The sequence below is a fragment of the Sorangium sp. So ce836 genome, from assembly GCF_028553905.1.
Classification (GTDB): Bacteria; Myxococcota_A; Polyangia; order Polyangiales; family Polyangiaceae; genus Sorangium; species Sorangium cellulosum_D.
In genome coordinates this window covers 519,043-1,441,788 of sequence record NZ_CP102233.1, presented here as the reverse complement: position 1 = coordinate 1,441,788, position 922,746 = coordinate 519,043, and the positions used below count along the sequence as shown (strand labels likewise).

Genomic DNA, 922,746 nt, shown 5'->3' with positions numbered 1-922,746 from the left:
CGTGGAAGCGGACGGTGAAGGTCCGATCGAGCTTCTCGAGGTCGAGCGCCCGCTCCGGCGCGAACACCGCATGCGCCCGCTGGACGAGGGCGTGGACCTCCTGCCGTAAGGCCAGCGCGCGGGGCGTCAGCGTCATCGTTCGCCCGGTGCGCACGAGGATCGGGTCCCCCGTGGCGTCCCGGATGCGCCCCAGCGTTCGGCTCATCGCGGGCTGCGAGAGGTGCAATCGGGCCGCGGCGGCGCTGACGCTCCGCTCCTCGAGGAGCGCGTCCAGCGCCGTCAACAGGTTCATGTCCACATGCATCTGGGTAATCCTTCGTATAGCAAGGATGCATTGGACGACATACCACGTCCAGGGTTTACTCCTCCGCGCTGGAGCTCGCGAGGACGCGCGGGCCGCACGCCCAGGAGGATTCATGTCGACCCATTCGGAGCCGATCACCGGCCATGCCACGCGACGGGACCGGAGCGCGGCCCGCGCGGACGACGAGGCCCTGCTGCCCGCGGTCGTCGCGGCGCTCTCCGCGGCAGGAGAGCGGCTCGTCGCTCGCTTCTCGACAGCGCCGCGCCTCGCGAGCCGCGAGGAGATCTTCGCCGCCCTCCGCGACAACGACGCTGTGTCGCTCGACGCGCTCCGCGAGCCGCTCGCGCGCGCTCGCCCGGGCGCCGGGTGGGTCGAGGACGAGCTCGAGCGCGGGCCGCTTCCGCCAGGCGAGTGGTGGGTCACCGACGCGGTCGAGGGGAACATCAACCACGTTCACGGGATGACGGACTGGTGCGTCACGGCGACGCTCGTCCGCGACGACGAGCCGGTCCTGACGGCGGTGCACCTGCCCCTCCGCGGCGAGACGTACACCGCCCGGAAGGGCGCCGGCGCAACTCTCGGGGCGAGGAGGCTCCGGGCCTCGGCGAAGACGGCGCTCGATGCCGCCTTCGTCGGGACCGGCCAGGCCATGCCGGGCGAGGACCAGGAGACGTACCGGCGGATCGGCCAGTCGGTCGCCGCGATGCTCGGACGCGCGCTGGTGCTGCGCGTCTCGGTCCCGGCCACCCTCCAGCTCGTGGAGGTCGCGGCCGGCCGGATGGACGTCTTCTGGCAATACAGCCGGATCCTCTCCGGGCTCGTCGCGGGCGCGCTGCTCGTCGCGGAGGCCGGGGGCGCGGTCACGGACACCCGAGGGAACCCCTGGCGCCTGTCCAGCGAGGACTTCCTGGCCGCAGCGCCAGGGCTTCACGCCGGTGCGGTCGCCGTCCTGTCCACCGTTCGCTGAGGAGAGAGGTCTTGAACATGGAACGCGTCTCGGAAACCATTGGAATCCTCGGATCGGGCCGGGTCGGAAGGGTCCTGGCAGGCAAGCTCGCGGGCGCTGGGCACGCCGTCACCGTCGGCACCAGGGACCCCGCGCGCGCGGCAGCGAGCTTGTCGGGGGCGGGCGTCGCGCTCGGCGATCCCGCGGAGACCGCGCGAAGGGCCGCGATCGTCGTCAACGCCACCCCCGGAGAGACGAGCGTCGAGCGGCTCGGTGCCCTCCGCGACGAGCTGAAGGGGAAGATCTTGATCGACGTGTCCAATGCGACGCTGCGCGCTCAGGACGGCCTGCCCGGCAGCCTGCTTTACCCGAACGGCAGCGTCGCCGAGCGCCTCCAGGCGGCGCTGCCGGAGACGGCGGTGGTCAAGACGCTGAACACGATGCTGTTCACCGTCATGGCGGATCCCACGAGCCTCGGCGTCCGCCCGACCGCGTTCCTCTCCGGCAACGACGAGAGCGCGAAGGCGGTGGTCGCGAGGCTGCTCGGCGATCTCGGGTGGCCGGCGGACTGGATCGAGGATCTCGGGGACATCGCGACCGCGCGCGGGCCCGAGGCGGTCGCCCTGCTCGTCCCCTCGGTGCTGCGGAGGCGAGGGCTCGCGCCGTTCGCCCTCGCGCTCGCCCGGTGACGTCGCGACGCGGCGAGGCCTGCCGGAGCTCGCGACGACTGCGCCCGCTCCGCGGGGCCGGGCGCGAGAAATCGTCAGGCATGTCTAAAGGGTCCTGGGTGTGACGCGGAATAGGCTCATCGATGAGGCCGCGCTACCCGGGGACACATCGGCTGCAGATCGAGGATCGCGCGTCGGTCGCGACACAAGGGCGCGCTCCTGGGCTGCGGGCGCGGTTCGGCCCTCCCCTCCCCTCGCGAGCGAGGCGCGGGGCGAGCTCCCTGCTGCCATGGCTCGTCGGCACGGCGGGGTGGCTCCTGCCGGCGCTCGCCGGAGCTCAGCCGGCCGCCGGACCCCAGGTGTCGCGCGAGGCCGCGGCGACGCCCTCCGAGGCGCCGAGCTCGGTGGTCCCCCCGCGCCTCCTGTCCGCCCCGGAAGCGCCGTATCCGCCGGGGGCCACGGGCGACGCCCCCGTCGTCCTCCCCGTGACCATCGACGCCAAGGGGTCGGTGCTCGAGGCGGCGCCGATCGAGGTCGTCGTTCGCGGCGAGCAGCTCCCGCCCGCCACCCAGTCCATCGCGCGCGGCGAGGTCCGGCAGCTGCCCGGCGCGTTCGGGGACGCCTTCCGCGCCGTCGAGATCCTCCCCGGGGTGATCCCCGCCATCTCCGGGCTTCCGTACTTCTATGTCCGCGGCGCGCCCCCGGCGAACGTCGGCTATACCCTCGACGGCATCCGCGTCCCGCTCCTGTATCACTTCGCCGCCGGACCGTCGGTCGTCCATCCGGCGCTCGTCGAGCGCGTCGACCTCTACCCCGGAGGCTACCCCGCCCGGTACGGGCGCTACGTCGGCGGCATCGTGGCGGCCGAGACCGCGGAGCCGTGGCCCGAGCTCCACGGCGAGGGGAACATCCGCCTGTTCGACGCAGGCGCGATGGTGGAGGCGCCGTTCGCGGACGGGCGCGGGACCGTCCTGCTCGGGGGCCGGTACTCGTACACGGCGGCGATCGCGTCGCTGATCGCGCCGGACGCCGCGATCGACTACCGCGACTACCAGGCTCGCCTGACCTACGATGTCACGCCGGACGATCGCCTCACCGTCTTCAGCTTCGGATCGTACGATCTGCTCGGGGAGGAGCGGGACGACGGGCTCGCTATCCTGTTCGGCGTCGAGTTCTACCGCCTCGACCTCAGGTACCGACATCGGTTCCAGAACGGCGAGCTGCGGCTCGGCGCGCTCCTCGGGCTGGATCGGACCGCGCTGGCGGACAATCGCACCGCGCGAGACCACATGCTCGCGATCCGGGCGGATTACATCGCTCGCATCCACCCCGACGCCGAGGTCCGCCTGGGGGTGGACGGGTCCATGGATGCGTACGCCACCGACATCGTCGGTTATACCGTGAGCCGTGGAGGCTCCAAGCGGCTCGAGCAGGAGTTCGGCTCGCGCGACGACGCGGCGCTGGGCGCCCACGCCGACGTGGTCCTCACGCTCTCGCCCCGGTTCGAGCTGACCGCCGGCGTGCGCGCGGACCTGTTCGCCTCCGGCGGCGCGACGGCCGTCGGCGTGGATGGCCGGCTCGCGTCCCGGCTCGACGTGACGAAGGGCCTGCGCCTCGTGAACGCGTTCGGCGTCGCGCACCAGCCGCCGTCGACCGTGGCCCCGCTCCCCGGGGTTCAGGTGGCGGGCCTGCGCGGCGGGCTCCAGAAGAGCGCTCAGGGGAGCGCCGGCGTCGAGGCGGATCTCCCCGAGCGGGTCACCGCCGGCGCGACCGCGTTCTACAACGCGTTCTTCGACATGACGGACGCGCTGGGCGCCGTGGCGCACCGGTGGACGGATGACGTCGACGACCTCGCGGACGTGCCCCGGACCCTCGGGGCGAGCTACGGGATCGAGCTCTACGCGCGGCGCCGCCTCACCCGGCAGCTCGGCGGGTTCGCCTCGTACACGCTGTCGCGCTCGACCCAGGCCGCCGGGCGCTCGCGGTCCCCGGCCCCGTTCGACCGGACCCACGTCGCCAGCCTCGCGCTGACCTACCAGCTCGACCGGCACTGGCGCGCCGGCGCGAGGTTCCTGTTCTACACGGGCAGCCCGGGCGCCTCGCTCGGCGCCGAGGAGAGCGACGGCTCGGACGGAGCGCCGAGGATCCATCGCGATCCTCCCTTCTATCGGCTCGACGCGCGCATCGAGAGGCGCTGGGCCATCGGCGAGCGCGGCTGGATCTCGGCCGTCCTCGAAGGGATGAACGTGACCGCGAACAAGGAGGTGATCGGTGGGAAGGCGATTGGCCCTGTCACGATTCCGAGCATCGGTGTGGAGGGTGGGCTCTGAGCCCAGGAGGGACCGATGACGATCCGCGCTTCGCACCTCTCGACCGCCGCGCTCCTCGCCCTGGGCGCTTGCCTGCCGAGCGAGACAAGGCCCGAGCCCGGCGAGCTCGTCTACACGCTCTCGGGCGCGGCCGACGTCCTCGGCGGCGTGCAGAGCTCGGACGGCTGGAGCATCGAGTTTTCGAGGTTCCTGCTCGCGGCGTCGTTCGTGTCCACCCACGAGTCCTCCGCGTGCGCCGTCGCGGCCCTCGCGGACACGCCCACCCTCGTCGACGTGCGGGTGCCGGGGAACCACGAGGTCGGCAGGGTCCTCGCCACCGGGGAGTGCGGCTTCACCTACCATGTCGGGCCCCTCCCGCCGCGCGAGCACTACGACGTCGAGGAGTGGCTGGGGCCCGGGGTGACCGAAGAGGACCTGGCCCTCGTCGAGTCGCTGACGACCGGCGCGTACGTGGAAGGCGAGGCGACGAAGGGGGCGGTGACCAAGGTGTTCCGGTGGCCCTTTTTCATCCACGATTTCTGCAGCGGTGGATCGCTCTGGGGCGCCGGCGACGGCGCGGGTCCGACGATCCGCGTGCGCTCCGGCGCGACCGAGCGGGTCGATCTCGCGATCCGCGGCGATCACCTCTTCTTCGATCGCATGGACGAGGCGGCGGCCCAGGTGCGATTCGACCCGATCGCCGGAGCGGACACCGATCCTGCCTATGGAAACGCCGACGGCGAGGTGACCCGGGAAGAGCTGATGAACGTACCGCTCTCGGCCGTCGCGCGGGCTGACGGCGCTTATTCGAGCGAATGGCCGCTCGACCTCGCCACGTGGATGGACATGCGCATGGCCAACGTGGGCCACCTCAACGGTACGGAAGCTTGCTCGTCCCTGGACCTGGAGTAGGCCGATGAAGCGCCCCTCGCGGCGGGCCGGACGAGCCCGTCGCTCGGTCTCGGGGCGCAGCGACGCGGAGACGATGCCGGCCATGTGAGCGGACCGGGTTGTGTCCGGCAACGTCCCGATGAGGCAGCCGCGCCGTGTCACCCAGGCACGACTCGGCGCGACACCTCCGGCGGTGCGTCCGCCGCGCCCCTCCAGGCGCCCCCGACCTCCCGGGAAGGCGGCGACTGCCGCCGGAGTTGGACGGATCTACGCTATGGCGCTGGACAGCATTTGGGCCTTGCGGCGCAGAGCCGATCCGTGAGACTTTCCGTGGGGGGAGGTCACAAAAGGCGACGGACTAGATAGACCTGTCCGGCGGCTTCGGCTGACCAATCGACGGATAGTTGGGCAGACTCACATGTTCTCAGTGCCTTCTGTGTCCCGATAGCCGATCGGTGTTTGTACGTAGTACTCGATGGATCCATAGCTGATGGACAAGCAAGTCGATGTCGTGGTCGTAGGCGCCGGCCCGGTCGGGCTCCTGCTCGCGATCGAGCTCAAGCTGGGCGGCGCCGGTGTGCTGGTGCTGGAGCGGCTCACTGCGCCAAGCGTCGCCCTGAAGGGGACTGCAGTCGGACCGCTCGGCGTGGAGGCGCTCCAGCGCCGGAGCATGGGCCCAGCGCTCGCCGCGGCGGAGGATCGCCACTTCGCGGCCATGGGACCGGTGGGCGTAGAGAGGCGGGCGCAGGCACACAGGTCCAGGGGGCATTTCGCCCTTCTCCCTCTCCGATCAGAAGCAGTGGGCGAGCCCGAACGGCGCATGCTCTGGGTGAACCAGCAGGGCGTGGAGGCGATCCTGGGCGCGCGGGCGGCCGCGCTCGACATAGAGGTACGGCGCGGGTGCGAGGTCACCGGCTTGGACCAGCATGACGATGGCGTCGCGCTCCACTGGGCTTCCCCGGACGGGCCGGAGCATGCGCGCTGCGCCTGGCTGGTCGGATGTGACGGAGGGCGCAGTTCGATCCGCAAGATGGCCGGTTTTGCCTTCCCCGGTACGCCGCCGAGCCAATTCATGTACCAGGCCGTGCTCGACCTCGACCACCCCGAGCGCCTGCCGCGCGGATCGACCCGCACGCCGGAGGGCGTCGTCATGAACGGACCTCGGCCTCGCTGGCTTGCGATGCACGACTTCAGCGGTCCGCCGGCTGATCGAAATGCGCCCGTCACGCGCGAGGAGATCGAAGGCGTGCTGCGCCGAATCAGCGGAGCGGATGTCCGCGTGACGGCGATGGAGCAGGCGAATCGCTTCACGGACAGCGCACGTCTGGTCGACACGTACCGCCGGGATCGCGTCCTGCTCGCGGGCGATGCGGCGCACATCCATTCGCCCTTGGGCGGCCAGGGGCTGAGCCTTGGGCTGGTCGATGCGGCCAACCTCGGCTGGAAGCTCGCCGCCGTCATTCGCGGCGACAAGCCGGACAGCCTGCTCGACAGCTACACGTCCGAGCGGCGGCCCGTGGCCGAGGCCGTGCTGGCCAACACGCTCGCCCAGGTCGCGCTCACGCGGCCCGACCCGCAGTCGAGCGCAATGCGGCAGATCTTCGCGAAGCTGATGGAGATCGACGCCGTGAATGGCCATCTCGACGGACTGACGAGCGGTCTGGCCACGCGCTACGACCTCGGCGCGGGGCGAGACCTGGTCGGACGCCTCACCGGCGATCGCCCGGTCGGCCGCGCCGACGCTCGAACATCGCTGTTCGCGGAGATGGCGGAAGGCGAAGGCATATTGCTCGACGCGTCTCCCGACGGGCACGCGGCCGGTCTCGCCGCCGGGTTCACGCGGGTGCGCTGCTTACCGGCCGACGCAGGCCCGTCGATGCTGATCCGCCCCGACGGGTGCATTGCTTGGGCCGGCGACGTGGGAGACGTCGAGGGGTTAGTGGACGCGCTTGAGCGCTGGTTCGCGTCCGCCGCTCCCCGGCCAGGCGGCCTCCAGGAACGGTCGTGCTCGGCCGGGCCATCGTCCTCCGCGCCGTTGCGATCGGAGCAGCGAACGTAGCCGACGACGTCACCACTGGCGGTAAGGACGCGGTTTCTGCCCGTCGTGTCTGGGCCGACGCATGTGTGCCACGGCGGCGAACCTGATCGAGGACGTCCTGCCCGAGGTGGCGCACCGTCCGTGGGTGTTGACGTCTCCATTTCCGTGGCGGCGCAGGCTCGCCCAGGACGGGGCGTTGTTCGGCGTGCTGACCCGCATCTTCGTCGAGAGCGTGGAGCGGTTCTACGAAGAGCGCGCCGCGCGCCGAGGCGCGTGCGGCGCGGTCAAGGGCGGCGCGGTGACCGTCGTGCAACTCACGTCCGGCGACATGCGGCTCAATCCGCATCTGCACGTGGTCTTCCTCGACGGGGCTCATCGCGAAGACGGCACCGAGCTCGTGTGGAACGAACTCGGTCACCTGCGAACGGACGAGGTCGGTCAGGTCCTAGAGCACGCCGTCGGGCGGATGCTCCGTTACCTCCGGCGGCACGGGCATCTCGAGATCGAGCACGACGTCGAGGAGGACGACGAGCCCGAGGCCGTGCTCTGTGCCTCCGCCGTCTCGGGACGAGAGCCGCCCGCCGGCCCGCAATGGCTCCGCGGACTCTCGTCGTATTGTCCGAGCGCGCTCGCGTACGACAAGAACATCGTCCGCTTCCTCTCCGCGCTCGGCGAGCCGACCGATGTTTCAGCACGCTCTCCCAACCGGGGACCACCGTACTGGAAAAGCACCGTTGTGCGCCGCAAGGCGCTCGGTGACGCCGTATAGCGTCTCGCGACGCGCCTCCCGGGCCAGACCAACGCCCGGACGGACACGTGTGCCCACGGCACGCCGATGCGCCCCTTAGCGCGCGCGGCGCCGCCCGGACCACGCTCTTTCGACCCAAAACCGAGCCATCACGACGCTCGCGGTCCCACCCTTTCGCTCTGCCGCGCTACACTTCCTCGCGCTGCGATCCGGCTTGATTTGCCTACGCGCCGAACGCGCTGCCGCCCGCCGCGCCGCCGCCGGCGCCCGCGCCGCGAACCGCCACGGCGCGCCCCGCCCGCACGCCCCACCGCGCTCGTCACCTGCCGGAGCCTGAACTGCGGCAGCCTGTGCCTCGCGAACGGCCGCTGCGTCCCCGACTGCGGGGGCCTGTGTCTCTTGAATGCGCCGCGCCCGTAGGGCGACCCTCGCGTCGAACAACCGAGAGATGAACCGCCCAGGTGGTTTGGGCTCCACGCGGGTGTCCTCTTCTCGACGCGACGTCCTCGGCGTCGTGGGGGTCCGGGACGCTGTTCTTTCCGGCGGTTTCAACCCGTTTGCCGTTCCAGGAAGTCCCCATTTGTCGGGCTCCTCGAAAGGGGGCCGTTCAACGCGCGGACACCTCACTGCGTGATCGCGCAAGCGTTTGCCTGATCAGGAAGAGGCGAGCTCCCGTCACCCCCACGACACGACACGCCGGGCGCCGCGCAACCTGATGATCCTGCGCGTGGCACGGCGCCTGCACACCTGCGGATGCATGCAGGTGCATGCAAATGCAAGAGCGGCCTTGCCCAGCCGGCGAGTCGCTGGCCCCTGACGGAGAGGGACGGGGCCTTCGTGCATGCCGGCTTCCGTGCCGTCGGCCGCGGGATGTCCCGCGCCTCCGGTGCCGCGCCCGCCGCGGGCCGCGAGGACCTCGGTCGTCGTCCGGCCGGGCGCGCCCTGGTCGCTTTCCAACCGAGGTGATCCATGAGCGCAAAGCAGAAAATGAAGCTGAACATCGTGAATGGCGGCCCGGCCGAGCTCGACGCCCCGCTGTCCCTGCTGGAGGTCCTCGCGCGGCCCGAGCAGGCCCCGGCCTTCGATCGCCGGTTGCTCCGCGCCGAGGGGCGAGCGCTCCGCGCGAGCAGCTACGGCTTCGAGACCGAGATCCAGGGCCTGAACATGGATGAGCTGGACGTGGAGGCCTACGAGGGCACGTTCGTCATGGATCACAAGCTCCTGTCCCCCGCTGTTCTCCCTCACCCACGACGAGCTGAACACCAAGTGCGCCGGCAGGGCGCTCTCGCTCCTCACGGGAGAGCGACTGTCCAACTGAAAGGCAACCGAGCGGGCCCGCGACACGCGGCCCTCTTCGATCCTCAGGTGCCCCCTTGAACACGCAGACGGTCCGCGATGAATACAGGCCCAGGCAGCGGAGGTGGTCGGCGGCGGAGCTGCTCGATCGCTTGACGCTCCGGGAGATCGAGCTCTCCAGCGAACAGCGCGAGGAGTTCGAGCCGTCCTTCTGGAACTTCCTTTGCTCGGAGGACGACTCCCGTCACTTCTACCGGCAGGCGCAGGCGCGGCGCGGACGTTACAGCGACGCGCTCTTCTCGTTCCTCGAGGTCTGGCGCGAGGACGAGGCCAACCACGCGGCCGGCTTCAAGAAGATCTACCAGGCGCTCTACGGCCAGAGCAGCGAGGCGATCGACGCCCGCCTCGCCGCGAGGAGGGTCGATTTCTCGCGCATCGAGGAGTTCCTCGGCGACGAGTTCACGCTCTGCCTGGTCCTCGCGTACGACGAGCTGGCGACGACGCACGCCTACCACCGCGATTTCGCCTTCTACGAGTCGCTCGGGCCGGACGAGCTCAAGACCTGGATCCGGCTCGTGACCAGCGACGAGGCCCTCCACCACGCCAACCTCCTCCGGCTGATCGGCCACCAGCACCGGCACCGCATCCCGGAGGCGCGGCGCGCGCTGGACCGGATCCTCGAGATCGATCTGCGCGGCGGCGACTACGAAGCCACCTTCGTCCTGGATCACAGCGGCGCCGGCTTCAACCTATCGCCCGAGGAGCTCTCGAGCCTCTGCGCCCAGGCCATCGTGAAGAAGCTCGAGCGGATCCACGGCGGTGTTCCCACCGCCCAGGAGCTCATGTAAACCGGCTCCACCCTGCGTGTCCCGGCCCGGGGCAGCCACCACCTCTCAGGAATCAACGTGAATCGTCGTCTCTGGATCTTGCTGCTGCTCGCGGTCACCGCGTGTTGGGGCGCCTCGTTCGCCATCATCCACCAGGCCGTCAAGCACGTCGATCCCTACCTCTTCGTGACGCTCGGGTTCACCGTGGCCGCGGCGCTCATCCTCGCGCTCGGCCGGGGGCGCATGCTGGCGGCGATCACCCGGTCGACGCTCCGCGACGGCGCCTGGCTCGGCCTCCTGCTGGCCGCCGGATACCTGCTCCAGACCGCGGGCCTCGCGAGGACCTCCCCGAGCAACGCGGCCTTCCTGACCGCGATCTCGGTGGTCCTCGTCCCCGTGCTGCTCGCGTTCGGCGGCTGGCGCCTCCCGAGGGCGGGCTGGCTGGCCGTCGTCCTCGCCGCCGTCGGGCTCGGCATCCTCACGCTCGATCCCGAGACCCTCTCGCTGAACCTTGGAGACGTGCTGAGCATCGGGTGCGCCTGCGCGTACGCGGGTCAGATCGTCCTGACCGGCCGGTGCTCGAGCCGCCACGACCTCCTGGCGCTCACGTTCGTGGAGTTCGTGGCGACAGCGCTCCTCAGCGCGGCGGTCTGGGCGATCAGCGGGGCGCCCACGGCGGGGCTCGACGTGCCGGGGGTGTGGGGCGCGCTCGGCTTCGCCGCGATCCTCTGCACCGTCGTCGCCTACCTCGTGATGAACGCCGCGCAGCGGGTGGTCTCCTCCTGGGAGGCCGGGCTGGTCTTCACCACGGAGCCGATCGTCGCCGCGGTGGTCGCGCTCGCCATGGGCGTGGAGCCGTGGCGCCTGAGGACGACCGTCGGCGGGCTGTTGATCCTCGCCGCCATGGTCACCGCGGAGGCCGCGCAGCGCTCCGCGGGCGGGGAAGAGGGCGATGGCCACCCTCAATACGCCCGATAGCGGATAGCGGATCGACGAGGGAGGGTACACCTCGAGGCCTGCCGCGGACCCGGGCGTCCCGGAGCAGTGGGAGTAGTCGCCGGGGTTCGAGCGGAGGAGCTCGATGAGCGCGAGGGAGTCGTACTCGGAGGTGAGGTCATTCCAGATGACCGGCTCGTACTCCTCGACGGCGCGCTGCCGGCGCCGGCGCGCCTCGGTGGTCGACTCGTGGCTGACCCCTGCGAGCAGCTGCGACGGGTACCAGAGCCTCTGTCGCGGCGCGTACGCCGCCTCGTCACGCGAAACCATCCTGGTCTCCTGGTCCAAGCGGGGCGCCGCCGGCCGCGGCCGCGCCCTACCTCGACTGCGGGCTGCTCTGCCGCGGGTTCGCGCGGCTCCGGTGCGAGCGCTGCGAAGAGAGTCGGCTGGTGGCCTTCAGCTGTAAAGGACGCGGTTTCTGCCCGTCGTGTCTGGGCCGACGCATCTGTGCCACGGCGGCGAACCTGATCGAGGACGTCCTGCCCGAGGTGGCGCACCGTCCGTGGGTGTTGACGTTTCCGCTTCCGTGGCGGCGCAGGCTCGCCCAGGACGGGGCGTTGTTCGGCGTGCTGACCCGCATCTTCGTCGAGAGCGTGGAGCGGTTCTACGAAGAGCGCGCCGCACGCCGAGCTCTTGCGCCGCACATTTGCGATCGATGTCCTCGAGTGCCCAACTTGCAAGGGGCGGATGAAGCTCGTCGCCATGATCACTGAGCCCCGGAACATCGTCCGCTTCCTCTCCGCGCTCGGCGAGCCGACCGATGTTCCAGCACGCTCTCCACAACCGGGGACCACCGTACTGGAAAAGCACCGTTGTGCGCCGCAAGGCGCTCGGTGACGCCGTATAGCGTCTCGCGACGCGCCTCCCGGGCCAGACCAACGCCCGGACGGACACGTGTGCCCACGGCACGCCGATGCGCCCCTTAGCGCGCGCGGCGCCGCCCGGACCACGCTCTTTCGACCCAGGACCGAGCCATCACGACGCTCGCGGTCCCACCCCTTCGCTCTGCCGCGCTACACTTCCTCGCGCTGCGATCCGGCTTGAGTTGCCTACGCGCAGCGGGAGCTCTCGCAGGCCGAGCTCAAGGGCGTGCTCCGCAAGGAGCTGAACGGCTACCCCGGCCTGCGCGCCGTGGTGCAGGATCTCTCCCAGTCCGGCTTCACGGCACAGCGCGGGTTCCCGGTCGAGTCCTCGGTCCGCGGCCCCGACTGGGGGGAGCTCACGAAGCACAGCGAGCGCATCCGGGGCGAGCTCGCCCAGAGCGGCCTCGTCGTGGATCTCGACACGGACTACCAGCTCGGCATGCCCGAGCTCCGCATCGTGCCCGACCGCGCGCGCGGCGGACCTCGGCGTGAGCGTCGAGGCGATCGCGACGACGCTGAACACGCTGATCGGCGGCGGGCGCATCGCCAGGTACAACGACAACGGGCGCCGCATCGACGCCGCGCGGCGATGCTCCGCGCCGGCCCGGTGCGGCTGCGCCCGATCCTGATGACCTCGATCGCGACGTTGATGGCCGCGGTCCCGTCGGCGCTGGCGCTCGGCCCCGGCGCCGAGATCCGGGCCCCGATGGCCGCCGCGATCATCCGGAGGACTGCTCGTCTCGACGGCGCTCAGCCTCCTCGTCGTGCCGGCGTTCTACGTGCTCGCCGACGACGTGCAGGGCCGCGTCGCGCGGCTCCGGACGCGGCGCGCAGGGCGAAGCGCGCCCGCCAGCACGGCGCACCCGGCCACGCCGCAGCAATAGCGGCGCCCTCCCTCCACCGGCGGCGTTACCGGCGTGGCGGCCCCATGGAGATCGTCTAGCCCATCGCGGGCAGCGGCGGACCGGTGATGATCGCCTCGCTGCCGGAGCGCCCGATGGACAGGTGCCTTGCCGATCCGAGCCTCTTGGCCCACCTGTTCGTCCACGAGCTCGACTACCACACGCCCTGCTACCGACAAGACGTGGAGTCGGACCGGCACGGTTTCCGCATCGGCCGCGGCAACATGACACGCTGGCAGTAGGATTGTGGTCGGGCAGTCCGGCGATGGCCGCGGTCCGGCGCCCACCCCTCTTAACGCGGCGCTCCGAAGGAGCCCTGCCAGCCATGTCCTCCCTCGGGCCCGAAGATACCCGCGGGCCGGTCGATTGGAATTGACACCAGAAATGTGAGCGTTCACAATCCAGTCGACGGCCATCCTTTTGTTTCGGTCTGCTCGGGTCCTCCTGAGTACCGAGCTCTTCGTCAATATGATCCATTCAGTCGATTTTTACACCGATCCTGTTCGCTCGGTCGTCGTGGAGGCGATTGCTGATCGATGGCGATCGGCGTTTTGCCAAGATCGATCCAATAGAGGACGCGACGACCCTCGCTTGTTCGACGGCTGTCGTGAAATCCTGGGTGCTGTCCACCGGAGATGATTTCGTCAAGAATCCGGCGATGCTGGCGAAGCGACCGGATGGCAAGCTCGGAAACGAGGGAACCTATGTTGCGGCGGGCCGTGCCAAGGCGCTCCTCTGGCGCACCGGTGTCGTCACATCGGCCCCGTCCGGGAGTTCGTCTGAGCCGGGTGGGTGGCACTTTGCCAGGGAGGCGGATCCCGTAAGGAACGTTCTGTCACCTGAGGGGAGTGTGGCGAGTCGCCCTTGACACGCTCGAATCGTTTAGTTTCCGTTTCACCTGATTCCGGTACGTAGGAGACCTGTGATGCAAGATCAAACGTTCAGCCGACTCGCCTTTTGTGTCACCCTTGCGAGTTGGGTCGCGATTTCGTGCGCCCCCGCCGAGTCCGACTCGAACAACGACGGAGGGGGCGGAGGCGGCGGAGGCGGCGGAGGGGGCGGAGGCGGCGGAGCGACGGCGACCGGTTCCGTTAGTAGCACGAGCGGCAGCGGCGTTGCGACCTCTAGCGGCACCACCGCGGCTGGGACCGGCGGTGACAACAGCGGCGGGAGTGGCGGGGCTGAGCCGACCGGCGGCGGCGGTGCTGGCATGGGTGGCTGGCCCGAAGGAGCCATTCCCATGGGGAACGCGCCTGTGCCGAGCGCGGGGTGCGGCAAGGCAACCACGTTGACGACCAAGGAGTATACGATCTCAAGTTCGGGCCAAAATCGCGTGTACTACGTCGATATGCCCCGCAACTACGACATGAACAAGCCCTACCGGCTGTTCTACACCTCACATTGGATCGGCAGCCGCTGGCAAGACGTCAAGGGGCAAGACTTCTACTTTCTCAAACCGCAGCTGGAGGCCGACGGAGAGCAAGCCATTTTCGTGGCCCCCTCCTCGGACGGTGCGACGTGGCAAGAGAAGGATCACGCGCTGTTCGACGACATCATGGCGTTCATGAATGAAAATGTCTGCTACGACACGACCCGCGTGTTCGCGACCGGCTTCAGCTTCGGAGGGATGATCACCTATTCGCTGTCGACGAACCATCAAGCGGAAATCCGTGCGGCCGTGGGCATCGCCCCGGCCAACTACAACATCTGGTTGCCTGAAAAGACACATAAGCCCATTGCTTGGATGCACACGACGGGCATGAGCGACGGGACTTGCCCCTGGGTGAACAACGAAGGTCTAAAGAGAGGGGCCAAGTTCATCGCCCTCGAAAAAGCCGAAGACAACGGCTGCACGATCCCGGACAATATCCCGACTTCAAACGGCGCGTACAGCTGCTACGATTTCAAGGATTGCGATCCGGAACATCCGACGCGGGTGTGCACCTTCGGCGGCGGGCACACGAACATCGACGGCAATCCGAATTGGATTCCCATCGAGTCGTGGAAATTCTTCAAGCAGTTCTGACCGACGCCCTCGCCGCGGACGGGACCCTCGCCCGCGCGTAGCGCCGCGCTCGGGGCGCCTCGCCTGCAGAGGAATAGGGGCCGCCTCCAAACGCCCGAGCTGGGAACTGATTCAGCCCTTCGACTTTACGGGTCGGAACGGGTGAAGGCCGCCAGGCTCTGCGCGTTGCGCGTCTGCAGGGAGACCTGCCCGGTGCCGTCGAAGTCCGCCACCAAGCCTTCCGATGCCGACACCGCGATCGATGACGAAGTGGGTGATGCCGCAGCGCATAGGCTCTCTTACCACGTCGCCGTAGCGCGCAGCGCAGGAAGAGGACGCGGCGCTCCTACGGCGCTCGCCGAGGCGCTCCGCTTCAATCCTTCAGGGCGCTCTAAGCCCCAGGCATCTTGAGGCCACGCTCGTCCATCACGGCTTTGTTGCGCGCCTCGCTCTTCGCGTACGCCGGGCGGGCTTTGACCCGGGCGGCGTATCCGGTGAAGCTCGGGCGCGGCTCGAGCATCTTGAAGTCGAGCATGTACGCGATGGTGCCGCCGAAGATGACGTCAGCCATCGAGAACTCCTTGCCGAGGACGAAGTCACGGCCAGAGATGGCCGATTCCATCGTCGCGATCATGTCGTCGTAGTTGCCCCAACCGGCGGAGCCGGCGCGGAACTCCCAGTTGCCGGCCTTGGCCATCGAGCCGGGCTCGATGACCGAGGGGGCGAAGAGCGACCAGCGAAAATAAGTGCCGCGCGCCGCGTCGTCGAGCTTCGGCGCGAGGCGGCCCGGGGCATAACGATCCGCGAGATAGAGGCCGATCGCCGCGGATTCGGTGACGACGGTGTCGCCGTCGACGAGCAAGGGCAGCTTGCCCATCGGATTGAGCTTCGTGACGCCCTCCTTCTTCTGGTCGCCGGCCATGATGTCGACGAACTTGAGCTCGTACTCGACGCCGACTTCCTCGAGCATCCACACAGTGTTGGCGGCGCGCGAAAACGGGTGGTGGTAAAGAACGATGGCCATGGTGGTGTCTCTTTCTCCGTTCGTTTCCGCCGGTCGGTCGGCGGCGCGGCGGAGGTTACCAGAGGTCGGCCCCGTTGGGCGCGGCGCCAGGCGCGGCAGATTTGAATTTCTCTGCCCGCCGCGTTCATGGGATCATCGCGCCATGGGCGACGGATCGCCCCCTACCATGAACGGGCGCCGGCTCGCCTCGCCCCGTCCGTGGTGATCGTTGACATGCCGCTCGCGCCCCGCGAGCATCGAGCGTCCAACCATGCGTCGACCTTCCCTCGCCTTGTGTCTCGTGGTGGTGTCGGCGCTCGCGTACGGCGGCCCCGGCTGCGGCGATGACCAGCTCTGCGCGCCGGGCGCGCTCTCCGCGTGCTTCCTCCCCGACGGGTCGCTCGGCGCGCAGCGATGCAACGACGACGGCACCGCGCTCGGCGCCTGCGGCAGCGCGCCGGGGGCGCTCGGCAGCGGGTGCGGCCCCCTGGGCGAGGCCTGCTGTCCGTCGCTCCCGGCCGAGCTCCGGGCGGGCTGCGACGCGGTCGCGGCGCAGGCGAACGACGCCGCGTGCGACGACTACGCCGGCAGCGCCAGCGCGGCCGGGTTCTGCAGCGGCGGCGCCGCGCCGGACGGCGTCCCCTACGGCCCGGGCTGCGCCGGCCTGCTGAACGACTGCTGCGCGTCGTTGCCCGCGCGGCTCGCGTCCGCCTGCCACGGCACGGGATTCCGCGGCAACGAGGCGCTCTGCCGCAGCTTCCTCGAGCGGGAAGCCCAGGCGAACGGCCTCTGCGAAGGGGCCGATCCCGCGGCCGAGAGCTGCGACTACCTCGCCGAGCAGTGCTGTCCCTCGCTGCCCGGAGGGCCGCGCGAGCGCTGCGAGGACCTCGCCGCCGAGGCGGACGCGGACACCTGCCTGGACTACCTGAGCGGCGCCGCGGACGCGGGCCGGTGCCCCACGCTCGGCGGCGGCGAGCCGCTCGCCTCGGCGGCCTGCGACGCGCTGCTCGAGACCTGCTGCGGCACGCTCGATCCCGCGCTCGCTTACGAGTGCGACTTGAGCGCGCTCTCCGGCAGCCGCACGCGCTGCGAGGCGTTCGAGAGCGCCGCCCGGGCCGCCGGCCTGTGCCTCGGCGACGGCGGCGGCGGCGCGGGCGGGGGCTGCGGCGACACGTCGAGCGACGTGGACAACTGCGGCTTCTGCGGGAACGTGTGCGGCGACCAGCACGCCGTCCCCTCCTGCGCGGTCGGGGCCTGCTCGCTCGCCTGCGACCTCGGCTACGGCGACTGCGATCGCGACGCCGCGACCGGCTGCGAGGTCGATTTCGAGCGCGACGTGGACAACTGCGGCGCCTGCGGCAAGGGCTGCAGCGACAGGAACGCCGCGGCCGCCTGCGAGGCCGGCGCGTGCGTGCTCGAGTGCGACGCGGGCTTCGCCGACTGCGACGGCGAGGGCTCGACGGGCTGCGAGGTCGAGCTCGACGCCGACCCGCTCCACTGCGGCGCCTGCGGCAACGACTGCTCCGGCGGCGCCTGCGAGGGCGGGACGTGCGGCCCTGGCGCGCTCCAGCTCGCCTCGGGCCTCGCGGTCCCCTCCGCGATCGCGGTCGACGCCGCCGCCGTCTACGTCGTCGGCTTCCGGCCCGCCGGTGGCGTCGCCGTCCGCGTCGACAAGGCGTCCGGCGCGACGACCTGCCTCGCCACCGGGGCCGCGCCGGGCGCCGCGGCCTGCGGGGCGAGCGAGCGCTTCGAGGGCATCGCCCTGACGGACGCCGGCGCGTTCGTCACCGGCGCCGCCGGCGTGCTCCGGTTCCCGACGTCCGGCGCCGCGACCACGGTCACCGCGAGCGTCCCCGACCCGTGGGCCGTCGTCAGCGACGGCGCCGCGGTCTGGTTCACGTCGCTCTCCCACGGCGGCCTGTACCGCGCCGACGCGCTCTTCGCCGGACAGCTCGCCGCCGAGATCACCGGCGCCGCCGCCCAGGTGGGCGGCGCGCTCGCCGCCGACGCCGATCACCTCTACTGGACCTGGGCGGACGGCACCGTCATGAGGCTCCGCAAGGACGGCTCCGAGCCGCGTCAGATCGCGTCGGCGCAGGATTTCGAGCGCACCAACCTGACGCCGCAATACCTCGCTGCCGACGCCGCCCACCTCTTCTGGAGCACGCCGAGCGGCTATCTCTTCCGCCTCGACAAGGACGGCTCCGGCCTCGTGGCGCTCGCCGACGGACAGCCCGGTCCCGCGGGGATCGCGGTGGATCCCCGGGACGGCGGGGCGCTCTACTGGGTCAACCGCCTCGGCTCGGTGCGCCGGGTGCCCAAGGCCGGCGGCACCGTGGACACGCTCGCCGTGGGGCAGGCCAGCGCGATCGCGATCGCCGTGGACGAGGCGTACGTCTACTGGGCGACGCAGGCGGGCGACCTGCGGAGGATCGCCAAGTGAGCCGCTCCCGGGGGACCGGCCGCCGCGCGCTCTCGCGGCTGTGCGGCGCGGCCGCCGTCCTGCTCGGCGGCGGAGGGCTGCTCGTCGTGGGCTGCGGCCAGGAGCCGCCGGCGGGCGACGTCGCGCCGCCGCCGCTCGGGCCGCAGGACGACACCGACGCGTGCGAGTGCGCCTCGGGCTTCTATTATAACAACCAGCCGATCCCGGTCGCGCAGACGCGCTGCGACGCGTTCGTGTGCGGGCGCGACCTCATCTCGTATCAGTGCCTCGACGGCGACACCGCCGCCGACACGTGGCGGAGCTATCCAGAGAACCGGTGCGGCGATCTCGCGTGTCCGGCCGAGGGGACGTTCTGCGGCGAGGACGTGGTGAACGGCGAGCCGGCCGCGCTCTACCAGTGTCCGGGCGCGGGGCAGATCCCGCTCGAATGGCGCATCTGCCCGGGCGGCTGCGAGGACGGCGCGTGCACGGGCAAGGCGAGCGGCGAGTGCCCGTGCGAGATCCCGCCCATCCCGGGGGGCGAGCGCATCCCGGTGCGCTGCGGGCTGACCCTCTGCATGCCGACGGGCGTCGGCGGCGCCGGCGTGAAGCAGGTGTGCACGGCCGAGGGCTGGCGCAACCTCGGGCTCGCGTGCAATCAGCCGCAGGGCGATTGCACGGCGTGCCGCGGCGTGCAGGACAGCTCCGGCCGCGAGGTCACGACCACGGCCTGCGGCGCGGAGGTGTGCGGCCTCGGCGTCGGGAACCAGAGCCGCTGGATGTGCGGGGAGGAAGGCTGGCTCGACCTCAACCTCCCCTGCGATCCCGGCGCTTCGAACGGAGAGGCCGGCGCGGCGCTCGGCCGGTGTCCGGTGGAGTTCCGCGACAACGACGGCCAGTGGAAGCCCGTCGAGCCGGGACAGACCTTCTGCGGAGATCAGGTGTTCGGCGGCCGCGCCAACAAGGACCTCGCGATCAACCTGGGCGAGCTGGACCTCCGCATCCACGGCAGGGCGGATCGGCTCTACGCCTGCCCGGGCCCCGGCGCGCGCCCCGTGCCCTACCGCGACTGCGGCGGTCGGCACGGGAGCGGCGCGTGCATGCGCGTGCGGGAGATCCCGCCCGTGCGCTGGCACGAGGTGACCGGCGCGCAGCCCGGCGCGAGCGAGCCGAAGATCCGCGACTGGGACCGCTGCGACGAGTCGTGCCCGCCCGTGGGCGCCATCCACTACTTCCCGATCTCGGTCGGGAACGAGCTCAAGGATTGCCGGCACCTCTTCTGCGGCCAGCACCAGATCACCGGTCGCGTCGGAACCCTGTATCACTGCGCCTACGACCTCGCCTCCTCGAACTACACGTGCCCGCCCGTGAGCGACGCGGCGGTCGTGGGGCGTCCCGTGCCGTACGAGGAGTGCTCGAGCGGCTGCGGGCTCATGGACCTCGCGACGAAGAGCGACACGTGCGACGCCCGGTCGGAGCAGCAGCCGTTCGGCATGCCGGATCCCACGCCCGCGCCGAGCATCACGTCGACGTGCGATCCGATCGACGACTACCAGGGGCGCCCGGTGCCGGTGAGATCGCTCCGCCTCGGCGCGCAGGTCTGCGGCCCGGGCGGGCAGGTGCTCGCGTGCGAGGAGCGCCAGCTGAGCCGCCCCGACGGCTGGCGCGCCACGGGGATCCCCTGCGGCACCTCCTGCGGCGTCTGCGGCCCCGACCCGTACGGCGACCAGACCCCCGTGTGCGCGTATTTCGCCGACGCGGAGGGCCTCACGTGCGACCACGCGAGCTCCACGTGGGGCTGGTCGCCGTGCTCGAACGACGAGGCCGTCCTGCTCAACACCCCGGCGTATTGCGGTCACAGCCTCCCCGGTGTCGCTCAGGGCGACCCGAACATGCTGTATGTCTGCAAGGCCTATTGCCCGCGCAAGCAGGGTGAGAAGACGGTCTGGGCTCCCTGCGAGGGCACGGAGGGGGATGGCCGCGGCAATCGGCCCCGGACGCGCCTCTACATCCCCGACCACACGGTGTATTGCGCCCTCGGGTGCCAGGGCAACGGGGCGAAGAACGACGAGTGCAAGCGGCCCGGGGGCGGGAAGCGGGCGGCTCCCATCGCTGACAGCTACGTGATCCGGCGGTTCGGCGTGGTGGCCCCGGACTACGGCGGCCGCCACCTCGGCGAGGATCTCGTCCGCAGCGCGGGCACCACGGCGGGCGCGGAGGTGCACCCCGTGGCCGACGGCCGGCTCCTCTGGAAGGGCATCAACGGCTCGCAGTACCTCGGCGTGGCGCTTGTCGAGCACCCGCCCAAGGACGGGACGGGAGAGCGCTACTGCTCCTTCTACGGCCACCTCGACGTCGACGGGCTGGCGCCCGGCCTGACGCCGGGACAGGAGGTGACGACCGACGACGTGCTCGGGAAGGTCGTGCGCTGGAACGACATCCCCCGCCTGCACAACCTCTACTTCGATTCGAAATGGGAGGAGTGCCCCACCTCATCGGCCAAGTTCTATTGCGATACCGGCGGCTCGGCGGAGAACTCGCACCTGCATTATACGGTGCTCTCCGACGCGCAGTGCAGGAGCTTCGCCGGCAGCTGGAGCGCTCCCTACGGGTACGACGAGTGCATGACGCCCGATGAGGACGCCGTGGCCCTCACCGCGATGAAGGCGGAGGACGCGTGCACGACGCCGATGGCGGGAGCGACGACGGAGGGGTACGTCTCGCCGACGTGGTTCATCGAAGCGCCGCCGCGGTGAGCGGCGGCCTCCGCGGCGATGACGGCCGCCCGCTCAGGGCTTGCCGAGGTAGTCCATCTTGCCGATGTCGAGCCCGTTGTGGCGCAAGATCGCGTAGGCGGTCGTCACGTGGAAGAAGAAGTTGGGCAGCGCGAAGCCGAGCAGGAACGGCAGGCCCTTGAACTTCATCGGCTGATCGCGCGTGGGGATCGTGACCTCGCGGTCCTCGGAGCCGTCGATCTGCTCGGCCTTCAGGGTGTTCAGGAACGCGATCGTCTTGGCGATGCGGGCCTGCAGCTCGTCGAAGCTGGCCTCGTTGTCCTCGTACTTCGGCACGTCGACGGCTGCCAGCCGCGCCCCACAGCCCTTCGCGCTGTCGCTCGCGATCTGGATCTGGCGGGTGAGCGGCAGCATGTCCGGGGCGAGGCGCGCGTCGAGCAGGACGCGCGGCTCGATCTTCTTCGCCTCGGCGTAAGCGGCGGCCTTCTTGAGGATCGCCGAGAGGTTGCCGAGCCCCCTCACGAGCACGGGGACCGACGCCTGATACATCGAGATCGCCATCTTCATCTCCTTGCTATCACACGGTGCGGAAAGCGCGGCCCCCGGTACGTCACGCGCGGCGCGGTGCGGGAGCACCGCCCGTGGGGACACGCGCGGGCGCGAACATAGTGGTCGCCCCGCGCCCCGGGCAAGCGTGCCGGCGCACAGAAATCGCCTGTGGCCTCCGGATCGCTCCCGGCGCCGCGCGGGCCCGCCGGCCGCCGCGCGCTCCGCGCGCTCGGCGGCCGAGCGCGCCGCGGAGGCGGCCCGCCTCGTGGGAGCCCCGTGAAGTAATGTAAAGCCTCTTGACGTACCGGGCTTCCGACCTTCCTAGAGGCCCAGGATCGGGCGAGCGTTGCCGCGTCCGCCGGTTCCACCGTTCTTGAAAGGATCCTTGTCGATGAACACCAAGCTACGCCGATCGCCCTCTCGCCTGCTCGCGCTCTCCGCCCTTGCCCTGGCGTCCTGCGGAGTCGAGCCGCTCGAGGAGCAGCCGCCGCTGGGCAGCGCCGAGGCGCCGTTGAACGGCGCTGTCGCGATCGCGGGGCACGTCGGCAACGACGCCTCGAACGCGGGGATGAGCGGCGTCATCGTGCAGCTCGGCGGCGCCGCGAGCGCGCAGGCCGTCACCGACAGCCACGGCAACTTCCTCTTCGCCGGCCTGCCCGCGGGCACGTACACGCTCGCCGCGTCCAAGCCGGGCGCGACGCTCACGCCGAGCACGGTCAACCTCGGCAGCGTCACGGCCGATCGGCTCCAGAGCTTCACCTGCGCCGGCGCGTGCGGCGCGGGCCCGGCGGTCGATCCTTACAAGGAGATCGCGATCGTCGACCCGTCCGTCACGCAGGACGCGCGCGCCTCGAACGCGACCGGCGGGCCCTGGAGCTTCCGGTACCTGATCGAGCAGATGACCCCGAGCGGCGTCGATCCCGCGGATTTCGTGGCGGAGTGGCTGGAGGGCTTCCAGCCGCTGACGATCAACGGCTACCCCACGACGAACCGGGGGATGTCCTCGCTCTTGAACCTCTGGCCGACGCGGCCGGACGGCAAGCTCGACCTCGCGCAGGCGCCGTTCCGGCTCCTCGGCATCTTCAACCGGACCGACCTGCACGCGAGCGGCAGCGGCGAGGCTCGCTTCGTGTTCGGCATCGTCCCCCCGAACCACTTCATCGGCGGGATGACGGTGATCTTCGAGTACCGCCTGCCGGCCAGCTCGATCGCGCCGGACCGGCACAGCTGGATCGCCCGCTTCCACGCGCTCGGCCAGCACGCCTTCGGCGCCCAGTACAACCAGGAGCTCCAGGCGATCACGGATCTCTTCACGCAGCGCGGCGCCGAGCGCAGCACGATGGGCAACCCCAACGCGAGCGCGCTCGCCCAGCTCCGCACGAGCGAGGATCTGATGGGCGCCCCCTGGTCGTGGCGGGAGTTCCACCTCGTCCCGGAGCCGACCGGCTATCAGGCCTTTTTGCGGCTCGTGGAGGCCGCCCAGACGCCGGATCAGCAGCTCAACGGCGACGCCGGCCTCGAGGCCTTCCTGCTCGCGAACCGCACCGGGATCATCGCCGGCGCGACGCCGCTCGATCCCTCGTTCCTCGGCGGAGAGGCGGAGGGCAACATCGTCCCTTCCGCCACGAAATGGGTCTTCCCCGGCGTGGACGAGCCGCTGCGCCACGCGTTCGCCGGGCAGACCTGCAACGGGTGTCATAACGCCGAGACCGAGCAGCTCGCCACCTTCTATCACGTGGCGCCGTTCGCGACCCCCGGCCCCGACGGCACCGGGGTCCTCTCGAATTTCGTCAAAGAGGTCGAGATCCCGCGGCGGGTGAGCTTCATGCAGAACCGGCTCACCTGCGCCCCGCTCGCGGGCGACTGCTCGCCAGGGTCCGAGTCGGTCGCCCCCTGATCGTCCTCTTGGCGCCTGAACGCGGGCGCGCCGATCCGGTCGATGGCGGTGGCGCGCCCCGGAGGAGCGCGGCGGTTGTGCTCGACGGCCGCGCCGCCTGCGCGCTATAGGGGGAGGTCATGCGAAATCGTCTTGTCCTCTGCTTGGTCGCCGCAGCGCTCGCGGCCGCGTGCGGCTCCACGACCACCGACCCGGACCCGACCGGGAGCGGCGGGTCGGCCGCCAGCTCGACGAGCGAGAGCTCGGCTACCGGGACGTCGTGCGTGCCCGGCTCGACCATGTCGTGCACCTGTCACGCCATCAACCCGCCCGGCATCGCGACGTGCCTCCCCGACGGCAGCGCCTACGGCGCTTGCATGGGCGAGGACGGCAGCGACTGCGCCTGTCCCCTGGGACGCGGCGACGGGTGCTGTGCGGGCGACGGCATCTGCTGCGCCTGCGTGCAAGGCTGCGATCCGGGCACGGACATGCAGCAAGACGCCGAGACGGACGCGCTCATCGCCTGCGTCTGCGCGGCGGGCGTGTGCGCGGACGAGTGCGCGGTGGAGTGCGCCGGCGGGGGCATCACGGCGGACTGCGCGCCGTGCGTGCAGCAGGCGCGCACGGACGCGTGCAAGGCGGAGTACGAGGCTTGCGGCGGAACGTGAGCGCTCTCGACACGCGCGGATCGCGCCGGACGGCCACGCTTGCGCGACGGACCCCGGAGGTTGCGCCAACTCACGACACACGCTAGTTATCGGCCAGCCAGGGATACGCGAAGCAGGCGGAGCTCCCGCGAGCTCTCTTGTTGCCGTGAAGGCAGAGATCGTGACGTCGGTCGCTCGGGGGGCTGGCAGAGCTCGCCGTGGAGGCCTCGACAGACCTGCGCCGCACCGGTGAGCTGACCCGGGCGCCTCGCGGGCGCCCCGGCCATCCGGCGCGTCGCATGGCGGGCGGGGCTGCCGACGAGGCAGGCTGCGCTCGTGGGGGCGCGCCTGTCCGTGATTCGAAGCTTCATCAGGGGAGGGATTGCATGAGACTGTCCTCAGCTTGCTATATCGTCGCAGCTTGCGCGTCCGTCGGTTGCGAACCCATGACGGACACGACAGAAGAAGCGGACACGATAGGAGATGCGGTCACGTGCGAGGCGCCCTTTCCGATCGTGACCCACCGCGGCACCACGTCGCTGGCCGGGCGCCCGCCTGGTACCACGGTCGATGACAACCTGCTCGTGCGCGGCAGCTCCGGGCTCCTGGAACCAGGGGGCTCCGGCTCGGAGCCCCCTTCCCCGGACAGCCTCCCGAGGCCCGCGCCCACCCCCCTCACGAGAGACAACCCGTTCGCGTCCGGGTTCAACGGCCTCACGCACCGCGACCAGCTGCTCGCCGGCACCGGGGAATACGAGGGTACGCAGCTCAGCGTCGAACCCCCCGACGTGCCGCTCTGCGTCGGCAACGGCTTCGTCCTCCAGGCGGTGAACAGGGCCGTCACCGCTTACGACACGCGCGGCGACCGGCTCGTCGACCCGATCCCGCTGAACCAGTTCTTCCGCCTGGCGCCGTTCGCTGACCCGGAGACGGGCACGATCAACGACTTCACCGCTGACCCCAAGTGCTATTTCGACCCGGAGGTCCGGCGCTGGTTCCTCACGGTCCTGCAGACGGACGAGCCTCCGGAGAACGCCAGCGCGAACACGCGGTCTCACGTCGAGCTGGCGGTCAGCAAGACGGACGACCCTACCGGAGGATGGAACCTCTACGAGATCGACACCACCAGCGATGGCGAGAACGGCACGCCTGAGGTCGCCGGGTGTCCCTGCATCGCAGATCAGCCGCTCATCGGCACCGACAAGTTCGGCTTCTACGCCAGCGTGAACCTCTTCTCCTTCGAGTCCTTGCAATTTCAGCGCGCGCAGGTCTATGCGCTCCAGAAATCCGCGCTGCTCCGGGGCGATGTGCCCAACGTCGACGTCCTGGACGTCCCGCTCCTCGAGGGGGCGGGCTTCTCGCTCCAGCCGGCGCTCATCCCGCCCCGCGGCAAGTTCGAGGAGAAGAGGCGCGGCACCGAATACTTCCTGAGCTCCGTCATCTCGGGGCTCCCGGAGGAGCAGATATCGCTCTGGGCGGCCAGCAACACGAGATCTCTCGAGCGTTGCGCGCCGGACCTCGAGCTCGATCAGGTCTTCGTGCCCAGCCAGCTCTACGCGCAGCCGCCTCCCGCGCTCCAGAAGCCCGGACGGACGCCGCTCCGGCGGTTCCTGAAGCGCCTCGGCTTCGATGAGCCGCTCGAGCGGCTCAACACCAACGATGTTCGCATGCAGCAGGTCTACTTCGCCGACGGCAAGCTGTGGTCCGGCCTCAACACCGCCGTCGGCGACCCCGAGCGCGCGGGCATCGCGTGGTTCATCGTCGAGCCGAGCGTGCGCCGCGGGCTCGACGCCTGGGTGGTGAACCAGGGATACATCGCGCTCGACGACACGAACAGCGTTCTTTTCCCCGCCGTCGCGGTCAACGCCCGCGGGCAGGGCGCGATCGGCTACTCGCTCAGCGGGCCCGACTTCTTCCCGAGCGTCGCCTACTCCCTGCTCGACGAGCGCGGCGCCGGGCTCGTTCACCTCATCGCCGAGGGAGCCGCGCCGGAGGACGGCTTCACCGGGTATACCGCCTTCGGCGGCAACGGCGTCTCGCGCTGGGGCGACTACTCGGGCGCAGCGGTGGACGACGACGGCTCGATCTGGCTGGCCGCGGAGTACATCCCCGATCTGCCGCGTTCCATGCTCGCGAACTGGGGCACGTTCATCGCCCATGTGAGCCGGGACGCGAGGGACCCCGAGCCGCCGTGCAGATGAAGGCTCGTCTCCCGCGCTGAGCGGCGGTTCTCCGGCCAATCCAGCGCTATGGCGCCGGCTCCGCCGCCTTCGCCGGCAGCAGCGCCTCGACCCGGCGGATCAGCTCCGCCGGATCGATCGGCTTCGGCAGCACGCGCCCCCCGTACGCCGCCAGGAACCGCCGGCTCACGTCGCTCGTCCCGCCTCCGGTCATGAACAGCACCCGGTCCGCGAGCGCCGGCAGCTCCGCCTCGATCCACTCGTGGAGCTCTATCCCCGAGACTTCCTGCATCACGAGATCGCAGAGCACGACGTCGAAGCCCGCGTCCCGCCGGAGCGTCCTTTGCGCCTGCGCGCCCGAGCCCACGCACACGACCTCGTGCGATGACCCGAGCAGCCCCCCGAGCGCCCGCAGGATGAGCGGCTCGTCGTCCACGACGAGGATCCGGGCGCGCCGCGCCGGCCCCTCGTCGCGCGCCGGCGCCGGCGGCGCGGCGGGCTCCGCGCTCGTCCAGACGGGCAACCGGACGCGGACGCAGGTGCCCACGCCGGCCTTGCTGCTGATCCCGATGCTCCCGCCGCACGACTCGACGATGCTCCGGCAGATCGCGAGCCCGAGCCCGGTCCCCTCGCCCGCGCGCTTCGTGGTGAAGAACGGCTCGAACAGCCGGGGCATGTGCTCCTCGGCCACGCCGCAGCCCGAGTCCACGATCTCCGCGACGACGTCGCGGCCCTGCTGGCGGGTGCGCACCTCGACGAGGTTGTCGGCGACGCGCCCCTCCCGGATCGACTGCGCCGCGTTGATCAGCAGGTTCACGAACACCTGCGTGAGGCGCCCCTCGGCCCCGCCCACGCGCGAGACCGGGGCGAGCTCGCGCACCACGCGCGCGCGGTGCTTGATCTGGGCGTGCACGATGTTGAGCGCGCCCTCGATCACCGCGTTGACGTCCGTCGGCCCGATCGCCTCGTTCGCCTCGCTGCGCGCGAACACCCCGAGATCCCGGACGATGTGCATCACCCGCGCCGCGCCGTGGCGGGCGTCGTCGAGCGGCTGGGCGAGGTGCTCCGTGGCCGCGCCCTGGCTGGCCAGGCGCCGGATCTCGCGGGCGAGCAGCTCGAGGTTCGCCACCACGTACGCGAGCGGGTTGTTGATCTCGTGGGCCACGCCCGCCGCCAGCTGGCCGACCGCGGCGAGCCGCTCGGTGCGCTCGAGCCGCAGCCGCAGCTCCTCGGCCCGGCGCCGCCCGGTCACGTCGCGCAGGAGCGCCATGCGCGAGGGCCGCCCCTGCCAGTCCACGTCGACCCATCGAACATCGATGAAGACCGTGTGCCCGCCGAGCTCCAGGCTCGTCTCGCCGGCGGGCAGCGCCACCGGGCAGCCCCGCCCGGCGACGAGGCGCCCCTCGCCGAGCAGCGCCTCCGCGGCGGGGTTCGCGAACAGCACCGCCCCGCCGGGGTCCAGCACGATCACCCCGTCGGCGCTCCGGGCGATGAGCTGGTGCAGATTGGCCTCGTTCTCCCGCGCCTCCGCCATGGTCCGCGCGAGCTGCGTCACGAGCTGCTGGCGGCTGACCGCATAGCGGATGGCGCGCCACAGCGTGTCGGCGTCGAGGCTGCGCTTCACGAGGTAATCCTGCACCGAGGCGCCGAGCACGCGCTCCGCGAGGCGCACGTCGTCATGGCCGGTCAGCACCACGATGGGCACGTGCGCGTCCACGTCCCGAACGCGCTCGACCACCTCGAGGCCCTCCCCGTCGGGCAAGGAGAGATCGAGGAGGACGACGTCCCACCCCTCCTTCACGCGCGCGAGCCCCGCCGCGAGCGTGTCCGCGTGCGCGAGCTGGGCGCGCTGCCACGGCACGGTGTCGAGGTGGCTCTGGACGATCGAGGCCGCGATGGCGCTGTCCTCGATCAAAAGAAGGCGAAAGCGCGGCGCCGGCGGAGCCTGGCTGGATTCGGCGGACATAGGTGACCCCCCTTCGACCAAAGAGCTCGAAGGCTTTCCCGGAAGTCAAGCACCTCGCGAGGGCGCCGGCATCCGCGTTATCGTCGCGCAATGGAGTTCGTGGCGTTTCCCAAGATGCCGTGCCTCGGCGCAAGCGATGCTCCGACGTGGGTCGCGCTCGAGAAGATCCACGGCGCGCAGCTCGTGATCGGCGTCGACGCGGCCGGCGTCCGCTTCGGCAAGCGCAAGGAGTGGCTCCGGGACGAGGACCCCTTCTTCGGCTGGCAGCTCCTCCGCGCGTCGCTCCGGGACGCCGCCCGCGCGGCGTTCGCGGCGGTCGGGGCGGAGCGGCTCGTCCTCTATGGCGAGCTCTTCGGCGGCGGCTATCCCCACCCGGACGTCCCCGCTGGCGGCGTGATCCCGGTGCAGACCGGCGTCTGGTACGCGCCCGATCTGCGGTGGGCGCTCTTCGAGCTTCGCGCCCTCGGCGGCGGCGAGGACGCGTTCCTCGCCTTCTGCGAGGCGGCGCAGGTCGCCGCCGCGGCGGGGCTGATGATGCCGCCGCTCCTCGCCCGCGGGCGCAAGGCGGAGATCGCCGCGTTGCCCGAGCGCTTCCCGTCGCGCGTCGCGTCCGCCCTGGGCTTGCCGCCGCTCGGCGCGGCCAACCTCGCGGAGGGGCTGGTCGCCAAGCCCGATGTCCGCATGCCGGCGGGCGCGTACATGGCATTGAAGCGCAAGATCGCCGAGATGCGCGAGGACCGCTTCGACGAGAGCGCGCCGTGGGATCCGGAGCGCCCGGTGGATCTGCCTGCGCTGATCCGCTGGGGCGAGCGGCTCGCGAACGGCCCGCGGCTGGCCTCCGCCGCCTCGAAGGTCGGGCGCCACGATCGCGCGGCCGTCGACGAGGAGGCGGCGCTCGACGTGCTCGTCGATCTCGAAGCGGCGTTCCCGGGCGCGATGCGCGCCCTCTCGCGCGAGGACGGCGAGGCGCTCGAGCGCGCCGTCAGGGCGGCCGTCGCGGGGCATCCGCTCTAGCGGCTCATCCGCTCTAGACGAGAGCAGCGCTCGGACGAGCATCGGAGTCGTCTCTCCGCGCGGGAGCGCCGCCGTTCGTCACGGATCCGAGCTCTCGACCAGCGCTGGCCCTCGGCTATCATCCGCCCCGTGCAGATCGAGCCGCCGCGCATCGTTCGACTCGTCCTCGTCACCAGGGCGGGAGAGCTCCTGGGCGCGCTGCCGCCGTATCGCGTCGCGACGCCGTGGTGGCAGGAGACCGGAGCGGTCATCCAGGGGGCCCGCGAGCGCTTCGGCATCGAGGTGACGGTCCTCCGCATCCTCGCCACCGAGCTCCCGGCGCCCCACGGCGGGGGTGTCACCTACGTCGTCGAGGCCGAGGCGCCGCCGCCGCCCTGTGTCGAGCCCTGGCGCGGGGCGCTCGACGATCACCCGCTGCGGCAGCCGTGGGCGCGGCCGGGCGGGCCTTCCGACGACCTCGCCTGGGCCGACTCGGTGCTGCGCGCTCGGGGCCTCTCGCGCACGGCGCCCGCGGAGCAGATCCGGTCCTGGAACCTGTCGAGCGTGTGGCGGCTCCGCGCCGGGGGCCAGACGTTCTGGCTGAAGCACGTTCCGCCGTTCTTCGGGCATGAGGGGGCCCTCATCGCGCGGCTCGCGGGCGGGCCCGTACCGGCGCGCCTCGGCCACGACGGCCGGCGGATCCTCATGCCCGAGCTCCCGGGCGAGGATCTCTATCACGCCGAGCTGCCGACCCTGGAGCGGCTCGTCTCGCTGCTGGTCGGCCTGCAGCGCGACGCGAGCCGGCGGGTCGACGAGCTCCTGGCGCTGGGGCTGCCGGACTTCCGCGGGCCGGCCCTGACGCGGCTCATCGCCGACGCGGTGGCGCGCACGCCCGAGCTGTCCGCCGGCGATCGGGCGACCCTCGACGGGTTCGTCGACGGCCTGCCCGAGCGCTTCCGTCGCCTGGCCGAGACCGGTTTGCCCGACACGCTCGTCCACGGCGACTTCCACCCTGGCAACGCCCGCGGCGACGCCACGTCGGTCGCGCTGCTGGACTGGGGCGACAGCGGCGTCGGGCACCCGCTGCTCGATCAGCCGGCCTTCCTCGACCGGATCCCGCCCGGCGCCGTCGGCCCGATCCGGAGCCTCTGGGGCCGCGCGTGGCGCGCTGCGATCCAGGGCTCCGACCCCGAGCGCGCCGCCGAGCTGCTCGCCCCCGTCGCCGCTGCCCGCCAGGCGGTCATCTACCGCAAGTTCCTCGACGGCATCGAGCCGTCGGAGCACCCCTACCATGCCAGGGATGTGCCGGAGTGGCTCGAGCGAACCGCCGAGATGGTGCGCTCGCGCCCTTGACGCGGTTGTCGCTCGGGGTTGATGCAGCCGTTTTCTGTCTCTCGTGCTCGTCTCTCGTGCTCGTGCGCGTGCGCGAGTTCACGGAGTCAGCGCGCACGCGGTCAGCGCGCACGCGCACGAGCACGAGAGACGAGCACGGAAGACGGAAGACGGGGACGAAAGACGGAGGACAGTGTGCCAGTCGCCCGCGCGGCGCGGGCGGGGACGCGGCAGGCGGGAACGTGACCGGCCAGGCCGACTTAGCCGTTGGTGGCGAGGAGCTCCCGGGCGTCGGTGACGCGCCACGTCCTGCGGCCCCGCTCCAGCTCTCAACAGCCCATCTGCTCCGCGGCGCCTGGCCCTCGGCGGGACCGGGCCGTACTTTTCTTCGCGCGCGGGGCTCGACGGCGCGAACCCACGGCGACAGGAACAGAAGAGAGATCATGCAAAGCGCGCAGGGCATCGCCCGTCCGAGCCCCGCACGCAGCAGATCGACCGCTGAACGCCGCGAGCAAACCCAGTCACGAGGACCATCGAACCATGTACACCACGAAGGCCTGCTCCGCCGCCAGCGCGACATCGCCGCTGGCCCCCACCCAGATCCCGCGGCGCGACCCGACCGCGCACGACGTGCAGATCGAGATCCTCGTCTTCACCACGTCGCAAGGCAAGACCGAGGACGCCCTCCGTCTGGGCGCCGACGAGGTCGTCGTCTCCCGCGATGCGAACGAGATGCAGAAGCACGCCGGCAGCTTCGACTACATCCTCGACACCGTCTCCGCGGACCATGACGTCAACGCCTTCCTCAACCTGCTCCGCCGCGACGGCAACATGACCCTCGTCGGGGCGCCCGCGAAGCCCCTGAGCGTCGCCGCGTTCGGGCTCATCATGGGGCGCCGCAGCCTCTCCGGCTCGAACATCGGCGGCATCGCCGAGACCCAGGAGATGATCGATTTTTGCGGGGCGAACGACATCACCGCCGACGTCGAGATCATCCCCATCCAGAAGATCAACGAAGCCTACGAGAGGCTGCTCAAGTCCGATGTGAAGTACCGCTTCTCCATCGACATGGCGTCTCTCGGATCCGAGTGAACGGCGCGACGCGCCCATGAAGACCTATCCCAAGAAGGACTTCCCGGTCGCCGAGATCCGTCGGTTCCTCGAGCCCGGCCCGATCGTGCTCGTCAGCTCGGCGTGGCGGCGCGAGACAAACATCATGACCATGGGCTGGCACACGGTCATGGAGTTCGCGCCGTCGCTGGTCGGGTGCGTCATCAGCAGCGCGAACCACAGCTTCGAGCTGATCCGCCGGAGCAAGGAGTGCGCGATCAACCTCCCCACCGCGGAGCTCGCCGAGGCGGTGGTCGGCATCGGCAACTGCTCGGGCCGCGACACGGACAAGTTCTCCGCCTTCGGGCTCACGCCGGTCCCGGGCGCGGCGGTCGGGGCGCCGCTCATCGCCGAGTGCTACGCGAGCCTCGAGTGCCGGCTCGCGGACGCGCGGCTCGTGAAGACGTACAACTTCTTCATCTTCGAGGTGGTCAAGGCGCACGCCGCGACCACGCCGCGCTACCCGCGCACGATCCATTATCGCGGCGACGGCATCTTCATGCTCTCGGGGGAGAACACGCGCCGGTATCGCCGGCTCTTTCGTCCCGACATGCTCTGACGCGCCGCCCGCGAGCAGCGCCGGGGGAGCGCGCTCCGCCCGGGCCGCGGCTCAGCGCGCCGGCGCGTTGACGAGCCGGGCCGCGCACCGGCCCTCGTGGCAAAGACAGCCGCCGCCGCAATCCATCGTTCCCGGACGGCACTCCTGCGTGCAGATCCGCCCCTCCTCGCACGCGGGCGCCGTGGCCTTCGCGACGCAGGCGGCCGGGTGGCACCCGCAGACGGGCACGCAGTCCGCGTCGCTCTGGCACGGGTCGCTGCCCACGGCGATCGAGTCGTCCGTCGGCGCGGCCGTGGGCGTCGTGGCCGGCTCGGGCGCCGGCGGCGCGTTCGAGCCGGGAGGCTCGTTCCGCGACGCCCCGCACGCAGCGCAGCAGAGCACGGTGGCCAGGAGGAGCCCCATCGAGCGATCGAGGATGTGTCTCATGCGCGTGCTCTCTCACGGATCACCACGAGGTTCCATCACGACCTGCGAGCTCACGCGGCGCGGCGCCGGCTGCCCCGCCGCCGCGCGCGCCGGAGGCCGCCCTGTAGAGCCCCCGGCGGCGCCGGGCCGCCGCTCATCGCCCGCGGAAGCTCTCCACCAGATGGTCCACGAGGGCGCGGACGCGGCGCGGGAGATGGCGGCCCGCCGGGTAGACGACCGACAGATCCGCCGCGCGGACGAACCGGTTCAGCACGGACTCGAGCCGGCCCGCCTCGAGGTCGCCCTCGACGTCCCAGAACGACTTCTGCGCGACCCCGAGGCCGGCGAGCGCCCACGCGCGGACCAGCTCGCCGTCGCTCGAGCTGCGCCGCCCGCGCACGCGGACCGCCTGCGTCCCCTCGCCCTCCGCCGCGAATGTCCACGTCGCCTCGTTCCGGCCCTCCGGGTTCCAGAGCAGGCAATCGTGATCGGCGAGATCGCCCGGCGCGCTCGGCCGCGGGTGCCGGGACCAGTAGCCGGGCGCCGCGCACACGACCCGGTGCCCGGTGGCGAGCCTGCGCGCGGTCAAGCTGCTCCCCTGCAGCGGCCCCACGCGCAACGCCACGTCGAAGCCCCCGCGCACGAGGTCGACGACCTCGTCCGAGAGGTGGAGGTACACGCTGATGCGCGGGTGCGCCTCCAGGAACGCGTCGAGGACGGCGCGCAGGCGGCCGCGCCCGAGATCCGAGGGCGCGGTGATGCGCAGGCTGCCCCGCAGCGAGCTCTGCCCGCGCCGGATGCACGCCTCGCTGCGCTCGATCTCGTCGAGGATGCGGCGGCAGTCGACGAGGTAGCGCTCGCCCTCCTCGGTGAGGCGGAGCCGCCGCGTGCTGCGGATCACGAGCTGCACGCCCAGCCGCTCCTCCAGGGCCGCGAGCCGCGCGCTGACGGTCGACGGCACGGTCGCGAGCGAGCGCGCGGCCGCGCTGAGGCTGCCGCGGTCGACGATCTCCAGAAACGTCTGCATCTCGAGGAGCGCGCTCATCTTTCGATTTTATCGAAAGGTGTTGCGCGGCTCGAGCCCGTACTCGCCCTGGCCGCCGCGCTCCACCCTTCCCCTGCGCTCGCGAGCACGGACCGGGCGCGGACAGACCTCGAAGCAGGAGCAAACCATGAGCATCCAGAACAAGGTCGCCCTGGTCGTCGGCGCGCAGGGGATCATCGGCCGCAACCTCATCGATCACCTCGAGGCGCTCGGCGAATGGGACGTGATCGGCCTGTCCCGGCGCGGCGGCGCGTCCGCGGGCCGCGTCCGCCACGTGGTGGTCGATCTGCTCGACCGGGAGGACTGCAAGAAGAAGCTCGGCGGCCTGGCCGAGGTCACGCACATCTTCTACGCCGCCTATCAGGACCGACCCACGTGGGCCGAGCTCGTGCCGCCCAACCTCGCCATGCTCGTCAACGTGATCGATGCGGTCGAGCCGGTCGCGCCGGGCCTCCAGCACATCAGCTTGATGCAGGGCTACAAGGTCTACGGCGCGCACCTCGGCCCGTTCAAGACGCCGGCCCGCGAGACCGACGCGCACCACATGCCGCCCGAGTTCAACATCGATCAACAGGCGTTCCTCGAGGCCCGGCAGGAGGGCAAGGCCTGGTCCTGGTCGGCCCTCCGGCCGTCGGTGGTGTGCGGCTTCGCGCTCGGCGTCCCGATGAACCTCGCCATGGTCATCGCGGTCTACGCGGCGATGTCGAAGGAGCTCGGGCTGCCCCTGCGGTTCCCCGGCAAGCCGGCCGCCTACGACACGCTGATCGAGATGACCGACGCGCGCCTGCTCGGCAGGGCCACGGTCTGGGCGGCGACAAGCGCGCCGTGCCGCAACCAGGCATTCAACATCAACAACGGCGACATGTTCCGCTGGAGCGAGATGTGGCCGAAGATCGCCCGCATGTTCGACATGGAGGCGGCGCCCCCGCTGCCGATGCCGCTCGCGGACGTCATGGCCGACAAGGAGCCGCTCTGGAACGCCATGATCGAGAAACACGGCCTGGCGCCGCACCCCTACCGGGACGTGTCGTCGTGGCGCTTCGGAGATGCGGTGTTCTCGTGGGACTACGACGTGATCGCCGACGGCTCGAAGGCGCGCCGGCTCGGCTTCCACGAGCACGTCGAGACGGAGGCGATGTTCCGGGGGATCTTCGAGGATCTCCGGCGGCGGAGGATCATCCCGTGATGCTCCCGCGCTCCCTCACGCGAGCGCCCGGATCTCCCGCAGCACCGCCTCCACGTTCGCCTCGGTGTTGAGCAGGCTCGGCGCGACGCGGGCATACGAGATCCCGTACGGCGACGTCGACGCGATGATCTTCCTCTCGCGGAGCCTCCGCACCACGGCGGCCGGCGTCATCCCCGCCACCTCGAAGCACACGAGCCCCGCGGAGAGCGCGTCGTCGAGCGGCGTGTGCAGCGTGACGTGGCGCATGCCCTTGAGCCCCTCCTTGCACTGCCGGTTCAGCGCGTGGATGCGGTCCGCGACCTTTGCCTTGCCGATGCGCCGGTGGAACGCGAACGCCGCGGGCAGCGCCCAGCGGTGCTCGAAGGAGTGGAACCCTCCCGGAGACATCATGTTGGCGGTCGTGGTCGGCGCCGGCTGACCCCGCATCCAGGCGCCGTATCCCTCCTTGCCGAAGTGCGGGATGCTCGGCCGGAGCATCGGCCAGAGCTCGGCCCTGCCCCAGAGCACGCCCGTGCCCCGCGGCCCGAAGATCCACTTGTGACAGCCGGCCGCGAAGAAATCGCAGCCGAGGTCGGCCATCGTGGCGTCCTCGACCCCGAAGCCGTGCACGCCGTCCACGCAGCAGACGACGCGATCCCCCGGCGCCCGCCCCTGGTTCGCCCTGGCGACGACCTCCGCGATCGCGCGCACCGGCGTCTTCACCCCCGTGCTCGAGTGGACCCACGTGATCGCCACGACCCGCGTGGCCGGCGTGATCCCCCGCGCGATCGCGCCCGCCATCTCCGCCTCCGTCGCGGCGCTGCCCCGCTCGTAGAGCGCGACCTTCCGCACCGCGGCGCCCGACCGCTCCGCCGCGAGCCGGAGCGACTCGTGCGTGGAGTAGTGATCGTGCACCGTCGTGAGCGCCTCGTCCCCGGCCTTGAGCGGCAGGCCGAGGTAGAGCGAGGCGAGCCCCATCGTGGTGCTGTCCGTCAGCGCGATCTCGTCGGCCCGGGCGCCCATGTACGCCGCGGCGGCCTCCCGCACCGGCGCCGCGCCCTCGTGCTCGCCGAGCGCGTCCACCGGGTTCTCGTCGAGCTCCCGCCGCAGCGCCTCGATCGCCTCGCGCACGGGCCGCGGGTGCGACGCGAGCAGGAAGCTCGTCATGTGGATCCACGTCGGCGACACCTCGAACTCGTCCCGGACGCGCTGCCACGCGTCGGCCGGCGCCTGGGCCCGATCGGCCGCGGCCGTCACCGCCTCCGGGGCCGCGCAGCCCGCGGCCCCGATCGCCAAGAGGCCTTCGAGCAGGCTGCGCCTGGGTAGCTTCGTCGTCATCTGCAGCTTCCTCCTCCGTGCTGGGCGCGGTCCCTCTTGGAGCCGCAGGCTCGCGCGCCCAGGGGCGCTTCGATGCCGCGGGCAGGGAAGTCCCCTCTCGCCGCGCCGGCCGGGGAGGTTGCACGGGGGCGGCTGAGAAGCAGTAACTATCTGGAACCAATCAGCTTTTCACCGAGCGGGGAGCGGGGCGGCCCGCAGCGTTCCGCGCTCTCGGCCGAGTCCCGTCACGCCGCTCGATCGCGACATTCCCGGGTTGGCGTGGATGGCGGGTGTCGTCGGCGCGGGGTCCGCGCTCCGGTGCCGGGATCTCAGCGGATGAGGTAGCCGTCGATGAACGAGGCGACGTCTTCGGCGAGGGTACCGACCTCGACGGGGACGCCGGCGGCGCGCAGCAGCGCGATCCCGCGGCCGAGGTTCCGCGGATGGCTGTCGATCACGGCCACGAACACCGCGCCGATGCGCCGGGCGATCAGGGCCTTCGCGCAGGAGGGGGTGCGGCCGAAGAACGAGCAGGGCTCCAGCGTCACGAACGCCGCGCAGTCCGAGAGATCGCCGGGGAGCGTCGCGAGCGCCATGGCCTCGGCGTGGTGGCAGCCGGGCGCCTGCGTGAAGCCCTCCGCGACGATGCTCCCGCCGCGCACCACCACGCAGCCCACGGGCGGGTTCGGGCGGCAGCGGGGGAGCGCGCCGCGCGACACCTCCAGCGCCCGCGCCATGAAGCGCCGCTTCTCCGCCTCGGTGGTCGAGGGCCGAGCCCGCCGGGCGATCCGTGCCTCCGCGGCCGGCGCGCTCACGGCGCCGGGCTCGGGTAGCGGGCGTGGATCTGCTCGATCTCGGCGAGCACCTCCTTGCCGAGCACCACCCCCGCGCTCTTCACGTTCTCCTCGAGCTGCTCGAGGGTGGTCGCCCCGATGATGGTGCTCGCCACGAACCAGCGGCTGCGCACGAAGGCGAGCGCGAGCGACGCCGGGGTGAGGCCGTGCGCGCGCGCGAGCTTCACGTAGGCCTGCACCGCCTCGTCCACGTTGGGCTTCCGGTAGCGCTGGCCGAACGCCTCGAACCGGGCGAGGCGCGAGCCCGGCGGGGGTCCGCCGACGTACTTGCCCGTCAGGAGGCCGAAGGCGAGCGGGCTGTAGGCGAGCAGCGGCACGTCCTCGCGGCGCGAGGCCTCCGCGAGCGCCACGTCGAACGTGCGGTTGACGAGGCTGTACGCGTTCTGGATCGACACCGGCCTCGGGAGCCCCAGGTGCTCCGCGATGCGGCTGAACTGCGTCACCCCCCACGCGGTCTCGTTGCTGAGCCCGAGATAGCGGACCTTGCCGTCGCGGATGACCTCCGCGAACGCCGCGAGCTGCTCGGGGATCGGCGTGCTCGAGCGCTCGTTCGCCGGATCGTAGGCGGTGGCGCCGAACTGCGGCACGTACCGATCCGGCCAGTGGATCTGGTAGAGATCGATGTAGTCCGTCTTGAGGCGCCGCAGGCTGTCCTCGACCGCGCGCCGGACGTTCGCGCGGTTGACCGCGAGAGAGCCGCCCCGGATCCACGGGAAAGGGCGGCCCGACGCGGCGATCTTCGTCGCGAGGATCACCTTGTCGCGCGGCCTCTGGCTCAGCCACTCGCCCACGTAGCTCTCGGTGCGGCCCTGCGTCTCGGCGCGGGTCGGCACGGGGTACATCTCGGCCGCATCGACGAAGTTGATGCCCGCGTCGAAGGCGTAATCGAGCTGCGCTTTCGCGTCGTCGAGCGTGTTCTGCTCGCCGAACGTCATCGTCCCAAGGCAGAGCTCCGAGACCCGGAGCTCGCTGTCACCCAGCTGTCGGTAATGCATCGCTTTTCCGTCCGTGGGCCTCCAGTACCACGGGGCGGCGGCCACGTCCACCATGACGGACGTATGCTCTCCTATAACGGACGCGCCACGGCGGCGCGGCGAGCGTCACGGTACCGTCGATGCTCGAAAAGACGTACTCGGAACGTGTAGCGTTGCGCCGACAGCGGAAGCGCATCGCAGGGGACCACGGTCGATCCTCGCCTTCCCCGCTCCCCGGCGGCGCCAGCGCCGAGCGACCCACAGCGATCTCCGATTCCGCCAAGCATGCTGCGCGGACAGCGTGGGTGGAGCGACGCTCCAGGCAGAGCGGATAAGCGAACGGGGCAGTGAGGCCGCGCAAAATAATCTGAAGGGTCGCTCCCCCTGGCGGCACTAAGGGCAGTGAGCTGGCCGAACGGGGCGGCGGGGAGCACGCCACCGGCGAGATCAGACGCAACTCTGCTCGAATTCAAGTCGACGGCTCGTCGACGCCGTCGACGCCGTCGACACGAGGCGACGAGCTCGAGTTTGCGCTGCGCTCGCATCCCGCACGTTCCTTCGGAACGCCTCTCAGCGCATTTACGCATCCTGATCATAACATGATTTGGATCCGGGATCGATCTGCGGTGCGCGATCGGGCATGGGCTCGGATCGCGCCGGTCGGTCCGACGCTCCGGGGTAGGACGAACCAAGGCGGAGGACGAGGTGAAGATCATACAACGACAGTGCGTCGCGGCCCTCACGGCAGCCTCGCTGGGCTGGGTGTCTGGCTGCGCCGGCGAGGCGCGGTCCGACGTCGACGCGCCGATCACGGGCACGGCCGCGGCGGAGATCATCGGGCCGAACGTGACCGAGGTCGTCGTCTACGACAATCCGGATCTCGCAGACGACCTGCCGCGCGAAGTGCCGGTCGTCGTGAGCTTCAAAGACAACAAGCCCGACGTTGTGTTCCAGATCGGCTGCGGGTCGAACTACGGGCCGCTCCTGGAGGGCTTCGGGTACCCGCGGACCCTCGACCTCAACCAGGCTGCGTTCTACGACTCGTTCGACGCCATGAGGGCGCAAATCGAACGCGACGCGGGCGGGCAAGTCCCCATCCATACGCTCCGCTGCGACGCGAATCCCAACGTCACGCGCCAGCAAATTTTCCAGGTCTACCGGCGCGTCGACGCCGATATGGGCAAGGGCGAGGCCGAGTACTACCTCCGGCTCCGCGACGACCCCGGGACGATCTACAGCGTGGGCTGCAGCAACGTGCTCTCGGCGCTCTCGTGGACGGCGGCGGACGGCAGCAACATCGAGCAGGTGAGCATCCCCATCAACCGCGCCGTCCTCGATGTCTGGAAGGCGCAGGAGATCGCGACGCGGGAGATCAACTGCCACTCGAGCACCGGCCGAGCGCTCCCGCGGGCCCGGCGCGAGCTCCCGCAGCTGGCGAGCGAGAGGAACTACACCGCCGAGGCGGAGCTCTACCTGGTCCGCTACCCGTTCACCGGGATCAGGACGCGCGTGACGCCCTACCTGATCGCCGGCGGGAAGGGCTACGCGATCGATTGCGGTTCGAACGCCGACATGATGAAGCAGGCCTTCGGCTTCGACCCCGCCGCGACGCTCGAGGAGCTCTCGACGAGCGACCCGCGCTTCACCGCCTCGGATCCCGGCCGGCAGCCGCACCTCGCGTGCGACAGGAACGTCAAGATCTTCCAGACCGCCGACCAGTCGCCCTCGGCGCGCTATTTTCAGCTCGACGGCGGCAAATCGCTGGTTCGCTTCACGTGCCCGAGGGCCGCGAGCTTCTTCGCCGAAGGGGCGCCGTCGGCGCAGTCGGTCCCGAGGGCGGCCGTGCCGTACCTCTTCGTCGATCCGAACGCTCCGGCCAGCCAGACGCGGCTCTTGGAGGTCGGTTGCTGGGGCCCCGGTCGCGCCAGGATGGCGCAGCTGTTCTTCTGGGTGTCCGGGCGGGAGCCGAACGACGATGAGCTCCAGTACACGGCGACCCTCTACGAGCTGAACAACAGCGGGGGCTCCCCGAGAGAAGAGGTCGAGGCAAAGACGATGGCGGGGCTCGCCAGCCTCGTCTTCGCCGGGAGCATCGACCCGCTCGACCGCATCCTCGATCGCGCGGTCGGCGACGGGAAGAGGAGCAACCCGCGCCGCACGCACCTGGACGGCGGGCGTGTCTTCGGCGAGGAGCGGACGTACTTCACGAACGACATCAACGCGAGCCGCGAGCGGGCGTTCCGGTACGGCCTCTACAGGTGGGTGAACGACCGCGTGGCGAACGCGACGCCCGCGTCGCGCGACGAGCTCCTGGCGAGCTACGATTGGGCCTACGGATGCTGGCAGACGCCCGTGGAGGTCGGCCCGTGCCCCGCGCCTGAAGGGATCGCGTGGTGGACAGGCGAGTTCTACAACCCCGCGAACAAGGACAAGAGCTACACACGAAGCTCGCTGGAGGCGGAGCACGCGAGCTATCTCAAGAGGTGCTCTGACCGCGCCAACGGCTGTTTCTACGAGATCGAGAACGTGACCGACCGCGCCTGCCACAGGAGCGGCAGGCCGTGCGTCGGGGACGCGGCCTGGGCGGACTACATCGGGGCGTTGCTCCGTGGCAACCATATCCCCGGGAACTACCTCTCCATCATCTGCGTCGTGGAGACCTGGGGCAATGCTTCGCCGAATATCGCGGCCTGCCGCAAAGAGCGCTGAGCGGCCGCGCCCACGGGAGTGACACCATGAAGATCAGGGTTCTGAGCATCGTCGCCGGCGCGGCGTGCGTCGCCGGCGCGGCCGGCGTCGCGCGCGCCGACGTCGCTCCGCCTCCCGCGTGCAGGGCGGCGGCCTCCGACGGGCCTGTGTTCACGCAGAACAAGCGCCTCTGTTACGAGACGCTCGCGGCGCGCGGGAGCTACCAGGAGATCGTCGATCTCATCGAGGTGGAGAGCCTCGGGCTCACGCCGCAGGAGCGGTACTTCCTCGGGATGGCCTATTTCGGGCTGTCGAACCGGACGGGCGCCGACAGCCTCCGGTGCCACGCCGCGCTCCGCGCCAGCGGGCTGCTCGAGGCGTTCCTGAACGAGCAGCAGGCGCTCTACCGCGAGCAGCACTCGTTCGGCACGTCCGACGACATGAAGTACACGTACCACGCGACAAAGATGATGGCGGCCCTCAAGGTCGTGAAAGGGTGCGAGGAGTCGTCGCACACGCCGGCCAGCCTGGAGCGCTACGGCCGGCGGTACGCGGTCGAGCGCCTGCGGGGGCTCTTCTACAAGACGTCGGGGCCGGACGCGCTCCGCGACGGCTTCGACGAGAAGATGACGCAGCTCGGCGACCAGATGAAGGCGTTCGTGGCGACGGCGTCCAGCGTGGAGACGTGCTACGGCCTCAACCTGACCGAGATCGACCTGGGGCGGCGATACCTCTTCGGGATCCGCGATCGTATCAACGGCCTCTTCGGCGCCGATGCGGTCAAGGTCGCAGCGCAGCCCGTCGGGGGTGACGAGTCGTTCCCCAGCTTCGTTTACGACGCGACGTGGAGATCGCAGATCCTCGGGACGATCGGCGCCAAGACGACCCGCTTCACGGATCTCCTGTTGCCGGAGAAGCGCGGAGAGATCGCGGTCATCGAGGCGGAGATCATCGCCGCGATCGGCGGCATGTCGATGGAGGATTACGTGAGTCGCAAGGAGCGAACGGTGATCGAGCTCAGGGATCTCTCGACATCGCTGATCCTGGGGACGAACTTCTGGACGGCGATGGAGGCGCCCGAGCGAGCTGGCAGGGCCGCGCTGAACGACGCCCTCGCGAAGCCCAACCGGAACGAGCTCGCGCGGACGGCCGCGCACGTCGAGACGCTCTGGCAGGAAGGGATGGCGAGGTACTGCAATCCCTCGAGGCCGGCCTGGTACTGCAGGAGGATGCCGTGAAGAGACGCACCTTTCGCGTCGCCCTGGCGGTCGTGCCGCTCTCGGCGCTCGCGTCGCTCGCCTCGCACGCGGCCTCGCTCCCGACCCCGAGCGGCCCCGCGATCGAGGTGCCGTCGTTCGTCGATGTCGACGAGGCGTTTCGCAGGGCGACCGCAGGGCGGCCGCTCGATACGGCGCTCCTCTCCTTCGCGTCGAACGAGCTGCGCCCGCGTGCGTCGGGCGGCGGCAGCTCGGGCGGCGAGATCATCGAGGACGATGTCATGCCCATCGAGGAGGTCACCGGATCCGTAACGACCGTGCGTCTCCTGCCCATCGCCGGCGTCGAGCCGGCCACGGCGCGCGAGCTCCACCGCCGCGTCGCGCTCCTCGAGCTCCTCGTCGGGGCGCTCCGGAGCTACCGCGAGCCCGAAGGCGCGCCGGCGGGCCGGAGCGACGAGGTCCTGCAGATGGCGAACACCGCGCACCTCGAGCTCTTCGTGGCCCATAGCCTCGCATACCTCGAAGGGCAGACGCGCGAGGAGAAGTGCCTGTCGTATCAGCGGGCGGCCGAGCACGCGCGGTATGTCGGGTTCGACGCCGACTTCGGCCTCCCCGTGCCGGTCCGCGCCGGCTGGGAGACCCTCCTCGAGGAGGCCCGGACGTTCCACGCCGGGCCGTTCGCCGAGCAGATCCCGGCGAACCTCTGCGCGATGCGCAAGGCGGTGCGCAAAGCCGAGGTCGAGTCGATGCTCCGCGCCGGCATCGACCAGCGGATACGCCTGCGCGTGGAGGCGGAGATCGACGCGACGTCGGGGAGCCTTGCCGAGAAAGAGCGGCAGTACGCGGCGGCGCTCCAGGGCTCGGCCGTGGAGCTCCCGACGCGCGAGATCTTCCTGCTGAAGAAGACCGTCGAGGACACGGCTTCGCTCTACGAGCTCGTGGAGCGCGACACGCTCGGCCTCGAGCGGGCGCCGGCCACGACGCCGCCGGGGCAGCCGCTCATCTCGCGCCTCCGCGCGAAGCGCGGCGAGATCGACCGCATCCGGAGCAACGCCAGCGCCGCCGGGGTCGACGCCGACGTGGCGGCGGCGCGCGCCACGCTCGAGCGCCACGCGGCGCTCCTCGGCGCCGTGGTGGCGGCCCTCCGCGAGATCGCGCGGACGCCAGGGCTCGACTGGTCGACCGAGGAGAAGCTCGGCGTCTGCGCGACGATCCCCGACGCGCTCACGCCGGAGAACTTCGCGGATTACGCCGCACGCGTCGACGCCTGTCTGACCGAGGCGGCGCGAGCGTACAGCGCGCTCAAGGACGCGGCGGGCGCGAGCGACCCGACCCGGACGGCCTTCGTCGAGAAGGTCTCGGGGCTCTCGAAGGCTTATATCGGGTACATCAATAGTCTTTAGCCCACGGCAAAGCTTGCTGGAGCGATCCATGAAACGACTGCTGTCTTCATTCGCCCTCGGTCTCCTGCTGCTGCCTTCGCCTGCGCGCGCCCAGGAGATCGAGTGCGTCCCTTCGAACGAGACCGCGATCCGCGCGGAGGTGGGGCGCCTCGTCTCGGAGCTCAAGATCGCGCAGTACCGCGCGAACATGGCGCTCCTCGAGGACAGCTTCGGCGATCTCGAGGCGCTCGTCGGCGCGAGGGGGAGGTGCCCCGAGTCCATGACGACGCGCGTCTGCGACGCTGATTGCTATTACCAGCGCGCGAACGTCTATCGGTTTCGCGCCACGGGGCTGCCGCTCCTCAACGCGAAAGGGGCCGGGGCGCCCAGCGATACGCTGACGAGCCCCGCGGAGCTCCTCGCGCAGGCCACGGCGGGGCTCGAGATCGTCGAGCAGGGGATCGCGCGCCTCCCGCGGCAGGCGAGCTCGGGCACGGGCGAGGAGCAGAAGAACATCGCCTGGAGCCGGTATCTCAAGGCGATGGCGCAGCTCCAGGGGCTCAAGGCGAAGCTGCTCGTGGCGGCGGGCGACGTCTGGTACCGAGAGGCGTCCGTCGCGCGGCTCGACCACATGAGCTACCTGGTCGGCGAGGCGCTCGGCGACGCGCCCGCGGCGGACGGGGACAAAGGGAGCGAGTACTACAAGGCGGCCACGTATTACGACCAAGCGTTCTGGCTCGTCCTCGAGGCCAAGGGCTCGCTCCCCGATCGGGACCTCTTCACCGCCGAGCTCGCGACGCTCGCCACGATCGAGAAAGACGTGACGCTCCGCCTCGACTCGGTGCGCAAAGGCTACCTGTACATCAACATCGACCCCGAGGATTTCCCGCTCGTCAGCATCGAGCGGCTCGGCCAGCAGCTGCGGATGCAGGAGGCCGCGATCGAGCAGCAGGATCTGAACATCCAGAACATGCTCGAGACGTGGGCACGGAAATACACCGATCTTCAGAACCAGAAGTTCGACATGGCCAACATGAAGCACTCTCGGGCCATCGAGCTCGAGGTGTACAAGATGGCGCAGCTCCAGGACATGGCCGAGCAGCTCAAGAACGACGTGCAGCAGAAGCTGAACGCGATCCAGAGCGACATCTCGACGTTCGAGCTCGAGCAGAGGATCCGCGTGCTCGAGCTGGCCTTGAAGCGCGAGACGAAGGAGCTCGAGAACCAGATCGTGCTCCTCCGGGGCCAGCGCGAGCAGGATCTCCTCGCGCTCGACCAGGACGCGGCGCGCGAGCAGATCGCCGAGATCCAGTTCAACATCGACATGACGCTCGCCGCCTTCAACTTCGAGATGCAGCGCGACGGCCTCGAGCTGCAGATCGACGAGCTCTTGAACCGCATCGCGTCCGACGACAAGGAGCTCGAGCTCGTCGACAACCGTAAGGCGCAGATCGAGCGGCAGATCGCGCTCGAGCAGAAGCGTATCGAGGGCTCCGAGATCGTCACGAGCCGGCTGCGGACCTCGCAGGAGACGGTGTTCCAATCGATGCGCGTCCCCGTCGTGCACCAGATCTGCTCGGTCGACGCCGAGCTCGCCTTCTACACCGGGGCGGCGCAGGGGTTCACCGATCCGATCTCCGGCGCCTCGTGCACGAGCCCGCCGTCCATCGAGACGCCGAAGCCGGCGCTCCTCGATGAGATCTGCGTGGCGCGGAAGGAGCTCTCCACCAAGAGCAAGGAGGAGATCGACAAGATCAGGGCCTGCATCGACGGCTCTGGCACGAGCTGCTCCACGAAGGACGAGAACCTGAAGCGGGTCGCGGAGGAGCTCTACACTCAGAACCTGAAGATCTTCGACCACCAGCGCGACATGTGGCAAACGACGATCAACCAGATCAAGGATCGCATGCGGGCGCTCGACGCCGCGATGGCCGAACAGAACGGCCTCGACGCGCTGAAGGGGGCCGCGCTCGCGCTCTCGGCCACTGCGGGCGTCCTCGCGGCCATCCCGGACGGCGACACCGGCATCATGGGCATATTCCCCGTCAAGACGTTCCGCTTCGTCGAGGCGGCGGCGGCGGCGGCGAAGGTCGCGGCCGACACGGCCGCGCAGGTCTACGAGTGGCAGTTCGGAGAGCTGCAGTTCGAGCAGATGATCGCGCAGGAGAGGCACGAGCTCAACGTTCGGGTCGAGGAGCTGAGGAGGGAGATCAACGCCCTCGACGTCCACAGGCTCATCGAGGAGTGGACGAAGAAGCGGGCGCTCGCCGAGATCTCGGTCCAGCTGGCGGAGCTCGACAAGGAGGTCGTCGAGATCACCGGCGAGGAGAAGCTGCACGCGATCCAGTGCAGGCTGGACCGGGGGGAGATCGCGGCGACGGTCGCGAAGCTGCGGGCCGACCGCGCGGCGCTCGTGGCCGATCTCCAGACCAAGTCGGACGAGTCGGCGCTCGTCGATTTCGACATCGACGAGCAGGAGAACGTGCGCGAGCAGGCCCAGATCGAGATCCAGCGGCTCACCCTCGCGCTCGGGGAGCTCGACATCGAGGCGAGCAGGATCCAGCAGGACAAGCGGAACCTCCTCGCCATGAAGTCGTCGATCGAGGCGCAGATCAGCCGGATCAGCCACTACCAGGGGAAGGTGCACGATCTCGAGGGGCACTACGACGCGACGCGCCAGGTGCTGAACGACATCCGGGAGAAGATCCGGCAGAACACCATCAACATCTCGGAGGGGCAGATGGCGTTCCTCGCGTCGGTCATCGAGGACGAGAGGGCGGCGACCTTCGTCCAGATCGAAGACCTCCGCCGGCAGATCCGGATGGTGGAAGAGGCGAGGGATCTCGAGCAAGAGCTCCTGGCCATCGAGCGGGAGATGCGCGAGGCGGCGCTGGAGAGCCGCACGCGCATCATGGGGCTCGTCGAGATGGCGCCCGTGAACCACGCCGCCGAGGTCCTCTTCTGGGACTTCGAGGACATGCAGGCGGAGCTCACGCGCGGAGCGAACGAGTTCCTCGAGGCCAAGCGCCGCGTCGTCGAGAACGTCAACTACACGTACAATCTGTACCGGAACCGCTACAACGTGCTGAGCGACTTCGCCGGCGACGTCGGGCACCTGTCTGCGGATAAGACGTTCATCGGGACGGCGGCCGAGCTGGATTCGTTCCTCAGCGACTGCGGGACGGTCGGTACGAGCGAGGTCTGCCGGCCCTCTTCGCTCGCCTGGAGCACCGAGACGATGGCGGGCAGCGTGGCCGAGTTCACGCTGGAGAAGACGAGCGGGCTCGTGTCCGAGCTCCTCGAGAACGGGCGCGTGCGCTTCGAGATCTCGCCCTTCGCCGGCTCGCAGGCGGATAGCCGGAACCTCGGCAACTTCGTCCTCTGGGACGAGATGACGATGAACGAGAGCGAGCCGATGCGCCTCGTGCACGTGCTGGCCGGGGTCTCGAGCTCGTCATGCCGCTCGCAGCAGATGCAGATGACCCACCTCGGGTTCGGGACCGTCTTCTCGCGCCTGTCGAAGGACAGCGGCGAGATCGTGCCGAGCCTCTTGGTGAAGCGGCCGGTCACGGCGCTCCTCCCGGTGTACGGCGGCTCGGACATGGATCTCATGAACGACGAGTACCTCCGCTTCCGTCGCGGCCCGTACACCGCAGAGGGGCTCGAGCGGCGCCTGACCGACGGCTTGATCCAGAACGCGTATCCGTTCGTGGGCCACCCGCTGGTGGGGACGTACGAGATCACCGCCGACGAGAACCTGGTTCGCTGCCTGAGCCAGGGTGCTCCGTCGTTGAAGCTCGGGTTCATCTTCGTGCGCAAGCCGGTGCGCTGACGTTCGTGCGCGGGCCGGCGAGCTGAAGCGTCGTATCTGAAGATAGAAGGAGTTTGGCCGATGGTTCGACAGGATTTGGCGTCCCACATCCCGCTGGTCGTCGCGGCGGTGTTCGCGACGCTGCCGGGGATGAGGATGGCGGCGGCCCAGGTGGACGACGAGTGCTCGCGCAACCTCGCGTCGTGCGACCTGCAGGAGCGGAAGACGCACCTCCGGGCGCAGCTCTGGTCCGGTGCCTGCGACCCGTCGCAGTGGGACGCGCTCCCGCGGCAGGGCTATCCCATCGAGAGGGTCGATGGGGACCTGAAGATCAAGGTGGGTCCGCGCGCGCCGGTGCACTTCCTGAACGGGGTGTGCGAGGCGCATCGTCGGGACGGCGACGTCGACCACGGCCTCCACGAGCTCGAGAAGGCCGCGACCGTCGGCCTGCTCCCAGCGCAGAGGAGCGCGGCGGCGCTGTTCGAGGGGCTCCTCCACTGCCGCAAGCTCGCGGAGCTCGAAGATCGGTATCAGGGCGAGCTCACCACGAGGCTGGCGCCCCGCGAGGCGTTCTGCATGCACCGGGGCATGGCCAAGGCGAGCTTCACGCGCGTGCGGTGGGAGGGGCTCGAGATGAGCTACGACACCTCGGACTTCAGCCTGACGGGGCACGCGGAGCGCATGGCACAATGCTATGAGGAGTACCTGCACGGTGGGTACGACGCCACGTGCGGTGTCGTGTCGTCGCCCTCGCCGGCGGCCATCGACGCTGCGGCGGAGACCGTCTCCCGCGACATCCTCGCGGATTATTTCGGCACCGCGACGGAGGACGCCCCGCCCGGCGACAGGGCGATCCCGCCGCTCAAGGCGATGCTGGCGCGCAAGATCGAGATGGCCGACAGCTCGCTCCGCGACTCGGCGGCGCTCCTCGACGGCCTCGTGCGGAAGAAGGATCTCCTCGTCGGCTCCTACGAGGGGATCGCGTCGATGTTCTGCCTCCCGGGGAGCGAGACCGCCGGGCTCTGCTCGGGGCCGCTCCCCTCGGCCGTGGCGCGCCTCCACGAAGGGTACGAGCGCGCGGTGCTGCGGAGCCAGACGATCCTCGATTTCGTCGATCGCTGGGTCGGCGGCCTCTACGAGGTTCAGGGCAGGGACGTCCGCGGAGAGCTGCAGAAGAGCCACGAGGGGCTCCGCGACATGCTCGCGCGCGCCGAGCTGCCGGCGGTCCCGAACGAGATGACCCTCCTGGAGAAGCTCGATCTCATGAAGCGCGACATGGCGCTCCTCGCCGACCGGAGCGCCGTGGAGAACGACACCTTGAAGCGGCAATGCAGCATCTACTTCTGCGAGATCCGGAATCGAAACCGGACGTTCTTCACGAACGCCTGCAACCAGGTCGACGCGACCGCCGGCCGCCCGGTGAAGGACGTGAACGCGCTCTGCGCGGCGGACGTCGCCGGGACGGTCGTCTCCGGCGCGCAGACGGCCGCCGCGCTGTGCGCGGGCGTGGGCCTCCCGGCGTCGTACGTCTCCAACACCGCGATGACCGCGAGGGCGGTCGACACCTGCATGAGCGAGTTCCACCCGTGACCGTACGCAGCGAGGCGAGCAAGATGGTAACGCGAAGATGGTTGTGGGCGCTCGTCCCGGTCGTTGCGAGCGCGTGCGGAGATGCGGGCGAGCGCGAGATGCGGGGGATGGCGAGCGCGCACGCCCTGCTCGCCGCCAAGCCGACGCTGTTTCGCTACCGCGCGATCGGCGCGGCGGGCTCGGAGGTGCGGTACGCCGCCGAGCTGCCGCAGGAGGACGGGACGACGACCCTGCTCCGCCTGGAGGGGTGCCTCGAGGAGCGCGTCGTGCGCGAGCTCTTCGGCGTGAGGCGGAGCGCGATCGCCGAGCGGACCGGCGTCGTCATCGACGCGACGGCGCCGATGATCGCGTGTCCGGATCGGATCGCCGCGGACGCGAACGTCTATGCGGAGCCGAGGACGCAGGGCCTGTCGCGCCTCGAGTACCGGCTGGACGGCGAGCCCTCCCAGGCAGGGCCCGGGCGCTATTTCGTCATTCCCAACCGGTGCGGAGGGCTGATGAAGCACCTCGGGATCGCCGAGCGCGCGCGGCGCGCGCCGGCGCCTCCCCTGGGGAGCCCCGGCTGGACACCCGAGCCGGGCGCCACGCCGATCCAGCTCTCGTGCGCGAACGAGCGCGCGACGGAGCCCTACGATGGCTGGGAGGTCCACGCGGCCTGGTTGCCGAGCGTGGAGTTCCGGTGGATGGTGCTCGTCAAGAAGGGGAATACGTCGTTCTTCGTCGAGTCGATCGACGGGCGGCCCTACAACGACGTCTCCGACGTCGAGCGCGAAAGGGGGCTCGCCGGCCTGAGGGCGCTCCTCGCGGTGCCGAGTTCGTCGGAGTCGACCGTCGTCGTCCCGGAAGACGAAGAGATCCAGCCCGACCTGCCGTTCTTCGACGTGTGCCTGGATCGGTGTGGCGCGGCCAATTGGGTCCCGGCGCACAAGGTCCTGAGGGACGGCTACCTCGAGTGCGAGAGCGGCTCGCTCGATCCGAGCACCGGCGGGTGCCTGGACGGGGAGCGGAGGGGCTATACGGACCGCCTCGAGCTGAGCGGGGCGACGAGCCGGCGGGCGCCGCTCGGCGGCGTCGTCCTGGATCTGCCCATCTGCACCGCGAGCGAGACCTGGGAGCGCCGCTTCGGCCTCTCGGGCCGCGACGGCGGCGGCACGTGGCTCACGCGGCTCATCGCGGCTTACAACGCTGGCAAGAGCGAGGGCGCGGCGCCTCGTTCGGTCTCGCTTCCGTGCCTCGTGCCGGACCGCACGTGCTCGGTCGCGCTCCGCGAGGGCGCGGACCTGTCGACCACGACCGTCGCCACCCTGACGCGGAGCTGCGCGGTGGACGCCGAGGCCCTGGAGGTCCGCGTGGGCAAGCGCGCCACGGTGAGCCGGCCGCCGTTCACGCTCGACGCGGCGGCGCTCCCCGCGAAAATGCGCAAGGTGCGCATGGTCGGTGAGCCGGAGGGCTCGATCATCAGCGTGGCGCAACCGACCTGCGGCTTCGGCTCGAGCGCCGCGTGCACCGACGCGCAGCCGTCCATCCTGGTGCAGGGGGATATGACGGTCGATCTCGAGCATCTCCGGCTCGTGTCGCGCGCCCCCACGGAGAGCACCGCGGGCCCGCCGGCGCCGCTCGCGCGCGTGGGCGTGCAGGCGGCGGGCAGCGCCGCGCGAGGGCTCGTCCTGCGGGTCCGCGACGTGGTCATCGGCGGCGACACCGCGCCTGTGTTTTACAAAGGCATCGTGTTCTCGGGAGGCACGCTCGCGCTCCACAGCTCGAGCGTGCGCGCCTTCACCGAGGGGGTGTCGGCCGACCGGGCGCGCGTGTCCATCGTCTCGTGGCCGGTCGCCGGGGGCCATAGCATCGAGTCGCTCGCCCAGCCCGGGCTCACGGCGGACGACCTCGTGGATCTCCGGGGGGAGTGGCTCGGGGGCTCGGTCGCGAACTTCCGCGCGCTGACGCTCAGCGCCGACGTGCAGGCGTTCGTCGTCGGGATGCGCGTGTCAGGCCCCATGGCGCTGGCGTGGAGCGACGACCGCGCGACGTGGACCGAGGACGGGCTCCTCGCGGTCGACAGCACGTTCACGAGCGCCCCCGGCTACTTCGATCGCGAGTCGGTCATGCTCTCGGTGGCGGGCAGAGGCCAGCTCAACTTCGTGAATTCGAAGGTCGTCAACTTTGGACACGTGCTCCGCTGCCCATCGCGGCTGTCGGGAGGGACGGCGAAGATCATCTTCGATCGGCCGGAGTTCGACGAGATCACGTATGGCCTGAGGCAGGGAGCCTGCACGGTCGAATCGGCGACGCTGTGGGATCCCACCGGCGAATAAGGCGAGAAGGACCATGACGAAGAGAAAGAGGATCGTCGCCGCGGCCGCGGCGGTGGGGATCGTGTCGCTTGCGCTGTCGCTCGCGTACGTCGTGTTGCGCCGCGCCGAGGTCGACCGGGGCGTCGATCTCGAGCTCGCGCAGTCGGTGAGCGCCGACTTCGGGGCCCGCGTCGAGGAGCTCTTGAAACCTTACCTGAAGGCGCAGCCGGGCGTGCGCGTGCGCGTGACCTACAGGCCCCTCGCGGCCGAGGAGGGCTTCGCGGGGGCCCGTGGCGCGCACCTCGTCCTGCGTCCCTTCGAGCCCGCGGAGGCGGACGAGGTCGCGCCGCTCTTCGCCGCGGACTACGCGGTGCTCGCCTACGACCGCAGCCGCGTCGCCGAGCCGCCGGCGAGCTTTCCGGATCTCGTGACGCAGGCGCTCGCGCTGAAGGCGAAGGGGGACGTGGCGTATGGCCTCGCGCTCCCCGAGGAGACCCATCCCCTCCTCCCGTTCTTCTCGGACGTCTTCTGGCCTGCCGCGCCGCCGCGAGAGGCGGAGTCGACCGCGAAGGAGGTCTTCACGCTCCTCGGCGATCTGCGCTTCACGTACGGCCTCTCGCCTCACGCGTGCACGTCCGACTGCGCGGCGCGCCTGCTCGCGGAGGGTCAGGTCCCGTTCGCGGTCCTCGGCGAGTGGCGGATCCCCGAGCTCCGGCGCGCGCTCGGCGAGCGCCTCGGCGTGGCGCCGCTGCCGTCGCTCTCGCGTGGGGGGCCGCCGCTGCGGAGCGTGCGGCGCACGTACGGCGTGCAGCGCGCGCCGGCGCTGAAGGATGGCGAGGCGAGCGCTGCAGACGGGGTGATCGCCTACCTGCGTGGCGAGGGGCAGAGGCGCGTCTTCGCGGCGCTCGGGAAGCTGCCGCTGTCGGAGCCGCCGGGCGCGCAGGGCGGCGTCGCGGAGGCGCAGGCGCCCGCGCGGGTGGAGCAGGAGGGCGCGCTGCGCGCGCCGCCGGTCTCGGTGGGCTGGGCGAGCGTGCGCGCCATGGAGGCGGCCCTCGCTCCGCTCTGGGTGGAGTTTGCCGACGGGCGCATCGGCGCGGAAGGCGCCGCGCGTGCGCTCGTCGAGAAGGTCGTGGGGATTCCCTCATCAGAAGGAGTGAACTAGCAATGAAGCGGAGAAGCTTATGGTCTGGCGGTCTAGCGTTCGTGCTGATCGCGTGCGGAGGTAACAACCCAGAGGACGACGTGGCGAGCTCCGGGGAGGAGCTCTCGAGCCAGGCGTCGGCGGCGGCCACGTCGCCCAGCGATCTGTCGGCGCTGGGGGCGCGACCGGCGCTCGGCGTCACGGTCTCGCCGGAGCGCGGTGAGCTCTCGGCGAGCCTCCCGTTTCCCACCTTGCCGTCACGCGCATCCTCCAAGGTGGAGGTAGCGCTGTCGTATCGGGCAGTGTCCGCCGACCTTTCGGAAGGGTTCGGCGTGGGGTTCGGCTTGAGCGTGCCGTCGATTCAGATGACGACCGACTGGGGCGTGCCCTACCGTGCTCGCCTGAGCAGCTCGCAGGATGTGACGGCGCGCCTGTCGCTCGGCGCCGAGCGGCTGATCTGGGTCAAGACGGAGACGGTGAGCGGCAAGACGAGGATCGAATACCGGCTCGACGCCTCGGAGACGACCGTTCGGCTCTACCGGTATCCGCAAGGCGGGACCGTGGCGATGCGCGACGCGTCGGGCGCGCTGAAGAGCGTGGCGTTCACCGGGTTCGAGGTCGTGTATCCGGACGGCCGGCGGGAGATCTACAGCGAGGAGGCGAACGTCGCCGAGGGGGTGGCCGGCTCATCGGCGTTCTCCCCGACGCGGTGGCCGCTCGTGCACGCCATCTCGCCCACGGGCGACGCGGTGTCGTACGAGTACACGAAGGCCGGCGAGCGCTCGTACCTCAAGGGCGTGCGGTTCGCCGGGGGACGCTCGGTGTACACGCTGGAGTCGGTGCCGCGGACCGAAGGGCGGGTGAGCCACTTGATGGGCTACCCGCAGGGGCCGGGGCAGCTGACCACCAAGCTCGTGGCGACCTTCGACGGCGAGCCGATGTACACCTGGTGCTTCGTGCACGCGGTGCACGGCGACAGCGGCCCGGAGATCGTGACGCACCCGGATTGTCAGGCGCTGGCAAGCGACGACTTCGCGTCGGACCGGCAGCGCGTGGCCGCCGCGCTCAGCAGCGAGAGCAAGCTCTTGGGGGTCTATCGGTTCGGGCGCAGCCAAGCGCCGTTCGACCGGTCGACGCCGGCCGAGCCGCCGATCCGGTTCCGCTACACGGCGTGGGGAGCCGACGACCTGTCCGGCCACGAGCTGGTCTATGACATGGACGTGCCGGACGTCTTCGGCTTCGGTCCGAGCGGCGGCTCGGAGCTTCTGGACATCAACTCGGACGGCCTCGCCGACATCGTGCGGTACTCGGCGCGCGAGGGGACGAGCGTGCCGTCGTACAACAGCGGAGATCTCGCCGAGGCGAGCCTGTTCACGCCGAGCGGCGCGCCGCTCGCCGTGGAGCGGACCACCTCCGGGGTGTCGCGGAGCGAGGTGCCCCGGTTCGACGCGGCAGCGCAGGCCACGAGCGTGTTTCTCTCCGGCGACTTCGACGGCGACGGTCGAACGGACCTCGTGCAGGCGACGGCGTCGGGGACGCAGACGGAGCTCGCGCATTATGCGGGCCGCGCCGACCGGACGCGACCGTTCGCCACGGCGTCGAGCGCGGCGGCGGTCGATGTCGAGCTCTCGCGGTTCGCGCGCGGCCGGACGCAGGCCGTGGACCTGAACGCCGACGGCAAGGCGGACCTGCTCACGACGGTGGCCGGGTCGACGGACAGCACGTGGACGGCGTTCATCAACGTGACGGAGCCGGGCGCCAGCGCGCTGTCGTTCAAGCCGCTGGTGGGGTTGACCTTCCCGTACCGGCAGGGCGCGGGGACGGAGCTCGACAACCCGGCCTATCGCTTCCTGGACGCGAACGGCGACGGGCTGACCGACTTTGCGGTCATCCGGTCGAGCGGAGCCGGAGAGAAGGGCATCTGCATCTACGAGAACCAGGGCAAGGTGACCGCGTACCCGGCAGGCTCGTCCTCGGTGGCGAAGCTCGCGACCGGATCGCTCTTGTTCGGGGACCCGAGCGCGAACGACCCGGTGTGCGCGCAGGGCCGCTTCGTGTCGGTGCCCGGGCTCTCCGCGAGCCAGAACATCAACGCGATGTGGCTGATCGACGTCAACGGCGACGGCGACATGGACCTGGTCAACGTGACGGCGGCGGCCAACGAGCTCGGCGTCTGGCTCGGACAACGGGATAGGGGCTTCGCCGCCGAGCGGCGGGTGCCGCTGGATGAAGGGGTGTCGGTCGATCCGGAGAACAAGTGGAACACCCGCGTCCTGGACATCGACGCCGACGGCGCGGAGGAGATCCTCGTCTACGAGCCGAACGCGGGCGGAGGCCGGATCAAGGTCATCGATTTCAACCGAGACGGGGTGAAGAACCTGATCGGCCCTGACCTCTTGTCGGAGGTGGAGGAGGGCCCGGGGCTCAGGCACGCCGTGCAGTACGCGACGAGCACGGATGAGTTGATCCGCGACGCGCGCCGCTTCGGCCGGGACGACGCGCGGGTGCGGGCGCTGCCGTATCCGACGACGGTGGTGAAGCGGCAGCTGACGGCGGTGGGGGCGGAGCCGCCGCGGGTGCGGGAGTTTCAGTACCATGCGCCGTATTTCAACGAGCGGGAGCGCAACTTCGCAGGCTTCGGGCAGAGCGAGGAGCTCGATGCGGGAGACGACAGCGCGGCGAGCATCGTCCGCCGGCGCGTCTACCAGGTGTCCTCGGCGGCCGCGCCGGTGAGGCGCTTCTTCGCCGGCAAGCTGCGCACCGAGGAGTCGTTCCACCCGCGGCTCTCGGGCGCGCAGGCCGCGCGGATCGCGGCGGGCGCGGGCCTCGGGCCGAGCGGCATCGATGGGGTGTCGCAGACGGCGGAGACCTGGGTCGAGGAGCCCTACGCGGTCGAGTCGCTGCTCGCGGTGCACGAGGAGCGGTGGGCCTTGGTGCCGGCGGCGCCCGGGCCGAAGACGCCGGCGTTCCTGCAGCAGGCGAGCATTCGGGACGCGCAGTGCGGCGACGCGGGCTGCCCGCCCGCGTGCGTCGCGGGGCCGTGCGCGGAGGCGGCGACCGTGACGCAGACCTTCACGTACGACACGACCTACAACCGGCTCGTCCGCCAGGAGGAGTCGGCGTCCGCGGTCGCCGGGCCGAACGGGACGCAGGTGCCGGCGCGGCGCTACGTGAACACCTTCACGTACGACGCCGGCTGGGAGGCGCGCGGCGTGCTGACGGCGCGACGGGAGATATCGCGGCTCTCGGGGCCGTCGGGGCGGGTGCTGGACAAGACGTCGTACGACTACGGGGGCGACCTTCCGCTGCCGCTCCGCGCGACCCGGCCCCTCCTCATCGAGCCGGAGGCGCTCGCCGCATTGCCCTCCGCGGTGCGGGCTCCGCTGGAGGCGCCGCGCACGGAGGTGAAGGCGTTCCGCTACGACGTGTTCGGCAACGTGGTGGAGAGCTCGGATGCGCAGGGGCTCCTGAGCACGAGCGTCTATGACCCGACCGGCGTCTTCGTGGTCGAGACGCGGAACGCGCTCGGTCACGCGACGCAGTACTGCTACGGCACGACGGGCTGCGCGCTGACGGCGCTCGCCCCGGCGGCCGAGGGCGTCGTCCCGGCGCGGAGCCCCTGGCCCACGCACCTCCGGACGCCGCAGGGCGACGTGGTGCTCAACGAGGTTGACGCCCGCCATCGTCTCGTGCGCGTGGCGCACTCCAGCGGTGCAGAGAGCCACTACGCTTACCGCGACGCTGGCGCGCAATCCCCCGCGCTGGTTCACATCGCGGTGAAAGGCGCGGCGGCGGGGCGCACCGGCATCGAGCGCCTGGCCGCCTTCCGCGCTGACGGCCTCGCCCTCGGCGAGGCGGTGGCGCACGAGGCGGGGGGCGCACGCATCGTGTCGTTCGCCCGCTACGGGCGCCGCGGCGATCAGACCTTCGACGCGCTCCCGTACTCCAGCGAAATATCCGTCGGCGAGGCGTTCGATGCGGGTCGCTTCCCTTCGCCGCAGGGCGCGGCGCGCGGGGAGATCTCGGTCTATGACGGGCTCGGGCGCCGAGCGATCCGCACGGACGCGACGGGTCTGGTCACGCGCGTCACCGTTGAACCCTGGGGCCGGCTGATCGAGCGGGACCTCGGCGCAGGGCAGGGAGCGGGCCGCGAGACGCGGCGCGAGGTCGCGCGCGACAACGAGATCTACGCGATCGTCGACGAGGTCGGGCAGGTGCATCGTTACGAGCGGGACGAGAGCGGGCGTCTGCGCGCGATCGTGCTGGCGGGCTCCGAGGCGCCGCGCCGCGTGGCCCACGACTCGACGGGTACCGTCGTGATGACATCGCTCCCCGGTGGCCTCACGCGGCTGTGGATCCGTGACGCGCGCGGGCGCGTGACCGATCAGCGCACCTGGGACCGGGCGTTCCGGGTCTCGGAGAGCGTCGAGACGACCTATGACGCGCTCGACCGCCCGATCTCCATCTCCACGTCGTCGTCGTTGCGCCCGGACGGCTGGGACGAGATCGAGCTCACCTACGACGGTCGCGAGGGGGAAGAGGGGCGCCCCGAGCTCATCGGGCGCCTCGGCGAGGCGACGATTGTGGACCGCGTGGGCGGGCACCGCGTGCATGAGGCCTTCGCGTACGACCGCGATGGTCAGGTCACGGGCCGGCGGGTAACGTTCGAAGCCGAGGACGCGCGCCGCGAGTATGACGAGCGGTTCACGTACGACCTCGACGGGACGCTTTCCTCATACCGCGATCCGTTTGGCAGTGTGTTCACCTTCGCGCGCACTCCATCGGGGGCTCCTTCGTCGATCGCGTGGTCCGCTGGCGGGCGCGCGGCCGTTCCGCTCCTCGCGGACATCACGTACAACGCGCGCGGCGATCTCGCGAGCTACCGTATCCCGCAAACGCGGCTTCACCGGCAGCTCACCTATGACGCGAGCACGGGGGAGCTCGTGCAGCTCAAGGCGTGCGCGGGCGACGCGTCGTGCGCGGGCGGAGCCTTCCAGGATATCGCCTACGACCGTCGCGCGGACGGGCGCATCGTCGCCGCGCGAGAGGCATCGGATGTCGCGTCGTATGAGTACAGCGCCCGAGGCGAGCTTACCAGGGCTGTCGTGGCAGGCGTGACCCACGCCTACAAGTACACGCCGTCCGGCCAGGTCGACGCGCTGGGCGAGGGGGCGGAGGCGCGCCAGTTCGGCGTCGAAGCGGCGGGCGGCGGGCTGCCGCTCCCGGAGGGAAGCTCTGGCGAAGTGGATGAATTCGGGCGCCTCGTCGCGTTCGGGTCGTTCCGCCACGCCGAGTACGACCCCTGGGGGCGCCTCCGGCGCGTCGAGGTCGACGGCAGGGCCATCGTGTACGGCTATGAGGTCGCCGGCGATCGGGTCTCGAAGCGCTCGCTCCGCCGCGAGGGAGAGCGCGAGGTCCCGGAGTCGCTCGTCGTCTATCCCACGCAGACGACGAGCGACGACGGCGTGGAGCGCCAGAGCCTCGTGCGCCTCGGCGATCGGCGCGTCGCGCTCGTCGTCGACGAGGCGCGCGTCCTCGCGCTCGTCGACGATCAGCTCGGGGCCGTGCGGCGCGTGGTCGACGAGCGTGGCGAGGTGGTCTTCTCGGTCGACCCGACGCCGTTCGGGACGCTCGCGGGGGGCACCGGGGACGCGTCCTCGGGCCTCGCCAGCACGGAGATCGTCCTTGGCTTCACCGGCCAGCTGCGTGACCCTGACACGGGGCTCGTGCACATGGGCGCACGCGAGTATGTCTCGACGCTGGCGAGCTTCGCGACGCCGGATCCGTATGCGCTGATGCGGCCGGAGTTCTGCGTGGACCGCCTGATGGAGTGCCACCCGCACACGTACGTGGGGCACGATCCGGTCAACTTCACCGACGAGGCGGGCCTCATGGGCAACAACAGCAGCAAGAAGAGCTCGTCACCGTCGGGTCACCACGGCTCGAGCTCGTCGCGTTCCAACCACCATTCGGGCGGCTCGAAGAAGGGCTCGGGGGGTCATGGCTCGAACAGCCGGCGCTCGCAAGACTCGTCGTCCGGGTGGAGCTCCCACGAACGAGAGAGGCTCGATGCGGAGCTGGCACCTCTCGCGGAGGACGGAAACTATGCCCAGGCCGTGAGACAGGTGAATCAATTGCTCGACGGGCTTACGGGCTTCGGGCTCAGCGATCGGCCGGCCACGCTGCTGAGGCGTGAAATTCGTGATAACAGGGATTTCAGGAGTCGCCTGTCCAACACGTTCACGCTGGGCGAGCACGTTCAAGCGCAGCACGCAGAAGTTGAGATCTTCCAGCGTGAGGTAAATCAATTCGATGCGCTGTCTCGAACCATAGCGGGCATCGATCCCAACATCCGAGGTTGGATGTCTTACGCGTTCGCGCAGCGTCTCCGCGAGCCGGACGTCGACTCGACCAATCCGTTCGAGTGAGCGCGTCGCGCGCCGGGGTCGTATCGCCGGGGAGCCGAGAGGCTCCCGACCGCCGGCTGGGCGCGACCGCCACGACGAAGATCCGCCGCAGCGACTTCTGGATGAGCTTCATCGCCGTCCTCGATACCGGCGGCGTCCTCGTGGGGGATGAGGTCTCGATCACCCTCGATATTCAGCTGATCAAGCAGGCGACGTGACCGGGATGCGCGCGGCGCCCCCTGCGTCGAGCCAGGCCGCGAGCGTCTTCAGCCCCGGGTGAAGCGCGCGGAGCGAGGGGATGTCGACGTCGACGCGGAGCTTCGTCGCGACCTCGACGACGCGCGCGATCAGGGGGTTCTGGCGCAGCGCCTCGGCCGGAACGGTCACATACGCGAGCGGCCGCCCCGTCGCGCGCCCGAGCGCGGCCGCCACCTCCTCGCCGGTGAGCACGTCGCCCGCGAGCTCGAGCGTCCGGCCCGCGAAGGCGCCGGGCGCCGCGAAGACCGCGGCCGCGATCGCGCCGATGTCGTCGGCCGCGATGAAGGGGATACGATGCCCCGGCGGGTAGAGGAACGTGAACGTTCCCGGCGTCGCGTAGAAGCTCGGCGGCCCGCGGCGCCCCGGCGCCGGCCGCCCGCGCACGTCACGATAAGGGCTCGATGACGGACGAACAGCGTTGTAGCGTCCATAGAAATGGTTCGATCGTCCAAAAGAGAAGACGCATGGACATCCTGACGGAGACGCTGCGCAGCGTGCAGCTGCGGAGCCAGATCTACGGAAGGCTCGAGCTGAAGGCGCCCTGGGGCATGCGGGTCGACGGGCACGACGTGACGACCTTTTACGCGCTCTCGCGGGGCGGATGCGTGCTCGACGTGGGCGGGCGCCGGCTGACGCTGGCGCCCGGGGATGTCGTCTTCCTGCGCGCCAGGCTCGCGCACGCGCTGCGCGATCGCCCGGGCTCGCGCGCCGTCTCGCCCGAGGAGGTGTACGCCCAGCGCGGGGGCCGCTGCGGCGGCATCGTGCGCTACGGCGGCGAGGGGGCGCCGACGACGATCGTCGCGGGCGGGCTCCACTTCACCGACGCGCGCCTGAACCCGCTCGTCGCGAGCCTGCCCGAGCTCATCCACGTGAAGGGCGACGGCGGCGTGGCGACCCGATGGCTCGAGTCGACGCTCCAGTTCGTCGCCGCCGAGATGGACGCGGAGCTGCCCGGCCACGAGCTTGTCGCGGGCCGCCTGGCCGACGTGCTGTTCGTGCAGGCGCTGCGCACCCACGTCGCGGGCATCACGTGCGAGGAATCGGGGTGGCTGCGGGCCCTCTGGGACCCGACCCTCGGCGTCGCCTTGCAGCGGATGCACGAGCGGCCCGCCGACCCGTGGACGGTCGAGGCGCTCGCGCGCGCCGCGGGCGTGTCGCGCTCGGCCTTCGCCGCCCGCTTCAAGGGGACGCTCGGCCTCGCGCCCCTCGAGTACCTGACGCGCTGGCGCATGCACCGCGCCGCCGAGATGCTCGCCGACGAGGCCGCGAGCACGGCGGAGGTGGCGGGCGCGGTCGGCTACGACACCGACGGCGCGTTCGTGAAGGCCTTCAAGCGCCACATGGGCGAGACCCCGGGCGCCTACCGGCGCAAGGCGCGCGCCCGGGAGAGCCGCTAGCTCTGCCCGCCAGGAGCCCGGCCAGGGATCCGGGGAGAGAGGAGCCGTTGCAGGGGCGCACCGCGATCAGGCCCCGCTGCTCTCGGCCAGCCGCGGCCGTGCGAGAATGTGCGGCGTGACCACATCGCCGCAGAAGCCGCGCAAGGATCCGCGCCAGGAGCGCTCGCGCAGCACGGTCGACGCCATCCTCGAGGCCGCCGGTCAGCTGATCGAGCGCGAGGAGGAGGCGAAGCAGAGCCGCGTATCGACCACGCACATCGCCGAGCGCGCCGGCGTCAGCGTGGGCTCGCTGTATCAGTACTTCCCCAACCGCGAGGCGCTTGTCGCGGCGCTCTTGCGCCGCTTCGTGCAAAAACGCTTCGCCGAGATCCGCCGGGTGCTCGACGAGGTCGAGCCGCTCCCGCTGGACGCGGCGTTGCACCGGCTGGCCGGCCGGCTGATCGAGCTCGAGCTGGCCCACGCGCGCGTGACGAAGGCGCTCATGAAGTGGTTCGTGCGGGTGGGCGACTTCGATCTGATCGCCGACGCCGATCGCGAGGCCGAGGCCGCGCTGGCCGAGCTCCTGGTGCGCATCCGGCCCAAGACCCGCGCGGTGGATCCGCAGCTCGGCGGCTTCTTCCTGCTCCACGCAATGCGAAACACCTTGGGCATGGCGGCCTTCCGCGAGGGCGACATGCTGCGCGCGCCGGGCGCGCAGGCCGAGCTCACCCGGCTTTTGTACGGCTATTTGCGGCCCGACTGACCGCCGCCGGCGCGCGCGGGCGCGGCGCCGGAAATGCGAATGGGCGGCGCCGGTCGCGCTGCCTAGATCGAGGCGCATGCGTTCCTTCGAATGGGTCACGCGCGCCGAGCCGCACCGCGAGCGCCGGCGCCGTATCGTGCGCGAGCACCCCGAGATCCGCGCGCTGTTCGGCTACGACCGGCGCACCATCGCGGTCACGCTGGCGGTGGTGCTCGCGCAGTTCGCCGTCGCCTGGTTGCTCGGCGCGTTCGGCGCGCGCTGCTGGGTGGTCACGCTGGCGGCGGCGACGTTCGGCGCGGTGCTCTCGCACTGGTGCGCGATGGCCATCCACGAAGCGGCGCACGATCTGGCCGCGCGCCGCGCGCGCTCGAACAAGCTGCTGGCGCTGATCGCCAACCTGCCCATGGTGCTGCCGGTGGCGATGAGCTTCCGCCGCTACCACCTCGCGCACCACGCGCTGCTCGGTGTGGCCGGCGAGGACACCGATCTGCCGCGTTCGCTCGAGGTGCGGCTGATCGGCGCCGGCCGCGCGCGCAAGCTCCTGTGGCTGTTCTTCTACTTCGTGGCCTACCTGGGCCGCGCCGCGCGCTTCGCCAAGCCGCCGAGCCGCGACGAGTGGATCAACCTGGCCATCCAGCTGCCCGCCGCGTGGCTCTCGTGGCGCCTGCTCGGCGCGCCCGGCTTCGCCTACTTGCTGCTGTCGACCTTGATCGGCCACAGCCTGCACCCGGTGGCCGGCCACTTCGTGCACGAGCACTACGTGTACGCGCCCGGGCAGGAGACCTACAGCTACTACGGGCCGCTCAACCACGTGACGTTCAACGTGGGGTACCACGTCGAGCACCACGACTTCATGAACGTGCCCGGCTGGCGCCTGCCCGCGCTGCACCGCATCGCCAGGCGCCACTACGACACGCTGGTCTCGCACCGCTCGTGGACCTGGGTGCTGTGGCACTTCATCACGGACCCAGCCATGGGCCCGCACGCACGCATCGTGCGCTCCCGCGCCGTCCATGATGGCGCCCGATCTTCGAGGATTCCTTCCCCGAGGGGCGCCAGACCGTCGATGAGGACCGAGCTGAGCTGAGCAAGCGAAGCGGCACGCCTCGACGATGGCGGTGAGGGGGCGAGGTGCGGGCGGGCGCGTCAGAACGCCGGCACCACCGCGCCGCCGTAGGTCGACTCGATGAAGCGCCGCACGTCCTCGGAGTGCAGCGCCTTGATCAGCGCCTGCACCTCGGGCCGGGCCTCGTCGCCCTTCCGCACGGCCAGCACGTTCGCGTACGGGTTGCCCTTGGCGGGCTCGCTGGCGAGCACCTTCGCGTCGAGCTTCAGGTTCTTCTGCGCCTCGAGGAAGTAGTTGCCGTTGATGACGGCGGCGTCCACGTCCTCCAGCGTGCGCGGCTGCTGCTCGGCGTCGATCTCCCGGAGGGCGAGCTTGCGCGGGCTGTCGAGCACGTCCTTCACCGTCGCGGCGACCCCCACCCCCTCGCGGAGGCGCAGGAGCCCGCGCTGCGCCAGGAGCTGGAGGGCTCGGCTCCCGTTGGTCGGGTCGGCCGGGATCGTCACCTGCGCTCCCTCGGGCAGGTCCTCGAGGCGAGCGTGCTTGGTGGAGTACAGGGCCAGCGGCTCGAGGTGCACCGCCGCCGCGCTGCTCAACGAGAGCTTCCGGTCGGCGCAGAAGCGCTCGAGGTACGGCACGTGCTGGAAGTAATTGGCGCCGAGCTGGCCGTCCGAGAGCGCGATGTTCGGCTGGATGTAATCGGTGAACTCGACAACCTCGATCTTCGCCCCCTCGCGCTCGGCCAGCGGGGCGGCCACCCGGAGGATCTCGGCGTGCGGCACGGGGGTGGCGCCGACCTTCAAGGTGCGGCTGCCGCCGGCGCCGGCCGGCTCGTCCGGCTTGTTGCAGCCGGAGAGCAGCGCCATCAGGGAGAGCAGGAGAGCGGTGAGAACGATCGCAGGGGTTCGCTTCATGGTTGGTCCTCCGGAGGGCTCACGTGGCGAGGCGGCGCGGGCCACGGCCCTGGAACGGGTCAATCGCGAGCGCCGGCGCCCCGGGTGCTCGTGCGGTCGAAGCGGGAGGCGAGCCGGTCGCCGAGCAGCTGGACGCCTTGCACGAGGACGAGGAGCACGACGAGACAGCCCAGCATCACGTCGGTGCGAAAGCGCATGTATCCGTATTTGACGGCCAGGTCGCCGAGGCCGCCGCCGCCCACGGCGCCCGCCATGGCGCTGGTTCCGAGCAGGCTGATCACCATGAGCGCCGCGCCGCGCACGAGGGACGGCAGCGCCTCGGGCAGGAGCACCCGGAGGATCACCTGCCGGTGGGTGGAGCCCATCGCCACCGCCGCCTCCACGAGCCCGGGGTCCACCTCCCGCAGGCTCTGCTCCACGACGCGCCCCAGGAAGGGGATCGCCGCGACGACCAGGGGCACGATGGCGGCCGTGGTGCCGATGGTGGTGCCCACGAGGAGCCGCGTCAGCGGCACGATCGCCACCATGAGGATGATGAACGGCACCGAGCGCCCCACGTTCACGAGCGTGCCGAGCGCGCGGTGGAGCAGCGGCCGCTCCCAGAGCCCGCCCCGGTCGGTGATCACCAGCAGCACGCCCAGCGGGAGCCCCGCGACGAGGACCAGGATCGCGGAGACCGACGTCATGTAGAGCGTCTCCACGGTGGCCGTCCACAGCGACGCCGCGAGCTCGCTAGTCATGCGCCACGGGCTCCGGCCGATACCGCTGCTCGCGCAGGTGGTCGAGCGCCTGCTCCAGCGCCTCGGGGGCGCCGGTGAGCTCGACCAAGAGTCTGCCTACCGGGACGCCCCCCACCCGCTCCAGCGTGCCTTCGAGCAGGGTGGCGTCCACGCCGAAGCGGCGCGCCAGCACGGCGAGCACCGGCTGAGCGGCGGCGTCGCCGACGAGCGACAGGCGGACCAGGCGGCCTCCGGGGCGGGCGGGCCAGCCGCCCGCGGCGAGCGGCGCATAGCACAGCGCGCTCAGGCGGGTGCCGGGTTGCGCGAGCAGGTCGACGACCTTGCCCTGCTCGACCACCCGGCCCCGCTCCAGCACGGCGACCGAGCGGCAGATCTCCTTGAGCACGTCCATCTGGTGGGTGATGAGCAGGATGGTGAGCCCCAGCTGACGGTTGATGTCCCGCAAGAGGCCGAGCACCGAGCGCGTCGTCTCCGGATCGAGGGCGGAGGTGGCCTCGTCGGACAGAAGCACGCGCGGCCGCGGCGCGAGCGCCCGGGCGATCCCCACCCGCTGCTTCTGGCCGCCGGAGAGCTGGGCCGGGTAGGCCTGCGCCTTGTCCGTGAGGTCGACGAGCGCGAGCAGCTCCTCCACCCGCGCGCGGATGCGGCCCGGCGGCCACCCCGCGATCGCCAGCGGATAGGCGATGTTCCCCGCCACGGTCTGCGAGGAGAAGAGGTTGAAGTGCTGGAAGATCATGCCGATGCCCTGGCGGGCCTGCCGGAGCTCCCGCGGGCCGAGCGCCAGCATGTCCCGCCCGTCGACCTGCACCTCGCCCGCGGTGGGCCGCTCGAGCAGGTTGACGCAGCGGATGAGGGTGGATTTGCCCGCGCCGCTATGCCCCAGCACCCCGAACACCTCGCCAGGGGCCACGCGCAAGGAGACGCCGTCCAGCGCGATCACCTCGCGCTTGCCCTGCCGGTACACCTTGCTGACGTCCCGCAGCTCGATCACGGCCGACGACCACCTCCACACCCGCCCCGCGACGGGCGCCGGGAGTGGGCCGCCGGCGGGGAGCGACACCCGTGCCGCTCGCGCGGAAGCTGCGGGCCAGCTTATAGCGGCCACGTCGCGCCGGAGCAACACGAAGGTCCGCGATTGCTGCCCACGCAGCAGCGCGCTCCCCGCCTTCAGCGGATCGATGAGATGTCGAGTCGCTCGATGCCTGGTTCCCGGGCGGCCCTACGGCGTGCAGTAAGCGACGGTGCGCCCACCCTGCGCGGCCGTGGCGCAGCCGGTGTAGCCCGCGGCGCGGCAGTCGAGCGCCGCCGGCTCGCCCCAGCCGCAGTACCGGAGGACGGCGCCGTCGCACGCCTCGTCGTCGCCGAGGTCGCACGCGCCGCCGACCAGCCCGCAGGAGGCCGCGCCGGCGAGCTGCCCGCTCTGGAGGAAGCCGCACCCCTGGCCGGCCGGCTCCAGCGCGGCGCAGTCGCGGCGGCCCAGCTTGCCGCCCGCGCAGGTCTCGAGCACCGCGCCGTCGCACCGCTGCGAAAAGAAGGGGCACGCCTCGCCCGTGCCCACGCAGCCGAGCGCGCCGCGCTGCTCGTCGAACCCGCAGGTCTCCCCCGCGATCGAGAAGACCTGCTCCCCGTCACGGCCGTTCACGTGGACCAGGTTGTACTGGCTCGGACAGTGGACCCGCGTCAGGAAGCCGGCGGGGCTGCACTCGACGAGCACGTCCGCGTCGTCGGGATCGCACGCCGCCGGCGTGGTGGCGTAATCGCACGGCTCGGCGCCGCACCCGGCGACGAAATCGGACATGCAGGAGAGCCCGGCGGCCGCGCAGTCCATCGCGGCGAGCGGCGCGCCAAGGTCGTCGCAGATCACCCAGGTGTCGCCCTCGCACAGATCGGCGCCGGCCCTCTCGCTGCACGCCGCGCCGAGCTCCTCGACGGCCGGCGTGCACGCGCGGACGCCGGCGCAGTCGGCCGCAGCGAGCTTGCAGTCCATGGCCGCCAGGCCGAGCCGCCTCGCCCCGACGGTCGCCCAGGCCCACCGCTGATCGAGCTCGTGGCCGAGGCAGGCCTGGAGCCCCACCGGCGTGCCGCCGTCCGCGTCACATGCGTTGATCCGCAGGCACGCCTCGACGCGCGGGTCGAGCTCCGCCGGGCCGCCGCCGCCGCCGCCTTCACCCCCGCTGCCCCCTCCCCCGCCGGCGCTGTTGCTCGTGCCGCCGGGGTCGCCGCCGCCCTTGCCGTCGTCGTCGCCGCAGGCCAGGAGCGAGAGGCCCAGCAACATCATGATCACGCATCGTGGGATGCAGATTACAGTCATGGCGTATCTTATCACGGTGGCGGGCACGGGGGACGAGACACCGCGCGAGGCGCTCCGCGCGCTGTCCACCTACGCCCATGCGCTCGCAAGCCGGCGGGCACGCGCGATCTCCGGCACACACGCCGTGTACCGCGCGCGCCAGGCGGCGTCGGGGATCGCCTCGGCCCGCGCCGCGATCCCGCGAATGGCTTCGTCGAGCGCCGCCCGCGCCTCGTCGGCCCTGCCGCCGATCCAATGGGCCTCCGCCAGCGCCACCCGCGCGTCGATCTCGACGTAGCCGCCTCCGCCCAGACACGCGAGCCCGGGCTCGATGCGGCTGGCCACACGTGCCGCCTCATCGCGGTCACCCAGCTGGATCAGCCCGCGGACGAGCAACGCCGTCACCCAGAGCCGCCGCAGCGGGATGCGAGCGCACAGCGCGTCCGCCTCGCGCGCCTGCTGCACGGCGTCGTCGAACGAGCCGCGCTGGAGAAGCACCTCTGCGCAGATCCCGTGGGCCCAGCCTCGGTACCCCACGCTCACCCCTGCAGCGCCGAGCAGCGATCCGGCCATATCGCTCGCTTCTGCCCATTTCGACGGATCCGAGCCGTGCGAGAGCAGCGCCGCCAGATGCAATGCGGATTGACGTTGCGCAAACGGGATCGCAATGCGCTGCGCCAGCGCGACGGCCCGCCGCAGCGTGGCCTCGCCCGCCGCGGGATCGCCGAGCTCGGCCTCCGCCTGACCGAGCCTGTTCAAGGCCGTGATCTGGTTCCGGAGATCCTCGATCGCCTGGAACGCCTCGACCGCTTGTCGCGTCAGCTGGAGCTGCCTCCAGGGGTCCCGCTCGAAGGCGCGCACGTAATCGCTGCGCCCGATGGCGATCGCCCCCCGGAGGTCGAGATCCAGGGCGGGCATCGCAGCGGCCAGCGCGTCGGCGCGGTCCAGCAAGGCTTTGCAGAGCTCGCGTCGCCCGTAGGTCTGGAGCAGCGATGCGGCGAGCGGCGCCCAGAGCATGTACTCCCGGCCCGCCTCCGTGTCCGGCTGGAACCGGACGAAACGGTCCGCCGTCTCCATGAAATCGTCCTCTGCGCCCAGGACGAGGGACGCCCACGCACGATGGAACAGGGCAATGCAGGCCCACCGGCTCCCGCGCCCCGTGAGCGGCAGCGCCGCGGCGCTCGCCTGCTGCGCTGCATCGAGCTCCGATCGCCAGCAATGCGCCATCGCCTTGAGCGCCAGCAGGTTGCCGAGGATCTCCCCCCGCACGCCGCAGCCGATGCCGCGCTGCGCGCGAGCAAGGGCGCTCCCGAAGTCGCCGCGATCGCACGACTGCCGGCCCGCGCGCAGGTAATGGAACGCGGCCTGATCGAGCGCTCGCCCGCGCTGGAGATGCTCGGCCAGCACCACGGGATCCGGCTCCCCCGCCCGCTCCAGCCATTCCCCCGCCAGCCGGTGGCCGAGCACCCGATCGCCCTCGGTCAGCATGGCATACGCGCCCTCGCGCAGGAGCGCGTGCCGGAACGCCAGCTCCTCCTCCGCGGGAAAGCGGCTCTCGCGGCGGCGCACCAGGATCTCCAGCGCCACCAGCGCCTCGAGCCTGGCGGTGACCTGGCCCCGTCGCGCCTCGCCGCCGACGAGCGCCGCCACCCCTCCGGCCCAGCAGACCTCTCCGAAGACGCTCGCCGCGCGCAAGAGCCGCCGGGCCTCGTCGTCCAGCGCCCCGAGGCGCGACTCCACCATGGCGACCACCGTCCCCGGCACATCCGGGCCTCTGCCCTCCGCGGTCCAGCGGATCAGCTCTTCCAGGTAAAATGCGTTTCCCTCCGACAGGCGCACGATCCGCGCGATCGCCTCGGCGTCGGCGCGCTCGCCCAGCACGTGCCGCGCGAGCCGCTCGCCCGCGCGCCGGCTCAGCTCGTTGAGCCGCAGCTCGTGCAGCCGCCGCCCCTCCCAGAGCCTCGGGAACAGCTCGCGCACCTCCGGCCGCGCCAGGGCGAGCACGAACAGCGGCCGATCCGAGAGGTCGCGCAGCGCCGCGTCGAGGAGCGACACCGTGGGTCGGTCTCCCCAGTGCAGATCCTCCAGCACGACGATCAGCGGGCCGCCGGCGACGATGGCGGCGAGGTAATCGAGGAAGGCGGCGCGCACCTGGTCCGCCATGCGCTGCGCGTCGCGGCGCGCGGCCCGGAGCGGCAGGCTGTCCTCGTCCGGGAAGGCAGCGCCCACGATCTCGCCGAGGAACTCCTCGACGCGCCGCCGGTGGCCAGGCGACACCCGCGCCTCGATCTCTGCCGAGAGCTTCCGGCGCCGCACCTCGATCGGCTCGCCCTCTTGGATTCCGCACGCGCTCCGCAGCGCCTGGCCCAGCATTCCGAGGGGCGAGCCGGCCCGCAGCGCGTCGCCGCGCACGGCCCACACCGACACCTGCTCGCGCTGCCCCCGGATCTCCTGCAGGAACTCCTGCGCCAGGCGCGACTTGCCCACGCCGGGCGGCGCCGTCACCAGCGCCGCCTGCGCCGTGCTCTCCTCGATGCTCTCGAGCACGAGCGCCCGGAGCATGCCGAGCTCGAGCTCTCGCCCCACGCACGGCGTGGCCCTGCCGAGGAGCAGGCGCGTCCCCTCCGCCAGCGGGCATTCGCCGTGCAGCGTGAAGAACCCCTCGCCTTCCCGCACCTCGAAGCGCGCGTCGAGCAGGCCCGCGACGACCTCGTCGATGATCACCGTGGCCTCCGGGGCGACGTGGCGCGCCGTGGCGCTCGCCAGCAGCGCCGCCCGGTCGATCGCCGGCCCCATCGACCGCGCCGTCCGCTCCCCCCACCCCATGGCCAGCGCGACGCGCCGGCCTGCGGCGCACCGGCGCAGCGCGAGCGCGCACCGCGCCGCCTGCGCGCACAGATCCGTCGCCGTCTCGGTGCCCGCCAGCATCACCACGACCGACCCGTCGAGCAAACGCTCGCTCCGGCCGCCATGCGCCTCGCCCTCGCGCAGGACGGCCTCGTCGCCAGGCGAGAGGGCCAGGGTCGTCTCCCCGTCGAACGCCATCACCTGGGCGTCCGCCGCCGCGCTCACCACGATCACCGCCACGGCGCGCTGCTCGCTGCTCGTGAGCGAGGGCGAGCGGACCTCGCTCACGGCCGGCGACGGCGACGCATCCCCGAGCGCGCGCAGCGCCACCGCCGCCGCCTGCCCGCCCAGAGGCCGCTCCTCCCGGCGCTTCGACAGCATCCTCCGCAGCAGATCGTCGAGCGCCTCGGGCACCCCGGTCCGCAGGGTTTGCAGGCTCGGCGTCTCCTCGAACAGCACCTTGGTCAGGATCGCCGCCACATGTTGGCCGCCGAACGCAGGCCTGCCTGTCAGGCACTCGAAGAGCACGCAGCCGAGGGAGAACACGTCCGCGCGAGCGTCGATGCTCGCCTCGCCCCGCACCTGCTCGGGCGCCATGTAACCCGGCGTCCCCATCAGCACGCCCGAGCGCGTCATCCGCGCCGCCTGCCCGAGCCGCGCGATGCCGAAATCGAGCACCTTCACGCCGTCGAGGCGCCCACCTGGCAAGAACAGATTGCTCGGCTTCAGGTCGCGGTGCACGACGCCGCGCTCGTGCGCAAAGCCGAGGATGTCCGCCACCGCGGTCGCCAGCGCCACGCTCTCGTCGATCTCGAGCGGACCACGCGCGAGCCGCGCCGCGAGGTCCTCGCCTTCGAGCCACTCCATGACCAAGTAGGGAGCGCCCTCGGCGCTCGCCCCGTGCGCCACGTACCGGACCACGTGGGGGTGAGACATGCCCGCGAGGATCTGCGCCTCTCGCTCGAACCTCGCCGCATCCTCCGCGTCGCGCTGGGGCGAGAGCTTCACCGCCACCGTCTCGCGCGTCTCCTGGTCGTGCGCCTTCCACACCTCGCCCATGCCCCCCGCTCCCGCGCGGTGCTCAAGGCGGTAGCGTCCGGCCAAGACCGCTCCTTGCTCCACGATGGCAATTATCCGTCGATACGGCGAGGGATGTAAAGAGGCTCGCCTCGGCGCTCTCCGCGCGGCCGCGGCGGCACCGGCCGGCCTCGGCTGGATGCCGGACGTCGTGGGCGCGGTGGGGGATTCGAGCCGTGCACCGCCGCTCGTCCGACAAGGTTGCGAGAGCCGGTGTCGATCGTGCGCCCCACGACGCGCGGGCGCCTCCCTGTTCAGACATGCACCCTCTCGAATGCCCCCATCAGGTCGACTGCAGCCCTCAGCGCCTGGGTTGCATCCCATGCTTTTTGTGGTTTAGTTCCGCCTCCTGAAGAAATTCGCTTACCCGAAGGGATATAACATTGATGTCGACGAACCTCAGCGCCAGAGCTCTTCTCGTCGCCTCGATTTCGCTGCTCGGCTGGGCTGGCTGCATCTCCGTCGATCACCAGGACACAGACTTCGACGGTGACGACGCCGATGAAACGGGCGCGGCCGTTCAGCCGCTCTCGACGATAAACTTCCGCTCCAGCTCGACGGCGACCGGGAAGAACCTGACCGCGTTGACCCTCGCGAAGCCGGCGGGCGTCGTGCAAGGCGACGTCCTGCTCGCGCGCATCGCCAACCGGAACCAGGTGGGCGCGGTGATCGCTCCACCGGCGGGGTGGACGCTCCTCCGCTCGGATCAGAGCGCGTCCGCCCTCAAGTCATGGGTCCTCTGGAAGGTGGCGACCGGCGCGGAGCCCGCGAGCTACTCCTTCGGCTTCGACGTCTCGGCCTACCTGGCGGGGAGCATCGTGGCGTTCAGCGGCGCCGATCCCGCGAGCCCGATCGACGCGGCGAGCGGCCAGAAGAACGGCAACTCCGCGACCCTGGCCGCGCCCGCGGTCACCACCACGGCGGCGAACGGCGTCGCGGTCTGGTTCGGCACGCAGGTCTGGACGGGCTCGTCCTGCCCGGCGAGCCCGATCGTGCCGCCGTCGGGCTTCACCGAGCCGTTCGACACGTGCCTGCTCTCGTCGTCGACGGGCCTCCTGTTCGACGCGGCGTACAGGCAGCTCGGCGCCGCGGGCTCGCAGCCGGCGTGGAGCGGCGCCTCTCCCTTCGCCAACACGAACACAGCGCAGGTCGTCGCGCTGAGGCCCGCCGGCGCCCCGAGCTGCTCCGCGGGCGACACGTTCGCGAGCACCTACACGACGGTCGGGAGCCTGACCTCGACGGACATCGTGGAGATCTCCGGGCTCGCCGCGAGCCGCGTCAACCCCGGCATCCTGTACGCGCACAGCGAGAACAACGCGAGCTTCGTCGCCATCCAGAAGACGAACGCGGCGGTCGTCGGGAGCTACGTCGCCGGCGTGCTCCCCTGGGACTGGGAGGACATCGCGACCGGTCCGTGCCCCGCGGGGAGCTGCATCTTCATGGGGGACATCGGCCGCTTCAGCGGACGCCCGCCGCCCTACCCGACGACCTTCGCCGTGGTCCGCATGAGGGAGCCGAACCTCGCCGCGGGGGAGACGAGCGGCACGGTGTCCGGCGATCGGTTCCCCTTCCAGTACCCGGACACGCCGCAGAACGCCGAGGCGCTGATGGTGCACCCGACGACGGGGGACATCTACGTCGTCACGAAGGAGGGCACGACCGGGCTCAGCAAGGTGTACAAGTTCCCGAGCCCGCTGCCGGCGCCTGGCACCCTGTCCACGCTGATTCACGTGGCCGACCTCCAGATGCCCCTCGGCCCGGACGAGAACTTCCGGTCCGTCACCGCCGGGACGATCCACCCGTGCGCCAACCGGTTTCTGCTGCGCACCTACCGAGCGGTCTACGAGTACCGGGCGCCGGCCGGCGCGGGCTTCGAGGCGGCCTTCGCGGCGTCGCCCGTCGCGCTCACGGACACGGTCGAGGGTCAGGGCGAGTCGATCGAGTACGAGGCGGACGGCTCTGGGTATTTCACGATGACCGAACGGGAAGCCGCGCCATACCCGCTCAAGCGCGTGGCGCGCCAGTAGGCTCCGCGTCGAAGCGCCCGTTCGCGAGCCGCGGTCAAAGGGCCTGCGGATGGCGCGAAGCCGCGGGGCGGCTCTACGTTCGTCCGAACGAGTCCTCGTGGGACATCTTCACGTCGTCCAGGGTCAGGGAAGACATGACGCTCTCGTAGCTCTGGAGCAGCATGCGGCACGAGACGGCATCCGCAGGATCTCCCACCAGGAGATCCTTGTTGGCGTCGTCCCAGATGTCCGGACCGCGATCCGACGTCACGGGGATGGTCCTGTCGCGGCGGTCGTACTTGACCCGTTCCAGCTTCGTGTTCGGCACCCGGACCCGCTCCAGATCGGCCTTCAGGTGCGATATCGCCCTGGCGAAGCGCTCCGAGAAGCACCGGTTCGCCTGACACATGGTCCTGACCACCTCGTAGGCCCCCAGCGTCCACAGCCACATCAGATCCGAGGCGCGGGTCCGCGCCTCGTGGGGGAAGGCACCTTCGCTCGAGGCGCACGCGTCGAGGCCCGCGAGGATCTCCCTCGATATCGACAGCAGGACCTGGTGCCGGCCGGACAGGTAGAACGAGAACGCCGCCAACGGAGGCTGGGTGGACATCTCTTCTCTTCTTCGCGCGAGCAGGAGGGGTGTCGTCACCGCTCCGGCGGAGACGCGAGCAGCTCCTCGCCGAGCTCCCGGAGCGCGCCCTCCAGCGCCGCCGGGTCGCTCGCGTCGATCTCCCATTCCTTGCGGCTGTAGTACTTCGCCGCGCCCCGCGGGGCGCCGCTCAGGTCGAGGCAGTAGTCGAAGCCCTTCACGTCGCACGGCCGCGCGTCGAAGGCGACCTCGTGCTTCGACTTGTCCTGCGGGAAGAGCAGCTGCAGCTTATCGTTGCCGCGCAGCTCGTAACGGAACAGCGCATACGAGCCCTCGAACTGGGACGTGCGCCGGAACATGCCGATCGGCTCGTCGGCGAGCATCACCATGAGCTCGATCTGGTCCGTGTCGTCCCTCGGGAGCCGCTCGATCCAGAGGCGCCCGACCAGCGTCTTCGCGTCGGACCCGCGCGAGCTCAGGAGCCCGTAGCCGCCTGCGGCCGCCGCGAGGGCGATCGCCGCCGCCGTCATCATCTTGGAAACGCGGTTCATGGACGGCATCCTACGCCTTTCCAGCGCCGGGCGGGGCCCGGAGGCGCACGGAGCACCGCCGCGGGCGCCCCCAGCTCGGCGCCGAGGTCCCAGAGGCGCCGCGCCGCTCACCGCGCGGGCGTCTGCCCGGTGACGAGGCGGCCGCACACGAGCTGGCGCGCGACCTCGGCGACGCGGCGGCCGAGGTGCTCGGCCGTGCGCAGGTCGGCCTCCGGCGGGGCGACGTCGGGGCCCTGGTCGACGTTCGACTGCGCGCCGGCGCCGAGCCAGAAGCCGAGTCGATTCAGGTCCTCCTCCGATCCCTTCGTGGAGTTGTTCGCGGGCGGGAGGCCGAGATTGACCCAGTGCATGCCGTGCTGGGCGGCGAAGAGGGCGATCTGGATCAGCGTCGCCAGCTTGTCGCCGGAGCGGGAGCCCGAGTTGGTGAAGCCGGCGGCGACTTTGTCTTTCCAGGCGAAGCCCTTGGCCATGACGGCGCGGGAGCTCGCTTCCTGGAAGGCCTTGAACGCCGCCGAGGCGCTCGCCATGTAGGTCGGCGCGCCGAAGATGATCGCGTCGGCGGAGGCCAGATCGCCCCAGCGCGCCTGCGCCTCCTCGACGGTCAGCAGCAGGGCCTCGGCGCCCTCCACCTGCTGCACGCCTGCTCGGACGGCCTCGGCCTGCCGCCCGGTGTGGCCGTGGCCGCTGTGGTAGACGACGGCGACGCGGACGCCCGGCAGGGGCGCTTCTCCCCTCGTCGCCGGCCGCGCGCCCTGCTGCGCCGTGAGCTGGACCGTGTGCACACTCAACGTACTTCCTCCTTGGCTGTCGCCGCCGGTCGCGGGCGCGTCCGGCGCGTCACTGCTCTGACGACGCGCGGCGAGGAAAGGTGACCGGCACGCGCGCACGACCGTTCGGCGCTGCCCGGCCTGCCCGGCGCATCACGGCGGCGCGACGTCGACGACCGCGAGCCGGAGCTGGCGGAGGCGGGCCGGGTCGCCGATCACGTCGATCGCGGCGATCCGACCGCCCTCGATGGCGACCTCGAGGACGAGCTGCAGCCGCCCGCGCGGGGCGACGACGACGCCGACGGCGCCGTTCACGAGGGCGGGCCGGGCGAAGCGCGCCCGACCGGCGTTGGTGGCCGTCTCCTCGGCGACGCGCCGGGCGCCGCGCACCTCGGTCTCCGCGCCTCCCCGCAGCGCGGCGCGATCGGCGCGCCGGACGACGTCCGGGGCCAGCACCGCGAGCAGCGCGCCCAGATCGCCGGCGCGCGAGGCGGCGAGGAAGGCCTCCACGACCTCCCGATGCCCGGCGAGCTCGGCGGCGGGCGCGGCGGCCCCGCCGCGCACGCGATGGCGGGCGCGGCTCGCCAGCTTCTTCGCGGCGGCCGGCGACCGGTCGACGATCGCGGCGATCTCGTCGAACGGCACGGCGAACAGGTCATGGAGCACGAAGGCGACGCGCTCGGCGGGCCCGAGCGCGTCGAGGACCACGAGCAGCGCGAGCCCGACGGCGTCGGCCAGCGCCGCCTCGTCTTCGGGGCCGGGCGACCCGCCGTGGTCCACCACCTGATCGAGCTCGCCGCTCTCGGTGAGCTCCTCGCCCCGGCGCCGGCGCGCGCGCAGCATGTCGAGGCAGACGCGGCCGAGGATCGTGGTCAGCCATCCCGTCACGTTGGCGACGGCGCTGGCGTCGGCGCGGCTGGCGCGCAGCCAGACCTCCTGCACGGCGTCCTCCGCCTCGTCCACCGAGCCGAGCATGCGGAACGCGACCGCCCGCAGGTGGCTGCGGGCCCGGTCGAGCTGCTCGGCCAGCTCGGCCTGACTGATCATCGGTCACCTTTCGTCGTCGCGGCTCGTCATACACCTCGTGAGAGGACGGCGCAACGTCGAGAGCCGTCGTCGGCAGGTGATGTCGGGAGCCGATCGCGCAGCGACGAGCCGTGGAGAGCTCGGCCGTCTTTCGCGCGCCCCCCCGCCGCGCGGAGGCGCTCGGAGCGTCCGAGTGCACATCGTTCCGTCGAGAGCCCGTCAGTGCAACATGGCTGGACGGCAAAATCAGCTGCAGTTGGCGATTGGCGCTCCTTTCTCCCAAAGACCCGTGACTGCAACATGGCTGTACGGCAAATCGTCGAACAAGGCGCTTGACTTCGGCTCGCGCTTGCGTGTTTTAATCTCATGACATGCTCGGGCCCATCTCGCACCGGGCATGTTCGCGCAAGACTCGCCTCGACAGCCACGGTGTGACCGGGCATACGACCTGTGCAAATGGGTGCACGCGGTCGTGGTGAACAAGCTCTGGCCGGGAATCATGCTGCCCCGGTCCATGGGCGGTGGGGCTCGCAGGCGCTTCTGGTTTACTTATCCATCTTGAACAGAAGCCTGAGGCCCGTCCGTCCGGATCATGGAGAACCTTGATGCGTATCGATCGCTTGCTTGGCGCTGTGTCCCTCTCCTTCGCGTGCGGCCTGCTGGCCTGCGCCATCGAGCCTGCTGACCTGGAGGACAGCGAGGCGTCCGAGTCCGCGGCGAGCAGCGCGGACAACACGATGAAGGCGGATCTCGCGCTCCAGTCGGAGTGGGGCAGCGGCTACTGCGCGAACGTGACGGTGACGAACACGAGCACCGGCCGGTCCACCTCCTGGGGCCTTGTCGTCGGGCTCAACGGCTCGACGGTGGCCAACGTGTGGAACGCGCGCTCCTCGGGCTCGGGCGGGCAGCTGACCGTCACCAACGAGAGCTACAACGGGACGCTGAACGCGGGCCAGTCGACGTCGTTCGGGTTCTGCGCGAACGGCACCGGGAAGCCGACGATCGTCTCGGTCAACGGCAACGGAGGCACGGGCACCGGCACGACCACCTCGTCGTCGAGCAGCTCGTCGAGCAGCAGCTCGAGCTCGTCGTCGAGCAGCGGCGCGGGCGGCTCCGGCGGCGCCGGCGGCGCCGGCGGCGGCGGCGGCGCGGGCGGCTCGGGTGGCTCCGGCGGCGGCGGCGGCTCCGGCGGCGGCGGCGGCGCGAAGTTCGTGGGCAACATCACGACGAACGGCAGCGTGCGCGACGGCTTCGCGAGGTACTGGAACCAGATCACGCCCGAGAACGAGGGCAAGTGGGGCTCCGTCGAGCGGAGCCGCGGCGTGCGAGACTGGAGCGCGCTCGACCGGATCTACAACTACGCGAAGTCGAACAACATCGTGTTCAAGCAGCACACCTTCGTGTGGGGTGCCCAGCAACCCAGCTGGCTCGGAGGGCTCTCCGGCTCGGATCAGCAGGCGGCCGTGAGGGACTGGATGCGGGCGTTCTGCGCGCGTTACCCCGACACGAAGTACATCGACGTCGTGAACGAGCCGCCGCCCCACACCACGCCTTCCTACAAGAACGGCATCGGCGGCGACGGCGCCAGCGGCTACGACTGGATCGTCAACTCCTTCAAGTGGGCCCGCGAGTTCTGCCCGAACGCGGTCCTGATCCTCAACGACTACAACAACATCGAGTACGAGAACGATCACCAGAACTTTATGCGGATCGCGCGGGCGGTGATCAACGCGGGCGCCCCGGTCGACGCGCTCGGCGCGCAGGCCCACGACGCCTACAAGCTCAACACGAACACCGTGAAGGGGTACATCGACAAGCTCGCGTCGCTGGGCAAGCCCGTGTACATCACCGAGTACGACATCGGCATCGCGGACGACAACCAGCAGAAGAGGGTGATGGAGGAGCAGTTCACGATGTTCTGGAACCACCCCTCCGTGAAGGGCATCACGCTGTGGGGTTACATCGTCGGCGCCACCTGGCGGGACAACACGGGCATCCAGCATTCGAACGGCACCATGCGGCCGGCCATGAGCTGGCTCATGGGCTTCCTCGGCCGCTGATCAGCCGCGGGCCGGCCGCCGCGTGCCCCGACCTCGCGGGCCGTCCGGGCGAGCATGGGGACTCCTCATTCCCGCCCTGATGGCCCGCCGCTGGTCGCCAGCTCCGCCGTGAGCTCGTGGTTGAGCATCGCCGCGGCCTGCACCCCGGACGCCGCCGCGAGGGTCGCCCCTTGCATTCGTGACACGAGATCCCCGCCCGCATAAACGCCGGGGATGGACGTCTCGCGGCTCACCGGGTCGACCTGCACGAAGCCGTCGTCGTCGAGGGCTACGCCCAGCGCCCGGACCAGGCCCACCTGGCGTTGCGGTGGATGGGCGAACAGCACCTCGCACGGGATCACCGCGCCGTCCGAGAGCTCGACGCTCTCCAGCCGATCCTCGCGCGCGACGAGGCGCGCGACAGGCCGCGCCTCGACGCGGATCCCCGCGGCGCTGAAGCGGGCGCGGACGTCCGCCGGGACGTCGAACGCTCCGCTCGTGAAGACCACGACGTCTCGCGTCCATCCACGCAAGAGGAGCGGGAAATGGAGCGACTGCGCCCCTCGCGCCAGGTAGCCCCACCTCCGGTCCTGGACCTCCCATCCGTGGCAGTAGGGGCATTGAAGGATCGAACGACCCCACAGCTCGCGGAACCCCTCGATGGCCAGCGGCTCGTCGATCAGCCCGGTGCAGAGGAGGACCCGGCGGGCCTCGACCGTGCCCGCCGCCAAGGTGACCTGGAATGCGCCACGTCTTCCGGCGATGGCCTCTATCCGGAGGTCGCGCGCCTCCACGCTCGGGTACGTCGCGAGCTCTCGGCGGCCGATCGCCCGGAACTCGTCCGGCGGCGTCCCGTCGCGCGTGACGAAGTTGTGGATGTGCTCGGCAGCCGCGTTCCTGCGAGCCCCCGCATCGCAGAGCAGGACACGCTTGCGCGCGCGGCCGAGGGCCAGAGCGGCGGAGAGCCCGGCGGGACCGCCTCCCACGATGACGACGTCGTATGACATGTTGGCTTTCCTCGCAGAGGATGGTGGTCGCGAAGCTCCGCAACCCGATGCGCAGCCCGGGACGGCCAGGGCGGTGCCGAGCGCCGCGCTCGCCTGAAGCCACGCGCGTCGCGTGAGCAGCGGGTCGTCGGTCTCGTTCGCCATGTCCCCGTCGTAGCTCCCCGCGCCGAGCCCCTGAAGGGCGGGGTTTTCGGTCCGATCGACGAGGTTTTCGATGGGAGTCGGCTGGAGCGGGAGGAGGAGGGGCTCCTCCTCCCGCTGACGAGATATCTTACGTTTCGCGAGCGCGCGCCGGATCCGGCGAGACGGCGGTCGCCGGGGACCGCTCCACCCGCCGGACGAGGCCCAGCACGACCACGGCCATGAGCGTGCAATAGGCCGAGAGCGGCCATGCCGTGTCCCCGGGCAGCAGGACGACCAGCGTCGTTCCGACGATCCCCACGATGAGGCTCTCGATGCAGTAGTAGAGCGCGGTCGCGGTGCCGGCGACGTGACCGAAGCGCTGGAGCGCGCCGTTGGCCGCCACCGAATTCGCGAAGACGATGCCGATCGCGATGAGCCACATGGGCGGGACGAACGTCCAGAACGACGGGGCGGCGATCACCTGCCCGACGACCAGCAGCGCGGCTCCGAGGAGCAGCATTCCCATCCCGCGGACGAGGCTCCCGGCCCTCCCCCACCGCGCCACGAACCGCTTCGCGAAGCGGGTCGTCGCGATCATGACGAGCGCGACCGTGGCAAACAGGAGGCTGAAGGTGAGCTGCGAGAAGCCCGCTCGATCGATCAGGACGCGCGACGCCGTCGAGAAGAAGACGAAGAACGCGCCCATGGCCGCGCTGAAGCCGAGCGTGTAGGTCCAGAACGAGGCGTCCGCCAGGATCTCGCCAAACGCCGCTCGCGGCTTCGACGCGTGCAGGGGCCGCGTCTCGTGCCACCGCGGCGCCGCGTTCAGCGCGGCCGCGGTGGCGGCGGCGCCGAGCGCGACGAAGATCGCGCGCCAGCCGAAATGGTCCGCGAGCAGCGCGCCGATCACGGGACCGAGCGCGGGCACGAACGCCAGCATCGAGCCGAACAGGCTGTAGATCACCGCCCCCTCGGCGCGCTCCGCGTAGACGTCGCGCACCGTCGCGAACGTCGCGACGAGCGCCGCGGCCGCGCCCAGCGCCTGGAGGACGCGGAGGGCGACGAACACCGCGGCGGACTCGGTGCCCGCGAGCAGGTACGACGCGGCGGCAAACAAGGCAGCACCGCCGAGCAGGACCGGCCGTCGACCCACCCTGTCCGAGATCGGCCCGAACACGAGCTGTCCCGCGCCCAGGACGACCATGTAGAGGCTCAACGTCAGCTGAACGACCGACGGCGACGTGCCGAGGATGCCTGGCATGCTCGGCACCACCGGCAGATAGACATCCATGGCCAGCGAGGCCAAGAGGTCGAACGGGGCCATCAGCAGCAGCGCTGCGGACAGCGAGAGATTCCAATGTGTTGGCAGATTTCGAGGCACGACGATACACCCGCGCAAATGGTGGACATTCGGCGGCGATCTGCCTCCAGGACGGCACGCGTCGGACGATCGAGAGCAGATGGCCGCAGCAACGATTTCAGGGGTTGCTGCGGCTCAATCGTCTGACTGGGCTGTATCCATCCTTACACCTTGGCCTGCGTTCGTTGCAGGCGGCGAGAGAATAGCGGTGATCGAGAGGCTCGTCGAGGGATCACGAGGGCTCGACCCCGGCGGCCATGCGGCGATGACCCGCGCTTCGCCTCACGAGGGCGGCCAGCGGACGCCGAGCCCCTGGTGCGGCGAGTCGGCGCTCAGGCGAACGTCGTCCGCGGGGGGCGGGAGCGCGCGCCACGCGTCGGGGTGCTGGTCGGGCTGCTTGCCCTGGCTCTCCTCGAGCGCCTCGTAGAGCGCGCCCTGGTGGAGGACATAGGCGCCCTTCGGGTACACCACGGCGCGCTCGTCCGGGCTGAGCGTCGCGCGGTCGGTCCACCACTCCAGGCGGCGGTAGTTCTCGTCGATGGCGCCCGCCATGAAGTCGCGGAAGCGCGCCCGGGGCACCGCGACCGTGGGGTTGTCTTCGGCCGTCACGCTGTCGAAGAGCCACTTGATGAACGGGTAGGGCCCGTCCACCCGGTTGTCCCGGAGGATGTGCGGATTGGGCGCGTTGCTCCCCACGCCGAAGACCTGCACCGGCTCCTCCGTGTCGGGGTACACCTCGCCGTAGTTGAAGTGGAACCCCAGGAACACGTTGCGCTCGAACCGTATCGTGGCCCCGGTGTCCACCGCGTGCGTGTACACGCCGCTGAGCGAGGTGTCGGCGAAGTAGTTGTCCGTGAACGAGATCGTGTCCCCGGGCGAGCGCGGGTCCTGGTCCACGCGCGTCGGGAACACCTCGACGAAGAGGTCACCCGTCCCGATCACGATGTTGTGGTGGAAGGTCGAGCTGCCGTAGCGCTGGCCGAACTGCACGTTGCCGTCCTGGTAATGGTCGAACGCCGACCGCCACCGGACCGCCCCGGGCCCGAGGACGTTGTGGTGGATCTCGCAATCGGACCCGAGCTGGCCGACCTGCAGCGCCTCGGTGCCGGTGCGGAGAAACCGGTTGTCGTACACCTCGAGGCGCTCGAACGCGTGCTGCGGCTGCGCCTGCGTGCTGCCGAAATAGATGCCCTCGGACCCGACGTCGTGCACGTACAGGTCGTGGACCTTCACGTTGCGCATCGTGGCCTGCCCGTCGTCGTCGGTCTTGGCGATGACCCCGGCGAACTCGACGCGCGCGACCTCGATGACCTCCAGCTCGAAATCCGTCGCACCGCCGCCGATGGCCAGCCCGGACAGGCCCTCCTTGCTGAACGCGTCGTCGATGAAGATGCCGTACCTCCCCTGGCTGTGGGCGAAACCGCCCTCGGCGTGCCCGCGGAACCCCTCGTCGCCGGTCTTCGAGACGGGATCGTGGCGGCCGGTCAGGATCCAGCCCTTGCCGCCCTTCAGCACGAACAGGTGATTGGCGGCGTCGCCGCCGACCTTGACCTGGCCTCCGAGGTTCGTGATGACGAGCGGGCGCTCGGCGCCGCGCTCGGGCAGGCCGCCGAGCAGGATGCTCCGGTACTCGCCGGCCGGGATGTAGAGCCGATCGAGCGCGCTCCAGTCGACCTCCGGGAACGCCTCGGCCAGATCGGGGACCGCGATCGCGGGGCGCTCGCCCTCCTTCGGGGCCGGCGCCGGCAACGTGAAGGTGGTCGTGGGCTCGCCGAAGCGGCCGTAAGACGGGACGCCCGGCGCCTCCCCGCCGGCCCCGGCGCCGCTCGCCCCGCCGGGCCCGGTGGCCCCGCCGGCGCTGCCCGCGCCCGCCGAGGCGCCTCCGGCGCCGGCCGCGGACATCGCCTCCTCGCCGCCGCACGCCGCCATCGCGACGAGCAGGGCCCCTATCCTCGCGCTTTGCCTCATGCAATGGAGAATACGCTCGAGGCCGCGCCGTGGAACGCGGTCCCTCCGAGGCAGGCTTGAGATTCCGGGTGTCCGTCGCCCTACGATGAGGGCGCGGGCCCACGCTCGATCCGGAGGTCATGCGGGAGTGAGGGTATCAGGTGCGACCAGCACATCCTCAGATGTGCCCTCGTCTCCCACGAGCGCCTGCCGGTGCTCCCTGGGGAAACTTCGAGGGACGAGCGGGTTGAAACCGCTCGGAAGAGCAGCAATTCGAGCCGCCGAGGCGCCAAGATCTTGTTTTCTTCTTGGCGTTCTTGGCGTCCTTGGCGGTTCATATCTCGGTCGATCAACGTGGTCGGTGTTCTAGGTCGTCTTCAGCGCGATCAGGACCGCACGACGTGCAGCCGCGCTCGTCTTCTGCCTCGCGTGGGGGCGGCGTCACGGACAGCTCGAGAAGAGGCGCGTCCCACGCGCCGTGAGCTCGGCGATGTTGCTCGCCTGAGCGGCGCAGTCGATCGGGTTGCCTTCCACGATCATGGAGACTCCTGCGCCGAAGCTCGGGTTTTCGGCGAGGGGCGACAGGTCGGATACCCAGTTGCTCGAGAGCGTGACGTAGAACAGGTGAGGAAGGCTCGCGAGCGGAGACAGATCGGAGATGTGGTTGTTCGCGAGCATCGCCTGGCGCAGGTTCGTCATCGTCGACAGGGCCGAGATGTCGCTGATCTCCGCCTCGTTCGCCACGAGGACGTGGAGCGCCTCCAGGCCACCCAGCGGCGCCAGCGTCGGGAGCGGGGAGCCGCCGAGATACAGCTGGGTGAGCTTCGCCAGCGAGCCGAGCGGTCCGAGATCGCTGATCGGATTCGAGATGAGCCGCAAGGTGAGCAGCTCGGTCATCGCGCCGACGACTGTTACGTCCGAGATCTCGTTGCTCGACAGATTCAGGTGCTCCAGCTGGAGGAGCGAGGACAGCGGCGCGAGGTCCGAGATCAGGTTGGCGTCGACGTTGAGGTAGCGCAGCTCCGTGAGCGAGGACAGCGGCGTGAGGTCGGTCACGAGGTTCGAGGTGAGGTCCAGCGCCGTGAGCGAGCGGATGCATTCGAGGCCAGAGAGCGACTGGACGCCGCGGTACCTGGCGTCGATGTAGTCGAGCGACGCGACGTCGGCCGGGAGGAGGAGGCCGTCCGGCATCCCCACGGACTCGCGCACGGCTGCCTCGAGCGCCGGATCGGCGAATGCGAGCGGTCCGGCGCACGCCTCGCCGCCTCCGGCTCCGCCGCCGCCCGCGCCGCCGCCGCCGCCCACGCCCTCGCCGCCAACGCCACCCGTGCCGCCGGCGCCGCCACCGCCGCCAATGCCACTCGTGCCGCCGGCACCGCCACCGCCGCTGCCGCCCGGCCCTGGCTCCTCCACAGCGTCCGTTGACCCGCCCGCGCCCTCACCGGTCGTGACGCCCTCCCCGGTGGTGACGCCAGCAGGATCACCCGAACTGGTTGCGCCAGGCACCGGATCAACGGCGGTCCACCCGCACCCGGTACCCGCCGCTCCTGCCAGGAGCGCAATACCCAACCATCGGCCGACGCTGTCTACGTTGTACATATCTCCTCGTCCTGTAAAAAGCCAGACGGAGCGCCGCCCCGTCGAGCACGGGGCATCGGCAGGCAAGCTGCATAAAAAGGAAGTGCACCTCTCGAAGCATGAGAGATGCCATCCATGCCTGCGCGTCGCTCCGGCCTTGAGGAGCGACGAGCCCCGGGACCCGCGGAGCGCCCGGGCCCGCGAGCGCTCGCGCGCTACCGCGCGGACGCATGTGCCAGCGTGCCAGCGTGCCAGCGTGCCAGCGTGCCAGCGTGCCGCCGCGCCGCCGCGCCGCCGCGCCGCTGCCGGCGCGTGCTCGGGGTCCGGAGCCGCGCCGGCGCGAGGCCCGCCGCGCCGCGCTCCGGCGCTCCCGCGCCCGTCACCCCGCGCGACGGACCTCGGGCGCGCCGTCCTCTCGCCGCCTCGCCTGCCGGTACCCGACGGGGCTCACGCCGTGGGCCCGCGCGAAGGCCCGCGCGAAGGCGGGCTCGCTGTCGTAGCCGACGCGCGCGGCGACGAGCTTCACGGGGAGCGTCGTCTCGCCGAGCAGCACCGCGGCGCGCTGGAGGCGCAGCCGGCGCACGTGGTGGCCGAGCGGCTCGCCGAGGAGCGCCGTCGCGCGCGCCGCGAACGCCGAGCGCGAGAGCCCGGCCTGCCGCGCGAGCTCCGCGAGCTCCCACGCGCGCTCGGGCGAGGCGCGCACCCGCGCGAGCGCGGCCACGACCGGCTCATCCCGGAGCGCCTCGGCCCGCGGCAGCGACGCCCCGGGGTCGCGCAGCGCGCTCGCGAACAGCGCGTGAGCCCACGTCTCGCCGATCGAGCGGCGCAGCGCAGGCGACAGGTCCGGCGCGCCCGCGAGCAGCGCGAGCGTCTCGGTCAGCCAGCGCGCGAGCCCCGGCGTCGCGCCGGTGACGTGCACCGCCGGCGGCAGCAGCGCGAGCCACGGGGCGCCCGCGGCGTCGAGGTGCAGGTCGACGATGACGAGGTGCGTGTCCGCCGGGGCCTCCGTCGCCAGGGCGCCTTCGGCCACGGCGTGAATCCCGCGGCAGAGGGCGTCCGGGGGCGCGAGCGACGTCGTCGGCCGATCGCGGATGGTGTGCTCGTCGGCCCGCGGCAGGAACACGAGCTCTCCCGCGCCGAACGCGAGACGCCGCCGCGCCACATCGATGCACCCGCCGCCGCGCCTGGCCGCGTACACCCGGGCGGACGCGCGCCGCGCCGGTTGCCGCTTGCCCCAGCGCTCGCCGAGCGCGAAGCGCATCACCTCGGTCTCGCGGAGCGCGACGCTCCGGGCCAGCTCGTCGAGCGCGGCAGACATGGTGAGCACGACTCTACCGCACGCGCCGGGCCCCGCCACCGCCGAAGTGGACGCGCGGATCCGAGAGCCGGACGCGCGGAGATCGCCGCCTGGCTACGCTGCCCCCCGTCGACACCACGAAAGAAAGGGGCCTTGAATGACTCACCCTCTGCAGCACCCCCGCCCGCTCGACGCCGCGCAGGCGCTCGACGCCCACCTCGACCTCATCGGCCGAGACACCGAGCGATGGCTCGACCTCTTCGCCGACGACGCCATCGTGGAGTTCCCGTATGCGACCGGGCTCGGCGTGCCGGGCCGATTCGAGGGCAAACCGGCCATCCGGCGCTATTTCGAGGGCATCCTGGAGCGCTTCCGCGACCTGTCGCTCCTGGACGCGCGGCGGTATCCGACGACCGACCCTGACGTCGCGATCGCCGAGGTGCACGGCTCGGCGACCATCCTGCCCGCGGGCAAGCGCTACGAGCAGAATTACGTGATGATCGTCGCCACGCGGGACGGCAAGATCGTGCGGTACCGCGAGTACTGGAACCCGACGCCCGTCCTCGAGGCCTTCGGCGAGGTCGCCGCGCGTGGGGAGGTGGCGCCGTGAGCGCGCGCGCAGGGAGCGGCGCGCCGCGCGTCCTCGTCATCGGCGGGACGGGCACCACCGGGCGGGCGATCGCCGCGCGGCTCGAGGCCGCCGGCGCGCGCGTCCGCGTCGCGAGCCGGACGGCGCCCGCCGGCCGCGACGGCGTGGAGCACGCGCGCTTCGACTGGGCCGACCCGGCGACGCACGAGGAGGCGCTCCGCGGCGTCGATCGCGCGTACCTCCTGGCGCCCGCGCTGGTCGAGGACCCCTCGACGCTCATGGTGCCCTTCGTCGAGCGCGCGCTCGCGGGCGGCGTGCGCCGCCTCGTGCTGCTCAGCGCGTCGGTCGTGCCGGAGGGGAGCGCCGGCCTCGGCGTCGTCCACCGCGCGCTCCGCGAGCGCGCGCCGGAGTGGACCGTGCTCCAGCCGTCGTGGTTCATGCAGAACTTCGTGGATCCGCGCCACGCGCGCTGGGCGGGGATCGTCGGGCCCGGTGAGATCACGACCGCGGCCGGCGGCGGCCGCGTCGGCTTCGTCGACGCCGAGGACATCGCGGAGGTCGCCGCGCGCGCGCTGCTCGACGAGGCGCCCCACGACACCGCGCACGTCATCACCGGTCCGGAGGCGCTCAGCCACGACGACGTGGCGGCCATCCTGTCCGAGGTCGCCGGCCGGCCGATACGCCACGTCCGCGCCGACGAGGACGCCGCCCTCGCGTACCTCGTGAGCTCGGGGATGCCCGCGCCCTACGCCGCGTTCCTCGTGCGGCTCGACCTCGCCATCCGCGACGGCGCCGAGGACCGCGTCACCGACACCGTGCAGCGCGTGACCGGCCGCGCGCCGCGCGCCTTCCGCGACCTCGCGCGCGCCCACGCGCACGTCTTCCGCGGCGCGCCCGCCGCGCGCCGCGACGGCCCGGCCGCGTAGGCGCCCGCCGGCCGGACCGGGCCGAGCCGCGGAAGCGCGCGCCGGCTCGGCCGGCCGCCGCCCTCGCGGCGCGGACTCCACCGCTCGCCCACCTGCCGATCCCCTTGTCTGCCGTGCTGGGACTGGCAGACTGCGCCGCTGGATCATGCAGGCACAGCGTCGTTTCGAGGACTGGCAGGATTTCTTGGACAACGCCTCTTTGGGCGTCCACCTGGTCGACGCGCGCGGGAAGATCCTGTGGGCGAACAAGCTCGAGCTCGAGCTCCTCGGCTACGCGCCTCACGAGTACATCGATCGGCATGTCGCGGAGTTCTATATCGACAGGGACGCGATCGACCACATCCTGGCCGCCCTCGCGGGGGCCGGTCAGCTGCTCTCCTATCCGGCCCGCCTGCTCGCCAAGGACGGCAGCGTGAGGCACGTGCTGATCAACTCGAACGTCTTCCGGCGCGACGGCCGGTTCGTCCACACGCGCTGCTTCACGACCTGCATCTCGGAGGCCGTCTATGCGCAGCGGAGGTGTGAGCTGCTCCGGGGCCCCCGCTCCACGGGGGAGCCCTCGACGTGATCCGCGGCGCTGCGCCGCGCGGCCGTCACCCGCGCCAGAGCTCCTTCACGCCGTCGGCCATGAACTGCACGGCGATGGCGGCCAGGATGAGGCCCATGACGCGCTCGAGCACGGCCACGCCGGACGCCTTGAGCGCCCGCTGCACGAGCCCGGCGCCGCGCAGCACGAGGTAGGAGGCCGCGAAGGTGATGGCCACGCTGGCGAGCACCAGCGCCATGGACACGGGGTCGTCGCCACCGCGCGCCATCAGCACCATCACCGTGGCGATGGCGCCCGGCCCGGCCAGCAGCGGCATGGCGAGCGGCACGAGCGCCACGTCCTCCTTCTCGATGCCTTCCTGCTGCTCGGACGGGGTGGTGCGCGTCGCCGAGGAGCGGGCGCGCAGCATGTCGAGCGCCGTGACGAGCAAGAGGAGGCCGCCCGCGACGCGGAACGCGCCCAGCGAGACGCCGAAGACCTTGAAGATGACGCCGCCGAAGAGCGCGAAGAAGAGCATGAGCCCGCCGGCGACGGCGCACGCCCGCCGCGCCGTGCGCCGCACCTTCTCCGGGGGATCGCCGGCGGTCATCGTCAGGAACAGCGGCACGATGCCGATGGGATCCACGACGAAGAAGATCGCCGACAGCGACACGAGGAAGACCGAGACGTAATTGGCCATGCTCACCGGAAGCGTCGCGGATCCCGCGGGCCTGACGCTCTCCCACATCGTCGACGGCCGCGCTAGCGGCGCGGACGCGCGGCCAGGGAGCTCATGGCCGCCCGAGAGGGGGCTGGGCGTGAGGCGCCGGGCCGGATGGCCGCAAGGCGGCCAGCGCGGCCTGGTAGACGATCTGGAAGCGCGCCTGCTCGGGCGCGAGCTCGGCGGCGCGTTTCAGCGGCTCGAGCGCGTTGTCTCGGTGGCCTTGCCGGACCAGGGCGAGGCCCAGCGCGTGGAGCAGCTCGGCCTGCTCGGGGAGGCGGGCGACGCCGCGCCGGAGCAGCGCGACGCCGTCCGCGTCGCGCCCGAGCACGCGATAGAGGTCGGCGAGGTTCACGTAGGTGGGGACGTAGCCGGGCTCGATGCGGAGCGCGGCGAGGTAGGCCTGCTCGGCGTCGCGCGGCTTGCCGGTGCGGGAGAAGACGAGCCCCAGGTTGTTCTGGGCTTCGGCGCGATCGGCGTGGAGGGTTTGCGTGGCGATGTACTCGCGCAACGCCCCGTCCAGGTGCCGCGCGGCGCGCTCGGGCAAGGCGCCGAGGTCGACGCCCGCGAGCAGGCGCGCGGCTTCGACGCGCACGCCGCGCACCGGATCGGCGAGGAGCGGCGCGGCGACGGCCGCGATGCGGCGAGGGTCGTAGCCCTCCAGCGCGCTGAGCGCAGCGCGCCGGAGCAGCGGGTCGGGATCGGCGAGCGCGGCGCGGAGGACGGCGAGCGACGCGGCCGTCGGGGCGGCGCGCAGCGAGGCGAGCGCGGTGGCGCGCGCGATGGCGGGGAGGGCGCGGTCCTCCGCGATCCGCTGGAGCTCGGCGGCGGCGGCCGGGTCGCCGGGCGCGGCGCGCGCGCGCGCGAAGGCCTCGGCGTACCCCTGGTAGCCGTGCGCCGGGCGGCCGAGCCAGGCTCGCACCGCGTCGGCGGACCAGCTCGCGGGCTTCTGCGCGTGGCAGTCGGCGCATGGGCTCGGGATCCCGAGGCGGACCGAGAGATCCGGCCGAGGCACGCGGAAGCCGTGATCGTGACGGACGTCGACGCCCATGTACGTGCGCGCCGGCATGTGGCAATCGACGCAGCGCGGAGCGCCGGGCGCGCCGGGCGCGGCGGCGGCGTTCGCGGCGTGGTGGTGATGCTCGGGGACATCGAAGCGCGCCGGTTCGTGGCAGGACGCGCACACGCCGTTGCCCTCGGCGCGCAGGCGGCCGGAGTGCGGCTCGTGGCAATCGCTGCACGTCACGCCGGCGCTCGCCATCTTGCTCTGCTGGAACGAGCCGTAGGTGAAGACTTCGTCGCTCATCACGCCGTCGGGCGTGTAGAAGGGCGCGGTCAGCAGCTCGAGCGCGACGCTGTCGAGCAGCGGGGCGCCGTGCCGGAACGGCTGCGAGAGGCTCTCGCGGCGGCTGTGGCAGAGCGCGCACGTGGCGCTCTCGGTGCCGCTCGAGGGGCCCTTGTCGCGCCGCGCGGTGCCGCTGGGCAGCCGCGTCCACGTGGCGTTCTGACGCTCGTCGAAGCGCACGTCGAGGTCCTTCGAGGGGTCCGGCGGCCGCGCCTCGGCCCAGTCGAGGTGGCGCGCGCCGCCGCCGTGGCAGCCCTCGCACCCGACGCTGATCTCGGACCAGGTGGTGGTGAAGCGGTCCTCGGCCGCGTCGTATCCTTTCGTGACGTGCGTCGAGTGGCACTCGGCGCACATGTGATTCCAGTTCTGGCTGGCGGCGGTCCAGTGCAGCACGTCGCCCGCGCGCACGCTGTCGCGCTCGTGCAGGTGGTACCAGCGCTGCCCGCCGCGCGCCCGGGGGCGCGCGTCCCACGCGAACGGCAGCGCCTGCAAGCGTCCGCCCGGGCCGGCGACGAGGTACTGCTGGAGCGGCTCGACGCCGAAGGTGTACAGCACCTCGTAGCGGTGCAGCTGGCCATCGGGGCCGTCCGTGGTGACCCAGTATTTGCCGTCCTGGCGATCGAAGCGGTGGACCTGCCCGGCGTAACGCAGGCGCGCCCCCTCGAAGTCCCCGAGCACGGTGGCGGCGCTCGCGTGCTGCATGGCCCGCGCGTGCTGCGAGCCCCGCCACGCGGCGTGCTCCTCGGCGTGGCAGGGCGCGCAGCGGTCGCTGCCGACGAAGTCGGCCGCTGCGCGCTCCGGCGAGCGCTCCGCCGGGCCTGCCGGCCGTGCGGAAACCGACGAGGCTTTCGCGGCGTCGCCGTGCGCCGCGCCCGGAGCGCTCGCCGTGGAGGCGTCGGCCGGCGTGAGGGACGATGCGCCGGTGGGCGCGCGCCAGACCGCGAGCCCGGCGAGCGCCAGGATCAGGGCGGCGATGGGCCACCAGCGAACGGGTCGGGAGTCAGCCATGGGCGGAGCGGAGGCGAGCGCCGCCGCGAGGCCCGGGTCGTGCAGTGACGCCCGGGTCTCGCGCGCGGCGCGATGCGCGTTTACTCGGAGATCTACTCGGTGAGGATGACGCGGCGGCCTTTGGCGTACTGCGTCCACGCGGCGGCGAGCTCGGCCGCCACCTCCGGATGCGCCGCGGACACGTCGTTGATCTCGCCGCGGTCGGTGGCCAGATCGTACAGCGTCCAGGCGCGCGGCGTCGGGCCGTAGGGCGCGCCGAGCCACAAGAGCTTCCAGTTGTCGCGGATCACGTAGCGGTGGTTTCCGTGCTCCCAAATCAACGCCTCACCGGGCGCGCGCACGGCGGTCGCCCGATCGTCGAGCACCGGCAGGATCGAGCGCCCGCTGATCGGCACGACTTCCCTGCCCTTGTAGGTGTTCCCCGGATTGGGCACTCCGGCCAGCTCGAGCACGGTCGGCAGGAAGTCGACCACGTGCGTGGTCCCGTCGAACTGCGGCTTGGCGTGGTGCTGTCCCGGCAGGCGTGCGATGGCCGGAACGGCGACGCCGCCTTCGGTCGTGTAGCTCTTCCACAGCCGGAACGGCGTGGCGCTCACCTCGGCCCAGCGGGGCCCGACGCCGATGTACGAACCCGGTCGACCCAGGTTCTCGAGCGTGTTCACCACCGGCCCGGAGCGGCTCGGGTCGCTCGCGGCGAAGCCCTCGCGATTGCCACCTTCCGCGCCGTTGTCGGACTGGAAGAAGATGAAGGTGTTCTCGTACTCGCCCACCCGCTTGAGGTACTGGATCAACCTGCCGATGTTGGCGTCGAGGTTCTCGACCATGGCGGCGTAGATCTCCATGCGCCGCGCTTCGTAGATCCGCTCCTCCGGGGTCAGCTGCTCCCAGGTTTTCGGATTGGTGCCGTCGCTCGGCAAGCGCGGGTTCGGCGTGAACGATTCGGGGATGATGCCGCGGCTCTTGAGCCGCGCGAGGCGCTGCTCGCGGATGGCGTCGTAGCCCGCGTCGTAGCGGCCGCTGTACCTGTCGATGTACTCGGGCGGCGCCTGGAGCGGCCAGTGCGGCGCGGTGTACGTCGCGAACGCGAAGAACGGCTTGCCGTCGGCGCGGTTGCTCTCGATGTACTGGATGAGCTTGTCCGTGTAGAGCTCGGTCGCATAGAAGCCGCGCGGCGGCTGCGTGTGCACGCCGTCCTCGCGATAGAGCCGCGTCTGCGCGGTCGTCGGCGGGTCGGCGTACTCGTTGAAGAACGCCGCCACGCCGCCGAGCAGGACGTACGATCTCTCGAAGCCGCGCGCCGGCGGGCTCTGATCCTCGTCGTCGCCGAGGTGCCACTTGCCGGCGATGTACGTGTGGTAACCGGCGTCTTTCAGGATCTCGGCGACGGACAGCGCGTTGTCGGTCAGGTGGCCCTCGTAGCCGGGCTGCCCTGCTTGCGGTCCAGTGCCGCCGCCCATGCGACCCAGCCCGACGGAGTGGCTGTCGGTGCCGGAGACCAGCATCGCGCGGGTGGGCGCGCACAGCGATCCGGAGCGATGCCCGGTGAGGATGCGGCCTTCGGCGGCGAGCGTATCGAGGTTCGGGGTGCTGATCTCGCCGCCGAACGCGCCGAGGTCCGAGAAGCCCAGATCGTCGGCCACGATGGTGACGATGTTGGGCAGCTCGGCGCCCGTGCCGCCTCCGCCCGCGCCGCCTCCGCCCGCGGCACCGCCTTCCCCGCCAGCGCCGCCCGAGCCCACTGCACCGCCTTGCCCGCCGGCGCCGCCCGAGCCCGCTGCACCGCCTTCCCCGCCAGCGCCGCCTCCGCCCGCGGCACCGCCTTGCCCGCCGGCGCCGCCTCCGCCTGCGGCACCGCCTTCCCCGCCGGCGCCGCCCGAGCCCACTGCACCGCCTTGCCCGCCGGCGCCGCCCGAGCCCGCTGCACCGCCGCCGCCTTCGCCCGCCGCGCCAGCTTCACCCGAGCCGCCACCGCCGCCGGCGCCGCCCGTCCCGCCGCCGGCGCCGCCCGTCCCGCCGCCGGCGCCGCCCGTCCCGCCGCCGGCGCCGCCCGTCCCGCCGCCGGCGCCGCCCGTCCCGCTGCTCGAGCTGCCGGCGTGACCGACGCTGCCGCCGCTGCCCGAGTCGTCGTCGCTCCCGCAGCCGATCGGGCCGAGCAGCACGGCAAACAACCAGGGCCCGCTCGCGAGCGCCGAACCAATCCATCGATGACGTCCGAAAAGCCGCTTCATACCTGTCTCCTCAGGAGTGCTGAAAGCGCCGCATGCCGGAGTCGAACGTCGTCGGAAGCGAGCTCCCGCCCTTATCCCGAAGGGACGCCTCGTTCGCGCGCTGGCCAAAGCTCAGCCGGCGCGCCACGAGAAGGGCGGACTCCGACGGTGACGAGCCGCGTGGCTCGGCCGTCACGACGCTCGACAGCGTGACGCGTCGCCGTGAACACGGGCGCGCTGCCTCGCTGTTCTCCTCGCCGCAGCTCGCGCCACGGCGCATGCGGCTAACTACAGCGACAAGGGCAAGCGCTCGTTCGACGCCACGCGCCTGGGGCCCCTAGGCGAGAACCGAACGTCCGCGCGGCAACGAGGGAAAGAGACATGCGTCCGCTATAACGGAAACCATGGCGTTATACAAGACGATTTTCGCGCCCCGAGCCGATCGGCCAGCTGCCCGGGTTGCCGGTGGCGCCGTCGGGCCCTCATCGCGCCCCCGCCGCGACGCGCGCGAACGCGTCGGGAAAGAGGCCCACCTCGGCCTCGCTGCGCGTCTCCAGCGTCTCGGGATCGAGCCGGAGCACCTTGCCCGGCGTCACGGTCTTGTCGCCCTCGCAGACGATGAAGAGCCCGTGCTCCTCGTCGAGCTCCGCGAGGTGCGGCCTCACGCATTCCTCGCTGATGTTCCGGGAGACGGCGCTGCGGTCGTCCGGGGTCATGCCGATCCGCGCGATCGTGTCGGGGACCTGCGTCGGTACGTAGATGGCGCTCCCGTCAGGGGTCCACGCGGCGAAATAGGGCGCGCCGATCGTGAGGATCGTCTTGGACTCGTCGAACGTCCCCGACGCGACATCGAAGAAGCGCACATCCCTGCTATCCGTGTTGCTCACGGCGATGGTCTTCTGATCGGGCGACATGACGGCGGCGTAGGGCCCGTAGGACGACGCGTGGGCGTCGGCCGGGAGGGGCGGCCCGACGGGGACGAGCTTCACCTCGGCGTCCGGGTCCGTCAGGTCGACGATCGCGAGGGCGTCGTCGCCATAACAGGCGACGTAGGCCCGGGCGCCGTCCGGCCGCGAGAGGGCGATCCCGTTCGCGGCCTTGCAGACCGGGATGCGCGTCGGCTCGGCCGAGCCATGGGGCAAGACCGCGTCCGGATCCACGATCGCGAGCGACGAGCGGGCCGCCTCGATGTCCTCCGGGTTGTCGAGCGCGCGCTTGAGATCGAAATGAGAGACCACCACGCGCCCGCCGTCCTCCGAGATCGCGAGGTCGCCCGGGTTGGCCTCGACGCGCACCTGCCCGAGGATGCGCAGGTCGTCGAGCGCGAGCTTCTGGACATAGCCGGCCACCGCGCTCCCGCCGTGCACCGCGTGGGGGCCGGTCGAGCCGGCGGTGTCGGGGTACGACAGCGCGACGTAGAGCGCGCCGCCCGCGGCGTCCACGGCCACGCGGTGAGGCCCATCGATCGTCACGGGCTCGCGGCCCACGGGGCGGACGCCGAACCGCTCGCCGGTCTCGAGCGCGATGAGGGAGATGGTATCGGAGAGGCTATCGGTCACCACGCCCATTCCGCCGTCCGGGATCACGATCTCCGGACGCCGGTTCGGATAGGGGTCGCCCTCGTAAGCACCGTAGCGAACTTCGATGATGGGATCGGGGTCGCTGCAGCTCGCCAGCGTCGCCGCCGCGAGCGCGCAACCCAGGAATCGCGCGATGACCATGGATGACCTCGAGACGAGCGCCGCCAGCCCGGCCCCTCCGCATCCTAGCAGCCGCCCGCGCTGGACGCGGCTCGCCGTATCACGGATCCGCCCGCCCGCGCGCCCCGTGGCGCCGAGCGGCCGGCAGCCGCGAGGCGCTGCACCCGGGGAGCGAAATTGCGCTGCCACGGGCGCACTCGGCCGCCCAGGCCGGCGCCGCGCCGCGCCCCGGTGCTAGGCTCACGCCTCGTGACTTCACCCGCTCGCACGGCTCCCAACGACTCGACGCTCGCCGTGATGGGGCGCGCGCTCCGGCACCGCAACTACCGCCTCTTCTTCTTCGGTCAGGGCGCGTCGCTCATCGGCACATGGCTGACGCGCGTCGCCACGAGCTGGCTCGTCTACCGCCTCACGAACTCCGCGCTGCTCCTCGGCATCGTCGGGTTCGCCGGCCAGATACCCACGTTCCTCATCGCCCCGATCGCCGGCGTCCTCGTCGATCGCTGGGACCGCCACCGCGTCCTCGTGATCACGCAGGTGATGGCGATGGTGCAATCGGCGCTGCTCGCCGTCTTCGCGCTCACGGGCACCATCACCGTATGGCACGTCCTCGCCCTGGCCGCGTTCCAGGGGGTGATCAACGCCTTCGACACCCCGGCGCGGCAGGCGTTCGTCGTCCAGATGGTGGAGGCGCGCGAGGACCTCTCCAACGCCATCGCGCTGAACTCCTCGATGGTCAACGGCGCTCGGCTGCTCGGCCCCTCGATCGCCGGCGTGCTCATCGCCGCCGTGGGCGAAGGCTGGTGCTTCGCCATCGACTCCATCAGCTACCTCGCCGTCATCGCCTCGCTCCTCGCGATGCGCATCACCCGCCCGGAGAGGCGCGAGGCCAAGCGCGGCCACGTCCTCGCCGACCTGCGCGAGGGGTTTCGTTACGTGTCCTCGTTCCCGCCCATCCGCGCGATCCTGCTGCTCCTCGCCCTGGTGAGCCTGACCGGCATGCCCTACACGATCCTGATGCCCGTGTTCGCGGGCGAGGTGCTGCACGGGGGCGCGAACACGCTCGGGCTGCTCATGGCGGCGTCGGGGGTCGGCGCGGTCACCGGGGCGCTCTGGCTCGCCTCGCGGCGCAGCGTCCTCGGGCTCGGGCGCGCGCTGTCGATCGCCGGCGCGCTGTTCGGCCTGGGCCTCGTGGGGTTCTCGTTCTCGCGCTCGGTGTGGCTGTCGGCGCCGCTGCTGGCGATCATCGGCGGCGGCATGATGGTGCAGATGGCGGCCAGCAACACGCTCCTCCAGACGATCGTCGAGGAGGACAAGCGCGGCCGCGTGATGAGCTTCTACACGATGGCCTTCTTCGGCATGGCCCCGTTCGGCAGCCTGATCGCCGGCTGGCTGGGCGGCCGCATCGGCGCGCCGGCGACCGTGCTGTGGGGCGGCGTCGCGACGCTCGCCGCGGTCGGCGTGTTCGTGCGCAAGCTGCCGGAGCTGCGGCGGCTCACCCGGCCGATCTACGTGCGGCTCGGCATCCTGCCCGAGATCGCCGAGGCCCTGGGCCAGACCACCGAGATGACGTCGTCGGCCAAGGAGTAGGAGACGCGCGCTCCGTGATCCAGGCGCCAGGGCTCGACAGCATCTCGGATCGCCCGGATGACCCATACCGCCGCGCCGCCTCGGCCGAGGCGGGCTGTGGCCGCTCGGGTCACAGGCGCGCTGCGCCGCCCGCGCCGCTCAGTCGAGCGGCACCGGCCAGGACGCCGCGTCCACCACGTAATCGCGCGCGTCGACGCCCCGCTCGCGCGCGAGGGTGAGCGGGACGGGGCGGTAGAGCAGCGTGGCCGTGACGTTCGCCGTCCCCGAGCAGCCCGCGGGGACCGCGAAGCCGTGCGAGGTCACCGCGACGTGCCCCGGCGGGATGCGGTTGTCGCTGGCGATGTCGACGGCGCGGTGCTGCGGCGCGTGCCGCGCGCCCGCCGGATCCACGAGCACCTTGGCGAAGGTGTAGCCCGCGGCGCCGGCGAACGCGGCCGCCGGTCGCTCGACATCGGCCGGGGCCGCGGGCAGCGGCGCGCCGAGGTAGACGATGTCCCCGGCCTGCGCCGGGATCGCGCCGCTCAGCGCGATCGCGCCGCCGCCCGCCTCGACCACCCGCGCCTCGCCGACCGGCGCGCGGATCTCGAGCCCCTTGGCGGCCGCGTCGAGCGACGGATCCGCGAAGCGGCCGACGCCGGTGTAATCGTCGTACGCGCCGGTCGGGCGGACGACCCGCACCACGTCCCCTGCCCTCGCGCGCGCCGCGCCCTCCGGCCAGGCGAGCGCCGCGCCGGTCAGCTGCGCCCCCTGGCCCACGCGCGCCTCCGCGAGCGCGCCGCCCGTGTCGTGCACGGTCATGCCGCTCGACGGCGCCATGGGCGCGCCGCAGGCCTCCGCGGCGACGAGGAGCACGAGCGCGCGCATCGGCTCCCCGGTCGGGACCGCGTGGCCCGCGAGCTCGCTCGTCAGGGCGACCGTGACCTCGATCTCGCCCGACGCGACCGAGGCGGCGGCGACGCGGACCTCGACCGAGTCCCGGACGAGCGGCGGCTCGCCCTGCAGCGGGCCGAGGAAGGCGTGCGAGAGGACCGACCCCGGCGGGCGGACGAAGCCGAGCGAGACGCTCGCGTTCGCCTCGGTCGTCACGTCGACGCTGCTCTTCAGCGAGGGGGTCTCCGGCATGTGGCAGGCCTGGCACTGCGACGTGGGGCGGTTCCACGCGCTCCCGGCCCACTCGGAGAACGTCTCGTGGATCGGCAGCCCGTCGGGCCAGCGCGCCGGGTCGAGCGCCGCGCCCGGCAGGAGCGCCGCCTGCTTCTGCTCGTGGCAGCCGCCGCAGTACTCCGAGGTCGAGTACTTCGGCTGGTAGCTCCCGCCCATGAACCTGTTCGGCACGTCGGGCCGCGGGCCGTACATCACGTCGAGCAGCTTCGAGGAAGGATCGGCGGAGCTCCGGTCCCACGGGCGCTGGATCATCAGGGCGCCGGCGACCCCGGGCGGCTTGCTCAGATCGACGTCGCGGACCTTGTGGCACGCGTCGCAGTGGTCGCCCTTCTCGAACGCGATGCCGGTGGCCTCGAGCAGATCGCGCCCGCCCGCGGGGCCGTCGATCCCCGCCGCGTGGCAGTCGGCGCACGCGCCGAACGCCGCCGGCCGCTCCGCCGCGGGCAGCGCGGGGTCGTCGCACGACGGCCGCCCCGCGCCGCCGCAGGACGGGTTGAGATCCGGCAGCACGCCGCTCCCGAGGTAACACCGCATCGCGACGCCGGCCTCGGTCCCCGGGACGCGGCCGGCCTTCCAGCGCCCGCCCGCGGCCGCGCACGAGGCCTCGTCGCCGTGGGCCAGCGAGACCCCGGCGTAGACGGCCTGGAGGAGCGGGCTCTTCGCCGACCGCGCGTGCCCCGACTCGAGGAACTGGGCCACGAGCGTCGTGTGGCAGTGATCGCAGAAGCGCGTCGAGTTGTGGGGATCGCCCTCGCCCGGGTCTCCGTAGGTGTAGCCGAGCGCGTTGTCCGGCGGCGACACGCGGCGCAGGGCGATCTCCACCGGCTCATCGGGGAGGACCTCGAATTCGATGCCGTCGGTCCGATACCCGATCTTCGCGGCGACCACGGTCGGCTGACCCGGGATGTCGCGCGTGATCTCGACGGAGAACGCGCCGTCCGGGCCGGTGACCAGGGCCGGCGCGCCGCCGGCCTGCATCACGATGGCGCCCTCGAGCGGCGCCGCGCCGTCCGTGACCACGCCGGTCACGAGGAACGTGTGCGGCAGCTCCTCCGGCGCGCCCCCGAAGCCGGCGCCGACGCTCACGTAGGTGGTCGTCACGGACGTCGCGCCGGCGCCGCCCGGCCCGCCGCCGCCCTGGCCGGCCGGGGGCGGCGGCGCCTCCGAGCACGCGCCGGCGAGCAGGCACGCGGCGAGCGCCGCCGGGAGCGCGGGCGCTCGTCGCCGGATCAGGGGTCGCGCCGCCGTTCGCATCGCGGGAGATCGGTACGGTAAACCCGGCCAGGCGGCCTGTCGACCCGGTAGCGCGTGCGGGTCGAACCGCGGTCAGTAGGGCGCGTCGCCGATGATCGCCGTGCGCTCCATCCTGCGCACCGCAGGCCAGTAATCCTGGACGGCATAATGCTGGGTGCAGCGGTTGTCCCAGATCGCGACGCTGTTCTTCCTCCAACGAAAGCGGACCTGATACTCGGGGATCGCCGCCTGGCTGATCAGGTAGCTCAGGAGGTGGCTCGCCCCGGGCGTGAAATCCTGACCGACGCGCACGTTGTCCGGCGTGTGGAAGTTGACGAAGTGCGTGGTGAAGGCGTTGACGAACAGGACCTTCTCGCCGGTCTCCGGATGGGTGCGCACGACGGGGTGCTCCGCGTCGGGATAGCTGGCCCTGAGCGCGCGGCGCTTCTCCATCGACATCGTGCCGCCGAAGGTGGCCTCGAGGCTGTGCCTCGCGCGGAGCCCGGCGATCCGCTGCTTGATGCGCTCGGGCAGGCGGTCGTACGCCTCGACCATGTTGACCCAGACGGTGTCGCCGCCGACCTCCGGCGTCGCGACGCAGCGCAGGACGCAGGCCATCGGCGGCGCCTCGCGCCAGGTCGCGTCGCAGTGATACGAGTTCTCGTAATGCTCCGGTGGGCTGTCCAGATCCTTGTAGATGCGCACCAGCCCCGGATGATCGGGATCGCTGCCGGCGACGGGGTGGTCCTCGAGCTCGCCCCAGCGCCTCGCGAAGGCGACATGATCCGCGCGCGTGATGTCCTGGTCGCGCAGGAACAGGACCCGGTGCTTCAACAAGAGCGCCCTGATCTCCGCGAAGAGCGCGTCGTCGCGCGCGGCGTCGGCCAGGGTGACGCCGCCGAGCTCGGCGCCGATGGTGCAGGTGAGCGGCTCGACCTGGATGGATCCGCGCGCCGGTGCGCGGGCGGCGGCCGATCCGGTGGATGCAGAGCTGGTCATTGGGTCCTCCGAGTTCCGCTTGCGTCAGCGCGGTGATCGACAGGCGATCTCATGCCTCAAACGACGAAGATCGAGGATCCGGTCGTCCTGCGCGACTCCAGATCACGGTGCGCCTGGGCCGCGTCCTCCAGCCTGTAGCGCTGGTTGATGTCGATCCGGATCCGCCCCGCGGCGACGTGGCCGAACAGCTCGCCCGCGAGCTCGTCCTTCTCCGCGGGATCGGCGATGTAGTCTGCGAGCGCTGGGCGCGTGACGAACACCGACCCCTTGGCCGCGAGCTGCGCCACGTCGAGCGGCGGGACCGGGCCCGAGGCCGTGCCCATGCACACGAGCAGCCCGCGCCGCCTCAGCGAGGCGAGCGAGCCGGCGAACGTGTCCTTGCCGATGCCGTCGTAGACGACCGACACGCCGGCCCCGCCGGTCAGCTCGCGCACGCGCCTCGCCACGTCCTCGCGGCCGGAATGAATGACGTGATCGCAGCCGTGGGCGCGCGCGATCTCCCCCTTGGCGTCGGTCGACACCGTGCCGATCACCACGAGGTCGAGGAGCTTCGCCCACTGCGAGACGATCAGGCCCACGCCGCCCGCCGCCGCGTGCAGCAAGATGCTGTCGCCGGCCTTGAGGGGCCAGATGCGGCGCATCAGGTAAGCCGACGTGAGGCCCCGCATGGTCATCGCCGCGGCCGTCTCGCAGCCGATGCCGTCCGGCAGCCGGATCAGCGGCGCCGCCGGCAGGATCCGCTCGGTGCAGTATGCGCCGAGCGTATCGAGGAAGCCGGTGTACGTCACCCGGTCGCCCGGCGCGACGTTCGTGACGCCCTCGCCGACCGCCTCCACCACGCCGGCGGCCTCCACCCCGATGCCGCTGGGGAGCGGTACGGGATAGAGCCCGCTGCGAAAATACGAGTCGGCGAAGTTGAGCCCGACGGCGACGTGCCGGACCCGGGCCTGGCCGGGACCCGGGCTGCCGACGGCGGCCTCCTCCCAGCAGAGGACCTCCGGCCCGCCGGTCTTGTGGAAGCGGACTGCGTGTTCCATCGAGCTCCCCCCGGATCTCGCCCCGGCGCTAGGCCGCCACGCGCAGCGGCACCCCTCGCTCGCCCGCCTTGCGGCTCGGCGCATAGCCGAGCTTCGCGAGCGTCTCGTCGGCGCTCCGGTACGTCTCGCCGATCTTGTAGATGCGGCGGGCCTCCTTGCCGTCGGCGAGCTCGCGGCCGAGCTCGCGCGCGATGCGGACGGTCTGCTCGATCTGCTGCACGGAGGTCATGCGCTGGCCCTTGCGTCCCCAGAGCGTGTCCTCGATGCCGCAGCGGGCGTGCAGCCCCATCGCGATCGCCATCGAGTTGATCGGCAACACGTTCCGCATGAGGGTCTCCAGCGTCAGGCAGGCGCCGTCGGGCACGCGTCGGATGAACTCCATCATGTTGTAAGGGTTCGGCCCGTCGAACCCGCCGCCGATGGCGACCCACGTGACGTTGAGCGGCCCGGCGTAGGCACCGCGGCGGATCAGGCGCTCCACGGTCTCGAGCTGGGGGATGTTGGCGAGCTGGAAGTGAGGCTGGATCCCCGCCGCCGAGAGCCGCCTCAGGTGCTCCTCGACCCAGGCCGGGCCGGCCGGCACGGTCATCTCGCGGTATGCCTCGTGGACGTCCGGCCGCGCGAACGAGCTGCCGGCGACGTCGTCCTCGCTCATCAGCTCGACGACGTTCATCTGCGTGGTGTTGATCGCGATCGTGACCTGGTCGGGCTTCGGCGAGAGCTCGGCCAGCCTGTGGCGCGTGTCATCGCTCAGCCATTTGGCCTGCTCCCCTCCGCTCTCCGGGGAGAAGGAGATCGATCCGCCGACCTGCAGGATCATGTCGGGCACCGCGTCGCGCAGGCGCGCCAGCAGCTCGTTGAACGTGGACAGCCGCTTGGAGCCCTTGCCGTCCGGCTCGCGCGCGTGCACGTGCAGCACGGTGGCGCCCGCGTTGTAGCAATCCACCGCCTTCTGGACCTGTCCCGCCATCGTCACCGCGATGTCTTCCGGGAAATCGGCCGGCTCCCACTCCGGCCCGTACGGCGCCACCGTGATGACGAGCTTCTCTTGATTCTCGGGGAAGAGAGAATCGTCCAGAAAATTCATGTGGACTCCTCGCTTCAGGTCGCCGTCGAGCCGGGCGGTGCGGAGGTCGTGCGCGTCGGCGCGCCCGAGCACGCCAGTGAAGTCCTCCCTGGTCTCTGGCCTCTGCGAACGCAAGGGCGCCGCTGTCAGGGGCGGCTCGGCCGCCACGCGTCGTCGGCGGAGTACCTGGCGATGAGATCGTGAAGCGGGCGATCGTGCTCGCGCAGCTCCGCGCGGGTGTCGATCTCGTCGTGGATCCCGTTCCCCGGGATCGACTCGATGCAGCCAGGCTACAGGCGATCACCGCGACCAACGCGCATCGTCCACGCATGCTCGCGATGGTACACGAGCCCAGGAGACGCCCGCAGAGCCGCTGATCTCGCTGCTCCCACAGGTTCCGGCCAAGACGGACGCGCGCGAGAGCGCAGGGACACGACCGACGGGACATCGTTATGCCTCGGCCCGGCGAGGGCGACTGAGGTAGTGTGGATGGCCGCCCGTGACGGGCTCCAAGCCCATCGCTGCCGCGGAGAGGGATCATGGAACGTTCCGTCTACATCACCAGCACTGGCGCCTTCTTGCCTGGCAAGCCGGTCCCCAACGACGAGATGGAGCAGTACATCGGCAAGATCGACGACAGGCGCTCCCGGCTCGGGCGCCTCGTCCTCCGGCAAAACGGCATCAAGACACGTCATTATGCGGTGACGCCGGACGGGGTGCACCTCCATACCGGCGCAGACATGGCGGCTCGCGCGATCCGGGACGCGCTCTCCCGCAGCGAGATCGCCGCGGAGCGGCTCTCTTTCCTGGCGGCGGCCACCACGCAGGGCGACCTCCTCGTCCCCGGCTTTGCCAGCGCGGTCCACGGCGAGCTCGGCCTGCGGCCCATGGAGATCGCCAGCTTCCAGAGCGTCTGTGCCAGCAGCATGATGGCGTTCAAGTCCGCCTACCTCCAGCTCAAGGCGGGCGAGCACGACTGCGGCGTGGCCTGCGCCGCCGAGCTCTCCAGCCGCTTCTTCCGGCCCGGCTTCTATGCCGGTCGGGAGCACGAAGACGAGGGCTCCTCCGCCTTGATGGAGACCGAGTTCCTCCGCTGGACCCTCTCCGACGGGGCCGGCGCCTGGCTCCTGGAGACCCGGCCGAACGAGGGGCGCCGCTCGCTGCGGGTGGACTGGATCGATCTCTGCTCGTACGCCGATCGCTTCGACCCCTGCATGTACGCGGGCACCGCCAAAAACCGGGCGGGCGAGAGGAAGCCCTGGAGTCACTACGACAGCCCTGCGCTCGCAGCGCAGCAGGGCGCCGTCGTCCTCAAGCAGGACTTCGATCTGCTGTACCGCATGTTCCCCGTCTGGGCGAAGCACTACCTCGAGCTCGTGGATCGGCGACGGCTGAGGCCCGGCGCCATCGACCACTTCCTCGCGCACTACTCGTCCCACTCGCTCCGCGGGGAGATGGTCAAGCTGCTCGCGAAGACCGGCGCGATGGTGCCCGAAGCTCGCTGGTTCACGAACCTCTATTCCGAGGGGAACACGGGGGCCGCGTCCATTCTCCTCATGCTGCACCGGCTGATCGAGGAGCGGGATCTGCAGCCGGGCCAGCAGGTCCTCGGCTTCATCCCGGAGAGCGGCCGCTGCGTCATCGCCTTCATGCTGCTCACCGTCGTCTGACCCGCCGTCATCCCCAGGGAGGTTCCGCATGCTTCCGGAGCGCACATCGCCTCGAGACGAAGATTCACCGCAAGCCGTCCTGCGCGGGCTGTCGTCCATCTGGCTGGATTTCGAGTCGCAGGTGCATCATATCCCGATCGTGCGGCGCGTGCTCGAGCGTCGGATTCGCCTCGCCGATTACCACGAGCTCCTGCTGAACCACCGGGCGCAGGTCATGAACGGCGCGCTCTGGATCGCGCGCGCCGCCTCCAGCGTCGGCCACGAGTTCGCCGAGCTGCGCTCGCGCTTCATCCGCCACGCGGCCGCGGAGCACCGCGATTACCTGATGCTGGAGCAGGACTACCTGAAGAGCGGCGGCGACCCGGCCGGGCTCGCGCGGCACGAGCTGAACATCGGCAGCGAGGCCCTGTCTGCCTGGATCTTCCACCGCGCCGATCAGCCGAACCCCTTCGACCTCCTCGGCGCCATGTACATCATCGAAGGCCTCGGCAAGCGGGTGGCGGCCCAGTGGGCCGAGCATGTGCGGTCCGCGCTCCGCCTGGAGGCGCAGGCCGTCACTTTCTATCTCTATCACGCGAAGGCCGACGAAGATCACCTGGGCGAGCTGGAAGAGGCGCTCCGCTGCGGCATCTTGAACCTCCCGGGGATGGCGCCGAGGATCCTCAAGACCGCCCGGGTCACCGCGCGGCTCTACCGCCTCCAGCTCGAGGAGATCGGGAGCTATTGACATGGATTTTCAAGACTTTTTCAGGAAGATGAAGCACGACCCCAAAGATCCCGATCCGTGGCTGGCCTTGTACCTGGACCGGTCCTTGCCGATCGACGACAACGCCAAGGCCGCCCTCCTGAAGAGCCAGCGCAGCTTCACGCGCAGGGTCGTGATGCCGATCGTCAAGCCGTTCGCCCGCCTGTCGATCTCCGGGATCAAGCTCATGAAGATCCTCGTCCCGGCGAGCTGGCAATCTCCGTGGTTGTTGCATCGGTCCATTTACTGGGGCCTGCGGCTCTTCGTCGCCCCGGAGGCCAATTACCTCATCCTGCGCCACTTCACGATCGGCACGGAGATCTTGAAGTTCATCGAGGACAACGTCCCGGGCGTCGACATCGAGACGACCACGCCGCTGAGGACCAGGAGGCTGGAGGACCTGCTGGACAACACGTTCACGGTCCACGATCTGACGTTCTACAACTTCATCATCGAGCTGAACGCGAAGCTCCGCGCAGAGGGGCGTGAGATCGAGCCCCGGCGAGAGATCGACTACTCCGCCATCACCGATGACGACGCGAGCCTGGACGACCTCCCGGACACCTGGCTGAACGTCGTCGACCTGCAGACCGCCATCGAGATCTACACGCCGCTCTATGCGCTGTTCCTGTCCGACCACCATTTCTGGCGGGCGAGCAACTCGCTGCAGCTCGACGAGATCATCGCGCTCTACGTCGGCAAGATCCTGAATGACCCGCTGCCCGTCGCCCTGGTGCACAACCATCATCCGATGGTGCCCAGCTCGACGCTCGAGGCCGGCTTCCGGTTGATGCTGCATGGCCTCGACTCCGAGACCCTGCACGGACACCTGAGGAAGCTGAAGGCAGCAGCGAAGAGCGGGGCCGCGCGGGGAGCCCTCGCGCCGTGACGCTCTCCTGAACCCTCCTCCTGGAACCGATCCGCCCTGCTGGCGGGCCAGGATACATCCAGCGCAGTCCGGCCGGCGGCAGCCGCCCGCCGCCGCTGCGACCCGCGTCGCCGCCGCCCCGCAGCCGCCGCACGATGCGCTTGCCAGCGCAGCGGCTGGGAGGCTGGGAGTCTGGACGGCTCCTCCTTCATGCGTAAGAGAAGGATCGCACGCAGGCCATGAGAGACGTTTATACATAAAATGCACCCTCGCCATCCAATTCGCTCTGGCGCCTCGGAGACGCATCGCCGAGAAGGTTTTCTCCCGCGTCTGCGGCCCTGCGAGCGAGGTGATCCGCGAGATGCTGAAAATGCTGAAACCGCCAACCGAGCAACAGCCGGCCCGCACGCCCCGCGCACCGCGCGGCGGAAGGCGGAAGGCGGTACGTCGTGAAAGCAGGCGGAAACGCTGACGGGTCACGTCCCCTTGGCCCTGCCGCCGCGTTGTTTACGAGCTACTTCCTCCTGGCTGTGTTGGGTCTCCAGTGGGGGACGGTCCGCGGCGCCGCCTCCCCGGTGTTTCCCGCCGCGGGGGTCGCGCTCGCCGGGCTCCTCCTCGGGGGCCTGCGGCTGTGGCCGGCGGTGTTCGCCGGAACGATGGCCGCGTTCCTCCTGGAAGCGCCGCCCCTCCCGCTGTGGGTAAAGGCCGCCCTTGCGTCCGGGAACACGCTGGCAGCCCTGGGCGGCGCATGGGCGCTGCGCCGCGCTCGCCTGCGGCCGGCGCTCACGCGCCTGGCCGACGTGCTCGTCGTCTGCGCCGCCGCCCTGGGCAGCTCGGCCATCGCCGCCACTGCAGGGACGTTCGCGCTGGCCGGCGCGTTCGACCAGGGCTTCAGGCAGGCGCTCGTAACATGGCTCAACTGGTGGGTCGGCGACGTGACGGGGGTGATCGTGATGACGCCCCTCGTGCTGAGCTGGGCGCGTGGCGAGCCGGTCGGCCGGGACCGGGGGCGGTGGCTGCACCTCGCGCTGTGCACGGCGGCTGCCTGGGCCCTGGCCCGGCTGAGCTTCGGGCCTGAATCCTCCCGCATCGTCCGTCCATGGCTGATCTTTCCCGCCCTGACCTGGGCGGCATTGACGTGGGGCGTTCGTGGCGCGACGGCGGCAATGCTCCCGGTCGCGGTCGTCGCGATCCAGGCCACGACCGAGGGGCACGGGCCGTTCGGCACCCCCGCGGGGCTTCAGTTCGCGCTGCTCCAGGAGTTCATCGGCGCTACCACCGTGACCACGCTGGTGCTGGCCGTCGTCGCCGACGAGCGACGCAACAGCGAGGCGTTGCGCAGGAACGAGGAGCGGCTGCGGCGAGCTAGCCGCGCCGGGCGGATCGGCCTGTGGGAGTTCAACATCGACAGCGGAGCGGCAGCCTGGACGCCCGAGGCCTGGGCGCTCTTCGAGGGGTGCTGTCCGGGGAGCGGCCGGGTGGACTACGCGCGCTGGCTTGAGACCATCCATCCCGAGGACCGCGCGGCCGTCGTCCGCACGGTCGACCAGGCGATAGAGCAGGCTCGATCCAGGCTGTCCGAAGCCCATTACAAGGATGAGTACCGCGTCCTGCACGCCGACGGCACCGTCCTGTGGGTGGCGTCGACCGGCGCCTTCGAGCGCGCGGGGAACGAGCTCGTGATGCTCGGGGTCGTCCGGGATATCACCGAGCGCAAGCACGCCGAGGAGGCGCTGCGGGAGAACGAGGCGCGGCTGCGCCTGGCGCTGCGCGCCGGGCAGACCGGCGTGTGGGATTGGGATGTCGTCACCGGCCGCGTCGTCTGGTCCGACGAGGTGTGCGGCATCTTCGGGATCCCGCCTGGCACGTTCGAGGGGACGCTCGAGGCGTTCGAGCGGCGGATTTACCCCGACGACCGGATGCGGGTCCGGGCGGAGGCGCAAACGGCCATCAAGGGGCGGACGAGCTATGCGATCGAGTTCCGCGTCGTCCGCCCCGACGGGCAGATCCGCTGGGTCACGGACTTCGGCACCGTCGAGCGCGACGAGGCCGGACAGCCTCGTTCCATGATCGGCATGGTCACCGACATCACGGAGAAGCGAGCGGCCGCGGACGCGATACGCGAGAGCGAGGAGCGATTCCGCAACATCGCCGACAACTCCCCCGTGATGATATGGGTGACCGGGCCCGACGCCTGCTGCGCCTACCTCAACAAGGTCTGGTCCGACTTCACGGGGCAGGCTCAGGCCGCCGGCCTCGGGTTCGGTTGGCTCGACACGCTTCATCCGGAGGACGCCGAGCGCTCGGCGAGCGTCTTCCGCGCCGCCACCGCCAGGCGGGAGCCGTTCCGCCTCGACTACCGCCTCCGCCGCCATGACGGGCAGTACCGGTGGTGCATCGACGCGGCGGTCCCCCGGTTCAGCCCGAGCGGCGAGTTTCTCGGTTATGTCGGCTCGGTGATCGATATCACCGACCGCAAGCAGGCCGAGGAGGAGCGGGCGCGCCTGCTCGAGGTCGAGCAGGCCGCGCGCAGCGAGGCCGAGCGGGCGAACCGGCTGAAGGACGAGTTCCTCTCGACGGTCAGCCACGAGCTGCGCACCCCGCTCACCGCCATCCTCGGCTGGTCGCACCTCCTGCGCCGTCGGTCGAGCTGCGAGGACGAGGACCTCCGCAAGGGACTCGCGGTCATCGACCGCAACGCCCGCGCGCAGGCGCAGCTCATCGAGGACCTGCTCGACATGGGCCGCATCACGTCTGGCAAGCTCCGTCTGGACGTGCAGCCTCTGGACCTGCACGACGTGGTCGGCGCGGCCGTTTCGTCCATCGCGCCCTCGGCGGAGGCGAAAGCGATCCAGCTCGAAAAAATCTCGAGTCCCGCCGTGGGCGTGACGCGCGGCGATCCGAGCCGGCTGCAACAGGTGGTGTGGAACCTCCTGAGCAATTCCATCAAGTTCACCCCGGAGGGCGGGAGTGTGCAGGTGAAGGTCTCCCGCGCCGGCAATCACGTCGAAATCACCGTCTCGGACACCGGGGAAGGCATCGAGCCCGAGTTCCTCCCCTACGTCTTCGAGCGTTTCCGCCAGGCCGACGCCTCGACGACTCGGCGGCACGGCGGGCTGGGCCTGGGGCTCGCCATCGTGAAGCACTTGGTCGAGCTCCACGGCGGCACCGTGCGGGCGACGAGCGCCGGCGTGGGAAAGGGCACGACCTTCACCGTGGAGCTCCCGCTCGGCGTCGCCCACGCCCCGGCGGAGGGCGGCACGGACGGGCGCGAGGTCGATGCCCGGGCGAGCGTCGATGACATCTGCGAGCTCTCCGACCTGAGCGGCATCTCGGTGCTCTTCGTGGACGATGCCCTGGATACCCGCGACATGGTCAGGACCTTCGTCGAAGAACGCAAGGCGCGCGTCAGGCTCGCAGGATCAGGGGAAGAGGCGCTGAGACTGATCGAGCTGGAGAGGCCGGACGTGCTCGTGAGCGATATCGGGATGCGCGGGATGGATGGCTACGAGCTCATCCGCCGGGTGCGGGCGCTGCCGCGGGAGCGCGGCGGGGACGTGCCGGCCGTGGCGCTCACCGCGTACGCCGGAAACGAGGACCGCACCAGAGCGCTGCTCGCCGGGTTCCAGACGCACCTTGCGAAGCCGATCCAGCCGACGGAGCTCCTGATGGCCATCGGGGTACTGGCAGCGCGCGGAGAGAGAAAGGGGCGGCCGCAGGCGGTCGACGGGGGGCCGCGCTTGCCCTAGAAGCGCACGGCGAGGCTCAGGCCTCCGCGGGCATGGGGAACCAGAACACCGAGCCCACGAGCAGACCGCGCCGCCTCAGCTCCTCACGCTGCGGCCTGTGACAAGTCACGGTGCAACCCGTGACTTGTCACGCCGCGACCCGTGACAGGTAACGGCGAATCCGCCCGCATTTCCGCCTCGGCAGTGCCTTTTCCGCACGGAGCGTGATGGCCGGACGACCAGGCCATTGCTGAACCTGGCACGAGGCGTGCGACGACCTCCGGGCAGCGGTCGAGGAGGGCCGTCGTTCACGACGACCGCGAGGCATCGGGCCTCCGCGCATTGGGCCTCCGGACGATGAGCGCCCCGGCAGAGCTGGCAGCCAACGCGCAGGCGACACGGCTGCCACGAGCCCGAGCCGCGTCGATCGTTCGTCCACGTTCTCGCGGATCTTTGAAGCCGAGCTCGAACCGATTCCAGGAGCTCGCCAGCTCCGGCCATGGGGGCCCGAGCGGCACGGTCCAGGCTGCAGAAGTAAGGATGGAAGTGACGGGATGATTCAGCTGGTCAAGCATGACACTGGGACAGGGACGGGACAGCCTTCGAACCCACAGGATTCGAGCTCTCCGGGGCTGCCGGCGGCGCGCGCCAAGGACCGCTTGCTAGGGAGGTTGCTCGCTGGCTGCGCGGTGATTGGGTCGCTGTTCTTCGCCTATGAGCTCGGCGCCCGGGCGACGCTCCCAGGGCGCGAGCGGCAGCACGACGACAGCCCGTCGCGGCAAGGCTCGATCGCTCCGAACGCCGCCCCGGGAGCGGAGGACCTCGCGCAGCACGCCCGCGCTGATGAGCACGCCGCCGGGGCTGCCTCGCCGCCCGTCCGGCTCGTCGAGCCGGGGCCGCCTTCGAGCGAGCCCGCCGCGCCGCCCAGGGAGCCGTCGCCGCGCGAGCACCGAGATCGTGTCTTGCGTGAGCTGCGGGCTTCGGGCCCGGACCACCGCTTGTTCGCGCCCGCGTCGGCCGTCGTCGGCGCGTGGACGAGCAAGCTCGCGCAGCTGGGGGCCCCGGGGGCGTTCGAGCCGCTGGAGTGCTACGCGAAGGGCTGCTCCGTGACGGTCGTCCACGCGTCCGCGGTGAAAGCGGAGGAGGCCACCGAGGTCATCACCCGGACCCGCGAGTTCAGCGGCTGGCAGGCCGGCAAGATGCGCAGCGGCTTGATCGAGCACGACGGCGATCGGGTGGAGGTCACCTGGATCCTCGACGCGCCACCGCCGGACAGCCCCGTGCTTCCGGAGGAGCTGCCTCGGGACAACCTCGACGAGCTTGTGGAGCGCGGCTCTGGTCGATGAGGGCTGCGCTGCCGCGGCGCGGCGTGGAGCCTTGATCGGCTCGACGTCGACGTGAACGGAGAAGAGAGGAGGACGGTATGAAACACAAGGTACGAATAGGGGCGCTGGCATTCTGCGCGATCGGCCTGGTCACGGTCGGGGCGCACGCGCAATACGTTTACACTCGAGGTCCGAACCACGTCAACATGAGCGGCAGCCGCTGCCGCGCCGCGTTCGCTTACGATCAAGAACACCTATCGCAGAGGGACGGGGACGCGGACCGTGAGCTGCTACGCCGCGATGCGCGCCTCCGATAACTCGGTTTACTACAGCGCCGCGGTCTCGGATACCGGCGGCTCCGGCGTCGCTCGGATCGACCTGGCGGGGTCGACGAGCGGCGGTGGCCAGTGGGCGGGCGGTACGGGCGACGGCACCACGCTGGAGGCCCATGAGGATACCGTCGTGAAGGGCCTGGAGTTCGTGTGCTCGGTGCCCGGACAAACGGCGATCCTCGGTTACAAGGCCAAGCTCTGCCAGCTCACGGGTGACTGCACTCACGGAGTGGGCGATCCAGAGGATGACACCACCATATCGACCACCGCCGGGAACTACGTTCAGACGAGCGGCATCGAATGTTCGCCGGCGGGCACGGAAGGTACGATCGCAAGCGTCTATCGGCACGGGTACGGGGCCACGAACCTCGGGAGCTCTCCCGTCGACATCTTCTGCCCGATCGCTCCACCCTCGGACGACAGTCGGGAGCATAATCGCAGCGTCAGAGACACGACGGTCTACTACTCGGATCTCTACAACACAAGTGGCTCGAACTCGAACTCCTGCGTGGGCGGCGCGACTTGCCCGAGCTGCCGGCTCATGTGGTACGATAGGGATGGGATCATGCAAGATACCGGCGCACTTTCGAAGATTGCCGGCGTTCGTAAGTTGTACCAGGGAGCCGCCGCGGAGCTTATCGGTAAAGAGCTACAGTTCGGGGTGATGTGCCGGGTGCCGCCGGGGTTGACGATCGAAGGGATCACCTCTCTCGTGACCGTGAGTGATATCTCAGGCGGAATTTGATCGTCGTGGATCCTGCTGTCGAAGAGGAAGCCGGTGACGAGCCCCGAGCCTACGGTTCGCTCGAAAGGAGAGGTCGTATCTTCATCGTCAGGAGGGGGATGATCTCCCGGACCTTGGGGAGCTGGGTTCGATGCGCCGGGAAGACGAGGTGCACCGGGATGGGGCCGCTCGACCACTCCGGGAGGACCTGAGCGACCTCTCCGCGGCCGAGGGATCCCCGGATGAAGCTCTCGGGGACGAAGCCGATCCCCTCGTGGGCCTTCATCAGCTCTTCGATCGCCGCGAACGAGTTCGCGCTCGTGGTGATCCTTGCTTTTATTTTTGCCTTCAGGCCCGAAGCCGTCTGCAGGCTCCAGGCGGCTTCGGAGCCGGCCTTGTCCGGGCCGAGGAAGCCCAGGCACGAGTGCGCGCGCAGATCCGCTGGACCGGTGATCCGGGCGGACCGCCGCAGGTATTTCGGGCTCGCCGCCAGGATCAAACGGCCGAGGCCCAGCCTCTTCGCCTTGAGGCTCGAGTCCCTCAGGTGGCCTCCGCGGATCGCGACGTCGATCCGGTCGCGATGAAAATGCGCGAGCTCGTTCGAGAACATGATCTCGACGCTCATCTGCGGAAACCTCTTCCGGTACTCGGCCACGGCCTCGGCGATCTCCAGCGGCGCGAACTCCGCGGGACAAGCGAGGCGCAACGTCCCGCTCGGCTGCGCCTGCGCCCCGGAGGTCTCATCGAACGCGTCGACGAGCTGACGGACCGCCGGCGCGCTCTTGTTGAAGTACTCCTCGCCCGCGTCGGTCAGCCGCAGGCTCCGCGTCGTCCGCGTGAGCAAGCTCACGCCCAGGACCTTCTCCAGGGCGGCGACCCGGTCGCTCACCGTCGAGGAGGGCATCTCCAGGCGCCTCGCGGCCTCCGTGAAGGACCCCGCGGTGACGACCTCGACGAAGATCCTCGTGGCATTCAGGTCCCAGCTCATTATCCGTAGCCCCGGATAGACTATCCGGATTATCCGGCATAGTCAAACCACCCGTCGCGACGGACAATGAGGCCAACGGGAGACGACACATGAAGAAGATCTTGGCGCCCGAGGCCCTGAAGCAGCTCTTCACCGAGGCGCGCTCGCATCACGACTGGACCGAGCAGGACGTGACCGAGGACGACCTGAAGGCCATTTACGAATTGTTCAAATGGGGCCCCACGTCGGTGAACTCGATGCCGGCCCGCTTCCTCAACATCCGCTCGAAAGAGGCGAAGGAGAAGCTCTACCCCGCGCTGATGGAGTCGAACCGGCGTCAGGTCGAGCGCGCCCCCGCGACGATCGTCATCGCCTACGACGAGAGGTTCTACGAGCGGCTCGACGAGCTGTGGCCCGCGTACGACGTCAAGCCGTACTTCACGTCGAACCTCCAGCTGAGCTACGAGACGGCTTTCCGGAACAGCTCGCTGCAAGGGGCTTACCTCATGCTTGCCGCGCGAGCGCTCGGGTTCGACGTCGGTCCGCTCTCCGGATTCGACAACGCGCTCGTCGACGAGGCCTTCTTCAAGGGCACCTCGCTGCGATCGAACTTCATCTGCATGGTCGGCTATGGGAAGCCGGAAGGGCTCTTCCCGCGCGGCCCCCGGCTCGGCTACGAGACGTCCGTGAAGACGGTTTGAAATGGCTCCCAGGCCGTTCGGACGCCCCGGGTCGTCGCCACGCGGCGCCGGCGGTCGCGCGGCTCCCGCGCCGCGCGCCAGGCCCGCCGGCAGAGGCTACCGCGACGGCGCGAGATCCGGCGGCGGGGGCGGCGGCGCCGCGCCCTTCGCGGGCCGCGGGGCCGGCGCGGGCGGTGGAGCCATCCACCACTGCGACTCCCGCGGCGACGGGGTCGGCGGCGGCGCGTCCAAGAGCTGCAGCTCGCGCAGCTCGGGCGCGGTGAGCTGCCGCGTGCTGCCGTGCCCGGACAGCGTGGTCGCCGTGGCGGCCGCGTAGGCCTCGGCCTGCTCGAGGACCCGCACGAAGTTCCCGCCCAGCAGGCTGAGGATGTCCCCCTCCGAGTAGCCGCGGCGGAGGAGCTCCAGCGTGATGCCCGTGAGCCCGTCGGCGCCGGCGCTCCCCGCCTGGAGCGCCTCGCCCCCGCCGAAGACCGAGCCGACGGCGACGTGATCGATCCCCGCGATCTTCACCAGGTAATCGATATGGTCCGCGATCCGCGAGGGCGGCGGCGGCGTCATCGGCGCTTCCTGAGCCCTGAGCTTCTCGATCTCCTCGCGGAGCGCCGTCGCGTCGCCCTGGAGCCGCTCGCCGAGCTCCTTGAGGTGCGCCCCGTGCTTCTGCACGAAGCGCTCGGACTGCTCCGCATAGGTCGCGTCGAGGAAGAGCGCCCAGGCGTTCACCAGCACGACGCCGCCGTTCTCCGCGACGGCGCGCAGCATGTAGTCGTCGAGGTTGCGCCGGAGGTGGCCGGCGGCAGGCATCGTGGACGACGTGATGACCGGCGCCTTGGCCACCTTCATGACGTCCTGGAACGTGTCGTCCGACGCGTGCGAGAGGTCGACGAGCATGCCGATCCGCTGCATCTCGCGCACCACGGTCTCGCCGAAGGAGGAGAGGCCGCGGTGGCGGGCGAGCCCGGGCTCGAGGGGTCCTCCCGCGGAGTCCGCCCAGCTGTTCGTGGTGGTGTGCGTGAGCGCCATGGTGCGGACGCCGAGGCGGTAGAACGAGCGCAGCGCCGGCAGCGAGTTCTCGATGGCGTGCCCGCCGTCGATGCCGAGGAGCGCGGCGATCCGGCCCTCACGCTTGGCGCGGCGCACGTCCCGCGCGCTCCGCGCGAGCAGCAGCGCCTCGCGGTGGCGCTCGATCTGCCGGTGGGTCGCGTCGATGAGATCGAGCGCGCGGCGCGCGGCGCCGCCGCCGAACGAGGCCTGCGCCGAGGGCGCGCCGACGTGGATCGAGAAGAACGCGCCGGCGGCGCCCGACGCCTTCATCCCGGCGAGCTCCTCGGCCGTCGCCTCGTGGTCCGGGCTCGCCCGGCGAAGCGCGCCGCCGAGGAGCGGCGACGGCACGCTGCTGTGGCCGTCGAGGAGGGTCGCCTTGGCGAGCAGCCGTGTGGCCCGCTGCTCCGGCGTCTCGGGCCCCACCGGGCTCTCCACGACCTCGGGCGCGGGCTCGGTCCACGGCCCGACCTCGTTCCCGGCCATCGCGAAGGGATCGGGCGACTCCGCGGGTGCTCGAGGAGGAACGCAGGCCGCGAGCGACGCGGCGGCGAGGAGCGCGAGGGAAAGGCGTGTGCGCATGATCGGAGCGTATCACGCGATCTCAGCGGTAGGGCAGACCGCGCGGCGGCCGGATCGTGCCCCTGGTCCCCGATTCAGCGGCGCCCGACGGCGTCGTAGGCGCGGCGTCCGAGTGGGTTCGGATGCCCCTTCGACCCACGAAGAAGCACCTGACAGGAGAGTATTGCGTCCCTGCCGGCCCGCGCCGCGGGCCTCGCTTGACGTCCTCGAATCGCTCTGCTCTTTCCCGCGCTGGCATCCCAGCCAGCCCTCGAGCAAGAAGCCGGGATGCTCCGACCGATCACGGGCTACCACAAGGACGACGCGGACGACTGGGTGGCCGAGCTGAGCTGCGGTCACGGCCAGCACGTCCGGCACAAGCCCCCCTTCGTCGTGCGCCCGTGGGTGCTCACCGCCGAGGGCCGCGCCTCGATGCTCGGCACCGAGCTCGATTGCGTGCGCTGCGATCGGCTCGACATGCCGGGCGGGCTGGTCGCCTACAAGCGGACCGCGGAGTTCGACGAGGGCACGATCCCCGGCGGGCTCCGGAAGAACCACGCGACAAAGCCCGGGGTGTGGGGGGTGATCCACGTGGTCTCGGGGCAGCTCCGCTACCGCGTCGAGTGGCCCACGCGGCGAGAGCTCCTGCTCACCCCGGAGACCCCCGGGATCGTCGCGCCGGAGGTGCTGCACCACGTCGAGCCCGAAGGTCCGGTCAGGTTCTTCGTGGAGTTTCACGCGAAGGGCGCGTGACCAGGATCGATCAGGAGACCTCATGTCGCTCAGGCAGCGCGATTACCTCCTCCGCATGATCGAGCAGCTCGCCGAGGCCATCGGCCGGATCGCCGGGCTCCGGCGCGCCGGCCAGCTCGACGAGGCGGAGCTGCTCGTCCGCGCCACCGCGGACGGGCTCTTCGGCCCGATGCGGGACATGCTCGACCGGGTCGACGCCGCGGGCGCGGCCACCCTGCTCGGCGATCCCGAGAAGATCGGCGCGTACGCGGCGCTCTGCGCGGAGCAGGCGGAGATCCTCGAGCTCCGGGGCCGGGCCGCGCAGGCGCTCGCGGAGCAGAGGCGCGCGCTCGAGCTCCACCTCGAGGCGATGAGCCGCGCGCCCGAGGGCAGCCCCCGCGCCGAGGAGGCCGCTCGCGCGCTCCTCGGCCGGGTGGACGCCGCGCGCCTGTCCGAGCGGTACCGCGCCCTCGCCGCGAGGCTCGGCTGACCGGGACGCGGGCGCGCGCGCCGCGCCGCCTGCCGGCTTGCCATGACGCCGGCGTGAGCCCATGAGACGCGGAGCCGCCGTGGAACCGATCACCTCGTCCGCCAGCTTCGCCGCGCTCGGCATCGGGCCTGCCCTCCTCGGCGTGCTCGCCGAGCTCGGCTACGAAGAGCCCACCCCGATCCAGCGCGAGGCGATCCCGCACCTCCTCGGCGGGCGCGACCTGCTCGGGCAGGCCGCCACCGGCACCGGGAAGACGGCCGCGTTCGCGCTGCCGCTGCTCCAGCGGCTGGAGATCGGCAGCGCGCCGCCCGGCCGCCCCGTGGCCCTCGTGCTCGTGCCGACCCGCGAGCTCGCCATGCAGGTGGCCGAGGCGATGCACCGCTACGGCCGCCGGCTGGGCGTGCAGGTGCTGTCGGTCTACGGCGGCCAGCCGTTCGGGCAGCAGCTGCGCGCGCTCCGGCGCGGGGTCCACGTCGTCGTGGCGACGCCGGGCCGCGCGCTCGACCACATCGGCCGCGGCACGCTCGCCCTCGACGGCATCCGCACCGTCGTGCTCGACGAGGCGGACGAGATGCTCGACATGGGCTTCGCCGAGGCGCTGGAGGAGATCCTCGCGGCCACGCCGGGCGAGCGGCAGACGGTGCTCTTCTCGGCGACGCTGCCGGCGCGGATCGCCGCGATCGCCGGCCGGCACCTGCGCGACCCGGTGCGGGTCAAGATCGCGGTCGAGAAGGCGGCCCCGGGCGAGCTCCCGCGCGTGCGCCAGACGGCGTATATCGTGCCGCGGGCGCACAAGCCCGCGGCCCTGACGCGGGTGCTCGACATGGAGGACCCGTCGTCGGCGATCCTCTTCTGCCGCACGCGCAACGAGGTGGACGAGCTGACCGAGGCGCTGCGCGCCCGCGGCTACGAGGCCCAGGCGCTCCACGGCGGCTTCTCGCAGGAGCACCGGGATCGCGTGATGGCGCGCTTCCGCGCCGGCGCGGCCGACCTGCTCGTCGCGACCGACGTGGCGGCGCGGGGGCTCGACATCGAGCACGTCTCGCACGTCATCAACTACGACGTCCCCTGCGCCGCCGAGGTGTACGTCCACCGCATCGGCCGCACGGGCCGCGCCGGCCGGGAGGGGGCGGCGATCACGCTGATCGAGCCGCGCGAGCACTACCTGCTCCGCAACGTCGAGCGGCTCACGGGCCAGCGCATCGAGGCCGCCACCCTCCCGACGGTGGCCGATCTGCGCGCCCGGCGCCTCGAGCTGACGCGGGCGTCGCTCCGGGAGGCGCTCCTCCAGGGCGGCGCCGAGCGGTTCCGGGTCGTGGTCGAGGGGCTCGCCGACGAGTTCGACGTGATGGACATCGCCGCGGCGGCGGTGCAGCTCGCGCACCGCGCGACGGAGGGGGATCGGGAGGAGGACAAGGCGGAGATCCCGTCGTTCCGGCCGCCGCCGCCCGCGCCGGAGCGCGCGCGCGACGACCGCGCGCGGCGCGCCCCGCCGGGGGCGCGCGGGCGGCCGGGAGAGGCCCCTGGGCGGCCGCGGCGCGGGGAGCGCGAGGAGCGGGAGGCCGACGGCAGCGTCGTGCGGGTCTACATCGGCGCGGGGCGCGCCGCGGGCATCCGGCCGGCGGATCTGGTCGGCGCGATCGCGAACGAGGCGTCGCTGAGCTCGCGCGACATCGGGGCCATCCAGATCGCGGACGGCTTCTCCGTGGTCGAGGTGCCGGCCGACGCGGCGGACAGCGTCATCGAGGCGCTGCGCGCCACCCGGCTCAAGGGGCGCAAGGTTCAGGTCCGCCGCGACCACCACGCCCCTCCGGCCCGGGCTGGAGGTCCGACGCGAGCCCCAGCGCCGCGAGCGCGCGGATGAACAGGAACGCGAGGTCGTGCTGCCCTGGCGCCATCCCGTAGCGGGCGGCGCGCGGGAAGGCGTGGTGGTTGTTGTGCCAGCCCTCGCCGAAGGTCAGGACCGCCACCCAGCCCACGTTGCGGCTCCCGTCGCGGGTCTCGAACGCGCGGCGGCCGAAGCGGGGCGCGTGGCAGACCGAGTTCACCAGGTAGGTCGCGTGCATCCAGCACACGAGCGGCAGGAAGAACACGAACGGCACCGCGCCCCAGCCCAGCGCGAGCCCCGCGAGCAGCACCGCCGCCGCCTGCGGCGCGAACCGCCACCGGAGGAGCCACCGGTAGTAGGGATCGCCGGCCAGATCGCGGCAGTACCGCTCCGGATCGCGGGGATCGGTCGAGCCGTCGTCGACGATCCACCCGAGGTGCGCGTACCAGAGGCCTCGCCGCGGCGAGTGGACGTCGCCCTCGCGATCGGTGTGCGCGTGGTGCCGCCGGTGCGTCGCCACCCACGCGATCGGGCTGCCCTGGCCGCTGATCATCGCCACCGACACGAGCGCGTACTCGACCCACCTCGGGCAGCGGAACGCGCGGTGCGAGAGCAGCCGGTGCAGGCCGACGATGGTGGACAGGTGGAGCGCCGTGTACAGCCCGGCCGCGAGGGCGACGAAGCTCGCGCGGATCGGCAGGAGCAGCCCGAGGACGGCCAGCGCGTGGACCAGGGCGAAGTAGGCGATCGCCGCGCCGCTCGCGCGGCCCCTCATGACGGCTCCCCTCCCCGCACGACCGCCGCCGGGCCGCTCCCCCGCCGCGGCCGGATCCGGGCGAGGCCGCGCGGATCCGCCCGGCAGGACGAGGCGTCGATGCGCTGCGGCTCGAGGCCGAGCTCCCGCATCCTCGCCGCGTCCCACGCCTCGATCGGGTCGCGCCCGGCGATGTAGCTGCGCGCGCGGTTGGCGAGCGGCGCGCGCAGGCTCATCACCTCGGGCGCCGACATCACGACGCACGCCTTGTAGCGGGGCAGGTCGCTCGTCATCAGCCGGCTCCACAGGTGGCGGCCCACGCTGCGCAGGCCGCCCAGGGCGCGGCTCAGGCGCTGGAAGTGCTCGATCGCCTCGGAGGCGTCCAGCCGGGTCGGCCGGTGACAGAGGGTGTACCCGTCGAGGTCCCGGCTGGTCACCCCGGGCAGGAGCCGCCCCTCGGCCGCCACCTGCGCGAAGAACGGCGTCTCCGGGTACGGACAGACGATCCCCAGGAACGTCGGGCACTGATCCCCGAGGTCGTGGAGGTATTCGGGCAGCCGCTCGAGGTACTCGTTGGTGTCCCCGTCCGCGCCCACGAGGAGCCCGAACGAGAGCACGATCCCGCTCGCCGAGGCCCGGTGCATCACCTCGCGGACCTCGCTCAGCTTGTTCTGGCCCTTGTTCATCGCGCTGATCGACTCGGGGTTCAGCGACTCCAGCCCGGTGTAGACGTAGCGGCACCCCGCGCGCCCCATGAGGCGCACCAGCTCCGGGTCGCGCAGCACGTTGAAGGTGAGCGCGCAGCCCCAGATCTTCTTGAGAGGGATCAGCGCCTCGCAGAGCTCCCGCAGGTAGCGGGGAGAGCCGCCCAGGTTGTTGTCGAGGAAGCTGAACGCGTCGCCGGTCACCCCCGGAATGCGCCGGTTGAAGATCATCCTGTCGCGGATGTCCCGGATCACGTGGTCGATCGGGCGGTATCGGTACTGCTCGTGCCCGGTCAGCACGCAGAAATTGCAGGAGAAGGGGCAGCCGCGCGACGCCTCGATGCCCGGCAGGCGAACGAGGTTGTTCCGGTAATCGATCAGATCGTAGCGGTAGGTGGGGATCCGGTCCGGGGGCACCGGAGGGAGCGCGTAGACGGGCTGGAGCTCGTTCCGCTGGAAGTCGGCGATGAGGGCCGGGACGTTCGACTCCGGGTCGCCCGCGATCACCGCGTCGAAGTGCTGGAGCGCGTCCGCGCGGAAATGGCTCGCGTGCCGGCCGCCGGCCACGGTGGTGACGCCGCGCCGCCGGAGCAGCGCGGAGAGCACCTTTGTGTGCTCGTAATAGGCGTGCAGGTACGAAAAGAACACGAGGTCCCAGGGACGATCGAGGGGGATGTCCGTCTCCTTCTCGTTGTAGAGCTCGATCTCGGCGTCCGGCGGGCACAGGGCCGCGATGAGCTCGGGCACGGAGGACTGCATGATCGAGCGCTCCTTGCGGTGCAGGCGGCTCGGGTGGGTGTAGGTCGAGAGGATCGCGATGCGCATCGAGGGGGGCTCCTGAAGAAGCCGCCAAGAATAGGCCATGCGCCGCGCCGCGAGCAGCCCCGGGATCGCTGTCCGCTGGACCACCCAAGTCGCCCTCGATCTTCCCCGCGTCCCTGGCGGCCCTCTCCGTGGGTCGTTATAGTGGCGCCCTTCGACGGGGGGGCGTGACGATCCGTCGCAGCGAACGAGCTGCCGACGCCCTGATGGAGGTGAACGGATGCGGACCTATGTGCTCGGTCTCCAGGAGGTCGATCGAACGAAGGCCAAGGTGGTCGGGGGGAAGGGCGCGAACCTGGGGGAGGTCTCCAGGATCGAGGGGATCCGCGTGCCCGCTGGCTTTTGCGTCACGACCGAAGCCTTCCAGCGGATCATGGGAGAAGCGCCGTCGATCGGCGGGTTGCTCGATCGGTTGTCGTCGCTCGAGGTGGAGGACCGGGGCGGGATCCGGGAGCTCAGCGGCGAGCTGCGCCGGATCATCGAAGGGACGGCCATGCCCGAGGACCTGCGGGATGCGCTCACCCAGGCTCTCTCCAGGCTCGGCGCGGGCGACGCTTACGCCGTACGGTCCAGCGCGACGGCGGAGGATTTGCCGGGGGCCTCCTTCGCGGGCCAGCAGGATACGTACCTGAACGTCATCGGGACGCAGACGGTCCTGCAGCACGTCCGCCGGTGCTGGGCATCGCTCTTCACCGAGCGGGCGGTGACCTACCGGATCCAGCACGGCTTCGACCACCGCAAGGTCCACATGGCGGTGGTGGTGCAGAAGATGGTCCTCGCGCAGGCGGCCGGGATCTTGTTCACGGCCGATCCCGTCACGTCGAACCGGAAGGTGTCGTCGATCGAGGCTGGCTTCGGCCTGGGGGAGGCCCTGGTCTCCGGCCTGGCGAGCGCCGATCGCTACAAGGTGCGGGGCGGCCAGATCATCGAGAAGGCGATCGCCAAGAAGACGCTGGCCACGCGCGCCTTGAAGGAGGGCGGCACCGAAGAGCGGGCGATCGAGCCCGAGCGGCAGGGCGGCCAGGTGCTGACGGACGCGCAGATCCTGCGGCTCGAGCGCCTGGGCCGGCAGATCGAAGGGCATTTCGGCCACCCCCAGGACATCGAGTGGTGCCTGGTCGAGGAGGAGCTCCACGTCGTCCAGAGCCGGCCGATCACGACGCTGTATCCCATCCCCCGAGCAGGGGATCCAGGCAACCACGTCTACATCTCCGTCGGCCATCAACAGATGATGACCGACCCCATGAAGCCCCTCGGGCTGTCCTTGTTCCAGCTGTCCGCTACTGGCCATATGTACGCAGCGGGTGGCAGGCTGTTCGTCGATCCCACGAAGCAGCTGGCCTCACCGGCCAGCCGGGACGTCCTCATGAATGTCATAGGGCGCTCCGATCCGCTCATCAAGGACGCCCTCTCGACCCTCCTCGAGCGGGGAGACTTCATCGAGCCCTTGCCCGCCGATCCGACGGCCTCGCGCCCCGGCCAGGGCGAGCAAGGCACGTCGCCCTCGCGCTTCGACGCGCAGGTCGAGGACGACCCGGCGATCGTCACGGCGCTGATCGAGCGTGCCCAGGCCGCGCTCGAGGAGCTGAAGCGCGACATCCGGACCAAGACCGGAACGGCGTTGCTCGACTTCATCCTGGAGGACATCCAGCGAATGAAGAAGTCCTTGTTCGGTCCACCGAACATGGGCGCGATCATGGCGGCCATGAACGCTTCATGGTGGCTCAACGACAAGATGATGGAGTGGCTCGGCGAGAGGAACGCCGCGGACACGCTCTCCCAGTCCGTGTCGAACAACATCACGTCGGAGATGGGCCTGGAGCTCATGGACGTCGCCGACGTGATCCGCCCTTATCCGGACGTGGTCGCGTATCTGCAGAACGTGAAGCACGATGGCTTCCTGGATGAGCTGGTCGAGCTCGACGGTGGGCGGCGGGCCCGGGACGCCATCCTGGCGTACCTTCAGAAATACGGCATGCGATGCGCCGGGGAAATCGACATCACGAGGGCCCGCTGGAGCGAGGAGCCGACGACCCTGGTCCCCTTGATCGTGAGCAACATCAAGAACTTCGAGCCTCACGCCGGCAAGCGGAGGTTCGAGCAGGGGCGGCAGGAGGCCTTGCAGCGAGCGCAAGAGCTGCTCGACCGGTTGAGGCAGCTGCCGGATGGGGAGCAGAAGGCCAGCGAAGCCCAGCGGATGATCGGCCGGCTCCGGAGCTTCCTCGGTTATCGCGAGTATCCGAAGTACGCCATCGTCAATCGCTACTTCGTTTACAAGCAGGCCTTGCTGCGAGAAGCCGAGCGGCTCGTGCAGGCCAACGTGATCCACGACCTCGAAGACATCTACTATCTCACGTTCGACGAGCTCCGCGAGGTCGTGCGCACGCATCGGCTGGACGACCAGATCGTCAGCCAACGGAGAGCCGAACACGAGCTCCACAAGAAGATGACGCCGCCGCGCGTCATGACGTCCGACGGGGAAATCGTGTCAGGTGCGTACAAGCGAGCCGATCTCCCCGCCGGAGCCCTCGTCGGCCTACCGGTCTCCTCCGGCGTCGTCGAGGGGCGAGCCCGCGTCCTCATGGACATGGCCAATGCGGATCTGGAGGCGGGGGACATCCTGGTCACCGCCTTCACCGACCCGAGCTGGACGCCCGTGTTCGTGTCCATCAAGGGCCTGGTGACCGAGGTGGGGGGCATGATGACCCATGGCGCGGTGATCGCCCGGGAATACGGCTTGCCGGCCGTCGTCAGCGTGGAAAATGCGACCAAGTTGATCCGGGATGGGCAACGCATCCGCGTGAATGGATCGGACGGGGTTGTCGAGATCCTGACCTGAGGAAGGTGCGGCCTTCCGCTTGCTGGACGGGACCCCGGCCGGGCCAGCCCGACATGTAGGCGGGCCGCACGTGGTCGGCCAGACGCCCCCCACCGCACGCCCACCTGGGTCGCGGTCTCCGGGGTCGGACATCCAAACGCGATCCGAAGTCAAGCTCCTCGTTGCGGCCGTCCCGCCCACCGTACAGCCACGATGCACGCGCTGGTGTACATAGAGCCCTCTATGGGATCCAGTCCTCCTGGAAAAACAACGCTGTATCTACAAGCGAGCCATGCACCGGACGAGGCCGCCTTCACTCCACGGCCTGCGGAAGCGGCAGCTGCCCACCTGCGAAGCGTTGCCGCCGGCTGCCGGTGAATGTAAGAAGGGGGTGGGGTATTGGTGCGACAGCCGCAACCTGCCTCCGCCGTGTTTCTTGCCGCTAGGCTCTTGCTTGGTTTCGCCGCACACTCGTACAGTCAGGGGCCGTAGTTAACCTTCCGAGTAGCGTGAATACTGCGCCGAATATCTTACCCAGCGCCTCGGCCGAGCTCGGGCCCGGGTCCGTGTTGGGTCGTTACGAGCTGCTGCTGCCGATCGCAGCAGGCGGCATGGCCATGGTGTGGGCGGCGCGGCTGAAGGGGACGCGCGGCTTCCAGAAGATCGTCGCCGTAAAGACGATGCTGCCGAAGCTGTCCGAGGACGACCAGTTCGAGCGCATGTTCCTCCTGGAGGCGTCGCTCGCGTCCCAGATCCGCCACCCGCACGCCGTCGAGATCCTCGACCTCGGCGAGCAGGACGGCGTGCTGTTCCTGGCGATGGAGTGGATCGACGGCGTCCCGCTCAGCCAGGTGATGAAGGTCGCGAAGCGGCGGAGCGGCGTGCCGATCCCGATCGCCATGCGCATCGTGGCGCAGGCCTGCGCCGGCCTGCACGCCGCGCACGAGCTCAAGGACAACAGCGGCAAGCTCGTCGGCCTGGTGCACCGCGACATCTCCCCGCAGAACATCCTGGTCACGTACAACGGCATGGCCAAGGTGGTGGACTTCGGCGTGGCCAAGGCCACCGCGTTCAACGACAGCACCACGAAGGCCGGCCAGCTCAAGGGCAAGGTGAGCTACACGGCGCCCGAGCAGGTGCGCGGCGACGCGATCGACCGGCGCGTCGACGTGTTCGCGATGGGCATCGTGCTCTACGCGCTCACCACCGGCAAACACCCGTTCCGCAGGGAATCCGAGGGCGCGACGCTGTTCGCCATCTCGTCGCCGGACCCGGTGGTGGCGCCGCACACGTTCCAGCCCGACTACCCGCCGTTGCTCGAGGCCGTGCTGATGCGCGCGCTCGAAAAAGAGCGCGACCAGCGCTACGCCACGGCCAACGAGCTGCTGCGAGCGCTCGACAGGGCGCTGCCGCCGAACCAGCGAGCCACCGAGGACGACGTCGCCCATTTCATCCGCGAGCTGTTCGAGGAGGAGCACCAGCAAACGCGCGCGGCCCTCGCCGAAGCGCTGGAGCGCGCCGACCGCAATCCGCCGAGCGGCAACCTCGGCATCTCCGACGTGACCGGCACGAGCCACTCGGTGGTGAGCGCCTTCAACCCCGTCGACCCCCGCCGCGCAGCCCCGGGCGCGGCGGGAAGGGGCGCGCTCGACGACGAGCTCCCTCCGTTCGCGCGCTCCAGGAGCCGCGCGCCGCTCGCCGTCGTGATCCTCTGTCTCTTCGCCGCCGGCCTGCTCACCGTGCTGCTGCTCCGGAGCGCCGACGCACCAGCCCCTCTTCCTTCCGTCGCCGCGACCGCCGCCCCGGCGCCGGCGCTCCCCAAGACGGAGGCGCCGGCGCCTCCCCAGGCGGAGGCGCCCCCTGCGACCGAGGTCGGCGCGCCCCCGGGCGAGCCCTCTGCCTCCGCCTCGGCCAGCGCAGCGCCGGCGCCGCGCCCGGCATCACCCGCGAGCCCAGCGCCCCGCCGTCGGGACAAGCCCGCCGAGCAGGTCAAGTCGCCGAGCCCGGCGCCGACGTCCGCGCCGCCCAAGTCGTGGAAGCACGATCCGGGGTTCTGACGCTCAGAACGCGCCTGAGAGACTCGCGCCTATCTCGGATGCGCCCGCGACGGGCGCGAGCTCGAGCGAGGTCTTCGCGGGCTCTTTGGGCTTCTTCTGGAGGAGCAAGATCGCGGTCGCCGTGCCGACCGCGGCGACGCCGACGCCGAGCGCCACCTGCGCGCCGTAGTGATAGAACTTGAGGTCGTCGTAGCGCGACGCCATGGAGCGCGGGCACGACTTGCCGCCCGGACCGCAGGCGTCTTCGAGATCCTTGAGCGCCCCCTGGCGGAGCAAGAACAGCACCCCGGAGCCGACCAGGCTCGCGGCGCCGACGCCCCCGACGACGACCGGCACCACCTTGGACGGCGGCTTCTCCTGCAAGGCGCCCGCCCGGATCAGCAACTCTTGCGGCAACGCTTCGAGCGTCACCTCGACGCGCGTCACCCCTCCCTCTTTCAGCTCCACCGTCTTTTGAAACGGCTTGTGATTGGGCGCCTTGGCGGTGAGCGCGTGAGGCCCGGGATCGAGCGGCACCTCGACGCCGATCGACGCACCGCCGAGGGCGACGCCGTCGAGCGCCATGGCCGCGGAGGCCGCCCCCTTGCCGCGCGCGATGACGAGCTTCGGGATCCGGGCGCGCAGCCGGCCGATCGACTGCTCGACCTCGCCCCGAAAATCGGGCCCCACGGCGTCGGCCTCGGCGAGCGCCAGCTCGTAGCCGCCGAGCGCGGCCACGAGCCGCCCCAGGTTCTCCTCGCACACGGCGATGTGGAACCGGACTTGCGGCGTCATCCGCACCTGGCCGACCTCGCGGAACTGCTGCAGGGCCGCGGCCCAGTTGCCCGCCTGCTCGAGCTCGGTCGCTTGCTGGAACTGCGCGCGAGCTCGCTTGAGCGCGTCGTCGTCCTGGGCGAGCGCGGGCGCCTCGAGCAGCAGCAGCACCGCTGCGACGCGGAACATCCGTGGAAAATTCCTCACCGCTGCGACGCGGAACATTCGTAGAAAATTCCTCACCGCTGCGACGCGGAACATTCGTAGAAGACTCCTCATGCGAGGCTTACCATAGTCGCTTGCCGTCTCCGCTCCTGTCAACGTGGCGGCGCGGCCTTCGCGGCGCGACGCCGCGCCGCGTCGTCGTCGGAGGTGCGAGCGTGCCGGCAGAGCTCGGCGCTGTTCCCGGCGCTGCTCCTGCCGCCGTCTCGATTTGTGGCCGCGAGATCCGCCGGAGGATGATACTTTTGCCGTTGGATGTCGACCCCGAGCTTTCTGCGTTGCTTCGCGCTGCTCCGCGCGTTCTCGGCCGCCGCGCTGACGGCGGGGATCTCCGCCGCCTCGTGCAGCGTGCCGGACTTCGAGTTCCCGTCGGAATACGACCCCGGCCCGCCGGCGCACTGTACCGATGACGCGCAGTCCGACGGCGAGACGGGCCTGAACTGCGGCGGCGAGTGCGATCCGTGCCCGCTCGGCGCCGGCTGCGCCGCGAGCCGCGACTGCGCCGAGGGCGAGTGCATCGACGGCATCTGCCAGGAAGCGGGTTGCATGAACCACGCCCGCGACGGCTCGGAGTCGGACATCGATTGCGGCGGCAGCTGCGACAAGAAGTGCGCGACCGGCCAAGACTGCAACCTGGCCAGCGACTGCGAGAGCCGCGTGTGCCAGGAGGGCCTGTGCGTCGCGCCGACCTGCACCGATGGCGTGCACAACGGCACCGAGAGCGACGTGGACTGCGGCGCCGACTGCGGGGGCTGCGAGGACCGAAAAAATTGCCGCTCGAGCAAGGACTGCCTCAGCAGCGATTGCATCGACGGCGTGTGCGGCCCCACCTGCCCGGATGGCTACGCCAACTGCGATCGCCAGGTCGAGGGTGAGTGCGAGGTGAACCTGCGCGGCGACGTGGACAACTGCGGCGCCTGCGGCCAGAAGTGCGCGCTGCCGCGCGCGACGGCCGAGTGCCAGGGCGGCGCCTGCAAGGTCAAGGAGTGCGAAGCACCTTACGCCGACTGCGACGGCGACCCCGAGAACGGCTGCGAGGTGAACACCGCGACCGACTCGAGCCATTGCGGCGGGTGCGACGAGCTGTGCCCGGCCGTGAACGGCGACGCGTATTGCGAGGCGTCGGAGTGCAAGATCGCGTGCGACGAGGGCTTCACCGACTGCAACGGCCTGGTCGGCGACGGCTGCGAGAGGGCGGTCACCCGCGACGTGTTGAACTGCGGCGGGTGCGGAATCGAGTGCAAGCCCACGGCGGGCGGCAGGCCCTGGTGCCGCGACGGCGAGTGCGGAGAGACGGTTTGCCCGGCCGGCAGGGGCGATTGCAACGGCGACCCCGACGACAGCTGCGAGGTGAACCTGGCCGCCGATCCGGAGAACTGCGGCACGTGCGGCAGCCTGTGCACGGTCGCCAACGGCACCGGCAAGTGCACGGCCACCGGCTGCGCCATCGGCACCTGCGAGCCGGGCTTCGCCGACTGCGACGGCAGCTACGAGAACGGCTGCGAGACAAACACGGCGACGAGCCTCAGCCACTGCGGCGGCTGCGGCGAGGTCTGCACCATCGCCGGCGGCGCCCCCAAGTGCGAGGGCGGCGAGTGCAAGGTGAGGACCTGCAACAGCGGGATGGGCGACTGCGACGGCGACCCGGACAACGGCTGCGAGACGAACGTCAACGCCAACCAGACCCACTGCGGCGCCTGCGCGGCCGCCGGCGGCGTCAACTGCAACACGATCTACGCAAACGCCACCGCGACCTGCCAGAGCGGCGCCTGCTCCTTCGTCAGCTGCAAGGCGGACTATGCCAACTGCAACAGCTCGCTGACCGACGGCTGCGAGGCCAACATCAGGACCGATGAGGCGCACTGCGGCGGCTGCGGCACCCAGTGCAACACCATCCACACCACCAGCAACCTGTGCATCGACGGCACCTGCAACCCGGTGTGCACGAGCGCGCAGTACGACGACTGCGGGGTACCGAGGAACGGCTGCAACATCGACCTGTGGAGCGACGCGAGCAACTGCCTCGGCTGCAACCTCGTGTGCGAGAGCGGGGCCAGCGCCCACGTCACCAGCAACCAGTGCAGCCGGTCGGGCTGCAACCCGGTGTGCAGCGGCCTGTGGCGCAACTGCGACGGCGACGGCATGAACGGCTGCGAGAAGGACGTCTCCAGCGACATCAACGCCTGCGGCGCTTGCAACACCCGGTGCCTCCAGGCGAACGCGAGCACCACCGCCTGCAGGAGCGGCACCTGCGTGCCCACCTGCAACCCGGGCTGGAAGGCGTGCGGCGACCCGAGCGACGGCTGCACCACCCAGCTCGGCACCTCCAGCAACTGCGGCGACTGCGGCCACGTGTGCTCGGGAGCGAGGCCCATCTGCTCGAACGGCAGCTGCGTCGTCACGCCGGACATCGTCGTCGTCAACTCGGGCACCGGCAGCGTGAGCGCCAGCGGGTCGACGACGCCCATCATCACCGTGAACCACGCGCTGCAGTCGCCGTCGGGCAACGATCGCATGGTCCTGGTCGGGGTTGTCGCCTCCGAGAACGCGCTCGTGCCGGTGAGCGTCACCTACGACGGCACGCCGATGACGCTCTTCAACGGGGTGACAACCGAGAACAACGCCACGGCGCGCATCTACTACCTCCTGGACAGCCAGCTGCCGGCCACCACCGGCACCAGGCCCGTGGTGGTGCAGATGGCGAACTCGGCCAGCTGGGGCATGTACTTCGCCAACGTGGTGGAGCTGAAGGGCGTGCATCAGTCGAACCCGTTCGCGAGCGCCACCTCGACTGGCCTCCTCAACAACGCGATGGACTGCAACGGCACGGCCCGAGGGGTCACCACCAACTTCAGCGCGACCAACTCGTTCGTGTACACGGTGATGGCGGCGCGCAACGCCAACGCCAGCCCCGCCATCAGCCCCACCTCGGCCACCTCGACGATGAACCTGCGCCTGACCTCGCCGGCGACCATGGTCGCGCTCGCCGGCTACCTCGTGGCCAACTCCAACACCACCATCTCCTGGAATGTGAGCAACTGCTGGAGCACCGCCGGCGTCGGCGTCGCCGTGCGGCGCGCCGGCGGGGGCTGAACCGAGGCAACGCGGCCGTCGTCGTGAGGGGACAGCGCCGGCGCCGAGGGCGGCGGCGTGGCGCCGCAGCGGCGGCCGCGCCGGGCCGCGGGTGGGTCCGGGCTCACGCGGGGCCCTCGCCGCCGGAGGCGCCGGTCCGACCTGAACGACGCTTGGCCTTCTGCCCGCGAGCGCTCGTGACGCTCTCGATCAGCGCGCGGAGCTTCGGCTGCTCCTGGGTGCGCGCCGGAAAGTACAGGTAGAAGCCAGGTCCCTTCGTGATGAACGCCTCGAGCACGCGCTCCAGCCGTCCCTCGGCGAGGTCGCGCTCGATGGCCTGGTCGGGGACGTACGCGAGGCCCGACCCCGCGCACGCGAGCGCGACCATGAGCGCGATATCGTCGACGACGACGCCGCCGGGAACATCGACCGTGATCGTCTTGCCCCGGCGTTCGAGCTCCCAGCGATAGACGGTGCCGCTCGCGATGAGGCGCTGGCGGATGGCGCGATGGTGGACGAGGTCCTCCGGCGCGCGCGGTCGCCCCGCCTCCGCGAGGTAGGCCGGCGAGCCGACGATCGACCACGACGAGTCGCTCGTGATCGGGACGCGCACCATGTCCTTCTCGACCGCGTCGCCGAGCCGGATGCCCGCGTCGAAGCCGGCTGCCACGAGGTCGACGAAGGCGTCGTCGAGCGAGACCTCGATGGACAGCTCCGGGTACGCCTCCCGCATCTGCGCCACGAGCGGAGCGAGGAGCCATGCGCCGCTCATGCGCGGCGCGGTGATGCGGAGGTTCCCGGAGGGACGCCCGCGGTAGTCGCCGAGCGCGGCGAGCGCGCCCTCGACGTCGGCGATCGCGGGCTGGAGGCGCTGAAAGAGGCTCGCGCCCGGCTCCGTGAGCGCGACGCGCCTCGTGGTCCGCTGAAACAGCACCACGCCGTACCGTCGCTCGAGGAGCTTGATCTTCTGGCTCACGGCGGTGGGGGTGACGCCGAGCGCCGCGGCCGCGGCGGTGAAGCTCTTGCAGCGGCCCACGGCGAGGAACGTCGTGAGCCCGTCGAGCGCGTCGATCATGCCCGATTATGAAACGTACGTTCATAGAGCTTCAAGCGTTCTGCGCATTTTCTTCACGATCGGGATGCTGCATGTTCACTCCTGCGAGGGGGCGCACCCCCGGACCAGAAGAGGAGATCCCCATGGAAACGAGCGAGAACGAGCGTGTGTGGTTCATCACGGGAGCATCGCGCGGAATCGGCGCGGAGATCGCGAACGCGGCGCTCGCCGCCGGCGATCGGGTGGTCGCCACCGCGCGCGATCCGAGGAGCATCACGGAACGCTTCGGGCAACATGAGGCGCTCCTCCCCGTCGCGCTCGACGTGACGGACGAGGCGTCCATCGCCGCCGCGGTCGAGGCCGCCGTCGCTCGGTTCGGCCGGATCGATGTGCTGGTGAACAACGCCGGCTACGGCGTCGTCGGCGCGATCGAGGAGACCCAGGGCGACGAGGTGCGGCGCGTCTACGAGACGAACGTGTTCGGCCTGCTCGCGGTGACGCGCGCCGTGCTTCCGCAGCTCCGGAAGCAGCGCGCCGGCAGGATCATGAACCTCTCGTCGGTGGGCGGCTATCGGTCGGGGCCTGGGTTCGGCATCTACTGCTCGACGAAGTTCGCCGTCGAGGGGATCTCGGAGGCGCTGCACGCAGAGCTCGCGCCGCTCGGCATCGCGGTGACGGTCATCGAGCCGGGCTACTTCCGAACGGAGTTCCTGGAGGCGAAGTCCGCCGTGGCGACGGGAAAGGTCATCGACGATTATGCGGAGACCGCGGGCAAGGTCCGGAGCTACGCGAAGGAGGTCAGCCTCCAGCAGCCTGGCGACCCGGTGCGGCTCGCCCGCGTGGTCGTCGAGCTCGCCCGCGCGGAGAACCCGCCGCTCCGTCTTCCGCTCGGCACCGACGCCATCGCCGCGATCGAGGCGAAGAACGCGTTCGTGGCGCAGGAGCTCGCCGCGTGGCGCGCGGTCTCGGCGTCGACGGACTTTCCGGCCTGAAGCTCGCGCGCCCGAGCGGCGCTGGCGGTGCGCGACGGAAGACGTGGTGGCCGGCGAGGTCGACGCGCTCGCCGCCTCGTTCGCGAAGGCGGATCGCGAGCGCTCCAGCGACCTGCTCGCGCGGCTCCTCGATCAGGCTCCGGACCGTTGAACCAGCTGCGCGACGGCGCGCGCGCTCGCCTCGTTCGCGGGGGATAACACGAGCACCGAGAGGCCGTCGCTGCCTTCGACGTGGAACACCGACGACTCGAGCACGATCTCGCCGACATCGGGACGGACGAGCCGCTTCTGAAACCCGCCCTGCGACCGGATCTCACCTTCGTCCCACAGGCGGCGAAAGTCGGGGCTCGTCTCCATCAATTCGTCGATCAGCGCCGTCGCCTGGTCAGATTGGCCAGCACGCGCGATGTCGACGCGAAAGGACGCTAGACAGGTACGGCGAACGTCTTCGACGTGGTGCACCTTGTTTTCTGACCCCGGTTGGAAGACCCGGCGCAGCAAGTTGCGGTCGCGCTCCGGGACCGCCGCGTAATCGCCGAGCACCGCGACCGCCGCGCGATTCCAGGCGACGATCTGGAACGTCGGCGTCTTCACGAACGCGGGGATGGAGAGGTTGTCGAGCACGAGCTGGAGCGACGGCGTGACCGCTGCGGGCGGCGCGGGCTTGCGCGGCGGCGGACGGCCGTGCGCGAGCAGAAACAGCATCTCGCGATTCGCGTCGTCGAGCTCGAGGGCGCGGGCGAGGCGCTCGAGCACGTCGCCCGACGGCACGCCGCCGCGACCTTGTTCGAGCCATGTGTACCAGGTCACGCTCACACCGGCCCGGGCGGCGACCTCCTCGCGGCGCAATCCGGGCGTGCGTCGGCGCGCGGTGGTTGCGGGGCGGACGCGCTCGCGGCGGTCGCGCAGGAACCTGGGGAGGGTGGTAGCCGCCATACCAGTATAGCTGCTCATCTTTTCGGACGAGCTACCCGAGGCTACGGTCCTCACATGACCAAGTCAATTCGAGTGTTCGTCACCGGCGCGACCGGCTGGATCGGTACGGCGGTGCTGAAGGAGCTGCGCGGCGCCGGCCACAGCGTACTCGGCATGGCGCACAGCGATGCGGGCGCCGACAAGCTGAAGGCGCAGGGCGTGGAGGTTTATCGCGGCGACGTCAGGGACCCGAGGAGCCTCGTCGAGGGCGTCCGCGCGACCGATGCGACGATCCACCTGGCGTTTCACATGGACTTCTCGGACTTCCCGCGGATGAACCAGATCGATCGCGGCGCGATCAGCGCGATGCTCGATGCGATGGCGGGCACGAACAAGGCGTTCATCGGCACGAACGGCACGCTGGTGGTTTCGAAGCCTGGCAAGGTCGCGCTCGAGACGGACGAGTCGCCGGCGAGCTCGCCGCTCACGGTCCGGTTGCAGGCCGAACGTCTGGTGGTCGATGCCGCGAAGCGCGGAGTGCGTGCCAGTGTCATCCGGCTGGCTCCGACGGTGCACGGCGCTGGTGACAAGGGCTTCATCCCAATGCTGATCAATATGGCGCGCGAGAAAAAGGCCGCTGGTTACGTCGACGATGGCAACCATCACTGGCCCGCGGTGCATCGCGACGATGCGGCGCGGCTGTACCGGCTCGCCGTCGAGAGCGCGCCGCCGGGGTCCGTGCTGCACGGCACCGCTGAGGAAGGCATCACGATGCGCGCGATCGCGGAGACGATTGGCAAAGGCACCGGTGTGCCGACGAAGAGCGTGCCGGCCGCGGAGGCAGGCGCTCACTTCGGGTGGATGTCGATGGTCGTCGGGCTCGATAACCGGGCCTCGAGCGAGGCGACGCGTGAGCTCCTCGGCTGGAAGCCGGAGCAGCCGGGCCTGCTCGACGACATGCGCGCTCACTACTTCTGATCTACCGTGGAGCCATATTATGACAAGCGCTGATGTCTCCGGCGGCCGCTCGTCATCGACCGGCTTTTCTGGCGGGATTTCTGACCCGCGGTGCTAGTCCGCGGTCGTCTTCCGCCGCTGGAACTGCGCGAACAGCGCGGCGCGGACCTCGTCGTGCAGCGGCTCGCCCGGGATCCCCCGGAGCGTATCGATCGTCAGATCCATCTGCCGCAGGTAGGTCCGGCACCGATCGCACCACGCGAGGTGCCGCGCGCAGCCCTCTTCCTGCTCCGAGGACAGCTTCCCCTCTCTCCGGTCGGTGATCATCTCCGTCAGCTGACAGCACGTGACGACCATGCGCGCTCACCCCCTCGTCAGGTATCGCTCCAGCGCGGCCCGGAGCTTCGATCTGCCGCGGTGCAAAAGGACCCGCTGGTTCGCCTCGCTGATGCCCAGGATCTCGCAGACCTCGTCGGAGGGACACCCCTCCACGTCGCGCAGCAGGACCACCGCGCGCTGGCCAGGCACCAGCGCCTCGATCTCCCGCTGGAGCACGACGCCGATCTCCTTGCGCAGCAAGAGCCCCTCCGGGCTCTGCTCCGTCCAGGGGACAGGCGGGCTCACCCAGTCGCCCGTGCTGTCGAATCGGGCCGGGTCGACCGCGGGCTCGCCGCCGTGCTCCCCGTCCTCCAGCCAGGAGACGGGGACCGTGCGCTTCTCCCGCGCGCCCCACGTCCTGGCGCGGTTCGTGAGGATCCGGAACACCCAGGTCTTCAGCGCGGAGCGCCCCTCGAAGCGGACGAGCCCGTCGAAGACCGCCGCCCAGGTCTCCTGGACGACCTCCTGCGCGCACGCGGGGCCGGCGATGGTCCGGGCGAGCCGGAGCATGGGCGTGTAGAGCTGGGTCACGAGCTGCTCGAAGGCCTGCTCGTCGCCCGCGAGGAGCCGGCGGACGAGCGCGAGGTCGTCCGCCGGCGCCGCGGAGCAGGCCGCGCCGTCCGCCGCGGAGAGCGGGCCTACCTCGGCCGATGCGCGCTGCGCCGGCGCGGCCGCAGTGCCGCCGGCGCCGGCGTCGGCCAAAGCGTCGTGGGACACGCGGAGCACGGTACCACGCCGGCGAGCCCCCCATCAATCGACGCAGATCCCTGGCGGCTCGCCCCGCGGAGGACGGCGGCCGCCGCCCGGGTCACAGCGAGGTCAGCGCGTCCGCGACCTCCTTCGGCTTCGTCAGGAAGGGGGCGTGGCCCGCGTCGATCGAGATCACCTTCTCGCAGGGCAAGGCCGTGTACTGCTGTCTCTGCTCCGCAGGGCTGATGGCGAGATCCTGGAGCGCCTCGATGTAGACCCGCGGGACCCTCCCCCACCGCTCCTCGGTGACGTGGATGGGCTCGTCGAACGGCTTGGCGGGCTCCTCGCGCAGGTGGCTCTCGAGCGCCTCGATGTCCTCCGGAGAGCAATCCTGGCAGAAGGCTTCCTCGGCCCACCCCTCCTTGAAGCTCAGCGAGGTGCCGTCGCTCGACGGGACCGCGTACGCCTTGATCTCCGCCCCCGCGTCGTCGGCCCACTCCTGGTTCAGCGACTGGCCGTCCTTCATCAGGAACGCGGTCAGGTAGACCAGCGTCTTCACCTTGTCGGGCCGCTGCTCGGCCGCCTGGCTCACCACGATGCCGCCCATGCTGTGGCCCACGAGGATCACGGGGCGCGAGGCGCTGTCGATGGCCTCCACCACGGCGTCGGTATAGGCTTGCAGGTCGGCGTTCGCGAGGGGCGTCCGGTCCTCGCCGTGCCCGGGGAGATCGAGGGCGATCACCTCGTTGCCGCCGGCCTCGAGGAGCGGCACCACCTTGTCCCACGCCCAGCCGCCCACGAAGGCGCCGTGGACCAGGACATACGTGTTCTTGTTCGACCCCTGAGGGCCGCCGGCTCCGGTCGCGCCGTCGCCGTCCCCGCCGCCGCAGGCAGGGAGCGCGGACGACATGAGCGCAGCGGCCGAGATCATGGTCCCAAACCGCAGGACCTTGCGAAGCAAACCGTTCATGGATGTCTCCTCATCGTCGCCTGGCTCTCCTCGAGCGCGACGTCATCAGGTGTCTCGACGTGCGATGAATGCGCGCGCCCCTGCGCCCGGGCCTGTCCCCGGCGCCACGGCGGCTCATCCCGCTACCAGCACAGTCTCGGAGGGGGCCCGAACGTTACAGCCCGATCGAGGAATCGTACGGAGGGGTGCCGGGGCGGCGCGCCCGGCGGCCCCTGGTGGCGCCGCGCGTTCTGGGCTAGACGCGCCGCGATGCCCTGGCGAACGGTCGAGCCCCGAGGAACCCGCGCGCCCGCGCGCCGCAGCCCGCTCGAACGCGAAGAGGACCGCGAGCCGTCGGATCGGCAGGCCCGAGGAGGGCGCCGTGGCTAGCGAAGACGATCTCGTCGCGCGCGACCGCCGCTGCGTGATGCACCCCTACGCCGCGCCCATCTCGAGCGCGCCGCTCTTCGCCGTCGAGCGCGCGGAGGGCGTCCGCCTCACCCTCACCGACGGCCGCGAGCTCGTCGACGGCATGTCCTCCTGGTGGGCCGCCATCCACGGCTACGGGCACCCGGCCCTGACGGCGGCCATCAGCGCCCAGCTCGGGCGGATGAGCCACGTCATGTTCGGGGGCCTCACCCACGCGCCCGCGGTCGAGCTGTGCGAGGCGCTCGTGGCGCTCACGCCCGAGCCGCTGACGCGCGTCTTCCTCGCCGACTCCGGCTCCGTGTCGGTCGAGGTGGCCATCAAGCTCGCCTTGCAGTTCTTCATCGCGCGGGGGCGGCCGGAGAAGCGCCGCCTGGTCAGCGTGCTCGGCGGCTACCACGGCGACACGTTCGGCGCGATGGCGGTCACCGACCCCGTGAACGGCATGCACCACCTGTTTCGCGGCGCGCTCGCCCAGCACCTGTTCGCCCCGGCGCCCGGCCCGGCCTTCGGCGCGCCCTGGTCGCCGGAAGCGCTGGGCAGCATGGCCGCCCTGCTCGAGCGGCACGCGCACGAGGTGGCGGCCGTCATCCTCGAGCCCGTCGTGCAGGGCGCCGGCGGGATGCGCTTCTACCACCCGGGCTACCTGCGCGAGCTGCGCGCCCTCTGCGACCGCCACGACGTGCTGCTCGTCCTCGACGAGATCGCGACCGGCTTCGGCCGCAGCGGGGAGATGTTCGGCTGCGAGCACGCGGGCATCGCGCCGGACATCCTGTGCCTGGGCAAGGCCCTCACCGGCGGCACCATGACCCTGGCCGCCACGCTCTTCACGGAGCGGGTGGCCGAGACCATCGCCGGGAGCGAGCCGCGCGTGTTCATGCACGGTCCGACGTTCATGGGCAATCCGCTCGCGTGCAGCGCCGCGCTGGCCAGCGTCCGGCTGCTGCTCGATTCGCCCTGGCGCGCGCGGGTCTCGGCCATCGAGGCGCAGCTCCAGCGCGAGCTCGCCCCCTGCCGCGCCCTCGACGCGGTGGCCGACGTGCGCGTGCTCGGCGCCATCGGCGTGGTCGAGCTCAAGCGGCCCGTCGACATGGCGCGCGTGCAGCCGGCGTTCGTGGAGCGCGGCGTCTGGTTACGGCCGTTCGGGAAGCTGGTCTATACCATGCCTCCTTACGTCATCGAGCCGAGAGACCTGTCGCGCATCAGCGAGGCGATCGTGGGCGTGCTGTCCGGGATCTGAGGCGCGGCGCGCTCCGCCGCACCCCGCCGTGCTAACGTGCGCGCCCCGGTCATCGCTCCGGTGCACACGGATGACGCACGACCACGAAAGGGTACGACCATGACCAAGGGCGCGTGTCTATGCGGAACGGTCCGCTTCGAGATCGACGGTCCGTTCCAGACCATGCTGAACTGTCATTGCTCGATGTGCCGCAAGTTCCACGGCTCGGCGTTCGCCACGGCCGCGGTCGCGCCGCTGCCAGGCTTTCGCTGGCTCGCCGGCGAGCACACCGTCCGCGCGTCGAGCGCGAGCCCTCATCGCTCCTTCTGCGGCACCTGCGGCGCGGCCGCGCCGCTGCTCGCCCCGGACAGGCAGCTCGCCCTGGTCCATGCCGGCAACCTCGAGGGCGATCCCGGCATCGAGCCGCAGTTTCACCAGTTCGTCGGCTCCAAGGCGCCCTGGTACACGATCACGGACTCCCTGCCGCAGTTCGAGCAGTGGCCGCCCCAGATCCAGGCGCCGGTCGTCGAGCGCCCCTCGGCAGCGTCCAGAGAGGGAGTCACTCAGGGCAGCTGCCTGTGCGGCGACGTGGCCTTCGAGTTCGAGGGCGCGCCCCTGCGCATGATGTACTGCCACTGCACGCGCTGCCGCCGCGGGCGCAGCGCCGCGCACGCGGCCAACGTGTTCGTGGCCCTGGACAGGTTCCGCTGGGTCCGCGGCGACGCGCAGGTCGCGAGCTACAAGGTGCCCGAGGCGCGGTTCTTCAGCGTGGCCTTCTGCGTGGGCTGCGGCGGCGCGGCGCCGCGCCTGTCGCCCGAGCGCGGCTTCGCCGTGGTGCCCGCGGGCGCGCTCGACACCGATCCCGGCATCCGGCCGGCAGCCCACATCTTCGCCGGCTCCAAGGCGAGCTGGTTCCGGATCACGGGCGACGTGCCGCAGTTCGCCGAGCTGCCGCCCCAGGCCTGACAAAGGCGCCACGGCGCAAAAGCGCAAAACGACCGCGGGCGATGAACGAGGATGCGATGGTCAGGGGGCCGGGCGCCGCCCGGCCCGGAGGGCGTCCCGCTGAGCGAGCAGCCATGCGCGCCCCTCTTCCTCCGTGGCAAAGAACTGCTGCGGGTAGGGCCGTCCCGTGACCATCTGGATGCCTTTCGCGAGGAGCGCCACGATGACGCGCACGGAGAAGCTCGCCCCGACGAGCGCGATCGCGTCGAGGCGCGCGCTCCGCACCTCTTCCGTGAGCGCCTTGCGCGCCGGCGGCGGGACGGGGCCCATGTGACGCGCGTCGACGAGCACCAGGACGTCGCCGCCGCTCTCCGCCACGCGCCTGAGCGCGCCGATGATCGCGCGCGCTCGGTCTTCCGTGAGCTCGCCCTGGACCGCCACGCGCAGGATGCCGTCGGGCTCTTCATGAACTCCGGGCCTCGCGTCCTTCAAACCGAGATCGCTCATGCCGAGCATGCTAGCGCCTCTGCGGCGCGTTGTGCGCCGGTGCTGGCGTCAAGCGACCGGACGCCGCCTGGCCCGGAGCGCGTCTCGCTGGGCGAGCAGCCACGCGCGCGCCTCGCCCTCGGTGTCGAAGAACTGCTGCGGGTAGAGCTGTCCTGTGAGGATGTGCACGCCCTTCGCGAGGAGCGTCACGACGACGCGCAGGGGGAAGCTCGCTCCTACGATGGCGACGGCATCGATGCGCGCGGTGCGCATCTCTTCTGCCGATATCCGGCGCGCCGACGCCGGGATGGATCCCGTGTGACGCACGTCGGCGAGCACCAGGACGTCGCGGCCGTCGTGCGCCGCCCGCCGCAGCACGCCGATCACAGCGCGCGCCCGGTCGTCCGTGAGGTCACCGTGGACCGCCACACGCAGGATGCCGTCGGGCTCGTCACGAACATCGAGGCACGCGTCCTTGAGGCCGAGATCGCTCACGCCGAGCATGCTAGCGCCTCGTGCTGCGCGACGACATGCGTTTCGTAGGGTCAAGCCGCCGACGCCGCGAGCGAGCGCGCCGCTCGCGTTGCGCAGCGAGGGGCGCGACACCCATCACGGCGGCTCGCTCTACCGCGTTCGCTGCCCCGTCGCTCGCGGCGCTCGCAGCACGGCGCTCCGTCCCTCGGACCGAGCCGGCGCGACGCCGGTTCAGTCCATCACTTCGCGCCCGTGAGCCGCAGCACCTCGGCCCGTTCGGCGTCGGTCGGCTCGCGCTGGCAGTCCTTGCCGGCGCTCTGCAAGGCGTCGAGCTGGCGGACGAGATCGCCGGGATCGACGCTCAGACAGCCCTCCTCGAACTGCGAGCACTCGGCGACCGAGAGCGCGGTCCCCGCGACGTAGCGGCAATCGGGATCCCCGGGCGGGTATCTCAGGAACGTGGAGGCCTGGGTGAGCAGACATGCGGGGTCCGACGGCGTGCTCGCCTCCTTGCAGCGCGCGGCGGCGATGCGCGCCATCCGTTCCAGATCGGCCGCCGGGTACATCTGGACCCGAGGGCGCGCAGGCGGCGCGCTCGCGGCGCCGGCGATCCGCGGGCCCGCCGCCGGCCGCGGCGTCTCGGAGCACGCGCACGCAAAGCCGACGCACGCGCCGACGAGGGCGAGAAAGGATCCCCCAGGCCTCATGGTTGCGACAAGTACCACGCCAGCTTCATCGCCCGCAACCAACGCAACCAACGCAACCAACGCAACCGACGCAACCGACGCAACCAAGCGCGCCTCGCCCGGCTCTCCCCGCGCCTCCCCCTTACCTCCATCGAGCCAGCCCCGGCGCGCAGGTCCCCGCTGGCCGTACCTCGGCGGCCCGCCAGGCCGGGCCGCGCCGCCGCGCCGGCCCTCGAGCGGCGGCTCGCGCTCTCCCATTACCTGGCAGGTAATCGACCCCCGCCCGCGGCGTGGTTCAACTCCTCCTCACAACGCGCGACGAGGAAGGAGACCCGCAATGACTGAACAGCGCATCGACACGCCAGCCACCCCCGTGGATCCCGGATCCGGTCCGGCGGCGAGCCCCGGAGAGCCGCAGGGGGCGCGGAGCAGGCCGCGGCACGCCGCCGGCCCGTTCATCGAGGCGCGGGACGGCGCGCGCCTGTTCCACCGCGACTGGGGCGCGGGCAAGCCCGCGCTGTTCCTCTCCGGATGGGCGCTGAGCAGCGAGATGTGGGGCTACCAGATGGTCGACCTCGTCGATCGCGGCCTGCGCTGCGTCGCCTACGACCGGCGCGGGCACGGCCGCTCCAGCGATCCGGGGCGGGGCTACGATTACGACACGCTCGCCGACGACCTCGCCGCGGTGCTGGAGCAGCTCGATCTGCGGGACGTCACGCTGGTGGGCCATTCGATGAGCGGCGGCGAGATCGCGCGCTACCTCTCGCGCCACGGCGACGGCCGGATCGCCCGCGCCGTGTTCCTGGCGCCGACCACGCCGATGCTCCTCAGGGCGGCGGACAACCCGGACGGGCTCGACCGGCGCCTCGTCGAGCAGGCGCGCGCGGCGATGCGCGCCGACTACCCGAGATGGCTGACGGACAACGCGCCGCCGTTCTTCGTGCCCGACACGTCGCAGGCCATGAGGGAGTGGGTGCAGCACCTCATGCTCCAGTGCTCGATGAAGGCGCTCCTCGACTGCAACCGCGCGTCGGTCGAGGCCGACTTCCGCGACGAGCTGCGCCGGATCGCGGTGCCGACCCTCGTCATCCACGGCGACCGCGACGCGTCGGCGCCGCTCGCGCTCACCGGCGAGAAGACGGCGGCGCTCATCCCGGGCAGCCGCCTGCTCGTGCTCGAGGGCGCGCCGCACGGGCTGTTCGTCACCCACCGCGAGCCCGTCAACCGCGCCCTGCTCGCCTTCGCGCGCGCCTGACTACATCACCCGCGTCGGCGAGCTCACGCGGCTCGGATGAGCGCCTGCGCTCAGATGGCCTGGCAGTAATAGAATGCCATGTTGTCGCAGTGATCTCCGCTGCACTTCGCGCCTGCGATGTAGTAGCCCGGCGGGAAATAGATCGACCCACCGTTCTCCTCGGAGATGAAGCCGCTCCAGTAGCAGCTGCCCCAGGTCTTCCCGTTGAGATGGGAGCACTGGAGCGACACGTTGTCGCAGTAGCTGCCCGTGCACGCGAGCCCCGTGACGAAATCCCCGTAGTTGCACCTCCGGTAGTTGGTGTTCTCCTCGGAGAAGTAGGAGGTCCAGTACGTGGACGTGTTGTAGGTCCCGAGGGAAGAGCAATAGCCCTTGATGTTGTCACAGTCGGAACCGCTGCAATGGAACGCGCTCATGGCGTTGCCGCTGTCGCATGCGACGGGCGCCCAGCCGTCGGACGTCTCGGCCGTCCATCCATTCGTGATGGCGTCGGCCGCAGTTCCGACCTCCTCGTCCGTCTCGATGTCGACGTCGCTCGCGCTGTCGACCGACTCAGCCATGCAGCCGGCGACCATCAACAGGGTCGACCCGAGCAGCGAAACGAGCGACAGCGTCGATGAGATCTTCATGATGAACCTCGTGGCGCGACCGCGCGCGAGCCGGCTTCGCGTCGGCGGCGCGGTCGCAAGTATTGGAATTGGAGTTCTTCGACCTGGCGCGGGCATCGAGGCTTCGAGGCCCGCGCCGCCGGAATGAGCAAGGCACATACCATCGCCCTCGGGCCCGGTTCCGCCCCAACATCGCGTCGGAAAGGCTCGGATCCGGGCGGGCGCCACGCGCGTCGCCCTGGCGGGCGGGCGGCGTTGCGCAGAGGCTCGCTCAACGGTTGAGCGAAACCTCGTCCAGTTGCGCAGAACGTTGTGTCGGGAGGAGCGTCACGGCGTGCCCCCGGTACGACCGGCTCGCGTGGCCGCCCGCGTGCGGGGCGCGCGAAGGGCTCGGGACCGGCGCGAACCCCTGAAAGCGGGCCGCGACATCGCCCTCGGAGCGCTCGACAAGGGTGAGCGCTGCCCGCCAAGGTGTCGTATCGTCCGCGCGAGGCACCGAACACCATGCGAAAAGAGCGGCTGGCCCTCTCTCTCCTGCAGATCGCCCTGCTCGCGGCGTGCGCGCAGCGCCCTGACGCGGACGGCCCTGACGCGGACGACGGCGCAGGGGCGGGCGCCGGGCCCACGTTCCCGTGCCCGCCGGGCGCGGTGGAGACCGACGCGGGCTGCGAGCCGGCGGGGGTCCCGCCCGAGCGGTGCGGGAGCGGCTTTGCGCCCGACGGCGCGCAGGGCTGCGTGCCCGTCCTGCCGAAGGAGGCGGGCCCGCCCGGGCAGATGGCCGTCCCCGGCGAGGCGGCGTGGCGTGAGGTCGCGCCGTGCGGGGCGGGCCCGTGGGGCAGCGCGCCGATCGACGAGGCGACCGCGTTCGTCGACGCGGCCTACACCGGGGCGGACAGCGACGGCACGGAGGCCAGGCCGTGGACGACGATCCAGGACGCGGTGGAGCACGCGCGCGCGGGCGCCCTGATCGCGATCGCGGAGGGCAGCTACGTCGAAGAGCTGCTCATCTGGAGGCGGCCCGTGCGGCTCTGGGGCCGGTGCCCCGCGCTTGTCGAGATCGTCGGGCCGCCCGGCGCGGCGATCGCCGTCCAGGTCGACAGGGGCGCGAGGGGCGCGGAGATCCACGACCTCGCTGTCCGCGGAGAGGGCATCGGCCTCGGTGTGAGGAACGTGCTCGATATCGTGGTCGAGCGGGTCTGGATCCACGACACGAGCGACGTCGGCCTGCTCGCCGCAGGCCCGGATACCGGGACGAGCCTGACCGTGCGCGGGGCGCTCGTGGAGCACACCACGGGCGCGGGCATGGTCGTGGCGGACGCCGCCGTGACGCTGGAGGGCACGGTCCTGCGCGACATCGATCTCGCCGCCGGGGATCCGGAGCACCCGTTCGACGGCCATGCGATGGCGATGCAGGTCGAGTCGGTCGAGCGCCGCGCGAGCGTGACGGCGCGATCCGTCGTCATCGAGCGCGTCGGGGGGCTCGGGATCAGGCTCTCCGGGGCGGACGGCGTCGTCGAGGACAGCGTCGTCCGCGACGTCGCCTGGCTCGCGGCGGACATGCCGGGCACTGGGCTCGCGGCGACCCACGTCCCGAGCTTCGAGCCGGGGACCCTCACGGTCCGGGGCAGCGCGCTGGAGCGGAACCACACCGCCGCCATCGCGATGATCGGCGCTGAGGCGACCATCGAGGCGACGGTCGTGCGCGACACGGGCGCGGGGTCGGCCGAGGGCGATCCGGGCGGCGCGGGCGTCTACGCCGAGCCGAGCCGCATCGACGGGCGCCCCGCCCGCGTGGCGCTCCGGCACGCCCTCGTCGAGCGGAGCCGCGAGAGGGGGGTCGTCGTCAACGGCTCCGACGTCGAGATCGATGGACTCCTCGTGCGGGAGCTCGTGCCTGGCGCGTCGGACTACGGCGCGGGGATCGAGATCGCGCACGATCGGCGACGCGCGGATGTCCGGGTGCGCGGCAGCGCGGTGGAAGGCAGCTACGGGACCGGGATCGCCGTCTTCGGGGCCGACGCGGCCCTGGACTCGACCGTGGTGCGCGACACGAGGCCGCTGCCGTCGAGCCAGGATCTCGGCAGGGGGGTCAATGTCCAGTCGCTGCCCGACCTCGGCGAGCGCGGGAGCGCGCGCCTGCACAACGTCCTGATCGAGCGGAACAGGGACGTCGGCCTCTTCCTCAGCGACTCGGACGCGACCGTCGAGTCGACCACGATTGCGGACACCCTGGGGCGCGCGCTCGACGGCAGGAACGGCTACGGCATTATCGCCTACAACGACGAGACCGGTCTGGCGAACGTCCTCGTCCGGGACAGCGTGATGGCGCGGAGCGCCGGGGCCGGTATCTACAACCGCGGCGCGACGGTGCAGATCGCGTCGACGACCTTCACGTGCGAGCCGCTCGACATCGTGAGAGACGTCGATGAGCTCTCCCCGGCGGTCTACGAGGATCTGGGCGGGAACGTCTGTGGCTGCGAGGGCCGCACCATCGACTGCAAGGCGGAGCCGACGCGCCTCGAGCCCCCCCGTGCGCTGCCGCCGCCCCCGCCTCTGCCCGAGAGCGAGGGCTGAGACTCCCGCTCGTCCGCCGCCCTCGTGTCGTCGCGCCTCTCGTGGCTCAACCCGGGTCGGGGTGCTCAACCCGGGTCGGGGTGCTCAACCCGGGTCGGGGTGCTCAACCCGGACCGACCCGCCCGCCGGGGCCGGATCCGGGCGAGGCCGCGCGGATCCGCCCGGCAGGACGAGGCGTCGATGCGCTGCGGCTCGAGGCCGAGCTCCCGCATCCTCGCCGCGTCCCACGCCTCGATCGGGTCGCGCCCGGCGATGTAGCTGCGCGCGCGGTTGGCGAGCGGCGCGCGCAGGCTCATCACCTCGGGCGCCGACATCAGAACGCACGTCTTGTAGCGGGGCAGATCGCTCATCGCCAGCCGGCTCCAGACGTGGCGCCCCACGTTGCGCACGCTGCCCAGGGCGCGGCTCAGGCGCTGGAAGTGCTCGATCGCCTCGGAGGCGTCCAGCCGGGCCGGCCGGTGACAGAGGGTGTACCCGTCGAGGTCCCGGCTGGTCACGCCGGGCAGGAGCCGCCCCTCGGCCGCCACCTGCGCGAAGAACGGCGTCTCCGGATACGGGCAGACGATCCCCAGGAACGTCGGGCACTGATCCCCGAGGTCGTGGAGGTATTCGGGCAGCCGCTCGAGGTACTCGTTGGTGTCCCCGTCCGCGCCCACGAGGAGCCCGAACGAGAGCACGATCCCGCTCGCCGAGGCTCGATTCAGGACCTCACGGACCTCGCTCAGCTTGTTCTGGCCCTTGTTCATCGCGCTGATCGACTCGGGGTTCAGCGACTCCAGCCCGGTGTAGACGTAGCGGCACCCCGCGCGCCCCATGAGGCGCACCAGCTCCGGGTCGCGCAGCACGTTGAAGGTGAGCGCGCAGCCCCAGATCTTCTTGAGCGGCATCAGCGCCTCGCAGAGCTCCCGCAGGTAGCGGGGAGAGCCGCCCAGGTTGTTGTCGAGGAAGCCGAACACATCGCCGGTCACCCCCGGAATGCGCCGGTTGAAGATCATCCTGTCGCGGATGTCCCGGATCACGTGGTCGATCGGGCGATATCGGTATTGCTCATGCCCGGTCAGCACGCAGAAATTGCAGGAGAAGGGGCAGCCGCGCGACGCCTCGATGCCCGGCATCCGGACGAGGTTGTTGCGGTAATCGATCAGGTCGTAACGGTAGGTGGGGATCCGCTCCGGGGGCACCGGGGGGAGCGCGTAGACGGGCTGGAGCTCGTTCCGCTGGAAGTCGGCGATGAGGGCCGGGACGTTCGACTCCGGATCGCCCGTCACCACCGCGTCGAAATGCTGGAGCGCGTCCGCCTGGAAATGGCTCGCGTGCCGACCGCCGGCCACCGTGGTGATGCCGCGCCGCCGGAGCAGCGCGGAGAGCACCTTGGTGTGCTCGTAATAGGCGTGCAGGTACGAGAAGAACACGAGGTCCCAGGGGCGATCGAGGGGGATGTCCGTCTCCTTCTCGTTGTAGAGCTCGATCTCCGCGTCCGGCGGGCACAGGGCCGCGATGAGCTCGGGCACGGAGGATTGCATGACCGAGCGCTCCTTGCGGTGCAGGCGGCTCGGGTGCGTGTAGGTCGAGAGGATCGCGATGCGCATCGAGGGGGGCTCCTGGTTCAGTTCAGGCCGACGGCGACGCTCGCGAGGCCCAGGGCGGCGTGCGCGAGGGTCACCCCGGCGAGGGTGCGGTGCCGCGCGTAGAGCGCGCCGAAGAGCAGGCCGATGGCGAAGGTGAGGAGGGCGAATCCAAGCGAGACGTGGAGGTGGTAGACGCCGAAGAACGCCGAGGTGAGCGCGAGCGGGACGGCCCGGCCCGACCGGGGCAGGAAGCGCTCCAAGGAGGTCTGGATCACGCCGCGCGCGACGAACTCCTGGAGCAGGCAGTGGGGCGCATAGAGGACGAAGAAGAGCGCCCGCGAGGTCGCGTCGTAATCGGCGATCGATCCCCACGTGACGAAGGGCTCGCCGCGCGTCCACGCGCCGAGCCGCAGCGCGAAGCAGGCGGCCGCGAGGGCGAGCGCGACGGCCAGCGACTCCGCCAGGCTGCTGCGCAGGCCGGCCGTGGTCACGCCCATCCGCGAGAGCGGCAGCGACTGGCGGCGCACGTACCACGCGACGGGGACGAGGAGGGCGAGCAGAAGCCCCCAAGAATAGGCCATGTGCTGGGCGGGGGGCAGCCCAGGGGTCACCGTTCGCTGGACCACCCGCGCCATGAGGAGGAGCGCCGCGGCGAGGGCGATGAAGGAGGTGATCTCGCGGCGGAGCTTTCGCGCAGGGGCCCCACACACGGGTTCGAGGCTGCGTTCGCGCAGCCCGGGAGCGATGGTTGCCGGAGCGTCGATGGCCATGCCGGCTCGCTGAGCAGCGGATGTGCCACGCTGCGATCGGCGGCGAAGGACGCTGTCGGCCGGCGGACGAGGTGCGTGAAGGCGGCGCGAATTGAGCCGATACGGCACAATCCGATGGCGCATTCGCCTTGGTGGTCCCGGCCGGCGCCCGGTGCGCGGCGCGCGGGCGTGTGTCCGAGATCACCGGAACCGCGCGTGGCGCGCACCGGGACCGCTCTCGGCGCGGCCCTCGCCGGGTGCCTGGCGGCGAGCGCGCGGCGCCGGCGCGCCTCGCTGGCTCAGCCCTTCACGGCCTGCAAGGTGTAGCTCGCGGCCAGCCGCTCCGGCCTTTCGCGGAGCCGCCATTCGCCGCGCTCGTCTTTCACCATGCCGTCTCCGAGCGGGTTCCAGGGGACCGAATCGTGCTCGGTGAGCGCGGTCAACCGCAGGTTCGCCCCGAGGAGCGCGGTGACGATCTCGCCGAGGCCGTGGTTGAAGCAGATGCTGTCCGGCGCGGCGAGCTCTCCCTCGTGGGACACGTACGTCTGCTTCTCGTGGAACAGCGTCCCGCCCTTGACCTCGAAGTAGGGATATTCCACGACCAGGAGGCCGTCCGGGCGCGGATCGGCGAGCGACCAGAGCATCGGATGGCCCTCGCGCAGGAACAGGCGGCCGCCGGGCTTCAGCAGCGCCGCGACCGTGGCGGCCCAGCGCTGGATGTCGTCCAGCCAGCACAGCGCGCCGACGCCCGTGTACACGACGTCGAAGCGCTCGGGGCCCAGCGCCGCCACCGCGTCGTAGACGGTGCTGCACACGTACTCGATGTCGGCGCCGCACTCCGCGGCGAGCCGCCGCGCCACGGCCAGCGCGGGCTCGGAGAAATCGAGCCCGGTCATGCGCGCCCCCAGCCGGGCGAGCGACAGCGTATCCGTGCCGATGTGGCACTGCAGATGGACGACGTCGAGGCCGCGCACGTCGCCGAGGCGCGCGCGATCGAACTCGACGACGCCCGAGAGCCACCGCGGGTCTTCGCGAAACCTGTGGAGCTCATAGCCTTGCTCGTGGTGCGGCACGCGGCTGTTCCAGTTCGCGAGGTTGATCGCCACGTAATCGCGTCCGTGAGAGCTCATGGCGAGAGGATACACCGCGCTTCGTCTCTCGTCCCCGTCTCTCGTGCTCGTGCGCGTGCGCGTTGACTCCGGGAAATCGCGCACGCGCACGCGCACGAAGGACGAGCACGGAGGACGGGAGACGAAGCACGGAGGACGAGAGACGAAGCACGGAGGACGGGAGACGAAGCACGGAAGCGGTCTGCATTGAACCCGAGCGAAAACCGCTCTGGGCCCCGTCCGGCAACCCCGTCGAGCTCCGGCAGCCCGCTCATTGAGGTCTGCTCCGCCAGGCACGTCGTCTGGCGGCCATCGGGTTCCTGGGGAGACCGCCTCAGGCCAGCAAGCATCCCCCGGCCTCATGTAGTGACAGGTATCACCCCCGCTGGCTCGCCCCCCTCCAGCGCGCCCTTCCGGCTCCCGCGGTCCAGCGAGACGCGCTGCGTTCGGCTATCCTGGCGTCCGATGCGCGCACGCCCATCGCCGCCCTTGGTCCTGCCCGCCCCCGCCGCGACCGCGCGCGAGGCGCGCTCTTCCGGCGCCGTGGCCGCCTTCGATCGCGCCTCGAGGCGACGCCCGCGAGCTCCGGGCCCTGGCCGAGCGCGGCCGCGAGGCGCTGCGGCTCGCCCCACGGGCGGCGCGGCGCGGTAGAACGTGCGGAAGTGAGCAAGGAGAGAGACGTGGCCGGCGCGATGTCCCCCCGGAAGGATGCGCAGAACGACGCGCAGCATGCCCTGGAGCTCGCGGTGTTCGCCGGGGGCCGCGTGACCCGGCACCCGCTGCCGGCCGAAGGCCGGGTGTCGCTCGGCCGATCGAAGGAGAACGACGTCCAGATCGACGAGAGCTCTGTCTCGCGCCGCCACGCGATCATCCACCTCGGCGCCCGGCTCGCCATCGAGGACCTCGGCAGCGCGAACGGGACCCGCCTCCGGCGCGAGCGCAGCGCCGGGCCGACGACAAAGCTGCTCGAGCTCCAGCTCGAGCCAGGCAAGACGACGGAGCTCGCGGTCGGGGACGCGGTCAACCTGGGCTCGACCCTGATCGTGATCCTGCCGCGCGAGGGCGCCGCGAGCGCCGCCGCCGGCCAGGCGCCGGGCGCGCCCATCGTGCGCGACCCGGCCATGCAGCGGCTCTACGCGCTCGCCGAGCGCGTGGCCGCGTCGCCCCTCAGCGTGCTCCTGCTCGGCGAGACCGGCGCCGGCAAGGAGGTGCTCGCCGAGCACATCCACCGGCGATCGCCGCGCGCGCACGGGCCGTTCCTGCGCCTCAACTGCGCGGCGCTCGCCGAGTCGCTCCTCGAGAGCGAGCTCTTCGGCCACGAGAAAGGCGCCTTCACGAGCGCCGGCCAGGCGAAGCCGGGGCTGCTCGAGACCGCCGAGAAGGGCACCGTGATGCTCGACGAGGTCGGCGAGCTCCCCCCCGGCATCCAGGTGAAGCTGCTGCGCGTGCTCGAGGACCGGAAGGTGATGCGCGTCGGGGGGCTGAGCCCGCGGCCCATCGACGTCCGCTTCATCTCGGCCACGAACCGGGACCTGACCGCCGAGGTGAAGCGCGGCGCCTTCCGCGAAGATCTCTTCTTCCGGCTCAACGGCATCGCCCTGACGATCCCGCCGCTCCGCGCGCGCGTCTCCGAGATCGCGCCGCTCGCGCGCGCGATCGCCGAGCGGACCGCCGGCGCGCTCGGGCGCCGGGCGCCGGCGCTCGCCCCCGAGACGCTCGCCGCGCTGGAGGCGCACCGCTGGCCCGGCAACATCCGCGAGCTGCGCAACGTCATCGAGCGCGCCGTCGTGCTCGCCGGCGGGGACACGCTGCTGCCGGAGCACCTCCTGCTCGACGTCTCCGCGCCGCCGCCGCTCGTCGATACGCGCACCCCGACGTCCCTCGAGGCGCACCCGGCCGAGGTCGCCGCGCCCGCCGGTTTCCTCCCCGGCGGTCCCCCCCTCTCCCCCGGTCCCCTCCCCCCGGACGCTCCCCGATCGGCCGAGGCCGCGGGCGGCCTGCGCGGCGAGCTCGACGCGATCGAGCGGCGCCGCATCGTCGACGCGCTGGAGCAGTGCGCCGGCAACCAGACGCAGGCCGCGGCGCTCCTCGGCATGCCCCGCCGCACCTTCGTCGCCCGGCTGAGCGCCTACGGCATCCCGCGGCCGCGCAAGGGCAAAGCCAAGGGCTGAGGCGGCCGGCGCCGCCCGCCGGCGAGGGCCCGCGTCGAGCCGCGCAGGCGCCGCGCCAGGGGGCGCTTCATCCCGCCGGTCAATGCCTCACTGCGAGCCAGCGAGCTTCAGCACCTCGGCCCGCTCGACCTCGGTCGGCTCGCGATGGCAATCCTTGCCGGCGTTCTGCAGGGCGGCGAGCTGGTGGTCGAGATCCTTTGGATCCACGCTCTGGCAGCCCTCCGAGAAATCGGAGCACTCGGCCACCGACAGCGCCGTCCCGGACACGAAACGGCAATCCGGATCCTCGGGCCGGTATTTCAGGAACGGCGTGGCCTCCGCGAGGAGGCACGCCGAATCCGACGGCACATTCGCCTTCTTGCAGCGCGCGGACGCGACGCGGGCCACCCGGCGCAGCTCCTCTGCGGGATAGACGCGGCCCCGGGGCCCCGCAGAGCGCGCCATCGCGTCGCTCTGCGCCGGCGCCGGCGCGCCCGCCGCCGGCACGCCGTCCGCCGGCGCGCGCGCGCCGTCCGCGCCGTCCGGCAGCGACGGAGATAGCGGCGACGAGGAAGCGCACCCGCAGGCGAGGAGCACGGCAATGGTATTGAAAAGAATTCCCCCAACCTTCATGGGCATCTCATATCACACCTTGTCGCTCGCTCGCAATGCAGAGTTCTTGCCCATCCCACCGACGCCGAGGCGTCGTCCGGCGTCGTCCGGCGTCGTCCGGCGTCGGTTCCCGGTTCCGCCGGCAATGCGTCTCCGATTGAAGAATTGCAGCGCAAGCGCCCCCGCGCGGGGCGCAGCGCTGTCGCGATGTTCAGCGATTGCGCCGCTCGCCCTCGCCGTCACGCGCGCTCGGGCGCGTCGCCGAGCCGCTCCCGCGCGAGCGCGAGCGTCGTCCGGTTCTCCGGGACCTCCTCGAGGAAGCTCTTCCGGTAGGCCGGGTCCGGGATCGTCCCGGCAATGCGGAGCAGGCGATCCCGCGCCGCGGCGAGCGCCGCCTCGGCCGCGCCGCGGCGCCCCACCGCGTCGAGGCACGCGACGTGCGCGAGCCGGATCCGGGCGCCCTGGAAGAGCCCGCAGGCGCCGCCCATCGCCTGGACCGGCGCGAGCGTCTCCTCGATCGCCGCGAGCGCCTCGGCGGCGCGGCCCTGCCGCAGGCGCAGCTCCGCGCGCGCCGCGATCACGCCCGGGCGATCGGTGCGGTCCGCCCCCGGGAGCAGCCCGAGCGCGGCGTCGAGCTCGCGGTCGGCGCGATCGAGCTCCCCCGCGCGGCCGAGGACCTCGGCGAGCAGCCAGCGGCCGCGCCCCTCGTGCGGGGAATGGGACCGCGCGCGCCCGGACACGATCAGCGCCTCGGCCAGGCGGCGCGCGCCGTCGAGATCCCCCCGCACGAGCGCGACATGGACGCGGACGAAGGGCCGGTACGACGACCAGGCCCCGTACTCCTCGTCCGGGCCCGGAACGCAGCCCAGCACCTCCTCCGCGCGCGCCGTCGCGCCCAGCGTCCACAGCACCGTCCCGAGCAGGATCCGGATCGCGCCGGCGCCGCGCGCGTCGTCGACCCGGAGGGCCGCGTCGAGCGCCGCCTGGACGCGCTGGAGCGCGCCCCACGGGTCCTCCACGGCGAGCTCGCAGCGCAGCCCGAGCTCGACGTCGGCCGGCGCCTCGCCCGCGAGCCCCCGGTCGAGCCGCGAGAGCGCCGCCTCGACGTCGCCGCTGCGGTGGGCGATCTCGGCGGCGCGCAGCCAGTAGCGCGACGCCCGCGCGCGCTCGCCGCCCTTGTCGAGGTGCTCGGCCAGGACCAGCGGGTCCGCCTCGCCGCGCTCCTCCAGCCAGCGCCCGGCCAGCCGGTGCCCGAGGGCGCGATCCTCGTCGCCGAGCATGGCGTACGCCCCCTGCCGCAGGAGCGCGTGCCGGAACCCGAACTCCTCCTCGCCGGGGAACCGGCTCGCCGGCCGCCGCACGAGCAGCTCCGCGCCGGCGAGGATCGCGAGCCCGTCCCGCGCCGGCGCGCCCACGAGCGCCTCGACGCCCGAGGCCCAGCACGCCTCGCCGAACACGCTCGCCGCCCGGAGGAGCAGCCGCGCCTCGGGCCCCAGCGCGTCGAGCCGCGACTGCACCATCGCCACCACGGTCTCGGGCAGCGCCTCGCCGCGGCCCTCCGCCGCCGCGCGGATGAGCTCCTCGAGGTAGAACCCGTTGCCGTCGGCGAGCGCCACGATCCGGTCGAGGGTCTCCTGGGGCACGCCCTCGCCGAGCGCGAGCCGCGCGAGCCGCTCGCACGCCTTCTTGCCGAGGTCCTTTAGCCGCAGCTCGTGCACGCTCCGCTCCGCCCAGAGCCGGGGGAACAGGACCGTGACCTCCGGCCGCGCGAGCGCGAGGACGAACAGCGGCTCGTCGGCGAGGTGCCGCAGCGCCGCGTCGACGAGGCGCATGGTCTCGGGGTCGCCCCAGTGCAGGTCCTCGAGCACCAGCACGACCGGCCCCTCCGCGCACGCGGCCCGGACGAGCGCGAGGAAGGCGCGCTGCACCTGCTCGGCCATGATCCGCGCGTCGCGCCGCGCGGCCCGGAGCAGGGAGCTCTCGCCGTCCGGGAACGGCGCGCCGATGAGCTCCCCGACGAACGCCGCGGTCCGGGGCCGCTCCGCCTCCGGCACCCGCCGCGCGACCCGCGCGAGCACCTTGTCCCGCCGCGCCGCGAGCGCGTCGCCCTCCACGATGCCGCACGCCCCCTGGATCGCGCCGGCGAGCAGCCCGTACGGCGAGCCCGCCCGCAGCGGGTCGCCGCGGCCGGTCCAGGTCGACGCCCGCGGGGCGCGCTCGGCCACCCGCCGCAGGAACTCCTGCGCGAGGCGCGACTTGCCCACGCCGGGCGGCGCGATCACCAGGACCGCCCGCGCCGAGGGCTCGTCGACGCACGCCTCGAACGCCGCCTCGAGCATGCGGAGCTCGCCGTCGCGCCCGACGCACGGCGTGGGCTTGCCGAGCAGCGTCCGCCCGCCGCCGGCGCTCGAGCGCTCGCCGACGAGGAAGAAGCGCTCCTCGTGCTCGCGCACGTCGAACCGCGCGTCGATGAGCCCCACGAGGCCCTCGTCGATCGCGATCGGCCGCGCGTCGCCCGGGCCGGCCGGGCCGCGCGCCGAGATGAGCCGCGCCGCCCGGTCGATCGCGTCGCGCAGGAGGCGCATCCGCCCCGCGGCGGCGCTCCACCCGAGCGCGAGCGCCATGGGCCGGTCGGGGGTCTGCCGGCGCAGCGCGAGCGCCACCCGCGCGGCCTGCCACGCCAGGTCCGTCGCCGCGCCCTGCCCGGCCATGGTCAGCACCGCCGCCCCGCCCGGCAGCGGCTCGACGCGCGCGCCCCACGCCGACGCCTCCTCGACGAGCTGGCTCGGCACGGTCGCGATCTCGGTCGCGACGTCCGCGAAGGCGGCCGCGTCGATGGCGCCGATGAGGAGCACCGCGACGGACCGGCGCTCCGTCGCGGTCAGCGCCCCGGGCCGGGACGGCGCCGGGCCGTGCGCGCTCGCGGGGGCGTGCTCGCCGCGCTGGATCGCGAGGAGCGCCTCCGCCGCCTCCCGGCCGTCGCGCGGCCGGGCGTCCGGTCGCTTCGAGAGCATCCGCGCGCACAGCGCCGCGATCGGCTCCGGCACGTCGCTCCGCACGTCCCGCAGCCGCGGCGGGTCGGCGAAGAGGACCTTGGCCAGGATCGACATGAAGTGATCCCCGCCGAACGCGGGCTCGCCGGTGAGGCACTCGAAGAGGAGGCAGCCGAGCGCGAACACGTCCGCGCGCGCGTCCACCACGTCCTCGCTGCGCGCCTGCTCCGGCGCCATGTACGCGGGCGTCCCGATCACGACCCCGCTCTGGGTCATGCGCGTCCCGCCCGCCCAGGCGACGCCGAAGTCGAGCAGCCGCACGTCGCGGGAGCCCTCCCCGACAAGGAACACGTTGCTCGGCTTGAGGTCGCGGTGGACGACCCCGCGGGCGTGCGCCGCGCCGAGCGCCTCCGCCACGCAGCGCGCGACCTCCACGCCCTCGTCCACGCCGAGCGGCCCGCGCCCGAGCCGGCGCGAGAGGTCCTCGCCCTCGAGCCACTCCATCGCGAGGTACAGGGCGCCCGACGGGAGCGAGCCGTGCGCCACGTGCCGCACGATCCCGGGGTGCTCGAGGCCCTCGAGCAGCCGCGCCTCGCGCAGGAACCGCGGCGCGTCGGCGCCGCTCGCGGCGCGCAGGAGCTTGACGGCGACGGGGGCCCCGCGCTGGAGATCCGTGGCGCGGTAGACCTCTCCCATCCCGCCGGTGCCCGCCTGGGCTTCGAGCACGAAACGCCCTGCCACGAGGTCGCCAGGCCGCATCGGGCGACGAGGGTACGTCCGCGCTCCGGGGCTGTCGAGCGCGCGCGGCGCCGGGCGGGGCTCGCGCCGGCGCCGCTTGCGCAAGGCCTGCTCAAGTCGAGCGGGGGTGACGCGACCTGCCGCGCCGGGGCGCGAGGGCTCCCCGGGTATGGCCCGGATCGCCGCGTCCTCGCCGTGGCACGACGCATGCTCATGCTCGGAGGAGAATCGCCGCGCGCGGAGCCGACGTCCCGGCAGAGGGGCGCGCAGGCGACCCCCAACAAGGAGCTTCATCATGATGCGTGCATTGTTTGCTTCGCTGGCCGTCGTGTCGTTCTCCGGTTGCGCCGCGGCGCCCGCAGAGGATGCGGCCGAGCAGGATCTCTCTACGATGGATGCGGCGGCTGCGGAGGGCGAGGTGGACGTCGCCGTGGCCGCCCTCTCCTCGTCCGTCACGTTTCATTCGGAGACGCCGTTCTACATCCCCCCGCACGTCGGCGGCGACGCCGACTTCGACGGGCACGGGCCGCGCGTCAACCTCGACGTGGAGCTCCACGTCTTCAATGGCAACGAGGTCTGGGCCTCCGTCCACATCGACGCCGTCGAGACCAAGAGCGACTGGACGCGCGCCGAGGGGACCGGCTGGTTCCACCTCTACACCGCGCCCAGCACCATCGCCGAGATCCTCAGCCCCACGTACTTCGAGCACGAGTACACCGACACCGACCACGCCCGCGATCTCTACGCCTTCTCGCCCGGGAGCCTCGTGTCCCTGCTCGACTACGTCGGCGACACGAAGGGCAAGGAGGCCGGCTCCAGGACCGGCGTCCAGGTCTTCTTCCAGCCCATCACCGTGGGCCTCCTGTGACGCCCCCGGGCGCGCGCGGGCCCGGCAGGGCCCGCCGCGCCGGGGGCGCGCCGGACGAGCGAAGCGGATAGGATTCGGACGTTCCACCCACGAGACGAGGAGATCATCGAACCATGAGCACTGGATCGGGCACGGGCGAGCTGGATGTCAAGAGGGGAGACCTCTTGTCGAAGGAGCCGGACGAGCCGGAGCAGCCGGACCAAACGCAGATCCCCATCGACTCGAAGCTCCGCTTCATCGAGGCGCTGACCGAGAGCCCGCTCCTCCAGGTGGCCGTCACGGGCTCGAACCCTCCCCCCGGATACGCGGCGAAGGCCGAGTACTGGTCGAGGCGCGGCCCCCTGAAGACGAGCGCGATCATCCTGGAGTCGATCGGGTTCACGAACCGCTCGGGATCGGCCGGGTACCCGAAGGAGTTCCATGACTGGCTCGCCGGGGGCAGCGTCCTCGCGACGGCTCAGGAGGTGTCGGCGCAGCAGTGGGTCCAGGGCGTCCACCAGCCGACGTCTCCGAACAGCGCGCTCTACTGGGCCGTCGATCCGGACGCGCCAAGCACGCGGCGGATCGGCCTCCTCGTGGAGCTCGGGAGCGCCGGCGAGCTGCTCAACGTGATCTGGTACAAGACGAGGCAGCCCACGGGCGGCCTGATCTTCCAGAAGGCCCCGAGCAGGCTGACCTTCACGCAGGTGGTCGTGGGAGAGATGAAGAAGCCGTCGACCGATCCGTACGACATCGACGCTCAGAGCACCTGGTACCACTACCGTGGCGAGATGAGATCCGCGTGAGCGGCCCGGGCGAGGCGGGAGGCGCGCGGGCCGCTCACCGCGGCGCCGAGCGCGCCAGCCTGAACCCGATCCCCCCGAAGCGATCCCCGGGCTTGCCCGCGAAGCGCCCGGCCGCGCGGCAGAGGTTCGGCGACGTCGACCACGCGCCGCCCCGCGCCGCGCGGAAATCCGGGTCGCCGTCGTCGGCCGGATCGAGCAGCACGACGCCCGCCTCGGTCCGCGTCCCCTCGCGCTTCCACGCGTTGATGCACCAGTCCCGCACGTTGCCCGCCGCGCCGCGCAGCCCATAAGGGCTCTCGTCCAGCGGGAAGTCGTCGACCGGGCGGCGGCCGGCGACGCCCTCGTGGCTGCCCAGCATGCACCCCCAGGTCGGCTCCAGGAAATCCCCCCAGGGCATGCAGCGGCCGTCGACGCCCCGCGCCGCCTTCTCCCATTCGAGCTCGTTCAGGAGGCGCCACGGCGCGCCGGTCTCGGCGGCGTACCAGGCGGCGTAGCGCATCGCCGCCCGCCAGTGGACGAAGGCGACCGGCATCCGCGGCTCCTCCTGGACGTCGGTCGGGATGAGCCCGAGCCGGAAGCGGCCGTCGTCGCCCCGCTCGAACCGGAGCGAGTCCGGGCCCGCGTCCGAGGCGGCGCGGCCCAGCGAGAGGCGCGGGCAGCACTCGAGCGCCTCGGCCTCGCGCCCGCTCGCCACGAGCGCGTTGAGGAAGGCGAGGTACTCGGCGTTGGTGACCGGGTGCCTCCGGACGATGAAGCCGTCGCACCAGAGCCGGCGCCGAGGGAGGCTGTCGCCCGCGTCGGGATCGCCGCCGGAGACGAACCAGCCGGCCGGCACGTAGAGGTCGTCCTCGACGAGCTCGCCGAGCCGGAGGAGGCGGACCGGGTGCGGCCCTCCCCCGCCGGGCCGGACGCCGTCCCAGGGGCGCCCGCGCTCGATGAGCACGGGATAGCAGGCCTCGTGGTGCCCCGGCGCGCGCAGCTTCAGGAGGTAGCTCCCGCGCGGGAGCGCGACCCCGCGGAGCGGCGTGGGGCCGAGCTCGCGCGCGCGCTCGGGCACGAGCCGGCGGTCGCGCTCGACATAGCGATGGAGCGAGACCTCCGCTCCCTCGGGCTCGGTCGACAGCGAGAGCGCCCCGTCGCCGGCGAGCAGCACCGCGTGGCGGCCGCGATCGTGCTGCCGGAGGAGCGCCTCGGCGCGCGCCGCGCCCCGGGCGTCCCGCGCCTGCTCGGCCTCGATGAGCTCCTCGGCGTGGTGGTCGGCCAGCGCCTCGTGCGCCTCGCGGAGCTCCGGCGCCTCGTTCAGCGCCGCGCGGAGGAGCTGCATCCACTCGACCTGGCCGAGCGACGCCTCCCGCTCGAGGTGCTCCGCCTCGTCCTCGAGCCGCCACCCGCGCGCCTTCTGCTCGGCGGGATCGAACGAGCGCAGGCCGTCGAGGAGGGCCCGCGCCTCGGCGCGCAGCGCCCGCGCGCGCGCCCGGATGGCCTCGATCTCCGGCTGGATCGCGCGCGCCTTGTCCACGATCGCGAGCGCGCGCTCGCGGCGCCGGGCGCCGTCGAGCCAGCTCCGGACGTCGGCGGCGAGCGCGCCCGCGTCGGGGTAGCGAGCCTCCGGAGCGAGCGCCATCGCGCGGGCGCAGATGGCCGCGAGCTCCGCGGGCACCTCGTGGGGGGCGCGCTCTTCGACCGGCGTGAGCCCGCCGCTGAGGAGCGCGCTCCAGACCGCGGCGAGCTGGCCGCCGTAGGGGTGGCGCCCGGCGAGGATCTCGTAGAGCACGACGCCGAGCGCGTAGACGTCGCTCGCCGCGCCGAGGCGATCGCCCTCGCCGCGCGCCTGCTCCGGGGCCATGTAGAGGAGCGTGCCCAGCACCTCGCCGGGCTGCGTGAGCGGGGCCGCTTCGAGGACGTCCGCCGCGCCGGCGGCCCCGGGCGAGGCGTGGAGCGGCGCGGCGGGCCGCGCGAGCCCCCAGTCCATCACGAGGACCTCGCCGAACTCGCCGATCATCACGTTGGCCGGCTTGAGATCGCGGTGCATCACGCCGCGGCTGTGCGCGTAGGCCACGGCCTCGCAGACGCGGAGGAACGTGTCGACCGCCCGCCGCAGCGCCACCGGCGACAGGCTCCCGCCGCCGGTCGCGTACAGGTCGGCGAGCACGTCGCCCAGGGTGCGCCCGCGCACCTCCTTCATCGTGAACCACAGCCGCCCGTCGGCGAGCGCGCCGCAGTCGTGCACGGGCACGATCCCCGGGTGCTGGAGCGCCGCGGTCAGCCGCGCCTCGGCGAGGAAGCGGGCGCGATCGAGCGTCGCGTCGCGCGCCTCGGACGACTGGATCTTCATCGCGAGCACGCGCCCCATGATCTGGTCGCGCACGCGGCGCACCTCGCCCATGCCCCCGCGCCCGATGCAGCCGAGGTCCTCGTAGCGCTCCTCCGCGGCGAGGGGCTCGGGCGCCGCGACGGAGACGGGCGGCGGCTCGGGCGCCGAGGCCGGGGACACGCGCAGCCTGAACGTGACGTCCGACGCGGCGCCGGCCGGCGGCGCGTCGCCCGACTCGTCCGGGCTCGCCGCTCCGCGCGCGGGCAGCGTCAGCTCCATCTGCTCGCGCTCGCTGCGGTTCATGATCCGTCCACTCCGCGGCCCCCGCCCGGGAAGCGCTCCGGGCCGAGGTCCGCGCCGACCCTATCGTCGAGGCGCGCAGGCCTCAAGCCGAGAGGGGCTGTCGGCGCGGCGGGCGGCGGGCCCTGGTCAGCCCGGATCCTGCAGATCCTGGTACGGGCTCGAGTCGAGGGGCAGCTCCAGGGTGAACGTGGTCCCGCGCTCGGCGTCGCTCTCCAGCCTCACCCTCCCGCCGTGCGCCTCGGCGCACCCGCGCAGGAACGCGAGGCCGAGCCCCCACCCGCGCGGCACCGCCTCGGACGCGCCCGCCCGGAAGAACGGCACGAACACGCGGGCCTGATCGTCGGACGGGATCGCCGGGCCCTCGTTGCGCACCGCCACGACGGCGAGCTCCGGCGCCGCCTCGACCGTGATGGCGACCGGCGCCCCCTGCGCCCCGTGCTGGAGCGCGTTGCTCACCAGCATCCCGATCGCGCGGCGCAGCGCCTCTTCGCCCCAGATCCCCCGGACGCACGCCTCCCCCTCGACCACGAGGCGCTGGTCGTGGAAGGCCGAGAGGTCGTCGGCGACCTCGCGGGCGATCGCGGCGAGATCGCACGCGCCGAGCGAGAGCGGCAGCCTGTGGCCAGCCTGGAGCCGCTGCACGTCCCGGAGGACGCGGATCATCTCGTCCATGCGCCTCAGGCTGCGGACGATCCGGCCGGCGAGCCGCTTCGTGTCGTGCTCCGCCCGGGCCAGCTCGAGGCTCTCCGCGTAGAACATCGCCGCGGTCAGCGGGCTCCGCAGGTCGTGGGTGATGCGCGACAGGACCTGCTCGCGGCGCCGCTCGATCTCGGCCCCCTGGGCGCGCGCCGCGGCCTGCTCGGTGGTGTCGAGGATCTGCACGAGCAGCCCCCGCGGGCGCGCCTGCTCGTCGAGGAGCGGCGCCGCGATCGCGGTGCCGTGGAACGCCCTCCCCCCGGGGGGCGCGAACGCGATGTCCGCCGCGACGTCGGTGACGCCGTCCCGGATCACGCGATCGAGCAGCGCCGCCAGGCCTTCCGCCTGCCGAAACAGACGGGCGAGGGGAACCCCCGAGAGCTCGCCGAGCGACAGGGCGGAGAGCCCGCAGAACGCCGGGTTTGCGTAGAGGACGAGGTGCTGTTCCCTCGCGGTCAAGACCGTGGGGAGCCGAGACCGCTCGACCGCAGGCCGGTGCTGGCGTGCGAGGTCCACGTCGGCGGCGTCAGCCATCGGCGTCTCCTCCCGCCGCGCAGCGCGCGCCGGGCGCATCGTCCGCGCGGGGGATGGCCGCGTCGAGGGCTGGCGTCGCGTGGCTCGTCATCTCCACGCCAGCACATCTACTACGGAAGTGCGCGACGGGAAGCGTGGCTGGAGACCGGACGAACGCTCGTCCGGACTCGAGGATGGCAGCCTCGACAATCGTGGTCTGCCGAGCTCGCCAGAGGGCGCCAGGCGAGCGGGTCAGCGTGCGTTGGCGTCGGAGACGGGCAGAATCAGCTGCGCATCGCGGCGGTCGCCTGGGGCCGCAGCGCCGGGCGCGGCCGCTTGGCGACCTCGGCCTTCCGGGGCACCGAGGGCCGGGCGTCGGCCCTCCAGGGCTGGAAGCGCTCGTCTTTCCACATCAGGAGGCCGCCCGACAGGGGCGCGTCGGGGGCCGCGCCGTCCTCGGAGCGCAGCCAGACGAGCGGGCGCGCCTCGAAGACCGGCGTCGTGCACGCGATGTCCTCGAACGCCGCCGACCAGGAGCCGGTGTTCCCGAAGAACACCCCACCTTCCCAGCTGCCCTCCGGGTTGTGGGTGTGCCCGAAGACCACGGCCTTCGCGCGGTGCGCCCGGGCCACGAGCCGCGCCGCCCGGTTCACGCCCTGCCAGACCGCGTCGAGCGTGGGCTTCGGGACCGCGCACTCGTAGGCGACGAGGAGCGTCGGGGCGAGCAGGGCCGCCGGCGCGAGCCCCTCCGGCATCCACCACAGGCACGCGAGCGTCGCGATGAGCCCGACGAGCACGAGGCCGAGCCGATCGAGCCAGAGCTCGCGGGCCACCCGGCCGAGGCAGTCCTCGGCGGGCCGCGCGAACAGCCGCGCGTGCTTCACCACCGCGGGGAACGGCGCGCCCGTCTCGCGGGCCGCGGCGGCCAGATCCGCGCGCCGGAGCGCGCGGCGGCACGGGTCGCGGCGGCGCACGAGCTCGAGCATCGTGCGCAGCGCGCCCACGGCGAACGCGAGCACGAGCGACCGGCCCGAGAACAGGTAGTACCGCGCCCAGTGGGAGAGGTACCCGAAGCCGGAGAGCATGAACGACGAGTCGACGTGCGGGTTGAAGTACCCCATGCGCGACACGAGCAGGCGGCTCACGAGCGAGCCCATGGTCGGCTGGATCTCCCCCCGCCTGCGGCCGAACGGCGCCATCGGGTAGCGGTAAGAGCAGTACGAGTCGTACTGATTGCCGTGCTCGACGATGACGCCGTCGCGCGTGCGGTGGAACCAGGCGCGGAACACCACCCGCGCCTCGAGCGCCGCGCGGAGCTCCCGGGCGGCGCTCGCCGCGGGGGCGCCGTCGCGGGCGGCGAGCGCGTGCAGGGCGGCGTCGGCGATGCGCCGCCTCACCGCGTCGCGCACCTCGGGGAGCGTGAGCTGGATATCGTGGTTGCCCGCCACGAACACCACCGTGTGCCCGTCCGCGACGACCCGGCCGACGGCCGCGACGAACACGGGGTGGTCGCGCAGGATGGCCTCCATCGCCGGCACGGCGTGCTCGGCGGTGCGCGGCAGGTCGTGGACCACGCTCTCGTTGTCGATCACGCGCGGCGCATCCAGGTCGAAGATGTCGCCGTTCAGGACCAGCGTGAGCTCGTCGCGCTGCGTGTGGAGCCCCCCGGAGCCGCCCGTCCCCTTCCGGATCTCTCCTCGGAGGGCGTCGAGCATCGCCGCGATCTCCCCGTCCGGGGAGTACGGCGCCTGCCGATAGCGCATCCAGAGACCGGCGGTCGGCTCGAGCTCACATAGATGGATGTCTGAGATAGCCACCGTGTGATGCATCGGCGGGGAAACTGACATATCCACATTTCCACGCCAGCCACGGGACCGTCAAGACTTGGTGTCATGGGCCGTGAGGGGCGCCCCGGCGGAGTTTGCCCGGAGCGTGAATCCACGGCCGATCGCGCGCTGCACACCTGTTCGCCACGGTGCATTCCTGTGAATGTCGCGAGCTCGCCACATGCGCTGTCGGGGCGCGGGGGCGCAACGTGCATTGAGAGCCACCTTCAGGAATTCTCATCAGGCGAGCGGATACCATCGGTCGTGGGTCCATCGAGCCGGCCCCCACTCCGTTGGGGTCGCCCCCCCGGGACGCGCGCGGATGCGGCGCGAGCGGCGGGCGGCCACGGCCTTGGCGGCGGGGCGGGCGGGCAGATCGGCGGCGGCGCTGGCGAGCCGGTCCGCTGGGGTGGGCGGGCTCGCTGCGCGGGCGGCTGGTACGGTGCACACTGGCGGGGCAAGGTGGACGCTCGCTAGCCTGGCTGGACGGACGGCTGAGCTCGCGGGGCGTTCCGCGTGGAGAGGTGACCATGTCGACCCATTTCATCGACGGCTGCTGGGTGTCCGGCACGGGGGAGCCGTTCGCGAGCCGGAACCCCGTGACGCAGGCGCTCGTCTTCGAGGGGCGCGCCGCGGCCGAAGGGCAGGTGGACGCGGCCGTGCAGGCGGCGCGCGGCGCGTTCAGGGCGTGGCGCGACGGCGGCGCGGAGGCGCGGGTGTCGCTGGTGAAGCGGTTCGCCGGGCTGCTGGGCGAGCACAAGGCCCGGCTCGCCGACGTGATCGGGCTCGAGACCGGCAAGCCGCGCTGGGAGGCGCTCACCGAGGTCCAGACGATGATCGGCAAGGTCGACGTGTCGCTCATGGCCTTCCGGGAGCGGACGGGCGAGCGGCAGGCCGAGGCGGGCGACGCGACGGCCGTGGTGCGGCACCGGCCGCACGGGGTGGTCGCGGTGTTCGGGCCCTACAACTTCCCGGGCCACCTGCCGAACGGCCACATCGTGCCGGCCCTGATCGCGGGCAACTGCGTGGTCTACAAGCCGTCGGAGCTCACGCCCAAGGTCGCGGAGGAGACCGCTCGGCTGTGGCAGGAGGCGGGCGTTCCGGCCGGGGTGCTCAACCTGGTTCAGGGAGGGAAGAGCACCGGGATCGCGCTCGCGGGTCACCCGGGCATCGACGGCCTCTTCTTCACGGGGAGCTCCGCGACGGGCAGCGCGCTGCACCGGCAGCTGGCGGGGCAGCCGGAGAAGATCCTCGCCCTGGAGATGGGGGGCAACAACCCGCTGATCGTTCAGGACGTCGCCAACACCGAGGCGGCGATTCACCATATCCTTCAATCGTCCTTCATCTCGGCGGGCCAGCGGTGCACCTGCGCGCGGCGGCTGCTCGTGCCGGCGACGCCGGAGGGCGACGCGCTCGTGGAGCGCCTGGTCGAGGCGGCAGGGCGGCTCAAGGTGGGCAGGTACGACGACGCGGAGCAGCCGTTCATGGGCGCGGTGATCTCGCTCGCGGCCGCGGATCAGCTGCTCGAGGCGCAGGCGCGGCTGGTCTCGCTCGGGGGCGAGGCGCTGCTCGAGATGCGCCGGATCGAGGAGGGGACAGCGCTGCTCTCGCCCGGGATCATCGACGTGACCGCGATCGAGGAGCTGCCGGACGAGGAATATTTCGGACCGCTCTTGCAGGTGCAGCGCTACGAGCGCTTCGACGAGGCGCTCTCGCTGGCGAACCGCACGCGCTACGGGCTCGCCGCGGGGCTGATCTCGGATCGCAGGGAGCTCTACGAGCAATTCTGGCGGGAAGCCCGGGCGGGGATCGTCAACTGGAACAAGCCGCTCACGGGGGCGTCGAGCGCGGCGCCGTTCGGCGGGATCGGCAGCAGCGGGAACCACCGGCCGAGCGCGTATTACGCGGCGGACTACTGCGCTTATCCGGTCGCGGGGCTGGAGGCGGCGAGCGTGGCGCTGCCGGCACAGCTGGCGCCGGGGATGCGGGGGAAATAACTAGAGGGCAACGGCCGCCGGCGGGAGGGGAGGGTGCGCGCGGGGGGCGAGGGGGGCCCTTCCCGCGGACTCGCGCCTTGTGGTGGCGATGGCCATGAGGACGGGAGATGGAGATCTGGGAGGGGGTCGCTGCGATGCGGGCCGGCGCTCGGATCCGCGGGGCCCTTCCCCCTCGCCCCCCGCGCGCACCCTCCCCTCCCGCCGGCGGCTCGAGGCGCTCCGTTGGAGGGGGGAGAGGGGCGGTGAGCACCAGGGGGAGAGAGGCGCTCTGTCGAAGAATGGGTGAGGTCAGGAGGCGGAGCTCTGCGCGCCAAGCTCGACCGGCATGGCGGTGAGGCTGCGGATGCCGGGGTTCTGGCGGTAGGTCAGCGGGGCGGAGGAGAGCGCGGCGTTCGGGAAACGGCGAAGGAACGTGGAGATCGCGGCCTGGGCCTCCACCCGGGCAAGCGCGGCGCCGGCGCAGTAATGCACGCCGAGACCGAACGAGATGTGACGGATGTCCGTGCGGCGGAAGTCGAGCCGGTCAGGATCGGGGAACTGCGAGGGATCGCGGTTCGCCGCGCCGAGCACCAGGAAAGCGCGATCGCCCTTCGCGATGCGCGCGCCGTCGAGCTCGATGTCGTCGAGGGCGACGCGGCTCATCCACTGGACCGGAGAGTCGTAACGGAGCAGCTCCTCCACCGCCGGGCCGATCAGCGCGGGAGTCTCGCGGAGCGCGTCGCGCTCGGCCGGGTGGAGGAGCAGCGCGAGCAGGCCATTGCCGATCAGGTTCTTCGTGGTCTCGTGGCCGCCGAAGAGCAACATGCAGCACGTCGACAGCAGCTCCTGCTCGCCGAGGATCATCCCCTGCTCCTCCGCGACGAGGAGCTGGCTGAGCAGGTCGCTCCCGGGGCTCTGCCGCCGGGCCGCGATCACGCCGCGGAAATAGTCCTCCATCTCGGCGACGGCGCTCAGCGCGCCGCCCGCGATCTCGAGCGTCGGCCGGCCCGAGCCGAGGAACCCGCCGAGCGCGTTCGACCAACCCTTCAGCCGGTGCCGATCCTGGGTGGGCACGCCGAGCACCTCGCCGATCACGAGCAGCGGCAGGACGTCGCCGAGGTCGCGGAGGACGTCGATCCGGCCCGTGGGCGCGACCGCGTCGAGCAGCTCGTTGACCAGCGCCTCCACCCGGGAGCGCAGCCCCTCGACGAGCCGCGGCACGAACGCCTTGTTGATGAGCGACCGGATGCGCGTGTGCTCCGGGGGATCGAGCAGCAAGGCCCACGACGCCAGGTTGCGGCGCAACGGCTCGAGCCGCTGGCGCACGTCCTCCGGCAGCTTCGTCACGAAGGCGCTGGAGCGCTTCGCCGAGAGGCGCGGGTCGCGGAAGCCCGCGGCGACCTGATCGTAGCGGGTGATGAGCCAGCCGTTGTAGGCCGCGCTGAAGTACACCGGCGCTTGCTCGCGGAGCTTTGCGTACACGGGATACGGGTTCGCGAAGGTCTCCGGCGATTGAAGGCGAAACGGATCGAGATCAGCGTCCGCCGCTGGAGTGGCCGCAGGCGTCGCGTCGGGCTTCGGTGCGTCGGGCGAGTTCATTCGCCCAGGGTACGACGGCCGCGCCCGCTTGGGAACCGGCGCGGCCCGCGCCCGGCCGGGAGCCGGCGCCGCCCGCGCGGGGGCCGGCGCGGCCCGCGCGCGCCGAGCGCCCGCCCGGCCGGCGCACCGCGGGAGAGGCGGCCAGAGCCTGCCCGCGGCGCGGGAGGCGCTTCGCTAGGCCCAGAGCTTGATTCCGCCGAGCAGGCCGGCGACGTTGTCGACCACGACGACATTCTCGGGCAGCCGCGAGACGTCGAGCAGGCGCGCGTTGCCGCCGCCGAGGTAGAGCTTGCGGTAATTGAAGATCGGCTCGAGCTGCGCGATCATCTGGCGCACGCGCTTGTTCCAGCGCTTCGGTCCGATGCGCTTGCACTCGGCGTCGAACACGCGATCCTCGTACTTCAGGTCCCGCTTTCCATAGGGGTGGTGCCCGAGCTCGAGGTTCGGCACGTAGTGGCCGTCGATGTACAGGGCGCACCCGAGCCCCGTGCCGAAGGTGAGCACCATCTCGAGCCCCCTGCCCTCGACGACGGCGAGCCCCTGGATGCCCGCGTCGTTGGCCACGCGCACGGGCTTCGCGAGGCGGCGCTCGACCGCCTCGGCGAGCGGGTAGCCTCTCCACTTCTCATTGTCGAGGTGCGGCGCCGTCTTGGTCACGTTGTCCATCACCACGCCGGGGAAGCCGATCGAGACGCGATCGAACTCCCCCAGCGCGCGGGCCATCCCGTCGATGACGTCGAGGATGGGGTCCGGCGAGGCCGGCTGCGGCGTCGGCACGCGCATGGGATCCGCCATCGGAGTCCCCTGCTCGTCGAGGATGGTGCCCTTGATCCCCGTTCCGCCGATATCGATGCAAAGCGTGCGCATGGATTCCTCTGTCTCCTCCCGGAGCTCTTCCTCCGAGGCTGCCGCGGGCACGTCGGCGCGCCCGCGATCGCGGCGGACATCATCTGGAGCGCCGGCCGTGTGTCAACTGGAGCCGCAACATGACAGCCCGAGCGTCGCGAGCGCGCGCCCTCGCGACGCGTTGTTAACGATAACAATGGCTGGCGCCCGCCCCTGGAGAGGGAGCGGAGCGCGCCGGGCGCCCCTGGGCCGCTGCCACGAGCACGGCCGAGACGCGCTGCGAGCGCAGGTACCGGCTCCAGCGCACGGCTTTTTGACGCGACGCTCCGGCGGAGCCCCCGCCCGCCTCGTCCCGCCCCGGGGCTCGCGGAGCCCCGAGGGCCGGCCGATTTGTGGTTGACATGGGCCATGTGATCGTTAACATTTGATCCGAGCCGCATCCTTTTGCTTCGCCTTGGAGGGGTCCGCCAAGGCCTTCGCCCGCGATCGGCCTCGGCACCGATTCCGCTCGCTCGGCGTCGGGGGCGCGGTTGCGGATCGATGATGGATAGCGTTTCACCAAGGGTGTTCCGCCAGAGAACACGATCCACCTCGCTCGTTCGGCGAAGGTCCTGAGATCCTTGGCGCTCCCCACGGGAGATGTTGTTTCGAAGATCCGGCGGAGCGGCCGCGTGGCGAGCGTGGGGACGGCGTGACCTGCGTTGCGACGGATCGTGACGAGATCGTCCTCGGGGACACCGGTGCGTTCGATGAGGCCCGTCTGGTAATTTTACGGAGCCACGCGAGAGGCGATGAATTCACCGTCTCATTGCACTTCTTCGTTATGGCTGTCGACCGCTCCTCGAGAGCTCCAGCGTGCCCCTCTGGGGGCTACGCCCATGATACTCTGACGACGTCGTCAGGGAAGCCAGCTGTTCGACAATTACCTTCAGCGTGCCCACAGCGGGCGAAGAGGGACATTCATGTCTAGGCCCTCCCATCATGACCAGGCGCTCCCGCTCAGAGGCGCTCGGTCGGCGATCCTGGCCGCGTTGCTCCTGGCCAGCGGCTGCATCGGAAACCTGGGCGATTCTTCCGGCGCGGAGCCCGGCGACAAGCCCGGCGCCGAGCCCGGCGTCGAGGATCCCACCCCCGGGGCCCCGCTCGCGTGCAAGGACGGCGTGGTGTACCCCGGGCGAGCGCCGCTGCGGCGGCTCACGCGCGTCGAGTACAACAACACCGTTCGCGATCTCCTGGGCGACACGACCGATCCCGCCTTTTCGCTGCCGAGCGAGGATGTCGGGAACGGCTTCGGCAACGACGCGGACACGCTGTCGGTCTCGAGCCTGCTGGCCGAGCAGCTGGGCACCGTCGCGGAGGGCGTCGCCCAGCGCGCGACCGCCACCCCGGAGGCGCTCGCGAAGCTCGCCCCTTGCGCGCGCAACGTGGCGGCGGCGGACGAGGCGGCGTGCGCGCGCACGATCATCGAGAGCCTCGCCCCGGTCGCGTACCGCAGGCCGCTCGCCGGCGGCGAAGCGGAGGAGCTCCTCGCGCTGTACAGCGTCGGCCGGACCGACGCGACGTTCGCCACCGGCGTCGCGACGATGATCGAGGCGCTGCTCCAATCGCCAGATTTCCTCTACCGCATCGAATGGGGAACGCCCGACCCGGAGCGCCCCCAGCTCCGCCGACCCACGGGCGACGAGATGGCGACGCGGCTCTCGTACCTGCTCTGGGGCACGATGCCCGACGAGGAGCTGCGCATGGCCGCGCAGGCGGGTGAGCTCTCGACGAAGGAGGGCGTGCGCAAGCACGCCGAGCGCATGCTCGACGATGACCGGTCTCGGCCCACCATCCGGTTCTTCTTCGACAACCTCCTCCCCATCAGCAGCCTCGCGGATCTCGAGCGGAACGCGGAGGCGTTCCCGACCTTCTCTCGCACCATCGGCTCGCTGATGCGCGAGGAGACACAGCGGTTCCTCGAGCACGAGATCTTCGAGGGGACCGGCTCCTGGGCGTCCATCCTGACGGCCCCGTACACCTTCATGAACGAGCGGCTCGCGGCGTTCTACGGCGTCTCCGGGGTGAAGGGCGACGAGTTCCAAAAAGTAGAGCTCGACACGACCCAGCGCCTCGGGCTCCTCACCCAGGCGGGCGTGATGGCCGGGACGACGCACTCGAACAACACGAACCCCGTGGTCCGCGGCTCGTTCGTGCTGCAGAAGCTCATGTGCATCCCGATCCCGCTCCCCACCGGCGATATTCTGGAGAAGGTGAAGCCGCCGGATCCGTACTCCGGCGCGACGGCGCGGGACCGCTTCAGCCAGCACAGCAAGGACAAGGCGTGCGCGGGGTGCCACCAGTTCATGGACCCGGTCGGCTTCGCGTTCGAGAACTACGACGCGGTCGGGCTGTACCGCACCACCGAGAACGACGTCGTCATCGACCCGAGCGGCACGGTCCCGGGCACGCTGGGGGACGTGAGCGGGCCGATCGAGCTGGTGCAGAAGCTCGCCGCCTCCGAGGAGGTGCAGCACTGCTTCGCCAAGCGCTGGAGCGAGTTCGCGTACGGCCTCACCCTGCGCAAAGAGGACCAGTGCACCGAACAGGCTGTCACGACCGCCTTCGAGGCGTCCGGGTACAACGTGAAACAGCTCCTGATCGATCTCACGCAGACGGACGCTTTCCACTACTTGGCTTCAGGACAGGAGTGACGGTCATGTCGAATTTTCGTTTGAGCCGACGTGCCATGCTGCGAGGGGCCGGCGCCATCGCGGTCTCGCTCCCCTGGCTGGAGATCATGGGCCCCGAACGCCAGGCGCACGCGGCCCCCGCCCCCGCCAAGCGTTTCCTCGCCGTCTACACGCCCGGCGGGACCGTGATGAACCGCTGGAGGCCGACCGGCTCGGAGACGAGCTTCACCCTGAGCCCCATCCTGGCGCCGCTCGCGCCCGTGCAAAACCGGCTGCTCGTCGTCGACGGCCTCGACATGAAGAGCGCGCGCGGCGAGCAGCATCAGGCCGGGATCATCGCCTGGCTCACGGGCACGGCGCAGGAGGGCGCCAACAACGGCGGCTACGGGAAGGGGCCGTCCATCGATCAGGTGATCGCCGCCCGGATCTCCGCCGGTCAAAAGGCGAAGGCCAGCATCCAGATCGCGTTGCGCTGGGCGACGGGCAAGTCTCACGGCCTGCTGTCGCCGATGAACGCCGTGAATTTCGAGAACGACGCGCCGCACAAGCCGATCCCGCCGCGCCTCGATCCGGTGGAGATCTTCACCGAGCTCTTCGGCACGCTGAACCCGAACGACGGCAACGACGCCGCCCGTCGCCTCGCGCGGAAGCAATCGATCCTCGACTTCCTCGACCGGCGCTACGCGACCCTGTCCGGGAAGCTCGGCGCCGCCGACAAGCAGAAGGTCGACCAGCACCTGACGAAGATCCGCGAGATCGAGCAGAGCCTCAGCAACACCCCGGTCGCGACGAGCGCGTGCAAGGTGCCGACGAGGGTCGACACGTCCGACTACAACCCGCGCACGGGGCTCAACTCGTCCGACAACGGCTCGATCAAGGACACCTCGACCGACGCGGCGATCCCCAAGGTCGGCAAGCTGTTGACGGACATGATGGTGATGGCGCTCGCCTGCGACATCACCGCGGTCGGCACCCTGCAGTGGAGCGACACCGAGGCGAAGCACACCTTCCCCTGGCTCAACCTGACCGAGCACCACCATTTCTACCAGCACGACGGCGGCTTCAAGCCGAACGAGTGCGAGGCCATCTGCAACTGGTACTCGAAGCAGCACCTCTACCTGCTGCAGGAGATGGAGAAGGTCGACATGGGCGGGCACTCGCTGCTCGACGAGAGCGTCGTCTTCTTCGGCTCCGAGCTCTCGGATCCGCCGACGCACAAGAAGAACGACATGCCGTTCCTGCTGGCCGGCGGCGGCGGCGGCCTGCGCACCGGACGCTGGGTCCGGTACCCGAACCTCCCGCACAACAACCTGCTCGTCTCGATCTTGAACCTGTTCGGCGACACCCGGACCACGTTCGGCGACCCGCGGGACTGCACCGGGCCGCTCACCAACCTGACGTAGCCGCTCCGGAGGCGGGGCGCCGGCTCGCTCGACCGCGGCGGGGGCGGCGCTCGCCCCTCGCCCGCGCGCCCGCTACGGTGAGCCGCAGTCGTCGCAGGCGACGCTGGGCGGCAGCTCGCCGTTCACGAGCGCGTCGAGCCATCGGACGAGGGGCGTCCCGCCCGACTCGACGGTGTAGAACTCCGGCCGCCAGAGGATGCAATGAGCGCTGCCGGCGGCGAGGTACGATCGGAAGTTCGGCGTCGACGCCTCGATGTGGTCGACGGACGCTCTCATGGCCTCCGACCACGCCTCCGCGCCGCCGCCGCCGCCCATGGCGGTGTAGAAGAAGATCTGGTCCTCGTCGTGGACCGTGTTGTACTGCGACAGGCGCATGTCGGGGTAGTGCGCGCCGATCTTCTCGTAGAGCACGTACAGGTTCACGAGCTCGGCCGGCTCGAGCCCGGGGATCCACGTCGGATAGGCGCCCTCGGGCTTCCAGGAGGGGAGGCTGTCGTTGAAGAAAGCGTCGGTGATGACCCCCGCGCCGCTGTCGGCGAACTGGACCACGGACGCGCTCTTGTAGTGCTCCCGCAGGTGGGCGGACCACAGGATCGAGCCATACGCGCCCGCGCTGCAGCCGGTCACGAAGACCTTCTCGGGCGCGGGGACGTTCGCGTAGATCCAGTCGAGCGCGGCGCGGACGTTGACGGCGCCCTTGTGCCGGACGGTGACGGCGCTGCTCCCCTGGCCGTACGTGGCTACGTTGTCGCCCCAGTGGATATCCCCGGTGCAGTAGGGAATGTAGACATGGTGCCAGTACCTGAACGGGTTGTCCGGGTTGTCATGATCGTAGATCCCGGTCGTCAGGGGATCGTCGCCGACGATGTCCTGGAAGATGTCGGCGCCGGGGGAGCAGGTGGCGGCGCTCCAGCACGCGCCGCCGCCGCGGAACTCGACGATGAGCCGATTGACGGTGCCCGGGCGCACGAGGTACTTGAACGGATCGCCGCGCGCGCACGTGGTCTCGCCGCCCGGCTCGATGGTGTTCCATCCGGACGGCAAGCTCAGGATCCCTGCCCGTGGCGGGCTGTTCGGGCCTTCGTCCTTGGCGGACGAGCCGCCACAGCCGACGATGGCGAGCAGACACAGCGGTATGTGAAATGGAGGGAATGCGGGGTTGAAGCGCATGATGGGAGTGAGGATAGCATTCCGCGACTCCCAGGCTTGTCCGCCGGCGACGGCCGCGGTGACGAGCGCTACGGCGCCGGGGCGTGCTCTGCCCAGAGCTGCGCGGCGGCGGCGCTGACCGCGCTTCGAATCGAGCCCTCGTCGAGGCGCGCTCGGTCGCGCGGCGCCAGGGCGGCGCAGATGGCGAGCGCGACGAGGTAGAGGGCGCCGATGAGCCCGATCCACCGCAGACCGGACGCGCCCAGCCGGGAGATGATCTCGATGGGCACGATCTGCGCGCGGATCTGGACCACGCCGATCACGAGGACGGCGCGGTCTCCTTCCTGGAGCTCGATGTCGGCGGGGCCGGTCAGCAAGCGCCCGAGCCCGTCGGCGCCGTGGACGCGCGCCCTCGTCCGCCGCGGGACGTGCAGCACGTAGCGCGCGCCGGTCACCTCCGCGATGACGGGGGCCGCCCTGTCCAGCTCTCCCGACGGCACGCGCGCGATGGATGCGGGCGTGTCGCCGATGTGCGCCCGGCCCTCGGCGAGCAGGTGGCGGACGCCGATCACGTCCTTGCCTCGGACGGCCACGAGCTCCAGCGCGCGCCGCGCGGAGGCGCTCGCCGCGGGCGGCCGTGATCTCCGGTCGCTGACGGGTTCGGCCCTCGATGCCTCATTAGGACCTTTCGCCATACTCTACAGCCCCCTTCGTCGTCCGCGGGCAGGGGTGGACTCTGCATGTCCCCTGGTCACCTGCCCTCGGCGCGCCGCCCCGCTCGCCGCCACATCACTCCCCTTCCCCGGCTCCTCTGGCATGGATCGTTCCGCCGCCGAGCGCGCAGGGACGTGGCGCCCCGGCGGCCCCTGCCAGCGCGCCTCATGGCGGAGAAGGAGGGAGAACGCGACGGAGAGGACGACCGCGGCGGCGCCCGAGGCGCGGCGGTGGGCGGCCGTCGTCGCTGACGGACCGGAGCGCGGGCTCGACCTCGACGTCCGGCGCGTGGTCAGGAAATGAGGTCACACGGAGGCGGTCTACGGCGGAGGGGGCCACCGCGGAGGGGGCCACCGCGGAGGGGGCCACGGCGGAGGGGGCGGCGAGCGCCCCTCGGCCGTGGTTGGCGGCGATGCGGGCTGGTCTGTCAGGGCGTCACGTAGCAGAGGTCGAGGCGCGGCCGCTCGGCGGCGCTCCACTCCTCGCTCGACCGGAGGGTCCGCTTGCCCGTACCGAGCTCGCGCAGGAGCACGCCGTGGTTGGCGAGCGCGCCCGAGACCCAGTCCTGGACGAGCGCGGTCACGTCGCACGACACGGTGGTCGTCAGGTTGGCCGGCACGGCGAGCGACGCCTCGACGGCGGGGTCGAAGGCGCCGTTCAGCGTGTTGTACGTGACGGTGGCCTCGGTCCACGGCGCGGTGATCGCGTGGACCTCCAGCGTCGCGGCCGTCGGGGCGTAGAGCGCTCTCACCGAGAACGTCGCGCCCTCGATGGTGGCGTCCCCGGGGATCCCCGAGAGATCGAAGGCGACGAGGCTCATCTTCTCTCCGGAGCCGGAGACGCCGGTGAAGAGGCCAGGATACGAGCCCGAGGTCGTGTTCGGCTCGGAGCTGGAGATGAATGCGTCGGCGGCCCCGCCGGCGCCGCCGCGGCGGACGGCGACGCAGATCGGATCGCAGGCGTTGCCCACGCCGTCGGCGTCGTCGTCGCCCTGCCCCGGGTTGGCGTCGCCGGGGCAGTTGTCGCACGCGTCGCCCACGCCGTCGGCGTCCGCGTCGGCCTGGCTCGCGTTCGCCGCGAGCGGGCAGCTGTCGCACGCGTCGCCCACGCCGTCGGCGTCCGCGTCGGCCTGGTCCGGGTTCGCGGCGAGCGGGCAGTTGTCGAAGGTGTCGCTCACGGCGTCAGCGTCGGAGTCGACCCACTCGGGGACGCTCACGTCGAAGGAGGCGCTCGCCGCGTTGCCCGCCGCGTCGGTCGCGCTGCAGGAGACGGTGGAGACGCCGACCGGCATGACGGTGCCCGGCGCGGGCGAGCAGGTCACCGGGACCGCGCCGTCGACAACGTCGATCGCGACGGCGACGAAGGCGAGCTCGGCGCCCCAGGGCCCCGTCGGCTCCAGGGTCATCGAGCCGGGGACGGTGAGGACCGGAGCGCTCGTGTCCTCGACGATGACGGCGAAGGTGCCGTAATCGAGGTTGCCGGTGGCGTCGAGCGCGTAGCAGTGGACGACGGTGACGCCGATCGGGACGGTGGTGCCCGGGGGCGTCGTGCAGATCACGGGGACGGCGCCGTCGACGTCGTCGATCGCGGAGACCGTGAACGTGGCCGGGGCGCCGCTCGCGCCGGTCGCCTCGAGCACGAGGTCGTCGGGCACGGAGAGCGTCGGCGCGGTCGTGTCGCCGACCGCGCCGGTGCCGCAGTCGAGCCGCAGATCCAGGTCGAAGACCGGCGGCGGGATGCGCATGATGTGGCTCTCGACATACGGCTGCGCGGCGTCGTCGGGCGCGTGACAGCCCGGCTTCTCGGCGCGGACCTTGTAATAGCCGGTGACGACATCCCAGCCGAAGTGCCCCTCCCCGTCGGAGATGCTCGGGTTGGCGCGGTTCATGGGCGACATGATGGCGCTGCCGTCGGGCACCACGGTGAAGGAGCCCGGCGCCCCGCTGTCGGAGCGGAAGAGGGTGACTGTGGCGCCGTCGATGGGAGCGCCGCCCACGGTCCGGACCCACCCGCTCGGGTCGATGTAGATCGGGAACGCGATGCTCGTGACCGTCGAGCCGCACTGCGTCTGGATGAGGATCGTGGCTGCGCCGTGGTTCGGGTAAAACGGAGGAATGACGGCGGTGAACTGGCCGTTGCCGTCGAGCTGCATCCAGCCTGACGCGAACGTGACGGAGCCGAACTTCACGTCGTAGGTCGCCGTGCCGCCGGCGCAGCCGGGCGTGGTCAGGGTGGTGGGGTCGTGCCAGTAGACGACGGGCACGTCGCCGCCGCCCTGGAACGAGGGCTCGAGGCCGGTCCCTGGGGGCGGCGCGACCGGCGTGCCGAGGGTGATCGTCGCCGACGCCTGATCCGCGACGCCGACGGACACCTCGCTCTGGATCAAGACGCTCCCCGCCGGCGGGAACGCCGTGATCGTGTACTGGCCCTCGACGAGGGCGTTCGCCGTGAACCCACCGCTCGCGTTGGTCGTCCCGAACCACGGGCAATCCGGCGCCGCCGCGGACACCGCCCGGCAGATCTGCACCGGCGCGCCGGCCACCCCCGCCATCTGGCCCTGAGCGTTGAGGGCCTGGACGGTGCCCGTGATGACGCTCGAGCCCAGCCCCCCCGTATTCTCATCTATCTTGATTTTGTAGCGCCCTTTTTGACTGCTCCCCATCTCGTTGTCGATGAGCCTGTAAGATACATCGTAGTCCGTGAAAATGTCCCTGGGCTCTGGATCCGTTTGAAGCTGCGGCTTCGGCAGCTCGAAGGCTCCTGCCCCCGTCCCAGAGGCGAAGCCGACGCGGGCCGTCTCGCCGCCGATGCCGCCGAGGCCGCCGCTCGCAGACCCGGAGTTCCACAGGATCTGATCATAGTTGAACCAGATGTCGAAGTCCCCTGCCGGCCGGTAATCCTGGCTCGACGGATCGCAGTTCGCGTCGGGGTCTCCCGCGACGCACGTCCGCGCGTCGACGAGGAGGACCTGAAAGATGTTCAGCTTGTCGGTGCTCTGAGGGTAATAGCCGACCCCTGCGAACCCGTTCGGCGGAGCGACGGGGTCCGCCCACAGCACGCAGAAGGCCTTCCGGGGCCGTTGATAGCCCGGGAGTATCCCCTGGAGCTCGCCCCAGTGCACGACGCCCGAGCCGGCGCCCGTGGTGTCGACGTCCGCGAAGAAAGGAGCGATGATGGCGCGGTTCGTGGTCTCGAGCGGGAACGGCGTGTAGACGTTGAGGGGGCCGTCGAAGGTGATGTTGCCGTTGTTGTTGATGTAGACCGTGTTGTAGTGCCGGTCGTAGAAGTTGACCTCGAAGGGGAGCGGCACGACGCCGCTCGATCCGTCGTCGTTCGGCGGCAGCGAACCTCCCGCAAGGCAACCTGGGTCGTAGATCACGGCGTCCGGCCCGGCCGCGAGCACCTCGCTCGAGACCCCCCCCGTGAGCGCCACGATGCCGGCGGTCAACACCCGATGAACATTGCGTCTCATCCTGTCCTCGCTTCGCCTCCACACAAAGAGGCGCCATGATAATGCATCTGCCCGCGGCGCCATGGAAGCTTTTTGTTACGATCAATCGCGTTTGCTCGTGGCGCCTTCAGCGCGTGCGGGGCGCGCCTCGCCGCGGGTCATCTCAGGACGCCTCGCGCTACTCCATGAATAAGACAGAGAAAACCTGCGTACCCGGGCCGGAGCGCGCGGATCCCGTCGCAGACAACGGCAGCGCATCATTCAGCCACAACAGAAATGCTCTCACGTAGTTCCGGCTTGACGACGTTCCTGGCGCCTGGTTCTCATGGCCGCAATGTTGCGGGGCTCCATATCGCTCGGGGAATGCTCGGCGGTCCGCCATCCCCTGCGGGCAGCGTGGCTGCTCGCGGCGATCACGGCCTGTGGAGGCTGCGGCGAGGCGACGGCGGCCGACGCGCTCTCGGAGCGGTTCCCAACGGTGGCGGCGCGCGTGCTCGACGGGGGCGAGGCGCTCGTCGAGAGGGGCGCTGTCTTCGCGATCCCGGGAGGCCCCGCCCCGGGGCTCCTCACGGTGGAGCTCCCCGGCGACGCGGGACAGGCGATCCGCTTCCGCCTCCCTGGGGCCGGAGGGTGCGACGGCCCCGAGGCCGTGTGCCCCGGCGCCATGGACATCCGGGTGCGCGAGGCGGGCGCTCAAGGCAAGGGGACGCGGGCAGGCCGCGCGATCGCCTATCGGCGGCCCGGGGGCACATCCTTCTGGACCGCCGCGTCCGGCGTCGCCGAGGAGTGGCTGCTGCTCGAGCCCGAGGTGGTCCAGCGCGGCGCCCCCGTGGCCTCATGGCACATCGAAGGCGCCTCGCTGCGCAAGGCGGGCGAGGTGGTGCTCGTCGTGGACGAGACGGGCGCTCCGCGGCTGCGCGTGACGGCGCCGGAGGCCTTCGCCGACGGCGGCAAGCGCCCTGTCGAGGCGCGACTCTCGGTGGAGGGCGCGACGCTCGCGCTGCACGTGGACGCCGAGGGGGAGGCGGTGCTCGTCGATCCGGTCTGGGAAGGGGTGCCCACCGGGATGAGCGCGGCGCGCCGGGAGCACACCGCGACCCTGATCACGAGCGGCTCGCGCGCCGGCCAGGTCCTCGTCACGGGCGGGTACAACGGGGCCATCGCCCTCAGCAGCGCGGAGCTGTACGACCCCGCGACGAACGCGTGGTCGCCCGCGGCCGCCATGAGCACGGCGCGATACCAGCACACCGCGACCTTGCTGAACGATGGCCGCCGCGTGCTCGTGGTGGGCGGCCGCGTCGACGCAACGTATCTGGGAACGGCGCAGATCTACGATCCCGACACGAATACCTGGACGAACGCCGAGAACATCCCCAATCGAGCGCTCCATACGGCGACGCTGCTCGCGGACGGCGACGTGCTCGTGGCGGGCGGCTATGATGGCACCTACGCGCTCGGCGAGGCCCGCCGCTACGACCCGGAGACGGGCAGATGGTCGACCGCGGGGACGATGAGCACTCGTTACGCGCACAGCGCCGTGCTGCTGAGCAACGGCGCCGTGCTCGTCGCGGGCGGCTACGGCACCGCCTACCTCGCCACGGCGGAGACCTACGACCCCGCCGCCAACGCGTGGTCGGCGGCCGGCAGCCTGGGCACGGCGCGGCGGCTGCACAGCGCGACGCTCCTCCCGAACGGCGATGTCCTGGTCGCCGGCGGCACGAACGGGACGCACCTGGCGAGCGCCGAGCGATACAGCCCGACGGCGAGGACCTGGTCGCCGGCCGGCACCATGCCGGGCGCGCGCAGCAGCCACGCCGCGGTGCTTCTCCCCTCGAGCGGCCAGGTCCTCGTCGCCGGCGGCTTCGACGGCAGCGCCTATCTCCAGACGACCGCGCGGTACGATCCGGCCGCGGCGCCGTCCGCGGCCTGGACCGCGGACGACGTCATGGCCACCGCCCGCGGGTCTCACACGCTCGTGGCGCTCGCCAATGGCCAGCTCCTCGCGGCGGGCGGGCGGAACACCGCGCTCGCCCTGTCGAGCGCCGAGCTCTATACCATCGAGGCTCCCAACGGCGCGTCCTGCCTCGCCGATGGCGAGTGTCTGAGCGGCCACTGCGTCGACGGGGTCTGCTGCAACACCGCGTGTGGCGGCGGCGCTCCCGGCGACTGTCAGGCTTGCAGCACCGCGGCCGGCGCGTCCGCGAACGGCGTGTGCGGGCCGCGCGCCTCGGGCGGCCTCTGCCGCGGCTCGGCCGGCCTCTGCGACGTCGAGGAGCGCTGCAACGGCAGCTCCCTCGACTGCCCTGCCAACACCTTCGCCTCCGCCACCACCGTGTGCAGGCCGGCGGCGGACCTGTGCGATGTGGCCGAGACCTGCACCGGTCGATCCGCCGACTGCCCTGCCAACGCTTTCGCCTCCGCCACCACGGTCTGCCGGCCGGCGGCGGACGTGTGCGACGTGGCCGAGACCTGCACCGGCTCCGCCGCCGCATGCCCCGCCAACGCCCTCGCGCCGGCCACCACGGTGTGCAGGCCCGCTGCGGACGTGTGCGACGTGGCCGAGACCTGCACCGGCGCCGCCGCCGCATGCCCCGCCAACGCCTTCGCCCCTGCCACCACGGTTTGCCGCGCGGCGGCGGACGTGTGCGACGTGGCCGAGACCTGCACCGGCTCCGCCGCCGCCTGCCCCGCCAACGCCTTCGCCCCTGCCACCACGGTCTGCCGGCCGGCGGCGGACGTGTGCGACGTGGCCGAGACCTGCACCGGCGCCGCCGCCGCATGCCCCCTCGACGCCTTCGCGCCCGCCACCGCGGTCTGCCGGACGGCCGCCGGCCCCTGCGACGTGGCCGAGACCTGCACCGGCGCCGCCGCCGCATGCCCCGCCGACGCCCTCGCGGCGCCGGACACGGTGTGCGCCCCCGGCGCCTGCGTCGACGCGACCTCCAGCGTCCCGCCGAGCCGCTGCACTGCCGACGGCGCCTGCGTCGAGCGCGCCGCCGTGGCGTGCGGCCTCTACGTCTGCGCGGACGACGCGTGCCTGACCCGCTGCTCCGCGCACGAGGACTGCGCCGGAGGCGCCTACTGCGCCCGGCCGACCTGCTCGACGAAGAAGCCCCTCGACGCGCCCTGCGAGGCGACGGTCGAGTGCGCCGAGGGCGCCTGCATCGGCGGCCTCTGCTCGCGCGACCGTGACGGCGACGGCATCGTCGACGCGGACGACAGGTGCCCCGACACGCCGAGCACCGCGAACATCGACACCGACGGCGACGGCAAGGGAGACGCGTGCGACGAGGACGACGACGGCGACGGCAAGCCGGACGTCGAGGACGCTTGCCCCACGGTCGCGGACCCGGGCACCACCTCCGATCGGGCATGCAGCTGCGAGCCACCCAAGCAGGACGGCGACCCCTGCGACGACGGCGATCCCTGCACCCTTGCCGACACCTGCCAGGCGGGGCGATGCGCCGGCACCGAGCGCTACGTGTGCCCCCAGCCCGATCCGGGCCCGTGCAAAAGCTTCGTCTGCGTGGCGCCGAACGGCGCCTGCGTCGAGCGCAGCAAGCTCGAGGGGACCCCATGCCCCGGGGGCGAGTGCCGCGCCGGCGGCTGCCTGCTCGACGACCCGCCCGGCAGCGGGAGCTCTGGCGGCGGCGGGCCGAGCGGGACCGGCGGCGGCAGCGGCGGCAGCGGCGGCAGCGGCGGCGGGACGGGCGGGGCCGAGCCGGGAGCGGGCGGGTCCGCCGGCGGCTCCGGCGGGGCGGGCGCGGCGGCGGGCGGCGATGCCGGCGGCGACGTCGCCGGCGGCGAGGAGCCCCCCGGCGGCGCCCCTCGAGGGGAGCTCCGGCTCCACGGCAACGGCTGCGCGGCGGGCGCTTCCCCCGGCGGCGCCCCGGGTGATGCCGGCCACGGTCCGCTCTGGCTCCTCGCGGCGCTGCTCCTCGGGCGTCTGCCTATTTCGTGGCGCGCTCCCCGCGCTGGTGTAGATCGCCGCACGTGAGGAAACGCCCCCTCGGCAAGACCACCCTCCAGGTCTCGGAGCTCGCCCTAGGCACCTGGGGTCTCTCAGGCGACGGCTACGGCCCGGTCTCCGAGGCCGAAGCCGATCGCGTCATCGATCGCGCGCTCGCGGTCGGCATCGACCTCTTCGACACGGCCGACGTCTACGGCCGCGGCGAGATGGAGCGCCGCCTCGGCAAGCGGCTCAAGGGCGCCGGCGCCACGTTCGTGGTCACCAAGATCGGCACCGATCTCGAGGGCCCGCCGAAGAAGCGCTTCGACCCCGCCTACCTCCGCACCGCGTTCGAGCGCTCCCAGGAGCGGCTCGCCCGCGACGTGGTCGACGTCGTCCTGCTCCACAACCCCACCGTGGCCGCGATGCAGACGAAGGAGCCCCTCGCCTACCTGAAGGAGCTCAAGCAGGCCGGGAAGATCCGCGCCTTCGGCGTGAGCGCCGGCTCCGCGGACGTCGCCCGCTCCGCGCTGCGCGACGAGGTCGATCTCGTCGAGCTCGCCTACAACGCCTTCCTCCCCGGCGACCTCCACGAGGTCGCCGGCGACGTCTCCGAGAGCGGGGCCGGCGTCCTCGCCCGCTCGGTGCTCGCGCACGGGCTGCTCGCCGGCCAGTGGAGCCCCGACCGCGAGTTCTTCCCCGACGATCACCGCATGCACCGGTGGAACCGCGACGAGCTCCGGACCCGCCTCCGCCAGCTCGACGCCCTCCGGCCGCTGGTCGCGGGCGCCGTCGTCTCGCTCCGCTCCGTGGCGCTGCGCTTCGTCCTCGCGAACAACCTCGTCTCGTCCGCCGTGCTCGGCCCCCGCTCGGTCGCCCAGCTCGACCAGCTCGTCCGCGAGGCCGGCATGCCCCCCTACCTCCGCGACACGGCGCTCGCGGAGCTCGCAGGTCGCCTGAATCAGGCCGGGATCGAGGGGTGAGCAGGATGAGCCAGAGCGACAGGGAGCTCGACGAGATCGTCCGCATCGCGCGCGCGGCGGCGGCGATCGTGATGGACGTGTACGCGACGCCGTTCGCCGTCGAGATGAAGGGCCCGGGCGATCCGGTGACGCGCGCCGATCGCGAGGCGAACGCGCTCATCTGCGGCGCCCTCGAGGCCGCGTTCCCCGGCGAGGCGATCCTCGCCGAGGAGAGCGTCCCGGCCGGCGACGAGCTCGCCGCGCGCTTCGGCCGGGAGCGGGTGTTCTTCGTCGATCCGCTCGACGGCACGCGCGAGTTCGCCGACCGGAACGGCGAGTTCGCCGTGATGATCGGCCTCGCGGTCCGCGGCAGCGCGGCGCTCGGCGTCGTGGTGATGCCCACGACCGGCGAGGCGCTGGCCGGCCGCGCCGGCGACGTCGACGACGGGTGCTTCGCCTTCCTCGAGGCGCGGGACGGCAGCCGCCGCCCGCTCGAGGTCTCCCGGGTCGCCTCGCCGGCCGACGCCACGCTCATCGTCTCGCGGTCGCACCGGCCGAAGGAGATCGAGCCGCTCATCTCGCGGCTCGGCATCGCGAAGGTCGTCCCGTGCGGCTCGGTCGGCGTGAAGATCGCCCGGATCGCGACGGGCGAGGTCGACCTCTACGTGCACGGCGGCGGCGGCGCCAAGCTCTGGGACAGCTGCGCGCCCGAGGCCGTGCTCCGCGGCGCCGGCGGGCGCTTCACCGACCTCGCCGGCGCGCCCATCGACTACACCGGCCCCGGGCTCAAGCTCGCCCGCGGCATCATCGCCTCGAACGGCGCGCTCCAGGACGCCGTCGTCGCCGCGGCGAGGTCGGAGCTCGGCTGAGGCGCGATGCGGGCGCGGGCGGAGATCGTCGTCATCGGCGCGGGGATCATGGGCCTCGCGATCGCCTACAACCTCGCGCGGCACCACGGCGTCACGGACGTCGTCGTCGTCGACCGGAGCTACCTCTGCGGCGGCGCCAGCGGCCGCAACGGCGGCGGGGTGCGGGCGCAGTTCTCGAGCGAGGGCAACATCCGGCTCATGCAGGAGAGCATCCGCATCTGCCGGGATTTCGCCCGCGAGATGAAGATCAACATCTGGTTCCGGCAGGGCGGCTACCTCTTCCTCGTGCGCAGCGAGGCCGGCCGTCGGACGCTCGAGAAGAGCGTCGCCGTGCAGAACGAGTGCGGCCTCGGGACGCGGATGCTCACGGCGAACGAGGCGCGCGCGCTCGTGCCGGAGCTCTCCACCGAGGGCGTCGTCGCGGCGAGCTACAACCCCGACGACGGCGTCGTGTTCCCCTGGCCGTTCGTCTGGGGCTACGCCGAGCGCGCCGAGAAGCTCGGCGTCGACATCGCCACCTTCACGAACGTCCTCGGCTTCCGCACGCAGGGCGCGCGGATCGACGCCGTGGTCACGGATCGCGGCGAGATCCGGACGCACCGGGTGGTCAACGCCGCCGGCGCGTGGAGCCCGGAGATCGCGCGCATGCTCGGCGTGGAGCTGCCGAACCGCCCGCACCGGCACGAGATCTGCTCGACCGAGCCGCTCAAGCCGTGGCTCGGCCCGCTCGTCGCCGACCTGTCGAACGGCCTCTATTTCTCCCAGTCGATGCGCGGCGAGATCGTGGGCGGCATCTCCAACGAGGATGTCCCCGAGGGCCTCGACATGGGCTCGAGCCACAAGTTCCTCGCGCTGTACGCGCGGGCGCTCGTCACGGCGTGTCCGGTCCTCGGCAGCGTGAAGGTGCTGCGGCAGTGGGCTGGCTGTTACGACCTCACCCCCGACCAGAACCCCATCGTGGGCGGGGTCGACGAGGTGGAGCACTTCTACCAGGCCTCCGGGTTCATGGGGCACGGCTTCATGATCGCGCCTGTGATGGGCAAGCTCATCGCGCAGCACATCGCCGAGGGCACGTCCCTGCCGCTGTTCGATCGCTGGAACCTGCGCCGCTTCAAGGAGGGCAGGCTCCTCAGCGAGGCGATGATCATCGGCTGATCCCGGCAGCAGCGGTGTGCCGCGGCATCCGTGTATCCATTCGGTATTCTTCTAGCCATACGCTACCCGGACAGGGGTGCCGGCTACCCGGACAGGGGTGCCGGCTACCCGGACAGGGGAACCGGCCGCCCGGACAGGGGTGCCGGCTACCCGGACAGGGGAACCGGCCGCCCGGACAGGGGTGCCGGCCGCCCGGACAGGGGTGCCGGCTACCCGGACAGGGGTGCCGGCCGCCCGGACAGAATAGCGCGGTGCCCCGTACGCTGGGGGGCGATGAGCACCCCCATGTCCAGCACATACGCCCGCCCCTCTAGGGCGGTTTCAGCTGGGATTGGTACACCGACTCTCGTCTTCGTCCTCCGTCCTCCCTCTCCCCTCTCCCGTCTTGCCTCTCTCGTGCGCGTGCGCGTGCGCGCTGATTCTGGGGAATCGCACACGCGCACGAAGGACGCGCACGGAAGACGGGAGACGAGCACGGGAGACGACTGACGGAAAACGTCTGCCTCAAACCAGATTGAACCCCCCTCTAGCGCGGTTTTCGCCCGTCTCTGCTACATGCGTTACAGAGCGGCGGTCACCCGCACAGGAGACGGGCCCAGCTCGGCGTTTTCGGCGCGGAAGCGCACTCCAGTGCGCTGAGCACCGAAAACGCCGAGATGGGCCCGTATCCGAAGCGGGTGACCGCCGCTCTAGTGAATCCTCGCGCCTCGTCTATACTCGCCCCCCTCCCCCATGGGTCACCTCATCCTCATCACCGGATCCTCGAGCGGCATCGGCCTCGCGACCGCGGTCGCCTGCGCGGCCGCGGGCCACCGGGTCGTCGCCACGATGCGACGCCCCGACAAGGCCGGCGCGCTCCTCGCCGCGGCCGCGGCGGCGGGCGCCTCGCTCGAGGTCGAACAGCTCGACGTCGCCGCGGCGAGCGCCCCCGACCGGGTCCGGGAAATCCTCCAGAAGCACGGCCCCGCCTACGCCCTCGTCAACAACGCCGGCATCGCCGTCGGCGGCGCCTTCGAGGAGCAGGCGGACGATGACGTCCGCGCGCAGTTCGAGACCAACGTCTTCGGGCTCATGGCCGTGACGCGCGCCGTGCTCCCGGCCATGCGCGACGCCGGGCGCGGACGCATCGTCAACGTCTCGAGCGTCTCCGGGCTCGTCGGCCTCCCCGGCGTGAGCGCCTACGCGGCCACGAAGCACGCCGTCGAGGGCTTCAGCGAGGCGCTGCGCTGGGAGGTCGCCCCCTTCGGCGTCCACGTCTGCCTCGTCGAGCCCGGCACCTTCAAGACCGAAATTTTCTTCGAGAACCAGCGCCGCGGCGCCCACATCTCGCCCGATGGGCCCTACGCCGCCATGACCCGGACGATCGAGCAGCTCGTCCTCCAGGACGCCGCCAAGGCCCCGCCGCCCGCCCCGGTCGCGGCGGCGATCCTCCGCCTCATCGAGGCGCCCTCGCCGCCGTTCCGCACGCTCATCGGCCGGGACGCTCGGGCGCTCGTCGCGCTGCGCCGTGTCATCCCCGACCGGCTCTTCGCCACGGGGATCCGCCGGCTCGTGTCCGTGCCGCGCTCGCGTTGACACGTCCCCGGGCGCCGAATAGTTTCGGCTCCGCCGTTTCCATGGCGGAGCGGCGCCACGTCGTGGCCGAAGGGGGGCCGCGCCCCCTGCCGCGCGCTGTTTTTGTCCACTTTCGTCCCCTCAGGCTAACGAAGGCTAGCCGCTGACCGCCTCTCCTTCTCGCGCGCCTCGCGACGGCGAGGTCAGGCCGGCAGCATCACCGAGGTCCCGGAGGAAACACCATGTCCCGCTCAGCACGCAGCATCCTGCCGCTCCTTCGCTCGCTCCTCCTGGGGGCCGCCACCGCGTCGTCGATGGCGCTCTCCGCAGGGATCGTCGCCGGGTGCGCCGACGAGAACGACCCCGAGACGCACGTCAAGCGGCTCGACGACCCGGCGACGGTTACCCCCTCGGTCAACCGGCTCGTCCAGTTCTTCGAAGACGCGATGACGCGCGACAACAAGGACCGGAACGGCCCGACCGTGAAGCCGCTCCTCGACAAGATCATCGAGCCGATGACGCAGCGGTGCGTGGCCGGCGACCTCGACGAGCGCACGAACTCGAAGCTCATCAAGTTCATCTCCGACACGCGCGACCCGCGCGGCGACGCCTGCCTCATCAAGGCGCTCAAGGACTACAAGCCCGAGTCGACCGAGGAGGACGTCCGCTGGGCCGTGCGCGGCCTCGGGGCGATGAAGTCGGAGAAGGCCGCCGAGCCGCTCATGGCCGTCTTCACCAAGCTCCAGCACGGCAAGCCGAAGGGCTCCACGATCTCGCGCGACGTGCACGACGCGATGATCGACATCAACAGCAAGTCGTGGGAGGACGGGCTCATCACGATGCTCGGGCGTCCGATCAACGATCCGAAGGACGTCGCCACGATGCGGAACGAGCTGTTCTGGCAGATCACCGCGGCCGAGCTGCTCGGCTGGCAGCGCAGCGAGAAGGCGGTCGTGCCGCTGCTCAAGGTGGTGCTGTCGCCGCTCAAGGCGGACGCCGCCGCGACCGCGATCCTCGCGCTCACGAAGATCGGCAAGCCCGCGATCCAGCCGGCGATCCAGCTGCTCCAGGGCGAGCACAAGGAGCTCGTCGAGTACTCGAAGGTCGAGAACCTGAAGGCCGCCGGCGACAAGCCGAGCGCGGAGCAGAAGAAGGCGGCCGAGACCGCCCACGTGGCGGCCGCCGCGCTCGTCCTGGCGACGATCGGCCGGCAGGAGTCGGTGCAGCCGCTGCTCGCCGCGCTCGAGAAGGCCGAGGACGTGCCGCGCGCCATCATCGCGCGCGAGCTCACCAAGGTGCCCAAGACGCCGGAGACCCTCGCCGCCTTCCAGGCGGCCTACGAGAAGACGCCCGCGGGCCTCGAGATGCCGCCGGCCGGCATCAACGCGCGGGTCATGCTCGCCGAGGCGGCGGGCAACTTCTTCGACGCGAGCCTCGTGCCGTGGCTCGTGAAGACGGGGCTCGAGGCGCGCGGCGAGGAGGACGACGTCGCGCAGATCCGCGACATCTCGCTCCAGACGGCGCTCAAGCTGATGAAGCCCGACCAGGTCGCCGACGTCGACCGGCTCGCGAACACCCGCACGAGCGGCGGCGGCACGGTCGGCAAGTCGATGGAGAAGGAGATCAAGCTCGCGAAGGACCTGCTGAACGGCTGCGCGACAAAGGTCGACTGCTACGTCGGCAAGCTCGGGGACCCGGCGTCGCAGACCAAGGAGACGCAGTTCCAGGGGATCAAGGCCGCCTACATGACGGGCGTCCTCGGCTCCCCGGACGTCCGGCAGCAGATCATCGACGCGCTGCCGAAGGTCTCGAACGCGGCCGTGCGCTTCGTGTCGGTCTCGGTCATCGACGCGCTGTCGCCGAAGGGCGACGCCGAGGTCGCGGACAAGCTGCAGAAGATCGTCGACGAGGGCGAGGCCTCGAAGGATCCGGAGAAGATCTCCGGCAACGCGCCCTTCAAGACGGTCATCTACCGCCTGTCCGCCCGCGCGCAGTGAGCGCCGCCGTCGCGCGCGCCACCCCGCGGTCGACCCCGGGGTGGCCGCGCGGCGACGGCGACCACGCGATTCCAGATGTTCTTTTCCGAGCGGCTTCCGGGTGCGATGTCGTGCCGGAGCGCGGGGCTGCCCGATTTTTCCTGGCATCTCCTCCGTCTTGACGGTTTACTCCGGGCCTTCCCCACGGGGCCTTCCTGGCTGAACGAACCATGATCGTGCTCGAGGTAACCCAGGGTCTCGCTGCCGGGCGCGCCTTCGAGCTCCAGGGCGAGCTCATCACGCTCGGGCGCTCTCCGGACAACCGCGTCGTGCTCGACGATCGCCACGTCTCCGGGGCGCACGCGCGCATCGTGAACGGCGCCGACGGGGTGATCCTCGAGGACCTGCGCTCCACGAACGGGACGAGCGTGGTGCGGCGGGGCGAGCGGCTCGAGCTCGGGCCCGGGCGCAGCGCGGTCGCCCTCCAGACGGGGGACGTCATCGAGCTCGGCTCGGGCGACGCGGTCACCCGGATGGTGGTGAAGATCCCGGAGGAGGCCGACGACGCGCGGGTCGTCTCGATCCGGCGCCTCGACGAGATCGAGCCCGCCGCGGCGAAGATCGAGCGCGATCCGAGCGCGCTCTCGGCCATGTACGCGGCGCAGAAGCGCATCGGCGCCGCGGACGATCTCGACGAGGTGCTCGCCGAGATCGCCGACGCGGTGCTCGCGCTCGTGCCGAGCTCGACGCACGTCACGGTGGTGCTGCGCGACGACGACCAGGAGCCGGGCGCGGCGCGGGCGGCGTTCGTCCCGGTGCTGACGCGCGTCCGCTCCCCGTCGGGCCGCGGGGCGCCGCCGGCGGGGCCGGTGCCGATCACGCGCAGCGTGTACCGGAAGGTGATCAAGGAGCGGGCGGCGGTGCTCGCGGCCGACGCGCCGATCGAGGTGGGGCAGACCGAGTCGCTGATGGGCGCCTCGATCCGCAGCACGCTGGCCGTGCCGCTCTGGAAGGGCGAGGAGATCATCGGCGTGCTCCAGGCCGACAACCGGAGCGCGCCCGGGATGCTGAACGCGGGCGATCTGGAGACGCTCCTCGTGCTGGCGGCGAACGCGTCGCTGGCGGTGGCGAACGCCCGGCTGATCAAGCGGCTCGTGCTCGCCGAGGAGCGGCTCCAGAAGGAGAACAGCTTCCTCAAGGGGCGCGAGGAGAAGCGCCGGGGCGGGGGCGCGGTCGACATCATCGGCAACAGCGACGCGATGCGCCGGGTCATCGGCCAGCTCGACAAGGTGGTCGACACGCGCGTCACGGTGCTGATCGAGGGCGAGACGGGCACGGGCAAGGAGCTCATCGCCGCCGCCGTGCATTACCGCTCCCGCCGCCGCGACAAGCTCTTCGTCGCGCAGAACTGCGCGGCGCTGGCCGAGAGCCTGCTGGAGAGCGAGCTCTTCGGCCACAAGAAGGGGTCGTTCACGGGCGCCACCGAGGAGAAGAAGGGCCTGTTCGAGATCGCCGACGGCGGCACGCTCTTCCTCGACGAGATCACCGAGACCCCGCTGTCGCTCCAGTCGAAGCTGCTCCGGGCGCTCCAGGAGGGCGAGATCCGCCCCGTGGGGGCGACGAGCCCGAAGCACGTCAACGTGCGCATCGTCGCGGCGACGAACCGGAACCTCGAGGACGAGGTGGCCAAGGGGCGGTTCCGCGAGGACCTCTACTACCGGCTCAAGGTGTTCCCGATCCGGCTGCCGCCGCTGCGCGAGCGGCGGGACGACATCCCGCTGCTCGCGGCGCACTTCCTGGAGCGCTACGCGGACGAGATCGGCAAGCCGTGCGGCGGGTTCAGCCAGCAGGCGATGGAGCTCATGGTCGCCTACGACTGGCCGGGCAACGTCCGGGAGCTCCAGAACGAGGTGCAGCGGCTCGTCATCCAGCTGGATCCGGGGGCGTTCGCGACGCCGGAGCTGCTGTCGCCGCGGATCCGGCAGGTCGAGGGGCTCGTGGCGCGGGCGGGGACGCCGAAGGGGTCGCTCAAGGAGATGATGGACGCGGTCGAGAAGTTCTTCCTCCTGGAAGCGCTGCGCGGGCACAACAACAACAAGACCAACGCGGCGAAATCGCTCGGGATCACGCGCGAGGGGCTCCACAAGAAGCTGCGGCAGTACGGGATCTGACGAGGCGCGGGGGCAGGGGCGGGGGGAGAGAGCCGGGTCGCGGGGGAGCCATCGGGAGGGGGTGGCGCGCGCGGGGGTGGCGGGGGGCCCTTCCCACGAACTCGCGCCTTGTGGTGGCTATGGCCCGCTGAACGGGTGAGGCAAGATCAGAAGCGACTCGCTTCGATGCTGGCCGGCGCTCGGATTCGTGGGGCCCTTCCCCCGCCACCCCCGCGCGCGCCACCCCCTCCCGATGGCTCTTCCCGTGGCGCGGCGGGTAGAGAGAGTGAGGGCGAGACGCTGGTCGTGAGAGCGAGGCTCGATATCGGCGTCGGCCGCGCGAAGCGCAAGACACCTGTCCACGATGCTCCGAGGTATGGCCCGTTGCGCCTCCTCGGAGCATCGCCCCTACCCCGGCGCACGCGGGACCTCTCCTCGTTGTACGCGAGCTATCTCTGCGCCACGTCGCGTTCGATGAGGCCCCGGTCTGCGCAGGCTTTGTAAAGAGCTTTGGACATTTCGAGCAGGTCGGTGTTACAACCGAATCTCAGGGGGGTGCGACGAGCGCAGGTCGGCGGCAGGGGTGGACCGGCGATCGACGCGGGTGGGGCGCGGCTACCGGCCTGCGCGCCGCCTCCGGCCCGCCCGGCGAGAGGGGGGGACGTGAGCGAGCTGGGAGACGAGCGTCTGAGGACGCGGACCGGAGAGTTCTCCTTCGACAGGGAGAACAGGATCATCCGCTTCGATGTCGACGAGGGCGTGGTCCAGACGCTCGCCGACGCGAAGGAGAACATCGCCGCGAACAAGCGATTCAGCAGGGGCACGCCGTACCCGATCCTGTGCGATCTCACGCGGTGCAAGGCCACGGACCTGGACGCGCGCAACTACTACGCATCCGAGGAGGCGACGCAGGCGCACCGCGCGATGGCGCTCCTCGGCCAGCGCCCGGTCGCGCGGATGATCGGCAACATCTTCCTCACCGTCTACGGGAACCGCGCCAAGCCCGTTCGGCTCTTCACCGAGGAGAGGGAGGCGATTCAATGGCTGAAAGGCTTCACTGACTGATGGGCACAGGCCCACTGGACGATCCGCGCGTCGCCGAGCTCTGCGAGCTCGTGCTGCGCCTGCTCCCGGCCGAGCGGCGCGGCGCCCTGCCGCCGGCCTTCGGGGCGGATCCGCTCGACCAGGCCCTCTCCGCCCTGAGGCCGCTCGCGGCGCCGCTGGCGGCGGCGCCCTCGGCCCCGGACGAGCTGAGCCAGCGACTGGAAGAGCTCATGGAGGTCATCGTGGCGCTCGTCGGGTTCAACTACGCCAGGAAGGCGCCCGTCAGCGACAGGAACGATGTGATCGACGGCATGGCGGCCGGGCTGAACATGCTCGGCGAGGAGCTCGCGAGCTCGACGGTCTCCAAGACGTACGTGACGAGCATCATCGAATCGATGCTCGACCTCCTCGTCGTGGCCGACCGCGCGAGCGGGATCCGGAGCGTCAACCAGGCCGCCTGCGACCTCTCGGGGTACACCCGGGAAGAGCTCGTCGGCAGGCCGCTCGACGCCGTGTTCCCCGGGCTCTCGGCCGGCGCGCTCATCGACGCGGGCGGCGCGCGCGACGAGAGGGTCTGTCTGCGCAAGGACGGGCGCGCCGTCGCCGTCTCGTTCCTCGCCTCGGTCATGCGGACCGACGGCGGGCAGATCCACGGGCTCGTCTGCGTGGCGCGGGACCTCACCGAGAGCCAGCGGGCCGACGAGGAGCGCTGGCGGCTCCGCGAGGCGGTCCACCGGCAGACGATCCTCGTCGAGGAGCTCTCGACGCCGATCATCCCCATCACCGGCGGGATCATGGTGGTCCCGCTCGTCGGCTCGCTCGACGAGCAGCGGCTGTCGCGGATGACCGAGTCGCTGCTGCAGGCGCTCTCCGAGAGGGCCGCCAGCGTGGTCATCCTCGACATCACCGGGGTGCGCACCGTGGATCGGCAGGCCGTGCACGGGCTCATCCGCTCGATCGGCGCGGCGCGGCTCCTCGGGGCGCGGGTGCTGCTCAGCGGCATCCGCCCGGACGTGGCGAGGGCGCTGGTCGAGATCGGGGCCGACCTCGATGGGGTCGCGACGTTCGGGTCGCTGCAGGACGGGATCGTCCACGCGCTGCGGGGGGCCGCGAAGGGCCGGCCTGCCGCGGGCGCGCGCTCCGCGTAGCGCCGTGCGGGCGGCATCGCGCGCGGTGAAGACGCGGGCGGCACGCTGAAGAGGACGGGCCGCGCTGTCTGGCCGATTCACGTGTAACGGGCGGAGATCTCCGCCACACGCTCGCCCGCATCGACGAGCAGCGCGTCACCGCCGATCCGCTGGAGCAGCGGGGCGACCTGTCGCAGGTCGTTGCCGTCCCCGGTCCAGAGCATCTCGGACCGCAGCGGAGCGCCGGTGACGACATCCAGCACCCCTCCGAGCACCTGCGCCGCTCTTTCGAGCGAGAGCACACCTCCGAGCTGCGCGAGCAGGAAGTAGCCCCAGCTGTCCCCGGGTGGATGCTCCTCGGCCGCGACCACGGCGAGCTCCGCGAGCGCCGCGGCGCGCTCCGGCGGGAGCGCGAGCGCCGCCTGGGCGAGGGCCGCCATGCGATCCGACCCCTGGACGGCGAGCGCGTCCGCCTCCTGCGCCGCGAGGGCCTCCGCCGTCCTCGCTGCCCCCTTGCTGCCCGCGGCCCCCGCGGCGAGCTCGGGCGCCGCGCCTTGCGAGGAGCTCGCACGCGCTGCCCGAGCGCCTTTCCTGGCCTGTGCTCCCTGGCGCGCGTCGCTCGCTGCCGCGGCGTCCACGGGGGCCCCGAGCGACCGGAGCCGCTCGAGCAGCGCGGGCATCACGCGCCGCGACCCCGGCGCGTCCATGAGCCCCCGCTGCGCGTTCGCTTCGAGCGCGACCTCGAGGGAGACGAACGGCGCCACGCGCCGCAGGTCCTCGTAGACCGACGCGTCCCACGCGTTGCCGGACGCGAGCGCCGCGAGGGCGTCGCGCGCGACCCAGTCCGCCGCTGCCGAGCGGACCTGCTCATCCAACCTGGGCGAGAGCAGCGCGAGCACCGCGCGCCGCGACGGGTGCTCCGGGCCGGTCGCGTCGACCGCGCGGGCGCAGAGCGCCGCCGGCCAGGACGCCGTGGCGCGCTGGAAAGACCCGAGGAGCTCCCTCGAGACGAGCGCGAGCGCCTGCGCGAGGACGTCGTCGAGCGCGGCGCCTGCGGCCGGGTCCGCCGCTGCGAGCCCGTCGCTCGCCTCGGAGCGCGCCTCGGTCGAGCGCGTTCCACCGGACGACCGCTCGGCGGCATGCTCCGTCGCTCCCGGCGCCTCGCCTCCGAGCACGCTCGCCGCGGCGCAGAGCACCTCCAGCCGCTCCGTGCGGTCCTCGGGCAGGCGGCGCAGCGCCTCATCGAGCAGCGCTGCCCGCTCCCCGCTCGGGCTCACCGTCGCCGCGGCGAGCAGCGCTCGAGCCGAGCAGGGCTCTCGCCGCGCCACCTCGCGCGAGCGCGCTGCCAGGCGCTCGCGTGCGGCGCCGCGAACGCGCTCGGCCCAGCTGGCGAGGAGCTGCGCCGCGGCCGCGCTGTCCGCGAGGGGCCCTCCGTCCACCCAGAGCCGCGATCGCAGGGACGATTCGACCAGCGCCGCATGGACCGCGAACGCTGCAGCGCGCGCCCTCTCGCCCGGTTCGACGTCCTCGCGCCTCGCGGCGACGCTTCCCGCATGCGTCGCGGGCTGCTCGACGATCCCGGCGGCCGCACGCTGCGCCGCTCGCCGCGCCAGGCGCGCGTCCTCGATGCGGCCGCGCGGAGAGGCCTGAACCGCCGCGCAAGAGGCCTCCCACGCCGGCTCGACGAGCTCGGTGAACGCGGTCCACGGCGCTCCCGAGAGCACCAGATGGCCCGCGCGGCACCTCGCCCAGTAAGCCCTCTCGTCGCTGCCCGGACCCTCGCCGCGCGCGGCGCGACGCGCCGCTTCCGCGAACCTCGCATGCGCTCGCGCGAGCTCCGCCGGCGCGAGCGATGCCTCCACGCCGGCCCGCCATCCGCTGTCGCGGTAGGTCACTCCCCCGCCCTCGACGAGCAGCCGCCCGCCCGGTCCCACCGCCTCGGCGAGCCCCGCGGCGACCGTCTCCGGATCGACGCCCGCCACCGCGGCGAGCACCGGGATCGGCGCGGGGGCGAGGGCGAGGGCGACTGCCGCGGCGAGCCCCTCCACGCCGCCGGTTCCAGGGAGCTGCTTCGCGGCGCCTCGCACCGGCAACCGGATTTCTTCCGTACCGCCGGCTCCCTCGCGGACGCTGCGCAGCACCCGGACGCCGTTCTCCGGCCCCTCGTCCAGGATCGCGCCCGGCGAGAACCCCACCGCGTCCTCGGGCGCGTCCACGATGAGCACCGTCCCGAGGGCCTGGAGCGCCTCGCTCGAGAGCCGGAGGCGCGCCTCGTGGGCGACGTCCTCGCTCGTGGCCGGCCGCTGGCCGCTGTCGAACGCTGGATCCACGGCTGCGAGCGCGGCGACCAGCGCCTCGGCGCTCGCGAGCGGCAGCGCCGTGCCCCACCTTCGCCCGATCGGCCACAGCACCGCGGTCGCGCCTCGATCACGCAGCGCCTCGACCACCCCGCCGAGCACGGCCCATCGATCCGTGTCGTCGTCCGCGACGAGGGTGGCCGTCGTCCCGCAGGAGAGGCGCTCGAGCGCGACGGCGGTCGCAACGCGAACCTCCGGATCTCCACCGCGCTCTGCCGCGGCCTCCTCGAGCGCAGTCCGGAACGTGTCCTCCACCGTTCGTCCAGCGGTCCCGCTCATACTAGCTCCGCCATCTCGGGCTCCGCTCAGGTCCCGGTGAAAGGAGGCGTCCTCGACGGCTGGGTTGCCCCGATCAACCCGTTCGCAGCGTCGTTCTCCTGGCGCGAGGTGTTGTCGTTCCGGTTGTTGCGCCAGATCGACTGCCCGTCCCACAGCCCCCGGTTGTTGCCCCTCCCCGGGTTCGGCGCGGCGACCCCGCCCGTCGCGTTGGCCGCGGCGCCCTGGTTGATGTTGCCCGGGTGAAGTCCGAGCTCCCGGAAAGTCTGCGCGCACATGTGGCAAGGGCACATCGCGGGCCCGCCCCCGTTCATCCCGTTGTTCGTCGAGATGCGGGCGCCGTTCCGGAAGCGCCGTTGCATCTCCCGCCGCACCTCGGCCCGGCTCATCCGGCGGTTCGGGTTATCCGTTCGGATCTGCTGCGCCATCTGGTGCAAGGCGGCGATCTCGGCGCACCCCTCGTTGCCCGCCTGGCGCCCGGGCCCGCCCCCGAGCGCGACGCGGGCGTTGTAGTGCGCATAGCCTACCGCAGGATCGAAGCCGGGATCGCCCCGCTGGGGCACCTGGCCGCTCCGCCCGACGATGTCCTGGCGGCCCGGCTGCGTGATGACCGCCATCGGGAGCAGGCCGTCGGGGTCGACGTGTGTCGACGGGTCGTTGTCGGCGTAGGAGAAGACGTTCAGGCCGCCATGGACGCCGAGCGGATCAGGGCTCAAATAGCGCCCGATCCTCGGGTCGTAGTAGCGATAGCGATTGTAGAAGAGCCCCGTCTCGTCATCTGCAATCTGCCCCAGGAAGCCCAGCGGCGCCTCCGCGCCCCCCTCGCGCCGCTCCACGCCGCCCCACGGGTCGCGCAGCGTGGATCCAGCCAGCTGCCCGTCACCCCGCACCAGGTGGTGGACCGCGCCGAGCTCGTCGGCCACGCAGAAGAACCATTCCTTCCCCTCGGCCTGAGCCAGCGGAGCCCCGCTGTCGTCATCGGTCAGGAAGACGCGGATCCGCTCCCCCTCCGCCGTCCGTCGGCGCTCCTCGAGCACGCGCGCGCCATCCCAAACGTAACGCGTGGAGGAGAGCGTGCGCCCGGCCGGATCGATCACCCGCTTGGCGAGCCGGCGAGCGAAGGTGTCATAGGCGAACTCCACCCGGGTGCCGTCGGGCCGCTCGACGGCCTCGAGGAGGCCGGTCGCATCCCACACGAAGCGCGTGGTGAGGCGATGGTCTGTCTCGCCCTCGGTGATCGCGATCACCCGACCGGCCGCGTCCGTCGCGACCTCCCGACCCCCGACCCGCTTGAGCCGGTTGCCCGGGCCGAACTCCGCCGGCTCACCCGCCGGTCCACGCAGCAGATTGCCGGTTGGATCGAAGAGGTAGTGTCTCGTCCTGGTCCCGTCGCCCTCGCGGTCGCCGACCAGCGCGGCAAGCCGGCCGAGCGCATCCCGGTCGAGCCGAAATGCGCCGAGCAAGCTGTCATCGACACGGAGCAGCTCGCCGTCAGCGTCTCGGTCGTACCGCCGAGCCACCGTGAGCCCCGCGTCGATCTTGCCGACCCACGCCGGCTCGCCCGGCCTCACGGACGCGGTCGTCATGTTGCGGCGCACGCGCTGCGCGCGGAGGAGCCCCTCAGGGCCGAGCTCCACCTCGATGCGCCCGCCGCCCGGGAGCACCCGCGCGCGCTCGCGCCCGCCCTCATCCTGCTCGAAGGTGATGCGCTGCCCCGCGCCGAGGATCACGGCGCTCGCGCCGCCCATGAGGTCGCGCTCCCAGGCGACCCCGCGCCCTCGCTCCGTCCAACGTCGCACGGGTCTACCCATCGCGTCGTAGTCGACGTGCACCGTCATCGTCTCGGCGCCCACGGTCTGACGTTCCTCGACGAGCCAGCCCACCGCATTGTAGCGCAGCTCCACCCGCACCGACCCCCGGGTCGCCTCGACGAGGCGACCGGCCTCGTCGTGCGTGAGCTCGTCCTTCGAGCCGTCGTCGTAGAGGCGGGCGACGAGCTGGCCGGCGAGGTCGTAAAGAAGCTCCGTGCGCTCGCCGCGCTCGTCCACCAGCGAGGTGAGCCGACCCGCGAGATCGTAGCCGTAGCGGCGCTGAGCGCCGTCGAAGCTACGCTCGGAGAGCACGAGTCCCCGCGCGTCGTGCTCGAAGGTGTGCCGCGCACCCGCGGCGTCGACGATCGCGACCAGGCGCCCCTCGCGGTCGTAGAGCTGGGTCGCGATCACCGCGCCGCCGATCTCCACCTGATGCAGCCAGCCGAGACCTCCCCAGCGATAGCGCTCTGTCCGTCCGTTCGCGTACGTCACGGAGGTGACGTTCCCGAGCCCATCGTACGTCATCTGGACGGCGCGCCCCTCGGCGTCCGTAATCGCGAGCAGATCGCCGCACGCGGAATACGAGTACCAGGTCACCGCGCCCGCCGGATCGATCGCGGAGCGCCGCCTGCCCCAGAAATCATACGAAAATCGCCATGTTCGGCCGAGCGCGTCGGTGCGCTCGGTCAGGTTGCCTGGCCGGTCGTAGCGATAGCGCGTTCGCCCTCCGTTCGGCGCCACCGTCTCGGTCGTGAGGCCCCGCTCGTCGACCTCCACCTCGAAGGCCGCCCCGATCGGATCTCTCCAGACGAGCCGCCGGCCGATGCGCTCCACCGTCGTCGTGGCGCCTGAAGGGTCCGTGAAGCTCCGGATGTGACCGTCCGTGTCCCGCTCGACCGTCAACGTCCGGCCGATCGGATCGGTGATCTTCAAGGGCCGCCCGCACTCGTCGCGCTCCCAGCGGATCGTGGCCCCCAGCGGATCGGTGTAGGACGCCACGTGGCCGCGCTCGTCGTAGGTGCGCGTCACGACGCTCGCGTTGTGGACCATCCTGTCGAGCCGACCGTCGCCGTCGGGGCTGTAGCGCTGTACCAGCGCGGAGTCGACGACCTCGCAGTAGCCGTCGGGGCCATACTCGAAGACGCAATGGAGAATGCCCTTCGCGGGCGTCCTCCTGTCCGCCAGCGTCGCAGGCAGATCGGGATCCAGGCACGGATCCACGCCCGTCTCCGGTGCTCCCCAGGTCTCGACGCAGCGGCCCTGGGCGTCATAGCGATAGTGGAACACCATCCCGCCCGGATAGCGGTGCTTCGTGATCCTGTGTTCTTCGTAGTCGAACGAGGTGACGAATCCGTCGGGATCGACGACCTCGGCGAGATCGCCCGCGGTCGTGTAGGTGTAACGCACGACCAGCGACCCGGACGAGAAGCCGTCCCGGCTGGGCACCTCGAGGGCTGCGATGCGGCCTCTCCCATCCCGGCGCACGAGGATCGCTCGCCCGGCGCTGTCCTCGAAGGCGACGAGGATGCCGCGCTCGTAGATCAGCGAGATCCGGTTATTGTAACGGTCGAGCACCGCGGAGAGCCCGAGCTTTCCGTCGCCCAGCGGGGCGTCGAGGACGAGCCGAAGCCCGTCGTCCCGGACCAGCTCCAGCCGCTCTGCGGCTGCGCGCCGCACGACCCACCCCTCCGCGCCCAGCAGCGCCTCGCCGATGCCGGGCAGAGGCAGCAGCAGCTGCGCCCCCTCGGCGTCGGTCACCTCGACGGCCCTGCGCCCGACGCGCGCCGACCATGCAAAGGAGTGCGACCAGCCGTGACCGAAGCCGACATCGACCGTCGTGCGATCGCTGGAGTACGAGCGCGCGAGCACGAACGGCAACGGACCCGGGAGCGCGAGGTCCGGCTCGGCATCGACGAACGACCGGCCGCCCAGAACGTCGACCGGATCGCCGCGCGAGGCCGGCCCTCGGTGGCCGGGATGGGTCGGCACGCAGCTCCCGCGCCGGCTGCATGCGTTGCGGCCCCCGCCTTCCGCGCCGCGCCCGCCGTTGCGACCGCGTCCGCCCTGTCGACCGCCGCTGCCATTGCCCCTCCGGCCGCCAGGGCCACCGCCCCCGGCGCCTCCGCCCATGACGAAGACGCCGGGGTTCATGCCGGGAATGGCCGGGATGTTGGGGACCGGTGCCGTGCGCGCCATGACTTCGTGACTAACGGCGCGGTCTCCGAGCGTCAATCGAACGCCCGGCGGGCTATTGCTTCGGATTCGCGCGCATCCGCTTCGATATCTGCTTCCAGCGCCGCTTCTCCTCGAGCTTCGCGCGCACGTCCTGCTGCCGGGCGAGGTAGCGCCGCTCCGCCCCGAGCTTCAGGTACGCGCCGAGGCGCTCCGGATCGAGCTCGCCCTCCTCGATGGCGCGCAGCACCGCGCACCCGGGCTCGCCGTCATGGCTGCAGTCCCGGAAGCGGCAGGCCGCGGCGCGGGCCTCGACGTCGTCGAAGCCCGCGGGCGCGGCGCCGTCGTCGGACCAGAGGCCGAGCTCCCGCACGCCCGGCGTGTCGATGAGGAGGCCGCCGCCGGGCATCACGAAGAGCTCCCGGTGGGCGGTCGTGTGGCGGCCGCGCTCGTCCGACGCCCGGATCGCCCCCTCGCGCTGCACCTCCACGCCGAGCAGGCGGTTGCTGAGCGCCGACTTCCCCACCCCGGACGAGCCGACCAGGGCGATGGTCTCGCCGGCCCCGATCTCGGCGCGGAGCGCGTCGAGGCCGGCGCCGGACAGGGCGCTGACCAGCGCGATCGGCGCGGCGGGCGCGACCTCCCGCGCGGCGTCGATGAGCCGCCCCGGATCGGGGCAGACATCCGCCTTGTTGAGCACGAGCACCGGGCGGGCGCCGCTGTCGATGACCGCCTCGATGTACCGCTCCAGGCGGCGCACGTTGAAATCGGCGTTCAGCGACGTGACGATGAACACCTTGTCGACGTTGGCCGCGAGCACCTGCGCCTCCATCGCGGGCCCCGCGGCCTTGCGCCGCAGGCACGTGCTCCGCGCGAACGTGTGCACGATGTAGGCGGGCCCGGCGCCGTCGCCGGGCCTGAGCCCCACCCAGTCGCCGACGGTGGGCAGCGCGGCGCGGCCCGCGGCCTCGTGCGCGAGGCGCCCGCTGACGACCGCGAGGCGCGGGCCGTCCGCGGTCTGCACGTGGTGCCGCGAGGCGGAGGCGAGGAGGACGCGCGCCGGCTGCACGGCCTCCTCCAGGGACGCGAGCTGGCTCGCGAAGAAGGGAGTCCATCCGAGCCCGATCAGATCGGGTCGCGGTTCGTTCTGCGAAGACGGATCAACGGAAAAATCGGAGTCGATATGCATGACGGACGAGCGCTCCATGGCGTTCGGCCGCGCGGCGCGAGCTGCGGCGCGCGGCGATCGACGGACAAGGGCGCGGCGGCGCGCGAACGCGCCCGCGCCGGCCATTCCACGCGCGGGGCCGCCGCGGCGCGGAGCTCGTCGACCGTCAGGACGTCACGCCGGAGGGCACGCCCGGCCAGGGCGGATACCCTGCAAGGCGCGCACAGCGCAGGACGAACGCGCGCCGATCAGGGCGCACGCACGCCTTCACGACGGCGTGGAGACGAGCTCAGCTGGCCGCGGCGGAGACGACGGCGGCGGCGCAATGGGTGTGCTGTGTATTCCCACTCATGACCTGACCTCCGTGTTCGGCTCACGTCACAACGACGCGGCAGCGCCTAGAATCCGCCACCGTCGCGCCGCCGTCAAGCGCCTCCTGCTCTGTTCGGCCGCATCGCGCCGCTCACGCACGCACGCACGCACGCACTCACTCACCCCGCCCCGCGCGCGTTGCACGCCGCGCGAGCGGCCGTGGTCGGTGTTCGACCACGGCCGACAGCTCGCCGACAATTTTCGGTCGGCCGGTGGTTGGTGCACCGACGAGGCCGGACCTCCGGGGCGGGCGGGGCCGTGACCGCGCCGGAGGTTGCGAGGAGGCCCTCGCCGCACTAGGGTCCTCCGCTCCATGCCCACAAACTTCGAGCTCGTCTCCGATTTCAAGCCGTGCGGTGACCAGCCTCGCGCGCTCCAGGAGATCTGCTCCGCTTTCGAGCAGGGCGAGACCTTCCAGGTCCTCCTCGGCGTCACGGGCAGCGGCAAGACGTTCACCGCCGCCAAGGTGATCGAGAAGCTGCAGAAGCCGACCCTCATCATGGCGCCGAACAAGACGCTGGCGGCCCAGCTCTACGGTGAGATGAGGGAGCTCTTCCCCAACAACGCCGTCCACTATTTCGTCAGCTATTACGACTACTACCAGCCCGAGGCCTACGTCCCGACGAGCGACACGTACATCGAGAAGGACGCGATCATCAACGACGCGATCGACCGCATGCGCCACGCGGCGACGCACGCGCTGCTCTCGCGCCCGGACGTGATCATCGTCGCCTCGGTGAGCTGCATCTACGGCATCGGCTCGGCCGAGAGCTACCACGGGCTCCTGATCAAGCTCGAGCGCGGCACCGAGATCCGCCGCGACGAGCTCCTGCGGCGGCTCGTCGACATCCAGTACACGCGCAACGACGTCGACTTCCACCGCGGCACGTTCCGCGTCCGCGGGGACGTCGTCGAGATCTTCCCCGCCTACGAGGAGTCGCTCGCGATCCGGGTCGAGTTCTTCGGCGACGAGATCGAGGCGATCAAGGAGGTCGACCCCGTCCGCGGCAAGGTGGTGGGCCAGCTCGATCGCTACGCGGTCTTCCCCGGCTCCCACTACGTCACCGAGCAGCAGCAGCTCCGGCTCGCGATCCAGGCGATCCGGGAGGAGCTGCGCGAGCGCATCGACTTCTACGACAAGGCCGTGCGCTTCCTCGAGAAGCAGCGGATCGAGCAGCGCACGATGTACGACCTCGAGATGCTGGAGCAGATGGGGTTCTGCAACGGCATCGAGAACTACTCGCGCCACCTCTCGGGCCGGAAGCCCGGCGAGCCCCCGCCCACGCTGATCGACTATTTCCCGAAGGATTTCCTCCTCATCATCGACGAGTCGCACCAGACCGTCCCGCAGGTCGGGGCGATGTTCCGGGGGGACCGGGCGCGGAAGGAGACGCTGGTCGAGTACGGGTTCCGGCTCCCGAGCGCGCTCGACAACCGGCCGCTCAAGTTCGAGGAGTTCGAGCAGCACTACGCCCAGGTGCTCTTCGTGAGCGCGACGCCCGGCGACTACGAGCTGCAGAAGTCGGCCGGCGCGGTCGTCGAGCAGATCATCCGGCCGACCGGGCTCATCGATCCGCAGATCCACATCCGGCCGGTGGCCGGGCAGGTCGACGACCTGCTCGCGCGCATCCGGGAGCGGGTGAGCCGCGGCGACCGCGTCCTCGTCACGACGCTGACCAAGCGGATGGCCGAGGATCTGACCGAGTACTACACCGAGCTCGGCATCCGGGTCCGGTACCTCCACTCGGACGTCGACACGCTCCAGCGCGTGGAGATCCTCCGCGATCTCCGGCGCGGCGAGTTCGACGTGCTGGTCGGCATCAACCTCCTGCGCGAGGGGCTCGATCTGCCGGAGGTGTCGCTGGTCGCGATCCTCGACGCCGACAAGGAGGGCTTCCTCCGGAGCCCGCGCTCGCTCATCCAGACGATCGGCCGCGCCGCCCGCAACGTGCACGGCGAGGTCGTGATGTACGCCGATCGCATCACCGACGCGATGAAGCGCGCGATGGACGAGACGAACCGCCGGCGCGCGATCCAGGAGGCGTACAACAAGGAGCACGGCATCACGCCGGCCACGGTGAAGAAGGCGATCCTCGACCTGTCGCCCACGTCGGGCACGCGCGACTACTACGCCGTGCCGAAGGGCCCGGCGAAGCCCGCGGCCGAGGCGGCGCGCGCCGCGGTGGACCTGGTCGACCAGATCGACGCGCTCCGGCAGGAGATGTTCGCGGCGGCGGAGAACCTCGAGTTCGAGAAGGCGGCGCGGCTGCGCGATCAGCTCCGCCAGCTCAAGGCCCAGCAGGGCGACGGGGAGGCCGGCATCGCGCGCGAGGTGGCCGAGGAGAAGCCGGCGCGCTCCGGGCGAACGGCGAGCCGGCGGGGCGCGGCCGCGGGCGCGGGCGCCAAGGCGAACGGCGGGCGCGCGGGCGCAGGGGCGAGCGGCGGCGGGCGCGCGGCGGCGGCGCGCGGGCGCGGGCGGTACCGGTAACGGCGACGGAGCCCACGGGGGAGGGGCCGGCCAGGGTGGAAGACGCCGGCAGTCTGCCTGTCGCCCTGCGCCGCTGTGCGACAGGCGCTCTTCCGGGCTTTCGAACGTCGCGAGGGATCGGCGTCGACCCTGCGGCGCGGCCCTGATAAGGGGCGCGCGATGGCCGCCTCCGATCCGATCCTCGTCACCGTCACCGGCAGGGACCTGCCGGGCATCACCGCGCGGCTCACCGGCATCCTCAGCGACATCGGCGCCACGCTGCTCGACATCGAGCAGGTGGTGGTGCACGGCAACCTGAACCTCGCGCTGCTCGCGCTCTTCCCGGAGACGCGCAGCGGGCTCAAGGAGCTCCTGTTCGCGGCGAAGGAGCTCGGCGTGGCGCTCGACTTCAAGCCGCTCGACGGCGGCGCGCCGCCGCGCGCCCCAGGCAGCCGCTACGTGGTGACGGCCATCGGGCGGGAGCTCGGCGCGAAGCAGCTGCACGACGTGGCCTCCACGCTCGCGAGCCACGGCGCGAACATCGAGAAGATCGCGCGACTGTCGGTCGAGCGCCTGTCGTCGGTGGAGATCCAGGTGCTGCTCCAGCGCGAGGAGGAGGCCGACACGCTCAAGCGGGCCCTCCTGGCGCTCGCCATGCAGAACAGCTTCGACCTCGCCCTGCAGCGCGAGGGCCTCTTCCGCCGGAGCAAGCGGCTCGTCGTGATGGACATGGACTCGACGCTCATCCGCATCGAGGTGATCGACGAGCTCGCGCGCGAAAAGGGCGTGGCGGAGCAGGTCGCGAAGATCACCGAGCGGGCGATGCAGGGGGAGATGGATTACGACGAGTCGCTCCGCCAGCGGCTCTCGCTGCTCCGCGGCCTCGACGTCGGCGTGCTCCGGAAGCTCGCCGCCGAGCTCCCCATCACCGAGGGCGCCGAGACGCTCGTCCGCGTGCTGAGGCGGCTCGGCTACCGGACCGCGGTGATCTCCGGCGGCTTCTCGATCGCGGCGGAGGCGCTCAAGGCCCGGCTCGGGATCGACTACGCCTACTCGAACTCGCTGGAGGTCGAGGGCGGGAAGCTCACCGGCCGGGTGACCGGGCCCATCGTCAACGCGCAGCGCAAGGCGGAGCTGCTCGAGACCATCGCCCAGGCCGAAGGCGTGCTGCTCGATCAGACCATCGCCGTGGGCGACGGCGCCAACGACCTCCTGATGCTCCAGCGCGCCGGCCTCGGCGTCGCGTTCCGCGCAAAGCCCAAGCTGCGAGAGGCCGCGGACACGTCGCTGTCCGCGAGCGGCCTCGACGCCATCCTCTTCCTGCTCGGCATCACCGAGCGCGAGCTCCTGGAAGTGGCGTGAGCGGCGCCGCCCGCAACAGACGAACCGGCCCACCGGGCTGAACCGATTCAGTGAACACGGCGTCCGCCGGGGGCGGAGGCGGCTCCCCATCCCACGGCGCGGCGCGGAGGGTCTCGGCGCGCTGGCCGGGGCGCCGCGCGGGGCAGCGCGGCCCCTCGCCCACGGCGGCTGCGCTGGGAGGGGGTGTGGGAGCGGCTGCGCAGGCCCCGGGCGGCGCGCGGCCCTGCGCGGCGCGAGGCTCGCCCGCGGGCCGTCGTGCTATCCAACCGGGGCCATGCGGAGGAGCAGGTCCACACGAGAGGCGCGCTCCACCGGCTGGAGCGGAGGTGAGGCGTGAAGCGTCCGACGATCACGGACATCGCGTGGCGTGCAGGGGTGTCCAAGGGAGCGGTCTCCTATGCGCTGAACGGCAGGCCCGGCGTGTCGGAGCCGACGCGCGAGCGGATCCTCGCCATCGCGGCGGAGCTCGGCTGGCAGCCGAGCAACGCGGCGCGCGCGCTCTCCGACGGCCGGGCCAGCGCCGTCGGCCTGGTCATCGATCGGCCCGCGCACACGCTCGGCATCGAGCCGTTCTTCATGCAGCTCATCTCGGGCATCGAGGCGGAGCTGTCCGAGAAGGCGGAGGCGCTGCTGCTCAAGGTGACCGAGGATCGCGCGGCCGAGCTGGAGACGTACCGACGCTGGTGGGCGGAGCGGCGCGTGGACGGGGTGATCCTGGTCGATCTCTGCGAGAGCGATCCGCGCGTGAAGCTCGTGGAGGAGCTGAAGCTCCCGGCGGTGGTGGTCGGCGGGCCGATGGGCAAGGGGCGGCTCTCGGGCGTGTGGAGCGACGACGCGAGCGCGATGCGCGCGGTGGTCGACTACCTGGCCGCGCTGGGCCATCGGTCGATCGCGCGGGTCGCCGGCCCCGCGGAGTTCATGCACACCGCGCTCCGCACCAAGGCGTTCAACGCGGCCGCCCGCCAGCGGCGGATCGAGCGCGTGCAGACGGTCCACGCGGACTACACGGGCGAGGCCGGGGGCCAGGCCACGAGGCGGCTGCTCGCGGGGGCCACGCCGCCCACGGCCATCGTCTTCGACAACGACGTGATGGCCGTGGCCGCGCTCGCCGTCGCCCAGGAAATGCGCGTGCCCGTGCCCGAGCGCCTCTCGATCGTGGCGTGGGACGACTCGGCGCTGTGCCAGCTCGTGCACCCCGCCCTGACCGCGGTGCGCCGCAACATCGCCGAGCACGGCTCCCGCGCCGCCGCGCTGCTCCTCCGCCTGGTGGCCGGCGAGCCGATCGACGACGTCGAGTGCAGCGCGCCGACGCTCGCGACGCGGGGCAGCACCGCGCCGCCCCCCCGCGCCTGATCCGGCCCCGCGCCGCCGCGGGTGCGTTCCTCCCTTGCAGAGCGCACGCTGAACCGATTAAGTAGCCTGATCGGGACGTGAGGTATATGCATCGCAATTTCGCCAAAGTCGCTGTTCGTCAACAGGCCGTCGCCTGGCTCGGGGCCAATTTCTGGTCGAGGCGCGGCGGCCCGCTCATGTGGCAGAGCTACGATCCGGCCCTGGTCCGCGAGGAGCTCCGGGTGCTCGCCGAGCACGGCCTCACGATGACGCGGTCGTTCTTTTACTGGCCCCACTTCATGCCAGAGCCCGACCGGATCGACGAGGGCTGCGCGGAGCGTTACGGCGATTTCCTCGAGGCGCACGTGGAGGCGGGGATGACCACCATTCCGACCCTCCTCGTCGGCCACATGTCCGGCGAGAACTGGGACCCGGTCTGGCGGCGCGGGCGCGATCTCTACGGGGACGTGTGGATGGTCGCCCGGCAAGCGTGGTTCGCCGAGCAGATGGCGCGGCGCTTCGCGGGCCACCCGGCGGTGACCGGCTGGCTCGTCTCCAACGAGATGCCGATCTACGGCGAGCGCGAGCGCTCGGTCCGCGAGACGGTCACGAGCTGGGCGAGCCTTGTCGTGCAGGGGCTGCGGGCCGGCGGGGCGAGCCAGCCGATCTCGATCGGCGACGGCGCGTGGGGCATCGAGGTCACCGGCAACGACAACGGGTTCTCGGTGCGCGACCTCGGGGCGCTCGTCGATTTCCTCGGCCCGCACGTGTACCGGATGGAGAACGACCTGGTCCGCCAGCACTACGGGGCGGCGTTCATCTGCGAGCTCACGGGCTTCCTCGGCAAGCCGGTCGTGCTGGAGGAGTTCGGGGTGTCCTCGGGTTTCGTCTCCGACGAGAACGCCGCGCACTACTACCGGCAGGTCCTCCACAACACCCTGCTCGCCGGCGCCACCGGCTGGATCGGCTGGAACAACACCGATTTCGACCTCATCGACCAGGACCCCTACCGGCATCACCCGTTCGAGCTCCATTTCGGGCTGACGACGACCGACGGTCGCCCCAAGCCGCAGCTCGAGGAGATGGCGCGCTTCTCCCGGGTGCTCGCCGACATCGACGTCCTCGGCTGCGAGCGCGAGCCGGCCGACGCGGCGCTCATCGTGCCGTCGTACCTGGAGGGCGCGTTTCCGTTCACCGAGGCCGAGGATCGCAGCTACCTGTTCACGACGCTGCGGCAGGCCTACATCGCGGCGAAGGAGGCGGACCTGCCGGTCGGGCTGACCCGCGAGCGGGACGGGATCGCCGAGGACTGCCGGCTGTATCTCCTGCCGTCGGCCAAGCAGCTGACCGCGCCCAGCTGGCATCTCCTGGAGCGGCTGGCCTCGGGCGGCGCGGTGGTCTACGCGTCGTACTCCCACGGCACGCACGGGTCGCAGCGCGGCCCGTGGTACGCGCACCTCAACGCGATGTTCGGCGTCGAGCATCAGCTGCGCTACGGGATGGTCGACCCGATCGAGGACGATCGCGTGCAGCTCACCTTCGAGCGCGGTTTCGGCCCGATCGCGGAGGGCACCACGCTCGCGTTCCCGGTCGCCGGCACCGAGCACAGCCGCGCTTACCTGCCGGTGCGGCCCAAGGGCGCGGAGGTCGTCGCGGTCGACCAGCGCGGCCGGCCGGCGCTGCTGCGGCGCCGGGTCGGCAGCGGCAGCGTCGTGCTCTGCACCTACCCGATCGAGCACTTCGCCGCGGCGACCCCGCGGGTCAACCCGGAGCCGACCTACCGCCTTTACGATGCGCTCGCCGCGCTCGCCGGCGTGCGTCGGCCGGTGACCGTGGACGACCCGCGCGTCGCGGCCGACACCCTGCGCCACCGGGACGGCCGCCGCTTCGTGTTCCTGGTCAGCCAGGCCGACGCGCCGATCTCGGTCGAGCCCGTCGCGGCCTCGGGCCACCTGACCGAGCTGGGCGGCAAGTCCAAGGTCCACGCCGTGGAGCTCGCGCCGTACGACGTGCGGATCCTCGAGCTGCGAGCCTGATCAGGGTGAGCGCGGGGCCGCCGTCCCTCGTTTCGCGCTGACCTGAGGCGCGCCCCCGCGGCTCAGTACCAGCGCGGCGTGCCGCAATCGATGTGCAGGTGGTCCCGGTGGCTCGCGTCGAAGTCCGGCCCGAGGACGCGCGCGGCCGCCCCCTCGGCGCGGAGGCGGCGGGCCACGCCCCGGAGAAAGCGCCCCTCGCGGGTGGTCGGGTCGCTCCCGTGGAGCACGTAATCGCGGAGCACGCTGACGGCGCGGCCGCGCTTCGGCGAGAAGCGCGCGATATCGAAGGCATTGCCGAACGAGTGCTCGCTCAGCCCCTCGCTCCACCTTCGCATCCTGCCGACCACTTCCCTGCAGGCGTAGCTCCCCAGGGTGCTGATGCGGGCGATCGGCGAGCCCAGGTGCGTCTCCGCCTCTTCCTGGACCACGCGCTCGATATCGGCCAGCCGGAGGGCGAGCGAGCAATCCACCTGCAGCGGCGGCGAGTAAACGATGCCGGTCGGGCCGCGCGTCAGCAGCACGCCGTGCGGGATGCCGCACCCCTTCTTGTTGGGCTTCGCGACGTCCGGCAGCGCCTGGAACCGCGCGCCGGATTGCTTGAGCGCGTCGCGGCAATCCGCGCCTGCGGCCGCGGCGATGTGGCTCCACTGGCGCTGCGCCCGCGGCGGCCGCTCGCGCAGGCCTGCGGCGTCGGCGAGGTCCTCGACCCAGGGGCCGGCCCATCCCGGCGACGCCGCCGGCGGCGCCGCGGGAGCTCCGCCGGCGAGGGCGGGCGCTGGCTCCGCCAGGGTCGGCGCTCCGCCGTCGTCTAGCGGCGCTGCTCCCGCGAGGGCTGGCGCCGCTCCCGCGAGGGCCGGCGCCGGGGGCGCCATCAGCGCGGTTCCACCGAGCTCCGCGAGCGTGGAGCCGCCGGGGGAGCAGGACAGCGCCGAGGTCATCGCCGCCGCAACGAGCCCCGCAAGGAAGCGCGCGTGCACATCGATGTCCGTACCCCAGCGGGCGACCGGCGCAAGACGCGCGATTCATCCATCTCTCCGCGAAGGCCCACACCACCGCCGCCCCCGCCAGGTTCGCTCCTCTCCCGCGCCGGTCGTGATCGCGCTCGCCGAGAGAGTCCCCACGAAGGCAGCAAGCTATTGTTTTAGTTCAGATTTCTCCATGCTTCCCGCCGTCGGGGTCCGCTCGGCCCCCCTCCCCGCGGTGCTCGCCCTCCTCCGGCGCTCCCGGCGATGCCGACCGGAGCAGGAGCAGCCCAGCCAGCGAGACGACCGCCGCTGCGGCCGTCACGCTCCACGGCAGCAGCTCTCCCTCGACGATCCCTTGCACCGACGGCGGCTTGAAATAGAGCAGCGACACCGCGAGCCCGTTGTTCAAGGCGTGCAGCAGGGCCCCGGGCAGCACCGAGCCGGTGCGGTGGCGCGCGTAGCCGAGCACGAGCCCGAGCGAGAGCGTCGGCAGGAGCCGGTACACCGAGCCGTGCGCGAGCCCGAAGAGGAGCGCCGACACGCCGATCGCCACGGCGGGCCCGGCGCGGCGCAGCCCGGCGTAGACGAGGCCGCGGAACAAGAGCTCCTCGCAGACGGCCGGCGTCACCGCGACGAGCAGCAGCACGACCAGGTACGGCTGCCCGCCGAGCAGCACGAGCTCGCCGAGCTCGCGGACGAACGGCTCGGGCGGGGGGAACCACCGGAGGACGGTGCCGCCGATCGCGGCCCACGCCGACGCCCCGAGGAGCAGCGCCCCGGCGAGGCCGCGGACCGAGGGCCGCCGGAGGCCGAGCGTCGCCAGCGGCGAGTAGCCGAAGCCGGCGACCAGCGCGAGCGTCGGGGCGAGGAAGAAGCCGACCTGCGAGACCGCGAGCTGGACCGCCACGCTGGCGCGAGCGATGAGCAGGCTGCCGTAGAAGAAGAGCACCTGGACGCCCGCGAACGCCGCGAGCGAGAACCCGGCCGACGGCGCCCCGCCGGCCCGGCGCCGGAGGCCCAGCACCGCGCGCGCCGACTCCTGGCCGCCGAGCAGCACGTTCTCGCGCTCGAAGACGCGCGCCGCGAAGAGGAGCGCGAGGCAGGCGTAGAGCGCCGAGGAGAGGAGCGCCGTGAACAGGAGATCGACCGGCGCCTCCCCGACGAACAGCGCCTTGATCAGCACCGCGATGTTGAGGACCGGGGCGTAAGCCGTCCACGGGTTGAGCTCGACCACCGGCAGGGCCGTGATGCCGGCGAGCAGCGAGAGCGGCAGGTACGCCGGCATGAGCGCGTTCTGGCCGTCCTTGAAGTCCTTCGCGAACACGGCGAGGGCAAGGAACAGCGCCGAGAACAGGAGCGTGACCGGCACGAGCAGCGCGAACGTCAGCGCGAAGATCCAGGGATCGACGACCATCACGTCCGGGAGCATCCGGCTCACCGTGAGCGACAGGCTCACCACGTTGCCGAGCGCCGTGAGCAGCGAGATGATCCACACGGCCAGGAACTTCCCCGAGATGATCTCGATGGATCGCACCGGCGCGCACAGCAGCGTCTGCATCGTGCCGCGCTCCTTCTCGCCCGCCGTGAGGTCGATGGCCGGAAGGAAGCTGCCGAGGAGCGACATCAAGATCAGCATCATCGGCATCATCGAGCCCAGGATCTGGCCGACCTTGCGGCTGTCCGCCGCGACGTCGCGCGGCACGACGTCGTAGGCGATCGAGAACCCCTCGGGCAGGCCGCGCGCGGCCTCGCGCTCGGCGACGATGGCGCCGCGGGCGCGCCGCAGCGCGCCCGTGAGGCGCGCCTCCGCCGTGGCGGAGTCGGCGCGCACCGAGTCGAAGTAGATCGCGACGGCGCCCTTTCCGCCGCGCCCGAGCTCGGCCCCCAGCGACGGCCACGGGACGAGCACCGCGTCGACCTCGCGCTCGCTCACCGCGGCGCGCGCCGCGGCGAGCACGGGGTTGTCCGGCTCGATCCACCTCGGCCGCGGGCCCTCGGCCCCCGGCGCCTCCTCCTCGGCTCGGGGTGGAGGGCCCGCCGGCGGCGCGAGCGCCCCGGAGAGGAGCCCCTCGCGCACCTCCGGCGGCGCGCCGGCCCACGGCACGAGCTCGAGCTTCGCCGCCGACGAGAGCCGCGTCGAGAGGCCCTCGGCCAGCTCGCCCCACACCGCGATCCGCGACGAGCGCGCCTCGCGCGCCGCCACCTCCGAGCCGACGAGCTTGCTCATCGCGAGCGCGAAGAGCGGATAGAGGAGGATCGGCACGAGGACGAGGCGCACGAGGGTGCGCCGGTCCCGGAGCGACTCGACGAGCTCCTTGCGCAGGATGGTCCAGACGATGGCGAGCCTCACCGCGCCGGCCCTCCCGGAGCAGGCGCGCCGGCGCTCCCTGAAGCGTCGCGCGCCTCGCGCGGGCGGCTCCGCTCCACGTGGTAGAGGAAGGCGTCGGTCAGGTTCGCGGTGGCGGTGCGCTCGAGGAGCTCCGGCAGCGCGCCGCTGTCCGCGATGCGCCCCTCGTACAGCAGGGCGATCCGGTCGCAGAGGTACTCGGCCTCGCCCATGATGTGCGTCGAGAAGAGGACCGCCCTCCCCGCGGCGCGCTCGCGCCGGATCGACTCGACGATGAAGCGGCCGCTGATCACGTCGAGCGCGGTCGTCGGCTCGTCGAGGATGAGCACCTCGGGCTCGTGGAGGAAGGCGCGCGCGATGTTGGCGCGCTGCTTCTGCCCCGCCGACAGCGTGCTGCACGGCCGCGAGGCGAACGCCTCCATCTCGAGGTCGGCCACGAGCGCGTCGATGCGGCGCGAGAGCGCTGCCTCGCCCATGCCGTACAGCCGGCCGAAGTAGCGGAGCACCTCGCGGGGCGTGAGCCGCTGGTAGAGCTGGGTGTCGCCCGAGAGGAAGCCGATCCGCTGCTTCGCCTCGAGCGGCCTCGCGGCGAGGTCGACGCCGCCGATGAGGACACGCCCGGCGGTCGGCGAGAGGATGCCGGCGAGCATCCGCAAGGTCGTCGTCTTGCCCGCGCCGTTCGGCCCGAGCAGGCCCACGATCTCGCCGGGGTGTACGGCGAGGTCGATCCCGTCCACGGCCGTGAAGTCGCCGTACCGCTTCACCAGACGCTCGGCGCGGAGTGCGGCGCGCATGGCGGCACTCCTATTCGGTCCGCGGCGGGGCGCAAAGCGCCGGTCTCTCGATGGGGCCGCCGCGCGAGGCGGCGCCGGCGCGCGCGAGCGCCCTGCTCACGCCGCCCGCCTCCCGTCGGCCCTGTTCCGCGGCGCCGCCCCTCGACGTCCGCCGCAGACCCCCTAGACTACCCTGAAAGCGCATGTCGACGAGCACACCTTCCATGCCCATGCCCTATCGCAACCGCACGACGTCCGAGCCGGTGCAGTGCCCCTGCGGACACGGCCGTGATCACTACATGGTGAGCGCCGAGGCGGAATACCGCTTCGTGGGGTACCTCCAGCTCGCGTTCGGGATCTCGGCCCGGCCGACGAGGGTGAAATACCGGTGCCGTCGCTGCGACACGGTGTTCTCGACAACGACCGATCCGGCGGTCCTCGACAAGCACTATTGACGCGCGGCGGCGGGTGCTCGTGAACGACAACATATGGCTGGCCGCCCCCCGCGGCCCGGGGGCTCCATGAAGGGCCGCGTCCTCATCGTCGCCGGGTCCGACTCGGGCGGCGGCGCCGGCATCCAGGCGGATCTCAAGGCGGTTACGGCGCTCGACGCGTACGGCGCGACCGCGATCACGGCGCTCACCGCGCAGAACACCCGCGGCGTCGCCGGCGTGTTCCCGGTGCCGCCCGACTTCATCGGCCGCCAGATGGAGCTCGTGCTCGACGACATCGGCGCCGACGCGATCAAGACCGGCATGCTCCACTCGGCCGAGGTCATCGACGAGGTCGCGCGCGTCTACGAGCGCCTCGGCCGCGGCGCGCCGCTCGTGGTCGATCCCGTGATGGTCGCCAAGGGGGGCGCGCGCCTCTTGGAGCGCGACGCCGAGGGCGCCCTGCGCGGCCGGCTCCTGCCGCTCGCCGCGCTGCTCACGCCGAACATCCCCGAGGCCGAGGCGCTGACCGGCACGGTCATCGACAGCGTGGACGCGATGCGCCGCGCCGCCGCGCAGCTGCTCTCCATGGGTCCGCGCGCCGTGCTGCTGAAGGGGGGCCACCTCCCCGGCGCCGTGGTCGTCGACGTCCTCCGGACCGCGCCGGAGCCCGGCGCTTCCGGGCACCCCGGCGGGGAGCAGCTGTTCGAGGACGCGCGCATCGAGACGCGCGCGACCCACGGCACCGGCTGCACGCTCGCCTCGGCCATCGCCGCCGGCCTCGCCCAGGGCCTCGCCCTCGTCCCGGCGATCGCGCGTGCGCGGCGCTACCTCCGCGAGGCGATGCGCGCCGCGCCGGGGCTTGGCCACGGCCACGGCCCGCTGAACCACGCCCACACGGCGCGGCCGTTCTCCTGAACAGCGCGCCGGGGCGGCGCCCTCCTGTGAACAACGCGCCGGGCGGCGCCCTCCCGTGGGCGGGCGCCGCGGGCGGCCACGCGCAGCCGGCCGCTGCGCGCGCAGTCGGCCGCGCCGGCGGGCCCGCAGCGGCGGCCGTGGCGGCCGCGCGCCGGCGGTCCCGCAGCGGCCGGCGGCCGCTCCGCGCCGCGCCGAACGGGCAAGCCGCAGCGCATGTGCAACGACTCGTTGCGCCCGGGGCTCGAATGGACGACCCTGCGCGCAGTCCGTATCGGCGTGCCGGCGGTTCAGCTTCGGCGCCGGCGCGGAGCTCTTCCTCACCCTTCGTGCGCCCGTGGCCGTGACCAAAGATCCCCTCCCTCCCATCGACGTCGGAACGGTCATCAACGACCGGTACGAGGTCCTGAAGAGCATCGGCAAAGGCGGCATGGGCGAGGTGTTCTTGGCCTTCGATCGCCTGACCCAGCAGCAGGTGGCGCTCAAGGTGGTGCCCGAGGCCTCCGCCATGCCGGGCGACGACGAGGCCCTGCGGCAGGAGGTGATCCTCGCCCAGAAGGCGCGCCACCCGAACGTCTGCCGCGTGCACGACCTCGCGCCGAGCCCGTGGGGGCCCATCCTCGTGATGGAGTACATCCCCGGGCAGACGCTCCACAACCATATCCGCAAGCGCAAGACGTCCGGCGGCTTCAGCGCCGACGAGTTCCGCAAGATCTCGACCGACGTCTGCGCGGGGCTCGCCGCCATCCATCAGCAGGGGCTCGTGCACGGCGATCTGAAGCCCGGCAACGTGATGGTCGCCGACGATCGCGCCGTCATCCTCGACTTCGGCTTCGCGAAGGAGCGCGCGCGCGCGGCCGTGCGCAAGCCGGGGGCGCCGCCGGACGGCGGCACGCCTCACTACATGTCGCCGGAGCGGCTGCGCAACGGCGGCGCGAGCCCCGAGGACGACGTCTACGCCGCGGCGCTGACGCTCTGGGAGATGTGGACCTGCCGCGTCCCCGAGCCCGGCTACAAGCCGCGGCTCAAGACGATGAAGCAGCAGATCACGTTCGACGTGCCCGCCGCGCTGACGAACGACGAGATCCGGCAGATCTTCCGCGCGCTCAACCCGGATCCGCAGATGCGCCCGCAGGCGCGGCACATGCGGTTCTTCAACCCGACGCAGACCACGACCGCGCCGATCCAGCTGCCGCGCGAGCGCATCGATCCCGGCCCTGCGCCCGGGCGGGCCATCAAGACGCAGTTCACCCCCGGCGCGCAGTCGCTGCTCATCACGTACGCCACGAACGCGCCGGACAGCGTCGCCACGCTGTTCCCGCTGCAGAAGCCGGTGCTCTCGATCGGCCGCCGCAGCGATCAAGATCTCGTCCTGGCCGAGGCGACCGTCTCCGGGTCGCACGCGCTCCTCCGCTGGCAGACGGGCTCGTGGCTGGTCGAGGATCTGAACAGCACGAACGGCACGTACGCGGACTTCCCGTTCGAGCGCAAGGCGCAGGTCTCGCTGCTCCACGGCGCCGAGGTGCAGCTCGGGGAGTGCCGCCTCATGGTGGTCACGTTCGGACCGGACTCGCCGCACCACGACAAGGCGAAGCGCTACCTCGCGCGGCGCGACGGCCTCACGGGGCTCCTCGTGCGCGAGCACCTGATGAAGGCCATCGACGAGGACGGCTTCTTCGCCGAGTGGGCCGAGGTGCCGATGCAGATCGCGCGCTTCGAGCTCCGCGGCCAGAACGGCCTCGTGAGCCTGCGGCCGACGATCCTCGAGATGCTCGCGCTGCGCAAGGCGGCGCTTCAGGTCGTCGACCTGACCCAGACGCTGCTGCTCAGCCTGACGCCTGCCGCGGCCGGGCGCACCGGCCCGCTCACGTTCGTCGTCTCGATCGTGGGGCCCAACCTGGACGAGGCCCAGCACGTGGTCGAGCAGGTCGTCGCGCAGGTGCAGGGCACGCTCCCCGAGACGCTCGAGCTGACCGCGACGCTCGTGAAGTGCGAGCCGGGTCGCCCCGCCCGCACGCTGATCGACTGACGGCGGGCGGCCGCGCCGCCGAGCCGTTCGATCGCGTGGAGCGCGACCTCCGCGTCGCCGGCGCCGTTGCGGTCGACGCGCGATCGCGGCCGCCTAGCCGTCCTCACCGCCGCGGGGCCGTCCCGCGGCCGCGTGCTCCGTCGGCGATGCGGCGCTCGTCACGCAGCCGCGCAGCCGCCGGCACGAGCACACGCTCGCCGGCAGCTCGCGCGCGACAGGACCGCTCCCGCGCCGGAGCGGCAAGCGATCACGAACCGCTGCAGGACTCGCCCGGAGCCACGGCGTGGTCGAGCACCACCTCGCCGGACAGCTTCCGGGCGTCGATCTCCCCCTGCCAGATGAGCTCCGCGCTGCCCTGCGCGTCGACGACGTCCCGCAGCAGCCGCACGTAGACCTTGCGCGGGGCGACCTCGGGGATCGACACCGCGAAGTCGAACGCGCAGACCGAGTCGCACCGCGGGTTCGCCGCATCGGGCTCGTCCCTCTCGGTGATCTCGTAGATGCTGTCGATCCGGTCCACGTGCATCGCACGCTGGCCGCAACAGTTGAGCAAGAGCCGGCTGTCCACGACCGCCAGGGAGCCGGTCGACGGATCGTAGCGCCAGCGCAGCACCTCGGCGCCGCAGTAGCTCTCCTCCCCCTCGACGGCGAGCCTCCGCTCCGGCTCCACGAATCCGCCGGCCTCGCTCACGGTCCCGACCTGCGCGGGCTCCGTCTCCAGACACGCGCTCAGAAGAACCAGCGATCCAACCGTTGCAAACGCCCTGCAGGCCCCCACGTACTTCATGCCCCGACGTCCTTGGCTATCCCGCCCCACTGTTAAAATACGCCCAAAATGAAGTAACAGGGGCTTCAATAAGAATTCGCAATCCGTTTCCGCGGCACATGCCCCGGATTCAGTCGCTGGCAGACGTGGGTAGGAGGTGCATGCACGCTGCACCCCGGAGCAGCTGCACGCACATTCGGGTGTGATCTACGCGTTCTTGGAATAAAAGTCCAGGCGAAAGTAGTAGAGTACGCTCGGTCGTCTGACCTCGGCCGTCATGGTCGGTCGACCTGCTCCACAATCCCACCTACGTCCGGTCTGTCGAGGTGCGTCACCGACCCGCCGTCGGCCGCGATCCCGCAGTGCCGGCCGCGGCGTGCGACGCGGGCGCCGTCGTCACCTCGCGGCGACGGTCGTGCTGCGCCGGCGCGGCGAGCTCTGCTCCTGGCAACCGATGTCTGCGGGGGCGTCGTCGAGGACGACCGCGCCCGCGGCGACATCCAGGTCGAGGGTGCCGCTCCAGACCACGGACGGGCTGCCCTGCCGATCGACGACGTCGCGCAGCAGCTTCACGTAGATCTCGCCCCGCGGGACGTCCTGCACGCCCACCGACAGGTCGAAGGCGCACTGCTCGCTGCAGCGCCCCCCGGCGTCGTCCGGCGCGTCGCGCTCGGTGACCTCGTAGAGGCTGTCGATCCTCTCGACGTGGATCGCGCGCGTGCCGCAGCAATCGAGCATCAACCGGGCATCCGCGAGCCGGAGCGTCGCCGACGGCTCATCGTACTGCCAGCGGAGCACCTCGGCGCTGCAGTAGCCCCCGTCCTCTCCCGGGGCGAGCCGGTGCTCCGGGTTCCGGAAGCCCCCCTGCTCGCTGATCTTCGCCTCCTGGACCGCCTCCACCGAGCTGCAGCCACCGGCGCAGAAGGTCCAGACGATCGCGATGGCGGTCCAGATACGGCTCGACACCATGCTCTTCTCCATGTTCGTTTCGCTGGCTGACCAGGGCGATCTACGACCGCTCCGGCGGTGCAACTTTCCAGCCAACTCACCCCTGAGCAGTCCGGAGGCTAAACGCGACCGACGCAGCGGGCCAAAGAAGCGGTGACCCAGGGCGCGCTCTCATGGCGCTCCGCTCGCTGCGGAGGCGCGCGCGCTCGCGCAGGAACGACCTGCGTGAGACGCGCTTGGGCCGAAGAAGTTGCCGGACGGAGAGCCCCTCGATCCAGCCGCGACGAGGCGCCCGCCGATCCCGCGCGCCGGACGTCCTGGCCGCGCCTGCCGCGGCGCGACGCGCGGCGTGCGGTCCGCTGGGCCGGGGACCGACCGTGCGGGACGCCTTGCCACAGGGTGTGCAGCGTCCGCACGCCCCGCGCCCGGTCTGCACGCCAGCGCCGGGCTCGGCTCAGCGGAGCTCGTCCCGGGACGGCGCCGGCGATCGGGTCAGTTCTTCGCCTCGACGGCCTTGCCGGGAGGAAGGGGATCCCAGCGCAGCGAGTCCCCGAGCAGGTTGGAGATGCGCTTCGGGCGCTGCCCGTCGACGCGCATGATGTAGAGCCCCGGGCCCTCGCCGGACGTGCGCGTCGAGAAGAAGGCCACGAGCCGCCCGTCGGGGCTGCAGGCCGGGTACCCGTTCCTGCCCTGGTTCTGGGTCAGCCGCGCGAGGCCGCCGCCCGTCTCCCCGGAGACGACGAGGTCGGTGTTCTTGCCGACCCCGACGGCGTAGATCGCCTTCACCCCGTCGGGGTGGTTGCAGAACGTGGGCGCCGACGCGAAGAGCCCCTCCGGCGAGATCGCCTTGCCGCCCACGTAGATGCGCTGCCCGTACCTGCCCTCGCCGGAGAAGGCGAGCTTGCCGGTCGGCGTGAACGCCGGGTGGAGCGCCATCCCCACCTCGGACGCCGGCTTGATGCTCTGGAAGTCGGGCCCGGAGAACAGCTTGATCGTCGATCCGACGCCGATGCTGAGCGCGACCTGGGAGCGATCCTTGGAGAAGGCGATCCCGTAGACCGAGCCCTTCACGGGCAGCGCCTGCGGGCCGCCCGCCGGCGTGAAGATCTTGTACTCGTCGCCCTTCACGCTCGCCGCGTAGTAGAGCTGCTCGCTCTTCCCGAACGCGGGGGCGATGGCGGTCTGATCCGGCGGGGAGACGGCCTTGGCGTCGTGCCCGTCGGCGTCGATCGTGAAGACGCGGCGCAGCGAGCCCGAGCCCGAGGCGAACGTCATGTGGCTGGCGAAGCCGCCGTTCTGGCCGGTGAGGGCGCCGATGAGCTGGTCGGCCACCCGGTGCGACTCGAACCGGACGTCGCGGAGCGGCACGATGAACTTCTTGTCGAACACGGGAGCCTGCCCGCGGTTCACCAGGAACGCCTGGCCGACGAGCTCGGCCTTGTCCGGGCCGACCTTCTTGCCGCGCACGCTGACGACCGCCTCGACCCCCTTCGCGGACCACGCCTTGACGTCCACCGGGCTGTCGGAGAGGTACAGGCCGTCGGGCGCGGCGCTGTCGGGCAGCACCTCGAACTCGCCGCAGAGCTCGAGATCGCGCCGGACCACGCTGTGGAGCGTCACGTCCTCGGGGTCGGAGACGAGCGACGGTAGGACGCCGATCTTCGGGAGCGGGCGCGACGCGCCGGCGACGACCGTGATGTGGCCGAGGATCTCCTCCGCGTCGGGGGGCGCGGTGGAGGCCGGCGCCTGCGCCGGAGCAGGGGGGGCAGCGAGCGCGGCGGCGGCGAGCGCCAGCGCGCCGAGGGCGTATTGAGCTAGTCGCATGTGTTCTCCCGACAGACGAAGGTGACGCTGACCTGCTTCTGACCGAGGTCGGGATAGTTCTCGGGCGGCGGCGGAAGCGCCTGCCCCTTCGCCCCCTCGAGCGTCGTCCGCGCGGCCGCGTCGAAGGCGGGATTCCCGCTCGGCGTCAGCGTGTAGCTCACCATCTGCCCGTCCGACAAAACGATCACCGCGCGCGGCTTGTACTTCGTGAGCTCCTCCGGCGGGAGCCCCGAGCCGTTCACGCGGAACCTGCTCGAGAACCAGCCCGCGATGCGGGCCAGGTACAGATCCACCGCGCGCGCCTTGAGGGGATCGGTCTCCGTCCCCTCCTTCACGCCGTCCGCGTGCCCCTCCTGCTCGACGTTGGGGGCCTCGCCCGCGTCGGTGGTCTTCGGATCGAGCTCGATGTCGACCTGCTTCGCGATCGCGGCGTCGGGCGGCGGCGGCGCGGTGCCCGCGTCGGCGACCTTGATCTCCGGCGGCGGGATGTCCTTCTCCGTCTTGCCCGCGCTCGGCGAGACGAACGCCTTCTGCTCGACGCGCGGCTTGGGCGTCTGGCGCACCCACCGATCGGGCAGCTTCATCCTGTCGCGCTTGCCGCCCAGCTTGAGCAGCGGCGTGTCCATGTCGAGCACCGGGATCACCTTCACCGGGACGCTCGGCCCCTTCTCGATCTCGGGTGCGGCGGCCGGCACCGAGAGGTCCGCCAAGGTGATCGCCACGGCGGCGCCCGCCTGCACGCCCACCGCCACCGCGACGGCGAGCGCGACGTCCCGCGGGCGGAAGTCGCTCCTCGGCCGGCGCTGTCCCGGCGGCGTCGGTCGCGGCGCGCGCGCCGCGGCCGTGCTCAAGGCGCCGCTCCCCCGGGCCGCGGCGCCGCGCCGCCGGGCGGAGGCGCCGCGCCTTCGGGCTCGAGCTCCGGCTGGACGAGGAGGTTCAGCCCCTCGACCCCGGCGGCCCGGGCGGCGGCCACGACCCGCGCAACGGCGCCGTAGCGGGCGTCCTTGTCGGCGCGGATGTAGAGCTCCTTCTCCTTCTGCACGCGCCCGTTCGACGCGAGCACGCCCTCGATGTCGGCGGTCGCGTCGTCCTCGCCGAAGAGGATCTTCTCCTCCTTCGTGACGGTCACGACGAGCTTCGTGTCCTTCGTCGGCGCCTCCTCGGCGGAGACGTTGGGCAGCTCGACACGCAGCCCGGCCGTGAGCAGCGGGGCGGTGACCATGAACACCACGAGGAGCACCAGCATCACGTCCACGAGCGGCGTGACGTTGATCTCGCTGAACCCGCCGCCCCGCCGCCTGCGCCCTCCGCCGACCGACATCGCCATGACCGGCCCCGCCCCTCAGCCCTTCGGCATCACCGGCGTCGGCCGGTCGCTCGTCCGCTGGAGCGCCAGCGGGATGGACTCCTGGATCCCGCGCGCCGACAGCGACGCGATCTCCACCCAGCCCTCGCTCGCCGCCTCGAGCGCGGCGAGCAGGTCGTCGATGCGCTTGTTGATCGCGTTATAGGCGATGACCGCGGGGATCGCGGCGAACAGGCCGATCGCGGTCGCGATGAGCGCCTCGCCGATGGCCGGGGCGACGACGGGCAGCGACGCGCTCTTCTGCTGACCGATGCGGAGGAACGCGTCCATGATCCCGTAGACGGTGCCGAACAGGCCGATGAACGGCGACGCCGCCGCGATCGACGAGAGCGTCGGCATGAGCGAGCTCGCCCGCTGCGTCTCGGTCACGATCGCGCGCTTCGCGATCGACTCGAGGAGCTTGCCCGTCCCGGCGCGGCGGCTGAGCTCCAGCACCACGCGGGCGCCCGGCGCGTCCGCGTGACGCTGCGCGAGCGCGAACAGCTGATCGGGCGAGTGGGCGTGCGCCGACTCATGCTCGAACCGCGCCTGCTGCGCCGAGAGCCGGGCCAGCTGGAGGACCTTGAGGACGGCGATCACCCAGACGAGGATGGCCGCGAAGATCAGCAGCCAGACCACCAGGAAGACGGGACCGGAGGCGTGGAGGATCAGGGAGACGGGATCGAGCTTGATCGGGACCGCCGTCGCCGCCTCGGGGGCGCTTTGCAGGAAGGCCATTTCGATCTCTTCGGGTCAGGGAATCGGCTCGTCGGGGATCCGCGCGCGCGGCCCCGTACAGTGCAGTTTGCGGCCGCGGCCCCCTCTCACCTGGAAGCGCGGCCGTGGCCCTCTTCACATCGTCGAGCGCCGGCGCGCGGCGCTCAGTCCGCCAGCAGGATGTCGACCTTCCGGTCGCGCGCCCAGCCCTCTTCGTCCGTGCCGGTCGCCTCGAACTCGCCCTTCGACGAGGTCGCGATGCGGCCCTGATCGAGGCCCTTCTTGGCGAGGTACTCCGCGACGCTGCCGGCGCGCTTCTGGCCGAGGCCCAGGTTGTACTCCGTCTCCCCGCGGGGATCGGCGTGGCCGATGAGCTTCATCCCCTTGCCCTTGAGCGGACCCGAGACGAAGCAGCGCGCGAGCGCGTCGAGCGCGCCCGCCGCCTCGCCCTCGATGGCCGTCGAGTCGAACGCGAAGCGGGCCGTCGGCAGATCGCCGCAGGCCTTGAGGATCTTGTCGTCGATGCGGATGGACCCGCTCGTCGGCTTGGCGGTGTCCTGCTTCGGGGCGGGCGCCGCGGTGTTCGCCACCGGAGGGGGCGCGACGGTGCCGCCGACATTCGCCGGCGGCTGCGGATCGGAGCCGCAGCCGGCCGCGAAGGCCGCGAGGGGCGCCGAGACCACGAGGATCAACGCAGGCAGTTTTGTCATGGGCATGCCGTTACCACGCCGGGGGGCGCGTTGCAGCATTTTGAGCGGCCGCCGGCGAGCCGGCGCGCCGGGACGACGGCCATTCCTGTAAAGTGCCGCGGATGCATCGCCGGACCCCGGCACGGGAATATTTGGGGCACCAACGAAACGTCCCGCCTCGCGCCGCCCGTGGCGCCCTCCATGCGCTCGGCGCCGCGCTCCTCTCGCTCGGCGCCGCGGCGGCGGTCGCGGCCCCCGGCGCGGCGCGGGCCGAGGCGCCGGTGCGGCGCACGTTCTTCCGGCTGCCCTCGTCGAACGGGTTCGGCGCGGTGCTCCTCGATCTGGGCGCGGCGAGGCTCACCCACTTCCGCGAGCACCTGTTCGCCACCGAGGAGCCGCTCCTCGACGAGCGCGGCGCGGAGGTCTGGGTCGGCAACCAGCCGCAGGCCGTGGCCACGCGCGACCTGCTCTACGACGCGTACTTCGGGCTGCGCTCCGACGGCAGGCAGCGCTGGCTGACCGACGTCCCGGTCGATCTCGACGCGAGCGGCTACGCCGGTTGGACCGGCGGGGAGCGCGGCGGCACGGGCGTCGTCACGATGGTCCAGCGGGTCGGCAACCTCGAGTGCGCGCAGTTCTTCTTCGCGCCGCAGGGCCTCGCGCAGGCGGGGTTCGTGATGGCGATGCGCGTCGAGAACCGGGGCGAGGTGCCGGCGGAGGGCGTGTCGGCGTTCTCGCTGCACAACTTCCACCTCGGCTTCGGGCGCCCGGGCGTGATGGCCGACATCGGCGAGTCGGGCGAGACCGTCGCCTACGACGCGAGCGACGGCCGGCGCGACTTCCTCGAGCGCGCCTTCGCCGGCGTGGTCGTCGCCCGCGCGCTCGAGCCCGTCGCGCGCCACGGCGCGTCGAGCGCGAGCAGCCCGGCGGACCTCAACGTCTACCGGATCGTCGCGGGCGGCGCCGTCGCCGACCTGCCGGACCTCGAGGGGGCCGCGCCGACCTCGGACGGCTCGGTGAGCGCGTTCCAGTGGGACCTCGGCAGCATCGCGCCCGGCGAGGCGCGGTGGGTCGGCGTGGCGTTCGCGCACCACGGCGACCCCTCGGGCGCGGCGGATCCGCGCGTACAGGGCGCCCTCGACGCGTACGTCGGCGACAAGGGCGCGGCGGAGGTGGTCGCGGGCGAGATCGCCGCGTACCGCGCGTTCCAGGGCGCGGTGAAGGTGCCGCCCACGGCGACGCCCGAGGAGACGGCGCTGCTCCGGCAATCGGCCGTGATGCTCCGGATGGCGCAGTCCCGCGAGAGCCACGCGTTCCTGCGCGAGCACCTGACGCGCGACCAGGAGCCGCGCGCCACGCGCTTCGGCACGACGGTCGGCGGCGAGCCCGCGGCGTTGCCGGCGACCGTCGCCCACCGCGGCCGCGGCGCGGTGCTCGCGAGCCTCCCGCCGGGCGAGTGGACGGTCGCCTGGATCCGCGACGGCGCCTACGCCACGGTGGCGATGGCGGCCCTCGGCATGCAGACCGAGGCGCGCGACGCGCTGAGCTACTACCTCGACGCGGAGGCGGGGCGCTTCCAGCGCTGGAACGAGCTCGCGTCGTACGACATGCCGCCCTACCAGATGAGCCTCGTGCGCTATCACGGCTTCGGGGTCGAGGAGACCGACGTCAACGATTTCGGCCCGAACCTCGAGTTCGACGGGTTCGGCCTGTTCCTCTGGGCGCTGCGCCGCTACGAGGAGCTCACCGGCGACACGGCCTTCGTGGACGAGCGCTGGGCCGAAGCGTCGGCGAAGGTCGCGGACGCGCTCGTCGCGCTCATCGACCCGGACACCGGCCTCGTCCGGAAGGACTCGTCGATCTGGGAGACCCACTGGAACGGGCGCGAGCGCTCCTTCGCGTACACGAGCATCACCGCGGCGCGCGGCCTGTGCGACGCGGCGGACATCGCGGCGCGGCGCGGCGAGGCGGAGCGGGCCGCGGGGTACCGCGACGCCGCGAACCGGCTGCGCGCCGCGATCGCCGCGCGGCTCACGGACGCCTCGGGCGCGCTCGCCGCGAGCCTGGAGGAGCTCGAGGCGGGCGCGGGCTACTGGGACGCGGCGGTGCTCGAGGGGATCGCGATGGGCCTGTTCGATCCGCGGGGCCGCATCGCCGCCGCCACGCTCGCCGGGCTCGACGAGCACCTGCGCGTCCCCGCGGGCGCCGGGTGGTCCCGGAACGACGATCGCTTCGATCACGCCGGCGCGAGCGACCTGAGCCCCTGGGGCAGCGAGTACGACAGCGCCGAGTGGGTCGTGACCGATCTGCGCGGCGCGGTCGCCGCGCGGCTCATGGGGGACGAGGCGCGCTCGGACCGGCTGCTCCGGTGGGTGCTCGACCAGTCGTCCGCGAACTACCTCGCGATCGCGGAGACCTATGACGAGACGAGCGGCGCCTACAAGTTCAACGCGCCGATGATCGGGTTCGGCGCGGGCGTCTACGCGCTCGCGCTCGCGGCGCGCGACGGGCTGGCCGTCGGGCCGGCGTGCGGCGCGTACTTCGATGAGGGGCCCACCGATGTGACGGGGGCCGGGGGCGGCCCCTCGAGCGGCAGCGCCGGCTACGGCGGGGCGGGCGCCGGAGGCGCGGGCGCTGCGGGCGCCGGAGGCGCGGGCGCTGCGGGCGCCGGAGGCGCAGGCGCTGCGGGCGCCGGAGGCGCAGGCGCTGCGGGCGCCGGAGGCGGTGACGGCGGCGGTGGCAACGGCGGCGGAGGCGGCAACGGCGGCGGCGGCATCCAGGACGACGCCGGCTGCGGCTGTCGCCTCGCGACCGCGGAGGGCGCGGCGCGCTGGCCGCTGCTCGCGGCGGGCGTGGCCGCAGCCGTCATCGCGCGACGGCGGCGCGGGAGGGCGCGGCGCTGACGCTCGCCGGGCGCGCGCGGCGCTGACGCTCGCCCAGAGCGCCTCGCGGGTTACTCCTCGCTCTGGTCCGCCTGTCGCTCCGGCTGCGCGGCGGCGGGCGGCGGGGTGCCGGCGACGGCGGCGGCCATCGCGTCGGTGAGCGACACGGGCGGCGCGGGCCGCGGCGCCTCTTCGGACGCGGGCGGCGCGGGCGGCGGCGCCGGCGGGCGCGCCGGCCGGGCGCGGGCCCCGACGCGGACGCCGCGCGCGCGCCTGCCGCGGCGAGGGCGCGGACGCCTGCGCTGGCGGCCGTGCGGGCGTCCGCGCCGGAGGCCGCGCTCGCCCCGGCCCTGGCCGCGGCGGCCGGCGCCGGCGCCGCGCCGCGCTCCGCTGCGCCAGCCTCGCCGGACCCAGGCGCCAGCGCCTCGCGCCCGCGCGGCGCTGCGCCGGGCTGCCCGGGCGCATCGGCCGGCGCGCTCACCTCGCGCGCGATCTCCCCGGCCCGGGAGACGCCGCGCTGCGCGGCGGGCAGCAGAGCGTCCTCCGGCGCGCGGGGCCGCTGGCGGGCGACCAGCGCGACCAGGACGGCGATCGCCAGCGCGCCGGCCGCCGACGCCGCCACGAGCGCGCCCACGCGGGCCCGGTGCCGCGCCCCCGAGGGCGCCGCGACCGGCGCGAGCGCGCCGTAGACCCGCAGCACGTCGTTCACGCTCGGCGGCGCATCGACCGCGACCGGCATCGACGCCGCGACCCGCCCCGCCGCCAGCCCGGTCACGCCCGCCGGAGCGGCAGGGCCGCCCCCGGACGGCGGCGAGCTCGCCGCCGGCGCCGCCGCCGTCCTCGGGGCGGGATCGGTCGCGAGGACCGACTTCAGGGCGAGCGACCGGAGATCCATCATCGTCGGGTCATCGTCGTGCCGCGGCACCGGGGGCGCGCTCGATCGCCGGAGCGGGGGGGGCGGCCGGATCGAGCGCGCCGCGGCGCCCGCCGCCGGCAGCCCGGCCGTGCCCCTCCCCCGCGCGCCGAGCATCGCGCTGCCGCAGACGCGGCACTCGATCGCAGCCCCGCCGCGCGCGCCGCCCGAGACCGTGGTGACGATTCCGCAGACTTCGCAGTAGACGTCCATGAGCCCCCCGCAGGCCTCGCACCGTGACGGCGCCGAGAGCCCGCCACGTCGGATTTTGTGATCTTAATTACATCGAGAGTATGGCGTGCTCGGGCCGGCCGTGCATGGGGTGTCCCCGGGAATCGAGCGCGGGACGCGCGATGGGTTGTCATCCTGGACGGTCGAGGAGGTTGCGCGAACCGTCCTGGACCGAAGGGTTCCCGGGTGGGCGCTTGCGATGCCTGCCTCTGAGCCGCTGTGGTAAGAGCCGCGCTTCGATGTGGTCGGGAGCGGGCCGGAGGTCCGCTCGACGGGGTCGGGGCTCCCTGCCGGGGGTCACGCTGACATGGGTCTGGGGGCCGCGTCCGGCCTCCGAAGCGCCCGGAGGAGTTCGAGAATGGGTCTCAGCGAAACGCTGCTCGATGCGAACAAGAAATCGCAGGTCATCGCCGACTGCTGCACGCTGGTCGACGAGGAGGTGGCTTCGAAGGGCGGGCTCTCCGGCCTGGCGGTCAAGGCCGGCTACGCGGCCGTGAAGGGCATCAAGCCCGGCTTCATCGCCCAGGTGGTCGAGAAGCTCCTGCCCGAGTTCGCCGCGAAGCTCGATCCCGTCTGGGCCGAGGCCACGCGCAGCGGCAACGCGAGCTCGTACCTGACCACGAACCGCTCGCGGGTCGCCGACGCGCTCCTCAGCGTCACCGACGAGAAGGCGAAGACGTCGACGAGCGGCGTGGTGCGCGGCACCTACGAGAAGCTGCGCGGCTCGGCGAAGAAGAACGTCGAGGACGCCGTCCCCCGCCTGGCCCAGCTGATCCAGAAGCACGCGTCCTGAGCCGCCCGGCGCAGCAGGCCCGCGCCGGCCTGCTGCGCGCCGCTGCGCCGCCGGCGCGCCTCGTGAGAGCGGGAGATGTCGGGGGACGGGGGAGCGCTCCGCGCGCCGGCTGAGCCGGCGCGCCGAATCGTGCGCGGGATGTCCGGGGAGCGCTCCGCGCGCGGCTCAGTCGGGCGCGCCGAAGCTCCGCGCGAAGAGCTCGCGGATGGCCTCGCGGCCGGCGTCGTTGAGATCCTGCGTGCCGATGCCGGCGAAATTCTCGCTGATGATGCTCGGCTGTCGCGCGATCTCCCAGGCCGTGCCGCTCCAGCGGAACCAGCCGCGCTTCTCCTGATCGTAGACGAACAGCGGCTTCTTCCAGAGCCGCGCGAGCTCCGCGCCCCAGCCGGTGCCGCCGCGCACCGTGCCGTCGTCCTGGAGCGTCCCCACGACGAAGACCTGGCTGGCCGCGTTGATCTGGTGCCAGATCGTCTGGAGGATGTTGCGCACGAGCGGGATCTCGCTCAGCACGCGGCCGAGGCGCCGCGACACGTAGACGAGGCTGAAGTCGCCCTTGCGCAGCTCGTCGTCCCCGAGCACGACCACGCCCCGCTGGCGCTCGAGGAGCCGGTGGCCCTCGAAGCTGTAGTTCAGCTCCTGCACCCCGTACCGCTCGGCGCACGCGCCGAACTCGGCCTCGGCCCCCTTGGCCCCGCCCGAGTGCAGGCGGAACTTCCGCGGGTCCTTCGGCCGCTCCGAGGGGGGGCGCACGTCCTCGTCGATGACCCGCATCGAGTGGGGATCGAGGCGCAGGTGGAGATCGGCGAGGTCCTTGTTGCCGTGGTCCTTGAGCAGCCGCAGGCGGACGACGTCGCGCTCCGGCTGGAGGTAGACGACCACGCTGAGGTGGCGCTCGACCTTCTCCAGCGCCGCCGGCAGCTTGCCCGGGGCGCCCGCCTCGTCGACCTGCGCCGCGATCCAGACCTCGGCGGAGCGCTCCTTGGCGAGGCGGCCGAGCGCCTCCATCGCCTGCTCGGACGCGACCGCCACGTCGAAGCCGTCGACGATGATCACGTCGGGCTCGAAGTGGGCGACGCCGCGCGCGAACGCCACCGTCTCGAGCATCTTCTCGACCCACAGCCGCGCCGCCTGCTCGGGCGAGTCGGGCGACGCCTTCACGTGGCCGAGGTGCGAGTAGATCTGCCGGTGCCGCTCGACCTCGAGCCGGACGGCCTCGGGCTCCTCGAGCCGCATCGACTGCGCGAGGTCGTGGAAGATCTCGTCGTAGTAGGCGCGGACGTGGTCGACCGCGTTCTCGTGCGAGATGTGCAGGACCCTGCGATCCCGGAGCAGATCGTCGAGCGCGATCTGCACGAGCAACGCCGTCTTGCCCACGCCGGGCCGAGAGACGATGACGCCGACGTTGCCGCGGCCCAGGCCGCCGTGCATCGACCCCTCGAAGACCCGCATCGGGCTCCGCTCGTTCACCTCTTTGCGGTACATGCCCACCCCCCTCACTTGGCCTTCTTGGCCTGCTCCTCCCGGTACTTCTTGATGAGCTCCTCCGAGAGCGCCGCCGGAAGGGGAGCATAGCGCGAGAACTCCATCGTGAACTCGGCTTTGCCCTGGGTCGCAGAACGAAGGACGGTCGAGAAGCCGAACATGTCGGACAGGGGCACCTCCGCCTCGACGCGGCAGAAGCCGTCCGCCTCGGTCGAACCGACGATGATGCCGCGCCGCTGCATGAGGATGCCGACGATGCCGCCCTGGAACTCGCCCGGCCCCTCGACGGCGACCTTCATCAGCGGCTCCAGGATCTGCGGGCCGGCCTTGGGGTACGTCTCGCGCCAGGCGCCGCGCGCGGCCTCCTGGAAGGCGATGTCGGACGAGTCGACCGAGTGGGCCGCGCCGTCGTTCAGCGTGACGGACACGCCCGTGACCGGCGCGCCGATGAGCTGCCCCTTCGGGAGCATCGACTGGAAGCCCTTGTCGACCGCTGGGATGAACTCGCGCGGGATCGCGCCGCCGACGACCTGATCGTCGAACCGGTACGGCGCCTCGGTCCACGGCTCGATGTAGCCGCCGACCTTGCCGTACTGGCCCGAGCCGCCGGTCTGCTTCTTGTGCGTGTAGTTGAAGTCGACCTTGCGCGTGATCGTCTCGCGGTAGGCGACGCGCGGCGGGCTCGTGACGACCTCGGCCGAGTACTCGCGCTTCATGCGCTCGATGTAGACGTCGAGGTGGAGCTCGCCCATGCCCTGGATGATCGTCTCGCCGCTCTCCGGATCCGCCCCGACGCGGAACGTCGGGTCCTCCTTCGTGAAGCGGCGCAGCGCCTTCGACATGTTCGCCTGGGCCTTGTTGTCCTTGGGCGTCACGGTCAGCGAGATGACCGGGTCGGGCACGTGCATCGACGTCATCGCGACGCTCAGGGTCCCGTCCGTGAAGGTGTCCCCGGAGTTGCAGTCGATGCCGAACATCGCGACGATGTCGCCCGCGCCCGCGCCCTCGATGTCCTCCATCTCGTCGGCGTGCATGCGGACGAGCCGGCCGACCTTGTGGCGCTTGCCCGTGCGGGTGTTCGTGATCTCGATCCCGCGGGACACGCTGCCCTGGTAGACCCGGAGGTACGTGAGCTGGCCGAAGCGGCCATCCTCGAGCTTGAACGCGAGCATCACGAGCGGCTTCTCCGAGTCGCTCGTCAGGGCGACCTCGGCCTCGTCCTTGTCGAGATCGACGGCCTTGTTCGTGATGTCGCCCGGGTTCGGGAGGTAGCGGGTCACCGCGTCGAGCAGGACCTGCACGGCCTTGTTCTTGTAGGCCGACCCCATCATCACCGGCACGATCTGGAGCTTCACGGTCGCCTCGCGGATCGTCCTGTGCAGGAGCTCCTCGGTGACGCGCTCCTCGAGGATCGCCTCGGTGAGCTCGTCCGAGTACATCGAGAGCGCGTCGAGCATCTCCTCGCGCGCCGCCTTCACCTCGTCCGCCATGTCGGCCGGGACGTCGCCGATGAGGATCTTCTCGCCGTTCGAGCCCTCGAACCGGTAGGACTTCATCGTGACGAGGTCGACGACGCCCTCGAACTTGTCCTCGAGCCCGATCGGCAGCTGCAGGAGGACCGGGTTCAGGTTGAGCTTCTCGCGCAGCTGCGCGCGGACCCGCAGCGGGTTCGCGCCGGCGCGGTCGCACTTGTTCACGAACGCGATGCGCGGGACGCCGTAGCGGCGCATCTGGCGGTCGACGGTGAGCGACTGGCTCTGCACGCCGGCGACGGCGCAGAGCACCAGGATCGCCCCGTCGAGCACGCGCATCGCGCGCTCGACCTCGATCGTGAAGTCCACGTGCCCGGGCGTGTCGATCACGTTGATCTGGTGCCCGCTCCAGAAGCAGTGCGTCGCCGCGGACTGGATGGTGATCCCGCGCTCGCGCTCGAGATCCATCGAGTCCATCTTCGCGCCGACGCCGTCCTTGCCCTTGACGTCGTGGATGGCGTGGATCCGCTTGGTGTAGAACAGGATGCGCTCGGTCAGCGTCGTCTTGCCCGAATCGATGTGGGCGCTGATCCCGATGTTGCGCAGCTTGGACAGATCGCTGATCACAGAAGGCTCCCCGCCGCGCACCCGTGAGGGCGTGCCCGTGGAGGGCGTGCGGCACGCAATGAACATCAGCCGGGCGGGCGCACTCTTGCGATCGCCCAGTCAGAAATTCGGCGCGGCTCTTAATTCGGCCCCATCCTAAGCGCCAGGGGGAAAATGATCCTCCGCGATCATTTCAACTACTTGGCCTGGATCCTGGAAAGCCCGACGGTCTCGTCCCACTCCGGTCCGTAGCCGTCGTAGTGGATGCGGTAGCGCTCCTGCCCCACGATGCCGGTGACGACGGCCGGGTACATCTGCCCGTGCCACTCGACGCGCACCCTGTCGCCGATCTTGTACAGGTTGGTCTGCGAGGCCTGCAGCCCCTTGCTCCGGACCTTCGGCGGCGGCGGAGGGTGGACGACGTCCCGGTCGACGAAGCCGCGGATCCGCTCTCGCGGTACAACTTCATCCCAGATGTCATCGTACCCCTGGTAGTGGACCTTGAACTTCGTCGGGCCCACGACCTCGATGACCTTGGCCGGGTAGTCGTTCCCCTCCCACGACACGAGGACGTCGTCGCCGATGGCGTATTGGCGCTTACAGCCCCCCAGAACCAGGGCAAAGGCCAGGAGGAGGGCCGCAGCGTGAGCGCGCGCTGCGGGCATACGTCTCGCCCGCCTTACCGCCCTCCTCGGCGCCCTGCAAGGGGGTTCGCGCCCGGGGCGCGGCGGCGTCCTGCGAGGGTCCGAGCCCGGCGCCGCCGGGGGGCGCCGGGGGGCGCCGCGGGGCAGCAGCGCGGCACGGAGGGCGCGCTTGCGTCGCCCTGCTGCGCGCCGCGCCGGTGACGCCGGGCGCTGCCGCGCGGCGCGAACCCGTGTAGAGGACGCCGATGGCCCGAGATGTTCGTCCTGGCACGGGGAGCCTCTCCCGCCCGTGCCCGTGCGGCTCGGGGCGCGCGTACCGCGAGTGCTGCGCCCCCTGCCATCTGGGGGATCGCGAGGCGCCGGACGCCGTGGCGCTGATGCGCTCGAGGTACGCCGCGTTCGCCGTCGGAGACGCCGCCTACCTCTGGCGGACGCTGCACATGGGCCACACCGACCGAGGGCGCGACAGGGACGAGGTGCTCCGCGAGCTCAAGGCGACGATCCACCACCACCGGTACCGGGGCCTGAAGATCCTCGACAGCCTGCAGGGCGGCGACTCCGCGTCGGTGCTGTTCCTCGCCAAGATCTTCGAGGCGGGCGCGGACCGCTCGTTCATCGAGCTCTCCGATTTCCTCCACGACGGCGAGGGCTGGCGCTACCTCCACGGCGTGGCCGTCCCGCGGGCCCGCATCAGCGTCCCGGCCGACGAGCTGACGATCGCGCGCTTCTCGTCGCTGGTCGCCTGACCGCGCTCCCGGCCGGGGGCGCCTCGGCCGGCCGGGAGCGCCTCGGCCGGCCGCCGCGTCTCAGCCGGCCGCCGCGCCCGAGGCGCGCGCCTCGTGCCACCCCACCGCCTCGACCACCGCGCGGTTCTTCTCCATCCACACCGCGATGCGCTCGCGCGTCGTGCGGTAGGCGTACTCCAGGATGGCGCGCCGCGCGCGCAGGTTGGCCGGGTTGTGGAGGAACAAGAGCGCGTCGTTCGGCGCGGGCTCGAGCACGAGGACCTGCATCTTGCCCTCGGCGAGCGTCCGCCCCACCGCCTGGTGGAGCCGCGCGTGCGCGCCGATCCGCATCGCCTGGTTGAAGATCCACAGCATGCCCTTGTCGCGCACGCTCTCGCGCACGCCGTGACCGGTCGGGACCGGGCGGTGCGCCGTGGAGACCGGCACGAGCGGGCTCACGATGATCGTGAGCTCCGCCCCGGCGGCCTGCGCGAAATCGAGGTGCGCCACGTGGCCGAGCCCGCCGTCGAGGTAGTGCCGGTGGTCGATGCGCACCGGCGAGAAGAACAGCGGCAGCGCGATCGACGCGGCGCAGGCGAGCGACACGGGGACGTCGTCGAACCCCTCGGTGCCGAAGATCACCCGCTCGCCCGAGTCGAGGTCGTACGTCGGGATGCGCAGCGTCCGCGGCATCGCGCGGAACGAGTTCGGGATGCCGCGCCGCAGGAAGAACTCGGCGAGGAACCGCTCGTAGCGATCGAGCTGGAACACGCCCGCGGGGAGCGAGTCGTTGAAGCGATCGAGCTGCTCGAAGAGGTACTGCTGCGCCGGCGCGTTCGGGGTCGCGTCGCCCCGGGTCGAGAGCCGGACGATGGCGTGACGGAGCGCGACCAGGCTGGTGGTGAGCGCGCGGCGCCACTCGCCGACGTCGAGGTGGAGGAGGTGGCCGCGCTCCAGCGGGAAGAAGTTGTCGACCGGATCGAGCAGGGCGCGGTAGAGCCGCTCGGTCGGGATGCCGCCGGCGAGGGCCGCGGCCACCGCGGCGCCGCTGCCGTGCCCGAGGTAGAGCGAGAAGCTCTGGTTGTCGATCCCCTCGACCCCGTCCTCGAGGGCCGCGAGCGCCCCGATCTGGTAGAGCGCGCCGGTCAGGCCGCCCCCCGGGAGGCAGAGGCTCACGCGGGCCCGCCTCGCCTCGCGGCGAGGGGCCGCGCGGCCCCCGCCGTTCGCTTCCACGGTCTCCGGGGCGCGGCCTTCGCCGTCCCCCGCTGCGATCTGCGCGGCTCGGCTCGCGCCGCCGCCTTGGCTCTCGAACGCCGGCATCATCGGAGGTCCTCTTCCCTCGCGCGGGCCGCCCCCTCGGCGCGGTTGCCGAGGGCGCAGGCGAGCGCAGTCAACACAAGCGCGCAGGCGGAGCTCACCGCCACGAGCCACCCCGGGATCGACGCGATCTCCGGCAGCGCCGCGCCGGAAGCGGCGGGCACCTCGAAGGCCGGGTCCGCGCCCCCGGCGGAGAGGAGCGCGAAGCACTGGATCGCGTTGTAGGTCCCGTGCATCACGATGGGCGGCAGCAGCGAGCCGCTCGCGACCCGGACGACGCCGAGGGCCGCGCCGAAGAGCGCGATCGGCAAGAGCTTCTGCCACTCGCCGTGGGCCGCGCCGAAGAGCGCGGCCGTGGTCGCGACCACGACCGGGGCGCCGTGCACGAGGCGCATCGGGCGGGCGAGCGCCCCGCGGAAGAAGGCCTCCTCCAGGGCGGGGCCGAGCGCGATGAAGATGAGGCCGAACGCGATCCGATCGAGCGCGCTCGCCTCCACGAAGGCCTGCACGAGCCGGGCGTCGCTGATCCCCGACGGGAAGCGCCGCTCGATGGCCTCGTAGAGGGCGGTGACGGGCGGCTCGAGCGCGAAGCCGAGCGCGACCGCGAGCGGGTAGAACGCCGCGTGCGTCCCGCGCACCCCGAGGAGCTCGCGGGCCTTCGCGCGCGGCGCGTGGACGCGGCGCACGCCGAGGAGCCCGAGGAGGTACGCCGCGGCCTGGCACGCGAAGCTGCCCACCACGTCGAGCCTCGGCGCCGGCGGCGGCGAGCCGGCCGCGCCGCCCGGCGCCGGCCGGAGCAGGGCGAGCACGCCGAGCAGGCACACGAAGACGAAGGTGACGGCCGCCGTCCAGCCGGCCGCCGCGAGGACCGGCATCGGTCGCTCGCCGCGGCCGCGATGGACGAGCGGGCCCTTCGCTCCGTCGCTGGGCGGAGGCTCGGCGGTGCTGCGCGGATCGCTCATCGACCTCGCAGATGAGGCAGCACACCCCGCTTCACGACGGTGTCCGTGGAGAGGCGATCGTTCGTCTCCGGGTAGTCGATGGTCGAGTGCAGCCCCCGGCTCTCGTGCCGGGCGGCGGCGCAGCCGACGATGAGCTCCGCCACGGTGGCGATGTTGCGCAGCTCGAGCAGATCCCGCGTGACGAGGTGCTTCCAGTAGTACTCGCGGATCTCCTCCTGGAGCAGGGCGATCCGCCGGGCGGCGCGGCGGAGGCGGGCGTCGGACCGGACGATGCCGACGTAGTTCCACATGGTCCGGCGCAGCTCGTCCCAGTTGTGGGCGACGACGACCTCCTCGTCGCTCGCGACCGCGTTGCCGGCCTGCCACTCGGGGACCGACGGGAACGGGCTCTGCCGGAGCTCGTCGATCTGCGTGGACAGGCGCGCGGCCGCGCGGTGGCCGAAGACGAGCCCCTCGAGCAGCGAGTTCGAGGCGAGCCGGTTCGCGCCGTGGAGGCCGGTGCACGTGCACTCGCCGATCGCCCAGAGGCCGGGGATCGTCGTCCTGCCGTAGAGGTCGGTGGTGACGCCGCCGCACATGTAGTGGGCGGCCGGCACCACGGGGATCGGCTGCGCGGTGATGTCGATGCCGTAGCGGAGGCACTGCGCGTAGATGGTCGGGAAGTGCTCTCGGACGAAGCTGGCCGGCCGGTGGGTGATGTCGAGCAGCACGTAGTCCGAGCCGGTCCGCTTCATCTCGAAGTCGATGGCGCGCGCCACGATGTCGCGCGGCGCGAGGTCCTTGCGCGGATCGTGGCTCGCCATGAAGGCCGTGCCGTCCGGCAGGCGGAGGATGGCGCCCTCGCCGCGCAGCGCCTCGCTGACGAGGAAGCTCTTCGCCTCCGGGTGGAACAGGCACGTCGGATGGAACTGGTAGAACTCCATGTTCGCGATCTCGGCGCCGGCGCGGTAGGCCATGGCGACGCCGTCGCCCGTCGCGACGTCGGGGTTCGTCGTGTAGAGGTAGACCTTGCCCGCGCCGCCGGTGGCGAGCACGGTCGCCCGCGCGAGGTAGGTCTCGACGACGTGTGGCTTCGAGGCGGGGCGGTGGCGGGGCGCGGGCCGCTCCGAGTCGCGCGGCCGCGGCGCCGGGTTCAGCGCGGCGTCGGTCTCGTCGAGCACGTAGGCGCCGGCGCAGACGTCCGGCCCGCCGAAGCGGGAGAGCGGGATCAGGTCGATCGCCGTGTGGTGCTCGGCGAAGCGGATGTTCGGGTTCTGCCGGGCCTGCTCGAGGAGCGCGCGCTCGATCTCGAGGCCGGTGGCGTCGGCGGCGTGCACGATCCGCCGCGCGGAGTGCCCGCCCTCGCGCCCGAGGCGCACCTGACCGTTCTCGTGGTCGAACTGGGCGCCCCGCGCGATGAGCTCGCGCACCCGCTCGGGGCCTTCGCGCGCGCAGATCTCGACGACCACGTCGTGGCAGAGGCCCGCGCCCGCCTCGAGGGTGTCGGCGATGTGCGCCTCGGGGGAGTCGTCCGGCGCGAAGACCGCGGCGATGCCTCCCTGAGCGTATTTCGTGTTGGACTCGTCGCGCGAGCGCTTGGTGACGACGATCACCTCGCCGTGCTCGGCCGCCTCGAGCGCAAATGTAAGCCCGGCTACACCGCTGCCGATAACGAGGAAATCGGTCGTAATCGCCACGGTCCGGTAGGGTAGCAGGAGCGGGGCGTGCGAAGGTAGGCCGTGGTGCGCGTCCTGCACGCGACGGCGCTGCGGGCCTGGCGTTCGGGCCGGCGCCGCGCGAGCGCGGCCGAGGCGAGCGCCGGCGTGGGCGGCGCCGCGCCGAGGGGAGCCGAGGCGAGCGCTGGCGTGGGGGCTTGTGTGAGCCGGCGCGAGGCCGATGCCGCGGGCAGGCGCGAGGCCGATGCCCTGGTCGAGGCTGGCTGCGCGTCCGCCCTCGCCCGCGAGGCGGTGGTGCGGCGTGTCTGCCGAGCAGGGGCCGGGGCCGGCAGCTCTCGTCGACGGCAAGAGCGATGTGCTGCTGGGCTGCCTTCAGCGACCGTCGGGTATCATTCGTGCTCGCCTATCTCGACCGGAGTCGCAGCCCCTCAGCTGCCGGCCACGCGCGCCGAGAGGCACGTCACTGGCTCGCGCTCGTCGCTCTCAGGAGCGCAGTCGAGCAGCAGGCTGCGTGGTGTGTCAACCTGGCGAGCGCATCAGGCGAGATGATGTCATCCGATACGCCACCATAACAGCGGTGCGGGAGACAACCCCTCCCCCGAATCCACCGGCGCCCAAGCGACGCCACGCATCAGAGCTCTCCTGTTGCTCGCACGACACCTCGACGCAGGGCCGCCGCGCCTGCATCGGTTCAAGCCTCAAGCATCCTTGCGCTCGACACGCGGTGAGCGCACGAGCCTCAGCTTGCCTCGGCGCTTGCTCGGCCTCTTCGGACCACCCGCCCCGGCAGCGGTCTTCGGCTCGCCGACAATCAGCAGCGGCTTCGGTCGGCTCTCCGATGGCGGAGCAATCTCCTCCACCGCATCTCCGCGAGCCGCACGCGCCGCGAGGCAGTGCTCGCAGCATTGCTCCGGATCCCACGGGATGTCGTCGAGACCCATCTTCCGCACCCACTTCCGCTCCCACTCCCCCAGCCCGCTCAGGCTCGGGCGCCTACGGGAGGGAGGCAGGTCGTCTCGGCTGGACTTCCGGCGCATCGGCATGGCGCTCCTTCGGCATCGCCAATTCTGCCGAGATCGGAAGAGCCCGCCAAGGGGTTTCTTCCACAAATTGATGCTCTTTCGGTAGTTTGCGTTCAACGATGTCTATTTATCAGGGAATCGTACGGCAGCGATCGCTTTCCGCGGTCCTCCGGGAGCGTAGTTCCCGCGGATCCTTCGCGATACCTCGCCACATCTCGGAATGCACCTTCCCTCCGATCGCTCTTCATGTGCTCGCCACCAACCTCTCCCTGCCCCCTCCACCGCGGCGCGAGCGGCGCTCCGACGACGCCGCCCGCTGTCTCATCGCTCGCGCACCGAGACTCCTGCTCCGCTGCCCCTACGGCTTCGGCGCCTGCGTTCTCCGCAACGTTGCTGCTTCCGCTGGGCTCCCCCGCACCCGCTGTGCCGGGCATTTGCATCGTCTGCCCTTCCTGCCTCACCGCCTCGCCCCGGTGCGCGATCGCCGGCGACGGCCCGCCGAGACCTCCTCCTCCGGGGCCGCCGGTGCCTCCCTGGCCTGCCTGACCGCGAGCGCACGCGTTCTTCGACCCGCCGACACCCATGCCGCCGACCCCGCCGGCTGCGCCCGGCGCAGATCGCCATCTGCGCCTCCTCTGACTCCATTGCCCGCCTTCAGCGCGCAGTCCTTCAGCGCCACCTTTCCCTTCACGCTCGCCAGCGCGAGACTCGCTCCGCCGGCTCCACCGCCTTGCCCCGGCAGCCCGCCGCAGCCGCCGACTCCGCCGCTGCCGCCGCTCGCTCCGGCTCACCATCGCTCACCACCACGACGTCGACACCATCGACCCGCGGCTCCGGTAGCACAAGCGCCATCGTTAGCGTCACTTCCGGCTTCCCTGCCTTTGCTGGCCTCACCTCCTGCCTGCACCACGCAATTCGCGCTGGTGTACACAAGAGAAGAGAGAGCACCACAAGGATGCCCACCCCCTGCCCATGCTCGACCCTTCGGGCCCGCGCGCGGTCCGCCCCTCCCACGCCCCGCGCGCGACGGGAGTGGTTCCCGGAGCGCCGGCGACCCTCGCGTCAGCGCTGCGGCGCATCCGCCCGGCCGCAGCCATGGCCGCTGGCTCTCGCAGAACACAAAAGCGATCTGCTGCCGGGCTGCCTTCAGCGACCGTCGGATAATATCCGCTCTCGCGGCCCGACGCAGAAGGGTTCAGCAGATCCTCGGTCCGTCCACCCGCGCCCTGGGCATTCCACGCTGTGGTGGAGAAGTTGTAAGCGCCGAGCAGCCCACCGTGCCGCGTTTCCGCGACAAAGCAGTCCCTACCACCCCGGCGCGGGGTGCGTCCACTTAATTCTTGTTGTCTCCTTCAGCTCAGCAGCTCACGCCCATTGCTCTCGTTCTCCGGCCGATTGCATTCCGTTGAGCTGTCCAGAATTGCCACGCGACGATACCGCGCTTCTCACTGCCCGCAGCTCGCATTGGCGGTGAAGTCCCAACATTCTCCGCTCTCACCCGCACCGCCGGCATTGCCGCGCGGCGCCGTGCTGCCTCCGTCGCCGGCTGTGCCCCCCATGAAGCTCTTCAGCGCAACTGTTGCGCTCGGCGCCGCGGCGTAGGCGATGCCCACCGCATGGCCTCCTCGACCGCCCGCACCGGGGCCGCCCATTCCGCCTTGGCCGCCATCGCCACCTCGGCAACCGATGGATCCACCGAGGGGCGAAGCGGCACCCCCAGTCCCGCCACTGCCCCCAGCGGCACCGCCTCTTCCACCGGCGCCATCCCCGCCCTTCCCTGCCTTGCCCACCGCGACCGTCACCTCCGTCAGCACAAGCTTCGTCCCCAGGCTCACGATCCCGATGCTCGATCCGCCGGCCTTCCCGCCGCCGCCTCCCTTGCCGCCGCAGCCGCCGGCTCCGCCACCGCCACCGCTCGCGCCGGGGCCCTCAACGGTGTTCGGACCGGCCGGGCAGAACAGCCCCGCCTTCGCGCCCCCGCCCCCGCCTCCCCCTTGACCTTTCTTCCCCGTTAGGCCGTTGTCGCCATCGCCGCCGGCGATGCCGGCCAGCGTCAGCTGCGTGTCGCTGTCCGCTTCGCCGGAGTCGCCGGCAGATCCAGGCGCGCCGGGCTGTCCCTGCCGGCAATTACCGCCAGTCTGCCCTACGCCGCCGAGACCGTAGTCCTCCGGGTTCGGCTCCGGCAGCGGCGCCCCGTTCTCCCCGGGCTGCCCATTGCCCTCGTCGGTGCCCGCAATCCCACCGAGCCCACCGGCGCCGCCGCGCGTATCGCCGTCCTCGCACATCGTCACGCCGGGATCGCCGCCTCGAACTGCCGCGGGTAAACCGCACGCACTCGACGGCCGCGTCTGCTCCGTGTCTGGCGCGCTCGCTCCCGCCTGCGGCGCCTCCATCGGCGTCTCGCCGTTCGCGCCAGGCATCCCATCGCCCGCAGTCACGTCCACCTGCGCCAGCTCCGCCTCGATGTCCGCCACGGCCACGCCGATCGACGACCCGCCCGGCTCCGTCGCGCTCGCCGCGCTGACCGAGAAGCTCCGCACCTTCGCCCCGAGCCCCACCACGCTCGCCGCCCCCAGCGCGATCACCGGAACCCAGCTCCTTTGCTGCGGCGGCGATGCCGGCTCCACCGACGCCCCAGGCGCCAGCGCTGCCGCAGGCGCGCCGGCGTGCGCGCTCGACGCGCCCGTGCCTCCGTCCGTCTTCACGACCGGCGCCGTCGCCTGCGCCTCGCTCTTCGCCAGCGCCATCGCCAGCGTCACTTCCGCCGTCCCTCCCTTGGCGACCTTCACCGTCTGGCTCGCCGGCGCGTACCCTTCCAGCCTCGCCTCCACCCGGTGCTCGCCCGGCTCGACGAACACCTCCCCCTCCAGCGGCGCCTTCCCCACGGCCTTGCCGTCGATCAGCACCTCCGCCCCCGGCGCGCCCGCCGTCACCGCCAGCGCTCCCACCTGCGCTCGCGACTCCGCCAGCCGTTTCTCCGCCGTCGTCTTCAGCTTCGCCGCCGCTTTCATCAGCGGCCAGTGCCGCAGCGCATGCGACAGGTACTGCGCTGCTTCTCCGTGCTTCTTCAGCTGGTACTTCGTGTTCCCGAGGTTGTACGCCACGTCGAACGTCGGGTTCAGCTCCCACGCCGACTGAAGCTCCGCCTCCGCCTCCACGTATTTTCCGTCCGAGTACAGGCGCAAGCCTCGTCGATAAAATGCATCGGCTCGCGCCGCTGCATCAGCGCTGGCCGAGGCTTCCCGCGGCGCCACGGGCTGTGCGGCAGCGATCTCCGGGGCGACAATCACGGTCGCCGCAGTGAATAACAGAGCAAAGGATCGGCAGGTCATCATCATGGCTCCACGCGGTTTCACTCCATCACATCATCGGCAAGCGGCCGCTCGGTAGGCACGGGTGCCGCCGGCGCCTACGGCGGGCGCGGCGCCGCACCCACCGGCCGCGCAGGCACCGTCGGTGCAGGGGCAGGCGGCTCGCCCTCGGTCGCGACATCGTCAAGGCTCGGCTCGGCCTCCGCCGGCGGCGTGGGCGCGACCGGCGCCGGCAGCTCCGAGGCTGCCGGCTGCGCCATCGCGCTCCGCGCCGGCGCCCCGCTCGACGGCGGCGCTGGCTGCTGCTCCTTCGGCGGTGTCGCTCGCAACAAGAGCGCCGCCAGCACGAACGGCATGCTCACCGCGAACACCGTAGGTACTGCCGGACGTCGTCGCTGTCCTTGTTGCTGCCCATCTCGAAGACCTCTCTCCTCAGCGACTAAAACGGCCTGCACCCGGCCGCCGCGCGCGGCCCCGCCGGCTTCGCGCCCCCTGCATCCGCAGGCGCCGCCTTCTGCCCCGGCGCCGCCTTCTTCCTCTCCTCCGACAGCACCCGCAGAAACGACGGCTTCTGTCGCTTCGGCATCGGGTAGACGTCCTCCTCATCCTCCACCTCCGCTGGCGCCGTCCTCACCGGCGCCGCCTTCTCCGACGGCGGCTCCCTCGCCCGCAACGGCTCCCTCGCCGGCGGTTGCTCCTTCGCTGAAGGTGCCTCCGCTTCCGCAACCGCTTCGGCCTTCGCAGGCGTTCCGGCCTCCACAGCCCCCTCGGCCGTGCTCACCGCGGCCGCCTGCGGCTCCGGTGCTGCAGGGGCCGCCACCGGCGCCGACGCGGCGGCGCTCGCCGCCGGCGCCGCGCTCGTCGACATGCTCCCGGCCGGCGCCGCGGAGGCCGCCGGCTCTCCCTCTGCCTCCTCCGGCGCGGCCCCCCTCATCGCTCGGATCCCCAGCGGCGCTCCCACGCCCAGGATGAGAGAGAGAAGAGAAAGAATTAGAGGCGAGACATGATGCCCACCCCCGGTCGGTGCTCGGCGCTTCGCGCCTGCGCGCCGCCCGCCCCTCCCAAGTCCCGCGCTACGCGCGGGACGGGAGGGGTCCCCTCGCCACAGCCCGCCGCCCTCCCGTGCTGACGCACCGTTCCTCCTCATGAGTTCCACCGCTCAGCTGTCGCCCACACGCGCCAGAATGCACGTCACGTGCTCGGGGTCTCCGTGCTCATGAGCGCAGTCCATCAGCAGGCTCGCCGCGAGACGCAGCTCATGGTGCGCGGCAAGGATGCCACGGATGCGGTGCTCGGGCACCGAGCCCCACAGGCCGCCCGAGCACACGAGGAAGATGTCGCGCGGCTCGGTGCGCTCGACCTGGGCTTTCGTCTGCACCGCCGCCTCGCAACCGAGCGCACGAGTCGCCGCATTCGCATGTTGGCTCAACACGGCCATCGCGTCCGGCGAGACGGTCCCATCCGACACACCACCGTCGAGCACAGCGTCATCACACGTTCGCTCCTCCAGCGTCCCGGAACGAAACCGGTAGACGTGCATGTCGCCGATATACGCCATGTACGCCGCCCCCGGCGCGAGCAGCACACCTGCGAAGCTCGTGGGCACGCTGTGCCGCTCCGGTTCCGGGCACTCGCCCCCGGAGCGACTGCTGCTCGATCGACGCGGGCTCATCATGAGCCGTACCTCGTCCCGGCATTGCGGCGCAGCTATCCCACGAGCACAAACGTCGTCCACGCTGTCTACCTCGACAGCTGGGTGCACCATCTCAATGGCTGTGCGGGAGACGGCCTCTCCGCCGGCCCCATCGGCGACCAGGAACAGCCCCAGGCAAGGCAATGTACCAAAGGTCTCCTCGTTGCTCGTACGACGCCTCGACACAGGGGCTTCCGCTCCTGCCTCGATGGCGAGCGTTGGGCACACCATCATCCACCTCGCACGCTCGTCCCAGGGACGAGTCCCAGGGACGAGCTGAGTCAGGGCACACCACGCCCGTGGTGCGCCGAACCCTAATCCGTAGCCCAGCGTACAGCGCGGCCGCCGTGTGCGGTCAGCGCGCCTGGGCCGTTAACGCCCGCTCGCTCGATCCGGCGCCCTAGCGACGGCGCCTTCGCTCAAGAATCCTTGCACTTGGAGCGTGGCGAGCGCACGAGCTTCAGCTGCGTCTGCTTACCGCCGCCCTTGCTCCGCCCCTTCGGACCGCCCACCGCGGGTGGGGTCTTCGCCCAGCCAAGGCCCAGCAGCAGCTTCGGTCGGCTCCCCGACGGCGGCGCAACCTCCTCCACCGCCTCGCCGCGAGCCGCTCGCTCCGCGAGGCAGTGCTCGCAGCATCGCTCCGGATCTCACGGGATGTCGTCCAGACCCATCTTCCGTACCCACACCCGCTCCCACTCCCCCATCCCGCTCAGGCAGGGACGCCTACCGGAGGGAGGGACGTCGACTCCGCGGGACTTTCGGCGCGTCGGCATGGCTGCTCTTTCGGATCGGGCAGCACTGATTCTGCCGATGCCGGAAGAGCTCGCCAAGCGGTTTCTTCCAAAAATCAGTGTCCTTTCACCGGCTTACGCTCAACAATTTCGATTTGTCACCAAATCCGACGGCAGCGTTCACTTTCCGCGATTCTCGCTGGAAACGAACTTCCTCCGGCGCCCGCTCGACACCTCGCCCACACCTCGGGATACACATCTCCCTGCGATCGCTCCTCACGCGACCACCAGCACCTCTTCCGCCCTCACTCCGCGGCCGTGCGAGCGGCGCTCTCGACGACGCCGCCCGCTACCTCACCGCTCGCTCACGGAAACGCCTGCTCCGCCGCCCTTACGCCGTCGACCCCGGCATTCTCCTCAACGTTGCTGCTTCCGCCGGGTCCCCCGGCGCCCGCTGTGCCGGGCATCAGCATCGTCTGCCCTTCCTGCCTCACCGCCTCGCCCCGGTACGCGATCGCCAGCGACGAGCCGCCGAGACCTCCTCCTCCGGGGCCGCCGTTGCCTCCCTGGCCTCCCTGACCGCCAGCGCACGCAGCTTTGGAGCCGCCCATTCCCGTGCCTCCGACTCCGCCGAGGCCGCCGATCCCGCCCGGCTGCAGGTCGCCGCCCGCGCCTCCCTTGCCTCCGTTGCCCGCCTTCAGCACGCAGTCCTTCAGCGTCACCTTCCCCTCCACGCTCGCCAGCGCGATGCTCGCTCCGCCAGCTCCACCGCCTCGCCCCGGCAGCCCGCCGCAGCCGCCGGCTCCACCGCTGCCTCCGCTCGCTCCGGCTCCTTGCACAGCACCGGGGCAGATCGTTGCGCCGCCCTTCGCGCCGCCGCCTCCGCCTCCGCCTTGCCCAGGCTTGCCCGCTTTACCGGCCCCGCCGCTCACGCCCACGTAACCTGACGAGTTCAGCGTGCCGGGGCCACTCGCGGCCTGCCCGGATTCGCCGGAGGAGCCGTTCGCTCCAGCATTGCCCCCACCTTTACTCGCGTCGCCAGGCGTCACCCCGCAACTCCAGTTCGAGCCGGTTGTCGCTGGCTCCCCAGCACCACCTTGCCCCTCGATCCCAACTTGACCAATGTCGCCACCGCCGCCGTTGGTCACATTGCCGTCACCACCACGGCCGCCGATCGACGGATCCCCGCCGCACGCGTTCACCACCTGAGCGCCGCCGGGAATCGCAAGATCCGGCACCTGATCGCCATTCAGATCGCTGCACGCATTGGCTCCGGCGTTTCCAGGTGACGCCTGCGCTGGCATCTCGCTCGGCGCATCCTCTCCCTCCGCGCCATCTGCCCCGTTCCCGGCGACCAGCTCGCACCGCACCAGTTCCGCCTCCGCGCCATCAACCAGCACCGCGATCGACGACGCTCCCGGCGTCTGAGCATTCGCCGCGTACACCGACACGTCCTCGATTCTCACCGTGCCCTCGCCCTGCATCACCTTCAGCGCGATTGCCTCTTCGCCCGGCGCTACGACCGTCCTCGCCGTCTCGCCGATCCATCGCCACCCCTTCGCGCAGTCGAGCCCGCCGAAGATCGACATGCCCGCGGGCACCTCCGCCGCCTCCGCAAACTCCTCCGCGCATGCGTACACCGCGCTCCCCTGCTCCGCCGCCGCCCGCGCCATCGCCACGCTCAACGTTTTCACGGGATCCGCCTTGGTCCCGACGGCATCATCGTTGCCGCTCGCCGACACGAACACGCCACACGCGTCCCCAACTGCCTCCGCGTTCTCGCTCGGCACGCAGCTCGGTGGCGTCCCGCCACCACTTCCAGCTTGAACGAAGTAGTCGCACGTCAACATCCGCTTGCAGTCCCCTGTCACATCCAGCCACAGCGCATCACAGCCCGTGGCCATGATGGCGGTCGCCACGGTCGCCCATACTCGCTGCTTCGTTTGGAATCTCATCTTCTTCTCTCTCGGGCTCGTTACCAAACGCCGAGCAGGGCGATCCCTGCGCTATGGGCACCCACCTCGGGCAACACGCGCACCGGCGCCGCTATCCGCGCCTCCGGACGAGGCCACAGCGCATAAGTCACCGCGGCGACGGCAAGCACGCCCGATGCGGCAAACGCTATTCGTGCCGCGTTGCCCAACGTTTCCTGCCGCGAGCCGGCGTCGTACAGCTTCGAGCATCGATCGGCGAACGCGCTCGGTGGATCCTTGCACTGTCCGCCTGCGTCGATGATCGCGCGCCCCTGCGCGTCGACGTCACGGCTCGCAGCATTCGATGCCACCGTCGTCCCGATCCCCACGCCGAGCCCCACCACGCTTGCCGCTCCCAGCGCGATCACCGGACCCCAGCTCCTTTGCTGCGGCGGCGATGCCGGCTCCACCGGCGCCCCAGGCGCCAGCTCTGCCGCAGGCGCGCCGATCTGCCCGCTCGGCGCGCCCGTGCCTCCGTCCGTCTTCACGACCGGCGCCGTCTCCTGCGCCTCGCCCTTCGCCAGCGCCATCGCCAGCGTCACTTCCGCCGTCCCTGCCTTGGCCACCTTCACCGTCTGGCTCGCCGGCGTGTACCCTTCCAGCCTCGCCTCCACCCGGTGCTCGCCCGGCTCGACGAACACCTCCCCCTCCAGCGGCGCCTTGCCCACGGCCTTGCCGTCGATCAGCACCTCCGCCCCCGGCGCGCCCGCCGTCACCGCCAGCGCTCCCACCTGCGCTCGCGACTCCGCCAGCCGTTTCTCCGCCGTCGTCTTCAGCTTCGCCGCCGCTTTCATCAGCGGCCAGTGCCGCAGCGCATGCGACAGGTACTGCGCTGCTTCTCGGTGCTTCTTCAGCTGGTACTTCGTGTTCCCGAGGTTGTACGCCACGTCGAACGTCGGGTTCAGCTCCCACGCCGACTGAAGCTCCGCCTCCGCCTCCACGTATTTTCCGTCCGAGTACAGGCGCAAGCCTCGTCGATAAAATGCATCGGCTCGCGCCGCTGCATCAGTGCTGGCCGAGGCTTCCCGCGGCGCCACAGGCTGTGCGGCAGCGATCTCCGGGGCGGCAATCACGGTCGCCGCAGTGAACAACAGAGCAAGGGATCGGCAGGTCATCATCATGGCTCCACGCAGTTTCACTCCATCACATCATCGGCAAGCGGCCGCTCGGTAGGCACGGGTGCCGCCGGCGCCTGCGGCAGGCGCGGCGCCGCACCCACCGGCCGCGCAGGCACCGTCGGTGCAGGGGCAGGCGGCTCGCCCTCGGTCGCGACATCGTCAAGGCTCGGCTCGGCCTCCGCCGGCGGCGTGGGCGCGACCGGCGCCGGCAGCTCCGAGGCTGCCGGCTGCGCCATCGCGCTCCGCGCCGGCGCCCCGCTCGACGGCGGCGCTGGCTGCTGCTCCTTCGGCGGCGCCTCTCGCAACAAGAGCGCCGCCAGCACGAACGGCATGCTCACCGCGAACACCACAAGCACGACCATCAACCACCTCGGCATCCACGGCCGGCGCTTCGCGGTCGCCGGCGCGCTGGCCGGCGTCTTCGGCGTCGCCACCGGCGGCGGTGTGATCGGCAGCAACGACGACGGCAGCAGCGACTTGTCGATCGGCGGCAGCGTACGGTCCGCCCACTGGCTCGGCGCCATCGCCCCCTGCTGCGCAACCGTACTCCGTGGAACCACGGCACCGGGCATCGCCGCTCCCAGCGGCGCTGCCGCGCCACCGTACAGCGGCACCGCCGCTCTGGGATGCGCCGCCGCTGATGCGTGATGCGCCGCCGCTGCGCCCTGCTGCGCCGCCGCTGCTGCGTGATGCGCTACCGCCGCTCCTTGACGCGCTACCGCTGCGCCCTGTTGCGCCGCGGCCCCCGGCAGCGGCGGCGGCCCCACCGCGCCGTGCTGCGCCCCCACCCCCGGCAGCGGCGACGGCCCCTGCGGCGCCGCTTGTTGCCCGTGGGGCACCGCCGGCACCACCGGGAATTGGAACAGCGGCTGCCCTGTCGGCTTCTGCTGCTGCATCTCGGACAGCGCCCGGTCCAGCTCCGGGTTGTTCAGCGCCTGCTGCAGCTTCCGCTCCGCTACCGCCGGATCCGCCTCGCGCCGGATGCTCTCCAGGTCCGGCAGGTACTGCCGGACGTCGTCGCTGTCCTTGTTGCTGCTCATCTCGAAGACCTCTCTCCTCAGCGACTAGAACGGCCTGCACCCCGCCGACGCGCACGGGCCTTTGGGCTTCGCGCTCCCTGCATCCGCAGGCGCCGCCGTCTTGGCCGGCGCCGCCTTCTTCTTCTCCTCCGACAGCACCCGCAGAAACGACGGCTTCTGCCGCTTCGGCATCGCGTAGATGTCCTCCTCGTCCTCCATCTCCGCCGGCGCCGTCCTCACCGGCGCCGCCTTCGACGGCGGCGGCTCCTTCGCCGGCGGTTGCTCCTTGGAAGGAGGTGCCTCCGCTTCCGCAACTGCCTCCGCCTTCGCGGGCGTGCCGGCTTCCCCGGCCCCCTCGGCCGTGCTCACCGCCCCCGCGCTCGCCGTCGCCTCCGGCGCGGGTGCGGCGGGGACCGGCGCCGGCACCGGCGCAACGACGCTCGCCGCCGCCGTGCTCGCCGACACGCTCTCGGCCGGCGTCGCGGTGACCACCGGCGCTCCTGTCGCCCCCTCCGGCGCGGCGCCGCTCATCGCTCGGATCCCCAGCGCCGCCCCGACGCCCACCACCGTCATCACCAGCGCCAACAGCGGCGCCAGCACGTACACGCGCGTCGCTCGCTGCGGCTGCACGAGCATCGCCGCCGGCGTCCTCGGCGCCTCTCTCTGCAACGACCCAGGCGCTTGCGCGCTCGGCGCCGTCACCGAGCTCGGCGCCGCCGGCGGTCCTGCGACCAGCGGCGGCAGCGATGCCGCTCGCTGCATCTCGGTCATCGGCAACGGCGGCGTCGCGTACTGCGCCGCAACCTCCCGCGGCTGCGGCATCACCTGCGGCGACGTCGCCTCCGGCGGCGGCGCCGGTGCGGCTCGTTGCGTCTCCGTCACCGGCAACGGCGGCGGCACGTGCCGCTCCGCAAGCGCCCGCAGCTGCGGCGTCACATACGGCGACGTGACCTCCGGCGGCTGCTGCGTCGGCACCGCTCGCTGCGCTCCCACCTCGGGCGGCGGCGCCGCCGGGTACTGCGCCGCGGCTCCCGGCAGCCCCGGCGCCCCTCCTCGCGCCGCCGCCCTCTCCGCCCACGCCCCCGCCAGCACCGCCGTCGTCTCCCGCGGCGCCGCGCTCCCGCGCATCCCCGCGCTCCCGCGCACCGGCAGCGGCGGCAGCGTCGGCGGCAGCGGCTCCGTATACCCCACCCCGCGCCCGCGCGGCACCCGCGACGCCGGCGCGAACGGCAGCGCGCTCGCCGGCGCCACGAATTGCTCCAGCGGCGCCGTCTCCCCGTGCACCCCCCGCCGCGTCCTCTTCTTCTCTTCTTCTCCCTCGCTCCCCCGCTCCATCCCGCCCCCCTCTCCCTCGCCCTCGCCGCGCGCCTCCTCCGCCTCTCCCGCCACCGGCGCGCTGTCCTCCTCCATCTCCACCCCGGCGAACGCCGCCTGCCGTTCCGCCTTCATCCGCTCCTGCGCCAGCCGCTGCGCCAGCACGTGCCCCGCCGGCACCGTGTCCCTCAAGAGCCCCCGCAGGTCCCGCGCCACCTCGTCGAACCTCGGATACCGCTCTTCCCGGTCGATCGCGATGCAACGCGCCACCACTGGCCACACGAACTCGGGGCAATCCGGCACAAGCTCGTGCACAGGCTCAGGCGCCGCCACAAGATGCCCCGTCAGCGTCTCCTCCGCCGTCGCCGGCTCCCCGTCGTCCAAAAACAGGTGCTTGCCCGTCAGCACCTCGTAAAAGATCGCCCCGAACGCGTAAATATCCGTCCGACCGTCCGGCCTCGCCCCCTCCCCGCGCTCCGCCTTCTTCGACGTCCCGTACAGCATCTTCACCTGCTCCGGCGAGATGTACCTCACCGTACCCACGTCCGGCAGGTCGTCCGTGTTCATCCCCCCATCGGCGAACTTCGCTATCCCGAAGTCGAGCAGCCACACGTGCCCCTTCGCGTCCCCCTTCGCCCCTACCATGATGTTCTCGGGCTTCAGGTCGCGGTGCCATATCCCCTTCGAGTGCACGAACGTCATCGCATCCGCCACCTGCAGCATCACGTGCATCGCGCTCAAGAAATCCAGGCGGTAGATCTTGTTCAGCACCTTCCTCAGCGTCCGCCCCTCGAGGTAGTCCATCACGATGTACGCCACGTCGTCCGGCGACACACCGGCCTTCCTCATCCTCACGATGTTCGGGTGCTTCAGCTTCGGATAGAACTTGCACTCCTGCCGGAACCGCCTCGCGAAGTCCTCTCTCCTCACGTGCCGCGGCGACATGCACTTGATCGCCACGACATCCTCCGAGTAGTCCTCCACCGCCTTGTACACTTCCCCCATCCCACCCGCGTCGATCACCTCCGTGATCCGGTAGTCCAGGAACACGTCCCCGGCCTTCAGCGCCTCACGCGCCATCACCACACCCCCAGGCCGCGCAGGAGCAGGGCCGCGATCAGCGAGAACACCACCGTGCTCGCCGCGGTCAGCGCCGCGAACAACCGCGCGTCCACCGGCGCCGCCCGTTCCGCCTCGCCCGGTGCCGCGCACGCGCGGGCCCCCGCCCCGCCGGTGCCGTCCGGCATCGCCTCGAACCACGCCCCGATCTCCGGCGTCCACGCTGCCCCCGCCTCCCCTCCGCCAGCCATCGCCCCCTTCGATGCCCGCTCTGCCGCCGCCGACAACGCCGCCCGCTCCGCTCCCCCGGTCCCCGCCACCCCCGCCACCCCCGCCACCCCCACCCGCGCGCTCCCTCCTGCCTCCCCCAGCTCCGCCGCGATCCGCCCCAGCTCCTCCGCGAACGCCTCGGCGCTCTGGAACCGTTCCTCCGGCCGCTTCGCCAGCGCCCTCAGCACGGCCCGGTCCAGCGCCGGCGGGATGGGCTGCGCGGCGCGCCGCGACGGAGCCGCCGGCGCCTCCAGCACGTGCGCGCGGAGCACCTCCAGCGCGTCGTCCAGGTGAGCGAACGGCCCGTGCCCCACCAGAAGCGTATACATCAGCAGCCCAACGGCATACACGTCCGCCCGCGCGTCGACCGGCTGGCATCGCGCCTGCTCCGGCGAGGCCGTTCGCGGGGTCCCGACGAGCAACCCGGCCTCGGTCGGATACGCCGGCCCCGCCAACGGAAAGGGCCGCTCCGCGCCCGCCGCGCCCGCCGCGCCCGCCTCGACGCCCCCATCGAGCACCTTCGCGACCCCGAAGTCGAGCAGCTTCACGACGCGCCCGCCGCCCGGCGCCGCCGACCCCGGCGCGCACAGGAACACGTTGTCGAGCTTCACGTCGCGGTGCACGAGCCCGACCCGATGCGCCGCCGCGAGCCCCGCCAGCACCTGCCGCACCAGATCGAGCGCCTCGGCCACCGGCAACGCCCCCCGCCGCGCGACCTCCTCCCCCAGCGTCCCGCCTTCGAGCCGCTCCATCACGAGGTAGGGCCGCCCTGCCGGCGTCCGTCCCAGGTCGAGGACCGCCACCACGTGCGGCGACGACACCGCCGCCAGCGCCTGCGCCTCGACCCGCAGCCGGTCGGCGAACCGCGGATCCCCGGCGAGCGCGCGGCGGACCAGCTTCACCACGACCCGCTTCCGGAGGGCGCGGTGCTCCGCCTCGATCACCTCCCCCATGCCCCCGCGCCCGAGCCGCCGGAGCGCCCGGTACGGCGTTCCTTCCAGCTCGTCCCCCCCGCCGCGGGGAGGCCCTGCGCTGCCTGACGTGAGGCGTGCCACCGGCGTGGTCTCCTGAAGGGGAAATCACGAGCACGGGGCCGGTTCCGACAGAGAAAATGCACCGGCGCGGTCGATTGTCGAAAAGCAGCGTCGATTCACGTAGTTGCCTGGCCACGAACGCCCGCGCATCCGCCCCGGCCCGCGCCCGCCGCTGCCGCGCCCGCCCGGGCGGCGCAGAAAAACGACGGGGGCGTCGCTTTCCCTGTCCGAACCGGTCCGCCGATGGTGATTTGAGAAGAGGAAGGATGAAGGGGCGCCGCGCCGCACGCGGGGTCCCGCCACGCGAGGCCCCATGACGCACGAAGCCCCCGAGCGCGACGACCTGGACAGGACGGGCGACGTCGATCCCCTCGTCGATGCCTGTGTCGCCGACGCGCTGAGCCCTTACCTCGGGGCGCTCTCGCCCGAGGAGATCGAGGACTACCGCAGGCTCCTCGAGGTCTTCATCACGACACACCCGGCGTCGATGCCGCTCTACGATCGCTTGCGGGCGAGGCCTCCTGTCCTGTCCGAGAGCGGCGAGGTGGCCCGCGAGGGCTCGGGCGCGAAAGGGGCGATGGCGACCCCGGCGGCGCCGGAGCGCGGCGACGGGACCTTCGGTGGGCGGCGGTGACGGGCAGCCAGCGTCCACCTCCCTCTCCTCCGGATCATGAGCGCGTGCTGGAGGCGCTCCCGATGGCGCGCCACGTCGCGCGGACGACGGCGCGGGTCTACGGCGTGAGGACGCGACAGGGCCTGGAGGACTGCGAGCAGACGGCCTATCAGGCGCTCCTCGAGGCGAGCCCCGGATACGACGCGGCGCGCGGCGTCCCGTTCGGCGTTTATGCCTGGAAGCGGGTGGCCGGCGCCGTCATCCGGCTGCTCACGCGCGAGGCGTCGTTCCGGCGCGCCGGCCTCGGCGCCGCGCTCGACGCGGCCGAGTCGATGCGCGACGCGAGCGATCCGTTCGGCGACGGCGACGCCGACGCCTTGAACCAGCTCAAGGACCAGTGTCGCGCGCTCGTCTTCGCGCGCTTCGTCGCGGGCGCGGGCGAGCGGCTCCGGGCGCACCCCGAGGACACGGTGGCGCGCACCCAGGCCCTCGAGGCGCTCCGGACGGCGCTCCGCGGCCTCGACGAGCGGGAGGCGCGCCTCATCGAGCTCCGCTACTGGCAGGACCTCTCCTGGGCCAAGGTCGCCGCGGCGCTCGGCGTGCACGAGAAGTACGCGACGCGCATGGACGAGCAGCTGCGGAGGCGGCTCAGGGGCGATCTGCGGGCCAGCGAGGTCGACGGGCCGCCGCCGAGCGAGGGGGGCTGAGCATCGATCGACGCGAGTCCGCAGAGTCCAACAGCGTGTCCGAGCAAGCCGAAGAAACGGCAACGCCAGGCGAGGCAGCTCCTGGATGAACTGCTATCGCGCCCGCAGCTTCTCCCCCACGAGCAACTCATGCCATGACGCCGAGTAATCCGGGGTGATCTCGAACGCATACCGGTAGATGTCCGGAACGTCGAGCATCCCGTCGTCCACCTCGCGCAGCGCGCCGAGCCGGAGCAGCTCCGACACCACCAGGTCGCCTCGCGCCGGGATCCCCGCCGGCTCGTCCGGGCGGCGCTGCGCGAGCCGCGCCTCGACCTCGCCGCGGCCGAGCCAGAGCGTCAGCCCGCGAAGGTTCTCCATGCGCCTCACGAGCGGGTACTCCTCCACCAGCTCCTGCACCCGCTGCCGCGACGTCCGCTGAAGCGAAGCCAAGAGGTCCCTGGGCGTCACGAGCGCTCCCCGGCTCCGAGGCGGCCCCTTCCTCGCCGACTCCGCGGCGAACGAGAGGAACCAGAGCAGCACCCTCGGCGTGACCCCGCCGTGCGCATCGCGCAATCGACCCATCATCCAGTCCAGGGAGGAGGCCTTGACCACCCCTTGGCCGATCACCTTGCCCGCGAACCTGGCGACGAACGCACTCTGCACCTCGCGCGATTTCATCTCTCCAGGCATCCATCCGAACTCCCCTCGGTCCACGAGCGTGAGGCCGGCGACATCGCGCAGCCAGGCCCGCGCCGCCTCCGACTCCCCCGCGAGGTGTCGCGCCGCCACCTGCAACAGCGCTCCCGGATCCCAGGTGAGCGCCTCGGATCTCGCCCGGAGCTTGCTCGCGTCCGCGAAGCCGAGCTCCCCCGCGTCGAGCAGGTCGTCCCGCAGGAACAGCTTGCCGCGCAGGCGCCGGTAGCGGCTGGAGAGCGACAGCCACAGGGAGAGGAGCGCGCTCAGGTAGCGGCGCCGGACGCTGGGATCGAACTGGCCGATCCGGTCCAGCGTGTCGTACGTCGCCATGACGGAGCGATCAGCCGACGACAGCGCGCGCTCGGCCGCGTCCAGCGCCGCATTGACAGCGCCGAGGTTCGCCTCGGCAGCCGGCAACCATGCCCTGAGATCGGGCACGGGCGCCGCCAGCATGGACGAGAGCGCCTCCGGCACCTCGACGACCTCCGGCACCTCGTCCCGCAGCCGCCGGAGCAGGTGCGTCATCCAGAATGCCCGCAGCGTGATGTCGCTGGCTCCGGCAGCATAGGCCTCCAAGGTGCCCACCTCCGGATGGAGCGCCGCGGCCGAGAAGGCGTCGATCCACGTCGCCTCCGGGATCCGCTCGTCCTCGAAGAGCGCCCGCAAACGCGAGGCCGTGCGCGGCTCGTTGACGAGCCGGAAGAGCGCCGTCTTGCCCGTCCCCCGGCTGCCCAAGATGACGACGTTCTCGGGCCAGAGGGCGCGGCGGTGCGGACCGAGCGGCACGAACGTGGTCAGCGGATCCAGCGCCTCGCCGTCGCCACGCGCGCCGAGCCGCGCGAACGCATCGAGCACCTGTTCGCGCTCTTCCGGGCTCATGCGTCCTCGTCCTCCCTCGGCGGCACGCATAGGATCTCGACCCGCTTGCGCAGCTCCTCGAACCACGGAGCAAACAGCGACGTTCGGATACCCTGCAGCGAGGCGAACCGCGCGAGCCCCGCGTCGTAGCGCAGCACGAACGGCACGTGAGGCCCCGGATCCTGCTCGGCGATGGTGAGCGCAGCCCGCTGGTACACGTGCTCGGCAAAGCTCGCATAGCTGCGCTGCCGGAACTCCTGCTCCTCGAACAGCGCCTCGGGGAGCCCCTCCGACGGCACGAACGACTGCGCGACGACGCACTGGAGCCCTGTCGTCCCCTTGCGTCCCACGAGCGCGCCGAGCGTCACGTCGAGCCCGCGATATCCCTGCTCGCTTGCGCGGCTGACGATGACATCGACGTGCGCCAGCCGGTGCAGCGACAGCCCCGCGAGATCGTGCAGCCCTGCCCGGGAGTCGATCAGGATGTAGTCGGGCGCGATGTCCCGCCGCACGGCGAAGAGCAGCTCGCGAAGCGCCAGCTCCATCGGGCTCGTGGAGGCGTGACCGCCCTGGCCGGCATCGGCGCTGAGGAAGTCGAGGCGCGCGAGCTTCTCCAGGTACATGGGGCCGAGCCTGCCCGCCGCGAGCACATGCACGCGCTCCTCGTCGTCCCCGAGGGCACGAGCCCCCGCGACGAGGTCATCAAGCCGAGATGCGCCCGTCGCGACATGATCGGCCAGGAAATCGACGACCCCTCGCCCGGATTCCCCCTCCAGCAGCACGCCGAGGCCCGGCGCCTCCAGATCCAGATCTACGACCGCGACCCGCCGCCCCGCCTGCGCCAGCTGCCACGCGCACGCCGTCAGCGCGGTCGTCCTGCCGACCCCACCCTTGTAGGAGTAGAAGGTCACGATCGCCGGACCGTCCCCCAGCTCCCATGGCAGGTTGGGCTGGCCCGCTTCCAGCCACGCCTGCTTCGACAGGCGCCTTTCCATCTTGTGCCATGGAGCGCGAGCAGCGAGCCCGCGAACGCCCGTGGCGGGGTCGTCGTACGTCGCGCCCCACCGGGGTTGCGCCTCCGGGCGAGCCAGCACGGCGCGGGCGAGCCTGGCCTCATCGGCGTGCCGGGTCGCGGTCGACCAGATCGGGCCGACGAAATACCCGCCGAGCGCCCCCCGAAGCGCCTGCGCGAGCGCGTCGACGTCGACGGCCGCGGCGCCGGGCTCGGGATCGATGACGAGCCTCACCCGGCCGTGGAGATCCCGCACCGCGCAGCAGCGCCGGACCGTGGCGAAGTGGGGAGCCTCCTCGCACACCCGCACCAGCGTCGGAAGCACCTCATCGAACGTCACCATGGAGTGTGCCCCTCGGCGATACGACCGTCCGCCCAGAGCGCGACCGCGACGGAATCCACCACCTCGCGCGCCTCCTGGCAGAGCGCCTGTGCTTCCGACCGGGATCGCGCTCCGGTGCGCTGGTAGCGCGCCTCGACCCGCCAGGCGGACAGGGCAGAGCACCGTGCGGCATCCATCGGCACATCGTAGCGCCGCGCCAGCGGGTCGAGGTCCAGCATGAACGCGGTCACGTCGGCCGCGGAGGTCTCGACGCCGTGGCCGATGGCCTGGTCGAGCCAGCGCAGGGAGACGGTGGCCTTGCGCGCGCACTCCGGACCGTAGCCCGCGAGGTGATACGCCTGGTCGGGCGACGTGTAGCCGGCAGCCGGGTCCAGCAGGTGCTCGGCGTCCCGCACATGCCGCAGCGCCGCGGACAGCAGGTCGGCCGCCTTGGTGGAGAGGGTCAGCGCGCTCGATCGGGCCATCGCCGCACCGTGTGAACACGGTCTGGACGAGGGCGTCAACAGGCGAGGGCTCGGCCGGTCGGCGAGGTCGGACGGCGGCTGGACGCCGGCGCCGGGGCGGCCGCGGTTCACGCCGGCGGAAAAACTGCCGCCGTGATGGTGGCCAGGGCACGTTCGCGTCGCGCGAGCGGCCTTCCCGGACAGCGCTCGACCTGCAAGCCTGGCCGATGGTGCATTCCCCGGCGATCGCCGCCGGAGGAAAGCCAAGGAGGCACCATGGCGCTCAAAGACCTCTCTCCTCGTCAAATGGTTCAGATCACGGCCGCGTGGCTCGATCCGGAGCGCGAACGGCCGCGCCTCGTATCGCTGAAGCGGTGCGCACCGCTCATCGACGATGTCGAGGCCGCGCACGACGGTATCTTGAAATCGCACCGCCGGCAGAAGAAGGCGAACGACGAGCTCGCCGCGATCCAGCAAAAGCAGGTCGCGGTCGACCAGGTCCACGACCGCAAGGCCCGCGGCGCCCACGCGGTGCTCACCGGGTTCGCCGACCTCGCCGACGATCCCGAGGACGCGGCGATTTACCTCGAAATCCGCGATCAGCTGTTCGCGGATGGGCTCAAGTTCATCTCGGCGAGCTACAGCGATGAGGCGGGCGAGGTGAAGCTCGCGCGCGACCGGCTGACGCCGGAGTCGAAGGCGGCGCTCAGGGCGCTGCCGACGCCGGGGGGCAACTTGCTCAAGGCGGTACAGGCGTGGTTTGCCGCGGGCGACGAGCTCGGCAAGCTCGACGCGCAGCGCGTCCACCTGGAGGCGCAGGACAGGCCGGGCGAGGCCAATTCGCCGGGAGGGCAGCTCCGGGCCCGCAATCGCTGGATCAAGGTGGTGCGCAGCGTGCTCCAGATGCTGGAGCTCGAGGGGCCCGACGCGGAGACGATGGGCCGGCTGCTCGCGCCGCTGCAGCGAGAGACGGCCAAGGCCGAGCGCCGGCGCTCGAATGGCAAGGAGACCGACGCCGAAGGCGGCGCTCCGCCGGGCGAGCCCTCCATCGACGAGGACGCGCTCGGAGCCGGAGTGGACTGACGAGGCGCCCCCGCCGCCAGGCCCTCGTGACACACTCGATCCGTTGAAGCCCCCTGCCGCCAGGCCCTCGTGACACACTCGATCCGTTGAAGCCCCCTGCCGCCAGGCCCTCGTGACACACTCGATCCGTTGGAGCCCCCCGCCGGCAGGCCCTCGTGACGGACTCGATCCGTTACGCCACCCCCGCCGCCAGGCCCTCGTGACGGACTCGATCCGTTACGCCGCCCCCGCCGCCAGGCCCTCCTGACGGACTCGATCCGTCACGCCCCCCGCCGCCAGCCCCCTCTCCACGGATCGCATCCGTTAAACCCCCCGCCGCCAGCCCCCTCTCCACGGATCGCATCCGTCACGCCCCCCGCCGCCAGCCCCCTCTCCACGGATCGCATCCGTTAAACCCCCCGCCGCCAGCCCCCTCTCCACGGATCGCATCCGTCACGCCCCGCCCCGCCGCCAGCCCCCTCTCCACGGCTCACCTCCATACCTCCCCCTCCCGGCGCCGGCTCCCTCACGCCCTCACACCGGCTCACCCCCGGCTCCCTCCCCGCCGCGAGATTCCTCACAACGAGTCGCCTCCATCCCACAAGAACCGCCGCGTCTGCTTGACGCACCACGTCGGCGCTGCCATGACCGATTTCCTCCGCCTCGGGCGCGCTATTTCAGTCGGGCTCGCCGGATCCACGCTCGGGTCCGCCGGCCCGTCTGTGGTGTGGCGCGCCCCTGCCCGGGCGGACTACGCTCTGCGTTACCCCCACAGCCACAGGAGCCAACCGAGCCGTGAAGATCCTCGTTCCGCTCAAGCGCGTCGCCGATCCGGATAACGCGAACAAGGTGAAGATCCCTGCGTCAGGGGACAAAATCGAGACGACCGGGCTCGAGTGGAAGCCGAACCCGTTCGACGAATACGCGCTCGAAGCAGCGCTGCGCCTGACCGAGGACGGCAAGGCGCCGAAGACGCGGGCAGGCGAGGTCGTCGTCGTCACCTTCGGGCCCAAGGACACCGAGCAGACCCTCCGCGCCGCCCTCGCCACCGGCGCCGACCGGGCCATCCGCGTCGACGTCACCGACGACAAGCTCGACGGCGACCTCGTCGCCCGCGCCCTCAAGACGCTCGTCGAGCGCGAGAAGCCCGACGCCGTGGTCATGGGCAAGCAGGCCGTCGACGGCGACTCGAACCAGGTCGGCCAGATCCTCGCCGAGCTGCTCGACTGGCCGCTCGCCACCTTCGCCGCGACCCTCAAGGAAGAGAAGGGCGCCCTGCTCGTCGGCCGCGAGGTCGACGGCGGCGTCGCCACCCTCCGCGTGCGCCTGCCGGCCGTCGTCACGGTCGACCTCCGCATCGTCGCGCCGACCAGCGTCTACTCGATGAAGACCGCGCCCGCGTTCAAGTACAACGACGGCGTGCGCTTCGCGGCGCTCCCCGCCATCATGGCCGCCAAGAAGAAGCCCCTCGCCGAGGTGAAGCTCGCCGATCTCGCCGCCGACCAGGCGCTCAAGGTCCAGTACCACGCGTTCCAGCCGCCCCCGGCGCGCAAGGCGGGCATCAAGGTGAAAGACGTCGGTGAGCTCGTCACCCGCCTCAAGAACGAGGCGAAGGTCCTCTGACGGGACCCGAAGGGCACATCCCCGCCCGCGCGGGGGTGAACCGACACCATTTGAGGAGGTGCAGGAGGGATCATGGCTGACGTTCTCGTGGTGGCCGAGGCCGCCGATGGAAAGCTGAAGAAGACGACGCACTCCGCGGTCACGTTCGCCAGACATGCGGCGGCGGCGCTCGGCGGGACGTACGCGATCCTCGTGATCGGCGACGCCCTCGGCGAGGCGGCCGCCGAGGCGGCGACGCTCGGCGCGGCCAAGGTGCTCGTCGCCGAGTCGAGCGCGCTCAAGGACTACGTCGCCGAGCGCTACGTGCCGACCGTCGCGGCGGCGGCCAAGGGCTACGCCGTCGTCGTGGGCACCGCGAGCGCCTACGGCAAGGACCTGCTCCCGCGCGTGGCCGCGCGGCTCTCGGCCGGGTTCGCGAGCGACATCTCCGAGCTCGTGGCCGAAGGCGCGACGCTCAAGTACAAGCGCCCGATGTACGCCGGCAACGCGTACGGGATCTGCTCCGTCACGACCCCGGTCCAGGTCGTGAGCGTCCGGCAGAGCGCGTTCGCCCCCGCCGAGCCCGCCGGGTCGAAGTCGCCGATCGAGCAGGTCGCGGTCGTCGCGCCGAGCGCCGCCGCGGAGCGCGTGGAGTTCGTCTCCTTCGACCAGGTGAAGAGCGAGCGCCCCGAGCTCACCGAGGCCAAGGTCGTCGTCTCCGGCGGCCGCGCCCTGAAGGAGCGGTTCAACGAGATCCTCGACCCGCTCGCCGACGTCCTCGGCGCCGCCGTCGGCGCGAGCCGCGCCGCGTGCGACGCCGGCTACGCCGCCAGCGACCTGCAGGTCGGTCAGACGGGCAAGGTCGTCGCGCCGTCGCTCTACATCGCCGTCGGCATCTCCGGCGCCATCCAGCACCTCGCCGGGATGAAGGGGTCGAAGGTCATCGTGGCCATCAACAAGGACGCCGACGCGCCGATCTTCCAGGTCGCCGACTACGGCCTGGTCGCCGACCTCTTCACGACCGTGCCCGAGCTCGTGAAGCAGATCCAGGCCGCGCGCGGCTGATCCAGGCGGCGCGCGCGGCACGAAACCGGCCGCCGCGACCGGCCCCGCCGGGGCGCGCCGCGCCGCCCTCCCCGGGCCGCGGCCGTGCCCCGGCCTACCGGAAGAGTCCGTCCAGCGAGAAGTCCACGTACGCCAACGTAATTTCCGTGTCAGGTCGCCCGCATAGCATCTTGTTCGCGTCCGGCGGCCGTGGGATCCCTTGAACCCATGCCCGAACGTTCGGACATCCCGATCGTCACGGCGCTCGCGCAGGCGCGGGCCTCGCTCCTCGAGGCCGCCGCGACCGCCGAGCAGCGCCGGCTCATCGGCCCGGCGGTCATGGAGATCGATCGCGCGATCGTGAGCCTCGACCCGGCCGCGAGCGCCTCGTTCGAGCTCACGCCGCTCGCCGCGTCGGTGCCGCCCATCGACACGGAGGTCGAGACGCTGCGCCGCGAGGTCGAGCGGCTGCGCGCCATCACCCGGCACGAGCGCGGGCTGCTCGACGCGCTGCTCAGCGAGAGCCCGCACGGCATCATCGTCTCCGACGCGCAGGGCAAGCTGATCCTCCAGAACCGGGCGTCCGAGCGCATCTGGGCCGGCAGCTCCACCGCCGACAACGTCGAGGGGTGGGGGCGCTACCGCGCGTTCCACCCCGACGGCCGGCCGTTCGAGGGCGAGGACTGGTCGATGGCGCGGTGCCTCTCCAGCCGGGAGAGCGTGCCCGCCGAGGAGATCCACTTCCAGCGCTTCGACGGCACCCACGGGATGCTGCTCGGGAGCTGCGCGCCGCTCTTCTCGCCGGAGGGCGAGCTGCTCGGCGCCGTCTCCATCTTCGCCGACATCACCCAGTTCAAGCAGCTCGAGGCGGACCTGCACGTCAGCAGGACCAAGTTCTCGACGACGCTGAAGAGCATCGGCGACGCGGTGATCTCGACCGACGGCTCGGGCCGCATCGACTTCATGAACGCCGTGGCCGAGACGCTGACCGGGTGGACGCTCGAGGAGGCGCGGGATCGCCGGCTGTCCGAGGTCTTCCGCGTCATCTCCGAGCAGACGCGCGACGATCTCGACAACCCGGTCACCGAGGTGCTGCGCCACGGCGGCATCATCGGGCTCGACGACACGACGCTGCTCCTGCGCAGGGACGGCTCGGAGCTCGCGATCGACTCGAGCGGGGCGCCGATCCGGAGCGACGAGGGCGAGCTCGTCGGGCTCGTGCTCGTCTTCCGCGACGTGACCGAGAAGCGGCTCGCCGACAAGCGGCGCTACTTCATCGGCGAGGCGAGCCGGCAGCTCGCGCTGTCCGGCCTCGAGTACGACACGACCCTGTCCAACGTCGCGCGCCTCGCGGTGCCGCACATCGCGGACGCGACGGTGGTGGACATCGTCGAGCCCGACGGCTCGCTGAGCCGGCTCGCGGCCGTGCACGCGAGCACCGCGAAGCAGGCGCTCGGCAAGGAGCTGTCGGCCCGCTACCCGACCGACCCCGAGGTGCCGCGCGCGGTGCACGCGGTGCTCCGGTGCGGCGAGTCGCTGCTGCTCCCGGAGGTCGACGGCATGGCGTGGCAGCGGGCCTCGTCGCCGGAGCCCGGCCGCGAGGCCTGGTCCGGCGCGCACGATCCGGTCTACCTCGCGCTGCTCCGGGAGCTCGGCGTCCGCTCGGCGATGATCGTCCCGCTGCGCGCGCGCGGCCGGACGCGCGGCGCGATCACGCTGTTCTCGACCGAGTCGAGCCGGCGCTACGGCGTCGACGATCTCGCGCTCGCCGAGGAGCTCTGCAACTTCGCGGCGCTCGCGCTCGACAACGCGCAGCTCTACCGCGAGTCGCAGCAGGTCAACCGCGCGAAGGACGAGTTCCTCGCCACGCTCTCCCACGAGCTCAGGACGCCGCTCACCGCGATCCTCGGCTGGGCGCGCATGCTCCGGCAGGGCTCGCTGAAGCCGGACACGCACGTCCGCGCGCTCGAGGCGATCGAGCGCAACGGCACGCTCCAGGCGCAGCTCGTCGAGGACCTGCTCGACGCCTCGCGCATCATCACCGGCAAGCTGCGGCTCGACGTGATGCTCGTGGATCTGCCGCCGATCATCAACGCGGCCATCGACGCGGTCCGCCACGGCGCGGACGCGAAGGGGATCGAGCTCGCGGTGCAGCTCGACGCGGGCGCGGGGCCGATCTCGGGCGACCAGACGCGGCTGCAGCAGGTGGTGTGGAACCTCCTGTCGAACGCGATCAAGTTCACGCCGCGCGGCGGCAAGGTGTCGATCCAGCTCGGCAGGGTCGAGGGCCTGGCGCGCGTCCAGGTGAGCGACACCGGCCAGGGCATCGTCCCGGAGTTCCTGCCATACGTGTTCGACCGCTTCCGGCAGGCCGACAGCACGAGCACGCGGCCGCACAGCGGGCTCGGGCTCGGCCTCGCGATCGCGCGCCACCTGGTCGAGCTGCACGGCGGCACGGTGAAGGCGGAGAGCGGCGGCGAGGGCAAGGGCGCGACGTTCACGGTGGACATCCCGCTCGCGCCGCGGGGCGCGATCGCGGCGCTCCGGAAGGCCGAGGGGCTGAGCAACCTGGCCGCCGATTCGGAGCCGACGCTGCAGGGCGTGCGCGTGCTGATGGTCGACGACGAGCCGGACGCGCGGGAGCTCGTGACGACGGTGCTGGAGCGCAAGGGGGCGAGCATCACGGCGGTGGCGACCGTCGACGAGGCGCTGTCGGCGATCGCGCGCGAGAAGCCCGACGTGATCCTGAGCGATCTCGGGATGCCCGGGGAGGACGGCTACAGCCTGATCCGGCGGCTGCGCGCGCAGAGCCCCGAGCACGGCGGGCGCATCCCGGCGGCGGCGCTGACGGCGTACGCGAGCGCGCAGGACCGGACGCGGGCGCTGCTGGCGGGGTTCCAGTCGCATGTGCCCAAGCCGATCGAGGCGTCGGAGCTCGCGGCCGTGATCGCCAACCTGGCGGGGCGCACCGGATAGCGGGGCGACGCACGTGCTGCCGAGATGACCGGCCCTCGGCGGGGGTGGTCGCCGCGCGGCGCACGGAGGGCTGAACTCGCCTGGGACATCGCGCCTCGGCGGCTTCGCCGGAGGAGTGACGTCCCAGGCTCAGACACCAGCCCTCCGTGCGCCGCGCGGCGACCACCCCCGCCGAGGGCCTACCGCCTTCCTAGGAGCGCCTTCCCACGCAGGTGGGAGCCCGCCGCAAAGCGCGCTCAGTGGCGCGCCCGCAGGGGCCTTGGCGGGCCCGCGGGGGCGGCTCGCAAGGGAGCCCAAGCGGCAGCTCGCAGAGGCCGCTGAGGCAGCGAGGCGCCGTCGAGCGTCGCTGCAGGTGACAGGGATACCAGCGAGGGCCACGGGCGCCCTCGCTGCGATCGACCCGTCCGTATGTCGAAGAAAAGGGTCGGGGCGAGAGGATTTGAACCTCCGACTCCTCGGTCCCGAACCGAGTGCGCTACCAGGCTGCGCTACGCCCCGTACGCTGCCGCAAGAGCAACGCCCGCTGAACAGCGGGCGCGCAACATCGCCAAGAGTGAGCCGCTTGTCAAGACGAAATGAACCAGCGGCCCCCCACCCCAACCCGCACCCCCCAGAAATGCCGGCCCGCCGCAGCACGGACGAACGGCGGAAAGTGCCCAGAAACACACCTGTTTCGCGCCTCACCCGGCGCCCCGGACGTTTCACGAAGCCAAGAATCGGAGGAGCGCAAGAAAAAACTCCCGTCTCCGCCTTGCTCAGACCGTGTTAAAGTGTCACTGGAATCCCGATGATGCCGAGAGGAAGCAAAGCGCGAGGGGCCTGTGGCGCCGGTCAGGGCCTCGCCCCCTGCTCGCGCAGCGTCGGGCAGGGGACCGCCGGTGCGGCCCCTTCCAGAACAGACCAGGGCGACCGGTTTCGGCGGTCGTGCGTGTGCGTGACACACGAGCGACCGGCTTCGGTCGACCGTGAGACAAAGGCGACCGGCTTCGGCGGTCCTACGGGTACGTGAGAGGAGGAACAGGTGGCAATTGAGCTTCCCGCTGTGCGCATTCTGATCGTCGACGACGACCGGGCGATCTGTGACTACATGCAGACGCTGCTCGAGCGCGACGGCTATCAGGTCAAGACGCTGGGCGATCCCACGACCGTGGAAGAGGAGGTCCGCGCGGGCGGTTACCACCTCATCATCCTCGACCTCATGATGCCGAAGCTCGACGGCATCGAGGTGCTCAAGCGCATCCGCAAGGTCGACAACGACATCGCCGTCGTCATCTTCACCGGCTTCCCCAACCTCGAGAGCGCCGTCGCGTCCATGAAGCTCGACGCGGTCGACTACATCAAGAAGCCGTTCAACGTCGACGAGTTCCGCGAGGTGCTCGCCCGCGTCATGCGCAAGAAGGGCCTCGCGCGGACGCCCGAGGAGCAGCTCCACCGCGTCATCGGCGACACGATCAGGAACCTACGCAAGGACAAGGACCTGACGCTCAAGCAGATGGCGCGCCGCACGGGGCTCAGCGTGTCGCTGCTCTCGCAGATCGAGCGCGCCGAGTCGTCGGCGTCCATCTCGTCGCTCTACAAGATCGCGGTCGCCCTCGAGTCGCGCATCCAGGACCTCTTCGGCCACTACTGATCCGCGGTGGACGCCCGCGCGCCGCGACGCCGCGCGCGCGAGCGACCGGGCGGGCGCCGGCTCAGCGCCGCGCGCCGCGCTCGATCGCCGCGTCGAGCTTGCCGAGCTCGAGGCCCGCGAACGCGTCCAGGTGCGCGCCGGTCGCGTCGTAGACGATCACGTAAGGCAGCTTCGAGACGTGCTTGAGGTAGCGCTCTGCGAGCGGGGTGCCCCAGTCGACGATGTCGAGCTTGCGGTAGGCGACGTCCCGGCGCGCCTCGAGCACCTTGGCCATGTGCGCGTCCAGCTTGCGGCACGGCAAGCACCAGCTCGCCGCGAAATCGATGACCGTGACCTTGCCCGGGACGACGTGGGCGCCGAGATCGGGGATGTCCGCGCCGCCCTCGGAGATCGTCCGAGCGTCCGCCCCCTCGGGGAAGGTCGCCCAGCCGAGGTACTGCCCCTTGCCGCCGCCGAGCACCGCCTCGAACCCCTCGTCGGCGGCGAGCTGCTTCACGGCGCCAGCGACGTCGAACGAGCTCGACGCGGTGACGGCGATCTCGGCGCGGCGCTTGTCGAACGTGGCCGCGTAGACGCCGGGGCGCTCGCGGAGATCCGCGACGAGCTCGGCGCCGCACGCCTCGCAGTCGATGTTCCGCAGCGAGACGACGGTGGTGCGCGCGTCGGACGAGGCGGGCTGGGCGCCGCCACAGGCGGCCAGGCAGAGGACCGACGAGAGGACGATCGCGCTTCGCACGGTGTTCCCTGGCAACCTTGGCCTCCTTCGCCGGACCGCGCAACGTCGTGTAGGCTCGGCGGCGATGAGCTCCGTCGTGACCCGCACCCTCCCGGCCGATCACATCACGCCGGTCCGCGCCTACGCCGCGCTCCGCGCCCACGCGCCGGGCCGATCGTCGTTCATGTTCGAGTCCGCCGTCTCCGGCGAGCGCTGGGGCCGCTACGCGATCCTGGGGTACCGGGCGCGCGCCGAGACCCTCCTCCCGAGCGGGTTCGACCCGTTCGAGACGCTGGCCGAGGGGCTCGCGCCGCCGGCGGCGCCGGGCTCGCGCGACCTGGCGGCCCGCGTCTGCCAGTCGTGGGTCGGCTTCCTCTCGTACGATACGGTGCACCAGCTCATGGGCATCGAGCCGTGGCCCGAGGAGATGTACCTCGGGCGCATGCTGAAGGACGCGACCGTGGTCGTGTTCGACAGCGCGGCGCAGACGATGACCATCGCCGGCCGCTCGCAGGGCGCGGTGAACCGCTGCGCCTGGGAGATGACGCACGGGCCGGAGCAGCCGGGCCTGCCCGCGCTCGATCCGGAGGCGCTGCCGGAGCACCTCGAGACGCCGGTGACCGACGAGGACTACGCGGCGAAGGTGGCGGCCGCGCGCGCGCGGATCGCGGCCGGCGAGGCGACGGAGGTGGTGCTCGCCCGCAGGTTCCGGGCGCCGCTCCGGGGCGCGGATCCGTTCGATGTGTACCGCGCGCTGCGGATGCTCGCGCCGTCGACGCACCTCTACTTCCTCGACTTCGCCGAGTCGCCGTTCGCGCCGGGGCTCACCATCGCGGGGGCGTCGGGCGAGACGCTCGTGCGCGCCGAGCGCGATCCGTCGGCCGAGCCGCGCCCCGGGGACGCGTCGTTGGTCGAGGCGCTGCGCGCCGCCCTTGTGGGCGGCAGCGCCGTCGGCCAGCCGGCAGCGCGCGCGAGCGCCGTCAGCCGCAGCCTGGAGGCCGGCCCGCGGTGGGTCTACGGCGGCGCGGTGGGCTACTTCGGGGCGGAGGGCTCCGAGATCGCGCACACGCTCGGCGCCGTCTGGAGCGCGTCCGGGTACTTCGAGGTGATGACCGGCGCGCGCATCGGGAACGGAAGCGAGCCCCGCGCGGAAGCCGAGCGGACGCACCGCGACGCGCGCGGCCCGCTGTCGGCGATCCGCGCGGCGCAGGAGGCGCGCAAGGCGCACGACCTCGACAAGGAAAAGAGGGCCGCAGCCGAGAGGGCGGCCGCCGAGAAGGATGCCGCCGGGGACGACGCGTCCCGGGGCGGCTAGCGCGCTCCACCAGGGCCAGCGCCACCTTCGGGCCAGCGCGCGCGCCGCGCCCGCTCAGTCCGGCGCGAAGCCGTGGCGCACGCGCGCGGGCCCTGCCGAGGAGCCAGGCCGCGCCGGGCGCGGCGGCGCGGCGTGCGGCGGCGCGGCCGTGGCGGCGTGGGCGCTGCGCTGGGGAGAGGCGTGAGGGGCTCGCCGGAAGTACGCGGAGGAGGCCGCCTCGGGCGCGGCGGGCAGCGGCGCGGCGCGGTGGACGGCGAGGGAGGCCGAGAGCACCGCCGCCCTGGCGCCGCTGACCGCCATCGCCGGCGCGGGGCGATCCAGCCGAGCGCTCGTCGCGAGCGCCACCGCGCCGAGCAGCGCCACGAGGCCCGCCGAGAGGATCCACGCGCCGCGCGCATGCGGGCCGTCGAGCCCGCGCAGTACGTCGGCGCTCTCCGCGCTGAGCAGCGTGTCCGGGGCCGCCCGCTGGTCCGCGCTCGGCGGCTCGGGGCCAGGATCCGCCCGCGCAGCAACGTCGGACGCCACCTCCGCGGACAGCGCGGCCAGCGGCCGCGCCGAGGCCACCCAGGGGGGGACGCGCGCCGGCGGGGGCGGACGCAGCACGCCGGACGAGGGAGGCGGCGCGAGATCCGCGATGCCGACGAGCGCGTCCACCATCTCCTCGATCGATCGAAAGCGCCGCGCCAGATCGCGCGCGAACGCCTTCTCGAAGAAGCCGTCCAGCGCAGCAGGCAGGCTCGGCACGAGCTGCGTCGCCGCTGGCGGCGGCGCGAGCAGGATCTTCGAGGCCACGACGCTGGCGATGTCGCCGGGAAAAGGGAGCTGGCCGGTCACCGCGCGGAACAGGACCGCAGCCAGCGACCAGAGATCGGTCAGCGCATCGAGGGTGCGTTCCGACCGGATCTGCTCGGGGCTGAGGTAGTGGAGCGAGCTCGCGCTCACCTCGGCCGCGACCTCGCCCAGGAGCCGCGGCGCGACCGGCCGCGGGAGCCCGAGGTCGAGCACCTTCACGACCTCCTCGCCGCCGTCCAGCGCGAGGAAGAAGCTCTCCGGCCGGAGGCCCTGGTGGAGGAGGTCCGCCGCGTGGGCGCACCGGAGGGCCTCGCCGGCCTGCGCGGCGATGCGCGCCGCCTCCTGCAGCGAAAGGCGGCTGCGCCGGAGCAGGCGCGTCGCGAGATCCTCGCCGGAGAGCAGGTCCATGGCCAGGTAGACCACGTCGCCCTCGGCGCCGTGGTCGTGGACGCGCACCACGTGCCGCGACGAGAGCCCGACGGCAGCGCGGACACAACGATCGATCCGGAGGTGCTCCCCCGTCGCGCCAGCGTCGGGGTGGAAGAGCTTCAGGGCGACGCGCCCCCCGAGCTGCAGCTCGCGCGCGACCCAGACCGAGCCTCGGTCGCGCGCCAGCCGCGCGCCAGGGCGCACGAGCTGCCTCTCAAGCAGATATTTCCCCCCGACGATGGTGCCCGGTGTGATGTCCATATACCTGAGCCTCCTCCCCCACGGTAAAGTTGCACATCGACCTCGGGGCGCAATTTGTAGCGGCGCGGATCGCTTGAGAAATCGCCTCGACCGTGGATGCGCTGTGAGCGTTCGCACGGGGGGAGCGCACGGGGAGGGCCGCCCACGTCGGGCGCGGCCGTCAGGGGCTCTGCGGGTCGGGCGAAAAACGGAGCGGCACGACGAAGCGCAGGTCGCCGCCCTCCGGCGCCGGGAACGTGAGCGCGCGCGCGCGCCGGAGCACGCAGCGGGCGAGCCGTTCGTCCGGGAAGCGCGACTCGACCTCGAAGGCCTCGTCGACGGCGCCGCTGCCGGTCACGTGAAAGCGGACGGCGAGGCGGCCCCAGAGCGCCGGCGCGCCGGCGAGGGCCGCCTCGTAGCAGCTCCGGAACGCGGGCATGGCCTCGGCCACCGCGGCCTCGATCGCGTCGGGCCGGAGCTCGCCCGGGCCGGGAGCGAGGACGGACGGCGGGGGCTCGACCGGATCGTCGCCCGGGTAGACCTGCAGCGTGGCCACGACGGTCGAGCCGGCCTTGGCCCTGGGCAGCGGGAGCGACCGCGCGCGCTCGGCGAGGCACGAGACGACGTCCGGCGCGGAGAGGGTGGACGAGGTCGCGCGCGCGCCCGTCACCTTGCCGGCGCGGCTCACCGTGAGCCGCACGGTGGTCTTGCCGTGCAGCGACGGGTCCCTGTAGGCGCGCAGCCGATAGCACGAGTACACGTGGATCCAGAGGTGACGCCGGGCGATGCGCTCGACCTCGCGCGCCTTGAGCGGCCCCTTCACCGTGTCGATGTCCACGATGATCCGCGGCAGCGGGTGCCCCTCGGCCGGCGGCGGCGGCGCGGGGGGCTCTCCCCTGCCCCCGGCGTTCCAGCGATCCCGCTCCGCCGCTTCGGCCTGGCCGCGGGGCACCGGGTGCTGGCCGAGCTTGTAGGGCGGCTCGATCGCGATCGAGGGCCCCTGCGGCGCGGCCGCGCCGGGGGCGCCGCCCTCGCCGGACGCGGCGGGCGAGGCCGCGTCGGCGGCGCTCGGCGCGGCGGGCGGGACCGCCGCGGACGCGGGCGCCGCGGACGGCGCGCGCGGATCGGCGGTGGAGGCGACGGCGGGCGCCGGCGCGCCCGCGGGCCGCGGGGGGCGCGCAGGCTGGACGGCGGCGGGCGCAGGGAGGCCGGCGGCGCGCGGCGCCGGGCGCGGCGGCGCCGCGCACGCGGCGAGCGCGACGGCGGCCGCGAGGAGGGGCCGGGGATCGATCGCGAGCGGCTGCTTCATGGGAGGTCGACCTGGGAGCCGCGCCCGCGCGGGGCGACGCGCGCGCGGAGGCGGAGCGCCGCGCGGCGGGGCGCCGCGCTCAGAACCGGAGATCGCCGCGAGGCGCCTCCACCTTGCCGTCGAGCAGCTCGATCGCCTTCGCCACCTCGGGGTCGTCGACGGTCGGGACGTGCACCACGAACTTCACGTAGAGATCCCCCGGCTCCTTGCCCTTGCGGGCGATGCCCTTGCCGCGCAGCCGGATCACCTGGCCGGTCTGGGTGCGCGCCGGGATCTTGAGCGTCACCTCGCCGTCGGGCGTGGGGATGCGGATCTTCTCGCCCCGGTAGGCCTCGCCCAGGGTGACGGGCACGTCGAGGTGGAGATCGTCGCCCTCGCGCTTGAAGAACGGGTGCGGCGTGACGTGGATGTTGAGCAGCAGATCGCCCGGCTCGCCGCCGCCCATGCCCGGGCCGCCCTGGCCGCGGATGCGCAGGCGGCTCCCCTCGGCGGCCCCGGGCGGGACGCGCACGGTCACCGGCTCGGGCTCGCCTTCGCGCTGGAGCTGGAGCGTCGTGCCCCGCACCGCCGAGACGAAGTCGATGGTGAGGTTCTGCTCGACGTCGCTGCCCCGGCTGCGCGCGGGCGGCCCGCGCCGGCCCGCGCCGCCGCGGCCGCGGCCGAAGAGATCGCCGAGGATGTCGCTGAGATCGCCGGCGCCGCCGCCGGCGTTGCCGAAGATCTCCTGGACGTCGAAGTTGCCGGGCACGCCGCGGCCCCCGCCCGCGGCCCGGGCGTTCGCGTAGCGACGGTAGGCGCGGGCGCGCTCGGCGTCGAAGTTCTGCGACAGGCTCTCCTCGCCGAACTCGTCGTAGAGCGCGCGCTTCGCCTTGTCGCTCAGCACCTCGTGCGCCTGGTTGATCTCCTTGAACCTCTGCTCGTTGGCCTTCCCCGGGCTCTTGTCCGGGTGGTACTTCATCGCGAGCTTGCGGAACGCCTTCTTGATGGAGTCCTCGTCCGCATCGCGCGAGACGCCGAGCACGGAGTAGAGATCACGAGCCATGGTCGTCCGTCGTCATTCTGGGCTGCAGGAGATGCAGGCGATGCGGGCCGCGAGGGGCCCTCATCGGGCGGAAACCTAAATCTGCCTGCCGTTTTCGTCCACTGGTGCTGAGGACGGCCGCGTCCGGGGAGCGCGCGTGGCGGACCTCGCCACGCAGCGGCGAGCCGAGCGGGGCGGGCGCCTCGGCCATCGTGTCGCGGAGCCGCACCTCGGGCATGGCCCCCGGGTCTATCAAGGCCGGCGGATGCTGTCACCGGTCTGCGTGCTTAAGTAAATCGCGATGCTGCCCCTCCGAGACCGACTGCCCACCCGCAAGGTGCCGATCGTCAACTACCTGCTGATCGCGGCCAACGTCCTCGGCTTCTTCTGGATGCGGTCGATGATCGCGGCCGGGTTCCCGCCCGACCGGCTGCTCTCCTTGTGGGGCCTCGTCCCGGTGCAGCTGCTGCACGAGCCGGCCGACACCTGGTGGACGGTCTTCAGCAGCATGTTCATGCACGACCCGACGGGGTGGGCCCACCTCGGCGGGAACATGCTGTTCCTCTGGATCTTCGGCGACAACGTCGAGGATGCGCTGGGCAGCCTCCGCTACGCGGCGTTCTATGTGCTGTCCGGGATCGCCGCCGCGGGCGCCCAGATCCTGATCGATCCCGGCTCGATGATCCCCATGGTGGGCGCCTCGGGCGCCATCTCGGGCGTGCTGGCCGCGTACGCGTCGCTCTACCCGCGCTCGCCGGTCACGGTGCTGAACCCGATCTTTCTCCTGTGGTTCATCTTCGGCCTGTTCCTGGAGCTCCCGGCGTGGCTGGTCATCCTCGAGTACTTCGTGGTGAACCTGCTGAACGGGCTCGGCGCCATCGGCATGCGCAGCGGCGGCGTCGCGTTCTTCGCGCACCTCGGGGGGTTCGTCGCCGGGCTCTTCCTCGTCCGCCTCTTCATGGTGGGGCGCGCCCGGCGCGAGCACGAGCGCTGGCAGCACTGGCGCGCGGCGCCCCGGCGCCCGGCAGCCCGCCGCCCCGCGCCGTGGGACACGCCGCGGCGGCGCGACCCCTGGGGCTGGTAGCGGCGCGGCGCGATCGCGGCGCTCGTGGTTCGCCCAGGATGCAAAAGCGTGATAGCGTCCCGGCCGCAGCGATGCGACGACCCCTTCGAAGGCGCCCCACCGCCGGCGGTTCTGCGGCAGAGGCAGCGAACCCCCGGGCCAGGCTGCTGGCGCTCGCGGTCGCGCTCGCCGGCTGCGGTGGCCCGTCGTTCGACGGAACGGTCTACCGCGGCTCCGAGGTCGCGTTCCGCGTGCCCCCGGCGCCGGCGGGCTGGAAGCCGCTCTCGGTGTCGGACGCCGCCGTGGCGTACCGCGACGAGGCGAACGGATCGACCATCGCCCTGAACGGACGCTGCCGGAACGAGGACGACGTCCCGCTCGTCTCGCTGACCAACCACCTCTTCCTGCATTTCACGGAGCGCGAGGTGCTGAAGCAAGAGGTCGTCCCGTTCGACGGCCGCGAGGCGATGCACACGGTCCTCTCGGCGAAGCTCGACGGGGTGCCGAAGGTGTTCGACGTCTGGGTGCTGAAGAAGAACGGCTGCGTGTACGACATGCTCCTCATCGCCGATCCCGCCCGCTACGCCGCCGGCGAGCCGGCGTTCACGCGGATGGTCCGCGGCTTCTCGACCCTGCCGGCCGATGACGACTGAGCGCAAACGGCCCCCGGAGGCGGCGCCGCCCTCCGCGAGCAGCCCGGCCCCGGCCAGCGCGGGCCCGAGCAGCCTGCCGCCGAGCAGCCTGGCCCCCGGGAGCCGGGGGCCGGCCAGCATCGCCCCGCCGCCGCTCCCCCCGCTGGTCGCGAGGATCAACGACACGGCCGTCGGGTTCGTCGAGCACCTCGGGCAGTTCGGGCGGATGACGTGGGGGGCGATCAAGGCGATCTTCGATCGGCCGCTCGAGCTGCGCTCGACCCTCTACCAGATGGAGGCGCTCGGCGTGCGCTCGGCCGCGATCGCGTCCGTGACGGCGCTGTTCGTCGGGATGGTCATGGCGGTGCAGTTCGCCATCGGCCTGCAGAAGTTCGGGGGCATGGAGTACACGGGCCGCATCATCGGCCTGTCGTTCTCACGCGAGCTCGCGCCGACGCTGACGGCGGTCATCGTGGGCGGCCGCATCGGCGCCGGCATCGCGGCGGAGGTCGGGTCGATGGCCGTCACCGAGCAGATCGACGCGATCCGCGCCCTCGGCGCCAACCCGGTGAAGAAGCTCGTCCTGCCCCGGCTGCTCGCGAGCATCGTGGTGATGCCGGTGCTCGGCGCGTTCGCGCTGGTGCTGGGCTTCAGCGGCGCGATGCTGATCTGCGCGACCGAGTTCGGCATCCCGGCCGGCTTCTTCCTGCGGACGGCGCTGAGCTCGGTGACGTTCATGGATTACTTCAGCGGGATGTACAAGACGCCCTTCTTCGGGGCGATCATCGCGCTCGTCGGATGTCACTTCGGGCTGATCACGCGCGGCGGAACGGAGGGCGTCGGCCACGCGACCACGCGCACCGTGGTGGTGACGTCGATCTCCATCCTGATCGCCGACTTCTTCCTGACCAAGATGTCCATCCTGTTCTTCCCGAGCCGGTGATCGCGCCCGGTCCGGAAGGCGCCCCGATGCCGACGTCGCCGCGCCGAGGGACCGGGTTCGTCGCCCGGGTCGTGCCCGCGCTCCTCGCCGGGGTCGCGGCGTGCCAGGGAGACGCCGGGCGCGAGGGCGCGGGGGCGCCGGCGCTCGACGGCGGGGCGGCGCTGGCGGCCGAGGGCACGCCGGCGCCGCGGCGCCCGACGCGGTACTACCACCTGCGGCGGACGGACGACGGCTGCGAGCTCTTCTGGATCGACGGGGACCTCGTCTCCGCGTCCCAGACGGTCGTGTGCCCGCCCGACCTGGAGGTGGGCGAGCGCGTTCGCCTGACCGGCAAGACGTGCATGCGCGAGTCGGCGCAGACCCCGAGCCGCGCCGTGCCGGTCGTCTGTCCGCTGGCGCTCATGAACCTGGAGAAGGCGGACAGGGCGCCGCCCGACGCCGGAGCGCCGCCGGACGGCGGCAAGCCGGACGGCGGGCGGGACGGCGGCAAGCCGGGCGGCGGCAAATAAGAAGAGCGGCAAAAGCGCGCAGCCAGGCTCCTCCCCGGAGCATCGGAGTCCGAGGGGGGACGCATGAGAGACGCGGATACCGTCGTGATCGGATCAGGCGCCGGCGGGCTCACGGCCGCGCTCGCGCTCGCGCGCGCGGGACAGAAGGTGATCGTCGTCGAGCAGCACTACCTCCCTGGCGGGTGGACCCACAGCTTCTCGCTGGACGGTTATCTGTTCAGCCCGGGAGTCCACTACATCGGCGAGCTCGGCCCGGGAGGCGCCGTGCGGCGGCTCTACGAGGGGCTCGGCCTCTCGGAGGATCTCGAGTTCTGCGAGCTCAACCCGGACGGGCTCGATCACCTGATCGTCGGCGAAGCGCGGTTCGACGTGCCCAAGGGCTTCGAGCGGCTCGTCGCCCGGCTGACGGCGCGCTTCCCGCACGAGGCGGCGGGGATCGCGCGGTACTTCCGCGTCCTCCGCGGGCTGAGCGACGATCTCGGCCGCGTCGACGAGATGCTCGAGTTCCCGAAGGTGCTGCTCTTGCCGTTCAAGGCACCGAACCTCGTGCGCTGGGGCCTCCGCACCCAGGAGGATCTGCTGGACGCGACGATCCGCGACCCGCTGCTGCGCGCGTTCCTCGCCGCGCAGGGGGGAGATCACGGCCTCTCGCCGTCGCGCGTCGCGCTGCCGATCCACGCGAGCATCATTTGCCATTACCTCGAGGGCGGGTATTACCCGCGCGGCGGGGCCAGGCGCCTCCCGCTCGCGATGATCCGGGCGCTGCGCCGGCTCGGGGGGCAGGTGCGGATGCGCGCGCGGGTGAGGCGGATCGTCGTCGAGCGCGGGCGGGCGGCCGGCGTCGAGCTGGAAGGGGGCGAGATCTTGCGCTCGGCGAGCGTCGTCTCGAACGCGGACCCGGCGATCACCTACGGCGAGCTGCTCCCGCCCGAGCTGACCGCCCGCGAGCGCCGCAAGGTCGAGCGGATGGAGTATTCCGTGAGCCTGCTCAGCGTGTTCTGCGCCGTGGACATGGATCTGCGGTCGATGGGCTACGACTCAGGCAATTACTGGTGGTACCGCGGGAGCGACGTGGGCCGCATCTACGAGCGCGCGGAGCGCCAGCTGCCGCGCGGCGCGGTGGACGGGCTGTTCCTGACCATCACGACGCTGAAGGACCCGGGCCACCCGACGCGGGGCAATCACCACACGATCGAGATGTTCACGTTCGTGCCCCACGGCCCCTTCGCGCGCTGGGAGAAGACCCGCACGGGCGAGCGAGGGGCCGAGTACGACAAGCTCAAGGAGTCGCTCGGAGATCAGATGATCGCCGCGGCGGAGAACGTCATTCCCGGCATCTCCCGCGCGCTCGTGTTTCGCTCGGTGGCGACGCCGCTGACCAACGATTTCTACTGCGCCTCGCACCGCGGCGCCGCCTACGGCACCGCCAAGACGCCGTGGCAGCTCGGCCCGCTGTCGTTCTCCGTCAAGACGAGGATCCCGGGGCTGTACCAGTGCGGCGCGAGCACGCTGAGCCACGGGGTGGCCGGCGCCGCGATGTCGGGGCTCATGGCGGCGCAGCGCATCACCGGCGCGGCGCGCGCGGGGGACCTGCTCGGGCCGGCCGACGGATCGCTGCGGGTCTACCCCGCCGACCGGCCGGAGGAGTGGCTGCACGAGAAGAGGAGGGCCGTCGAGGCGCAGGCCGACGCGGACGAGCTCAACGAGACGACGTGAGCCCAGCGATCCGCGGAGCTAGCCCGCAGGCGTCCTGGACCGGAACGTGATCTGCACGAGCGGCATCACGTTGGGATCGTCCTGCGTCTCCCGCTCGAACTGGAGCACGTCGTAGTACCCGCACCGCGGCCTGCCGGGGTAGTCGCGGCAGACCTCCGGCCGAGCCTCGTAGATGGTGCAGCCGCGCGTCGTGAGATCGAGGAAGCGGCAGACACGGCCGAGCACCGGATCCGACTGCCGCCGGAGGATGCGCTCGCCGTTGTAGCGCTTCGTGAAGCGCTCCTCGGCGGCCTCGACCGTGAGGCCGAAGTGGCGGGCGAGCCGCCGCAGGTCGCGCGGCGTCACCTCGACCCGCTCGTAGATGGAGCAGCAGTAAGCCGGGCACTTCGAGCAGTCGTAAGAGACGCGGCGCTTCGCCTTGAGGGTCGTGGTCATGGATCGTGAGGGACGTGCGGCCGATGCCGGCGAGGAGAGGCGGCACGCTCGCTGGCGGGCAGCGGAGCATACGCGACCGCGCGAGCCTCCGCGACGGCGAAGCGCGCGCGACGGCGCGCGCTCAACATAGCGCGGCGGCGCGCGACGACGAGCGCGCGCTCACTCGGTGAACCCGAGCTGCTCCCGCGCCTCGGCCAGGCCGTCGCCCACGGCGAAGACGATGAGGTCGCGCGCCTCGGCGTTGCGCCCGATCCAGGTGACGCGATCCTTGCCCCCGGCGGGCGGCGCGTTCGTGTGGCCGCCCGACCACGCGATGCCCGTGAGGGCAATGTTGAGATCGCCCACCGCGAGGAACGCAGCCCGGTTCCCCCAGCCGTTGATCGCCGTGTTCAGCGTCGACGCCCGGTTGCCGATCGAGCCGATGACGTCGGCGGCGAGCACGCTGAGCTTCGGATCCACGCCGCCCGTCATCACCCGTTCGATCCGGCCCTGGTACTCGCGCAGGCGACCGGCGTCGGCGCCCTGCGGCGTCCACGAGGGCGTGAGCGCCTTCAGGTACGCCGCGAGCAACGGCCAGAGGTCGATCGGCGCCGTCCGCGAGAAGGCCGAGGCGTTGGTCTGGAGGATCTTGACGGCGCGGTGGATGAGGAAGAGCCGGACGTCCTCGCGCGGCGAGGCGACCAGGGCCTGCCCGAGGACGATCTTCGGCGGGCTCGAGGCGGCCGGGACGCAGACGGCGCCGAGCGCGGCCGTCACGTAGACCTGCAGGTTGGGCAGGCCGTACGCCGCCCCGACGCCGCGGGCGAGGTCGGTGATGTCGGCGTGCTGGGGCGGCAGCGGGGTCGCGCGGATCGAGTCGAGATCGAACGGCACCGCGGCGTCGAGCAGCGGGCCGGTCTTGAGCAGGAGCTCGCGGAACGCCGCGGTCATGAGCTCCGGCGCGAGGTGGACGTCGAGGCGGGCCGCGCCCGCGGCGTTGCCGGCGCCGCCCATCGCCGCGTCGCGGCCGTCGAGCGCGGCGACCGTCGCGCGCGCGATCCTCGAGGCGCCGGCGCGGCCGCGGAGCTCCGCGACCGTGGCGACCGTCGAGAACAGGTACGGCTCGAAGCGGCCGGTGCTCAGCGCGCGGCGGGCGTCGGCGAGGGCGCGATCGAGCAGGACACCCGCCGCGGAGGCCTGCTCGGTGCGCTGGTAGTAGCGGGCCAGCGCGCCGAGCGCGAAGTCGTCCTTGGGCCACGTCTTGCGGGCCGTGAGCAGCGTGGCCTCGGCCTTCTTCATGTCCCCCATCGACTCGTAGATCTCGGCGAGCTCCGCCGTGCGGCGGCACTTCTGCTCGGGCGCCTCCGCGGCGTTGATGAGGACGTTCTGCTGCTCGAGCGCGCGGGCGCCGTCGCCGGCGCGCTTGTAGAGCGCGACGAGGCGCTCGCGCGCGCTCACGTCGCCCGGCGCGCGCTTCAGGATCTCCTGGTAGGCGAGCTCGGCGCGCTCCGCGTTCGGGAGGTGCTCGTCGTAGAGCTCGCCGAGGCGGAGGTAGATCGCGACCTGCTTGTCGGGATCGGGCACGAGGCGCGCGAGCCGGATCCAGGCCTGCTCGGCGCCGGCCCAGTCGCCCTCGCCGGCGCAGACGTCCGCGAACGCGGACAGGGCCTCGACGTGGTCGGGGTTCGCGTCGAGCGCGGCGGCGAGCGCCCGCTTCGCCGCCGCCGCGTCGCCGACGTCGGCGAGCGCGCGGCCGCGGAGGACCTCCATCTCGACCCGCTCCGCCGGATCCGTCACCGCGTCGAGGCGGCGCTCGAGGAGGGCCGCCAGCTCGGCGCGCGCGCCCTCGGCGACGTAGATCGCCTTGAGCCGCGAGAAGACGTCGGCGTACGACGGGTCGACCGTGGCGACCGCCTCGAGGACGTCGCGGGCCCGCGCGGCGTTCTGGACCTTGTCCTGCCAGAGCACCGCCGCGGCGTAGAGCGAGTGCGCGCGCCCCTCGGAGCCGACGCTGGCGCCCGCCGCGGACTCGAGCGCGGCCGCGGCGGCGGCCGCGTCGTCGCCGCGCTCGAGCGCGTCGGCGAGATCGAGGTGCGCGACGAGGTAGTGCGGGACGAGCGTGATGGCGTGCCGGAAGAAGGCGACGGCGTCCTCGATCGAGCCGGCGAGGAGGGCGTCCTTGGCGGCCCGCACCGAGAGGGCGGCGGCCTCGGACGGGCGATCGGTGCGCTCGATGAGCTGGCGATCCGCCTCGATCGCGAGGGCGTGATCCGCCTTCGCGCGGGCGTGCGCGGCCATCTGGCGCAGCGCCCAGATGCCCCGGGGCTCGTTCCTGTACGCGATCTGGACCGGCTCGAGCGTCTCCTCCCACGGGAGCACGCGCAGGCGCAGCCGCGCCGACAGGAGCGCGTGCGCGATCGCCTCGGGGCCGTCGAGGACGCGCGCGATCTCGAGCGCGATGGGCTCGAGCTCCTCGTCGCGCCCCTCGCCGATGAGGTAGGAGGCGACCCGGCGGAGCGTCGGCAGGTGGTGCGGCGTCTCCTCCAGGATGGAGCGGCGCCAGAGCAGGGCGTTGCCGGGATCCTTGCGCCCGAGCTCGTCGAGCTCGGCGAGGCGCTCGTAGATCTCGAGGCGCTCCGCCGCGTCCGCCGCCTCGCGGGCGCGCGGGATCAGGGCGTCGACGAGCTCGCCGGCGCCGTGGCCGGCGACGGCCGCGCGGTAGAGGGCGATCGGCGCGAGCGCGTCGTCGCCCGCGGCGATCGCCTGGCGGGCCGACGCGGCGGCCTGCCCGAGATCGCCGGCGCGCTCGTGCTCGAGGGCGGCCTCGAGGGCGAGGCGCGCGGCCTCGACGCCCGTGGCGGCGCGGTCGTCGCCCTCGGCCGGGCCGTCGCCGCCCGGGTGGAGGGCGCGCATCAGCTCGGTGGCGCGCTCGGCGCGCCAGGCGGCGCGGTCGGCCGGGGGCTCGGGCGCGAGCCGCTCGAAGAGCTCGCGCAGGCCGATGTCCTGCGGGCGCGAGCGGTGCGCCGTCTCGAGGAGCGACGCGGCGGACGCGGGATCGGCCTCGGCGACGAGGAGCGCCTCGCGGACGAGGTCGTGGGCGCGCTCCAGCGGGTCGGTCGCGCTCTCGCGGCGGGTCCGGAGCCACTCGAGGAGGCCGTCGCGGTCCACGCGGGCGCGCGCGCTCCGCTCGCCGAGGTGGAGCGCGACGGGGAGCTTCGGATCGATCTGCGCGGCGCGCGAGAGCAGGCGCTCGCCCTCCTCGTTGTCGCCGGCGTCGAGCAGGCGGATCGCCGCCTCGGTGACGAGCACCGCGGCGCGCGGCCCCTCCTCGAGCGTGAGCGCGTGCTCCGCGAGGATGCGGGCCGCGCCGACGCCGCTCTCCTGCGCGGCGCGGGCGCGCGCGGCGCCCTCGTGCTGCGGATCGGCGGCGCGGGCGCGATCGAGGTCGCTCATGGCCGCCCGCTGATCCCCCGCGATCTCCGCGATCACGGCGGCGGCGAGCGCGCTGTCGCGCTCGGACGCGACCTCGCGGAGCGCCGCCACGGCCCTGGCGACGCGGGCGCCGCGGTCGCCGTCGAGATCGAGCTCGAGCGAGAGGGCGCGGAAGAGCGGGCTCTCGGGCGCGGTGTCGCCGTAGGTGACGACGGCGCGGGAGAAGGCGTCGCTCGCGTCGATGCCGCCCTCGGCCGGGACGGCCTCGCGGGAGAGCGCGCGGCCGAGGACCGCGGCGGCGCGGGCGCTCGGGCCGCCGAGGGCGCGCACGCCCCGCGGCGCGGGCGCCTCGGCCGCCGCGCCGCCGACGTCGCTCAGGGCGGCGCTCGCCGCGGCGCAGAGCGGCGCGAAGTCCGGATCGTCGGCGAGGGCGTCGAGCCACGGCTCGATCTCGCCCGCGGAGCCGCCGGCGAGCGCCGACAGGACGATGCGGTCGGCCGGCGAGAACGCGTCGCCGTCGTCGAGCGTCGCCTCGCGCGCGGCGGCGGCGTCGCCGAGCTCGATCGCCTGCGCGGCGAGGGCGCGCCGCGCCTGGCCGGCGTGCGAGCCGGCGGCGACGGCGCGGAGCGCGCCGAGCGCCGCCGGGCGGGTCTCCTTGCGCGCGGCGCTGAGCGCGGCGGTGAGCCACGCGACGCCGGGCGCGAGCGAGGTGCCGCGCAGGGGCTCGAGGCTCGCGAGGCCCTCGGAAAGGTCGCCGGCGCGGAGGTGGGCGCGGGCGCGGAGCAGCGCCTCGTACGGCGTGGCGGGGGCGGCGCGGCCGCGCGCCGGCCGCAGCGCGCCGCGGTGCGCGGCCACCTGCGCGCATGCCGCGGCGAGCGGCGCGAGCTCGGGCGCGTCGGGGAGGCGGAACTTCGCGATCGCGGCGGAGGCCTGGGCGTCCGAGTCCGGCGCGGCGAGCGCCTCGCAGAAGCGCTGGACGTGCGGGCGCGGATCGGCGGGGTGCATCCGGGCCGCGAGCTCCAGGCGCTTGTGCGCGCCGTCGGGATCGGCGAGCGAGACGCGGGAGAGCTCGGCGCCGAGCGCCAGGTTGTGGCAGCGCGCGGCCGGCGTCCCGAGGATGCGGGTCTCGGCCTCCAGCGCGTCGAGGGCGGCGGGCAGGTCCCCCTCGCGCATCAGGAGCCCGCGGAGCTGCCGGTGGGCGAAGATCAGGCTCGGGGCGAGATCGCGCGCCTCGGCGGCGATGGCGCGGGCGGTCGCGTCCTCCCCGGCCATCACGTAGAGCTCGGCGACGGGGAGCAGCGCGCGCGCCCGGGACGTCGGATCCTCGATGAGCTCGGCCTCGGCGCGGAGCCAGGCGGCGCGCGCCGCCCAGACGTCGCGCTGCTGCGACTGGACGAGGATCGCGCTCGCGTCCTGCTCGGCGTCGAACACGGACGCGGGCGGCGGGATCGACGGCAGCGGCGGGAGGCTCTCGGGCGCGCGTGCGGGCGCGGACGAGCGCGGCGGACCGAACGCCGAGCCGACCTCCGGCCTCCGGCTCGCGACGCGCGTCTGGGCGAGATCGTCCTCGTCGGCCTGCCCGTCGAGCAGGCTGGACTCGTCCACGAGCTCGCCGGGATCGCTCTCGATCGCGGCCTGGTCCCAGCGGCTCACCGGGGCGGACGGCTCGCCGGCGTACGGGCGGGTCGTGGGCCCGGGCTCGTCGAGCGCCTTCGTCTCCTCGTCGTCGAAGCCAGTCGTGTCCTCGTCGTCGACGTCCGGCGCCGCGGCGCGCCGGCTGCTGTTCACGAGGCTGAGCGGCGCGAACTCGAACGGGGAGTCGCCGCCGTCGGGGATGGGCGTGGCGCGGTCGCCCGGCTCGGCGGTGTCCTCGTCCTGCACCGGCTCCGGGCGCCTGGGCTGCGGCGGCAGCGGGGGCGGCGGGGGCGGCGCCGCGGCGGCGGGCTGCGGGCGCGGCGCCGCGGGCCTCGAGGACGCGGACGGCGCCGGGATCTTCGGCGTCCGATCGCCCGGCGCGAGATCGGCGGCGGGCGGCTTCACGTCGCTCGGCCTGCCCGAGCGCGGCGGGGCCGCGGGGCGGGGCAGCGACGGGGGCCGCGGCGGCGGGATGGGGGGCGAGGCGCCCCGGCGCGCGCCGGGCAGCGCGGGCGCCGAGGTGACGACCCCGTCGTCGGCGTCGTCGGCGCGCTGGTCCTCGAAGAGCATGTCGAGGAGCGCGTCGCTCTCCCCGGCGCTCTGCGCCGGCCGCGCGGGCACGGGCACCGGCTCGCGCGAGAACAGCTGCTTCAGGCCGCCCTCGCCGACGCGCTCGCCCTCCTCGGCGCGGATCGACTTGATGAGCTCGTCGGGGATCTTCGCGAGGAGCGTGGCCTCCTCGACGTCGCCCTCCGAGACCGCCGCGCCGTACATCGCCGGCGGCGGGACGGTGATCTTCTCCTGCGACGGGGTGCCCTCCTCGCCGCCGTTGCCAGAGGAGCTCTTGGATTGCGGATTCTTGCTCACCGGACCCCCATCCCGAGCTTCTTTCGGAGCTCGAGGTAGCTCTGCGACAGGACGAACGCGACCAGCTGGCGCGCCCGGTCGCTCTCGGCGACGACGCCGCCGAGCTGCTCGCGCGGGGTGTTGAGGATGTCCGAGAGGACCAGCGAGACGTCGCCGGCGGCGATGACGGCCATGCGATCGATGCTCCTGCGGGCGGCCTGCGCCCAGCGGTGCGGGTCCTGCTGGCTCGAGACGATGCGCTGGCACACCTCGGCGATGGCCTTCCGGGTCGCGCGCGACATCTCCTTGTGGATGGCGCGCGAGACCTCGCCGAAGACGGCGTAGGGCGGCTGGGGGACCGCGAAGCCCGCCTCGATGCACGCCGCCGCGACGAGCGAGGCGACGGTGTTGTCGTCCCGGGTCCGGAGCGAGGTGATGCCCCGGCGCAGGGCGAACGCCTCTCGCGCGATCGCCGAGCGCGAGGCGGCGTCGAGCGGCGTCGTGATCTCGGGGCCGAGCACGAGCGCCGGCAGCTGGCCGTAGACGCCCGTCGCGCCGCGCGGGCTCGGGCCGCCGACGTAGAGCTCGAAGTCGGTCTCGAAGCTGAGCGCGCCCATCCACTCGGCGACCGCGACGCGCAGCGGGTGGCCGCCGCGCGCCTCGATGCGGTCCTTCTTGCCGACGCCGAGCGACACGAGCGAGGGGCCGAGCGCCATGGAGATGGTCTCGGCCATCTTCGCGAACAGCTCGCCGACCGGCCCGCTGTCGAGCGGATCGGCGATGTCGGCCATGGCCTTGGCGTCGAGGGCGATCTGCGGCCGCGCCGGGACGCGGGCGTCGATCTTCCTGAGCTCCGCGGAGATGCCGTCGTCGATCCGGCCGAGCGCGACCAGCGCGCCGAGCGTGGCCTGCCGGAGCGGCGCGTCCTGCCCGGCGCCGGCGATCTTCGCGAGGAGCGCGACCCGGTCCGCGTCGATCGGGTCCGACGCGAGCGCCTGGATCAGCGTCGCCTTGGCGCGGCCGAGCACGCGGGTGCGGAACGCCGGATCGTAGTCCGTCGTGAGGACGAGATCGATCGCCTCCCCGTCGTCCGGGGCCTCCTCGAGGAGCTTCGCCGCCGCCCGCTCCGCGCGGCGGGGCGCGCGGAGCTGGTCCCGGTAGATGGCCATCGCGAGCCGCGCCGCCTCGATGCGCCCCTCGGGCGCGTCGCGCTCGACCATGAGCTCCTCGAGCAGGCGCGTGGCCTCCTCCCAGGCGCCGACCCGGGCGGCGACCCGCACGAGGCGCTCGCGGACCGGGAGCGTCGACAGCCCGGCGCGGTGCAGGCCGACCAGCACCTCCAGCGCCTTGTCGTGCTCGCCGAGCTTCTCGTAGGCGTCGACCGCCGTGATGCCCGACATGAGGCGCTGCTCCCCGGGCGCCTTCGCGACCCGCGAGAGCTCGGCGTAGAACGCCGCCGCCTGGCCGAGGTCGCCCTGCGCCTTCGAGATGTCGGCCGAGAGCGCGAGCGCGCCGATGTGATCCGGCTCGAGCAGCGTCACGTTCTCGAGCGCGGCGAGCGCCTCGTCGAGCTTGCCCTTCTTGCGGAGCACGCGCGCGCGCTCCCAGAACAGCTTGCAGATCTCGAGGTCGTTGTCGGCCACGCCGAGCCGCCGCTCGATGATGTCGAGCAGCCGATCGTCCTCGTTGCGCGCGCGGACCCGGCGGAACAGCCGGTCGAAGGCGACGCCGCGCCGCGGGTCGCGCGCGAAGGCGCGGTCGAAGGCGATCTCGGCGTCGTCGTGCGCCTCGGTGTGCTGGAGGAGCAGGAGCCCCGCGCTCTCCCAGAACCCCGCGCCGCGCGCGTCGTCCTTGCAGAGCGCGCCGAGCTGGGCCGAGGCGAGCGCCGTCGACACCGGGTCGCGCAGCGCCTCGGACGTGGCGCGGACGCCCTCCCAGGCGGCGACGTCGTCGGGCCTCCGCTCGACCACCGCGCGGAACGCGGCGAGCGCGCGCTCGTGATCGCCGGCCGCGAAGTCCGACCAGCCCGCGAGGGAGAGCGCGGTGAGCTGCGCGTCCTCCCCGAGCGCGTCGCCGAGCCCGTGCAGCGCGGCGGCGCGGCGCCGCGGATCGCAGCCCGGGAGCGCGAGCTCCAGGTTGGCGAGCTGCGCGGGCGCGTGCTCGCCCGACAGGAACGGGCGCGGCAGGTTCGGCTGGTCGAGCGCGCCGACGAGCGCGGCCGAGGCCTCCATCGCCGCGCGGGCCTCGCCCTCCATGTGGCGCGCGAGGGCGCTCCGGGCGGCGACCTCGGCCTCGCGGTCCTCGGCGCCGAGCGCCGCGCCGAGCCACTCGAGCTCGGCGTGCGGGCTCGGGTCGGCCGCGGCCCACGCCGCCGCGCGCGCCGCGGTGCGCGCGCGGTCGTGGTCGAGCGTGCGCGCGAGGCGGAAGCGCTCGGCGTGCGCGATGGACGTGGCGCCGTCGCCCCGCTCCTCGATGTAGTCGAGCGCGCGCTCGACGGCGCTCCGCTGCTCGAGCGCCGGCTGCCAGAGCAGCCGCCCGAGCGCGGCGGCCAGGGCGAGGTCGTCGCTCGCCTGCGCCTCCAGCGCCTCGAGCGTCGCGAGCGCCTCGTCGGCGTCGCCGCCCTCGGCCGCGCCGATCTCGAGGCCGAACCGCGACAGCGCGAGCGCCGCCGGGTCCTCGCCCGCCTCGCCCGCCACCTCGAGGGCGCGGCGCCGGCTGAGGAGATCGCTCGCCTCGTGGCCGCGGAGCGCCCAGGTGAGCGCCGTCGCGCCCGCCCGCGGCGCCTTGCCCCGCGCCGCCTCGAGCTCCTCGACGGCGCGCCCGCGCTCGCCGGCGCGCCAGAGCAGGATGGCCGCCTCGATGTGCAGCGCCGCCGACAGATCGGCGTCGTCGATCGCCGCGGCGCACGTCGAGAGCGTCGCGGCCGCGGAGGCGGGGCTCCCGGCGCGCCGCTCCAGCTCGGCCAGGAACACGGCGACGACCTCGTCGTCCGCCGACTGCTCGAAGAGCGCGCGGAGCCGGCTCCGCGCGCGATCGAGCTCGCCGCTGCGCGCGCTGCGCAGGGCCGCGACGAGCCACAGCCCGCGCGCGGTCTCCGGGCCCTCGACCTCCGCGAGCGCCTCGATCACCGTCGGCGAGCGCCGCGGGCCGGGGGCGCCGGGCTCGTCGCCGCGCTCGCGCCGGCTGCGGACGAGATCGACCGCGAGGGCGCCGAGCGCCCGCCCGAGCCACGCGTTCGGCGCGGCGCCGCCGTCGTCCGCGCCGGCGGCGGCGAGCTCGGCGAAGGCGCCCTCGGCGCCGTCCGCGTCGCCCCGGAGCAGGCGGCTCCTGCCGATCTCGAACCACAGGCTCGCCTTCTCGGCCGGGTCGACGCCGGTCGAGAGCAGCCGCTTCGTCGACTCCTCGTACCAGGCCGCGTCGCCGCGGAGCGCCGCGAACGACCGCCCGAAGCGCGCGAGCACGCCCGGGTGCACGCCGGCCATGCCGGCCTGCGACAGGGCGTCCTTCGCGGCGCCGACGTCGTCCGTCCGCACCGCCCAGACGTAGGCCGCGAGGAGCAGCGCGCGCCCCCTCGCCTCGTCGCTGCCGTACGACGCCGCCATCGCCTCGAGCGAGGCCGCGAACGCGGACGGGTCCTGCCCGTCGCCGAGCAGATCGATCTCCAGCGCGCGCGCCGGGATGCACTGCGGGTCGGCCGTGAGCGCGCTCCGGAGCGCCGCGAGGGCGGCCTCGCGGTCGCTCGCCAGCGCCGCGGCCTCGGCGATGCGGAGCCACAGCGCCGCGGCGCCGGGCCCGCTCGCGCCGCGCGCGATCTCCTGCTTGGCCAGGCCGGCGGCGGCCTCGGCCTCGCCGGCGGCCTCGAGGGCGGCGATGCGCGCCCGCCCGAGCAGCGCCGACCCGGGCAGCCGCTCCGCGGCCCGCTCGAGGAGCGACGCGAAGCCGCCCGTGCCCGCGCGCTGCGTCAGCTCGGCGGCGCGGAGCCACGCGTCGGCCGCGTACTCCGGCTTGCGCATGTACCGCGGGACGCCGTTGGCCTCGCCGCTCGCCTCGTCGTCGAGCGCGTCGGCGATGAGCTCCGCCTGGCCCTCGAGGGCGCGCGCGAGCGCGCCGAGGTCCTCCTCGCGCCGCGCGATCGCCTCGAGCGCGAGCTGCGACCGGAAGCGCGCCCGCCCCTCCAGGGCGGCGGCCGCGTCGAGCAGCTCGTAGGCGCGCTCCACGTTCTCGGTCGCGGCGGCGAGGTCGGCGAGCTCGATGAAGAGCAGCCCCTTCCACGTCGCGTCGGTCGCGAGCTCGGCGCGGGCCTCGATCGCGCGCATGCGGCCGGCGAGGTCCCCCTCCTTGGCCGCGATGAGCTCGAGCTCGAGCCACGGCGTCGCGTCCTCCGGGTTGCTGAGCGCCGCCTCCTCGAGCGCCTCCTTGGACGCCGCGAGGTTCTGCTCGTGGTCCTGGAGGTACGCCGCGCGCTCCCAGAACGCGCGCGCCCGCTCCTCGGGCGTGGCCGCGGCGCGCGTGAGCGCGTCGAGCAGCTTGCCGAGGTTCTTGATCGACTTGCGGCGCGTGAGGATGCGGACCAGCGCCTCGAGCGGCTCGCGGAACTGGGGATCGGCGTTGAACGCGGCGAGGTAGTCGCGCGCGGCCGTCGGCTCTTCGCCGAGCGCCTCCTCGAGCGCGCCGAGCTCGTGCAGCAAGAGCGCCTGGAGCTGTCGCTCCGGTTGGTCGCCTTGTTCCGCGCGGAGCCGCGCGATCAGGGCCGTCATGCTCTCCACGTGCCCTTCGGGTACCTGAACCGTCATCTCGCTCGCGTCGCCTCCGAAGGGGGTCTCATCTGTGCGCAACGCATGACGATGGCGGAGAGTAGCGAACCGAACGTCGCGGAGTAAAGCTCGCCGGGCGGGGGTGGGCTCGGTCGGCGCCGCGCGCGCGGCCGCTCCTCGGGCGTGGCCGCGCCGCGCGTGGCCGCGGCCTCCGCGCGCGCCCCTGGAAAGCGAGGAGCTCGCGGGCGCTGCCACGCGCGATCGGCGCGGCGCTTCGGGTGGAGGTCGCTCGCCGGCGCGGGCCTGCGCGGGCGATGGAGATGGAGAGAGGGAGGCGAGGACGACGGGGCGCGGGGCGACGATGCGCCTCGGGCAGCCGCGCGGCCCGCGTCGGCGCGGCGGCCCGCGTCGGCGCGGCGGCCCGCGTCGGCGCGGCGGGCGATCGAGGTGCCGGGGCGCGCCCTCCGGGTCGAGCCCGGCCGCCGCGGCTAGGCCTTGGAGAGCACGGCGTCGAGCTTCTCGTTGACCTTCGACTCGACCATGCCCTTCATCGCCTTCAGCAGGAACGGGAGATCGATCTCCACCTGGACGGCGGAAGCCTCGACGCGCACGAGGCCCGTCGTGCCCTTCGCGGCGCCGCCCGGGGCGTCGAACCGGATGAGATCGCCGTCCCATCGCCACCGGATGCCGAGCTTGTCCTCCATGCCCCGCGCGAGCTCTTCCGCGCGCTTCTTGGCATCGTCCTTGGTGAGCGCGTGCTGCCGGCGGATCTCGATCGTCGCCATACGGTATCTCCACTCGTTCGCGCGCGCGGCGACGCGCCGCGCGGTAGGCCCTACTTACTCGATCCGCCGCGCGATCCAAAAGCCGCGCGGCGTGTCGACCGGGCCGCTCACGCCCCCCTTGGGGAGGCTGAACAGCTCGTACTCCGGGGCGGGCTCGAGCACGCCGCGCGGGAGGTAGCCGAGATCGTCGGTCGAGCCCTTGTCCCCCTTGTCGACGGCGGCCTTGAAGTCCGTCTTGGCGACCTCGGCGAGCTCCCTGGCGAGCGCCAGCGCGGCGTCCTTGGAGCGCGCGCTCTGCGGCGCGCCCTGCGCCCCGCGGTACTGGACCAGCACCACGCCGAAGCGCACCTTCTTCGGCGCCTCGGCCGACAGCGCGGGCGGCGCCTCGCCCGAGAGGAGCGTGACGCCCGCGTCGGATCGCACGGCCAGCTCCGGGCCGCGCTCCTGGACGAGCTCCTCTGCGCCAGCGTCGGTCCCGGCGTCGCCGTCGCCGGCCGCCGTCGCCGCGGGCGAGCCCGCGTCGGCGTCGGCGTCGGCGCCCGCGTCGGCGGGCGCGCTGGCCGCGCCGCGCCCCTTCGGGCCGCCGTTCGCGATGACGAACGCCAGCGCGCCCGCAAAGAAGAGCGTGTAGATGACCGCCGTCGAGCGCTGCATGGGCGGCAGCGCGTTAGCACAAGTGCAGGACGCTTGGCGAGGCCTTCACGCCGGCGCCGTCCCGGCTTTACGCCGGCGCCGTCCCGGCTCCACGCCGGAGACAAGCGCGCGATATGCCCGAGGAAATCGCCGATTTGAGGACGGCCGGTAGAAGAGGCGATCCAAGGACCACAAGCCCTGCTAGTAAGGAGAGCGGATGTCGGGGCATCCCGGCCTTTCGCAGGCCGAACGAGCGTGAAGGCGCCTGCGGAAGCACTCGCAGCGCCGGCATTGGGTCGGGGAGCATGATCAAGGTCGAGTGCGACGGATGCAAATCGCCGTACCAGGTCGACGAGAAGCGCGTTCCCCCTGCGGGGCTCAGGATGCGCTGTCCGAAGTGCGGCACGAGCCTGCTGGTGACCAAGGGGGGCGCGAGCGCTGCGCCTGCGCCGACGCCTGCGCCTGCGCCGACGCCCGCGCCGCGGGCTGGAGCGGGAGGCTTGCAGCTCTCGGAGCGGAGCGCGCCGGCGCCGCACGACGACGCCGATCTGCCCGTGGCAGCCCCGGAGGACGTCGCGTTCCCCGCGGTCGCGCCGCCTCGGCGTCCGGGGCCGGCGCCGGTGGCCACGCCGCCGCGCCGCGCGGCGACCACGGTCCCCCAGCGGCCCGCGCCGCCCGCGCCGCCCGCGCCGGCTCCTGAGCCGCCGGGCCCGGAGGTCTTCGGCGAGATCGGCCTGCCCGACGTCCCCGATCGCCCGGCCCCGTCCGATCGGCGAAACGCCAAGACCGTGCCGCAGCGGCGCGGCTTCGGCGAGATCGACCTCATGGTCGAGCTCCCGAGCCCGACGGACGCCGAGGTGCAGGGGCTCGATCCCGACGACCTGCCGGTCGTCTACGGCAACGCGCCCGCCGCGCCGGCGCCGCTCTCGGCGCGATCGCGCGCGCAGTCGCGCACCGCGCCGGCGACGCCCACCGCGTTCGCCGAGACCGACCTGCCGGCGCGGGTCGATCCGCTCCCTCCGAGCAGCCGGCGCACCCTCGGGTTCGGCCTGCGGGACTCGCGGCCGAGCGCTCCTTCGACACCCGGCGCACCCGGCGCGCCCGGCGCGCGCGACTCCGGGGCCGCCTCGCAGCCGCTCGGCCGCGGGCGCACCCGCGGGATGGGGGACGTCGCGCCCCCGCGCGTGGCCCCGGAGTACGACTTCGGAGACCTCGACGACGACGCGCCCCTGGCGCCTCCGGCGCGCTCCAGCAGCGGCTCCATGTCGTTCGGCTTCGGCGAGCTCGAGCTGCCGCTCGAGGGCGACGGCGAGGCCGAGCTGCCCTCGCCCTCCTCGGGCGACCTGCCCATCGTCGCCGGCGATCTGCCGAGCTCGGTGCCGGGCGTCATCGGCATGCCCGCCCCGTTCCCGGGCGCGGGCCTGCCCTCGCCGGCCTCTGCCCCGCTCCCCTCGCCGGTCCGCGCGGGGCTCCCGGCCCCGGCGTCCGCGGGCTACCCCGCCCCGGCGCCCGCGGGCTACCCCGCCCCGGCGTCCGCGGGCTACCCCGCCCCGGCGCAAGCAGGCTTCCCGGCCACGGCCCCCGCGGGCTTCCCCACGAAGGCCACCGGCCCCGCCCTTCCCACGAAGGCCACCGGCCCCGGCTTGCCCGCCGGACCGGGCACCATCGTCGGCGCCGAGCTCTTCGATGAGGCCCCGCCGGACTACGACGACTCGCGCGTCGGCGCCGCGTTCCAGGCGCCCGGCCCGCGCCCGCTCCCGCCGACGCCGCCCGAGCCCCCGAGCAGCGGCGCCATGCCGCCGGCCGACTTCGGCCCGAGCGCCGGCGCCATGCCGCCGACCGACTTCGGCCCGAGCAGCGGCGCCATGCCGCCGGCCGACTTCGGCCCAAGCAGCGGCGCCATGCCGCCGGCCGACTTCGGTCCGAGCGCCGGCGCTGGTGCTGCGGCCGGCTTCGGCCGGAGCACCGGCGCCATGCCGCCGGCCGACTTCGGTCCGGGCGCCGGCGCTGGCGCTGCGGCCGGCTTCGGCCGGAGCACCGGCGCGATGCCGCCGGCCGGCTTCGGCCGGGGCACCGGCGCGATGCCGCCGGCCGATTTCGGCGACGAGATCGCGCTCGGCGAGGGCGTGACCCAGCTCGCCACCGGCGCCGCGCCCGCCGCCTACGATCCGTCCGACCGCTCCGCGAACTTCACGCAGACGCAGATGGACGCCGACGATCGGGGCATCGAGCTCAGCGAGCCGCACCCGAGCGTCGGCGACGAGGTCGATCTCACGGGCGCGGGCACCGAGATCGGCGACCTGAGCGCCGGGACGGAGGCGCAGGTCGAGAAGCCCGCGCCTGTCCAGGAAGCCCCGCAGCAGAAGTCGAAGATCAAGCGCTACGTCGTCGCGGCGCTCGCCGTCGCCGCGGTCGGCGGCGGCGCGCTCGCGCTCGTCCCGGACGTCGGCGCCTTCGGCGTGAACCTCATCAGCGACCGGCTCAACGTCTTCGCGCACGAGGCGGCGCTCGCCGATCTCCGGCAGCGGACCCAGTCCGCCCTCGCCAAGGACACCGCCTCGGCCGCGAACGGCGCGCTGAGCGACGCGAAGTCCACGCGCGCGAACGCGCCCCGCCACCGGCCGACCATGGCCTACGCCGCGTACGTCGCCTTCGCGCGCAGCATCCGCTTCGGGCACCGGACCGTCGACGACGCCTTCGGCAAGGAGATGGTCGCGCTCGCGGGCTCCCGCCCGGGCGACCTGCTCACCCTCGCCGTCGCGGCGCAGGACGCGGCCACGGGCCAGCTCCCCCGCGCGCGAGAGGCCGCGCAGGCGCTCGGCGCCCAGCTCAAGGACGACGTCGACGTCGCCGTCCTCGCCGCCGAGATCGAGCTGCTCGCCAAGGACGCGCCCAAGGCGACCGCGGCGTGGCAGCGCGCGCGCGAGCTGCAGAAGAGCGCGCGCACGCTGTTCGGCACGGCCCGGGCGCAGCTGCTCGCCGGCGACGCGTCCGGCGCCGAGGCGAGCGCCAGGAGCGCGCTCGAGGCGTCGCCGGACCACGTCGGGGCCCGCACCCTGATCGCGTCGCTCGTCTGGCAGACGCCGGGCCGCGAGCAGGAGGCGATCGAGCTGCTCGGCAAGGTCACCGGCGAAGGCTCGGTCCGGGCCGCCGCGAGCGACCCCGAGATCGTCGAGGCGTACACGCTGCTCGGCACCATCCACCTCGCGCGGTCGCGCATGAGCGCGGCCGAGCAGGCCTTCGCCGCCGCGGTGAAGATCGACCCGCAGGCGGTGCGCGCGCTCATCGGCAACGGCGAGGTCCTCTACCGGTCCGGCCGCTACTCCGAGGCGCAGGCGCGCTTCGAGGCCGCGGCCCGCGCCGACGCGCAGAACCTCGGCGCGCACATCGGCAAGGCGAAGACCTGGCTCGCGCAGGAGCGCATGAAGGAGGCGAAGGACCTCCTGAAGGGGCTGCAGAAGACGCACGCGGCCGATCCGCAGGTCGCCTACTGGATCGGGCGCACCGAGCTCGCGCTCGGCAACAAGAAGGAGGCCGAGCAGGCGTACCTCGACGCGGTGAAGTCGAGCGAGAACCGGCCGGAGGTGGTCGACGCTTACGTGGCGCTGTCCTCGCTCTTGTCGAGCCTGGGCCGCAACGAGGCGGCGGCGGCGAAGCTGTCGGAGGCGACGGCGAAGTTCCCGGACCTGCCGGCGCTCCACAAGGCGAAGGCCGAGGTCGCGCTCCAGACCGGGAGGAACGAGGAGGCGCGGCAGGAGCTCGAGCTCGCGCTCGCCAAGGAGGACGACCTCGGCAGCCAGTTCAAGCTGGGGGTGGCCTACCGCCGCCTGCGCCGGTTCGAGGACGCGGCGCGGCTCTTCGACAAGGTCACGGCGGCGGACAAGGACTACCCCGGCCTGGCGCTGGAGCGAGGGCTCCTGTTCGAGGAGACCGGGCAGAGCGAGCGCGCGCTGGAGATGTACGCGGACGCGCTCCGCAAGGCGCCGAACGACGTCGATCTGAAGCTGCGCGTCGGCTCGACCCAGGTGATGGCGGGACACGCGAGCCAGGCCGAGCCCATCCTGCGCGAGGTGATCCAGAACCGCCCGAACTCCGCCGAGGCGAACCATTTCCTCGGCCGCGCGCTCCTCGGGCGCGGCACGAACATGGCCGAGGCGCTGCGCTTCTTGGAGCGCGCCGCGGAGATCGACCCGAACCGCGCCGAGTACCACCTCTACGTCGGCTGGGGCGCCAACGAGACGGGCCAGACCGCGCGCGCGGAGATGGCGCTCAAGCGGGCGCTGGAGCTCGACGCGGAGCTCGGCGACGCTTACTGGCAGCGCGGCGTCCTCTTGCAGAAGCAGGGGGCGAGCCGCGACGCGCTGGCGGATCTGCAGATCGCGCTCCAGAAGCGGCCGTCGCGCTACGAGGCCTACGCCACGATGGCGCTCTGCTACCAGGATCAGGGCAACTGGGCGGCCGCGGAGGAGGCGTGGCGCAAGGCGATCGCGGCCAACGACAAGGTCCCCGAGTGGCACTACCGGCTCGGCAAGATCTACGCGTCGCGCGGCAACCGGGCCGGGGCCGCGGCCGAGATGGAGCAGGCGGTCACGCTGGGCGAGGCGCCGGAGCGCTCGACCCCGCCGTGGCTGTTCGACGCGCACTTTCTCCTGGCCGAGGCGCTCCGCGCGACGAACGACCGCGAGAAGGCCATCCGTCACTACCAGCGCTTCCTGGAGACGGCGCCGACCGACAACGCCTACCGGCGCGACGCGCAGCAGGCGCTGGAGAGCCTGGGGGCGGGCAAAGGGCGGTGAGCGAGGGAGACCTGGGCGCCTGCGCCGCGGGTCAGGCCCCCAGGCAAGTCGGCCAGGGGCAGCTGCCTCGCGCGTCACGCCCCCGGGGATGTCGCGACATGCGTAGATGCGTCGCCGCGCAGGCGGCGGGCATGTCGCGACATGGGCGGCAGCCTCGCCGAGCAGGCGGCGGGCATGTCGCGACATGGGCGGCAGCCTCGCCGCGCAGGCGGCGGGCATGTCGCGACATGGGCGGCAGCCTCGCCGCGCAGGCGGCGGGCATGTCGCGACATGGGCGGCAGCCTCGCCGCGCAGGCGGCGGGCATGTCGCGACATGGGCGGCAGCCTCGCCGAGCAGGCGGCAGGCATCTTGAGATAGGGTGTAGCTCTCCTACTGACAGCCGAATCACCTCCGGTGGTCGCTGAGCGCGACGTCGAGCGCCACCACCTTTCCAAGCGCAGCCGCCGCGACTTCGCGGGCCCTCAGTCCTCCTACTCCGCAAAATCATATTTCTCCTATCTCGGCATGCGAGCAGGCGGGTGGCGTGGGCAGCGCCAAGCCGCAGTGGTACGACCAACTTCCGGTGCCGAGCCTCTACGTCTGACTATAATCGAATTCGCTGGTTTCACGGGCGAGCAAGCAAGGTGGTCGATGATCCTCGGGAAAGGCTATTCGATCCTTGAGAAGGCCGAGGAGACTGTCGATTTCAGTCTGATCCGCGCGTGCCGCAAAGGTGACGACGTCCCGATCTTGCTGAAGGTCCTGCGTGCGGAAAAAGCGACTCGCGCCGAGGTCGCGCGCTTCAAGCACCAGTGCGAGCGCATCGCGCAGCTCGCCTCGCCCCGCCTCGTCGCGCTGCACGGCGTCGAGGAGCTCGCCGGCGCCCTCATCGTCGTTCTCGAGGACTTCCCGGGCCGCGATCTCGCGCGCACCCTCGCCGAGCGTCCGCCGCACAGAATGCCCCTCAGCGAGGCGCTCGATCTCGCGGTTGCGATCGCCGAAGGCCTCGCCGCCGTGCACGCGGCGGGGCTCATCCACCGCGATCTGCGCCCGCACAACGTGCTCGTCGGCGCGTGCGGCGCGGTCAAGCTCACGAGCTTCGGCGTCGACGCCGAGATCACCCGCGCGCACGAACGGCTCTACGCGCCGGCGGTGATCGCCGACGTGCTGCCCTACGTCTCCCCCGAGCAGACAGGCCGCATGAACCGCGGCGTCGACTATAGGACGGACCTCTACGCGCTCGGCGTCATCCTTTACCAGATGCTCACGGGGGAGCGCCCCTTCGAGGCCCTGGACCCGATGGAGCTCATCCACGCGCACCTCGCCCTCGCGCCCGCGCCGCCGTCCCGCGTCGACCCGACGCTCCCCGAGGCCGTCTCCGGCGTGGTGCTCAAGCTGCTCGCGAAGAACGCCGAGGACCGCTACCAGAGCGCCGAGGGCCTGCTCGCCGACCTCGAACGCTGTCGCGAGGCCCTGCGCGGCACGGGGACGATCGAGCCCTTCGTCGCGGGCCAGCACGATCGCCAGGACCTGTTCCGGATCCACCAGAAGCTCTACGGCCGCGAGCAGGACATCGAGGTGCTCACCGCCGCGTTCGGGCGCGCGCTCGAGGGCAGCCGCGAAGTCGTCCTCGTCTCCGGCTACTCGGGTATCGGCAAGTCCTCGCTGGTACAGGAGATCTTGAAGCCGCTCGCGCGGCAGAAGGGCTATTTCACGAGCGGCAAGTACGACCAGTACAACCGCGACGCGCCCTACAGCGCGGTGATCCAGGCGTTCGACGGCCTCGTGCGGCAGATCCTCACCGAGAGCGAGGCGCGCATCGAGCGCGGGCGGAGCGCGATCCTCGAGGCGCTCGGGCCGAACGCGCAGGTCGTCTGCGACGTCATCCCCTCGCTCTGCCATGTGGTCGGCGCGCAGCCGCCCGTGCCGGGGCTCGGCCCGCTCGAGGCGCAGAACCGCCTGAACCGGTGCTTTTTGCTGTTCGTCTCGGTGTTCGCGCGCAGCGCGCACCCGCTCGTCCTGTTCCTCGACGATCTGCAGTGGATCGACGCCGCGAGCCTGGGACTGCTCCGCTCTCTCCTCGCCGACGACTCGCTCGAGGCGCTCTTCTTCTGCGGCGCCTACCGCGACAACGAGGTGTCGCCCGGGCACCCGCTCATGCGGGCCATCGAGGAGCTCAAGCACACAGGGATCGTCGTGCGCGACATCGTCCTCGCCCCGCTCGCGCGCCCGCACCTGCTCCAGATGCTCTCGGACAGCCTCAAGTGCGACCACTGCGGGCCGCTCGTCGATGCGGTGCAGAAGAAGACCGGCGGCAACCCGTTCTTCGTCAAGGAGTTCGTCCGGTCGCTGCACGACCACGGCGTGCTCACGTTCGCTGCCGGGTCGGGCTGGCGCTGGGACCTCGCCAGGATCGACGCGCTCGCGTACACCGACAACGTCGTCGACCTCATGGTGCGCACCATCGCGCGCCTGCCGCCGGAGGCGGTGGAGGCGCTCAAGCTCGCGGCGGCGATCGGCAGCCGGTTCGAGCTCGACGTGCTCGCCACGGTGAGCGAGTGCTCGCCGGAAGAGGCGTACGGCCGCCTCGATCCCGCCGTCGGCCAGGGGCTCGTGCTCGCCGGGCGCGAGGGCTACCGCTTCGCCCATGACAAGGTGCAGGAGGGCGCCTACGCCATGATCCCGGAGGCGGACCGACCCGCCTTCCACCTCCGGATCGGCCGGCTGCTCGCGGGCAAGCTGGATCTCTCCGAGAGCCAGAGCCTCTTCGACGTCGTCGGCCACCTGAACAGCGCAGGCGACCTCGTGTCGGCCCCCGCGGAGCGCCTTTCCCTCGCCCGTATGAGCTTCGAGGCCGCCTGCCGCGCCGAGGACTCGTCCGCCTTCGGCGCCGCCCTGCGCTACCTGAAGCTCGGCCTCCTGCGCCTTCCGGAGGACGCCTGGACGTCGCAGTACCCGCTCCGCCTCGCATACGCGATGAAGACGGGCCTCATGCTCTCGCTCTCGGCCCAGCACGACGACGCCCTCGCGCTCCTGGCCGATTGCCTGGAGCGGGCCGTGGGCCGGCTCGATCGCGCCGAGGTGCTGCGGCTCAAGATGAACGTGCAGGTGCTCAAGAACGACCTGCCCGCCGCGCTCGCGGAGGGGCTCGCGGCCCTGCGCCCGTTCGGGATCGATCTGCCCCCGTTCCCCGACGAAGCCATGGTCGATGCCCAGATCCGGGCGACGATGGCTCTCGTCCAGGAAAAGACGCTCGAGGCGCTGCCAGACCTGCCGCCGCTCGCGGACCCGGAGATCCGCGCCATGCAGGACGTGCTCCAGGAGCTCTTCCTCCCCTGCTGGTTCTTGAGCCCCAACAACCTCGCCATCACACTCGGGAAGCTCGTCGAGAACACGCTGCGCCACGGGCGATCGGCGCACGCGATTTTCGGCTGCATCAACTTCGGGATGTTCCTCTGCGGCCGTGGCGACATCGATCTCGGCTACCGCTTCGGCCGCGCCGCCATCGACCTTTCGGAGCGCTACCCGGACAAGAAGTCCGAAACGGTGGTCCGCGACATGTGGGGCGCCTGGTTGCAGCACTGGAGAGAGGGCTACCCCGCCTGCAAGGATTCGTTGCTCGCGGCGATGCACGCCGGGCTCGACACGGGCCAGTACATCTGGGCGTTCTACAGCGCGAAGAACTGCATCACGAACAGCCTCCTGCGCGGCGTCCCGCTCTCCGACCTCCTCGCCGAGGCGCAGAGCTACCAGCCGATCTGCAAACTCGACGAGGCCAATTCCATCACCTGGATGGTGGGCGCGGTCGGACAGCTCGCGCACCAGCTCTCGGTCGAGACCGCGCACCCGGCCAAGCTCAAGGGTCCGTGGGTCGACATCGACGAGGTGATCGAGGAGGCCCGCCGGATCGACAACCAGGGCTCGCTCTTCTTCGCTCATTTCTACATCGTTCTCCTCGGCGTCTTCCAGGGCGCATTCGAGGAAGCGGCGCGGACCGCGCTCTCGCTCGACGTCGAGCTCCCGGCCGTGGCGGCCTGGCAGGGCATCCCCGCGTTCCATGGGTACGCCGGCGTCGCGCTCACGCAGGCGGCGGACGTGGTCTCCCCGAAAGAGCGCGCGCTCTTCCTCACCCGCGCGGAGGTCTTTGCTGAAAAACTCTCGCGCTGGGCGGACCTCTGCCCGGAGAACCTTTCGCACCGCAGCGCCCTGCTCGGCGCCGAGCTCGCGCGCGTCCGCGGGGACGCGCGCGCCGCCGGGGATCGCTACGACGAGGCGATCGCCCTCGCGCAGCGCGGCGGCTACCTCCACGACGAGGCGCTCGCCAACGAGCTCGCCGGCCTCTCCTTCCGCGCCCTCGGCAAGACCACCATCGCCCGCGCCTACCTCACCGAGGCCCACAGGGCGTACGGCCGATGGGGCGCGACCGCGGCGATGCGGCGCCTCGAGCGCGCGTACCCCGACCTCGTCCCCAGCGAGATCCTCCGCGGCGCGACGTGCCCGGAGGCCGCCGCGCCCGCCAGCGCCGCGCTCGACCTCGGCTCGGTGCTCAAGGCCTCCCAGGCCATCTCGGGCGAGATCGTCCTCGACCGCCTGCTCGACGCGCTCATGCGCATCCTGGTGAAGAACGCCGGCGGGAGGCGGGGCTGCCTGCTCCTCGCCCGCGGCGAGACCCTGTTCTTGGCGGCCGAGGCGAGGGCGGAGGGGCCCGAGATCGAGGTGCGTATTCCTCACGAGCCCGTGGCCTCCCCTTCGGATCTGCCGGCGTCCCTGCTCAACTACGTCAGGCGCAGCCGGGAAAAGGTGATCCTGGACGACGGGACGGCACGGAACCCCATCATCGCCGGCGACGACCTCTACCGGTACGCCAGATCCGCCCTCTGCCTGCCCATCCTGCGGCAGGCGGAGCTCGTGGGGTTGCTCTACCTGGAAAACGACCTCATCGCCGGCGCGTTCACCCCGGACCGGCTTTCGGTGCTGGAGCTGCTCTCGGCCCAGGCCGCCATATCGATCGCCAATGCAACGCTCTACGCAGACCTGCTCCAGGAGAACAGCGAACGCCGGCGAGCGGAGCAGGCCGTGCGGGACAGCAAGGAGCTGCTGCAGTCGATCGTCGACAACTCGACAGCGATCATCTACCTCAAGGATCTCGAGGGGCGCTACCTGATGATCAACCGGCGCTACGCCGAGCTGTTCCACGTCGGTGAGCAAGCGATCGTCGGCCGGACCGACTACGATGTCTTCCCCAGGGAGCGGGCCGATGCCTTCCGCGCCATCGACCAGCAGGTGCTGGCCACCGGAACAGCGCTGCAGGCCGAGGAAGAGGTCCCCCAGGACGATGGGCTGCACACCTACATCTCTCTCAAGTATCCCCTGTGCAACGCGGCGGGGCAGCCTTATGCCGTCTGCGGGATCTCCACCGACATCACCGAGCGCAAGCAGGCCGAGGCGGAGCGCCAGGCCCGCAAGACGGCCGAAGCCGAGAGCCGTGCGAAGACCGAGTTCCTCAGGAACATGAGTCACGAGCTGCGCACGCCGCTCAATGCCATCCTTGGCTACGCCCAGATCCTCAAGCGCTCCCCGGGGCTCGACGACCGCCAGGCGACGGGACTGAACACCATCCAGCAGAGCGGTCAGCACCTCTTGACCCTCATCAACGACCTGCTGGACCTGGCCAAGATCGAGGCGGGCAAGCTCGATCTCTACCCCGAGCCGATCCACCTCTCGACCTTCCTGAGGGGCGTCGCCGACATCATCCGCGTCAGGGCGGAGCAGAAGAGCCTTTACTTCGACTACGAGGTCACGCCCCACCTGCCCCAGGCGGTGCTGGCCGACGAGAAGCGCCTGCGCCAGGTGCTGCTCAACCTGCTGGGCAACGCGGTGAAATTCACCGACCGGGGGCGGGTGAGCTTCGGGGTGCAGCCTCTTTCCCAGGACGGGGCCTCGGCGCGGCTGCGCTTCGAGGTGGAGGATACCGGCGTCGGGATGACGCCGGAGCAGCTGGCCAAGCTCTTCCAGCCTTTCGGGCGGGTGGGGGACGTGCGGCGCCGCGCGGGCAGCGGCCTGGGGCTCATGATAAGCCACCAGCTGGTGCACCTCATGGGCAGCGAGATCCAGGTGGAAAGCCGGCCCGACGAGGGCAGCCGGTTCTGGTTCGAGGTGATCCTGCCGATGACCGAGCTCGCAGCCCCCCTCCGGCCCTCTCAGCGGGCCCCCATCGGCTACGAGGGGCCGCGCCGGAAGGTGCTGGTGGCCGACGACGTGGTGGGCAATCGGGCGGTGCTCTTGGACCTGCTGAGCGGCCTGGGCTTCGAAGTGTGCGAAGCGGCCAATGGCCAGGAGGCCGTCGAGCAGGAGATGGCGGCGTCGCCGGATCTGGCGGTGATGGATCTGGTCATGCCGGTGATGGACGGCCTGGAGGCCATCGATTGCATTCGTCGCAATCGCCGGGCTCGGGGGCTCGCGCGGCTGCCGTCCATCACGGTCTCCGCGAGCGCCAACGAGGAAGACCAGGCTGGGAGCATGGCGGTCGGCGCCGACGCCTTCCTCGCCAAGCCGATCGACCAGGAGAGCCTGCTGCGGATCATCGGGGCCCAGCTGGGGCTCACCTGGGTCTATGCCAGATCGGCTGAGGAGCGAGCCGGGGACGGGGAGGCCGCGGAGCTCGTGGCGCCGCCCCCAGAGGAGATGGACGTCCTGCATGCCCTGGCCCTGGAGGGCAGCATGCGCGACATCCGAAAGCGGGCGGGCTATCTGATCACGCTCGACGAACGCTATCGTCCCTTCGCCGACCGCCTGCATCGCCTGGCGCAGGACTATCAGTCCCAGGCGATCCTCAGCCTGGTCGAGGGGCACCTGCAGGGGGTCGAACCGAGGGCGATGGTGGGGCTGGAGCCGCCGCGGCGCAGGGAGGGCGGTCAGCGACCATGAGCGGAGCCACAGCGGCCGGTGCGTGCACCGGCACCATCCTGATCGTGGATGACATGCCAGCCAATCTCGGCCTGCTGGTGGATAGTCTGGAATGCATAGGTCATCGAGTGCTCGTCGCTCAGGGCGGTGAAGAGGCTTTGAAGCGGGCCAGCTTCACGAGACCCGACCTGATCCTGCTGGACGTGGTGATGCCTGGCATCGACGGGTTCGAGACGTGCCGGCGCCTGAAAGCGGATGAAAGAACCCGAGACATCCCGGTGCTTTTCATGACCTGTGTGACCGATGCGGCTGACAAGCTCGCGGGGTTCAAGCTGGGGGGCGTCGATTACATCACCAAACCATTCGACACTGGAGAGGTGATAGCACGCGTCACGACGCACCTGAGCCTGCGCGAGGCGCAAAAGGAGCTCGAAGCGAAGAACGCGCAGCTGCAGTGCGAGATGGCGATACGCCAGCAAAAAGAGGCGGCGCTGCAGCGTGCTCATCAAGAGCTGGAACAGCGGGTGCGAGAGCGCACGGCCGAGCTGGGCAGCTCGAACGCCGCTCTCCGCGAGAGCCAGCAGCTGCTTCAAGCCATCGTCGACAATACGGCCGCCGTCATCTTCGCCAAGGACCTCGAGGGGCGCTACATGCTCGTCAACCGCGGGTTCGAAGAGCTCTTCCACATGGGTCGCGAGCAGGTCCTCGGCAAGACCGACCACGACGTCTTCCCACGCGAGCAGGCCGATGGGTACCGAGCCAACGATTTGCTCGTCCTGCAGCAGAATCGGGCCATCGAGCTCGACGAGCTGGCTCCCCAGCGCAACGGCGTGCGCACGTACATGTCCCTCAAGTTCCCGCTCCGCGGTCCCGCCGGAAGACCTGAGGGCATTTGCGGCATCTCGACCGAGATCACCTCCCGCAAGCACGCCGAGGACGTGCTGCGCCATTCCTACTCGCTTCTCGAGGCCACGCTCGAATCGACAGCGGACGGCATCGTGGTCGTCGACGGCGCGAGGCGCGTCGTGCGCCATAACCACAAGCTCGCGCAGATGTGGCGCATCCCCGAGGACGTCCTCGCCAGCAGATCGGCCGACACCTTCTTCGGGTTCGCCGGCGGCCGGCTCCGCGAGCCCGACCTCTTCCTGCGAAGCGTCGATGAGCTCTACGCCGAGCCCGAGGCGAGCGCCGTCGATACGTTCCCGCTCCTGGACGGGCGGGTCTTCGAGCGTTATTCGCAGCCCCAGCGCCTCGGTGGGCGCGTGGTCGGTCGGGTCTTCAGCTTCCGCGACATCACCGCGCGCGTGGACGCCGAACAGCAACGCAATCGGGTCCTCCTGGAGGAGCGGCGCGCGCGTGCGGCGGCGGAGGAGGCCATCGGGCTGCGGGACGAGTTCCTCCTTGTCGCCTCGCACGAGCTCCGCACCCCGCTCACCAGCCTGCAGCTCTCCATTCAATCGCTGGGGCGAAGGCTCTCGCAGGGCATGGACGCCGGGCGCGTGCGATCCGCGGTCGCCCTCTCCGGCCGCCAGATCACGCGCCTCGCCACCCTCATCGATATGCTCCTCGACGCCTCCCGGATCCAGGCGGGGAGGCTCGATCTGAACAGGGCGTCCGTCGATCTACGCGAGCTGGTCGCCGAGATCGTCGCCCACCTCGGCGACCAGGTCGCGCAGTCGGGCAGCACGCTCGCCATGCGCACGGAGCAGCCCGTCATCGGCTGGTGGGACCCGTACCGCCTGGAGCAGGTCGTGACCAACCTCCTCACCAATGCCATCAAGTTCGGGGGAGGCTCACCGATCGAGATCGCCATCACCGGGGAAGATCGGGTCGCACGGCTCTCGGTGACGGACCACGGGATCGGGATCCCGGCCGAGGTGCAGGAGCAGCTCTTCGAGCGGTTTCGCCGCGGCGTCTCGTCGCGGAATTACGGGGGGCTCGGGCTCGGCCTCTATATCACGCGCACCATCGTCGAGGCGCACGGCGGGCGAATCCGCGTATCGAGCGAGGTCGGCCGGGGCTCGACCTTCTTTGTCGAGCTGCCGCTCTCGATTGACAGCGCGGCGCGCCACCACGGCGAGCCAAGGCAGCCGGAGCCCGGTTCGGGTCCAATTTCCGCGGATCTGGGTGGCCGCTCATAGCCGGGCGCCGGACGGGCGGCCCCCGCTAGGCTATCCTGGCGGATGATCTCCGACCTCACGATCCGCGCGGCGGTGCGCGCCGACATGCCCGAGGTGGCGCGCTTCGCGGCGCAGCTCGTCCGCCTCCACCACGCCCTGGATCCCCACCGCTTCCTGTGTCTTGAGCCGCTCGAGCCGGGCTACGAGCGATGGCTCACCCGCGAGCTCGCCGACCCCGGCGCCGCGATCGTCGTGGCCGAGCGAGGTGGCGCCGAGCCGGCGCTGGTCGGCTACGCCTACGGCCGCCGGGAGCCGCGCGACTGGAACAGCCTGCTCGACGCCTGCGGCGCGCTCCACGACCTCTACGTCGACGAGCCCGCGCGCCGGCTCGGCGCGGGCGCGCTCCTGCTGGAGGCCGTGATCGCGCGCCTCCGCGCCCTCGGTGCGCCGCGCGTCGTGCTCCACACCGCGACGCAGAACGCCGCCGCGCAGCGCCTGTTCGAGCGGTTCGGCTTCCGCCGCACGATGCTCGAGATGACGCTCGAGCTCTGATCGCCGCAGCGCGCCCCGGGCTCCTCGCTCCGAAGGCGATGGTGCCTGCGGTGCGCTGGCCGAGCGCGGTGGTCTCCTGGACGTTGGCCTTCCTCCGGGCAACGGTGCTGTCACTCGCCCGGAGCGATGTCCCATGAAGACGGGTGCGCGGGAAGATCATGGGATATTCTCCATGACTCCCCGCCTTCATGCTCAGGGGGCTTGCTCCCGGCTTGGCCCCAGGCCCGTGGCGGTCTGCGCCCACACCATCGTGTCGCGCGGCTCGCCCGCGGGCGTCAGGGCGTTCGCCTCGAGCGTCGTCACGTGCCGATACCCGAGCCGCCGGGGCACGGCGGCGCTCGCGGTGTTCCGCGGATCGCAGCGGATCTCGACGCGGCTCCACCCGACCTCCTCGAGCGCGACCCGGGTGAGCCGCGCCACGGCCTCCGTCGCATGGCCGCGGCCTGTCGCGGACTCGCGGAGCCAATAGCCGATCTCGATCGCGCCCGGACCGATCCGCGGGTGTAGCCCCGTCCCCCCGAGCACCTCGCGCTCGTCGCGCGTGAAGATGCCGTAATGAAAGTCGCATCCTGCCGTGAAGTCGTCCCGGAACTTCTCCAGCAGCGCGGTCGTCGCCTCCAGGGAGGCCGGCTCGTTCACGGCCCACGGCATCCAGGGCCGCAGGTGCGCAAGGCTGGAGTCGATCGCCTCCCTGAGCAGCGGGGCATCCTCGGGACGCCACGCGCGCAGCGTCAGCCGAGCGGTCAGGATAGACGCCGGCGGGCGCTCACCGGCCATCGCCCGGCTCCCTACCTTCTGTCATCGCGACCCCGACGCCGATGGCTGTCCCCGGTCGACCGCAGCAGACCGCGCGAAGGACACGTCCCCCACCGCCGATCCCTCCTGCATGGAGGCGAGCCGTCATCATGCATCGGAGCCTACAACGAAGACCTCCCCCGCACAGCCCCCCACGTCCGGCCCACCTCCCGGCAGCGCCATTTCTGCCGCAAACCGTCCCGAGCGCTCCCGACGGACGCCTCGACCCCCTCGCGGCGCGGCTTGACACCTCCGTTATAACGGACTAACTTCCGCCTCAGAAGAGTAAGGCGGAAAACAGCAGCGCTCCCTCCGTTGCGCCGGTGAGGAGGTCCCGCGTCCATGCCCGCGCGTGGATGACCCGCTCGAGCAGAGACGCCACCCGATGCGGTGGCGCCGACTGCGCCTCTCTCTGTCGCATCCGCGACCAGCAAGACACGAGGAGGAAGGATGAAGATCTGAACCTACGCCCCCCGAGAGGCGCAACGCCTCCCGGGCGTTTGACGTCATTCGCCCCTTCCCTCACGAAGATCCATCCCTGCGCCCGACGCTCCGCGGAGCGCCGGACGAGCAAGCCGACCCCCGATCACCTCGAACGCGCCGGCCCGGCGGCCCCTGGAGCCCTCTCGGCATCCCAGGATGCCGCCAGCACGACCCCCGCCGCGCGCCGCATCGACTGCTGCCGTAGCAGCACATCACCAGCATCGCCTTGCTCCTGTCGCAGCAAGTCCATGTCCACCATGACGGATTGCGATCCGTTCCTGCGACAGCGCTCTGGCACGTTACCTGCTTTTCCGGCAGCTCGTGAGATGACGCGCACGCAATCGACGATCGCCGCCGACGCCGGCGCGCGCTCCGAGCGTGGAGCCGCGCGGCGCACCTGGAACGAGGTCCGATGGGCCAGGATCCTGGTGCTCCTGTTCCTGCTCTTCGCATGGCAAGCCGTGACGTCGCTCGGCCTCGTGTCGCCGCGCGTGCTCGCGTCGCCGACCACGGTGGCGCAGACGGGGCTCGCGCTCCTCGCCAGCGGGGAGCTGCCGCGCCACCTCTGGGTGTCGCTCGGCCGGGTCAGCCGGGGGCTCGCCCTCGGCGTGAGCGCCGGCGTGACGCTGGCGCTCGTCGCGGGGCTGTTCCGGCTCGGCGAAGACCTGCTCGACGCTCCCATCCAGATGCTCAGGACCCTCCCTGTCCTGGCGCTCGTGCCGCTCTTCATCCTCTGGTTCGGCATCGGCGAGACGCCGAAGATCGCGCTGGTCTCGCTGGGCACGTTCTTCCCCGTGTACCTGAACACGTACGCGGGCATCCGCAGCGTCGACAACAAGCTCGTCGAGGCCGCGACCACGCTCGGGCTCGGCCGCATCGGGCTCGTCGCCCACGTGGTGCTCCCCGCCGCCCTCCCGAACGCCCTCGTCGGGCTGCGCCATTCGATGGGGGTCGCCTGGCTCGTGCTGGTCATCAGCGAGCAGATCAACGCCACGGCCGGCATCGGCTACCTCATGACGAACGCGCGAGAGTTCCTGCGGACCGACATCATCGTCCTCGGCCTCGCGATCTACGCCCTGCTCGGGCTCAGCACCGATCTCTTCGTCCGATGGCTCGAGCGCAACGTCCTCGGCTGGCGCGCGGCGTTCGCCGGCCGGTGAGGACGGCAATCCCATGGAACGCAGCGTGGAGGCTTCTAGGATGAGCGCGATCCCTGGTCCCGCCGTGCGCCTCCGCGGGGTCCGGCGGGCGTTCGGAGCCCGCCCGGTGCTCGGCGGCGTCGACCTCACCGTCCGCTCCGGCGAGTTCGTCGCGCTGCTCGGCGCGAGCGGCTCCGGCAAGAGCACGCTGCTGCGGGTGCTCGCGGGGCTCGACGCGCACGCGAGCGGCGACGTCGCGGTCCCGGACCGGCGCGCCGTCGTCTTCCAGGAGCCGCGGCTCTTCCCGTGGAAGCGGGTCTGGCGGAACGTCGCGCTGGGGCTCCCCTGCCCGCCCGACGAGGCGAAGCGGCGCGCGCTCCTCGCGCTCGCGGAGGTGGGGCTCTCGGCCCACGCGAGCGCCTGGCCGCTCACGCTCTCGGGCGGTGAGGCCCAGCGCGCGGCGCTGGCCCGCTCGCTCGTGCGCGAGCCGGAGCTCCTGCTCCTCGACGAGCCGTTCGGCGCGCTCGACGCGCTCACGCGGCTCCGCATGCACGGCCTCTTGGCCGAGCTCTGCGCCAGGCACCGGCCCGCCGTGCTGCTCGTCACGCACGACGTCGACGAGGCGCTCCTCCTGGCCGATCGCGCGCTCGTCCTCGCCCGGCCGTCGCCCGAGGCCGGCAGCGTGATCACCGCGGACCTCGCCCTCGACCTTCCGGCGCCGCGGCGGCGCAGCGGCCCCCGGTTCGCGGCGCTGCGCAGCGCGCTCCTCGGCCACCTCGGCGTCGAGGGCGACGAGCCGGACGACGCTCCCGTCCCCCGATCGACCCCGCGCGCCCAGCGAGCCGCCTCGCCACCCCCTGCTCCCGCCGAAGCGCGGGCCCTACCGTCTGTCGTCTCCTGAAGGAAGGCCCATGTCCATCGCCGCTCTCCTCGACGCGCTCGCCCCGCTCCGCCACGCCGCGGCGGCGCTGCTCGCCCTGTCCGTCGCCGCGTGCTCGAAGGCGGGGGACGCGCCCGCTCCCCCCGCGGCCGGCGAGCCGGCCGCGGTCGACCTGGCGGCGGTGACGCTCCGGATCGGCGAGCAGACGGGCGTCGTGAAGAGCGGGCTGGAGGCCGCGGGCCAGCTCGAAGGGATCCCCTACACGATCGAGTGGGCGACGTTCACCGCCGGCCCTCCGCTGCTCGAGGCCATCAACGCCGACGCGGTGGACATCGGCGCCGTCGGGGATACGCCGCCCATCTTCGCGCAGGCCGCCGGGGCCCCGATCCGGATCGTCGCGGTCACCCGGAATCGCCCGGAATACAAGGCGATCCTCGTGCCCAAGGGGTCGAGCGTCCGGGCCTTCCGCGAGCTCAAGGGCAAGAAGGTGGCGGTGGCCAAGGGCTCCTCGGCCCATTACCTGTTGCTGGCGGCGCTCCGCCGGGACGGCCTCGGCATGGCGGACATCGTGCCCGTGTACATGAACCCGAACGACGCCCAGCCGGCCTTCGCCAGCGGAGACGTCGACGCCTGGGCGGTCTGGGAGCCCTATGTGGCGAGCAACGTGCGGCAAGGGGCGGCGAAGCTCCTCGACGGCGCCGGGCTCACCGACGCGCTCTCGTTCCAGGTGAGCAGCGAGAAGGCCCTCGCCGATCCGGGCAAGGCCGCCGCGATCGCCGACTACCTGGCCCGGTCGCACCGGGCCCACGAGTGGTCGAACGGCCACAAGGACGTGTGGGCGCGCAAGTTCGCCGAGGTCACCAAGCTGCCGCTCGAGGTCGCGGAGGACATGTTCGCGCACCACGAGCCGAGATACGTCCCGCTCGACGACGAGATCGCCGAGGCGCAGCAAACGATGGCGGACGCCTTCTTTCAGGAGGGGCTCTTGCCGCAGAAGATCGAGGTCTCGAAGGTGATCGACGGGCGATTCAACGATCGCGTCCCGCCCCGTTGAGCGCGCCCTCGGGTCTGGACGACAGGAGCGCTTTTCGCGTGGCAGACGCCACGAAGGAGAACAGGATGACGAAGCTTCGACTCTACAGCGCGAAGGCGTGCCCCTTCGCGCACCGCACCCGGCTCGCGCTCAAGGAGAAGGCGATCGACGCCGAGCTGATCGAGGTCGATCTGCAGAACAAGCCGCAGGCGTTCGTCGACGCCTCGCTCTACGGCAAGGTCCCGGCGATCGAGCACGAGGGCCACCGCATCTGGGAATCGGCGATCATCAACGAGTACCTCGAGGAGGCCTTCCCCGATCCGCCGCTCCTGCCGAAGGAGCCGGCCAGGCGCGCCCTGGCGAGGATCTGGATCGATTACGCGAACACGCGCGTCGTGCCGGCGTTCGCCCAGCTGCTCCGGGCCGAGACGCCGGACCAGGAGGCGGAGGGGCGCAAGGCGCTCGGCGACGTGCTCGCGTTCATCGAGCGGGAGGCGCTTTCGAGGTCGTCGGGCCCTGGGCCCTACTGGCTCGGCGCCGACGTCAGCCTCGTCGATCTCGCGTTCTATCCGTGGTTCGAGCGGCTGCCCGCGGTGGATCGGCTCCGCGGGTTCTCCATCCCGGCAGAGCTCACGCGGCTCCGGGCGTGGATCGACGCCGTGGAGGCGCGCGACGCGGTCCGCGCCACCGCGAACCCGGTCGATTTCTACGTGGAGCGCTACGCGAAGTTCGTGAAGCCGGCGAAGGCGACGGCCGCCTGAGCGGCGCCGGGAGACAGGAGACATCATGTTGAAGCTCTGGGGTCACAAGAATTCCTCGAACGTGCAGAAGGTCCTCTGGGCGCTCGACGAGCTGAGGCTCGATTTCGAGCGCATCGACGCCGGCGGGCCGTTCGGCCGCGTGAAGGACGCCGACTATCTCACCCTCAACCCGAACGGGCTGGTGCCGACGCTCGAGGACGGGCCGCTGGTGCTCTGGGAGTCGCACGCGATCGTGCGTTACCTGTTCTCGCGGTACGGCTCGCCGCCCCTCCAGCCGAGCGATCTCGCGGACAGGGCGCGCGCCGACGCGTGGACGGACTGGCAGTTCGGGACCCTGTGGCCCCCGGTCCGGACGCTCCTTGTGCAGCTCCTGCGCACGCCGGAGGAGCGCCGCGATCAGGGCGCGATCGAAGGCGCGCGCAAGGCGGCGCTCGCCGCCCTCGGGATCCTCGATCGGCAGCTGTCGAAGCAGCCGTGGGTCGCCGGAGAGTACTTCACGTTCGCCGACATCCCCCTCGGGGTGGCGGCGCAGCGGTGGTACAACCTGCCGACCGAGCGGCCCGCGCTCCAGCACGTCGACGCGTGGTACGGCCGCATCAAGCGCCGGCCGGGCTTCGAGCGCTGGGTGGATCTCCCGCTCACGTGAGGCGCGCGCCGGCCGCGGGCGAGCGACGGCTCGCCCGCTCTGGCCGCTCGTCTCCGCCTCTCCCCGCGCGGACGGCCCTTCAGAACATCGGCACTTCGGTGTCCAGGCCGAGGAGCACGCGGCCCTGGACGTCGCGCGTGTGCGGCGCGACGAGGGCGTGCTGCGTGACGGCGTGGACGTCGCGGAAGCAGCGTTGAAGCGGGCTCTCCGCGTAGAGCGCCGCGGCGCCGCCCGCCGTGAAGGCCAGATCGACGGCGCGGGCCGCGCCGAGGGCGGCGTTCGTCGCGGCCAGCCGGAGGCGCGCCCGATCCCGGATCGAGATCGACTTGCCAGACAGGGCGGCGTCCCAGAGGGCAGCGACCGCCTCGACGAGGTACGCCCTGGCCGCGCCCAGCGTGGCCTCGGCCTCGGCCACGGCGAGCGCCGTCGACGGCCGCGCCGCGAGCGGCACCGCGGCGCCGACCGGCCGCCTTGTCGCCGCGAGCCGGAGGAGCTCGTCGAGGGCCGCGCGCGCGATCCCGAGCGCGGTCGCCGCGACCGCGCTCGCGAGCAGGCCGAAGAGGGGGAACGCGAACAGGGGCGCCGGATGGGTCGGCGCCGCCATCGGGAGGCGGATGCACCGGCGGCTCGGCACGAAGACGTCCGCGACCGCGAAATCGTGGCTGCCGGTGCCGGCGAGCCCGGAGGCGCTCCACGTATCCAGGATCGTGCACTCCGAGGCGCGGAACATGGGCACGACGGCCTCCGGCGCGCCCGCCGGCGACAGGCGCGGCGCCAGCCCGTCGAAGACCACCGCGGTGCCGCCCAGCCAGTCGCAGTGGTGACAGGCGCTCGCCATCGCCCACCTCCCGGTGACGCGAACCCCTCCCTCGACCTCGACGGCGCGCCCGCCCGGCGCGAAGACCCCGGCCGTGACGACCTCCGGGCGCGCATACATCTCTTTGCCCCCCTCCGCGGGGACGTACGCGTCGAAGGCGCCGGTCGCGCCGCAGATCATGGCGCACCAGCCCGCCGCGCCGTCGGCGCGCGAGAGCTCCTCGATGGCCTGCATCGCCGTGAGGGGGTCTGTCTCGAGCCCGCCGAGCGCGGCCGGACGAAACAGGCGAAAGAACCCCGCCTCCCGGAGCGCCCGCGCGACCGGATCCGGCAAACGGCGCTCGCGCTCTCCTTGCTGCGCGTGTTTCTGGATCAGCGGAGCGAGGCTGCGCGCCGCCTCGAGGAGCGACGCGGGTTCGGCGGAGGACATCGTGGCCATGGCAGGAGGCTCACCCCTTCCTGGGCGGCTGCGCGTAGCGCCCCTCTTCGGCATAGTATTCGGGGAATCCGACGATCTCCTGGAGCGCCTCGAAGCGCATCCGGGGGTCCGGGTGCCGGCCGGCGCGCAATGCGGCGAGCGCCTCGCGCATGGCGGCGGCGGCGACCGAGAGCAGGGTGAGCGGATACGCCGCGATCTTGTAGCCGATCGCCTCGAGCTCGGCCGGCGGCAGCACCGGGGTCCTGCCGTGATCCACCATGTTCGCCATGGCCGGCGCGCGCGCTTCCCGGCAGAACGTGCGCATCTCCTCGACGCTCTCGGGCGCCTCCAGGAACACGATGTCAGCCCCGAGATCGGCGAACGCCTGGGCGCGGGCCAGCGCCTCGTCGAAGCCGTGCGTCTGCCGGGCGTCGGTGCGCGCCATGATGAGCACCCCGGCGCCCTCGTCGCGCGCGTCCACGGCGGCCCGGATGCGGGTGAGCGCCTCGTCGCGGGGCACGACCTGCTTGCCGCGCGTGTGGCCGCAGCGCTTCGGGGCCACCTGGTCCTCGATCATGACGCACGCGAGCCCGGCCTGCGCGTAGCCGCGCACCGTGCGCTTCACGTTCATCGCGTTGCCGTAGCCCGTGTCGCCGTCGCCGAGCACCGGGATCGACACCGCAGCGCAGATCGCCCGCGCCTGGTCGACCATCTCGCCATACGAGATGAGCCCCGTGTCCGGGGCGCCGAGGCGCGCGGCCGAGACCGCGAAGCCGCTCATGAACGTGAGGGGGAAGCCGGCCTGTTCGACGAGGCGCGCCGACAGCGCGTCGAAGCAGCAAGGCATCACGAGGAGGCCGGGCGTCGCGAGGAGCTCGCGGAGCGTGTGAGCCGAGGACACGGCGCAGACGATACCGCGACCCGCCGCCCTCCGGGCAAACGAACGCCCGAGGCGCGCTGGCTCACGGGCCACACCGCGGGTTGCCAGAGCGCCTGATCCCGGCGCTCACATCCCTGTCGGGTACGTCTCCGCCTCGGGCTCGCGCCGCTCGGCCCTCCACTCCAGCGGCCTCACCGCGGTCGTCTCGTCGATGTGGACGACCGCGTCGAACTGCTCGCTGAGCCTCGCGTGGAAGTAGTGGCTCGCCCGCTCGGTCTCCGGGAGATAGAGCACGCCGATCGCGCGCTCGAGCGACCGCTCGCGCAGCGCCTCGACGAGCTCGCGGCGCGCGCCCGCCTCGGGCCGCAGGTCGAGCCAGAAGCGCGAGAGCTCCGTGTCGTGGAAGAGCCGCTCGTAGCTGCTCGGCAGCGACGGCCGGACGCGCTTGATCTCCGCGGGATCGCCCCACTCGGAGGCGGCCATCACGGTGCCGGTGTGCGTCGAGAAGCCGACGAGGAACGTGCCTTCGCCGAAGCGCTCGCGCAGGAGCTGGCCGACGTTCCACTCGCCCGCTTCGCCCATCTGCGTCGCGCGCGCGTCGCCGAGGTGCGAGTTGTGCGCCCAGAGGACGACCCGCGTCGGCGCGTGGAACCGGTCGAGGTGCGCGACGAGCGCCTCGACGGTCTCGGCCATGTACCGGTCGCGGAGGTTCCACGACGACACGGGGCCGCGGAACATGGTGCGATAATACTCCTCGGCGCTCTGCACGAGCCGCGCGTTCTGCTCGACCTGGAAGTACTCGTCCTCGGCGACGCGCCCGTCGAGCTTCGCGTACTCGGCCTGCTTCTTCATCAGCTCCATCAGCTGCTCGACGACCTCGCGCTCGCACGACCCGCTGAGCTCGAAGCCGGCCGCGTACCCGTACACCTGCGGATCCTCGCTGAACCGGTCGAAACAGCCGTAGCGGCGCCGCGCCCGCTCGGCGGCGTCCGGATCGACGCGGTCGAGGTACTCGAGCACGGCCTCCATCGAGGCGTGCAGGCTGTAGAGGTCCATGCCGTAGAAGCCCGCCTTCGCCTGCCCGCGCGGGACGCCGGCGTTGTGCTCGCGGAGCCAGCGGACGAGGCCGAGGACGTCCTCGTTGCGCCACATCCACTGCGGGAACCGCTTGAAGCCGGAGAGCGCCTCCTCGGCGCTGCCGTCGTCGTCCGTCCCGCGGACATAGCGGTTCACGCGGTACGCGTCCGGCCAGTCGGCCTCGACGATGACCGCGGAGAAGCCCTTCTCGGCGATGAGCCGCCGCGTGATCTGGGCGCGCGCCTGGTAGAACTCGTGGGTGCCGTGCGTGGCCTCGCCGAGCAGGACGAAGCGGCGATCGCCGATCGCGTCGAGCAGCGCGTCGTAGTCGCGCGCGCCGCCGCGCAGGGGTCGGGCGGCGTCGCGGACGAGGGCGGTCACGGGTTCTCGAGAGCTGGGCATGGTGTCACTCCTTGGTCCGTGGCGGCCGCGGCAGCCTCGGACACGGCTGCACCTCTCCAGTCCGCCGGATCGACGCCTCCGGCGAACGGCAGAGGATACCCGTGAGTTGCCGCTGTGCTCGCTGCTCCATGGTTCCGGACTCGGTGCCTTGGACAGGCACCATGAGCTGCAAAACCCGCGCCGGAACAGACCACGACCTCAGGAGCCGCCCGACTCCCAGAGACTCCGGAGCTCGGCTCGGCGCGCCTGCTCCGCGCCGGAGCGCCCGATCGAGCCGATGCCGCTCACGGCATGATGTCGCTCACGGCATGGTGGAGACGCGCGCGCGCTTTCCGAGCTGGACCGAGGCGTAGAGGAGATAGAGGCCGGCGAGCCCGACGAGCACGTAGACGATGCGGGTGATCGCGCTGAGCCTGCCGAAGATCGCCGCGACCAGGTTGAAGTCGAACAGCCCAACGAGCGCCCAGTTGACGGCGCCGATCACGACGAGCACGATCGCGGTCCACGTTAGCCCTGAAATCTCACGGTTGACCTGTTCCATGCCCTCCGGGAGAAGCACGAGCCGCGCCGCGCGCGACGTGCACCGCGCGCCCGCTGCGGCGCTGACGCCGCCGGCTCGCTCAGCCAGCGCTCAGCCGGCGCGCCTGGCAGGCTCCGCGATCGCTGCTGGACGCGATCGCGGATGCCTCGCTGGTGTCGTTATCGCGATAGGCGATGTCGTCCGGATGGGCTCACTTCCATGGCCCTCGGCGCGATGGAACCGGAAGGCTCGGGCGGGAGGCGGCGGTCATGCGTGCGCCGGCGCGACGTCGAGCAGCGAGGGGAGGATCTCTCCCGCGCCGCCGGTGAACACGAAGTCGCAGAGATTGGTGACCGCGCTGGGCTCGACGTTGACCTCGGCGATGAGGGCGCCGTGGCGCTTGGCCAGGGGGACGAACCCCGCGGCCGGGTACACCACGGCCGAGGTGCCGACCACGAGCAGGAGATCGCAGCCGTCGACGCCGGCGGCCGCTGCGGCCAGGTCGCTCTCCTCCAGGGCCTCGCCGAACCAGACGACGTGCGGGCGCTGCACGCCGCCGCAGGGGCAGTGGGGCAGCTCCGCGGCGGTGAACCGGCGGGCGCGGGTCTCCGGATCGGGGGAGCCGCTCCCCGCGAAGGCGGGGGTGATGGGCACGTCGCGGTTCTCGGTCACGCTCCCGCACGAGAGGCAGCGCACCTGCCACAGCGAGCCGTGGAGCCGCACCGGATCCCGCGAGCCCGCCTGTTCGTGCAGGCCGTCGATGTTCTGGGTGATCAGGGTGAACGCGCCGCCGCCCTCCCGGAACCGCGCCTCCAGCCGCGCCAGCGCGTGGTGGCCCGGGTTCGGCTGGCAGCCGCGCGCGCGCTCGCGCCGGTGGTTGTAGAACTCCCACACGAGGCCCGGATCGCGCTGCCATGCCTCGGGCGAGGCGAGGCTCGTCGCCTCGTAGCGCCGCCACAGCCCGCCGGCGCCGCGGAACGTGGGGATGCCCGACTCCGCCGAGACGCCGGCGCCGGTCAGGACGGCGATCTTCCTGGCGCGGCGCAGGCTGGACTGGAAACGCTCGCGGCTCGTTGCACTCATGGCGGACCTCCTGAGAATCGAGCAGGGAGGCGGGAAGATGGATGGGCGATCGCGCCTGCCCGGTGCTTCCCGCGTTCCGGCGCACTCTAGCGCACGCCGCGGGGCGACGTCTGCGCCGCGGCCGGCGCCTGCGCCGCGGCCGGCGCGCGCCGCACCGCGGGCGCACCCGATCCCGGCCGCGCGCCCGATCCCGGCCGCGGCGGACGCGCCGTCGACGCGCCCTCGATTTCGGGTGTAAGCCGGCGGAGGCGACCGCGTTTCCCTGGCACTCGGACGCGCCGGGGCCCGCCACCGCGGGCCCCCGCCGCGCCGGTCCCTCCGTCGACCGCCGGACAACCAGCGGCTCGCGGCCCTCGCGCGGCGAGAGCGGCGGAGGGATCCGTCTCGTCCCTGAACGGGGGCCGCGCGTGCGGCCCTCGCGAGGACCTGTGTCGGGGTCGGCGATGGCCGCCCCGCGAGAACGCACTGCGGGGATCCGCGCTCGCGATCCCCTTCAAGGAGGACACCTCATGCGCATCCGGCCCCTCGATCTCGTCGCCCCTGCTCTCCTCGCCGCGCTGCTCGTCGGCTGCGGCGGCGCCGCGCCTGCCGCCAGGGAGCCGGCAGGGCCGGCAGCGCCGATGGACACCGCCATCGCGCCGTCGATGCAGCCGGAGTACGACGCTCCGCACGAGGAGGGCCGCGCGTCCGCCGCCGCGGAGAAGGCCGAGGAGGCGGACGCCTCCGGCGCCCCGCCCGTCGCGGCGGCTCCGCCCCCGCCGGTCGCGCCTGCGCCCCCGTCGGCCGGCGTGACCGCGGCTGGCAAGCCGGAGGCGCGCCGCAGCGTGGCGGGCGCCGCGCCGGCGCCGAAGAAGGGCTCCGCGCCGGCGCCGGTCGCCGCCCCGCGTCCCGCCGCCCCGCCCGCGGTCGCCGTGACGGCGCCCGAGCCCCAGGGCAGCGAGTCGTACCGGGACTACGGCGTCAACCCGGTGGAGGACCCCGCGAAGGACCGGCTCTCGACGTTCGCGATCGACGTGGACACGGCCTCCTACGCGATCGCGCGCCGCAAGATCCTGGACGGCGCCCTGCCGCCCTATCAGGCCGTGCGCGCCGAGGAGTTCCTCAACTATTTCGATTATGGCTATGCGTCGCCCACGGCGGGCCCGTTCGCGGTGCACCTCGCGGCCGCGCCCTCGCCGTTCACGGTGGGCCATCACCTCGTGCGCGTGGCGGTCCAGGGCAAGCGCGTGTCGGCCAAGGAGCGGACGCCGGTGCACCTCGTGTACCTCGTCGATACGAGCGGCTCGATGCACGTGCCGGACCGGATCGAGCTCGCGAAGAAGAGCCTGCGGATGCTCACCGAGTCGCTCAAGCCGGGGGATACGGTCGCGCTCTGCACGTATGCGGGCAGCGTGCGGGAGGTGCTGGCGCCGACAGGCATCGAGAGCAAGGGGAAGATCCTCGCGGCGATCGCGGACCTCACGGCGGGCGGGTCCACCGCCATGGCGAGCGGGATCGATCTCGCCTACAGCCTGGCCGAGCGGACGCTCGTGAAGGGGCACATCAACCGTGTCGTCGTGCTCTCCGACGGCGACGCGAACGTCGGCCCGACCTCTCACGAGGAGATCCTGAAGACCATCAAGCGCGCGCGGGACAAGGGGATCACGCTGTCCACGGTCGGCTTCGGCCAGGGCAACTACAAGGATGTCATGATGGAGCAGCTCGCCAACCAGGGCGACGGGAATTACGCGTACATCGACAGCGAGGCGCAGGCGCGGCGGGTCTTCTCCGAGCAGGTGGGCGGGATGCTCCAGGTCATCGCGCGCGACGTGAAGATCCAGGTCGAGTTCGATCCGAGCTTCGTGAAGAGCTATCGGCTCATCGGCTACGAGAACCGCAACGTTGCCGACCGGGATTTCCGGAACGACAAGGTGGACGCGGGCGAGATCGGCGCCGGTCACAGCGTGACGGCCATCTACGATGTCGAGCTCAAGGACGCCGCGCTGAGGGGCGCGGAAGCGGCGCCGCTCGTCGTGCGGCTCCGCCACAAGGCGCCGCTCGGCTCGGACGTGGCCGAGGAGACGATGGTCAAGATGGCTCCGGGCGCCATCGCCCCGACCTTCGACGCGGCGCCGGCCGATCTTCGCTTTGCGTCCGCGGTGGCCGGCTTCTCCGAGATCTTGCGCCACAGCCCGCATGCGCGCTCCTGGAGGCTCTCCGACGTCGAGAAGATCGCGAGGGCGGCGGCGTCCAGCAAGGGCGATCAGCAGGAGTTCATCGGCATCGTCCGCCGCGCCGGAGCGCTCGCGGGCGGCAAGACGGACGCGGTGGCTGTGAGGGGCGCCGACTGACCGGCCGGGGCGAAGGCGGTGCTTGCCCGGGGGGGGAACGGCATCGCTGAAGCAGCGGTGGCTCGAAGGGCGAGGTGGATAGATGCCAGGAGGGGAGACAGGGAGAAGAAGAGTCAACGCAAAGGCGCGAAGGCGCAAAGACGCAACGCCGGCAACCGGCAACTCGGACCGTGACAGGAAACGACACGCCGGAGCTCGGCCGTATTTTCGAAGCGCACTCTATTGCACACACACTCACCGCAGATCACAACGCCGACTCCCCCCAGCGGTCCCTCGCGGTAGCGAAACCGCGATATCGCAGACCCGCGCCGCGTGGAAGCGCAACGCGCGCCATCCACGACGACAGCCGACGATAGCCGACCAAAGCCGACCGACGAGAGCAACCGGCAGACTGGATTCCAGCGCGGCGCAGATCCATTGCAGTTCCTCGACTGGAATCCGCGGAACTGTGACTTGACATCTCGTCACCGATGTCGCTTTTATCATTCACCGTCCTCGGGCGTGTCGCGCGGGACGAAGGCGGGAAGCGAGGACGCTGCCGTGGAAGCGCTGTGCGTAACGATGCGGGGGCGGTGCAAGTATTGCCAGGCGATGCTGCCCATCAACCGGGTCGACACGAAGATCTTCTGCTCGGGGTGCGGCACGTTCACCGAGATCGCCAACCGCGTGTGGCATCGTATGCTACGCGAGCCGCTCTACCGCGCTCCGCGCCTGTTGCCAGGCGAGGTGCAGCGCGTGCAGGAAATGTCGCTGTCGCTCGAATTTTCTCGGTCGAAGCCCGCGTGCCGCTCTTGCCGGACGCCGCTCGCGGTGGATTCGAGCGCGCTCACGCCCCTCTCGTGCTCGAGCTGCGGGGCGCAGCACGCCCGCCGCCGCTGGCCGGCGGACATCCCCATCGCCGGGCTCGATCCCGAGGCGGTCCTCGTCGGAGAGGAGGCCGAGATCGCGCCCCCGGACCAGCGCCCCGACGGCTCGGGGCTCGATCCTTCGCCCTGCGCGCTTTGCGGCGGCGCCCGCGACTCCAGCGCTCCCGCGGCGGACTGCGAGCGCTGCGCCGCGGCCCCGCACGTCCCCGAAACATCGTCGCAACGCGCCCGTGACCGCGCGCCGATACCGTGGCTCATCGCGTCGGAGCGGTTCGCCCCGATCAGCGGGAACGCCGCGCCCGTGCAAGAAGGGCTCTTCGACTGGAGGGAGGCGCCCAGGGTCGCTCCGCTCGACGACGGAGGGTTCGTCCTGCTCTCGCTCTCCAGCGGAGCGTGGACCGGGCCGCGGAACCTCGACGAGGTGCACGAGCGCGTCGTCATGGCGCTCGACCCGGACCTCCGGGTGCGGTGGCTCCGGCGCGAGCGCGTCCCCGGCAGGCTCGGCAAGCAGGCGCTCGGCCTCGCGTCCGACGGCGAGCGCATCATGCTCTATTCCTCCCGAGAAGGGCACGAGGTGCTCGACGGCACGACGGGCGCCTCGCTCGGGAAACATGCGACGAGCGGCGCGATGATCGCGTCGCTCCACGGGCGGGAGGCGCGCGCGCTCGGCCTCCACCTGAGGATCGACAAGGGACGCCTCGCCGTGGTGCAAGGCGACGCCGCCGCGCTCCCCGGAGCCGTCCTCGGCCGGCGCGGCGTGAAGGTCGTCCGGCGCCTGCCCGGCGGCGGGCTCGGCGTCCTCTCCCGACACCGCGGGGTGCGGCTCGACGTGGTCGATCCGCGCGGCGGGCTCAGGACGTTCCTTGTCAATCCGAAGGACGGCTCGCTCGACGGGCTCGCGTTCTCGGTCAGCCGGAGCGGGCTCGTCGGCGTGCTCAACCACCGCCGCCTCTGGGTGGCCCGGCCCGAGGACGAGGAGCTCCGCACCTGCCTCGACGGCCCGGCCGATCGCGTGTGGCGCGACTCCGTGCTCCTCGCCGCCGACGACGGCGTCTGGCTCTTCGAGAACGGCTCGGGCGCGCGCCGCTACGCCCCAGACGGCGCCCTGCTCTTCGACGCCGAGATCTGCCCGCGGCCCACGGCGCGCACGCCGGCGCAGCTCGCCAGCGAGTCGACGCAGAAGCGGATGGAGCGGGCGCGGCGACACCGGCTCTCGCGCGCCGGCAAGGCGGAGCACGAGCTCGGCGAGGGGGCGCGGAGCGAAGCGGCGCGCCGGACGAAATGGCCGCTGCGCGCGCTCGCATGGCTGCTCGGCCGCACGATGCTGCTCGCCCTCGGGCTCGCGCTGGCGTCCGGCCACGCGGGCGGCGCGCTCGGCGGCTGATCTCGAGCGAGCGGCCGCCCCGTCGGCGCGAGCGCCCGCCCCGCGGCGCCGCGCCGCCGCGTTCGTGGTATGCGGCGGACATGGGGTTGCTCGCGATCTGCGGCTCGATCACCGCCGATCTCCTCGGTTACGGCCCGCGGCTGCCGCGCCCGGGCGAGTCGGTGCTGGGCCGCCGCTTCCTCGTCGCGCCGGGCGGCAAGGGCGCGAACCAGGCGGTCGCGGCGGCGCGCTCCGGCGCCCGCGTGCGGCTCGCGGGCGCGCGCGGCGACGACGCCCACGGCGAGCTCTGCGCCGCCGCGCTCGCCGCCGACGGCGTGGACCTCTCCGCCGTGGCGGTCCACCGCGGCGCGACGACCGGCGTGGCCCTCATCTGCGTCGACGACGCCGGCGAGAACCAGATCCTCGCGATCCCCGGCGCCAACGCGCTCGTCGCGCCGCCCGCGCCGTGCGAGGCATCGGTCTGGCTGTGCCAGGGCGAGATCCCGGCCGAGGCCATCGCCGGCGTGCTGTCGGCCGCGCGGGCGGACGGCGCGCTGTCGATCTGCAATCCGTCGCCCGTCAACGCCATCGACCCCGCGCTCGTCGGCCGGTTCGACCTCGCCGTGGTCAACGAGCTCGAGCACGAGGCGCTGCGAGGTCACCTGCCGGCGCGCGTGGTGCTCACCCGCGGCGCCCGCGGCGCCGTGCTGCTGCCCTCGGGCGAGGAGCTCCCCGCCCTCCCCGCGCGCGCCGTCGACACGACCGGCGCGGGGGACGCGCTCGCGGGCGTGCTCGCCGGCGGGCTCGCCTCCGGGATGGCCATCGAGGCCGCGTTGCGCCTGGCGATCGCGGCGGCGGCCATCTCGGTCGAGCGCGAGGGGTGCCAGCCCTCCTATCCGACCCGCGCCGAGGTGGAGCGCCGCCTCGGCGCCTCCCTGAGCCCGTGATCGCCGCTCCGCCCGGCCTTCCGGGCGAGGCGCGCTCCCCTCACGCCGGCTGGACGCTCGCCGCCGCCCGGGCCGGGTGCTCCGCGATCCATCGATTCAGGAACGCCGCGCTGTCGTCCCAGCCCGCGCGCATCTCCTTCTCCATGATGCCCTCGAGCATCTTGCCGAATCCGAAGATCTTCGCCTCGATCGTGGCCCTCGCCACGCGCGTCACCTGGCCGGGGCCCGACGGCTCGACCTGCAGGGTGCCCCAGTTGCGCAGCCGATCGGAGAGCAGGCTCGGCGCCATGGTCCAGCTCCACGTCCGCGCGGCCTTGTCGAAGACGCTCTCCTCGACGTAACGGAAGTTCGGCCCGAGCATCGATTGAAGGGCGGCGGGGAGCGCGTGGATACGGGGCTGCCCGACCGCCTTGCGCACCCGCGTGCGCTCGTCCTCCCGCTGCTCCAGCACCTCGAACGAGGGGAATTTGAGGACGTCGCGGTACATCCGTTCATTGACCTCACCGCTGAAGAACAGCTCCCAGAAGGTGTCCTCGTCGCAGCGGATCACGTGCCTCGCCTCGATGTGGATCATGCGTTTGCCCTCTCCTGCGCACACCTTGGAGCCGGACGAGCCGACTGACAACCGGCGCGACGAAGCTCGGCGCAGATGTCTTGGCGCCGCCAGCGCACCGACGCCGAGCGCCGCGAGAGAGGCAGAGAACACGAGGGCACGCCGCCGAGTCGCCGCGCCGCCGAGGTGCGGTTTCTGCTGGCGACACACCTCAAGGCCGCCCGCGCTCACCGGCGCGGCGCTCCGGGCTCATCGGTAGAGTCCGCTTGACCGAGGTCGAGCGCCGGCCAATGATGGATTGATGACGATGCGAGAGAGGCTCTCCTCCTCTGCGAGCGCCGCGAGGAGGGGCGCGCGCGGCGAGGCCCGGCGCCGGGGCCGCCCTTCACCGCGGCAGGTCGAGCGCAGGTGACGCGGGTGAAGCGCGCTCGTGGGGGCGCCGCCCTCGCGCTCTCGATCTCCCTCGCCGCCGGCGCGCTCGCGGCGGCCGGCTGCGCCGAGCCCGCCGCGGTCCGCGCGGCGCCGGCCTCGGCGCACGGCGCGGCGCCGGCCGAAGGCGCCGCCGGCGGGCCTCCGCGCGCGGCGCCGGCGAGCCCGGCGGCGCCGTCGCCGGCGAGCCCCGGGGGGCGCCGGGCGAGCCTCCAGTTCGAGCTCAACGAACGCCCGTTCCCCTCGCCGCTCATCGATGCCGTCGTCGCCGGCCAGCCGACCGCGCTGATCGTCGACACCGGCGCCTCCCACCACGTGATCGCCCGCTGGCTCGCCGACGAGCTCGCGCTGCCGCTCTCGACCGCCGGCGACGTCGCGGTCGATCACGCGGGCAGGCCTCTGCCCGTCTCCCGCGTCGAGCGCGCGACGATCGCGCTCGCCGGGTGGGGCTCGGTGGACGCCCCCGCGCTGCTCGTCGTCCCCGTCCCCGACGCGCTGCAGCGGCTCGGGATCGGCGGCGTCCTCGCGCCGCAGGCGCTCGCCGGGCCGGGCCGCGCGGTCGTGCTCGACCTGCGCGAGGGCCGGATGACCGAGGCGCCCCGCGACGAGGCCGCCCGCGCGCTCCGGGCGCGGTTCGGCGAGGCCGCGGTCGTGGAGCTCGGCCATTGCGGCGGCCCGAACCAGGGCCACGAGATCACCGCCGCGGCGACGGTCGACGGGATCGCCGTGACGCTGAAGGTCGACTCGGGCGCGTCGCAGAGCTCCCTCTTCGCCGCCTCGCCCGCGGGGAGGCGGCTATCGCACCGGGCGGCCGGCGGCCGGAGCGCCTACGCCGCCTCCGGCAAGCACACCCTTCCCGTGCTGTCAGGCGCTCGCCTCCACCTGGCGGGGTTCGACGCCGCCGCGGAACTCGATCTCTTGCCCGGCGAGCGGCGGGGGGCCTGCCCGTCGGACGGATTTGCCGGAATGGATGTGCTCCGCACCTGTGTGCTGCTGCTCGCCGAGGACGGCGGCCTCGCCGCCTGCGCCCCGCGGTGAGCGGAGCGGCCGCGCTGCCGCGTTGAGGGCCGCGGCCCTGGCCGGGGCCGAGCCGCCGAGGGGCGCGCCATGCCCCAGCGAGGTCGCGATGCGTCGTGGTAGAAGAGGCGCACGCGTGGACGTCCGGTCGCCGCGGCGGGGGAGGGATCCAGCTCGCCGCGGCGCGGAGGCGTCGCGCGGTGGTCGGGAGGCATCATGTCGACAGGTTTCGAGTTCTTGACCCAGGATGACGAGCGGCTGCTGCTGGAGAAGTCGACCTGCGTCACCTACCGACCGGGCGAGCAGATCCTCGAGGAGGGCTCGCGCAGGCAGGGCATCTTCATCGTGCGCAGCGGCCTGGTCGGCGTCGAGGTCGCCCATCTCGGGCGCGGCGTGGCCCTCCGCCAGCTCGGCCCCGGCGCCATCTTCGGCGAGATGTCGTTCCTCGAGAGCGCCGCCGCGAGCGCCTCCGTCGTCGCCCGCGAGGAGTGCACCCTCGACGTGATCGAGGGCCCGTATGTCCACTCGCTGCTTGCCTCCGTCCCCGGCCTCGCGGCGCGCTTCTACCAGTCGCTCGCGATCATGCTCGCCCAGCGCCTCCGCGAGAACACCGCGATGCTCCCCCCGCTCCTCGTCGAGGACGTGCCCCAGGTCAACCGCTTTCACGCGGCGAGGACGGGCCAGGCCGGCACCAACAACATCCCTCCGAAGCTCATCGACACGGTCGAACAGTTCAAGTTCGAGATGATGATCGCCGACAGGATGGTCAAGGAGGCCAAGCACCCCGAGGCGGAGATCCAGGAGAAGGTGAGCGCCGCGTGCCAGACGATCGTGTCCGCGCTGCGCGAGCACATCGAGCGCGAGCGCCACCTCGAGAAGGGCATCGGCGCCTACGTCTTCCGCGAGACCTTCTCGCTCTTCATGCTGAGCCGCACCGTCGACCGCTGCTACACGAAGCCGCGCGGCTACGCGGGCGATTTCTATACGATCGAGATGATGTACAACGACGAGCCCGCGGGCGACGGCCGCCTCGGCCGCTTCATCGACCATTGGGGGCTCGAGCTGGAGGCCTGCCGCGCCGTCAAGAACAGGCGCGGCGTGCTGAGCCGCGCGCTCCGGGAGGCCTGCCGCGTCCACGGGCCCGGCCAGGTCCTCGTGACCAGCCTGGCGAGCGGCCCCGCCCGCGAGCTGTTCGACCTCTTCGCCGAGGGGGGCGAGCCGCCCGACATCAAGGCGACGTGCATCGATATCGACAACCAGGCCCTCGCCTACGCGGCCGGCATCGCCGAGGAGCTCGGCGTCATGGACCGCTTCAGCTTCGCCCAGGACAACGTGGTGCGGCTCGCCCACGGCCGCGGCAGGACGGTGCTCAAGCCCCAGCACATGATCTACAGCATCGGGCTCACCGACTACCTCCGCGACGACCTCGTCGTGAGCCTCCTCAACTGCATGCACGACAAGCTCCTCCCCGGGGGCATCGCGGTCGTGGGCAACTTCGGGGTGAACAACCCGAGCAAGGCCTTCATGGACCACGTCCTCGAGTGGGAGCTCATCCATCGCAGCGCCGATGATCTCAAGACGCTGTTCACCCGCTCGAAATTCGGGAGCACCCCCGTCGAGGTGCGCGCCGAGGAGGCGCAGGTCAACCTGTTCGCGTTCTGCACCAAGACGTGACGCGCCCGCGCCGCCGCGGCCCCCGCGGCCTCAGCGGAGCCAGCGCACCTCGTACTCGCAGGTGGGGTGTCCCTCGAAACGGCACCTCGTGTGGAGGCTCTGTCCGCCCCGCGCGCCCGAGAGCCGGAGCGCGTTCTCCTGCCACGCCGGCACGGCGTCCCTGCAGATCTGGCGCCCCGGGTCGGACAGAGGATCGACGCCGAGGTAGAGGATCAGGCGGAAGAACCGCTCGCCCTCCGCGAGCGGGGCGAGCCGGCCCCCGTTGAAATACATGCCCCACATCACGCCGGCCTGCCGCATGACGAGCGCGGGCGTGCCGAGCTTGATGAGCACCTTGTGCGCCAGCGTCAGGTCCTGCTCGGCGACGTAGGCCGCGAGATCGCGGATGACACCGGTCTTGTTGGGCCACCTCGAGATCTCGTCCGCGATGGCGTTCCAGACCGCGACAGGGTACCAGCTGTGCGCCACGAGATCGGGCGACGAGAAGACCGCGCGGGCGGCGGCGGGCAGCTTGGCGTCGAGGACCGACATGGCCTGGCTCCCCCACCGCGTCTGCAGGTAGGTCCTCGTATGCATGAGCGCTGAGCCTCGGATCTTCATCGAGACGGCCGCCCGCCCAGGATAGATGCTCTCCGGCCGCTCGGGCCAGCGCGGAGCGCCCGAGGTCGCGGCGCGCGCGCGGACACACGCGCGCACACGCGGCGCGCTCCGGCGCCGCCGCTCCGCTGTGTGTGCCCTCCGTCGCGCGCGGGCGCGCTCACTGCAGGCGCTCGGCGGCCGCCGGCGGCGGCGCGTCGCCCGGGCCCTTCGCCCGCCGCGCCTGCGCGGACGCGTCGAGCACGGCGCGCACCGCCTTCGCGAGCTGCGTGGGCGTGTACGGCTTGGCGAGGAAGTGGACGGACCCGTCGAGCAGATCGCCCGGGAAGAGGGAGTCCTCGGTGTAGCCCGACGCGTACAGGACGGGCAGCGGCGCGCGCGCGCGGGCGAGCGCCGCCGCGAGCGCGGGGCCGCGCGCGTCGGGCAGGACCACGTCGCTCACGAGCAGGTGGATGGCGCCTGAGTAGGTGGCCGCGAGCGCGACCGCCTCCTTGCCGTTCCGCGCCGCGAGGACCGAGTACCCGAACGAGCGCAGCGCGGTGACGCACAGGTCGCGCACCTGCGCCTCGTCCTCCACGACGAGCACCGTCTCCCCGCCCCCAGAGACGGCGGAGGGCGCCCTCGCGGGCTGCTCGGACGGCGCGCCGCGCACGCGCGGGAAGCAGATCGTGAAGCGCGTCCCCTGGCCGGGGGCGCTCGAGAACCAGATGTGGCCGCCGTGCTGCTTCACGATGCCGTGGCACGTCGCGAGCCCGAGCCCCGACCCCTTGCCCGGCTCCTTCGTCGTGAAGAACGGCTCGAACACGTAGTGCCGGATGGCGTCGTCGATGCCCTGCCCGGTGTCGGTGACCGTGAGCTCCACGTAGTCGCCCGGCTCGATCTCGGGCCTCGACGCCGCGTCGCCCGCCTCGATCGTCGTGTTCGCGGTCTCGATGGTCAGGCGGCCCCCGGCGGGCATCGCGTCGCGCGCGTTCACGGCGAGGTTCATGAGCAGCTGCTCGAACTGGCCGCGATCGATGTGGATGGGCCAGACCTGGCCCCCCGGCAGCACGGCGAGCTCCACGTCCTCGCCGACGAGCGGGCGGAGGAGCGGCTCGACGCCGAGGATGAGCGCGTTCGGGTCGACCACGGTCGGCTGGATGAGCTGCTTGCGCGCGAACGCGAGCAGCTGCCGCGTGAGCGCCGCGGCGCGCTCCGCGGCGGTGCCGATCTGCGTGAGGTGATCGAGCACGGGCGACGACGGCGGCACCTTGCGCACCGCGAGCTCCCTGTGCCCGAAGATCGCGGTGAGCATGTTGTTGAAGTCGTGCGCGACCCCGCCGGCGAGGCGCCCGATCGCCTCGAGCTTCTGGCTGTGCAGGAGCTGCTCCTCGAGGCGCCGGCGCTCGGTGATGTCGAGGCTCGTGCCGACGAGCCCGGTGATCGCCCCGGCGTCGTCCGTGAGCAGCTGCGCCGCCATCTGCACGTGCCGCAGCTCCCCGCTCGACGGGCGCACGACGCGGCACTCGACGGGGCTCGCGATGCCGAGCGGCGACGCGCTCTCCGCGCCGCCGAAGACGCGGTGGCGGTCCTCCGGGTGGATGAGGCTCGCGAAGAGCTCGAACGTCGGGCGCACCGACGGGTTGACGCCGAGGATATGGAAGAGCTCCTCGGACCAGCGGATGGTCCGCGACGCGAGGTCGTAGGACCAGCTGCCCACCTGGGCGATGCGCTGCGCCTCGTTGAGCATGCGCTCGCTGCGGCGGAGCTCCTGCTCGGCGCGGCGGCGCTCGGTGAGGTCGACGATCGCGCCGAAGAACCGGGTGGGCGGCCCCGCCCCCTCGACGACGGGCAGGCTGCTCAGGAGGCACTCCCGCACCGTGCCGTCCCGGTGGCGCACGCGGAACGCGCTCGCGCCGGTTCCCTCGCCGGTCTCGATCGCCAGCGTCAGGCCGGCGTGCATCCGCTCCCGGTCGTCGGGGTGGACGGCCGCGAGGAACGCCTCCGTCGACGGCTTGTCCGTCGCGGGATCGCAGCCCAGGATCCGGAACAGCTGCCGCGACCACGTGACGTGGTTCGAGTCGAGCTCCCAGAGCCAGTTGCCCATCTGGGCCGCCTGCTCGGCCTCGTCGAGCTGCGCCTCCGACCCGATGGCGACGGGGCCCCGCGCGCGGATCGGCGCCGCGGGCCGGTCCGCGCTGGAGCCGCGCTGGAGTGACGCCTCGGCGCGCGACAGCGCCTGCTCCAGCTCGGCGACGCGCGCGCGGAGCGCGTCGAGCTCACGGCTCGCAGCCGCGCTCATGGCCGTTCTGTCCCTCGTCGCGGAGCGCCGGTGCTCATGACGCGCATTGTATGCCGCGGCGCGCCCCGCGGGGGATCCCTCTTCTGCGGCGCGCTCCGCGGTCGCGGCGCGCGAGCGCGCCTAGCTCCGTCGCCGCACGAGCAGCGTTCGCGTGATCTCCACGACCTTTTCCTTGACCCTGCCGTCGGCCTTGCCGAGCTCGGGGGTGAACAGGTCGGCCCCCTGCTCGAGCAGCGCGCGGGGCGGCGTGTTCTTCACGCCGACGATCCGGAACGTGACGCTCCCCGCGCCCGCGCCGGCCTCTTCCCGGGCGATCACCTTCGACGCGGCGAAGAGCGTGTCGCCTGCGAGGACGCCGCTCGGGTGGGCGCCGTCGTCGAGGCCGAGGTCCCATACGCCGCACCCGGCCGTGTCCCGGCTCGAGAGCGCGAGCACCCAGGACAGCACGAGCCCGCCGTGGACGACGCGCGTCTTCGCGAAGGAGCTCGCCTTGCAGTACTGCTCGTCGAGGTGCAGCGGGTGGGAGTTGCGCAGGAGGGTCGCGAGCTGCATGTGCTCGCTGTCGCCGACCGTCCGGCCGACCTCGTGGGTGAGCACGTCGCCCACCTCGAAGTCTTCCCAGAAGCAGGCGAAGCCGCCGTGGCGCGCCGGCGGCGCGAGCGGGCCGCCGAGCTCCCTCGGCAGGCGCCCCGGGGGCTCGTCCGGCTGCACGACCGCGTGCGGCGCGTCCGCGGGGCGCTCCGCGACGCGGCCGGGGGGCACGAGGGCCTTGCGCTCGAACGAGCAGACGAGCAGCCCGTCCTGGTTCACCACCTGCGTCCGGACGTGGACGACGCCCTTGTCGCCCGTGGACACCGGCTTCTTGCCGATGACCATCGAGCTCGCGCGCAGCGTGTCCCCTGGATAGCAGGCCTCCGGGAAGCGCACGTCGATGTACGCGAGGTGCGCGATCGCCTGCTCGCTCACGTCGTGGACGCTGAAGGAGATCCCGAGGTTGAGGAGCAGCAGCGGGCTCACCGGCCTGTCCCTGAGCCCCACCGATCGGGCGGCGACGCGGCTCGAGTAGGTCGGGATCGCGTCCTGGAACGAGGCCGCGAAGAGCGCGAGCATCCCCTCGTCGACGGTGACGTCCCAGGGGTGGGCGTACACCGCGCCCACCGTGAAATCGTCGAGCTTGCGGCCGTAGCGGGGAGAGCGGACGCGGACCATCGGTCCGCGCGATGATGGCACAGGCGCGCACCGCTGACGACGGCGCCGCCCGCGCGCGCTGGCCCGGCGTGGCGCGGGCGCCCACGGCCGCGTGCGCCCGCGCGCCGCGCCGCGCCGGGGCGGGCCCGCTCAGGGCAGCGATCCCTCGAGCAGGGCGCGCGCGATGCCCTGCGCGAGCACCTCGCGCGTGCCCAGGTGGAACGCGAGGCTGCGCGCGTCGAGCAGGAGCCGCGCCGGGACCGAGCTCTCGGCGTAGCCGTTCGCCCCGTGGACCTGCATGCAGGCGTCGGCCGCGTCCCAGGCGACGCGGCTCGAGAACAGCTTCGCCATGGCGGACGTGAGCTCGCACGGCTGCCCCGAGTCCGCGGCCTGCGCGGCGGCGCGCGTGAGCTGGCGCGCGGCCGCGACGCGGGCGATGAGCCCGCCGATCCGGTGCGCCACGCGCGGGAAGGAGATGAGCTGCGACCCGAACTGCACGCGCGTCCTGGCCCGCTCGAGCGCGAGCTCCAGCGCGGCCTGCGCCACGCCCACGCCGCACGCCGCCGCGTAGACGCGGCCGATCGCGAGCGACCGCTGGAGCTGGGCGATCCCCTCGCCCTCGCGCTCGCCGAGCAGCGCCTCGCGGCCGACCTGGAGCCCCTCGATCCGGAGCTCGTAATGGCCCATGCCTCGCTGTCCGAGCGCCCGCAGCTCGGCCCCGGCGATCCCCGCGTCCGGGAAGTCGGCGCCGGGCGCGCCGCGCCGCTTGGCGATGGCGAAGAGGCTTGGCCCGAGCGGCTGCTGCCCCTGTCCGCCGGGCGTCGTGGTCCGCGCGAGGGTGAGCACGAGGTCGGCGCGCGACGCGCCGGTGACCCATGTCTTCTTGCCGGTGATGAGGTAGCTGCCATCGGCCTGGCGCTCGGCGCGCGTGGCGACGCGCGCGAGGTCGGATCCGTAGGCGGGCTCCGAGAGCGCGAGGGCGCAGCGCGCCTCGCCGCCCGCGATGCGCGGCAGCCACGTCCTGCGCTGGAGGTCCGTGCCGGATCGGGCGAGGAGGTCCGCCGCGGTGGAGGCGGTCATGGTGAGCACGCCGAAGCCGAGCGACCCGCGCGCGAGCTCCTCGACGGCGGCGGCCATGGCGGCCGCGCCGAGCCCATCGCCGCCGTGCTCGGGCGCGGTGGCCAGCCGGAACACCCCGAACTCCCCCATGCGGCGGACGATCGACTCCGGGATGAGCCCGTTGCGCCGGTGGATCTCCGGGGCGAGCGGCTCGACGAGGCGCTCCACGAAGTCGCGCATGTTGTGCCGTATCCAGCCGACGCGCTCGTCCTCGGCGCCGCCGCAGCCGGGGATCCCCTGCTCCGCGGCCGTGCGCGCGAGCGTTGCCACGGCCGCGCCCGACCCCGCGTCGCGCGCCCACGCGGTGACCGCGGGGTGTCCGATCGCCTTGGCGACCTCGTCGTCGCGGAGCTCGAACTCGCCGAGCGGCGCGATCTCGCCGCCCCCCAGATCGACGCCTCCGCGCAGCGAGAGCAGCAGCGCTCCGGCGTGCGCCTCGGCGACGGGCCTGGCCTCGCCGCCGGTCTCGCACGCCCAGCTGGCGAGCGCCCTGCAGGCCTCGATCTCCGCGTAGAGGTGGGCGAGCGCGTGGGCTGCGAGCTGGTGTCGATCGAGCAGCATGCGCGACACGTGCAGCGGCACGGCGGCGCTTGACCGGACGAAGCTCGCGCTCCTCGGCGCGCCCCGGAGGCCTGCGTTCGTCGGGCTCCCGACGTCCACCACCCGGTCCCGGAGCCGCCCTCGCGCGACGCGCGCGAGCTGCTCGACGGAGGTGATCGCCTCGCGCATTCCCCCTGGGCTGTCGGCCTCGAGCTTGCGAGAAACGATGGTGGCGTGCTGCTCCCGAATCGCCCTCATCCCCAATCCCCCCGATCGCGGACTACGATCCACCCCTTGCATCACGAGGCGCAGGGCATATCCCCTCCGCGCCGCCCCACGCCCATGCCCGCCGCGGCAGGCGCGGAAAGGCCTGCCGAGGATGGCACTCCAAACACGGTTCGTCGAGCCGGCCCGCACGCGCTCTGTCTCATATCGACGCCGCATTAAGGCCTTTCCCGAAGCTCGTTTATCGCTTCCGTCCGGCGACGCGCAAACAGCCCTGTTCCTCCGCAACCCCTAAGTCTCGGACGGCCGCCGAGCTCCCCCCTCGGGGGCCGTCACGCCGAGCAGAGCCCGCTACGCGGAGCTCACGTTCGGGACTGCCGCCCGCCTCGCGCACGCCCGGAGGAGCCTGTCCCCCAGCTCGACCGCCCACGACCGCACGTCATCGGCCCGCGGGCACTGCGGCACCGACTCGACCGCGTCCTGGATGAGCCGCTGGAGCAGCCGCGTCGTCCCCGAGAGCCCGAGCTCCAGCGCCGTGTTCGGCCGCCCCAGCGCCCCGTCCCGCCCCGCCGGCTTGCCCATGTCCTCCGGCTGGCCGATCAGGTCGAGCACGTCGTCCGCGACCTGGTACGCCTCGCCGATGCGCTGCCCGAGGTCCCCCCAGGCCGCCCCGTCCTGGCCCGCCGAGAGCGCGCCCAGCGTCGCCGCCGCCTCGAACAGCGCCCCCGTCTTCGCGCGCCGGTACGCCGACAGCGCGACCTTCGCCTCCGACTCCCACGCCTGCCCGGCGATGATCCCCTGGGGCATCCCGACGCCGCCCGCGAGCACCTCGAAGAACCGGACCGCCCGCCGCGCGTCCGACACCCCGCTCGCCACCGCGTGGAACGCGCCGCGCGCGAGCGCCTCGAAGGCGAGCACGATCAGCTGATCGCCGGCGAGCACCGCGATCGGCTCGCCGAAGGCCCGGTGGACCGAGGGCTGGCCGCGCCGGAACGGCGCGTCGTCGAAGCACGGGAGGTCGTCATGGACCAGCGAAGCGCAGTGGATGAGCTCGACCGCCGCCGCCGCCGCGTCCGCGACCTCCGGCGCAGGATCGCCGTACGCCGAGGCGACGGCCAGGCAGAGCCGCGGCCGGATGCGGGCGCCCCCAGGGAAGACGGCGTGGTGCGTCGCCGCGAGGAGCCCGGGCGGCGACGCGGGCGAGGAGAGCGACTCGATGGCGACGAGAAGGACGCGCTCGATCCGGCGATCGAAATCCATATCGGCCGAGTTTTGGGCGATGATCAAGGGATTGTCAACAGTTTGAACACTAGTTAAACAAAGTATAGACAAACCACCCGCGCCGGGTACACTGCGGCTCCATGGTGGACACACGAGATCGCGTCGTGGTGATCGGCGGGGGCATCGGCGGGCTGACCGCGGCCGCGCTCCTTGCATCGAACGGGCTCGACGTCGTGCTACTCGAGCGGGCGGCGCGCGTCGGCGGAAAGATGCGCGAGGTGGCCATCGGCGATCGCCGCCTCGACGTCGGCCCGACGGCGCTCACGATGCGGTGGGTCTTCGACGAGATCTTCGCGTCGCTCGGGCAGAGCTTCGGGGACTGCGTGCCGCTCCGCCCGGTCGAGACGCTCGCGCGCCACGCCTGGCCGGACGGCTCGACGCTCGATCTCTTCGCGGACCTCGAGCGCAGCGCGGATGCGATCGGCGCGCTCGCGGGGGCGCGGGAGGCGGACGGGTACCGCCGGTTCTGCCGGTACGCGCGCGAGATCTTCGACGTGGTGGAGGCGCCGTTCCTGCGCGCGGAGCGGCCCACGCTCAAGACGATCCTGAGCACGGCGGGCAGCCTGGGCCTCGGCGGGATGATGAAGATCGACGGGCACCGCACCCTCCACCGCGCGCTCGGCGACTTCTTCGCGGACGCGCGCCTGCTTCAGCTGTTCGGGCGCTACGCCACCTACTGCGGCTCGTCGCCGTACCTCGCGCCGGCGACGCTGAGCGTCATCGCGCACGTGGAGCGCGAGGGCGTCTGGCTCCCCGAGGGCGGGATGTACCGGGTGGCCGAGGCGCTCGCCGCGGCCGCGACCCGCGCCGGGGCGACCCTGCGCTGCGGCGCGCACGTCGCCGGCATCGAGGAGGGCCGTGGCCGGGCGGCGGGCGTCGTGCTCGAGGGCGGCGAGCGCATCGAGGCCGACGCGATCGTGATGAACGCCGACCCGGCGGCGCTGCGGAGCGGCCTGTTCGGCCAGCGCGCCGCCCGCAAGGCCCCGGCCGAGGCGCCGCGGTCGCTCTCGGCGGTCACCTTGGCGCTCGTGGCCGAGGTGAGCGGCTTTCCCCTGCTCCGGCACAACGTCTTCTTCTCGAGGGACTACGAGGCCGAGTTCCGCCACCTCTTCGATCGCGCCGAGGCCCCGCGCGACCCCACCATCTTCATCTGCGCCGAGGACCGCTGGAACCAGCCGTCCCCCGAGCTCGCCGCGACGCCCGCGCCCGCGCCCACGCCTGCAGAAGAGCGCCTGTTTTTCATCGTCAACGCCCCTGCGACCGGTGATATGCACACCCCCTCATCCACGGAGATCCACGAATGGGAACAGCGCGTGTTCCAGCAGCTGCAGCGGTTCGGCCTCTCGCTGAAGAGCACCGGCCCCTCGCCGGTGGCGACGACGCCGGCGGACTTCGAGCGCATGTTCCCGGCGACGGGGGGCGCGCTCTACGGGCCGGTGTCCCACGGGTGGAACTCCACCTTCGCGCGCCCGGCCTCGCGCTCGAAGCTCCCGGGCCTGTACTTCGCCGGTGGGAGCGCGCACCCGGGGGCGGGCGTGCCGATGGCGGCGCTGAGCGGCCAGCTGGCGGCGCGGAGCGTGATGGAGGACCTCGCTTCGACCTCGAGATCCCGAGCGGCGGCTACGCCTGGTGGTACCTGGACGCGGTGAGCGACGACGGCCGGAGCGCGATCACGATCATCGCGATGCTCGGGAGCGTCTTCTCGCCGTACTACGCCAGGGCCCGCGCGCGCGGCGCCGCGGACCCGCTCATGCACTGCGCGATGAACGTCGCGCTGTACGGCCCGCGCGCCGATCGCTGGGCGCTGACCGAGCGGCCGCGGGGCGCCGTCTTCCGGGCGCCGCGGTCGCTCGCCATCGGCCCGAGCGTGATGGAGTGGTCCGGGGGCGAGCTCCGCGTCGCCTTCGACGAGGTCACGGCGCCGGTCCCCTCGCGCCTCGCCGGGACGGTGCGCCTCCGCCCGTCCGCGCCCGAGCCCGCGGCGCTGGGCGCGCGCGCCGGGGTCGCGCTGGACCGGTGGGGGCGGCACCGCTGGTCGCCGCTCGCGCCGATCGCGCGCGCCGAGGTCGAGCTCGCGCACCCGTCGCTGCGCTTCTCCGGCAGCGCGTACCTCGACACGAACGCCGGCGACGAGCCGCTCGAGCGCGCGTTCGACCGCTGGACCTGGTCGCGCGCGCTCGGGTCGGACGGGATCGCCCTCACCTACGATGTCCGGCGCCGCGACGGCACGCGCGTGCTCCTCTCGCCCGCGTTCGACGCGGGGGGCGGCGCGCGCGAGCTCCCGCCGCTCGCCCCGCGGCCGCTCGGCGACACGCGCTGGGGCATGGCGCGGGAGATCGCCGCCGACCCGGGCTCCTCGCCGCGGCTCCTCCGCACCTACGAGGACACGCCGTTCTACGCGCGTTCCCTCGCGGCCGCGACGTTCGGCGGCAAGCCGGCGACGGTCGTCCACGAGGCCCTCTCGCTCGACCGCTTCGCCAGCCCCTGGGTGCAGTTCCTCCTGCCGTTCCGCATGCGGAGGGCGCGATGACGCTCGCGATCTGGATCGCCACGGCGCTCGCCGCCTTCGCGATCATGGAGGTGTGGGCCGCGCTCCTCCACGGCAGGGTCTGGCATCACGCCCTCTGGAGCATCCACCGCTCCCACCACATGAAGCGGCGCGGCGCCTTCGAGCAGAACGACGCGCTCGCGTTCCTCCACGCCCCGATCGCCGCCGGGCTCATCATCTACGGCGGCGAGGGCGCGCCGGGACCGCTGCGCGAGGCCGCGTTCGGCTTCGGCCTCGGCATGACCGCCTTCGGCCTCGCGTACGTCCTCGTCCACGACGGCCTCGTCCACCGGCGGCTCCCGGTCTCGGGCCTCGCGCGCATCCCCTACCTCGCGCGCGTCCGCGACGCGCACCGCGTCCACCACAGCACCGGGGGCCCGCCGTTCGGCCTGTTCCTCGGGCCCCTCGTCCTCGCGCGCCGGGCGGCGGCGGGCGCCGCGGAGGACGCGCCCTCTCAGCGCGCGCGGTAGAGCTCCCGCGCGAGCCCCGCGCCCCAGCGGCCGATGGCCCGGAGCGGCAGCGCGCTCACGACCTCGCGGTACACCTCGGGCCGCCGCGCCGCCGTCTCCCGCAAAAACCGAACAAAATCGGCGGGTTGCATCTCGTCGCGCAGGAGCGCCGCGTAGGCGTCGTCGCCCATCGCGTGGAGCACGGCGAACGCCGTGTTGAGGAGCGCGTTCATCTCCCCTGCCCTCGCCCCGCCGGCCGGCCTCGCCATGAGGGCCGCGAGCGCGCCCGTGCCCGAGTGCACCGGCGCGTCGCGCGCCGTGCTCGGCGCGCTCGGGTCCGCCACCGCGCGCGCCAGATCGGCGGCCGTGGTCGCGAGCTCGCGGACGTTCGCGCCGAAGCCGCAGAACGTCAGCGGCGAGTGCCGCGCCGCCGCGTCGCCCACGAGCCGCACCCGCCGCCCCGGCGCGCGCGGCGCGGCCGACAGCCGCGACCAGCCGGGGATGAACCCGAACGTCGGCCGGACGAGGCGCGCGTCGCCCTCCTTGTACCGCGAGAGGAGCCGGAAGAACCGCGCGTAGAGCGACAGGAGCGCGCCCGGCCCGACGTCCCCGGAGCGCGCGTAATAGAAGAGGTAGACCGTCGTCTCGCCCGGCCGCCCCGGGAACGCCTCCCAGAGGTGCTGCCGGCCCTCCTCGACGTCCTCCGTGGTGGCGAGGATCTCGCCGACGTCCGGCCGGATCCGCCGCGCGCCGTCGCCCTCGGCCAGCCCCGCGAGCACGCCGCCGACCGTCGGACAGACCAGATCCGCGGTCGCGTAGGGGCTCGCCGCGCCGCGCGCGTCGACGAGGAGCCGCGCGGACAGGCCGCGCGGCGCGGCGCCCGGCCGCGCCTCGGCCACCGCGAGCGCGACCGCGTCCGGACCCTCCGCGTGCCCGAGCAGCGCGTGCCCGTCGAGCAGCGTCACCCCGAGCGCCTCGGCCCGGGCCCGCGCCGCGGCGAGCAGCCCCCCCGCGTCGATGGCGTGATCGAGCACGCCGCGCACCGGGTACGTCCCGCCGCCGTGCCAGCGGCACAGCCCCTCGACGTAGCGGGCGACCACGAGCCGCCCCACCTCGCCCGGCGCGAAGATCCCCGACGCCTCGAGCGCGGCCACCTCGGCCGTCCCGGCGTTCCACTCGCGGTGCGCCGCGCCGATCCGCGCCCGGTCGAGCACCGCGACCCGCAGCCCGGCCGACGCGAGCATCGGCGCGAGCAGGAGCGACAGCCCGCCGCCCGCGACGACGACGTCGAAATCGACGGCCGCGCCCCGGCCCGGCGGCCGCGGCGCCGCCGCCGGCCGCGGGGGCTCGGCCCGCGCCGCGTCGAGGTGCTCGAGGCGCGCGAGCAGCGCCTCGCCGCCCGCCTCGCGCACGCGCGCCCGCGCCGCGTCGAGCTCCCGCGCCGCCGCGCCGCCCGCCCCGGCGCTCATCGGGCCGCCTCCAGGAGGAAGCGGACCTCGTCGAGCGGCGGCGCCGCGCCGAGCTCGCGCTCCTCCGCCGGCGCGACCGGCCTGCGGACGAGCGCCTGCAGCACCAGCCACAGCTTGCGGCCCGGCGACACCACGGCCCGCGCCGACACCGAGTCGAAGCCGCGGCGCGCGACGGCGCGCCCGATGTCCGCGTAGATCAGCCGCGCCGCCTGGATCGCGGCGCGGCAGTCGCGCGGCAGCATCGGGATCCCGGCGCCCGCGCGGCGGTAGAGCACCTCCGCCTCGGCGAGCAGCCGCGAGACGATCCGCCCCAGCCGGTCGTCGAAGGCGGGCCGCAGGAGCCACGCGTCCGGCTCGATCCCGGCCTCGCGCATCCACGCGAGCGGCAGGTAGATCCGCCCGCGCCGGGCGTCCTCCCCGACGTCGCGCGCGATGTTCGTGAGCTGCATGGCGACGCCCAGATCGCACGCCCGCGCGAGCGCGTCGGGCCCGCGCGCCCCCATGAGCGTCGACATCGTCGCGCCCACGGCGCCCGCCACGCGCGCCGCGTAGGCGTTCAGCTCCGGGAGCGTCTCGTAGCGGCGCCCCTCCGCGTCCCACGCGAACCCCTCGAGCAGCGCCTCGATGAACGCGCGCGGCAGCGCGTGCGCCGCCATGACGTGGGCGAGCGCCCGGTCGACGGGGCCGTCGTCGGGGCGGCCCGTCGCCGCGCGCGCGAGCCGCTCGCGCAGGGCCGCCACCGCCGCCGCGGCCGCGGACGGCGGGGCGTGCTCGCCGAGCTCGTCGACCGCGTCGTCGGCGACGCGGCAGAACGCGTAGAACGCCGCGGCCGGCTCCCTCACCCGCGCGGGCAGGAGGAGCGCCGCGGCGGCGAAGCTCTTCGACCCCTTGCGCAGGAGCGCCCTGCACGCGGCGAAGTCCGCCGCCGACGCCTCAACGGAAGGTCGATGCATCCGGCACCACCCGATCCAGCACGCGCGCCGACGAGAGCACCCCGGGCAGGCCGGCCCCCGGGTGCGTCCCTGCCCCGACGAGGTAGAGGTGCTCGACGTCCTCGCTCGCGTTGTGGGGCCGGAAGAAGGCGCTCTGCGTGAGCACCGGCTCCGGCCCGAACGCCGCGCCCCGGAACGACAGCAGCCGGTCCTGGAAATCCTGCGGCGTGAGGAGCCGCGAGCTCGCGAGCGCGCCCTCGAGCCCCGGCAGGAGCGTCGCCTCGAGCAGCGCCGCGACCGAGCGCCGGTAGCGCTCCTGGGTCGCGGGCCAGTCCGTGCCGCTGAGCAGGTTCGGCACCGGCGACAGCACGTAGAACGCGTCGCACCCGGGCGGCGCGAGGGCCGGGTCCGTGGCGGTCGGCCGGTGCAGGTACAGGCTGAAATCGTCTGCGAGCACGTGCCTCTGGAAGATGTCCTCGAGCAGCGGCTTGTACCGCGGGCCGAGGAGGATGGTGTGGTGCGCGACGTCCGGGTACTGCCGGCGCGTGCCGAAGTACCACACGAAGAGGCTCATCGAGTAGCGCTGCCGCTCGATGCGGCGGTCGGTCCAGCGCCGCCGCGCCTCGGGCGCCACGAGGTGCCGGTACGTCCACGCCGAGTCCGCGTTCGAGACCACGACGTCGGCCGCGAGCCGCTCCCCCGACGCGAGCTCGACGCCCCGCGCGCGGCCGCCCTCGACCGCGATGCGCCGCACCTCGGCGCCGCACCGCACCGACCCGCCGAGCCCCTCGATGAGGGCCACGAGCCCGCGCACGAGGGCGCCGGTGCCGCCGATCGGGAAGTGCACGCCCCAGTTGCGCTCGAGGAACGCGATCAGGCTGTAGATCGAGGTGGTCGAGAACGGGTTCCCGCCGACGAGCAGCGGGTGGAAGCTCAGCACCTGGCGCAGGCGGTCGTCCTTCACGTGCTTCGCGACGAGCCCGTAGACCGTGCGGTAGCTCTCGAGCCGCATCATGTCGGGCACGATGCGCGCCATGTCCGTCCACGACCCGAACGGCACGTGGGCGAGCTCCTCGAAGCCGACGCGGAAGATCGCCTCGCTCATCTTGACGAAGCGCTCGTAGCCCGCGACGTCGCCGGGTGACAGGCGCGCGACCTCGGCGCGCATCGCGGCGGCGTCGCCCGTGTAGTCGAAGGTCACGCCGTCGTGGAAGCGGATCCGGTAGAACGGCGTCACCGGCCTGAGGTCGATGTCGTCGGCCATCTTCCGGCCGCAGAGCTGCCAGAGCTCCTCGAAGAGGAACGGCGCCGTGATGACGGTCGGCCCCGCGTCGAAGGTGAAGCCGTCCTGCCGGTGCACGTACGCGCGCCCGCCCGGCGCGTCGAGCTTCTCGACGACCGTGACCTCGTAGCCCCGCACCCCGAGCCGCACGGCCGCCGCGAGCCCCCCGAAGCCGCTGCCGATCACGACGGCGCGCGGCCTGGATCCCCGGCGGCCCGCCAGCGGCGGGGCAGCCCCGTCCTCGCCCGGCGAGGCGCCGGGCCGCTCTTCCTGCGCCGACGAAGCGCTGGTGTTTTGCATGGCGGCGAGTATAAAGTTTGTCCCAGCCTTTGACAAAGGCGAAAGCATCTGCACAAGATGACCTTCCTGGGCCTCGCTGCCCGTCGGCTCGGCGCGTCGAGCCGGCGCTGGCGGCTGCGGCCCGGCGGGTCGACCAGGGTTGTCCACGTGAGCCGCTACAGAATCCATGCCGTCTCCAAGATGTGTGGCGTGTCCTCGGCGACGCTGCGCGCGTGGGAGCGCCGGTACGGCGTGCCGTCCCCTGCGCGCACGGCGTCGGCGTACCGCCTGTACAGCGATGACGACGTCGCGGTGATCAAGAAGATGCGCGACTACGTGAACGGCGGGATGGCGGCCGCCGAGGCGGCGCGCATGGTGCTCGAGACGGAGGCGCCGCGCGCGCCGGCGCCCTCGAACGGCGGCGACGCGTTCGCGGGCGCGAGCGAGCGCATCGTCGACGCCGCGATCCGGTTCGATCCCGACGGCCTCGAGGCCGAGGTGAACCGGGCCCTCTCGCTCGGCCCTGCGGTGACGATCTTCGAGCGCGCGCTCGGCCCGGCGCTCGAGCGGATCGGCGATCTCTGGCACGAGGGGAAGATCACGGTCGCGCAGGAGCACCTCGCCTCGCAGGTCCTCGGCGCGACGCTGGTGCACCTCCTGCGGCTCGCGCAGCCGGGCGAGAGCGGCCGGCGCGTGCTGCTCGCCGCCTTCGCCGACGAGGATCACGTGCTCGGGCTGTTCGGCATCGGCCTGCGCTTCTGCGCGTGGGGTTTCCGCTCGATCGTGCTCGGCCCGCGGACGCCGCCCGCCGCGATCGCGCGCGCGGTCGAGTCGCTCGCGCCGGACATGGTGGCGCTGACGGTCGCGATCCCGCCGCCGCCGCCGACCGCGCGCGAGCTCGTCGACGCCTACGCCGACGCCTGCCGGGACGCGGCGTGGATCGTGGGCGGCGCGGGCTCCGAGGCGCTCCGGCCGTTCATCGAGGCGCGCGGCGGCATCGTGGCGGCCGCGGACATCACGGAGATCCGCACGCAGGTCGAGTCGGCGCTGCTCTCGCGCCGGCGCCGCAAGGACGCGAGCTGAGCGCGCGCCTCGGTCGGCCCTCGACCTCGGCGCGCGCCGCGGTCAGCCCTCGACCTCGTTGCGGAGCAGGTCGAGGACCCTCGTCTGCGCCTCGGGCTTGAGCTTGCCCTCGGCCGCGAAGAGCACCTGGCCGCTCTTGCCGACGAGGACGACGTTGCTGATGCCGCGGCGGAGGCGGTAGGCCTCGCGGAAGGAGCCGTCCCAGTCGCAGTAGATGGTCGCGCGGACCTTCCGCGACTCCTCGCGGATGGCGTCCTTCACGAACCCCTTCGCCGGCCAGAAGTCGTAGGAGCTCACGTCGGCGATCGCGGTGACGGCCATGGCTCGCCGGTAGCGGTCGCCCTTCGCGAGCTTCGCCAGCGCGTCCTTGAGCGCCTGGTTCTGCGCCGTCGAGTCCTTGTCCTCGTACATGATGAGGATCGGCTTGCCCCGCAGCGCCTTGAGCTGGAGCTCGCGGCCGTCGGCGTCCTCGACGCGCGCGTTCGGCGCCCGGTCGCCCACGGTCGGCAGCGCCAGCGCGGCGCCCGAGATCAGCGCGAGGGACAGCGCTCCGGCGGACGCGGCCGCGAGGAGGCGGGCGGTCCACGAGCGGCGGGCGGCGGGCGGGCGGTTCGGCATGTCCATGGTTCGTAGCAATTTCAGGAATGCATTTCTAGGGTCGTTCAGGCTGGTCGATCTGCCGGGCGCGCGCGGCCGGAGCGTCTTGCTGGAGCTTGCCGGGGGCGTCTTGCGGGTGTCCTGGAGGTCCTCTGCGGGAGGCTGGCCGTGGCTGTCGTGTCCGCTTTTCCTGGCGGTCTGGTGCGGGGAGAGGTGGCTGGCCCGGCTCTTGACACCATCGGCGGCGTGCGAAGATTGGGCGGTGCGAAGAGACCGGCTCTCGGAGCCAAGGTCCCGTAACGCTACAACAAAAGGGCCGTCGCGAGCAGGGTGACGGCGCCGCGGGCGAGGCCCCGGCGCGCGCCGCGCGCGGGGGTCACGGAGGAGTCGTCATGCTGAACCGTTACACGGATTTCGATCGCACGTTTGCCATGATGGATGAGCTTCGCCGGCGGATGGATCGGGTGTTCGAGGACTACGACGCGCCCCGCTCGTCGCTCCGCGGCGAGTTCGACCAGTCGCCCCGGTACACGCCTGGCCCGCGCATCCACCTGTATGACACGGGCAGCGCGCTGGTCGTGAAGGCGGATCTTCCTGGGCTGACGGAGAAGGACGTGCAGATCTCGCTCAACCAGGACGTCCTGACGGTGAGCGGCGAGCGCAAGTCGGACGCGCCCGAGGGGTATCTGGTCCACCGCAAGGAGCGGGGCGGGGTGCGCTTCAGCCGGAGCTTCACGCTGCCGAGCAAGGTCGATCCCGAGAAGACGACCGCGGTGCTGAAGAACGGCGTGCTGACGCTGACGCTGAACAAGGCCGCCGAGGCGCAGCCGCGGCAGATCACGGTGACGGCGCGCTGAGGCGGGCGGGAGCCGACGGAGAGGGGCGCTCCCGCGAGCAGCGGATTTGGAATGCACTGAAGAAGGCGAGGAAGGAGTGAAGAAGATGAGCACCGATCGCAACTTGACGAACCGCGCTGAGACCAACCCTGAGAAGATCCAGCAGCGCCCTGCGGTGCCCCCGGCGGTGGACATCTACGAGAACGCCGAGGAGCTCCTGGTCGTGGCGGATCTCCCGGGTGTGACGCAGGATCGTCTGGCCATTCGCCTGGAGAAGGGGGAGCTGAGCTTCGAGGGTCGGCGCGCCGACGCGGCCGAGCGCGAGCAGAGCGCGGACAACCTGCCGGACTTCCGTCGCAGCTTCGTGGTCCCGCAGGGCATCGACTCGGACAGGATCTCCGCGGAGCTCCAGGCGGGCGTCCTGCGGATTCACCTGCCGAAGAGCGCGTCGCTCAAGCCCCGTCAGATCCCGATCAGCGCGGGCTGATGTGGCGTGAGAGCGGTCGAGGCGCCGCGTCGCCGGCGAAAGGCGGGCCCGTCGGGGCGGCGCTGGGGCGGCGCGCGGTGCCTCTCGCGCGTTCGGGGTGGCCTCTGTCGAGGTGCTGCCGTGGCGCTGGACGCGGAGAGCAACGTGCTATTCGCGACCCAATACACGGGAACCGTGAACCTCGGCGGCGGCGTTCTCCCGGCCAGCGGCACAACGGATATGCTCGTCGCCAAGCTCGGCGCGAACGGCGGGCATGTGTGGAGCAGGCAGTTCGGTGGCCCGCAAGGCCAAACCACGCCGATCGACATCGCCGTGACGCCGAACGGCGACGCCGTGATCACTGGGGGCTTCAGCGGGGCCGTGGCCTTCGGGGGCTCGACGCTCGCGACTGCGGACGTGTCGGACACGGACGGCTTCCTGGTGAGGCTGAGCGGTGAGGACGGCAGTCATGTCTACAGCGTCCGGATCGGGGACCGCGCGGGCGACCCCCCAGGCTATCAAGCTGGTAAGGGCGTCGGGGTCGATGCAATGGGGCATGCCGTGGTGGCTGGTACGTTCAAGAACTCGATCGAATTTGGTCCTGGCCAAACTCATGCGTCCGCCAGGATGGGACAGTCTGGTTGGGTGGCCAAGTTCGACGCGAACGGAGTGCCTCTATGGAATACGGCTTTCATCCATGGCGACGGCAGCACGGTCGATATCGCCGGCGTCGACGTTGACGCTGCGGGGAACTCCGGCATTGTCGGGAGCTTCTCCGGTGCGGTCACCTTCCAGGGTACGAACAATGGGGTAAACGTGCCACGGAGGACGACCGGCGCGGACGACGACGATCTGTTCGTCGTGCGCCTGTCGTCGACCGGCTCCCACTTGTGGTCGAAGCAGTTCGGAGATGCGACCGCGCAGCTGGGCGGCGAGCCGCTATTGGGCGTAGCGCTCGACAGCGAGGGCGAGCTCGTCTTCGCGGGCGGCTTCCGCGGAACGGTCGATTTCGGCGGCGGGGAGCTGACGGCCAGCGACTACGACTGGCTCATCGCCAAGTTCGACGCTTCGGGAGCTCACCGGTGGAGTCATCGCTATGGCGGCGCCGCGGCGGCCCAGATAGCGACCTCCGCGGCTATCCATGAGCAGACGCGCGGGATCGTCGTAGCGGGCATAAGCGACGGCGCGCTCGACGTGACGGACCCGCCGCTGATGATGGACAATCTTAGCGTAGTGGTGGCGCGGATGTCACCGTGAATGCGGCGCCACAGGACGAGCCCTCTCCGCGGAACAGGAACGAGACGAGCTGGGGCGTGTGTGTGACGCGCACAGCCTCAATGGGCTGTGTTGCCGGTAAAAATCGGCGGCGAGGACACACTCAGTAGCCTTTGACGGTTAGAGTCCAGGTGGCATCGCTGCCGCACGCGGTGCCCTCCACGTGGCGCACCTCGAGGCTGAACCAGCGATTGTCGTCCACAACAAGAGCGTCGTTCCACGTGGTCGAGAACGACTCTTTGGGCGTTCCCGTCGCCCTCATGCCGGACGCGAAGCAGTCCGGTCCGCTGATATCCCCTTCGTAGACGATCAGATCGAAGTTCATCCCCGGCGGAGAGGTGAGCGTGGCAGTGAACCGCTCGACGCTGGAGAGGTTCACGTTGTCGACGACATAGACCTTGAACCACTTCGACGTGGTCCCTGTCTCCGTCAGCGTCACCGAATCGCCGCCGTCATCGCCCGAGATCTCACCGAGGTCCTCTGCCCCAGTGCACGTGTTCGGTGAGCCATAGTCGCATTCGCCAGCCGCCCCTCCGGCGCCGCCCTCGCCTCCGTCGCCTTCACTGCTCCCGCCCTCGCCACCAGCGCCGCCGACTCCGGCCGAGCTCGAGCTCGAGCTCGAGCTTGAGCTCGCTCTCGAGCTCGATGACGCGTCCACCCCTCCGGCGCCGCCCTCGCCTCCCCCGCCGCCGCTTCCACCTCCGCCGGCTTGCTCCTCGTAGTACCCGGGCATCAACTCGTCGGTGCCGTTGGCGCACGCAGCGAGGATGAGGAGGAGCGCAGGAACGACCAGCTGCCGGTGGGGCGTGAGCATTGAGAGCATTCTATCTGCTCTCGCGAGAGCGGTCCAAGGAAGCCACCCGGGTCGAATGCGATACCGTGACGATGCGCACCATGGGCCCGTAACGCTGGCGACCCGACGAGTTGCATTCGTTACCATAAACCTGAATTTCCCAGGAGATGACGAAGGCGCACCGCACCGCAGCACGGACGGCCGCAGCAACGTCCTCGATACACACCTGGAACTCGGCACCTGGCGCGCTGCACGGGACCGCCGCCTGGCGCGCTGCGTGGGCGGGGAGGACATCGCTCCCTCCCGGCCCATCCAGCAGCGAGGAACCCGTCCAGACGAGCGCCAGGATCCCCGGACCTCGCTCGCACCGCGCCCGCCCCGTCCCGCCGGCGCGCGTCCACCTCGGCCCCCAGCATCGGCCCAGCGCGCCTCCGCTCCGTCCGCCCTCTATCCGCCGCGCTTCCGCCGCGCCTCCGCCCTCCGTCCGCCGCGCTTCCGCGCCGGCGCGCATTTCGATAGGCTCGACGTCCCTGACGCTGAAGCCCGCCCTCGACGCCCTGCTCTCGCTGCGCGCGAAGACGCTGCTGGCGATCGCCGCCACGCTGCTCGGGCTCAGCTTTGCCCTCTACGGCGTCTCGTCGCGGGCGCTCCTCGCCAACTCCATGGCCGCCGAGGCGCAGGACACGCGCCGCACCGTCCAGGTCGCCCTCAACCTGGTGAGCCAGGCCGTCCACGACTTCAACGCCCGCTGGACCGACTGGAGCCAGTGGGACGACGCGCACGCGTTCGTACAAGACGGCAATCAAGAGTTCGTCCGCTCGAACCTGGTCGCCGAGCTCTTCGATATCGCCCGGATCGATCTCGCCGTCTTCGCCGATGCGGACGGAATCCCCGTGTACAGCACCGGTTACGATCGCGCCGGGAAGCGCTGGGCCCCGCTCCCTCGAGGCATCGCCGAGCGGCTCCGCATCGGCGATCTCCTGTTCGGGCAGGACGCGCCGCCGAGCGCGGTCCGGGGCGGCATCGTCCTCCTGCCGGACGGGCCCATGCTCGTCTGCTCCCAGCCGAGCGTCGGCAGCTCGGGCCGCGGGCCCGTCGCCGGCACGGTCACGTTCGGCCGCTTCCTGACGGACGCCGAGATCAGGCGCCTCACCGAGCCCGCCGGCCTCTCGCTCGCCGTGCGCCGCCTCGACGACCCCGACCTGCCCGCCGACTTCCGCGAGGCCCGCGCCGCCATGGACGGCCCCGAGGCGATCCTCGTCCACCCGCTCGGCGAGGACCGGATCGCCGGGTACACCGTCCTCGACGACATCGACGGCCGGCCGGCGCTGCTCCTGCGCGTGGACAACGACCGGGCGATCCTCAGGATGGGCCACGACACCCTGCGCTACCTCGTGCTGGTGACGGTGCTCGTCGGCCTGGTCTTCGGGGGCGTCACCCTGCTGCTCCTGGAGAGGCTCGTCCTCTCCCGGCTCGCCCGGCTCAGCCGGGAGGTCACCGACATCGGCGGCGTCGGCGATCTCTCGGCGCGGGTCGCCATGCCGGGCACCGACGAGCTGTCGCGCCTCACCGGCTCGATCAACGGCATGCTCTCGGTCCTCGAGGCGAACGCCCGGCGGCAGAGCCAGCAGAAGGCCGCGCTCGAGCAGGCGAAGGCGGCGGCGGAGCGGGCCCACGAGCGCTCGGACCGGCTCCTCCTCAACATCCTGCCGCGATCCATCGCCGAGCAGCTGAAGGAGCACGAGCAGCTCATCGCCGAGCACTTCGAGGAGGTGACCATCCTCTTCGCGGACATCGCCGGCTTCACCTCCCTCGCCGCGCGGCTGAACCCGACCGAGGTCGTCGGCCTCCTCAACCGCATGTTCTCGTCGTTCGATCAGCTCGCCGACCAGCACGGGCTGGAGAAGATCAAGACCATCGGAGACGCCTACATGGTCGTCGGCGGCCTGCCGGCGCAGCGCCCCGACCACGCGAGGGCGATAGCGCGGATGGCCCTCGCGATGACCCGCGCCATGAGCCAGTTCCCGGCCGACGACGGCGAGCCGTTCCGGCTCCGGATCGGCATCAACACCGGGCCTGTCATCGCCGGCGTGATCGGCAAGAAGAAGTTCAGCTACGATCTCTGGGGCGACGCGGTGAACGTGGCGAGCCGCATGGAGTCGAGCGGAGAGCCCGGGCGCGTCCAGGTGAGCGAGGCGAGCTATGCCCTGCTCCGGGGGGACTTCCTCCTCGAGGAGCGGGGCCTCGTGGCGATCAAGGGCAAGGGCGCGATGAAGACCTATTGGCTCCTCGGCGAGAAGACACCGCGGTAGCGCGGCGGCCGCGCGACGCGCGACGCGCGACGTCCGACGCAGGGCGCGTTTCGCCCGGCGCGGCCGCGCGGACCGCGGCGGTCCGCGCCCGAGGCCGCGATTGACAAGGCCTGGCGGGCGTGCAATGGCTGCCCCCCGCCCGATGTCAGACCTGGAGCGACGCGCCCTCATGGACAAGCAGGCAACGAACGAGACGACGCTTCCCGTCACCGTCCGCGAACCGGGCCCCGGAGAGGACCGCGACGAGCTCGTGCGCCTCCTGTTCGGCGACGCCGCCGCGTCGGCCAAGCGGCCCGAGGAGTACGAGGCGCGCTATCCCCGCCGCCCCCTGCCCAAGGGCGCGATGGTCACCCGCTACGCGCCGAGCCCGACCGGGTTCATGCACATTGGCGGCATCTTCGTGTCGCTCATCAACAAGCGGCTCTCGGTCCAGAGCGAGGGAGTCTTCTTCCTCCGCCTCGAGGACACCGACGTGAAGCGCGCCATCCCCGGCGCGCTCGACACCATCGTCGACTCGCTCGCGCGCTTCGATCTCTCGCCCCAGGAGGGCGTGCTCCGCGCGCCGGCGAAGGAGGGCGGCGGGCCAGAGGCGCGGGGCGAGTTCATCCAGCAGGGCAGCTACGGCCCCTACATCCAGACGGAGCGGGTCGAGATCTACCGAGATTACGCGATCGACCTCATCCGCCGCGGCTTCGCCTACCCCTGCTTCTGCACCGTCGAGGAGCTCGACGCCATCCGGCAGGAGCAGATGGCGCTCACGGTGAAGCCCGGATACCACGGCCGGTGGGCGAAGTGGCGCGACGCGCCGCTCGCCCGGGTGAAGGACGCGCTCGCCAGCGGCACCCCGTTCGTGCTCCGGCTGCGCGCCCCGGACGACGTCTCGGGCCGGGTCGAGTGGAAGGACGGCGTGAAGGGCGTCATCTCCATGCCGGTCAACGATCTCGACACCATCCTCCTCAAGTCGGACGGCATCCCGACCTACCACTTCGCCCACGCCGTCGACGATCACCTGATGCGTACGACGCACGTGATCCGCGGCGACGAGTGGATCTCGTCGATGCCCCTCCACCTCCAGCTCTTCCGCGTGCTCGGGTTCAAGCCGGTCGAGTACGCCCACGTCCCGCCGATCCAGAAGCTCGATCGCGTGGAGGAGACCGACCCGGAGACGGGCGAGCAGAAGGTCTCGGACGCGCGCCGCAAGCTGAGCAAGCGCAAGGATCCCGAGGCGAACATCGAGTATTACCGGGAGATCGGCGTCCCGGAGACGGCCACGATCGAGTACCTGCTCAACATCGCCAACTCCGCGTTCGAGGATTGGCGCAAGGCGAACCCCGACAAGCCCTATTCCGCCTTCCCCCTCAAGCTGAACAAGCTCGCCCCCGGCGGCGCCCTGAGCGACCTGGTCAAGCTGAAGAGCGTCAGCCAGGCGGTCGTGAGCCGGATGAGCGCCGAGGAGGTCTACACCCAGGGGCTCGACTGGGCGAGGGCGTACGACAGGGAGCTCGCGGCCCTGATGGAGCGAGATCCGGAGTACACGAAGCGCGCGCTCGGCATCGAGCGCGGCGGCAAGAAGTCGAACAAGCGCATCGTCACCTGGCCCGACCTGCGCCCTCAGCTCTTCTTCTTCTACGACGAGCTCTATGACGGCCTTCAGTCGTTCGATTTCCCCGAGAACGTCCCGGAGGCGGACCGCTCGGCGGTGCTCAAGCAGATGCTCGACGCCTTCGATCCGGCCGACTCGAAGGAGGCGTGGTTCGAGAAGGTCCGGCAGATCGGGGTGACCCTGGGCTACGCCGGCGAGGTGAAGCAGTACAAGGCCTCTCCCGAGTCGTGGAAGGGCCATGTCGGCGACGTCTCGATGGTGGTCCGGGTCGCGATCTGCGGGACGCGCAACAGCCCCGATCTGGCCGAGGTCATGACGGTGCTGGGCGAGCAGCGCGTGCGGGCGCGCCTCGCGCGCTTCCTCTGAGGCGCGGGGTGACGGGCCCGCGGGCGGCGCGCCAAGGGCGCGGGCGGCCCGAGCGCCGCGTCCGGCGGCGGCAGGAGGAACGATGAGCGAGGTGTGCCGGTTCGCCCCGTCGACCACCGGGCCGGCCCACCTCGGCACGCTCGCCGCGGCGCTGCTCGCTTGGCTCGACGCGCGGTCGCGGGGCGCGCGGCTGCTGCTCCGGCTGGAGGACCTCGATCCCGACCGATGCCGGGCCGAGTTCGCGCGCTCCCTGGAAGAGGATCTCGCGTGGCTGGGGCTCGATTTCGACGAGCGCGTCGAGCAGCACACCCGGCGGGCGCACCACGAGGCGGCGATGGACCGGCTGGAGGCGCTCGGCGCGCTGTACCCCTGCCCCGCGACGCGCGAGGAGGTGCGCGCGATCGGCCGGCGCGCGCCCGACGGCGGCTGGGCCTACGACAACCGCGGCCGCGGCCGCGCGCTGCCGCCCGGCGGGTGGCGCGCGAGCGCGGAGCCGATCCGGGCACGGCTGCCGGACGGGGTGTTCCGGCCCGTCGACGAGGGCGGGCTCGACCTGTCGCAGGAGCCCGCGCTGGCGATGGGCGATCCGGTGGTGCGCCGGCGCGACGGCGCGTTCTCGTACCAGCTCGCGGTGGTGGTCGACGACGGGGCGGCGGGCGTGACGCGCGTCGTCCGGGGGCGCGACATCGCGCCGAGCACCGCGACGCAGGCGGCGCTCCAGGCGCTGCTCGGGCTGCCGGCGCCGGTCTACCGCCACCACCTGCTCCTCCTGGAGGAGCGCGGCGGCAAGCTGGCCAAGACGCACGGTGCGGCGCGCGGCGCGGCGCTCGCCCGGAGCGCGCCCGCGCTCTCTGGCGCGCTCGCGTGGTGCGTCGGCCTGCGGGATCGGCCGGAGCCGTGCACGCCGGCGGAGCTGCTGCGCGAGTTCAGCTGGGCGAGGGTCGCGACCGCGGACCGGGTCGTGGCGTGGCGGGACGGGGAGCTCGAGGTGCGCTCCTGACGAGGTCGCGCCGAGGAACAGCGTCGCCCTCTCAGGCCTGACAGCGTCGCCCTCTCAGGCCTGACAGCGTCGCCCTCTCAGGCCTGACAGCGTCGCCTTCTCAGGCCCTTGATGAGCGCAGGTCAGGCGGGCAGCGGCGAGGCGACGAGGCTCAGCAACGGAAACAGGGCGACGATCGCGTTCGGACGCGGCAGATCGTCGTCGTCGTCGTCATCGCGCCGGCCATCGCGCCCGCGACGGGAACGGCTCCCGAACAGCATCCAGGCACGCCGCGCTTGCGCGGCTAGGTCGCGCGCTCGGCCAGGCACGGTGTCGTCTCCATGGGGCATCATGTCGGGCAGCCGCTTACCACGATTCTGGGCCGACGCGCCAGCTTTCTGCGCGCAGGCTCGACCGCTGCGCCCCCCGAACTGCGGATCGCCGAGACAGAACGCTCTCTCCGACGAACGGAACAGCCTCACTGACTTTTGATGGGGTGGGCGCAGGGCGTCCCTGGCGGCACGCGCTCGAATGCGCCATGAACGTCGCCCGGACTCGTTCATGGCCGCCGATCTCACCGCCCTGAAGCCTTCGTCGCCTTTCGCCGCCTTCGAATCGCACGATTTCCGCGCGTACGCGGCAGCTCGCCTGCTCGCCACCATGGCGTACCAGATGCAATCGGTCGCCGTGGGGTTTCAAATTTACGACCTCACGCGCGATCCGCTCGCGCTCGGCTACGTGGGTCTCGCCCAGTTCCTCCCCATCGCGGGGTTGTCGCTCGCCTCCGGGCACGCGGCGGATCGCTTCGATCGGCGAGGGATCCTCCTCCTTTGCTACCTCACCTCGTCGCTCGCGGCGCTCGCGCTCTTCTTCCTTGCGCGCGCGCCGAGCCCGAACGTGTCGGCCATCTATGCCGTACTCGTGCTCCTCGGCACGGTGCGCGCCTTCCAGGGGCCAGCCGGCTCGTCGCTCCTGCCGTCCCTCGTGCCCGTGGCCCACTTCCAGAACGCCGCGACGTGGCAGTCGACGCTCTGGCAGGTCGGGGCCATCGGCGGACCGAGCGTGGGCGGGCTGCTCTACGGCGTCTGGAAGGCGCCCGCGCCCGTCTACCTGACCGCGAGCCTCGCGCTCGGCGCGGCGTCCGCCGGCCTCCTGGCCGTGCGGGCGCGCACGGGGCGCATGGAGAAGAAGCCGCCGTCGCTCGCCACGGCGTTCGCCGGGCTGCGCTACGTCTACCGGAGGAAGATCCTCCTCGCGTCCATCTCGCTCGACTTCGTGGCGGTCTTCCTGGGCGGCGCGGTCGCGCTCTTGCCCATCTTCGCGACCGACGTGCTCCGCGTCGGCCCCCAAGGGTTCGGCCTGCTGCGCGCCGCGCCCGCGGTGGGGGCCGGGCTGATGGCCGTGCTCCTCGCGTTCCGGCCGATCGGGCGACACGCCGGGACGAAGATGCTCCTCTGCGTGGGGGTGTTCGGGCTCGCGACGGTCGTGTTCGGCCTGTCGCACAGCTTCCTCCTCTCGCTCGTCGCGCTGACCGTGATCGGCGCCGCCGACATGGTGAGCGTCGTCGTGCGGATGACCCTGGAGCAGCTCGCGACGCCGCCCGAGATGCGCGGCCGCGTGAGCGCGGTCAACATGGTGTTCGTCGGCGCCTCGAACGAGCTCGGAGAGCTCGAGTCGGGCACCCTCGCGAGGCTCATCGGGACCGTCCCTACCGTGATCGTCGGCGGCCTTGGGACGATCGCCGTCGTGCTGCTCTGGGGATGGCTGTTCCCCGAGCTGCGCGCGGTGGACAGGCTCGAGGACACGCGCGCGACCTCCGAAGAAGACGCCGCCGAGAAGGCGTGACGAGCGCCGCGCGCGACGTGCGCCGCGCGCCCGCGCGGGCTCACGCTCGGCGGCGCGCAGCACACCGCCGCTGCCATGCTCGCGCCGCGCTAGACGAGAGATGAACGCGAGTCGCTCTCGCGAGGACCGAAGGAAGCCAATCCACGCTTCGGCCCCGCGACGAACGCGCGAAATGACTCTGCTGCGAAACCGCTTGCGCACCGCGTACCGCCGTCCGCACGATTGGCAATTTGACGAGGACGGTACAAATGCACGCTGGGCGGCACGCAATCATACAATGCATGACGATAATCGCAGCCAGGCTGTTCTAATTGCTTGACACAGAGGGACAATAGGACCTTACATATCTCATGGACTCGATTATCGCGTGGGCGGTCGGTATCATGATCGCATGGGCCCCGCCCGGGACGAGCCACATCAAGGACGCGGTCGAGACGCCCGAGGACGGCCGCGCGCGCTATCACGAGATCGCGCGCGCGGCGGCGAAGGTGGCGTATGATCCCGAGTTGAAGCCGCTCTTCGGCGGCCCGCGCGGGCGAGCCGAGACGATGGCGCTGCTCCTGTCGATCGCGTATTTCGAGAGCGGCTACCGCCGGGACGTGGACCTCGGCCTCGGGAAGCTCGCGCGCGGCTCGGGGGTCGACTCCTGTCTGCTCCAGATCCGCGTCGGCGCCGGCAAGACCCGGGAGGGGTGGTCGCACGAGGACCTCGTCTCGGATCGCGAGAAGTGCTTTCGCTCGGGGCTCGCGCTGATCAGGCGATCCTTCGGGGCGTGCCGCAAACAGGAGGCGCGCGACCGGCTCAGCGCATACACGCGCGGCAGGTGTATCGTCAACGACAAGCACTCGAGAGCACGTATCGGACGCGCGCAGAACGTGCCGCGCGCGCCGATGGCGGACGAGGCGGTGCTCGCCTCCATGCAGGGGGGCAAGGTCAAACCCGCTCCGCGGACGGCCCCGGCGACGGCGGCCGGAAACGATAGCTAGACGCGGCCGGACGAGGACCAGGAGCTTCCGAGACGCCCGGCCCCGCCTTCCCGCTGAAAGCTCGGCTAGGCGCCAGGGACGCCGACAGAAAAGCTATCGTTGACTGGCGCCCTCGGAAGATCGGCAGATCAATCGCTCCTCGAGCACCTATGCTGTGGAGCAGATTCTGGCTCAGGCCGGTCCGATGCCCTTTGGCTCGGAGAGCCGGGGTGCTGTAGATTCCCCGCCAACACGGGAGGACGACGATGAAGCTCACCTATGTTGCAGTGCGCGGACGCGTGGAAGTCGCCAGGCTCATGATGGATCTGAGCGGCGTGCCTTACGAAAACGAGCTCATTCCTCTGGAGAGATGGATTCAACCAGCTGCTCCGCGCGACGACCGCCTTCTTCTCGGCAGACCGCGTCCGCGCGTACGTGCGCAGCGATCGGCGGCCGCGCACGTGGACCATCCCCATGGCCACCTTCGGCGGGACACCGGAAGAGACCCACCAGTGGACCGACTGAGGTCCGACCGGGCCGGAGACGCCACCTTCGCCCTCGACCAGCCCGGCAGCGACGGCTCGCCGCGGCGCGCGGCTCAGCCGCGGAGCAGGGACATGGCCGCGTCGGCGGTGAGATAGCTCTTGCTCTTCATGCCGAGGCGGATCGACGACAGGCTCACCTCGGGCTCGCCCTGGATCGCCGCGAGCGTCAGCGCGTTGTGGCAGTAGATGTTGATGAGCTTCGGGCTGCCGCCGCTCCTCGCGTGCAAGAGCTGCTGTGACGCGAGGTCCAGCTTGAGCCCCCGCCCGCTCCCCCCGACCGACCGCATCCTGAAGTCGATGTACTCGATCATCTCCTGCTGCGTCATGCCGGGGAGCAGGAGCGATTGCGCGCCGGTGTAGAGCTCGCGCGGCACGCCGTTCGACGCGAGCGTCGCAGGCAGATCGGGGGCGCCCACCAGGATCATCGACAGCCGGCCCAGCGGGGCGCAGCGGAGGATGTCGTGGAGCTCCATCAGGAGCTCGTGATCCTCCGGATCCACGCCGTCGATGACCAGGACCGCGATCGCGTCCGGCCCGGCGCGGAGGAGCGCCTGCCCGAGGAACGCGTCGACGAGGAACTGCTGGCTCAGGGTCGGGGAGATGGCCGCCGCCCCCACCTGCCTGCACAGCGACACGAGAGGCCGCGTCCCGAAGAGCAGCTGCGGCTCGATCGTGAAGACGTGGATGCGAGGGACCTTGTTCTTGATCATCTCGCACACGAACGTCCGGCCGCTCCCGGGCTCGCCCACGAGGATCGCAGGGCGCTGCCCGGCGACGATCTGCGACGCCAGGGTCCTCAGGATCCAGGCATACGGGCCCGCATCCCAGAAGGAGCTCGGCTGCCGGATGTCGCTGAACGGATATCCGGTCAGGCCGAAATGGTCGCGGTAGCTGTACTGGCCGGTGAAATGCCCGAGCGCGGTCGAGCTGCTCACCAGGATCGTGCCCGTCGGCGTCGCGACCGAGCCCTTGGGCGCCGGCGGCAGCTCGCTCACCCGCGTGTCGGAGAGCTCCATCGTGGAGAGCAGGCTCGGGCGCTTGGGCTCAGGCAGCTCCCGCGGCCGCACGGTGCTGCGCCGGAGCATCAGCATGTCCTCGAGGAACGCCACGATGTGCCCGGCGGACGGCCGCTCCTGGGGCCGCTTGGCCATGCAGCGGCGCAGGAGCTCCGCGAGGAGCGGATCGATGTCCGGCATCGACACCTTCGGATCCGGGACCGGAGCGTGGCAGTGCGCCTGGAAGCAGCCGGCGAGATCCCGCGCCGAGTACGGCGTCCGGCCGACCAGCAGGTGGTAAAAGGTGCAGCCGAGGCTGTAGATGTCGGACGGGGGCGCGATCTCCTGCCCGGTCCACTGCTCCGGGCTCATGTAGAACGGCGTGCCCTCCAGCGAACGGGAGGCGCTGGTGCTGCCGAGCGGGCCGCTCTCCGGATGCGACGCCAGGCCGAAGTCCGCGATCTTGAGCGTCCCCGAGGCGTTCAGGAGGAGGTTCGCGGGCTTGATGTCGCGGTGGGAGATGCCGAACGAGGCCGCGAGCTCGAGCGCCGCCGCGGCCTCGCGCATCTTCTCGATCCCGAACTGCTCCGGCAAGCGTCCGCCTTGCTGCTTGGCCGCCTGCGCCATGGTCAGGCCGTGGACGTACTCCATGGCGATGTAACGGACGTCCTCGTCCTCGCCGACCTGGAAGATCTGCACCACGTTCGGGTGGAGGAGGCGCGCCGCCGCCCGCGCCTCGCGCAGGAAGCGGTCGCGCCGGTCGGGATCCGTGTCCGCGCTCCCCTTCGCGATGAGCTTCACCGCCACGTCGCGCTGGAGGACCGTGTCCCGGGCCAGGTAGACGGCGCCCATCGCGCCGATGCCGAGCAGCTGGATCAGCTGGAAGGGGCCCAGCCACTGTCCCGCAAGGTGGTTCAGCGTCATCGCAGGATCCGCGATCATCGGAGAGTCATTCCCATCTTGACATCAAACCCCTGCGCTCGCCCGGCGCATGCGTCGGCGCGAGGTCACCACCCGGCCGCGCGGCTCACAGCCGGCCCCCGCCCGGCCCCGCGTCGCTCCGCGCCCGGCCCCGCCCCAGGATGTGGCCCATCGTGAAGGCGGAGAGGACCAGGACCGTGACGATGATCGGCACGGCGTAGGTCGCGAGCGACGCGACGCTGGGCGACGCCCGGTCCGCCGCGGCGCCCGCCCCGGCCGCGGCCCGGTCGGGCCCGCCCACCGTGAGCAGGATGGCCGTGGCCATCGAGGCGGCGATCGAGAGCAACGCGATCGCGAGCCCGGCGACGAGGCCGCTCGGCCCGGTCGGCTCCTGCGCGGCCGCGAAGGCCGGCGCCGCGGGGGCGACGACCGGCGCCGCGGCGGGGACCGTCACGAGCGGACCGTCCAGCTTGACGTGGACGTTGAGGACCATGTCCTGCCCCGACCACGGGACGACGAGCCCCTGCGGGCCCGCCGGCACGCCGGCGGCCGGCCTCGGCCCCCGCGGCTCCTCGTGATCGACGCCGCTGCTCGCCAGGGCCTCGTGGGCCGGGTTCGTCTGGTAGTGCAGCGTGTCGGCGTCCTCGTCGATCGGGCTCCTCGGGCGCTTCTTCTGCGGCATCACCTCCGTCACGCTCTGCGGCGCCGGCGCCCGCGGCTCCGACATCGGCGGCCGCTGCGGGCGCTCGCGGGCCGGCGCCGCGTCGGCCTTGCCCTGGGCCCCGCCGGCGACGTGCTCGGCGGCCGCCTTCTTCATGACGTCGGAGACGAGGCCGTAGACCTCCTTCCACGCCACCTCGACCTCGCGCGTGAAGCCGTCGCCCAGCCCCTCGCGCAGCGTCCAGAGCAGCGCCTCGCCCACCAGGTCGTAGTGGCGATCGACGACCATGTAGCCGTGGTGCCGGACGCCGAGCGCCTGGAGCACGGGCACGAGCCGGCCGAGGTTGTTCAGCCCATCGACGGCCACGGCGAGCGTCTGCATGAGCTTCTTCTTCTGCTCGGCCATGTCGTTCTTGAAGAGCGGCCGCACCGACGGATCGAGCTCGAAGAGGCGGTCGTAGAAGAGCGCCGACGCCGCGTCCGAGATCGGCATCACCTTCGCCCACGAGCGCTGCACGAGCTCGATGGTGCGCTGGTTGATCGGCGCGCCCGCGCTCGGGCCAGCCGCTGCAGGCGAGGGCGCGGCGGCCGGCGGAGCCGGAGGCGGCTCGCCCTGCCACGGCGGGACGACCCCGACCAGCGTCCGCGCGGCCTGGGCCGACGAGGGCGGCGGCACCGACTTCGGCCGATGCACGGGATCCGCGGCCCCCGGGCGCGCCGCGGGGCCCGGCGCCGGCGGGGCGTGGCCCCGGGCGGCGTCCCTGCCGCCCGGCGCGGGCGTCGGCGGGAGCGCCTGCGTGGTGCCCACCGCCGCGTGCGCCGCGGCGCCCTTCTTCATGACGTCGGCGACGACGCCGTAGACCTCTTTCCACGCCGTCTCGACGTCGCTCGAGAACGCGTCGCCGAGCCCCTCGCGCAGGGTCCAGAGCAGCGCCTCGCCCACGACATCGTAATGGCGCTCGGCCACCATATAGCCCTGGTGGCGGACGCCGAGCGCCTGGAGCACGGTCACGAGCTTCGGCAGGTTGTTCAGCCCGTCGACGGCCACCGTGAGCATCTGCATGAGCTTCTTCTTCTGCTCGGCCATGTCGTTCTTGAAGAGCGGCCGCACGGACGGATCGAGCGTGAACAGCCGCTCATAGAACAGGGACGCCGCGGCATCGGAGATGGGCATCACCTTCGCCCAGGACCACTGCACGAGCTCGATGGTGCGTGCGCTCAGGAGCTCGGCGGGCGGCGCGGTGCGGGCGGCCTTGTTCAGGAAATCCGGGGCGCCGTAGGCCCCCGGCCCTCGCTGGGTGGCAGGCCCGGCCGACGTCGCGGGCAACGCGCGCGCCGCGGGCGCGGGCGCGCTGACCCCGCGTTGCGGCTTCGCGGCGTCCCCCGGCGTCGCGGAGCCGCGCGTGTTGGTCGGGGGAGCGAAGGGATCGTTCGGTTTGGCCATCGTGAGTTGTCCGCTGGGGGTTACCGGGATTGCATCGGTGAGTTGCGCGCTGTGGCGCGCGCGTTCAGAGCACAGGAGCTGCCGCTACCGCTATCCTACATCAGGGAGCCGGCGCCTGCCTACGGCGCGACGAGACCGCGGCGCTGACGAGGAGCGCGGCGCTGAGGAGCGCGGCGCTGACGAGGAACGCGGCGCTGACGAGGACTTCGGCGCGGCGAGGACCGCGGCGCGACGGCGGCGCGGCTCCCGCGGGGTGCGCGCCGCGGCGCTCTGGCTTTCCCCCGTGGATATCGCTGGAGAGCGACACGGGGTGGACCCGGCGCGAACGTCGGTGTCGGAAGAAGCGGTGCCCGCATCCCTGGTCCCCGGCCGCGCCTAACGCAAAGGGAGCGGCGCAAGGTTGGGGCATGGCCGAGGCTGCGGCCCCACGAGCTGGTGGGCGGGCTCGCATCGCCCGACGACGACGGGGCTCGTGGCGGTGAGCGGGACTGGCCGGCGGTGTTGCCGACGTGACCCGGCCGCGCGACGTCGGCGAACGGGAGGAGCACGCGCGGCCGCTGGACCGCAGCTGCCGTGCGGCGAGTCACACGGTCGCCGAGGCGAGGTCCCGGAGGGCTGAACGCGAAAAACGCGAGGCGGCCAGGTTCGGCCAGCCCTCGCGTCCTTTTGCGTCGCTTCGTGCTGTGCTGCTTCGGGTCGTGGTTGCGCGGGCGGGATTTGAACCCACGACCTTCGGGTTATGAGCCCGACGAGCTACCAGGCTGCTCCACCGCGCGGGAGGGAATCTACTCACGGCCCTGCGCAGGTCAAGGATTCTCTCACGGCGCACGTCGCGGTCGTTGCCGTGGCGGTCGCGCGGCAGCCCCTCAGGCTGGCTGACGGTACCGCCGGGCAGGCTCATCGCTGGGACATCGCGGGCGTGCTCGACGCCGAAGAGGCGCTCGCCTGAGAGGCGCTCGCCTGGACGAAGGCTCGGCTTCCGAGCTGGACGCGAGGTCCTGCGCAGCGCGCGACGAGCGCGTGGACGGTCGGAAACGGGATCGAGCGTGTCGTCGTGAAACGTGACCGGCTCCGATGGACGAGCGGGTCGATCCCGACGGCTCCTTCTGGCCGGACGCGTCCTCGCAGGCCGGGCTCACGGCACGAGCGAGCTCAGATACTCCTCGAGGTTCGTGTAGCCGTCGCCGTCGCGGTCTCCGTTCCGATCGTCCGCGTTCGCCGGGTCGAGATCTCGTGCGCGCTCCCACGCGTCCGGCATGCCGTCCCTGTCGGCGTCGCTCGGGGCGCTGCCCCCGGGCAGGGCGCCGACACCGTTCGCGAAGCCAAGGCTCGACTCGTTGCTGATCGTCGCGCCCCGCTTGCCGAGCGACGCCAGCTCGTCGAGCACGTAGCGATCCGCCTCGTCGCGGTGGATCGACGCTCCGGCGTGCGCGCTGACATACGCGTAGGCCTCTTGCGCGGTCATGGCGGGCACGTCAGGGAACTCGACGGAAGGCGCGTCCAGCCAGGTGACCGTGCCGAAATCGCCCTTGCCGAGGAGCCTGCCGTCGAGCGTGCCGTCCTTGTCGCTGTCGTAGTAATTGCCGTCGGCGTAAAGATTGTACGCGGGCGTGGGGCTATCCAGCGTGCCGCCCCTCGTCTCCGGGCCAGTGATGAAGTAGTTGCCCAGCATCGAGCCGTCCGAGCGGCCGCTGGTGTCGCCCAGGATGTAGCCGGACACGACCCAGTTGTAGACCACGTTGTTGACGAACTGCAGCGTGCCGCGCGCCTTCGGGTTGCGCGAGTTGTTGTCGATGTAGAGCGAGCGGATGATCGAGGTGCCGGCGGTGTTCACCAGGCCGCCCGTGCTGTGCGACTGGAGCCCCTGCGCGACGATCGAGTCCTGAAGCGTCAAGTTGTAGAGCTCGGCGCCGCTCTCCTGGTTGAGATCGAACGTGCCGTCGCGCCCCCAGCTGAGCGAGCAGTGGTCCCAGATCACGTCATGCCCGTTCGCCATGGTCACCGTGTCCTTGCCCGAGTCGCCCCCGGCGCCCATGCGGAAGCGGACGAAGCGTACGATGGTGTTCGACGCTCCGGAGAACGAGGTGCCATTGCCGTAGATGGTGATACCGCCGCCCGGGGCCGTTTGACCCGCGATCGTCTGGTTGCTCTTGAACACGAGGCGCGACGAGATCTCGATCACGCCGCCCACATCGAACACGACCGTGCGGTTCGGCTGGCTGATCGCGTCGCGCAGCGAGCCCGCGCCGGAGTCGTTCAGGTTCGTGACGTGCACGACGTCGCCGCCGCGCCCGCCGACCGCGTGTCGCCCGAACCCCTGAGCCCCCGGAAACGCGAGCACTTCGCCGCTCGGCGGCGCCCCGCCGCCGCCGGCACCGGAAGCCGCAGAGCCCCCGCCGGCAGGAGCGCCATCGCCCGACGAGCCGCCGCTGCCGGCGACCGTCGCCCCGCCCTCCCCCGCGGCACCACCGCTCGAGGCGACGCCCGTGATCGAGCTCGATCCGCCGCCGCCCACGGATCCTGCCCCGCCGTCCCCCGGCGCTCCAGCCGCGCCCGAGCCCGGGGGGCTGCCGCCGCCGTCGCCGCACGCGGGCGTGACGAGCGCCGCGAGCACGAGGAGAACAGCTGGGGTCGCGCTCGAGGCACGGAGCATGACCCCACGCGAAAGATCGCTGAGTCGCTTCATCGGCACCCTCCACGCGTCAGTGGCCACGGGTCCGCCGCCGGCCGTTCGTGGTGAGGAAGGATCGCCCCCGGCCAGCGCACCAGGCGGCACGGGGGTAAGGAGCGCGCGGGCAGCGGCAGAGGCGCAGTGATCCATGCCGGACCCAGTTGCTCGAGGGCGCGTGCACCCGTCACGAACCTTCAGGTCGATGCAGCCGAGAGACCGCTCCTCGACGCGAGCTTGCGAAGCACCGCGGATACGCGGACAGCAAAAAGCCCCGGGGGAATAACCACCGGGGCTGCGTGGGTTGGTCCTCAGGACCGTTTGGTTGCGCGGGCGGGATTTGAACCCACGACCTTCGGGTTATGAGCCCGACGAGCTACCAGGCTGCTCCACCGCGCGAGAGGGAATCTACTCGCGGCCCCCTGAAGGTCAAGGATTCTCTCACGGCACCATGTCGATTGTGTCGAGCTCGCCTCCGAGCCGGCCAGTCCCGGCTCCGCGCCGGCGGACGGCCTCAGCCCAGCCAGTCGGGCAGGAGCGGCGACGGCGCCGCCGTCGACACCACCCAGAGCTGGTGCGCCGCGCGCGTCGCGCCGATGTGGAGCAGGTGCCGCGACTCGTCGTCCGCCGGGTAGGTCGACGCGTTCGCGTCGACGAGCACCACGTAGTCGTACTCCAGCCCCTTCACCTGCCGGATCTCCGTCACCTCGACGCCGGGGCGGAACGCGAACTCGTAGGCGCGCACGCGCCGGAGGTTCGGGATCTCCGCCATCCTGAGGGCGTCGTAATAAACGTCCGCCTGCTCGGGGTGGCGCGCCAGGATCGCCAGCGTCGCGCGGGGCTCGCGGGCGAACAGCGGGCGGATCGCGTCGGCCAGGAACGCGACGGCGGCGCCGGCGCTCGGGAAATGGTGGTGCTCGACCGGCGCGCCGCTGCGCGGCGCGAGCGGCGGCGTCGGATCCGCGAGCGGGCCGAGCACCGCGCGGGCGAACGCGAGCACCTCGCGCGTGGAGCGGTACGCGATGCGCAGCGGCTCGACGTCGACCCGCGACAGGCCGAGATCGTCCAGCGTCGCGCGCCAGTCGCGGAAGCCGGAGTCCATGAAGAGCCGCTGCGCCGTGTCGCCCGCCAGCGTCACGCTGCGCGGCTCGGCCACCACGCCGAGCAGCACCGCGAGGTCGATCGGCGCGAGATCCTGCGCCTCGTCCACGAAGAGGTGCTCGTAGGTGAGCACGTTCTTCCCCTTGCGGAGCTCGCCCCGGAGGAGCTGGTACGCCCGCAGGAGGAGCGCGTCGTCCTCGGGATCGAGCACCGCGCGGTCGTCGCTCGAGACCTCGCGCGCGTCGGCGCCGCGCTCGTCGTCGCCCGCGGGCTCGTCGGCCATCGCCGCCTTGCGCTCGGCGCGATCGCCGGGATCGAGATCGAGCACGGCAGGGCACCGATCCGCGCACCAGCGCCACGCGCGCTTCACCTGCTCCGGGCCGAACTCGGGGTCCCCCGCCGCCTCGAAGGCGGCCAGCACCCGGTCGAGATCGGTGAGCAGGTCCGCCCAGAACGCGAGGGTGCCGCGCGAGTCGCGGCGCGCCCGCGCGTCGTCCTTGAGCTCCGACGCGCGCTGCTCGAGGAGGTGGAGCATCGCCGGGTGGGTCTTGTACCGGGTCACGACCGAGGGCGTGTTCTCCTCGACCGGCGCCTCGAGCCACGGGAACGCGCGCTTCCTGGCCACGCGCGCCCACTCGGAGAACGTCTCCACCGCGATGCCGCCCAGGCCGAGCGCGGGGAGCGCCTCGCTGATGTACGCGCGGAGCGCCGGGCTGCCGACGATGACGAGCATCTTGTCGGCGGTGAAGCGGCGGCCGCCGTTGTACGCGAGGAAGGCGAGGCGGTGGACGCCGATCGTCGTCTTGCCGCTGCCGGCGCCGCCCTGGATGACCACGATGCCGGCGTCCGGCTTCGAGATGAGCTCGAACTGCCGCGGGTCGAGGAGCGCGGCGATCTCCGGCAGGTGCCGGTCCTCGCGCGCGTGGAACGCCGCCCCGGTCCCGAGCCCGCCGCGCGCGCCGGCCGCGAGCGCGATGTCGCGCATGTCCTCGGGGCGCACCGCGCTGCCCTGACCGCCGGCGAGCTCGGTCGCCCGCGTCGCGATCTCGCGGAAGCCCGACGGCCCCCGCACGAACGTCCCCTGCGGCGCCGCGATGCGGTAGAGCTCGCCGTCGTCGATGGTCACGGTGCGCCGCACGAGCACAGTGCCCTCGACCTCGCGCTCGCCGAAGGTCTCCTCGTACTCCGCGCCCTCCTCGTAGCGGTAATAGATCTGACTGACCGGGGCGTGACGCCAGTCGACGATCCGCACGCCCGCGCTCGCGTCGACGAGCGTCGTGCGCCCGATGAGCACGTCGCGCTCGGGACGGCCCTTCTCCCGCAGGCGCAGGTGGCCGAAGTAAGGCGACTTCGGATCGACGGGCTCGACGACGTTCTCGTTCCGACGCGCGGCGATCCCTTGCAGGCGCTCCATCTGCTGCACCAGCGCCGGCACGTCCTCCAGCCGCGCCGCCGCGATCTGATCGCGCAGCGAGAGGAGCTGCTCCTCGTAGTTCTCGATGGGCGGCGGCCGCGACGGCTTGGTCGTGGCGGTGGCGAGGTGCGCGGTCACGCGGGCGAGCACGGCCTCCTCCTCGCGCACGATCGCCTCGCCGTTCGCGCTCAACCCGGCGCCGGGCGCGCCGGCTGCGGGCTGGGCGGACGTGGTCACGACGGTGGCCGAGGACGGCGCGGTGGACGGCTCTTCGGTGGGCGTGGGGCTCGTAGAACGATTCGCGGTCACGGGAATGCCGGTGCGGTGAGGATCGGGTGACAGGCTGAACAGCAGCGCCAGCGCGCCGGACATCCGTCGAGGCTCGCTGGCGCAGGAGGGTCGGACCTATTGACCGATCCGGCTCAGCTCCGCAACCGCCGCGTGGGGCCCCCCACCTGGGCGGCGCCCCGGCGCGCCCCGACGCGCCGGGGGCCGCCGTGCAAGCGCCTTCGCGGCGTGACGCGCCCTCCATCCGCGAGCGGATCCGCCGCGGGCGGTGGCGTTCTGGATTGAGGTCGCGTGGGTGAACACCGTAAAAGGCAGCGATGCAAAACTGCGCGACCCGGTCCGACCGGCTCCTCGAGCTGATCCTCTTCTCGCTGCGCGACCGCGGGGCGCTCTGCGCGCTGGTCCTCGCCGCCTACCGCGCCGAGCTGACCAGCCTGCTCGATCGCGTCTCCGCCGGCTCGATCGGGGACGACGAGGAGCGGGACGTCGCGTCGTCGTTCGTCCAGAAGGGTCGCGGAGCCGGCGCACGCGGGCGCGCCGGGGCGCGCCGCGCGGACCCCCGGATCAGCGAGGAGGACGCGTTCCTCGTCTACGATCTCGCCGGGTGCATCGCCGAGGCGGCGGCCGCGGCCCGCCTCCCGGTCGTCCGCCGCGACGCGCTCGCGCTGCGCGAGAAGGCGGCCGAGGTGCACGCCGGGGGCGAGCGCGCTGAGCGGGAGATGTTCGCGGCCGGCCTCAGGGTCATCGAGCGAATCCTCGACGCGGCGCGCGCGCAGCCCGCGCCCCGGAACGAGCCGGCGAGCAAGGACCTGAACTGAGCGCGGCCGGCGGGCGGCGGCGCGCCGCTCCCGTGATCTCCGTCCACGACCGAGCCGCACCAGGGCCGCGCGGGCGCGCGCACCTCTGGACGACGGCGCTCGAGGGCCGCGGCTCGCTCCCTGCTCGGGCGCGGGCGTGCGTGCACGCCGGGCGCTCCATCGCTGGCTCGCTCCCTGCACGGGGAGCCGCCGCGGGGCGCTCCACCTCGGTCCCTGGGATCCTCTCGCGTCCCGTCGGGTCGCTCCCGCGCTGAGGCGTTGCGCGTTGAGGCGTTGAAGACGACATGAGCACCCCCTGCGCCGGCTCCCTCCTCGCGCCGCGAGCGCTGCGAACCCCGCTCAGGCGCGCGGCCGCGAGCGCCCCGATGCGCGTCTCCTTCGCCGGAGGCGGCAGCGATCTCCCCGGCGTCGCCCTGCTGGACGGCGGGCGCGTCGTGGGCGCGGCGATCGATCTGCGCGTCCGCGTGGTCGTGGAGCCGTTCGATCGGGGCTGGGTGCGGATGGAGCTCGCCTCGCGCGGCCAGGGGCCGCCGGGCGGGCGCGCCGAGGCGGGCGCGCCGCGCGTGCTCACGCGGCGCCGCACGGATCCTCCGCGCGACGATCTCGCGTTCCGGCTGATCGAGGCGACGCTCGCCGCGACGGGCGTGGGCGACGGGGTCGCGCTCCGGGTCGAGACCGAGATGTCGCCCGGCGCCGGGCTCGGCGGCAGCGCGTCCGCGGCGGTGGCGGCGCTGTTCGCGCTGCGCGCCTCGGTGGGCGAGGTCGCCTCGCCGGAGGAGCTCTCGCGCGAGGCGGTCGCGATCGAGCGCGAGCGCCTGGGCAACGCGTGCGGCGCGCAGGATCAGGTGTTCGCGGCGTTCGGCGGGCTGCTCGATCTCGCCTTCGACGCCCGGGGCTGCTCGGGGGTGCGGCGGCTCGCGATCGGCAGCCCGGCGCTCGTGCCGGCGCTCTCGGCCGGGCTCTTGCTGGTGGACACGGCGGTGCGGCGCGTGTCCGGCGAGGTGCTGGATCGGGTGGACGCCGGCGCGGCACGCGAGGCGAAGGGCGAGCTCGTCGCGGCGGCGGGCGACGTCGCCCGCGGCTTCGAGATCGGCTCGCTCGCGCTGGTGCTCTCGGGCATGCGGCGCGGGGCGGCTGCCAAGGTGCGGCTGTCGGAGGCGGCGAGCGCCATCGCGGTCTCCATGCAGCAGCGGCTCGACGGGCTGGGGGTCGAGGTGCTCCGGATGTGCGGCGCGGGCGGGGGCGGGCACATCCTGATCTGGGCGACGGCGGAGCGGCACGCGCAGATCCTGGCGGCGCTCGGGCCGTGTCTGGTGCGGCGGCCTACGCTCGGGGCGGCGGGGGTGCGGCTCGATCCCGACGCTCACAGCGACCTGCGAGGCTAGGCGCTCGTCCTGAGGCGGGCCTTCCTGGCGCCGCGCTCGAGCGCGAGCGCGATGAGGCGCTCGATCAGCGCGCGCGGCGGGATGCCGCTCGCCTCCCAGAGCTTCGGGTACATCGAGATCGCCGTGAAGCCGGGGATGGTGTTGATCTCGTTCACGTAGAGCGAGCGGTCCGGGGCGAGGAAGAGGTCGACGCGGGCCATCCCCGACGCCTCCAGCGCGCCGAACGTGCGGAGCGCGAGCAGCTGGACGGCGTTCGCCTCGGCCGGCGAGAGGTCGGCCGGGATGCGGATCGTGGCGCCGTCGGCGTCGATGTACTTCGCGGCGTAGGAGTAGAAGCCGTCGGCGTGGCCGACGACGATCTCGCCGGGCACGGAGGCGATGGGGTCGTCGTCGCCGAGCACGGAGCACTCGATCTCGCGCACGCCCTCGATGCCCCGCTCGCAGACGATCTTCAGGTCGAACTCGAAGGCGTGCTCGACGGCCGCCTCGAGCTCGGCGCGCGCCGTGACGCGCCGGACCCCGACGGACGACCCGAGGTTCGCCGGCTTGACGAAGATCGGCCCGAAGCGGCCGCCCCCGGCGGCGGACAGGCCGGCGATCTGCTCGAGGCACGCGACCCGATCGCGCTCCCACGCGGCGCGGCGGAGCGCGACGTGAGGCACGATCGGGATCTCCGCGTCGCGGAGCAGGCGCTTCATCACGTCCTTGTCCATCCCCACGGCGGAGCCGAGCACGCCGGCGCCGACGTACGGGACGCCGGCCAGCTCGAGGAGCCCCTGGACGCACCCGTCCTCGCCCGTGGGCCCGTGCAGGACGGGGAAGACCACGTCGATCGGCGAGCGTCCGCCGCCCGGCACGGCCAGCGTCGCCTCGCCCGCCGGCCCCGGGTGGGCGTCGAGCGCGATCTCCGGCATCGCCTCGTTCAGCCGCGCGAGGCGGGGGTCGCGCGCGGCGCCGAGGAGCAGCGCCTCGTCCTGGAGCAGCCAGCGGCCGGACTTGTCGATGCCGATGAGCACCGGCTCGAAGCGGTCGCGGTCGAGCGCCTCGACGACGAAGCGGGCAGACAGGAGGGAGATCTCGTGCTCGGCCGATCGGCCGCCGAACAGGACGGCGACGCGCACCTTGGCGGGGTTCCGCATGGCGGCACCCTAGCCGCGATCGGGCGCGGGGGTGAAGAAGGCGGGGTCGGGGTGGCCGGGAGGCGCCGCGCTACTCGGAGAGGACGCGGAACGACGCGCGGACCGTCGCCATCGCCACGCGCGCGATGTGGCCGTCGGCGAGCTCGACGTCCACCGCGGTGACCTGCCCCTGGCGCTCGATCAGCCTGGCCACGCTCACCCTGGAGCCCCGGGCGACCTCGGCGCGCGCGACCTTGACGTCCGCGAGCGCCTCCAGCTGCACGCCGACGGCGATGCCGCTCGCCACCTTGGCCGGCGCCTCCTCGGCCGCGCCCGCCGCTCCGCCGGGGACGACCACGGCGAGCGCCGCGACGACGGCGACGATGAGGCTGCCCGCCATGCTCCTTCGACCGCGGATGAGCATCGGGGGTGATTCTACGCGGAAGGTTGGCGATGTCACCCGCGATGTCGCCGGATCCGGCGCTCCGTCCAGGGGGCGCATCGCGACGACACCGAGCGCGGCTGTCGGCACGGAGCCACAGCGGCGCATCGCGCACGTGGAGCGCGATCCCCGGAACGAGGAGCTCCACGCGTCGGCGGCGCGGCCGCGCCGGCGTGCTCCGCGACGCGACATCGAGCTCGGCAAAAGGGGCCCAATACGTGGTCGTCGCCCGTGTCCGATAACGGCGAGGAGTCATGATGAAGCCGAGATCGCTCTTTTCGATCACAGCCGCGCTGTTGTTTCTCTGCGCCTCGATCCCTGAAGCCGCCGCGCAGGACAAGACCCCTGCCAAGCAAGAGAATTACAGCTACACGTTCACGGACGACCTCCTCGATGCCTCGAACAGCAACGCGACGGGCGCCATGCTCCAGGTCCGGCAGCCCGGGCGCCGCGACAGGCTGCTCCGGCCGAGGCTCCACTTCATCCCGGAGATGCTCAAGTCGGTCGAGTCGATGTAACTCGATGTAACTCGATGCAACTCGATGTGACGATGTGACGATGTCCGGCGGGCGGCGCTCGTCGGGCCCGGCCCCGGGCGCGCCTGGGATTGACGCGTCCGTCGCGATGTGGTGCCATGACGGTGCTGCTCAGCTCGAGCCGATCGTCCGATGAGTCACCGCTTTCGTATCGACTCCTTCCCTGAGGTCGTGTGGATTGCACGAGGCTCCGACGTGCCGGCGCACGCAGGCGCCCAGCGGCTCTCGGCGCTGGAAGCGGCGTGGTGGCTCGACGTGCGCGCCGCCGACCCGATCTACGGCCGGCTGGCGCTCGCCGACATCTGTGATGCGCTCGGCCACACGCCCTCCTCGGGACCGTGGCTCGATCCGAGCGGGCTCCGGGCGCGGGTGCGGGAGGCGCTCCTCGACGGCCGTCTGGTCGCGTACCGCACGAAGCGCGTCTCCCCCGGCGCGCCCGTCCTGTCGCCGGAGCTCCCCGAGCCCAGCGGGCCTGAGCCGCCTGCCCGGGAAGAGAAGACCTGGATCGCGATTCAGCTCATGGACGACGCGGATCCGCCGCAGCCCGTGCCTTTCAAGAAATACCGCCTGGAGCTGCCCGGTCAGCTGCCCCGCGAAGGCTTGCTCGATCAAAACGGTCGGATCTTCGTCGAGGGGATCGACCCCGGGACGTGCAAGATCTCGTTCCCTGAGCTCGACGCCGACGACTGGCGGCCCGCTTAGGCGCAGAGACGGCATGAGCCGCCACGACGCTCGCGGCGCGGTCGGCGACCAGGCGTGGCGCGAGAAGCCGGGCGCGGAGCGCGCGCGGTGCTCAACGAGGTCCAGCCGCAGGCGGGAGCCTCCAGACGGGCTCGGCGAGCCTCCGGCTCACGGCAGACACCCCTGAGCGCACGCCTCCTCCTCGAGCTTCCGCGCCGCCTCGATGACCCGCTTCGCCTTCGGAATCTTGTCCCACTTCTTGTCGGGCAGCTCGACGGTGCACGTCACGTCGGGAAAGCCCGCCTTGATCACGATGTAGCCCGGCGCGCTCTCCCGCTCCTTCGGCGCGAGCCCGCAGAACCCGACGTCGAGCAGGAGCTTGTGAAAGGCCTCCAGGCTCTCGGGCTTTACCTGCCCATGCCCCACGACGTCCGGCCGGAACCCCGTGCTGCGCCGGCGCGTGGCCGCCCCGGAGGCCGCGATCGAGAACCGCTTACGCAGGGCCGAGGTGTGGACCTCCACGACCGGCGGCGGAGGCGGCGTCTCGCTCGCCGACGCGACGGCGGAGGCTGGCGCGCTGGACGCGGACGCCGACGCGGCGGCGGGGGCCGGCGCGCTGGACGCGGACGGCGGCGACGCCGCTGCCACGGCGGTGGACGCGGACGGCGGCGCCGCTGCCACGGCCGTGGACGCGGGCGCGCGCGGCGGCGCGGCTGGCTCCCCGGAGGAGCAGGCGGCCACGAGCGCCAAGATCGAGCAGAGACGGCCACGCATCGTCATTGCGCCTAGACTCCATAATAGACGAGGCCGCGGGCCTTCGCGTCGTGCCGCTGATCGGCCAGGCCGTCGCCGGTCGCGTGCACCCGCGGCCACAGGTAGGAGTGATGGCCCTCGAGGCCGCTCGCGACGAGGCCCTTCGCGTCTCTCGCCGTGAAGGTGACCACGACCTTGCTCGCGGGGGTCGCGAGATCGGCGACGAGCACCTTGGGGTCCTTGGTGCTCACGGACGCGCCGGCGCCGAGGGCGGAGTAGCTGCTGAAAATGGTCTTGAGGTCGAACTGCTTGAAGGTGTCGCGGATGTGGATCCACTGCAGCTTCACCTGGCTGATCTTCCCGCCGGCCAGGTGCGAGATCTCCACGCGGTACTCGCTCTCGTCGAACAGCCCGGCGTCGATGCGGTCGAGCACGTCGGGCCTGATCTCGAACGTGCCGCCGCCGTACGCGGCGCTGAGTTTGTGGAACACCTGGACGCGGTAGGGAGGCGGCGGATCGGCGACCTTGACCTGCTTCGTGGCCTTCGAGGCGGAGCCCAGGTAATTGGACAGGTCCTTCCCGCCGAGCGCCTTGCGCGCCGCCCACCCGTCGAGGGTGTCGCCCATGGCGTCCTCGTGGACCAGCGCCGCCCAGTTCTGCCCCGGGTTGGCGGCCTTCCACGCCTCGTAGAAGCTCTTCTTGTTCTTCAGGTGCGTGAAGAACGAGGTCGCGATCGAGATCGACGCGACCGCCGCGGGCGAGGCCTCCTCGTACCCGAGGATGCCGCGCACCTGGGGCGAGCTGCGGGCCATGACGCGCGCCCACATCGCCCACGTCGTGTTGTTGAGCGTCGAGCACTGGGCGAGGATGATCCACTCCGGCCCGCTGAACGCGCGGCCCGCCATGTCGTACTTGCCGGCCACGAAATAGGCGCTGAAGGGAATGTACGCCTCGCGCGGGTCGTCGGCGACGCCCGCGCTGGGGCGCGGGAGCGCCGCCGGGTACTCGGGGTTCATGTCGCCCCGGGCGAAGCCGCCGAGCCAGCCGTGAGAGCTCAGGTACAGCAGGCTGGCGCGGAAGAGGGTGCCCTTGGCGCCGGCCGCCGCGCCGCTGACGATCTGCTTCTTGGCGCCGTCGACCTCGACCACGGGATCGAGCACGAACTCGCTGAGGAACTTCGCGGAGAGCTCGGCGCCGGCGTGGCGCCCGACGAGCTTCTCGTAGCTCGTGCCCTTGAGCTCCGGGAAATCCACGGCCGCGCCGCCGCGGAAGCTCTGCCACAGGGCGTCCTGACCGAGCCCGTTGAGCCCGCCCGGGCAGATGCAGGCGATGCCCTTCGGATCCTTCGCGGCGAGGGAGCCGGCGCGCTTCAGCTTGTAGATGGGCAGGAAATCGTGCTTGGGGTCGACGAGGCGCCCGGGCTCGGCCGGGTCCTGGTCGAGCAGGTCGAGCAGGTTGCGCCAGCCCGTGGCGCCCCCCTTGGCGTCGAGGAGCTTGCCGAACGCCTCGCTGTCGACGGCCGAGGTGCCGTCGGCCATGGCGTAATAGAAGAAGCTGGGGGCCGCCTTGACGACGCTCATGCCGTCTCCTCCCGCAGGCTCTCTTGCATGGAGTCATCGCCTCCCTCGACGATCCGCCGGATCGCGTCGCGCGTCGGCCCGTCGAGCTCCCCCGAGCGCTCGAGGCCCTTCGCCGCCTGGAAGCGCAGGACCGCGCCGCGATCGCTGTCATCGTCGTGGGTGAAGCCGAAGTTGCGCAGGTGGCAAAGCATGGCCTCGTCCGAGGTCGGGTCGGCGTCGGTGACGAGGACGCGCAACGTGATCTCGTGATCGCTCCCCTCGGGCGTGTAGGTGACGCCGATCATCTGGCGGCCCTTGGGCACGGCGTTCTTGATCCAGCCCTTCGCGTCGGTCTTGCCATGAATCCGCGCCTGAGAGGGCAGGGTGAGGCGATACTCGACGTCGCCGGACGGGCGGTAGAGCTCGTCGTGGATCTGGAGCTCGAACGGCTGGAGCTCGACGCCGGGGCCACAGGGGCAGCGCTCGGCGATGCCGCGGTAGACCTGGCAGCGGAAGTGAGGGGTCTTGTCGTCCGGGAGCGGGGGCGCGTCCTTGCCGCGGAGGTTGCCCTTGCACGGCCCCACATCGCCCAGGCGGCACGGGAGGCCGCTCGGCCTGGTCGAGGGGCTGAAGAGGATGACGACCACGCGGCGGCTGGCGTCGTCGGCGACGCCCTGGGTGAAGGGGTTGTACTCGCCGCAGCCCATGAACTTGGAGCCGCCGACGTCGAGGACCTGCGCCGCGTCGATGGGCTCCGGGATCGAGCGCTGGAAATACGCCTTGAAGAGGGCTTTGCGGGTGTCAGGGCCGGCGTCGCCGTCGGGGCCGAGGCCGGAGCGCTCCTGAAAGCGCGCGATCGCGGCCCTGGTCTTGGGGCCGAGCACGCCGTCCTCGGCGAGGCGAGGGCTCCTGTCCTCGGGAGGCTGAACGGCGTTGAGCATCACCTGGATCGCGCTCGAGCCCCAGTGCTCGGCCCGATAACGCTCTTCCCATGGCTCCGGGTCATGGGTGAGCGCCGCGTAGGCCAGGCGGGCGCGCTGCTCGGAGAGCCCCTTGTTGTACGCCTCGTCGCCGACCGTGTCCGTGTGGCCGAAGATCGCCGCCTGTTTGCTGGGCTTGGCCTTGACCGTCGCGGCGATGGAGCCGAGAGAGTCCATCCCGCCGGGGCGAATGAACGTGCGATCGAAATCGAAGTGCGGGCCCGAGAGCTCACTGCACTCGATCTTCGGGCTGAAAATGAAGCGGTGGGCCTTCCCGGTCGAGATCGCCACGCCTTTTGCCTCGTCGCCCTCGGCCATGTCCCGCGCTCACCACCTCCGAAGCCGGCACTACATCGCGAGCGTCCCGCGGCTGTCAAGGCGCGCGCTCGGCGCGGCGCGGGCGCCCGCGCTTCGCCGGCCCGGATCGCCTGTTCCACCTCGGGGAGGATGCGGCGCGGGAGCCGTGGGCGAGGACGGAGGGCCCACCGGAGGCGCGGAGCTAAAGCACCCAGACCCCGACGCCCCGGAGCGACACCAGCGCGCCGATCGGCGGGGAACTGTACGCGACGCCCACGCCATCCACCGAGAAGTCGTTGCGCCGGAGCGGCAGCAGCGCGGCGGCGCCGACGTCGAAGCCGAGCGGACCTGAGAGGCGCGAGAGCGACAGCTCGAGCGGCACCGCCAGCCACGCCTTCTCCGCGACGTCGTTCCGCGTATAGCCGCTCGCCGCGACCTGGAGCCAGCCGGCGTGAATGCCGGAGCAGACATCGAAGCGCAGCGCTTCCGAGCCGGCGGCCGCGAAGCAGGCGCGCGCGGCGCCGCCGAGCAGCGTTTCGCGGAGCTCGCCCGGTCCGTGCCTCAGCGTCTGCGGGACGAGCCAGAGCGCGCCCATCGTCGCTCGCCATCGCGCGCCGCCGATGCCGACCTCCGCCGAGAGCGCCGGCGCGAAGGGGCGCACCACGCCGAACAGGCCGGTCGCGCCGGCCGCCAGCGTGAGCCGCGTCGCGCCGCCCTCCGGGCCCGGCGCCTCGCCTTCCCGCTCGCCGCCACCGGCCCCCGAGGGCACGCGCGGCGCGGGCGGCACCGCCGCCGAAGCCTGGGGCGACGGCGCTCCCGCGGCTGGCGCCGGCGCCCCGGCGGCAGCCGCCGGCGCTCCAGGGGCTGGCGCGGGCTCGCCGCCCACGTCGGCCTCGGGCGCTTGCAAGGGCGGCTCCCGCGCGTCGGAGTCGAGCAGCAGCGCGAGCGTCACCGCCGTCGCCTGCTCGAGCGCCGCGCAGCTGCCGCCGCGATCGCGCAGCTCGCGCGCGCCGCTCCCGCTCCGGATCGACGCGCGGAAGCCGTCGTCGCCGCGGGTGAAGCGGACGGCGTAGGCCCCGCTCGCACCCGTCTCCGGTCGCCCCCGGAGCTGCTCGACGCGCGCGATGAGGCGCGCCGCATCCGGACAGCTCTCGGCGCCGTCACCGCGCGTCACGCTCAGAAACGGCTCGGCGCGCGCCCTGGCGGTCCCCGCTGCGGCCAGCATCGCACAAAAACCCACGCAAAGAGCGCGAATCCTCCGCATCGGGACGACGCGAGCGTAGCCGCAGCGCGGAACACGCGCGATTTTTTGTGATCGGGTCGGGCCCGTCTCCCCACAAGGGGGCCGAGTGGTATCGTTTCCGCACCATTCTCCGCACCATTCTCCGCACGATTCCGCGCCCGAGCTCGCGGGTTCGGTTCGTTGCGCTCGCTGAGCAGGTCACCCGGACGCCACGGGCATGAGCACACCGGACCCCAGCTTTCGAGCCCTCTATGACGCGCACTTCAACTTCGTCTGGTGCTCGCTCAGGCGCCTCGGCGTGCGCGAGGCGGACGTGCTCGATCTGGCGCAGAAGGTGTTCTTGACCGCGCACCTCAAGCTCCCCGAGTTCGAGGGCCGCTCGCTCGTCACGACCTGGCTCTTCGCCATCTGCCAGCGGGTGGCGAGCGACTACCGGCGCTCCGCGCGGTTCCGGCGCGAGGTCACGACGGACGCCGCGGAGATGGACCTCTACCGCGGCGCGTCCGAGGAGCTCGCGCAGAGCGCGGAGTCGCGGCAGCGCGCGCAGGAGGCGGAAGCCCTCTTGAACAAGCTGCCAGAGCCGCAGCGCCTCGTGTTCGTCCTGTTCGAGCTCGAGGAGATGTCCGGCCAGGACATCGCAGATCTGCTGGGGATTTCGGTCGGCACCGTACGCTCGCGCCTGCGCCTGGCGCGCGAAGCGTTCTCGCGCGAGGTCAAGCGCCTCGCCCTCGCACAGGGCACGGGCCGAAAGGAGGCGGTGTGATGGGGGATCCGGAACGGTTGCTGAGCGCCAAGGGCGGCGCGGACCCGCTCGAGCGGGAGCTCCTGGGGAGCGTGCGCCACGTGGGCCCGCCCGAGGGCGCGAAGGAGCGCGCGTGGAGCGGCATCGCAAGCCAGCTCGCGGCGGCGGCGGCCGTGGGCGTCACGGCGGGCTCCGGCGCGGCGGCCGCCAAGAAGGCGGCCGCCGGTTCGCTCCTGTCGCCGGCGTTCGCGCTCAAGGCAGCGGCGGTGCTCGTGGGCGGCGGCCTGGCGCTCGGCGGAGGGTACTGGGCGCTCTCGTCGTCGGCCGAGCCGCCTGCGCCGCGCGGCGCGGCGGGCCCGGAGCGAGCGCCGGCGGTCGCGCCGGAAGCATCGGCGGTGGCGCCACGAGCGCCGGTCGCGACGGCGGCCGAGCCTGCGCCGCCTCCCGAACCGCGGCCGGAGGCTCAGATCGAGGGGGAACCGAGCCGGAGGCCGAGCGGACCGAAGCAGACCGAGACCGATCTGCTGCGCGCCGAGAGCGCGCTGCTCATGGAGGCGCGCGCCAAGCTGCGCTCCGGGGACGCGGCGGCGGCCGCGGCGACCCTCGAGCGCCTGCGCGCGCAGTTCCCGAACGGCGTCCTCCGCCAGGAGCGCGAGGTGCTCGCCATCGACGTGCTGGCCTCGCGCGGCCATCTGCAGGAAGCGAAGCGGCGCGCTCAGGCCTTCGTCAAGCAGTATCCCAATAGCCCCCACAGCGCGAAGCTCAAGCGATTCCTGGATCCGCCGTGAAGCGCTGGTCGGCCGCTCGCATCGCGGCGCTCGGCTGGCTCGCCGCCTCCGGGTGCGACGCGGAGATCACCTCGGTCGGCGCGTGGGCGCCGGCCGTCTCCGGACCTTCTTACATCGAGGCGGAGCTCGGAGAGCTGACCGGCGGCTTCACCGTGGGGGAAGACAGCCGCGCTTCCGGGGGCCGCTTCCTCTCGCCCCCCGACGGGATGAGCTCGGGCGACGCGCCTGGGCCCGCGCGCGCTCGCTACCGCTTCGACGTGCCGAGCGCGGCAGAATACGTGATCTGGGGGCGGATCTACGCGCCGAACGCGATCGACAACCGCTTCTGGTTCCAGGTGGACGGCGGAGCGTGGACCCTCTGGCGCATCAGCGTCGGCGAGATCTGGTTCTGGGACGATCTCCACGACGACACGCGCTACGGCGAGCCGCTCCGCTTCTCCCTCGCGGCCGGGGCTCACGAGCTCGTCCTCGCGAACGCCGCCGACGGCGTCCGGCTGGATCGGCTGTACTTCACGCCGGACGGCGACGAGCCCCCGGGCAACGACACGCCGTGCGATCCCCCGCATTCGATCGAGGTCGGCGGCGAATGCCTCCCGAGCTGCGGCGCCTTGCAGGGCACCGAATGCGGCGAGGCCCAGTGTGCAGGACGCGAATTGCTCGACGCCTACGACTGCGGGGTGTGCTGTCGCGTCGAAGGGCCGTGAGCCGAGCCGCTCCCCGGGGTCGGGTCGGAGCTCGTCGACCGAAGACACACCTCTTCGCACCCCATCGAGGCGTCTCCACGTCTCGATGACGAAAAAGGTGATCGCTCCCGCGCTGGACTGCCACCCACCCGGAGTCGCCAGCAGCCCCGAGCGGAGCCCTGAATGACTACGTTATCCATCGATAAATCCACGGTCCACGGAAGCGTGGGAGTGCTCGCCCTGGCGTTCGCGCTGTCGGCGTGCATCGGCAACCTGGGAGGCGTCGACGGCGCGCCGCCCGGGGACGGCGCGAGCGGCACGAGCGGCGGCGGCCCGGGGACGGTGAGCCCCGGTGAGGCGCTCGCGTGCGACGCGAACGTCGTCGATCCGGGGCCCTCGCCGATGCGCCTGCTCTCGCGGGAGCAGTACCTGAATACCGTGCGCGACCTCGTCGGCGACGTGCCCGGCCTCGAGGCGGCGCTCGGCCCCGCGAACGAGGCGTCGGCGTTCGGCCTCGTGCAGCCCGACGTGACGCAGGTCGAGCTCGAGCATTTCCAGGCCGCGGCGGACGTCATCGCCGCGGCGATCGCCTCCGACCCGGCGCGGCTCGACGATATCGCGCCTTGCGAGGCCGGCGCCGAGCCGCGCGCGTGCGCGCGCCAGATGGTCGTGCGCTTCGGCGCCCGCGCCTACCGCGCGCCGATCACGGACGCGGCGGACATCGATCGACACCTCGGGCTCTTCGGCGTCGGCGCGGAGACGAGCTACGCGCACGGGATCGAGATGCTCCTCCGCGGCATGCTGCAGTCGCCGCGCTTCCTGTACCGCGTCGAGATCGGCACCCCCGAGAAGGTGAGCGAGCGCGCCGTGAAGCTCTCTCCGCACGAGGTGGCCGCTCGCCTCTCCTACACGCTGTGGGGCACCGTGCCGGACGCCCGGCTGAACGAGGCCATCGAGGACGGCAGCCTGACCACCCGGGAGGGCGTCGCGGCGCAGGTCGGCTGGATGCTCGAGGACGAGCGCGGCAAGGAGCTCCTCCATCGCTTCCTCGGCAGCTGGACGCACCTGAACGGCCTGGTCGGCGTGGTGAAGGACGAGGGCGCCTTCCCCGAGTGGCAATCGCGGTCGTTCCGCGAGTCGCTGCGCGGGCAGGCCGACGCCTTCTTCGACCACGTGCTCCACGAGCAGGGCGGCGCCCTGCGCGCGCTCTTCACCTCGACGACGGTCTTCTACAACGAGGACCTGGGCGGGTATTACGGCGTCGCCGGCGGCGACGCCTTCCAGGCGCTCGAGCGCACGGACGGCACCGCGTCCGGCATCCTGACGCTCCCGGCGCTGCTCGCGGTCCAGGCGAAGCCCGCCGAGAGCTCGCCGATCTACCGGGGGAGGTTCGTGCGCGAGGCGCTGCTCTGTCAGCAGCTGCCGGCCCCGCCGGCCAACATCCCCAAGCCCCCCGAGGTCGACGCGAGCAGCTCGACCCGCGAGCGGCTGGCGCAGCACGAGGTGGACCCGAGCTGCTCCGGCTGCCACCAGCTGCTCGACCCGATCGGCTTCGGCTTCGAGCACTACGACGCGCTCGGCCGCTACCGCGAGCTCGACGGCGGCAAGCCGGTCGACGCGAGCGGCAAGGTGGTCGCCACCCGCGACATGAACGGCGATTTCGTGGGCGTGGCGGAGCTCGGCGAAATGCTCGCGGGCAGCGCCGAGGTGGAAGAGTGCGTGGCGCGCCAGTGGTTCCGCTTCGCGATCGCCCGCTTCGAGCAGGAGATGGATGGCTGCTCGATGGAGCGGTTGCTCGAGACCTTCAGGGCCGCCGGTCAGGATCTGAACGCGCTGCCCCGCGCCGTCGTGGAGACGGACGCTTTCCTCTACCGCCGTCCGATCGACGAGCACGCGAAGGAGATGCCATGAACCGCAAAGGCCCGATCGACCTCCGGACCCAGATCAGCCGCCGCAAGCTGCTCGGCGGGCTGGGCGCCCTGACCGTCGCGCTGACGAGCCCCATCTGGCGGAGCGCCACGGTGTTCGGACAGGACGCGAAGCAGCCGGGCGCAAAGCGCTTCATCGGCATCTTCTCGGCCAACGGCACGGTGCCGTCGGCGTTCTTCCCGCCGGGGGACGCGCACGAGGCGCCGCTGTCGCTCGGCCCGATCCTGGAGCCACTCGAGGCGCACAAGCAGAAGATGCTGGTGCTCAAGGGCGTGCACATGAATTCGACGGTCGAGGACGAGCTCGGCGTGCCGAGCGCGAACAAGCCCGGCGGCCCGCACATGAAGGGCCCCGGCGCGATGCTGACGGGCGGCTCGCTGCTCGCCGGCAGCTTCACCGGCGCGGGCGGCCCCGCCGGCTGGGCGGACCGGATCTCGGTGGATCAGCACATTGCCAATCGGATCGGCGGGAACAGCCAGTTCCCGTCGCTGGAGTTCGGCGTGCGCATCGAGGGGCAGGAGCCGCTCCGCGTCATCTCGTACCGCGGCGCGAACCAGCCGAACATCGCGGTCGACGACCCGTTCCAGATGTACGCGCGCATCTTCGCCAACGCGGACCTGTCCGATACGGAGCTCCAGCGGCTGATCGCCGAGCGCCAGAGCGTGCTGGATTTCCTCAAGGACGATATCGGCCGGCTGCAGGCGCGCGTCAGCGCCGAGGACAAGGCGCGGCTCGAGGCGCACCTCGGCGGGATTCGCAACATCGAGCAGCGGCTGCAGAGCTCGGGGGTCTCGTGCACGCCGCTCGCGATGCCGGAGAAGTTCGACACGCGCGCGATGGAGAGCTACCCGAAGGTCGGCCGGCTGCAGACCGATCTGATGCTGCTCGCGCACATCTGCGGCATGACCCGCGTGTCCACGTTCATGTGGGCCAACGCCGATAGCTGGCAATACTACCCCTGGATCGGCGTGAACGAGGAGCACCACGAGCTGTCCCACGCCGGCGACGACGACGCGGTCGCGAACGAGAAGCTCGTGAAGATCAACCGGTGGCACAGCGAGCAGGTGACGTACGTGCTGGACCAGCTGGCGCTCGCCAAGGAGGTGGACGGCAGCTCGATGCTCGATAACACGCTGCTCCTGTGGGGGAACGAGCTCGGCGCCGGCAATACGCATACGTACAGGGACATCCCGTGGGTGCTCGCGGGCGGCGCGGGCGGCTACTTCAAGATGGGGCGCTACCTGAAGTACGCGGACCTGCCGCACAACAACCTGCTCGTGTCGGTGTGCAATGCGATGGGGCTGGAGGACGTGACCACGTTCGGGATCCCCGGCGTGTGCACCGGGGCGCTGCCGGGGCTGGTGGCGTGAGCGGGGGTCGACGAGCGCAGCCCACCGCCAGACCGTGAGGTGATGGCAGGGCTCTGCGCAGCCGCGGCGGCGCCGCTCGGCGCTCGCGAGGGCCGCTATCCGTGGATGGCTCGTCCGAGCGTCAAGACGGACGCCGCGAGCATGAGGCCGGCGAACGCCCAACGCCGCACGACCGCGCTGATGCGACTGGATAGCCGGGCGCCGGCCAGGCTGCCGGCACACTCGCTGGCGCTCAGGCAAGCGGCGATCCGCCAATCGACCGGCGGGTGGGGGAGATGGCCGGCGAGACCAGCCATCGTGTTCATCGCGATGACGAGGATGGAGGTGCCCATCGCGGCGTGCACGGGGGTCCCCGTGAACACGACGAGCAGAGGAACGATGGCAAATCCGCCGCCGAGGCCGACCAGGCCGGTCAAGCAGCCGACCAGGGCCCCCCCTACCGCGAGCACGGCCAACGTCTGCCAGCCCGGCCGCCTTCTGCCCTGGTCCCGCGGAAGCGTGGGGCGGTTCCAGAGCATGGAAACGGACGCCACCACCGTGGCCATGAAGAAGATCACCTGAAGGACGCGCTCCGGGATCACGCCCGCGATGTGGCCGGAGAGGTAGGCTCCAGTCATCGAAGCGAGGCCGAAGGCGAGGGCGAACCGCCAGACGACGGCCTTCTCCATGGCGTACGGGACGACGGCGACGAGGCTCATCAGCAGGACGGCCACGAGCGAGGTGGCGACCGCGCGGTGGAGCGCGAGCCCGGCGATGCTGGTCAAGAGGAGCACGGTGAGGATCGACGGGCCAGCCCCGAGGATGGCCGATACGATCCCGATGACCATGCCGAGCGCAGCTATCAGGTACATCGTCATGGCGCTTCGCCGCGTCGTACCGACGCGTTCCGGGGACGAGCCGAGCGCGCCCGAGCGCGCGGAGCTCTCCCGCGCCGCCGGGAGGCAGGCGACGGCCGCCCGCGCGTCGGGCAGCGCGCCCATGCAGGATGGCATACTGCGTGCCCGAAGCCCTTACGCGCGCTGAACGCGTCGGGGAGAGGTACGAAATGGCGTCGGGCGAGGGCTTCGTTGTGTGGTTCACTGGGTTGTCGGGGTCCGGCAAGTCGACCTTGGCCGCCATGCTGGCTGCCGAGCTGCCGCGGCGGGGCGTGCATGTCGAGTCGCTCGATGGCGACGTCGTCCGCACGCACCTCTCGAAGGGACTCGGGTTCTCGCGAGAGGATCGCGACACGAACATCCGCCGGATCGGCTTCGTCGCGAGGCTCGTGGCGCGCTCCGGCGGGTGCGCGATCACCGCGGCGATCAGCCCCTACCGGGACATCCGCGACGAGCAGCGGCGCGCGATCGGGCGCTTCTGCGAGGTCTACTGCGAGTGCCCCATCGAGGTGCTCGAGCGCCGGGATGCCAAGGGGCTCTACGCGCGCGCACGCGCGGGCGAGATCAAGGGCTTCACCGGCATCGACGACCCGTACGAGCCGCCGCGCTCGCCCGAGGTGGTCGTCCACACCGATCGCGAGTCGCCCCGCGAGGGCGTCGCCCGGATCCTCGCGAAGCTCGAGGAGCTCGGGTATGTCCGTCCCGCGGCGCAGCCGGCCGAGCCGGCGCGGACAGGCCTCGTGCCCCCGCACGGCGGGGAGCTCGTCGACAGGTTCGTTCGCGGCGAGACAAGGCTACGCCTGCTCGAGCGCGCGGCCGGCTTACCCCGGGTGACGCTCGACGAGCGCGGGGCGAGCGATCTGGAGCTCATCGGCAATGGCGCCTATTCCCCGCTCAAGGGGTTCATGACGTCGCGGGATTACCTGCGCGTGGTCCACGAGCGGCGGCTGGAGAGCGGCCTCGTCTGGTCGATCCCGATCACGCTCGCGGTCCCGGGCGAGGACGCCGGCCGCCTCTCCCTCGGCAGCGAGGTGGCGCTGGCAGCGCCGGACGGGCGCGTCGTCGGTGTGCTCGAGCTCGTCGACCGCTGGACACCGGACAAGGATCTCGAGGCGCGCGGCGTCTACGGCACGACGGACGTCAGCCACCCGGGCGTCGCCTCCCTGCGGTCGTCGGGCGACGTGTACCTCGGCGGCGAGGTCTGGCTTGTCGATCGCCCCGTGGTGCCGCAGTTCCCGGAGCATCCCCGGGATCCGGCGGCGACGCGGGCGGCCTTCGAGGCGCGCGGCTGGCGGCGCGTCGTGGGGTTCCAGACGCGCAATCCGATCCACCGCGCGCACGAGCACATCACCAAGTGCGCGCTCGAGATCACGGACGGGCTCCTGCTGCACCCGCTCGTCGGCGCGACGAAGGCCGGCGACATCCCGGCGGACGTGCGGATGCGTTGCTACGAGCTCTTGCTGGAGAAGTACTACCCCGCGGACCGGGTCGTCCTCGCGCTGTATCCGGCCGCCATGCGCTACGCGGGGCCGCGCGAGGCCCTCTTCCACGCGCTCGTGCGCAAGAACTACGGCTGCTCCCATTTCATCGTCGGGCGCGACCACGCCGGCGTCGGGCACTTCTATGGGACGTACGACGCGCAGCGCGCGTTCGACGACTTCCTCCCGGGCGAGCTCGGCATCGAGCCGCTAAAATTCGAGGAGGCCTTCTGGTCCACGGTCGTCGGCGGGATGGCGACCGACAAGACCGCGCCGGGGGGACCGGAGACGCGCATCACGCTCTCGGGGACCCAGGTGCGCGAGCTCCTGCGCGCCGGGAAGCTGCCTCCACCCGAGTTCAGCCGCCCGGAGGTCGCGCAGATCCTCCTCTCGGCGACGCAGGAACGAGCGCACGATCAGGCGGCCTGAGGGTGCCCGCCGGCCGACGCGCCGGGGCGCTCCTCGCCGGTCTCCAGCCAGCGGGCGCAGTCGCCCCCCAGCTTCTCCAGCGCCAGCCGATCGAACCGCGCGCTCTGCGCTGGGGTGATCTCGGCGCGGTAGTCGCGGGCCGGCCCCTTGTGGAAGAACGCCTTGGGATCCCGCATGTGCGCGCCGGCGAACGGGGCCATCTGCTCGGCTCGCGCGCGCATGTAGCCGAACGAGCAGTGCTCCACGATCCGCTCCAACCGCAGCCCGGCCGGATCGACGTCGATGAACCCGGCGATGCGCACGATCTGACCGCGCAGATCCTCCTTGAGCCGCCGGTAGTGCACGAGGAGCACATTCGGCTCGTCCCGGAGCTTCCACCACGATCGCACGACGTCGAACAGGTCGCAGCAGCCGTACCCGTCGGTGTCCAGCCACCGGTCGAAGAACTCCTGCATGCTCTCCGGGATCACGAGGCGCGTCGGATCGCCGGACCACGCCGCGTGGATGCGGTTGATTGTATCCATGGTCTCGGCGGAGAACTGGCTCAAGTAGTTGTGGAAGCTGATGCCGAGATCCTTGCCGTTCCGGCCGACGAAGATGTAGCGGGCCTGCGCGGCGATGGGCACGGCGTCCGCGGGCAGGTGCGACTTCAGCACGCGCCGCTCGCCGGCCTCGCGCTGCGCCTTCAGCATCGCCAGCATCGCGGCGTGGTCGCCGAAGCTGGAGTCCAGCCAGGGGGAGGTGTCCGAGAGCGCCTCTTCCTGCTCTTCTCCGTTGTCGAGGATCTGCTGGATGATGCGCTGAGTCCATGTGGTCCCCGCCTTGAACGGGTCCGCCACGACGATGTCGCCGGAGATGAAGCCGCCCTGTGCCAGGAAGTCGTTCCAGACAAGGGAGCTGTTGAGGTAATCCCTGACGATCCGCGTCGGCGCGATCAACCTGTCGCTCGTGACCATGTGTCACCCTCCTTCATCGCCGCTGCGCGCAGGACGCCCGGACGACGGGCTCGCCCGCACCTGGCGGCAGTCGGCCACGCCCGCCGTTTCGATGTCTCGACGGAAATGGCATCTCAAGAACCGGACCAGCCCCGGCTGCATTCCGCACGCCCCCTGCGGGACGCCGCCCGCGCGGGCAAGGAGGGCAGACGCCCCGGGTGGTAGTGTCCCCGGGTGGTACCTCCAGCCTCGCCCGACGCCCCGGCGGCCCCGGCCCACGGCAAGGCCGCCGCGCCGCGTGCGGCGCCCGCGGCGCGGTGGAGCGCGAGCGTCCGCTTCGGGCTCGGCGTCCTGCTCGTCGCCACGGCCGCGGCGGCCTTCGCGGCCGCGTTCCGCTCGGCGCTCGCGCTCGCGCTCCACCGCGCCGCGGGCACGTCGGACGTCGTGTCGGCGATGCTCGCGGCGCCGCGCTGGGCGCGGCTCGCCTTGCCGGCCGCGGGCGGCCTCCTCGCCGGCCTGCTGGGGATGCTCGTGGCGCGGGCGCCCGCGGGGCACGGCGTCGGCGACGTCATGGAGGCCGTGGTCCTCGGGCGCGTCCGCCTGTCCATGCGCGTCACCCTGCTCAAGTCCGCCGCGTCGTGGCTGGCGATCGCGACCGGCGGATCGATCGGCCGCGAGGGGCCGCTCATCCAGTTCGGAGGAGCGGCCGGCAAGCTCGTCAGCGACCGCCTGGGCCTGCCGATCGACCGGGCGCGGCTGCTCATCGCCGCGGGGACCGCCGCCGGGTTCGCGGCGGCCTACAACACCCCGTTCGCCGCGGTGCTGTTCGTGCTGGAGGTCGTCACGGGCGTGGTCGTGCTCGACGCGATCGTTCCCGCCCTCATCGCGACGGTGGTCGCCGCGGCGATCACGCGCTCGGTCCTCGGCGAGGACCCCATCTATGGCCAGCGCACGTTCCACCTCCGGTCGCCGGCCGAGCTGCTCGCCTTCGCCGGGCTCGGGATCTCCGCGGCGCTGGGCGCCCAGGGGTTCATGCGGCTGCTGTCGTTCGGCGAGCGCCAGTTCCGGCGGCCCTGGCTCGGGCTGCCCTGGCGCCCGGCCGTGGGGGGCGCGCTGGCGGGCGCGGTCGTCGCGTTCCTCCCGGAGGTCGCCGGCAACGGCTACGAGCCGCTCAACGCGGTGCTCGACGGGCGGTTCTCGGTCGGCTTCGTGGCGCTGCTGTTGCTCGGCAAGTGCTTCGCCACGACGGCGTCCGTGTCGTCCGGGAGCCCGGGCGGCGTCTTCACGCCGACCCTCCTGCTCGGCGGAGGCGCCGGCGTCCTCTACGCCTGGGCGCTCTCCCACGCCGGCGTGCCCCTCGGCGAGGCCGGGGGGTACGCGCTGGTCGGGATGGCGGCCGCGACGGCGGCGACCACCCACGCCCCGCTCATGGCCGCGGTGATGGTCTTCGAGCTCTCCGGCGACTACGCCATCGTCCTTCCGCTCGTGCTCGCCACCGCGATCGCGGCGCTCGTGTCCCGTCGGCTCCGCCGCGAGTCCATCTACACCGCGGAGCTCCGACAGCGAGGGATCGGCTGGAAGATGACGATGGAAGGGCGGCGCATGGTGGAGCACGCCGCGGCGCCGCGCGACGGCGCGCGCCGGGGAGGGGGTCGCTAGCGAGTGCTCGGCGGGTTCGAGGCTACGCGTCGTCTGCGACGGCGATCGCGCTCGGGGCCGGCGCCGGCTTGCGGCTCTTCTTCGCCGCGGCCGCGGTGGCGGCGTTCCTGCGCATGAAATCGATGACCGGCGCCAGCACGTCCATCACCTTCCGATCGGTCTGCGCGTGCGTCTTGGCGATCCGGTAGGCCGCGTAGAGCGCCTCGCGGAACTTGATGGCGGTGTAGAGCGTCGAGTCGCCGAGCTCCCCTCCGATCGGCGCGAGGCTCTCCGCGAGCTTGCTGAAGAGCAGGTGCTTCTCGATGCGGTCCCGGAGCAGCGCGGTCTCGAAGCGGTTCGGGTCCATCCCTTCGTCCTGATCCGCGAGCGACTCGAACAGGGCGGGCTTCATGTTCACCACGTCGAGCACCTTGTTCAGCATCGCGTGCTCGCCGTCGCGCAGCCGCGGCGCGGTCTGCCGCTGCTCCTTCGTCAGCGTCACGAGCCCCGGGAAGAGGCTGTCGAGCCGCTCGCCGAGCTCGGCGGCCAGGGCCTTGGCCTTCTCGGCGCGCGCCCGGAACTCCTCGATCGGCATGTCTTCCCACGTGGTCCAATTCGAATCCTTCTTCTTCGAGGGCATTGGTTCTCCTCCCGTGCTGCGGTTGCGAGCGGGTACCGTAAGGTGGCATATCTGGGCCCGCAAGCATGGCAGACCACCGGAGCACGAACTCCACGCCAGGACGAGAGCGGAGATGGCTCTGCTGACGGCAGCATCGGCCGCAGCCGCAGCTCAACCGCAGGAGGAGCAGGGTCACTGCAACTCTTTACCATCGACGGTGCGCTCGGCTCCGGCAGCGCTCCAGGGTCTCTCCGCGCTCGTTCACGAGCCGTGAGCGCACGGAAGAGGCCTGAGCTGAGTCCTTCGTGAGGAGCGTGCTGGCCCCTCCAGAGCCGTTCCTGCCTATGCCACGGTCGCCCTGAGCCGCTCCACGGTCGCCCTGAGCCGCTCCACGGTCGCCCTGAACCGCTCCACGGTCGCCCTGAACCGCTCCACGGTCGCCCTGAACCGCTCCACGGTCGCCCTGAACCGCTCCACGGTCGCCCTGAACCGCTCCACGGTCGCCCTGAACCGCTTCGCTCAGCCCATTTTCGCCCCGCACCCCCGGTGGACCCCCGGCTCGCAGCCCCGAGCGCTGCTCGACGGGGGCCCGCCCCGCAATCGCCTCGGCACGCTCATGCAGCGCCGCTCCGAAGACCACCGCTGCCGCGGTCGCTCGGTCGCGCCGCTGTGCGAAGGCGGGGAAGCGTTTTTTCGCCGGACCTGCCCATCGCCTCGCCCTTCTTCGGGGCCGTCCAGGTCGAGGATTTCCAGCTCGTTCCGCTCCTCAAGGCGCTGCAGATGCCCCGGGTCTCGCTGCTCCTCGCCGACGACGTCGGTCTCGGAAAGACCGTGGAAGCCTGGCTCGTGCTCGCGACACCAGACAGAGGCCGGCGGATCCAGCAGTCCGCCCGAAGGCCGAGCGGCAGGGGCTTCCTCACGAATCTCCAGGTGCGGTAGACTCGGGCATGGCGAAGGTGCCGGAGAAGTTCCGCTGGGTGTTCTGGGACGTCGACGCCAAGGCACTCGATACGGCGACGGGCCGGAACTACATCATCCCGCGCGTGCTTGAGTTCGGCCGGCTGGAAGAGGTGCGCTGGCTCATCAGGACATACGGGATGAACGGAATTCACCGTTTTTTGCGGGAGGTCGGGCACCCCGAATTGAGCGCGCGGACGCTCGGGTTCTGGCGGGCGGTGCTGAAGGCGGAGGGTGAGGCGTGGGCAAGTTCACCGGATTGGCGAAGGAACAAAGCCGCGCCCTGGGTCGACTGAAGATCGTCCCAGGGATCGAGCGGTTCTACCTGGCCGGGGGGACGGCCGTCGCAGTGCATTTACGCCACCGTCGCTCGCTGGACCTCGACTTGTTCAGCGTGTCCGCAGACATCGATCTGACGATGCTGGCCCAGGCGGTTCGGGCTGTGGTGCCCGATATGCAGGTGATCAGCACGACCGACGCGGCGTTGCGGTACGGGTGGGCGACGTCCCAGTGGATATCGTAAGGTACCCTTACGGGCTGCTCGATGCGCCAGAGCCCGGCCCGGAAGCGTTCCCCGTAGCAGGGGTGCGGGACCTGGCCGCGATGAAGCTTGCCGCGATCGCGCGACGTGGGTTGCGCCGCGACTTCTGGGACCTCCACGCGCTCGCCGAGGGTGGGCTGCCGCTGCGGGAGGCTGCGGCGGCGTATGTGGCGAAGTTCGGTGTGTCGGAAGCGGATCTGTATCATGTGCTGCGATCGCTGACATATTTCGAGGACGCGGAGAAGGATCCCGTGTATCCGCGAGGATTGACCGCGACGAGGTGGGAGCGGATAAGGAGGTTCTTCCTGGCGGAAGCGCCCGGGTTGCTGACGGAAGAGGAGGAGTGACCATGGTGACCACCGACCGCCTCACCGGGCGAAGCATGCATCTTCGAGCCCCCTGGACGCTGCTCGAAGATGACCGGCTCTCCCGCTTGTGAAGCCCCCGGGGCAGGACGCGGATCGGCGTGCGAGGAGGTGCGCCGCGAAAGGCGCCTTGCCACGCCGGCGCGGGTCCACTGACATGGCGCGGAGCTCCGCGCAGCCCACGGCCGAGGCCTCGATGGCTTGGGCGCGAGCGAACGGGATGCCGGCGGAACGACAACTACGGCGGAGGCGACGACAACTACGCGAGAAGCAAGCGCGCGAGGAAGCGGCGGAAGCAGGACGGGAAGCACCAACTACGGCGGAGGTGACGACAACTACGCGAAGGGGATCCAGGGGGGCGGAGCGGAAGGGCGAGATGAAGGACCTGGCTGCAACCGGCAAAAATAGTTGTCGCTGACCGGCAAGAGTAGTAGTTGACGTCGATTAGGCGCCTGCCGGCCGCTTGGCCGCTGCCCTGGACCGCCGCGTTGCTGCCCTGAACCGCCGCGTTGCTGCCCTGAACCGCCGCGTTGCTGCCCTGAACCGCCGCGTCGCTGCCCCGAACCGCCATGCACCCCCGGTGCCCCCCACCTCGGCGCCGCGAGGGATTCGCGAGAGAGATAAAGTATGGGCACCTGAGGGAATGCTCCTCGGGGAGGACGCTTCCGCCGGTGCTGCGCCAGAGGTACCTCGCCTTGCGCCCCCATTTTTCCGTCAAGGACGTTGCGTTCGATAGGCGCAGCGACCGCGGTGGGCACGGAGCCCCATGCACGGGATCGATGAGCACCGAGAAGATCGCCCCTCTGCTCCAGGAACGCGGTATTAGTTTGCGCGCGTAGGCATGGCGGCGGAGGACGTGTGCGGAACCGTGAGATCCTGAGCCGGCAGTTCCGTGTGGTGCTGGAGCTGCACCGGCACCCACAAGGATTGAGCTCAGAAAAGCTGGCACTGCGTCTCGGCGTCAGTCGAGCGACGATCAACCGTGATCTGGAGCTCTTGCGTCAGCGGATTGGTCTCGCCATCGAGCGAGTTCGGCGCACAGGGGAGATCTGGCATCGGCTGCGTGAGCTGCCGCTTTCGTCCGTCGCGGCAACGCCGGTCCTTCCTGACTACCCTGTCCGTGAGCTCGACGCCGCTTCGCGGTGAACCGATGCCGCGCCCAGCGGCCTTCCGCTTCCAACGGACGCGGCACCAGTACCTCACTGACAGACGCTCATGGGTTCCACGTGGACGAACCGCTGCGCAACCATGAGCGTCATACGACGCCACTTATGAACCATCGATAGCGCACTATAGAGCACGCTGAGGTTCCGACGCTCGCCGCAGGAGGACACATGAACATCGCTGGCTCCATCACGCCCGCATTCATCGCTTTATGCGCCGGTTGCATGGTGAGCCCAGCCGAGCATACTGACCATGAATCGTCGCGACGGGACACTCAGGAGACCAACGACACCGGTTCGCCTCCCGCTCCGCCCCCAACGCTTGCGTCGATGGAGATCGCTGCTCAAGCGAATCACGAGCCCGCTTCGCGAGGCACCTGCGAGGACGCGTGCGAGCTGTACCATCGTCATTGGAGCCAGCTATGCAGCCGTATCCCAAGAGCCGCTCGACGACAGTGCCACGCTGAATCCATGGAAGGATACGGACTCTGCCAGAAGAACTGTCGCGACGGGTGCGACGCTGCCGGCTCGGCCCTGTACGACAGATGGGAGCTGTACTGCGACGAGCGCTGCCCGTGGCACTACAAAGGCGAATGCAACCTGCGCAACAGGCTGGGACGAGTCGTGTTTCGCCGCGTGTGCGGCTGAGCACCGCGCGCGGGGTTCGGCACGATCGGATGCGCTAGCGCCCCTCGCCTGAGCCCGAGCGGGCGCACCTCCCGCTTGACCGGGCGCCAGGAGCGTGTATCGGACGACACATGAACAAGATCCTCGGAGAGCGGAAGCTGGTCTTCAAGCCTTCCGACCGCTCACCGCCTCGGACGGTGGTCGCCCGGTTCGGCCATCCAGAACCAGGAAGCAACGGCATTTGGTGTGTGGACGTCGAAGTGGAGGAAACAGGGAAAGACGGTACAGCGAACCGAGCCCACGGCATGGACCAGGCTCAGGCCATCTTGCACGCATTCCTGCTCCTCGATGCCCAGATCGAGGCCATGGCGGAGGGCGGATCCATCGAGCTATCCGAAAGCAACGCGCCCGTAGAGCGAGCGTCTCCAGAGGAGCCGGAAACCTGGCGCTTCGCGCCGCGAATCGCGTCAGAATATGATTCCAGCCTCGGCAGCGAGATGATGCTCGCGAAGGTGGACGTCCTCGGCGAGCGAGAGCTGACGCTGACGGGGAAGGATGGCACCGAGGAAAGCGTGATCGTACGCCTCGGGCACCCATACATGTCCAGAGGGTACTGGCGCGCTCCGTGCGAAATCATCGGCCCGAAAGGCGCGGTGCAGCGTCGCTTCGGAACGGGAGAAGACTCGATTCAAGCGCTGACGCACCTGCTCTATCTCATCCCGATCCTTCTGGACAGCCTCGCGGAAGGTGGGGATTTTCATACGCGGGAAGGCGCGGCAGGCCACTGGTTCCCGCGGATCCCGATCGAGGAACAACCGGACACAGCATCAAAATGAGGCACAGCCCCGCCTACGGCAGCGCCGGCTTGCCGAGATCGATCACGAGCTCGTTCGTCTTGCGCCGTTCCAAGCGCTTTCGCTGCGGAGCTGGACCCCTCCGCGTCACGCGGGCGGCCCGCAGCAGAAGGTCGCCACGCCTCCCGGCCTGAGCTCGCCCTCCTGCTCGCCGCCTCTGGGTTCGCAGACAGGGATGCTCTCGACGGTCAACGTCGCGCTGACGCTCCGCGGGAAAACGCCGGGCGGCAGGTCGAAACATTGACCGTTGCCGCGGGCATCGGTGCTGGGAATCGGCTGCGAGCACTGCTCGTCGGCGTAGAAGGTGAGCGTTCGCGTCCCGCTCCGGTCGCCATCGGCGTCATAATCGCACTCGGTGCACCCCTCCACACCGGAGTGGGCCCGCACGAGCTCGGGGTGGCTGCGAGGACACGCCTGGAGCTCGTCCTCACCGAAATACTGAAGGCACTCGCGGAAGCCTGGCGCCGGCACCGGGATACATTCGGAGCCAATCTTCGCGCAGTACTGATCCATGGGCCAGGTGCGCTCACACACCCGAACGATTTTCCCCCAGAGAGCGTCCACATCCTCCAGGGAGAGCGACGTGTCGCAGTCCCAGAGTCCATACTCCGCGGTGCCCCAGCCGAGGTCGACGTCGTCCGGCGCCGGCACCACGTCCGTCCTCTGGGACACGCAGCTGCCGTCCCAGTGAGGCGGCAGGACGAACTCGCTGACGGTGGGGGCTTCGATGACCACGTCCTCGGTACAGTTGTCGCCCTTCACGAGCTCGACCCTTTCGTATCGCCTCCCCCTCCGCGGCTCGGCCACACATCGGGGACAGCGATCGAGGGACTTCGGCTCTTGATAGTAATCCCGGAAATGATTGTAGTTGGACGCTTCACAGTCCGGCGCGTCGCGCGGGCTCCCCACCCAGGCGACGCGGACGCGCCGGTTCTCGAAGCCGTCGACGGAGTAGCTGCCGTCCCACACGGGCTCGGCGCAACGCCAGGGACAGGTGCCGGCATGGGGATCGGGGCAGTCGATGCCAGGGCACGGGCCGAAGTTGCACGACGCCCCGAGCAGCGCCGCCCCGGCGCCGAGCGCGAGGAGCGCCGCCCCCATCGATGTCGTCCGAATCCACGTCGTCCCGATCGCGCGCGTCATGTTCCCTCCGGCAAGCAACAGGCGATCACCTTTTTGCTCAAGCTCAGCTCGCCCACGAGCTCCCGGCCGCTCGGCGCGCAGCTCCCCGGCGCGTTGACCCGCCATTCCGCGCGCACGCTCCCGAGCGTCGAGCCGGGCTCGGCGTCGTGACAGACGCCGTTGCCGGCGACGACGGCGGCGGCGACGAGATCGCGGCACGCGCCGTCCTCGAACGTCGACACGAGCGCCTCGCACGTGCTCGGCGCGGTCTCGGTACACGAGCACGGCGTGCACGCGCGGCGGTCCTCGACCTCGCGCCAGAACGTGAACTGCTCCGAGAAGTGGAGGCCCGCGCTCTTCTCGCTGGAGGGACATCCGACGTCCTTGTCGTCCTCCGAGAGGAGACACCGGCGCCAGCCCGGGCTGACCTCCTCCGCGCCGAGGACACAGACCTGCGCAACGCCCGGGCACATGTCGCCCCGCAACGCGTTGCAGGTGACCACGACCTGCCCTCCCGCGGGCGCATCGCCGTCGCGCGGCACCGGGGACGTCACGACCTCGCAAGAGCGCGCGGTGACGGGCGCGATCCGAAACGAGCCGAACGCCTCGGCCCCGACCGCGCCGGGCGCGACGCACGCGCCATCCCAGCCGGCCGGTGTGTCGAACGGGGTCAACGTCTCGCCAGGGCTGTCGTCGCACATCCAGCCGGAGCTCACCGTGAGGCCGGCCGGGAGGACGCACGCGGGCGCGGAGCACGCGCACGGGCCGCACCCCGGATGCGCTCCCGGCGCGACGAACAGCTCGCTGTACAACGGCGGAGTCATGTTCTTGCGGTCCTCCTCGTTCCAGCGTGGGTTCGACACCACGGCCTCGTCGCACCGGAGGTCCTCGAGGCCTGAGGTCACCCGCACCAGGTACACACCCTGCTCGAAGCCGGAGAGCTTCATGGGGACACAGCTCCCCTCGCAGCCCCCGTTGCTGGTGCCGTCCTCGTTCATGACGTCGCACGCCAGGAGCTCGTGGCAGTCGTAGCCGTCCACGGTCCCGCAGCCGCTCGCCATCGCGACCGCCGCGCCGCCCACGCTCGCCAGCGCCGCCAGGACCTGCCCGGCCTCCCATCGTCTCATCGCCGCTTCTCCTCTTTCACGCCGGGTCCTCACCACGCCCCGTCGATCCGGACGCCGCCGCCGTGCGCGGTCGCGCGCGGCACCACGCGGACGCCGCCGTGGTCCGGCGCGGGCGCCCACCAGAACGACGACAGCGCCGCCGCGCCGATCACGCCGCTCGCCACGAGGCTCGCGACCGCGACGAGACCCAGGGCATCGCGGGCCTCGAGCGCGTCGCGGAGATGGGGGCACCGCGCGTCGGTGATCCCTTTCTTCGGGCTGCACCCGTTCTCCCCGCTCACGCTGCGAATCTGCTCGCGCAACGTCGCGGCCTCGCCGTCCTTGACCGCCCACGCGAGCGCGAACCCCGCGCCGACCACGACGCCCGCCGACGCGAGCGCGAGCCCCCCGATCCGGATCGCCGGTCCGACCGCCGTCCCCTCGCCCGCAGGCCGCATCGCCGCCGGCCCCGGCGCGGACGCCGCGGCAGGCGGTGCCGCCGCCGGCCGCGGCGCCGGCGGCTTCGGCTTCTCCTTCAAGGCCAGGCCGATCGCCGGCGTGTCCCCGCGCTGCGCCTCGAAGCGCCCCACGCCGTCCTCGTGGCCTGCGAGCGTCGCCCGCGCCTCGTGGCTGCCGGGCTCGACATAGACCACGTACGTGGCGAGCCCCTGGCCGACGCGCCGGCCGTCGATGAACACCTCCGCCTCGGGCTTGCCCACCACGACCGCGACCGCGGCGACCTCCTGCGCGGCCCGCCGGAGCCCTTGCTGGACCCGAGCCTTCCTGTCGGGCGCGAGCGCGTCCTCCGCCTCGAGCGCCCGGCGCAGGTGCTCCGCGGCGTCCCGGTAGCGGCGCAACGAGAGCTCCGCCAGCCCGAGCTCGCCGGCCCAGCGAGGGTCGCCGGTGGACGCCCAGGCGATTCGGTACGCCGCCGCGGCCTCTTCCCATCGCCCGGCGCGCCGCGCCTGCTCCGCGCGGCGGAGCGTCTCTGCGGTCGCCTCGGGCGAGAGCCCCGCGGGCGAAGCCGTCGTAGGCGAGGTTCCTGACGGCGCGACCGCCGAGGGCGCATCCCCCACCCCCGAGCCAGCCGATTGCGGCCCCTCGGCCAGCGCACCGCGGCTGTAGCCTGCGGCGACCAACAGCACCGCAAGCCCCGCGCACCTCGCCAAGCGCATGGGCGCCGAGTCTATTCAGCCCGCTGTTCGCCCGCAAGCACGCGCCGTAGGCGCCGAACGAGCAAGTGCTCGGATGAGAAATGAAACGACGTCCGCGTAAAGCATCATGTTCCGGCGTGCCCTCACGCTTCGCCACGTCGGCTCATCGCCGGCCTGAGGTCCGGAATCCAATGACAGCGCAACACCGCCAGCTCGGGAAGCGCGAACGATTTCGAGCGCCATCGGGTAACCGGCGGATAATGGATCGGGCATGGATGCAAAGGATCCGCGCGGCGCGCCCACCGGTGCGCCGCCGCCCACCTGGGAGACCATCGTCCGCGAGCACCTCGGCTACCTGCGCGGCTGCGTGGCGTCGGAGCGGATCCCGGCGGCCGACAGGGAGGATGTGCTGCAGGAGGTGCTGCACGGCATCTCGCGAGCCCTCGCCACGTTCGATCCGGCCCGGGGCGAGCTGCGCGCCTGGTTGAAGGCCATCGTCCACAACCATGCATCCGTGTACCGGCGCCGCGCCTACCGGCGGCGCGAGGCGCCGTGGCCGGACGAGCCGCTGGAGGTCGCCGACGACGCGCCGAGCTCCGAGGAGCGCCAGATGGAGCGCGAGCGGCGGCAGCTCCTGTCGAAGCTGCTCCTCGAGCTGCCGCCGGAGCGGCGCGAGGCGGTGATCGCCCACGAGCTCGACGAAGCGGGCATCGGCCATGTCGCGGAGCTGCTCTCGATACCCGCCACCACCGCGAAGAGCCGAGTCCGCCATGGGCGCGAGGAGCTCAAGGCGGCGGCGCGCCGCTGGCAGGCGCGCCATCACCGCCGCCTCGCCGCCCTGCTGCCGATGCGCGCGGCAGGTTGCTCGGGGGAGCGCTCGCGGCGCGCGGCGTCGCGGGAGCACCCGCTGCATCGCATCGGGCGCGCGCTCCGCCATGCGATGTCCGGCGCGAGGGCACCGCGGCCACGAACGGTCGCCGTCACCTGCGCCTCGCTCGCGGTGGGCGCTTTGGGCGTCGTCCTGACAGCAGGGCTCCTGCTGGTCGGACACGGCGGCGCTCTTCCCGGAGGCGCGGCATCGCCGGCCCCCTCCATCGCCGCGCATCCTCACGCGGCTTCGACAGCCACGCCGGCAGGAGGAGTCAGCGAGCACGCGTATTTGGTGGTGAACGACAAAACGCCGTCGCGAGGAGCGATGTCTTCCTCGAGGACCAGCGACAGCGCGTCAGGTCCTCCGGGCCCCCTGCCCCGCCAGCCGCAGCGCCGGCCCGGCGCGCAGGACGACGACCTGCGCCAGAGAATGGCCGCCGCAGCCCGCGCCATCGGGCACGACGCGCTGGCGCGTGCGCTGCTGGAGCAGCCCCGCCACGAGCTGCCGGGCGTCGCTGCCGCGCCCGGCCGCGACAAATCCCTGGCTTCCTCGACGCCCACGGCGCGCGTCCGCTGAAGAAGAGCGCCTCCGCGACGACGGATCACGACTGCCGGCGCCCCAAATCCTCGACGTGGGTCGACTCGACCGACGAGCCGCAATGTCGGCTCGCGCGCACGGGCGGCGCACGGCCGCCGCGGGCGAGATGGCTTTCAGGGCTTCTCTACAAACGCCGCTTGGCGAGATCCGGTATGCCGACTCGACGCCGCACGACAACCGCTGTCCACGACCGCAGCACGCCCCGGCGACGCTCTCCATCGATCGCAAAGCACCCCGCGCTCCGCATTCCCGTAGAGCGCATCCTCGCCGAGCGCCGCTGGGTCGCCGCGCTCGTCCTCTCTTTCGGTGTATCGCCCCGCGACCGCGAGGATGTGGCGCAGGCCGCGATCCTGGCCGCGTGGATCGCCGTCGAGGAGGGCAGATACTGCCCGGACGCGTCCGTCGACCCGCGGCGAGCGCTCCTCGGCTGGCTCTACGGCATCGTCTGGCGCAAGGTGGGACACCACCGCAAGCGCGCCTGGGTCCGCCGGGAAATCCCGGTGGCGGATCCGTGGAGCGTCCGGCCGGAGCCGCCGCGCGACGACGAGCTTCTCCTCGATGCGCGCGAGCGCCTCCTCGCCGTGCGCATCGCGATATCCTGGCTGCCGCAGCGCGACCAGCAGATGCTCGCCCGCTGCGCGGTCGGCCACGGTATCCGCGACATCGCACGCGCGCTCGGCATGCCCAGCTCGACGGCGGTGCGGCAACTCCACCGGGCTCGCAGGAAGCTTCGGTGGTTGCTCCGCCGATAAGGCCCAATGACCGCGATACCGATTTGCGCCAACACACATGTCCAGCTGCGCGGCCACGGTCGGCAGACGCTGGGACCAGCTGGGGTCGAGCCGTCGGCCGTCACGACCTCGTAGCCTGCCTACCGCTCTGGCGTCGCCTCATCTCCCTGCGCCAGTCGACCGACCAGCGCATGGAGATGGGGGGCGCTCAACCTTATCTTCTCGTGCAGCGCCACATGACTGACGCTGGGTCCGCCGCTCTCGGCTACCACGGCCACGGTTTGCCGCAGCCCGAGGTCGGTTCCGGCGTGCAGTAAGATGAGCCTCAGCCAATCCCTGGAGGAGGTGTTCTTGGCGTTCGCCGTAGTGCATCTCCAGTACCTTGTGCTCCTTCGCCAATTCCTCATCGTCGGGCAGTTCCGCCTCGATGGTCCGCCCGGGCGGCGCGGTTCGGTGTAACCTGCGCCGCCGTGCGATCGTTCGAGACTGCCGTGCTGCCCCCGCGCTGGCTCGCGGCCGTCGCCGTGCTCGCTGGCGTCCTGACCGGGGCCGACGCGCGGGCGGAGGTACAGCCCCTTCGCGTCGCGTACGAGGCGCACGAGGGCTGTCCCAGCGCCGAGGCGTTCCTGCGCGAGGTGACCGCGCGCACGGAGCTCGCCCGTGATGCCGCGCCGGACGAGGCGGCGCTCGAGGTGCGCGTGCACATCACCTCGGCCGAGGGCGAAAGCCGCGGCCGAATCACGGTCGGCACGGAGGAGGACGCGCGCGTCCGCGAGGTCGGCGGCGCCACGTGCGCGGACGTCGTCGCGGCCCTGGCGCTCATCACGGCCCTCTGGGTCGACCCCACCGCATCCCTCGATCCGCAGCGGCCGACCGCGAAGCCGCGCTCGTCCGAAGATCCGGACCCCGCCGGGGCCGCGCGCGCCGCCGCGGGTCCCACCGGGGCTGCGCCACCGGCCGGGGCTCTCGTCCCCCCCGGCGGCCAGGCGCCGGAACCGGCGAGCCCGCCGCGCGCGGGGCCGCCGCAAGCCGCGTCCCTGGCCCCAACCGCCCCGGTCGCGCGCCCCGCGACCGCGCCGCCCCGCCCGCCGTCACCGGCCGCCGGTACATTGCGCTCCCCGCAGCGGCCGCTGCCCTTGGAGCGCCGGTGGACGCTCGGCATCCAGGCGAGCGCGGCGTCCGGGGTCGCGCCCGAGGCCCTCCTCGGCGGCGGGCCCTTCGTCGAGCTGCGCGCCGATCTGGGCCTCCGCGCGTCATTTCGCGTCGCAGCCGAGGTGGCCGCCACCGGCGCCATCGATGTCGGGCCGGGCGGCGCCCGCTTCACCCGCTGGATCGCTCGGCTCGACACCTGCGCGGACGTCCTCCGACCGGCGCGCTGGCTCTCGCTCGGGTCCTGCGTGGGCGCGGAGGGCGGCTTCCTCCACAGCAGTGGGCTGGTCGGCGACACGATCACCGAGGTGAAGGACGCCACGGTACCGTGGGCCAGCCTCGGGCTCCTCGCGCGCATGACCGCCTCGCTCGGCGCCCTCGTGCGCGTCGACGTGCACGGTGGACCGCAATTTCCGCTGGTACAGCGCTCGTTTATGTTCGAGAGGCCCGCGCTGGTCATTCACGAGGTGCCCGCGGTCACGTGGGCGCTCCACGTCGGCGCCGGCCTCTCGTTTTGATGATCAGGCGGTCGCGAGCCGGAGATTGCTCGAGGTGTGAGCCGTGGTGAAGCGCTGACCCTGATGGAGCTCCCCGCCGCTGTTCCCCCCGAGAGCCGGGCGGCGGCGGGGCGCCTCGCCGCGCTCGTGGCGGAGCACTCGGCCTTCGTGTGGCGCTCGCTGGTGCGGCTCGGCGTGCCGCGCGCCGACGCGGAGGACGCGGTGCAGCAGGTCTTCCTCGTTGTGGCCCGGAAGCTCGGGGACATCGAATACGGCCGGGAGTCGGCGTTCCTGTTCAGCACGGCGCTGCGGATCGCCTCGCGCGCGCGGAGGACGCAGCAGCGGCGCCGGGAGGTCCTCGAGGACGAGCCCCTCGAGCGCGTCGATCCGGCGCCGGATCCCGAGGAGATGATGGATCGCGCGCGCGCCCGCGCGACGCTCGACGCCATCCTCGACACCATGCCGCTCGACCTGCGCGCGGTCTTCGTGCTGTTCGAGCTGGAGCAGCTGACGACGGCGACCATCGCCGCGATGCTCGAGCTCCCGGCGGGCACGGTCGCCTCCCGCCTCCGCCGCGCGCGCGAGCACTTCCAGGCCGCCGTGAGGCGGCTCGAGGCGCGAGCCCATTTCCGAGGTGAGTGCAATGAGTGATCCTGAGCGCCTCCTGGACCAGAAGGGGAGTGATCTGCAAACGGCGCTCCTCCGCGCGGCGCTCGACGAGAGCGTGCCGAGCGGCCTGACCCGGCGCACGCTCGTCGCGCTCGGCGTCGCCGCCGCCGCGGCGAGCGCGGGCGGCGCGGCCGCGGCGAGCGCGGGCGGCGCGGCCGCGGCGAGCGCGGGCGGCGCGGCCGCGGCGAGCGCGGGCGGCGCGGCCGCGAGCACGGGTGGGGCGGCCATGAGCGGGGCGGCCACGGGTGGGGCGGCCGCGGCGGCGAGCGGCGCGGCGGTGAGCGGCGCGGCGGTGGGCGCGGCCGCCGGGGGTGGGATCTTGAGCGCGTTCGGGATCGGCGTGCTCGCGGGGGTCCTCACGCTTGGGGTCGTGGAATGGACGGGCGTCGTCAGCGTCTCGGCGCCGGAGAGGCACGCTCAGGAGGCGCCCAGCGCGCCGGCAGCGTTCAGTGCTCCGCCCGCCCGCCGCGCCGCAGAGGCGGAGGCGAGGCGAGTCCCGGAGGAGCGCGCGGACGAGGGGCCGCCTCCAGCGGAGGGGTCGCTCACAGCGGAAGGGCCGATTGCAGCGGATGAGGGGCCGCCTCTGGCCGCGCCTGCCGCCCCGGCACCCGCCGCCCCCGCGGCGAACAGCCCGCGCGCGCCCGAGAAGCGCGCGCCGACGCTGGCCTCCGAGCTCGCGTTGCTCGACACCGCGCGGCGCGCGCTGCGGCGGGGGGATCCGGCGGCCGCGCTCGCGCTGCTGGATCGCCATGCGCGCGAGTTCGCCGGCGCTCAGCTCACCGACGAGGCCGCCGTGATCCGCGTCGAAGCGCTGGCGAGCCAGGGGGATCGCGCGGGCGCCCATGCGGCGGCGCGGCGCTTCCTCGAAGCGCACCCGGGCAGCCCTCACGCAAAGCGTATCGAATCGGCCGCCGGGATCGACGCGCGCGACGAATTCGTGATCCCGGGGAACAGACTCGGAGATTGATACCGCAGGAGGCTTTGTCATGAGGCTCTTGGATGACGTATCTTTACTCTGCTGCGCCTCGGTGCTCTCGCTCTTCGTCTCTGGGTGCGGGATCACGATTCTGGGCAATGGCAATGACGATGACAATGCCGGCGGCGGTGGCAACGGCGCCGCCTCCGGTGTCGAGGGGAGCTCGGGCGTCGGGGGGAGCTCAGGTGTCTGCATCCACGACATCCTGGCGACGTCCCAGATCCCACGCCTGTTGAACCGAGAGTACGACGCGGTGGTGCAGGATCTGCTCGGCGTGACGATCTTGGCGAGCGCCGACAACCGCCCGCCGTCTGAGGTCCTCGTTTCCGACTTCGAGGGCAGCCTGACGGATCTCGCGTGGAACAGATACCTCGTGGTAGCCGAATCTATTGCCGCCGAACTGATGGCCGGGCCGAACAAGTCCAAGTTCATTGCCTGCGATCCGGCGGCGCCAGGGTGCCTCGAGGCGACGATTCGCGCCTTTGGTCGCAAGGCCTTTCGTCGTCCTCTGATAGAAGAGGAGGTGCAGAGCTTCATGCGGCTCACCACGCTGGAGCCCCCGGGCACGCCCGAAGAGGTTGCTGAGGCCATCCTCATCGCCTTCCTCGCTTCGCCCTCGTTCATCATGCTCCCCGAGCTGGCGCAGGAGCGAGAAGGAGACGCTATCAAGCTCTCCAGCCACGAAGTGGCGGCGAGGCTCTCGTTCCTGCTCTGGGATTCCGTTCCGGATGACATCCTGAACGCCGCGGCTGATGCTGGTCAGCTCACCACCAAGGCGCAGATCTTGGCGCAGGCGCGGCGGATGATTCAGAACCGCCAAAAGACGGCGCGGGTCGTGGTCGCCTTCCATCGTGATTTGGCGGAGATTCGCGCAGGTTCGCTTTGGGGGACCCGCGATCACGACGGGACCAAGTACCCCGACTATTCCCCGGACGCGGCTCCCCTCATGGTGGCAGAGATGGACGCCTTCTTCGAGGAGGTGGCGTTCGCGGCGGGGTCGCTCAAGGACCTCTTCCTGAGCAACATCGGTTTCGTCAACAAGGACACCGCTCCGCTCTATGGGCTCAATCCCGCGAGCTACGGTACGCAGCTGACGCGGGTGGAGCTCGACCCGAGCGAGCGGCCGGGGTTCTTGACCCGCGTTGGGTTCTTGAGCTCCTACTCGTCCTACGCCAGTACGAACCCGATCCTCCGGGGCGCGTTCATCACGAGGCTACTCGGGATCGACCTGCCGCCAGAGCCCTTTATGGATACATCGTCGGTCCCTCCGAACGACTACACCACGAACCGTCAGGTCGTCGAGGCTTTGACCTCCACGGCGGCGTGCTCCGCGTGTCACGTGCCTTTTACCAATCCGCCGGGCTTCGTGCTCGAGCGGTACGACGCGGTTGGTAAGGCGCAGACGACCGATCCGCTCGGCGGTGCCATCGACGGGACCGCCGACGTCTACTTTAGCGCTGACAACACCAAGACGATCACGACACCCATCGAGCTGATGACCGAGCTCGGCACTGGTCCGGGCGTCAGGCACCACTATGCCGAGCGGTGGGTCTCCTTTGCCACTCGACGGTCGCCGAACTCGAGCGACGCCTGCGTCGTCGATGAGCTCAGCATCAAGCTGTCTGACGACGGCTATACCATTCTCGATCTGCTCGCCGATCTTACCCAAGCAGATTCTTTCCGTCTGCGAGTCGTCGGAGACTGAGAAGGGAATACGAACATGACGAAGAATCTGACCCGAAGAATATTCCTCCGAGGCCTGGGCGGAGCTGTCGTCGCTGCGCCTTTCTTGGGCTCCGTCGCGGAGCGTACCGCGAAGGCGCAGTCGGGCGGCGCAGAAGGTCCGAAGCGGCTGATCGTGTTCTTTACGCACAACGGCTGCATTACGAATCGATGGTTCCCGAAGAAGGCCCATGGCACCTTGACCGGCGCCGATTACGAGGCGACGACGCTCAAGCACCTCGCCCCCTTTGCGCCCAAGCTCCTGGTGCCCCGCGGCATCCGAGCGATGAACGAGTGGAGCTTGGAGCGGACCTACGGCCAGAACAACGATCCCCACACTCAGGTCATCGGATCGTATTTCACCTGCCACCCGGTGACGCCCGAGAGCGACAAGCTCAACGCCAAGCCAACCGGCCGCTCGCTCGATCACTTCTGTGCGGAGCAGGTCAACCCCAATGGCGCGCCTCCCCTCGTGATGTCCATGGGCCAGAAACGGCAAGACACCAGATCGAATATCTCGTACTCCGCGCCCGGAGAGATATTCGGGGGCGTCAGGTCGCCGATCGAGGTCTTCAACGACCTGACGAACCTCTTCGGTCAGGGCCCCGTATCGCCGGATTCGTACAAGGTGGCCCGCGGAAAGAGCATCGTCGACATCGTGCGAGACGACCTGGCGAGGCTCCAGAGGGTCGACATGAGCCAGTCGGACAAGAGAAAGCTCTCTGACTGGGTGGATCTCCTCCACCAGACATCGGGCACGGTCAGGGCCGAATGCTCCGCAGGGATCGCGGCGGCGCTCGGTTTGACGCCCGAATCCGTGCAGGCGGCGGAAGGTGACGGCTCAAGCTTCGACGTGCCGAAGCGCACGAAGGTCATTCTGGACCTCGCGGTGCTTTCGGCCATCTGCGACCAGAACCGCGTCATCTTCATGAAGTTCCCCCCGGCCGTCGTCTTCAAGTGGGACGGCATCGTTCATGGCAGAGATTCCGATGGCCTCTCCCACCGCACTGGCACCCAATCGATCGAAGGGGATTGCGCGCTTGGCGTGCTCGAAATGCTTCGAGAAATCGACGACTGGTACGCGAAGAAATTCGCATACCTCGTCGGTCGGCTCGACAGTATCGAGGAGGGCGACGTGAAGCTCCTCGACAACACCGCGACCGTCTGGTTCCAGGAATGTTCGGACGGCGCCGCCCGCAACCTCAACAACCTTCCGATCCTCCAGGCCGGGAGCTGTGGAGGCTACTTCAAGGTGGGTCAGGCCGTGAACGTGGACGGCGGCAGCGCCGACCTGACCCGCGGCAACAGCGAGGGTGCTTGCAAGTGGCTGGACGGCCCGTCTGTGCTCAGGTACAACGAGCTGCATAACCTGGGGACTCCGCCGACCGTCGCCTCGCAGCCGATCAACAAGTACTTCTGCAACTTGATGAACGCCATCGGGGTGAAGGCCGGTCCGGACGGCTTCCCGGCGATAGGTGGCACGCGAGAGGTGACTCGCTTCGGCAAGCACGACGACACCAAGCTCTTTGCCGACGTGAATAACCCACCGGACATCAAGGATCCGGGAGAATTCACGGCTCTTCGCGCGAGCAGCTAGTCGTTGCTTGCTCCCCGCAGGCGACGCCGCGCTCTCCGCCGCGTCGTGCTGCCCGGAGGCTGGCGTTGATGGAGTGACGGCCGTGACCTCGCGGAGACGCCGCGTCAGCTGTCGCCGCTCGGCCTTGCTCGTGATCAGGGCGAGCTCTTCGACGCCCGCATGCAGACCTGGAGCGCCTGCCGGAGGTTCCCGAGCGTCTTGATGCGCGTGAGATCCACGCCGGCCGACACGATGGTCTGAGCCACCTCGGCCCGGAGCCCGACCACCATGCCTCGGGCGCCCAGCAGCTCGACCGCGCGGATCACCGAGAGCACATGGTGCGCCGTGACCGTGTCGACGACCTCGACGCCCGTGAGATCCAGGATCGCGAACCTGCATTGCTTGCGCGTGATCGTCGTGAGCAGCACATCCATGATCTGCGTCGCGCGCTGGCCGTCGATGGCCCCGAAGATCGGCATCGTCACGACGCCGTCCCACACCTCGATGATCGGCGTCGACAGCGCCCGTATCGCGTCCTCCTGGCGCAACACGATCTGCAGCTGCTCGCGCAGCTCGTCCTCCACCCGCTTCCGCTCGCCGTTCTCGCGGGCGAGCCCCTCGTACAGGAGGGCGTTCTCCACGGAGATGGCCGCCTGCTTCGCCACGAGATCCAGCAGCGCCAGCCGATCCGCCTTGAACGCGCCGCTCGTGAGATCGTTCTCCAGGTACAGGATGCCCGTCAGCGCCTTCTGCCTCGTGATCGGCACGCAGCACGCCGACTTGGTCCGGCGGCGCGCGACGTACTCGTCGGTCGCGTAATGGCCGCCTTCGGACGCGTCGTCCAGGATCACGTGCTCTCCCGTCCGCTTCACGTAGCTGACGATGGACATCGGCACGCAGCCCGCGGGCAGCGTGCCCCCCTCCGCGAGGCGGTGGATCTCCACCGGCTGCTCGGCGCAGGCGCTCGCGAGCAGCGTGAACTGGCCATCCTGGACGAGGAGCAGGCGGCAGCGCTCCGCGGCCGCGTGCTCGATGACGACGCGGAGCAGGTTCGAGAGGAGCTTGTCGAGGACGATCTCGCTGGAGATGGCCTGAAGCGCCCTGACGACGGCGAGCGTGTCCAGCTGCCGGCTGCGGTCGCCGGCGGGGCGCCGGAGCGCGTCGATGACCGCCTGGTCGATGACCGCCTGACGGAGCTCCGGGTACCGCTGCTCGAGCCGGTCGACGAGGAGCGCCGCGCCCCAGCGGGCGTAACACGCCCGCGCCACGCCGAGATACCCGAGCCCCGCGGTCGTGGCCCCGCGGGCCATGTAAAAGCGCGCGGCGATCTCCGCGCAGACGCCCTCGTCGTGCACGAAGCCGCCCTCCCGGGCCGCGCCGATGGCGCGCTCGTAAAGCCCCATCGCGTCGAGCGGGCGGTCCTCGAGCCTGGCGATCTCGGCCTGGATCAGCGCATGTTTGTGCGAGAAGTTCTCGGGGCAGTTCTCCGCGAACCCGCGGAGGCGCGCCTCGTGCATCGCGAGGGCCTCGCGCCTTTTCCGAGGGTCTTCGGGATCGGCGGGGCTCGCCGCGAGGGTGAGGGCGGCATAGCAGTGATAATCCGGCACCAGGATCTGGAGCACGCTCGCCCAGTACATCTCCTGCGCCGCCGCCGCGGCCCGGGAAGCCTCGTCCAGCTCGCCGACGAGGAAGCGGGCCTGGAGCCGCGCCACGTGATACCAGAGCGCCGCCAGCGGCGAGCTCCCGTCGGCGAGCCGCTCCGTGAACTCCGCCTCGTCGAAGCCGTCGCCGCTGAACGTCAGCGGGCCGCTCGTCTGGCCCATCATGTTCTTGATGAAGCGCTGCAAGACGACGAGGCAGCGCTCGGCCATGGCGAAGCTCGCCGCCCGGACCGTCTCCATCCGCGCCTCGCTCGCGCGATAGAGCTCCTCCAGCGGCTCCCCTCGCGCGAGGCCGTGCGTGATCGTGCCGAGGGCGAGGAAGGCCGAGAAGATGAGGTTTCCGGACTCGATCGCCGCGCCGAGGCCCCTCCGGATGACCTCGAGGCTCACCGGCAAGGGGCGCACCCAGGGCGAGATCATGACCCCGTGGAGATCCGCCGCGACGCCCAGGAAATAGATCGATCCGCGGTCCTCGGCGAGGCGGTAGGCGAGCTCGCTGAAGCGAGCCGCATTCTTGTAGTCGCCGAACCGCTGCACGAGCGACATCCCGAAGCCGCCATACGCGAGCGCCGACGCGTCGGCATTGCCGCGGGTCATGCTGAGGTGCACCATCCAGCTGGCCGTCAGGTGCGCGACGTTCTCGTCCATGAACCAGGTCGCGACGTAGGTCACGGCCAGCGTGCTCATCACCGCCTGGCTCTCCGCGTCGGCCATCGGCGGCAGCTCGATCAGCGACGCGACGGGGCGATCCCCGAGCGCGCGCCACACCCTGTCGAACGCGGCCTGGACGTCGGCGTCGCTCGGGCGCTCGGGCACGCCCACGCCGAGGGCGCTCAGGCACTCGAGGATGCAAGGCATCGTGTCGGGGCTGAACCGGCTCGTGCGGATCTCGATCTTCACCCGATAGACCGGCGCCCTGTGCAGGAGCGTCTTCGCGTGCGAGAGGAGCAGGGCGCAGAGCCGCTCCGCCTCGTCGAGATCGCCGTTCTGCTGCGCGCACTCGGCGCGCTCGAGGTGCAGGGCGAACGCGAGCTCGTGCTGCGTCTCCCAGCAATCCTCGGCGAGCATGGCGCTCCCGGCAGCGAGGTAGTCTGCGGCCGGCCGGTAGGCCGCGGACGACTTGGCCCTTCGCCCGGCGTCGAGGTTCAGCGCGGCGACCCGCGCCCGCTCGCCCCGCTCGCGGATCAGGGCCGCGCCCAGGTTCATCTGGCTGGCGACGGCGAAGATGCTCTGTCCGGGCGCCTCCGCCGCGAGGAGGAGCCGCCCGATGCGGAGGTGCTCCGCCGCGCGCGTCTCCTCGGGGATCAGCGCGTAGGCCGCCTGCCTCACCCGATCGTGCACGAACGCGCACGTGCGCTGTCCGAGCGTCACGAGTTCCTCCCGGGCCGCCTCCCGGAGGTGCTCCCGGAGCGCCTCCTCCGGCGTGCCGGCGAGCAGCGCCAGCGTGGCGATCTCGAAATCGTCGCCGAGGCACGCGCCGAGCCGCAGCGCTGCCCGCGCCTCGTCCGACAGCCGCTCGAGCGCGCTCGCCGACAGGTCCGAGGCGCCGCCGAGCTGCCCCATCGCGTCGATCTCGGCGAGATCCCACCGCCACGCGCCCTCGCCGCCGTCGAACCGCACGAGCCCGCGCTTGTGCAGCGCGGTGAGCGCCTGCGCCGAGAGGAACGGGTTGCCGCCCGACGCGAGGTGCACGCGCTCGGCGAGGGGCTCGGCGGCCTCGGGAGCGCAGGAGAGCGTGGCAGCCACCAGCTCGCGCACGTCGGCGGCGGCGAGCGGCCCCAGGGGGACGCGGCGCACCGGCGCGCCCGCGGCGGTCAGCTCGTCCACGACGGCGGTCAGGGGGTGCGCGCGGCCGACCTCGCCATCGCGGTAGGCTCCGAGGATGAGCAGAGGGCGCGACGGCGCCGGATCGAGCAGGCGCCGCAGCAGCCGGAGGCTGGCGGCGTCCGCCCACTGGAGGTCGTCCAGGAACAGGACGAACGGGTGATCGGGGGCGGCGAAGACGCCGACGAACTGCTGGAACGCCCTGACGAAGCGGTTCTCCGCCTCGCTCATCGGCAGCCGCTCCACGGGCGGCTGCGGCCCGAGGATGAGCTCGACCCGGGGGATGACGTCGATGATGAGCTGACCGTGCCGGCCGAGCGCCTCGAGCAAGCGCGCCCTCCACGCGTCGAGGCGAGCCTCGCTCTCGGTCAGGAGGCGGCGGACGAGCTCTCCGAACGCCTGCGTGAACGTGGAATACGGGATACCGCGCTTGTACTGATCGAACTTGCCCGAGGCGAACGCCCCGTGGGCCCTCACGACGTGGTGGAGCAGCTCGCGCACGAGCGACGATTTGCCGATCCCCGAGGGGCCGGTGACCAGCGCGAGCGCCGGCGTGCCCGTCGAGACGACCTGCTCGAACGCGCCGGTGAGCGCGGCGATCTCGCGATCTCGCCCGATGAGGGTCCTCGAGATCTGGAACCGATCCGGCGTGTCCCGAGCGCCGAGCGCGAACGGCGCGACGTCGCCCGCCTCGCGCAGGGCGGCGGCGCACCGCTCGAGATCGTGCGCGAGCCCGCGCGCCGTCCGGTAACGCTCGTCGGGCATCTTGGCCAGGAGCTTCAAGACGATCTCGGACACGAGAGGAGGTGTCGCCGGCGCCACCTCGGTGAGCGGGCGTGGCCGCCGGGCGACGTGGCAATGGGTCCACTCGAGCAGGTCGCTGGCCTGAAAAGGCGGTGCGCCCGAGATCATCTCGTAGAAGATGGCCCCCAGCGAATACAGGTCGGCGCGATGATCGATCGGTCGGTTGATCCGCCCCGTGATCTCGGGCGATATGTACGGAAATAGCTCCGGCTGAGCGAGCACGTACGCCACGAGCTGCTCTCGGTCGTGAGCGCCGGCCGGAGGGGCGACGATGCGGAGCGGATCGCCGCTCTCCCCGACGAGCAGGCTGCGAGGCGACAGCCGGCCATGGATCGCGCCGTCCTTGTGCAGCTCCGCGAGCGACAGGGAGAGGCGCACCGCCGCGGCGAGGAAGCGCGGCATGTCCATCGGTGCGGCCAGCAAGGTGCCGGCAGCGAGGGCTTGCGAGTCCAGGAACGGCTGCATGGCGAGACTCTCCAGATGAGTCTGCCTTCTATCGCAGGAAGGCCGTCGGTGGCCACGCTTACGTCACGGCCGGGGTCGATCTCGGTCGCATCGAGGTGCGCGCAGCGATTGAGGGAATGGGCCGGAGCCTCCGGAAGCGCGGGTGACGGGCCGGCAGGAGGCGACGGGCGACGATGTGCGCGCCCGCGCGCGGGTCAGGGCGTGTCCGAGGGATCGGCGGGATCGCTGCCGGCGTCTTCTTCGTCGCCGTCGAGAAAGCCGTCGAGGTCGCGGTCGATCCCCGCGCGCTCTCCGGAGCCGGGCGGCACGCAGGTATACGTCAGCTCGCGGCCGGTCACGACGGCCAGGTACCGGAGCAGCGGCTCGCTGAGCGGCGGGGCGGCGCTGCGGTTCGCGGAGAAGTAGCCGCCGCCCAGGTAATGATAGCCGAGCGATCGGCCGAGCAAGCTTGTCCTCGCGACGAGGTCGCACTCGCCGGCGTCGGCGCGCGCGCGCAGCAGGTGGATGCGGGGCGCCGCGGTATGCGCGTTGTGGCGGGTCAGCGTGATCTGCTGGCCCACGATGGGCGCCATGTTGGTCGGGAACGCGAGGATGAGCGACTCGAGCCCGCGGCGGAGCGCGTCGCCCTGAGGCGTGACCGGGATGCCCGTCGGGTTCTCGGCGAACGGCGTCACGAATTGATCCGAGAAATCCGAGACCCGGAGGAACCTGAAGATCGTATCGAACGTCCCGTCGTGGATATAGCCGAACCCCCGCACCTGGTCTCCCATGAACGGGAAATCGTCGAAGGTGTTCGAGAGCGGGAGCTCCGCGCCGAACATCCCCACCTTCTGGTAAGCGTTGCGCAGGTGCGGGATCTTGAGCACCATCGGCTGGAACTCGAAGGTGGTGAACGCCGTCGTGCCGAAGAACCCCGGGGCGTCGGACTCCGGGTTTGCGGCGGGGTCCACGGCGTGGCAATCGCCGCACCGCTCGGTGATATCGACGACGACGTTGTTGAAGAAATCCTCGGCTTGCTGCTGGGCGGGGGTCAGCGAGTTGTCGAGGTTCCGGACGGGGTTCGGCGGGTAGGTCACCTTGAGGATGAAATCGGTGAAGGCCTCCATATCGGCCTCCGGGATGAGCTCGTGCCGCCCGAGCAGGTCCGTGAAGGAGGGCCGGAACTTCTTGAAGGCCGCGCGCTCGTCGAACGTGCCGGTGTCGGGCTGCGCAGAGGGCGCGTCGGGGGTGCCGCCCGTCCGATCGCCGCGCCAGTGCATGGGCCCGTGGTTGGCCATGCCGCGCAGGCTCTGCGTCGTCATGGGGCCCTTCATGGGGTGGAATTCGGTCGGCATCGGCTCGCCGGTGAAGAGGTTCGTGATGTTTCCGAACGGACCCGGGTTCGGCTCCACGGGGGCGTCCGGGTTGCCGAGGTCCCACGCCAGGCTGTCGAAATCGCCGAAGATATGGCAGCTCGCGCACGACGAGTCGCCGTGGCTCGAGGAGAACGCCGCGTCGTAGAGGAAACGCCGGCCGTTCACGATGGCGGGGGGCTCGGGGGTGAACATCGTGACGTGCGCCACCTCCTTGCGCTTCCGGGTGTCGACGATCGAGATGCCGTTGTCGAACCGCGTCATCACGTAGAGCTGGCGCCGCGCGGGGTCGAGCACGAGCCCCGTCGGGCCGCCGCCGGTCACCGGGATATGGCTCTTCGGGTCGGGGACGAACGTGTCGCCCTCGAGCTCCTCCGTGCTGAAGACGCCGACCTTGCTCGAGCCCAGCGCCGCCACATAGAGCGTCTCGCCGTCGGGGGAGACGGCCATGCCCGTGGGCTGGGCGAGGCTCTTCGCGCTCTCCGCGTTGGGCGCCGGCGCGCAGCAGCTCGCGTAATCGATGTGCTTGTTCAGGTGCCGCGGCGCGACCGAGCCGCCCCCGAGGACGGTGATCCGGCTCTCGTGGAGGTGCCCGCGCAGGCTGCTGCCGGCGAAGATGCCGGGCCCCTCGAAGCGCTGCAGGTTGAGCGCCTCGGTGTTCGAGACGTAGATCTTCCCGTTGACGGGGTTCACCGCCATGTTGAACAGGATGGTGCCGACGCCGGTGAAGAAGCCGGCGGGGCCGCTGACCTGCCTGGGCGGGCTCGCCATCGCGTCGATCGCGAACACGTCCTTGTCGGGCAGCGAGAGCTTGATGACGTGGTCCCAGTCGCGCCCGGCCTCGTCCTTCCAGTGGGCGCCGTCGTGCTGGACGATGAGGGAGACCTCCGGCGCCTGGAAGCCTTGCGCGTTCGTCGCCGGGCCGAGCGTCCCGCCGGGCCCGAAGCCGTCGGGGATGACCTGCTCGTTGACGGTGGTCGTCCGGTTGCCGGAATGGAAGCCCGCCGCATAGACGCGCTTGCCGTCCGGCGTCACGGCGAGCGCCCTGGGGGTGTCGGTGAACAGGGTGACGATGGTGAGCGGGTCGCCGCCGAGCGACGCGCCGAGGTGGTTCGCGTCGAAGACCCAGACGTCGGCGCGGCCGATGCCGGGCGTCGTGAACTGCGGGTCGAAGGGGACGTTCTGGCCGCGATGCGCGGTCGTGATGAAGGCGCGGCGCCGCCCCGGCCCGGCAAAGACGATATCGCGCGGCTCGTCGCCGACCAGCAGGGTGCGCACCACGCGCCCGCCGGTGCCCCCGGGGTCGAGCTCGACGACGCTCACGCTGTCGGACAGGTGATTGACGACCCACACCTCGTCATTGGTCCGGGCGGCGACCGCGACCGGCTCGACGCCCACCGGGATCGACGCGCGATGGGAGAGGCCGCCCTGGTTGGCCCGGAAGACCTCGAGGCGGCCGTCGGGCGTGTTGAGCGCGAGGAGCAGCTTGCCGTCGGGCGACATGGCGAGGGGGCGGACCTGGCCGCTCTCGAAGAGGGTGTACGACGGCGCGCCCCGCGCGAGATCGCTCGTCGCGAGCGTGCCCAGGGACGCGGCCGCAGCGACGGCGAGGCGCGCATGGAAGCGCGCGAGCTTGACGTTCGATTGCATGATTCCTCCCTCCCGTTCGTGTGATCCGGGGTGATGGCGGACGACGCTTTCAGGCTAACAGCATCTTCGAATCAATGGCTATCCCTCATCACGACCGATGCGCGCAGGCGGCCGACGCCGCGCGGCGAAGGGGGTCGAGTCGAGGGCGCGGGGCTGGCGCGGATGGCTGTGCGCGCGTGTCGGGAAGGAGTGCGATTTCCTCAAGGTACCTCGAGGAGGTAATGCCGAAATCCGCGCTCTCACCGTCGCCTCGCCATTTCGCGACGTAGCAGCCACCCGAGTCGGAGAGCTTCGGCCGAGCTCCCCTCCGCGGCGCGCTCGCCGCACGCGCGGCCGCTCGGCGGCGCCGCGCGCGCAGCGCCCGCCCGCACGCGCAGACGCGGCACGCAGCGCGCGGCGCGCCGAGGCGGCACGGAGTTCGCACGCCGCGCAGGGTCGAGCTCACATTCCGGGCTCGCGGGGGAGAAGACTCATGGCGCAGACCGTCGGCGAGTTCCTGCTGAGGCGCCTCGTCGCGTGGGGTGTCCGGCGCGTGTACGCCTACCCAGGCGACGGCATCAACGGCATCGTGGGCGCGTTCCACCGCGTCCCGGACCTGCGGTTCATCCAGGTGCGGCACGAGGAGATGGGCGCGTTCATGGCGTGCGCCCACGCGAAGTTCACCGGCGAGGTGGGCGTGTGCCTGGCGACCTCGGGGCCCGGCGCGATCCACCTCCTGAACGGGCTCTACGACGCGAAGCTGGACCACCAGCCGGTCGTGGCCATCGTCGGCCAGCAGGACCGCGCCGCGCTCGGCGGGCACTACCAGCAGGAGGTCGATCTCGTCACGCTCTTCAAGGACGTCGCGCACGAGTACGTGCAGATGGCGTCCTCGCCCGCGCAGGTCCGGCACCTCATCGACCGCGCGATGCGCATCGCGCGGGCGGAGCGCACGGTCACGTGCGTCATCGTCCCGAAGGACGTCCAGGAGATGGACGCCGTCGAGGAGCCCCCGCACAAGCACGGCACCGTGCACACCGGCCTCGGCTACTCGTCGCCGCGCGTGGTGCCCAAGGAGGAGGACCTGCGGCGCGCGGCCGACGTGCTCAACGCCGGCAAGCGCGTCGCCATGCTCATCGGCCAGGGCGCGCTCGGCGCCGCGCCGGAGGTCGCGCGCGTCGCCGAGATCCTCGGGTGCGGCGTGGCCAAGGCCCTGCTCGGCAAGGCGGCGCTCCCCGACGATCTGCCCTGGGTCACCGGCGCGATCGGCCTGCTCGGCACAAAGCCGAGCTGGGAGATGATGGCCAACTGCGACACGCTCTTCATGGTCGGCTCGAACTTCCCCTACCCGGAGTTCCTGCCGGAAGAGGGCCAGGCGCGCGGCGTCCAGATCGACATCGACGGCCGGATGCTCGGCCTGCGCTACCCGATGGAGTCGAACCTGATCGGCGACAGCGCCGAGACGCTGCGGGCGCTCATCCCCTACCTCAAGCTCAAGACCGACCGCTCGTGGCGGCGCAAGCTCGAGGAGAGCGTGGCCGACTGGTGGAAGGTGCTCGAGGCGCGGGCGATGAACGACGCCCATCCGCTCAACCCGCAGCGGGTCTACTGGGAGCTGTCGCCGCGGCTGCCCGACCGGTGCATCCTGACCGCCGACTCCGGCTCGTCGGCGAACTGGTACGCGCGCGACATCAAGATCCGCGAGGGCATGATGGCCTCGCTCTCCGGGACGCTGGCGACGATGGGCCCCGGGATGCCGTACGCGGTCGCGGCGAAGTTCGCCTTCCCCGACCGCCCGGTCGTCGCGATGGTCGGCGACGGCGCGATGCAGATGAACGGCATCAACGTGCTCGTCACCGTGGCGAAGTACTGGCGCGAGTGGAAGGACCCGCGCCTCGTCGTGCTGGTGCTCAACAACCGCGACCTCAACCAGGTGACCTGGGAGCTCCGCGTGATGAGCGGCGACCCCAAGCTCGAGGCGTCCCAGACGCTGCCGGACTTCCCGTACGCGGCCTACGCCGAGGCGCTCGGGCTCTCGGGCGTGCGGATCGACCGCCCGGACCAGGTCGCGCGCACCTGGGACGAGGCCTTCCGGGTCGACCGGCCGGTCGTTGTCGAGGCGGTGACCGACCCGGAGGTCCCGCCGCTGCCGCCGCACATCACGGTGAAGCAGGCGAGGATGCTCACGACGGCGCTGCTCCGGGGGGACCCGGGCGCGCGCGGGATCATCCGCCAAGCGTACCGGGACATGATCGAGAGCTGGATCCCGCACCGGGGTTGACCATGGCCGATCCGAGGCAGCGCGCGGCGGTCCCGGTCGAGCGGATCGAGGTGGCCGCATACATCATCCCGACCGACCGGCCGGAGTCGGACGGCACGCTCGAGTGGCGCGAGACGACGCTGGTCGTCGTGCACGCGTCCGCCGGCGGCGAGAGCGGGCTCGGCTACACGTACGCCGACGTCGCGGCGGCGCGGCTCGTGGCCGACAAGCTCGCCGGCGTCGTGCGCGGGCGCGACGCGATGGCGGTGCCGGGCGCGTGGGCCGCGATGGTGCGCAGCATCCGCAACCTCGGCCGGCCCGGGATCGCGCAGATGGCCATCGCCGCCGTCGACGCGGCGCTCTGGGACCTGAAGGCCCGCCTGCTCGCGCTGCCGCTCGCGACGCTGCTCGGCACGGCGCGCGACCGCGCGCCGATCTACGGCAGCGGCGGGTTCACCTCGTACACCGAGGCTGAGCTCGCCGAGCAGCTCGGCGGCTGGGTCGCCGAGGGCATCCCGCGCGTGAAGATGAAGGTGGGGCGCGACCCCGCGGCCGACCTCGCGCGCGTGCGCGCGGCGCGCCGCGCCGTCGGCCCGGACGCCGCGCTGTTCGTCGACGCCAACGGGGCCTACTCGCGCAAGCAGGCGCTCGCCCTCGCCGAGCGGTTCGCCGACGAGGGCGTCCGCTGGTTCGAGGAGCCCGTGACCTCGGACGACCTCGACGGGCTGCGGCTCCTGCGCGACCGGGCGCCCGCCGGCATGGACGTCGCGGCGGGCGAGTACGGCTACGACCTCGTCTATTTCCGCCGCATGCTCGACGCCGGCGCCGTCGACGTCCTGCAGGCGGACGCGAGCCGCTGCGGGATCACCGGCTTCCTCGCCGCGGCGGCGCTGTGCGAGGCGCGCTCGCTCGACCTGTCGGGCCACTGCGCGCCGTCGCTGCACCTGCACCCGGCGTGCGCGGTGCAGCGGCTCGCGCACCTCGAGTTCTTTCACGATCACGTCCGCATCGAGCGAATGCTCTTCGACGGCGCGGCGGCGCCCGCGGGCGGGGCGCTCGCCCCGGACCTCTCGCGCCCCGGGATGGGCCTCGAGCTCCGTCGCGCCGACGCCGAGCGCTTCGCGGTGTGAGGGGGGACCATGCAGCACATCGAGCAGCAGAGGGAGAGGTTTCCGGCGGAGGACGTGCCCTCCGAGCCAGTCCAGCGCGAGATCGATCGCGGCGTGATCCGGCTCCCCGGCGAGCGGCGCGTCCGGCTCGCGCCCGCGGCGAGCGCGGAGGTGGAGGCGCTCGCCGACGAGCTCTCGCGCGCCGTCGAGGGCGAGGTCCGCTTCACCGCGGGCGACCGGGCGCTCTACGCGACCGACGGGTCGAACTACCGCCAGCTGCCCATCGGCGTGGTCGTGCCGCGCCACAAGGACGACGTGATCGCCGCCGTGGCCGCGTGCCGCCGCCACGGCGCGCCCATCCTCGCGCGCGGGGGCGGCACGAGCCTCGCCGGGCAGACGTGCAACGTCGCGGTCGTGCTCGACTTCTCGAAGTACATGCGCGGCGTCCTCTCGCTCGACCGCGCGGGCAAGCGCGCCCGGGTCCTGCCGGGCACGGTGCTCGACACCCTGCGCGACGCCGCGAACGAGCTCGACCTGACGTTCGCGCCCGACCCCTCGACCCACGAGTACTGCACGCTCGGCGGGATGATCGGCAACAACTCCTGCGGCGTGCACTCGGTGCTCGGCGGTCGCACCGTCGACAACGTGCACGAGCTCGAGGTGCTGACCTACGACGGCCTGCGGATGCGCGTCGGGCCGACGAGCGAGGAGGAGCTCGACGCCATCGTCCGCGAGGGCGGCCGGCGCGGGCAGATCTACGCCGAGCTGCGCGCGATCCGCGACCGGTACGCGGATCTCATCCGCGCCCGCTACCCGCGGATCCCGCGCCGCGTGTCGGGCTACAACCTCGACGAGCTGCTCCCGGAGAACGGCTTCCACGTGGCGCGCGCCCTGGTCGGCACCGAGTGCACGTGCGTCACGGTGCTCGAGGCCACCCTGCGCCTCGTCGACTGGCCCAGGTTCCGGTCGCTCGTGGTGCTGGGCTACCCGGACGTGTTCTCCGCGGGCGACCACGTGCCCGAGGTGCTGCGCTCCGGGCCGATCGCGCTCGAGGGGCTCGACCACCGGCTCCTCGAGTACATGCACAAGAAGGGGCTGCACGAGCGCTACCTGCGCTATCTGCCGGAGGGCCGCGGCTTCCTCCTGGTCGAGTTCGGGGGCGACACGCGGGAGGAGGCCGACGCGCGGGCGCGCGCCGCCATGGACGCCCTCGCGCGCGGGCCGAACCCGCCGTCGATGAAGATGTACGACGACCCCGAGCAGGAGCAGGCGCTCTGGGAGGTGCGCAAATCGGGGCTCGGCGCGACCGCGCGCGTCCCGGGCGAGCCCGACACGTGGCCCGGCTGGGAGGACTCGGCCGTGCACCCGGACAACCTGGGCGGCTACCTCCGCGACCTGCGCGCGCTGTTCGATCGCCACGGCTACCACCCCTCGCTCTACGGCCACTTCGGGCAGGCGTGCGTGCACTGCCGCGTGGACTTCGACCTGGTGACGGCCGAGGGCATCCGGAACTGGAAGAGCTTCCTCGACGAGGCGACCGACCTCGTGGTCCGCTACGGCGGCTCGTTCTCCGGCGAGCACGGCGACGGCCAGGCGCGCGCGCAGTTCCTGCCGAAGATGTACGGCGAGGAGCTCATCGAGGCGTTCCGCCGGTTCAAGGCCGCCTGGGATCCCGCCTTTCGCATGAACCCCGGCAAGGTCGTCGACCCGTACGACGTCACCGAGAACCTCCGCCTCGGCGCGAGCTTCCGCCCGGCCGCCGTGGAGACGCACTTCCGCTTCCCGGACGACGACGGCGACTTCACGCGCGCGACGATGCGCTGCGTGGGCGTCGGCAAGTGCCGGCGCCACGGCGGCGGCACGATGTGCCCGAGCTACATGGCGACGCACGAGGAGGAGCACACCACGCGCGGCCGGGCGCGGCTGCTCTTCGAGATGCTGGAGGGGAGCGAGCTCCGGGGCTTCCGCGACGACGCGGTGAAGGAGTCGCTCGACCTGTGCCTGGCGTGCAAGGGGTGCAAGGGCGAGTGCCCGCTCAACGTCGACATGGCCACCTACAAGGCGGAGTTCCTGTCGCACTACTACGCGGGGCGGCTCCGGCCGCGCGCCGCGTACTCGATGGGGCTCATCACCTGGTGGGCGAGGCTCGGGCAGCGCGTGCCCGGGCTCGCGAACCTCGTGACGCAGACGCCGGCCCTCGCCGCGATCGCCAAGAAGATCGCCGGCATCGCGCCCGAGCGGAGCATTCCGCCGTTCGCGCGGCAGTCGTTCCGGCAGTGGTTCCACGGCCGGCCGCGGCGCAACGCCGGCGCGCCCCAGGTGCTGCTCTGGCCGGACACGTTCAACGATCACTTCTTCCCGGACACGGCGATCGCCGCGACCGAGGTGCTCGAGTGGGCGGGCTACGAGGTGATCGTCCCGGAGCAGCAGCTCTGCTGCGGCCGGCCGCTCTACGACTTCGGCTTTCTCACGACGGCCAAGCGCATGCTGCGCGACGTGATGAGCGCGCTGCGCGACCCGATCGAGCGCGGCGTGCCGGTGGTCGGCCTGGAGCCGAGCTGCGTCTCGGTCTTCCGCGACGAGCTCCACGGGCTCTTCCCCGACGACCCGGTGGCGTCGAGGCTCCGGGAGCTGACGCACATGTTCGGCGACTTCCTGAAGGGGGCGCCGGACGGCGATCCCGGCCGGCCTTTGCTCGGCCCGCGTGGGCGCGAGCTGCCGCGGCTCGACCGGCGCGCCGTGGTGCACGGCCACTGCCACCACAAGGCGATCCTCGGGATGGACGGCGAGCGCGACGTGCTGCGCGGCATGGGCCTCGACGCCGACCTCCTCGACTCGGGCTGCTGCGGGATGGCGGGCGCCTTCGGCTTCGAGGAGGGCGACAAGTACGACGTCTCGATCCAGTGCGGCGAGCGGGTGCTGCTGCCCGCGGTCCGGTCGGCGCCGAAGGACGCGCTGATCGTGGCCGACGGCTTCAGCTGCCGCGAGCAGATCCAGCAGACGACCGACCGGAAGGCGCTGCACCTGGCCCAGGTCGTGCGCATGGCGACGCTGCACGGCCCCGAGGGGCCGACGGGCGACTACCCCGAGCGCGCGTACCTGCCAGGCCCGGCGGAGGTATACATGGTGCCGCGCGCGAAGGCGGCGGCGCTCGCCGCGGCGCCGGCCGGCGCGGTGGCGCTCCTCTGGGCGGGCGGTCGGCGGCTCGCGCGGCTCGCGGCGGAGCGGCGGCGGGCGCGGCGCGGCCGGTGGCTCCAGGCGGCGGGCGCGGCCGCCGTGGCGCTCGCGGCCGTGGGGCTGCTCGGGAGCAGGAAGCCGGGCCTCACTGCCGTCGGGCGCCCGTGTGCGGTCCGGTGACGCGGATCGGCAGGCGGAAGAGCCTCCCGTCGTCGTGCTCGCGCAGGACCGTGACGAGCTCGGCGTGCGCCCACCCGAGGGGCGCCGCCGCGCCGGTCGCCTGGCCGGCGCGAGGCCCGCTATCGAAGACCTGCTCCGGCAGCATGTGGGTCGCGTTCGCGAAGCGCGCCATCGCGTCGAGGTAGGGCCGCATCCGCTTCCGCGCCGCCGCGGAGGAGCCGGACTCCTCGAGCGCCCGCGCGAGCTCGTACTCGGCCCTTTCGCCCGTGAGGATCGGCCACAACATGCCTCGCGTCCGCGCCCCCGTGCGCGGATCGAAGCCATACGCGTCGCCGACGTAGCGGTGGAATCCTGGGCCGAGCCCCGGGATCTCGACGCGCAGCGCGGCGTCGCACGCCGCCACCGAATCGGTGATGTCCGCCGCGAGCACCGGGCGCACGCCGAGCACGGGGAGCCGGAGGAAGCCGCAATCGACGACGTCGCGCTCCAGCCAGAAGCGCCCTCGCAGGACGTAGCCTCGATCGTCGTTCGGGTCCCTCGGGGCGTCCGGGCCACCGGCCCCGTCGACGCGCTCGTAATACCGCCCCTTGCCGATGCTCCCTCGAGTCGTGAACGTCCAGCCGTCGACCTGCCTGGCCCAGCGCTCGGCGGTCTCCCTGTACCGGGCCTGGCGATCGCGGTCCCCCCTCGTGCCCGCGATCTCCGCCGCATGGACGAGCGCGGCGCAGAGGAAGGCGAGGGTCGACGGCGAGACGCCCGACACCTCCTCCCATCGATCGAGCGGGGTCCAGGGGCCGAAGGCCACGAGGAAGTCGGCCGCGCGGCGCACGAGATCCCAGCATGCGTCGGCGGCGACGAGCTGCTCTTTATGGATGTGATAACAGAGGTCGATCGGCTGCGCGACCTGATCGAGCTCAAGGCCTTTCCAGTACGGCGCCCCGTCGGACCAGGTGTTCTGGTAAAACGACCCCTCTTTCGACACATGGAGTGCGCCGAAATCCCATGTGCCGTCGGACGCGGAGAGCTGGATGCCGCTCAGGAACCGCGTCGCGGCCAGGGGGGAGCGCGCGTCGCCGGCGGCGAGCAGCGCGAGCGAGATCTGGACGAGGTCGCGCGGCCACACGAGGTGATAGCCGCCCGTGATCCTGTCCGAGGTCCGCGGCGAGATCGCGCTCGCCCGGTCGAGCCTGACGTCGCCCCAGGGTACGGACGGCGACGCGATGAAGGCCCCTGGGTGCGTCCGGTCCTCCAGGGACTTCAGGACCGCCACGGAGCTGCGGTAAAGGCGCGCGAGGCCGCGCGAAGCGCTCCCGAGCGGGCGGAGGAACGCCTGATAGGCGCGCCACTGGGCGCGGTACCTGTCGAGGAGGGCGCCGGGCCCGTCGCGGAGCGACGCCCGGGCGGCGCGGTAGGCCTCGCCGATGTCGCGTCCGAACCCGAGCGCCAGCGTGAGCTCGGTGACCCCGGGGGAGAGCGGGATGTCCAGCTCCCCGGTGAGCACGACATCTCCGTCCGTCGCGTCGCGGTAATGCGCGGTCAGCGTGCGATGTTTCGTCAGGTCCCGATATCCGTCGCTCGCGGTCCCTGAAAAGCCGGCCGTGGCGTCGCGCCATGGGACGGAGGCCACGAGGGCCTGCGCAAAGGGGCCTTGCCAGGCGAACAACCCGGCTCCCGGCGCATCTCCGGTGCTCGCCATGGCGCTGTCGCCGAGCGGCGTGTTCCCCGCGCCGGGGTTGTGAAGGACGAAGAACCTGAGCCCCCGGGCGTTCCGGGTGATCTTCAGCCGCTGCAGGACCACGTCGCGATCGGGATCGGCGAAGATCGTCTTCTCGATCCTGAACCTGCCGCCCGGGTCTTCCGAGATCACCCGGAAGGCCGGCACGCCCTCCTCGATCCAGGAGATGCTCCGCCGCGCGTCTCGCCGCTCCTCGAAGAGGCCTCGACCGCCGCCCGTGACCAGGAGCTGACTGTCCCGTGTCTGCGGGGTGTCGTTCGTCGGCCAATACACCTCGGTCAGGATGCCGCTCGCCCCCGTGAACCAAACCTTGCTGATCGGGGCCGTATCGGAGCGCGCCGAATACTTCAGGTCCGCATCGTAGCTCTCGTACGCGGCGCCGAAGAAATCCTTGGAGCCGTGAGACCAGCTCCCGGAGGACGAGGACCCGGGCGCCGCGCCGGAGGGCGCCGCGGCCCTCGCCGCGGCGGCGAGCGGGAGCGAGGTGCCCAGGATTGCCGCCAGCGTCGTTTTTCCGAGGATCCGCATAGGCATGCTCCGCGCCGCGACCACTCCACTGCCCGTCGGCTGCGAGGTGTGCAACGCATGGTCCATGGACCGGGCGCGACGACGCGACGCGCTGGGCATTGGGCGCCCGTCCCCTCGGCGAGCGAGGTCGCGTCACCACCGGCGCCGGTCACGCGGCGCCCGCCGAGCAGATCGAGCACAGCGAGGCGCGGCTCGCGCGCGCAACCGGGGATGACGCGGCGTCGCTCCCGGGGAGCCCGCCCTTCCGCTATAGCAGCCGCGGGCCTGGACCCCCGGTCACTCCTCGCGCGACCACGGCAGGAGCCCGGTCGCCAGGCTCTTCACCGCCGCCGCCAGCTCGATCGGCTCGATCGGCTTGGGCACGTGCATCTGGTAGCCGGCCGCGAGCGCCCGCACCCGGTCCTCGGTCCGCGCGTACGGCGTCAGCGCCAGCGCCGGCGTCCGCCCCACCTTGCGCGGCAAGAGGTCCCGCACCTTCCGGATCAGCGAGTACCCGTCCTCGCCCGGCATCCCGATGTCGACCACGAGCAGCGCCGGCTCCGACGTCTCCAGCAGCTTGAGCGCCTCGGCGCTCGACGTCGCCGTGCTGACCTCGGCCCCGCAACGCCGCAGCACCGACGTCAGCATCGCGAGCGTGTCGGGATCGTCGTCCGCGATGAGCACGCGCACGCCCGAGAGCCGCGGGAACGGGTTGCGCGGGTCGGGCGCGATGCCGGCGCTCGTCAGCGCCGTCGCCGTGGCGCCCGTCGACAGCGGCAGCTGCACCGCGCACGTCGTCCCGCGCCCGGGGCCGGCGCTCGTGATGCGCACCGCGCCGCCGTGCAGCCCCACGACGTGCCGCACGATCGACAGCCCCAGGCCGAGGCCGCCGTGGCGGCGCGCGCCGCTGTTGTCCTCCTGCCGGAACCGCTCGAACACGTGCGGCAGCGAGTCCGCCGAGATGCCCTCCCCGTCGTCGATCACCTTGATCTCGGCGTGGCGCTCGTCCTGCGAGAGCTGCACCTGGACCAGCCCCCCGGGCCGCGCGAACTTCACCGCGTTCGACAGGAGGTGCCACACGACCTGCTGGAGCCGCGCCGGATCGCCCTCCACGAACACGCCCTCGGGATCGAGCCTCGTCTCGATCGCCACGCCCTTGCCGGCGGCCGAGGGGAGGATCGACTCGACCGCCGTCTGCACCGGCAGCGTCAGCTCCACCGCGAGCCGCTCGATCTTCAGCGTGCCCGTCACGACCTGCGACGCGTCGAGCAGCTCGTCGATGAGCGTCACCTGGTGCTCGGCGTTGCGCTCGATCGCCGACAGGGCCCGCGTCTCCGCGACCCGATCGAGCGAGCCCGCCTGCATCATCCGCGCCCAGCCGAGGATCGCGTTGAGCGGCGTGCGCAGCTCGTGCGACACCGTCCCGAGGAACTCGTCCTTCAGCCGGTTCGCGTCCTGCACCTCGCGGTACAGCCGCGCGTTGTCGAGCGCGAGCGCGGCGCGGTGCGCGACCTCCTCGGCGAAGGCGACGTCGGACCGCTCGAAGAACCGGCCGGACTCCGACGACACGAGCGAGATGGCGCCGAGGATCCGCCCGCGCGCCCGGAGCGCCACCACGAGGTACGAGAGCGGCGCGAGCGCCCGGTTGGCCGCGGCCTCCTCGCTCGTCATCGCGTCGTGCAGCAGCACGTCCCCGCGCACGTCGGCGTAGAGCTCCGACCGGCCCGTGCGCAGCACGCGCGCCACCGGGCCCGGCTCGCCGTCGACGCGGCTCGGGTGGAAGTACCGGAGGAGCGGCTCCTTCAGCGGGCTCACGTGCGCGACCGCGACGTGGCGCAGGCCGAGGCCGTCATCGATGTCCACCAGGCAGAAATCGGCGAGCACCGGGAGGGCGAGCCGCGCGAGCGACTGGAGCGTGGCCGTGAAGTCGAGCGACGCGGCGAGCGCCGTGCTGAGCTCCGCCAGGAAGGCGAAGCGCCGCGCCGCCTCCTCGGCCTCGGCGCGCGCCGCCTGCACCCGGATGAGCCGCGCGCGCTCCTCCTCGGCCCGCTTCCGATCGGTGATGTCGCGGTGGATGCCGACCAGGAACAGCGGGCGGCCCTCCTGGTCGTGGACCGCGTACGCGGTCACCTCGATCGGCACCTCGGAGCCGTCGCGCCGCACGCACGGGACCTCGCCGACGAAGGTGCGCGCGTCCTCGATCTGCTGGAGGATCCTCCGCGTGGTCTCGTCGCGGGCGTCCTCGCGGTGCAGGAGCGCCATGCTCTTGCCGACGATCTCCTCGGAGAGGTAGCCGAAGATCGACTCGGCCTCGCCCATCCAGTACCGGATGTTGCCCTCGACGTCGGTGACGAGGATCGCCTCGGGCATCTGCTTGAGCACCTCGTGCGAGAGGTGCATCGCCTCCTCCGTCTGCAGCGCGGAGAGGCGAGCCCGCTCGAGCGCCTGCGCGCTCTGCTGGACCAGCGCGAGCATGAACGCCCGATCGTCCTCGGAGAACGACTGCGGCGCCGAGAAGCCGAAGCCCACGGCGCCGAGCACGCGCCCCTCGAGGAAGAGCGGGATCGCGGCGTACGCGCGCTCGCCCGTGGCGGCGCAGCAGGACACGAAGCCCGGCTCGAACTCGACGAAGCGCTCGTCCGACTCGAGGAAGATCGGCTGCCGCTCGCGGACCGCCCGCGCGAGCGGCAGCTCCGCGCTCAGCTCGAACGTCTTGAAGCGCGCGATCTGCGCCTCCAGGTACCCCGTCGAGCGCACCGTCTCGAGCTCGCCGCCGAGCCCGGCGCGCAGCGCCACCATGCCCGTCACCGCGCCGGCGGCCGCGACGACGTCGCTCGCGAGCACGCGGAGCACCGCGGGCGGCGTGATCGCGTCGGACAGCGCGGCCGTGACCGCGAACAGCCAGGCGGCGCGGTCCGCGCTCCGCTCCGCGGACTGGCGCGCCTCCTCCGCCTTCCGGTAGAGGTAGGCGTTGTCGAGCGCCAGCGCCACGCGGTGCGCGAGCTCGGCCGCGAGCACGAGGTCGTCGGCGGAGTAGATGCGGTTCGACTCGGAGACGCCGAACGAGAGCACGCCGAGCTTGCGGCCGCGCGCGATGAGCGGCACCGCCATGGCCGAGCGCGTGCCGAGCTGCTCCAGCGCGGCGGCGCGCTCGGCGGCCTCCTCGCCCTGCTCGCCGTCGAGCTCGTGCAGGAGCTCGGACTCGCCGCTGTGCAGCACCTTGGCGATGCCGAGGCGCTCCTCGGCGTCGGGCGAGATCGCGCGCAGCAGCCCCTCGCGCTCGGGGTTCACGTGCTTGGCCGCGACCCGGCAGAACCGGTTCTTCGGCGCGCCCGCCTGCCCCGCGCGATCGGCCCCCGCCGCCTCGGCGGCGGCGCGCTGGCGGCGCTGCGCGTAGATCCCCGGCGCGGGCGTGACGTCGAGCGCGCTCACCCCCGGCGCGAACGGCGGCCCGTCGGCCTCGGAGAGCGGCGACGGCGGCGGCACGGAGCTGACCAGGCCCATCGCGTCGGCGGCGCCGCGCTCGATCAGATCGACCGTGCACCAGTCCGCGAGGAAGGGGACCGACAGGCGCGCGAGACGCTCCAGGATCGTGTGCGGATCCAACGATCCGGTGAGCTGCTCGCTCGCGTCCGCCAGGAACATCAGCTCATTATGGATCGCCCCGCCGCGGGGCTGCTTCAGGACCTGCCAGGCCATGGCGGTCTCGCTGGGGTTGCCTTCACGCTCCATGATGGTCGCCGGCGGCCCGCATCGTAGCGAGGGCCGATCGCAGAAGCCAGCGGCGCAGGAGCGGGGCCGGGCGCCTATACGTCGGCGCTGAGCCGCGCGCGGGCGCGGTGGACGAGCGCCTGGACGGCCCGGTGCGACTCGTCGCGGACCGCGCCGACGTCCTGGCCTGCCGTGGCGATGGGCGCGCCGACCTCGATCGCCGCGGGGATATGTCGCGTACGGCTCACCCGGGCCATGTGCGCCGCGAACGACTCGTCGGCGTAGGACGAGTCCGCGCCGCCGTACGCGAGGCCGACGGGGACGATCTCGGCGCCGACGCGGCAGGCCGCGGTGAAGCCGCCCGCGCGGAACGGCCGCACCTCATCTCCGGAGAACGTGGTCCCCTCGGGGTAAACCATCACACCACGGCCGCGCTTGAGCGCGGTGCACATCGCATGCACGACCGCGGAGCCGCTGCGCTTGCTCGACCGGTCGACGAAGAGCGTTCCGACGCGGCGCGCCGCCATGCCGATGACCGGCCAGCCGGCGAGGTCGGCGCGGCTCACGACGGTCGCCTCGAAGAACGCGAGCGTGACCATGATGTCGAGCGCGGACCGGTGGTTCATCACGAACAGCCGCCCGACGCCGCCCGGATCGCGCCCGGGGTAGTACGCCCCGCTCGCCACGGCCGGGTCGGCCGCGCCGCCGGCGGGGCCGCGCGTGGGCTCCGCCTGGACGAGACCGCCGGCGCGCACGTCGAGGCCGTACAACTTCAGGAGCGCGCGCCCATAACGGCGCATCCATGTATGGAGGACCACCTCGCGATCGGCGTCGCTGGAGAGCGCGGTGTCGATCTCGAGCAGGCCGTACATGCCGAAGGTGAGGCCGACGAAGCCGGCGGTGCGGAGCGGAAACCGGAGGGCGTCGAAGGGAAGAGCGCTGACCATGCTTCGGGTGTCCTGGTCGCTGGGCGGTTCAGGCGGCGGGGCGATCCTTGGCGTGGAGCTGCACGGAGAGGAAGCCTCGGCGCGCCCGGGCGTCGCAGGCGACCGCATACGGGATGCAGATGACCGCGGCGAGGCCGCCGCTCGCCAAGTTCGTGGCGAGCGCCCGGCGGGACGGCTCCCTCACGCGCCGGCGGCGGGGGCGCCCTCGAGCAGCCGCTTGAGGACGTCGTTCACGACGGCCGGGTTCGCGCTGCCCCCGGTCTTCTTCATGATCTGCCCGACGAAGAAGCCGAGCAGCGCGGTCTTGCCGGCGCGGTACGCCGCCGCCTGCTTCTCGTTCGCGGCGATGATCGAGGCGGCGATCGCCTCGATCGCGCCGGCGTCGCTCATCACGGCCATCCCCTTGTCGCGGACGATGTCGCCGGGCGCCCGGTCGGTGCCGGCCATCTCCATGTACACCTCTTTGGCCTGCTTGCCGCTGATCGCGCCCTCGTCCACGAGGCGGAGCAGCCCGGCCACCTGCGCCGGGGAGACCGGGAACGTCGCCGACAGGCCCGCCGTGCGGGTGTCGCGCAGCACCTCGCCCTGGACGAAGTTCGCGACCTTCACCGCGTCGCCGTGGAGGCGCGCCGCCTCCTCGAAGAACGCCGCGATCTGCGGGTGGCCGGTCAGGACCTGCGCCGCGTACGGCGTCAGCCCGAGCGACTCGGCGAAGCGGCGGCGCTTGTCGGCCGGCGGCTCCGGGAGCGCGGCGCGCACCTCGGCGAGGAACGCCTCGTCCACGACGAGCGGCGGCAGGTCCGGCTCGGGGAAGTAGCGGTAGCCGGACTCGTTCTCCTTGTCGCGGAGGAGGTACGTCTCCTTCTTCTCGGCGTTGTACCCGCGGGTCTGCTGCCGCACCCGGCCGCCCTGCTCGATGAGCGCGATCTGCCGCCGGATCTCGAGATCGATCGCCTCGGCCACGAAGCGGAACGAGTTGATGTTCTTGAGCTCGGTCCGCGTGCCGAGCTTCGCCTCCCCGACCGGGCGGACCGAGACGTTGGCGTCGCAGCGGAAGCTCCCCTGCTCGAGGTTGCCGTCGTTGACGCCGATGAACATCAGGATCTCGCGCAGCCGCTTCAGGTACTCGGCGGCCTCGGCGCCCGAGCGGAGGTCGGGCTCGCCGACGATCTCGATGAGCGGCGTGCCGGCGCGGTTGAGATCGACGACCGACAGGCCCCCGATGCCGTGGAGGTTCTTGCCGGCGTCCTCCTCCATGTGGACGCGCGTGATGCCCGCCCGCCGCTTGCCGGCCTCGGTCTCGATCTCGAGGGCGCCGCGCAGCGCGAGCGGCCGATCGTACTGGCTGAGCTGAAAGCCCTTCGGGAGGTCCGGGTAGAAGTAGTTCTTCCTCGCGAAGATGCTGCTCTCCTGGATCTCGCAGCCGAGCGCGAGCGCGGCGCTCACCGCCATCCGGACGGCGTCGCGGTTCAGCACCGGGAGCGAGCCCGGGAGGCCGAGGCAGACCGGGCAGGTGTGCGTGTTCGGCGGGTCGCCGAAGCTGGTCGCGCAGCCGCAGAACGCCTTGGTGCGGGTGAGGAGCTGCGCGTGGACCTCGAGCCCGATGACCGCCTCGAAGGAGCCGTACGTCGTCGCCATGGCTCGCCGTTCTAGCAGAACCGCGCCCAGGCGAGGGGGCTCCGGCGAGGCTGGCTCAGTGATCCGCGGCTTCGCGCGTGAGGCCGGGGTGCGTCGGGTCGCCCGGCTCGTGGCGCTTGTTCGCCGTCAGCCGCGAGCCCGAGCGATCGGTGAGGCTCATGAGGAGATCGCGCCGGTAGATGAACTGCTCGCGCGAGTCGTAGGGCACCGCGTGGAGGCCCGTGTCCATGCGGATCGCGTCGACGGGGCACGCCTCGACGCAGTAGCCGCAGAAGACGCAGCGGAGCTCGTCGATGACGAAGCTGCTCGGGAACCGCTCGTAGCCGTGCCGCCGATCCCCCTCGGGGTACTCGGCCGGATCGATCGCGATGCACTGCGCCGGGCACGCGGTCGAGCAGCAGAGGCACGCGACGCAGCGGGGCGAGCCGTCCTCGCGCAGGGTGAGCCGGTGGATGCCCCGGAAGCGCTCCGGGTAGGGGCGCTTCTCCTCGGGGTAGCTGATCGTCGTGACCCCCGGCTCGAGCGCGTTGAGCACCGGGTCCGGCTTCTGGCCGAGCACCATCTCCTTCGTGTTCTTGAAGAAGTGCTTCATCGTGAGCCCCAGCCCCTTCACCATCTCGGGGATGTAGGCCTGCACGTCGGCGCTCCGGGAGGGACGCGGGATCGGCTTGCCGGCGACGGGCCTGCCGGCCGGCTTCGTCCAGGGATTGCTCGGGGTAGCCTTCGCCATGGGATCCTCCTCTACGCCTGCTGGGGCGTCGCCTTGGTGCCCCCCGCCGCGGCGGCGAACCGGGCCGAGGTGGAGACGATGATTCGCTGGCGCTCGACCGGCTCGAGGAGGCCGGCGATCATCGCCACGACCGCCGCGAACCCGCCGACGGCGACGACCGCGTGGGTGATGTCGGCGGCGACCTGGAGGCCGCCGCGGAGCCCCGCCGGCGCCGAGTCGACGGCCAGGATCACGATGCCCGTCACCATCATGTTGACGAGCGTGAGCGGCAGGAGCTTCGTCCACCCGAGCCGCATCACCTGGTCGTAACGGAAGCGCGGCAGCGTCCAGCGGAAGAAGACCTGGACCCACGACATGAGGATCGTCTTGCCGAAGAAGGCGATGACGTACGTCAGGCTCACGGCGAGGTGGGTCATCTTGTACTGGAACAGCGTCACGTCGCCGAAGACGACGTTGATGCCGTCGCGGTCCAGGAACGGCAGGTGGTAGCCGCCGAAGAAGAGCGTGACGAGGAGCGCGCTCGACGTGATGAGCTCCACGTACTCGCCCGTCATGAACATGCCGAACTTCATCCCGGAGTACTCGACGAAGTAGCCGGCGACGATCTCGCTCTCGCCCTCGGGCTGGTCGAACGGGATGCGCTTCGTCTCGGCCGCGAGGGCCGCGAGGAACAGGAAGAAGGCGAGCGGCTGGACGAAGATGCCCCACGCGTGCTCGGCCTGCCACTGCACCATGTCGCCGAGCCGGACGCTGCCGTAGATCATGAAGAGCCCGACGACGCTGAGGCCCATCGCGACCTCGTAGCTGACCATCTGGCTCGCGGCGCGCAGGCCGCCGAGCAGCGAGAACTTGTTGTCGCTCGCCCAGCCGGCGAGCGCGGCGCCGATGATGCCGGTGCCCGCCATCGCGAAGATGTAGAGGATGCCGACGTTGAGGTCGGCGACCTGGAGGTTCACGACGTGACCGGAGCACGTGAACGACGGGTCGACCGTGCGCTGGAGGAGCGGGAGGTCCGCGAAGCCGAAGATCCCGTCGCCGTTGTCCGCGAAGCAGAGCTTGTCGCCGAAGGGGATGACCGCGAACGTCACCAGCGCCGGGAACATCGCGAGCAGCGGCGCGAGCGAGTGGAGGAGCCGGTCGGCGTTCTTCGGGATGAAGTCCTCCTTCCAGATCATCTTGATCGCGTCGGCGGCCGCGTGGAGCGTGCCGAGCAGGCGCAGCGGGATCTTGCCCTCGGGCACGCGCAGCGCCGTGTAGGCGCCCGTCACGACGAGCAGCGCGCCGAGCAGCCCGCACACGACCCGCGCGGCCGTGGGCGCCGCCGCGACCGGGATCGCCTGCGTGACGAAGAAGGCCAGCACGTGGCCCAGGACGCCGGCGTAGAAGATGCTGCGCGGGTCGACGCGGGCGAGCGCCTCCTCGGCCCCGTTGATCGGGCCGCCGCGGCGGGCCGACGCGCAGAACACGAGCAGGCCGAGCCAGGTCACGAGCACCGCGAACTGCGCGCCGATCACCAGCGTCTCGACGGCGGCCGGCCCGGTCATCGCGCGCGTCGCCGTGAACACGGCGAGCGCCCCGAGCAGCGCCGGCGGGAAGAACACGATGCCGCGCACGAGCATCGACGGCAGGTAGACGACCGCGCGGTTCGGGCCGACGCGGTCCTGCACCATCGCGCCCTGGCGCCGGTCGGCCCAGGTGGCGATCGCCGCCATGTTCAGCAGGAACAGGACGACGATGAGAATCTTCACGATCGCGAGAACGACCTCGACGAGAGTCATGCCGTGGCCTCCGTCTTCTTCGGCTCAACCCGCGCGCCGTCGGCGACGGCGGTCGCCGCCGCGGTGTGCGCGGGGGGCGCCGCGCCGAGCACCGCTGCGGCCGCGCCCGCCCCCGCCACCGCGCCGGGCGGCATGGCGCGGCGCAGCTCGGCGAGGGTCTTCCACCCGGTCTCGTACCCGAGCGCGCGCCCGAGCCGACCGATGAGCTCCCAGGCCGGGCGCGCGTCGCCGTGCGGGAGCAGCGCCCGCTCGCTCCGCTGCGCGAGGCCCTTCCGGTTCACGTACGTCCCCTCGGCCTCGGCCCAGGAGCACGCCGGCAGCGCGACGCGCGCCGCCTTCGCCAGCGGCCCCTCGTGGGCGGCGATCGTCACCACGCCCTTGAGCCGCGAGAGCGCCCGCTGCGCCTCGCCCGCGTCGACCTCGAGGTCCGACCCGAGGGCGACGACGTACGCGTACTGCCCCGACGCGATCCCCTGGAGCAGCTCCGCGACCGGGCGCGGCGGGGTCGCCGCCGCGATCTGCACGGCGCCGCGGGTGTTCGGGTTCTTGTCCTCGCTGATCAGGATGTCGTCGCCCTGGCCGAGCGGCCTGCCCGACACGAAGAAGTCGGTCGCGCCGAGGTACGTCGTGGCGAGGTGGTAGAGCGCGAAGTTGTCCTCGTTCGAGTGCTGGGCCGACAGGACGATCGCGACCCGCGACGGGTCGTCGGCGTGGCCGCTGAGCTGCTCCTTGGCCGCGGCCAGGGCGTCCTCGACGCTCGCGTCGTCGTTGCCGACGAGCGCGGTGAGCAGCCGCCCCTCGACCGCGTGCCGGTACGACAGCATGCCGTCGTCGCACATCCAGTACGTGTTGACCGCCATGTTCTCGCGCGGGCGGTGCCGGTACGGCATGTTGTTGCGCGGATCGTAGTCGAGGTAGGCGTTGCAGCCCGTCGCGCAGCCCTGGCAGATGGTCCGGGCGCTGCGGAGGAACCAGACCCGCGCCTTGAACCGGAAGTCGCGCGACGTGAGGGCGCCGACCGGGCAGACGTGCTCGGTCATCAGCGTGTAATTGTGGTCGAGCTCGCGCCCCGGCGAGACCGTGATCTCCCCGAGGTTGCCGCGCTCGCGGACCGAGAGCACCGGATCGCGGGCGAGCTCGTTGCAGACGCGGATGCACCGCGTGCAGACGATGCAGCGCTCGGCGTCGTAGACGATGGTCGGCCCGAAGGTGACCGCCTTCGGCTTGTGCACCGGCTCCTGGTGCATGCGCTTGCCCTTGCGCTGGTGCTCGAGCCAGTAGTCCTGGAGGCGGCACTCGCCGGCCTGGTCGCAGATCGGGCAGTCGACCGGGTGATTCAGGAGCAGGAGCTCCTGCACCGCCGAGCGCGCCTCCGCCACGTGATCGCTGCCCTCGGACAGCACCTCCATGCCGTTCGCGCAGGCCATCTGGCAGGCCGGCTGGAGCTTCGGCTTCGCCGCCGGCACGTAGTCCTGCTTGGCCGGGTCCCAGCGGAGGATGTCGAGGCTCATCGCCGGCCGCCCGGGCGGCGGCAGCACCTCGACGAGGCACATCCGGCAGTTGGCGGCGACGCTGAGGCCCGGGTGCCAGCAGTAATGGGGGATGTCGATCCCGGCGCGGTGCGCCGCCCGGATGATCGTGTCACCGCTCTCGAAGGGGATCTCCCTTCCGTCGATCTTGATCGTAGGCATCGTGCTCTCGGTTCCCGGCGGGGCCGCGCGGGCCCCAGCTTCCTTAGGTCGATGACGGGAGCGCCGTCGCTAGTGGTCGCACTCCCCGCCGATCATGTTGAGCGAGCCGAAGGTCGGCACCACGTCGGGGATCATCAGCCCGGTGATGAGCTGCGAGAGCCCCTGCGTCGTGGCGAAGCACGGCGGCCGGATGCGGACGCGGTAGGGCGTGCCGCTGCCGTCGGACACCAGGTAGAAGCCGAGCTCGCCGTTGCCGGCCTCGGTGTACGAGTAGCACTCGCCGGCGGGCACCTTGATGCCCTCCATGACGATCTTGAAGTGCTGGATGGTCGCCTCGATGGTCGTGTAGACCTCCTCCTTCGGCGGCAGCACGATGCGCGGATCGTCGATGTTGATCGGCCCCTCGTCGGGCATCTGCTCGAGCGCCTGCTCGATGATCCGCGCCGACTGGCGGATCTCCTCCTGGCGGCACATGAACCGGTCGTAGTTGTCGCCCCGCGTGCCGACCGGCACGTCGAACTCGAAGCGGTCGTAGACCAAGTACGGGTTCGCGCGGCGCACGTCGTACGCCACGCCGGTCGCCCGGAGCACGACGCCCGTCCACCCGAGCGCGAGCGCGTCCTCCTGCGAGATCGGGCCGACGCCGTCGAGGCGATCGAGGAAGATGCGGTTCTTCAGGATGAGCTTCTCGGCGTCGTTGATGAGCGCGAGCACGCGCGCGAGCCCCACCCGCACCATCGACTTGAAGTCGGGCGTGGGCGGCCGCGCCATGCCGCCGACGCGGCCGAAGCTGTGCGTCAGGCGGGCCCCCGTCTCCTCCTCGAAGATCTCCCAGAAGATCTCGCGCGCGCGGCACAGGTAGAGGAACGGCGTGAAGGCGCCGAGCTCCATGCTCATGGCGCCGCTGCAGATCATGTGATCGCAGATGCGCGCCATCTCGCCGAGGATCACGCGGTAGTACTGGCAGCGCTCGGGCACCGTGACGCCGAGCATCTTCTCGACCGCCAGCGCGAAGCCGACGTTGTTGAGCATCGGCGAGACGTAGTTGAGCCGGTCGACGTACGGGAAGACCTGCGTCCACGTGCCGCGCTCGCACATCTTCTCGAAGCCGCGGTGCAGGTAGCCGATCTGCACGTCGGCCTTGTTGATCGTCTCACCCGAGAGCTCGAGCACGATCCGCACCGTGCCGTGCATCGCCGGGTGGGACGGCCCCATGTTGAGGAGCATCGGCTCGCTCGGGAGATCGAGGTGGGCCTCGTCCAGATCGCGATCCAGGGGTTCCATCGTTCAGCTCCGCTCCTGCAGCGCACCCACGCCGATGCCCTGCGGTTTGCCCTTGTCCGAGGCCTCGTCCCCGCCGGTCGACTCGAGCGACGCGCCCGCGCCCGCGCTCTGCAGCGCGAAGTCGTGCGTCTGGCGGCCGAAGCTCATGCCCTCGTCGGGGCCGAACGGCGGCAGCTTGCCGATGTTCGGCACCTCCCGGAACGGGATGAGCGGCTGGATGCGGTTGGCCGGGTAGTCCTTGCGCAGCGGGTGCCCCTCGAACTCCGGGTACATCAGGATGCGCCGGAGGTCCGGGTGCCCGCGGAAGACGATGCCGAGCAGGTCGTAGCACTCGCGCTCGAACCAGTTCGCGCCCTTCCACACCGGCACGATCGAGTCGATCTCGGCGCCGTTGCCCTCCTCGTCGCCCACGCGCGCCTTGATCCGGATGCGGTGGTTCCGCTCGAAGGAGCGCAGGTGGCAGACCACCTCGAAGCGGGGCACGTCGCCGCGCCAGAGGTAGTCGACCGCCGTGAGGTCGATGAACATGTTCATCAGCGTCCGCGGGTCGTTGCGGAGGAACAGCGCGACGTCGCGCCACACCGACGGGTCGACCACCGCGGTGTCGTCGCCGAACTGCGAGTGCGTCTCCAGGACGGCGCCCGGGAACTGGGCGGTCAGGATCTCGAGGACCTTCTTGCTCACTGCTGGCTCCTCTCCTTGCGCTGGAGGGTGACGAGGCGCTCCGCGGTCTGGGCCGGGTCCTCGCGCGGCTTGACGATCGCCGGCGTGCGGTCGCCGCGCGCGATCTTGTCCTGGAGGAGCATGAGGCCGTCGAGCACCGCCTCCGGGCGCGGCGGGCAGCCGGGCACGTAGACGTCGCAGGGGATGATCTTGTCGATGCCGGCGACGGTCGTGTAGTTGTCGTAGAAGCCGCCGCAGGAGGCGCACGTGCCGAAGGCGAGCACCCACTTCGGGTCGGCCATCTGCTCGTAGATGCGCCGGAGCGCGGGCGCCTGGCGCTGGCTGATGGTCCCCACCACCCAGAGCAGGTCGGCCTGGCGCGGCGAGAAGCGCGGCACCTCGGCGCCGAACCGCGCCATGTCGTAGCGCGGGCTCGCCATCGCCATGTACTCCATCCCGCAGCAGGCCGTCACGAACGGGTACTGGAACAGGGAGTACTTCTTCGCCCAGTTGAGCAGCGCGTCCACGCGCGTCGTCGCGAACCCGTGCTCGGAGCCCTCCATCACCCGCGTCGAGGGCCCTCCACCCTTCATTTCTCCCATTCCAGAGCTCCCTTCTTCCACACGTACACGAGCACGACGACGAGCATCGCGATGAACGAGCTCATCGTTGCGAGGCCCGTCCACCCCAGGGAGCGGAACTGGACCGTCCACGGGTAGATGAGCACCGCCTCGATGTCGAACACGACAAAGAGGATCGCCGTCAGGTAGAACTTCACGCTCGGCTTGACGAATCGCCCGCCCGTCGAGTCGCTGCCGCACTCGTACGGGATCATCTTCTCGGGCGTCGGGTTCCTCGGGCCGAGGAGCGACGTCAGCGTGAACATCGCGAGCGCGATGACCGCGGCGACGAGAAACAGCAGGAACAAGGGGATGTAGGTGGCCATCGAGAGAGCACTCCTACGGGTCGGCCCCGGGAGGGTCGACCGCCTCGCCGCAGCGCGCGGCGCCTCGGGCGAGACCTCAGGGCCCGCGGCCCCGAACCATGCAGTCCAAAAGGTGAGAGCGACGCGGCGATTGCTGCCTGAAACAGCAAAAATCCGAGCGATCCCGGCTTAATCCGCGCCGGATCTAGTCGGCCGCCGCGGGGGTGTCAATGGAGGCGCTCGGTCAACCTGCCCCCAACCGGCGGGCCGTAATCCTAGGAGCGGTTCGCCACGAGGACCAGCCCTCTCCATGCGGTCAGCGCCGTCCCCAGGCTCGCCTCGATCTCCCGGATCTCCTCGACCATCTCGGCGTCCGGCACGCCGGCGCTCCGCGCCTCGCGGACGCAGGCGAGGGCGGCGACGTACTTCTTGCGCTGCACGAACGCCCGCGCGAGCAGCGGCCAGATGTGCTTCGGCGGGGCGCCGAGGTTCGCGGCGCGCCGGAGGGGGCCGATGGCCTCGCCCGCCCGGCCGTCGTCGAGCATGGCCTCGCCCAGCCGGCGGAAGATGTCGCCGGCCGCGGCCCCGTCGTGCGCGTACTGGACCGCGAGGCGCATGACCTCCTCGCCCTGGTGCTCCTCGCCGAGCTTGACGCACGCGGTGCCGAGCAGGCCCAGCCCCTTGGCGATCAGGCTGCGGGCGTCCGGGGTGAGCATCTGCCCCTCGGGCGTGCGCAGGAAGATCGCGAGCGGGGCCGGCCAGGTGCCGAGCAGCTGGATCACCTTCGGGTAGTCGCCGCGCTGGGACGCGACCTCGGCCTCCGCGACCTTGGTGAGGTCGATGGCGGAGCGCGCGCCGGCCGAGGCGCGCTCGAGCTCGTCGCGCACGTGCGAGCGGATGCGGGCGCGGAACTCGTTCAGCTCGTGCGTCTCCTCGATGCCGTCGCGCAGGAGGAGGAGGCGCGAGGTCTTCCCCTCGACGGACAGCTTGCGGAGGCTGTAGCCGTAGAGGGGGGCGAGGAGCAGGTAGCGGACGCCGATGTGGAGCTGGATGCCCTCGAGGTCGGTGTCGCGCTCGGGGGCCTGCGGCGTCGTGTCCTCCGTGAGGAGGGCGCCGACGAGGCGGTGGCGGAAGTCGGCGAGCGTGAGCCGCTGGACGTCGCCGTCGATCTCCTCCTCGCCCGGGGGCGCGATAACGAAGTCGACCAGCGTGTTGTCCGGGTTGCGGCGGTCGACGGTGAGCGCCGTGATGCGGGCGCCCGTAATCATCGAGAAGGCAAAGAACGCCTCGCCCACGATCTCGCAGAGCGCCTGGAAGCTGCCGATGCCGTCGCCTATGCGCTCGAACCAGCCGTCGGTCCGTACGGCATCGAGGGAGAACACGCGTTCCTTTGGCATGGTTCGACCCGGATCCGAAGGGCGCGTCCCGGATGACGGACGCAGGTCCCAGGGGGGCGAGACTCGCACGGTCGCGCGCGGCTCTCAAGAAAACTCCTAGGGATCGCGCGCATCGGCGTCGAGCGCGCCGCCGGCATCCGCCGTCGCCGTCCGCCATCCGCCATCCGCCATCCGCCATCCGCCATCCGCCATCCATCGCGCCACGCCGGTCCACCTGCCCCCACCGCGCTCCGAGCCCCGCCCCTGCCTGCTCGTCCCACCGCCGACGAGGCGCAGCGGCCGAACCGACCCAGCCCTGTGCCTCACGCCTCGCGCGAGCCGGCCGAGGGCGCCAGCGGCGTCGCCGTCGCGCGAGCCTATCCCCCACCCCGGCTCTGCTCCACGCGGGCCAGAAGCGGCTCTCAGCGGAGAGGAAAATTGAACCGCCAAGGTATCGAGGACGCCAAGAAGAAAATTTTTCGCTCTCTTGCTTCCTGGCGTTCTTGGCACCTTGGCGGTGTCTTCTTCGGGTCGACGCAGGCGGCCCGTCGGGCCTGGTCTAGGGATCGGTCCCCGCATCGGGATCGGATCCCGGATCGGGATCGGTCCCCGCATCGGGATCGGTCCCCGCGTCGGGACCGGGATCCGGGTCAGGATCGGGCGCGGGCACGGCGCTGATGTGCAGCACGAGGTTGCCGGAGGAGGAGGGCCGGCTGTCGCCGACGATCGTGATCACCTGGCCCGCGGTGAGGGTGACCTGCACCCGCGAGGCGACCCCGCTCGCGTTGTCGTTGCACGCGAGCTCGGCGCCGGTGCAGCTGCCGCCGTCGTGCACGTGAAGGATGGTGTCGAAGGTCGAGGTCAGCGTGTCGATGATGTAGGTCCCAGCCGCCGGCGCGGTGAAGCGGTAGACCCGGTCGTTGCCGCTCGACGCCGTGCAGCCCGGCGCGGCCGAGTTCGGCTGCAGCAAGGTGGAGCCATTCACCGTCTGCGGGACCGTCGAGCCGAGGTCGATCGGGTTGGCGCAGGTGCCCTCACCGTTGGACAGGGCGATGTTGAGCTTGAACGCCCCCGAGGCGGACGGCCCGGAGCCGTCGACCACGACGACCGTCTCCTGCCCCGCGACGAGCGGCACCGCGACCCGCGACTGGGGGCCAGTCGTGTTGTCGTTGCAGCCGAGCGACGGGCCGCCGCACGCGCCGTCGTGCACGTGGATGACCGTGTCGAAGCTCGAGCCGAACGTGTCGAAGACATAGACGCCATCCTCCGGGGCGACGAACGTGTAGGTCTCCTCCGCGCCGCCGGGCGCGCCGCACGGCGCGGCCACGAAGTCGCCGAGGCCGGCGGTCGTCCCGTTCACGGTCTGCGGGACGACCGGCTCCAGCTCGTTCGCCGGGCACGGGGGCGCCGGGATACCGCTCACGTTGAGCTTGTAGGCGCCGGAGGCGCCGTACGCGCCGTCGACGACCACGTACGCGGTCTGTCCCGCCAAGAGCGGCGTGGACACCACCGACTGGGACGAGGACGACGCGTTGTCGTTGCAGCCCAGCGAGGGGCCCGTGCAGCTGCCGTCGTGGACGTGCACCACGGTGTCGAGGCTCGACCCCAGCGTATCGAAGGTATAACGGCCGTCGACGGGCGCCGTGAAGCTGTAGGTGGCCTCGGGGCTGTTGCTCGAGGCGCAGGGCGACTCGAGGACGTGGTCGAGGCCCGACGTGTTGCCCGTGACCGACTGCGGGTAGGTCGAGCCGAGATCCATCATGGGGCACGGGGGCGGCTCCCACGCGGCGATGTTCAGCGTATAGCGCCCGCCCGCGGCCTCGAAGCCATCGACGACGGCCACGACCGTCTGACCGGCCTCGAGCTCGACCACGGCGCGCGACTGCGATCCTCCTCGCGAGTCGTCGTTGCAGGCGAGCACATCACCGCCGCACTCGCCGTCCTGCAGCTCCAGGATGGTGTTGAATTCGGAGCCGAACGTGTCGAATACATACTTCCCGTCCGCCGGCGCCGTGAAGGTATAGCTCACGTCGGGGCCGCCCGGGTGGCCGCAGGTCGGCGTGATGGCGTCGCCGAGCAGCTCGGTGTCGCCGGTGAACGTCTTCGGGAGCGCGTCGCCGACGTCCCCTGAAGGGCAGATCGGCGGACCTGCCTTCGACAGGTGAAGCGCGAAGTCGCCCTCCGCGCCGTCGAAGCCCGTCACGACGATCAAGACCGGCTCGCCCGCGCCGATGACCGCGCGGACCTTGGACTGGGCGATGGAAGGGGTGCTGTCATCGTTGCACGCGAGCTGAGCGCAGGTGGTCGCCGCCACCACGCCAAGGGCCGTATCGAAGCTGGACCCCAGGGTGTCCAGCGTGTAGGTCCCGGCCTCGGCGGGCGTGAAGAGGTAGACCCGCTCCGACGAGCCCGCCGCCACGCACGCGAGCCCGTAGTTCGTCTCTCCCGCGACGGTGGTCCCCGTCACCGTCTGCGGGAACGTATCTTCGATCACGTCGTAGGTGCCGATGGCGCAGGTGCACGCGCCTCCCTGGCAGATGGCCCCGCGCTCGCACGCGACCTCGCAGGAGCCGCAGTGCTGCTCGCTCGTCTGCAGGTTGGCGCACGCGCCGTCGCAGTCCGTGAGGCCTTCGGCGCAGGAGCAGACGCCCTCGACGCACAGCTGGCTGGCCGGGCAGCTGGTCCCGCAGCCGCCGCAGTGGGTCCTGTCGGTGAGCGCGTCCACGCACGCGCCGTCGCACGCCGTGAGCCCAGCGGGGCAGGCGCACTCGCCGTGCGCGCAGACCTGCCCCTCCCCGCACGCGGCCTTGCAATCGCCGCAGTTCCGCGGGTCGGTCTCGAGGTTCACGCAGCGGCCGGCGCACTCGGTCTGCTCTTCGCTGCACGCGCCGTCGGCTCCCCCTTGGCCCGGAGCGTCGGTGCCGCCCTCGCCAAACTGGCCGCCGCCCCCGCCCTCCCCGGGGTCTTCGCCCTCGACGCAGATGCCCGCCGCGCAGCGGCGCCCGGCCGCGCAGGCGTTGCCGCATTCGCCGCAATGGTCGGCGCTCGCCTGGGTATCGACGCATTCGCCGCCGCACTGCGACTGCCCGTCCGCGCACGGGTTCGACGTGTTGGAGCTCTCGGCGCAGGACGACGCGAGGACAACCCCCGCGACCAGGAGCAACGCAGCGGACGAGAGGGTGGGCCTGAGGCGTAATCCGGATCGTTTCATATGCATCCTTGGGGGTACCTGGCCGTTGGGGGCGGAGCGGATAACACGATACGCCCACGCCCGAGGTATCCGCAACCGGCGGGGGCGCTCGTGGAGGGAGAAGTTCGCCTGGCCACGCGCGGATCGAGCCGCGGCCTCGGCCGTGCTCGCCGCGCCGCGCGGAGGCGCCGCGGCGGGCTCGGCGCGGCGGGAGGCGGCGCCGCCAGGCCGGCGAGAGGGCGAGCGCGGCGCGTCCTCACGGAGCGCGGGTGATGTTCAGCGTGAAGCTGCCCGACGACGTGTCGTATCCGTCGACGACCACGGTGATGACCTCACCGGCGTTGAGCGTCAGCGTCACCCTCGACCTCGAGGAGCCGGCCCAATCGTCGTTGCATTTGAGCGTCTCGCCCCCGCAGCCGTCGCTGTGCACGTGAAGGACGGTATCGTACGACGATCCGATCGTGTCGATGACGTAGTCGCCGTCGACCGGCGCGGTGTAGGTGAACACCATGTCCGCAGCGCTCGAGTTGGGCGTGCAGCCGGAGCCGGGCGTCGCCGAGTTGGGCTGGCCCGACGTGGTGCCGGTCCTCGTGAGCGGCAGCTCCGAGCCGAGGTCGATCGCCGTCGAGCAGGTCCCCGGGCCGGTGAAGCGGTCCACCTGGAGCACGTAGTCGCCGGCGCTGGTGCCGCGGCCGTCGACGACGATGAAGACGGTCTGCTCCGCGACCAGTTCGGCGGAGACGCGCGACTGCCGGCCGCCCGAAAAGTCGTCGTTGCACCCGAGCGACGAGCCCCTGCAGCTCCCATTCAAGATCTGGAGGACCGTGTCGAAGCTCGAGCCGAGCGTATTGAAGAAGTAGGTCCCGTTCTCCGGCGCGGTGAAGCTGTAGATCATGTCCGGAGCGGTCGAGGAGCCGCAGCTCGGGGTGACCGACCCGGGCTGATCCACGGTGCTCCCCGTGACGACCTGCGGGTAGCTGGAGCCGAGATCGATGGGCGTCGAGCAGGTGCCGCCGCCGTCGAACCGCTCGATATTGAGCGTGAAATCGCCCGACGCGCTCGCCGATTCGCCGTCGATGAGCAGGATGATCGTCTGCCCCTCGTCGAGATCCAGCGTGAGCTGCGACTGCTGGGTCCCTGCCGCGTCGGCGTTGCACGCGATCGTGGGACCGCCGCAGGTGCCGTCGAGCGCGGAGAGGGTCGTGTTGAAGCTCGATCCGAACGTATCGATGAGGTACGTCCCGTCCACGGGCGCGGTGAAGCTGTAGGTCGTCTCGCGGCCGCCGGCGCCGCCGCAGGTCGGGCGCAGGATGTCCACCGCCTCCGCGGTCGTCCCGGTCACCGTCTGAGGCACCGTCGTCCCGAGATCGATCAGCGGGCACGGGGGTACGAAGGCCTGGCTCACGTTGAGCGTGTAGGCGCCGGAGGCCGAGCTGCTGTAGCCGTCCACGACGACGACGACCGTCTGCCCCTCGTCGAGCAGCACCTTCACCTGCGACTGAAGGACGCCGGTGGCCACGTCGTCGTTGCACCCGAGGCTCGGCCCGCGGCACGTGCCGTCGTGGATGTGGAGGACCGTATCGAAGCCGGAGCCGACGGTGTCGAAGGTATAGAGCGCGTCCGCCGGCGCGGTGAACGCATAGGTGACCTCGGGGCCGTCGCCGCTGCCGCAGGGCGCCGAGAGGGCGCTCTCGCGATCCGCGATCGCGGTGGTGCCCGTCACCCGTTGCGGGAACGTGGTGGCGTCGAGGACGAGCTCCGGGCACGGCGGCGGCACGTACTCGCTGACGTTGAGCGCGAACGGCCCGTACTCTCCGTCGGCGCCGTCGACGATCGCGACGACCGTCTCGCCCGCGGTGAGGTTCGCGACGACGCGCGACGTCTTTTCCGATGCGTTGTTGTCGTTGCAGGCGATCATCGAGCCGGCGCAGGTCCCGCTGCGCAGCTCGAGGACGGTGTCGAACGAGGAGCCGGCCGTGTCGAAGATGAACCTGCCGGCGTGCGGCGCGGTGAACGTGTAGCTCGCGTCGGGGGTGTCGAGCGAGCCGCAGCTCGGCACGAGGGCGTCGCCGAGCATCCAGGTGTCGCCGAGGACCGACTGCGGGAGGGTCGGCGCGATGGTGCCCACCGGGCAGACCGGCGGCGCCGCCCGGTCGATGTAGAGCACGAAGTCGCCTTGCGCGCCGTTGTACCCCGAGACGACGACGAGGACCTCCCTCCCCCCGTCGAGGACCACCGAGGCGGCCGCCTCGGGCCCCCCGCGATCGTCGTTGCACGCGAGCTCGCCGCAGACCGCGCGATCGAGCACGGCGATGGCGGTGTCGTAGCTCGACCCGGCCGTATCGAACCTGTACGTACCGGCCTCCTCCGCCGTGAACTTGTAGACGACCTCGGTCGAGCCGGCGGCCACGCAGTCCAGCCCGAAATAGGTGTCCGCGCCGAGCGTGGTGCCCGTCACGATCTGCGGGATCGTCGAGCCGATGTCCTCGTGCTCGCCGACGATGCAGGCGCACGTGCCCGCCTGGCAGACCAGCCCCCCGCCGCACGCCGCGCCGCACGCGCCGCAATGCTGGGGGTGGCTCGCGAGATCGACGCACTTGCCGCCGCAGTCCGTGAGGCCCTCGTTGCAGGCGCACTCCCCGTCCACGCACGTCGCGTTGAGCCCGCACCGGACGTCGCAGCCCCCGCAATGCAGCGGATCCTTCTTCAGATCCGCGCAGCCGCCGCCGCACTCCGCGAGGCCGACGTCGCAGCGGCAGGCGCCGCCCTCGCACAGCTGCCCGGCCGGGCATTCCTGGCCGCAGCCCCCGCAGTGATGCGGGTTGATGTCGAGATCGACGCAGCCGCCGCTGCACGGCTCGAGGCCAGGCGCGCAGAGCGCGCCGCCGGTCCCGCCCGCCTCCCCTGGGGCCTCTGCGCCATCGTCGTCCCCGCTGCCCCCGCCGTTCCCCTTGTCCTCGCCGACGCACTCGCCCGCCTCGCACCGCTGCCCGCTCGCGCAGCCGCCGTCGCAGCCGCCGCAGTGGTCGGGATCGACCTGCGTGTCGACGCACGCGCCGCCGCACATCGAGAGGCCGTCATCGCACGCGATGCTCGAGCTGTCTCCCCGCGCGCAGGACGCAGAGCAGACGAGGAGGGCAGCTGCCGCCAGCCAGAGCGCTGTGAACGACAGCTCGAACCTGGAGCGCAATCCGGGTTGACTCATGAACTTCCTTTGGCGGATACGCCGGCCGCCTCGCGGCTCTCGGAGATTTCGCGGTCGAGGATACGCCTCTTCGCTTTCGGTCTGCAATCACGGATCACCGCGCATCGACTCGAGATCGTTCGACCTCTACGCACTCGGATGCGCGCTCGTGAGATGGAGCGTAGGGCCCCGCACGGAGGGGCGGTCCGACGGAATGCGCGATACGCCCGCGCGGGGCGCACGCGTCACGCGGCCGGGAGATCCGGCAGCGGATCGGCCTGGTCGGAGGTGGGTTGACGCGCCTGGACGGCCTCCAGCGCCGTAGCGCCCGTCTCGGGCCCCGGCGCGTCTTCGGGCTGCCGCTCCGGGCCGAGGAAGCGGGCGATCGGCTCGAAGAGCTCGACGCCGGTATAGGCGCCCACGGCGAGGTCGCCGTGGCCGTAATCTTCCCGCGCCCCGAAGTCACGACCGAGCACGAGAAACCGCTTCGGCGTCTCCGGGTGATCGCGCCCCCACGCGTCGAACGCGGCGCGCACCGACGAGACGGGGGCTATCCTGTCGGCGCTGCCCGCGATGAAGAGCGCCGGCGCCGCGACGGACGCGAGCCCGTCGAGGACCCGCTCGCCGTCCACGCGGATCTCTCCGTCGCTCGCCAGCCAGGCGGCGAAGTCCGCGTTCAGCGCAGCGGGGATGTCCTCGATGCAGTTGACGAGCGCGAGCCGCGTGACGCCGGGAGGCACGTTGCGTGGATTGGCGACGGCGTGGTGAATCGGCGTCGGCAGCCACTCCGAGGCGAAGGCGACGCTGCGTGCCATGAAGCGGAGCGGCACGCCCGGGAGCAGCCGCCCCGGCAGAAAGCGCATGAGCCGCGCCGGCGTGGAGAGGCGGCCCGGAGAGCCGACGATGACGACCCGGCGCACCCGATCCTCCGGCACGCTGCGACCGAGCGCGGCATAGAGGAGCATGCCGCCCATCGAGAAGCCGACATAATCGAGCGAGCGGGCGCCGGTGCGCTTCAGGATGGCGTCGAAGGCGCAGGGCAGGTCGTACCGGACCATGGCCGAGAAGCGGACGCCGCGGCGCTCGAGGCGGGTGAGGAGGCGGCCGCTCCGCAACGTCAGCAGCCACACGTCGCGTCCGAGCGTGGCGAGGTGGCGGGCCAGCGAGTAATCGGGGTGGATGTCCTGGTTTCTGTGGTTCGCGGCGATCCCGTGGACCAGGAGGATCGGCGGCAGATCCGGCTGCGCTTCCGCGCCGGGCGGCACCGGGACGCGGCGGATCTCGATCGGGGCGCCGTCCTCGGTCCGCAGGACCTCTTCGACGCTGTACTCGAGCGGCAGGGTCAGCCGTTTGACCCAGTAGAAGAGGTGCGCCCACAGCCCGACCGCTGCCAGCGCCACGAGGGCCAGCGCGACCAGGAGGTAAGCCCCGAATGTCCAGACCATACGCCCAATCTACCTGCTGGCGCCGTTCCCGCATGCGAGCGCCCTCGGCAATAGTGGCGCACGGACGGAGCGCGGGCCAGCCGCTCGCTGAGCCCGCTTACCCGCGCACGGCGCCGGATGATCATGAATCCATGGGAACACCATGTTTCATGATCATTTCTACCAGCGCGCGAGAAAGTCACACAGCGCTGGCCCATCGACTCCGCCGCTTCGATCCCACAGCGCGCTTCAGCGATTGCTCTCGACGGAAACGGACGTCGCGACCGCCCGTTTTGAGCCGCATCCCCTCGCGCCGCCATGGCGGCGAGTGTCCGGGGCCACAGGGCTCGGCGTGAAGCCTTCGCTGCATGCGTGCACAAAGGTTCCATCGTGGCCGGCCCGGGACGTGGCATGCGGGTCGCATCACGTCGCGGAGAGGAGAGACGTGGAAAGGGTCCCGTAAGCACCCCGGTGCACGGGGGCACACATCAAGGCGCCGCAGCGGAGCTCGGGGGGGCTCCGCTGCGGCGCTCTTCGTGTCACGCCGGTGGCAACGCCGAGCCGACGAGCTCTGGCGTCCACTGAGACTAACTGAGACAAAATGAAAAAAGCGCCTCGCGGACCTGGGGGGGGAAGGTCTCCGCGACGGCGCTCGCCCACCCTTAGAGCAGGCTTTGTGCCGGCCTATCGTCCACCATATTTCAGGCGGTTATCGCGCGAAACCACCGCCGTCGTTGCATTCTTGAAAAACAAAATTGAAATCCGGTGCAAATTCGAAGGATTTAAAGGCTTTCCGTGGCAAGGCCTGCAGCTGTCCTGGACGAAATGACTGTGTACGGCGTGCTCACTCGTCCCAGTGGCGGCAGACGGGCTTCACGCCGCACCCCTGGCAGCGGACCGGATCGCGTCGCGACGGGCACTGCTGGAGCATGCCGAGGTGGCAGAGGGCGAAGTCGTACTTGACCGGGTCGGCGGGATCGAAGCTGCGGAGGGCGGCGGTGATCTCCTCGGCCGTCTTCCAGGTGGCTCCCCTGCGGTCGGTGAGGCCGATGTTGTAGCCGAGCTTCTGGATGTGGGTGTCGACGGGGATCAGGAGGGCGGACGGCGGTATCGGCCACAGGCCGAGATCCACGCCGTCGGCGGGGCGGATCATCCACCGCAGGAGGAGCATGAGCCGCTTGGTGGCGCTGCCCTTCTCGGGGTCGGGGAGGATGTGCGCCGCGCCCCGGTCGTCCGGGCGGCGGTCGAGCCCGCCCGCGCGCCGGATCGCGCGCACCCAGGCGCCGAGGGCCTGGCGCAGGTCGCGGCTGCGCGAGAGCTCGGCCGCGAAGGCGGCGCCGAGCGAGCCCGAGGCGCGCTGCACCCGCCGCGCGCCGACGAGGAGCGCCGCGAGGTCGCGGTCGCGGTAGACGCGGTGCCGGAAGCCGCGGAGGCGCGCAGAGACGGCCCGGGCGTCGTCCGCGGTGAGGGCGATCTGCGGGCCGAGCCGGTCGAGCGCCTCGCCGATCTTGGCGCGCAGCGCCTTCACGTTGCCGAAGGCGAGCGACGCGGCGAGGAGCGCGACGAGCTCCTGATCGGCCGGATCGGTGTAGCGATGGACGAAGGAGACCGGGTCCTGCGCGCGGCGCTCCTCGATGGCGCACCGCGCGCGCACCTCGTCCAGCGCCGCCTGCAAGGCAGCGCTCCGCCCGGCGTCCCGCCCGGGCGCCGTCTCGCTCCGCCGCACCGCCGTCTCGCTCCGCCGCACCGCCGTCTCGCTCCGCCGCACCGCCGTCTCGCTCCGCCGCACCGCCGTCTCGCTCCGCCGCACCGCCGTCTCGCTCCGCCGCACCGCCGTCTCGCTCCGCCGCACCGCCGTCTCGCTCCGCCGCACCGCCGTCTCACCGCGCCCGTCACGCCTGCGCGCCCTCACGTCGCCCCCGCGCCGGACGCCGCGTCGGCCGCGAGCGGCTCGGCCCGCGCGGTCCGCTCCGGCGCCTCGCCGTCGTGCTCGAGCGCCGGGAGCGACACGACGAAGGCGCTGCCGCGCCCGTCCTCGGTGACCGGGCTCTCGACCCGCACCGAGCCGCCGTGGCTCTCGGCGATGTGCTTCACGAGCGCGAGCCCGATCCCGCTGCCGCGCACCTGGCGCTCGCTCGCCCGCCGGCCGCGCGCGAAGCGCTCGAAGATGTGCTTCTGCTCGTCCGGATCGATGCCGGGCCCCCGGTCGCTCACCCGGATGGCGACGCGCTTCGCCTTTTGCGTCAGCGCGGCGAGGCGCCCGCCGCCCCCGCCCTCGACCTCGACCTCGACGGCGACGCGGCCGCCGTCCTTCGCGTACTTGAGCGCGTTGTCGAGCAGGTTCACGATGGCGAGCTCGAGCGCGCGCGCGTCGATGAGCGCCTCGGGCAGCCCGTCGGCGACCGTCAGCTCGACGGTCATCTCCTCGCGCTCGGCGCGGTAGCGGTACATGTCGACGGCGCGCGCGGCCACCTCGGCGACGCTCCCGCGCGCGAACTCGTAGGCGGCCTTGCCCCGCTCGACCCGGGCGAAATCGAGGACGTTCTCGATGAGCGCGGTGAGCCGCTCGCTCTCGCTCACGATGATCTGCAGGTACTGGCGGCGCTTCTCGTCGTTGGGCACGCGGTCACCGAGGAGGAGCTCGCCGAACATGCGGACCAGCGAGAGCGGCGTCTTGAGCTCGTGGGACACGTTCGCGACGAAGTCGCTCTTCAGCGCCGCGAGCCGCCGCTCGTTCACGGAGGCGAGCACCACGATCGCGAGCCCGGCCAGGGCGACCAGGGCCGAGAAGCCGACCATCAGGATCTCGATGAGGCGCTGCCGCTCCACCTTCTCGCCGAGCTCCTCGGCGGTGGTGAGCGCCATCTGGAGGCGCCAGTTGTAGAGCGTGGTGGGGAACGGGCGCCCGACCGTGAACTCGCCGCCGATGATGGGCGGGCCGAACACGATGCGGCCCTCCTCGTCGATGACGTTCATCCGGCTCTTCTCCCGATCGAGGTCGCGGAAGAGCCGGGGCATCACCTCGTGGACCAGGCGCGGCACCTCGTGCCAGGCGACCACGAGGAACCGGCGCCCCTGGTGCTCGCGCTGCCAGTAGCTCACGAGCAGGCTCTGCTGGTCGATGACGTGGTGGAGGTGGCGCAGCTCGGCCGCGTCGCCGCCGAAGTTCATCTGGGGCAGGAGGCGGGCGAGCAGGAGCTTGCGGAAGGCGTCGTCTTCCCGGCCGGACGCGCCGCGCGAGGCGAACGCGAGCACGTCGTGGGCCTCGTGGTCCATGTCGAGGACCAGGATGGCGCGCACGGTCGGCGTCTCGCGCGCCGCGGTGGGGAGCCACCTCCGCGCGATGACCGAGAGGTTCGCCACGTCGACGTGCGCGGCGACGACGTTGTCCTGCGCGATGATCAGCTTGTCGAGGCGGTCGACGCGCTCGTCGGCGAGGGTGAGGGTCGCGTCGAAGACGGTCTGCTGGCGGGCCTTCTCGATCTGCAGCGTGGTGCGCAGGGCGATCCCGCCGAGGACGAGCACGGCGACGACGATGGCGGGGACGAGGGCGAAGTACGGGACGCGATGGCGCTGCCCGACCGAGGGGAGGAGGTCCATCGCTCGGCTCCGCTAGCGGGCGGCCTTCTTCGCCCCCGCGGTCACGAGGCCGGGGTCGAGGACCACGCCGCGGGCCCCGACGAACTCCGCGAACTGCTGGCCGATGTAGGTGAGCGCGTTGCCGTCGCTCTCGGAGAACGGCTTGCCGTCGAGGGGGTTGCCGATCTCGAGGAGGCCGAGGTAGCGGCCCGCGAGCTCCACGGGCGCGCAGATGACGCTCCGGAGCTCGACGCCGATCGCGTTCCACCGGTCGTCGACGGCGCGCTCGTCCCTGGACGCGTCGGGCACCACGACGGCGCGCCTGGACCGCATGGCGGCGAGGGCGAGCGGCGCGCGCTCGGACAGCCTGGCGAGGAGCGCGCTCTTGCCGCCGTACTGCCGGACGACGACGAACTCGCGCCGGTTGATGTCGAACAGCGACACGAGCCCGAGGGCGCACGGGACCTTGTCGAGCGTGAGCGCGAGGATAAAGTCGGCGCCCGCGAGCGTGTCCTGGAGGAAATGCAGGTCGCTGCACGCCTCGAACAGCTCGGCGATGAGGTCGTCGCCGGAGAGGCGCCCGTTCCTCGGCGGGAAGGAGGAGCGCCTCCGCGGCGGCTGGCTCGGCGTGGGCGCGGGGATCTCGGCCGACGCCGGAGCGGCCTCGGGCCGAGGCAGCGCGCTCGGCGCGCCGGGCGGCGCGGCGGCAGAGGGCGACGCGTCGGCCAGCGGCGCAGCGGCAGAGGGCGACGCGTCGGCCAGCGGCGCAGCGGCAGAGGGCGACGCGTCGGCCGGCGGCGCAGCGGCGGAAGGCGACGCGTCGACCGGCGGTGCGTCGGCAGAGGGCGACGCGTCGGCAGCAGGCGCAGCGGCGGAGGGCGACGCGTCGGCCAGCGGCGCAGCGGCGGAAGGCGACGCGTCGACCGGCGGTGCGTCGGCAGAGGGCGACGCGTCGGCAGCAGGCGCAGCGGCGGAGGGCGACGCGTCGGCCAGCGGCGCAGCGGCGGAAGGCGACGCGTCGGCCAGCGGCGCAGCGGCGGAAGGCGACGCGTCGGCCAGCGGCGCAGCGGCGGAAGGCGACGCGTCGGCAGAGGGCGATCCCTCGACCGACGGCGTGGCGACCGGCGGCGCGACGGCCGAGGGCGACGCATCGGCCGGTGGTGCGGCGGCCGGCGGCGCGGCGGCAGGGGGCGACACGTCGGCCGGCGGCGCAGAGGACGCCGACGACACGTCGGCCGCCCGCGACGCTTCGGCGGGCGGCGCGGCGGCCAGCAGAGACCCCTCGGCCGGCAGCGCGGCGGCCAGCAGAGACCCCGCGGCCGGCAGCGCGGCGGCCGGCGGCACGGCGGCCGGCGGCGGGGAGGTGGCGCCGGTGCGCGGGCGGAACTGGATCTCGGGCTCCGCGGAGCGCCAGTCCTTCCATGCGAGGGTCGCGAGCGGACCGCGCTGAGGCCGGCCGCGGAAGACGTGATCGAACACCGCGATATGGATGAACTTGCCCGGGCGCGCGTCGTCGATGAGCTGCCGTGCCTTCTCGAGCCGGTCGAGCAGCAACGCGCTGACGAGATCGCGCGGGGTGCCCGTCGGGACCGCATAGACGAGCTCTCGGTACGTGAGCGGCGAGCGCTCGGACGGGTTCTCCTCGCGCTGCGATACGAGCTCGAACGGCGGCAGCGCGCTCGGCTCCGGCGCGGCGCCTCGCTCCGGCGCGGCGCCCCGCTCGGCCGCGGCGTCCCGCTCCGCCGCGGCGCCCCGCTCCGCCGCGGCGCCCCGCTCCGCCGCGTCGCCGCCTTTGGCCGCCTGCGCCGCCGCGGCCGCAGGCTCCGACACGAGGAGCGCGGTCCCCATCGAGATGAACGGGACCGTGGCCGCCACCGGCCGTTTCCCCGGCAGACGAGCCCCCGCCGGGTCGGCGGGCCTGGGAGACGCTGCGCCGGCCGGCGGCGCGCCCGCCGGAGGGTCCGACCCGTCCGTCAGCGCCGCGTCGTCCGGCGCGCGCTGCACGACGTACCGCACGCGCGTCGCCGGATCGATCGCTCGGTAGCCGCTCTCGAGCAGGTCCACGGAGAAATTGTTGAGCGGCCCGCCATCGCCGCGGAGCGCCCGGGCCTTCTGCAGCGCGGGCTGCCACTGCGGGGCCTCGACGCACACCTTCCTGGTCGGCGGCGCGTTCTGGCCCAATGACGAGATCTCGACGAACCAACGCATCGTTTGCGGTTCCAATCCGCGCTGGCGCTGACTGGGTCGCGCGCTCTGGCGCGAACATCGTTCTACTCGACGCGCGCGAGAGGGGTCAACGCGCAGACCGCACGGAGAGCGCGCGGGCGCCTTTGGCGCAGGGCCCGAAATATTCTCAACCGCCGACCGGCAGGGAATATCCGCCCTGTCCTGAAGTCACCCGCGCACGGCGAGGCGCCGCAGCCGAATTCGCTCGGCCACTGAACGGCCGCCGGGTATTCCTGTAGAGGCGGGAGATCTCGGCTGTCGCGCCGCCGGCGGTATCGTGCGATGGAAGGGGCCACTCGGCCTCGGTCGCCTCCAGGTGATCCGCCGCGCTGTCCGGTCATCCGCTGTGCTGTCTGGAAGCGGGAGCCGCGTCGCACGTCCGCTCGCGAGAGGCGCGAGCGCGGCGCCGGTCGCGCCGGCGCCTGCGGCCCTCGGGGCGGGCTCAGGCCGTCCAGCCGAGCAGCCGTTCGCCGAGGGTGAGCAGGCCGAGCCACAGGGCCGCCGAGATCAACGGGGTCGCCGCTGCGAGCCACGGGCGGCTGCGCCGCGCCCGAATGGCCATCACGAGCAGCGCAATCCAGATCCCCCAGAGCGTCGCGACCGCCCAAGGCGGCGCGAGGAGACCGGCGAACGCGTAAGCCGGGCCGATCACCAGGTGGACGGCGATCCCGACCCAGGGGACGATCTGTGATGCTCGACGCTGCAACTCCACTCGTGCGCTGATCCACCCCGGAGGGCCCGCCACGCTCACTATCGCGTCCGCAGGATGATGTGGAAGCCGAACGCCGTCTCCACGGCCCCGCTCAGCGAGCCGACAGCGACCTTCTCCAGCGCCTGCTCGAACTCCACCACGGATGCGCGCGGGTGACGGGCACGGCGGCGCCGGCCTCCGGCTCGGGCGCCGCAGCGTGGGCCGGCGCCGCGGCGGGGATCGCAAGATCGACCGCCTGCGGGCGCGAGGCCGCCGGTGGCGCCGTGCCCGCACCCGCAGGCGGTGAGCGGCTCGGGTCGCCTGCGCCATCGGCCCGCGCCGCACCGCGATCCGGCGCATCGGTCCGCGTCGCGCCGGGGGTCACCAGCACAAAAAAACAGAGCGCCCATTCGACGGCCGGGGGGGGGAGACCGTCACGGGCGCTCTGGCCTCTGCCCCAAGCAGGAGGCGGGCCAAGGTACATCTTTCTCGTTTTCGGGCACTTTCCCCATGAAAATGGCTTACACCTTTCAATCCTGAAGCGGCCGCTTGCAAACGTGCTGGACAGAGCCGTGGGCTGCGGGCGTTCACCCGTCTGCCCGCCCCTCCCCCGCGCCGGCGCCCCTCGCGGACCGGGCTCCGCGGGCTCGGGCCGCGCGAAAGTCGTGTAAAAGAGCCGCGTGTCACCGTCCAGCGCCGAACCCGTGTCCTCCGCGCCGCCCGGAGGAGCTGCGCCTCCGTCTCGGCCGAGCAGCGTCTCCCCTGGCGACACGAACGCCGCGGCCTCGCAGGGCGCCGGTCCGGCAGCGCCCCCGGGCTGGCTCGATCGCGTGGTCGCCGCCTGGCCGCGCCTCGATCCGGTCCTGTTCGCCGTCTACGCGGGCGCGTGCGTGCTCTACGCCGCCGCCGCGTTCTACCGCGCGATGCACGAGCAGACGGGCGGCATGTGGTCGGCGCCGCTCGATGACGTGTTCATCCACTTCGACTACGCCCGCGCCGCGGCGCGCGGATACCCGTTCGAGTGGTCCGAGGGCAACGGCTTCTCGAGCGGGAACACCAGCCTGAGCTATCCGTTCGTCCTCGCGCTCGGCTACCTCGTCGGCTTCCGCGGCCTCCTGCTGATGCAGTGGGCGGCGATCGTCGCCTGCGCCTCGACGCTCGGCTTCCTGCTCGTCGGCGCGCGGCTCCTCGAGCCGATCGGGCGCTGGGCGAAGTACCTGCTGCCGCCCGTGGCGCTCTCCATCGGCGCGCTCGACTGGTCGCTGTTCAGCGGGATGGAGAACGCCTTCCACCTCGGCGTCTGGGCCCTCGCCACCCTCGCCGCGCTCTCGGTCGCCGGCGCGGCCGCCGCGCCGCCGGAGCGCCTCGCCCGCCTCGGCTGGCTCGCCGGCCTCGCCGGGGCGCTCCTCTACGCCACCCGGCCGGAGTCGGTCGTCTGCGTCGCGGCCCTGAGCGTGTACGCGGCCGCGGCCGTGGGGCGGGCCCGCGGCGCGCGCGCCGCGATCGCGACGCTGCTCCGGATGTCGGTGCCCGGCGCGATCGCGTGCGTCGCCCAGGCGGTCGCCAACCGCGTGTTCACCGGAGAGTGGTCCGCGAGCGGCGCCATCGCCAAGCTCGCGCTGAACAACCCGTACATGACGTCCCAGGAAAAGTGGGACACCTACGAGTTCCTCGTCCGCTACGTCATCGCCCGCAACGCCAACCACCACTTCTCGGACGCCCTCCCCTGGGGCTGGATCGTCCCCGCCCTCGCGCTCGTCCCCCTCGCCTCGCGCCGGACGCGCGGGATCGCGGCGCTGCTCTGGGTCCAGGTCGCCGGCTGGCTCGCGCTCGTCGCCCTGAACGGCCAGGTGCGCTGGCAGAACGAGCGCTACACGATGCCCGCGGTCGCCTGGCTGCTTGTGCTCGCGGCGATGGGGCTCGCGCTGCTCGTCGCGCGCGCTGCGTGGGCCGCGCCCGACGGCGGCGCTCCCGGCGGCCTCGCGGCCCGCCTCGGCCTCGCGGGCCGCGGCCTCTGGGCCGCGCGCGTCGCGCTCGCGCTCGCGCTCGCCGCGCTCTTCTGGGTCCATCAGCTGCCCAGGATGCGCGACCAGATCTGGTTCTTCGGCCGCGCGAGCCGCAACATCCGCGATCAGCACCTCGTCGCCGGCAAGGTCCTCGCGCAGCTCGACGTGCGCCGCGTCCTCGTCGGCGACGCGGGCGCGCTCCTCTACGCGTCGGACCGGCCCGGGCTCGACCTCATCGGGCTCGGCGGCTACCACGACCTCCCGTTCGCGCGCGCGGGCGTCCACGGCCTCGGCGCGTCGCTGGAGCTCATCGAGCGCATCCCCGCCGACGACCGGCCCGACGCGCTGGCCATCTACCCGACCTGGTGGGGCGAGCTCCCGGCCATCTTCGGCAAGCGGATCGTCGGGATCCCCGTCGTCGGGAACGTCATCTGCGGCGGCGCCGAGAAGGTCATCTACCAGGCCGACTGGAGCCCGCTCGCGCACGGCGAGCCGCCCGCGTCGATGCGCGCCGGCGAGCAGGTGCTCGACGAGCTCGACGTCGCCGACCTCGTGAGCGAGCGGGAGCACGGCTACGCCTTCCCGCGTCCGCAGGCCGGCTTCGTCAGCTTCAGCGTGCTGCCGGATCCGCGCGGGTCCGGGCGCGATCGGTTCGACGCGGGGCGCGTCATCCCGGGCGGCAAGAGCGAGACGGCCCGCCTGCGCGCGCCGCGCTCAGGGCCGGGCCGGCTCGTGGTCCGCACCGCCGCGTCCCGCCCCGCCAAGATCCGCGTGACCGCGGACGGCCGCGAGCTCGGCCACCTCGCCGTCCGCGAGAGCGCCGGCTGGACCGAGGCGTCGATCGACCTGCCCGAAGGGCTGCCCGAGACGTTCACGCTCGCGCTCACGCCGGTCGAGGGAGAGTGGGTCGATCACCACGTCTGGGTCCTCGAGCGCGCCGCGCGCTTCGAGGCGCGCCCGCTCGCCGGGCCGTGACGTGCGCGCCGGCCTGCCCCGCGATCCCGCGCAGTGGATCGCGCTCGCGCTCTCCCTCGCCGCGCTGCTCGCCGGCGCCTGGCTCCTCCGCCGCGGCCGCTCGTCCGCCGCCGCGCGCCCCGGCCCCGCGCCCCCGCGCCCCGGCGCCGCGGGCCTCGATCCACCGCCGCGCCCCGGCCCCGCGCCGCGCCCCAGCGCGCCCCACGGCTTCGCCGTCGCGGCGGCCCTCGGGCTCGCCGCGGCGTTGATCTCGGCCGCGTACGTCGCGGTCTACCTGCGGGGCGGCCCCCGGATCATCGACGCGACGAGCTACTGGCTCGAGGCCCGCGCCATGGCCGCCGGGCACCTCGCGTGGCCGCTCGGCGAGCCCGAGGCCTCCGTGCTCGGCCGCTTCCTCGTCCGCAGCGACGCCGCTGGCGACGCGGCCCGGCGCGGCGCGGCCGAGGTCGCGGTCATCTTCCCCCCGGGCTACCCCGCCCTCCTCGCGCTGGGCTTCCTCGCGGGCGCGCCGCTCGCGGTCGGTCCCCTGCTCGCCGCGGCGCTGACCCTCGCCACGTACGACCTCGCCGCGCGGTTCGCGCCGGCAGCCCCGGCCTCCGCCGGGAGCGGCGCGCGGCTCCCCCTCGCGCCGCTCCTCGCCGCGCTCTTCTCGGCGCTCTGCGCCGCGCTCCGCTACCACACGGCCGACACGATGTCGCACGGGCTCGCGGCCCTCTGCTTCACGGTCGCGCTCGCGTCCGCGCGCCGCGCGCTCGACGAGGCCGCCCCCGCGGCGGGCGCGCCGCGCTGGTGGCGCGATCCCGCCGTCCGCGCCGCCGCGCTCGCGGGCGTCGCGGCCGGCTGGCTCGCGGCCACGCGCCCGCCGAGCGCGCTCGCCCTCGCCGCGGCGCTCCTCGTGGCGCTGCTGCCGGAGCGCCCGCCGGGCAGCGCCGCGGCCGGCCCTCGCGACGCCGCGCCGCGCCCGTCGCCGCGGCTCGGGCGGCTCGCCGCGGCGCTCGCGATCGGCGCCGTCCCCGGCCTCGCGCTGCTCGCCGCGCACCAGCGCGCCGCGACGGGCGCCTTCGCGTCGTCGCAGGGCGCCTACTACGCCGTCTCCGACGGCCCGCCCGGCTGCTTCCGCTACGGCTTCGGCGAAGGCGTCGGCTGCCTCTTCGAGCACGGCGACTTCGTCCGGCACAACCTCGCGGAAGGATACGGTTTTCTGGCCGCCGCCGGCACGACGCTGCGCCGCCTGAAGCTCCACCTGGTCGACGCGCTCAACGCCGAGCCGCTCTCGCTGTTCGTGATCGCCGGCGCCGCGATCGCCCTCCGGCGGCCGCGCTCGCGCGCCCTCGCGATCGCGCCGCTCCTCCAGATCGCCGCCTACGCCCCGTTCTATTTCGACGGCAACTACCCCGGCGGCGGCGCTCGCTTCTTCGCCGACGTGCTGCCGGTGGAGCACGCCCTCGCCGCCCTCGCCTGCGCCGCGATCGCGGAGCGCGCGGGATCGCCGGCCGCGCGCGGCGGCCTCGCGGGGCGGCTCCGCGCGCTCCTCCCGGTGCCGTTCGTTCCGGCGGCGCTCTTCGCGGCGGCGCTCCCCCTCGCCGGCTTCGCCTTCCGCGCGGGCTTCGACCACGCCGCGCTCCGCGATCGCGAGGGCGGCCTGCCCATGTTCGATCCCGCCGCCGTCGCGCGCGCGGGCGTCGCGCGCGGCCTCGTGTTCGTCGACACGGACCACGGCTTCAACCTCGGCTTCGACCCCGCCCCTGGAGACGTCGCGGTGCTGCGCTACCGCGGCGACGCGATCGACCGGATGGCGTGGGAGGCCCGCGGCCGCCCCCCCGCCTACCGCTACCGCTTCGCGATCCCGGACGGCGGCGGCCTCGCCTCGGTCTCGCTCGCGCCGCTCGCCTTCGACGCCGCCCCGCCCCGCGAGGCCCTCATCGAGGGCGAGTCGCTGTGGCCGCCGCGCGCCCAGCGCGGCGCCTGGGCGGCGCCCGAGCACGCCGGCGGCACGTGCGCGTCCGGGGGGCGCCTCCTCGCCGTGCACGCGGCGGCGAGCGGCGAGGCCGTCGTCCGGGTCGGCCTGCCCGCCCCGTGGCTCCGCGGCGCCCGGATCAGCCCGCGCGTGGCGGTCTCGGGCGACGGCGCGGGCGAGCTGGTCCTCGCCGTCGACGGCGCCCCGATCCACGTCTGGCGGGTCGAGCCCGCCGCGCCGGGCGCCCCCGGCGCGCCGCTCACCTGCGCCGAGCTCCCGCCCCACCCGATCCCCGAGGACGCCGTCGGAATCGAGCTCTCCATCGCGCGCGCGAATGCGCGCCAGCACGGAAAGTTGCGGCGGGACGCGCGCGAGGCCCCGCGCGACGAGGCCGGCGCCGCCGCGCCGAGGGCCGCGAATGCCGCGCGGATCCGCGTCGAGACCGCCGCTGAGAGCGCTCCGGGAGGCCCGGACGGCCCCGCGGCCGGAGGCCTCTTTGCGCTCGACGCGGTCGCGGTCGCGGGCGGGAATTCGGTTGACCGCTAGTCCCGTAACATGCGAGCTTTTCATAGGATTCTGTTGTCATGCGGCTCCTGGACCGGCGCATCTCCCGGAGCCCTGCGGTGGAAAGCGGCAAGTCGGGCGCCGGCGGCGGTCCGCTCGGGTGGGGGAGGTGGACCAATGACGAAAAGCGAGCTCATCGACGCGATCGCGGGACGGGGAGAGCTCACCAAGGCTCGAGCCGAGCTCGTGGTGAACTGCGTCTTCGACGCGATGACGCAGGCGCTCCAGCGCAACGAGGGCATCGAGATCCGCGGCTTCGGCAGCTTCACGGTCAGGCCTTACAAGCCGTACAGCGGCAGGAACCCTCGCACGGGCCAGCCGGTGCCCGTGCCCGCCAAGCGGCTCCCGTTCTTCAAGGTCGGCAAGGAGCTCAAGGAGCTCGTCAACGCGAGCCGCGCATACGCCATCTCGGGCGATGACGACGACGAGGACGACGACGACGAGGACGCCGACGACGAATGAGGCGACGCGCCGGCGACGCCCATGACGTCGCCGGCGGCGTGACGCGCCCGCGCACGCCCGCGACCTCGTCCATGTCGGTGGCGTCGATGTCGACGCGGCCCTTGCGCCGCGCGCGGCGGGACACGCTCGCCCCCCTGGCGGGCAGTTCCGCTGCGCGGTAGAAGCGGGGCCCCATGGTCCCCGCCGAACGTCAGCTCGAGATTCTCTGCAAGGGTGCCGTCGACCTCCATGTCCGCGCCGAGCTCGAGGAGCGGCTCCGCGAGGGCAAGCCGCTGCGCGTCAAGGCCGGCTTCGACCCGACCCGCCCCGATCTCCACCTCGGCCACACGGTGGTCATGCAGAAGATGCGGGAGTTCCAGGACTTCGGGCACACCGTCATCTTCGTGGTCGGCGACTTCACGGCGATGGTCGGCGATCCGACCGGCAAGAACGAGCTGCGCCCGCGGCTCTCGCGCGAGGAGGTCGTCGCCGCGGCCGAGACCTACCAGGCGCAGGCGTTCAAGGTCCTCGACCGGAACAAGACCGTGGTCCGCTACAACTCCGAGTGGCTCAACAAGCTCGATCCGACGCAGATGATCGAGCTCTGCGCGAAGTACACCGTGGCCCGCATGCTCGAGCGCGACGATTTCAAGAAGCGCTACGAGGAGGCGCGGCCCATCTACGTGCACGAGTTCATGTACCCGCTCCTCCAGGCCTACGACTCGGTCGAGCTCGAGGCCGACATCGAGCTCGGCGGCACCGATCAGCTCTTCAACCTGCTCGTGGCGCGCGACCTCATGCCCCGCTACGGCAAGCGCGCCCAGATGGTGATGACGATGCCGCTCCTCGAGGGCACGAACGCGCGAATCGAGGACGGCAAGGTCGTGGGCCCGAAGATGTCGAAGAGCGCGGACAACTACGTCGGCATCACCGAGCCGCCGTTCGACATGCTGCAGAAGCTGATGCTCGTCGATGACGGGGTCGTCTGGCGCTACATGGAGCTCCTGTCGTCGCGCCCGCCCGAGGAGGTCGCCCGCCTGCGGGAGGCGGTCGTGCGCGGCGAGGAGAGCGTCATCGCGGTGAAGGAGCTCTTCGCGCAGGAGATCGTCACCCGCTTCCACTCGGCCGACGACGCCCGCGCCGCCCTGGAGCGGCGCCGCAGCGTCGCGGCCGGCGGCCTGCCCGAGGTCGTCGAGGAGCTCCACGTCGCGAGCGACCGCGACGCGATCCCGATCGGCAAGGCGCTCGCGCTGGCCGGGCTCGCCAAGTCGACCTCCGAGGCGCTCCGCCTCGTGAAGGGCGGCGCGGTGCACCTCGACGGCGAGGTGATCAAGGACGACCAGCTCAAGCTCGAGCGTGGGAAGCGATTTCTGGTCCGCGTCGGCTCGAAGAACCGCCGCTTCGCCTACCTCGTCGTTGGCTGACGCGCCCGGGCGGGGGCTCGGCCGCCGCGGCGCGCTCGGCGGCGTCCTGGGCTGCGTCCTCGGCCTCGCGCTGCCGTCGTGCGGCGGCGCGCCGCGGCCGCCCGCTCGGCCGGGCCCGCCGCTGCCGCCCCTCGGCACGGCGGACCTCACGCGCCTCTTGCCGCAGGCGGGGCTCCGGTGGCTCGTCCTGGTCCGGCCCCGCGAGATCGCGACCGTGCCGTGGCTCATCCCCTCGATCGCGCTCGTGGCGCCCGAGGAGAACCTGGCCCGGCACGCTCGCGCGACCGGCATCGACCTGCGGCAGGTGCGCGAGGCCGCGATCGCGTCGTACGCGGGCGCGTCGGGCGAGGCCAGGTTCTACGTGGCGCGTCACAGCGGCGATCCCCGGACCATCGAGCGCCTCTTCCGACAGAGGCTCACGGGCAAGGAGCGGCGGGCGCTCGATCGCCCGGACGTCGTGCGCGTGATGGGCGACATCGGCACGGCGCCGCACGCGCTGGTGCTCCTCGGCGAGGACGTGGTCGGCGTGCAGGACGGCGGCAGCCCGCAGCGCGGGCCGGCGCGGGTGGCGTCGCTGTACGCGCTCGGCCGCCTGAAGCGCTCGCCGACGGCGCTGTCGGAGGGCCCGCTCGCGGCGCTCGCGGCCCGCTTCGGCCCGGCGCCCGCGCGCGCGTTCGCGCCGGGCCCGTTCGACGGGGAGCTCGCCCGCGGCGCGCGCGGCCTGCTCGCGGCGGCGACGGCCGTGGGCGCGGCCGCGAGGCCGAGCGCGCGCGAGGGCATCGCGCTCGCGATCGCGGTGGCGGGCGATTTCTCGACGAGCGGCGCGGCCGCCTCGGAAGAGCTGCTCGCGGCGTGGGAGGAGCTCGCGCACGGCTCGTTCGGCCACCTGCTCGGGCTCGACGCGCCGGTCGAGCCGCCGCTCGCGACGCACGCGGACGACGCGGTGGCCGTCGCCGTCGAGCTGGACCCGCGCGCGCTCGCCCGGGGGCTGGCCGCGGCGACGGGCGCGAAGGTCGAGGAGATGCTTCGATAGGCGCGGCCGCGCCTCGCCGGTAAACCTCATCGGAGCCATGCCCACCACGACCAGCGGCTACTTCCTGCAATGCGCCTCGCGCGGCACGCTCGAGCTCGTCGTGCCCGCCGCCGGGGCGCCGTTCGGCGTCGAGCACCACCGCCGCGAGGACGCCGCCGGGCCGTGGCGCCACGCGGCGACGTTCGCCGCGGACCTCGGCCCGGTCGGCGCGGTGGCGCTCATCCAGAGCAACTTCGGCGATCCGGGCCACCTCGAGGCGGTGGTGCGCGCCGGGGATCGGCTGGCCGCGCTCTGGTGCGCGCCCGCGCGCGAGCCGTCGTGGAGCGCGCCGCGCTTCTTCGCGGAGGGCGCGGCCGGCGACCCCGCCCTGCTCCAGGGCGCCTCCGGCGGCCGGGGGAACTTCGAGCTCGTGGTGCCGCACGCGCGCGGCGGGATCGCGCACTACCACCGCGACAACGACACCGCGGAGCTCGGCTGGCACGGCCCGGCGATCTTCGGCGCGGAGCTCGGGCGGTTCGAGGCGGTCGCGATGGTCCAGCGCGGCGCCGGCGCGCCCGGCGCGCCGGGCGATCTCGAGGTGGTCGCGCGCATCGGCGATCGCCTCGTGATGTTCCGGCGCCCTCCCGGGGCTGCGTGGCAGGGTCCGGAGGAGGTGGTCTCCGGGGTCCGGGGGACGCCGGCGCTCTTCCGGAGCGCGTCCGGCGGAGAGGGCGCGCTCGAGCTGTTCGCGCCGCTCGCGGGCGTGGGGCTCGCGTGGTGGCGTCGCGGCGACGGCGCCCCGGGCGCGCGCTTCCGCGGGCCGACGGTGTTCGCCACCGCGCTGGGCCGGTGTGAGGCGGTGTCCGTCATCGAGAGCCGCCCGCTCGCGCGGATCGAGCTCGCCGTGCGCGCCGAGGGGCAGATCGTCCACCTTGCGCGCGACGGCGAGCTCTGGTCGCGGCGCGCGGTGCTCCGCAGCGGGCTCGCTGCGGCGGACGCGCCCTCTCCGGCTGCGCCGCAGCCGCCCTCTCCGGCTGCGCCGCAGCCGCCCTCGCCCGCCCCCGCTCCCGCAGCGCCGCGCCCCGCCAGCGCTGCGCCGCAGCTGCGCGCCGGGCCGCACCGAGCGGGGTTCCGGCGCATCGGCGCGCTCTCGCTGTCGGAGGACGCCCGCTACCCCGACACCTGGCCGTTCCAGGGCGCCCTCTACCGCTGCCCTGCGCAGGGCGCCGCGCTGCTCTACTACCCCGCGTCGGCGGACGGCGAGGAGGCGCCGCTCTCGCCGGGAGGCCCGTTCCCGGTCATCGCGATCGCCCACGAGCGACGCCTCCCCACGAGCTCCGTCACCGCTGGTGCTGGGTCGCCGGCCGGCATCGGCCAGGATTATCGCCAGCTCGCGGGCGTCATGGCGCACCTCGCGCGCTGGGGCTTCGTCGTCATCGCGCCCGATCTCTCGTGGCTCGCCCCTGACGACGCGCCGCTGCGCCGCGCCGCGGTCCTCCGGGACGCGCTCTCGCACCTCCGGGCCGGCTCGCGAGGCCCGCTCCTGGCCGACTTCGACCGCGTGGGCGCCCTCGGGCACGGGCTCGGCGCGCAGGCCGCCCTCGCGCTGGCGCTCGATCCCGCCTGCCCGTTCCATGTCCGCGCCCTCGCGCTGCTCGCGCCGGCGGGCGAGCCGGAGGGATCCCCGCCCATCGACGCGCTCGCGCCTCGCCCGGTGCTCGTCGTCCGCGGCACCGCGGATCCGATCTCCGCCTCGGTCCCGGCGACGCTCTACGGCCGCGCGCGTGCGCCCAAGCACCTCGTGACCCTGCCGGGCGCGAGCCACTTCGGCTACACGACGTCGCTCGGCCTCGCCGAGCCGCTCGACGGCCCTGCCGAGCTCCCGCGCCGCGAGCAGCAGGCGATCGCGATGGGCTACCTCGCCGCGTTCTTCAGCGGCTATCTCCGGGATGCGCGGCGGTGCCTCGACGCGCTCTCGGGCAAGGAGTCGCTCGAGGGGCTCGAAGCGAGGGAGATCCCGGTGAGCGCGGAGACCGCTGGCCGCGGCGCTGGACTCTAGGGCTGGCCGCGCGGCGCGCCGCCGGCGCCGCCGCTCCTCGTGGAGGGGCCGCTCGTTCGTCGGGCGCAGGCGGCCGGACGATCGAGCGGCGCGATGCTACTTTCGAGCACGTGTTCCAGCTCGGCGGCCTCGTCGTCACGCTCGTCAACGCGCTCCTCGGCCTGCTCGTCTGGCGGCGGCTCCGCGCGGCGTTCCCGCGGCATGGAGCGCTGCTCGACGGGCTGTGCGCCGCGGGGCTGCTGCTTGTCGCGCACCCGGCGCTGCTCATGACCGTGGCGAGCTGGCCGGGGCTGCGCGCGCTCCAGCGCCACGTGCCCGAGCCGGTGTCGCTGATCGCCATGGGCGCTCAGGTGGCCCTGCTGATGTACGGGCTGCTCCTCGCGATCGCCGCGACCGCGGCCGCGGCCGTCCGAGCGCTTCGCTGCGGCCGAACGGCCCCGAATGCCGGGGCGGTCATGGGCGCTCAGGTTGGAACGAACGCTCGGGCCGATTCAGCCGCTCAGGCCGATTCAGCCGCTCAGACCGCCAATGCTCCAGCCGCTCAGGCCAGCTGCGCTCCCGGAGAAGCCGAGACCGGACCGGAGCCCGTCGACGAGACCCGCCGTCGGCTCGTCGTCGGCGCGTCGTGGGCGCTGCCGGCGGCGGCCGTCGCGGTGTCGATGGGCGGCGTGCTCGCCTCGCGACAGCGTCCGGTCGTGGTGAGGGTCGCGCTGCCCGTGCGGCGCGAGCTGACGAGCCTCCATGGCGTCACCATCGCGCAGCTCAGCGACGTGCACGTCGGCAGCTTCATGGACGCGGAGCGGCTCGACGAGCTCCGCGACGCCATCAACGCGGTCCGCGCCGACATCCACGTCATCACGGGCGATCTGCTCGATCACCACGTCTCCCAGCTCGAGCTGTCCACGCGGCTGCTCCGGGGCCTGCGCCCCGCCCGGGGGCAGCTCTTCTTCTGCATGGGCAACCACGAGTACATCGCCGCGCGCTCGGCCAGCATCCCGGCGATCGTGAAGGGCCTCGAAGAAGCGGGCGCCCAGGTGCTCGTCGACGAGGCGCGCGAGGTCCGCCTCGGCGGCGATCGCCTGTGGATGGGCGCGATCGATTACCCGAGCCGCGCGCGCCCTGGAGAGCCCGCCCGGCGCCCGACGGCCGACGGGCTGGCCCGCGCGCTCGGGCAGATGCAGGACGACGGCGCGCCGCGCGTCCTGCTCAGCCACCACCCGGGCACGTTCCGCGCGGCGCGCGAGCTGCCGTTCGACCTGATGCTGTCCGGCCACACGCACGGCGGGCAGATCTCGCTGGGCCGGATCGGCGATTACGCCCTCACGCCGATGCTGCCGGCCGGGCTTTACCACAACGGCCTTTACGAGCACCGCGGCCGGCGCCTCCACGTCAACGCGGGCGCCGGCGGCTGGCTGCCGGTGCGCATCAACTGCCCGCCGGAGATCACGCTCGTCGAGCTCGTGCCCGCCTGACGCATCGGAGCACGCCGAACGCGGGCTCCGTGTGGACGCGCTCGGCGTCCTGGGTGAAAGTGAGGACCATGGCACAAGCCGCGGCGCGCACGGGCCTTTCGCCCCAGGAATACCTGGCTTTCGAGCGTTCCTCGCCGCTCCGCCACGAGTACGCGGACGGCGAGATCTTCGCCATGGCAGGCGGCACGCTGGAGCACAGCGCGGTCGCCGCGAACGTCATCGGCGAGCTGCGGAGCGCGCTCCAGGGTCGAGGATGCCGTGTGCTCACCTCCGACATGCGCATCAAGATCGCCGCGACGCGCCGCTACGTGTACCCCGACGGCGCGGTCGTCTGCTCGCGCCCCGAGTTCGAGGACGAGCAGCGCGACACGCTCCTGAACCCGCGCCTCGTGGTCGAGGTGCTCTCGGACTCGAGCGAGGCCTACGATCGCGGAGAGAAATTCGCGCAGTACAGGACCCTGCCGTCGCTCGAGGAGTACGTGCTCGCGTCCCAGAAGGCGCCGCGAATCGAGGTCTTCACGCGCCAGCCGGACGGGGCCTGGCTGCTCCGGATCCACGGGCCGGGCGAGCGCGCGGCGCTCTCGTCCCTGGGCTGCGCGCTCGACGTCGACCGGGTGTACCTGGACGTCTTCGATCAGGGCGCGACGGGCGACGGGCCGCCGGCCGCGCCCTGACCGCGGCGGAGCGCCCTCCGCGCGCGCCGCGCCGGCTACAGCGTCACCTCGAACGGCGCGCGCGCGAGCTCCTCGCCCGTCTCCGACCGCACGACGGCCGTCCACTCCCCCGCCTTGCGCACCCCGCGCGTGAAGGCCCACGTCCGCCAGCGCGGCGACGGCCCGACCCCGAGCGTCACGTTGCCGACCGGGGCCCCGCCGTCCGGCGGAACGAACGCCACCGTCACCTCGCCCTCCGCGTCGCCGCGATTCTCGATCTCCAGGAAGGCATAGAGCCGCTCCGTCTCCGGCGCGCGGAACGTCGTCCCCGGCGCCACCGGCTCGCGGTCCTTCACCCCCTCCGCGAGCACCAGCCGCTTCACCTTCAGCTCCGCCGCGCCACTCCCCTTCTCCCTGCCCGCCTTGCCGCCCTTGCCCGCCGCGGCGCTCGCGTCCGGCGCCGGCGCCGCCGCCGTCACCGCCGCGGCCGGCGGGCTCGCGGGCGGCGCCGCCGCGGCGACCACCGGCTCGGGGCACCGCGCCGCCGCGGGGCTCGCGGCGGCGGCCGCCGCCGGAGGCCGCGCGTCGTGACGCTCACTGCAGCCAGCGAGCGAAACCGCGCAAAGCACCAGAAACGTCATCCGTCGAGCCATCCTCGTAGCCATCGAAGCACTCCTCCGTGTTCCGGGGCGTCCCCGTCTCGCCGTCGATATGGCAAGGCGCGGACCGCGGCTGATCCATCGGAATCATTGAGGATTTCTCCAACCACTGTGGTCGCCGGGCCGCGCCCTGTGTGTCCGGCGCGACGGCCGGACCGCGCCGCCGCCGGAGACCACGTCGAGAGGCTCACCCGCCCGACTTCCCTCCTCCGGCCGGATCGATCCCGTCCGCGCGCATCCTCTCCGCGCTCGCCGGCCCCGCCACGGTGCCGGCCGGGTGCGCGTACCAGCCGGCAGGATCCGCCGTGTCCGGCGCGTCGCGGACCTTCAGGAGGGTGAACATCCCGCCCATGTCGATGTACGAGAACGGCCCGGCCCCGCCGCGCATCGGCAGGCTGTTCGCGGGCATGGGCATGGGCATCTCGCCCATGCCGCCCATCCCCGTGGTCCCCATCGTCATGTAGTCGGGCATCACGCGGCTCATCCGGCGATCGAGCGCGCGGGTGTCGGCGCCGACCATGTTCGGGAGGCCGTGGCCCATCTGCATCATCGTGTGATGGGTCATGTGGCAGTGCACCGCCCAGTCGCCCGGCTCCTCGGGGACGAACTCGATGACCCGCGTGCTGCCGACCGGGACGAGGACCGTGGTCTCCGGGTACTGGGCGGACTCGGGGACATACCCGCCGTCGGTCGCCGTGACCTGGAACCACAGGCCGTGCAGGTGGATCGGGTGGTGATCCATGGGGCCGAGGTTCCCGAGGCGGATGCGCACGCGCTCGCCGCGGCCGACGAGGAGCGGCGCCGTCGCGGGGAACGCCTTGCCGTTGAACGTGAGGACGTTGAAGTCGCTCATCGCGTTCGGATCGGGCCGGCGCGCCCCGGCGTTGATCTTCCACTCGTGCGTCATCAGCACGAAGTCCCTGTCCACGCGCGGGCCGCGGGGCCTCTTCGGGTGCACGACGAACATCCCCACCGCGCCCAGCGCGATCTGGGTCATCTCGTCGAAATGCGAGTGATACATGTACGTCCCCGGATACCGCGCGACGAACTCGTAAACATACGTCTCGCCGGGCGGGATCGGCCGCTGGTTGAGCCCGGCGACTCCATCCATGCCGTTCGGCACCACGAGCCCGTGCCAGTGGACCGTGGTGGGCTCTGGCAGCCTGTTCGTCACGTAGATGCGCAGGCGATCGCCCTCGACCGCCTCGATGGTCGGGCCGGGCGTGCTCCCGTTGTAGCCCCACACCTCGCACTTCAGGCCGGGCGCGAACTCGTGCTCGAGGGGGCCCGCGACGAGGTGGCCGACCTTCACGCCGTCCACCGCCCGCAGCGGGAGCGTGCTGCCGTTCGGCGTCACCACGGCGGGCTGCCCCCCGGGCGCCGCGATCCGGCGGGGCGCCGGCGCCGCGGCGCCGGGCGGCGCGGCCGGGCGCTCCTGGGCGTGCGCGAGCCCGCGCGTGAGCAAGGCGGCGCCGGCGGCCAGGCCGCCCGCGTGAATGAACGAACGTCGATCCATGTCAGTGCCCTCCTTCGCCCGTGCCCGTGGCCCTCGGCATCGCGGCGGGCGCCTCCGCCCCCGCCGCCTCGACGCGGCGCCCCGAGAGGAGCGCGTCGAACGCAGCCTTCGCCGTCCAGTGCTCGCGCAGCGCCTCGACCGCCGCGAGCTCGGCGTCGAGCTGCTCGCGGCGCGCCGAGAGCAGCTGGAAGACGCCGACCTGCATCGCGTTGTACTGGAGCAGCGTCTGCTCCAGGACCCGCTTGCGCGCGGGGAGGACGACGCGCTCGTAGTGCCGCGCCCGCGCGTGCGCGGACACGAGCCGGTTCCGGGCGTCGCGGACCGCCGAGCGGACGTCGACGGCGCGCCCGTGGTAGCGCTCGAGCAGGCTGTCGAACTCCGCCGTCTGCGCGGCCTCGGCGCCGCCCCGCCGGTTGAAGATCGGGAGCGCGACGCGGAGCCCGGCGCCGAGGACCCACGGGTGCCCGTCGACCTCGCCGCGCTCGGGGAGCTCCCGCTCGCCGCGCACGCTGAACGACATGTCCGGCACCCAGCCCTCGGCGCGCAGGGCGCCGGCCCGGCCGGCCGCGGCCTCGAGGCGGCTGCGCAGCTCCGCGAGCTCGAGGCTCGCCCGCACGGCCTGCGTCTCGGCGCGCGCGGGCGTCGCGATCGCCTCGGGCGCCGGCGGGAGCGCGCCGCCGATCGTCCACGCGGTCGCCGCGCCGGAGAGGCCGAGCAGCCGGTGGAGCCGCTCGCGCTGCGTGAGGAGCTCCAGCTCGATCTGCGCGGCCGTGACGCGCGCCTCCTCGTAGCCCGCCTCCTGGGTCGCCACGTCGAGCTCCGGGACGTTGCCCGCCGCGAAGAGCGCGCGGGCCGCGTCGCGGGCGGCGGCGAACGCGTCGAGCGCGCGGTTCGCGATGCCGAGGCGCTGCTCCGCCGCCTGCGCGGCGTAGAACGCGGCGCGCACCTGGTAGCCGAGCTCGATGACGGCGCCGGCGGCGCGGAAGCGCGCCGCCTCGTGCTCCGAGCGCGCGGCCCGCGCGCGGAGCGGCGACAAGAGCGCCGAGGTCAGGTCGATCTCGACCGCGAGCTCGACGTGCGTGTGCTCGAGCCCCTCCTGCCGCGGCGTGACCTCGACCTCGATCTCCGGGTTCGGCAGCGCGCCCGCCTGCTCGAGCTGGCCCCGGGCGACGCCGACCTCCTTGAGGGCGGCGCGCAGCTCGCGGTTGTTGAGCAGGGCGAGCCGCACCGCGGCGTCCGCGGTGAGCGGCCGTCGCGACGCCTGGCCGAGGGCGCGCGCGTCGCCGGCGGGCTCCGGATCGACGGCATCGGACGTCGCGCTCGGCGGGAGCTCCGCGCCGGAGAGCGCGCGGATCCGCGCGATGTCGGCGGTGGCCGAGGGGGCGCCGCAGCCGGAAGCGGCCGCGGAGAGGAGGGCGAGGGCCGCCGCGCGCGGCGCGAGGCGCGCGGCGCGCGGGCGCGAGCGACGGGGTTCAGTGGGCATGCGCGGGCTCCTTGGGCCTGGGCGGCGCCTGGCCGGCCGGCGGCGCCGGGGCCGGCGCGGCGCCGGGGTCGTGGTGCTGGTGACCGCTCGGCGCCGTCGGGGCCGGCGCGGCGCCGTGGTGATGGTGGTGGTGATGCTGGTGAGGATCGGCGCCGGGCGCCGACGCGGGCTCGAGCCCGACCCAGCCGGCGGTGGGCTCTCCGGGCAGCGGAGGGTCCTCCGCGAGGGCGACGCCGATCCGCGGCGAGGGAGCCTCCGCGGCCTGCGGCGAGGCGGCAGACGATGCGGGGAAGCTCGCGGGAACGCTGCGCGGCGCGCAGCCGGCGAGCGCAACGACGAGCATCAGCAGGGCGTTCGGCCCGGCGAGGTGACGTGGTTTCATGGAAGCCGCTCCAGCATCGGCGAGCGCCATCACTTGCGGGGCTCGACGACGATGACGCCCCGTAGCATGTTCATGCCGCATTTGAACTCGATCTCTCCAGGGCTCAGCGCGGGAAGATCGATCACCACCGGCACGTTCGTCGGCAGCTCGCGCCGGATCCCGAGGGAAGCGAACACGACCTCGCGCGAGCACGGCGAATAGTCCCGCCGGACCAGCTTCAGGCGGACCCGCTCGCCCTCGGTGACGACGATGCGGCTCGGCTTGTAGCCGCCGTCCACCGCGATCTCGATCTCGCGGACGGTCTGGGGCGATGGGGTGGGCGCCTCCTCGGCCGCGGCGCTCGACACGAGCAGCGAGGGGGCGAAGAGCGAGGCAGCAAACAGACCGGAGACGACCAGGAGACGCGTCATGACCATGGGTACCTTCGTTCGGGGTTGTACCTGGCGGACGCGCACGCTCCGGCGGCATTACACCGCCTTCGATCGGATTCGTTGGCTGCCAGTCCGGAGTCTCATGGCTCAGCCTGCCCGGCGGCGTGTTCGGGTGTCCCGCCCGTCGTCGAGCCGGCCAGCCCGGACATGGGCGCTCTCGCGTGGTGACCCGGGGAGCTGCCCACGTCGAAGCTAGGCGTGGATGTACACGAGCGTCCCGCCCTTGTCGTTGAACGCGGCGTGCCAGCCCTCGGGGACGGGGGGATCGGTCCACTCGAACAGCCACGCGGCGTCGGCGGGCGAGAGGTTCACGCAACCGCTGCTCCGCACCTTGCCGAACGCGTCGTGCCAATAGACGCCGTGCAGCGCATAGCTGTTGTGGAAGTACTGGACATAGGGCACGTCGCGCAGATCGACCGACGTCTCGCTGAGATCGTCGCCGTCCATCGTCGCCGTGACGTGCTTCTCGCGGACGAAGAACGTGCCCTGCACGGTCGCGCTCGTGATCGTCGGGTCGGCGAGCTCGCCCTTGCCCGTCGACACCAGGGTCGCGAAGACGGGGCGCACGCCCTCGTAGGCGACGAGCATCTGGAGCTCGATCGAGATGTCGATCCACTTCCGGCCGCGCGCCGCGTGCCCCCAGAAATCGCGGCCCAGCCGCGCGACGCGCAGCGCGGACGCGGGGATCCACGCGCCCGCGTCCGTCTCGACGTAGGCCCCGCCGGCGGCCGTCTTGCCCGTGAGCACCCAGCCGGACCGGTACGGCGCCCAGGCGTCCGGCTTGAGCTCGCCCGAGGCGTCCGGCTTCAGCGTGCGCACCCCGTGGTGCATGACGAACGCGGGGGTCCCCTCGGTCTTCACCTCGACGCCGCGCATCGCCGTGGGGACGACGGCCGAGGTGCGGTCGATCGGGATGAGATCGAGCTCGGTCGTCAGGCCGAAGCGCCGCCCCGTCCACGCGAAGGTCGAGATCAGGCCGAAGGCCGAGTCGGCCCGCGCGCGCCCGCGGTGCGCGGGGAAGCGGACCTTCTCGGCGGCGCCGAACGGCTTCGGCAGGTCGCGGCGGCTCGCGAAGAACGGCGTGAGCGGCTCCGGCTCGCCGAGGAGCGCCTCGTCGCGGAGGGACCACGCCGGGGTGGCCTGGCCGCGCGAGCGCCCCTCGACGCGCCGCTGCTCCGCCTCGCTCGGCAGGTGGACATAGAGGTGCGGCGGCGGCTTCCGCGACACGACGTAGCGGTAGGGATACGGCTGCCCGCGGCGCGGGCCGGCCGGCGTGGCGGCGACGATCTCGTGATTCAGGTCGAGCGAGGCGCCCTTGCCGACGCACACGAAGCCGCGGGGGTGCACGGCGTACCACCCGCCGGGGCACCCCGCGTCCCCCGACGGCGCCGCCGCGCGCTCGACGACCGCGCCGGCCCGCAGGTAGCCCAGCTTGGCGGCGCCGCGCTCGGGCGCGGCGTACACGAACGTGCGCATCGCGATGCTCGCGAGCTTGTCGCCGCGCCCGGGGCGCAACGCCTCCCGGGTCGCCGCGGGCTCGGCCTCGCCGCCGGCGCCGGCGTCGAGGGCGGCGAGCAGCTCGGAGGCGCCCGAGTCGGCCGGCGGCTGCTCGGGGGCCACCGGCAGCGCGGCGGCCGAGCGCCCCGGCGGCTCCTCGCCCGGGCCGCAGGCGGCTGCGAGGGCGGACGCCGCGAGAGCCATCGCGCGGAGCGACCGACCCGGGCCATCGCGATGCCGCGCGCGCGTTTCCAGGAAAGAGCAAGCCATCATCGACGACGGGCCTCGTCTAGCTCAGAGGCCGCCCGCCGGCCAGAGGGCGTCGGCCCACGGCGCGCCGCCGCGCTGCGCGTGCGCCGAGCGTGCGTCGAGGAGGAGCGGACCGAGCAGCTCGGTGACTGGCTCCGCTGCCAGCCCGTGTCTCCCATCGTCTGCTGGAGCTGGGGCCCGACAGCATGCGATCGCGCAGATCTGCGCCCCCCGAACGCCAAATGTTAGCGATAACATATATGGTATGACCGGTCCGCGCGCGGCTATCCGCGACCTAGACTGGTGCGCAGCGGAGGCCGGCCCCGGCGCGCGTGTAGCCCCATGATCTCGGCTCGTACGAGCCCATCGGTTCCTGGAGAGGCACCGCGGCGGAGCCCTCACGCAGGACCACCTCGGTCTCGACCACGACGCTCGACCAGGACCGCCGGTCGCTCGCGATCTGCGCGAGCACTGGGTGGAGTCGCTGATGTCGAGCTCGGAGAAGCCCTGGCGAGCTCGTAGCCGGAACGCGCGCAGGAGTCGCCGCGCAGAGGAGGCGATATCTCGGCGCCGGCGGCCTCCAGCGTTGAGCCGAGCGGGACCGCGGCGACGACGGTCCGGCGCCGGCTCTTCTTGACGCGGCGCTCCGGACGCGACCCGCCAGCCTTGTCCCTCGGTTTGAGAACAGTCGCCGGCCGGCTGATTGGAATTGACGCCCTCGAATGTTAACGTTAACAATATGGTCCTGCGGGGTACCACCTTGTCTTGAAGGGAGAAGGAATCCCAAGCGCATGGAAACGTCAGGCCCCACCTGACTGCGCTGCCTAGCCGGCAGAGCGTTCTCCGTGCGATCCGGTCCCCCCTGGAAGAGCGACGCTATCTCAACAGGTCGTCCATGCATCCAAGGCGCCGCCCTCACGCCGCCGCCTGCGGGAGTTCGTCCAAAGTTGCCCCCGCGAAGGAGCGTTCCTGGCGAGGTCAGAGCCGGCGCAAACGGCTGAAATCGCGGCGATCCGCCATCAAATCTGTTGTTCGCGAGGAGTCATGCGAAGCTTAATCACTCGACATTTTTACGTGGCACTGATCGGCCTCATGCCGCTCGGCGGCGCATGCTCGGACGGGCCCGACCCCGCCCCCGATCCGGGTACCGGCGGCACGGCGACCAACGCCGCTAGCACGACCGGCGTGGGAGGCGACGCGGGCGGCGCGGGCGGCGCGGGCGGCGCGGGCGGCGCGGGCGGCGCAGGCGGCGCGGGCGGCGGGACCGGAGGCCAGGGAGGCGACGACCAGCTCGTTTGCCCGCCCGTACCTGCAGAGACCGGGGCTTATGCTGTCGACGCGACCGGCGTCACCTTCACCTTGGGAGCCGGCCTGCTGAGGCTGGAGGTTTGCAACGAAAGCATCATCCGGGTCCAGTACGCCAATGCTACTTCGCTCCCCGACAAGACCTCTCTGTCTGTCAATAACAAGTGGGGCACGCGGAGCTTTTGCGTCGAGGAGAGCTCTGGGGTCGTGACCATCACCACCACACGCCTGAAGGCCAATGTCGACACGGCCAGCGGCTTGGTCACCTATGCCGACCTGAACGGCAACGTCATCTTGTCGGAAGACAGCAAGGCCGTGACCCCCGCAACCGTCGAGGGGGTCAGCACGAACCGCGTCGAGACCGCCTTCAAATCACCTGCCGACGAAGCCCTGTTTGGCCTGGGCCAGCACCAGGACAGCGTGATGAACCGCAAGGGCACCAAACGACGCATCATCAACGCCAACACAGAGATCAACATTCCGGTGTTGGTGTCCAACAAGGGTTACGGGATATTCTGGGACAACTACTCCAGCTCGGAGTTCGACGGGACCAAGTCCAACAACACGAAGTACAGCTATTCGTCCGAAGCGGGCGAAATGGTGGACTACTATTTCTTCTACGGGCCGAGCATCGACGAGGTCGTCGCCGGCTACCGCACCGCGACCGGCGCAGCCCCGATGTTCCCGAAATGGGCTTACGGTCTCTTCCAGTCGAAGGACAAGTACGGCAGCCAGTCCGAGCTGCTGAGGGTCAAGGACGGCTACCGCGACAACAACATCCCGCTCGACTGCATCGTTCAGGACTGGGACTACTGGACCCCGTACGCGTGGGGCTCCCATCTCATGGATGAGAGCCGCTATCCCAATCCAGCATCTCTCATCACCCAGATGCATGAAGACAACGTCCATACGATCATATCGATCTGGCCGTTGTACCAACGCGTCAACACGGAGAGGAAGGCGGGAGAGCTGGACAACTATCGCGCGCTCGACGGAATTGGAGCGCTGTACCCCAGCGGCGGCTCACACCATTTCTATGACACCTTCAACCCCGCCGCCAGAGCGCTGGTGTACCAGCAGATCCACGATCGCCTGCTGGGGCCGCATGGCTGGGACGGCATCTGGGCCGACAACACCGAACCGCAGGGCTATCCGGACCCCGTCAACGTGCGGGCGGCCAACACCGCGCTCGGCAAGGGGGCGCTGTACGTGAACGCTTATCCCCTGCAACACTCCGCGGGGTTGTACGAGCACTGGCGTGCCATCGGCCCGAAGCAGAAGCGAGTCTACAACCTCACCCGCAGCGCCTTCGCCGGCCAGCAGCGATACGCCACGACGTGCTGGTCGGGAGACATCAACAGCGATTTTGCGACCTATGTCAAGCAGATCCCCGCGGGGCTCAATTTCTCGCTCGCGGGGATGCCCTACTGGACCACGGACATCGGCGGGTACTGGGGCCACAACGTGAACTGGAGCACCAGCGCGAACAATGAGCTGTTCACCCGCTGGTTCCAGTATGGTGCCTTCTCGCCGATCTTCCGGATTCATGGAGGCGGGTCGAGGGAGCTGTACAGCAACAGCTGGAGCGCCGCCACCAAGGCCAACCTCCTCAAAATCGACAATCTGCGCTACCGGCTGATGCCCTACATCTACTCATTGGCATGGAAGGTGACCAGCGAGGGATACACCATCATGCGGCACCTGGTCTTCGACTACCCCAACGATGAGAAGGTGTTCAATATCAAGGATCAGTTCCTGTTCGGTCCATCCCTCCTGGTCAATCCAGTGACCGCCGCGGGCGCCACCAGCCGCTCCGTCTATCTCCCCGCGGGGACCTGGTACAATTTCTGGACAGGCGCGACGACGAGCGGCGGGAGCACGGTCACGGTCCCCGCGCCGCTGAGCGAGCTGCCGCTCTTCGTCAAAGCGGGCTCGATCGTCCCCATGGGTCCCAACATTCAATACGCGACGCAGAGCATCGACCCGCTGGAGATCCGGATCTACAAAGGTCAAGACGGGTCCTTCACCCTGTACGAGGACGAGGGCGACAGCTATGACTATGAGGACGGTCGATATTCGCAAATCCCGCTCACGTGGGACGAGGCCACCCAGGACTTGACCATCGGCGCAAGGGAGGGGAGCTATGACGGGATGCCGGCCACCAGGACGTTCAAGATCGTGTGGGTAGGCGAGAGTCATGGCGCTGGCGTCGACGTCACCGCCGCTGCAGATCAAACGGTCACGTACAATGGCTCGAAGGTGGTTGTGAGCGCAGACTGAGCGACGGCCCGCACCTCCGCGACATCTCGCGGCCTTGTGTCGACGCTCGGGCAGACGGATGCTCCGCCGACCAGGCCGCTGGATGGCCAGCGCGCCCGCCGCCGCGGGCGTGCCGGCGGTCGCCGTGGTCGCACCGTGAGCAGCGAACCAAGGCCTTGCTGCGCCCGGTTCGCCGCGGCGAGCTCGTCCTTGGCCTTCAGCGCGGCGCTAGCGCGAGCTCCACCGCGCGTCGCCCTCGATCGCCCAGCCGAGCGCCCGCCGCGTCTCCTCGGCGACCGGCCCGTCGTACCGGTGCCCGGCCTCCTCGCTGCGCACCACGCGCGTGAGCACGCCCGCCTTCTCGAGGCACGCGGCCGCCGCCTTCGCCGCGGCGCCGCACCCGGCCTGCGCGCAGACGAAGAGGACGCGCTGCCCGCCGCCGTCCGCGAACGCCCTGGCCGCCTTCGGGGTCCACTTGTCGTGTCCGCCCTCGACCAGCACGAGCCGCGGGAAGAGCGCCGCCCGCCGCGCGGCGATCGCAGAGCCCATGATCGCGCCCAGCGAGAAGCCGGTGTAGAGCACCGCGCCGGCGTCGACGTGCTCGGGAAAGCGCGCGCGCAGCGCCGCGAGCCCCGCGTCGATCTCCTGCTCCAGGCGGGCGTTGCTCTCGTACGTGAAGCGGACGTCGCTCGCCGACGGCGAGTCGGACCGCGCGACGCCGCGCGGGCACAGGATGAAGGCGTCGCCTCCCGCGATGCCGCGCCACACCTGGCACTGCCACTCGGGCCGGTCGTAGTTGCCGTGCGAGGCGATGAGCACCGGGCGCCGCGCCGTGGCGCCGATCGGCACCGACACCACCGCGCTCGCGAACCCGTCGACCGCGAGCTCCACGAACGGCGCGTCCGCGCGGAGCGGCGCGACCTGCGCGGCAGCCGACGCGGCGCCCTCCGCCGCCGGGGCGGGCGCGGCGGCGTCCCCCGCGGGCGCCAGCGTCGCCCCGCCGTCCGCGGCCGGCGCCGCGCCCTCTCGCGCCGCCGCCGGCGCCGCGCCCTCTCGCGCCGCCGCCGGCGCCGCGCCTTCCGGCGCCGCGGCGGGCGCGGCGCTGGGCGGCGCGGGCGACGGCCCGGCGGCGCGGCCCGCGCGGTCGCACCCCAGCGCCGCCGCCGCGAGGAGCGCAAAGCAGACGAACGGGCGGGAGAGGGATGCGGCGGGGGGCGTCATCCGACCCAGGATGACGCATCGTCGCCGCGGAGACGACGCGCAGGCCGGCGCCAGATCGAGCGGACGAGGCGCCCTGCCCTACGGCAGCGCCTCGGCGAGCTTGTCCGCGAGCGGAGCGCCCCAGCCGGTCGGATAGTCCCAGCCGCGCCCCGCGCTGAACCCCTCGCCGTTCCCGTCGTCGGTCTTGCCCTCGGTGATGTCGCGGAAGGCCGCCTGCACGTTCGCGTCGGTATAGAGCGCCCGGTTCAGCCACCCCGCGACGGGCTTGCCCTGCGCGAGCCGATGGCTGTTCACCGTCGCCATCAGCCCGGCGAACACCGGGGCGGCGAACGACGTGCCGCTGCGCCGCTCCCACTCGCCCAGGTAGTAGAGCCAGTACGTGGAGTCCCCGGAGGCGTTCAGCGCGACATCGGAGACGGCGCGCCGCCCCTGCGCGTCCAGCACGACGCCCTCCTGCCACCACGGGGTCTTGAACTGGCGCGAGCGCCCCGACCCCGAGCCGCTCCACGCGACCTCGCGCGCGACCTCGCCGTCGCCGCCGAACTCGAGCCGGGTCCCGCCGACGCACGTCACGTACGGGCTCGACGACGGCACGTCGGGCTTCGCCGAGTCGCCGGCCGCGACGACGATCGTCATCCCGAGCGCCGCGCCCATCCGCGCCGCCTCGTGATACTGCTGCCGGATCGGCTCCGCCTCCGTCTCCTCGCGGTGCGCGAACGACGTCGAGAGCACCGACACCTCGCCGGCCGCGATCGCCTCGTTCCACGCGTAGAGGATCGAGAGGGTGCGCGCGTCCGGCCCCTCGTACGCGATGAGCTCCGCCTCGGGCGCCATCGCGCCCGCCCACTCCGTGTCCAGCGTCGTCTCGAGGTAGCGCGTCGAGACCGGATCCGCCGTGACCACGACCTCCGGGTTGTCGCGCGACGTGATGCCGAACGATTGCCAGAACGACTGGAGATCGCGGGTCTTGAACGTCGCCCCGACCACGATGCCGAGCTTCACGCCCTGCCCGCGGTGATCCTCGGCGTGGAGCCTGTCGACCGCGTAGGCGCGCGCGATCTGCGCTGGCGTGACCCCCTGCTCTTGCCCCTCCGGCGGCGTCTTCTCGATCGAGCCCGTCTCGCCGGGGAGCGGCGCGGTGTCCGCCGGGACGTCGACCGCGATGACGCCCGACGTGAGATCGATGATCTTCTGCGGCGGCCTGAGCGGATCCAGCGCGCCGAACGTGCGGAGCGGCTTGCCGCCCTTCGAGGGGTTCTCGCGCTCGAAATCGCGCAGCTCCGTGTCGAAGGCGGTGTTGAACTGCTCCACCGTGCCCGCGAACTCGAGCAGGAGCCGGTTCTTGGACCGGCGCCGGATCTCCATCTTGTGCTGGGTGAGCCAGGCCTCGACGGCCGCGATATCGCTCTCGGACGGGGCGTGGCGCTCCATCCACGCGTCGACCGACATGTACTTCCGGAACGTCTCCGGCTTCCCGGGATCGTACATGTCCTCGATCGCGCTCTCGAGCCCGGGGACGTCCCGGGTCGGGAACCCGATCAGCGCACGGAAGCGGTCCTCCTCCGGCGCCGGGCCGAAGTCGAGGTAGACCCCCGCGAGCGGCCGCGGGAGGCCGCTCGGGAGCACCGGTCCATCATCCCCGCACCCCACCGCGGCGAGGGCGAGCGACGCAACGCACCAAACCGAGAGCGAACGCATCAATGAGGGCCTTGCGAGCGAGGGGGGAGGAGGTCGTCAGGCGAGGCTCAGCACCAGACGTGCTCGACGAGGTAGCAGGTGTACGTCCCCGGATACCAGGTCTCGGGGTGCCCGCCGGTGTCGTTGTCGACGCAGATCTCGCAGTACGCGTGGATGCACTCGGGGTCGGTGCTCTGCGGGCTCGCCCCCGGGGACTTCACGGGCTTCTCCGAGTAGAAGAACCCGTCGGCCTTCAGCTGATCGAGCTCGCTCGCCGACAGCTTGCCGAAGGCGGCCGCGTCCGCGGCGATGCTGAACCTGTCGTCCGAGCTCTCCGTCAGCACGGGCGCCGGGTAGTCGCCGTAGTCGGCGCTCTCCACCGCGGCCATCTGCTCCGAGAGCAGGACCTCCTTGCCGTTGCCGGTGGCGAGCTTGATGCGCGCGTAGTCGATCGGCGCCGCCGAGTAGTCGAGGGCGTAGACCGTCTTCTGGTCCATCTCGAGGCTCAGGAACTTCCCCTCCGGGATGTCGGCCTGCGTGATCCGCTCATGCGTCACCGCGTCATCGACGACCGGCTCCTCCGACGCGCCGCATCCGGTAAAACCGGCCGCCGCGATGACGCCGAGCGCAACACTGAGAGCGAGCGATTTGGAAGAACGGATGGACTGTCGAATCATGTTGGGCATTCCTTTCTATTGGCTCACTGACGGAGGTCACCTAGCCCCGAGCTGGCCAGAGGGAGCTCCACCCCCTGTCGGTCCTTCGAGCGATGGCTGCCTGTCGGACCCCACGACTCCCGCGAGTCGATCGGAATGAGGGGAAGATGATTTCAAACGGTGCCGCAGCCCCCCCATACCTGGCAAGTAAATTCCCGGCGCGAAAGAGAATTCCATCGTTCTTTCTGCGGCATAGTGGTCGGGACGGTGCGCTGTGCGGGCCCGGCATACCTGCTGCAGTACAGCGATCCCACGGCGGGAATCAGGGGTTGCCTTGAGAGCCGGTCACGGACATACCGGAGCCTACATGGTGGACGAGCAGCGCGCGCGGTCCAGGCGAGTCGAGGGGACGGCTGAGGCCGACATCGTGGTGCTCGACGGCCCGCTCGGGACCGAGCTCGCCGCGCGGGGGGTCGAGACGCCGGCGCCGCTCTGGAGCGCGGCGGCCCTGCTCGACGCGCGCGGCTGCGACGTCGTCCGCGCGATCCACCGGGACTACGCGCGCGCGGGCGCCACGGTGCACACGGCGAACACGTTCCGCACGAAGCGGAGGCAGGCGGGCGCCGCGTGGGCCGAGCTCCTCTCGCGCGCGGTCTCGCTCGCGCGCGAGGCCGTCGGCGAGGTGGACCCGCGGCACCGCGTCGCCGGGAGCATCGCGCCGCTCGAGGACTGCTACCGGCCGGATCTCAGCCCGGCCGACGCGCGGCAGGAGCACCGCGCGCTCGCGCAGGCGCTCGCGGCGGCGCGCGTCGACGTCCTGCTCTGCGAGACGTTCCCGCACGTCGGCGAGGCGCTCGTGGCGCTCGAGGAGGCCGTCGCCACGGGCGTCGAAGCGTGGGTGTCGTTCACGGCGGGACCGGGCGCGGATCTCCTCTCGCCCGAGGACGTCGGCGCCGCCGCGCGGGAGGCGGCCGCCCGCGGCGCGCGGGCCGTCCTGGTCAACTGCACCCCGGCGACGCGCACGCTCGAGCACGTCGAGCGGCTCGCGGCGTGCGGCGTCCCGTTCGGCGCCTACGCGAACGCCGGCGCGGAGGCCGAGGGGCTCGGCTGGGCCGAGGGGCAGGGCCGCGCTTCGGCCGCGCGCTACGCCGACCTCGCGCGCGGCTGGATCGAGGCGGGCGCCACGATCGTGGGCGGCTGCTGCGGGACGGGGCCCGCGCACATCGCGGCGCTGCGCGCGCTCGCCGACGAGGCGGCGCGCCGCCCGGCGGGGCCTCTGCGCTGAGGCGCCGATCGCCGGTTGCTCTTCCCGGGTCGACGTGCCACCGATGCCCGAGGCGCAGGGCGGCGCCGGCGCGGCGCCCTGCAGACGATCCAGATCCCGAGATGGCACGCAGTCGCGATCGGCGACACACCACGGAGACGGAGCGCACGATGATCGACCTCTATTACTGGCCCACCCCGAACGGCTGGAAGATCAGCATCATGCTCGAGGAGACGGGCCTCCCGTACAAGCTCATCCCGGTCAACATCGGGCGGGGCGATCAGTTCAAGCCGGAGTTCCTCGCGATCAGCCCCAACAACCGGATGCCCGCGATCGTCGATCACGATCCGCCGGGCGGCGGGGCGCCGATCTCGGTGTTCGAGTCGGGCGCGATCCTGCTCTACCTCGCGGAGAAGACGGGGCAGCTCATCCCCTCGGATGTCCGTGGTCGTTACGACGTGACCCAGTGGCTCATGTGGCAGATGGGCGGCCTCGGCCCGATGACCGGTCAGGCGGGGCACTTCAGCCAGTATGCGCCGGAGAAGATCCCGTACGCGATCGAGCGCTACACGAACGAGGTCCGCCGGCTCTACGGCGTGATGGACAAGCGGCTCGCGGATCGGCCCTACCTGGCGGGCGAGTACTCGATCGCCGACATCGCGAGCTTCCCCTGGGCGATGCTGCACGATCGCTACGGGGTGTCCGCCGACGAGCTCCCGAGCTTCAAGCGGTGGATCGACGCGGTGCGCGCGCGGCCGGCCGTCGCGCGGGGGCTCGCGGCGGGGAGCGAGCTGCGGAACCAGAGCCAATCGCTCGACGACGAGGCGAAGCGCTGGCTGTTCGGCAAGAAGCCCCAGGCGTGAGCCGCCCGTCCGCGGGGCGCGTGAGGCGCGGCCTCGGCGCCCCGCGGCGGCGCGCGAGCGTCGCGGGCGCGCAACGCTTCGTGGACGGGGCTGCGGCCTGGGCGGACGGGTCGACCTCGGACGAACCGTCCCGTCCCGGCGCCCCGGCGATGCACACGCGGCTCGAGCGACGCGCCTCCGAGCAGGGCGAGGCCGGCGCGCAACGCGCCTCGCGGGCGGATCAGCGCGCTGCGCTTCGGAGGAGCGGTGCGCCCTGGCTGGACCCGGACGCCGCTGGCGCGCGCTGCATGTTCCGCCGCCCCAACGTCAAGCATGCCGGGAGCGGAAACGTATGCACACGTCGGATAGGCACACACTCTGCTCTGCGGTGAGCCGAGATGTCTGGGCCTGCTGGGCCCTCGTGGACATCGGGGGGAACCGATCATGTCGATGCATAGCAAGATGCTGGTGCCTGCAGTTCTTTTCGCTGCCCTCGCCGCCGGTTGCGCGGTGAGCACGGACGAGGCCGATCTCGATCAAGCCGAGCTCGACGAGGCCTCGATCGTGTCGGCCGAGCAAGCGCTCGAGGGGGCGCGGGGCGGATACATGGGAATGAGCACGTCCCAGCTCGGTCCGGGGCAGGCGGGGCTCGTCCCCAGCCAGGCGGGGCTCGTTCCCAGCCAGGCGGGGCTCGTTCCCAGCCAGGCGGGGCTCATCCCGAGCAAGGGCTCTTTCGGCCCGAGCAAGGGCTCTTTCGGCCCGAGCAAGGGCTCTTTCGGCCCGAGCAAGGGTGAGATGATCCCGAGCAAGGGCTCTTTCGGCCCGAGCAAGGGCTCTTTCGGCCCGAGCAAGGGCTCTTTCGGTCCGAGCAAGGGCGGGATCCCGTCCAAGGCTGGGTTCGGCTACGGCCAGCAATCCGGCCAGGCGATGCTGGGTCAGCAGGCCGGCGTTGGCCAGACCGCCGCCCTCGGCCAGACGGCCATCGGCCAATCGGGCGCTTACGGCCACGTCGGCCAGCTGGGCGTCGGCCAGCAGTCGGGCTTCGCGCCCGGCACCACGGGCCAGACCGGCGGGTACGGCCAGCAGCGCAACCCCTGATCTCCCCGCGCGCGAGCCCCTCCGGCTCACCGGAGCCGCCATGGGCCGCGCCCCGCGCGACGATCCGGAGCACGAGGCCGCCAAGACGCCAGGACCCAAGGAGACGTCCGCTGTCTCCCTCGCGCCCTCGGCGTCTCGGCGGTCGATCTCCTCTCGTCCTCCTCTCGTCCGAGCCCCCAGGGGACCGCGTTCAGGGCAGGATCCGCGCTTGGATCCACCGCGCCTCGGGCTGTCAGAACACGACGGTCCGGCGGCCCTCGACGATGACCCGCCGCTCCAGGTGCGCCCGGACGGCGCGAGAGAGGACGAGGCGCTCCACGTCACGCCCCACCCGGGTCATCTCGTCTGGACCCAGCTGGTGATTCACGCGCGCGACGTCCTGCTCGATGATCGGCCCCTGGTCCAGATCCCGCGTGGCGTAGTGCGCCGTCGCGCCGATGAGCTTCACGCCGCGCGCGTGCGCCTGATGGTACGGCTTCGCGCCCTGGAACGCGGGCAGGAACCCGTGGTGAATGTTGATGACGGGCGGCCCCTCATCGAGGATCTGCTCGGACAGGATTTGCATGTACCGCGCCAGCACGACGAGATCGACATGGTGCCTCTTCAGCAGGTGGAGCACCTGGCGCTCCTGCTCGCGCTTCGTCTCCGGGGTGATCGGGAGACAGAAGAAGGGGATTCGGAAGCTCTCGGCCACCGCCTCGAGCGTGGGGTGATTGGAGATGACGAGCGGGATCTCGCACCGGAGCTCGCCCGCGCGCTGCCGGAGCACGAGATCGTAGAGGCACGCCGGATCCTTGGTCACCAGGATCGCCATCTTCGGGACGTGATCGCTGTAGTCGACCGACCAGCGGGCCGAGAGCGACGTGGCGAGCTCGCGAAAGGCGGCCTCGATCGCGCTGCGGGAGGCCGAGCCGCCCAGGGCGGTGACCGCGGCCGGCGAGGAGAGACCGGACAGATCGACGACGAGGCGCATGAAGAAGCGCGGTCCCTCGTCCGTGAACGCATCCGTGTGATTGCTCGCGTCGATGATGTTCAGGCCGATGTTGTAGAAGAACCCCGCGAGTCGCGCGACGAGACCGGGCTGGTCGGGCGCGGCGACGAGGAAGGTTGCGTGGACAGGACCCGTCATGCGGGCCATGGTGCTCGCCCCGAGGCAGCGGCGCAAGCGCGGGGCGCGGCGGGCCGCTACCGCCCCTCGCCGCTCTCCGAGGACGGCGGCCCCGACGGATCCTCCGCGCTCCTGGGCGCCAGCGTGGAGAGCTCCGCCCAGGGGATGCGCACGGTGCGCTCGACGTCGCGCAGGTGGGCGCTGTCGTTGTAATAGATGAGGTGCCACGCCTCCGCGCGCCCCCAGCGCCGCCGGCGCTGCCAGTGGGTGAGCGACGTGTGGCGGGTGGCGAAGTGCGCCACCGGAAACGCGAGCGCGTTCATCTTGAAGAAGTGGAGGAACGCGACGTCGATGAAGCCGCCGTGCGTGACGATCGCGATCGTCCGCCCCTCGTGCTCGCGGGTGATGCGATCGAGGGCGACGGAGACCCGCAGCATGAACTGAGCCCAGCTCTCCCCGCCGGGGCTCGCCGGGCGGTACGGCTCGCGCTCGAAATCGATCGCATAACGCACCATCGCCTCTCCGACGGGCATCCCGTCCGCCTCGCCGGGGCGGAGCTCCTGGACGTCGTCGTCGAGCGTGACGGGCAGCCCGAGGGCGGGCGCGATGATCTCGGCGGTCTGCTGCGCCCGGCGAAAGGAGCTCGCGATCAGGACATCGGCGACGAGCTCGCGCGTCGCGGCCAGGCGATCGCGCAGCCGCTCCGCCTGGAGGACCCCGAGCGACGTCAGCCCGGTGTCCCCGCGCATCCCGCCCACGATATGGTTCACGTTGACGAGCGCTTCTCCGTGCCGGATGAGATAGAGGTTCGTCACGATCTGAGCCTCCGAGGCGCGCGACCTGGCGAGGGGGACGGCCGCGCGGGGCGGTCCGCGCCCGCTAGGAAGAGCAAGGCCCCCCTCGAATGTCAAGGGTTTGTGCCGCGGCCGGGCGGTCGCTCAGGGGCAGCCGTGGAGGAGCGCGAAGAAGGCCGCGCTCTCGGAGCAGACCTGCTCGGCGCGCAGGGCGCTGCAGAAATCGTCGGCCGTGCGGAAGAACTTCTCTCCCGTGCTGCCCTCGATGCAGGAGATCGAATAGACGAACCGCGGGCCGCTCTCTCCGGGGTCGCCGGGGCTCCCCGGCTCGGACGCGCCGCCCACCTGGGCGCCGGTGCCGCCGGCGTCCCCCGGCGGATCGACGCCGAACGCCGGGAATACCACGATGGGCAAGAGGCCGAAGAGGCCTGCTACGAAATGCGGGATCATGAGCTCACCTCCAACGTCGATGAAAATGCATCCGCGTACGAGGTAGCGAGTGCATCTGCCGTATCGATATGCATTCGACAGGCCAGCTCGGGTCATGTCCGCCCATTGCACACGGCCGCGCGGCGAGCGCGCTCCGGAGCGAGGGAGCCGACCCGTCCGGGCCGGAGGCGCCGGGCCCGGTCGCCGCCGACGGGGACGCGTCGCCGCCCGGGGCCGCGCCGGCGGCGCGGGGGGCCGCGCTCGCCAGCGCGCGGGGCCGCGCTTGCCAGCGCGCTCGGACATGGCCTACAAGGCGGGCCCCCTGGCCTACAAGGCGGGCCCCCTGAAGGAGACCTCATGTACCGTCGCAGCTTCATCGCGGCCGCGCTGCTCGGCGTCGCGGCCCTCGCCGGGTGCGCGCCGAGCTGGCGCGTCGTGACCCAGGCGAGCCCCGCTCCGTTCGTGGGCCAGCGGTATTTCGCCCTGATGCCCATCGACTTCGTGGGCCTCCAGATCATCGACCAGTCCGAGGACCGGTACCTCGCCGGCAAGGACGGGGACGACTACCAGCGCTTCATGGCCGACAAGGACTCCATCAACGAGGAGTTCGCGAAGGCCCTGGTCGAGGACGCCAAGGAGGAGGGCATCGAGGTCGCGGAGGCCACCGGCGCGACGTCGGCGCAGTTCGTGCTCAAGCCCTATGTCGGCTACCTGAACCCCGGCTTCTACGCGGTGGTCTCCTCGGCGCCCAGCCAGATCCGGCTGACCTTGCGGATCACGACGCGGGACGGCAAGGTGCTCGACGAGGTCCAGTTCTCGAGCCGCACGCCGTCGCCCATCCCGAACACGGCCATGAGCGCCGCCGAGGCGGACAAGCTGACGATGGGCGGCCGCTGGCGCGAGGACGCGCGCGTGATCGGGGCCTACGCGGCCCGCTATCTCGCGTCGCGCGTCGCCCCCTAGCGCGCGCCGCGGCGGAGCCGCCCTCCCCTCCCCGGGCGCCTCCAGGCCCGGGGAGCCGCGCCCGCGGGGCGCCGCGCGGGCCGCACGCGCCACGGCGGCCGCCCGCCCGCTTCACAGCAGGATCCCGCGGAGCAGGAGCTCGGCCACGCTGAAGTAGATCACGAGGCCGGAGACGTCGACGAGGGTCGCCACGAACGGCGCCGAGGCGCTCGCCGGGTCGAAGCCGAGCGCCCGGAGCGCGAACGGCAGGAGCGCGCCCGCCAGCGTGCCCCACGTCACGACGCCGACCAGGCTGAGGGCGACGGTCAGCGCGAGCAGCACGTAGTGCCGGCCGTAGGCCCCGAAGAGCTGCTCCCAGGCGAGGACGCGCAGGAAGCCGATCCCGCCGAGGATCCCGCCGAGCAGGAGGCCCGACGCGAGCTCCCGGCGGCTGACGCGGAAGAAATCGCCGATCCGGATCTCGCCGAGCGCCATCGCCCGGATGACCAGCGTCGTCGCCTGAGATCCGGAGTTGCCCCCGCTCGAGATGATGAGCGGCACGAAGAGAGCCAGCACGACCGCGCGGGCGATCTCGTCCTCATAGTGCCCCATCGCGGTGGCGGTGAGGAGCTCGCCCACGAACAGCGCGGAGAGCCAGCCCGCGCGCTTGCCGAGCATCTTGAAGAGCGGGGTCCGGAGGTACGGCGCGTCGAGCGCCTGCATGCCGCCGAGCTTCTGGATGTCCTCGGTCGCCTCCTCCTCCACGACGTCCACGATGTCGTCGGCGGTGACGATCCCCTTCATGCGGCCCTCGCCGTCGACGACGGGGATCGCCACGAGATCGTGCTCCGCGAAGCGCCGCGCGACCGCCTCCTGGTCGGCGTCCTCGTTGACCGAGACGACGTCGGTCCTCATGACGTCGCTGATCCGGAGGTGGCCGGGCGTGATCATGAGCTGCCTCAGCGACACCACGCCGCGCAGCCGCTGCTCGGCGTCGAGCACATAACCGTAGTAGATGGTCTCGAGGTGATCCCGGGCCTGCCGCTTGAGGTAGCTGATCGCCTCGTCGACGGTCGCCTCGGGCCGCACGCGCGCGAACCACGGGCTCATGAGCCCGCCGGCCTCGTCCTCCGCGTAGGCGAGGAGGGCGCTCACCTCCCGGCGCGTCGGATGGTCGAGCAGCGAGAGGAGCTCTTCCTGCTCGGCCGGGGACACCTCGAGGAGGATGTCCGCCACGTCGTCGGGCGCGAGCAGGCGGAGCCACAGCCTCCGCTCGCCCTTGCTGAGGGCGGCGAGGAGCGCGGCTTGGTCGGCGGTGGGGAGGCCCTGGAAGAAATCCTCCGCCTCCTCGCGCCGCAGGCGGCGATAGGCCTGCACCCGCTCCTCGTTCTCCAGGGCCGGCCACGACACGGACAGCTCGGCGGCCGAGAGCGTCTCGTTCGCCTGGATGGGCGGGCGTTCCATCATCGCCTCACCTCGTCGAGCGCCTGGCCCGCCCCGTCGGCGTCGCCCGGCAGAAGGTGCTCAGTCAGCGGAGCCCAGCGGCAAGCTCGGCCCTCGATCCACGGTGAGCCACGGGTTAGCAACGCGCGCGCCACGGCCGCGCCGGCCGCGCCGGCCGCGCCGATCGTGCCCGCGGCGTGCCCGCGGCGCCGCCCGCCTGCGCCAGCGGCCAGCGCTACGCGTCAGCGCTCCGCCTCGGGCGGTCCAATCGCCCTCCGGCACATTCCGACATCCTCGAATTTTTCCTTGGCCAATCGAACCGTGTCGACGCGCGGAGTTCGGTTTGACAGAAGCCAGCCGCGACGACTAGAATGGAAGCGCTTTCCTTCGGCTTGTCTTGTATCATGAAATCTTCGCCTCAGGCGGTCACGACGAACTCCGGCGCTCGGCCGTCGGTGCGCATGGAGGAGGTGGCCCGGCACGCCGGGGTGTCTCCGGCGACGGTCAGCCGGGTCCTGAACGACCGGGGCAAGTGCAGCGCGAAGACGCGCGAGCGGGTGCTCGCCGCGATACGCGATCTCGGCTACGTCGCGAACGCGGCCGCGAGGAGCCTCGCGCAGGGCCGGACAGGCTCCCTCGGCTTTCTCCTGCCCACCATCGGCACCGAGTTCATGTCGAGCTTCCTCCAGGTCGTCGCGAGCGCGGCCACCGAGGAGGGGTATGATCTCCTCATCGCACTGCGCTCGGAGAGCTCGCTGCGTCGGATGCTCGGCCGGCACAACACCGATGGCGTCCTGATCTTCGGCTCCGCGATGGGCGAGGCGAGCCTGAGGCGGCTCGCGGCCGAGGGGTTCCCGGCGCTGCTCGTCTATCGAACGCCGCCGCCGGACCTCTCCTTGCCGAGCATCGCCATCGACAACGAGGCCGGCGTGCGGGAGTCGATCGAGCACCTGATCCAGGCGCACGGCCGGCGTCGCATCGCGTTCCTGCGGGGCCCCGCGGGGAACGAGGACGCGGGGCGGCGCGAGGAGGCGTACCGGGCAACGCTCGTGCGCCACGGCCTCCCGGTCGATCCGCGCCTCTGCCGCAGCGGGCTCAGCGCCGAGGAGGCGCGCGCCTCGACGATGGCGTGGCTCCGCGAGCAGGCGGAGCTCGACGCGGTCGTCGGCTGGTGCGACGCCGCCGCGATCGGCGCGATGGATGCGCTGCGGAGCGAGGGCCGGGGCGTCCCCGCCGACGTGTCGGTGGTGGGGTTCGACGACATCGGTCCTGCCCGGCACCTCGATCCGGCGCTCACCACGGTCCGCCCGCCGACGGAGCTCGTCGGGAGGCTCGCCGTCCGGGAGCTCGTGCGGCTCGTCCAGAGCGGCGCCGCGCAGAGCGGCGCCGCGGAGCCGCAGCCACGGCTCCCCGTCGAGCTCGTCGTCCGTCGCTCCTGCGGCTGCTCGCGCTGACGAGCGCCGTTCTCGCGGCGGCGCGCGGCGGGGCGCTCAGGCGGGCGCGGGCGGGCCGAGCGGATCGACCCCGAACCGGCGCAGGAGGCGGCAGAGCGGCACGAGCGGCAGCCCCACGATGGCGGTCTCGTCGGCGTGGCGCACGTCGTCGAACAGCCACGGCCCGTGCTTCTCGAAGAGGTACCCGCCCGCGCTGCCGATGGGCCGATCCAGCGCGACGTAGCGGCGGATCTGCGCGCGGTCGAGCGGCCGGACGCGGAGCTCCACCGTGACGGTCTCGACCAGCGTCCGCGGCTCCCCGGGCGCGAGCGGCAGCCCCGGAGGCGCGTGCACCGCGACGGCGGTGTGGAGGGCGTGGACGCGCCCGGCGAGCCGCCCGAGCTGGTCCGCCGCCTCGTCGAGCGACGCCGGCTTGCGGAGGAGCTCGCCGTCGAGATCGAGCGCCTGGTCGGCGCCGATGATCAGGGCGCCTTCATGCGCGGCCGCGAGGCTCAGCGCCTTCCCCTCCGCGAAAGCGCGGGCGCAGGCGACGGGCGCCAGCCCCTCGGGCGCGATCTCGTCGAACGCCGGCGCGACGGCCTCGTACGCGAGCCCGAGGCGATCGAGGAGCGCCCTCCGGAACGGAGACGTGGAGGCGAGGACAACCCGGGACATGGCCGGATCCATGGCACGGAACGGCGCCCGTGCCGAGGGGGACCGGTCCCCCTGCCCCGCGCGCCGCTCGGACGAGAGGGAGGAGAAGACCGCCAAGGCGCCAAGGACGCCAAGAGAGGAATCGTGGGCTTCCCGTGTTCCTCGGCCGAGCTCTTCACCTCAGTTCTTCTTGTTTTCTGGGCGCCCTTGGCGCCTTGGCGGTTTGCCCCGTCGCACTTCTCGCTCTCTTGGCGCCTCGGCGGCTTTCTTCCTCTCGATTCATCGCAATCCATCTCCATATCCATATCCATCTCATTTTCAATTTCAATTCCCGTGCCAGGCGCGCCCGGGCGCCGCTCGAATCCCCGCGGAAACCCTCCGCACCTCGGAGCCGATTCGCCAACTGCATTCATTCCATCGAATTTGCCTGCGGGCACGGAGAGTCAGCAACATCAAAAACCCCGGGGATCCGTGAAGGAATGGCGTACATTGGCCGCCGTAAGGTGTCGCCTGAATTACCCATCATGCATTTCATTAAAAAGCAGCTTGCACTTCGACTCCGCAGCACGTGAGATTGCGGCGATGCAGCAACTCAATACAAGACACCTCGTCACGCTCTCTCTCGTCGCGCCGGGCATCGGGCTCTCCGTGCTGCTCGCGGCCTCGCCGGCGAGCGGAGCGACGTACGAGGTGGGTCGAGGCAAGCAGTACTCGAGCCTCGCGGAGGTCGCCCCTCGTCTCGCTGCGGGGGATGTGGTCGAGGTCCAGGGCGACGCGACCTATCCAGGGGACGTGATCTTCAAGAAATCCGGCACCGAAGCGCAGAAGATCACCATCCGCGGCGTCCGCGTGAACGGCCGCCGCCCCGTGCTGTCCGGAGGGACGAACACGGTGGTCTTCGGTGGCAATCATTACACCTTCGAAGGATTCGAGATCACCCGGGGCGCGAGCCGCTGCGTGTTCAACCGCGCGCACGACGTCACCGTCCGCGACGCGGTGGTGCACGATTGCCCAGGCCACGGCATCCTAGGCGCCGACTCCGAGTCGGGCTCGTTCACGCTGGAGTACGTCGAGGTCTACGCGTGCGGCTCCGGCGACAGCAGGCACCCCATCTACATCGCGACCGACGAGGAGACGCGCCTCGGCTCGGTGTTCCGCATGCGGCATTGCTACGTCCACGACGGCAACGGCGGCAACAACGTGAAGAGCCGCGCCGAGCGGAACGAGATCTATTACAACTGGATCGAGGGCGCGAAATACCACGAGATCGAGCTCATCGGGCCCGACGGCCAGGACGAGGGGCTCGCGCGCGAGGACTCGGACGTGGTCGGCAACGTCTTCGTCAAGACGGGCCAGCACTTCCTCGCGCGCATCGGCGGCGACGGGACGGGGCAGACGTTCGGTCGCTTCCGGTTCGTCAACAACACGTTCCTGCTCGCCCCCGGCTCGCGGCCGGCGATCCGGATGTTCGACGGCATCGAGAGCGTCGAGATGAGCAACAACGTGTTCTATCGGCGCGGCGGCGGCGGCGTGGAGGTCTACGTCGACAGGTCGGCGAGCTGGGTGACGGGAGCGGCGCTCATCGCGGGCGCGAACAACTGGGTTCCGTCCGGCTCCTCGGCCATCCCCGCGGCGTGGACGGGCACGCTGCAGGGCGCCGATCCCAGGTTCGCCGACGTCGGCTCGCTCGACCTCCGCCCGGCGGCGGGCAGCCCGCTCATCGACGCCGGCGCCCGGTGGACGCCGAGCCCGGCCGGGCACCCGTTCCCGAGCCCGCTCGCCGCGCCGCGGTCCGCCCCCGCCAGGGGCGTGCGCGCGGCCAGCGGAGCGCCGCAGCGGCCGACCGCGGGCGCGATCGACATCGGCGCCTACGAGTTCGGGCCCGGCCTCGCCGACGCCACGATCGCCATGAGGGCTGCCGCCGCCGACGACGCCGGCGGCGCCGCGGCCGAGAGCGACGGCGCGGACAGCGACGCCGCCGACAGCGACGGCGTGGACAGCGACGCCGCCGGCAACGACGGCGCGGACGGCGACGCCGCCGGCAACGACGGCGCGGAGATCGACAGCGACGCCGCCGCCAGCCACGCCGGCTCGTGCAGCGCCGGCGGGGCGCTCGCAGGTGGCCCGCTCGCCGGCTCGGGCGCGGCCGCCGCCGCGGCGGCCGCGCTCCTCGGGGCCGCCCTCCGGCGCCGCGGCCGCCGCTAGCTCGCGTGCGCCGCAGCGCGGGCGCTCACGCCACGAGCGCGCGCAGGAAGCGCCGCGCCGCGGCCGGATCGGGCAGCTGAAACGCCGCGGAGCTCTCCCCGCCGCCCACGTGGATGGTCAGGGCCGTCGGGGGGAGCGCCGCGAACAGATCCTCGTCCGTCCGGTCGTCGCCGAGCGCGACCACCATCGCCTCGGGCGGCACCGTCGCCAGCACCCGCGGCACGATCACCCCCTTGTTCACGCCGCGCAGCCGCACCTCCAGCACCTTCCGGCCGGGGATCAGCTCGAGGTCGCGCTCGCGCAGCACCTCCTCGAGCTTGGCGGGCACCTCGCGCGCCATCTGGCTGGCGAGCTCCGGGTCGGCCGACCGGTAGTGCCACGCGATCGACGCCACCTTCTCCTCGATGAAGCTGCCCGCCGTGCGGTCGACGAACCCCTGGAGGACGTCGCGGACCCGCGGCTTCCAGTCGAGCGACGCCTCGCGGAGCGCGACCCAGGGCTCGCCGGGGGCCGCGCGGGAGAAGAACCCGTGCTCCGCGTGCAGGCTGATGGGCAGCTCGCCCAGCCAGCGATCGAGATCCTCGCGCGGCCGGCCGCTCACCACGTGCACCTGCGTCCGCGGGCGCGCCGCGAGCTCGCGCAGATCCGCGATGAGCTCCTCGTCCGGCGGCGCGAGCTCGGGCATCGCCGCGAGCGGGACGAGCGTGCCGTCGTAGTCGAGCATCACGACCAGCGACGGGGCGCTGCGCGCGCTCGCGATCGTGTTCGGCTGGGGCGCGTCGGTGCGCCGCCGGACCGCCCCGACCTCGGGCGCCGCGCTGCACGCGCGCTCGAGATCGTTCAGGAAGCAGTGCGCCCAGCGGTGCACGTCGTGCGTGACGACGCGGCGCCGGAGCGCCTGCATCCGGACGCGCTGCTCGGACGGCGGCATGACGAGCGCCCGCTTGATCGTCGCGGCCACCGAGTCGATGTCGTACGGGTTGACCGGGAGCGCCTCGATCAGCTCGGCGGCCGCGCCCGCGAACTCGCTCAGCACGAGGGCGCCGGTGTCGTCGATCCGCGAGGCCACGTACTCCTTGCAGACCAGGTTCATCCCGTCGCGCAGCGGCGTCACCATCATCACGTCGGCCGCGAGGTAGAGCGCGACGACCTCGGACATGGGCATCGACCGGTGCAGGAAGTGGATCGGGACGTCGTCGAGCGTCGCGTAGCTGCCGTTGATGCGGCCGACGAGCTCGTTCACGGTGCGCCGGAAGTCGGCGTAGGCGTCCACCTTCTCGCGCGTCGGCACCGCGAGCTGGATGAACCGGACCTTGCTCCGGAGCTCGGGCTCGCGCTCGAGGAAGCGCTCGATCGCGAGCATGCGCCGCGGGATGCCCTTGGTGTAGTCGAGCCGATCGATGCCGAGCACGATCTTCCGCCCCTGGGCGCGCTCGCGGATGCGCCGCGCCTCGGCGCGGACCTCCTCGTCCCGGGCGAGCCGCACGAGCTCGTCGACGTCGATGCTGACCGGGTAGACGCCGAGCCGCACCTTCCGCCCCTCGACCGCGAGCGTCTCGAGGTCGGGATCGAGGCCGAGCACGCGCGCGGCGGAGTAGACGAAGTGGTACCGATACGACGCCGTGTGAAACCCGACGACGTCCGCGCCGAGCATGCCGCGCAGCACCTGCTCCCGCCACGGCAGGCTCCGGAAGACCTCGGCCGCGGGGAACGGGATGTGCAGGAAGAAGCCGATCCGCGCGTCCGGGATCCGCTGGCGCAGCATCGCCGGCACGAGCGTGAGCTGGTAGTCGTGGATCCAGACGCGGTCGCCGGGCCTGTGCTGCGCGACGATCGCCTCGGTGAAGCGCTCGTTCACCTCGCGGTAGGTCTCCCAGTCGCGCCGGGCGTCGAGGTGGACCTTCTCGGTCAGGTAGTGGAACAGCGGCCACAGCACGCCGTTCGAGAAGCCGTCGTAATAGCGCCGCACCTCGGCCGGCGTGAGGTGCACCGGGACGGTGCCGAGCTGCCGGAGCTGCTCCTCGAGCGCCGCGCGCTGCGCCGCGCCGAGGCGCGAGAGGTCGCCCGGCCAGCCCAGCCAGAGCCCGCCGTGGCGCTCGTGGGGGCTCCGCATCGCGGTGACCAGGCCGCCCGCCGACGGGGCGACGGAGACGTCGCCCCGATCGACGTGAACGGTCACGGGCAGGCGGTTCGAGACGATGAGCAGGCGGGACATGCGCGGGCGAAAAAGCTAGCGCATGGCGACCGCGCCGCGCCCTCGCGGCGCGGCGAAATCAGGGACGAGCCGATACGGCTGTTCGGGCTCGTCCTGAACGTCAGCGGTCGATCCGGATCGGGGGCGCGGTGTTCTCGGGGGTGGCGGGCTTCGTCGTGGGCGGAGGCGCGGCCGGGCGAACGGAGCGGCCCCAGTTGCGCTTGCTGCCCGAGTTGGACGGCTCCTCCGTCTTCGCCGGCGCCGCCACTTGCGCGAGCCTCGCGACGGTCTGGACGGACATCTCGGACGGCCCCTGCACGATGGAGTAGGGCTGGAAGCCTTCCTTCTGCAGCGTCAGCCGGCGCGGCGCCGCGCGCACCTGCTCGTTCTCGATCGAGAGCTGGAGCGGCGTGAGCCCGAGCGACTTGCCGTCCTCGAGGACCTCGGCGCCCGGCGGGATCGACTCGATGATGAGCATGAACGACGGCGCGCCCTTGTGCTCGCTGGGCGCGCTCGTCGTCGGCGGCGGCGCGGCGGCGGGCGGGGGCTCGGTCGTGGCCTCGCTCTGCGCGGGGCTGCGGGTCAGCACGAACACGACCGCCGCCACGACGACGGCGCCGATCGCGGCGAGGATCGCCGCCTTGCGTCCGCCGCCGGGGCGCGCCTCCTGCGAACCCGCGGCGCCCTTCGACGCGTCCGCCGTGGTCGCCGCCGAGACCCCCGTGCCGACGCCGGAGGTGCGGCCGCTCGCCTCGTCGTCCGTCGACGGCGCCGGGAGCGTCACCGCCTCCTTGAGCGCCTGCACGGTCGACGAGCGCGACGAGATCTGCACGCCGGGCAGCGACTCGAACGAGGTGATCTGCGTGCCGCCGAACGCGGTGGTCACGCCCATGCCGCGGGCGCACTCGCCGAGGCCCTGGATGAGCGCGTCCATGGTCGCGGGCCGCCCGTCCGGATCCTTCGCCAGACAGCGCATCACGAGCGCCTCGAGCGGCTCCGGGATGTCGACGTCCGGGTTCCGATCCTTCATGCGCGGCACCGGCTGCTGGAGGTGCGCCATCAGGATCTGGATCGACTTCTCGGACTCGAACGGGACCTTCCCGCAGAGCATCTGGTAGAGGATCACGCCCAGCGAGTAGATGTCGGTCCTGAGATCGACCTTGCCGTGCGAGATCTGCTCGGGCGACATGAAGCGGGGCGATCCGAGGAACGCGCCCTGCTGCGTGAGCTCCTCCGAGTCGTCGCCGAGCTGCTTCACCAGGCCGAAGTCGAGGATCTTGACCGCCTCCTCCGAGTCCTCGTTGGAGACGAGCATGACGTTCGACGGCTTGAGGTCGCGGTGGACGACGCCGTGCTTGTGCGCCTCGCGCAGCCCGCGCGCGATCTGCCGCGCGATGCGCATCGCCTCGGGCGGCGGCAGGCGCCCCTGCCGGCGCACGCGCCGGAAGAGCGTCTCGCCCTCGAGGAACTCCATCGCCATGAAGAACCGGTCCTGATCGTCGGCCTCGATGCGGCCGTAGTCGAAGACGGTGACGATGTTCGGGTGCTGGAGGCGCGCGAGGATGCTCGCTTCGAGGAAAAAGCGCTTGTGGAAGTTCGGGTCGAGCTGCCGCGACGCCTGGTTCGGGATCAGGACCTTGATCGCCACCGGGCGCCCGAGCGGGATCTGCTCGCCGCGATAGATCGTGCCCATGCCGCCGGTCGCGAGCATGGACAGGATCTTGAACTTGCCGTTGAGCACCTTTCCGAGCAACGGATCGATCGGCTCGCTGCGCGCTACTTCATCGACGACGTTTTCGTTGGCACTCATATGAACTCCGTCGCCTTCCCCGTGCGGGCGCGGGCGAGCCCTCCCCTCGGTAACGATGCCTCGCGATGCGTGAGCTTGGACCTCATGATCGTGGGGGGCGTCGGTGCGTGGGGCCGTCGGGGCAGTCTAAACGGAAGAAAAGTCCTTGGCGACCTTTCCTCGATCGCCCCGTCCGCGAGGCCGAGTGTCCCCTGCCAGGGGCCCTTCCGGAAGCCCTGCCCGAGGCCGGGCGGGAGGCGCTGCACCATGCGCCGAGCGCCATAGCCCCGATCGACGAGGACCGCCAGTTGCTGGCACCGAGCGTCTGCATCCCACCTGCGCACCACGAGACCCTGCGAGCAGATTACACTGCTCCGCGCCGGCGCAACGCTCTTCCGATCGCCCCCGCCTCGCGGCGCCGCCGCGGGCGCCGGACGTCCCCGCCGGCCCTCTCGCCCCGGCGGGTGGGGACGAGGTAGTAGAGAAGGATGCGACCCGATCGCGCCCTGCGGCGCTGGTGGAGGGGGAGAGAGTACCGGCGCCTACTCGACCAGGCGGCGTCCGAGCTGGCCGGCTCCCGCCACGCCGAGGCCGAGGCGACGTGCGCCCGGGCGATCGCCATCGCCGAGGAGATTTACGGCGCCGGGGACGCCGAGCTCACGGGGCCGCTGTACGCGCTGAGCTCGGCGCAGCTCGCGCAGGGGCGGCTCTCCGAGGCGCGCGCGAGCTCCGCCAGGGCGATCGCCATCGCCGAGGCGGCGGGGGCGGGCGCGGACCCGCCGCTGCCGAGGCTGCTCGAGCAGCTCGCCGCCATCCTGGAGCGCCAGGGGGCGGCCGAGGACGGCGAGGCGCTGTTCCGCCGGATGCTGGCGGGCTACGACCGGATGCGCGACCCCGATCCGCTCGAGCTGTCCGCGCTGCTGAACCGGCTCGGCCTGCTGCTCGGCCGGAAGGGGGCGCGCGCGGAGGCGGCGCCGCTCTTCCAGCGGGCGGTCGCGCTGCGTGAGGGGGCGCTCGGCGCCGGCCACCCGCTCGTCGCGGAGGCGCTGTACAACGCGGCCACGTTCTTCGAGGAGGACCGTCCGGCGGCCGAGCGGGAGGCGATGCTCCGGAGGGCGCTCGCGATCACCGAGGCGGCCCCCGCCGTGGAGGGGGCGCTGCGCGCGTCGATCCTCCACAACCTGGCGGCCGCGCGGGAGGCGCTCGGGGACGCGGCCGAGGCGGCGGCGCTGTACGAGCGCGCGCTCGCCGCGCGGGAGGCGCTCGTCGGGGACGCCCACCCGTCGCTCCGGCCGACGCTGGTCCGGCTCGCGCAGGTCCACCACGCCGCCGGGCGGCCCTCCGCGGCGCTGCCGCTCTACGAGCGGGCGCTCCGGCTGGCCGAGGCGGAGCTCGGGTCGGATCACCCGGTGGCCGGGGCGATCGAGGCCTGGATGGACGAGGCGCGGAGCCGGAGCTGACGGGGGCGATCGGGTTCAGCGGGAAGGCGGCGCGGGGTCGCCGCCCTCGCGCCAGCGCTCGACGAGCTCGGGGAGGACGGTCGAGGCCATCTGGAGCAGGTGCGCCATGTGGTGCTCCGGCGTGTTGCCGCGGAACCCGCGGACGTGGAGCTCGCCCACGGCGGCCTCGGTGGTCGGGATCATCTGCTTCTCGAGCTTCCTCGAGACGGCGCCCTCGGCCGCGCGCAGGCGCAGGTGCGGCGGCGCCTCGAGCGAGCGCGACCGCTCGACGGGGTGCCCGGCCGCCGCGCCGAGCAGGTAGTTGGCCGTCGCGCTGGAGCTGGCGTACGCGATCGGGTCGATCTCCGAGTGCGTGATCGTGAACAGCACCTGCCCCGCGGCGGCGAGCTGCGCGGCGCGCGCGAACGAGGCGAGCTGCAGGGTATTGAGCCCGCTCGGGTGGTCCGGGACGAAGCCGCAGTGGATGCCGTCCGTGACGAGGATCGCGTCGAGCGCGTCGATGCCGCGGCGGAGCTCCAGGATCTTCGCGATCGCGCCGTAGCCCGCGCTCCACGAGGAGAGCGCGAGCCGGCGGAGCTTCGGGGTCGGCAGGCCGCGCTGCGCGAGCGCCCGGTCGATGTCGGCGAGCAGGCTCTCGTAGACGCCCGGCTGCGCGTAGAGCTCCTCGTAGGCGCCCGAGCCGATGCCCAGGTTGATGACGGCGACCGCGGCGTTCAGCCCGGCGACCTCGGCGCTCTCGCGGACGAGCTGGGTGTTGCCGTGGAAATGGATCACGAGATCGTAGCTCGAGCCGGCGGGCCTGAACGTCTCGGGCGTGAAGAGCACGCCGCCGCGGATCGACGCGTAGCCGTCGTGCCGGATCTCGGGCGGCGGCGTCGCCCCCTGCCAGCGCGCGAACACCTCGGGCGCGACGAGCACCCTCGCCGCGGCGCCCTCGGCCACGGAGCGCGAGGCGAGGAGCAGCGCGCGGCTGACGGGCGTCATGGCGCGGAAGGCCTCGCCGTTGACCGGCATCCTCGCGGCGATCCCGCGCGCGGTGAGGACGACGACGGCGATCACGGTCGCCGCGGCGAGGGCGAACGCGCCGAGCGCGCGCCACGCGCGGGCGCGGCGCTCGCGCGGCGACGGCGCGGAGAAGGAGCCGTACGGCCCGACCCCGGCGAGGTGGAGCGGCGCCCCCTGCAGCGCGGGATCGATGAGGCCGGGCGCGAACCCCGGCTCCACCGGACCGGGCGCAGCGCCGAGGGGCGGCGGATCGAAGAGCAGCCCTTGCTCCAGCGGATCGGACGCCGCGCCGAGGGGCGGCGGGTCGAGGGGGAGACCGCGATCCAGGGAGCCCTGGACCACGGTGACGGGCGGCGGCGTGGGCGTCGGCGAGAGGTCCACAGGCGACCCGTCTGCGCGCACGGTTCCCTTCATGTCGATACGCCTCCTCACATCGGGGACGTAGCGCTCGGCCTTGGGTGCCAGGCGCTGCTTCTGTTCGGTGAGCGCGGTGCACGTGCGGCGCCGCGCTGCGTTTCTGCTCCTGCCATGAGCCTGGAAGGCGCCGTGGCAGCGGGAGGATCGACCAGCACGGCCACAAGCTCAAGCGGCAACCGTGCCGTAGGCGCAGATTTAAGCGTGACCGTAATACTGTGTGCCCTGCTGGATCACGCGTGGGTGAGCCCGCCGGGCGGCGAAGCGGGGGAGCGAGAGGGATGTGCTCGCGACGGCGCAGGGTGAGGTGCGCGCCGTGAACAGAGCATGGCGGCGATGAAACGCGCACTTGCACCCCTCTCCGTCACCCAGCAAGGTGCTCGCGCTTGTTCCCCCGTGAGGCCCGCTTCCTGCTCGCAGCGACGCTGCTCCACGCTGCCATACCGTGGCTCTCGCGGATCGCGGACCGCCCGGCTGCGCTCGTGGCCCGCTCGAGTGGCGCTTACAGCGAGGTCGAGATCGAGGTGCAGCCCGTCGCGCCGCTCGCTCCGCCGCAGGACGAGCCCCGCGCTCCGGACGTGGCGCGGCCGCGCGAGGACGCGGCGCCGGCCCTCGGGCGGACGGCGCGCCGCGATCGCCGCGTGCCGGAGGCGCCCGCGCCGGCGGAGGCGGCGGTCGAGCCGCGGGAGGGCCCCGTCGCCCCTCCGGCGCCGGCGCCGCCGTCCGAGTACGACGGGCCGCCGAGCGCCGAGGGGCCGCCGGGCGTGGCCGGGGTCGGCGGCGTGCCGGTGTGGCAGCTGCCCGGCGTGCTGCCGGACCGCGCGCCGCCGCCGGCGGCGCCGACCGCGCCCCCCGCGCCGCGCGAGATGTCGATGGACAGGGGCGGCGAGGTGCTGCGCGAGGCGATGCGCGATCGGGACAAGACGCTGGGGCTGGATCTGCCCGCCGCCGGCACGGTCGCGTCCGTGGTGGCGGACGCGGTGCGCGCCTCCGACACGCCCGAGACGGCGCGCGCGGTGTTCGAGGTGCAGCTGAGCGGCGCCGGCGCGGTGCTCGGGGTGCGCGCGCTGTCGTCGACGGCCGGAGCCGCGGCGCTCTGGGCGCGGGTGGCGCGCGAGGCGGCGGCGCAGCTCGCCGGGCGCGTCCTCGCGATGACCGCCGCGTTCGCCAAGGGCGCGAAGGTCTACGTGACGGTGAGCTCGTCGGTGAAGATGCCGAGCGGCGCCACGTCGGGCGGGATCCACCACCAGGGCGCGGGCTTCGGGTTCGACGTGGCCGACATCGGCGCGGGGCGTCACCGCCTGGTCCAGTCGAGCTTCCGCGTCGAGGCGATCGACTGAGGCGCGCGGGGGCGCGACCGGAGCGCGGGCGATCCGCCACCGGCGCGGGGGCGCTCGGCGGCCGGCGCGCGAGCGATCAGCGGCCCCGCGCGGTCCAGCGCCGGTAGCGCGCGGCGCTCGCGGCGAGGCCGATCCCGAGCAGCCCGAGCAGGCTCAGCGCCGCGGGGACGCCGGCGAGCCACACGAGCGCCGGCGGCGAGGGCCGCGTCGGGCAGACGCGCCGCGTGGCGAAGCGGCAGGCGTGGTGCTGCTCGAGCGCGTCGGCCGCGGCGCGGACCTCGGGCGCGTCCTCGGGCAGGCCGCGCAGGGCCGCCGAGGCCATCATGTAGGCCGCGGCGGCGGAGCGATCGTGCGCCGGATCGGGCGGCACGTGGTCGCGCACGAGCTCGAGCAGCCGGGCGGCGCGCTGCGCGGGCGCCTGCTCGGCCAGCGCTCCGGCGAGGTGGCGCGCGAGCGCGTCGTCGAACTGCAGGGCGCAGGCGACGGCGCGGTCTTCGCCGGCCGTGAGGTAGACCGTCTCGCCCGACGCCGTCTGGCGGGGCTCCGTGCCGGACACCGCGACCGGCCTGCGCAACGCGACCCGCGCCCCACGGACACAGCGGGGGACCTTCGGGAGCTCGCGCAGGTGCGCCGCGGCGTAGCGCTGGTACGCGACGCCGGCGACCGCGCCGAGCGAGAGCGCGAGCGCGAGGAGCGCGGCGATCCAGCGCGCGCCGACGCCGGGGCGCGCGGCGCGCTGCTCGCTCGCGCCGACGCCGGGCCGCGCGGCGTGCTCCTCGCTCGCATCCGGCGCGGCGCGCTCCTCGCCGGTCCCCGGCGCGGAGGCAGGCTCGCCCGAGGGCTCTCGAGACGACATGGCCGCGGGTATGGCCAGCCGCGACGACGCTGTCAATCGATGCGCCGTCAGGCAGGGGGCGCCGCGCCGGCGAGGCGCGCCACCTGCGTCCACGTGCGGGCCGCCTCCTCGTGCCCGGTCGCGGCCGCGAGCCTCGCCAGGAACTGCGCGCACGCCTGCTCGCCGCGGCGATCCGCGGCCTCGCGGGCGCGCGCCAGGGCGCTCAGCGCCTCGAGCAGGGCGCCCTCCGTACGGCCCGCGGCGGCGAGCGCGATCCCGTAGACGAGCAGCGCCCGCGCCTTCTGCGCAGGCGACGCCTCGGCCTCCGCCGCGATCCGGAAGCGCCGCAGCGCCTCCTCCTTCGCGCCGCGCCCGAGCGAGATCAGCCCCGTCATGCGCTCCACCAGCCCCGGGTGCTCGCCGGTGCGGCGGAGCTCCTCCACGAGCCGCTCCAGCGTGCGGAGCTCGCCCTGCACGAGCGCCTGCTTGGCCAGCTCGGCGAGGCGGACCGCGATGTCGTTCATCGACAGGACGGGCGACTCCGAGGTCTTCGCGAGCGGATCGCCCGAGGCGTCGGCGAGCGGAAAGTCCTCCTCCAGCGGCGGCGCGTCGGGGGAGCCCGCGGGCGCCGCGTCCGGGAGCGCCGCCGCGCCGTCCGGCCGCGGCGCGCGGGGAGCGCCGTCGCGCGCGCCGCCGCTCTCGACCGGCATCGTGGAGCCCCGCCGGCGCGCGGCGCTGTCGGCCGCCTCGCGCGACGCGTCGGCGAAGGAGCGATCCGAGACGGGCGCGCCGCGCTGCGGATCCGGCGCGTCGCCGACCACCTCGATCGGCGTGCGGAAGGTGGGCGGCTGGCTCGAGGTGCTGTCCGGCGCCCCGTCGAGCCGGTGCTCCCGCGCGGTCTCCTGCTCGTCGGCGAACGCGAGCAGCTCGGCGGCCGACGACTCGAGCAGCGCGTCGCCGGCGGCGCGCGCGGCGCGCCCGGCGAGATCGGCCGCGGAGCGTCGATCGCCCGCCTTCGCGGCGTGCCACGCGGCGTCGGCGAGGCCGAGCACGCCGGCGTGGTCCTCGACGACGCGCGCCGCGGCGAGGTGCCACGCGGAGCGCTCGCCCGGCGGGACGGCCGCGAGCAGGACGTCGCGCAGCGTGCGCGAGGAGAGCTTCAGCCAGCCCGGCTCCGGGCGGACGACCCAGCCGGCGCCGAGCAGCGCCGCCTGGGCCGCGGCGACCTTCGGGGCGCCGGTGCCGTCGCACAGGGCGTCGATCGCCGACTCCGACGCGTCGCCGCCGAGCGTCGCCAGCGCGGTGAGGACCGTGCGCGGGCCGATCGCGAGCAGGCGCAGGCGGCCCTCGATCGCGCGGGACGCGGGCGGCGCCGCGAGCTCGGCCCCGGTCATGGTGCGCGCGGGCCCGCCCCGCCCGGCGCTGCGCCGGCGCGGCGCCACGCTCCTGCCGATCCAGCGCAGCGCGCCGCTCTCCAGCGCCTCGCAGATGAGCTCGCGCAGGGCCAGCGGGAAGGCCGGCGCGCGCGCGGCCCACCTCCGCGCGCCCGCCTCGTCGATGCAGCCGTCGAGGAGGCGGCGGACGAGCTCCTGGGCGCCCGCGGCGGAGAGCGGCCCCAGCGCGGCCGTCGCGGCGAGGGTCATCGCGTTGAGCGGCGCGGGGAGCGGATCCGCGCGCCCGAGCCGGACGACGGCGCGCAGGCCGCCGCCCATCTCGAGCGCGATCGCGAGCACCTCCAGGCTCGCGGCGTCGACCTCGCCGGCGTCGTCGACAAGGATGAGGCCGGAGCGGGCGCCTTCCGGGGCGAGCCACGAGGCGACCACCTCGGCGGCGGTCCACGGCTCGACGCCCTCGCCGGCGATGAGCGTCGCGAGCGCGGGCCTCAGCCGATCCGGGAGCGAGGGCGCGCAGGCGCGGCCCTTCTCGGCGCGGATCGCCGCGCGCGCGAGGGCGCGCCGGAGCGCGCCGAACGGCTCGCGCGAGGCCCCGATCGGCGCGACGAAGAGGCTCCGCGACGGGGCGAGGACCCGGCTCAGCTCGAGGAGCAGCCGCGAGCCGCCGGCGCCGGGCTCGGCGCGGACGAGCGCGAGGGAGCCGGGGGGCACGGCGAGCGCGGCGAGCTCGCCGTCGCGGCCGATCAGCGGCGGCCGAGAGAGGCGCGCGACGCTCTCGGCGACCTGCCGGCGCAGCGGCTGCTGCGCGTCGAGGCGCAGGCCGCGCACCCGGCGCGCGCCGTCGACGCCGCGGTGGGCGCCGAGGGTCATGAGCTCGCCCGCGAGCACGGCGGGCAGCGCGGGGTCGAGGAGCACGTCGCCCGGGAGGGCGATGCGGGCGAGCATGACGGCGACGAGCAGCGGCTGCCCCCACGAGAGCGCGGTGAAGCGCCCGGCCTCACCCACGTACGTCATCTCCCCCTGCGCGATGCCGACCGCGAAGCGCGCGTCGGCGTGCACGGACGCGTCCTCCGCGGCGAGCGCGGCGAGCAGCACCGCCTCCTCGATGTCGTCCGGCGTGAACTCGAAGGAGAAGGTCTGCGCGCTCCAGGCGCACAGGGTGGCGCCGAGCGCCTCGGCGCGCTTCTTCAGCGCGAGCGCCCGCGCGAGGTAGCTCTCCTCGCCGCGCGCCGCGCCGCCCGCGTCGCGCGGCGCGCCCCGGTGGCGCGAGGGCGGCGCGGCCGCGCGCGGGGCGCCGCGTCGGCCGGGCCACGGCAGGACCGCGTCCGTGCTGTCCGGTCGCGAGAGGGCCGCAGTACCTCGAAAGGACACGACGATGCGCTCCGGCATTGCGGCGAGTGTAGCGGGGCGCGGAGAGCGCGTGGGCGGTTCTTGGCGTGCGCGCGCCCGCCCCGCGGTACGATGGATCCTCGATGCGATCGCCCCCCGCGCGCGCCGCAAAGGCGCGCTCTCGCCGCGCGCGCGCCGCCGCGCTCGCCGCCGCGGCGCTCTCGGCGCTGCCCTCCCCTGCCGCTGCGAACGGCGTCTTTCCCTCCGCGGACCAGATCGTCTTCGACCCGGCGGACCCGGCGCGCGCCGTGGCCCGGATGACGTACGGCCTGCTGGCCACGCGGGACGGGGGCGCGAGCTGGCGCTGGATCTGCGAGGGCGCGGTCGGGTACGACGACACGGGCGCCGTCGCTCCGCCCATCGCGGCGGCGGAGGGCGGCAGGGTGCTCGCCGCGCTGAGCGACGGGCTCGCGATCGGCGCCGAGGGCGGCTGCGCCTTCACGCGCGCCGCCGAGCTCGAGGGGAAGGCGGTGATCGATCTCTCGGTCCGGCAGGGCGACCCGTCGCACGTCGTCGCCGTCGTCGCGGGGCCGAGGCACGGCCTCTGGGCGTCGCGCGACGGCGGCGCGCGCTGGGCCAGCGCGGGGGCGCTCCTCCCGGCGGGCTTCCAGGCGCGGACGGTCGACGTCGCGCCCTCGGATCCGCGGCGCATCTATGTGAGCGGCCTCGCAGGCGGAGGCGGCCCCGTCAAGGGGGCGATCGCGCGCTCGGCCGACGGCGGGGAGACGTGGGAGACCTCGGTGGTGCCGGGGAGCACGACGTCGCGCGAGCCGTACATCGCGGGGGTCGATCCGCGCGACGCCGACGTGCTGTACGTGCGCATCGCGAGCGCGCCGGGGCGCCTGTTCGTCTCGAGGGACGGCGGCGCGACGTTCGAGCCGGCGTTCGACACGCAGGGGTTCGTGCGCGCGTTCGCGATCTCGCCGGACGGCACGGAGGTGGCGGTCGGCACCGACGTCGACGGCGTCTTCCGCGCGCCCTCGTCGACGCTCTCGTTCGAGCGCGTCTCGACGGTCGCGCCGCGCTGCTTCGCCTGGACGGAGGCGGGCCTCTACGCGTGCGCGAGCGAGTTCCTGGACGACTTCACGATCGGCCGCTCGCTCGACGGCGGCGCGACGTTCGAGCCGCTGCTCCGGCAGGCGTGCATCCGCGGCCCGCTCGACTGCGCGACGAGCACCTCGGTCGGGGCGCTCTGCCCGCTCGACTGGCCGCGCATCGCGATGATGACGGGCCACGAGGACTGCGCGCCGGACGCCGGCTCCCCCGCGGCCAGCAGCGGCGCGAACGCCAGCGCGACCGGCGCGACCGGCGCCGGCGGAGCGACGACGGCGAGCGGCGGCGCGGCGAGCGGCGGCGGAGGCGCGGCGAGCGGCGGCGGAGGCGCGGGCGGAGCGCCCGAGGTGTCCGCCGGCGGGGCGCAGCCAGCCGGCGGCGCGCGGCCGAGCGACGGCGGCTGCGGCTGCCGCACGGGCGGCGGGGGCGCGGGCTGGGCCGGCGCCGTCGCCGCGGCGTGCCTGGCGGCGGCCGCGGCGGCGCGGCGGCGGCGGCGCGCTTAGCGCCTCCTGCCGCCCGTCCCGGTCGCCAGCTCCGGCGGCATCTGCTCGGGCGCCGTGTCCGGCGCGTCCTCGCGCCCCACCTGCCCTTCGGTCCGGACCTCGGCCTCCTCGCGGCGCACGGTCGCCCTCGCCTGCGCCTGCTCGTGGACGACCTCCTTGCTGATCCGGAGCTCTTCCTTCACCACGGGCCGCTTCGAGATCTCCACCTGCTCCTCGCGGACAGGGACGCTGATCGACCCCTCCTCGATCGTCGTTCCGGACGCGATCGGGCGCGCCTCGCTCGCGGGGACGCGCTCGACGTGCACGACCTCGCGCGCCACGGGCACGGTGACCTGCTTCTCTTCGGTCACGACCTCTTTCCTGACCTGGACCCGACCGACCTCCTGCACCGTCTTCCCGGCCGTGAGCTCCTCCTCCACGAGCGGCACGCGGATCTCGTCGCTCGCCGCGATCGCGCCCTCGGCCCCGCGCCCCTGGTCGCGCCCCCCGGCGAGCTGGTCGCGGGCGTGCTTGAGGATGATGTCCCCGTCCCGGATGCCGAGCACCTCGTCGTAGCGCACGGCGTACTCCTTCGGGAAGAAGAAGCCCTTTTCGATCTCGAACGCGTCCGCGTCGAGCCGCGTCACCTTGCCCAGCTTCTCGCCGTCCGAGCTCCGGACGACCATTCCACGCGCGATCTCCTGTTGCTTCACCATGATCTACCCCCAACCCCGGAATCCTCCGGACCTGCATCGCGAACGGGCGCCGCCGGCACGGGCCGCTCGGCCCCCCCGCTGAGCGGCGCCCGCTCGGCCCACCGATCTCGGGCGACCGCTCGCTTTGCCCTGTCGCGGGTCGCGGCGCCCTCCGCTGTCCCTCCCCGCCATGCAATCGTCATGCAATCCGAGCGTCGACAGAGCGTCGACAGAGCGTCGGTGATCCTGGCGTCGCCGTCGCGCCCGAGACCGACGTCGTCGGGAGCGCGCCGCCGCGCCCGTCCGGCTCCGTGCGTCGCGGTGACAGCGGCGCGATGCTCGGGTCGCTGCGCCAGGCGTCAGGGAGCGATGACGACCCGCTGCGCGGCCGTCGCCGCGTCGCCGTTCGGGTCCTCCAGGGTGACCTCGACGTCGAGCGCTCGGCCCCGGACGGCCTCGACCGACAGGCCTCGATCCACCTGGAACCGGATGCCGTAGATCTCGCAGCGGCCTTCCCCTGCGCGGCGCAGCGTGACCAGCGCGGTGAAGGGGAGCAGCTCGAGATCGAGCTCGGGGAAGTAGCCCCCCACCCGCAGGCGCGAGCCCATCTGCCGGAGGCCGGTCGTGCGCAGCGCGAGCCACACGTGGTGCCCCCCTTGAGGGCCCGCCTCGATCGGCACCACCTCGCCCTCGTCCAGGGGAGCGAACGCGCTCTCCCCCTGCCCGATCACGATCGCCGGATCGCCCGAGGAGGGCGTCTTGCACGCGTCCTTCGCCGAGGCGATCCACATCGGATCGTGGTCGTCGAGGGCGGACGGGGCGATGAAGGGATCGACGCATGCCCCCGCCGCGCAGGTCGCGCCGGCGGCGCAGGCCACCCCGGAGCACGCCGCGTCGATCGAGACCGGCAGGAGCAAGCTTCGCCCGCTGACCGCGCGGGTCGCCGTCCGCCGCGTCACGACGGGCGCCGCCTCGCCGTCGCGGAGCGCCGCGATGGACAGCTCGATCTCGGCGCCGTCTCGCGCTCCCGCGATCGGGAGCTCCGCCGGCAGCGACAGATCGCCGCTGCCGTACGAGAGGCGCTCGGCGCGCGTGACGACGCCATCCACCGTCGTGGTGCTCTCGATCGCGTGGACCTCGAAGCCGATCGCCATGTCCGTCGTGAGGCCGACCACCACGCGCCCGTCGGCCTCCTCGCCCCCGCAGGCCGAGAGGGCGAGCAGCGCGAGCAGCGCCTGGAGTGCCGGCCGCATGACCACGTGGAGCCGATCAGCGCGACGCGCGCCTGCGCCGCCGCGCGAGCCAGCCTGCCGCCGCGGCGAGCGCGGCGAACGGCGCGGCGAGGGGGGCCTTGCTCCCCGGGCTCACGGCGCACATGCCGGCGGACAGATCCCCCGTCACGCCGTCGGGACCGATGGAGACCTGGGCCTCGACCTCGACGGAGATGCCCTGCGCGAGCAGCGCGTTCACGCACGCCGGGACCTGCGATCCGGAGATGATGTACCTCCCCCCGCAGAAGAGCGCGCCGTCCCCGCTGCAGGAAGCATCGCAGTTCGCGCGGAACTCGTGCTCGCACTCCTCGAAGATCTCGTCCTGACAGGTGGTCTGGCAGTCCATGTTGGCGTCGGCGGTGCACGAGCCGCCGCAGCACTCGATACAGTGCTGATAGCAGCCTCCATCCACCGTCACGCACTGGGCGTCGCACTCGCTGTCGCAGTTCGCGTCCCACGTCGCGGAGCACCTCCCTGGATCGGCGGCGGCGGCGCACTCGGCGTCCCGCTCGGTGGTGCACTCGACGAAGCAGTTGTGGGAGCAGATGACGTTGACGCCCCTGTCGCAGTCCGTCTGGCACTGCGTCGTGCAGCTGTCCGTGCAGGTCGCCTCCGCCGACAGGGAGCACTCCGTCTTGCAGACCGGCACGAGCTTCGTGGCGCACGCCGTCTTGTAGATGCCGAGCTCGCTGCAGCTCGCCTTGCACTCGGCCGTGACGCGCACCTCGCAGTCCGAGAGCCCGTCGAAGCGGATGTTGCCGCACGCCTCGACCCCCGCGCTCGCGGGGAGCGCGGCCGAAAGACCTGCGGCGATGCTCGCCAACCCAAGAATTCTCGATACTCTCACGATGAGCTCTCCTTTTCGAACGGCCGCAAACACAGGATGTTACACAGGGCAAATCTCGTCAGGGAAGCGCTATTTGCGCGGCTCTGGCTCGCCGCGTGGGGAGCGTTTCAGGGCGCGTCGGTACGCGTCGGTATGCGTCAGTCCGCGTCGGTTCGCGTCGGTTCGCGTCAGTACGCGTCGGTTTGCGTCGGTTCGCGTCAGTCTCAGGACACCGGGCGCGCCTGTGAACGCCAGTTGATGGGATCCATGTGAATGCCGGGCGACGGGTTCGGCCGTCCCGCGAGGCCGCCGCGGCGCATCGCCGGCCGGCGGCCTCGCGGGATGAGCGCGGAATCAATCGGCGGGCCAGGGGTTCGGCGGCTCGGCCGGCGTGTAGGGCTGCACGCTCGCCTCCACCGTGATGAGGTTCTCGATGAACAGGTCGACGTAGCGCAGGTCGTCCTCGACGTCCGGGTCCGGGTGCTCCTCGAGCCACGCCTCGACGTTCGGGCGCAGCGCCTCGAGCGTGCGCCGCGCGGTGCGGGGATCGGCGTCGGCGGCGAGCTGGGCGGCGAGCTTGAAGCCGGCGTAGAGGTTCAGCATCACGAAGCCCTTCTCGACGGTATCGCCGGAGAAATAGCCGCCCTTCGGCGGCGCGTCGGGCGTGCTCGGCGCCTCGATCTCCACCTCCTGCGCGTGGATCTCGCCGGTCAGCGGGTGCCTCCACGACAGCGCGAGGGAGCCCACCGCGTGCGGGTCTTCGACGCCTCGCTGGTCGGGGTTCGGCACGAGCTCGATCAGGATGGCGCCGCCGCCGCCGCGCCGGCCCGAGCCGACGGGCTCCGCGGCGCTGGTCCGGCCGGCGAGGAAGAGGCTCGGGATGCGCACGGCCCCGCCGCGCTCGCCGCCCTGCCAGCCGTTCGTGCCGTAGGCGCCGCGCACGACGTAGCCGTCGCCCACGTCGACGTCGAGCTCGACGTCGAGCGCCAGGGGCACGAGGAACGTCTTCACCTCCTCCGTGAAGACCTCCTCCACCGCCTTCGGGTCCTCGAGGAAGTAGAAGTTGCCCGCGCCGACCTGGCTGATCCCGCGCATCGCGTCGACGTCGAACTCGGCGCCGACGCCGACGGCCGTGACGCCGATCCCCAGCTCCGCGTACCCGCGCGCGAGCGAGACGAGCCGCTCCGGAGAGGTGAGCCCCGCGGTCGCGACGCCGTCGGACAGGAAGATCACGCGGTTCTGCCAGCCCGGATCGAGGTGCCGCTCCGCGACCGCGAACGCGGTGAAGAGCCCCTCGTAGAGGTTGGTCGACCCGGCCGCCGCGAGCCCCTCGAACGCCTCGGCGAGCGCCTCCCGGTCCGAGCCCTCCGCGTGCTCCAGGACGACCTCGGCGGTGTTCGAATAACGGACGAGCGAGATCCGGTCGGTCGGCCCGAGCGCGTCGATCATCTCGACGAGCCCCGCCTTCAGGTACTCGATCGGGTCGCCCATCATCGAGGCGCTCGTGTCGACCGCGAGGACGAGGTGCAGCGGCGGCCGCTCGAGCGCGCCGAGATCCACGGGCGAGTTCATCCCGACCTGGATGAGCGTGCAGGGCGACCCGCTGATCATGTTGCCCATGATCCCGAGCAGGCCGTGCATGCACACGTCGTCGCCGCACGTCGCGGCGGGGTAGTCGAGCTTGTGCTCGGCGAAGAAGCCGACGTCGTCGAGCGTGTCCGGCCCGGGGATCTCGCCGTCCTCCAGGATCTGGCGGAACAGGCCGAAGTCCTGCGAGCCGCCCTGGGAGACGCCCACGCTGCCCGGCGGGGTCCCCGGTACGCTCGGATCGGCGAAGCCGCCGGAGTCGCTCGCGTCGTCGTTGCCGCAGCCGATCGCGCCGAGCGCCGCGGCGGCGCAGAGCGCGAGGAGAGGATGGATTCGAAGCTTCATGGCGTGACCTCCTACGGCGCCGCGGCGGCGGCGATCCAGACCGACTCGAGCAGGCGGGGTTGATCGATGGGGGCGGTGAAGCAGTCCGCGTTGCGGACGGGCATGTCCTCGGCGCGCACGACGAGGAGCGCCTCGGCGCCCTCCGCGAGCTCGGCGATCTCTCCGGCGCGCAGCGAGACGACGCCGGAGACGCCGTCGCCGAGGAGCGACACCTCGAGCGGCTCGACCAGGCTGCCGCACGCGTCGTGGAACCCGCGGCAGCCCTTGAGCGGGGTGAGCTCGGCCCGGAAATCGACGGACGGCTGCCGGCCGATCATCGATCCTCGGGCGAGCACGTTGCCGCGCAGCACGAGCACAGCGTGCGTCTCGCTCTCGATGTGGATGCCGCGCGCGAACGCCCGCTCGTTCTCCGGGCGCTCCGGGTAGACGCCGCCGTCGATCTCGACCGGGCTCAGGTGGAGGAGGTCGCCCGCGCTGAACGGGATCGCCTCGGCGGGAGCGCAGAGGAAGAAGGTCTCGCCGCGATCGAGCGCGAGGGCGTGGCACCCGTCCGGGGACGACATGATGCCGGTGAGGACCGCCGCCTTGGAGACGGGCACGGTCCAGTCGAGCCGGCCCCCTTTCACCGAGACGCCGCACGCCTCCGCGGGCGGCCGGGGCTCGGCGGGCGGCGCGTCGAACACCGCCGGGTGCTCGGCGAGCGCGAGCCTGGCGCCGTCGCGCTGCAGCGCGATCACCCGGCCGGGCAGCGAGTTGTCCGTCGTGGTGACGAGGAATTGCTCCGGGAACTGCTCCGCCGACCACGCGAGCAGCGTGAGCGGCAGCCCGTCGGCGTCGATCAGGTAGGCGTCGCACCCCGCGTTGTCGAGCGGGAGCGCGCGGCCGGGCGCGATGAGCCAGGTCTCGGCGTTCTCGAACAGATCGCGCGAGAGGGCCCCCTCCGGATCGGCGAGCATCACGCTGCAGTCGACCCGCGCCGTCTCGCGGAGCCGGCGCACGCGGAGGAGCTGCTCGGTCTCGGTCGCGTTGCCGATCAGGAGCGACGCGACCTCCTGCGGCGGCGGCGGTTCCCACGGATCGCACCCCGTGCCCTCGTCGCACGGCCCCGTCGGGCTGCTCGTGGCCGCGCACGCGAGGCTGCCCGCCATCAGCGCGAGCCGGTGCGCGATCGGGCGCCGCGCGGGCTCGGGCCGCCGCGCGGCCTCGCCGAGCACGCGGTACGACACGACGAGCATCGGCAGGGCGATGAGGTCGGTCGGGTCGACGGTGATGCGCCACGGGAGCGGCGTGAGCGCCATGAGCGCCTCGACCGCGCGGGCGGCCTCCGGAGCGAGCTTGATGGCCGAGAAGACAGCGCCGGTGGCGACGTGCGCCCCGAGGAAGCCGCGGCGCGAGGAGAGGCGGAGCAGCGCGGCGAGGACCGCGGGCGCGACCAGGAGACCCGCGAAGTCGCTGAGCTTTCCGGTCGCCCATCCGGGGAGCAGGCCAGACCCCTTGAGGGCGTGATCGTTGAGGACGAGGAGCGCCAGGGCTCCGATCCATAAAGGGTGAAGGAGCGGTCGATACGAGCGCAGATCTCTGGGCATCGGAGCTGTCCTTCCGTGCGATGAGGGCCAGCACGGTGGCCAAGCAAGCGAACGAAGGGCTTGCCGAGGACCGCCCCAAGGCAAGGGCCATACCCCACAAAAATGTTCGTAGATTCGATAACTTATGCGTCTACGCCCCGGCGCGCCCCCTGACGCTGATGTCAGGCGGCCGGGCTCCGCGCCGCGCGGCGCGGGCCCTGGAGCGCCCGCGCCGGCGGCGGGGCGGCGGCCCGGCGCGGAGGGCGCGGCGCGCGGACGCGCGGAGAGCGGGGGAATTCGGGTCAGGGCTTGAGGACGACCTTGACGCAGTCTTCGAGCTTCTTGTTGAAGACCTCGTAGCCGTGCGGGGCGCGCGAGAGCGGCAGGCGGTGGGTGATGATGTCGTCTGCGCGGAGGTGGCCCTCCTGGATGTGCCGCAGGATCTGATCGACGAAGTTGTGCGCCGGGGCCTGGCCGGCCCTCATCCTGAGGCCCTTGTCGAAGAACTGGCCCAGCGGGAAGTTGTCGTACGGCACGCCGTAGACGCCCACGATCGGCACGACCCCGCCGCGGCGCACGGCGCTGAAGGCGAGCTTCAGGGTCGATATCGTCCCGACCTGGCCGTGAAGCACGTTGGCGGCCTTCTCGAGGACGGTGCGATGCGCCTCCATCCCGACGGCGTCGACGCACACGTCCGCGCCGCGCCCGTCGGTCATCGATCGGATCGCCTCGACGGCGTCGGCCTTGTCGATGTTGATCGTCTCGGCCTGGGCGACGTCGCGCGCCTTCTTCAGGCGGTACTCCTCGCGATCCACGCCGATGACGCGCCCGGCGCCGCGCAGCCAGGCGATCTTCATGGTCGCGAGCCCGACCGGTCCGCACCCGAACACCGCGACCGTCTCTCCGCCCTTGAGCTCGGCCCACTCGATCGCCGTCCACCCGGTGGGCAGGACGTCGGTCGTGAAGAGGACCTCCTCGTCGGTGAGCCCCTCGGGCACCCTCCGCGGCCCGAAATCGGCGTACGGGACGCGCACGAGCTCGGCCTGGCCGCCGTCGTAACCGCCGTAGAGATCCGTATACCCGAACAGGGCGCCGCCCTTGCTCTCCATCACGCCGCCCTCGGGGCCGTAATGCTTGGGGTTGGATCGCTCGCAGTGGCCCGGGAGCTCCGCCTGACAGAAGAAGCAGTATCCACACGCGATGGGGAACGGGACGATGACCCGATCACCCTTCTTCAGCTTCGTGACCTGCGGGCCTGTCTCCTCGACGACGCCCATGAACTCGTGGCCGAGCACCATGGGCCGCGGCTGCGGAAAGAAGCCGTTGTAGATATGGAGATCGGAGCCGCAGATCGCGGTGGCGGTGACGCGCACGATGGCGTCGGTGGGTTCTTTGATGCTGGGATCCGGGACGTCTTCGACGCGGACGTCGGAAGGTTTGTGGAAAACGAGCGCCTTCACGATGCCTCCTCCTCTGGTGAACCCTCGGTACAGGGCGATCGACGGCTCTACCCGGTCGAGCCCACGCACGAACGGCTGGACAGCGGCGCTGGCTCGCATAAAGCGAGCCACGGAGGGGACGCGCGCCCGAGGACGGAATTCGAAGGGCTGCGGAGAATCCGAACGTGGCGCGGTGCCCCAGGGTGGCGCTTTGTCTCGGAGCCGCCGGGCAGCCGCACGCCGGGCCCCGCCCGCCGCCCCTCTCGCCGCGCGGGCGGCCGTTCCTCCGCGACGCCGCTGGCCCCTTCGCCGGCGCCGAGGTCTACTCGTCTCCGATGCTCCCCTCGTCCTCTTCCGGTTCCGGTTCCGGTCCCGGTCCCGCGCCGCTCCTCGGCGCGAGCTTCGTCCGCGAGCTCGAGGTCCTGCAGCGGCGGCTCGAGATCCGCGCCCGCTCCGGGGGCGCCGGCGAGCACCTCGCGCGGCGCCGCGGCGGGTCGGCCGAGTTCAAGGAGCACCGCGCCTACGCGCCCGGCGACGACCTGCGGCGCATCGACTGGGCCGCCTACGCCCGCACCGGCGAGCCGGTGCTCAAGCTGTTCCGCGCCGAGGAGGACGTCATCGCCCGGCTCGTGTGCGACGCGTCGGCGTCGCTCGACTTCGGGGAGCCCACGAAGCTCGACGCCGCCCGGCGGCTCGCGGCCGCGGTCGGCTACATGTCGCTCGCGCGCTCCGAGCGCGCGCAGCTCTTCGTGGCGGGCGACGGCATCGCCCGCGAGCACGCGCCCGTGCGCGGGCGCGCCGGGCTGGCCGCGCTCCTCCGCGCGCTCGACGGCGTGAAGGCGGCCGGCGGGACGCACCTCGCCCGGGCCATCGACGCCGTCGTGCGGCGGAGCGCCCGGCCGGGCCTGCTCTGCGTCGTCTCCGATTTCTTCGATCCCGGCCCGGTCACCGCCGCGCTCGGGCGCGCGGCGCAGGCCGGCCACGACGTCGCGCTCCTGCAGGTCGTCGCCGCCGAGGAGCTCGCGCCGAGCTTCGAGGGGGATCTGACGCTCGAGGACGCCGAGACCGGGACGCTCGTCGACGTCACCATGGACGCCGCGGCCCTCGCCGCCTACGCGGCGCGCTTCGCCGGGCTCTGCGAGGCGCTGCGCGGCTGGGCCCGCCGGCACGGGGCGACGTACGTGCGGGCGCGGAGCGACGAGCCGCTCGAGGGCGCGGTCCGCCGCTTCGTCGCGAGGAGCGTCGACTGACGTGGCCGCGCCGCTCGCCCAAGCCTCCGCGGGGACCCCGCTCGCGCTGCTCTCGCCGAGCGGCCTGTGGCTGCTCGCGCTGCTCGGCCCGCTGGTCCTCCTCTACATCCTCAAGATCAAGCGGAGCCGCCGGCGCGTCCCCTCGACGTGGCTCTGGGCCGCCGCGCAGCGCGACCTCATGGCGCGCGCGCCCTTCCGGAGGCTCCTCGCCCAGCTGCCGCTCGTCCTGCAGGCGCTCGCGCTCGCGCTGCTCGCGCTCGCCCTCGCCCGCCCTGCCTCGCGCGGGCGCGAGCTCACCGGCGATCACGTGGCGATCATCCTCGACGCGAGCGCCTCGATGTCCGCGGCCGCGCGGGGCCCGTCGGGCGAGGCGACGACGCGCATCGAGCTCGCCAAGCAGCTCGCCAGGGATCTCCTCTCCGGCCTCGCCCCGGGCAGCGACGCGCTGATCCTCGAGGCGGGGCGCGACGCGCGGCTCGTCGCGGCGCTCGATCGCGATCTCGTCCGGCTCAGGGCGGCGATCGATCCCGTCGCCGCGCGCGACGTCGAGGGCGATCTCGGCGCCGCGGTCGCGCTCGCGGTCGACCGGCTCCGGCAGCTCGGCGGCGCCCGCCGGATCGTCGTGATCACCGACGGCAACCTGGCCCGCCCCGGCGCGCTGCGCGGGGTGTCGCTCCCGCTCGACGTCATCACCGTCGGCGATCCCGTCGACAACGCCGCCATCGTCCGCGTCGACGTGCGCTCCGGCAGCGCGGGCAGCGCGAGCGGCGAGCCGCCGGAGGCCGGCGAGGAGGTGCAGGCCTTCCTCGTGGTCGCGAACTTCGGGGCGCAGCCGCGCGACGTCTACGTGACGATGCGGCAGGACAGCGCCCTCGACGTGCTCAGCTCGCGGCGCGTGCTGGTGAAGCCGGGCGAGCGCCTGCCGGTCGTGCTCACGTTCCGCCCGTCGCCCGGCGACTACCGCAAGGGGCTCGTCTTCGAGCTCTCGCCGCGCGACGCGATGCCGCTCGACGACGTCGCCTACGGCCGCGTGCCGGCCGGCGACAAGCTCCCGGTCTTCCTCGCGTCGGGCGGCGCCGGCCGGGCCGATCCGGGCGCGGGCGCGCAGCCGGGCGCGGGCGCGCAGCCGGGAGCGGCCTCTGGCGGCGCCGCCTGGCTCGAGCGGGCGCTCGCGTCCGATCCGATGACCTCGGTCACCTCGGGCGGGCTCGCCGATCTCCTGGGCGCGCCCGGGCTCGATCCCGACACTTTCGTGGTGATCGACGGCGCGTGCCCGCCCGACCCACCGGGCGGCGATCTGCTGATCGTGAACCCGCCGCCCGGGCGCTGCTTCGGCACCGTCGTCGGGGAGGCGCTCGAGCGCCCCACGATCACGTCGTGGGACACGGCCGATCCGCGGCTGCGCTTCCTCACGCTGGACGGCGTGCACCTCCGCGCCGCCTCGTCCCTCGCCCCGGAGGCGGCGGCGCAGGCGCTGATCCATGCCCAGGAGGGCGCGATCGCGACCGACATCTCCACGTCGTCGCGGACGGGCACGCTGCTCGGCTTCGACGTCGGCGAGAGCGACTGGCCGCTCAAGGCGTCGTTCGTGCTCTTCGTGCGCAACCTGCTCGAGCAGGCGCGGGCCCACCGCGCGCACGGCATCACCGGCCCGGCGCGCACCGGCGAGCCGCTGCGCGTGAGCGTCCCCGCGACGGCGCGGGATCTCCAGGCGATCGGCCCCGCCGGCGAGCGGCTCGACGTGGCGCAGCGGGCCGGCGTCGCGGTGGTCGCCGAGACGCCGCGCGCGGGCCTGTACCGCCTCGCCTGGCAGGGGCCGCAGGCGGGGTCGGTCGTGGTGCCGGCGAACCTCACGAGCGTCGCCGAGAGCGATCTCACGCCGAGGCCGGTCCTCGCGGAGGGCGGCAGCGAGGTCGCGGTCTCCAGCGCGGCGGAGGAGCCGGACGCCCACACCGAGTGGACCTGGCTCGTCGCCCTCGCGGCGCTCGCGTTCGTGATCGTCGACGTCTGGTACTTCACGCGCGTGCCCCGGCCGCTGCGGTGATCTGATTCGCGTCGCCGGCGGGCGCGACCTCGACAGATCGGACGCCTCGTGCGCTCCGGACGACGATCACCGGCGCCGGCTTGTTCGCCATCCTGGCAGATTTCATGCTTGTCAGGATAGTCGCTGGCTCCTTATCGCACAGCGCAGCGCGCGATGGATGCATCGCGCCCGTAGCACGAAGAAATGACTCGCCCGCGAGTGTCCCCGCCATGCCTGCGCCGTCAGGTCACCGGGCCCGCCGCAGGACCGATGGGAGGGCGCACAGCGCTTCAGCCACATCGGACGCGCACAGACGCCGTACGGATGACCAGCGTTCTACCACGGTCGATTCTGAGGAGGGGACATTGAAGACGAGAATCCCGATGTACAGCGTGCTCGCCATCCTGGCCGCAGCGGGGTGTGCGGGCGAGATCACCGGCGGAGCGGATGGGCCGGGGACCGGAGACGACCTCGCCGGCATCGCGGGCCCGCCGGATCCGAGCGCGCTCCGTCCTGTCTCGCGCGTCCCGCGGGCCCTCTTCGGCGCGAGGAATGACGCGGAGCACCTCACTTATCCCGCGGCCACACCGTCCGAGCGTCGCTTCCTGGACCCGGATGACCCGGACAGCCCGCTTCACTTCTTCATCACCGTTCACACGCGGGAAGAGGGCGTCGGGCCGATGTTCAACCAGCCGAGGTGCCTCGGTTGCCACATGAACTCGGACGATATCGAGCGGAATCAGTCCGAGGCTCTCGGCAGGCTCTGGAGCCCGCCCGCCGACCTCAATTTCGAGAACACCCCCGTCTCCCGCGCCGGACGGCAGGGCGTGACCGACTACTCGGAGATCTCGCGCTCGCAGCCGCCGCCGACCGCCTCGTTCACGCTCTTCGGCGACTACAACGTCGTCACGGGCACGTTCGATCCGCTCAGGCAGTTCGGCGGGCCCATTCAACACGTCAGGGCTGTCCCGCCTTGCGAGATCGATACCATTCCGCCCGAGTCCGTCGATCCGAACTTCGCGGGCGGCGCGGATCCGGTCACCGGGATCAGCGACCTCGGGTTCGTGCGGGCGGTGGGCGAGCGGGCCGCTCCGCCCTACATCGGACGCGGGCTGATGGAGGCGGTCTACGCCGGCGACATCCTGGCCAATGAAGATCCGGAGGATCTCGAGGGCAGCGCGTCGTCGCTCCCCCCGTCCCCGGACTCGCGCCTCTGCGCGAACGACTGCATCTCCGGGAGGCACAACGAGAACCGCGCCGACCTCGCGTTCGTCGGCGGCGACTCCGAGGTACGGCTCGCGCGGTTCGGGCTGCGGGCGGCAGGGCCGACGCTCCTCCAGTTCGACGTCGGCGGCACGCAGGGGGAGATCGGGCTCACGAGCCCCTTCTTTCCGACCGAGCAACCCCTGAACCAGGAGAACGAGGGCCGAGGTTGCGATGCTGTCCCCGATCCGGAGCTCACCGCCGAGACCGTGGAAGATTTGCGCACACTCCTGCGTCTGCTCGGGATCCCTGACGTCGCGTCCGAGCTGCTCGAGCCCGAGCCGTCGACCCCGCTCGCCGCCGACATCCAGGCAGGCGCGAGGCTCTTCGGCGTCGATCTCGCGGCGTTCCGCAGCCGCATGGTGCCCGGGATGACGCCGACGAATTTCGGCGACCCGGACGCCGACCGCGGCATCGCCGCGGACCGGCAGCTCAACTGCGTCGGTTGCCACATCCCGATCATGAGGACGGGGAGATCGCCGGCGCGGGTGGGCGGCGAGCTGCTCAGCAACCGCTGGGCGCCGCTGTTCTCCGACCTGCTCATCCACGACATGGGCAAGTTCCCGTTCGTCCGGCCAGAGGCGCTCAGGCCGGCGCCCTACCCCGGCATCAGCCGCAACCTCGCCGACTTCGCCCTGCCCGATCAGGGTCGCGCGATGGGCAACGAGTGGAGGACGCCGCCGCTCATGGGCATCGGCAAGACGGGCGCGCCCTTCCTGCATGACGCGCGGGTGTTCCTGAACGTCCTCCGCCCTGCCGAGACCGTGGCGAGCTACGCGGGCGCCGTCAACGAGCGCCTCGTGATCACGAACCTCGATGAGGCGCTCCTGGCCGCCGTCGAGCTCCATGACCTGCCGGCGCCGCCGGCCGACGCGCACGGCGAGCCGGACGACTCGCTCTGCCCGAGGCCGACGCTCGGTATCGCGGAGTACGACATCTGCGGCCGGAGCAGCCCGAACCGGAGCGAAGCGCGAAACGTGATGGAGAGGTGGCGCCGCCTGAGCCGCGCAGAGCAGCTCCAGGTCGTGAAATTCCTCGAAGCCCTCTGAAGCGGGGGCCGCGAGGCGGACGCCGGTTCGGGGGCACCGCCAGCCCGACTTCCCGCGGCAGCGCCAGGATCCTACCCCACCACATTGGCTGATATGGTTTTCGTCTCGATATCGACCCACAACCGAAATCTTCGAACCTCGAGCTCTTTCGCGTAGAAGATCTTCGGGTAGAGCTGACCGTTGAGCATCACTCCTCGTTTGCAGCTGGCCGCGATCGCCGCCTTCGTTGCGGCGAACAGCCTGGCCACGTTGGTCTTCTTGGCCACCGGGCGGACCGTGACCAGCTCGAGATCCTGACCACGCTGACGCGCACCGGCGAACTCGAGCAGATTTGCGGCCTCACGGTCGACAAAGCTCCAGTCCTGCTCACTTGCGGGCGCCTGCCGCAACGCCAGATACATCAGCAGATAGCCGCCGCTCAAATACTCGTCAGCTGCGAGAGGGGTCGCTTCGACGACGGAAAGCGCCGCGTCACGATGAGCCGTCTCGAAGCGATGGAGCACTAGATGCGCCTTGTGAGGACGAGCGACATCGGCGATCGTCTGGAAGAGCATCGCGGTGGGGATGAACGCCTCGATCCTGGTCATGCGGCGCCCGCGACGATGAACGCGTCGTCAGTCTCCGACATCCGCGCGGGACAAGCGCACCACCGGCTCACGCGCCCCTCGCCGGCTCGCCGACAGCCAGAGATCCCGCCCGTCAACCATGAGGTCCAGCACCTGCTCGCTCCTGGGATCGCCAGTTACCAGGATTCACCCTGCTCCGCAATGAACGGATGGATTCCGGACCATCCCGCGCCAGGCCGACAGATCCCCCGGACGCTTACGGCATTGTCGTCTGCTCCCCGTGCGCCGCCGCGAGGCTCGATCCGCGCGTCCGATCGCTTCAGCTTCAGCCGGTGTCTCTCACGGGCAAGCCGCCTGCTCCGCATGAGCCCGCCCCCGGTGCAGCCGATGCCCCCGGCGGCGCGACGACCACCGGCGGCTTGGCCGGCCGCGCTCTTCCAACCATGAAAGGCGTGGCGTTACGCCACAGCTCACCGGCGCGCTGGCCTCCTCGCGCGGGAGCCACTCGCCCTCGAGCGACACGCCCCGCACGTCCTCCCGGACTCCCCGCGCCTTCAGCCACGCGGCGAGCGCCTCGCCGAGCTCGCGCATGCTCGACCAGCGCAGCGACGGCTCCTTCTGCAGACCGCGCTCGACGATCGCCCAGAGCTCCGCGTCGAGGCCGCACGCGTCGACCAGCGACGGCACCGCGTCCTGCAGGACCGCGCGCAGGCCGTCCAGCGCGTTCTTCGACGAGAACGGCGGCCGCCCCGAGAGCAGCTCGTACAGCGTCGCGCAGAACGACCAGACGTCGGCCCGGCGATCGACGTCAGGGACGGCGAGCGCCTGCTCCGGCGGCATGTAGTCCGGGGTCCCGAACACCTCGAAGGCCCCCGTCCCCTGCCCCTCCTCGCGCTCGGCGACGAGCTTCGCCACGCCGAAATCGACGACCTTCGGCTGCAGCCGACCGCCGCCGCGGCGCACCAGCATCACGTTGTCCGGCTTGAGATCGCGGTGGACCACCCCCTTCTCGTGCACCGCGTGCATCGCGCCCGCGACCGGCAGCAAGAGCGAGATCGCCCGCTCCGGCGCCATCCCCCCCTCGCGCGCCAGCATGCTCCTCAGCGACTCGCCCTCGATGAGCTCCATCACCAGGTAGGGATCGCCCTTGGCCGTCTCGCCGAGGTCGAAGATCCGGACGATCTCCGCGTGGTTCAGCCGCCCCGCGGCGCGCGCCTCGCGGAGGAAATAGTCGGTCAGCTCCGCCGACCGGAGCTCGGGACGCATCAGCTTGATCGCGACCTCCGATCCGACCGCGACGTTTGTCGCGACCCAGACCGTGCCCATCGCCCCCTCGCCGATCTTGCGGACCAGCCGGTACTTGCCCGCGACGAGATCCCCCTCCTGGTAGTGCACGCCGCACGGGGCCTCACCGAACCCCTCGTCGAGGTCCCATGAGCTGTCGTCCGAGGTGCTCCAGGCATCCGTGGTCTCGATGCGCGACATGATCTCTCCTGCCCCCTGCTGCGCGGCCTCGCCGCACCGGTGCCCGCGCTGAAGCAGACGGCGTGCCATCTTTGACAAACATGGAAATGTGAACAGGAAGGGCCAAAACGCCGCCTGGTGCCCGCTCGAGACCGACAGAGACGCCGCACGGCTGCCCCGATGGGGCACTCGGCCACACCCGCGGAAGCGGCATCCCCGGAGCGCCGCAAAGATGATTTACTGCGGCACGACCGCATGCGGACCGAACGGAGGCCTCCCTGATCCCGGCGGCCGCGCTGCGCGCCCTGCCCTATCTCGCCACGCTGGCCGGCGCGCTCCTCTTCGCCGCGCTGCTCCGCCTCGCCCTCCGACAGGGCGCGCTCCGCCGCCCGATCCTGCTCGCCTGGATGCTCGCGGGCGCGCTTCCGGCGCTCTACGTGGGGCTGGTCTGGTGCGGGCTGCTCTCGGGCGCGCAGCTCCGGCTCGCGCGGCCCTGGGGCGCGCTGCTCGCGGCGGGCGCAACGTCGTTCGTGGCGCTCCGGTACCTCGCGCTCGCGCTCGCGTCGCCGCACGCCCGCAGGCAGGGGGCGTGGCGCGCGCGGCTCGGGGATCTCCTTACGCCCTTCGCGGCGTTCGCCGCCGCCATGGCCGTGGCCGGGCCAGAGATCGGCCGGCCACTCGACCGGCTCACCGTCCTGGTCGCGATCGATCGCAGCCGCTCGATCGACCTCGTGCCGAACGCCGACACGCGCGTCGCGCAGGAGCTCTCCGTCGCCGAGCTCGGCATGCGCGAGGACGACCGGATCGCCACCATCGCGTTCGCCGCCGGCGCCGCCACCGAGGATCCGCCGCGCCCGCGCTCGCAGCTCCCCGCGCCGCAGCGGGTCGCGCTCGGCCGCGACGGGACGGACCTCGCCGCGGGCATCCGGCGCGCCCTCGCCGAGGTGCCGCCGGACTCCGCGGCGCGCGTCGTGCTCGTCACCGACGGGGTCGCCACCCGCGGCGACACGATGGCCGCGGCCGCGGCCGCCGTCGCCGCCGGCCTGCCGATCGACGTGCTCCCGCTGGAGCAGCGGAGGGTCCCCGACGTCCGCGTGGTCGCCCTCCGCGCGCCCGCGCGGGCCGACGAGGGCGAGGCGCTCGATCTGCGGCTCGTCACCTCGTCGCCGTCGCCGGCCGAGGTCGAGATCCGCCTGCGCCGCGACGGCGAGCTCATCGCCCGCGCCGACGCCTCGATCGCCGCCGGGGAGGACGTGCTGCGCATCCGCGAGAAGGCGCCGGGGCCGGGGCTGCACCGCTACGACGTCGAGATCACCGCGAAGGATCCGCGGCTCGATCAGGCCGCGGAGGACAACGCGGCGAGCGCGTTCCTGCGCGTGCGCGGGGCCGCGGCCGCGCTCGTGCTGGAGGGCGACGCCGGGCAGGGCGCGTTCATCGCGCGGGCGCTCGCGGACGGCGCGTTCCGGGTGGACGAGGGGGGCCTCGACCGCGTCCCGGCCGACCTCGGGGAGCTCGCCGGCTACGACGTGGTGGTGCTCAGCGACCTCCGCGCGGCGGACCTGTCGCCGAACCAGATCGAGGCGCTCGCGAGCTACGTGCGCGACCTCGGCGGCGGCCTCGTCCTGATGGGCGGCGACCGGAGCATGGGGCCGGGCGGCTACGCGCGGACGCCGATCGAGGAGGTCTCCCCCGTCTCGTTCGACCTGAAGCAGGAGCGCCGGCGGGCGAGCCTGGCCGAGGTGATCGGCATCGACATCTCCGGCTCGATGGCGGCGAGCGCCGGCGCGCACACGAAGCTCGAGCTCGCCAACGAGGCCGCCGCGCGGTCGGCGTCGCTGCTCGGCCCCGGCGACCGGCTCGGCGTCGCGCACGTCGACACGGCGGTGCGGTGGAGCGTGCCGCTCGGGCCGGTGGCGGACAAGGCGGCGATCGACAGGGCGATCCGCGCCGTGGGGCCGGGCGGGGGCGGGATCTACGTCGACATCACGCTCGACGCGGCGTACCGGGCGCTCGACCGGGAGGCCACGAACCTGAAGCACGTGCTGCTCTTCGCCGACGGGTCGGACGCGGAGAACATGGGGCCGTGCCGCGCGCTGGTGGGGGCGGCGATGCGCCGCGGGATCACGACGAGCGTCGTGGCGCTGGGCCAGGGCGCCGACGTGCCGGAGCTCGAGGCGCTGTCGCGCCTCGGCGGCGGCCGGTTCTACCTGGTGGAGGACGCCGGGCGGCTGCCGGCGGTGTTCACGCAGGAGACGATCCTCGCGGCGAGGAGCGCGATCGTGGAGGAGCCGTTCCAGGTGGCGCTGGGCGCGCCGTCGTCGATCACGGCCGGCGTGCCGTTCGGCGAGGCGCCGCCGCTCGCGGGCTACGTGGTGACGGTCCCGAAGGGCCGGTCGACGGTGCTGCTGTCCGGGCCGGAGGGGGATCCGGTGCTCGCGGTGTGGTCGGCGGGGCTCGGCCGGGCCGCGGCGTTCACGAGCGATCTGAAGGGCCGCTGGGGGGCGGCGTGGACGCGCTGGCCGGGCGCGGCGCGGATGATGGCGCAGGCGGCGCGCGACGTGGCGCGCAAGGCGGAGGATCCGCGCGTGCGCCTCGAGGCGGACGCGTCGGGGGGCGAGCTGTCGGTGCGGGCGACCGTGATCGGCGACGACGGGCGGGCGCAGTCGTTCCGTCGGCTGGTCGTGCACGTGGCGGGGCCGGACGGCTTCGCGCGGGAGCTCCCGCTCGAGGCGACGGGCGCGGGGGCGTACACGGCGACGCTGCCGCTGTCGCGGCCGGGCACCTACGTGGCGGTGGCCCGGGACGAGCTGACGGGGGAGGCCGTGGGGACGACGGGGGCGGCGATGACGGCCGGCGAGGAGCTGCGCCCGACGGGCAGCGATCTGCCGCTGCTCGGGCGGGTCGCGGAGTTCACCGGGGGCAAGCGGCGCGACACGCTGGCGGGCATCTTCGAGGACCGGGCGTCGAGGCGGTTCGCGTACCGGGACGCGACGCCGGGGCTGGTGGGCTTCGCGGCGCTCGCGCTGCTGCTCGCGGTGGCGGCGCGGCGGCTCGCGCTGCCGGAGGCGGCGTGGGCGTGGGCCGCGCGGGCCGGGGAGCGGCTGCGGGCGCGGCGGTCGGGAGCGGCGGCGGAGGAGGCCGGCGCGGGCGAGACGGTGGGGGCGCTGCTGTCGGCGCGGGAGCGGGCGAGGACGGCGCGGGAGGGGGGGCAGGCGCGGGCGGCCGGGCCGAGAGCGGCGGCGATGTGGACGGCGCAACCTGGGTCGGCCGCGCAACCTGGGTCGGCCGTGCAACCCGGGTCGGCCGCGCAACCTGGGTCGGCCGCGCAACCCGGGTCGGCCGCGCAACCCGGGTCGGCCGCGCAACCCGGGTCGGCCGCGCAACCCGGGTCGGCCGCGCAACCCGGGTCGGCCGCGGGGCAACCCGGGTCGGCGGCGCAACCCGGGTCGGCGGCGCAACCTGGGTCGGCCGCGCAACCTGGGTCGGCCGCGGCGCCTCGCTCCGCGCCGTCACAGGGAGCACACCTGGCTGGGGCGCCAGGAGCGACGCCGGAAGGACGGCCGCTCACCGCCGCGGAGAAGATCCTGGCGCGCCGCCGCGGTCGCCTGTGACATGGCTTCTCGGCCATCGCGAGGCGGGCGCGACGTCGAGGGAAACCATGTACTTGCGGCGCCACCAGGCCGCAGCGACCGCGCTCACGCAGCGAGGACGTCGGAGTAGCGATAGGGGCCGTCCGAGGAGAACGCGAGCACGATCCGCTCCGCTGGAATGCCGCCGCGGACCAGCGCCGGCGCCATTCCGCGCTCGGTGCCGTCCGCCTGAATCCAGATCTCGTCACCGATCCGATCGATGTGACCAGGCAGCCGTGAACGCGCCGTCGCTTCTCGCGCCCGATGATCATGAGCAGGTAGTGGTCCGAGTCCCAATCGAACACCGTTTGCGTCGCCACGTCATCGTGGGCGTACGGGATGGCAGCATACTCGGAGAGCACCTTTTCGATCACCTCGCGGTCGGCGGTTCGGGCGTCCATCGTTCAATGACCTCCGTCTCGGCGTTGAACACAAGCAGCTTCATCCTCCTGTTGTCGAGGAGGATCTCCCCCAGGGCATCCTCGAAGATATCGACATAGGCCGTGTCGCTCACGGCGAGGTACAGCTCGCGATCGGGCGGACGGGGCAGCGCGAGGGCCGCTCACGCCTCGGCGGCCTTCGCCCACGGAGCTCGCGCGGGGTACACGGCCTGCATCCGGCACAGGAACGCGAAGTCGCTCTCGCCGCGCTGCAATCCGGCGGCCAGCGCACATCTCCCGGCACACTGCCGTGCCCTGCCGGCTCCTCCAGGTCGGCTGCCAGCAACTCCCCGCACGTCGCCAGCACCTCCCGGCATGCCGCCAGCAGCCCCGGGATGCCTGCCGGCACTCGCTGGTGCGGCTGCTCGGACCTGCTGGTACGGCTCCTCGGACCTGCTGGTACGGCTCCTCGGACCTGCTGGTGCGGCTGCTCGGACCTGCTGGTGCGGCTGCTCGGACCTGCTGGTACGGCTCCTCGGACCTGCTGGTACGGCTCCTCGGACCTGCTGGTACGGCTCCTCGGACCTGCTGGTACGGCTCCTCGGACCTGCTGGTACGGCTCCTCGGACCTGCTGGTACGGCTCCTCGGACCTGCTGGTGCGGCTCCTCGGACCTGCTGACACGATTCTGGCCGTCTCGCCGCGTGCTGGCCGCGCTCCCGGCCCGCTGGCCGCGCTCCGCGGTCCGCTGGGTGTGCGCCAAAGCCCGCTGGGACGCGTCCCGGGCGCGCTGGCGTAGCTGCGCGGCGACACAACCGTGCTCTCCGGATCACCGGAGCACGCCTGGAGCGCTGCGAGCTCTGCCGTCGTGCTACGCCTGCGCGCTCGCCACCCCACTGGAGGTAGGTTCATGGGAATCGAATTGTCGCAAGAGCAGCACACGGTCCTGAAGGAGACCCGCGCGGTCGCTACCCCCGCGGAGTTTCACGCCCTTAGGGGCAAGGAATGCGGGAAAGAGAGAAACCGCAAGGGCGCAAGGGGCGCAAGGAATCAGAGACCAGATGATATTTCTCTTTCCCTTGCGCTCCTCGCGCCCTTGCGGTCTCTCTGCCGCTTTTGTTGATTTCTTCAAAACTCCAACGTGATCGGTGCTCTAGACATCCCGCGCCCGTCTGTCAGCTTTCATCCCCCTTCAGCTTTCATCCCCGTGAAGACGACCTGGACCATCGTGCTGGAAGGTGGTAGGATTCTTGTATGTCGCGAGATACCTACGAGATCGTTGATGAAAGTAGCGGCGACGATCTGCGCCTGGTGCTTCGGGTCGAAGGGGAAGCTGCGGCCACTGCCAGCGCGTCATCGGACGCAGTCACGCAGATGCGAGATCAACTCGGCATGACGCGAGAAGACGTTCTCGCCGAGTTGAGGAATGCACTCGAGAGTTTGCACCGGAACCAACTCGACAAGGTCACGATCCAGCGCCTCCGGGAGCAGACCGAAGGCTCCCGATATTTTATAGCTTCTTACATATCTCGAGACTTCAATAAGGTCACCGAGGGCATCATCTGGTACGATCTGCCCAACGGAACGACCGGACCGAGCGACGTTCCGGCGCTGGTACGGAACAAACTGCGATATGATGTTCATGGTCACCTGACGGCTGGCAACGCCAGCGCTGAGGCCCTGCGGAGGGCCCTGCGATGACTGCTGCCGCACCCGCTGGGGCAACCGCTCTGCCCCTCGTCATGTTCGACACCAATGTCATCTTCGACTTTTTCTTGGGACGCGATCCCGAAATCCTTCTTCTCGCGCAGCTTTCTCGTCAGCATGTCGAGATTCGTATCCCCGAGTTCGTTCTCATGGAATTTCGGGGATCGATTCTTCGAGAACTCGGAGGCAAGGAGAAGGCTCTATCCTCCGTCCGGCAACTCGCGAACGAATTGGAGCGCGCTGATCACTGGATGAGCGGAGTTGACCGGCTCCGCGCTGGATGTGAACTCGTCATGGAGGATATTGCTCGCCTCCGAGGCAAGCTCGACACGTTCTTGGATGTGGTTCGTAAGCAATTCGACGTCGAGCCGCATTCACCCGACATTCATTACAAGGGTGACCTTCGGTACGTTCAAGGGCTCCCTCCGGATGAGCCCAAGCGCGGAGTCCAGGACTGCAGGATCTTTGAGGCCGCTCTGGCGATTGGGCGGGCGGACGCGACAAACAATAGGCCGGCGCGATTCTTTCTCACCAAAGATTCAGATTTTCTCAAAAAGGTCGGCGTGAAGGACGAGCTGGACGCGCTTGGAATCGAGCTTGTCGGTTCAGCAGGCCAGATCTACGGGCGGTTCGCCCCTCGGTAGCTCGCGACGCGTGGCGCGTGGACGGCGCTCACCCGCAAGCGGAGGTGGCCGCGATGAGCAGCGAGAGCGTCGATGCCCCCACCGAGACGGCGGTGGATGTCCTCGCCGCGACGGAGGCCGGCTTGATCGAGATGGTGCTCGGCGTCCCGGGCGTGGCGCCGCGCATCCTCGGCACGGGCGCCCTCGCCGCCCTCGCTCGCCTTTCTCCGGCGGCGCTCGCCGCGCGGGCGCAGATCGCGCTGCTCGACGCCACCCGGCTCGTGGCGGCCTTCGAGCTCGGCCGCCGCGCCCACGCCGCACGCGCTCGCCGGGGCGCGCGTCTCACCGATGCCGCCCGCGTGGCGCGCTACTTCGGCCCGAGGCTCGCTTGCCTCGTCCACGAGGAGCTCTGGATCGCGGCGCTCGATGTCCACGGTCGCGTGCGCGAGGCGCGCATGCTCGCGCGCGGTGGCGCCGATGGCGTGTACGTCGGCCATGCGGACATCCTGCGCGCGGCGCTCGACATGGCAGCCCAGAGCTTCGTCCTCGCCCACAACCATCCGAGCGGCGACCCGGCGCCTACCGAGGTGGATCAAGCCATGACCCAGGAGCTGCGCGCTCTCTCCTACGCGCTGAACGTGCCGCTCCAGGCTCACGTCATCGTCACGCCCAGCGGGCGCTACGCCGCCGTCCTGGAGTAGCCGTCGCGAGGCCATGTCCGCGACCATGTAGAGCCCCTCAGGCTCGCAGAGGTCCGGCGAGGAGCGTACGGTCCGTCGCCGCCCGACCGGCGCGGCCGGCGTCGCGTTCGCATCCGCGTCGGGCGGGTCCCGATTGTATGCCCGACAGGGTGTGAGCGAAATTGCTGCTGCCATGAGCAAGGTCACGGCGCTGAGGCTGGATACGGTCCACGAAGGTTCTGGACATCAGATGACCGGCATGGCCGTCAGCGTGTGCACGACGCCGGCGGCGCCCAGCCCGCTGCCGATTCCATATCCCACGATGGGCACGGTGGCCGAAGGGGTCATCGACGCGCCGATGCGGACGAAGATCGAAGGGAAGAAGATCCTGACGGTCGGCGGGTGCATGAAGGCGTGTCACGGCAACGAGCCGGGCACGTTGAAGGAGACGTTGAGCCTCAACACGGGCGGTCCGTGCTTCCCGTGGCTCGGCGCGCCGAACGTGCTCGTCGAGCTGGGGATGGCCGGTATCACCGGCAGCATGGGGCAGATGAACAAGTCGGTCACCGCCGGCGCCGGGACGAGCGCGAGCGGGGCGGGCGGCGCGGGGGGCGGCGGCGGCGGGGGCGGCGGCGGCGCGGGGGCGCCGGGCGGGAGGAAGCCGAGCACGCCGGGCGGCGGCGGGGGCGGCGGCGGCGGGAGGAGCCACAAGGGGGCGACGGCGGGCAAGTCGTCATCGCCGCCGGTGGACCAGTGCACGACCGAGGGGCACCCGGTCGACGTCACGGACGGCGCGGTGGTCGACGCGGCGACGGATATCGAGGTGGCGGGCATGATCCCGCTCACGTGGGCGCGGCACTACCGCTCCTCTCGGTACGAGGAGCGCAACGCGGCGCTCGGCCCGGGGTGGGCGTTTTCTTACGAGCAATGGATCGAGGCGGGAGAGCAGGTCCTCGCGCTGCGGGACGGCCAGGGGCGGTGGATCTGGTTCGAGAAGGTCGGGCCCGGAGAGCGCGCGTTCCACCGGCGCGAGCGGCTGGAGCTGCACCGAGACGGAGCGCGGGAGTACCGGGTGGTGGAGCTCGGGTCGCGGCAGGTGCGGGTGTTCGCGGCGGAGGGCGGATCGGCGAGGGCGCTGTTGCGCGCGATCCGGGACGTGCACGGCAACGAGATCCGCCTGGACTACGAGGGGGATCGGCTCGTCCGGATCGTGGATACGGCGGGGCGGGAGCTCGGGGTGTGGTGGAAGGACGGGCGGATCACGCGCCTGGAGCTGTGGGCGGAGCGGCGGCTCTGGCAGTGGGTGGATTACCGGTATGACCGCGCGGGGAGCCTGATCGCGGCGGTCGATGCGGTGGGAGGCGTCGAGGCGTACGAGGTCGACGTGCGCTGCCGGATGACGGCGACCACGCTGAAGAACGGCGAGCGGTTCTGGTACGCCTACGAGAATCCCCACGGGCACCGGTGCCGGAAGACTGGAGGGCGGGACGGGCTCTATGAGGTGGAGCTCCGGCGCGACGAGCGGGCGAGGACGACCGAGGTCCGCGGCGAGGAGCCGCCGGGTGTACACCTGGAACGCCGACGGCCTGGTCACGCGCGCGGCGCTGCCCGATGGGACGGTGCTGTGGGAGCGGGCGTACGACGAGGACGCACGCCTCGTCGCCGAGGTCAACGGCGACGGCGAGGGCGTGCAGACCTGGCATGACGCCCGCGGGAATGTGGTCCGGGAGATGGACGCGCTCGGCAACGAGACGCGGTGGGAGCACGAGGGCGACCTCGTGGTGCGCGAGATCAGCCCCGAGGGGCTGGTGACCCAGGTGATGCGCGACGCGCGCGGCGAGGTGAGCGCGGTGCTGCTGCCGGCGGGCGAGGCGGTCTCGTTCGCGCGCGACGAGCGCGGGCGCGTCACGGGCGTGTACGCGCACGGCGGCGAGCAGGGCGGGCTGCTGTTCGGCTACGAGCACGACGCGCAGCACAACGTGATTGCCGAGATCGACGCACGCGGCGCGCGGACGACGTACGCGCACGACGGGATGGGGAGGCCCGTGTCGAGGACCGACGCGCTGGGGCGGACGACGCGCGTGACGTACGATCCGATGGGGCGGCCGATCCGCGTGGAGCGGCCCGACGGGACGAGGACTGTTGCGACCTACGATCGCATGGGCAACCCGGTGCGGCTGGTCGACGCACTGGGGCAGACCACGCAGCTCGCCTACCAGGGCACGGGCGTGCTGGCGCAGGTCGTCGAGCCGGGCGGGGGCGTGTGGCGCTTCGAATATACGAGCAAGGAGCGGCTGCACGTCATCACGAACCCCAAGGGCGAGAAGTACGTCTTCGGCTACGACGATGCAGGAAGGGTGACGCGGGAAGAGACGTTCGACGGCCGCAAGCTCCGCTACGGCTACCGGAGCTCGGGGCGGCTCGGGCGCATTGAGCTCGCGGCCGACCGGACCTGGTGGCGCAACCTGTTCTACGACCGCGCGGGCAACCTCACCGGCGACGAGACGCCCGACGGGGTGATCCGCTACGCGCGCGATCGGATGGGGCGGCTGCTCGGGGCCGCGCTCGAGGAGGCGAGCGGGCTGCGCGTCGAGACGTGGTTCGAGCGCGACGGGCTCGGGCGCGTGGTGTGCGAGCGGCAGGGCGACCGTGCGATGCGGTACGCCTACGACACGCGCGGCCGGCGCATCGAGCGCGTCATGCCGAACGGGGCGAGGACGAGGTATGCCTACGACGCGCTCGACGCGCTGAGCGCCGTCGAGCACGACGGGCACCGCGTCGCGATCGAACGCGACGCGCTGGGGCGCGAGGTGCAGAGGACGAGCCGCGCGCCGGGCGAGGACGACGCGGCGGGCGAGGCCGCGGCGATCACGGTGCGGAGCAGCTACGATGCGATGGACCGGCTCATCGAGCAGCGCGCGACCGCGCCGGCGCCGGGCGTGCCCAAGGTGCTCGTCGCGCGGCAGTGGCTGTACGACGCGCGCGGTCGTGTCGAGCGCATCGACGACGCGCGCTGGGGCGCGACCGCGTACCGCTACGACCGCGTCGGCCGGCTGCTGTCCGCGCAGCGTGGGACCGTGCGCGAGGTGTTCGCCTACGACCCGGCCGGCTCGATCACGCGCATGCTCGAGGAGCTCGCGGGCAACGACGATCTGGCGCCGCTCGCGCCGGCGACGCAAGCGCAGCAGCCCCAGGGCTGGACGCAGCCGTCGTGGAGGCTCGAGCCCGGCGGCGTGCTGCGCAGGACCGAGACCGCGGCCTACGAGGTCGATGCGCGCGGGCGCCGCACCGCCAAGGTCGAGCTGGCGCGCTACCGCGAGAACCACCCGAGCGGCGGCGCCGCGACCGAGCAGGACATGACCCGCTACGTCTGGGACTGCCGTGACCGGCTCAGGGAGGTGCGGCTGCCCGATGGCACCCGCGTCGTCATGACCTATGACGCGTTCGGAAGGCGCGTGCGCAAGGAGGTGATCACCAAGGCCGTGGTCGGCCTGCCGCACGTGGTGGACTTCGTGTGGGATGGCGATGTGCTGGCGGCCGACGTCGACAACGAGCGCGGGGCGCGGACGTTCGTCCACGCGCCGGGGACCTTCGTGCCGCTGCTCCAGCAGCAGGACGGGCGTGTGCTCACCTACGTCAACGATCACCTCGGCACGCCCAAGGAGCTGCTCGACCCGCGCGGGCTCGTCGCCTGGTCGGCGGCCCACTCCGCCTGGGGCAAGGTCGCCGACGTCTGGCGCGATCCGGTCAGCGTCCTCAACCACAGGACCACCGTCGAGTCGCCGTTCAGGCTGCTCGGGCAGTACGCCGATGACGAGACGGGGCTCTGCTATACGAAGTTCAGGTTCTTCGATCCCGAGACCGGCGGCTGGTGCAGCCCGGATCCGCTTGGAGCGGCCGGCGGACGGCACCTGTTCATGTTCGACGGCAGTCCAACCCTCCACATCGATCCCCTCGGTCTCGCGAAGGGCAAGGTATTGGGCGAAGCAGGAAAAGCTTGGGAAGATGATGTCCGGAGGGTTAGCGGAGGGACATCTCAAATAATCGATGACCGAGAAATTGACTCAGTGACGTCCACGGAGCTCATCCAGGCGAAGGACTCACCGAGCGCAGTCACCAAGCCCAAGAATTTCCTCGGCAAGAGCACCAGAAATCAGATCAAGGAGACAGTCCGCCTCGCGGGCGAGCACGGCAAGAAGCCGGTCTACTGGTTCAAAGAGGAGCCACACCCTGAAGTTCGCAGCTACATCGAAGAAAAGGGCGCGGAGGTACGCGTTGGCCTGCCCTCATCAACAAAAGGAAGCTGCTCCTCCTAATGTCTGCGCACAAGGCGCAGCGCCGACACAACCATAGAGCAACGAGGCGATATACATGTCGTATTTCTATTCGGTCCGCGGCTGGCTGGAAGTGTCGCCCGACATTTTTTCCAGCATAACATCCACCATATCAACGATTCGAGAACGATGGCGCGACAATGAGAAAGCACATCTCTATATGAAAGGCTGGTGCTGGAGCAACGACTCGATCAATTGGACGCGCTACCTATTCTACGGCGCGGACGTCACAGAGGAAGGCCTGACAATATTCCGTAGCGTCATCAACGATCTAATTCTTCTCAAAGCCGATCTATCCGGATATTTCCACGCTCAGGGCGAAGACGGGGAGAAGAGCATAGTCTTCAGGATCGAGAACGACGTTCTGCTCGAAGAGGCGCGATTGGGGGTTTAATGCCGACGGCCTGGTGACGCGCGCGGCGCTGCCCGACGGGACGGTACTGTGGGAGCGGGCGAGCTGCATGAACCGGTCGTGCGGCTCCTTCACCCAGACCTCCAGCCGGACGAGAGGGGCGTCCGGATCGGCTCGGTCCCGCGCCTGGTAGAGCTCGGTCCCCTGAGGGCTCTTCAGCCGGCGATGGATGCGATAGGGCCCGAGGTCGTCGCCCATCCCGAGGGGCACGAGAGGCTGGTCGTCGAACGACTTCATGACACTCCGGCCGGCCGGCGCGGAGCCACGCGTTGCGCGATGGCGGTGGGCTGCTCACCGCGTCGCGGTGGAACCTCCGGGCTCGGCGGCGCGCGCAGCCCGCTCCGGGCTGGCCGGCGCGGGCGTTACGCGAATGCTCCCCCGGCGTGCGCCGGCGCCCTCGGGTGCCCGGGCGGGAGCCCGAGGCGCTGCCGCACCTGCGCGAGGCCGACGCCGACGCCCCCCGCCGCAAGCGCGAGCGGCCACGGCTTCCCCGTCGTCTGCCCGATGAACGCGCGCACCCGCCCCACGTCCTCGAGGACCGGCGTCAGCTGCGCCGGATCGTTGAAGTTGTTCACGAAGGCGTTCGCGAGCGCCTGAGGTCGGCTCGCGTTGTCCGCCCGCCCGTCGCTGCCGTACTGCGCGAAGAGGAGGTGGAATATCCCCGCGGACGCTCCGGAGAGGAGGAGGTTGTTGAACCGATCGGTGGGCCCGCCGCGCCGCGCGTAGAAGCGTTCGAAGGTGCGCGTCATCCATTCGGCGTCGAAGGGCCGGTCGCCGTGCTGCACGACGCACTCGACCAGGTTGCGCGCCATCTTGTTGCCGGTGTTGGCGCCCTGGCCGCCGATCGGGTCGAGCGACATCGCCGTGTCGCCCAGCGGCGTCACGATGCGGCCGGAGGGCAGCCGCCCGACGGGCTTGCGCACCGCCGGGACGACCCGACCCTTCTGCCATCCATGCTTGTCCGACAGCTCGGCTGTCCTGAACCATTCGTAGTCCCAGGGGATGAGCTCCTTCACCAGCTCCTTCGTGATCGCGACGATCTCCTCGCCCGTCGCCGCGCCCTGGAACCGGTCGAACGCCCCACCGGGTATCGCCTCGATGATACAGTTCCAGCTCGGCCCCACGTCCTTGTGGTGGTAGGGGATCCAGAACGCCTCCCCGAGGCCGGCGAACAGGTTGAACTTGACGGGGAGCAGCGGGACGCCGTCGAACCCGAGCTTCGGGCCGGTGACGCACATCATGACGAGGTTGCGCTGCGCTTCGGTGTGGACGCTGCGCGCCGGGTCGCGCTCGAACAGGTTGCACAGGTCGCCTCGTCCCGCGGCGACGATGGTGAGATCGTTCTCCGCCGCGATCGCGTCGAGCCGCGGGACGGTGACCGGCTCGATCGCGACCTTGCCCCCGCGCCGCTCGAGCTCGAGCATCCACCGGTGGCTCTGGAGCCGGAGATCGATCGCCCTGAAGGGCCGCTCCAGGCGCCCTGCCAGCGTCAGGAGGCGGTTGCCCGGCGCGGGGCACGCGGTCAGCTGGACGCCCTCGCCCGGGGGCGCGGCGTCCTCCCAGAAGGCCAGGCCGAGCTCGCGCTCGAGCTGGAGCGCCCTGTCGAACCGGGCGGCGGTGCCGGTCGGCTTCGATTCGTGGAGCCACTGCTCGGGCGTGCGATCCGAGTAGAGCGTCACGCCGTAGCCGGCCTTCACCAGCGCGTGCGCCGCCAGCAAGCCAGCCTGTCCAGACCCCACGATAGCAATCTTGCGCATAAGGAACCCCCGGGTTGGGTTGGTCTGCGCTCGTCTCACGACGACGCGCGCCGAGCCATCCAGGTCGGTTCGCCGTCAGGGGCACCGGAGGCGTCGCGAGCAAGGGAAGCCCAGTCAAAGGAGACCGTATCACCTCGGCCAGGAGCGCCGGAAGCCTCCTGCGAGGTGCTGGACGACCGACAACCGGAGAGGCCCCCCTCCATCGGAGAGAGCCCTCGGGGGGAGGGGGTGTCGCGCGGGGGGCCGAGGGGGAGGGCCCCACGAACCCGAGCGCCGGCCCGCATCGCAGCGGGTCGCCCATGGACTCGGCACCTCCGTACAGGAGGCCATAGCCACCACGAGGCGCGAGTTCGTGGGAGGGCCCCCCTCGGCCCCCCGCGCGACACCCCCTCCCCCCGAGGGCTCCGTTGCAGCGCGCGGAGCCCGCCCTGCACCGAGGCCCCCGCACCGAGCCCCCCGCGCCGAGGCACCGCCCACCGAGCCCGCCCGCCGGTTGCGAGGCGCAGCGCCTTGGAGTAGCGTCCGCGCCGCCGCAGGGCCGGGCGACGCCGATCGCCCCGCCCGAGCGGACGAGCCGGGCCTCGAGTGCGCGCCCCGGCTCGCGCGGCCCCCTCGCGCACTGGACGCGCACTGGAGACGAGAATGGCCCGAGGCTCGACAACCACGCACCGCGAATCGGACGCCGCCGAGTCGCTCATCGGAAGGGGCTCCCGCATCCGCGGGCGCGTCCACGGCGATGGCTCGCTCCGGGTCGAGGGCAGCGTCGAGGGGAACATCCAGCTGACCGGCGATCTCGAGATCGAGGACGGAGCGTCGGTCACCGGGGACGTCGAGGCGAGCTCGCTCGTCGTCGCCGGACAGCTCACGGGAGACGTGACGTCGCGCGGCCCCGTCACCATCCGGGCGACCGCGCAGTACGCCGGGAACGTGGGCGGCAGCGAGGTGATCCTCGAGGAAGGCGCGGCGTTCGCCGGCCGCATCGAGGCGGAGTTCGACCTGCCGGCCGAGCTCTCGGAGCGGACCGGCGGGCGCGCGCAGAGCCCCCGGCGCGAACCGGCGGGGCGGTAGCGCGCGTTGACGGACGGACAAGCGCGCCGCGACGGCGCGACGAGGAGCACGAACGTGGCGGGTACGATCATCGGAAACGGGCTCACGATCGAGGGCGAGATCACCTCCGACGACGAGGTGATCGTCGCCGGGACGGTGCGCGGCAAGCTCACCGTCGAGGGGCCTCTGACCATCGACGCAGGGGCGCTGGTCGAAGCGGACATCGGGGCGGCGTCGCTCCAGGTGGGCGGCAACGTGACCGGCAACGTCACGGCGGCCGACCGCGTGGACCTCCTCGCGGGCGGTCGCCTCGTCGGCGACGTGAAGGCGTCGCGGCTGACCATCGCGGACGGAGCCTCGTTCAAGGGCAACGTCGACATGGACGTGTAGCCGATGGCCGCCCAGTCCTCGATCGGGCCGACGACGGCCATCCGCGGGAACGTGCAGGGCGACGGGGATCTCGAGATCCTCGGCCGCGTCGAGGGGAGCGTCGTCATGACCGGCGACGTGACCATCGGCGAGGGCGCGCTCATCCAGAGCGACGTGCGGGGGCGGCGCGTGGTCGTCCGCGGCGCGGTCGCCGGGAACATCTCCGGCGAGGAGGCCGTGATCCTCGAGCCCGGCGCGCGCGTGGTCGGCGACCTCGGCGCGCCGCAGATCGGCATCCACGCCGGCGCGCTGGTGCGCGGCAACGTCACCACGGGCGCCCCGCTCGCCGCGACGCCCGCCCCGGTCCGGGCCGCCGCTACGGCAGCTGCGCCGCGCGCCGCCGCGCCCGCGGCTGCACGGCCGGCGCGGGCGCCGGCGGAGCGCGCGCCGGCGCCTGCCGCGCGGCCCGCGGCCCGCCCCGCGCCGGCGCCCGCGCGCCCCGCGCCGGCGGCCCGCCCGGCCCCGGTCGAGGCGAGGCCCGCGCCCGCGCCCGAGCCGCGCCTCGCGGCGACGCAGGACGAGGAGGAGGCCGATCTGTCGGCCTCCGCCGCGGGCGGCGAGGGCGACGAGGCCGAGGCGGGCGAGGGCGCCGGCGGGCCGCCGCCGCCCGTCGTCCCCGCGCTCCGGAAGGGGGCCGCGAAGGCGTCGCTCCGCAAGCGGGGCGGGCGGTGAGCGCCGCCGGCACGTCCGAGCGGGAGCGGTTCGTCGCGCTGCTGCGCGAGCGATCGTTCGAGCAGAAGCGCGTCGTGCTCGCGTCCGGCCGCGAGAGCGACTTCTTCATCGACTGCAAGCAGTCGGTGTTGACGGCCGAGGGCCACGCCCTCGTCGGCGCGCTGATGTTCGAGGCGCTCGACGCGCTCCCCCGGTGCGAGGCCGTCGCCGGCGTCGAGCTCGGCGGTTGCCCCCTCGCGAGCGCGGTGTCGCTCACGAGCTTCCTGCGCGGCCGCCCCCTCCCCGCGCTGTACGTGCGCAAGGAGGTCAAGGACCACGGCTCGCGCCGCCTGGTCGAGGGCGATCGTGGGCTCGTGCCCGGGATGCCCGTCGCGATCCTCGAGGACGTCATCACGACGGGCGGCTCGACGCTGAAGGCGGTCGAGAAGCTGCGCACCGCGGGCGCCTCGGTGGTCGGCGTGATCGCCCTGGTCGACCGCCTCGAGGGCGGCGCCGAGGCGATCCGCGCGGCGGGGCTGCCGGTCGTCTCGATCTGCACGCGCCGCGATTTCCTCCCCGACAGCCCGCTCGGCTGAAGCGGGCGGCCCGGGCGAGGCGGCGCAGCGGCGCCGCCTCCGCTTTGCGGCGCGCTGCTCCGCCTCCGCCCGCGGCGCGCTACTCCGCCGCCTTCGCCAGCGGCTCGCCGAGGAGCGGGTAGCCGAGCGCCTCGCGCTGCGCGAGGTACGTCTCGGCGATCGCCCGCGCCAGCGCGCGGACCCGGCCGATGTAGCGCTGCCGCTCGGTCACGCTGATCGCGCCCCGCGCGTCGAGCACGTTGAAGCGGTGCGCCGCCTTCACCACGAAATCGTACGCCGGGAGCACGAGCGCCTTCTTCGGATCGATCGCCGCCCCCTTCGCCGCCGGATCCGCGCCCCGGTAGAGGAGCCGCTTCACCTCGGCCTCGCACACGTCGAACGCCGCGAAGTGCTCGGGGATGTCGGCCTCCTCGAAGTTGTACGTCGACCACTCCCACTCGGCGCGCTGGTAGAGGTCGCCGTAGCGCACGATCTTCCCGCCGCTGTCCGAGTAGACGACGTCGTAGATGCTGTCCTTGTCCTGCAGGTACATCGCGATCCGCTCGAGGCCGTACGTGAGCTCGCCGGACACGGGGCGGCAGTCGATCCCGCCGATCTGCTGGAAGTAGGTGAACTGCGAGATCTCGAGCCCGTCGATCCACACCTGCCAGCCGAGCCCCCACGCCCCGAGGGTCGGCGACTCCCAGTCGTCCTCGAGGAACCGGACGTCGTGCTCGAGCGGGTTCGTGCCGATCGCCCGCAGCGACTCCAGGTAGAGGTCCTGGATGTCGATCGGGCTCGGCTTGAGGATCACCTGGAACTGGTGAAACTGCTGCATCCGGTTCGGGTTCTCCCCGTAACGACCGTCCGCGGGCCGCCGGGAAGGCTCGACGAAGGCCACATTCCAGGGCTCGGGGCCGAGCGCGCGCAGGAACGTCGCCGGGTTGAACGTGCCAGCGCCGACCTCCGAGTTGTACGGCTGCACGATGAGACAGCCGCGATCGGCCCAGAACTTCTGCAGGGTGAGAATGAGGTCTTGGAAGGTCATGGTGGGAGGGCCGGTTCTTAGCCTGGATCGCCCGCGCAGGCGACGCCCCGCGAAGGATCGCCCGCACGGTCCGCCCGAGGGGCGGCGCGTCGCGGGCGCCGCGCCGAACGCCGCGCCGGCGGACCGCCGCCGCCGGTCGCCCCTCCGGGCGTAAGCCCCGTCGAGGACGGCCCCGCCTCGGCCCACGCCGACCCGCCTTGGCCACGCCGGCCCGCCTCGGCCCACGCCGACCCGGAGGCGCCGCCCGCGCCGCCCTGCCGGCCGCTTGCGCCTGTCCGGCGCATGGCGTAGCTTCCGGCGCGTTGTATGGGCTCCCATGCATCTCCAGCGGCGCGGCGGAAGACCGCCGCGCGGAAGGCCCAGGGCGGGCCGGACGCGCGGCGGGTCATGGACGCGATCCGCGCCATCGTGCAGCGCCTGCGCGTCTCCTCGCGCGCGTGCGAGCGGCAGCTCGGCCTGAGCAGCGCGCAGCTGTTCGTGCTGCAGCAGCTCGACCAGGCGGCCGCCGCGTCCGTCGCCGAGCTCGCGCAGCGCACGCTCACCCACCAGAGCTCGGTCTCGGTCGTGGTGACGCGCCTCGCCGAGCGCGGGCTGGTCGCCCGGCGCGCCTCGCCGGAGGACGCGCGCCGGACCGAGATCTCGCTCACCCCCGCCGGCCGCGCGCTGCTCCGCCGCGCGCCGCGCACCGTGCAGGCCGAGCTCGTCGCCGCCGTGGATCGCCTGCCGGAGGACGAGCGCCGCGGGCTCGCGCAGAGCCTCACCACCCTCGCCCGGGCGCTCGGGGCCGGCGACGAGGCCCCACCCCTGTTCTTCGAGGGCGAAGATGCCCTCGCCGGCACCGCGGCGGCAAACCGCGAGGAGAGCTGACATGTCCAGCGTGCACGCCCCAAATGCCGCGGCCGGCGAGAGCATCCCGGTCGCCCCCTCGATGAGCCCGACCCTCGCGGACCTCCGCGTCCCCGCCCCGGGCGCCGCCGTCGACCGGCGCGTCGTCCTCGTGAGCGGCCTCGCGATCGCGATCGCCGGCGCCGCGTTCCTCGCGGCGGAGCTGCTCACCGCGCTCATCGCCGTCATCACGAACCTCGCGTTCTTCGGCCGGCTCTCCGCCGCGCCCGCCTCCCCCGCCGAGCACCAGGCGGGCGCGCTCGTGCTCGTCATCCCGATCGCCGGCGCGCTCGTCGTCGGCCTCATGGCGCGCTACGGCTCCCAGGCGATCCGCGGCCACGGGATCCCGGAGGCGATGGAGCAGGTGCTCTTCAACCAGAGCCGCATCCCGCCGCGGATGACGCTGCTCAAGCCGCTCTCCGCGGCGATCGCGATCGGCACCGGCGGGCCGTTCGGCGCGGAGGGGCCGATCATCGCGACCGGCGGGGCGCTCGGCTCGCTGGTCGGGCAGCTGCTCCGGATCACCGCGGACGAGCGCAAGACGCTGCTCGCCGCGGGCGCGGCGGCGGGCATGTCGGCGACGTTCGGCAGCCCGGTGTCCGCGGTGCTGCTCGCGATCGAGCTCCTGCTCTTCGAGTACCGCCCGCGCTCGGTGATCCCCGTCGCCCTCGCCACCGCCACGGCGGCCGCCGCGCGCCTCGCCGTCGGCGCGACCGCGCCGGCGTTCGAGATGCCGGCCGTCGCGCCCTCGACCGGCCCCGCGCTCGCCTTCTACGTCGCGCTCGGCGCGGTGCTCGGCGTCGCGGCCATGGGGGCGACCCGCGCCATCTACGCGATCGAGGAGGCGTTCGAGCGGCTGCCGCTCCACTGGATGTGGTGGCCGGCGATCGGCGCCGTCGCGATCGGCGCCGTGGGCTACGTCGCGCCGCGGACGCTCGGCGTCGGGTACGACAACATCGACGACATCCTGAGCGGCCGCCTCGCGCTCACCGCGCTCGTGTCGCTCTCGGTGCTGAAGTTCGTCTCCTGGTCGATCGCGCTCGGCAGCGGCACCTCGGGCGGGACGCTCGCGCCGCTCTTCACGATCGGCGGCGGGCTCGGCGCGATCCTCGGCCTCGGCGCCGCCGCGCTCTTCCCCTGGCTCGGCGTGGACGCGCGCGTCGCCGCGCTCGTCGGGATGGCGGCGATCTTCGCGGGCGCCTCCCGGGCGCTCCTCGCCTCGGTCGTCTTCGCCTTCGAGACGACCCGGCAGCCGATGGGGCTCTTGCCGCTGCTCGGCGGCTGCACCGCGGCGTTCCTCGTCTCGAGCCTACTGATGCGGCACTCCATCATGACCGAGAAGCTCGCCCGCCGCGGCGCGCGCGTGATGGTCGAGTACGCGGCCGACCACCTGGCGCAGATCCTCGTGCGCGACGTCGCCTCGCGCCCGGCCGTGACGCTCGCCGCCGACGACACCGTCGAGTCCGCCCGCGCCTTCCTGCTGTCGCGGGCGGAGGGCTCGCGCCACCAGGGCTTCCCCGTCGTGGACCGCGGAGGCGAGCTCGTCGGCGTGGTCACCCAGCGCGACCTGCTCGCCGAGCAGCCCAGCGCGCTCTCGATCCGCGACCTCCTCCGGCGCCCGCCCGCGGTGGTGTTCGAGGACAGCTCGCTCCGCGAGGCCGCCGATCACATGGTCGCCGAGGGGGTGGGCAGGCTCCCGGTGGTGTCCAGGGAGGCGCCCCGCAAGGTGCTCGGGATGCTGACGCGCAGCGACCTGCTCGACGCGCACCGGAGCCGGATCGACGCCGGGCAGCGGCGCGAGCTGGCGCTCGCCGCCGCGAGGCGGTTCGGCGACCGGGCCGCCGTCGCTGGTCTGACGGCCGATGGCTCTGCCGGGCGCAGCTAGCGGCGAGGGCGAGCGGCGAGGGCCGCGCGGCGGGCGGCGAGCGCCGCGCGGGCGGAGCTAGTCGACGAAGTAATCGCGATCGCCCGCGAGGCCCTGCTCGAGCGCGGCCATGCCCTTGGCGACGTCGAGCTTCACGCCCTCGCGCCGGAAGCTCATGCCCATGGCGTAGAGCGTCTTGAACAGGTTGTGCGAGCGGCACTGCTCGCCCATCTGGCCCACGCGCACGATGTTGAGGCCGAAGGCGCCCGAGATCTCGACGCGGAACGCCTTGGTCATGTACTCGCGGACCCGGGCGCTGTCGACGCCGCTCGGCAGCTTGATGGCGAGCACGCTGTTGAGGCGCACGTCCTTCGACGCGAACAGCTCGAGCCCCATCGCCTCGAGGCCCGCCTGCATCGCCAGCGAGCTCATCTCGTGGCGGCGGAACCGCCGCTCGAGCGTCTCCTCGCAGACGAGGCGCAGCGCCTCGTGCAGCGCGAGCACGCCGGGCACCGGCGCGGTGTAGTGGTATTGCTGGTACCCCCAGAACCGCTGCGCGCGCGTGGCGTCGTAGCACCAGTGCGGGCGCGGCGAGGGGCGCTCCTCGACCGTCTTCCACGCGTCCTGCGAGAACGCGCAGGCCGACACGCCCGGGATCGACGACAGCGCCTTCTGGCCGCCGACGATGCCGACGTCGATGCCCCACTCGTCCATGTGCACCGGCATGGCCGTGAGCGTGACCACCGCGTCGACGATCGTGAGGGCGCCCTGCGACTTCGCGAGCTTGCAGATCTCCGGCAGCTCCACCATGCGGACGCCGCAGGACGTCTCGCCGTGCGCCATCGTGACCACGTCGTAGCGCTGCTTCTTCATCGCCTCGCGCGCGTCGGCGAGCGTCACGGGCCGGCCGGGCGGCCCCTCGAGGAAGGTCACGTCGGCGCCCAGGCCGAGCGCCATCTCGCCGAGGCGGCCGCTGAACGTCCCCACCTTCAGGCAGAGGACCTTGCGCCCGGGCCAGCACAGGTTCGAGACGGCCATCTCCATCGCCGCGGACGCCGGCCCGGCGATGCCGATGATCTTGTCGCTGCGCGTCTGGAACGCGTAGGCCGCCATGTACTTCACGTTCTGGATGACGCGGTCCATGGTCGGGCCGAGGTGATTGATGATGACCCCGTTCGCCTGGGCCACCGCCTGCGGGATCGGCACCGGACCGGCGCCCATGAGGAGCAGCGGCTCGGACGGCAGGATCGCGGCAAGGGGCGTGATCGGCGGGGGCAGGATGGAGAACGACATGGCCAGGAACCTTGGGCGAGAGCGCGGAGCGCGCTAGCAAGCCCAATGCATCCTGCGGCGTCAAGCGCTACCGGGCAAGCCGGCGAGGCCCGCGACGGACCCGGGCATGGCGCGGGACGGCCTGAGAGCGCGCCTGACGCCGGGCCGAGGCGACAAATTCATCGCGTCCCGGGTTTCCCGGGGGGCCGGTCCGCGGGCTGCCGGCCCGAAGGGACCCGGCTCGTCGCACGGCCCTGGGGGGCGAGCCATGCGACGAGCGAGGCCCCCTCCGGCCTGCCGAGGAGGCCCTGCTCGTCGCACGGCCCTGGGGGGCGAGCCATGCGACGAACAGGGCCCCCTCTGGCCTACCGCGAGGAGGGAGGAGGGCGCCGCGGCGCTCGAGCCCGAGATCGAGCTCATGCACGGCGACGCCTCATCCCTGCTCCTCGTGCGGTCGGCCCGAGGCGATCCCGGACGTCACGAGGCGCGGCAGCGGAGCGAGAGCTCCTCCTCGTCGCGCCCCGAGACGGCATCGGGTGTAGCGCCTCACGAGAGGGTCAATCGACCCTTTCATACCACCGAGCGGCGGCGCGAGATCGCCTGATAGGCGGCCGTGAGCAGGATGGCGCCGATCAGGGACATGAAGAACCCGGCAGGCTCACCCTCGCGGTACATGAAGAGCATGCGGCCGAGCAGCCCGCCGACGAACGAGCCGACGACGCCGATGATCATCGAGACGACCCACCCGCCAGGCTCACGCCCCGGGACGATAAGGCGCGCCAGAGCGCCGACGACGAGGCCAAACAGGAGAAAGAGAATGAACGACATGATGAACCTCCCAGAGTGGAGCGAAGCGCTCCTGGTTGCTATGCAGTCTGTTCAGCAAGCGCCGCGCCATGCCGTGGAGTCCGGCCTCTCCACAGGCCATCAGGCGAGCTGAACGGCCAGGACAGCGCGCGGGGCTACCTTTCCCAGCGCGAAATCCGACCGCGGCGGGGAATGCGCCCTGGAGAGCCGGGACGGTCGCATCGAACCGTGGGATTGCTCGCGTCGCGACGCCGTGGCGGATTGCCTCAGACGGGCTGAAAAGCAGAGCGCGGGCGAGGTAGCCTGCCCCATTCGCCTCCACGACCTCGACAACGCGCCTCGCGCGGCGGTGGCGCAGCGGTTGCTATCTCCGGAGGGCAACGGCGCGCCGCGGAGATGCTCTGCGGGCGTTCACCATGAGGAGGGTACGATGAGCAACGAGAGCGATCGGAATGAAGGGGCTGCCGAGGAGATGGGCGGCAAGCTCAAGAAGGGCATCGGCAAGCTGCTCGGCGACGAGCAGATGGAAGCGGAGGGCCGCGCCAAGGAGCTCCGAGGAAAGGTCCAGCAAGAGGACGCCAAGGCGGATGAGCGCGCGCGGGGCGCGCTCGAGGAGGCCGCCGGCGCCATCAAGAACCGGATCGGGAAGCTCGTCGACGACGAGCAGATGGCGGCCGAAGGAAAGGCGAAGGAGCTCCGGGGAGAGAACCGGCAGAAGGCCAATCAGTAGGGTGCGCGCCCTGCCCGCCCGCGCGAGCGGGCGCGAGAGGGCCCGCTCGACGGGAGCCCGGCCCTCCCCGGCCGGGCTCCTGCGCGGCCTCGCGCCGTCACACCTCGGCCGCCGAGACGCCGTGCCGCTGGAGGAGCTCGCGCAGGTGGCTCCGGTCCATCCGCGCCGCGCGCGCGGCGCGCGAGAGGTTGCCGCCGTTCGCGCGCACCAGCGCCGCGAGGTACGTCCGCTCCCAGCGCGCCACGGCGCGCTCCTTCGCCTCGCGGAACGACAGGCTGAGATCGTCGTCCCGGAGCGCCTCCACCGCCGGGGCGCCGCCTTCCTTCTCTCCCGCCATCACCGCCTCGCGGAACAGCGCCGGATCGATCATCAGCACCGCGCGCTCGACCGCGCCGCGCAGCTCGCGGACGTTGCCGGGCCAGTCCTGGCGCATGAACGCCTCCAGCAGCTCGCCCGGCGGGCTCTGGTCCGGCCCCTGCGCGAGCTGCCGATAGAAATGCGCCGTGAGCAGCGCGATGTCGTCGGGGCGCTCGCGCAGCGCCGGGACGCGGAGGCGGACGATGTTCAGCCGGTAGTAGAGATCCGACCGGAAATTCCCGCGGTTCACCTCCTGGCGGAGATCGCGGTTGGTCGTCGCGATGACCCGGATGTCGAGCTTGATCGGCTCGATCGTGCCGATGCGCCGGATCTGCCGCTCCTCGAGCACGCGCAGGAGCTTCGGCTGCATGTCGAGCGGGAGCTCGCCCATCTCGTCGAGCAGCACGGTGCCGCCCCGCGCCGCCTCGAAGGCGCCGGCGCGCGCCGCCTGCGCGCCCGTGAACGCGCCCTTCGCGTGGCCGAAGAGCTCCGCCTCGATCAGGGTCGGCGGGATGGATCCGCAGTCGATCACGACGAACGGCCCGCCCGCGCGCGGGCTGTTCTCGTGGATCGCCTCGGCGAGCAGGCCCTTGCCCGTGCCCGTCTCGCCCTCGATGAGCACCGTCGAGTCCGACGCGGCGATCCGCGGCAGCGCCGCGAAGATGCGGCGCATCGCGGTGCTCTGCCCGAGCACCCGGCCGTACCGGTCCTCGTCGCCGAGCGGCTCGCGGATCTCCTCGGCGAGCGGCTCGAAGCGGAGCGTCGACTGCCCGAGGCCGAGCGTGGCGCCCGGCTGGAGGTAGGCCGCCTCGACGCGGAAGCCGGAGAGGGTCGTGCCGTTCTTGCTGCCGAGATCGCGGAGCAAGAAGCCCCGCGGGGTGACGGTGATCACGCAATGGTGCCGCGAGACGGCCCGGTCGCTCAGGATGAGCTGGTTGCCGGGCGCCGTGCCGATCACGAACTCGGTGGCGTCCGACACCTGGGACGACCCGGCGTCGGGGCCGTTCGTCACCTGCACGCGGAAGCGGGTGAACGCGATCTCTTTGGAGCGGACCTTGAGGAGCGCCGTCTCGGCGCTCGGGTGAACCTTCGGCTCGGAGCCCATCGTGCCAGCCTACCACGACGGTGCCGCGCATGGCCGGGGCTGGCCGGCTTCGGCGGCCTCGGGGCGGCAGCGGCCGCGAGGCGCTCGTCTCCGCCCTCGCGGGCCTGCCGGTCCGCCCTCGCGGGCCTGCCGGGCGCCCCGGCGGCCGGCGTTCGGAGCGCGCGCCGGCCCTGGGCTCGCTCAGCCCGAGGTCGCCAAGAGCTCCGCGTCGCGCGCCTCGGCGCCGGGCCCGAGCGGCTGGCCGTACGAGAACTCGACGTAGTTGCCGTCCGGGTCCTTGAGCGCGCAGAAATACGCCACCGGATAGGGCAGCTCCTTGGGCGGCCAGACGAGGTGCTCCCGGCCGCGGCGCGCGATCTCGTCCACGGCGTCGCGGCTCTCGAGCGCAAACCCGAAATGGCTCATGTCCTCCGGCGCCTGCGGCGCGCGCCGGCCGCCCTCGATCATCACCAGGACGAACGCCCGCTCCTTCCCCTCCTCGGCGAGCCAGGCGACGCGCGTGCCGGCGTCGTTGCGCTCGTGAACCACCTTGAGCCCGCAAAACTCGCGATAAAAGGCGATCGTCGCGTCGAGATCGCTCACGTGGAGCGCGACGTGGGTCATCAGCGGTTTCATTGTAAACTCTCCTACTTTTTTTCTCCGGATAGACGACCAGGCGAACGAGCACGGCAGCAGCAGAGGCGCTCCCCCCGATCGCTCGATGAGGGGTTGCCGCCCTATGCGGGCTCGAACGCCTTGCTCGCCGCGTACCCGCGCGCGGCGGACCGGATCTTCTCGATCTGCGCTCGGTCGAAGGAGACGGGCGCCCCGGTGCGCGTGTAGCTCATCACGTTGTCGTCGACGCCGCTGTGCCCGAGCCCGAAGAAGTGCCCGAGCTCGTGCGCGAGCACGGTGGGCCGCGCGTTCGCCGCGATGATCACGCAGCGTCGCTCCGGCGTCGCCCGGTTCCGCCAGTGCACGCCCATCCGGAAGCGCCGCGGATCGTCGACGTCCCGCAGCGACGCGACAACCATCACGTTGATCCGGCGCGCCTCGATCGCCGCGGCGAGCGCGTCCCGGTCGGCGCGCGTCTCGAGCCGCAGGAAGCGCGGGGCGAGCGCGCGCGAGCCCACCTTGCGCAGCGCCACGCCGGCGGGCTCGAACAGCCGGACCGCCTCGGCGATCTGCGCGTCGATCCAGGCGTCGTCGCGCACCGGCTTTCCCGCCGCCTCCTCCACCACGGCGATCGACAGGGGAAACGCCGGGAGGGGCGCGGGCGCGCGCCCCGCGGCGCGGGCCAGGCCCGGGGCGAGCGCGCCGGCGAGGAATGGACCGGCTGCGGCGAGCACGACGCGGCGGGAGATCATGGATAAGACCCTATCTCATCGACCACCCCACGATCGCGAAAACGCCCGTGAGCCGCCGCCCTGCGCCGGCGCGCGAGGCGATGGAGCGCGGCCCGCCGCGGCCGCTTGCTCCCCTTGTGGCTGCGGCGCGCGGCGGGTAAGAGGTCTCTCCATGATGCGAGGCGCGCTCAGCGATGTCACGAGGGCCGTCGGCCACACGCCGATCGTCAAGCTGAACCGGGTCACCGAGGGGCTCGAGAGCGACATCTATGTCAAGTGCGAGTACCTGAACCCGGGCGGCAGCCACAAGGATCGGGTCGCGCTGAACATGATCCGCGACGCCGAGGCGAGCGGTCTCAGGCCGGGCGGGACCATCGTCGAGGCGACCAGCGGCAACACGGGCGCCGCCCTCGCCATGGTCGCGGCCATCCGGGGTTACAAGTGCGTCTTCGTCATGCCAGACAAGATGTCGCAGGAGAAGATCGCGACCCTGCGCGCCTACGGCGCCCGCGTCGTGGTCTGTCCCACCTCCGTCGAGCCCGACGACCCGCGCAGCTATTACCAGGTCGCGAAGCGCATCGCCGACGAGACGCCGAACTGCTTTTACGCGAACCAGTACCACAACCCGTCGAACCCCGAGGCCCACGTCGGCTCCACCGGCCCAGAGATCTGGGAGCAGTGCGGGGACGAGCTCGACGTCTTCGTCGCCGGCATGGGGACCGGCGGCACCATCAGCGGCGTCGGCAAGTTCCTCAAGCAGCGGAGGCCGGACATCAAGATGGTCGGCGTCGATCCGGTCGGCTCGCTCTATTACGATTACGTGAAGACGCAGCGGATCACGAAGCCTTTCGCCTACAAGGTCGAAGGGATCGGCGAGGATTTCTTCCCGAGCACGATGAACCTCAAGATCATCGACGAGATCATCCGGGTCGACGACAAGGAATGCTTCCTCATGACCCGGGATCTCGTGCGGCTCGAGGGCCTCTTCGTGGGCGGCTCCGCGGGCGCGGCGGTCGCCGGCGCGATCAAGTATGCGCGACAGAGCGGGAAGAAGGAGAACATCCTCGTCCTCTTGCCCGACGGCGCGTCCAAGTACATCTCGAAGATCTTCAACGACGACTGGATGCGCGAGAACGGCTTCCTCGAGGAGGACAAGGGCCTCGGGACGGTGCGCGATCTGCTCGCCGTCAAGCCGAGCGGCGCGGTGGTCACCGCCGACGCGAACGCGCGGGTCCGCGAGGTCATCGACATGATGAAATCGCACGGGATAAGCCAGCTCCCGGTCACCGAGGGCGGCAAGCTGCGCGGGATGGTCCACGAGGTCGACCTCTTGCGGCACCTCGTGGAGGGGAGCGGCACGCTCGACTCGAGCATCGGCGGGCTCGTCGAGAGCGACTACGCGACGGTGACGCCGGCGACGAAGGTCGAGCTCCTGAAGGGGGTCCTGAGCGACGCGAAGATCGCGCTCGTCGTCGACGAGGAGACGGTGCTCGGCGTCGTGTCCAAGATCGACCTCATCGATTATCTTGCCCGCAAGGCGACGCCGGCGCTCGGCTGAGCGGCTTTACAGGACAGGAAAGGGACACCGCGGTGACACACGACCTCGAGACGGTGCGGCGCGCGCTGCACGACCATATCGTGAACGAGATCCTGCTGCGCAAGGCGCCGCTCGCCCTGGACGAGGATCTCTTCGAGGGCGGGTCCGGGTTCGACTCCATGTCGCTGACGCGGGTGCTCGTGTTCATCGAGCAGCGCTTCGGCGTGAAGATCCCGGACGAGGAGGTGGACCTCGACGCGGTGTCGACCGTGGACCGCATGGCGCGCTTCGTCGCCGGCCGCATCGCGGCCGCGCGGGGCTAGCGGGGCCGCGGTGGCCGCCCCCTACCGGCTGCGCGCCGAGGACCTCTCGGCGCGCGGCGACGCCGTGGCGCTCGCGTCGCGCGGCGCCGCGGTGACCTACGCCGAGCTCGCGGCGCGCGCGGCGGCCGTCGGCGCGGCGCTCGCCGGGGCGGGCGTGTGCCCGGACGACCGGGTGGCGCTGCTCTCCTCGGGCCGCGCGCACGACGAGCCGGTGGCGCTCGTCGGGGTGCTCACGGCCGGCGCCGTGGCGGTCCCGCTCGACGCGACCGCGCCGCCCGCGCGGCTCGGGCGGATCGCGCGGGGCCGGGGGTGCCGGGCGCTCGTGCTCGACGCCGCGGCCCGCGGCCTCGCGGACGGGATCGACGCCGCGCTCGGCGGCGGCCTCGCGCGGGTGGAGCTCGACGCCGAGGGCCGGGTGCTGCGCGGGGCGGCGCCCGCCCGCGCGGGCGGCGACGATGGCGTGAGCCGCGAGGACGGCGCCGGAGGCGCGGGCGGCGAAGGCGCCGCCGAGGCGCAGGACCTCGCGTGCATCCTGCACACCTCCGGCAGCACGGGCGAGCCGAAGCCGGTGCCCATCACGTGGGCCGGGCTCGACGCGTTCACCGCCTTCTGCATCGATCTCATCGGCCTCGCGCCGGCGGATCGGGTGCTCCGGGTGGCCGAGCTGGTCTTCGATCTCGCGTGGTTCGACCACCTCGCGACGTTCCGCGCCGGCGCGACGCTCGCGACCATGGCGCGGCGCGATCTCGCCTCGGGCCGGGCGCTGCGCGACGCGGTCGCCGCGCTCGCGCCGACGGTCATCTACGGCGTGCCGTCGATGTTCATGAAGCTCGTCGCGGCGCTCCCCACGGCGGGCCCGGGCGCGCCGGCCGGGGCGCTCTCGCCGCCGGTGCGCGCCATCCTCTTCGCCGGCGAGGTGTTCCCGCCGCGCGAGCTCGCGGCGCTCGCGGCGCGCGCCCCCGGCGCGGCGCTCTACAACCTGTACGGCCCGACCGAGACGAACGTCTGCACGTTCCACCGCGTCGACCGCGCGGCGCTGGACGGGGTGAGCGAGGTCCCGATCGGCGTCGCGTGCCCCTACGCGGCCTGCGCCTTGCTCGCGCTGGACGCCGACGGCGAGGGCGGCCGCGCCATCGAGGGTCCTGGCACGGGCGAGCTCGTGGTCTCGGGGCCGACGACCGTGGGCGGCGGCCCGTACCGGACGCGCGACCGGGTGGAGCGCAAGGCCGACGGGCTCTTCTACTTCCGCGGCCGCATCGACCGGATGGTGAAGATCCGGGGCTACCGGGTCGAGCCGGGCGAGGTCGAGGCGGCGCTCGCGGCGCACCCCGCCGTGCGCCAGGCCGCCGTGATCGCCGTCGAGGACGCGCGGCTCGGCAAGACGCTCCGCGGCTTCGTCGGGCTCGCAGGCGAGGCGGACGACCGCGCGCTCCGGATGCACCTCGCGGAGCGGCTGCCTCCGTACATGGTCCCGGAGACGATCGTCACGCTGGACGAGCTACCGCGGACCCCGACGGGGAAGATCGATTATCGCGCGCTGCCCGGCTGAGCGCGCGGCGCGCCGCGGCCAGGCGCGCTCGCGCAGACCGCAGCTCGCGCCGCGCTCGCCGGCCGTGGGCGTCGCGATCCGCCCGGCCTGGCGCGGCCTCAGTCGTTCGACCGCTCCGGGGGCTCGTGCGAGCCCGGCTCTTTCCGGAACGAGACGGCCATCCGGTTCCAGGCGTTGATCGTCGCCACGAGCCAGGTCAGATCCGTGAGCTCCCGCTCCGAGAAGTGCCGACGCACGGCGTCATACGCGGGATCGGGCACATGATCCTGGGCCACGAGGGTCACCGCCTCCGTCCAGGCGAGCGCCGCCCGCTCGCGCTCGCTGTAATAGGGGGCCTCGCGCCATGCGCTGAGCCCGTACAGCCGCTGCTCGCCCTCCCCGGCCGCCCGCGCGTCCTTCCAGTGCATGTCGATGCAGAACGCGCAGCCGTTGATCTGCGAGGCGCGGAGGAGCACGAGGTGCTTCAGCGGCCCCTCGAGCGAGCTGCGCTTCACACAGGCGCTCAGCGCCAGCATCGCTCTGTAAGCCTCGGGGTTGACGCTCGCGTAATCGATGCGTGATTGCATGCTCATCCTCCGTGGGCATCCCTTCTGCGCCGGCCACGCCGCGCGCGACAGCCCACCTTTAAGCGGCGCGCGGCGCCTCGGCGAGGGCCACTTCGCCACGATCGACGGGATCCACCCGCGCGGCGCGCTCGCGCTCGCGCGCCGGGGCTCGCGCAAGACGCAAACACAACTATTTGTTGTTTTGCGCCTTTGCGCCTTCGCGCCTTTGCACCTTTGCGTTGAGCTCTCGCTCCGGATCCCTGGCCGGACTCCTGGCGGGTGGAACTAGCGCAAAGCCGCCCTGAGCCGGCGCGCGCCCTCGGCGATCTCGTCCTCCCCCACCGCGGCATAGCCGAGCACCAGCGCCCCCCGCCCGGCCGAACGCACGCGGAGCTCGGACAGCGCGACGCACCGCACGCCGTTCGCGGCCGCCCTCTCGGCCGCCGCGCCGTCCGCGCGCCCGGCCGGCAGCCAGCCGAGCAAGTGCATGCCGGCGGGCGCCGCGCGCACCTCGAGCAGCCCCCGGAGCTCCCGCTCCGCCGCCGCCACCAGCGCGGCCTGGCGCCGCTCGTACAGCACCCGCATGCGGCGCACGTGGCGCGCGAAATGGCCCTCGGCCATGAAGTCCGCCAAGACCGCCTGCTCCAGCGAGGGCGACGACACGTCGGCCAGCGCCTTGGCCGCGACGAACGCGTCGACCAGCCCCTCCGGCACCACGACGTAACCGAGCCGCAGCGACGGCGACAGCACCTTGCTGAACGTGCCCGCGTAGATCACCCGCGCGCCCGGCGACAGGCCTTGCAGGGCGGCGAGCGGCCGGCCCGCGTAGCGGAACTCGCTGTCGTAATCGTCCTCGAAGACCCAGCCGCCCGACGACCTCGCCCAGTCGAGCAGCGCGAGCCGGCGCCCGAGGCTCATCGTCACGCCCAGCGGGAACTGGTGCGACGGCGTCACCACGGCGAGCCGCGCCGGCAGCCGCCCCGCGACGGCCGACGCCACGTCGAGCCCCTCCTCGTCGACCGGCACCGGGACCGGCGTCGCCCCGGCCGCCACGAGGGCGCTCCGCGCCGCGGTGTAGCCCGGGTCCTCGACCCAGACCGGATCGCCCGGATCGAGCAGCACCTCGGCCGCCAGCGAGATCGCCTGCTGGGCGCCGCCGACCACGATGACCTGCTCCGGCGTGCACCGCACGCCCCTCGCGGTGACGAGGTAGTCGGCAATCGCCCGGCGCAGCGGCGCGTACCCCTGCGGCTCGCAGCGCGGTACGAGCGCCCGCCACGAGCGGTCCCAGCGCCGGCTCATCAGCCGGCCCCAGACGGCGCCGGGGAAGGCGTCGAACGCGGGCACGCCCACCTGGAACGCCCAGCCGGCAGGCCCGAGCTGCGCGGCCGCGCGCCGGAACGGCGACGCGGCGCCCGCCACGAGGGCGCCGCGCCTCGACAGGGCCCCGGCGCCCGGCGAGGGCGAAGGCCGCGGCTCGGGGCTCGGCCGGGCGAGCAGCAGGCGCTCCGGCAAGGCGTCGGCGACGTACGTCCCGGAGCCGATCCGGCCGCGCAGGTACCCCTCCGAGAGGAGCTGCGCGTACGCGCCGAGCACCGTGTTGCGCGACAGGCCGAGGTGGGCCGCGAGCGCCCGCGTCGACGGCAGCTTGCTCCCGGATCGCAGCCGCCCGGCGAGGATCGCGCCGCGCACCGCTTCGTAGACCTGCCGGTGGAGCGGCGCGCTCGACGCCGGGTCGAGCGCCACGGCCGTCACGGCGCCGGCGGGCGGAGAGGCCCGCCGCGGCCGCTTCGTCGAGGTCGTCCGCGCCTTCGTCGAGGTCGCCGGCGCCTTCGTCGAGGTCGTCCGCGCCTTCGTCGAGGTCGTCCGCGTCAACGAGGCGATCTCCGGCGCCGCTGAAGACATCGGTGGGAAGAACGGGAGGGAGCGTCAGCCGGGCGGCCTGCGCCGCGCGCCGCTCCCCCGGGGGCGCCCGTCAGTGCGTCCCCACCTTCGCGCCCGCGCTCGCGCGCGCCGACGCAGACGCCTTGAAGCTCGGCTTGGGGATCGAGATGCTGGGCGCCTTGATCTGCACGTTCACGCTCGGCGGCGTCACGCGGACGCTCGGCGCCTTGACGTTCACGTTCGCCTTCGCGTGGGCCTTCGCGCCGGCGCCGGTGTGGACGTGGACCTTCGGGTCGAGATCGGCCTTCGCCTTCAGGTCGGCGTGCGCGTGCGCGTGCGCGTGCGCGTGCCAGTCGGTCTTCACGCGCACCTTCACGCGCGGGGCGTGCGCGTGGACCGCGAACGCCGCCCCGGCCCGGTAGCCGCAGAGGGCCACCGCCGAGCGGCCAGCGTTCCGCACGGCGATCGTCACCTTCAGCGGATCGGCCGCGAGCGCGAGCTTGCCGGTCAGGTACGCCCCCGCCGAGACCCCCGCGGTCGCGGCCACCGGGGCGAGGACGACCACCTGCGGCGCCTCGGCCACCACGCCGAGCGTGACCTTGCGCTCGCCGATGTCGATGGGCTTCAAATCGACGTCGAGCACGTAGACGCGGACCTCGCCGGTCACCTCGTCGACCAGGAGCTCGAGGCGGTCGTCGCCGACGATCTCGATGCGCCCGCCGTGCGGGCCGAGCTTGCCCTCCGGGAGCCCGAGGTCCGCCGCCCCCTTGGCGTTGGCGTAGAGCTCGGCGGTGCCGCCGGCGGGGACGTGCAGGGTGCCGTTCCACGGCTTGCCCGCGACGTTGAGCGTGTAGCCGATCTCCGTGAGATCCGCCTCGAGCTTGGGGCCGGCGGCGACCAGGAGCCCGGTCTTCGCGTCGAGCGTCAGCGGCAGGGTCTTCTCCCCGGACGCGTCCTTCCACAGCAGCGTGCCGCTCACGTCCTCGCCGATCGGCTTGCCGTCCGGGCCGCTGACCGCGGCCTTGACGTTCCCGTCCGCGGCGACGTTGAAGGCGGCCTTGCCGCTCTCGTGCTCCTCGACGTAGGCGCCTTCGCCGATCGCCGACTCGGCGGTGGCGGTCACCTCGACCGTCGCGTTCGCCTCTGCCGGCTGCTCTTCCTTGCCGCACCCGGGCGCGGCAAGGCCGATCAGCAGCAGGGCGAACACTCCGGAAAGCTTGGTGATCTTCATGAAATCCTCCTCGGTGCGAGCGAGCCCTCGGCGGTGAGCCGCGGCCTCGCTCGGGCCGGCGCGCCGGAGCCGAAAGCTCCCCGGACGCGCCGGCGTCGGAGCGCATCATACGACGAGATGCCCCGGAAGGCGCGGACGAGCGCGAATATCGGTGGGAATCAAAAGATCCAGAAGAACCGAGGTGGGACAACGGGGCTCACGGCCGCTGAGCGGCCGTGTCGGGCCTACCCGCAATTCGTTCAGGCAGCGGGCCGCGCGTCGATCGATTCCCGATCACGCGCGCTGCGGCGCCCCGATCAGGGGCTCTCGGCGCCCTGGCCTTCGGTCGCCTGCGTCGCGATGAGCTGCGGGCACTTGCGCGACACGGCGTCACAATCCGGAGGAACGGTATCCAGCGAGCTCAGGGAAGAGTCGCACGTGAGCGCCCGGACCTGCTGCGTCTGGGCGACCAAGCAGACCTCGTACTCGGCCACGGTGGCGGTGCAGCCCGCGCGCTGGTCGGTCGGAGGCATGCAGTCCGGATGGGCGACCTCCTCCTCGGCCGGCTCCTCCGCGGAGACGCACTCGTCCCTCAGCGTGCCGCACGGCTTCCCGAGGGCGGTAGACGCGAGGAGCCCCAGGTATTCACAGGCATCTTCCTTGGTGAGCTTCACCCTCGCCTCGAGCGAATCGCAGGCGGACTGGACGTCGTCGGCCGTCAGGTCCTTGAGCTGCTTGCTGCTCATGGCGGTGTCCGTCGGGGCGGAATCTGCACCTTCGCCGCCGCACGCGGCGAGGGAGAGGACGGTCAGAAATGCCCCGAGATGAGTCGATCGCTTCATTCGCTATCTTCCTTTCTAAGTGCGGCCGCGGGCGCGGCCTTGGGGCTCCCGGGAGCAAGCCATGTACCTCGTTCTCAGTTGTGCACGATTGAGCCGCTCGACGGGGCGGCGGCCCCGCAAAACGGGACATCGACCACGGAGATGCGGAATCTGCCGAGCGAGAAAAGAGAACCATTCTCGACAATCCGAGCGTCCCGAGGGCGCCGAGACGTCCTGGCCCGAGCGCCGCGCCGGGAGGTCCTCCGCCGCTGTCGCGCCGGGGCGCCGGCGGAGGGCCGCAGCCTCGCCTCACCCCTCGTCGCGTGTGGTCGCCTGTCGGTGCGATGCCCTCACCGCGGCGCTCGTGCGATGATCGGGGCTCGACGCAGACTTGTTGTAGGATCGGCCGCCTCGTGACATCATCGCAGCCCCTCGGGTGGATGTACTCAGTCCCAGCGGCGATGTGGGGAGACCGCCTTTGGCCTACCACCTGGAGCGAATCCCAGCCCAGGCCCGGGGGGCCGCGGTCCCCAGATGATCACGACGCCAAGCTCGGGACAGGCCAGGCACGCTCCGGATCTCCCCGTGTCCATCGGGCCGTGGCGGGTGCTCGCGCAGCTCGGCCGCGGCGGCATGGGGGTCGTCTACCGCGCCCAACACAGCGGGACCGGCGCGCTCGCGGCGCTGAAGACCGTCTGCGTGGGCGACGCGAGCCTCGTCTCCAGCATCCGCCGCGAGATCCACGCGCTCCGGGGCGTCCAGCACCCGGGCGTCGTCCGGATCCTCGATGAGGGCGTCCAGGGCGGGATCCCGTGGTACGCGATGGAGCTGCTCGAGGGGCGCACGCTCCGGGACCACAACCAGGAGCGCTGGCGCCCCCGCGGGACCTCGAACAGCGAGGTGACCGTGAGCGTGTCCGCGATCCTCGACGCGGAGACGAGCACCGCCACGGCCGAGATCGCGCCCGACTCGATCATCCCGCGCTCGTACCAGCCGTTCGCGCCGCGCCCGTTCCACCGCGCGGCGGGCGGCGCGCTCCGCCAGGCGCTGGCGCTCCTCCGCGCCATCTGCCGGCCGCTCGCGTACGTCCACGGCCGAGGCGTCGTCCACCGCGATCTCAAGCCGGACAACGTGTTCATCCGCGAGGACGGGGCGCCGGTGCTCTTCGACTTCGGCCTCGCCTTCCGGTTCGAGGGCCACAAGGGGCGCGACGAGCTCCAGGCCGGCGGCCGGCTCATGGGCAGCCCGGATTACATGTCCCCCGAGCAGATCCGCGGCGATCTCGTCGACGCGCGCGCGGACCTCTACGCGCTCGGCTGCATGCTCTACGAGGCCGTCACCGGGGCGGTCCCGTTCCTCGGCGACTCCAGCGCGGTCGTGCTGTCCATGCACCTCTACGCCGAGCCGCTCCCGGCCTCCGAGCTCGTCGCCGACGTGCCCCCCGAGCTCGACGCCCTCATCGCGCGGCTCCTCAAGAAGCGCCCCGAGGACCGGCTCGGCTACGCCGACGACGTCGCGAACGCGCTCGCCGCGCTCGGCGCCGACGACGCGCCGTTGCCGCGCGACGAGGCGCCCGCGCCGCCGGCGCAGCCGTACCTGTACCGGCCGCGCCTCGCCGGGCGCGGGGAGGCGCTCGTGCAGATCAACGCGGCGATCGAGCGCGCGAACGAGCGCCGCCAGGGCAGCCTCGTCCTCGTCGGCGGCGAGAGCGGCGTCGGCAAGACGCGCCTCGCGGTCGAGGCGGTGCACCAGGCGGCGCTCGTCCACATGGCCGTGGTCACGGGCGCGTGCGCGGCCGTGTCCGCCGAGGGCGAGCGCGACGGCGCGGTCAGGGCCGCGCCGCTGCACCCGTTCCGCCCCCTCCTGCTCGCGGTGGCCGACCGGTGCAACGAGCTCGGGCCCGGCGGCTACGACGCGCTGCTCGGCCCGCGCGGCCGGGTCCTCGCGCCGTACGAGCCGTCGCTCGCCCAGCTCCGCGGCCACGAGCGCACCCCGGAGCCGCCGGAGCTCTCGCCGGACGCGGCCCGCTTCCGGCTGCGGACCGCGCTCGCCGACACGCTCGCCGCGTTCGCGGCGACGAGGCCCGTCCTGCTCGTGCTCGACGACCTCCAGTGGGCCGACGAGAGCTCGCGCGACGTCCTCGAGCACCTCGACGACGCCTACTTCGCGGCCCACCCCGTGGTCCTGCTCGGCGCCTACCGGACCGAGGAGGCGGCGCCCGCGCTCGCCCCGCTGCTCGGCGCGCCCTGGGCGTCGCGGATCGAGCTCGGGCGGCTCGATCGCGCCTCGGTCGGGCGGATGGTGCGCGACATGCTCGCGCTGGACGAGCCGCCCGAGGCGCTCGTGCGCTACCTCTTCGAGCAGTCGGAGGGGAACCCGTTCTTCATCGCCGAGTACCTCCGGGCCGCGATCCAGGAGCGGATGATCTACCGGGACGAGGCCTACGTGTGGCGCATCCGCGCGAGCGCCGAGGGCGCCGCGGCGCAGGCGCTCGCCCGCGCGGCGCGCGCGAGCCAGCCGCCCCCGTCGCTGCCGCTGCCGGGGTCGCTGCGCGAGCTCGTCGCGCGCCGGCTGTCGGGCCTGAGCCCGGGGGCGCTCGCGCTCGCGCGGCTCGCCTCGGTGCTCGGCCGCGAGCTCGAGGAGCGCCTGCTCCTCGGCGCCGCCGGCCTCGCCGAGGTCGAGGCGATGGACGCGCTCGCGGAGCTCGCCGGCCGCCACGTGCTCGAGGAGACCGAGCCGGGGCAGCTCCGCTTCGTGCACGACAAGCTGCGCGAGGTCGTCTACGCCGGCATCCCCGAGCCGGGGCGGCGGGCCCTGCACGGCGCGGCGGCGCGCGCGATCGAGCAGCGGCACCGGGACGCGCCGGACCTCGCGCTGTCGTACCCGCTCCTCGCCCACCACTACGCGACCGCGGGCGTCGTCCAGAAGACGCTCGAGTACCTCGACAAGGCGGGCGCCCAGGCGCTCGCGACCGGCGCGTCTGGCGACGCCGTCGATTTCTACCGGAGGGCGCTCGATCTGGACGGCGCGCTCCCGCCGGAGGAGCGCGCGTCGCCGCTGCGGCGCGCGCGCTGGGAGCGGCGGCTCGGCCAGGCCCACTACAACGTGGGCGACCTGATCGGCGCGGAGCGGCACTGCGCGGCGGCGCTGGAGCTGCTCTCGCGGGGCGGCGCGGGGTGGCTGCGCGGCGCGCCGCGTGGGGAGCGCGGCGGCGCGCCGATCGGGGAGCGGCTCCGCGCCGCGGCGGCCTCGATGAAGCAGCTCGGCCTGCAGCTCGCGCACGTCGCGGGCCTGCCGATCCCGGTCGCGAGCGACGCGGCCGAGCGCGAGCGCTTCACGGAGGCGTCGCTCGCGGCGGAGAAGCTGTCGGAGACGTACCTGTTCCGCAACGAGCCGACGCTCGCCTTTTTGGCCGCGCTGGCGGCGACGAACGCCGCGGCGCGGCTCGGTCCGTCGCTCGCGCTCGCGCGCGGCTACGCGACCCTGAGCGTCGCGTTCGGGTATGTCCCGTGGAAGGCCGTGGTGGACGCCTACGCCGCGCGCGCGGCCGAGGCCGCCGCGGCGCTCGACGATCCGCGGGGCGTCGCGTCGGTGTCGTTCCTGCGCGGGCTGACGGCGCTCGGCGAGGGCCGGTGCCGGGACGCGCGGGCGCTGCTGACGGAGGCGGAGCGGCTCGCGGAGGCGCTGCAGGACCGCCGCCGCAAGGAGGAGTGCCTCGCGCTGCTCGCCGGGGTGGCGCACACCGAGGGCCGCTGGGCGGAGGCGCTCGACCGGTACGGGGCGCTCGCGGACGCGGCGCGCGCGAGCGACAACGCGCAGGGGCACCTCTGGGCGGAGAGCGGCCGCGCGCAGTGCCGGCTGCTGCTCGGCGACGGCGAGGGCGCGACGGCCATCTTCGAGGCGCTGTCGGCCGAGGTGCAGCGGATCGGCGACCGCACGCAGCAGATCACGCACGGGCAGGTCGCGCTGGGACACCTGCTCCGCGGCGCGCGCGACGACGCGCGCGCGGCCGCCGAGCGGACGCTCCCCATGATCCGCGACGGGCAGCCGGCCGGCTATCACTGCCTGTACGGCTACGCGGCGACGTGCGAGGTGCTGCTCGCGCTGCTCGAGGAGGCCCGCGCCCCGTCGGAGCGGCGCGAGCTCGGGCGGCTCTCGGCCGAGGCGTGCCGCGCGCTCGGCCGGTACGCGCGCGTCTTCCCGCTCGGGCGCTCGATCTCGCTCCGCCTGCGGGGGCTCGCCGCGTGGCTCGCGGGCGGCCGCGCGCGCGCGCGGCGGCTCTGGGCCGCGGCGATCGGCGAGGCGCTGCGGCGCGGCCTGCCCGTGGACGAGGCGCGCGCGCGGTTCGAGCTCGCGCGGCACCTCGAGCGCGGGGATCCGGGGCGCGAGCGGCAGATCGCGCGCGCGGTCGCGCTCTTCTCGGCGCTCGATCTGCAGTACTGGCGGGACCGGGTGGCGCGGCTGCGAGAGCGGTAGTCGAGGAGGCCCGGCCGCCCCCTCCATGGCTTCTCGCTCGGACGTCCGCCCATCTCCGCGCCGCGCGACCTGCTCCCTCGACGGGGATGTGTCGTCTTCCTATGTCTGGAGCGGATGACCGTACAGGCACGGATGATGGCCTGGCGTCGTGACCACAACCACAGAGTCGCCGCGTTCACCGCAGCACGAGCTGTGTGGCAACAAACGCTGAATCATCCAGCTCACGAGTGCGTCTAGCATCGCGCCGGATCGCGCCTCGGATCGAGCCGATCGCCCCGCGCGCCGTGGCGGGCTGAGCGACACGGAAAAGGGGCCTCGCCCCGCGACGCCCGCGCGCGCCCCGCCGGACGTCATGTAGGCACAGCAGCCATCCACCCGGAACTCCGGAAAGGCCATCTGCCCTGGACGCCTGAGAGACCGCCGCGACGGAGAACCAAGAAGCGAAAACGTCGAGCCAATCCCGGTCTTATCCGTTGGACAACGTATGAACCCAGGGTATACACCGACGATCATTGCCGGCGCGCTCCCAACACATGGGCAAAACGCACAGGGAATCCATGCATTATCTGCGGAGCCCGTGCCCTGGACGACGAATTTCCGCGTCGACTGGGAGACTATAAGGTCTCATAAAGGAAGGCGAGCACGCGTCACCCCGCATCCGGCGGAGGAGCGGAAAGTTCTACAAGGCTGAGGGCCACCAGCATCATCAACACAGGTGATCCCAAGTAGCCAGATTGGGCCATGCCCATAATCACCGACGCTCGCGCGCGAGCCCGGGGCGACACCGGAAACAGTCACCATCAACGTTCGGCACTCGACGTCGTGAAACCTATTCAACCCATCTCCCCCCGACTGCCTTGCCTGCCCGCCGCGGCGCCGGCGTCGGAGCGGACTGCCTACCAGACCATCTCCGCGGTCGTCGGCTCATCGCACTATCGCGCGCTGTCCGACGACGCCTTGAAGGACGAGGACAACGCCGCCTGGGTGCTCGGCCTCGATCCGGACGTGAAGCAGGCGTGGCTCGACCGCATCCGCTGGATCCGCATCGTCGATCGCCTCGCCGAGAACGAGCGCATCGAGCCCCACGAGCGGCGCTTCAGCCGGTTCATGGAGGCCTGGAGGCTGCTCCGTTCACGCGGCTTCGTCGATCCGAGCTGCCCCTTCGCGAGCGAGCTCTCGGCCATCCGCGCGCTGTGGCTCCGGGACGCGATCGGCCCAGGACACGACCCCCCCGCCGACCAGGACGACATGCAGGCGCGCGCGCTCGCCGCCTGGGACGCCTACCTGCGCGCCCTCGCCGACTACCATGCTCCCGGGCTCCTCATCCGCACGATGAAGGAGCACGACACCATGCTGGCGCGGCTGTCAGGGCATATCTTCCAGCTGGTTCCGTTCCTGACGAAGGAGCACTGGGACGCAGCCGGGGAGTTCGGCCGGCTCGACCAGTTCTTCAACAACCTGAGGGACATGCAGGAAGACGCCGATCGCGGCCTCTGCTACCTGCCCGAGGAGGAGCTCACGCGCCACGGCGTCACGCGCGCTCAGGTGATCTCCGGACGGTGCGTCGAGCTGCCCGGATACCAGCGCCTGATGCGGTCCTGGCTCGAGGAGGTCATGCCTTCGCTCTACGCGCGGGCAGCGCCGTTCATCGACGCGCGCGGCCTCCACCCCTCGCTCGAGATCATGAGGGAGTGGAGCCTGCGCCGTTATGCCCGCATCGCGCGGGTGTTCCGCGCGACCGGCTTCGATCACCGCCGGTTCCCCGCGCGGTACTGGGCCGAGGTGCGGCGCGACCTCGCCGAGCGGCGGCAGCTCCCCCGCGCTCACCCCGCGTAACGCCTCACCGTCGAGAGCAGCGCGTCCGGGTCGAACGGCTTGCCCAGCCACGCGTCCGCGCCGACCTCGGCCGCCCGCCGGTGCGCGTCGGCCGCGGCGGTGAGCACGATGATGGGCGCCTGCCGCCCGTGACGCACCTCGAGCTCGCGCGCGAACTCCGGGCCGTTCATCACCGGCATCTTCATGTCGAGCAGGATGAGATCCGGGAGATCGTGCTCCAGCTTGGCCAGCGCCTCGCGGCCGTTGCACGCGATCTTGACCCGGTAGCCGTCCTCCTGGAGCACGAGGGAGACGAGCGCCACGAGGTCCGCGTCGTCCTCCACCAAGAGCACCGTCTTTGCATGTCTTTCGCTCATCGTCGGTCCACCGCGGTGGCCTCGCTGCTGAGTGGGACGGTGAAATAGAACGTGCTGCCCTTATCCTCCTCGCTCTCGAACCAGATGCGACCACCGTGACGGGTGATCATGTCCTTCGCAAGGAACAGCCCGATGCCCATCCCGCCGTAGTCGTGTCGGGTGTCGGTGTGGGCACGGAAGAAGCGCTCGAAGATCCGCTCCTGCTTGTGCGCCGGGATGCCGACGCCCCGGTCGCGCACCGACACGACCGCCTCGAAGCCGGGGGTCGAGCCGTGGCGCTGCGAGAAGAGCGCGGCGTCGCAGCGGGGCGGCGAGGACACCGGCGCGCGCTCGGCCACGGCGACGCTGACGTCGATGTCGCCGCCGTCCGGCGAGTACTTCACCGCGTTGTCGAGCAGGCTCGCGAGCACCTGGCGCAGCCGCTCCGGATCGGCGCGCACGACGGGCGGCCGCTCGGCGCCGAGCGAGAGCCGCACGCGGTGGCGGCTCGCCGACTTGGCCACGCGGTCGACCGTCTCCTCCAGGAGCTCCTTCAGATCGACGTCCTCCTCCGAGACCTGGAGCACGTCGAGCGTGACCTGCGAGATCGCCAGGAGATCGTCGACGATGCGGTTGATCCTGTCCGCGCCGCGGTCGATGGCCTCGAGCATCTTGCGGCGGGGCGCCGGCAGGTCGCTCGTGTTGCGCAGGAGCGCGAGCGCGTAGCCCTTCATGATCGCGACCGGCGTCTTGAGCTCGTGCGCGCCGACCCGGATGAACTGGTCCTTGACGAGATCGAGCTCCATGAGCTCCGTCACGTCGCGGGCGACCGTGACCGCGCCGAGGATCGCCCCGCCCTCGCTGCGGATCGGCGCCGCGCTGGTGCGCAGGAAGACGTCCCGGCCCGCGCGGCCGTTCGCGAGCACCTGCTCCTCCTGCACGATGGTCTCGCCGGCGAGCGCCCGCACCATGGGCAGCTCGTCGCGCGTGAAGGCGCGGCCGTCGGTGTGGCGCATCCGGCTGAGGTCCATCACCTCCTCGACGATCCGGCCGGCCTGCTCGGAGCGGCCCGACAGGCCGAGCAGCCTGAGCCCCGAGGCGTTGATCATCGTCAGCCGGCCCTGGCGGTCGCACGCGAACACCCCCTCGACGAGGTTGTCCAGCACGGCGCCGAGCTGCGCCGCGCGCTGCGCCGCGTCCTGCAAGAGGCGCTCGCGCTCGGCCAGGTAGCTGCGCATGCGCCGGGACGACTCCTCCAGGCGATCGACCATGGCGTTGACGCCGCCCGCCAGGGCGCCGATCTCGTCCTTGAAGTAGACCGGGATCCGCTCCAGCCGGTCGACCTCGCCGCGCTGGACGATCTTCTGGATGACCGCGGCGACCTGCTGGAACGGGCCCGCCAGGGCGCCCGCGAGGAAGCCGGCGCAGACGGGCGCCCAGGTGACCGCGACCATCGAGAAGATGGCCAGCGTGAGCTTCAGGCCGGGCTTGGCGGGCCCCGCCGTCTCGCCGAGCACCATCGCCGCCATCCAGCTCGTCGGCGCGATGGCGAGGCAGGCGCCGAGGATCACGAGGCGGACGGCGAGCGAGTAGCCCTTGCCGGGCACGGACAGGCCGCGCTCGCGGGCGATGAGCGAGATGACGCCGGCGGCGGGCGAGAGCAGGCGGCCGAGGATGCTGTAGGCGAGCGGCAGCGCGGCCGCGAAGAGCGCCAGCGCGAACAGGGCCACCGCGACGCCGCGCTGGACGTCGAGCGGGCTCTGGTCCGGCGCGATGTAGTAGAACGCAACGGTGACGGGCAGGTACAGGAGCGCCCAGGAGACGGCCCAGACCGTCGCGAACGAAAGCGGCGTGTCGTAGGCGGCGTTCGCCGCGGCGAGGATGAGCTCCTCCGGGGGCGCCGCGCCGCCCAGCTCCTCGACGCCCGCGCCGCTCCGGAGCGGGTGGGCCACGGCGTACCGCCGGAGGTGCTCGATCGGACGGAGCATGTGGACGAGCAGCGCGACGAGGCCCGCCGTCTTCACGACATACATGAGCCCGATCAGCCCGAGCATGCGCGCCTGGACCGACGAGTCCACGACGCCGAGGAGCCGCAGGTGAGCGACCGGGACGAGCAGGCTATACGGCAGCTCGATGCCGAACGCATAGGCCACGACCCGGGGGGTGAAGGATGGAGTCCGGGCCCTCCCCGGATTCCAGATTCTAGACCAGGCGGCTCGGCTGATCGCCACGTCCGTCACCCCCCATGTTGAAGCATGGCTGCGGGGTCCGCGCCTGTGGGGTCCGCCGCGCCAAGCCGATGAGTCAGGTCGCCAGGCCGCTTTGCTATGGAACCGATGCGCGGATTGTCGACCTATTTGAGCGACGGCTCATGTCGATTCGCTCGACTCCGACTCACGCGTTCCGTCCTGGCCTGGGCGATCTTTCGGTTTCCCTGATGAGCTCAGGCGGTGCCTTATGGCGCTCCTGGCGATCAAGAAAAGGATGGTGATCACGTGGCGCGCGCGCAAGCCGCTCGCCTCGCCGCGGTAGACGGGGCGCACGCTGACCTCGCGGACGCGGAGGCGGCGCACCGCGAGCGCGGCGAGCAGGTCGTTCGGGTAGCCGTAGCGGGGCCAGAGGCCGTCGAGGTCGAGCGCGTCGATCGCGCGGGACGAGATCGCGGTGTACCCGCACTGGCTGTCGGAGAGGGCGTCGAGCCTCGCCGCGCGGCGGGTGAGCGCGGCGAGCGCCGCCGTGGCCGCGAGCCGCGGGAGGGGCATGACGCGGAAGACGTCGGGGTGCCGCAGCCGATCGCCCTTCACATAATCGGCCTCTCCCGAGAGGATCGGGGCGACGACGCGGGGGAGGTCGCGCGGGTCCATCTGCCCGTCGCCGGCCATGACGGCGACCGCGGCGGCCCCGAGGGCGCGAGCGCGCCGGTAGCCGGAGACGATCGACGCGCCGACGCCGCGGCACTCGGCGTGCACGACGACCTCGAGGCGCTCGTCCCCGGCCCCGCGTGCGAGCTCGGCAGTGCCGTCTCGACTGGCATCGTCCACGACGATCACGTGGTCGACGAAGGCGGGGACGGCCCCCACCGCCTCGGCGATCCACCCGGCCTCGTCCCGCGCGGGGATGACCACTGCGACGCGCGCACCGTGGAGCACGCGGGTTCCTAGCGGAAGGCGCGGCCCTCGGCAACGCGCTCGGCGCCACGTCGCGCGCCGCGAGCCCCTGCGCGCCCGGGCGTGGTAGAGGGAGCGCGCTCCGCTCCACGCCTCTCCCTGCCATGCACCGCCGCACCGCCATCGCCCTGGGGATCACCGCCGCCGCGTGTGGGCTCACGGGCTTCACCGTCATGCGCCATCCCGGCGACACGACCCCCGAGAGGGCGTATCTCCGCCTCGCGAGCGCGCTCGGCCGCGGCGACGTCCGGCCCACCTTCACGGCCCTCGACGATGAGGCGCAGCGCGCCTGCCACGACATCCGCGACCATCGACAGAAGACGAGCGACCGGATTCAGGAAAGCTACCCGGAGCCGGAGCGCTCGAAGCTGCTCGCGCTGTACAGGGCGCACGCCGAGGCGCCCGACGGCGCGGACGTCTGGGTCGAGATGGCGGCGCGGCTCGGCTGGATCGCCCGCCTCCGCCGGGATCTGTCGGGCGTCGCGCGGGTCGAGGTCGACGGCGATCGCGCGGTCGTGGAGACCGCGCGGGGGACGCGCTACCCGTTCCGGCGGCGCGAGGGCGGCCTCTGGGGGCTGTCGATGTTCACCGCGGAGCTGGTCGCCGAGGCGGAGCGGGCCGCCCGCGACTGGGACGTCGTGGAGCGCGCGGCGCTGGATTACGACGGGTTGCGGCGATGACGACCGCGCGCGGCCGTGAGCGCCGCGCGCGCGGTCGTCATCGCCTGCGGGGGCCCGGTGGGGCCGTCACCTGCCTGCCTTCTGCCGGAGCTCGGCGTACGACGCGCCGGGCGTGGTCGTCTCGGCCGGCAGCCCGGCGGGCCCCCACCCCTTCTCGGTGAGCGCGCCGAACGCGTCGCGCGGCCCCTCGAAGCCGGCGCGCTGATCGATGACGGCCGTGTAGCCGGCCGACACCATGGCCTCGGCCGCGCGCATCGAGCGCTGTCCGGACCGGCAGCCCACGATGATCTTCGCGTCCTTGGGATAGAGGGAGCAGACCACATCGAGGAAGTCCGGGTTGGGCTTCATGCCGCCGGCGGCGGCGTGCATGAGCGGCACGTTGTGCGCGCCGCTCGGGTGCCCGGCCGCATATTCCGGCTCGCTCCGGACATCGAGGTAGAGATACCCCTCCTCGTCGATGAGCCTCTTTGCCTGTTCGGGTGATACGCGCTTGATGTCCGCCATGGGCGCAGTCTACCTCTGGCGCGGCGCTGTCGTCAGAACGTATGGATGAAGAGCCCGCTGCGGAGTTTCGGCTCGAACCACGTGCTCTTCGGCGGCATGAGCAGCCCCGCGTCGCTGACCGCGAACAGCTCGCCGATCTGCGTCGGATAGAGGCGGATCGCCATCGTGAACGCGCCCGAGTCGACGCGCCGCTCGAGCTCGGCGATGCCGCGGATGCCGCCGACGAAATCGACGTGCTTGTCCCGGCGGGGGTCGCTGACGTCGAAGATCGGGCCGAGGATCTGATCCTGGCAGATGGAGCAATCGAGCGAGGCCACCGGGTCGTTCGCGTCGAACGACCCCGGGCGGGCCTTCGCGGTGAACCAGCGGCCGCCCAGGTAGAGCCCGAAGGCCCGCGGGCCGGCCGGGGCCGCGGCCGCGCCGTCCTGAGCCGGCGCGACGTCGAGCCGCTCGCCGAGGACGGCGAGGATCGCCTCCGCGCTGCGGCCGGCGAGGTCTCGCACGACGCGGTTGTACGGCATGATGTTCATCTGGTCGTGCGGGAAGACCACGGCGAGGAAGACGTCGTGCTCGCCGCCGTCGCCGCGCAGCTTCCTGTGGACGCGCGCCGCCGCGGCGCTGCGGTGGTGGCCGTCGGCGACGTAGAGCGTCGGGATCGCCTGGAAGCGCTCCTCGAGGTCGGCGGTCGCCGCGCGGCCGAGGACCCAGAGCTTGTGCTCGACCCCGTCGGCGGTCGTGAAATCGTAGATGGGCGGCGACTGCGTGGCCGCCGCGACGGCGCGGTCGATGCCCGCGTCGGCGCGGTACGTGAGGAACACCGGCTCGTCGTGGGCGCCGAGCTCCTCGATGTGGCGGGTGCGGTCGTCCTCCTTGTCGGGGCGCGTCTTCTCGTGCTTCTTGATGACGTCCTGCTCGTACTCCGCGACCGAGGCGCAGCCGACGACGCCGATCTGCCGGTGATCGCCCATCTTCTGGGCGTAGAGGTAGAGGTGCGGCTCCGGGTCCTGCGCGAGGTCGCCGCTGGCGATGAGGTCGGCGAGGTTCTGCGCGCCACGGGCGTAGACGGCGTCGTCGTGCTCGTCCGTCCCTTCGGGCAGGTCGATCTCGGGCCGGGAGACGCGGAGGAAGCTGTGCAGGCCCCCGGCCGCGAGCGCGCGCGCCTCGGCGGTGGAGATGACGTCGTACGGCGGGCTGGCGACGCGGGCCGCGTGCGCCTGGGGAGGTCGGTAAGCGCGGAAGGGTCGGACGGTGGCCACGGCGAGCGACTAGCCCAACGGCCGGGGCGCGTCGAGACGGCTCCGGCTGCGCCGAGCAGGGCGAGCAGACCGCGCGCGCCCGCGCCGAAACCGGCGACGTCGGCGCTGATGGCGGCGCGCGGCGCGTGCTAGGAGGGACACGCGCGCTCCGCGAGCAGCCGCAGCCACCGACATCGCCCCCGCACGCCGCACGAAGAGGAACCTTGTCCAGCTCCGGTGAGTCCTACCCTCCGTCGCGCTTCTCGACCCTCCCGCCCGGCTCGTCGGACGACGACCTCGCCCTGCCGGGTGAGGTCCCCTCGTTCTCCAGCTCGCGATCCCGCCGGGTGATCGCCGTCGGGGGCGGCCGCGGGGGCGTCGGGAAGGCGACGCTCGCGGTCAACCTGGGCGTGTACTTCGCGCAGCTCGGGCGCGACGTGATCATCATCGACACCGACGCCTACAGCCCGGGGTTGCACGCGGCGCTCGGGATCGAGGCGCCGCCGCTCGTCACGCGCGAGGACATCGAGGAGGGCAAGGCCGAGCCGATCGCGACCACGGTGCCCGGGCTCCGGCTCGTCCCGACCGCGTACGATCCGATGACGGCCACGCCCCTCCGGCCGAGCCGCGCCGCCTACTGGATGAAGATGATCCAGGAGCTCGACGTCGACTACGTCATCGTCAGCCTCGGCGCGGCGACCGGCTCCTCGACGCTCGACCTCTTCCTGCACGCCGACGTCGGCATCTGCGTCACCACGCCCGAGCCGCTCGCGGTCGAGCACTCCTACCGCTTCTGCCGCGCGCTCTACCAGCGCACCCTGCGCCGCGCGCTCATGAAGGAGCGCTTCAAGATCCGGCTCGTCGAGAAGGTGGCCTCGTCGCTCCCGGCGCTCGCGACGCCGCGCGACTTCATCATGGAGGTGAAGCGGTTCGACGAGGGGGTCGCGTCGCTCGCCGCCGCGCAGCTGCCGCGGGTGAAGCCGCACCTCGTCGTCAGCCAGACGCGGCACCGCTCGGACCTGGAGCTCGGCCCGGCGATGAGCGCCGTCTCGGAGCGCTTCCTCGGCATCTCCCTCGATTACCTCGGGCACATCGAGCACGACGACGCGGTGTGGCTGACCGCGCGGCGCCGCCAGCCGCTCCTCATCGACAGCCCGACCTCGAAGAGCGCGCGCAACCTCGAGCGCGTGGCCCGGCGCATCCTCGCGCTGCTCGCCGCGCGCGACTCGCGCCCGGCCGAGGCGCACGCGCGCGCCTTGGCCGCCGCCTCGAAGAGCGCCGCGCCGGCCACCCTGTACGAGGCGCTCGGCCTGGCCCGGACGGCCGCCGACGACGAGATCCGGCGCGCCTACAAGCGGCAGCGCGACATCTACCGCGAGGGGAGCCTGCCGGTCGTCAGCGTGCTGAGCCCCGCGGTGCTCCAGAAGGAGCAGGCGCGCATCGAGGAGGCGCACGACACGCTGCTCGATCCGGTGCGCCGCCGCGCCTACGACCTCTCGACCTACCCGGACGACCCGCGCATGCCGCTCGGCCCGGCGCGCGCCGAGAACGCCGCCGCCGCGGCCGAGCTCGCCATGCTCCAGGCCGAGCTCGCGCGCGAGATCAACGCCGAGACGCAGTTCAGCGGCGCGCTCTTGCGCAAGGTGCGCGAGTCGCAGGGGGTCGAGCTCACCGACATCTCGCAACGGACGAAGATCTCGCTCGCGCACCTCCAGGCGATCGAGAACGAGGCGATGGGCGACCTGCCGGCGCCCGTCTATGTCCAGGGATTCGTTCAGGAAATCGCGAAGTTCCTGCGGCTCGATCCGGCCCAGGTGGCGAAGACCTACATGCGCCGACTGCGCGAGATCTCCGCCGGAACACGCCCCAGGCAGCATGGCTGAGGCGGCGCGCGCCGGCGTCGAGGCCGCGCGCGTGGGCGGGGAGGCGCCGGGCGCCGGCGGGGATCTCGCCTTCTCGGCGCTCGCGTTCGTGCTCGCGCTTTTGCCGCGGCTCTACGTGGCGATCGCGTGGGCGCGCGAGCCGGTGTGGGACGGCCATTACTACGACTTCGGCGCGCGCCGGATCGCCGCTGGCCTCGGCTACTCGGACGATCTCATCGTCGGCGGCCAGGCGGTGTGGCACCCGTGGTGCCACTACCCGGTCGGTTACAGCGGCTTCCTGGGCCTCATTTACAGGCTGTTCGGCGCCGGGCCGCACGTGGCGACCGTCGCGAACGCGGTGACCGGCGCGCTGCTCGTCGTCGTGGTCCATCGCCTCGCCCGGTACGCGACCACGCCGGCGCGCGCCCGCGCGGCGGCGCTCCTCGCAGCGCTCTCGCCGGGGCTCGTCCTCTACGCGGCGCTCGTGATGACCGAGCCGCTCGCGGCGCTCGGCCTGGTGACGGCGCCGTGGCTGCTCGCGCGCGACGCGGCCCGCGGACGGCCGGTCCGCGGCGCGATCCTCGCGGGCGCGGCGCTCGGGCTGGCGACGCTGGTGCGGCCCCAGAGCCTGCTCTGCGCGCCGGCGTTCGCGCTGCTCGCGCGCGGCGGCCCGGGCGGGGCGACCGGATGGGCGCGGGCCGCGTGGCGGCGCGGCGCGCTCGCGGCGGCGCTCGCGACCGCGACGGCCCTCGCCGTGGTGGCGCCGTGGACGATCCGGAACTGCCGCGTGATGGACGGCTGCGCGCTCGTCTCCACGAACGGCGGCTGGAACCTCGCCATCGGCGCGTTCCCGCGCGCGACGGGCCGCTTCGAGACGCTGCGCGCCGGCGACGGCTGCCCGATCGCGCGCGGACAGGTGGCCCAGGACCGCTGCTGGATGGCCGAGGGGCTGCGGTGGATCAAGAACGATCCATCCCGCTGGCTGGGCCTGATCCCGAAGAAGCTGAGCTTCACGTTCGATCACGAGTCGTTCCCGGTCGGGTACCTGGGCGAGGCGAACCCGGCGGCGTGGCCCGAGGGGCGGCGCGCGGCGTGGCGCCGGGTGCTCACGACGTCGCACCTCGCCTTGCTCTCCGTCGCGGGGCTCGGGGTGGTGGCGCTGCCGCGGCCGAGGCCGTGGCGGGCGCTCGTCGCGCAGCTGCTGGCGCTCGCGGCGGTGCTCGGGCTCGTCGCGTGGGGGGTGCTCGGGGACGAGCACGCGTTCTGGCCGCTCGCGGTGGCGATCCCGCTCCTCGCGGCGCTGCCGCTGCCGGGCCGGCCCGCGAACGGGGGCGTCGTCGGCTACCTCGCGTTCGCGGTCGCCTCGGTGGCGCTGACGCACGCGGTGTTCTTCGGCGAGGATCGGTATCACATGGTGGTGACCCCGGCGCTGTGCATCCTGGCGGCGTGCGCGCTGCGGCGCGGGGAGGCGACGCGCGAAGCAGGGCAGGAGGCGGCAGACCGCACGATGGGTTGAGGCTCGCAGCAAGCCCGATGCGTTGAATACGGACTTCGCCGCACGCTCGTTCTGGAATCGCACGGACGCATCGCCGGGCGCCCCCGGCGTCATCGTCGCACGCCGGGTGGTTGGCCCTCTGTCCGGGCCTATGCGAAGGCGCCTCGCCATGGTCTCCATGCGCCACGAGGTCCTCGTGGATCTCTTCAGAAACCGACCTTCCCTCGCCGCCGAGATCCTCGTCGAGGTCCTCGGCGTCGCGCTCCCGACCTATAGCGAGGCCCGAGTCGCCTCCATCGATCTGACCGAGACCACGCCCGCCGAGTACCGGGCCGATGTCGTCGTCGTGCTCCTCGATGGGGACAAGCCGGTGCGGGTCATCATCGTCGAGGTCCAGCTCAGGAAGGACGACAACAAGCCGTTTAGCTGGCCCGCCTATCTGACGGTCTCGCGCGATCAGCACCGCTGTCAGGCGGGCCTGCTCGTCGTCGCGCCCGACCCCCTCGTCGCGGACTGGTGCGCGCAGCCGATCGAGATCGGCGTGCCAGGCTTCGTCCTGCGCCCGCCCGTGCTCCGTCGCAGCAGCGTTCCGGTCGTGACGGACCCGGCGGAAGCGGTCCGTCGACCGGAGCTGGGGGTGCTCTCCGCAATGGCCCACGGCGAGACGGAGCAAGGCGCAACGATCGCCGGCGCCGTGCTGCCTGCGATCCAGGGGCTCGATGACGAACGCGCCCGGCTCTACTACGATCTCCTGTACAATTCCCTGAACGAGGCGGCCCGCCTCGCGCTGGAGGCGATGATGAAGGGCTACGAGTACCAGAGCGCTTTCGCGAAGAAATACGTCGCCCAGGGCCGTGACGAGGGGCGCATCGAGGGGCGCGTGGAAGAAGCGGTGCGCGCCCTGCTGAGCGTGCTCCGGGCTCGCGGCATCGCGGTGCCCGAGGCGGCACGCGAGCGCATCGTCGCCCTGAAGGACCCGGAACGCCTCGAGCGCTGGCTCGAGAAGGCCGCCACCGCGGCCGCGCTCGCCGAGGTGCTCGACGACCCGAGCTGAGGACGGCCAGGCACCGGCCCCCCACCCCACCGCCGGCTCCTACGACGCGCACGGCCTCGCCGCGGTGCGCGCCGGGACGCCGGCCGGAGAGCGCAGGGGCCGATCCCGCGCCCCTCAGGGCGCCGCCGCCGCCCCCGCCTCGCCGGGCGCCTTCCCCGCCCCCTCCGGCTCGGCCTGCAGGACGATCTCGATGCGCCGGTTCTTCGCCCGCCCTTCCTCCGAAGCGTTCGGCGCCACCGGGGCGAACTCCCCGGCCCCGGCCGCGGACAGGCGCTCCGGCGACACCCCGCCCTCGATGAGCACCTCGACGACCGCCGCCGCGCGCGCCGTCGAGACGTCCCAGCTCGACGCGCGGTTCGCGCCCCTCGCCTTCCGGTCGTCCGTGTGCCCGACGACCTGGAAGCGTTGATCCGCGATCGTCCGGAGCGCCCCGGCCACGTCGGCCAGGAGCTTCCGCCCGGCCGGCTTGACCTCGGTCCTCGCGCCGTCGAACAGCGCGTCGCTCGAGATCTCGAGCAGCGGCAGCCCGCCGCGGATCCCGACGCGGATCTTCCCCCCGTCCACCGTCGCCTGGAGCCGGCTCGCGACGTCGCGCATCCGCGCCGCGCGCGCCTCGGCCGCCGCCTGGTGGCGGCGCAGCTCGTCGACCTTGGCCCGCGCCTCGGCGAGCTCCGCCGACAGGCTGCCGCGCTCGTTCGCGAGCTGGCCCACGCTCTGCCCCGCGCTCCGGAGCCGCGCCGACAGCTCCTCGTTCATCGCGGCGAGCTCGTCCAGCCGCCGCGCGAGCCCGGCCTCGGTCGTCGTCACGTCGGACAGCTGGAGATCGCGCGCCCGGAGATCGTCCGCGAGCCGCAACAGCTCCGCCTCGATCGCGGCGGCCTGCGCCGACCGCTGCGCCGCCTCGGCGCGGGCGAGCTGGGCCTCGGCGCGCGCCCGCTCTCCCGCCTCGCGCTCTCTCTGGATCTCCGCGCGCGCCTGGTCGTACAGGTCCTGCCGGACGAGGCAGCCCGGCGTCGCCAGCCCGAGCAGGGCGGCCGTGAGGAGCCTCGCCGCGGCGGGCCAGCGCCGCGACATCCACGCCGGGATCTTACCGGCCGTCGTCGTGGTGTTCATGCGTCGCGCGCACTCTGGCACGAAACCGCCGGCGCGACGAAATCGCGGCGAACGTCCCGCGGCCGCCGCCGAACGAGCCGCCCCACGCCGGGCGATCCCCTGGTACCCTCGTCGGCGTGAGCTCTCGGCGAACTTGGGTTTTCGCGGGCGCCCTGGCCGCGACGACGCTGGCAGCCAGCGCCGCGGCGGCGTTCCCGCACGTCGTCCGCGAGGGAGAGACCCTCGCGCAGATCGCGGAGCGCACCTACGGGCGCGTGCAGATGGAGCAGGTGCTCGTCGCCGCGAACGCGCTCGACGCGGGCGCCGGCGTGCCGATCATGCCCGGCCTGCGGCTGGAGGTGCCCGCGCTCGGCCACCACCGCGTCACCGCCGGCGAGACCTGGGCGATCCTCGCGGAGCGCCTGCTCGGCGCCGCCGACCGGAGCGACGTCCTCGCCCTCTCGAACGACACGATGCCCTGGATCGAGCCGACCGACGGGCAGGAGATCATCGTGCCGTACAACCTCCGGTACGTCGTCGGACAGCACGACACGCTGCTCACCATCGCCTATCGCTTCCTCGGCAAGCGCGACAACGCGTGGATGCTCCACAAGTACAACCATTTCAAGAAGGACACGCTGCGCCGCGGCATGGTGATCCTCGTGCCGCTCACGGATCTGCCGCTCACGGCCGAGGGCAAGGCCGAGGCCGCGAGCGCCGGCGCGCTCGTGCGCTCCGAGGGGGCGGGCCGCGCGCGCGAGGCGCAGCGGCGGGTCGACGCCGAGCTGCCGCAGCTCGCGAGCGACGTGCGGAGCGGCCGCTACATCGACGCGGTGGCGCGGGCGAGCCGGCTGCTCGGCTACGGCGATCTCGCCCGGATGCAGATCGCCACGCTGCACCGGCACCTGCTCGAGGCCTACGTCGCGCTCGACGCGACCGGGCTCGCCGAGACCGCCTGCGCCGCGTGGCGCGAGCACGATCCGACCGCGCGGCTCGACCCCATCGAGCTCAGCCCGAAGATCGTGCGCGCCTGCACCTCGTTCACCGAGCAGCACCTCCGGCTGCCTCCGCCGGACCCCGCGCCGACGGAGCCCGCGGACGCGGGTGGTGCGCGGTGACCTCGCCGCCGCCGGCGCCCGATCGCCTGGCCCCCGGGCACCGCGTCGCGTCGCGGTACACCGTGGAGTCGGTCGTCGGCGAGGGCACCTCCGGCGTCGTCTACCGCGCCGCCCGCGACGAGGACGGCCGGCGCGTCGCGCTCAAGGTGATCCACCGGCACCTCTCCGGCGCGCCGCAGATCTTCCGGCGCTACCACCGGGAAGCCGCCATCCTGAAGCGCCTCGAGGGCCCGCACGTCGTCCGGATGCTCGACTTCGTCGAGGAGGGCGGGCTGCTCACGATCGCGCTGGAGCACATCGACGGCAGCTCGCTGGAGGAGCTCCTGCGGGAGCACGCGCCGATCGAGGTCGACCGGGCGATCGAGATCGCCCTCCAGATCTGCGCCGCGCTGGAGACCGCGCACGCGGCGGGCGTGGTCCATCGCGACCTCAAGCCGGCCAACGTGCTCATCGAGCGCCCGGGCGCGCCGCCGCCGGGCGGGCAACCTGGAGGCGCGCCGTCGCCGCTCGCGGGCCGCGTCCGCGTGGTCGACTTCGGGCTCGCGAAGGTCGTGCACGGCGAGCAGATGACGACCGGGCTCACCGAGCAGGGCATGATCTTCGGGACGCCGGAGTACATGGCGCCGGAGCAGGTGCGCGGCGAGGACGTCGATCCGCGCTGCGACATCTACGCGCTCGGCTGCATCCTCTACGAGATGGTGGTCGGCGCGGTGCCGTTCAGCAAACGGACGCCCATCGCCGTCATGACGGCGCAGATCACCGAGCAGCCGCTCTCGCCGCGCTCCGGCAAGCGCGACGGGCTCATCTCGGCCGGCCTGGAGGCCGTCATCCTGAGGGCCCTCGCCAAGGACCCCGCCGAGCGGCACCCGAGCGCCCGGGCCTTCGCCGACGCCCTGCGCGCCTGCCGCGAGCGGCGCGTCGTGGGCCACACCCCCACGGGCCTCGCGGACGCCACCTCGATCACCGAGCTCGGGCTCGAGCGCACCGGCCTGGACCACGCCGCGACGCCCCAGAACGACGTTTCCACCGCGGACGTCGCTCCCGCGGTTCCGCCCCGGGAGAGCCAGGGGATCGGGGCGCTGCCCGCGGGCCGAGCCGCGGCGCGCGGCGACGCGCTCGGCCGCGGCGCAGCGGCCGCGGCGACGCCGGAGCGCGCCTCGCGCGAGCGGCTCCTCTGGACCGTGGTGGCCATCCTCTGCGCGGCCGCTGGTATCGTGGTCGGCACGCTGTTCGGGGCACGTTAACGACGCCGCACCCCTGGAATGCGGCTATGGCGAGGAGCGCGCGGATCGTGGTAATCGCTAACATGCGTTCTCTGCTGTCCGGCGACGCTGATCTCGAGGCCTCCCGCTCCGCCCGGCCCCGGCGCGCGCTCCCCTGCGCCGCCGCCGCCCTCACCCTCCTCGCCCCCGCGGCCGCGTCGGCCTACGACTCGCTCGCTGCGCCGTGCGCCGACGACCCGTTCTATTGCCAGCGGGGCGCGCTCACCTTCCAGCGCAGGGAGGGAATCCCGCTCGAGCTCGACTTCGATACGGGCTGGGTCCCTCCGGGCTCACCGTTGCAAGTGAACCTCCGGGCCGCGGTCTACGCGAACACGCAGCTCTCGTTGAGCGGGGCGCTCGAAGCGTCGTGGCCAGAGGCGCTCGCGCTCGCGGCCCCCGGCGACCAGGGCGGAGGCACGTTCAGCTGCGATTACGGGCTCGACGTCAGCGCAGAGGGGCGCATCGGCATCTCCGTCCTCGGCCAAGACTTCGAGTGGACGGGCGATATCCCTTATGTGCCCCAGATCGATTTCCAGGTGCACGAGAGCGAGCCGTTCGACGCCTGGGGCTGGGAGCCGGGCATCGCGATGGCCAGCTCGACCGCGCCGCAGCGGCTCGCGTCCGTCTCCCTCGGCGACCTCATCGGCGGCTCGATCCCCGGGATCGAGGGGAGGTTCGAGCTAGACGTCGCCATGGATGTCGACGCTCGCTACGTGACCCACCGCGTGGCCGTCGAGACGCTCGATCAGGCGACGGTGAGCGGGGGCGACATCACGAAGGAGCGCAGCGCCTCGTTCACGGAGTACCTGGGCGGCCCGTCGGTCGAGCTCAACGTGCGTCCCGAGGGCTCGGTGCGCTACGAGGGCACGCTCCACCTCATCCCCGCGTTCAGCGTCAGCCTGCTCGGCCGCGAGTGGTCGATCCCGATCGCCGACATCCCGCTCGGCTTCCCCCTCACCGAGCGGGCGTGGATCTTCGAGAGCGAGCGCGTCCATGTGCCGCTCCCGGATCTCGCGCTGGACAAGCGGGAGATCGACTTCGGCCCGGTCGAGGTCGGGCGGGCCAACGTGGAGATCGTCCAGCTGTCGAACGCAGGGGAGGCGTTGCTCGACGTCGCGGTGACGACGGACGATCCGGAGAGCTTCGAGCTCGCCGACGAGGCGCTCGAGATCGACCCCGAGGCGGCGGTCGACTTCGCGATCCGCTTCGCGCCGAAGGCCGGCGGCGCGTTCGCGGCGACCGTCCGCGTCACGTCGAACGACCCGAGCGATCCCGTGCAGGAGATCACGGTGCGCGGGATCGGCGTCGCGCCGCCGGACGACGGGCCGGACGGCGGGGCGCTCGCGGAAGAGGACGGCGGCTGCGGCTGCCGCGCCGCCGGGGGCGCGGGCGACCGGGCGTGGGCGGCCGCCGGGCTGTCGCTCGCCGCGCTCGCGGGCGGCCTCAGGCGACGGCGCCGCGCGGCCTGAGCCCCGGATCCCGGCGCCGCGCGGCGCGCGCCTCAGGCCGCGCTCGGCGACCCCACGGAGATCTTCCGGCGCGTCGACACGGCCGCGATCTGCTCCAGCTCCTCGCCGCGCAGGGTCTCCTTGAGCACGAGCGCCTCCGCGGCGGCCTCGAGGCCCTCGCGGCGATCGACGAGCAGCTGCTTGGCCTTCAGGTACATCTCGCCGAGCCGCTCCCTCACCTCCTCGTCGACCTCGCGCGCGGTCTCCTCGCTGCACGTGCGCTCCTCCTGGATCACGCCGAGCAAGGGCGCGCCGACGTTGCGCGAGAGCGCGGGCAACCCGAGGCGCCGGCTCATCCCGAGGCGGGTCACCATCTCGCGGACGAGCGCCGTGGCCCGCCCGAGATCGTCGTGCGCGCCGCTCGAGACCTGGCCCAGCGCGATCTCCTCCGCCGCCCTGCCGCCGAGCATCACCGTGACGCGCGACTCGAGCTCCTGCTCGGTGACCAGCTGGCGCTCGCCGCGCGGCACCTGGATCGTGACGCCGAGCGCGCCGATCGTGCGCGCCACGATCGACACCCGCTCCACCGGATCGGCGGCCGGCAGCGCGAGCGCGACGAGCGCGTGCCCGGCCTCGTGGTAGGCCACGCGCCGCCGCTCCTCCGCGGTCATGATCTGCCCGCGGCGCCGGAGGCCGAGCTGCGACCGGTCGAGCGCCTCGTCGAAGTCGGCCTGGCTGATCTCGCTCGCGCCGCGCCGCGCCCCGGCGAGCGCCGCCTCGTTGACGATCTTGGCGAGGTCGGCCCCGACCATGCCCGGCGTGCGGCGCGCCACGAGCCCGAGGTCGACGCCCTTCGCGAGCGGCACCCGCCGCGCGTGCACGGCGAGGATCGCCTCGCGCCCCTGCAAATCGGGGCGATCCACGATGACCTGGCGGTCGAAGCGCCCGGGGCGCAAGAGGGCCGGATCGAGCACCTCGGGCCGGTTCGTGGCGGCCATCAGGATCACGGTGGTGCGCGCGTCGAAGCCGTCCAGCTCGGCGAGGAGCTGGTGGAGCGTCTGCTCGCGCTCGTCGTGGGTCGACAGGGCGCTGAGGCCGCCCCGGGTCCTGCCCACGGCGTCGATCTCGTCGATGAACACGATGCTGGGCGCGCTCTTGCGCGCCTCGTCGAAGAGCTCGCGCACGCGCGCGGCCCCGAGCCCGACGAACATCTCGACGAACTCGCTCGCGTTCAGCGAGAAGAACGGCACGTTCGCCTCGCCCGCCACGGCGCGCGCGAGCAGCGTCTTGCCGGTGCCGGGCGGCCCGACGAGCAAGAGGCCCCGCGGGATCCGCCCGCCGAGCGACCGGTACCGCGACGGCTCCTTCAGGAAATCGACCACCTCGACGAGCTCGTCCTTGGCCTCGTCGACCCCCGCGACGTCGGAGAAGCGCACCGGATCCTGCTTGGACCGGTCGTAGATCTTCGCCTTGCTGCGCAGGAACCCGAGCGGCCCGCCGGCCCCCTGCCCCGCCCGGCGCAGCATCATGAAGAACGCCGCGTTGATGAACAGGAGCGGCAGGAGCCAGATCGCCGCCTGCGCCCACGCCGAGGACCGGGCGCTCTTCGCCTCGATGCGGACGTGCTGCTCGAGCAGCGCCCGCACGAGCGGCTCGTCCTCGACGCCGGGCAGCCGCGTCACGCGGACGTGCTCCTCGGTCCGCTGCGCGCCGGCGTGGCGGACGAGCTCGATCTCGTCGGGCTTCACGACCGCCGAACCGACCTCCCCGCGCCGCACCGCGGCGACCGCCTCGTCGTAGGGCACGAACGGGGGCCCCGGCGGCTTGACGATCCCGGAAAAGACCAGGATCGCGACGGCGATCAGCAGGTACCCGAGCCACGTGCGCGACACCGGCCTTTTCTCGTCAGCCATTCCATGGAGCTGATGTGTGGCGGGCGTCACCTCGGCAAGCCCCGGGGCCCGGAAGAACCGGAAATCACACGGTAAAGCGGCGCGGGAGGGGAGCCCCGCCGGGAGCCGCCTGGCCGCGCTTCACGGCGCGTCCGCCCCCCGGCTCCACGCCTCCGCCGCGCTTCTACCGCCTGGTCACCGCTCGGCTGCCGCTCGCCACCGCTCGGCCACCGCTCGGCCACCCACGGTTGCCGCCGGGTGATTGCCCCGGGGATCCAGGCTAAGAAGCGCCCTTGTGCCGCTCGCTTCCGACCGCGCCTCGCTCGCCGCGTTCCCCATCGACTGGGGCGGGCTCGCCCCGCTCCGCCTCAAGTCGCGCGCCGTCGCCGAGGGCGTCTACGCCGGCATGCACCGGAGCATCCGCAAGGGCGCCGGCGTCGAGTTCGGCGGGCAACGGCCCTACGTGCCCGGCGACGATCTCCGCTTCTTCGATCGCCGCGCCCTGCTCCGCCACGATCGCCTCATGGTGCGCGAGTTCGAGACCGAGACCGACCGCGCCCTCTGGCTGTGCGTCGACGCGACCGCCTCGATGTCCTACCGCGGCCGGCGCGCGCCCGGCGCCAAGCTCGCCTACGCGGCGCTCATCGCCGCGGCCATGGCCCGCGTCGCGCTCGCCACCGGCGACCCGGTGGGCCTCGCGTGGCTCGGCGGCGCCGGCACCCACGGCCTGCCCGCCATGGCCGGGCGCGAGGCGTTCGAGCGGATCGTGGGCGCCATCGAGGCCACCTCCGCCGCCCAGGACTGGAGCGGCGACGCGGGCGCCATCGAGCGCGCGCTCGCGCCCGTCGCGAAGAAGGCCCGCCGCGGCGCCGTCGTCCTGCTCATCTCGGATCTGCTCGATCTCGCTCATGAATCCGGCACGGAGCGCGCCCTCTCCGCGTTCACGCCGCTCAGCACCGGCGGCCGCACGCTGATCGCCCTCCAGGTCCTCGACCCGAGCGAGGCGGAGCTCGACTTCGAGGGCAACGTGCGCCTCCGCGCGCTCGAGGGCGGCGCCGTCGTGGAGGCCGACGCGGGCGCGGTCCGCGCGCAGTACAAGGCGCGCCTCGACGCCCTCGCCGACGTCTGGGCGCGCGCGCTCGCGTCGCGCGGCGGCCGCCTGCTCCGCGCGACCAGCGCCGATCCCCCGACCGACGTCGTCCGCGCCCTGGTGCAGGCGATCGCCGAGGTGCGGCGATGAGCTTCGTCACGCTCGGCGCGCTGCTCGTCGCGCTCCTCGTCGGCGCGCCGATCGCCGCGCACCTCCTGCGCCGCCGCCGCGCCGAGGAGCGGCCGTTCCCGCCCGCGCGCCTGGTCCCGCCCACGCCGCCGACGGCGCGGCGCCGGAGCCTCCTCGAGGACCGCGCCCTCTTCGCCACCCGGGCCGTGTCGGTGCTCGCGCTCGCTGTGCTCGGCGCCACGCCGCTCCTGCGCTGCACGCACCTGTCGCTCAGCCGCAGGGCCGGCGCGTCGGTCGCGCTCGCCATCGTCGTCGACGACTCGCTCAGCATGCGCGCGCGCCCGGGCGGCGGCGGCGCGGAGCGCGCCGGCCCCTCGCGGTTCGAGCGCGCGCTCACGGCCGCGCGCGAGCTCGCCGGCGGGCTCGCGCCCGGCGACGCCGCGGCGCTCGTCCTCGCGGGCGCCCCGGCCCGCGTCGCCCTCGCATCGACGACCAACCTCGCCGCCGTCACCGACGCGCTCGCCGCGGTGACGCCGTCGGACCGCGCCACCGACCTCGACGGCGCCCTCGATCTCGCGCGCGATCTGCTCCGGGGGCTGCCCCAGAGCGACAAGCGCATCGTGCTCCTCAGCGATCTCGCGGACGGCGCGCCCGGCGCCCCGCCCATCTCGGGCACCCCCGACATCGCCACGTGGGTGCCGCTCGAGGAGCTGGAGGCGGCGGGGCAGGACTGCGGGATCGTGCGCGCGGATCGATCCAGCCAGAAGGCGCGCGTCCGCGTCGTCTGCACCGCTCCGCAGGCCGCCGCGCCCGGGCCCGACCTGCCCACCGCGGAGCGCGACGGCGGCGCGGCGGCGCCGGCCGCCTCCACCGCCGCGGGCGCGTCCGCCGCCGCGGGGCGGTCCCTGGAGGTGCGCGCCGGCGACGCGGTGATCGGCAAGGTCGCGCTCGATCCGGCGCTGCGCGCCGAGGAGCTCACGATCGACCTGCCCCCCGGGACGCCGGAGCTCTTGATCGCCGCGCTCACCGGCGGCGACGCGATCGCCGAGGACGACCGCGCGCCGATCATCTCTGCCGGCGGCCCGCTCTCGATCGCGGTCGTGGTCGACCCCGCGGCCACGCACGTCGAGACGGGCGGCCCGCCGCCGCTGGAGCAGGCGCTCTCGGCGCTCGATCTCGACGCGCAGATCAGGCCGCTGCCCTCGGTCCCCGAGCACGCGGACGAGCTGGCCGCGCACGCGGGGCTCATCGTCGACGACGCGCCCGGCTTCACGCCCGAGGTGCGCCGCTCGCTCGCCGCGTGGGTCGAGCGCGGCGGCGTCGCGCTCCTCACGCTCGGCCAGCGCGCCGCCGCGGCGCCGCTCGGCGCCGGGTTCGAGCCGCTGGTGCCCGGCGTGGTCCGCTGGTCGGCGTCCCCGGCGCGCGGGGTGGATCCGGCCACGGCGGGCTGGCTCGGCCCGTCCGCGGCCGGCCTCGCCGACGTCGCCCCGCGCGGCCGGGCCACGCTGGGCGCCGAGGCCTCGGAGGGCGCCGAGGTGCTCGCCCGGTGGTCGGACGGCGCCCCGTTCCTCGTGCGCCGCCCGCTCGGGCGCGGCGTCGTGCTGTTCATGACGCTGCCGCTCAGCACGGAGGAGAGCGACGTCGCGCTGCGGCCGGCGTTCCTCTCGCTGCTCGACGGGTTCGTCGGCGCCGCGCGCGCCCGCGGCGGCGCGCGGCGGCTCGCCGCGGGCGAGACGTGGACGTTCGACGGCTACCACGACGTCAAGGTCGAGCGCGTGCAGGTCGACCGCGGCCAGGGGCCCGCGGGGCGCGAGGCGCTCCCCGTCGTGGAGGTCGAGCGGCGGCTGCGCGTCTCGCCCCCGCTCGCCGGGCTCTACGAGCTCACCCTCGACGGCGAGCGCTCGACGCGCGTCGTCTCGGTCCCGGAGCGCGAGATCGATCTCCGCCCCCGGCGCGTCGCCGACAGCGCCCGCGCGGCCGAGCTGGGCGGCATGTCGGCCTCGATCGACGGATCGCCGTATGTCGCGCTGCTGCTGCTCGCGCTGCTCGCGGCCGAGCTCCTGCTGCGCGCCCTCGGCGGGCGGCGGGAGGCGGCGGAGCTCCGGGCGGGCTGAGGCCGGCGGCGGCCGCCGTCAGCGCGGCCCGCGAGCGGCGCGGCCGGCGCTCGTCAAACGCCGCACCGCCGCGCCGCCGCGCTCAGTGCGTCTGCCAGTGCGGGGGGATCTCGTCCGCCGGCGCGAACTCGGGCTTGGCCGGCGCGGCGGGCACGACGGCCGCTCGGGGACCGTTCGGCTTGAAGCTGTGCTCTGCGGCCGGGAACGTGCGCGACTGCACCTCGTCCACGTAGGCGCGCGTCGCCTCCACGATCTGATCGCCGACCTCGGCGAAGCGCTTCGCGAACTTCGGCGTCAGCTCGCGGAACATCCCGAGCAGGTCGTAGCAGACGAGCACCTGCCCATCGCAGCCGGCCCCGGCGCCGATGCCGATCGTCGGCACGGAGACCGCCGCCGTCACCTCCTGCGCGAGATCCGGCGGGATGGCCTCGAGCACGATCGCGTAGGCGCCCGCCTCCTCGAGGATGCGCGCGTCGGCGATGAGGCGCTCGGCCGCCACGTCGCCCTTGCCCTGCACCTTGAAGCCGCCCATCGCGTGCACCGACTGCGGCGTGAGCCCGAGGTGGCCCATCACCGGGATGCCCGCGGCGACGATCCGGCGCACGTGCTCCGCGATCGCGGCGCCACCCTCGAGCTTGATGCTCTCGAAGCTGCCCTCCTTCATCATCCGCCCGGCGTTCTCGAGCGCGTGCATCGGAGAGAGCTGGAAGCTCATGAACGGCATGTCGCCCACGACGTGGGCGCGCCGCGCGCCGCGCGCCACCGCGCGCCCGTGATAACAGATCTCCTCGACCGTCACGGGGAGCGTCGTCGCGTGCCCTTGCACGACCATCCCGAGCGAGTCGCCGACGAGCAGCAGATCGGCGCCGCCCTCGTCGAGCAGCCGCGCTATCGTGAAGTCGTAGGCCGTCACCATCGCGATCGGCGAGACCCCTTTGCGGGCGCTGATCTCGGGGACCGTGACCTTCGTCGAGCGCTGCGCTGGCCTGCGCGCGCCGCCCCCACCATTGCCTTGCGGACCGTACATATTCCTCCGGGTCGCGGCCGCACCTGCGGTCCACGCCTCCAGGGAGGCTAGGGCCGCGCCCGCGTCCGGGCAAGACGCGGCGCGCGCCGGCCGCGACCGGCCTGGTCACAATCCCCAATCGTCCTGGATACTTATCCACCTCAGCAGCCGCGGCGGGCGCGGGCGGGGCGCGCCCGCTCTTGCGCCGGCCCGCTCATCCGCGGCGGTGCCCGGCGCCGCCGGCGGGGAGCGCCGCTGCCGGCGCTCGCGACGCGCCCGGCGGCGCGGACCTCGGGTTCGTCAGCGCCGTCAGGACGTGGTCGCGCCAGGCGCCGTCGATGAACAGGTAATCGCGGGCGTACCCCTCGACGACGAAGCCGAGGCGACGGAGCAGCCGGCCGCTGCGCTCGTTGTGCGGCAGGTAGTTCGCCATCACCCGGTGGAAGCCGAGCGCGTCGAACACGTACGCGATCGCCGCCTCGAGCGCCTCGAACATCACGCCCGCGCCCACGGCGCGCTGGTCGAGCGAGTACCCGAGCGTCGCGGCCTGGAAGGCGCCGCGCACGAACTGGGTGAAGTTGCAGACCCCGATCACCTCGCCGTCGGGGGCGCCGCGCCACTGCAGCGCGAGCCGGAGCGCCCGATCGGCGGCGAAGTCGTCGTGATCGCGGAGGATGCGCTCGCGCCAGAACGCCTCGGTGTAGAAGCCCTCGGGGCGCGGCGGATCCCACCGGGCGAGGTGCTCGCGGTTGCGCTCGAAATAGGCGAGGTAGCGGCCGGCGAAGTCGAGGGGCGGGAGGTGGACGCGCAGCCGCGGGGTCTCGATGCAGACGGAGCTCTTCAACCCGGCCTCCCGCGCGGCGCGCCTACGACAGCGTGCCCTCGTCGAGGCGGCGCATCCCTTCGAGGAGCAGCGCCTCGGGCGAGGCGGTGATGCTGCGCGTGCTGGGGGAGAAGGTCGGGTCGAGGCGGAAGTCGCCCTCGCGGAGCGTGAGCATCCGGTAGAACGCGTCCTCGCCCTGCGCGCCGGCCCAGAGCGCGTGGACGACCTGCCCGTCGGCGAAGTGGATCTCGCCGGCCATGGAGTTCGCCTGGATCTTGAGCGCGCACGTCTTCCGGCCGTGCCAGAGGATCTGGATCATGTCCGGCAGGCCCATCTCGGCGAGCGAGCCGGACACGCCGCGCGGCGCGGCGGTCGAGGAGCGCCGCTCGATGAGCTGGCGGAGCTTGGCGGCCATGACGTCGGTCGACGCCGGCTTCGAGACGAAGTCGTCGACGCCGAGATCGAAGGCGCGCTGGGCGGTCTGCCGGTCGGTCTTCGCGGTGAGGATGACCCACGTCTTGTCGCGGCCGAAGCCGAGCTTCAGCGCGTCGGCGCGGAGCGCGAGGCCGGCGTCGGGCTCCTCGAGATCGATCTCGCTGACGACCACCTCGATGTCCTTCGTCTCGAGCTCGCGCCGCGCCTGCGCCACGTTGCGCGCGATCGAGACCTCGAACCCCTGCTCGAGGAGCCGCAGCTCGAGCACCGTCGTCTCCTCGGGATCCGGGTCGACGATGAGCGCCTGGTGCCGGTCGGAGAGGAGCTTCGCGCGCATGTCGTCGCCGGTCATGACCTGGCGGAAGAGGTCGACGATGTTCGGATCGAAGATGGTGCCGCGGTACTGGGCGAGCACGTCGCACGCCTCGGGCGGGCGGAGCGCCTTGCGGTACGGGTTGCGCGGGTTCTGGGTGAGGTCGGCGTAGGTGTCCGCGACCGCGAGGATGCGCGCGCCGAGCGGGATCTCCTTGCCGGACAGGCCGTCGGGGAAGCCGCTGCCGTCGTAGCGCTCGTACATCAGGCTGATCGCCGAGACGACCTCCTGCGGCAGCCCCACCGACTCCATGAGGTGCGCCGGGAGGTCGACGCTCTTCGTCGCGGCGAGCCGGTGCCCCTCGTACTCGGCCACGTTGAGCGCGGTGAGGTGGTACGGGCCGTTCTTGCCGAGGTCGTGCAGGTACGCCGAGGCCACGTAGCTCGCGACCGTCGTCGGCGGCAGGCCGATGCGCTCGCAGAGCTTGCGGACGATGCGCGCGACCGTGGAGGAGTGGCCCCGGAGGTCCTGCCGCGCGTTCTCGAGCAGGCTCACGAGGACGTTCAGCGTCTCGACGTACGCGTGGCTCGTGGTCGGGTCGGGCGGCGGCGGCGGGGCCGCCGCGATCGGCGCGGAGACCGGGGCGACCTGCAGCTGAGGCGGCGGCGAGGGCGGCACCGGCGTGGGCGGGGGGCCAGCCGGGGCCACGCGCGGCGGCGCGGAGGGCGCGGCGGGCCCCCGCATCACCGCCGGAGGCTGCGGCGTCGCGACGAGCGGCGCAGGGATGGGCGCGAGCGCCGGCGTCGCGTGCGCCGGCTGCCCGTGCATCGGCTGCGCGTGCGCCGGCTGCCCGTGCATCGTCGCCTGCCCGTGCATCGTCGTCTGCCCGTGCATCGGCTGGCCGTGCATCGTCGCCTGCCCGTGCATCGTCGCCTGCGGGTGCGCGGGCGGCGCGTGCGCCGGCTGGCCGTGCATCGTCGCCTGCCCGTGCATCGGCTGCGGATGCGCTGCCGGCACGTGCGTCATCGACGTGCGATCGGGGATCGACGCGCGCTCGTACGTCATCGACGTACGCTCGAACGGATTGCTGTTGTTGTTGTAGAGGATCTCGTCGAACGAGCTGACCGGCCGCAGCAGCGAATTGAAGGCGGTCGTGTCGCCCCGGTAATGGTAGGCGATGGCCGCGCGCACCGCCGCCGGCCGGGCGACGATGGCGCGTACGTCCCGCACGCCCGCGGCCAGCCGGATCTCGTGCAGCGCGGCGTCGTTGTCGGGATCCGCGGTCGCGACCGAGAGCGTCGTGTTCCGCTCGTCGAGCAGGACCGGAAAGACGCCGTGCAACGTCGCGGTGATCGCCGAGACCTTGGCGAGCACGCGGGGCTCGATGATCGCCTTCGAGAGCTTCTCGGTCGAGACGAAGCGGGTGTTGTGGACGGTCGCGATGAACTTCAGGAGCTCGGCCTCGTTGACGATATCGAGCTCGATGATGGCGTCCTCGATGCGGCCGCGGGTCCGCATCGCGTACTCCACCGCGCGACGATGGTCGTCCGGGGTGATGCGCCCCTCGAGGACGAGGCGATCGGCAATCCGCTGGTTCAATCCTTGAACGGAAGCCATCGAAACCCTGATTCTACTCAGAAATTGGAGGTAGGCGCGCGCCCAAGAACCCTCGCGGAACGAAAGCACGCGGGGAAAGCTGGCCAGCCGCTCGCGGCGTATGAGCCATGGGGTGCGCTCGATGGATGAGAGCAGAGCTCGGAGCGGTGCGCGAGCCCCGTGAGCATCCCGGCCAGCGCCGGTTGGCCCCCGAGGTCCCGCTCGACCCGATGCGCTGCTACGTGGAGATGAAGACTGACCCCGGGTAGGCGCTCACGCCACGTCCGGCGCGGTTCGCCAGGCCGGCAAACTCAGAGCCGGGAGAGGAAAACGGCCCCCGGGGCGGCGCGCCCGGTGACTGGGGTGCCGGGCGGCGCGCCCGGAGTCGGGCCGGCACGCCCGGAGGCGGGGGTGGGCCCCGCCCTGGGCGCGCCGGTGGCCGTCACTCCTCGTTCACCGCCGTGAGCGGCGCCGTCTCCTCGGGGCGCGGCCGCGGGGCGACGTACGGCGCCTGCACCACCGGCTCGCCCTCGACCACGACCTGGAGGCGCTTGTAGGCGGGCAGCCCCGTCCCTGCCGGGATCAGGCGACCCATGATGACGTTCTCCTTCAGACCGCGGAGATCGTCCGTCTTGCCGTTGATCGCGGCCTCGGTGAGCACCTTGGTCGTCTCCTGGAACGACGAGGCGCTGATGAACGACTCGGTCGACAGGCTGGCCTTGGTGATGCCGAGGAGGAGCGCCTCGGCGATGGCGGGCTTGCCGCCGCGCTCGATGACGTTCTCGTTCTCCTTCTCGAAGATGTGCTTCTCCACCTGCTCGTCGACCAGGAAGTTCGTATCGCCGACCTCGCGCACGCGGACCCGCCGGAGCATCTGCCGGACGATGACCTCGATGTGCTTGTCGTTGATGCCGACGCCCTGGAGCCGGTAGACCTGCTGGATCTCGTTCACGAGCCAGGCCGACAGCTCCTTCTCGCCCTTCACCCGGAGGATGTCGTGCGGGTTCGGCGGGCCGTCCTGGAGCGGATCACCCGCGCGCACCCGGTCGCCCGGCTGCACCTGGATGTGCTTGCCCTTGGGGATCAGGTACTCGCGCGCCTGATCGCCGAGCGCATGCCCGTCCGGCGAGTACGGCGTGATGATGACCTTCCGCTTGCCCTTCGTGTCCTTGCCGAACGTGACCTCGCCGTCGATCTCGCTGATGATGGCGTGATCCTTGGGCTTTCGGGCCTCGAACAGCTCGGCGACGCGGGGCAGACCGCCGGTGATGTCCTGCACCTTCGTCGTGTCGCGCGGGATCTTCGCGATGACCTCGCCGGCCTCGATGAGATCCCCCTCCTGCGCGACGATGTGCGCGCCGACGGGGAGCAGGTAGCGCGCCTCGAGCTCGCTGTTCGGGAGCTTCAGCGTCCTGCCGGACTCGGGGTCCTTCAGCGAGATGCGCGGGCGGACGTCGGCCGCCTTCGACTCGATGACGACCTTCCGCGAGAGGCCCGTCACCTCGTCGAGGCGATCCTGCACGCTGACGCCCTCGATGAGGTCGCCGAACTTCACCACGCCGGAGACCTCGGTGAGGATCGGCGTCGCGAACTGGTCCCACTCGGCGAGCAGCTCGCCGGGCTTGGTGCGCTCGCCGTCGGCCTTCTTGAGGATGGCGCCGTAGACGAGGCGGTTGTGCTCGCGCTCGCGCCCCGTCTCGTCGACGACCACGATCTCGCCGTGGCGGTTCATGACCACCATGGTGCCGTCCTTCTTCTTCTGGACGACCGCGCGGCGGAGGCGGACGGTGCCCTCGGTGCGGGCCTCGAGGTAGCTCGCCTCGATCTTGCCGCGCGCCGCGGTGCCGCCGATGTGGAAGGTGCGCATCGTGAGCTGCGTGCCCGGCTCGCCGATCGACTGGGCGGCGATGATGCCCACCGCCTCGCCGATGTTGACCCGGTAGCCGCGCGCGAGGTCGCGGCCGTAGCAGAGCGCGCACACCCCGCGGCGGAGCTGGCACGTGAGCACCGAGCGGATGACGACCTCCTCGATGCCGGCGTCCTCGATGGACCGCACCGCCTGCTCGTCGAGCTCGGTGTTCGCCGTGATGAGCACCTCGCCGGTGAGCGGGTCGACCACGTCCTCCAGCGCGACGCGGCCGAGGATGCGGTCGCCGAGCGGCTGGATGACCTCGCCGGCCTCCTCGAGCTTCGCCACGCGGATGCCGTCGAGCGTGCCGCAGTCGAACTCGGAGATGACCGCGTCCTGCGCCACGTCGACGAGCCGGCGGGTGAGGTAACCCGAGTTCGCCGTCTTGAGCGCGGTGTCCGCGAGGCCCTTGCGGGCGCCGTGCGTCGAGATGAAGTACTGGAGCACGCTGAGACCCTCGCGGAAGTTCGCGGTGATCGGCGTCTCGATGATCTCGCCGGACGGCTTGGCCATCAGGCCGCGCATCGCGGCCAGCTGCCGGATCTGCTGCGTGGAGCCGCGCGCGCCGGAGTCGGCCATGATGTAGATGGGGTTGAAGCTCGGCTCGACCGACTCCTTGCCCGTCTCGTGGTCGACGACGGTCTCCTTGCCGATGCCGCCCATCATCTCGGTCGTGACCTGGTCGGCGATGCTCGCCCAGATATCGACGATCTTGTTGTACCGCTCGCCGTCGGTGATGAGCCCCTCCTGGTACTGCTCGACGACGCGCTCGACCTCCTTCTGCGCCTCGCCGAGCAGGATCTTCTTGGCCGGGGGGATCACCATGTGATCCATGCAGATGGAGATGCCCGCCCGCATCGCGTGGTCGAAGCCGAGCGTGCGGAGCCGGTCCGCGAGGAGGACGGTCTCCTTGTTGCGGTGGATGCGGTAGCAGACGTCGATGAGCGCCGAGAGCGCCTTCTTGTCGAGGGTCTTGTTCGCGTACTCGAAGGCGACCCCCTTCGGGAGGACCTCGGAGATGAGGACGCGGCCGACCGTGGTCTCGACGATGCGGCGCTTCACGTGGCCGAACTCGTCGAGCTGCGGGTTGCCGTCGTCGTCGATGACCGGCACGCGGACGCGGATGCCGGCGTGCAGGGCGACCTCGCCGTTGTCGTAGGCCATCCGCACCTCCTCGGGGGAGGCGTAGATGCCCCGCAGGTAGCCCTGCGCCACGCCGTCCTCGCCGACGGAGAGGGTGTCCGCGCGGAACGACCCCTTCTCGAACTTGCGCTCGCGGGTGGCGTAGTAGAGCCCGAGCACGATGTCCTGCGTCGGGTTGATGATCGGCTTGCCGCTCGCGGGCGAGAGGATGTTGTTCGTGCTCATCATGAGCACGCGCGCCTCCATCTGCGCCTCGACCGACAGCGGCACGTGGACCGCCATCTGGTCGCCGTCGAAGTCGGCGTTGAACGCCGCGCAGACGAGCGGGTGCAGCTGGATCGCCTTGCCCTCGATGAGCACCGGCTCGAACGCCTGGATGCCGAGGCGGTGGAGCGTCGGGGCGCGGTTCAGGAGCACCGGGTGCTCGCTGATGACCTCCTCGAGGATGTCCCAGACCTCCGGCCGCTCCTTCTCCACCATCTTCTTCGCGCTCTTGATGGTGTTGACGTAGCCGCGCTCTTCCAGCTTGTTGTAGATGAACGGCTTGAAGAGCTCGAGCGCCATCTTCTTGGGCAGGCCGCACTGGTGCAGGCGCAGCGTCGGGCCCACGACGATGACCGAGCGGCCCGAGTAGTCGACGCGCTTGCCGAGCAGGTTCTGGCGGAACCGGCCCTGCTTGCCCTTCAGCATGTCGGAGAGCGACTTGAGCGGGCGCTTGTTCGGGCCGGTGATCGTCTTGCCGCGGCGGCCGTTGTCGAACAGCGCGTCGACCGCCTCCTGCAGCATCCGGCGCTCGTTCCGGATGATGATCTCCGGCGCGTTCAGCTCGAGGAGCCGCTTCAGGCGGTTGTTGCGGTTGATGACGCGGCGGTAGAGGTCGTTGAGATCGCTGGTCGCGAAGCGGCCGCCGTCCAGGGGGACGAGCGGGCGCAGATCCGGCGGCAGCACCGGGATCACGGTCAGCATCATCCACTCCGGCCGATTGCCGCTCTCGCGGAAGGCCTCGACGACCTTGAGCCGCTTCGCGAGCTTCTTCCGCTTGGCCTCGCTGGTCGCGGCGCGCATCTCCGTCCGGAGCAGCTCGGCCAGGCCGTGCACGTCGACCTGCTTGAGCATCTCGAGGATCGCCTCGCCGCCCATGCCGGCGCTGAACTTGTCGTCACCGTACTCGTCGAGCAGCTGCAGGTAGCGCTCCTCGCTCAGGAGATCGCCCCTCATCAGGCCGGTCTCCTTCGGATCGATGACGATGTAGGCCTCGCAATAGAGCACCTTCTCCAGGTCCTTGAGCGTGATGTCGAGCATGTTGCCGATGCGCGACGGCAGGCTCTTCAGGAACCAGATGTGGGCGACCGGCGTGGCCAGCGAGATGTGCCCGAGCCGCTCGCGGCGGACCTTCGACTGGATGACCTCGACGCCGCACTTCTCGCACACGATGCCACGGTGCTTCATGCGCTTGTACTTGCCGCAGTTGCACTCGTAGTCCTTCACCGGCCCGAAGATCTTGGCGCAGAACAGACCATCGCGCTCCGGCTTGAACGTCCGGTAGTTGATGGTCTCCGGCTTCTTCACCTCGCCGTGCGACCACTCGCGGATCTTCTCCGGGCTCGCGAGCGAGATGCGGATGGCGCTGAACGAGAGCGGGTCTTTGGGCTTCTCGAAGAAGCTGAAGATGTCACGCATGGAGACCTCCGGAGACGGAAACGATACCGATGAACCTGCCCGCGCCCACCGAGTCGGACTTCGGGGGCGCGCCGCCCGCGCGGCGCGCCTCTCCCGTCACCACCGACCGGGCGCGCGGCGCTCGCGACGTGACGAACTGCATCACTCCTCTTCCTCCGCGGCCGAGGCCTCCACGCCCCCGCTCGTCTCGACCAGCTCGACGTTCAGGCACAGCGACTGGAGCTCCTTGATGAGCACGTTGAAGCTCTCCGGCAGCCCCGCCTCCAGGGTGTAATCCCCCTTCACGATGGCCTCGTACATCCGGGTGCGGCCCATCACGTCGTCGCTCTTCACGGTGAGGAACTCCTGCAGCGCGTAGGCCGCGCCGTAGGCCTCCATCGCCCAGACCTCCATCTCGCCGAGCCGCTGCCCGCCGAACTGCGCCTTGCCGCCGAGGGGCTGCTGCGTGACGAGCGAGTAGGGCCCGATCGAGCGCGCGTGGATCTTGTCGTCGACGAGGTGGTGGAGCTTCAGCATGTACATGATGCCCACCGTGACGTTCTGATCGAACGCCTCGCCCGTGCGCCCGTCGAAGAGGATCGCCTGGCCCGAGGGCGGGAGACCCGCGAGCTCGAGGGCGCCCTTGATGTCCGACTCGTGCGCGCCGTCGAACACCGGAGAGCCCATGAAGACGCCCTCGTCGACCGTCTTGACGAAGCGCTTGACGTCGCCGTCCTCGAGGTCGTCGAAGAAGCCGCTCATCGACTCGTCGCCCGCGTAGATGGCCTTGAGGTGCTCCTTGATGTCGGCGGCCGACCGCTGCTGCTCGAGCATCCGCTGCAGCTGGTTGCCGAGCTCGAAGGCGCCCCACCCGAGGTGGATCTCGAGGATCTGACCGACGTTCATGCGGCTCGGCACGCCGAGCGGGTTGAGCACGAGATCGACCGGCCTGCCGTCCTGCAGATACGGCATGTCCTCCTCGGGGAGGATGCGGCTGATGACGCCCTTGTTGCCGTGGCGGCCCGCCATCTTGTCGCCGACCTGGAGCTTGCGCTTGATGGCGATATAGACCTTCACCATCTTGATGACGCCCGGCGGCAGCTCGTCGCCCTTGGACAGGCGATCGATCTTGTCCCGGAAGTGCTCCTCGCGCGTGCGGACGAGCTCCTCGAGATCCCGCAGGATCTGCTGGACCCGCTCGGCGTCGTCGACCGGGATCTCGCCCCAGTACTTGCGGGGGATCTCGGCGAGCGAGGCCTCGTCGATGATGGCGCCCTTCTGGAAGAGCACCTTGCCCTTGTCGTCGACGAGCTTGCCCGTCGTCTCCTTGCCGAGGAGGAGCTCGCGGATGCGGCGGAAGAACGAGTCGCGGAGGATCTTGATCTCCTCGTCGCGCGTCCGCTCGATCCGGGCCCGCTCCTGGTCCTCGATGTCCCGCGCGCGGTCGTCCTTCTCGGTCCCCTTGCGCGAGAACACGCGGGCGTTGATGACGATCCCGCCGACGCCGGGCGGCACCTTGAGCGAGCTGTCGCGCACGTCGCCGGCCTTCTCGCCGAAGATCGCCCGGAGCAGCTTCTCCTCGGGCGAGAGCTGGGTCTCACCCTTCGGGGTGATCTTGCCGACCAGGATGTCGCCCGGGCGCACCTCGGCCCCGATGCGGACGATGCCGGAGTCGTCGAGGTCCTTGAGCGCCTCCTCGCCGACGTTCGGGATGTCGCGGGTGATCTCCTCCTTGCCGAGCTTCGTGTCGCGGGCGACGCACTCGAACTCCTCGATGTGGATCGAGGTGAACACGTCGTCCTTGGCGATGCGCTCGGACACGAGGATGGAGTCCTCGAAGTTGTAGCCCTGCCACGGCATGAACGCGACGAGCACGTTCTGGCCGAGCGCGAGCTCGCCCATGTCCGTCGACGGGCCGTCGGCGAGCACGTCGCCCTTCTTCACCACCTCACCCGTCCGGACGACCGGCTTCTGCGTGTAGCAGGTCGACTGGTTCGAGCGCTGGAACTTCATGAGGTGGTAGATGTCGGGCACCTCGGCGCCCTCGCCCTCGGCCCGGACGACGATGCGCGTCGCGTCGACGCTCTCGACGACGCCGGGGCGCCGCGCGATCACGCAGACGCCGGAGTCGCGGGCGAGCCGCTCCTCCATGCCGGTGCCCACGAGCGGCGCGTGCGACTGGACGAGCGGCACGGCCTGGCGCTGCATGTTGGCGCCCATGAGCGCGCGGTTCGCGTCGTCGTGCTCGAGGAAGGGCACGAGCGCGGCGGCGACCGACACCATCTGGTTCGGCGCGACGTCCATGAGCTCCACCATCTCGGGCGTGACGATCTTGAACTCGCCGTTGTAACGGGCCGAGACGAGCGACTCCTTGAAGCGCCCGCTCTCGTCGAGGTTCACGGTCGCCTGCGCGATGTACTTGCCCTCTTCCTCGAGCGCGGAGAGCCAGATCACGTCCTCGGTCACGCGGCCGTTCTCGACCTTGCGGTACGGCGTCTCGACGAAGCCGAACTCGTTCACGCGGGCGAACGTCGACAGCGACGCGATGAGGCCGATGTTCGGCCCTTCCGGCGTCTCGATCGGGCAGATGCGCCCGTAGTGGGTCGCGTGGACGTCGCGCACCTCGAACCCGGCCCGCTCACGGGTGAGGCCGCCCGGCCCGAGCGCCGACAGGCGGCGCTTGTGGGTGACCTCGGAGAGCGGGTTGGTCTGGTCCATGAACTGCGAGAGCTGCGAGCTCCCGAAGTACTCCTTCACGACCGCGCTGACCGGCTTCGCGTTGATCAGGTCGTGGGGCATGAGCGTGTCGATCTCCTGCGACATGCTCATGCGCTCCTTGATCGCGCGCTCCATGCGGACGAGGCCGATGCGATACTGATTCTCCATCAGCTCGCCGACCGCGCGGACGCGGCGGTTGCCGAGGTGGTCGATGTCGTCGACCGAGCCGCGCCCGTTCTTCAGCTCGATCAGGTGGCGCACCGTCTCGAGGATGTCCTGCGGCGTGAGCACGGTGAGGTCGAGCCCCGGCCGCTCGTCCTCGGGGACGTCCCGGTAGAACTTGTAGTTCAGCTTCAGCCGGCCGACCTTCGACAGGTCGTAGCGCTCGGCGTTGAAGAACAGGTTGTGGAACAGGGTCTTCGCGGTCTCGAGCGTCGGCGGATCGCCCGGCCGCAGCCGGCGGTAGATCTCGAGGATCGAGTCCTCCATCGTCTTCACCTTGTCGGTGAGGAGCGTGTCGCGGAGGTACGAGCCCACGTTCAGGCCGTCGATGAAGAGGATGCGGAACTGCTCGATGTTCGCGTCGCGCAGCCGCTCGAGCTTCGCCTCGGTGAGCTCCTCGTTGACCTCGACCACGACCTCGCCCGTCTCCGGGTCGACGATGTCGTGCGCCGCGACCTTCCCGACGAGCTCCTCCGGCTCGAGGCTGAGCCGCTCGAGCTTCGCCTCCTTCATCTTCCGGATGGCGGCGCGGGTGAACTTCGTGTTCTTCTTGACGATGACGTCGTTGCCGATCTTGATGTCGCGCGTCGTCCGCTGGCCGGCCAGGAGATCGTACTCGATGCTCTTCGAGTACTTGCCCCCCTTCTCCAGGTACACGGTCTCGGTCGAATAGAAGTAGTTGAGCAGGTCCTGCGTCGAGTACCCGAGCGCGCGCAGCAGCACGGTCGCGTGCATCTTCCGCCGCCGATCGATGCGCACGTAGATGATGTCCTTCGGGTCGAACTCGAAGTCGAGCCACGAGCCGCGGTAGGGGATGACGCGCGCGGAGTAGAGCAGCTTGCCGCTCGAGTGCGTCTTGCCCTTGTCGTGGTCGAAGAAGACGCCGGGGCTGCGGTGCAGCTGGCTGACGACGACGCGCTCGGTCCCGTTGATGATGAACGTGCCCGTCTCGGTCATCAGCGGGAGCTCGCCGAAGTAGACCTCCTGCTCCTTGATGTCGCGCACGATCCGCTCCCCGCCGTCGCGGGTGTCGTAGATCATCAGCTGGTTCGTGACCTTGATCGGGGCCGAGTAGGTCATGCCGCGCTGGCGACACTCGTCGACGTCGTACTTCGGCGGCTCGAGGTTGTACGAGACGAAGACGAGCTCGCTCGTGCCGTTGAAGTCTTTGATCGGGAAGACCGAGCGGAACACCGCCTGAAGCCCGACCTCCTCCCGCTCGTTCGGCGGAACGGTCATCTGGAGGAACTTGTCGTAGCTCGACTTCTGGATGTCGATCAGGTTGGGGACGTCGATGATGCGACGAACGCGACCCAGGTTCTTACGGACGCGGAAGTTGGATTGGACGACCGACGGCATCGATTTCCTCCGGCTCACACGAGCCGCGCGGGGCGGGCGCACGGCTCGAACCGAGCAACGAACACGAAGCTACGCACCAATGGCGAGCGAGCGTCCCCAGCATGTGGGGACCCAAAACATCTTGGCTGTGGGGGCAGAGCGGACCGCGTGGCGACCCATTGAGCTCCGGCATTGGTCGAGGACCCGCACCCGCGGTCCTCTTCAGAATTGACCGAGGACCCGTATCCGCGGCCCTCTTCAGCGTTGCGCGAGGGCCCGCATGCGCGGTCCCCTTCTTCAGACAAAAGCGGGACGTGCGGCAGGGACGATCGCCCTGCCGCCGTCCTCCGGCGGATCCCGATTTCCCCTGGCAGGGAGCGGTGATCGTTACTTGAGCTCGACGGTAGCACCTGCCTCGACGAGCTTCTTCTTCATCTCCTCCGCGTCCGCCTTGGAAACCTGCTCCTTGACGGTCTTCGGCGCGGCCTCGACCAGGTCCTTCGCCTCCTTCAGGCCCAGACCCGTGATCTCGCGGATCGCCTTGATCACGCCGATCTTGTTGCTGCCGGCGTTGGCGAGGATGACGTCGAACTCGGTCTGCTCCGGCGGCTTCTCGGCCGGAGCGGCGCCGGCGGCAGCGCCGCCGGCCGCGACCGCGACGGCCGCCGGGGCGGCCTTGACGCCCCACTTGTTCTCGAGGTCCTTGATGAGCTCGGCGATCTGGATGACAGGGAGGTTGGAGAGGTAATCGACGACCTGCTCGCGCGTGATCTCAGCCATTGCAAGACTCCTTCAAACTCTTCTGCGCGCCCCGGGGAGGGGGCCATGTAAACCAAAACCAGACGGGCGCAAGGCCCATTTTTACGAAAGCGCCCTCTCAGGCCGACGTGCCCGCCGCGTCTTCCTTCGCCTTCAGGAGATAGGCGAAATTCTGGAGAGGCGCGTTGAGCTGCTGCACGAACTGCTGGAGCGGCGCCTGGAGCGTCGCGAGCAGCGTGGCGCGGAGCTCATCCTTGCCGGGCATCGACGCGAGCTGCGACTCGACGGCGTCGGCGGAGAGGATCTGCCCCTCGATGAGCCCGGCCTTGATCTGGAGCTTCTGGTTGTCCTTGCGGAACGCCTTGACGACCTTGGCTGCCGCGCTCGGATCCTCGTAGCTCCAGGCCACGCCGGTCATGCCGGTCAGGCTCTTCGCCAGCGTGTTCGCCCAGGGGTGCTCCTTGATGGCGTGGCGGACGAGCGTGTTCTTCACGACCCGGTACTCGACGCCGGACTTCCGGAACTCATCGCGAAGCTTGGTGACCGCCTCGACGTTCATCCCCTTGAAGTCCAGGAAGACCGCGGAAGACATCCGCTCGAACTTCTGCCGGACGGAGCCGACGACCTCTTCCTTCTGGGACCGTTCCATGGGCTACGCCTCCTCTGTCTTGCCGACGAAGTGGACCGGGTCGATACGAACCCCCGGGCCCATCGTCGAGGACATCGTGATGCTCCGGAGGTAGATGCCCTTGGCCGTCGCCGGCTTGGCCCGGACGAGCGCCTGGATCAGCGCGTCCGCGTTGACCTGGAGCGCGTTCTCCGCGAAGGAGACCTTGCCGATCCGGGCGTGGACGATGCCCGCCTTCTCGACGCGGTACTCGACCTTGCCGGCCTTCGCCTCGGTGATGGCCGTCTTCACGTCGAACGTGACCGTCCCGACCTTGGGGTTCGGCATCAGGCCGCGCGGACCGAGGATACGGCCGAGCTTGCCCACCAGGCCCATCATGTCGGGCGTCGCGATCACGCGATCAAAGTCCATGAAGCCTTCCTGGACCTTGTTCACGAGATCCGCCTCGCCGACGAAATCGGCCCCGGCAGCCTCGGCCTCCCTGGCCTTCTCGCCCTTGGCGAACACCAGCACCCGGAGCGACTGCCCCGTACCATGCGGGAGCACCACGGCGCCGCGGACCATCTGGTCTGCGTGCCGCGGGTTGACCCCCAGCCGGACCGCGAGGTCCACCGTCTCGTCGAACTTGGCAGGCGCGGCTTGCTTCACGAGCGCGCAGGCCTCCTGCAACGTGTACTTTCGAGCGCGATCGACGACTGCTCGCGCTGCGAGTTTCTTCTTGGCGACTTTCGGCACATGCCCTCCTTCTTAACGGCTCTCGCCTCCCACGGTGCGCCTCAAACTACCGTGGTAAGTCTTCTATCCCGACCGCCGGTGCGCCCTCCTCGGAGCGCCGCCAGGCGGCGCGCATCCCCGACCGCGGGGAGCGCTGCGACCCACCTCAATCGACGATGTCGATGCCCATCGAGCGGGCCGTGCCCGCCATGCTGCGCATCGCGGACTCGAGGTTCGTCGTGTTCATGTCCTGCATCTTGAGCTGGGCGAGCTCCTGCAGCTGCTTCTGCGTGACCTTGCCCACCTTGACCTTGTTGGGCTCCTTGGAACCCGCGCCCGGCTTCTTCTTGGTCTCGAGCCCCGCCGCCTTCTTGAGGAGGACGGAGGCCGGCGGCGTCTTCATGATGAACGTGAACGAGCGGTCCGAGTAGACCGTGATCACCACCGGGATGATCATGTCTCCCTGCGCTGCCGTCCGCGAGTTGAAGTCCTTGCAGAACGCCATGATGTTGACGCCGTGCTGGCCGAGCGCCGGACCGACGGGGGGCGACGGGTTGGCCTTGCCCGCCGGAAGCTGCAGCTTCACGTACCCAGTGACTTTCTTCGCCATGATGAATCTCGCACCCTATCGAACCGCCGCCCGACGGGCGGTCTACTTTTCAGAGAAACAGCGGAGCGCCGCGGAGGCGCGGCGCTCGCCCGCAGGTTTGCAGCCGTTCGCCCCCGGCTAGCGCTTCTCCACGGCTGAGAAGTCGAGCTCCACGCTGGTGGGTCGGCCGAAGATGCTGACCTTCACCTTGAGCTTCTGCTTGTCCATCTTCACGTCGTCGACCGTGCCGGTGAAGTTCGCGAAGGCCCCGTCCAGGACCCGCACCTCCTCACCCACCTCGAACGTGAGCCGCGGCTTCGGCTTCACCGACCCCTCGACGATGCCCCGCCGGAGGTTGTCGATCTGCACCAGCGGGACTTCCTGCGGCGTCTGGTTTCCGATGAAGCCGGTCACCTTGGGCGTGTCCTTGACCAGGTGCCAGACCTGCTCGTTCATCTCCATTTCGACGAAGATGTAGCCGGGCAAGCTGAGCTTCTGACGGACGCGCGTCTTGCCGCCGGGACGGTTCTCCGTGACCGTCTCGCTCGGGATGAGGATCTCGCCGAACCGATCTTCCAGTCCGTACTGCTTCACGCGCTGCTGGAGCGCGTCGCGCACCTTCGCCTCGTATCCCGAGTAGGTATGGATGACGTACCACTTCTTGGCCATGGCGCTTGATTCCCTCAGGATCCCCCTGCTTCAGCTTCCATCGCCGTAAACGATGTTGGTCACGAACGCCCAGAAGCGGTCGAGCAGCGCCAGGTAGAGGGTCGCCACGGTGGTCGTCGCGATGACGACGAACGTCGCGTTCGTCACCTCTTTTTTGGTCGGCCACTTCACCTTCGCCAGCTCGGCGGCGACGTCGTCGCTCCAGGTGCGGAGCTCCGCGTTGCGGAACGCACGCAGCACGACGATGAGCGCGACCACGCCGCCGACGACCATGCCGTAGGTCATCTTGTCGTCGTCACCCACCGCGGAGACCGCCGGCAGCGCTCGGCTGAACCAGTCCTTGTTGGAGAGGGTCGCCCAGACGCCGTGGATGACCTTGCCGAGCAGGTAAGCGAGCAGCATCCCCGAGGCGAAGAAGCCGGCGAGCACATAGCGCTCGGTCCCGAGCTGCGTGGCCGCGACCTCTCCCTCGGCCTCTTCGGCGTCCTCGTGCTCGCCGGCGCGCTGCGCCTCGGCGCCCCCGGCGTCAGCGGCTTCCGGCTCCTCGCCCTGCGTCACGAGGGACGACGCTTCGGCGGGCGCGGGCGGTCCAGATTCGTCCGGCTCCCCATCCTCCGCAACCTTCGGCGTTTGCTTGTCTTCTTGACCCTTCGCCATAACCACACCAAACGCGCCGGCACGCGGCAGACAGAAGCCTGCTCGATGGGGCTCCGAGGGCGCCCCCTGGGCGCCCACATTCCCCGGCAGGGGCAGAGAGGCTCGAACTCCCGACCTGCGGATTTGGAATCCGCTGCTCTACCAACTGAGCTATACCCCTAGAATCGCTGCGCCTTCCTGAGCACCCGTTCACTTCGTCTCGTTGTGAACCGTGTGCTTCTTGCACTGCTTGCAGAACTTCTTGAGCGAAACCACCTGGTCGGGCGCCTTCGTGGTCTTGTAGTTCCGCGACTTGCACTCGCAGCAGGCCAGTGAGACGGCGATGCGCGCCGCACGCCACCCACCGGCCTGCTCGCCCACGTCGGCCTCCTACGCGAGGATCTTGGTGACGACGCCGGCGCCCACCGTCTTGCCGCCCTCGCGGATGGCGAAGCGCATCTGCTCCTCCAGCGCGACCGGGGCGATGAGCTCGATCGTCATCGTGATGTTGTCGCCCGGCATCACCATCTTCACCCCCTCGGGGAGGTTCACCGTGCCGGTCACGTCCGTCGTCCGGATGTAGAACTGCGGCCGGTAGTTGGTGAAGAACGGCGTGTGGCGCCCGCCCTCCTCCTTCTTGAGGACGTACACCTCACCGGTGAACTTCGTGTGCGGCGTGATCGACCCGGGCTTCGCCAGCACCTGGCCGCGCTCGATCTCTTCCTTCTCCACGCCGCGGAGCAGACACCCGACGTTGTCGCCCGCCTGCCCCTGGTCGAGCAGCTTCCGGAACATCTCGACGCCGGTCACGACCGACTTCTTCGTGTCCTTGAAGCCGATGATCTGCACCTCGTCGCCGACCTTGATCACGCCGCGCTCGATGCGGCCCGTGGCCACCGTGCCGCGGCCCTTGATCGAGAACACGTCCTCGACCGCCATCAGGAACGGCTTGTCGATGTCGCGCACCGGCTCGGGGATGTAGCTGTCCAGCGCGTTGAGCAGCTGCTGGATCGTCTCCTCCCACTTCGGGTCGCCCTGGAGCGCGGGCAGCGACGCGCCCCGGACCACCGGCGCGTTGTCGCCGTCGAACTTGTACTTCGACAGGAGCTCGCGGACCTCCATCTCGACCAGGTCCAGCATCTCCGGGTCGTCCACGGCGTCGCACTTGTTCAGGAACACGACGATGTGGTTCAGGCCGACCTGCCGGGCGAGCAGCACGTGCTCGCGCGTCTGCGGCATCACGCTGTCGAGCGCCGACACGACGAGGATGGCCCCGTCCATCTGCGCCGCGCCCGTGATCATGTTCTTGATGTAGTCGGCGTGCCCGGGGCAGTCGACGTGCGCGTAGTGGCGCTTCTCGGACTCGTACTCGACGTGCGCCGCCGCGATGGTCACCGTCTTGGTCTCGTCACGGACCGTCCCGCCCTTCGCGATGTCGGCGTACGAGATCGCCTTCGCCAGCTGGCGCTTCGACTGCACCTTGACGAGCGCGGCCGTGAGCGTGGTCTTGCCGTGGTCGATGTGGCCGATGGTGCCCACGTTCACGTGCGGCTTCGTACGAGTGAATTTCTCCTTGGCCATCGAGATGTCTCCTGCCGAAATGAAGTTCGCGACTGCGTTGCGCTGTCCTCGCTGGAGCCCACCATCGGGATTGAACCGACGACCTCGTCCTTACCAAGGACGTGCTCTGCCAACTGAGCTAGGTGGGCAAACGACCGACCACGGAGCGGGCGACCGGGTTCGAACCGGCGACGTTCAGCTTGGAAGGCTGACGCTCTACCAACTGAGCTACGCCCGCGGGGTTCCGCCGGGAGTGTTCCCAGCGGATCTACTTCTTGGTCGGACCGCTGTCGGAGCGAACGACCGCTCCGGTGGAGGGTGATGGATTCGAACCATCGTAGGCATTGCCGGCAGATTTACAGTCTGCTCCCTTTGGCCGCTCGGGCAACCCTCCAGATTTTCTCTCTTTTCTCTATCTTACCGCGTTTGTCCGTCCCGTGGCCTCCCGAACCGTCGACCTGCTGCCTTGCATCGGAGCTGGCGAGGGGACTTGAACCCCTAACCCCCTGCTTACAAGGCAGGTGCTCTACCGATTGAGCTACGCCAGCGACATCGACCCGCTGCTCGCCCCCGGGGCTCCGGGAGGCGTGCGTGCTGACCTAGCGATATGTCCCAAGATCGATCACTTCTGTACGAGCAATCAACTCCCGGCCCTGCTGGACCGTCAGCCTGCGCGGCTCGGGGCATCCCGGCCGGGCTGGACCGCAGCGAGGTGGAGCAGCTGGTGCTGTTCACGTCGCTCCGAAGGTAGACGAGTCCCGCGAAGGGAGGAGGCTCTTAGCCCCCTGCAAGAGACGTGTCAAGCGGTGTGCATCGTTTTCGTCCCGTTTTCGTCCGTTTCGCTGGAATCGGCTGCGAAAGCGCGGGGCAAGCGCGCCGTCGAGCTGCGGCGGGCCGGAGCTCCCGCCTCGTCCGGCAGCGCCGATCTCGCTCGAGTGACGACCGTTTTCAAGGCGGACGTCGCGCCCAGCGCGAAGCGGCGCGGCGCGGGAGCGGCGCGGGCTCGATCCAGACCTTCGCCGCCGGGCACGGCGGCGGGGGCCCAAGCCGCACGATGGCGCCGCGCCGGCACGACGGCGAGCCCGCGCCGCACCGTCGTCGCGCCGCGCCCTCCGGAGCACGACGCCGTCGCGACGCGCGGCGCGCTCCGGAGCACGACGCCGTCGCGACGCGCGCGCTCGCGGGGAGCCACGGGAGGCGAGCGAAGGCACGCTAGGGCACGCGAAGTCGCGGGAAGTCGCGGGAAGTCGCGGGAAGTCACGGGAAGCCACGGGAAGTCACGGCAGACGCTCCGTGGCCGCGCCTCGGGCGAGCAAGAGCTCCCTTGCGCTCGGCGCGCGGCTGCTGCGATCCTGCCCGGCGCACGTTCGCTCGAGCGCGCAGCGGAGCAGCGCCGGGCGTCGTCGCGGTTCGTCACGCTTCGGGGGGTAGAGGTTCGATCGCATGGACTGTCCCGCTTGCCATCAGCCAAACATCGATGGGGCGCGCTTCTGCGCCACGTGCGGCGCGCTCCTCCCTGTCGCGCCGGTGGAGGCAGACCCGCTCATCGGCACGATCGTGGGCGGCCGGTTCCGGATCGTCGGGGTGCTCGGCGAGGGCGGGATGGGCCGCGTCTACAACGGCGAGCAGCCGATGGGGACCTCGGTGCGGAAGGTCGCCATCAAGACGCTCCTCTCGCAGCACGCGAAGGACCCTCAGGTGGTCGCGCGCTTCATGCGGGAGTGCGGCACGGTCAGCGAGCTCGAGCACCCGAACACGATCAAGGTCTACGACTTCGGGCAGACGAACACCGGGGAGCTCTACATCGCGATGGAGCTCCTCACCGGGCAGTCGCTGGAGACGGCGCTCGAGCGAGGCGGCGCGCTGGCGCCCGAGCGGGTCGATCGCATCCTCGCGCAGGTGTGCGGGTCGCTCCAGGAGGCCCACGAGAAGGGGATCGTCCACCGCGACCTGAAGCCCGCCAACATCTTCCTGACCAGGCGCGCCGGCGAAGAGGACTACGTCAAGGTCCTCGACTTCGGCATCGCGAAGCGCGACGAGCGCAGCGCCAAGGCCGAGCAGAAGCTGACGCAGCAGGGGACGGTGCTCGGGACGCCGCCGTACATGAGCCCCGAGCAGTTCACGGGCAAGGAGCTCGACGCGAGGAGCGACATCTACTCGCTCGGCGTGCTGGCCTACGAGATGCTCACCGGGCGCCTGCCGTTCGAGGCCGACACCCCGTGGGCGTGGGCGACGCAGCACATGACGGCGCAGCCGTTCCCGTTCGAGACCGTGCCGATGGGCGCCGCGGCCCCGGCGAAGATGAAGGCGGCCGTCATGAGGGCCCTCAGCAAGAACCGCGAGGACCGCCAGCAGTCGGCGCGGGAGTTCTACGAGGAGCTCACCATCGGCGCCGGGCCCCGCCTCTCGGTGCTCGGGACGCCGCCCCGCACCCAGGTCGGGCTCGAGGCCCCGACCAGCGGGACCGCGCTGATGCCGTCGCGCTCGGGTCAGACGCAAATCGGCGAGCCGCTGTTCGTCGCGGGGCCGCCCACGGGACCGGGCAAGACCGTCGTCCCCCACCACGCCGCCACCGTGATGGACCAGGCGGCGCTGCCGGGGGGCGCCGTGCCGGCCCACCCGCCCGTGAACACGGGCAGCGGTCAGGTGTTCCCCGCGCCGCCGCCGCCGCCGGTGCAGAAGAGCAAGACGGCCCCGATCCTCGCCGCGGTCGCGGCCGTCGCGGTGCTCGGCGTCGTGGGCGTCGTCATGATGACGAAGGGGGGCAGCGGGGGCGCGACCGAGGAGAGCACGTCGACCGCGATCCCCCTGCCCTCGGGCGCATCGTCCGTCGCGCCGCCCGTCTCCGTCGCGTCGGACCCGACCGTGGCCCCGCCGACGAGCGAGCCCTCCACCCCGGAGCCCCCGCCCGAGCAGGCGGGTCAGGTCAAGACGCCCCCCGACCCCACGAAGAGCACGCCGACCCCGACCGCCGGGCCCAAGACCCCGCCCGCCGGCAACGAGAAGGCCGAGCAGGAGTGCAGGGCCGCGATCAACCTGGCGAACGGCGGCAACACGGATCTCGCGGTGAAGCGCTTCGCGGCCTGCGACGGCCCCAGGAAGGCCGAGGCGAGGGCCGCGATCAGCGCGAGCGCCAAGCGAGCCGTCGCCTCCAAGGGGTGCGCGGCCAAGTCCCACGCCATGGCTGCCGCGCGCATCGGGGCGGGTGAGGCGATGTCCCAGCTGCCGGCGCGGTGTCAGTGACCATGCCGCGCGGACGTGGCCGACGTGGCGAACGCGGCGAGACGAACGTGGCGAACGGAGCGGCGCGGGTGCGACGGCTGTGGACGATCGGGCTCAACGCCGGGCGGGTCCGGTCTGTTCCAGGCTTGCCTTGACGCCCGATTTTGACCGATGCTAGATCCTGCCCCGACGGGTTCTGAAAGTTCAGTGAACGCCACAACCTGGCTTGGTAGGTTGGCGCTTGACTTTGGAACATGGGGGAGAAGGTCGCTCACGGGAAATGGGCAGTAAGATTCGTTTGGCCGCGCCTCGAATGACCTGGCGCGACATATGTCGATCCGAACAGTTTGCTGGGCGATGGATCGCCCTTGACAACGTCCGATACGTTCAGGGCGGCTGTCAGCCGGCCGAGGCCGACGTCGTGGACGCCGACGACGACCTGGCCGACTTATGCGCGCGGATGCGCGAAGCCGACCGTACGGCCTGTGCGATCCTCTTCGTCGAGGAGGAGGCCGGGGTTCCGTCACAGGTCCAGCGACTGCCGCAGCTCTGGCGCCGCGTCGCGCACCACTGACCGGTCACAACCACATCATCCAACCCGCGACCTGACGTAGCGAGCGCTTCCGGAGCGACACAGCGCGCCGGGCACGGCTCGGCGAGCTCAGCTCCTGGAGCTCGCCGCGGTGGCAGTGGTGCACGCGCGCCAGCGCCCGCCTTGGCGGGTCGCCCCCGGGGCCGCCTGGATCTGCGCCGGCGGAGCCCGGCTGGGCGACGACGACCGGCTACTTCAGGATCGGCTTCAGCAGCGTCTTGCCGTCCTTGACGACGACGTCGTAGTCCACCGACTTGGCCGGGTTCGTCGCGCGCAGCTTCGCAGCCTGCGCGCGGAGGCTCTCGGCGAGGCGCTCGTAGGTGACGCCGGCCGTCGATTCCCGCGCGGCGCGCTTTGTCTCGACGTACTTCGCGTAGATCTGGCGCAGCCGTTGTTCCGGGAGCTCGTCGTCGCGCGCGGCCGATCGCTGCGGGGGCGGCCCGGGCCGCGGGCGCGCCGCGGGGTCCAGGCCGGCGCGCGCGGCCTCCGGCGGGCGCGACGACGCGCGCGGCGCCGCGTGCCGCGCTCCGCCGCTCGCCGTACCCGTGTCCGCCGCAGGCGGCGCGGTGGAGCGACGGCGCCGGCTCGGCGGCGGTCGCTCCGAGTGCACGCGGTCCTGCCGCTTCGCACCAGCGCCCCTCGCCTCGCCAGCCGCCGCGGTGGCGGGCGGCGCTGCGGCTGCCGGCGCTGCGGCTGCCGGCGCCTTCGCGGCGCCCGGAGCCGATGCGGTCGGCGGCGCTGCGGCTGCGGCTGCCGGCGCCTTCGCGGCGCCCGGGGCCGACGCGGCTGCCGGCGCGGCCGCAGCGCTCGGCGCAGCTCGGATGGGCAGCGGTGGCGGCGGTCGCTTCGGCGGAGCAGCCGGCGGCTCGGACGCGACGTCCGTCAGGGCCCCGGGAGACCCGGCGGCGACCGCCGCCGCGTCGCCGGTCTTGGCGCTCTGCGCGCGCTGAGCGCGCATCTCCGCCGCGAGCTCGGCCAACCGCTGGCGGTTGGCGGCGCCCGCCGCGGGCGGCGCCCGGTCGGCGGCGGGGCGCGCGGGGGTCCTCACCCCCGCTGGCGCTGCCTCGGTCGGCTTCGCTTCGGCCGGCTTCGCCTCGGCCGGCTTGATCTCCGGCGGCTTCTGCTGGGGCCTGGTCAGGCCGAGCCCCCGGGGCAAGCCCCCCAGCGGGGCCGGCTTCACGGCCGCCGCCGCTTGCGGCGTGGCGGGCGGCACCAGGGCGGGGCGCACCTGCGGGCCGGCGGGCGCCGGGGCCGGCGGCGATGCGATCGGCGGCGCGACGGCCTCATACGGCGAGGCCTCCTCGGCGGCCAGCTCGACCGGCGGCTGCTTGCGCGACGGCGACGCGGCGGGCAGCGGCGGCGGCGCCAGCGTGACCGCCTCGTCGTCGACGTCGATCTCCTCGTGATCGTCGGTGTCATCGCGGCGGGCTGCCTCGCGCGCCGCCTGCTGCTCGGCGAGCTCCGCGTAGCGCTCCGCCCGCTTCCGGCCGACGATCGTGAGCGCCTCCTTCGTTCCGACCCGCTTCGCTGCGCGGATGACGTCGCGACGGTATGTCCCGTTCTCGATCTCGCGCGCGATGCGGCCCCAGTACTGCTGGAACGTGTTGTAGCGCTGGAACAGCATCTGGAACTTGAACCGGAGCCCGGTGTTCCTGATCTGCTCCCGCCGCATCACCCAGATGCGGCGCTCGACGTCCTTGCGCGGGATGAGCGGCTCGATCCGCTCGATCCCCATGAAGTACTGCTCGTACAGCGCGCGCAGCCGCTCGATGCGCGTCTCCAGCTCCTCAAGCTCCCGTTCGACCTCGCTCGATTCCATCGCGGCTAGAGGGGCGTGATGCGCAGGTTGTCGAAGCAGACTGGCGCATCCCAGTCGTTGAAGCCCAGGTGCTCGTGCCCAGGGCCGGAGAGCGGCGCGGGATCGCTGAGCTCCAAGGTGTCGACGCCGTTGACCGACCAGGAGAGCGTCCTGCCGTCGCGGCGCTCGATCCGGAAGCGGTACGGCTGCCCCGGCGCGACCGGGCGCGCGCGCTCGTCGTCGCTGTCCGGATCCACGTCGATCTCGAGGCGATCCGAGCCGTGCTCGTCGAGCCGGGCGAGCACGTGCTTCGTGTTCTTCCATCCGCCGAGGATCACGAGGTAGCTCGTCGCGTTCGTGTAGCTCGCCGCCGTCGCGCCGCTCCGTCCATCGCCCCAGAGCTCCGCCTTGAGATCGCCGTCGGGGGCCTCGGCGATGGCGTCGAACTCGATCCGAGCGTTCTCGGGCAGCGGCCGTCTCAACCACACGCCGCGGTTCCGCGCGCCGCGGACGCAGAGCCGCCCCTCCTCGATCTTCCACTTGGGGCTGAGGGCGTTCCAGTCGGGGCCGAGCGCCGACCGGTCGAAATCGTCCTCGAACACCCCCGCGCGCTGCGCCCCCTGGACGCCGCCCGCGACGATCGACGCGGAGGTCGAGGCCGCGACCGTCCCGGCTGGCCGCGCGCTCGTGTCGCCGGTGGCCGGACCCTCGGGCACGCACGACGCGCTCACGAGCAGCGAAGGCACGGCGAACACGCTGACGGTGGCACGGCCAGAGAGCACGGAATCGATGCTAGCAGCGGTGCGCGCGGACTTCGAGACCGCTGGCGGACGCCATCGCCGGGAGGGAGTCGAGCCTGCGCCGCGCCGCCAGTCCGGGCGCATGGCGATCGCCCGACGCGGCCGGACCGGCGTCCGAAAGCGCCTTGGCTCGCCGCGTCATGCCCGAGAGACGGCGCTTGATGGGCTCCAATCCCGGGCGTAAGGAGAGGCGCCATGCATCCCATCCTGTTCCGCGTCCCGCTGCCCGTCTGGACCGTGCCCCTGCTCTGGGTCTTCCTGATCGCTGCGGGCATCGCCTTCGCGGGCGCGATCGGGCTGCTCATCGGCAAGAACAAGCCAGGCGCCGCTGCGGCGGGCGTCGCGGGCGTCGTGCTCGCCGTGCTCGCGTCCCAGTTCAAGGAGCAGACCTACACCCTGGGTCCGATCCCCATTTACAGCTACGGGGTCATGCTCGGCCTCTCGCTCGTCGTCGGCTGGTACCTGACGCTCGGGCTCGCGGAGCGCGACGGCCTGCCGAAGGAGACGATGGCGAACTGCTACGTCGTCACCGCGCTCGCCGCGGTCCTCGGCTCGCGCGTGCTCTACATCCTCACGAACCTCGACGAGTTCGACTCGTTCGGCGCGATGTTCGACATCCGCCGCGGCGGGCTCGTGGCGTACGGCGGGTTCCTGGGCGGCTTCCTGGGCTCGTACCTGTTCCTGCGGTCCCACCGGCTCCCGCTGCTCCCCTGGGCCGATGTCGCCGTCCCGAGCCTCGCCTCGGGCCTCATGATCACGCGCATCGGCTGCTATCTCTTCGGCTGCGATTTCGGCCGGCCGCTCGGCGAGACGGCGCCCGCCTGGCTGAAGAAGCTCGGCACGTTCCCCCACTGGGCCGAGGGCACGCTGGACCACGGCAGCGGGTCCCCGGCGTGGGTGCAGCACGTCAAGGAGCGCGGGCTGGATCCGACCTCCGAGGCGTCGCTCGCCGTGCACCCGACGCAGATCTACGAGTCGCTCGTCGGCGCGGGGCTGCTCGCGCTGCTGCTCCTCGCGCGACGGCGGCAGAAGTTCCGCGGCGAGATCTTCCTGCTCTTCACGTTCTCCTACGGCGTCTGCCGCTACCTGCTCGAGCTCCTGCGCGACGACGCGGAGCGCGGCTCGATCCCGCCGACGCTCCCGGAGCACGTGCTGCTCCCCGCCGGCCTCCTCGTCTTCGCCGTGGGGTACACGATCGGGTTCTCCCACGTCATCCGCAACGACGTGGCGCGCAAGGTGACGCAGGCGCTCGCCTTCGTCCCCGCGGTCGCGCTGTACCTCGCCCTCAAGCCCGAGACGTTCGGCGCGTCCACGGCGCTCCAGTACTCGACCTCCCAGGCGGTCGCGCTGGCGACCGGGCTCGGCGCGTCGATCGCGTTCGCGGTCTACTACAAGGCCGCCCTGGACCACCCGGAGCAGGCGATGGCGCTCCACCTCCCGCAGAGCCAGCCCGCCGCCGACGACGAGGGCGATGACGAGGGCGATGAAGAGGACGATGAGGACGATGAAGAGGACGACGCGCCGGGCGACGGCGACGACGAGGAGGGCGCGCCGAGCGAGAAGCGCGGCGCGAAGGCGAAGGCCGGCGACAAGCCGTCGCGAGGGAAGCGCGGCAGCGCGAAGGACGGAGGCCGGGCGACGGCCCGCGAACGCGGCGCCGCTGCCGAGGCGCCCGACACAACCGGAGAGGCATAGGCTGTGAAGATCGCATTCGGAGAGGGCAAGCTCATTCCGGCCGTCGTGCAGGATCGGCTGACTGGACAGGTCCGGATGCTCGCGTACATGACGCGCGAGTCGCTCGCCCGGACGCTGGAGACGGGGCGCGCCACCTTCTTCAGCCGATCGCGCGGCGAGCTCTGGGAGAAGGGGGCGACGAGCGGCAACACGCTCGCCGTCACGAGCATTCACGCCGATTGCGATGGGGATGCGCTCCTCGTGCTCGCGGAGCCGCGCGGCCCGACGTGCCACACGGGCAGCGCGAGCTGCTTCTTCCGGCAGGTCGAGGCCCGCGGCGACGCCGAGCCGGAGGCCGCCGACGAGGGGCAGGACGCGTCCGCGGTGCTCGAGTCGCTCGAGCGGGAGATCGAGGCGCGCAAGGCGTCGTCGGCGACGAAGAGCTACACCCGCAAGCTGCTCGACGGCGGCGCGCCGCTCATCGGCGCGAAGCTGCGCGAGGAGGCCGGCGAGCTCGCGCAGGCGATCGCCGGGGAGAGCGACGATCGCGTCGCGTCGGAGGCGGCAGACGTCATCTACCACCTGCTGGTCGGAGTCGCGTCGCGCGGCGTCCCGCTGCGCGCGGTCCTCGCCGCGCTCGCGGCGCGCATGGGCACGAGCGGCCTCGTCGAGAAGGCGCAGCGGGCGCAGAAGGACCGGGCGGGAGCGCCGTGACGCGCCGCCGTCTCAGGGCGGCGCGGGCGGGGGCGCGGGCGTGGCCGCCGCGCATCGCGTGAAGCCCTCGGTGAGCTGCGGCGAGGCGTCGGACCGCACCTCGCCGCAGCTCGCCATCGCGTAACAGGACCGCCCCGGTCGCGGCGGCGCAGGCGAGGGCGAAGCTGCAGGCGGCCATGCGCTTCACGCGCCGAGCGTGTAGACCGTGAAAAGCGGGCGCAATCCGCCGTGGCCGCTGCGCCGCGGCGCGCCCTCCGCGCCGGCGAGGGATGGGCTATCCTGGAGGCGTGAGCCCGTTCCGTGAGCCGCCCGGCGTCGAGCTCGGCCCGCTGGAGGTCGGCCTCGGGCGCGCGGCGCGGCGAGCGATGGTGGGCCTCATCCCGAGCGGCGGAAGGCTGATCGCGCCCGACGGCTACGCGCGGCTCATCCAGGGCGAGGGCGGCGCCTTCCGCTGGCGGTCGCATGCGGCAGGCGCGCTGGGCTCGCTGGGCCTCTTGCTGGCGGCCGCCTGCGCCTTCGTCGCGGCGACCGGCGGCATCAGGCTGCGCGGCGTCGGTGCGACCGCCGCGACGGTGGCGCTCGTGATCGCCGGAGGGCTCTCGCTGGCCGCGGTGCTGCGCGCCCTCGATGCGCCGCGCGAGCGGCTCACCGTGCGCGGCGCCGTGGTCGGCAGGGCGGCGAGGCGCGCGCTCCGCAGCGCATTGCGCCTCGCCCGCCAGGCGGCGCGCGCGCCGGAGCGGTTCGGCCCCCGCCGCGTCGCCGCGCTGCGCAGGACGCTCTCCATGCTCGCGGATCCGCTCGTCGCCGACTGGATCCCCGCGGACGTGCGCGGCCGCGCGGAGCTCCTCCTGGCCCGCGCCATCGCCGCGAGCGCCGGCGCGCGCTGGACGCGCGACGCCGGCGTCCGCGACGAGGTCCGGTCGCTGCTGCTCGCCGCGGCCGATCACCTGCTCGAGCCGACGCCGGCCCGGCTGGATCTGCTCACGCTGGCGGAGCACACCGAGGCCGCCCCGATCTCGCGCGAGCCGCGGCGGCAGCAGCGCGCGCCCGCCGCGGCGCGGATCCGCCGCGGGGCGCCGTCGCCCGAGGCCCCTCCCGGCGACGACGCCGCGGACGCCGCGTCGCTCGCCGAGCTCGACGCGGCCGAGCCCGCCGGCGGAGGAGAAGGCCGTGCTATGGTGCGCCGTTGACCGGTGCCCCGCTGAGCGATGCGTCGTCGAAGGGTGCGTCGCTGACGCCGCAGCAGGCTCCGGCGGTGTCGCGGCGATCCTGTGAATCCTGCTCGATTCCGGAGCGCGTCACGCTCCCCGGCCATCCCCCTGCCCCCTGTGCTCCGCCGCGCGCTCCTCGCGCTCTGTAGCGCGCTGCTCGTGGGGTCGCGCCCGGGCCCTGCGCTCGGTCAAGGCGCGGAGGCGGCCGCCGGCGCGGGGACCACGGCCCCCGAGCCGGCGCCTCGCGCGGCGGCGCGCCACCGCGCGGCCGGGCTGTCCGCCGGCGCGACGCCGCCGGAGAGGCACCGGGTCCGGTACACCCTCGACGGCATCGAGATCCGCGGCAACGTGCGGACCGCCGCGCGCGTGATCCTCCGCTACGTCAGGTTTCGCGCAGGCGGCGTGCTCGACGTCGAGGATCCGGAGATCGAGCTCACGCGCTACCGCCTCCTCGGGACCGGGTTCTTCGCGTCGGTCGGGCTGTCGCTCCGCAAAGGGGCCGAGCGTGGGAGCGCGACGCTCGTGATCGACGTAGTCGAGCGCAACACGTTCGTCGTGCAGGACCTCTGGCTCGGCATCGCGGCCGACGAGGACACGGCGGGCAACGCGCGGCCGCTCTCCGCGTTCACCGGCGTGCAGGCCGCCGAGACAAACCTCGCGGGGACCGGGATCACGCTCGGCGCCGGCGTCGGCCTCGCGGCGGACCAGCTCGCCCTGAGGACCCGCTTCGTCGATCCCGCCTTCGTCGGGACCCGCTGGTCGGCCGCGGTGACGGTGCTCTACAACGACGCGCGCGACTTCTTCGGCAACCGGGACGTCTCGTTCGAGTCCCCGCTGCTCGAGCAGCGCGAGGTCACGGGCTACGCGGTCGTCGCCTACAAGCGGTTCGGCGCGACGCTCGGCACGGGCCACGACGTCTCCTCCTCCTCGCAGCTGTCGCTCGACTACCACCTCGAGCAGATCGACGCGACCGTGCCCACGGTCGCCTCGCATATGCGCGGAGACCGCCGCGAGCCCATCGATTTCGACATCCTGGGCGGCAAGACGGTGCTCTCGTCGCTGCGCGCCGCGATCGACTACGACACGCGCGACGCGCCGTTCCTCACCACGCGGGGCACGCTCGCCTCCGTCGCCGTCACGGTGGGCGTCCCGCCGCTCGGCAGCGACTACGGCTACCAGAAGTTCGAGTTCGCCGCGCAACGCTGGTTCCGCCTCCCGATGCGGCACGTGCTCCGCGTCGAGGCGTTCGCCGGCGCCGTCGCGGGGGACGCGCCCTTCTTCGAGAAGTTCTACGTGGGCGACCTCACCGATCTCCTGCCGGATCGGCTGCTCGACCTCGCCCCCGATCGCAGGCAACCGCCGAACTTCCTCAGCACGGACATCATCGAGGTCCGGTACGGGGACTTCGCCGCGAAGCTCGAGGCGGAGTACCGGATCCCGGTCTACGCAGGCCGCGGCTCGATCTACGGCGTCGATCTCTTCGGCGCCGCAGGCCTGTACGGGCTCGCGACCCGCCGCGAGTTCACCGATCCGCCGACCGGGTACGAGGGCTTCGCCCGCGTGCCCGTGGACATCACGTACAACCTCGGTCTGCGGGTCGACACGGCGGTCGGCGGCGTGACGCTCGCCTTCTCGAACCTGCTCGGGCTGATCCCGGCGCGCCGCGGTGAGCGGAAATGACCTGCCCTGGCGCAGGCCGCGGCGCGGCGCGCTGGCTCTGGATCGCGCTGCTCGCCGCGCTCTCCCTGGGCGCGCGCCGGGCGACGGCCCAGGAGGGGCCCGGCGGTGCGGACGGCCGGCAGGGGACCAAGGAGATCGCCGACGCGGACGCGCAGCAGGCGCTCGGCACGCCGGCCGCGCTGCCCATGCGCGTGGCGAGCCTCTCGCTCGACAAGACGATCGTGCAGCTCACCGTCGGCTTCCGCGACGTGGTCGACGGCGAGATCTCGAAGAAGCTGCTCAGCGGGCTGCCGACCGTCATCACGATGCGCGGCTATCTCTTCCACGAGAGCGGGGGCAACCCGGTCGCGCTCGCCGCCAAGAGCTGCCGGATCGTCTACGACCTCTGGGACGAGGTGTTCCGGATCCAGCTGATCCAGGCCGGAGGTCAGTCGAGCACGGTCGCGGTCAACGTCGAGGGCGTGCTCCGCAACTGCGCCGAGGCCCGGAGGCTGCCGCTCGTGGAGCGGTCGCTCGTCCGCGACGGCAACCGCTATTTCGTGGCCGTGCTCGTCGAGGTGAACCCCATGAGCGCCGAGATGCTCGATCGCATCAAGCGGTGGGTCACGCGCCCGCCCGGCTCCACCGCGATCGGGCCCAGCGACTCGCTGTTCGGCTCCTTCGTCGGCCTGTTCGTGACGCGCATCGGCAACGCCGACCGGAGGCTCGTGTTCCGCACGCAGGCCTTCCTCCCGCCGGCTCCGCCGCCGAGCCCTCCCCCGCCGCCCCAGAGCCCCCCGAGCCGCTGAGGCGCGGCGCGCTCGCCCGCCGTCACGGCGCAGCGCCGCCGCGTCCGACGCTCGACAATCGCTGCGCGGCCAGCCCCGGTTCGTGTCTACTCCACCCCCATGCGCCTCTTTCCCATCGCGCTCGACCTCAACGGCCGGCGGGCCCTCGTCATCGGCGCCGACGGCGAGGTGCCCTACACCGTGGAGCGGCTCCTCGCGGCGGGCGCCCGCGTCTCCGTCGTGGCGCCGGGGCAGGTCGACGCGTCGATCGAGCGCGCCGCCCAGGAAGGGCGGCTCGAGCTGCACCGGCGGCCGTTCGCGGACGGCGACCTCGCCGGCGCGGCGATCGTGTTCCTCGCGCCGGGCGACGACGCGCTCTCGCGACGCCTCTACCGCGAGCTCGCGGACGCCGGGCGACTCGTCTGCACGCTGGATCGCCCGGAGGTGTCGAGCTTCGCCAACCCTTCGGTGGTCTCCGCCTCCGGACTGACCATGAGCTTCAGCAGCCACGGCGTCAGCCCGGGGACGATACGGCGCATCCGGGAGGATCTCAGCGCGCTCTTCTCGGATCCCCGGTTCGCGCGCTACATCGAGGCGCTGCGGCGGCTCCGCGAGAGCCTCCCGCGGGGCGCCGAGCGGGCCGCGCGCATGCGGAAGGCCACCTCGGGCTTCGGCGTGGAGGCGAGGCTGCGGTTCCCTGCATGGGTGGAGCGCGGCGACGAGCCTTGATGTCCGGAGATGCCGCGGGCCGGGCCGGGGGCGCCGCGAACGAGGGGGCGCGCGGTCCCCCGATGGACGCGAAAACCCTTGTGTAAAGCGGCCTTCAAGGCTTAAGTGGGCGCCCACGCGACACTATCCGCGGAGGAGGGCTTACGGTATGCGTTCACGATCGGGCCGGCTGACGATGTTGACCTCGGCGGCGATGGTCTCTGGGCTCCTGACGCTGACGAACGTCAGCCCGGTATCTGCGCAGACGGCGCCGCCTCCGGCGGGCAAGCCGGCCGCGCAGGCGCCCGCCGGGGCCGCGCCGGCGCCCGGCGCCACGCCGCCCGCCGCCGGCGCCACGCCGCCCGCCGCCGGCGCCACGCCGCCCGCCGCCGGTACGCCCGCGACGGCAGCGCCCGGAAAGACCGCCGAGCCCGCGGCGAAGGTGACCACCACCAAGCCGAAGAAGCCGCTGACGGAGAAACAGAAGAAGGAAGAGGCGAAGAAGCTCTACAAGGAAGCCGAGGCCAGGTTCGAGAAGGGCGAGTACGCCGTCGCGGCCGACCTGTACCGCCAGGCGGACGAGCACGTGCCCGGCGCCGCGCCGAAGTACAAGCTCGCCCTCTCGCTCGACAAGCAGGGGCTCGCGGCCGAGTCGGTCGCGGCGTGGCAGGCGTTCCTCGACTCGAAGCCGGACGCGGAGAAGTTCAAGGACAAGATCACCGAGGCGCAGGGGCGCGTCGAGGCCCTGAAGAAGACGCCGGCCAAGGTGAAGGTCGCGACCGTTCCGGAGGCGCCGCCAGGCCTCAAGATCGCGATCGACGGCGTGGCCCAGACGGGCACTGAGCTCTCGGTCCCGCCCGGCAAGCACACCCTCACCGTCTCGGCCGAGGGGTTCGCCGACGCGAGCCAGGAGCTCGAGGTCACCTTCGCCGAGGCGCGCGAGGTCAGCGTGGCGCTGACGCCCAAGCCGCCGGAGCCGGTCGCCGCGACGCCGGCGCAGCCCCCGGCCCCGCCGCCGGCCGCCGAGGTGCCCCCGGCGCAGCCGCCGCCGCCTGCGCCGGTGACCGAGCCGCGCTCCCCGGTGCCGGCCTACGTGACCCTCGGGCTCGCCGGCGCCGGCGTCGTCGTCGGGACGATCTTCGGCATCCAGGCGCTCGGCGCGAAGGGCGACTTCGACGAGCAGCCGACGACGAAGAACGCGGATCGCGTCGACCGCTTCGCGCTCATCTCGGACATGTCCTTCGCGGTGGCGCTCACGTTCGGCGTCACCGGCGCGGTCCTGCTCCTCACCGATGACGCGCCTGCCGAGCCGAAGGCCGCTGCTGCGAGCGCGAAGAAGAAGGCGTTCGTCACTCCGTACGTCAGCCCGACAGGCGGCGGCGCCGCCGCGCGGTTTACCTTCTAAGGGGACTACACCATGTGGAAGAACCAGTACCTTCTCGCGATGGCGCTCTGCGCCGGCGCGCTCTCGACCCTCGGGATGGGCTGCGAGCTCATCGCCACGGTCGACCGCTCGCGCATCCCCGGGGACGACGGCGTCACCGACGGGTGTGCTGACGGCACGAAGAACGGCGACGAGACCGACATCGACTGCGGCGGCCCCACCTGCCCGCAGTGCGAGCTCGCCAAGGCGTGCACGGCGAAAGAGGACTGCGCGAGCGGCTTCTGCGCCGACGGCGTCTGCTGCAACGCCGCGTGCGGCGCGGAATGCGACGCCTGCACCGCCGCTCTCAAGGAGTCGGGCGAAGAGGACGGCTCGTGCGGCCCCTCGAAGGCCGAGTCCGAGTGCGGCGAGGCGACGTGCTCCGAGGGCGTCCAGACGGCCCGCGGCACCTGCGACGGGACGAGCGTGGAGTGCGCGCCCGGCGAGGAGACGTCGTGCGAGACGTTCGCCTGCGATCCGGAGGCGAACGCGTGCTTCTCCGAGTGCTCGGAGGACACGCAGTGCGCCAAGTGCCACGTCTGCGATGGGGAGACCTGCTCGCTGGCCCCGGCGGGCACGCCGGGCCTCGGCTGCGAGGACGACCAGGCGTGCGACGCCGCGGGCGAGTGCAAGGCCGCGAACGGTCAGGAATGCACGGACGCGGCCGACTGCGGCAGCGGGATCTGCGTCGACGGCGTCTGCTGCGACACCGCCTGCGACTCGGCTTGCCAGGCCTGCAACGTCGAGGGGTCGGCGGGCACGTGCTCGAACGTCCCGCTCGGCGCCGAGGACGGGATGGACTGCAGCGACATCAACGTCTGCGACGGCGAGGGCGCTTGCAAGCTGGCGGAAGGCCAGAGGTGCGCCACGGACGACGAGTGCGCGAGCGGCAACTGCCTCGGCACCGTCTTCACCTGCGACGAGATCGCGACCCCGGATCCCTGAGCTCTCCCCGGCTCCCGCCGGGCTCCCCGCGGAGCCCGGCGGAGCTCACGCCCCGAACGTCCCTCGCGCGCGCGCGCTGCTCGCCTCGGCCCCGGCGCCGGAGGTCGGGCCGAGCACCGTCATCGACTCGGCTTCCCCGTCGAACAGGCCGCCGTCCTCCTCCGGCTCGCCGCCTTCGGCCTCCGCCTCGTAGGCGGGCACCGTCGCGGCCTCCTCCCAGCGGCTCTTGAGCCGATCCGCGAGCTTCGCGAGCAGCTCTCGCGTCGTCTCCCGGTCCGTGGCGGACAGGAGCACCGCGTCCGGGTGCCCGAGCAGCAGCCGCCGCCCCTCCTCCGGGGCGATCAGGTCCGCCTTGTTGAACACGAGGATGCGCGGGATGCCGATGAGATCGAGCTCGGTCAAGAGCGCCTCGGTCGTCTCGATGTGCTGATCGCGCGCGGGATCGCTCGCGTCCACGACGTGGAGCAGGAGGTCGGCGTCGGCGGCCTCCTCGAACGTCGCCCGGAAGGCGGCGAACAGGTCCTTCGGGAGCTCCCGGATGAAGCCGACCGTGTCGGTGATCACCACCTCGCGCTCCTCGGGGAAGCGCAGCCGCCGCGAGCGGGTGTCGAGCGTCGCGAACAGCTTGTTCTCGGCGAGCACGTCGGCGCCGGTCAGCGTGTTCAGCAGCGTGCTCTTGCCGGCGTTCGTGTAGCCCACGATCGAGACCACCGGCACGCCGAGCCGGGCGCGGCGCCGGCGGCGCTGCTCGCGCTGCCGGGAGAGCCGCTTCAGCTGCGCCTCCAGGAAGCTGACGCGCTCCTTCGCGCGGCGGCGCCCGATCTCGAGCTTCGTCTCGCCGGGACCGCGCCCCCCGATGCCGCCGGTCAGGCGGGACAGGGAGTCGTCCTTCTGCCCGAGGCGCGGGAGCGTGTACTTCAGCTGGGCCAGCTCGACCTGGAGCTTGCCGTCCGACGACTCTGCGCGCTGGGCGAAGATGTCGAGGATGAGCTGCGTCCGATCGAGCACCTTGAGGTCCGTGTGCTTCGCGATCGCCGACGCCTGCGACGGGGTGAGATCCCGGTCGAAGACCAGCGTCTCCGCGTCGAGCTCCGAGGCGCGCAGCACGACCTCGTCGAGCTTCCCCTTGCCGAGCACGAGCCGCGGATCGATGCGGTCGCGCAGCTGGAGGACCGTGTCCGCGACGTCGACGCCGGCGGTCCCGGCGAGCTCGGTCAGCTCGCGCAGGCTCTCCTCGGCCCGCGCGAGCGCGCCCGCCTTGGCCTTCTCGGCGACGTGCACGAGGATCGCCCGGCCGTCCTTGGCCGAGACCGATCGCGTGCGCGAGCGCTTCGCGAACTCGTCCTCGAGCGCCTGGATGAGCGCGCCGAAATCGACGTCGGCGCGGCCGACCGCGACGGGGCCCACGGTCCGGTACGGCAGCTCCGCCTTCCCGCGGCCGTCGCCGCCCTCGTCGTCCACGGTCACCGTGACCGCTCCCTTCCCGTGGACCGGCACGTTGTACGCGTACTGGAGGGTCCGCGGCTCTCCCTGCGGGGAGAGCTGCACGGCCGCGATCAGATCGAGCCGGAGGCGGACGAGGTCGACGAGGTCGTCCCGCGTGAGCGGCTCGTTGAAGAGGTGCGTGTGGACGAGCCGGAGCGCCCTGAAGCGCCCCTGCGCGGCGCGGAGGCGCCCGATGTCGGGCAGCATCAGCCGGGTCGCGTCGCCGACGACGACGTAATCGATCTCGCCCGAGCGGTGGACCAGGGCGCCGACCTGGCGCCCCGTCTCGTGCGACGCTTCGGCGAGCGCCTTGATGAGCTCGGGCGTGGCGATGCTGGCGAGCGGGACCTTACGGCGGTAGATGCGCTCGAGAGTCTTGGTGGCGAGGGGGCTGAGTCCGGTGGTGTTTCCGTAGAGGGTGGGCATTCGATGGTCGAAGGGGAGTGTTGCTCCCGCTCATTCATAACGCACGCAGGGCCGGTCCGCGACCTGGTCCGCCGCGGATCTCGCGTGGTTCGCGCCTTTTCTCGTCGCTCGCCTCCATCTCCCCCTCCCCTTCCAGCGTCCCCTTCCCCGCGCTTCGCGTCTCCCGCCCGCGCGCGCCTCCACGTTCCTGTAGAGGCCGCGGCCGAGCCGTGGCAACGCTGCCCACGATGGCCATCCTGACCCCCCTCTCGCTCGCAGATGCCCGCCGCATCGGCGCGCTCTACGGCCTCGAGGTCGCCGACGTCCGCGGCCTCCTCGCCGGGAGCGTGAACTCGAACTTCGCGCTGACGCTCGCCGACGGTCGCGGGCAGGTCTTCCTGCGCATCTACGAGGAGCAGCAGCTCGGCGCCGCCTCGCGCGAGGCGCGCATGCTGGCGCACCTCGCGGCCGGCGGCGTGGCCACGCCGCAGCCGCTCCGGCGCCAGGATGGAATGTCCGGGTCGGAGCACACCGCGTTCATTGCAGAGCACGCCGGCAAGCCGGTCGCGCTGTTCCCGTGGGTCGCGGGCGACTCGCTCTGCCAGGCGCGCGTCACGCCCGACGCGGCCCGACGCGTCGGCGCGGCACTGGCGCGGGTCCACGTCGTCGGCGCGTCGTTCGAGGGGGCGAACGCGAGCCGGTTCGACCTCGACAGCCTCGACCAGCGGCTCCAGGGCCTCCGCGCGCCCGCGCGCCCTACCGGCGAGGCCGCCGCGGCCCTCCCGCCCGACGTGGCCGCCGCGGTGGACGAGCTCACCGGCCGGCTCCAGCGGATCCGCGCCTCGGCGCCGCGGGCGCCCGGGCCCGAGACGCTGATCCACGGCGATCTCTTCCGCGACAACGTGCTGTGGCAGGGCGGCGAAATCTCGGCGCTGCTCGACTTCGAGAGCGCCTCGCGCGGCAGCGCCGCCTTCGATCTCGCCGTCACGATGCTGGCGTGGTGCTACGGCGACGACCTCGACCCCGACCTCGCGGCCGCGCTCGCCGCCGGCTACACGTCGGTGCGGCCGCTCTCAACGGAGGAGCGCGGCCGGCTATTCCACGAGAGCTTGGTCGCGGCGCTGCGGTTCTCCATCACGCGGATCACCGACTTCGAGCTCCGCCCGAAGGGCAGCGGCGTCTACAAGGATTTCCGGCGCTTCCTCGCGCGGCAACGGACGATCGAGCGCCTCGGCCCGGAGGGGCTCCTCGCGCTGCTGCGCGTCTGATCGCGACCGCTCGCGTCATGACCGCGCCTGTGTTGCGCCCGCTCTCGTCCGCTCGCGTCCGATTCGGGTGTGCGCGATGGTCGCCTCGTGATTTTGCGTGAAGTTCACGGCGCCGGGCGAGGGCGGCGTTGCGCGCCCGCGGCCCGACCGTTACCTTCGCCGGATGGCACAGGTCGGAACGCTCGATTTCAAGGGCTTCATCGAGAGACGGAAGGGCCAGCGCGCGGGCGGCGGGGACGGCGCCGGCAACGCGTACGCCTACGTGTCCGATAAGAACACGCGGCTCGCGTTCGAGAAGATGCGTCCGGTCGAGCTCGCCGTGACCGCCGCGGTCAGGCTGTTCAAGACGGTCGGCAAGAACGAGCTCCTCGGCCACGCCGTGAAGGTCGGCCCCGCGCAGTTCCCGCGCGTCCACAAGCTCGCGGTCCACTGCGCCGAGACGCTCGGGATCGCGACCCCGACGCTCTACATCGTCAACAGCCCCACCCTCAACGCGGCCACCTACGGCACGAACGACGACTCGTTCATCATGGTGCACTCGGCGCTCGTCGACCATTTCACCGACGACGAGCTGCTCAGCGTCATCGGCCACGAGTGCGGCCACATCCACAACAGCCACGTCGTCTATCTGACCGCGATGCACTACCTGACGCGGATGGCGTCGGTCTTCGTGAAGTGGATCGTCGGCCCGGCGATGCTCGCGCTCTCCGGCTGGTCGCGCCGGGCCGAGGTCACCTGCGACCGCGCCGGCCTGCTCTGCGCGAAGAGCCTCGACGTCTCGACGCGCGCGCTCACCAAGCTCGCGCTCGGCTCGACAAAGCTCTACGAGGAGCTGAACCTCGAGGCGTTCATCGCCCAGCACGACGAGGGCAAGGGCGGCATCGGCCGGTTCGCCGAGTTCACGGCCAGCCACCCGTGGCTGCCGAAGCGCGTCCTGGCGCTCCGGGCCTTCGCCGAGAGCGAGCTTTACCAGCGCCACGCCGGGCTCGGCGCGGGCGGCCTCTCGATGGAGGAGGTCGACGAGAAGGTGCACGAAGTCATCAAGATCTGGGGCTGAGGGGCTCGCTCCTCCTGGCTACCGACCCAAGGCCGAGGTCAACGCACATGCTCGAATCCTTCCACAGCCGCAAAGACGACGTGACCGGGGCGCTCCGGGAGCTCGCGGAGTTCGCCGAGGGCCTCGGCGCGAAGAGCGTCGGGACGCGCATCACGAACGATCTCGTGAAGAAGCTCGAGGCCGACAGGTTCCACCTCGTCGTGGTCGGCGAGTTCAACCACGGCAAGACGACCTTCGTGAACGCCCTGCTCGGCGCCTCGATCCTCCCCGTCGGCGTGACGCCCACGACGGCGGTGATCCACCACCTCGAGTACGCGGCCGAGCCGCGCGCCGAGGTGGTCTACGCGTCGGGAGAGCGCGCGGGCCTGCCCTTCGAGGACGTGCGGGCCTTCACCGTCGGCGGGGAGCGCTCGTCGAGCGCCGGCGAGGTCAAGTTCCTCGAGGTGGGGTACCCGGCCGAGCTCCTGCGCGAGCGCGTCGTCCTCGTCGACACCCCCGGGGTGAACGACCTCTCGCTGCAGCGCGCGGACATCACCTACAGCTACATCCCGCGGTCCGACGCCGTGCTGTTCCTCATCGACGCCGGCCAGCCGCTCAAGGAGAGCGAGCGCGTCTTCCTCCAGGACAAGCTGCTCGGGCAGTCCCGCGACAAGATCCTCTTCGTCGTGACGAAGCGCGACATCTGGAGCCACGACGAGGAGGCCGAGGCGCTCGCCTACATCCGGGGCGAGCTCGGCAAGCTCGTGAAATCGCCGGTGGTGTTCCCGATCTCGAGCGAGCGGGAGCTGGAGGGCGACCGGGCCGGCAGCGGCATGCCGGAGCTGCTCGATCACCTGACCCGGTTCCTCGCCGAGGAGCGCGGGCGCATCCTCCTCGACAACGCGCTCGGCGAGGGCCTGGAGTCCGCGCGGCTGCTCGGCAAGGGCGTGGACGCGCGGCGGCGGGCGACCGCGATGTCGCGCGACGAGCTCAGCCGCCGCATCGAGATGATCGAGAAGGACCTGGCCGGCCAGTCGCGCACCATCGAGGAGCGGCGCGCCGGCATCCGCGAGGAGGTGAGCGCCATCCGGGCGTGGGTGCGCCGCGACCTGGACCGCTTCGTCGACGACGTGCTCCGGCAGCTGCCGGCGATCATCGACGAGGCCCACACCGACGAGATCAAGGTCTACCTCGGCGCCTTCCTGGAGCGCACCTTCGCGGAATGGGCGCAGGCCGAGACGAAGGAGATCGCCACGGCGCTCGAGACGCTCGCCGAGAAGACGATCGCGCTCGTCCGCGAGGACGCGCACGACGTGGCCAAGCGGGTCAGCGAGGCGCTCGGGGGCGACGTGAAGACGCCGAACGTCGAGGTCGACACGTTCGGCTACGACGTCGGGGTCTTCGCGCTCTTCACGATCGGCCTCGGCGTCATGTTCACGAACGCCCTGCTCGGCGGGATCCTGGCGCTCGCGGCGCCGGTCCTGGCCGTGTACGTGAAGGAGAAGGTCGAGGCCGAGACCCGCAAGAAGGCGAAGGAGATGGCGCCGAACGCCCTGCGCGAGGCCGCCACCCGGATCGGGCCGAAGCTCGACGAGATGATCCAGGAGTTCGCGAGCCGCCTCGACGCGTGGGTGGTCACGGCCGGCCAGGAGCTGCACCGGGAGGTCATCGAGGTGCTCAAGGCGGCCCGCGAGGAGCGGGTCCGCGCCGAGCCGAGCAGCGAGAGCCAGCTCAGGGCGTGCGACGACCAGGCGGAGGCGCTCAAGGCGCTGACGGCCCGCCTCGAGGGGCTGCGCAGCGCGCTCTGGACCGTCGAGAACGGCGAGAGCAAGCCGATCCCCCCGCCCGTGTCCAGCGTGCCCAACGCGCCCGGCGGCTCGGCCTGAACTCGGCTTGAGCGAGCGCACGCCTCCTGACACGGGGGGAGGCGCCGCCCGGCCCGGCCCCCTCGGCCGGGCGCCGTGGCCATATCCAACCGTCCGGCGCTCATGCGAGAATGCGGCCGTGCAGCTCGACTTCGCAGCCCGTGAAGTGACGATCAAGCTCGTCTATTACGGCCCGGCGCTCAGCGGCAAGACGACGAACCTCGTCTCGCTGCACGGGCTCGCCGGGTCGGACGCTCGCGGACGCCTGATGACGCTCGAAACGCAGGACGATCGCACGCTGTTCTTCGATCTCCTGCCGCTCACCTTCCGCGCGAAGGACGGCGACGTCTCGCTCCGCATCAAGCTGTTCACCGTGCCCGGCCAGCCGATGCACGCCGCCACGCGGCGGCTCGTGCTCCAGGGCGCGGACGGGGTCGCGCTGATCGCCGACTCGCAGATCACGGAGACGCAGCGCAACGCCGAGGCGTTCTTCGACCTCCGCCAGAACCTGCGGGAGAACGGCCTGGATCTCGCGCGGATGCCGCTCGTCATCCAGTTCAACAAGCGCGACCTCCCCGATATCCGGAGCGACGAGGAGCTGGCGCGGCTCGCCGCGCGGGGCAAGGAGCCGGTGTACCGGGCCATCGCGACCCGCGGCATGGGCACGGTGGAGACGTTCATGGGCCTGCTCCACCTCACGTGGGAGACGCTCGATCAGACGCACCAGCTCTCGAAGCGGCTGTCGATCAGCGGCGAGGAGCTCCTGAACAGCGCGGCGCGCCAGCTCGGGGTGACGAGCTCGGTGGGCGAACTCCTGGCGAGGCGTATGGGCGGCAGCTTCGAGAAGAGCTCCCGGATCGTTCCATGAGGCCCGACGCCCACAAGGGGACGCCGGCTGACTTCGGCCTCGACGACGAGGACCTCCTCCATGTGCCGAGCTCCGCGCCGATGCCGTCGGCGCGCGTCGCGGACGCGCCCAGCTCCTCGAAGCGCGACGGCGCGGCGAGCGCGCCCGAGCCCTCGACGCTGCCGCCCCCCGCGGCCGCGCCGGTCGTCGATCTGGTCGGCATCGGCCCGCTCTCGCTCGAGGATCTCGTCGATCGCCAGGCCCTCGGCGAGATGGCGACGTCGTTCCACGAGCTGTTCGGGCTGCCCATCCGCATCCAGTCGATCGGCGGCGCGACGCTCGCGGAGGCCGGCGCGCTCGCGCCGCCCGCGTCGCTCGCGTCGCCGAGCGGCCCTGCCGGCGACGCGCAGGAGACCCAGCGGACCGGCGCGCCGCCTCCGGATCGGGCGCAGCGGCGCGGCCCGGCGGCCGGCGGCGAGCTCGCGGATCCCCGCTTCCCCGGCGCGCTCTACCAGGTGTTCCCGATCGAGTACGACGGCCGCGCGATCGGCCGGTCGATCCTCGGCCCGTACCTGCCCGAGGGCCTCGACGCGCCCCCCGCTGCGGAGCTCGCCGCGGCGGCGCAGCTCGGGCAGGCGCGCGCGGCGGAGGGGCTGCCGCCGCTGCCGAGGCTCCGGCCGGAGCGGCTCGGCCAGATCGCGGATCACCTCCGCGCCGTCCTCGATCTCATCCTGTTCAGCGGGCACAAGTCGCTCCTCACGTCGACGATGCACGTCGCGTCGATCCGCGAGAGCTTCCGAGAGCTCTCGCAGAAGAACGCCGAGCTGGAGCAGGCGTACGAGCGGCTGAAGGAGCTCGATCGGCTCAAGTCGAACTTCCTCGCCACGGTGTCGCACGAGCTCCGGACCCCGCTCACGTCGATCATGGGCTACAGCGAGATGCTCGCCGAGGGCATCGGCGGCCCGCTGACGGGCGAGCAGCGCGAGTTCATCGACACGATCCGGTCGAAGAGCGAGCAGCTGCTCGGGCTCATCATGAGCCTCCTCGATCTCTCGAAGCTGGAGAGCGGCACGCTGATCGTGCACCGCACCGAGGTGGCGGTCGGCCCGGTGCTCGTGGAGGCGGCGTCGACGATGGCGCCGGCCGCCTCGAAGAAGGGCGTCGAGCTCCGGATCCACGCCGAGAGCGATCTCCCGCCGGTGCTCGGGGACAGCGACCGGCTGCGCCAGGTCTTCGTCAACCTCGTCGAGAACGCGGTGAAGTTCACCGAGGCGGGGGGCGAGGTGCAGCTCGTCGCCCGCGCCGTGAGCGAGGACACGGACGATCTCCCCGGGCTGGTGCTGGTCGCGCCGCTCCAGCAGGCGGTCGAGATCCGCGTCGTGGACACGGGCATCGGCATTCCTGCCGGCGAGCGGCTGAAGGTGTTCGATCCGTTCTACCAGATCGATCAGAGCTCGACCCGGGAGCACGGCGGCACGGGCCTCGGCCTCTCGATCGTCAAGCGACTGGTCGAGGCGCACAGCGGCACGGTCCGCATCGAGCCGAACGAGCCGCGCGGCACCGTGTTCGTGGTCAAGCTGCCCACGGTCGCCGGCTCGTCGTCGAACAGCCTCGTGCCGCCGATCTTCCAATGAGCGGGCGCTCCGAGTGGACGCGCATCGAGCTGCTGCGCGCCGTGCTCGGCGGCGCGGCCGGCGAGCACGTGCTCTGCGGCATCGGCGACGACGCCGCGATCCTCGCGCCCGTGGCTCCGCAGGGCGGGGCGCTCCCTGGCGGCGCGGCGCCGCTCGTCTGGACGGTCGACAGCGCCGTCGAGGGCGTGCATTTCCGGCGCGATCTCCTGAGCTTCGAGGACCTCGGCTACCGGGCGACGATGGCCGCGGCGAGCGATCTCGCCGCGATGGGGGCGCGCCCGCTCGGCCTGCTCGCCGCGCTGGTGTTGCCTCCGGACGTGAGCGACGACGATGTCGGCGCCATCGCCGCGGGCCAGCGCGCCGCGTGCGACGAGATCGGCGCGGCGATCGTCGGCGGCAACCTCTCGCGGGGCGGAGAGATCTCGATCACCACGACGGCGCTCGGCGCCGCGGCCGCGCCGCTCCGGCGCGACGGCGCGCGCCCCGGCGACGCGCTCGCGCTGGCGGGGCCGGTCGGCCTCGCCGCGGCGGGGTTCGCGCTGCTCGACCGGCGCCTCTCGCCGGCCGGCGCGGCGGCCGCCCCGGCGATCCGGGCGTTCCGCCGGCCGGAGGCCCGCATCGAGGCGGGCCTCCGCGCGGCCGCGGTCGCCCGCGCGGCGATCGACATCTCCGACGGCCTCGCCGCGGATCTCGCGCACCTCGCGGCCGCGAGCGGCGTGCGCGTGCTGCTCGACCCCGGGGCGCTCGTGAGCGCCGAGCTCCGCGAGGCCGCCGCGCTGCTCGGCGCCGATGCGCTGGAGCTCGCGCTCTACGGCGGCGAGGACTACGCGTTGGCCGTCGCGGGCCCCGACGTCGGGGCGCTCCCCGGCTTCGTGGCGATCGGCCGCTGCGCGCCGCGGGAGGAGGGCGCGAGCGACGTGGCGCTGCTCGGGCCCGACGGGCAGCTCACGAGCCTCGTGGCGCGGGGGTACGACCACTTCGCCTGAGCCGCGTGACGGACGGTGCTCGGCGGAGCGGCTGCTCCGGGCTGGTGGCCTGTTCTGAGCAGCTCGCGGCGCTCGCGAGCGCGCCTGGGGCTCTCCACATCGCGTCCGCGGCGCTCGCGAGCGCGCTGGCCGCCCTGGCTCAGTTGCACTCGGCGGGCGGCGTGGTTCCGCCGAGGCTCGCTCGGATCTGGGTGAGCGCCTTGGCGCGCGGGGTCTTTCCGCTCTTCACGAGCTTCTCGATCCCGGCGCAGAGATGGGATGCCGTCGCCGCCTTCGACTTGGCCTCCGGCGACTTGCCCGACTTGGTGGCGACGGCGTGGAGCGCCGTGCAGCACGCCTGGATGGAGGCGCCTCCCCCGCGGGAGGTCCCCGCCCCCGCCGCCGGCTCGGCCTCAGCCGTCGCCGCCCCCGCGTCTGTATCTGCGGCGGCTGCCGCGGGCTCGGCGGAGGCCGCTGCGGAGGGTCCCTGGGTTGCAGCGGGCGTCGGATCCGGCGTCGCAGCGGGCACCGGATCGGCGGCCACCGGCGCGACCGTTTGCGCGGGCGCGGGGATCGTCTCCGGCTCTGCTTCTTCTTTCTGGCAGGCGCTGGACAGGATGCCGCAGGTGAGGACGACGAAGGCCATGGACGAGCGCGACCGGATCATGCCTCGTCTTCTACAAAGCTTCGCGGAGCACAGCCATCGGGCCGACAAAGTAGAACCGCGTCCGGACGTCCCCGCAGACCTCGCGCGCAGCGGGGCCTTCCAGCCCCATCTCACCGGTTCAGGAGGCCATAGCCGCCAAGAGGCGCGAGTTCGTGGGAGGGGCCCCCCGCCAGCCCTCCCGCATCCCCCCCGCCCATCGCTCTTCAGCTGCAACCCATGCTGTTGCCGCAGTTGAGGCACTTGTAGCAGGCCCCGTTGCGCACGGTGATGTGCCCGCAGCCGTCGCAGACCGGCGCGTCGCCCATCATGTCCTCGAGCTGCGCGTCGAGCGCGCTCGCCGCCCGTCCGCCGCCGTCGGGCAGCGCCGACGCCGAGGAGCCCTGCGTGAACGACGCCACGCCGCTCTCCTGGGCCCGCGACTCGACCGGATCCTCCATGGCCGAGGTGACCGGCTGCACGTGGGCGAGATCGTAGCGGTTCAGGTACTCGACCCCGAGCACGCGGAAGAGATAGTCCACGATCGACGTCGAGAACTTCACGTAGTCGTGCCCTTCGACCACGCCCTGCGGCTCGAACCGGGTGAAGGTGTACTGCTCGACGAACGTCTCGAGCGGCACGCCGTACTGGAGCCCGATCGACACCGCCATCGCGAAGCAGTTCATCATCGAGCGGAACGCGGCCCCCTCCTTGTGGAGGTCGATGAAGATCTCGCCGAGCGTCCCGTCGTCGTACTCGCCGGTGCGGAGGTAGATCTTGTGCCCGCCGACGCGCGCCTCCTGCGTGAAGCCCTTGCGCTTCCTGGGCAGGCGGAACCGCTCGGGCGCCGCCGCCGAGGGCGAGCGCGGGCGCGCCAGCGCCGTCGCCGCCTGGAGCACGGGCCCGGCGATCTCGGCCTTGTCCGCCTTGCCCTTCGCGTCCGCCTTGCTGTCGCTCGAGCTCGAGGTCGACGAGAGCGGCTGCGACGCCTTGCAGCCGTCGCGGTAGAGCGCGACCGCCTTGAGCCCGAGGCGCCACCCCTCCTCGTAGATCCGCTGCACGTCCTCGACCGTCGCGTCGTTCGGCAGGTTCACCGTCTTCGAGATCGCGCCGGACAGGAACGGCTGCGCCGCGGCCATCATCCGGACGTGCGCCATCGGCGCGAGGAAGCGCCGGCCCTTCTTGCCGCAGCGGTTGGCGCAGTCGAACACCGCGTAGTGCTCCTCGCGCAGGTGCGGCGCGCCCTCCACCGTCATGCGGCCGATGATCGTCTCGTTCGCCTCCTCGATCTCCGCGGGCGAGAAGCCGAGGTGCTGGAGCAGCGAGAAGCCGAAGCGCGCCCGCGACTCCTTGGAGACGCCGAGCCGGTCGTAGGTCTCCTCGCCGAGGATCCACGGGCCGAAGGCGAGATCCAGATCGAAGACGCCGGGGATGGCGGCCTCGACCTTCGCGAGGTCGTCGTTCGTGAGCCCCCGCGCCTTGAGCGAGGCCCGGTTCACGTGCGGCGCCGCCAGGAGGGTGTTCGTGCCGGAGACGAAGGCGACGATCTCCTGCACCTCGGCCTCGGGGTAGCCGAGCCGCCGGAGCGCCTCGGGGACGGACTGGTTCACGATCTTGAAGTAGCCGCCGCCGGCGAGCTTCTTGAACTTCACGAGCGAGAAGTCGGGCTCGATGCCCGTCGTGTCGCAGTCCATCAGCAGGCCGATGGTGCCGGTCGGGGCGAGCACGGTCGCCTGGGCGTTGCGGTAGCCGTGCTCCTGCCCGAGCCGCACCGCCTCGTCCCAGTCGGCGCACGCCGCCCGCCAGAGCGACTCCGGGCAGCGGTCGCGATCGATCGCATAGGCGGCGTCGCGGTGCATGCCCATCACCCGGAGCATCGGCTCGCGGTTCCTCGCGAACCCGGCGAACGGCCCCTTCGCCGCGGCCATCTCGGCCGAGACCCGGTACGCGTGGCCGCACAGGATCGCGGTGAGCGCGCCCGCGACCGCGCGGCCCTGGTCGGAGTCGTACGGGATGCCCTGCAGCATGAGCAGGGTGCCGAGGTTCGCGTAACCGAGCCCGAGCGGGCGGTAGTCGTGCGAGTTCTTCGCGATGTTCCGGGTGGGGTACGCCGAGAAGTCGACCAGGATCTCCTGCGCGACGAAGAACACCCGCACCGCGTGGCGGTAGCCCTCGATGTCGAACGAGCCGTCCTCGCGGAGGAACCGGGTGAGGTTGAGGCTCGACAGGTTGCAGGCCGAGTCGTCGAGGAACATGTACTCGGAGCACGGGTTCGAGGCGTTGATGCGCGCCGTGTTCGGGCAGGTGTGCCAGCGGTTGATGGTCGTGTCGTACTGCACCCCCGGGTCGGCGCAGCCCCACGCCGCCTCGGCGACCTGACGCCAGAGGTCCTTGGCGCTCAGGGTGTCGACGACCTCACCGGTCGTCCGGGAGCGCGTCTCCCACGACGCGCCCGTCGCCGCAGCGCGCATGAACTCGTCGCTCACGCGCACCGAGTTGTTCGAGTTCTGCCCGCTCACCGTGTGGTACGCCTCGCCGTTGAAGTCGGAGGGGTACCCCGCGGAGATGAGCGCCATCGCCTTCTTCTCCTCGCGGACCTTCCACTGGATGAAGTCGACGATCTCCGGGTGGTCCATGTCGAGGCAGACCATCTTGGCGGCGCGCCGCGTCGTGCCGCCGCTCTTGGTGGCGCCGGCGGCGCGGTCGAACACCTCGAGGAAGCTCATGAGCCCCGAGCTCGTCCCGCCGCCCGAGAGCTTCTCCTGCTTCCCGCGGATCGCGCTGAAGTTCGTCCCCGTCCCCGACCCGTACTTGAACAGCCGGGCCTCGGCCTTGACGAGGTCGTAGATGCTCATCAGGTCGTCCTGGACCGACTGGATGAAGCACGCGGAGCACTGCGGCCGCTCGTACGCGTTCCGGGTCTCGACGATCTCGTCGACGGCGCCGGCCGCGTTCGCCCGGCTCGTGGACGCGCCCTTCCCGACGGCGCTCCCGTTCCCCGCGTCGGCGGAGGCCTCGTTCCAGGCGTAGTTGCCGCCCGACCCCTCGATGCCGTAGCGGTGGAAGAGCCCGCAGTTGAACCACACGGGCGAGTTGAACGCGCCGTACTGGTGGACGAGCAGGTACGCGAGCTCGGCCTCGAAGGTGTCCGCGTCCTTCGTGGAGGAGAAGTAGCCGCCGAAGTGCTCGCCCGCCTCGCGGATGGTGCGCGCGAGCCGGTGGACGACCTGGCGGACGCTCGTCTCGCCGAGCTCCTTCTTGCCGTGGATCCCTGCCTTGCGGAAGTACTTGGAGACGACGATGTCGGTCGCGAGCTGCGACCAGCCGGCGGGGATCTCGGCCCCTTCCATCTTGAAGACGACCGAGCCGTCGGGGTTGGTGATGACGCTCGAGCGGCGCTCCCAGGTGACCTCGTCGAGCGGGTCCGCGCCGCGGTGCGTGAACCGCCGCTCGAACCCGAGCCCGCGCGGGCGCGAGGCCCCCTTCTTCGCGGCCTTCTTCTCGGCCGCGCCGTCGACCTGCGCCCTGCCAGCCCCGCCGGTCACCGGACGGGCCCCCGCATCTTCCTTCGTCCGCGCCGTCATCTTGCCGTTCCCGGCGGGTAGCTTACCGCCGTCACCCACAACTGCCGACTGGGCCATTTCCAAGTCCTCCTGTAAGCCACCGCACCGGTCGGTGACTCGGATCGTACCGAAAGCACAAATAGTTCCCGGGAGAACACCGGAGGCTCATTCGCCTCGGATCTCCACAGGTCCCGTTTGCTTCTCCCCTGCTACCTGCTCAAACGTTCCGTCTTCCGACCAGTGAGCATAGGTCCAGGTGCCATGCCTGAAAGGCGGGCGCCGACATTCGGGAGCGCCTGACCGCCGGCTAGTCAAACCCGCGAACGGTCCGTGCGTCAAGGAGAACCGCTACATCTTGGGATCCCGGGCCGATCAGGGCCCACATATAGCGTCTCGTCCGTTCGGCGCGGGATTCGTCGCGATCTCTGATCAGTTCTGAACAGGTGCTACCCACCGGGCGCACAGATTACGCACAGCTTTCCCCCGCAAAAATCCGACCCCTTCCGGAAGGGATTCAAAGAATCCGGAGAGCCGGGCGAGGTGTGGGAGTGCGGGCGCGCCGGGGACGGGCCGCTCGGCCATCGACCCTCCTGAGGCGCCGGGCGGGGAGTGTGTGCGTGCGGGGCGCGCGCCCACACCTCCCGCAGCCGTCGCTGCTCTAGTCGAGCTCCGCCGCTTCCGCGCAGTACGCGAGCACCCGCTCCCCCTGGCAGTGGATCGCGAGCGCCGCCTCCTGCGCCACCGCATGCAGCCCGACGAGCTCGAGCAGCGTCGGCACCGGCGCCGGCAGCAGCGGCGGCGGCGGGATGTACCGCGACGCGCGCACGATCGCCGGCTCGATGGCCGCCGCCTTCGGCCCGATCATCTGGCGCAGCTCGTGGAGCGCCCGCTCGAACCCGCCGAGCATGTCGACGAGCCCGCGCGCCTGCGCCTCGGCGCCGCTGTAGACGCGCCCCTGCGCGAGCGGCTCGATCTCCTCGACCGGGCGCCGCCGCCCGCGCGCGACCACCCGGAGGAACGTCGCGTAGATCGCGTCGAGCTCGCGCTCCATCACCGCCCGCTCCCCCGCGTCGAGCTTGCGCGACGGGGAGAACAGGTCGGCCCGCGCGCCGCGCTTCACGACGTCGGTCGAGACGCCGAGCCGCTCGAGCAGCGGGCCGAGCGCGAAGCGCGCCGACACCACGCCGATGCTCCCCGTGATCGTCTGCGGCTGCGCGACGATCGCGTGCGCCGCCGCCGCCACGTAGTAGCCGCCGCTCGCCGCCACGTTCGACATGCACGCCACGACCGGCTTCACCTCCGCGAGCCGCGTGACCTCGTGGTGGATCCGGTCGGACGCGAGCGCAGACCCGCCCGGCGAGTCGATGTGGAGGATGACCCCCCGGATGCGCGGGTTCTGCCGCGCCGCGCGCAGGCTCGCGACGAGCCGCTCCTCGCTGGCGAGCGAGGCGCCCCGGAAGTGGGCGCGGTTGACGATCGCGCCGTGCACCTCGACGACGCCGATGATGGGCCGCGGCAGCATCGGCCGCAGCGAGAGCGCGCGCCGCGCGCGCAGGTAGCGGCCCGCAGCCACGAGGCGGCTCCTCCCGTGCCGGCCGGAGGCGAGGGCTCCCTCGCCCGCAGAGCCCGAGGCGCCGACCTGGGCGCGGCGCGGCGCGGTCGTGCCCGGGAGCAGCCCCGTCGCGAGCATGTGCTCGAGCTCGTCCTCGTACGCGACCGCGTCGATGATGCCCCGCGCCACGGCCTGCTCCGCGCCGTAGGGGGCCTCGTCGATCCAGCGCGCGGCCATCTCGCGATCGACGCGGCGCCCCTGGGCGAGCGCCGCGACGAGGTCGCCGAGGCGCGCGTCGAGCAGGGCGCCGACCTGCTCGCGCTGCGCGGCGCTCATCGTGTCGCGCACGAGCACCTCGCCGGCGTTCTTGTACATGCCCTTCGCGAACACCTCGGGCTCGACGCCGGCCCGCTCCAGCGCGCGGCGCACGTAGCGGCCCTCCACCGCGAACCCGAGCGGCGACACCAGCGTCTCGGGCCCGACGACGATGGCGCGCGCCGCCGAGGCGAGCAGGAGCATCGCGTTGTCGGCGCCCATCGGCAGGTACGCCACGATGTCCCTGCCCCCCGCGCGGATCTCGAGGAGCGCGTCCCGCAGCGAGGCGAGCACCGCAGGCCCCGCGTGGACCGATCGCATCCGGAGCAGCAGCCCCGCCGGGCGCGGGTCCTTCATCAGGTGCTTGCCGAGCTCACGGACGCGCTCCACCGAGAGCGGGGCCCTCTTCCGAGGACGCCACCAGAGGGCGAGGCGGACCCGGGGCGGCTGAAGATCGACCACGCGGCCGTCGATTTCGAGGACGACATACCCGCCCCGTGGTGCAGCAAACGCCCAGCGAAACGCGCTCACCGGGAGCAGCAGCAGGCGGACGAGATTGACGAGCAGGGCAGCGATCACCGGTGGCTCCTCGGAACGTTCAGGGGAAAGGCGGCTCGGGGTCCGGCATCGGGCGGCGGTGAGACGGCGGAGAAGGCAAGGTGCGCTGGGACCGGGCCGCGCGGCGCGAGCCCCGCGAGGCCGGCGGCCCCAGGCCTCGCGCCGCCACTGGAAAGAGAGAGCGTGACGCAAGGGGCCACCCTGTGGCTACACTGTCGCTCGAAGTTTCGAAGGGGACGGCGAGCCGATGTCGGTTAGGTCTTGAAGACGTCGTCCTCTCTCTTACAGACCAGCTCAGCAAGCCGCGGGCCGTAGGCCTCCGGCGCCCTGGGTGGCAGACCCCCATCACCGAACGTGCATCCCGAGCAGAGCGCCCCCACCCCGAGCCAGCTCCCCCCTCCAGCCCCGTCCACCCTGCGGCTCGTGCCTCTCGGAGGGCTCGGCGAGGTCGGGATGAACTGTCTCGCGCTCGAGCAAGCCGATGGCCTGCTGCTCATCGACTGCGGGGTGACGTTCCCGAGCTCGGACCTCGGCGTCGACGTGTACCACCCGCGCTTCGATCACGTGCTCGCGCTGCGCGAGCGGGTGCGCGGCGTCGTGCTGACGCACGGCCACGAGGACCACATCGGCGGGCTGCCCTTCCTCCTGCGCCACCTCGACGTCCCGGTCTGGGGCCCGCCGCACGCGCTGGAGCTCGTGCGCTACCGGCTCGCCGAGCACGCGCTCGAGGACAAGGTGCGGCTCCTGCCGACGCAGGTCGGGCGCGAGGTCGCGATCGGCGGCTTCGTCGTGGAGCCGCTCCGGGTGACGCACTCCATCGTCGACGCCACGGCGCTCGCGATCCACACGGCCGCGGGGCTCGTCGTCCACACCGGGGACTTCAAGCTGGACCCGACGCCGCTCGACAACGAGCCGACCGACGAGGCCCGCTTCCGCGCGCTCGGCAACGACGGGGTGCGGCTGCTCCTGTCCGACAGCACGAACGTGGACTCGCCCGGCGAGGCGGGGAGCGAGCGCGACGTCGCCCACGCGCTCGCGGAGCTCGTCGAGACCGCGCCGGCGCGCGTCGTGGTCGGCGTCTTCGCCTCCAACGTCCAGCGCCTGCTCGCCCTCGGTCAGGCCGCGGTCCGCGCGCGCCGCAAGATCTGCCTCCTCGGCCGCAGCGTGCAGACGCACGTGCGCGCCGCGCAGGCCGTGGGGCGGCTCCCGTGGCCGAGCGACCTGCTCGTCCCGCCCGAGGTCGCGTCCTCCATGCCGCGCGAGCGGCTCCTCGTGGTCGCGAGCGGCACCCAGGCCGAGCGGGCCTCCACCCTGACGCGGTTTGCGTCGGGGACGCACCCGCTGCTGCGCCTCGAAGAGGGGGATCGGGTCGTGCTCTCGAGCCGCGTCATCCCTGGCAACGATCGACCGGTCGTCGATATGATGGCCGGGCTGCTCCGCCTCGGCGTCGAGCTCGTGACGTGGTCGACGGATCGGCGCGTGCACGCGAGCGGGCACGCGCACCGGACGGAGCAGGAGCGCATGATCGATCTCACCCAGCCGCGCAGCTTCCTCCCCGTGCACGGCGCGCTGCACCACCTGACGCGGCACGCGGCGCTGGCGCGGGAGCGCGGCGTGGCCGAGGTGCTCGTCGCCGAGAACGGCCACGTCGTGGAGATCGGCAAGACGCAGCCGCTCGGCCGGAGCGGCCGGGCCGTGACCGGCCGGGTGGCGACGGCGGGCGGCGAGGAGCTCGGCGAGGAGATCCTCCGGGAGCGCGCGAACCTCGGTCGCTCCGGGGTGGCCTTCGTGTCGCTGGTCGTCGACGTGCACGGCGCCCTCGCGGCGCCGCCGCAGGTCGTCGCCCGCGGGGTCACCGGGGAGCTCGAGGGCAGCGCGCTGAGGGCCGCGGCGCGCGCGGTCGCGCAGGCGGTGAACGACTGCGATCCGCGCGCGCGGCGCCGGGACAACGACATCATCGAGGTCGCCCGGCTCGCAGCGCGCCGGACGATCGAGGCGAAGCTCGGGAGGCGACCGCTGGTGACGGTGGCGCTCACGCGGCTGTGACGCCGCTCGAGGGGAGCGCGCCGCCGGAGGGCGGCGGCGACGCGAGCGCGCCCCCGGAGGGCGGCGGCGACGCGAGCGCGCCCCCGGAGGGCGGCGGCGACGGGGCGAGGCTCTCGGCGCGGGACTTCCTGGGTCCAGTGCTGCTCACCCACATCGAGAGCGTGCGCGCCGATGCGCAGCGCGTCGTCGCCACGAGCGCGCACGGCGCCGAGCCGGACGAGGAAGCGGTGCACGACTTCCGGGTCTCGCTCCGCCGGCTCCGGACGCTGCTCAAGCCGGCGCGACGCATCTACGGCAGGAAGCGGATCCGCCCCATCGCCGACGGGCTGCGGGAGTTCGCGCGGACAACCGGGACGCTGCGCGACGAGGAGGTGCTGCGCGAGACGCTCACCGCGCTCGATCTGGACGAGGCGCCACGGGCGGCCGTCGCCGGCTGGGTCGCGCAGCGCTCGCGCCGCGAGCACGAGGCGAGGGCCCACATCGTCGCGCTGCTCCGGCGGGATCATCCGGGCGACGGGGGCGCGCCGAGAGCCGATGCGCCAGCGGGAGACGCGGACGAGCCGCGGGCCGACGCGGCGCCGGCGGGCGAGGCGGACGAGCCGCGGGCCGCCGCGCCCGTGGTGGGCGAGGCGGACGAGCCGCGGGCCGCCGCACCGGCGAAGGGCAAGCGGCTCCGGCTGGAGCCGTACCTCGCGCGCCTCGAGCGGCGCATCTCGCGCAAGAGGGCGAAGAAGCGCGGCGCCGAGGCGCTCGCGCGGCGGGCGATCCGCGACGCCTTGGAGGACGTGCGCGCGCTCGCGGCGAGCGATCCGAGCGACGGCGCGGCCATGCACGCGCTCCGGATCCGCTTCAAGCGGCTGCGCTACTCCGCGGAGACGTTCTCGCCGCTCTTCGGACAGCGCGCCGAGCGCACCGCCAAATCGGCGTCACGCCTGCAGCGCCGCCTCGGCCAGCTGCACGACGTCGACGAGGCGGTCGCGCAGATGACGAAGGCGGAGGAGCTGTCGCCCGACGATCGCGCCGCCGTCGTCGAGGCGCTCGGCGCCGAGCGGGCGCGGCTCGCGGGCAAGGCGACGGAAGAGCTCGCGCAGGAGCTCGATACGCTCGCGTCGCTCTGGTCCGACGCGCCTCCGGCGCCCCCGCCGGGGTGACGCGGCGCGCGGGCGCGGTGCAGCAAGGAGCGCCGCAGCAAGACGGCCGCGGACGGGCGCCGGGCCTCGCCGGCCGCGGAGCTCGCCATGACGGCAGGCGGTCGTGATACCGTCGCCGTGGCTGCATTCATCGAGGCGAAGCTCGCCGATCCAGGAGGTCGTGTTGCGCCGCTCTGCCGTCCAAAGCGTCACCGCGATCGTCGCTCTCCTCGCGGCGAGCGCGTGCACCCAGGACTTCGATCAGTTCGAGCCCGAGCTCTTCCCGCAGCCGTCCGGGAGCGGCTCCGGCGGCTCCGGCGGCGGCCAGGCGACGACCGCGAGCACCACGAGCAGCGGCGGAGGCGGCGGCGAGCAGTGCTCGAACGGCGACGACGACGACGGCGACGGCGCGGTCGACTGCGCCGACGACGACTGCGCCGGGTTCGCCTGCGTCGGCGTGCCCGAGGGCTGGCAGGGGCCCGGCCTCCTGTACCAGGGCCCCGACGCCGCGGACGTCGCCTGTCCCGAGGGCTTCTCCACGCGGGTGGACGTGGGCGGCCGCGATCCCGTCGACACGCCCGCGACCTGCAGCCCGTGCTCGTGCGGCGCGCCGGACGTGGCGTGCGAGCGTCCAGCGGTCACCGTGTATGGGGACGAGGGGTGTGGCGGGGCGAGCGTGACGCTGCCGGTAGCATCGGAGAACTGCATCAACCTCCGCGACTTCCAGCCTGGCAGCTACAGCGCCGACGCCCCCGACGTGGATTCGGCGACGTGCGCCGCGTCGGGCGGCGAGGCGACGTTGCCGCCGCCGCGCTTCGGCATCGAGGGGCTCGTGTGCGCCCCCGGGCCGGACGCCGGCGGATGCGACGCGGGCGAGACCTGCGCCCCGCGAGAGATCGACGCGCCGTTCGAGCAGGGCGTCTGCGTCTGGCGCGAGGGGGAGCGGCGCTGCCCCGAGGGGTTCGGCGAGCGACACGTGTTCGCGAGCTCGATGGTCGACAACCGCGGCTGCACGCGGTGCACGTGCGACGCGGGCGGCGTGCGCTGCGCGGCGACGCTGGCGCTCTTCGGGGCGACCCGCTGTCGGGAGCCCATCGAGACCGTGCCGTTCAACGGGGCCTGCGTCGACGAGCCGCCCCCCGCCGCCTCGGTGTCGATCGAGGTGACCGGAACCGGCAGCTGCCAGCCGCGCGGCGGCGACCCCCGAGGCGAGGTCGAGGAAGGCGACGACGAGATCACCGTCTGCTGCGCCCGCTGAACGAGCGTCGCGCGGCGCTGGCCGCGCCGCGCGACGCCGGCCGCGATCGCGCGGCGCTCGACGCGGCTACTGCCGGAAGATCTCGACGCGCTCGAGGACGACGTCCTGGTTCGGCCGGTCGCGCGTGGTCGCCACGTTCGCGATGCGGTTCACGACGTCCAGCCCGCTCACGACCTTGCCGAACACCGAGTGCCGGTTGTCGAGGTGCGGCGTCGGCCCCTCGGTGATGAACCACTGCGCGCCGTTCGTGTTCTTGCCGGAGTTCGCCATGGAGAGCACGCCGGGGCCGTCGTGCCGCAGCTCGGGGTTGAACTCGTCGGCGAACTTGTAGCCCGGGCCGCCGGTGCCCCAGAGCGGCGCCTTGTCCGGGTAGCGCGAGAGCGGATCGCCGCACTGGATCATGAACCCCGAGATGACGCGGTGAAAGCGGACGCCGTCGTAACAGGGCGTCCCCTGCATCCCCTTGCCCGTCGTCGGATCGGTCCAGTTGATCGCGCCCGTGGCGAGGCCGACGAAGTTCTTGACGGTGTTCGGGGCGCGTTGCTCCTCGAGGCGGATGGTGATCTCACCGAGCGAGGTCTTCAGTCGAGCGTGAAGCTGGCCGGTGCCGGGCACATTGATCGGGGGGAACTCCATCGGGCCTTCTCCTGTTCTTTGCCGCCGGGGCGGCGCCGTCAGCCGAGGGAGGAGGGCCGCGAGCCCCCCTCCTGCGTCCTGGTACGGCGGTCTTATCGCATCTGGCGCCGCGGACGAGCGGCGAAATCGCCTCAGGCGCGCTCGAACAGCGTCGCGATGCCCTGGCCCACGCCGATGCACAGCGAGGCGACCCCGACCTTGGCGCCGCGCGCGCGCATCGCATGCACGAGCGTGCACGCGATGCGCGCGCCCGAGCAGCCGATCGGGTGCCCGAGCGCGATCGCGCCGCCCCGGACATTGACGCGCGTCGGATCGAGCTCCAGCGCGCGCGAGCACGCGAGCGCCTGCGCCGCGAACGCCTCGTTGAGCTCGAAGACGTCCACGTTGGGCACGCGCAGCCCGGTCCGCTGGAGCAGCTTCTTCACGGCGGGGATCGGCCCCTCGCCCATGAGGTTTGGATCCACCCCCGCGGTCGCGGTCGCGACCACGCGCGCGAGCGGCGTCGCCCCGGCGGACTGCACGGCGTCGCCCGAGGCGAGCAGGAGCGCGGCGGCGCCGTCGTTGAGGGGCGAGGCGTTGCCCGCGGTCACCGTCCCGCCCTCGCGGAAGGCGGGCTTCAGCTTCGACAGCGCCTCGAGCGAGGCGTCGGCGCGCACGGACTCGTCGCGCTCGAACAGGACGGGCGGGCCCGTCTTCTGGGGGACGGGGACCGGGACGACCTCGGCGGCGAACCCGCCCGACTCCCAGGCGAGCGTGGCGCGCTCGTGGGACACGAGCGCGAACCGATCCTGATCCTCGCGGCTGACGCCGTGCTTCTTGGCCACGTTCTCGGCGGTCTCGCCCATGGACTGGAGCTCGAACCGCGCCGCCATCCTCGGGTTCGGGTAGCGCCAGCCGAGGGTCGTATCGTAGACCGTCGGCGCGCTCCGCTCGAAGCGCTCGGCCTGCTTGGGCATCGTGAACGGCGCGCGCGTCATGCTCTCGACGCCGCCGGCGATCACGCAGTCGGCCTCGCCGGTGGCGATCATGCGCGCGGCGTCGGCGACCGCTTCGAGCCCCGAGCCGCAGAGGCGGTTCACCGTCACGCCCGGGACCTCGTAAGGGAGGCCGGCGAGCAGGGCGGCCATGCGCGCGACGTTGCGGTTGTCCTCTCCGGCCTGGTTCGTCGCGCCGAGGACGACCTGGTCGAGGCGCGGCGCGAGCGAGGGCTGCCGGCGCACGAGCGCCGCGAGGACGTGCGCCGCGAGGTCGTCCGGGCGGGCCGTCGCCAGGGCGCCGGCGTAACGTGCGATCGGGGTGCGGACGGCGTCGACGACGAAGACGGGGCGCAGGGCAGCAGCCATGAGGAGAGCGTAGCTTCGCCCGGTCGGGGCGCCGCCCCGAGATCGCGCGCTCGAGCCCTCGTCCGCGCCGGGCGGCGACGAGGTCGCGCCTGCCCGCCGGGTCACGCCCGGTGGAGCACAGCGCCGCAGGCCGACCTCGCGACGGACGATCGGCCCGATCCGTCTCCCGACGGTGAGCTGGCGCGGCGCAGCATGGCGCTGGCGCGCCGCTGCGGATCAGTAGCTGTCGCTGGATCCGCCGCCGCCGGAGCGACCGCCGCCGCCGCCGCCGAACCCGGATCCACCGCCGCCGCGACCGCCGCCGCGGAAACCGCCGCCGCCACCGCGGAAGAGGAGCGCTTGCAGGGCGAACCACAGGAACCAGCGGAAGGAGGGCGAGACGATCGCGAGCAGCAGCGCCGCCACGATGGCGACGAGCGTGACGCCGACCTTGATCGGCGAGACCGGGGTGGGCGCCGGCCCGGGCGCCGGGCGCCGCTCCTCCTCGGGCGTCCCGGCGATGAGCGCACGGGCGATCTCGGTCGTCCCCTGATCGATGGCGTCCCGGAACCGATCCTGCCGGAGCAACGGGTTGATCGTCTGCCGGATGATGTCGTTCGACTGGAGGTCCGTGAGCGCCCCGCCCACGCCCTTGCCGGTCTCGATGCGGACGCGCCGCTCGGACGGGGCGATCACCAGGAGGACGCCGTTGTCGGCCCCCCGCTGGCCGAGCTGCCACGCGTTGAAGGCCTCGTACGCGACGTCCTCGATCGTCTCGCCCTCGAGCGATCCCGCCACGAAGGCGACGATCTCGAAGCCGGTCTGGCGGCGGAGGCGATCGAGCTTCTGGTCGAGGTAGAGGATGTCGGACGGGCCGAGCCGCCCGGCGGTGTCGACGACGTGCCCCGTGAGCTTCGGCGGCGTGAACTCGGCGAGGGCGGGCCGGGCGACGAGCGCGCAGACCAGCGCGATCGCGGCGGCGATCGCCCTGGCCACGGCCCGCAGCCGCGCTCCGCCCGAGATTGCCTGGCCCATCACCGCCCCCTCCTCTCAGAACGCGACCTTGGGCGCCGACTGGACCTCGGGGGAGGCGGTGAAGTACACGCGCGGCTTGAACGGCTGGCCCGTCGCCTTGTTCACCACCTGGCCCCGGATCTTCAGGAGCTCCGCGTTGTACTCGCGCGCCGCCTGGTTGTACTCCTCGCGCGCTCGAAGGATGCGGTTCTCGATGCCCTCCAGCTGGACCTGGAGGCTGTGGAAGCTCTGGTTGGCCTTGAGATCGGGGTACTGCTCCTGCACCACGAGGAGCCGCGAGAGCGAGCCGCTGAGCTGCTCCTGCGCCTTCTGGAAAGCCTGCACCTTCTCGGGGTCGGTCAGGTCCTCGGCCTTCAGCTGGACGCTGGTGGCGCGGGCGCGCGCCTCGGCGACGCTCGCAAGCGTCTGCTCTTCGTGCTTGGCCGACGCCTTCACCACCGCCACGAGGTTCGGGACGAGATCGTAACGCCGCTGGAGGTTCGCCTCGAGATCCGACCACTTCTGGGCCGCGATCTGATCCTTCTCGACGAGCACGTCGTAGCGCTGGCAGCCGACGACAGACGTCATGAGGGCGAGCACCGCCAAGAACACGGAAAACACCGCGAGGCGCTTCCGAAATGTCGATTTGTGAACAATCCGCATGACTGACTCCAGGGTCGCTTGCGTTACCCGACGGGTAAGGCGTCGCGCCGTGTCATGCAAAACCTCGGCCTCGTCGCGGTCGCGGGGTGTCCCGCCGGCGCCCCGGCGACGTGGTACCCTTCGCCTGCGCGATCGCGCCCGGGGCTCTCGCAGCAGGAGGGCCACACGCGTGGCGCACCGCCACAGCCGCCAGTCCCGATGAGCCATCGCCCGCGCATCGCAGCCCATTCGCTCAGCCCTGCAGCTTATGCGCCGTACGGCGACATCCTCATGGCCTCGCCGCACGGCCAGCCCGGCAGGCCGGCCAACCAGGGGACCGCCCGCCGCTTCGATCACCTCGCCGCGATCGAGAACCTCCGCCCCGGGCACGCGGCGCTGAACGTCTCGGTGTTCCGCTGCGCTCCGCGCTCGAGCTCTCCGCTGCCGCTCGCGCTGCTCGAGAAGCACCCCGGCTCGACGCAGGCGTTCGTGCCGATGAACGCGCGGCGCTACCTCGTCGTCGTCGCCCTGGGCGGCGACCGGCCCGACCTCACGACGCTCGCCGCCTTCATCGCCCACGGCGCCCAGGGCATCACCTATCGCCCCGGCGTCTGGCACCACCCCATGATCGCGCTCGACGCCGAGGCCGACTTCGTCTGTCTGGTCTGGGAAGACGGCTCCCCCGGCGACTGCGCCGTCGTCGAGTACGCCGAGGGCGAGCGGGTCACGATCGCGATCGATCCCTGACGCCGCTCCGCCCCGCCGCCCCGGCGAGGTGCGGCGCCCGCGCAGGCGGGGCCGCGGCGGAGGCGGTCCCGCCGGGCCGCGATGGGCCGCAGCCTCCGGGGGCGCGCCGCGCTATAGAGGCGCCCCCGACCCATCCATGCGCCGCTCGACCCCCAATTGCTCGTTCGTCGCGCAGGAGCAGCGAAGGCTGCTCGCCGCGCTCGATTCCCTCGACGTCGCCGACGTCGCCCGCATCCTCGAGGAGTTCGTCACCGACGAGCGCAGGGCCCGGCTGCGCGGCGTCATCGCGGCGCGGCTCGACGCGGTCACCGTCGCCATGGACGCGCCGCACGACCCGCACAACGGGGCCGCCGTGCTCCGGTCGTGCGACGCGTTCGGCCTGCAGCGGCTGCACATCATCGAGCGCGCCGAGGCGTTCCTCGTGTCGAACACCGTCTCGCGCGGCTCCGAGCGCTGGGTCGACGTGCGCACGCACGCGACCACCGAGGCCGCGGTCGCGGCGCTCCGCGCCTCGGGGCACGAGCTCGTCGCGACCCGCCCGGACGGCGAGCTGACCCCGCGCGATCTCGCGGGCATCCCCCGCCTCGCGCTGGTGCTCGGCAACGAGCGCGACGGGATCCGCCCCGACCTCGCCGCCGCCTGCGCCCGCGCCGTGCGCGTCCCGATGCGGGGCTTCGCGGAGAGCCTCAACGTGAGCGTCACCGCGGCGATCCTGCTCGAGCAGGCGACCAGCGGCCGGCCCGGCGATCTGCCCGAGCCCTACCAGACGAGCCTCTACGCCCGCGCGCTGGTGCTCACCGTCCCCCACGCGGCGGAGATCCTGGCCGCGCGGGGCATGCGCCTGCCGCCGCCGCTCGGAGGAGCGCCGCCCCCTCCGCCGAAGCCGCGCGGCCCCAAGCCGCGGACGCCCGCCGCGGCCCCCGCGCGGGAAGAGCGCGGCGCCGGCGCCCCGCAGGAGCCCGAAGGCGGCTAGCATGCAGCCCCCCATGCGAACCCCCGGTCCCCCGCGGCGCGAGCGCCGCCCCCGCGGCGCCGTCCCGAAGGCGCCCCGCGGCCCCCGCGCGCGCCTCGCCGGCGTGCGCTGGGCGCTGGGCGCGGCGCTCGCGGCCCTGCTCCTCGCCGGCTGCATCGAGGTGCCGCCGCCTCCGCCCAAGCCGCCCCTCGAGCCGAAGGACCTCAAGGTCCCCGAGGGCGTCGGGCTCGAGATGGCCTGCACGCCGACGGGGGTCGAGCTCTGCTTCGACGCCCGCGACAACAACTGCAACGGCGTGATCGACGAGGGGTGCGGGCTCCACACCGGGATCCTCCAGTTCACGATCGCCTGGGAAGAGGCCGAGGCCGACGTCGATCTCAACGTCTACGATCCGGCCGGAGAGCTCGCCCGCGTCGGGGAGCCGACGGCGAGCGGCCTCATGAAGGATCGCGACTGCCCGCGCGTGAGCGGCGAGTGCCAGGAGCAGAACGTGGAGAACGTCTTCCTCACCGAGGGCGAGCCGGCCCGGGGCCGCTACCGCGTCGTCGTGCGGCTCGACAAGCTGAACGACGCGACGGCGCCCGTCCGCGTCCGCCTGAGCGCGCGGGTCGGCCAGCGCTCGTACAGCATGGCGCTCGACCTGTCTCCCTCGCCCGCGAGCGAGGAGAAGAGCGTCGAGTTCACGCTCTGAGCCCCGGCGGGCACACCTCCGGCCCGAGCGCGATCCGCGAGCGCGCGCACCAGCGACTCCGCCCTTGCAGGAACGGGATCCAGCGACAGCGATCCGCGCGCTTCACCGCCGCCGCGCGGTTGACGTCCGCCATCCCCCCACCTTAAAAGATGTGGCCATTTTGCACCCGGAGACGTCCCGCGAATGAATCCCATTTGGATGCTCACATTGCTCGTCGGCCTCTTCGCCGCCTTTGCGTGGAGCGCCAACCGGCGTTGGCAGCTCCTCAAGGTCGGGCGCGGGGAAAACCGGCTCGACCGGCTCGCCGAGCGCCTCAAAGGCACCTGGGAGTACGCCTTCCGCCAGCGGAAGATGGGTTACTACCCGCTCGCCGGGCTGGCGCATAAGCTCATCTTCTTCGGATTCCTGGTTCTCCTGCTCCGCACGCTGATCCTGTGGGGGCGCGGCTTCGACCCGGCGTTCGACCTGTGGATCCTGGGGCACGACCCGGTGCGGCTCCCGGGCATCGGCGCGGTGCCGCTCGGCGGCATCTACGAGTTCGTGAAGGACGTCATGGCGTCGCTGGTCGTCGCCGGCGCGCTCGTGTTCATCTACTACCGGGCGATCAAGCGCGAGCGGCGCATGACCCTGTCGGGCGAGGGGCTGCTCATCCTCGGCATCATCCTCACGATGATGGTGAGCGACATGCTCTATGACGGCGCCTCGCTGGTGCTGCACCACCGCTGGTCGACCGCGGCGTGCGCGTCCGGCGACGCGGCGCTCTGCGAGCGCGTCGCCACCGTGACCGCCCCGTTCGCGGGCGTCCCCGCGGACCCGGCGGCGCTCCGCTGGCACCTGTTCCCCGCCCCGGCGGGCTCGCTGTTCGCCGTGCTGCTGAGCGGCGCGAGCCCCGGGGCCCTCGTCGTCCTCGCGCACGTCGGGTTCTGGACGCACGTCACGCTGGTGCTCGTGTTCCTGAACCTGCTCCCGCACTCGAAGCACTTCCACATCATCACGTCGATCCCGAACGTCTTCGCGCGCAACCTCGACCCGCGCGGCCGGCTGCCGCTCGTCGCGGGCAGCGCCGAGGCGATCGGCGAGATGGTCATGAAGGCCGCCGAGGAGCCCGAGAAGGCCGAGCCGGTCGGCATCGGGCGCGTTGAGGACTTCACCTGGAAGGCGATCCTCGACTTCTACACGTGCACCGAGTGCGGCCGCTGCAGCGACAACTGTCCGGCCCACAAGACGGGCAAGATCCTGAGCCCCAAGCAGCTCACGCTCGACCTGCGCGACCACCTGTACGGCCGCGAAGCCGAGTTCCTCAACCGGCCCGGCGGCCCGCGGGGCGAGGGCAACGGCCACGCGGCGCAGGCGAACGGCCACGCCGGCGACGGGGCGGCGGCGGCGCAGGACGGCCAGGGCGCGGAGGCGCAGGAGGGCGCCGGGCACGCGGAGCAGGCGGCGCCGGAGAACCCGGTCCCGACCCCGGAGGCGGGGTACAAGCCGGTCGACCTCGTGGCGAACGTCGTCCACCCGGACGTGCTCTGGGCCTGCACGACGTGCCGGGCCTGCGAGGAGCAGTGCCCGGTGATGATCAGCTACGTCGACAAGATCGTCTCGATGCGCCGCCACCTGGTCATGGTGAAGGGCGAGTTCCCGGCCGAGCTCGGCAATCCGTTCAACGCGATCGAGGTCAACGGCAACCCGTGGAACCTCGCGCGCATCGATCGCGCAAACTGGGCCGAGGGGCTCGAGATCCCGACGATGGCCGAGAAGCCGCAGGCGCCGGTGCTCTACTGGGTCGGCTGCGCGGCGAGCTACGACGACCGCGCGAAGAAGATCGCGCGCGCGACCGCGCGGCTCCTGAAGGCGGCCGGCGTCGACTTCGCGATCCTCGGCCAGGAGGAGACCTGCACCGGCGACCCGGCGCGCCGCGCGGGCAACGAGTACCTCTTCGCGATGCTGGCCGAGCAGAACGCCGCGACCCTGAACGGCTACAAGGAGCAGGGCGGCATCCGGAAGATCGTCACGACCTGCCCCCACTGCTTCAACACGCTCGCCAACGAGTACCCGGACTTCGGCGCGAAGTTCGAGGTCGTGCACCACACGGACTTCCTGCTCGGCCTGGTCGCCGAGAAGAAGCTCGTCCCCAAGAAGCCGGTCGAGGGGAAGGTCGTCTTCCACGACTCCTGCTACCTCGGCCGCTACAACGACGTGTACGAGCAGCCGCGCGACATCCTGAAGCGCATCCCCGGCGTGCAGCTCGTCGAGGCCGAGGGGTGGAACCGGCAGAAGGGGCTCTGCTGCGGCGCCGGCGGCGCGCAGATGTGGATGGAGGAGCAGAACAAGGACCGCGTGAACGTCAAGCGGACGCTGCAGCTGCTCCAGACCGAGGCGAAGACGATCGCGACCGCGTGCCCGTTCTGCCAGACGATGATCACCGACGGGCTCAAGGATCAGTCCAAGGAGGACTCGATCCGCCAGCTCGATGTGGTCGAGCTGCTCGAAGAGAGCTGCGCCCTCGACCGCCCGGCCGGCAGCCGCGCCGCTCAGGAGGCCGCCGGCTCCGAGGCGGCCGCCAGCGCCTAGCTTCCCCTACATTTCCGTTGCGAACGCACGCGGGACCGCCGCGCCGTGAGGCCCATGGCGTACGATCCCGCGTGTTTACCCACATTTGCGCCCTGGAGCAGGCCTGACGAGGATCAGGCACAGCCTTCTCGTGCGTCCCGTCTCGGCCTGAGCTAGATTCGGCCGTGCCGCCGGAGGTGGATGTGATTGAAGGCGCTCTGAAGGGGACCGCGAACCTGGACCCCCGCCCTACGCTGGAGGGAGCCGCGAATGCGGAGCACCGGCTCAGGGGGACATTGACTCACCCGATCTGCATCTCGGTCGATGCGGTCGCCGACAGCGCGCTGCGCGCGCATCAAGCAGCCTCGGGCGCGACCGAGCTCCGCTGCGACGTGTGCGACGCGGCCATCGAGGGCGAGCCCGCCGGGCGCGGCCTCTACGTGTGGTCGCGCGGCGATGAGCTCCGGTTCGAGGAGCCCGCCCTGTGCGGCGGCTGCGCCGTCGCCATCGGAATGACCGCGCTGTCCGCCTGGAACGTCGAGGAAGAAGAGGGCTGAGCCCGCCTCCGCGGCCGCGTCGAGGGGCGACGGGCGCGGGCCGCGCCGCCGCCCGGCGGCTCGCTCCACCTCAGCATCCCGTCAGAACGCCTCGCCAATCGCCAGGTTCACGGCGATGGGCAGCACGCCGAACAGCGCGTTCGGGGTCCGCTCGTCCTCGGGCCAGCCTTCCTCCCCGGGCGTGCACTTGCCGAAGACCTGCATGCACGGGACGCGGTAGCCGACGTCGAAGCGCAGCGGGCCGACCGGCGTGGTGTAGCGCAGCCCGACGCCGGCCGAGAGGTGCGGCCGCTGCGCCCCCGAGCGGAACAGGCTGAGCTCCCGGGTGACGTCGCCCGCGTCGGCGAAGATCACGGTGCCGAAGCTCTCGCCGAGCGGTATCCGGAGCTCCAGGCTCGCCTCCCAGAGCAGCCGGCCGCCGATGGGGACCAGCGGGGCCTCATCTCCCTGGACCTCCCCTTGGCCGGTCAGGCTCGGCACGCGGGCGTGGGGACCGACCTCGTTGAACCCGTAGCCGCGGTTGCTCGTCGCGCCGCCGCTGAAGAACCCGCGGAACTGCATGAGCTGGACGTCGGCCCCCACGTCCGCCCGGCAGCCCGCCCGGGCCGGATCGTCCTCCGCGAGGGTGTCGCACCGGGTCACATCCGCCGACGACGCGTCGCCGTAGCCGCTCGGGAACAGCCACCCGGTCGTCATGCGGAAGCCGAGGGTCCATCTCCTCGAGACGGGGAGGTAGGCGCGAAACTCGGGCTGGAGGCGGAGGTCGCGCGCGGCGCGGACCTCGTGCCCGACGATGGCGTTCGCCAGCTCGGTGTCGAAGCGCAAGTACCCGGCGAGCTGCGCGTCGAGCGCCACGTAGTAGCCATGGTGAGGGGTCAGCCGGTCCGGCTTGCCCGCCCGGTTCAGGCGGCGATCGTAGGACACGAGCGCTTGCAGATAGGGGATGAAGATGGACTGGAACCCCAGCGGCAGCGGCACGTCGTTGTAGGTGAACGGGCTGTTGAGCTGAACGTTGTAGAGGAGGGCCGCGTTCAGGTCCGATTTCAGGAACGGCCGCTCCAAACCGATGGAACCGACGTACTCGCGGTAGCCGACGATCGCGTGCTCCGGGGGCTCCGGAGGAGTGTTTGCCGCATTTCCTGGCTCCACCTCTTCCGGTTTCTTTGCCGCATCGGGCTTGGTGCAAAACTCACCGGTCCGCGGGCAATAGAGCTTGAACGAGCCGCGCAGCACCGCGGCCGTGCGCCGCTCGAACGCCCCCGGCTGGCGGAGCTCGGACCGGAGCTGGATCTCCGGCAGGAGGCGAAAGGTGTCCCCGAGATCCTCGCCGAACAGGGTCGAGAACTCGACCGGATAGAAGACCAGCCCCGGCCGGGCCTCGATGTTGAACCGGCGCAGACCGCCGAGGAAGTTGCGATCCTCCCACCCGGCGACGAGGTGCGCCTCGACGCGCGAGCCGACCTCGGCGCCGCCGCCGAGCTTCACGGCGCGCAGCGCGGCCGGCTCCACGGAGAACGTCACGGGGACGACCGGGCTCCTCGGCTGGCCCGGCGGCGCGAGCTCGGGCTTCACGGCGACGGCGCCGAACACGCCGAAATCGGCCAGCGCCTGCTCCGCCTCCGAGAGCGCCGCGGTCGAGAAGCGCTCGCCCTCCTCGATGCCGATCGCCGTCCTGACCGGCCCCTCCGGCAGCTCGCCGAGCCCCTCCAGCTTCACCTTGCCGAACGTGCACTCGGGGCCGAGCTCGATCGTGTAGCGGACCCGCGCCTCGTTCTTCACGAGGTCGACGTCGACGTGCCCCTCGACCGTCGCGTAGGCGAAGCCGCGATCCGTGAGCACGCGGAGCAGCGCCTTCTTCAGCTCCTCGTACTGCTCCTCCTCCAGGCGCTCGCCGATGCGGAGCCGGGCCTTCGCGTCGGTCACCGGCCGGACGACGTCCTTGCCCTTCTCCAGGGTCCAGTCCCGCCACTCCAGGTCCACCGAGGCGATCTTCACCGGCTGCCCCTCGGAGACGACGATGCGCACCCGCACGCGCCCCTCCTTGCCGGGGCCGCCGGTCCGCTGCACCCGCGCCGCGCGCGCCCGCGCGTTGTAGAACCCGCGCGCCCGGTAGTACCGCTCGATGCGGGCCATGTCCCGCTCGAGGACGAACCGGTCGAACCGCTCGTACTCGACCGTGAGCGCGTCCCAGATGCTCAGGATCGGCACGTGCTCGAGCGGGCCGATCAGATGCGAGCTCTCCGCCGTCGCGATCCGCTCGGCGAGCTCGTCGCCGCTGATCACCTCGTCGCCGTCGAACGAGACCTCCTCGATGGCGCACCCGCTGAGGTCCGGGCGCGTGCACGCCGGCGGTTGACGCGAAGCGGCACAGGCGGAGACCCCCAGCGCTGCGAGCGCCGTGAGCGCTGCAGCGGCCGATCGCGACGGCGGGACCTGAACACCTGAAAGAGAACTTTCGGTTGAGCCGGCGACGAGGCGATCGCCCCGGTGTGCGCGATGGCGAGGATTCAACGTTAGGCCCGTATTTTCGATATGCTGCCGTCCACTTCGGCCGCCGGAGGCCCGCTCCGAGTCTGAGCGGGCCTCGGAGCGGCGCGAGCGAGGGAGAGCCTACGAGATGGCAGAGCCGACGCAAAAGGAACCTGGTGCCGGTGGGTACCCGGGATATGGATTGCCGCACGAACCTGGGGCGCCCGCGAGCGCCGGCGCGCCGTACGGAGGCCCGCCTCCCGAGGAGCGGCGCGGCGCCCTGAAGGCGCTCGTGGCGATCGGCGGCCTCGCCTACGCCGGCGCGATCGCGGTGCCGGCGGCGACGTTCCTCGCCGGTCCCGCCGGCACTGCCGGCGCGTCAAGCGGGCGCGAGCGCTGGGTCCGGGTCGGGCGCCTCGCGGATCTGCCGCCGGGAGAGCCCCGACGCCTCAAGGTGATCGGCGAGGAGCGCGACGCCTTCACGGTCGCCAAGGACCAGATGCTCGGCGCCATCTGGGTCATCCGCGAGGGCGAGAAGATCCGCGCGATGAGCGCCACATGCCCGCACCTCGGCTGCGGCATCGAGCTCAACGACGACAAGAAGAGCTTCAACTGCCCGTGCCACGCGTCGCGCTTCGCCCTGTCGGGCGCGCCGGAGACGGGGCCGTCCCCGCGGCCGATGGATCCGCTCGCGACGCGGGTCGTGGACGGCTGGGTCGAGGTGGACTTCCGGCGCTACCGTGACGGGACCGCCGAGCTCCAGGAGATCGCAGGATGAGCTTCGGCGACTGGCTGAACGAGCGCGTCGGCTACCGCGAGCCCCTCCGCCGCCTGCTCGACGAGCCCATCCCCGGCGGCGCGCGCATCGGCTACGTCTGGGGCGGCGCGCTCGCGCTGCTGCTGCTCATCGAGGCCGTCACGGGCGCGCTGCTCATGACGGCGTACGCGCCGAGCGCGACCACGGCGTGGGCGAGCGTCGCGCACATCAACTTCACCCTGCGCGCCGGGTGGCTCATCCGGGGCCTCCACTACTTCGGAGCGCAGGCGCTCGTCATCCTGGTCGCGGTCCACGTGGCGCAGCTCGCGATCCACGGGGCGTACCGCGCGCCGCGCGAGGTCGGCTGGTTCCTGAAGCTCGGCCTGCTGCTGATGATCCTCGGCTTCGCCTTCACCGGCAACCCGCTCCCGTGGGACCAGGACGGCTACTGGGGCACGCGCGTCGAGACGGGCATCATGGGCGCGGTCCCCGTCGTCGGGACGCTCACGCAAGAGCTCGTGGTCGGCGGCAGCTCGCTCGGCCACATGACGCTGACGCGGCTCTACGCGCTGCACGTGTTCGTGCTGCCGGCGGCCACGGCCCTGCTGCTCGCCGGGAGCTTCGCGCTGTTCCGCAAGCACGGCTTCGGCGCGCCCCACGGCGCGAACCTCTCGAAGGCGGACCGGTTCTTCCCGAAGCAGCTCGGCATGATCCTCCTCGCCGGCGCGGTCGCGCTCGTCGTCCTCTTCGATCTCGCGGCCATCGAGCACGGCGCGCCCCTCGAGGCGCCCGCGGACCCGGTCAGCGACTACACCGCCCGCCCGGCGTGGTACTTCCGCCCGCTCTTCGAGCTGCGCAAGTTCTTCCCCGGCTCGCTGGAGCTCATCGCGACCGTCGGCTTGCCGGCGGTGATCGGGCTGTACCTCGCCCTGCTCCCGTTCATCGACAGGAAGCCCGGCCCGCTCCGCGCGCGCCTGCCGGCGCTCGCGCCGCTGTTCCTGATCGGCCTAGGGGCCGCCGGCCTCCTCGCGAAATCGTTCGCGTCCGACGCGAAGGACGAGGGCTACCAGCGCTCGCAGGCGCAGAACGCCCAGCGGACCGCGCGCGCGATCGCGCTGTTCAAGCAGGGCGTCCCGCCCGAGGGCGCGCTCGCGATGCTGCGCAACGATCCGGAGACGCGCGGCGAGGACCTCTACAAGAAGGAGTGCGCGAGCTGCCACCGGCTGAACGATCTCGGCCCGCCCAAGGACAAGCAGACGGCGCCGGACCTCACCGGGTTCGGGACGAAGGCGTGGGCGCTCGAGGTGCTGAGGGATCCCGACGCCGACCACCTCTTCGGCAAGACGCCGTTCAAGGAGATGATGCCGTCGGTGGTCAAGCCGCCGGCGGATCCCGAGGCGGCGAAGGTGTTCACGCCGATGAGCGCGGCCGACCAGGAGACGATCGCCGCGTTCCTCGAGGCGCAGGCGCGCGGGGAGCCGAGCGCCGGGACCGCGGGGGAGAAGCTGGTCCGGCAGCGGTGCACGAGCTGCCACCGGCTCGACGGCAAGACCGACGACGAGGAGTCGGCCGCGCCCGAGCTCCGCGGCTGGGCCTCGGTCGCGTGGATCGAGGCGCAGATCGCGAACCCCGGCAGCGGCAAGGCCTACCCGCCGGCGGCCATGGCGAAGGACCTCGAGGGCCACATGCCGGCGTTCGAGGAGAAGATCTCCGCGAACGACCGGAAGATCCTCGCCGCCTGGGTGTACCGCCGCGGCCTCGGCGAGGCCGCGGCCGGCGCCAAGGCGCCCGAGAAGAAGCCCTGAGCGAGCCGCGCTCGGGCCCCCGCCGTCCCAGACCTCCCTCCGCTCGCCCTTCCTCTCGATGAACGCCGGCGCGCGCTGATCCGTTCGGGTCGCGGCGCGCTGCCGGCGCTCGCGCGCACGCCCCGGCGCGCACGCCGGCATGCGCGGTGCTGTGCGTCCCCGAGGGCGGGGGCCGGTGGCGACATCGTGCACGGTCGCCTCCCACGCCGGCGTGCGCGCGGCGCTCGCCTCGACGGCGGCGGCGCGCGCGCGCCCAGAAAGAGCAGGATCCGTGGACCTGGATGCGGCCGTGAAGCATCACTTCCCGTGGATCGCGGGCACGCTGATCGCGTCCGCTGCCTACTTCCAGGCAGCGGGGGTCTCGCACCTGCTCGGGAGGACGATCATCCCGGACAGAGCCGCGGGCGTCGCGCCCCTGCCGCGGGTCTCCGGCCGCGCGCAGCGGAACGACCTGCACGCGACGAACGCCGACGCGATCCTGCAGCGCAACCCGTTCGACTCGGCGACGGGGCCGCTCCTGCCGCCGCCGGGCGGCGCCCCCGAGGCGCGCGCGGCCGCGGCGGGCGGCGATCCGTGGCGCGATCCGCTCTGCGACGCCGGGCGCGTGGTGCTCATCGCGGCCTCGCGGGACGACGCGTGGTCGTTCGCGGCCATCGAGGGCCCCGACGGGCGGACGCAGCTCCGGCGGCTCGGCGGCGACGCGCCGGGGGGCACGCTCGCGCGCATCGCCTGGGACCGCGTCTGGATCGCCGCGGGCGGCGCGCGCTGCCAGCTACAGCTCGGAAAGAGCGCGCGCGCGGCGGCGCCGGAGCCGCAGCCGCCGCCGCGGCCCCAGGCGACGCCGGTCGGCGGCGAGGGCGGCCTGAGCTCGATCCCGCCGGAGATCGCCGCCCGCATCCGGCGGGTGAGCGCCACGGAGTTCAACGTCGACCGGTCGGCGGTCGACCAGATCCTCGAGCAGCAGGCGCTCCTCATGCGCTCCGCTCGGGTGATCCCGGAGCGGCAAGGGGGCCGGGTCGTCGGGCTGAAGCTCAGGATCAAGCGGGGCTCGCTGCTCGAGTCGCTCGGGCTGGAGAGCGGCGACTCGCTGCGGTCGATCAACGGCTTCGACGTCACCGATCCGCAGAAGGCGCTGGAGGCCTACGCGCGGCTCCGGACCGCGAACCACCTGTCCGTGGCGATCGAGCGCGGCGGCCAGCTGATGACGGTCGACTTCAACATCCGCTGAAGACGCCGCGCCTTGGGCGGCGCCCCGCGCGCTCAGCCGAGGGCGTCGAGCGTCGCCTTGGCCGCCCGACCCGAGAGCGACTGCGGCGCGACCGACTCCCACCACGCCGCCGCGTGCTGCTCGGTCCACTCGGCGTCCAGGCGGAGCGCGGCGAGCCGCTCGGATAGCTCGCGCGCCGACTGCGGCCGCTTCGCCGGGTCCTTCTCCAGGCAGTCGAGGACGAGGCGGTCGAGCGCCGGCGGGATCGGGCGCCCCGCGCGCTTCGACGGCGCGACGGGCGCCTCCGTGGCGTGGAGCAGCACCATCTTCATCGCGGTCTCGGCCTCGAACACGAGCGCGCCCGTGAGCAGCCAGTAGGCGACGCACCCGAGCGCGTAGATGTCCGTCCGGCCGTCGATCGGTCGGTCGCCGACCACCACCTCCGGGGCCATGAACGCGGGCGTCCCGGTGATCGCGTTGTCCGCCGTCAGCGTGGAGGGGGCCGCGTCCTTCTTGCGCACGGCGACGAGCCCGAAATCGAGCACCTTCAAGAAATCGAGATCCGCGCCGTAGCGGCACAGGAAGAGGTTGGCGGGCTTGATGTCGCGGTGCACCAGGAAGGCCCTGTGCGCCTCGTGCAGCGAGTGGCAGGCCTGCCGCAGCAGGTGGACCACCCGCGCGGGCGGCTGCGGGCCGTCCAGCTTGACGAGCGTGTCGAGGTCCATGCCGTCGAGCAGCTCCATCACGTAGTAGAACGACCCGTCGCGGGCGACGCCGAAGTCGAAGATGCCGATCGTGTGCGGCGACCTGAGCGCCGCGGTCGCCTGCGCCTCGCGCTCGAACCGCGCCTTCGCGTTGCCGCCGCTCGCCGCCTCGCCCTGGAACGCCTCCGGGCGGATCAGCTTCACGGCCGCGGGGCGCGCGAGCATGCGGTGCTTCGCCCGCCACACCTCGCCCATGCCGCCGCCGCCGAGCCGCTCGACGAGGCGGTAGCTGCCGAGCTCCCGCGCCGCGTCGAGCTTGCGCCCGAGGCCGAAGACCACGCGCGACACGAACACGGAGAGCGCGAGCGCGATGACGCTCGGGAAGAAGCGGCGGACCATCGCCTCGCGCGAGGGCATCTCCATGAAGCCCGATCGGACGAGCACCCAGAGGCACGCCGGATCGGCGAGGATCGCCAGCGTCGAGGTGAACAGGGTGCGCACGCTCGGGGCGGGGATGATGATGGGGAACATCAGCACCCAGACGGCCACGGGCGGCCAGCCCGGCAGCATCGGCCCCTCGGGCCACGGCTGCGCGTTGGTGATGACGGCGATCGAGGCGGCGCCCAGGATCTTGTAGGCGAACGAGAGGTCGACGATCCGCGGCGGCGATAGCAGCCGCCGCCGCGCGACGACGAAGAGCGCGGCCGAGACGAGCACGAACGGCAGGAAGACCGCGAAGCGGATCGGGCGGGGGCCGAGCGCGAGGCCCGGGAAGAGCTCCGACACGATGAAGCCGGCGGCGCCCACGACGATCGTGAAGAGCGCCATCCACGCGATGCGCCGCACCGCCTCCTGCTCGAGGTCCGGGGGGAGCCGCGGCGACAGCCAGTCCCAGCGCGCCCTCGCGCAGGGATTGCTGGCGTCGGGGCCGAGGAAGACGGTCTCGCTCATGCGTCGCGCGCGGCGCACGGCCGCGCCCGCCAGCCTCTAGGGGAGCACGCAGGCGGGGGGAATAGAAGAGAGCGGCGCGGCGCCCGCGCCGCGCGCTCCGGCGGTGCGCCCGCGCCGCCGGAGCACGCGCAGGGCGGCGTTACTTGGAGAAGACCTGCGCCGCCGCGATCCCGGTGCCCTTCGTCGCCTTGAGGATCACCTTGCCCGGGCCGCCGATCGGTAGCGGGTTCTTCCAGCAGCCGGAGGCCTTGCCGCCGAGCGTCGCCGCGGCGCCGGTCGTGCTGTCCTGCGCGAGGACGACGGGCGGCAGCCCGGGCGCCGGCTGCGACACGAGCTGGATGTCGAGCTCCTGGACGCCGATGCCGATGCCGACGACCGTGTAGCACTTGCCGGCCGAGATGGTGATGTCCTGCTCGAGCGTCTGGCCCTCCTGGAACTGCGCCGCGAACGGCCCGCCGTCCGCCTTCATGCCCGGCGCCTCCGTCGTGCCCATCCCCTGCAGGACGGGCGTCGCGGCCACCGCGGCGACCGGCGGGATCGGCGTGGCGGCCGTGCCCGCCGGCGCGGCCGTGGCCGTCGTCGTGGGCACCGTCGTCGCGGGCGTCGTCGGCACGGCCGACGCGCACCACTGGCCCGGCGGGCACGGGTTGCTCGGGTCGATCGTCGGCTCAGGCGTCGACGAGCACGCCAGCGCTCCGAGCGCGGCCAGGGAGAGCGGGAGTACCTGGAAGACACGCATCATGAAAATGCTCCTTCGATGGGCATGAGCTCGCCCGATCACTGAACGAGGTGCCGGCGCTTCTTACACCGGCTGCGGTTCGACGTGTGGGCCGAGCGCGCGACGCAGCGGACTCGACAGCGCGGCGGCGACGGGCGGCAACGGAGGCAACGGACGCCAACGGACCGGGCCCGCTGCCGCCGCGCCGCTTTGCGCCCCGCGCGCGCCGTGCTATCCGAGGTTTGCCTGCGCGGTCTTGCAATTCCAAGTAGTTAAACTATACACGTGATTCGCGTCACCTGCGTGGGACGGCAGCGCGCGCCCAGTGGTGGACCTCCGCAGCGTGCCTTGCCTCCTGGCCTCCTCCGGCCCAGGCGGCGTGCTCACGCCGTGAGGGGGCCGTCCCGCTGTGTCCTGAGCGCCCGGCGTCGTCGCGCGGATAACGCGCATCCGTCGGAGCAGCCATGAGCCAGGATCAAAAGCCCCCTCCCGCCGAAGGCAGCGCCCTCTGGTACAAGGACGCGATCATCTACGAGGTCCATGTCCGCGCGTTCAGCGACTCGAACGCCGACGGCATCGGCGACTTCGAGGGGCTCGTCGACAAGCTCGACTACCTCCAGGATCTCGGCGTCACTGCGATCTGGCTCCTGCCGTTTTACCCATCGCCGCTGCGCGACGGCGGATACGACATCGCGGACTACACGAACATCAACCCGTCTTACGGGACGCGGCGCGAGTTCGCCCGCCTCCTGCGCGAGGCGCACCGCCGCGACATCCGCGTCATCACCGAGCTCGTCCTGAACCACACCTCGAACGAGCATGAGTGGTTCCAGCGGGCGCGGACCTCGCCCAAGGGCTCACGCTGGCGCGACTTCTACGTCTGGAGCGACACGCCCCACCGCTACAAGGACGCCCGGATCATCTTCAAGGATTTCGAGACGTCGAACTGGGCGTGGGATCCGGTGGCCAACGCCTATTACTGGCACCGCTTCTACTCCCACCAGCCCGACCTCAACTTCGAGAACCCGGACGTGCACGCCGCCGTGTTCAAGGTGGTCGACTTCTGGCTCGAGATGGGCGTCGACGGCCTGCGGCTCGACGCCGTGCCGTACCTCTACGAGCGCGACGGCACGAACTGCGAGAACCTGCCGGAGACGCACGAGTTCTTGCGGAAGCTCCGGCGGCACATCGACGCGAACTTCTCCGATCGCATGCTCCTCGCCGAGGCCAACCAGTGGCCCGCCGACGCCGCGGCGTACTTCGGGAACGGCGACGAGTGCCACATGAACTTCCACTTCCCGCTCATGCCCAGGATGTTCATGGCGGTGGAGCTCGAGGACAGCTTCCCGATCGTCAACATCCTGAAGCAGACGCCCGTGGTCCACGAGACCTGCCAGTGGGCGACGTTCCTCCGGAACCACGACGAGCTCACGCTCGAGATGGTGACCGACGAGGACCGGGACTACATGTACCGCGTCTACGCGCAGGAGCACACCGCGCGGATCAACCTGGGCATCCGGCGGCGGCTCGCCCCGCTCATGAAGACGCGGCGCCGGATCGAGCTGATGACCGCGCTGCTCTTCTCGCTGCCGGGGACGCCCGTCCTCTATTACGGCGACGAGATCGGGATGGGCGACAACATCTATCTCGGCGACCGCGACGGCGTGCGCACGCCGATGCAGTGGAGCGCCGACCGGAACGCCGGCTTCTCCCGGGCGAACCCGCAGAAGCTCTACCTGCCGATCATCATCGACCCCGAGTACCACTACGAGGCGATCAACGTCGAGGCGCAGCAGCAGAACCCCGCCTCGCTCCTCTGGTGGATGAAGCGGCTCATCACCCTGCGCAAGCAGAACAAGGTGCTTGGCCGCGGCACGATCGAGTTCCTGCACCCGGACAACAGCAAGGTGCTCGCGTTCATCCGCGCGTACGGGGACGAGCGGCTGCTCATCGTGGCGAACCTGTCGCGGTACGCGCAGCACGTCGAGCTCGACCTCGCGCGCTTCGAGGGCATGGTGCCGGTCGAGCTGTTCGGCAGGAGCCGCTTCCCGGAGATCACGAGCCGCTGTTACCCGCTGTCGCTCGGGCCGCACGACTTCTTCTGGTTCGCGCTGGAGCCGGCGACGCCGGCGGCGTCCGTGGGCGAGGCCCAGGCGGTGCCCGCGATCTCGACGAGGGGCTCGTGGTGGACGCTCCTCTCGCCCGAGGGGCGCAGGGCGCTCGAGCCGGCGCTCGGGAAGTTCATCGCGGCGCGGCGCTGGTTCCGCGGCAAGGCGCGCACCCGGCGCGCGACGACGCTCGCGGACGTCATCCCGATCCTGCGCAGCGAGCAGACGGTGGCCGAGCACTACCTCCTGCTCGTGCGCATCGAGTACACCGACGGCTCGCCGGAGACGTACGTCGTGCCGGTCGGCTTCGCCACGGGCGATTCGGCGCGGACGCTCGCCGCGCGGACGCGCCACGCGGTGATCGCCGACGTCACGGTGCGCGATCCGGAGCCCGAGGCCGCGGCGGCGCCGGAGGGCGTCCTGTACGACGCGCTGACGACGCCGGAGTTCGCCGCGCTCATCCTCGCCGCGATCCGCGCGCAGGGCGCCGCGACCGGCGCCGCCGGCGAGCTCCAGGCGCTGCCGTTCGGGACGACGCTCGAGGCGCTCGGCGCGGACGGAGAGCTCCCGGCGCGCGTCGCCGAGAGCGAGCAGAGCAACACCACCATCATTTACGGCGACAAGCTGCTCCTCAAGATCTTCCGGCAGGTCGAGGAGGGCATCAACCCGGAGCTCGAGATCGGCAGGTTCCTGACCGACCACCAGTTCCCCGCGACGCCGCGGCTCGCCGGGGCCATCGAGTACCAGGGCCGCGGCCGCGAGCCGACCACGGTGGCGATGCTCCAGGAGTACGTGCAGAGCCAGAGCGACGCGTGGACGAGCACGCTCGAGTCGCTGAACCGCTTCTTCGAGCGGGTGCTCGCCGACGAGGGGTCGGTGAAGGGGAGCGTGCCGCCGATGCCGGCCGGCACGCTCGTCGATGCGTCGCGCGCGGCGCCGCCTCCGGTCGTGAACCAGCTCATGGGCACCGAGCTCGTGAGGATACGGCTGCTCGGCGAGCGCACCGCGCAGCTCCACCTCACGCTCGGCCAGGAGAGCAAGAACCCCGCGTTCGGGCAGCAGCCATTCACGACGCTGCACCAGCAGTCGATCTTCCAGTCGGCGCACGGCATGCTCGCGCGCACCTTCACGCTGCTCCGGAAGCGCGAGCGCTCGCTCCCCGAGAACGTGCGCGAGCAGGTGTCGGCGATGCTGCAGCGCGAGGCAGAGATCAACGCCAAGCTCCAGCAGATCGTGTCGAGGAAGTTCGACGTCACCCGCATCCGGACGCACGGCGACTTCCACCTCGGCCAGGTGCTCTCGACGGGCGACGACTTCATCCTGATCGATTTCGAGGGGGAGCCGGCGAGGCCGCTGAGCGAGCGCCGCTACAAGCGCGGCCCGCTCCGGGACGTTGGCGGGATGCTGCGCTCGTTCGACTACGCCGGCGCCTCGGCGCTCCGGGACGCTCGCCTCCGGCCCGAGGACGTCACCGTCCTCAAGCCGTGGACCGACGCCTGGGTGGCGTGGATCTCCGCGAGCTACCTCGCGGGATACCTGGAGACGATCGCGCGCGCTCAGGCGGACGCCCAGCCGCGGACGGACGAGACGGCGCCGTACGTGCCCGCGAGCGACGCCGATACGGTGCTCCTGCTCGACTTCTACCAGCTCGAGAAGTGCATCTACGAGGTCGGCTACGAGCTCAACAACCGGCCCGATTGGCTGGACATCCCGCTGCGCGGGCTGGAGCGCTTGATTACGCCCAGGGCGTAAATCAGCACCCCGGTCCCCTTCCCCTCCCTTTCCTTTCCGGTCAGACCTGCTCGGGCGCGCCCGGCTCGGAGCGCGCCCGAGGCGTGGCGCTCGCCGGGACGCGACGGCTTCCTCGCCCGGCACGCTCGCGCGGCGGTGCGCGGCGAGGAGGTGCCGGGCGCGCTTGCCTCGGCGCGAAGAGAGAGGAGATGCCTTGGCCCGGAGCCATCGGCCCGTTCGGCAGACGAAGAGTCGAGTCGTTCGGCGGCTTCCTCTGGTAGGGTGTCGGCCTGCGCCGAAGAGAGCCCGGGAGCGCGGTTGACATGAACCTCGGGCCAGGAGGTCCTACCCAGTGAGCAGGATATCGCAACTCGGCCTGGGACTGTGCATTGCCGCTGCTCTCCTGATTTTCTCATCCACCGGTCGCGCCGAGCCCACAAAAGCGCCGGAGAGGGAGCCCGTCGAAGGTGCGGTGGCCCGCCTGCGCGCGCAGGCGAACGCCGCGCAGGCGGAGGGCCGCTTCGCGGAGTCGCGCGACATGTGGCAGGCGATATGGGGGATGGAGCGCTCGCAGGTCGCCGCCTGCAACATCGGGGCGCTCTCTTACCGGATCGGGGACGCGCCCGCTGCCGTGCGCTGGCTGTCGCTCTGCAAGGAGATCATGCGGCCGCCGAGCACGCCAGAGGAACGTGAGCTGTACGAGTCGCGGCTGTTCGACCTGGCGCGCGCGCGCCAGCTCGTGGGCGAGATCCGCATCGCCCTTCCCGCCGGGGCGTCGTGCACCATCGACGGAGAGCCGGTCACGATCGAGCGCGACAAGCTCATCCCGGTCAACCCTGGACGCCACACGATCGCCGCGACGCTGAACGGCGCCGCCGTCCGCGTCGACGTGGATGTCCGCCGCGGGGAGCTCCGCGACGTCCGGCTCGATGTGCCGGCTCCGGCGCTCAGGCCGACGGCGCCGAGGGCCCCTGCCCTCGCGAGCGCGCCGCCCGCCTCCAGGCTGCGGACCGGCCTCATCCTCGGGGGCGCCGCGGCCTCGACGCTCTTCCTGGCGCTCGGCGGCGGGCTGATGATCGTGGCGCACGAGGCGGAGATGAGCCGGAACGAGACCGCGCGCAGCGTCGGCGGCAACAACTGCCTTCGCCTCATCGCGCCGGAATGCAAGCGGGCCGCCAGGTACGAGGACACCATGTTCATGGCGCGCGAGTTCGGCGCCGCCAGCTTCATCGCCGGCGGCGTCCTGGCGGCCGGCACCCTCGGGATTGCGCTCTTCACCGAGGCTTCACCGAGCCCGCGCGCCGAGGTCACCGCGTCGGCCAGCGGCATCGCGCTCCGCGGCGCGTGGTGAGCCAGCCCCTCCGCTGAGCCCGCCGGCGCGCTGGACGACGCGGGCGCCGCCATTATCCTCGAGCGCTGGTGGGGCGATGATCCGGCTGGAGCTCGCAGGCGCGCATACGCGGGTGCACTCGACGCTGTGCGGCGCCTGCCCGCAGGGGTCGACCGGCTGCTGCGCCAGCCCGCCGGGGGTCGAGTGGTCGGACGTCGGGCGGATCGTGTCGCTCGGCGGCGCAGGCTGGCTGCTCGATCAGATGACCGCGGGCAACCTGCGCCCCGGCCGCCGCGGCCTGCTCATCCTGCGCGTCGAGCCCCAGGGCGGCGACGGCCACGCGCTGCCGAAGCGGTGCGTGTTCCACGGCTCCGAGGGGTGCACCATCCCGCCCGAGCGGCGCGCCGCGACGTGCAATTACTATGTCTGCGACGACGCCTTCGCGCACGGGGGCGAGGGTCGCGGCGACCCTGAAGCGCTGGCCGGCCGCAGGGCCCAGGACGCGCTCGTGGACCTCTACGGCCGCTGGGATCTCGAGCTCGCCGCGCTCATCCGTGAAGGCTGGCCAGACGGCCCTACGTGGAATCAGGATTTTCTCGTCTGGCTCGGTCGACACTACGATCGCCTCGCCGCCACTGCAGCGTCCGCCGCTCGGGCGCTCCGGGCTGGATAGTCCATCACGCGCGCCGGAGCGCTGGAGTCGGCAAGCAGGGCCACATTTTTCTATCATCAGCGCAATTCCCTCGCCGAAAAGGCGGTCAATGCATGATTTTTGTGGCGCAGTTGCTTGGACGCTCGCCGTGTTGCGACATACTCGTGCCCTCGATGGCTTGGCCGTATCCGGGGGCAATGGTGTGCCCGCTCGGGTCGCGCCGAGGAAAGGAGACTTATGTCACGGTGGTTGAAGCTCTCGTTGCTTGCCCTTGGTGCCAGCGCTCTCTTGGCTGCGTGCGGAGACGACGGAGAATCGCCCGCTGGGTCCAGCAGCACGTCGAGCGGCGCGAGCACGTCGGCCGCGACCGGCTCGGGCGGCGGCGGCGGGGGCGACGGCGGGAACGGCGGCGGTGACGGCGGGAGCGGCGGCGACGGCGGGAGCGGCGGCGACGGCGGGAGCGGCGGCGACGGCGGGAGCGGCGGCGGCGGGTCCCTGCAGGCCGAGGCGGAGTTCCTGGAGCTCAACGCGAGCGGCCTGAGCGGGACTGCGACGTTCACGCAGTCCGGAGAGGAGGTGACGCTTACCATCACGGTATCCGGCTGCCCTGCCGGCGAGCACTCCGCTCACATCCACGAGAACAAGAGCTGCGAGGAGAACGGCAACGCTGCGGGCGCCCACTGGATCCCGAACGGAGAAGGGCTCGGCAGCTTCACGTGCGATGAGGATGGCCAGGGCACGCACACGGTCAAGCGCGGGACCGACGTCTGGACCGTCGGCGGCGACGCGGCCACCGACGTGACGAAATATTCGATCGTCGTCCACGCTGCGGCAGACCCGAACGCCGGCGGCCGCATCGGCTGCGGCCTCATCGAGCAGGAGTAACCCTCCGCGGAGCTCCTCTGTGGAGCTCTCCTGTCCGGGCCCTCCGAGCGTCGCGCCGCTTCCCGGCTGGCTCGCGCTCTCCGGGCCCGGGCCGCTCGCGACGTCCGTCAGGCGCGCCAGCGTGGGACTCGGCCGCGCCGGTTGCGGCGACCCGCATACGAGACCGCCACGACGCCAAGCGTGCCGACAAGCTCCCTTGTCGGCGTCGCTGACGCCACGGCAGGTCACCCTCTTCTCGCGGGACTTCCCTTGTCTGCGTCGCTGGCGCCACGGCGGCTCCGCCGCTCCTCGCGGGAGCACCGGTATCGACGCAGCGGGCTCGCGCCGCCGTCCGATCGCCTGGCGCGTGGACAGCGGGCCAGCCGGCGAGGCGCGGAGTCTCTACTTCGGAGGCATCCCCGTGACCTCCTGACGGCGGAGGGTCACGGTGCGCTCGACGACGTCGGACGCGGAGAGCTGCAGGAAGATCGACTCGTCGAACCAGCCGGACCTGGACACCACGACGACCTGCATCCCCCGAGGGAGCTCGATGCTGAGCGGCGTCGTGCCGAGCATGCTGCCGTTCCAGCTCACGTTCGCGTCCGCGGGCTCGCTCCGGATCGTCACCTTGGCCTTCGCCACGTTCGGCTCGACCGCCTGATCGACCGCGGAGTCGGGGGGAGGCTGCGTCGACACGACAGGCTCCACCGGCTCCGCCGGTCTCCCGCGGAGCACCGCGACGGCCGACACGGCCAGCAGCGCCGCCACGCCGAGCGCGGAGGCGAGATACCCGCGCTGCCGCCACGACGAGACGCGCCCCACCGTCGCGCCCAGGCTGTCGGGGTCGACGGCCGCAGGCTCATGCTGGTGGTTCGTGGGGCTGCTGTGATCGGTGAGGACGGGCAGCGCCGCCGCGGTCGCGGAGGGCCACATGGAGCGGTTCATCCCCATGACCATCGACGCGCGCGGGAACTCGCCGACCATCGAGGCGCGCTGGATGTCGCCCGCGACGTCCAGCGAGGTCAGGTACTCGAACTGCGCGGTGACCTGCTGGCGCACGAGCGCCCTGCTCTCCGCGAACATCGCGAGCACGTGCGCGCCGAGCTGCTCGGTGCGGACATCCTCGCCCGAGCCCCGCAGGTAGCTCTCCAGCGCGTCGCCCATCTCCTGCGCGGTGGCGAACCGTCGCGCCGGGTCCCGCTGGAGCGCCCGCTCCACGATCTCGTCGAGCGCCGGATCGATGTCCGGCACGACGGTGGAGAGCCGCGGGATGTCCCGCGTGAGCAGCTGGTGCATCACGGCGACATGATCGCCGTCGAAGAGCCGCCGCATCGCCAGGAGCTCCCAGAGCACGATGCCGATCGCGAAGATGTCGGCCCGCCGGTCGACGTCGCCGCTCGCCATCGCCTGCTCGGGCGCGGCGTACGCCATCTTGCCCTTGAACGTCCCACTCTCGGTGTGCGCCGCGTTCAGGGACGCCTTCGCAACGCCGAAATCGACGATCTTCACCGCGCCGTCGTACGTGATGAAGATGTTGTGCGGCGAGACGTCGCGGTGCACGACGCCGAGCAGGCGGCCGTCGAAATCCGTGAGCTCATGCGCGTAGTGCAGCCCGCGCAGCGCCTCGACGACGATCCTGACCCACACCGGGCGCGTGAAGCTCGCGGCGCCGGGACAGCCGCTGACCACCGCCCTCACGATGTCCTTGAGCGGCTGCCCCTCGAGGTACTCCATCACGATGAAGTACCCGCCGCTCTCGCCCCCGATCTCGTAGGTCTGAACGACGTTCGGGTGATTGAGCCGGGCCGAGAGCTTGGCCTCGTCCAGGAACATCAGGACGTAGCGCGGGTCCTCCGCCATCCCGACGCGGAGACACTTCACAACGACAAGCTTGTTGAACGACCCGGGCCCGCGGGAAACGGCGAGGAACACATCCGCCATTCCCCCACGGCCTAATTTTGCAACCAGGCGGTATCGACCAAGCAAGCTATTGCTCACTTGCTTGTTCGTCGAGATGGTTTGGCCGCCTGCATTCACGACATCCCCCGCTATAAGAGCTTAATTACCCCGTTGACCCCAAGTTTGCAAAGACTTTTATGTTTGGAAACACTCCGCGCACATCCCGGACGCGTGGCGCGCCGCTCCATCGTTCGCCGCCACACCGTGGCATTCTGGCGCAGCGCTCCATCGCGGCCCGCGGGCAAACCCGGCCGACGCAGCGGATGTCAGGGTCCTAACGAAGTGAGTCGAACGCGCGCGGCCCAGGTGTAGGCGTGCATACAGTGCGGCGATGTCATCTCGCCCGCCGCTCGGCAACGGCTACCTCGTACAACAGCAGCTTCACGACCCGGAACGCAAGGGGCGTGGTCGCTCCTCGGCTCGACCGGCTCCCCGCCGGCGCAGCGCCCGCGAACCCGGAGAGCGCGTTTCCGTAATCCAGCCTACGCACTCTCGGTCGACCGCTCGCCACACCGGCAGTCGCGTCGCTCGCGGACGCGCAGGGGCTGCTCGAGCACGCGATGTCCGCCCGGCGCGGAGTCGCCTCCGCGCTGTCCCGGTCGTTCGTGGAAGGGGTCTTACCAGGGGTCCTGCGCCCAGAACCTGCGCACGACCTCGAGCGTGGCGTCGAGCTGCTCGAAGTGAGGGAGGCCCCGGGTGGGCGCGATGCGGGCGACCTCGACGCGCGCGTTCCGCTGCTGGAGGTCGCCGAGGCGCTCGAAGCGCGAATGGGGGTCTTGATCGTGGACGATCAAGGTGGGGACGGGCAGGCGCGCATACAGGCGCTCGAAGGCGTCCTCCGTGAACAGGGCGCCCGAGATGAACGCGAGGGGCGCGCGGTGGGCGCCTGGCTCCTTCGACGTGCGGATGGCGTAGTCGACCAGGCCGGGATCCGGCGCGCCGACGAAGCTCTTCTTCAGGAACCAGCGAATGCTCGGCGGCGAGGCCAGCACGCGATAGAGCGCCCCGGCGACCGGAGGGACGTGCGCGACCGTCCGGAGGACGGCGCTCGCGCCGGGCGCCTCGCGGCCGAGCCCCGTCGGCGAGACGAGCACGAGGCTGTGCACGAGGCTCATCTCCTCGCAGGCGACGGCGGCGGCGAACTCCGACGAGAGGGAGAGCGCGACGACGTCGGCGCCGCCCGGCTCGCGGACCACGTCCGTGAGGAAGCGGCGCACCGCGGCGCGATAGAGCTCGCGATCGTAGGCGCGGTCCGCGCGCTCCGAGAGGCCGAAGCCCGGGAGATCGAGCGCATAGACGGGCCGCTCCGCGCGGAGCGCATCGAACAGCGGCGCCATCTCCTTGGACGAGGCGGCCGCGTCGACCCCGTGCAGCAGCACCACGGGGCGCCCCGTTGCGCGCGTGTCCACGTAGTAGGCGAGGCGCCCGGCGCTCCACGTGTCGACGTGCCGGATCTCCGCGTCGAGCGCCGCCGCGAGGGGCGCGCGCTCCAGCCGGCGGAGCGCGCTCGGCACGAAGCGGAAGCGATCGACGACCCCATCGAAGCTCATCGCGCGCGCCGCCATCACGCCTCCTCCACGGGGGGCATCCCCTCGTCGTCCGCGCGCTCGATATCGGCGAGGCTCGCGGTCCTCGGAGCCGGCCGCCCGTCGGCGCCGCCTGCGGCGGCCTGTCGATCCTGGCCAGCATCGCGGCGCCCGTCGCGCTCTCCGCGCTCGGGCTGGTCCGAGACCTCCTGCGCGGCGCGCACCAGCCGCTCCAGGCGCTCCTCCTCCAGGTGATGACGAGCCCCGTTCGGACCACCGTGACGATCCTCGAAGCGGTGGTGCCCGTTCTCGGCATGGCCATGGGACACCGTGCGATCAGGTCGAACTGTCATGCTCAGCTCCTTCCGCATGGAGTCAAAGCACGGACCGTGCCCCTGCGGATCGCGGATCCAGAGATGCTCGTGGGGCCCAGAGCGGACTGAACAGGGGCAAAGGCGCCCCGAGTGTGACCTTTTGCCTCGATCGATCCCGCTCGATCCGCGGCGAAGCGCGGGTCAACGGCCTTGTCACGAATGGATGAAACAGCGGTTTTCCACGATCGGCCCGGCGGACATGATCGCAAGTCGAACTCGTTACTTCCGCTCCGTCGGCGCGGAACGTCCGCACGTCCTGGAAGGTCTGGCGCGCGCAGCGTGGGGCGGCCGCGCCGGCGCTGGAGGCCGAGGGAGCTGGCCGGCCGCGATCCCCGGGCGCCGGAGCTCAGCCCGCGACGTCGAGCTTCCGGCCGGTCGGCTTGTTGATGTCGGCGAAGAAGTCGTTGCCCTTGTCGTCCACCACGATGAAGGCGGGGAAGTCTTCGACCTCGATCTTCCAGACCGCCTCCATGCCGAGCTCGGGGTACTCGAGCACCTCGACCTTCTTGATGCAGTCCTTGGCGAGGCGCGCGGCCGGACCGCCGATCGAGCCGAGGTAGAAGCCGCCGTGCTTCTTGCACGCCGCGGTGACCGCGGGCGAGCGGTTGCCCTTGGCGAGCATGACGTAGCTGCCGCCGCTCGCCTGGAAGAGATCGACGTACGCGTCCATGCGGCCGGCCGTGGTGGGCCCGAACGAGCCGGAGGCATAGCCCGCCGGCGTCTTCGCGGGCCCCGCGTAGTAGACCATGAACTCCTGCATGTAGCTCGGCATGCCCTCGCCGCGATCGAGGCGCTCCTTGATCTTCGCGTGCGCGATGTCGCGCGCGACGATCATCGGCCCGGTCAGCGAGAGCCGCGTCCGGATCGGGTACTTCGAGAGCTCGGCGCGGATCTCGCGCATGGGGCGGCGGAGGTCGATCTTCACGACCTCGCCCTCGAGATCGGCGTCCGTGGTGTCGGGCAGGTACTTCGCGGGATCGGCCTCGAGCTGCTCGAGGAAGATGCCCTCGCGCGTGATCTTGCCGAGCGCCTGCCGGTCCGCGGAGCACGAGACCGCGATGCCCACCGGGCACGAGGCGCCGTGCCGCGGCAGGCGGATGACCCGCACGTCATGGCAGAAGTACTTGCCCCCGAACTGGGCGCCGATCCCGGTCCGCTGCGCGATCTCGAGGACCTTCTGCTCGAGGTCGCGGTCGCGGAAGCCGCGGCCGCGCGCGTTGCCCTCGGCCGGGAGCGTGTCGAGGTAGCGCGCCGAGGCGAGCTTCGCGACCTTGAGCGTGTGCTCGGCCGAGGTGCCGCCGACGACGATGGCGAGGTGGTACGGCGGGCACGCCGCCGTGCCGAGCGCGCGGATCTTGGCCTCGACGAAGGAGAGCAGGCTCTCGGGGTTCAGGAGCGCCTTGGTCTCCTGGTAGAGATAGCTCTTGTTCGCGGAGCCGCCGCCCTTCGCCATGAACAGGAACTTGTAGGCGTCGCCGTCCGTCGCGAAGATCTCGATCTGCGCAGGGAGGTTGTCGTTCGTGTTGACCTCCTTGTACATGTCGAGCGGCGCGAGCTGCGAGTAGCGGAGGTTCTGCGCGCGGTAGGTCTCGAAGACGCCGCGCGCGATCGCCGCCTCGTCGCCGCCGCCCGTGAAGACGAGCTGGCCCTTCTTGCCCATGACGATGGCCGTGCCGGTGTCCTGGCACGACGGGAGCACGCCGCCCGCGGCGATGCTCGCGTTCTTGAGGAGCTCGAGGGCGACGAAGCGATCGTTCGACGAGGCCTCGGGATCGCCGAGGATGCGCGCGAGCTGCGCGAGGTGGCCGGGCCGGAGGAGGTGGGCGATGTCGCGCATGGCCTCGCGCGCGAGCAGGGTGAGCCCCTCCGGCTCGACCTTGAGGAAGGTCGAGCCGGCGGCCTCGAAGGTGGAGACATGGTCGCGGCTGACGAGGCGGTACGGCGCCTCGTCATGGCCGATGGGCAGCATGTCCTGGTACTCAAATTCGGTCATCGTTCGGGTCTCCGGGGGCAGGGAGGCTGCGGGTCCCCCTTCTTTGCATGGCTCCGGCCCCGGGCTCAACACCCACCCAGCGCAGGCCGCCTCACGCGGGCAGCGAGCGCTCTACGCCGTCGAGCTGGGCCGATATCGACCGCAGGAGCGGCTCCCGGGCGCTCCGCAGGAAGAAGTGCCCGCCGGGGTACATCTCGACCCGGAAGGGCCCGCGCGTGAGCTCGCGCCAGGCCTCGAGGTCGGCGCGGCTCGCGCGCTCGTCCTCGAGGCCACCGAAGGCGGAGATCGGGCAGTCGAGCGGGGGCTCGGGGACGAACGGCTCGACCTCGTTGACCGCCACGTCCGCGCGCAGGGTGGGCAGGAAGAGCGCCAGGAGCTCCGGCTCGCGCAGCACCTCGTCGGGCGTGCCGCCCATGCGGCGGATCCACGCCAGAAACTCGGGATCGGACAGGCCGTGGAGCGGCGCGCGGTCGGGCAGGTGGGGCGCGCGCCGGCCCGACAGGAGGAGATGGCGCGGCAGGGGCGCGCCCCTCCGGCGCAGCTCGCGCGCGAGCTCGAAGCTCACCAGCGCGCCGAGGCTGTGACCGTAGAAGGCGAACGGCTTCGCGAGCCAGCGCTCGAGCCCTGTGGCGAGGGCCTGGACGAGCGGGGTGAGGCGATCGAACGGCGGCTCGCTCAGGCGCGCCTCCCGGCCGGGGAGCTTGATCGCGCAGACCTCGGTGTGCGCGGGGAGCTCGCGCCACCAGGTGCTGTAGATCGATGAGCCGCCGCCGGCGTAGGGGAAGCAGAAGAGGCGAAGCCGGGCACCGGGGTTCGGCCGCGGGCAGCCGACCCACGTGTCGGAGATTGAGCTCGTGGTCATCGTACGGCGCTCAGCGTAGCTCGCCGCCGCCGCGCCCGCCTCCTACCATTTGCTGCCGAGGGCGACGCGGATGGTGGCGACCTTCCCCTGGTCCAGGCCGAAGCCGAGATCGTCGTCCAGCGCGACCAGCGCGCCGACCCGGGTGAAGGAGCCCTTCACGAGCGGCTCCCAGTCGATGAACGGCTCCGCCGCCAGCTGGGCGGAGTTGCTCGAGGAGAGGGGGAACGCGGCCTGGAGGCGCAGGCCGATGCCGAAGTTGCCGAACGGGCGAAACGCGATCTCGTTGCCCTGCTCGATGACGGTCTTCGTGAAATCCCCCTCGCGGGTCGGCAGGAAGATCTGAGTCGCGACGTCGTGGGTGAGGAACAGGACCTTGCCGAAGTGGATCTCGGTCCCGACGCGCGCCCGGAGGGCCCAGTGCCCGAGCAGCACGCGCTGCGCGTCGAAGTAGGCCCGCGCGGGGAAATTCGCCACCGCCGCGGCCTCGAGGCGCGAGCCCGGGTGCGGATGGAGCGGGATCGTCAGGCTCATGCCGCCGAACAGCGCGAGGTTCGGCAGCGCGTTGCCTGCGTAATGCAGGCCGAACGTGGGGTTGCCGAAGAAGAAATGGCTGTGCTCGCCTTCGCTCCAGAATGGCTTGCCGAACAGGTCCGTGTCCTGGCGGCCCGAGACGTCGCCGTAGACGAACGGTATCTCCGCGTCGAGGTGGAGCCCCGCGACGATCTTGTACTGCGCGGCGGCGGTGATGGCGATGCCGAGCCGATCGGACTCCACGAGCCTGGCCTCGTCCGGGCCCGGGCGCGCCTCGACGATCTGCTCCTGGTACGACGAGCTGAGGACGTCGACCTCGAACCCGAACCGGCCTCCCTGGCTCTTCGCCCAACGCTCCTTCGTCTTGTCCGTGATGGGCTGCCGCGACGGCGGCGGCTCCTGCGCCAGCGCGGGCGTGGCCAGGGAGAGCATGAGGAACAGGGTGCCAAGAGACGCTTTGGTCGTGCTCACCTGGTGTCTCCCATCTCGTTCTCGACGCGCGGGCTCTGAGGGCGATGAACCACCTTGTCGCACTGCGCCGCCGCGCCGCACGGGCGAGGCCCCATGACCGCGGCGCTCGCTCGGATCAATGCAGCCCGAGCGCCCTGGATGCAAGCTTTTTGACCGCCGCGACCCTGCGACGCCTCGCGTCGGGCGGGCCCGCCGGAGCGCGCGCCGGCCGCGCGTTCGCCGAGGGGGGCGCCGCGGTTCGCGGCCGGCGCCGCGCCGAGCGGCCGCCGGCGGGGCGCCCGATCACTGCGGCTCGCAATAGCCGAAGTTGCACTTCGGGGCGTCGGACGGGCAGTCCGCGTCGCTGTCGCAAGGCGCGCAGTCGGCGCCGCCGCCGGCGACCGCGTCGAAGTAACACCAGCACGAGCGCGTCGGCATGAACGACGCGAGCGGCCCCATCTCCTCGGTGCGCCGCACCCGCATGGCGCACTCGGGGACGACGTCGTGCTGCGCCTCGAGCTTGATGAGATCGAGCCCCGCGGGCGGCTGCTTCCTGCCGGTGAGATAGTCGATCACCAGCGCCGCGCCGTCGCTCAACGGAGCTCCGGTGTTGATGCTCACGTGGGTGAGGAAGTGGAGAGGCCCCCAGATCGCGTAATGGCCGTCTCTGACGTTGCGCTTGTCGCGCTTCAGAGGGTCGGAGTCGGGGTAATAGCCGCAGCGCTGGTCGTAGTGCTGGTAAGCGAGCACCTTGAGCAGCGAGGCGCTCTCGCCCGCCACGTTGGCGCCGAGGACGCCGATGGTGCGCTCCGCGTCCGCCGAGAACGCGACGCTGTTCCTCATGTCGTCGCTCGACGCCGTGGGCGCCCCCAGCCAGCGCGACGCGGGGACGCGGATCGCCGCCGCCATCATCTGCTGCGTGCCGGAGCCCGCGTTGCGCTGGAAGATGAACCGCTCGTCGACCCAGGGCGCGACGCCGGAGCCCTGGCCGAACCCGTACACGAAGTACGCGGCCTCGGCGCTGATCGACGCTTGCGTCGAGGCGTTGGGGACGACGAAGGTCATCGGCTGGATGGGGCCGGTGAAGTCGCTGATCGTGCTCGAGGTCGTGAAGGCGGCGTCGCAGGTCGTCGCGAACACGTCGGACACCGCGACGTCGATCGGGCTCCCGTCCGGATCGGCGTCGCACAGGAGCTCGCTGTCGGCATCCCAGGTGCTCAGGCCGGCGCCCGAGAGCGGCGCGCCCTCGAAGAAGGCGGCGACCCCGGAGCACGAGCCCTGCCCCTGATAGACGACCGAGATGGGGGGCGTCGACGCGCTGAGCACCTTCGCGAGCTCGGCGAGGAACGGCTTCACCGCGCTCGATCCGGTGACGTAGACCGGGAAGGGCAGCGAGGAGCACGGCACGGCCTGCTGCGCCGCCGAGGGCGACGCGACGGCCAAGGCGGCGCCGAGCAGCGCCGCAGCAGGCAAGAGGATCGGGCAAGACCGGAACATCCCGTCGCGCATCATCGTCGGTTCGCGTCCGCGGCGTGGGTCAGCGACCCCCGCGCGCTCCTGGCTCCGGCAGCGGGGGGAGCCCGCCGTCGCGGAGGTTCGTGAGCCTCCCGCTGTCGAACGGCCGGCACGCCGCGTCGGTGCAAGCGTTGAGGAGCTGCTCGTTCGTCGTCGGCGCGCAGCTGTAACAGCCGTCGTCGCCGTCGCACCCGGCCGGCGGGACGCCGTCCGCGGGCACGCAGACGCGCCCGCCGGGGTCGCAGCGGGCGCCGGGGAACCGCGCGCAGTCGGCGTCCGTGGCGCACTGCCGATCCCGCCGCTCGACGAGGACCGAGCACGCGGCGAGCGCGAGCGCCGCGCAGAGGCAGGCGCCGAGCGCGCGCGGAGGCCGCCGCGTGAGGCTCCGCCGGCGCGCTCTGGAGGGCTGACGTTGCATGGCGCGCGCTGCCCTAGAAGGCGCCGAGGAGCCGGAGGGACGACGGAGCGACCGCGGCCCGGATCGAGGGCGACGCGGCGCGGGCTCCGCCGGGGCGCTCCGAGCCGCCGGCGACGGTGAGGTAGAGCGCGACCCCGCCGACGACCACGGCGGCGCCCGCGAGCAGATCGGCGGTGAGCGCGAGCGTCGCGGTCCGGGTGCGCGCGCGCTCGATCGCCCGGGCGTCGCCCGGGAAGGTGCCGAGCTCGGCGTCGAGATCGCCCGACGCGCCGAGCGCGAGGACCCCGGTGACCGCCGCGCCCGCGGCGAGGGCGCCGGTCGCGATCCAGGGCAGGACGGGCGCGCTCCGCTCCCGGCGAGGAGCGCGGTCGGCCGCGGCGCCGGGCCGCTCCGGCGGCGGGGGCGCGGCGAGGCGGGGGCCGGCGCTCGCGGCCGGCGGGGCCTGCGCAGCGGGGATCTCGATCCGGAGCTCGAGCTGATCGCCGCCGGCCACGTCGATGACCCGCGTGACGGCCGGGCGGCCCGCCGCCGTGGCGACGATGCGCCGCCGCCCGGCGCTCAGCAGCAGCGGCTCGGCGAGCGGGGTCCTGCCCACCGGGACGTCGTCGACGGAGATCTCCACGTCGGGCGCCGAGGTCGAGAGCGCGACGGTCGCGACGCGGCCCCGCAGCACGGCGATGTCCCGCTCGACCGCGGTCCGCCGGTCGGCCGCGATCTGCGCGCCGCCGTCGGCCAGGTACCGCTCGAAGGCGCGCAGCGCGCAGGCGTAGTCCCTGAGCTGGTAACAGGCCCCCGCGACGTTGTAGAGCACCTGGAACGCGGGCGCGAGCGCGTAGGCGCGGCGGAACTCCGTGAGCGCGGCGCTGTAGTCGGCCTCCTCGTAGAGCTCGACGCCGCGCCGGAAGCGCGCGTCGGCCTCGGCGGTCTTGTCGGCGGGCCGGGCGAGCGCGCCGCCCGGGAGGCCGGAGACGATCGCCGCGGCGGCGAGGGCGAGGGCGCGCGAGGTCGTCATCGGGCGTAGGGGCTCTCCAGGTCGATGCCGCGCCCCGGCCGCTCGCCCCCGCGCGGCGGGGCGGGCGGCGGCGTCGCGGCCGGGGCGGGCGCGATCGCCGGCGTGCTCCGGGCGATGGGCGCCGGCTTTCCCCGCGGCGCGCCCGGATCGCGCTCCAGCGCGAGCTTCACGACGAGATCGCTCTTCGCCGTGATCTTCTCCTCCTGCGACAGGAAGCCCGGCGCCTCGGCGCGGACGACGTGCTCGCGCCCGTCCTTGACGAGCTGGCCCTGATAATCGCCGCGCGACAGCGGCGCTCCGTCGAGGAACAGCCGCGCCTCCGCGGGCGAGACGCGGACCACGAGGCGCACCTCCTCCTCGGGCGGCGGCGGCCGCGGAGGAGGCGCGTCCGCCGGAGGAGCGGTGAGCGCCTCGACGGGGCCGGCCGGCGCCGTGTGAGGCGGCGGACGCAGGATGCCGGCCGCCACGACGCCCGCGGCGAGGAGGAAGGTGATCGCGATGGCGGCGAGCCGCCGGCTCGAGCGCGAGGCGCGCTCGCCGCGCCCGGTTCGCCGGGTCTGCCCCGTCTCGGTCGAGCTCACCGCGGGCGGCGTCGAGATCGCGTCCGAGGGGCTGAACGCCGCGGGGGCCGTCAAGGTCGGCGTCATCGACACCGGACCGGCGCCGATCTTCGGCAGATCCGAGATCGCGACCTTCCCGTAGCTGCCGGACCAGCGCACGTCGCGCAGCTGCTCCTCGACGAGCTGCTGGATCCGCGCGCGGTCGTCCGCGAACCGGCCCGCCACGAACGCGCCGACCTCGCGCGCGCTCATCCCGCCGTGACGCTCGCGGAGCCAGCGCTCGAGCTCCGCGTGCAGCTCGGCCGCGGTGGCGTAACGGTCGGCCGGCGCGTGCGCGAGCGACTTGCGGCAGATCCGCTCGAGCTCGGGATCGACGTCGGGCGCGGCCACGCGGAGGTCCGGGAGCTCGCCCAGGCCGAGCCGCCCGAGGATGGCGAGGTCGTTGTAGCCCTTCCACATGCGCCGCCGCGCGATCGCCTCCCAGAGGATCACGCCGACGGAGAAGACGTCGGAGCGCCGGTCCACGCGCTCGCCGCGCGATTGCTCCGGCGACATATAGGCCACCTTGCCCTTGAGCATCCCGGCGCGCGTCTCGGACAGCGAGTCGGCCGCCTTCGCAATCCCGAAATCGACCACCTTGATGACGCCGTCGTAGGTGACGAAGATGTTCTGCGGGCTCGCGTCGCGGTGGACCACGTGAATGGGCGTGCCGTCGAAATCGCGCAGCTCGTGCGCGTAATGGAGCCCGGCGAGCGCGTCGGTCAGGATCCGCACCTGAACGGGGAGCGACAGATCGGTCAGCCCCACGCGGGCGCGGAGCTGGCTGAGCGGCTGGCCGTCGAGGTACTCCATGGCGATGAAGAGCCGCTCGCCGTCCTCGCCCACCTCGTACGTCTGCACGACGTTGGGGTGATTGAGCCGGGCCGCGAGCCGCGCCTCGTCGAGGAACATGGCGAGGATCTCGGCGTCCTCGCACAGCTCGGCCCGCGCCCGCTTGAGGACGACCAGCTTGTTGAAGCCGGCCGGCCCCCGGGCGACCGCGAGGCAGACGTCGGCCATCCCGCCCCTGCCGATCTCGGCGATCGGGCGGTACTTGCGCCAACCTTGGGGGTCGCTGGGAGCGCTCATTCGACCTAGGCCGGCTCCATCCCCGAGGGAAAAGCCAGGCCCGAGGATGCGCTCAGCCTGTTACTTGCGCGCAAACGCCGGGTGACGTTCGCGCGAACGCCGCCGCGGGGGGCGCGGGCTCGCCTCCCCGCGCTCGCGGGCGGTCAGCGCTGGCCGCGCGCCGCGCCGGACCGGCGCTCTAGCCGCGCGTCGCGCCGGACCGGCGCTCTAGCCGCGCGTCGCGCCGGACCGGCGCTCTAGCCGCGCGTCGCGCCGGACCGGCGCTCTAGCCGCGCGTCGCGCCGGACCGGCGCTCTAGCCGCGCGTCGCGCCGGACCGGCGCTCTAGCCACGCGGCGAGGTCGCGGCGCTCCTGCGACTCCGCGCCTCCGCGCGCGCGCAGCGCGAGCGCGAGCACGCGCGGGAGATCGAGCGCCTCGCCGCGCGCGCGCATCTCCGAATACGATCGCTCGTAATCGCGGGGCACCCGCAGCGACCAGTTGTGATCGCCGATCGTCCCGGGAGCATTGTAGATCTCCTTCACCCCGAGCAGATCGGAGAAGAAGACCATCACGTTCGACGCCTGGCTCGCGAAGAGGTCGGCGAACTTGGCCTGCGCGAGCGCGCGCGGGTCGGACGCGAGCGCGCGCGCCATCGCGCCCTCCTCGGCCGGCGAGGGCGCGAGCCGGGCGGCGAGGTACGCGGCCTGCCGCTCGAGCGCGGAGGAGCGCCCCCACGCGTCGAGGAGCCGCCAGAGCGGCGGCGTGTCGTGCGTGCCCACCATGATCCAGTCGGAGGGCGCGGCGTTCTCGCTGCGATAGACGTCCTTCGGGTTGTCGAGATCGGCCTTCTGCGTGACCCGGAAGCGCCCGAGCCCGTGCCGCTCGAGGACCGCCTTGAGCGGGTGCGGGAGCGTGCTCAGGACCTCGCACACGATGTCGGTGATGGCGCGGCCGCGCGCCTCCGCGCAGCTCGCGATGGTGTCGAAGATGACGCTGTATCGCCCCACCTGCTCCGGCGTGAGCGAGGAGACCCAGTCGTCCGCGTACCGGGGCACGGCGCGGTTCAGCTGGGCGGGAGAGACGATCGCATAGCGGGCGAGCAGCGGGTGGTCCGGCAGGTCGGGCGACGAGAAGAGGCGCGCCCCGCCCTGGACCGCGCGCAGCGGGTCGGGGGCGTCGGCGGCGTAGACCCACGGGCAAACGAGGCCGTGCGGGTGATCGAGGCGCACCCCGTCGAACTCGTCGAACATCTTGTCCATGCGCGCGCGCACGAGGGCGAGCGCGCCGGAGGAGCCGTCCGCGTACTGCGCCGGATCCAGGACAGGGTAGCTCCACACCTGACCTTCCGGGTTGGTGCGGCTCGGCGGCGCCCCCATCAGATAGCCCTTCAAGAAGACCGATTGATGCGCCCAGGCGTCCTGAGGCGAATAGCCGATCTGCAGATCGCCGTAGAGCTTGAGCCCGAGCTCGCCCGTCACCTTGCGGAGCGCCGCGTGCTGCTCGTGCGCGAGGAGCTGGCAGAAGGCGTAAAACTCGAGCTCGTCGCGGTACCGTTCGAGGAGCTCTCGCCTGCGCTCCTCGCAGGCGACCACCTCGCCGGGGCCGGGCGCGAAGAGGCGGCGATCCAGCGCCGGCTCGCCCGACCAGCCGTGAAACCAGCCGCTCTGGTGCTCCTCGCAGAGGGGGCCGTAGAGCCCGTCGCGCTCGAGCCACGCCGCGTTCCGCTTCCTGAACGCGTCGAGCCGCTCGGCGAGGGCCCCGAGCTCGCCGCGCCTCCGCCGTTCGACGAACGACGCGTACGCCTCGCGGAGCGCGGCGCGCTGCGCGCGGTAGGCATAGCGGTGCAGCGCGCGCCCCTCGCTGCCGGCCGGCCTCTCGGCCGCGATCCTCCGCACCGACTCGGGGCGCAGGAGCGCGCCGAAGGGGCCGTCCTCCGCGAGCCGGGCGAGCGAGATCGACAGCGTGCTCCGCGAGAAGATGGTGCCGTCGTACGGAGACGCGTTGTCGGCCGAGGTCTCCCCCTGGGGCCCGAGCTGGATGCCGTTGAACCCGAGATCGCGCGCGAACCGGAGGAACCGGCGCCCGCCCTCGGTATACGGGGACCCGCGCCCGATGTCCTCGGCGTCGTCCGACGGAAAGCTCGGATCGTGGATCGCGAGCACCAGGTTGCGGATGCCCAAGAGCTGCAATGCGGCCTTGACGAGCCCCCGCTCGTCCTCGTCCGCTCGAGCCTGGGCCTCTGCCACGTCGCCCCTGTCGTTCCCGGCGTCCTTCATCGCGGTAGGTATAGCGATGAAGGGATCGGCCCGCCAAGACGCGAAATCATGGACAGATCGCCCTCGGTGGCTGGAGGATATCGATGTCCGGCGAAACCCGAGGACGGCTGTCAGGCCCCGAGCCGCGTGCCCGCCGCGACTCCCGTGGTCGCGCCCGCCGCGGCCTCCGCCGTCGGGAGCGTGAAGAAGAACGTGCTCCCCTCGCCCACCTTGCTCTCGACCCAGATCCGCCCGCCGTGCACCTCGACGAGCGCCTTCGCGATCGAGAGGCCGAGCCCCGTGCCCTTGTGCGCGGTCTCCTTCGCCTGCCAGTAACGCTCGAAGATCCTCGTCCGCTGGTCCTCCGGGATGCCCGGGCCGGTGTCGCGCACCGACACGCGCACCTCCCTGCCCCACGGCTCGGCGCGGACCGCGACCTCGCCGCCGGCGGGCGTGAACTTGATCGCGTTGCCGACGAGGTTCGCGATCACCTGCAGGATCCGCTCGCGATCGCAGAGCGCCCGCTCGACGCCGAGCTCGACGCTGTGCTCCAGGCGCAGCGACTTCTCCGCCGCCTCCTCGCGCAGGAGCTCCAGGGCGTCGCCCAGGAGGACGGCGACGTCGTGCGGCACCGGCTGGACCGAGATGTGGCCGCCTTCGAGCTTCGCCAGGTCGAGCAGATCGCGGATGAGACGGTTCATGCGATCGGCCGACTTCTGGATGCGCTCGACCGGGCGCCGCAGCTCGGCCGCCTCGTCCGCGCTCGGCAGCTTCCGGCGCAGGAGGCTCGTGTTCATGACGATGGTCGCGAGCGGGCTCTTGAGATCGTGCGACACCACCGCGACGAGCTCCTCCCGCGCCCGGATCGCCCGCTGCGCGCTCTCGTAGAGCCGCGCGTTGTCGATCGCCAGCGCGGCCCGCCGGCCGAGATCCTCCGCGAGCGCGCGGTCCTCCACGCCGTACGGCAGGTCGTCGCGGCCCGAGGCGATGGTGAGCACGCCGAGCATCGTGCCGCGCGTGACGAGCGGCACGGAGATGTAGCGCTGGAGGCCGAGCTCCCTGAGCAGCGCCTCGCTGGCGGACACCGGCGGCTCGCCGTCGTGCGCGGCGCGCTCGCCCTCGGGGGCAGGCGCGCCCGCGATCTCGCAGAGCACCGCCTCGCCCGTCTGCAGCACGCGCGAGACGCCGGCCGGGAGGACCGAGTCCATCGGCGTCTGGCCCTGCAAGAGGCGCGCGAGCTCGCTCTTCTGGGGGTCGGCGTGGACGACGACCGCGCGCCGGAGCATCGCCTCGCGCTCGATGATGTCGACCATGCACCAGTCCGCGACGAACGGGACCGGCAGCCGCGCGACGCGGACCAGCGTGGCCTCGTAGTTGAGCGAGCTGGAGAGCAGCCGGCTCGCCTCCGAGAGGAACGCGGCGCGGCGCTGCGCCGCCTCCGCCGCCGCGCGCCCCGCCTCCGCGGCCGCGAGGTGCCGCGCCCGCTCGCGCTCGTTCTCGATCATGCGCGCGTAGAGCAGGCGGTGCACGAGCGCCGTGCGGAAGGTCGACGCGAGCCTGCGCATCATGCCCCGGTACCGCGGCGCGAACGGGGGCTCGTCCTCGAAGCACAGGATGAGGCTGGACGCGCCGCTGTCGCCCTGCCCCTCCAGCGAGAAGTGCCACGTGACGAGCCCGGGCCGCGCGAGCTCCGGGTACGGCAAGCGGAGGCCCGCGCCCTCGCCCAGAGGCGCGCCGGCCGCGGCCGGCGAGATGGGCAGCGCGCGCGAGCTCGCCGAGAGCCCCGCGGCGTCGAGCAGCCGCGGGGCGAGGGGCGTCGGCTCGACGAGCACGAGCACCGCGATGCAGCTCAGCCGCTCGGCGAGCCGCTCCAGGAAGATCGCCATCGACTGGCGCGGATCGAAGAGGTCGAGCGCGGCGACCGTGAGCTCCTGGAGGACGCTGAGCAGCGCCAGCCGCTCCTCCTGGATCTCGTGATCTTCGCCGCTCGGCATGACGGGGCTCCAGCCGCTCCGGGGCTCAGGCCCCCAGCGCGAGCACGACGGCGGTCTTGTTGTGGAACTGCGGCACCCCCCGGCCGAGCGTGCCCACCTCCCCGAACGTCAGGCAGCCCATCACCGGGACGCTCTGGCCGAGCTCGCTCTCGAAGGTGGTCAGCTCGTCGCGCACCGTGTCGCCGAGCATCATGCACCGCGAGATGCAGTCGAACACGAAGGCGCCGGCGATCGGCCCGGAGACCGCGTCGCGCGCCGTGATCGCGGCCTCGCGCGCGGCGCCGACGAGGCCGATGGGGTCGCCCTCCATGACGCGGATGAGGCACCCGTCCGGGACCTCGCCGACGCAGTAGAGCCCGCCGGGGGAGACCACGCGCAGCGGGTCGCGGATGACGTGCTCGCCGTCGGCCTGCGGGATGCCGAGCGGGTGGGTCATGGCGAAGGAGGCGAAGCCGTCGAGGTTGACCTGATGGCCCCTCGACCGGGCGGTGCGCTGGTAGACCGAGAAGGCGCCCTCGTACTCGAGCTCCGCGAGGACCGTGCCCTCGGCGCGGGTGACCATCGTCGGCGGGCCATAGGGGCGGAAGCCGTGGCGGATGCCGGTCGCCATGCGCGCCGGCGAGTCGATCGCGACCACGACCACGCTGTCCGAGTAGGCGCGGCCGCCCGCGAACTGCGCGGTGCGCACGAAGCGGAGGTTGTCGCCCGCGCCGCCGCCGGCCCAGACGACGCCCGTGCCGCCGACCTCGACCGCGCCGCGCACGACGTCGGCCGCGTTGCCCGTGAGCGCGTCCGGCAGCACGATGAGCGCGCGGCTCCACCCCGCCGGAACGGACGGCGGGAACCCCTCGAGCGCGCGCGAGGCGGCGAGCACGCCGGCGCGCCGCCCGTCCTGGCTCACCGGCTGCGCGACCCCGACGCCGACGCGCACGGTCTCCGAGACGACGAGCCCCACGACGAGCCCCTGCCGGAGAAGGCGGCTGCCCGCGAAGACCCCGGCCGTACAGCACCCCGCCCACGGCACGCCGGGCAGCTCGCTCGTCGTGGCCGCAGCGAGCGCGTCAGCGTCGTATTGATCCGTCGACAGGACGAGCGCGAACGCGGGTCGCGCCCCGTAACCGGCGTAATCGCCCTGCTCGGAGCGCGCCGGCTCGCGGAGCGCCGCGGCCACGGCCTCCGAGGCAGCCTTCTTTGGGTCCGCCGCGGAGCTCGCGCCGACAAATACCTGTGTCGCCATGTTCTCTTCCCCCCCTCGGAATGTAGGCACTCGCGTTATACTGGAGATTCACCCGAACGTCACGGCGCGCGCATTCTCCTGTGATGTCGTCCGTACAGGGCGCTCCCGCTCCTCGATCGACTCGCGATTTTCCCGGCGTGACGACCTCGAATGAAGCGCCGGGCAGAGCCACGGCGGGCCTGCGAGGAGGAGACCTGCTGGGGAGACATGAGGTGCCCGAGACCGAGGGAGCAGAATCCTTATCCTTCGATACGACCACGTCCCCTGCAAGCTCGTCGGGCGCGGCGGACACACCCGAGTCGATTGCACAGAAGCAACCGAGGTCGCGCCGCGCGCGCCGGACAACGCAGCGCACCACGCGAGCAACGTGGATTGCAGACCACGCTCGACGTCGCCTCGATGCCCAAGGCGGAATTGCGGCGCCTCGTTGCGACGGGAGAGCGGCCGGACGAGGTGTGCCCGCCTCCCCGGCGAGGGCGGTCAGCGCGGGATACCGGAGATGGGATGATCGGGACCGCTCAGGGATCCGCCCACAACAGCGCGTACGTCAGGGGGTGCCAGAAGCCGCCGCGTTCCGTCCCCGGAGCAGCCCCGATGGCCACGAGCACGAGCCCTTGACCGTCCGCGACGCCGTCCGCCGGCACATCGCTGTTCGCCAGGATCTCGCGCATCGACACCGAGGACGTCACCGTCGCCGAGAGCGGCTCATAGGTCTCGATCTCGACCTCCTCGAGCGCGCCGAGGTCGCCGCGCGAGAGGCCGACGAACGGAGGGAACGGCGAGATCGCGCCGTACGAGAGGTCCTGCGCGACGGGCACCGCGCTCACGTCCGCGCGCCCGGGCGCGAGCCGCACGTTGACCGGCGGCGCCGCCGCGCTCGCGTGGGCGATCTGCAAGCTCAGCTTGCCGAAGCTCGTCCGCCGCGACATGGCGACCGCCACGAGGCCGGCGGTCGGCGTGTCGGCCGTGTAGGCGTCGCCGCAGCCCTGCTTCTCCCTGGCGTGCGTGTGTCCCTCGCCGCCCAGGCAGCCGGTGGCGACGAGGAGGAGGCTCTTCTCCTCGGCGAACACCGGCGCCGGCACCACGGGGAGCCCCGCGGCGACGATCGGGGCGGCGGGCTCCGCGGCGAGCGCGAGGATCTCGGCGCAGTCGAGCCCCTCCGTCGCGCCGAGCTCGCCGGCGATCACGTGCGCGCGCACGCTCGCCCCGTCGGGGATCGCCGCGCCGAGCGGCTCGATCGCCCGGGACTGGGCGAAGCCGAGGCCCGCGTCTTCGCCCGGCCAGGGCGCCACGCCGGCGCCGGTGCCGTCGGGGTAGGCGAGGAAGCAGAAGCGGACCGCGTCGTGATCGGCGACGCCGTTCACCACGGTGAGCCTGGTCGGCCCCGGCGGCTCGACGGCGTCGCCGCCGCCCGTCCCCGTGGCGGTCGCGCTGCTCGCGGTCGATCCCGGGCCGCCGCCGGCGCCGGACGTGCTCGCCGCGCTCGGCGGATCCCGGCCGAGGAGGTCGTGGTCCTGCGTGCAGCCGGGTCCACCGAGCGCGGCGAGCAGGATCCCCCCGAGGCAGGCACGGCCGATCGAGACAACACGGTGCAGCACGCTGGGAGCTTACCGTGCTAGGCGGGGTCGATGCGGGTCCATCTCACCGCGACAGCCGCCGCCGCCGTCCGCCGCGGCCACCCGTGGGTGTACCGAGACGGCATCGCGGTCGGCGGCGGGCGCGCGGCCGGCCCCGGGGATCGCCGGCGCGGGGAGCGCGCGCCTCGCGGCGGCGGCGCCGCCGCCGCCGCGACGGGCGACGTGGTCGAGCTGTCGGCCGAGGGCGCGCCGTTCCTCGGGCGGGGGCTCTGGGACGCCGACTCGGCGATCGCCGTCCGCGTCTTCCAGCGCGCGCAGGCGCCGGCGCTCGACGAGCGCGCCATCGCGGAGCGGCTCGAGCGCGCGTTCGCCCTTCGCGACGGCTGGTTCGCCGGCCGCGACACGACGGCCTACCGCCTGTGCAACGGCGAGGGGGACCGGGTGCCCTCGCTGGTCATCGATCGGTACGACCGCGTCGCGGTGGTCCGCCTCGACGGCGGCATGCTCGCGCCGTGGCTCGACCGCCTGCTCCCGCACCTCGCCCGCGCGCTCGGCGCCCGCGGCGTGCGCTCGATCGGCCTGCGCGCGCGCGGGGAGGCTACGAGCGGGGACGCGGACGGCAAGAAGCTCGCGCACCTGCACGGGCCGCCGCTGCCGGATCGCCTCTTCGTGCGGGAGACGGGGGTCGCGATGGAGGTCGATCTCGCGCGCGGGCAGAAGACGGGGGCGTTCCTCGACCAGCGCGACAACCGCGCGCGGGTGCGCGCGCTCGCGGCCGGGCGCCGGCGCGTGCTCAACCTGTTCAGCTACGCGGGCGGCTTCTCGGTGGCGGCGGCGCTCGGCGGCGCGGGGCGGGTCACCTCGGTGGACTCGGCGCCGGCCGCGCACGCGACCGCGCAGCGCACGTTTCGCGAGAACGGCCTCGATCCCGCGGCGCACGACTTCGTGACGGCGGACGCGTTCGACTTCCTCGAGAAGGCCCGCGCCCGCGGCGACCGGTACGACCTCGTCATCTCCGATCCGCCGAGCTTCGCGCCGAGCGAGCGCGCCAAGCCGCGCGCGCTCGGCGCCTACCGGCGGCTGCACGCCGCGGTCGCGCGCGTGCTCGATCGCGGCGGCGTGCTGTGCGCGGCGTCGTGCTCGAGCCACATCACGGCGGAGGACTTCCTGGCGACGCTCGACGACGCCACCCTGGAGCGGGACGACCTGCGGGTGCGGGCGATCCACGGGCAGCCGGAGGACCACCCGACGCTGCCGGCGTGGTGGGAGGGGCGGTACCTCAAGTTCGTGGTGCTGGAGTGAGCGCGCCAGCGCGCCGCGGATGCGGCCGAGGCAGATCCGGCGGCCAGGCGGCGGCGGCCGGGACGGACACGCCGTGAGCATCGCCCATGCGGCGGCACCGAGCGAAGCGCAGGAGTGCAATTCACGCCCGGCACGGCCGGCGACGGCGGCAGCGCCGCGCCCGGCGGTCCGCCGGAGAGCGCCAGCGCGCCGGGGAGCGCTGAAGCAGCTGAGACTTTCACGACCGGCGAGAGCTGCGTGCAGTGAGAGCCATCATGTTATTTCGTGACGATTCCAAGAACTCAGACGTAAGGCCGCCCAGTATCACGGATTTCACCGGGAGAGCGCTTGGCGAGCTGCTTTATCAGCGGCAAGATGGGCGCCCTCGGCTCGAGAGGTGCGCCCATGTCCAAGCGTCGTTGGTTCCACAGCAGCGGCGTGCGCCGCTCGGGAAACGTGATCCACGTCAGCCCGACGCTGATGTGGGAGCTGTCGTGGGTGCGGAAGATGGGCCTCGAGGACATCGACTGGGACCCCGAGCGCTACTGCGCGTGCTGCATCGCGGAGCGAGCCACCCGCGGAGAGGCCGTCGAGGATCTCGCGCCGCCCTCGAAGACGCGGCCCGACTTCTTCGTGCGGGACGATGACGTGCACGCCGCGCCGTCCGGCGGCCCGCCACGGGGCGCCAGCGGCGCCATGCCGCGCCACCTGAAGCTCGTGCGCGCGCCGCGGCCCGAGCCCGAGGAGACGTAACGAAACCCTCGAAGGACGGATCCGGAGTCGTTCAGATCCGGAGTCGCGCGGAGCCGCAGTCAGCATAGGCCGACACGCCACACGGCGGGACTCGCTCCTCGCTCACAAGGGCGCCCTCGCGCTACCCCGTCGCCGAGGCGCGCCGCCCCACAAGGAACGCCGCCAGCGCCTCCGCCTTGGGCACGAGCGTCCCCACCTCGATGAGCTCGTCCTTCGTGTGAAAACCGCTGCCCCGCGGCCCGAGACCGTCGATGGACGGGATCCCGATCTCGGCCGTCGAGCTCGCGTCGGAGCCGCCGCCGATGAGCGGCGCCTCGGCGTCGCCGAGCCCCGCCGCCCGCGCGCAGGCCGCATACTCCCGGCAGAGCGCCGCGCTCGCCTCGGTCCGCACGAGCGGCGACCGCGCGACCTCGCCGTCCACGCGCACCGAGGTGCCTGGCACCTCGAGCGCCGCCTCGTGCGCCGCCGCGGCGAGCGCAGAGAGGGTCGCCTCGCCGTCCGCGAGGCTCACGAAGCGGAAATCGACCGCCGCCTCAGCCGCGTCGGGCACCGTGTTCCTCCCCTGCCCGCCGCTCACCTTGCCGACGTTGACCGTGACCCCCCGCGCGTAATCGGTGAGCCGCTGCGCCCAGTCGATGAAGCGGGCGAGCGCCCAGATGGCGTTCGCGCCCTGCTCGTGCGCGTTGCCGGCGTGCGCCGCCTTGCCCGTCGCCCGCACCGTCGCCCCCCCCGTGCCCCTGCGCGCGGTGATGATCCTGTCGCCCTCGCGCCCCGCCTCGAACACGAGCGCGCACGCCGCGCCCGCGAGCTCGCGCTGCAGCAGCGGGCGCCCCTCGGGCGACCCGACCTCCTCGTCCGACACGATCGCGAGCCGCACCGGGATCTCCGCAAGCGCGCCGATCCGCTCGAGCGCCCGGAGCGCCTCGATCGCCACCACGAGCCCGCCCTTCATGTCGAGCACGCCGGGCCCGCGCGCGAGATCGCCGTCCAGGCGGAAGCCCTCGAAGACGCCCGGGGGAAACACCGTGTCGAGGTGCCCGACGAGGGCGACGTGCCCCGCCGGCGACGCCTTCGCCGCCTCGCTCTCCACCACCCAGTGCGCCGCGAACCGCGCGCTCGGGAACCGGCGCACCGACAGGCCGGGGATCGTCGCGAGCTCGTCGGCGAGGACCTCGCCCACCGCATCGCCGCCGCGCGGGTTGTCCGTGAACGAGTTGAGGTTCACCAGCCGCTCGAGGAGCGCGAGCATCGGCGCCGTGCGGCTGGACAGCGCCTGTCGGAGGGCCTGGATCACCGCGCCAGCATGCCACGGAAGCCCGGGCGCCGCCGCGCCGCGGAAGCGCGGGCGCCGCAGCGCCGCGGAAGCCTGCGCGCGGGGAGCGCGGGCGCGCGGGGGCCCGGCGGCCTCTGCCCTGCCCGCTGCAGAAGTGATACGTGTCCGCCCATGAACCGTCCCAGAGCAACGCGGAGGCACCCGTGACAGCGTCGGAAGGCCCGCTCGTCATCAAGCTCGGCGGCGAGGTCGTGGGCAGCCCGGCCCTCGCCGTCCTCGCCAGCGATCTCGCGGCGCTCACCCGCGCCGGCGCGCGCGCGGTCGTCGTCCACGGCGGCGGCGCGCAGGCGACCCGGCTGCAGGAGCGCCTCGGCATCCCCGTCCGGCAGGTCGCCGGCCAGCGCGTCACCGACGCGGACACGCTCGACGTCATGAAGATGGTCGTCGCCGGCAAGCTCAACGTCGACCTCTGCTCCGCGCTCCTCGCCGCGGGCGCGCGGCCCGTCGGGCTCCACGGCGCGAGCGGGCCCGCCCTCTCGGCGATCAAGCGTCCGCCCCAGGTCTACCGCAGCGCCGGCCCCGATCCGGTGGACCTCGGCCTCGTCGGCGACATCACGGGCGTCGACCGCGGGCTCCTCGAGCTGCTCGGGCGCGGCGGCTACGTGCCCGTGCTCGCCTGCCTCGGCGCCGGCGCGGACGGGCAGGTCTACAACATCAACGCCGACACGGTCGCCAACCGCGTCGCCATCGAGCTCGGCGCCGCAGGGCTCTTCCTCGTGAGCGACGTGCCGGGCGTGCTGCGCGACATCTCGGACCCCGCCTCGCGCATCCCGAGCCTCACCGTCGCCGAGGGGCGCGCGCTCATCGCGAGCGGCGCCGTCACGCGCGGGATGATCCCGAAGCTCGAGGAGTCGTTCGCCGCGCTCGCGGAGGGGGTCCGCCGCATCCACATCCTGGGGCGGCTCCGCCCGGGCGATCTCGAGCGCGAGGCGAGCGCGCCCGGATCGATCGGCACCGTGCTCGTCCCCTGAGGACCGCGGCCGGCCTCGCCCCGACCGGCCGCGCGCCGTATGCTCCTGCCCATCCTCGATGATGGACGCCGTCCGCTCCGCGATCTCGTTCGTGCAGGCGCATCGCGGGCAGATCGCGATCGGGGTGGGCGTGTGCGCCGCCAGCTTCGTCGCGGGCACGGCGCTCGTCGCGTTCGTGCTCGTCCGTCTGCCCGAGGACTACCTGCAGAAGCAGGAGGACGAGCCGTTCCTGCCAGGGCGCCCCGCCTGGATGCGCGTGTCGGCGCGCGTCGGGAAGAACCTGCTCGGCGTCGTCGCCGTGGCGCTCGGGATCCTGCTCTCGCTGCCCGGCGTTCCGGGCCCGGGCGCGCTGGTGATCCTGATCGGCGTGATGCTCCTCGACATCCCTGGCAAGCGGCGGCTGGAGCGGCGGTTCCTCGGGGCGCCGAAGATGCGGTCGGTCGCCGATCGCGTGCGCGCCCGCTTCGGCCGCCCGCCGCTGCGCGTTCAGCCGGACTCCCGCCGCTCCTCGCCCGGCAAGGCCTGAGCGCTCGCTTCGCCCGGCGAGCCCGGGGCGGCGTCCGGCAGGCCCGCGGCGGCCGGCAGGACCGCGGCGGCCGGCAGGCCCGGAGCGGCCGCCTCGACCGGCGCGCCTTGGGCGCCGGCGGCCGCCGTCGCGGCCGCCGGCCCGCCCCGACGGGCCCCCGCGCGCAGCCGGAGATGCCAGGCGAAGAGCGCCGCCGCGAGCGCGAGCGCGAGCGCCGCCGAGACCCACTCGCGCGGCGCGAGCAGGAGGCAGCCGGCCAAAAAGGCGCAGGCCGCGAGCGCAAGGCGCTCTTCCGCGTCGGGCATCGGGGGCACCTCCGCTCCCCGTTACCGCCCCGCGCCGCGCGCATCAAGCGCGCCGCGCCGCCGCCGCGTGGGCCCGCGCGCATCGAGCGCGCCGCGCGAGGCGACCAGGGCCCCGGCGCGCCCGCGCGTCGCGACCCTGGTCGCCTCGTGCGGCGCCCGCGCGGTTGCGGTAGGTAGGGACCGATAGCGGCGAGCGCTCCGCTCGCGCAGCACCGACCTCGACGCCTTATGAACGCAAACGACGATCGCGACGAGCGCGGGCCCGACGGCGCGCTCCGGGACGAGGACCCCAGCGGGAGCCACGAGGCCGGCCAGAAGGCCGCCGCCGAGGGGGGCTCCGGCGCAGGCGAGGGCGCGCCCGCGGGCGGCGCCGCGAACGACGAGGAGCAGGGCGGCGCCGCGGCCGACGACCGCGCCGCGGCCGACGACCGCGCCGCGGCCGACGACGGCGACGCCGAGGGCGACGGCGCGCCGGCGGCGGCTCCCCCGCCGCGCGGGCCATCGATGTGGGACATCCTCCGGGACAGCTTCTTCACGTTCGACCGGCGGACGCTCGGCTTCACGCGCATCCTGCTCGGCTTCTTCCTGATCGGCGACCTGTTCCGCCGCACGTGGGCGTGGAACGACATGTTCGCGGACATCGGCGTCCTGCCGAACCACGTGAACCTCTGGCGCCCGCAGGGCAGCGGGAACTTCTCGCTCGTCAACGCCTTCTCCACGCCGGGCGAGCTCGCGGTCCTCTGGGTCGTGATCTTCGCGACCTACGTCTGCCTGCTCATCGGCTGGAAGACGAAGCTCATGCAGGTGCTCTCGCTCGTGTTCGTCACGAGCATGAACGGGCGCGTCCTGCTCATCGAGAACGGCGGTTACGTCGTCCACAACCTGCTCCTGCTCTGGACGTGCTTCCTGCCGCTGGGCGATCGCTTCTCGCTCGACGCGCTCCTCGCGTCGATGAAGCGGAGCCGCGAGCGGACCGCCGACGATCTCAACGATCGCACCGCCGTCGACGACCCGCTCAAGCCGAACGATCACGTGACCCTCGTCGGGCCCATCCTGCTGATCCAGCTCGCGGCGATCTACTTCTTCAACGTGGTGCACAAGACCGGCCCCGCCTGGAAGAACGGGACCGCGATCCACTACGTGCTCTACGTCGACCGGATGGTGACGCCGATCGTGGCGGACATCCGCGACTACGCGCCGAACTTCCTCATCCTGTTCATGACGAAGATGGTGATCGCGTTCGAGGCGGCCATGCCGGTGTGCCTCCTCTCGCCGCTCGGCCGCGTGTGGTCCCGGCGGCTCGCGCTCGTGATGATGAACGTGCTCCACGTCGGCTTCGGCACGACGTTCGTGCTGGGGCCGTTCGCGTGGGCGCTCTGCGTGTTCTCGACGCTCCTCTTCGGCCGCGAGGACTGGGAGATCGCCGCGCGCACGATGCGGCGCGCGCACCGGGCCCGCGTCGTGCTGTTCGACCCGCGGTCGCCGGGCGCCGTCCTCGCCTGCCGCGTGCTGAAGCGGATGGACCGGTTCGGGCTGCTGACGTTCGAGGCGTCGAGCTCCGCGGCGCACGGGCTCGCCGCGCGGCGCCCCGACGGCAAGGGGGTCGAGGGCGCCCTGGCGCTCGCGGACGTCGTCGCGGCGATCCCGCTCGGCCCCGCGGTCGCGTGGGCGCTCCGCCTGCCGCTCGTGCGCGACGCGGTCACGGCGGCGATGGCGGCGGCGCACCGCCGCAGCCTGGGCCGGGCGCTCGGCGCGCGGCTCCCGGAGCGCTCGGAGGTCGCGCCCCCGCCGGCGCCGCTCCGGCTCGCCGGCCGGAAGGCGCTCATCGGGCTGCGCGAGATCGGCGCGCTCGCGATGTTCGTCGGCGCCGTGAACCAGGCGGCGGTCGAGCTGTGGGTCATCAAGAACCGCTGGAAGGTGCCGCACCCCGAGGAGACGCGGGTCCTCGCGCAGAAGCTCCGGTTCCTCCAGGGCTGGTTCATGTTCTCGCCCAACCCGGTGATGGACGACGGGACAATCGTGGTCGACGCCGTCACGGTCGACGGCCGCCACATCGATCCTTTCACGGGCAAGCCGCCGAACTTCGACCTCCTGAACACGAAGAGCTTCGCGTACACCCAGATCTGGTGCGACTACTTCGCCCGCATCAAGCTGCCGGCGAACACCTCGTACCGCGACGCGATGAAGGAGTACATGTACCGCTACCCCGAGCGCACGGGGCGGCCCGAGGACGCGATCGTCTCGGGGGACGTGTACTGGGTGAAGGACTGGAACCCGAAGTGGGGGAGCACCCAGAGCTACGGGGAGGAGCGCGAGCGGCTCTTCTCCTTCCAGAACCCGAAGGCCCAGGCGCGCGCGCAAGCCGAGCCGCCCGGCGAGCCCGCGCAGACGGACCAGAGCCCCGCCAACTAGGCCTCGCTCGCGCGCAGGCCCGCGAGGGTCGCGCGAGAGGTGGTGCCGAGCTGCCCCGACCCTCGGAGGGGGCAAGGCACGGGGACCCCGGACAGAAACTGCTTTCTTCGCTTGACAGCCGCGCCCAGGCGGGTAGAGTCCGCGCTCTCGAAAGCGAGGGCCTGTAGCTCAGTTGGGAGAGCGCTAGAATCGCACTCTAGAGGTCGCAGGTTCGATCCCTGTCAGGTCCACCCTCGAAGTCGTTCAATTCTCTTTCTTAGCAGTTCTTCTTACCTCCCTCGGTATCGTCGCCAGCGAGCACGCACCGAGCTTGCGCCGCGGTTGGCTCCACTGCACCGCGCTGCGCCGTCCCCACGCACGGCGCCGTGCTTCGCGGCCGCCGCGAGGACGCTTCTCGCTCGCCGCGGCGTACTTCGCGCACCGCGGAGCGCTTCGCGCTCACCATGGAGCGCTTGCCGCGCTCGCCGCGCCGTGCCGAGCGCCCCGCGATAGCGCTGCGGCTGGCTCGTCGGAGGCGCCGAGTTCGCCCGACCCGAGGTCGATCGCGCGGCGGCACGCGGACGGCGCCACGCAACACAGGGGGACGGCGGGCGGACCATCGATGCGTTCGCCCGCCCGCGCCTCCGTGGCACCTGCCCCGCCGCGGCACGGAGCGGGGCAGCGCGCTCAGTCCTCGATCGGCTCGAAGTCCGCCTTGGTCGCGCCGCACTCCGGGCAAACCCAGGTGTCGGGCAGGTGCTCGAACAAGGTCCCCGGCGCAATGCCGCTGTCGGGGTCGCCGACCGCCGGGTCGTAGATGTGATCGCAGACCAGGCACCGATATTTCTTCATCCGTGGTTCTCCTCAGGGCTTGGCGAGCCGCGCACGACGCTACCACAAGGACTATCGCCCCGGAGGTGAACCTGCCGCGCCGCGGCCCCGCAGCGCGGCGTGGCGCGGAGCGACGGCCGGCTCAGCGGCGCTCCGTTCCGCGTCTTCGGCGTCTTCCGCACCTTCCGCATGCGGCCGCGGCCGCGACGCGCCTCAGGGAGGCGCCGGAGCGCCGCGCACGGCGAGCTGCTTCTTGCGCAGCATGCGCGCGATCGGCCGGTAGACGAGCCGGAGCAGCCAGCGGGGGCAGAGGACGCCGAGGTAGACGACGAACCACGCCACCACCCCGGGCACGACGAGCGCGCGACCCCGGTCCACCGCGCGGACGAGGGAGCGCGCGCAGCGCTCCGGAGAGATCGACAGGAGCAGAGGCGGCTCGAGGCCCGTGAAATTGCCGGCCATCTCCGTGAACTCGGTCTGCACCGGCCCGGGACAGACCTGCGTCACCCGCACGCCGGTGCCGGCCAGGTCGATGCGGAGGCCTTCGGTAAAGCTCGTGACGAAGTGCTTCGTGCCGATGTAGGCGGCCATCCCCGGCCCGAACGTGAGCCCGAAGCCGGAGCTCACGTTCGCGATCGCGCCGCGCCCGCGCGACACCATCGGGCCGACGAGCCGGTGCGTGAGGTACGCGAGGCTCGTCACGTTCAGCGCGATCATCTGCTCGGTGCGCGACCACGCCGAGAGGTCGAACAGGCTGAGATCGCCGAAGCCGGCGTTGTTGACGAGGACGTCGACCCCCCCGACCTCGGCAGCGACGGCGAGGAGCATCGCGTCGACCGCCGCCCGATCGGTGACGTCGCAGCCAAAGACGAGCACGGCGAGGCCCGGACGCGCCGCGGCGAGCTCGGCGCGCAGCGCCTCCAGGCGATCCCTGCGGCGCGCCACCAGCACGAGCGCCCGGGCGCGGCCGGCGACCTCGCGCGCCAGCGCGCGGCCGATGCCCGACGAGGCGCCGGTGATGAGCACGACCCCGCTGTCGATCGGCGATTGCACGGCCGCAAGGGTTGCCCAGCGCCCCCGGGCGACGCAAGGGCCCCGAGGCGAGCGCCCTCGCCACCTCCCCCGGATCGCCCGCCGCGTCCCGCCCCGCTGCGCCGCGCCGGCGAGCGCGCCCCGCGTCCGCCTGGATAAATCGGATGAAGCGGAAATGCATACTTCGGAGGGAGATGGACGCGAAGGCGGCACCTCAGCGCCCATTGCGCTACCTTCGAGACCAGGAGTCGCAACCTGGCCGTAACACGCACCGCGTCGCCGGGCGCCCCGCGCGACGGCGCCGCGCAGCGCGCCTTGGCCGACGGTCGCGACGGCGACGGCGGCGCGGCTGAGGCGCGCGTTGACGTAGCAGGCGGCTCTATCTACCGTGGACTTCGTCCTCACGAGCCAGGAGACATCATGCGTTCGCCCTCATCTCTCGTCTGTGTGCTCCTCGTCGCCGCCGGCCTCGGCGCCTGCGAACGATCCGCGGAGTACGAGTACAAGGCCCCCCCGGCCGCGACCACGGCAAAGCCCTCGACGACGGGCGACGTGAAGCCGCTCGTCTTCAATCCGGACGACGTCAAGTCCTTCAAGGTGCTGCCCGCCAAATTCGAGTACGACAAGAACCCGATCACCGATGAGAAGGTGACCCTGGGCAGGATGCTCTGGTACGAGGCGCGCCTCTCGAAGAACCACGATATCTCCTGCAACTCGTGCCATGACCTGTCCAACTACGGCGTGGACAACAAGAACTTCTCCTCCGGGCACAAGGGCCAGCTCGGCGGCCGCAACTCGCCGTCGGCCTACAACGCGGGCCACCACATCGCCCAGTTCTGGGACGGCCGCGCGGCCACGCTCGAGGACCAGGCCAAGGGGCCTATCCTGAACCCCGTCGAGATGGCCATGCCCGACGAGAAGCGGGTCATCACGACGCTCAAGTCGATCCCCGAGTACGTGAAGCTCTTCAAGGCCGCCTTCCCCGACGACAAGGAGCCGATCACCTACGACAACATGGCCAAGGCGATCGGCGCGTTCGAGCGCGGCCTGGTCACGCCGTCGCGCTTCGACAAGTACCTCGACGGCGACGACAAGGCCCTCACCGCCGAGGAGAAGGCCGGGTTCCACAAGTTCATCTCGCTCGGCTGCCCGACCTGCCACACGGGCGTCGCCGTCGGCGGCTCGACGTTCCAGAAGCTCGGCCTCGTGAAGGAGTACGCCGGCCTCAAGGACAACGGGCGCTTCGACGCCACGAAGGACGAGAAGGACAAGTTCTTCTTCCGCGTCCCGAGCCTCAGGAACATCGAGAAGACCTTCCCCTACTTCCACGACGGCTCGATCGCGACGCTCGACGAGACCGTGACCAAGATGGCGTGGCACCAGCTCGGCGTGGAGGCCAAGCCCGAGGAGGTGAAGTCGATCGTCGCCTTCCTCAAGTCGCTCACCGGCGAGCTCCCGACCGAGTACATCAAGAAGCCCGAGCTGCCCCCGAGCACGCCCGCGACGCCCAAGGCCGACCCGTCGTGAGCGGCGCGCCGATCCGATTGCGCCGACCGGGCCGATCGGGTCTGCTCCGCCCCCTCGGATGAGCGCGAGCTCCGGCGACGAGGGACGATCCGCGCCCGCTCCTGAGGACGGAGCGGGCGCGCCCGCGGACGGCGCCCCCGAGGCGCGCGAGGGGCGCACCGCGCGGGCGCTCGTCTTCGTGCGCGAGCGCTTCGACGGCGCGTGCGTCGCCTTCCCCGTCGCGGCGCCCGACGCCGCGAGCTTCGGCCGCGACGACGACGTCCTCGTCGAGCAGCGGCTCTTCTTGCGCGAGCACGCGGCGCGCGCCCAGCCCGAGGCGATCTCCCGGCTCTCGTTCCCGGAGGGGACCGAGCTCCTCTCCGTGGACGTCCCCGTCCCGCGCGACGATCTGCCGCGCAAGCTGCGGAGCGAGACGCCGGTGAGCTTCCCGTGCGTCGTGGTGCCCGCCGGCGAGCGGGCGGCGCGCGGGGCGCCCCAGAGCGCGCCGGCGGCGCGCGACGCGTGGGTGCTCGTGCCGAGCCTCGGCCACGCGTTCCACGTCGAGGCCGGCGAGCCGATCGCGCCGGCGATCCGGCACGAGGTGCGCCGGCTGCTCGCCTCGCAGGCGCTGTCGACGTGGGAGCACCAGGGGCTCCTGCCCGGGAGCGCGCACCGCCTGGAGGTGCTCCACGCCCCGCTGCCGGAGCCCGAGCCCTCGGGCGGGCGCGGGCAGCGCGGCGCCTCGGCCGCCGAGCGCGCGCGGCGGAAGAAGGCGGTGGACGCGCTCGTCTCGGTCGCGACGCCGCTCCACGTGGCCGCGCAGCGGAGCCCGGCTCCGCCGCCGCTCGCCTGCCGCGACGCGGAGCTCGCGCGCCTCGCCGCGCTGCTCGACGGCGACGAGCGCCTCGGCGTCCTGCTCGTCGGCCCGGAGCACGCCGGGAAGACGGCGCTCATGCAGGCCTACGTCGCGCGCCAGACGCGGCTCGTCTACGCGACGTCGGGCGCGCAGCTCGTCGCGGGCATGAGCGGGCTCGGGCAGTGGCAGGAGCGCATCCACGGCGTGATGGAGGCCGCCGCGGCGCTCGACGCCGTGCTGTACTTCGAGAGCCTCGACGACCTCCTGGCCGAGCGCGCCGAGGGGGGTCACGTGGACCTGGCCGGCGCGATGCGGCCCTACCTCGACGAGGGGCGGGTGCGCGTCGTGTGCGAGCTGCGGGACGACCGGCTCGACGCGCTCGAGGGGCGGCACTGGGCCTTCTTCGCCGGCCTGAGCCGCATCCGGGTCGAGCCGCTCTCGGCGGAGGGCACCCGGAAGGCGCTCGCCGAGCGCGCCGAGCGCGACCGCCGCGTCGAGCCGCACCGCCCCGCGGTCGCGGGCGACGCGCTGACGGCGCTCGTCGATCTCGCGGAGCGCTACCTCCCCTACAGCGCCTTCCCGGGCAAGGCGGTCCGCCTCTACGAGGACCTGCGCACCGTGCACGAGCGGGAGCGGACCGCGCAAGGGGAGCCGGTCACGCTCGGGCGGAGCGATCTCCACGAGCTGTTCTCGATGCGCACCGGCATGCCGGCGTTCCTCCTGCGCGACGATCTGCCGCTCCGGGTCGATCGCGTGGCGCGCGATCTCGGGGCGAGCGTCATCGGGCAGGAGCGCGCGGTGCGCGCGCTCGCCGAGACGATCGCCGTGGTGAAGGCGGGGCTCTCGCCGCCGGACAAGCCGCTCGCGACGTTCCTCTTCGTGGGGCCGACCGGCGTCGGCAAGACCGAGCTCGCCCGCGCGCTCGCGGGGCTGCTCTTCGGGTCGCCCGATCGGCTCTCGCGGTTCGACATGAGCGAGTTCTCGAGCGAGGGCGCGGCCGATCGCCTGATCCGCGGGACCGACGGCGCGGGCGGCCTGCTCACGCAGCGCGTGCGCGAGCAGCCGTTCTGCGTGCTCCTGCTCGACGAGATCGAGAAGGCCCACCGGGCCGTGTTCGATCTCCTGCTGCAGGTGCTCGGCGAGGGGCGCCTCTCCGACGCGCGCGGCAGGACGGCGTACTTCCACAACGCGATCGTGATCATGACCTCGAACCTCGGCGCGGCGGAGCGGCGCGCGCAGGCGGGGTTCGCGGGCGAGCGAGGCGCGGCGCCCGCGGAGGAGCAGGCCGCGCTGGACGAGGCGCATTACCAGCGCGTGGTCGCGGGCGCGTTCCGGCAGGAGTTCGTGAACCGCATCGATCGCGTGGTGCCGTTCCGATCGCTGACCCGCGCGGAGCTGTCCGAGGTCGCCCGCCTCACGGCGCAGCGTCTGAGCCGGCGTCGCGGGCTCTCCGAGGCGGGCGTCGCGCTCGAGGTCTCGCCGCGGGCGCTCGCCCGGCTCGCCGAGGACGGCCACGCGCCGGCCTACGGCGCGCGGGCGCTCCGGCGCCACGTCGAGGAGCACCTCGCGGCGCCCCTCGCGCGGCTGCTCGCGGGGCTCGGCGGCGAGGCGCGGGACCTCACCGTGTGGGTCGCCGAGGCGGGGGAGCCGGAGGCGCCGGCGGAGGGCGCCGTGGTCGGCCGCGCGGAGACGCCGGCGCTCCGCCTCGTGGCGCGGCGGCGGCGCGCGGCGCGGGCGGGGCAGCAGGCGTTCGGCGTCGAGCAGGTCGGCGATCTCCGGCGCGAGGTGGACCTTTGGATGGGCCTCGGGCCGATCGAGCAGCTCCGGGAGCAGATCGACTTCCTGCTGACGCAGCTGAGCCTGTCGAGCGGGCGCACGCGCGATCGCCGCCAGGAGATCGACGCCGCGGCGCTGCAGGCCGAGCACCACCGGCTGAGCGAGCTCTGGGGGCAGCTCGCGGCCGCGCAGGAGGAGATGCACGGCGTCGAGGAGCTCGCGCTGATGGCGCTGCTCGAGGGCGAGGAGGTGCGCGAGCTCGCGCGCGAGGCGCGCGCGGCGTGGGAGGGCGTCCGCAAGGTGCTGCCGCGCGCGCTCGTGGCGACGGAGGCGCGGCGCGACGCGATCACGCTCATCCTGGAGGAGCTCGACGAGGGGGCGTTCGATCGGTGGCTCGCGCCGCTCCTCCGGGAGCTCCCGCGGCGGGGGTGGAGCGCGACGCTGCACATCGACGGCGACCGGGGCGGGCCCGGCGACGGCGCGTGGCCCACGAGCCGGCGGTGGGGTCCGCCGCGCTCTCCGGTCGACGTGCTCGAGGCGCTCGATCAGCCGAAGCGCGGCTTCCGGAACGTGCTCTTCCGCTGCACCGGCGCGTACGCGGGCGCGTTCCTGTCGCTCGAGCGGGGGCACCACGAGCTCGTCACGCGCAAGCGGGACGCGGGCGCCGCGCGCGACGCGTCAGGCGACGGCCGGCTGCACGTGTTCGTGCACTTCGTCGCGCACGCGGCCGGCATCGCCGAGGATCAGTGGGAGCACAGGTCGCTCGCCCCGCCCCCCGCCGGCTCGTCCGCGGCGCGGCGGCGCGGGGCGGCCGCGCGCGAGCACGACGAGGTCGAGGGCGCGGTGCTCATCGCGGGGCGTCGGGCGCGGCTCGCCATGGATCCGGCGTGGTACTGGGAGCGCCTCGACGAGGTCGCGCTGGCGCACCTGCTCGTGTTCGAGGACGAGGGGAGCGGGCTCGATCGGAGCGAGTACTTCAGCGCAGGCGGGGACGGGGCAGCGTCCGAGTAGCGCCGGAGCCCCGGTGTTCGTGCGCAGCGCTGCTGCGTCGTTCTCTTGAACATTGACCCTTTACGGGCATCACCACTCGATCGTTTCAAGATCCGACTCGGTCTTCACCGATTGTCCTGACAGAAACACTCGCTGTCTTCACGATTTCTCGTGCAGCGACCTGCGGAGCGAGGCATGAGCCGCGCGTGATCACGCGGCGCGCACGCCAGTACGTGCGACAGCCGGCATCAACAGCGGATGTTGCCAAATGCGCGAACGCTCCGACCAGTTCATCAAGAGTCTGCTGCGCGACGCGCTCCGGCGCATGGCGGAGTCGGACACCGAGGTCGAGGTCGCCGCAGCCACCCAGCGGATCGACGTCTGGTGTGTGCCCGATCCGGCGCGCGAGGCGGTGCGACGCGAGCTTGGAGTGCTGGGCGAGCTGGCGGCCGGGCCATGTATGTTCGAGGTCTTCCGCAACACCCCGGGCCTGCGGCACATGCGCGATTGCCTGCGCAAGCAGCTCGCGTGGCATCACGAGCTGGAGCGGCGGGCTCGGACCGCGCCCGATCGGATCGAGGCCCCGCCGGCGCCTCGCAACGAGGTGGCTTTCCCGTGGCTCATCGTCGTCAGCACGGGACGGCCCGAGACGGTGCTCGACGGGTTCGGCTGCCAGCCGCTGAGCCCGGGTGTGTACGGTCCGGCGCCGGCGCTGCACGTGCGCGTCGTGGTGCTCTCGGAGCTGCCGCGCACACGCAGCACGCTCATCCTGCGGTTGATGGGTGCACGATGGGTGCTGCGCGAGGCGCTGCAGGATCTGATGGCGCTGCCGGAAGACGCCTGGGAGCGGAGCGTCGCCCTGCCGCTTTTGGTACACTTCGGCTACGAGATCCCCGGGCAGCTCCCGGAAGACGTGGAGGATGACGTCATCATGGAGATCCAGGAGTGGTTCAAGAGCTACCAGGCGGAGCAGCGGCAGCTCGGCCTGGACGAGGGCAAGCGGCTCGGCCTGGACGAGGGCAAGCGGCTGGCGCTGGCGCGGCTGTTCGAGAAGCGGCTCGGTAGGACGATGACGGACGACGAGCGCAGCACCCTGGCCGAGAGGCTGGCGCGGCTCGGGGAGGAGCGTCTGGATGAGGTGGTCTTGACCCTGGACGGCGAGACCCTCGCGGCATGGCTCGCGAACCCAGAGGGGCGCTGACGCCCCCGCCGCCTTCGGAAGAACGCCTCGGCGGTGGCCGGCCGCGCAGCCCGCTACACTCGCCGCCGTGCACTTCACGATCCCGCTCTTCGAACGCCGCACCACGAACGTCGCGAGCGTGACGCTCGGCCTCGGCCCGAGCACGCGATCGCGGGCGGGGCGGCACCCGGAGCGCGTCCAGCGCCTGCTCATCGAGGACCTCAGGGCCCTCTTCGAGAAGGCGCGCGCAGCCGAGCTCGCGCGGTTCGAGATGCCGCGCGGCATCCGGCTCGAGAAGGTGCGCCTCGAGCTCTCGCTGTCCGGCGCCGGGTCCGGCGAGCGCCGCAAGGTGAGCGGGCTCTGCCCCGTCGTGCTCGAGCCGCGCTGGGCCTCGGAGCACGAGCGCATCGTCTTCGCCTACCACCCCATCCGGCAGGGCGACGCCGCGCCCATCCGCGACGATCTCCCGCTCGACGAGCAGCTCCGCGCGCTGTTCCAGGCCGCGTGGGCCGAGCTCGACGACGACGAGATCGCGCAGCTCTGGAGCCGGGGCAAGGAGCGCATCACGACGCTGTCGTTCTCGTGCACCCCGCGCTCGGCGCTCGCGGACCTGCCGGATCGGCCGGGCGACGACGACACGGGCGCCGACCCGGCGTTCCGCTGGAAGAAGCGCCGCGGCCTCAAGGTCCTCCCGAGCCTCGGCGTGAGCCTCACGCAGCGCGCGGCCCAGGGCAGCCTCGACGCGGGCGTGCCGCGGTCGCCGCAGCGCGAGCAGCTCGCGCTGCTGCTCGGCGCGGGCCGCGCCCAGCCGGTCATCGTCGTCGGCCCGCCGGGGTGCGGCAAGACGACCCTGATCCACCGGGCGGTGGTCGACCTCCTGGAGGCCGACGGGTACGGCGCCCACAAGAACCTCGACCGCGCGCGCGACGTCGTCGCCGTGAGCGGCCGCAGGGTCATCGCCGGCATGAGCCACCTCGGCGACTGGGAGAAGCGCGGAGTCGAGCTCGTCGAGGACGCGCGCAGCCGGGGCGCGATCCTCGTCGTCGACGACATCCACCACTTCGGCCGGATCGGGCGGTCGCGCCAGAGCGAGCGCTCGCTCGCCGACTTCTTCCGCGGCCCCCTCTCCCGCCGCGAGATCGTGATGGTCGGCGAATGCTCCCCCGAGGCGTTCCGCCTCCTCGAGCAGGACGCCCCGGCGTTCGCGGCCCTGTTCACGCCGCTCTTCCTCCCCGAGGCGACCCCCTCCGAGACGTTCCGCCTCATGGTGCGGGAGGTCCGCGCCCTCGAGCAGCGCCACGCCGCCCGCGTGAGCCCGTACGTGCTGCGGACGATCCTCGACCTCGGCGGCTCGCTCCTCTCGGCGCAGGCGCTGCCGGGCAAGGCCATGGATCTGCTGCGCGAGGTCGTCCGCGCGCCCGCCGCGGAGCCGGCGCGCGGCGACGCGGCGCGCGGGCCGCGGCCGGTCGGCTCGCAGGACGTGCTCCGGCTCCTGTCGCAGAAGACCGGCGTGCCGAGGCTCCTGCTCGGCGGCGACGAGCCGCTCGACGCCGGCGCGCTGGAGGAGGAGCTCGGCCGCCGGGTCATCGGCCAGCCGGAGGCCGTGCGCGCCGCGGCGGATCTCGTGGCGCGCATCAAGGCGGGCCTCGTGGATCCGCGGCGCCCGTACGGGGTGTACCTCTTCACCGGACCGACGGGGACCGGCAAGACCGAGCTCGCCAAGTGCATGGCGGAGCTCATCTACGGCAGCGCGTCGCGGCTCCTCCGCTTCGACATGAGCGAGCAGAGCGGCCCCGACGCGCCGGCGCGGCTCATCGGCGATCGCTACGCGCCCGACGGGCTCCTGACGCAGCGGGTGCGGGAGCAGCCGTTCTCGCTGGTGCTGCTCGACGAGATCGAGAAGGCGCACCCGTCGGTGCACAGCCTCTTGCTCCAGCTCTTCGAGGACGGCCGGCTCACCGACGCGGCGGCGAGGCCCGCGCACTTCAACCACGCGGTGGTGGTGATGACCTCCAACCTGGGCGCGCGGGCGCGGCCCTCGCTCGGCTTCGGCGGCGCGGGCCTCCCGGAGGCGCGGGCGCTCGCGATGGCCGAGGAGGCGGCCCAGGAGGTCGCGCGGGCCGTGCGCGAGTTCTTCCCTCCCGAGCTGTTCAACCGGATCGATCGCGTCGTGCCGTTCCGGCCGCTGACCCCCGAGGTGGCGGTGCGGGTGGCCGAGAAGGAGCTCGACCGGCTGCTCTGCCGGCGCGGGCTCGCCGAGCGGAGCGTCTTCGTGCGCCGGGGCGCCGGCGTGGCCGAGCGGATCGCGCGCGAGGCGTTCGTGGCCGAGGACGGCGCCCGCTCGGTGAAGCGGTTCATCGAGGACGAGATCGGCTCGCTGCTCAGCGACGCGCTCACCCGCGGCGCGCCCGCCGCGATGCAGCTGCTCCGCATCTTCACGACCGCCGCGCCCGGGCCGGATCACGGCGCCGCGTCGCCCCCGTTCTCCCTGCACCGCGAGGCGCTCGAGGAGGCCGAGCCCGCGGCCGCCGCGTGGGCGCTCGCGCCGCTGATGACCAAGCCGCTCGGCGCGCTCACGGCCGAGCTCTCGCCGCTGCTCGAGTTCGTCGGCGACCTCGAGCGGAGCGACGACCTCGCGCGCCTGTCGGAGCGGATCCGCTACCACCTCGCGGAGCACGGCCGGACCGCCGCGGAGGGATCCGCGGCCGAGGAGCACGCGGAGGCGGTCTACAACCTCGACGCGATGCGCGGCGCGATCCGGGCGTTTCGCGAGCGGATCGAGCTCGTCCAGCGGCGGAGCGGCGACGACGAGGAGCAGCAGCAGCTCGACCTGGAGGTGCGGCGGTTCGGCTACGTGACCGTGGGGGAGGACGCGTGGAGCCGCTCCCGGGTGCGCCTGTTCCACCGGCGCCATCAGCCGCGACCGCCGCGCCGGCCGGCGAAGCAGGAGGTGCTGGAGTGCATCGCCGAGGGCCACGCCCTCCGTCGCGCGCTCCGCACCGTGGACGCGCCGGGCCAGCACGCGGTCCTGATCGAGCTGCTCCGCGCGGCGCACCTCGACGAAGCGCCGGCCGGCGGCGCGGGCGGCGCGCGGGAGGAGGGGCTCTTCGAGGCGCTCGCGCGCGCGTACGGCGAGGCGGCGGGCGAGGTCGACGGGTGGGCGGGCGCGCCCGCCGGCCGCGCGCCTTCCGGGGGTCGTCGCGCGCCCGAGCTCGAGCAGGGCCGCGGGACGGCGGGGCTCGACGCGATGCTCTCGCGCGGGGCGGAGCTGCTCGTCCTGAGCGTCGTGGGCCTGTGCGTGCTCGACTTCTTCGAGCTCGAGACGGGCGCGCACGTCTGGACGTCGCTCGCGCGCGGCCCCGAGGTGGTGCGGGTGCGCGTCTTGCCGGCGCGCCCGGGCCTCTCGCCGGCGGGCGCGGTGCGGGAGCACCTCGAGCGGCAGGCGGCGTTCGACGAGGCGGCGCGGCAAGGGCGCGCGCTCCCGCCGAACCCGGCGGCGCTCCTGCCCGTGGTCCGGAGGATCCGCTTCGACCCCCCGCGCCAGCAGGGCAGGGCCGCCCCGATCGAGATCGAGGACTACGCGATGGGCTTCGCCGAGGCGTCGCTCGCGCGGAGCCTGTCGCAGGCGCTCGCGCCGCTGTGGCTGCTCAGGATGAGCCGGGAAGACGTGGCGTGAGGAGCAGCGCCCGCGGGGCTCGCCCGCGGGCGCCCGCCCGCCGGCGTGGGCCGACGCGGCGCGACGGCGCCCGTCGAGCCCACCGAGACTGATTCGACATCCGTCGAAACAGATTGACCAGGCGCGGGCGCTCGCTATTCTGATTCGATGACCGTCGAACCGGATTCTGCGGGGCCCACGCCGGGCGCTGCGGGGCCCACGCCGGGTGCTGCGGGCGCCCTGAGCGTCGAGGAGCGCATCGGCGTGCTCAAGGCGCTCGCCGACGCCTCGCGGCTCCAGGTCGTGAGCGCCCTGATCGAGCGGCCTCACTGCGCCGAGGAGCTGGCCGAGCGGCTGGGGCGCGCGCCGTCCACCGTGTCGTTCCACCTGCGGAAGCTCGACGAGGCGGGCCTCGTGACGAAGCGCAAGACCCAGTATTACCTGGTCTATGCCCTGCGCGCCGATCTGCTCGATCTGCGGCTGAGGGAGCTCGCCGCGCTGCCGCACGCCGAGGGCGGCCCGGCGCAGCGTCGCGTGGAGCGGTCGCGGAACAAGGTGATGCGCGCCTACTTCCGCGACGGCGCGCTGGTCCAGCTGCCGAAGCCATGGCGCAAGCGGCGCATCGTGCTCGAGCAGTTCGTCGGCAAGTTCCAGGCGGGCCGGCGCTACCGCGAGCGCGAGGTGAACGAGATCATCCAGACCCTGTATCCCGACCACTGCACCATCCGGCGCCTGCTCGTGGACGAGGGGTACATGGCGCGCGACGGCCAGCGCTACTGGCTGCTCGAGCAGGAAGCGAAGGCGCCCGAGACACGGATCGAGGCCCCGGAGCCGGGGAAGGAGACCCCCGGGACCGGCAAATCCATCAAGGGAGCGAGCAGAATGGAAACGCGCAAGGAGCTGAAGCGGAAGTACCTCGAGACCCCCAAGCAGGCGGGCGTCTTCCAGCTGAAGAACACGGTGAACGGCAAGGTCTTGCTCGGCAGCAGCACGAACCTCCATGGGCCGCTCAACAAGCACCGTTTCATGCTGTCGATCGGCGCTCACACGAACCAGGAGCTCCAGCGCGATTGGAAGGAGCACGGCGCCGAGGCCTTCACGTTCGAGGTGCTCGACGTCGTGAAGCTCAAGGACGATCCGAGCTTCTCGTTGAACGACGAGCTCACCTTGCTGGAGCAGATCTGGCTGGAGAAGCTGTCGCCGCTCCACCCGCGCGGCTACAACAGGGACACGAAGATCCGCGAGTGATGGCGGGGGCGGGCGCTTTCGGCCGCTCCCGCCCCGGCCCGGAGCACGGGAGAGGGATGCCTGTACGGCCCCCGGACCGTCCCGAAAGGGGCTGTCCGCTGCTCAGAACCGGAACAGCGGGCGGCCGTAGGGCAGGAACGGCCAGGGGATGGCGGCGAGCACGAGGAGCAGCGAGACGAGGACGCCGAGCGCGATGCGCCGGTGCCGCGTCGTGGGGTCCGCCGCCCGCTTGGCCCGGGCCGAGGCGACGTGGGCGACCGCCACCGCCACGATCATGAGGAAGACGTGCTCGACGGCGAAGAAGCGCAGCGCGGCGACGGGCATCGCGGCCTTCAGCGCGGCCAGCGAGGTGGGCCGCAGCGGACTGAGCACGACGTAGAGCAGGAGGCCGAGGAGGAGCTGGGCGTCGAGCGCGCCGACGAACGCGGCGCTCGCCTTGCGATCCGCCGGGGTCCACGGCTTCCGCTGGGTCCAGCCCTGGACCGAGCGCACGAGCGCAAGGAGCCCGAGCAGCAGGACGGCCCAGCGCAGCCACGAGTGCACGACGAGGACGAACGAATAGATCATGGAGCCTGCTTTCCGGCCGCGGTGCCGGCCTCGATGATGTACTGCGCCACGTCGGCGAGGTCCGACTCGCGGACCCCGCGGAAGCTGGGCATCGGCGGGACGTCGGCCCGCTTGCGGCCCGGGGTCACGGCCCAGCGGACGATGCCCGCGGGATCGGCCGCGTAGAGGGCCGCCATCTCGCTGAGCGGCGGACCCACCAGCTTGGCCGCGGGGGCGTGGCAGGACGCGCACAGCGTGGAGAAGAGGGCCTTGCCCTTCGCGGCCTGGGGCGAGAGCGCGACCCCCTCGTCGGGAGCCGGCCCCTTGCACGCGGCCAGGAGCAGGAGCAGGGCGGCGAGGATCGGTGACCGTGTCATGCGGCGAGCGGGAACATAGCGCGCCCGCGCGCCGGAGGAACGCGACGTCGTGACGCAGGGCTCGCCGGGGCGCCGGGGCGCCTGGCCAGCGCGCGCGGGGCGGCGGCGCGGGCGACGGTCATTGCGGTTTGAACAGGTCCAGGATCCCCTGCCCGATCGCGGCCGGGTCGGGCAGGGGCACCCCGGTCGGCTCGGTGCCCTCGAGGAACACCTCCTCGACGGCGTTCTCCTGGCCGGGCATCGCGGGCGCGCCCGTCTCCGGGTCGATGGGGAGGCGCACGATCCCGAGCGGCTCCGGGAAGTCGGTCGCCGGCCGCCCCGCGTGCGCCTTGTCCATGAACGCGATGAAGGCCGGCAGGGCGGCGCTGCTGCCCACCTCGGCGCCGCCGAGCGGCGTGGCGTCGTCGAAGCCGGTCCACACGGCGCACGCGACGTCGGTCGAGTAGCCGACGAACCAGGCGTCCTTCGCGTCGTTCGTCGTGCCCGTCTTGCCCGCGATCGGCCGGCGCAGCGCTAGCGCCTGCTTCGCCGTGCCGACCTCGACGACCGACGTGAGCAGGTCCGTCGTGACGTACGCCTCCGCCGCGGTCATCGCCGGCCGCGGCGGGGGGCGCGCCGGCAAGGGCAGCGCCTCGCCGCGCGGGCCCGTGATCTTCGTCACCAGGACGGGCTCCTGGTATACGCCGCCCGCCGCGAACGTCGCGTACGCGCCCGCCATCTCGCGCGGCGTGACCTCGTAGGCGCCGAGCGCGAGCGACAGGTCGGCGCCGAGCTTCGACGTGACCCCGAGCTCGCGCGCCCACGCGACCACGGCCTCGGGGCCCACGTCCCGGAGCGCCGCCACCGCGGCGACGTTCACGCTGTGGGCGAGCGCCTCGCGCAGGCGCTTCGGGCTCTGCCCCTCGCTCTCGTCGTAGTTGCCGGGCTTGTAGCCCTCGAGCGCCGCCGGGTTCGTCTCGAGCATCGACGCGGCCGTGAGCTTCCGCGCGTGGATGCCGTAGCCGTAGACGATGGCCTTGAACGTCGACCCCGGCTGCCGGTGCGCGTGGCTCGCCCGATCGAGCCCGCCGCGCGCGCCCTCGTAGCCGCCGACGAGCGCGACGATCTCGCGCGTGCGCGCGTCGAGCGCGATGAGCGCGCCCTGCGGGCCGAGATCGAGCCGCAGCTTGCCGGCCTCGGGCTCGCCCGCGAAGCGCACGCGCAGCACCTTGCCGACCTCGGCGAAGCGGCTCGGCGGGAGCCCGCGCGGGTTGTACCGGCGCTCGCTCCGCAGGTCGACGGTCCCCTGCGCCGTGCCCACGCGGATCGCGAGCGCGCCGCGCGCGTCGTCGGCGCCCGTCACCACGCCGAGGTAGGCGCGGTTCGGATCCCTGGGGGCGCCCTGGAACGGCGCCGGATCCCCCTTCTTTCGGGCGAACGGCGCGACGAGGCCGTGGCGCGCGGCGTAGGCGTCGAGGTTCTGGCGCACCGCCGCGCGCGCCGCCGCCTGCATCTTCGGGTCGATCGACGTCACGACCGTGTAGCCGCCGTACCTGGCCTCGGGCCCGACCGCCTTGCGCAGCGCGCGCTCGGCCTCGGCGAGGACCTCGGGCGCGAGCTCGTCCGAGTGCTCCGGCTCGGGGGCGAGGCGGATCGGCTCGGCGAGGGCGGCGTCGATCTCGGCGGCCGGCACGAAGCGCTTCTCGCGCATCTGGCCGAGCACGAAGGCGCGGCGCTTCTCGGCACGCTCCTTGTTCACGCGCGGCGAGTAGATGGATGGCCCCTTCACGAGGCCCGCGAGGAGCGCCGCCTCGGCGAGCGTCACCTGGCGGACGCTCTTGCCGAAGTAGAACCGCGCCGCCTCCTCGACCCCGTAGCGCCCGTGGCCGAAGTAGATGTGGTTCAGGTAGAGCTCGAGGATCTGGTCCTTCGTGAGCTCCTGCTCGATGCGGCGGGCGAGGAGGAGCTCGCGCATCTTGCGGTCGAGGGTGCGCTCGTGCGTGAGCAGCACGTTCTTCACGACCTGCTGGGTGATCGTGCTGCCGCCCTGGCGCGCCTCCGCGGAGCGCAGGTTGACGAGCAACGCGCGGAGCATGCCGAGGTAGTTGAGCCCGTCGTGCTTGTAGAACCTGGCGTCCTCGGCCGCGAGCGCCGCGAGGCTCATCACCGCCGGGATCTCGGTGACGGGCACGAGCGTCCGGCGCTCGACGAAGAGCTCGCCGAGCACCGTGCCGTCGCGCGCGAGGAACCGCGTCACCTGCGGCGGGTTGTAATTTTTCAGCTCCGCGGTTGTCGGCAGATCGGCTTCGTAGTGCCGGACGACGAGGAAGAACGCGATCACCGCGGCGGCGAGGAGGACGGCGAGGGCGATCGCGAGCCGCTTGCCCCAGCGGACGAGCTGCGGCCGGAGCGGCGGCCTGGGCCCGGCGCCGCGGGGCTTCCGCTGGAAGGTCCTGCCGAGCGCCGCGACGGCCGCGCGGAGCGCCGCGGCGACCCGCGCCGGCGGCGGAGGCGCGGCCGCGGGCGGCGCCGGCGGCGGAGGCGCGGCCGCGGGCGGCGCCGGCGCGGGGCGCTGCGGCGACCAGAGCCGCGTCGGCGCGCGCTCGCTCGGCGTCGGATCGGAGCTCGCCGCGCCTGCGTCGTACGGCAGCGTGGGCTCCAGCGGGGCCGACGGGGCGCTCGGCCCTGGTCGGGGGCCTTGCGCCTCGGGCAGCGCGGCGGGTCGTCGCGGGGGATCCGAGGCCATGCGTCAGCGCGCCGGAGTCCGCAGCGCGCTCGCGTCGCGGGTGAGGAGTTCCGGCCGAGCCACGGTATCACGGGCCCAGGCGCCGCGGACGCCGACGATCACTGGATGTTCCACCTGTAGCTCGTCCGCTTGCCCTCGAGGGAAGTGCCGGCGAGCAGCGCCGTATCGATCGCCACGAGCAGGCAGGTCAGGAAATCGCGCGTCGCGAGGGAGCACGTGGGCCAGGCTGGAGCTCTGCTCCACGCGCTCGCCGTTGTAATTGAGGATCTGGCCGTGCTCCTCGAGGGTGTGCGCGGCCCAGTAGGTGATGTGGCTATCGTCGTGTCCCGGCGCGGACAAGAGCACGAATCCAAGCAGTACGAAGGCGGCGATCACGGCGATCACCACGGCGGAACCGCGCGGCAGGCGTCTCATGCGGCGGCGACTCTAGTGCGGCGCGCCGCCGGAGATCCTGTCCGATTTGTGCGCCGGCCCGGCGGGACCTCGCCGGCGCCCTCGCGGCCGAGCGGTGTCCCGCTGCGGCGAGGCGTGGTAGCGTCCGCGGCGCCTGCCATGACCGATCAGGAAATCGACGCCATCATCGCCGAGAACCAGTTCCATCCGAACGTCGTCTGGCGCCGCATCCCCGGCAAGGGCCGTGGGGTCTTCGCTCGCCGGTTCTTGCCGAAGGGCACCGTCGTCGAGTGGGCCGCCGTCAGCTGCTTCCCGGCGTCGGATCTGAAGACCGAGGAGCACCGCGACTGTCAGGCGCTCCATCACGTGTTCACGTGGGGACAGGAGCCTGGGCGGGAGAAGGCGTATGCGTGGGGGCTGCTCGCGCTGTACAACCACTCGTCGACGCCCAACATCGAGATGAACGACGGTCCGGTGCCGGACTCGATGGCTGCCATAGCGCTCCGCGACATCCACGAGGGCGAGGAGCTCTGCTTCGATTACGGATACACCTGGTTCGAGCCTCGCTGATCCGAGAGCGTGAGCACCATGGTGAGCGACGCGCCGTTCCGGCCCACCTCGACGAAACCCAGGCGTCGGTAGAGCCGCAGCGCGGGGTTGTCCGGCGAGACGCTCAGCGAGATGGCCGGGTAGCGGTTCCGGGCCTCCTCCAGCAGGGAGGTCAGCAGCCGGGTGCCCAGCCCTCGCCCCCGGTGCTGGGGCAGGAGCGCGATGGAGAGCTCCGGGGTCTCGTCGTCGACGTGGCCGTACCCTCGCAGCGCGCCGGTGAGCCGCCGGAGCCAGGCGGCACCTGCGACCTCGCCTTCCTGGAGCGCCACGACGCCAAGATCGTCCCGCTGTCCCCAGCCTTGCACGTACCTGGAGAGCTCGGGCCGGCGCACGATGTCCCGCGGGGGCGGCGGGCTGCCCTCCGGGACGTGGATGGCCTGGTAGAGCATCTCCCAGAGCAAGGGCTCGTCGGCCGGGGTCAGGAGACGGATCATGAGCCTTCCGAGGATACCGGCGCTCGCGTCCCAGCCTGGCCCATCGCTCTGCCCTCGGACCGCTTCAGCGCTCGGACCGGACTTTCGTCGTTGCGGAGGTGAGGACGGGATTCGAACCCGCGTATAACGGTTTTGCAAACCGTTGCCTAACCACTTGGCTACCTCACCGACTGTTCGAAGCGGCGGGAGGTCATGCCTCACTTCTGCCCAGATGTCAACGCCTTTACCGCGCCCCGCCGGCATTTATGCGTCCGAGCCACCTCGACGGGAGTTCCGCCGTTGCGCACCTTCCGCGGCCTTCCGCGGCCTTCCACGGCCTTCGCGACCGTCCAAGGCCTTCCGCGGCTTTCCGCGGCCTCGAGCCGGCGGAGGGGGAGCGCACGGCGCGCGCTGGGGACGGGCCGCTGTCTGAGCATCTTGCCGGGGCTTCTCCTCGCGCAGCGAGGGGAAGCCCGGCCTTGCGAGTTCGGCGGGGCCCCAGCGCGCGCCGTGCGCTCCCGCCTCCCCCCTCCGCCGACCGCTGCCTTCCGGAGAGCGCCCCTTACTGCTCCCGCACCCTTCGCGCCCCCCGCGCCCTCCGCGCCGCTCCCGCGCTCGCCCGCCTCGCCCGTATCCGCGCCCCGAGCACCCGCCCGAAGTAGCTGCCCCAGTAGGTCCAGAGCCGCGTCGACTGGATCAACCCGCTCGGCACGATCCCCTTCCCCGCCTGGAACGGGTTGAAGCGCAAGGTGTTCTGGTCGATGTCCACCGGCTCGTACAGCTCGATATCGGCCACGGGCATCCAGCGCGCCCGCGCTCCCCGGCGCCGGACCTCGAGCCGCAGCAGCGCGAGCCCCGCCGCAGCCGAGCGCTCCAGCCTCTCCAGGCGATGGCCCTTCACCGTCGACGGGCGCAGCGGTATCAGCCGGAACTCCGCGCGACCGAAGCCCTCCACGTCGAACGGCAGCTGCGCGTAATAGTGGTTGTCCAAGAAATCACGCGTCTTCGTCGTGAAGATCGCGATCGGAAGCAGCCACAGGCGCCGCGCGCTCAAGAAGATGAGATCCTGATCGCCGGCGCTCACCACCGGCGTCACCTCTTCGCTCGTCCGGAAGCGCACCGCGATTCCCAGGACGTCCGGTCGGCGCTCGACCTTGACGCTCCGCCATCGCCAGATCCCGCCCGACAGCCGCACGAGCGCCGGCCCCCCGAGCCGCTGCGCCAGCGCGCCGACCTCGCCCTCCACCGCGAGCGGCTTCACCCCCGCGCAGTAGACCACGCCGTCCGGGTGGAACAGCCTCGCTCCCCGGAGAAGGCTGCCCTCAAAGGCGATGGGAGACAGGACTCCCCCGATCGCACGCCCAATCGCGTCCAAGAACCGCATCGTACCCCCCTCGCTCGAACCTGGAGCGCTGGGGGCCCATCGCAAGCCGGGCGCAGCCCGGTCAGCCCGCGCCGGCCTTCGCCGTCTCGTCCAGCTCCGGGCCGGTCTCGCGTTGCGCCCGGTGCTCGATCAGGCGCTTTACCACGAGCGTGAAGAGCGCGAGGAGGACGAGCAGCGAGGCGACGGCGAACGCCGCCGAGAAGTGGAACTCGTTGTAGAGCACCTCGACGTGCAGCGGCATCGTGTTGGTCTGCCCCCGGATGTGGCCGGAGACGACCGACACCGCGCCGAACTCGCCCATCGCCCTCGCGTTGCAGAGCACCACCCCGTAGAGCAGACCCCACTTCGCGTTGGGCAGGGTGATGCGGAAGAACATGCTCCACCCGCTCGCGCCGAGCGACAGCGCCGCGTGCTCCTCGTCCGCCCCCTGGCTCTCCAGGAACGGGATGAGCTCGCGCGCGACGAAGGGGAACGTCACGAACGTCGTCGCCAGGATGATCCCGGGGCGATCGAAGATCACCTGGATGTCGTGATCGAGGAGCCAGGGGCCGATCACCCCCTGCGCACCGAACAGGAGCACGAAGATCATGCCGGAGATCACCGGCGAGACGGCGAACGGCAGGTCGATCAGCGTGACCAGCAGGCTCTTGCCGGTGAACTCGAAGCGCGCGATCGCCCAGGCCGCGGCCACGCCGAAGACGAGGTTGAGCGGCACGGCGATGAGCGCGGTCGTGAGCGTCAGCTGGATCGCGGCCACGGCGTCCGGCGCGGTGATCGCCCGCCAGTAGCCCGAGAGGCCGTCCTTCAGCGCCTCGATGAACACCGCCACGACCGGCAGGAAGAGGAAGAACCCGAGGAACGCGAGCGCCGCCGCCGTGAGCGCCCAGCGCACCAGCGTGGGCTCGGAGGTCGCGCCGCGCACCGCCCCGCGCGACCTCACCCGCAGCTTGCCCGCCGCGCCCGCCATTACGACGCGACCCCCGGCGCGCCGGCCCCCGCGGCCCCCTCGGGCGCCGCGCGCGGCGCCTCGACCGGGCTCCGCGACGAGACGCGCGAGCCGCTCCAGCGCTGGAGTCGGTTGATCACGAACAGGAGCACGAAGGAGCAGATCAGCATCAGGAGGGCGAGCGCCGTCGCCCCCGCATAGTCGTACTGCTCGAGCTTCGTCATGATGACGAGCGGCATGATCTCGGTCTTGAGCGGCATGTTCCCCGAGATGAACACGACCGAGCCGTACTCGCCGAACGCCCTCGCGAACGACATCGCGAACCCGGTGAGGATCGAGGGCCAGAGCGCCGGCAGGAGGATCCGGCGGAAGATCTCGAAGCGGCCCGCGCCGAGCGACGCCGCCGCCTCTTCCTGGTCCACCTCGAGCTCCTCCATCACCGGCTGGACCGTCCGCACGACGAACGGGAGCCCCACGAAGGTGAGCGCGATTACCACGCCGAGGCGGCTGAACGCGCTCTGGATCCCGAGCGGGTAGAGGAACCGGCCGACCCACCCCTGCTGCGCGTAGATGGCCGTGAGCGCGATGCCGCCGACCGCCGTCGGCAACGCGAACGGCAGATCGACGAGCGCGTCGACGATCGACTTGCCCGGGAAGCTGTAGCGCACGAGCACCCACGCCACGAGCACGCCGAAGACCGCGTTGATGCCCGCCGCGATGAGCGACGCGGAGAAGCTGATCTTCAAGGAGGCGATCGCGCGCGGAGACGTCACCACATCCCAGATCTCGCCGGGCCCCAGCGTCGCCGTCTTGAGGAAGATCATCGACAGCGGGACGAGCACGAGCAGCGACAGGTACGTTACCGTAATCCCCATCGCGAGCCCGAAGCCGGGCAGAACGCTCTGTCGCCGCCAGAGGAGAGCCACAGAAATTTACTTGCCGGCCTGGTAGATCTGGTCGAAGACGCCGCCGTCGGAGAAGTGCGCCTTCTGGGCTTTTTGCCACCCGCCGAACACCTCGTCAATCGAGAAGAGCGCGACCTTCTGGAAGACGCCCTCCGACTCGGCCGCCGCGAGGACCGACGGATGCCGCGGGCGGTAGAAGTGCTTCACCGCGATGCGCTGCCCCTCCTCCGTGTAGAGGAAGTTGAGGTACGCCTCCGCCGCCGCCCGCGTCCCTCGCTTGTCGACCACCTTGTCGACCACCGCGACAGGAGGCTCGGCGAGGATGCTGATCGACGGCACGACCACCTCGAACTTGTCCTTACCGTTCTGCCCGCTCTGCTTCACCGCGAGCAGCGCCTCGTTTTCCCAAGCGATCAGGACGTCGCCGAGCCCGCGCTCGACGAACGTGGTGGTCGAGCCGCGCGCGCCCGTGTCGAGGACGGGCACGTTCTTGAACAGGCGGCCGATGAACTCCTTCGCCTTGGCCTCGTCGCCGCCCGTCCGCTTCAGCTCGTACCCCCACGCGGCCAGGTAGTTCCACCGCGCGCCGCCGGAGGTCTTCGGGTTCGGCGTGATGACCGCGACGCCCTCCTTCACGAGATCGTCCCAGTCCTTGATGCCCTTCGGGTTGCCCGCGCGCACCAGGAAGACGATCGTCGACGTGTAAGGAGCGCTGTTGTCCTTGAGGCGCGCCTGCCACCCCTCCTTGAGGCGGCCGCTCGGCACGAGCGCGTCGACGTCATAGGCGAGCGCGAGCGTGACCACGTCCGCCTCGAGCCCGTCGATCACCGACCGGGCCTGCTTGCCCGAGCCGCCGTGCGACTGCTTGACGGTGATGTCCTGCCCGCTCTGCTCCTTCCAGCGCTTCGCGAAGGCGGCGTTCACCTCCTCGTAGAGCTCGCGCGTGGGGTCGTACGAGACGTTCAGGAGCTGCACCGAGCCCGATTTGCTCGCCTCGCTCTTCGAGCACCCGGCCAGCGCGAGCACGCAGCAGAGCACCATCATCAAGCATCGCATCGCTCGTCCTCACTCCCTCATCCGGTCGCCAGATACCGCGCTTCACGCTGCGCGAGCGCGTCGAGGAGCTGCTGGAAGCGCGCCGCCCCGACGCGGCGGGCCATGAAGGCCGCCCGGCCGAGCTTCTGGCAGAGCTTCTTGGCGAGCAGCACGCCGCCGTGGCTGTTCACGTCGGTCAGCACGATGACGAGGTCCGCCCGCTCGATGGCCGCCCGCATCTCGGCCGCCCCGCGGCCCCCCGTGTTGCCCGTGTGAAACTCCAGACGGTGCCCGGCCTGCAACGCCATCCGCTCCAGCTGCGCCTGGTTGCGATCCAACCCACCGATCCAGGTGATCCGCATCGCGCCGTCTCCTTGATACCAGCAGCGGGCTCCCGCCGCTATAGCGGACATATCTCACGCTAAAGCAGAGGACGCAAGCGGAATCTGACAATATAACGGAGGACACGTCTTGGATACCGGAGGGACACGCGGCGGCCGGGGTCCGGAAACGGTGGGGGGCTACCCGCGCGATCCGTACGTCATGACGAGGTACATGACGGCCTCGGCGCCGCCCAGGTTGCGGTAGCTGTGGGGGCTGTCGGCCTCGAACAGGATGGCGTCGCCGGTCTCGAGGACGCGCCGCTCGCCGGCCACGGTGATCTCCACCGAGCCCTCCGTGACGATCAGGTTCTCCGAGGTCCCGGGGGCGTGCGCGTCGGCGTGCTCCACGGAGCGCGGCGCGAGGCGGAGCTCGTAGAACTCCACGTTGCGCGGCCGGTCCATCGGGAAGAGCGCCCGGGAGGAGAACTCGCCGTTGCGCGAGCGCAGGATGCGCGCGTGCGAGGCCTGCATGACGGTCGTGACGGGCGAGGCCGCCTGGCTCATCAGCGCCGAGAACGGGACCCCGAGGGCGCGCGCGATCTTCCAGAGGACGTTGATGGTCGGCGTGCTCTGGCCCAGCTCGATCTGCCCGAGCATCGCCCGGCTCACCCCGGACGCCTTCGCCAGGCGCTCGAGCGACAGGCCGCGCTCGGCCCGGAACCGCTTCAGGTTGGTGGCGACGACCGGCGTGAGGTCCGAGGATTCGTCGAGCGCGAGGTCGTCCCCGCCCGGCTCGCTCGCCGGGGGCGGGGGCGGCGGCGGCTCGGCGGTCGCCGCTCGCGCGGATGGCTGGGCTCTGCGTGCCTTCACTGGAGGCGTATCCGCCATGGTGGAGGCCGCGCGTCAAGCAAGCGAGCGCGGACGGCGCTCAGGCGCCGCCGGAGACGGCGTCCGCCACCGCGCCCCTGGCCGACGGGCGGGGCGCCGGGGGGGAGGCCGCGGGCGCCGCCGCGGGGAGCGCGGCGCGGGCGGTGTGGCCGGTGATGAGCCGGGCGCCGCGCTTGAAGGTGATGTACTGCCACATCCACGCGAACATGACGGCGAAGCGGTTCTTGAAGCCGATGAGGAAGAGCACGTGGACGCCCAGCCAGGCGAGCCACGCGATCGAGCCGGACATCTGCAGGCTCCCGACCCTGGCGATGGCGCGCGAGCGGCCGATGGTCGCCATCGTCCCCTTGTCCCGGTAGGCGAACTGCCCGCGCGGGCGGCCGGCGAGGTCGCCGAGGATGCAGCGCGCGACGAAGCGCCCCTCCTGGATCGCGGCGGGGCTGAGGCCGGGCACCTCGACGCCGTTCCGGTCGCGGAGCATGGCCATGTCGCCGATCGCGAAGGCGTGCGGGTGGCCGGGCAGGGAGCAGTCCGGCTCGACCTTCACGCGGCCGATGCGATCCAGCTCGACCCCGAGGGCGCGCGCGAGCGGGGTGCCGCGGACCCCCGCCGCCCAGATGACCGTCGCGGCGGGGAGGCGCTCGCCGTCCTCGAACTCGACCCCCTGCTCGTCGATGGTCCGGAAGCGGCGGCCCTTGATGACCTCGACCCCGAGCGACGTGAGCTGCTCCTCGGCGCTCGCCGAGAGGCTGTCGGGGAAGGCCTGGAGGATGCGCTGGCCGATCTCGACGAGCAGCACGCGCGAGAGCGAGGCGTCGAGGGAGCGGAAGTCGCGCTCGAGGATGTAGCGCGCGAGCTCGGCGAAGGCGCCGGCCATCTCGACGCCCGTGGCGCCGCCGCCGATGACGACGAAGGTGAGCAGCCGCCGCCGCACGGCGGGGTCCGTTTCGCGCTCGGCGGCCTCGAAGGCGAGCAGCATGCGCTCGCGGATGGTGAGCGCCTCGTCGAGGTTCTTGAGCGCCGGCGCGAAGCGGGCCCACTCCTCGTGGCCAAAGTAGTTGTTCGCCGCGCCGACCGCGAGGATGAGGTAATCGTACTTCATCGTGTCGGCGTCGACGGTGATGCGCCGGCCGGCGAGATCGACGCCCGTGACCTCGCCGAGCAGGACCCGGACGTTGCGCTGGCGCGACAGGACCGAGCGGATCGGAACCGCGATGTCGGCCGGCGAGAGGCTGGCGGTGGCCACCTGGTAGAGCAGCGGCTGGAACAGGTGGTGATTGGTCCTGTCGATGAGCGTGACCCGGACGGGGGCGTTGCGAAGCGCCTTTGCCGCGTTCAGGCCGCCGAAGCCTCCGCCGACGATCACGACGTGGGGCTCTTTCGCCGTCGTTGCCATGGTGCCTCCTGGCGAGGAACGCCTCCTCGGTGGCACGCCGATGGTAGGGGCCGCCGATCAGGGGGGCAAGCCGGGCGCGCGGAGGGCGCGACCGCCGATCACGCGGCGGCCTGCACGTCCGTGGGCGCGTCGGTCTTCAGGTCGATCTTCGGGCCTCGGGCCTCGCCGCGCAGCGCCTCGGCGAGCAGCTTCCGGCCGCGGTGCAGGCGGCTCATGACGGTGCCGACCGGGACGCCCAGCTGCGTCGCTGCGTCCTTGTAAGAAAGCTCCTCGAGGTCCACGAGCACCACGGTGTCGCGGAAGCTCGGCGGGAGCGTCGCGAGCGCGCGCCGCACGCCGGGCGACAGGGCGTGCATGTCGGCGCGGCGCTCCGGCGCGGTCCAGGCGCACGGGTCGGTCGCGAGCACGTCGAGGGCGTTGCGCTCGCGGCGGCTGCGCCGGCAGCGCGTGATGAAGACGCTGAAGAGGATCTGGTGCACCCACGCCCGCAGGTTGGTCCCGGGCTCGTAACTACCCGCGAACCGGATGGCGCGCTCCACCGTGTCCTGCACGAGGTCCTCCGCCGTCGCGGGCGATCGGGAGAGCCGCAGCGCGCGGCCGAAGAGCTCCGGTGTCATTTCGACAAGGCCCCGGAGCAGCTCGTCGACGGCCGCCCGCGCGCCCGCGCCCGGCGCCGTCCGGGCCGCGCCGAGCGACGGCCCGCGCCCGACCGCGCGTGTCACGCCGGGCAACAGCGGCGCTGGATTCGGGGACCGGGCGGGGGCATGGGCGGGGTGGACGAGCATGGCGGGACCTCCTGCGATGAGCGCTGGCAAGGCAGGTGCCACCGAGGGGATCGCGCGAAGGGCGCGAAAGGCGCTGGATGGCGCGGGCGGAGGCACGCGGGCGCGTGTCAAATCGACAGCAGGTCGCCGCGGCCCGTCAGAGTGGCGAAGAGGCCCGCGGGGCGCGCCGGCCCGGCGGACGCGCCCGCGGGGGCTTTTGTTTAGATCTGGCCGGACAGCGGATCGCCGCCGGCGGCCAGGGCCGCGATCAGGCCGGGCACGAGCTCCGCGATCTCGCTCGCGAGCAGCCCCCGATCGCTGCCCGTCTGCGCGCGCCACACGTCCCCGGCGAGCGCGTGGATCAACACCCCCGCGCTCGCGGCGGCGGAAGGCTCCATCGAGCACAGGAGCGCCGCGATCATGCCGGTCAGGACGTCGCCCGATCCGGCGGTGGCGAGCGCCGGGTTGCCCGCCATGCAGATGAACATGCGGCCGTCCGGGAGCGCGATGACCGTGCGCGCCCCCTTCAACAGGACGATCGCCCCGGTGCGGGCCACCGCCTCGCGCACGGCGCCGAAGCGGTCCTCCTCGACGGCCCGCGCGCTCCGGCCCAGCAGCCGGCCGAGCTCGCCGGAGTGCGGCGTCAGGATGAGGCGCCCGCGCGCGGTCGCGAGCGCCTCGGGGCGGCCGGCGAAGTGCGTCAGGGCGTCCGCGTCGACGACCTTCAGGCCGTCCCAGCCGAGCACGACGTGATCCACCGCGGCCCGCGCCCGCTCGTCGAGGCCGAGGCCAGGGCCGATCGCGACCGCCCGCCGCCCGGCGAGCGCGCCGTCGAGCGACGCGGCGATACCGTCCGGATCGATCGAGGTCGTCATCAGCTCCACGACGCGCGACTCCATCGCGGGCGCGGCGTCGGCCCAGGTGCAGATCGTCACGAGCCCCGCGCCCGTGCGCATCGCGGCGCGCGCCGTCAGCAGCGCGGCGCCGAGCTTGCCGGACGACCCGGCGATCACGAGCACGTTGCCCGCCTGGTGCTTGTAGACGCTCGCCTCGCGCGGGCGCAACGACGCGCCGACCGTCTCCTTGCGGATGACCTCCGCGACGTGGCCCACCTCGGCGAGGATCGGCCGGTCCGGGACGCCGAGATCGACCACGTGGACGTTGCCGGCGAGCCGCGCGCCCTCGGGCGTGAGCAGGCCGATCTTGAGGTGGCCGAACGTGACGGTCTCGTCGGCCTGCACCGCGGCGCCGAGCGGCGCGCCGCTGTCGGCGTCGAGGCCCGAGGGCACGTCGAGCGCGATGCAGAGGCAGGTGGCCGTGTTGAGGACGCCGATGACGTCGGCGAGGTGCCCCTCGATCGGGCGGTCGAGGCCCGTGCCGAAGAGGGCGTCGACCACGAGATCGGCCTCCGCGAGCGCGGCCTCGAGCGGGGCGAGCGGCGCGCCCGGGGGGAGCTCGGTCAGCGCGCCGCCGAGATCGACGTACGCGTCGTGGTTGATGCGGCTGTCGCCGGTGACCTTCTCGGACGAGGCCGCCAGGAAGACCTGGACCTCCGCGCCGCGGGCGACGAGGTGGCGCGCCACGACGAAGCCGTCGCCGCCGTTGTTGCCGGCGCCGCAGACGACGACGACGCGGGCGTGGAGCGGGTACGTCGCGGGCTGGCCGGGGCTCGGGACGTGCCGCACCGGGAACGCGCGGACCCGCGCGGCGCGGGCGTCGTCGGCGTCGCGGCGGCCGTTCGGCGGCGGCGGGACGCTCCCGGAGCGAGGGCCGCCGCCGGAGGCCAGCGTCGCGGGCCAGAGCGCCTTGGCGGGCGCGGCCAGGTGCGGCGGCGGCGCAGGGCGCGCGGCGTGGCCGAGGCGCGCGGCGTGGCCGGAGAGCGCGGCGGCGCCGGACGGCGCGGCGCTGCGCGCCTCGATGATGGCCGAGATCACGTCGGCGGCGCCGCGGCCCGCGTTCTCCATGAGGACCACGCCGGGGACGTGGCAATGGTGGATCGCGTGCTTGTCGAAGGCGCGCATCTGCGCGCGTGAGAGGACCGGAATCACGAGCGCTCTTTCCCTTCGTCGTCCAGGTGGGATCGGCTCTCGCCGCCCTCGTCATTCGTCGTCGCGGATCGGCTCTCGCCGCCCTCGTCATCCGTCGTCGGGGATCGGCCTTCGCCGTCCTCGTCATCCGTCGTCGGGGATCGGCCTTCGCCGTCCTCGTCATCCGTCGTCGGGGATCGGCCTTCGCCGTCCCCTTCCAGGATCACCACCGCCGCCGCCACCCCGGCGTCGTGCGTGATCGACAGGTGCACCCGCGTGACGCCCAGGCGAGCCGCGAGCGCGCGCGCCGGGCCGTGGAGCGCCATCGTCGGCGGCGTGCGCGGCGCGCCGCGGACCTCCAGGTGGTGCCAGCCGACCCCCGGGGCCCCGGCCAGCGCCTTCACCACCGCCTCCTTCGCGGCGAAGCGGCCCGCGAGCGCGGTCGCCCGGTCGACACGGTGCGCGAGCGAGCGCCGCTCGGGCTCGGACAGCACGCGCTCCCAGAACCGATCCCCCCACCGCGCGAGCGCCTCCTCCATGCGTCCGATGCCGCAGACGTCGATGCCGATGCCGAGGATCACGCGGCCACCTCGAGGAGCCGGCGGCCTGGCCCGGGCGCGACGGCCGGCGGCGGCGCGGCGCCCTCGCAGGCGGCGCTCACCGCGGCGCGATCGCCGGAACAGAGACACAGGGGGAAGGCCATGCGGGCGACTCTACCCTATTCAATGGCGACGCCCCGTGAAACGCGATCCGCGTCTCCCCCGATCGCGGAGAAACGCCCTCGCGGGCCGCGCGCCGGCGGGGCGGAGGCTCGGCGCGCGGCAGGCGGCCGCGGCCTCCGGCGCCGGCGCAGCGCGGCGAGCGCGGCGAGCGCGGCGAGCGCGGCGAGCGCGGCGAGCGCGGCGAGCGCGGCGAGCGCGGCGGGCGTCGCCGGAGGGCGCCGATCGCGGCTAGCATCTCCTCGCGGCGCCCATGCAGACAGCCCTCGATCTGACGGTCATGCTCCCGCCGAGCGCCTACGACTACGGCGAGCGCTCGTCGGGCGAGACCCACGGCGTGGTGCTGACCAAGCCCCACGTCGTCAATCTCATCCTCGATCTCGCGGGCTACACGGCGGACCGGGATCTCGCGTCGCTTTCGCTGCTCGAGCCCGCCTGCGGCCACGGCGCGTTCCTCGTCCCGGCCGCCGAGCGGCTGATCCAGTCGGCGCGCCGCCACGACCGCGACCTCTTGCAAATCGCGTCCGCGATCCGGTCGTACGACATCGCGCGCGATCACGTCGACCGCTCCCGCGTCGCCGTCGCCGGCGCGCTCGCCCGGCTCGGGCTGCCCCACGGCGACGCGGAGCGCCTCGCGGAGGCCTGGATCGCCCACGGCGACTTCCTGCTCACCAGCCAGGGCCGCCGCTTCGACGCGGTGGTAGGAAACCCGCCCTACGTCCGGATCGAGCAGCTCTCGCCCGAGCTGCAGGAGGAGTATCGCCAGCGGTACAGGTCGCTCTACGACCGCGCCGATCTCTACGTCGCGTTCATCGAGCGCGGCCTCGATCTCCTCGCGCCCGGCGGGGTCCTCTCCTTCATCTGCGCCGACCGGTGGACCCTCAACCGGTACGGCGCCCCGCTCCGCCGCATGCTCTCGAGGTGGTTCCGGGTGCAGTGCTATGTCGACCTGCACCGCGCCTCCCCGTTCGAGTCGGACGTCGTCGCCTATCCGTCGATATTCGCCGTGTCGCCCGGCAAGACAGGGAGCGTCCCGGTCGCGACGCTGCGCACCGCCTCTCCGGAGGAGTGCGAGGCCGCGTCCGCGGCCCTGCGGGGCGCGCCGGAGCGCGGCGGCGTCGCCGTGTCGGAGTACCCCTCCTGGTTCGAGGGGGACGACCCGTGGGTGCTCAGCTCGCCGGAGCACCTCGAGGCCCTGCGCGCCCTCGAGGCGCGGTTCGCGCCGATCGAGGAGGTGGGCGGGACCCGCGTCGGCATCGGCGTCGCCACCGGAAACGACAGGATCTACATCGTCGGCGACGAGGTCGATATCGAGCGCGACCGCCTCGTGCCGCTCGTCCTCCGAGACCAGCTCGACGGCGGCCGCGTCCGGGACGCCGGGCGGTTCGTCATCAACACGTTCGGCGACGACGGCAAGGTGGTCAATCTGGAACAATACCCGAAGCTCGCCGGATACCTGCGCGCCCACGAGGCCGAGATCAGGAAACGCTACATCGCCCAGAGGAGCGCCGCGAGCTGGTTTCGCACCATCGATCGCGTGGTCCCCGAGCTCGCCTCCGCCCCGAAGCTCCTCATCCCCGACATCGCAGGATCCAACGAGGTGGCCTACGAGGAGGGCAGGTTCCTCCCGCACCACAACCTCTACTTCGTCACGTCGGAGGCCTGGGACATGGAGGCGCTCGGCGGCCTGCTCAGCTCCAGGGTCGCCCTCTTCTTCGTGTGGTCGTACGCGGTCAAGATGCGCGGCGGATACCTGCGCTTCCAGGCCCAGTACCTGCGGCGGATCCGCCTGCCTCCGCCGGAGAGCGTCCCCGAGGAGCTGATCGGCGATCTCCGCGGCTCCTTCCGGCAGCGCGATTTCCACCGCCTCGACGCGCTCGCGCTCCGCGCGTACGGCATCGACGCGCTCCCGGGGTTCAGCTTCCTCGACACGAGGAGATAGCCCGCTATCGGGCGCCGGGCGCGGCGTGATACCGTCGCGCCTCCAGACAACGTTCGCGGGCGAGGGACGAACGGATGACGGCGGAGAAGATCGAGTGCGCTAGCCGTATCGAGGCGGTCGTCGTGTACGCGCGCGGGGCGATCGTCACCCGCCGCGTCGAGCTCGCGGCGCCCCTGCCCCGCGGGGCGCTCGAGATCTCGGTGCCGGGGGTCACGCCCCTCGCCGAGCCGGGGAGCTTCCGCGCGCTCGTGGCGGCCGCGGGCGGCCCGCCGGACACGGCGGCGGCCGCGCCGCGCGAGGTCGTCGGCGTGCGCGCGCGGCTCGCCGTGCCCCCGGCGCCCGCCTCGCGGGGCGCGCTCTCGGCAGAGCTCCGCGCGCTCGAGCTCGCGATCGAGCGCCTGTCGGCCGAGCACGACCACCTCCGCCGCTGGCGCGACCAGCTCGGGGCCGTCGCGCTCCACCCGGAGCTCGCGCGGCGCTTCCGGCCGGGCGACCCGGCGGCCCGGATCCGCGACGCCCTCGCGGTGAGCGGCCTGCTCTCGGGCGAGCTCGCCGCGCTCGACGCCCGCCTCGCCGCGCTCGAAGACGAGCTCGAGCGCGCCCGCAAGGAGCTCCTCGCCGCGCAGCTCGACGCCGCCCAGGCGACGAGCGGCGAGCTCGAGGAGCGCGCGCCGGCGCGCCTCGACGTGGTCGTGCGGCTCGCGCCGGCGCGCGACGGGTCGGGCGGCGATCCGGCGCTCCGGCTCGAGTACGCGGTCGGCGCCGCGCGGTGGTGGCCCGCCTACGCGGCGCGGTTCTCGCGCGGCGCGACCGAGGTCGCGCTGCAGCTCGACGCCCTCGTCGCGCAGGCGTCCGGCGAGGACTGGAAGGGCGTGCGCGTCGCGCTCGCCACGGCCGACCTCGTGCAGGACACGCGGCTGCCGGAGCTCGCCTCGCTCCGGCTGAGCCGCGCGCAGCGCCCCCCGCGCCGCGGCTACCGCCCCGCGCCGGAGGGCCTCGACGCCATGTTCGAGGGGTTCGACCGCTTCGTCGCCGCCCTCCCCCCGCCGGCCGCGCGGCCCACGGCCGCCCCGGCGGAGCTCCCGCCCCCCGCGCCCGACGACGACGACGAGCCCACGCTGAGCCGGGCCGCGCCGGGCCAGGCCAGCGACGGGCTGCGGGAGGCGATGGCCAGGATGGCGCCTCCAGCCGGCGGGGCCGCGCTGCCGCCGCCTCCTCGCGCCCCAGCCGCCCCGCCGCCGATGCGGCGGGAGCGCACCGCGGCCCCGATGCCGCCCCCGGCGCCGGCCGCCGCGCCGATGCCGCTCGCCGCGCCGGCGCGCAAGTCGCGCGGGCTGTCGCTCCCCTCGTTCGGCGGCGGCTACGGCGGCCCGCCCCCGCCGCAGGCGCTCCAGGCGAGCGCGCCCGAGGCGCCCATGGCCGCCTTCGCCCACGACGCGAGCGTCGAGCGCTGGGCCGGTCCGGCGGACGAGCTGCTCGACCACGGCGACGCGCTCGAAGGCGCCGGCGCGGCCCCGGCGCCGGTCGAGCCCGCGCAGGTCGAAGGGTGGCTCGACTTCGACGCGCTGCACCTCCCCGGGACGGGCCCGCAGCGCGGCCGGCTCGCGCGCGACGAGCCGGGGCCGTCGAGGCGCGCCGCGCGGCGGGCGCAGATGGCGATCGACGACCTCGGACCGCCGCCCCGGGCCGTGGATCCGCGCGACTCGCGCGGGCAGTTCGACCACCTCTACGCGGGCGAGAGCGCCGCCGACGTGCCGTCGAACGGCAGGCTCCACCGCGTCGCGCTGAGCGCCGCGCGCGCCCCGGCGACGCCGCGGTTCGTCGCCGCGCCGCGCGAGGCCGCCGAGGTCTACCGCGAGGCGCGCGTCGAGAACCCGTTCGACGCCCCGCTGCTCGCCGGGCCGGTCGAGATCTTCGTCGACGGCGCCCTCGCCGCGCAGTCCTCGCTCGGGCACGTCGATCGGGGCGGCCTCCTCCGCGCCGGCCTCGGCGTCGAGGAGCGGATCCGGGTCGCGAGGAACGCCCGCGTCGACGAGTCGAGCGCCGGCCTGCTCGGCGGCTCGCTCTCGGTCGAGCACGCGATCACCATCGACCTCTCCTCGTCGCTCGGCGTCGGCGTCGAGGTCGAGGTCCTCGACCGCATCCCGGTCACCGACGACAAGGACGTCGAGATCAAGCTGGTCTCGTCGCAGCCGAGGGCCGAGCCGTACACCCAGGAGGATCTCGGCGAGCCCGTGCGCGGCGGGCTGCGCTGGCGCGTGCCGATCGCGCCCGGCGGCAAGGCCTCGGTCGCCTTCACTTACCGCGTGGTGCTCTCCTCCAAGAACGAGATCGTCGGCGGCAACCGTCGAGAATAACAGGAGAAATTGGCGCGCCATGGCGACGGCAACGAGTGCGGGCGGTTCGGACCGGGCGGAGCGGAGCGCCGGCGGCGGGGACGCCGGCGGCGGGGCCGAGGGCGGCGCGAGCGCCGCCGAGCGGGCGCCTCACCCGAGCGCCGCGCGCGTGGTGACGCTGTTCGAGGATCGCGCCGAGGTCGTGCGCGCCGCGCGCGTCGAGGTCGGGGCCGGGGCGCAGTGGATCGCGATCGGCGGGGTGTCGGTATTCGTCGACGAGCGCACCGTGCAAGCGCGCGTCGCGGGCGCGGGCGCCGAGGGCGCGGTCCGGGTGACGGCGGCGCGCGTGCGGTGGAGGGCGCACCGGGAGGCGGCGCTCGGGCGCGAGGCGATCGACGCGCTGGAGCGCGAGCAGCGCGAGGCGTCCCGCCGGGCCGGCGCCGCCGAGCGCGCGCGGGACCGGGCGTCCCGCCGCGAGGCGCACCTCGACCAGCTGCTCGCGAAGTGGGCGCAGGCGATGAGCGAGGTCCCGAAGGACGCCGGCGAGCCGGCGCGCCTCGCCTCGTGGCGCGCCGGCGTCGAGGCCCTGCACGCGGCGCTGGCCGAGGCCCTCGGCGCGTCGGCCGACGCGCGCGCGGCGCGGGCGCACGCCGAGGACGACGCCCGGCGCGCCGCGGCGCGGCTGCGCGAGGGGTCGATCGAGCAGCCGCGCTTCGAGGCGGTGGTCGAGGTCGAGGTGCACGCGCCCGCGCCGCAGCCCGTCGAGATCGAGCTGACGTACCGCGTCGCGTGCGCGATTTGGCGCCCCGAGCACCTGGCGCGGCTCTCGGCTCCCCCCGCGGGCGCCGCCGCGGGCGCGGGGGGCGCCGGGGTGCGCAGGGCGCCGGCGGCGCGGTCGAGCTCACCACCTGGGCCGCGGCGTGGCAGACGACGGGCGAGGCCTGGGAGAACGTCACCGCGCGCTTCTCGACCGCGCGGCCGTCGCGGAGCGCCGAGGCGCCGCTGCTCGCGGACGACGTCCTCCGCGCGCGGCGCAGGGCGGAGATCGACCGCCGCCGCGTCGTCGTCGAGGCGCGCGACCAGGCCATCGCCACGGCCGGGCTCGGCCGCGGGGCGCGGGCGGTCGACGAGATGCCGGGCGTGGACGACGGGGGCGAGCCGCTGATCTTCGAGGCGGCGGAGCCGGTGACCCTGCCCTCCGACGGCCGCCCGACGCGCATCGAGATCGCGCGGCGCTCGCTGCCGGCCGAGCTCGCGCTCGTGCTGTACCCCGAGGCCCACCCCGCGGCGCACCTGCGCGCGACCGTGACGCTGGACGGCGGCGGCGCCGGCGGGCGGTCGCGCCCGCTGCTCGCGGGCCCGGTGAAGGTCGCGCGCGGCGGCAGCCTCATCGGCCGCGCCCGGCTCGATTTCGTCGGCGCCGGGGAGCCGTTCGAGCTCGGCTTCGGCGTGGATGACGCGGTGCGCGTGCGGCGCACCGTGGACGAGGAGCAGGACACCTCGGCGATCACCGGCAGCCGCAAGATCCGCCGCCGCGTGAAGCTCTCGCTCTCCAACCTCTCCAGCGACGTGAAGCGGGTGCTGGTCACCGAACGGATCCCGGTCAGCGAGGTGGCCGACGTCGAGATCGCGCTCGGGGAGGCCCCCGGCTGGACGCTCGACGAGGAGGACGGCTTCCTCCGCGGCCGCGTCGAGCTGCCGCCGAAGGGGCTGAAGACGATGTCGTTCAGCTACGAGCTCCGCGCCGCCGCGACCGTGGTGTTGCCGTTCTGAAATGCCATCGTCACCGTCGCGATCCTCGCCGAGGGGCGCCGTTGACAGGACGCCGCACGCTTCTGTAACTGATGGATTCTCCAGCAGCTTCACTCGCCGAGGAGGAGGATCGCCATGAGGCAGCAGATCGACGGGGCCGTGGTGCTGACCGCGGCCGACGAAGACGCCACCGAGTATTTGCCCAACAGAGGCGTCTTCTTCGCGCAGCTGCTGGGGAAGGGGCTCGGGCAGGCCTTCGGCTTCTACAAGGGCAGGATGGACCCCGGCTGCGAGATCTCGCGCGAGCTCCATACCGAGACCAGCGAGACCATCTACATTCTTTCCGGCAAGGCGCTCGGCATCGTCGGCGACCGCGAGGTGCCGCTCGGCCCCGGCCAGATGATGCACGTCGACAAGAACGTGCACCACGGGCTGCGCAACGCGGGCGCCGGGCCGCTGGAGTTCCTCGTCATCGGCCACCCCGACTTCTGATCGCGCGGTCCGCCCCTTGAGGTGCACCGCTGCCCTACGGTCCGCCTCCGGCGCGCTCGCCGCGGCAGCGATGCTCGGCGCGGCGGCGGCGCAGGCCGAGCCGGCCCCGGCCGCGTGGACCGCGGCGCCGCCGGCCGCGTGGACCGCGGCGCCGCCGGAGCGCGCGCGGCGCGAGGTCGCGTGGGACCCGCGCTGGCCGCGCTTCCGCGTGAGCGAGTACGTGGCCACGGGCCTCCTGGCCGCGACCGCCTTCGGGACGCTGGCCATCCCGCCCTCGGAGGGCCGGTGGACGACCGTGAACGGCTTCGACGGCTCGGCGCGAGAGGCGCTGCGCATCCAGAGCGATCGCCAGCGCGAGATGGCGCGGGACGCGAGCGATCTCCTGCTCACGCTCATGACCAACCACCTCGCGGTGGACGCCCTGCTGGTGACCTGGTGGGGGCACGGGCGCGGCAGCGTCGCGTGGGAGATCGCGATGATCGACATCGAGGCGCTCGCGTTCAACGCGGCGCTGAACGGCGTCGTCGCGGGGCTCACGAGCCGCGAGCGCCCCTACCGCGCCGGGTGCACCGGGCCCGAGCAGCAGCAGGACCACGACTGCCGGGGGAGCAAGCGCTACCGGAGCTTTTTCAGCGGCCACAGCTCGACGGCGTTCACGGCGGCGGGGCTCGTGTGCTCGCACCACGCGCACCTGCCCCTGTACGGCGGCGGCGCGCCCGACGCGCTCGCGTGCGCCGCGTCGCTCGGCACCGCGGCCGCCGTGGCGACGCTGCGGGTCGTCTCGGACCAGCATTTCGCGACCGACGCGCTCACCGGCGCGGCCGTCGGCACCCTGACGGGCCTCGGGCTCCCGTGGCTCCTGCACTACCGCGGCGGCGCCCCGGCCTCGACGTCGGGCCGCGCGCCGCGCGGGGACGGCGTCTCGATCCGCTTCGTGCCCGCGCCGCTCGGCGGGTACCTGGTGGGCAGGTTCTAGCGATGGCGCTGCGCCGCACGCTCGCCGCCGCCGCGGCGCTCGCCGCGCTCGCCCCCGCCGCGGCCCGCGCCCAGGACCCGGCCGACCTGCCGCCGCCCGCCGCCGATGCGCCGCCGGTGCCCTCGGGGGTCGACCTGCTCCAGAAGCGCTCGTACTGGGCGCGGAGCGCGGGCGCGCGCCCGTTCGTCTCCGCGGTGCTGGAGCTCGGCGTCATCTATTACCGGCCGAGCCTCGCGCTCGGCTACGGCAAGCCGCACTGGTCCTGGCTCGGGATCGAGGGCTACGCGAGCGTGTCGCCGAGCGGCGGCGCGGAGTACGTCGGCCTCCGCGCGGCGCTGCCCAGCGTGGAGCTCCGCGGCGGCGCCCGATACGCCTTCTCGACGAGCCAGTATTTCCTCGAGCCTCGGGCGTCGTACACGCGCAGGGAGACCGAGCTCATGCAGGGCCCCCTGTCGCGCTATGTCGCTGGGGAGATCGAGGTGTCGGGCTCGATACCCCTGCTCGGAGGCAGCCTGTTCGGCGTGGCCACGGGCTACGCCGTGCTCGGCGCGCCCGAGGGGTTCTACCTCTACGAGGAGGCGCTCCACACGGTGATGAAGCCGCCATACCTCTACCGCGCGCGGCTCGGGTTCCTGGGGGAAATGGACAAGTTCGGCGAGCTCCGGTTCGGCGCCGCCGCCGAGGTGATCGGCAACCCCGGCCGCGGCAGCGTCATCGTGCGCGTCGGCCCGGTGCTGGCCATCGCGCTGACACACCACCTGGACGCGGTGGGGACGGCGATGGTGGTGGCGGCGACGCCCGATCGGCTCGGCTTGCTGGGCGCGGATCTCGGGCAGCTCGGCCTGCGGTACCGGTGGGCGACCGGAGATCGCTGGCCGGAGTTCCCGTGACGCATGCGCTCATCGCGGGGCGTGGTAAGCGTCTCGGCATGAACAAGCTCATTCCCCTGACCTTCCTCGCCGCGGCGCTCGCGGCGTGCACCCAGCCCGGCGAGCCCAGCGCGCCGGCGGCGAACGGCGCCGCGGCGGCGCAGCCCGCCAAGGCCGCCGAGGCCAAGCCCGCCGAGGCGAAGGCGGCCCAGGCGCCGGCGACCCAGGCGAAGATCGGCCAGCCCGCGCCCGATTTCACGCTGCCGGACCTCGACGGAAAGCCCGTCAAGCTGGCCGACTACAAGGGCAAGACGGTCGTGCTCGAGTGGTTCAACCCCGGTTGCCCGTTCGTGCAGCTCTCCCACAGGAAGGGCGGCCTGAAGGGCGTGCCGGCGCAGCACATCCAGAAGGGCGTCGTGTGGCTCGCCATCAACTCGGGCGCTCCGGGCAAGCAGGGCACCACCCGGGAAGAGAACGTGAAAGCAACGCAGGAGCTCGGGATGAGCTACCCGCTCCTCATCGACGAGAAGGGCGATGTCGGGCGCGCGTACGGCGCACAGCGCACACCGCATATGTACGTCATCGACCCGCAGGGCACGCTCGTCTACGCGGGCGCCATCGACAGCACGAAGGGCGGTGAGCCCGAGCCGGACGAGCAGGTCACCAACTACGTCGACGCGGCGCTCGCCGAGCTCACCGCCGGAAAGCCGGTCTCCACGAAAGAGACCGAGGCGTTCGGCTGCACCGTCAAGTATTGAGCGCCCCGGAAGCGGGCCCATCCGCAGCATCGCATCTGGACCCACCCCGGCGTCACGTCGCGCGCCTCACCAAAGGTCGCCACGGACGTTGTCGCGCGCGTCAATTTTCTGCGTCCGCCCTGAGCAGCGCGCCCCCCGCACCCGCGCGCACGCCGCGCGGACATCGCCCCCGCGGCCAGCATCGCACCCTCGGCGCCGTCCTGAACCACGGCACGATACCGTGGCTCGGGCCGCCCGGGTGTTGACATGGACATAAACTACGGCTTACCGTTGCACGACAGTTCTGTAACGACATCGCTCGTAGCTCACGCCCCAGGCGAGACGCTCACTGGCTGGCGACCAGGCGTTCGGGAGATGGCGAGTCGAGGCCATCGCGCTGGGAGCTGCCGAGGCAGGTGCGGATGCGAAGGTTCATGTCGGTGCGCTCGCGGGCGATGAGCTATGAATCGTGCAGCGGCTCGCGCGCGGTCGTCGCGACCCCCCTCGGGCGGGATCTGCGCCCAGAGCCCGGGGGGCGCCGCCTTCGATGTTGAAGAGGGTCCGGTTCATGAGCCGAGCGGGGAGAGCGAGCCCGGAGAGCGCGAAGGTCGCGCGTCCGGCGGCCCCGGAGCCCACGTCGAGGCCCGTCCCGCTCGCGCCCGAGAGCGGGCCGTCGCGCTCCGCGGCGCCGGGAGGCTCGGGCGCCACGCAGGACACCGTGTTCGCGTGCGTCGATCCGCCGTCGTCGCGCGTGCCGAGCCGGTTTCCGATCCGCGACTGGGACCGCTACGAGTGCGTATCGCTCATCGGCAGGGGCGGCATGGGCACGGTCTACAAGGCCAAGGACCCGCGGCTCCAGCGGTACGTGGCGCTCAAGCTCATCCGGGGCAACGACCCGGATCTCGCCCAGCGCTTCATCTGGGAAGCGCAGGCCCAGGCCCGGGTCGAGCACCCGAACGTCTGCAAGGTGTACGAGGTCGGCGAGGCGCAGGGGCAGCCGTTCATCGCCATGCAGTACATCGACGGCCAGCCGCTCCACCGCGTGGCGCAGCAGATGTCGCTCGAGCAGCGGGTGAAGATCGTGGCCGACGTGGCGGACGGCCTCCACGCCGCCCACCGTCTCGGGCTGATCCACCGCGACATCAAGCCGGCGAACATCCTGGTCGAGCGGACGGCCGACGGCGCCTTCCGTCCCTACCTCCTCGATTTCGGGCTCGCGCGGGACATCGCCGCGGACGGCCGGGCGACGACCAGCGGCGAGGGGACGCCGGCGTACATGGCGCCCGAGCAGGTGTCCGGCGGCCAGCGCCAGCTCGACCGCCGCACCGACGTCTACTCCCTCGGCGCCACGCTCTACGAGATCCTCGCCGGGCGCCCGCCGTTCGTCGATCCGTCGATGACGAGCCTCGTCGCCCGGGTGGCGAGCGAGCGGCCCGTGCCGGTGCGCCAGATCGACAGGCGGATCCCGCTCGATCTCGAGACCATCGTGATGAAGTGCCTCGAGAAGGAGCCCCAGCGGCGGTACGACTCCGCGACGATGCTCGCCCTCGATCTCGGGCGCTACCTCGAGGGCGAGCCGATCGACGCGCGGCCCGCGAGCCTCGTTTACCGCGCCCTGAAGCGGGCGCAGAAGCACAAGCTCGCGGTGTCGGCCGCCGCGGCGGCCCTCCTCGTGCTCGCCCTCTCGGGGGCCGTGGCCCTGCGCGCGAAGCTCGCCGCCGCGCGCCAGGCCGAGCGCTCGGCGCACATGGCGTCGCTGGCCCAGGGCTTCGGGCAGGACGTGAAGGAGATGGAGCTCTTCATGCGCTACGCGTACGCGCTCCCCCTCCACGAGGTGTCGCGGGAGAAGGAGGTCATCCGCGCGCGCATGGGCGAGATCGACCGGAAGATGCAGGCCATGCGCGACGCCGGGGGCGAGCTCGTCGAGGGCCCGGGCCACTACGCGCTCGGGCGCGGGCACCTCGCGCTGCACGAGCCCGAGGAGGCGCTCTCGCACCTCGAGGCGGCGCTCGCGAGCGGTTACGCCGCGCGGGAGGCGAAGCTCGCGGCGGGCCTCGTGCACGGGATGCTCTACAGAAAAGGGCTCGACCGGGCGCGGCGCCTCGCCGACAAGGGGGAGCGGTCCGCGCATCAGCTCGAGCTCGAGGAGCGGCACAGGCTCCCGGCGCTGAAGCACCTCAGGGACAGCGCGCGAGCGGCCGCGGAGCCGTCCGCGTACACCGCGGCGCTCATCGAGCTCTACGAGGGGCGCTTCGACGAGGCGCTCGCCGACGCGCGGCGCGCGTTCGCGCGATCGCCCTGGGAGTACGAGGCGAAGATGCTCGAGGGCGACATCCTGCTCGCGAAGGGTGCGGCGGCGCGCGACCTCGGGGAGCCCGACGCGGCGCTCGCCGAGTTCCGGGACGCCGTCGCCTCGTACGAGGTCGCGGCGGAGATGGCCGAGAGCGATCCCGACGTCCACGAGGCGGCCGCGCGCGCTCTGAGCGAGATCATGCTGATCGAGGCGCAGCGCGGCGGCGGCGCCGACGAGCTCTTCGCGCAGATCATCGCCCGCTGCGACAAGGCGCTCCGCGCGAACCCGCGCGCGAGCGGCGCCCACGCGAAGAAGGCCTGGGCCCTCGTGCACCGGGCGAGGCGCGACCTCGCGCGCGGCGCGGATCCGCGGCCGGACCTCGTGCAGGCGATCGCCGAGAGCGAGCAGGCGGTCCGGGGCGACCCGTCGGACGCGACCGCGCACGGCGCCATGGGGGCGAGCATCTTCCTGCTCGCGTCCCACGAGAGCTCCCTCGGGCTCGACGTGCGGCCCTCGCTCGGGCGCGCGGTCGAGAGCATGGAGCGGTCGCTCGCGCTCGACCCGAGCTCCTTCTGGGCGTGGAACGACGCCGGCATCGCCTACGGCATGATGGCCGAGGACAGCGCGTCCCGCGGCGCCGATCCCCTCCCCCTCTTCGAGCTCAGCGCGTCGCACACGGAGCGGGCGATCGAGATCGCGCCGTACGACGCGCCGCTGCACCTCAACCAGGGCTGGTTCTACGCGCAGCGGGCGCAGTACGAGCTCGACCACGGGACGCCGCCCGAGGAGTCGCTCGAGCTCGCCAAGGACAACCTCGAGGCGGCGCTCCGGCTGCGCCCGGATAGCCATCCGGCCCACGGCGCCCTGGCCCTCGCCTACCTGATCCAGGGCCGGTACGAGCGGCTCGCCGGCGTGAGCCCGGAGGTCTCGCTCGCGCGGTCGCTCGACGGGTACGGCGCGGTGATGCGCCTCCGCCCGGGGGATCTCGAGGCGCAGCAGGGGGCCGGCCTCGCGCGCCTCGAGGCGGCGCGGTGGGCGCTCGACCGCGGCGAGGATCCGGCGGCCGAGCTCCGCGCGGCGCGGGGCGCGGTCGAGCGCGTCCTCTCCGCGAAGCCGGGGAGCGCGGGGGCGCTCCTCGCGCTCGGCCAGGTCGACCTGCTCGCGGCGCGGTGGTTCGCGTCCCGGGGCCGGAGCCCGGCGCCGCCGCTCGACGCCGCGGAGCGCGCGCTGCTCCGGGCCCTCGAGTCGAGCGACCGGAACGCGCGGATCTTCGGCGCTGTGGCCGAGGTCCACCGGCTGCGCGCGACCTCGGCCGCGCCGAGCTTCCTCGACGCGCGCGCGGAGGTCGAGGCGGGGCTCGCGATGATCGATCGCGCGCTGGCCATCGACCCGGCCCTCCCCGCGGCGAGCGCCGAGCAGGGCGCGCTGCTGCTGCTGAAGGCGAAGGCGGAGCCCGAGCAAGCGCCGCGCCGGGAGCTCTCCTTGCGCGCCGCGTCCGCGCTCGAGCGGGCGCTCCGCGACAACCCCCTCCTCGCGCGCGAGTACGCGCCCCTCCTCGACGAGGCGGGGAAGGCCGCGGAGGCGGTGAAGCGCTAGCTCCACCCGCTGGCGGGCGCTCTGCCCCGCGGTGCTACGCCCGGCGCTTCGGGCGTGAGATCCTGGACATGGCCTCGTCGTGGGCCCACTTGACGCGCATGAACTCGTTGGCGTCGCCGCCGCGATCGGGGTGCGTGACCAGCGCGAGCCGGCGGAACGCCCGGCGGACCTCGGCCGCGCCGGCCGCCTCCGAGAGGCCGAGCACCGCGAACGGCGACACGCCGCGCGCGGACGCGGGCCGCGACGGGGCGCGCCGCGACGGCCCGGACGCAGGCGGCGGGGGCGCCTCCCGCCGCGCGCGCGGCTTGGGCCACGGGGGCTCGCCGCGCAGGACGCGCGTCCAGGCCGTCGCCCACGCCGGCTCGATCTCGACGAGCGGGCGCCCGGCGGCGCGCTCGGCCTGCGCCCTCGCCTCCTCCACGGTCCGCGCGCCGCCCTGGCTCGCGTCCGGCGGGCGGAACGGCTCGCGCGCGGGCTCGACCGTCCACCAGGCGGCCCACAGGAAGCGGCGGCGGCGCGTCGGGGTCACCGCGTATACGCCGCGGAGCGGGAGCGTCATCGGGGGCGGGCCCTCAGAAGATCTCGGGGCACCACGGCGCGCGCGCGGCGCGGAACAGCCGATCCGCGCGCTCGACGGCGCCCTCGGAGAGCGCATCGACCTGGCCGGCGTCGGCGAGGCACCGGAACGAGACGCCGCCGAGGTACGCCGAGCCGAGCGCCGCGACGTCGAGGCGGAGGTCCGGCGCCGCGCTGGTCCGCGCCGCGCGCCGCTCGCCGCCGTCGAGCCGGAACCGGCCGGCGTTCCAGGGGCAATCGCGGTCGGCGATCTCGAGCGTGAGCGCCTCGGCGCTGCCGTAGGCGCGCGCCGCGAGCGCGGCCTCGACGTCCACGATGCGCACCCAGATCCCGTCGCTCGCCGTGAGGCGCAGGCGCCGCGGCTCGACGAGGAGCAGGCCGAGCGGGTGATCCGGCGGCAGGAGGCTCGCCTCGATCCGCTGCGCCAGGTCGAGATCGAAGAGGTAGCGCCAGACGAGCCGGGTCCCGAGCGGCGTCGCGCCGATCGCCTCGATCACGCGGACCGAGCCGACCGGGATGCTGGAAGCGTCCCACTTGTGGTGCACGCAGTAGAGCGCGTACGCCTCCGCGCGCCCGTCGACCTCGATGACGACGCGCTGGAGCGGGCCGCCCCCCTGGCGGGTGAAGTCGTTGTCGGCCAGCCGGCGGACCTGCCACCACACCTTCGAGCGCGCGAGCATCCCGGGGGCGAACGCCCGGGCGCGCTCCCAGATCGGCGCGAACGCCTCGATCGCCGCCGCCTCGTCGAGCAGCCGCGCCCGCCCCTCTGCGCCCGCCTCGTGGCGGAACGCGGCGCGATCCCGCTCGATCGAGATGGAGCACGCCTGGGACGCGATGCCGTAGCCGAAGCGGCCGTAGATGCCGCCCTCCGTGGCCCAGAGCGAGGAGATCGGCCGCCCCTCGGCCCGCGCGTCGTCGAGGTGCCGGCGGATGAGGCGCGTGAGGATGCCGCGGCGGCGGTGCGTCGGGTTCACCGCGACCATGGTGAGCCCGGCGACCGGCACGGCGCCGCCCGGGGCGGTCATCGTGAGCGAGTACGAGCCGGCGGCCCCGACGACCGACGCGCCGTCGTAGGCGCCGATGCGCGACGTGAGCTCCGGGAGGCGCTTCGCGCTCTGGAGGCGGTCGGGGCTCGCGGCCATGCCGAACGCGGTAAGGATGGGCTGGGAGAACTCGGCCTGCTGCTCGGCCGTCATCTGCCGGAGCTCGATATCCATGCGGCCACGATAGCAAAGGAGCCGCGCGCACCGGCGCAGAAGCAAAGGAGCCGCGCGCACCGGCGCAGAAGCAAAGGAGCCGCGCGCACCGGCGCAAAAGCAGAGGAGTCGCGCGCACCGGCGCGGCGATCTCCCCGGGCGGCGCCGCGCCCGCGGCGGTCTACGCGCTCAGCCGCTCCCGCTCCCGCGCCGCCGCGCGCCGGACGCGCGTCTTCAGCCAGGCCTCGATGAGCGGCCACACCGTGAGCGGCGCGTCCCTCCCGACCACGATGTCGAGGTGTCCGCGCGGGAACTCGCGGTACGTTTTGTCCGAGGACCGGCTGAAATTGTAGGCCGGCTTCACGGACGCCGGCGGCGCGAGGTCGTCGAGCGTGCCCGCGACGACGAGCAGCGGCAGGTCCAGGTGCTCGAAGCGCTCGGCGTAGCCGAAGAGGCTCCCCATGTGGTGGCCGCTCTTCCGCGACGCCGCCGCGTCCAGGAACATGTTCCGCAGCACCGTGATGCTGCCGCTGTCCATGGCGAGCGACATGTGCTGCGTGAGCACGCGAGTCTCCATCGAGCCCGGGACGAACCCGCGGATCGGCAGCGGGAAGATCGGGCTCTCGATGAACGCGCGCACGAACCGGAACGGCTCCCCCCACGCCGACAGCGGCAGCGCCCCCTGCCCGAGCGGGACCCGCTGATCGACCGTCAGCATCAGCCGGCCGACCAGCTCGAGCACCCGCGACCCGTGCGTGAACAGATAAGGGCTCCCGAGGGTGACGATCCCGCCGACCGCGTCGCCCATCGTCGGCGCCGTCGCGTAGCTGATGAGCCCCCCGAGCGAGTGCCCGATCAGGTACACCGGCCGCGGGCCGGAGATGCGCCGGACCTCCTCGATCGCCGCCGGCACGTCCTCGCGGACGAAATCCGTCACGTGACCCGGCCGCCGCGCGCCGAGGTGCCGCGACCGCCCGTGCCCGCGCAGGTCGAGGTTGAAGACGTCGAAGCCCGCCCGCGCCAGGTAGTTCGAGAAGCTGCGCGACGGCAGGTGCCAGATGTACCGGTTCTGGCCGTACCCGTGGATCAGCAGCACGCTCGCCACCGTGCTCCGCAGCCGCGCGCTGCGCTTCCGGATCATCGCGAGCGGCACGTCGTGCACCACCGGCTCCCGGTCGACCCCCGGGTCTTCCCCGCCCGGCGCGCGCGCCCCCTCGATCCCGCGGCTCGCCGGCGCGACCTCGACCGCCGTGCTGCGGACCCGCACGACCACGAGCTCCTTGATGAACCTGTCCCGCTCATCGCGGTCGACCGTCTGCTCGACCTGAGACTGATGCAGGATCATCCTTTCCGTCTATTGCGGATTATTTTGCCGTGCGCAACCTCGGGCCGACGCGCTTCGCACGCCGGGTGCGCCGGCGCCGCGGCGCCGCCAGCGCCGGTATCGTACGACCGCCAAGGCCAGGGCGCGAGCGAGCGCGCTCGGGCACTCCCTGGTGGAAAAAGCTCTGCCTTGGGCGGTCCGCAGGCGTCACACGGCGCGGCGTCTCGTGTACCCTCCCCTCGGCTGGTACCCGGTGCACCGGGGCGCCCGGAGAACCGGAGCTTGGCCTCGGCGCGTCCGTTCCGTGCGTGCCCGGGTCCGGCCTTGACCTTACGCATCGCTAGGTGACCTCAATGTACCACTTGAAGATGGGTCGGCAGCTCGCGGTCGGGGTGCCTGCCAGGGCCGCTGCGCTCGCCGCGTTGCTCGGCGCCGTGTGCTTCGCCGGGACGGCCCGCGCGCAGCCGAAGGACGGGGGCGGCAGCACCCCGGACGACGCCGTCGCAGCGGACGAGCAGGCCAAGGACGAGCAGGCCAAGGACGACAAGGCGCCCGCCAAGGACGATGTGCCGGAAGCGCCGCCCGAGGCCGCGGACGACAACAGCCCGTTCGAGAAGGACGGCAAGGCCCACAAGTTCATCGGCCTCCGGCTCCGGAACGTCATCGTCCCGAAGTTCATGATCAACCTGTTCGCCGACGGCGGCGCGACGGTGAACGTCTTCATGATCGGCCCGGAGTTCACCTCGCGCAAGAACGGGCTCGAGATCGATCTCGGGCTGTCCTACGCCGACTACTCGATGGATCCCTTCCTCTTCAAGGGGAAGAACGACGACCAGTTCGCCTGGGAGATGGTGTCGAGCGACATGAAGCTCCTCTATTTCACGAGCGATCTCCTCTTCGACGTCCCGATCGACGACAAGGGCCGCTTCTCGCTCCTCGTCGGCGGCGGCGTCGGGATCGGCCTTGTGTTCGGCGACCTCCACCGCGCGCAGGCGTACCCGGGCGCCCCGGGGTCGAACCCGAGCCCCGACGACGTGAGCGCGTGGAGAAAGTGCTCCGGCGTGGGCGGCCCGGGCGGCGCCTACTGCGACGGCTCCAACAACCATTACGGCGATTACAGCGAGCCGAGCTGGGTCAACGGGGGCTCGAAGCCGTCGGTGTTCCCGTGGATCTCGTTCCCGCAGGTGAGCTTCCGGTACAAGCCGATCAAGCAGCTGCAGACGCGGCTCGACGCCGGGTTCTCCATCACGGGCTTCTTCTTCGGGCTGTCCGCCGGGTATGGCCTCTGATCGAGGGATCGCGTGACGTCACACCCGCTGTTCCCCCCGCGGTATGAGCCGATCGGAACGCTCGGAAAGGGCGGCGGCGGCGAGGTGTGGGCGGTGCGCGACCGGATCACCGGCAAGGCGGTCGCGCTGAAGACGCTCGGCGAGGACGCGGACGAGCCGGAGGTGCTCGCGCTCGTCCGCGAGGCGGCGGCGCTGTCGGGCGTCGAGGGCCTCGGCGTGCCGCGCGTGCTGCGCTTCGGCCGGCTGCCCGCGTCGGGGCGGCCCTTCATGGTGCGCGAGCTCGTCGAGGGGACGAGCCTCGCCGACCTGCTCGCGCGCAAGGGCGACCTGGCCAGGAACCTCGCGGCCATCGCCGACGCGGCCGACCAGCTCACGCGCCTGCACCGCGCGCTCCTGCTGCACGGCGACGTGAAGCCCGCGAACGTCATCGTCGGCGAGGGCGGGCGCGCCACGCTGGTCGACCTCGGCCTCGCCGCGCCGTTCCGGGACGACGGCTCGCGGCCCGTGGGCCTCACGCCCCGCTACGCCGCCCCCGAGCTCTTCAAGGGCGACCCGCTCACCGTCCGCGCCGAGGTGTTCGCGCTCGGCGCGACCCTCGCCGAGGCGCTCCGCCAGAGCGAGGGCGAGCGCGATCCGAAGGTCGTCGACGCGCTCCAGGAGGTCGTCGACCGGGCCACCGCCAAGGAGCCGAACGCGCGCTACCCGAGCGCGGACGAGCTCGCGAACGCGCTCCGGCGCGCCGCGCGGCTCCCCTGCGGGCCGAGCGAGGAGCCCGCCGGGCCCACCGAGCCGGGCGCGCGGCCCGACGCGGGCGCGGGCGCGGTGGTCTGGCCGATCGTCGGGCTGGACGCGCCGTCCGGCCGGCTGCTCGCGCAGATCATGGCGCTGCCCGCGGGCTCCGGGCTCTCGATCGCCGGTCCGCCCGGGTCCGGGCGGAGCGCGCTGCTCCGGCGCATCGCGTGGTCGCTCGAGGTCGGCGGGTACGCCGTCGCGTGGGTCGAGGCGGCCCGCGTGGCCGACCCGCGCGGGGCGCTCGCGATCGAGCTGTCGGCGCACGATCTCGGCCGGGTGACGGCGCTCGTCGACGACGCCGATCGCCTCGGCGAGGCGGAGATCGAGCGGCTCGACGAGGTCCGGAGGGCCGGCGGCAAGCTCGTGCTGGTGCTCGGGGCCCCGCAGGAGCGCGCGGCCGGCGGCGCCGAGGGCGCCCCGGCGGCCGGCGCGCCCTCGCCCGGCCGCGCCGCGGCCTTCGCCGGCGGGTTCCAGCGCTTCGAGATGGCGCCGCTCGACGAGCAGGTCGCCCGCGAGCTCGTGCAGCGCACCATCCCGTCGCTGAGCGACGCGGTGGCCGCGCACGTCGTCGCGCGCGCGGGCCGGTGGCCCGGGCGCATCCGGGAGATCGTCGCGCGCATCGCGCGCGCGCCCGTCGCGTCGACCGAGGACGTCGATCGGCTGCTCGAGGCGCCCCCCGCCTCGGGGGCGGCGGCGTCCGGGTCGGGCGGCGCCGGCGCCGAGGCCGCGGCGCTGCCGCCCGCGGAGATCCACCGGCTGCTCGACCGCGGCCACTTCGACGCGGCCGCGGAGGCGCTCGGCCGGCTCCAGGGCGACGGCTCGCCCGTCGTGGTGATCGCGCGCGCGCGGCTCGCCGTGAACCGCGGCGACGCCGCGCGGGCGCTCGCGGAGCTCGCGCGCGTGAAGGACCAGGTCGAGGCCTCGGGCGATCGCGCGCAGGCGGCGTTCTGGTCGCTGCAGATGGCCCGGGCGCTGCTCCGCACCGGCGACTACGTCGAGGCGGAGCGCCGCGCGGGCGAGGCCGTCGAGCGGGTGGGCCCGGTCAAGCTCGAGGCGGAGCTCCCCGGCGCGCCGCGCCCCGAGGTCGCGACGGCCGCCGCGTTCGGCGCCTCGCCCGAGGCGATCGTCGCCGAGGCGGTGGCGACGCGCGGGCTCGCGCAGAGCTTCGCCTCGCGGCACGAGGACGCGAAGCGCTCGCTGGAGCACGCGGTGCGGCTCGCGCGGCTCACGGGCGAGCCGCGGATCCTCTCGGTCGCGCTCGTCTCGCTCGCGTTCGCGCTCCAGCGGGACGACCGCCTCAGCGAGGCGAAGACCGTCTACGAGGAGGCGCTCACGGCGGCGGAGCAGGCCGGCGACGCGGGCACGCTCGCGACGACCCGCCTGAACCTCGCCGCGCTCACGAAGCTCCAGGGCGACCTCGGCGCGGCCATCCGCCACCTCGAGGCGGCCGTCGACCTGGGCCGGCGCTCGGGCCGCGTGACGACGATCCGGCAGGCGCTCCTCAACCTCGCGAACCTCGACCTCTACCTCGGGCGGCTCGCGCGCGCCCGGGTGTCGCTCGACGCGCTCGCGGCCCAGCGCGCGGATCTCGCGCCGCAGCAGCACGCCCAGCTGCTCGCGCTCGAGGCGGAGCACGCGGCGCGCTCCGGCGACCTCGAGCTGGCCGAGCGGCTCTGCCTGGAGTGCGCCGAGGCGTACGAGGCGATGGGCCGGCGGATCGACGGGGTCGAGGCGCGGCTCGAGCGCGTGCTCTTCGCGGTGGCGCGCGCCGGCGCGGACCCGCGCGCCCTCGGCGAGGAGATCGACGTGGCGGCGGAGCGCCTCGGGACGACCGGCGCCCACCGGGCGCTGCTCGCGCTCGCGCGCGGGCGCGTCGCGGCGCTCGCGCGCGACGAGTGGCGGGCCCGGGCGGCGTACGACGAGGCGCTCGAGGCGGCGCGCGCGGCGGGCCAGCGCGACTGGATCTGGCGCGCGCTGGAGGCGCGGGCGCAGCTCGAGACGGAGCGGGGGCACCTCATCCGGGCGCGCCACGACCGCGAGGAGGCGCTGATCACGCTGGAGGAGATCGCCTCGAAGCTGCCGCGCGACCTCAGGGAGGTCTTCTGGAACGACGGGCGCCGCAAGGAGATCCGGGCGGCGGCGATGCTCGAGCTGATGAGCAGCCGCACGGTGCCGTTCGCCCAGACGGGCGCGGCGCCGGCGTCCGGCGCGGGGCCCGCGCAGGGCGCGGCGCCCGCGCAGGGCGAGGACCGGCTGGCGCGGGTGCTCGAGATCAACCGGGAGATCGCGGGCGAGCACGACCTCACGCGCCTGCTCGCGAAGGTGACCGATCACGCGATCGCGCTCCTCCAGGCGGAGCGCGGGTTCATCATCCTGCAGCGGCCGCCGCGCGGCGAGCCGCCGCCCGCCGCGGGCGAGGGCGCGGTCGATCTCTCGATCCACGCCTCGCGCGACCAGGCCGGGGACGATCCGCACGCGCGCTTCTCCAGCTCGATCGCCGAGCGGGTGATCTCCACGGGCGAGCCGGTCGTGACCGCGAGCGCGCGGGACGACGCGCGCATGAGCGATTACGTCTCGGTCCACCAGCTCATGCTGCAGTCGGTCGCCTGCGTGCCGATCCGGCAGCGGAGCGGGCAGGTGATCGGCGCGCTGTACCTGGAGACGCGCCTGAGCGCGGCGGCGAAGTTCGAGGCCGAGCTCCCCACGCTGACGGCGCTGGCCGACCAGGTGGCGATCGCGATCGAGACCGCGCGCCTCGTCGGCGAGAACGAGCGCCGCGCCCGCGAGCTGGAGCGCGCGAACGAGGAGCTGCGCGCCGCGCGCGCCAAGCTGGAGGAGCTCCTCGGCCACCGCACCGCGCAGCTCGCCGCGACGCGGCGGGATCTGCGCTCGGCACGCGCGGTGATCCGCGGCCATTTCGGCTACGAGGGCCTGGTCGGCACGAGCGAGGCGATGCGCCGCGTGTACGCGCTGATCGACCGGGTGAAGGACACGGACATCCCGATCCTCATCACGGGCGAGAGCGGGACGGGCAAGGAGGTCGTCGCGCGGACGATCCACAACGCGAGCCCGCGGGCGAAGAAGCCGTTCGTGGGCGTCAACTGCGGCGCGATCCCGGAGCACCTCCTGGAGAGCGAGCTCTTCGGGCACATGCGCGGCGCGTTCACGGGCGCCGATCGCGACCGCAAGGGGCTCTTCCGGGAGGTGACCGGCGGGACGATCCTCCTCGACGAGATCGGGGAGATGCCGCAGAAGATGCAGGCGGGCCTGCTCCGGGTGCTGCAGGAGAAGGTCGTCCGCCCGGTCGGCGGCGCGCGCGAGGAGCCGGTGGACGCGCGGGTCATCGCGGCGACGCACCGGGATCTCGCCGACATGGTCTCGCGCGGCACGTTCCGCGAGGATCTCTATTACCGGCTGCACGTCGTCGAGGTGCGGGTCCCGTCGCTGCGCCAGCGGATCGAGGACATCCCGCTGCTCATCGACTATTTCCTCGGGATCTTCGCCGCGCGCTACGGCCGGGATCGCCGCAGCGTCTCGCGCGCCGCGCTGAAGCGGCTGTCGGCGTACAGCTGGCCCGGCAACGTGCGGCAGCTCGAGAACGTGCTGCTCAACGCGTGGGTCCTGTCGGACCGCCCCGAGCTGGAGAGCGACGACTTCGAGCTCCCCGACGCGGCGCCGCGGTCGCTCCGTGGCCCCGAGGCCCCGCCCCCGCCGCGGGCGCCGCTCGGCGGCGGCGGGGCTCCATCGAGCGCCGGCCGGGCCCCGCCGTCGAGCGAGCCTCACCGGGTCGAGACGTCGCTCGACGCGCACAAGGCGAGCGAGCGCGAGCGGATCCTGGTGGCGCTCTCGAGCTGTAACTGGAACCGGGTGAAGGCGGCGCAGGTCGTGGGCTTGCCGCGCCGGACGTTCTACCGGCGCCTGAAGGAGTACGGCATCCAGTGAGCGCTCGCCGCCGCGCATAGGGCGCCGGTGGGGTGGGGCGGCGCTCGCTGCGGTCTTGCCGGGCTGCGCGCGCGCAGGCACGCTTGTGCCGCGCGGAGCGGGCGCGCCCTGCCGGTACGCCACCCCGAGACGCGCGCAGGATCCCGTGAGCGATCGATCGAACCTCGCAGCCTCCATCGACGGTGCACCCCTCCCGGACGAGGAGGCGCGCGATCTCTGGACGCGCTTCAGCCGGTACATGGATGAGCACCGCGGCGACATGGCGGGCTTCGCGCGCGAGAACGGCTACGTCAGCGTGACGCCGACCTTCGATCGCGGGCGAGCGCTGCTCGTGGTCCGGACGACGGAGGCGCCGCCGGAGAAGCCCGCCCCGCGCGGCGCGGGCGAGCCGGGGCCGCGGGGAGGCGGCAAGCCGGCCGCACGGGGCAGCGGCAAGCCGACCCCGCGCGGCAGCGGCAAGCCGGCGCGCGGCGGGCGGCGGCACTGAGAGACCATCCTCCGTCTCTCGTTCTCGTCTTCTGTTCTCCTCTTCCCTCTTTCCTCTTCGTGCGCGTGCGCGATTCACTCGGAATCAACGCGCACGCGCACGAAGGACGCGCACGGAAGACGAGAGACGAGAGACGAGAGACGAGAGACGAGAGCTTAAAGTAGAACCTCTGCCCTTCGGTCTCTCAAAACCTCTCTCGCTCGAAGCGCCCCGGGCTGACGGGCACCCTGGAGTCGCGCGCGCCCTCCTCCGGGCGCGCCGTGATCCGGCCGGAGAGGACCGCCTCCGCCAGCTCGCGGACCTCGGCGCTCGTCGCGCGATCGGCGCGCGCGAGCGCCTGCTCGGCCGCGGCGCGGGCCTCGGCCGCGCGGCCCGCGAGCGCGTGCGTCCGGGCGATCTCGGCGAGCGTCGCGGAGAGCTCCGCGGCGTTGCCCGAGACGTCCAGGAGCCGCTTCGCGCTCAGGTACAGCGCGAGCGCCGCGCCGAGATCCCCCTGGATGCGCGAGAGATCGCCGCGCGCCCGGAGCACCCCGGCCTGCCCCGCGCCGTCCTCGAGCACCTCGAACAGGGCGAGCGCCTGCTCGTAGTCCGAGAGCGCGTCCTCCAGGTCCGACGCGTCGGCCGCCGCGACGCCCACGAGCTCCGCCACCAGCTCGAACTGCTTGCGGCGGAGATCGCCCCGCGCCTTGAGCGTCGCGGCCTGGCCGCGGCGCTCGAAGCCGGTGCGGAACAGGGCGAGCGCCCGGTCGTAGTCGCGCACCGCGTCCACGAGGTCCTCCTGCAGCGAGCGCATGTCCCCACGCGCCTTCAGGACGGCGGCCTGCCCCAGCACGTCGCGCGTCGCCGTGAACAGCTCGAGCGCCTGATCGTAATCCCGCTCGGCGCCCGCGAGGTCCTCCTGCCGGGTCCGCAGATCGCCGCGCGCCTTGAGCACGGCGGCCTGGCCGAGGTGGTCCTCGGTGGCCTGGTACAGCGTGAGCGCCCAGTCGTAGTCGCGCGCCGCGCCCGTCATGTTGTCCTGGCCGAGCCGCATGTCGCCGCGCGCCTTCAGCACGCTGGCCTGCCCGCTCCGATCCCCCGCGCCCTGGAACAGCGCGAGCGCGGTGCTGTAGTCGCGCGCCGCGCCCGGCAGGTTGCGGAGGCGGACGCGCAGATCGCCGCGCGCCTTGAGCGCCCGCGCGTGCGCCGCGCCGTGCGGGCGGGCGCGGGGCGACTCCGTGGGCCCCGCGCCGTCGGCGTCGGGGGCCGCCCCGCGCGACCCGGCGCGCGGCTTGAGCGGCTCGCGATCGCCGAGCTGCAGGAAGAGCTGGATGGCCAGATCGTAGTCGCAGACCGCGCCGCCGAGATCGCCCTCCTCGGCGCGCGCGAAGCCCCGCGCCCGCAGCGCCTCCCCCTCCCCCGCGCGGTCGCCCGCGGCCTGGAACAGCGCGAGCGCCTCGTCGTAGTCGCGCACCGCCTGGACGGGGACGCCCTCCCGCAGGCGCAGCGCGCCGCGATCCATGAGCACCTGGGCCTGGCCGGGCGCGTCGCCCGCGGCCTGGAACAGCGCGAGCGCCTCGTCGTAGTCGCGCGCGGCGCTCGCGTAGTCGCTGCGCCGGAGCAGCAGGTTGCCGCGCTCGCGCAGCGCGTGGCCGCGCGCCTCCGGCGCCGTGCCGGTGAGGCTCGGGGGCGCGGCGCTCGATCGGGGGCCCCGCATCGCGCCGTCGCCGAGCACCTCGGACAGCGATCCGCTCTTCGGGGCGCAGCGCTCCGACGCGCTCTCGAACGAGCGCTGCGTGGCAGGCTCTCCATCCACGCCCTTCAGCTCGGACTGGGCTTCTGCGCGGCGACGCATGATAGACGGAACATCATACCGCGGCCGCGCCCCCCTCGTGGAGACATTGCGCCGACGCCCGCGCGTCCATGCACATTCCGACTCCGCGCCTTCCTCGCCCTCCGCGCCTCCACGTACACGCGTCGGCGCGTCGCCGTACATTTCCGCGATGGCGCTTTTCGTCGCGGTCAGCGCGGCGCTCGCCCCCGCCGTCCGGGTCGCGAGCCGCGGCGCGGCGATGCCCCGGCTGTGCCGCCGCGCACCGCCGCGGATCGCGCCCCCACGCAGGCGACGGCGACGCGGCGGCCCGACCTCGCACGGCGCCGCGCCGCGGCGGCCCGACCTCGCACGGCGCCGCGCCGCGGCGATCCCCGCGTCGCGGTGGCGATCAGAGGCCCTTGCGCGAGACGAGCACCGCGTCCCGCTCGACCTCGTACATCGCGCTCGTCACGAGCGCCGCGGCCGTGCGCTCGCGCACGTTGAGCACGCGCAGCTCGGCGTAGGTCTCGTCCGGGAGCAGCTCCTCGTCGACGCCGAACTTCGGCGCGTCGACCTGCGCCGGCCGCTCGTCCTGCACCCGCGGCCGGAGCGTCGCCAGCTTGCCGGCGCCCCCGAGCTGCTGCACCCAGCGGTCGCCGCGCCGCACCGCGAAGAAGCGCTGCCCCGGCTTCACCCCGTCCTTCTCGCCCTTGTCGATGAACACCACCTGGTGCTGCCCGAACAGCTGGTAGGGGTAGATCGCCGCGATGATCCGCGCCTCGAGGTCCGCGTCGGCGCTCGCCGGCGGCACCACGTCGAAGCGGCGCGCCACCCAGCCGACCCGGTCCCCGCGCTCGATCACGTCGAGCGACTCGACGAGCCGCGCGCGCACCATGTGCGTCTTCGGGTTGTAGCGATCGACGCGCGCGGTGCCGCGCACGGTCACGAGCTCGCCCTTGTCGTCGCCGCCGCTCTTCACCTTCTTGATCTCGCGGAAGATCGTGAGCTCCTGGCCGATCGCGACCTCGTGGTCCCCCGAGAGGCGGAGGTAGACGTCGTCGCCCTCGCTGAGGAGCATCTGGTCGTCGGGGCTGGCGACGAGCTCCCCCCACGTGTCCTTCTTCACGTCGTCGACCCAGCCGAGGTCGCGCAGGAAGATCGTCTTCGCCGGCACCCGCCCCCCGCGGCCCGCCTTGGTCAAGCCGAGCCCGATGCTGCCGCGGGTCGGGGCCTCGTTCGGGTCGCGGAGCCGGATCCGATCGCCCGGGTAGATCCAGTGCGGGTTCTGGAGCTGCGGGTTCAGCGCCCAGACCTGCGGCCAGGCGTAGGGGTTCGTGTAGTACCTGCCCGAGATGTCCCAGAGCGTGTCGCCGCGCCGCACCGAGTGCGACTCGGGCACGACCTGCCCCTCGACGACGTAGCTCCCGTTCGCGCTGCCCCGCACCGAGGCGGGGCCCTCGCCGCGGCGGCCCAGATCGAAGCCGTCCGACGCGCGGGACGTGTCCGTGGTGCCGCGCGAGCTCGAGGGCAGGTGGGCGTTCGGATCGAACCCCGGCTGCGGATAGCCCGGCACCACGACCTGCGTCTCGACGGTCGGCTGGGCCGGCGGGAGCTGGACCACGGTGACGCCCGGCCCCTGGCCGGCGCCCTCCCCGCCCCCCTGCTCCTGGGCGAGCGCCAGCAGCGGCGCCGCGGCGAGCGCGAGGGAGAGCGGGACCAGCGTTGCCTTCGGGTGGAACTTCATCGCTTGCGCCTCGACGGGGTGGAGGGTGGCGGGCTCGGCGGCGGCGATCCGCCCGGCGGCTCGTCGATCACGACGCCGCGCGCGGTCGAGCGGAGCACCGGCGGCCGCGCGCCGTCGTCCTCCGGCGCGAGCCGCACGACCTCGAGGTCGGGCCTGTCCAGCTCCTCCGGGGAGGCGGCGCGCGGCCCGGCCTCGTCCGGGCGCGCCGCGACGCGCGGGGCGACCCGCGCGCGCTCCAGCGAGCCCACCCGGTCCGCGAGCACGGCGCTGTCCGCGCGCACCCGGACGAGCTCCGCGCGCAGCTCGGCGAGCTGCTGTTCGACCGCGTCGCGTCCCCCGCCGCACCCGGCGGCGAGCGCGGCGAGCGCGAGCCCCATCGAGCCGATGCCCAGGCCAATCCTCATGCGGCGCCCAGCCTACCCGCCGCCGCGCCGGCCGGCCAAACGCTCGGCGATCTCCCCGCGCCGCGCGGCCGTCGCCAAGCACCGCGCCCGCCCCGCCGGAGCGACCCGGGCTCCACGCGCGGCGCGACGTCGCGCGTTACGGAGCGCGCGCAGTTCTGCTAGGGTCGCGCCCCGAGAAACGAGCTGCGAGGGGTGAACGTGCGGAAATTCTTCTTGATTTTCCTGATCGCGGCGGCGGGCGCCGCATGCGGCGGCGACGACGGCCCGGGGACCGCGGAGACCGCGTGCTTCGACTACGGCAAGTTCGACGGCGCGACCCCCGCGGTGAGCTTCGCGACCGACGTCCTCCCCGTCTTCCAGCGGTCCTGCTCGTTCAGCTCGACCTGTCACGGCGCCGAGGCCGGCTCGGCCGGGTTCGCCTACCTCGGCCCGGCGGTGAGCGAGCAGGCCACGCCGGCGCAGATCGACGCGATCGTGGCCCAGAACGTCGGCGTCCCGTCGCGCGCGCCGTCCGGGATGCCCCGGATCGCGGCCGGCGACCCCGCGAACAGCTTCCTCATGCACAAGCTCGACGACACCCTGAGCTGCGGGGACCTCGAGTGCGCCCCCGACCAGTGTGGAGCCCCGATGCCCTACACCGGCGACACCCTGCCCGCGGCGGAGCGCGACGCCATCCGCCGGTGGATCCACCAAGGGGCCAAGGTCAATTGATCGGCCGGCTCTCCGGCCACGTCGTCGAAGAGGGCGACGAGGGCACGGTGGTGCTCGACGTCGGCGGGGTCGGCTACGAGGTGACGGTCCCGCTCGGCGCCGTCGGGCGCGCGCGCGGCATCGCCGCGCCGTCCGGCTCCGACGCGATCACCCTGTTCGTCCACACCCACGTGCGCGAGGACGCGCTCCTCCTCTACGGCTTCGCGACGCGCGAGGACCGGGCGGCGTTCCGCGTGCTCATCGGCATCTCCAGCATCGGCCCGAAGATCGCCGTGGCCATCCTCAGCGCGCTCGGCGCGGGGGAGCTCGCCGCGGTCATCGCCCGCCGGGAGACCGCGCGCCTCACCGCCATCCCCGGCGTCGGCAAGAAGACCGCCGAGCGGCTCGTCCTCGAGCTGAAGGACAAGCTCGTCAACCTCCCCTCGGTCGCGCCCTCCGCCGCGGCCCCGCCCCCCGCGGCCGTCGGCTCGAAGCAGGAGCTCCTGCACAGCGCGCTCACCCGCATGGGCTACCGGCCGGCCGAGGCCGAACGGGCCGTCGCCGCCCTCGGCGCTCGGGTCGACAGCGCCCCGCTCGGGGATCTCGTGCGCGACGCGCTCGCGCTCTTGGTCAAGTGAGCGCCGCGCGAGGGCGCGCCGCCGGCGAGGCGAGCCGGCGGCCGCTCCGGGCCCCGCGCCGGCCGGCCGCACATTCCGCCGGCCGCCCGCACATTCCGCCGGCCGGCCGCGCATGAAGGAGCGACAGACTGTCGACAGAGGGCGGCCGCGGCGAATATGCTCCCGCCGCCGTTCGCCTTGAGACCCCGTCCGGTCGCTCGTTGTGAGGAGGCCTGGTGATCACCTGCCCGAAGTGCTCCAAGGAAAATCAGGACCATTACAAGTTCTGCCTCGGCTGCGGCGCCGAGTTGCCTCGCGACGTTTCGCCGAAGAAGTTCGCGGCGGGCACCCCGCCCCACGGCGTGCCGGCGGCCTCGCGGTCGAACCAGCCCTACGGCGATGAGCCGACCGCCATCGGCACCGGCGCCCAGAAGGGCCCCGCGGTCGCGCCCCCGCCGCCCGCGCTCGTCGATCCGGCGGCGTTCTCCGTGCCGGTCCGCGGCGAGGACACCGGCACGAGCAGGAAGGCCGCGGCCGCCGCGCCCGCCGCCGCGCTGCCGTCAACGCCCGCGGCGTCGGCCGGCGCGGGGACGGTCGTCTGCCCGCAGTGCCAGGAGCCCAACCCGCCGACGAACAAGTTCTGCGCGCTCTGCGGCTTCAAGCTCGTCAAGCCGGCGGGCGCCTCCGTGCAGCCGCCCGCGCCGGTCGTGTCCACGTCGGGCGCCGCGAACGTCGTGCTGACGGCGCTCCGGGCCGACGGCACCGAGGCCGGCTCGTACACCCTGCCCACGAACCCCACGACCGTGGGGCGCGACGCGGGCGCGATCTTCGGCGGCGACAGCTACCTCTCCCCGCGCCACGCGACGTTCTCGATCAAGGGCGGGCGCCTCTTCGTCAAGGACGAGGGCTCCCTCAACGGCGTCTACCGCAGGCTGCGCAGGGACACGCCGGTGCAGCTCGAGAACGGCGACGTCTTCCGCATCGGCCAGGAGATCGTCCGCGTCGAGTCGCTCGCCCCCGCGCCCGCGACGCCCGACGGGGTCGAGCGGCTCGGCAGCCCCTCGAAGGGCTACGTCGCGCGCCTGGCGCTGATCATCGGCAGGGACGCGACCGGCAACGCGTTCCCCGTCCCCGACACCGGCCTGCACCTCGGGCGCGAGCGCGGCGACATCCTCTTCCCCGAGGACGGCTACGTCTCCGGGCTCCACTGCCAGATCTCGCACCAGGGCGGCCGGCTGTTCCTCACGGACCTCGGCAGCTCGAACGGCACCTTCCTGCGCGTCCTCGGCGAGGCCGAGGTCGCCGGCGGCGACATCCTGCTCATGGGCCAGCAGCTGTTCCGCGTGTCCGTGTGAGGCCGCGCGGCCCGAGCTCCGAGGGCGCCACCGTCCCGCTCGCATAACCCCACGCCCCGCCGTACGCTGGGCATCTCTGAGGCACTCGCCATGGAAATGGTCCGCACCATCCGCGTGGTCGCCGCCGTGATCGAACAGGACGGCCGATACCTCATCACCCAGCGCCGCCCGACCGCCGTGCTGCCGATGCTCTGGGAGTTCCCCGGCGGGCGGGTGGAGGAGTCCGAGACCGACGCGGCCGCGCTGAAGCGCGAGGTCCGGCACCGGCTCGGCGTCGAGATCGAGGTGGGCCAGCTGATCTCGTTCGTGAGCCACCCGTACGAGCGCTACATCGTCGACCTGTACCTCTACGAGTGTCACATCAAGGGCGGCGAGCTCGCCTCGCTGGCCGTGAACGCGTTCCGGTGGGTCACGAGCGCCGAGTTCGATCGCTACCCGTTCACGCCGGCCGACGAGGCCAGCATGAACAAGCTCCTCGGCATGGCCTGACGCGCCCGGGGCGGCTCGCGCGGGCCAAGCGCCGCGCGCCCTCACAGGCGCGCGCCGGCCGGCCGGCGCGCTGGGCCGCCCTCACAGGCGCGGCGAGCGCCGGAGCAGCGCGAGGAACAGCGGCCCGCCGAGGACCGCGGTCACCGCGCCCACGGGCGGCTCCGTGCCGAGCCACCGGAACGAGACGCGCGCGAGGAGGTCGCACGTCGTGAGCAGCACCGCGCCGGCGACGAGCGACAGCGGCAGGAGCCGCCGGTGATCCGCGCCGGCCAGCCGGCGGACCGCGTGCGGGACGATGAGCCCGACGAAGCCGATGAGGCCGGTGCGGCTGACGATCGCGCCGACCACGCACGAGGACGCGAAGAAGATCCGGCGCTCGACGGCGCGCACGTCGACGCCCAGGGTCCCGGCCGACTCGTCGCCGAGCGAGAGGAGGTTCAGGCGCGCAGCGTCGGCCAGGAGCACCGCGCAGCCCGCGACGACGTAGGCGGCGACGCCGAGGAGGACCGGGGCCGTGGGCAGCTCGACGAAGCCGATGAGCCACCGGAGCAGCTGCTGGGAGCGCGAGGGGGAGACGATCGTCTTGAGGAACGTGATGAGGCCGGCGGCGATGGAGTTCACGATCACGCCGGCGAGGAGCATCGAGGCGCCGGAGGTGCCCTCGGCCGCGCCGCGGGCGATGGCGTAGACGAGCACCGTCGCGACGAGGCCGCCGGCGAGCGCCGCCGCGGGCAGGAGCGTGGCGCCGAGGACGGTCGCCGAGCCGACGCCGAGCGCGATCGCGAGCGCGGCGCCGAGCGCGGAGCCGCCGGAGACGCCGAGCACGTAGGGCTCGGCGAGCGGGTTGCGGAGCAGCGCCTGGAACGCGGCGCCCACGGCCGCGAGGCCGGCGCCGGAGATGGCGGCGAGGAGCACGCGCGGCAGGCGCACGTCGAGGAGGAGCGTCCGGTCGAGGCCCGGGCCCGCGAGGGCGCGCTCGACCGAGACGGGCTCGGCGCCGAGGAGGACGGCGAGGAGGAGCGCGAGGGCGAGCGCCGCGGGCGCCGCGGCGAGGGCGAGCGCGGGCGCGCGTGCGGGCCGAGAAGCGCGGCCGGACGCGGGCGCCGTCAACCCTGGCCGCCTCCGCCCGCCGCGGGCGGATGCAGGGCCGGCCCGCTGCCGCGCTCGGCGTTCCGCTCGTAGATGAGGCGCAGCCCGGTGAGCGTCAGGTCGTCGTCGACCACCTCGATCGTCTCGGTCTGCGGCGCGATGAGCCGCGCCAGGCCGCCCGTGGCGATGACCCGGCACGGGTAGCCGAGCTCCCGCCGGAGGCGGTTCACGAGCCCGTCGACGAGCCCGGCGTAGCCGTACACGATGCCCGACTGCATCGAGTGGACGGGGTTGCGGCCGACGACCCGGGGCGGGAGCGCGATCTCCACGCGGGACAGCCGCGCGGCGCGGGAGAAGAGCGCCTCGGCGCTGATCTGGATGCCCGGCGCGATGACGCCGCCCAGGTACTCGCCCTTCGGGGTCACGCAGTCGAACGTTGTCGCCGTGCCGAAGTCGACGACGATGACGCCGGAGGCGGCGTGATCGCCCCGGCCGGGCGCGGGCGGCGGCGCGGGCTCGGGCGACCGCTTCATCCACTCGTGCGCCGCGACCGCGTTGACGATCCGGTCGGCGCCGACCTCGCGCGGGTTCTCGTAGAGGATGGCCATGCCGGTCTTGATGCCCGGGCCCACGACGAGCGGCTCGATGCCGAAGGCCCGCTCGACGAGCCCCACCATCGTGTCGGTCAGCGTCGGCACGACGCTCGCGATGATCGCGCTGTCGATGCGGGCGAGGTCGACGCGGCGGAGATCGAGCATCTGCCGGACGAGCACCGCGTACTCGTCCGCGGTCCGCGAGCGCGCGCTCTCGCAGCGGAGGTGGTGCCGCAGCACGTCGCCCTCCAGCACCCCGAAGCTGATGTTCGTGTTCCCGACGTCGATGGCGAGCAGCATGCTGGCTGGACTCTAGCGCCGCGCGCTGGAATTCACGGAGGGATTTCGGACGCGCGCGGCGGCCTGCGGGCGTGGCGGTTCCCCTCGGTTCCCCTTGGTTCCCGTCGGTTCCCGTCGGTTCCCCTCAGCGCTTGCGCGCGAGCGTCACCCCGTCGCGCACGGAGAGCATGACCTGCTCGACCCGGGGATCCCGGGCGACGAGGTCGTTGAAGGCGGCGATGGCGCGGCCGTCCGCGGTCTCGGGGGCGAGGACCTCGCCGCCCCAGAGGGTGTTGTCGGCGACGATCAGCCCGCCGCGGCGGACGCGCGGGAGGGCCTCCTCGAAGTACGCCGAATACCGCTCCTTGTCGGCGTCGATGAACACGAGATCGAAGGCCGGGCTCGCCGGCAGGGCGCGGATCGTGTCGAGCGCGTCGCCGAGCGCGATCCGGATCTTCTTGCCGTGCTCGCTGCGGTCGAAGAACGACCGGGCGACGCGGGTCACGTCGGGGTCGCGGTCGCAGGTGATGAGCTCGCCGTCGGGCGGGAGCGCCTCGGCCATGCTGAGGGCCGAGTAGCCGGTGAAGGTGCCGATCTCGAGGACGCGGCGCGCCTGCATGAGGGCGACCAGCAGCTTGAGCAGGGTGCCCTCGACCCGCCCCACCTGCATGCCTGCCCGCGGATCGCTGGCGAGGGTGTGCTCGCGCAGCTCGTCGAGGAGCGCGGAGGGCGGCTCGGTGTGGTCGTGGACGTAGCGCTCCAGGTCTCGATCGAGGAGAGGGGCCATCGTGGAGGTTCCTTGTGGGGCCACGGTAGCACGCGGGCCCGTCACCCCACCTTGAGCCGCCGCCGGCCTTCGGGGTAGCGTCGACCATGACCTGTTCTTCCTGGAAGACGTGTGCTGTCGTGGCGCTCCTCGCAGCGGCCTGCAGCTCGGCGCCGGACAGCCCCGGGACGGGCGGCTCCGGCGGCGCGGGCGGCGCCGGAGCGAGCGGGTCCGGCGGCGCGGGCGCCGGGGGAGCGGGCGGCGCCGGGGGAACCGGCGGGGCGAGCTCCACCGCGGCTGGCGGCGGGGCGGGCGGAGAGGCGGAGTACGCCTGCGCGTCGCTCGGCGATCCCTGCACGACGTGCCTCGCGCTGCGCTGCCAGGAGCGCTATTGCGCGTGCCAGCGGAGCGCGGAGTGCGCCGCCCTGGCCAACTGCCTTCTCGGCTGCGATCCGGGAGAGGAGCCCTGTCGGCAGACGTGCATGACCGCGCACCGGGAGGGCATCTCCGGCGTCTCGCTCGAAGGCGGCTGTGCGGCCGAGCGGTGCAACGTGCAGTGCCCGTCGCGCGCACCGCTGTCTCCTTGCGAGTCCTGCCGGTATGCGCGGTGCGCCGCCGAGATGGACGCGTGCGTCGCCGACCCGTCGTGCCGGGCGCTCCTCGCGTGCACCGGCACGTGCGCCGCGGGCGACGCCGCGTGCCGGGAGCTGTGCGCGATGCTGTACGAGAGCGGCGCGCCGGCGGCAGCGGCGGTCTCGGCGTGCGAAGGGGCGCAGTGCGGCGCCGATTGTGAGGGTGGGTGAGCCGCGCCGCGTCGACCCCCGCGGCGCGGCGGCGCGGGGGTCGACGCGAGGCGGCGATCCGCCTAACATCTGCGCGTGCCTCTCCACGGATTGCGCGAGATCGCGCGGGACCCGTACACGGCCGTCCATCACGATCCGACCCAGCAGCTCGTGTTCATCTGGCGGTCTTCGCTGCCCTATCCGAGCATCGAGGAGCTCGAGCAGAGCTTCCGGCGCATCGAGCAGGCGATCGGGATCATCTCCAGGCCGCGCTCTCTCCTGCTCGTGGACGCCCGGGACGCACCGATGCGCAATGACGACGGGTTCGAGGTGACGTTCGGGCAGGCGCACGCGCGGTTGTTCCAGGGGTTCAAGAGGGCGGCGGTCATCCTGAGGAGCGCGATCGGGGTGCTCCAGGTGGGGCGGCTCTCGAGGGGGTATGTCACGCCCGTGAGGACCTTCACCCGGCCCGAGGACGCGCTCCTCCACCTGGGCGTTCGCGTCGACCTGACGCAGATCAAGAGCCCCTAGAGCGCCGAACATGTTGAAAACCATCTAATTCCAATGGTTTACGCCGCCTCCTGCATCAGCCGCTGGGCCGCTTCGAGGTTTTGGATCGCCGCTGCGCGGCGGAGGTCGAACAGGTTTCTCCTGGCGCCGATGTAGCGCGCGCTGTGTCCTTTCCGCGCTGCGATGTGGGCGAGCGCATGCTCCACAGCTGTCCGCTGCCGGAGCACCTCGCGCCCCGGCCCGGTCTGCTGCAGCTTCCGGAACTTGCGCTGCAGGGCTTCGTCCTTGGCGATCGATACCGTCCGACCTCGTCCGGAAGCGGCCTGGGTGCACTTAGCTCGCAGAGGGCACGCGCCGCACTCCTCAGGATCAAACTCGACCGTGTCGCCCGGTTCGAATACCTCGACCTGTCCTGCCGGACACGTGATCGTCTTGGCGCGCAGGTCGATCTTGAAGTCGCGCTTGCTGAACAAACCGGGGCTGCGAGCCCGCTGGCCCCAAGGTTTCGAGAACACCTGGCCGCCCGCGCGGAGCACGTCGTCAACGACCGGGCTGTTCACGTAGGCGCGATCGATGTGAAGCTCGACCAGACGTAGCCCCTGATGCTGGACGTCCTCGGCGAGCGGCGCGGCGCCCTCTTCTTCAGGCCGATTCGCTGGTGTGACGGCGCAGGCGACGATGACGGGAAGGTCAAGGTCGCGTGCGATGTGTTCCTTGTAGCCGTCGAACCGCTTCGAGCGGCTTTTGCGGCCGTGGCGCATCTCGACATCCTCAATGGAGACACGGCGGTCGGGCGCAACGCCTTGCCGGATGCGAATCGTGCCATCCTCGGCTGTTTCCAGGTCCTGGTTTCGAACCTGTGTGAGCGCATCAAGATAGGTGCGAAGTGGCTGCTCGACGACGTCGTCCAGATGCCGGTCCACCCACTGCTGCAGCGACGAGACCTGCCGCTCCAGGATCTGGACCGCCGCCGCTTTCTGCTTCGGGTCGCTCCAGTCGAGGTCGAGCCCGGCCTTGATGCTGGGCGCCAGAAGCAGCGGGATGCCCGCCTTGCGGCAGATCTCCTCGGCAGGACGCCCGGTGATCTTCGACACGACGCCGACGATGCTGCGCGCAGCATGGCCGAGCAGGTTGATCGTGTCCTCAACCCGCCCGGCCCCCGCTAAAGGGCGGCTGTCGATGGCCACGCGCAGCGCTTTGGACACCGCACGCCTCTCGCCCTCCGTCATCGCGCCGGACCGAACGAGCGCCACGGTCCGCTCCAGCAGCACTCGGTCCATCTCGTGCGCTACCATCCGCTCCCGGAACGCCTGCAGCGCGCCCTGCGAGAACGGAGGCGTGGCCGCACCCAGACAGCCGAGCACCATCTGCCAGCGCAGGTCGACGACGGACAGCTCCACCGCCTCGGCATCGGATGCGCCGACGTAGCCCTGGAGCAGCGTGACCATGCACATCAGCGCCGGCGGATGCGGCGGCTCGCCTGCCCCCGTCATCCGGTACATGCCCTCCAGCTGCTCCTGGAACGTCTCATCAAACAGCTCGTGCCGGTGCAGCCTGAGAAAGCCGAACAGGGCTCTCACGCGTGTCAGCCGCTTCATCAGCGACTGCTCCTGCCGCGACAGCTCCACCGGCGGCGACCATCGTTCCATCCGTGAACCTCCGGCCGCGGACGAGATCATGGCCCGGCGAGACGGTCGAGCCTTCCATCGAAGCGCCGGGGATTGTCACAAAATCAACCTGATCGGTGCTCTAGGGGCGCCGGTGGCGCGGGGGACCTCGCCGGGCTGCTCCGCCCGTCCACCGCGGGCAGCGGCGGCGAGGCTCACAGGTGCCGTGTCTCTTCCGGTGGAGCTTGCCAGTTGTTGTTGCGCCCGTCGGCGTACCGGATCGGCGCGGCGATGAGCTCCCCGGGGTCGACGTCGTCGAGCGAGGCGAGCTGAACCGCCACGTAGTCGCCGCCGATCTCCTCCACGTGCCCGCGCCCGAACGAGCGCACGCCGCAGCGCCGGCAGAACAGGTGGTGCCCGACCTTCATGCCGAACTGGTAGTCGCTCAGCGCGTCCTCTCCCGCGAGCAGCCGGAACGCGTCCGGCTTGATGATCGCGTTCCAGTTCCTCGTCTTGGTGCAGATGGAGCAGTTGCACTTGTTGGTCCCGGCGCTCAGGTCGATATCGGCCTCGAAGCGGACCGCGCCGCAGTGGCAGCTCCCTGCGTACGTTTTCTTCATCTGTGAGCCTCCCAGCAAGATGGCGTTCGCGCTCGAACGCTCGGCGGCCTGGAGACCCGACTGTACTCCATCTCGGGGTTCCTCGTGCAGCCATTCTTCCCGAGATACCGCGCGACAGCGCCTTCCACCTCGCTGTGGCCGGGGTCGCTCCCCGGCGGAGGCTCCGCCGCTCCAGGGCGGCAATTCCGCGGTGAATTCCGATCGCCGGCTGCTCCCGCTGAACTAGACTCCCGGGATGCAGCTACAGATCGACGAAGATCGACTGACCCTCACCCTCCAGGGCGCCGAGCGGCTCTGGGCCGTGAAGCTCGCGCCCATCGTGGTGCCCCGCGCGCACGTGGTGCGGGCGGAAGCGGCGCTTCCGCCCGCCACGTGGCGGCAGATCCGCGCGCCGGGGACGTCGCTGCCCGGGCTGATCAAGGCGGGGACGTACTATACCGATCGCGGCAAGGAGTTCTGGTACACGCTGCGGAGCCGCAAGGACAATCCGCTGACCATCGAGCTGGAGGGCGAGCCGTACCGGCGGCTCGTCCTCACCCTCGATGGCCCCCCTGGCTGGGCAGAGCGAATCAACGCATGGGTCAGCGGCTGAGCCGCCCGATTCCGAGCCTGGGGCGGCGCCCTCTCGCCGCCGGCGACGCGATGGGGCCTGCTCCCCGGATTACCGCTTGAGAAAACGCGCGAGCACGGGCAGCAGAGCTTTCGCGCTGACCATGTGGTCTTGGCCTGCGATCCGTTCGAACCTCGCGTTGGGGATCGCTTTCGTCAGCTGGCGCGCCACGTCGTGGATACCGGCCGGGCTCTTTTCGCCCACGATGATCTGCGTCGGCACGGCGACTTGAGCGGCCCGCTCGACCGGCGGGAGGTCCTTGGTCAAGGCGATGTCGTACGCGAGGGTCGGCGCGAGCGCGACCATCGTCTTCCAACCAGGGAACAGGGGCAGCAGCCAGACGAAGATGCCAGGCATGCCGATGCCCTTCAAGAAGACGCGCATCGCCTCCTTGTTTTTGCCGCCATCGAGCAGCCTTTGCACCTCCTGGCTCAACTGACCGTACGTAACCTTCTCTGCCTCGTCGTGCACATAGGAAGGGTCGTACATCGCCACCTTGTCGACCTTGTCGCCCAGGCGCAGGGCAGCCTCGAGGGCCAGCACGGCACCGGAGGAGTGTCCATACAGGTTGGCCTTGCCGCCGGCCGCGTCGATCATGGCCTCGATGTCCTCGACCTCGCGCTCTATCGAGTACGGCGGCGTGTCGCCGCTGTCGCCGCGCCCTCGGCGGTCGTAGTTGTAGACGGTAAACTCCCTGGCAAACTCCTTGGCATCTTGCAGGATGGGCTTGAACGAGCGGAAACAGCTAGCTCCAGTGATGTAAATGAGCGCGGGCCCGCTGCCATAGACATCGTACGCCAGCTCCGTGCCGTCTTTCGATTTGGCGATCTCCATGCTCGTCGGCACGGTATCACATCGGCCTCTCGCCGGACGCGGCGCAGCGCCGGCGCCCCTGGCTCCGGGTCCACGGTAGGCCCGCGCCGAGCCCTCCTGCGGTCTCAGGGACGAGCTTGATCGATCGATCCAGGGCTAGGCGAGCGGCTTTCCGCCCGTGACCCCGAGCACCTCGCCGTTGATGTAGGTGGCCTCGTTCGAGGCCAGGAACACGAACGCTGGAGCGAGCTCGGCCGGCTGCGCCGGCCGCTGCATCGGCGAGTCTTTCCCGAAGCTGGCCACCTTCTCCTCCGGGAACGACTGCTGGATGAGCGGCGTCCACACCGGGCCGGGCGCGACGGTGTTGACCCGGATGCCGCGCTTGATGAGGTCCTGCGCCAGGCCCTTGCTGAAGGTGACGATCGCCCCCTTGGTCGACGCATAGTCGAGGATGTTCGGGCTCGGCTGGTAGGCCTGGATCGAGGCCACGTTGATGATCGCGCTCCCCTCCTTCATGTGCGGCAACGCGTGCCGGACGAGGTGGAACATCGCCATGATGTTGACGCGGAAGGTGCGCTCGACGCGCGCGGCGTCGATCTCCTCGAACCGCTCGGCGGCCTTGCCCTGCTCCGCCGCGTTGTTCACCAGGATGTCGATCCGCCCGAACTTGCGCGCCGTCTCCTCGATCACCTTCCGGCAATGCGCCTCGTCGGCCAGATCGCCGGGGATCGTGATCGCCTCGCGCCCCGCCTCCTTGACGACCCGCGCCGTCTCCTTCGCGTCCTCGTGCTCGCTCAGGTACGCGATCGCTACGTGGGCCCCCTCCCGGGCGAACGCGAGCGCGACGGCGCGGCCAATGCCGCTGTCCCCGCCGGAGATCAGCGCGACGCGGTCCTTCAGCCGGCCGAGGCCCTTGTACGACGACTCGCCGTAATCGGGCCTCGGATCCATCTTGGCCTCGATGCCCGGCCGATCCTGGGTCTTGCCCTCGAAAGGCGGCTTCGGGCCCGCGCCCTTCGGATCCTCGCTCGGTCCAGTGTTCTGCATGCCTCCTCCTTGCCGCTGTCCTGTGGTGGGAAGCCGATCGCGCCCCCAGCGGTACCTGGCAATAAGGACGCCAGGCCAGCCCGACCATCGGTCGCAGCCTGCACTCCGGATCGGAGCTCCCCCTACCCGGCCGCGCGCCCCGGCGGCGCAGGCGCCCTTCCGCGCTCGATCGCGCGACGCGACGGCATCCAACGCGCGCAGCGCGCGACGCGACGTCCTGATGAGCCCGCGGCGCCCCGCCAGTCGAGGCTTGACAGCGGACAGCTGCTCCGGTGTCGTCGCCCTGCGTTGTCCCGCGGCACGCGGCCCGCGAAGGCGGAGAGGAGCACCGGTTTCCATGAAACACATCGACGAGAAGCTGCTGGAGTCGGATCTAGAATATCGCTTCGGGTATCTCATCGAGTTCGTCGGCTTTGGAGAGGCGGACATCGCCGCGATCCACGGCGCCGCGCTGCACCTCGCCCCGAAGGTCCAGGGGCTCGTCGACGCGGTGTACGAGAAGCTGTTCCTCTACGACGCCACGAAGCGCCACTTCGTGCCGAAGCAGCACGGCTACGAGGGGCAAGGGCCGGCGGACCTCCTGTCGCTCACCCTGAGCCACGAGCAGATCCAGTTCCGCAAGAAGCACCTCGCCGACTACCTCGTCCGGCTCGTGACCCACCCGTACGACCCGAAGATGGTCGCCTACCTCGACATGGTGGGGCGGATCCACACGGCCAAGGCCGGCAATCCCGAGATCGTCGTCCCGCTCGTGCAGATCAACGCGCTCATGGGCTTCGTCTCCGACGCCCTGCTCCAGACGATCCTCTCCCTCGGCCTGGACCGGGAGACCGAGGTGCGCACGCTGCGCGCCTTCAACAAGCTGCTCTGGATCCAGAACGATCTCCTCGCGCGCCACCACGCCCAGGCGGCCTGAGCCGCGCTGGCCTCCTGAGCGAGGCTGCCGCCTCTGGCCATGATCGTGGCGCGCCCGCCGGCGGCCACGCCGCGGCCGCGGCGCGAGGCCCCAACGTGGCCCGGGGCCCGACGCGGCCCGGGCCGCGCCCGGACACGGCGCCCCGGACGTGCGCGCGAGCGCTCGCCGTGAGAATCGTGCGATGCAGGCGCGGCGCTGGAACGTGCCGCCGGGCCGGGCGAAGATGGCCGCTTGCCAGGAGCGTGAGGCCGGAAGCGAGAGGCCTCCGCGGACCCGGCTCCACGCGCGCCAGCGAGGTGAAAGGCCATGCGTCGATTCTTCAGACAACCAGCGCTCGTTCTCTTGATGTCGTCCCTCCCCTTGGCCGCCGGCTGCGGCGACGAGGACCCCGAGCCCAGCCGCTTCGCGTGGCTCGCCATGCGCGCCGAAGAGGTGCGCGAGCTGTCGTTCGAGCGCGAGGTGCCGGTCCGCACCATCACGCGGGCCGAGGTCGACGCCGAGGCGGAGCAGGCCGCGGACGCGATCGACGAGGAAGCGCTCGCCGCGCTCGCCGCCACCTACGGCCGACTCGGCTTCTTCCCGCCGGACACCGACCTGCACGCCGCCTTCGGCCAATCGATGGACGTGTTCGCCGCCTGGTACTCGACCGAGAGCAAGGCGATCTCGCTCATCGGCGACGTGGACGACAACGTGCTCATCCACGAGTACGTGCACGGGCTCCAGGACCAGCACTTCGCCCTCGGAGAGCTCCTCGATGCCACGCTGACGAGCGACGCGCACCTCGCGCTGAGGGCGGCCATCGAGGGCGACGCGATGCTCGCCGAGGTGCGCTTCCTCATGCAGGAGTCGAACGACGCCGATCTGGACCGGCTCAACTGGGCCGGCATCATCAACGCCGCCCACAGGGCCGGGGAGCAGATCCTCGAGGAGAACGAGCTCCCTGCCCTGTTCGTCGACTATCCGTCGTTCGCCTACGGCTTCGGGTTCGAGTATTGCGCCCACAACCTGAGCGGCGTGAGCGCGGCGTCGCCCACGCCCGACCAGGCCTTCCCGTTCGACTGGTCACGGCAAGACGCGCTCTTCTCCGACCGCACCCCCGCGACCACCCAGCAGGTCCTCACCCTCGACGGCCAGGATCCCGTGGTGCGCGTCGGGCTGGAGGACGTGCCGCCCGAGCTCGCCGATCGGCTCGAGCCGGTCGACTGGGACTCGCTCGGCGAGTGGCTCTCCTACCTGCTCCTGCGCCCGCTCGACGACTCGCCCGGGAGCGGGGCCGTGCGCGCGCTCGCCGCGGCCTGGGACGGCGATCGCGCCCTGTTCGTGCGCGACCGGAAGACGGGCGCGGCCGGGACCGCGTGGGCGTCCGCGTGGGACGACGTGAGCGCCGCGGCGGTCGTCGAGTCCGCGCTGTGGTCTCTCTACGGCGGCTCGGCGATCGACGAGGGCGAGCCGCGCCTCGGGCTGGCCGAGGACGGCGAGCTCGTCTGGATCGAGCGGCGGGAAGAGCGCGTGGTCGCCCTCAAGAACATCGACGAGGCGCTCCTGCCCACGCTCGCCGAGGCGGCCTTCGCCTCCGGGATCAAGCCGATGCGCCTCACGCTCCGGAAGCGCCCCTCGCTCTCGGCGTGGCTCTCGCGGCGCCTGCCCGGGCCGCGCTGAGCCGAGGGCGCCGCCCGGCCGACCGCGGGCCCTGGACCGCGGGCCCCGAAATGGAGCGCTCCCGCCTCCGGGCCATTCAGCCTGGAAGCGGGAGCCAGGAGCCATCTGCGCGCGGCGCGGCGCGCTGACGGCGCTCCAGCGGAGCGCGCCGCGCGTCAGCACGGCGCGCTCCGGGCCATCAAGGCGCGCTCCGCGCCCTCGAGGCGCGCTCGTCGCTCAGATGCACAGAGAATCGCAGTCGTGATCCTCTTCGCACGCCGAGACGCAGTCGCCGTCGTCGTCGCACGCCGAGATGCAGTCGTCGCGCTCGGTCGAGCACGCGGTGATACAGCTGTCGTCGCCCTCGCCCGGGTCCTTGTCGTCGTCCGCGTCGACGAAGCAGCCCGCCGCCAGGGGAACCGTGGAGACCAAAAGCATAGCCAACATCTTGCGAATCATGGGTTGTCCTCCTTCGTGGTGTACTGTCCGCATGCGATGCAGGGGACATCGACTCACCAAGCAGGGGGCGTACCAACCGCCCTTCCGGCGCGACTCACGCGCTCTCGCGAGCCCCGGAGATGCGCGCCGCCGCGGGCGACGAGCCCGGCGGCGGACGTCGGGCCGCCGCGGCCGGTGGACGCAGCACGTCAATCCAAGGCAAATCGCCACACGGGCGCGGGCCAAGGCTGGGCTCGGCCCCTCGATGTCCGAGCTTTCCCCCGGCTTCAGCGCGCCGCGCGCGGCTCGGGAGCGGTGAGATCGAATGTCACACCCGCCTCGACCGTGAGCGCCTGACATCCGTCCAGGCGCTCACCTCGTCTCCCACGTCGGTCCGATCACCCCTCGTCGTCGAGCTTCGGCAGCTTCGGCGGCGGCCGGTCCATCGGATAGCGCCGCAGATCCAGCGTGTACGGCGCGTCGCCGTGGGGGGCCGCCGGCTTCCCCGCCACCGGCCAGGGCGTCTGCCCCTCGATCGTGAACCGCTGCGCCCGCCGCGCCGACGCCTCGAACCGCGTGAGCGGCGCCGCGTCGAAGGCGCGGCCCTCCGGGTGCCACACGTGATAGGCGCACGCGCCGATCGAGCGCTTGCCCCACGTGTCCACGATGTCGAGGTGGACCGGGTGGTGGATGCCGATGTGCGCGTGCAGGCTGTGCGGCGGCGCCCAGGCGCGGAACCGCACGCCGCCCACGAGCTCCGCCGCCGTCCCCGTCGGCCGGAGCGGCAAGACGTGGCCGTTCACGAGCACCGTGTGGCGCTCCGGCGTGAGCCCCTTCACCCGCACCTCGATGCGCTCCATCGACGAGTCCACGTAGCGCGACGTGCCCGTCGTGGTCAGCTCCTCGCCGAGCACGTGCCACGGCTCGATCGCGTTGCGCACCTCCAGCATCACGTCGCCGGCGTGCAGCGTGCCCACCACCGGGCAGCGCAGCTCGATGAACGGGCGGTACGCGTCCGCGGGCAGGGCGAGCCCGCGCTGCTTCAGATAATCGAGCACGTCCTCGAAGTCGCGCCACAGGTAGTACGGCAGGAGGAAGCGGTCGTGCAGCGCCTGGCCCCAGCGCACGAGCTGGCCGGTGTAGGGCTCCTCGGCGAACGAGGCGAGGAGCGTCCGGACGAGCAGCGCCTGCGCGACCGCCATCCGGAAGTGCGGCGGCATCTCGAAGGCGCGCAGCTCGATGAGCCCCTGCCGGCCGTGCGCCGTCTGCGGATCGAACAGCTTGTCGATGCTCACCTCGGCGCGGTGCGTGTTGCCCGTCATGTCCACGAGCAGGTGGCGGAACAGGAGATCCGAGAGCCACGGCGGCTCGTCCTCGCGGCGCTCGAACGCGCGCGCGAGCGCGATCTCCAGCTCGTAGAGGTTCTCGTGGCGCGCCTCGTCCACGCGCGGCGCCTGCGACGTCGGGCCGACGAACAGGCCCGCGAACATGTACGAGAGCGACGGGTGGTGCTGGTTGAAGGTGAGCAGGCTGGCCAGGAGATCCGGCCGGCGCAGGAAGGGGCTCGAGAGCGGCGTCGGGCCGCCGAACGTGAGGTGGTGGCCGCCCCCGCTCCCCGCCATGCGCCCGTCGATCAGGTACTTCTCGCAGTGCAGCCCGCTGTGCAGCGACGCGTCGAACACCGTCTCCAGGAGCGACGCGTACTTGCGCACCCCATCGGTCGGCGGGAGGTTCACCTCGAGCACGCCCGGGTCCGGCGTCACCGAGAAGCGGAGCACGTCGGCGCCGGGCGGCGGCGGGTAGCCCTCGAGCAGCACGTCGATGCCCGTCTCCAGCCGGGTCGCGTCGATCGCGGCGATGAGCTCGAAGAAGTCGGCCGGCGCGAGGAGCGGCGGCAAGAAGACGTGGACGGTGCCGTCGCGCGTCTCGACGCAGAGCGCCGTGCGCACCCCGTAGCCCGATCGCCCGGCGGCCGGCGCGGCGCGCTGGGCGTGCGCCGCGCGCTGCTCGTCGTGGGCGTGGCGCTGCGGCGCGCGCGCGCGCGCCGTCTCGGCGTGCTCCGGGTCGCCGTCGCCCTCCGCGAGCTCGACGCGGCGCTGCTTCTCCGCCGCCTCGGCGGCCTCGGGATCGCCGCGCCGCGGGTCGGGCGGCGACACGAGCTCCTCGATCGGCGGCGGCGGGGCCACCGCGACGAGCGAGCGGAGCGGCAGGCGCAGGCCGATGGCGCCGTCGCCCGGGAGCAGGAAGAGGTGCCCGCGCCGGAAGCCCCAGCGCTCGCTGATCCACGCGCCCCACTGGCGCGCGAGGGGCAGGACGAAGCCGACCTCGCTGCCGAGCCCCCGGTCGAGCACGCGCGCGAGGCGCCGCCGCTCCTCCGCGTCGTCGAGGTTCGCCTGGAGCGGGTCGACGTCGACGGGCAGGCTCGCCTCGTCCTGGAGGTGGCGCCACGGGTCCTCGTGGGCCGGCAGCAGGAACTCGGCCACGCCGAGCCGCGCCGCGAGCGCCTCGGCGAACTTCCGCGAGAGCGCGGCGTTCTTCGAGCGCGGCGAGCGGCCCGTCGAGGACGCGGGGTCCGCGTGGCGCGCCCCGGACATCTCGGTCCAGAGGCGGACGCCGTCGCGCCGGCCGATGATCTCGAGGGCCCAGCGGGGCAGGCTCTCGCCGGGGTAGTGCTTGCCGGCGCGGAGCAGCACGACGCCGCCCGGCGCCATCCTGCGCCGGAGCTCGTGCGCGAGCCGGAGCCCCTGCGACCACTTGGTCGGGCCGAGCGCGCCCTCGTGCCACTCCGGCGCGTCCGGGTACTCGCGCGAGTTGAACGTCGGCTCGCCGCCCATGGTCAGGGTGAGGCCCGCGGCGGCGAGCCGCGCGTCCGCGCGGTCGGCCACGGACAGGAGCTCCTGCCACACGGGCTCCTCGTAGGGCGTCGTGGGCCGCGGCTCGTGGCCGAGCCGGCCGACCTTCATCTCGAAGAGCACGTCGGTCGCGCGCGTGTCGCTCGTGCCCTCGACCGGCGCCGCGAGCGCGGGCGAGGCCGTGCAGGCGAGCGGGATGTGGCCTTCGCCGCAGAGCAGGCCGCTCGTCGCGTCGAGGCCGATCCAGCCGGCGCCGGGCAGGAAGACCTCGGCCCACGCGTGCAGGTCGACGACGTCCCGGCTGACGCCGCGCGGCTGGTCGGGGATCATCCCCTCGTCGGTCAGCTGCACGAGGTAGCCGCTCACGAAGCGCGCGGCGAGCCCGCGCGACCTGAGGGCGGCGATGAGCAGCACGGCCGAGTCGCGGCAGCTGCCGCGGCCGTGCGCGAGCGTCTCCTCCGGCGTCCAGATACCGGGCTCCTCGCGGATGACGTACTTGACGCGCCGGTTCACGGCCGTGTTCAGCGCGACGATGAGCGACACGGTGTCGCCCTTCGAGGGCAGCCCGGCGAGGAACTCGTCGAGCAACGGCCCGCGGGCGATCGACGGATCGGCGCTGTCGAGGAAGGGGGCGAGGTCCTGCTTGAGCTCGGACGGGTACGCGAACGGGACCTGCTCGACGCGCTCGTCGAGGTAGAAATCGAACGGGTTGACGGGGCGGACGTCCACGGCGAGCTCGACGAGGATGTCGAAGTGCGGGACGCGCTCGCCCGCGGGCAGGAGCACCCGGGCCACGTGGTTGCCGTACGGGTCCTGCTGCCAGTGGGCCGCGATGGGCGGGTCGATCTTGAGGCTGTACGACTCGATCTTCGCCTTCGCGTGCGTCGCGGGCCGCAGCCGGATGAGGTGCGGGCCGAGCGAGGTGGGGCGGGGATACGTGTAACGGGTCCGGTGCTGGATGAGCAGGCGCACGGTGTTTGTCTCCGGGGGTGGTCCTATCCAACCAGAAGTGCCCCCGTTCCGTCTCGCCCTCCGCGACGCGCTCCGGACGTACGACGCCTTGGTTTCCAGGAGGATTCGGCTCGAAGACGGCGGTGTAGCGGCGCGGGTCGCTGCGGTGTGGCGGGCGCGGCGGAGCGTCCGCGCGGCCGTGCCGCGGGCGTGACGAGCGCGGCGCGACGAGCGACGACGCGGCCGTGCTGCGGGCGCGACGAGCGACGGCGCGGCCGTGCTGCGGGCGCGACGAGCGCGGCGCGACGAGCGACGGCGAGCGAGCAACGACGCAACCGTGCTGCGGCGCGGGCGCGCGGCGGCCCGCGTTGCTGCATCTTTCGCGTTGTTCTGCCTGCCGTGCGGCGCGGCGCCCCGCGCGGGCGCCGCGCGCTTGCCGTCCGAGGGCGAAGCGGTGATCATCGCGCGCTGTGTCGGGTTCCGAGACGAAACAGCCCTCGCTGGCCCCGGTCGAGCTGGGGACCGTGCTCGCCGGCAAGTACCGCGTGGAGCGGATCATCGGCCAGGGCGGCATGGGGGTGGTCGTCGAGGCGCGGCACATCGTGCTCGACGAGCACGTCGCGCTGAAGTTCCTGCTGCCCGCGTTCACCGAGCACCCGGAGGGGTCGGCCCGCTTCCTGCGCGAGGCGAAGGCGGGCATGAGGATCAAGAGCGAGCATGTCGCCCGTGTTTCGGACGTCGGCACGCTCGAGAACGGCGCCCCGTACATGGTCATGGAGCTCCTGACCGGGAGCGATCTCGCGCGCCTGCTCCGGGACCAGGGCGTGCTCGGCCTGGAGGACGCGGTCGACTACATCGTCCAAGGCAGCGAGGCGATCGCCGAGGCCCACGGGCTCGGCATCGTGCACCGCGATCTCAAGCCGGCGAACCTGTTCCTGACGGCGCGCGCCGACGGCTCGCCGCTCGTCAAGGTGCTCGACTTCGGCATCTCGAAGATGACGACCGGCGCCGTCGACGTCCTGACGGGCACGGACGCGGCGCTGGGCTCGGCGCTGTACATGTCCCCGGAGCAGATGCGGCAGACGCGCTCGGTGGACCACCGCACCGACATCTACGCGCTCGGCGTCTCGCTCTACGAGCTGCTCGCCGGCCGGCAGCCGTACTACGCGGAGACGCTGCCGCAGCTCTGCTCGGAGGTGCTGACCGGCACCCCGACGCCGCTCCGGGACCTGCGCCCCGACGTGCCCGCCCCGCTCGCGGCGGTGCTCGAGAAGGCCTACGCCCGCGAGCGCGAGCAGCGGTACGCGTCGGTCGCCGAGCTCGTCGTGGCGCTCGCCCCGTTCGCGCCCGCGCGCACGTACCCGACGCTCGTCCGGATCGCGCGCATGGGCGGCCTGTCGCTGCACGCCGCGGCCGCCGGCGGGCACCGGGCGTCGCAGCCCTCGTTCGCTTCCGTGGACCCGCGGGCCTCGGCGCCGGCGCTGCGCGAGCCGTCGTGGCCAGGGCTCCCCTCGCCTGGGGCCGCCGGTCACGCCGACGTCGCGCCGCCGCCGCGGAACGGCACGCTGCCCGGCGCGGGGTCGCCGCTCTCGCGGCCGCCGGTCGCCCAGGCGACGACGCCGTTCCCGTACCCGCAGTCGCCGTTTTCCCGGCCGCCGTCGCCGGTCGCGTCGGCGACGACGCCCTTCCCGCACCCGCAGTCGCCGTTCTCCCGGGGGTCGTCGCCGGGCGTGCCGCCGGGCGACGGCGGCGGGCCGAGCCCGGCGCCGCCCGGCGACGGCGGCAGGCCGAGCCCGGTGCCGCCGGACGGCTTCTCGCCGCATCAGCAGATCGTCCCCGGCCCGTACAGCGCGCCGATGAGCTCGCGCGCCGCGGCGACCTTCGCCTCGTCGACCCACCTGGGGATCTCCTCGGACGGGCGCCGGCTCCCCGGCTTGCCCGCCTCCCCTGCCGTGATCATCGCGATCGCGCTGCTCTCGGCGACGCTCGTGCTCGGGGTGCTCGCCGTCGGCGTGTTCATGCTCCGCAGGGGCGACGCGGACGACGCGGGCGGCGCGGCGGCGACGCAGGCGACGGCGGCGGGCGCGACGGCGGCGGCGAGCGCGACGGCGACCGCCGCGCCGGCGCCGGCCCCGGAGCCGCCTGTGCCCGGCGCCGGGGCGGCGACGCCGGAGGAGCCGACGATCCTGCCGACCGGAGCGGCGACGGCCGCCGCCGCGGCGAGCGCCTCGGCGTCGGCGAGCGCCTCGGCGTCGACGCCTGCATCGGTGCCGACGAGGGCTGCGCCCCCTCGGGCGCCTGCGGGGCGCGGCGGGTCGGCCGCCCGCACCTCGCCGGCGCCATCGACCCAGCGTCCTCCCCGAGGCATCGACCTCAACGACCCGCACTGAGCCCACCGCCATGATCCTCTCGAGATTGCCTGCGCCCCGCGCGATCCGTCGCGCTCGACTCGCCGTCGCCTCGGTCGTCCTCGCCTCGGCCGCGCTGTTCGCGCCCGTGGGCGCTCTGGCGCAGGGCATGAGCAGCGACCCGACGCTCGCCCAGACGCTGTTCGAGGAGGGGCGCCGCCTGATGGAAGCGAAGGCGTACGCGGAGGCGTGCCCCAAGCTGGCGGAGAGCCAGCGGCTGCGGCCTGGCACGGGCACGCTGCTCAACCTGGCGCTGTGCAACGAGGCGCTCGGCAAGACGGCGACGGCGTGGGGGCAGTTCAAGGAGGCGCTCTTCGCCTCGAAGAAGGAGGGCAACGCCGCGCGCGAGGCGTTCGCGCAGGAGCACATCGCCGCGCTGGAGCCGAGGCTCTCGAAGATCGTGCTCAAGGCGGAGGGCACGCCCGGCCTCCTGGTGCGCGTCGACGGCCACGACATCCCCGCGGCCGCGCTCGGCACGCCGATCCCGATCGATCCGGGGTCGCACGAGATCGAGGCGACCGCGAGCGGCTACTCGGTGTGGTCGACGACCGTGCAGGTCGGCGAGAGCGCGGATCTGAAGGCGATCGCCGTCCCGAAGCTCCAGCCCGCGCCGCCCGCGACGGCGGCCGCGGCGCCGCCGGGGCCGGCGGCGGGCGGCGCCGGCAGCGCCGGGATCGCCGCGGGTGGCAGCGCCGGCGGGGGCGGCGGCGAAGGGCTGCGCACGGCGGGCTTCGTGATCGGGGGCGCGGGCGCGGCGGTGCTCGGCGTCGGCGCCGTGTTCGGGATCCTCGCTGCGGGGCAGGCGAGCGACGCGGAGAAGGACCCGGCGCTCTGTCCGGGCAAGCAGTGCACTCCTCTGGGTCGCGAGGAGATCGACGCGGCGGAGACCAAGGCGCTCGTGTCGACGATCGGCATCGGCGTGGGCGTCGCCGCGCTCGGCGCGGGGGCGATCCTCGTGCTGACGTCGGGCCGGTCGGGCGCCGAGGGCGCGAGCGCCGCCGGCGCGAGGCCGGGTGCGCCGGGGCGGGTGCAGGCGCGCGTGGTGCCGCTCCTCGGCCCGGAGGGCGGCGGGGTGAGCGTGGTGGGAGCGTTCTAGTCCGCCCGCCCGAAATCCGACCAGGGACGGCCGGACTTCGGCCACTCAGGGAGATCCCTCGTCGGGATCGACATCGGGAGCATAGCAGTCCGAGGTGCCGTAGCTGCTCGTCTTGCACACCTCGCCCGGGAAGCACCAGTAATAGCTCACACCGGTCGTCGTGCCACAGTACCGGACCCCATGTGCCCCGTCCTCGACGACGCACGCTTGCTCACCGAGCTCGGAGCAGTCGGTGACGACAGTGTCCGGCTGGAACCAGCACCTCGGTCGGGCCCCGGGGCCGGTCTGGCACGCGAACGGGCGCGCTGCTTCTTGGCTCGCAGCGCTGTACTCGCCGTACGGCGGCACGAACCCCGGGATCTCGGTCCCCGTTGCCTTCACGCTGCACACGGCTCCCGCCACCAGCGTGTCGAGGCGGCACTGGGGCGGAGGATGGCCCTCCTTGGTCACCGCGGCCTCGGTCGTGTCCGGCGTGTCGAGCCGCGGGTAGACGAGCTCCCTGGGCGCCTGCAGCACGGCCTGCTCCTCGTACAGCCGCCCCGTCTGCAGGCTGGCGCGCAGGATCCGGCCGCAGAGCTCTTGGCTCGCCAGGTCGCTGTAGGCCGTCGTGCAACGCTCGCGCGCGGAGGGGTCGAGCTCGGCGAAGGCCGCCGCGTTGGTCTCGGTGTCATTCGCCCACAGCCGCGGCAGGCAATCCTTGGTGGCAAAGTAGTCGGCCTGTCCCTCGGCGGCGACCGACGTGCCCAGCGCGCCGGTGCTGTCCCCGCGGCCGGAGGTCTTGAACGGGAACCCGCCGATGAAGTGCCCCATCTCGTGGCACATCGTGAGCGCGAACACCTCCGTCGTCATGCTCGGGGCCGTGAGCCATCCCTTGCTCACATCGATGGTCCAGTCCTCCCCGGCGTTGAGCAGCACATGGGCGCTGACCGCATCGCTGTCCCAGTCGATCCTCCACGAGATCTCGTGGGTGCCTGCCGGATTCGCGGCCGCGGCGTGGTCCTGGTAGAGCGCGACCACGCGATCGAGGATCGCTTCCGCCTCCTCGCGCGTCGGCGGGCGCGCCCGCGAAGGCGGCGCGCCCGCGCCCGCGCCATTGACAGGTGCATCGACCGTGCCCCCGATGATGGCGGCGGAATCGCCGTCGGTCCCGTGGGCGGAGACGCCGTTCGCCTCTCCCATGCACGCCGAAAGGAGGGCTGACGAAGCAAGAATGACGTAAATTTTCATAGTAGACTCCGTCGAATTGGATCAAGAGGATGGTCGACGTTCGTTCGAGGGGCGTCGCCCGACGCAGTCGAGGGATGGTTCGTCGGCCGGATCCCTGCACCTCACCGGACTTCATGCCGTCCCGGGGAGCGATCCTTCAGATTTTGTTTGTCACGGCCTGTCCCCGCCCGCGGGCTCTGCCACGTGGTCATGGTGGCGCGAGTCGGTAGACGGACGAAGGCAATAGGCTCCGATCGCCGCTCTCTGGACCTGGAGCCCGGCTTGTGATATAAGGTGGGGACCTCCTACGAGGCGGAGCCCCAGAAGGCCCGACGGCGGCAGCCCTCGGGCCTTCGACGTTTCGGCGGGCGCGACGTCTACGCCGCGGAGGCGAGGGGTGACCGACCGTTGATCCCGCCCGTGTTCGGTTGCCAACGAAGGATGATTGGAAGCGGCCACCAGCAGCAGCAGCGGCTGATACTCGCCATGAAAACCACATCGATTCCCCTGGCTCTCGTCGCAACGTTATCCGCTTGCCAGCCCAGCGAACACGACGACCCTGAAAATCTGAAAGCAGTACTGGTCTCGTATTTCGACTGCATCAGCAAGAAGGATTTCACAGGGATGAAATCCCTAACAACGACTGACTTTGTCATCTACGAGAACGGGAAGGTGATAAACAACGACGGCCTGATCGATATCATCAACAAATCCCCGATAGTCAAAGCCACTTACTCGTTCGATGGTTTCACGATCAACGTCGACAACGCCTCCGGAAGCATGAGATATTTCAACCACGGCGAGTTCGTAAAAGACGACACGAGCCTCACGACGCGCGACTGGCTGGAGAGCGCGACCTTCAAGAAGGTTGGAAACGAGTGGAAGCTGGACTTCATACATTCAACGGTTAAAAAGTAGGCACAATCATTCAAGAACGGCCTGGGAGCAGGTGGGCCGAGCGCCGCGAGGTTCGAGCTCGTCCGGTCCGTGGCTGGCCGGTCGGAGGTGGCGAAGCGCTGGCGTGCCCGAGGAGACCTGCCGCGCCAGGGATGCGTCCGCGACGGGGGGCCCGCCGGGCGGCCGGGGTTGACGCGAGCGACGCTCGCGCATAGCGTGCGCGCCGTCCGCATGTCTCGTGCCATGTCTCGTGCCCCCGTCACTGCCGCCACGGCTCGTCGGTGCCATAGCGCAAGGTGATCTCGGATGGCCGGTGGAAGCCCCAAGCGACCCGAGTCCACTTCCGACGGCTGGTCGCCCCGCACCGAGGCCTCGATGTGGCTCGGGCTCGGGCTGCTCGGCGTCGGGGTCGTGTGGTTCACGGTACGCGCCATCGAGATCGACAGGTCGCTCGACGCCGCGAGCCGGCAGCTCGCGAGCGCCCGGCCTTCTGACGCGCCGCCTCCCGCGCCGGCGCCCGACGCGGGCGCAGAACCGCATCTCGCGCTGGCCTGGACCGTGGGAGCCCCGGGCGAGCCGGCGGAGCCGCGGGCGAGCGTGCGGCGGGCAGCCGAGGAGCTGCTCGCGCGGCGCCTCCATCACGGGCTCCGTCGCGGGGCGGTGATCCGCGCCGTGGCCGACGCCGCCAGGGCGCCGGAGGAGCCTCGTGTTCTGGCGCTCGGCGTGCGGGCGGCCGGGCAGCCAGAAGCGCGCTTCTACCGGTTCGACGGCGGCGCCACGGGGCGGCTCGTCGACGAAGAGGGACGCGAGCCGGTGCCGAGCCAGTGGCAGGCGCCGCTCGCCACGCTGCGTCGGACGTCGCCGTTCAACCCCAAGCGGATGCACCCCATCCTGCACCGCGTGGTGCCGCACGAGGGCACGGACTATGGCGCACCGTCGGGAACCCCGGTCTATGCCGCGCTCGAAGGCACCGTCTCCTGGGTGGGCCCGCATGGTGGTCACGGCAGGTGGGTCGCGATCCAGCACGACAACGGCGTCGAGACGGGCTACGCGCACCTCTCGAGGTTCGCGGCGGGCCTGAAGCGCGGGGACCACGTGGCGACCCATCAGCTCGTCGGCTACGTGGGGTCGACCGGGCGGTCGACGGGGCCGCACCTGCACTTCAGCGCGAGCCGCAACGGCGTCTACTTCGACGCGGAGACGCTGCTCGCGACGCGCCTGCGGGAGCTCCCCGCCGATCAGCGCGACGCGTTCCGCACCGAGAAGGGCGAGCTCGACCGCGAGCTCGACGACATCGGGGATCCCCTCCCCGCCGCGCCGCGGCCCGGCGGCGAGGACGAGCCGGCGTCGCCGGCGAGCGATTCGACGTCGCAGCCGCGCGCGGCCGCGTCGGGCGCCCGGCGCCAGCGGCGATGACGCCGGCAAGGCCGCCCGGCGGCCTCGTCTCCCCCTGCGCGTCGGCGAGCCCTACGTACGGGGACGCGTCGCCACGGCGTCCGGCGAGGACGCGCGCGGGCGCAAGCGCGCCGCGAGCCTCGGCCGCCCACGGGAGGTGCAAGCACAGATGGACACCATGCACGTCGACCTGTTGATCCGGATCGCCGCGGGCGCGGCGCTCGGGGGCGTCATCGGATACGAGCGCGATCGCCACGGCCGCCAGGTCGGGCTCCGGACGCACCTGCTCGTCGCGATGGCCGCGGCGACGTTCATGGTCATCTCGGTGAAGTTCGTCTACTTCCAGCATTACGGAAAGGACGATCTGGTCGTCGTCGACTCCTCGCGCATCGCCGCGTCGATCGTCGCCGGCATCGGCTTCCTCGCCGGCGGCTCCATCCTGCGCACCGGGACCACGGTCCAGGGCATCACGACCGCGGCGGGCCTGTGGCTCGTGACGGCGATCGGCATGTGCTCGGGCGCGGCGATGTACGTCGAGGCCGTCGTCGTCACGCTCCTCGGCGTGCTCGCGCTCACGGCGCTCCGCCGCTTCGAGGACAAGGACGACCGCAGCACCCGGCGCCGGATCGCCCTCGTCCTGGGCGAGGAGTCGGCCGGCGTGGCCGACATCATGAAGGTGCTCGAGGCGCTCGGGGCCGTCGTCTCGGACATGGATTACGAGCGCCGCCTCGACGACAAGCGGCGCGTCAACGTGATGCTCGACGCGAGGATCCCGAACGCGATCGGCGTGGAGACGCTGATCGACCAGCTCGCGAAGCAGCCCGGTGTCCGGCGAGTCCACGTCCAGGCGCCCACGTGATGGACGCCGATCTGCGCACGCAGGGCGGGATCTCTGACGCACGGGACGAGTCGCCCCACGACGGCTTCGCCGCGGCGGACCGGCGCGGCCGGCGGGACTCCGCCCCTCAGCTCCCCTGTCCCATGCACATCCTCAAGCCATCGCGCAGCTTCGCGCGCGTCGTCACGCGGCTCAGGTCGAGCCCGTGCGAGATCATGGTCCGGGCGACCTCGGGCTGAATGCCCGTGATGACGCTCCGGGAGCCCAGGAGCTGCACGGATCGGATGATGCGCACGAGGCGCTCGGCCGTGCCTGGATCGATCGCGCTCACCCCGGTGAGATCGATGATCGTGGACCTCGACTGGGTATGGACCACCCGCTCGAGCAGATCCTGCATGATCGTCGCGGCCCGGTCGTCGTCGAGCCCACCCACCACCGGGATGGTGAGCACGCCGTCCCACACCTCGAGGATGGGCGTGGAGAGGGCGCGGATGAGCTCTCTTTGCCGCGCGATGAGCCCGAGCTTCTCCGAGAGCTCGATCTCGATCCGCTCGTGGGCGACCTCCAGCTCGGCGGTCCGTGTCCTGACCTTCTCCTCGAGGCTCGCATAGAGCAGCGCGTTCTCCAGCGAGATGGCCACCTGGGCGGCGAGCAGCCGGGTCACCTCCAGCCGGTCCGGCGTGAAGGCGCCGGCGGCCAGCTCGTTCTCGAGATAGATGACGCCCACGAGGCGCCCCTGCCGGAGGATCGGCGCCGCGAGGATCGACCGGGCCTGGGTCCTCGCGATGTACGGGTCGCTCGCGAACAGATCGCTGCTGGCGGCGTCGCCGAGGACGACGCTCTCCGCGGTCCGCGTGACGTAGTGCACCACGCTCGCGGCGACATCCCCGCACGCCTCCAGGGGCACGGGCGACAGCACCTTGATCTCGTGCGCCTCGACGTGGCCTTCCGCCTGGACCACGAGCCTGTCGTTGTCCCTCAGGATCACGAGCCCCTTCCTGGCGCCTGCGCTCTCGAGGATGCTCTGCATGAGCTTCTTGAGGAGCGAGGGGAACAGGATCTCGCCCGAGATCGCCTGCGAGGCCTTGATGACGGCGAGCGTGTCGAGCTTCACCTTGCCGTGGTCCACCTCCGCGGCGTGCTCGAGGGAGGCGCCCTGGGCGGCCCCGGCGTGGTCGCCCGAGCCGGTCTGGCGCGGCGCCTCCCGCCCCAGCGCCTGCGGGAAGGCCCGCTCGAGGCGCTCCGTCACGCGCGCGGCGCCCCAGCGCGCATAGAGCCGGTGCGCCTCGGCGATGTAGGCGTGCGCCAGGAACTCCCTGCCCATGTCGCGGTAATGGAGCGCGCAGAGCTCGTTCGCGAGCGCCTCGTCGTGGAGGAGCCGCGCCTCCCTCGCGGCGGTGATCGCCTGATCGTAGAGGGCGCCCGCGCCCTCGCGGCGCTCGATCCGCGCGAGCTCGGCCCGCAGGATGAGGCTGCGGTGGCGGAAGATCTGCGGGTTCTGCCCCGCCCAGAGATCGAGCTTGCCCGCGAACGCCCTGAGCCGATCGACGTACGCGCTCCCGAGCTCCGGGGCGGCGGCCACCGAGGCCCGCGAGAACGCCACGCCGCCATAGAAGTAGTAGCAAGGGCTCGCGTGCCAGGCCCCGAGCATCACGTCGGCGCCAGGGTCGGTCTCGCCCCAGACCTCGGCCACCCGCTCGTATTCGCCCTTGAAGACGCCGCCGATGACCGTGAAGATGTTCGTGAAGTAGAGGCTCGCGGTGTTGTTGATCCTCCTGGCCTCCGCGATGATGGCGTCGAGATCGACCCGGCGCGCGCGCGGCCTGCCGCCGTCCCCCTCGGCCGACGTGCTGAGCTCCTCGCCGAGATCGGCGGCGGCGGCGACGATCCAGGTGATCGCGTTGAACCTGTCGAGCTTGCAGATGTGCTCGCTGTCCTTCGCCTCCTGGACGAGCTCGTGGAGGTTCTTCCCCTGGAGCAGGCTGCTCAGCTGTGAGTTGCATGCATTGTAAAAAGCCCAGATGTACTGGCCCGTCTCGAGGCCGACGTGCATGCCCTTGCGCAGCGACGCCTTGTAGGTGGCATAGCTCTCCTTCCAGTGCTGCACCCACGCGCCCCACATGTTGCACAGCATGGCCTCGGACTTCTTGTCCGGATTGAGCTCGTTGAGGCGGATCGCCGCCCTGCCGAACGCGTAGCCCCGCTCGACGTCGAGCCGGGCGCACAGGATCGTCCCGAAGTTGACGTACGCGTAGATCGAGTTCCTCGAGATGCCGTGCGTGAGCGAGTTCTGCAGCATCTTCATCACGGTGATGCCGAAGTTGTTCGTCCCCAGCTGGTAGGTGGGCGAGAACATCTCCTGCAGCAGGTCCTGCAGGGCGGCGATCTCGGGATCGGTCAGGGCGGGCAGATCGATGAGGGACGCGATGGGCCGATCTCCGATCATGGCCATCGTCCGCTCGATCTCGGCGGTGAGCATGCCGTCGTCCGGGTACGGCGGCAGGTCGATGCCGAACGCGCGCAGGGCGGCGAGCCCCTCGTCCAGCGCGGCGGGCAGATCGTTCTTCAGGATCTGCACGTTGATCTTCAGGCGGCGGATCTCGGTCTCGTGCACCCGCCCCCTCGCCTTGTCGAGGCAGCTCGAGAGCGTCGCGAGCGCGTCGTCGTGCCGCTCGCAGAGCGACTCCAGCACGCCCTTCTTCGTGTGGTAGGCGAACGTCAGCGCGTACTCGGAGGTCCACGCGTCCGCGGGCAGCATGGAGATGCCGTGCTCCAGGTACTTCAGCGACGCGGAGAAGGCGCTCGACTCCTCGGCGCGCGCGGCGGCCCGGAGGTTGAGCCTGGCCGAGGTGAGCCGCTCCTCCGGCGCCGCGATCAGGTCGCCGGCGCTGTTCAGGTGATTGACGACATCGAACACGCTCTGCCCGTCGTCGGGGTCGAGCTTGCCGAGGAGCAGCCTCCCGATCCGGTGGTGGAACCCCGGCCGGTCCCGCGCGGGGATGAGGGAGTATGCCGCCTCCTGGATCTTGTCGTGCGCGAACCGGTAGCCCTCGCCGGCGCTCACGATCAGGCCATCGTCGATGGCCCTGGCGAGGCTGCCGTACGTGGCGTCGGGGGCTTCGGCGCTGACGGTGTTCAGGATCTCGAGCTCGAAGCTGTTGCCGATCGCCGCGGCGAGCCGGAGCACCTCTTGCGTGTCCTCCGGGAGGCGCCGGATGGTCTGCGCCATCAGGCTCAGGACGTTGTCGGTGTGCTCGAGCTCCTTGATCGTCGAGAGGTCCCAGCGCCACCCCGCCGCGGGCTCGAGGGCCAGGGCCCCGACCTCCACCAGGTGCCTCAGGAACTGCTTGACGAAGAACGGGTTTCCGCCGGTCTTCTTCAGCACCGCGCGCGCGAGCGCGTCCGTGCCGCCGGTCCGCAGGCTGTCGCTCAGGAGCTCGTTCAGGTGGGCGAGCCGGAGCGGCTCCAGGACGATGTCGACGACCCCGAGGCGGGCCGCCTGGAGCTCCTCGAGCGCGACGAGGAAGGGGTGGGTCGGGCTCACCTCGTTGTCGCGATAGGCGCCGCAGAAGAAGAGCGACCCCATCTCCTCGTCGGCGAGGAGGGATTTGAGCAGGCTGAGGCTGGCCGAGTCCACCCACTGCAGGTCGTCGATGAAGACGGCGAGCGGGTGGGCTGGGCGGGCGAACACCGAGACGAACCTCTTGAAATAGAGGTTCAGGCGGTTCTGGGCCTCGACCGGGCCGAGCGCCGGCACGGCCGGCTGCGCGCCGATGAGGTGCCCGAGCGACGGCAGGACGTCGCAGATGACCTGCGCGTTGCCCCCGAGGGCGTCGAGGATGGCCTTCCGCCACCTCTGGACGCGCTCCTCGCTCTCGGACAGGAGCTGCTTGACGAGCGCGTCGAACGCATGGACGACGGCGCTGTAGGGCGTGTCGCGGTTGTACTGGTCGTACTTGCCGCTGACGTAGTAGCCCCGCTCGCGCGCCAGCGGCTTGAGGATCTCCTGGACGAGGGACGACTTGCCGATCCCCGAGTAGCCCGAGACAAGCACGATCGCGCGCCTGCCCCGGAGCGCGTCGTCGAACGACTCGATGAGCCGCCGGATATCGCCTTCGCGGCCGTACAGCTTCTGGTGGATCTGGAAGAGATCGGTCCTGTCGTGCTGGCCCGGGGTGAAGTCGTCGATGGCTCCGCGCTCTTCCCAGCGCCGCCGGCACTCCTCCAGATCGTCCCTCAGGCCTTCGGTGCTCTGGTAGCGATCCTCGGCGTTCTTGCCGAGCAGCTTCATCGTGATGGCCGAGAGCGCCGGGGGCACCTTCGGGCTCAGCTCCGAGGGCGGGGTCGGCCTCACGGCGATGTGGGCGTGGATCAGCTCGAGCGGGTCCGCGGCCTCGAACGGCCTCCGCCCGACGAGGATCTCGTAGAACACGACCCCGAGCGAGTACAGGTCGGCGCGGTAGTCGACGCTGCGGTTCATGCGTCCCGTCTGCTCGGGCGAGGTGTACGGGAGCACCTGCGAGAGGACCTCGCGGCCGTAGATGGCCTCCCGCTCGCGCGTCACGATGGATTCGACGCCGAAGCCGGTGAGCTTGATCTGCCCCCCTTCCCCGAGCAGGATGTTCCGGGGCCTGATGTCGCCGTGGAGGAGGCCGCGCCGGTGGATATCGGCCAGGGCCTCGGTCATCCGGATGGCTCCGCTCAGGAACCCGCCGACGTCGAGCTCGCCCCGATCCTTCAGGAGCTCGGACAGCGCGACCCCCGGGAAATACTCGGTCACGAGCAAGAGCCCGTCCGCGTGCTCCTCGACCCCGTGGACCTTGACGATCCTCTCCGAGTCGATGCGCCTGATGGCGCTACAGGCGTGCTTGAAGCGCGTGACGTCGGCGATCCGCGAGAGATCGGCGTGGAGCATCCTCACCGCCACTTCCCTCCCATCGCCCTCCCGGCGGGCCCGGTACGTGACGGAGGCCGCCGTCTCGCCCGTCTTCGCGGTGATGTGATATCCGTTGATTCGAGTCGTCCCTCGCTCGGCCACAGGGCGTCTTGTCGTCATGGTCGATAGGAGGAGAGCGCCAACGATTCGATGATGTCAAGGGCGAAGCGCCACGCTCGTCTCAGGCGATCGGCGCTCGATGAGGATCCGCTCATCCCTCGGAAAAGCGATGTTCTATCCATGGCTTATCCACGCATGAAGGCGCTCGCCTTCACGGGACGGTCTTCCGCTGCAGCTCGATTCGAGAGGGCGCCCGGCTCGCGTCCTCCCATCGACGCCGGCGACGAAGAGCATCTCCGGGCACGATGCAAGAAATGTATGCAATAGCGCCTAACCAGCGTCCGTTCCGCTCACCGTATCCCCCCGGCGCGAGCCCCCCTCGGCGAAGATGATTCCTATCAGAAGCGCATGGTGGTTGGAACGTCGAGCTCGCGATCTTCCGCCGCGCCGGTGTGGTGGGGCACCCATGGCGTCTGCCTCCACGGCCGAGCTCGCCGGCCGATCGTCGCACTCCGGGCGCCGTGAGCGCGTGCCGCCGTCTGTTCTGGCGGAGGAGGTGCCAGCGGGGTGCCTGGCAGCTTCGGGTGAAGCGGCCCGGGGATGACGAAGAGGATTGCCGAGGACAAAGCGCCAGAAAGGGTTTTCCTGGCTCTCGCGGCCGTGGCGCTTTTCACCGTTTCTCTCTTCTGTCATCATGGATCCATGGCTGGGTTGAATTCCTCTGCTCTCCTCATTGGCGCTCTTGGCTCCTCGGTGGCTCCTCCCCTTCTCTCTTCTTTTCTCCTCGCGGTGCCCTGGCGGCCCGTCTCCTCGCCGTCGCGTCGTCGTCGTCCGTGAGGGCGCTCGGCGCGTGCGCGAGCTCGTATGACGGCCACCGACGCGCCAATCAGGGGGTGCCCTCACGTGACATCCGCGGTGGCGCGCGCTCGCTTTTGTGTCGATGGATGACGCCGGTCCGCCCCTCGAGACCTCCCTCCCCGCCAGGCTGCGCAGCTGCAAGCGCGACGTGATCGAGCGCTGGACGCGCCGGGTGCTCGACGATCCGAGGGCGGCGGCGCAGCGGCGCGGGGGTCCGTTGCTGGCGGACGAGGTCCCCAGGCTGTTCGATGATCTCATCGAGGCGCTCGCGGCGAGCCGGCGCGCCGAGCTCCGCGCCGGCGGGGACGGGGAGCCCGCGAGCGCCCACGAGCGGATCGAGGACCGCGCGCGCCTCCACGCCGCGCAGGTCCGCTGCGTCGCGGCGACCCTGCGCGAGCTGTCGCACCTCCGGGCGGCGCTGATCGAGGTGTGCGCCGCACAGGGGATCTCCCTCGGCGTGAGGGAGGCGCAGGTCCTTCACGCGGTGGTGGACGCGAGCATGTGGACGAGCGCCCGCGAGATCGAGGCGGCGACGCGCGCCGCGCTCGAGGACAGCGCCGCGCGCCTGCGGCTCGCCACGGAGGCCGGCGGCGTGGGGGTGTGGGATTACGACACCGTGACCGGCGCGCTGCGCTGGGACGACCGCTGCCGGCAGGTGGCCGGGCTGGGTCCGGAGCAGGACGTCGATTACGAGCTCTTCGTCGCGGCGATCCACCCGGACGATCGCGCGCGCGTGCAGGAGGCCGTGCTGCGCTCGCAGGACCCGGCGAGCGGCGGGGAGTACAGCATCGAGTACCGCCTCGTTGGGCTCGGCGACGGGATCGAGCGCTGGGTCTGCGTGCGGGGGCGCGCCTGCTTCGACGCCGCGGGGCGCAGCGTCCGGATGATCGGCACGGTGCTCGACATCTCGGAGCGCAAGCGGGCGGAGGCCGCGCGGCGCGAGGAGCTCGCGTTTCGGGATCGGTTCCTGGGCGCGCTCGGCCACTACCTGCGCACGCCGCTCACGTCCGTCACGCTGGCGGCGAGCGTGCTGATGCACCACGGCGACCTGGCGCCGGGTCAGGCGAAGAGCGTCGAGCGGATCGCGGCGAGCGCGCGCCGCATGGCGCGGACCATCGAGGATCTGCTCGATCTGACGCGGAGCCGCTTCGGCGGCAGCATCCCGATCGCGCCGAGCCCGGGGGACCTCCACCTCATCTGCAAGGGGGCGATCGACGAGCTCAGGGCCATGCACGCGGAGGTGCCGATCCGGCTCGATCTGCACGGGAGCGGCGCCGGGCAGTGGGATCCCGAGCGGGTCGCGCAGATGGTGACGAACCTCGTGCAGAACGCGGTCGACTATGCCGCGCCGGGGAGCGCCGTCCGGGTGGCGATCCGGCCGCGCGGGGAGGACGTGCTGGTCGAGGTGCACAACGACGGGCCGGCGATCGCGCCCGAGCTCCTGGCGACGCTGTTCGACCCGTTCCACCAGGCGCCGGTCGGCGGGCGGGCGAGCACGGGGCGCGGGCTCGGGCTCGGGCTGTTCATCGCGCACCAGATCGCGAGGGCGCACGGCGGGGCGATCGAGGTCGAGAGCGAGGCGGAGCGGGGGACGACGTTCACCGCGCGGCTGCCGCGGGGAGCGGCGGACGCGAGGTGTTGAGGCGAGGTTGGGGTGAGGTGGGGGTGAGGTGGGGGTCGCGTCAGGCGATGCAGCAGAACGTGGAGGGCGCGCTCGGCCGGAGCTCGCCGATGGGCTCGCCCCCGTGCGGCGCGCACGCGCCCGGCTCCACGGCGACGATCACGGCCGACTTGCTGCCCAGGGCGACGCCGGGCGGCGTCACGACGCAGAACGGGACGCTCGAGCTGACGACGTTCGACGCGAGCAGGTCCGTGCAGGCGGCGTCGCGGTACACGGAGGCCATGAGGGAGCACGAGGCGCCGGTCGGATCGCCGCAGCCGCAGGGCGTGCAGTCGCGGCCGTCGATCACGTCCGCGAAGAAGAGGTGCCTGACGGCGTAACCCTCCGGACAGTCGGCGTCGTCGCCCTCGTGGAAGACGCAGGTCGTGAAGCCCGAGGGCGCCGAGGGCACGCACGTCGTCGCGTCGTCGCACGCGGTGTACGCGCCGGCGAGGCACGCCCTGGCCCGCGTCGCCCACGGATCGAGCCTGGGGACGGGCGGCGGGACGTCGAGGCGCGGCGTGCAGGCGGCGGTCGTGACGACCGAGGGGGCGGCGATCGTGAGCGACTGCACGCAGGGCTCGCCGTTGCAGAGGTGATCGGCGGGGATCGCGTTGGCCGCGGTGCAGGCGCCGTCCCAGCCATCGGGGGCGGCGAAGGAGGTCGTCACGGTGCCCGGCTCGTCGCCGGGGCACGAGGGGGACGACGTTGCGGCCCAGTCGGTGGAGAGGGTGCACGAGGCCTCGGGCGGATCGCACGCGCAGGTCGCGCACTCCAGGGGCGGCTGCTGGAGATCGGCGAAGCCCTCGTAGCCGAGCGTCGGCGCGTCGGCGGGGCAGTCGGGGACGGCGTCGGGCGGACCGAACCAGAGCAGCGCCGGGCCGAACCAGCCGAGCGGCGCCGGCGGGGCGCACTGGCCGGAGCACAGGGAGCTGTGCGTGTCGCCGCCGGCGCCGCCCTGACCGCCGGCGCCAGCGTCGCCGCCGTCGCCGCCGGTGCTGGCCGTTCCGGCGTCGGGCACATCGCAGTACCCCAGGTCGATCTCTTCTTGGGTACAGGGGCCCGTGATGACGATGGGATCTTGTTCGCAGCCCGCGATGAGCAGCATTCCCGGAAGGACGAGGCGTGACATGCGCATGGCTGAGACCTTACTGAAACGCGAGTCTTCCACACAAGATGGATGATTGGCGAACATTCTCATGAACACCATTCCCGGAATCGAGAAAATTTTCTCATTTCTTCAGCGCTACTGGGCTTCGTTGCATTCGCTACCGGCTTGCTCTCACAGGTTTGCCTGTAGACCGATTCCGAGCGCCGCAGCGAGAGCGGGGGCGCTCCAGACGGGGCGCTCGCGCACAAGAGCACCTGGGTGGCGAAGGATTGCGATACCGATCACGGGATGAACGACCTCGGCGTATGCTCGCACGGATAGATTCTCTGCAAGAGGCAACGCGATGCCTGCCCGTACCCCCAAACCGGCGCGGAGGTTCAGCCAGGATGCCGCGTCGAAGGGAATGGTCGGCGCCGCGCGGAGCACACCGATTTCTGCGAGGCCGCAGGCGAACAGGGTGCGGCGGTTCAGGCAGAGGACGACATCCGCCGTGACGGTGGACACCGACACGGCCACGGCCTCGACTTTCCCTGAGAGCGAGGACAGGCCTCGCACCTCCAGCGCCGCGGACCACGCCGGCCAGCGTGCCCCGACGGACATCGCCGATCCAAGGGAAACGCCGGGCGTCAGCCCGAGACCCGTCACGACATCGAGGCCGGCCGTCCAGCGGAAGCGCTCCGAAGGAGCCGGCGGCGCGCTGTTCCCCGGCGGCGTTTTGCGCGGGGGCGACGTCTTCTGCGAGGACGATACGGGAGCAGGGACGGGCTGCAGCGGGCAAGGTCGGTCCGGCGAGCAGGGTTGTTCTGGGACCATCGCCTGGTCGGTCGGCTGCGGCTGAGCAGGCGGTGCCCCCGGCGCCGCGGGGAGGTCGGGCGTTGCGCCCGGGATCGCGGGGAGTTCGTCGCCGTCGAGGAGCACGGCGATCGACAGGGCGATGGCGCTGACGAGCACCTCGCAGTCCGCACTGGCGCTGAAGCCGTCGGCCCAGAGCCCCCGGCCGGAGCGATCGCGGAGGAACAGCGCGGCGGTGAGCTCGCCGCGCCGGCGCTCGATGGAGGCGGTCAGCGTGAGCGGCGCCGCCGCATCGAAGGGATCGACCCCTGCCATCTTCCGGATCGTCTGCTCGCGCAGGAACGGCTCGTCGGGGCAATCCTCGGCGCCCGGCCCTCGGAGGAACTCGAGCCGCACGCGGGTCGGCGTGGCCCTGGGCTCGGCCTGGACCGGCGCGATCCCGAGGGTGGCGATCGCGGCGGCGGTCATCGCGGCGAGCGCTGCGCGTTGCAACCGCCTGGCGATCGCGCTCGTGATCGCGCGCTGGCCGCGCGGTGTGCGGCGTGCGCGCCTTGTTCGCGCGGTCACGGGAGCATCTCCCTCGCCGCATTGCCGGCCGGCGCGGGCTGCGTCGGGTTGCCGGCCGATGCGGGCTGCGTCGGGTTGCCGGCCGGTGTGGGCTGCGCCGGGTTGCTGGCCGGCACGGACTGCGCCGGGTTGCCGGCCGGCACGGACTGCGCCGGCTCAAGCTTCGATCGGAGCCGCTCGCGCATCAGGTTCAGCCGCCCCTGCGGGAACCGTCGCTCGTGGGCGGCGATGCGCTCCATCGCGGTCGCCCGGTCGCCTTGCAACAGCGCCTGCCTGACCGCCTCGAGCAGCAGCACCTCCTCGGTGAGCGGATCCTGACGTCGCTCGGAGGAGGCATGCTGCCTCGGCGTTGCGGGCTTGAGGTGGCCGGAGCGATCCGCCAGCGCGGGCGGGGGCGTCCGGGCGGCTGACGTTTCTTTGGCTGGGATCGCGTTGGTCGCGTCGCGCGGCGGCGCCTTGGATCGCGGTGGCTCGCCTGGATCGGTCTCCGGTCGCGCCCCCGCGTGGACGGCGCGCGAGACGAGGAGCTGTGTCGCGATAGGCGCCAGGCGGTTGGCCCAGGAGACCGGCGCTGGAGCGAGCGCCGCGACCACGACGGCGGCGCCGACGATGGCCGCCGTCCCCCGAGCCAGCGCCGGGCGGACGAACCGGGCGAGCGGGCGCGCGAGGTGTGCGACGCGGGCGAAGCGCGCCGAGCGTGCCGGGTTCCGGGGCCGATCTGCGGGCTCGTGTCGTCCGGGATCGCTTCGCGGGCTGGGAAGGGTCGCGGGGGCGTTCGCCTCGGCGATGGCGGAGGCGCCTGCGAGGGCGGGGCGCGACGGGGCGGCGGAGCTGGGCGAGGCGAGGGAGAAGAGCGGGAGCATGAACAGGCCGGACCGGAGCGCGTGCTGCTCCTCGGCTCGCAGGCGCTTCACGGCGGCGCGGTAGTCCTCGCGCGCGAGGCGCAGGCGGCTCGCGGCGGTGTTCTCGTTGATCTCGAGGGCGCGCGCGACCTCGCGCATCGGGATCTCGTACGCATCGGCCATGAGGAGGACGGCGCGCCGTTCGGGCGCGATGCTCGCCAGCAAGCGGATCGCGAGCGCGATCCGCTCCTTCCTGACGATGCGCTGCTCGCTGCTCGGCGCGACGTCGGCGCCCTCGAAGCACGCCGCGTCCGCGAGGCCCACCGGCACCTCGCGCCGCCGGTAAGCGCGCTCGAGGTGGCTCCGCACCTTGCGCCAGGCGATCCCGAAGAGCCAGGCGGACTCGGATCGCCAGCGCGGGCCGAGGCTGGGCGGGCGCGATCGGCTGGAGGATGTGGGCGGGGACTGGCGAGCGGGCGAGGCGGGGTCGGCGGGGTCGTATGCGGGGTCGGCGGCAGCGGCGGCAGCGGCGGCAGCGATGGCGGCGGCGGCGGTGGGGATCGGCACGGCGGCGAAGACGAGGTCGTGCAGAGGCGACGAGGCGGACGGAGGCGGGAAGGGCGCGCCGCACGCGCCGGCGGGATACTGGGGGTCGTACCGGGGGAGGCTGGTGTAGGCGCCGAGCAGGACCTCCTGGGAGAGGTCGTCGATGTCGTCCTCGGCGACCCCGAGGTACCGGAGCATCCCCGGGAGGACGTGAACGGCGGTCGCGTGCATGGATGCCCAGGTGCTGTGCTGGACGAGGTCGGGGGGCGGAGGGGGGAGAGGGGGAGGAGGGGGAGGAGGAGGAGAAAGAGGGCTCATGCTTAGAATTGCGGGGAGCCTCCCGCGGTCGTCATGGAATCGACGGCGGGCGGTGCCGAGGGGTGGGGCTGGCGCGGTGCCGACCGGGCCGGGCGGTGGGTGGGACCGGCGGGGGAGCGAGATGGCGGGCAGCACGGGGGCTGCGGGCGACTTGCTGACGCTTGCCGGCCGGCTGGGCTGACATCACGGACAGGGCCCGCGGCCACGGTCACGCTCCCGCGGGGCCTGGAGCCCGATGAGCGGCCGACCACCCGACCACCCGACGGACGGAGCGCCGTCCGATCTCCGGCGCTCGATCTCGATGGCCCGGCAGAACCTACTCTTCGCCGACCTGCCGCAGCGCCTCTGCCATGAGCGGCGCGCTGACGCGGAAGCCTGCGTTGGCGAGGTCGCCGAGCACTGCCCGGAGAGACCCGAGGACACCGGCACGTCGCGCCTCGACGAGCAGCCCCAGCGTACCTTGGATGCGCAGTCCGCGGGCTCGCGCTACCGCGCGGCCCTTCCGTTCGTCGATGAGGAGCGTGTCTGCGCGGAGCAGCTCCGCGAGCGCGATCGGGGCGGCTTCCCCCGGGTCGAGCAGGTTCGCCAGCGCAGGATCCAGGCCGGTCCGTTCGATGTCGTCATTCACGCGGATCCATGGCGAGGCCCGGCGAGATGCGATCCCCGGTTCAGCAGGGCGCGCGATGACGAGCTCCTCTCAGGCGGCTTTTGGCACGAGGATCTCGCGGGGCACCGCGCGGACGATCTCGAGATGGGCGATGCGCGACAGATACAGAAGGGGCGTCGTGTCAGCGATGACGATCAGGACGAGGATCCAAGCTCCTGCCTGAAATCCTCGAGGTCAACATCGATCGCATCGATTCCATGCGCCGCGGCCTCCCGCAGGAAAGCGTCGATTCCGATCCCGAGGATCTGCGCGGCGCGGGCGCGGGTCATGCGCCCCTGGCGCACCTCGTCCAGCGCCCAGAGCAAGCGCAGCCGTCTGGCGAGGGCATCGATCGGCTCGCTGCCCGCATCCGGCGGAAGATCGACGCTCACCGTGATGTGCGGCTGGGCCATGGCTCCGCCGCAAGCCTACGCGGCTTCCGGGCGGCCAGCGAGCAGCCGCTCTCCGTCCCGACTCGAGGGCTTCCGTCGCGGTGCGCCGCGGTGGCGAGCCCCGGTGCGCCACGCCTGCGCCCGGTGCTGAGCCCGTCCGCGCCGCTCTCGGATGGGTGATCGACAAGGCGCCCGTTGGTGCGTCCCGCGGGCGAGAGGAGGCGAAGGCTGCGCTGGCCGCCCACTGCGTTCGGGGCCCACACCCGGCGGCTCAGGCCGGCTCGGCGGCTTCCCTCCAGCAGCTCGCGACGCAGCGCCGGCAGCACGACGTCGAAGTGCGCGCACACCTCGTCCGCGCTGCGGCGATCCGGTCCAGGGCGCCGTCGTTCTGCGCCACCTTCTCGAACGCACGCACCAGGCTGTCCTCGGGCGCCACCTCCTTCGTCGCCATCGCTAGCAGGGACGGTTCCTTCGTGTTCCAAGCCATCGGCGCCGCCCGCGGCAGCGACACGTTCCAGACGAGGTTCTAGATGCAATGGGGCCGCCGCCTTTCAGCGGCGGAGAGAGAGCCCGAAGCCCCGGACGAGCTTCTGGGCAGTCACGCTTCAATGAGGCCGCCGCCTTTCAGCGGCGGAGAGCCCGTCACCGTGACGAGCTGACCCGCAAGGGCAATCATGCTTCAATGGGGACGCCGCCTTTCAGCGGCGGAGAGTGCGGTTTATCCCGATGGCTCGTGGACGGCCTACTGGCTTCAATGGGGCCGCCGCCTTTCAGCGGCGGAGAGTTGGGCACGACCGGCACGAGGTACGTGTTCCCGCTTTAGCTTCAATGGGGCCGCCGCCTTTCAGCGGCGGAGAGGCTGCTTCACGCCCGGCTCCCGGCCGAAGGGGATCTCGCTTCAATGGGGCCGCCGCCTTTCAGCGGCGAAGAGGGATCGCGCGCTCTACGCGCGCCTGCTCAAGCTGAGCGCTTCAATGGGGCCGCCGCCTTTCAGCGGCGGAGAGCGTCGGCGCGATGCCGTCGCGTGCTCGCAAGCCTCGGCTTCAATGGGGCCGCCGCCTTTCAGCGGCGGAGAGGAGATCTGGGTCGACGCCGTGGCGTGGAGCGACGAGTCGCTTCAATGGGGCCGCCGCCTTTCAGCGGCGGAGATAGGCCTCCCAGGCCTACCTGAAATTTCGTGCACTTACAACCCGGTTTGCGAGAGGTCCCCGCCGCCCCCTCCGCTCCGGCCGCCGGGGGCCGTCCCCGCGCGCCTCCGGCCATCTCGAAATCCATCGTCTTTTAAACACCTGCCGGCCTTGCGAGCGCCCCCCGGCTTTTTCGCGTCACTCCACCGCTCGCAGCCGCTGCTCCCGCCCTCTTTTACCACGCCCCCTCCTCCCCTCGCCCAGCCCCTCCGTTCTCCCCGGCCGCTTTGCCGCTCGCTGCCCCACTTCCGCCGCTCGCCTCCCCGCCTCCAGCGCCGTTTCCCCCGCCTCGCCGCGCCCGATCCCAGCCTCGCGTCACCTCGTCCCCACCTCGTCCGACGCATCCCCCACCTCGCCGGACTCGTCCCCCGGCTCGCCCGACTCACCCCCCACCTCGACCGCCTCATCCCCCGCGGGGCGCTCGCCTTCCGACCAGGGGGAGCGCCCCGCCGCCCCGGGGGCTCCCGCCCGCCGCCCCGGGCGCCGCATCTCCCGCTCCAGGGTTTCTTCCCCCCGACCGCCGGCGCCCTTCCCTCCGACCCCCGGCGCCCTTCCCGCGGCCCCGGTCCTCCTTCTCCCGGACACGGCATCACGCCCGCCGAGCACACTTTGGACGCACTCGACGTCTCGACAGCCCTCTGCCTCCTTGTTAGCCATACGCCGGGAGGTGGATTATGGCCAAGCTCACGATAGGCCAGAAGGCCGAGCGGGTGCTCCTCTTGCTCATGGGGCTCCGCAAGAACAAGGTCGCCGCTGCGCTCGTCGCTCACGGCTTCTCCGATGACGATCTCGCCGAGGGATGGCGCCTGCTCCAGCGCGTCACCCGCACCCGGCTCGGCTTCGTCGCCACGGCCGCCGCGACGGACACAGGCCTCATCAACGCGCTCGACGCCTGGGAGAACAAGTGGTTTCCCATCGCGGCCGCGACCCTCAAGCGCCACGCCCCGAAGGCGCACGCATTCCTGTTCCGCAACCTCACGCAGACCGAAGGCGCCGCCGTCCTCGTCTCCGTCAGCACCTTCGTCGAGCGCTGGGAAAACCTCGCCAAGTCCAAGGAAAAGGGCGGCCCGGACGCCGAAGGCGACGACGGCCGCAAGATCCTCGCCAAGCGCGGCCTCACCAAGGCCGTCGTCGACGAGGCAAAGCAGCTCCTCGCACGCGCCGGAAAGCTGGAGTCCGTCGCAGAGCTCCCGCCCGCCGCCGCCACCACCGACGAGGACTTCGAGAAGGCCGAACAGGAGCTCTGGGACTGGTACCTGGAGTGGAGCACCATCGTCCAGACCGCCATCAAGGACCGCAGGATCCTCCGCGAGCTCGGCTTCCGCCGCAGCTCGCCCAGGGCCGCCGCCGCCGAGGACGTCGCGGCCGAGGAGGTCGAGGACGAGGCCGACGACGACAGCGACGGCGATACCGCCGCGCCCCAGGTCGAGCCGGGCGCGTTCCTCACCGGCGCCCCCGCCGCAGCCGCCGGGCGCAAGGGGCGCTGAACGGCGCGGGCGCTTCGCGTTTACGCCTCTCCGCTGGCTCGTAGCCACCCGCCACCCGTCATCGATCGAACACGCGCCGCCGCAGCACCGCGCGACACGACGCGGACAGGCAGCGCCGGCGCACGGCGCCAGCTGCGTCGGACAGCACTGACAGCGCGATTCCAGAACGAGATCGGGTCGTTCCTCGTAATGCTGCGGCTCCTGCTGCCTCCGCATACGCGCTAACGCTCTCCCTCGTTTCGTTAAAACAGCACATGAGGCACCAAGATTGCCTTGCCGAACCGCTCGCGCGAGCCAATGCTGGCCCCAGATCGATGCGCAGCAGATTCGATGCCTTCGGCAAGAACGTCCTGCGCGACACCCTCGCGCGCGCCGGCGCCGCCGACACCGCCGTCGAGGTCATCGCAGCTTCCCAGACCATGGACCTCTGGTACGTGCCCGATCCAGCCCGCGCCGCCGCGCGCGCCGAGCTGGGCCTCCTGGGTGAGCTCGCGGCGGAGCCCTGCCAGTTCGAGCCGTTCCACGACACGCCCGGTCCGGCCGAGCTGCGCGGCTGCGTGCGCAAACAGCTCCACTGGCATCACGAGCTCGAGCGCCGCGCCGGCGGCGAGGTACCCTTCCCGAGGCTGTGCGTCCTCAGCAGCGGCCGGCCCGCGACCGTGCTCGACGCGTTCCGGTTCGAGCCGGAGCCCGGTCGCCCCGGCCTCTACCGCGCCGCGCCGGGGTGGCGGGTCGACGTCGTGGTCATCGCCGAGCTGCCGCGCACCCGCGGCACGCTGCTCCTGCGCCTGCTCGGCGCCCGCGCCGTGCTCCGCGACGCCATCCGCGAGCTCGCCGCCCTGCCCGAGGACGCCTGGGAGAGGAGCGTCGCCCTGCCCTGGCTGGTACGCTTGCGCTTCGAGACCCAGGCCGAGCCGTCGGCGCGCGCGGCGGAGGACGCGGAAGAGGAGGAGATCGTGACGGAAGTTCAGCAGTGGTTCGAGCAGCTCAAGCAGTCAATCCGCGACGAGGCACGGAAAGAGGCGCTGCAGGAAGGCCTCAAGGAGGGGCTCAAGGAAGGGCTCAGGGCGGGGCAGCTTCAGGCCCTGGCGGCGCAGTTCGAGAAGAAGCTCGGCCGAACGCTCGCGGAGACCGAGCGCTCCGTGCTGGCCGAACGGTTCGACCTCCTCGGCCTGGACCGCCTCGACGATGTCCGGCTAGAGCTCTCCGCAGACGCGCTCGGCGCATGGCTCGCGGATCCGGCCGCAAGCTGACGACAGCTCGCCACCAGCACGGCCTCGCTCGGCCTTGCCTCCGCCTTCGTCATCGCTCCCGCCGGTCCGGTCTCGCGTCCGGCTCCGATTCGCAGACGCCATAGCTCACGATGTAGCTCTGCCTCACGCCGGCATCCTCTCCCGCTCTCCCGCTCTCCCTCTCTTCCGCTCTCCCTCTCTCATTCCTGGCTCAGCGCCGGACAAGCCGAGCTCGGCTGCGTACGTCACGTCGTCAGGTAAATTCGCCAGGGTATACGCAATGCTGCGTAGTCAGGCATCGCCCTCTTCCCATCCACCCCCTCCTCTGCGATGGTAAATACCGTCGCGTCGGCCGCGCGACGCCGGCGCCGAGCCGCATGAGCTCGCCCTATACCGCGCAGCCTGGAGCTTCGTACCGTTTTCCGCCCACGTTCCGCCCACGGAGGACCGATGCGCTCTCTCGACCTCGATACTCTCGCGAACGCCGTCGCCGGCGGCGCCGCCGCGATCCGCGCCATCACGCGCCTTGAGCCCGCAGGCGGCCCCGGCGACAAGGTCTTCCCGCCGACCTACGTGAAGGAGCGCAACGCGACCACGAAGTACGCATTGGAGCAGCGGCGCATCGACGGGCGCGAGGTCACGACAGTGCTCCTCGACTCGGTCGCTTCCCAGGCAAACCGCTTCGAGGAGGCGCTGCTCGACGGATTCCGGCGCGGGGAGCTCCCCTTCCCGATCGTGCAGGTCGACTTCTCGAGCGAGGAGGGGCTCGCGGACCTCGAGCAGATCACGGCGCTTCAGGCCCCACATCGCATCGCCGACGCGCTCCTCCGCGACAGCGTGCTGGGCGGCACCCCGTTCCGCCACACGGCCGTCGGCAAGGAGGTGACCGACGCGCGCCCGACCCACGCGACGGCCATGTTCAAGTACTGCCCGACAGCCCTGATCTTCGGCGTATGGGACAGCACCGGCCCCAAGGGCGGCCTCGGCGCCAAGTTCCAGCGCTGTCTGGTCTCCGAGATCGTCGGCATCGACATCGCGACCGGCGTGAAGACGGCGAGCCGCCTCGACCCCGCCGGCATCCAGACGAAGGCAGGCCCGGTGTTCAAGCACAAGGACCCCAGCCAGGACTGGACCGTCGACCCGAAGGAGGCCGAGCTCGCCAAGGGCAAGCCCGTCGAGTTCTCGCGCAGCGGCGGCGACGGCAAGAAGGGCTCTCCGTCGGCCATCAACCACGGCAACATCCCGCCGAGCATCGACGCCGCGGCGGGCGGGGTCACGATGAGCCACGCCGTGCAGACCACCGTGCTGTCGCTCGGCGCCCTCCGCCGCCTGCGCTTCCAGACCGCCTGCTCGGGCGAGCGCCTCCCCGCCGAGCAGCGCGACGCGGCCGAGACCGCGGCGCGCACCGCCCTCGCGGCGCTGGCACTCGCCGCCGTCGTCTACCAGCGCGACCAGGGCTACGATCTCCGCTCGCGCTCGACCCTCGTCGCGAAAGAGCCCCTCGTCTTCGAGCTCGTCGGCCGCGACGGCGGCGAGCCGGAGCGCTTCTCGCTCTCGCGGGCCGAGGCCGCGGCCCTGCTCAAGGGCGCCGAGCAGAAGGCGCGGCAGGTCGGTCTCGGCTGGGATCCGAAGCCCATCACGCTCGCGCCGGCGCCGAAGCTCGCGGGCCTCATCCGGAAGAGCCGCGAGCTGGCGGCGAGCGGCGAGGCCGAGGACGAGGGCTGATGCTCGCGATCGAGGTCGCCCTGCTGACCGGCCGCTACGTGGCGACCGCCGTCGACGACCGCGATCGGGCCGAGTGGCCGCCGCACCCGGCACGGCTGTTCTCGGCCCTCGTCGCGGCGTACTTCGACACGCTCGATCCGTCCGCCGACGAGCGCGCCGCGCTGGAGTGGCTGGAGCGGCAAGGCCCGCCCGAGATCACCGCCCCCGAAGCCGCCGCGCGGGAGGTCGTGACCGTGTTCGTGCCGGTGAACGACACGAGCGTGGTCGGCTCGCTCGACGACGAGGCGCTCACCGTGCGCGAGGCGCGCGCCGAGCTCGACGCCGCGCGGCCCGCGGGCGGAAAGCCGCTCGCCGCGGCCGAAAAGAAGCTCGTCAAGGCCGAGGCGCGCTTCCTGGAGGCCGTGCGCAAGGCGATCGCCCCGGTCGCGGCCGGGAAGGAGGGGAAAGACGGGCCGGTCAGGGCGGCGTCGATCCTGCCCGAGCGAAGGACGCGGCAGCCGCGCACGTTCCCGTCGAGCACGCCCGCCGAGATGGGGCACGCCATGCCGCGCATCGTCTTCGCGTGGCCGAGCGCGACCCCCACGCCCGAGCAGCGGGCGGCGCTCGATGCGCTCGCCGCGCGCGTGACGCGGCTCGGGCACTCCTCGTCGCTCGTGACCGCCCGCGTGCGCGACGACCGCCCCGAAGCGACCTGGATCCCGGACGACACCGGCCCGGGGCGCGCCGGCGACGAGGCGGTGCTCCGCGTCGTCGGCCCGGGTCAGCTCGCGGCCCTCGGCGCCGCCTTCGAGCTGCAGGCCGACACGCCCGGGCGGGTCATGCCGGCGTCGTTCCAGCGCTACGTCCGGCCTCGCGCCGCCGACGAGGCGAGCGCGCCGGCGCCCCTGTTCGGCGACGGGTGGATCGTCCTTCGCCGGGTCGCCGGCCCCCGCCTCCCCTCGATCCGGGCCGTCGACGTCGCCCGGACGGTGCGCAAGGCCATGATGGCGGCCTACGGTTCCGGCGCGCCCGAGATCCTCTCGGGGCACCGCGCGTCCGGCGGCCCGAGCGAGCGCCCCCACCTCGCCTACGTCCCGCTGCCGTTCGTCGGCAGCGAGCATGCCGATGGCGCGATCCTCGGCGTCGCGTTGATCCTGCCGCGGGACGTGACGCGCGACGAGCGGCTCGCCGTCTACCGCGCGCTGGACGCGTGGGAGCGGCAAGCGCGCGGTAGCGACGAGGAGCCGCCGCGGCTCCCTGTCCACCTCGGCAAGGCCGGCGAGCTCATGCTCGAGCGGCTGGAAGAGCAGACGTCCGCGACGACGCTGAGGCCCGCGACCTGGTGCGCCGAGGCCGCATCCTGGGCCAGCGCCACGCCGGTCGCGCTCGATCGCAACCCGGGCGATCTCGGCGCGCGCGATCCGCACAAGGAGGCCGCCGCCTACGCCGAGGCCGAGACGACGCTCGCCGTCGCGTGCGAGCGGATAGGACTGCCGCGGCCATCGCGCGTGACGGTCATGCCGGCAGCGCCCCTCGCGGGCGCCGACAAGGCGCGGCGCTTCCCGCCGTTCCATGCGGGCAAGCCTCCCGTGCAGCGCGTGCTGGTGCACGCGACGCTCACGTTCGAGGCGCCGGTGCGGGGGCCCATCCTGCTCGGCGCCGGGCGTTACTTCGGCCTCGGCCTCTTCCGGCCGCTGAGGGGAAATGGCTGAGCTCTCGCCCGACGACTTCCCCGCGTATTTCGAGGCGATCCACGGCGCGGCGCCGTTCCCGTGGCAAGCGAGGCTGCTCGCCGACGTGGCGCGCGAGGGGCGCTGGCCGACGCTGCTCGATCTGCCCACGGGCGCGGGCAAGACGGCGGCGATCGACATCGCCCTCTTCCACCTCGCGCTCGACGCCGCGTCGCCGCCGGCGCAGCGCGAGGCCCCCCGGCGCATCGTGATGGTCGTGGACCGGCGGACGGTCGTCGATCAGGCGTTCGAGCGCGCGAAGAAGATCGCCGAGACGCTGACGGGCGCGCGGGACGGAGTCCTCCGCGCCGTGGCCGATCGGCTCCGGGCGCTCGCCGGCCTTCGGGGAGACGAGGCGCCGCTCGCGCTGGCGCAGCTCCGCGGCGGCATGCCGCGCGACGATGCGTGGGCGCGGAGGCCTGATCAACCGCTCGTGGCCGTCTCGACCGTGGATCAGGTCGGCTCGCGGCTGCTCTTCCGCGGCTACGGCGTGAGCGACGCCATGCGCCCGATCCACGCGGGGCTGCTCGGCAACGATGCGCTCCTGCTGCTCGACGAGGTGCACCTCTCGCAGCCGTTCCGCGAGACGCTGCGCTCGCTGTGCCGGTATCGCACGTGGGCGAGCCGCAAGCTGCCCGACCGATGGCAGGTCGTGGAGATGTCGGCCACGCCGGGGAGCACGTCTGGAAGCGCAGGCGTGACGTCCGCTGCGTCAGACGATCGGCGCGTGTTCGGACTGAACGACGACGATCGACGCGACGAGCGGCTCGCGAGGCGACTCCAGGCGAAGAAGCCGGCCGTGCTCGCCGACGTGAAGGTGAGCGGCGGGGAGGGCGCGAGGCGAGCGGCCCTCGCCGAGGCATGCGCCGAGCACGCCCTGCGCTTCGTGGCGCCGGGGCGCGCCGTAGGCGTCATCGTCAACCGCGTCGCCACGGCGCGCGAGACCGCCGAGGCGATCCGGAGGCGGTCCGACGGCAGCGTCGACCCCATCCTCGTCACGGGCCGCATGCGCCCGCTCGATCGCGACGATCTCGACGAAAGGCTCGGCCCGCTCGTGCGCACGGGCCGGGCGCGCGACGCAGCCGCGGACCCGGTGGTCATCGTCGCGACGCAGTGTATCGAGGCGGGCGCCGACTTCGACCTCGACGCGATCGTGACCGAGTGCGCCTCGATCGACGCGCTCCGGCAGCGCTTCGGCCGGCTGAACCGGATCGGCGCCATCGAGGACGCGCGCGGCGTTGTGCTGGTGCGCTCGGACGCGCTCGCCAAGGATTACGTCGATCCGGTCTATGGCAAGGCGCTCGCCGCGACGTGGACGTGGCTCGGCGAGGCGGCGCGTGATTTCGGCATCCAGGCGATGGCGGCGGCGCTGCCCAAGGGGGAGAGGCTCGACGCGATGCTGTCGCAGACGTCGCACGCACCGGTGATGCTGCCTGCGCACCTCGACGCGTGGGTGCAGACGCGGCCGAGCCCGGAGGTCGATCCCGATGTCTCCCTGTGGCTCCATGGGACGGACCAGGAGCATGCGCCCGAGGTGCAAGTCGTCTGGCGCGCCGACGTGACCGGAACGCTGCTCGCGCAGGCGAAGCGAGACGAGGAGGCGCGCGAGGCGTTGTTGAAGCGCGTGGAGGCGTGCGCGCCGGTCGGGCTCGAGGCCATCTCGCTGCCGATCCATGCGGTGCGAGCGTGGCTCCAGGGCGGCGCGGCCCCCGAGCTCGCCGACATCGAGGGGCGCGCGATGGAGGACGACGAAGGTGATCGCCGCGACGGACGCCTCGCGCTGCTCTGGAAGGGCGACGAGAGCCGGGTGATCGAGCCCGGCGAGCTCTACCCAGGCAGCACGCTCGTCGTCCCTGGCACGTATGGAGGCCTCGCCGGCGGCACCTGGGATCCTTCGTCGCAGGTGCCTGTCTCGGACCTGGGCGATCGCGCCCGCTGGCAGCAGACAGGACGGCCGACGCTGCGGCTGCACCCGGACGTCATGCGGCAACATGCTGGCGTCACGGATGCTGCACTGCCAAAGATCCCCATCCCGGTCGTGGACGAGCGGTCGGATGCCGAGGATCGCGCGGAGATCGACGCATGGCTCTCGGAGACGACCGCGGCAGCGGCCGCGACATCCTGGCTTGGCCAGGTGCTCAAGGCGCTCGCGGTGAAGGGCAGGAGGCGCCCCGCCCTCGTGCGGCTCGACGGCATGCAGCTGGCGGGCGAGGACGGAGCGCCGCGGGTCGAGGAGGGCTATTTCGCGCTCGTCGGCCGCTTCCGCGCGCACGTCGAGGGGGCGGGCGACGTGACGACGGAGGACGACGGCGCATCGTACACGGGCGTCGAGGTGACGCTGCGCGAGCACCTGGGAGGCGTCGCTTCCTGGGCCAGGCGGTTCGCCGAGCAGTGCGGGCTCCCGCCCGAGGTCGCGCGCGCCGTCGAGCTGGCGGCGCGCTGGCACGACGCCGGGAAGGTCGATCCGCGATTCCAGCGGATGCTCCACGGGGGGAGCGAGCTCCGGGCGGCGGTGGCGCCCGAGCCGCTCGCCAAGAGCGCGCTCGTCGCTGCGGATCGCGCGGCGCGGGCCCACGCGATCAAGCGATCTGGATACCCGCGGGGCGCCCGGCACGAGCTCTCGTCCGTTGCGCTCCTTCAGGGCTGCGAACGGCTATTCGACAAGGATGTCGATCGCGATCTGGTCCTGCATCTCACGGCATCGCATCACGGCTGGTGCCGACCGTTCGCGCCCGTCATCGCGGATGACGAGCCCGTCGAGCTCGCCCTGGAGGTGGAGGGCACGATCGTACGCGTATCGAGTGATCACGGCCTCGCGCGGCTCGACGCGGGCATCGCCGAGCGGTTCTGGCGGCTCGTGCAGCGCTACGGCTGGTTCGGCCTGGCGTGGCTCGAAGCGATCCTGCGGCTCGCGGATCACCGGCGGAGCGACGAAGAACAGCGCGGCGACATCGGGGCAAGGAACAAGAGATGACCGAGCTCTTGCTGACCGGGATTGATGGCAAGAATCCGCTGGCGTTCCTGGCGGCGCTTGGGGTGCTCAACGCGCTCGCCGACCGGACGAAAGATGGGACGCCGGAGCCCAGGCTGGTCTGGCGCGCCGGCGGTACCTACCAGCCGGCGATCGTGGGCGGCCCGGATCGCGGCGCGCTGCTCGATGTGCTCATCCAGGATCTCGAGAGCTTCCGCGGAGAGCCCGCGATCGAGCGGCTGCGTTATCGCAAGGACGGCAATGGGGCCGAGGCGCACGATCTCAAGCCCCCTCCGGGATACTTCACGGAATACCTGAGCCGCCTGGTAAGCGACGATCTGCGGCGGAGCCTCGCCTTCGCCGCCGCGTTCGCGACGGATGTGGCGGTGGACAACAACGGCAACACGAAGCCGACCGCGCTGCATTTCACCGCGGGCCAGCAGGAGTTCCTCACGATGGTGAGCGAGCTCATCCAAGGCGTGCGCGTCGAGGACCTGGAAGAGGCGCTGTTCGGGCCGTGGAGGTACGAGCGGCCGCTCCCGGTGCTCCAGTGGGACAACACGTCGGCGCGCGACTATGCGCTGCGCGCGAGCGATCCCTCGAAGGACAAGAAGCTCGGCGTGCCCGGCGCGGACTGGCTCGCGTTCCGGGGCCTGCCGTTCATCCGGGTCGCGCCGATGCGCGACCGGATCGTGACGACGGGGTGCAGCGGCGAGTGGAAGACAGGGACCTTCAGGTGGCCAATCTGGACGGTGCCACTCCCGCGCTCCGTGGTCGGCTCCGTCCTGACGTCGCCGGAGGTCTTCGAGGTGAATCCGAGCGTCCTGCGCGCCCGCGGCATCGCCATCGTGTTCGAGTCTGCGATCCGCCGGAGCGATCAAGGCGGCTACGGGAGCTTCGCCCCGGCGCGAATGGCGCGCCCGGCGCGCGGCGACTGATCCGAGAGGCGGCTGGTCAAAGGGTGACTCACCCAATGTCGTTCCGACCATGGTCTTTCCATCGTAGGCTTCGCCATCGCTGCCGGTTGGATAGGACGGGGCCCGGCCCGCCCGGGCCCCCTGCCAACGGTGAGGGCGAACGACAGAATCAACTACGTCATTATTTTCTTTTTCAACTGAGCGCACACTGGGCCCAATGCCGCAGACAAGTTGCTGTCAGTGCGTTCTCCGTACGACACGACAGTCACACCTACAAGATCAGACGGCAGATCGATTCGCACATCACGATTACATACAATGAACACTCGACCACGACCGAGCGTACCCATAAACAAGCCAACCTCGAACACAACATTGTCACGCGGAGCCTTGCCAACCTGACCTCGCTTGGCAACAAGGTCATCCGGCGTGAGGACAAAGATCGCACAATCAGAATCCCTGGCTCTACACACAAGATCGTCGAGCACATTCGTCGAAGGACCGAAGACACCTTGAGTCCAGATTGTACATTCGGCGACGTACTGAAGCCCAGACTGTAGCTCTTCTGCAATAGAAATCGAGAGCCTTTCCGCCGACGAACCAATGAACACCCTCGGCGTCCTAAACCTGGCCAGCCTCGCACTGGAAGTCTTGTCGAACGCATGCCTGAGCATCGCCCCAGCATCGCGTTTCCACCTTACAATTGACCGCGACAAGATTCCGGAAGACAACACGGCGGACATTCGACCCATAGCGCCCTTCACACGGGCAACCGACTGCACCTTACCCATCTGACTTTGCACCATAGACACATCCTCCCAACCACGAGACCGAATGCGACAACAAATCTAATCTCACGGGAAGATATGGGCGCGCGCAACGGGGCCGCCGCCAACGGCAGCGGAAGGCCGAAATACTGGGCCCACCAGCGGTGCTGGTCATTCTTCAATTTTGCCCACATCGCCAACCTTGCCGATATGGGAGATTCCGGAGACGCTCTACATTATCCGACTCGGGAATCACCACATCTTTACTTTTCGACCTCTGGACCGTCAAGCAAAAATCGAAACCTTCGCCGTGGCCGTGTCGTGGCCATGTCGGCCCTCCTTCTGTACTTGTCATGAAGACAGCAGAAGCCAACGCCTAGACTGTGCGGTGCGGCCAGGCTGATGCCGTCCCTACGGGAGAGCGCGGACCTCTCGCTGAGGATGACAGAAGTGGCAATTTAACCGGCGATCCGCAATGCTTCGGAACCAGTCGTCATATCCGCATGCCTCCGCGTAGCAGGACAAACGCTTGGAGGGCACGACGTCTCCCGTCCAGACTGCATCGGGGAAAGTCGTTCCGCTATTAATGAGCAGCAGCTCCAGAATTAGCGCCTGGACTGGAGTGGAGCATCGTCGTTCAGACTGACTCGAATTCTACGAACCTGATTCCCGGCGCTACAGTTGTTTAAGAACGCCGCGACAAAAAAAAAGTCCCACTCGCCAGGAGGCCAAAGGAACATCTAGTACGGCAATGACAGGGCCGAGCCCGAGCCTGACGCGGTGCGCTCCTCTCACGAGGCGTGTGGGCTCGACAAGCTGCCAGCTGACAGCGGTCTCGAAATCCGCAAGGTGTGGTTCGGGGAATGTATCGGGGTCCGTCTCGATGCGCTGCTGGGCGAGGCCGTCGCGACCAGCGAGCTCATTCCCGACCTGGGCTTCGGCGTGCTCGGGCGCTTCGTTCGGTCGCGGGATCGTCACGATGCGGCCAAAGCGTCCCAGAGCTGGCTACGCCAGGCGATGGATGCCGCTGTCCGGCACTTCCGGAGCCCGTCCGCGGCCCGATCGCCCTCGGCTACGCCTCGCACTTCGGCCTCGGCACCATGGCCCCGGCCCCCTGATCCGGCTCCACGGATCTCCTTCATCCCCTCCCCACCCCGCCGTATCCTCCTCGCTGGAGGCCCCATGCCGACCGCGACGAGATCCCAGAACGCCACGCTCACCGGCGCGCTCCCGCTCGACCGCCCCACGGCGGAGCGCCCGCACCGGCTCTACGTGGCCACCTCGAACCACTGCAACCGCGCCTGCCCGTGGTGCTGCACCTGCTCGTCGCCCCGCGGGCGGACCTTCCTCGCCCTCGACCGCTACCGCGAGAGCTTCCCGGCCGAGGGCCCCTTCGAGGTGCAGCTCGAGGGCGGCGAGCCCACCATCCACCCGCACTTCGACGAGATGGTGCGCCTCGCCCGCGCCGAGCCCCGCTGCGCGCGCGTCGTCGTCGTCACCAACGGCGTCGAGATCCCGCGGGACCCGGCCGGGCTCGACGCCTGGCTCCAGAAGCTCGGCGAGCCCACCACCCTCAAGCTCTCGATCAACCACCACCTCCTCGAGCACGACAGCGGCCTGCTCCCCCTCGCGCGCGCCCTGCACGAGCGGCTCGCCGCGCTCGGCGGCGACCGCCAGCTCGTCCTCAACGTCCGACTGCGCAAGACGGAGGCCGACGGCGACGCGTGGGTCGTGGAGGCGGTGCGCGACGCGGGGCTCCTGGCGCTCGCCAACGTGTTCCACCTCCAGCGCTACGGCTTCGCGCAGAAGCGCGAGGACTGGGACGAGCCGTTCCTCGTCGGCACCCATTTCACGATGCTCAACCCGGACGGCCGCGCCTTCGGCCCCGACCTCGTGGCGCGCTCCGACGCCATGCGGGGCCTGCCGTGAGCGCGCGCCCCTTCCGCGACGAATGGCGCCGCCTGAAGAGCCGCGCCTTCGACCTGACGGGCAACAGCACCGCCGGCGAGACGGTACGCTTCGACCTGTGGGGCCGGCCGGTCGAGATCTACCGCAACGCGAACTTCTCCATCTACAGCCGGCAGCCCTGCAATGCGAAATGCCACTTCTGCGTCGAGGAGCTCAGGCCGGCGTCGCGCGGGCGGAGCCTCTCGCTGCAGAAGACCGTCGAGGACGACGACGGGCGCTATTTCGACGCCATGGCCGAGTCCCTCGACGCGCTGAAGCCGCTCGATCCCACGGTATCCATCACCGGCGGCGAGCCGAGCCACGATCCGCGGCTGCCCCGCATCCTCGCCCTCGGGCAGGCCCGCCGAGGGCGCAAGCGGACGCTCACCACGAACGGCTCCGGGCTGCTCCAGGAGCGCGACGGAAAGCGCGTGATCGACTGGATCGTCGACACCGGCATCCAGCACCTCAACATCAGCCGCGCCCACCCCGATCACGACACGAACGCCAGGCTGATGGTGATGAAAGACGGCCTGAGCGTCGGCGAGCTGCGCAGCGTCGTGGCGGTGGCAGCGGCGGGCGGCACCCGGGTGCGCCTCTCCTGCGTGCTCCTCGCGGGGCAGATCGACTCGGCCGACGCCATCGTGGCCTATCTGCGGTTCGCCCGGTCCCTCGGCGTGGACAACGTGATCTTCCGGCAGCTGATGAAGACCGATCCTACCGCGGTCATCGAGAACCACGTCGTGAAATACAGCGATCGCGCGCGCGTCCGGCTCGAGCCGATCCTCGACGCGCTCGGCGCCGACGCGCGGTTCTCGTTCGAGCGGCAGATCGTGGGCTATTATTACTATGTCGAGGTGTTCCGCTTCGAGGACATCGATGTGGTCTTCGAGGAGGCCGACCTCGCCCAGCTCGAGGAGACGAAGCGCTCGGGCCCGGGCATCGTCCACGAGCTCATCTTCCACCCGAACGCGCGGCTCGCGTCCACCTGGCAGCCCTGGGACGGCATCCTGGGCCCGCCCCCGGCGGCGCGCGCGTCCCTCGACCCGTCATGACGCCGCCCGTCATCCCCGTTCCGTACATCGGCCGCAACCTGCTCTTCCTCGAGGAGGTGCTGGACGAGCTCGACGCGCGCGGCGTCACAGGCCCGCTCCTGTTCCGCGCGAGCGAGGCGGACAAGCTGGCTCGCCTCCTCGAGCACGGCACCGACCGCGCCGGATATCCGGGAGAGCGGCCGTGGACCGACGGCCCGGACCAGGGGCGCCCGATCCGGCACGAGGACGTGATCTTCGCGACCACCGAAGGCGAGATCCGGCGGGGAGAGCGGGAGCCCGAGCGGTCCACGTCGCTCAAGAAATTCGCCGGGATCAATCGGCCGCTGTTCGTCGCGCACGACGCCCGCTGCTTCGTCAAGCTCTGCGACCGGCAGTACGAATACCGCGATCCGGCGCGGAAGCAGGCGGCGCTCCTCGCGCTGTTCCCGGTGACGCGGGTCGAGCCCATCCAGGGCTGGTTCTCCGAGGAAGACGGCCTCGCGTACCGAGCGCTGGCGCGCTCGCTCCGGGGCGGCGCGATGGTCGAGGTGGGCTCCTGGAAGGGGCTCTCCACGGCGTACGTCGGGCGGCTCGCGGCGAGGCACGGTGTCGCGCTCCATTGCGTCGATACGTGGGACGGCTCCAGCGACGCCTACGACGAGCGGTATCGCGCCCTCTTGGCCGCGGAGGACGTGCCGGGCGCGTTCCGGGCGAACATGGAGGCGCTCGGGATAAGGCCCCACGTCCTCCGGACGCCGTCCACGGACGCGGCGGCGCGCTTCGCCGACGCGAGCCTGGATCTCGTGTTCCTCGACGGCTCGCACGACCGCGCGGCCGTGCTCGCCGATCTCGAGGCCTGGTGGCCGAAGCTCAAGCCGGGCGGCGTCCTCGGGGGCCACGATCACAACGAGGAGCACGCGGGCGTCGTGGACGCGACAGCGCACTTCATGTCCGTGGCCGGGCGGCGGATCGAGCGCGGCGGCGGCTCGGTGTGGTGGGCGCGGCGATGAGCGCGTCGGAGAAGAGCAAGCGCCTCTTCGTCGCGACGGGCGCCTATTCGTGCGGCAAGACCACGACGCTCCGCCACCTCGCGACCACGCGGGGCTGCCGCGTGCACGGCGAGGCGCACCGGCGCGTGCTCGACGAGCTCGGGGCGCGCACCCACGGCCACCCACCCGACGCGCCGTTTCGCCCGATCGACGCGCCGGACCACCTCTGTCCCCTGTGCCGCAAGCGGGAGTTCGCCGCGCGGGTGCTGGAGACCCAGAAGGCGATCGAGGCGGAGGCGAGAGATGGGGACTGGCTGGAGCGCGGGTATCTCGATCCGGTCGAGTACTACCTGCGCACGAGCGGAGAGACGGCGTATCCCTGGCCGCCCGGCGAGCCCGCGTTCGAGCGCTATGCGCTGGTGTTCCTGTTCGCCGTGATGCCGGAGCTGCAGGCGCCGCGCTGGGGCAAGAGCAGCGAGGCGCGGGCCGCCGAGGCGGAGCGGATCAACCTGCGGCTCGGCGCGCTGTACCGGGCGGCCGGCTTCGAGGTGGTCGACGTCGGACCGGGCACCGTGGAAGAGCGGGCGGAGCTCCTGGCGAGCCGCGCGCGGCTCGGGGGCGCGGGACGAAGCGCTTGAGGTGGCCCGTCGTGGCGTGTGAGGGCGGCGACGCGCGGGGCGAGCGTGCTATCCTGCGTGAGCGCCCATGGTAGCCGCCGCGCACAGGCCGTCGCCGCCCTCGACTGCGCCCGCCGGTGAACAGCGGTTCGTGCTCCACGGCGTCTCCTGGCAGACCTACGTGAGGCTGCGGGACGAGCTGGACACGCCCGGCCTGCGGATGACCTTCTGCGAAGGGACGCTGGAGCTGATGCGCCCGTCCATCGATCACGAAGCAACGAAGACGCTCATCGCCCGCCTGATCGAGCTCTTCGCGCTGGAGCGGGATGTGCCGCTCTACGGCTACGGCTCGACCACGTTCCGCCGCGAGGCCAAGGCACGCAGTCTGGAGCCCGACGAGTGCTATTGCGTCGGCGAGGCGATCGAGGAGCTCCCCGACATCGCGATCGAGGTGGCGCTGACGAGCGGTGGAATCGACAAGTTGTCTGTCTGCAGCGGTCTCGGCGTCCGTGAGGTCTGGTTTTGGGAGAACGACGCCTTCCACCTCCACGCGTTGCGCGGCGAGGCGTACGAGGCCATCGCGGCCAGCGAGCTGCTTCCGGATCTGGATCTCGTCGCGCTCGCGCGGTTCGTCCGCTGGCCCGACCAGCACGCGGCGGTCAAGGCGTTCCGCGGCTGGCTGCGGAACGCCGGCTGAGCCCGCTCGGACTGCGGCGCCCGACGCTCACCCGTCCGCGAACTCCTGAGAGAGCCGCACGTCCTTGAGCTCCGCGCCGAGCAGCTCGATCGCGGCCGTGACGAGCGGGTGGTCGGCCACGGCGCGCCGGGCGGCATCGACGCGCGCCTTGCGCTCGGCGGTCTCGACCTGCGCGAGCGACGGGCCGGCGCTGCCGCGGGTGATCGTCTCGAAGACGAGCTCGGCGGGGCCGCCGAAATGGGATTGCAGCACGCGGGCGAGCATGTCGCGGGCCGCGGGCTCGGTGGCCTGGCCCGACAGGAACGAGTTCGCCTCGTAGCCGAGGACGACGCGCGTCGGCGAGAGCTCCAGCACGGCCGCGTGCTCGAGCACCGAGGCGAGCGCCGGCCGCAGCGCCCGGACCGCGGTGATCACCGCGCGCCAGGTGGCGAGATCGCTGGCGCTCATCGCCGGGGGCGGCGCGCTGCTCGTCCTTGACACGGGGCCCGGCGGCGCGTGGGCCGCCGGGGCGCTCTGCGGAACGGAGTACAGCGCCCCGCGCGGCGACGGAGGCGGGGCGCTGTCGGGGCGGTACGCCGGCGCGGCCGCGCCGTTCGCGTACGGCGCCTTCGCGAACGCCGGCGCCGCCGCGCCCGCGAACGCCGGCGCCGCCACGCCCGCGAAAGACGCCGCCGCGCCGTTCACGCCCGGCCCGCCGTTCACGAGGGAGACGACGTTCGCCGCCGCGCCGTTCGCCGCCACGCCGCCGCTCGGGCGCGCCACCACGCCCGCCGGCGGCGCGCCGTAGGCCGCAGCCACCGGGCCGCCCGCCGCCACCGCACCGCTCGGCCTCGCCGCCACCGCGCCGCCCGCCACGGCCACCGCGGGGCCGTGCGCCACGGCCGCGCCGTTCGCCCTCGCCGCCCCGCCCGCGCCCGGCGCGCCGCTCGCAAACGCGACGCCGTTGGCGGCCGCGCCGTTCGCCGCCGCGCCGTTCGCCCTCGCCACCCCGCTCGCCGCCGCGCCGAACGCCGGCCCCGCGCCGAACGCCGGCCCCGCGCCGAACGCCGGCCCCACGCCGGCGCCGCGCGCGTCCTCCGGCGCAGCCTCCGCCGCGCCCCGCCGGGGCGCAGCCGCGCCGCCGGACGGCGCGCCGGGCCGCTGCGGCGCCCGCTCCGGCGCACCGCCGCCGCCGCCTCCGCCGCCGCCTCCGCCGCCGTTCAGGCGCCGCTCGAGATCGCCGAGGCGGCGCAGCAGCTCGTCGATCGGCAGGAGCGGCGGACGCCTGGCGAGCCGCACGAGCGCCATCTCCAGCGAGGCCCGGGGCTGACCGCTCCGGACGATGTCGTCGAACGCGCGCGAGAAGCCCTGGTGCAGCCGCGTGAGATCGTCCGCGTCCGCGCGCGCCGCGAGCGCCCGCGCGTCGGCGACCTCCTCGTCGGCGAGATCGAGCAGCGGCGCCGGATCGTCGCAGACCTTCGCCACCACGAGATCGCGCAGGTGCGCGAGGAAGTCGCGGGCCACGTGCGGCAGGTCGTACCCCTCCTGCGCGAGCTCGCCGACGATGCGCACGCACGCCGCAGGATCGCCGTCCACCAGCGCCTCCGCGAGCCGGTGCAGCACCACGCGATCGGCGACGCCGAGCACCTTCGCCACGCCCTCGGCCGTGATGCGATCGCCGCTCGTCCCCACCCACGCGATCACCTGGTCGAGCAGGCTCATCGCGTCGCGCATGCTCCCCGCCGCCTCCCGCGCGAGCGCGCTGAGCGCAGGATCGTCGGCGGGGATCTTCTCCTGCTCGAGCACCCACCGGAGCCGCGCCGCGATCGCCTGCGCCCCGATGAGCTTGAAGTCGTAGCGCTGACACCGGCTCAGGATCGTGACCGGGACCTTGTGCACCTCCGTCGTCGCGAAGATGAACTTCACGTGCGGCGGCGGCTCCTCCAGCGTCTTCAGGAACGCGTTCCACGCCGCGTTCGAGAGCATGTGGACCTCGTCCACGATGAAGATCTTGAACCGGTCGCGCGCCGGCCGGTACGGCAGGCTCTCCTGGAGCTTGCGCACCTCGTCGACGCCGTTGTAGCTCGCGCCGTCGATCTCCTGCACGTCGACGTCCGCGCCGACGGTGATCTCGGCGCACGGCGCGCACGTCTGGCACGGCTTCGCCGTCGGGCCGTGCACGCAGTTCAGCGCCTTGGCGAGGATGCGCGCGCTCGTCGTCTTGCCGACCCCGCGGACGCCCGTGAAGAGGAAGGCGTGCGCGACGCGATCCCGCGCGATGGCGTTGGCGAGCGTCGTGGAGACGTGCTCCTGGCCGACGAGATCCTCGAAGGACTGCGGGCGCCATTTCCGCGCGAGGACGACGTAGCTCATACGCTGCTCGACTAGCACCTTCTCGCGGGCGCGTCGCCGCAGCTGTGACCGGCACGGACGGCGCCCCGCATTCCGGTCAGTTTGCCAGAGTTGCCGCTCGAAACGCACCCCGCTCCGCCGGGACCAGGGCCGGCCGCCACGCGCCGACGCGCGCCGGGGAGTCCCTGGAGAGGCGGAAGCGCCCGCTCGCGGCGAGACGGACCGGGACGGGGCGGGACCGGCCGGGCTCTCCGCGTCCCCTTCCCGGTTGCGGCGCGGCGCGGTTCACGGCATAGACGGCCGTCTGACCATGCAATTTCGCGGCGGAATGAATGAGCTGGTTCGCCAGGCGGCGCGCATGCAGCGCAAGATCGACCAGGTGAAGGGCGAGCTGAAGGACCGCGAGGTGAGCGCGACCGCCGCCGGCGACAAGGTCACCGTCGTGGTCTCCTGCGAGGGAAAGGTGCGCAGGATCGACGTCGACCCCGCCTTCCTCGCCAGCGAGGGCCTGGAGATGGCGCTCGACGCCATCGTGGCCGCGTCGAACTCGGCGCTCGAGACGGCCGACAAGCTCGTCGAGAGCGAGATCGCCAAGGTGACCGGCGGCGTGAAGCTCCCCGGCATGCACACTTGACCGCGTTGCGTCCCCCGGCCTCGCTCCCCGGCTCCTCGAAGCTCCCGAACGGCGGCCCCGCCGGCTTCCGCAGCGCGCCCGGCGGCCTGCCCGGCCGGCTGTCGCGCGTCGCCCAGCTGCTCGCCCGCCTGCCGGGCGTCGGCGAGAAGACGGCGCAGCGCTTCGCCCTCTTCCTCGTGACCGCCGGCGAGGACACCGCGCGCGACCTCGGCAGCGAGCTCGCGGAGCTGTGCGACCACGTCCGGCCGTGCACCCGGTGCGGCCACATCGCCGAGCTCGACGAGGACGGCCGGGCGCTCTGCGCCATCTGCCAGGACACGCGGCGCGACGGCGCCCTCCTCTGCGTCGTCGCGCGCGTCCAGGACCTGCTCGCGATCGAGCGGAGCGGGGCGATGCGCGGGCGCTACTTCGTGCTCGGCCGGCTCCTCTCGCCGCTCGAGGGGGTCGGGGCCGAGGAGCTGCCGCTCGAGGCGCTCCGGGCGCGCGTGCGCGACCCCGAGCAGCCGGTCCGGGAGGTGCTCGTCGCGACCCCGCCCTCGGTCGACGGGGAGGCGACCGCGCTGCTCCTCGCGCGCGAGCTCGGCGCCATGGGGATCCAGGTCACGCGGATTGCCAGCGGCGTGCCGCACGGGGGAGATCTGGAGTTCGCCGACCAGGTGACGCTGGGGCGAGCCATCGAAGGCCGGAAGAGCTTCGGCTAGCGAAAACCGCGCAGCTCGGCCCCCGACCCACGAGAGCGAGGGCCGGGGCCGGCGGGCCTTCCGCACGCCGGGGCGCTCCACGATTCAGAGGTCGACATGTCCAAAACCGCAATCACATCCGACCGTGCACCGCGCGCCATCGGGCCCTACTCGCAGGCCATCAGGGCCGGCGACCTCGTGTTCTGCAGCGGCCAGATCCCGATCGATCCCGCGACGGGCGAGCTCGTCGGAGGGGGGATCGAGGCGCAGACGGCCCAGGTGATCAAGAACCTGACCGAGGTGCTGGCCGCGGCGGGCGCGGGCTGGGACGACGTGGTGAAGACCACGATCTACCTGACGAACCTCGCGGATTTCGCCGTCGTCAACCAGGTGTACGGGGCGGCCGTCGGCGGCGCGCCGCCCGCACGGGCGACGGTGCAGGTGGCGGCGCTGCCCAAGGGCGCCGCCGTCGAGATCGAAGCTGTTGCCCATCTATCGCGATAATCGGGGAGCCGCGGCCGCGGCCCCCATCTCCAAAATGTCCCCGGGAGCCTCGACATGAGCACAAAGAACGAGAGCGAGAGCACGGAGCGGACCGCCAGCGCAGTTCCCGAACCTGCGCACGAGGGCGCCCCCGATGCAGAGAGCGGAGACAAGCCGCGCGCGCGCAGGGTCGTCCGCTCGGCGAGCACGTCGGCCTCCGCGAAGCGAGCCGACGAGCCGTCCGAGGGCGCCTCGGCGCAGCCCGCAGGCGAGGCGCCGCGCCCCTCGGCGAAGGCCGCCGCAAAGGAGCCGCAGGGGTCGCTGCTGGACGTGATCGCGCCCCGCAAGCGGCCGGCGCTGGCGGACGCGCCGCCGCCGGCCACGACGCCGCCCACGACAGAAGACGCCGCGCCGCCGCCCACCGCCGCGCCGCGCGTCGTGCGCGACTACCGCGCGCCCAGGCCCGAGCGAGCCGCCGCGCCCTCCGGCGCGCCGCGGTTCGACCGGGGGCCGAGGCCCGACCGCGGGCCGCGCCCCGATCGCGGGCCCAGGCCCGACCGCGGGCCGCGCCCCGACCGGGGGCCCAGGCCCGACCGCGGCCCCAGGCCGGAGCAGGGCGCCGGCGCGGCGCAGGGGGCCGGCGCGGAGCAGGGCGCGAGGTTCGACCGGGGGCCCCGGCCCGACCGGGGGCCGAGGCCCGACCGCGGCCCGCGCCCCGACCGCGGCCCGCGCCCCGACCGGGGGCCGAGGCCCGACCGCGGGCTGTCGGCGCGGCCGGTCGCGGAAGGCGGGGGCGCGCGGCCCCCGGCGGCCGAGGGACGAGCGCCCGCGGCGGCGAAGCAGCAGCAGCAGAGCGACCGGATGGTGACCGTGGTCGGCCAGGGCGCCGCCGCGACGGTCGTGACGGGCAAGGGCGCCCGGCAGCAGGGCCCGGCAAAGCCGGCGCACCTCCTGTTCGCGCTGCCGGCGGCCAAGGCGAAGCAGGTCGCGGCGGCGGACAAGCCGGCGCTCACGGCGCGCGAGGCGCTCGCCGCGAAGGCGAAGGCGAAGCAGGCGACCGCGGCCGCGAAGGGCAAGGCCGAGGGCGGGGCGCGGCCCGAGGGCAGCGCGGGCGCCGAGGCGGCGAAGGTCGAGTTCGACGCCGAGGTGCTCGCGGCGGGCTGGGACCGGGCGATCGAGGCGCTGCGATCGGCGGGCGACGCCGCGCCGGCGCTCGTCGACGCCTGGCTCGGCGCCTCCAACGCGGAGGCGATCGCGGCGGCCGCCGAGTCGGAGGAGGCCCCCGGCGCGGCGCGGAAGGCGGCGCGGCGCGCGCTCAACGTGCTGAAGTCGCGCGGGGCGGCGATCCCGACGCGCCCGCGCGTGGTGCGGCTCGCCGACGAGCGCGCCGAGGTGGTCGAGGCGACGCTGATCCCGCCGGACTCGAGCGGGACCGAGGCGATCGCGATCACGAGCCGCGACACCAGCGGCCGCTACCGGATCGCGGAGGTGATCGTGCGCGACGGGGTCGGCGTGGTGCACGCCGGCGCGGGGTGGCTCAGCGGCTCGCAGCTCAAGGAGGGCCGGGCGCGCGCGCAGGACAACCTGGGCACGGCGCCCGTGGCCGTCTCCCTGGAGTGGGCCCGCCACCGGATCGCGCTCGCGAAGCGGCAGAACGCCGCGTCGGGGCAGGTCCTGCCGCTCGGGCTCGAGGGGTGTCGCGATCTCATCGAGCCGGCGCCCGAGGCCGAGCCGCGGCACCCGGTGGCCGACCTCGAGGAGAGCCTGACGGACGAGCTGGTGGCGTCGCACATCGCCGGCTCCGCCTCGCTGCACGACGAGCCGGAGTTCCGGCACTGGCTGCCCGCGCGGCAGGCGCTCGACGAGCTCCTGCAGAAGGTCGGCCAGCGGCTCGGGACCGCCGGGATGCGCGATCCCGCGCTGGTGAACACGGCGCTGCGGGAGGAGCTCGAGCTCGCGACCGACCGGTTCTTCTCGCCCGAGGTGCGCGGGCAGCTCGCGACGCGGATCCGGAGCAGCGCGGTCTCGCTGCGGGCGCGCAAGGGCGACGCGGCGGCCACCGCCGCCCTCGCCGTGGCGCGCGCCATCAAGGAGGCGGGGCTGATCACCTCGCCGCCGCGCGAGATCCCCTTCCTGGCGGCGTTCTTCCAGAAGGCGCTCGGCGTGCTCGCGCAGCAGGGCGGCGGGCAGCTGCGGGTGCCGGTCCCGGCGGGCGCGGCCGCGCCGGCCGGGGGCGGCGAGGCGCCTGCCGAGGGCGCGGGCGGCGAGGCGCCGAGCGGCGAGGGCGCCGAGGCGCAGCAGGCGGCCGGCGGGTGATCGAGGGCGCCGGCGGCATCGGCGCGTGATCGAGGGCGCCGGTGACCCCGGCGCGTGATCGAGAGCGCTGGCGACCCCGGCGCGCTGGGCACAAAGAGCAGAGAGGCGTGCCCGGATCCTTCCGGCGCTCGCCTCTCGGCTTTTGTCCCGGCGGAGCTACTTCACGTCGATGGTGATATCGCCGTTCTCGGTGAAGAGCTCGAGGAGGCCGCCGTCGCCGTCGCCCATCGTGTACGACGTCGCGCTGCCCTCCCCGGCGGTCGCCCACGTCGAGGGGATGCCCTGCGCCACGACGTCGCCGTTGAGCGTCTGCGCGGTCATCGTCCCGTCCACCCCCGCCGGCACCGAGAGCTCGATCGCGCCGTTGCCGGAGGAGATCGCGCCGTCCGAGCTGCTCCACGCGTCGAGGTCGACGAAGACGCTGCCGTTCTTTGTGGCCACGTCGATCGCGCCGCGCGCGCCGACCACGTCGATGCTGCCGTTGTTGCTCACGATGGTCGTGCCGCGGGACGGGACGCCGTCGAGGTCGACGTCGATGCTGCCGTTGTCCTGCTCGATGCGGAGCCCGCCGTCGAAGTCGTTCGGCAGGACGACCTCGATGTCGGCGCCGAGGTACCCCGAGGAGCCGTCCCTGGTGCGGGTCGTGATGACGACGTCGCCGTCGGTCTTCGCGGCGAGCTCGAGGTCCTCCTCGATCTCGTGCACCGCGAGCTGGTTCTCGTCCTTCTTGCGCATCGTGAACGGGGAGAAGGTGACCACGACGTCGCTCACGTTCCCGGTGCGGACCTCGACGTCACCGTTGTCGCTCACGATGCGGATGCTCTGGGTCGGGAGGTACTCGACGCGCACGCTCTCGTCGTTGCCTTCATAGCGCACGAGGGTCTCGGCGGTGACGACACACCCGGCCGTCGCTGCGGCAGAGGCCGCGCAGATCAAGAAGCAGGCGATTCGAAGCGAGCGATTCATCATGGATTCCTCTCGGGCAGATTGTACGGCGGGCGAGGCCCGAGCCCCGTCCGGCCGCGCACGGAGCGCGCTGGCCCGTTTCTTGGACGCAGGCTCCGAGCGGCACATCCTGGATCGCAAGATTTCGACGCGGTCCGGCCGGCCGCCGCGGCTCAGGGCGCTTCCCACGGGAGAGGCGCCTCACCGAGACCCACCTTCTTGCGGAATGCGGCGTGCAGCGCCCGGGTCTTCGGCCCGGGGGCGCCCGCGCCGATGGCGTGCCCGTCCACGCGCACGACCGGAACGATCTCGCGGAGGCTCGAGGTGATGAACGCCTCTTCCGCAGCGAGGAGGCGGGCCATCGTGACCGGCTCGCAGCACACGGGGATGCCGAGCTCGCCCGCGACGTCGATGACGTTGGCCCGGGTGATGCCGACGAGGATCCCGGCCTCCCTGGGCGGCGTGATCAAGAGGTGCCCCGCGTGCTCCGCGCCCTCGTGCGCGGGCGGCCGCCGCTCCACCAGGAAGACGTTGGACGTCGTGCCCTCGACGACGTGGCCGGACGGGTCGAGGATCAGCGCCTCGTGGGCCCCGGCGGCCCGCGCCTCGCGCAGGGCGAGGAGGCTCTCGAGGTAGTTCGAGACCTTGGCCCCCGGCGCCGCATCGCCGGCCCGCTGGGTGAGGGTCGTGATGGCCGAGATCCCGTCGCGGTAGAGCGCGCCCGGCAACGGCTTGAGCGGCTCGACGACGATGACGCGGAGGGGCGCGCTCGCGAGCGCGGGATCGAGCCCGAGCGGGCCGCTGCCGCGGGTCAGCATCACGCGGACGTAGCTCTCGAGCGGCGCGGCTGCGCCCGCCGTCCCCGCCGAGCCCGCGGCGCCGGCCGAGCCCGCCGCCGCGCCGGCGCCCTCCGCCGCGGTCGCGGCCCGGAGCAGCGCGCGCACCTCGCGGCCGAGCTCGTCGCGGGGGATCGGCAGCGCGATCGCGATCCGCTCGGCCGAGCGCTCCAGGCGGGCGAGGTGCTCCTCGAGCGCGAACGGCTCGCCGCCGTAGGTGCGGATGGTCTCGAAGACGCTGTCGCCGTAGAGGAAGCCGCGGTCGTAGACCGAGACCTTGGCCTCCTCCGGCCGATGGATGACACCGTCGATGCTGACGAGCCGCGTCACACGGCGAGATTACGTCACTTCTTGAGCTGCGCCAGGAGCTCCTTCGCCGGGGCGAAGTCCTTCTCGTTGTCGAGGGCGCGCTCCAGCATCTGGATCGCCTTCTTGTCGTCGTTCTGACGGTGGCTGATCACGCCGAGGTAATAGAAGACCTCGCCCTTGCTGATCGGCGCGCCCTCGTCGAGCTTCTGGAGGAGCAGCGCGCGGAAGGTCTTCTGCGCGCGGTCGATGTGCGCCGCCTTCGCCGCGTCGTCGCCCGACTCCGACAGCTCCAGCGCCAGCACGCCGAGGTCGCGGAGGATGGCGATCGAGCCCGGGTCGATCTTGAAGGCGGTGTCGAGCTCGGCGAGCGCGCGCTCCCGCTGCCCCTCGGCCAGGTAGGCCTTGGCGAGGCGGTGGTGGATCGCGGCGAGATCCTTCGAGCGGCGGCCGCCGTAGGACTCGACGATCTGCTGGAGCGCCTCGGCGGCCTTCTGGCCGCGGCCCGAGGCGCTGTACGCGTCGCACAGCGCGAGCAGGAGCTCGCGATCGCCCGGCACGAGCTCCGTGGCCTTGACCAGGAGGTCGGCCGCGCGGCCGGGGTCGCTCCGCTTCGTCAGGTGGATGCCCGCCGCCTTGCGGTAGAGCGCCACCTTCTCGGCCGGCTGCGCCGCCGTCTCCGCGTCGCCGGTGATGAGATCGGCGAGCTCGGTGAAGGCCTGCTGCTTCTCGTAGAGGGCGAGGAGCTGCTTGCGGATGTCCTGCGCCGACGCGTCCGCCGCGAGGCCCCGCTCGAGCACGCGCCGGACCGCGCCCTCGTCGCCGAGGGACCGGTGCAGATCCGCGAGCCGGAGCGACGTGCTCACCGCCTCGGGGCCGCTCGCGTCCTCGAGGATCACCTCGAGCCGCTGCGCCGCCTCGGCCTTCTCCCCGCGCTGCTCGTGCAGGCGCGCCAGCGCGAGGAGCGCGCCGGGGTGGCGCGGCTCGCGCTCGAGGACCGCGCGGTAGGTCTCGATCGCCCGGGCCGTGTCGTTCAGCCGGGCCTCGTAGACCTCGCCGAGGCGGACGCTGTACGAGAGCTCCGCCGCGACGTCGCCGCGGTCCCTCGCGCGCTCGATCTGCGTGACGAACAGATCCGACAGCTCCTGATCGCGGCCGGTCTTCTCGAGCAGCTGCGCGAGCAGGACCGTCGCCTTCTCGTTGTCGGGCTGCTCGTCGAGGACCGCGCGCAGGTGCTCGGTCGCCTCGCTCACGGCGTCGAGCCGCGAGAGGCAGATCTCCGCGCTCTCGAGCCGCAGCGCCGAGCGGGCCTCGGGGGACTCGGCCAGGTCGGTGAGCCGCTCGAGGAGCGCGAGCAGCTCCTTGTGCTTGCCGGCCTTCGCGTAGAGCTCGCGCAGCGCGGTCGCGGCGCGCGCGTCGCCCGGATCCGCCTCGAACAGCGTCTCGTAGAGCTCGATCGCCGCCGCGTCGTCGCCGAGCTTCTCGCGCGCGACCGCCGCGGCGGCGTGCCGCGCGTCGCGGATGCGATCGGCCTCGGCGTAGAGCTCGGACTGACGCACCAGCAGCCGGAAGACCTCCTTGTGGTCGCCCGCCTCCTCGCGCACCTTCGTGAGCTCGGCGAGGGCCCACGTGTCGCCCTCGTCCGCGGCGATCATCTCGCGCAGGATCGCCTCGACGAGCTCCCGGTCGGAGAGCGCGCGCTCCGCCAGCTCCTTCGCCTCGCGGCGGAGCTCGGCCGCGGTCCCCTCCATGCCGTCGAGGGCCGCGATCCGGCGGAGCGTGCCGATGAGGTCGCGCTCGCGCCCGGGGGCCCGCTGCAGCTCCTCGATCGACCGCAGGATGTGCTCGCTCGTGGGATCGTGCGTGAGCGCCGCCTCGTACGCCGCCTCGGCGGCCTTGGCGTCGCCCACCTTGTTCTTCTGCCACTCGGCGATGCGCATCCAGAGGTCGCGCGCCGTGTCGACGTCGAGGTCGGCCCCGGCCCGCACCGCCCGCTCCAGCGCGGCCGCGGCGCTCGCCCAGCCGCCCGTCAGCGGGGCGAGGCGCTCGATCTCGCCGAGCACGTCCGGGTCCGACGGGTCGTCGGCGAGCGCCTTCTCGAGGGTCTCCAGCGCCGCCCGCGGGTCGTTCGAGCGCACCTCGAGCACCTTGGCGAGGTCGAGGCGCATCCGGATCCGCTCCACGCCGGTCGGCGCGAAGCGGATGCGCTTCTCGTAGAGGCGCGCCAGCGCGGCGTTGTCGCCCCGCGTGCGGTAGACGCCCTCGAGCGCCTCGGCCGCCTCGTCGAAGAGCGCAGGATCCTCGGTGAGCGCCTCGAGCGCGGCGCTCGCCCGCTCGTGATCGACCGCGCGATCGAGCGCCTGCCGCAGGGTGTTCAGCCCCTGGGCCTTGTCGCCGAACGACTCGATCTGGATCACCGCGAGCCGGTAGAAGAGATCCGCCTGGTCGCGATCGCCGCTCGTCACCGCGACGCGCCGCTCGAGCACGTCCGCGAGCGCCTTCTCGTCGCCGAGGCGGCCGTAGAGCCGATCGAGCGCCTCGAGGAGCTCCGGCGTGTCGCCGGCGTGCTCGACGGCCTTGGCGTAGGCCTGGGCGCTGCGCCGGTCGTCCTTGAGCTTCTCCTCGGCGATGCGGCCGATCCGGAGGAACAGGTCCTTCGCGATCGTCGCGTCGAAGGTCGACGCGGCCCGCTGCGCGAGCGCGTCGCAGTAGCGGCCGAAGCCGTCGGTGCGCTCCGCGAGCCGCTCGATCTCGCCGTGCAGCGACGCGTCGTCCGGCGCGTCCTCCAGGGCGCGGAGCAGCGCCTGCTCCGCCTCGAGCGGCCGCCCGAGCTGCACGTCCTGCACCGCCGCGATCGCCCGCAGCGTCTCGGCCCGGTCGGACGGCTCGGTCTGCGCGCGCAGGCGCAGCTCGAGCGCGGCCGCGAGCTCCTCGTGGCGGCCGGCCGCGCGGAGGACGGGCTCGAGCACCTGGGCCGCGTCGAGGCGCAGCTCCTCGCGGCCCTCGCCGATGGCCCGGACCGCCCGGATGGCGTGGTCGTTCGCCGGATCCTCGTCGAGGACGAGCCGGTACTGCTCGATCGCGTCGCTCGGGCTCTCGAGCTCCCGCGCGTAGAGGTCGCCGATCGCCGTCCGCAGCTTGACGCGCGCGTCCCGGTCCGCGGCGGCGCTCGCCTGGAGCATGAGGTTCGACAGGAGCTCGTCCCACATCCGCTCGGCCCGGTAGAGCCGCTCGAGCGAGGAGAGCACCGCCGGGTCGCCCGGCTTCGCCTCGAGCGCCGCGGTGAGCGCCGTGATCGCGTCGCGCGGGCTCGAGAGGTCCTTCTCGTAGCGCTCGGCGGCGCGGACGTTGAGGTCGTAGCGCAGCTCCTCCTCGTCGGGGCCCGCGAGCTCGACGCGGCGGCCGTAGAGCTCCACCAGCCGGCTCGCGGCGCCGCGGGGCTCGTGCAGCTCGATGAGCGCGTCGATCGTCATCGCGCTCTCGGGGTCGAGCTCGAGCGCCCGCTCGTACGCCTGGATGGCGCCCTCGGTGTCCTCGAGCATCTCGAGCTTGGTCTCGGCGATGCGCCGGCAAATCGAGGCGTTCTCCTCGTCCGACGCCATCTCGCTCTTCTTCTCGAGGACGGCGATCAGCGTGTCCCAGTCGCTGAGCAGCACGGCCAGGGTGTCCATCTGCTCGAGCGGCTCGGGGTCGCTCGGGTCGAGCGCGGACAGGCGCGCGTAGGCGCGGAGCGCCCGGCGCGGGTCGTCGATGCGCGTGTCGTAGACCTTGGCCAGCGACGAGAGCAGCTCGCGCTTCGTGAGCTCGTCGGACGTGATGGTCACGCCCTGCTCGAGGCTCTCCGCGAGCTCCTCCCAGGCGCCGAGCTGCTCGGCGAGCCGCTCGAGCTCGCCGCGCGTCTCGCCGTCGTCCGGATCGAGGCTGAACGCCGTCCGGATCGCGTCGAAGGCGCGCAGCTCGTCGCTCCCGCGCGTCTCCCAGAGCTTCGCCGTCTCGCGCAGCACGGCGACCTTGTCGCGCGCGTCCGAGGCGAGGCCGAACCGCTCCTCGTTGAGCCGGATGAGCTGCCGCCAGTCGTCCGCCCCCTCGTAGAGCGGCCGCAGGATCTCGACGATCCGCGCCTTGTGCTGCGGGTCCTGGATCAGCGCCTCGAGCGCCCGGATCGCCTCGGCGTGCGTCGGCACCTCGCCGACGATCGCCTCGAGCTGATCGATCGCGCCCGCGGTGTCCTCGAGGCGCGTGCGGAGCAGCTCCGCCAGCGCGAGCCGGTAGGGCGCCGCCCGCTCGCCGTCCGGCGCCGCCTCGGCGCGGCGCAGGTAGAGGTCGGCGAGGTCGCGCGGCCGGTCGAGCTCGCGGTAGAGCTCGGTCAGCGCGTCGAGCGCCCGGGCGTCGTCCTCGTCGACGTCGAGCGCCGCGCGGTACGTCTCGATCGCGAGCGCGGGCTCGCGGAGCTCCGTCCGCTCCAGGCGCGCGATCGTGTGCAGGGCGTCGAGCCGGTCCTCGTCCTTCCGGTAGTCGAGCGCGGCGCGGTAGAGCTGGATGCGCTCGGCGTGGCGGCCCTCCTTGATGAGCAGCCCGTCGATCGCGTCGAACAGCTCGCGCGAGTCCGGCTCGAACTCGTGCGCGCGCCGGTACCACTTCAGCGCGTCGGCCACGTCGCCGAGCTCGGCGTAGAGCTCGCCGGTGCGCCGGCTGAGCTTCGCGCTCGACGCGTCGTCCGAGGTGAGCTCGCCGAGCTCCGCCGCGTAGATCTCCGCGAGCCGCCGCTCGGCGCTCGCCACCTTGGCGAGCCGCTCGAGCTCCGCCCAGACCCCCTCGTCGGTGAGGTCCTCGTGGAGGAGCTTCGCCACCGTCTCCAGGGCCGCGCGGTAATCCTCGAGCTGCTCCTCGTGCAGCGTCGCGAGCCGCTGCAGGAGGTCGCGGCGCTCGACCGGGTCCTGGCTCGCGGCGAGGCGCGCCTCGAGCGCGACCCGCACCCGGTTCCAGTCCGCCCGGCGCAGGTACACCGGCTCGAGCATCTCGCCGGCGCGCGCCCGGTGCTCGGCCTCGGCCGAGCCCGCGAGGATCGTCTCGAGCAGCGAGACGGCGCCCTCGTGCGCCGGATCGATGAGCAGCGCCTCGGAGAGCTCGTCGAACGCGCGCTGCAGGTCCTCGGTGTGCCGGTGCGCGACGAGCGCGATCTTGACGTGCAGCTCGGCGAGATCGCCGGCGCGCACGTCGAGCTGCCGCTCGTAGAGCCGGATGAGGTCCTGGAAGCGCTCCGCCTCGCGGTAGAGGCTGTCGAGCGCCGCGATCGCGTCCGGGTGGAGCGCGATGTCGAGGATCGTCTCGTAGGTCGCGATCGCGCCCGCCTGGTCCCCGAGCGGGCCCCGCTCGAGCTCGGCGATCCGGAAGAGCAGCCCCGTCTTCTCCTCGTCGCTCTCGGCGTTCTCGACCCGGAGCTTCAGGATCTCGAGCAGCCGCCCGGCGTCGTTCGCCTCGCCGTAGAGCTCCTCCAGCGCGATCATCGCCCGCCGGTCGTCGCCGCGGGCCTCGAGCGCCTTCTTGTACTGCTCGACCGCGAGCTCGCGGTTGTCGAGCTTGTGCCGCGCGAGCTCGCCGACCCGGAGCCGGACGTTCTGCTGCACGTCGCCGTCGAGGATGTCCGGCGCGATGCGCTGGAACAGCTCGCACACCTCGGCCCAGCGCCCGGTGGCCTCGCCCAGCCGCTCGACCGTCTCGATCCAGGTCGTCACGTCGGGCTCGCCCGCCGCCTCCCGCACGCCGCGGAGCGCGTAGCCGAACGCCCGCGACGTGTCGCCGAGCGGCCCCTCGGCCGTGCGGAGCGCCTTCTGCAGCGTGGCGAGCCGCTCGCTCGGCAGATCCGAGGTCTCGACCTTGATCTCGAGGACCCGGAGGAGGCGCTCGGCGTCGCCGTCCGCCTCATAGAGCGGCTCGAGCGTCTCGGCCGCGTCCCGGCGCGCGTCGTCCCGCTCGAGCATCGCCTCGAGCGCCGCGCGGCAGCGCGCGTTCGACGGGTCGAGCGAGAGCGCCTGGCGGTACGCCTCGAGCGCCCCCGTCGCGTCGGCCTGGTGCAGCCGCCGCACGTCGCCGAGCCGCGCGAGCAGGTCGAGCCGGGCCGGCGTCTCCACCGCGAGCGACAGGTCCGTCTCCAGCGTCTCGGCGAGGTCGACCCAGCGCTCGTCGAGCTCGTAGAGCGCCTCGAGGGCCGCGAGGGTCGAGCGCTCGGGCCCGAACTCGTCGAGCACCGCGCGCCACGCGTTGATCGCCTCGGGCACGTCGGCGAGCCGCTGCGCGAGCGTCTCGGCCGCCTTGGTCATGGCGCGCCGCCGCTCCTCCGGGTCGGTGGTCGACTGCTCCCGCGCCCGGAGCACGGAGACGAGCTCGCGCCACTGCGACGTCCGCTCGTAGAGCCGCTCGAGCGCCGCGAGCGCCGCCGCGTCGGCGCTGTCGTCGCCGAGCCGCGCCTGCCACGCCTCGATCGCCTTGGCCGGGTCGTCGAGCACCGTCTCGTACAGCGTGCCGATGCGCTCGTAGAGCGACCGCCGCGTGTCGGCGTCCTCCTCGAGGCGCACCTCGATCGCGAGCACGCCCGCGAGCGCCTGGTGCTCCTCCTTCGCCGCGTAGATGCGGCCGAGCGCCTGCGCCGCCGGGATCACCAGCGAGGGGTCGGTCGGATCGATGGAGAGCACGCGCCGGTAGACCTTCTCGGCCCGGTCGGCGTCGCCGAGGAGATCCTCGCAGATCCTCGCGACTTCCATGAGGATCTCGCCGCGGATGGAGGCGGCCCCGCACGCGTCGGCGGCCGCCGTGAGCACCTCGGCCACCTGCTCGTGCTCGCCGAGGCGCCGGCCGATCTCGATGAGCCGCTCGCGCGCCGCGAGGTCCTCCGGCTCGAGCGGCAGGAGCTCCGACAGGCTGGCGAACGCGCCGGCGTCGTCCTTGAGCCGCTCGTCCTGGAGCACGCTCACGCGTCGGAGCAGCTCGCGCCGCTCCGACTCGGTCTCCGCGCCCTGGCGCCGGATCTCGAGGACCCGCACGAGCTGCCGGATCTCGTCCCGCGCCTCGTACACCGCCTCGAGCACGCGCGCCGCCCGGAGCCGGAGCGCCCCGATGTCGAGCAGCCGCTCGACGAGCTCGCGCGCCTTCGGGTCGTTCTGCCGGATACGGAGCACGTCCTCGAGGTGCCCGAGCGACCCCTCCGGCTCGTGCAGCCGGTCGAGGTAGATGCTGCCGAGCGACAGCTTGATCTCCACGCTCTCGGACTCGATCGCCGTCTTCAGGCGCTGCTCGAGGAGCGCCGCGAGGTCGCGGAAGCGCCCCTCGCGCTCGTAGAGCTTCTCCAGCGAGTCGAGCGCCGCCGTGTAGAACGGATCGAGCTCGAGGATGCGCTCGTAGTAGCCGATGGCCTTGGCGGCGTCGCCGATGATCTCCTCGGCGATCAGCGCCACCTCGTTGAGCAGCTCGATGCGCTCGCGCTGGTCGGTCGTGCCCTTGGCGGCGCGGTCGTAGAGCTCCTCGAGCTCGCCCCAGCGCTCGGCCGCGGTCAGGATCTGCTTCAGCCGCTCGAAGGCGCGGTGGTTGTTCGGGTCGAGGCTCAGCACCCGCTCCAGGTAGGGCTTCGCGCCCTCCGGGTCGCCGAGCTGCTCGTCGTGCAGGCTCGCCGCGCGCTCGCAGAGCTCGACCTCCACGGCGCTGCCGAGCACCTTGTCGCCCTCGGTGCGCCCCGCGACGAGGTGCACGCGGTAGGCCTCCGCGAGATCGGTCGGGCGGCCGGCGCGGCGCGACAGCTCCGCGGCGCGGTCCCAGAGCTCGATGTCGTCCGAGAACTCGTGCAGCGCCCGGAGCAGCGCGTCGAACGCCGTCCCCGCCGCGTGCAGCTTCGTCTCCTCGACGTTCGCGAGCGTGAGGTAGAGCTCCCGCCGGCGCTCCGGGTCGCGCTCCGCCTCGAGGATCACCCGCAGGGCCATGGCCTCGCGCCGGTGGTTGCCCGTCTCGGCGTACTCGACGGCGAGCACCCTCGCCGCGCGCACGCGCGTCTCCGGGCGCTCGACGAGCCGCGAGAGCACGGCGATCGCGTCCGGGTCGTGCGCGGTCAGATCGAGCGCGCGCACCGACGCCTCGAACGCGTCCGTGGGCCGGTCCAGCCGGTCGAGGTAGAGCGTCGCGAGCTCGATCTCGCGCCGCGCCCGCTCGTCGCCCTCGCTGACGTCGCGGTGCGTGGCCACGATCTCGGCCGCCGCCTCGTACTCGCCCGCGGCGTTCAGGAGCCGCGAGAGCACCCGGAGCGCGTTGATGCGCCCGGGCGCGAGCGCGATGACCTTGCGCAGGAGCTCGATCGCCTTCGCCGGGTCGCCGAAGACCTCCTCCTCGAGCGTCGCCCACTCCTCGAGGATCTCGGCGCGATCCTCGCCCCCGACCTGGCTCGCCCGGAGGTCGAACAGCCACCTCAGATCGGCCTGCCGCTCGTTCGCGCGGAGGAGCGCGTCGAGCGCCCTCACCGTGGCGTCGTCGGACGGGTCGTCCTCGACGAGGCCGCGGTAGACGGTCACCGCCTCGTCGAGCTTGCCCATCTCGCGCGCGTAGACCTCGGCGAGCTTCAGCCGGAGCGTGCGCTGGACGTCGGTCGTGAGGTCCGTCGCCGTCCGGAGCCGGCCCTCGACCGCCTCGACGAACGGCCCCCAGGAGCCCGCCGCCCGCGACCAGGCCTCGAGCAGGTCGAGCCCCTCCTCGTCGGGCTTGAGCTCGTAGGCGCGGCGCGCGTAGCCGAGCGCGCTCGCCTTGTCCGAGAGCGGGCCGCCCGTCACCGCCGCGAGCTTGCGCAGCATGCCGACCTGGGCCTCGGCGTCGTCGGTCGCGTCGAGGAGGATCTCGTAGAGCGCCGGCAGCCGGGCCCACTTCTCCTCCTCCTCGTAGATCGGCACGAGCGCCGCCGCGGCGCGCGCGTCCTTCGGCGAGACGCTGAGCACGCGCTCGTACGAGCGCGCGGCGCGCTCGGGCGCCTTGAGCTGCTCCTCGAAGATCCGCGCCGCGCGGAAGGAGATGTCGAGCTTCGTGGTGGGGTCGGTCGCCTTGTCCGCCGCGCCCGAGAGGAAGTCGACGAGGCCCTCCCAGTCGTTCTGCGAGGCGTAGAGCTCCTCGAGCCCGTCCCAGTCGCCCGCGGCGAAGTACGCGTCGCGCAGGACGCGGAGCGCGCGCGCGTGCCCCGGCGAGAGCGTGAGCACCCGCCGCCACGTCCGCGCCGCCTGGGCCGGGTCCTTGAGGCGCTCGGCGTACACGGCCCCGAGCTTCTGCAGCGAGACGAGCCGCGCGGCGTCGTCGGCGGCGAGGTCGACGCGCCGCTCGAGCACCTCGGCGACCGTGGCGAAGTCCTTCTCGCGCTCGGCCTGCTTCTCCAGCGCGTCGAGCACCCCGGGGGCGCTCGGGTCGAGCTCGAGGATCCGCTTCTGGAGCGCGATCGCGTCGGCGCCGCGATCGAGCCGCTCGGCCGCGAGCTTGGCCATCTCGCCGAGGAGCTCGATCTTCGCGGGGCCCTCGGCGCTCTCGAGCTTGCGCTCGTAGAGCGAGTAGAGCTGCGGCCACGCGCGCCGCTTCAGGTAGAGCTCGCGGAGCTTCTGCTGCGCCTCCTCGTCGATCGGCTCGACGGTGAGCAGCGCCTCGTACGCCGCGATGGCGTTCTGCACGTTCGAGAACTGGTCGAACCAGCGCCGCGCGACCGCGCGGTAGAGCCCCGCCTTCTCGGCGCGGCTCTCGGTCAGCTCGGCGAGCCGCTGCTGGTACGAGAGCAGGTCGCGCCAGCGGCCGAGCGCCTCGTAGATGCGGGTGAGCTCCCGCACGGCGTCCACGTCCTTGTCGTCGAGCTGGACGATCTGGGTGAGAACCGTGACGAGCGCCGCGTCGTTCTTGGCGCGGTCGCGGTAGATCCCGGCGATCTCGCGGAGCACGGCGACCCTGCCGGCGACGTCGTCGGCGGGCGTGCGCTCGAGGTCCTGCCGGTAGAGCTCGACGAGGGCGTTGTACCCCTCGGTCTGCAGGTAGAGGCGCTTCAGGGCGTCGCGCGCCTGGCGGTTCTCCGGATCGGTCCGGAGCACGGACTTGTACTGCTCGATCGCCTTGGCGGCGTTCTCCTGCGACTCGGCGAGCCGCGCGAGCTCGGTGGCGATGGCGCGCTTCTCGGGGCCGTCGGGCAGGGCGCGCTGCGCGTCCGTGAGGATGGTCGTGAGCCGCGGCTTGTCGCCGCGCTGCTCCAGGACCTCGCGGTAGAAGTTGAGCATCCCGGCGTGCGCCGCTTCGGCGCGCCGCACGCGGTCGAAATAGGGCTCGGCCGCCTGGGGCTGGCCGCGCATGCGCCAGTGGACCATGGCGATCTGCACGAGCATGCCGAGCTCCTCGCCCGGCTTCACGCCGCCGCTGCGGAGCTGGTCCTCGTAGAGCGCGACGAGGCGATCCCAGTCGCCCGCGGCGGAGTACGCCTCGGCCAGGAACGAGAGCGCCTCGGGCTGGCCGGGCGAGAGGTCGAGCACCTCCTCGTAGGCCGCGACCGCGCGGGCCGGGTCATCGAGGTGGGTCTTGATGGTGCGCGCCGCGCGGAGGCCCGCCGCGATGCGGTCCTCCTTGGCCTGGGCCTCGGCCTTGACGAGCGACTGGACGCGGACGACGGCGTCCCAGTCGCCCGCGGCGGCGAAGGCGATCTCCGCGAGGTTGGCGGCGCGGCGGTTCTTCGGGTCGAGCTTGAGGGCGAGATCGATGAGCTCGGTCACCTTCTCGCCGAGCTCGGCCCGGCCGTAGCGGTAGCCGATGTCGGCCGCGCTCGTGGTGAGCGCGCTCTTGAAGGCGCCGTCGGTGGCGGCCTCGGCCTCGGCCACGTAGCGGTCCACGAGGTCGCGCCACCGCTCGCGCTTCGAGGCGTCGGTCTCGAGGGCCTCGGCGGCGGCGTCGTCGTCGGGGCGCAGCTCGAGCAGCCGCTTGTAGGCGGCCGCCGCGCGGTCCACGTCGATGAGCTCCTCGTGGTAGACGCGGGCGAGCTCCGCCTGCATCGCGCCCTCGACCGGACTGCCGGCGGCGAGCGCGATCTCCAGCTCGAGCAGGCGGGCGACCGCCTGCCACTCGCGCCGCTGCTCGTGCCGCGCGCGGGCCGCGCCGAGCAGGCGCTCGACGTCCCCGGCGCCCGCGCCGTTGTTCGGAGCGGTCACGGCCTCCGCGAGCTCGTTCCAGGCCGCCTCGTTTTCGGGCTCATCCTGCAGGCGCCCAAGGGCCATCCGAATCGTCTCAACGCTCATCGTCTCTCCGCGGACCTCGCGAGATCGGTCCGGTCCGTTCACGGGCCGGGCGAAGATAGCCGGGCGGCCGACACGGTTTCAAGGTTCCTGGCCCCCGCGGGTCGGGAAGCGCGGGCGGAGCTTTCGCGTGCTTCTGCCGCGGGGACGGCCAGCGGGCGGGCCGTCGGCATGGGCGGTTCACCGCGCCCTCGGCTTCGGGTATCAACCGCGGCCATGGAAGCTACGACGATCAAGCGCTTCGGGGTGATCGGCGCGGGCCAGATGGGGCGAGGCATCGCCCAGGTCGCCGCGGCCGCGGGCCTCGAGGTGGTCCTGTGCGACGTCTCGAGGGCGCTGGCGGAGTCGGGCAAGGCCCAGATCGCCGCCATCCTCGCGAAGCAGGTGGAGAAGGGCAAGATGGCCGCGGAGGCGCGGGAGGCGCTCCTCGGCCGCGTGGCGGTCGCGGACGGCATCGCCGGCCTGTCGGGGGTCGACCTGGCCGTGGAGGCGGTGACCGAGAGCTTCGAGGTGAAGAGCGGGATCTTCAAGCTCGCGGACGCGGCGATGCCGAAGGGGGCGATCCTGGCGTCGAACACGTCGTCGATCTCGATCACGCGGCTCGCGGCGGTGACCGGACGGCCTGAGCTGGTCATCGGGATGCACTTCATGAACCCGGTGCCGCTGATGAAGCTGGTCGAGCTCGTCCGTGGGGTGCAGACGTCGGACGCGACGTACGAGGCCGTCCGGGCGCTCGCGGTGGGGCTCGGCAAGACGGTGATCACCTCGAAGGACCAGCCGGGGTTCATCGTGAACCGGATGCTGATCCCGTTCCTGAACGAGGCGTGCTTCGCGCTCCAGGAGGGGCTGTCCACGCCGGAGGACATCGACGCGGGGGCGCGGCTCGGGCTGAACCACCCGATGGGGCCGCTGGAGCTCGCGGACCTGATCGGGCTGGACACGGTGCTCTCGATCGCGGAGGTGCTGCACCGGGAGTTCGGGGACTCGAAGTACCGGGCGCCCACGCTGCTGCGGAACCTGGTGGCGGCGGGGTGGTACGGGAAGAAGAGCGGGCGGGGGTTCTACGTGTACGACGAGAAGGGGCAGAAGACGGGGCGGGCGGTGTAGCGGAACGGGCGCGGCTGCAGCGGAGCCAGCGGAGGAGGGGGCGCGGCTGCAGCGGAGCCAGCGGAGGAGGGGGCGCGGCTGCGACCGAGCCAGCGGAGGAGGGGGCGCGGCTGCGACCGAGCCAGCGGAGGAGGGGGTGCCGCGCGGGGGGCCGGCGGGGGCCCCTCCCACAAACTCGCGCCTTTTGGGGGGCTATTGCCGTGGGAATGGGTGGGTCGGTCCCGGAGGGCGTCTCAAGGAGCACGCCGGCGCTCGGGTTTGTGGGGCCCTACCCCGCCGGCCCCCCGCGCGGCACCCCCTCCTCCGCTGGCTCTCTCCAGGGCGGGACAGGGGTGGAGGGCGGGGCTGCGCTGCGGTTGGGAAGACGGCCTGTCTGCGCGACTCCCCTCGATAGCGCGCGGGCCGTGTGCACTTATCAAAGTAACGAATGAGCGCCACCGCGGGGCATTTGCTGGGGTCGCTCGAGACTCGACGTTCGTTCCATGTCCCAGAGCGGGCGCGTGACCTCCGCTGGAAATCGCTCGCTCGTCGGCTCAGCCACGGGCTCAGCATAGCGGGCCCAGGCGGTCACGAAATGACCCCTTTCCCCGGCGCGCGGCGCGCGCTTCCCCCCGGCGCGGCGCGCTGCTAACCACCGGTCATGACCGCTCAAGAACAGCAGCCGGGGGTCCCTGCTCGCGGTGCCCTCCAGTTTGTCGCCGTCGAGCGCGCGGGCCACGTCGCCACCGTGACCATGCAGCGGCCCGACAAGCTCAACGCCCTGAACCCCGCCGTCCTCGGCGAGCTCACCGCGGCCTTCCACGACCTCCTCGCGCCCGCCGAGGGCAACGAGGTGCGCGCGGCCGTGCTCACCGGCGCCGGCAAGGCGTTCGTCGCCGGCGCCGATATCGCGGAGATGGCCGCCATGAACAGCATCGCCGCGAAGCGGTTCGCCGAGGCAGGCCACCGCCTCGCCGACCTCATCGAGACCGCGCCGTTCCCCGTGATCGCCGCGGTCAACGGCTTCGCGCTGGGCGGGGGCTGCGAGCTCGCCCTCGCCTGCGACTTCATCTACGCCGCGGAAGGCGCCAAGCTCGGCCAGCCCGAGGTGAACCTGGGCGTCATCCCCGGGTTCGGCGGCACCCAGCGGCTGCTGCGGCGGGTCGGCCCCGGCCGCGCGCGCGAGCTCATCTACTCAGGCGACATGATCACCGCCGAGCAGGCGCTCTCGATCGGCCTCGTCAACGCCGTCTTCCCGGCGGCCGAGCTCCTCGCGCGCGCCCGCGAGACCGCCCTCAAGATCGCCTCGCGCGGGCCGCTCGCCGTCGCCGCCGCCAAGCGCGTCATCCTGCGCGGCGAGAGCCTCGACCTCACCGCCGCCAACGAGCTGGAAGCCCAGGCCTTCGCCGCGCTCTTCGGCAGCGAGGACCAACAGCTCGGAATGAAAGCGTTCCTGGCGAAATCGCAGGCCACGTTCACAGGAAAGTGAGTTTCCGAACAGCGGGCCGGAAGACCCAAAAAAAGACCGCGTGTCATGCTGGAGGGGGGCCAGACATGACCGCGGCAGGGAAACCGCAGCGGCGCGGAGAACGTCCGCTGCGGTGCTCGAAATAGCCCGCACGCGCTCCGGGCCGGGGGGGGAAACCGCGCCGGTGCGCATGCGGTGCTCGGAGTGTGGCACCCGGAAGCAGGTTGTCGATAACAAAGTGCAACCGATGCACGCGGATGAGCGGATTGCTCCCAGCACGATGACAGCCAGGAGACGGCGCAGCGCGCACACCGCCGATTCCCGCGAATGCGCGTTCGAGCCGGGCATACCCGCGCGGGAGCAGCGTCCGGCGGAGTCGCTCGCCGCACGCTCGAAAAGAGAGCACGAGAGCCCGCCCCGTCACGTCAGGCTCCGCGACGAAGCGAGCCAGACACGGAACACTTGCTCACAAGTAAAGAGCCAGGACGAACAAAGCACACTGCGGCGAGAAAATCACCGGAACGTGCGCCGCACGCGCGGGGCGGCGCACGCTCCGAGCGGGCCCCGGGGGCGAGCGGCGATCCCAGGACGAGCAAGTAAAGAGACTTTAACTACAGAAACACATCGCTTGCAGCTTTTTCGAGGAAGCTTGTCCGCGTGCGTCTCGGTCAATTTCGCGGACTCCACGTTGCGCGCGGAGGACGCGAGCGCGCATCGCGCTGCCTGTCGGCGCGACAGGGCGGCGCCACGCGCGCAGGACACCACGGCAGCGGCGGACCGGCCGCTCGCAATGGCGCGAGGGCGGGCGCGGGACAGCGCGGGCCCCCGCCGCGCCGGACCTCCGGACGCCGGGAGCGCTCCGCGGACCGCGGCGGGCTGGACGGCACGCGGCGGCAGCCCGCGCGCGCGGTTCGTCACGGAGCTCGGTCCGGCGTGAGGCGCGCCCGCGCGGACCGCGGAGACAGCCGCCGCGAGCGCACCCGCGCGCGCCGCGAGACGGCCGCCGCGAGCGCACCCGCGCGCGCCGCGAGACGGCCGCCGCGAACGCGCCCGCGCGCCTCGGGGCAGCCCCGCGAGGCGAGCGCCTGCCCCGCGGCCGCGGCGCGACGTCCTTGACGCCGGGCGCGAAACGGGACTACCGAGCATCCATCTGACAATCCACACCTCGGGTGCCCTCTGGGCATAACAGGGAAGCCGGTGCGAAACCGGCGCGGTACCGCCACCGTGAGTGGGGAGCCGCCTCCAAAGACCACTGGGCCTCTGAAGAGGCCTGGGAAGGTGGACGCGGCGCTGGGAGCCCGAAAGGCTCCCTGAACCCATGAGCCGGGAGACCTACCCGAGCCCCCCACGAGGTGCAGCTTGCGCACGTCTTCGTGGCGTTCGGGTGCGGACTTCACCCGGAGCGCCGAAATCGGTCTTCACGGCCGCGCTATATCCATCGCCGCCGTGCTCTTCGCGACGCTGCTCGCGCCCCGGCCCGCGGCCGCGATGCACCTCGCGGAGGGCGTCCTGCCGCTCGGCTGGTGCGCGGTCTGGAACGCGCTCGCCCTGCCCTTCGTCGCCGTCGCCCTCCACCTGCTCCGGCGCCGCACCCAGAACGACGCCTTCTACAAGCCGTTCGTCGGCCTCATCGCCGCCGCCGTCTTCGCGATCTCGTGCATGCCCGTGCCGGTGCCGACCGCAGGGACCTGCTCCCACCCGTGCGGCACCGGGCTCGCCGCGGTGCTCATCGGCCCCTGGATGACCGTCCTCGTCACCGTGGTGGCGCTCCTCATCCAGGCCCTCTTCCTCGCCCACGGCGGGCTCACCACGCTCGGCGCCGACGTCGCGTCGATGGGCATCGCGGGCGCGTTCACCGGATACCTCGTCTTCCGGCTCGCGCGGCGCTGCGGCGCGAGCCTCTGGGTCGCGGGGTTCCTGGCCGGCGTGACGTCCGACTGGGCCACGTACGCGACCACGGCGCTCGAGCTCGCGCTCGGGCTCGCGGGCGACGGGTCGGTGGGATCCATGTTCACCGGCGTCGCCCTCGCCTTCGTCCCCACCCAGCTGCCGCTCGGCCTGCTCGAGGGCGCCATGACCGCGGGAGCGCTCGTCTTCCTGCGCGCCCGGCGGCCCGACATCCTCGAGCGGCTCCAGGTCGTCCCGCTCCCCGCGGGGGCGTCGTGACGCGGCGGGCCGCGCACCGCGCGCTGCCGGCGCTCGCGGGGGGCGCGCGCGCCGCGGCGCTGCGGCTCGCCGCCGCGCTCCCGGCCGCCGCCGCGCTCTGCCTCGCCGCGTGCGGCAACGCCTCGTGGGACGGGATCGACGAGGCCGTCGTCCGCCGCGTCGCCGAGGACGCCGGCCGCCACGACACGGGGCCGCTGTTCGCGGGCCTCGAGGGCGACCTCCTGCTCTTCGCGTTCCTCTGGGCAGGGCTCCTCTCCGGCTTCGCCCTCGGCTACTTCTCGCGCGTGCTCTTCGTGGAGCGCGCCGGCCAGCCCGCCGGCAAGCCCGGCGGCGACGGGCTCCGTGCGGATTGACCCCCCCGCGCGGCTCCGCGACGTGGATCCCCGGCTCCGCCTCGGGGCCGCCGTGGCCGCGTGCTGCGTCGCCGCGGGCGCGCGCTCGCCCTGGACGCCGGCCGCGCTGCTCGCCGTCGCGTGCGCGGCCCTCGCCCTCCAGGGCATGAGCGCGGGCGCCGTCCTCCGCGCCTTCGCGCCCGCCGCGTGGCTCGGAGGGCTCGCCGCGGCCCTCGCGCTCGCGCTCACCCCGGGCGAGCCGCTCCTCGCGGGCGCGCCGTTCCCGCTCGACGCGATCGCGCGCGACGGGGCCCGCCGCGCCGCGGTCATCGCCGCGCGCGTCCTCGCGGCCGCCGCGGTGCTCCGGTGGCTCTCGAACGCCGCCGCGCCCGCCGAGATCGAGGCGGCGCTCGCCGGGCTCGGCGCGCCCGCGGCCCTCGTCGAGCTGCTCGCGCTCGCGCGGCGCTTCGCCGGCGTGCTCCAGCGCGCCGCCGACAGCGCGTGGAGCGCCGCCGCGCTCCGCGGCGGGTTCGCGCGCCCGGGCGCCGCCGCGCGCTCGGCCGGCGCCGTCGCGGGCGTCGTGGCGCTCCGGACCCTGGAGCGCTCCGAGCACGCCGCCGTCGCCATGCAGCTCCGCGGCTACCGGGGGGAGCTCCCCGTCGCCGACCGCCGGCCGAGCGCGCCCGCCGCGAACCTCGCGTTCGCCGCCCTCGCCCTCGCGGCCCTCGGGCTCAGCGTCGCCGCCGGAGCGGCGGGATGAGCGCGATCGCCCTCCGTGCCCCCAGGGTCGGCTACCGCGGCGCCGAGCCCGCGCTGCGCGACGTGCGCCTCGACGTCGCCGAGGGCGAGTCCGTGGCGGTGCTCGGCGGCAACGGCGCCGGCAAGACCGCGCTGCTCCGGACGCTCGTCGGGCTCCTCCCCGCGCCCGGCGGCAGCGTCGAGATCGCGGGCCGCCGCGTGGGCTCGCCCTCGGACGCCGTGGCCGCGGGCGCCGCGCTCGTGCTCCAGGACCCGGACGACCAGCTGCTCGGCGCGACGCTCCTCGACGACGTCCTGTTCGGCCCGCGGAACCTGGGCCTGCCCGCGCCCGAGGCGCGGCGCCGCGCCGAGGCGGCGCTCTCGGCCGTGCAGCTCGCGCACCTCGCCGGCCGCGCGATCGAGGCGCTGAGCTTCGGCGAGCGCAAGCGCGCGTGCATCGCCGGGATGCTCGCGATGCAGCCGCGCGTGCTCCTGCTCGACGAGCCGACCGCGGGGCTCGACCCGGAGGGCGAGCTCTCCCTGTGCCGGACGCTGCGCGCGCTCTCGGAGCAGCAGGGGACCACGCTGGTCGCCGCGACGCACGCGGTCGACCTCGTGCCGCTCTTCGCGACGCGCGCGGTGCTGCTCGGCGACGGGCAGGTCCTCGCGGACGGGCCGCCGCGGGAGGTGTTCGCGGCCGGCGAGCTGCTCGCGCGGGCGCGGCTCCGGCGGCCGTGGGTCGCGGAGCTCTGGGCCCGGATGAGCCCGGCCGAGCCAGTCCACCCGCGCGGCCGCGCAGGGCTCCCGCTCACCCTGGAGGAGGCGCTCGCATGCATGACGAAGGGCTCCTGCTGATCGGCCACGGCAGCCGCGACGCCGCGTCGAACGCCGAGTTCGAGGCGCTCGTGGCCGATTACGGCGCATCGCGACCCGGGGTCGTGGTGCAGCACGGCTACATCGAGCTCGCGACGCCGTACCTCGCCGACGCGCTCGCGGCGCTCGCGGCGCGGGTGTCCCGGGTGGCGGTCGTGCCGCTGTTCCTGTTCGCGGCCGGGCACGTGAAGAACGACATCCCCCTGGCGCTCGAGCAGGCGCGGGCCGCGCACCCGGGCGTGCGCTTCTCGGCGGCGCGGCACCTCGGCGTGCACCCGGCGCTCGCGGAGGTCGCGTTCGAGCGGGCCGCGTCCGCGCTGCCGGACGACCCGGCGGCGCGCGCCCGGACGGCGCTCGTCGTGGTGGGGCGCGGGTCCAGCGACCCGGACGCGAACGGCGATTTCTGCAAGATGACGCGCCTCATCGGCGAGGGCCGGGGGCTGCTCCTGGTCGAGCCGACCTTCATCGGCGTCACGCGGCCCTCGGTCGAGGAGACGCTGGAGCGCGTCGCGCGCCAGCGGCCCGAGCGCGTCGTCGTGCTCCCCTACTTCCTCTTCGCCGGCCGGCTCATGACGAAGCTCGCCGAGCAGGTCGACCGCTTCGCGTCGACGTACCCGTGGATCCGCGCGTCGCTCGCGCCCCACCTCGGCCGGTCGAGCGCGCTCTCGGGACTGATCGACGAGCGCGCGCGCCAGGCGCTCGCCGGCGAGTCTCCCCTCCCCTGCGACACGTGCATGTACCGCACCGCCATGCCGGGGCTCGCCCGGGAGGTGGGCGGGCTCAAGGCGATGCTCTACAGCGTGCGCCACACGCTCACGCACACGCAGGCGTCGAACCACCCGCACGCCCACCGCCCGCTGCGCAAGCACGTGCTCGTGTGCGGCAACGCCGACTGCGTGGACCGCGGCAGCCTGGCGCTGCTCGAGTCGCTGCGCCGCCGCGTGAAGCAGGCCGGCCAGCAGCAGCAGATCCGCGTGACGAGGACGTCGTGCATGGGGCGCTGCGGCGAGGGGCCGACGGTCGCCGTCTACCCGGACGGCGTGTGGTACCGCGGCGTCCGCGAGGAGGACGCGAAGGACCTCGTCGAGGAGCACCTGCTCGGCGACCGGCTGGTGGCGCGGATCGTCGACGACATCATGCAGTGAGGCTCGGCGCCCGGGGCCGCGCTCGAGCGTGGATCTCTGACGCGCGGAGATAGCCCTCCCGTGGCCCCTGCCCGCGCCCCGCGCCAGGCGTCGTCCGATTTGACTCGTTTGTCTATATGAGTCAAATCGGTTCTGTGCCCGTCCGCCGCCCCGAAAAGCCCCGCGATCCTGCGCGTCGCACCAAGATCCTCGAGGCCGCCAGGCGCCTCTTCGCCGAGCGCGGCTTCAAGGGCGTGAACCTCGACGCCGTCGCCGCCGAGGCCGGCTGCGCGAAGGGCGCGCTCTACCTGGAGTTCGCCGACAAGGAGGCCCTCCTGCGCGAGGTGGTCGAGCAAGCCTTCGCCGCGATCCGCGCCCGCTTCGCCGCCGAGGTGATGGGCCTCGACTCCCCGCTCGATCGCCTCGTCGAGACCCTCCGCTTCGCCTACCGCCAGCAGGCCGCGGAGCCGCTCTTCGGCAAGCTCCTCCGCGAGGACCCCGACCTCCGCGCGCTCCGCCCGCAGGACGACGCCGCGAGCGCCGCCGCCGCGAAGGCGCAGGTCGCCCAGATCGCCGGATGGGTCGACGAGGGCATCGCGCGCGGCGAGATCCGGCCCGACGTCGATCGCGACGCGATCCCCTTCGTGCTCGGCGTGCTGCGCTTCGCGCCCCAGCACCTCGGGCTGGTCACGTCGTTCGGCACCTTCGCCGGCGAGCGCGCGCTCGACGCGATCGCCGACATCTTCCGCGCCGGCCTGGCCGCGCGCCTCGCGGCGGCCTCCACGACGACGATCCCCCTGACACGGCGCGCGACCGCGTCGCGCGCGAGGAGCAAGCGATGAACCAGGCGATCGAGGTGAGCGCGCTCGGCAAGCGCTTCGGGAAGGTCACGGCCGTGGACGGCGTGAGCTTCACCGTCGCGGCGGGCGAGATCTTCGGCTTCATGGGGCACAACGGCGCCGGCAAGACGACCACGCTGCGCATGCTCCTCGGCCTGACCCTGCCGACCGCGGGGTCCGCGCGCGTGCTCGGGCGCGATGTCGTCCGCGAGACGCTCGAGGTCCGACGGAGCGCGGGTTACCTGCCCGCGTCGTACGCGCTGCCCCCCGACATGACGGCGCGCGGGTTCCTCCACTATGTCGCCGCGATGTTCGCGCTGCCCCGCGGGGTCGCGGCCGCGCGCGCCGACGCCCTCGTGCGCCGCTTCGGGCTCGAGCGCGAGGCCGACCGCCCCCTGCGCGGCTTCTCCACCGGCATGGCCCAGAAGGTCGGGATCGCCCAGGCGCTGATCAACGAGCCCGCGGTGCTCCTGCTCGACGAGCCGACCTCGGGCCTCGATCCCCTCGGCCGCCACGAGCTCCTCGAGCTGCTCCGCGAGCTCGCGCGCGAGCGCGGCGTCACCGTCGTGTTCTCGTCGCACATCCTCTCCGACGTCGAGGCCCTCTGCCGGCGCGTCGCGGTGATGCACCGCTCGCGCCTCGTCGCCTGCGGCGAGGTCGAGCGCCTCAAGGACGCGCACGGCGCGCGCACCATGGACGATCTCTACCTCGCGCTCGTGCGCAGGGAGGCCGCGTGATCCGCCTCCTGTGGCTCGACTACCTCGCGACGCTCCGCGAGCGGAAGACCTGGCTCTGCGCCGCGATGCTCGCCTACGCCCTGGTCGCGATCCCCGTCGTGCTCGCGCGTCCGCCCGAGCACGTGCGCGCCGCGATGGCCGCCTGGTTCGGCGACGCCGGGCCGTTCCAGACCTTCATGTACGTGTGGATCGACCTGACGATGAACAAGGTGATCGCCTTCGTCCCCGTGGTGCTCGCGAGCGGCGTCGTGCTCCGCGAGCGCGACACCGGCGTGCTGCCGCTCCTCGCCAGCAAGCCGCTCTCGATCCCTCGCTACTTCGCGCTCCGCGCGCTGAGCGCCTGCGCGGTGATGGTGACCCTGCACGCCGCGACCCAGCTCGCCGGCGCCGTCTACTTCACGGCGCGCGTCCCCGGCTTCCGCCCCGGCCCCTTCCTCGGCGCGATGTCGCTCCACGCCTTCGCGGCCCTCTTCGCGACCGCGCTCTCCGCCGCGATCGCCGCGTGGGTGAAGCACCGCGGCGCCTCGGCGCTGATCGGGTTCGGCGCGCTCGGGGGCCTCGTGGGCCTCTCGCTCATCGGCTTCTATCAGCCCGCCTGGCGGGCCATCACCCTCGCGAACCCGATCACCCTCGGCGCCCTCGGCCTCGGGAGCCTCGACCGCCTCGGCCCCGCCGTGCTCTGCCCCCCGATGCTCGCGCTCGCCGCGCTCACCGCCCTCGCCATCGCCGTCGGCGCCGCGGGCGTCCGGAGGATGGAAGCGTGACCCGGGCGACCGCCCCCGCCGCGGGCTCGCTCCGCGGCTACTTCGCGATCGAGGCGCGCCGCGCCCCGCGCCGCACCTCGATCGTCGCGGCGATCGCCGGCGTCCTCGTGGTGCTCGGCACCCACGCGCTGCTCGTACGCGTGCCGGCCCAGGTCATCCGCTTCATGGAGCAGGCCTTCCGCATCGAGGGGATGGCCGCCGTGCTCCTGCTCAACGATCTCCTCGCCACCTATTTCATCGCCTACTTCGTCGCCCTGGCGGGCCTCGTCGACGCGACGGTCACGGCGCGAGAGGAGCATCGCCTCGAGATCCTCCTCGCCAAGCCGATCCGCGCCCGCGTCCTGCTCGCCGCGCGCACGGCGCCCTCGTTGCTCGCCGGGGCCGGCGCGGGCGCGGCGGTCGCCGTCGGCACCGCGCTCGCCGTCGCGCCCTACATCAGGGCGAACGACATGGTCAGCGTGGCGGGCGCGCTCGGCGCCGGCCTCGCCCTCGTCGCGCTCGCGCTCGCGCTGCTCTCGGCCCTCCTGCCGCTGCTCGTCCGGATGCGCGACAGCTTCCACGCGCTCCTGGTCGCGTCGGCCGTGTGGATCGCGCCGCTCTTGCCCACGGCGGCGTTCATGTACCGGCCCGACGCGTTCGAGGCGCGCGAGGGCCTCCGCGACGCGATCGTGCTCGCGTCGCTGCTCTGGAACGACGCCACGTCGGCCTGGCTCGGGCCGGTCGGGCTGGCGATCGCGGTCCCGCTCGCCGCCCTCGCCATCGCCGCCGCGGGCGTGCTCCTCGAGCGCGCCGACGCGCGCTGAGCCCGAGGAGCGCGCCGCCCGCGCCCCTCGTTCGCGCCGGTCGCCTGCTCCTTCCCGCCCTGTTCCCTAGCTGGTAGGAGGGGCCGAACGAAGGGAGCCGACATGGCCTGTCACGAAATCGCCGCGCTTCGCCTGGGGCTCATGAACATCTTGGGTATCGACGATCCCGCCGAGCGCGCGCACGAGCTCGCCGAGCTCGGCCCCGCGGCCGAGGCGCCCGGCCCGGTCTCGGCGATGCTGCGCGCCGGGGACCTCAAGAGCCTCTCGCGGCTGTTCGAGGGGTCGCTCGCGGAGCTCCAGGAGAAGGTCGCGAAGACGCCCGCGGGCGACGACAAGCTCGCCTACCTGCGCTCGCTCCTCATCCTCACGAAGCAGGTCGAGCTCGACCTCCGCGCCCAGGTCGACGGGCTCGGCCGGCTCTACCGCGAGCTCGAGGAGATGCACGACTTCGTGCACGAGATCTACCCGGCGGAGTAAGCGGAGCAGGAGCAGGAGCAGGAGCGGACCGATGGCTCAGGGCAGCGCGAAGATCAGGATCGTCCACGCCGAACCGCTCGGCCACGGGGCGCGGCTCCTCCGCGTCGAGCGCGCCGACGGCGCCGCGCTCGGCTTCGCCGGCGGGCAGTACGTGATCATCAACACCGGGGTCACCCTGCCCGGCGGCAAGCTCGCGAAGCGGGCCTACTCGCTGCTCTCCAGCGACGCCGAGCAGCGCAGCGTCGAGATCGCGGTCAAGCGCATCGGCGCCGGCCCGGGGTCGAACGTGCTCAACGACATCGCGGTGGGCGCGGAGCTCGAGTGGAGCGGCCCCTGGGGCAAGCTGCGGCTCCCGGACGGCTTCTCCGGCCGCGCGCTCGTCGTCGCCACCGACACCGGCATCACCGCCGCGCTCGGCGTCGCGCGGGGCGCGGCCGCGGCCGGCGCGGCGCAGCTCGACCTGCTCTGGCTGGTCGAGTCCGACGACAGCTTCGTGTCCGAGCGGTTCGTCCGGGAGCGCCTCCCCCAGCGCGCCCGCCTGACGGTCCTCGGCGGCTTCCTCCCGGTCGGCCACCCCGAGCGGCCGGCGCGCGCGTGCGCGCTCGTCGGCGATCGCGTGCAAGAGCTCGCGACCGGCCCCTACGACGCCGCGCTCTGCGCGGGCGACGGCGCCGTCATTTACCCGCTCCGCGACCGGCTGGCCGCGCTCGGCGCGCCGGAGGGCAGCGTGCTCCTCGAGAGCTTCTTCAACAACCCGCTGAAGAAATCCGCGTAATCGTTCAGGATCCTGGATGGCAGAGGTCCGGCCGAGAGACCCGAAGGGGCAGCGCGAGGGGTTCACGACGGGCGCGTGCGCGGCCGCCGCGGCCAAGGCGGCGGCGCGCGTGCTCGCGCGCGGCGCGGCCGTCGACGCCATCGAGACGACCCTGCCGAACGGGCAGCGGGTGACCTTCCCGCTGAAGCGCTGCGACCGCGACGGGCCGCGCGCCACGTGCAGCGTCATCAAGGACGCCGGCGACGATCCGGACTGCACCCACGGCGCCGAGCTCGTCGCCGAGGTCGAGCTCCGCCGCGAGCCGGGCGTCGAGATCCGCGGGGGCGCCGGGGTCGCCGTGGTCACCAAGCCCGGGCTCGGCCTGCCGGTCGGCGCGCCGGCCGTGAACCCGGTGCCGCGCCGGAACATCACCGAGATGGTGCTCGAGGAGCTCGATGGCTCGGCCTTCGCCGGCGCCACGGTCACGATCAGCGTCCCCCAGGGCGAGGAGATGGCGAAGCAGACCATCAACGCGCGCCTCGGGCTCATCGGCGGCATCTCCATCCTCGGGACGAGCGGGATCGTGAAGCCGTACTCGACCGCCGCCTTCCGCGCGAGCGTGGTGCAGGCGATCGACGTCGCCGCCGAGCGCGGCATCGCGACGCTCGCGCTGACGACCGGCGGCAAGTCCGAGGCGTACGCGATGAAGCTCTACCCGGAGCTCCCGGAGGACGCGTTCATCCAGGTGGGCGACTTCATCGGCACCGGCGTCCGCCACGCGGCCCGGCGGCGGATCGCGCGCGCGGTGATCGTCGGCATGATCGGCAAGCTCTCGAAGATGGCCGACGGCAAGATGATGACGCACGCCGCCGGCTCGGAGGTGAGCATGGATCTGCTCGCGCAGATCGCCGAGGAGCTCGGCGCGCGGCCGGAGATCGCGGCCGAGATCCGGCAGGCCAACACCGCGCGGCACGTGCTCGAGCTGTGCCAGCGCGAGGGGCTCACCGGCGTGGCCGGGGGGATCTGCCGGCGCGTCGTCGAGCACACCTCGCGCCACGCGGGCGGCGTCCTCGAGGTGCACGCCTGCCTGGTCGATTTCAACGGGGCGCTGCTCGGCCGGTACCCGGCCGGCGGCGCCGGCAGAGACAGAGCGGAGGAGCCATGAGCGGTGAGGAGGCGCGCGCGGTGAACGACATGCGGCAGATGACCGCGCTCGGGCGGCGCATCGAGGACAAGAGCTTCGCGATCATCGACGAGGAGGCGGGCGCGCACGGCTTCCCGGACGCGGAGTGGCAGGTCGTCCGCCGCGTGATCCACGCGACCGCGGACTTCGAGTTCTCGTCGCTCATGCGGCTCCACCCCGAGGCGATCGCGCGGGGGATCGAGGCGCTCCGGGGCGGCGCGCCGGTGCTCGTCGACGTGAAGATGATCGGCGTCGGCCTGAACGAGCAGCGGCTCGCGTCGTACGGCTGCAAGATCCACTGCTTCATCTCGGACGACGACGTCATCCAGGCCGCGTCGGCGGCCGGCTCGACGCGCGCCATCGAGTCGATGCGCAAGGCGCACCGGCTCGGGCTCCTCGACGGGGCGATCGTCGCGATCGGCAACGCGCCGACCGCGCTGCTCGAGGTCGTGCGCCTCGCCCGCGACGAGGGGGCGCGGCCGGCGCTCGTGATCGGCGTGCCGGTCGGGTTCGTGTCGGCGGCGGAGTCCAAGGAGGCGCTGCTCGAGTCCGGGCTCCCCTCCATCGTCGCGCGCGGCCGCAAGGGCGGCAGCCCCATCGCCGTGGCGATCGTCCACGCGCTGCTGCTCCTCTCGGCCGAGGCGGCGCCCGCTCCGGCCGAGCCGGCGCAGGGGGCGCGGTGAGCGCCCGCCGCGCCGTGACCGTCGTCGGCATCGGCGACGACGGGTGCGCCAGCCTGTCGAGCCGCGCCGCGTCCGCGGTCGCCCGGGCCGAGGTGCTCGTGGGGGGCGAGCGGCACCTCGAGTTCTTCCCGCAGTTCCGCGGCGAGAAGATCGCCCTGAAGGGCGGGCTGTCCGCGGCGCTCGAGCGCGTGGAGGCGCTCTCGGCCGAGCAGAACGTGTGCATCCTCGCCTCGGGCGACCCGCTGTTCTTCGGCGTCGGCGCGCTCGTCGTCCGGAAGCTCGGCGGCGAGCACGTCGAGATCATCCCGAGCCTGAGCTCGGTCCAGTGGGCGTTCGCGCGCACGGGCATCGCCTGGGACGACGCCGCGTTCGTCTCGGTCCACGGGCGCTCGCCCGAGGGGTTCGCGACGCGCCTCCGCCGGCTCTCGAAGGTCGCGGTGCTGACCGACGGCGAGAACGGCCCGGCCCGCCTCGCGGCGCGGCTCCTCGAGCACGGCGACGCCGGCTGGAAGGCGTGGGTCTGCGAGAGCCTCGCCGGCGCCGGCGAGCGCGTGCGCGCGTTCGACCTCGCCGCGCTCGCCGCCTGCGAGGACATCGGGCCGCTGAACGTGCTCCTGCTCCTCCGGAGCGATCCGGCGTGGCGGCCGCCGCCGTCCGTCCCGTACCTGCACGAGGACGCGTTCGCGAAGCGGATGCCGAAGAACGGCCTCATCACGAAGCGCGAGGTGCGCCTGCTCTCGATCGCGTCGATGGCGATCCGCCCCGACGCGGTCGTCTGGGACGTCGGCGCCGGCTCGGGGTCGGTCTCGATCGAGGCGGCGATGCTCTGCCCCCTCGGGCGCGTCTACGCGATCGAGGTCGACCCGGAGGGCGTCGAGATCTGCCGGGACAACGTCCGCACGCACGGGGTCGACAACGTGCGCGTGGTCGCGGGCCGCGCGCCCGAGGCGCTCGCGGGGCTCGAGGATCCGGACGCGGTGTTCGTCGGCGGGAGCAAGGGGAGCATGGAGGAGATCATCGCGGCGGCGCTCGATCGGCTGCGGCCGGGCGGCCGGCTCGTGGTCAACGCGATCACGATGGAGAACGTGGCCGAGACGTACCGCGCGCTCCGGGCGCGGGGGCTCGACCCCGAGGTCACGCTGCTCTCGGTCTCGCGCGGCGTCCCGCTGGCGCGGTACATGCGGTACGAGGCGCTGAACCCGATCCACGTCTTCGCCGCGACGAAGCCCGCGGCGGGCGCCGCGGAGGCGTCATGAGCGGCCTCGGCAAGCTCTACGGCGTCGGCGTCGGCCCCGGCGCGCCGGACCTGCTCACGCTGCGCGCCGTGCGCGTGCTGGAGGGCGCGGACGTGCTCGCGCTCCCCCGCAGCTCGGACTTCGGCGCGTCGATGGCGTACCGGATCCTCGAGCCCGTCGTCGGCAAGCAGCGGGACAAGGAGCGGCTGCTCCTCACCTTCCCCATGAGCAAGGACCCGGATCGCGTCCGCCCCTACGTCGACGCGGCCGTCGACAAGATCGGCGACCGGCTCTCGCGGGGCCTGTCCGTCGCGTTCGCCACCGAGGGCGATCCGTCGCTCTTCAGCACGTTCGTCTACGTGCGCCGCGAGGCGCTCCGCCGCTTCCCCGGGCTCGAGGTCGAGGTCGTCCCCGGCGTCACCTCGGTCACGGCGGTCCCGGCCGTGAGCGGGCTCGCGCTCGCCGACGGGCAGGAGCGGATCGCCATCCTCCCCGCCACGTACGGCGTCGACGACCTGACCGACGTGCTCCGGCGCTTCGACACCGTGGTCCTGATGAAGATCGGCTCGGAGATGCCCAAGGTGACCGAGGCGCTCACGCGGGCGGGCCTCCTCGACCGGGCGGTGTTCGTCTCCAAGGCGACGATGCCCGAGCAGCGGATCGTGCGGGACCTCAGGGCCGCGCAGGGCGAGCGGGGCGACTGCTTCGCCATGGTGGTGGTCACGCGCGGGGAGCGCAGCGGGCTGCTCGTCGGCGAGGCCGAGGCGTCGCTGCCGGGCAGCTTCGGAGACAGCCTGAACGAAGAGCCGGAGGCCCCGTGACGCCCGAGCGCAAGCCCTACGCCGTCTACGCCATCACGCGCCACGGGATCGACATCGCGCGCCGGCTCGTCCCTGGCCTGCCGGGCGCGGATCTCTACGTGTCGCAGAAGCTCTTCGACCGGGCGCCGGAGGGCGCGAAGCCGCTGCCGCTCCCGATGGGGCCGCTCTTGACCGAGGCGTTCACGGCCTACGACTGCCACGTGTTCGTGATCAGCGTCGGCGCCGTCGTGCGCATGATCGCGCCGCTGCTCAAGAACAAGAAGGTGGATCCGGCGGTCGTGTGCGTCGACGACGCGGCCCGGTTCTCGATCTGCGTGCTGTCCGGCCACGTCGGCCGGGGCAACGCGTTCACCGAGAAGGTGGCCGCGCTGCTCGGCGCGCAGCCGGTGGTGACCACGGCGTCCGACGCGATCGGGACGCTGACGGTCGACATCCTCGGCCGCGAGCTCGGGTGGACGCTCGACGACCCCGATCGCAACGTGACGCGCGGCTGCGCCGCGGTCGTGAACGCCGCGCCCGTGCTGTTCGTCCAGGAGACGGGCGAGCCCTCGTTCTGGCCCGAGGGGACGCCGCTCCCGCCGGGCGTGCGCTACGCGACCTCGCTCGACGGCGTGGATCCGGGCGCGTGGGAGATCCTGCTCGTCGCGAGCGATCGGGATCTCGGGCGCTCGCACCCCGAGATCGTCGAGCGCGCCGTCGTCTACCGGCCGAAGAGCCTGGTGCTCGGCGTCGGCTGCGACCGTGGCGCGCCGCTCGACATGGTGGAGCGCGGCGTGGACCGGCTGCTCGAGGAGCACGGGCTGTCGGCGAGGTCGGTGAAGGCGCTCGCGACGATCGACAAGAAGGCCGACGAGGAGGCGCTGCTCGCGCTGTCGGCGCGGCGGGGGTGGCCGCTCGTGACGTTCACGCCCGAGGAGCTCGACGCGACCGAGGGCATCGAGAACCCGTCGGAGACGGTGAAGAAGCACGTCGGCGCCCGGGGCGTCGCCGAGCCGGCCGCCCTGCGCGCGGCGGGGGCTACGAAGCTGCTCGTGCCGAAGCGGGCGTACACCGAGCCGGGCGTGGGCCGGTCGATGACGCTCGCCGTGGCGCGCGTCCCGTTCGCGAAGCGCAACGTCGAGGAGAGCCATGGGTGACAGCAAAGGAGTCCTGTCGATCGTCGGGATCGGCCCCGGCGCCGAGGAGCACGCGACCCGCGCCGCCCTCGAGGCGATCGCCGCGTCGGATCTCATCGTGGGGTACACGACATACATCCGGCTGGTGAAGCACCTCATCCAGGGCAAGGAGGTGATCAAGACCGGCATGACCGAGGAGATCGGCCGGGCGCGCGCCGCGGTGGAGCGGGCGCGGGACGGCGCGCGCGTGGCGATCATCTCGTCGGGCGACGCGGGGGTGTACGGTATGGCCGGGCTCGTCTTCCAGGTGCTGGAGGAGATCGGCTGGAAGCGGGGCGAGTCGCCGGAGCTCCGGCTCGTGCCCGGGATGACGGCGCTCAACGCGTGCGGGTCGCTCGTCGGCGCGCCGCTCGGGCACGACTTCTGCGCCATCTCGCTGTCGGATCTTCTGACCCCGTGGCCGGTCATCGAGCGGCGGCTCGAGGCGGCGGCCGCCGCCGACTTCGTCATCGGCCTTTACAATCCGGCGAGCGGGCGGCGGACGCGCCAGATCGTGCGGGCCCAGGAGATCATCCGCCAGCACCGCGCGGGCACGACGCCGGTGGCGCTGGTGAAGAGCGCGTATCGCAAGCTGGAGAGCGCGGTGCTCACCGATGTCGATCACTTCCTCGACTACGAGATCGGGATGCTGACCACGGTGCTCGTCGGGTCGACCAACACCTTCGTCTTCGAGGGGTACATGGTCACGCCGCGCGGATATACGAACAAGTACACATGGGAAGGGGAAGCGCTCCCGGGCCAGACGCCGGGGCGCACGCTCGTGCTCTCGGACGAGAGCGTCACCGCGGAGGAGGTCTAGATGGCACGCGTAGGGAGGCTGGGCGGCGCGATCCTCGCCGAGACCCAGGGAGAGTATTACCTCGTCGGCAACACAAAGGCGCCGGTCGACTTCCGGGAGGCGGGGTTCGAGCCGCCGGACGAGGCGGAGCTCGTGAAGGGGGCGTATCTCCGGCTGAAGCCGCTGCGCGAGGTGAAGGTGGCGGCGCCGGCGCTGCTCCTCGACGTCGAGGGCGAGGAGCTCGCGAAGAAGCTGGTCCAGCGCTTCGTGATCGAACGGAACGGCTCGGTGAGCGAGCGGCTGTGGCGGCTCGTCTACAGCCCCGACGACCCGCTCGACGACGCCGAGGCGCCGGTCGAGCGGGACGCGCGGTGGCTCGGGGACATCCCCGAGACCATCTGGCAGCTCGTGCGCGACAACGTGCTGCGCTGCCTGTAGGCGCGCGCTGCGTCGTCCGGGCGCGTTCGCGGTGCGGCGACGTCCGGCCCCCGGGTTCGCTCCATCACGAGAAATACGTGCTGTGGGATACGTCCTTCCAGGCCTCGTACTCGGCGCGCTGCGCATCCAGCTTCGTCATGATGCCTGTCCAGCTGTCCGCGCCGAGGCTGAGGCGCTGGGGCATCTCTCCAGAATCCACGAGTCGGACGAGGATATCCGCCATCCGGACGGGATCACCTGGCGCAAGTGAGCCGTCCTTATCGTTCACCAGCAGGTCCATGACCGTATGGGCGGTGGCGCCATACGCGTCGATCCTCGGGCTCCGGAGGTTCCGTTCGACGATGCCCGTTCGGAAGCCGCCCGGTTCGACCGACATCACCTTGAGGCCAAGCGGCGCGACCTCCTGCGACAAGGCCTCCGTGAGGCCTTCGAGCGCGAACTTGGAAGCGCTGTAGTATCCGAGCGCGGGCATGGCCATGACACCGTTCATCGAAGAGATGTTGATGATCGTGCCGCGCCCCCGGGCGCGCATGCCGGCCAGCGCTGCCCGTATGGTGCTCGCGACGCCGAAGAAGTTCGCCTCGAAGACCGTCCGGATCTTCTGATCTTCTCCTTCTTCGACCGCGGCGAGATAGCCGAGCGCAGCGTTGTTCACGAGCACGTCGACGCCGCCGCGCCACGCCTCGGCGGCGGCCACCGCGGCCTCGATCTCGGATGCCTTGGTGAGATCCATCGAGAGCGGAAGCACAGCGTCGGGATACGCCTCCACGAGCCCTCCGAGGCGGGCGCTGTCCCGCGCCGTGACGGCGACGTGATGGCCGGCGCGAAGGGCAGCGTTCGCGATCGCGGCCCCGAGTCCGCTCGACGCTCCGGTGATGAACCAGGTCTGGGCACTCATCTTGTGTTCCTCCTGATGGCCGCATTTTGCGGCCTGCCATGCGGTCTAAAGCGCTATTCCTCCGCGGCCAGGCTCGCGAGCCTGCGCTGCGGTCGTCCCGTGATCGATCGTTCGCCTAGGCCTGGACGCGCACGACGACCTTGCCGACGGCGCCCCCCTGGAGGTGGGCGACGGCCGCCGGGAGATCGCCCAAGTCATAGGTCGCGGCGACGACGGGGCGGATCCCGAGACCATCGATGGCCCTGATCATGTCCTCCAGCGCTCGCCGGGGTCCGACGCCGATCGCGTTGATCGTCGCGCGACGCAGGAGCAGGGGGCCCACCGGGGTCGAGATGCGGTCGCTGTCCAGGAGGCCGACGAGCAGGATCCTTCCGCCGTAGGCCAGGGCTTCGACGGAGGTAGCGAGGTTCTCGCCCGCGGCCATCTCGATCACGGCGTCCGCGCCGCGGCCGCTCGTGAGCGCCATGACCTCGCGGTCCCAACGGGGACGGGTGCGGTAGTTGATACCCGCGCGTGCGCCCAGGCCCAAACCGAACGCCAGCTTCTCATCGCTGCTGGAGGTCAAGATCACCTTCGCCCCGTGCGCTGCTGCGAGCTGCAGCGCGAAGAGCGAAACGCCGCCCGTCCCCTGCACGACCCAGGTCTGCCCCGCCCTGACCCGCCCGGTCTCCACGACAGCCATCCAGGCGGTCAGACCCGCGGTCGAAAGCGTGCTCGCCTCCTCGGGGCCGAGGGTCTGGGGCGCTGCGACCAGCATGTCCTCGCTGACCACCGCGAGCTCGGACAGGCGGCCCGAGACCGCGACGGTATTGGTGTGACGGCCCGGGGCCGCCCCGTCGATCCAGTCCTCGATGTCGACGCCGACCACCCGATCGCCGATCGAAAATCGCGTCGCGAGCGGCCCGAGCTCCACGACCTGCCCGGCGAAGTCGCTTCCGGGCACATAGGGGTGCGCCAGCTCGCCCATGCGGCCTTCCCACATCAGAAGATCGCGGTAGTTCAGCGAGACCGCCTGGACCCTCACCAGGACCTCACGAGGCCCAGGCTCGGGCCTTCGAGCATCGCGGAGCGTCAGGTTCCGGACGCCCGGGGCATCGAGCTCCCAGCGCCGCATGCGCGGCCTCTGCAGAGCTCGTCCGGCGCCGGGGGGCTTCGGTGTCGTGAGACCTGAACTGATCATCTCGTGCCTCCTGTGCATCGACGGCAATTCGTCCTTGCGGAGACTTAGCCGTCGCGCCGGCGGCGCTGCAGTGGATCAGATCGTAAGGCTCCCTCTCGTAAAACGAGAGGCCGCCGGCGCCTCGGCGGGCCGTGAGGCGCCCGGTCTCGGTTGCCCCGCCGGCGCCCCGACGCCTTCGGCCGCGAGCCGGGCCTGCAGCCGGGGCGCCATCCAGTCCAGGAAGGCGCGGACCTTCAGCGGTAGGCGGCCCTGACCGGAGAAGACGAGGTGGATCGGGAGAGCAGGCACTTCGAAGGCCTCGAGGAGCGGCGTGAGGGCTCCGCTTCGCAGCTCCGATACGATCTGGTAGTCCAGGGCTCTCGTGATCCCCAAGCCTGCCTTGGCCGCCACCACCGCCGCCGCGGGCGAATTGACCGCGACCCGCGCGCGCGGCTCCGCGATCACGTGGGAGGCACCCCGGACGTACCGCCAGGGCGACGACACGAACCCACGATAGGTCACGCCGTCCCGTCCCGTCAGGTCCTCTGGCGCCTGAGGGCCGCCGAATTCCCGCAGGTAGCTCGGGCTCGCACAGGTGATGGAGCGTGTCGACCCGACACGCCTCGCCATAAGCGAGCTGTCCTCTAGCTCTCCGATCCGGACCGCCACGTGCACATGCTCCTCCACGACGTTCACCATCACGTCCGTCAGGAAGAGGCGCAGATCGATCTTCGGATGCGCGGCGAGGAACTCGCTGGCGATCGGCAGTACGTGCAGCTCGCCGAACATGGTCGGCGCCGTGACGGTCAGCTCCCCCCGAGGCTCCTGATATTCGCCCGCGACGGCCTGCTCGGCCTCCTGCAATTGCTCGAGGATGTACCGCGCGGCGATCGCGTACTCCCGCGCCGCCTCGGTCAGTTCGACCCGGCGACTGGTGCGGATCAGGAGCTGCGTGCCGAGGTGACGTTCGAGCTCTGCGACCTTGCGGCTGATGGTAGGCAGCGGCGCCCGCAGCCGCCGGCCCGCCGCGGACAGGCTGCCGGTGTCGACCACGGCCAGGAAAACGAGCATGGCGTCGAGCCGGTCCATCGGCCTCTCCTATCACGGAAGGGCGATGGCAGGCCTCGCGATCACCTCCTCCAGGCAGATGCTGAACACGGCGCGCGGCCCGCCAGGCCCGATCGCGGTGGTTCGATGAAGGACTTTGGAACGACGCAGCTCATCAGCGGCGGCGCTGTGCCGCTCCAGGAAGACGTCGACCGCGCGCCGGCTCAGCCGCCTGCGCGCGCTGGGCCGCTGCGTGACGTGAACGAGGGCAAGGTGGCGGCGCCGGTGCTGCTCCTCGACGTCGAGGGCGAGGAGCTCGCGAAGAAGCTGGTCCAGCGCTTCGTGATCGATCGGAACGGCTCGGTGAGCGAGCGACTGTGGCGGCTCGTCTACAGCCCCGACGACCCGCTCGACGACGCCGAGGCGCCGGTCGAGCGGGACGCGCGGTGGCTCGGGGATATCCCCGAGACCATCTGGCAGCTCGTGCGCGACAACGTGCTGCGCTGCCTCTGATCTCGGCCTCTCCTCCTCCGCTGCCGCCGGCGCCCCGCACGAACGGCCGTCGCCCTCGCTCGGGGGGCAGAGCCACGTCTGCCCCTCTGAGCGACGAGAGCGATGGGCTCGCTCGCCCTACCCCCTCGTGGTGACCGTCCAGCTGTCCGACGTGGACTGGCCGCCTGTATCGGACTTCACGTCATAAACGATCTTGTCGGTCTCGATGACAAACGAGATGGTGCCGTCGAGATAGCTGAGCGCCTGCGGCGACATGGGCGTCACGAAGAAGCCCTGCGGCTTGCACTGCCCGGAAGAGACCACGCTGGGGAAGATCACCTTACCTCCCTGCGTGAAGGTGACCGGGAATGCCGACGTCACGTCCTGCGGCTTGTTGCTGCCTCTGGGTGTGTACATGACGTGGACATCCGCCTGGTCCAGGGTGACGTTCTGCAGCTCGTAGCCGCTGCTGTTGCCCACCGAGACCTGCAGGGTATTCGGGACGTTCACGATGAGGTTGCTCTGGCCGTTCACTTGCGTGAAATTGATCGAGATCGTCTTCGGGTCAACCGTGAGGACTTGCTTGCTCATGATCAGCTTCTGCTCATTGGTTAGAATTGTCGTTGGATAGGCGACCTTGGATCGAGGCCGCCTTGGCCTCGACCGGGATATGAGGAGTCGGCCTTCTCCACGGCGAGGAGCGCAAACGTCGCGTCCCTCGCCGGCGGTTCGTCGACCTGTCGATAGAGCGGGGTCGCCTCGATCCCCTGTCCTCGCCCCGTCCTGTCCTCGCCTATTGCAGCACGCATACCAGGCGCTCGAACCGCCTCGCGCGAGCCGCCGGCGCGGCGTTCGGCGCCGTGTACGTGGGCGGGCAGGGCCCCCGGCACCCGGCAACGACCGAGGCTGCGTCACCTGGAGACGCCGCGCTTCACCTGGAGACACGCGCGGTCTACCCCGGCATCGGCGGGACACGCGGGCAGACAAACCCCACCCCGGGGGGCCGGCAGCGTCCCCAGGTCGCCGTGAGCCATGCTGAGCTTCATCGCCGCGCGCGCAATGCCCACGCACGCGCCCCTCCAGCGCCGCCCCGTCCAGCGCCGGACGCCTACGCGCTCGGCGATACGCCGGGATTCACGCCCATCAAGCCGCACGGGCCGTCCCAGAGGATCGCCCGCAGCGCCTCGTCCCCGAGCGCGCCCCGCAGCGCCATCATCTCGTCGACCATCCCGGGCCCGTGATCGAGGTGCGGGAAATCGGTCCCGAACACCATCCGCCGGGCGCCGATCTCCCTCACCACCCGGTCGAGCATCGCCTCGCCGGGCTCTAGCGCGATCCAGCACTGCCGCTGGAAGTACTCCGAGGGCGGCCGGCGCACCCGGCCGCGCACCTCGCCGCGCATCTGCGCGTATTCGACGTGGTCGAGCCGCCAGAGCCAGTAAGGCAGAAAGCCGCACCCCGCCTCGAGCAAGCCCACCCGCAGCGTCGGGTGGGCCTCGAGCACGCCGCCCTCGATCAGCGAGAGCAGCGCCATCATCGCCTCCATCGGGTGAGAGCACGCGTGCTGGCCGAAGCGCGTCTCGAAGCGATCGGCGCCCGCCGTGGCGACGCGCGCGTGCGTGCCCTCGTGGACGAGCACGGCGATCCCGTGGTGCGCGCACGCCGCCCAGAACCGCGCGTGGGCGGGAGCGCTCAGCGTGCGGCCCTGCACCGGGTTGGGCCGGAGCACCACGGCGCGCGCGCCGTCGCGCGCGGCCTGCTCCAGATCGCCCGCCATGGCCTCCGGATCGTGGCGCGAGAGCAGCGCCGGGCCGAGGAGCCTGTCCGGCGCGCTCGCGCAGAAGTCGCCCAGCCATCGGTTGTAGGCGCGGGCGTAGGCGCGCGAGCGCTCGGCGCCGATGCCGTCGTCGTGGACGAGATACGACGCGTAGGTCGGGAGCAGGACGGCGACGTCGACGCCGGTCGCGTCCATCTCGGCGAGGTGCCCCTCGGGCCTCTCCGAGGCGGCGAGGAGCTCGCGGCGGCGCTCGGCGGCGAGCCCGAGCTCGATGTAGGCCGCCTCGGGGACGCGCAGGATCGGCTCGCCGTCCACGCACAGGATGGGGGGCGTGGGCAGCAGCGCGTGCTCGCCCAGGCGCTTCATCCGCCCGGCCAGCGGCTCGGGCGGCCCGAAGGGCGCGAGCCGAGGAGCATACGCCCGCATCGCCGCCGGCAGGTACTCGGCCCATAGGGCGACGGGCTCGGAGACGTGACGGTCGATATCGAGGATCCGAAAGCCATCTCGCATGCGCAGCTCCTCGGCGGCTATCGGGGCTAGACGAACAGAGGGACCGGGTTGAGCTCGCCCTCCTCGAGCGGGCGGGGGAGCCACCCCAGCGCGCAGGGCACCTGGTACAGCCTCCCCGGGCCGAACCGGGGCCAGAAATGGCGCAGCCCCGGGACGATCACCTGGACCACGGGCAAGCCGATGTCGGGGCGGGTCTTGTCCACCGCGACGAGCTCCAGGCCCGCCTCGTCGAGGCGCCTCAGGCACTGTTCGATGTCGGCGCGCAGATCGGCGCCGCCGATCCGGGGCAGTCGCTCGGCCGCGACCCGGGGGAGATCCGGGCTCGGGAAGAGGTGCGCGCGGCCCTGCAGCCGCTCGAGGTCCCACGGCGCCCGGCGCGCGCCCCCGGGATCGAAGAGCTGATTCAGCTCGGTGAGCGATCGTTGCACCGCGAGGCGCGGGTCGAGGTGGCAGCCGAACCCGATGGTGAACCGATCCTCCCGGGCCTCGTGGGCGAGCGCGACGCAGGTGGGGATACCGAGGTCGTGCGTCAGATCGAGCACCCAGACGGCCCAGCCGAGGCGGGCATAGTCCGCCTGGAGGGCCTCGAAGTACGGGTCCCCGAAGCTGTCGAGATCGATGGCCGGGCGCGCGAGCCGGTTGTACCACCAGACCGCGGCGGCATCGCGCTCCACGAGCTCGAGCAGCGCCTGCAGCACGGCCTCTTCGAGGCAGGTGCCGGCCGCCACGCCGTTGCTGCAGGGGCCGCAGAACGCGGTGCCGCTCTCGGCCGGGGCCTCGGCGTAGCAGTAGGCCAGCGGGACGTAGCGCCGCTCGCGCTTGCTCAGCGACCACGCCGGGGTCCAGTCGATCCGGGTGCCGGCGTCGAGCGGCTCCGGCACCCACTGGCGACGATCCGCTGCCCGCGCGTTGAGGCGAGCGCGCTCGCGATACTGGGCCTCGCTGAAATTCAGCAGGTCGCCGGGCGCGAGCGCCGCCGCGCCGAGCTCGTCCTCGCTGCCGCGGACGCGCGCCTCGTCCCCTTGATACACGCCGCTGTAGCGCTCGAGGGCCTCGCAGAGCGCGCTCACCCGGGCCTGGTCCGCGCTGCGCCCCTTGCCGGCGCAGACCTTGTCGAAGACGTTGGTGCTCGGAACGCCCTCCCGAGGGCAGACGAGGTAACCGGACGCGTACACGGCGCGGAGCTCGGTGTCCCGCCCCGGCATCGGGACGAGGTGCGTCACGGCGCCCGTGATCGGGCTGACGAGGTGCCGATAGCGCTCGTAGGTCCGCCGCGGGTTTTGCCGGCGATATCCGCCGTCCTCGAAATGCGCCTTCTCGACCGGCTGCAATTCGATCGGGCGCTCGCCGACGGCCGCCATTCGCGCCGGATCTCCGCACGCCGGGCACTGGGGCCTCCGGACCACCGCGTGCGCGGTGAGCTGGAACGTGGCCAGATCCAGGGCGAGCACCCGGGCGCTGAGCGCGTGGGGAGATCTCGACTCGTTCTGGGCGAGCGCGCGGGCGATGGCCGAGGCGCCGAGCCCGCAGGCGGTCCGGACGCTCGCCTCGGTGGCCGCCCTGGGAGGAGCGACGTGGCCCTCGTGCCCCCGGCGCCGGCGAACGAGCTCCTCGACCGGGCGGTTCTGGCGCATCCAAAACGCCAGGCAGTCCCAGCAGGGGCCGGCGCCGGGCTCGAAGGCGGGCCCGATGAGCGGCTGGACGCCGGCAGGCTCGATCAGGAACCAGCGCGTGCCCTCGCGCAGCGCGCGGAGGTTGATCGAGGCGAGCTCGGGGCGCAGGGGGTCGTCGGTCACGACCACCTTCACGGCCGCATCGCCGTCGATCCGCACGCCCGCCTGTTCGAGCGCCTCGGTCATCCACCCGGCGAAAGCGGCTTCGCCGACGGCCAGGACCGACACCGGGGTGCGGCTCAGCGCCTCGGCGGCCGCCTTGCCGTCGAGCCCCACCCCGTGCCAGAACGCCGCGCGCTCGGAGGGGAGCTCCGGCGTTGCGGGGACCAGGTAGCCGCGCGCCGCGAGCCGACTCAAGGTGTACAGGGCCTCGGGCTCCGAGAACCGGCCGGCCGCGGCGCGCAGGATCTCGCCCACCGTGCGCCGGCCGTCGACGAGCGCGGTCACCTCGGCGGTGCAGTCGCCGGAGAGGACGAAGCGCTCGCGCTCGCCGATCAGGAATATCGCCCCGGTCTCCATGCGCTCGACGCGCAGGGTGGGCTTGAACGCCAGCACCTGGCTCAGCTCCAGAGGGTCCATCGTCGGTCCTGGTCCCAGCCGTCAACGAACGCAGGTGAACGGGGTCGCCGCGGCCGCGGCGCTGCGCCCCGGCCAGCGCTCACCCCATCGTTCCTCCGCCGCCGTCGTCGCCTCCATCAGCAGCAGCACGTGAAGGGGTACTCTGCTCCCGTGGCGTTGTACACGGCGAGCGCGACGGGCTCGGCGCTCTCGTCGCTCGGCGCCGTGGGCAGGTAGAGCGTGAGCGCGTGCGGTCGAGAAAAGGTCCAGTACGACTGGCCCTTCGACGGCGGGTCGCTCGACGCGTCAGGCTTTGTCCATCGGGCCCCGTCGTCGTTCATGACGCAGAGGTTCATGTTCCAGGGCAGCCTGTAGCCGCGGATGGTCCTCAGCGCCGCGGCGCAGTCGATCAGGAGCATCTGCTTGAAGTCGTCGCTGGCCCAGGCCTTGGCGATCGCCGCGAGCAGCACGACCTTGAACGCCTCGAACCCCTGGTCGGCCGGGACGAAACCGCCGATCGGGGTGCCGCTCTGAGAGCCGAGCGCCGGCGTGATGAGGATTGGCTTCTTCCCGGCCGGACCGTACTCCGTCCCCCAGTCGTCGTCGAACAGCGACGCGCGCTGGCCGTAATAGTCCGCGAGCGCCATGGCTCGTTCGGCGGCTCCCGCGGACGGGGCCGTGAGCGGCAGGTACATCGTCAACGTGTCGAGCAGGTTCTTCGACCAGACCCACTCATCGCCGATCCACTCGAACCGCCCCGGGGGAAGCCCGTCGCCCGTGGTGTCGCCGGGCCGCGCGGACCGCCCGGCGCTCACGATGTGGAGGGTGCATGCGTTCTGCCACGAGCCCCAGTCGAAGCCGAAGTAATCGAGCAGCGTGCCGGTGGGGCTCTCGATGAGCTTGTCCTCGAAAGCGGGCTCGGCCCACGCCTTCGCGATCGCGCGCAGGTAGGTCGTGCGAAACTCCATCAACTTGTTCATGCTCATCCATCGCCTCCTTCGTTGCTGTCGATCTGGATCGCTCGCAGGCCAGGGTGAAGCCCGAGCAGCTCGTCGAGCCGCGCTCTTCGTCGCTCGTCGCCCCAGGAACGCTCGAGCAGCTCGAGCGTCGCCAGCGCCTCGACCCTCGGCATGGCGAAGCGCCGCGCGAGGAGGGCCGCTCGCTCCAGCGAGGTCCGCACGCCTTCGGCCGCAGGGTCTTGCCGCGCCGCGACCATGGCCCGGCGGAGGTGGAGCTCGGGCTCGTAGAAATGCTCGTCGCTCTCACGACACATGGCGAGACAGCGGTCGATGCGCTCGATGGCCGCGGTGAGCTCGCCGCGCGCCGCATGGGTATCGGCGACAAGAGAGGCGTAGTACGAGAGGCCGAGCTTGCACCCGAGGTCCAAGAGGACGCCCACCATGGCCCCGGGGCGCTCCTCGTCGCCAGCCGCCCAGCCGTGGAGGATCACCCCGTATCCTTCGTAGGCGGGTAGCCCGTATTTCCCGCTCAGGGCGAGGAGCTCTCCGGCCATGGCGGCGACCGCGCGCCGATCGCCGGCGAGCTGGCGGACCATCGCTCCGTACATCAGACAGAGGGCGATCGAGGGCACGTGGCCGACCTCTCGAGCCCACTCGAGGGCGCTCGCGATGAGCGCGAAGGCAGCGTCGGTGTCGCCGGAGAACCAGCGGAGCAGGGCCACGAACGACCTCGCCAGGACGAGCGAGTCCAGCCCGAAGCGCGCCCCGTGATCCCGGTGAAGGTCGGGATCGTAGAGCTCGACGGCGCGCTCGACGGCGCGCCTCGCGTCCGCGTGGTCGCCATCCATGAACAGGGCGAGGCCGTGGAGCGCCGCGGCGGCAGCGCGGAGCCCCTGGTCGCCGGAGCGCTCGGCGATGACGACCAGCCCTTCGGCCAGCGCGCGCGCCGCTCGGCGGTTGCTCGCCACGTGATGGTAGGTGAACAGGAACCACAGCGTCGGCACCCTGTGCTCGCTGTCCTGATCGAGCCGCTGCAACAGGCTGGCCGAGCGATCGGCGGTCGCCTTGACCTGCGGATCGGCCCAGCCTCGGGTCGCCATGAGGGCCTGGGTCGAGACGCCGTTCGCGGCCAGCTCCGCCTCGACCCCTTCCGCGCCTGGCAGGGCGCCGGCCCACGCCGCGGCGTTGGACGCGTGCGCGATGGCCTCGGCGTAGGCCGAGCGCTGCAGCGCCTGCTCCGCGGCCCGCTGCGCGTACCCGACCGCCCGCCCCTCCTGCTCCGCCGCCGCGTGATGGTGCGCGAGCAGATCCGGCCGCGTCCGGACCACCTCCGGGAACCCCTCCTCCAGCGTCTTCGCGATGCGCGCGTGGATCCGCTGCCGCGCGCCGGTCGACAGCGACTCGTACGCCGCGTCGCGCACCAGCGCGTGCTTGAACATCCCCACCGCCTCCTTGCCCCGCCGCCTGCGCAGCGCGAGCCCCGCGCCCATCAGGCGCTCCAGGTCCTCCGCCACCGCCTCCGGTCCGAGCGGGCTCGCGGCCGAGAGCACCTTGAGGCTGAACTCCCGGCCCAGCGCCGCCGCGAGCTGGGCCGTCCGCTTGGCGCGCGCGAGCCGATCCAGGCGCGCCGTGAGCAGCGCCCGCAGCGTCCCCGGGATCGCCGCGCCCGAGAGCGGCCGGGTGAGCTCGTAACCGTCGTCCCGCTCCACCAGGAGCAGCGCGTCGAGCATCATCCGGAGCAGCTCCTCCGCGAAGAGCGGCACCCCGTCCGCGCGGTCCGTCACCTGCTCGATCACGGCGGGAGGCAGCGCCTTGTGGCCCACGAGCCCGGCGAGCATCTCCTCCATCTGCGGGCGCTCCAGGCGGCTCAGCGGGAGCAGCAGCACGTCGGCCGTCGAGAACGACGGTGAGAACTCGGGGCGAGCCGTCATGAGGACGCACATGGGGACCTCGGGCGCCTCGCGAACGAGCTGCGCGAGGAACTCCATCGTGGTGGGGTCGGCCCAATGCAAGTCTTCGGCCAGCAGGAGGACGGGCCGCCGGTCGGCCATCGCGAGGAGCAGCGACGCGACCGCCTTGAGCGTCAGCGCCTTCTGCCGCTGCGCCGAGACGTCGAGCGGGGCGTACGGCTCGCCGAGGGGCAGGGAGAAGAGCGGCACGAAGAGCGGCATGGCCTCGGCGAGCGCGAGGCCGTGGCCGGTGAGCTCCCCCTCGAGCCGCGCGATCTTGCTGTCCGCGTCGGGCTCCTGGTCGAGCCCGAGCGCGCGCTCGAGGAGCTCGATCAGCGGGCGGAGAGGGCTGTTCTGCGTGTCGGGCGAGCACCGCGCCTCCAGGAAGGTGTGGTCCTCGCGCGCGACCCGATGGAGCAGCGCGCGCGCCAGGCAGCTCTTGCCGATGCCGGGCTCGCCGGTGATGAGGCTCGACTGGCCGGCCCCCTCGCACGCGCGGCGCCACCGCTCCACGAGGAGCCCGAGCTCTTGATCCCGGCCGCAGAGCGGCGCCCTCGAGCCGTCGGGGGTCGGCGACCTCGACGCCTCGCCGTGCTCCTGCCGGAGGCGGAAGGTCTCCACCGGCGCCGCGATCCCCTGCAAGGAGCGGATCCCTTCGCTCTCGAGCTCGAAGGAGGCGCGCAGCAGCGCGTGCGACGCGGCGCTGACCGTGACGGCTCCCGGCCGCGTCAGCGAGGCGAGCCGCGCGGCGAGCCGCGGGGTCGCGCCGGTGACGAGGCACGCGCCGTCGAGGTCCCCCAGGTTCCCGTCGACGACCAGGCCGGTGTGGAGGCCGACGCTCGCCGCGATCCGGACGCCCTGCGCGGCGCTCGGCGGGTCCTCGGTCTGCTCGGTAAGCACGGCGCTGGCCATCGCCAGCGCCGCGCGGGCAGCGCGCTTGGCGTCGTCCTCCGCCGCGCTGGGGTAGCCGAAGTAGACAAGCAGATCGTCGCCGAGCGCCGCGGCCACGTACCCCCCGTGCCGGCGCCCGATATCCGCGCAGAGGGCGAGCGCCGCGCGCAGCGGATCGTCCAGCGCCTCGGCGTCGGCGGCCTGCCCGGCGGCGGCGCGCGCCCTCAGGTGACAGCAGAGCGCCGTCAGCTGCCGGCGCTCGCCGTCGAGCGCGGGCGCCCTCCGTCGGTCGAGCGGCGCGGCGACCGTCGCGGCCGCGGCGAGCGACCGCGTGGGGGCGCCGGACGAGGGGCCGCCGGCGCCGAGCATCGCCTCGCGCGACAGGCCGCGCAGGCTGCAGGCCTCGAGCGCCGCGAAGAGCCCGCGGGCGGTGACGTCGCGCGCGCCTTCGTCCTTGCGGAGCGCGCGGGCGAGCAGGTCGCCGAGGGGGTGGCGCTCGAGCGCGGCGGGGAGCGGGACGGGCTCGGGGCCGAGCAGCCGATAGAAGATCTCCGCGTCCGTGCCGCCGTACGCCGGCGTGCCCGTCAGGCACTCGAGGAACACGAGGCCCCACGAGAACAGATCCGCGCGCGGCGAAGGCTCGGCGCCGCGCCACTGCTCCGGCGCCCCGTAGCCCGGCGTGCCCAGCGCGTCGTGGCTGCCGGTCAGGCGCGTGGATCGCTCGTCGTCGAGCGCGGCGCCGATCCCGAAGTCGAGCACCAGCGCGTTGCGGCGGGCGCCCGTGGGGATCACCATGATGTTGCTGGGCTTGAGGTCGCGGTGGACCACGCCCGCCGCGTGGGCGCAGGCGAGGGCGTCGAGCACCTGCAGCATCAGGTGCCGCGCCTCGGGCGGCGCGAGCGCGCCCTCTCGCTCGAGCAGCGCGGCGAGGTCGTCGCCGGGCGCGAAGGCGAACGCGGTGTAGAGGGTCCCGTCCTCGATCTGCCCCGAATCGACGAGCTGGACGATGTTGGGGTGGTGAAGCTGGGCGCAGAGCCGCGTCTCGCGCAGGAAGCGCGTGACCCGCCTGTCGGCCTGCGCGGCGCCGCCCTGCTCGGCGAGGCGCAGGATCTTCAAGGCGATCGGCTGCCCGGTGGTGAGCTGGCGGGCCTTGTGCACCACGCCGAAGCCGCCCTCGCCGAGCTTGGCCAGGACCTCGTAACGCCCAGCGAACGTGGTGCCCGGCGCGAGGGCGGCATCGTTTGCGACGTGGCGCTGCATGCTCGAGCTCCTGGTCGCCGGAGGCGCTCGGAGCGCGCCGGCACCTCTCCGTCAGGGCTCCCTGTCGGCGTCGAGCACCGCCAGGAGATCCGGATCGACCTCGCCCCCGAGCACGTCCAGGACCTCGCGCACCCGCGAGAGCTCGCGGCGCAGCGCCCGGTGGTGGTTGCGGTTCTTGAGCAGCGGCTCCTGGCCGAGCAGCGTGAAGGCGTCGTCGCGGTTGCCCGTCCGCTGCACCGCCGCGCCCAGGACCATGCCCCGGAAGGCGTCGGTCAGCTCGAGCGGGAGCGGGGCGCCGCCGCCCCGGCGTCGCTCGGCCTCGCTCACGAAGCTGAGCGCCGCCCGCCAGAGCAGCTTGACCAGCGCGCTCGGCTCGGCGTCGCCGTCGAAGGTGAGCGCGCGCTCGACGTGGCGCCGCTGGATCACGAGATCGCCCCCCAGGCCGCTCTGCCCCGCGAGCTGGAGCGCGTAGGCGCGCCGGACGATGTTGTCGAGCTGCCGCAGGTTGCCCGGCCACGGCGCGGACACGAGCAGCTTCATGGCCTCGGGCTCGAAGCGCGCCGCGCCCTTGCCGTCGGCCTCCCGATGGCGCCGGTTCAGCATGTAATCGGCCCAGCGCGGGAGCTCGTCGAGCCGCTCGGCGAGCGGGAGCAGCCGCACCGGCAGGACGTTGATGCGGTAGTACAGGTCCTCGCGGAAGCGGCCGGCGCGCACGGCGGCGCGCAGATCGGCGTTGGTGCCGACGAGGAGGCGCGCGTCGGCGCGGCGCTCCCCCGCCCCGTCGTCGCCCAGCATCCGGTAGGCGCGCTCCTCGATGAAGCGCAGGAGGCCCGCCTGGGCCTTGAGCGAGAGCTTGTCGATCTCGTCGAGGAAGAGCGTGCCCTTCGCGGCGCGGGCGACCGCGCCCGGGTTGTCCTTGACCGCGCCGGTGAAGGCGCCCCGCCTCCAGCCGAACAGCTCGGCCATCTGCAGGTCCTCGGGCACGCCGAGGAGGTCCAGCGACTCGAAGGGCTGGCCCCGTCGCTGCGAGTGCTCGTGGCACCAGCGCGCGAGCCTGGATTTGCCGGCGCCGGTCGGGCCGGTGATGAGAATGGTGTCGTCCCGTGGGGCGAAGGCGCGGAGCAGCTCGACGAGGTGCGCGGTGCTCTGACCGACGACCGGCAGGAACTCGTCCGGGCTCGCCGGCTCGTCCGAGCGGAGCGGCAGCGCGCGGGCGGCGATGAACGCCCCGGCGATGCTGGCGAGGATCTCCAGCCCCTCGTAGCACTCCGCCCAGGGGATCTCCCGTCCGACGGTCCCTTTGCAGCTCGCTTCGAGGGTGATCATGCCGTCGACGCTGCCGCCGGGCGCGCGCAGCGGGACGACGTGCACGTGGGTCGCGTCGCGATCGAGCATGCGCTGGCGCGTGGCGTCGCCGGGCACGCCGGCCGCCTCCGACGGGTCGCGGAGCTCGATCGCCCCGTCCCGCATCCAGGAGCGGACCGAGGCGCGCTGGACGTCGATCGAGACCGAACAGCGGTGCTGCTCGATCCAGCTCCAGACGCTGCCGGAGGTGAGGTAGCCGGTGCCCTCGATGCGCGCGCCGCTCACGCGGTCGATGCCGAAGAGGCGCTGGTAGCTGCCCTCGGGGCGGAGGTGGACGACGCCGCGCAGGATCCGGGCGCGGCTGGCGAGCGGGCCGTCGGCGAGCGCCTCCTCGACGCAGGCGAACATGGCCTGGAGGACCGCCGTGGCCGCTTCGTCGAAGTACGTGGCCGACACGAGGCGGGGGACGAGCGAGGTGAAGATCTCGTCACGGGATACGGTCACGGTGGGCAGCAGGTAAGCAGGATAACGGGGGCGGGTCCAGTGGAACGACCAGGCTGGCGTCCCGCCCGGACGCGGCGCGTCCGGGCGGGACGCGAGCCCCCCTCCCGGCTCGGAGGCCAGGGGAGCGCCACCTGGCAGCTCGCGCGCGATAACGTGCTGCGCTGCCTGTAGGTCGAGCTGCGTCGTGGACCAGGAGAGACGCCTCCGAACGCCCACAGGAGCCGTGCCATCATGTTCTCACGCCGCTCCGCGCGGAGGACGCGTGTGGCAGCAGGGCGCCGCCGGCGGTCCAGCGCGCCGGTGGACCGAGCCCGCGCGGCGGTGGTAGGAGAAGCCATGGCGAAGAGGCGCGCAGCATGGATGTGGGCGGCGTGGACGCTCACAGCCGGCGGGTGCACCGCCCTCGTGGGGCTGGATGAGCGCTACCACCTGGTGGAAGGGGCGGGCGGCGCGGCCGGCGCGACGGGCGGCGGGTCGTCCGCCTCGGCCACGGACGGCGCGGGGGCCGGCGGGGGCGATGTCGCCGTCCCCACCGACCTCGATCTGATCGACGACATGGAAGACGGCGACGGCACCATCACAGAGACGGGTGGCAGGCTCGGCCACTGGTACAGCTACAATGATGGGACAGGCACGCAATCTCCCCCGGTCTACACGGAGGAGGTGCCCGTCGGGTTCGTCCCCGAGGCGCTCATGCCGCCGCGCGGCGAGAGCACGATGGCGATGCACACGTTCGGGTCCGGCTTCACGGAGTGGGGCGCCGGGGTCGGCTTCGCGCTGAACGGCGAGGACATGCAGGTGTTCCCCTACGACGCGTCCGCGTACGCCGGTATCGCCTTCTGGGCCAAGCTCGGCGACCCGGACGCGGAGGCGACCATGAAGGTCAGCGTCTCGGACAGGGTCTCGGAGCCCGCGGGCGGGATCTGCGATGAAGCGGCGGGCTCGGGCGAGCCCAACCGGTGCTTCGATCACTGGTTCTACACCGCGCACCTCGGCACGGAGTGGGCTCAGGTCGTCATCCCCTTCGAGGAGCTCACGCGCGAAGGCTGGGGCGCCGAGCCCGACGCCCAGGCCGTCGACGTCGCGGGGCTCTACGTGATCGAGTTCCGGTTCGCGCAGGACGAGGATTTCGACGTCTACGTCGACGACGTCAGCTTCTACAGGTGATCGCCTGAGTCAGCGCCTCGACGCGTGGGACCGCCGTCCTCGGCGCGCTACATGCGAATCAGCGGCTGCCCCGCGAGCGCCATGAGGAAGAGCCCCAGCGCGACGGCGCCGTAGACGACGCCGAACGCGATGACCCATCGCACCGCCCGCCGCGTGCGCGACGCCGACCCCGACGCCCGCGCCGACAGCCAGGCTCCGAACAGCGGGACGGCTTGCAGCCCGTGCATCCCGAAGAAGTGCGCCGCGCGCAGGTCGCCGCCTCGCGTGCTCCAGTCGACGAGGGGGAGCCCGGGCCCGCCGTCCGCGACGCCGACGCTGTGCGCGTTATGCTCCGACATGAAGCCGCCTTCCGCGCACGCCAGCAGAAACAGGAGGAAACCCAGCCGGATGCCCCAGAGATAGGGCGCGGGCAGCGGAGGCCGCGTCGTCCAGAACCTGGACGCGAGGTACGCCGCGAGCCCCGTGTTCACCAGGATGGCGATGCCCATGAGCGCGAACACCGCCCCGTCGAACAGCGACGATTGATTGAAGTGCGACGCCACGCCCCGCCCCGCCTGCATGGCGATCGCGACCATCTCGAAGCTCACCGTCGCCACCGTGCCCCAGACGACGGCACGCCGGCCTCTCGGCGGGAGCGCGACATCGCCGACGAGCCAGTTGATCGTCAGCAGGTAGATGGCGATCGAGGCGGCGAATTTCGCCGGTTTGATCCACGGGTTCACCCCCATCACGAGGCGCGCGTCGAGCGGGGCGACGCCGAGCAGCAGGACGAGCAGCGCCACGTGGACGGCGGCCGCCGTGAACAAGACCGGGCTTCGCCGGAGGAGCTCCTCGATCGAGCGAGGGAGCTCACGCGAGGCGTGCAGCGATCGCGCGCTCATCTCAGGCCTCCTCGGCGCGGCGGCTCGCCGAGATCGCGCCGTGGGCGTGCGCCGAGCGCTCGGCCACGGCGCGGACGGCGAGGTAGAGCGCGAACCCCATCGGGCCGAGCATGAGCGTCAGGTAGAGCACGGGGGCCATGAGCCAGGGCGAGATCTCGCGATCGCGGCTGTCGAGGTACACCCACCGTCCCACGAAGAGATCGAAGGCGAGGAAGTGGACCCAGCCGATGGTGGCGCCGGCCGGCGAGCCGAGCAGCGAGGCGACCGCCGCGAGGCTCGGTCGGTTGACGATCGGCAGCACCTCGCCGATGGCCGGGAGGACGAGCGCCGTATAGAGCAGCGCCGGCGCGACGATCACGAGCGGCGACTCCATGATCCTCCGCGTCCAGCGAGATCGGGGCAGAAAGATCATCAAGGCCCAGAACGGCAGTACGAGGAAGCCACTCAGACCAAAGACTCGATCCATCACATCCTCCATCGACGGAAAGTAACGTCGAAATCATTAGTAACAGTGTTAACTTTGCTAAAAAAAAGAGAGCGGTCAGGGGCGCAGGCCTCGAATCATCATCTTCATGGCGATCCCCATGGTCCGATCGACGTCATCGGGGCTGAAGCGGCCGCCGTTGGCCAGGCCGAGGGAGGTGATCCCGTGGACCAGGGCCCAGACCACCTGGCTGTGGACCTCCACGTCGCCGCGCTGCATCAGGCCGGCATCCATCGCGGACGCGACCGCTTTTTGCAGCACATCGAACGACCCGACCATCGGCTGCCGCTGCTCCTTCCGCCGGTCGAAGACGAAGTCGAACCGCTGCATGAACATCAGCCGGTAGTGCACCGGGTTCTGCATGCCGAACCGAACGTACGCGGCGCCGAGCGCCTCGAGCCGCTCGAGCGGGTCCGCCGTGCTCTCGGCCGCCGCGACGAGCGCCCGCTGGAACTCGGTGAAGCCCTCGTGGACGATGGCGAACAGGAGATCGTCCTTGTCCTCGTAATAGCGGTAGATCGTCGTCGCCGAGTAGCCGATGCGCTCGGCCACCTGGCGCATCGAGAACGCCTCGTACCCCTGCTCCAGAAACAGCTCGCCCGCCGCCGCCAGGATCGCGCCCCGCAGGTTCTCTCTCTGCTGCTCGCGACGCTGCAGGCTCGACGCCTGCAGGCGCTCCGCCTGGGTCGTGCCGCCGGCCTTCGTGGTCTTCATGCGCGTGCTCGCCATGTCCGCGTCGTCGGGTCGCCGGGCGGCGCCGTGGATCCCGTCGCCGTCCGTCGTCAGTCGTCCATTCGTAACAGTGTTACTTTGTATAACGTCGTAACCGTCCGCCGTCCAGGATTTTCTCGTGGCCGCGCGCCGCAGGCGCGCCGCCCCCTCGGAAGAGACCGGGCGACGCCGGCGCGACCGGAGGCTCCACGATGCACCCTGGCCCTCCGTGCTTCACGGCGCTCGTCGGCATGACCCTCATGGTTTGTAGAACGAGGGGTCAAACGCCTGCCCGAGCAGCGATTTGCCGATCGTCGAAAGGATATGATCGTCGTTGTCGTGCCGCAGGTAGAACGTGAGATCGCGGAGGATGCGCTCGACGGGGCTCGGGCGAATCAGCGAGCGAGCGCCGCAGGCGCGGATGGCGTGGTCCACCGTCTCCGCCGCGAGGTGCTCGATGACGTGCCGCGCACGAACCCCTGCGAGCTGCGCCTCGGCGTGGCGCGCCTCATCCCAGAGCGAGGCGACGTGGCGGAGCCAGAGCTGCGCGGAGTCGAGGTTCACCGCCATGCGCGCGACGCGCTGCTGCACATAGGGATCGCCCCCCTTGCCTTGCGACGCGATGCACTCCATCGCGTAGTCATAGGCCGCCTCCGCCGCGCCGAGGAAGCTCGACGCGTAATGGGGCGTGAACGCCGTCTGCCACCCCTCGCGGAGATACTGCCCCGGCGCCCCGATCAGGTTCTCCTCCGGGATGAACGTGCGGTCGAACTCGACGAGGTGGCTCACGGTCGCCCGCATGCCAACAGGATCCCACCACGAGCCGTCGAAGGTGACCGAGCGATCGCTGAGCTCGCACGCGAGCAGGAGCAGCGTCTCCGGCGAGCCCTGCGCGTGCCTCGCGCCGCCGGGCCCAGCGCTGTTCACGAGCAGGATCGCCCACTCGACCCCGCCCGCGCTCGTCGAGAAGACCTTGGAGCCGTCGACGACCCACCCGCCCGGGGCGCGCTCGACGCGGGTGCCGAACCGCGCCTTCTCTCCGGGGGCCGGAGATTGCGGCTCGCCGCTCCACGCGACCCATTTCTCGCCTCGGCGCACGACCCCCTCGAACCATCGATCCTTCTGGGCGAGGTTCGCCATCGCGTCGAGCAGCACCATCGAGTTCGCGTGGCCCTCCCAGCAGCGCGCGAGCGACAGATCGGCCTTCGCGAGCTCCTTGGTCATCATCCACAGGGTGAGCGCGTCGCCGCCGCGCGGCCCGAGCCCGAGCCCACCGTGCCCCGCCGGCACGGCCGCCGCGAGCAGGCCTTCGCGGAACAGATCCTCGAAATCCTCCGCCGGGAACGCCGCCGCGCGGTCATAGCGCGCCGCGCGCGGAGCGAAGCGCGCGCTGGCGAGGGTGTGGACGCGATCGACGATCGCCTGCCTTTCCGGGGAGAGCTTGAAAATCGACATCTCGCCTCTCCTCTCTCCTCCTCACGCGGTCAGCTTCCGTCGCTCAGCTGGCCTGTCCGCACGCTCGTTGCCATGGCCGTCGAGCAGCTTGCGCGCCGCCCCGGCCGCCATGGGCCGCCCGGTCATCAGGTGGAACTGGCGGCGGGCCTCGACGAGGAGCACCTCCCGGCCATCGATCGCCGTATGACCGAGCGCCTCTGCAGCGTGAACGAGCGGCGTCGGCGCGGCTCGATACACCAGATCGATGACGAGCGCCCCCCTCGCGAGCCCTCGAACATCGAAGGGAAACTCGCCTCCGTGGCCCGCGCACGGCGTCGCGTTGACCACGATGGCGTAGTCGCCCGCCGCGAAGTCGGCGAGCGGCACGAAGGGCAGGCCCAGGAGGGACGACGCGAAGCGGGCACGCTCGAGGCCCCGGTTCACGAGCGTCACCTCCGCGCCGGCCCGATCGAAGGCCGCCGCCGCCGCGCGCCCCGCACCCCCGCAGCCGACGACGGCCACCCTGCGCCGCGCCACGTCGACCCTCCGCGCGCGCAGCGGCGAGAGGACGCCCTCTGGATCGGTCGTCGTCGCGAGCCAGGATCGACCTCGCTGGACGAGGAGGTTCGCCGCCCCCGCGCGCCGAGCGATGGGGCTCGCCACGGCCGCAGCCGCGAGCGCCGCCTCCTTGTGCGGAGAGGTGACCGTGAGCCCCTTCAAAGGCATCCCCAGCGCGGCCAGGCCAGCCCGGACCTCGGCCGACCAGAGATCTTCGAAGCGCTCCGCCGAGAAGGGCAGGTACAACGCCGGCACGCTGGCCGCGCGGTACGCGGCGTTGTGGAGCCTCGGGGACAGCGAGCGCGAGACGGTCGAGCCCACGACGCCGAACAGCTCGCGCACCGGCCCGAGCTCTGGCAGCCCGTAGTCGGCGACGAGCTGCGCCGCGCTGATCTCCCCAGCGCCCGGCTCCCGGAGCTCGACCGCGCCGAACGCGACAGGCGCGCCGAGGCGGGGGGCGAGGATGCTCGTCCACGTGCCCGCCTGGCCTGCGGCGAACGCCGTCAAGTCGCGCCGCCCGAGCTCCGCGAGGACCTCCAGCGCCGCGAGCGCCTCGGCCGTTCGCGTCACGGTCGGCACCATCCGATAGAGCCACGCCGCCGCGCGATCCAGCGCGCCGAGCTGACCGCGGTAGTCCCAGGGGCCCGCCGCGGCTCCGTGCCACGAGATCACGCGCCGCTCCGCCGGGATGCGCTCGAGGACGCGGGGCACCAGGTCCCGCTCCGCCTCGAGATCAACACGATCGTACTGCTCCGCCGCTGCGATCAGCCGCTCATGACGGGCCGCGAGCTCGCCGTCGAACGAGCCCCCCTCGCGGCGGCTCCGGAGGCTGTAGATGAGCTTTCCGGTGAAATGGCGGCGGAGGACGCCCGGATCGACGCCGCCCACCTGATCCGCGCGCACCTCCACGAAGCTCACCGCCTCCGGCAGCGCCGTGAGCTCCTCGCCGGAGAGCGAGGGTGGCCTCGTCAGCGTGGCGATCAGGGCGACTTCAAGCACGCCGGAGCTCCACGACACCTTTTCACTTTGCTTCGGCCCCTCCGCTTCACCCCGTTTCAGTTCACTCCCGCCCCATCCGCTTGCTCCCCAGGCACCTGACTCTCCCTCTCCATCGCTCTCCAGCGATCGCACGACGCCGGGCGGTCCAAGGTGAATGCACACCGTGTGCCAGGGCGCGTCAAATCCCATCGTGGCGAAGGTGCTCGCAAGCTTGCGCAGGTGGAGCGCGGGGGCTGCGCACGAGGACGTCGCGTCGCCGTGCCGGTGACCGAAGTGTACGCCGTCGGTCCTCGCGGGCGAGCTCCTCGATAGCTCCCTCGGCCAAAGCGACCTGGCGATCAGTCCGCTGTCATTCCGGAGGAGGCTATCATTCCGGAGGAGAAGGTCTCGTGGTTGCGCGTGCCCGGCTGCGGCGGGCTCAATGGTTCTCGACCGGCACGCCGGCCTTGAGCGCGGCTGCCTTCAGCGCCATCATTTCCTGCTGGGCGTCGGTGAGCTCCATGGAGTGGAAGCCGGACGAAGCCGTCGGGCCAATGTGGATCGGGGCGATCGCGGTCTCCACGACAGGGATGCCGTCGAGCCGGCGCTCGTCGGCGCGGGGCCTGGGCTCTCTGAGCACGGAGAGCAGGCTCGGAGACGCGGAGACCCGGGGGCTCAGCTCGCTCACACGGTCGGGCGCGAACAGATCGAGCGCGGTGCGCGCGATGCACGTGTGATCGAGTGTACCGTGGAAAGGCACGCCGCGCGGAGCCCAGGGCGAGACGACCAGGGCCGGCACGCGGACGCCGAGCGTATCGAACGGCCCCGCTTCATTGGCCGGCGGCGGGCGCACGTGGTCGTAGAACCCGCCATGCTCGTCGTAGGTCACCACCAGCACCGTGTGCGGCCAGGCCGGGCTCGCGATCAGGTGATTGTAGATGCGCGCGACAAGGTTCTGGCCGCGCGCCACGTCCGCGGGGGGATGGTCGTCGTTCGCCCAGTTCAGCAGCGCGTCCACGCCGACCAGCGTGAAATTCGGGTCGATCCACGAGACGCTGGGCAGCGTGCCTTGAAGGCAGGCCCTGTAAAACGAGGACACCTTCGCGATCGGCAGCCCGATGTGGCCCTTGTATTTCTCGACAGCGCGCAAGAACGCGACGTCGTGCGAATAGTAGCGCCACGAGTCGGCGGGCAACAGGTCGAAGAACGTCGCACGGTCGATCCACTTCCCGTTGCCCGTGATCCCCGCGCTGGTCCCGCACAGCGCGAAGAACCGGTTCGGCCACGTCGGGCCCGCGAACGAGGCGAACCACCGGTCACAAACGACGTACTGCCGCGCGAGGCTGTCGTACGTCAGCAGATCGCGCTGGTCGTACCAGCCCATGATCTCGGCGACGTGGCTGCTCGCGCTGTAGCCTTTGACGAAACCGTCCATCACGCCGCCGTTGATCTGCCTCACGACGTCCTCGCGGTGATGGTGCGGGAGGATCCGGACTCTCGTGCTCTCGAGATGATATCCCTTGATTGGCGTGCCATGCTCGTCCGAGTTCGTCGCGCCGTTCACTCCATCGACGTCCATGCCCGTGCCGCGCAGATAGCCCAGCATGTGATCGAAAGATCGGTTCTCGAGCATCACGATGACCAGATGGCGAATGTCTGCCATGCTCCACTGCTCGCTTTCCCGTGCGGCGCTGAGCTCCGTCGGCCGACACGGCCGCGCAGGGTCAGGTCCACGATGCTCGATTTGTCTATCAAAAGCTGCCAGTCACCGCCACGCGAAACGAGCTCCGTTCCCTGGCGCGACCGGGCTTAGCCATCGGATGATCCACGGGTTCACCCCCAGCGCGATGCGCGCGTCGAGCCGGGGCGAGGTACACCCACCGGCCGCTCCGCCGCCGAGCGCGCGGGGACGCCCGCGCGCCACAGGCGCATTGCGCCCACGGAACAGATCGGGCGACGCCGGCGTAGCCGGAGGCTGCACGATGCACCCTGGCGTTCGCCTCGCGATCGCTCTAGCTTCGCGCGCCCGCAGTCCCTGGCCGGATCGCCGGCGCACGAAACGAGGAGAGAACCCCCATGCGCGTCTACATCATCGGCGCGGGCCCGGGCGATCCCGGGCTCATCACGGTCCGCGGCGCCGAGCTCGTCGCCCGCTGCCCGGTCGTCATGTACACGGGCTCCCTCGTCCCGCGGGAGGTCGTGGCGTCCGCGCGGCCGGACGCCCGGGTCATCGACTCGTCCGGCATGACCCTCGACCAGATCGTGGAGGTCTTCGTCGAGGCCAGGGACGCGGGGCACGACGTGGCGCGCGTGCACACGGGCGATCCGGTCCTGTTCGGGTCGACGGCCGAGCAGATGCGCCGGCTGGAGGCGCTCGGGATCCCCTACGAGATCGTCCCCGGCGTCTCGTCGTTCACCGCCGCCGCCGCGGCGCTCGGGCGCGAGCTCACGCTGCCCGAGCTCTCGCAGACCGTGATCCTGACGCGCGCCGAGGGGCGCACGCCGGTGCCGCCCGCCGAGCGGCTCGAGGAGCTCGCGCGCCACCAGGCGACGCTCTGCCTGTTCCTCAGCATCACCCTGCTCAAGGACGTGACCGCGGCGCTCATCCCGTCCTACGGCGCCGACTGCCCGGTCGCCGTCGTGCACAAGGCGAGCTGCCCCGATCAGAAGATCGTGACGGGCACGCTCGCCGACATCCGGGAGAAGGTGCGGGCCGAGGGGATCAAGAGCCAGTCGATGATCCTCGTGGGCCGGGTGCTCACGTCCACCGATTTCGCCGACTCGCGGCTCTACGATCCGGAGTTCAGCCACCGCTTCCGCAAGGCCGAGAAGGCGCGCGCGCCCCGCTCGGCGGAGGAGGGCTCGTGAGCGCGGAGCAAGGGGCCGGGGCCGGCGCGGCGACGGCGGGGCGACGAGGGCTCGTCATCGTCTATACCGGCCACGGCAAGGGCAAGACGACGGCCGCGCTCGGGATGGTGTTCCGCGCGCTCGGCCGGGGCATGCGCGTCGCCGTGGTGCAGTTCATCAAGGGGAAGTGGAAGACGGGAGAGCGCCTGTTCGCCGAGACGCTCCCCGGGCTCACCTTCCTCGTGATGGGGCGCGGCTTCACCTGGGAGAGCGACGACCTCTCGCGCGACAAGGCGGCGGCGCGCGCGGCCTTCCAGGAGGCCGCGGCGCTCATCGGGGGCGGCGAGCAGGACATCGTGGTGCTCGACGAGATCACGTACGCGCTGCATTACGGCTTCATCGCCGAGGACGAGCTCCTCGCGGCGCTGCGCGCGAGGCCCCCGCACGTGCACGTCGTGATCACCGGCAGGAACGCCCCCGACGCGCTGGTCGCGCTCGCCGATCTGGTGACCGAGATGCGGCCGGTGAAGCACCCGTTCGAGCAGGGGATGAAGGCCCAGATCGGAGTCGATTTCTGATGTCCCCGGCCATCCCCCGGCTCGTCATCGCCGGCACGGCGAGCGGCGTCGGGAAGACGACCGCCACCGTGGCGATCGCGCGCGCGCTCCGCGCCCGCGGCCTCCGGGTCGCCCTGTTCAAGTGCGGCCCCGACTACCTCGATCCGACCTACCACGGCCGCGCGGTCGGCGGGACGTCGCATAACCTCGACGGCTGGATGATGGGCCGGGACGCGGTCCTGTCGACGTTCGCGGCGGAGGCCGCGGGCGCCGACGTGGCGCTGCTCGAGGGGGTGATGGGGCTGTTCGACGGGGCGAGCCCGACCGGGGAGGAGGGCTCGACGGCCGAGATCGCGAAGTGGCTCGAGGCGCCGGTCGCGCTCGTGGTCGACGCGTCCGGGATGGCCCGCAGCGTCGCGGCGCTGGTGCAGGGCTTCGCGGGCTTCGATCCGGCGCTCCGCGTCGCGGCGGTCGTGTGCAACCAGGTCGGCAGCCGGGGGCACCTCGACATCCTCCGACAGGCGCAGGCGCAGCGCTCGCCGCCGGTGATCGGCGGCCTGCCGCGGGACGAGGCGCAGCGCTTCCCGGAGCGCCACCTGGGCCTGCGGACGGCCGACGAGGCCGCGATCCCCGAGGAGCGCTTCGACCGCTGGGGCGCGCTGGCCGAGGCGTGGATCGGGCTCGACGCGCTGCTGGAGATCGCGCGCGGGGCGCCGGCCTTGCCGGCGGCCTCCGAGGCGAAGGCGGCGCAGGCCGCGCCGGCGGCCTCCGACGCGACGGCGGCGCCGGCCGGCGCCGGTGCCACCGCCGAGGCAGCGCCGCGCCGGGCGCGCATCGGCGTGGCGTTCGACGAGGCGTTCCACTTCTACTACGCGGACAACCTGCGCCGCCTGGAGGCGGCGGGGGCGGAGCTCGTGCGGTTCTCGCCGATCCGCGACGCGCGCTTGCCCGACGTCGACGCGCTCTACCTCGGCGGCGGCTACCCCGAGGCGCACGCGGAGCGCCTGACCGAGAACGCCGCCCTGCGCGCCGAGATCCGCGCGTTCGCCGGCCGCGGGGGCCCGATCTACGCCGAGTGCGGCGGGCTCATGTACCTGACCGAGGCGATCCGCACGCTGGACGGGCGCGCGCACCCCATGGTCGGGCTCGTGCCGGCCGAGGCCGTGATGTGCGAGAAGCTGCAGGCGCTCGGCTACGTCGAGGTCGAGACGCAGGCGCGCACGATCCTCGGCGGCGCGGGGCTGCGCTTCCGCGGGCACCAGTTCCGCTACTCGGAGCTCCGCCTCGCGGCGCACGCGTCGCCGCCGCCCTCGCCGGCCGCGCAGGCGCCCTCGCCGGCCGCGCAGGCGCCCTCGCCGGCCGCGCAGGCGCCCTTGCCGATCGAGCACGCCTACTCGGTGCGGCGCCGGCGCGGCGGCCAGGTCGCGCGCGAGGGCTACCGGGCGCAGAACGTCCTCGCCTCCTACGTGCACGCGCACTGGGCCTCGAACCCGCTCGTCCCGGAGGGGCTCGTGGCGAGCGCCGCCGCGCACCGGAAGGAGCGGGCGCGATGACCGGGCACGGCGCGGCGCCGCGGCGGGTCGCCCTCGTCGGCGGCGGCGTGCGCTCCGGCAAGAGCGCGTTCGCGCTGTCGCTCGGCCGCTCGCTCGGGGAGCGCCGCGCCTTCGTCGCGACCGCCGAGCCGTTCGACGACGAGATGCGCGCGCGCATCGACGCCCACGCCCGCGAGCGCGGCGCCGCGTTCGTCACCGTCGAGGAGCCGGTCGCGCTCCCGGAGCGCATCGCCTCGCTCACCGGCGTCGACGTGATCGTCGTCGACTGCCTCACCCTGTGGCTGTCGAACCTGCTGCTCCGCGACGAGACCGAGGGGCGCGCGCCCGAGCGGATCGAGGCGCGCATCGAGGCGCTCGCGGCCGCCGTCGAGTCGGCGGCGCCCCACGTCGTCCTCGTCTCGAACGAGGTGGGCATGGGCGTGGTCCCCGAGAGCCGGCTCGGCCGGGTCTTCCGCGACCTCGCCGGCCGCGCGCACCAGCGGCTCGGCCGCTCGGCGACCGAGCTCTACGTGGCCGTGATGGGCGCGATCCTGCGCCTGCGCCCCGGGCCGGTCGCGCTCGTCGGCGGCGAGGACGGGCGATGACGGCCCCCGCCGCGCTGCTCCTCGCGGTCGCGCTCGACCTCGCCTGCGGCGAGCCGCCCGCCGCCGTCCACCCGGTCGTGTGGATGGGCTCCGCCATCCACGCGCTGAAGCGCCGCGCGCCGCGGGGCGGCCGCGCGGCCGAGCTCCTCTTCGGCGCGCTCATGGCCCTCGCCGTGCCCTGCGTCTTCGCGGCGCTGGGCGCCTTCGCCGCCGCGCTGATCGCCCCGCACCCGGTCCTCGGCGCCGCTTTGTCAGGGCTCCTTCTGAAGCCCACCTTCGCCCTCCGCGCGCTCCGCGACGCGGCCTTCGGCGTGCGCGACGCCCTCGCGGCCGGCGACGTCCCCGCGGCGCGCGGCGCCCTGCGCAGCCTCTGCAGCCGCGACCCGTCGGAGCTCGACGAGCCCGCGCTGGTCGCCGCGTCGGTCGAGTCGGTCGCGGAGAACGCGTCGGACAGCTTCGTCGCGCCGCTCTTCTATTTCGCCCTCTTCGGGCTGCCGGGCGCGCTCTTCTACCGCGCCGTGAACACCCTCGACGCGATGATCGGCTACCACGGCCGCTACGAGTACCTCGGCAAGGCGTCGGCGCGGCTCGACGACGCGCTCAACTTCGTGCCGGCGCGGCTCACCGCGCTCCTGCTCCTCGCGGCCGGCTGGCTCCGCGGCGCCGACGCGCGCCGCGGCCTCCTGGTGCTCCGGCGCGACGGCGGCCGCACCGAGAGCCCGAACGCCGGCCGGCCGATGGCGGCGATGGCGGGGCTGCTCCGGGTCGAGCTCGAGAAGCGCGGCCATTACCGGCTCGGCGACGCGATCGAGCCGCTCCGGCGGGAGCTCATCGACGAGGCCTGCCGGATCGTGGCGCTCGCGGCGCTGCTCTTCGCCGGGCTCGCGGCGGCCGCGCTCGGGGCGACCTCCCTCGGACAGGAGCTTTGGCGATGACAGCGCTCACGGTGATGGTGCAGGGCACCGCGTCCTCGGTCGGCAAGAGCCTGCTCTGCACGGCGCTCTGCCGGATGTTCCAGCGGCGGGGGCTCCGGGTCGCGCCGTTCAAGTCGCAGAACATGGCGCTGAACTCGTTCGCGACGCTGGACGGCGGCGAGATCGGCCGGGCGCAGGCGGTGCAGGCCGAGGCGGCGCGCGTGCCGCCGACGGTCGACATGAACCCGGTGCTGCTCAAGCCGGAGGGCGACTCGCGCTCGCAGGTGGTCGTCCTCGGCAAGCCGATCGGGAGCCTGCACGCGCGCGACTACTTCGCGTACCGGGGGGAGCTCAAGGAGATCATCGCCCGCTCGCTCGGGCGGCTCCGGGAGGCGCACGACGTCGTGGTGATCGAGGGGGCGGGCAGCCCGGCGGAGATCAACCTGAAGGACCGCGACATCGTGAACATGCACGTCGCGCGCGTCGCCGACGCGCCGGTGCTCCTCGCGGGCGACATCGATCGCGGCGGGGTGTTCGCGGCGCTCGTCGGGACGATGGCGCTGCTCGAGCCCGACGAGCGGGCGCGCGTCGCGGCGTTCGTGATCAACAAGTTCCGCGGCGACCTCAAGCTGCTCGAGCCGGGGCTCGAGATGCTGACCGCGCGGACGGGCGTCCCGGTGCTCGGCGTGGTGCCGTATCTGAAGCAGCTGCGGATCGCGGACGAGGACTCGGTGTCGCTGGAGGGCCGGCGGCGGCGGGCGCCAGCGGGCCCGGGGCAGCTCGACATCGCGGTGGTCCGGCTGCCGCGGATATCGAATTACGACGACGTGGAGCCGCTGGAGCACGAGCGGGGCGTGGTGGTGCGGTTCATCGAGCGGCCGGACGAGATCGGCGGGGCGGATCTCGTGGTCCTCCCCGGGACGAAGAGCACGATGGCCGATCTCGCGTGGCTGCGCGAGAGCGGCCTGGCCGAGGCGGTGGCGGCGCGGGCCCGGCGGGGCGGGTGGACGCTCGGGATCTGCGGCGGCTGCCAGATGCTCGGCGGGGCGATCGAGGATCCGGAGGGCGTCGAGTCGGCCGAGCCGGCGGCGCGGGGGCTGGGGCTGCTCGACGTGTGGACGCGGTTCGAGCGGACCAAGACGACGGCGCAGGTGCGGGCGCGGATCGCGGGGAGGTCGTTCCTCGGCGCGGGGGGCGCTGGAGAGGGCGGGGAGGGAGAGAGCGGAGAGGGAGAGAGCGGAGAGGGAGAGAGCGGGGGAGCGGGAGCGCTGACCGGCTACGAGATCCACATGGGCCAGGTGGAGCGGGTGGGCGGCGCGCGCGCGGCGTTCGCGATCCGGTCGAGGAGCGGCCGGGCCGAGGCGGCGCTCGACGGGGCGGTGTCGGCGGACGGCGCGGTGGTGGGCACGATGATCCACGGGCTGTTCGAGAACGACGGGCTCCGGCGGTCGCTCCTCGCGGCCCTGCGCGCGCGGCGAGGGCTCCCCGCGCCCGCGGGGGAGGCGGCGATCCCGCGCCGGCACGAGGAGTACGACCGGCTCGCCACGGCGGTCGAGGCGAGCCTCGACCGGGGGCTGCTCGATCGGATCGTGGGGCTGGATCGGCGCTGAGGGGCGGTGGTGCGATCACGAGTCGCGGACAGCTAGCGCTTCCTTCAAGGAGATGGAAGATATGCTTTCTTCCAGCGCTCCCATGCATCCTGCATGCTTCGGGTCCGTGGGTCGCGCGCGTTCTCTTCGAGCCAAGTGTCCTTGAACTTGCGCGCTTCCGCGCGGAGACGCGCATCTTTAAGATTATCCTTCTCGAGACGAGCAATCTTATCCCAGACCTCCGCGCCCTTCATCGCATCAGCGTCAGAAAACTGCATCGCGAGCACCCAAGGCGACGCAAGCCGGAGTTCGTGCTCATCATTCGCCGCGAGAGAAAGCAGGTCGCCAAGTGCCACCGGATTGAGCACGTCCCATGTCGTTTCGCGTTGCCTACGGACCTCGAAGTGAAGCCGATCCCATGTACAGAAGACGTACGCCACCCGAGCGTCTGCTTCCCTCCCGGAGAGCCATGCGAGGGTGGCCGCGTCATGGTCGATGACCACGCGCGATCGACCTTTCAGATCGCCGTCCCTCTGAAGAAAAGAAATCGTATCCTCAGCCCAACGACGAGACGATTTATCCGTTGGCAAGTCCACGCACCGAAGATGATACTGACCCAGCGTAGCTTCGAGGCGACGCATCAGCGTATCACGCGCGACATAGAAATCGCCTCGTGCCAGGGCTTCGTTCAGGCCAAAATCGCGCAGATACTCGGAGAACGAGCCAACAGCGTTCGAATCAGCGATCCGGATTGACACATAGTGGGCGACGAACGCATTTTCCGAAGCCCGCAAATCCGGATCGAGATCGATGATTTCTTGATAATTTCTATACGCTTCAATCAAATGCGAGGCGATCTCCTCTAGATACACCCTGGGGACCAGCGCACGAATCCGGTGCGCGAGCATCTGGTCATAAAGGTGCTGAGAGGCCACAAAGAGCTCCTGGCTCGCAGGGCCATATAGCAGGTTGCAGAGCATAGGCATAGATACCGGCGTATCTAGGACCACTTCGATGGTGTCACGTCCCTGGAGTGCCCGTACGAGGTGCGAGGTCTGGAGATCTAGCAGGTGTATCATCAGCTCCCCGGCAACGAGCTGCTTCCCGAAGGAAGAGCTGGAGGCTCGGTGCGCCAGCTCCTGCAGGAGCGGCTTGCGATTCTCGGCCGGAATGCCCAGCGACGCCAGCGTCGACTCAAGGCGACCCAGGCGGGTGCGCACTCCATCCATCATGCGGTCTTGGTGGCGTGTGATATCTACCTCGGCGGACATACCGGACGCAGTCGCCATGAGGAGAGCACCAAGATCGTTGCCAATGGCTTCGACAGCCACATCCCGGCTCTGGCCTTTTTTGCCGTATTGCGCAAGAACCTCTTCGATGTCGCGACGCAACGCCTCGGCATTCGCCTGCTGGATCGATTGCATAGCCTGTCGCGACGCCAGCTCTCGCTCTTCGATTCTTACCTTACCGTTCTTCCCGTGCAGGCGCCCCTCCTGCAGCAGGCGATCGATGGCACTTTGAACGAGAGCACGCTGATTCTCCGAGAGACCAAGGCTCACTGACACCTGATCGATGAGCGCGTCTCTATCGAGCTTGCCGCCCCCCTTTACCAGAGCCATAAAGATGGCTTCGGTGACCGCAGTCTTCCTGAACTCTCGCGCGTCGCTGCTGAAAAACGCACACGCATACGCGACGTCCCTACGCAAATCCGGTGGCAGCAAGGAAGCCGTCTCAGACCTTTGCAAGTGAATGCCATGCGCGGCCAGGATTTTCTCATGGAATCCCTTGTCAAGCGCGAGACCGGCGATATCCTGCTGGTCCATCTTCTGAACTCGCACCCCCGAGCTTCCAAGGATACGGTCAGAGATCCCTTGAAAATCAGTATTTGGAATACGCCTAGAGCTGACAAATAACAAGTCTGATATTCCCAGCTTGCTAGCCTTTTGGGCATCCTCCAGGAGTTTCGCGCTCCAGCGCTTCTCCGTGGAAACCTGGACCGCCATGGGCGCTCGGAGGTTGCCCACTAGGTACAGCAGAAAATCGACCCCGCCATCGTTCGGTCCGTCCGAGAGCGAAGGCTCGAACCCGCGCGCCCGCAGACAGTGGCGTGCAACCTCCCTCAGAGAGGTTGGATCGAGTGCTTCGACGAAAGAAGTCAGACCTTCCAGGCGCATGAGAACGGCCCCTCGCGGACTAGTGTAGCATAGTGTAATCGTCAGGTGAAGGACCTAACCGCTGGGCGGCCTTCAGGCGGCGCAGCTTGCCTCCACCAGCGACAACACGAGCGCACCCGGGCAACCAGGCTGCCCGGCATCCTTCAAAAGCCGTTGGCTTTCGCGAGCTCCCTGACGCCGACACGCCAACAGTGGGCTCGGGCTCGCACCGCAGTACCTCCGATGGCCCGTCGTGATGCGGCGCTGGAGGTACTTCCGTATGACTACTTGATGACGCTCTCCAAGCCAGCGCACAGCGCCATCCGTACACGCCTGGTGCGCGGACGGGGAGCCATGCTCGGGGTGTCTGCGCAACGCCCAGAAGTCACTGGCATCCGGCCTGCGAGCCGATGAGAGCACCGACCGCTCGCCTGAGGTTCCTTGTCTCCCCGGAGCGCTCCCTCGGGCGCTCGCCGCCGCTACCAGCTGGCGGTGTAGCAGGCGCCGCTGCCGTCGGCCGCGTCGTTCGCCCCGTCGCCGTCGACGCCGGTGGCGCTGCTGTCCTCCGAGGCCGCGGCGACGAGGAGCGTCGTGCCGGACAGGGCGAGGCGCGCCCCGAAGGCGTCCGACGCCCCGGTGTTCGACGCCTTGATGTACGCGTCCTGAGACCACACGCCGCCGGAGCGCTCGAACAGGTACGCCGCCCCGCTCCCGGGAGCGCCGTTGTCCGACTCGAGCCAGCCCCACTCCGTCGAACTGCTGTCCTCGCCGGGCGCGCCCACGGCGAGGAACTCGTTGTCGATCGAGACCGAGGCGCCGAACGCGTCGCCGCTCTCCGCGTTGGAGGCCTTGAGATAGGTATGCTGCGACCAGCTCGTCCCGCTGCGCGTGAACACGTAGACGGCGCCGCTCCCGGGCGCGCTGTCGTCGGCCTGCGCGCCGTTCGCGCCCGTCGCGGCGCTCGCCTCGCCGGTCGCGCCCACCGCGAGGGCGTGCCCGGAGATCGCGACGCTGACGCCAAACATGTCGCCCGCGCCGGTGTTCGACGCCTTCAGGTACGCCTGCTGGGTCCAGGTCGTCCCGGCGCGCGCGAACACGTAGACGGCGCCGCTCCCGGGAGCACCGTTGTCCGCCTGCGCGCCGTTCGCGCCCGTCGCGGCGCTCGCCTCGCCGGTCGCGCCCACCGCGAGCGTGTCCCCGGAGATCGCGACGCTCGCGCCGAACATGTCGCCCGCGCCGGTGTTCGACGCCTTCAGGTACGCCTGCTGGGTCCAGGTCGCCCCGGCGCGCGTGAACACGTAGGCAGCCCCGGCCTGCGACGCCCCGTTCCCCTGCCCCCCGTTCACGCCGGTGGCGCTGCTGTCCTCGGTGGGCGCGCCCACGACCAGGGTGTCTCCCGCGAGCGCCACCGCGTAGCCGAACTGATCCTGCGCCTCCGTGTTGGAGGCCTTGAGATAAGCCTCCTGAGCCCACACCGCTCCGCTGCGTCGGAAGACGTACACGGCGCCAGCGTTCGCCGCACCGTTGTTCGCCTGATTGCCGTTCACGCCGGTGGCGTTGCTGTCCTCGCCCCGCGCGGAGACCGCCAGGGTGTCCCCGGACAGGGAGAGGCTGTAACCGAAGTCGTCGTTCACGTCGGCGGCGCTCGGCTTCAGGTACGCCTGCTGGACCCAGGAGCCGCCGTCGCGCACGAACACGTACACGGCGCCGCAGTTCTTCGTGTTGTCGTTCTGGTCTCCATCGACCCCGGTCGCGGCGCTGTCCTCCCCGAGCGCGGACACGGCGAGCGTGTTCCCGTCGAGCGCGACCGCGAAGCCGAACTGATCTCCCGCGTCCGTGTTGGACGCCTTGAGGTACGCCGAGGCGACCCCGCCGCGGAGGACCACCACGCCGTAGGTCGTCACGTCCCCGCTCGGCGCGGTCACCTCGATGGTGATCGCCGTGCTCCCGCCCTCGATCAGCGGGATGGGCGGCGAGGCGCTCCCGGAGGCGACGGAGATCCCGTTGACCGCGATCGTGGCCCCCTCGGCCGACGCCGTCGGCGTCACCTCGATCGAGGCGATTTGATCCTCGACGGACACGACATAGAGCCGCGACCCAGGATCGAAGGCCGGGCTCAGCGCCCCGCTGGAGACCGCGAGCCCGGAGAGGCTCGCGTCCGCGCTCGCGCACGCCCCCGCGACGCACGCCTCGCCCGCGCTGCACGTCACGCCCGCGCGGGCCCCCGCGCAATCGCCGGCGGCGCCGCAGTAGGTCGCATCGGTCGAAGGGTCGACGCAGGCCCCGCCGCACGCGACGAGCGGCGGCGCGCACGAGGCCTCGCAGGCGCCGTGGGTGCAGATCTCGCCCGCGCCGCAGATCGCGCCCGCGTCGCTCCCGGCGCAATCGCCGCTCGCCCCGCAATGGTCGCGGTCCGTGGCCGGGTCGATGCACGTCCCGTCGCACGCCACGAGCCCGCTCTGGCACGACAGCTCGCACCGCCCCGCGCCATTGCAGATCTCCCCCGCCGCGCACGCCACCCCCGCGTCGCTCCCGGCGCAATCGCCGCTCGCGCCGCAGTGGTCGCGGTCGGTGTCCGGGTCGATGCACGTCCCGTCGCACGCCACGAGCCCGCTCTGGCACGACAGCTCGCACCGCCCCGCGCCATTGCAGATCTCCCCGGCCGCGCACGCCACCCCCGCGTCGCTCCCGCGGCAATCGCCGCTCGCCCCGCAGTGGTCTCGGTCCGTGTCCGGGTCGATGCACGTCCCGTCGCACGCCACGAGCCCGCTCTGGCACGACAGCTCGCACCGCCCCGCGCCGCTGCAGATCTCCCCGGCCGCGCACGCCACCCCCGCGTCGCTCCCGCGGCAATCGCCGCTCGCCCCGCAGTGGTCTCGGTCCGTGTCCGGGTCGATGCACGTCCCGCCGCACGCCACGAGCCCGCTCTGGCACGACAGCTCGCACCGCCCCGCGCCACTGCAGATCTCCCCGGCCCCGCACGCCACCCCCGCGTCGCTCCCGGTGCAGTCTCCGCTCGCCCCGCAGTGGTCGCGGTCCGTGTCCGGATCGATGCACGTCCCGTCGCACGCGACAAGCCCGCTCTGGCACGACAGCTCGCATCGCCCCGCGCCGTTGCAGATCTCCCCGGCCGCGCACGCCTCCCCCGCGTCGCTTCCGCGGCAATCGCCGCTCGCCCCGCAGTGGTCGCGATCCGTGTCCGGGTCGATGCACGTCCCGCCGCACGCCACGAGCCCGCTCTGGCACGACAGCTCGCACCGCCCCGCGCCACTACAGATCTCCCCGGCCCCGCACGCCACCCCCGCGTCGCTCCCGGTGCAATCGCCGCTCGCCCCGCAGTGATCGCGGTCCGTGTCCGGATCGATGCACGTCCCGTCGCACGCGACAAGCCCGCTCTGGCACGACAGCTCGCACCGCCCCGCGCCACTACAGATCTCCCCGGCCCCGCACGTCACCCCCGCGTCGCTCCCCGTACAGTCTCCGCTCGCCCCGCAGTGGTCGCGGTCCGTGTCCGGGTCGATGCACGTCCCGTCGCACGCGACAAGCCCGCGCTGGCACGACACCGCGCACTCCCCCGCCCCGTCGCAGAGCTGCCCCTCCTCACAGGAGACGTCGCACGCCCCGCAGTGGGCCGCGTCGGTGGCGAGGTCGGCGCACACATCGCCGCACAATGTCTGCCCCGTCCCGCACTGGGGTGCTCCGCCGCTGGTCTCCCCGGGGGAGTCGCTCGAGCAAGCTGCGAGGAAGAAGGCGAGACCGAGGAAGAAGAAGATCCGCACATGGGGCATGGTCAACCTCGATGGGGAGCCGCGGCTCCGCCGGTCGAACCAAGGTCGGAACGGACGATTTCGCTGGACGAGGACCCGTGATTCGACGTGATGCCTGGCCGGTGCGCTCCGACGCCGGATCGAACGCGGCATGAGGCGGCGCAGCGCCGCGCGCGCTCGGAGAAGGAGCGAGCGTCGAGACTAGACGATTCACGCCCGGCGAGGTCAACAGGAACGACGCGCCTCGTCCCGGCGCGACCTGCCGGCGCCCGCCGCCGCGTCGCGCGCGGCCTCCCCCTGGATTGCGCCCGACCACCCCGCGGGCGCGGCGTCGCGCCGTGGGCCGGCGCCCGCGCCGGGCGCATCCGGGGCGACCGACGGCGCACGCGGCGAAGCAGACGAACGCGGCGGACGGCATTCCGTCGGTGCGGCCGACGATCGCCACACGGGCCCTCCGCGCCCCGGCGCGGCAAAGCAGCTCCCGGCGGCCCCGCGGGGCTCATCCGCCGACAGCATGGAATAAAATCGCGGCGGCCCCGATGCCGGGGAATCGGGGACGACACACCCTGTCGCCATGATTCGACTCGGCTATGTCTGTCAGTCGCTCGGAATGCCGGAGCCCTCGCTGAAGACCGCCCAGCTCGGGCGCTATCTGAAGGGCCTGGTCGATCTCGCGCCGATCTACGGGTACAACGCCGAGTACGTCCGGCGGTCGATCGCGCACTCGGCCGGCCTCGGCCTGACGGCGCACCGCATCTCCAGCGACCTCTTCCCGCTGCTCGACATCGCGCCGGGGGCGCGCATGCTGGTGCCGGATCTGCGCTCCGTCCGCCGCGCAGCGGAGCGGGGCGGCGTGCACCTGTCGAATCATCCGAGCCAGTTCGTGGTGCTCTCCTCACCGCACGACGAGGTGCTGCTGAACTCGCTCGCCGTCATGAACGACCAGGGCTGGGTCATGGATCTGCTCGGCGCGCGGGGCTCGATCACCCTGCACGGCGGCGGCGTCCACGGCGATCGCGGGCGCACCGCGGCCCGGCTGCGGGCGGGCATCGCCCGGCTCGCGCCGCCGGCGCTCGCGCGGCTCGCGCTCGAGAACGACGAGCGCTGCTGGACGGTGCCCGAGCTGCTCGAGGCCACCGGGGGCGAGGTGCCCATCGTGTTCGACAACCTGCACTGGGCCGCGAACCCGCGGAGCGCGCCCTTCGAGGTGGAGCTCGCAGGCGCCCTCCGCAGCTGGCCGGCCGATCGGGTGCCCGAGCTCCATTACAGCGAGCAGCGCAACGGCAAGCCGGCCGGGGCGCACGCCGAGCACATCACCGGGCGCGGGCTGCTCCGCTTCTGCGAGGAGGTCGCGGCGGCGTCGGGCGGCCGCGAGGTGGTGATCCTCGTGGAGGCGAAGCAAAAGGATCTCGCCCTGATCCGCGCCCTCGGGGAGCTGACCCCACGGCAGCGGGCGCGCGTCGAGGCGCTCGTCCCGGGGCTCTCCGTCGCGCGGCCGCAGCACGCGTGCTCCGCGTGATCTCACGACGCCGGCCTGGAGCGGCTCCCGCGCGCGCCGCGGCTCACTGCTTCGTGAGCCGCATGTAGCTCTTCGCCTTCCCCGGAGCGTCGCCTTCCTCCCCGGCCTGGAGGGCCATCGTGAGCGAGGATCCCTCCACGCAGAACGGCACCTCTTCCGGCGCCTCGCCATTGTCGGGCGTGACCGTCAAGCTGGTGCCGGAGACCGACCAGGTGCCCTCTCCCGTCGTGGTGGTCTCCTCGAGGACCAGGGTGCACGCGCAGCCCGCGCCCGCGGCTACACACGACGCCGAGGAGAAGGTGGCGACGCCTTGCGCCAGGAGCTCCTGCATGACCGCGTCGAGCTGCGCGCACGTGAGCGTGACGCCCTCCATGGTGAGGCACGACGGCGGGTACACGACCTTCATCGGCCCTTCCATCGTGGATGTCGTGACATAGGTGCTGTCGGGCTTGAACTCGGCCGTTCCGACCATCTCGACGCCGCTGATGTCGATCTGCGCGTCGCAGCTCTCGGTGAGCTCCGCGAACATCGAGGGGTCGAGGCACGTCTCCTCGATGGCCCACGACCCGGTCGGGTCCCCGCCGCACGCCGCGAACGCTCCGCAGGCGGCGCCCCCGCCATCGCTGCCGCCGTCGTCGTCGCCGCACGCGGACAGCGAGAGCAGGGATGCCACGAGCAGGATTGAGCACGTAGGAAAACGGGATTTCATGAGTTCCTCCAGGAAAGGTCATCAAGAGAGCCCCAGGCCCCTCCGCGCGCGGCGCGGCGGCTGTCATGGCATGGGAAGCCGCGCCTCCGATCGCGCCGTCACGGCAGCGCGGCTTCCGGACAACAAGGAATCGAGGCTCGTCCTCTGTACGCATCCGGGCGGCGGATCCCTTCCCACCTTGCACGTCGCCCCGCCGGGTCGGTCGCCGGAGCGGGCGTCGTCGTCCATCCCGCTCACGCCCTTCCAGACACGCATCCGGCGACAGCGCGGCAAGGCGCGAGCCCCTCGACATTCTGCCTTCACCCGGGCGCCGTTTCGCTCCATCGTGCTCGCGAGGATGAACCGGACACCGACGATCCACGGCCGCCGAGCGCGGCGCTCTTCCTGCGCGATCGCGGCGCTCCCGGCGCTGCTCGCCCTGCTTTCGGGCTGCGACGACCGACAGCCCCAGCCGGCCGGCGGCCCCGGCGACGGCGGGCCCGCCGCCGCGCAGCCGGCGCCCGACGCGGCGCCGCCGGCCTCGGTCGCCGCGCCCGCGCCGCCGGCGAGCGCCTCCTCGTTCGCCGCCGCCTCCGCGCACCCCGCCGTGCCCACGGCCGTGCCCGCCGCGTCGAGCGACGTCGTCGCGGGCGCCTCGCAGCGGTACGACGCCGGCCCCTCGGTGATCGCGTCGGACAGCATCGACGGCGCCGCCCTCCGGAAGCGGCACGTCGAGCGCCTCAAGGCCGACGGCTCGCCCGTCACCGTGCTCCGCGGCGAGGGTCCCCTGGAGCTCGGCAAGCGCATCTGCGAGGCGGTCGTGCCCCGCCGCCCCGCGGCGACCCCCGTGCTCCTCAAGCCGAACCTCTGCGGGTTCGACAGCGTGAAGGACCCGGCGAAATCGAAGGGCGACGACGGCGTGACCGGCCGCATCACCCAGCCGGAGTTCGTCCGCGGCGTCGTCCAGTGCCTCAAGGCGCGCGGGCACACGAAGATCACGATCGCCGAGGGATGCGGCCACTCGCACAAGTTCTGGAAGGATCTCGTCCAGCGGACCGGCTATGAGGCGATGGCCGCGGAGGAGGGCGCCGCGCTCGTCGCCATGGACGACGACGGGGTCTTCGACGTCGCCGGCGACAGGCCCGGAAAGCCCCTCGCCATCCGCGGCATCGAGGCGAGCCACGTCCCGACGCTGCTCATGCCCAAGGTGCTGGCCGAGCACCTCGATCGCGGGCTGTTCCTGTCGCTCCCCCGGCTCAAGATGCACCGGTATTCGGTCATCTCGGCCGGCATCAAGGGCATGCAGGGCACGGTCATGCTGTCGGACAGCGCGCCGGCCTACAAGCAGAAGTGGCGAATGCACCGCGAGCTCAAGCCGTACCTGGACGCGAAGGCCGCCGGCCAGGAGGACCGCGCGCTCTACCTGTCGTCGCTCCGCGTCTTCGCCGAGCGGCTGGTCGACGTGCTCGAGATCTCGACGCCGGACGCCGTGCTCGGCGACGGCGCGCCGGCGATGGGCGGCGACGGCTTCCAGCTCCTGCGCCCCACCGCCGAGATGGTGGCGGTCGGCGGCACGAACCCGGTGCGGGTCGACCGGGTGGTGGCCGAGCTCCTCGGCGTGTGGAACAGCCCGGCGCTCGCGCGCGAGCTCGGCGGCCACCGGACATCGCCGCTCATCGACGCGGCGGCGAAGCGCTTCGGGATCGATCTCAAGGCGACCGAGATCACGGGAGACGGCGCCGACCTCCTGAAGGCCCCGAGGCCGGTCCACTACAAGGCGATGGCGCCCTTCCGGCTCGACTGGGAGCCCGGGCAGGCGCCTTTGCCGGGCGGCGGGCCCGCCAGGGGGTCAGAGCCCGCGCCGCCGCCCCCGCAGGCGGCGCCCGGGGGCGCGCCAGACGGCGGGACGGCCGCGGGCCCGGCGAAGCCGGAGGCGCGCGCGGCTCGGCTCCCGCCCGGAGCGCGGGTCGTGCTCGACGGGAAGGCGGACGACCCTGCCTGGGGCCGCGCGACGGCCGTCGCGTGGGACACCGATTACGCCGGCGAGCGCACCGGGTTCCCCACGCGGGCGCGCTTCCTCTGGTCCGAGGCGGGGCTCCACGCCCTCTTCGAGCTCTCGAACGCGGGGCTCGACACGGATCGATCGAAGCCGGTCGGCGAGGAGCGGAAGGGGCTTTACAGGGAAGACTGTATCGAGCTGTTCCTGACGCCCGATCCGGGCGCGCCGAAGCGGTACTTCGAGGTGGAGATCGGGCCGTTCGGCCACTTCTTCGATATCGCCGTCGACCGCGGCGCGCGCCTGGAGGACACGGCGTGGTCGAGCGGCGCGACGATCGCGGCGCGCCAGAGCGCGGAGGAGCGCACGGCCGTCATCGAGGCGCTGCTCGCGGCGCCGGAGATCGTGAAGGCGCTCGCCCCGAACGCGCGGCTGCCCATGAATCTTTACCGGATGGAAGGCAAGGAGCCGAGGCGCTACCTCGCGTGGAGCCCGCCCCGCACGAGCAAGCCGAACTTCCATGTCCCCGAGGCGTTCGGCGTGCTCGTGCTCGATCCCTGAGCCGACCGCCGAGCGACGAGCCAGCGGGCGCCTGGCCGCGGCGGTCGCCGGGCCTGCCGGTCGCCGGGCCCGCCGGGCGCCGGGTCGAAGCGCGCTTGCAGCCCGCGTGGGCTGCGCCATCGTGCTCCCGCGCATGCCGATCATCACGGGGATCGTCCCCTCGCCGGACAAGCCAGGCCACGTCGTCATCCTTGTCGACGGGGTCGCCTTCGCCACGGTCCCCGAGGCGAGCGCCGCGGGCCTCGCGCCCGGGCAGGACAGCCCCGCCGCCGGGGCGGAGCCGCCCCGGAGGGCCGCCGAGGGCGAACAGAAGACCTACGAGCGGGCGCTGCGGCTCCTGTCGTTCCGGGCGCGGTCGGCCAGGGAGCTGGAGAAGCGCCTGATCGAGAAGGGCGAGCCACGGGAGCACGTGGCGACCGCGATCGCGCGGCTCTCGGCGAACGGGCTCCTCGACGACGCGCGCTTCGCCGAGGCGAAGGCGCGCTCCGGCATCGTGGGCAAGCCGCGCTCGCGCCGCAGGATCGAGCAGGACCTGGCCCGCAAGGGCGTCGCGCGCGACGTGGCCGAGGCGGCGATCCGGCGGGTGATGGCCGACGAGGGGACCGATGAGCTCGCCGTGGCCGAACGGGCAGCGCGCAAGAAGCTCCGTTCCCTCTCTCGCCTCGATCCGATGGAACAGCGGCAGAAGCTCTACGGGTTCCTGGCGCGGCAAGGCTACGCGCCCGACGTCGTGCGCCGGGCGCTCCGCGCGGTGCTCGACGCGCCGCCCGAGGGCGAGGACGGGTAGCGCGGCTGCCCCGTCCGCCGCGCCCCGGGCCGCCGATTCACCCGGAGCGCACCGGTCTTTCTGCTCTTCTCCGGCCACCTCCCGCACGCTACAAGGAGCCATGTCGCTCAAGCAGGAGGGCCCGCCGCCCGATCGCGCGGACGCCCACGCCGTGCTCGCCGGCGGAGGAGAGATGGGCGCGCGCATGCGCGCGATCGACTGGTCGAAGACGCCGCTCGGCCCGGTCCCGTCGTGGCCGCAGAGCCTGAAGACGTGCGTGCGCATCATCCTGACCTCGCGCCAGCCGATGTTCGTCTGGTGGGGCGACGCGCTCATCAACCTCTACAACGACGCTTACAAGTCGATCGTCGGCGGCAAGCACCCCGAGGCGCTCGGACAGCCCGCGTCCGTGGTCTGGCGCGAGATCTGGGGCCAGGTCGGGCCGCGCGCCGCGTCGGCGATGCGCCGCGACGAGGGCACCTACGACGAGGCGCTCCTCCTCATCATGGAGCGGCACGGCTACCAGGAGGAGACGTATTACACGTTCTCCTACAGCCCGGTGCCCAACGACCAGGGCGGGACCGGCGGGATCATCTGCGCCAACACCGACGACACGCAGCGCATCATCGGGGAGCGGCAGCTGGCGCTCCTCCGCGACCTCGCGGCGCAGACCGCGAACGCGCGCTCGTGGGAGGACGCGTGCGCGCACGGCGCGCGCTCGCTCGCGACCGACGCCAAGGATATCCCGTTCGCGCTCATCTACGTCGTCGACGCCGACAAGCAGCGCATGCAGCTCGCCGGGACCACGGGGATCGAGCGCGGCCACGCCGCGGCCCCGGAGACGATCGCGCTCGCGGAGGGGTCGATCTGGCCGATCGCCGAGGCGCTGCGCGAGCACGAGGCCTGCCGGGTCGTCGAGATACCGCCCGACGTCCGGGATCTCCCGACCGGCGCGTGGTCGAGGCCCCCGGCGCGGGCCGCCCTGCTCCCGATCTCCCCGTCGGGCGAGACGGGGAGATCGGGGGTCTTGATCGTCGGGTTGAATCCGTTCCGCCTCCTCGACGACGACTACCGCGGCTTCCTCCACCTCGTGGCCGGCCAGATCTCGGCCGGCATCGCCAACGCGCAGGCGTACGAGGAAGAGCGGCGGCGGGCGGAGGCGCTCGCCGAGCTCGATCGCGCCAAGACCACCTTCTTCAGCAACGTGAGCCACGAGTTCCGCACGCCCCTCACGCTGATGCTCGGGCCGCTCGAGGACGCGCTCGCGTCCTCGAAGCGGAGCCTGTCGGGCGCCGATCTCGACACCGCCTACCGCAACGCGGTCCGCCTCCTCAAGCTGGTGAACGCGCTGCTCGACTTCTCGCGCATCGAGGCGGGCCGGATCCAGGCGTCTTACGAGCCGACCGACCTGTCCGCGCTCACCGCGGACCTCGCCAGCGCCTTCCGCTCCGCGATGGAGCGGGCGGGCCTCGCCTTCGAGGTCGACTGCCCGCCGCTGCCCGAGCCCGTCTATGTCGATCACGACATGTGGGAGAAGATCGTGCTCAACCTCCTCTCGAACGCGCTCAAGTTCACGTTCGAGGGCACGATCGCGATCTCGCTCCGCGCTCACGGCGATCGCGTCGACCTCACCGTGAGGGACACGGGGACGGGCATCCCGGATCACGAGCTCTCGCACCTGTTCAGGCGGTTCCATCGCGTCCAGGGGGCGCGGTCCCGCACGCACGAGGGGTCCGGGATCGGGCTCGCGCTCGTCCACGAGCTCGTCCGCCTGCACGGCGGGACGATCCAGGTCGCGAGCCAGGTCGCCGAGGGCACGTCCTTCACGATCTCCATCCCCCTCGGGACCGCGCACCTCCCGCAGGACCGCGTGAACGCCCGGCGGACGCTCGTGTCGACGGCGACGGGCGCGGCGCCCTTCGTGCACGAGGCGCTCCGCTGGCTGCCCGGGGCGGAGCCCGACAACGACGTCGCCCCCCTCGCGCCGGCGGGGCTGACCTCGCCGGTGGACGCCGCGCTCGCGGCGGGCCCGGCGGCGCGGATCCTCCTCGCGGACGACAACGCCGACATGCGCGACTACGTCGGGCGCGTGCTGCGCGAGCGGTGGACGGTCGAGGCGGTCGCCGACGGCGTCGCGGCGCTCGATTCGGCGCGCGCATGCCCGCCCGATCTCGTGCTCACCGACGTGATGATGCCGAACCTCGACGGGTTCGGCCTGCTGCGCGCGCTGCGCGCCGACGAGCGCACGAGGAGCATCCCGGTCATCATGCTCTCCGCCCGCGCGGGCGAGGAGTCGCGGGTCGAGGGGCTCGAGGCGGGCGCGGACGACTACCTCGCGAAGCCGTTCTCCGCGCGCGAGCTCGTCGCCCGGGTCGCCACGCACCTCCAGATCGCGCGCCTGCGGGCGGCGGCCGAGCGCGAGCGCGAGAAGCTGTACGACCTCTTCATGCAGGCGCCGGTCCCCATCGCGGTGTTCGTCGGCCCCGAGCACGTCTACGAGGTCGCGAACCCGCCGTACTGCGAGATGCTCGGCCGGACGGAGATCGTCGGCAAGAGCGTGCGCGACGTGTTCCCGGAGATCGGCGAGCACGAGGTGATCGCGACCCTGGATCGCGCGCTGAAGAGCGGTCAGCCGCTGCACATCATCGAGCTGAACATCCCGATCGTGCGCGGGGGCGTGGCGAGCGACGCCTTCTTCAACTACGTCGCGCAGCCGCTCCGCGACCCGTCCGGCGCCGTCACGGGCGTCATGGTGGTCGCCTTCGAGGTGACCGATCAGGTGCTCGCGCGGCGCCACATCGAGCAGCTGAGCCAGCACCGCGAGGAGCTCATCGCGGCGCTCGCGAAGACGAACCAGGAGCTCGATCAGTTCGCCTACGTCGCCTCGCACGACCTCAAGGCGCCTCTCCGGGGGATCGCGAACCTGTCGGAGTGGATCGAGGAGTCGCTCGCGGGGAAGATGGACGACGAGACGCAGGAGCAGATTCAGCTCCTGCGCGGGCGGGTGCGCCGCCTGGAGGCGCTCATCAACGGGATCCTCCACTACTCGCGGGCGGGGCGCGTGCGCGGCGGTCTGATCAGCGTCGATACCGGCCAGCTGCTCGCCGAGATCGTCGAGCTGCTCTCGCCGCCGGCGGGCGCCCGGATCGAGATCGCCCCCGGGATGCCGACGCTCGTCGCGGAGGTCGTCCCGTTGCAGCAGGTGTTTCAGAACCTCATCAGCAACGCCCTGAAGCACGCGCGCCGGAGCGACCCGCGCGTCGAGGTGACCTGCAAGGACGCCGGGGCCTTCTACGAGTTCGCCGTCAAGGACAACGGGCCCGGCATCGCGCCCGAGTACCACAGTCGCATCTGGGACCTGTTTCAGACGCTCGAGTCGCGCGACAAGGTGGAGGGCACCGGGATCGGGCTCTCGGTCGTGAAGAAGATCGTGGAGAGCCGCGGTGGGAGCGTGGGGGTCGCGTCGCACCCCGGCGAGGGAGCGACGTTCTTCGTGCGCTGGCCGAAGCGTGCGAAGGAGGAGGCGTGAGCGCGCGAGAAAATCGATTCATGGGAGGAGGACCGCAAGGGCGCAAGGGACGCAAGGGACGCAAGGAACGCAAGGAACGCAAGGGGAAGAGAAGAACACGAGTCCATCTCTGTCCGTTGCGCCTCTTGCGGCCTTGCGGTCCTCGCGGTTGACGCGCGCGCCGCGCCGGTCGAGGGTGCGGGCATGCATGCGCGCCAAGCGTCGTTCGAGCCGTGGCTGCGGAGCTTCGTCGCCGAGAACGGGGGCATCGCCGGGACGGTGCACCTCGTCGAGGGCGACGCGCTCGCGCTGGCCGCGGCCGTGAACATCCCCGAGAAGGTGCAGGAGGTCACGCGCCGCGTCCCGCGCGGCAAGGGCATGGCCGGGCTCGCCTGGGAGCGCGGCCAGCCCGTGCAGACGTGCAACCTGCAGACGGACACGTCCGGCGACGTGCGGCCGGGCGCCAGGGCGGTCGCGGCGCAGGCCGCGGTGGCCCTGCCGGTGCGCGACGCCTCGGCGAGCGTGCGCGCCGTCGTGGGGATCGCGTTCGCCGGCGAGCGCGAGCTCGGCGAGGGCGAGCTCGCCAGGCTCGCCGAGGGCGCGGGCGCGCTGCCGGCCTGACCGCTCGCCCGGGGCACCGGCCCTTGTCTTTCGCGGCGCCGATGCGAGGATGCGCGCCACCCCATGGTGACGAACGGCCAGCGCGCCCCGGAAGCAGCGAAGGACGATCCGCTCGACCCCGGCTGCCGCCCGCACGTCCGCGCCGAGGACCTCGTGCGCGGCGCGGCGCCCGCGGCCGAGCGCGCCCCCGCCGAGCCCGTCGCGGGGGGCGCGCCGGGCGAGCCGCTCACGGCGAAGCTCGCCCGCCGCACGGCGCCGGGCGAGCTCTACGAGCGAGGGCCCGAGGAGGGGTATCTCCGGTGCACCGCGTGCGCGCATCGCTGCGTCCTCGCGCCGGGGCGCGCGGGCGCGTGCGGGATCCGCTTCGAGAAGGACGGCGAGCTCCGCGTCCCGTTCGGCTACGTCGCTCGCCACTACGTGCGATCGGTCGAGACGAACACGATCTTCCACGTGCGCCCCGGCGCGCGGTCGCTCACCTTCGGGATGTTCGGGTGCGACCTGCGGTGTCCTTATTGCCAGAACTGGAAGGTCTCGCAGGCGCTGCGCGAGCCCGAGGGCGACGGCGAGCCGATCGACATCAGCGCCGCGGATCTCGTCGAGACGGCCGTCGCCGCCGGCTGCGGGGTGCTCGCGAGCGCCTACAACGAGCCGATGATCACGGCCGAGTGGGCGCGCGCGGTGTTCACCGAGGCGCGGCGGCGGGGGCTCGTCACGGCGCTGATCTCGGACGGCAACACGACCCCCGAGGCGCTCGCGTACATGCGCCCGGTCACCGACGTGTTCCGCGTCGATCTGAAGGGGTGGAGCGCCGACCAGTACCGGACGCTCGGCGGCCGCGTGGAGCCCGTGCTCGCGGCGATCGGCGAGGCCCGCCGCCTCGGCTACTGGGTGGAGGTCGTGACGCTCGTCGTCCCGGGCTTCAACGACGAGGCGGCCGGCCTCCGCGCCCTCGGCGCCGAGATCGCCCGTGTCGATCCCGACATCCCCTGGCACCTCAACGCCTTTTACCCGCGTTACAAGATGCGCGATCGCCTGACGACCGACCCGGCGTTCCTCGTGGACGTGGCCGGCGTCGCGTACGCGCGCGGCATGCGGTACGTCTATGTAAGCAACGTGGCCGACCGCGTGCGCGAGCTCTCGCACACCCGCTGCCCGGGTTGTTACGAGGTCGTGGTGCGGCGGTTCAACTACGAGACGCAGGAGGTCCTCCTCTCCGGCGGCGCGTGCCCCGCGTGCGGGACGCGCGTGCCCGGCCTGTGGGGACCTGAGGCCGCGTAGCGCTGCCCCGCCGGCCGCGCCCGACCGGTGCGGCGCGCCCGGGGCCGTCCCGGCGTATTGCCGAAAGGTTTCCATCTCGTTCCGCGAGAGGCCCAGTCCGGAGACCCTGGACTCCGCAGCGCATGTTGCGTCCGGACAGAACTCCTCCGATCGCGCCAGGCTCAATGCCGTGCTGGCCGAGCTGGCACGGCGGCCCGGAGGACCGGCTGACGCGTAGTCCGGCTGACCTGCCCAGTCCGCTGCTCCCCTGGCCGGACTGGCCGGCCATTTCAAGGGCCCAGTGGCCGGCCAGGCCGGCCACCGCGAGTGCCCATTTCCGCCGGGAAAACGTCGAAGGATCGTTCTCGCCGCGGCGCCGCGTATGGTAATTTCTGAGCATGTCGTCGCCGTCCGAACGTCTTGCTCAGATCCTCAGCGAAGGCCGATTCGTCGCGACTCGCGAGCTCGGCGAAGAGTGCGCGGCGGAGCTCCACACGCGCGCCAAGGAGAGGTATCTCGCGCTGGAGGCGACGATACCTCGGTTCCAGAGCAGCATGAGCCGCAAGCTCTTCGAGCTCGGCCCGCCGGTGCTCGCGATCTACCAGGCGCTCCTGCACGACCTCGGCGTGGACCGGGGGCCGGCCCTGCGCCTCGCCGAGGACATGCTGCTCGCGTTCTACCGCAAGCAGCTGAACCGGAGCCCGCTCCTCGGCGCCGCGATGGATATCGTGTTCCGGCTGAAGCCCGCGCAGCGCCTGATCATGAAGAGCGTGCTCCCGGGCTCGCCGGGCGGCCCCCGCCTCGCCAAGGTCGGCGACGCCGGCGCGCGCCTCGCCTTCGGCGCGCGCGAGTGCCCGCTCGTGACCTTCGCGCGGCGGCACGGCGCGCCGGAGATCGTCGCCATGATCGGCCAGCTCGACGACCTCAAGGCGAACGCGCCCCGCGGCATCGAGCTTCGCCGCACCGCCGCGCTCGACATGGGCGCCGCGCGCGGCGGCTTCCGGTACGTGATGGTGAAGAAGTAGCGCTCCCCGCCCGGGCGCCCCGCTCGGGCGTCGTCGCCCCTCCGCCCCTCCGGCGCCGACCGCCTCTCCCTCCGTCTACCTCATCGCTACCTCATCGCGAAGAGCCAGGTGATCTTGCAGGAGATCGGCTTCCTCTCTACCGGCGCCGGGAAGCTCGCCGCCGACCGGCTGGCGCGGCCGCCGATCCCGGACGCCGTGCTCCGCCAGATCGCGGTCGCGACGGGCCGCCCGCTGGCGTACACGTGCACGCCGCCGGGCTCGGGCTACCGCACCGGCGTCGATCGCGACGAGGACGGCTTCCTCGACGGCGACGAGCGGAGCGCCGGCAGCGACCTGGCGGCCCCCTCGGACACGCCCTGATCACTGCTCCGCCCCATCGTCGCCGGAAGCGCAGTCCGGGTCGGGCGGGGACACGCAGGCGAGCGCGCACACGCCGTCGGCGCCGCAGTGTCGGTCGGCGCAGTCCGGGTCGACGAGATTTGGGCCGACATCGCAGGACGGCTCGCAGAAGCCGTCCGCGCGGCATGGATTGTCCGCCTCGAACTCGTCGATCGTCGGCTGGATGAACCGGGAGATCTGGTCGTAATCGGTGCGCGCCTGCACCCCGTCCAGGGTGCAGGGGTCGTCGCCGAACGACGTCACGCCGGCGTGGCGCTCGACGCCCCGCCGCACGAGGAACGCCGGACCTCCGGAGTCGCCGGCGCACGTGTTCATGGCGGGGACCTGGTAATAGAACTGGGTCGCGTCGATCGTCCCTGGCGTCCCGCCGACCTGGGCAGGGCCGATCGCCAGGATGGGAAACGTCACGGCGCGTCGCATGCCGAACCCCGTCCCGGCGACCCCGTCGGAGACGCCATAACCGACGAAGGTGTAGTCTGGCCCGATGTACCAGCCGTTGTTTCCCATCGACTCGCGCAGGAGCGGCGCAGGCTGCACGGGCGCGTCGCTCTCCAGCTTGAGGAGGGTGAGATCGTTCTGGAGGGTGCCCGGGTCGTACCCGGGGTGGCGCCTCGACGTTTCGACCTGCACGCTCGCCGAGCGCCGCCCGAGGTTCGTGCCGAAGAAGACCCGCGTGAGCCCGCCGTAGCAGTGTCCCGCGGTGATCACGGTGCGCCGGGAGATCACGGTCCCGCTGCAGTACGCCCGGCCGCGATTGCCCACGCCCACGACATAGGCGTGCGCAGTGTCCACGGCGCCTCCGACGATGCGCTGTCGGGACGTGAGCAACGGTTGCTCGCCCTCACCCCCAGCAGGCGTAACCGCGCAGCCGAGCCCGCCGAGGCACACGATCGCGATCGGGATAGCATTCTTCATACTGCCACCTTTCCGTCTACAAATGATGTCTACAACGGCCATGGCGTGAGGACGCACACAGTCTTTGCGCCACCCGGGCCCACGGGTGGGCGGATGGCATAACAAGCGTGGTGCCAGCGCCGTGCGCGGCGCGCCTCCGCGCCTATGAGTCGGATCCGCGCGCGGCGGGGGCCTGGAAATGGCGCGCGAGTGGGGGATCTCGCCGGGTCGCGTCCTGGAATGGCGCGCGAGCGGCGAGATTCGCCGGGCGCTTGGCCGCGGCGTGTACGGCCGGGAGGTTCATGAGGAGAGAGAGGTCGCGGCGCCGCGCTCGCCAGGGGGGCACGCGGGTCTTGGACGCCTGGGGTACGCGGCGGCCGCCGCTTGCGGGGGTGTCGGCGGTGCCGGTGCGCGGGGTCAGGACGTCGGCGTCGCTCGAGCGGCCACGGCGGTGCGCTCCGCCATGCTCGCGATGTAGGCGCGGTTGAGCTCGCGGCACGCGGGCTCGCGGACGCCGATCGTGACCTCGATCCCGGCGCTCTCGAGCAGGGCCGCGCCCTTGCCGGAGACGAGGGGGTTCGGGTCGATCATGCCGATCACGACGCGCCGGACGCCGGATCGGAGGAGCGCGTCGGTGCAGGGCGGAGTCCGGCCGTGGTGGCAGCACGGCTCGAGGTTGACGTAGAGGGTGGCGCCGTCGGCGCGGCCGGCGAGCTTGCGGAGGGCGTCGACCTCGGCGTGGGCCAGCCCGGCTCGCTCGTGGAACCCCTCGGCGAGGACCTCGCCGCCGCGCACGATGACCGAGCCGACCATCGGGTTCGGCGCGGTGCGCCCGGCGGCGCGCCCCGCGAGCTCCAGGCAGCGATCCATCCAGCGAAGGTCGACGTCGTTCATGCCGGCCCCGGGGCACGGCGGACCATGAAGGGGCGGAGGGGTGGCCCCGCCGCGGCAGCGCACAGCATGACGCGGCGAGTATAGCGGAGGGCGGCGGGCGAGGTAGCGACCGTGAGCGAGCTCGCCCGCTCGCCGGGTCCGCGGCAGCGGCGCCGCCTTCGGCCGGCAACCGGCTCGCCCTGGGGCGCGTCGCGTCGGGAGGCTGGGCCCGGGGCGCCGGCGAGAGGGGGCGCGAGGGGCTGGCGGAGGATCGCGGGGGGCGGCGGAGGGGGGCATCTCCAGCGCGGAGATGGGTGCCACCCATGTTTTTGTGGAGGCACGTCCACCGGAAGACGGGTGCGACCCATGTTTTTGTGGAGGCACGTCCATCGCGGAGATGGGTGCGACCCATGTTTTTGTGGAGGCACGTCCACCGGGAGACGGGTGCCATCCATGTCCGGCGTGGACGAGCCGGCTCCCCCGGATGGGTTCACGGCGTGCCGCGCGCCCCGGGCAGGGGCGTCCGGACGGCTTCGGCCCTCCTGGCGGGGGCTCTTCGACGGACCCGATGCGCGCATCCTCCGGGAACGAGGCGCCATAGAGGCACTCGTCCCATTCCTTCGTATCTGCCCGGCAGGGTAGTCCTCAAGATCAGCGCCGAGAGAGCCGTGCAGCGCGACGCCGGGGTCTTACAGGCACATGGGCTGGTCCAGCTTGGCGACGAAGGCGTCGTGCCAGCCGTAGCGGGCCGGCGCGACGGAGTAGCCTCCGGCACCGTCGAGGGTCAACGCGATCGAGCCAGCGCAGGGCACCTCGACCGTGTCCGCAGAGCGCTTCACGTGATGACGGTACGCGTAGGTCACCTCTCCCGTGCGCGCCAGGCCTTGCGTCAGGCGCTCTTCAGGCCGCTCGTGGCATCTCGGCGTGAGCTGGGTGCAGAGGACGCGGCACGATCCAGCGCGATGCGCTGCGTGGACGTGGTCCTCGAAGGGATGGCCCCAGCGGTTGTTCGTCCCCACCGAGAAGACGGAGAGCTCGGCCTCCACGCGCTCGTACAGGTCGCGGAAGTCGTCATCTCCGCTGCGGATCTCGCCGCCGTGGTGGGGCGCGCGGACGACTCTGGCCTTCACCAGCCCATCGTCTAGGCGGGACCAGGACGAGAGCGGCGCGTCGCCGCCGATGAGGACCGCGATCCCTCCGCAGGTCGCGCGCAGGACGGCGGAACACTCGTTGGGCTGCTCGCCGTCGACGATCGCCTTGAGCTGCTTCCCATAGTACGGGAGCACCACGTCCACGCTCCAGCCGGCGCCGCTGCACACGACCTTGGGCTTCGATTCGCGGGTGGGCGAGCAGAGCACGAGCTTATCGTCTCTCTCCCACGCGAACGCCTTGTCGAGGAGGGCCGTGCACGCCTCCCTCATCGTTCGTTCATTCGGGTCGCCGTCCATGCCGATGTAGAGCTCGTCGACCTTGCCCCCGCGGGCCAAAAACCCCTCCAGGAAGGGGAGGACGCCGCGGATGTGGTCGACGTCGAGGTGGGAGACAACGGCTGCGGAGAGGTGGGTGATGCCGTGATCGACGACGAAGCGATCCGCGACGTGGGCGTCGTTGCAGTCGAAGAGGACAGCGCTGCCGCCGCCCGGGGGCACGACGAACGAGCAGTCGCCCTGCCCGACGTCCAGGAAGTAGACGCCGAGCGCGCTACTCATGGGAAGGCTCGGCCTCGCCGAGGCGCTTGCGCCACTCGGCCCAGAGCCGCTCCGGATCGCGACCCAGCGGCTTGCCGAGCTCGACGACAGGGCCGACGGGCTCGCCGGCGGCGCCCGTGCGGACACAGACGAGGCGGGGATGGGTGTCGGGCACGAGCGATGGATCGAGGGCGTCTGCAACGCCGAGCGCGAAGGTGCGCGCGCTCGATCCCACCTCGCGGACGAGCATCGATCCGTCCTGATCGGCGATGACCTTTCCGAGAATCCAGGTAGTCTCCGGGACCTCTCCCAGGAGGCGCGAGGCCACGATGTCGACGCTGCCAAGGAGGCGTTGCTTCTGGGCGCGGGCAGCGGGATCCAGCGTATGGGTCAGCGCTCGACGGAAGCGCTCGGTCTCCTCGCGCAGCTTCATGACGGCGGCGGCGAGGGCGGCGAGGGGGGTTGCGGCGCGGGCGGAGACGTAGAGTTCTTCCAGCGCGCAAGAGAATCCCTTGCTTGTACGGGTAATAATGATCTTGATGTCGCGATGGAGGTGCACGGCGGGGACGTCCGGCGCCTCCAGCAGGGCGGCGAAGAATCCCCGTGAGAGAGCGGCATAGAGCTCCTCCTCGACCTCGGCCTCGCTGTGGTCCCTCGCCTCGTAGTGCTCCCAGACGTGGAGCGCGTCGACGACGTGCGGCGGCTCGAATCGCAGGAGGTGCTGCACGGTGCGGCAGCGGAGGTACCACTCCTTGCGCCTGTGCGCCGGCACCTTCGCCCTCGCCTCCTTCAGGGTCGACAGGGCGCGGCCGCGCTCCCCCTGGAGGAACTGCGTGAGCGCGAGCCGAGACCAGAAGAGCGCGTTTTCGGGCCACCGCTCGACGGAGGCGCGATACCCCGCCTCCGTCTTGGAGACGGGCTCCACCAGGGCCGGCTTCGCCTTGTAGCGGTTGTAGTGGAGGTAGTGCTTGGCATAGGCCCACGCCCGTGGGCCGATCCGGTGCTCGGGCAGTTTCAGGATGCTCTCGTAGATGGCCGCGGCGGCACCATATTCGCTTTGCTGGAAGCGGCCGAGGAGGGAGCGCTCGCGGGCGAGGTCGAGCAGGAGCGCCACGCCGTAACGCGCGAAGAGGAGGGCTCGATCGGGCTGCCCAGCGGCGGCGTAGTGCCGCTCGGCTTCGATGAGGGACGCGGCCTTCGACCATGCATTGGGCTCGTCGCCCCGGAGCTCGCCGGCGAACGCGGCGGCGAGGCAGAGGTGGGCATGGACCCGCTCCTCGGGAGAGAGGCGCGTCTCTGCGAAGCGCCGCGCCGGCCCCTCGAGCCAGAGGGAGCGTCCGTCACTGCCGACGATCGCGGTCAGGGAGCGGACCTGCGAGATCACCGACGGGGAGAGCGGGGAAGGGAGGGCCTGCCAGACCTCGTCTGGTAGCGGACGGCCATGGATCGCAAGGAGCCCGAGGACCTCGCGCTGCGAGCCGGGCAAGGCCGCCCAGATGGCTTCGAGGAGTCGGTCCTCACGACCGACCCGAGCGTCGGGCGGCCATTGTTCGATCTGCGCCAGGGCCATCGCCAGGCGGAAGCGGCCGAGATCCCCTCCGACGCTCTTCCAGACGGGCATGACGTCGTGCTCGACGTCGTTCACGAGCCGGAGGGGGGGGTCCTCGGGCGGCGAGAGCGCCAAGGTCCGAAGGCCCAGCCGATCGAAGCTGACCTCGCTCGAACAGAGGCAGGCGTATTCGCCGAGCCAGGCGTCGAGGGCCTCACGGCGTTCCCCGATGACTCCGTCGAGGTCCATGTCTCCGGGGTTCGGCGCCAGGCAGTCGATGTCGTCGACCACGAGCAACCGCCCTCCGATGTGCCGGCGAAGCACGTTGAGCGCCGGCTCGAGCCGGTCCACGTGATCGCGCAGCGCGGCGTCGACCTCGCGCAGCGCCTCGTCCCCCAGGCCTGCCGCCGCCTGGATGACGACGGCCTCGACCTGGTCGAGCCCAGACGGCACCCTGACGAGCACGGCCTGCTCGCCGAGGCGCCTCGTCACGTCCAGGAGGACGTCGGTCTTCCCGCGCCCACCCGGGCCGGTCACGACCACCCTGCGTCCCTCCTGGACCTCCTTCGTCAGGTGGTCCACCTGCTCCGCGCGAACGTCGGATTTCTCGACTCTCCAGACCACGGCTGGCTCCTCAACGCGGGGGGCGGGACACCTCCGGGCATTTGCTCGCACTCGGGCCGGGCCGTCAAGTCGTCCAGCCCGGCCGAACCTCCGCGCACGTGACAGGCGCGACGCCCCTCGCCCGTGCCAGGCGGTGCCGTCTCTCCTGCGTGGCGCTCCTTGACACAGCTGCCGTCTTACCCAGCGTCCTGCCGTTCTGTCGCGGGTGCGTAGCGACCGCCGGCATCGACGGCTCGTTCGGCGGATCTCACAGGTTTCATCGGCTTCGTAGCTCGGCCGAGAAGAAGCGTTCCGCCATTGCTATCACCTCCTTTGAGCCTGTCGCGCGGCATGCTCCGACGATGGCAGCGATCGTCTGCCAGCCATACTTGGGCGCATCGGCGGCCCATGCAGCCGTACGCCCTGCCCAGGCGGCCTCCTTTGGTGAGCTCCTCCACGCCGCCATGGCCTGCCGAGCTGCGCCCGGCGCGGTCTCGGCGGCAGCCTCCGCGTGATGCGCGCACGGGCACGCGGCCCATGCCTCAGCGGCCTCGACGGCCCTCAGCGGCTCCAGGCGGTCCGGGTATGCGTTGCTCCAGCGCTTCACGACGCCGCGCGCCAAAAAGACGGCCAGTCGGGTGATGACCTGCTTCCACCCTTCCGCATCGGGTGCACCGGGGACCTCTGCGATGGCAGCCTTCACGCGTGCGCTCGCGAGGAGAGCGTCATCCGCGCGAAGCCTCGAGGGCGGGCCGTTCTCCTGCGCGCCGACGAGCTCGAGCGCAGCTTCGACCACAGCCGCGGCGAGCACCCCGGGCATCGCGTCGAGCGTCGTCATTCACCATCTCCGTGATGCTGTCCAATGCCTCGGGCATGCAGCCGCCGGCGCGCAGCGCCCGTCGCCTGCATGCCCTTCTTGGGCGGCTATTGGTGCAGATCCGAGCCGAGAGGCGAGGGGCGTCCTTACTTGAACGAGCCCCGTCGAGCCTTGAGATATGAAATTCGAGGAGACTTTTGCAGCCTGTTGTTGATCCCACTGAGCCATCGGCTACGCTCCGTGGTGCCGCGCGAACACCGGACCGTGTTCTCCGCCGCTACACAGAGGAGTGGCGAATGCCCGGACAATCATCGTTTGTGTTCAGGGGGCACGTGAGTGAAGACCTCCTCAGCTCTGCGCAACTCAGAGTTGTGTGGGAAGTCGTACTGCAACTCCTTGAGCAACGCCAGCACTCCGCCACGGAGTGCCCCATGATGAGCCTGAATGGCAGCTTCGCGCCATCGAACAGCCGGAATGCCCGCACTACTCAGACGCTTGCGCTCCCCACCCGCACGCTCCCACAGGTCATCCAGACCGTTGGGAGAAAGCTCCGCCCCGAGATCAGCAACCTTTTGAATAATCTGAGCCTGGTCCGAGGGTGTTAATGCACCTCGACCGCTCACAAAATGGAGGAGGAGCCGGTCGAACAGCGGCAGTAATTCCTGACAAGTCACCGCAGCAGGACGAAGCTCCAGTATCCAAGACGAGCGGTCGTAGAGCACCTTGGCCGCTCGCTTCCATCCGCGATTCAGTACGTTCCGGCCAAGTTCCTCTGCGAGAGAGGCCCATTCCTCACCCCCGGACCGTTGAAGCCATCGAATGACCTCCTCTTCATTCAATGGGGCGCTCCATGCCAGCAGGGTCGTGATGGCTCTCGCCGATGGGCTGACCTTGCGGGCGGCATTTACAACGAACTCCATGAGAAGTGCCTCCGGGCGATCGCTCACCTGGCCGATGCTGCAGAGCCTGAACAGCGCCTCGCCAGCACGGGGAAGCAACTCCGCTCGCCCTTCAAGGCCGAGTTTCTCCCACAGAGCGGACCGTTCGGGATGACGGAGCGCGATCTCGGCCAAACCCTCCGCTGCAGCAACGATAAGGCCCTTCGGCTCGTCACCCTCCAGCACCGCGTCGAGTAACGCTTGTCCGAGTCGCTCGCGGTTCACGTCTGGTAGCCAGCAAGCTCCGCCAGCGGCAACATGCGCGCTCCAGAGCGTACGCCAGGCCCTCTGGCCGGGGTCGATCTGCCGCAATAGCGCTGGTTCCCTCACGGTGCGGCGCGCGACTAAGCCCGCCAACTGGGCGTCTGGCCTGGCAACGGCTTCCGCGACGACGGCCGGGCCTGGCAACTGGTTGACCAGGATCTCCAGGCCAGGCCAAGGATCTGCTGGAAAGGACTTCTGCAGCCGAAATGCCTCCATCGGCGTCGTAAGCTGCATCGCCGCCCATGCATGCAATCGAGACCATCTCCTCTCTTCGGCTTGGAGGAGAATCTGGCCAAGGGGCTTCTCCGTAAGTACCGTGTCCCTCGCAACGTCGAGCAGGGCGCTCTCAATCTCCTTGGTCGCCGGGAGGATGTCTTTCAGGATTGGGCCCGCGCCCTCATCCCCAAGCCAGTGAATCGCCACCTTGGACCAGGGAGTGCTCGGACGCAACAGAACCCTGGACAGCGCTTTTCGTACGGCGTTCTGCCACCAGCCCTCCGCCTCTCCGGGCGCGAGGCCCAACAGCAGCGGCAGGGTTTCCGCCGCCGGAAGCAGGGCGCCTCGATCCCTGATCCAGGTCTCCACCTCTTCGCCGGGCGTTCCAGTGATCGACAAGGGCCCAGGGCTAACGTTGGCGAGTGCTCGCACGAGTGACACCGATGCGCCCGGAAGGCCACGTCTCACTCCATCAACAGCTTCGGCCTTAAGCAGAGGGGCGGCGTCCGCGGCAGGGGCCAGGGCGATCAGCGTCCTCAAGAATCCGAGAGCGCTCGCCGGATCATGCGAGAAGCGGAGAGCCTCCAACCCATTCGCCGCTCGTGCGGCGCGGCGCAAACCACTCGGATCGGCGGGTAAAGCAGGGCAAGCACGGAGCACCTCCTCCAGAGTTGGATCGGTGTCGCCCACGAGCCATCGTGCCGCACGGTGGAGCGGCGCGGAATTCGACGCAACCGCGATCACTCGATATCCCGGCCATTGCAATGTGCGCTCGGCGGGTACGCCGTACAGCCAGGGTGGTGCGACAGATTCGCCCCCTTGAGGTGGGCTAGTGGCCATCCTTGCAGAGAATGCGCATCGCGCCTCTGGCCACAGCCGTTCCCAGAGACCGGCAAGAACACCTGGCCACAGATCCAGATCGGTAACGATCGGAAGTCCTGCCTCGGATGACAGCAACGCATCTGCCACCGCCCTCATTAACTCGCTTGGGGGTGCCGGAATGGCCCTGCCGGCCGAAAGCGAGGCCATGACCGGCCGCAGGTCCTCGATGAATCCCGCGTCCTCCTGCCGCCAGAGCGCTACCTCGCTGCGCACCATGCCGCCGCGGCGCGCCTGCGTATCGGGTTCGGTCCACCAGAGCGCCCACCAACCGCCGACCGGACCGCACCCCACTGAGGGCCACCAGCGATCCCCCGGCCCATAGGAGCCCGGTGGCTTGTCTGTGAGCCCGAGCAGTTCCGCCGGGAGTGCGCCCGGAGGACCGTTCCAGGACAGGAGCGCGTGCATGTTGTCCCGGGCTCCGTAGCTAGCCCGCAGCGCGCGATTCATCGGTCCCCCAGAAGCCAGGCGAGCGGACGGCTCAGGTCCGGGTCGGTCTCGCCGCCCTGTGGTGCCACCACCCAACCCTGTCGCTCGGGCCCCTGGTCAATGAAGCGCTCGTCCGCGCTATTTTCTTCGAGGAGGCGTCCCAGCGCGGAGAGCCCCCAGACGCTCATATGCTCCGGTTTCCACGTGCTCTCGAGGAACGACGAGAGCAACGGCATGGTCTCGGCCAGCACGTCGAAGGGTCGCGACTTCGTTGTTACCAGTTCATCGTAGCAAGACAGCAGCACCGCCAATCGCGGCCGCGCGATGCGCCCGACGGTGCCAAGGCCGGCGACATGCAGCAGGATTTGCAACAGCTCCACCCAGCGCGCGTTGGCGTCCCAGGCGGTAGTACGAGCGGTCGGCGCAGGTATGCTGGTTTCATTGTCACTGCCTTCTTTCGTACGACGTTGCGCCAAATCTGCGATCGCGTCTCGATAGGTGGTCTCCGCCTTGAGCCGGATCAGCAGCATCCATCCGTCGGCGTCGACCAGCCGGTCTCGCCACGCCTCTGAGACGGTGCGCTGCTCGAAGACTACACTGAGCTGCTCTCCGCCGTAGTCTGGCCAGAGCAGGTCGAGGGCCTGGCCGCGACCGTCGACAAGGGGCAAGAGTACCTCGGACCAGGTGCCGGCCGATGTGTGCTTGGCGGCGCGGCCGTTTTCCAGACAATGGAGCACCTCTTCGAGAGCGCTGAGATCGGTTGGGGTTCCGTCTCCTTCCCGAAGCTGCAACCGTCCTGGACGCCTGCGGAGGCGACCGTAAAGTTGACCGGCGTAGTGGGTCTTTCCGCTGTTGGGACCACCGAGGAGCATAACCTCAGGCGTGTGCATGGGGACTCCCTCGGAACACGGTGAAGGGCTCGTGCTGCAAAATAGGCACAGTGATCGGTCGAGCCGTCGGTCCCGACCACGCGGGAGCGAGCGCGGTTTCCAAGGCGTCGGCCAGGGACTCTACACGGTTAGTAGTGGCCTCGACTTCCTTTGCATGGGGGATGCGGCTCCCAAGTGCATCACGGATGGCTTCCCGAATCCCGTCGCTCGGACGGAAGTCGGCCTTGGCCCACACGAGTACGGTAGGCCGCGATCGGACATGGTTGCCGAGCCGCTCGAGAAGTTTGCGAATGTCGTTGCGCGACGAGCCGCGCCCCGGCTGGCAGAGGCGCTCACAATCAGCGAGGACGAGGAAGGCATCCGCGTTCCGCGCGATCCAGCGGGCGCCTTCTGCATCCGGTGCGTTCTCCTTGGTCGACCAGCGCGAGAACCACTCTCCAGGCGCATCCGTAAGCAGCACGTCTCGGAGTTCATCTGCAGAGCTGCGCAGCGCCAGGTGCAGCAATCCCGGAACTCGGGCCGTGCCGCGCGGTGTGTGCGGCGGGAAAGAGGGCAGGCGGGCCGCGTCATCGAACCGAGTCCACGCAGCAAGCGACTCCCATGCTCCCAGGGTGCGAGATCCGGCGAAGCGCGCTCCCGCGAGTGTCTCGCCCCGGATAAGGCGTAGATAGTTGCCGGTCAGCAGCGTGGTCTTTCCGGCATCGTGCGCACCGAGCACACCGACGAGGATGGTACGAGCCCTCGGCGTCAGGTTGGCGAGATCCGCCAAACCCAGCGCGCTCCCCGACCACGGGACCCTCCCTCCGATCGTTCGCACGGGCGCCGCGGCCGGCTCTGCCTCGGGTGGTGCCGCTTGCATCCAAGAAGGACACTGGGCGAGATCCATGTGCCCGAGCGCGCACGCTTCACCGTCAGCAGCGAAGCAGCCATCGTTCATGCAGCGTCGGGTCATTTTATGCTCTCCGCGAGCCGAACCGCTTGCTCCTGGCGGAAGATGGCATGCGCCAGGACCGGGAGGCTCAAGGACATGTCTGAGGTGAGCCCCGCTCGCCGCATCGAGGTATCGACGTCCCATTCGCGGTCCTGCAAGGACTGCACGACGGTGTCGCGCAAGCTCAGCCGCCCTTCTGCGGGCGGATCGGCGAGCGCAGATGCCCACTGCGAGGGAAGATGGCCGCGAAGTTCACGCAGTTCGACGAGCAGATTTCTCATCCCCAGCTTGCGCTCGAAGCCAGCGTTGGGCAGGCGATTGACCGTTTCGGCAAGCATATACCCGACGCTCGCAGGGGAAGGGCTGGAAACGGACGTGAGAAGATCGATCGCCATGACAACCGCAGCCAATGATGCATTCATCTCTCGGTAGCTTTGACGTGCAGAGGACGAGTAGAGCGCTTCCGACCACCAAAGCGCATCGAGACGGCGCTTTTCTGCACAGATGCGACGCTCGCCAGCTTCCAGCACAGCTTGCAACAGAAGCTCTTGCGATCGAAGCTTACTCTCGATCCGCCCCATGATCTCGGACATGGGCTTCTCCAAGCTCTGACCGATCTGAGCCACCTGCTGCCGCATATCCTGCGCCAGTGCGTCCAACTCGTCTGCCAACAGGGCCCCCATTCTCTCAGCAAACTCGAAGCTCCAATGCTGGGCCTGATTGGACCAGTGCGGATTTGGATTATTCAATGTCTGGCCATGAAAGTTCGGTCCAGCCGTGGCTGCGACTCTCTGCCGCAGAGTGTTCCTATCTACTTTACGCGCGTCAACCCCTACGACTGCAAGCGACATCGTCAGCGACTCAACCACATCGGACTCTGAAGTCTTTGGCATGTCCGGGATTGCAACGCTCATCTCTTCTGTGCGAGAAGCGAACGTCTCGAGCATTTTACGGACTGGTTGTTCCTCCCTGCCCAAACGTTGCAACGGGAGCATGTCCGCGGCCGTCAACCACAAGATCGCCGCTTTGTCCCCCTCTTCACCGACTTGGTTGCACGCCTCCAGCAAGATGGATCGTAGCAGTCTGACCGGCGTATCCGTATAGACGGAGTTCATCGACTTCCACTCCGCGACCAGCGCCCGCTTGGCCTGCACGATGGCAGGATCATCCGCGGGCACGTCCGGATCGATCCCCGTAAGTATGGCCCGAATCAATCTCGGCGGCTGCTCCCGCAGCCCCTGGGCTATGGCACCTGCGGCTTTTTCGATCTTCTCTAGACGCGTGTCGTCTCCGCCCATTTTCTCGATGAGCCCGGCTTCCAGGAGCTCCGTCAGCAGTTCAGTCACGTGATGCCTCCGTGTACCGCTCGATTTGGGTGAGATGATCTGCCAGTATCTTATTATTGGGATTATCGACGAGAGCCGCTCGCAACAGGGCCTCCGGCCGGACGCTGGCCCCGCGGGTGCTGCGACCCCAGAGCCGTTGCCACAGGTCGGCCGGCCGCGACACATCCTCGACCTCGCTTCGCCGACCGCCAGCGCGTTCCCATACGGCGCGTGCATCCCTCACGTCCGGATATAGCTCGGCCAGCTCACGAACGAGAGCGAGAGGCAATCCAGCGTTCGGCGCGTCGTTTGGTGCATCCGGCGAGCTGCCCCCGACCCGCTCGGGCAGGAGATCCGCGCAACCGCGCAGAAGCGAAATCAAACACTCTGCGGCGGCTCTTGCCGCAAAGGTTCGGTAGCGATCATCCTTGAGCAAGTCGCCGTAGTCCGATACTCCCTTGGCAACCACTACCGGCACCCTGTGCATCTCGCCGAGCGCCCCGAGCGCGCTCGCTTCCATCTCCACTCCCAGAACCTTGCGCATGGATGTCGCGAGGCGTGGAAAGATTCCCTCATCCTCTGTTACGGCTGCGCCGGTCGCGAGCGGGGCCACATGCAGCTTGAACTCCGGCTGCTCCGGCAGCCCACGAGGATACATAAGGTCCAGCTCGGTCGCTTTTTCGCGGCCTGCTTCTGTGAGGGCGAAAGACTTGTCCACCCACCCACGCTGCCACAGGCGCTTGAGGACCACGGTCCAGTCCGGGCACGCGGAGTCAAAGCCTAGGCTCCGGCGAGGGTCATCGCCGGAGAGGAAACAAAGGAGAGCCCAGTCCTCCTGCTGCTCTAGCGTGAGGCGCGGGCGAGCGGCCAACCAGGCGGCGTTGTTCGGGATGGAGATTGCCTGCATCCGCTGGACCCACGCAGGGTCCGGGCGAAACTGCAACATGTCGCCGTGGAACCTGTCCTTGCCCTCTTCCTTCTCGAGCTTGCCTGCATCATACGACCAGAGCCGGTCGGCAAAGATTACATCGCCCAGGCTGACCTTGCCGCGGCGGCCGGCGCAGATCCCGCTCATGGCAAGGCATCGCGTCGGGACTGCTTGGATGAGCAGGCTCGCGACCGCTTGAGCCTGCTCCCGTCCCATGTGACTCGCCCAGGTCGCCCGGATGCGCAACGGCCTTCCTATCGAGGTCGCGAAGCTCCCGTCGGCTACTGTCCAGCCCCGAGGGCCAGGGTGTTGGATCCAGCCGGGATGGAACAAGCCATCGGAAACGGCAAGAACCTGTTCGTACTCGTCCTTCAGGGCGCAGACGAGCAACACGTCCATCGAAACATCCGGATCGAGTTGCGGCGTGGTCAAGATCATGGGCGGCGCTGAGGTCGGAGGTTGCTGACAGCCCGTTGCAGTCCGGCCGTCACCAAGGTCGGTCCTATCCCGACCGGGCTATGGAAGCAAGTCGCTCGCATCGTCCCGCGAACACCGTGCAGTTCGGTCGTCCCGATTTTCTCGGTGCCGCACGAGTCACCGTGCCGTGTCGCGCGGATCTGCATCGGATGTCTTTCGGGTCGCCCGACCGCGTTGGCGTATCGGAGGAGCAAGGCGGAGCTTCAAGACCGTCACCGCCGCCGACGCACGGCTCGCAACTGCCATCTCTTCGCGCCTCCCGTCGCGGGCGCCTTCCTATCCCACCTCTCGCCCTCGCTGGAGGCGCCTACGCCGCCCGTGCTCGGGCAAGAAAGCAGTAACCAGCGGCGCATCTCGAGGGCAGCGCCTATTAGGTGATGGCTTCCCCGATCAACTTCGGAGGGTGGCGCATCGCAATCGACCCGCGCCCAACGTCGCGATTATCTGTGACGCACGGTCTATCTGCGCATTCCAGCATGTAGGCCGCGACCCACCGCGGCGTACGATCCGTATTCCCACAGATGGGGCGCATCTTCCCGCGATTTATGTCCGCACTCCCGTGGATAGGTCGTGATCTTCTGCGTTCTATCAGCACATCTCCATAGGTAGGCTGCTGCATGAGCACGTACTCCGCCGTTCGGCCGCCAGCGCTCCTGTGCGTCGAGCCGCACGGATTGCGCCGAGGACACCGCGCCCGTGCGGCCAGAACCAGGGCGAAGCTTGCGTGTGCATGCTCGATCGACGAGGCGGCGGGGATCTCGCGCGCGATAGCGCACGCCGAGCAGCCGTCGAGGCCAAGCGGCTCGCGGGCCTCCGCACGGCAGCCTCGACGGGCCCGAAGCCGGCGACCTCGGCCGGCCCCGCGCCAGCGCCGTCCCGCTCGGCGGCGGGTTTCCTCCACCGCCGTTCTGCTTCACACTCCCGGCCTGCACCGTCGTGCAGCGGTCTCTGTCGCCGCGGCCTCCGCCGCCTCCCCCAGCGCCCCGTGCCCCACGCCGTCATCACATCGCCCAGCGCCGCCGCCCGCCTCGATCGCGCCGTGGGCTGGCTGCGCCGCCGGCGCCCCGCGGAGCGCGTGCTCCTCGTCGGCGCGTCGGTCGAGGCCGTGAGCGAGCTCGCCCGCGCGTCGATCCGCGGCCGCCGCGCCACCTTCGGCTGGCACCGGCTCACCCTGGGGCGCGTCGCCGCCGCGCTCGCGATGCCGGCGCTCGCCGCGCGCGGCCTCGTCCCGGCCAGCGCCCTCGCGATCGAGGCGCTGTGCGCCCGCGCCATCGACGGGCTCGCGCAGGATGGGCTGCTCGGCCGCTTCGCCCGCGTCGCGGATCGGCCCGGGCTGCCGCGCGCCGTGGCGCGGACGCTCGACGAGGTGCGGCTCGCCGGCGTCGCTCCGGACGCGCTCGCGCCGGCCGATCTCGACCGCATCGCCCACGCCTTCGACGCCGCCCTGGACGCGGCCGGGCTCGCCGATCGCGCGCTCGTCCTGCGCCTCGCGGCCGAGCGCGCCCGGGCCGACGACGGCGGCGACCCGCGCGCGAGGCACCCGCTGCTCGGGCTGCCGATGCTCCTGCTCGACCTGCCGGTGCGGTTCGCGCTGGAGCGCGAGCTGATCGAGGCGCTGGCCGCGCGCTCGCCCGACGCGCTCGCCACCGTGCCCGCCGGCGACGCCGCGTCGCTGCGCCACCTCGAGGCCGCGCTCCGGTCGCCGTCGCGGCGGATCTCGCTGACCGCGGTCTCGGCCGCGCACGACGGCGCCGGCGCGGCCAACGGCGCGGGCGGCGACGCGGATGACGCGGACGGCGCGGACGACGGGCCGCTGCCGGCCGCGCCCAGCACCTCGCTCGCGCGCCTGCAGGAGCACCTGTTCGATCCGCTGACCGACGAGGCCCCGGGGCTCGGCGACGAGGTGGAGATCCTCTCCGCGCCCGGGGAGAGCCGGGAGTGCGTGGAGCTCGCGCGCATCGCGCTGCGCGAGGCCGGACGCGGCGTGCCGTTCGAGCGGATGGCGATCCTCCTGCGCGCGCCCGAGCAGTACCGCGCGCACCTCGTCGAGGCGCTGCGCCGGGCCGGGATCCCCGCGTACTTCGCGCAGGGCTCGGTCCAGCCCGATCCGGCGGGCCGGGCGCTGCTCGCGCTGCTCGCGTGCGCGGCCGAGCACCTCTCGGCGTCGCGCTTCGCCGAGTACCTCTCGCTCGGGCAGGTGCCCGACGCCACGCCCGCGGGCGAGCCGCCGCCGGCCGCGTCCGAGGCCGACCGGTGGGTGCCGCCGGACGACGACTTCTTCCCCGCGCTCCTGCGCGGCGAGCTCGACGAGGGCGCGGAGGAGCTCGGGGACGCGCTGGCGCTCGGAGATGAAGAGGAGGTGCCCTCCGGCGGCGGCGCGCTGCCCCACGCAGGCACGCCGGAACCGCGGGGCGCGCCGGAACCGACGGGCGCGCCGGAATCGCACGCCGCGCCGGGCACGCCGGAATCGCACGCCGCGCCGGGCGCTCCGGCTCCGCAGGCCGCGCCCGGCGGCGACCGCGACGCCCCCGTGCAGGACGGCACCCTGCGCGCCCCGCGGCGCTGGGAGCGGATCCTCGTCGACGCGGCCGTGATCGGCGGGCTTGACCGGTGGAAAGCGCGCCTCTCCGGCTTCGAGCGCGAGCTCCGGCAAGAGCTCGCGCGCGCCCCGGAGGAGCGCGACGCCGCGCGCATCGCGCGGACGCTCGCCGACCTCTCGGCCCTGCGCGACTTCGCGCTGCCGCTCCTTTCGGCGCTGCCGAGCCCGGGCGAGCGAGCGACGTGGGGCGCGTGGCGCGACCGGCTCTCGGCGCTCGCGACGCGCGCCCTCCGGCACCCCGAGCGGGTGCTCGCGGTGCTCGCCGAGCTCGCGCCGATGGCCGACGTGGGCCCCGTGGACCTCGGCGAGGTGCGCCTCTGCCTCGCGCACCGGCTCACCGACCTCGTGCTGCCCCCGGCCGCCCGCCGCGACGGGCGCCTCTTCGTGGCGCCGATCGAGGCCGCCCGCGGGCGCTCGTTCGACGTGGTCTTCGTGCCCGGGCTCGCCGAGCGGATCTTCCCGCAAAAGGTCGTCGAGGACCCGATCCTCCGCGACGCGCTCCGCCGGGCGATCGCCGGGGGCGCCTCCGGCCTCGACACGAGCGACGACCGGGTGGCGCGCGAACGCCTCGCGCTCCGGCTCGCGGTCGGCGCGGCCCGCCGCAAGCTCGTCGTGTCGTACCCGCGCGTCGACATGGACCAGTCGCGGCCGCGGGTGCCGTCGTTCTACGGGCTCGAGCTCCTGCGCGCGGCCGAGGGCAGGCTGCCCGGCTTCGGCGAGCTCGAGCGCCGCGCCGAGCAGGGCGGCGCCGCGCGCATCGGCTGGCCCGCGCCCGCGCGGCCCGAGGACGCCATCGACGCGGCGGAGCACGACCTCGCGCTCCTGGAGACGCTCTTCAGCCTCCCGGAGGACCGGACCATCGGCACGGCGCGCTACCTGCTCGGCGCGAACCCGCACCTCGCGCGGGCGCTCCGGTTCCGGGCCCGGCGCTGGATCCCGGCGTGGACGAGCGCGGACGGGCTGTTCAAGCCGGCCGCGGAGGCGCGCGAGGCGCTCGCGAAGCACGCGTTCGGGCGCCGGTCGTTCTCGCCGACCGCCCTCCAGCACTTCGCCGCGTGCCCCTACCGGTTCTTCCTCTACGCCGTGCACAAGCTCGCGCCGCGCCCGGCGCCGGAGGCGATCGAGGAGCTCGATCCGCTCCAGCGCGGCCGGCTCGTGCACGACGTGCTCTACGAGGTGCTTGTCGCGCTGCGCGACGCGGGCAAGCTGCCGGTGAGCGTCGCCTCGCTCGACGAGGCGAGGGCCGAGCTCGATCGGGCGCTCGACCGCGTGGCCGCGCGCTACGCCGACGAGCTCGCGCCGGCGATCCAGCGCGTCTGGGACGACGGCATCGCGTCGGTGCGGGCCGATCTCCGCGAGTGGCTGCGGCGCGCCGCGGAGGACCGCGACTGGGAGCCGATCCATTTCGAGCTGTCGTTCGGGCTGCCGCGCCGCTTCGCCACCCGGGATCCGGGGAGCTCGGACGAGCCTGTGGCGCTCGACTGCGGGGTCAAGCTCCGGGGGTCGATCGACCTGGTCGAGCGCAGCGTGTGGGGCGCGATGCGGGCGACCGACTACAAGACGGGCAAGGCGCGGGCGCCGCGCGACGCGGTCGTGAGCGGCGGGGGCACGCTCCAGCCGGTCCTCTACGCGCTCGCGCTGGAGAAGCTGATGCCGCCGGGGACGCAAGTCGAGTCGGGGCGGCTCTATTACTGCACGTCCGCCGGCGGCTTCACCGAGGTGCCGATCTACCTGGACGCGCGGGCCCGCGAGGCGGCCGCGCAGGTGGCGGGGATCATCGGCGACGCGATCGACAGGGCGGCGCTCCTGCCGATGCCGGCGGAGGGGGCGTGCGCGCAGTGCGATTACCGGCCGGTGTGCGGGCCGTACGAGGAGCTCAGGACCGGGAAGATCAAGCGGCGCGACATCGACCAGCGCCGGCGGCTGGAGCAGCTCCGCAGGCTGGCGTGAGCGCGGGTATCGCGCTCGGGCACGCGTTCAGGGTGCCAGTCACCCGGGCTCGCGAGGAGCCGGCGGCGCGCTCGGGGCGCCGGCGACCCACGGCGGATCTCCCGCGTGCTGCTCCGTGCCCGAGAGCGGCGGCAGCCACGGCTCGCGGCGCTGGATCCAGATCTCGAAGCTCGGAGCGAGATCCGTCGGAGCGTCGTCCAGACATCCCAGCTTGATCTCGACCTCGCCCTCGGCCTCCCGCGGCGAGAACAGCCGCGACCCGCACGTCGGGCAGAAGCTGCGTCCCTCCCAGCACCTCGTCTCGCCGGTGAACGCGAAGCTCGACCACGGCCACACCGCGAACGGCATGAAGACGCTGCCGGTCTCCTTCCTGCACGACGTACAGTGGCAGAGCCCCACGCGCACAGGCTCGCCACGAAGCTGGAACCTCACGGCGCCGCAGGCGCAGCTGCCGCTCCGGACACGCTCGGATCCAGCTCGCATCTCGCCTCCCATCGCGCGGTCTTGGCCCATCGTAGCCAGCGCCGCGCTCGCGTTCTATACACTTCGTCATGGTCAAGAAGATCGCTCTGCCCTGCGCCCTGCTCGCGCTCGGAGCGGCGGGCAGCGGTTGCAATCTCATCTTCGGCATCGAGCCCGGCACGGACGCGACCCCCTCCTCGTCCTCGACGACGGCCTCCTCGGCGACGGCGACCACGGGCTCCGGGGATGGCGGCTCGGCGCAGGCCACGTCGGGCGCCGGCGGCTCCGGTGGCGCCGATGGGGCGGGCGGGCGCGCGCCCTCGTGCCCTCCATCGAGCTGCGCCGCGGGAGAGTGCCCCGTGACGCAGATGCCGGGGGTGCTCGGGTCCAACCCGAAGGGCATGGCGGTCACCCGGGATGTCGTGCTGATGGCCAACAACGAGGCCATCGTCGCGATCCCGAAGGATGGCGGGGCCGCGCGCACGCTCCCGGGCACCCTCGGATTCGGCGACACAACCTGGGTCACCTACTCGGGCGGACAGCTCTCGTGGATGAACTGGAGCAACGGAGACGTGCTGGGGATCTCCATCGATCCGCCGAGCTCGAGCCCGATCCGGATCGCGGCGGTCCCTCATCAGGAGGACGAGGACGTCATTCCGGGCTTCGGCCGGATCGCCTCGTTCGGCGACAGCGTTTACTGGGCGACGCAGACGCCCGGGGCCGTGTGGCGGGCCAAGGCGGACGGCAGCCAGGCGATCGCCGAGCAGGTCGCCACCAGCGACCACCCGATCGGCGTCGCCGTCGACGCGACGCACGTCTACTGGTCGGATTACTGGGCGAGCCAGATCCTGCGCAAGACGAAGGAGCCGCTCGGCGACACCGCCGAGGTCTTCGCGGAGACGAACGGCAACCCGACCGAGATCGTCCTCGCGGGCGGCGTCGTGTACTGGGTGACCGACAACACCGGCGCAGTCCAGTCCAAGGCGACGGACGCGGCGCCGGGCGCCCCGCCCTTCACGACCACGGTCGACGCTCAGGCCGTCGCCAAGTCGCTCGCGGTGGACGACGAGTTCGTCTACTGGACCGTTTACGTGAACGGCGAGGGGCAAGGCGAGGTGCGCAGGGCGCACATCGGCATGGGGGACACGGTCACCCTCACGACCGGACAGCCGTACTTCTTCGAGATCGCCGTCGACTGCGGGTTCATCTACTGGAACGTCAACGACCTGGAAGCCGAAGAGGACGCCGTGGTGTTCCAGATGCCGAAGCCCTCGAACTGAGCGCGTCCCCGCGCCGCCGCGATCGCGAGCGCGTCACGCGGCGCCCTGCGCCTCTTCCCGCTTGGGCCACGTGAACCGGAAGGTCGCGCCGCTCTTGCCGTCCGACTCCACCCAGGCCCGCCCGCCGCGGCTCTCCACGATCTTCCGCACGATGGCAAGGCCGATCCCGGTGCTCTCCACCTTGTCCCGCGCCTGCAGCGTCTGGAACATCCCCCACACCTTCTCCTGAAACGCAGGCGCGATGCCAGGCCCGTTGTCCGACACCGAGAACTCGTACCGATCGCCCTCCTCCCGGGCGGACACGGACACCGCCGCATCCTCGCGGCCAGCGTGCTTGAGCGCGTTCGTGATCAGGTTCATCAACACCTGTTGCAGCGGCACCCGGTACGTCCGCAAGGTCGCGGGCGGCACGTCGATCGTGACCCGCGCAGGCGGCTTGGGGGCGATGAGCTCGACCACCTCCCGCGAGAGCTTCTCGATGTCCACGCTCTCCGGCTTCTCGCGGAACCTCGTGGCGCGGGAGTAGGCCAGGATGCCCTCGATCAGGGCCTCCATGCGCCGCACGCGGCCGCGCAGCATCTCCATCTGCTGGCGCGTGTCGGCGGTGAGCTTGTCCGACAGGTCCTCCTCGATCCACTGGGCGAGGCTCGCGATGCCGCGGAGCGGCGCCTTCAGATCATGGCTCGTCACGTACGCGAACTGGTCGAGCTCGGCGTTGGTGCGCTCCAGCGCGCGGATGAGCGACTGCGCCTCCCGGAACAGCCGGGCGTTGTCCATCGCCACCGCCGCCTGGGCGGCGAGGCCGACGGTGATGCGCTCGGAGCGCTCGGTGAAGACCCCCGGCTTCGGGTGGCCGAAGAACATGCCGCCGATGACCTTGCCGCTCCGCGAGACCACGGGGACGGCCAGGTAGCTCGCGACGGGGAGGTGCCCCTCCGGCAGGCCTCGATGAGGAGGGCTCTTGCCGTAGCGCGGATCCCGGGTCACGTCGTCGAGGCGGATCACGCCCTCTCCGCTGAACGTCGGCGCGAACAGCGCCGTGTTGCGCGGCATCGGGAAGCGCGAGAAGGCCTCCCTCGGCGCCCCCGAGAGCGCATACAGCATGTAGCTTCCGCTCTGTGCGTCGCTCACGTTGTAGAAGAACGCGCCGAACTCCGCGCCGGAGAGCTTCGTCCCCGCGTCGGTGACCGACTGGACGAGCGCCTCGAGCTCGAGCTCCGCCGACAGCACCTGCCCGACCTCGTGGAGCGTCTCGAGCACCTCGGCGTGCTCTCGCGTGAGCCGCTCCGCCTCGCGCTGCTGGCTGATATCCATGTTGCAGCCCACGTACTCGCGCACGCTGCCGTCCGTGGCGCGGACCGGCGCCGCGCGCGCCACCGTGTAGGCATACGTGCCGTCCCGCCGGCGGAGCCTGTACTCGGCTTCGTACACGGCGCCGCGCGCCGTCGCGTCCGCCCAGGCCCGCATCATCGCCTCCCGATCGTCGGGGTGGACCGCCCGCAGGAAGCCCCTCTGCAGGTACTCGGCCTCTTCCTGGCCCGTGAACTCGAGCCAGCTCGGCGAGCTCTCGACGATCGTCCCCTCCGCCGTGGCCGTCCACACGACGGCGGTGGTCGCCTGGACCAGCGTCCGGAGGCGCGCCTCGCTCGTGGCGAGCTCGATCGCGAGCTGCTCGACGTGGCGGCGCGCCAGCACCTGGTCGGTCACCTCGAAGGCGAACGCCATGACGCCCTCGGTGCCGCCGTCCGGCGCGCGCATCGCCTGGTAGACGAAGTTGAAGAAGCGCTCTTCCTCCGGTCCGGCGCCGCCGCGGCGCAGGCGGAGGGGGACGGACGTGCCGACGTAGGGTTGACCGCTCCGGTAGACCCCGTCCAGGAGCTCGAAGATGCCTTGGCCGTGGAGCTCGGGGAGCGCCTCCCGGATCGGACTGCCCATCACCTCTCGGCCGCCGAGGATGTCTCGATACGTCGGGTTCACCAGCTCGAAGACGTGCTCGGGACCCCGCAGGATGCAGATGCCGGCCGGCGCCTGGTTGAAAAGGCCCGCGAGCTGCTGGCGAGACGCGTCGACCTGCTGGAACAGCCTGGCGTTGTCGATCTGCAAGGCCACGCGGTTCGCGAGCTCCTCGGCGAGCGCGACGTCCGCCTCGCCGAAGCGCCGGCCCGACTCGGCGTGGACCAGCGTGAGCGCCCCGATGTTCCGTTCGCGCCCCCGGAGCGGGACGACGACGTAGGACCTGAGGCCCAGCGACCGGATCAGGCGCAGGTGCTCCGGGCCCATCGCGGCGGACTCGAGCATGGAGTCCGGGATGTCGGCCATCCACTCGGGGCGACCGGTGCGGATGACCGCCGGCACGCCCGTGGGGGCGTCGAGCCGGGGCGGGGACATCGCCCGCAGGCGCTCGCCCAGCTCGATCTTCGCCGGGTCGCAGTGGTGAACGGCCACGCGCTCGACGGTGTCGCCGTTCAGCATGTCGACGGCGCACCAGTCCGCCAGCGTGGGCACCGCGAGGTGGGTCAGGTGCGCGAGCCGCGCCCCGACGTCGAGCGAGTTCGAGAGCACGGCGCCCGCCTCGCTCAGCAGGCGCAAGGTCGCCTGCTGCCGCTCGAGCTCGGCCGCGAGCATCTCCGCGCGCGCCCGGGCCTCGCGCTCCTGCTCGAGCAGGCGCGCCCGGTCGAGCGCCGACGCGCACTGCGCGGCCACGCTGAGCAAGAACTCGCGCTCTTCATCGGTCCACGCCCGCGCGGCCGCGAACGAGAACGAGAGCCCGCCGAGCAGCGCTCCGTGGGCGACGATCGGCAGGACGGCGAGCGCCTGGATGTCGTCGCGAGCGGGCCTCAGCGCCGCGAGCTCGGGGTACGCCGCGTGCAGGCTCTCCTGCGTGTCCACCCAGATCGGGCGGCGTAGCCGGAGCGCCTCCGAGAGCGGCAGTCGGGCGTCGAGGGGCACGGTCGCGTAAGGGCTCGCGCGCTGCTCTTCCAGCCCCGAGTAGCCGATCAGCGTCGCGGCCCCGACCGCCTCGCCCGCCGCGTACATCATCGTCGTCGAGGCGCCGAGCACGCGGTGGATGTCGCGGACGACGGCGGAGGCCATCTGTTCGACCGTCATCGCGCCGCTCAGCGCGGAGCTGACCGCGAGCAGCGCCTGCGTGAGCCGGGCGCTGCGATCGAGCTCCTCGAGGCGCCGCGAGAGCTGCGCGGCGAGCTCGCCGCGCTCCGCCTCGACCTGCTTCAGGCGGGAGATGTCGGCGAACACCGAGATCCCCCCCTCGAGCTCGCCTCCGGGCCCGAGGATCGGCGCGGCGCTCCCGAGGACCACGCCCCGCGTCCCGTCGAAGCGCTGGATCCGGGTCTCCTCGCTCTCGATGACCTGCCTCGCGGACATCGCGCGCGCCATCGCCCAGTCGGTGGCCTCGTACGGGCGGCCGTCCTCGTGGAAGGCGCGATACAGCGTCCAGTCCCGCATCGACTCGGTCGAGGCGCTGCCGGCCCAGATGCGCTCCGCCGCCCGGTTGTGCAGGACGAGCTTCCCGGAGGCGTCGCAGATGATGACGCCGTGCGGGCCTTGCTCGAGCAGCGCGTTGAGCCACCCGCGATCGCGGGAAGCCACGACGCGGAGCCGCTCGAGCTCGCGCTTCAGGGCTTCGATGTCCATCGAGTCGACGCTGATCGAGGGCCCGGAAAGCGGGCGGGGGTGCGCGGAGGTTCCCATAGAGTGACCGCAACCGGAGGCTCGGGGCGGGGCCGAGGCGTCGCCCGGTCGGGTATCGGCCGGAGCTTACGCTCATCGGCGGCGCGGCGAAAGGCGGCGCGGCGAGAGGCAGCGCGGGCCGGATCGCGCGCGGGCCCGCCGCGCGAGGCCGCGGCCGGAGCGGCTCACGCCGCGCGCGATCGAGGCTGCGCCGCTGCGGCCTCCGCGCACGCCTGCCGGGTCTGCATGCGCCGCGCCGTGATCGCGGCGGCGGCGATCGCGGCGATCGTCGTCACGAGGAGCGGCGTCGCGCCGTCGCCGGACAGGTGCGCGCGAGAGACGTTGTCGAGGTGGATGCCGAGGTGCGCCGCCCACGCCACGAGCATGCTGCCGCCGGACGCGAGGTGCAGCGCCGTCATCAGCACGCTCAGCGAGGTGATGAAGAGCGCGCTCAGCACGATCGACCACCACGGGACGCCTGGCAGGCACATCATGGGAAGGTGCCAGAGGGTCCACGCAGCGCCGATGACGAGGCTGGCGCGAACGGGCCCGTGCGCCGGCAGGAGCCGCGGGAGGGCATAGCCGCGCCAGCCGAGCTCCTCGCCGAGCGGCGCGAGCACGGCGATGCCGCGCTGCTCCGGGGTGATCGGGGCGTAGAGGAGCGTCGCCGGCGTGCTCCCGCCGGCGAGCGCGAGCAGCGCGAGGCCGACGAGGTGCAGTAGCGCCGGCATGCACAGCGCGAGCGGCGCGTGGGCCCAGCCCGCGGGCGCGCGGCGCGGCGAGAACAGCCCGGAGAGCCCGGCGCGGCCGCGTTCCTTCCAGGCGCACACCGCTGCTGCGACCGAGGGGCCGACGGCGCCGAGCGCGAGCGGCGCCATGGCGGCGCCCGGCAGGATGGGCGCGCCCCACTGCTGGAGGAGGAGCGGCAGCTGGCACAGCCAGGTGATGGCATAAGCGAGGACGAAGAACCGGACGACGGTCGGCGGCATGGCCCCGTGTGACAGCCGCGCGCGCCGGAGGGTTCCCACCGGCCCGCGGCGAGCAGGTTCTTGGGCGCGCGCACGGCGGCTCGGCTGTCGTCAGGCGGCCTGTCCGGCCCGCGCCGGCGCGGACGGGGGCGCGCGGCGGCTCCCGGGCGGGCGCGTGCGCGGCGAGGTCACGTGAGCGAGAGAGAGCGCCGCTGCTGCGGGTTGGCTGTTTTGCGACGGGCAGGGTCGACGTTGAGCGGGACTACGATTCTCGCGCTGATCGCGCCGGAGGCGTGGGGCTCTCGGGGAAAAGACGATGCTGGCTTCGGGCTCCCCCTCGCTCACCATCCCGGCGGTGAGAACCCAGATGTTGGGGGCCGATAACCGGCAGGTGAGCGCGACAGCGCGCCGATATCGAGCAAGGAGCAAGCAGATGTTGGGCAATCGTTCAGGTCGCCTCATGGCGATCATGTTCGCGGGGAGCTTTGTCCTCGCGGGGGCTGGCGGCTGCATCGGCGGCGACGAGGATGCCGAGGCGGGCCGCGAGGGGACGGCCGGCGACCAGGGGGCCGGCAGGGGCACCACGGGCGCAGACAGGAGCGGCGGCCAGACAGGCAGAGACGGCGCGAGAGGCGGCGGCGGGCAGCGCGGCGGCGAGCACGCCGGCGGCAGGCAGGGAGGCCGCGGGCAGGCCGGCCAGCAAGGCGGGCAGCGCGTCGGCGGGCAGGCCGGCGGCCAGCGCGGGGGCGGCACGCACGAGTGCGGCGAGCAGGCCGGCTATCAAGGCGGCAGGCAGGGAGGCCGCGGCGAGATCGGCAGTCGAGACGACAGGCAAGGCGGCCGCGGGCAGGCCGGCCGGCAAGGCGCGATGCAGCAGGGGTCGGAGGCGGAGATCACGATGCTGGTCTCGCTCATCCACCAGAAGGAGGTCGAGCTGTCGGAGATCGCTCGAGACAAGGCCGAGTCCCCGGAGGTGCAGCGCTACGCCGAGCAGATCATCGAGGAGCGCTCGCAGGCGGGGCAGCGCGGGGCGGAGCCGTCGAAGGGCAGCAGGGCCAACATCGAGGCCTGCTCGCGCTGCGAGCAGCTCGAGGCCAGCTCGACCGAGCTGCGCGAGTCGCTGGAAGACCAGGAAGGCGCCGAGTTCGACATCGCCTACACCTGGGCGCAGGTCTCCCTCCATCGCCGCGCCCTCGAGCTCCTCGACATGCCGTCCGTCGCGCGCGCGGACAACGCGAGGCTGCGCGCTCACGTGAAGGCGGTGCGAGCGGACGTCGAGCAGCACCTGAGAGAGGCCGAGCAGCTCTTCTGCACGCTGCTGCAGGAGCAGCAGGGCGGCCAGCGGCAAGGCGGCCAGTACGGGCAGCAACGCGGCCAGCAGCAAGGCGCCCAGTACGGGCAGCAAGGCGGCCACCAGCAACGCGCCCAGTACGGGCAGCAGGGCGTCCAGCAGCAGGGCCCGCAGAAGCAAGCGCAGCAGCAGCGCGGTCAGCAGCAGGGCGCCCAGTTCGGCCAGCAGGGCGTCCAGCAGCAAGGGCAGCAGGGCGCCCAGTTCGGGCAGCGGGGTTCCCAGTTCGGACAGCAAGGCGGCCAGCAGCAGCGCGGCCAGCAGCAGGGCGCCCAGCTCGTCGGCCAGCAGCAACGCGGCCAGCAGCAGGGCGCCCAGCTCGTCGGCCAGCAGCAACGCGGCCAGCAGCAGGGCGCCCAGCTCGTCGGCCAGCAGCAACGCGGCCAGCAGCAGGGCATCCAGCTCGGCCAGCAGCAGCGCGGCCAGCAGCAGGGCATCCAGCTCGGCCAGCAGCAGCGCGGCCAGCAGCAAGGCGTCTAGCTCGTCCAGCAGCCACGCGGCCAGCAGCAAGGCCCGCAGGCGTACGCGCAGCAGCAAGGCAGTCAGCAGGATCAGCGGTAAGGGGAGTTCCTCCCGCGATCATGGCCGCGTTCTTCAGGATCGCGCGGGCCGCGGATATATTGGCCCTCACGCCACCCGCCTGAGAGGCCCCATGATCCCCCGCCGCCGACTGCACCGCGCCGTCTTCTCGCTCGCCGCCCTCTACAACGCCTGCTGGGGGCTTTACGCGGCGCTCGACCCGCAATGGCTGTTTCGCTTCGCGGGCATGCCGCCCCTCAACCACCCCGCGATCTTCGCCTGCCTCGGGATGGTGGTCGGCGTGTACGCCATCCTCTATGCGGAGGTCGCGCGCGCCCCGGAACGCGGCTTTCTCCTCGCCGCCGTCGGCCTGCTCGGCAAGCTCCTCGGGCCGATCGGCCTCGCGGCCCTGCTCGCGACCGGGCAGTGGCCGCCCCGGTCCGCCGTCCTCTGCCTGACGAACGATCTCATCTGGTGGGTCCCGTTCGGCGTGTATCTCCACGACGCGTGGCCCTTGTTCGTGCGTCAGTGGAGGGCCCCCCCGGAGGACGACCTCGTCGAGCTCCGAGGCGGATCCCCGTCACGACGCGCGGCGCGTCGCGCGCCTTGACGAGGATCTGCTGCAGGACGGGTTCGACGCGCGCCGCTGCGAGCCCCGGACGAGGGTAATCTGCCAGCGTTCGCCGGGCGCGAGGCCCGGCAGGAAGGTGGTCAACGCATGAGCTCGAACAAGGTAGCTGTCGTCGTCGGTGTCGGTCCCGGCCTGGGGGCCGCGGTGTCCAGGCGTTTTGCGAGCGCGGGATTCTCGATCGGGCTCGTGGCCCGGACGGCCGCCACCTGCGAGGCCGTGCAGCGGGAGATCGAGCAGGCCGGCGGGCGCGCCCTGAGCGTCCCCGCGGACGCCGCCGATCCGGCCTCGGTCGCGGCGGCCTTCGCGCGGGTGAAGGAGGCGCTCGGCCCGGCGGAGGTGATGATCTACAACGCCGGTGCATTTCGCATGGCCGGCGCCCTGGAGCTCACCCCGCGAGAGCTCGAGGACGCCTGGAAGATCAACTGCCTCGGCGGCTTCCTGAGCGCGCAGGCGGCGCTGCCCGACATGCTCGCGCGCGGCCGGGGGACGCTCCTCTTCACCGGCGCCACGGCCTCGCTCCGCGGCGGCGCCCGCTTCGCGGCCCTGGCGGTGGGCAAGTTCGGCCTCCGCGCCGTGGCCCAGTCGCTCGCGCGCGAGCTCGGCCCGCGCGGCATCCATGTGGCGCACGTGATCGTCGACGGCGTGATCGACACGCCCCGCGTGCGCGCCACGGCGCCGGACCGAGACGCCGCCACGCTGCTCGCCCCGGAGGCGCTGGCAGAGACGTACTTCCAGCTCCACGCCCAGCCGCCGAGCGCCTGGACCCACGAGATCGACGTGCGCCCGTCGGTGGAGAAGTTCTGAGCGGCGCGAGCGACCGCCGACGGCAGGGCCTACGCGCGGCCGCTCGGGCGCGCCGCGCGCGTCACGGATCGATCCACGTCCAGGGGAAATCGACGTCCACGAGCGTGTCGTGGCCGTCGAGCACGTCGACGCCCTCGACGCGCACGATATCGCTGATAGTGTGTCCGTCGAAATCCACGAGCCAGACCTCGACGTCATAGTACCCCTCGGAGAGGCCGCCGATGGTGAGGCCGAAATCCTCGCAGTCCGTGACCTCCTCCGCGACGAGGAAGCCCGCCTCGTCCTCGACGCTGACCGCGAGCCCGCTCACGTCGTGATCGAAGCACTCCCACGCGGCGTCGCTGCCGTCGATGGTCATCGCGACGGTGAGCGAGCCGTCATCATCGCCATCGACGATGATGCACCCCGTGAGCGAGGCAGTGGAGAGGACGCAGCCAGCGAGACCCGAGAGCACCTTCGAGAGTTTCATGGGATCGTCTTCCTTTATCCAAGTCTGGCGCCGTCGCGCCGATGCGCGGAGGGTCAGCAAGCGCTATACCAGGAGCAGGCGCGCTGCCAGGCGCCGGCGGCTGCCTCCGGGCTGCCGGGTGGCATCGCAGTTGCTCCTGTGAACCCCATGGAGATGAACGTGCCAGTCCTCGAACACTCGTCCCCCACAGCCACGGCGCACGCCCCGCAGCGGAGCAAGCTCGCCGCCCTGGCCGCGCTCGTCGCGCTCGCGCTCCTCGGCGCGACCGGATGCGCGGCGGAGGTCCACACCAGGGCCGCCGCGCCTGCGACGGTCACGTACCACGAGTTCGCGGTGTACGAGGAGCCAGTCGTTCACATCGCAGCGCCGCCGGTCCAGATCGAGACCTACCCGCGCGTGTACTACCGCGGGACGTACGTCTACTACGTGGACGGCCGCTGGTACTATCCGTCGCGCCACGGCTGGGTCTACTACCGCGACGAGCCGCGCGCGCTGGTCCACTACCGCGTCGACTTCGAGCGCCGCCGCGCTCACCATCACCACCATCCCCAGGTGCACCGCGACCACGGGCACCCCGTGCATCGCGGCCACGTGCACCGCGACCACGGGCACCACGCGACGACGGTCCGGCCGGCGGCGCCGGCGAGGCCAGCGGTCACGGTCCGGGCAGGCGCGACGGTCAGCGCGGGCGCGACGGTCAAGGCGGGGGCGGCGGCCAGACCGGCGACGCCGGCGCGGCCGGCGAAGAAGCCTCGCGCGGAGCGTCGACGGCACCACGTCGAGGAGCGGCACCGCGAGGGTGATCGCGGGCACCGCGAGGGTGATCGCGGGCACCGCGAGCGGTGATCGCGGCAGCGTGCTCCCGCTCCTCGCTGCCTACAGGCCCCCGCCGAGCCGCAGGAGCGCGCCCGGAGCGACCGGGACGACCTCGACCGGCGCCGCGGCGGACCGACAAGGGGGTCGATCTCGCGCGCTGTAGGCATCCATCCGCGTTCCGGGTGATCACCACCGGTGCCGCAGCATGCGCTCGATGCACGAGAGGCCGGCGCCCTCCTCGTGAGGGCGCGTCTCGCCGCGATCGACCTTGGCACCCGAGACGTGTTTCGGTACACTTCTTATGGCCAGCCCCCGGGCGCCCCGCGGACGGGCGAGGCGGCGCGCTCAGCGGACGTTCGGCGCACACCCTGAGGTTCAGATGTCGGCGACGAGGCGCGATTCATTCTACCCGGGAACGCTCGATGGCCCGAAGAGCACGGCCCCTTCGTCAGGTCACATGACGAGTGAGCCGCCGGACAGCGAGCAGCGCGTCGCACAGCGGTGCGTGGATTGCGGGACGCCTGCGCCGAAGACGGAGACGAACTACACGCTCATCAGCTCTCGTTATGGCTGGCGGCTGACGCGGACCGTCGATGCGAACGGGCGGAGAATGATGGAGTGGCGCTGCCCGGGTTGCTACGCGCGCTACCGTGCGAAACGGCCGCTCTGATCTCGACGCGGCGCGCCAGGGCGGTCTGACGCCGCTGGCGCGCGGGGCCTCCGCGGGTCCCCGCGAGGAGGGCGCGGCGCCGGAGAGGCGCCGCTGTCCCGCCTCATCCTCTCCCATTTCTGGCAGACGCCTTCCTCCTATGCGGTGAGGGTGCGACCGCGGGTACGCGGCGTGTTGCGATGCGGCAACGCATGCTGTCGCTCTCCGTGTCGGTCTCGCACCCGTTGTGGATCTCGCTGTCACAGCGCTCGTGGCGATTCAGGCAGCCGCTCATCAAGCGCCTCCCGACCGGACCGGTCATGTCGCAGGCGCATCACGACGTCATCGAGGACTACCACGCTCGGCTGTGACGCGCGCTCGCCGGGATGTCTCGTGAAGCAGCGGTCCGGCGGGCCCCGCGCCGCTCGATCCCCGCAGGGCGCCGAGCGGCGCGTCCGAGCCTTCCGCGCGCCCGGCGAGCCACCTATGCTCCGAGCACGCCGACCCGGCAGGCAGCATGCGCGCAGCAGATCTCGATCTCTCGGAGCTCCTCACGGTCGACCCGCAGGCCGGCGAGCTCCGCTTCTCCGGGGCGCGTGCGATCCTGCTCGATGCCGTGGCGATGGGCCTCCTGCGCAAGCAGCTCATCGACGCGCTGGGAGCCGCGGCAGCCCGCGCGATCCTCACCCGCTTCGGCTTCGCGCACGGCTTCCGCACGGCCGAGGCGGCGCGCGCCGAGCTCCCGCTGGAGAGCGACGAGGAGTGGCGCAACGCGGGCGGGCGCATCCACACGCTCCAGGGGATGATCCGCCTCGCGCCGGGCGCGGACGGCCCGCTGTCGCCCGAGGGCGCGACGGTGGAGGCCTCGTACGAGGCGGAGCAGCACCTCTTGCACCTCGGCCGCGCGGAGGCGCCGGTGTGCTGGACGCTCGCGGGCTTCGCGAGCGGCTACCTGAGCTGCGTCGAGGGCCGGGACATCTACGTGATCGAGCGCCGCTGCCTCGGCCGCGGCGACGCGAGCTGCCTGTTCGCCGGCCGCGCGGCCGAGGCCTGGGGCGCCGAGCTCGAGCCGCACCTGCCGTTCTTCCAGGAGGATCGCCTCGACGCCTCGCTGCGCCGCGCCGCCGAGGCGCTGGGGCGCGCCGAGCGCAGGCTGAAGGCGCGCGCCGAGACGCTCCTGCGGACCGCGGCGGCGGCGGGGGCGGAGCCGGGCGGCGTCCTCGCGTCGAGCCCGGCCATGCAGCGCGCGCTGGAGCTCGCGCGGCGGGTGGCCCAGGTGGACGCCACGGTGCTGATCACGGGCGAGAGCGGCACCGGCAAGGAGCGGGTGGCGCGGCTCGTCCACGACGCGTCGCCCCGCGCGCGGGCGCCGCTGCTCGCCATCAACTGCGCGGCGATCCCGGAGCCGCTGCTCGAGAGCGAGCTCTTCGGGCACGCGCGCGGCGCCTTCACGGGCGCGACGCGGGACCGCGCGGGGATCTTCGAGGCGGCGGCCGGAGGGACGCTGTTCCTCGACGAGGTGGGCGAGCTGCCGGCGGGGGTGCAGGTGAAGCTGCTCCGGGCGCTGCAGGCGCGCGAGGTGCGGCGGGTCGGCGAGAACCGCAACCGCCCGGTCGACGTGCGGGTGGTGGCGGCGACCAACCGCGAGCTCGCCGCGGAGGTGGCGGCCGGCCGCTTCAGGAAGGACCTTTATTATCGGCTCAAGGTGGTCGAGCTCCGGCTCCCGCCGCTGCGCGAGCGCCGGGAGGACATCCTGCCGCTCGCGCGGGCGCTGCTCGTGCAGGCGGCCGCGCGCATGCGGCGGCCGGCGCCGCGCCTCAGCCCCGGCGCGGCCGATCGCCTGGTCCGGTACGCGTGGCCCGGCAACGTGCGGGAGCTGGAGAACGCCATGGAGCGCGCCGTGGCGCTCGCCGAGGCCCGGCGGGTCGAGGCCGACGATCTGCCCGAGGAGGTGCGCTCGGCGCTGCAGCCGCCGGACGCCGGCCCGCGCGCGCCGGCGCCCGGGGAGCGCGCGCGGACGCTCGGCGAGGTCGAGAAGGAGCACATCCTGGCCGCGCTGGCGCGCAACGGCGGCAACCAGACGAGGACCGCGGCGGAGCTCGGGATCGGCGTGTCGACGCTGTACCGCAAGCTCAAGGAGTACGGGCGCGCGCCTGGGGGGTGACGGCGCGGCGGCGCGCCTGTCGAGGGCTCCCGCGGCCGTCGCGCGAGCGCCTCAGCCGGCCTTGGCCGACTCCGCGAAGGCCTTCCACGTCGCCTCGGCCTGGCCCACGCACGCGCGCGCGCCGTCGCGCACGATGGGCGTGCGGAGCAGGAGCGGATCGTCCAGCAGGAGCTCGGCGATCCGCGCCTCGCTCGGGCCGAGGTGCTGCAGGCCGCGCTCCTTCACCCGCGGGCCCTCCGCGTCGTAGAGCGCGCGCATGCCGCCCACGGCGCGCGCCACGCTCGCGAGCTCCCCCTTGGAGAGGCCCTTGTCGCGCACGTCGACGAGCTGCACCTTGATGCCGCGGTCGGCGAAGAACCGTTGCGCCGCCCGCGTCGCCTTGCACTTGGCGGAGCCGAAGATCTGGATCATGCGCGTCGCTCCTGCGTGGCGTGGCCCGCTTCGCGCTCCGAGGGCAGCGCGGGCGTGGAGCATAGGCGCGGGCGTGGCAGCCGACCAGGCAGCAACGAGGCGGGACGCCGGCGGCTCACGCGCCGCGCGAGGATGGGATCGGCGGACCAGCGCGCCGAGCGGAGCCTCTGGAGGGCTCAGCCAGGAGCCCGTTCCGCTCGCTTCCAACGATCCCGTCTGCCTGCCTCGACCGATGGCTCAGCTCGGGAACGCAGCGCGCAACCTCGGCCTTGATGTCCGTGACGAACATGGCCCGGCGCCTCGATCCGCCGTGCACGTCGGGCGCTGGCTTGGCCACGTCCAGCGACAGTACCCGACGACCAAACCGCACCGGCGTGCACCGCCGACGGCCCAGCACGCCGTGCCCGCTCGTCCGGCGACCCGCGCCCGCGCGCTCCCGCGCCGGCGGAGAAACCCGCCGCTCCGAGCGGCGGCAGACCCCAGAAAAACGCCTTGAAAATACGTCAAATCGGCGCGCGATTCGTTTTCCTATTTACGTCCTCGGCGGTTAGGATATCGAGGCGCCTCGATGATCGTGCCCCCTCACGCCCTTCGTGGTCAGGCACGACGCAGCGGCAACACTGGAGCGCATTGAATGAGGTTCCGTTCCTCGCTGTCGGCGAGCGAGTCCGAATCGAGTTTTCCCGTTTCCATCGATTCCGCGGGCGAGCGCGGGGGCGAGCGCGCTCCTGCGCGCCGTGCGAAGGCCGCAGGCGCGCAGGCCTCGCTCGGGGCGACCGAGCTCTACTTCCGGTCGCTCGCCGGCAGCCAGCCGCTCACGCGCGAGGGCGAGGTCGCGATCGGCCGTCGCATCGAGGCGGGCGCGCTCGCGTGCTTCGAGGCGTGGGTCCGCTCGCCGATCGCCCTTCGCGAGCTGGCCTTCACGGCGGAGGACGTCGAGCACGGGGCGCTCAGCATCCGGGACCTCTTGTGCGAGGCCGACGCGAACGATCCCGAGGCGGACGCCTGCGCGGCGCGGCTCGCGGGCCTGCTCGATGTCGCCCGAGCGCTCGCCGCCCGCAAGCAGGACGACGAGGGCGTGGAGATCGCCCTCGCGGGCCTGGCCGCTGGCCTCGCCGAGCTGCGCCTCGATCCGGCCTTCGAGGAGCGCATCGAGCGGAGCCTGCGCGCAGCGGCGGCCGCAGCCGACAAGGCGGAGCGCGCGCCGATCGAGGCGACGCTCGCGGCGATCGCCCGGGGACGCCGCGCGGTCGCCCAGGCGAAGTCCGAGCTCGTCCAGGCGAACCTCCGGCTCGCGGTCGCCATCGCGCGGGAGCACCAGCGCTTCGGCGTCCCGCTGCTCGACCTCGTGCAGGAAGGCAACCTCGGCCTGATCCGCGCCGCCGACAAGTTCGAGTACCGCCGCGGCCACCGCTTCGGCACCTACGCGGCGTGGTGGATCAAGCAGGCCATCAAGCGGACGATCCTCAACCAGGGTAAGCCCGTCCGCATGCCGGTCCACCTCACCGCGATCCGGAGCCAGGTGGTGCGCGCCCGGCGCGACCTGGTGCAGGAGCGCGGGCGTGAGCCCACGGTCGAGGAGGTCGCGGAGCGCAGCGGGCTCTCCGTGGAGAAGGTGCGCGTGATCGGCGAGCTCGCCCTGGAGCCGCTCAGCCTCGACGCCCCGGTCGGCGAGGAAGGCGACACCCGGTTCGGCGATCTGCTGGCCAACGAGGAGCCGACGCCCGCCGACATGCTGGCGCGGCGCCGCTTGATCGAGCAGACGCGCGAGCTGCTCGACTCGCTGCAGCCGCGCGAGCGCGAGCTCCTGCGGCGCCGCTTCGGCCTCGACGGCAACGAGGACGAGACGCTAGAGGAGATCGGGCAGTCGTTCTCGCTGACGCGGGAGCGCATCCGCCAGATCGAGGCGAAGCTGCTCGAGAAGCTCCGGATGCGCTCGCGGCAACGAGAGCTCGGCTCGTACCTGGAAGGGTAACCGCGGGGCCGCGGCGCGCGCGAGGAGGGCGCGTGGGGCCGCGTCAGCGCGCGGTCGAGCGAGACCGCCCCCCCGGCGCCGGGGGCACGGCGCACCTGCGGGATCAGGTCGGTCAAGCCCGGTGGGCGCGCGACCGGCTCCTCGGGTGACGGGCATACCGGAAGCACCGGAGCACGACGCGCGTCAGCGCCGCCGTCGCTCGCGCCCGCAGCGCCTCGTCCGTCCCGGCGCTGATGTCCTCCAGCGCGACGCGGAAGTGCGGCACGCGTCCCCCAAAAAAAGACGGGGGACCGATGAGTTTCGGGGCGCCGGTCTGTCCAACACTTCGAAGATCGAACGAGCACGAGCCAAGGAAGCCGAGGTTCGGAATGGCGGCGCCGAGATCGCCTCCTTCTAGACGCCGAGCGCCACGCGCATCGAGCCGTCCGAGGCGGCGCCTGTCCAGGGCTCTCTCGAACGTCCTACGCCCATCACCGAAAAGGAGACGACGCATGACCACCAACCCCGAAGCCACCCCGACTTCCGACCGCGACCTCGTGTTGACGCGTATCATCGACGCGCCGCGCGAGAAGGTGTTCAAGGCCTGGACCGACCCTGAGCTCCTCAAGAAGTGGTTCGCCCCTCAGCCGTTCACCACGCCCTTCGCCGAGCTCGACGTGCGGCCTGGCGGCGCCAGCCTGATCGTGATGCGCGACCCACAAGGGAACGACTACCCGAACAGGGGCGTCTTCCTCGAGGTTGTCGAGAACGAGCGGCTCGTCTTCACCGACGCGTACACCACGGCATGGGAGCCGTCGGAGAAGCCGTTCATGACGGTGATCCTGACGTTCGAGGACCAAGGCGGCAAGACGAAGTACACCGCCCGCGCCCGCCACTGGACGGTCGCCGACCGCGAGGCGCACGAGAAGATGGGGTTCCACGAAGGCTGGGGCCAGTGCGCTGCCCAGCTCGAGGCCGTCGCCAGGGCCAACGGGTAAGCCGGCCCCGCACGGACCTGACCCGGATTGAGTGGGGCGGACCTGCCCCGGATTGAGTGGACTTACCCGACCCGGGTTGCTCACACCGCGGACCTGCCCCGGATTGAGTGGACTTACCCGACCCGGGTTGCTCACGCGGGCTTACCCGACCCAGGTTGCTCACCCGAGGTTGCTCACCTGCGAGCTACCCAGGTGGAGGTCGGCCGCTCGACATCCATAAATCTGCACAGAGCGCCTCGCGCTTGTACACGCACGCGCCGCAGACAGCTCGAAGCGGACCGTGAGGAGCGACTCAACTCGGGTTGCTACCTGCATTGTCACCTGCGACCTACCCACCCGAGCCAACCGAGGTTGCGTTCGTTCTAACCAAGCAGAGCCTATAGCGCTCTCGCCCCGGCACCACGTCGTGGTCGCTCGGCCCGCAACTCCATCACGTCGTCATACGCACGGCTCATGGGTATCTTGAGTCGCCTCGCTCCGCCATCTTCAGACGCACGTGCCCTCCGGCGACGTATCGCCCCCCGTCGCCTCTCCGTGCCCCGCCGGCGCAGCAACTACACCGTGAGCACGGCGTCCGCCACGGTGGCTCCGTGAAACGCGCGCATCCACCACGTCCCCGCGGGGAATACGGCGTTGCGCACACCGCTGCGCCACCGTTCGAGCGCCGCGCGATACGACGCACGAAACGTGCGCACGGCGGCAGCAGCGATTCGCCATGCATCGCCCTGCTCGCGGCCGACCGCAAACGTCGGACTGCAGTCGCGCAGCGGTTCGAAGCTCGTGACACGCTCATATGGGGACACCCGGCTGGCGCCCTCGGCGCCAAGGACGTGTTGCCCTCGCCGCTGCACCGCTTCACGGGCCTGCGCTTCCTGTCGCTCCAGCTCGGCGGCGACCTCGCAGCGAAAGCCGTCGCCGCCGTCCTGTTCTATGGCAGGCGGCAGCGCGAGCGCGAGCGTCACTTCTTCTGGCCACTGCGGATTCTTCGGATCGAGATATGCCGCGGGTCGCATCGCGCGCAGCACGCCGCAGCCGAGATCGTTCACATCCACCTTGGCGCCCGGCCACTCGTGCGCATGTCGGACCAAGCCGGCGGCCACAGGATTCGCGAGCACGTAGGCGATCTTCTCCACGACCGCCGCCCGCGTCAGCAGCCGCACCACGCTCGTAGCCTCGTGGTCCCACACTGGCCCTTCCCACGTGCGGAGCACCTTGGTCCCGAGCGCGACGATGCGATGGAAGAATTGCAAAAAGCGCGGCAGGACGCCCATCGTATCGGTCACGACGAGGTGCAGGTGCGTCGACATCGCGCAGAGCGCGTGGACCTCGATGCCGAAGCGGCGCGTCGAGACGGCGAGGATGTAGACCAAGAGCTGGGTGATGGCCGCATCCGGGCGGAAGAGCAGATGCCTGCGCAGGACGCGACGGGTGATGAGGTAGGTGGCGCCTGCGGCAATTTCGCGGGGCTGGCTCATGGCTGGCGTACAATGACAAACGCCGTGCCGTCGGCTGGTGCGAATGATTTCAAGGACTTGGCTCGCTTCTTTGGGTGGCGCCGCCAGGGCGCCAGGTGGTCCGCCACCTGGACAGTCCTTGCGGCTCGCCCAACCTGCGGCTGCTCCTCCGGCCTGGGCTGCCCCTTCCCTCCCTGCCCTTCCCTCCCTCCCCCCTCCCCTCCCCAACCTGGGTTCCCCTTCTTCCCCTTTCCTTTTCCTTCCCCAACCTGGGTTCGTCACCATACCATCGTCCTTCTCCCTCTTCCGACCTGGGTCGGTTGAGAGCGGAGAGCGGGGTCGGGTCGTCGCCAATCTGGTCGTACCAACCTCGGTCGGTCGCGCAACCTGGGTCGGGTGGTCCTCAACCTGGGTCGGGTGGTCCCGGTCGGTCGCGCAACCTGGGTCGGGTGGTCCTCAACCTGGGTCGGGTGGTCTCAACCTGGGTCGGGTGGTCTGGGTCGGGTGGTCTCAACCTGGGTCGGGTGGTCTCAACCTGGGTCGGGTGGTCCGGGTGGTCCAGGTGGTCCTCAACCTGGATCGGGTGGTCTGGGTCGCGTGGTCTCCCTTCTCTCGCCAACCCGGGTTAGGGTCGTCCGGGTTGGCATCGTCCTGGTCCTCCCTCACTGCTCCGACGGCGACGGCGCCTTCACCGGCTCCGGCGCGGCAACCGCGGGCTTCTTGATGTTCTGGCCCATATCGGGCCTTTGCTCCAGCTTGAGCGGCGGGATCGCCTCGACCCTCCCGCTCGCCGCAGAGCTCCGGATCGCCAGCATCACCCGCACGTCCGCGAGCCCCTCGAGTCCCGACGGCTCCGGCTCCCTGTCCTCGAGGATGCAGCGCGAGAAATAGACGAGCTCGGGGGCGAACTGGTCGCGCTTCTTGAACGTCTTCTCCTCCGTCTTCCCGCCCACCGTCAGGTAATGCTTGATGTCGGCCGTGTAATCGAAGGCCGGCTCCACGCGCAGATCCCCCTCGGTGCCCGCGAGGCGGAACGACGACACGCTCGCGAGCCCCTGGCTGACGGTGAACTGCGCGACGGCGCCGCTCGGGAAACGCAGGATGGCCGCCGTGGTCTCGTCGACATCCTTGGCGCGCCTCTCGTCGATCCGCAGGCTCGTGGCGAGCACCTCGCTCGGCTCCTCGCAGAAGAGGTACCGGGCGGCATTCACGCAGTACACGCCCAGATCGAACAGCGCGCCGCCGCCTTCGTCGCTCCGGGTGCGAATGTCACCGGGGCGCACCACCTGCGTGAACAGCGAGGTAAAGGCGCGCACCTCACCGAGCTTGCCCGAGCGCGCGATCTCGACGGCCTGCAGGTTCGCCTCCTCGAAATGCAGGCGATAGGCGATCATCAGCCTCACGCCGCGGTCCTTCGTGGCGCGGATCATCGCCTCGCAGTCCTCCTCGGTCATGGCCATCGGCTTCTCGCAGAGCACGTGGACGCCCGCCGCCGCGGCCCGCTCCGTGTACTCGCGGTGCATCGCGTTGGGCAGGGCGATGTACACCGCGTCCGCCCGCGCGCGCCTCAGCACGTCCTCGAGCTCGTCGTACCCGCCGCGCTCGGTGACACCGTAGCGCTCGCCCAGCGCGGCGAGCTTCTCGGGGTCGCCCGAGACGAGCGCCACGAGCTCCGAGTTCTCGGCGGCGTTCTTGAACGCCGGCAGCACCGCGACCTACGCGATGTTGCCCGCCCCGACGACGGCGTAGCGGATCTTCCTGGTCTCCTTCGACGCTGTCTTGGACATGGTTCCTCCATGCGCGGACACCCCGCGTCCGCGGGGAACATGGAGAGATGACCGCAGGCGTCAACCGCCGGGCATGTCGCCCAGGGCACCCGCCCCCCCAGGCCCCCACCCCCCCGCCCGCGGCCGCCCCCTCCGCCCGCAGAGCACCCCCCGCGAGCCGCGTACTACCTGCGCCCGTGCGCTGGTCACCGCATCCCCTCACCCTCCGCCAGCTCCCTCTCGCTGCGCCGCTTCGCCCCGCGCGCCCCGTACCGCACCCTCGCGCTCGCCTTCCACCGCGGCTCCCCCATCGAGAGCGCCCTCCAACACCTCCCGCGACGCTCCGGGGCGCCTACCAGCGCGCCACGACCGCGCCGCAGAGCTGATAGCCCCAAGCTATCACTTACTTCAGCAGCGACGATGTATTGGGAACGATGACGCCCGCAGCCACATTGCCCCATCGCGCGCACGAACGACTACGACCAGGCCGGCGAGCGGTACCGCGCGTTCGCGCCCTGGGAGCGCGACGAGCTCGTGAAGAACCTCGTCGAGGCGCTATCGCAGCGCGACCGCGCCATCCAGGAGTGGAGGATCGGCCACCTCGTCCAGTGCGTTCAGGGCTGCGGCCGTCGGGCCGCCGAAGGGCTCTCTTCAAGGGCCGACGGATCCGCCGACGCCTCGGGCGAGCGCCGACTCGGCAGCGCGAGGCTCGCCGTCCTCTCCACAATGGCGAGCGCGACAGCAGAGATCGCGACGCTCACACTGTAACGACGTGCGCTGTCTCCTTCGATCGAATGTCGCGCAGCCGGAGAGCACCCAAGGCTCCCCCGGCGCTCTCCGCTGCGCGGGCCGAGCGCCGCCGGCGCCCTGCCCCGAGCCCGGCGCAGGGCTGCTGAGCGGACCGAGGTGCCGCCCGAGCGCTCGTGATAAGCTCACCTCGCGCCTGCCGGAATGGGTAGAAGGCGCGAGGGGCGGAGTGAACAGCGACGACGGAGGGCGTGGGGCCGAGCGGGGTGGACCGTCCGGGAGGGGACGGCGCGGCGAGCCGCCGGCGTCGGACGGCGCGCTGGCCCGCGCCGTGGCCGACGCGTCGCTGGCCCTGTTGCGCGCCGGCGAGGGCGGCACGCCGCGCGCGATCGTCGCGGCGGCGTCGCGCCTCCTGCACGCCGACATCGCCTGTCTCTACGAGCTCGCCGGGGGGCCGCGAGCGCTCATGCTCGTCGCCTCGGAGGGCGGCGGCGGCGCCCTGGACGCGCTCCAGCGCCTGCCGCTCGACGCCCCGAGCCTCGCGGCCGAGGCCGCACGCGCCGGGGTCGTCCAGGGCGCGCCGGACGGCGAGGGCGCCGCGGCGCTGCTCGACGCCGGCCACCTGCGCGACCGCTGCGGCTGCGCCCACGCGGTCGCGATCCCGATCGCCTTCGCCGGCGACCTGCGCGCGGTGCTGCTCTGCGCCGCCGCGCAGCCGACCCTGCCGCAGGCCGAGATGGTCGAGATCGCGGGCGCCCTGTCGAGCCTGTTCGGCATGGCGCTCGCCGCCGCCGAGCCCCGCGCCCTGCGCGCACGGATCGAGGAGCTCGAGCAGGAGAAGCGCGCACTGGAGCGCACGCGCGAGCAGCTGAACGCGGCGATCGCGAAAGCCAGGAAGACGGAAGCCGCGCTCCGGCTGAGCGAGGACAGCCTCGCCCGGGCGCAGAAGATCGCCAGGCTGGGCAACTGGGACTGGCACATTCCGACCGACGAGCTGTTCTGGTCCGAGGAGTGCTATCCGATGCTGGGGCTGTCCCGCGACGCCGGCGCGCTCACGTACGAGCGCTTCCTCGCCTGCGTCCACCCGGAGGACCGCGAGGGCCTCATGCGCGCTGTCGACCTCGCGCTCCAGGGGGAGAGGCCGTACTGCATGGAGTACCGGATCCTCCGCCCGAGCGGCGAAGAGCGCCTCCTCCACACCGAGGCGGGCGTGGTCCGCGCCGACGACGGAACCCCGCTCCGGCTCATCGGCACAGCCCTCGACGTCACCGAACAGCGGCGCGCCGAGCAGGCCTTGCGGCTCAGCGAGGAGCGCCTGCGGCTGATCGCGGAGCACGCGAGCGACGTCATCTTCCGAATGCGGCTCGGCCCGGAAGGCGGGTACGAGTACATCAGCCCCGCCGTCCTCGAGCACACCGGCCATCCGCCCGAGGCCTGGTACGAGGACCCGCAGCTGTTCCTCACGCTGATCCACCCCGAGGACGAGGGGCGCTATTTCGAGTTCGTCGAGCAGATGGCCGCGGCCGGCGGGCGGCTCACGTTCCGGATCATCGACAGGAGCGGCCGGATCCGCTGGATATCGACCCACATCACGATCCAGCGCGACGAGCACGGCAACCCGGTCGCCGGGATCGGCATCTCGCGCGACGTCACGGCGGAGAAGCTCGCCGACGAGGAGCGCGAGCAGCTCCTCCGGCAGCTCTCGGCCGAGCGGAGCTGGCTCACCGCGGTCATCGAGCGCTCGCCCGTCGGCATCCTCCTCCTCGACCAGTCCGGCGCGCAGATCGCCTGGAATCATCGCGCCCAGGAGCTCGCCGGGATCGACGCGCCGCCCGCGCAGGCGGGCGCGTGGTGCCTCTATTCCCTGGATGGGCAGCCGCTCCCGGACGGCGAGCAGCCCTCGGCGAGCGCGCTGCGCGGCGAGGTCACGAGCTCGAGGGAGCTCGCGCTGCGGCGCGCCGACGGCGGCACGCTGGCGGTGCTCGTGAGCGCCGGGCCGATCGTCGACGGGGGCGGGAAGCTGCTCGGGGCGGTGGTCGTCTTCGACGACATCACGCGGCTCAAGGAGCTCGAGCGGCTCAAGGAAGAGTGGACGTCGGTGGTGGCGCACGATCTGAAGCAGCCGGTGACGACGATCATCGGCTATGCGACCCAGATCGAGCGCAAGCCCCAGGTGGCGGCCGCGGTGAAGACGAGGGCGGGGCATATCCTGGCGAGCGCCAAGCGGCTCGGGCGGATGGTGTCCGATCTGACGGACATCTCCCAGATCGAGTCGCGGCGGCTCGCGATCGAGAGCGCTCCCGTCGATCTGCCGGCGCTCCTTCAGGCGGTCGTGGAGCGGATGGCGGGCGAGACGGAGGGACACGCGGTCGAGGTCGAGATCCGGGGCGAGATCCCGGTCGTGTGCGCGGACGCGGCGCGCGTGGAGCAGGTGCTCAGCAACCTCATCTCCAACGCCGTGAAATACGGTGATCCGGAGACGCCGATCCGGGCGTCGCTGGAGCGGCGCGGCGACGAGGTGCAGATCTCCATCCGGAACGGCGGCCGCGAGATCCCGGCCGAGGATCTCCCGCTGCTGTTCGAGCGGTTCTTCCGGGGGAGGGCGAGGGAGGAACGCGCGGTCGGGCTCGGGCTCGGGCTGTACATCGCGAAGGGGCTGGTCGAGGCGCACCACGGCAGGATCTGGGTCGAGAGCCCCAAAGGGGGGTGCACGACGTTCCATTTCACGCTGCCGGTGGGGGCGGCGCCGCGGCGGGACGCGGCGTAGTCAGGGGCCCTCCGCGGCTCAAATCCGCTGTGCTCGGGCCGCAGCGGGGGCCCACAGCGGCGGCTCGGGTGCGCCCTTCTCCCGGGCGCCCGCCGGCACGGCGTGGCTCCGCCCGGTGAGGCGCTCGAACTCCACGACGTCATGAGAGCACACGAGGGTCACCTCGTGGCGGTGCTCCCGGCGAAGCGCGCGCAGCCGGCGCTGGTTCTCGAGCCGCGCGCCGCGGTCCTTCTCCATCATGAGCTGATAGAGGCGCAGGCCGGGCGTGCAGGTGGGCCGCACCGGGTCCATCTCGCGGTAATAGAAATACGCATCGCCGGCGAGGAGCAGCCAGCCGCCATCGCTCCGGATCGCCACGCCCGCGTGGCCCAGCGTGTGACCGATGAGCGGGACGAAGAGCACCTCGTCCTTCAAACCACCGACCGGCCGCGCCCCCTCGAAGCCAAACCAGCGCTCTCCGCCGTCCGAGGGATAGGCGATCCAGTTCGGCTGCGTCGACCACTGGGCCGGCCGGTAACGCATCCGGTCGAGCAGCGTCCGCCGGGCGACCGCGGCGTCACGCTCGTCCGCGAGCAGGTGGACCTCCGCGCCAGGAAAGTCGTCGAGGCCCCCAGCATGGTCGAAATCGAGGTGGGTGAGCACGATGTGACGGACATCCTCGGGCCGGAAGCCGAGGCGCTGGATCTGCCGGCACGCCGTCATCTCGGCGCGGAATTCCGGTCGTACCAGGAACAGAAAGAACCGGCTGAGCCGCTTCCTCGCCATCGAGACATCCAGCAACCCAAGCCCGGTGTCCACGAGCACCAGGCCGCTGTCCGTCTCCAGGAGCAGGCAGTGGCACGTCAGCCTCCCGCGGAGCCCCAGCGTCTGGCCATCCATCAGCGCGCCGCCGATCGGACAGGTCGAGATGCAGTTGAGATGATGGATTCGCACGGCCGCCTCTCCTTTCGCCGCTCGCCGCTACCCTGCCCCCGGGGACGGCCGCGCGAGGGACCGGCGCCGAGGCGGGCACACCGCACGTCGCGCGCTCGACCCGCTCACCGCGACCGCTCGCCGACCATCGCGAGGACAAAGCCTAGGCTCCCCGGAGCGCATGAGGCACGGTGAGTGCATGGAGCATGCCGGTCGCCGGGCTCCAGATCGCGTGAACGGAAGGACGGCAAAGGCACGACCGCGGACAGGCGCGCCCTGGATTCGCGCCCGACTTTCCGGCGGCGCGGAGGGACGGACGACCTTTCTGCCACACAGGGACACTCCGCGACATCGGCGCGCGAACGCCGAGCGCGAAGAGCGTGCTCTACAGCGGCGCGCCCGCCTCCGGCGGCCGCGGCGCCCGGGGGACGGAGTAGACCGGCGCCACCGCGCACTTCACCGGCAGCCGGTCGAGCCCGCGCAGGATGGACGACGGCTTCCACGTCAGGGACGAACGCGGCACGGCGAGCCGCAAGCCGGGGAGATCCTGGACGATCGCGGGAAACGCGATCTGCGCCTCGAGGCGCGCCAGCGGCGCGCCGAGGCAGTAGTGCGCGCCGTTGCCGAAGGCGAGGTGCCGGTTGGGGTCGCGGTCGAGCATCAGCCGCTCGGGGCTCGCGAAGACCTCCTCGTCGTGGTTCGCCGAGCCGAGCACCGCGAAGAGCCGCTGTCCCCGCGGGACCACGCGCTCGCCGAACGCGACGTCCTCCGTCGTGTACCGCTCGGTCGCGAGCTCGACCGGGCTCGTGAAGCGCAGGAGCTCCTCGACCGCCGGCTTGATCAGCTCGGGCTCGCGCCGCAGGCGGTCGAGCGCCTCCGGATCGTCGAGCAGGGCGAGCGTCCCGCTGGCGATCAGGTTCACCGTCGTCTCGTGGCCCGCCACGACCAGGAGGAGGACCATCGCGAGCAGCTCCTCCTCGTTCAGCCGGCTGCCCGCCTCCTCGGCGCGCACGAGCGCCGCGATGAGATCGTCCCCGCCCGTCCGGCGGCGCCGCTCCAAGAGCGCGCGCAGGTAGCGCAGGAACATGTAGAGCGACGGCGTCGCGAGCACCATGTCCACGCTCGTGACGATCCCGACCATGCGGTTCGTCCAGGCCCGGAAGCGCGGCCAGTCCGCCTCGGGAATGCCGAGCAGCTCGCAGATCACCGTCATCGGCAGCGGCAGCGCGATCTCTTCCAGGAGGTCGATCGCGCCGCGCGCCCGGGCCCGCGAGACGAGGCGCTGGGTGATCGCCTCGACGCGCCCGCGCAGCTCCTCCACCCGCCGCGGCGTGAAGGCCTGGTGCACCAGGGCGCGCAAGCGGGTGTGATCCGGAGGGTCATGATCGAGCATGCTCTTCGTCAACGGGCGGAGGAACCAGGGCATCCACGGCACCTGCCTGGCCCGCTCCTCCGCGCTGAGCGCGCGATACGGGTCCTTGCCCAGGCGCGGGTCCTTCAGCGCAGACGCCACGTCGGCGTAGCGCGTCACGAGCCACGCGGGCTTCCCGTCCTTGAGCACGGTGCGCACGACCGGCGCCTCGGCGCGCAGCCGCGCATAGAGCGGATAGGGGTTCGCCTTGTGCTTCGCGCTGGAGATATCCGGGATCGACATCATGCTGGACCGCCTTTCTTGGAAGCTCGCGGCCGCGCGGGCCGGCGCCCCGCGCCCGCCTCGGGCTGCGCGAGCGCGAGGAGCGCGTCGCGCAGCGCCCGCAGCTGGCCTTCGCTGAACGCCATCGCGCCGAGCGCCTGGGAGAGCCAGAAACCGTCGAGCGCAAACTGGATCGCGATGGCCCGCCCCACCGGGATGTCCTCGGCCGCGTCGCGCGCGACCGCCTCGGCGGTCAGCTTGCTGCCGTGGCGCGCCAGCGCGGGCTGAGCGCTCGCCGCCTCGATGATCGCGAGGAGCAAGGCGCGAGGCGCGGCGGTCTCGCGCTTGTCCTCGTCGAAGGTCAGCGCGATCTGCGCCCGCAGCCGGGCGCCCCGGGGCTCCGGGTCCTGCGCCGCGCGCTTCGCGGCGTCGTCGTTCACCCGCGCCGTCAGCCGATCGACGATCGCCGTCAGGAGCGCGTCCTTCGTCGCGAAGTGGTGAAAGAAGCCCCCTTTGCTGATCCCCGCCTCGGTGATCACCGCCTCGACGGTCAGCTGGTTCACCCCGCGCGAGACGATGAGCCGCTCGGCTGCGTCGAGGATGCGCTCTCGCGCGCTGGAGTAGGTCCGCGCCGGCATCGAGGATGTATACCGACCAGTCGGTCGGTATGCAAGGCGATCGCTCCCCGCCAGCGCCAGAGCGCCAGGCGCCGGCGGATCCCGGGGCGGGCCGCCCTGGGCGGGCGGCGGCGCCGGGCTGGCGGCCTTGACTTTTGCAGCCCGCCTGGACAGTTCCTAGCCCTCGAGCGACCGCATGTCCTTCGCCGCCTTCGCCCGCGCCACCGCGCTCCACCCCGAGTTCCGCCGCGGCGCGCGCGAGATGCTGCACGTGTCGCTCGGCGTCGCCGCCTGGGGGCTCGTGACCGGCGTCGCGATGGTCAAGAGCGGGCTCACCGCGCCGCTCGCGGTGCTGATGTCGCTCGCGGTCTTCGCCGGCAGCGCGCAGCTCGCCGCGATGCCGCTCATCGCGTCCGGCGCGCCGATCTGGGTCGTCTGGGCCACCGCCGCCTGCGTGAACCTGCGGTTCGTGATCTTCAGCGCGATGTGGCGGCCCTACTTCGCGCCGCTCCCGCGCTGGCGGCGGTGCCTGTGCGGCTACTTCAGCGGCGACCTGAACTACGTGATCTTCATGAAGCGCTTCCCCGTGCCCGGCCCGGCGCCCGAGCAGGAGCCCTATTTCTGGGGCGGCGTCGCGACGAACTGGTCGGCATGGCAGGGCTCGTCGCTGGGCGGCATCGCCCTGGCCAACGCGATCCCGGTCGAGTGGGGCCTCGGCTTCGCGGGCGTGCTCGCGCTCCTCGGCGTCGCGTGCTCGCTGCTCCAGGACAGGGCCACCTGGCTCGCCGCCGGCACCGCCGCCGGCGCCGCGGTGGCCGCCTACGCGCTGCCGCTGAAGCTCAACATCCTGGTCGCCATCGCCGCAGCGGTCGCGGTCGGCCTGGGCGTCGAGGCGGCCGAGGGGGCGCACCGACGCGCGCGCCAGGGGGCCGAGGAGGCCCGGCGATGAGCGCCTGGGAGATCTTCGTCGCCATCCTCGGCCTCGCGCTGATCACGGCGTTCACCCGCGCCTTCTTCCTGTACCCCGACCGGGATCTGCCGCTGCCCGGCTGGCTCCGGCGCGGGCTGCGCTACGCGCCGCTGGCCGCGCTGGCGGCCGTGATCGTGCCCGAGGTGGTGATGACGGACGGGCACCTGATCGCGACCTTGCAGGACGCGCGCCTGCCCGCGAGCCTCGCGGCGAGCGTCTACTACGTCTCTCGCCGCGACATCCTGGGCACCATCGTGACCGGGATGGCGGTGTTCCTGCCGCTGCGCATCGGACTCGGCTGGTAGGCGCGGGCACACCGGTTCTCCTGAAGCGCCGGGGCTGGTACGCTGCGCGACATGTCGGATGAGAGTGCCCACCGACCGGAAGGAGCCACGGTGCCCTCCGCGGCTCAGAGCGACTCGTCGCGGAGCCGCCTCGGCCCGGGGGACGTCGTTGGCGAGCGCTGGCGGCTCGAGGAGTTCCTCAAGAAAGGGGGCATGGGCCGGGTGTTCCGGGCGACCGACCTTCACCTCGGCGGGCCGGCGGCGCTCAAGCTGATGGATCCGGGGGTCGTCGGGACCGAGAAGGCGCGCGCCCGCTTCCTCCGCGAGGCGCAGACCGCGGCGAAGCTGCGGGGCACGAACGTGGTGCAGGTCCTCGACTTCAACGTCGATGCCGCGACGCAGGTGCCGTACATCGCCATGGAGCTCCTCCGCGGCGAGGACCTGGCCGAGCGGATCGCCCGCGGGTCGCTCTCCTACGAGGAGACGGTCGCGGTCCTCGGCGATGTCTGCAGCGCGCTCGGCAAGGCCCACCGCCTCGGCGTCGTCCACCGCGACATCAAGCCGGCCAACGTCTTCCTCGTCGACGACGATCGCCCGCTCTGCAAGGTCCTCGACTTCGGGATCGTCAAGCTCGAGGACCTCGGGCTCGATCGCCAGGGGACGCCGCAGACCGACGCGGGCGCGACCCTGGGCACCGTGAGCTACATGAGCCCGGAGCAGATCGCCAACGCCCGCGGCGTCGATCACCGCGCGGACCTGTGGTCGCTCGGCGTGATCGCCTACGAGTGCATGACCGGGCGCCGGCCCTTCCGCGGCGAGTCGCTGTACGAGCTGGTCCACAAGATCTGCTTCGATGTCCCGCCGGCGCCGTCGCGGCTGGCCGAGGTCCCGAGCGGCTTCGACGCCTGGTTCGCCCGGGCGACCCACCGCGACCGCGACCGCCGGTTCGCCTCCGCCGGCGAGCTCCTCGAGGCGCTCCGGGCGCTCGCCGGCCGCCCGCCGGACCGGCCCGCGCAGCGGCCGCCCCCCGGCGGCCCGCCCGACCTCCCGAAAGACCACAGCTGGGTCTCGGACGCCAACCAGATCGACATCGGCGCCCTCAAGGACCTGACCTTCAAGAACGCCGTGGTCCGCGAGTTCCTCGACAGCGCCAAGAAGCACTTCGTCTCGGGGAGCAAGGGGCTCGGCAAGACCCTCCTCCTCACGTACAAGCGCTCGGTCCTCAGCGAGATCTACCTCGCGACCGGCCGCGAGCGCCGCCACGCCGCCGTGCAGTTCATCCCGGAGGGGCGGCCGTACCTCGATCTGATGGGCGACCTGCCCAGCGTCGACCAGACCCAGCGCGACCTCATGTCGCGTCTCCACGACTGCAAGCGGCTCTGGAGCTTCAGCCTCCGCCTGTCGATCGTCTCCTACCAGTCCGCCGCCGCCGCCGGCGATCCCGAGGACCTCTCGCCGCTCCCCCGGAACCTGCGCGGGCTCCTCGAAGGCCGGCCGGTCGAGCCGACGATGGTGCTGAAGGAGCTCCTCTCGATGACCGTCCGCCAGATCAACCAGGTCGTCGACGCGCTGGAGCGCCCGCTCGAGCGGCGGCTCCGCTCGCTCCACAGCGGCGTCTACATCTTCATCGACAAGCTCGATCAGGCGCTCCGGGGGCTGCCGCGAGACGCGTGGATCCACATGCAAGCGGGGATGATCGAGGCCGCGTGGGACCTGATGAACGCCAACCCGCACGTCAAGATCTTCGCCACGATCCGGGAGGAGGCGTTCTCGGCCTACGAGTCCGACATCAAGGCCAACCTCTTCGGCGCGACCGCGAGGCTCCGCTACGAAAAGCACGAGCTCTTCGAGCTGCTCGAGAAGCTCACGTATTATTACGAGAGGCTGCCGCTCCGCGAGTTCATCCACCTCGACGAGGTGCGCGCGGGGCGCTCGTCCCGCGGCGAGTCGACCTTCGACTTCCTCTGCCGGCACACCCTCGGGCGGCCGCGCGATCTCGTGATCCTCGCCTCGGAGATCTCGCGCAACCGGCAGGCCCTCGACGAGCGGACCTTCACGCGGATCGTGCAGAGCACCAGCGCCGGCCTCCTCGTCGCCAACATCTTCGACGAGATGCGCGTCTTCCTCGAGGTGCTCCGCAACCGCGACAAGCGGGACGAGTTCCTCGCCCTGCTCCCCAGCGACGTCCTCACCCACGACGAGCTGGTCGAGGTGTGGTGCAAGCTGCACCAGGTCGACCGCGCGTACTTCGACGCTCACGGCCGGAACGCCGACGACGTCTACCACCCTTTCCGCGAGCTCTTCGAGTGCGGCCTGCTCGGCGTGCTCCGCGACGAGCCCGGTGCCGAGCGCCAGGTCCAGCGCTTCCGCCAGCCGCACGACGCCGTGGTCGGCTCGCGCCACGCGCTGCCGCGCTCGCGGTTTTACCTGCTCCACCCTTCTCTGCGCGCGCTGATCGAGCCGCTCCCCGGCGGCGGCCAGTTCAACGCGATCCGCAACGTCGTCATCGGCCACGGGGAGCCCTGGCCCCGCCACTGGGACCTCCTGGTCGACGTCCAGCGCGAGCTCTTCCGGCGCCCGGACGCCGACGAGGAGATCGGTAACGCGGTGTTCTCCCTCCTCGACCGCCTCTCGGCCGACATCGCCGACGGCGAGGGAGAGGGCGCCGCGCGCCAGGCGATCGCCGCCTCCCCCACCTTCGCCCGCCTCAGCGCGCACCTGGAGCGGATCCACTGGGACGACCTCCACCTCGCGCTCCTCGAGCTCTTCCCGACGCGGCGCCGGGAGGAGGAGCCCGAGCTGACCGACCGGGTGGAGGTGGCGATGCTGCTCATCGATATCGTCCGATCGACCCGCATGCTCCACGACATCGGCGATACCAGCTTCGTCGACCACCTCCACCGGCTCCGCGGCGCCCTGCGGGGGTCGACGAACCCGCGCCTCCTCAAGGGGACCGGCGACGGGTACCTCGCGGTCTATTCCACGGTGGCCCTCGCCGTCGAGGCGGCCCGCGTGCTCCGTCGCGCCGTCGGCGACGCTGCCGAGCTCCGCCTCATCGTCCACTGGGGCCGGGTGCGGATGAGCGATCACGACGTCCTCGGCACGGAAGTCCACCGGCTCTTCCGGATCGAGGCGGTCACCGAGGAGGATCGCGCGGACGAGCCGAGCGCCGGGGTCGCCCTGCCGCGCCCCGGCCGGGTGACGCTCTCGCGCGCGGCGGCCGCCGCGCTCCCCGACGCGGAGCGCGCGGACTTCCGCCGGGCGGGCGCCTTCCGGCTCAAGGATTTCGACGCGCCCGAGTCGCTCTGGGTCGAGATCGACGCCGGCGCGTGAGGCGCCCGGGGTGCGCCCGAGGGCCGGCGGCGAGGGGCCGCGCCTCTGCGGGCGATCGGCCGAGGGCGCGGGGGCGCGTGTGGTACGCTGCCGGCGCCATGACCGAGCTCCTGGGCCTCGTGTTCTCGCCGTGGACCGAGAAGGCGCGCTGGGCGCTCGACGTCCGCCGCGTCCCGTACACCTTCCGGCACTACCAGCCGCTCGTCGGCGAGCCGGCGCTCCGGGTGAAGCTCCGCCGGCTCACCGGCCGCGTCTCCGTGCCGGTGCTCACCGCCGACGACGGGCGCGTGCTCGCGGACTCGGCCGACATCGCGCGCTGGGCCGACGGGCGCGGCGCCGGTCCGACCCTGTTCCCGGCCGAGCACGAGGCGACGATCGCGCGGCTCATCGACCTGTCGGAGCGCGCGCTCGCCGCCGGGCGCGCCCGCGCGCTCTCGCGCATGCTGGCCGACGACGAGGCGCTCGCCGAGATGGCCCCGGGGCCGATCCGCCGCGCGCACGCCGCCCTCGCGGCGCGGCTCGGCGGGCTCGGCGTCCGCCGCACCCTGCGCAAGTACGGCGGCCACGAGGACGGCGCCGAGGCGCACCTGCGAACGCAGGTCGCGGCGCTGGACGAGCTCCGCGCGACGCTCGCGCGGAGCGCGCCGTCCGGAGACGGGCCGAGGACGCTCCTCGGCCGCTTCACGTTCGCCGACATCGCGATGAGCCAGGTGCTCGTGAACGTGGCGCCGCCCGCCGAGCTGAAGCTCGGCGCCGCCAGCCGCCGGAGCTTCTCCGACCCCGAGCTGCGCGATCGCTACGCCGACCTGATCGCGTGGCGCGACGAGCTCTACCGCGCCTTCCGGACGAGCTGACGGGCCCTGTCCGGCGGGCGAGGCCTCAGCGGCCCTCGGGATCGACGCGCCTCACCAGCGCGCCGCGGCCTGCTCCGCGGCCTCTTTGGCCTGCGCGAGCGGCTGCGCGATGCGGCCGCGCAGCTGCTCGACGACGGCCGGGGGCGCGGACTCGGGCGAGCCCGCCTGGAACGGCGGATCGGGGTCGTACTCCATCACGAGCTGCGCCGTCTGCGCGGCCTCCTCGCCCCGCATCTTGGCGGCGATCCGGAGGCCGAAATCGATGCCCGACGTCACGCCGCCTCCCGTGATGCGGTTCCGGTCCTCGACGTAGCGCGCGTCGACGCGCTCGGCCTCGAGGAGGGGCAAGACCTCGCGGAATGCCCAGTGCGTGGTCGCGCGGTGACCGCGGAGCAGCCCCGCCGCGCCGAGAACGAGCGACCCCGTGCAGACGCTCGTCACGTAGCTCGCCTGCTCCGCGCGCGCCGCGAGGAAATCGAGGACCTCGCCGTCCTTCATCACGGCGATCGTGCCCGCGACGCCGCCCGGAACGAAGAGGATCTCGAGCTCCTCGGGACACGTGTCGAAGGTCGCCGTGGGGAAGAGGGTGATGCCCGAATCCGTCGTCACGGCGTCGAGCGTCTTCCACACGAGGTGTATTTTCGTATCTTCGAGGATACTGAACGCGGACTGGGGACCGATGAGATCGAGCGCGGTGAAGCCCGGATAAATCAGCATGGCAATGTGCTGCATGGGGGAGCTCTCTCCTTCAGGCGTTGTGGGCGATGGCTCAGGACCGGCGTCGTCCTGCGCGCATCCGCCGAGCGTTTGCAGGGTGGCGAGCGCGGCGCTCGCGGCGGCGAGATCCAAGATTTGTCGGCGTTTCATGAGGCCTGTTTACGCGCTGTCATGCGGCGCTACCATGCGACACGTTGTCCTGCGGCGCGATGTCGCATGGCGGGACGCCGGGAGGAGCAGGCGCGCTCGATCCCGGAGGAGCGGAGGAGCTTGTCCTAAGGACTCGTATCGTCGCCTGCCGCGCCGCCCGCGCCGCCGGCGCCTACCGCTCGCCCTCCCGCGCCGCCGGCGCCCGCCTCTCGGCCTCCCGCGCCGCCTTCTCCTGACCACCCACCCTCTCCGAAGCCGCCCTCGCCCAGCCAGCCGCCCTCGCCCAGCCAGCCCCCCTCGCCGAACCCACCTTCCCCCGACCAGCCGCCCTCGCCGGACCAGCCCCCGACGCCCGCGCCGGGGTCCGGCGGCCGGAAGTCGCTCAGATGCGCGAATGCGTCGGAGCGCTGGGCCTGGCAGATGCCGAACGGCAAGGGCGGCTGCAGCACGCACGCCGCGCCCTCCCCGCAATCGCCGTCATCGCAGCAGTATCGCTGGCACGCGTAGAGGCCGCCCATGCAGGTGAACCCCGGGCCGCAGGTCTCGAACGACACGGAGCAGGTCTCGCAGCTCTTCGCGTCGTTCGTCTGCCAGAGACACTGGAAGACGCCGGCGAAGGCGTCGTAACCGCACTGCCCCACCTGCCCTTCGCACCCCTCGTTGGTGATGGGATTGCAGGTGACCATGACCCCATCGACAACAACGCAGCTCCCGTTGCTCGCGACCGCGTCGGGCGGCGCATCGATGCACGCCGGGAGGAAGCCGCTGCCGGACAGGTCGACCTCCGCGTCGATGAGGTCGTCATCCTCCGAGGTCTGCACGGCCACGCACTCGCCCGCCACCAGCGTCGTCCCTGGCCCGCACCGCACCGCGGGCGGCGTGCCGTCCGGCTCGGCCACGCACTCGTTCCCTCGCTGTACCGTCCGGTCGCCGCACGCGAGCGACGGCCCCGCGGCCGCGGGAGGGGCCCCGCCGCCGTCGCCCTTGCAGGACGGGAGGATCAGCGCGCACACCAGCGCGCCGAGCAGAGCCGGCCCCGCCGCGCCGCCGCCGGGCGCAAGGCGCGCTCCAGGCCATCGCTTCCCAGGCATGCTTCCGCTCTCCATCTCTCGGGTGGGTGCCATCGCTTCGGTGTCTCCGGCTCAGTCCAGCTTCGCCCCGGCCTCGATCCACGCGCGGATCGCCGTCCGCTCCTCCGCGCCGAGCTCTCCCCCGACGGGCATCGGCGCGGTGCCCTGGGCCCGCTCGGCGCAGCCGGGCTCGATCTTGCAAACCAAGTAGCTCTCGTCCGCCGCGCCCGGCGCGATCAGCGCCCGGCCCGGCACCTCACGGGACGGCGCGCCGATGACCTCGCCCCCGGCGAGCGCAGCCCGCCGCAGGTCGAGCCCCGACGCGCGCTCGGCGCCGTGGCACGGGCCCGACGCGCAGCGCTGGTCGAAGATCGCCTGCACCGCCTCGATATCCGACGCGGCAGGGCCGCCGTCCTCCGGGTCGCCCGGGCACCCCGCGTACGCGATGGGCTCGTCGGCGACGCGCGTGTCCGGCTGCCAGCCCTCCGGCAGCCCGCGCACGAAGCAGTAGAGCGCCCGCGTCGCCTCCTCGGACCAGCCGCTCTCGACGAGCGGCATGCGCGCCCCGAGCGCGTCGCCGAGGAGCCGCAGGTAAAGGAAGCTCCGATCGGGCCTCCCGGGCACGAGCTGCCTGAGCTCGGCGCCGGCGGCATCACGGCCGTTGCCGTTCGCGTCCCCGACGACCACGTCGGCCCCCCGCCGCGGCCAGCGCCGGAGGTCGAACGCCCGCGCCAGGTCCTCGCCCGCCCGGCTCAGGTCGAGCCGCAGCCGCGACGCGGGCTCGAGCGGCGTGAACACGACGCCGCGGAGCTCCTGCCGGAGCTCGGCCTGGCCCGCCGCCACCGGCGCGCGCACCCGCGTCACCGCGCTCACGTCGCCCGCGGGGCCGTCCAGCGTCACCGTCACCTCGGAGGGGACCCGCGGCGCGCCCTCGGGGACGATCACGCGCAGCAGCGCGCGCTCGACCCCGTCCGCGAACACCAGGCGGTCGCCCGGGCGCTCGCAGCCGTCGACGACCGCGCGCGGATCGCCGACGCCGGTCTGGCAGAACGCGCCCGCGGTCGCGATGAACGCCTCGAACGACGACAGATCGGGCTGCGCCCACCCGCGATGGCAGCTCCCCTCGGCGCCCGCGCACGACGGCGCCACGGCGCGCTCATAAAGGGCCCGCGGCGTCGGGAAGCGCGCCGCGACCGGGTCGTAGCCGGTCGACGCGGAGGCGCTCGAGCTGGTCGGCGCGGAGGCGCCCTGGCCGCTCGACGGCGGGCCGCCGCCGTCGCCGCTCGCCGGCGGCGCGCCGCCGCCGTCGTCGGAGCACGACGCGAGCAGGATCGCGCCGAGGAGCAGGCAAGGACGTCCCGGTGCACGGAGCCGCGATGGACCCATGGTCACTCCCTCCGCAGCCGGACGCCGCCCGCGGCGCACTCGACCTGGAAGCCGTCGATGGGCGGCTCGGCCGCGAGCCGCGCGCAGACCGCGCCGTAGGCGGCGTCGGGCGGCGTGAGCTTCGGGGTCGCGAGGGCGCCGCGCGGCACCAGCGTGCCCAGCATGAACTGCGGCGACTCGAGCAGCGCCCCGCACACGCCGCGCACCCGGCGCTCGATCTCCTCGGGATCGAGCGCCGCCACCTCGGCGTCGAGCGAGGCCCCGAGGACCTGCTCGAGCGCCTCGCGCTCGCCCGCGTCGCCGAGCCCGGGGTCGCCGACGATGCGGTCCTTGAGCGCCGCGATCAGGTCGGCCACGGTGGCGTCCGGCTGCTCCGACGCCGCCTCGAGGAGCCGCGCCACGAAGTCGCCCTCCGGGGCGATATCGCACGCGGCGAACCGGTCCTCCCAGACGAGGCGCGCCTGGAAGTCCAGCCCCCGGTGCCCGGGCTGGCCGTCGTCCACGAACACGCCGATCGCCCCGAGGAACGCCGCGTCGGCGATCGGCACGGCGCTCGGAGCAGGCCAGTCGAGCGCGCCGTGGGCCGCGCTCAGCAGCGTCCGGCCCGACAGCGGCGCGATCGCGTCCCCGACGCTGTTCCTGCGGCGCGCGGGGTCCTCCTCGGCGATGATCCACGGGTCGAACAGGGGGGAGAACGCATACGGCTCGTCCGCGCAGCCGTCCTCCGGCGCCTGCAGGTTGAACCCGGGGCTCCGGAGCACCTCGAGGAGCAGGCGGACGTGCGAGAAGCCCGAGGCCAGGAACGCCTCCGTGACGCGCAGCAGCTCGCCGCGCGACGCGGCGCTGCGGGGATAGTAGTGCGCGACGGTGAGCGGCGTGCCGATGACCTCGCGCCACACCTCCTCGGCGATGTGCGCCGACACGAGGTACGCGAGCGCCTCGTCCGGGTTCGGGATCTCGCCGCGCTCGCCGCGCGAGAGGCCGTGCTGGCGCAGCCCGACGAAGCCGCGCTGCAGCGCCGCGGACAGGTCCCACATCGACGTGCGCGCGCCGCGCACGCTGCCGAGGAGCGCGTCGACCCCCGCCGGATCGTCGCTGATCTCCGAGAAGAACTCGCCGCACGCCGCGGTCCAGCCCCAGGGCCTCACCACCGCGTTCGGGAGCACGACGGGCAGCGGCTCGGCGTCGGCCATCGACGCGACCGAGAACCCGCCGAAGCGGAACACGCCGTAAGCCCGGGCGATGCCGTCGTGGCCGTCCTTCTCCGGGGGACCGCTCGAGTCCGTGAACAGGCCCTTCTCCAGCAGGCCCGGCAGCGGGAAGAACCGGTTCTTGCTCGGCTCCGGGTCGAAGGTGACCGACGCCTCGCCGTTGTGGCAGCGCAGGCACACGATGTCCCGGTGCAGGTAGGCGCCGCTGAACCGCGCGCCGAAGTTCTGCCGGCGCGCGAGCTCGAGCTTCACCGGATCCGCGTTCGCGCCCTCGAAGCTCTGCGACACGATGCTGAACAGGTTCGCGACGTAGATCGACGAG

668 protein-coding genes, 10 tRNA genes, 5 pseudogenes, 1 CRISPR repeat array and 1 riboswitch (2 of these 685 cut by a window edge) are annotated in these 922,746 nt (G+C 72.3%); of the genes and pseudogenes, 337 read left to right on the top strand and 346 right to left on the bottom strand.

Annotated elements, in window-relative coordinates; genetic code table 11:
- On the bottom strand, positions 1 to 304 hold the 5' end (the start) of the coding sequence (locus NQZ70_RS05385; protein WP_129573255.1) for a LysR family transcriptional regulator. Its footprint begins 605 nt before the window's first position; only the first 304 of its 909 coding nucleotides appear in the window; the start codon lies at positions 302 to 304; its stop codon lies beyond the left edge, outside the window.
- Positions 305 to 416: 112 nt separating this feature from the next.
- Here NQZ70_RS05385 and NQZ70_RS05380 point away from each other — a divergent pair, with 112 nt between their 5' ends.
- The 14 genes from NQZ70_RS05380 to NQZ70_RS05315 all read left to right on the top strand — a co-directional run bounded on the left by NQZ70_RS05380 (position 417) and on the right by NQZ70_RS05315 (position 14,814).
- Entirely contained in the window at positions 417 to 1,271 is an 855-nt protein-coding gene (locus tag NQZ70_RS05380; protein ID WP_129573254.1) for an inositol monophosphatase family protein, read from the top strand.
- Between the two features lie 17 nt (positions 1,272 to 1,288).
- Positions 1,289 to 1,939 (top strand): NADPH-dependent F420 reductase, encoded by a 651-nt coding sequence (locus NQZ70_RS05375; protein WP_129573253.1) that lies wholly within the window; start codon positions 1,289 to 1,291, stop codon positions 1,937 to 1,939.
- Positions 1,940 to 2,061: 122 nt separating this feature from the next.
- Positions 2,062 to 4,248, top strand: a complete 2,187-nt coding sequence (locus NQZ70_RS05370; RefSeq protein ID WP_129573252.1) for a TonB-dependent siderophore receptor — start codon at positions 2,062 to 2,064, stop codon at positions 4,246 to 4,248.
- A gap of 15 nt (positions 4,249 to 4,263) precedes the next feature.
- Entirely contained in the window at positions 4,264 to 5,139 is an 876-nt protein-coding gene (locus NQZ70_RS05365) for a hypothetical protein (protein WP_129573251.1), read from the top strand.
- A gap of 469 nt (positions 5,140 to 5,608) precedes the next feature.
- Entirely contained in the window at positions 5,609 to 7,177 is a 1,569-nt protein-coding gene (locus tag NQZ70_RS05360) for an FAD-dependent monooxygenase (RefSeq protein WP_129573250.1), read from the top strand.
- Between the two features lie 175 nt (positions 7,178 to 7,352).
- Entirely contained in the window at positions 7,353 to 7,925 is a 573-nt protein-coding gene (locus NQZ70_RS05355) for a transposase (RefSeq protein ID WP_165373800.1), read from the top strand.
- A 948-nt stretch (positions 7,926 to 8,873) separates the two neighbouring features.
- Complete coding sequence (locus tag NQZ70_RS05350) at positions 8,874 to 9,281, top strand: hypothetical protein (protein WP_129573248.1); 408 nt, start codon at positions 8,874 to 8,876, stop codon at positions 9,279 to 9,281.
- On the top strand, positions 9,278 to 10,048 hold the full coding sequence (locus NQZ70_RS05345; RefSeq protein ID WP_129573247.1) for a hypothetical protein: 771 nt from the start codon (positions 9,278 to 9,280) through the stop codon (positions 10,046 to 10,048). Before NQZ70_RS05350 ends, NQZ70_RS05345 begins: the two co-directional genes overlap by 4 nt.
- Positions 10,049 to 10,105: 57 nt before the next feature.
- Positions 10,106 to 11,005: a DMT family transporter gene (locus NQZ70_RS05340; RefSeq protein WP_129573246.1), complete on the top strand. Its 900-nt coding sequence runs from the start codon at positions 10,106 to 10,108 to the stop codon at positions 11,003 to 11,005.
- A gap of 218 nt (positions 11,006 to 11,223) precedes the next feature.
- Positions 11,224 to 11,736 carry a transposase zinc-binding domain-containing protein gene (locus NQZ70_RS05335; RefSeq protein ID WP_129573245.1) on the top strand — a complete coding sequence of 171 codons (513 nt, stop codon included), beginning with the start codon at positions 11,224 to 11,226 and terminating at the stop codon, positions 11,734 to 11,736.
- Positions 11,737 to 12,112: 376 nt separating this feature from the next.
- Positions 12,113 to 12,829, top strand: coding sequence for an efflux RND transporter permease subunit (locus NQZ70_RS05330; protein ID WP_275938198.1), 717 nt, complete (start codon positions 12,113 to 12,115; stop codon positions 12,827 to 12,829).
- A 27-nt stretch (positions 12,830 to 12,856) separates the two neighbouring features.
- Positions 12,857 to 13,030 (top strand): transposase, encoded by a 174-nt coding sequence (locus NQZ70_RS05325; RefSeq protein WP_129573244.1) that lies wholly within the window; start codon positions 12,857 to 12,859, stop codon positions 13,028 to 13,030.
- Between the two features lie 284 nt (positions 13,031 to 13,314).
- A complete protein-coding gene (locus NQZ70_RS05320; RefSeq protein ID WP_129573243.1) occupies positions 13,315 to 13,656 on the top strand; it encodes a hypothetical protein in 342 nt (113 codons plus the stop codon).
- A gap of 57 nt (positions 13,657 to 13,713) precedes the next feature.
- On the top strand, positions 13,714 to 14,814 hold the full coding sequence (locus tag NQZ70_RS05315) for a PHB depolymerase family esterase (RefSeq protein ID WP_237245056.1): 1,101 nt from the start codon (positions 13,714 to 13,716) through the stop codon (positions 14,812 to 14,814).
- A gap of 370 nt (positions 14,815 to 15,184) precedes the next feature.
- Here the strand turns inward: NQZ70_RS05315 and NQZ70_RS05310 are convergent, their stop codons facing one another.
- The gene (locus NQZ70_RS05310) at positions 15,185 to 15,817 is read right to left on the bottom strand and encodes a glutathione S-transferase family protein (RefSeq protein WP_129573242.1); all 633 of its coding nucleotides are present in this window, start codon (positions 15,815 to 15,817) and stop codon (positions 15,185 to 15,187) included.
- Between the two features lie 250 nt (positions 15,818 to 16,067).
- Here NQZ70_RS05310 and NQZ70_RS05305 point away from each other — a divergent pair, with 250 nt between their 5' ends.
- Positions 16,068 to 18,239 (top strand): hypothetical protein, encoded by a 2,172-nt coding sequence (locus NQZ70_RS05305; RefSeq protein ID WP_237245055.1) that lies wholly within the window; start codon positions 16,068 to 16,070, stop codon positions 18,237 to 18,239.
- Positions 18,236 to 20,974, top strand: a complete 2,739-nt coding sequence (locus tag NQZ70_RS05300; protein WP_129573241.1) for a M23 family metallopeptidase — start codon at positions 18,236 to 18,238, stop codon at positions 20,972 to 20,974. The genes NQZ70_RS05305 and NQZ70_RS05300 overlap by 4 nt, the downstream gene beginning before the upstream one ends.
- A 33-nt stretch (positions 20,975 to 21,007) precedes the next feature.
- On the opposite strand, the gene NQZ70_RS05295 is transcribed toward NQZ70_RS05300, so the two are convergent.
- Positions 21,008 to 21,514 (bottom strand): DUF1993 family protein, encoded by a 507-nt coding sequence (locus NQZ70_RS05295; RefSeq protein WP_129573240.1) that lies wholly within the window; start codon positions 21,512 to 21,514, stop codon positions 21,008 to 21,010.
- Positions 21,515 to 21,893: 379 nt separating this feature from the next.
- Between NQZ70_RS05295 and NQZ70_RS05290 the strand changes: the two genes are divergently transcribed.
- From NQZ70_RS05290 to NQZ70_RS05280, 3 genes are all read left to right on the top strand, one after another.
- A complete protein-coding gene (locus tag NQZ70_RS05290; protein ID WP_129573239.1) occupies positions 21,894 to 23,399 on the top strand; it encodes a carboxypeptidase-like regulatory domain-containing protein in 1,506 nt (501 codons plus the stop codon).
- A 119-nt stretch (positions 23,400 to 23,518) separates the two neighbouring features.
- Positions 23,519 to 24,046: a hypothetical protein gene (locus NQZ70_RS05285; RefSeq protein WP_129573238.1), complete on the top strand. Its 528-nt coding sequence runs from the start codon at positions 23,519 to 23,521 to the stop codon at positions 24,044 to 24,046.
- Positions 24,047 to 24,471: 425 nt separating this feature from the next.
- Entirely contained in the window at positions 24,472 to 26,226 is a 1,755-nt protein-coding gene (locus tag NQZ70_RS05280) for a hypothetical protein (RefSeq protein ID WP_129573237.1), read from the top strand.
- 46 nt (positions 26,227 to 26,272) lie between these two features.
- Here NQZ70_RS05280 and NQZ70_RS05275 read toward each other — a convergent pair whose 3' ends face one another.
- Entirely contained in the window at positions 26,273 to 28,171 is a 1,899-nt protein-coding gene (locus NQZ70_RS05275; protein WP_129573236.1) for a response regulator, read from the bottom strand.
- Between the two features lie 90 nt (positions 28,172 to 28,261).
- Between NQZ70_RS05275 and NQZ70_RS05270 the strand changes: the two genes are divergently transcribed.
- From NQZ70_RS05270 to NQZ70_RS05255, 4 genes and pseudogenes are all read left to right on the top strand, one after another.
- Positions 28,262 to 29,185 (top strand): RNA ligase family protein, encoded by a 924-nt coding sequence (locus NQZ70_RS05270; RefSeq protein WP_129573235.1) that lies wholly within the window; start codon positions 28,262 to 28,264, stop codon positions 29,183 to 29,185.
- 129 nt (positions 29,186 to 29,314) lie between these two features.
- Entirely contained in the window at positions 29,315 to 30,517 is a 1,203-nt protein-coding gene (locus NQZ70_RS05265; protein WP_165373797.1) for an aminoglycoside phosphotransferase family protein, read from the top strand.
- Between the two features lie 621 nt (positions 30,518 to 31,138).
- A pseudogene (locus tag NQZ70_RS05260) lies at positions 31,139 to 31,588 on the top strand (zinc-binding dehydrogenase); the annotation flags it as partial.
- 16 nt (positions 31,589 to 31,604) lie between these two features.
- Complete coding sequence (locus NQZ70_RS05255) at positions 31,605 to 32,165, top strand: flavin reductase family protein (RefSeq protein WP_129573233.1); 561 nt, start codon at positions 31,605 to 31,607, stop codon at positions 32,163 to 32,165.
- A gap of 51 nt (positions 32,166 to 32,216) precedes the next feature.
- Here the strand turns inward: NQZ70_RS05255 and NQZ70_RS05250 are convergent, their stop codons facing one another.
- Both NQZ70_RS05250 and NQZ70_RS05245 read right to left on the bottom strand, forming a co-directional pair.
- Positions 32,217 to 32,591 (bottom strand): hypothetical protein, encoded by a 375-nt coding sequence (locus NQZ70_RS05250; RefSeq protein WP_129573232.1) that lies wholly within the window; start codon positions 32,589 to 32,591, stop codon positions 32,217 to 32,219.
- Positions 32,592 to 32,724: 133 nt separating this feature from the next.
- On the bottom strand, positions 32,725 to 33,615 hold the full coding sequence (locus NQZ70_RS05245; protein ID WP_129573231.1) for a LysR family transcriptional regulator: 891 nt from the start codon (positions 33,613 to 33,615) through the stop codon (positions 32,725 to 32,727).
- A 127-nt stretch (positions 33,616 to 33,742) separates the two neighbouring features.
- Here NQZ70_RS05245 and NQZ70_RS05240 point away from each other — a divergent pair, with 127 nt between their 5' ends.
- On the top strand, positions 33,743 to 34,801 hold the full coding sequence (locus NQZ70_RS05240) for an SDR family oxidoreductase (RefSeq protein WP_129573230.1): 1,059 nt from the start codon (positions 33,743 to 33,745) through the stop codon (positions 34,799 to 34,801).
- Positions 34,802 to 34,816: 15 nt separating this feature from the next.
- Here NQZ70_RS05240 and NQZ70_RS05235 read toward each other — a convergent pair whose 3' ends face one another.
- From NQZ70_RS05235 to NQZ70_RS05225, 3 genes are all read right to left on the bottom strand, one after another.
- On the bottom strand, positions 34,817 to 36,118 hold the full coding sequence (locus NQZ70_RS05235) for an aminotransferase class V-fold PLP-dependent enzyme (RefSeq protein WP_129573229.1): 1,302 nt from the start codon (positions 36,116 to 36,118) through the stop codon (positions 34,817 to 34,819).
- A 308-nt stretch (positions 36,119 to 36,426) separates the two neighbouring features.
- On the bottom strand, positions 36,427 to 36,834 hold the full coding sequence (locus NQZ70_RS05230; protein ID WP_129581160.1) for a bifunctional diaminohydroxyphosphoribosylaminopyrimidine deaminase/5-amino-6-(5-phosphoribosylamino)uracil reductase RibD: 408 nt from the start codon (positions 36,832 to 36,834) through the stop codon (positions 36,427 to 36,429).
- Between the two features lie 74 nt (positions 36,835 to 36,908).
- Positions 36,909 to 37,946, bottom strand: a complete 1,038-nt coding sequence (locus NQZ70_RS05225) for an aldo/keto reductase (RefSeq protein WP_129573228.1) — start codon at positions 37,944 to 37,946, stop codon at positions 36,909 to 36,911.
- A gap of 684 nt (positions 37,947 to 38,630) precedes the next feature.
- Between NQZ70_RS05225 and NQZ70_RS05220 the strand changes: the two genes are divergently transcribed.
- The 9 genes from NQZ70_RS05220 to NQZ70_RS05180 are packed head-to-tail and all read left to right on the top strand — an operon-like array spanning position 38,631 to position 58,673.
- Entirely contained in the window at positions 38,631 to 40,634 is a 2,004-nt protein-coding gene (locus tag NQZ70_RS05220) for a hypothetical protein (RefSeq protein ID WP_129573227.1), read from the top strand.
- A 26-nt stretch (positions 40,635 to 40,660) separates the two neighbouring features.
- Positions 40,661 to 41,851, top strand: coding sequence for a hypothetical protein (locus NQZ70_RS05215; protein ID WP_129573226.1), 1,191 nt, complete (start codon positions 40,661 to 40,663; stop codon positions 41,849 to 41,851).
- Positions 41,848 to 43,233: a hypothetical protein gene (locus NQZ70_RS05210; RefSeq protein ID WP_129573225.1), complete on the top strand. Its 1,386-nt coding sequence runs from the start codon at positions 41,848 to 41,850 to the stop codon at positions 43,231 to 43,233. The genes NQZ70_RS05215 and NQZ70_RS05210 overlap by 4 nt, the downstream gene beginning before the upstream one ends.
- 28 nt (positions 43,234 to 43,261) lie before the next feature.
- A complete protein-coding gene (locus NQZ70_RS05205; RefSeq protein WP_129573224.1) occupies positions 43,262 to 47,044 on the top strand; it encodes a hypothetical protein in 3,783 nt (1,260 codons plus the stop codon).
- 60 nt (positions 47,045 to 47,104) lie between these two features.
- Positions 47,105 to 48,613, top strand: a complete 1,509-nt coding sequence (locus tag NQZ70_RS05200; protein ID WP_129573223.1) for a hypothetical protein — start codon at positions 47,105 to 47,107, stop codon at positions 48,611 to 48,613.
- A 23-nt stretch (positions 48,614 to 48,636) separates the two neighbouring features.
- The gene (locus NQZ70_RS05195) at positions 48,637 to 50,928 is read left to right on the top strand and encodes a hypothetical protein (protein ID WP_129573222.1); all 2,292 of its coding nucleotides are present in this window, start codon (positions 48,637 to 48,639) and stop codon (positions 50,926 to 50,928) included.
- Between the two features lie 13 nt (positions 50,929 to 50,941).
- Positions 50,942 to 52,069, top strand: a complete 1,128-nt coding sequence (locus NQZ70_RS05190; protein WP_129573221.1) for a hypothetical protein — start codon at positions 50,942 to 50,944, stop codon at positions 52,067 to 52,069.
- 2 nt (positions 52,070 to 52,071) lie between these two features.
- Positions 52,072 to 58,476, top strand: coding sequence for a toxin TcdB middle/N-terminal domain-containing protein (locus NQZ70_RS05185; protein ID WP_129573220.1), 6,405 nt, complete (start codon positions 52,072 to 52,074; stop codon positions 58,474 to 58,476).
- Positions 58,473 to 58,673 carry a YceI family protein gene (locus NQZ70_RS05180; RefSeq protein WP_129573219.1) on the top strand — a complete coding sequence of 67 codons (201 nt, stop codon included), beginning with the start codon at positions 58,473 to 58,475 and terminating at the stop codon, positions 58,671 to 58,673. Before NQZ70_RS05185 ends, NQZ70_RS05180 begins: the two co-directional genes overlap by 4 nt.
- On the opposite strand, the gene NQZ70_RS05175 is transcribed toward NQZ70_RS05180, so the two are convergent.
- Entirely contained in the window at positions 58,657 to 59,097 is a 441-nt protein-coding gene (locus NQZ70_RS05175; protein WP_129573218.1) for an NmrA family NAD(P)-binding protein, read from the bottom strand. The two genes, NQZ70_RS05180 and NQZ70_RS05175, sit on opposite strands and share 17 nt — an antisense overlap.
- 80 nt (positions 59,098 to 59,177) lie before the next feature.
- Here NQZ70_RS05175 and NQZ70_RS05170 point away from each other — a divergent pair, with 80 nt between their 5' ends.
- The 3 genes from NQZ70_RS05170 to NQZ70_RS05160 all read left to right on the top strand — a co-directional run bounded on the left by NQZ70_RS05170 (position 59,178) and on the right by NQZ70_RS05160 (position 61,939).
- Positions 59,178 to 60,110 (top strand): AraC family transcriptional regulator, encoded by a 933-nt coding sequence (locus NQZ70_RS05170; protein WP_165373796.1) that lies wholly within the window; start codon positions 59,178 to 59,180, stop codon positions 60,108 to 60,110.
- Positions 60,111 to 60,225: 115 nt separating this feature from the next.
- Positions 60,226 to 60,852, top strand: coding sequence for a TetR/AcrR family transcriptional regulator (locus tag NQZ70_RS05165; RefSeq protein ID WP_165373795.1), 627 nt, complete (start codon positions 60,226 to 60,228; stop codon positions 60,850 to 60,852).
- 76 nt (positions 60,853 to 60,928) lie between these two features.
- Positions 60,929 to 61,939 (top strand): fatty acid desaturase, encoded by a 1,011-nt coding sequence (locus NQZ70_RS05160; RefSeq protein WP_129573215.1) that lies wholly within the window; start codon positions 60,929 to 60,931, stop codon positions 61,937 to 61,939.
- A gap of 59 nt (positions 61,940 to 61,998) precedes the next feature.
- Here the strand turns inward: NQZ70_RS05160 and NQZ70_RS05155 are convergent, their stop codons facing one another.
- The 5 genes from NQZ70_RS05155 to NQZ70_RS05135 form a co-directional block, all read right to left on the bottom strand.
- Entirely contained in the window at positions 61,999 to 62,829 is an 831-nt protein-coding gene (locus NQZ70_RS05155; protein WP_129573214.1) for a MetQ/NlpA family ABC transporter substrate-binding protein, read from the bottom strand.
- 59 nt (positions 62,830 to 62,888) lie between these two features.
- Positions 62,889 to 63,569 carry a methionine ABC transporter permease gene (locus NQZ70_RS05150; RefSeq protein WP_129573213.1) on the bottom strand — a complete coding sequence of 227 codons (681 nt, stop codon included), beginning with the start codon at positions 63,567 to 63,569 and terminating at the stop codon, positions 62,889 to 62,891.
- Complete coding sequence (locus NQZ70_RS05145; protein WP_129573212.1) at positions 63,562 to 64,560, bottom strand: methionine ABC transporter ATP-binding protein; 999 nt, start codon at positions 64,558 to 64,560, stop codon at positions 63,562 to 63,564. Before NQZ70_RS05145 ends, NQZ70_RS05150 begins: the two co-directional genes overlap by 8 nt.
- Positions 64,561 to 64,788: 228 nt before the next feature.
- Entirely contained in the window at positions 64,789 to 65,847 is a 1,059-nt protein-coding gene (locus tag NQZ70_RS05140) for a hypothetical protein (RefSeq protein WP_165373696.1), read from the bottom strand.
- Between the two features lie 102 nt (positions 65,848 to 65,949).
- Positions 65,950 to 69,810: a serine/threonine-protein kinase gene (locus NQZ70_RS05135; RefSeq protein ID WP_237245053.1), complete on the bottom strand. Its 3,861-nt coding sequence runs from the start codon at positions 69,808 to 69,810 to the stop codon at positions 65,950 to 65,952.
- Positions 69,811 to 70,169: 359 nt separating this feature from the next.
- Between NQZ70_RS05135 and NQZ70_RS05130 the strand changes: the two genes are divergently transcribed.
- Positions 70,170 to 71,810 carry a cell wall anchor protein gene (locus NQZ70_RS05130; RefSeq protein WP_237245052.1) on the top strand — a complete coding sequence of 547 codons (1,641 nt, stop codon included), beginning with the start codon at positions 70,170 to 70,172 and terminating at the stop codon, positions 71,808 to 71,810.
- Between the two features lie 73 nt (positions 71,811 to 71,883).
- On the opposite strand, the gene NQZ70_RS05125 is transcribed toward NQZ70_RS05130, so the two are convergent.
- The 4 genes from NQZ70_RS05125 to NQZ70_RS05110 all read right to left on the bottom strand — a co-directional run bounded on the left by NQZ70_RS05125 (position 71,884) and on the right by NQZ70_RS05110 (position 74,743).
- Positions 71,884 to 72,399 (bottom strand): hypothetical protein, encoded by a 516-nt coding sequence (locus NQZ70_RS05125; RefSeq protein ID WP_129573209.1) that lies wholly within the window; start codon positions 72,397 to 72,399, stop codon positions 71,884 to 71,886.
- A gap of 35 nt (positions 72,400 to 72,434) precedes the next feature.
- Positions 72,435 to 72,929: a hypothetical protein gene (locus tag NQZ70_RS05120; protein WP_129573208.1), complete on the bottom strand. Its 495-nt coding sequence runs from the start codon at positions 72,927 to 72,929 to the stop codon at positions 72,435 to 72,437.
- A 107-nt stretch (positions 72,930 to 73,036) separates the two neighbouring features.
- Entirely contained in the window at positions 73,037 to 73,648 is a 612-nt protein-coding gene (locus NQZ70_RS05115) for a flavodoxin family protein (RefSeq protein WP_129581158.1), read from the bottom strand.
- 201 nt (positions 73,649 to 73,849) lie between these two features.
- The gene (locus NQZ70_RS05110) at positions 73,850 to 74,743 is read right to left on the bottom strand and encodes a sigma-70 family RNA polymerase sigma factor (protein WP_129573207.1); all 894 of its coding nucleotides are present in this window, start codon (positions 74,741 to 74,743) and stop codon (positions 73,850 to 73,852) included.
- A 584-nt stretch (positions 74,744 to 75,327) separates the two neighbouring features.
- Here NQZ70_RS05110 and NQZ70_RS05105 point away from each other — a divergent pair.
- Positions 75,328 to 76,782, top strand: coding sequence for an endo-1,4-beta-xylanase (locus tag NQZ70_RS05105; RefSeq protein WP_237245051.1), 1,455 nt, complete (start codon positions 75,328 to 75,330; stop codon positions 76,780 to 76,782).
- A gap of 65 nt (positions 76,783 to 76,847) precedes the next feature.
- On the opposite strand, the gene NQZ70_RS05100 is transcribed toward NQZ70_RS05105, so the two are convergent.
- The 5 genes from NQZ70_RS05100 to NQZ70_RS05080 form a co-directional block, all read right to left on the bottom strand.
- On the bottom strand, positions 76,848 to 77,768 hold the full coding sequence (locus NQZ70_RS05100) for an NAD(P)/FAD-dependent oxidoreductase (protein ID WP_237245050.1): 921 nt from the start codon (positions 77,766 to 77,768) through the stop codon (positions 76,848 to 76,850).
- A gap of 271 nt (positions 77,769 to 78,039) precedes the next feature.
- Entirely contained in the window at positions 78,040 to 79,260 is a 1,221-nt protein-coding gene (gene cml, locus NQZ70_RS05095) for a CmlA/FloR family chloramphenicol efflux MFS transporter (RefSeq protein ID WP_257792785.1), read from the bottom strand.
- Positions 79,261 to 79,533: 273 nt separating this feature from the next.
- The gene (locus NQZ70_RS05090; RefSeq protein ID WP_165373792.1) at positions 79,534 to 81,219 is read right to left on the bottom strand and encodes a right-handed parallel beta-helix repeat-containing protein; all 1,686 of its coding nucleotides are present in this window, start codon (positions 81,217 to 81,219) and stop codon (positions 79,534 to 79,536) included.
- 420 nt (positions 81,220 to 81,639) lie between these two features.
- Entirely contained in the window at positions 81,640 to 82,611 is a 972-nt protein-coding gene (locus NQZ70_RS05085) for a leucine-rich repeat domain-containing protein (protein WP_237245049.1), read from the bottom strand.
- A gap of 544 nt (positions 82,612 to 83,155) precedes the next feature.
- Positions 83,156 to 84,094, bottom strand: a complete 939-nt coding sequence (locus NQZ70_RS05080) for an AraC family transcriptional regulator (protein ID WP_129573204.1) — start codon at positions 84,092 to 84,094, stop codon at positions 83,156 to 83,158.
- A gap of 136 nt (positions 84,095 to 84,230) precedes the next feature.
- Here NQZ70_RS05080 and NQZ70_RS05075 point away from each other — a divergent pair, with 136 nt between their 5' ends.
- From NQZ70_RS05075 to NQZ70_RS05065, 3 genes are all read left to right on the top strand, one after another.
- Complete coding sequence (locus NQZ70_RS05075) at positions 84,231 to 84,683, top strand: nuclear transport factor 2 family protein (RefSeq protein WP_129573203.1); 453 nt, start codon at positions 84,231 to 84,233, stop codon at positions 84,681 to 84,683.
- Positions 84,680 to 85,588, top strand: a complete 909-nt coding sequence (locus tag NQZ70_RS05070) for an NmrA family NAD(P)-binding protein (protein WP_129573202.1) — start codon at positions 84,680 to 84,682, stop codon at positions 85,586 to 85,588. Before NQZ70_RS05075 ends, NQZ70_RS05070 begins: the two co-directional genes overlap by 4 nt.
- A 145-nt stretch (positions 85,589 to 85,733) precedes the next feature.
- Positions 85,734 to 86,156 carry a PAS domain-containing protein gene (locus tag NQZ70_RS05065; RefSeq protein WP_129573201.1) on the top strand — a complete coding sequence of 141 codons (423 nt, stop codon included), beginning with the start codon at positions 85,734 to 85,736 and terminating at the stop codon, positions 86,154 to 86,156.
- Between the two features lie 25 nt (positions 86,157 to 86,181).
- On the opposite strand, the gene NQZ70_RS05060 is transcribed toward NQZ70_RS05065, so the two are convergent.
- From NQZ70_RS05060 to NQZ70_RS05045, 4 genes are all read right to left on the bottom strand, one after another.
- Entirely contained in the window at positions 86,182 to 86,814 is a 633-nt protein-coding gene (locus tag NQZ70_RS05060) for a MarC family protein (RefSeq protein ID WP_129573200.1), read from the bottom strand.
- A 91-nt stretch (positions 86,815 to 86,905) separates the two neighbouring features.
- Positions 86,906 to 89,188 carry a multiheme c-type cytochrome gene (locus NQZ70_RS05055; protein ID WP_129573199.1) on the bottom strand — a complete coding sequence of 761 codons (2,283 nt, stop codon included), beginning with the start codon at positions 89,186 to 89,188 and terminating at the stop codon, positions 86,906 to 86,908.
- A 92-nt stretch (positions 89,189 to 89,280) separates the two neighbouring features.
- Positions 89,281 to 91,416: an arylsulfatase gene (locus NQZ70_RS05050; RefSeq protein WP_272827842.1), complete on the bottom strand. Its 2,136-nt coding sequence runs from the start codon at positions 91,414 to 91,416 to the stop codon at positions 89,281 to 89,283.
- A 461-nt stretch (positions 91,417 to 91,877) separates the two neighbouring features.
- Positions 91,878 to 93,116 carry a YncE family protein gene (locus tag NQZ70_RS05045; protein WP_129573198.1) on the bottom strand — a complete coding sequence of 413 codons (1,239 nt, stop codon included), beginning with the start codon at positions 93,114 to 93,116 and terminating at the stop codon, positions 91,878 to 91,880.
- A 276-nt stretch (positions 93,117 to 93,392) separates the two neighbouring features.
- On the opposite strand from NQZ70_RS05045, the gene NQZ70_RS05040 reads away from it, so the two are divergent.
- Entirely contained in the window at positions 93,393 to 94,685 is a 1,293-nt protein-coding gene (locus tag NQZ70_RS05040) for an MFS transporter (RefSeq protein ID WP_129581153.1), read from the top strand.
- A 138-nt stretch (positions 94,686 to 94,823) separates the two neighbouring features.
- Here NQZ70_RS05040 and NQZ70_RS05035 read toward each other — a convergent pair whose 3' ends face one another.
- The 4 genes from NQZ70_RS05035 to NQZ70_RS05020 form a co-directional block, all read right to left on the bottom strand.
- A complete protein-coding gene (locus NQZ70_RS05035; RefSeq protein WP_129573197.1) occupies positions 94,824 to 97,103 on the bottom strand; it encodes a carboxypeptidase-like regulatory domain-containing protein in 2,280 nt (759 codons plus the stop codon).
- A 72-nt stretch (positions 97,104 to 97,175) separates the two neighbouring features.
- Positions 97,176 to 98,024, bottom strand: a complete 849-nt coding sequence (locus NQZ70_RS05030; protein WP_129581152.1) for a TauD/TfdA family dioxygenase — start codon at positions 98,022 to 98,024, stop codon at positions 97,176 to 97,178.
- Between the two features lie 113 nt (positions 98,025 to 98,137).
- Positions 98,138 to 99,118 carry a quinone oxidoreductase gene (locus NQZ70_RS05025; protein ID WP_129573196.1) on the bottom strand — a complete coding sequence of 327 codons (981 nt, stop codon included), beginning with the start codon at positions 99,116 to 99,118 and terminating at the stop codon, positions 98,138 to 98,140.
- 28 nt (positions 99,119 to 99,146) lie between these two features.
- Positions 99,147 to 100,205, bottom strand: coding sequence for a 3-keto-5-aminohexanoate cleavage protein (locus tag NQZ70_RS05020; protein WP_129581151.1), 1,059 nt, complete (start codon positions 100,203 to 100,205; stop codon positions 99,147 to 99,149).
- 518 nt (positions 100,206 to 100,723) lie between these two features.
- Between NQZ70_RS05020 and NQZ70_RS05015 the strand changes: the two genes are divergently transcribed.
- The 6 genes from NQZ70_RS05015 (at position 100,724) to NQZ70_RS04990 (ending at position 109,597) form a co-directional block, all read left to right on the top strand.
- Entirely contained in the window at positions 100,724 to 101,854 is a 1,131-nt protein-coding gene (locus NQZ70_RS05015; RefSeq protein ID WP_129573195.1) for a beta-ketoacyl-ACP synthase III, read from the top strand.
- 121 nt (positions 101,855 to 101,975) lie between these two features.
- Entirely contained in the window at positions 101,976 to 102,581 is a 606-nt protein-coding gene (locus NQZ70_RS05010; protein ID WP_207217746.1) for an iron-containing redox enzyme family protein, read from the top strand.
- 1 nt (position 102,582) lies between these two features.
- On the top strand, positions 102,583 to 103,488 hold the full coding sequence (locus NQZ70_RS05005; RefSeq protein ID WP_129573193.1) for a DUF6999 family protein: 906 nt from the start codon (positions 102,583 to 102,585) through the stop codon (positions 103,486 to 103,488).
- Between the two features lie 482 nt (positions 103,489 to 103,970).
- The gene (locus NQZ70_RS05000; RefSeq protein WP_165373790.1) at positions 103,971 to 107,216 is read left to right on the top strand and encodes a PAS domain-containing protein; all 3,246 of its coding nucleotides are present in this window, start codon (positions 103,971 to 103,973) and stop codon (positions 107,214 to 107,216) included.
- A 668-nt stretch (positions 107,217 to 107,884) separates the two neighbouring features.
- Positions 107,885 to 108,541 carry a hypothetical protein gene (locus NQZ70_RS04995; RefSeq protein ID WP_129573191.1) on the top strand — a complete coding sequence of 219 codons (657 nt, stop codon included), beginning with the start codon at positions 107,885 to 107,887 and terminating at the stop codon, positions 108,539 to 108,541.
- Positions 108,542 to 108,802: 261 nt separating this feature from the next.
- Positions 108,803 to 109,597: a hypothetical protein gene (locus NQZ70_RS04990; protein ID WP_129573190.1), complete on the top strand. Its 795-nt coding sequence runs from the start codon at positions 108,803 to 108,805 to the stop codon at positions 109,595 to 109,597.
- Positions 109,598 to 109,646: 49 nt separating this feature from the next.
- Here the strand turns inward: NQZ70_RS04990 and NQZ70_RS04985 are convergent, their stop codons facing one another.
- Entirely contained in the window at positions 109,647 to 110,564 is a 918-nt protein-coding gene (locus NQZ70_RS04985) for a LysR family transcriptional regulator (protein WP_129573189.1), read from the bottom strand.
- A gap of 89 nt (positions 110,565 to 110,653) precedes the next feature.
- Here NQZ70_RS04985 and NQZ70_RS04980 point away from each other — a divergent pair, with 89 nt between their 5' ends.
- Positions 110,654 to 111,244, top strand: coding sequence for a malonic semialdehyde reductase (locus NQZ70_RS04980; protein ID WP_129573188.1), 591 nt, complete (start codon positions 110,654 to 110,656; stop codon positions 111,242 to 111,244).
- A gap of 96 nt (positions 111,245 to 111,340) precedes the next feature.
- On the opposite strand, the gene NQZ70_RS04975 is transcribed toward NQZ70_RS04980, so the two are convergent.
- The gene (locus NQZ70_RS04975) at positions 111,341 to 112,864 is read right to left on the bottom strand and encodes a dipeptidase (protein ID WP_129573187.1); all 1,524 of its coding nucleotides are present in this window, start codon (positions 112,862 to 112,864) and stop codon (positions 111,341 to 111,343) included.
- A gap of 267 nt (positions 112,865 to 113,131) precedes the next feature.
- Between NQZ70_RS04975 and NQZ70_RS04970 the strand changes: the two genes are divergently transcribed.
- The 3 genes from NQZ70_RS04970 to NQZ70_RS04960 all read left to right on the top strand — a co-directional run bounded on the left by NQZ70_RS04970 (position 113,132) and on the right by NQZ70_RS04960 (position 115,929).
- A complete protein-coding gene (locus NQZ70_RS04970; protein ID WP_129573186.1) occupies positions 113,132 to 113,596 on the top strand; it encodes a DUF3565 domain-containing protein in 465 nt (154 codons plus the stop codon).
- Positions 113,597 to 113,618: 22 nt separating this feature from the next.
- Entirely contained in the window at positions 113,619 to 114,065 is a 447-nt protein-coding gene (locus NQZ70_RS04965) for a hypothetical protein (RefSeq protein WP_129573185.1), read from the top strand.
- 61 nt (positions 114,066 to 114,126) lie between these two features.
- The gene (locus tag NQZ70_RS04960; protein WP_129573184.1) at positions 114,127 to 115,929 is read left to right on the top strand and encodes a DEAD/DEAH box helicase; all 1,803 of its coding nucleotides are present in this window, start codon (positions 114,127 to 114,129) and stop codon (positions 115,927 to 115,929) included.
- On the opposite strand, the gene NQZ70_RS04955 is transcribed toward NQZ70_RS04960, so the two are convergent.
- A complete protein-coding gene (locus tag NQZ70_RS04955; RefSeq protein WP_129573183.1) occupies positions 115,832 to 116,668 on the bottom strand; it encodes an acyl-CoA desaturase in 837 nt (278 codons plus the stop codon). The two genes, NQZ70_RS04960 and NQZ70_RS04955, sit on opposite strands and share 98 nt — an antisense overlap.
- Entirely contained in the window at positions 116,665 to 118,176 is a 1,512-nt protein-coding gene (locus NQZ70_RS04950; protein WP_129573182.1) for a radical SAM protein, read from the bottom strand. Before NQZ70_RS04950 ends, NQZ70_RS04955 begins: the two co-directional genes overlap by 4 nt.
- Before the next feature lie 217 nt (positions 118,177 to 118,393).
- On the opposite strand from NQZ70_RS04950, the gene rph reads away from it, so the two are divergent.
- Positions 118,394 to 121,012, top strand: coding sequence for a rifamycin-inactivating phosphotransferase (gene rph / locus NQZ70_RS04945; RefSeq protein WP_129573181.1), 2,619 nt, complete (start codon positions 118,394 to 118,396; stop codon positions 121,010 to 121,012).
- Between the two features lie 545 nt (positions 121,013 to 121,557).
- Positions 121,558 to 123,048 carry a serine/threonine-protein kinase gene (locus NQZ70_RS04940; protein WP_129573180.1) on the top strand — a complete coding sequence of 497 codons (1,491 nt, stop codon included), beginning with the start codon at positions 121,558 to 121,560 and terminating at the stop codon, positions 123,046 to 123,048.
- A 3-nt stretch (positions 123,049 to 123,051) separates the two neighbouring features.
- Here NQZ70_RS04940 and NQZ70_RS04935 read toward each other — a convergent pair whose 3' ends face one another.
- Positions 123,052 to 123,990, bottom strand: a complete 939-nt coding sequence (locus tag NQZ70_RS04935) for a PEGA domain-containing protein (protein ID WP_129573179.1) — start codon at positions 123,988 to 123,990, stop codon at positions 123,052 to 123,054.
- A 288-nt stretch (positions 123,991 to 124,278) separates the two neighbouring features.
- Here NQZ70_RS04935 and NQZ70_RS04930 point away from each other — a divergent pair, with 288 nt between their 5' ends.
- The gene (locus NQZ70_RS04930) at positions 124,279 to 127,116 is read left to right on the top strand and encodes a hypothetical protein (protein WP_129573178.1); all 2,838 of its coding nucleotides are present in this window, start codon (positions 124,279 to 124,281) and stop codon (positions 127,114 to 127,116) included.
- A gap of 103 nt (positions 127,117 to 127,219) precedes the next feature.
- On the opposite strand, the gene NQZ70_RS04925 is transcribed toward NQZ70_RS04930, so the two are convergent.
- Positions 127,220 to 128,170, bottom strand: a complete 951-nt coding sequence (locus NQZ70_RS04925; RefSeq protein ID WP_129573177.1) for a LysR family transcriptional regulator — start codon at positions 128,168 to 128,170, stop codon at positions 127,220 to 127,222.
- Between the two features lie 122 nt (positions 128,171 to 128,292).
- Between NQZ70_RS04925 and NQZ70_RS04920 the strand changes: the two genes are divergently transcribed.
- The gene (locus NQZ70_RS04920; protein ID WP_129573176.1) at positions 128,293 to 129,141 is read left to right on the top strand and encodes an oxidoreductase; all 849 of its coding nucleotides are present in this window, start codon (positions 128,293 to 128,295) and stop codon (positions 129,139 to 129,141) included.
- A 132-nt stretch (positions 129,142 to 129,273) separates the two neighbouring features.
- On the opposite strand, the gene NQZ70_RS04915 is transcribed toward NQZ70_RS04920, so the two are convergent.
- Positions 129,274 to 130,077, bottom strand: a complete 804-nt coding sequence (locus tag NQZ70_RS04915; RefSeq protein WP_129573175.1) for a helix-turn-helix transcriptional regulator — start codon at positions 130,075 to 130,077, stop codon at positions 129,274 to 129,276.
- A gap of 54 nt (positions 130,078 to 130,131) precedes the next feature.
- Here NQZ70_RS04915 and NQZ70_RS04910 point away from each other — a divergent pair, with 54 nt between their 5' ends.
- Positions 130,132 to 131,034: an SDR family oxidoreductase gene (locus NQZ70_RS04910; RefSeq protein ID WP_237245044.1), complete on the top strand. Its 903-nt coding sequence runs from the start codon at positions 130,132 to 130,134 to the stop codon at positions 131,032 to 131,034.
- 93 nt (positions 131,035 to 131,127) lie between these two features.
- On the opposite strand, the gene NQZ70_RS04905 is transcribed toward NQZ70_RS04910, so the two are convergent.
- The 3 genes from NQZ70_RS04905 to NQZ70_RS04895 form a co-directional block, all read right to left on the bottom strand.
- Positions 131,128 to 131,370, bottom strand: coding sequence for an anti-sigma factor (locus NQZ70_RS04905; protein ID WP_129573174.1), 243 nt, complete (start codon positions 131,368 to 131,370; stop codon positions 131,128 to 131,130).
- A gap of 6 nt (positions 131,371 to 131,376) precedes the next feature.
- Positions 131,377 to 132,108 carry an RNA polymerase sigma factor gene (locus NQZ70_RS04900; RefSeq protein ID WP_129573173.1) on the bottom strand — a complete coding sequence of 244 codons (732 nt, stop codon included), beginning with the start codon at positions 132,106 to 132,108 and terminating at the stop codon, positions 131,377 to 131,379.
- A gap of 91 nt (positions 132,109 to 132,199) precedes the next feature.
- Positions 132,200 to 133,051, bottom strand: a complete 852-nt coding sequence (locus NQZ70_RS04895) for an alpha/beta fold hydrolase (protein ID WP_237245043.1) — start codon at positions 133,049 to 133,051, stop codon at positions 132,200 to 132,202.
- Positions 133,052 to 133,412: 361 nt separating this feature from the next.
- Between NQZ70_RS04895 and bioA the strand changes: the two genes are divergently transcribed.
- Positions 133,413 to 134,696 (top strand): adenosylmethionine--8-amino-7-oxononanoate transaminase, encoded by a 1,284-nt coding sequence (gene bioA, locus NQZ70_RS04890; RefSeq protein WP_129573172.1) that lies wholly within the window; start codon positions 133,413 to 133,415, stop codon positions 134,694 to 134,696.
- A 99-nt stretch (positions 134,697 to 134,795) separates the two neighbouring features.
- Positions 134,796 to 135,641, top strand: a complete 846-nt coding sequence (locus tag NQZ70_RS04885; RefSeq protein ID WP_129573171.1) for a GFA family protein — start codon at positions 134,796 to 134,798, stop codon at positions 135,639 to 135,641.
- A gap of 60 nt (positions 135,642 to 135,701) precedes the next feature.
- Here NQZ70_RS04885 and NQZ70_RS04880 read toward each other — a convergent pair whose 3' ends face one another.
- From NQZ70_RS04880 to NQZ70_RS04870, 3 genes are all read right to left on the bottom strand, one after another.
- The gene (locus tag NQZ70_RS04880; protein ID WP_324293045.1) at positions 135,702 to 136,127 is read right to left on the bottom strand and encodes an STAS/SEC14 domain-containing protein; all 426 of its coding nucleotides are present in this window, start codon (positions 136,125 to 136,127) and stop codon (positions 135,702 to 135,704) included.
- Positions 136,128 to 136,175: 48 nt separating this feature from the next.
- The gene (locus NQZ70_RS04875) at positions 136,176 to 136,610 is read right to left on the bottom strand and encodes an STAS/SEC14 domain-containing protein (RefSeq protein ID WP_129573169.1); all 435 of its coding nucleotides are present in this window, start codon (positions 136,608 to 136,610) and stop codon (positions 136,176 to 136,178) included.
- Between the two features lie 209 nt (positions 136,611 to 136,819).
- Positions 136,820 to 137,305, bottom strand: coding sequence for a hypothetical protein (locus NQZ70_RS04870; RefSeq protein WP_237245042.1), 486 nt, complete (start codon positions 137,303 to 137,305; stop codon positions 136,820 to 136,822).
- A gap of 298 nt (positions 137,306 to 137,603) precedes the next feature.
- Between NQZ70_RS04870 and NQZ70_RS04865 the strand changes: the two genes are divergently transcribed.
- Positions 137,604 to 138,521, top strand: a complete 918-nt coding sequence (locus NQZ70_RS04865; protein WP_129573167.1) for an alpha/beta fold hydrolase — start codon at positions 137,604 to 137,606, stop codon at positions 138,519 to 138,521.
- 50 nt (positions 138,522 to 138,571) lie between these two features.
- Here NQZ70_RS04865 and NQZ70_RS04860 read toward each other — a convergent pair whose 3' ends face one another.
- Complete coding sequence (locus tag NQZ70_RS04860; RefSeq protein ID WP_129573166.1) at positions 138,572 to 139,150, bottom strand: hypothetical protein; 579 nt, start codon at positions 139,148 to 139,150, stop codon at positions 138,572 to 138,574.
- Between the two features lie 483 nt (positions 139,151 to 139,633).
- Here NQZ70_RS04860 and NQZ70_RS04855 point away from each other — a divergent pair, with 483 nt between their 5' ends.
- Positions 139,634 to 141,703: a right-handed parallel beta-helix repeat-containing protein gene (locus NQZ70_RS04855; protein ID WP_129573165.1), complete on the top strand. Its 2,070-nt coding sequence runs from the start codon at positions 139,634 to 139,636 to the stop codon at positions 141,701 to 141,703.
- Between the two features lie 65 nt (positions 141,704 to 141,768).
- On the opposite strand, the gene NQZ70_RS04850 is transcribed toward NQZ70_RS04855, so the two are convergent.
- From NQZ70_RS04850 to NQZ70_RS04840, 3 genes are all read right to left on the bottom strand, one after another.
- A complete protein-coding gene (locus NQZ70_RS04850) occupies positions 141,769 to 143,292 on the bottom strand; it encodes a radical SAM protein (protein ID WP_129573164.1) in 1,524 nt (507 codons plus the stop codon).
- A gap of 17 nt (positions 143,293 to 143,309) precedes the next feature.
- Positions 143,310 to 143,981 carry a CPBP family intramembrane glutamic endopeptidase gene (locus NQZ70_RS04845; RefSeq protein WP_237245041.1) on the bottom strand — a complete coding sequence of 224 codons (672 nt, stop codon included), beginning with the start codon at positions 143,979 to 143,981 and terminating at the stop codon, positions 143,310 to 143,312.
- Positions 143,982 to 144,319: 338 nt separating this feature from the next.
- Entirely contained in the window at positions 144,320 to 145,150 is an 831-nt protein-coding gene (locus NQZ70_RS04840; protein ID WP_165373788.1) for a bifunctional 2-polyprenyl-6-hydroxyphenol methylase/3-demethylubiquinol 3-O-methyltransferase UbiG, read from the bottom strand.
- Positions 145,151 to 145,791: 641 nt separating this feature from the next.
- On the opposite strand from NQZ70_RS04840, the gene NQZ70_RS04835 reads away from it, so the two are divergent.
- A complete protein-coding gene (locus NQZ70_RS04835) occupies positions 145,792 to 147,300 on the top strand; it encodes a sigma 54-interacting transcriptional regulator (protein ID WP_272827820.1) in 1,509 nt (502 codons plus the stop codon).
- Positions 147,301 to 147,387: 87 nt separating this feature from the next.
- On the opposite strand, the gene NQZ70_RS04830 is transcribed toward NQZ70_RS04835, so the two are convergent.
- A complete protein-coding gene (locus NQZ70_RS04830) occupies positions 147,388 to 147,918 on the bottom strand; it encodes a hypothetical protein (protein WP_272827819.1) in 531 nt (176 codons plus the stop codon).
- A 212-nt stretch (positions 147,919 to 148,130) separates the two neighbouring features.
- Positions 148,131 to 151,625 (bottom strand): serine/threonine-protein kinase, encoded by a 3,495-nt coding sequence (locus NQZ70_RS04825; protein ID WP_237245038.1) that lies wholly within the window; start codon positions 151,623 to 151,625, stop codon positions 148,131 to 148,133.
- Positions 151,626 to 151,917: 292 nt separating this feature from the next.
- On the opposite strand from NQZ70_RS04825, the gene NQZ70_RS04820 reads away from it, so the two are divergent.
- Both NQZ70_RS04820 and NQZ70_RS04815 read left to right on the top strand, forming a co-directional pair.
- Positions 151,918 to 152,490, top strand: a complete 573-nt coding sequence (locus tag NQZ70_RS04820) for a hypothetical protein (RefSeq protein ID WP_129573161.1) — start codon at positions 151,918 to 151,920, stop codon at positions 152,488 to 152,490.
- Between the two features lie 113 nt (positions 152,491 to 152,603).
- Positions 152,604 to 153,275: a hypothetical protein gene (locus NQZ70_RS04815; RefSeq protein WP_129573160.1), complete on the top strand. Its 672-nt coding sequence runs from the start codon at positions 152,604 to 152,606 to the stop codon at positions 153,273 to 153,275.
- Between the two features lie 34 nt (positions 153,276 to 153,309).
- On the opposite strand, the gene NQZ70_RS04810 is transcribed toward NQZ70_RS04815, so the two are convergent.
- The 3 genes from NQZ70_RS04810 to NQZ70_RS04800 form a co-directional block, all read right to left on the bottom strand.
- A complete protein-coding gene (locus NQZ70_RS04810) occupies positions 153,310 to 155,892 on the bottom strand; it encodes a bifunctional serine/threonine-protein kinase/formylglycine-generating enzyme family protein (protein ID WP_129573159.1) in 2,583 nt (860 codons plus the stop codon).
- Positions 155,893 to 156,018: 126 nt separating this feature from the next.
- Positions 156,019 to 157,122, bottom strand: a complete 1,104-nt coding sequence (locus tag NQZ70_RS04805) for a PAS domain-containing sensor histidine kinase (RefSeq protein WP_165373787.1) — start codon at positions 157,120 to 157,122, stop codon at positions 156,019 to 156,021.
- A 263-nt stretch (positions 157,123 to 157,385) separates the two neighbouring features.
- A complete protein-coding gene (locus NQZ70_RS04800; protein WP_237245037.1) occupies positions 157,386 to 158,918 on the bottom strand; it encodes a hypothetical protein in 1,533 nt (510 codons plus the stop codon).
- Positions 158,919 to 159,457: 539 nt separating this feature from the next.
- Here NQZ70_RS04800 and astD point away from each other — a divergent pair.
- On the top strand, positions 159,458 to 160,924 hold the full coding sequence (gene astD, locus NQZ70_RS04795; protein ID WP_129573157.1) for a succinylglutamate-semialdehyde dehydrogenase: 1,467 nt from the start codon (positions 159,458 to 159,460) through the stop codon (positions 160,922 to 160,924).
- 288 nt (positions 160,925 to 161,212) lie between these two features.
- On the opposite strand, the gene NQZ70_RS04790 is transcribed toward astD, so the two are convergent.
- Both NQZ70_RS04790 and NQZ70_RS04785 read right to left on the bottom strand, forming a co-directional pair.
- Positions 161,213 to 162,502, bottom strand: coding sequence for a cytochrome P450 (locus NQZ70_RS04790; protein ID WP_129573156.1), 1,290 nt, complete (start codon positions 162,500 to 162,502; stop codon positions 161,213 to 161,215).
- A gap of 174 nt (positions 162,503 to 162,676) precedes the next feature.
- Positions 162,677 to 163,369 (bottom strand): ROK family protein, encoded by a 693-nt coding sequence (locus NQZ70_RS04785; protein ID WP_129573155.1) that lies wholly within the window; start codon positions 163,367 to 163,369, stop codon positions 162,677 to 162,679.
- A gap of 941 nt (positions 163,370 to 164,310) precedes the next feature.
- Between NQZ70_RS04785 and NQZ70_RS04780 the strand changes: the two genes are divergently transcribed.
- Positions 164,311 to 166,041, top strand: a complete 1,731-nt coding sequence (locus NQZ70_RS04780; RefSeq protein WP_237245036.1) for a DUF1592 domain-containing protein — start codon at positions 164,311 to 164,313, stop codon at positions 166,039 to 166,041.
- Positions 166,042 to 166,076: 35 nt separating this feature from the next.
- Positions 166,077 to 167,423: a DUF1552 domain-containing protein gene (locus NQZ70_RS04775; RefSeq protein ID WP_129573154.1), complete on the top strand. Its 1,347-nt coding sequence runs from the start codon at positions 166,077 to 166,079 to the stop codon at positions 167,421 to 167,423.
- A gap of 72 nt (positions 167,424 to 167,495) precedes the next feature.
- Here NQZ70_RS04775 and NQZ70_RS04770 read toward each other — a convergent pair whose 3' ends face one another.
- The 3 genes from NQZ70_RS04770 to NQZ70_RS04760 form a co-directional block, all read right to left on the bottom strand.
- Positions 167,496 to 168,467 (bottom strand): pectinacetylesterase family protein, encoded by a 972-nt coding sequence (locus NQZ70_RS04770; RefSeq protein WP_237245035.1) that lies wholly within the window; start codon positions 168,465 to 168,467, stop codon positions 167,496 to 167,498.
- 194 nt (positions 168,468 to 168,661) lie between these two features.
- Positions 168,662 to 169,267, bottom strand: coding sequence for a hypothetical protein (locus tag NQZ70_RS04765; RefSeq protein WP_237245034.1), 606 nt, complete (start codon positions 169,265 to 169,267; stop codon positions 168,662 to 168,664).
- A gap of 446 nt (positions 169,268 to 169,713) precedes the next feature.
- Positions 169,714 to 172,737: a DNRLRE domain-containing protein gene (locus tag NQZ70_RS04760; protein ID WP_207217744.1), complete on the bottom strand. Its 3,024-nt coding sequence runs from the start codon at positions 172,735 to 172,737 to the stop codon at positions 169,714 to 169,716.
- 334 nt (positions 172,738 to 173,071) lie between these two features.
- Between NQZ70_RS04760 and NQZ70_RS04755 the strand changes: the two genes are divergently transcribed.
- The 9 genes from NQZ70_RS04755 to NQZ70_RS04715 all read left to right on the top strand — a co-directional run bounded on the left by NQZ70_RS04755 (position 173,072) and on the right by NQZ70_RS04715 (position 187,544).
- The gene (locus NQZ70_RS04755; protein WP_129573150.1) at positions 173,072 to 176,734 is read left to right on the top strand and encodes a kelch repeat-containing protein; all 3,663 of its coding nucleotides are present in this window, start codon (positions 173,072 to 173,074) and stop codon (positions 176,732 to 176,734) included.
- Entirely contained in the window at positions 176,731 to 177,669 is a 939-nt protein-coding gene (locus tag NQZ70_RS04750; protein ID WP_129573149.1) for an aldo/keto reductase, read from the top strand. Before NQZ70_RS04755 ends, NQZ70_RS04750 begins: the two co-directional genes overlap by 4 nt.
- Positions 177,670 to 177,674: 5 nt before the next feature.
- On the top strand, positions 177,675 to 178,517 hold the full coding sequence (locus NQZ70_RS04745; RefSeq protein ID WP_129573148.1) for a 3'(2'),5'-bisphosphate nucleotidase CysQ: 843 nt from the start codon (positions 177,675 to 177,677) through the stop codon (positions 178,515 to 178,517).
- A gap of 6 nt (positions 178,518 to 178,523) precedes the next feature.
- Positions 178,524 to 179,672 carry an FAD-binding oxidoreductase gene (locus tag NQZ70_RS04740; protein ID WP_129573147.1) on the top strand — a complete coding sequence of 383 codons (1,149 nt, stop codon included), beginning with the start codon at positions 178,524 to 178,526 and terminating at the stop codon, positions 179,670 to 179,672.
- Positions 179,673 to 180,404: 732 nt separating this feature from the next.
- Positions 180,405 to 181,247, top strand: a complete 843-nt coding sequence (locus tag NQZ70_RS04735; RefSeq protein ID WP_129573146.1) for an SDR family oxidoreductase — start codon at positions 180,405 to 180,407, stop codon at positions 181,245 to 181,247.
- 221 nt (positions 181,248 to 181,468) lie between these two features.
- Positions 181,469 to 183,223: a hypothetical protein gene (locus NQZ70_RS04730; RefSeq protein ID WP_129573145.1), complete on the top strand. Its 1,755-nt coding sequence runs from the start codon at positions 181,469 to 181,471 to the stop codon at positions 183,221 to 183,223.
- Between the two features lie 209 nt (positions 183,224 to 183,432).
- Positions 183,433 to 185,373: a sigma 54-interacting transcriptional regulator gene (locus tag NQZ70_RS04725; RefSeq protein ID WP_129573144.1), complete on the top strand. Its 1,941-nt coding sequence runs from the start codon at positions 183,433 to 183,435 to the stop codon at positions 185,371 to 185,373.
- A 642-nt stretch (positions 185,374 to 186,015) separates the two neighbouring features.
- Positions 186,016 to 186,417 carry a hypothetical protein gene (locus tag NQZ70_RS04720; protein ID WP_129573143.1) on the top strand — a complete coding sequence of 134 codons (402 nt, stop codon included), beginning with the start codon at positions 186,016 to 186,018 and terminating at the stop codon, positions 186,415 to 186,417.
- Positions 186,417 to 187,544 (top strand): PAS domain S-box protein, encoded by a 1,128-nt coding sequence (locus NQZ70_RS04715; RefSeq protein ID WP_129573142.1) that lies wholly within the window; start codon positions 186,417 to 186,419, stop codon positions 187,542 to 187,544. The genes NQZ70_RS04720 and NQZ70_RS04715 overlap by 1 nt, the downstream gene beginning before the upstream one ends.
- 77 nt (positions 187,545 to 187,621) lie before the next feature.
- On the opposite strand, the gene NQZ70_RS04710 is transcribed toward NQZ70_RS04715, so the two are convergent.
- The 3 genes from NQZ70_RS04710 to rsgA all read right to left on the bottom strand — a co-directional run bounded on the left by NQZ70_RS04710 (position 187,622) and on the right by rsgA (position 195,328).
- A complete protein-coding gene (locus NQZ70_RS04710; RefSeq protein ID WP_129573141.1) occupies positions 187,622 to 190,159 on the bottom strand; it encodes a hypothetical protein in 2,538 nt (845 codons plus the stop codon).
- 26 nt (positions 190,160 to 190,185) lie between these two features.
- The gene (locus NQZ70_RS04705) at positions 190,186 to 193,956 is read right to left on the bottom strand and encodes an RHS repeat-associated core domain-containing protein (protein WP_165373786.1); all 3,771 of its coding nucleotides are present in this window, start codon (positions 193,954 to 193,956) and stop codon (positions 190,186 to 190,188) included.
- Positions 193,957 to 194,215: 259 nt separating this feature from the next.
- The gene (gene rsgA / locus NQZ70_RS04700) at positions 194,216 to 195,328 is read right to left on the bottom strand and encodes a ribosome small subunit-dependent GTPase A (protein WP_237245033.1); all 1,113 of its coding nucleotides are present in this window, start codon (positions 195,326 to 195,328) and stop codon (positions 194,216 to 194,218) included.
- A 664-nt stretch (positions 195,329 to 195,992) separates the two neighbouring features.
- On the opposite strand from rsgA, the gene uvrB reads away from it, so the two are divergent.
- From uvrB to NQZ70_RS04680, 4 genes are all read left to right on the top strand, one after another.
- A complete protein-coding gene (gene uvrB / locus NQZ70_RS04695; RefSeq protein ID WP_129573138.1) occupies positions 195,993 to 198,167 on the top strand; it encodes an excinuclease ABC subunit UvrB in 2,175 nt (724 codons plus the stop codon).
- A gap of 159 nt (positions 198,168 to 198,326) precedes the next feature.
- The gene (serB, locus tag NQZ70_RS04690) at positions 198,327 to 199,508 is read left to right on the top strand and encodes a phosphoserine phosphatase SerB (RefSeq protein ID WP_129573137.1); all 1,182 of its coding nucleotides are present in this window, start codon (positions 198,327 to 198,329) and stop codon (positions 199,506 to 199,508) included.
- 333 nt (positions 199,509 to 199,841) lie between these two features.
- Positions 199,842 to 200,861 (top strand): LacI family DNA-binding transcriptional regulator, encoded by a 1,020-nt coding sequence (locus NQZ70_RS04685; RefSeq protein ID WP_129573136.1) that lies wholly within the window; start codon positions 199,842 to 199,844, stop codon positions 200,859 to 200,861.
- 86 nt (positions 200,862 to 200,947) lie between these two features.
- Positions 200,948 to 202,876, top strand: coding sequence for a cellulase family glycosylhydrolase (locus NQZ70_RS04680; RefSeq protein WP_129573135.1), 1,929 nt, complete (start codon positions 200,948 to 200,950; stop codon positions 202,874 to 202,876).
- A 62-nt stretch (positions 202,877 to 202,938) separates the two neighbouring features.
- Here the strand turns inward: NQZ70_RS04680 and NQZ70_RS04675 are convergent, their stop codons facing one another.
- The 3 genes from NQZ70_RS04675 to NQZ70_RS04665 form a co-directional block, all read right to left on the bottom strand.
- Positions 202,939 to 203,814: an extensin family protein gene (locus NQZ70_RS04675; RefSeq protein WP_207217743.1), complete on the bottom strand. Its 876-nt coding sequence runs from the start codon at positions 203,812 to 203,814 to the stop codon at positions 202,939 to 202,941.
- Positions 203,815 to 204,022: 208 nt separating this feature from the next.
- A complete protein-coding gene (locus NQZ70_RS04670; protein WP_129573133.1) occupies positions 204,023 to 206,191 on the bottom strand; it encodes an ABC transporter permease subunit/CPBP intramembrane protease in 2,169 nt (722 codons plus the stop codon).
- Positions 206,188 to 206,982, bottom strand: a complete 795-nt coding sequence (locus tag NQZ70_RS04665; RefSeq protein ID WP_129573132.1) for an ABC transporter ATP-binding protein — start codon at positions 206,980 to 206,982, stop codon at positions 206,188 to 206,190. Before NQZ70_RS04665 ends, NQZ70_RS04670 begins: the two co-directional genes overlap by 4 nt.
- A 203-nt stretch (positions 206,983 to 207,185) precedes the next feature.
- Here NQZ70_RS04665 and NQZ70_RS04660 point away from each other — a divergent pair, with 203 nt between their 5' ends.
- The 3 genes from NQZ70_RS04660 (at position 207,186) to NQZ70_RS04650 (ending at position 210,336) form a co-directional block, all read left to right on the top strand.
- On the top strand, positions 207,186 to 207,416 hold the full coding sequence (locus NQZ70_RS04660; protein WP_237245032.1) for a hypothetical protein: 231 nt from the start codon (positions 207,186 to 207,188) through the stop codon (positions 207,414 to 207,416).
- Positions 207,417 to 207,482: 66 nt separating this feature from the next.
- Positions 207,483 to 208,310 (top strand): bifunctional hydroxymethylpyrimidine kinase/phosphomethylpyrimidine kinase, encoded by an 828-nt coding sequence (gene thiD, locus NQZ70_RS04655; RefSeq protein WP_129573131.1) that lies wholly within the window; start codon positions 207,483 to 207,485, stop codon positions 208,308 to 208,310.
- A 340-nt stretch (positions 208,311 to 208,650) separates the two neighbouring features.
- A complete protein-coding gene (locus tag NQZ70_RS04650; protein ID WP_236644444.1) occupies positions 208,651 to 210,336 on the top strand; it encodes an FHA domain-containing serine/threonine-protein kinase in 1,686 nt (561 codons plus the stop codon).
- Between the two features lie 247 nt (positions 210,337 to 210,583).
- Here the strand turns inward: NQZ70_RS04650 and NQZ70_RS04645 are convergent, their stop codons facing one another.
- From NQZ70_RS04645 to NQZ70_RS04615, 7 genes are all read right to left on the bottom strand, one after another.
- Positions 210,584 to 211,123 (bottom strand): hypothetical protein, encoded by a 540-nt coding sequence (locus NQZ70_RS04645; RefSeq protein WP_237245031.1) that lies wholly within the window; start codon positions 211,121 to 211,123, stop codon positions 210,584 to 210,586.
- A 375-nt stretch (positions 211,124 to 211,498) separates the two neighbouring features.
- On the bottom strand, positions 211,499 to 212,071 hold the full coding sequence (locus NQZ70_RS04640; protein WP_237245030.1) for a hypothetical protein: 573 nt from the start codon (positions 212,069 to 212,071) through the stop codon (positions 211,499 to 211,501).
- A gap of 471 nt (positions 212,072 to 212,542) precedes the next feature.
- Positions 212,543 to 213,874 (bottom strand): PD40 domain-containing protein, encoded by a 1,332-nt coding sequence (locus NQZ70_RS04635; RefSeq protein ID WP_129573129.1) that lies wholly within the window; start codon positions 213,872 to 213,874, stop codon positions 212,543 to 212,545.
- Positions 213,865 to 214,725, bottom strand: a complete 861-nt coding sequence (locus NQZ70_RS04630; RefSeq protein WP_129573128.1) for a TonB C-terminal domain-containing protein — start codon at positions 214,723 to 214,725, stop codon at positions 213,865 to 213,867. The genes NQZ70_RS04635 and NQZ70_RS04630 overlap by 10 nt, the downstream gene beginning before the upstream one ends.
- Positions 214,722 to 215,201, bottom strand: a complete 480-nt coding sequence (locus NQZ70_RS04625; protein ID WP_129573127.1) for a biopolymer transporter ExbD — start codon at positions 215,199 to 215,201, stop codon at positions 214,722 to 214,724. Before NQZ70_RS04625 ends, NQZ70_RS04630 begins: the two co-directional genes overlap by 4 nt.
- A 15-nt stretch (positions 215,202 to 215,216) precedes the next feature.
- Positions 215,217 to 215,957 (bottom strand): MotA/TolQ/ExbB proton channel family protein, encoded by a 741-nt coding sequence (locus tag NQZ70_RS04620; protein ID WP_129573126.1) that lies wholly within the window; start codon positions 215,955 to 215,957, stop codon positions 215,217 to 215,219.
- A 143-nt stretch (positions 215,958 to 216,100) separates the two neighbouring features.
- Positions 216,101 to 216,652, bottom strand: coding sequence for an OmpA family protein (locus NQZ70_RS04615; protein ID WP_237245029.1), 552 nt, complete (start codon positions 216,650 to 216,652; stop codon positions 216,101 to 216,103).
- A gap of 125 nt (positions 216,653 to 216,777) precedes the next feature.
- Between NQZ70_RS04615 and NQZ70_RS04610 the strand changes: the two genes are divergently transcribed.
- Positions 216,778 to 219,528, top strand: a complete 2,751-nt coding sequence (locus NQZ70_RS04610; protein ID WP_272827800.1) for a glycoside hydrolase family 15 protein — start codon at positions 216,778 to 216,780, stop codon at positions 219,526 to 219,528.
- Here NQZ70_RS04610 and NQZ70_RS04605 read toward each other — a convergent pair.
- Positions 219,491 to 220,633, bottom strand: a complete 1,143-nt coding sequence (locus NQZ70_RS04605) for a hypothetical protein (RefSeq protein WP_272827799.1) — start codon at positions 220,631 to 220,633, stop codon at positions 219,491 to 219,493. The genes NQZ70_RS04610 and NQZ70_RS04605 overlap by 38 nt on opposite strands.
- 376 nt (positions 220,634 to 221,009) lie before the next feature.
- Here NQZ70_RS04605 and NQZ70_RS04600 point away from each other — a divergent pair, with 376 nt between their 5' ends.
- Complete coding sequence (locus tag NQZ70_RS04600; protein ID WP_129573123.1) at positions 221,010 to 221,444, top strand: DUF6918 family protein; 435 nt, start codon at positions 221,010 to 221,012, stop codon at positions 221,442 to 221,444.
- 165 nt (positions 221,445 to 221,609) lie between these two features.
- Here the strand turns inward: NQZ70_RS04600 and NQZ70_RS04595 are convergent, their stop codons facing one another.
- From NQZ70_RS04595 to NQZ70_RS04585, 3 genes are all read right to left on the bottom strand, one after another.
- Positions 221,610 to 222,926 carry a hypothetical protein gene (locus NQZ70_RS04595; protein WP_129573122.1) on the bottom strand — a complete coding sequence of 439 codons (1,317 nt, stop codon included), beginning with the start codon at positions 222,924 to 222,926 and terminating at the stop codon, positions 221,610 to 221,612.
- A gap of 11 nt (positions 222,927 to 222,937) precedes the next feature.
- Positions 222,938 to 225,025, bottom strand: a complete 2,088-nt coding sequence (fusA, locus tag NQZ70_RS04590) for an elongation factor G (protein ID WP_165373784.1) — start codon at positions 225,023 to 225,025, stop codon at positions 222,938 to 222,940.
- Between the two features lie 176 nt (positions 225,026 to 225,201).
- Positions 225,202 to 225,669 (bottom strand): Tudor-knot domain-containing protein, encoded by a 468-nt coding sequence (locus NQZ70_RS04585; RefSeq protein ID WP_129573121.1) that lies wholly within the window; start codon positions 225,667 to 225,669, stop codon positions 225,202 to 225,204.
- Between the two features lie 224 nt (positions 225,670 to 225,893).
- On the opposite strand from NQZ70_RS04585, the gene NQZ70_RS04580 reads away from it, so the two are divergent.
- Positions 225,894 to 226,394, top strand: a complete 501-nt coding sequence (locus tag NQZ70_RS04580; RefSeq protein ID WP_129573120.1) for a YchJ family protein — start codon at positions 225,894 to 225,896, stop codon at positions 226,392 to 226,394.
- Positions 226,395 to 226,454: 60 nt separating this feature from the next.
- On the opposite strand, the gene NQZ70_RS04575 is transcribed toward NQZ70_RS04580, so the two are convergent.
- The 12 genes from NQZ70_RS04575 to NQZ70_RS04520 form a co-directional block, all read right to left on the bottom strand.
- A complete protein-coding gene (locus NQZ70_RS04575; protein ID WP_237245027.1) occupies positions 226,455 to 227,549 on the bottom strand; it encodes a patatin-like phospholipase family protein in 1,095 nt (364 codons plus the stop codon).
- A 143-nt stretch (positions 227,550 to 227,692) separates the two neighbouring features.
- Positions 227,693 to 228,652 carry a CPBP family intramembrane glutamic endopeptidase gene (locus NQZ70_RS04570; protein WP_129573118.1) on the bottom strand — a complete coding sequence of 320 codons (960 nt, stop codon included), beginning with the start codon at positions 228,650 to 228,652 and terminating at the stop codon, positions 227,693 to 227,695.
- A complete protein-coding gene (locus NQZ70_RS04565) occupies positions 228,649 to 230,328 on the bottom strand; it encodes an L-aspartate oxidase (protein ID WP_129573117.1) in 1,680 nt (559 codons plus the stop codon). The genes NQZ70_RS04570 and NQZ70_RS04565 overlap by 4 nt, the downstream gene beginning before the upstream one ends.
- 2,446 nt (positions 230,329 to 232,774) lie before the next feature.
- Positions 232,775 to 234,514 carry a PEGA domain-containing protein gene (locus tag NQZ70_RS04560; RefSeq protein WP_129573115.1) on the bottom strand — a complete coding sequence of 580 codons (1,740 nt, stop codon included), beginning with the start codon at positions 234,512 to 234,514 and terminating at the stop codon, positions 232,775 to 232,777.
- Positions 234,515 to 234,738: 224 nt separating this feature from the next.
- Positions 234,739 to 235,002 (bottom strand): hypothetical protein, encoded by a 264-nt coding sequence (locus NQZ70_RS04555; protein ID WP_129573114.1) that lies wholly within the window; start codon positions 235,000 to 235,002, stop codon positions 234,739 to 234,741.
- A gap of 77 nt (positions 235,003 to 235,079) precedes the next feature.
- Positions 235,080 to 235,274: a hypothetical protein gene (locus NQZ70_RS04550; RefSeq protein WP_207217742.1), complete on the bottom strand. Its 195-nt coding sequence runs from the start codon at positions 235,272 to 235,274 to the stop codon at positions 235,080 to 235,082.
- 525 nt (positions 235,275 to 235,799) lie between these two features.
- Positions 235,800 to 236,246, bottom strand: coding sequence for a PP2C family serine/threonine-protein phosphatase (locus tag NQZ70_RS04545; protein WP_237245026.1), 447 nt, complete (start codon positions 236,244 to 236,246; stop codon positions 235,800 to 235,802).
- Between the two features lie 1,183 nt (positions 236,247 to 237,429).
- Positions 237,430 to 238,653, bottom strand: coding sequence for a PGRS family protein (locus NQZ70_RS04540; protein WP_207217741.1), 1,224 nt, complete (start codon positions 238,651 to 238,653; stop codon positions 237,430 to 237,432).
- A 386-nt stretch (positions 238,654 to 239,039) separates the two neighbouring features.
- Positions 239,040 to 240,176: a PEGA domain-containing protein gene (locus tag NQZ70_RS04535; RefSeq protein ID WP_237245024.1), complete on the bottom strand. Its 1,137-nt coding sequence runs from the start codon at positions 240,174 to 240,176 to the stop codon at positions 239,040 to 239,042.
- Positions 240,173 to 241,195 (bottom strand): hypothetical protein, encoded by a 1,023-nt coding sequence (locus NQZ70_RS04530; RefSeq protein ID WP_129573113.1) that lies wholly within the window; start codon positions 241,193 to 241,195, stop codon positions 240,173 to 240,175. Before NQZ70_RS04530 ends, NQZ70_RS04535 begins: the two co-directional genes overlap by 4 nt.
- Positions 241,196 to 241,219: 24 nt before the next feature.
- Complete coding sequence (locus NQZ70_RS04525; protein ID WP_237245023.1) at positions 241,220 to 243,568, bottom strand: serine/threonine-protein kinase; 2,349 nt, start codon at positions 243,566 to 243,568, stop codon at positions 241,220 to 241,222.
- Positions 243,568 to 244,872, bottom strand: coding sequence for a serine/threonine-protein kinase (locus tag NQZ70_RS04520; RefSeq protein WP_129573111.1), 1,305 nt, complete (start codon positions 244,870 to 244,872; stop codon positions 243,568 to 243,570). The genes NQZ70_RS04525 and NQZ70_RS04520 overlap by 1 nt, the downstream gene beginning before the upstream one ends.
- A gap of 292 nt (positions 244,873 to 245,164) precedes the next feature.
- On the opposite strand from NQZ70_RS04520, the gene NQZ70_RS04515 reads away from it, so the two are divergent.
- On the top strand, positions 245,165 to 245,485 hold the full coding sequence (locus NQZ70_RS04515) for a hypothetical protein (RefSeq protein WP_129573110.1): 321 nt from the start codon (positions 245,165 to 245,167) through the stop codon (positions 245,483 to 245,485).
- A 44-nt stretch (positions 245,486 to 245,529) separates the two neighbouring features.
- Positions 245,530 to 246,171: a sigma-70 family RNA polymerase sigma factor gene (locus NQZ70_RS04510; RefSeq protein ID WP_129573109.1), complete on the top strand. Its 642-nt coding sequence runs from the start codon at positions 245,530 to 245,532 to the stop codon at positions 246,169 to 246,171.
- A gap of 93 nt (positions 246,172 to 246,264) precedes the next feature.
- Here the strand turns inward: NQZ70_RS04510 and NQZ70_RS04505 are convergent, their stop codons facing one another.
- Genes NQZ70_RS04505 through NQZ70_RS04495 form a run of 3 tightly spaced genes read right to left on the bottom strand, consistent with a single transcriptional unit; the run spans position 246,265 to position 249,526 of the window.
- Positions 246,265 to 247,728 carry a hypothetical protein gene (locus NQZ70_RS04505; RefSeq protein ID WP_129573108.1) on the bottom strand — a complete coding sequence of 488 codons (1,464 nt, stop codon included), beginning with the start codon at positions 247,726 to 247,728 and terminating at the stop codon, positions 246,265 to 246,267.
- Positions 247,725 to 249,062, bottom strand: coding sequence for a KGGVGR-motif variant AAA ATPase (locus tag NQZ70_RS04500; protein WP_129573107.1), 1,338 nt, complete (start codon positions 249,060 to 249,062; stop codon positions 247,725 to 247,727). Before NQZ70_RS04500 ends, NQZ70_RS04505 begins: the two co-directional genes overlap by 4 nt.
- Positions 249,056 to 249,526, bottom strand: a complete 471-nt coding sequence (locus tag NQZ70_RS04495; protein ID WP_129573106.1) for a hypothetical protein — start codon at positions 249,524 to 249,526, stop codon at positions 249,056 to 249,058. Before NQZ70_RS04495 ends, NQZ70_RS04500 begins: the two co-directional genes overlap by 7 nt.
- Before the next feature lie 255 nt (positions 249,527 to 249,781).
- Here NQZ70_RS04495 and NQZ70_RS04490 point away from each other — a divergent pair, with 255 nt between their 5' ends.
- The 4 genes from NQZ70_RS04490 (at position 249,782) to NQZ70_RS04475 (ending at position 256,189) form a co-directional block, all read left to right on the top strand.
- Complete coding sequence (locus NQZ70_RS04490; protein WP_129573105.1) at positions 249,782 to 250,588, top strand: hypothetical protein; 807 nt, start codon at positions 249,782 to 249,784, stop codon at positions 250,586 to 250,588.
- 774 nt (positions 250,589 to 251,362) lie between these two features.
- Entirely contained in the window at positions 251,363 to 252,190 is an 828-nt protein-coding gene (locus NQZ70_RS04485; protein ID WP_129573104.1) for an electron transfer flavoprotein subunit beta/FixA family protein, read from the top strand.
- A gap of 72 nt (positions 252,191 to 252,262) precedes the next feature.
- A complete protein-coding gene (locus NQZ70_RS04480; protein WP_129573103.1) occupies positions 252,263 to 253,234 on the top strand; it encodes an electron transfer flavoprotein subunit alpha/FixB family protein in 972 nt (323 codons plus the stop codon).
- Between the two features lie 207 nt (positions 253,235 to 253,441).
- Positions 253,442 to 256,189, top strand: coding sequence for an ATP-binding protein (locus NQZ70_RS04475; RefSeq protein ID WP_129573102.1), 2,748 nt, complete (start codon positions 253,442 to 253,444; stop codon positions 256,187 to 256,189).
- 424 nt (positions 256,190 to 256,613) lie between these two features.
- On the opposite strand, the gene NQZ70_RS04470 is transcribed toward NQZ70_RS04475, so the two are convergent.
- Positions 256,614 to 256,687: transfer RNA gene (locus tag NQZ70_RS04470), tRNA-Pro, on the bottom strand.
- 523 nt (positions 256,688 to 257,210) lie between these two features.
- Between NQZ70_RS04470 and NQZ70_RS04465 the strand changes: the two genes are divergently transcribed.
- Positions 257,211 to 257,819, top strand: a complete 609-nt coding sequence (locus NQZ70_RS04465; RefSeq protein ID WP_020732843.1) for a response regulator — start codon at positions 257,211 to 257,213, stop codon at positions 257,817 to 257,819.
- Between the two features lie 61 nt (positions 257,820 to 257,880).
- On the opposite strand, the gene NQZ70_RS04460 is transcribed toward NQZ70_RS04465, so the two are convergent.
- Complete coding sequence (locus NQZ70_RS04460) at positions 257,881 to 258,555, bottom strand: thioredoxin family protein (protein ID WP_237245022.1); 675 nt, start codon at positions 258,553 to 258,555, stop codon at positions 257,881 to 257,883.
- A 76-nt stretch (positions 258,556 to 258,631) separates the two neighbouring features.
- On the opposite strand from NQZ70_RS04460, the gene NQZ70_RS04455 reads away from it, so the two are divergent.
- Positions 258,632 to 259,849, top strand: coding sequence for a chorismate-binding protein (locus tag NQZ70_RS04455; RefSeq protein ID WP_272827786.1), 1,218 nt, complete (start codon positions 258,632 to 258,634; stop codon positions 259,847 to 259,849).
- Positions 259,850 to 259,903: 54 nt separating this feature from the next.
- Here the strand turns inward: NQZ70_RS04455 and NQZ70_RS04450 are convergent, their stop codons facing one another.
- The 3 genes from NQZ70_RS04450 to NQZ70_RS04440 form a co-directional block, all read right to left on the bottom strand.
- Entirely contained in the window at positions 259,904 to 261,331 is a 1,428-nt protein-coding gene (locus tag NQZ70_RS04450) for a serine/threonine-protein kinase (RefSeq protein WP_272827784.1), read from the bottom strand.
- Positions 261,332 to 261,491: 160 nt separating this feature from the next.
- Positions 261,492 to 262,619, bottom strand: coding sequence for an AgmX/PglI C-terminal domain-containing protein (locus NQZ70_RS04445; RefSeq protein ID WP_129573098.1), 1,128 nt, complete (start codon positions 262,617 to 262,619; stop codon positions 261,492 to 261,494).
- A 79-nt stretch (positions 262,620 to 262,698) separates the two neighbouring features.
- On the bottom strand, positions 262,699 to 263,661 hold the full coding sequence (locus NQZ70_RS04440; RefSeq protein ID WP_129573097.1) for a DnaJ C-terminal domain-containing protein: 963 nt from the start codon (positions 263,659 to 263,661) through the stop codon (positions 262,699 to 262,701).
- A gap of 280 nt (positions 263,662 to 263,941) precedes the next feature.
- On the opposite strand from NQZ70_RS04440, the gene NQZ70_RS04435 reads away from it, so the two are divergent.
- From NQZ70_RS04435 to NQZ70_RS04415, 5 genes are all read left to right on the top strand, one after another.
- Positions 263,942 to 264,724: a rhomboid family intramembrane serine protease gene (locus NQZ70_RS04435; RefSeq protein WP_129573096.1), complete on the top strand. Its 783-nt coding sequence runs from the start codon at positions 263,942 to 263,944 to the stop codon at positions 264,722 to 264,724.
- Positions 264,725 to 264,795: 71 nt separating this feature from the next.
- Positions 264,796 to 265,356 (top strand): hypothetical protein, encoded by a 561-nt coding sequence (locus NQZ70_RS04430; protein ID WP_129573095.1) that lies wholly within the window; start codon positions 264,796 to 264,798, stop codon positions 265,354 to 265,356.
- Positions 265,346 to 266,278 (top strand): ABC transporter permease, encoded by a 933-nt coding sequence (locus NQZ70_RS04425; RefSeq protein WP_129573094.1) that lies wholly within the window; start codon positions 265,346 to 265,348, stop codon positions 266,276 to 266,278. The genes NQZ70_RS04430 and NQZ70_RS04425 overlap by 11 nt, the downstream gene beginning before the upstream one ends.
- Before the next feature lie 26 nt (positions 266,279 to 266,304).
- Entirely contained in the window at positions 266,305 to 266,787 is a 483-nt protein-coding gene (locus NQZ70_RS04420) for a hypothetical protein (protein ID WP_129573093.1), read from the top strand.
- A gap of 63 nt (positions 266,788 to 266,850) precedes the next feature.
- Complete coding sequence (locus tag NQZ70_RS04415) at positions 266,851 to 268,503, top strand: NAD(P)/FAD-dependent oxidoreductase (RefSeq protein WP_129573092.1); 1,653 nt, start codon at positions 266,851 to 266,853, stop codon at positions 268,501 to 268,503.
- 18 nt (positions 268,504 to 268,521) lie between these two features.
- On the opposite strand, the gene NQZ70_RS04410 is transcribed toward NQZ70_RS04415, so the two are convergent.
- From NQZ70_RS04410 to NQZ70_RS04390, 5 genes are all read right to left on the bottom strand, one after another.
- Entirely contained in the window at positions 268,522 to 268,938 is a 417-nt protein-coding gene (locus tag NQZ70_RS04410; RefSeq protein ID WP_129573091.1) for a YkgJ family cysteine cluster protein, read from the bottom strand.
- A gap of 159 nt (positions 268,939 to 269,097) precedes the next feature.
- Complete coding sequence (locus NQZ70_RS04405) at positions 269,098 to 274,851, bottom strand: hypothetical protein (RefSeq protein ID WP_272827781.1); 5,754 nt, start codon at positions 274,849 to 274,851, stop codon at positions 269,098 to 269,100.
- Positions 274,848 to 279,623: a hypothetical protein gene (locus NQZ70_RS04400; protein ID WP_129573088.1), complete on the bottom strand. Its 4,776-nt coding sequence runs from the start codon at positions 279,621 to 279,623 to the stop codon at positions 274,848 to 274,850. Before NQZ70_RS04400 ends, NQZ70_RS04405 begins: the two co-directional genes overlap by 4 nt.
- 449 nt (positions 279,624 to 280,072) lie before the next feature.
- Positions 280,073 to 280,369, bottom strand: a complete 297-nt coding sequence (locus tag NQZ70_RS04395) for a polyhydroxyalkanoic acid system family protein (RefSeq protein WP_129573087.1) — start codon at positions 280,367 to 280,369, stop codon at positions 280,073 to 280,075.
- A gap of 54 nt (positions 280,370 to 280,423) precedes the next feature.
- On the bottom strand, positions 280,424 to 281,023 hold the full coding sequence (locus NQZ70_RS04390) for a peptidyl-prolyl cis-trans isomerase (RefSeq protein ID WP_129573086.1): 600 nt from the start codon (positions 281,021 to 281,023) through the stop codon (positions 280,424 to 280,426).
- 284 nt (positions 281,024 to 281,307) lie between these two features.
- Between NQZ70_RS04390 and NQZ70_RS04385 the strand changes: the two genes are divergently transcribed.
- The 4 genes from NQZ70_RS04385 to NQZ70_RS04370 all read left to right on the top strand — a co-directional run bounded on the left by NQZ70_RS04385 (position 281,308) and on the right by NQZ70_RS04370 (position 295,356).
- The gene (locus NQZ70_RS04385) at positions 281,308 to 285,798 is read left to right on the top strand and encodes a tetratricopeptide repeat protein (protein ID WP_129573085.1); all 4,491 of its coding nucleotides are present in this window, start codon (positions 281,308 to 281,310) and stop codon (positions 285,796 to 285,798) included.
- A gap of 394 nt (positions 285,799 to 286,192) precedes the next feature.
- Entirely contained in the window at positions 286,193 to 292,705 is a 6,513-nt protein-coding gene (locus NQZ70_RS04380) for an AAA family ATPase (RefSeq protein WP_237245021.1), read from the top strand.
- The gene (locus NQZ70_RS04375; protein ID WP_129573084.1) at positions 292,702 to 294,825 is read left to right on the top strand and encodes an ATP-binding protein; all 2,124 of its coding nucleotides are present in this window, start codon (positions 292,702 to 292,704) and stop codon (positions 294,823 to 294,825) included. The genes NQZ70_RS04380 and NQZ70_RS04375 overlap by 4 nt, the downstream gene beginning before the upstream one ends.
- A gap of 42 nt (positions 294,826 to 294,867) precedes the next feature.
- Positions 294,868 to 295,356, top strand: coding sequence for a GNAT family N-acetyltransferase (locus tag NQZ70_RS04370; protein WP_129573083.1), 489 nt, complete (start codon positions 294,868 to 294,870; stop codon positions 295,354 to 295,356).
- Between the two features lie 192 nt (positions 295,357 to 295,548).
- On the opposite strand, the gene NQZ70_RS04365 is transcribed toward NQZ70_RS04370, so the two are convergent.
- A complete protein-coding gene (locus NQZ70_RS04365; RefSeq protein ID WP_129573082.1) occupies positions 295,549 to 296,133 on the bottom strand; it encodes a GNAT family N-acetyltransferase in 585 nt (194 codons plus the stop codon).
- Between the two features lie 827 nt (positions 296,134 to 296,960).
- On the opposite strand from NQZ70_RS04365, the gene NQZ70_RS04360 reads away from it, so the two are divergent.
- The 5 genes from NQZ70_RS04360 (at position 296,961) to NQZ70_RS04340 (ending at position 301,093) form a co-directional block, all read left to right on the top strand.
- Entirely contained in the window at positions 296,961 to 297,794 is an 834-nt protein-coding gene (locus NQZ70_RS04360) for an ABC transporter permease (RefSeq protein WP_207217740.1), read from the top strand.
- A 40-nt stretch (positions 297,795 to 297,834) separates the two neighbouring features.
- Positions 297,835 to 298,674, top strand: a complete 840-nt coding sequence (locus NQZ70_RS04355) for an ABC transporter ATP-binding protein (protein WP_129573081.1) — start codon at positions 297,835 to 297,837, stop codon at positions 298,672 to 298,674.
- A gap of 10 nt (positions 298,675 to 298,684) precedes the next feature.
- Positions 298,685 to 299,707 (top strand): ABC transporter substrate-binding protein, encoded by a 1,023-nt coding sequence (locus tag NQZ70_RS04350; protein ID WP_129573080.1) that lies wholly within the window; start codon positions 298,685 to 298,687, stop codon positions 299,705 to 299,707.
- 65 nt (positions 299,708 to 299,772) lie between these two features.
- Positions 299,773 to 300,447 carry a glutathione S-transferase family protein gene (locus tag NQZ70_RS04345; protein WP_165373782.1) on the top strand — a complete coding sequence of 225 codons (675 nt, stop codon included), beginning with the start codon at positions 299,773 to 299,775 and terminating at the stop codon, positions 300,445 to 300,447.
- A 25-nt stretch (positions 300,448 to 300,472) separates the two neighbouring features.
- Entirely contained in the window at positions 300,473 to 301,093 is a 621-nt protein-coding gene (locus tag NQZ70_RS04340) for a glutathione S-transferase family protein (protein ID WP_129573078.1), read from the top strand.
- Positions 301,094 to 301,172: 79 nt separating this feature from the next.
- Here the strand turns inward: NQZ70_RS04340 and NQZ70_RS04335 are convergent, their stop codons facing one another.
- The 5 genes from NQZ70_RS04335 to NQZ70_RS04315 all read right to left on the bottom strand — a co-directional run bounded on the left by NQZ70_RS04335 (position 301,173) and on the right by NQZ70_RS04315 (position 306,289).
- Positions 301,173 to 302,348: an acyl-CoA dehydrogenase family protein gene (locus NQZ70_RS04335; protein WP_129573077.1), complete on the bottom strand. Its 1,176-nt coding sequence runs from the start codon at positions 302,346 to 302,348 to the stop codon at positions 301,173 to 301,175.
- Between the two features lie 10 nt (positions 302,349 to 302,358).
- Entirely contained in the window at positions 302,359 to 303,228 is an 870-nt protein-coding gene (locus tag NQZ70_RS04330) for an oxaloacetate decarboxylase (RefSeq protein WP_129573076.1), read from the bottom strand.
- 105 nt (positions 303,229 to 303,333) lie between these two features.
- The gene (locus NQZ70_RS04325; RefSeq protein ID WP_129573075.1) at positions 303,334 to 304,686 is read right to left on the bottom strand and encodes an erythromycin esterase family protein; all 1,353 of its coding nucleotides are present in this window, start codon (positions 304,684 to 304,686) and stop codon (positions 303,334 to 303,336) included.
- A gap of 301 nt (positions 304,687 to 304,987) precedes the next feature.
- A complete protein-coding gene (locus NQZ70_RS04320) occupies positions 304,988 to 305,227 on the bottom strand; it encodes a DUF378 domain-containing protein (protein WP_129573074.1) in 240 nt (79 codons plus the stop codon).
- 246 nt (positions 305,228 to 305,473) lie between these two features.
- Positions 305,474 to 306,289, bottom strand: a complete 816-nt coding sequence (locus NQZ70_RS04315; RefSeq protein ID WP_129573073.1) for an NAD-dependent deacylase — start codon at positions 306,287 to 306,289, stop codon at positions 305,474 to 305,476.
- A gap of 509 nt (positions 306,290 to 306,798) precedes the next feature.
- Between NQZ70_RS04315 and NQZ70_RS04310 the strand changes: the two genes are divergently transcribed.
- From NQZ70_RS04310 to NQZ70_RS04300, 3 genes are all read left to right on the top strand, one after another.
- On the top strand, positions 306,799 to 308,619 hold the full coding sequence (locus NQZ70_RS04310; protein WP_129573072.1) for a von Willebrand factor type A domain-containing protein: 1,821 nt from the start codon (positions 306,799 to 306,801) through the stop codon (positions 308,617 to 308,619).
- 540 nt (positions 308,620 to 309,159) lie between these two features.
- Positions 309,160 to 310,869 (top strand): hypothetical protein, encoded by a 1,710-nt coding sequence (locus NQZ70_RS04305; RefSeq protein WP_129573071.1) that lies wholly within the window; start codon positions 309,160 to 309,162, stop codon positions 310,867 to 310,869.
- An 80-nt stretch (positions 310,870 to 310,949) separates the two neighbouring features.
- Complete coding sequence (locus NQZ70_RS04300; protein WP_129573070.1) at positions 310,950 to 311,795, top strand: ribokinase; 846 nt, start codon at positions 310,950 to 310,952, stop codon at positions 311,793 to 311,795.
- Between the two features lie 40 nt (positions 311,796 to 311,835).
- Here the strand turns inward: NQZ70_RS04300 and NQZ70_RS04295 are convergent, their stop codons facing one another.
- Positions 311,836 to 312,369: a DUF2505 family protein gene (locus tag NQZ70_RS04295; protein WP_129573069.1), complete on the bottom strand. Its 534-nt coding sequence runs from the start codon at positions 312,367 to 312,369 to the stop codon at positions 311,836 to 311,838.
- Positions 312,370 to 312,765: 396 nt separating this feature from the next.
- Between NQZ70_RS04295 and NQZ70_RS04290 the strand changes: the two genes are divergently transcribed.
- Positions 312,766 to 313,815: a retropepsin-like aspartic protease gene (locus NQZ70_RS04290; RefSeq protein WP_237245020.1), complete on the top strand. Its 1,050-nt coding sequence runs from the start codon at positions 312,766 to 312,768 to the stop codon at positions 313,813 to 313,815.
- 195 nt (positions 313,816 to 314,010) lie between these two features.
- The gene (locus NQZ70_RS04285) at positions 314,011 to 315,468 is read left to right on the top strand and encodes a cyclic nucleotide-binding domain-containing protein (protein WP_061621590.1); all 1,458 of its coding nucleotides are present in this window, start codon (positions 314,011 to 314,013) and stop codon (positions 315,466 to 315,468) included.
- Positions 315,469 to 315,498: 30 nt separating this feature from the next.
- Here NQZ70_RS04285 and NQZ70_RS04280 read toward each other — a convergent pair whose 3' ends face one another.
- From NQZ70_RS04280 to NQZ70_RS04260, 5 genes are all read right to left on the bottom strand, one after another.
- On the bottom strand, positions 315,499 to 316,044 hold the full coding sequence (locus tag NQZ70_RS04280; RefSeq protein ID WP_237245019.1) for a hypothetical protein: 546 nt from the start codon (positions 316,042 to 316,044) through the stop codon (positions 315,499 to 315,501).
- Positions 316,045 to 316,225: 181 nt separating this feature from the next.
- Positions 316,226 to 318,346, bottom strand: a complete 2,121-nt coding sequence (locus NQZ70_RS04275; protein ID WP_129573066.1) for a PAS domain-containing sensor histidine kinase — start codon at positions 318,344 to 318,346, stop codon at positions 316,226 to 316,228.
- A 120-nt stretch (positions 318,347 to 318,466) separates the two neighbouring features.
- Positions 318,467 to 319,555, bottom strand: a complete 1,089-nt coding sequence (locus NQZ70_RS04270; RefSeq protein ID WP_129573065.1) for a MaoC family dehydratase — start codon at positions 319,553 to 319,555, stop codon at positions 318,467 to 318,469.
- A 129-nt stretch (positions 319,556 to 319,684) separates the two neighbouring features.
- Positions 319,685 to 321,451, bottom strand: a complete 1,767-nt coding sequence (locus tag NQZ70_RS04265) for an acyl-CoA dehydrogenase family protein (protein WP_237245018.1) — start codon at positions 321,449 to 321,451, stop codon at positions 319,685 to 319,687.
- A gap of 318 nt (positions 321,452 to 321,769) precedes the next feature.
- The gene (locus tag NQZ70_RS04260) at positions 321,770 to 322,678 is read right to left on the bottom strand and encodes a polyprenyl synthetase family protein (protein WP_129581136.1); all 909 of its coding nucleotides are present in this window, start codon (positions 322,676 to 322,678) and stop codon (positions 321,770 to 321,772) included.
- A 101-nt stretch (positions 322,679 to 322,779) separates the two neighbouring features.
- Between NQZ70_RS04260 and crtD the strand changes: the two genes are divergently transcribed.
- The 3 genes from crtD to NQZ70_RS04245 are packed head-to-tail and all read left to right on the top strand — an operon-like array spanning position 322,780 to position 325,717.
- On the top strand, positions 322,780 to 324,348 hold the full coding sequence (gene crtD, locus NQZ70_RS04255; RefSeq protein ID WP_129573064.1) for a 1-hydroxycarotenoid 3,4-desaturase CrtD: 1,569 nt from the start codon (positions 322,780 to 322,782) through the stop codon (positions 324,346 to 324,348).
- On the top strand, positions 324,345 to 325,229 hold the full coding sequence (locus tag NQZ70_RS04250) for a carotenoid 1,2-hydratase (protein ID WP_129573063.1): 885 nt from the start codon (positions 324,345 to 324,347) through the stop codon (positions 325,227 to 325,229). The genes crtD and NQZ70_RS04250 overlap by 4 nt, the downstream gene beginning before the upstream one ends.
- Positions 325,226 to 325,717 (top strand): sterol desaturase family protein, encoded by a 492-nt coding sequence (locus tag NQZ70_RS04245; protein ID WP_129573062.1) that lies wholly within the window; start codon positions 325,226 to 325,228, stop codon positions 325,715 to 325,717. Before NQZ70_RS04250 ends, NQZ70_RS04245 begins: the two co-directional genes overlap by 4 nt.
- On the opposite strand, the gene NQZ70_RS04240 is transcribed toward NQZ70_RS04245, so the two are convergent.
- From NQZ70_RS04240 to NQZ70_RS04230, 3 genes are read right to left on the bottom strand one after another with little or no spacing between them, the layout of a single operon-like run.
- Positions 325,702 to 327,165 carry a lycopene cyclase gene (locus NQZ70_RS04240; RefSeq protein WP_129573061.1) on the bottom strand — a complete coding sequence of 488 codons (1,464 nt, stop codon included), beginning with the start codon at positions 327,163 to 327,165 and terminating at the stop codon, positions 325,702 to 325,704. The two genes, NQZ70_RS04245 and NQZ70_RS04240, sit on opposite strands and share 16 nt — an antisense overlap.
- The gene (locus NQZ70_RS04235; RefSeq protein ID WP_129573060.1) at positions 327,162 to 328,118 is read right to left on the bottom strand and encodes a phytoene/squalene synthase family protein; all 957 of its coding nucleotides are present in this window, start codon (positions 328,116 to 328,118) and stop codon (positions 327,162 to 327,164) included. The genes NQZ70_RS04240 and NQZ70_RS04235 overlap by 4 nt, the downstream gene beginning before the upstream one ends.
- Positions 328,099 to 329,679, bottom strand: coding sequence for a phytoene desaturase (locus NQZ70_RS04230; RefSeq protein WP_237245016.1), 1,581 nt, complete (start codon positions 329,677 to 329,679; stop codon positions 328,099 to 328,101). The genes NQZ70_RS04235 and NQZ70_RS04230 overlap by 20 nt, the downstream gene beginning before the upstream one ends.
- 57 nt (positions 329,680 to 329,736) lie before the next feature.
- On the opposite strand from NQZ70_RS04230, the gene NQZ70_RS04225 reads away from it, so the two are divergent.
- Positions 329,737 to 330,741 (top strand): MerR family transcriptional regulator, encoded by a 1,005-nt coding sequence (locus NQZ70_RS04225; protein ID WP_129573059.1) that lies wholly within the window; start codon positions 329,737 to 329,739, stop codon positions 330,739 to 330,741.
- A gap of 42 nt (positions 330,742 to 330,783) precedes the next feature.
- On the opposite strand, the gene NQZ70_RS04220 is transcribed toward NQZ70_RS04225, so the two are convergent.
- The gene (locus tag NQZ70_RS04220; RefSeq protein ID WP_237245015.1) at positions 330,784 to 331,359 is read right to left on the bottom strand and encodes a YtfJ family protein; all 576 of its coding nucleotides are present in this window, start codon (positions 331,357 to 331,359) and stop codon (positions 330,784 to 330,786) included.
- Between the two features lie 371 nt (positions 331,360 to 331,730).
- On the opposite strand from NQZ70_RS04220, the gene NQZ70_RS04215 reads away from it, so the two are divergent.
- From NQZ70_RS04215 to NQZ70_RS04205, 3 genes are all read left to right on the top strand, one after another.
- The gene (locus tag NQZ70_RS04215) at positions 331,731 to 332,195 is read left to right on the top strand and encodes an Hsp20/alpha crystallin family protein (protein WP_129573057.1); all 465 of its coding nucleotides are present in this window, start codon (positions 331,731 to 331,733) and stop codon (positions 332,193 to 332,195) included.
- A gap of 85 nt (positions 332,196 to 332,280) precedes the next feature.
- The gene (locus tag NQZ70_RS04210) at positions 332,281 to 332,661 is read left to right on the top strand and encodes an Hsp20/alpha crystallin family protein (RefSeq protein WP_237245014.1); all 381 of its coding nucleotides are present in this window, start codon (positions 332,281 to 332,283) and stop codon (positions 332,659 to 332,661) included.
- A 120-nt stretch (positions 332,662 to 332,781) separates the two neighbouring features.
- Complete coding sequence (locus NQZ70_RS04205; RefSeq protein ID WP_129573055.1) at positions 332,782 to 333,897, top strand: hypothetical protein; 1,116 nt, start codon at positions 332,782 to 332,784, stop codon at positions 333,895 to 333,897.
- Between the two features lie 121 nt (positions 333,898 to 334,018).
- On the opposite strand, the gene NQZ70_RS04200 is transcribed toward NQZ70_RS04205, so the two are convergent.
- Positions 334,019 to 334,729 carry a hypothetical protein gene (locus NQZ70_RS04200; protein ID WP_165373781.1) on the bottom strand — a complete coding sequence of 237 codons (711 nt, stop codon included), beginning with the start codon at positions 334,727 to 334,729 and terminating at the stop codon, positions 334,019 to 334,021.
- Between the two features lie 146 nt (positions 334,730 to 334,875).
- On the opposite strand from NQZ70_RS04200, the gene NQZ70_RS04195 reads away from it, so the two are divergent.
- The 3 genes from NQZ70_RS04195 (at position 334,876) to NQZ70_RS04185 (ending at position 339,989) form a co-directional block, all read left to right on the top strand.
- Complete coding sequence (locus tag NQZ70_RS04195; RefSeq protein ID WP_237245013.1) at positions 334,876 to 337,020, top strand: adenylate/guanylate cyclase domain-containing protein; 2,145 nt, start codon at positions 334,876 to 334,878, stop codon at positions 337,018 to 337,020.
- A 169-nt stretch (positions 337,021 to 337,189) separates the two neighbouring features.
- Positions 337,190 to 338,989, top strand: a complete 1,800-nt coding sequence (locus NQZ70_RS04190; protein ID WP_129573053.1) for a glutamate--tRNA ligase — start codon at positions 337,190 to 337,192, stop codon at positions 338,987 to 338,989.
- Between the two features lie 82 nt (positions 338,990 to 339,071).
- The gene (locus tag NQZ70_RS04185) at positions 339,072 to 339,989 is read left to right on the top strand and encodes a glutamate--tRNA ligase family protein (protein WP_129573052.1); all 918 of its coding nucleotides are present in this window, start codon (positions 339,072 to 339,074) and stop codon (positions 339,987 to 339,989) included.
- A gap of 122 nt (positions 339,990 to 340,111) precedes the next feature.
- On the opposite strand, the gene NQZ70_RS04180 is transcribed toward NQZ70_RS04185, so the two are convergent.
- Positions 340,112 to 340,249 carry a hypothetical protein gene (locus tag NQZ70_RS04180; protein ID WP_165373780.1) on the bottom strand — a complete coding sequence of 46 codons (138 nt, stop codon included), beginning with the start codon at positions 340,247 to 340,249 and terminating at the stop codon, positions 340,112 to 340,114.
- Positions 340,250 to 340,499: 250 nt separating this feature from the next.
- Between NQZ70_RS04180 and NQZ70_RS04175 the strand changes: the two genes are divergently transcribed.
- Together NQZ70_RS04175 and NQZ70_RS04170 are read left to right on the top strand one after the other, a co-directional pair.
- Positions 340,500 to 341,813: an MFS transporter gene (locus NQZ70_RS04175; RefSeq protein WP_237245011.1), complete on the top strand. Its 1,314-nt coding sequence runs from the start codon at positions 340,500 to 340,502 to the stop codon at positions 341,811 to 341,813.
- 350 nt (positions 341,814 to 342,163) lie between these two features.
- Positions 342,164 to 342,799 (top strand): hypothetical protein, encoded by a 636-nt coding sequence (locus NQZ70_RS04170; protein WP_237245007.1) that lies wholly within the window; start codon positions 342,164 to 342,166, stop codon positions 342,797 to 342,799.
- A 577-nt stretch (positions 342,800 to 343,376) separates the two neighbouring features.
- On the opposite strand, the gene NQZ70_RS04165 is transcribed toward NQZ70_RS04170, so the two are convergent.
- The 6 genes from NQZ70_RS04165 to NQZ70_RS04140 all read right to left on the bottom strand — a co-directional run bounded on the left by NQZ70_RS04165 (position 343,377) and on the right by NQZ70_RS04140 (position 352,898).
- Positions 343,377 to 345,260 carry a protein kinase domain-containing protein gene (locus NQZ70_RS04165; protein ID WP_129573051.1) on the bottom strand — a complete coding sequence of 628 codons (1,884 nt, stop codon included), beginning with the start codon at positions 345,258 to 345,260 and terminating at the stop codon, positions 343,377 to 343,379.
- Positions 345,261 to 345,345: 85 nt separating this feature from the next.
- Positions 345,346 to 347,343 (bottom strand): globin family protein, encoded by a 1,998-nt coding sequence (locus NQZ70_RS04160; protein ID WP_129573050.1) that lies wholly within the window; start codon positions 347,341 to 347,343, stop codon positions 345,346 to 345,348.
- A gap of 699 nt (positions 347,344 to 348,042) precedes the next feature.
- Positions 348,043 to 348,119: transfer RNA gene (locus NQZ70_RS04155), tRNA-Met, on the bottom strand.
- 359 nt (positions 348,120 to 348,478) lie between these two features.
- Entirely contained in the window at positions 348,479 to 350,029 is a 1,551-nt protein-coding gene (locus NQZ70_RS04150; protein ID WP_237245006.1) for a polysaccharide lyase family 1 protein, read from the bottom strand.
- A 304-nt stretch (positions 350,030 to 350,333) separates the two neighbouring features.
- Positions 350,334 to 350,410, bottom strand: a tRNA-Met gene (locus NQZ70_RS04145).
- Between the two features lie 115 nt (positions 350,411 to 350,525).
- Positions 350,526 to 352,898, bottom strand: a complete 2,373-nt coding sequence (locus NQZ70_RS04140) for an ATP-binding domain-containing protein (protein ID WP_237245005.1) — start codon at positions 352,896 to 352,898, stop codon at positions 350,526 to 350,528.
- A gap of 233 nt (positions 352,899 to 353,131) precedes the next feature.
- On the opposite strand from NQZ70_RS04140, the gene NQZ70_RS04135 reads away from it, so the two are divergent.
- Both NQZ70_RS04135 and NQZ70_RS04130 read left to right on the top strand, forming a co-directional pair.
- On the top strand, positions 353,132 to 353,632 hold the full coding sequence (locus NQZ70_RS04135) for a hypothetical protein (RefSeq protein WP_129573048.1): 501 nt from the start codon (positions 353,132 to 353,134) through the stop codon (positions 353,630 to 353,632).
- A gap of 284 nt (positions 353,633 to 353,916) precedes the next feature.
- Positions 353,917 to 355,017 carry a hypothetical protein gene (locus tag NQZ70_RS04130; protein WP_129573047.1) on the top strand — a complete coding sequence of 367 codons (1,101 nt, stop codon included), beginning with the start codon at positions 353,917 to 353,919 and terminating at the stop codon, positions 355,015 to 355,017.
- Here NQZ70_RS04130 and NQZ70_RS04125 read toward each other — a convergent pair.
- Together NQZ70_RS04125 and NQZ70_RS04120 are read right to left on the bottom strand one after the other, a co-directional pair.
- The gene (locus NQZ70_RS04125; protein WP_129573046.1) at positions 355,014 to 356,156 is read right to left on the bottom strand and encodes a D-alanine--D-alanine ligase family protein; all 1,143 of its coding nucleotides are present in this window, start codon (positions 356,154 to 356,156) and stop codon (positions 355,014 to 355,016) included. The two genes, NQZ70_RS04130 and NQZ70_RS04125, sit on opposite strands and share 4 nt — an antisense overlap.
- Before the next feature lie 70 nt (positions 356,157 to 356,226).
- Positions 356,227 to 356,559 (bottom strand): hypothetical protein, encoded by a 333-nt coding sequence (locus NQZ70_RS04120; protein WP_237245004.1) that lies wholly within the window; start codon positions 356,557 to 356,559, stop codon positions 356,227 to 356,229.
- A gap of 272 nt (positions 356,560 to 356,831) precedes the next feature.
- On the opposite strand from NQZ70_RS04120, the gene NQZ70_RS04115 reads away from it, so the two are divergent.
- Complete coding sequence (locus tag NQZ70_RS04115; RefSeq protein WP_207217738.1) at positions 356,832 to 357,095, top strand: hypothetical protein; 264 nt, start codon at positions 356,832 to 356,834, stop codon at positions 357,093 to 357,095.
- A 213-nt stretch (positions 357,096 to 357,308) separates the two neighbouring features.
- The gene (locus NQZ70_RS04110) at positions 357,309 to 357,815 is read left to right on the top strand and encodes a hypothetical protein (protein WP_165373779.1); all 507 of its coding nucleotides are present in this window, start codon (positions 357,309 to 357,311) and stop codon (positions 357,813 to 357,815) included.
- Positions 357,816 to 357,962: 147 nt separating this feature from the next.
- Here the strand turns inward: NQZ70_RS04110 and NQZ70_RS04105 are convergent, their stop codons facing one another.
- The 4 genes from NQZ70_RS04105 to NQZ70_RS04090 all read right to left on the bottom strand — a co-directional run bounded on the left by NQZ70_RS04105 (position 357,963) and on the right by NQZ70_RS04090 (position 362,623).
- Positions 357,963 to 358,568, bottom strand: a complete 606-nt coding sequence (locus NQZ70_RS04105) for a hypothetical protein (protein WP_165373778.1) — start codon at positions 358,566 to 358,568, stop codon at positions 357,963 to 357,965.
- An 11-nt stretch (positions 358,569 to 358,579) separates the two neighbouring features.
- Complete coding sequence (locus tag NQZ70_RS04100; RefSeq protein WP_129573043.1) at positions 358,580 to 360,127, bottom strand: hypothetical protein; 1,548 nt, start codon at positions 360,125 to 360,127, stop codon at positions 358,580 to 358,582.
- Positions 360,124 to 361,377, bottom strand: coding sequence for a peptidoglycan-binding protein (locus NQZ70_RS04095; RefSeq protein WP_165373777.1), 1,254 nt, complete (start codon positions 361,375 to 361,377; stop codon positions 360,124 to 360,126). Before NQZ70_RS04095 ends, NQZ70_RS04100 begins: the two co-directional genes overlap by 4 nt.
- 208 nt (positions 361,378 to 361,585) lie before the next feature.
- Positions 361,586 to 362,623 carry a hypothetical protein gene (locus NQZ70_RS04090; protein ID WP_207217737.1) on the bottom strand — a complete coding sequence of 346 codons (1,038 nt, stop codon included), beginning with the start codon at positions 362,621 to 362,623 and terminating at the stop codon, positions 361,586 to 361,588.
- Positions 362,624 to 362,843: 220 nt separating this feature from the next.
- On the opposite strand from NQZ70_RS04090, the gene NQZ70_RS04085 reads away from it, so the two are divergent.
- The 5 genes from NQZ70_RS04085 to NQZ70_RS04065 all read left to right on the top strand — a co-directional run bounded on the left by NQZ70_RS04085 (position 362,844) and on the right by NQZ70_RS04065 (position 368,138).
- The gene (locus NQZ70_RS04085; protein WP_129573041.1) at positions 362,844 to 363,389 is read left to right on the top strand and encodes an RNA polymerase sigma factor; all 546 of its coding nucleotides are present in this window, start codon (positions 362,844 to 362,846) and stop codon (positions 363,387 to 363,389) included.
- On the top strand, positions 363,389 to 364,156 hold the full coding sequence (locus NQZ70_RS04080) for a tol-pal system YbgF family protein (RefSeq protein ID WP_129573040.1): 768 nt from the start codon (positions 363,389 to 363,391) through the stop codon (positions 364,154 to 364,156). The genes NQZ70_RS04085 and NQZ70_RS04080 overlap by 1 nt, the downstream gene beginning before the upstream one ends.
- Positions 364,153 to 364,860, top strand: a complete 708-nt coding sequence (locus NQZ70_RS04075) for a hypothetical protein (RefSeq protein ID WP_129573039.1) — start codon at positions 364,153 to 364,155, stop codon at positions 364,858 to 364,860. Before NQZ70_RS04080 ends, NQZ70_RS04075 begins: the two co-directional genes overlap by 4 nt.
- A 162-nt stretch (positions 364,861 to 365,022) precedes the next feature.
- A complete protein-coding gene (locus tag NQZ70_RS04070) occupies positions 365,023 to 366,750 on the top strand; it encodes a DUF1592 domain-containing protein (protein ID WP_129573038.1) in 1,728 nt (575 codons plus the stop codon).
- A complete protein-coding gene (locus NQZ70_RS04065; protein ID WP_129573037.1) occupies positions 366,747 to 368,138 on the top strand; it encodes a DUF1552 domain-containing protein in 1,392 nt (463 codons plus the stop codon). The genes NQZ70_RS04070 and NQZ70_RS04065 overlap by 4 nt, the downstream gene beginning before the upstream one ends.
- 95 nt (positions 368,139 to 368,233) lie before the next feature.
- On the opposite strand, the gene NQZ70_RS04060 is transcribed toward NQZ70_RS04065, so the two are convergent.
- Complete coding sequence (locus tag NQZ70_RS04060) at positions 368,234 to 368,989, bottom strand: sulfite exporter TauE/SafE family protein (protein ID WP_165373776.1); 756 nt, start codon at positions 368,987 to 368,989, stop codon at positions 368,234 to 368,236.
- A 134-nt stretch (positions 368,990 to 369,123) separates the two neighbouring features.
- On the opposite strand from NQZ70_RS04060, the gene sat reads away from it, so the two are divergent.
- Positions 369,124 to 370,920, top strand: a complete 1,797-nt coding sequence (gene sat, locus NQZ70_RS04055) for a sulfate adenylyltransferase (protein WP_324293044.1) — start codon at positions 369,124 to 369,126, stop codon at positions 370,918 to 370,920.
- On the opposite strand, the gene NQZ70_RS04050 is transcribed toward sat, so the two are convergent.
- Positions 370,908 to 371,876, bottom strand: coding sequence for a sulfotransferase domain-containing protein (locus NQZ70_RS04050; RefSeq protein WP_129573034.1), 969 nt, complete (start codon positions 371,874 to 371,876; stop codon positions 370,908 to 370,910). The two genes, sat and NQZ70_RS04050, sit on opposite strands and share 13 nt — an antisense overlap.
- A gap of 213 nt (positions 371,877 to 372,089) precedes the next feature.
- Between NQZ70_RS04050 and NQZ70_RS04045 the strand changes: the two genes are divergently transcribed.
- Positions 372,090 to 373,514, top strand: a complete 1,425-nt coding sequence (locus tag NQZ70_RS04045; protein WP_129573033.1) for a chloride channel protein — start codon at positions 372,090 to 372,092, stop codon at positions 373,512 to 373,514.
- Between the two features lie 22 nt (positions 373,515 to 373,536).
- Here NQZ70_RS04045 and NQZ70_RS04040 read toward each other — a convergent pair whose 3' ends face one another.
- Both NQZ70_RS04040 and NQZ70_RS04035 read right to left on the bottom strand, forming a co-directional pair.
- A complete protein-coding gene (locus NQZ70_RS04040; RefSeq protein WP_129573032.1) occupies positions 373,537 to 374,133 on the bottom strand; it encodes a hypothetical protein in 597 nt (198 codons plus the stop codon).
- 321 nt (positions 374,134 to 374,454) lie between these two features.
- A complete protein-coding gene (locus NQZ70_RS04035) occupies positions 374,455 to 374,610 on the bottom strand; it encodes a hypothetical protein (protein ID WP_165373775.1) in 156 nt (51 codons plus the stop codon).
- A 171-nt stretch (positions 374,611 to 374,781) separates the two neighbouring features.
- Between NQZ70_RS04035 and NQZ70_RS04030 the strand changes: the two genes are divergently transcribed.
- From NQZ70_RS04030 to NQZ70_RS04000, 7 genes are all read left to right on the top strand, one after another.
- The gene (locus NQZ70_RS04030; RefSeq protein ID WP_129573031.1) at positions 374,782 to 375,051 is read left to right on the top strand and encodes a hypothetical protein; all 270 of its coding nucleotides are present in this window, start codon (positions 374,782 to 374,784) and stop codon (positions 375,049 to 375,051) included.
- Positions 375,052 to 375,059: 8 nt separating this feature from the next.
- A complete protein-coding gene (locus tag NQZ70_RS04025; protein WP_020732751.1) occupies positions 375,060 to 375,365 on the top strand; it encodes a DUF6922 domain-containing protein in 306 nt (101 codons plus the stop codon).
- On the top strand, positions 375,311 to 375,592 hold the full coding sequence (locus NQZ70_RS04020) for a nucleotidyl transferase AbiEii/AbiGii toxin family protein (protein ID WP_129573030.1): 282 nt from the start codon (positions 375,311 to 375,313) through the stop codon (positions 375,590 to 375,592). The genes NQZ70_RS04025 and NQZ70_RS04020 overlap by 55 nt, the downstream gene beginning before the upstream one ends.
- Positions 375,565 to 375,957, top strand: a complete 393-nt coding sequence (locus tag NQZ70_RS04015; RefSeq protein ID WP_129573029.1) for a nucleotidyl transferase AbiEii/AbiGii toxin family protein — start codon at positions 375,565 to 375,567, stop codon at positions 375,955 to 375,957. Before NQZ70_RS04020 ends, NQZ70_RS04015 begins: the two co-directional genes overlap by 28 nt.
- A gap of 876 nt (positions 375,958 to 376,833) precedes the next feature.
- Positions 376,834 to 377,121 carry a helix-turn-helix domain-containing protein gene (locus NQZ70_RS04010; RefSeq protein ID WP_129573028.1) on the top strand — a complete coding sequence of 96 codons (288 nt, stop codon included), beginning with the start codon at positions 376,834 to 376,836 and terminating at the stop codon, positions 377,119 to 377,121.
- Between the two features lie 488 nt (positions 377,122 to 377,609).
- Positions 377,610 to 377,786 (top strand): hypothetical protein, encoded by a 177-nt coding sequence (locus tag NQZ70_RS04005; protein ID WP_165373773.1) that lies wholly within the window; start codon positions 377,610 to 377,612, stop codon positions 377,784 to 377,786.
- 110 nt (positions 377,787 to 377,896) lie between these two features.
- The gene (locus tag NQZ70_RS04000; RefSeq protein WP_129573027.1) at positions 377,897 to 378,601 is read left to right on the top strand and encodes a DUF6968 family protein; all 705 of its coding nucleotides are present in this window, start codon (positions 377,897 to 377,899) and stop codon (positions 378,599 to 378,601) included.
- Positions 378,602 to 378,706: 105 nt separating this feature from the next.
- Here the strand turns inward: NQZ70_RS04000 and NQZ70_RS03995 are convergent, their stop codons facing one another.
- From NQZ70_RS03995 to NQZ70_RS03985, 3 genes are read right to left on the bottom strand one after another with little or no spacing between them, the layout of a single operon-like run.
- Positions 378,707 to 379,762, bottom strand: coding sequence for a hypothetical protein (locus tag NQZ70_RS03995; RefSeq protein ID WP_129573026.1), 1,056 nt, complete (start codon positions 379,760 to 379,762; stop codon positions 378,707 to 378,709).
- Entirely contained in the window at positions 379,759 to 380,868 is a 1,110-nt protein-coding gene (locus NQZ70_RS03990) for a hypothetical protein (RefSeq protein ID WP_129573025.1), read from the bottom strand. The genes NQZ70_RS03995 and NQZ70_RS03990 overlap by 4 nt, the downstream gene beginning before the upstream one ends.
- A 29-nt stretch (positions 380,869 to 380,897) precedes the next feature.
- Complete coding sequence (locus NQZ70_RS03985; RefSeq protein WP_207217736.1) at positions 380,898 to 382,022, bottom strand: hypothetical protein; 1,125 nt, start codon at positions 382,020 to 382,022, stop codon at positions 380,898 to 380,900.
- A 250-nt stretch (positions 382,023 to 382,272) separates the two neighbouring features.
- On the opposite strand from NQZ70_RS03985, the gene NQZ70_RS03980 reads away from it, so the two are divergent.
- From NQZ70_RS03980 to NQZ70_RS03950, 7 genes are all read left to right on the top strand, one after another.
- Positions 382,273 to 383,448, top strand: a complete 1,176-nt coding sequence (locus tag NQZ70_RS03980) for an RNA polymerase sigma factor (protein WP_129573024.1) — start codon at positions 382,273 to 382,275, stop codon at positions 383,446 to 383,448.
- A 173-nt stretch (positions 383,449 to 383,621) separates the two neighbouring features.
- On the top strand, positions 383,622 to 384,221 hold the full coding sequence (locus NQZ70_RS03975) for an RNA polymerase sigma factor (protein WP_129573023.1): 600 nt from the start codon (positions 383,622 to 383,624) through the stop codon (positions 384,219 to 384,221).
- Between the two features lie 449 nt (positions 384,222 to 384,670).
- On the top strand, positions 384,671 to 385,867 hold the full coding sequence (locus NQZ70_RS03970) for a hypothetical protein (protein WP_237245003.1): 1,197 nt from the start codon (positions 384,671 to 384,673) through the stop codon (positions 385,865 to 385,867).
- A 36-nt stretch (positions 385,868 to 385,903) separates the two neighbouring features.
- A complete protein-coding gene (locus tag NQZ70_RS03965; protein WP_129573022.1) occupies positions 385,904 to 386,497 on the top strand; it encodes an RNA polymerase sigma factor in 594 nt (197 codons plus the stop codon).
- Complete coding sequence (locus NQZ70_RS03960) at positions 386,490 to 387,482, top strand: hypothetical protein (RefSeq protein ID WP_129573021.1); 993 nt, start codon at positions 386,490 to 386,492, stop codon at positions 387,480 to 387,482. The genes NQZ70_RS03965 and NQZ70_RS03960 overlap by 8 nt, the downstream gene beginning before the upstream one ends.
- 19 nt (positions 387,483 to 387,501) lie before the next feature.
- Entirely contained in the window at positions 387,502 to 389,196 is a 1,695-nt protein-coding gene (locus tag NQZ70_RS03955) for a DUF1592 domain-containing protein (protein WP_129573020.1), read from the top strand.
- Positions 389,197 to 389,211: 15 nt separating this feature from the next.
- Positions 389,212 to 390,810: a DUF1552 domain-containing protein gene (locus NQZ70_RS03950; protein WP_129573019.1), complete on the top strand. Its 1,599-nt coding sequence runs from the start codon at positions 389,212 to 389,214 to the stop codon at positions 390,808 to 390,810.
- A 134-nt stretch (positions 390,811 to 390,944) separates the two neighbouring features.
- On the opposite strand, the gene NQZ70_RS03945 is transcribed toward NQZ70_RS03950, so the two are convergent.
- Positions 390,945 to 395,543 (bottom strand): AAA family ATPase, encoded by a 4,599-nt coding sequence (locus NQZ70_RS03945; protein WP_129573018.1) that lies wholly within the window; start codon positions 395,541 to 395,543, stop codon positions 390,945 to 390,947.
- A gap of 194 nt (positions 395,544 to 395,737) precedes the next feature.
- Positions 395,738 to 398,545, bottom strand: coding sequence for a hypothetical protein (locus tag NQZ70_RS03940; RefSeq protein ID WP_129573017.1), 2,808 nt, complete (start codon positions 398,543 to 398,545; stop codon positions 395,738 to 395,740).
- Positions 398,546 to 399,017: 472 nt separating this feature from the next.
- On the opposite strand from NQZ70_RS03940, the gene NQZ70_RS03935 reads away from it, so the two are divergent.
- The 3 genes from NQZ70_RS03935 to NQZ70_RS03925 are packed head-to-tail and all read left to right on the top strand — an operon-like array spanning position 399,018 to position 405,250.
- Positions 399,018 to 400,805, top strand: a complete 1,788-nt coding sequence (locus NQZ70_RS03935; protein ID WP_129573016.1) for a thiamine pyrophosphate-requiring protein — start codon at positions 399,018 to 399,020, stop codon at positions 400,803 to 400,805.
- Between the two features lie 2 nt (positions 400,806 to 400,807).
- Complete coding sequence (locus NQZ70_RS03930) at positions 400,808 to 401,914, top strand: enolase C-terminal domain-like protein (RefSeq protein WP_129573015.1); 1,107 nt, start codon at positions 400,808 to 400,810, stop codon at positions 401,912 to 401,914.
- A gap of 9 nt (positions 401,915 to 401,923) precedes the next feature.
- A complete protein-coding gene (locus NQZ70_RS03925) occupies positions 401,924 to 405,250 on the top strand; it encodes an FAD-binding and (Fe-S)-binding domain-containing protein (protein WP_129573014.1) in 3,327 nt (1,108 codons plus the stop codon).
- On the opposite strand, the gene NQZ70_RS03920 is transcribed toward NQZ70_RS03925, so the two are convergent.
- The 21 genes from NQZ70_RS03920 to NQZ70_RS53245 form a co-directional block, all read right to left on the bottom strand.
- Positions 405,216 to 407,519 (bottom strand): glycoside hydrolase family 15 protein, encoded by a 2,304-nt coding sequence (locus NQZ70_RS03920; RefSeq protein WP_165373772.1) that lies wholly within the window; start codon positions 407,517 to 407,519, stop codon positions 405,216 to 405,218. The genes NQZ70_RS03925 and NQZ70_RS03920 overlap by 35 nt on opposite strands.
- Before the next feature lie 270 nt (positions 407,520 to 407,789).
- Positions 407,790 to 411,191 carry a GAF domain-containing protein gene (locus NQZ70_RS03915; RefSeq protein WP_129573012.1) on the bottom strand — a complete coding sequence of 1,134 codons (3,402 nt, stop codon included), beginning with the start codon at positions 411,189 to 411,191 and terminating at the stop codon, positions 407,790 to 407,792.
- 107 nt (positions 411,192 to 411,298) lie between these two features.
- Positions 411,299 to 412,150: a 1-acyl-sn-glycerol-3-phosphate acyltransferase gene (locus tag NQZ70_RS03910; protein ID WP_165373771.1), complete on the bottom strand. Its 852-nt coding sequence runs from the start codon at positions 412,148 to 412,150 to the stop codon at positions 411,299 to 411,301.
- A gap of 28 nt (positions 412,151 to 412,178) precedes the next feature.
- A complete protein-coding gene (locus NQZ70_RS03905; RefSeq protein ID WP_165373770.1) occupies positions 412,179 to 412,334 on the bottom strand; it encodes a hypothetical protein in 156 nt (51 codons plus the stop codon).
- Positions 412,331 to 413,788 (bottom strand): Asp-tRNA(Asn)/Glu-tRNA(Gln) amidotransferase subunit GatB, encoded by a 1,458-nt coding sequence (gene gatB, locus NQZ70_RS03900; RefSeq protein WP_129573010.1) that lies wholly within the window; start codon positions 413,786 to 413,788, stop codon positions 412,331 to 412,333. The genes NQZ70_RS03905 and gatB overlap by 4 nt, the downstream gene beginning before the upstream one ends.
- A 55-nt stretch (positions 413,789 to 413,843) precedes the next feature.
- The gene (locus NQZ70_RS03895) at positions 413,844 to 414,518 is read right to left on the bottom strand and encodes an NADH-quinone oxidoreductase subunit I (protein ID WP_129573009.1); all 675 of its coding nucleotides are present in this window, start codon (positions 414,516 to 414,518) and stop codon (positions 413,844 to 413,846) included.
- Positions 414,519 to 414,529: 11 nt separating this feature from the next.
- Positions 414,530 to 416,296 (bottom strand): complex I subunit 1 family protein, encoded by a 1,767-nt coding sequence (locus tag NQZ70_RS03890; RefSeq protein WP_129573008.1) that lies wholly within the window; start codon positions 416,294 to 416,296, stop codon positions 414,530 to 414,532.
- Entirely contained in the window at positions 416,293 to 417,987 is a 1,695-nt protein-coding gene (locus NQZ70_RS03885; RefSeq protein ID WP_129573007.1) for a 2Fe-2S iron-sulfur cluster-binding protein, read from the bottom strand. The genes NQZ70_RS03890 and NQZ70_RS03885 overlap by 4 nt, the downstream gene beginning before the upstream one ends.
- Positions 417,988 to 418,056: 69 nt before the next feature.
- Complete coding sequence (locus NQZ70_RS03880; protein WP_129573006.1) at positions 418,057 to 419,271, bottom strand: NADH-quinone oxidoreductase subunit D; 1,215 nt, start codon at positions 419,269 to 419,271, stop codon at positions 418,057 to 418,059.
- A gap of 3 nt (positions 419,272 to 419,274) precedes the next feature.
- Positions 419,275 to 419,955, bottom strand: a complete 681-nt coding sequence (locus NQZ70_RS03875; protein WP_129573005.1) for an NADH-quinone oxidoreductase subunit C — start codon at positions 419,953 to 419,955, stop codon at positions 419,275 to 419,277.
- Positions 419,952 to 420,536, bottom strand: coding sequence for an NADH-quinone oxidoreductase subunit B (locus NQZ70_RS03870; RefSeq protein ID WP_129573004.1), 585 nt, complete (start codon positions 420,534 to 420,536; stop codon positions 419,952 to 419,954). Before NQZ70_RS03870 ends, NQZ70_RS03875 begins: the two co-directional genes overlap by 4 nt.
- Positions 420,524 to 420,880 carry an NADH-quinone oxidoreductase subunit A gene (locus tag NQZ70_RS03865; protein WP_129573003.1) on the bottom strand — a complete coding sequence of 119 codons (357 nt, stop codon included), beginning with the start codon at positions 420,878 to 420,880 and terminating at the stop codon, positions 420,524 to 420,526. Before NQZ70_RS03865 ends, NQZ70_RS03870 begins: the two co-directional genes overlap by 13 nt.
- A 254-nt stretch (positions 420,881 to 421,134) precedes the next feature.
- The gene (locus tag NQZ70_RS03860) at positions 421,135 to 422,256 is read right to left on the bottom strand and encodes a hypothetical protein (RefSeq protein WP_129573002.1); all 1,122 of its coding nucleotides are present in this window, start codon (positions 422,254 to 422,256) and stop codon (positions 421,135 to 421,137) included.
- A 538-nt stretch (positions 422,257 to 422,794) separates the two neighbouring features.
- A complete protein-coding gene (locus tag NQZ70_RS03855) occupies positions 422,795 to 425,446 on the bottom strand; it encodes an MXAN_6577-like cysteine-rich protein (protein ID WP_237245002.1) in 2,652 nt (883 codons plus the stop codon).
- 235 nt (positions 425,447 to 425,681) lie between these two features.
- The gene (locus NQZ70_RS03850; protein WP_237245001.1) at positions 425,682 to 428,630 is read right to left on the bottom strand and encodes an MXAN_6577-like cysteine-rich protein; all 2,949 of its coding nucleotides are present in this window, start codon (positions 428,628 to 428,630) and stop codon (positions 425,682 to 425,684) included.
- Positions 428,631 to 428,854: 224 nt separating this feature from the next.
- Positions 428,855 to 430,054, bottom strand: a complete 1,200-nt coding sequence (locus tag NQZ70_RS03845) for an alpha/beta fold hydrolase (RefSeq protein ID WP_129573001.1) — start codon at positions 430,052 to 430,054, stop codon at positions 428,855 to 428,857.
- An 823-nt stretch (positions 430,055 to 430,877) separates the two neighbouring features.
- Positions 430,878 to 431,906 carry a TIGR02757 family protein gene (locus NQZ70_RS03840; protein WP_237245000.1) on the bottom strand — a complete coding sequence of 343 codons (1,029 nt, stop codon included), beginning with the start codon at positions 431,904 to 431,906 and terminating at the stop codon, positions 430,878 to 430,880.
- Positions 431,907 to 431,941: 35 nt separating this feature from the next.
- A complete protein-coding gene (locus NQZ70_RS03835) occupies positions 431,942 to 433,633 on the bottom strand; it encodes a cell wall metabolism sensor histidine kinase WalK (RefSeq protein WP_129573000.1) in 1,692 nt (563 codons plus the stop codon).
- A 12-nt stretch (positions 433,634 to 433,645) separates the two neighbouring features.
- Positions 433,646 to 435,820 carry a GAF domain-containing protein gene (locus tag NQZ70_RS03830; RefSeq protein WP_237244999.1) on the bottom strand — a complete coding sequence of 725 codons (2,175 nt, stop codon included), beginning with the start codon at positions 435,818 to 435,820 and terminating at the stop codon, positions 433,646 to 433,648.
- Positions 435,821 to 436,280: 460 nt separating this feature from the next.
- The gene (locus tag NQZ70_RS03825; protein ID WP_129572999.1) at positions 436,281 to 436,550 is read right to left on the bottom strand and encodes a hypothetical protein; all 270 of its coding nucleotides are present in this window, start codon (positions 436,548 to 436,550) and stop codon (positions 436,281 to 436,283) included.
- 38 nt (positions 436,551 to 436,588) lie between these two features.
- Positions 436,589 to 436,939, bottom strand: a complete 351-nt coding sequence (locus NQZ70_RS53245) for a peptidylprolyl isomerase (protein ID WP_129572998.1) — start codon at positions 436,937 to 436,939, stop codon at positions 436,589 to 436,591.
- A gap of 270 nt (positions 436,940 to 437,209) precedes the next feature.
- On the opposite strand from NQZ70_RS53245, the gene NQZ70_RS03815 reads away from it, so the two are divergent.
- The 8 genes from NQZ70_RS03815 to NQZ70_RS03780 all read left to right on the top strand — a co-directional run bounded on the left by NQZ70_RS03815 (position 437,210) and on the right by NQZ70_RS03780 (position 449,113).
- On the top strand, positions 437,210 to 439,510 hold the full coding sequence (locus NQZ70_RS03815; protein WP_237244998.1) for a hypothetical protein: 2,301 nt from the start codon (positions 437,210 to 437,212) through the stop codon (positions 439,508 to 439,510).
- Between the two features lies 1 nt (position 439,511).
- Positions 439,512 to 442,013 carry a hypothetical protein gene (locus NQZ70_RS03810; RefSeq protein ID WP_129572997.1) on the top strand — a complete coding sequence of 834 codons (2,502 nt, stop codon included), beginning with the start codon at positions 439,512 to 439,514 and terminating at the stop codon, positions 442,011 to 442,013.
- A 135-nt stretch (positions 442,014 to 442,148) separates the two neighbouring features.
- Positions 442,149 to 442,493: an HU family DNA-binding protein gene (locus NQZ70_RS03805; protein WP_129572996.1), complete on the top strand. Its 345-nt coding sequence runs from the start codon at positions 442,149 to 442,151 to the stop codon at positions 442,491 to 442,493.
- A gap of 173 nt (positions 442,494 to 442,666) precedes the next feature.
- The gene (gene tyrS / locus NQZ70_RS03800) at positions 442,667 to 443,896 is read left to right on the top strand and encodes a tyrosine--tRNA ligase (protein WP_129572995.1); all 1,230 of its coding nucleotides are present in this window, start codon (positions 442,667 to 442,669) and stop codon (positions 443,894 to 443,896) included.
- Positions 443,889 to 444,929: a hypothetical protein gene (locus NQZ70_RS03795; protein ID WP_129572994.1), complete on the top strand. Its 1,041-nt coding sequence runs from the start codon at positions 443,889 to 443,891 to the stop codon at positions 444,927 to 444,929. Before tyrS ends, NQZ70_RS03795 begins: the two co-directional genes overlap by 8 nt.
- Positions 444,930 to 444,966: 37 nt before the next feature.
- Positions 444,967 to 446,967 carry an alpha/beta hydrolase gene (locus NQZ70_RS03790; RefSeq protein WP_129572993.1) on the top strand — a complete coding sequence of 667 codons (2,001 nt, stop codon included), beginning with the start codon at positions 444,967 to 444,969 and terminating at the stop codon, positions 446,965 to 446,967.
- A gap of 110 nt (positions 446,968 to 447,077) precedes the next feature.
- Positions 447,078 to 448,439: a metallophosphoesterase gene (locus tag NQZ70_RS03785; protein ID WP_129572992.1), complete on the top strand. Its 1,362-nt coding sequence runs from the start codon at positions 447,078 to 447,080 to the stop codon at positions 448,437 to 448,439.
- Between the two features lie 68 nt (positions 448,440 to 448,507).
- Positions 448,508 to 449,113, top strand: a complete 606-nt coding sequence (locus NQZ70_RS03780; RefSeq protein WP_129572991.1) for a Uma2 family endonuclease — start codon at positions 448,508 to 448,510, stop codon at positions 449,111 to 449,113.
- Positions 449,114 to 449,148: 35 nt separating this feature from the next.
- Here NQZ70_RS03780 and NQZ70_RS03775 read toward each other — a convergent pair whose 3' ends face one another.
- From NQZ70_RS03775 to NQZ70_RS03750, 6 genes are all read right to left on the bottom strand, one after another.
- Positions 449,149 to 449,733, bottom strand: a complete 585-nt coding sequence (locus tag NQZ70_RS03775) for a DUF2914 domain-containing protein (RefSeq protein WP_129581122.1) — start codon at positions 449,731 to 449,733, stop codon at positions 449,149 to 449,151.
- A 205-nt stretch (positions 449,734 to 449,938) separates the two neighbouring features.
- The gene (locus NQZ70_RS03770; RefSeq protein WP_129572990.1) at positions 449,939 to 451,267 is read right to left on the bottom strand and encodes a multicopper oxidase family protein; all 1,329 of its coding nucleotides are present in this window, start codon (positions 451,265 to 451,267) and stop codon (positions 449,939 to 449,941) included.
- A gap of 1 nt (position 451,268) precedes the next feature.
- Entirely contained in the window at positions 451,269 to 452,750 is a 1,482-nt protein-coding gene (locus NQZ70_RS03765; RefSeq protein WP_129572989.1) for a TolC family protein, read from the bottom strand.
- The gene (locus tag NQZ70_RS03760; RefSeq protein ID WP_129572988.1) at positions 452,740 to 453,132 is read right to left on the bottom strand and encodes a hypothetical protein; all 393 of its coding nucleotides are present in this window, start codon (positions 453,130 to 453,132) and stop codon (positions 452,740 to 452,742) included. Before NQZ70_RS03760 ends, NQZ70_RS03765 begins: the two co-directional genes overlap by 11 nt.
- A 29-nt stretch (positions 453,133 to 453,161) precedes the next feature.
- Positions 453,162 to 453,548 carry a cupredoxin domain-containing protein gene (locus NQZ70_RS03755; RefSeq protein WP_129572987.1) on the bottom strand — a complete coding sequence of 129 codons (387 nt, stop codon included), beginning with the start codon at positions 453,546 to 453,548 and terminating at the stop codon, positions 453,162 to 453,164.
- A gap of 207 nt (positions 453,549 to 453,755) precedes the next feature.
- On the bottom strand, positions 453,756 to 455,264 hold the full coding sequence (locus NQZ70_RS03750; RefSeq protein WP_237244997.1) for a L,D-transpeptidase: 1,509 nt from the start codon (positions 455,262 to 455,264) through the stop codon (positions 453,756 to 453,758).
- A 1,089-nt stretch (positions 455,265 to 456,353) separates the two neighbouring features.
- On the opposite strand from NQZ70_RS03750, the gene NQZ70_RS03745 reads away from it, so the two are divergent.
- A complete protein-coding gene (locus NQZ70_RS03745; RefSeq protein WP_129572986.1) occupies positions 456,354 to 458,894 on the top strand; it encodes a glycoside hydrolase family 31 protein in 2,541 nt (846 codons plus the stop codon).
- A 207-nt stretch (positions 458,895 to 459,101) separates the two neighbouring features.
- Here the strand turns inward: NQZ70_RS03745 and NQZ70_RS03740 are convergent, their stop codons facing one another.
- The 3 genes from NQZ70_RS03740 to NQZ70_RS03730 form a co-directional block, all read right to left on the bottom strand.
- Positions 459,102 to 460,094, bottom strand: a complete 993-nt coding sequence (locus NQZ70_RS03740; RefSeq protein WP_207217734.1) for a hypothetical protein — start codon at positions 460,092 to 460,094, stop codon at positions 459,102 to 459,104.
- Positions 460,095 to 460,172: 78 nt separating this feature from the next.
- Positions 460,173 to 461,792 (bottom strand): protease pro-enzyme activation domain-containing protein, encoded by a 1,620-nt coding sequence (locus NQZ70_RS03735; RefSeq protein WP_237244996.1) that lies wholly within the window; start codon positions 461,790 to 461,792, stop codon positions 460,173 to 460,175.
- A gap of 47 nt (positions 461,793 to 461,839) precedes the next feature.
- Positions 461,840 to 462,448: a hypothetical protein gene (locus NQZ70_RS03730; protein ID WP_237244995.1), complete on the bottom strand. Its 609-nt coding sequence runs from the start codon at positions 462,446 to 462,448 to the stop codon at positions 461,840 to 461,842.
- A 346-nt stretch (positions 462,449 to 462,794) separates the two neighbouring features.
- Here NQZ70_RS03730 and NQZ70_RS03725 point away from each other — a divergent pair, with 346 nt between their 5' ends.
- The 3 genes from NQZ70_RS03725 to NQZ70_RS03715 all read left to right on the top strand — a co-directional run bounded on the left by NQZ70_RS03725 (position 462,795) and on the right by NQZ70_RS03715 (position 465,631).
- Positions 462,795 to 463,712 carry a homocysteine S-methyltransferase family protein gene (locus tag NQZ70_RS03725; protein ID WP_129572985.1) on the top strand — a complete coding sequence of 306 codons (918 nt, stop codon included), beginning with the start codon at positions 462,795 to 462,797 and terminating at the stop codon, positions 463,710 to 463,712.
- 149 nt (positions 463,713 to 463,861) lie between these two features.
- Positions 463,862 to 464,554, top strand: coding sequence for a glutathione S-transferase N-terminal domain-containing protein (locus NQZ70_RS03720; protein ID WP_129572984.1), 693 nt, complete (start codon positions 463,862 to 463,864; stop codon positions 464,552 to 464,554).
- 423 nt (positions 464,555 to 464,977) lie between these two features.
- The gene (locus NQZ70_RS03715) at positions 464,978 to 465,631 is read left to right on the top strand and encodes a hypothetical protein (protein WP_129572983.1); all 654 of its coding nucleotides are present in this window, start codon (positions 464,978 to 464,980) and stop codon (positions 465,629 to 465,631) included.
- A 232-nt stretch (positions 465,632 to 465,863) separates the two neighbouring features.
- Here NQZ70_RS03715 and purU read toward each other — a convergent pair whose 3' ends face one another.
- From purU to NQZ70_RS03700, 3 genes are all read right to left on the bottom strand, one after another.
- Positions 465,864 to 466,760 carry a formyltetrahydrofolate deformylase gene (gene purU / locus NQZ70_RS03710; protein ID WP_129572982.1) on the bottom strand — a complete coding sequence of 299 codons (897 nt, stop codon included), beginning with the start codon at positions 466,758 to 466,760 and terminating at the stop codon, positions 465,864 to 465,866.
- Between the two features lie 56 nt (positions 466,761 to 466,816).
- A complete protein-coding gene (locus tag NQZ70_RS03705; protein ID WP_129572981.1) occupies positions 466,817 to 467,554 on the bottom strand; it encodes a histidine phosphatase family protein in 738 nt (245 codons plus the stop codon).
- A 123-nt stretch (positions 467,555 to 467,677) separates the two neighbouring features.
- On the bottom strand, positions 467,678 to 467,983 hold the full coding sequence (locus NQZ70_RS03700; protein ID WP_165373768.1) for a hypothetical protein: 306 nt from the start codon (positions 467,981 to 467,983) through the stop codon (positions 467,678 to 467,680).
- Positions 467,984 to 468,319: 336 nt separating this feature from the next.
- Between NQZ70_RS03700 and NQZ70_RS03695 the strand changes: the two genes are divergently transcribed.
- A complete protein-coding gene (locus tag NQZ70_RS03695; protein WP_129572980.1) occupies positions 468,320 to 468,925 on the top strand; it encodes a hypothetical protein in 606 nt (201 codons plus the stop codon).
- Between the two features lie 111 nt (positions 468,926 to 469,036).
- Here NQZ70_RS03695 and mgtE read toward each other — a convergent pair whose 3' ends face one another.
- Positions 469,037 to 470,371: a magnesium transporter gene (mgtE, locus tag NQZ70_RS03690; RefSeq protein ID WP_129572979.1), complete on the bottom strand. Its 1,335-nt coding sequence runs from the start codon at positions 470,369 to 470,371 to the stop codon at positions 469,037 to 469,039.
- A gap of 380 nt (positions 470,372 to 470,751) precedes the next feature.
- Between mgtE and NQZ70_RS03685 the strand changes: the two genes are divergently transcribed.
- On the top strand, positions 470,752 to 471,801 hold the full coding sequence (locus NQZ70_RS03685; RefSeq protein ID WP_237244994.1) for a LacI family DNA-binding transcriptional regulator: 1,050 nt from the start codon (positions 470,752 to 470,754) through the stop codon (positions 471,799 to 471,801).
- Between the two features lie 36 nt (positions 471,802 to 471,837).
- Here NQZ70_RS03685 and NQZ70_RS03680 read toward each other — a convergent pair whose 3' ends face one another.
- The gene (locus NQZ70_RS03680) at positions 471,838 to 472,455 is read right to left on the bottom strand and encodes a nucleoside triphosphate pyrophosphatase (RefSeq protein ID WP_237244993.1); all 618 of its coding nucleotides are present in this window, start codon (positions 472,453 to 472,455) and stop codon (positions 471,838 to 471,840) included.
- 561 nt (positions 472,456 to 473,016) lie between these two features.
- Between NQZ70_RS03680 and NQZ70_RS03675 the strand changes: the two genes are divergently transcribed.
- Positions 473,017 to 474,639 (top strand): right-handed parallel beta-helix repeat-containing protein, encoded by a 1,623-nt coding sequence (locus tag NQZ70_RS03675; protein WP_237244992.1) that lies wholly within the window; start codon positions 473,017 to 473,019, stop codon positions 474,637 to 474,639.
- 25 nt (positions 474,640 to 474,664) lie between these two features.
- On the opposite strand, the gene NQZ70_RS03670 is transcribed toward NQZ70_RS03675, so the two are convergent.
- Together NQZ70_RS03670 and NQZ70_RS03665 are read right to left on the bottom strand one after the other, a co-directional pair.
- Positions 474,665 to 476,854 (bottom strand): bifunctional alpha,alpha-trehalose-phosphate synthase (UDP-forming)/trehalose-phosphatase, encoded by a 2,190-nt coding sequence (locus NQZ70_RS03670; RefSeq protein ID WP_129572976.1) that lies wholly within the window; start codon positions 476,852 to 476,854, stop codon positions 474,665 to 474,667.
- A 100-nt stretch (positions 476,855 to 476,954) separates the two neighbouring features.
- Positions 476,955 to 478,643 carry a serine/threonine-protein kinase gene (locus NQZ70_RS03665; RefSeq protein WP_129572975.1) on the bottom strand — a complete coding sequence of 563 codons (1,689 nt, stop codon included), beginning with the start codon at positions 478,641 to 478,643 and terminating at the stop codon, positions 476,955 to 476,957.
- Positions 478,644 to 479,110: 467 nt separating this feature from the next.
- On the opposite strand from NQZ70_RS03665, the gene NQZ70_RS03660 reads away from it, so the two are divergent.
- Positions 479,111 to 480,082: a tetratricopeptide repeat protein gene (locus NQZ70_RS03660; RefSeq protein ID WP_129572974.1), complete on the top strand. Its 972-nt coding sequence runs from the start codon at positions 479,111 to 479,113 to the stop codon at positions 480,080 to 480,082.
- A 15-nt stretch (positions 480,083 to 480,097) separates the two neighbouring features.
- Here the strand turns inward: NQZ70_RS03660 and NQZ70_RS03655 are convergent, their stop codons facing one another.
- Complete coding sequence (locus tag NQZ70_RS03655; protein WP_129572973.1) at positions 480,098 to 481,501, bottom strand: hypothetical protein; 1,404 nt, start codon at positions 481,499 to 481,501, stop codon at positions 480,098 to 480,100.
- A gap of 386 nt (positions 481,502 to 481,887) precedes the next feature.
- Here NQZ70_RS03655 and NQZ70_RS03650 point away from each other — a divergent pair, with 386 nt between their 5' ends.
- Positions 481,888 to 482,841 (top strand): hypothetical protein, encoded by a 954-nt coding sequence (locus NQZ70_RS03650; protein WP_129572972.1) that lies wholly within the window; start codon positions 481,888 to 481,890, stop codon positions 482,839 to 482,841.
- Between the two features lie 76 nt (positions 482,842 to 482,917).
- On the opposite strand, the gene NQZ70_RS03645 is transcribed toward NQZ70_RS03650, so the two are convergent.
- Positions 482,918 to 483,697, bottom strand: coding sequence for a hypothetical protein (locus NQZ70_RS03645; protein WP_129572971.1), 780 nt, complete (start codon positions 483,695 to 483,697; stop codon positions 482,918 to 482,920).
- A 47-nt stretch (positions 483,698 to 483,744) separates the two neighbouring features.
- Positions 483,745 to 486,459, bottom strand: a complete 2,715-nt coding sequence (locus NQZ70_RS03640; protein WP_129572970.1) for a hypothetical protein — start codon at positions 486,457 to 486,459, stop codon at positions 483,745 to 483,747.
- An 83-nt stretch (positions 486,460 to 486,542) separates the two neighbouring features.
- Here NQZ70_RS03640 and NQZ70_RS03635 point away from each other — a divergent pair, with 83 nt between their 5' ends.
- The gene (locus tag NQZ70_RS03635; protein ID WP_129572969.1) at positions 486,543 to 488,015 is read left to right on the top strand and encodes a hypothetical protein; all 1,473 of its coding nucleotides are present in this window, start codon (positions 486,543 to 486,545) and stop codon (positions 488,013 to 488,015) included.
- On the opposite strand, the gene NQZ70_RS03630 is transcribed toward NQZ70_RS03635, so the two are convergent.
- The 6 genes from NQZ70_RS03630 to NQZ70_RS03605 form a co-directional block, all read right to left on the bottom strand.
- Positions 488,012 to 488,710, bottom strand: a complete 699-nt coding sequence (locus NQZ70_RS03630; protein WP_129572968.1) for a YsnF/AvaK domain-containing protein — start codon at positions 488,708 to 488,710, stop codon at positions 488,012 to 488,014. The genes NQZ70_RS03635 and NQZ70_RS03630 overlap by 4 nt on opposite strands.
- Positions 488,711 to 489,048: 338 nt before the next feature.
- Positions 489,049 to 489,942 carry a hypothetical protein gene (locus tag NQZ70_RS03625; protein WP_237244991.1) on the bottom strand — a complete coding sequence of 298 codons (894 nt, stop codon included), beginning with the start codon at positions 489,940 to 489,942 and terminating at the stop codon, positions 489,049 to 489,051.
- A 16-nt stretch (positions 489,943 to 489,958) separates the two neighbouring features.
- Positions 489,959 to 490,783, bottom strand: coding sequence for a hypothetical protein (locus tag NQZ70_RS03620; RefSeq protein ID WP_129581116.1), 825 nt, complete (start codon positions 490,781 to 490,783; stop codon positions 489,959 to 489,961).
- Positions 490,784 to 491,140: 357 nt separating this feature from the next.
- The gene (locus tag NQZ70_RS03615) at positions 491,141 to 492,718 is read right to left on the bottom strand and encodes a VWA domain-containing protein (protein ID WP_129572966.1); all 1,578 of its coding nucleotides are present in this window, start codon (positions 492,716 to 492,718) and stop codon (positions 491,141 to 491,143) included.
- 11 nt (positions 492,719 to 492,729) lie between these two features.
- Positions 492,730 to 494,304 (bottom strand): hypothetical protein, encoded by a 1,575-nt coding sequence (locus NQZ70_RS03610; protein ID WP_272827747.1) that lies wholly within the window; start codon positions 494,302 to 494,304, stop codon positions 492,730 to 492,732.
- 281 nt (positions 494,305 to 494,585) lie between these two features.
- Positions 494,586 to 495,743: a zinc-dependent alcohol dehydrogenase gene (locus NQZ70_RS03605; RefSeq protein ID WP_129572965.1), complete on the bottom strand. Its 1,158-nt coding sequence runs from the start codon at positions 495,741 to 495,743 to the stop codon at positions 494,586 to 494,588.
- A gap of 182 nt (positions 495,744 to 495,925) precedes the next feature.
- On the opposite strand from NQZ70_RS03605, the gene NQZ70_RS03600 reads away from it, so the two are divergent.
- From NQZ70_RS03600 to NQZ70_RS03590, 3 genes are all read left to right on the top strand, one after another.
- The gene (locus NQZ70_RS03600; protein WP_272827746.1) at positions 495,926 to 496,972 is read left to right on the top strand and encodes a DUF58 domain-containing protein; all 1,047 of its coding nucleotides are present in this window, start codon (positions 495,926 to 495,928) and stop codon (positions 496,970 to 496,972) included.
- A 1-nt stretch (position 496,973) separates the two neighbouring features.
- Positions 496,974 to 499,016 carry a VWA domain-containing protein gene (locus tag NQZ70_RS03595; RefSeq protein WP_129572963.1) on the top strand — a complete coding sequence of 681 codons (2,043 nt, stop codon included), beginning with the start codon at positions 496,974 to 496,976 and terminating at the stop codon, positions 499,014 to 499,016.
- A 344-nt stretch (positions 499,017 to 499,360) separates the two neighbouring features.
- Positions 499,361 to 501,307, top strand: a complete 1,947-nt coding sequence (locus NQZ70_RS03590; RefSeq protein WP_165373767.1) for a di-heme oxidoredictase family protein — start codon at positions 499,361 to 499,363, stop codon at positions 501,305 to 501,307.
- Positions 501,308 to 501,378: 71 nt separating this feature from the next.
- Here the strand turns inward: NQZ70_RS03590 and NQZ70_RS03585 are convergent, their stop codons facing one another.
- Positions 501,379 to 501,894, bottom strand: a complete 516-nt coding sequence (locus NQZ70_RS03585; RefSeq protein WP_129572961.1) for a hypothetical protein — start codon at positions 501,892 to 501,894, stop codon at positions 501,379 to 501,381.
- 318 nt (positions 501,895 to 502,212) lie between these two features.
- A complete protein-coding gene (locus tag NQZ70_RS03580) occupies positions 502,213 to 503,427 on the bottom strand; it encodes a serine/threonine-protein kinase (protein ID WP_129572960.1) in 1,215 nt (404 codons plus the stop codon).
- Between the two features lie 317 nt (positions 503,428 to 503,744).
- Between NQZ70_RS03580 and NQZ70_RS03575 the strand changes: the two genes are divergently transcribed.
- Positions 503,745 to 506,948 carry a VWA domain-containing protein gene (locus NQZ70_RS03575; RefSeq protein WP_272827745.1) on the top strand — a complete coding sequence of 1,068 codons (3,204 nt, stop codon included), beginning with the start codon at positions 503,745 to 503,747 and terminating at the stop codon, positions 506,946 to 506,948.
- An 84-nt stretch (positions 506,949 to 507,032) separates the two neighbouring features.
- Here NQZ70_RS03575 and NQZ70_RS03570 read toward each other — a convergent pair.
- Positions 507,033 to 507,367, bottom strand: a pseudogene (locus tag NQZ70_RS03570) (XisI protein).
- The gene (locus NQZ70_RS03565) at positions 507,337 to 507,516 is read right to left on the bottom strand and encodes an element excision factor XisH family protein (RefSeq protein ID WP_129572958.1); all 180 of its coding nucleotides are present in this window, start codon (positions 507,514 to 507,516) and stop codon (positions 507,337 to 507,339) included. Before NQZ70_RS03565 ends, NQZ70_RS03570 begins: the two are co-directional and overlap by 31 nt.
- Positions 507,517 to 508,599: 1,083 nt before the next feature.
- Between NQZ70_RS03565 and NQZ70_RS03560 the strand changes: the two genes are divergently transcribed.
- The 5 genes from NQZ70_RS03560 (at position 508,600) to NQZ70_RS03540 (ending at position 514,671) form a co-directional block, all read left to right on the top strand.
- Complete coding sequence (locus tag NQZ70_RS03560) at positions 508,600 to 509,046, top strand: hypothetical protein (RefSeq protein WP_129572957.1); 447 nt, start codon at positions 508,600 to 508,602, stop codon at positions 509,044 to 509,046.
- Positions 509,043 to 509,696, top strand: a complete 654-nt coding sequence (locus NQZ70_RS03555) for a PIN domain-containing protein (RefSeq protein ID WP_207217731.1) — start codon at positions 509,043 to 509,045, stop codon at positions 509,694 to 509,696. Before NQZ70_RS03560 ends, NQZ70_RS03555 begins: the two co-directional genes overlap by 4 nt.
- A gap of 53 nt (positions 509,697 to 509,749) precedes the next feature.
- Positions 509,750 to 510,376: a JAB domain-containing protein gene (locus tag NQZ70_RS03550; RefSeq protein WP_129572955.1), complete on the top strand. Its 627-nt coding sequence runs from the start codon at positions 509,750 to 509,752 to the stop codon at positions 510,374 to 510,376.
- 172 nt (positions 510,377 to 510,548) lie between these two features.
- On the top strand, positions 510,549 to 512,060 hold the full coding sequence (locus NQZ70_RS03545; RefSeq protein ID WP_129572954.1) for a PAAR-like domain-containing protein: 1,512 nt from the start codon (positions 510,549 to 510,551) through the stop codon (positions 512,058 to 512,060).
- Positions 512,061 to 512,085: 25 nt separating this feature from the next.
- Positions 512,086 to 514,671, top strand: coding sequence for a restriction endonuclease fold toxin (locus tag NQZ70_RS03540; protein WP_408022421.1), 2,586 nt, complete (start codon positions 512,086 to 512,088; stop codon positions 514,669 to 514,671).
- Between the two features lie 310 nt (positions 514,672 to 514,981).
- On the opposite strand, the gene NQZ70_RS03535 is transcribed toward NQZ70_RS03540, so the two are convergent.
- Together NQZ70_RS03535 and NQZ70_RS03530 are read right to left on the bottom strand one after the other, a co-directional pair.
- Positions 514,982 to 515,338, bottom strand: a complete 357-nt coding sequence (locus NQZ70_RS03535; RefSeq protein ID WP_129572952.1) for a hypothetical protein — start codon at positions 515,336 to 515,338, stop codon at positions 514,982 to 514,984.
- A 125-nt stretch (positions 515,339 to 515,463) separates the two neighbouring features.
- The gene (locus NQZ70_RS03530; protein ID WP_129572951.1) at positions 515,464 to 516,858 is read right to left on the bottom strand and encodes a styrene monooxygenase/indole monooxygenase family protein; all 1,395 of its coding nucleotides are present in this window, start codon (positions 516,856 to 516,858) and stop codon (positions 515,464 to 515,466) included.
- 642 nt (positions 516,859 to 517,500) lie between these two features.
- On the opposite strand from NQZ70_RS03530, the gene NQZ70_RS03525 reads away from it, so the two are divergent.
- Genes NQZ70_RS03525 through pyrE form a run of 4 tightly spaced genes read left to right on the top strand, consistent with a single transcriptional unit; the run spans position 517,501 to position 519,581 of the window.
- A complete protein-coding gene (locus tag NQZ70_RS03525; RefSeq protein WP_061623199.1) occupies positions 517,501 to 517,926 on the top strand; it encodes a polymer-forming cytoskeletal protein in 426 nt (141 codons plus the stop codon).
- A 54-nt stretch (positions 517,927 to 517,980) separates the two neighbouring features.
- On the top strand, positions 517,981 to 518,295 hold the full coding sequence (locus NQZ70_RS03520) for a polymer-forming cytoskeletal protein (RefSeq protein WP_020732660.1): 315 nt from the start codon (positions 517,981 to 517,983) through the stop codon (positions 518,293 to 518,295).
- A 3-nt stretch (positions 518,296 to 518,298) separates the two neighbouring features.
- On the top strand, positions 518,299 to 519,006 hold the full coding sequence (locus NQZ70_RS03515) for a polymer-forming cytoskeletal protein (RefSeq protein ID WP_129572950.1): 708 nt from the start codon (positions 518,299 to 518,301) through the stop codon (positions 519,004 to 519,006).
- On the top strand, positions 519,003 to 519,581 hold the full coding sequence (gene pyrE / locus NQZ70_RS03510) for an orotate phosphoribosyltransferase (RefSeq protein ID WP_129572949.1): 579 nt from the start codon (positions 519,003 to 519,005) through the stop codon (positions 519,579 to 519,581). The genes NQZ70_RS03515 and pyrE overlap by 4 nt, the downstream gene beginning before the upstream one ends.
- A gap of 79 nt (positions 519,582 to 519,660) precedes the next feature.
- On the opposite strand, the gene glyQ is transcribed toward pyrE, so the two are convergent.
- Entirely contained in the window at positions 519,661 to 520,608 is a 948-nt protein-coding gene (gene glyQ / locus NQZ70_RS03505) for a glycine--tRNA ligase subunit alpha (protein ID WP_129572948.1), read from the bottom strand.
- 306 nt (positions 520,609 to 520,914) lie between these two features.
- On the opposite strand from glyQ, the gene NQZ70_RS03500 reads away from it, so the two are divergent.
- Together NQZ70_RS03500 and NQZ70_RS03495 are read left to right on the top strand one after the other, a co-directional pair.
- Complete coding sequence (locus tag NQZ70_RS03500; protein WP_237244988.1) at positions 520,915 to 521,475, top strand: MarR family winged helix-turn-helix transcriptional regulator; 561 nt, start codon at positions 520,915 to 520,917, stop codon at positions 521,473 to 521,475.
- A gap of 1 nt (position 521,476) precedes the next feature.
- A complete protein-coding gene (locus tag NQZ70_RS03495; protein ID WP_129572947.1) occupies positions 521,477 to 523,378 on the top strand; it encodes a chloride channel protein in 1,902 nt (633 codons plus the stop codon).
- A 57-nt stretch (positions 523,379 to 523,435) separates the two neighbouring features.
- Here the strand turns inward: NQZ70_RS03495 and NQZ70_RS03490 are convergent, their stop codons facing one another.
- Together NQZ70_RS03490 and NQZ70_RS03485 are read right to left on the bottom strand one after the other, a co-directional pair.
- A complete protein-coding gene (locus NQZ70_RS03490; RefSeq protein ID WP_129572946.1) occupies positions 523,436 to 524,650 on the bottom strand; it encodes an alanine--glyoxylate aminotransferase family protein in 1,215 nt (404 codons plus the stop codon).
- A gap of 549 nt (positions 524,651 to 525,199) precedes the next feature.
- Positions 525,200 to 525,457: a GlsB/YeaQ/YmgE family stress response membrane protein gene (locus NQZ70_RS03485; RefSeq protein WP_020732654.1), complete on the bottom strand. Its 258-nt coding sequence runs from the start codon at positions 525,455 to 525,457 to the stop codon at positions 525,200 to 525,202.
- A 409-nt stretch (positions 525,458 to 525,866) separates the two neighbouring features.
- Here NQZ70_RS03485 and NQZ70_RS03480 point away from each other — a divergent pair, with 409 nt between their 5' ends.
- Complete coding sequence (locus NQZ70_RS03480; RefSeq protein WP_129572945.1) at positions 525,867 to 526,166, top strand: CsbD family protein; 300 nt, start codon at positions 525,867 to 525,869, stop codon at positions 526,164 to 526,166.
- A 97-nt stretch (positions 526,167 to 526,263) separates the two neighbouring features.
- On the opposite strand, the gene NQZ70_RS03475 is transcribed toward NQZ70_RS03480, so the two are convergent.
- From NQZ70_RS03475 to NQZ70_RS03465, 3 genes are all read right to left on the bottom strand, one after another.
- A complete protein-coding gene (locus NQZ70_RS03475) occupies positions 526,264 to 527,628 on the bottom strand; it encodes a sigma 54-interacting transcriptional regulator (RefSeq protein ID WP_129572944.1) in 1,365 nt (454 codons plus the stop codon).
- A gap of 180 nt (positions 527,629 to 527,808) precedes the next feature.
- Positions 527,809 to 528,243, bottom strand: a complete 435-nt coding sequence (locus NQZ70_RS03470; protein WP_129572943.1) for a VOC family protein — start codon at positions 528,241 to 528,243, stop codon at positions 527,809 to 527,811.
- A 101-nt stretch (positions 528,244 to 528,344) separates the two neighbouring features.
- Positions 528,345 to 528,974, bottom strand: coding sequence for a hypothetical protein (locus tag NQZ70_RS03465; protein ID WP_129572942.1), 630 nt, complete (start codon positions 528,972 to 528,974; stop codon positions 528,345 to 528,347).
- Positions 528,975 to 529,125: 151 nt separating this feature from the next.
- Between NQZ70_RS03465 and NQZ70_RS03460 the strand changes: the two genes are divergently transcribed.
- Genes NQZ70_RS03460 through NQZ70_RS03450 form a run of 3 tightly spaced genes read left to right on the top strand, consistent with a single transcriptional unit; the run spans position 529,126 to position 532,362 of the window.
- Positions 529,126 to 530,511 carry a cystathionine beta-synthase gene (locus NQZ70_RS03460; protein ID WP_129572941.1) on the top strand — a complete coding sequence of 462 codons (1,386 nt, stop codon included), beginning with the start codon at positions 529,126 to 529,128 and terminating at the stop codon, positions 530,509 to 530,511.
- Positions 530,512 to 530,543: 32 nt separating this feature from the next.
- Positions 530,544 to 530,813, top strand: a complete 270-nt coding sequence (locus NQZ70_RS03455; protein ID WP_020732644.1) for an acyl carrier protein — start codon at positions 530,544 to 530,546, stop codon at positions 530,811 to 530,813.
- 10 nt (positions 530,814 to 530,823) lie between these two features.
- On the top strand, positions 530,824 to 532,362 hold the full coding sequence (locus tag NQZ70_RS03450; protein ID WP_129572940.1) for an AMP-binding protein: 1,539 nt from the start codon (positions 530,824 to 530,826) through the stop codon (positions 532,360 to 532,362).
- A 98-nt stretch (positions 532,363 to 532,460) separates the two neighbouring features.
- Here the strand turns inward: NQZ70_RS03450 and NQZ70_RS03445 are convergent, their stop codons facing one another.
- From NQZ70_RS03445 to NQZ70_RS03430, 4 genes are all read right to left on the bottom strand, one after another.
- The gene (locus NQZ70_RS03445) at positions 532,461 to 532,928 is read right to left on the bottom strand and encodes a carboxymuconolactone decarboxylase family protein (RefSeq protein ID WP_129572939.1); all 468 of its coding nucleotides are present in this window, start codon (positions 532,926 to 532,928) and stop codon (positions 532,461 to 532,463) included.
- Positions 532,929 to 533,192: 264 nt separating this feature from the next.
- Complete coding sequence (locus NQZ70_RS03440; RefSeq protein ID WP_237244987.1) at positions 533,193 to 534,812, bottom strand: PLP-dependent aminotransferase family protein; 1,620 nt, start codon at positions 534,810 to 534,812, stop codon at positions 533,193 to 533,195.
- A gap of 70 nt (positions 534,813 to 534,882) precedes the next feature.
- On the bottom strand, positions 534,883 to 536,022 hold the full coding sequence (locus NQZ70_RS03435) for a hypothetical protein (protein ID WP_129572938.1): 1,140 nt from the start codon (positions 536,020 to 536,022) through the stop codon (positions 534,883 to 534,885).
- Positions 536,023 to 536,318: 296 nt separating this feature from the next.
- The gene (locus tag NQZ70_RS03430; protein WP_129572937.1) at positions 536,319 to 536,843 is read right to left on the bottom strand and encodes a hypothetical protein; all 525 of its coding nucleotides are present in this window, start codon (positions 536,841 to 536,843) and stop codon (positions 536,319 to 536,321) included.
- A gap of 564 nt (positions 536,844 to 537,407) precedes the next feature.
- Here NQZ70_RS03430 and NQZ70_RS03425 point away from each other — a divergent pair.
- Positions 537,408 to 541,298, top strand: a complete 3,891-nt coding sequence (locus tag NQZ70_RS03425) for a serine/threonine-protein kinase PknK (RefSeq protein WP_237244986.1) — start codon at positions 537,408 to 537,410, stop codon at positions 541,296 to 541,298.
- 822 nt (positions 541,299 to 542,120) lie between these two features.
- A complete protein-coding gene (locus NQZ70_RS03420) occupies positions 542,121 to 543,134 on the top strand; it encodes a squalene/phytoene synthase family protein (RefSeq protein WP_129572936.1) in 1,014 nt (337 codons plus the stop codon).
- Here the strand turns inward: NQZ70_RS03420 and NQZ70_RS03415 are convergent.
- From NQZ70_RS03415 to NQZ70_RS03405, 3 genes are all read right to left on the bottom strand, one after another.
- Positions 543,122 to 543,490: a response regulator gene (locus NQZ70_RS03415; RefSeq protein WP_044985472.1), complete on the bottom strand. Its 369-nt coding sequence runs from the start codon at positions 543,488 to 543,490 to the stop codon at positions 543,122 to 543,124. The two genes, NQZ70_RS03420 and NQZ70_RS03415, sit on opposite strands and share 13 nt — an antisense overlap.
- Positions 543,487 to 545,622 carry an ATP-binding protein gene (locus NQZ70_RS03410; RefSeq protein ID WP_129572935.1) on the bottom strand — a complete coding sequence of 712 codons (2,136 nt, stop codon included), beginning with the start codon at positions 545,620 to 545,622 and terminating at the stop codon, positions 543,487 to 543,489. The genes NQZ70_RS03415 and NQZ70_RS03410 overlap by 4 nt, the downstream gene beginning before the upstream one ends.
- A 216-nt stretch (positions 545,623 to 545,838) precedes the next feature.
- A complete protein-coding gene (locus tag NQZ70_RS03405; RefSeq protein ID WP_237244984.1) occupies positions 545,839 to 546,618 on the bottom strand; it encodes a glycosyltransferase in 780 nt (259 codons plus the stop codon).
- A gap of 122 nt (positions 546,619 to 546,740) precedes the next feature.
- Between NQZ70_RS03405 and NQZ70_RS03400 the strand changes: the two genes are divergently transcribed.
- Entirely contained in the window at positions 546,741 to 547,316 is a 576-nt protein-coding gene (locus tag NQZ70_RS03400) for a hypothetical protein (protein WP_129572934.1), read from the top strand.
- Positions 547,317 to 547,382: 66 nt separating this feature from the next.
- Here the strand turns inward: NQZ70_RS03400 and NQZ70_RS03395 are convergent, their stop codons facing one another.
- Positions 547,383 to 547,820, bottom strand: coding sequence for a rhodanese-like domain-containing protein (locus tag NQZ70_RS03395; RefSeq protein ID WP_129572933.1), 438 nt, complete (start codon positions 547,818 to 547,820; stop codon positions 547,383 to 547,385).
- A gap of 32 nt (positions 547,821 to 547,852) precedes the next feature.
- Positions 547,853 to 549,076 carry a DUF1015 domain-containing protein gene (locus NQZ70_RS03390; RefSeq protein ID WP_129572932.1) on the bottom strand — a complete coding sequence of 408 codons (1,224 nt, stop codon included), beginning with the start codon at positions 549,074 to 549,076 and terminating at the stop codon, positions 547,853 to 547,855.
- Positions 549,077 to 549,279: 203 nt separating this feature from the next.
- Between NQZ70_RS03390 and NQZ70_RS03385 the strand changes: the two genes are divergently transcribed.
- The 3 genes from NQZ70_RS03385 to NQZ70_RS03375 all read left to right on the top strand — a co-directional run bounded on the left by NQZ70_RS03385 (position 549,280) and on the right by NQZ70_RS03375 (position 553,466).
- Positions 549,280 to 550,938 (top strand): helix-turn-helix domain-containing protein, encoded by a 1,659-nt coding sequence (locus tag NQZ70_RS03385; RefSeq protein WP_129572931.1) that lies wholly within the window; start codon positions 549,280 to 549,282, stop codon positions 550,936 to 550,938.
- Complete coding sequence (locus NQZ70_RS03380; protein WP_129572930.1) at positions 550,931 to 552,433, top strand: glycosyltransferase family 39 protein; 1,503 nt, start codon at positions 550,931 to 550,933, stop codon at positions 552,431 to 552,433. The genes NQZ70_RS03385 and NQZ70_RS03380 overlap by 8 nt, the downstream gene beginning before the upstream one ends.
- A gap of 148 nt (positions 552,434 to 552,581) precedes the next feature.
- Entirely contained in the window at positions 552,582 to 553,466 is an 885-nt protein-coding gene (locus tag NQZ70_RS03375; RefSeq protein ID WP_129572929.1) for a hypothetical protein, read from the top strand.
- A 114-nt stretch (positions 553,467 to 553,580) separates the two neighbouring features.
- Here NQZ70_RS03375 and NQZ70_RS03370 read toward each other — a convergent pair whose 3' ends face one another.
- Positions 553,581 to 554,579, bottom strand: coding sequence for an OmpA family protein (locus NQZ70_RS03370; protein WP_237244983.1), 999 nt, complete (start codon positions 554,577 to 554,579; stop codon positions 553,581 to 553,583).
- A 116-nt stretch (positions 554,580 to 554,695) separates the two neighbouring features.
- On the opposite strand from NQZ70_RS03370, the gene NQZ70_RS03365 reads away from it, so the two are divergent.
- The 3 genes from NQZ70_RS03365 to NQZ70_RS03355 all read left to right on the top strand — a co-directional run bounded on the left by NQZ70_RS03365 (position 554,696) and on the right by NQZ70_RS03355 (position 558,407).
- Positions 554,696 to 555,676 carry a LysM domain-containing protein gene (locus NQZ70_RS03365; RefSeq protein WP_129572928.1) on the top strand — a complete coding sequence of 327 codons (981 nt, stop codon included), beginning with the start codon at positions 554,696 to 554,698 and terminating at the stop codon, positions 555,674 to 555,676.
- Positions 555,673 to 556,920, top strand: coding sequence for a serine/threonine-protein kinase (locus NQZ70_RS03360; protein ID WP_129572927.1), 1,248 nt, complete (start codon positions 555,673 to 555,675; stop codon positions 556,918 to 556,920). The genes NQZ70_RS03365 and NQZ70_RS03360 overlap by 4 nt, the downstream gene beginning before the upstream one ends.
- Before the next feature lie 62 nt (positions 556,921 to 556,982).
- Positions 556,983 to 558,407 carry a choice-of-anchor D domain-containing protein gene (locus tag NQZ70_RS03355; RefSeq protein WP_129572926.1) on the top strand — a complete coding sequence of 475 codons (1,425 nt, stop codon included), beginning with the start codon at positions 556,983 to 556,985 and terminating at the stop codon, positions 558,405 to 558,407.
- A 32-nt stretch (positions 558,408 to 558,439) separates the two neighbouring features.
- On the opposite strand, the gene ftsH is transcribed toward NQZ70_RS03355, so the two are convergent.
- Positions 558,440 to 560,299, bottom strand: coding sequence for an ATP-dependent zinc metalloprotease FtsH (ftsH, locus tag NQZ70_RS03350; RefSeq protein ID WP_129572925.1), 1,860 nt, complete (start codon positions 560,297 to 560,299; stop codon positions 558,440 to 558,442).
- 274 nt (positions 560,300 to 560,573) lie between these two features.
- On the opposite strand from ftsH, the gene NQZ70_RS03345 reads away from it, so the two are divergent.
- Entirely contained in the window at positions 560,574 to 561,518 is a 945-nt protein-coding gene (locus NQZ70_RS03345) for a DUF58 domain-containing protein (protein ID WP_129572924.1), read from the top strand.
- A complete protein-coding gene (locus NQZ70_RS03340; protein WP_129572923.1) occupies positions 561,515 to 563,611 on the top strand; it encodes a VWA domain-containing protein in 2,097 nt (698 codons plus the stop codon). The genes NQZ70_RS03345 and NQZ70_RS03340 overlap by 4 nt, the downstream gene beginning before the upstream one ends.
- An 82-nt stretch (positions 563,612 to 563,693) precedes the next feature.
- Here the strand turns inward: NQZ70_RS03340 and panB are convergent, their stop codons facing one another.
- From panB to NQZ70_RS03250, 18 genes are all read right to left on the bottom strand, one after another.
- Positions 563,694 to 564,638, bottom strand: a complete 945-nt coding sequence (gene panB, locus NQZ70_RS03335) for a 3-methyl-2-oxobutanoate hydroxymethyltransferase (RefSeq protein ID WP_129572922.1) — start codon at positions 564,636 to 564,638, stop codon at positions 563,694 to 563,696.
- Between the two features lie 193 nt (positions 564,639 to 564,831).
- Positions 564,832 to 565,461: a GNAT family N-acetyltransferase gene (locus NQZ70_RS03330; RefSeq protein WP_129572921.1), complete on the bottom strand. Its 630-nt coding sequence runs from the start codon at positions 565,459 to 565,461 to the stop codon at positions 564,832 to 564,834.
- Positions 565,462 to 565,483: 22 nt separating this feature from the next.
- Positions 565,484 to 567,805 (bottom strand): HD domain-containing phosphohydrolase, encoded by a 2,322-nt coding sequence (locus tag NQZ70_RS03325; protein WP_272827724.1) that lies wholly within the window; start codon positions 567,803 to 567,805, stop codon positions 565,484 to 565,486.
- A gap of 421 nt (positions 567,806 to 568,226) precedes the next feature.
- A complete protein-coding gene (gene rpoC, locus NQZ70_RS03320) occupies positions 568,227 to 572,516 on the bottom strand; it encodes a DNA-directed RNA polymerase subunit beta' (RefSeq protein ID WP_129572920.1) in 4,290 nt (1,429 codons plus the stop codon).
- A 141-nt stretch (positions 572,517 to 572,657) separates the two neighbouring features.
- Entirely contained in the window at positions 572,658 to 576,794 is a 4,137-nt protein-coding gene (gene rpoB, locus NQZ70_RS03315) for a DNA-directed RNA polymerase subunit beta (RefSeq protein ID WP_129572919.1), read from the bottom strand.
- Between the two features lie 366 nt (positions 576,795 to 577,160).
- Entirely contained in the window at positions 577,161 to 577,553 is a 393-nt protein-coding gene (gene rplL, locus NQZ70_RS03310) for a 50S ribosomal protein L7/L12 (protein WP_129572918.1), read from the bottom strand.
- Between the two features lie 97 nt (positions 577,554 to 577,650).
- Positions 577,651 to 578,181, bottom strand: a complete 531-nt coding sequence (gene rplJ / locus NQZ70_RS03305) for a 50S ribosomal protein L10 (RefSeq protein WP_129572917.1) — start codon at positions 578,179 to 578,181, stop codon at positions 577,651 to 577,653.
- Positions 578,182 to 578,184: 3 nt separating this feature from the next.
- Positions 578,185 to 578,895, bottom strand: a complete 711-nt coding sequence (rplA, locus tag NQZ70_RS03300; RefSeq protein WP_129572916.1) for a 50S ribosomal protein L1 — start codon at positions 578,893 to 578,895, stop codon at positions 578,185 to 578,187.
- 145 nt (positions 578,896 to 579,040) lie between these two features.
- Positions 579,041 to 579,484, bottom strand: a complete 444-nt coding sequence (gene rplK, locus NQZ70_RS03295) for a 50S ribosomal protein L11 (protein WP_129572915.1) — start codon at positions 579,482 to 579,484, stop codon at positions 579,041 to 579,043.
- Positions 579,485 to 579,601: 117 nt separating this feature from the next.
- Positions 579,602 to 580,132 carry a transcription termination/antitermination protein NusG gene (nusG, locus tag NQZ70_RS03290; RefSeq protein WP_020732609.1) on the bottom strand — a complete coding sequence of 177 codons (531 nt, stop codon included), beginning with the start codon at positions 580,130 to 580,132 and terminating at the stop codon, positions 579,602 to 579,604.
- A 30-nt stretch (positions 580,133 to 580,162) separates the two neighbouring features.
- Positions 580,163 to 580,789: a preprotein translocase subunit SecE gene (secE, locus tag NQZ70_RS03285; protein ID WP_272827718.1), complete on the bottom strand. Its 627-nt coding sequence runs from the start codon at positions 580,787 to 580,789 to the stop codon at positions 580,163 to 580,165.
- Between the two features lie 87 nt (positions 580,790 to 580,876).
- Positions 580,877 to 580,949 (bottom strand) — tRNA-Trp (locus NQZ70_RS03280).
- Positions 580,950 to 580,978: 29 nt separating this feature from the next.
- Positions 580,979 to 581,149: a 50S ribosomal protein L33 gene (gene rpmG, locus NQZ70_RS03275; protein WP_020732607.1), complete on the bottom strand. Its 171-nt coding sequence runs from the start codon at positions 581,147 to 581,149 to the stop codon at positions 580,979 to 580,981.
- Positions 581,150 to 581,158: 9 nt separating this feature from the next.
- Entirely contained in the window at positions 581,159 to 582,349 is a 1,191-nt protein-coding gene (gene tuf, locus NQZ70_RS03270) for an elongation factor Tu (protein WP_129344884.1), read from the bottom strand.
- A gap of 52 nt (positions 582,350 to 582,401) precedes the next feature.
- A tRNA-Thr gene (locus NQZ70_RS03265) sits at positions 582,402 to 582,477 on the bottom strand.
- A 16-nt stretch (positions 582,478 to 582,493) separates the two neighbouring features.
- Positions 582,494 to 582,566 (bottom strand) — tRNA-Gly (locus NQZ70_RS03260).
- Between the two features lie 74 nt (positions 582,567 to 582,640).
- A tRNA-Tyr gene (locus tag NQZ70_RS03255) sits at positions 582,641 to 582,722 on the bottom strand.
- 81 nt (positions 582,723 to 582,803) lie between these two features.
- Positions 582,804 to 582,876: transfer RNA gene (locus NQZ70_RS03250), tRNA-Thr, on the bottom strand.
- Positions 582,877 to 583,771: 895 nt separating this feature from the next.
- On the opposite strand from NQZ70_RS03250, the gene NQZ70_RS03245 reads away from it, so the two are divergent.
- Entirely contained in the window at positions 583,772 to 585,571 is a 1,800-nt protein-coding gene (locus NQZ70_RS03245; protein WP_129572914.1) for a serine/threonine-protein kinase, read from the top strand.
- Positions 585,572 to 585,863: 292 nt separating this feature from the next.
- Positions 585,864 to 586,124 carry a hypothetical protein gene (locus tag NQZ70_RS03240; RefSeq protein WP_207217730.1) on the top strand — a complete coding sequence of 87 codons (261 nt, stop codon included), beginning with the start codon at positions 585,864 to 585,866 and terminating at the stop codon, positions 586,122 to 586,124.
- Between the two features lie 208 nt (positions 586,125 to 586,332).
- Here the strand turns inward: NQZ70_RS03240 and NQZ70_RS03235 are convergent, their stop codons facing one another.
- Positions 586,333 to 587,961, bottom strand: a complete 1,629-nt coding sequence (locus NQZ70_RS03235) for an MXAN_5187 C-terminal domain-containing protein (protein WP_129572913.1) — start codon at positions 587,959 to 587,961, stop codon at positions 586,333 to 586,335.
- Between the two features lie 5 nt (positions 587,962 to 587,966).
- Entirely contained in the window at positions 587,967 to 588,722 is a 756-nt protein-coding gene (locus NQZ70_RS03230; protein ID WP_237244980.1) for a hypothetical protein, read from the bottom strand.
- 213 nt (positions 588,723 to 588,935) lie between these two features.
- Here NQZ70_RS03230 and NQZ70_RS03225 point away from each other — a divergent pair, with 213 nt between their 5' ends.
- From NQZ70_RS03225 to NQZ70_RS03190, 8 genes are all read left to right on the top strand, one after another.
- Positions 588,936 to 590,435, top strand: a complete 1,500-nt coding sequence (locus tag NQZ70_RS03225; RefSeq protein ID WP_129572912.1) for a prolipoprotein diacylglyceryl transferase — start codon at positions 588,936 to 588,938, stop codon at positions 590,433 to 590,435.
- A 3-nt stretch (positions 590,436 to 590,438) separates the two neighbouring features.
- Positions 590,439 to 591,128, top strand: coding sequence for a bifunctional phosphoribosyl-AMP cyclohydrolase/phosphoribosyl-ATP diphosphatase HisIE (hisIE, locus tag NQZ70_RS03220; protein WP_129572911.1), 690 nt, complete (start codon positions 590,439 to 590,441; stop codon positions 591,126 to 591,128).
- A gap of 287 nt (positions 591,129 to 591,415) precedes the next feature.
- Positions 591,416 to 592,318, top strand: a complete 903-nt coding sequence (locus tag NQZ70_RS03215) for a hypothetical protein (protein ID WP_237244979.1) — start codon at positions 591,416 to 591,418, stop codon at positions 592,316 to 592,318.
- 81 nt (positions 592,319 to 592,399) lie between these two features.
- The gene (locus tag NQZ70_RS03210; RefSeq protein WP_165373762.1) at positions 592,400 to 594,019 is read left to right on the top strand and encodes a BamA/TamA family outer membrane protein; all 1,620 of its coding nucleotides are present in this window, start codon (positions 592,400 to 592,402) and stop codon (positions 594,017 to 594,019) included.
- Positions 594,016 to 594,807 carry a hypothetical protein gene (locus NQZ70_RS03205; RefSeq protein ID WP_129572908.1) on the top strand — a complete coding sequence of 264 codons (792 nt, stop codon included), beginning with the start codon at positions 594,016 to 594,018 and terminating at the stop codon, positions 594,805 to 594,807. The genes NQZ70_RS03210 and NQZ70_RS03205 overlap by 4 nt, the downstream gene beginning before the upstream one ends.
- A 99-nt stretch (positions 594,808 to 594,906) precedes the next feature.
- Complete coding sequence (locus NQZ70_RS03200) at positions 594,907 to 595,515, top strand: bifunctional precorrin-2 dehydrogenase/sirohydrochlorin ferrochelatase (RefSeq protein WP_129572907.1); 609 nt, start codon at positions 594,907 to 594,909, stop codon at positions 595,513 to 595,515.
- Positions 595,516 to 595,663: 148 nt separating this feature from the next.
- Positions 595,664 to 596,899, top strand: a complete 1,236-nt coding sequence (locus NQZ70_RS03195; RefSeq protein WP_237244978.1) for a PEGA domain-containing protein — start codon at positions 595,664 to 595,666, stop codon at positions 596,897 to 596,899.
- Between the two features lie 12 nt (positions 596,900 to 596,911).
- Positions 596,912 to 597,862 (top strand): hypothetical protein, encoded by a 951-nt coding sequence (locus tag NQZ70_RS03190; protein WP_129572906.1) that lies wholly within the window; start codon positions 596,912 to 596,914, stop codon positions 597,860 to 597,862.
- A 45-nt stretch (positions 597,863 to 597,907) separates the two neighbouring features.
- On the opposite strand, the gene hflX is transcribed toward NQZ70_RS03190, so the two are convergent.
- Complete coding sequence (hflX, locus tag NQZ70_RS03185) at positions 597,908 to 599,773, bottom strand: GTPase HflX (RefSeq protein WP_129572905.1); 1,866 nt, start codon at positions 599,771 to 599,773, stop codon at positions 597,908 to 597,910.
- Between the two features lie 227 nt (positions 599,774 to 600,000).
- Here hflX and NQZ70_RS03180 point away from each other — a divergent pair, with 227 nt between their 5' ends.
- From NQZ70_RS03180 to thiL, 6 genes are all read left to right on the top strand, one after another.
- Positions 600,001 to 601,020 (top strand): homoserine kinase, encoded by a 1,020-nt coding sequence (locus NQZ70_RS03180; protein WP_129572904.1) that lies wholly within the window; start codon positions 600,001 to 600,003, stop codon positions 601,018 to 601,020.
- Between the two features lie 163 nt (positions 601,021 to 601,183).
- Complete coding sequence (locus NQZ70_RS03175) at positions 601,184 to 602,077, top strand: M48 family metallopeptidase (RefSeq protein ID WP_237244977.1); 894 nt, start codon at positions 601,184 to 601,186, stop codon at positions 602,075 to 602,077.
- Between the two features lie 47 nt (positions 602,078 to 602,124).
- Positions 602,125 to 603,942: a dynamin family protein gene (locus tag NQZ70_RS03170; protein ID WP_129572902.1), complete on the top strand. Its 1,818-nt coding sequence runs from the start codon at positions 602,125 to 602,127 to the stop codon at positions 603,940 to 603,942.
- A 118-nt stretch (positions 603,943 to 604,060) separates the two neighbouring features.
- Entirely contained in the window at positions 604,061 to 604,789 is a 729-nt protein-coding gene (locus NQZ70_RS03165) for an ATP/GTP-binding protein (RefSeq protein WP_020732588.1), read from the top strand.
- On the top strand, positions 604,786 to 606,402 hold the full coding sequence (locus NQZ70_RS03160; RefSeq protein ID WP_129572901.1) for an ATP-binding protein: 1,617 nt from the start codon (positions 604,786 to 604,788) through the stop codon (positions 606,400 to 606,402). The genes NQZ70_RS03165 and NQZ70_RS03160 overlap by 4 nt, the downstream gene beginning before the upstream one ends.
- A complete protein-coding gene (thiL, locus tag NQZ70_RS03155) occupies positions 606,399 to 607,388 on the top strand; it encodes a thiamine-phosphate kinase (RefSeq protein WP_129572900.1) in 990 nt (329 codons plus the stop codon). Before NQZ70_RS03160 ends, thiL begins: the two co-directional genes overlap by 4 nt.
- 139 nt (positions 607,389 to 607,527) lie before the next feature.
- Here thiL and NQZ70_RS03150 read toward each other — a convergent pair whose 3' ends face one another.
- From NQZ70_RS03150 to sppA, 3 genes are all read right to left on the bottom strand, one after another.
- A complete protein-coding gene (locus tag NQZ70_RS03150; protein ID WP_237244976.1) occupies positions 607,528 to 608,034 on the bottom strand; it encodes a hypothetical protein in 507 nt (168 codons plus the stop codon).
- Positions 608,035 to 608,237: 203 nt separating this feature from the next.
- Entirely contained in the window at positions 608,238 to 611,651 is a 3,414-nt protein-coding gene (locus NQZ70_RS03145; protein WP_237244975.1) for a vitamin B12-dependent ribonucleotide reductase, read from the bottom strand.
- Positions 611,652 to 612,231: 580 nt separating this feature from the next.
- Entirely contained in the window at positions 612,232 to 614,019 is a 1,788-nt protein-coding gene (gene sppA / locus NQZ70_RS03140) for a signal peptide peptidase SppA (protein WP_129572899.1), read from the bottom strand.
- Positions 614,020 to 614,451: 432 nt separating this feature from the next.
- On the opposite strand from sppA, the gene NQZ70_RS03135 reads away from it, so the two are divergent.
- The 3 genes from NQZ70_RS03135 to NQZ70_RS03125 all read left to right on the top strand — a co-directional run bounded on the left by NQZ70_RS03135 (position 614,452) and on the right by NQZ70_RS03125 (position 618,432).
- Positions 614,452 to 616,044 (top strand): ribonuclease J, encoded by a 1,593-nt coding sequence (locus NQZ70_RS03135; protein WP_237244974.1) that lies wholly within the window; start codon positions 614,452 to 614,454, stop codon positions 616,042 to 616,044.
- Positions 616,041 to 617,195 (top strand): CHAD domain-containing protein, encoded by a 1,155-nt coding sequence (locus tag NQZ70_RS03130; protein ID WP_129572897.1) that lies wholly within the window; start codon positions 616,041 to 616,043, stop codon positions 617,193 to 617,195. The genes NQZ70_RS03135 and NQZ70_RS03130 overlap by 4 nt, the downstream gene beginning before the upstream one ends.
- A 163-nt stretch (positions 617,196 to 617,358) precedes the next feature.
- Positions 617,359 to 618,432 (top strand): hypothetical protein, encoded by a 1,074-nt coding sequence (locus tag NQZ70_RS03125; protein WP_129572896.1) that lies wholly within the window; start codon positions 617,359 to 617,361, stop codon positions 618,430 to 618,432.
- 66 nt (positions 618,433 to 618,498) lie between these two features.
- Here NQZ70_RS03125 and NQZ70_RS03120 read toward each other — a convergent pair whose 3' ends face one another.
- The 4 genes from NQZ70_RS03120 to NQZ70_RS03105 all read right to left on the bottom strand — a co-directional run bounded on the left by NQZ70_RS03120 (position 618,499) and on the right by NQZ70_RS03105 (position 621,992).
- On the bottom strand, positions 618,499 to 619,068 hold the full coding sequence (locus tag NQZ70_RS03120) for a peptidylprolyl isomerase (RefSeq protein WP_129572895.1): 570 nt from the start codon (positions 619,066 to 619,068) through the stop codon (positions 618,499 to 618,501).
- Positions 619,069 to 619,199: 131 nt separating this feature from the next.
- Entirely contained in the window at positions 619,200 to 620,411 is a 1,212-nt protein-coding gene (locus NQZ70_RS03115; RefSeq protein ID WP_129572894.1) for a thiolase family protein, read from the bottom strand.
- Between the two features lie 216 nt (positions 620,412 to 620,627).
- Positions 620,628 to 621,425 (bottom strand): YgcG family protein, encoded by a 798-nt coding sequence (locus NQZ70_RS03110; RefSeq protein WP_129572893.1) that lies wholly within the window; start codon positions 621,423 to 621,425, stop codon positions 620,628 to 620,630.
- Positions 621,426 to 621,440: 15 nt separating this feature from the next.
- Positions 621,441 to 621,992 carry a LemA family protein gene (locus tag NQZ70_RS03105; protein ID WP_237244973.1) on the bottom strand — a complete coding sequence of 184 codons (552 nt, stop codon included), beginning with the start codon at positions 621,990 to 621,992 and terminating at the stop codon, positions 621,441 to 621,443.
- 273 nt (positions 621,993 to 622,265) lie between these two features.
- Between NQZ70_RS03105 and NQZ70_RS03100 the strand changes: the two genes are divergently transcribed.
- The 5 genes from NQZ70_RS03100 to NQZ70_RS03080 all read left to right on the top strand — a co-directional run bounded on the left by NQZ70_RS03100 (position 622,266) and on the right by NQZ70_RS03080 (position 627,561).
- Positions 622,266 to 622,793, top strand: coding sequence for an ureidoglycolate lyase (locus tag NQZ70_RS03100; RefSeq protein ID WP_129572891.1), 528 nt, complete (start codon positions 622,266 to 622,268; stop codon positions 622,791 to 622,793).
- Between the two features lie 136 nt (positions 622,794 to 622,929).
- Positions 622,930 to 623,766 (top strand): RNA methyltransferase, encoded by an 837-nt coding sequence (locus NQZ70_RS03095; protein WP_129572890.1) that lies wholly within the window; start codon positions 622,930 to 622,932, stop codon positions 623,764 to 623,766.
- Between the two features lie 13 nt (positions 623,767 to 623,779).
- Positions 623,780 to 624,457: a hypothetical protein gene (locus NQZ70_RS03090; RefSeq protein ID WP_129572889.1), complete on the top strand. Its 678-nt coding sequence runs from the start codon at positions 623,780 to 623,782 to the stop codon at positions 624,455 to 624,457.
- 198 nt (positions 624,458 to 624,655) lie between these two features.
- Entirely contained in the window at positions 624,656 to 627,025 is a 2,370-nt protein-coding gene (locus NQZ70_RS03085; RefSeq protein WP_237244972.1) for a (Fe-S)-binding protein, read from the top strand.
- 182 nt (positions 627,026 to 627,207) lie between these two features.
- Positions 627,208 to 627,561, top strand: coding sequence for a hypothetical protein (locus NQZ70_RS03080; RefSeq protein ID WP_207217729.1), 354 nt, complete (start codon positions 627,208 to 627,210; stop codon positions 627,559 to 627,561).
- 81 nt (positions 627,562 to 627,642) lie between these two features.
- On the opposite strand, the gene NQZ70_RS03075 is transcribed toward NQZ70_RS03080, so the two are convergent.
- Positions 627,643 to 629,946: an outer membrane protein assembly factor gene (locus tag NQZ70_RS03075; RefSeq protein WP_257792784.1), complete on the bottom strand. Its 2,304-nt coding sequence runs from the start codon at positions 629,944 to 629,946 to the stop codon at positions 627,643 to 627,645.
- A 286-nt stretch (positions 629,947 to 630,232) separates the two neighbouring features.
- Between NQZ70_RS03075 and NQZ70_RS03070 the strand changes: the two genes are divergently transcribed.
- From NQZ70_RS03070 to gspC, 3 genes are all read left to right on the top strand, one after another.
- The gene (locus NQZ70_RS03070; RefSeq protein ID WP_237244970.1) at positions 630,233 to 630,808 is read left to right on the top strand and encodes a ubiquinol-cytochrome c reductase iron-sulfur subunit; all 576 of its coding nucleotides are present in this window, start codon (positions 630,233 to 630,235) and stop codon (positions 630,806 to 630,808) included.
- Positions 630,805 to 632,592 (top strand): cytochrome b N-terminal domain-containing protein, encoded by a 1,788-nt coding sequence (locus NQZ70_RS03065; protein ID WP_129572885.1) that lies wholly within the window; start codon positions 630,805 to 630,807, stop codon positions 632,590 to 632,592. Before NQZ70_RS03070 ends, NQZ70_RS03065 begins: the two co-directional genes overlap by 4 nt.
- 271 nt (positions 632,593 to 632,863) lie before the next feature.
- Complete coding sequence (gene gspC, locus NQZ70_RS03060; RefSeq protein WP_129572884.1) at positions 632,864 to 633,820, top strand: type II secretion system protein GspC; 957 nt, start codon at positions 632,864 to 632,866, stop codon at positions 633,818 to 633,820.
- Between the two features lie 32 nt (positions 633,821 to 633,852).
- On the opposite strand, the gene NQZ70_RS03055 is transcribed toward gspC, so the two are convergent.
- The gene (locus NQZ70_RS03055) at positions 633,853 to 635,454 is read right to left on the bottom strand and encodes a serine/threonine-protein kinase (protein ID WP_129572883.1); all 1,602 of its coding nucleotides are present in this window, start codon (positions 635,452 to 635,454) and stop codon (positions 633,853 to 633,855) included.
- Between the two features lie 139 nt (positions 635,455 to 635,593).
- Positions 635,594 to 636,196: a hypothetical protein gene (locus NQZ70_RS03050; RefSeq protein ID WP_129572882.1), complete on the bottom strand. Its 603-nt coding sequence runs from the start codon at positions 636,194 to 636,196 to the stop codon at positions 635,594 to 635,596.
- A gap of 440 nt (positions 636,197 to 636,636) precedes the next feature.
- Between NQZ70_RS03050 and treS the strand changes: the two genes are divergently transcribed.
- The 4 genes from treS (at position 636,637) to NQZ70_RS03030 (ending at position 642,878) form a co-directional block, all read left to right on the top strand.
- On the top strand, positions 636,637 to 640,032 hold the full coding sequence (gene treS, locus NQZ70_RS03045; RefSeq protein WP_129572881.1) for a maltose alpha-D-glucosyltransferase: 3,396 nt from the start codon (positions 636,637 to 636,639) through the stop codon (positions 640,030 to 640,032).
- A gap of 451 nt (positions 640,033 to 640,483) precedes the next feature.
- Complete coding sequence (locus tag NQZ70_RS03040) at positions 640,484 to 641,362, top strand: hypothetical protein (protein WP_129572880.1); 879 nt, start codon at positions 640,484 to 640,486, stop codon at positions 641,360 to 641,362.
- Positions 641,363 to 641,438: 76 nt separating this feature from the next.
- The gene (locus tag NQZ70_RS03035; protein WP_129572879.1) at positions 641,439 to 642,014 is read left to right on the top strand and encodes a hypothetical protein; all 576 of its coding nucleotides are present in this window, start codon (positions 641,439 to 641,441) and stop codon (positions 642,012 to 642,014) included.
- Between the two features lie 216 nt (positions 642,015 to 642,230).
- On the top strand, positions 642,231 to 642,878 hold the full coding sequence (locus NQZ70_RS03030; RefSeq protein WP_129572878.1) for a superoxide dismutase family protein: 648 nt from the start codon (positions 642,231 to 642,233) through the stop codon (positions 642,876 to 642,878).
- Between the two features lie 381 nt (positions 642,879 to 643,259).
- Here NQZ70_RS03030 and NQZ70_RS03025 read toward each other — a convergent pair whose 3' ends face one another.
- The 14 genes from NQZ70_RS03025 to NQZ70_RS02960 form a co-directional block, all read right to left on the bottom strand.
- Entirely contained in the window at positions 643,260 to 644,855 is a 1,596-nt protein-coding gene (locus tag NQZ70_RS03025) for a serine/threonine-protein kinase (protein ID WP_257792765.1), read from the bottom strand.
- Between the two features lie 578 nt (positions 644,856 to 645,433).
- Positions 645,434 to 646,381 carry an alpha/beta fold hydrolase gene (locus tag NQZ70_RS03020; RefSeq protein WP_129572876.1) on the bottom strand — a complete coding sequence of 316 codons (948 nt, stop codon included), beginning with the start codon at positions 646,379 to 646,381 and terminating at the stop codon, positions 645,434 to 645,436.
- Positions 646,381 to 646,695, bottom strand: a complete 315-nt coding sequence (locus NQZ70_RS03015; RefSeq protein WP_129572875.1) for a hypothetical protein — start codon at positions 646,693 to 646,695, stop codon at positions 646,381 to 646,383. The genes NQZ70_RS03020 and NQZ70_RS03015 overlap by 1 nt, the downstream gene beginning before the upstream one ends.
- Before the next feature lie 367 nt (positions 646,696 to 647,062).
- A complete protein-coding gene (locus tag NQZ70_RS03010; RefSeq protein WP_129572874.1) occupies positions 647,063 to 648,709 on the bottom strand; it encodes a fumarate hydratase in 1,647 nt (548 codons plus the stop codon).
- 91 nt (positions 648,710 to 648,800) lie between these two features.
- The gene (locus NQZ70_RS03005; protein ID WP_129572873.1) at positions 648,801 to 649,571 is read right to left on the bottom strand and encodes a thioesterase II family protein; all 771 of its coding nucleotides are present in this window, start codon (positions 649,569 to 649,571) and stop codon (positions 648,801 to 648,803) included.
- 42 nt (positions 649,572 to 649,613) lie between these two features.
- Positions 649,614 to 650,573 carry a hypothetical protein gene (locus tag NQZ70_RS03000; RefSeq protein ID WP_237244967.1) on the bottom strand — a complete coding sequence of 320 codons (960 nt, stop codon included), beginning with the start codon at positions 650,571 to 650,573 and terminating at the stop codon, positions 649,614 to 649,616.
- A gap of 282 nt (positions 650,574 to 650,855) precedes the next feature.
- Positions 650,856 to 652,049: a substrate-binding domain-containing protein gene (locus NQZ70_RS02995; protein WP_207217728.1), complete on the bottom strand. Its 1,194-nt coding sequence runs from the start codon at positions 652,047 to 652,049 to the stop codon at positions 650,856 to 650,858.
- 40 nt (positions 652,050 to 652,089) lie between these two features.
- Positions 652,090 to 652,485, bottom strand: a complete 396-nt coding sequence (locus NQZ70_RS02990; RefSeq protein ID WP_129572871.1) for a hypothetical protein — start codon at positions 652,483 to 652,485, stop codon at positions 652,090 to 652,092.
- 13 nt (positions 652,486 to 652,498) lie between these two features.
- Positions 652,499 to 653,497: a hypothetical protein gene (locus tag NQZ70_RS02985; RefSeq protein ID WP_129572870.1), complete on the bottom strand. Its 999-nt coding sequence runs from the start codon at positions 653,495 to 653,497 to the stop codon at positions 652,499 to 652,501.
- Positions 653,494 to 655,185: a serine/threonine-protein kinase gene (locus NQZ70_RS02980; protein ID WP_129572869.1), complete on the bottom strand. Its 1,692-nt coding sequence runs from the start codon at positions 655,183 to 655,185 to the stop codon at positions 653,494 to 653,496. The genes NQZ70_RS02985 and NQZ70_RS02980 overlap by 4 nt, the downstream gene beginning before the upstream one ends.
- Positions 655,186 to 655,479: 294 nt before the next feature.
- Entirely contained in the window at positions 655,480 to 657,441 is a 1,962-nt protein-coding gene (locus NQZ70_RS02975; protein ID WP_129572868.1) for a 4-alpha-glucanotransferase, read from the bottom strand.
- A 110-nt stretch (positions 657,442 to 657,551) separates the two neighbouring features.
- Positions 657,552 to 659,414, bottom strand: a complete 1,863-nt coding sequence (locus NQZ70_RS02970; protein WP_129572867.1) for a GAF domain-containing sensor histidine kinase — start codon at positions 659,412 to 659,414, stop codon at positions 657,552 to 657,554.
- A gap of 25 nt (positions 659,415 to 659,439) precedes the next feature.
- The gene (locus NQZ70_RS02965; RefSeq protein WP_129572866.1) at positions 659,440 to 660,651 is read right to left on the bottom strand and encodes an FIST signal transduction protein; all 1,212 of its coding nucleotides are present in this window, start codon (positions 660,649 to 660,651) and stop codon (positions 659,440 to 659,442) included.
- Between the two features lie 518 nt (positions 660,652 to 661,169).
- Complete coding sequence (locus NQZ70_RS02960; protein WP_129572865.1) at positions 661,170 to 662,249, bottom strand: hypothetical protein; 1,080 nt, start codon at positions 662,247 to 662,249, stop codon at positions 661,170 to 661,172.
- Positions 662,250 to 662,279: 30 nt separating this feature from the next.
- Here NQZ70_RS02960 and NQZ70_RS02955 point away from each other — a divergent pair, with 30 nt between their 5' ends.
- Together NQZ70_RS02955 and NQZ70_RS02950 are read left to right on the top strand one after the other, a co-directional pair.
- Entirely contained in the window at positions 662,280 to 663,530 is a 1,251-nt protein-coding gene (locus NQZ70_RS02955; protein WP_129572864.1) for a class I SAM-dependent rRNA methyltransferase, read from the top strand.
- 384 nt (positions 663,531 to 663,914) lie between these two features.
- Positions 663,915 to 664,262, top strand: a complete 348-nt coding sequence (locus NQZ70_RS02950; RefSeq protein ID WP_237244966.1) for a hypothetical protein — start codon at positions 663,915 to 663,917, stop codon at positions 664,260 to 664,262.
- 121 nt (positions 664,263 to 664,383) lie between these two features.
- Here the strand turns inward: NQZ70_RS02950 and NQZ70_RS02945 are convergent, their stop codons facing one another.
- Positions 664,384 to 665,556 (bottom strand): M20 family metallopeptidase, encoded by a 1,173-nt coding sequence (locus NQZ70_RS02945; protein WP_207217727.1) that lies wholly within the window; start codon positions 665,554 to 665,556, stop codon positions 664,384 to 664,386.
- A 182-nt stretch (positions 665,557 to 665,738) separates the two neighbouring features.
- Between NQZ70_RS02945 and argB the strand changes: the two genes are divergently transcribed.
- Together argB and NQZ70_RS02935 are read left to right on the top strand one after the other, a co-directional pair.
- Positions 665,739 to 666,566 (top strand): acetylglutamate kinase, encoded by an 828-nt coding sequence (gene argB / locus NQZ70_RS02940; protein ID WP_129572862.1) that lies wholly within the window; start codon positions 665,739 to 665,741, stop codon positions 666,564 to 666,566.
- A 58-nt stretch (positions 666,567 to 666,624) separates the two neighbouring features.
- Positions 666,625 to 667,092: a hypothetical protein gene (locus NQZ70_RS02935; protein ID WP_129572861.1), complete on the top strand. Its 468-nt coding sequence runs from the start codon at positions 666,625 to 666,627 to the stop codon at positions 667,090 to 667,092.
- Here NQZ70_RS02935 and NQZ70_RS02930 read toward each other — a convergent pair.
- Positions 667,053 to 667,397, bottom strand: coding sequence for a hypothetical protein (locus NQZ70_RS02930; protein ID WP_129572860.1), 345 nt, complete (start codon positions 667,395 to 667,397; stop codon positions 667,053 to 667,055). The two genes, NQZ70_RS02935 and NQZ70_RS02930, sit on opposite strands and share 40 nt — an antisense overlap.
- Before the next feature lie 228 nt (positions 667,398 to 667,625).
- On the opposite strand from NQZ70_RS02930, the gene NQZ70_RS02925 reads away from it, so the two are divergent.
- On the top strand, positions 667,626 to 669,809 hold the full coding sequence (locus tag NQZ70_RS02925) for an HTTM domain-containing protein (RefSeq protein WP_129572859.1): 2,184 nt from the start codon (positions 667,626 to 667,628) through the stop codon (positions 669,807 to 669,809).
- Between the two features lie 157 nt (positions 669,810 to 669,966).
- Positions 669,967 to 670,039: transfer RNA gene (locus tag NQZ70_RS02920), tRNA-Ala, on the top strand.
- Between the two features lie 436 nt (positions 670,040 to 670,475).
- Here the strand turns inward: NQZ70_RS02920 and rd are convergent.
- Together rd and NQZ70_RS02910 are read right to left on the bottom strand one after the other, a co-directional pair.
- Complete coding sequence (gene rd / locus NQZ70_RS02915) at positions 670,476 to 670,640, bottom strand: rubredoxin (RefSeq protein WP_129572858.1); 165 nt, start codon at positions 670,638 to 670,640, stop codon at positions 670,476 to 670,478.
- 192 nt (positions 670,641 to 670,832) lie between these two features.
- Complete coding sequence (locus tag NQZ70_RS02910) at positions 670,833 to 671,672, bottom strand: SDR family oxidoreductase (RefSeq protein ID WP_129572857.1); 840 nt, start codon at positions 671,670 to 671,672, stop codon at positions 670,833 to 670,835.
- Positions 671,673 to 672,071: 399 nt separating this feature from the next.
- Between NQZ70_RS02910 and NQZ70_RS02905 the strand changes: the two genes are divergently transcribed.
- The 5 genes from NQZ70_RS02905 to NQZ70_RS02885 all read left to right on the top strand — a co-directional run bounded on the left by NQZ70_RS02905 (position 672,072) and on the right by NQZ70_RS02885 (position 682,862).
- Positions 672,072 to 673,178, top strand: coding sequence for a cytochrome-c peroxidase (locus NQZ70_RS02905; protein WP_275938195.1), 1,107 nt, complete (start codon positions 672,072 to 672,074; stop codon positions 673,176 to 673,178).
- A 58-nt stretch (positions 673,179 to 673,236) separates the two neighbouring features.
- Entirely contained in the window at positions 673,237 to 676,800 is a 3,564-nt protein-coding gene (locus tag NQZ70_RS02900; RefSeq protein ID WP_129572856.1) for an AAA family ATPase, read from the top strand.
- A 247-nt stretch (positions 676,801 to 677,047) separates the two neighbouring features.
- Positions 677,048 to 677,980, top strand: coding sequence for a hypothetical protein (locus tag NQZ70_RS02895; RefSeq protein WP_129572855.1), 933 nt, complete (start codon positions 677,048 to 677,050; stop codon positions 677,978 to 677,980).
- Positions 677,981 to 678,047: 67 nt separating this feature from the next.
- Positions 678,048 to 681,635 (top strand): AAA family ATPase, encoded by a 3,588-nt coding sequence (locus NQZ70_RS02890; RefSeq protein WP_129572854.1) that lies wholly within the window; start codon positions 678,048 to 678,050, stop codon positions 681,633 to 681,635.
- Positions 681,636 to 681,782: 147 nt separating this feature from the next.
- Positions 681,783 to 682,862, top strand: a complete 1,080-nt coding sequence (locus NQZ70_RS02885) for a metalloregulator ArsR/SmtB family transcription factor (protein WP_129572853.1) — start codon at positions 681,783 to 681,785, stop codon at positions 682,860 to 682,862.
- A 102-nt stretch (positions 682,863 to 682,964) separates the two neighbouring features.
- Here NQZ70_RS02885 and NQZ70_RS02880 read toward each other — a convergent pair whose 3' ends face one another.
- The 4 genes from NQZ70_RS02880 to NQZ70_RS02865 all read right to left on the bottom strand — a co-directional run bounded on the left by NQZ70_RS02880 (position 682,965) and on the right by NQZ70_RS02865 (position 686,924).
- On the bottom strand, positions 682,965 to 683,429 hold the full coding sequence (locus NQZ70_RS02880) for a hypothetical protein (RefSeq protein ID WP_129572852.1): 465 nt from the start codon (positions 683,427 to 683,429) through the stop codon (positions 682,965 to 682,967).
- Positions 683,426 to 683,785 carry a c-type cytochrome gene (locus NQZ70_RS02875; protein WP_129572851.1) on the bottom strand — a complete coding sequence of 120 codons (360 nt, stop codon included), beginning with the start codon at positions 683,783 to 683,785 and terminating at the stop codon, positions 683,426 to 683,428. Before NQZ70_RS02875 ends, NQZ70_RS02880 begins: the two co-directional genes overlap by 4 nt.
- 118 nt (positions 683,786 to 683,903) lie before the next feature.
- The gene (locus NQZ70_RS02870; RefSeq protein WP_129572850.1) at positions 683,904 to 686,510 is read right to left on the bottom strand and encodes a penicillin-binding protein 1A; all 2,607 of its coding nucleotides are present in this window, start codon (positions 686,508 to 686,510) and stop codon (positions 683,904 to 683,906) included.
- A 3-nt stretch (positions 686,511 to 686,513) separates the two neighbouring features.
- Entirely contained in the window at positions 686,514 to 686,924 is a 411-nt protein-coding gene (locus NQZ70_RS02865) for a hypothetical protein (RefSeq protein WP_129572849.1), read from the bottom strand.
- A gap of 138 nt (positions 686,925 to 687,062) precedes the next feature.
- Between NQZ70_RS02865 and NQZ70_RS02860 the strand changes: the two genes are divergently transcribed.
- Complete coding sequence (locus NQZ70_RS02860; protein ID WP_129572848.1) at positions 687,063 to 687,473, top strand: SET domain-containing protein; 411 nt, start codon at positions 687,063 to 687,065, stop codon at positions 687,471 to 687,473.
- Here NQZ70_RS02860 and NQZ70_RS02855 read toward each other — a convergent pair.
- The 13 genes from NQZ70_RS02855 to NQZ70_RS02795 form a co-directional block, all read right to left on the bottom strand.
- On the bottom strand, positions 687,443 to 687,946 hold the full coding sequence (locus tag NQZ70_RS02855) for a GNAT family N-acetyltransferase (protein WP_129572847.1): 504 nt from the start codon (positions 687,944 to 687,946) through the stop codon (positions 687,443 to 687,445). The two genes, NQZ70_RS02860 and NQZ70_RS02855, sit on opposite strands and share 31 nt — an antisense overlap.
- A 96-nt stretch (positions 687,947 to 688,042) precedes the next feature.
- Positions 688,043 to 688,114, bottom strand: a tRNA-Cys gene (locus NQZ70_RS02850).
- Between the two features lie 373 nt (positions 688,115 to 688,487).
- Positions 688,488 to 689,309, bottom strand: a complete 822-nt coding sequence (locus tag NQZ70_RS02845) for a hypothetical protein (protein ID WP_237244965.1) — start codon at positions 689,307 to 689,309, stop codon at positions 688,488 to 688,490.
- A gap of 61 nt (positions 689,310 to 689,370) precedes the next feature.
- Positions 689,371 to 690,276, bottom strand: coding sequence for a sulfate ABC transporter permease subunit CysW (gene cysW / locus NQZ70_RS02840; RefSeq protein ID WP_129572846.1), 906 nt, complete (start codon positions 690,274 to 690,276; stop codon positions 689,371 to 689,373).
- Complete coding sequence (gene cysT / locus NQZ70_RS02835) at positions 690,276 to 691,181, bottom strand: sulfate ABC transporter permease subunit CysT (RefSeq protein WP_129572845.1); 906 nt, start codon at positions 691,179 to 691,181, stop codon at positions 690,276 to 690,278. The genes cysW and cysT overlap by 1 nt, the downstream gene beginning before the upstream one ends.
- 6 nt (positions 691,182 to 691,187) lie before the next feature.
- Positions 691,188 to 692,216 (bottom strand): sulfate ABC transporter substrate-binding protein, encoded by a 1,029-nt coding sequence (locus tag NQZ70_RS02830; RefSeq protein ID WP_165373761.1) that lies wholly within the window; start codon positions 692,214 to 692,216, stop codon positions 691,188 to 691,190.
- A gap of 17 nt (positions 692,217 to 692,233) precedes the next feature.
- Positions 692,234 to 692,557 carry a DUF2325 domain-containing protein gene (locus NQZ70_RS02825; protein WP_061621920.1) on the bottom strand — a complete coding sequence of 108 codons (324 nt, stop codon included), beginning with the start codon at positions 692,555 to 692,557 and terminating at the stop codon, positions 692,234 to 692,236.
- 159 nt (positions 692,558 to 692,716) lie between these two features.
- Positions 692,717 to 693,388 carry a helix-turn-helix domain-containing protein gene (locus NQZ70_RS02820; RefSeq protein ID WP_237244963.1) on the bottom strand — a complete coding sequence of 224 codons (672 nt, stop codon included), beginning with the start codon at positions 693,386 to 693,388 and terminating at the stop codon, positions 692,717 to 692,719.
- A 58-nt stretch (positions 693,389 to 693,446) separates the two neighbouring features.
- Entirely contained in the window at positions 693,447 to 694,802 is a 1,356-nt protein-coding gene (locus tag NQZ70_RS02815) for an NAD(P)/FAD-dependent oxidoreductase (protein WP_129572843.1), read from the bottom strand.
- A gap of 98 nt (positions 694,803 to 694,900) precedes the next feature.
- On the bottom strand, positions 694,901 to 695,587 hold the full coding sequence (locus NQZ70_RS02810; protein WP_129572842.1) for an RNA polymerase sigma factor: 687 nt from the start codon (positions 695,585 to 695,587) through the stop codon (positions 694,901 to 694,903).
- A gap of 200 nt (positions 695,588 to 695,787) precedes the next feature.
- A complete protein-coding gene (locus tag NQZ70_RS02805; protein ID WP_129572841.1) occupies positions 695,788 to 697,614 on the bottom strand; it encodes an NAD(P)H-hydrate dehydratase in 1,827 nt (608 codons plus the stop codon).
- Positions 697,611 to 698,174, bottom strand: a complete 564-nt coding sequence (gene acpS, locus NQZ70_RS02800) for a holo-ACP synthase (RefSeq protein ID WP_129572840.1) — start codon at positions 698,172 to 698,174, stop codon at positions 697,611 to 697,613. Before acpS ends, NQZ70_RS02805 begins: the two co-directional genes overlap by 4 nt.
- Positions 698,171 to 698,296 (bottom strand): hypothetical protein, encoded by a 126-nt coding sequence (locus NQZ70_RS02795; protein WP_257792764.1) that lies wholly within the window; start codon positions 698,294 to 698,296, stop codon positions 698,171 to 698,173. Before NQZ70_RS02795 ends, acpS begins: the two co-directional genes overlap by 4 nt.
- 269 nt (positions 698,297 to 698,565) lie before the next feature.
- Here NQZ70_RS02795 and NQZ70_RS02790 point away from each other — a divergent pair, with 269 nt between their 5' ends.
- The 9 genes and pseudogenes from NQZ70_RS02790 (at position 698,566) to NQZ70_RS02750 (ending at position 711,305) form a co-directional block, all read left to right on the top strand.
- Positions 698,566 to 700,254 carry an Eco57I restriction-modification methylase domain-containing protein gene (locus tag NQZ70_RS02790; protein ID WP_129572839.1) on the top strand — a complete coding sequence of 563 codons (1,689 nt, stop codon included), beginning with the start codon at positions 698,566 to 698,568 and terminating at the stop codon, positions 700,252 to 700,254.
- A 74-nt stretch (positions 700,255 to 700,328) separates the two neighbouring features.
- Positions 700,329 to 702,611, top strand: coding sequence for a DUF4139 domain-containing protein (locus NQZ70_RS02785; protein ID WP_237244962.1), 2,283 nt, complete (start codon positions 700,329 to 700,331; stop codon positions 702,609 to 702,611).
- Positions 702,612 to 702,630: 19 nt separating this feature from the next.
- A pseudogene (locus NQZ70_RS02780) lies at positions 702,631 to 703,014 on the top strand (DUF4140 domain-containing protein); the annotation flags it as partial.
- Positions 702,942 to 704,363, top strand: a complete 1,422-nt coding sequence (locus tag NQZ70_RS02775) for a DUF4139 domain-containing protein (protein ID WP_324293056.1) — start codon at positions 702,942 to 702,944, stop codon at positions 704,361 to 704,363. The pseudogene NQZ70_RS02780 and the gene NQZ70_RS02775, both read left to right, overlap by 73 nt.
- A 114-nt stretch (positions 704,364 to 704,477) precedes the next feature.
- Positions 704,478 to 704,834, top strand: a complete 357-nt coding sequence (locus tag NQZ70_RS02770) for a cupin domain-containing protein (RefSeq protein WP_129572836.1) — start codon at positions 704,478 to 704,480, stop codon at positions 704,832 to 704,834.
- Between the two features lie 70 nt (positions 704,835 to 704,904).
- On the top strand, positions 704,905 to 705,810 hold the full coding sequence (locus tag NQZ70_RS02765; RefSeq protein WP_237244961.1) for a phosphatase PAP2 family protein: 906 nt from the start codon (positions 704,905 to 704,907) through the stop codon (positions 705,808 to 705,810).
- A 2-nt stretch (positions 705,811 to 705,812) separates the two neighbouring features.
- On the top strand, positions 705,813 to 706,700 hold the full coding sequence (locus tag NQZ70_RS02760) for a hypothetical protein (protein ID WP_129572835.1): 888 nt from the start codon (positions 705,813 to 705,815) through the stop codon (positions 706,698 to 706,700).
- A gap of 38 nt (positions 706,701 to 706,738) precedes the next feature.
- Entirely contained in the window at positions 706,739 to 707,437 is a 699-nt protein-coding gene (locus tag NQZ70_RS02755) for a thioredoxin family protein (protein WP_129572834.1), read from the top strand.
- A gap of 547 nt (positions 707,438 to 707,984) precedes the next feature.
- Positions 707,985 to 711,305 (top strand): serine/threonine-protein kinase, encoded by a 3,321-nt coding sequence (locus NQZ70_RS02750; protein WP_237244960.1) that lies wholly within the window; start codon positions 707,985 to 707,987, stop codon positions 711,303 to 711,305.
- 34 nt (positions 711,306 to 711,339) lie between these two features.
- Here the strand turns inward: NQZ70_RS02750 and NQZ70_RS02745 are convergent, their stop codons facing one another.
- The 3 genes from NQZ70_RS02745 to NQZ70_RS02735 form a co-directional block, all read right to left on the bottom strand.
- Positions 711,340 to 711,864, bottom strand: coding sequence for a J domain-containing protein (locus NQZ70_RS02745; protein ID WP_165373760.1), 525 nt, complete (start codon positions 711,862 to 711,864; stop codon positions 711,340 to 711,342).
- A gap of 13 nt (positions 711,865 to 711,877) precedes the next feature.
- Entirely contained in the window at positions 711,878 to 713,098 is a 1,221-nt protein-coding gene (locus NQZ70_RS02740) for a GNAT family N-acetyltransferase (protein ID WP_129572831.1), read from the bottom strand.
- A 160-nt stretch (positions 713,099 to 713,258) separates the two neighbouring features.
- On the bottom strand, positions 713,259 to 714,422 hold the full coding sequence (locus NQZ70_RS02735; RefSeq protein WP_129572830.1) for an alpha/beta hydrolase: 1,164 nt from the start codon (positions 714,420 to 714,422) through the stop codon (positions 713,259 to 713,261).
- Positions 714,423 to 714,754: 332 nt separating this feature from the next.
- Here NQZ70_RS02735 and NQZ70_RS02730 point away from each other — a divergent pair, with 332 nt between their 5' ends.
- The 3 genes from NQZ70_RS02730 to NQZ70_RS02720 all read left to right on the top strand — a co-directional run bounded on the left by NQZ70_RS02730 (position 714,755) and on the right by NQZ70_RS02720 (position 720,911).
- The gene (locus tag NQZ70_RS02730) at positions 714,755 to 715,690 is read left to right on the top strand and encodes a hypothetical protein (protein ID WP_237244959.1); all 936 of its coding nucleotides are present in this window, start codon (positions 714,755 to 714,757) and stop codon (positions 715,688 to 715,690) included.
- A 12-nt stretch (positions 715,691 to 715,702) separates the two neighbouring features.
- The gene (locus NQZ70_RS02725; RefSeq protein ID WP_272827663.1) at positions 715,703 to 720,424 is read left to right on the top strand and encodes a sigma 54-interacting transcriptional regulator; all 4,722 of its coding nucleotides are present in this window, start codon (positions 715,703 to 715,705) and stop codon (positions 720,422 to 720,424) included.
- 145 nt (positions 720,425 to 720,569) lie between these two features.
- Entirely contained in the window at positions 720,570 to 720,911 is a 342-nt protein-coding gene (locus NQZ70_RS02720) for a hypothetical protein (protein WP_129572829.1), read from the top strand.
- A gap of 184 nt (positions 720,912 to 721,095) precedes the next feature.
- Here NQZ70_RS02720 and NQZ70_RS02715 read toward each other — a convergent pair whose 3' ends face one another.
- The 3 genes from NQZ70_RS02715 to NQZ70_RS02705 all read right to left on the bottom strand — a co-directional run bounded on the left by NQZ70_RS02715 (position 721,096) and on the right by NQZ70_RS02705 (position 724,851).
- On the bottom strand, positions 721,096 to 722,745 hold the full coding sequence (locus NQZ70_RS02715; RefSeq protein ID WP_129572828.1) for a tetratricopeptide repeat protein: 1,650 nt from the start codon (positions 722,743 to 722,745) through the stop codon (positions 721,096 to 721,098).
- 367 nt (positions 722,746 to 723,112) lie between these two features.
- Positions 723,113 to 724,447, bottom strand: coding sequence for a LysM peptidoglycan-binding domain-containing protein (locus tag NQZ70_RS02710; RefSeq protein ID WP_129572827.1), 1,335 nt, complete (start codon positions 724,445 to 724,447; stop codon positions 723,113 to 723,115).
- Positions 724,444 to 724,851: a hypothetical protein gene (locus NQZ70_RS02705; RefSeq protein ID WP_237244956.1), complete on the bottom strand. Its 408-nt coding sequence runs from the start codon at positions 724,849 to 724,851 to the stop codon at positions 724,444 to 724,446. The genes NQZ70_RS02710 and NQZ70_RS02705 overlap by 4 nt, the downstream gene beginning before the upstream one ends.
- 192 nt (positions 724,852 to 725,043) lie before the next feature.
- Here NQZ70_RS02705 and NQZ70_RS02700 point away from each other — a divergent pair, with 192 nt between their 5' ends.
- From NQZ70_RS02700 to NQZ70_RS02685, 4 genes are all read left to right on the top strand, one after another.
- Positions 725,044 to 725,562, top strand: a complete 519-nt coding sequence (locus tag NQZ70_RS02700; protein WP_129572826.1) for a hypothetical protein — start codon at positions 725,044 to 725,046, stop codon at positions 725,560 to 725,562.
- Complete coding sequence (ruvA, locus tag NQZ70_RS02695) at positions 725,559 to 726,179, top strand: Holliday junction branch migration protein RuvA (RefSeq protein WP_129572825.1); 621 nt, start codon at positions 725,559 to 725,561, stop codon at positions 726,177 to 726,179. The genes NQZ70_RS02700 and ruvA overlap by 4 nt, the downstream gene beginning before the upstream one ends.
- Before the next feature lie 215 nt (positions 726,180 to 726,394).
- Positions 726,395 to 727,513: an FHA domain-containing protein gene (locus NQZ70_RS02690; RefSeq protein WP_129572824.1), complete on the top strand. Its 1,119-nt coding sequence runs from the start codon at positions 726,395 to 726,397 to the stop codon at positions 727,511 to 727,513.
- 90 nt (positions 727,514 to 727,603) lie between these two features.
- Positions 727,604 to 728,002, top strand: a complete 399-nt coding sequence (locus tag NQZ70_RS02685; protein WP_129572823.1) for a (deoxy)nucleoside triphosphate pyrophosphohydrolase — start codon at positions 727,604 to 727,606, stop codon at positions 728,000 to 728,002.
- Between the two features lie 81 nt (positions 728,003 to 728,083).
- Here the strand turns inward: NQZ70_RS02685 and NQZ70_RS02680 are convergent, their stop codons facing one another.
- From NQZ70_RS02680 to NQZ70_RS02670, 3 genes are all read right to left on the bottom strand, one after another.
- The gene (locus NQZ70_RS02680; protein WP_129572822.1) at positions 728,084 to 729,112 is read right to left on the bottom strand and encodes an iron ABC transporter permease; all 1,029 of its coding nucleotides are present in this window, start codon (positions 729,110 to 729,112) and stop codon (positions 728,084 to 728,086) included.
- A complete protein-coding gene (locus NQZ70_RS02675; protein ID WP_129572821.1) occupies positions 729,109 to 729,984 on the bottom strand; it encodes a type III pantothenate kinase in 876 nt (291 codons plus the stop codon). The genes NQZ70_RS02680 and NQZ70_RS02675 overlap by 4 nt, the downstream gene beginning before the upstream one ends.
- Before the next feature lie 124 nt (positions 729,985 to 730,108).
- The gene (locus NQZ70_RS02670) at positions 730,109 to 730,750 is read right to left on the bottom strand and encodes an O-methyltransferase (RefSeq protein ID WP_129572820.1); all 642 of its coding nucleotides are present in this window, start codon (positions 730,748 to 730,750) and stop codon (positions 730,109 to 730,111) included.
- 86 nt (positions 730,751 to 730,836) lie between these two features.
- Between NQZ70_RS02670 and NQZ70_RS02665 the strand changes: the two genes are divergently transcribed.
- Entirely contained in the window at positions 730,837 to 731,532 is a 696-nt protein-coding gene (locus tag NQZ70_RS02665; RefSeq protein ID WP_237244955.1) for a hypothetical protein, read from the top strand.
- Positions 731,533 to 731,607: 75 nt separating this feature from the next.
- Positions 731,608 to 732,042, top strand: coding sequence for a hypothetical protein (locus NQZ70_RS02660; protein WP_237244954.1), 435 nt, complete (start codon positions 731,608 to 731,610; stop codon positions 732,040 to 732,042).
- Positions 732,043 to 732,080: 38 nt separating this feature from the next.
- Here the strand turns inward: NQZ70_RS02660 and NQZ70_RS02655 are convergent, their stop codons facing one another.
- Positions 732,081 to 733,670, bottom strand: coding sequence for an IS1182 family transposase (locus tag NQZ70_RS02655; RefSeq protein WP_129572542.1), 1,590 nt, complete (start codon positions 733,668 to 733,670; stop codon positions 732,081 to 732,083).
- Positions 733,671 to 733,843: 173 nt separating this feature from the next.
- The gene (locus tag NQZ70_RS02650) at positions 733,844 to 734,248 is read right to left on the bottom strand and encodes a GFA family protein (protein ID WP_129572819.1); all 405 of its coding nucleotides are present in this window, start codon (positions 734,246 to 734,248) and stop codon (positions 733,844 to 733,846) included.
- 235 nt (positions 734,249 to 734,483) lie between these two features.
- Here NQZ70_RS02650 and NQZ70_RS02645 point away from each other — a divergent pair, with 235 nt between their 5' ends.
- The gene (locus tag NQZ70_RS02645) at positions 734,484 to 734,840 is read left to right on the top strand and encodes a hypothetical protein (protein WP_129572818.1); all 357 of its coding nucleotides are present in this window, start codon (positions 734,484 to 734,486) and stop codon (positions 734,838 to 734,840) included.
- A gap of 69 nt (positions 734,841 to 734,909) precedes the next feature.
- On the opposite strand, the gene NQZ70_RS02640 is transcribed toward NQZ70_RS02645, so the two are convergent.
- Positions 734,910 to 735,692 carry an alpha/beta fold hydrolase gene (locus NQZ70_RS02640; protein ID WP_129572817.1) on the bottom strand — a complete coding sequence of 261 codons (783 nt, stop codon included), beginning with the start codon at positions 735,690 to 735,692 and terminating at the stop codon, positions 734,910 to 734,912.
- 135 nt (positions 735,693 to 735,827) lie between these two features.
- Positions 735,828 to 736,718: an SDR family oxidoreductase gene (locus NQZ70_RS02635; RefSeq protein ID WP_129572816.1), complete on the bottom strand. Its 891-nt coding sequence runs from the start codon at positions 736,716 to 736,718 to the stop codon at positions 735,828 to 735,830.
- A gap of 337 nt (positions 736,719 to 737,055) precedes the next feature.
- Here NQZ70_RS02635 and NQZ70_RS02630 point away from each other — a divergent pair, with 337 nt between their 5' ends.
- Both NQZ70_RS02630 and NQZ70_RS02625 read left to right on the top strand, forming a co-directional pair.
- Positions 737,056 to 737,634, top strand: coding sequence for a protoglobin family protein (locus NQZ70_RS02630; RefSeq protein ID WP_129572815.1), 579 nt, complete (start codon positions 737,056 to 737,058; stop codon positions 737,632 to 737,634).
- A 306-nt stretch (positions 737,635 to 737,940) separates the two neighbouring features.
- Positions 737,941 to 739,293: a hypothetical protein gene (locus tag NQZ70_RS02625; RefSeq protein ID WP_237244953.1), complete on the top strand. Its 1,353-nt coding sequence runs from the start codon at positions 737,941 to 737,943 to the stop codon at positions 739,291 to 739,293.
- A gap of 216 nt (positions 739,294 to 739,509) precedes the next feature.
- Here NQZ70_RS02625 and NQZ70_RS02620 read toward each other — a convergent pair whose 3' ends face one another.
- Positions 739,510 to 739,731: a hypothetical protein gene (locus NQZ70_RS02620; RefSeq protein ID WP_129572813.1), complete on the bottom strand. Its 222-nt coding sequence runs from the start codon at positions 739,729 to 739,731 to the stop codon at positions 739,510 to 739,512.
- A gap of 377 nt (positions 739,732 to 740,108) precedes the next feature.
- A complete protein-coding gene (locus NQZ70_RS02615) occupies positions 740,109 to 743,534 on the bottom strand; it encodes a DUF2126 domain-containing protein (protein ID WP_129572812.1) in 3,426 nt (1,141 codons plus the stop codon).
- A gap of 449 nt (positions 743,535 to 743,983) precedes the next feature.
- Here NQZ70_RS02615 and NQZ70_RS02610 point away from each other — a divergent pair, with 449 nt between their 5' ends.
- Positions 743,984 to 745,903, top strand: coding sequence for a serine/threonine-protein kinase (locus tag NQZ70_RS02610; RefSeq protein ID WP_129572811.1), 1,920 nt, complete (start codon positions 743,984 to 743,986; stop codon positions 745,901 to 745,903).
- Positions 745,904 to 745,913: 10 nt separating this feature from the next.
- The gene (locus NQZ70_RS02605) at positions 745,914 to 747,017 is read left to right on the top strand and encodes a hypothetical protein (RefSeq protein ID WP_129572810.1); all 1,104 of its coding nucleotides are present in this window, start codon (positions 745,914 to 745,916) and stop codon (positions 747,015 to 747,017) included.
- A gap of 45 nt (positions 747,018 to 747,062) precedes the next feature.
- Here the strand turns inward: NQZ70_RS02605 and NQZ70_RS02600 are convergent, their stop codons facing one another.
- Entirely contained in the window at positions 747,063 to 748,196 is a 1,134-nt protein-coding gene (locus NQZ70_RS02600) for a hypothetical protein (RefSeq protein ID WP_129572809.1), read from the bottom strand.
- Positions 748,197 to 748,517: 321 nt separating this feature from the next.
- Between NQZ70_RS02600 and NQZ70_RS02595 the strand changes: the two genes are divergently transcribed.
- The 3 genes from NQZ70_RS02595 (at position 748,518) to NQZ70_RS02585 (ending at position 751,374) form a co-directional block, all read left to right on the top strand.
- Positions 748,518 to 749,141, top strand: a complete 624-nt coding sequence (locus tag NQZ70_RS02595) for a nuclear transport factor 2 family protein (protein WP_129572808.1) — start codon at positions 748,518 to 748,520, stop codon at positions 749,139 to 749,141.
- Positions 749,142 to 749,426: 285 nt separating this feature from the next.
- Positions 749,427 to 750,536, top strand: a complete 1,110-nt coding sequence (locus tag NQZ70_RS02590; RefSeq protein WP_207217724.1) for a M23 family metallopeptidase — start codon at positions 749,427 to 749,429, stop codon at positions 750,534 to 750,536.
- 148 nt (positions 750,537 to 750,684) lie between these two features.
- Positions 750,685 to 751,374: an MgtC/SapB family protein gene (locus tag NQZ70_RS02585; protein WP_129572807.1), complete on the top strand. Its 690-nt coding sequence runs from the start codon at positions 750,685 to 750,687 to the stop codon at positions 751,372 to 751,374.
- 106 nt (positions 751,375 to 751,480) lie between these two features.
- On the opposite strand, the gene NQZ70_RS02580 is transcribed toward NQZ70_RS02585, so the two are convergent.
- A complete protein-coding gene (locus NQZ70_RS02580) occupies positions 751,481 to 756,391 on the bottom strand; it encodes an AAA family ATPase (RefSeq protein WP_237244952.1) in 4,911 nt (1,636 codons plus the stop codon).
- An 898-nt stretch (positions 756,392 to 757,289) separates the two neighbouring features.
- Here NQZ70_RS02580 and NQZ70_RS02575 point away from each other — a divergent pair.
- Positions 757,290 to 758,849 carry a HAMP domain-containing sensor histidine kinase gene (locus NQZ70_RS02575; RefSeq protein WP_129572806.1) on the top strand — a complete coding sequence of 520 codons (1,560 nt, stop codon included), beginning with the start codon at positions 757,290 to 757,292 and terminating at the stop codon, positions 758,847 to 758,849.
- Between the two features lie 40 nt (positions 758,850 to 758,889).
- On the opposite strand, the gene NQZ70_RS02570 is transcribed toward NQZ70_RS02575, so the two are convergent.
- The 5 genes from NQZ70_RS02570 to NQZ70_RS02550 form a co-directional block, all read right to left on the bottom strand.
- On the bottom strand, positions 758,890 to 760,005 hold the full coding sequence (locus NQZ70_RS02570; protein ID WP_237244951.1) for a hypothetical protein: 1,116 nt from the start codon (positions 760,003 to 760,005) through the stop codon (positions 758,890 to 758,892).
- Between the two features lie 144 nt (positions 760,006 to 760,149).
- Complete coding sequence (locus NQZ70_RS02565; RefSeq protein WP_129572805.1) at positions 760,150 to 761,238, bottom strand: hypothetical protein; 1,089 nt, start codon at positions 761,236 to 761,238, stop codon at positions 760,150 to 760,152.
- A gap of 95 nt (positions 761,239 to 761,333) precedes the next feature.
- Positions 761,334 to 762,956: an RNA polymerase sigma factor gene (locus NQZ70_RS02560; protein WP_237244950.1), complete on the bottom strand. Its 1,623-nt coding sequence runs from the start codon at positions 762,954 to 762,956 to the stop codon at positions 761,334 to 761,336.
- Positions 762,957 to 763,359: 403 nt separating this feature from the next.
- Positions 763,360 to 763,671 carry a DUF3368 domain-containing protein gene (locus tag NQZ70_RS02555; protein ID WP_207217723.1) on the bottom strand — a complete coding sequence of 104 codons (312 nt, stop codon included), beginning with the start codon at positions 763,669 to 763,671 and terminating at the stop codon, positions 763,360 to 763,362.
- Positions 763,672 to 763,844: 173 nt separating this feature from the next.
- The gene (locus NQZ70_RS02550; RefSeq protein ID WP_129572804.1) at positions 763,845 to 764,102 is read right to left on the bottom strand and encodes a UPF0175 family protein; all 258 of its coding nucleotides are present in this window, start codon (positions 764,100 to 764,102) and stop codon (positions 763,845 to 763,847) included.
- A 508-nt stretch (positions 764,103 to 764,610) separates the two neighbouring features.
- Positions 764,611 to 765,231: a CRISPR direct-repeat array (repeat unit 36 nt; unit sequence GCTTCAATGGGGCCGCCGCCTTTCAGCGGCGGAGAG).
- 711 nt (positions 765,232 to 765,942) lie between these two features.
- On the opposite strand from NQZ70_RS02550, the gene NQZ70_RS02545 reads away from it, so the two are divergent.
- The 6 genes from NQZ70_RS02545 to NQZ70_RS02520 all read left to right on the top strand — a co-directional run bounded on the left by NQZ70_RS02545 (position 765,943) and on the right by NQZ70_RS02520 (position 775,330).
- The gene (locus NQZ70_RS02545) at positions 765,943 to 766,755 is read left to right on the top strand and encodes a hypothetical protein (protein WP_129572802.1); all 813 of its coding nucleotides are present in this window, start codon (positions 765,943 to 765,945) and stop codon (positions 766,753 to 766,755) included.
- A 314-nt stretch (positions 766,756 to 767,069) separates the two neighbouring features.
- The gene (locus tag NQZ70_RS02540; RefSeq protein WP_237244949.1) at positions 767,070 to 768,008 is read left to right on the top strand and encodes a hypothetical protein; all 939 of its coding nucleotides are present in this window, start codon (positions 767,070 to 767,072) and stop codon (positions 768,006 to 768,008) included.
- 429 nt (positions 768,009 to 768,437) lie between these two features.
- Positions 768,438 to 769,712, top strand: coding sequence for a type I-U CRISPR-associated RAMP protein Csb1/Cas7u (cas7u, locus tag NQZ70_RS02535; RefSeq protein WP_129572800.1), 1,275 nt, complete (start codon positions 768,438 to 768,440; stop codon positions 769,710 to 769,712).
- A complete protein-coding gene (gene csb2, locus NQZ70_RS02530) occupies positions 769,712 to 771,403 on the top strand; it encodes a type I-U CRISPR-associated protein Csb2 (RefSeq protein WP_129572799.1) in 1,692 nt (563 codons plus the stop codon). The genes cas7u and csb2 overlap by 1 nt, the downstream gene beginning before the upstream one ends.
- Complete coding sequence (gene cas3u, locus NQZ70_RS02525) at positions 771,396 to 774,395, top strand: type I-U CRISPR-associated helicase/endonuclease Cas3 (RefSeq protein WP_129572798.1); 3,000 nt, start codon at positions 771,396 to 771,398, stop codon at positions 774,393 to 774,395. Before csb2 ends, cas3u begins: the two co-directional genes overlap by 8 nt.
- Positions 774,392 to 775,330, top strand: coding sequence for a hypothetical protein (locus NQZ70_RS02520; RefSeq protein ID WP_129572797.1), 939 nt, complete (start codon positions 774,392 to 774,394; stop codon positions 775,328 to 775,330). Before cas3u ends, NQZ70_RS02520 begins: the two co-directional genes overlap by 4 nt.
- 152 nt (positions 775,331 to 775,482) lie before the next feature.
- Here the strand turns inward: NQZ70_RS02520 and NQZ70_RS02515 are convergent, their stop codons facing one another.
- Positions 775,483 to 776,115, bottom strand: a complete 633-nt coding sequence (locus tag NQZ70_RS02515) for a TIR domain-containing protein (RefSeq protein ID WP_129572796.1) — start codon at positions 776,113 to 776,115, stop codon at positions 775,483 to 775,485.
- A 1,143-nt stretch (positions 776,116 to 777,258) separates the two neighbouring features.
- Between NQZ70_RS02515 and NQZ70_RS02510 the strand changes: the two genes are divergently transcribed.
- From NQZ70_RS02510 to NQZ70_RS02490, 5 genes are all read left to right on the top strand, one after another.
- Positions 777,259 to 778,005: a radical SAM protein gene (locus tag NQZ70_RS02510; protein WP_129572795.1), complete on the top strand. Its 747-nt coding sequence runs from the start codon at positions 777,259 to 777,261 to the stop codon at positions 778,003 to 778,005.
- Positions 778,002 to 779,078, top strand: coding sequence for a radical SAM protein (locus tag NQZ70_RS02505; RefSeq protein WP_129572794.1), 1,077 nt, complete (start codon positions 778,002 to 778,004; stop codon positions 779,076 to 779,078). The genes NQZ70_RS02510 and NQZ70_RS02505 overlap by 4 nt, the downstream gene beginning before the upstream one ends.
- Complete coding sequence (locus NQZ70_RS02500) at positions 779,075 to 780,067, top strand: class I SAM-dependent methyltransferase (RefSeq protein ID WP_129572793.1); 993 nt, start codon at positions 779,075 to 779,077, stop codon at positions 780,065 to 780,067. Before NQZ70_RS02505 ends, NQZ70_RS02500 begins: the two co-directional genes overlap by 4 nt.
- Positions 780,064 to 780,684 carry an ATP-binding protein gene (locus NQZ70_RS02495; RefSeq protein ID WP_237244948.1) on the top strand — a complete coding sequence of 207 codons (621 nt, stop codon included), beginning with the start codon at positions 780,064 to 780,066 and terminating at the stop codon, positions 780,682 to 780,684. Before NQZ70_RS02500 ends, NQZ70_RS02495 begins: the two co-directional genes overlap by 4 nt.
- A gap of 67 nt (positions 780,685 to 780,751) precedes the next feature.
- Positions 780,752 to 781,360 carry a Uma2 family endonuclease gene (locus NQZ70_RS02490; protein WP_129572791.1) on the top strand — a complete coding sequence of 203 codons (609 nt, stop codon included), beginning with the start codon at positions 780,752 to 780,754 and terminating at the stop codon, positions 781,358 to 781,360.
- Positions 781,361 to 781,387: 27 nt separating this feature from the next.
- Here NQZ70_RS02490 and dnaX read toward each other — a convergent pair whose 3' ends face one another.
- Positions 781,388 to 783,712, bottom strand: coding sequence for a DNA polymerase III subunit gamma/tau (gene dnaX / locus NQZ70_RS02485; protein WP_237244946.1), 2,325 nt, complete (start codon positions 783,710 to 783,712; stop codon positions 781,388 to 781,390).
- Between the two features lie 289 nt (positions 783,713 to 784,001).
- Between dnaX and NQZ70_RS02480 the strand changes: the two genes are divergently transcribed.
- The 4 genes from NQZ70_RS02480 to NQZ70_RS02465 all read left to right on the top strand — a co-directional run bounded on the left by NQZ70_RS02480 (position 784,002) and on the right by NQZ70_RS02465 (position 787,804).
- A complete protein-coding gene (locus NQZ70_RS02480; RefSeq protein ID WP_044985452.1) occupies positions 784,002 to 784,325 on the top strand; it encodes a YbaB/EbfC family nucleoid-associated protein in 324 nt (107 codons plus the stop codon).
- An 86-nt stretch (positions 784,326 to 784,411) separates the two neighbouring features.
- The gene (recR, locus tag NQZ70_RS02475) at positions 784,412 to 785,026 is read left to right on the top strand and encodes a recombination mediator RecR (protein ID WP_129581088.1); all 615 of its coding nucleotides are present in this window, start codon (positions 784,412 to 784,414) and stop codon (positions 785,024 to 785,026) included.
- A gap of 96 nt (positions 785,027 to 785,122) precedes the next feature.
- Positions 785,123 to 785,509 (top strand): RidA family protein, encoded by a 387-nt coding sequence (locus NQZ70_RS02470; RefSeq protein WP_129572789.1) that lies wholly within the window; start codon positions 785,123 to 785,125, stop codon positions 785,507 to 785,509.
- Positions 785,510 to 785,563: 54 nt separating this feature from the next.
- Complete coding sequence (locus NQZ70_RS02465; protein ID WP_207217722.1) at positions 785,564 to 787,804, top strand: hypothetical protein; 2,241 nt, start codon at positions 785,564 to 785,566, stop codon at positions 787,802 to 787,804.
- A 156-nt stretch (positions 787,805 to 787,960) separates the two neighbouring features.
- On the opposite strand, the gene NQZ70_RS02460 is transcribed toward NQZ70_RS02465, so the two are convergent.
- The 3 genes from NQZ70_RS02460 to NQZ70_RS02450 all read right to left on the bottom strand — a co-directional run bounded on the left by NQZ70_RS02460 (position 787,961) and on the right by NQZ70_RS02450 (position 801,149).
- A complete protein-coding gene (locus tag NQZ70_RS02460; protein ID WP_237244943.1) occupies positions 787,961 to 788,770 on the bottom strand; it encodes a hypothetical protein in 810 nt (269 codons plus the stop codon).
- A gap of 152 nt (positions 788,771 to 788,922) precedes the next feature.
- The gene (locus tag NQZ70_RS02455) at positions 788,923 to 789,915 is read right to left on the bottom strand and encodes an aminotransferase class IV (RefSeq protein ID WP_129572787.1); all 993 of its coding nucleotides are present in this window, start codon (positions 789,913 to 789,915) and stop codon (positions 788,923 to 788,925) included.
- 14 nt (positions 789,916 to 789,929) lie between these two features.
- Positions 789,930 to 801,149: a tetratricopeptide repeat protein gene (locus NQZ70_RS02450; RefSeq protein WP_237244942.1), complete on the bottom strand. Its 11,220-nt coding sequence runs from the start codon at positions 801,147 to 801,149 to the stop codon at positions 789,930 to 789,932.
- Between the two features lie 234 nt (positions 801,150 to 801,383).
- Here NQZ70_RS02450 and NQZ70_RS02445 point away from each other — a divergent pair, with 234 nt between their 5' ends.
- From NQZ70_RS02445 to cobJ, 19 genes and pseudogenes are all read left to right on the top strand, one after another.
- The gene (locus tag NQZ70_RS02445; protein ID WP_129572785.1) at positions 801,384 to 802,274 is read left to right on the top strand and encodes a 3-hydroxyacyl-CoA dehydrogenase family protein; all 891 of its coding nucleotides are present in this window, start codon (positions 801,384 to 801,386) and stop codon (positions 802,272 to 802,274) included.
- Between the two features lie 640 nt (positions 802,275 to 802,914).
- Positions 802,915 to 803,742, top strand: coding sequence for an enoyl-CoA hydratase/isomerase family protein (locus NQZ70_RS02440; RefSeq protein ID WP_129572784.1), 828 nt, complete (start codon positions 802,915 to 802,917; stop codon positions 803,740 to 803,742).
- Between the two features lie 1,129 nt (positions 803,743 to 804,871).
- A riboswitch (cobalamin riboswitch) is annotated at positions 804,872 to 805,076 on the top strand.
- A 133-nt stretch (positions 805,077 to 805,209) separates the two neighbouring features.
- Positions 805,210 to 805,887: an energy-coupling factor ABC transporter permease gene (locus tag NQZ70_RS02435; RefSeq protein WP_129581086.1), complete on the top strand. Its 678-nt coding sequence runs from the start codon at positions 805,210 to 805,212 to the stop codon at positions 805,885 to 805,887.
- Positions 805,884 to 806,240 (top strand): hypothetical protein, encoded by a 357-nt coding sequence (locus tag NQZ70_RS02430; protein WP_237244940.1) that lies wholly within the window; start codon positions 805,884 to 805,886, stop codon positions 806,238 to 806,240. The genes NQZ70_RS02435 and NQZ70_RS02430 overlap by 4 nt, the downstream gene beginning before the upstream one ends.
- Entirely contained in the window at positions 806,230 to 806,979 is a 750-nt protein-coding gene (locus NQZ70_RS02425) for a CbiQ family ECF transporter T component (RefSeq protein WP_129572783.1), read from the top strand. Before NQZ70_RS02430 ends, NQZ70_RS02425 begins: the two co-directional genes overlap by 11 nt.
- Positions 806,976 to 807,812, top strand: a complete 837-nt coding sequence (locus NQZ70_RS02420) for an energy-coupling factor ABC transporter ATP-binding protein (protein ID WP_129572782.1) — start codon at positions 806,976 to 806,978, stop codon at positions 807,810 to 807,812. Before NQZ70_RS02425 ends, NQZ70_RS02420 begins: the two co-directional genes overlap by 4 nt.
- Positions 807,788 to 808,975, top strand: coding sequence for a CbiX/SirB N-terminal domain-containing protein (locus NQZ70_RS02415; protein WP_129572781.1), 1,188 nt, complete (start codon positions 807,788 to 807,790; stop codon positions 808,973 to 808,975). The genes NQZ70_RS02420 and NQZ70_RS02415 overlap by 25 nt, the downstream gene beginning before the upstream one ends.
- Positions 808,976 to 809,109: 134 nt before the next feature.
- Positions 809,110 to 809,796 (top strand): TetR/AcrR family transcriptional regulator, encoded by a 687-nt coding sequence (locus NQZ70_RS02410; protein WP_129572780.1) that lies wholly within the window; start codon positions 809,110 to 809,112, stop codon positions 809,794 to 809,796.
- Positions 809,793 to 810,530, top strand: coding sequence for an ABC transporter ATP-binding protein (locus tag NQZ70_RS02405; protein ID WP_129572779.1), 738 nt, complete (start codon positions 809,793 to 809,795; stop codon positions 810,528 to 810,530). Before NQZ70_RS02410 ends, NQZ70_RS02405 begins: the two co-directional genes overlap by 4 nt.
- Complete coding sequence (locus tag NQZ70_RS02400) at positions 810,527 to 811,294, top strand: hypothetical protein (protein ID WP_129572778.1); 768 nt, start codon at positions 810,527 to 810,529, stop codon at positions 811,292 to 811,294. The genes NQZ70_RS02405 and NQZ70_RS02400 overlap by 4 nt, the downstream gene beginning before the upstream one ends.
- The gene (locus tag NQZ70_RS02395; protein WP_129572777.1) at positions 811,291 to 812,097 is read left to right on the top strand and encodes a hypothetical protein; all 807 of its coding nucleotides are present in this window, start codon (positions 811,291 to 811,293) and stop codon (positions 812,095 to 812,097) included. The genes NQZ70_RS02400 and NQZ70_RS02395 overlap by 4 nt, the downstream gene beginning before the upstream one ends.
- Before the next feature lie 102 nt (positions 812,098 to 812,199).
- A complete protein-coding gene (locus NQZ70_RS02390; protein WP_129572776.1) occupies positions 812,200 to 812,574 on the top strand; it encodes a DUF3209 family protein in 375 nt (124 codons plus the stop codon).
- 31 nt (positions 812,575 to 812,605) lie between these two features.
- On the top strand, positions 812,606 to 813,349 hold the full coding sequence (locus NQZ70_RS02385) for an FAD-dependent oxidoreductase (RefSeq protein WP_129572775.1): 744 nt from the start codon (positions 812,606 to 812,608) through the stop codon (positions 813,347 to 813,349).
- Between the two features lie 16 nt (positions 813,350 to 813,365).
- Positions 813,366 to 814,493, top strand: coding sequence for a cobalt-precorrin-5B (C(1))-methyltransferase (locus NQZ70_RS02380; RefSeq protein ID WP_129572774.1), 1,128 nt, complete (start codon positions 813,366 to 813,368; stop codon positions 814,491 to 814,493).
- A complete protein-coding gene (locus tag NQZ70_RS02375) occupies positions 814,490 to 815,194 on the top strand; it encodes a precorrin-8X methylmutase (RefSeq protein WP_269467632.1) in 705 nt (234 codons plus the stop codon). The genes NQZ70_RS02380 and NQZ70_RS02375 overlap by 4 nt, the downstream gene beginning before the upstream one ends.
- Positions 815,191 to 816,450 (top strand): precorrin-6y C5,15-methyltransferase (decarboxylating) subunit CbiE, encoded by a 1,260-nt coding sequence (cbiE, locus tag NQZ70_RS02370; protein WP_129572773.1) that lies wholly within the window; start codon positions 815,191 to 815,193, stop codon positions 816,448 to 816,450. The genes NQZ70_RS02375 and cbiE overlap by 4 nt, the downstream gene beginning before the upstream one ends.
- Complete coding sequence (gene cobI / locus NQZ70_RS02365; RefSeq protein ID WP_129572772.1) at positions 816,447 to 817,250, top strand: precorrin-2 C(20)-methyltransferase; 804 nt, start codon at positions 816,447 to 816,449, stop codon at positions 817,248 to 817,250. Before cbiE ends, cobI begins: the two co-directional genes overlap by 4 nt.
- Positions 817,247 to 818,386, top strand: a complete 1,140-nt coding sequence (locus tag NQZ70_RS02360; RefSeq protein ID WP_129572771.1) for a cobalt-precorrin 5A hydrolase — start codon at positions 817,247 to 817,249, stop codon at positions 818,384 to 818,386. Before cobI ends, NQZ70_RS02360 begins: the two co-directional genes overlap by 4 nt.
- Positions 818,379 to 819,641 (top strand): annotated as a pseudogene (cobJ, locus tag NQZ70_RS02355) (precorrin-3B C(17)-methyltransferase). The gene NQZ70_RS02360 and the pseudogene cobJ overlap by 8 nt, the downstream one beginning before the upstream one ends.
- A 64-nt stretch (positions 819,642 to 819,705) precedes the next feature.
- On the opposite strand, the gene NQZ70_RS02345 reads toward cobJ, so the two are convergent.
- The 3 genes from NQZ70_RS02345 to NQZ70_RS02335 all read right to left on the bottom strand — a co-directional run bounded on the left by NQZ70_RS02345 (position 819,706) and on the right by NQZ70_RS02335 (position 822,787).
- Positions 819,706 to 820,539, bottom strand: coding sequence for an SDR family NAD(P)-dependent oxidoreductase (locus tag NQZ70_RS02345; RefSeq protein ID WP_129572768.1), 834 nt, complete (start codon positions 820,537 to 820,539; stop codon positions 819,706 to 819,708).
- A gap of 115 nt (positions 820,540 to 820,654) precedes the next feature.
- Positions 820,655 to 821,719, bottom strand: coding sequence for an NAD(P)-dependent alcohol dehydrogenase (locus NQZ70_RS02340; protein WP_237244939.1), 1,065 nt, complete (start codon positions 821,717 to 821,719; stop codon positions 820,655 to 820,657).
- A gap of 75 nt (positions 821,720 to 821,794) precedes the next feature.
- Positions 821,795 to 822,787, bottom strand: a complete 993-nt coding sequence (locus NQZ70_RS02335) for a LysR family transcriptional regulator (protein ID WP_129572767.1) — start codon at positions 822,785 to 822,787, stop codon at positions 821,795 to 821,797.
- A 105-nt stretch (positions 822,788 to 822,892) separates the two neighbouring features.
- On the opposite strand from NQZ70_RS02335, the gene NQZ70_RS02330 reads away from it, so the two are divergent.
- Entirely contained in the window at positions 822,893 to 823,258 is a 366-nt protein-coding gene (locus tag NQZ70_RS02330) for a hypothetical protein (protein WP_237244938.1), read from the top strand.
- 117 nt (positions 823,259 to 823,375) lie between these two features.
- Here NQZ70_RS02330 and NQZ70_RS02325 read toward each other — a convergent pair whose 3' ends face one another.
- From NQZ70_RS02325 to NQZ70_RS02300, 6 genes are all read right to left on the bottom strand, one after another.
- Positions 823,376 to 823,828 (bottom strand): hypothetical protein, encoded by a 453-nt coding sequence (locus NQZ70_RS02325; RefSeq protein ID WP_129572766.1) that lies wholly within the window; start codon positions 823,826 to 823,828, stop codon positions 823,376 to 823,378.
- A gap of 517 nt (positions 823,829 to 824,345) precedes the next feature.
- Positions 824,346 to 825,524, bottom strand: coding sequence for an amidohydrolase family protein (locus tag NQZ70_RS02320; RefSeq protein ID WP_129572765.1), 1,179 nt, complete (start codon positions 825,522 to 825,524; stop codon positions 824,346 to 824,348).
- Between the two features lie 26 nt (positions 825,525 to 825,550).
- Entirely contained in the window at positions 825,551 to 827,776 is a 2,226-nt protein-coding gene (locus NQZ70_RS02315; protein WP_129572764.1) for a TOMM precursor leader peptide-binding protein, read from the bottom strand.
- Between the two features lie 116 nt (positions 827,777 to 827,892).
- Positions 827,893 to 828,741, bottom strand: a complete 849-nt coding sequence (locus NQZ70_RS02310) for a BMA_0021/BMA_0022 family TOMM bacteriocin (protein ID WP_129572763.1) — start codon at positions 828,739 to 828,741, stop codon at positions 827,893 to 827,895.
- On the bottom strand, positions 828,738 to 832,814 hold the full coding sequence (locus NQZ70_RS02305) for a TOMM system kinase/cyclase fusion protein (protein WP_237244937.1): 4,077 nt from the start codon (positions 832,812 to 832,814) through the stop codon (positions 828,738 to 828,740). The genes NQZ70_RS02310 and NQZ70_RS02305 overlap by 4 nt, the downstream gene beginning before the upstream one ends.
- 51 nt (positions 832,815 to 832,865) lie before the next feature.
- Positions 832,866 to 834,623, bottom strand: a complete 1,758-nt coding sequence (locus NQZ70_RS02300; RefSeq protein WP_129572762.1) for a sigma 54-interacting transcriptional regulator — start codon at positions 834,621 to 834,623, stop codon at positions 832,866 to 832,868.
- A 336-nt stretch (positions 834,624 to 834,959) separates the two neighbouring features.
- Between NQZ70_RS02300 and NQZ70_RS02295 the strand changes: the two genes are divergently transcribed.
- On the top strand, positions 834,960 to 835,790 hold the full coding sequence (locus tag NQZ70_RS02295; RefSeq protein WP_129572761.1) for a hypothetical protein: 831 nt from the start codon (positions 834,960 to 834,962) through the stop codon (positions 835,788 to 835,790).
- Positions 835,791 to 835,837: 47 nt separating this feature from the next.
- Here the strand turns inward: NQZ70_RS02295 and NQZ70_RS02290 are convergent, their stop codons facing one another.
- From NQZ70_RS02290 to NQZ70_RS02265, 6 genes are all read right to left on the bottom strand, one after another.
- Positions 835,838 to 836,671, bottom strand: a complete 834-nt coding sequence (locus NQZ70_RS02290) for a hypothetical protein (RefSeq protein WP_129572760.1) — start codon at positions 836,669 to 836,671, stop codon at positions 835,838 to 835,840.
- A 1-nt stretch (position 836,672) separates the two neighbouring features.
- The gene (locus NQZ70_RS02285) at positions 836,673 to 837,137 is read right to left on the bottom strand and encodes an ABA4-like family protein (RefSeq protein ID WP_129572759.1); all 465 of its coding nucleotides are present in this window, start codon (positions 837,135 to 837,137) and stop codon (positions 836,673 to 836,675) included.
- A gap of 75 nt (positions 837,138 to 837,212) precedes the next feature.
- Positions 837,213 to 837,869 (bottom strand): TetR/AcrR family transcriptional regulator, encoded by a 657-nt coding sequence (locus NQZ70_RS02280; RefSeq protein ID WP_237244936.1) that lies wholly within the window; start codon positions 837,867 to 837,869, stop codon positions 837,213 to 837,215.
- A gap of 255 nt (positions 837,870 to 838,124) precedes the next feature.
- The gene (locus NQZ70_RS02275) at positions 838,125 to 839,321 is read right to left on the bottom strand and encodes an acyl-CoA dehydrogenase family protein (RefSeq protein WP_129572757.1); all 1,197 of its coding nucleotides are present in this window, start codon (positions 839,319 to 839,321) and stop codon (positions 838,125 to 838,127) included.
- A 21-nt stretch (positions 839,322 to 839,342) separates the two neighbouring features.
- Entirely contained in the window at positions 839,343 to 840,857 is a 1,515-nt protein-coding gene (locus NQZ70_RS02270) for a type I 3-dehydroquinate dehydratase (RefSeq protein ID WP_165373758.1), read from the bottom strand.
- Between the two features lie 418 nt (positions 840,858 to 841,275).
- Positions 841,276 to 842,499 (bottom strand): alkaline phosphatase family protein, encoded by a 1,224-nt coding sequence (locus tag NQZ70_RS02265; protein ID WP_129572755.1) that lies wholly within the window; start codon positions 842,497 to 842,499, stop codon positions 841,276 to 841,278.
- 413 nt (positions 842,500 to 842,912) lie between these two features.
- Between NQZ70_RS02265 and cobM the strand changes: the two genes are divergently transcribed.
- The 6 genes from cobM to NQZ70_RS02235 are packed head-to-tail and all read left to right on the top strand — an operon-like array spanning position 842,913 to position 848,901.
- Entirely contained in the window at positions 842,913 to 843,704 is a 792-nt protein-coding gene (gene cobM, locus NQZ70_RS02260; RefSeq protein ID WP_129572754.1) for a precorrin-4 C(11)-methyltransferase, read from the top strand.
- Complete coding sequence (cobO, locus tag NQZ70_RS02255) at positions 843,701 to 844,261, top strand: cob(I)yrinic acid a,c-diamide adenosyltransferase (protein ID WP_129572753.1); 561 nt, start codon at positions 843,701 to 843,703, stop codon at positions 844,259 to 844,261. Before cobM ends, cobO begins: the two co-directional genes overlap by 4 nt.
- Positions 844,261 to 845,793 carry a cobyrinate a,c-diamide synthase gene (locus NQZ70_RS02250; RefSeq protein ID WP_129572752.1) on the top strand — a complete coding sequence of 511 codons (1,533 nt, stop codon included), beginning with the start codon at positions 844,261 to 844,263 and terminating at the stop codon, positions 845,791 to 845,793. The genes cobO and NQZ70_RS02250 overlap by 1 nt, the downstream gene beginning before the upstream one ends.
- Positions 845,790 to 846,377 (top strand): bifunctional adenosylcobinamide kinase/adenosylcobinamide-phosphate guanylyltransferase, encoded by a 588-nt coding sequence (gene cobU / locus NQZ70_RS02245; protein ID WP_129572751.1) that lies wholly within the window; start codon positions 845,790 to 845,792, stop codon positions 846,375 to 846,377. The genes NQZ70_RS02250 and cobU overlap by 4 nt, the downstream gene beginning before the upstream one ends.
- Complete coding sequence (gene cbiB, locus NQZ70_RS02240; RefSeq protein WP_129572750.1) at positions 846,374 to 847,312, top strand: adenosylcobinamide-phosphate synthase CbiB; 939 nt, start codon at positions 846,374 to 846,376, stop codon at positions 847,310 to 847,312. The genes cobU and cbiB overlap by 4 nt, the downstream gene beginning before the upstream one ends.
- The gene (locus NQZ70_RS02235; RefSeq protein WP_129572749.1) at positions 847,309 to 848,901 is read left to right on the top strand and encodes a cobyric acid synthase; all 1,593 of its coding nucleotides are present in this window, start codon (positions 847,309 to 847,311) and stop codon (positions 848,899 to 848,901) included. The genes cbiB and NQZ70_RS02235 overlap by 4 nt, the downstream gene beginning before the upstream one ends.
- Positions 848,902 to 848,945: 44 nt before the next feature.
- On the opposite strand, the gene NQZ70_RS02230 is transcribed toward NQZ70_RS02235, so the two are convergent.
- Both NQZ70_RS02230 and NQZ70_RS02225 read right to left on the bottom strand, forming a co-directional pair.
- A complete protein-coding gene (locus NQZ70_RS02230) occupies positions 848,946 to 851,054 on the bottom strand; it encodes a hypothetical protein (RefSeq protein WP_129572748.1) in 2,109 nt (702 codons plus the stop codon).
- A gap of 458 nt (positions 851,055 to 851,512) precedes the next feature.
- Complete coding sequence (locus NQZ70_RS02225) at positions 851,513 to 854,821, bottom strand: cadherin-like beta sandwich domain-containing protein (RefSeq protein WP_165373757.1); 3,309 nt, start codon at positions 854,819 to 854,821, stop codon at positions 851,513 to 851,515.
- A 553-nt stretch (positions 854,822 to 855,374) separates the two neighbouring features.
- Here NQZ70_RS02225 and NQZ70_RS02220 point away from each other — a divergent pair.
- On the top strand, positions 855,375 to 856,319 hold the full coding sequence (locus tag NQZ70_RS02220) for a hypothetical protein (RefSeq protein WP_129572746.1): 945 nt from the start codon (positions 855,375 to 855,377) through the stop codon (positions 856,317 to 856,319).
- Positions 856,320 to 856,362: 43 nt separating this feature from the next.
- Here NQZ70_RS02220 and NQZ70_RS02215 read toward each other — a convergent pair whose 3' ends face one another.
- The gene (locus tag NQZ70_RS02215; RefSeq protein ID WP_237244935.1) at positions 856,363 to 857,028 is read right to left on the bottom strand and encodes a hypothetical protein; all 666 of its coding nucleotides are present in this window, start codon (positions 857,026 to 857,028) and stop codon (positions 856,363 to 856,365) included.
- 337 nt (positions 857,029 to 857,365) lie between these two features.
- On the opposite strand from NQZ70_RS02215, the gene NQZ70_RS02210 reads away from it, so the two are divergent.
- The 7 genes from NQZ70_RS02210 (at position 857,366) to NQZ70_RS02180 (ending at position 867,101) form a co-directional block, all read left to right on the top strand.
- On the top strand, positions 857,366 to 859,564 hold the full coding sequence (locus NQZ70_RS02210) for a DUF362 domain-containing protein (protein ID WP_129572745.1): 2,199 nt from the start codon (positions 857,366 to 857,368) through the stop codon (positions 859,562 to 859,564).
- A gap of 106 nt (positions 859,565 to 859,670) precedes the next feature.
- The gene (locus NQZ70_RS02205; RefSeq protein WP_237244934.1) at positions 859,671 to 860,351 is read left to right on the top strand and encodes a regulatory protein RecX; all 681 of its coding nucleotides are present in this window, start codon (positions 859,671 to 859,673) and stop codon (positions 860,349 to 860,351) included.
- A 100-nt stretch (positions 860,352 to 860,451) separates the two neighbouring features.
- Positions 860,452 to 863,859, top strand: coding sequence for an ATP-binding protein (locus NQZ70_RS02200; RefSeq protein ID WP_129572744.1), 3,408 nt, complete (start codon positions 860,452 to 860,454; stop codon positions 863,857 to 863,859).
- A 183-nt stretch (positions 863,860 to 864,042) separates the two neighbouring features.
- Positions 864,043 to 864,459 (top strand): GAF domain-containing protein, encoded by a 417-nt coding sequence (locus tag NQZ70_RS02195; protein WP_129572743.1) that lies wholly within the window; start codon positions 864,043 to 864,045, stop codon positions 864,457 to 864,459.
- Between the two features lie 63 nt (positions 864,460 to 864,522).
- Positions 864,523 to 865,737, top strand: a complete 1,215-nt coding sequence (locus NQZ70_RS02190; RefSeq protein WP_272827628.1) for a radical SAM protein — start codon at positions 864,523 to 864,525, stop codon at positions 865,735 to 865,737.
- A 377-nt stretch (positions 865,738 to 866,114) separates the two neighbouring features.
- The gene (locus NQZ70_RS02185; RefSeq protein ID WP_165373756.1) at positions 866,115 to 866,741 is read left to right on the top strand and encodes a hypothetical protein; all 627 of its coding nucleotides are present in this window, start codon (positions 866,115 to 866,117) and stop codon (positions 866,739 to 866,741) included.
- 108 nt (positions 866,742 to 866,849) lie between these two features.
- On the top strand, positions 866,850 to 867,101 hold the full coding sequence (locus NQZ70_RS02180) for a hypothetical protein (RefSeq protein WP_129572741.1): 252 nt from the start codon (positions 866,850 to 866,852) through the stop codon (positions 867,099 to 867,101).
- Here the strand turns inward: NQZ70_RS02180 and NQZ70_RS02175 are convergent, their stop codons facing one another.
- From NQZ70_RS02175 to NQZ70_RS02130, 11 genes and pseudogenes are all read right to left on the bottom strand, one after another.
- Positions 867,102 to 868,055: a trypsin-like serine protease gene (locus NQZ70_RS02175; RefSeq protein WP_237244932.1), complete on the bottom strand. Its 954-nt coding sequence runs from the start codon at positions 868,053 to 868,055 to the stop codon at positions 867,102 to 867,104.
- A 396-nt stretch (positions 868,056 to 868,451) separates the two neighbouring features.
- Positions 868,452 to 868,928, bottom strand: coding sequence for a bifunctional diaminohydroxyphosphoribosylaminopyrimidine deaminase/5-amino-6-(5-phosphoribosylamino)uracil reductase RibD (gene ribD / locus NQZ70_RS02170; RefSeq protein ID WP_237244931.1), 477 nt, complete (start codon positions 868,926 to 868,928; stop codon positions 868,452 to 868,454).
- Between the two features lie 668 nt (positions 868,929 to 869,596).
- Complete coding sequence (locus tag NQZ70_RS02165; RefSeq protein WP_129572740.1) at positions 869,597 to 870,616, bottom strand: ComEC/Rec2 family competence protein; 1,020 nt, start codon at positions 870,614 to 870,616, stop codon at positions 869,597 to 869,599.
- Positions 870,609 to 872,768 carry a hypothetical protein gene (locus NQZ70_RS02160; RefSeq protein WP_129572739.1) on the bottom strand — a complete coding sequence of 720 codons (2,160 nt, stop codon included), beginning with the start codon at positions 872,766 to 872,768 and terminating at the stop codon, positions 870,609 to 870,611. The genes NQZ70_RS02165 and NQZ70_RS02160 overlap by 8 nt, the downstream gene beginning before the upstream one ends.
- Positions 872,769 to 873,024: 256 nt before the next feature.
- Positions 873,025 to 873,585, bottom strand: a complete 561-nt coding sequence (locus tag NQZ70_RS02155) for a hypothetical protein (RefSeq protein ID WP_129572738.1) — start codon at positions 873,583 to 873,585, stop codon at positions 873,025 to 873,027.
- A gap of 287 nt (positions 873,586 to 873,872) precedes the next feature.
- Positions 873,873 to 875,381, bottom strand: a complete 1,509-nt coding sequence (locus NQZ70_RS02150) for a hypothetical protein (protein ID WP_129572737.1) — start codon at positions 875,379 to 875,381, stop codon at positions 873,873 to 873,875.
- Positions 875,382 to 876,017: 636 nt separating this feature from the next.
- Positions 876,018 to 876,311: pseudogene (locus NQZ70_RS53240) on the bottom strand (hypothetical protein); the annotation flags it as partial.
- Positions 876,308 to 877,162 carry a hypothetical protein gene (locus tag NQZ70_RS02145; protein WP_272829154.1) on the bottom strand — a complete coding sequence of 285 codons (855 nt, stop codon included), beginning with the start codon at positions 877,160 to 877,162 and terminating at the stop codon, positions 876,308 to 876,310. The gene NQZ70_RS02145 and the pseudogene NQZ70_RS53240, both read right to left, overlap by 4 nt.
- A 4-nt stretch (positions 877,163 to 877,166) precedes the next feature.
- Positions 877,167 to 877,949: a TRAFAC clade GTPase domain-containing protein gene (locus NQZ70_RS02140; protein ID WP_207217720.1), complete on the bottom strand. Its 783-nt coding sequence runs from the start codon at positions 877,947 to 877,949 to the stop codon at positions 877,167 to 877,169.
- A 179-nt stretch (positions 877,950 to 878,128) separates the two neighbouring features.
- Positions 878,129 to 879,457, bottom strand: a complete 1,329-nt coding sequence (locus tag NQZ70_RS02135; protein ID WP_129572734.1) for a GTPase-associated system all-helical protein GASH — start codon at positions 879,455 to 879,457, stop codon at positions 878,129 to 878,131.
- On the bottom strand, positions 879,450 to 880,802 hold the full coding sequence (locus NQZ70_RS02130; RefSeq protein ID WP_129572733.1) for an effector-associated domain EAD1-containing protein: 1,353 nt from the start codon (positions 880,800 to 880,802) through the stop codon (positions 879,450 to 879,452). The genes NQZ70_RS02135 and NQZ70_RS02130 overlap by 8 nt, the downstream gene beginning before the upstream one ends.
- Before the next feature lie 1,024 nt (positions 880,803 to 881,826).
- Here NQZ70_RS02130 and NQZ70_RS02125 point away from each other — a divergent pair.
- Entirely contained in the window at positions 881,827 to 885,390 is a 3,564-nt protein-coding gene (locus tag NQZ70_RS02125) for a PD-(D/E)XK nuclease family protein (RefSeq protein ID WP_129572732.1), read from the top strand.
- Between the two features lie 39 nt (positions 885,391 to 885,429).
- Here NQZ70_RS02125 and NQZ70_RS02120 read toward each other — a convergent pair whose 3' ends face one another.
- The gene (locus NQZ70_RS02120; protein WP_408022411.1) at positions 885,430 to 885,873 is read right to left on the bottom strand and encodes a GFA family protein; all 444 of its coding nucleotides are present in this window, start codon (positions 885,871 to 885,873) and stop codon (positions 885,430 to 885,432) included.
- A 68-nt stretch (positions 885,874 to 885,941) separates the two neighbouring features.
- On the opposite strand from NQZ70_RS02120, the gene NQZ70_RS02115 reads away from it, so the two are divergent.
- The gene (locus NQZ70_RS02115; protein WP_129572730.1) at positions 885,942 to 887,132 is read left to right on the top strand and encodes an ABC transporter permease; all 1,191 of its coding nucleotides are present in this window, start codon (positions 885,942 to 885,944) and stop codon (positions 887,130 to 887,132) included.
- A gap of 33 nt (positions 887,133 to 887,165) precedes the next feature.
- On the opposite strand, the gene NQZ70_RS02110 is transcribed toward NQZ70_RS02115, so the two are convergent.
- Both NQZ70_RS02110 and NQZ70_RS02105 read right to left on the bottom strand, forming a co-directional pair.
- Positions 887,166 to 890,786, bottom strand: a complete 3,621-nt coding sequence (locus NQZ70_RS02110; protein WP_165373755.1) for a GAF domain-containing protein — start codon at positions 890,784 to 890,786, stop codon at positions 887,166 to 887,168.
- A 221-nt stretch (positions 890,787 to 891,007) separates the two neighbouring features.
- Positions 891,008 to 891,811, bottom strand: coding sequence for a CPBP family intramembrane glutamic endopeptidase (locus NQZ70_RS02105; RefSeq protein WP_129572728.1), 804 nt, complete (start codon positions 891,809 to 891,811; stop codon positions 891,008 to 891,010).
- Between the two features lie 295 nt (positions 891,812 to 892,106).
- Here NQZ70_RS02105 and NQZ70_RS53235 point away from each other — a divergent pair, with 295 nt between their 5' ends.
- From NQZ70_RS53235 to NQZ70_RS02090, 3 genes are all read left to right on the top strand, one after another.
- The gene (locus NQZ70_RS53235) at positions 892,107 to 893,618 is read left to right on the top strand and encodes a DUF4142 domain-containing protein (RefSeq protein ID WP_408022410.1); all 1,512 of its coding nucleotides are present in this window, start codon (positions 892,107 to 892,109) and stop codon (positions 893,616 to 893,618) included.
- A 172-nt stretch (positions 893,619 to 893,790) separates the two neighbouring features.
- The gene (locus NQZ70_RS02095; protein ID WP_129572726.1) at positions 893,791 to 894,267 is read left to right on the top strand and encodes a hypothetical protein; all 477 of its coding nucleotides are present in this window, start codon (positions 893,791 to 893,793) and stop codon (positions 894,265 to 894,267) included.
- 108 nt (positions 894,268 to 894,375) lie between these two features.
- A complete protein-coding gene (locus NQZ70_RS02090; protein ID WP_129572725.1) occupies positions 894,376 to 895,092 on the top strand; it encodes an SDR family NAD(P)-dependent oxidoreductase in 717 nt (238 codons plus the stop codon).
- Between the two features lie 61 nt (positions 895,093 to 895,153).
- Here NQZ70_RS02090 and NQZ70_RS02085 read toward each other — a convergent pair whose 3' ends face one another.
- Positions 895,154 to 895,561: a hypothetical protein gene (locus tag NQZ70_RS02085; protein WP_129572724.1), complete on the bottom strand. Its 408-nt coding sequence runs from the start codon at positions 895,559 to 895,561 to the stop codon at positions 895,154 to 895,156.
- Between the two features lie 159 nt (positions 895,562 to 895,720).
- Here NQZ70_RS02085 and NQZ70_RS02080 point away from each other — a divergent pair, with 159 nt between their 5' ends.
- The 3 genes from NQZ70_RS02080 (at position 895,721) to NQZ70_RS02070 (ending at position 899,190) form a co-directional block, all read left to right on the top strand.
- Positions 895,721 to 896,407: a hypothetical protein gene (locus NQZ70_RS02080; protein WP_129572723.1), complete on the top strand. Its 687-nt coding sequence runs from the start codon at positions 895,721 to 895,723 to the stop codon at positions 896,405 to 896,407.
- 831 nt (positions 896,408 to 897,238) lie between these two features.
- Positions 897,239 to 897,397: a hypothetical protein gene (locus NQZ70_RS02075; protein WP_165373754.1), complete on the top strand. Its 159-nt coding sequence runs from the start codon at positions 897,239 to 897,241 to the stop codon at positions 897,395 to 897,397.
- 146 nt (positions 897,398 to 897,543) lie between these two features.
- Positions 897,544 to 899,190 carry a sigma-54-dependent Fis family transcriptional regulator gene (locus tag NQZ70_RS02070; protein WP_129572722.1) on the top strand — a complete coding sequence of 549 codons (1,647 nt, stop codon included), beginning with the start codon at positions 897,544 to 897,546 and terminating at the stop codon, positions 899,188 to 899,190.
- 51 nt (positions 899,191 to 899,241) lie between these two features.
- On the opposite strand, the gene NQZ70_RS02065 is transcribed toward NQZ70_RS02070, so the two are convergent.
- On the bottom strand, positions 899,242 to 899,601 hold the full coding sequence (locus NQZ70_RS02065) for an arsenate reductase family protein (protein ID WP_129572721.1): 360 nt from the start codon (positions 899,599 to 899,601) through the stop codon (positions 899,242 to 899,244).
- 634 nt (positions 899,602 to 900,235) lie between these two features.
- Between NQZ70_RS02065 and NQZ70_RS02060 the strand changes: the two genes are divergently transcribed.
- Complete coding sequence (locus tag NQZ70_RS02060) at positions 900,236 to 901,576, top strand: RNA polymerase sigma factor RpoD/SigA (RefSeq protein ID WP_129572720.1); 1,341 nt, start codon at positions 900,236 to 900,238, stop codon at positions 901,574 to 901,576.
- A gap of 112 nt (positions 901,577 to 901,688) precedes the next feature.
- Here NQZ70_RS02060 and NQZ70_RS02055 read toward each other — a convergent pair whose 3' ends face one another.
- The gene (locus tag NQZ70_RS02055) at positions 901,689 to 901,841 is read right to left on the bottom strand and encodes a hypothetical protein (protein ID WP_165373753.1); all 153 of its coding nucleotides are present in this window, start codon (positions 901,839 to 901,841) and stop codon (positions 901,689 to 901,691) included.
- Between the two features lie 226 nt (positions 901,842 to 902,067).
- On the opposite strand from NQZ70_RS02055, the gene NQZ70_RS02050 reads away from it, so the two are divergent.
- The gene (locus tag NQZ70_RS02050) at positions 902,068 to 902,553 is read left to right on the top strand and encodes an SRPBCC family protein (RefSeq protein ID WP_129572719.1); all 486 of its coding nucleotides are present in this window, start codon (positions 902,068 to 902,070) and stop codon (positions 902,551 to 902,553) included.
- 554 nt (positions 902,554 to 903,107) lie between these two features.
- Here NQZ70_RS02050 and NQZ70_RS02045 read toward each other — a convergent pair.
- Entirely contained in the window at positions 903,108 to 904,028 is a 921-nt protein-coding gene (locus NQZ70_RS02045) for a transposase (RefSeq protein WP_129572463.1), read from the bottom strand.
- A gap of 641 nt (positions 904,029 to 904,669) precedes the next feature.
- Complete coding sequence (locus NQZ70_RS02040) at positions 904,670 to 905,716, bottom strand: Gfo/Idh/MocA family protein (RefSeq protein ID WP_237244928.1); 1,047 nt, start codon at positions 905,714 to 905,716, stop codon at positions 904,670 to 904,672.
- Between the two features lie 516 nt (positions 905,717 to 906,232).
- Between NQZ70_RS02040 and NQZ70_RS02035 the strand changes: the two genes are divergently transcribed.
- On the top strand, positions 906,233 to 906,541 hold the full coding sequence (locus NQZ70_RS02035) for a catalase-related domain-containing protein (protein WP_129572718.1): 309 nt from the start codon (positions 906,233 to 906,235) through the stop codon (positions 906,539 to 906,541).
- A 208-nt stretch (positions 906,542 to 906,749) separates the two neighbouring features.
- Positions 906,750 to 909,287, top strand: coding sequence for a PAS domain-containing sensor histidine kinase (locus tag NQZ70_RS02030; RefSeq protein WP_237244927.1), 2,538 nt, complete (start codon positions 906,750 to 906,752; stop codon positions 909,285 to 909,287).
- Positions 909,288 to 909,305: 18 nt separating this feature from the next.
- Here NQZ70_RS02030 and NQZ70_RS02025 read toward each other — a convergent pair whose 3' ends face one another.
- The 3 genes from NQZ70_RS02025 to NQZ70_RS02015 form a co-directional block, all read right to left on the bottom strand.
- The gene (locus tag NQZ70_RS02025) at positions 909,306 to 910,220 is read right to left on the bottom strand and encodes an MBL fold metallo-hydrolase (protein ID WP_129572717.1); all 915 of its coding nucleotides are present in this window, start codon (positions 910,218 to 910,220) and stop codon (positions 909,306 to 909,308) included.
- A 364-nt stretch (positions 910,221 to 910,584) separates the two neighbouring features.
- The gene (locus NQZ70_RS02020) at positions 910,585 to 911,856 is read right to left on the bottom strand and encodes a cytochrome P450 (protein ID WP_237244926.1); all 1,272 of its coding nucleotides are present in this window, start codon (positions 911,854 to 911,856) and stop codon (positions 910,585 to 910,587) included.
- Positions 911,853 to 912,470 carry a TetR/AcrR family transcriptional regulator gene (locus NQZ70_RS02015; protein ID WP_129572716.1) on the bottom strand — a complete coding sequence of 206 codons (618 nt, stop codon included), beginning with the start codon at positions 912,468 to 912,470 and terminating at the stop codon, positions 911,853 to 911,855. Before NQZ70_RS02015 ends, NQZ70_RS02020 begins: the two co-directional genes overlap by 4 nt.
- Positions 912,471 to 912,645: 175 nt before the next feature.
- Between NQZ70_RS02015 and NQZ70_RS02010 the strand changes: the two genes are divergently transcribed.
- The 4 genes from NQZ70_RS02010 (at position 912,646) to NQZ70_RS01995 (ending at position 917,890) form a co-directional block, all read left to right on the top strand.
- Positions 912,646 to 913,398 (top strand): AzlC family ABC transporter permease, encoded by a 753-nt coding sequence (locus NQZ70_RS02010; protein ID WP_129572715.1) that lies wholly within the window; start codon positions 912,646 to 912,648, stop codon positions 913,396 to 913,398.
- A complete protein-coding gene (locus tag NQZ70_RS02005) occupies positions 913,395 to 913,724 on the top strand; it encodes an AzlD domain-containing protein (protein ID WP_129572714.1) in 330 nt (109 codons plus the stop codon). The genes NQZ70_RS02010 and NQZ70_RS02005 overlap by 4 nt, the downstream gene beginning before the upstream one ends.
- 90 nt (positions 913,725 to 913,814) lie before the next feature.
- The gene (locus tag NQZ70_RS02000) at positions 913,815 to 917,036 is read left to right on the top strand and encodes a P-loop ATPase, Sll1717 family (protein WP_237244925.1); all 3,222 of its coding nucleotides are present in this window, start codon (positions 913,815 to 913,817) and stop codon (positions 917,034 to 917,036) included.
- A 98-nt stretch (positions 917,037 to 917,134) separates the two neighbouring features.
- Positions 917,135 to 917,890 (top strand): glutathione S-transferase N-terminal domain-containing protein, encoded by a 756-nt coding sequence (locus NQZ70_RS01995; protein ID WP_129572712.1) that lies wholly within the window; start codon positions 917,135 to 917,137, stop codon positions 917,888 to 917,890.
- 51 nt (positions 917,891 to 917,941) lie between these two features.
- Here the strand turns inward: NQZ70_RS01995 and NQZ70_RS01990 are convergent, their stop codons facing one another.
- The 4 genes from NQZ70_RS01990 to NQZ70_RS01975 form a co-directional block, all read right to left on the bottom strand.
- Positions 917,942 to 918,622 carry a DJ-1/PfpI family protein gene (locus tag NQZ70_RS01990; RefSeq protein WP_129572711.1) on the bottom strand — a complete coding sequence of 227 codons (681 nt, stop codon included), beginning with the start codon at positions 918,620 to 918,622 and terminating at the stop codon, positions 917,942 to 917,944.
- Positions 918,623 to 918,882: 260 nt separating this feature from the next.
- Positions 918,883 to 919,848 (bottom strand): hypothetical protein, encoded by a 966-nt coding sequence (locus NQZ70_RS01985; RefSeq protein WP_129572710.1) that lies wholly within the window; start codon positions 919,846 to 919,848, stop codon positions 918,883 to 918,885.
- 51 nt (positions 919,849 to 919,899) lie between these two features.
- The gene (locus NQZ70_RS01980) at positions 919,900 to 921,213 is read right to left on the bottom strand and encodes a hypothetical protein (RefSeq protein ID WP_129572709.1); all 1,314 of its coding nucleotides are present in this window, start codon (positions 921,211 to 921,213) and stop codon (positions 919,900 to 919,902) included.
- A gap of 2 nt (positions 921,214 to 921,215) precedes the next feature.
- Positions 921,216 to 922,746, bottom strand: partial view of a hypothetical protein gene (locus NQZ70_RS01975; RefSeq protein ID WP_129572708.1) — the 3' portion only. 623 nt of this gene lie beyond the right edge of the window; only the last 1,531 of its 2,154 coding nucleotides appear in the window; its start codon lies beyond the right edge, outside the window; its stop codon occupies positions 921,216 to 921,218.

Coding starts and splice junctions, on each gene's coding strand:
- NQZ70_RS02320 (WP_129572765.1), bottom strand. CDS start 825,524: ATGCGAGATGGCTTTCGGATCCTCGATATCGACCGTCACGTCTCCGAG.
- NQZ70_RS05050 (WP_272827842.1), bottom strand. CDS start 91,416: ATGAAGCGGCTTTTCGGACGTCATCGATGGATTGGTTCGGCGCTCGCG.
- NQZ70_RS02925 (WP_129572859.1), top strand. CDS start 667,626: ATGAACGCAAACGACGATCGCGACGAGCGCGGGCCCGACGGCGCGCTC.
- NQZ70_RS03065 (WP_129572885.1), top strand. CDS start 630,805: ATGAGCTTCGGCGACTGGCTGAACGAGCGCGTCGGCTACCGCGAGCCC.
- NQZ70_RS02870 (WP_129572850.1), bottom strand. CDS start 686,510: ATGGCCTCGGATCCCCCGCGACGACCCGCCGCGCTGCCCGAGGCGCAA.
- NQZ70_RS04310 (WP_129573072.1), top strand. CDS start 306,799: ATGCGCATCCGGCCCCTCGATCTCGTCGCCCCTGCTCTCCTCGCCGCG.
- NQZ70_RS03175 (WP_237244977.1), top strand. CDS start 601,184: ATGGCACAGGTCGGAACGCTCGATTTCAAGGGCTTCATCGAGAGACGG.
- NQZ70_RS02210 (WP_129572745.1), top strand. CDS start 857,366: ATGAACCGGACACCGACGATCCACGGCCGCCGAGCGCGGCGCTCTTCC.
- NQZ70_RS02885 (WP_129572853.1), top strand. CDS start 681,783: ATGACCGTCGAACCGGATTCTGCGGGGCCCACGCCGGGCGCTGCGGGG.
- NQZ70_RS02565 (WP_129572805.1), bottom strand. CDS start 761,238: ATGACCGCCGCCGCGATCGCCACCCTCGGGATCGCGCCGGTCCAGGCC.
- NQZ70_RS02515 (WP_129572796.1), bottom strand. CDS start 776,115: ATGGTGCAAAGTCAGATGGGTAAGGTGCAGTCGGTTGCCCGTGTGAAG.
- NQZ70_RS04165 (WP_129573051.1), bottom strand. CDS start 345,260: ATGATCGCGGATCCTGCGATGACGCTGAACCACCTTGCGGGACAGTGG.
- NQZ70_RS03515 (WP_129572950.1), top strand. CDS start 518,299: ATGGCCGCCCAGTCCTCGATCGGGCCGACGACGGCCATCCGCGGGAAC.
- NQZ70_RS04025 (WP_020732751.1), top strand. CDS start 375,060: ATGGCGAAGGTGCCGGAGAAGTTCCGCTGGGTGTTCTGGGACGTCGAC.
- NQZ70_RS04960 (WP_129573184.1), top strand. CDS start 114,127: ATGAGACGCGGAGCCGCCGTGGAACCGATCACCTCGTCCGCCAGCTTC.
- NQZ70_RS02390 (WP_129572776.1), top strand. CDS start 812,200: ATGGCCTGTCACGAAATCGCCGCGCTTCGCCTGGGGCTCATGAACATC.
- NQZ70_RS02650 (WP_129572819.1), bottom strand. CDS start 734,248: ATGAAGAAAACGTACGCAGGGAGCTGCCACTGCGGCGCGGTCCGCTTC.
- NQZ70_RS03630 (WP_129572968.1), bottom strand. CDS start 488,710: ATGGTGAAGCAACAGGAGATCGCGCGTGGAATGGTCGTCCGGAGCTCG.
- NQZ70_RS02935 (WP_129572861.1), top strand. CDS start 666,625: ATGATGGACGCCGTCCGCTCCGCGATCTCGTTCGTGCAGGCGCATCGC.
- NQZ70_RS05310 (WP_129573242.1), bottom strand. CDS start 15,817: ATGGCCATCGTTCTTTACCACCACCCGTTTTCGCGCGCCGCCAACACT.
- NQZ70_RS03015 (WP_129572875.1), bottom strand. CDS start 646,695: ATGACAGTTCGACCTGATCGCACGGTGTCCCATGGCCATGCCGAGAAC.
- NQZ70_RS02340 (WP_237244939.1), bottom strand. CDS start 821,719: ATGATCAGTTCAGGTCTCACGACACCGAAGCCCCCCGGCGCCGGACGA.
- NQZ70_RS02715 (WP_129572828.1), bottom strand. CDS start 722,745: ATGCGTCGCCGCGCAGAAGCCCAGTCCGAGCTGAAGGGCGTGGATGGA.
- NQZ70_RS03725 (WP_129572985.1), top strand. CDS start 462,795: ATGGTGGACGAGCAGCGCGCGCGGTCCAGGCGAGTCGAGGGGACGGCT.
- NQZ70_RS03550 (WP_129572955.1), top strand. CDS start 509,750: ATGAGCAGCGAGAGCGTCGATGCCCCCACCGAGACGGCGGTGGATGTC.
- NQZ70_RS02930 (WP_129572860.1), bottom strand. CDS start 667,397: ATGCCCGACGCGGAAGAGCGCCTTGCGCTCGCGGCCTGCGCCTTTTTG.
- NQZ70_RS02990 (WP_129572871.1), bottom strand. CDS start 652,485: ATGCAACGTCAGCCCTCCAGAGCGCGCCGGCGGAGCCTCACGCGGCGG.
- NQZ70_RS03945 (WP_129573018.1), bottom strand. CDS start 395,543: ATGCAGCCGTTCCTGGACTCGCAAGCCCTCGCTGCCGGCACCTTGCTG.
- NQZ70_RS03475 (WP_129572944.1), bottom strand. CDS start 527,628: ATGGGCTCCGAGCCGAAGGTTCACCCGAGCGCCGAGACGGCGCTCCTC.
- NQZ70_RS02905 (WP_275938195.1), top strand. CDS start 672,072: ATGCGTTCGCCCTCATCTCTCGTCTGTGTGCTCCTCGTCGCCGCCGGC.
- panB (WP_129572922.1), bottom strand. CDS start 564,638: ATGTACGGTCCGCAAGGCAATGGTGGGGGCGGCGCGCGCAGGCCAGCG.
- NQZ70_RS02250 (WP_129572752.1), top strand. CDS start 844,261: ATGTCCCCGGCCATCCCCCGGCTCGTCATCGCCGGCACGGCGAGCGGC.
- NQZ70_RS05185 (WP_129573220.1), top strand. CDS start 52,072: ATGAAGCGGAGAAGCTTATGGTCTGGCGGTCTAGCGTTCGTGCTGATC.
- NQZ70_RS04860 (WP_129573166.1), bottom strand. CDS start 139,150: ATGAAGATCTCATCGACGCTGTCGCTCGTTTCGCTGCTCGGGTCGACC.
- NQZ70_RS02510 (WP_129572795.1), top strand. CDS start 777,259: ATGCCGACCGCGACGAGATCCCAGAACGCCACGCTCACCGGCGCGCTC.
- NQZ70_RS04130 (WP_129573047.1), top strand. CDS start 353,917: ATGAGCACCCCCTGCGCCGGCTCCCTCCTCGCGCCGCGAGCGCTGCGA.
- NQZ70_RS05025 (WP_129573196.1), bottom strand. CDS start 99,118: ATGGAACACGCAGTCCGCTTCCACAAGACCGGCGGGCCGGAGGTCCTC.
- NQZ70_RS05075 (WP_129573203.1), top strand. CDS start 84,231: ATGACTCACCCTCTGCAGCACCCCCGCCCGCTCGACGCCGCGCAGGCG.
- NQZ70_RS02730 (WP_237244959.1), top strand. CDS start 714,755: ATGTACCACTTGAAGATGGGTCGGCAGCTCGCGGTCGGGGTGCCTGCC.
- NQZ70_RS02750 (WP_237244960.1), top strand. CDS start 707,985: ATGAGCCGAGCGGGGAGAGCGAGCCCGGAGAGCGCGAAGGTCGCGCGT.
- NQZ70_RS04640 (WP_237245030.1), bottom strand. CDS start 212,071: ATGGTGTCGAGCCGTATCTGGACCGCCATCGCGATCGTCTGGACCTTC.
- NQZ70_RS05195 (WP_129573222.1), top strand. CDS start 48,637: ATGGTAACGCGAAGATGGTTGTGGGCGCTCGTCCCGGTCGTTGCGAGC.
- NQZ70_RS03205 (WP_129572908.1), top strand. CDS start 594,016: ATGACCTGCCCTGGCGCAGGCCGCGGCGCGGCGCGCTGGCTCTGGATC.
- NQZ70_RS04340 (WP_129573078.1), top strand. CDS start 300,473: ATGTTGAAGCTCTGGGGTCACAAGAATTCCTCGAACGTGCAGAAGGTC.
- NQZ70_RS04850 (WP_129573164.1), bottom strand. CDS start 143,292: ATGCGCATCGCGATCCTCTCGACCTACACGCACCCGAGCCGCCTGCAC.
- cobM (WP_129572754.1), top strand. CDS start 842,913: ATGCGCGTCTACATCATCGGCGCGGGCCCGGGCGATCCCGGGCTCATC.
- NQZ70_RS02635 (WP_129572816.1), bottom strand. CDS start 736,718: ATGCAGAACACTGGACCGAGCGAGGATCCGAAGGGCGCGGGCCCGAAG.
- NQZ70_RS04645 (WP_237245031.1), bottom strand. CDS start 211,123: ATGAAGTACGTGGGGGCCTGCAGGGCGTTTGCAACGGTTGGATCGCTG.
- NQZ70_RS03790 (WP_129572993.1), top strand. CDS start 444,967: ATGCCCACCACGACCAGCGGCTACTTCCTGCAATGCGCCTCGCGCGGC.
- NQZ70_RS03240 (WP_207217730.1), top strand. CDS start 585,864: ATGACCTGGCGCGACATATGTCGATCCGAACAGTTTGCTGGGCGATGG.
- NQZ70_RS04525 (WP_237245023.1), bottom strand. CDS start 243,568: ATGGCGCGTGAGGCGCTGAAGGCCGGGGACGTGTTCCTGGACTACCGG.
- cbiB (WP_129572750.1), top strand. CDS start 846,374: ATGACGGCCCCCGCCGCGCTGCTCCTCGCGGTCGCGCTCGACCTCGCC.
- NQZ70_RS03625 (WP_237244991.1), bottom strand. CDS start 489,942: ATGCGGCCGGCACTCCAGGCGCTGCTCGCGCTGCTCGCCCTCTCGGCC.
- NQZ70_RS05325 (WP_129573244.1), top strand. CDS start 12,857: ATGATCGCCTCGCTGCCGGAGCGCCCGATGGACAGGTGCCTTGCCGAT.
- NQZ70_RS02755 (WP_129572834.1), top strand. CDS start 706,739: ATGAACAAGCTCATTCCCCTGACCTTCCTCGCCGCGGCGCTCGCGGCG.
- NQZ70_RS03440 (WP_237244987.1), bottom strand. CDS start 534,812: ATGTCTTCAGCGGCGCCGGAGATCGCCTCGTTGACGCGGACGACCTCG.
- NQZ70_RS05245 (WP_129573231.1), bottom strand. CDS start 33,615: ATGAGCGCGCTCCTCGAGATGCAGACGTTTCTGGAGATCGTCGACCGC.
- NQZ70_RS03665 (WP_129572975.1), bottom strand. CDS start 478,643: ATGAGTGCCAACGAAAACGTCGTCGATGAAGTAGCGCGCAGCGAGCCG.
- NQZ70_RS02575 (WP_129572806.1), top strand. CDS start 757,290: ATGGATGACGCCGGTCCGCCCCTCGAGACCTCCCTCCCCGCCAGGCTG.
- NQZ70_RS04430 (WP_129573095.1), top strand. CDS start 264,796: ATGCGACGACCCCTTCGAAGGCGCCCCACCGCCGGCGGTTCTGCGGCA.
- tyrS (WP_129572995.1), top strand. CDS start 442,667: ATGGTCCCCGCCGAACGTCAGCTCGAGATTCTCTGCAAGGGTGCCGTC.
- NQZ70_RS04160 (WP_129573050.1), bottom strand. CDS start 347,343: ATGGCCAAACCGAACGATCCCTTCGCTCCCCCGACCAACACGCGCGGC.
- NQZ70_RS04955 (WP_129573183.1), bottom strand. CDS start 116,668: ATGAGGGGCCGCGCGAGCGGCGCGGCGATCGCCTACTTCGCCCTGGTC.
- NQZ70_RS04605 (WP_272827799.1), bottom strand. CDS start 220,633: ATGGACGTCTACTGCGAAGTCTGCGGAATCGTCACCACGGTCTCGGGC.
- NQZ70_RS04495 (WP_129573106.1), bottom strand. CDS start 249,526: ATGGCCCGATCGAGCGCGCTGACCCTCTCCACCAAGGCGGCCGACCTG.
- NQZ70_RS02625 (WP_237244953.1), top strand. CDS start 737,941: ATGCGTCGATTCTTCAGACAACCAGCGCTCGTTCTCTTGATGTCGTCC.
- NQZ70_RS04930 (WP_129573178.1), top strand. CDS start 124,279: ATGTCGACCCCGAGCTTTCTGCGTTGCTTCGCGCTGCTCCGCGCGTTC.
- NQZ70_RS02225 (WP_165373757.1), bottom strand. CDS start 854,821: ATGCCCCATGTGCGGATCTTCTTCTTCCTCGGTCTCGCCTTCTTCCTC.
- NQZ70_RS03370 (WP_237244983.1), bottom strand. CDS start 554,579: ATGAACACCACGACGACGGCCGGTAAGATCCCGGCGTGGATGTCGCGG.
- NQZ70_RS05365 (WP_129573251.1), top strand. CDS start 4,264: ATGACGATCCGCGCTTCGCACCTCTCGACCGCCGCGCTCCTCGCCCTG.
- NQZ70_RS02155 (WP_129572738.1), bottom strand. CDS start 873,585: ATGACGACGCTCGACGCGATGCCCGGGGTGCTCGCCGCGGCTGTGGTC.
- NQZ70_RS03715 (WP_129572983.1), top strand. CDS start 464,978: ATGTCGATGCATAGCAAGATGCTGGTGCCTGCAGTTCTTTTCGCTGCC.
- NQZ70_RS04875 (WP_129573169.1), bottom strand. CDS start 136,610: ATGCTCGGCGTGAGCGATCTCGGCCTCAAGGACGCGTGCCTCGATGTT.
- NQZ70_RS04665 (WP_129573132.1), bottom strand. CDS start 206,982: ATGCGCGCCGCACTCCGCGCCGAGCGTCTGGTGAAGCGGTACGGCGAC.
- csb2 (WP_129572799.1), top strand. CDS start 769,712: ATGCTCGCGATCGAGGTCGCCCTGCTGACCGGCCGCTACGTGGCGACC.
- NQZ70_RS04905 (WP_129573174.1), bottom strand. CDS start 131,370: ATGGTCGTCACGTGCTGTCAGCTGACGGAGATGATCACCGACCGGAGA.
- NQZ70_RS03910 (WP_165373771.1), bottom strand. CDS start 412,150: ATGGTCAGCGCTCTTCCCTTCGACGCCCTCCGGTTTCCGCTCCGCACC.
- NQZ70_RS03995 (WP_129573026.1), bottom strand. CDS start 379,762: ATGACGCGCGCGATCGGGACGACGTGGATTCGGACGACATCGATGGGG.
- NQZ70_RS04220 (WP_237245015.1), bottom strand. CDS start 331,359: ATGCCGAACCGCCCGCCCGCCGCCCGCCGCTCGTGGACCGCCCGCCTC.
- NQZ70_RS04115 (WP_207217738.1), top strand. CDS start 356,832: ATGATGAAGCCGAGATCGCTCTTTTCGATCACAGCCGCGCTGTTGTTT.
- NQZ70_RS02290 (WP_129572760.1), bottom strand. CDS start 836,671: ATGAGCGCGCGATCGCTGCACGCCTCGCGTGAGCTCCCTCGCTCGATC.
- NQZ70_RS02120 (WP_408022411.1), bottom strand. CDS start 885,873: ATGCGAGCTGGATCCGAGCGTGTCCGGAGCGGCAGCTGCGCCTGCGGC.
- NQZ70_RS04585 (WP_129573121.1), bottom strand. CDS start 225,669: ATGCCCGCAGCGCGCGCTCACGCTGCGGCCCTCCTCCTGGCCTTTGCC.
- NQZ70_RS02950 (WP_237244966.1), top strand. CDS start 663,915: ATGTCCAAGCGTCGTTGGTTCCACAGCAGCGGCGTGCGCCGCTCGGGA.
- NQZ70_RS03115 (WP_129572894.1), bottom strand. CDS start 620,411: ATGGCTGCTGCCCTGCGCCCCGTCTTCGTCGTCGACGCCGTCCGCACC.
- NQZ70_RS04000 (WP_129573027.1), top strand. CDS start 377,897: ATGAACAAGATCCTCGGAGAGCGGAAGCTGGTCTTCAAGCCTTCCGAC.
- NQZ70_RS04415 (WP_129573092.1), top strand. CDS start 266,851: ATGAGAGACGCGGATACCGTCGTGATCGGATCAGGCGCCGGCGGGCTC.
- NQZ70_RS03635 (WP_129572969.1), top strand. CDS start 486,543: ATGCGATCGCCCCCCGCGCGCGCCGCAAAGGCGCGCTCTCGCCGCGCG.
- NQZ70_RS04475 (WP_129573102.1), top strand. CDS start 253,442: ATGCCCGAACGTTCGGACATCCCGATCGTCACGGCGCTCGCGCAGGCG.
- NQZ70_RS04280 (WP_237245019.1), bottom strand. CDS start 316,044: ATGCATACGAGGACCTACCTGCAGACGCGGTGGGGGAGCCAGGCCATG.
- cysW (WP_129572846.1), bottom strand. CDS start 690,276: ATGGCGGGCGCGGCGGGCAAGCTGCGGGTGAGGTCGCGCGGGGCGGTG.
- NQZ70_RS02825 (WP_061621920.1), bottom strand. CDS start 692,557: ATGCGGATCACCTGGATCGGTGGGTTGGATCGCAACCAGGCGCAGCTG.
- NQZ70_RS02545 (WP_129572802.1), top strand. CDS start 765,943: ATGGCCAAGCTCACGATAGGCCAGAAGGCCGAGCGGGTGCTCCTCTTG.
- NQZ70_RS04600 (WP_129573123.1), top strand. CDS start 221,010: ATGGGTCTCAGCGAAACGCTGCTCGATGCGAACAAGAAATCGCAGGTC.
- NQZ70_RS04530 (WP_129573113.1), bottom strand. CDS start 241,195: ATGAGCAGCAACAAGGACAGCGACGACGTCCGGCAGTACCTGCCGGAC.
- NQZ70_RS02845 (WP_237244965.1), bottom strand. CDS start 689,309: ATGCGGTTCTTGGACGCGATTGGGCGTGCGATCGGGGGAGTCCTGTCT.
- NQZ70_RS02190 (WP_272827628.1), top strand. CDS start 864,523: ATGGTGACGAACGGCCAGCGCGCCCCGGAAGCAGCGAAGGACGATCCG.
- NQZ70_RS02315 (WP_129572764.1), bottom strand. CDS start 827,776: ATGGACCCTCTGGAGCTGAGCCAGGTGCTGGCGTTCAAGCCCACCCTG.
- NQZ70_RS05005 (WP_129573193.1), top strand. CDS start 102,583: ATGGATTTTCAAGACTTTTTCAGGAAGATGAAGCACGACCCCAAAGAT.
- NQZ70_RS02110 (WP_165373755.1), bottom strand. CDS start 890,786: ATGGACATCGAAGCCCTGAAGCGCGAGCTCGAGCGGCTCCGCGTCGTG.
- NQZ70_RS02770 (WP_129572836.1), top strand. CDS start 704,478: ATGAGGCAGCAGATCGACGGGGCCGTGGTGCTGACCGCGGCCGACGAA.
- ftsH (WP_129572925.1), bottom strand. CDS start 560,299: ATGGCTGACGAGAAAAGGCCGGTGTCGCGCACGTGGCTCGGGTACCTG.
- NQZ70_RS03145 (WP_237244975.1), bottom strand. CDS start 611,651: ATGGCCCAGTCGGCAGTTGTGGGTGACGGCGGTAAGCTACCCGCCGGG.
- NQZ70_RS02020 (WP_237244926.1), bottom strand. CDS start 911,856: ATGATGTCGATCCCGGATATCTCCAGCGCGAAGCACAAGGCGAACCCC.
- tuf (WP_129344884.1), bottom strand. CDS start 582,349: ATGGCCAAGGAGAAATTCACTCGTACGAAGCCGCACGTGAACGTGGGC.
- NQZ70_RS04175 (WP_237245011.1), top strand. CDS start 340,500: ATGCGCCATGAACGTCGCCCGGACTCGTTCATGGCCGCCGATCTCACC.
- NQZ70_RS03490 (WP_129572946.1), bottom strand. CDS start 524,650: ATGTCGTTCTCCATCCTGCCCCCGCCGATCACGCCCCTTGCCGCGATC.
- NQZ70_RS03575 (WP_272827745.1), top strand. CDS start 503,745: ATGCTCGCGGGCGCGCTTCCGGCGCTCTACGTGGGGCTGGTCTGGTGC.
- NQZ70_RS02115 (WP_129572730.1), top strand. CDS start 885,942: ATGGTCAAGAAGATCGCTCTGCCCTGCGCCCTGCTCGCGCTCGGAGCG.
- NQZ70_RS04180 (WP_165373780.1), bottom strand. CDS start 340,249: ATGCTGTTCGGGAGCCGTTCCCGTCGCGGGCGCGATGGCCGGCGCGAT.
- NQZ70_RS02970 (WP_129572867.1), bottom strand. CDS start 659,414: ATGCCGAGCGGCGAAGATCACGAGATCCAGGAGGAGCGGCTGGCGCTG.
- NQZ70_RS03085 (WP_237244972.1), top strand. CDS start 624,656: ATGCTCACATTGCTCGTCGGCCTCTTCGCCGCCTTTGCGTGGAGCGCC.
- NQZ70_RS03655 (WP_129572973.1), bottom strand. CDS start 481,501: ATGAAGGGAACCGTGCGCGCAGACGGGTCGCCTGTGGACCTCTCGCCG.
- NQZ70_RS04500 (WP_129573107.1), bottom strand. CDS start 249,062: ATGGTGACGTTCGATGAGGTGCTTCCGACGCTGGTGCGGGTGTGCGAG.
- NQZ70_RS04425 (WP_129573094.1), top strand. CDS start 265,346: ATGACGACTGAGCGCAAACGGCCCCCGGAGGCGGCGCCGCCCTCCGCG.
- NQZ70_RS04820 (WP_129573161.1), top strand. CDS start 151,918: ATGATGCGTGCATTGTTTGCTTCGCTGGCCGTCGTGTCGTTCTCCGGT.
- NQZ70_RS04260 (WP_129581136.1), bottom strand. CDS start 322,678: ATGGATTTCGATCGCCGGATCGAGCGCGTCCTTCTCGTCGCCATCGAG.
- NQZ70_RS02995 (WP_207217728.1), bottom strand. CDS start 652,049: ATGTTCCGGTCTTGCCCGATCCTCTTGCCTGCTGCGGCGCTGCTCGGC.
- NQZ70_RS02265 (WP_129572755.1), bottom strand. CDS start 842,499: ATGGCAGACATTCGCCATCTGGTCATCGTGATGCTCGAGAACCGATCT.
- NQZ70_RS04170 (WP_237245007.1), top strand. CDS start 342,164: ATGGACTCGATTATCGCGTGGGCGGTCGGTATCATGATCGCATGGGCC.
- NQZ70_RS02630 (WP_129572815.1), top strand. CDS start 737,056: ATGAAACACATCGACGAGAAGCTGCTGGAGTCGGATCTAGAATATCGC.
- NQZ70_RS04410 (WP_129573091.1), bottom strand. CDS start 268,938: ATGACCACGACCCTCAAGGCGAAGCGCCGCGTCTCTTACGACTGCTCG.
- NQZ70_RS03325 (WP_272827724.1), bottom strand. CDS start 567,805: ATGGCTTCCGTTCAAGGATTGAACCAGCGGATTGCCGATCGCCTCGTC.
- NQZ70_RS04315 (WP_129573073.1), bottom strand. CDS start 306,289: ATGAGTGCAACGAGCCGCGAGCGTTTCCAGTCCAGCCTGCGCCGCGCC.
- NQZ70_RS04245 (WP_129573062.1), top strand. CDS start 325,226: ATGACGCTCGCGATCTGGATCGCCACGGCGCTCGCCGCCTTCGCGATC.
- NQZ70_RS03645 (WP_129572971.1), bottom strand. CDS start 483,697: ATGTCGTCTCGAGAGCCCTCGGGCGAGCCTGCCTCCGCGCCGGGGACC.
- NQZ70_RS04635 (WP_129573129.1), bottom strand. CDS start 213,874: ATGCGACTAGCTCAATACGCCCTCGGCGCGCTGGCGCTCGCCGCCGCC.
- NQZ70_RS04360 (WP_207217740.1), top strand. CDS start 296,961: ATGACGCGCACGCAATCGACGATCGCCGCCGACGCCGGCGCGCGCTCC.
- NQZ70_RS03395 (WP_129572933.1), bottom strand. CDS start 547,820: ATGGCGGACATCAAGCGCGTATCACCCGAACAGGCAAAGAGGCTCATC.
- NQZ70_RS04745 (WP_129573148.1), top strand. CDS start 177,675: ATGAGCCAGAGCGACAGGGAGCTCGACGAGATCGTCCGCATCGCGCGC.
- NQZ70_RS02895 (WP_129572855.1), top strand. CDS start 677,048: ATGCGCGAACGCTCCGACCAGTTCATCAAGAGTCTGCTGCGCGACGCG.
- NQZ70_RS04810 (WP_129573159.1), bottom strand. CDS start 155,892: ATGAACCGCAGCGAGCGCGAGCAGATGGAGCTGACGCTGCCCGCGCGC.
- NQZ70_RS02375 (WP_269467632.1), top strand. CDS start 814,490: ATGAGCGGTGAGGAGGCGCGCGCGGTGAACGACATGCGGCAGATGACC.
- NQZ70_RS02015 (WP_129572716.1), bottom strand. CDS start 912,470: ATGCCGGCGCGGACCTACTCCAGCGCGCGAGAGCGCATCCTCGACGCA.
- NQZ70_RS04355 (WP_129573081.1), top strand. CDS start 297,835: ATGAGCGCGATCCCTGGTCCCGCCGTGCGCCTCCGCGGGGTCCGGCGG.
- NQZ70_RS04595 (WP_129573122.1), bottom strand. CDS start 222,926: ATGTACCGCAAAGAGGTGAACGAGCGGAGCCCGATGCGGGTCTTCGAG.
- NQZ70_RS04060 (WP_165373776.1), bottom strand. CDS start 368,989: ATGTACCTGATAGCTGCGCTCGGCATGGTCATCGGGATCGTATCGGCC.
- NQZ70_RS03235 (WP_129572913.1), bottom strand. CDS start 587,961: ATGGAATCGAGCGAGGTCGAACGGGAGCTTGAGGAGCTGGAGACGCGC.
- NQZ70_RS05225 (WP_129573228.1), bottom strand. CDS start 37,946: ATGCATTACCGACAGCTGGGTGACAGCGAGCTCCGGGTCTCGGAGCTC.
- purU (WP_129572982.1), bottom strand. CDS start 466,760: ATGACGGGTCCTGTCCACGCAACCTTCCTCGTCGCCGCGCCCGACCAG.
- NQZ70_RS05090 (WP_165373792.1), bottom strand. CDS start 81,219: ATGAGGCAAAGCGCGAGGATAGGGGCCCTGCTCGTCGCGATGGCGGCG.
- NQZ70_RS03180 (WP_129572904.1), top strand. CDS start 600,001: ATGGCCATCCTGACCCCCCTCTCGCTCGCAGATGCCCGCCGCATCGGC.
- NQZ70_RS01985 (WP_129572710.1), bottom strand. CDS start 919,848: ATGCCTGGGAAGCGATGGCCTGGAGCGCGCCTTGCGCCCGGCGGCGGC.
- nusG (WP_020732609.1), bottom strand. CDS start 580,132: ATGGCCAAGAAGTGGTACGTCATCCATACCTACTCGGGATACGAGGCG.
- NQZ70_RS05305 (WP_237245055.1), top strand. CDS start 16,068: ATGCGTCGACCTTCCCTCGCCTTGTGTCTCGTGGTGGTGTCGGCGCTC.
- NQZ70_RS05360 (WP_129573250.1), top strand. CDS start 5,609: ATGGACAAGCAAGTCGATGTCGTGGTCGTAGGCGCCGGCCCGGTCGGG.
- cobI (WP_129572772.1), top strand. CDS start 816,447: ATGAGCGGCCTCGGCAAGCTCTACGGCGTCGGCGTCGGCCCCGGCGCG.
- NQZ70_RS04880 (WP_324293045.1), bottom strand. CDS start 136,127: ATGAGCGATCTCGGTTTGAAGGACGCGAGGCCCGGAGTTCATGAAGAG.
- NQZ70_RS02050 (WP_129572719.1), top strand. CDS start 902,068: ATGACCACCAACCCCGAAGCCACCCCGACTTCCGACCGCGACCTCGTG.
- NQZ70_RS02790 (WP_129572839.1), top strand. CDS start 698,566: ATGCAGACAGCCCTCGATCTGACGGTCATGCTCCCGCCGAGCGCCTAC.
- NQZ70_RS02665 (WP_237244955.1), top strand. CDS start 730,837: ATGACCTGTTCTTCCTGGAAGACGTGTGCTGTCGTGGCGCTCCTCGCA.
- NQZ70_RS04440 (WP_129573097.1), bottom strand. CDS start 263,661: ATGGCTCGTGATCTCTACTCCGTGCTCGGCGTCTCGCGCGATGCGGAC.
- NQZ70_RS02420 (WP_129572782.1), top strand. CDS start 806,976: ATGAGCGCGATCGCCCTCCGTGCCCCCAGGGTCGGCTACCGCGGCGCC.
- NQZ70_RS03225 (WP_129572912.1), top strand. CDS start 588,936: ATGCATCCCATCCTGTTCCGCGTCCCGCTGCCCGTCTGGACCGTGCCC.
- NQZ70_RS04265 (WP_237245018.1), bottom strand. CDS start 321,451: ATGAGGGCGATTCGGGAGCAGCACGCCACCATCGTTTCTCGCAAGCTC.
- NQZ70_RS03525 (WP_061623199.1), top strand. CDS start 517,501: ATGGCCCGAGGCTCGACAACCACGCACCGCGAATCGGACGCCGCCGAG.
- NQZ70_RS02075 (WP_165373754.1), top strand. CDS start 897,239: ATGCTGTCGCTCTCCGTGTCGGTCTCGCACCCGTTGTGGATCTCGCTG.
- ribD (WP_237244931.1), bottom strand. CDS start 868,928: ATGAACGACGTCGACCTTCGCTGGATGGATCGCTGCCTGGAGCTCGCG.
- NQZ70_RS05055 (WP_129573199.1), bottom strand. CDS start 89,188: ATGGCTGACTCCCGACCCGTTCGCTGGTGGCCCATCGCCGCCCTGATC.
- NQZ70_RS03340 (WP_129572923.1), top strand. CDS start 561,515: ATGAGCTTCGTCACGCTCGGCGCGCTGCTCGTCGCGCTCCTCGTCGGC.
- NQZ70_RS05375 (WP_129573253.1), top strand. CDS start 1,289: ATGGAACGCGTCTCGGAAACCATTGGAATCCTCGGATCGGGCCGGGTC.
- NQZ70_RS03460 (WP_129572941.1), top strand. CDS start 529,126: ATGATGCGAGGCGCGCTCAGCGATGTCACGAGGGCCGTCGGCCACACG.
- NQZ70_RS05155 (WP_129573214.1), bottom strand. CDS start 62,829: ATGAAGCGAACCCCTGCGATCGTTCTCACCGCTCTCCTGCTCTCCCTG.
- NQZ70_RS05235 (WP_129573229.1), bottom strand. CDS start 36,118: ATGACGACGAAGCTACCCAGGCGCAGCCTGCTCGAAGGCCTCTTGGCG.
- NQZ70_RS02865 (WP_129572849.1), bottom strand. CDS start 686,924: ATGAGACGCCTGCCGCGCGGTTCCGCCGTGGTGATCGCCGTGATCGCC.
- NQZ70_RS05200 (WP_129573223.1), top strand. CDS start 47,105: ATGGTTCGACAGGATTTGGCGTCCCACATCCCGCTGGTCGTCGCGGCG.
- NQZ70_RS02460 (WP_237244943.1), bottom strand. CDS start 788,770: ATGAATCGCTCGCTTCGAATCGCCTGCTTCTTGATCTGCGCGGCCTCT.
- NQZ70_RS02405 (WP_129572779.1), top strand. CDS start 809,793: ATGAACCAGGCGATCGAGGTGAGCGCGCTCGGCAAGCGCTTCGGGAAG.
- rplL (WP_129572918.1), bottom strand. CDS start 577,553: ATGGCTGAGATCACGCGCGAGCAGGTCGTCGATTACCTCTCCAACCTC.
- NQZ70_RS05060 (WP_129573200.1), bottom strand. CDS start 86,814: ATGGCCAATTACGTCTCGGTCTTCCTCGTGTCGCTGTCGGCGATCTTC.
- NQZ70_RS04620 (WP_129573126.1), bottom strand. CDS start 215,957: ATGGCCTTCCTGCAAAGCGCCCCCGAGGCGGCGACGGCGGTCCCGATC.
- NQZ70_RS02710 (WP_129572827.1), bottom strand. CDS start 724,447: ATGAAGTTCCACCCGAAGGCAACGCTGGTCCCGCTCTCCCTCGCGCTC.
- NQZ70_RS04390 (WP_129573086.1), bottom strand. CDS start 281,023: ATGCAGCGCTCGACGGCGGTCATCTACACGCTCTTCTTTGCGGGCGCG.
- NQZ70_RS02380 (WP_129572774.1), top strand. CDS start 813,366: ATGGCAGAGGTCCGGCCGAGAGACCCGAAGGGGCAGCGCGAGGGGTTC.
- NQZ70_RS05105 (WP_237245051.1), top strand. CDS start 75,328: ATGCGTATCGATCGCTTGCTTGGCGCTGTGTCCCTCTCCTTCGCGTGC.
- NQZ70_RS02745 (WP_165373760.1), bottom strand. CDS start 711,864: ATGACGCTCCCGCTCCGCGGCGTATACGCGGTGACCCCGACGCGCCGC.
- NQZ70_RS04715 (WP_129573142.1), top strand. CDS start 186,417: ATGGGCACAGGCCCACTGGACGATCCGCGCGTCGCCGAGCTCTGCGAG.
- NQZ70_RS04125 (WP_129573046.1), bottom strand. CDS start 356,156: ATGCGGAACCCCGCCAAGGTGCGCGTCGCCGTCCTGTTCGGCGGCCGA.
- NQZ70_RS03400 (WP_129572934.1), top strand. CDS start 546,741: ATGCACCGCCGCACCGCCATCGCCCTGGGGATCACCGCCGCCGCGTGT.
- NQZ70_RS03120 (WP_129572895.1), bottom strand. CDS start 619,068: ATGGAGTTCCCCCCGATCAATGTGCCCGGCACCGGCCAGCTTCACGCT.
- NQZ70_RS05285 (WP_129573238.1), top strand. CDS start 23,519: ATGCGAAATCGTCTTGTCCTCTGCTTGGTCGCCGCAGCGCTCGCGGCC.
- NQZ70_RS04975 (WP_129573187.1), bottom strand. CDS start 112,864: ATGCGCACACGCCTTTCCCTCGCGCTCCTCGCCGCCGCGTCGCTCGCG.
- NQZ70_RS03935 (WP_129573016.1), top strand. CDS start 399,018: ATGGCGCAGACCGTCGGCGAGTTCCTGCTGAGGCGCCTCGTCGCGTGG.
- NQZ70_RS05380 (WP_129573254.1), top strand. CDS start 417: ATGTCGACCCATTCGGAGCCGATCACCGGCCATGCCACGCGACGGGAC.
- NQZ70_RS04730 (WP_129573145.1), top strand. CDS start 181,469: ATGTCCCGCTCAGCACGCAGCATCCTGCCGCTCCTTCGCTCGCTCCTC.
- NQZ70_RS05250 (WP_129573232.1), bottom strand. CDS start 32,591: ATGAGACACATCCTCGATCGCTCGATGGGGCTCCTCCTGGCCACCGTG.
- NQZ70_RS04365 (WP_129573082.1), bottom strand. CDS start 296,133: ATGGCCGGTGAGCGCCCGCCGGCGTCTATCCTGACCGCTCGGCTGACG.
- NQZ70_RS05140 (WP_165373696.1), bottom strand. CDS start 65,847: ATGATGTTGCTGGGCCTCTCGCTCCTGGCCTGCGGCGACGACGACGGC.
- NQZ70_RS04660 (WP_237245032.1), top strand. CDS start 207,186: ATGCCCATGCCCTATCGCAACCGCACGACGTCCGAGCCGGTGCAGTGC.
- NQZ70_RS02815 (WP_129572843.1), bottom strand. CDS start 694,802: ATGGCAACGACGGCGAAAGAGCCCCACGTCGTGATCGTCGGCGGAGGC.
- NQZ70_RS03985 (WP_207217736.1), bottom strand. CDS start 382,022: ATGCGCTTGGCGAGGTGCGCGGGGCTTGCGGTGCTGTTGGTCGCCGCA.
- NQZ70_RS02185 (WP_165373756.1), top strand. CDS start 866,115: ATGTCGTCGCCGTCCGAACGTCTTGCTCAGATCCTCAGCGAAGGCCGA.
- NQZ70_RS05230 (WP_129581160.1), bottom strand. CDS start 36,834: ATGGCGCGGGCGCTGGAGGTGTCGCGCGGCGCGCTCCCCCGCTGCCGC.
- NQZ70_RS03245 (WP_129572914.1), top strand. CDS start 583,772: ATGGACTGTCCCGCTTGCCATCAGCCAAACATCGATGGGGCGCGCTTC.
- NQZ70_RS05255 (WP_129573233.1), top strand. CDS start 31,605: ATGAAGACCTATCCCAAGAAGGACTTCCCGGTCGCCGAGATCCGTCGG.
- NQZ70_RS05160 (WP_129573215.1), top strand. CDS start 60,929: ATGCGTTCCTTCGAATGGGTCACGCGCGCCGAGCCGCACCGCGAGCGC.
- NQZ70_RS02215 (WP_237244935.1), bottom strand. CDS start 857,028: ATGAAATCCCGTTTTCCTACGTGCTCAATCCTGCTCGTGGCATCCCTG.
- mgtE (WP_129572979.1), bottom strand. CDS start 470,371: ATGATGGAACGCCCGCCCATCCAGGCGAACGAGACGCTCTCGGCCGCC.
- astD (WP_129573157.1), top strand. CDS start 159,458: ATGTCGACCCATTTCATCGACGGCTGCTGGGTGTCCGGCACGGGGGAG.
- NQZ70_RS04740 (WP_129573147.1), top strand. CDS start 178,524: ATGCGGGCGCGGGCGGAGATCGTCGTCATCGGCGCGGGGATCATGGGC.
- NQZ70_RS02285 (WP_129572759.1), bottom strand. CDS start 837,137: ATGGATCGAGTCTTTGGTCTGAGTGGCTTCCTCGTACTGCCGTTCTGG.
- NQZ70_RS01980 (WP_129572709.1), bottom strand. CDS start 921,213: ATGGGTCCATCGCGGCTCCGTGCACCGGGACGTCCTTGCCTGCTCCTC.
- NQZ70_RS04515 (WP_129573110.1), top strand. CDS start 245,165: ATGACGCACGAAGCCCCCGAGCGCGACGACCTGGACAGGACGGGCGAC.
- NQZ70_RS02640 (WP_129572817.1), bottom strand. CDS start 735,692: ATGGAGATCGCCAAATCGAAAGACGGCACGGAGCTGGCGTACGATGTC.
- NQZ70_RS04785 (WP_129573155.1), bottom strand. CDS start 163,369: ATGCGCACGCTTTGCATCGATATCGGCGGAACGGGGATCAAGGGCACC.
- NQZ70_RS03895 (WP_129573009.1), bottom strand. CDS start 414,518: ATGGCGAAGGCTACCCCGAGCAATCCCTGGACGAAGCCGGCCGGCAGG.
- NQZ70_RS04345 (WP_165373782.1), top strand. CDS start 299,773: ATGACGAAGCTTCGACTCTACAGCGCGAAGGCGTGCCCCTTCGCGCAC.
- NQZ70_RS05035 (WP_129573197.1), bottom strand. CDS start 97,103: ATGCGAACGGCGGCGCGACCCCTGATCCGGCGACGAGCGCCCGCGCTC.
- NQZ70_RS04805 (WP_165373787.1), bottom strand. CDS start 157,122: ATGGCTGACGCCGCCGACGTGGACCTCGCACGCCAGCACCGGCCTGCG.
- NQZ70_RS04790 (WP_129573156.1), bottom strand. CDS start 162,502: ATGAACTCGCCCGACGCACCGAAGCCCGACGCGACGCCTGCGGCCACT.
- NQZ70_RS02385 (WP_129572775.1), top strand. CDS start 812,606: ATGGCTCAGGGCAGCGCGAAGATCAGGATCGTCCACGCCGAACCGCTC.
- NQZ70_RS03880 (WP_129573006.1), bottom strand. CDS start 419,271: ATGGAACCCCTGGATCGCGATCTGGACGAGGCCCACCTCGATCTCCCG.
- NQZ70_RS05170 (WP_165373796.1), top strand. CDS start 59,178: ATGGACATCCTGACGGAGACGCTGCGCAGCGTGCAGCTGCGGAGCCAG.
- NQZ70_RS03860 (WP_129573002.1), bottom strand. CDS start 422,256: ATGCCAAAGGAACGCGTGTTCTCCCTCGATGCCGTACGGACCGACGGC.
- NQZ70_RS03775 (WP_129581122.1), bottom strand. CDS start 449,733: ATGACGTTTCTGGTGCTTTGCGCGGTTTCGCTCGCTGGCTGCAGTGAG.
- NQZ70_RS03660 (WP_129572974.1), top strand. CDS start 479,111: ATGCGACCCGATCGCGCCCTGCGGCGCTGGTGGAGGGGGAGAGAGTAC.
- NQZ70_RS04215 (WP_129573057.1), top strand. CDS start 331,731: ATGCTGAACCGTTACACGGATTTCGATCGCACGTTTGCCATGATGGAT.
- NQZ70_RS03770 (WP_129572990.1), bottom strand. CDS start 451,267: ATGGATCGACGTTCGTTCATTCACGCGGGCGGCCTGGCCGCCGGCGCC.
- NQZ70_RS02085 (WP_129572724.1), bottom strand. CDS start 895,561: ATGAAACTCTCGAAGGTGCTCTCGGGTCTCGCTGGCTGCGTCCTCTCC.
- sat (WP_324293044.1), top strand. CDS start 369,124: ATGGCATACTGCGTGCCCGAAGCCCTTACGCGCGCTGAACGCGTCGGG.
- NQZ70_RS04710 (WP_129573141.1), bottom strand. CDS start 190,159: ATGAGCGGGACCGCTGGACGAACGGTGGAGGACACGTTCCGGACTGCG.
- NQZ70_RS04335 (WP_129573077.1), bottom strand. CDS start 302,348: ATGGCCACGATGTCCTCCGCCGAACCCGCGTCGCTCCTCGAGGCGGCG.
- NQZ70_RS04385 (WP_129573085.1), top strand. CDS start 281,308: ATGATCAAGGTCGAGTGCGACGGATGCAAATCGCCGTACCAGGTCGAC.
- NQZ70_RS02685 (WP_129572823.1), top strand. CDS start 727,604: ATGGAAATGGTCCGCACCATCCGCGTGGTCGCCGCCGTGATCGAACAG.
- NQZ70_RS05100 (WP_237245050.1), bottom strand. CDS start 77,768: ATGTCATACGACGTCGTCATCGTGGGAGGCGGTCCCGCCGGGCTCTCC.
- NQZ70_RS02445 (WP_129572785.1), top strand. CDS start 801,384: ATGGAAGCTACGACGATCAAGCGCTTCGGGGTGATCGGCGCGGGCCAG.
- NQZ70_RS03855 (WP_237245002.1), bottom strand. CDS start 425,446: ATGAAACGATCCGGATTACGCCTCAGGCCCACCCTCTCGTCCGCTGCG.
- NQZ70_RS04105 (WP_165373778.1), bottom strand. CDS start 358,568: ATGCGTGGCCGTCTCTGCTCGATCTTGGCGCTCGTGGCCGCCTGCTCC.
- NQZ70_RS04755 (WP_129573150.1), top strand. CDS start 173,072: ATGTTGCGGGGCTCCATATCGCTCGGGGAATGCTCGGCGGTCCGCCAT.
- NQZ70_RS04285 (WP_061621590.1), top strand. CDS start 314,011: ATGTCGACAGGTTTCGAGTTCTTGACCCAGGATGACGAGCGGCTGCTG.
- NQZ70_RS04775 (WP_129573154.1), top strand. CDS start 166,077: ATGCTGCGAGGGGCCGGCGCCATCGCGGTCTCGCTCCCCTGGCTGGAG.
- NQZ70_RS04675 (WP_207217743.1), bottom strand. CDS start 203,814: ATGACCTCGGCGCTGTCCTGCTCCCCCGGCGGCTCCACGCTCGCGGAG.
- NQZ70_RS03760 (WP_129572988.1), bottom strand. CDS start 453,132: ATGAAACCACGTCACCTCGCCGGGCCGAACGCCCTGCTGATGCTCGTC.
- cas7u (WP_129572800.1), top strand. CDS start 768,438: ATGCGCTCTCTCGACCTCGATACTCTCGCGAACGCCGTCGCCGGCGGC.
- rd (WP_129572858.1), bottom strand. CDS start 670,640: ATGAAGAAATATCGGTGCCTGGTCTGCGATCACATCTACGACCCGGCG.
- NQZ70_RS05080 (WP_129573204.1), bottom strand. CDS start 84,094: ATGTCTGCCGCGCTCGACGAGCTGGCCCGGAGCGTCGCGCTCCGCGAG.
- NQZ70_RS02875 (WP_129572851.1), bottom strand. CDS start 683,785: ATGACACGGTCACCGATCCTCGCCGCCCTGCTCCTGCTCCTGGCCGCG.
- NQZ70_RS03765 (WP_129572989.1), bottom strand. CDS start 452,750: ATGCCCACTGAACCCCGTCGCTCGCGCCCGCGCGCCGCGCGCCTCGCG.
- NQZ70_RS03955 (WP_129573020.1), top strand. CDS start 387,502: ATGAGGCTCTTGGATGACGTATCTTTACTCTGCTGCGCCTCGGTGCTC.
- NQZ70_RS02105 (WP_129572728.1), bottom strand. CDS start 891,811: ATGCCGCCGACCGTCGTCCGGTTCTTCGTCCTCGCTTATGCCATCACC.
- NQZ70_RS02740 (WP_129572831.1), bottom strand. CDS start 713,098: ATGGATATCGAGCTCCGGCAGATGACGGCCGAGCAGCAGGCCGAGTTC.
- NQZ70_RS04065 (WP_129573037.1), top strand. CDS start 366,747: ATGAACCGCAAAGGCCCGATCGACCTCCGGACCCAGATCAGCCGCCGC.
- NQZ70_RS02735 (WP_129572830.1), bottom strand. CDS start 714,422: ATGATCCTGCATCAGTCTCAGGTCGAGCAGACGGTCGACCGCGATGAG.
- treS (WP_129572881.1), top strand. CDS start 636,637: ATGAGCCAGGATCAAAAGCCCCCTCCCGCCGAAGGCAGCGCCCTCTGG.
- NQZ70_RS02095 (WP_129572726.1), top strand. CDS start 893,791: ATGATCCCCCGCCGCCGACTGCACCGCGCCGTCTTCTCGCTCGCCGCC.
- NQZ70_RS05280 (WP_129573237.1), top strand. CDS start 24,472: ATGACGGACACGACAGAAGAAGCGGACACGATAGGAGATGCGGTCACG.
- NQZ70_RS05065 (WP_129573201.1), top strand. CDS start 85,734: ATGCAGGCACAGCGTCGTTTCGAGGACTGGCAGGATTTCTTGGACAAC.
- NQZ70_RS03355 (WP_129572926.1), top strand. CDS start 556,983: ATGCGTTCTCTGCTGTCCGGCGACGCTGATCTCGAGGCCTCCCGCTCC.
- NQZ70_RS03005 (WP_129572873.1), bottom strand. CDS start 649,571: ATGACCACGAGCTCAATCTCCGACACGTGGGTCGGCTGCCCGCGGCCG.
- NQZ70_RS04925 (WP_129573177.1), bottom strand. CDS start 128,170: ATGATCGACGCGCTCGACGGGCTCACGACGTTCCTCGCCGTGGGCCGC.
- NQZ70_RS02310 (WP_129572763.1), bottom strand. CDS start 828,741: ATGAGCATGAACAAGTTGATGGAGTTTCGCACGACCTACCTGCGCGCG.
- hflX (WP_129572905.1), bottom strand. CDS start 599,773: ATGCCCACCCTCTACGGAAACACCACCGGACTCAGCCCCCTCGCCACC.
- NQZ70_RS03010 (WP_129572874.1), bottom strand. CDS start 648,709: ATGACCGAATTTGAGTACCAGGACATGCTGCCCATCGGCCATGACGAG.
- NQZ70_RS03020 (WP_129572876.1), bottom strand. CDS start 646,381: ATGGCGGCGCGCGCGATGAGCTTCGATGGGGTCGTCGATCGCTTCCGC.
- NQZ70_RS03870 (WP_129573004.1), bottom strand. CDS start 420,536: ATGGGAGAAATGAAGGGTGGAGGGCCCTCGACGCGGGTGATGGAGGGC.
- NQZ70_RS03615 (WP_129572966.1), bottom strand. CDS start 492,718: ATGAAGCTTCGAATCCATCCTCTCCTCGCGCTCTGCGCCGCCGCGGCG.
- NQZ70_RS03050 (WP_129572882.1), bottom strand. CDS start 636,196: ATGATGCGTGTCTTCCAGGTACTCCCGCTCTCCCTGGCCGCGCTCGGA.
- NQZ70_RS04120 (WP_237245004.1), bottom strand. CDS start 356,559: ATGCTCATCCGCGGTCGAAGGAGCATGGCGGGCAGCCTCATCGTCGCC.
- rpoC (WP_129572920.1), bottom strand. CDS start 572,516: ATGCGTGACATCTTCAGCTTCTTCGAGAAGCCCAAAGACCCGCTCTCG.
- NQZ70_RS03960 (WP_129573021.1), top strand. CDS start 386,490: ATGAGTGATCCTGAGCGCCTCCTGGACCAGAAGGGGAGTGATCTGCAA.
- NQZ70_RS03980 (WP_129573024.1), top strand. CDS start 382,273: ATGGATGCAAAGGATCCGCGCGGCGCGCCCACCGGTGCGCCGCCGCCC.
- serB (WP_129573137.1), top strand. CDS start 198,327: ATGGCCGCCTCCGATCCGATCCTCGTCACCGTCACCGGCAGGGACCTG.
- NQZ70_RS02295 (WP_129572761.1), top strand. CDS start 834,960: ATGGCGAAGAGGCGCGCAGCATGGATGTGGGCGGCGTGGACGCTCACA.
- NQZ70_RS04505 (WP_129573108.1), bottom strand. CDS start 247,728: ATGAGCCCGGAAGAGCGCGAACAGGTGCTCGATGCGTTCGCGCGGCTC.
- NQZ70_RS04435 (WP_129573096.1), top strand. CDS start 263,942: ATGCTGCCCCTCCGAGACCGACTGCCCACCCGCAAGGTGCCGATCGTC.
- NQZ70_RS04395 (WP_129573087.1), bottom strand. CDS start 280,369: ATGGCGACGATCGAGATCCGCCGGCAGCACGCGCTCACCAAGGACGAT.
- NQZ70_RS03755 (WP_129572987.1), bottom strand. CDS start 453,548: ATGGTCATGACGCGTCTCCTGGTCGTCTCCGGTCTGTTTGCTGCCTCG.
- NQZ70_RS04985 (WP_129573189.1), bottom strand. CDS start 110,564: ATGAGCTGGGACCTGAATGCCACGAGGATCTTCGTCGAGGTCGTCACC.
- NQZ70_RS04370 (WP_129573083.1), top strand. CDS start 294,868: ATGATCTCCGACCTCACGATCCGCGCGGCGGTGCGCGCCGACATGCCC.
- NQZ70_RS02200 (WP_129572744.1), top strand. CDS start 860,452: ATGTCGCTCAAGCAGGAGGGCCCGCCGCCCGATCGCGCGGACGCCCAC.
- NQZ70_RS02090 (WP_129572725.1), top strand. CDS start 894,376: ATGAGCTCGAACAAGGTAGCTGTCGTCGTCGGTGTCGGTCCCGGCCTG.
- NQZ70_RS03950 (WP_129573019.1), top strand. CDS start 389,212: ATGACGAAGAATCTGACCCGAAGAATATTCCTCCGAGGCCTGGGCGGA.
- NQZ70_RS04915 (WP_129573175.1), bottom strand. CDS start 130,077: ATGGCGGCTACCACCCTCCCCAGGTTCCTGCGCGACCGCCGCGAGCGC.
- NQZ70_RS02760 (WP_129572835.1), top strand. CDS start 705,813: ATGGCGCTGCGCCGCACGCTCGCCGCCGCCGCGGCGCTCGCCGCGCTC.
- NQZ70_RS04840 (WP_165373788.1), bottom strand. CDS start 145,150: ATGAGCTCTCACGGACGCGATTACGTGGCGATCAACCTCGCGAACTGG.
- rplK (WP_129572915.1), bottom strand. CDS start 579,484: ATGGCGAAGAAAGTCACTGGGTACGTGAAGCTGCAGCTTCCGGCGGGC.
- NQZ70_RS03030 (WP_129572878.1), top strand. CDS start 642,231: ATGTCACGGTGGTTGAAGCTCTCGTTGCTTGCCCTTGGTGCCAGCGCT.
- NQZ70_RS04295 (WP_129573069.1), bottom strand. CDS start 312,369: ATGATCCACATCGAGGCGAGGCACGTGATCCGCTGCGACGAGGACACC.
- NQZ70_RS04450 (WP_272827784.1), bottom strand. CDS start 261,331: ATGGACATCACACCGGGCACCATCGTCGGGGGGAAATATCTGCTTGAG.
- uvrB (WP_129573138.1), top strand. CDS start 195,993: ATGCCCACAAACTTCGAGCTCGTCTCCGATTTCAAGCCGTGCGGTGAC.
- NQZ70_RS02480 (WP_044985452.1), top strand. CDS start 784,002: ATGCAATTTCGCGGCGGAATGAATGAGCTGGTTCGCCAGGCGGCGCGC.
- NQZ70_RS04135 (WP_129573048.1), top strand. CDS start 353,132: ATGCAAAACTGCGCGACCCGGTCCGACCGGCTCCTCGAGCTGATCCTC.
- NQZ70_RS04275 (WP_129573066.1), bottom strand. CDS start 318,346: ATGAGCGCGGCTGCGAGCCGTGAGCTCGACGCGCTCCGCGCGCGCGTC.
- NQZ70_RS03780 (WP_129572991.1), top strand. CDS start 448,508: ATGGCACAAGCCGCGGCGCGCACGGGCCTTTCGCCCCAGGAATACCTG.
- NQZ70_RS02980 (WP_129572869.1), bottom strand. CDS start 655,185: ATGAGCGCTCCCAGCGACCCCCAAGGTTGGCGCAAGTACCGCCCGATC.
- NQZ70_RS05370 (WP_129573252.1), top strand. CDS start 2,062: ATGAGGCCGCGCTACCCGGGGACACATCGGCTGCAGATCGAGGATCGC.
- rsgA (WP_237245033.1), bottom strand. CDS start 195,328: ATGCATATCGACTCCGATTTTTCCGTTGATCCGTCTTCGCAGAACGAA.
- NQZ70_RS02500 (WP_129572793.1), top strand. CDS start 779,075: ATGACGCCGCCCGTCATCCCCGTTCCGTACATCGGCCGCAACCTGCTC.
- NQZ70_RS02985 (WP_129572870.1), bottom strand. CDS start 653,497: ATGACGACCTCGCGCGCCCTCGCCCTCGCCGCCGCGGCGATCGTCTCC.
- NQZ70_RS02220 (WP_129572746.1), top strand. CDS start 855,375: ATGATTCGACTCGGCTATGTCTGTCAGTCGCTCGGAATGCCGGAGCCC.
- NQZ70_RS02975 (WP_129572868.1), bottom strand. CDS start 657,441: ATGAAGGACGCCGGGAACGACAGGGGCGACGTGGCAGAGGCCCAGGCT.
- NQZ70_RS02860 (WP_129572848.1), top strand. CDS start 687,063: ATGACCGATCAGGAAATCGACGCCATCATCGCCGAGAACCAGTTCCAT.
- NQZ70_RS04140 (WP_237245005.1), bottom strand. CDS start 352,898: ATGTCCGGCGCGCTGGCGCTGCTGTTCAGCCTGTCACCCGATCCTCAC.
- NQZ70_RS04070 (WP_129573038.1), top strand. CDS start 365,023: ATGACTACGTTATCCATCGATAAATCCACGGTCCACGGAAGCGTGGGA.
- NQZ70_RS02855 (WP_129572847.1), bottom strand. CDS start 687,946: ATGATCCGTCTCCTGACCCCGGCCGACGAGCCCTTGCTCTGGGAGATG.
- NQZ70_RS02965 (WP_129572866.1), bottom strand. CDS start 660,651: ATGGCGACACAGGTATTTGTCGGCGCGAGCTCCGCGGCGGACCCAAAG.
- NQZ70_RS02955 (WP_129572864.1), top strand. CDS start 662,280: ATGCGGGTCCATCTCACCGCGACAGCCGCCGCCGCCGTCCGCCGCGGC.
- NQZ70_RS05040 (WP_129581153.1), top strand. CDS start 93,393: ATGGGGCGCGCGCTCCGGCACCGCAACTACCGCCTCTTCTTCTTCGGT.
- NQZ70_RS03745 (WP_129572986.1), top strand. CDS start 456,354: ATGCGAAGCTTAATCACTCGACATTTTTACGTGGCACTGATCGGCCTC.
- NQZ70_RS03675 (WP_237244992.1), top strand. CDS start 473,017: ATGCAGCAACTCAATACAAGACACCTCGTCACGCTCTCTCTCGTCGCG.
- NQZ70_RS02620 (WP_129572813.1), bottom strand. CDS start 739,731: ATGATTCGCAAGATGTTGGCTATGCTTTTGGTCTCCACGGTTCCCCTG.
- crtD (WP_129573064.1), top strand. CDS start 322,780: ATGGTGGACACACGAGATCGCGTCGTGGTGATCGGCGGGGGCATCGGC.
- NQZ70_RS03865 (WP_129573003.1), bottom strand. CDS start 420,880: ATGGCCACCTACATCCCCTTGTTCCTGCTGTTTCTCGTCGCCGCGGTC.
- NQZ70_RS03415 (WP_044985472.1), bottom strand. CDS start 543,490: ATGAGCGAAAGACATGCAAAGACGGTGCTCTTGGTGGAGGACGACGCG.
- NQZ70_RS04195 (WP_237245013.1), top strand. CDS start 334,876: ATGACGAAGGCGCACCGCACCGCAGCACGGACGGCCGCAGCAACGTCC.
- NQZ70_RS04615 (WP_237245029.1), bottom strand. CDS start 216,652: ATGCCCATGACAAAACTGCCTGCGTTGATCCTCGTGGTCTCGGCGCCC.
- NQZ70_RS03195 (WP_237244978.1), top strand. CDS start 595,664: ATGCGTTCACGATCGGGCCGGCTGACGATGTTGACCTCGGCGGCGATG.
- NQZ70_RS02195 (WP_129572743.1), top strand. CDS start 864,043: ATGCATGCGCGCCAAGCGTCGTTCGAGCCGTGGCTGCGGAGCTTCGTC.
- NQZ70_RS02495 (WP_237244948.1), top strand. CDS start 780,064: ATGAGCGCGTCGGAGAAGAGCAAGCGCCTCTTCGTCGCGACGGGCGCC.
- NQZ70_RS04080 (WP_129573040.1), top strand. CDS start 363,389: ATGGGGGATCCGGAACGGTTGCTGAGCGCCAAGGGCGGCGCGGACCCG.
- NQZ70_RS04270 (WP_129573065.1), bottom strand. CDS start 319,555: ATGGTCCGCGTCCGCTCTCCCCGCTACGGCCGCAAGCTCGACGATTTC.
- NQZ70_RS03680 (WP_237244993.1), bottom strand. CDS start 472,455: ATGTCCCGGGTTGTCCTCGCCTCCACGTCTCCGTTCCGGAGGGCGCTC.
- NQZ70_RS02005 (WP_129572714.1), top strand. CDS start 913,395: ATGAGCGCCTGGGAGATCTTCGTCGCCATCCTCGGCCTCGCGCTGATC.
- NQZ70_RS03930 (WP_129573015.1), top strand. CDS start 400,808: ATGGCCGATCCGAGGCAGCGCGCGGCGGTCCCGGTCGAGCGGATCGAG.
- NQZ70_RS02585 (WP_129572807.1), top strand. CDS start 750,685: ATGGACACCATGCACGTCGACCTGTTGATCCGGATCGCCGCGGGCGCG.
- NQZ70_RS03975 (WP_129573023.1), top strand. CDS start 383,622: ATGCCGACTCGACGCCGCACGACAACCGCTGTCCACGACCGCAGCACG.
- NQZ70_RS05120 (WP_129573208.1), bottom strand. CDS start 72,929: ATGAACCGCGTTTCCAAGATGATGACGGCGGCGGCGATCGCCCTCGCG.
- NQZ70_RS03160 (WP_129572901.1), top strand. CDS start 604,786: ATGAGGCCCGACGCCCACAAGGGGACGCCGGCTGACTTCGGCCTCGAC.
- NQZ70_RS03925 (WP_129573014.1), top strand. CDS start 401,924: ATGCAGCACATCGAGCAGCAGAGGGAGAGGTTTCCGGCGGAGGACGTG.
- NQZ70_RS05315 (WP_237245056.1), top strand. CDS start 13,714: ATGCAAGATCAAACGTTCAGCCGACTCGCCTTTTGTGTCACCCTTGCG.
- NQZ70_RS04540 (WP_207217741.1), bottom strand. CDS start 238,653: ATGTCGATCTTCGGCGGGCTCGACTGCGCGAAGGGGTGGCGATGGATC.
- NQZ70_RS03095 (WP_129572890.1), top strand. CDS start 622,930: ATGCGCCGCTCGACCCCCAATTGCTCGTTCGTCGCGCAGGAGCAGCGA.
- NQZ70_RS04885 (WP_129573171.1), top strand. CDS start 134,796: ATGACCAAGGGCGCGTGTCTATGCGGAACGGTCCGCTTCGAGATCGAC.
- NQZ70_RS02435 (WP_129581086.1), top strand. CDS start 805,210: ATGCACCTCGCGGAGGGCGTCCTGCCGCTCGGCTGGTGCGCGGTCTGG.
- NQZ70_RS02465 (WP_207217722.1), top strand. CDS start 785,564: ATGAGCACAAAGAACGAGAGCGAGAGCACGGAGCGGACCGCCAGCGCA.
- NQZ70_RS02305 (WP_237244937.1), bottom strand. CDS start 832,814: ATGCAGCGCCACGTCGCAAACGATGCCGCCCTCGCGCCGGGCACCACG.
- NQZ70_RS02655 (WP_129572542.1), bottom strand. CDS start 733,670: ATGGAACGATGGTCGCCGCCGGTGGAGCTGTCGCGGCAGGAGCAGTCG.
- NQZ70_RS04830 (WP_272827819.1), bottom strand. CDS start 147,918: ATGCCCATGAAGGTTGGGGGAATTCTTTTCAATACCATTGCCGTGCTC.
- NQZ70_RS04725 (WP_129573144.1), top strand. CDS start 183,433: ATGATCGTGCTCGAGGTAACCCAGGGTCTCGCTGCCGGGCGCGCCTTC.
- NQZ70_RS03585 (WP_129572961.1), bottom strand. CDS start 501,894: ATGACCAGGATCGAGGCGTTCATCCCCACCGCGATGCTCTTCCAGACG.
- NQZ70_RS04420 (WP_129573093.1), top strand. CDS start 266,305: ATGCCGACGTCGCCGCGCCGAGGGACCGGGTTCGTCGCCCGGGTCGTG.
- NQZ70_RS04210 (WP_237245014.1), top strand. CDS start 332,281: ATGAGCACCGATCGCAACTTGACGAACCGCGCTGAGACCAACCCTGAG.
- NQZ70_RS03190 (WP_129572906.1), top strand. CDS start 596,912: ATGTGGAAGAACCAGTACCTTCTCGCGATGGCGCTCTGCGCCGGCGCG.
- NQZ70_RS03530 (WP_129572951.1), bottom strand. CDS start 516,858: ATGCGCAAGATTGCTATCGTGGGGTCTGGACAGGCTGGCTTGCTGGCG.
- NQZ70_RS02560 (WP_237244950.1), bottom strand. CDS start 762,956: ATGCACGCGACCGCCGTTCACGTCCTCCCGGGGATGCTCCGGTACCTC.
- NQZ70_RS01990 (WP_129572711.1), bottom strand. CDS start 918,622: ATGCAGCACATTGCCATGCTGATTTATCCGGGCTTCACCGCGCTCGAT.
- NQZ70_RS02280 (WP_237244936.1), bottom strand. CDS start 837,869: ATGAAGACCACGAAGGCCGGCGGCACGACCCAGGCGGAGCGCCTGCAG.
- NQZ70_RS02345 (WP_129572768.1), bottom strand. CDS start 820,539: ATGAGTGCCCAGACCTGGTTCATCACCGGAGCGTCGAGCGGACTCGGG.
- NQZ70_RS03535 (WP_129572952.1), bottom strand. CDS start 515,338: ATGAAGTCGTTCGACGACCAGCCTCTCGTGCCCCTCGGGATGGGCGAC.
- NQZ70_RS04965 (WP_129573185.1), top strand. CDS start 113,619: ATGTCGCTCAGGCAGCGCGATTACCTCCTCCGCATGATCGAGCAGCTC.
- NQZ70_RS02470 (WP_129572789.1), top strand. CDS start 785,123: ATGTCCAAAACCGCAATCACATCCGACCGTGCACCGCGCGCCATCGGG.
- NQZ70_RS02330 (WP_237244938.1), top strand. CDS start 822,893: ATGAAGGACTTTGGAACGACGCAGCTCATCAGCGGCGGCGCTGTGCCG.
- NQZ70_RS04190 (WP_129573053.1), top strand. CDS start 337,190: ATGGACAAGCAGGCAACGAACGAGACGACGCTTCCCGTCACCGTCCGC.
- NQZ70_RS04445 (WP_129573098.1), bottom strand. CDS start 262,619: ATGAAGCAGCCGCTCGCGATCGATCCCCGGCCCCTCCTCGCGGCCGCC.
- NQZ70_RS03750 (WP_237244997.1), bottom strand. CDS start 455,264: ATGGCTCTCGCGGCGTCCGCCCTCGCAGCCGCCTGCGGCCCGGGCGAG.
- NQZ70_RS02570 (WP_237244951.1), bottom strand. CDS start 760,005: ATGCGCATGTCACGCCTCGTCCTTCCGGGAATGCTGCTCATCGCGGGC.
- NQZ70_RS04240 (WP_129573061.1), bottom strand. CDS start 327,165: ATGAGCGCCGGGGCGGGCGGCGCGGCGGCGCGGGAGCTCGACGCGGCG.
- NQZ70_RS05215 (WP_129573226.1), top strand. CDS start 40,661: ATGAAGATCAGGGTTCTGAGCATCGTCGCCGGCGCGGCGTGCGTCGCC.
- NQZ70_RS03740 (WP_207217734.1), bottom strand. CDS start 460,094: ATGACGCCCCCCGCCGCATCCCTCTCCCGCCCGTTCGTCTGCTTTGCG.
- dnaX (WP_237244946.1), bottom strand. CDS start 783,712: ATGAGCTACGTCGTCCTCGCGCGGAAATGGCGCCCGCAGTCCTTCGAG.
- NQZ70_RS04350 (WP_129573080.1), top strand. CDS start 298,685: ATGTCCATCGCCGCTCTCCTCGACGCGCTCGCCCCGCTCCGCCACGCC.
- glyQ (WP_129572948.1), bottom strand. CDS start 520,608: ATGACCTTCCAAGACCTCATTCTCACCCTGCAGAAGTTCTGGGCCGAT.
- NQZ70_RS02145 (WP_272829154.1), bottom strand. CDS start 877,162: ATGCTCCTCGGTGGTCCCAACAGCGGAAAGACCCACTACGCCGGTCAA.
- NQZ70_RS04765 (WP_237245034.1), bottom strand. CDS start 169,267: ATGGCGAAAGGTCCTAATGAGGCATCGAGGGCCGAACCCGTCAGCGAC.
- rplJ (WP_129572917.1), bottom strand. CDS start 578,181: ATGGAACGGTCCCAGAAGGAAGAGGTCGTCGGCTCCGTCCGGCAGAAG.
- NQZ70_RS02880 (WP_129572852.1), bottom strand. CDS start 683,429: ATGATCTATTCGTTCGTCCTCGTCGTGCACTCGTGGCTGCGCTGGGCC.
- NQZ70_RS04490 (WP_129573105.1), top strand. CDS start 249,782: ATGGCGCTCAAAGACCTCTCTCCTCGTCAAATGGTTCAGATCACGGCC.
- NQZ70_RS05240 (WP_129573230.1), top strand. CDS start 33,743: ATGAGCATCCAGAACAAGGTCGCCCTGGTCGTCGGCGCGCAGGGGATC.
- NQZ70_RS02060 (WP_129572720.1), top strand. CDS start 900,236: ATGAGGTTCCGTTCCTCGCTGTCGGCGAGCGAGTCCGAATCGAGTTTT.
- NQZ70_RS02065 (WP_129572721.1), bottom strand. CDS start 899,601: ATGATCCAGATCTTCGGCTCCGCCAAGTGCAAGGCGACGCGGGCGGCG.
- NQZ70_RS03560 (WP_129572957.1), top strand. CDS start 508,600: ATGTCGCGAGATACCTACGAGATCGTTGATGAAAGTAGCGGCGACGAT.
- NQZ70_RS04050 (WP_129573034.1), bottom strand. CDS start 371,876: ATGGTCACGAGCGACAGGTTGATCGCGCCGACGCGGATCGTCAGGGAT.
- NQZ70_RS03940 (WP_129573017.1), bottom strand. CDS start 398,545: ATGCAATCGAACGTCAAGCTCGCGCGCTTCCATGCGCGCCTCGCCGTC.
- NQZ70_RS04935 (WP_129573179.1), bottom strand. CDS start 123,990: ATGTTCCGCGTCGCAGCGGTGCTGCTGCTGCTCGAGGCGCCCGCGCTC.
- NQZ70_RS04005 (WP_165373773.1), top strand. CDS start 377,610: ATGGAAGGATACGGACTCTGCCAGAAGAACTGTCGCGACGGGTGCGAC.
- NQZ70_RS03670 (WP_129572976.1), bottom strand. CDS start 476,854: ATGTCCCGCCTGCTCATCGTCTCGAACCGCCTGCCCGTGACCGTTCAC.
- NQZ70_RS05125 (WP_129573209.1), bottom strand. CDS start 72,399: ATGTCCACCCAGCCTCCGTTGGCGGCGTTCTCGTTCTACCTGTCCGGC.
- NQZ70_RS03730 (WP_237244995.1), bottom strand. CDS start 462,448: ATGATTCGACAGTCCATCCGTTCTTCCAAATCGCTCGCTCTCAGTGTT.
- NQZ70_RS53235 (WP_408022410.1), top strand. CDS start 892,107: ATGCTGGCTTCGGGCTCCCCCTCGCTCACCATCCCGGCGGTGAGAACC.
- NQZ70_RS02490 (WP_129572791.1), top strand. CDS start 780,752: ATGGTAGCCGCCGCGCACAGGCCGTCGCCGCCCTCGACTGCGCCCGCC.
- NQZ70_RS03805 (WP_129572996.1), top strand. CDS start 442,149: ATGACGAAAAGCGAGCTCATCGACGCGATCGCGGGACGGGGAGAGCTC.
- NQZ70_RS03170 (WP_129572902.1), top strand. CDS start 602,125: ATGCTCGAATCCTTCCACAGCCGCAAAGACGACGTGACCGGGGCGCTC.
- NQZ70_RS03150 (WP_237244976.1), bottom strand. CDS start 608,034: ATGATCCGGTCGCGCTCGTCCATGGCCTTCGTCGTCCTCACCTGCGGC.
- NQZ70_RS03485 (WP_020732654.1), bottom strand. CDS start 525,457: ATGTCGTTCATTCTCTTTCTCCTGTTTGGCCTCGTCGTCGGCGCTCTG.
- NQZ70_RS02010 (WP_129572715.1), top strand. CDS start 912,646: ATGTCCTTCGCCGCCTTCGCCCGCGCCACCGCGCTCCACCCCGAGTTC.
- NQZ70_RS03200 (WP_129572907.1), top strand. CDS start 594,907: ATGCGCCTCTTTCCCATCGCGCTCGACCTCAACGGCCGGCGGGCCCTC.
- NQZ70_RS05275 (WP_129573236.1), bottom strand. CDS start 28,171: ATGTCCGCCGAATCCAGCCAGGCTCCGCCGGCGCCGCGCTTTCGCCTT.
- NQZ70_RS02045 (WP_129572463.1), bottom strand. CDS start 904,028: ATGAGCCAGCCCCGCGAAATTGCCGCAGGCGCCACCTACCTCATCACC.
- NQZ70_RS03685 (WP_237244994.1), top strand. CDS start 470,752: ATGAAATCTTCGCCTCAGGCGGTCACGACGAACTCCGGCGCTCGGCCG.
- NQZ70_RS04970 (WP_129573186.1), top strand. CDS start 113,132: ATGCTCCGACCGATCACGGGCTACCACAAGGACGACGCGGACGACTGG.
- NQZ70_RS04085 (WP_129573041.1), top strand. CDS start 362,844: ATGAGCACACCGGACCCCAGCTTTCGAGCCCTCTATGACGCGCACTTC.
- cobU (WP_129572751.1), top strand. CDS start 845,790: ATGACCGGGCACGGCGCGGCGCCGCGGCGGGTCGCCCTCGTCGGCGGC.
- NQZ70_RS04855 (WP_129573165.1), top strand. CDS start 139,634: ATGCGAAAAGAGCGGCTGGCCCTCTCTCTCCTGCAGATCGCCCTGCTC.
- NQZ70_RS03890 (WP_129573008.1), bottom strand. CDS start 416,296: ATGACTCTCGTCGAGGTCGTTCTCGCGATCGTGAAGATTCTCATCGTC.
- NQZ70_RS03500 (WP_237244988.1), top strand. CDS start 520,915: ATGGGCTCCCATGCATCTCCAGCGGCGCGGCGGAAGACCGCCGCGCGG.
- NQZ70_RS03380 (WP_129572930.1), top strand. CDS start 550,931: ATGGCTGAGGCGGCGCGCGCCGGCGTCGAGGCCGCGCGCGTGGGCGGG.
- NQZ70_RS05045 (WP_129573198.1), bottom strand. CDS start 93,116: ATGGTCATCGCGCGATTCCTGGGTTGCGCGCTCGCGGCGGCGACGCTG.
- NQZ70_RS03700 (WP_165373768.1), bottom strand. CDS start 467,983: ATGATCCCGCATTTCGTAGCAGGCCTCTTCGGCCTCTTGCCCATCGTG.
- NQZ70_RS03555 (WP_207217731.1), top strand. CDS start 509,043: ATGACTGCTGCCGCACCCGCTGGGGCAACCGCTCTGCCCCTCGTCATG.
- NQZ70_RS03435 (WP_129572938.1), bottom strand. CDS start 536,022: ATGAAGATCACCAAGCTTTCCGGAGTGTTCGCCCTGCTGCTGATCGGC.
- NQZ70_RS03465 (WP_129572942.1), bottom strand. CDS start 528,974: ATGATCTCCCGCCGCGTCGTGCTCGCCGCAGCCGGTCCATTCCTCGCC.
- NQZ70_RS02605 (WP_129572810.1), top strand. CDS start 745,914: ATGATCCTCTCGAGATTGCCTGCGCCCCGCGCGATCCGTCGCGCTCGA.
- NQZ70_RS04920 (WP_129573176.1), top strand. CDS start 128,293: ATGGAAACGAGCGAGAACGAGCGTGTGTGGTTCATCACGGGAGCATCG.
- NQZ70_RS02765 (WP_237244961.1), top strand. CDS start 704,905: ATGCTCGGCGCGGCGGCGGCGCAGGCCGAGCCGGCCCCGGCCGCGTGG.
- NQZ70_RS04230 (WP_237245016.1), bottom strand. CDS start 329,679: ATGCAAAACACCAGCGCTTCGTCGGCGCAGGAAGAGCGGCCCGGCGCC.
- NQZ70_RS04735 (WP_129573146.1), top strand. CDS start 180,405: ATGGGTCACCTCATCCTCATCACCGGATCCTCGAGCGGCATCGGCCTC.
- NQZ70_RS03850 (WP_237245001.1), bottom strand. CDS start 428,630: ATGAGTCAACCCGGATTGCGCTCCAGGTTCGAGCTGTCGTTCACAGCG.
- NQZ70_RS02175 (WP_237244932.1), bottom strand. CDS start 868,055: ATGAAGAATGCTATCCCGATCGCGATCGTGTGCCTCGGCGGGCTCGGC.
- NQZ70_RS03580 (WP_129572960.1), bottom strand. CDS start 503,427: ATGGCACGCCGTCTGCTTCAGCGCGGGCACCGGTGCGGCGAGGCCGCG.
- NQZ70_RS04950 (WP_129573182.1), bottom strand. CDS start 118,176: ATGCGCATCGCGATCCTCTCGACCTACACCCACCCGAGCCGCCTGCAC.
- NQZ70_RS04150 (WP_237245006.1), bottom strand. CDS start 350,029: ATGAAGCGACTCAGCGATCTTTCGCGTGGGGTCATGCTCCGTGCCTCG.
- NQZ70_RS04980 (WP_129573188.1), top strand. CDS start 110,654: ATGAAGAAGATCTTGGCGCCCGAGGCCCTGAAGCAGCTCTTCACCGAG.
- NQZ70_RS04325 (WP_129573075.1), bottom strand. CDS start 304,686: ATGCCCAGCTCTCGAGAACCCGTGACCGCCCTCGTCCGCGACGCCGCC.
- NQZ70_RS02795 (WP_257792764.1), bottom strand. CDS start 698,296: ATGGCCTTCCCCCTGTGTCTCTGTTCCGGCGATCGCGCCGCGGTGAGC.
- NQZ70_RS02070 (WP_129572722.1), top strand. CDS start 897,544: ATGCGCGCAGCAGATCTCGATCTCTCGGAGCTCCTCACGGTCGACCCG.
- NQZ70_RS04680 (WP_129573135.1), top strand. CDS start 200,948: ATGCATCGCAATTTCGCCAAAGTCGCTGTTCGTCAACAGGCCGTCGCC.
- NQZ70_RS04185 (WP_129573052.1), top strand. CDS start 339,072: ATGAGCGAGGTGTGCCGGTTCGCCCCGTCGACCACCGGGCCGGCCCAC.
- NQZ70_RS03135 (WP_237244974.1), top strand. CDS start 614,452: ATGAACTGTCTCGCGCTCGAGCAAGCCGATGGCCTGCTGCTCATCGAC.
- NQZ70_RS02675 (WP_129572821.1), bottom strand. CDS start 729,984: ATGCTGCTCGCCATCGACGTCGGGAACACGAACATCAGCTTCGGGGTG.
- NQZ70_RS02600 (WP_129572809.1), bottom strand. CDS start 748,196: ATGGGAGAGGCGAACGGCGTCTCCGCCCACGGGACCGACGGCGATTCC.
- NQZ70_RS04400 (WP_129573088.1), bottom strand. CDS start 279,623: ATGACGGTTCAGGTACCCGAAGGGCACGTGGAGAGCATGACGGCCCTG.
- NQZ70_RS02900 (WP_129572856.1), top strand. CDS start 673,237: ATGAGCGCGAGCTCCGGCGACGAGGGACGATCCGCGCCCGCTCCTGAG.
- NQZ70_RS02590 (WP_207217724.1), top strand. CDS start 749,427: ATGGCCGGTGGAAGCCCCAAGCGACCCGAGTCCACTTCCGACGGCTGG.
- NQZ70_RS04815 (WP_129573160.1), top strand. CDS start 152,604: ATGAGCACTGGATCGGGCACGGGCGAGCTGGATGTCAAGAGGGGAGAC.
- NQZ70_RS05150 (WP_129573213.1), bottom strand. CDS start 63,569: ATGACTAGCGAGCTCGCGGCGTCGCTGTGGACGGCCACCGTGGAGACG.
- NQZ70_RS03100 (WP_129572891.1), top strand. CDS start 622,266: ATGAGCCATCGCCCGCGCATCGCAGCCCATTCGCTCAGCCCTGCAGCT.
- NQZ70_RS02645 (WP_129572818.1), top strand. CDS start 734,484: ATGCAGCTACAGATCGACGAAGATCGACTGACCCTCACCCTCCAGGGC.
- NQZ70_RS03105 (WP_237244973.1), bottom strand. CDS start 621,992: ATGACGTCTGTCGTCGGCTGCCAGCGCTACGACGTGCTCGTCGAGAAG.
- rph (WP_129573181.1), top strand. CDS start 118,394: ATGCGGACCTATGTGCTCGGTCTCCAGGAGGTCGATCGAACGAAGGCC.
- NQZ70_RS02335 (WP_129572767.1), bottom strand. CDS start 822,787: ATGGACCGGCTCGACGCCATGCTCGTTTTCCTGGCCGTGGTCGACACC.
- NQZ70_RS03830 (WP_237244999.1), bottom strand. CDS start 435,820: ATGCGTTGGTTCGTCGAGATCTCGTCATTGGGCCAGAACGCGCCGCCG.
- NQZ70_RS02810 (WP_129572842.1), bottom strand. CDS start 695,587: ATGCTCGTCCACCCCGCCCATGCCCCCGCCCGGTCCCCGAATCCAGCG.
- NQZ70_RS02540 (WP_237244949.1), top strand. CDS start 767,070: ATGCGCAGCAGATTCGATGCCTTCGGCAAGAACGTCCTGCGCGACACC.
- NQZ70_RS03495 (WP_129572947.1), top strand. CDS start 521,477: ATGTCCAGCGTGCACGCCCCAAATGCCGCGGCCGGCGAGAGCATCCCG.
- NQZ70_RS03915 (WP_129573012.1), bottom strand. CDS start 411,191: ATGGCCTGGCAGGTCCTGAAGCAGCCCCGCGGCGGGGCGATCCATAAT.
- NQZ70_RS02415 (WP_129572781.1), top strand. CDS start 807,788: ATGCATGACGAAGGGCTCCTGCTGATCGGCCACGGCAGCCGCGACGCC.
- NQZ70_RS02705 (WP_237244956.1), bottom strand. CDS start 724,851: ATGAGGATTGGCCTGGGCATCGGCTCGATGGGGCTCGCGCTCGCCGCG.
- NQZ70_RS03735 (WP_237244996.1), bottom strand. CDS start 461,792: ATGCGTTCGCTCTCGGTTTGGTGCGTTGCGTCGCTCGCCCTCGCCGCG.
- NQZ70_RS01995 (WP_129572712.1), top strand. CDS start 917,135: ATGACCGAGCTCCTGGGCCTCGTGTTCTCGCCGTGGACCGAGAAGGCG.
- NQZ70_RS02830 (WP_165373761.1), bottom strand. CDS start 692,216: ATGCGATGCTTGATGATGGTGCTCTGCTGCGTGCTCGCGCTGGCCGGG.
- NQZ70_RS04040 (WP_129573032.1), bottom strand. CDS start 374,133: ATGCCCTCGAAGAAGAAGGATTCGAATTGGACCACGTGGGAAGACATG.
- NQZ70_RS04225 (WP_129573059.1), top strand. CDS start 329,737: ATGACCTTCCTGGGCCTCGCTGCCCGTCGGCTCGGCGCGTCGAGCCGG.
- NQZ70_RS03430 (WP_129572937.1), bottom strand. CDS start 536,843: ATGAAGCGATCGACTCATCTCGGGGCATTTCTGACCGTCCTCTCCCTC.
- NQZ70_RS02165 (WP_129572740.1), bottom strand. CDS start 870,616: ATGAGTAGCGCGCTCGGCGTCTACTTCCTGGACGTCGGGCAGGGCGAC.
- gatB (WP_129573010.1), bottom strand. CDS start 413,788: ATGGCGACGACGTACGGCTCCTTCGAGGCGGTCATCGGGCTCGAGGTC.
- NQZ70_RS04910 (WP_237245044.1), top strand. CDS start 130,132: ATGACCAAGTCAATTCGAGTGTTCGTCACCGGCGCGACCGGCTGGATC.
- NQZ70_RS03035 (WP_129572879.1), top strand. CDS start 641,439: ATGATCCGGCTGGAGCTCGCAGGCGCGCATACGCGGGTGCACTCGACG.
- NQZ70_RS04375 (WP_129573084.1), top strand. CDS start 292,702: ATGAGCGGAGCCACAGCGGCCGGTGCGTGCACCGGCACCATCCTGATC.
- NQZ70_RS04200 (WP_165373781.1), bottom strand. CDS start 334,729: ATGCTCACGCCCCACCGGCAGCTGGTCGTTCCTGCGCTCCTCCTCATC.
- NQZ70_RS05020 (WP_129581151.1), bottom strand. CDS start 100,205: ATGAATTTTCTGGACGATTCTCTCTTCCCCGAGAATCAAGAGAAGCTC.
- NQZ70_RS02440 (WP_129572784.1), top strand. CDS start 802,915: ATGACCGCTCAAGAACAGCAGCCGGGGGTCCCTGCTCGCGGTGCCCTC.
- NQZ70_RS03090 (WP_129572889.1), top strand. CDS start 623,780: ATGCGAACCCCCGGTCCCCCGCGGCGCGAGCGCCGCCCCCGCGGCGCC.
- NQZ70_RS03640 (WP_129572970.1), bottom strand. CDS start 486,459: ATGCCGGAGCGCATCGTCGTGTCCTTTCGAGGTACTGCGGCCCTCTCG.
- NQZ70_RS02550 (WP_129572804.1), bottom strand. CDS start 764,102: ATGGCCCAGCCGCACATCACGGTGAGCGTCGATCTTCCGCCGGATGCG.
- NQZ70_RS05290 (WP_129573239.1), top strand. CDS start 21,894: ATGAACACCAAGCTACGCCGATCGCCCTCTCGCCTGCTCGCGCTCTCC.
- NQZ70_RS04625 (WP_129573127.1), bottom strand. CDS start 215,201: ATGGCGATGTCGGTCGGCGGAGGGCGCAGGCGGCGGGGCGGCGGGTTC.
- NQZ70_RS02520 (WP_129572797.1), top strand. CDS start 774,392: ATGACCGAGCTCTTGCTGACCGGGATTGATGGCAAGAATCCGCTGGCG.
- NQZ70_RS03110 (WP_129572893.1), bottom strand. CDS start 621,425: ATGGGCCAGGCAATCTCGGGCGGAGCGCGGCTGCGGGCCGTGGCCAGG.
- NQZ70_RS02230 (WP_129572748.1), bottom strand. CDS start 851,054: ATGCGCCTGGAAGGTCTGACTTCTTTCGTCGAAGCACTCGATCCAACC.
- NQZ70_RS04780 (WP_237245036.1), top strand. CDS start 164,311: ATGTCTAGGCCCTCCCATCATGACCAGGCGCTCCCGCTCAGAGGCGCT.
- NQZ70_RS05130 (WP_237245052.1), top strand. CDS start 70,170: ATGTCGACGAACCTCAGCGCCAGAGCTCTTCTCGTCGCCTCGATTTCG.
- NQZ70_RS04570 (WP_129573118.1), bottom strand. CDS start 228,652: ATGAGCGATCCGCGCAGCACCGCCGAGCCTCCGCCCAGCGACGGAGCG.
- NQZ70_RS02235 (WP_129572749.1), top strand. CDS start 847,309: ATGACAGCGCTCACGGTGATGGTGCAGGGCACCGCGTCCTCGGTCGGC.
- NQZ70_RS05270 (WP_129573235.1), top strand. CDS start 28,262: ATGGAGTTCGTGGCGTTTCCCAAGATGCCGTGCCTCGGCGCAAGCGAT.
- NQZ70_RS03445 (WP_129572939.1), bottom strand. CDS start 532,928: ATGCAATCACGCATCGATTACGCGAGCGTCAACCCCGAGGCTTACAGA.
- thiD (WP_129573131.1), top strand. CDS start 207,483: ATGAAGGGCCGCGTCCTCATCGTCGCCGGGTCCGACTCGGGCGGCGGC.
- NQZ70_RS03480 (WP_129572945.1), top strand. CDS start 525,867: ATGAGCAACGAGAGCGATCGGAATGAAGGGGCTGCCGAGGAGATGGGC.
- NQZ70_RS03920 (WP_165373772.1), bottom strand. CDS start 407,519: ATGCCTATGCGGATCCTCGGAAAAACGACGCTGGCGGCAATCCTGGGC.
- NQZ70_RS04100 (WP_129573043.1), bottom strand. CDS start 360,127: ATGAGCGTCGTCAAGGCGGCCCCCAGCTTCTTCTATTACGCCATGGCC.
- NQZ70_RS03835 (WP_129573000.1), bottom strand. CDS start 433,633: ATGGACCTCCTCCCCTCGGTCGGGCAGCGCCATCGCGTCCCGTACTTC.
- NQZ70_RS04320 (WP_129573074.1), bottom strand. CDS start 305,227: ATGGAACAGGTCAACCGTGAGATTTCAGGGCTAACGTGGACCGCGATC.
- rpoB (WP_129572919.1), bottom strand. CDS start 576,794: ATGCCGTCGGTCGTCCAATCCAACTTCCGCGTCCGTAAGAACCTGGGT.
- NQZ70_RS05205 (WP_129573224.1), top strand. CDS start 43,262: ATGAAACGACTGCTGTCTTCATTCGCCCTCGGTCTCCTGCTGCTGCCT.
- thiL (WP_129572900.1), top strand. CDS start 606,399: ATGAGCGGGCGCTCCGAGTGGACGCGCATCGAGCTGCTGCGCGCCGTG.
- NQZ70_RS02275 (WP_129572757.1), bottom strand. CDS start 839,321: ATGTCGATTTTCAAGCTCTCCCCGGAAAGGCAGGCGATCGTCGATCGC.
- NQZ70_RS03695 (WP_129572980.1), top strand. CDS start 468,320: ATGTACCGTCGCAGCTTCATCGCGGCCGCGCTGCTCGGCGTCGCGGCC.
- NQZ70_RS04895 (WP_237245043.1), bottom strand. CDS start 133,051: ATGAACGGTTTGCTTCGCAAGGTCCTGCGGTTTGGGACCATGATCTCG.
- NQZ70_RS03375 (WP_129572929.1), top strand. CDS start 552,582: ATGGTCTCCATGCGCCACGAGGTCCTCGTGGATCTCTTCAGAAACCGA.
- NQZ70_RS05350 (WP_129573248.1), top strand. CDS start 8,874: ATGAGCGCAAAGCAGAAAATGAAGCTGAACATCGTGAATGGCGGCCCG.
- NQZ70_RS04865 (WP_129573167.1), top strand. CDS start 137,604: ATGACTGAACAGCGCATCGACACGCCAGCCACCCCCGTGGATCCCGGA.
- NQZ70_RS04235 (WP_129573060.1), bottom strand. CDS start 328,118: ATGCATCGACCTTCCGTTGAGGCGTCGGCGGCGGACTTCGCCGCGTGC.
- NQZ70_RS04580 (WP_129573120.1), top strand. CDS start 225,894: ATGGCCCGAGATGTTCGTCCTGGCACGGGGAGCCTCTCCCGCCCGTGC.
- secE (WP_272827718.1), bottom strand. CDS start 580,789: ATGGCGAAGGGTCAAGAAGACAAGCAAACGCCGAAGGTTGCGGAGGAT.
- NQZ70_RS03845 (WP_129573001.1), bottom strand. CDS start 430,054: ATGGTCTGGACATTCGGGGCTTACCTCCTGGTCGCGCTGGCCCTCGTG.
- NQZ70_RS02785 (WP_237244962.1), top strand. CDS start 700,329: ATGACGGCGGAGAAGATCGAGTGCGCTAGCCGTATCGAGGCGGTCGTC.
- NQZ70_RS03055 (WP_129572883.1), bottom strand. CDS start 635,454: ATGAGCGAGACCGTCTTCCTCGGCCCCGACGCCAGCAATCCCTGCGCG.
- NQZ70_RS05015 (WP_129573195.1), top strand. CDS start 100,724: ATGGAACGTTCCGTCTACATCACCAGCACTGGCGCCTTCTTGCCTGGC.
- NQZ70_RS03540 (WP_408022421.1), top strand. CDS start 512,086: ATGGACGCGCTCGGCAACGAGACGCGGTGGGAGCACGAGGGCGACCTC.
- NQZ70_RS53245 (WP_129572998.1), bottom strand. CDS start 436,939: ATGGGCGCTCTGTTTTTTTGTGCTGGTGACCCCCGGCGCGACGCGGAC.
- NQZ70_RS05295 (WP_129573240.1), bottom strand. CDS start 21,514: ATGGCGATCTCGATGTATCAGGCGTCGGTCCCCGTGCTCGTGAGGGGG.
- NQZ70_RS02325 (WP_129572766.1), bottom strand. CDS start 823,828: ATGAGCAAGCAAGTCCTCACGGTTGACCCGAAGACGATCTCGATCAAT.
- NQZ70_RS03545 (WP_129572954.1), top strand. CDS start 510,549: ATGAGCAAGGTCACGGCGCTGAGGCTGGATACGGTCCACGAAGGTTCT.
- NQZ70_RS02130 (WP_129572733.1), bottom strand. CDS start 880,802: ATGATCTTGACCACGCCGCAACTCGATCCGGATGTTTCGATGGACGTG.
- NQZ70_RS05190 (WP_129573221.1), top strand. CDS start 50,942: ATGACGAAGAGAAAGAGGATCGTCGCCGCGGCCGCGGCGGTGGGGATC.
- NQZ70_RS03885 (WP_129573007.1), bottom strand. CDS start 417,987: ATGCCTACGATCAAGATCGACGGAAGGGAGATCCCCTTCGAGAGCGGT.
- NQZ70_RS03470 (WP_129572943.1), bottom strand. CDS start 528,243: ATGAAACCGCTGATGACCCACGTCGCGCTCCACGTGAGCGATCTCGAC.
- cas3u (WP_129572798.1), top strand. CDS start 771,396: ATGGCTGAGCTCTCGCCCGACGACTTCCCCGCGTATTTCGAGGCGATC.
- NQZ70_RS02670 (WP_129572820.1), bottom strand. CDS start 730,750: ATGGCCCCTCTCCTCGATCGAGACCTGGAGCGCTACGTCCACGACCAC.
- NQZ70_RS03610 (WP_272827747.1), bottom strand. CDS start 494,304: ATGCCCAGAGATCTGCGCTCGTATCGACCGCTCCTTCACCCTTTATGG.
- NQZ70_RS05110 (WP_129573207.1), bottom strand. CDS start 74,743: ATGATCAGTCAGGCCGAGCTGGCCGAGCAGCTCGACCGGGCCCGCAGC.
- NQZ70_RS04480 (WP_129573103.1), top strand. CDS start 252,263: ATGGCTGACGTTCTCGTGGTGGCCGAGGCCGCCGATGGAAAGCTGAAG.
- NQZ70_RS02450 (WP_237244942.1), bottom strand. CDS start 801,149: ATGGCCCTTGGGCGCCTGCAGGATGAGCCCGAAAACGAGGCGGCCTGG.
- NQZ70_RS04300 (WP_129573070.1), top strand. CDS start 310,950: ATGGGGTTGCTCGCGATCTGCGGCTCGATCACCGCCGATCTCCTCGGT.
- NQZ70_RS03990 (WP_129573025.1), bottom strand. CDS start 380,868: ATGAGACGATGGGAGGCCGGGCAGGTCCTGGCGGCGCTGGCGAGCGTG.
- NQZ70_RS03720 (WP_129572984.1), top strand. CDS start 463,862: ATGATCGACCTCTATTACTGGCCCACCCCGAACGGCTGGAAGATCAGC.